Genomic DNA, 922,746 nt, shown 5'->3' with positions numbered 1-922,746 from the left:
TTGTTGTTGTGTTTCCGGCAGTAACCTGTGAAGGGAAAACACTACTAACAACAGGAACTGAATTGTTGGTAAATACCGTCAATGAAGGGAACCAATAATAGTCATTAAGTGTTTTTGTATTGATAAGCGAACCGGTCATATCATACGTATGAATCCAGTTTTTCTGGTAGTGTGCACCATATCCGCTTTCTGTGGTATTCAGAACCAATTCTCCGGTAACAGGGTTTACACGAAGAGCTGCTCCGTACGGAATTTGTTTAAACTGACCTGTTTGTCCAGGAATGGCAGCAAAATTTTCATTAAATGTTTTCGTAGTTACATCGAATCTTACGATCTGTGTTCCTGAGCTCCAGCTGCTTATTGAATTGATCCAGTATAAAGCATTCTCTTTATTACTTGCTGTGAATCTTCCGGCATTCCATGCGCCCCAGTCTCCGATATACTTTGTAGTTGGGATATTGTAAGCTTGTGTTGCAAAAGTGGTAGGATTGATGCTGATCAGCTTCTGATCCTGAATTCCCCATACGCTTCCGTCTTTAGCCTGAGTAACTGAATAGAAACCTCCGGCAACAGTACTCACAATCGTATCAGTATTAGGATTAATCACTAAAATTCCTACTCCTTGCTTCACAGCAAAAACATATTGTGAAGTACGGATCATATTTCCGATCTGCCCGTTTCCACCTGTACCGGTAATTAGAGAACCTATCTGTAAATTATCAATATTAAAAGTAACAATTCCAGTGGAAGTTCCGATATATCCTTTATGTTCATTTACTCCGACAAATGATCTACCATCACCACCTCCGATATTATTGAAACCGGCAAGTTTCTGCATGGTCTGCGCATTGGCTACGACCAATCTACCTCCAGGAGTATATTGAGTATCTCCTCCGTCAGCAGCTTGTTTTGAAACGAAATAGAATTTATCACCATAGATCGTTCCGTATTGTGTAGTTGCACCGAAAGCCTGATTATTGTTTGCATTACTGTAGACACGGTAATTAATCTGGCCGTTATTATCAATGAAGTTTACGGAACCGTTGGTGTGTCCGTACCATTCTTCATTTACCATGAAATATCCATTGGTAAAGTTATTGGAAGCAACATACGGAGAAACAGGAGTAATAGTGGAAGAAACCGGAGTTTGATTAAATCCTACGTTGAAATTCCAGACATCCCAGGAACCGTTTTCCAATACACGTGAAGAAGCTCCAACACTGGAATACCCGAAATCAGCATCTGCAGGATTCTTTACCCAATATGACCAATACCCGTTAATCGTCCATCCGGACTGCCAGTGATCATTAGCCGCATCTACAATCGTGTAGCTGTCAAAATCATAAGCAGTTGTATTCACAAAACCATTTACCGGATATAAAGGATAAGTGGTATTTCCGCTTTTGATCAGTGCATTAGTTCCCTGACCGTTCAGATCAAATCCAATTCCTCCAACTGCTGATCCAAACTGTGTTCCCTGATACAACAAAGTGTATAATCTATGATCTGCTTTAGCAATAGCTTTCAGCATATCTTCTCCAGTAGCATTCCCGTTCCATTTGAATCCCCAAACCATGGCATCAGGATTCTTACTGTCATTCCACTGTACTACAAAAGCAGCCTGATTGGTTCCTGATCCTACCCAATACTGAATATCAGAAAAACTAATGGTAGTGGTATTAAGCTTGCTGATCCCTGAAATATCATTTCTGGGTACACCCTGAACTTTTATCTGTGCATTCGATACGCATGCGAACAGAAAAAGCATCATAAAAAGATAAAACTTTTTCATTTTTTATTAATTTAAATAGATTGTATTATTATTTGAAATGTAAATCGTAAGCTCCTGCCACTTCTGTAGAAACTTCTCCCAGCCATCCTGCTTCCTGATTAACTCCCGTATATATTTTCATAAAGTCTACTCCCGGAAGTTTCACGTATTTCCCACTTCTGTCTACCGCCCAGGAAATATCGATATTGGAGGCTTCATCATTATTCGGAGCATTGTCTGCATATCCGAACTCATATGATTTTCCTACCCAATAGGATCCGTCCCCGTTCTGATCGTAGAAATTATTTGCCAGTCTTGTTCCAGAAAACCCGTAAGAACTTTCGGTAAACCATAAAGGATAATAGCTTTGTGCATGGAACGTATTTTTTGTTTTAAAGCCCTGATTCCCCAGATTGTCACTCCATTTTATATATTCCACGTCGGTCTGCCAGAATTCAGTTCCGGGTACAGGTGTTTTATTTTCGTTAGGTTTATGATAGGTTATGCTGTAGTCTTTCACTGTAGCATTTTTGAAATATTCACTGCCAGCAATTTCATACCATTCATCATTATCCGGTTTTCCATTTTTATTTCTGTCGTAGGCCACCATAATAATTCCCGGTTCACAAGATCCTGAACGTTGATCCGCAGCATCATTTCCAAAGAATGCATTTCCCAGTACTTTAAAATCACGTCCATTCAGATTGGGAATCGTATGATCAAAACCAAACACTACATATCCGCCATAGCCACCAAGACTGATCATGGTGGAATTACCTCCTACCAACGATTCGTTGGCTTTCTGAAGCATATTCGCGGTAGTATTTCCTGGTAGATATTCCGGAATTTCATTCATAAACTGCCCTACGGCAGGACGGAACTCTAATACTTTAGAAATATATTTACTGTAAGGTGTTTTTTCTTTGGTAACGATTATTTTAGAATGAAAAACCTGCTCGTTTCCTTTATTGTTAATCTTCAAAGTCAAAGGATAAGCATCTGCAGTAGGACTGATGAATTCAAGTTCTGAATTCTGAGAGATAATAGAGTCATTAATACTCCATGTAACCGATCCTGAAGCATTGGTAGGAATACTCAAAACCTTTAAACGTTCAATGGTATAGGAATCATCAAGTCCATTAAATGTAAATTCATTTTCATCATCATGTTTACAGGCTATCACTCCTACAAGGAAGCAGGATAGAAATCCGATTTTCAAATAAGTAAAGCTATTTCTGTTCATTTTTTAAAGTTTGGTTATTTGTATAAAAAAGCGAAGTGGGCAGGGATATTTCCCCCTTCTGTTTTCCATTTAAAGTGTCCGTTTTTATCAAAGCAATACAAAAATCCCATGGATACATAATTTCTGGCATCTGTCATGTAGATATCTTCTGTGATGGGATTTACGGCAATGCCGTAAGGGGTTTTAATGGCATCTTCATATTCTTTATCAAAAATTCTGTTGGCAATGATCTGTTCTGTTTTTACATCAATGATTCCAAATGTCTTTTTATAGCTGTGGGTGTTGTAATTGAATTCATTTCCATAGAAATAGAGTTTATCATTTACGATTGTCATTTCACTCACGGAGAGATGAAAATCTTTCTTGACTGTTCCCGTGGCTGCATCTATGAGATAAAGACTGGAAGGAACATTATAATAATCTCCTCTTGAGGTTACATAGAGATCACCGTAATTATCTTTTTTAATGTGATGAAGATTGATGGCAACATTTATTTTTTTGAGTTCCGTAAAAGTATTCAGATCAATTACCGAAACAGTATTGTCATAATCGGGAGCTTTATATCCTCCGGAATTGGCAACAAATAAGGTATTTCCCACAATTTCTATTTCTTCGGGCTGATATCCTACCACTACCTCACGCTGGATGGAAAGAGAAGCCGTATCAATTTCCACTATTTTCCCCTTCGGTGCTTTCGGGTTAATCGCTACAGGTCCGGCGTAGCTGCTGGCATAAGCTTTTCCGTTTTTGAAAGCAAGGTATCGGCAGTTTTGTAATGGAATAGAGGTAATACGTTTGGCCGTTTTGGCATCAAGAACTTCAATTTTATTGGAAACATTGACAACGATATAGAGCTTGCTTCCATAAACTTTGATATCATTTCCTACATCCCCCAACTCTTTTACGACATTGGGATTGATTTCTGCGTAGATATTCCGGTAATAGGTTCCTTTGGTGTAATCAAAAAAATCAAGGGTACATTTATTACTCCCCATGTTCCCTTCATTGAGCATATAGAAGCCTTTTATTGCTGTATTTTCTGAAGGAAGCCCTTCTACCACTTCCTGACGGACAATAATTTCATCTGTACGGCATGAAGTAAGAAAAGCTAATACAAGAAATAAAAAATAAAAGTTTAGTTTTCTCATAGGGTGAAGTTTAGAATAAGTTTAAAGTTTCTTCCGGGCATCGGATAATTGAGGACAACATCATAGTATTGATTGAAAATATTATTCATCTCAAGGCTTATTTTAAACTGATGATTCGCCCAGTTGAATTTTTTCTGAACAGACAAATCGTGCGTATACCAGGGCTGCACATAATTGTATTGAATGTTATCCTGATTCACGTCATATCTTTCTCCTACGTACATTGCACTGTAATTGAAACTCCAGTCTTTATAATCTGCCATAAGACTGAAAGATCCACTATGCCATGGGGTATAAGGAATCTGATTGCGATAAAACGTGTCTTCCGGATCACTTATATCTCTCGCGCTTTGATAGGTGTAGGAAAGCAAAGGTCGGAGGGTTACTTTTCCAAGCTGCATTTCAGTCTGTACATTCACATCTGCACCAATGATTTCAACCAGTCCAAGGTTCATCATCAGCCAGCGGAACATGCTTCCGTTCGGAGCTGCCACAATTTTATCCTGTACTTTATTGTAGTAACCGTCTACTTTAGCATAAAATGTTTTAAAGAAACGGTTGTTATAATTCTTCTGATAAGTAAATCCTAAATCATATTGATTGGTGAATTCCGGTTTCAGATAGGTATTTCCGATATTGGTATAATACAAATCATTGAAGGTCGGAAGTCTGAAAATTCTTTTATAGAAAGCCCTTAGAGTAAGCTCCGGAATTTTTTCCGGCTGATAGCTCATAAACACCGCAGGTGTCCACTCTCTGGCATCTCCCGGTCTTTTATTTTTTCTTACTTCTTCAAATGTAAAGGTTCCTAAAAGGCTTCCCAAAATTTTGAATCTGTTCCACTGATAGGTTGTTGCCAATGCTACCAATGTAGTGTAACGTGTAGGATAAGAAAAATTATCCAGATTGGCATCCAGGTTATTATACTGAAAATCTCCACTCAGGCTGACATCCCAATTGGGAGTGATTGAGTAAATATTGGAAGAGGAAAGATAAAGTTCCCTTTGGATGTATGTATTATCGGTATAAATAATAGACTGCGAACGAACTGTGTCCATGAAATGGGTATAATCGTAAGCAAATTTTGCTTTAAGCTGTGTTTCAAATTTCGGGAACAGTTTTTTTCTCAGATTAGCCTGTACAAAATAATTCTCATCGGAAAGCCTCGCTCCTCTTCCTTCAAAGCGCCCGTTAACAATAGGTGCCGGCATTCCGCGGTTTGAAATATAACCGTAGCCACGGATATTCCAGCTTCCGTTATTTAAAGTTCCGTTGAGAGAAGTTTCAAAACGTTTTGCTTTGATATCTGAGTCCTGTCTTTTTGCAATGGTATCATAGGCCTGTTGTCCATCAGGATATTTCTTGGCATAACGAAATCTGTAAATTCCATCACTCTGCATAAATTCGCCACTGAAGCTGGCAGAAACCCTGTCTGAAATTTTCTGTTCCAATCGGAATGAAGGATTAAAGAGATCAATAGATGCACTTTTTGCTCTTATCACCAAATTGGTTTTTCTATTTCCTTTAAATACGGGTGTTTTAGGCTGTAAATAGATAGACCCAGAAGAGCCAAAGTCCTTTGCTGGCTGAAAAATTTCACTTTTCTGTCCGTTATACAACGATATTTCTTCCAGATCATCCAAAGAGTACCTTCCCAGATCCACCAGTCCGTTTTGAGCATTTCCTAATTGAATTCCATCATAAAAAACCCCTACATGCTGGCTTCCCATGCTTCGGATGTTGATGGTTTTCAAACCACCCAATCCTCCGTAATCTTTAATCTGAACGCCTGAAAAATACCGCAGTGCATCTGCAACGGAATGACTGTTTAGTCTTTCCAGCTGTTCTCCCTGCAGCGTTTGTGCCGGAAGGATTTCTTTAAAATTCTTTTTGTAAAGATTAATTCCTTTAATCGTCTCTTCCTGAAGACTGTCCTTCTTCTTGGTTTGAGAAGATAAAAGTTGAGATGTAATCACCAATATTGTGAAAACAGCTTTATGAATTGCAGAAGTAATTAGTTTTGCTGCCATTAGCTCATTTAGGGTAATGAAGACGCTAATGGGGTATAAGAATACAACGACAAAGCACAGCTGTCACTGCACAGAATCATTGATGTCCTAAGCTTTATTCCACGAAAGCGTCAAACGATTATTGTCTGGCAGGTCTTCTGACTTACTCCATTTTTGAAATCCTTCCCATTAAAAAACAGTGGATATATTCTTCAAAAACTTTAGTGCGGAGCTTACAGCAGCGGGTCTGTCCCGGATTTTCACCGGATTCCCTTTTAAGAGCTTTTTACGGCTCACCAAATTCCGGCAAAGATAAATAATTATTCCTAATCCCCAACTAAAATCATGATTTATAAACAATTAAAGCTCCCGAAGGAGCTTTAACATCATTTATTGGGGGTGTCGCTTTAAATTCCAATATTCAGAAAAATACTGAATCTTGATTGAGCTTCAATATCTCCTCCCGCCAGATGCGTGTACATGGGAAGCATGATTTCACTTCCCAGGCTCAGCTTTTTGTAAGAGGCTTCAAATCCCAGTTTTCCGTACAAAGCACTACCAGCAGTATTCGGCAGTGCCTCATCAAACTGTTTGTTCTGAGCGTAGACTTCACCCTGAACCCCTGTTTTTACAGAAAAAATGGACTTTTCATTTCCTGCAACCTGATAAAAGCCTGTTGCTGCATAGTTCCATTGGTTTCCAAAACGGTAATTTTTCCTGTTCTCTGTTTTAATGGTGTAATCTGTATTGACCAGTACAGCTACTTTATTTTTCTGAAACTTATAATTCAAAGCGGCCTGATAATCCCAGCTTCCGGTTCCCAGCTGAAAGCTTGGGTTGACACCGGATGCCCCTTTTTCATCAAACTTCCCGAGTGGAATTTTCACTCCCAAACCTCCACTCAGATGATGGAAATTATCTTTAGAGCTCATCAGCTGGTAAATCCCCATCAGATTCAGATCTCCTATTCCATTGATTCTGATATCTCCCTGCATCGTTTTCTTTTCATGGAAATGGAAGGGCAGACTTGCATAAACACTTAGTTTTTTAGTCAGTGGAATCTTCCCCCACAGCTGCAACGTATTGAAATACTGATCCTGCGTGAGGTCTTTTACAAATAAGTTTTCCTTGGCTTTGTAATGCTGTGCAAAGTATTTGATTCCGATAAACTGTGGATTCAGCAAAGATTCAAAGCCGGAAGATCCATTTCCTGCAGCACAGCCGCACGCATCACAATCATCATCAAAATCGAATCTGTTAAGCGTTTCGGGAGCAACATAAGCACTGTCTCTGATGGTTTTTGCCTGATACTGATTCAACAGGATCAAACTTACTATCAATATAATCTTCTTCATGTTTTTTATAAATTATTCTGCAAATTTTGGATTGGATATAAAACTTTTATCCGATAATGTTTTCAGGAATGCAATGATCGATTGTTTTTCCTGACTGTTCATGGCAATTCCTACATGACCGTTCTGTTTCAGGCGGGGATCAAGATTGGGATTATCTTCCACCTGATCTGAATAGAAATTGAGTACTGCTTCCAAAGTGTAAAACCTTCCGTCATGCATATAAGGCGCAGTATATTCAACATTTCTCAGACTTGGAACCCGGAATTTCATCCAGTCAACCTGAGTAAGAGTAACCCTGTAACGTCCGGCATCTTTGAACTCTGTATTGTAATAGAGTCCTGTATTTCTGAAACTCTCATCGGTAAATAATTCGCCGCTGTGGCAAGAAGCACATTTCTGATTGAATAATGTCATTCCCTGAGATTCTGCCAAAGTCAACTGTTCTTTTCCCTGTCTGAATCTGTCATATTTTGAATCTGCAGAAATTAAAGAAGCCATAAACTGTGATAATGCTTTTAAAATTCTTTCGCCGGTAATGGTTTCGTCTCCATAAGCTTCTCTGAACAGTTTTTTATACTTCTGATCATCTTTTATTTTCGAAATAGCTTCCGGTATGGAGCTGTCCATTTCATTCACATCAGTAATCGGGCTGATAGGCTGCTCATTCAGATTGTGAATCACTCCGTCCCACATATATCTTTTCAAAAAAGCCATATTCTGGATGGGCGGTGCATTCCTGATTCCTATTCTGTCGTCTACCCCATGGCTTACCGTATGACCGTGATGGGTAAAAGCATTTTCCTGTATATGGCAGAAACCGCATGAAATGGTATTATTTCTTGAAAGTCTGCCTTCATAGAATAATTTTCGTCCCAGCTCCACTCCATTTTTGGTCACCGCATTAATGGATGTATCAAAAGTCATTTCCGGAAAATAAGAAGGAAACTCCAGATTGTAGGCTTCATCTTTTTCCAATGGCTGAATCACCTCATCAGAACATGAAATGCAACTCAATACAAATACAAGCAGAACCAGTATCGTTTTAACAAAAAAATTAATCATTGTGAACGTGGTCTACTTTAAACATTTTTGTAAGATTGTTGGTAACATCTACCAGGTGCTGGTTTGAACCCATCAGCATATCATTGGCTGTGCTAAGTGTAAGTGTCCTATCTCCGCTCAAAAATTGGTTCAGGTCTGCAAGAATATGGACAGAAGGACGAATTTTTGCCGTTACCCTTACTGTTGTCGGAAGATTCAGTGTAATTTCGCGATAAAGATCAGGAGTATTGTTGGCTGCAGTATTTCCCATATTTCCTGTGTGATTCATAAATTCTTTAGAAGGAGAATCTATACCGTATTTCCCTTCCAGTTTTACAAATACATAACCGGCCGCCCATGACCAGGACATTCCCTTCTGCTTGGCTTTTGTCCAGAATTCAGCCTGTCCGTCCTGTCCGAGCAAATACGCTTTTTGACTCACACCTAATCCAAATCTTATTTTTTTGTAATTGTTTTTCGGAACGCCATCCAGATTAAGATAAACAATTCCGGCTACCGCATCTGCCTGATCTACGATAAAAGCTCCTTTGTCAGGATTATTTTCGTTGTATTTAAATTCGTTTCCGTTTTCGTCTATCAATGCAATATTACTGATGACGTATTTCAAAGCAGAAAAATTATGTTTCTGACCATTGGAAGAAGTCTGAACCGTTTGATTCAATACGATATCTCCTACATTGTTAAATCCGTTTTCAAATTTGATCTGAAGTTTTCCAGGCGTAGTATCCTGTGAGTTCTCATCATCCCTGCTGCTTTCGCAGGCTGTAAAAGAGAATACAGTAAAGGCAATAAAGAATAGCGATAAAAATTGAGAAATTTTCATTGTTGATTTTTTAAGTTAAATTAATTTGAATGGCTGTAACAGCATTGTTTTTTTACCACAAAAGGCACGAAAGTTCTTACACTTAAGTTTATTAAGTGATACGTATTATCTTCAGAAGAGCACTTAAACTTTTTAAAAATCTTTGATTTTTAATTGAGTAAGCTTTTGTGACTTTTTTGGTTGAATAGTGATAGTTTAACTTAAAAAACCGGTGGTTTGAAAATATGGGTAAGAAACAGAAAAGAATAAGCTGTTTCGTAAGTGAAATTGAAACTGAAAAACTGACGTCTTTCCGTAGTGTTGATCGTTGTAGTTTCAGGAAGAATATAGGTATCAAGAATTTTCTGTCCTGAGTTTTTTATTTTTTGAAAAGGTGAAGATTCTGAATCATTGGCTTTGGCGAGCTCTTTACTCAGGTAACATTTTCCGTTACAGTGAACCTCCGGTCTGGTTTTATTGATACAGAGAACTTTAACGATATAATCATAATTTACAGCATACTCTACCACGGGCACTAAAGGTCTTAGCACCATATAGAAGGTAAAAAGTATGCTGTACAATATTTTCATCAGATTATTTCTTGCTTATCGCTTCATCATATCTTCTGCTGATTTCTTTCCAGTTGGTAACATTCCAGATCGCGGTAAGATAATCTGCTCTTTTATTCTGATATTTTAAATAATAAGCATGCTCCCATACATCAATGCCGAAGATTGGAGTTCCTTTTTCTTCTACAACATCCATCAAAGGATTGTCCTGATTAGGAGTAGAGGAAACAAACAGTTTCCCATCTTTCCCTACAGAAAGCCAGGCCCATCCTGAACCAAAACGGTCTGCACCTGCCTTAGACATTTTTTCTTTAAAAGCATCCATACTTCCGAAAGTTTCATTGATGGCTTTTGCTAATTTTGCTGAAGGCTGTGTATTTTTCTGAGGTGTAAGAACCGTCCAGAACAATTCGTGGTTGTAGTGTCCTCCTGCGTTATTTCTTACTGCAGCAGGCAATTTTGAAACATTGGAAAGAATCTGAAACAAAGTTTCTTTTTCCTGTGGAGTTCCAGCAATGGCTTTATTCAAGTTAGCAGCATATGCAGCACCGTGTTTTGAATAATGAATTTCCATCGTTTGGGCATCAATATTTCCTTCCAAAGCATTATAAGCATAAGGAAGAGGCGTCTGCTTAAACTGAGCCATTGTAAATTGGGCTGCGAAAACTGCAGTTATAGCAGCTATTTTCAAAATCTTCATAATTTTTTTGTTTATGGTTGAACAATGTTTTCTTTTTAAGTGGGAGGTCGGTGATCGATGCTGGAAGTAATTGATGTTATAGCCTAACTTTTTCAACTTCTATTTCCTTTTACAGCCATCTCAAAAAACTGCTAGAGCTTCATAGTCTGGAATAACTTCCAGTTTCAGACATCCGGCTTCCCCCCTTCCCTATTTCAATAATTTTTTAATATCCTCAATAAGAATTTCTCTGTCTGGGTGATATTTTCCTGTCAGCATAGGTGTTTTACCTTCCGGATCTGCGTAATTCAATCCTGAGTAATACAGAATAGGCATATTTTCCTTGTTGTATCTGCAACGGATATTCCCCTCCTGATCTACCAGAGCAATCATTCCGCTGTGGTTCAGGCTTTCTCCTTCATCTTCTTTATCACCTACGTAGATATTAAACTGATCCGCAAGTTTTCCAATATAGGTACGGTCTCCGGTCAGGAAATGCCAGTTCGGAGATTTTGCACCAATTCTTTGCGCATGTTCTTTCAAAGCTTCAGGCGTGTCATTTTCCGGATCAATACTGATGGAGATAATGCCGAAGTTGGGATCATTAATCTGGTTCTGAATCGCTTTCATATTGGTATTCATCACCGGGCATATCGTAGGACATTTGCTGAAGAAAAATTCTACGAGATATACTTTTCCCAGCATATCTTTATTGGTAACTTTTTTACTGTTCTGATCTGTAAGTTCAAAGTCCGGAACTTTCATCACAGTATAAAGGTTCTTTTTAAAATACCCCATTCCCACACCTATTCCCAGGAAAAGCAATGCAAATACCGCAATGGGTATGATCACTTTACTTTTATTTGCGGTCTTTTTATTTTTGGGCATATCTTTCAGGACTTTTTTTGAATTCACCTTTGCAGGAAACACTGCAAAAACCGTACGTTTTATTTTTATACACAGCAGTATCTTTTATAGATCCGGCAGTTTTCATGTGGCAGACAGGATCTTCTTCGTTCACTACCTGTACATTTTCTATTTTCTTCCCCGAGGAGTCCATGTGGCTTGCATGCTTTACCTGAGGAGTTTCCTTGGCACACGACAGTAATGATACTGACAGCAAGGCAGTCAAAATTATAGGAGATTTCATTTTAATGTTAAATTGAAATTAATAATGTTAAAGAAAGTTATGATACCATATACAAGTCTGAAAAAAGCACAACAATTCTCAAGAAGAACTGATGTATTTCTTATTGCTTACAATGGTTCATTTGAATTATAGAATGCATCTTTAATGGTTTACTAATGAAAGCTTTAGAAACTCCCATCTTATAAACTAAAAATATAGTTTATAATAAAATTTAAACCAACGGAGGATGGAAAATCCTTGAAAAGTATTCTGAAGAATGAGAATTAAAATAACTTGAATCGGGAATTTCAGAAAGTGATTCCGAATTCAAATGAGCGGAGAAGGAAAGGATATCGTGAGAAATAAAAACATCTAATCCAGCAATCTTTATGGTTTGGGAGCTATTGGACTGTTTTTCTGTTTTAGCCAGCTCTTTTTCCACGTAGCATTTTCCTTTACAGGTTGACTGTGGTACATTTCTCTTCTCACAAAGGTTTTTCACAATATAATCATAATTCACGGCATAATTTACCAATGGCAAAACAGGACGTAATGCAACGGTAAAAATGATGAATATGGAAATGAATAACCTCAACGATTTTGTTCTCTGTTACAAATATACTACTTCAAAACTGTTTTATAACAGATTTATGATGAATGTCATTATGCTTATCTACTGTTACCTATAAAAATCACAAAACTGTGCCTGTCACCGGAATAATTTTATCCCGAACTTTGAGTAAGACTTTAGACCTAAATAAAAATTTAGTTCTTTATATACAATTTAATCTTGTTGATAAAAGCTTTGCTGATGTTTTTGGCAGAGCTTTTTTATATTCTTTGTTTTGTTGGAAATCGCAAAGTCTCAAGTTCTTTTTAAAATCCTTACTGTTTTAAGACGCAAGGATTTTATCTACGATAAAATTTAAAAACAAAAGCCCTACTGAGATTCAGCAGAGCTTTTATTGAATATAATTGAGTTGTGTTTATTATTTGCTTGTTAAAATTTCATTCTTTGGATTCTCACCGCATTTAAAATAGCCAGCAATGCTACTCCTACATCGGCAAACACAGCTTCCCACATGGTTGCCAATCCACCGGCTCCCAGGATGAGAACAACAGCTTTTACAGCAAAGGCAAGGACAATATTCTGCCAAACGATCTTTTTAGTTTGTTTTCCGATATTGATGGCCATTGGGATCTTACTTGGTTTATCATCCTGAATTACTACATCTGCAGTTTCAATGGTGGCATCACTTCCCAAGCCTCCCATTGCAATTCCAACATCGCTTAAAGCCACTACAGGCGCATCATTCACTCCGTCTCCTACGAAAGCTACCGTCTGGTTTCTGGCTTTGATTTCTTTAACCTTGTTTACTTTGTCTTCAGGCAACAGATCCCCGAATGCATTGTCGATACCCAGTTGATCTGCTACATATTTCACAACGGTACTTTTATCACCGCTCAGCATTGTTGCCTTCACATTCATTTTATGCAGCTTGTCTACGGTTTCCTTAGCATCTTCTTTGATGCTGTCTGCAATAGTGATATAACCTGCAAACTTTTTATCATAAGCCACCGCAATTACCGTATATACAATATTGGAGTGGTTAAGATCATAACGAATGTTGAACTTATCCATCAGCTTAAAGTTCCCAACCAGAAGTTCTTTTCCGCTAATAATCGCTTTCAATCCGTGACCGGCTATCTCTTCTACATTTTCCAAAGGAATGTTGTGATTGATTTCTCCAACATAATTGTGTATCGCAGTTGCCACCGGATGGGTACTTTTACTTTCGAGAACATTGACCAGCTGAAGAATTTCTTCTTTGTTAAATTCAGGGCTTATGCTTACTTCCTGAACTTTGAATACGCCTTCCGTCATGGTCCCGGTTTTATCCATTACCACATTTTGAATCTCTGCAATACTGTCCAGGAAATTACTTCCTTTGAATAAGATTCCGTTTCGACTAGCAGCACCAATTCCTCCGAAATATCCTAATGGAATGGAAATAACAAGGGCACAAGGACAGGAAATCACAAGGAATATCAATGCTCTGTACAGCCAGTCTCTAAACTGATAATCGCTCACGAAGAAATAGGGCAGTAAACAGATTCCAATGGCAAGAAATACCACGATGGGCGTGTATACTTTCGCAAATTTTCTGATGAACAATTCTGTCGGTGCTTTTTGGGCTGTGGCATTCTGAACTAATTCCAGGATTTTGCTCAGTTTACTGTCTTCATAAGCTGTATTTACTTTTACCAGAGCAATACTGTTCATATTGATCATTCCGGCAAGGACTATTTCTCCTTTATTTTTGGTATCGGGTTTACTTTCTCCCGTTAAAGCTGCCGTGTTGAATGAAGCCGAATCTGAAAGCAATTCCCCATCCAGCGCCAGTTTTTCACCGGGTTTCAGCTGTATGACGTCTCCAATTTTAGCTTCTTTAGCCTTCATAGTCTTGGGCTGATTATTTTCCATAACCGTTACCTCATCAGGACGCTGATCCAATAATGCTTTTATATTTCCTTTGGCTCTGGTAACCGCCATAGACTGAAATACTTCTCCTACCGCATAAAAAAGCATTACTGCTACTCCTTCAGGATATTCTCCGATGGCAAAAGCACCAATGGTTGCAATGCTCATCAGAAAGAATTCTGAAAACACATCTCCCTTAATGATACTTTTATAAGCATCTTTCAATACCGGAAATCCTACAGGAATATAAGCTGCCAGGAACCATACTAACCGTACCCAGCCTGTAAACCATGCAGGTTTTATATAGTTATCAAAGGCAATTCCCAATAATAAGATGATAAAGGATATAATGGCCGGCAGAAACATCTGAAAGACCGTCTGATCTCCGGAGTCATGAGAGTGATCATGTCCGTCATGGTCATGTCCGTCTCCTTCTGCATGGTTATGTTTGTGTCCTTTTGTATCTGGTTTTTCCGGGGTTGTACTACAGCATTTTTCCATAACTGAATATTTTTATACAAATGTAAAGATGAGACTGATGCAATGCTATTGCAAACTTTCAAGACAGTTTTCGCAGATTCCTTTGGCAAAGAGTCTTATTTCGTCAATCCTGAAATTGGTCTGGATATTTTCAGGGAAAGAAATATCTTCTTTGCAGGTAGTCTGCTTGCATATTTTACAGTAAAAATGCAGATGCCAGTCTTTGTGTGTTTTTTCATCACAATCGTCTTCGCAGAGTTTGTATTTTGTGGTTGTATTTTCCTGAATGCTGTGAACAATTCCTTTTTCTTCAAAGGTTTTCAAGGTTCTGTAGATGGTAATTCTATCAGCATTATCAAAATGATTTTCTATTTCAGAAAGGGATAAAGCAGCTTCCTGAGAACTTAAAAAATCATATACCAAAATCCTCATACTGGTGGGTTTGGTATTTTTATCAATGAGTTTGTGTTCTATATCTTTTTTCATTGTAAGCTTTTAAATGGTTACAGATGGGCTTCAGTTTCTTCATAGCCTTCTTCTTCAATCTGAAAAGTGGTATGACTGATTTTAAAGTTACTAACCGTAGTATCTGTCAATGTTTTTAATAATTGATTCTGGGAATATCCATTCTCTTTTACAACATGCGCGCTCATCGCATTGACACTGGATGTTAGCGACCAGACATGCAGATCATGAACATCTTTCACTCCGGGAGTGCTCTCCAATGATTGGCGAAGTTCCCGGATATCCACATCTTTAGGTGTTCCTTCCAGCAAAACATTAATGGCTTCTTTCAACAGCCTCCATGTTCTTGGAAAGATTAATAATCCGATGGCAGCTGAGATTAACGGGTCGGCATAATACCAGCCTGTTGTCAGCATAATTACTCCGGCTATCATTACTCCTACTGAAGTAAGCATGTCTGAAAGTACTTCAAAGTATGCACCTTTCATATTGAGACTACCTTCTGAATCTTTTCTGAGAATCATCATTCCGACAATATTAACGATCAATCCGATTCCGGCTACAATCAGCATTGATTTACTTTGTACTTCCGGCGGATTCTGAAAACGCTGATAGGCTTCAAACAAAACATAGATCGAAATGGCCAATAACACCACTGCATTGATTACGGCTGCTAATATTTCTGTCCGATAATAACCATATGTTCTGGAAGGATCTGCTTTTCTTTCTCCTATTTTAATGGCAATATATGCCAGCAATAATCCTACCACGTCGGTCAGCATATGAGCTGCATCAGCCAACAATGCAAGACTGTTGGTAATGATTCCTCCTATTACCTCAGCAATGAGATAGGTTCCGCTAAGGCAGAGAACAATCAGAAGGTTCTTTTTATGTCTGCTTCCTGCAGAAACGGTTTGTGTTGGTTTACTTTCCATATTGTGTATGGTTTAATTACATTTCATAATAAGATGTATTTTCTTTTTTTGGGGGAACATTCTGCTCACCGATCATCTGTCTGATATTGATCTCTATGGTCTGTGCCAGAGAAGTCATGGGTGTATCTACAGGACTATTTTCAAACGGATCCTGCATAATGATGGATGTTTTTTCAATGGCAATGAATGTCACCGGAACCAGGAAAGTAATGGCAATTTCTACGAACAGCTGCGAATCATCGAGTCCAAACGGAAGGATGGCGGCAAAAACATAGATCAGAATATGAACTAAAACACTGTATGAGCGTGGAAAGACTGTATTCTTCAGTCTTTCACATTTTCCCATACTGTCGCATAGTCTTGTAATGATATCATTGAGTTGCATCTGTTGAAAATCAGTAAGTCCTTTGGAAGCTGCAATTTCTTTCAGCTGTCTGGAGTGTTCGTCCAGAATTGCGTTGGGAATGTTGGCTGCTTTGATCTGATGTTGATCCAGATACTGCTGAACTTTTTCAGAAAATGGAAGTTTTCTCAGTGATTCTCCAAGTGCATAAGTCCAGATGATCTGTCTTTCGGCAAACTTTTTTATTACTTTATTTTCTCCTGCCGGCATAAACTGAATGATCAGTCTCACAAAAGTTCTGGAATCGTTGACAACAGCACCCCAAACTGTTCTTGCCTCCCACCATCTTTCGTAGGATTGGGAAGTACGGAAGGCCAGCAGCAATGATACTGCTGTTCCCAGGAGTGCCGGAATATTTAAAGGCAATGAGATCTTGCGAAACCATGGCAATTCGTCCAAAAGACCAATAGTGACGGCAAATATTCCGATCAACAGAATTTGGGTTTTTATTTCACGGATGAAATACCAGACTGATATTTTTTTGTTTAATAACATAATCGGGTTATTTATTAAAATTCGGTGAGATCATTTTCACTTTTCCAGCCGTTTTCATTCAATAAAAAATTACGTAAACAGCTCTAATGTAAGGATTAAAATCGACAATTTACTGGTTCCGGTAACTTTCATTAATGTTCGTGTTCGCCGGAATTTACCAGTTTTGCATTCACAAAAAATGCTCCTTTCACTACTATTTTTGCATTGTCAGGAATATTTCCTACCGGAGTTATCGCGGTATATCCCATATCGGAAGTTCCTTTTACCACTTCTATTTTCTCAAAGTTTAAGGTTTTCGGATGAGGTTTTCCTTTTTCTTTGTGTTCTTCTTCCGCTTTTTTATCGGTCTGGACAAATACAAAATATTTTCCATCTGCTTCTACAATGGCTTCTGTAGGCACTGCTGGAGTTGTACTTTTATCAAGACTTACAATTCCGGTGATATTCATTCCATCAATCAGACCGGATTTGTTTCCGATCACTTCACAATGCATAGAGATGGTTTTACTTTCGTTTTCAAAAGAAGATCCTATGCTGTAAATTCTTGCATCATATTCGGTTTCCGGATTGTTCGTCAGTTTAAAATGAACAATCTGCCCTACTCTCATTTTAGGAAGATCTTTTTCAAAAACCTGAAGATCGAGATGAATAGAACCGTTATCGATCACTGTAGCAACGGGAGAAGAGATATCCACATAACTTCCGATCTGTGCGGTAATACTGCTGATTGTTCCGCTGATGGGTGCTGTAATCACCAAACCGGATTTCATATTTCCATTGCTGACTTTTCCAGGGCTTATTCCCATCATCTGAAGCTGTTTCAAAAGAGATGCTCTTTTTGTTCTTAAGGTTTTAAGTTCCGCATCGGCACTCTGAAGATTTTTCTTCGCCCCAGCATCATTATCAAAAAGCTCTCTCTGTCTTCTGTATTCCTGTTCTGCATAGGTTATTCTACTGTTGGTAGTCAGATAATCTTCCTGAAGCTGGATATATTCCGGATTGGCAATGGTGGCAATGACCTGTCCTTTCTTTACGATACTTCCCACCTGAATATTGATGGTTTTGATGATTCCTCCATACAGAGAAGTGATGGTTGCTTTATTGCTGTTGGGTACACTCAGCAAACCATTAGCTTTTATGGTAGATGTCAACTCTTTCATTTCTACATTTCCTAAAGCCACTCCTACAGACTTCATCTGCTCTTCTGTAAGGGAAGCTATTGTTTGTGGAGCTTCTTCGTGAGCCTGTTCTTTCTGTTCTGTTTTTTCAGGAGCTTTTTCTTCCGAAGCTTCTTTTTTTCCACAGCTTGTTAGTAAGATTGAGATCAGGGCGAGAGGGATGATATTATATTTGAGTTTCATAAGTAAAAATGTATTTTGTCTGATGCTGTATGCTATTGTTTTTATTGATACGGCATAAAGTTTTATAAGCAGCGACTTCATATTATTTGTTTATAATGGAGTTAATAGTAACTACAGATTGGTTCACCTGCTGGATGGATTCCAGATATTTCAACTGGATATTTGTGGCAGTCTGTAGGGCAAAAAGATATTCCACATAGGAAATTTCTCCTGTTTTATATCCTAGCTGAGCTGCTTTTACAATTTTCTCTGCGTTAGGCAATGCCTGGCTTGTATAGTAATCATACTGCTGTAAATCCTGCTGATACTGGCTGAAGGCATTTTCCAACTGAGCAGAAAGCTGTTTCTGCTGCATTTTAGCATTGGTTTCAGCGACCTGTTTTTCATATTCGAGCGCCTGAATTCTTGCTTTCGTCGCTCCAAATGTTAACGGTATTGCTACTCCTACTGTTGCTGACTGAAAACGTTTTCCTGAATTATAAAAATTCTCCTGTCCGTTAATGGTATGAAGACCTATCAAAGACTGGTTGGTATATCCTAAACTGAAATCCGGCAGTCCGAGTGATTTTTCAACTTTCTTGTTTTTTTCGGCGATTTCCATTTCCTGGTAAAAAGCTTTTACCGTAGGATTGTTGGCAACCACAGCACTGTCGAGGACATTTTCTGCTTTTAAAGGAGCATAATCTTTGTTAAACGGAACCTCAATATCTTCAGAAGTATTCATCAGAGTTTTTAAATTCTTATAGGCATTATTCAGATAGACTTCATTTTGTCTGAGCAGCAGATCAATTTCCCCTTTCTGGGTTTCTGCAGTACTGATCTCAATTTTCTTGATATCCCCTGCTTTAAATCTCACGGTTGCAATTCTGATAAACTCTTCATAATATTGATCAAGACTGGTCAGCTGGGCTTTATTATACTGAAGATATTCAATCTGGTAATAATAGGTACGAACCTGCTTTATCAGTTCATTGGCTGTAATTTCCTTATCAATCTGCTTGCTTTTAATATTCTCATTGATTAAATCTTTTCTTGCTTTAAACAATGTTGGAAAAGGAATACTCTGTGAGATCGCAAACGATTGGTCAAACTTTGGGCTGTTGTATTGTCCAAGCTGTGCTTCAAAGCTCAATTTCGGGAGTTCTTTTGCAGTTTCCCTTAATGCTTCAGCGGATTTAATACTTAAGTCTTTTGACTGCAGGGTTAAATTATTGTTCATTACCTGTTCTACCGCCTGTTCTATGGAAATTGGTCTGGACTGTGCGTTAAAAGTCTGTCCCACCATCATAAATCCTACCACCAAAACGGCAGTAATAATTCCCGTATTATTATTCTTTCTTTTCAAAATCTTTGTGTTAAAAATAATGTACAGCATCGGTAAAACGAATAATGTAAGGAATGTTGCCGTTACCAGACCCCCAATTACTACTGTCGCCAAAGGTTTCTGTACTTCAGCTCCGGCTCCGGTGGAAATAGCCATTGGCAAAAATCCTAGTGAAGCTACGGTAGCCGTCATCAGTACCGGTCTCAATCTGGTTTTCGTTCCTTCAAAGACTCTTTTCAGAATATCCGTTTCGCCTTCTTTTTCTAATTGATTGAATGTTCCTATCAAAACAATTCCGTTCAATACCGCTACTCCAAAAAGAGCAATAAACCCGATTCCGGCACTGATACTGAAAGGCATATCTCTTACCAGAAGGGCAAATACACCACCAATCGCACTCATAGGAATAGCTGTAAAGATCAATGCAGCCTGCTTGAATGAGCGAAAAGTAAAATACAGCAGCATAAAAATCAGAAGCAATGATACCGGAACAGCGATCATCAGACGTTGGCTTGCTTCCTGCAGGTTTTCAAACTGACCTCCGTAAGTAAAGTAGTATCCGGAAGGCAGTTTCACTTTCTCCAGTTTTGCCTGAATATCTTTCACCACACTTTCCACGTCACGGTCTTTCACATTGAAGCCAATAACGATTCTACGTTTTCCCTGTTCACGGCTGATCTGTGCCGGCCCTAATTTGTAGCTTATATTCGCCACCTGCGAAAGTGGAATCTGAGCTCCGGTAGCAGAAGTGATCATCAGATTATTCACATCTGAAATATCTGTTCTGTGAAGACTGTCCAGGCGGACAACCAGATCAAAACGTCTTTCATTTTCAAATACCTGTCCGGCAGCTTTTCCTGCAAAGGCTGTACTTACGGCATTGTTGACATCTTCAATATTCAATCCATAATTTGCGATTCTTGTTCTGTCATATTGAACGTTGATCTGTGGAAGACCACTTACCCTTTCAATCTGAGGTGCTGTAGCTCCATCTACCGTCTGAATGATTTTCCCTACTTTGTCTGCATACACCGCCAAAGAATCCAGATTTTCTCCAAAGATTTTTACCGCCACATCCTGTCTGATCCCGGTCATCAACTCATTGAAACGCATCTGAATAGGCTGGTTTTTCTCAAAAAATACTCCTGGAATGGTTTCCAGTTTTTCACTGATCTCATCCGCGAGTTCGTTGTAGGATTTCTTGGTTTTCCATTCACTTTGCGGTTTTAATACTACGATCATATCGGTTGCTTCAGGAGGCATAGGATCTGTAGGAACCTCAGCAGAACCGGTTTTCCCAACGACCATTTTCACCTCATCAAACTGTTTGATAATTCTTGATGCCTGCATGGAGGTTTCTATACTCTGACTCAGTGAGCTCCCCTGCGGTAAAATACAATGGAATGCAAAGTCTCCTTCCTGCAGCTGCGGGATAAACTCCCCACCCATATTTTTAAAGATAAAAGCAGAGATAAGGAAAACGACAGCCGTTGCTGACACGATAATATATTTTACTTTGATAGCTTTCTGCAGTAGGGGCTGATATACCTTTTGCAAACGGTTCATCATTTTATCAGAGAAGGTTTCTTTGTGGGATATTTTCTTAGATAAAAACAAAGCGCTCATCATAGGAATGTAGGTCAGTGACAGAATCAATGCTCCCAGAATGGCGAATCCTACAGTTTTTGCCATTGGGGTAAACATTTTTCCTTCTACGCCTGCAAGAGTAAGAATCGGGATGTATACGATAAGAATGATGATTTCTCCGAAGGCCGCACTGCTTCTGATCTTTGAGGCAGAAAGGAATACTTCTTCATCCATTTCAGACTGTGTCAAAGCACGGGTCGATTTCCTTACGCCTAAATGATGCAGGGTTGCTTCTACAATAATCACGGCACCATCTACAATCAACCCGAAGTCTATGGCTCCAAGGCTCATCAGATTGGCGCTTACCCCGAAAACATTCATCATTCCTAAAGCAAATAACAAGGAAAGCGGAATGGCCGAAGCCACGATAAGCCCGGCTCTCAGATTTCCCAGGAAAATAACAAGAACGAAAATAACGATTAGTGCTCCTTCGATGAGGTTTTTCTCAACAGTATTGATCGCTCTGTCCACAAGATCTGTTCTGTCGAGGAATGGTTCTATTACCACATCATCCGGAAGGGATTTCTGTATTGTCGGAATTTTTGCTTTGATATTGCTGACTACTTCATTACTATTGGCCCCTTTCAACATCATCACTACTCCTCCTACAGCGTCTACCTTTCCATCATAAGTTAAGGCTCCGTAGCGAACGGCACTTCCTAAACGAACATCAGCAACATCTTTTATAAAAATCGGAACGCTTCCTGTTTCATTTTTAACCGCAATGTTTTTAATGTCTTCCAAAGAGGTAACCAGACCAATTCCACGGATGAAATAGGCGTTGGGTTTTTTATCAATATAAGCTCCTCCTGTATTCTGATTGTTTTTTTCAAGCGCCGTAAATATTTCAGTGATACTTGTTCCCATTGCCTTTAAGCGATTGGGATCAATAGCCACTTCATATTGTTTTAATTCACCACCAAAACTGTTGATCTCCGCCACTCCCGGTGTTCCGTTCAGCTGTCTGCGAACGATCCAGTCCTGCATGGTACGGAGCTCTTTGGCATTGTATTTCTTTTCGCTTCCTTTTTTAGGGTGAAGAATATACTGATAGACTTCTCCAAGTCCTGTACTCACGGGAGCCAGCTCGGGAGTTCCTACTCCTTTTGGAATTTCTTCCACAGCATTTTTCAGCTGTTCATTGATAAGCTGTCTTGCAAAGTAAACATCTACATTTTCTTTGAACACTACTGTAATCACAGAAAGCCCAAATCTTGAAATACTTCTTGTTTCCTGAATATCGGGAACATTGGCAATACTCTGTTCAATAGGAAAGGTCACCAGCTGTTCCACTTCCTGTCCTGCCAATGTAGGACATACGGTAATAATCTGTACCTGGTTATTGGTGATATCCGGTACAGCATCTATCGGTAATCTGGTGGCACTCCATGTTCCCCAGATGATCAGCACCAACGTCATCAATCCAATGATCACCTTGTTTTTGATACTGAATTTTATAATTTTATCTAACACGATTTGTATTTAATTTTTATTGAAAAGTGGATGCACACAGTATAAAATACTGCAGCAAAAATATCCTGAAAACCTCTGCAATGGTATTGCAAAGTTTCAAGCACGAATAACTATTAGAAAGCATAACTTTCTAAAAATCAATAAAAATTAAATTTTAGGAGGCTGCCAGATAGGGTCGTAAACCTGGTAAGCAAAGTCGTTTTTGTGGAATAAAATCTTCTTTGAAAAATAAGCAGGAATCTGCTCGGGAATTTCCAATAAAGTATCCATTTTAAATGCTGAAACTGTTATCTGGCAACAGCTGCATGAACACAGCGGAGAACAGATATCTCCCTTTTCTTTTGAATGGTTTTCCTGAACACTCAGGGAAACTATTTTATTCCCGGAATTCTGTGGATGAGACACATCAGCACATGGCATCAATGATAGCGCCATGAAATAAATTGCCAGTATCCATCTTAAGAGGTTCATGGTACAAAGGTAGAGATTTTTTGTAAAATGAATTATTTATTGAGCATTTACCCAATATTCTTTACGGAAAAACTTATTCACAAATACTATACCAGTCCTTTATGATAAAAATAAAATTCATATCATTGAAAATAAAAAATAACTCAACATCAAAAAGCATATATGAAATATTCTCTTGATCACCTTTTGTTCGCTTCAATAAAAATGAAGTGAAACAACCTGACCTTTCCACTATAGCATACAAATAAAAAATTTTTGATTATGATTAAATATATTTTTTCAATACTCTGCATGATGGTATTTTTAAACAGCTGTGGACAAAAACTATACAAAATAGAAAAAGATAAATATGATGAACCCTTATTAAATGCTAAAGTACAATATTCATTTAAAGAAAAACCTTCTGAAGAAGATTTAAAAAAAATTGATACTACCACATATTATGTTCAGGTCTTTGAGGGGAGATATTACAATGAAGGAGAAATGAAGAATCCAAGGATAATTATTTTTCATAATGATGGTTTTTTCAAGAATGAATCACTTATGTATTTTGGAAAATTTGATGAGCATAGAGGAAAAAATTCTGTTTATTATGGAGGAAAGTATAGAATAAAAAATAATATCATCCAACTAGAACAATTTGGAAAATCTCCAGATTCAAAAAATTGGTATACAAGGAGAGTAACTAATGGTAAAATAGATGGTAATAAGATTATTTTTAATGAAGGTTTAGTTTCCATTTTTGAGAAAAGAAAAACTTTGCCCGTAAAATAACAAGATCTTTAATTGGAGAGTGGATACTTTTCAATGACTTATACAAAAATTCTTAAAGACAAAAAGCCACCGCAAAAGCAGTGGCTTAAAAAAATCAATCTAATTATGGACTAAATCTTATAAATTCGGGTTATTCTCAAATTCTCTTTGTGGAATACTGAATAAATAATAATTACTATTGGGTGTAAAAGCAGATTTATCCGGGAAATCAAGAACAGAATGCCCTTTACCGTCTACTGTTTTCACAGTTCCGTCCGGTGTAGTAATCTGAACTTTTATAGGTTTTCCATCAGCATCTACAAACGGTTTTCTTACTACTGTACCCTGCGTTCTGATAATATCTGAAAGGGAAAATCCTTCTCCGAATAATTCTTTTCTTCTCTCGATCAACACTGCATCTACCACAGCATTTTGTGATAACGACCCATTATAAATATTGGCATTTCTTGCTGATTTCAATTGGTTCAATACGGCTACTGCCTGAGAAACATTTCCGTTTCTAGCTTCGGCTTCAGCTTCGATCAGGTACATTTCTGCAGCTCTCATGTACACAATATCTGCGATAAGGGTGGGTTTAAATCTAAACTTGGCATACCTCAGCAATCCTTCTCTACCTTTCTGTCCGTCCCATGAAAACAATTGAGATCTGATATCATTAGTATCAAAAAGGTCTTTAAAATAAGGATCCGCCATAAAGCTGTAATAATAACTTCCTGAGGAAGATACATCCAGATAATGGAAGGCATAACTTTCATCAGACTGTTCCTGGGTCTGTGCATGTCCCCAGATCCATTCTGCGTTGTTGATATCATTGAATCCATCCTTATATTTTTCCGGAGCCATGAGAGAAAATCCTTCCCTTGCGATTTTTGCTGATGCTGAAGCTTTGCTCCATTCTCCTGTATTCAGGTAAGTTCTGGCAAGAAGTCCGTTGACTACAGCACGATTAATCTTATCTTTATTATTTCTTGTATAAGTTTTCAATAGATTGTCTGCATCAGTAAGATCACTTTTAATCAATGTATAGATTTCTTCAAGGCTTGCTCTCTTCTTCCCTACTGTGCTTGTTGTGGAAGGTTCTGTATAAATCGGGGCTGTCAATGCTGATTTGTCTTTAAGATAGCTGAACTGATAAAAGCTCGCCAGATTCAGGTAACAGAAAGCACGTAAGGCTTTTGCCTGTCCTTTCACTTGATCCTTTTTCTCCTGGCTGCCTTCCGTTCCATCAATTCTTGTAATCACATTATTCATATTATTAATTGTGGAATACAACATCGTCCAGATAAACAGCGGGCGGCTTGCTGTACTGTTCACCATTTCTGTAAAGGCATAGGCAGAAGCGAAACCATATTTATTAGTCAGTACTGCCACATCACTTCCCATGGCATCACTGGCTCTCAACACAGTGGAATACCCGATATTGGCATAGGTTGTTCCATCATTATTAAATTTTGCCCAGGTACCATTCACCACTGTTTCGGCACTTTCGGCTGTTTTGAAAACTTCTACGCTGCTGGCCTGATCAGTAGGAGCTGTATCCAGCTCACTTTCACAACTTGCTAGCGACAAAAATCCGATAAGAGCAAACGATAGATATTTTAATTGTTTCATTGTTTCAATTTTAAAGGTTAAAGTGTTGCCTGAAGACCAAAAGTGATCGTTCTCATTGCAGGATATCTGTAATACGTTGTTCCGTCCAACGCCTGCTCAGGATCCATTCCCTTATGTTTGTAGAAGGTCAGAAGGTTTTCTGCCTGGATATAAATTCTGAATTTTTTCAATCCTATTTTCTCAAAATAATCCTCAGGAAGTGTATATCCTAAGCTTACATTTTTAAGTCTTGCATAAGTACCTGAATACAGGAATCTTGAAGAGGTTGATGTCCAGTTATTTGTTGTTGTGCTCAATGCGGGAACATCTGTATATGGATTATCCGGTGTCCATCTGTTCAGTATTTCAGAACTCCACGCACGTCCACCGGCACTTCCGTTATGCATGATGGAAGTATAATCGGTATCTAAAATTTTACCCCCGATTTTGAATGTCAGTAATCCTGAAAAGTCAAAATTCTTATAGGTAATGCTTGTACTGATTCCTCCTGTCAGTTTCGGCAATGCGGAACCTTGCAGTAGTTTTGTTGCTTTTGAGTATTCCGAAGTAGTTCCTTCCACTGAATTTCCACTAGCATCGGTAGAAACTGTTTTCCACAATGGTTTTCCATTGCTTGGATCTACACCCACCCATTCCGGAATAAAGAAATCATATACAGAACCTCCTACCGTTAATAACTTTGTTCCCACCACAAGAGAACCTCCCGGTAATTTGGTTACTTTGTTGTTTAAAGTGCTTAGGTTAACATCAACATTCCATTGGAAATCATCATTCTTAATAGGTGTTGTGAACAATGAAAATTCAAATCCTGTATTCTGAATGGTTCCGATATTGGCAGGATAATCACTGATACCCAACGATGGTGCCACCGGCATATTAAACAGAAGATCCTGGCTTTTTCTTTTGAAGTATTCGATATTCCCTTTAACTCTGTTATTCAAAATAGCGAATTCCAATCCTACGTTTAAATTAAGGTTGGTTTCCCATTTCACATTATTAGTGGAAGTCTTTTCAAGAGTTGTACCCGGTTCTCCGCCAAGGCTGATAAATCTGTACAGCTCCTGATAAGCATAATAAAGCGGCTGTCCGTTAGGTCTAAGTAATTTATCATTTCCTTGTCCTCCGTAACTGGCACGCAATGTCAATTGATTGAATACATTCAGGCTTTTAATAAATTCTTCATTGGATATTTTCCATGAACCTCCTACTGACCAGAATCTCCCCCATCTGTTATCTTTTTCAAATCTCGAAGAGCTGTCTGCTCTTCCCGATGCAGATAAAAAGTAAGTATTATTGTAGTCATACTCTACTTTTCCAAGGAAACTCAATAAGCTTAATTTATTACTGTTTCCACTGAAACTTCCCAGCAGAGAAGCAGCATCCGGCTCATAGTAATAAGGCAGTGAAAACTGACTTCTTGTTCCTGAAATCGTCTGATAATCGTATTTGTAGAATTCGTGTCCTGCCAGTGCATTAACGTGATGCTTTCCAAACTTTTTATCGTACGTAAGGATATTACTGGTTGTATAAGATAGTGTTCTGGTATTGGTTTTCGTCACTGAACCTCCAATTTCCGCTCCTTGCCCAAGTAATGGATTTGAATAATAATGACCGTTATAATTCACCAAATCAACTGAGAAGCTTGTTTTGAATTTCAGTTCCGGCAGGAAAGTGAATTCCATGAATCCTTTTCCTGAAAAGTTATCTTCTTTATTTTCGTTTTTGTCTAATGGTAAAGTGGCAGCCGCATTCTGATTTTGAAGTGCATTTGTGGGCCTGTACTTTCCAAAATCATAAATCGGATTTCCGTCAGCATCTAAAACGTAAGTTCCGTCAGCATTTCTTTCATAATAAGGATAGAAAGAAGGAATAAACCTTGCGGCATTGATGATATTGCTCGCCTTGGAATCTGAAGAAGTTGGTGCCTGCTGAATACTGTTGGTATAGCTTAAGTTGACTCCAACATTTAACCATTTCTTCACTTCCGAATTGATTTTTAATCTGGTATTATATCTTTTAAAACCGGATTCAATCGCCATCCCTTTATCATCCAGATACCCTAGTGAAAAGAAGTAATTACTTTTATCACTACCTCCGCTGATATCAAGATCCATCTGGTTTCTTGATGCCACTCTCTGTAAAACATCTCTCCAGTCGTCATTCCAGAGTGGTGATGCACCAGGCAATAATTTCCCATCTGTTCCCACCGGTTTTGGATAAGCAGTTCCATATGGATTAATTCCAAGGGTAGAAACAAGATTATCCGTTGCCATCTGAGCAGCCTGCTGAGAAGAAACTTTACCGGACTGATATCCGTTTCTTAATGCTTCCCAATATAATTGAAAGTATTGATCCGTGTTTACCTGTTCATAATCTTTGACAGCTCTTCCTGAGAATCCCTGACTGATATTAAAATTAACTCTGGCTTCTCCTTTTTTCCCTGATTTTGTAGTGATGATAATAATCCCGTTGGCTCCTCTTGAACCATACAAAGCACTTGCTGTAGCATCTTTTAAAACACTTATAGATTCAATATCGCTTGGGCTAATGGAGTTCAGGTTTCCATCAAAAGGAATCCCGTCCACTACATATAAAGGATCACTGGAAGCACTGATGGAACCAATACCTCTGATTCTGATGGTAGAAACCGCACCTGGCTGTCCTGATGCACTGGTGGTCTGAATCCCCGCAACCTGGCCTTCCAATGCTTTGGTGATATTGGTTACAGGTCTGTTATTAATCTTATCACTTGAAATGGTCGCTACAGAGCCGGTATAGCTGTTTCTTTTAGCTTTTCCGTAAGCCACCACTACTACTTCATCAATCTCCTTTTCATGAAGGCTATCTTTTTTCGGTCTGGAATTCTGTGCACTTACACTGGTTACTCCCAGAAAAAAAGCAGCAACCGGAGGCATCCAGGCTTTAGAATTGAATAAATTTTTGCTAATCATAATCAATTTTAGTTATCATATATTAAAATTTAGCCCTTTGCAGAAAAATCAGCAAAGGGCATCGATAAATACGATAAACCAAATGCTTATTTTTCCTTAAAAGGCTGAACGTAACACCTTGCCCCACGGGTAGGTTGTCAAGACTTCACAGGGTCAGTTCCCTCCATCTTTCTTTATAAGCCGATCGAAATATGGTTGCAAAGCTAAAAACTTTTAGTCTACAAAACAAGTAGACTTATTTATTTTTCATGATAAATTTTCAAAAATTAACGTAATTTTTTAATAAAACCCATCACAATAAAGAGTTACAAGCTTTGCTACTTTCTTAAACATGACAAATATCATTATCAATAATTCAATACAACAAATTAAATCTGTCCAGAAATTTTTGATCTTTAATTGAAAAAAGTTTTTAATTTTATGGTATGAAAGTTTTGATCATCAACGGCCCTAACCTCAATCTGTTAGGCACAAGAGAACCGGAAATCTATGGAAATGTTTCTATGGAAAGCTATTTGGAAAATTTAAGATCCGAGTTCCAGACCCATGAATTAAAATATTACCAGTCTAATATTGAAGGAGAACTTATCAACAGACTTCAGGAGGATGATTTTGATGCCTTAGTAATTAACCCCGGAGCTTTTACTCATTATTCTTATGCTATTGCTGATTGCTTGAAAAACATTCGCAAGCCAAAAGTAGAAGTACATATCAGTAACATTTATAAAAGAGAGGAATTCCGACAGAAATCTGTAACGGCAGCCAATACAGATGCCGTTTTATCAGGCTTTGGAATGGATGGATATAGGCTGGCTTTATTAAGCTTGAAGTAATTTTGTTACTTATCCTTTTCCCATGAATTGCACAGATTTCTACAGATAATTATGGATAAGTATCAGAGTAATTTATGAAGATAAAAGATAAGGTTTATTGCAAAGACATTGGAATATATTCCGGGCAATTGACGAAAAGAAAAAACTATATCGTTGAAGAAAAAAATGCGGAAAATATAAGAATCTGGAATGACGAAGGAAAACTGAGGTGGTATTCTGATTTTTATTTTAGTTTAAACAATGAACCGGAAATAACTTCTATTCATATTGATGATGAAATTGAAAATATTGAATCTGATGCTATAGAAGTAAGCATTGAATTTTCCGACAAAACAAAATATGGGATGACCTTCACTACCCCGCAGTATTTAGATAAAATATTGGACAAAGAGTCTTACTTTTCTTCAAAACACTTTATGATTATAAAATACCTCACTGAAGAATCAATCAAATCAACCGTCCTAAAACTGGATGAACAGAACGAACTGATTGAAAACTGTAAAAAATATGAATAAAAAAAAAGCCTCATCACTGATGAGGCTTTTTGTATGTTGATTGGCAACTATTAGATAGTTTGTTCCTGCAATTGAGGTCCTGAAGCTACTAATTTTTTACCTTCTTCAGTATCACAATACTGCTCAAAGTTCTTGATATATCTTGAAGCAAGATCTTTTGCTTTTTCTTCCCATTCTGAAGCGCTCTCATAAGTATCTCTAGGATCTAGAATACCTGTAGAAACGTTTGGCAATTCAGTAGGAATTTCAAGGTTCATAATTGGAACCTGAGTTTTAGGAGCATTATCAATAGAACCGTCAATGATGGCATCAATAATTGCTCTGGTATCTTTAAGAGAAATTCTCTTTCCGGTACCATTCCAACCTGTGTTTACCAAATAAGCCTTAGCGCCGTGCTCTTTCATTTTGCCGATTAATGTTTTAGAATACATTGTCGGGTGTAAGGTAAGGAATGCTTCACCAAATGCAGGTGAGAAAGATGGTTGAGGTTCTGTAATTCCTCTTTCAGTTCCTGCCAATTTTGAGGTATAACCGCAAAGGAAGTGGTACTGCGCCTGATCTTCATTCAGGATAGAAACCGGAGGAAGTACTCCGAATGCATCTGCTGAAAGATAAACAATCTTTTTGGCATGACCTGCTTTAGAAGGCAATACAATTTTGTTGATATGATAGATTGGATAAGAAACTCTTGTGTTCTCAGTGATAGATCCGTCTGTATAATCTGCTACTCCATTGTTAACAACAACGTTTTCAAGAAGAGCATCTCTCTTGATGGCAGCGAAGATATCCGGTTCTTTTTCTGCAGATAAGTCGATAACTTTAGCGTAGCATCCACCTTCATAGTTGAATACTCCGTTGTTATCCCATCCGTGCTCATCGTCACCGATAAGGTATCTTTTAGGATCTGCTGATAAAGTTGTTTTACCAGTTCCTGAAAGACCAAAGAATAAAGCTACATCACCTTTTTCTCCTACGTTAGCAGAACAGTGCATAGAAGCCATACCTTTTAATGGAAGATAGTAGTTCATCATAGCAAACATCCCTTTCTTCATTTCACCTCCGTACCATGTACCTCCGATAATCTGTAGTTTTTCAGTAAGGTTGAACATAATGAAGTTTTCAGAGTTTAATCCCTGAGCTTCCCAGTTCGGGTTGGTAGTCTTTGATCCGTTGATTACTGTGAAATCCGGCTCACCGAAGTTTTCAAGTTCGTAATGAGAAGGACGAATAAACATATTAGTAACAAAATGCGCCTGCCATGCCACTTCAACGATAAATCTAACTTTAAGTCTCGTATCCGCATTCGTTCCGCAGAATGTATCTACTACATAAATCTTTTTAGATTCAGCAAGCTGGTTCAGCACTAGTTCTTTACAAGACCCGAAAATTTCTGCTGTTGTAGGTAAGTTTACTTTACCATCCCAGAAAATTGTATCTCTTGTAACATCATCCTGAACAATATATCTGTCTTTAGGTGAACGACCTGTGAAAATTCCTGTTTTTACTGATACTGCGCCTGATTCTGTAAGCTCAGCTTTCTCAAACCCCTGATTTTCAGGAGAAACTTCAGCCTGATATAATTCTTCATAAGAAGGATTATACACTACTTCATAGTTTCCTTTAATCCCTAATTTCTCTAAATCCTGGATGATTTTAGTGTTTTTCATTTTACTTATATTTTCTATTTCTTTATTGCTTTCAACAAAAATAATATTAATTATTTGTTAAAGGTGGTTTAAATATACTGATATAAGTCAGAATGGCAAATAAAAAAACAGGATTATAACTACCTGATTACAAATCAATTATATTTTCCCATTCAAAAATAGTTGTAAAACCTTTCTCCCAAAAATAGTTCTTATAGTCCCCAAATTTGGCACTCATTACAAAATCTCCCCCCCATGCGCCTAAACTTTTGACAAATGAAGGGCAATCTGAGAATAACCTTTCCTTAACTGTGAGAATTTCAAGAAAATCGGCAATTTTATATTCATGAGTCATCATTAATTCGGAAAAATTTTCCAATTCATGACATAACAATATTTTTTTTGTAAGATCTGAAAATTCGTCAACCAATTCCGGAGACTTCTTTTTGGACTTGTAAAAATTGATTCCCTCTCTGCTATCCTGCTTCTGATTTAAATGAATAAAAATCAGTTCATTTTTAAAGGACGGACTAAAATCTACTTTCTCATATTTTATCTCAGGTTTACTTTGGAAAAGCACTGCGGACTTTTCTTTTGCAACTGCAATGTCATATCCACTGCCTCCCAAACTGATGGTGTTAAGATGAAAAGGATCTATTTCAGCCCATTCCGCCAGGTTATTCATCAGGGTGGAACTGCTCCCAAGCCCATAATCCGCTGGAAACTGAAGATTGGTTTTTAAATGGTAAGTAAGATCAGTTTTGAATTTACTATTAGAAAGCAGCTGAACATTCTGTAATGTTTTGGTAATAAATTCAGCACTTGATGGAATATTGGTTTCTAAGACCTTCCAGGTTTTATAATCAATGACAGCCTTCAACCATAGTTTATTCTGATGATAGGCTTCCCAAAGAACAATGGATTTTCCATCTTGTTTTTCTTCAAAGAAAAACTCTTGTCCCAGCCTGGTAGGTACCGCTAAGACAAGAGCTCCATCTATTGCGAAATATTCTGAAGTAAGCATAAGCTTGCCCGGTGAAAATATCGCGTTCATATTTTTTGTTTAGATTGCAGAAGTAGCTTCTACTGATCCGTCAATTTTTTTGATCAATCCCTGAAGGGTCTTTCCTGGTCCTACTTCCACGAAGTTAGAGGTACCATCTTTAATCATATTCTGAACAGACTGTGTCCATTTTACTGGACCGGTAAGCTGAGCGATCAGGTTTTGTTTGATCTCATCAGGATTGGTTACCGCTGTTGTCGTGATATTCTGGTATACAGGAATAGTTGCTTTTCTGAATTTTGTCTTTTCGATAGCTGCGGCCAGTCTTTCCTGTGCAGGCTGCATCAATGGTGAGTGGAAAGCTCCGTTTACTGGCAATAGCAACGCTCTTTTAGCTCCTGCTTCTTTCAGTTTTGCGCAAGCTTCTTCTACTGCAGGAGTTTCTCCTGAAATAACCAATTGCCCCGGGCAGTTATAATTTGCAGGAACAACAATTCCGCTGATCTGTGCACAGATTTCTTCAACCTTAGCATCGTCTAATCCTAAGATAGCTGCCATAGAACTTGGATTTGCATCACAAGCTTCCTGCATTGCTTTCGCTCTTTCAGAAACTAATTTCAAACCATCATCGAAGGATAAAACTCCGTTGGCAACCAAAGCTGAAAACTCTCCTAAAGAGTGTCCTGCTACCATTTCGGCACCAAGACCATTTACTGCTTTTAATGCTGCTACTGAATGTATAAATATTGAAGGCTGGGTAACCTCTGTTTTCTTAAGATCCGCATCCGTACCGTTAAACATAATGGAAAGAATGTCGAAACCTAAAATTTCATTGGCAGATTCCATCAGATCTTTAATATCTTTTCTAGAATCATACAATTCTTTTCCCATTCCTACGAACTGAGAACCCTGCCCTGGAAATACAAGTGCTTTCATGTATTGAATTAAATATTATGCAAATATAACTATAATGTTAACAATATTCGTTCTAAGTGCTATAAATCATTTATGGTACTAACCTGATTACTCTGTAACCCGTATTTACATATGCACCGTTAGCTTTAGATTTTACAAACTCAAATTTGGTAGCAAGCTGAGTCTGAACTTTATTCATCTGCTTAAAGATTTCTCCTTTTTTATTCTCTCTGGTCAACATGTCATTTACCACATCAAACCCTACAATAGCATATTTTGGTGGGGTTTTGCAGTATTTAGTTTTATAAGCTGCCAGAATTTCTTTCTCAAAGCTACCGTCTGTGTTAATCTTTCTATCCATCAGATATACAAGACTTGCCTGGCTCAGCTCATCCACTTTCTTCTCAAAAACAGGAGAATAGAACATACTGAACGCTTTGATACCCTGTACTTCTTTAGAAATAGCAATCATTCTGCTGGCAAAAGCATCTCCTGCAGCATTATCATCATTCGCTAAAATGGCAATAACCGGTGCAGACTGCCCTGTCATCATATTCTGATCCGGCTGAATATCTGCCGGAGAATTAACAATAATAATATTAGGATTTTTTACTGCTTTTTCAAGTCCTGCTTTGATATAGTTGGCATCTTCTTTTTTAGCATCCGCCACTATATATATCTTCTGATCTGAGTACACACCTTTTACTTCTTCTACAATCTTATCAGCATAGGTCTGATTATTGGTTTCGACAATAATCAAGTTGCTGTAGTTATAGAGTTCCGGAGAGTTAGCAAATGGTGCTACAACCGGGATTTTCTGATTTTTGGTAAAATCAAGAACATCAATTACATTGGACTTAAAGAAAGGTCCGATAATAAGATCTGTATTATCAGGATTAATCTGTGTCAAAGAGTTTTTGAATGAAGCTTCATTTCCTGAATCTACAACTTTGATATCCAGTTTTTGCCCTCCTCTTGCATTTCTTTCAATAGCAAGCTTAGCTCCTGTCAAAAAGTCAAGTGCCATTGCTCTATACTGAGTTTCATTGGTACTGTACCCGAAAGGAAGCATCAGGATAACGCTTAAAGCATCACCATTTTTCTTTATATAAGCTGCATCCTGCTTTTTGATCTTTAGAACCATTCCGGTTTTCAAACCGTGTGAAAGATCCGGGTTGAGAGCGATAAGCTCATCAATAGAAACACCGAATTTATTAACGATAGAGAATACTGTATCTCCCTGCTGCACTGTATAGGTTACATAATCATCACCAACTGCAACATTGGAAGCAGCTGTTGATTTTTCATTCCCTGAATCCATTTTTGCTTTTGGATTTGTAGTTTCTGCAACGGTATCAGTATTGGCAGTCGTATTTGTTCTTTTTATTTTAATGGTATCCCCAGGTTTCAGTCCTTTTTCTTCCAATCCTGGATTTAAAGCATAAAGGTCCTGCTGGCTAATGCCAAACTGTTTTGTAATTCTGTAATAATTATCTTTAGCCTGAATCACATAAGATTCTCCTTCTGCTGCTGGAGTGGTAGCAGATGTAGATGTAGCAGCTGTTGCAGTTGCTTTTTCTACAGGAGTTTCAACGTGTTTTTCCGGTGTTACAGCCTGTTGAGCACCACCATACTTCTTAATACTGGCAAGAGGCAAAGTAATTTCATCTCCGATCTTCATATGAGAATCCAGTTCAGGATTCAGTTTTCTCAGATCAGTTTCAGAAATTCTGTATTGTTTTGTGATGCCATAAATCGTTTGTTTTGGCAGTAAAACAATTTTACCTAGAGAAGAAGTACTTGCTGTTGAAGTTACTTTTTCTGCAGGAGTCGTTTTTGTTACAACCGGAGTGGCTGCTTTATCTGATTTTATAGTTAAAACATCACCGATCGCCAGTTTGCCATCTTTATGTTTTGGGTTTAGCTTCAGCAATTCATCTACAGTCATTCCATACTTTTTGGCAATGTTGTAAGGATTGTCACCTTGCACAACCGTATGTGATTTCTGAGCTGAAACTCCCAAAACCATACATAAACTGGATAGAATAAAAAACCTCTTTATCATATTCGATAATTATAATTTACAAAAATACTTCTTTAAAATTAAATGGCAACAATTATTAATTTTGAATCTTGAACCACCATTTCTTCCAAACAATTTTCAAGCCACGAATAGCCATAATCTGAAAAGAATACGCTAAAGTTATACACTCTTTCCTGCCATGTTTTTGCGGGATGAACATCTAAAAACAGATTTTCAAGTCTTTCCAGCAACTCATTCTGTTTTATTTTTTCAGCATGAAGCAGACGTTTTTTCATTCTTTTGAATGACTTTAATTGTCGTACTTCTTCTGCCTTTACCATATTCCCGAAGGATTTCTCAGTAGTTTCTGCTGAAGCTCTCAATGCAGAAAAATTACTAATCAATAATTCTTCTTTCTCTTCAAGTAATTCTACAATGGGATTATCTTTTAAAATCTTCTGATTGGTAAGTACCGAGAAGTTCTGGAAAAAATCTTCTATTTTAAGATCTAGTTTCTCAATTTTTCCCAATGTTTTTTCTTTCAGGAAAAGCATAGAGTTTCTTGGAATCAGAATTGGGAAAGGAATATTAATTTTTGAGAAATAATCTTTCAATTCCAGCCAGTACATGATTTCGGCATTTCCTCCGATATAGGATAAATTAGGAAGTACATTTTCCTGATATACCGGACGCATTAGCGCATTCGGACTGAATTTTTCAGGATGGTTTTCCAATTCGACAAGAATTTCTTCTTCTGTAAACTGGATAGGCTTATCTACAATATTATACTTGTGTCCGTTAAATTCTATTCTGTCTCTCGTTTCAGAAAGGAAGAAAAGGTTTATTTCACGAGGGTTTACCTGAACCTTCCCATATTTCTCTGTCAGAAACTTGACTTTATCTTCAGAAGTTTTCTGTAAGCTGAAATGAAGAAGTTCATCTTCAAAAATCTCCTTCATCTGTTTTTTAAGTTCCTTAGAATCTCCATCCAGAATCAAAAGTCCGAATTCTGAGAAAAGACGGTTGACAAGAATCTTAATAGCTTCCGTTAAAGTGTTTCCAGCTTTATAAGCTTCCTTCATCATTAAAATCAGCTCTGTACCGAAAATGGAATCTTTGAATTCTTTTTCAAATTCCGAAATAAAATAGGTATCACTGATTTCAATTCTTCCTACCGGACCTCCGGATTTCTCATTGGTTTCGTAATAATTATTTTCGGTTTTAAAATGATTGATCTCTGCAAAATCATGATCCTCCGAAGCCATCCAATACACCGGAACAAAATTAAAATCCGGAAAATTTTCTTTCAGATAAGTACATGTTTTTATGGTCTGAAGAATTTTATACACAAAGAAAACAGGTCCTGAAAACAGATTCAACTGATGCCCTGTTGTTATCGTAAACGTGTTGGGCTGTTTAAGATTCTCAAGATTTTCTTTCTGCTCTGAAGATAGAGAAAGAGTTTCTAACTGTGCTTCAAACACATCAGCTAAAATGCTTCTTTTTTCAGAGGTAAAAGAATCTTTCTTCAGATGAATCTGCTGCCTGAAATGATCTAAGGAAAATGTATTATTTTCAAACCCCTCAATCTTCTGATTTAAAAAATCTTTTACCAGCTGAGGAATACTTTCTATATCGTTAAATGATATTTTATTAATTGTTTTCAACCTGTATCGTTTTTAGTTGAACAAATACCACACAATTCCGATATTCAATCTGAAATCATACACCGGATAATGTGGAAATGCATATGCTTTGTTATTGGAAATAACAGTTCCTATCTGCTGTCCTTCTATGAAAAAGAACATTTTTTTCACTTTCATATTAATATAAATATCGGCGATAGGCTGCCCTCCAATTGAAAATGAATCTGCTCTTGGAAGAATATATTCATTAAGAACAGGGAAATATTCTCTTGAAGCGAATTTAGAGAAGTAATATACTTTAACCCCTGCCTGAATTTCTGCTGCTTTTTTGAAAGCCTGGGTCTGATAGAAGAAATTGGCTCTACCGATGAAGCCCGGCATTGGAAGTAGTTCTTTATTCGTTAAAGTATTCTGGAAATGCACTCTTGTATTCAGGTGGAATTTGTTGAAGCTGAAAGTAGCATCTCCTCCAATCTGAGATATATTTACTGAATTGTCACTTTGTTTCGGACTTCCGTTGCTGTCAAAATAAGTATAGTTATCGATTCTGAAATAATTGGCGAAAATCTCTGTTTTAAACCATTTCAGATTGATGCTTCCTCCTACTTCCATTACAGACTGATTCTTCGCATTTTCAAGATAATAATTGAAGTTATTATAAACAGAAGTATTCAATAGATAATTGAATGAAGGATAGGCACTCTGGAAGTTTACTTTGGCATTAACGAAATAATCTTTGATAGGTTCAAACTTCAGATTATTGGTTGTCTTCAGATAACTTTTAAACTGGCTTCCGTTTGAAAATTCCAGAAACGAATTCAACTGAATTTTGTCCCAAAGTTTTACCTGCAGGTTTCCTACAGCTCCGATTCTGTTTTCTTTCAGCTCACCAGGAAAAGGCACGTTGTTAAGTGCAACAACATCTCTTATCCCGAATTTAATCATCTGATAACGTACCCCGGCATCCAGTTTGAATTTTTCATTATTAAAAATCAGACTTACGGTATTGCTGAAATTCTCAGAATATTTTTTGGTTGTCAATGGAAAGCCATTTACTAAATCTGTAGGAGCGTCATACCAATACGGTTCCAAAGCAGTTTGGTTATAGTAATATTTGTTTCCCTGATGAGAAATAATATGTCTTATGCTGAAAGGAAATTTCTCAGAATTGAATGGAGTAAACTGATGGCTCAGATAATATCTTCTGTAAGAAAACTGTGAACTTGAAGAGGCCAGATTTACCTGTGCGTTTTGTCTGTTACTGTAATTGCTGTCACCGCTCTGAAACAAATTATCTTCAGTAATTCCTCCACTCTCCTGATTATTTACATTCTGATGAAGATAATGGGCAAAAAGCTCATAATTTCCACTTTTTGAAACATAGTGTCCTGAAAACAAAGTATTGTTGTTTGCTGATAATGAGTTTCTGTAAAGACCCTGAGAACGAAGTCCCATATATTCAAGCGCAAAATTGAATCTCTTTCCGATATTTTGAGTATAGGTTGATTTCAGAGCAGCACCGTTTCGCATGGCATTATGATAAATAAATGATGCGGTAGGTGTTTTTACATCATAATATTTCACATCATTGGCTCCAATGATCATATAAGATTTGTTGGAAGGCAATAAAGAAAGATTTTGTTCATCATTAACCTCAAATACAAGAGGGTTAAAACCTGAACCAATATTGGCAGGCTGTACTCTTCCGAAATTATCTTTATTATTTTGCTGTGAAAAGATATAGGTTTTATCAAAAGTCATTACCGTATCAAAAACTTTCTTTTCAGAAAACTGCGTCTGATACTGGTAATCATTTATAGTAGGTTTGAAAATTTTCAGGGAATCTTTTTTCCCGGAATCTATCACAAGGGTGTCTTCTTTTTTGGATTGAGGCTTAGTCTCTGCCTTATTAACGACCTGAGCCTTGGTTACAAAACCTAAAGAGAAGAGTATGAAAAGGATGTACTTCATTATTCATTATTGTACAGCAAAAATAAGAAATAAAAGGACATAAAAAACCCCTGCTTTGAACAGGGGTTCTATATAAAATGATTATTGTATGATTAATAACCAGGGTTTTGCTGTACACTTGCGTTACCCGCAACTTCACTACTTGGAATTGGTAATGTATATCTGTAATCACCATTCGTAAGATTGGATACATCCACAATATCATCTGTTGGATGTCTATTCATTGAAACTCCAGCTTTCACAGCAAGTCTTTTCAAATCTATATATCTGTGACCTTCAAAACAAAGTTCAATTCTTCTTTCATTCAGGATATCTTTAAAAGCAGCTGTTGCATTAGCATATACAGGAGCAGTTGTAGCAGTTCCCTGCGTATTTCTGGCATCTCTGATTGCCTTAATATAGTTTGCAGCCCCGGTAAAGTCTCCAGAATTAGCAGCGACTTCACTTAGTATGAAATACATTTCTGAAAGTCTGAAAGATTTGATATCATTTCTGGTATTACTACCTGTTTTCCCTGGATACTTATCTACAATAAGCCTATCTAATCTGGTATTAACACCAGGGTTTTGATAATTAGGATTTTCAACAGTTGAAGGATCTATGAACGCGTATTTTCTAACATCATCCTGTAAACCTTTTAAAGTATTATATAGATTACGTCCTACAAACCACCATGGTGTACCCGTAATACTTGAGTTATTCAAATTGTATCTAGAACCTATAGCAATACCATTAGCTCCGGTAGCCTGTCTCCCTAAAGAGAAAATTGTTTCACCTCTGAATCCATCTCTATCATCCCATAAATTTCTGTATGGATTAAATGAATTTGATGTACTATAGAATGCACTATTCCAAGTTGAATTTCCAATTGTAGGAGCAGCTGTAGTTGTAATTGGAGTACCAGGAGTTAAACTAAAAGAAGCCCCACTGACACCTGCAGTTGCATCAATTACAGCTTGCGCATCTATTTTTGCCTGTGCATAATTTCCTCTGTATAGATTAAATCTCGCACTTACAGCATTAACAAAGCTTTTACCTACATAATATTTATTTGCATCAGATTTTGCTGCGGCAGTGGTAGCAGAAGCATCAAGCTGCGTAAATGTATTTCTTGCAAACTGAAGATCACTGTTTATAAGTGCATAAATATCCTTATTGCTGACTCTAGGTCTTTGAACAAAGTTTCCTTCATCTACTTTATCACTTAAAATAACTCCTAAAGCATTTTCATCTGCCATATTAGTGGAGAAATAAGTTTCTAATTCAAGATAACAGAAAGCTCTGATAGCTCTTGCCTGTGCAACAATTTTATTATAAGTAGTAGTTTCTGTAGCACCATTAGGTGTAATTTTGGCTGCTCCTTCTACCAATCTATTGATTCTGTTAATTGTTCTGTAATGAGATTGCCAGATTAATTCAGGATATGTCCCAACTCCACCACTTACAATGAAACGGTGCAATTGAAATTCCTGACCACCACTTCCATCACCAGGTTTAACTTCATCCGTAATAACAGATGACAAATATACTTCGTTACCTGTTTCTAAAGTACCATATACACTACCGATAAGGAAAGCCTGCATACCATCAATAGTAGCAATAGCCTCTGAATCATTTAATTGACCTGGCTGTGTTGCATCTATCGCATCGCTACAACTATTAAGCAAAGGTAAAGCCGTTAATGTTCCTGCAATGAATAATAATTTTATTATATTTCTTTTCATTTTTTAAATTTTAAAATTCTACGTTGAAACCGATAGAGAATGTTTTAGGGTTAGGATAAACACTTAATGAGAAATCGGTAACAGGTTCTGGATCAAGCCCCTTCCAATTACTCCAAGTAACTAAGTTCTCACCTTGAACAAATAGTTTTAATCCTTTAATAGGTAATTTTTCTAAACTAGCTTTAGGGAAAGAATACCCAATTGATATAGTTTTTAACCTGATAAAGTCTGTTTTATATAAATATCTGTCAGAACTTCCATCAGCCCCTGTATTATTGGCAGTAATAGATGGAAGACCTGCATTTTTATTATCAGGAGTCCAAGAATCAAATAGATCAGCACTTACATTATTACCTGTACCAATACTGTTTGGATCAACCAGCCATTGGTATAGGTTATCATACTGCCATCCACCAGCTTGCCATGAGAATAAAACATCAGCAAAGACACCTTTGAATGAGCCATTCAAACCGAAACCACCCTGATACCTAGGATAGTATGATTTTCCTGTTAATACTCTATCACTGTCATTAGGGTTTTCAGTAATATTACCATTTTTGTCTAGGAACTGCATTTCTCCAGTTTCTTTATTTACACCAGCATAACGGATAAGATTCCATTGGAATGCTAATGATCCTGCAGCATTTACATTATCTGTCGGTGAATATCCGTATGGTAATTCAAGAATTGTATTCTTATTAAATGACCCATTAGCAAAAACAGATAATCTGAAGTCTCCTTTGTTGAAAATATTATATCGCAGGCTAGCTTCAACACCGTTATTTCTCATACGGCCATTATTACCATCAATAGTAAACACGCCATTAGATGCTGCTGAAATATTCAATTTATTAAATAAATTCTCGGTAGTTTTGATATAGTAATCGAAGTTACCTTCTAACTTTCTATCAAATACAACAAAATCTAAACCTACGTTAAACATTTTTTGAGTTTCCCAACGAACATCAGGGTTTCCAAGAACAGTCAGCGATAAACCTTGTTGGTTCAAATAAGCTGTTGATGTCTGAAAAACATTTCTAAATAAAGTCGTTGTAGCCGGGTTAACAAGAGGATTTAAGTTATTTGCTGTAATTCCTAAGTTCTGGTTACCTTGAGTACCATAAGAAGATCTTAGTTTTAACATATCAAATACGGATCCCTCCATAAATGCTTCTTTATCAATATTCCATCTACCTGAAACGGCCCAGAATGTATTCCATCTGTTCTCTTTTGAGAATCTATATGCACCATCTCTTCTTATCATACCAGTGAAACCATATTTACCAGCATAATCGTAATCTGCAGTAGCAAAATAAGCTAGAGCACCTGCATTAACGTTCTGTGCGGTAACATTCGGTACATATAAAGTAGGAGTGGTAGTACTGTAAGGAACATATCCCGTACCTGCTCCTAACACCCATGTTAACGGATTTAGACCGTTCTGCTGATACTGTTTTGTTCTGTAATGAGCCTTAATATAATCTAAGTATGCTCCAACTTCTAATGTATGATCACCCCAAGACTTATTAAATGTTAAATTCGTAATACTGTTAATATTAAAATCTTTAACATTATTCAATACTTCAATACCTCCATAAGGGTCATTTCCAGCCTTAGCAACCAATGCTAGGTATCCATAAGGAGCACGAGCAAAAGCTCTGTCAGATTCTTTAAAATCAATACCAGATTTATGGCCTACTGTTAAATAGTCAGTAAGTTTATATGCGAAGTTAACGTTTGCTAAAACACTGGTCTCAGTATATACGTTTTGTACCCCTCCATTGATAATATCTTGAGTAACCCATGGAATTCTATCACTATATCCTGCACCAATAGCCTTATACATATCAGATCCTCTTGTATATGGATTAGGCTCTAGATCCGGTCTAGCTAAAATTGAACTAAAAAGCGGGTTTTGAAGTGGGTTTGCCACTAAACCTGCTACGTTAGTTTCCTGATCTAGCTGATGTCTTTTTGAATACCCAACAGCTAACTGGCTTCCATATGTAAATCTTCCGTCGTTTGATTTACCATTAATGTTATTCCTAAAACTAAATCTTTTAAAATCTGTTGACTTCACAATACCTGTCATATCAAAATATCCCAGCGATGAGTAAACTGAAATATTTTTCCCACCAAAAGTCATTCCCAGATTATGTTGTTGAGTCATTCCAGTCTGGAAATACTGTTTTTTCCAGTCTGTATTAGGTGCGTTTTGAACTTCTTCAGGTGTATACTGGTCATCCGGCCCAAAAACAAATTCATTTTGTAAACTTCTATACTGGCTTCCATTTACAAGATTGTAATTATGCTTAGGATAAGCAGAGAAACCAATTGTAGAACCATATGAAAGTTTCATCCCGCTATTATATGTACCATTTTTAGTAGTAATAATAACAACTCCGTTTGCTGCTCTGTTACCATAAATTGATGTTGCAGCAGCATCCCTAAGAACAGAGATAGTAGCAATATCTTCTGGATTTAAGTTTCTAAACTGCGTTCCATTTGTACTCATACCATCGATTACATACAAAGGATCCATAGTTGAGTTAAGCGAACCAATACCTCTCACTCTAACATCAATTCTACCTGATCCAGGTGAACCTGAACTAGAGTTAATGGTAATACCAGGAGCTGCTCCCTGTAATGAGTTTAGGAAAGAGGCATTTGGACGATCTTCTAAAACTTTTTCAGATATAGTAGTTGATGCCGCAGTAGACTTAGCTTTTGTAGCAGTTTTACTATACCCAAGCACAACGACCTCGTCAATTTGCTTTACTTTAGATGTAGTATCTTTTTTAGCAGTCTGCGCAAAAGCCGCCTGTCCTAAAAAAAATAAAGCTCCAGCGCTTAATACACGTAATTTAACATTCATATTAACAAATTTTAATATATTTAATGGGCAAATATGTTAATAAATATTAACACGTGCAAATTTTCATTTTCGCATATACGCCCTTCCCATAGTTGTATATTCTTATTCTTCAATATCCATAATAAAGATTCACAATATTCAATGATTTCAAGAACCTAAAAATTAAAACAAAAGTCACAAATTGGCATTTTTAACACAAAATAAACAATAGATAAAATATTATTTATAATAAATCTAAATTAATCGTTTTGATAAAAATATTTAACTTAAATACATATTTCAATATTTTTTTAAAAAATTTAAAATATTTTTCTAATTTAAGCCACTTAATACCACACACTTATATTTGCAAAAAAAACACAGAATGTGACATAAATAACAATATATTTTTTACATTTGATACAATAAATAAACAAATAAATAATTCATTACACTATGAAAAAAATTACCATATCCACATTCTTACTAGCCCATGTTTTCTGCTTTGCGCAGCAACAAATAGTTTCTCAAAATTATAGTACTGGAACTCAACCTATATATTATACTCTGCAGTCATCATCTGGAAAAACCTTAAACTATGATGAAATTCTAGGAACACCTTATCCTGACAAAAATTTTATGAAAGCCAAAATCTCAGGAACAACCGATGAGCAAGTACCGATAAGATATAATAGCTATAATGATGAGATTGAATTCAAAAAAGAAGATGAGGTTCTTGCACTTCCAAAGAAAACGGAATATGGAAGGATAGAAATCATTTCACCAAAGAAAACACTTGTTCTACTGGATACTTCAGATGAACTAAATGGATACTTTTATGAAATTGTTAACGGGAAGAATAAACTATACAAAAAGATTAAAACAAAATTTATAGACTACACCCCTGCCCCTAATGGTTATGCCAGTGACAAACCTGCTAATTTTAAAACACTTGACCCAGTATATTATATCAAAACTGAAAAAGGCTTTATCAAAAAGCCTAAAAGTCAAAAGGATATTATCAACCAATTTCCTGATAAAAAAGACAGCTTAAATAATTTCTTTAAATCTAATAAAATAAAGTTTGACAAGGATGAAGATTTAATAAAGCTTGTTACCTTTTTGAATGAAAATTAACGAAATATTTATAAACAAATATATAAGAAAAGCAGGCATCTGAGATGCCTGCTTTTCTTATCTTAAATTATTATTTCAGTTTCTTCTTAACTGCTACTTCTTCGTAAACTTCAAGAATATCTCCGATTTCGATGTCATTATACCCTTTAAGGTTCAGACCACATTCGTAACCCTTTGTTACTTCCTTCACATCATCTTTGAAACGTTTCAAACTCTCAAGTTCTCCATCGAATTTAACAATACCGTCTCTTAATAAACGTACTTTAGACTGTCTCGTTACTTTTCCGGTAAGAACCATACAACCTGCAATTGTACCTACTTTAGAAATCTTGAAAACCTCACGGATTTCAACATTACCAATCACCTGCTCTTGAATTTCCGGAGAAAGCATTCCCTCCATCGCTTCTTTTACCTCATCAATTGCTTTATAGATTACAGAATACGTTCTGATTTCAATTTCCTCACGATCTGCAAGTTCTTTAGCATTAGCACCTGCTCTCACGTTAAATCCAATGATAATAGCATCGGATGCTGCGGCTAAGTTGATATCAGATTCTGTAATCTGTCCAACACCTGAGTGAAGAATTTTAACACTGATTTCTTCTGTTGATAATCTTTGTAACTGATCAGAAAGAGCTTCTACAGAACCATCCACGTCTCCTTTAAGGATAATGTTCAATTCTTTGAATTCTCCTAAAGCAATACGTCTACCCAATTCTTCAAGGGTTGTATGCTTCTTGGTTCTGATTGATAATTCTCTCTGTAGCTGCTCTCTCTTATTGGCAATTGCTTTACCTTCACTTTCATCAGCATACACACGGAATTTATCACCTGCAGTAGGCGCTCCATCCAAACCTAAGATTGTTGCAGGAATTGATGGCCCTGCTTCTTTTAGATTTTTTCCTCTTTCATCAAGCAAAGCTTTTACTTTACCGTGATTTTTACCTGCTACTACATAATCACCTACTCTTAAAGTTCCGGTCTGTACCAACATTGTTGCTACATAACCTCTACCTTTATCTAAAGATGCTTCAATAACAACTCCGTTTGCTGCACGGTCAGGATTCGCTTTCAACTCAAGCATTTCAGCCTGTAATAAAACTTTTTCCAACAATACATCTACGTTATTACCGAATTTAGCTGAGATCTCCTGTGCCTGAACATTTCCACCCCATTCTTCTACTAAAACCGGTGGATTTAATCCTGATAACTGCTGACGGATGTTGTCCGGGTTTGCATTCGGCTTATCTACTTTGTTGATAGCAATAATCATTGGTACTCCTGCAGCCTGTGCGTGAGCAATTGCTTCTTTTGTTTGTGGCATTACATCATCATCGGCCGCAATTACGATAATTGCAATATCCGTAATCTGTGCACCTCGAGCTCTCATTGCAGTAAAGGCTTCGTGACCTGGTGTATCTAAGAAAGTAATTCTCTGACCGTTCTCCAGTTTCACGTTATAAGCACCAATGTGCTGAGTAATTCCTCCGGATTCACCGGCAATTACGTTTGTTTTTCTAATGTAGTCCAACAATGAAGTTTTACCATGGTCAACGTGTCCCATTACAGTAACTACAGGAGCTCTTTGTAATAGGCTTTCCTCGGTGTCTACTTCATCTTCTGCATCCGTATCTTCAAGATCAGCATCTGAGAATTCAATTTTATAACCGAATTCATCTGCTACTAATAATAAGGTATCGGCTTCAAGTCTTTGGTTCATGGTAACCATTACACCTAATGAGAAACAAGCAGAAATTACTTCAGTTGGGGAAACATTCATCAAACTTGCCAATTCACCTACTGTGATGAATTCTGTTACTTTAAGAGTTCTGTCTTGTGCTTCAAGCTCCTGCTGACGCTCATCCTGCTCTCTACGGAAAGTTCTCTTGTCTTTTCTATGTTTTGCAGATTTAGATTTCCCTCCTTTATTAGTAAGTTTTTCTAATGTTTCTTTGATCTGGTTTTTAACTTGCTCATCAGTTAGCTCAACTGGCATAACTCTTTGTCCAGGTCTGTTGTTCTGACCTCCTTTTTTGAAGCCACCACCTTGACCTTGGCGATTTCCACCACCCTGGTTATTTCCAAAACGGTTTCCACCTTGGCCACCTTGACCTTGAGGACGATTTCCCTGGCCTCCCTGACCACCCTGGCGGTTTCCACCTTGTCCCTGTCCACCGTTATTATTATGCTGACGGTTTCCTTGGCCTTGTCCACCTTGGTTGTTGTTATTTCCTGAGTTTTGATTATTCCCTTGACCTTGTTGGTTATTCTGGCCACCAGGTTTTTCAATTCTCTTTCTTTTCTTTTTTGCTCCAGCACCTGGTTTTGGTGCAAACTGAGTTAAGTCAATCTTTTCCCCAACGATCTTAGGACCGTCAAGTTTCTGATATACTGTCTCAATTTTTTGTGGTTCCTGAGATTCAGGTTCAGCTTCAACTTTTGGAGTTTCTACTTTTTTCTCCTCTACAACCGCTGGTTTTGGAGTTTCCTTTACTGTTTCCACAGGTTTAACTTCTTCTTTTTTCTCCTCCATTTTTGGTTTGTCTTTTTTCACAGGTCTGTTTCTAGATTCTATTTGAGACAAATCAATTTTATCCAAAACTTTAAATTCCTGTTTTTCAGGCGCTGCTTTAACTTCCGGTTGTTCTTCTTTCACGATTTCTTCTTTCTTTTCTTCAACCGGTGTCGCAACAGGAGCCACAGGAACTGCAGGAGCTGCAGGAATCTCTTCAGCTTCAGGCTTCTTAGGTTCCAAATCTATTTTACCTAAAATTCTAGTTTCTGGTTTATTTGCTTTAGCTCTTATCACTTCAGGGGTTTTCTTTTCTTCAATTTCCAGTTTTTCTTCCGGAACTTTAGTGATCACCACCTCATGGGAAGCCTTTCTTTGTTCGCCATCTTTAGCAAACTCAGCCTCCAATGCAGAATATGCCGCTTCTTCCAATTGAGCGTTAGGATTGCTTTCAACCTCGAAACCCCTTGACTGTAAAAACTCTACTAATCTGGACATCGAAATGTTGAATTCCTTAACCGCTTTATTTAATCTAATTTTTGGCATTTATATTATTTACTGTTTTTAATTTTTAAAATTAAAGTATTTCTTTTTTACTGTTTATTAAAATTTATTTAAAATCTTAATCTTCAAATTCTTCTCTCAGAATACGTTTAACCTCTTCGATGGTTTCTTCTTCAAGGTCTACCATATTTAAAAGACTTTCAGTTTCTTTATCCAATACTGATTTTGCAGTCGTAAGTCCTACTTTCTTAAACTCATCCAAAATCCATTGCTCGATATCATCGTTAAATTCTTTCAATTCAACATCATCATCCTCGCTGGACTCTCTGTATACATCAATCTCATATCCTGTCAACCAAGAAGCCAGTCTGATATTCTGACCTTGTTTTCCGATCACTTTAGAAATTTCCTCAACTGGAGTATATACCAATGCATAATTGGTCTCTTCATTGATTTCAATTTTGTTAATAGTAACGTTTCCTAATGCTCTCTTCACCAAAATCTCAGGGTTTTTAGACCACTGAATAACATCGATGTTTTCATTTCTCAACTCTCTTACAACGCCATGAATTCTGGATCCTTTCACTCCAACACAAGCTCCTACCGGATCAATTCTGTCATCATAAGCATCTACTGCAATCTTCGCCTTTTCACCAGGAATTCTCACTACCTTTTTAAGGATAATTGTTCCGTCCTGGATTTCAGGAATTTCCAGCTCTAATAACTTCTCAAGGAATTTAGGTGCAGTTCTGGAAATAATAATCTGTGGTTTAGAACCTTTAAAATCTACTGTCTCAACAATAGCTCTGATATTCTCACCCTTTTTAAAGAAATCGGATGGGATCTGGTTTTCTTTTGGTAAAATAAATTCGTTTCCTTCATCATCCAGCAAAATCACGTGCTTATGACGGATGTGGTGGATTTCCCCTACAACGATTTCACCAATTTTATCTCTAAACTGTTCGTACAGCATTGCATTATTGTGTTCCTGAAGTTTTGTAGCAAGGATTTGCTTAAGGGTAAGAATATTTCTTCTTCCCAATTGCGCAACAGGAATTTCCATTGTAAAGTCCTCACCTACTTCGAAGGTAGGGTCAATCTTCTTTGCTTCAGAGATTTCTATCTCCAAATCATCATCTTCAGACATTTCGTCCTCTACAATTGTTTTATTCAAAAATATCTGAAAATCTCCTTTATCCGGGTTTACAATCACATCAAAATGATCATCTGAATCAAATCTCTTTCTTAAAAGAGTTTTCAGTGAATCTTCAATAATTGCCATAAGATCAATCTTACTGATCCCTTTTTCGTCTTTAAAATCACCAAAGGATTCAATCAACGCTATATTATCCATCTATTCTTTTTTCTTTTTAAAATTTAATTACTACTAATGCTTTTTTGATCTCAGGATAAGAAATTTCTTTCTCCTCCTCCACATCTACTTTTCCTTTTCCGATATCTTTCGGCTTTCGGTAACGTAGAACAAGTGTGATCTTCTCATCGTCTACTTTTGACAATTCTCCTTCAATTTTAGAAGAATCCTCCAGCATCACCTCAATCTCTCTTCCAATGTTTTTACTGAACTGTCTTGGTGTGGATAATGGCTCGCTCAGTCCTGCCGACATCACCTGAAGGCTGAAGTCATGCTCTTCACGATCCATATTAAATTCAATCGCACGGCTTGCATCAAGGCAGTCCTGCAAAGAAACTCCGTTATCACCATCCAAAATCACTGTAATATCATCCCCTGCAGAAATTTTAAGATCAATAAGAAACAGATCTTTTCTGGTCTCAAGGAATTCATTTAATAATTCTTCAATTCTTTTTCTAAACTCCATATATTTTTATCTTGATTTACAGTACGAAAAAAGGCTTTCTTCCGAAGCCTTCCCATTTTTTCCGTAAATCCATTGCAAATATAAGCTTTTTTTCTAAAAATGCAAAATTATCTTAAGTATCAAGCAAATAGCGTAAGATTCATTTACAATAAATTAAAAGAGTATGTCACAGGATTTTTATTACTTTTGTCTTTAGAATTTTAAAACAGATATTTTGAATATAACGATTGTAGGAACAGGTTATGTAGGTTTGGTTACAGGAACTACTCTGGCAGAACTTGGCAATTCAGTATACTGTGTTGATATTGATGAAAAAAAAGTAGAAGGTATGAAAAACGGCATTGTTCCCATCTATGAGCCGAACCTTGAAGAAATGTTTTTAAGAAACATCCAGTCCGAAAGATTATTTTTCACTACCAATCTTAAAGAAGCTTTAGACAAAAGCGAAGTTATATATCTGGCATTGCCTACTCCTCCGGGAGAAGACGGTTCTGCAGATTTGTCTTATGTACTTCAGGTAGCCGATAATATTGGCGAGATGATGACTGAATACAAAGTCATTGTCAATAAAAGTACTGTTCCCGTAGGAACTGCGGACAGAGTAAGAGAAACAATTTCTTCTAAAACAGGCATTCCTTTTGATGTAGTTTCAAATCCTGAATTCCTGAGAGAAGGATTTGCTGTTGAAGACTCTATGAATCCCTCAAGAGTCGTTGTAGGGGCAAGCTCAGAAAAAGCTAAAGATATTATGTCTAAAATATATCAGCCTTTTACCAATACCGGAATTCCCATCATTTTTATGGATGAGAAGTCTTCGGAACTTACCAAATATGCAGCGAATTCATTTTTAGCAGTAAAAATCACCTTCATGAATGAAATTGCCAACTATTGTGAAAAGGTAGGTGCAGATGTGGATAAGGTAAGACTGGGAATGGGTAGTGATGACAGAATCGGGCACAGATTTTTATTCCCTGGAATCGGATATGGAGGAAGCTGCTTCCCTAAAGACGTAAAAGCACTTATAAAATCCGGGAAACAGGAAGATTTTAATTTCCAGATCCTGGAAGCTACCGAAAATGTAAATACCACCCAGAAAGTTATTTTAGTGTCTGAAATTGAAAAATACTTCGGAGGGAATATTGAAGGGAAGAAAATCGCCATGTGGGGACTTGCCTTTAAAGCAAATACAGATGACATCAGAGAAGCTTCATCTTTAGACAATATTGCCCTTTTATTGGAGAAAGGCGCGGAAATTGTAGCATATGATGCTGTTGCAGAAAGTAATGTTCAAAAACTTCTTGGCAACAAAATACAATACGCCAAAGGAATGTATGATGCACTGGAAGATGTGGACGCACTATTTATTGCTACAGAATGGCCTGAATTCAAAAACCCTAATTTTGAACTGATGGCTAAAAAAATGAAAAACAAAGTCATTTTTGACGGCAGAAATATGTATCCATTGGAAATCCCTGAGCAAAACGGATTTCATTATAAAAGTATAGGAAGAAAGACCATCTCAAAATAAATCAATGAAAAACATTATCATTACAGGAGGTGCCGGGTTTATCGGTTCCCATGTTGTAAGAGAATTTGTAAAAAACAATCCGGATACTACAATCATCAACCTTGATGCTCTTACCTACGCCGGAAATCTGGAAAACTTAAAGGACATTGAAAATGAACCTAATTATGTTTTCGAAAAAGCAGATATTACAAAACCGGAAGAACTTAGAAGAGTTTTCGAAAAATACAATCCGGATGCGGTTGTACATTTAGCAGCAGAAAGTCATGTAGACAGAAGTATTACAGATCCAATGGCATTTATCAACACGAATGTAAACGGGACCGCTAATCTTCTGAATCTTTGTAAAGAGTTCTGGACGTTAAATCCTGATCATACCCACGGCAGATTCCCGGATGAAAAAAGAAATAATCTTTTCTATCATATTTCTACCGACGAAGTATATGGAAGTTTAGGCGAAACAGGATTCTTTTTAGAAACGACATCCTACGACCCTCAATCTCCGTATTCAGCATCCAAAGCAGCTTCTGACCATTTGGTAAGAGCTTACGGAAATACTTATGGAATGCCTTTCATCGTATCGAACTGTTCCAACAACTACGGCCCGAATCATTTCCCTGAAAAGCTCATTCCCCTTTGTATTTCGAATATCATCAACGAGAAACCGCTTCCTATTTACGGTGATGGAAAATATACCAGAGACTGGTTGTTTGTCATTGACCATGCCAAGGCGATTCATCAGATATTTAAAGAAGCAAAAACCGGTGAGACTTACAATATCGGAGGATTCAACGAGTGGCAGAATATTGATCTTGTCAAAGAACTGATCAAACAAATGGATGCCAAGCTGGAAAGACCGGAAGGCTATTCAGAAAAACTGATCACTTTTGTAAAAGACAGACCGGGTCACGACAAACGTTACGCTATTGATGCAACAAAACTGAATAAAGATTTAGGCTGGAAACCTTCAGTTACCTTTGAAGAAGGATTAGCAAAAACCATCGACTGGTATCTTGAAAATAAAGAATGGCTTGAAAATGTGACTTCAGGAAATTATCAGGATTACTACAGCAAGCAATACAGCTAAATCTCCAGCTATTAAAGGAACAAGTATAGAATCTGACATCATTCATTTCAGTCTTTTATAACACACCAGAAGTAGCAAAATAAATCGATTTATAACACAAACGAAATAGCGTAATACGCACCAAAACATGAAAGGAATAATATTAGCCGGAGGCTCCGGAACAAGACTTTACCCTCTAACTATTGCCGTAAGCAAGCAGCTGATGCCTGTTTACGACAAACCCATGATCTACTATCCGCTTTCCACACTTCTTTTAGCAGGAATCAAAGATATTCTGATCATCACAACTCCACACGACCAGGCAGGTTTCATCAAACTTTTAGGCGACGGTTCGCAAATCGGCTGTAATATAGAATATGTTGTACAGCCAAGCCCGGACGGTTTAGCACAAGCTTTTATTCTGGGCGAGCAATTTATTGGTAACGACCCTGCAGCGCTGGTATTGGGAGATAATATCTTCTATGGTTCTGAAATGGGAACCTTACTGAAAAATAAAACCAATCCTGAAGGAGGAGTTGTTTTTGCCTACCACGTAGCAGATCCGGAAAGATATGGTGTAGTGGAATTCGACAAAAATCTGAAAGCTGTTTCTATTGAAGAAAAGCCTTTAAACCCTAAGTCAAACTATGCCGTTCCAGGTCTTTATTTTTACGATAACAATGTAGTGGAAATCGCTAAAAATATTAAACCTTCAGCAAGAGGTGAGCTGGAAATCACAGATATCAACAATGTTTATTTAAGCAATGGAAAGCTTGAGGTAGCTGTTCTGAACAGAGGAACGGCATGGCTGGATACAGGAACTTTTGATTCTCTTCACGACGCTTCAGAATTTGTAAGTGTCATCGAAAAAAGACAAGGGTTTAAAATTGGCTGTATAGAAGAAATTGCCTTCAGAAATAAATTCATTGGTGAAGAAAAACTGCTTGAAACGGCTACCAAATATGGCAAAAGTGGATACGGCGAATACCTGAAACAACTTATCGGAAAATAACAAATATAATTTATAAAATTCATAGACTATTGGCTTTATGGCCAATAGTTTTTGTTCATACCGACAAATATCAATATATTAGTTGTTGATTTTTAGTTTTATTGACTATGAAAATTTATAAACTAATATACACGGTAATAATTAATTATTATAAATTTGCAAAAACTTACACAGATGAATGAACCACAACAAAAGTGGACAGAAACGATTGATGCCGATCATTCGTTATTTGACTTGAAGCTAAAGGAAGTCTGGAGATACAAAGATCTTGTTTATATGTTTGTAAAAAGAGATTTTGTATCCAGCTTTAAGCAGACTATTTTAGGCCCGATCTGGTTTTTTATCAATCCCATTTTAACGACCATTGTTTATCTGGTTATTTTTGGAAGAATTGCCAAATTACCTACAGATGGAGCTCCACCGCTCCTTTTTTATCTGGCTGGTGTCACTCTTTGGAATTACTTTTCTTCCTCATTACTGGCTACCTCCTCTACTTTTACCGGGAATGCCGGCATCTTCGGAAAAGTCTATTTTCCAAGACTGGTTACTCCGTTATCCATTGTTATCTCTAATCTCATGCGGTTTGGAGTACAGCTTATTTTATTCATTCTTGCCTGGGCATATTATTACAGTAAAGGAGAAGTTCATCCTAATATCTGGATTCTTGCAACTCCTTTCCTAATATTCTTAATGGCACTTTTTGCCTTGGGAGTTGGTATGATCTTTTCTTCACTGACTACAAAGTATAAAGATCTTGCAATGCTACTGGGCTTTGGTGTAAGTTTATATATGTATGCAACTCCGGTTATCTATCCTGTTTCCTCATTACCAGGATTTTTTAAAAACCTGGCTTATTATAATCCTTTAACCGGTATTTTTGAATGTTTTAAATATGCTTGGATAGGTGTTGGAGACTTTTCTCCCACCATGCTGGGAATGAGTACTGTTATTATTCTTATCCTTTTAATGATAGGAATTGTTGTCTTCAATAAGGTTGAAAAAACCTTTATGGATACTGTATAACCTTTGTTGGTAAACTTTTTTATTAATTTTAAATCATTTAAGAATATGCTGTCTTTAAAAGCAGAAAATATATCCAAACAATACCGCCTTGGACAAGTCGGAACAGGTACTCTTTCTCATGATCTTAACAGGTTCTGGCATAAAGTAAGAGGAAAAGAAGATCCTTATCTGAAAATTGGTGAAGCCAATGATAGAACAACAAAAGGATTATCCGACTATGTGTGGTCTCTTCGTGATATTAATTTTGAAATCCAACAAGGAGATGCTGTTGGAATTATCGGCAGAAATGGTGCGGGGAAATCAACTCTGCTCAAGGTTTTAAGTAAAGTTACAAAACCTACAACAGGAAGAATATATACAAAAGGGAGAATTGCATCACTGTTAGAAGTAGGAACAGGCTTCCATCCGGAAATGACGGGACGGGAAAACGTTTTTCTTAATGGAGCTATTCTTGGGATGACAAGAAAAGAGATTACAAGGAAATTCGATGAAATTGTTGATTTTTCAGGCGTTGAAAGATATATAGATACTCCCGTGAAACGATATTCTTCAGGGATGTATGTCCGCCTGGCGTTTGCAGTAGCAGCTCATTTAGAGTCTGAAATCCTTATCGTAGATGAAGTTTTAGCGGTAGGGGATTCAGAATTTCAGAAAAAATGTCTTGGTAAAATGAATGACGTAACAAGAGGAGAAGGACGAACTATTCTTTTTGTTAGTCATAACATGACTGCCGTTAAAGAATTATGTTCAAAAGGAATTCTTTTAAACCAGGGTCAGATTAATTACCAAGGTGATATCCTTAGTACTATCATTGAATATCAAAAAAGCAGTGCAACAGAAAGTTCTTACATTTACAATGGCAATCTTGACGAAGCCATTGGGAATGAAAATATAAGAATAAAAGAATTTCTCGTAAGTCCTATTAAAGGAAAGTTACTAGATATTGATTCCGGAGTACATGTGAAACTTGTATTTCATAATTACTGCCCGAATATTACACTCGATACAACATTTGAGTTGAAAAATTATGAAGAGTTGGTAATTTTCCACGTTGGAAACCCTGTTTCTAATAGTGATTCAAAAATTGGAGAATATACTGTAGAATTTGATATACCAGCCGGACTTTTAAATGCCGGAAATTATTATTTCAGACTTTATTTTGGAAAGGATCAAAAAATTCTCCTGTTGGGGGTTGATAACTTTATTGGATTTGAAGTAGAAAATGTAAAAGTTGGAACAATGATGCATATTTATCCCGGAATAACAAGACCCACTTTTGAATACAAAGTACAAACGCCATGATTCCTAAAATAATAGAACTTCCTAAAATATATGATAAAAGAGGAAATTTATCCTTTTTTGAGTACCCTAATCAATTACCTTTTGAAATAGAGAGAACATACTGGGTATATGATGTTCCCGGCGGAGAAGTTAGGGGAAGCCATGCCTTCAAAGAACAGCAAGAATTTATTATTGCGCTTTCAGGAAGTTTTGATGTTGTAATCCATAATGGAAAAGAGGAGCAAAGATTTTCTTTAAACAGATCTTACTATGGACTGTATATTCCTAATATGTTTTGGCGAAGATTGGAAAACTTTTCGACCAACTCACTAGCTCTTATTGTATCCGACAGAGAGTACAATGAAAGTGACTATATAAGAGATTTCAAAGAATTTAAAATACTGACTGATGAAAAATAATATTTCTGTATTTGACTGTAATGTTATTGATTTAGGTAAAATCAGTTTTGATGAAGGCAACCTTACAGTGGTTGAAAACAATTCATCTTTTCCCTTTAATGTAAAAAGAGTTTTCTATTTATATGATATTGCCGGAGGTGAAAGCAGAGGAGCTCATTCCCATAAAGAATGTCATCAATTTCTGATTGCAGCAAGTGGCAGTTTCGAAGTTTCTTTAGATGATGGAAAATTTAAGAGACAGGTTTTTCTTAACCGTCCTTATTTAGGGCTACATATTCCTCCCGGGATCTGGGCTTCAGAAATTAATTTTTCTTCAGGAGCTATTTGCCTTGTACTAGCTTCACATACTTATAATGAAAAAGATTATATCAGAAATTATGAAGACTTCATAAGCTTTCATCAACTTACCCTTGTAGAATATACTCCGGAAATACTTAGTAAATCCTGGGATTGGCTCAATGAGCCAGAAATTAAACATTTAACAAGTACTCCTGATTTTTCAAAAGATGATCAGCAAACATGGTTTGCTTCACTCAATCAAAATCCAACATATTGGGTCAAAGGTATCCGCTACAACAATCATATTATCGGAGTTGTCGGTCTTAAAAATATAAATATTGATGATGGGGCAGCCGAATACTTCGGATATATTGGAGAAAAGGAATATTGGGGAAAAGGATTAAGTGCTGAAATTTTCAAACACATTTTTAAATTTGCTAAAGAAGAATTTAATTTAAAAAGTCTTTATTTAAAGGTTATAACTGAAAATACCAGAGCTATAAAAGCTTATGAGAAAGCAGGTTTTGTAAAACAAGATTCTGCAGATTCTAACATAATCATGTCCATAAATTTATAAGATGGCTATTGAAATAAAAAAATACAGAAAAGATTATTATGATCAATGGAATCATTTCATAATTGAAAGTAAAAACGGACTTTTCTTTTTTGACAGAGATTTTATGGAATATCACTCTGACCGTTTCAAAGACCATTCACTACTCATTTTTAAAAATAATAAAATTGCAGCGTTATTACCTGCAAATGAATCCGGAACACAGATTATTTCTCATGGTGGCTTAACTTTTGGGTCGTTAATCTTATCACATGCTATAAAGGCAATTGACGTTCTAGAGATTTTTGCTGAAGTAAAGAAATATTATTCTGCTCTTTCTTTCAATGAAATAATATACAAAACTGTTCCTCATATTTTTCATAAATGTCCCTCTGAAGAAGATTTATATGCTCTTTTCCGTAATGATGCCAATCTGTACAGAAGAGATATTTCGTCAGTTATCGATCTTTCACATCCTATCCAATTTTCAGAGACAAAAAGGCAATTGGTAAGAAAGTGTAAAGAAAATAATGTAACAATTACAGAAAATACAAACTTTGAAGAATACTGGGGCTTACTTACCTCTGTTCTTCAGAAGTTTGATGCAAAACCAGTACATACAATAGAAGAAATTACATTATTAAAAGAAAAATTTCCAGAAAATATAAGACTGTATCAAGCACAAAAAGATGGCAACATTTTAGCTGGTATTGTTATTTTTGATTTCGGAAATGTCATTCATACTCAATATATGGCAGCATCTTCAGAAGGAAGAAAAGCAGGAGCATTAGATTTTATCAATCATTTTCTTTTGGAAAAATTCAATGATAGAAAATATTACAGTTTTGGAATTTCTACAGAAAACCAGGGCAAATATTTAAACGAAGGGCTCATTCAGCAGAAAGAAAACATGGGAGCAAGAGGAATTGCCCTAGATTTTTACTCAATTAAACTTTAAACTATGATTAAATTTCTTGATTTACAAAAGGTAAACTTACAATATCAAAACGAGATAGAAGCCAAACTTTTAGAAGTTTTCCGCTCTGGATGGTATCTCATGGGTAACCAGCTTTCAAACTTCGAAAAAAATCTTTCAGAGTATATAGGAACTAAACATACTATTGGTGTTGCTAATGGCCTGGATGCCTTAAGGCTCATTTTGAGAGGCTATATAGAATTAGGAGTAATGAATATCGGAGATGAAATTATTGTTCCATCCAATACTTATATTGCTTCTATTTTAGCTATTTCAGATAATGGCTTAGTCCCGGTTTTAGTAGAGCCGGAAATTAACACCTATAATATTGACATTTCTAAAATTGAAGAAAAAATAACTTCAAAAACCAAAGGTATTCTCATCGTCCACCTTCAGGGCAGAGTTGTATTTTCTGATTCACTTAAAGAAATTGCCCAAAAGCATAACCTCAAAATTATAGAAGATAATGCACAGGCAATCGGAGCAGAATGGAATGGAATAAAATCAGGAAATCTAGGTGATGCATCTGGTTTCAGCTTTTATCCGGGCAAAAATCTAGGAGCCTTAGGGGATGCAGGTGCTGTCACTACGAATGATGATGATTTAATGAAAGCAATCAGAGCATTAGCCAATTATGGCTCTAATCAAAAATATGTAAATATATATAAAGGATTAAATTCCAGGCTTGATGAAATTCAGGCTGCAGTTTTGGATATTAAATTAAAGTATATTGACAACGAAAACAAAATAAGAAGAGAGATTTCAAAACGTTTTATTGACGAAATAAGAAATCCCGCAGTCATTCTCCCAGAATATCCGGCCGATGAAAATGAACATGTCTGGCATGTATTTGTTATCCGCTCTGAAAGAAGAGATGAGCTACAGAAATACCTTACAGAAAATGGAGTGCAGACTTTAATTCATTATCCTATTCCACCCCATAAGCAAGAAGCTTATAAAGTCTGGAATGATCTGTCATTTCCAATCAGTGAAAAAATTCATGCTGAAGTATTGAGTCTTCCAATTTCTCCTGTTATGGATGATGATGAAATAAGTAAAATTATTGATATTATAAATAAGTTTTAGTCCATGTCAAGACTATTAGAGAATAAGAAATTTTTCCTAAAAACATTAAAAATCGCTAAACTTCTTTTTGACGAAAAGAAGTTTAATGATTGTTTGATGTATATAGAGAAAGTGTCATATTCGGCTTGGTATAATTTTCCGGGATATTACACCTCTAATTGTTTTGAATCAATCATCAGAAATATTGCTCTTAAAAGTTTAGATTTTGACAATGTAAATATTCAAGATACCGCAGAGGATAAAACATTACATCTTTTTTCCGAAATCAGCAGTATTGGGGGACATTCAAAACTTATTTTCAGCTGGATGGAAAATGATAAAAACAGTAAACATTATCTGCTGAGTACCTGGCAGAATTTTCAGGAAGTCTCTGAAATAGCCAAATCTTATCAATATAATATTGATCATAATCTATTTGTTTATGATCAAAAATTAAGCATCATTGAAAAAGCTCAAAAAATAGTAGATACATTGAAGGAGAATTATTTCAGCAGAATTGTTTTGCACATTCATCCACATGATGTAATCCCTTCTTTGGTTTTTTCTTCTCAAAAATTAAAAAGTCCTGTCTTTTTCCTAAATCATGCTGAACATACCTATTGGCTGGGCGCACCTGTTACAGATTTTCTGCTTCAGATAAGAGAATCAAATATTTTAAAGGATTCTGAAAACCGAAATATTCCAGTACAAGATCAGTTTTTTTTACCCATACCTGTAGATGAGTCATATTCATTAAAAAAGACGGAGAAAAATACATTCAATATTATTTCAATTGGCAGAGCATCGAAATATGAACCCAATCAGGAATATAATTTCTATGAGGAAGCATTAAAAATTGTAAAAAAATTTGAACATGTAGTCTTTACTATCATAGGTATTGAACTAAATAATCCCAACAGGAAAATTTATACCCATGAACGATTAATTTTCATTCATCCTACAAGAGATATTAACCCATACATTGAAACTGCAGACTTGTATTTAGAAGGGTTTCCTATACCATCTTTCACATCACTTCTGGAACCGGCAATGGCTGGAGTTCCTTTTGTGCTGCATTATAATCCCGCAGGCGTCTATAAGGTTTTTGATGATAATAACGAAAAAGGAATATTCTACTCTAAAGATCTGAAAAGCTGGGAGTTAGAAGTTGAGAGAATCATCACAGATGAAAATTATAAGAACCTCATCACCAGACAGCAATTAACATATTTACAGGAAAACTATTCATCAGAAGGTTGGAATAGAAAACTAGCGAAGATTAAAGATTCTTGTAAAAATAAACAACATAATATCCGAGCTATCCCTCAACATGAAAAATATGTGGATGGAAGAGATGAAGAATTGGTATCAGTTATTGAGTCAAAGCCAACCGATCACTATTCTTATACTAACCGTTTAGGATTTTTTTCAAAATTAAAAGTTATAGAACTTTCCTTTAACAATCCTTCATGGGTAAAAGTCTTACCCTTGAAACAAACGATCAAATATTTATTTAATAGATAATTTAAGCACATAAATATGAAAATAAGACCAATCGCCATACATTTACCACAATATCATCCGTTCCCGGAAAATGATGAATGGTGGGGTAAAGGGTTTACAGAATGGACAAATGTAGCTAAAGCAAAACCCTTATTTGAAAACCACTACCAGCCACATCTTCCCGCAGACCTTGGTTTTTATGATCTGAGGCTGGAAGAAGCCCGAATGGCACAGGAAGTGCTTGCCAAAGAATACGGAATTTATGGCTTTTGTTATTATCACTATTGGTTTAATGGTAAACGCTTAATGCATGAGCCAATTGACAAGAAATTAAAAAATCCAAAAGAAGACCTACCTTTCATGTTGTGCTGGGCCAATGAAAACTGGACCAGACGTTGGGATGGTAATGATCATGAAGTATTGATTGAACAAAAATATTCCGATCAGGACAATGAAGATCATATCAATTTTTTAATTCCTATTTTAAAGGATCCAAGATATATTAGAGTCAACAATAAGCCTGTTATTGTAATTTATAAACCTAATATCTTACCTGATATACAGAAAACAATCAAATGCTGGCGTGAGAAAGCAAAAGAGGCAGGAATGGAATTGTATATATGTCATATGGTTTTTTCTTATCAGGAAGGTTGGGATCAGTTAGTTGACGGTTTTGATGCAGCAATTGATTTTGAACCTTTTGGAATCCGCAGAAAAAGTGTTTTCAAAGAGATTAAGGAAAGACAAATCCCGCCAAAAAGAACTATTATAGACAAGATTAAGGGACGTATTATAAAAAAAGAAGTAAAGAAGAAATTCAATTCCGTTCCATATAAGTGGATGGGAGAAAGTTTAATCCGTCAAAAAGATTTTCATTGCAAGCTCTACCCTTCCCTTGTACCCGGATGGGACAATACTTCCAGAAGAGGAGAAAACCCTACTCTGATACTCGAAGATTCATCACCGGAATATTTTGAGAACTGGCTTTCCAATATTAAGTCAGATTTTACTCCCTATTCCGAAGATGAAAACTTTATCTTTATCAATGCATGGAATGAATGGGCAGAAGGAAATCACTTGGAACCCGACTTAAAATTCGGAACACAATATCTGGAATCCGTTAAGAAAATATTTTCCAATCAATTATGAAAAGAATAAAACCAATTGCCTTTTATCTCCCACAATACCACCCTGTTCCGGAAAATAACGAATGGTGGGGTAAAGGATTCACTGAATGGACAAATGTAAGCAAAGCCCAACCTCTTTTTGAAGGTCACGAACAGCCTATATATCCTGCAGATCTTGGCTATTATGATCTACGTGTTCCTGAAGTAAGAGAGCAGCAGGCTCAGATGGCAAAAGACTATGGGGTACATGGATTTATCTATTATCACTACTGGTTTGGCAACGGCAAACAATTGCTGGAACGCGTGGCAAATGATGTATTACAATCAGGAAAACCAGATTTCCCTTTTTGTTTCTGCTGGGCCAATGAAACCTGGTCAGGAATATGGCACGGGTTATCAGAAAAAATACTTGCTGAACAAGTCTATCCTAATGAACAGGACTTAATTGCTCATTTTGAATATCTTCTGCCTTTCTTCAAAGACGAGAGGTATATCAAGGTGAACAACAAGCCTCTCTTCATTATCTATGATCCCAATCATTTGAATGAAGGGGATCCCCACTATATTACAAAATTCAGAGACCTCGCCAGGAAAAACGGATTTGATGATCTATATATTATGGCATCCAACAAGCTCCGCGATGACCTGGATTTTAAATCTATGGGATATGACAGTAAGATTTCCAATGCTTTTCAGAAAGCCTGGATACCTCATATTGCGAAGAAAGAATATATTTCTCACTCCCAATATTATAAAAACAGGATAAAAGGATTAATAGGATTTAAGAAAAAAGAACAGCCTAAAGTTAAAATTCAGGATGCAAAGGCAGTAGTAAACGACTTAAAGTTTGAAGAAAGCAATATTCCTACCTATCCATGTATCCTGCCCAATTGGGATAATACTCCAAGAAGCGGCTACAGAGGAATCATTTTGGCTAACAATTCCCCGGAACTGTTTGAACAGCAAGTAGAAAAGGCTATAGGATATCTTGAAGATAAAAAGGATTATCCGGAACAGTTTTTAATTATAAAATCCTGGAACGAATGGGCAGAAGGGAACATTCTGGAACCAGATAGAAAACACGGTTTTGGGTATTTGAATGCATTAAAAAAAATCTTGAACAAACACAGTCGAAATGAGTAAATTCAGTGTACTTATCGCCAACTATAATAATGGTCATTTTTTTTTAAAATGCTACCAAAGCTTAGTTGCTCAGACAGAAACAGACTGGGAAGCGGTAATTTTGGATGATGGCTCTACTGATGATTCTCTTGAAGTCATAAAAAAAATCATAGGTGATGATTCCCGGTTTAAAATCAATCAGAATGACCAAAACAAGGGAATCGGTTATACAAAAAGAAGATTAATAGAACTTGCTGAATCTGAAATATGTGGTTTTCTAGATCCTGATGATGGGTTAACGACTCATGCTTTGGAAGTTATTTTAAAGGCATATTCTGAATATCCCGAAGTGGGTATGGTATATTCCAATTTTGTATTTTGCGATGAACATCTTAATCCTAAATCGGTCCATAAAGCGAAACAGATTACTGAGCTGAATTACTCTTACTATAATTTTAACGGCGAGATTTCACATTTTGCTACTTTTAAGAAAAAGATATACGAAAAGACTTCCGGCATTGATCCGTTTCTAAAAATTGCTGAAGATAAAGACTGGTACATGAAAATGTGCGAAACAGCTCCTGTAAAATATATTGATGAAGATCTATACTTATACAGAATCCATGATAGTGGTATTTCTACGACTAAAAATGCTGAGAAAGCACTGTTCTGGCATTGGGTAGCGCTGATAAAAATGGCAGAAAGAAGAAACATCAGTGTTGAAGATCTTTTTCTTCAAAGCTATGTTCCGAAAAATAAATATGAACAGGTACTCAACCAATTAAACCATGTAAAAAATTCAAGATGGGCAAAACTGGGAAATAAAATTGGGTTATTTAAAATCTTTAAAAAGCTCTAAAATCTATTGATCAACATGAAAGATTTAAAAGAGATACAACTAACATCTTAAGTATACAAGAAGCATATGATTATTGGTAACGGAATGCTGGCAAATGCCGTAAGATTTTATGACAAAGATGAGGTTATCTTTTTCGCATCGGGAGTTTCCAATTCTCTTGAAAAGGATCCCTCAGCATTCGAAAGAGAAATACGCCTTCTCCATTCCTGTATTGAGGAAAATCCACATAAAAAACTTATTTATTTTTCTACCTGCAGTGTTTATGATCCCTCCAAAACGGAAAGTCCTTATGTAAAGCATAAACTTAATGCAGAAAAGATCATTGCAGAAAACTGTGTCAGCTATATTATCTTCCGGGTAGGAAATGCAGTGGGACATGGTGGTAATCCCAATACACTGATCAATTTCCTAAGTAATGCTGTTATCTCGGAAAAAAGATTTACTCTTCATCGAAATGCAGGAAGAATCCTGATCGGAATAGATGATATTGGCTCTTTTGTAGGAAGTAATATGATGGACCTTAACAATACGATCATCAATCTTGCTTATCCTTATCAGTATTCATTGTCAGAAATACTGTGCCAGCTCGAGAGTCATCTCGGTAAAGAGGCTGTGTATGATGAAAGTGATGAAGGTTCGTTTTATACTATTGAATTCGATGAACTTACTGAAAGCTTTTTTACAGGAATATCTCCAACGGAATACTTGAAAAAGCTATACTCAACCTACTTATAACATGATTATTCCTGAAAAAATAATTTTGTACCTTGTACCAAGTGTCAGAAATCATTATCAAAAAAGATAGTGACCACTATATATCTAAAAAAACACATTGTAAAAAATAATTGATTAAAAATGAAAATGAATCCCAAAATATCTGTCATTGTCCCCTGTTATAATCAAGCACGTTTTCTGGATGAATCCCTGCAGTCTATTCAGGATCAGACCTATGAAAATTGGGAATGTATCATTGTTGATGACGGATCTCCTGATAATACAGCAGAGACAGCCGATAAATGGGTAAAAAAAGATAGCCGTTTTAAATATCTTCACAAAGAAAACGGAGGTTTATCTTCTGCAAGAAATGCTGCTCTGGAAGTCACAACCGGAGATTATATTCAGTTTTTAGATGCAGATGATATCTTAGCTCAAACCAAGTTTTCTGATTCATTCAATCTGATACAAGACAAAGAAGCAATAATAGTGTCAAATTTTTGTTTATTTGACGATTCTAATAAGCAAGAATTATTGCCTCCCTTTTGCAAGCTATCTCAGGATTTACTGAATTTTGAATCTATCCTGTATCAATGGGACTTCACATTTACAATTCCCATTCATTGTGGTTTGTTTCCAAAGTCTATTTTTGAAACTATTCGTTTTAATGAAAATCTAAAAGCGAAAGAAGATTGGCTTTTGTGGATTCAAATTGCACAAAAAAACATCGATTTCATTTTTATAAATGCTCCTCTGGCTTTGTATAGGAAGCATGCAACGAGTATGTCACGGGACAGGAAACATATGATTTTATATCAGATGCTTTTCTATAATGAAGCTGAAAAAGTGATTTCCAACTCTGACTTCAATAAATTACTTTTAAAACACTTAGACATTAACTATAACAAAGTGAATGAATTAACCATTGAAATAAGAAATTTAAAAGAATCAAAAACTTTTAAACTCCTTTTGGCTTTAAAAAAAATGACTGAAGATCTGGGGCTATTAGATTTATCTAAAAAATTATTTCGTTTAATATCGAAGCTTAGGAAATAAATTCATTTCAGAAGTCTTACAAAATAATAAAGATTAAAAATAGAAAAATATCAAACTCCAGAAAGTAAATTATTTTTTACAATATACAAAGACATTTCAACAACTTTTACTTCCAAAATCCTATGAATATAGCTTTCACAATCTGCTCCAATAACTATTTAGCACAAGCTAAAGTTTTAAAAAATTCTATTAATAAATATGGTGAAAACTTCAAATTTGTAATAGGATTATGCGATGAAAAATCTAGCGAAATAGATTATGATTCTTTCCAATGTGAAATTGTAGAAATGAAAGATATTGGAATAAAGAATTTTGATGAATTATGGATGAAATATGACATTATAGAATTTAACACCTCTGTAAAAGCATCATTTTTCAAGTACTTATTAGCAAAAAATCCCAATACGGAATTTATATATTACTTCGATCCGGATATTGAAATATTTGATCAGTTATCAATCCTGAATGCAGAATTTGAAGATAACGCAGATATCTTGCTCACCCCTCATATTCTGAGTTCTATTCCTTTAGATGGCTATAAACCTGTAGAAAACACTTTTCTTAATTTTGGTATATATAATCTGGGATTTATAGGATTAAGGGGCCATTCTGAAAATGCCAAAAAACTTCTTGATTGGTGGGAAGAAAGATTGTTATCTCTTTGCTATAATCAACCGGAAAAAGGGTTATTTGTAGATCAGATCTGGATGAATTTTTCCCCTGTTTTCTTCAAAAATGTAAAAATTCTCAGTAAAATGGGGTATAATGCCGCTCCATGGAATCTGCATGAAAGAATAGGATTGGTAGCTACAGAAGACAATAAATACCGCATGCCGGATAATTCTCCTCTGGTATTTTATCATTTTTCAAATTTTAAATATAAAAATCCCGAAACCTTAGCAAAATACTATGACAGATATTCTTTGGAAAATTCAGATTCCCTGAAAGAGCTATATCAAAATTATCATCAAAAAATCATTGAAAATGATATTGAAACAATCTCAAAAATAGATTGTAAATATGTAATTTTAAAAAATAGTTTACCTAAAAAAAATAAATCTTTTCCTGAAATTTTGAAATCAAGCTTCAATAATTTATTAAAAATAATTTATTATAAAATTCGTTACAACTACAATTATGAACCCAAACTCTAAAATATATATTGCCGGACACCGAGGTATGGTAGGAAGTGCCATTTTAAGAAACTTAACTTCGAACGGTTTTAATAATATTATTACCAAAACTTCCAGTGAATTAGACCTTACAGATCAAAAAAGTGTACAAACATTTTTTGAAACCGAAAAGCCCGAATATGTCTTTCTTGCTGCAGCCAAAGTAGGAGGAATCCACGCCAACAACACGTACCGAGCTGATTTTCTTTACGATAACCTTATGATTGAGTCTAATGTAATTCATCAGAGTTATTTACATGGAGTAACGAAATTACTTTTTTTAGGCTCCAGTTGTATATACCCCAAGCTTGCACCTCAACCTTTAAAAGAGGAATACCTATTAAGTGGATTTTTAGAACAAACCAATGAACCTTATGCCATAGCAAAAATTGCAGGAATAAAAATGTGTGATGCATACAGGGATCAATATAATTGTAACTTCATTTCCGCAATGCCAACTAATCTTTATGGGCCTAATGATAACTATGACCTAAATAATTCTCATGTTTTGCCGGCTATGCTCAGAAAGTTTTTTGAAGCCAAACAAAACAATGTAAAGGAAGTGGTTTTGTGGGGAGATGGAAGCCCTTTTAGAGAATTTTTACATGTAGATGACCTTGCAAAAGCATGTGTATTTTTGATGAATAATTACAATGAAAGCGGTCACCTGAATATAGGTTCATCCAGGGAAATCTCTATATCAGAACTGGCCAAGCAGATTAAAGATATTGCCCAATATGAAGGAAATATAGTTTGGGATACAGAAAAACCCAATGGTACTCCCAGAAAGCTAATGGATTCCTCTAAAATTAATTCTATGGGTTGGTCTCCTGATATATCTCTGGAAGATGGAATAAAACAAGTTTATCAAGAAAAATTTTTAAACAAATGATGAAAAAAGCACTTATTACAGGAATCACAGGACAAGATGGTTCTTATCTGGCAGAACTCCTATTAGAAAAAGGCTATGAAGTTCATGGCGTAAAACGAAGAGCTTCCTCTTTTAACACTCAAAGAATTGATCATCTGTATTTGGATCAGCATGAAAATAACGTGCATTTCAAATTACATTACGGAGATCTTACAGACTCTACCAATATCATCAGAATCATACAAGAGGTACAACCGGACGAAATCTATAATCTTGGTGCCATGAGCCATGTGAAAGTAAGTTTTGATATGCCCGAATATGTTGCAAACGTAGATGGGTTAGGTACACTGCGTTTATTAGAAGCAATCAGGATTTTAGGATTAACCCATAAGACGAAAATTTATCAGGCTTCTACCTCAGAATTATACGGCGGGATGCCATCCAATAAAAATGAAAAGGGTTTTTATGATGAAAACTCTCCTTTCTATCCACGTTCTCCCTATGGTGCAGCAAAAATTTATGGTTTTTGGATAACAAAAAATTACAGGGAGGCCTATGGAATGTATGCCTGCAATGGTATTTTATTTAATCATGAATCTCCGAGAAGAGGGGAAACTTTTGTTACCAGAAAAATAACTATGGCAGTAGCTAACATAGCAAAAAACAAACAGGATTGCTTATATCTGGGGAATTTAAATGCCCAAAGAGATTGGGGACATGCTAAAGATTATGTGGAAGGAATGTGGAGAATGTTGCAGCAGGAGAAACCTGACGATTTCGTTTTAGCAACAGGAGAAACTACCATGGTAAGAGATTTTCTCATTATGGCTTTTGAAGAAGTAGGAATAGAACTGGTTTTTGAAGGAAGTCAGGAAAATGAAATTGCCAAGGTATTACGCTGTAATAACCCAAATTATCAACTCCCATTAGGTAAAACAGTTGTAAAAGTTGATCCTAATTATTATCGTCCAACAGAAGTCGACCTGCTGATTGGTGACCCTACAAAGGCAAAAACTATTCTCGGCTGGCAACCACAATACACCGTAAAATCTCTTTGCAAAGAAATGATTGAATGTGATTTAAAAACAATATAATTTAAAAAAATCATATTCAATATAGAATCCTTTATTTCGCAATAACAAACAGATTTTACAAAAAAACACTCAAAAATATGCTCAATAAATCCATTACAATCATAACGATAAACTTCAACAACCGAAATGGTTTACAAAAAACTCTGGATAGTGTATTTCGGCAAACCGGTAAAGATTTTCAATATATAGTAATTGATGGTGGAAGTTCTGACGGAAGCAAAGAACTTATAGAAAGTAATCAATCCAAAATAAACTATTGGGTAAGTGAACCTGATAAAGGGATTTATCATGCAATGAACAAAGGAATTGCAAAAGCGACTGGAGAATATCTTCTTTTTCTGAACAGTGGAGACGAACTGCTAAATGAATCAGTTATAGAAAAAGTAACTCCATTACTGCACACAGATGATATTATCTCTGGTAATTTAATTGTAGATGATGAAAATCAAGATGTTCTTAGGCCTACTAAAGAAAATATTTCGTTTTTAGATTTAATTGAAGAAACAATTTGGCATCCCAGTACATTTATAAAAAGAAGTGCTTTTGAAAAAGTAGGTCTCTATGATGAAAATTTGAGAATTTGTTCAGATTGGAAATGGTTTTTAATTTCTATTTTCAAATACAATTGTACTTATAGACCTATTGAACAATCTATATCCCGCTTTTATAAGGATGGTATCAGCTCCGATCCCAAATCACAGTCTTTAAGAAAAGAAGAAAGAAGAAAAACACTTGTAGAAAATTTTCATTTTTCTGAATTCCAGACGGAAGAATTAATCGATAAAATTAATTTATATTTCAGTGCAAAGAACTCTTTAGACAAAATAGACAAATTGAAAAAATCAAGGTTATTAAAATTTTTATATCAAATAGGCCTATTTAAAAACTATAAATACCTTTAAAAAAATTCTTAAAAGATAGGATTTTCTCTGTTATGAAGCTTAATAATATCCAGATTTTAAGAGGAATTTCAGCATTATTGGTATGCTGCTTTCATTTCCGTGAAACGATAAACTTACCCGGGCTGAATCTTGGTGATATTCTTTTTAATAAAGGAAGTATCGGTGTTCCCGTGTTTTTTATTATCAGTGGATTTATCATGGCTTTCACAACGCAAAGAATAAATTTCAGTAGAGATTCTTTTCAGCAGATCACTTTATTTTACAAAAGAAGGGTGATCAGAATTGTCCCCTTATATTATCTTTTGACCTTTGCTATAATGATACCTGGAGGCAGTTTTTTCCTCTATTTTCATGGCGCAGGACTTTATGAGCTTATCCATTCATTGTTATTCCTTCCCACAAAGAAGGAATTTCCCGTGCTTTTCCTGGGTTGGTCTTTAAATTTTGAGATGTTTTTTTATCTCATATTCGGGCTATCATTATTTTTTAAAGAAAAAAGGTATTATTTCATCGTAGGATTTTTCATTCTGGCTACTATGTTGGGATATTGTGTACATTTTGACAGTCCATATCTGAAAATGGTAACCCATTCTCTCAATCTTTATTTTGTTGTAGGAATTCTCTTTGCTCTCTTACTGAACCAATATACAGTTCCAAAGAAATGGGCAGCAATAGTTTCTGTAATAGGAATAACCTCATTTATACTCGTTTTACTCAGCATCATTCCTATTGGCAATGATTGGGTAAAACTGGCAATTATCTCCACGTTTGTTTTTTCTTTCCTGACTTTTGATTACATTTTCCATTTTGAAGGAAACAAATTCTTAATATTTCTGGGAGATATTTCCTATTCATTATACCTATCACATCCTTTTGTAGAAATTGTTTTAAAAAGATTCAAAGTTGAAGGTTATCTAAACATTGCTTTTTTTCTTCTTAAAATTGTTTTAGTTATTATTGTAGCCTCTCTTCTGTACTATTTTGTAGAGAAAAGGGTTACCCATTATTTAAAAATTAAATTAAAAGCATAATCCGAAAAAAATGAAAATTTCAGTCATCATTCCCGTTTACAATGCTGAAAAATATGTCGCTCAGGCTGTAGATTCCGCGCTTCAGTTCGAAGAGGTATATGAAGTGGTACTGGTAGAAGACAAGTCTCCGGACAATGCCCTGCAGGTTTGCCGGGAACTCGCTGAAAAATATGACAGGGTAAAACTTTATCAGCATCCTGATAAAGGAAACCATGGAGCAGGTGCCAGCAGAAATTTAGGAATGGAAAAGGCAGAAGGAGATTTCATTGCTTTCCTTGATGCAGATGATTACTATCTTCCTAACCGTTTTGATGCCGAAAAAAAGCTTTTTCTCAATCACGAGGTAGATGGAGTTTATGGGGCTATAGGAGTTCATTATTATTCTGAAAAAGCCAGAGAACAGTATTATAAGGTTTTTGGAGACCGCCTCACTACAGTGTATAAAGAACATCCTCCTAAAGATGTATTCCCGGGCCAACTGAATATGAGAGGAACTTTTGGACTTTTCAGTATTGATGCCCTGACGATCCGTAAAAGTTCTCTACAAAATATGGAGTATTTTTTCAAAACCCATTTAAAGCTTCATCAGGACACCGAATTTTTATTCCGACTCTCCTACTATCTGAATCTGTATCCGGGAATTCTTGACAAAGCTGTAGCGGTGAGAGGAGTTCATGAGAACAACAGAATTACCAAAGTAGATTCCAGAGAAGTAAAACCGGCTTCAACCCGCGTTGTATTATGGAAGGAAGTGAACCAGTGGGCAGAAAATGAAAATACCATTCCTGAAGATATTAAACTTCATATCAAACGTGTTTACAGAAGCTTTCAGATTGCTAATGCTCCCCTTCTGAAAAAATGGGGGATGATCACAAAGTATTTGTTTACGGATTATAAAAGCATCCGTTCAGGGCTGTACAATATCAATTTCAGAAATGACTTGTTCTGACACTACATTTAACTAAATATTTAGTTAAAAAAAAAAAATTATTTGAAAACTAACGCTTTGAAAAATGAATCTTTCTTAACAGGTTTCGCATCGGCTTTTCTATTAACTGGTAAAAGACCGCGGAACTCAACAGCATAACGATAATGTAAATCAAAAATACCATATCAATGCTGAGCGTACACTTCTGCCATTGTAAAAATTCCCTTACAAGGTAAAGCACAGGAATATGAGTGATGTATATTCCATAACTAATTTCCCCCAGATACTCCAGCGGCTTTAATGAAAATATCCTGCTTACTTTCCCGTTATTTGCCGAAATCAAAAGAATGGCAGGTACAAAGAGTAAAGCCATCAAACCATTATGATAGAATAGCGGGACAAACATCAGTGACAGAAGAATCAGAAAAAAGACTGTGATAACGTAGTAATCATAATTTTTCTGCCTGTAATTTTTCACAAAATATATTCCTGCAAGATTTCCAATCAGGAATTCATTCAGATGCCAGAAAGGGAAATAGTAAAGAAACTCATGGCTTTTCGTATGAGGTCCTTCATAAGCTCCATACACCGGATAAAGATTAGAAAACACCTGTGTAATCAGCCAGAGACCAATGGCAAACACCCAGATCATTTTGTTTTTCCTTGCATAAAAATAATTATATAAAAACGGAAAAAGCAGGTAAAAGAAGAACTCTACGGAAATAGACCACCCCGGAAAATTCAGGATCATCGCCTCACCCGGAATCCAGCTCTGGATACCCAAACCATATAAGATCAGTTTATACCAATCGAACATCTCATATCTTGTCATAAAATAGAGCAAAAGTCCGAGCATATAAAGCGGATAGATCCTGGCAAACCTGTTTTTGTAAAATTCCAGGTAATCAATTTTATCTTTCCTGTGATAAGCAATAATCATGATAAACCCCGAAAGAATAAAAAAATAGCTTACTCCTACATTAGCCCTTAAAAAAAGATTGGAAATATAATCTATCTTGTATAAGAACAGATCTTTATTGAAATGAGAAATAACAATTGCCATTGCGGCAACAAATCGGGTAAATGTAATCTGACTTATTTTCACAGAACACCAAATGATTTACTTTATCAAAACTCAGCAACCTCAACCTGAAAAGTTGTTTTATTTGGTATAAAGTATTAATTTTTAAGGCACAAAAATAAGATTTATTATTATAATTATTTAAAACAAATTATATTTGTAAACTACAAATGTGAAAATAAATCCAGGTATGCTTGATGAAATTTTAGCAAAAATTCAACGGAAAAGCCAGATTTCTCGTCTCAAAAAACACCCTAATGTTTCTTTTAAAGGGATAAAGCTTGGGATCAGTAATCATTTTGTTCTGCACGACAATTTAAAAAATGTTACACTTGGGAATTCCATGAGTTTCAGAAATTATGTACATATTCTTGTGCAGCAGAATGCCGTTTTAGAAATCGGAGATCATTTTTTTATGAATAATTTTTGTTCCATCAATTGTCTTGACAGCATTTCAATAGGTGACAACACTTTGTTTGGGGAAAATGTTAAGCTTTACGACCACAATCATGCTTATCAGACTCATCCGGAATTTAAGCTGTTCTCATCTGAGTTCACCACCGCTCCTATCAAGATCGGTAGTAACTGTTGGCTCGGAAGTAATGTAACCGTCTTAAAAGGAGTTACCATCGGAGATAACTGTATTATTGGAGCCGGATGTACTATTTACAAAGACATTCCATCAAATACGACTGTAATTAATCATCAAGATTTAATATTCAAGGAACAATAATGAAGTTTTCTATTCTTATTGCACACTATAACAATGCCATCTTTTTTAAAGACTGTTTTGAAAGTATACTTCAACAAACATATACAGACTGGGAAGCGGTAATTTTAGATGATGCTTCTTCTGAAAACGAGAAGAAAATAATCCGGGAAATGATTTCAGATGACAAAAGATTCAGATTTTTTGAAAATGAAAAAAATTCCGGTGTAGGTGTAACAAAAAGTAAGTTGATTGAAATGGCTGAAGGTGAAATCTGTGGCTTTGTGGATCCTGATGATGCCATTGCTCCAACCGCTATTCAAAAATGTATGGAGATTTTTCAGACTAAAAAAAATACAGTACTTACCTATTCAAGGTTTATGACATGTGACCAGAACCTGAATCCAATAGCTCCATTCAGATCTGCGATGCAGGTACCGAGTGGAGATCCTTATTTTTTCAATTTCCCGATTCAGATTGCTCATTTTGTAACCTTCAGAAAAGCAGTTTATGAACAGACGGAAAAAATGAATCCCAATCTGAAAATAGGGGAAGATCAGGATTTATATCTTAAAATGTATGAAAAAGGAAACGTTCAGTTTATTAATGAAACGAACTATCTTTACAGAACGCATCAGGGCGGAATTTCACAGAATGACAATAAAAAGAAATCCCACGAATATTTTGCCCAGGTGATTTTTAATACCATGAAACGAAGAGGGCTCAGCTCTATCAATGGAAAGAAAGTTCCTGAACATTATACCGGTGCAGATGAAATATTCGATCTGCTTCAGTATCAGCATCAGCTGCCTTTCCGTATTAAGAAAAAAATAAAAATTACGTTACAATCAATCTTCGGATAATGTTAGAAAAAAAAATAAAAATTTTGTTCAGGCACCGTTCCATGGAAATGGGAGGCGTGGAAAAAGTATTACTGGGACTTCTCAACAATCTTAATCCTGACAAATTTGAAATGACGGTATGCCTCACCCTCAACCAGGGAAAACTGCGTGATGAACTTCCGAAGCACATCAGAAAAATATACCTTACTGACGGAAAAGAAGATTTTTCCAACAATTCTATTTTACAGAAACTTCAGCTTGTTAAAAGAAGAATAAAGCTGAGAAAATTGAAAAATACTCCGGCCATTGCAGACCGTCTTATCAATGATACTTTTGATATTGAGATCGGGATGGATTACAGAGACTATGATGCCATTCTGAACTCAACCAATAAGAATTCAAAAAAAATAGGATGGTTTCACTCTGAAATTAATGTTCCGAAATTTCAGCCTTTAGTACCAAACATTTTAAAGAGCTTTCCGCAATTTGACCACATGGTGTACTGTTCCCACAAGATCAAAGATATGATGCACCAGCATTATCCTAATCTAAATTATCCTCCTGAAAGTGTGATCATCAATCCTATTCCTATCGAAGAAATTAAGCGTAAGGCAGAAGGAAAGCTTGAAAATTTTCCTGAAGGACCTGTTTTCGCATCTATAGGAAGACTTCATTCTAGAAAAGGATATCATAAACTTATTGACGCTCATACGAAGCTTATCAATGACGGGTTTCATCACAGCATCATTGTTATTGGTGAGGGTGATGAAATGAATAACCTCAAGGCACAGGTAGCTAAAAATAATGTTGAAAAAACATTTATTCTGGTTGGCAACCAAATGAATCCTTATCCTTATATCAAAAAAGCGGATTATTTTGTTCTGCCTTCGGAATCTGAAGCATGGCCATTGGTCATTGCTGAAGCTTTAATTCTTCAGAAACCTATTATAGCAACAGAAGTAGGAGATGTAGGATTGATGATCAAAGACCGTGAGACAGGATACCTCATCAGTTATGAAGTAGATGAAATGTATTCAGCCATGAAAACATTCCTTACCGATCCCGACCTTGTTCTCCACATCAGAGAGAACCTTAAAACAATTGAAAGTCAGTTTGACAATAAGAAAATATTTGACAGCGTAGAAAATATTATAGAAACTCTACACAAAAAGTAAGTTACTGTGCTGAATATCCTCCGTCTATCACAAGGTTGCTGCCTGTGACCCATCTTGAGGCATCAGACAACAGAAAAATACAGGCATTCGCTACATCTTTAGGTTCACCTATTCCAAGCGGATGCTTTTTTATAATTTCTGATGAAGCTTCTTCTCCGATATTTTCAAACATTTTCTCTAAAATCGGAGTATTGACCATTGCCGGACTTATACTGTTGACCCTAATATTACTTCTTGAAAGCTCCATAGCCAAAGAACGGGCTCCGGAAATTACAGCGCCTTTGCTGGCAGAATAAGCGGCCTTCCCTGCCTCTCCTATCATCCCTGCCACAGAAGAAATAAATACAAAACTGGAGTTTTCGTCTTTGTATTTTTTTAAAGATAAAATTTTTGCAATTTCAAGTCCTGCAATGACATTGACAGCAAATATGTCCTGATATAGCTGAGCATTGTGTTTTTTTAATGGTAACGTTTTTTCGATACCGGCACAGTGTATAAATCCTGATATTTTACCTAAAATTGAAACTTTATCTGCAATAATTGCTTCAAGATTTTCAGATTGAGTAATATCTTCAGTGATAATTTCAACTTTTGTTTCCGGATTGAGCATAGAAACGGTTTTCATCAGTTCTTCCTGGTTTCTTCCTACAAGAATCAGATCAGCACCGCTTTTGCTGCATTCTACAGAACAGCTTCTCCCGATCCCGGAAGAAGCGCCTGTAATGAGAATAATTTTATTTTTTAATGAGAAAGCATCCATTAATCTTCAAAATTTTCTTTTCCAATAACATTCATCAGATCTGAAACAGTTTCAATATCTTTAAAATGCTTGGTATCAATTTTTTTGCTGAAATTTTCGTCTACAAACGCAATAACAGAAAGTAAACTGATAGAATCATAGCTTTCTAAAGATTTCAGGTTCGTTTCAGTAGTCAATGTTTCATCTTCTTCTAATTCCTCCTGTAGTTTTTCTAAAAAAACGGATGTTTTCATATTTTATAATTTTAAATGTTTGTTTTCTTTAAATTTCCATTATGGTGGCTCCCCATGAATATCCAACTCCAAATCCTGCCATTAAAACCTTATCTCCTTGTTTCAGCATTCCTTTATCCATCATATTTTTAAGAGCAATAGGAATTGTTGCAGAAACAGTATTCCCGGTTTTTTCCATGTCAATATAAAACTTTTCTGCGGGTATTTTTGTTTTCTTTCTTAAATAATTCAGCATAAATGAATTGGCCTGGTGAAAAACAAAATGATCGATATCATCCATGGTCATACTGTTAACTTCCAATGTTTCTTTTACCAGTCCCGGAATATTTTCAATCGTAAAATTAAAAATTTCAGGGCCATTCATATAAATATTTTCGGGGCCGAATTCGTGTTCCGGATTCAGTTCGAAGTCTTTTTTAAAAGCTCCTTTTTTCACCATAAGATTTTCTGCACCGCTTCCGTCTGTTCCCAGGCAGAACTGATAATCGTTACCTTCAGATTTTTCAATAATAGCAGAGGCGGAGGCATCACCAAATATACTTCGGTTTCCTTTATCATCAGGATGAATATGCTTGGTATACGTTTCTGAAGTAACCAAAAGAATACTCTTTGCAATTCCACCGGCAATCAGTCCTTTTGCAAAAGCTAACCCATATACGAATCCTGAACAGCCAAGGTTAAAATCTATAGCTCCGATATTTTTCCTAAGCCCCAATCTGTCCTGCAAAATACAGGCCGTTGTAGGAAGGAAATACTCCGGACTCTGGGTACAGAATAAAATAAAATCTACTTTGTTCCTGTCATAGTTCTCGAAAATTTTTTCTGAAGATTGCACAGCCATATCCAGTACGGTTTCGCTGTCAGAAGAAATGTGGCGTTGGGAAATACCTACTTTCTCCTGGATACGTTCGGAGCTCCATTCAGGGAACTGCTTTTCAAGGTCCTCATTAGTTAGTACCTGCTGAGGCAGATAATATTCTATTTTTGAAATTTTCATCATATTAATAAATTCTCTTTCTTTGCAAAAGTAACGAAAACAAATTTACACTTGTGATGATTTTTATATTCAGAATCCTATTAAAAATAGACTCCCTCTATCATACTTTTTTGAACAGAGGCAGTCTTGAAGTGGCTAAATATAGAGGGATGAAAGTAGGAAAAAACTTTAATATGCCCGATAAAGTGTATTTCGGAACTGAACCGTACCTTATCGAAATTGGCGATAATGTGAACATCGCTGGAGATGTACGGTTTGTCAACCACGGTGGAACAACTACTCTGCTCAGAAAACTTCCTGGGTATGAAGATGCAAGAATACTGGGAAGAATAAAAATAGGAAACAACTGCACCATCGGGCTTAATTGTGTGATTATGCAGGATGTCCAGATTGGAAACAACTGTATTTTAGGGGCAAACTCTGTGTTGTCACAATCGATGCCGGATAACACAGTTTTTATTGGAAACCCGGCCCAGTTCTTATGCACGATTGAAGATTATGGTGATATTGTTCTTAAAAATAACCCGGAATATCCCCGTGAACTGGAGAAAGACAGAAAAAAACTGGATGCCTATATCAAAGAAAATCTTCCTCACAAGTATAAAAAAGCAAGAAAAATTAAATAAATTTATCTTGTAAAATCATAAAATAGAAAAAAACAAATTGAAAAAGAAAAAACTCCTCATTCGTATAGGTTCATTGCGTCATGGTGGTGCCGAGAAAGTATTAATCAACTTTTTGAAGAATCTGCCTGCCGATAAGTATGAAGTTGATCTTCTGGTAAATCTCTATTCAGGATTATACATTAAAGAAGTTCCGTCATGGGTAACACTATACTATTTGACGAAAGGAGAAATGATTACCACCAACAGGCTGCAGGACATTCCTGTGAAAGCCTACAGGGTTCTTTATCAGAAAATGTTTCTTTGGTTCCCTTCCCTTCTCTATAAATATATTTTAAAGAATAAAAAATATGATGTAGAGATTGCTGCCATCCATGCGATGCACCAGGAAATTCTCTCCAGCCCTCAAAAAGATTCGAAAAAGATTATCTGGGTACAGAATGATATTTTCAATTTAAAAGAATACACTCCGGAAGTGATCAGACAGTTTTTCAGGTTTGATAGAATTCTGGTCATTTCCAATAAACTTCAGGAAGGAATGCATGATTTGGCTAAAAACGAAGCTGAAAAAGCATCTGTGATTAAAATTTTCAATCCGATTGACAAAGATGATACATTAAGAAAGGCAGACAGTGAAGTAAATGACTATCCTTTCAACAATGATCTTCCCACTTTTGTAACCGTAGGAACCGTATACCCTCAGAAAGGATACGACAGATTGCTTAATGTGCATAAAAAACTTATTGATGAAGGGTTGAAACATCAGCTTTTGATCATTGGTGACGGGTATGATTTTAATAATATTCAGGATCAGCTCAATAAACTTGGTCTTCAGAATACTGCAAAAATGCTTGGTTTCAGCAGTAATCCTTACCCTTATATGAAAAAGGCGGATTTCTATATTATGTCTTCACGACATGAAGGATTTCCCACCATCATTGCTGAAGCACTTATCCTCAATAAACCTATTTCTGCAACAGATATTTCCGGCATCAGGGATCTTCTGCAGGATGGAAAACTGGGCAATATCACTGCCAATTCCGAAGAAGGGATTTATGATGGAATGAAAAAGTTTCTTATTGATAAAGATATCACTGAAGAATACAAAAAACGAATTTCGGAAACCGAGCTTCCGTTTGTTCTGGAAAAATCTGTGGAACATCTTCAGAAAATAATTGACGAAGTATAAAAATATTGACGATGGCTGATTATTCAATCATTCAAAAAGACTTTTACCGGGAAAGCGGAAAATGGCTTTCCACTTTTCAGATATGGAAAAAGTGCATCAATCCCAATCTCCACTTTGTTTACATTCTGAGAAAAGCACAGAAGTATCAGAAAACCCCTCTTCTGAATACTTTCTGGAGGATTATCCTGAGACATTATCAGATCAAATATGGTTTTCAGATTTATCCTGAGACTCAGATTGGTGAAGGTTTTTATTTAGGGCATTTTGGAAGCCTTGTGATCAATCCTAAAACAGTGATCGGAAAAAACTGCAACATCGCCCATGGCGTTACGATAGGACAACAAAACCGTGGAAAAAATGAAGGATATCCGGTTATTGGTGATGAAGTATGGATTGGTACCAATGCCGTTATTGTAGGAGGAATCACTATTGGAAATAATGTACTGATTGTTCCCAATTCTTATGTCAATTTTGATGTTCCTTCCAATTCTGTTGTCATAGGCAACCCTGCTAAAATTATCCCTACCGCCAATGCTACGATGGATTATATCAACCGTAAAGTATAGGAACTCCAATAGTTATCATAAAAATTCTACTTGTATTTATCGGTAATTTCGTGTACATTTGAAAAAATTGTATTGTTTGATTATAAAACGGATACACCATCATCCAATTTCATGTAAAATATCCCATTTTATTATCCGGATGACATCTATCCTTCGATACAACTTGTTTTGAAAAAAATCGCTTAATATTAAAAACACAACTCCAGTTTATTACTAATTAAAAAAATAATTTTTGATGAAAAAAATGCAAATTCAATTCTCTCCATTCCTACCTATACAGTCAACTCTATAATACGGAAAAACGACCGCTACAAACTGTAACAACTTAACTTCAAAAGTTTCTTTTTGAGTTGACAATACCTGCAATATATAAGAATTATTATCTGATATTAATTCTTTTCATGCACTCCATGATTCTGATATTCCGCAGGCTCGTATTCAGAAAAACTTTAAAGAAGATAATATAAAAATTTATTTTAACTGCACAGAAACATATATACACCCATGTTCAAAAAGATAGTTCCCATTCTTCTCATTATAATATACCTGACAGGTTTTTTGATCTCATTCCCTTACATCTTTGATAATCTTTTCGGAGCTGAAAAAATGGACAGTATCCGGAATATTTTTGAGTATGGAATTATGTTTTGTTCGTTTCTGGTATTTAATGCATTGCTTTTTAAGAATAAGTATACGTCTGTAATTGCTGTTATTCTCTGTTTATTATTAAGCATTAACTTTCTGATATCGGTATCCTGTTTTCTTATTTATCATTCCGGATTTAATGTAGGAATGGCTATCAGTATTCTGGAATCTAATCCGGATGAAGCGATGAGCATGTCTTATATGTTTATTCTTCCGGGCATTTTGTTTTTCGTTTTTCTGGGAATGGTAATGTACTCGGTGGATTATCTTAAAAAAAATATAGTTAAGGTTGATGCTAAATTTATCATTATAGCATTACTGTGGCTTGTTTTACCATTCGGATATCACCTTAAACATACCTATATAAGTAATAAAGGAGGAGGCAGGATGATTAAGAATGTATACTATCATTTATCTGATTTCAATACCGCTTTGAATATACAGAGAGATATCAACGCAATAAAAAAGAATGTTCCGGTTTTTAATATCAAAAAAATACAGCCAGGAATAGAAAATGTAATTCTCATCATTGGAGAGTCTGAGAGAAAGCAGAACATGTCATTATATGGCTATAACAAGAAAACAACTCCTTACACGGATGAGCAGGCAGGAAATATGATGATTTTTGACCATGCTATTTCTCCTGCCGGCATCACCAACCTGAGTGTCCCGCTGATGTTGTCCAGTATCCATCCTGATGAATTCAGATATCGTTATGATAAACTATCCTATAATATCATCAATATGGCGAATCAAAGCGGATACAATTCTTTCTGGCTGAGTACACAGGCAAGCGCAAGAGGAATTACAGCCATCGCTTCCATGTCTAAAAATAAAAAGTGGGTAAACGGCTATGATGAAGTAATTGTTCCTGAGCTTCAAAAAGTTATTCAGAAGAAGGAAGATAAATTTGTAGTTCTTCATATTATGGGAAGTCACCCTAATCCATGCAACAGACTTCCTTCTAACTGGAACTCCGGTGATCTGAATTGTTATGACAGCTCTATCAAATACACGGACTACGTTTTCAAAAATATATTCAGTACGCTGAAAAATACCAATTCCGTAGTCATCTATGCTTCAGATCATGGGCTTAAAATACAAGGGGACAAATTATTGCACGTAGACTCTAAGGAATCTACTCAGGTACCGTTTTTTGTTTGGTTTGGAGATAAAGTACCTGCCAACTATAGAATTACAGGACATGAAACCAAGCAGACCCAAACCACTTATATCTACCCTCTGATTATGAAATATATGGGTCTTGAAACGCCCCTACATTATAAGAATGAAGGAAATAAATACCTGAACCTGGAAATGAAAAGTATGGATTATAACACACTGCCAGAGTAAAGCCTATTCTCTTATATTGCAACTGTTTTTTTATTGATAAAATAAGCAACTAACAAATTTGGAATCCAGCACAGCCATGCTACGACAAGATAAGACAGCATGGGATCTCCTGTAATATTTTTTAGTAAGGGAAGCCATAATCTCAATGTTACTGCAGCAAAGGTACAGGCGTAACTATAAGTCATCAGTTGCTGATGTCTGATAATATTTCCTTTCCTTATTTCTGCTAAGGCAGCAAGAGTTGTTAGTAACCAGATCAATCCTAAACAGATAAACCCCATCGCTGAAACCAGCCCTCCATTGGCATAAAATCCCATATAAATAGCTGAAACAGAACTTAGTGTCACGGCAACTACATAAAACATTCCGATATTCCGGTGGATTCTCATGTATTGAGTCCGAAATGAACGACCAAACTGACGCCAGCCTACAAAAAGAGCCAGCCCTCCGAAAGTAATATGGGTGAAAAATGCTGTTTTCCAGATCATACTGTGGAGTAATTCAGGAGATTTCGAACCCAGAAAAGTATATTTAGATTCGAAGAAGGCATAAATAAGAGGATAAGCTCCAATCAGTAATGCCAGTACTCCCATCATCACAAATAATATTTTTTTCATAATACCCGATTATTTTTCTGTAAAAATGAGGATTATAAAAGGTCCAATTGTTCCAAAATGAAAGGTGGAACATGTTTATAAATCATTATAAATAAACCTCTTGCCCAATTCACCAGCAAATCATTCCATATTAATCTCTATGCTTTGGCTTTTTAGAAATTCTCTGGGTGAGCAGTTCATATATTTTTTAAAATTACGGTTAAATGACGTTTTAGAATTAAAGCCACTCTCAAAAGCTAGTGAAAGAATAGTATACTTTCCGTTGTCAGGAAGTACTGCAATCCTTTTAAACTCTTCAATCCTCTGACGATTGATATAATCATAAAAATTTTTATTTTCAATGGAATTAATTGCCTGAGAAAGGATATTAGGATGAACCTCCAGTAAGGCAGCAGTATAATTCAGATTCAGTTCGGGATCTTTATATAATTTTTCTTTCTCCATCTTCTTCACAAGCTTTTCGTAAACAGCCATGATAACATCTTCTCCGGGAGAATTCCTCTGATATTTTACCGTTTCTTCGTTTGTTTCTTTTTCATTTACTATACCTTCTGCTACAGGCAAGTTCAGAATTCCAACACGACTGATGCCAAAATATGCAGCAGCTACGCTAAACAGAACAACTATGAAAAAAATAAGTATATCATTTCTAATGATCACTGCAACCCATATCAAAGCTAATCCAGCAATAAGATAATAGAGCCAGCTGAGATTTATCTTCTCTGTATTTGAATATTGGTCAGAAATCTCTTGCGTATATTTTCTGACAGCAAAAAAACTTAATGCAATATATAATACTCCTGATAATATCATCATGTATTTGATAACATTGCTTATTAATTGATATTGTTTGCCTCCGCTTTGATAAATGGCAAGTCTTTCCCATGGTGACAACATCAATAGTTTAAATAGCATGAAAAAGACAATCAGAACAGGAACAAAATGTAGCAGCCAGGTCTTTTTTCCCGGTGCTTTCCCTGTAACACAGAGAACATAAATATATAACATTGGGCCATGAATAAAGGGAAAAATAACTTCATAGCCCAGAAAATAAGGAAACTTTATATAGCCTCCGGAAAAAAATAGAATAAATAAGATAAGATGTATTCCTATCACCAGAAACCAGGCTGCCAGAACATAATCAGCTGTTATCTTTTTACGTTTTCCAACAATCAGAAATGAAGAGAAACAGGCGATAAAGACTCCTGCCAGATAGAATACCGATGGTAAAGATTGCAGACCAAAATCAGGCATCAGATAGAGGGATTAATAAGAGCTTTAAATTATTCATTTTTTAGCATACACAAAGTCTTTTTATTAAGTATTTCAAAAGAAACAATGGAGACTACCTAAATAATTAAGAATATTTTAATTCACAAACCATAAATTTTAATTTATACTTCGTAATTTTATCCTGGTTTTTTAAACGTTTGGATTTCCTTATAGATCCCAATAGCTGTAAGATAAAGCATATCGGAATATTAGATATGATTTTAAGCATATTTTAATATTAAACTTTGTTAAAAGTGATTTATTATTTAACAAAAAGTATATTTTTGCATAATTATTGATTTAGTCTATTGATTTTGGAAATAATTTAAACGAAATAAATAATTATACATTTTAAAATTATGTCACAATCGTACAAGGTTATTTTCGAAAACAATAAAAAATGGGTAGAGTCCAAAGTAGCTGAAGATCCAAATTTCTTCCATGAACTTGCTAAAACTCAGCATCCGGATTATCTTTATATAGGATGTTCAGATAGCAGAGCTACCGCAGAAGAGTTGATGGGAGCCAAACCTGGAGAGGTATTTGTTTACAGAAACATTGCCAATGTTGTTAATACTTTAGATATGAGTTCCACAGCAGTTATTCAATACGCTGTAGAACATCTGAAAGTGAAACACATTATTGTTTGTGGACATTACAACTGTGGTGGTGTAAAAGCAGCGATGACTCCTCAGGATCTGGGATTATTGAATCCATGGTTGAGAACCATCCGTGATGTTTACAGATTACATCAGGCAGAACTGGATTCTATTCAGGACGAAAACAAGCGTTATGACAGACTTGTAGAACTTAATGTTCAGGAGCAGTGCATCAACGTAATCAAAATGGCCTGTGTACAGGAAAGATACATTTTAGAAGAGTATCCTATTGTTCACGGCTGGGTATTTGACCTTAGAACAGGTAAAATCATTGATCTGGAGATTGATTTTGAGAAAATCTTAAAAGACATCCAAAAGATCTATAATCTTACAGGTTCGGATTGGGTGATGAGCAGAAAGACTAAATAGTTTTTCTAAAAAGAATGTAAAATGAAATTCTGGAGTATTATTGTATTAACGTTTTTTCTGAATTTTACAGCGCTGCCAAGCATTGCTGCTGTTGCGGGCTGGGATATTGCGAGAACGAATATAATAATCAATGAAGAAGAGCCTCATTCTCACCCATCCTCATTCATTGTTTACGAAAAGACCATTCCGAAACCTTTAGATGTATTCGATTATCTGAAGTTTTCAGAAACAGATGTTCAGGGTGTGTCTTTTGTTCTGATTGATGATTCTTTTCATCTTTCTCCCTTACTTACTATATTTTCCCCTCCTCCGGAAGCGTAAACTCCTATAGTTAGATTTTTTTGATACCATTTCCATATCATTTTGTGATATCGGATACACATGTACTTTAAAAATTATTTTTTCTCAACTTTTTATAATTGACTTATTTAAAACAAATAAGCCGGTTATACTTTACAGCTTCACATTATGAAAAAGACATCATTAATAGGAGGAATCAAGGAAAATTTTCCTTCAGGACTCGTGGTATTTTTAGTAGCACTTCCGTTGTGTTTAGGAATTGCTTTAGCATCAGGTGCTCCTCCATTATCCGGTATTATTTCCGGTATCGTTGGCGGCCTGGTAGTAGGAATCATCAGTAATTCAAATATTTCAGTTTCAGGGCCTGCTGCAGGTCTCACAGCTATCGTTTTAACAGCAATAACAGATCTTGGCGCCTTTGAACTTTTTCTTTGTGCAGGGATTATTGCAGGACTTATTCAATTGGTTTTAGGGTTTGTAAGAGCCGGAAGTATTTCCAACTATTTCCCGAATAACGTCATTGAAGGAATGCTGGCTGCCATAGGAATCATTATTATTTTAAAACAGATTCCACATGCGTTAGGATTTGACAAAGATTATGAAGGCCATGAATCTATTTTTGATAATGGTCTGAACTTCGGATATTTTACTGAACTATTTGGAGCGATCCATCCGGGTGCCATTGTTATTACTTTAATTTCTGTAGCGATCCTTATCGCATGGGACAAAATCCATGTACTGAAAAGGATGAAAATGCTTCCGGGTGCATTGGTTGCCGTAATTGTAAGTATTCTTTTAAATCAGCTCTTTAAGATGTCCGGAAGTTCTCTGGCTATCGAAACTCAACATTTGGTTTCTTTACCGGTTCCACAGTCTTTTGATGATTTTAAAAATCTGATCACCACTCCGGATTTTAATGGTTTCACTAATCCAAAAGTATGGATCGTAGGAGCAACAATTGCCATTGTAGCATCTATTGAAACTTTACTTTGTATTGAGGCTTCGGACCGATTAGACAGACAAAGAAGAATTACAGATACCAATCTTGAGCTTAAGGCTCAGGGAATCGGAAACCTTGTAAGTTCTTTTATAGGTGGTCTTCCCATGACTTCCGTGGTAGTAAGAAGTTCTGCCAATGCTAATGCGGGAGCAACCTCAAAAATGTCGACTATTATCCACGGGGTATTCCTATTAATTTGTGTACTTTCTATTCCTGTTATTTTAAATTTAATTCCATTGGCAACATTAGCTGCGGTATTAATCCTAGTAGGGTATAAATTGGCAAAGCCGGCAACCTTCAAACATTTCTGGCACTTAGGAAAATTCCAGTTTATTCCATTTGTGGCAACTGTTGTAGCAGTAGTGGCAACAGACCTGTTAAAAGGTGTAGGAATTGGTCTTATGATCTCCGTTTTCTATATTCTGCAAGGAAATATGAAAAGAGCTTATTATTTAAGCAGAGAAAGACTGGATGATGCAGATGGGATCAATATTAAACTTGCTGAAGAAGTATCATTTTTAAATAAGGCAGCCATCAAAAAAACACTTAAAAATATAAAACCCAACTCTACAGTTATTATTGATGCGAAGAGCACTTCCTACATTGCAACCGATGTACTGGAAATGATTCAGGATTTTGCCAATATCCGTGCAAAGGAACAAGACATCAATGTAGAACTGATAGGCTTTAAAACTTCATACAGAGATTACGAGAGAAGTGAGGATTCCCACATTTTGGTTACTCACAAAAGAGCCATGTAATCCCAATAATTAATTAATTTTTTTAACTTTAAATTCGAAAACAATAAAAATATGAAAGCACATACATACGAAACACAGTCAACTATTACTCCTGAGAAAGCATTAGAATTCTTAAAAGAGGGAAATCAGAGATTTGTAAACAACCTTAAGGCAAACAGAGACCTTCTTGAGCAAGTGAATGCAACACGTGAAGGACAATGGCCTTTTGCAGTAGTTTTAAGCTGTATAGACAGCCGTACTTCTGCAGAACTTATCTTTGATCAGGGATTAGGAGATGTTTTCAGTATCAGAATTGCCGGTAACTTTGTGAACCAGGATATTCTGGGATCTATGGAATTCGGTTGTAATGTTGCGGGTTCTAAGCTTATTGTAGTCTTAGGACACACCAAGTGCGGGGCTTTAAAAGGAGGTCTTGACGCTGCACAAATTGAAGGACTGGGAATGGATAACCTGAACCACCTGATCAATCACTTCAACCCTATCATCAATGAGATCATTGAAGAGAATGAAGAACGTTCATCAAAAAACAGCTCACTTCTTGAAAGGCTTAATCATCAAAACGTAAAAAGTGCGATTGAAGATATCCGCAAGCAAAGTTCAACACTTAAAAACCTTGAAGCTGAGGGTAAAATTAAAATCGTTGGAGCCAACTATGATGTTGAAACAGGTGCAGTAACCTGGTTATAAGAAGTAAAACTCTTTAAAATTCAATTATAATTTACACAAAATGCCATCGGAATCCGGTGGCATTTATGTTTTATTATATATCATCATAAAATAAGATAATTATAAACCTATTTTATCAATAAACTAGGTTAAACCGCAATATATTTCATTTTTAAAAGGGTTTGTTTTAATTATCTAAAAATAATTATATATTCGTGCTCTCGAGAAAACACCTCAATAAACCATGACTACCAACTCAAAAAAGTATGATTTTTCCCAAAGCAAAAAAAATAGCCAGAGACCTTGGATGGCATAAAACAAGCCATAAGGTATTCGGACTTTACAAAGGCTATTTTTTCAATGTTTCAGACGCAAGTATAATACATACTCCTCAATACAAATATGTTTCAGTAACAACTGGGAATTTAACAGAGGAACAAAGACAACAAATCAAAACAGAGTTAACGGGAAACAGAAAAAAATTAAGATTTACCCTCTTTGAAATTAGAGAAAATACTATTTTTTTCAAATTCACAGAAAATATAATGCCTACTAAAATCAGCACTGTTTATGCTTTGTTTGACTTTGTGGTTGGTTTGTTAAAAAAACTCAATGTGCCGGAGCAAAACCATTGTCATAGCTGTGAAACAAATGAAAGTATTCGCTATTACGACCTTAACCATACTGGTATACTCCTTTGTGATCATTGTTTTCAACAGACAGATGATAAATTCTATGAAATAGAAAAGACAAGAATTTCAAAAGAGAAAAATTATCTGACAGGATTTTTAGGAGCCATTGTTTTTTCAATTCCTGCCATTATACTTTGGGTCATACTTGCTGTATATTTAGGAGAAATTTCCTCAGGAATGGCATTTGTTATTGCTCTTCTTGGTTTTTTAGGCTATGATTATTTCAAAGGATTTCGTGGAAAACTGACAAGATATATTATCTTCTTCACAAATATTGTAAGCATATTTATAGCCAATGTTATTACTGTAATTGCTTTATTGGTAAAACAAGGGCTCACCATTAATCAAGCGATATTTGAGTTTCAAAACAACCCTTCAGCAAATGAAATATTTATGCAGAATAGTATTGTATCTTTTTTATTATCATTCATTCCTTGGGTGTGGGTATTTATCAGGAAAGAAGATAAATTAATTATAAAACCAGCAGAAAAATTTTAAAAAACATATAAACAAATGACTACCTTACAAACAAGCCAGTCATTCAATTTTATAAGCTATATTCTAATTTCAGTTCTCTTTTATCACTTTCTGGAATTATTTTCCGTTAAATGCAGACATTGTATTATTCAATCCGGCAAATACGAATGAAAGACTAGCCTTAGAAAAGGTTTCAATTCTCTCATGAAGCTTTTCTGATTCTTCGTCATTCCATGTTCCTAAAACATAATCTACCTGTCTTCCTGCCGTAAAATCTGCAGAGATTCCGAAGCGCAGCCTTGCATAATTTTGAGTCTGCAATACTTCATTAATATTTTTAAGCCCATTATGTCCGGCATCAGATCCTTTTCCTTTCATTCTTAAAGTCCCAAAAGGCAAAGCCAGATCATCGGTAATGATCAGTACATTTTCCAAGGGAATATTTTCTTTCTGCATCCAGTACTTCACTGCATTACCGGAAAGATTCATATAAGTATCCGGTTTCAGAACAAAAACTTTTCTGCCTTTGTGCTTTCCTTCTGCCAGCCAGCCAAAGTTGGAGGTATTGAATGATACTTCAAGGGTTTCCGCTATTTTCTCAGCTACTTTAAATCCTATATTATGTCGTGTATTTTCATATTCAGAGCCTTTGTTACCAAGCCCGACAATTAAATATTTCATCAGAAATTTTTTGCAAAATTAAGGTATAAAAAATAAAAAACTCAATCTTAAGAAAGATTGAGTTTGAATATTGTTAAAAAAATTCTTCTATTGTGGTTTATAGATGTAATTAACGCCATATCCTTTTGTCATGTAAGTCTGAGGATCGTAAACGTAATTGGTACTCTTCACAATCGGTGTTGGAATCGGTGGCGTAAGATCTGTTACAGACCATCTCTTAGGGTTGTTTGGAGATAAGATAAGACTTTCTTTATCATTGATTATCGTAGATAATAATCTTGAAATTTTATATACGTGTGGCAGCAATGTGAATGGGCTTACCTGCTCATCATAGGCATAATATTCGTAGCTATATTTTCCTGTAACAGCACCAAACGATCCACCAGTCATTGTCCCGTAGTATCTTACTACTTTAGATACATTGTCTCCTACATAAGTATAACCTGTTTTAGAATAATCTGTGAAGTTAAGCGGAGCTCCCGGAACATCCGGTCCGTTTCTCATAATAATTGAATCCAGTTTTCCTGTAGCAGTACTGTATTTAACCTGATAAGCAGTTTTCTCTTTTTTCAATAATGTCTGTGGTCCTACAGGTCCTCCAGGTATTACAGGCGGAGTTCTTCTGAAGGTTGAACGGTTTTCAGAAATCAGCTGCAGTTTGTTATTGTTTGCATAAGTGAACAATTGAGTGTATGATACACTGTCTTTATCTAGTTTTCCGTTTCCGTCAAGATCAAGGAAACCGTTAAAATTAATCTGACTGATTTTATCACCACTGTACATAATATCAGTGATGGAAGCACTGTCTGTGATAACTTTAGTCACAAGAAGTCCGCTGTACTGATATTCTGCGATCGTATCTTTATCTGTAATTTCTCTGTATAATGCTCTGGGGCCGCTTAAGCCTCCTGTATTGTTAAGATCCAATAATGGATTTCCATCCTCATCCAGCATATCCTTGCAGGAATGTATTGAGGAAAAACCTGCGATGAGTAAAATAAAATAGAAAATTTGCTTCATTTCCTTGTAATTGATTATTTTTTTGACAAATATAATTTTTTTTTGCCTAAATATTATATTATTATTTATATTCTGGTAAGATTAATAACTATATTTCTTCTATAAGTTTTTATAGGTAAAAGTTACATTCTGATTTTTTTCAACAACTACATACCCTTGATTATCATAAGAATAACTTTGAGAGGTATTAACAGGAGTAGCTGGTGATGGCAATTCTATAAACATAGAAGTAGGATTGTTCGGAGATATTTTATAGAATTGAGCAGGATCGATCAGACTTCGCGTGATGAAATACACGGACGGCAGTGTATAATACGGGCTTTTCTGAGCGTCATAGTTCTGAAAACTAAACTTGCTTATTACTGCTGTACTCATATTCGGGTTTCCATTGATATCCAACAGACCTTTGGAGCGAACAACCTGAATCAGATTTTCTCCATTATATACAAAAGAATAATCAATAAATTTGTTATAGGCACTGATTCCTCCTTCTTTTCTCTTCTCAAGAATTTTAGTAAGTCTGCTGTTAACCGGATCATAGGTAAATGTATAGTCGCTTACAACAGAAGCAGATGGAGTTGCCCCCGTTGCTGTAGAAGTAGCATTATAAATCTTTTTACCTGTAGCGTCAGGAACAATATTAAATTCATAAGTAAGGCTGGATGCTGCTGAACTTACATATTTAATTTTTGTGATATTTTTGTTGGTATATGTTACTGTTCCCGTATAGTAAGCACTTCCTGTAAAAGATTCATCTTTAGATACTGCGGTCTGCAGATCTCCGGTTACCGCTGTTGTAACATATTCTTCCTGAGAAACATTATTCGAGCTAACCTTCGTTAAAATCTTTTTAGGAGGAGTTCCTTCATCAGGATTCGGGATGGATTCTGTGGGATCTGAAGTTGTATTACATGCTGTCAGCAGCCCAAGAAAAGCAATACCGGCAAATATTTTAAAAAAATAGTTTTTTACCATATAGAATTTTTTAGCTTGTCCAAATATAATTCAATTTTCGATAATACACTTTACTTTATCCGAACAAATTCACAAGAAATAGAGTTAATAAACAAAAAAAATCTAAAAACATAACGTTTTTAGATTTCCTATTATTGTATGATGATGAAAATTAATAAGGTTGCAATATAGATGTTGTCAAAACAGACTGTGACATATCGCTGTTGAGAAAGGCAGTATCAACAGCTCTTCCTATCCCAAGAGTTGTTCCGGAAATAGCTCTTTTTATACAGGCTACTTTAACAGAATACTGATTCTTAGGAGTAAGATTAGTAAGAGTAGCATTAAGATTAAAAATCTTATAAGCACCGCTGTCTCCCAATAACACATCTGTTCTCACTGCTCTAAGGGCGTTATCAACAAAAACTCCACAGGCAAAACTCGCAGAATTTGTTCCTGTTTTCTGAATCGTCGTCTGAAATGAGAAGGTAGCCTTATTCGTACCATTGGTTACGGAGAATGTATCCACAGTTCCAGGAATTACAGTCCAGCCTCCAGTCAGGGCTTCCCCGTCAGTATAAGGGTTGGTTGCCCCGCTACTTCCAGAAAAACTCACTCCAACTTTATCAGAAACTGTATTGATGGAAAACACAGACATACTACCCTGTCCATCTGCAATTTTAATGGCTTTCCAGTCTTTGGCACCTAAATCAGTATTATTGTGAAATATATCACCAGCCGCTCCGGCAGACCCTTTTAATACATCAGTTCCTCCTGTTCTTAATTCTTTTCTGATATTAAGATCTCCGTTTACATCCAGCATGTTAGTCGGATTAGGAGTATTAATACTCACTTGGGCATTTGTTGCAACAGCTAATAAAAATGATGTTACAAATAATATTTTTTTCATAATCCGTCTTAGTTTATAATGGTATTAAATACTTCCGGAACTTCATATACGTCAACTTTAAGAGAAGACTGTGATATAAAGCTATTGATATTGCTATACACATTAGTACCTATAGTAAGGGTATTTCCCGCACCCGAAGCACCATAAGAACCCAGTCTTGTACAGGCAACGTAAACCGAATGATTTCCCTGGGAAAGATTATCTACAATTCCGATCTGGGTATGAGTAAGGAAAGGATATGAAGTGGTAATAGCCTTTAGGTTTCTCTGTCTCAGGTTGACCAGTTTACCATCCACAAAGATACCGCATGCATAATCTATGGAATTGTCTGTACTTCCTGCTCCCCCAAAATCTGCCTGTACCACAGTTTCAAATTGAAAATAAGCCTTACTTTGTGTACTGTAAACGGTGATGGTTTGTGAAAGTCCGTTTATTTTCTTAAAATTTGTAAGTGTAATATACTGCTTTCCCTTCGTAAAAGTACCTCCTCTTGAGTCCATGCTTACCGAAGAGTTTTCTGAAGAAGAGAAAGTAATCCCTACTTTATCTGAAAAGGAATTATTGTATATAAGGTAAAATTTATTGGGTTCGTATTCAGGAATACGGAGTGATTTCCAGATAGGAGCAAAGCCTTCTCCCTGCGAAACTAACAGCTGATCATTATTTCCTTGAAATAATGAATTATCAGTAGCATTCTGGACAGCAATTTTATTTCTGAAATTAACGTCTCCGTTTACATCAAGTGTTGCTTTTGGGGCTTCTGTTTTTATTCCTACCTGAGCCGTTGCCAAAAGACTTATGCTAAGAAGCAGCGTTGATAATAGTTTTTTCATCATTAGTTGTTTTTATAACTCACGTATTCGATAACATCCATTTTCATCGTAGATTCCAATGTAAAAGCACTGGAAGCACCATTGGAGGCTTCTACATTTCGTCCAATTGTAAATTGTGAAGTAGAGCTTGATGTATCAATCTTTCTGCATGCAATTTCAATATTATGAACCCCTACAGGAACGTTCTGCTCCGTATAATTAAGAGTAAAGATATAATCCTGAAGACCCGCTTTTCCACTGTTGTTGTTAGAAGCTATTCTATCCGGACGTACCGCTACCAATGCACCGTTTCTGAAAACGCCACAAGCAAATCTTACATTCTGTATTGTTGTAGAAGAAGCTGCTTTCATTTCAATACCTGTCTGGAACTGATAGGTAAGTCTGTTCTTTCCATTTTTGATGGTAAAAGTATTGTCGAGTCCGCCTATTTTTTTCCAGTTGCCTTTTGTGATATCATTAATGTTATCTCCAACATTGTTGGTGTAGACACCATCACCAGCGATACCATCCGTAAGTGAATTAATACCCGTTTGATCCGATGACAGATAAGAATTAATCAGCTTATACTGTCCCTCTTCCATAAAGGAAACATTCAAAGATTTCCACACAGGAGGCAAACCCTCACCCTGAGAAACCAAAACCTGGCCATTCAACCCGGCATCTCCAGCCTGAGTTGAACTACCGCCTACTCTAAGTTCTTTTCTTAAGGTGGTTTTTCCGTTCACATCAAGAACAGATTTGGGTTTTGCAGTACCTATTCCCACCTGTGCGTTAGCGTAGAACGAAAAAAGTCCAGCCACGCAGCAATGTATAATTGTTTTCATAATTAAGGACTGCAAAGTTAAGCAACGAAGTCCAAAAAATTCCAGTTATACATCTATAAACCTATAGAAATAAACACATTAGAACATAGAATTAATAATACTAAAAAGTAGAATTATTACTACATAACTCTACTTTCCATGTATAAAAACAGCTAGACAACATCTCAAACCCTTACTGTACGGGGATTTACAGGATTTTTTTTATCATTGGAGAGTGATTTCACCCCCTCAAAAACAGCCTTAATTCTCTTCAACAGGAATATTACAAAAGAAAAACATGATAACAATCACAAAAAAAACGTGTAAAAATTAATCTTTTTACACGTTTCTAATAATATTATGATGCTATTTCCAGTAAAGGAAAAATAAATTTAGCCATGTTCGATAATTGCTTTCAACAATAGATTGACTTCATCTACATTTTTCACTCTTTCTTTTCTCATCATCAACTGATTACCTTCTTTTCCTGACTTCTCCTTAAGCTGGGCTTCAGTCGGATTTCGGGTCAAATAATTAATAATATGTCGGAATCTGTCTGTCTGGTAAAACTTATCCTGAGGATTCCCTGGGAAGTACCCTAAAAACACTCCGTTTTTCATAACAATCTTTTCAAAACCTATATCAGAAGCAAGCCACTTCAAAGAAACACTCTTCAAAAGATTGACAGCTTCTTTCGGCAATGCTCCGAAACGGTCAATCAGCTCCAGCTCAAACTGATGAAGATCTGCTTCATTAGTGATTTCAGCAATTTTCTGGTAGAGCAACAACCTTTCTTCTGTGTTCGAAATATACGAATCCGGCAACATCAGCTCTAAATCCGTATCAATATTAACGTCCTTTACAGATTTGAAAAGTTTTTGCCTGTCTTCTTCATTTTCAAAAAGGCTTTCAAAATCAGCATCATCTTTTAGTTCTTCTAAAGCTTCCTGCATTAGTTTCTGATACGTTTCAAAACCCATTTCATTGATAAACCCACTTTGTTCAGCACCCAAAAGATCTCCGGCACCACGGATCTCCAGATCTTTCATCGCAATCTGGAAACCGCTTCCCAGATCTGAAAACTGTTCAATAGCTTCCAGACGTTTTCTGGTATCGGAGGTCATCATGTCATAAGGAGGAGTGATCAGATAACAGAATGCTTTTCTGTTGCTTCGCCCTACCCTTCCTCTCATCTGGTGCAGATCCGCCATCCCAAACCGATGTGCATCATTGATAAAAATAGTATTGGCATTCGGAACATCTACCCCACTTTCTACAATGGTAGTAGACACAAGAACGTCGTATTTCCCTTCCATAAAATCCAGTACATTCTTTTCAAGCTGTTTTCCTTCCATCTGCCCATGTCCTGTAATTACTCTCGCATCCGGAACCAGCCTCTGAATAAGCCCTGCAATATCCTTCAGGTTTTCAATTCTGTTATTGATAAAATATACCTGACCGTCTCTCTGAAGCTCATAAGAAACCGCATCACGAAGCGTTTCCTCATTGAATCCGATTAACTGTGTATCTACAGGCTGTCTGTTTGGCGGTGGTGTTTTGATAACGGATAAATCCCTTGCAGCCATTAACGAGAATTGTAACGTCCTCGGAATAGGAGTCGCCGTAAGCGTCAGGGTATCCACATTATTCTTCAAGGTTTTCAATTTATCTTTTACTGAAACTCCGAATTTATGCTCTTCATCAATAATCAATAAACCAAGATCTTTAAACTTCACCGAACTGCTTACCAATTGATGCGTTCCAATGATAATATCTACTTTTCCGTTCTTTAAAGCCTCTAAAGTCTCAGATTTCTGCTTGGCTGTCCTGAATCTGTTGACATAAGCAACATTTACCGGAAAATCTTTTAGCCTTTCTTTAAAACTTCTGTAATGCTGAAAAGCAAGAATGGTTGTAGGCACTAATACTGCAACCTGCTTTCCATCTGTAGCGGCTTTAAATGCAGCCCTGATTGCAACTTCCGTTTTACCGAAACCTACGTCACCACATACAAGCCTGTCCATTACCGTATCCGCTTCCATATCTCTCTTTACATCTACAGTAGCTTTTTCCTGATCTGGAGTATCTTCATAAATAAAGCTGGCCTCCAACTCGTTCTGCAGGTAGGAATCTGGAGTATAAGCAAAACCTTTCGCCGTTTTCCTCTGGGCATATAATTGAATAAGGTCAAAAGCAATCTGTTTAACCTTCGCTTTGGTTTTCTGTTTTAAAGATTTCCATGTTGGAGATCCAAGTTTACTCAAAACGATCTCTCTTCCATCCGGACCGTTGTATTTCGAAATCTTATGCAAAGAATGAATGCTTACATATAATAAGTCTCCGTTTTTATAGGTCAGTTTGAAACATTCCTGAATCTTTCCATCATTATTCACTTTCACCAATCCCATAAATTTCCCGATTCCATGGTCAATGTGAGCGATATAGTCCCCTATTTTCAGAGACATCAGGTCTTTCAGGGTAAGCTGCTCAGATTTTGCAAAAGTATTTTTCGCTTTATATCTCTGATAACGGTCAAAGATCTGATGATCTGTATAGACCAGCAGTTTGTGTCCATTATCTACAAATCCTTCATGAAGTTCAGACTTAAAACTTTTAAATGGAAGCTCATGTTCAAGCTCTTCAAAGATAGACTCCAGCCTTTCTTTCTGTTTTTCTGTTGAAAAAGAAATCCAGGTATCAAATCCTCCATTCTGCTTTTCTTCAATATCTTCAATCAGTAGTTCAAAGTTTTTATGAAAAGAAGGCTGTGGAAGCTGTTCCATTTTAACTTCGGTTACTTCTTTCAATCCTTCAATAATTATTCCTCCAAAATCAACTGTTTTAAATTTTTTATAATCAAACAGAAACTCCTGATCAGAAATAAAAAGTTCCTGCGGAGTCCTGTGGGCAATATCTTTACTTAATGTATCATATTTTTCCAAAGACTTTTCGTAGAATGTTCTGATCTTCTGCATTCCCACCATTCCGTTTTTGGAAACCACAAAACTTTCTTTAGGCAATAATTGCAACAGAGATACCCTTGTTCCCGTTACAGAAAAATTCATATTGGAAACCAGCTGGAAATCTTTTACTTTATCTACCGAAAGCTGTGTTTCGATATCAAAAGTTTTAATACTTTCCACTTCATTACCGAAGAAGGTAATTCTATATGGTTTTTCGTGTGAATAGGAAAACACGTCTACAATTCCTCCTCTCACAGAAAACTCTCCCGGTTCGGAAACGAAATCAGCCTGCTGGAAATGATAATGATTAAGCAGTTCATCCACAAAATCAAAATCCAGCTGATCTCCCACTTTAATATGATGGGAAATTGCTTTAAAATCTTCTTTTTTCAAAACCTTTTCAGATAAAGCACCGGCATAAGCCACAATCACTTTTGGAGATCTTCCGGAATTAATTTTATTAAGAACCTCAGTCCTTAACACCAGGTTGGCATTTTGAGTCTTTTCCACCTGATAAGGTTCAAGATGGGTGGCCGGAAAATACAGCACTTTATCCTTACCCAGAAGATCTTCCATCTCTGTATTGGCGTACAATGCATCTTCCTTATCATCTACCAGATAAAGAATATTCTTCTTCTGAACCAAAAAAAGTTCAGCCACAAAAATAGAAACTGAAGATCCTGCACTTCCTTTTACAGCTATATGCTGGCTGTTTTCTAACTGGGTAAAAATTTCTTTCCCAAACTCTTTCTGCATAAGGTCTGGAAGGAACTTTTCATTGATGGATTTTAACTGCATAAATACTAATGGTATAAACGACAAAAGCGATTTCGGGAGTTTTCCGAAACCGTTGATGATGTACAAAGGTACGGATATTTTTTCTCTTCCTTAGAAAAAGAGAAAGACTGAAGGTTTGAAATGAAGGACTTAGCCTCATAAATCTTAATTTTTTACAATTTTATCTAATAACCTGTTAAAAAAATTCAACTACTCACCCATGGCATAGTGTTTGGGATTTCCAGACTAACCAAACATTAAGAATAATATTATGAAAAAAGCAATTAAAATCTTAGGAGTTATGATGCTGTTGGTATTCACAGCATTATCTTTTTCATCATGTAGCAAAGATGACGACCCTGTAAACAATGAATTTTTTGCAGGAACCTACAAAGGAAAGGTTTCTTATAATGATGGTGGTTCTACCAACATCAGCACAGATGACGGAAGTGTATTTGTAACAAAGATTGCCAGCGGCACCAAATACAATTTCGCGTTCTCCAACAGTATTCCGGATCTCAACGGAATAGAGTTTAATCAGGAAGGAGATCATACTCTGGTGATGATTGGTTCTACAGCAACCTCTTATATCAGAATTGATAATAATGTTTTAAAAATTCTGTATGTCAAGGATGGCAAAACGTGGACAGCAAATTGTACGCGCTAGCCATGTCTATTTATATATTATTCAAGCCTGTCTTTATCTTTGAAGACAGGCTTTTTCATTGTAAATGAAGTGTTTTAATTTTTTTTTAAGCTGTAATAAACTTTAGTTAAGTTTAAAAATCTAAATTTTCTAGCCTGCTTTTTGTATATCTTTATTCAACAAAAAACAAACAATAATTCTTATGAAAAAATTCTTATCTGCAATGTCTTTGATCCTTGGATTAGGACTTGCCACTGCTCAGCAGACTGCTCCCGCTACAGGTGCTACGGCGCACCCGCCTGTAAAAGCAACTACAGCAAAAGCTGTTAAACCAGCTGAAGTAAAAGCTGCAAAACCGGCAATGGATGCAAAAGCAGCGAAGCCTGCACAACCGGCTGCCAAAATGAAAAAAGACGGCACTCCGGATAAGAGATATAAAGAAAACAAACACCTGAAAAAAGACGGTACTCCCGACAAAAGGTATAAGGCAAACAAATAAGCATAACATTAACATATAGTTGTTATTTTCATAATCAAATTTCGAAAAGCCGGTGGAACAAGTTCCATCGGTTTTTTTATATGAAGCTTCGTAAAAATGATTCCAGATTCTTTACTTATTTATAAATTTGACCCATGTTAAACTTCTTCAAGAAAAATGCAGCGCTGATCTGGGCAAAAAAACATGTTCAGAAAGCGGAGGATTTCAAAAAAAATGCTGAGAAAAACCAGGAGGACTTGCTGCTTTCTCTAGTGAAAACAGCTCAAAAAACACTTTTTGGGAGGGAACATGATTTTGAAAACATTCATTCTGTAAAGGAATTTCAGGACAGAGTTCCTGTGGCCGATTATGAAGATCTGAAACCTTATATTGAAAGAGTAAAAAAAGGACAGTCCAATATTCTATGGACGGAAACGCCGGAGTATTTTGCCAAGACTTCTGGAACCACTTCAGGTTCCAAGTACATTCCGATTTCCAAAGAAGGAATGCCTTTTCAGATTGCCGGAGCTCAAAGTGCTTTATTTCATTATATCAGTAAAAAGAATAATGCTGATTTTGTGAATGGAAAAATGATTTTCCTTCAGGGCAGCCCGGAACTGGAAGAAGTATTTGGGATAAAAACAGGAAGGCTTTCCGGTATTGTAGCCCATCATATTCCTAATTATCTTCAGAAAAACCGTCTGCCGAGCTGGGAAACCAATATTATAGAAGACTGGGAAACCAAAGTAGATAAAATTATTGAGGAAACGGAACATGAAAATATGACGCTGATCTCAGGCATTCCACCATGGCTGATCATGTATTTTGAGAAGCTGACAGAAAAACATGGTAAAAAGATCAAACAGCTGTTCCCCAATCTTCAGCTTATTGTAACAGGGGGTGTCAACTATGAACCTTATCGTGATAAAATGGAAGATTTATTGGGAGGCAAAGTAGACATTGTTCAGACTTTCCCTGCTTCTGAAGGTTTTTTTGCTTTTCAGGATGATTACACCAAAGAAGGACTACTGCTATTGACCAATCATGGAATTTTCTACGAATTCATTCCTTTGGAAGAATATGGCAAGCCTGGAGCAAGAAGATTAACTTTAAAAGAAATCGAACTTCATAAAGATTATGCATTGATTCTTACGACCAATTCCGGGTTATGGGCTTATTCTATTGGGGACGTTGTAAGATTCATCAGCAAAGACCCATACAGGGTTTTGGTAAGCGGGAGAACCAAACATTTCACCTCTGCATTTGGAGAACATGTGATAGCATTCGAGGTAGAAGAAGCGATGAAAGCGACTCTTGAAGAGCATCCTGCACAGATTACAGAATTCCATCTGGCTCCACAGGTAAATCCGGCTGAAGGACTCCCTTATCACGAATGGCTGATTGAATTTGAAAAAGAACCTGAGCATTTAGAAGCATTCAGAGATGAATTGGATCAACAGCTTCGGGCAAGAAACACTTACTATGATGATTTGATTTCGGGAAATATTTTACAGAAATTACAAATCACCAGGCTTGCAAAAAATGCCTTTCATGAATATGCGAAATCCCAGGGAAAACTAGGAGGTCAAAACAAGACTCCAAGATTGGCTAATGACAGAAAGATTGCAAATCTCTTAGAAATTTACAAACTTTAATCATATTTTTTCAATTCCAAAAACGTATATTCGAAAAAAATTATAAATTTGAAAAACTAAAAGAAAATAATGAAAGCATCTGTACTGTTGAAATCGTCTTTACTAACATCTTTATTTGTTATTACATCTTGTGCTACTACAAAATACAGCGAAGATATTTCAAAAAACAACTACTCTAATCTTGAAGCCGGAAAAATATATAAAGTAACTATGAGAGACGGCTCTCCGAAGCAGACCATCTTATTCAGAAATGTCGTTGGGGAAAATATTGTAGGAACTGCCGGTAAAAAAGATAGTACAGAAGTGATTATTCCTAAATCCAATATAGCGGCTGTGAAAGACAGAAGAAAAGCAAGAATTGCCGCAGGAGCTACGATTATTGGAGCAGCAGGTGTTGCAGCGATCGTATTGAGTTCTTCCAGAGCGGACTAAAATAGATTTTATCTTTTGAGATATATTTAATATATCTTTTAAAAATTGTCATATGGATAGCCCTAAATAAATTTTTAGGGCTATTTTTGTTCATGATTTCCTTTACCCCGTTACAAACATTACAAAATGTTGAGTTCAGAAATCTTCTCACCGGGAGATTTTTTATTGTTTTAGCTTTCAGAATGCTTGCCACTTTACTTGGATGGTGGGTATATCAATTAACAAAAGATCCATTTTCAATAGGCCTTATCGGACTTTCAGAGGTGATTCCTGCGGTAAGCTGCGCGCTGTATGCGGGACATGTTATTGATATGAATGAAAAAAAGAGACTGCTACTCATTTGTAATTATGCATATATTTTTCTGATTGGCCTTTTGTTGATTCCCGCATTTCTTGATGTGGAAATGCACTTTACGGGTCATCAGATTACCTATTATATTTATGGTGTTATCTTTTTCACAGGGATAGCAAGAGCCTTTATCGGTCCTATTGTTCCTTCCATGATTCCTAAAATTGTAAAGAAGGAAAATCTTCCGAATGCCGTAACGCTGAACCAGGCTACTTTCCTGATATCTTCTGTTTGCGGACATGCTATCGGAGGTGTTCTGATTGGATTTATCGGCGTAAAATGGACTCTCGTTGCTATTTTAACACTCATATTTGTTGCTTCATTATTTTTCTGGCAACTGCACAAACAGCATTCAGAATACAAAAAAGAAACAGTAAATGTAGTAGAAAGCATGCGTGAAGGAATTTCTTATATTTTTAAGACCAAGGAGATTCTGGGAGCTCTATGTCTTGATATGTTTGCAGTACTTTTTGGCGGAGCCGTAGCTATGATCCCTGTATTTGCAACAGACATCCTGAATTCAGGAGCTGAAGGTTTCGGTTTACTGAATGCAGCTTCAGACATTGGTTCAATGTGTATTATTACTATTTTATCTATTGTTCCCCTTCGCAAAAATCAGGGGAAAATACTTCTTGCTGTGGTTACAGGATTCGGGCTATGCATTATTGGATTCGGACTCTCAAAATTATACTGGCTGTCTTTTATGTTCCTGGTGATGAGCGGGATGCTGGATGGAATTTCCGTGGTTATCCGAGGCACCATTGTACAGTTAAAAACACCGGATCATATAAGAGGTCGTGTTCTGAGTGTGAATTCAATTTTCATCATGTCAAGCAATGAAATGGGACAGTTCGAAAGTGGACTTATGGCCAAACTCCTGGGCGTTGTGCGCTCTGTGGTATTCGGAGGCTGTATGACCGTTTTAGTGGCCCTTGTTGTTGGAAGCACCAATCCTAAATTGAGAAAGATGCAATATTAACTTATTGTTTATCAAATCATTTAAAATCTGATACAAAAAAAAATAAGAATTCGAAATACTTAAAATCAGAATAGAACGTTTTCTATTCTGATTTTTGTTTTATAGCTGTTTTTTAAAAATTTATAAAAGAATTAAACCAGAAATATTCATCAAAACTATATATATCTTTACGATCTTCATATAATTTAATCAACAGAATAAAATACCACATTTAAAACCAATATGTTACTTTCATTAAATATATCTCAAAATCTTTAATTTAACGTTAATAATTTTTTATATTTGCTTCATAAAATATCCCCCTATGACTAAACTTTTACTAATTTTGAGCTTTCTCATGACAGGTTCTCTGATGAATGCTCAATTCTTTTCAGACCAAACCTTACAACAATCTGTTTTACAATTCAATAATGCTAAAACAGAAAATGACTATGATATGCTTTTTTCTAAGTTTTCACAAGCTAAAACTTCAGAAAAATGGCAGGCTAATTACTATGCAGCAGCAGCATTGTATCTTAAAACCAATTTCCTTTTAAAGAATAGTCCGAACAGCCCTCTTGGAGAACCTAATGAATCTGCCAGAAAACTTGCAATGCAGGCTCTTGCTTCGGAAAAAAATAATGGAGAGGTCAATCTTCTTCTTGCTCTTATTCATTTTCAGAAAATAAGAATAAAAACAGCTGCAGATCCTCAAAAGGAACTAAAAACGGCTACAGGCTTTATGGCTAAAGCGGAAACAACTTTAAAGAATAATCCAAGACTTTCTTTTTTAAAAGCGGAAATAGCTGAAAAGCAAGGGAACAAGACAGAAGCTATAAAGTTCTATCAAAAAGCAGCCAAAGAATTTGAAATGTCAGACGCCTCATCAAGTTCACCTACTTGGGGAAAACAGCTGATCGGAACAAATTAACAGTAAAAAAATGTATGATCTCCCGAGTAAATTGGGACGATCAGTTTTTTTTAATACGAAAACCTGAAAATTCATTGAATATTTTGATAAACAGTATTTTGTATCAGATAAAACAGCATTTTTTAATAATTAAACACATTTAATATTTGTTTTAAAAATTAATTCTCATGAAAAAAACATTACTTGTTTTATTACTCATATTTTCACATATTTTATTTGCACAATCAGATTGTGGCACTGCAATGGCAGTCTGCGGTAACTCTGACATTTCATATACACCAGGCGGGCATGGAGACATTGCAGAAAACCTGGGTGGATGTTTAACTTCTAACGAGAAGTACTCCGTATGGTATTCTTTTACCATCGCTACAGGAGGAACCCTTACTTTCGAAATCATCCCTAACGACCAGGGAGATGATTATGACTTTGGAGTATATGGACCCAACAAATCTTGCGGAAACCTAGGAACTCCTATACGTTGTTCTTATTCCGGACTAAGTGGAAATACAGGTCTTAATATGACCGCTACTGACCTTAGTGAGGATGCAACAGGAGATAAATGGGTAAAATACATGGATGTACTGCCTGGTCAGACTTACTATATCATTGTAAATAACCACAGAGAAACAGCTAACGGATTCAAATTATCATGGGGTGGAACAGCTACTTTGTCTTCTCCGTTCACTGATCCGAATATACAGCCTCATCCATTTATCCCACCGGGAATTCCAGGAGCTAATCCTGCTGACCCAAGAGAAGTAGTGATCTGTTCAAATCCGGCGACTTTTGATTTCGCATCATTATCCGCAGGAATTCTTAATGGTAACCCTAACTTCAACATTAGCTACCACACAAGTCAGAATGATGCTTTAACAGGTAACAACCCTCTTGTTGGACCTCAAACAGTTACTCCTGTTGGAGTTTATTTCTACAGTATCAACTATACTGACCCGACTAACCCCAACAGCCCCATTAATAAATGTAGACAGACTGGTAAATTTAAATTTAAAGATGGTACAATCACCGCTACCGATGTAACGCTGACAAGCTGTAACAACAACAATGCAGGTACGGCAACGTATGATCTTACCACTGCTGCAGTTTTTGCTGATCCAACGGCAACTAAAAAATACTATTACACATTATATGATCTGAATAACTCAATCAATGAGATCACCAACATCTATCAGTTTGTTTCTGCTGAAGGTAAAATATATGTAAAAGTAACTTCTGCATTTGGATGTAGTGATATTGCAGAAATTACCCTTAAATTCTATCCGCAAATCATTGCAAAAGATGCTGAATTGAGATCATGCTTTATTGAAGCCAATCCTTCTACAGCTTTATTCAACTTGGATAACGCTGCTGTAATTACACCACAGGCAGGGATCACTAAAAAATACTTCCCTTCACTAACAGACGCAATAGATGAAACCAACCAAATTTTAAATGCTAATTATATTGCACCAAGCGGCTTAGTATATGTAAGAGTATCCGACACCAGAGGATGTTATGTAGTGGTAAAAATTGGTTTAACTGTAATTGCTCCAGTAACATCCAGTGTTCTGAAAGACAAAATTATCTGCATGGAAGACACGACCACTTTAGATGCCGGACCTGGATTCAAAAGCTACGAATGGAGCACAGGAGCAACAACACAGTCTATTAAAGATGTAGGAGTAGGCGTTTACTGGGTAAAATTGAAAACAGGTGAATGTGTTGCCACTCAAAAGGTAACCGTTTATCCTTCTGAGCAACCAGTTGTAACAAATATCGACATTAACAATACTACATTGACAATCAATGTTATTGGAGGAACACCGGATTATCAGTATTCTATGGATAAGATTTTATGGCAACCTTCTAATGTATTCTCCAATGTAGCAAGAGGAACTTACAAAGTCTATGTAAAAGATGCTTATGACTGCGAGCCAATTGAAGTTGCAGTAGTGGTTCCTAACCTTATCAATATGATTACTCCAAACGGAGATGGTGTGAATGACGTAGTGGATTATTCTGCTATGGCTGATAAACAGAATCTTATTTTGAGTATCTTTGACAGATACGGAACAAAAATCCACCAGGGAGACAAATCCAATGGTTATAAATGGGATGGTAAAATTGGTGGCAAGAACATACCAACAGGTACCTACTGGTATTCTGTAACATGGAACGAGAATGACAAAAAGAATACTCCTTTCAAGTTTTCAGGTTGGATTGTTGTAAAAAACAGAGAATAAAACACCACAATATAAAAAGCCGCTTTGGCGGCTTTTTCTTTTACAAATAATGATAAAAATTTATTGATTTCAAGTTTGTTTAACAAAAAAGTTTTAACAATGAAAAAAATATTACTTCTTTTTATTTTATTGATAGCGCAAATGGCCTATTCACAGTCAGATTGTGTCACAGCAATTCCCATCTGTGGTAATTCTGACATTTCATACACCCCTTCGGGCCCGGGGAATATAATAGAAATTCTTAACCAAAACGGTGGATGCCTCAGTACCAATGAAAGATATACAGTTTGGTACACTTTTACAGTATCCACACCAGGAACACTGGCATTTACAATAAAACCTAACGATCAGGATGATGATTATGATTTTGCAGTTTACGGACCAACAGCTAACGGCTGTGCTTCGTTACAGAATGCGGATCACGTTTTCATACAACCCATAAGATGTAACTATAGCGGCACTTCAGGAGATACAGGTCTCGATCTGACTCTTGCTCCACCAGCCGTATTCCCTACCAATCCACCAGGTGTTACATCCAGTATGAACAATGGTAAATGGAGTCCCTATATGGATGTATTGGTTGGCCAGACTTATTATCTGGTTATTGACAACTTCAGTAGATCCGTTAATGGTTTTTCTTTAGAATGGACAGGAACGGCAAGCTTAAGTTCTGCATTTAACGATCCTGTTCTTTCGCCTAACCCATTTATCGCGCCTGGAATTCCGGGAGCAGCTCCTAATGATCCTAATCAGGTAATGGTTTGTGCGCTGCCTACCCAGTTTGATTTTACAACATTATCTGCAGCAATTATTAATGGTAACAGCCCCAACTTCAAGGTTACTTATCACAAAACAACCAACGATGCCCTTACAGGACAAAATCCACTTACGGTAGCCACTGTAGACGGAGTTACAACATATTATTACAGAATTGTGTATCAGGATCCTACCAATCCGAGCAACCCTATCAACGGATGTTTCATAACCGGAAAGTTCAAGTTTGTGAATGTGGGTATTTCTGCCAATTCGGCTACCTTATACTCCTGTAACAACAACGGAGCGGGTACTGCAAAATATAACTTAACAACAGCCAATGTATTTGGAGGAGCCGGAGCAACCATTAAGTATTATGCTACGGTTGCGGATATGAATGCTGAAATTAATGAAATTACAGATCCTACCAACTACGTTTCTGCTGAATCAACCGTATATGTAAAAGTAATTTCTTCTTTCGGATGTATCGCAACTACTACTATCAGATTATTATTCTACCCATCAGTTGTACTGAAAGATGCTGTACTTCAAAACTGTTATATTGATAATGACGTTACCCGTTCAACATTTGATCTTTCCAAGGCTGACATCGGAGTAGCTGTTCCAACACCTACCGGAACTACCATTAAATATTATACAACTGTAGCTGATGCTAAAGCACAGACAAACCCTATTATAGCAGCATTAAACTATCTTTCAGAAAGCAAAACAGTATATGCAAGAGTAGATAATGACAAACAGTGTTATTCAATTGCTAAAATAGAACTGATTGTATTGCCTCCGGTAAAATCAGCGGTATTAAAAGATAAGACAATTTGTGCTGAAGCCAAAACCTCTTTGGACGCAGGACCTGGATTTGTAAGCTACGAATGGAGCACAGGTGAAACTACACAATCTATCAACAACGTAGGAGTTGGGGTTTATTGGGTAAAACTTCAGACAGGAAAATGCTTCACACTTCAGGAAGTACGTGTACATCCAAGCCTTCAGCCAGTGGTTTCAGGAATCGAAATTACCAACAACAACATCACAGTAACAGCTTCAGGGGGAGTTCCTCCTTACAAATATTCTATTGATGGTGTTAACTGGCAGGACTCCAATGTATTCACAGGACTTCCTAGAGGAGAAAATACGATATATGTAAAAGATACTTATAACTGTACGCCTATTCAGGTAACCGTGACTGTCCCTAATCTTATCAACGCGATTACTCCGAACGGAGATAATGTAAATGATGTTATTGATTACTCAGCATTAGCTTACAAGAAAAACCTTATCTTCATTGTATATGACAGATATGGAAACAAACTTCATGAAGCTAACAAAATGAATAACTTCACTTGGGACGGAACAGCATTTGGTAAGAAAATCCTAACCGGAACTTACTGGTACACGATCTCGTGGAACGAAAACAATAAAGACAATACCGAAACCAAATATTCAGGATGGGTATTGGTAAAAAATAAAGAATAAGTTTTACTTCATCTTTTTGAAAAATCACCTCAGACTGAGGTGATTTTTTTTATCAACAAGTCCAACCTCCTGTTTACAGCATTTTACGAAAGACTGCTAATAATTTGTTGAATACTATTTTTCTATTATTTTTTAAATAAACTATCTTTGCATCATGGCGCAGAAAGAAACATTATCATCCCTGACACACGGAAACTTTGCAAAAGAATTGTCTATTGCGGATGGAAAAATGCCTCCCAATGCAGTGGACTTTGAAAGACTGGTTATCGGAACTTTTTTGATTGACAAAAAAGGTCTTGACCATTCCATTGACCTTCTTACTCCGGAGGTGTTTTATGATCCCAGACATCAGGTCATCTTTTCTACTATCTTAAAATTGTATGAAGGCAACCACCCGGTAGACTTAATGACGATTATTCAGGATTTAAAAAAAGAAGACAAACTGAGTCAGGCAGGAGGTGATCACTACATCATTGATCTTACAATGGGAGTAAGTTCATCTGCCCATATCGAATATCACGTACGTGTTATTCTTGAAAAGTATATTTTAAGAAGTCTTATTAATGTTTCTGCTAATGTTATTGATTCTTCTTACAAGGAATCGACAGATGTTTTTGAACTTCTGGACAAGGCAGAGCAGTCTTTCTTCGAGATTACCAACGGAACGATTAAGAAAGGATTCGATACTGCCAACTCATTGGTAAAACAAGCCATTGATACCATTAAATCTTTAAAAGATAAACAAGGACTTTCCGGAGTTCCTTCAGGATTCAGAGATGTGGATAAGGAAACCGGTGGTTGGCAGAATTCTGACCTTATCATTATTGCAGCCCGTCCCGCGATGGGTAAAACAGCATTCCTGCTTTCCATGGCAAGAAATATTGCAGTAGGGCACAAAATTCCTATGGCTCTGTTCTCTCTCGAGATGGCCTCGGTACAGCTTATTACCAGAATGATTGCTTCCGAAACAAGAATCTCATCAGAAAAATTAAGAAAAGGAACCCTGGATGATGAAGAATGGCAAAGACTATTCTCCAATGTATCTGAATTGGAGAACGCTCCTTTATATATTGATGAAACACCTTCCCTTTCCATATTCGACTTCCGTGCAAAATGCCGAAGACTGGTAATGCAGCATGGAGTAAGACTTATCATGGTCGACTACCTTCAGCTGATGACCGCAGGTAGTAGCAGCGGAAAAGGAGTTGGAAACCGTGAACAGGAGATTTCCATGATTTCACGTTCATTAAAAGCAATTGCAAAAGAACTTAACGTACCGGTCATTGCCCTGTCACAGCTTTCAAGAAGTGTGGAAGCCCGACCTGGAAAAAGACCTCAGCTTTCAGACCTGAGGGAATCCGGAGCAATTGAGCAGGATGCAGATATCGTATCTTTCATCTTCAGACCGGAGTATTATAAAATTACGGTTTGGGATAATGACGAAGAAGGACAGGAAACTTCTACAGAAAACCAGGCCGAATTGATCATTGCAAAACACAGAAATGGTGCTACAGCAGATGTAAGATTATCATTCCTGAAACATTTTGCAAAATTCGGTGATATTGAAGCAGCGTTTGACAGTGGTGCCGGAGGAGGATATCCTTCCAACTTCGGAGAGCCAAGCGGATTTGACAAGATCAAAACAACGATCCAGCCAGGAGCAGCATTTGATCTTCCGGATAGTTCAAAACTTTCAGGGTCTTCCATGAATGACTTTGATGACGATGATGACTTCCCTTTTTAAGCAAAGATTAAAATTCAGATCAATTCAGTTTAATTTTACAGTCAATACATCAATTATTAAAAAGCAGATTTGAGAATCGAAATTTATACGGACGGAGCTTGCAGCGGAAACCCGGGAAAAGGCGGATATGGAATTCTTATGCGCGTTCCTGAAAAAAATTACCAGAAAACATTTTCCAAAGGTTTTAGAAAAACCACCAACAACAGAATGGAGCTTCTGGCGGTCATCACTGCATTGGAAAAACTGAAATCTACAGAAAATGACATCCATGTGTATACCGACAGTAAATATGTATCTGACGCCATCAACCAAAACTGGATTGCCGGATGGATCAAGAGAGGCTGGAAGAATGTAAAAAACCCTGATCTCTGGAAAAAATTCATTGAACTCTACAACAAACACAACCCGAAAATGCATTGGGTAAAAGGTCATGCCGGACATTTTGAAAACGAACTTTGCGATAAATTAGCCGTAGCAGCAGCCAGTTCCTCAGATCTCGAAATTGATACCTATTTTGAGAGTTTAGATAACAATTCCTTATTTTAATTTAATTAATACAAATACGTATTAGCTACTGCAATATTCAGCATTATATCATAATTTATAGTATTTTTTTAAAATATTATTAAAATTTAAGCAAGATTAACATTAAATACATATTATTTAATTGGGATTTAATATCTTTACATATTAATCTAAGTCCCATTATAAATGAATAAAAATCTATTATTGTATTTATCTGTTTTCTTACTCTGTATAGCTGGAAAGTCCTGCGCTCAAACTTATCAGCTTATCGGAAATCCAGTGAATACTACCGGATGGACGATGGTCTCCCCTACTCAGGTAAACACAGATTTTATTCAGCTGACCCCGGACACCAACAACCAATCCGGTTCTATCAGGCTGAATGACCCCATTAATTTAAAATATTGCGACAAATGGAGAGTGGAATTTGATTTCAGGATGGATTCCAACCAAACCTCCAATGGAGATGGAATTGCCTTCTGGTACCTTGCCAACCCTCCGGTAGCTAGTGTATTAGGCTCAGGACTTGGAGTATCTCAAAATGCTGTAGGACTTGTTGTAGGACTTGACACTTATAACAATACCACCACTGCTACCATGAGTAAGGTACACGTTGGTTATGGACTGGTTCAAAACACCACTGACAGCAATAACGTCGAATTTTTCAATGTTCCCGGAAGTTCTTTCCACTCTCCGGATCTGAATACTACACAGCCTTTTCAGGGAACAACTTTTAAACACGTTGAAGTAACGGCACAGGTAGATCCTGCAGCTCCTACCAGCTGGATTATAAAAATAACAATAGACGGTAATGTAATTTGCAATCAGTCTTTTGCGCCTTCAGGTGCTGCTGCTGCAATGACTGTAGGATATTTTGGTTTTTCAGCTTCTACAGGAGGTGCAAGATCCAGACATTCCATTAAAAATGTAAAAATTTATACGGATAAGGTTCCTATTTTACAGAATTCGGCAACACAGTCATTCTGTCCTAATCCTACAACCGGATACGGATCCGTAAACCTGACTTCTTTCAATTCACAGTTTGTCAGCAATCCTTCCAATTATACATTTACCTATTATCCATTTGGAAGCTCCACACCTATTGCGAATCCCACCAATTATCAATTCAATGCTAACTCAACAGTAACAGTTGTTATTAAAGATAATGCAGGACTACTTTGTGATAACCCGGATGGTAAAATTTTATTGGTTCTTGCTCCTTTCAAAGCGGAAGACAAAACGATTACGGTATGTAATAATAACAAAGCAGGAACAGCAGCTTTCAATCTGAATACAGCAGCGGTGACCAATGTTCCGGGAGTTACAAAAAAATATTATAAAACGTTAGCAGACCTCAACGCCGATACGAATGAGATTCAAAATCCTGACAACTATCTATCTGCTCCCGGAGCTGTTTATGTAAAAGTAACAACTCCTCAGGGATGTACAGGTTCAGCAAAAATTACCCTTGCATTCTATCCGGACACTCCTGTGAAAGAAGCTACTCTAAGATCATGTTTCATTGAAAATAATATTACGAGTGCTATCTTTAACTTGACAACCGCAGATGTTACTACTTTAGGAGCAGGCACTGCAAAAAAATACTACACATCCATCGCCAATGCTTTAGACGGTACCAACGAAATTATGAATCCTCTCCAGTATTTATCTACAAGTACTGCAGTGTACGCTAAAGTGACAGATGCCACCGGATGCTTTAATATTGCTAAAATCAACCTTATTGTATTACCACCTGTAACCTCTTCTGTTCTGAAAGACAAAATCATTTGTATCGGAGAAAAAACAGATCTGGATGCAGGACCTGGATTTGACGGCTATGAATGGAGCACCGGAGCAACAACTTCATCTATCAAAGATGTAGGTGTTGGTAGTTATTGGGTAAAATTGAAAACCGGCAACTGTATCACTACGCAGACTGTCAATGTAAAAGCATCTGCAAATCCGGTGATTTCCAGCATTGATATTGACAACAACACCATAACAGTAAATGTAGCAGGCGGAACTCCTCCGTATCAGTTTTCTCTGGATGGAATGAACTGGCAGCCTGGCAACATATTCACAGGTTTAGCAAGGGGCGAAGTAAGAGTTTATGTAAAAGATTTTTACAATTGCACACCTGTTGAAGTTCAGATTACTGTTCCTAACCTGATTAATGCTATCACTCCAAACGGCGACAACGTGAATGATTTCATTGATTACTCAGCACTGGCTTACAAGAAAAATCTGATATTTATTGTTTACGACAGATATGGCAACAAATTGTATGAAGCCGGAAAAATGAGAAACTTTACATGGGACGGAACTGCTTCCGGTAAAAAAGTTCTTACAGGAACTTACTGGTACACCATTTCATGGAACGAAAACAACAAAGACAATACTGAAACTAAATACTCAGGCTGGGTATTGGTTAAAAACAGAGAATAAAATTACTATCAGAAACTACCTCATTTGGGGTAGTTTCGGTATTAAAAAACAGGATTTGCCCAACCAGATTGAGGCCGGACGCTGCTTATCATCAATAATGTAAACACAAAAACAATTTTATATCAAAAAAACAATAACATCATAATCCATCCACTATGAAAAAAGATATACTCATTTTTTTACTGACTATCTTATTATGCCTGCCGGGAAGATTTCTTTCGCAAACCTATCAACTTACCGGAAACCCTGTCAATACGACAGGCTGGGATCTGGTCTCTGACGCTATAGTAAGCGGAGACTTTGTAAGACTTACCACTGATCAAACCAGCAGATATGGAGCTGTAAAATTATCCACTCCTATTACCTTAAGCTATTGTGATAAATGGAAAGTGGAATTCGATTTCAGAATTGACGGAAACGGAACCACTCAGTTTGGAAAAGGAGACGGCTTTACTTTCTGGTATCTTGCCAATCCGCCAACAGGATTTGTATCAGGAGGAGGTCTGGGAATTCCTGCCAATGCTTCAGGGCTCATGGTTGGTTTTGATATTTTCAACAATACCACTGAAGGCCAGATGAGTAAAGTTCACATTCTTTATGGTACCAATAACACAGCAGGTAATAATATCGAGTTCAACACCACTCCGGGAAGCACATTCCACTCTCCGGACCTTATTGCTACCCAGCCGTTTGTAGGAGACACCTACAGACACGTTGAAGTAAATGGCGAAACAGACCTTACCAACCCTACAAACTGGATTATCAAAGTAAGAATAAACGGAGTTCTTATCGTAGATCAGTCTTTTGCTCCTTCCGGAGGAGCAGTGGGAATGTCACAGGGATATTTTGGTTTCTCTGCAGCAACCGGAGGTGCCAGTGCAAGACATTCTATTAAAGACGTTAAAGTATATGTAGATAAAGTTCCTATTTTAAGCAATACCATAACTCCATTTGTTTGTACAAATCCAGCTACCGGAAATGGTACAGTAGACCTTACTTCTTATAATTCTCAATTTGTAAATAATCCCGGAAATTATATTTTCACTTATTATGTATTGGGAAGTTCTACTCCTATTGCCAATCCTACAAGTTTCCAGTATTCCGGAAATACAACGATTAAGGTGGTGGTAAAAGATCCTACGTCTACTCTTTGTGATAATGGTGATGGTGTTATTCAGCTTAACCCTACGCCATTCGCAGCAACAGATGCTACTCTCAGCGGATGTAATAATAACAATGCAGGAACAGCAACCTTTGACCTCAATACTGCTGCTGTAACAACTGTTGCCGGAGTTACCAAAGAATTCTATCCTACTTTATACGACCTGAATAACGGTACGAACCAGATAACAAATCCTTCTGCCTATGCTTCTGCTCCAGCGACAATATATGTAAAAGTAACCACACCTCAGGGTTGTGTCAGTACTTCTAAAATTACACTGAATATTTACCCAGTAGTAGTTGTTAATGACGTTGAACTCAAATCATGTTTCATTGAAACCAATCCATCTATGGCTTCTTTTAACCTTACAGGAGCTGTTGTTTCCCAGGGCGGACTGACAAAAGAATATTATCCATCGTTGACAGATGCTATCAGTGGAACTAATGCCATCTCAACTCCGGCAGCATACATTGCTCCTAATGGAGTTGTTTATATTAAAGTTTTTAATGGAAATGGATGCTATTCTATTGCTAAAGTTACTTTAACTGTAATACCTCCTGTTTATTCAAGAACTTTACTTGACAAGACAATTTGTATTGAAAACACCACAACATTAGATGCGGGAGCCGGATTCAAAAGCTATGAATGGAGCACAGGAGCAACCACACAATCCATCAAGAATGTAGGAGTAGGTACTTACTGGGTTAAACTGAAAACCGGAGATTGTATTGCCACACAAAAAGTAACAGTATATCCTTCCGACAATCCTGTTATTACCACGGTTGACATTTCTGGAAGTACGGTAACAGTATATGCTAACGGTGGAACTCCTCCTTATCAGTATTCTATGGATAATATCAACTGGCAGGATTCCAATGTGTTTACCAATATTGCAAGAGGAGAAGCTAAAGTATATGTAAGAGATGCCTACAATTGCGTTCCTGTTGAAGTTAATATTACAGTACCGAATCTTATTAATATAATTACACCTAATGATGATGGAATCAATGATTTTGTTGATTACTCCGCATTAGCCAATAAACAAAATCTGGAAATTGCCATCTTCGACAGATATGGTTATAAAATGTTCCAGGCCGATAAAACCAATGGCTACAAATGGGCAGGAACTACCAATGGACATAAAAAAGTCCCTACAGGAAACTATTGGTATTCTGTTTCATGGAATGAAAATAATAAAAACAGTACTCCGATAAAATTCTCAGGCTGGATTGTTGTAAAAAACAGAGAATAATTACACGTTCCACCACATCAAAAGAATCACCCCGCCGGTCGGGGTGATTTTTTTGTATGAACAGGCAGGAGATATTTCATTTTAAAGACTCTTTATTCATATTCAATTCTTAAATTTGTCGTATGAATTATTTGGAAGCTTTAAGCAGAAGATATTCTGTAAAAAAATTCAATCATCAGATTATTCCTCAGGAAACTCTTCACAACATTCTTGAGTCAGGAAAGCTGTCTGCCAGTTCGCTGGGACTTCAGCCTTATAAAATTGTGGTTGTTGAAAGTGAAGAGATGAAACAGAAATTAATTCCTGCTTTTTATAATCCATCTCAGATTTCCACCTGTTCTCATCTTATTGTTATTATTTCAAAAAAAGTGATAGAAGAGAACTATATCCGAGGGTATTTTAATCATATTTCTGAAGTAAGAAATACTCCTATGGAAACACTGGACCCTTTCAGAAACAGCATTAATCAGCATATCAACCAGAAAACACATGATGAAATTTTCAACTGGGCAGAAAAACAGTCTTATATAGTATTGGCCAATCTTATGTATGCCGCCGCTATTGAAAATATAGATTCCTGCCCGATGGAAGGCTTCCGTCAGGATCTTATAGAAGAAATTCTGAATACCGATCCTGAAACAGAAAAAGTAACTGTTACCCTCGCTTTAGGTTACCGTTCTGAAGAAGATCACTTCCAGCACATGAAAAAAGTAAGAAAACCAAACGAAAAATTGTTTAAATTTATTTAATCTTAAACGATTGTACCTAAAGCCAGCATATGATAAAAGCGGATGTATTAGTAATTGGTTCCGGCATTTCCGGACTTTCCTATGCCATTAAAGTTTCTGAACAGCACCCTGATGCCAAAATCATTATTGTAACCAAGTCTGACGAAGACGAAAGCAATACCAAATATGCACAAGGCGGTCTCGCTGTCGTTACAGATTTTCAAAATGACAATTTTCAAAAACATATTGACGACACGATGCGTGCCGGTGACGGAGAAAATAAACGTAATGTCGTAGAGATGGTGGTAAGAGAAGCTCCTGCACGATTCAATGAAATTGTAGAATGGGGAGCACAGTTCGATATGAAGAACGGCAAATTCGCTTTAGGAAGAGAAGGCGGTCATACTGAAAACAGAATCGTCCATCATAAAGATATCACAGGTTTTGAAATCGAAAGAGCTTTGCTGGAAACAGCCAATAACAGCCCTAATATTGAAATTCTTGATCATCATTATGTCATTGACATCATTACTCAGCACCACGTTCCGGGAAAAGAACTTAATGAAGGAGACATCCACTGCTACGGGGCTTATATTCTGGACGAGAAATCCAAAACCATCAAAAAAATTACTTCTAAAATAACACTGGTTGCTACAGGAGGTGCCGGACATGTTTATAAAAATACTACCAATCCTACAATTGCAACCGGAGACGGAATTGCTTTCGTTGCCCGTGCCAAAGGAAAGGTTTCCAATATGCAATATTACCAGTTCCACCCAACCGCTCTTTACAGCAAAATGGATGGAATGTTGTTTTTAATTTCAGAAGCCGTTCGTGGAGATGGAGCAAAATTAAGAACCAAAAGAGGTGAAAAATTCATGCATAAATATGATGAACGTGAAGAATTGGCCTCAAGAGATATTGTTGCAAGAGCCATCGATGCCGAAATGAAAATTACCGGAGACGAATTTGTTGGCTTGGATTGCAAGGAAATGAACCATGAAAAATTCTTAGAACATTTCCCGAATATTTATAAAAAATGCAAAGACGAAGGAATTGATCCTTTCACTCAATTGATTCCTGTCGTTCCAGCCTGCCATTATCTGATGGGTGGAATTGAAGTAGACAGGGACGGACAATCTTCCATCAGAAATCTTTTTGCAGTAGGAGAATGTACCAACTCAGGACTTCATGGCGCCAACAGGCTTGCTTCAAACTCACTTCTTGAAGGCTTGGTTTTCGGTCATAATGCAGCTATGAAAACGGTAGATCTTCTTAATGAAAACAATTTCAACTTTGATGATCTGAAAGCCGTTCCGGAATGGAATGAAGAAGGTATGAAGATCATGGACGAAATGGTTATCGTCAGCTATCTGAGAAAACAACTTCAGGAAATGATGAGTGATCTTGTTGGTATTGTAAGAAGTAACAGACGTCTGAATATGGCACTTCAAAAACACCAGGAAATTGCAGCCGCTGTGGATGAAATCTACCACTATTCCATTCTTTCACCACAACTTTCGGAATTAAGAAACTTAACAACCGTTGCGCACCTCATCATTACCCAGTCTATGGAAATGACAGAGAATAAAGGAGCGTTTTATAATAAAGATTTAGCTTAAAAGCATAATATAATGAAAAGACCAGCATACGTTACAGATAAAGCATTAAAAACATTCATAAAAAACGCACTTGAGGAAGATATTCAGGATGGAGACCACTCTACCCTATCTACTATTCCACAGGACCTTGTACAAAGTGCTAAGCTTTTAGTGAAACAGGACTGTATTCTTGCAGGTGTTGAATTGGCAGAAATCATTTTCAAGACATTTGACAAAAATCTTAAAGTGGAAGTTTTCATTAAAGATGGAACTCCCTGTAAATTCGGAGACGTTGCCCTTACTGTTACAGGAAGTGCAAGATCCATCCTTTCTACTGAAAGATTTGTTCTTAACTGCATGCAGAGAATGAGTGGTATTGCCACCCTTACCCATGAATGGGATTCCAGATTAGTAGGTACAAAAACTAAACTTTTAGATACAAGAAAAACAACTCCCAACTTCAGAATGTGCGAAAAATGGGCGGTAGCTATTGGCGGCGGAACCAATCACAGATATGGTCTTTATGATATGATTATGCTGAAAGATAATCATATTGATTACAACGGAAGCATTACCAATGCCGTGGCAATGGCAAAAGATTACGTTAAAAAGAATAAGAAAAAGTTAAAAATAGAGGTTGAGACCAGAAACCTTGAAGAAGTTCGGGAAGCCATTAACGCAAAGGTCGACAGAATCATGCTCGATAATATGGATGTAAAAACAATGAAAGAGGCTGTAAAAATGATCAATGGCTCTTGTGAATCTGAAGCCTCGGGAGGAATTACCCGCGATATGCTGAAAGAAATTGCATCCACAGGCGTTACCTATATCTCTGTAGGAGCCCTTACACACTCTGCTGAGAATATAGATCTGAGTCTCAAAGCAGTGAAATAGCGTTGAATTTTTAACAAAAACACCCCCACTTTGTTAAAAATTCAATAACATGACTTTTTTCATACAAAAATTCAATTTTTAGCCATAATACTGATTTTTAACACTTTAACATTATTAAGACTTATTAAAAATTAACATTGAGTTAATAATAGTTAAATTTTATTTTGCGAATTTTGCAGAAAATTAAATCTAATTATTACTAACGATTATGAAATTAATCAACAAATCAATACTAACTGCGGTTATTACTTTATCTACAGCTAGTGTTTATTACGCTCAACAAGTTCAGGACACAGTGCAAAAGTCCAAAGATATTGATGAGGTAATCTTAAGAGGTGTTACGGATATCGCTAAAGATAGAAAGACACCGGTAGCAGTTTCTACTATTAAAGCTGCGCAGATTCTTGAAAAACAAGGAAACCAAGAGCTTGTTGAACTCCTGAACGTAACACCATCTGTTTACGCAACAAAAGGTGGTGGTGGATTTGGAGACTCCCAAATCACTATGCGTGGTTTCGAATCCAGAAACATCGCAGTAATGGTAAACGGTATGCCTGTAAATGATATGGAAGGAGGTACTGTTTATTTCTCAAACTGGACTGGACTAGCTGACGTTACAAGTACTATGCAGGTACAAAGAGGACTTGGTTCTTCTAAGTTGGCAATTGCTTCTGTAGGAGGTACAATGAACTTCTTAACAAAATCAGCAGATATGAAAAAAGGCGGTATTGTTAGATTAGGCGTTGGTAACAATGACTTCTTAAAAACATCTTTTGCATACAATACTGGTAAATCTGATAAAGGCTGGTCTTCTTCATTCTTAATGAGCAGACAGGCCGGAAGTACATATATTCAAAATACTGATTATGAATCTTATGCTTACTATTTTGCATTAGGATGGGAGCCTAACAAGAAGCATAATTTTCAGTTTACCATTACAGGATCTCCTCAATGGCACGATCAAAGAACTTATTCACCTTTAATTAAGGATTATATAACATATAACCCGGATCACGATAATACGCCTGACAGAACCTATAATTCTGACTGGGGATACCGTACCAATGCTGACGGAAGTAGAACTTCTATTGCAAACAGAGCCAATTATTACTCAAAGCCAGTAATAATGCTGAACTGGGACTGGACAATGAGTGAAAAGTCCAAATTAAGTACTGTTCTATACATGTCTAATGGTAGAGGTGGTGGAACAGGAGATCTTGGAAGTTTCTGGAATGGAAAATTCAACAGTAACGGAACTCCTTCTACAAACAACATTAACTCTTACAGAAGAGCAGACGGAACTTATGACTATGATAAAATTTTCGCATTAAACAACGGCATAACAGCTGGTACTCCTTATATGGTAACTAACCCGGCTAACGGAAAACAATATCAGGTAAGAGATGGTATTATCAGAAGATCAAGTATCAACTCTCATAACTGGTATGGTATCTTGGCTAACTTCCAACATAAAGTTAATGATAACTGGAATTTCTCAATTGGTACAGATGACAGATATTATTATGGTTACCACTATCAGGTAGTTTCTGATTTGTATGGTGCAAAAGGTTATCAGGAAATTCTTAACAATAATGTAGCGCCTTATAATGTTACAAGAACATATGATTATAAGCAGCTTGCATGGAACCCATTCGGTGGGAAAACAGCTCCTTTAAATGAGCAAATCGGATATAGCAACGATGGTGAAGTTATCTGGTATAGCGCATTTGGTCAGGTTGAATATACTAAAGATAAATTATCTGCATTCCTTCAGGGATCAGTATCTAATCAAGGATACCAAAGAATTGATAACTTCGTTAAAGATGGTGTAACTAAGCAGCAGGGACAGGTTGTCAATACAAAAACCGGATTCAAAAATTTATTTGGATATAACATTAAAGGGGGTGCAAATTATAACATTGACAGTCAAAACAATGTATTTGCTAATGTAGGTTATTATAGTAAACAACCTTTCATGAATTCTGTTTATCCAAGTAACTTCCAGGTTTTAAATCCTAGTTTAACTAATGAGAAAATCTTCTCAGCTGAAGTAGGATATGGATTCAGATCTCAAAAATTCAGTGCTAATGTTAACTTATATAGAACTGAATGGAGAGATAGATGGTTAAGAAGAACCAATCAGACATTTACATTAGCTGATAACACAACGACTACAGGATATGCGGAAATCAGTGGTATTACTGAAATCCACCAAGGTGTTGAATTTGATGCAGTTTACAGACCAACAAATTTCCTAGAGTTCCAAGGTATGTTCTCTTGGGGTGATTATTACTACAAAGGAAATGCAACAGGATCTGCTTTTGATGACAACAACAATCCTCTTACATTATCAGGAACATCAACTTCAACAACTCTTTACTTAGATAAAGTAAAAGTAGGAGGAACAAGCAATAACAGTATTCCTCAAATGACAGCTTCACTTGGAGCGACTGTTAAGCCAGTAAAAGATCTAAGTATTTTTGGAACATGGAGATATGTAGGAAAAGTATATTCATCTATTGATATTGCTACTTTCTCTAACCAGACAGCACAAGATAGAGGAGTATTACAATTACCTGATTTCAATTTATTTGACTTAGGTATTTCATACAAAATCAGACTAAAAGATGCATCTCAGTATTTCACAATCGGGGCAAATGTTTACAACTTATTTGATACCTTCTATATTTCTGACGCATCAACAAACGTATTTGGATCTGACGCTCCTTCAAAATTAGCTGATGGATCTAACAATACTGCTAAGAAAACGTATGAAGAATTGGGTTATATGTACAAGGGTGTAGCAACTGACAACCGTGTACTATTCGGATTCGGAAGAACCTGGGCAGCAACCTTATCATTCAACTTCTAATAAAATCATAATATTAGATTTTCTCAATATCAATCCCGGCTTTGAGCCGGGATTTTTGTTATCTTTGTGTACAAAAAAATAGGATTATGGATTTTTACAACATTTTACTTAATGCCCACAAAGGTTTCGGGTATCTTGAAATTCTTTTGGTAACATTATTTGTCATTGCACTTTTAGCTACCATGTTCGGTTTCAGTGGAAAAGTGAACAAATTTTTGAAGAAAACAACGCTTTTCTCGATGATTTTCTTCCACGTTCAGTTTTTATTAGGGATCATTATGCTGATCACCACTTTCAGCAAAGGTTTAAACATGGGAGAAGTAATGAAAAATGCAGCATTAAGATTCCAATATGTTGAACATCCATTCTCTATGCTTATTGCGGCAGTTTTGATGACTATTGTCAACAAAAAAGTAAAATCCAATGATACTATTTCTTTAGGAGTAGTAATTATGGGATTGATTGCAGTAGGTTTATTTGCATTTGCATTCCCTTGGACAAGAGTCTTCGGGGCTTAAAACAGACAAAAAAATTATATGCGTTATAATTTATAAATAGTTTAATCTTAAATTTTTATTTAAATCAATGAAAGTAGCTGTAGTAGGTTCAACAGGAATGGTTGGACAAGTTATGCTTAAAGTTTTGGAGGAGAGAAACTTCCCTGTAACAGAATTAATCCCGGTAGCATCCGAAAGATCTGTAGGCAAGAAGGTGAAGTATAAACAGAAGGAATTTACCATCGTAAGCATGAAGGACGCTATAGCTGCCAAACCGGATATTGCTATTTTTTCTGCAGGTGGATCTACTTCTCTTGAATTCGCTCCTTTATTTGCAGAAGCAGGAACAACAGTAATTGATAATTCTTCTGCATGGAGAATGGATCCTGACAAAAAATTAGTCGTTCCTGAGATCAATGCTGATGTTTTAACAAAAGAAGATAAAATCATCGCAAATCCGAATTGTTCTACCATTCAATTGGTAATGGTTCTTGGTCCATTGAACAAAAAATATGATTTAAAAAGAGTAATCGTTTCTACTTACCAGTCTGTAACAGGAACAGGTAAAGCTGCTGTAGACCAGTTAAACGGTGAAATCAGCGGAGATGAAACTACTGAAAAAGTATATCCATATCAGATCTTCAAAAATGCATTGCCACACTGTGATGTATTTGCTGATGATGATTACACAAAAGAAGAGATCAAACTGATGAAGGAACCTAAGAAAATTTTAGGAGACGATACCTTTAACTTAACAGCAACTGCTGTAAGAGTTCCGGTTCAGGGAGGACATTCTGAAAGTGTAAACATCGAATTCGAAAATGAATTTGAACTGGACGAAGTAAGAAAAATCTTATCTGAAACTCCTGGAGTAATCGTAATGGATGATGTAAAAAACAACCACTACCCGATGCCTCTTTATTCAGAAGGAAAAGATGAAGTTTTCGTTGGAAGGATCAGAAGGGATCTGTCACAGCCCAAAACGCTCAACCTCTGGATCGTTGCAGACAATCTGAGGAAAGGAGCAGCAACAAACGCTGTACAAATTGCAGAATACCTGGTAGCAAACAACTTAGTATAAACTAACAAAAATAAAAAGAGTCTCAGAATTGAGATTCTTTTTTTTATCAAACACTTATATGAATACCCAGAAAAATACCCACAAAGAGAAAATAGGATTTCAAAAGCTTATTGCCGCATTTGGAATTATCCTTTTTATCGGAAAGATCATTGCCTGGAAACTGACTAATTCTGATGCTGTTTTTTCTGATGCCATGGAAAGCATCGTTAATGTCATCAGTGCATTTATGGGATTGTATTCTCTTCATCTTGCAGCGAAACCTAAAGATGATGATCACCCATATGGCCATGGGAAAGTAGAATTCGTGACTTCCGGAATTGAAGGAGCTTTGATCGCCATAGCCGGTGTTATGATTATCTACGAAGGAATTCACAGCCTTATTGTAGGAAAAACACTCAGTAAAATTGATCTTGGGATATGGATTATTGCAGCCACTGCAGTTGTTAATTACCTGCTGGGATATATCTCTATAAAAAAAGGGGAAAGAGAGAATTCTCTGGTTCTTATTTCGTCCGGTAAACACCTTCAGTCCGATACCATTACCACCCTTGGCGTAGTGGCCAGTTTAATCATTGTTTATTTCACCAAAATCTATTGGCTGGATTCTGTAGTAGCATTAAGTTTTGGACTTTATATCATATTTGTAGGCTATAAAATCGTCCGAAAATCTTTAAGCGGAATTATGGATGAACAGGATCCTGAAATATTAAATCAGGTGATTAAAATCCTTGAAGGCAACAGACATGTAGAATGGATTGATGTACACAATATGAAAATACAGCAGTTTGGTGCTTCCCTTCACATTGATGCGCATATTACCCTTCCCTGGTATTATGACCTTCGCGATGCACACAATGAAATGGAAAAAGTAATTCTCCTTCTTGCTAAAAATATAAAACGCAATATTGAATTCAATTTCCATATGGACGACTGTAAACCAATTTCATGTCCGGTTTGTCAGATCAAGGAATGTCCTGTCCGCGAAAAAAAATTTGTTAAACGTGTAGAATGGACTCCGGAAAATGTAACGAGTGTGGATAAACACACAATTGTTGAGGGAGAATAAAAATTCGGATTCTCTTTTCTAGCCTTGTTCACCGCCCATCTTCTTCCTATAATAGAACATCGGTACTATCAATAGTATGATCAAAGGCTGGATGACAAATCTTCTCATATAAAAAGAAAAAAGATATCCTATTTCAAATTTGTTATGAATACAGTACAGGTAAATCGGGAATGTAATAGCAAAAACGACAATCATCATTACAGCTCCCTGTATGGTCCAGTTCTTATTTTTGAATAAACCGTAAATAATCACGCAGGAAAAAAGAAGATTTAAAATACACCTGAATACATGTCCTGCAATCAGTTTTCCCCATTCAAAGGCAGGGAACTCAATATGTTTATTGGCTTCGTGAAAGTAGTCTAAAAATGGGTCATAAAAAAGAGTACCTTCCAAAGCTCTTACCCCTATCAATCCGCATATACCTGCGATAACCAGAAACCAGCTAAGAATTTTCATGTTTTAAGGCAAAAAATTTAATCCAGATCAGCCAAAGGGCAACCACACTTCCATAAATAATGGAAGGAAAAATAAAATCGTGAAACATCTTTCCGTATTCTTTATGATCTGACATGACAATATTCAATCCTATAATTCTTAAAAGATTGATAACATACAATAATACCAGTCCCGCTCCCACAAAAACAAAAGTTTTCGTTCCTTTATAAAAAGCAAAAACAAAAGACACAAATAAAATGATAACAGAAATCGCATTACAACCCTCCACCATTCTCGTCACATAATTCTGTTTAACATAAAACCAAACCTGTTCGTTCTTTAGATCGTCATAAAGTTCTGTAGGGTAACCTATCGAATTCTGAACAGCTGTCACCTGATTGGCTATCATCTTTGAAAAAGAATCCAATCCGGAGTCTTTTCCACTATTCAGATAGAACTGATAGGCAAAGAGCAGCACCAGATATATAATAATAAAACGCAATAAGATACCCAAAACAGGTTTAAAGTCTTTCAGCATACTACAAAGATAAAAATTAGTGTGTAATATCCTGAATTTGAATAAAGAAAGTTAAAAACAAGAGTTCAAACCATATAATTACCAGACTTACATTGAAAATTTTTCACAAAAACAATTAATAAAACCAAAATTCTACATCTCCATGATAATAACTCTTTGATCTTCATCCATCACTTCTTAAATCTATCATTTCCAACTCATGTTAATTTAGTATATTTGTTTCCATATTATGACTTCTGAAAACGCAAAACGATTTTTTGAAAACCATATAGGTAAAAAATCTTCCGAATTCGTCACATTAGCTCAAAGCGGCTCTGCGAGGGTAAATTTTCTGGCCACTGCCGGTACTGAGAAATACATTATCACGTACAATGAAAATATTCCGGAAAATGAAAGTTTTCTTTACTATTCCGAAGTATTCGCTGACCTGAGTCTTAATACTCCTTCCATCCTCGCTGTTTCAGATGACAGGAAGATGTATATCCAGGAATTTTTAGGGCAACAAACACTTTCCGAGGTGATTACAAAAGAACAATTATCGCCCAATATAAAATCTTTGGTTCAGCAGACTTTACAAAAGCTTTACCAATTGCAGCTACAGACTCAGGGGAAAATTGATTTTTCAAAAACCTTTGAATATGAAAGTTATGATGAGCTTCCTGTGATTCATGATCTTTATTATTTTAAAAACTTTGTCGCCGATTTTCTGGAACTTGAGTACAACAAGTCTACTCTTCTTAAAGAATTTAAAAAAATTGCAGTGCTCATTGAGAACCTTGAACCTAAAGGAATTATGATCCGCGATTTTCAGGCAAGAAATATTATGGTGAATGAAAAGAATGAAATCTCTTTCATCGATTACCAATCGGCTATGAAAGGCCCGTTGATGTATGATGTCATCTCTTTTCTTTTTCAGGCTAAAGCTAATTTCCCGGAAGATTTCAAACAGGAAATGCTCGAATATTATATTCAACAGTTTGAAGATCCTGAAACAAGAATCCAACTGAAAAATGCAGTAATGCCTATTCAGATGATGAGATTTTTACAGGTTTTGGGAGCCTATGGATTCCGAGGATTGATTCAGAGAAAGCAGCATTTCATGGCCAGCCTTGAGAAAGGGATACAAAATATTACCCAATTTGCAGACTCATGGGAACAGATGAATAATTATCCGGAACTGAAAAAAGTAATTCAGCAGTTAACGTCTGATAAGGCAAAGCAAAAAATTGAAGAAATAATAAATAAATAAGTCTTCGGCTCCGCTCAGACTGATAGATTGAAAATATTTGAGCAAGCATAAAGCAACTTCAACATAACTAAATAAGCCTTAATGGTTTAAAAATAAAAAATATGCTACACATCGAGATACACAGTTTTTCATACAAAAAAGGAGGAATTCCCAAAGATAATTCCGGAAATGGCGGAGGTTTCGCTTTTGACTGCCGTGGAATCTTAAATCCCGGAAGAATTGAAGAATATAAAATCCAGACCGGAAATGACATCGGAGTTCAGGAATATCTGGAAACCAAAACAGAAATGCCAAAGTTTTTAGAACTTATAAAATCTCTGGTTTCCATCAATATTGACGATTATCTTGCAAGAGGCTTTGAACATCTTCAAATCAACTTCGGATGTACAGGCGGACAGCACAGATCAGTATATTCCGCTATAAAAATTGCAGAATTTATCAGAGAAAAATATCCTGAAGGAACTCAGGTAACTCTTCACCACGATGAACAACCGCAACTGAATAAATAAATGATAATACTTTGTATCATCATTCATCAATTACCATTTATCAATTATAAAAAATGAAAGCTTTAATTTTCGCAGCTGGAAAAGGTACCAGGCTTAAGCCATTTACAGATCATCACCCAAAAGCACTCGCCAAGGTAAATGAAATTCCGCTTCTGGAAAGAAATATTAATTACCTGAAAAGTTTCGGAATAAAGGATTTTGTTATCAACATTCATCATTTTGGAGAACAGATTGTTGATTTCCTGAATAAAAACAATAATTTCGGGTGCAAGATTGAAATCTCTGATGAAACCAATGAACTTCTGGAAACTGGTGGCGGCTTGATATTTGCAAGAAAATTCCTAGATCATGGAGAAGATTTTTTAATCCTGAACGCTGATATTCTAACAGACCTGAACATCAATGCATTGGTAGAATACCACAAAAAGATAAAAGATTTTGCTACTTTAGCGGTTTCGGACAGAGAAAGTTCGAGAAAACTCCTTTTCAATGATGATATGGTTTTGAGAGGCTGGCTGAATGTACAGACTGGAGAACAAAGGTTGGCAGAATTCAATAAAGGTTTTAGAGCCCTTGCATTCAGCGGAATTCATTGTATCAATCCTGTCATCTTCGAAAAAATAAAAAGAACAGGCAAATTCTCTGTTATGGAAGAATATCTGGATCTGATGCAGACCGAGCATATACATGGTTTTGTACACGACAGTATTCTTATTGATGTCGGAAGACCATCCTCCATAATAGAAGCCGAAAAACATTTTAAATAAATTTTTGCAATGGAAATTGATGGAACCAGGGATGAAAGTTTAGTAAATCCAGAATTTGATAGTAACGAAACAAAACTGCATAACAGTTTCAGACAGAAAACCTGGGACGAAACAATCACCAAAGACAGCTGGATGGTCTTCAAGGTCATGGCTGAATTTGTAGACGGCTATGAAAAACTGGCTAAAATTGGCCCATGCGTTTCTATATTTGGCTCTGCCCGACTGAAGCCGGAGAACAAATATTATGAAATGGCGGTAGATATCGCTGAAAAGATCACCAAACTAGGTTTCGGAATTATTACCGGAGGCGGCCCGGGGATCATGGAAGCAGGAAATAAAGGAGCTTTTAATGCCAAAGGGAAATCTATAGGACTTAATATTGATCTTCCTTTTGAACAGCATTTCAATCCTTACATCAACAAATCTTATTCTATGAACTTTGATTACTTTTTCGTGAGAAAAGTGATGTTTGTAAAATACTCTCAAGGTTTCGTAGTAATGCCTGGAGGATTCGGAACACTGGATGAGCTGACTGAAGCGATGACCTTGATCCAAACCAACAAAATTGGAAAATTCCCCATTGTTTTGGTAGGAAGTGAATTCTGGGGTGGATTACTGGATTGGTTTAAAGCAACTCTGTTAAAAGAGGGAATGATTGCGGAAGATGATCTTGATCTTTATCGTGTGGTAGATACGGCTGATGAGGCTGTAGCGCATATTAAAGCCTTTTATGATAAATATTCTGTAAATGTAAATTTCTAATTGGCATATTATTTGTGACTTATAACTAGCAAGTATGATTGTAAATCTATTAATTAAGATGAAAAAACTTTTATATATATCAGGAATTTTAACATTTTTTGTGTTAATGAGTTTTATGTATGTAGACTTTTTCTCTTCAATGACCAAAGTTGACTATATTGATGGAAGCAAGACATTGAAGTTTACCACAAAAATGAATACAAGCCATATCTCTGATGCTATTAAAATCAACCCTAACACGGCAGGATTTGAAGCAGAGGTAAAAAAATATGTGAACAATAATTTTGATGTTTTTGTCAATGGGTCTCCCAAAACGATTACCTTCACAGGAAGTCAGGTCAGTGGAGAAACTGTATGGGTATATTTTGAAACCGGAGGTGTTTTGGATATCAATACCTTAAAGATTAAAAATACGATCCTTTTAAGCGCTTTTCCTAAGCAGATCAACCTGGTAAACATTGCCTACAAAGGCAGCCAGAAAACAATGAACTTCCAAAGAGGAAAAGAAGTGAATGAGGTTTCTTTTTAAACGAAAATTAGATTTAACCATTATAAAATGGGTGCCCTGTAAAGTTGAACTTTTCAGGGTATTTTTTTGAAGCTTTAAAAAGTCACTAAAAAGAGATTAATTAAGTACAAATACGTAATCCAAAATTTCAGCATTTTCACTCTACTATTTTCATTTTCAGCCATGTACATTTGTATTGTAATTACAACTCAATCAGTGAAGCCGTATCACTTTAATAACGGGGCGGAATCTGAAAAGCCCAATGAGTAAGAAAACACCAAACAAAACTAAATATCATGGAAGATATAGAACTAAAATCATCCAGTCAGGAAATTGATGTCCTGATCGTTATTGACACGGATTATGTAAGAGGAACGTATAAAAATCCAAGTACAGACCCTAATAATCCTACCGGAATTGATCATAACAGCCAACATATGATTGTTTCCAATGCCAACGCTATTTCCGGACAAGGTACAGCTGATCTGAACTTCAGTGCAAGAGCCGGAGATATAGTTTCTTTCAGAGGAACATCAATCTATCAAAATTCTGATGATGCTGTGATCATCTACAATATTAAATACTGGTCCGGTGATCAGGTTTTTAACAGCTTTATGTACAATTCTGTGGAAAGAAAGAAGGCTGCCGTGCCCAATCTGAATTCTCAAAACGGTCTTCCTGCCGCCAGCGCTGATATTACTTTTGCGAGTATCGATTCTAAAGTAAAAGCTACAGGAACAGAGAATTTCTATGTACAGTTTGGACTTTATATTTTAGATCCGAATGACAGTAACAAACAGATTCTGTACGGTTACTTTTACTGGGATCCAACAATTACGGTTAAATAAAAGAAAATAAAAACCACTGCATTTAGATAGACTGCAGTGGTTTTTGCTTTTTAATATCTCAAAATCCCGTAGACCATAAAAGAATATCAAGGTCCAACTCACTTATATTAAAATCATTCTGATGATCTTTAAAACCAGGCTTGTCTTTCAGTTCTTCAATAGCTTTTTCTGCTTTTTTTAAAGATGAAAATACTCCGATATATCTTTCGTCATCCAGAAAAGTATGTATTGTATAATAATGGCTGACACTGAAAACCGTATTTAAGCCTAATTCTTTTATTGAAATACAGTTGGCATCTATGTCGTCACCTTTTTCAATGTAGTCACGTCCAATTTCACCAATGACCTCCAGAAATCCTTCATTCCAATGTATCTTATCCAGAATATAACAATCGGCAACAAATGATTCGGGATAATCTCTAAATCCAGGAAGAACAACTGCTTTGGCTTTCAACTTTTCTAAGTTTTCAACACTATTAGAAAATCCAAGAAATTTAGTATCTGTATGGGATTCATCGGTGTAAGTATGATTTAATGCATAAATGAAATATTCCATCTTAATATAGTTTCTGTTTTTAGAGATAAAAGTATTAAATCCTTAATTGATTTAATATCCACTATTAAAATAAAATCGGGCAGCTTTCAAGCTGCCCGATTTTTATAAAGTGTATTAGAATATATTTTATCCTAATGAATTACTCAATTTTGATGTTATCAATCTGAAGATCATACACACCGTCTTTTCCTGTTTTAAGGGCAAACATTGGTTTTCCAGCGGTAGTATTAAGATCGGTAAGGCCTGTAAGCGTAAGCTCAATCAGTCTCCATTGTCCGTTCGTATTGATAGATCCGTTATATGAATTCGTACTTTCCGGGCTTAAAGTAGCACCTGTAGAGAATGTTGCTAAATTGAATGTATAGAAAGCAGAGGTATTAGGAGCTAATGGTGTTGCTCTGTATACGTTGAAAGAAAGGGATTTTCCTGATGCAGTACCTTTAATATACATTGTAATTCTCTTTGGAGCTGCTGGTATTCCTGACGCAGCATTTGCTGTAAATACATAATCATTATTGGCAGGTGTACCTTTAATCTGAAGGGAGTTTGTATCATTATATCCCAAACCAATACCCTGAGAGGCATAAGACATAAGTCCAAAGCTATTTAAACTTGACAGGAAAGATGGCCAGTTCTCAAAATCAGAGCTCGGGAAAAGATTGACAGCATTAGCAGATGGAAGTTCCGGCTGACCTGGAGTGAATCTGGCATTCGGGAAATTAATATCATTAAGATCTCTTATATAAGCCTGATCTGTAAAAACCGTTGTGTTATTTGAGCTTGTAAAACGGCTCAGAAGAAGAACGATATCACCACTTTTTTCATATTTAGGAGAGATAGGAGATTTCGCAAACGTTGAATAGTTGCTGAAACGAAGATCTAATCTACCTGCTTTTTTATCCGTAATATAACGATCACCTGTTGCAGATTCGTCAGCAAAATTTTTGGTCAGTTCAGGCTCTTCAAACTGAACATTTTTAATTTTCACAAGCTGATTGATATGAGCACCGTTTTTCAAAGCATCAGAGATAGAGTTGAACTCTAATGGCTTCATTGCAGCTACTACAGGCTTTTGTCCGTCGCAAACTCTTGCCATGTAATTGGATAGTTTATTAGGGTTGATTCTTCCAATAGGATAGTTAGGGTCATAAGAACCTACTTTAATGTTTCCATTAACTCCCTGAACGATCAATCCTTTCAGGTTGATTCTTACTAAAGCTCCAATAGGATAATCAAGATACTGATTTCCCCCATCGATATCAATTTCAATCCCTTGTGTCGGGTTTTCAGGTTTATCCTGAAGAAACATCATTTTGTAAAGATTTGAAGACTCATCACTTGAAGAGACATAAGCTTCTACGATGAAATCTTCCTTAATGATGTCGGCTTCTCCTGGTTTTGCCTTTGCAATAGTTACAATTTCTGATAACTGGTGATTAGCTGCAGCAAATTTGTTGGTACATTTGATTTCCGGTACCTCATAATCATCAGTTTTTACACAAGACGAGAATGCCAGCATTGAAATAGCACTAAAGATCGCCGCTTTAAAATATATATTTTTCATTGTTTTCGATTTTTAATTTTAGTTTTTTAGAATCTGAATTGAAGATTAACAAAATAAGATCTACCCTGATTATACCAATACTTTGGAGCGAATACCATATTTCCGCTGTCGTAATCATTTGCATAATCAATATAGTTAACGTTTCTGGTCTGCTCAAATCCTCCTGTAATATAATTTCTGTTATTAAGGATGTTATTAACCGATGCAGACAGCAATACATAATACTTACCTATCATCCAGGACTTCCCTGCATTAACATTGAAGAAGAATGCCGAAGGAAGCTTTGTAGGCGTAAGAACTCTTGCAAGTTCTTCATCAGTTACCTGATCATAAGGAACTCCAGGTGTATTAGGATTGGTATAGAATCTTGCGGTTCTTGTTACCGGAGATGGATCTAAGAATGAATGCCCGAAATAGTTCCATGTTGCTCCTACCCACCAATATTTAGGACTGCTGTAACGAAGACCTAAAGTATATGCCTCCTGAGGAGTTCCGCCTTGTCTGTAATTTTTAAGCGTTGCTTCGCCCATATTGGTATAAGATCTTGATACGATATTTCCGTTCCCGTCAAGCTCTCTGAACGTTCCAACAGCATCAGATGCAAAATAAACGGTAGGATTATTAGTATAAGTGTATTGTCCTAAGCTTAATAAACCACTTGCCGTTAAAGTAGGCGTCACTTTTACCTGTGCACCAAGTTCAATCCCCATATTTCTCTTATTGGCTCCTGCCAGTACCTGCGTAATGAAAGCACCATCCTGAACCGGAGCCTGATCACCACTCTCAGTAAGGTTTGTCAGTTTAACTCCCTGTGCGAAATATCGTTGTACACTTGTTTCGTTTTGGGTGTTAACAAGATAACCGGTCAGTCTAAGTTTAACAATCGGAGTAGAGATTACATAGCTCAGGTCATTGGCATCAACAACAACATTTTTGATACCAGGAGTGGTAACACCACTTACTCTTGTATTAAAGTAAATATCATTCAGGAAAGGAGACTGCGAGAAGTAAGCTCCGTTATAAACCAGGAAGTTTCTTCCATTGATTTTATAAGTAACCTGACCTTTAACGCCTGCATTCCAGAAATTCTGATCTGCACCTTTACCATAAGAAGACTCATACAGGTAGTGTTGGAATAATCCTTCTCTGCTGTTTGATGTATATCCAAATAATCCGGAAATAAAAACATCAAATTTTCCGGTGGAGAATTTGAAAGCAGGATTTATTTTGAATTCCTGTCTTCTGAAGATATAGCTGTACCCGATTTTATCCCCTTCTCTTTTGGCAACATCAGTATCGCTTTCTCTTGTATTGAATTTTCCCCAAACACTTCCTGCCGTGGTATTGGATGCAAATGGATCCATATTTAGGGCAAAATCAGCTCCTAATAGGTCATTCACTTCTCTGTACTGCTCAGATCTGTAGTTTTGGTAAGATAAGTTTAAAATAAAACGGGAAGTATCTGTGAAGTTATAAGTATAGTGCGTAGATACATTCCATACCTTATCATCTTTTACATCATCTACAAGATAGTAAGCGGCTCTTCTTCCGCCCAATAATGTATTGTATTCTACATTTCGGTTGGCATTATAAAGATTATCCCAGTTGATCTGTGTGTGTGACTGGTCATCATTGGTCCACCAGTCTCTTGTGATTCCGATGTTGGCAGCCTGCTCCGGAGACGGATCTTTATAGTTTAACCAATAGCTTGGCAGATTACGGTAATAAGTTGGAGACGGGTTATTAGCTCTGTACCAATCCAATCTTGAACTGTATTCTTTCCCAAACTGGTAAGAAACAGACGTCCATAACTGAGAGTTTTTATTGATTTTCCAGAAATCCTGTAATTGGATCATCGGCTGGAAACCTCTTTTCACTCTTTCATTTCTTTTATCTCCGTTTTGCCATCCCCAGTAAGAGTTGTAATGAACACCTCTGAAGTCATATACTTCCTGAGTACTTGGACTTGAAGAGCTTCTGGCATATTTAGAACCAATGGCATTTAAGGTCATGGTATGGCTGTCGCTGAATTTCTTCTCAATACCGACATATCCACTGTATGCATCATAAGCGGTACCATCCTGAATCCCTTCCTGTGCCCATCTCCTTGCGATCATTCCTGTAAATGCCCATCCGTTCTTATTCATTCCGGATGAAAATCTGTAGGATAATCTGTTGGTATAATTTCTGTTGGTCAGAGAGTATGTCAACTGGCTCCCTTTTCTGTACTCGCTGGCTTTTGTATTTTTATAAAATACTCCCGTAGTTCCTCCGAAGGCATATTCCGAAGGGGCATGGTTAGCTGCAATTTCCGGGTAACGGGTAATTTCGTTCAACCCTCCCCAGGTACTGAAGTCTACATCTCCATTATCAGCTGCAGCCATAGAAACCCCATTGATCATGTTCTCACCTGTTCTGCTATCAATTCCTCTTGGACGGAACCAGTACGGTCCTAAATCAAAACTTGCAATTCTGCTGAAAACATCCTGAGAAGATTGTAATAAACCTACCGTGGCCGTTTGCTGTGCACCACCGCCATCACTTTCTCCAGAATCTTCTATGATAGCTAACCCTTGATCAGCACCATTCAGTGCAGAATAAAGAGTAATTACTCCAAGATCTTTTCTTTTCTCATCACTGGTTACGTCAAATTCAAAAATTTTAGTTTCAAAATTGGGTTTTGTAACCATAATCTGATAATGTCCAGGCATCAAATCTTTAAATTGGAAATATCCGATTTTGTCTGCCTTTGCATCATTTCCTGCTCCTTTTAAATCTACATTTGCTTGCTCAACAGGCTTGCCATCCGCATCCTTAAGATACGCAAACACAGTTGTCTGCGCATAATAATAGGACGCAGGCAGCAAAGTAAATAAAGAGATCAATGATAATTTTTTAATCATGAGTATATTTATTTTTTAATACTTTTATTGTTAATTTTCAACAGTTTAAAAGTTGGGGGCACAAAATTAATCAAATTTTGCAATTCAGAACTTTTTTAACGTTATTTTTCCTTAACATTGCAATCTTTTAAGAATCATTATAAAAGAGAGCTTCAAATTACTGCTTTTAAATTTACAAATATTTAAAACGCAGCAAGTTAAAAAAAAGTAAATTTGTAATTAATAGTATAATAAAACTCCAAAGAGATGAAGAGATTTTCGAGTCTGTTTGCCCTGTTTATTTCGATCGTGGCATTCTCCCAACAACAAGGAAAACTAAGAAAAGTAGCAACCGTAGGTTTCTTAAATGTAGAAAACCTTTGGGATACTATCCGCTCAGCTGATTATATTGATGGAACCAAAGACATTAAAAACCCTGCTTTCCACAGAAGTATCCCTATGGATTCTATTCAGTTTCTGGAAGCAGAAAAATACGACGGACCCTGGAGTGACGGTGCATTAAAAGGGAAAAAAGCAGTAAGAATTCAAAGTGGTTCTGAAGAATTTACTCCTAAAAGTGCTAAGAACTATGGATCGAAAATTTATAAGGCAAAACTGGCTAACGAAGCAAAGGTGATTTCTGAAATGGGAGCACAATATACCAAAACAGCTCCGGCAGTAGTAGGCTTAATCGAGGTTGAAAACAGACAGGTCATTCAGGACCTTGTGAACGAACCTGCTTTAAAGAAATATGACTACGGAATTATTCATTACAACTCTTATGACTATAGAGGAATTGATGTGGCATTGATCTATCAGAAAAGAAGGTTCACCCCTACCAATTCATTAAAAAAAGAACTGGTAATTTACGGTGACAACGGAAAAAGAGAATACACAAGAGATATCCTTGTCGTAACAGGATTTCTGGACAATGAAAAAGTAGCATTTTTTATGAACCACTGGCCTTCAAGAAGAGGTGGTGAAGCAATTTCTTTACCTAAAAGAAATGCTGCGGCTGCCTTATTAAAACAGCAGATGGACAGCGTAAGGACTGCAGACCCTACTACCAAACTTTTTGCTATGGGTGACTTTAACGACGATCCTGTAAGCCCAAGTTTAAAAAACCATTTGAAAGCCCAGGCCAATCCAAAAGATTTAAGCGAGGAAACTCCTTATCTTAACCTGATGTATCCTTTATATAAGAAAGGAGTTGCTTCTTTGGCTTATCAGGATGCTCCCAACCTGTTTGACCAGATTATTGTTTCTAAAAACGTAATTTCAGATCAGGTAACTAAAGAATATTCTGTGTACAAAGCAGAAATTTTCGCTCCAGCTTATCTTGTCAATAAAGAAGGAAATTACAAAGGATATCCTTTCAGATCATGGAATGGAGATCAGTTTACAGGAGGCTACAGTGACCACTTTCCTGCATTTGTAGTTCTTCAGAAAGAACCATAAAAAAGTTAGGCACTCTTATTGGAGTGCTTTTTTTATATAAATACCTATATCATGAAAAGTATTATTTTATTAGTAATGATTGCATTGGTACCTTTCAGCTGTTTTTCTCAGGAAACACCAAAGAAAGATAAAGAGCAACATGAAATGAAGCCTTCTAAAAATGAAGACGGAGAATGGGACCTTACGGTTATCGATACCCAATTCGATTATTTTCTGAGCGCTGTTGCCAGACCTATCAGCCAGTACACAGAATCTTATCTGAAGACAAAAAACACATTTTTGGTCAATGAGTGGAACAGCTATTATCATTCCGGCAGATACAGAAATATTATTGAATCCGGAATCGATTATGATCCTAAGGAAAATTACGGAATCAAGTTTGAATATAAATTATACCAGGTTTTCGCCTATGTAAACTGGAAGTATAAGCTAAGATTGAATGGATTATCCGGAAGCGATGCAATAAGGTAAATTTAAAACATCCTCAATAAAAAGGTTCAAAGTAATTTTGAACCTTTTTTATATAAATGCTGTTTAAATTCCATTGAAATACTCAATAAAAAGTCTTTCTTAATAGTATTTGGAATTTCCGTAGTAAAATACAAACTTTTAATTTAACGATGCGAAAACAACTAAAAAACAGAGATTTAACATAAAAAAAAGTTCACAACAAATTGATTTTATTTTATATTTTAGTAATGAATTAAAAAACTCATTATGAAAAAAATTATTTTATTAGCAGCTTTCGGAGTTGCTGGATTAGTAAACGCTAAAAGCACAGTAGCATCAAATCTTTATTCCAAAGTTACAGAAATCAACGAAGAGGAAAAGGAAAACAAAGTAAAAGCATTTGGATGTATGCAAGTTTTTATTCAAACATCTTGCGGACTTAATTCATACACAACATGGTGTAGCGAATGGGGAACCGAGTGTTTAATGAGCGATGCAGAAGCCGTTGAACAAATTAACTGTCATCAGTAATCAAAAAAATAACTCAGATAGTAAATAAACTATCTGAGTTTTATAATTATGTAAAAAATGAAAAAATTATTACTACTATTTATTATTAGCATAACAACTTTCATTCAAGCACAAGAAGTGAAATCAAGTACAGTATTTTATTATAAGTACACGTTCATGCGTGATTCCTTAGATAAAGACCGGAAATTTGAAGAGACGATGGTACTACTTTCAGATGGTAAAGAATCTATCTATAAAAGCTTCTCAAAAATGCGTAGAGATTCAATCGTACAAAGCAACTTTGACAAAGGAAATTACACTATAAACTTTGCTTCTATGCCTCAAGCAAGGGTAAATCATGAGGTATTTTACAGTATAGACAAAAAAATCAAAGTACTTGATAAAATTGTCAATAAGTTTTACGGATATCCCGCCGAAACAATACACTGGGCAATAGAAAATGAGAAAAAGAAAATAGGTGAATTTAATTGTCAGAAAGCAGTTTGTATGCTCGAAAACAGAAAGTTTACTGCTTGGTTTACTTCTGACATACCATCTCATGATGGACCATTTCGATTTAAAGGACTCCCAGGACTGATTATTGAAGTGTATGATTTAAACCATTATTTTACATTTAGTTTGGTTGGTGTTAAGAAACAAAGTTTGAATATAACCTTACCAAAAAATTTTATTGAAACAACAAAAGCAAATTTCATTAAAGAAAGAAACGATTTTTACGCTGATCCTGCTGGAAAAGCTAAAATGTATATGGGGAATAGTGTTCAATTAGCAGACCCAAAAGTTATTAACGAAAAATTTAAAAAAGATAATCTATTCATAGATTAAAGGAAAAAGGAGACTGTCTAAAAGCACCTTTCTCTCAGACTCTTGTGTGACAAATTTTGTCATTTAAGAAATTCTCAGAGTGTTGGTCTACCTTTTGAGACAGTCTCCTTTTAATTTTTATAATAGCTGAAAATTATTTATTGAATAATTCCTCTACTTTATCCCAGTTTACTACATCAAAGAATGCAGAAACATAGTCAGGTCTTCTGTTTTGGTAGTTTAAATAATAAGCGTGCTCCCAAACGTCTAATCCTAAAACCGGAGTTCCTTTAACGTCTGCTACAGGCATTAATGGGTTGTCCTGGTTGGGTGTAGAAGAAACAGATACAGAACCGTCAGCATTTTTAACTAACCAAGCCCATCCTGAACCGAATCTTGTTTTAGCAGCCTCAGAAAAATCAGTTTTGAATTTATCAAGACCTCCGTAATTTTCGATAGCAGCCTTTACATTTCCTACAGGCTCTTTGCTCCCTCCAGGAGTTAAAATTTCCCAGAATAGAGTGTGGTTGAAGTGACCTCCTCCGTTATTTCTTACTGCTGGCTTGTCAGTTCCTGTCTGGCAGATTTCTTCAATAGTTTTTCCTGCTAATTCAGTTCCTTCAATTGCTTTATTTAAATTGTCAATATATGCCTGGTGGTGTTTTGTATGGTGGATTTCCATAGTTCTTGCATCGATCGTTGGCTCTAATGCATCATATGCATATCCTAGTTTTGGTAATTCAAATGACATAATCTTTATTTTTAATGTTATACTTCAAAATTAGCCAATATTTAAGGTATTATCAAGGATTGTGGATTACTTTAATAAATCTTTAACATTGATATATTGATTTAGAATGAATTAAGTTTTAATTTTTTTATCATATTAATAAAAAGCACGAACCCCAATGATCCGTGCTTTCTATTTAACAATATTAAATTAAATTTATTTATTCATAGACATCAGGAATTCCTCATTATTCAGAGTTCCTTTGATGTTTTTATTAACAAATTCCATAGCTTCTACAGGATTCATTTCAGAAAGATATTTTCTGAAGATCCACATTCTCTGAGAAGTTACTTCATCCAGAAGCAGATCATCTCTACGTGTACTGGAAGAAATAAGGTCAATAGCAGGATAAATTCTTCTGTTCGCAATTTTTCTGTCCAGCTGAAGTTCCATGTTACCCGTACCTTTGAATTCTTCAAAGATAACTTCATCCATTTTAGATCCTGTATCAATTAATGCAGTCGCAATGATTGTCAGAGATCCTCCTCCTTCAATTTTTCTTGCCGCACCGAAGAATCTTTTTGGCTTGTGAAGAGCATTGGCATCTACTCCACCGGAAAGTACTTTACCAGATGCAGGCGTTACGGTGTTGTAAGCTCTTGCTAATCTTGTAATAGAATCCAGTAAGATCACTACATCATGTCCGCATTCTACCATTCTTTGTGCTTTTGCAAGAACAAGGTTGGCTACTTTCACATGTTTTTCTGCTGCTTCATCAAATGTAGAGGCAATTACTTCTGCATTTACGCTTCTTTCCATATCAGTAACCTCTTCCGGACGTTCATCAATCAAAAGAACCATCATATATACTTCCGGGTGATTGGCTGCAATAGAATTAGCAATATCTTTCAGCAACATCGTCTTACCTGTTTTAGGCTGTGCAACGATCATTGCTCTCTGACCTTTTCCAATAGGTGCAAATAAATCTACAATTCTCGTAGAAATGGTAGAATTGCTTCCTGCCAAATTGAATTTTTCTTCCGGGAAAAGCGGAGTAAGATATTCAAAAGCTACACGGTCTTTGATGAATGCAAGATCACGTCCGTTTACTTCTGTAGGTTTTAACAATGAAAAGTATTTCTCTCCTTCTTTTGGAAGTCTTACAATTCCTTTCACTGTATCTCCGGTTTTTAACCCATAATTCCTGATCTGTGCTGTAGATACATACACATCATCCGGAGAAGAGATATAGCTGAAATCTGAGGAACGTAAAAATCCGTAGTTATCCGGTAAGATTTCCAAAACACCTTCAATACTTACCAATCCATCGAAATTGAATTCTTTTTTATGCTCGTTCTGCTCCTCTGCCTTTTCAGAATGTCTGTTTTGATTCTGATTTTGGTTTTGATGCTGCTGATGCTGATGTTGTTGGTTTTGATTTTTATGTTGGTTTCCACTGTTCTGTGGATGGTTGTGTCCTTTTTGGGGTCTGTTAGCCTGTGGTTGTTGAGGATTAGTAGGCTTTTCTTCGGCCTGAACAGGCTCTTGAGGTTCTGTGTTTTTTGGAGTTTCAGTTCTTTCCTGAGATACTTCTGCATTTCCTGAATTGGTAGAAACTCTTTTTCTTTTCTTTTTTGCCTGAGCAGTTGCTGCTGATTCTTCTGTTACCGTTGCTACAGTGGTTTCAGCTTTTGGTTCTTCCGGTTTTATGTCTTCAGAAGCAGCTACCTTTTCTTCTACTATTTCCTCTGTTTTAGTTTCTACCGGAGCTTTTGCTGGTGCTTTTGGCTTGGCTGCTGTTTTTTTCGGGGCAGCTTTTTTTGCCGGGGCTTTGGCAGGTTTTTCTGCTGGAGCCTCTTCAGTATTTACACTGGCGGTTTCTGTGGCGTTGAAATAATCTTTTGCAACTTTAGGGTTAGAAGCCTGAAAGTCAAGAATAGCAAAGATCTTGTCATTTTCATTGCTGGTTCTTGCAACTTTAACGCCCAAATCTTTTAAGATTTTAGTCAGTTCCGTTACGGATTTTGACCTTAACGTTTCTATGTTAAACATATTTAATGTAAAAATGTAATTAATTGTGAGTAAGAAAAGTAAGTCCGGTGACTTTTGTTTTCAAGTACATTGTATAATGCAAATCTACACTTATTTTTGAATTGTGCAAAATTTATATTATTTTTGCCAAGAATTTAATATTCAATGCTACAGAGAATACAAACAATATGGACTTTATTAGCAGTTTTAGCTGCTGTTTTCCTTTTTATAACAGGACAGGATGTTGTCATTTCAGACAGTATTCCTTTACTTAATATAAGCTGTATAGTACTTGTTATTATTGGAGCATTAAGTATTTTCAGTTTCAAAAACAGAAAAAGACAAATTTTGCTGAATACCATCAGCATCATTATAAACGCTTTGTTGATTGGTGTATTGGCGTACTGGTTACTAAACTTATCCGGAGGAATTCAGATTCCTGAGAAGGGTATTGAGCCGATTTTCCCATTGATTGCGGTAATCTGTCTGCTTATGGCAAACATTTACATCCGTAAAGATGAGAGGCTCGTAAAATCTGTAGACAGACTTCGATAGCCTTACAACGATTTTTTGAGTGAGAACAGCTTCTTTTTAGGAGCTGTTTTTTTTGTTATCCATTCTTAAATTAATTTATGTAAATTCATTGCAACTTTTTGATTAAAAACACGACATATCATATAATTTTAACAAAAGACAATGAAAAAGCTAACGTATCTTACTTTATCCCTATTCTCAATATTTTCCTTTGCACAGGAAGTTTCCAAAGAAAGAGTAAAAACAGTTCTTTCCACTCTCGCTTCAGATGAAATGAAAGGCCGTGAAATCGGAACTCAGGAAAATGAAAATGCAGCTAATTATATCGCGAAACTTTTCAAAGAAAATAATCTGGAATACTGTACCGGAAAATCGTATCTGGTGCCTTTTGACTACAATGGAAAGACTGTATACAATGTTTGCGGAATCAAAAAAGGAAAGTCAGATCAGTATCTGGGTTTTTCAGGGCATTTTGATCATATCGGAACCAGTGATAAAAGCGGAGACAATATTTATAACGGAGCAGATGATGACGCCAGTGGAATCACTACTCTGGTAGGTATTGCTGATTATTTTAAAAATAAAAAACCGGAATTCTCTATGGTGTTCATGGCATTCAATGGAGAAGAAAAAGGAATGCTGGGTTCAAGAGCGATTTCAACAGATAAAAATCTGGATCACATTTATAATAAAATGACTGCTCTTTTCAATTTTGAAATGGTTGCTACAGAATCTCAATGGGGAAAAAATGCATTATATATGACAGGTGACGGATTCTCAGATCTTGATGAGCTTTTCAATCAGAATGCAGTAAACGGATTAAAAATCAATGCTGATCCCTATGCAAAACAGCAGCTATTCTACCGTTCAGACAACGTAAGCTTTGTCAAAAAGAAAATCATTGCCCATTCATTTTCTACTGTTGATATGACCAAAGCGTCTCATTATCACCATGAAAATGATGACATCAACGTTGTAGATTTTGATAATATGACTCAGATCATCAATAATTTGGCAAAAACACTTGACAAACTGAGTCCTAAAAATTTTGCTCCGAAGTACAATGATCAAGTGAAATTTTAAGTAAAATCATTATAAAAAACTGCTCTTTCAGCAGTTTTTTTTATTATACAGCAAGACCTTACGATCTCCTGTTCTTAAGCCAAGTTCAGGCTTATTTACGCAAAAAAATAATGCTTAATAGTGCTGAGTTGTAACAAAAAGACACTTTTTGAAACTTATCCAGTAAAGTAAAACAGGATTAAGAACGTCTTATCTTTTAATTTTACGTAATTTTGCTATCCAATTTTTTCATTGAATGAACCAATATATTAAAATACTAAAGTTCGCAAGACCCCACCAAAAATACATCTACGGAAGTTTGTTTTTCAATCTTATGTATTCTGTATTTCAGATTGCTTCCTTAGGGACTATTCTACCTGTTTTGGGAATGCTTTTCGGAACCATTGAGGCTAAAAAATACAGCCATCCACCTGTGTATTCGGGAGAAATTTTAGATTTTTTCTCCTACGCAAAAGAATATGCCAATTACTATGTTCAGAGTTTAGTAACCCAGTATGGAGCACTTAACGTTTTGGCGTGGCTTTGTGTGGTAACAGCGTTTATGTTTTTACTGAGAAACCTTTTCAGATATTTAGGTTCATTTTTATTGATCAATTACCGTGTAGGGGTTACTAAAGACCTTCGTGGAGCAATGTACAGAAAGATTCTTGCTTTACCTGTTTCCTTTTTTACAGAAAGCAGAAAGGGAGATCTGATGTCTCGTATGTCCAATGATGTGGGTGAAGTTGAAGGGAATATTTTAGGAAGTTTAGTTGAATTAATCAATGCACCTTTCATGCTGATCAGTACACTGGTAACGCTTTTCTTTTTAAGTACAGAGATGACGCTTTTTTCTCTTTTAGTATTGCCTGTCATGGGAACCATGATTGCTTTAATAGGAAAAAGTCTGAAAAAAGATTCTCATCAGGCTCAAAATGAGATGGGGAATATTTTCTCAATCGTAGATGAAACACTAAAATCTACAAAGGTAATTAAGATTTTCAGCGCAGAAAAAATAATGGACAACCGTTTTATGCAGTCTATGCAGAAATGGATCAACAGCTCCATAAATTTAGGAAGAAAAAAAGAACTGGCCTCTCCTATGAGCGAATTTTTAGGATCGGTGACGTTCTTGATTATCGCCTGGTACGGTGGAAAGCAAATCATTGTAGAACAAAGTATTTCACCTGCAGATTTTTTGGTTTTCCTGGGTATTTTCTTCCAGATTTTACCTCCTGTGAAAAGTTTATCTCAATCTATTTCGAATGTTCAGAAGGGTGAAGCTTCTCTTGAAAGAGTTTTAGCTATTCTTGATGCTGATGTGAAAATTGACGAAGTACCCAATCCTGTTTCTATCTCAACATTAAAGCATTCTATCGAATTTAATAATATTGGTTTTTATTACGATAAAGATCATACGATTCTTAAAAACTTCTCCCTTTCTATTCCAAAAGGAAAAACTGTTGCTCTTGTTGGGCAAAGTGGAAGTGGTAAAACAACTATTGCTAATCTTTTAGCAAGATTTTATGATGTTTCGGAAGGAGAAATTCTGATTGACGGAACAGATATCAAACATTTAAAGCTACAAGAATACCGTAAGCTATTGGGAATGGTAACCCAGGAATCTGTATTATTCAATGATTCGGTTTACAATAATATTCTTATGGGTAAACCTGATGCCACCAGAGAAGAAGTGATTGCAGCCGCTAAAATTGCCAATGCTGATGCATTTATCAACACACTTCCTGAAGGATATGATTCCAATATCGGGGATGACGGAGGTAAACTTTCCGGTGGTCAGAAACAAAGGGTTTCTATTGCCAGAGCAGTATTGAAAAACCCACCTATCATGATTCTGGATGAAGCTACCTCTGCACTGGATACGGAATCTGAAAGATTCGTACAGGATGCTCTGGAGAAAATGATGGAAAACAGAACTTCTTTAGTCATTGCCCACCGTCTTTCCACCATTCAGAAAGCAGATTGGATTGTAGTGATGGAAAAAGGTGATATCGTGGAACAAGGAACCCACCACGACCTGATTGCAAAAAGAGGAATGTATCACAAACTTGTTGAACTTCAAAACTTCGACTAATCTTTTAATTGAATTAAAATGAACCCTATACAAGAGTATTTCTACAGAATCGAAGAGCCTGAAAGAAGTACTCTTTTATTTTTACGTGACACGATCTTAGCTTCAGATCCGGAAAACATTACAGAAACATTTAGTTTCGGTCTTCCGTTTATCAAATACAAAAAGAAAATGCTGTGCTATTTCTACTACAGCAAAAAATACAAAAAGCACTACCTGAGCTTTTATCATGGTGATAGACTTGATTATCCAGAACTGATCCAGGACGGCAGAAAGAAGTTTAAAATCCTTCTTATTGATACGGAAGACGATATTCCCGTAGAATTCATATTAAAACTTGTACAGGAAGTTAAAAGACATATAAAATAAAAACTCCGGCACGAATAATCGTGCCGGAGTCATCTTTAAAAACCTTTTATCATTGTGTGTTTATTCCGTTAAATTCCGCCTGCTTTATTGCCCAGGCAATCATATTGGCAAAAAGGATTGAATTCTGAACCTGCATTCCTCCAGTTGTATATCCGTTTCCAGCATAGCCATAAGAAGACTTCTGAACTGGGAAATATCCTCCTGTACTTGGTGCTACAAAAGGTTCTATTGTATTACTCGGATATTGATTTCCATTGGCATTTTCATTACTTAGAAAGCCGCCATCCCCAAACCATACAAAGTTTAAACTTGTATTTCTTAATCCTGAAATTCCTGTTCTGGCAGTTGTGCTGTTGATAGGCTGCGCATAACTGTATGGAACAAATCCACTTGTCAGGCCTGAAATATTTACTGTGGTAGAAGCATCTTCACCCCAGTTTTTCCCTCTTACATCTCCAAAAGGCCCGTTAAGGATAGGATCATCATTATTGGTAAGAGCATACACAGATCCAGCACCGCCTCCATAAGATGCTGAAATGGTAGGATCAGAGAATATTCCTCTGAATAGATTCTGTGCTGTGCCCGTATCATCCGTCATCGCAATGACAACTCCTCTTTTATTAAGATAAGAAGCAATATAACCTGCATCTGTAGCATTAGGTGTATAGTTGTAGCCAATGACAACAATATCCGGCTTATTGTTAAGCGCTGTCTGAAGGGCAGTTGATGAAGGGGAATTTCCCAAAGAAGTATGGGTAAAACCTTCATATTTAACAATACTGGAAGCAGCAGTACCAAAATTTGTGGGAGAATCCATCAGACTTCTTGAGGGACCGGTATAGGCGCTATAACCGTACGCTGTTTCTAATCCGATATGGAGAACTGTTTTTTTAGGAATTACAACCACTACATTTACAGAACATGTTGTAGATACTCCCCCTTGACTGTCAGAAGTAATAGTAATTGTCTTCACTGATGTAGAAGTTGGGGTTCCCGTTCCTCCTAACGTAATATTCTGATTTCCTGTAGACGTAAATGTACCTGAACCACTGAAGGAAATTCCGTCAACGGTATTGGTAGTAATCGTGTAACTTCCCAACGCTGAAACATTCACAGGTAAGGTAATTGTATTCGAAGCTGTTAGGGCTGTCCCCACTTTGTATACTCCATTTACTGTTGCAGTACCACAGCTCATGGTATATGTACCTGCAGGACTTAGCACCGTAATAGAAATAGCTGGAGTACAAGTTACTTCAGTTCCGTTGGCTTCAAGAACTACATTATCCGTCTGAATATTCTGGGGAGTTCCCTGTCCCGGAATCTGTATGGTTTGTGTTCCGGCATTTAAAAATACACCTGTTCCATAAAAATTGTATCCGTTTGTGGTAGTTCCTGAAATGGTATAATTACCCGGTTTGGTTACATTCACGGCAATGCTTAGATAATTTGAGTTGGTAAGCTCTTTTCCTTTTACATAGCTACCCATGGCTTTGGACGTGGAGCAATCTATGGTAAAAACAGCTTTTCCCATCTGTCCGCAGACACTTTTCCATTCGTTATCCGCACGGCTCCAGTAATTGAAACAGTCTTCTGTGGTGTTGTAAATCGTCAGACCATCATCATTGGATTGATTGATTACAATTGCATTTCGCTGTGCTTCAGTTAAACGAGGAATAAGGACTCCTTTATTATTATTTCCTGAAACAACATCCAAAACGGAATTAGCGTTCGGGGTTGTAGTATTAATCCCTACTGCACCATTATTGGTTTGAGAAAAAGATTTTCCAAAAACAAAGAGCATTGCGATGAACAAGGCTTTGATTGAAGGCATTGTAAATTTTGTTTCCATCATTGTAATAAGTTATAGTTGTTTGATAATTAAAATTTTAACCTGAACATTTAACTTCCACAAAATTATCAAGCACAGACGATTACAAATTAATTCCCGCTACGCAATACTACTCACGCGTAGTAAAACTCACAAATGCCAATAACTTATCATCACATTCAATACAAATAAAAAAGTTGAGTTATAAAAAACTCAACCATAAATTTAAAAACAAATTCAAAACAGCATAAAATCAATTCTTTCTAATGTAATAGAAAAAAAATAAAACAATTAGATTAAACAGAATACAATACTTTTTATAATTTAAAAATGGTTTTCCATCTGGCAATTGTATTTCGGCTTATCTTAAAATGATGACTCACCTGAAGATTAGTCAGTCCATTTCTTTTTTGGTAAGTGAGAATCCTAAGAATAGATTCCTGATCATAAGACCGAAGCTTCTGATTATTAAGGCTAACCGTATATTCAGCCTCTCCAAAAATCAGCTGGTTAAATTTCAGAATATCAAAAGCTGATTGCAATGTTTCCAGCTTAAGTTTTATAGCCGCATCCAGTAATTTCTCTGGAAATTTTTCTTCAAGAATGTCGGTATAAATCTGCTTATAATCTGGTATCATATTATATCTTTTTCATCCATTTAAATAAAGTGGTTCTGGGTATTTTATACCTTTCAACCACATCATTGGCCGTCATTTTTCCTGTATTTATTCTTTCCAGCACAAAATCCTTCACTTCCTGTGTATAGATACTCTTTCTGAAAACCATGGTTTCTCCTTTATGCCGGAATGTATTATCAACTCTTGAACCTGGCGAGTATAAAATCAGATGTCCTGTATAGAACCTAAAAAAATCGAATTTTAAAAGCTTACACCATTTCAGAAGAACATCGGTATCCATACTTTTGGCATGATACATCCTCTCTACTTCGTCTTCCGGCCTGTTTAAAAACCTGGAAATTCTTTCTATTGAAATCTGACACTCTTCTACTTTAGCCTGGATAAGGTTTCCAATATGAATGTTCTTAATATTCATCACAATGCTTTTAAGTAAAAATATTGATAAGAAAATCAAAAAACACCATCGGAAGCTACTCAACACTACGTACGAGTAATAAAAATCAGAATTCTGTTTAAATTTTTATAAGAAAGCTATTGATATTAATCTCCGAGGAAATATTTAATTTTTTCCGGATTCTGTACTTTTTACTTTCCACAGCCCGAATACTGTTTTTGGTACACTGTGCAATTTTCTTTGTATCAAAATCCAGCTTCATCAATGCACAGAAATAGAGTTCAGAATGGATGAGATTAGGATTTATTCTTAAAATTTCAGGAATAAAATGAGGAAAAAACACCTGAAATTTTTCAAAGAACATTGGTGAATTATTTTCTGCCAGGCTTAAAATCTCCTGGACATTTTCTTCTGAAAGATGATTGATGAGCATCTGATGCTTCATCAGTTCTGTATTCGTTTTTACAAGATCCTTAATGGTAGAGTCTTTTTCTTTTTTATCGGAAATCAGTCCATGAATCAATGCATCTTTCTGAGTGATAAAAACAATATCCATGAAAAAATAGGCGATAGAAAACAAGATATTTAACAATTTTAAGGTTTTAAAATCATCTTTTTCTAAAAATCTACTTCTGGGAAGAAAATTAAAATCATAGTAAAGGCATGCAATAAAGTTAATGCTGATAATGAGAGTAATAAAAATGATACAAAACGGATCCTTCTTATAATTGAGAAAAAATGGAACTGCAAATAAGAGGCAAAAATAGAAATATTCTACACCGCCACTCTTATAGGTATAAATATAAAAAAAACTTACTATAAAAGTCAGTAAAACAAAAACAAGGATAATAAAAGGCTTCAAAATCTTTTTAAATCTTCTTGTTTTACCTTTTATAGCCATCAGAAGCAGCCAAAAAAAAGTAATAGAAGTAAGGAATATTGAAATCAGCATGTCTCCAAAAAAAGCAATGATAAAAACAGAATAAAACAAGAATATGAAAAACAATGAAAACAGATACCTGTTAATAATATTCAGATAATTACGGTCAGCATTAGCTTCCATTTTGTCTGACTCGCCATTAAGCATTTTAAATAAAAAATTATAAATCATCTTATTGTTGTTTTATAAAGAACAAATAGGGATTCGAACAAAGCTAGAAAAAAAATCCTCTATATTCTTAATCAAATAAAATACAAAGTGTCTTTTAATAATTTCATGTTAAAAAAATTAAGTGATTTTCTTTATACAATTTACTAAAATTCCAATATTGAAATATTGAAACTAAGCAAAATCATATGACAAAAACATTAACAGTTATCAACTTACCTAATTAATGTGTCTTATTTTTAAGCCGGCAAAATTATTGTTATCTAAAAAAGAAAACCTATATATCAATACGCAATACTACTCTTGAGTAGCTAAACTCACCTATCAGTAGTACCCATCAAATGAAAAAGAGGACCCAATGGCCCTCTTATATATTTATATTGTAATAATTTTAATTTTCTTTCAGTTTGGCGATAACATCCTCACCTCCTTTTGTAATATCTCCGATCTTACAGATAATCTCTGTGTCTAAAGGCAGGAATACATCCATTCTGGAACCGAATTTAATAAATCCGAATTCATGCCCGGCCTTTGCTTTATCCCCTTCATTACAGTAGAAAACGATTCTTCTCGCAACATATCCGGCAATCTGTCTGAAGACTACTTTATGATTAGTCATCGTCTGAATAGCTACCGTAGTTCTTTCGTTTTCTGTAGAAGACTTTTCATGCCATGCTACCAGATATTTTCCCGGGTGATATTTTTTGTAAATCACTTCTCCTGACACCGGGTATCTGCAGATATGAACATTGAGTGGAGACATAAAAATAGAAACCTGGATGGCTTTTCCTTTTATAAATTCATCCTCTTCAACTTCTTTGATCATTACCACTTTTCCGTCAACCGGAGCAATAACATTTTCTTTGTGATCAAGAATATTACGATCCGGAACTCTGAAGAACCAGAAAACTAAACCGTAAATAACCAACAAAGGCATAATGATCACCAGTGACCATATTTCAAGGAAATAAATTGCTAAAGCACCCAGAATAATAAAAAGCAGGGTTGCAACGGTAATCGTTCCTTTTGATTCTCTATGTAATTTCATGAGACTAAATAAATTTTTCTAAAATAAAGTACAAATATACGACAGGAACGCAGATAATAAAACTATCCAGTCTGTCTAAAACTCCTCCATGCCCGGGAATGATGTTTCCACTGTCCTTTACACCGAAGTTTCTCTTCAATTGACTCTCCACCAGATCTCCTAAAGGAGCAAAGGCAGCAATCAAAAATCCTACAACCATCCAGTTGCCTCTCAGCTCAGGCTGATAGTGTTCAATAAAGTAGGATAAAACCAATGTTAAAACAACACCTCCGGCATATCCTTCCCAAGTTTTTTTAGGGGATATTTTAGGGGCCATTTTATGTTTACCGAAGAATTTTCCTACCAGATACGCAAAGGTATCGCTGCTCCAGATCAGAATAAACAGGAACAGAACCTCCAGAGAGAAACTGTCACTATAACTGGAGAATTTGGGTAACCCCAATGCAAAACTGAAGGGCAGGGCTACGTAGATTACGGTAAAAATAAGTTTTCCGCTGTCGAAGTAGAGTTCGTTGGGATATTTGAATAATGTAACCACAGCAATCCCAATAAGTACCAGTGCCAGTATTTCACTAAGCCTGAAATCAAAAAAGAAATCGTGATTAAAATATCTTTTGGAGAACATATAGAATATAAAAATGACTAATGGATATACCACCCATTTTTCATAACCGTTTCCAAACTTCATGATTTTGACACACTCCCAGGTTCCTACAACCAGCAGCAAACTCATTAATCCATGATAGAGATACTGTTGCTTGATAAGACCAGGTGCAATATTGTTCAGCAGCTGTGCTCCCAGCGGAGTAGAACAAAGAATAATGATAGCTACATAAACGATACCTGACAGGGTTCTTTGAATGAGATTTTTGTCCAAAATTTAAAATTTAGAAGTGGTTGCTTAATCTTCAAGCAGCAATAAAAACAGTTTTGTATTGGAATTGGAAGAACTGTCCATTTTCGATTGGCTTCCGCTTATGGAAGTAAGGTTCTTGATATTTCCGTTTCTTTTTATTTTCCCCATAGCGTCATTCAGGTTGTTTACAATCTGAGAAACATTGGCAATAATGATAATTCTATCGGGAAGCCTTGAAGAATGATAGTGAAGAATATTATTATGTGAAAGCATGATTCTGCCGTCATAAGCAATCAGATATTCACAGGTGATGAATGCGGCGTCATTAGACGGCTGTAATTCTGAAGTATACGAAGACTTCACAACGTTCAAAAAATTCTGAAGTTCTTTATCCCAACAAAAAAGATTATGTATCCCTTCTATTTTGATAATTTGATTTAAAGTTTGTAGAGCCTCCGCTTCATCTGCACAATAATTAAAAAATCCCCCTGAATGCGTAAATAATTGCGCAAACTTATAGTCAAGATCCGCATTTTTCAGCGAATCCCCAAGCTTCTCCAGGCTCTGTTTGTCCTCTTCTTCAGGCTGGTTGGTAAGTTTGCTTACAATCCTCTTGAATAAATTCAACTTAATCTATTTTTAGTCAACTTTATACAAAAATAGAAAATTAATTACAATAGTATCCAAAATATCTCCTTAAATATGAAAAAACCTGACAACTTGAAGTCGTCAGGTTTTTATGAATTCTATTTTTTAAGAGTCTTAAAGCTGTGTTGGGCTTTCTGGAGCCTGTATTTCGCTTTCTTCTTCTTTTTCTTTGATCTGAGGTGTTTCCACTACTACCGGCTGCTCTTTTTCAGGAATAGTATTGGTTACAGGTTTCTCTGTCAATTCAGGATCCCATGCTCTTTTTCCGAATATTTCTTCTAAGTCTTCACGGAAGATCACTTCTTTTTCCAACAGTTTGCTGGCTAAAGCATCAAGCTTGTCTTTATTATCAGCAAGAATTCTTACTGCTCTCTCGTATTGGTTTTCGATGATGGATTTGATCTCTGCATCAATCTTAGTAGCTGTTTCTTCAGAATATGGTTTTCCGAAATTATACTCAGACTGGCCTGAACTGTCATAGTAAGAAATATTACCGATATTCGGGCTTAATCCGTAGATCGTTACCATAGCCTGAGCTCTCTTCGTTACTGTTTCCAGGTCAGAAAGTGCTCCTGTAGAAATATTATTGAAAATAACCTGCTCTGCTGCTCTACCTCCTAATGTTGCACACATTTCATCCAACATCTGTTCAGTCGTGGTAAGCTGTCTTTCTTCAGGAAGGTACCATGCTGCTCCCAGTGAACGTCCTCTAGGAACGATCGTCACCTTTAAAAGTGGAGATGCGTGTTCTACCAACCATGATATCGTAGCGTGACCTGCTTCGTGGTAAGCCACTCTTCTTTTTTCAGAAGGTTTGATTGCTTTATTTTTCTTTTCAAGACCACCGATGATTCTGTCTACAGCATCAAGAAAATCCTGTTTTGTTACGGAAGTATGGTTATTTCTTGCTGCGATAAGCGCCGCTTCGTTACAAACGTTGGCAATATCCGCTCCACTGAATCCTGGAGTCTGTTTTGCAAGAAATTCTCTGTCTACATTATCATCAAGTTTGATCTTTTTCAAGTGAACATCAAAGATCTGTCTTCTTTCATGAAGCTCCGGAAGGTCTACATAGATAGATCGGTCAAAACGCCCGGCTCTCATCAAAGCTTTATCAAGGATATCCGCTCTGTTGGTTGCTGCCATTACGATAACGTTAGTGTCTGTTCCGAAACCATCCATTTCAGTAAGAAGCTGGTTCAAGGTATTTTCTCTTTCGTCGTTTCCGCCGGAGAAATTATTTTTCCCTCTGGCACGTCCGATAGCATCAATCTCATCAATGAAAATAATGGCCGGAGATTTTGCTTTTGCCTGAGCAAAAAGGTCTCTTACTCTGGAAGCTCCTACTCCCACAAACATTTCAACGAAATCGGAACCTGAAAGTGAGAAAAACGGAACTTTAGCTTCCCCTGCAACAGCTTTCGCCAATAGGGTTTTACCAGTTCCCGGAGGCCCTACTAAAAGAACTCCTTTAGGAATTTTACCTCCCAGCTTTGTATATTTCTCGGAGTTTTTCAAGAAGTCTACTACTTCCTGAACTTCTTCTTTAGCACCTTCCAATCCTGCAACATCCTTGAATGTTACCTGAATTCTTTCTTTTTCGTCGAAAAGCTTCGCTTTAGATTTTCCGATAGAGAAAATTTGTCCACCAGGACCTCCGCCACCGCCCATCTTTCTGAAAAGAAGGAAGTAGAATAATCCTAAAATTGAAATCCAAACCAGCGCAGGGATTAAGATATCCATTAATGCGCTCTTCCCTGTACCGTAATCTTTGGTTGTTTTAATAACCGGATTGCTGGCTTTGACCTGTTCAAATTTCTGAAGGAAAAGTTGAAGATCTCCGTATTTCACAGAAAAATCTGCTTTTGGAGCCATTTCGAAGGCAGAAAGAGGGTTGTTTTCTTTTCCGGCTTTGGAAACCATTGCCGATTTTGCTTCTTTTGTTAGGAAAACATCAGCTTTCTCTATGTCTTTGTATATAATTATATTCTGGACTTTGCCTGCCTGCATTTCTCTAAAGAAACCATCTTCATCAATAGATTTTGCTGCATCACCTCCAAGGAAGTTGGAGCCAAAGAATAGCAAAAGAGCTACGATTGCAATAGGAAAGAACCAGTTGAATCCTTTATTATTCATTTAGACTTTTTAAAATTTTTATTATTCATTTTCAATTCTGGTAATGACTGCGTCACCCCAAAGCTCTTCTATATCGTAGTACTCACGTACCTGTTTCTGGAATATATGAACCACCACTGAAACGTAATCTACCAATACCCACATCGCATTCTCAGTACCTTCTACGTGCCAAGGTCTGTCCTGCAGTTCGTTTCTTACTTTCTTCTCTACACTTCCTGCCAATGCAGCTACCTGTGTATTTGAGTTTCCACTACATATCACGAACGTTTCTGCTACGGAGTTTTCGATGTTTGAAAGATCGAAGATCATAATGTCTTCTCCTTTTACATCCTGGATAGCTTCAACGATTTTATCTATTAACGCTTGTTTTTCTGCTGTTTTATTCATTAAAAAAATACTATAATCTGCAAATTTATTGTTTTTTCTTTACTTTAACCTTACTTTTACCCTCTTAATCTCTTAAAGTTTTCTTAAATGAGCCAACTCTTCTACCTGAAAGAATGTTCTTCTACTAATGACGAAATATCAAAGTTTTTACTTTACGGAGATTCAAATTTTATAGGGCTTCATACTTTTAATCAAACTAAAGGCCGTGGTCAGTATGGAAATATCTGGACTCAGACCGCCGGAAAAAATCTGGCTTATACGCTGGCAGTGAATACTCAGAACATCCTGTGCTCCGACTTTATGTTCAATTATTATACCGCAATGGTGATCCGGGATTTCCTTGCCAAATTGTCTGACTCTGAGGTAAAAATCAAATGGCCGAATGATATTATCCTTAAAGGTAAAAAAATCGTTGGAATTTTAATAGAAAAGAAAAAAATTAATCAAAATAATTATTTCATTATCGGAGCCGGGATCAATATTCTTCAGGAAAGTTTTGATGAAATATCCAATGCAGGATCACTTCTGACGCAGACAGGGATCCGATTTGATCTGGAAGAACTTTCATTCAACCTTCATGAATATTTGTCTGAAAGGCTTAAAAGCATACCTTCAGATCAGGAAATTCTTGATGGATTTAATAAAAATCTTTTCAGAAAGGATCAGATCTCAGTTTTTGAAATTGAAAAAGAGCGACAAAATGGCATCATCCGACATGCAGACGAAAAAGGTGAACTCTGGATCGAACTGGAAGACGGAATGCATTCCTTTTATCACAAAGAAGTAAAATTACTTTACTGATTAGCTCTCTTGATATACAAATAAAGGGTAAGCGGCAAAAACACCATATTAGGCAGCCACATGGCTACAGCCGGAGACAAACTTTTATTTTCCGAAACCACTTTTAAGGCTTCGAATGAAAACACGAAAATGAAGGCCAATGAAATCCCGATGGCTAGATTGACTCCTAATCCTCCTCTTTTCTTCTGTGATGACAGGGAAAGCGCCAGAAATGTCAGAATAATGATTGAAACAGGCATGGAAGTTCTCTGGTGAAGTTCATTCAGATAAGAGTTCAGGTTACTGTTTCCTCTTTCTTTTTCTCTTTCAATGAATTTCAAAAGTTCGGGAGTGGTTTTATTTTGTCCCAAAAGCTCATTCGGGAAAAGTTCTTCTGGAGAATGCCCGTAATTTTTCCTTAATTCTATTCCGTTACCGAGTTTTTCGGTATTGTCTTTATTGATTGTTTTTTCCAGATAGTTATTTAAGACAAACTGTTTTTTGGCTTTATCCCAATACACTTCACTTGCCTTCAGCTCGTAGGTCATTTTTCTGTCTTTATCATATTTCTGATAGACAAAACTCGACCCTCTTTTTTCTCTTTTATTCCAAGAATCAACGAAAATATATTCCGTCTTACTCAGCTGTGAAGAAGCAGGAGCGGTTCCTAAAATCTTTTCTTTATTGGCTGCATTATAAGTATAGGCTTCCAGCTCATTTTTCTTGATATTGGCCCATGGCAGCACCATATGGTACACTACAAGGGCGATCAATCCAATAAAAATGGAAGTAACCAGATAGGGCTTGGAAAACCTGTGAAAACTGGCTCCACTACTGATAATAGCAACAATTTCAGTATTATTTGCCATTCTGGAGGTAAAATAGATCACCGAAATAAATACCAGAATGGAAAGGAAAGTCACCACAAGATTGATGATCCAGAAAGGATAAAAATGGATAAGAAAATAGGTCAGATCCAGTTTCGGGTCAATAGCCTTAGCATTTTCTATCCTTGGAATCTTTTGCTGAACATCGATTACCAATACGACTATAGACAATAATACCAACATGAAACTGAAAGTTCCAAGGTATTTTTTAATGATATATCTGTCTACAATTTTAAGCATATTCTCTTACAGTCTTTGTCTAAGAACCGGTACTACAGAGTTTTTCCATTCATAGAAATCACCTGCCATAATATGTTCTCTGGCTACTTTTACTAAATCAAGGTAGAATGCCAGATTATGAATCGAAGCAATCTGTTTTGCCAGATATTCTTTAGATACAAACAAGTGACGAAGATAAGCTTTTGAATATTCACGATCTACAAAACTGGTCCCAAATTCATCCAAAGGCGAAAAATCGCGCTTCCATTTTTCATTTTTAAGGTTCATCACCCCTTGCCATGTAAAAAGCATTGCATTCCTTGCATTTCTTGTTGGCATTACACAATCCATCATATCAATTCCCAGCCCGATCGATTCAAGAATATTCCAAGGAGTTCCTACTCCCATCAGGTATCTAGGTTTTTCTTTTGGAAGGATGTCTGTCACTTCATCAGTGATTCTGTACATTTCTTCTTCAGGCTCTCCTACCGAAAGTCCTCCGATAGCATTTCCTTCTGCTCCTGCTTCAGAAATTACTTCTGCAGAAATTTTTCGAAGGTCAGAATAAGTAGATCCCTGAACAATCGGGAAAAGTCTTTGTTTATGTCCGTATAATTCAGGATTATCGTTAGTCCAGTCAATACATCTTTTCAGCCAACGGTGGGTAAGCTCCATCGATGATTTCGCCTGGTTGTAATCACAAGGGTAAGGTGTACATTCATCAAAAGCCATGAAAATGTCAGCTCCGATCTGTCTTTGAATCTCCATTGATCTTTCCGGAGAGAACATATGATAACTTCCGTCGATGTGAGATTTGAATCTCGCACCTTCTTCCGTCATTTTTCTGTTACTTGCCAGTGAAAATACCTGAAAACCTCCTGAATCGGTAAGAATAGGAAGATCCCAGTTCATGAATTTGTGTAAACCACCTGCATCCTGCATCGTTTCCATGCCCGGACGAAGGTATAGGTGATAAGTATTTCCCAGAATAATCTGAGCTTTAATGTCTTCTTTTAATTCTCTCTGATGAACTGTCTTTACACTTGCTACAGTTCCCACAGGCATAAAAATAGGAGTTTGAATCTTCCCGTGATCTGTGGTAATTTCCCCTGCTCTTGCTTTTCCTTCAGAGGTTTTTTCTATATTAAAAAATTTCATCTCTATACTTTTTTAAATGCACTGTTTTGACCAGTGATTTTGTGTGACAGAAACTTCCAGCCTTATTTACCTTACTACAGGCATTACAGGACCATTCTGTTTCAGTCTTTCCTTTACATATTTATCTGCTTTGGGATCTTTTTTCAGCAATATTTCCTGCGCATCACTGGTAATCCCATCCATTTCTTCTTTAATGACATAGTATTTGAAACTATCTACAAAATCATCAGGCTTTACCTTATGTGATTTCAAAACAGCTCTGGTTCCTGCTTCCATATTTTTGTCAGGATATACAAAAATAGCCTGATCGTTGATGGCAAGATCGGCAATGATTTCAGCCATCAAACCTTTATCGACCAGATTTTTGGGCTTATCAATATAATCGCTGCACGAAAACAAGCCCAACAAAACGAAAATAAAGATTAACTTTTTCATCAGTTTCATAATCTGTTGATGATTGATTTCCATTTTAAATTCAATACCCCGAAAACTGCTTCATGGATAATTCCACCATTCATTTTGCTTTCTCCTAAAATTCTGTTGGTAAATATAATAGGAACTTCTACAATTCTGAAACCTTTTTTAAATGCTCTGAATTTCATTTCAATCTGAAATCCATATCCCTTCAGTTTCACATTATCCAATCCTATTTCTTCCAATACTTTTCTTGAAAAGCAGACAAATCCCGCTGTCGTATCATGAATTGGAAGGCCTAATACAAACCTTACATATTTGGATGCAAAATAAGAAAGCAGCACTCTTCCCATAGGCCAGTTCACTACATTCACTCCTTTTGAGTAACGGGAACCGATCGCCATATCTGCATTTTTACATGCTTCAAAAAGTTTCGGCAAATCGTTAGGATTGTGGGAAAAATCGGCATCCATCTCAAAAATATAATCGTATTTATTTTCGATGGCCCATTTAAACCCGTGGATATATGCCTTTCCCAATCCGTCTTTTACATGCCTTATGGACAGGTGCAGATAATGCGGATGTTTCTTCTGCAGTTCTTTTACAATTTCTGCAGTCCCGTCAGGAGAAGAATCATCTACTACTAAGATATGAAAGTCATCCTCCAATGCAAAAACTGCGGAAATAATATTTTCAATATTTTCCTTTTCGTTATAGGTCGGGATGATGACGAGTTTTTTCATTTCAGTTTGCAAAGATAGTTTATTTAACCTTTTTATTTTATACAAAATAATCTATAATTTTGCAAAAATATTTCTCGGGGATTAAGCGGATGAAACAGAAACTTTTATTCAACAGATCTGAACAATACGTAAAATCGATGAGAGCAAATATTTTAACTGCAGGTTCATGGACCTGGTGACAGGAAAACCTGTGCCGGACTGTGTCATCCTGAAGTTAAATAATAAATAAAAAAACTTAAATTTTGCCATCATCACAACACTTCATCAATCATGTAAGAATACCTGAAAATAATGATTGGGTAATCTTTATCCTTGTGGGCTGTATATTTTTATATGTTTTTATGATGAACGTCATAGAAAGGGATGCCAGTCTCAAAGATTTTCTGCTTCAGAAATATTTTGATGCAAGCAACAACCTTCCCAGCTGGATTATCACGTCCTGTGTAACGACACTTACCCTGTCTGTATTAATTTCACAGTACGTTCCTATAGTACCGAAATATATTGCAGATCTTCAGCTTCTGGGATATCAGCTTAATAAATTTGGATATACATTGCTGGCGGTGCTGCTTTTTTATTTAACAAAATCAACATTAGGATTTCTATTTTACCAAAGTATAGGGGATGGAAAAAAATGGACTATTTTTTATTTTACCTCCACAAAATTTTATTTCATTCTTTCATTTTTGCTAATAATTCTTTGTGTAGCCCATTATTACTTCCCGATAGACAGAAATAAAATGTTTTTATATTATTTCTGCTTCTTCGCTTTTGTATTCATTTTCAAAGTATTTTTCTATTTATTTCACAAGAACAAGATTCTTCCCGAGAAATGGTATTATAAATTTTTGTATATTTGCACCCTCCAAATCGCACCATTATTATTGCTTTGGAAGTTGTTATTTTTTTAATAAAAGTCAATGATGAGAATAAAGTCTATATTGGTTTCTCAACCAGCGCCTAGTGAGTCTTCTCCATATTTGGATATAGCGAAGAAGGAAAAAATAAAGATTGATTTCCGTCCATTTATCCACGTCGAAGGGGTTGACAATAAAGAGCTCAGAACACAGAAAATAGATCTGACGCAGTATACCGGTATTATTTTTACCAGTAAAAATGCGATTGACCATTACTTCAGACTCGCGGAGGAATTGCGTTTTGCTGTTCCGGATACGATGAGATACATCTGCCAGTCGGAAGCAATTGCCAACTACCTTCAAAAGCATATTGTGTACAGAAAAAGAAAAATCAGCTTTGGGGAGAAAAACTTCTCAGATCTGCTTCCTCTTTTCAAAAAATTCCCAACTGAAAAATATCTGTTGCCATCTTCAGATGTTTTGAGTCCGGATATTGTAAAAACCATGGATGCATCTAATGTAGACTGGACAAGAGCAATTATGTACCGTACCGTATGCAGCGACCTTACAGATATCAATGTCAAAGATTATGACATGCTGATTTTCTTCAGTCCGCAGGGAATAAAATCGCTACAACAAAATTTCCCTGACTTCAAGCAGGATGAAACAAAGATCGGAGTTTTTGGAAACACGACTTTGGCAGCTGCAGAAGAAGCAGGATTAAAAGTAGATTTAATGGCACCTACGAAGGAAACTCCTTCTATGACAATGGCCCTTGAAAAGTATATTAAAGCACTTCACAAATAGTCTTTAATTATAAAAATACAATGAACCATCTTTTCAATAAAGGAAAGATGGTTTTTTTTTACCTAAATTTGAACAAAAATTAATATTGAAAGGATTTCTGCTTAAATTACTTACTTTCAGAAGAAAAAAGTATAAGAACATTCTATTCAATAAAAAAATAAAATACCCCGGATGAAAGCTCCACAGGCAAAAAAAATTGAAAAAATACTAGAAACCCACGGCGATATAAGAACCGATAATTACTTTTGGCTGAACGAAAGGGAAAACCCTGAAGTGATCAAATACATTGAGGAAGAAAATGCCTACGAAGAATTCATCATGAAAGATACGGAAGCTCTTCAGGAAGAGCTTTTCGAAGAGATGAAAGCCCGGTACAAAAAGGACGATGAGTCTCTTCCTTATTTCTTTAATGAGTACTGGTATATTGTACGTTATGAAGAAGGCAAAGAATATCCTATCTTCTGCAGAAAGTATAAAAGCCTTGAGAATGATGAGGAAATTGTACTCGACGTTAATATTCTGGCAGAAGGTAAAGAGTTTTTTGAAGTAGGAAGTGTTGCCGTAAGCCCCAGCAACGAACTGACTTCTTTTTCTTCCGATGATGTAGGAAGAAGAATTTATACACTAAATTTTAAAAACTTAAAAACCGGAGAAATCCTGCCGGACACTATTCCTAATACGACAGGGAAAGCTGTTTGGGCAAATGATAACCAACATATATTTTACATCAGGAAAGATAAAAGTCTTCGTGCATTTCAGGTGTACAGACACAAGCTGGGAACAGATTCAGCGGAAGATGTTCTGATTTTTCATGAAGAGGATGAGACTTTTGATGTCAATGTATTTAAGACAAAATCATTAGAGTATATTTTCATTGCAAGCTCAAGCACTATTTCTGATGAACATCGTTTTATTCCTTCTGACAACGTATTCGCAGAATGGACGGTGATCCAGCCAAGGATAGAGGATCTTGAATATTCAGTAGAGCATTATGAAGATGAATTTTATATCATTACCAATGCGGATGATGCGATCAATTTCAAGATTGTAAAGACAAAGATTGATAACTGCAGCATGGAAAATTGGGTCGATGTGATTCCGCACCGTGCAGAAGTTTTACTGGAAGGTTTTGAGATCTTTAAAGATTATCTGGTTCTCGAGGAAAGAGAAAGAGGATTGCTACAGATCAAAATCATTGACGAGAAAACACAGGAATCTTACTACTTACCTTTCTCAGATCCTACTTATACAGCTTATATCGGGATCAATCTGGAATTTGATACGGAAATTTTACGCTATGGATATACTTCCCTTACACAGCCTAGTTCCACGTATGAGTACAACATGAAGGAAAAGACGACAAAACTTCTGAAACAACAGGAAGTTTTGGGTGGAAATTTTGCTGCTGAAAATTATATTTCGGAGAGAATCTGGGCAGATTCAAGAGATGGAAAGACAAAAGTTCCTATTTCACTGGTATATCATAAAGACACTAAGAAATCACCTGATACTCCACTTCTTTTATATGGATATGGAAGCTACGGACATACTGTTGATGCCAGCTTTTCTAATGTAAGATTGTCTTTGCTGGATAGAGGATTTATTTATGCTATTGCTCACATCCGTGGTGGAGAATATCTGGGAAGAGAATGGTATGAAGACGGAAAGATGTTGTTTAAGAAAAATACATTCTTTGATTTTATTGATGCCGGAAAATACCTGATCAGAGAAAATTATACTTCATCAAAACACATGTATGCGATGGGAGGAAGTGCCGGCGGGCTGCTGGTAGGTGCTGTGGTAAATTATGAACCTCAGTTATTCAACGGAATTGTGGCACAGGTACCTTTTGTAGATGTTGTTACAACGATGCTGGATGATACAATCCCTTTGACAACCGGAGAATATGATGAATGGGGAAATCCTAATGATAAGGAATACTATCATTATATGAAAGACTATTCTCCTTATGATAATGTAGAGGCTAAAGATTATCCTCACATGCTGATCACTACAGGATTTCATGATTCTCAGGTACAGTATTGGGAACCTGCAAAATGGACGGCAAAACTGAGAGAATTAAAAACAGATAATAATATTTTAGTCTTCAAAACCGACATGAGCTCCGGACACGGAGGGGCAAGCGGAAGATTTGAATCTCTGAAAGAAGATGCATTAGAATATGCATTCCTGTTGAAAATAAATGATAATTCATAAATGATAAATGATGGATAGTCCAGATTATAACACAATTTTTGCTTTTAAAACAAAGCAGCTAGCCATCATGATTATTAAAGAATTTTCTAAACTTCCACCTAATGAAGCCTTTTCTGTGATCAGAAAACAAATATTCCGGTCTTCTACTTCTATGGCTGCTAATTATAGAGCTATGTGCAGAGCAAGATCAAAAGCTGAGCGGTTTTCTAAAATATCTATCGTGATTGAAGAAACTGATGAAACTTTGTTTTGGCTTGAAATGTTAGAGGAACTGGAATATATTCAAAAAGAAATTATAGCAGATATAAAAACAAAAACTGAAGAAATACTGAAAGTAACTTCTTCCTATAGAAAAATGCTAAAGAACTAACTTTATCATTGATCAACTATCATTTATCATTTAAATATATTATGAACGAAGCTGAATACTGGAAAAAAATAGAACAATTCTTTGAAGACAATTTCCAGACTGAAAAGAACCCACCCATTGAAACCCTTTTATTTCTGATAGGGTTGCAGGAACTGGGAAGCGGCCAGCAAAAATATACAAAAGAAGACAAGGTAAACCTGATTCATATTGCAGTCTGCAGATTGCTCGAGCCTTTTGGATATTATAAATTTACCCACTATGAAGACGGATGGCCCCACTTTGAAACTGTGGAAGAACTTCCGGAACTCAAACCTAATGAGCAGACTTTGCTTATGAAAAAGGCGATTATCCAGTACTTTCAGGAAGAAGAGCTTTTGTAAAGGCTGGAGTCTTGAAAAATAAAGCAGGAAGTTAATTCCTGTTGATAAATAAAAAGAGGGTTTTCCAATGGAAAATCCTCTTTTATAATTTTTATATTCACATTTATCCAATCAATTCTTCCAATTGATTAAGCCCCATTTTAAAACCTTCTTCAAATCCCATATCCATAAGCTTTTTCATCACTTCAGGAGAATGGTAATGGATATTGATGGTTACTTTAGTTCCTTCCTCCACTCCGGTAAAGCCAATCAGCCATTTTGACCTTGGGAAGTCTTCATTGACATTGCCTTTTTCATCACAGAAAGCACTCATCCAGTCAAGACTTCTGTGTTCTGTAATTTCTCCATATTGAGTCTGAGAATACATAGGCCCTTTTTCTCCGTTTGGTCCTACCATCGTATACATCCAGATCCCTCCTTCTTTGAAATCCTGACTTACCGTTTCACATTTCCACGGTTTAGGCCCCCACCATTGATCCAATAATTCGGCTTCTGTAAAATACTTCCACACTGTTGAAACATCAGCCTTATAAATCTTCATAACATAAGTGCTAGACGCATCAAAATCTTTGTTGAAACTGATATTAGATTCCATAAATATTTATTTTTAATAAAGTTAACACTTTATTTATTGAAAGGGACTTTTCATATGACAACTAAAAGATAATTCATAAATAATTGTTAAAAAACACTCTTTTAAGAAAAAAAAAACAATTTTTTGGCTCGTTTTTTGTTTAGGTACTCTTAAAACAATTAATTTTAACATTCATTTTTCCAAAACCTATATAATTAAATAATGAATAACAAATTCATCCCAATAATTTCAGTGTTTATGACAATCTCACTGATTGTCTTTGTGACGCTCCAATTTTATTGGTTGAAAGGCTATTACGGCGTACTGGAACAGGATTTTTCAAATAAAGTGTATGCGGTTTTGGAAAGTACTTCAAAAAGTATTGAAGAGATTGAAGCTGACAAATACCTGAATCAGGATTATAAAGATTTCAGAAAAAATATTCTTGCGAACAGCAAACAGCCATCTTTAACTACCATTCAGCAAGTAGAAGACTCCGGGACTCAAAGACAGATTATTTATTCCAAAAATATCATTGAAAAAACGCAGCTGCCTATTTCTCAAAAAGGAGATTCTATCAAGCTGACTACATTGTATACAGACGAAGCTGCTTATAAAATAAAAAGAGATACCACCAATCGCGAACTTTTAACGCAAGATATCAATCAGGAGATTGAGACGGGAGATTATTCCATGAAAGAGTTTGTGAAAGTATATGGAAACAACCTTCCTATTACTAAAAGAGTAGATCCGAAAACACTTGACTCCGTTATTGCCAAAGAACTGAAAATAAGAGGTATCACTGCCAAGTTCGGATATGGAGTTCTGGATCGTAATAATAAGCTTACAAGCATTGCCAATAAGGCTTATAAAGAAAAGAAGGACAGTAATACCTACAGCTTTCCTCTTTTTGCGGATAAGAAAAATACATTATACAGCCTTGCCCTGGTATTTCCTAAAAAAGAATATTCCCTGGCGATGAATAACTGGCCGATGCTTTTGGGAACATTCCTTTCTCTACTTACCATTCTTGGAATTTATATTATTTCCATCAATTATATGATGAGGCAGAAAAAACTTGCTGAAGTGAAAACAGACTTCATCAACAACATGTCTCACGAGTTTAAGACACCATTGGCAACCATTTCTGTAGCCACGGATTCTTTGGCTAATGACAAAATTGCCACCAATCCGGATAAGGTAAAATACTATTCCGAACTGATCAAGCAGGAGAACTTAAGGATGAAAAAGCAGGTGGAAAATGTACTTAACATGTCCAAGCTTGAGCGAAATGAAGTGGAATTATTTTTAAAAGAGACCAACGTAAGAGAGCTGATCAAAAAAACGACAGAATCTTTCAACCTGATTGTACAACAAAGGAATGGAACCCTTACGCAGAAGTTTACGGCCACTCAGTATAATTTTAAAATAGATGAATTCCACATCTCCAATATGCTGGTCAACTTACTGGATAATGCCAATAAATATTCTCCTGAAGCACCGGAAATACATGTGGAAACAAGAAATGAAGGACACTGGTATGTAATTGAAATTTCCGATAAGGGAATGGGGATGGATACGCAGAATAAAACCAAAATTTTCGAAAAATTCTTTAGAGAAGAAACCGGAAATATTCACAACGTAAAAGGCCAGGGATTAGGTCTTTCTTACGTGAAGAAAATTGTAGAACTGCACAAAGGACAGATTATCGTAGACTCTCATAAAGGAAAAGGAAGTACATTCACGATAAAACTACCGATGAGCTAGAAAAATAAATGATAGATGATAATCGATAAATGATAAAACTTCTCCATCACATCAATTATCAATGATCATTCATCAATTATAAAAAGTGTAACCAAATATCAAAATATAGAAGATAGAGTGAGGAAGTTCATTCTTAATTGTTAATTTTTAATTATTAAAATTATGAGCAACAGAATATTATTAGTAGAGGACGATCAGAGTTTCGGGGCGGTGCTTAAAGATTATTTGACCATCAATAATTTTGAAGTAACTCTTGCCACTGATGGGGAGCAGGGACTTAAAGAATTTACGGAAAATGAATTCGACATCTGCATATTTGACGTAATGATGCCTAAAAAAGACGGATTTTCATTAGCGGAAGACGTAAAAAAGATTGATAAAAATACACCGATCATTTTCCTTACTGCAAGAAACATGAGAGAAGATATCCTGAAGGGATATCAGTTAGGTGCTGATGATTATATTACAAAACCTTTTGATACTGAGCTTCTATTATACAAAATAAAAGCAATTCTTCAGAGAAGTTCTACCCTGGAAAATGAAGAACAGGAGCAGTTCAAGATCAGCATTATTTTCTTCGACTCTATGCTGAGACAACTGAAAGTAGGTGATAAAGAATACAAACTTTCGCCTAAAGAAAATGAATTATTAAAACTTCTTTGCATCCACAGAGATGATTTCATGCCGAGAGATCTTGCTTTAAGAAAGATCTGGAAAAAAGAAAATTACTTTACAGCAAGAAGTATGGACGTTTATATTGCCAAGCTTCGTAAGTTATTAAAAGACGACGAAGGATTGGAAATCATCAACGTTCACGGAGAAGGATTTAGACTTTTGGTAAAAAATTAATCCAAAAATCAAATTATAAGTATAAAATTAGCAAAACAATTGAAAATGTTTTGCTAATTTTGTTTCATACCCATGGATATGAAGAATACATTTATAGGTTTGATCGCCGTATCACTCTTAGCTGCATCCTGTAAAAAGGATGAGAGAGCTACTTACTTAAAAGAAGAGGCCAACGCTGGCCAGCCCAACGTAGCCCTAAATACAACCTCAAAAACCGCTCTGATGGAACAGGCAGGCATCCAGTCTAACGTTGGTCCTGCTCCTATGGCTACCGTTCCGGGAATGAATCCTCCACACGGGCAACCTGGACACCGATGCGATATTCCGGTAGGACAACCTTTAAATGGTCAACCTGCTGCAGCTACTCCCGCTACGCAAAATGTAAACGTGAACGGAGGCAATACCATCCAGATTGATCCGAATGCTGTATCACCAGGGAAAATTTCCCTTGATAACAATGGAAAACAGGTAAAAACCGCTCCAGGAATGAATCCTCCCCACGGGCAGCCTGGACACCGATGTGATATTCCGGTAGGCCAACCACTAAACAGTAAGCCAGCACCTACACCACAGCCAGCACAAAATGGAGTTCAGCCTTCCCAAAGTCCAGCTCCTGCACCTGCTGCACAGAATCTGGCGATGGGAGAAAAACCCAAACTGAATCCGGCACACGGGGAACCTTGGCACAGCTGTTCTCTAAAAGTTGGTGATCCTTTGCCATAAATTTTGTATTTTTGCAGAGATGAAGCTGTTTCACATACTTGCCATAGTGTTTTGCCTGGGAGTCTTTCTGATTCCCAAGGATAATTTCTATGCGCAAGAGGCACAGGAAACATGCTGTAAAGCAGAGTCTTCAAAAAAAATGGATTGCTGTAAAAATCATTCTTCAAAAAAAGACAGCAACCATGATAAAACAAAATCATGTAAAGATGACTGCTGCTCATCATGCATTGCCTGCTATACTTTTATTGAAACCCCTTTTTCAAAAAATCTACGTCTGGAACTGTCTTATTATAAATCGAATAAGAATCCTCAGTTTCAGTATGCTGATCCTTATCTTTCAGACCGTTTAAAGGAAATCTGGCAACCGCCCAAGATAGGTTAATTAAAACATCAAGGGTTCATTATGTCTTATAGTGAACTGTTTTTTAATTAATTTAAACTTTTAAACAAAATGAAATTATATATTTCCAGGTTGATACTTGGTGGATTATTCCTATTTACACAATTTATAGCTGCTCAAACACTTTCAAAAAATCAGTTCAAGGTAAAAGGGAACTGTGAAATGTGCAAAACAAGAATTGAAAGTGCCGCTAAAAAAGCTGGTGCAAAAACAGCAGTATACTCTATTGATCTTCAAACCTTAACCTTTGAAACAGACAAAGCATCCGCCGATGATATTCTGAAAAAAGTAGCAGAAGCAGGTCATGATAACGAAAAATTCAAAGCTCCTGACACAACCTATGAAGGACTTCCGGGATGTTGTCATTACGACAGAGATGCAAAGCCTTCACAGGCAGAAACCAATCATGAGCATCATGCAGAGGCTACTATTTCCACTAAAAAAGAGAATGAATTCTATGTAAGAGGAAACTGTGCTTCTTGTAAAGCCAGAATTGAAAAAGCATCAAAAGATGCGGGGGCTGATACTGCGGAATGGAATGCGGAGAAACAAACGGTTACTTTGAATTTCGACCCTTCAAAAACCTCATCGGATAAGATTTTAAAAGCTATTGCTGATGCCGGTCATGATAATGAAAAATACAAGGCTTCTGATGCTGTTTACAACGGACTTCCGGGATGTTGCTTATATGACAGAGAGTTTACTTTTGGGCATCCTAATCCAAAGGTTCATTACGAAGAAGCAACAAAGCATGAAGATCATAAAGACAATGAGGCTTCATCAGCTAAAGAGGATCATTCTCAACATGAAAAAAGTATTGATGGAGTTGTTGTAACGGGTTCCAAGGCAGCAACAGCTTTAAGTAAAAAAGAAGCCGGACTTGTTTTTAATATTGATAAAAAAGAACTTTTAAAGGCTGCTTGTTGTAATTTATCTGAAAGTTTTGAAACCAATGCAACGGTAGATGTATCTTTCAGCAATGCGGTTACGGGAACAAAACAGCTGAAAATGCTGGGTCTGGATCAGAAATATACCAGCTTAACGAAGGAACAGCTCCCTGAAATCAGAGGATTGGCTTCTGCTTATGGATTAAATTTTATCCCGGGAAGATGGATCGAAAGTATTCAGCTTACCAAAGGAGGAAGTACGGTAACCAACGGCTACGAAAGTATCACGGGTCAAATCAATACTGAACTTTTAAAGAATGCAAAGACGCCTGAAACGTCACTGAACCTTTTTTCTGACTTTAATGGAAGAGCGGAAATCAATATCACCAATGTTTCTCCTATCAATGATAAATGGTCGCAAACTTTCCTTCTTCACGGAAACGGAACGTTTGGAAATACGGATATGAACCATGATGGTTTTCTGGATAGACCGAAAGGAACACAGATTAATGCAGCATATTTGCTGAACTATAACGATCTTGAAAAGTCGGGGTTCGGGTCTCATTTTGGAATTAATTTTATCAGAGATGAAAGAACGGCAGGACAGATTGGTTTTGATAAAAAACTGGGTCAGGACAAACAGCCTTTTTATGGGGTTGGAATCGATATTTCAAGATTCCAGGTCTGGAATAAAACAGGGTATGTTTTTAAAGGAAAACCTTACCAGAGTATCGGATGGATGAACCAGTATGTTTACCATCAGCAGGACAGCTTCTTTGGATTAAGAAATTATGCGGGACAGCAGCATACATACTATTCCAATTTAATTTTTGAAAGCATCATCGGAAATACCAACCACAAGTACAAGGCTGGTGCAAGTTTCTTATATGACGGTTATAAAGAAACGTATTTGCTGGATGATATGAGAAGAAATGAAATTGTACCGGGCATTTTTGCTGAATATACTTTAACTGGTTTAAAATATACTTTAGTAGCAGGTTCAAGAGTTGATTTCCACAACCTGGCAGGAACACAGTTTACGCCAAGATTGAACTTTAAATATGACTTCACACCTCAGACAATTTTAAGACTTTCTGCGGGAAGAGGTTTCAGAACAGCAAATGTATTTGCGGAAAGCCAGCAGTATTTTGCATCAAACAGAGCGATTAATATTCTACCTAATGGAGGAAATATTTATGGATTAAGACCTGAAATCGCATGGAATTATGGAGCCAGTTTACAACAGGAATTTAAGTTATTCGGAAGAAAATCAAGCATCATTGCAGACTTCTTCAGAACAGATTTCCAGGATCAGGTATTGGTAGATCTGGACAGATCTCCTCAACAGCTGACATTTTATAATCTGGATGGAAAATCTTTTGCCAATTCATTCCAGACTCAATGGGATTTCATGCCTGTAAAAAATCTTGAAGTAAGATTGGCATATAAATATTATGATGTGCAGGCTGATTATATCGGTGGAAGAAGAGAAGTTCCTTTTATGGCGAAGCACAGAGGATTCGTGAATCTGGCCTATTCGACCAATAAAAGTGATAAAGGAGGATTCTGGAGTTTTGATACGACTTTAAACTGGGTCGGAAAGCAAAGACTTCCTGATACTTCAACGAATCCGGCAGAATTTCAGCTCCCAACTTATTCGGAATCATATGCAGTTCTTAATGCTCAGATCTCAAGAAATTTCAATAAAAAAATCAGAGCTTATGTAGGAGGAGAAAACCTGACTTCTTATTATCAGAAAAATGCGATTGTAGATTTTAAAAATCCTTTCGGAAGCTATTTTGACGGAGGAATGGTATATGCTCCGATTATGAAGGCCAACTTCTATTTGGGACTGGATGTGACGTTTTAAAAGCAGGAAGTTGGAGGAATGAAGCTGGAGTACTGCTAGTAAAATTCACCGGTAATAACGAAGTAAATCCAACAGCTTTAAAACCTCCAGTAACTCCCCTCTTACAGCCTCAGGCTTCCTTATCAATAAAAAATCCGCTTCAATGAAGCGGATTCTTTTTATTTATCTTCCAAAGTCATCCTGTACTCTTACGATATCATCTTCATCTGAAGGATTGGAAGCATCGGTATGCTGCCAGATTTCGGCAACGATTCCCCAGCCTGCAAGACCAATTAATCTGTGTCTTTCCCCCTGCTGAAGTTTCACCTGATCTTTCGGACCATATTCTTTCAATTCTCCCTCTTCATCGGTATTGCTTCTTTTGATGCCTACAGTTCCTTCTACTACCTGCCAGATTTCGGCTCTTCTGTGGTGATACTGCCAGCTTAATCTTGCTTCCGGAGCCACGATAAGAATTTTAGGGCTTAGCTTCCCTCCTATTCTCAGGCTGTCTACATCAATCCCGTCAAAATACTGGTTGGCAAAATCCTGTGCCTGTGTTTCATCAATCACAAAAAATCCTCCCCATGGTCTTGTATCATCTTTTGCAGCAATAGTAAAACCTTGTGTCTGCAGCATATTCTCTACTCTCTCGAATATTTCTTTTTTTTCTGTACTCATGCAGCTATATTTTTAATTTAAAAATTATTTATTTGATTCTTCTTTTGACATTGAATATGGGAAATCTTTTTCCTGTGTACCTCTTTCTTTATTAGGTTTGCTATCCATTTTAAAGTCTAACACAGCACCTTTCATCAATTCCTTGTGGCTTAGCCAGTTTTTGGAATAAGGCTGTTGGTTTACATTCAAAGATTTTACATATAAATTTTCCGCATTGTTTTCAGGAGCTTTTATTTCAATTTTCTTACCATTTTCAAGGTGAATGGTGGCTTCTTTAAATAATGGTGCTCCCAACACATACTGATCCGTTGCTGGTGTTACCGGATAAAACCCAAGGGCTGAGAAAATATACCACGCAGAAGTCTGTCCATTATCTTCATCACCACAATATCCGTCCGGAGTTGCATGATACAATTTATTCATCACCTGTCTTGCCCAATATTGAGTTTTGTAAGGTGCTCCTGCATAATTATATAGATAGATCATGTGCTGAATAGGCTGGTTTCCGTGAGCGTACTGTCCCATGTTCATGATCTGCATTTCTCTGATCTCGTGGATCACGCCTCCATAATAACTGTCATCAAAAACAGGAGGCAGAGAAAAGACTTCATCCAATTTGGCTTCAAACTTCTTCTTTCCACCCATCAGTTCTGCCAAACCGTCAATGTCCTGGAAAACAGACCATGTGTAATGCCAGCTGTTTCCTTCTGTGAAAGCATCTCCCCATTTGAAAGGATTGAAAGGTTTCTGGAAGTTACCATCTTTATTTTTACCACGCATAAGGCCCGTCTCCTTGTCGAATACATTTTTGTAATTATATGCCCTATTCTTATAGATATCAATTTCTGAAGCAGGCTTTCCTAATGCTTTTCCTAACTGATAGATTGAAAAATCATCATAAGCGTATTCTAATGTTCTTGCTGCATTTTCATTGATCTTTACATCGTAAGGAACATAGCCCAATTCATTATAATACTTTACTCCTGCGCGGCCTACAGCTTCTATAGGACCTTCATTGTTTGCTCCGTGTTTTACAGCCTGCCACAGCGCTTCTGTGTCATATCCGCGAAGTCCTTTGATGTAAGCATCTGCTACTACGGATGCGGAATTGTTTCCAATCATAATATCAGAATATCCCGGACTGCTCCACTCTGGTAAGAAACCACCTTCTTTATAAGCGTTGGCCAGTCCCTCCTGCATTTCCACATTAATGCTTGGATACACCAGATTCAGGAAAGGATATAGAGCACGGAAAGTATCCCAAAAACCGGTTCCTGCAAACATTCTTCCGTCTACAATTTTACCATTGTATGGACTCCAATGTTTTATTTTATTTTGAGCATCAATCTCATATAACTTTTGCGGGAAGAATAAAGTTCTGTATAAAGAGGAATAAAAGGTTCTCATCTGCTGATCTGTTCCTCCTTTTACTTCTATTTTTCCTAATGTCTTATTCCAGATATTTTTAGCGTCGGTCTTGACCTGTTCAAAATTTCTGTTTCCGATTTCTCTTTTAAGATTCAGTTCTGCCTGTTCAAAGCTGATGAATGAAGAAGCTACTTTTGCGTAAACCGTTTCTTTATTTTTAAGCTTAAATCCTACCACAGCTCCGGTGTGATCACTGGTAATTTCTAACTGATCATTCACCAGTTTATCATCTTTCCAGGTTTTTGTGAGTTCAAAATCTTTATCAAACTGAATAACAAAGTAGTTTTTAAAGTTTTCGTATTTCCCGGTAGAATATCTTGTAGTATATCCGAGGATTTTTCTTTCTTTTGGTAAAATTTTGATATAAGATCCTTTGTTCAAAGCATCAACCACTACGTAAGCGCTGTCTGTCTTTGGAAAATCAAATTTAAAATAAGAGGCTCTTTCAGTAGGTGTAAATTCTGTTGTGACATTGATATCAGCAAGATAAACGCTATAGAAATAAGGTGTGGTAACCTCAGCTTTATGGCTGAACCAGCTTGCTCTTTCGTCTTCTTTAAACTTCACTTTTCCAACTCCAGGCATGATGGCAAATGCGCCATAATCGTTCATCCAGGGAGACGGCTGGTGGGTTTGTTTAAATCCTTTTATTTTATCTGCATCGTAGGTATAGGCCCATCCGTCGCCCATTTTACCGGTCTGTGGTGTCCAGATATTCATTCCCCATGGAAGTCCGACAGCCGGATAGGTATTTCCATTGGATAATGAAGGTTTGGATTGGGTTCCCATCAAAGGATTCACATAGTCTACGGGAGATACATTCTGACCTAAAGCCCAGGCCTGTAATAACAGTAAGCAAGTAGAAAATATAAACTTCATTGTATCTTTTCGTTTGTTAATTTATATACGCTTTTTTAATGCATAGCTGGCAGCTCCAAGAATGGCCGCATCTTCAAATATAGCAGAAATTTTAACCTGCAAGTTAATATTATTCTTGGTTAAGTTCTGAATAAATCTTTGCTCAAAATGAGGATAAGCCTTGGCAATATTTCCTCCTATAACTAAAACTTCCGGTTTGTAATGATCTACATATCTGACAATAAACTCAGAAAAGGAGTCTGCATAATCGTTAAACATTTGAGTCTGTATCTCTGTAGGTTTATCCAGAAGATCTTTCGTTCCTGAGATTTCTTCTCCGGTCAGTTCTTTATAATGATTCACAAACCAGCGTGTCGCCAGATAGTCTTCACTGATGGAATCTCTGAAGGGAGCATCCCATAAATCTTCATCGGCAGCAAATTTTCCATTGAAGAAAGTAGTTCCCAATCCTGTTCCAAGAGTCACTCCAAAAGCACTTTTGAAACCTTGGGCACATCCTCCGAATACTTCTCCTTCCATAAACGCAGCCGCATCATTTACAAAATGAATCTGCTTTTGAGAAATGGCCAGCCTTTTTGCCAGTTCTTCTTTAATATTGACCTGATAGATATCAATAAATTTTCCCTGCCGCATAAGAGATATTCCATTTTCATAATCGAAAGGTCCCGGCATTGCGATACCGATTAAAAGATCTTCTTTTACCAGATCATGAGCCACCTTATTAATTGCTGAAATCCAAGCTTTGAAAATAACTTCTTTGTTTTCGAAAGCATCTACATGTTCTCTTACATAGGTTGATGAAATGATTTCACGTTTTCCAGCATCTACCTGAGCCAGCGTAATGTGCGACCCTCCGATATCAATTCCTACTATATTCTGCATTATTTTTTATTTTAAATTCAAGGTCCTTCCCGTGACTGAAAAAACAGACAAACAGAAGTACACTTCTGTCTGTCTGTCTGCTTTGTATTTCAGACGCTATTTTATTAGTTCCGATAACTATTTCATTATCTGAATTTTACTTCACAATAATTTTACCGGTTGATATTACTTTACTGTTCGCAGATGTAATCTTGTAAATATAAGTACCACTGATTAAATCCTGCGTATTGACTGCGTTATTATTTTGATTAATATTCTGTTTTTTGATCAATTTTCCTGAAGCATCATACAATGCCACTTCACTTGCAGAGTTGTCACTGATAGCAAAGTGAAGATCATTTCCTCGTTTCACAGGGTTCGGATAGACTGCGCTGTTGTCTTTCACAGATTCAACATCTTTCACTGCAAGATTAGAAGCACAGGCAACATCTGTTCTCCAGTTGGCATCTGTCATATTGATCAGGGTTGCAAAATGAGTGTTGGCCGTAGCATCCAAAGCTCCCATTCCACTTCCTTCATCCATTTTCCAGTTCGCTTCAAGACCTGTAGAATTGGCAGGAACATTACAGCTGTTACTTAAAATTTCCTGTGGTGTTAATGCCTTTTTCCAAACTCTGAATTCATCAAGAAAGCCATTGAGTGTACGGGAATTGTCATAGTTTCTTCCCAGATAAAGAATTCCGTTTGCCGTAAAGTTACCCGTTACTGCAAAAGTAGCATCAAGATTACCATTGACATAAATTTTCATGGCTGTTCCATCATAAGTAGCTGCTATATGATACCATGTATTGGTGTTGAATGAAGTATTCGTATTCAATTTCACCTGTGACGAACCAAAACTTAATATAAACTGCAGCTTATTATTCGCAAGGTTTCCGTCTCCGAAACGAAGCATCGCCGAGTTATTATCTCCTACTTCAACGCCCATTACCGATGAGATGTAAGGGAAAGCAGATTTAAATGAGTTTACTTTTACCCAACCTTCAAAGGTCACCGCGTTTCCACTCAGGTTAAATTGTCCTGCGTTAAGATAATGCGTGCTTCCGTTGAAAGCAAGAGATCTTGCACCCGGACTTGTAACCGGAGCAAAACCACTGTTGAATGATCCTTCTCCTGAATAAGTACTTGTAGTTCCTCCTGTACATGAAGCCTGTACTTTCCATACATAACTTGTATTAGGTGTCAGGTTTTGTAATGAATAGGAATTGGTTGTAATATTTGGAATTTCAGTCCAGGTTGTGGCACCAGCAGTTTTATACTGTAATGTATATGACGTTGCATTTCCGGCATCCCATGATAGCTGAGCCGTATTACCAAGGAAACTTCCGGAAGTCAATCCTGATGGCGTAGTGCAGCCACTTCCGGAGTTAAACCTTGGTGCAAAAATATAAGTACTTGTTAATGTCGGTGAGCAGTTAGACTGGATTCTCCAATCGTAATTGGTATTCAGGGTAAGGTTGCTGATGACAATATTATTTCCTGAATAATTGTTGGCAACGTTTGTCCATACCGTTGAATTAGCTGGTTTATAATCAATATTGTAAGACTGAGAAGCATTGGAAGTCCAGTTCAGTTGGGCTGAAGTTCCTGTCACGTTGGAGACATCAAGTCCCAATGGCGGATCACAAGCCTGTCCCTGTGACCATGAATACAACTGACCACTTAAGAGTGTATTTTCATTATAAAGAATATTGGATCCTGTACTCAGGTAGCTGGCTACATTGGTTCCCGGCAGGTCGTACCACATAAACACACCGTATTGATCATTCTTTGTACTGGTTGCTAGGCTTGCCAGTGTAGTGGCAGAAGTTGAACTTGGATTCGAGTTTTGTATCCAGGTGGCCGCTGCAGAGATTTTAGATTTATCAAGAGGTGGAACAACAGGCGCATTGTACGTACTGTACATGGCGTTCCAGGTGTAATTGATATAATTTCCTGCTAAATCTCCATTATACGTTTGTCTGGTTGTAGCCGGACCGTAGTAGTAGAATGTAATCAGTTTATCCGGCATTGCAGCTTTAAGCTCCTGTAATAACATAACAAAAGAACTGTTATTAGGCTGTCCTGTTCCGTTATTTCCGTATCCTGCGTATTCATCATCAAGGTCTACTCCATCCAGACCGTAGGTGTAAACGGTATGAGCAACCTGCAAGGCGAAATCTTTAGCCGCTTCACGGTTAGGGAAATTGGAAATTCCAGCTCCCTGGTGGTTTCCTAAAAGATCCAGCAATACTTTTATTCCTTTTTGCTGTAAAGGTTTTACGTAGGTATTGACATCATTCAGAACTTTGGTAACGTTGTTATTATTTGAGATATAAGCACGGTTTTTAGAAACATCATAGTTGATATTCGCTGCAAAAATAATAGCAACATCAAAAAGCTGTCTGTTGGTATTCTGCAGAGTATACGAGCCTGCATTCAGCATATTGTTGTTGTTCACTTCCACATAACAGACTCCCAAAGGATTAAGCTGCTGTGCCTTGAGTGCCGGAGCTAATTGAAGCATCAAGGCCATTAAGGGAATAAAAAAGGATTTTTTTCTCATAGTATATCAATTTTGTAGTAGAAAAAATCATTGGGCCGAAGCCCAATGACGGGAGTTATTATTTTACAATTAGTTTTTCGGATTGTTTCAGGCTTCCATCATGAGATTCAAACTGAACAATGTAGTTTCCTGCCGGAATTCTGCTCAATTCATATTGATTATCTTCTGAGTTCAGTGATTTTGTGTCTACGATTCTTCCGTTAAAATCATAAATTGTCAATTTTCCTTTGCTGTATTCATCAGGAACAGAAACTGTCAGTAATGAAGATTTGCTTGCCGGATTAGGATATAATTTGATTTGATTTTTAATGCTTGTCTCTCCGACATTGACCGCCTTTTGCCCTGCAGTTCTTGCTAATGCTGAACTTCCTGTTGTACATGGCACATCTGTTCCCCAGTTAGAAGAATCAACTCCCGTTAACGTTAAAGTCACACCATTTCCTGAAGTATCCTGAACTGTAGAACCACTTCCTTCGTTAAACTTCCAATACGCAGCCAGTGAAGTTGCCGGAACGGATACATTACACATATTCTGACTGATTTCGGTTTGGCTCAATGCGCGCTTCCAAACTCTTACTTCATCTATTTTACCATTGAAATTTCTGGAAGTATTATATAAATATCCTACGTTGAATGCACCAGTTGAATTCACACTTCCTGTTTGTGCTTTAGTGGCATCCAGAACACCGTTGATATAAATTTTCATATTGGATCCATCGTAAGTAGCTGCTACATGATACCAGGTATTGGCATTCAAAGCAGTAGCAGAAGCCAGTTTTTGCTGTACATTATTAATACTTACCACAAACTGGAGTTTATTATTCGCCAGACTGGCATCTCCTAATCGTAAGAATGCAGAATTGCTGTCGCTTACTTCTGTTCCCATGATAGAAGAAATATATGGTGATGCAGATTTGAATGATGAAGGTTTTATCCATCCTTCAAAAGATAGTGCAGACCCACTTAGATTCATACTTCCGGCAGCTCCTGATTCAGTACTTCCATCAAAAGACAGAGCATAGGATCCTGTAGGAGTTGTTCCTGAAGTGCTTGTAAATCTTGGAGCAAACATATAGGCGCTTTTCACACTGCAGTTGGTTCTGATTCTCCAATCATATTCAGTATTGGCTGTTAATCCGGAAATGGTTACGGAAGTGGAGCTCTTTGCTGTTACTGCATTCGTCCATGTTGTTGAAGAAGCTGGTTTATAATCGACATCATAGGTATTGGTTCCTACGGCAGACCAGTTCAGTTTAGCGCTTGTTCCTGTAAGATTGCTTGTATACAATCCGATAGGGGCATCACAATTGGTCCCTTGTGTCCAGGATTGTAAAGTTCCGCTTAAAACAGTTGGTTCTCCATATAATGTCTGAGTTCCTGCTGAAAGCTGTGCCGTTTCATTCGTTCCATGTAAATCATACCACATGAATACGCCGTACCCTCCATTTTTAGTTTGGGTAGCCAGGCTGGTGGTGGTAGAATTGGAAGTATTTCCCATCCATACGGCAGCAGGAGAGATTTGTGCTTTGGTAAGAGGTGGTACATTTGGAGCAGAAAATGTTCCGTACATGGCATTCCAGCTGTAATTGACATTATCTCCTACTCTGGCTCCGTTCCAGGAAAGTCTTGAAGCAGCAGGGCCGTAGTAATAGAATGAAATAATCTTATTCGGCAATAAAGCTCTAAGCTCCTGAACAAGCATTACAAAAGAGCTGTCATTAGGCTGTCCTGTTCCGTTATTTCCGTATTCAGAATATTCATCATCAAAATCAATTCCATCAAGACCGTAGGTATTCACTGTATTGGCAAGCTGCAGAGCAAAGTCTTTTGCGGCTTCACGGGTAGGAAAATTACAGATCCCGGCCCCTTGGTGATTCCCTAAAATAGTCAGTACTACTTTCATTCCCTTTTGCTGAAGTGGCTTTATGTAAGTATCTGCATTAGTAAGAACCTTGGTCACGTTATTATTGGAATACAGATATGCTCTACCACGGCTGGTATCATAATTAATATTGGCCGCAAAAATATTCACCACATTAAACAGGTAGCTGTTCGATGTCTGCAGTTTGTACGCTCCCGCATTCAGGAGGTTGTTATTATTCACTTCCACATAGCATATTCCGGTAGGATTAAGCTGTTGTGCGTTAATCAGAGAACCAGACTGAAGCATCATGGCAATCAGTGCGGTAAAGATGGATTTTTTTTTCATTGTATAATTTTTTTAAGGTGTTTTGGTGTCTGAATTTTATATAGCAATCCCCTTATTCCTTCTTTTTCGGGAAGGAATCAATGATAAAAAAGCCATATAAAAGGGTGTGCTATGTCAGTAGCTCTGGGTTTTCGTTAAAGGTTTTCCATAACAATTCTCCAAATAAGGTATTGGCCCATGCAAACCATTCTCTGGTGAACTTTTTAGAGTCGTCTTTATGGAAGGATTCATGCATAAAGCCAGTTCCTCCATGCGTTTTCTGTAAGGTATCTATGCACCATCTGATCTCACTTTTGTCTTTGGTAGTGAGTGCCTTCATTATGATACTCATTGGCCAGATCATGTCAAGTCCGATATGCGGACCTCCTATTCCTTCTGCCAGCTTACCTTTGAAGAAGAACGGGTTGTTTTCTGACCACACAAATTTTCTTGTATTCAAATACACAGGGTCATCAGCTTTCACCGCATCCAGATAAGGCAGTCCCAGCAAGCTTGGACAGTTCGCATCATCCATCAGGTTATAGCTTCCAAAGCCATTTACTTCAAAAGCATATATTTTTCCAAATTCAGGATGATTGTAAATTCCATATTTTTTGATGGCTGTTTCTACCTCATCAGCAAGGCTGTTCAATTGTTGAGCCAACGTTTTTTCATTTTTAATCTGAGCAACCATTTCCGCAGCCTGGCGTAAGCTTACCACCGCAAATAAGTTGGAAGGGATCAGGAATCCGTAGATGGTAGCATCATCACTTGGACGGAACATAGAGCTGATCAATCCTACAGGTTTCGTTGGATAACCATATCCCCCCATAGGAACTCCGTCTGTTGCCCAAGCCGTTGTACGCTCGAATTTGTAAGGACCCAGATCATTTTTTCTCTGCTGTTCTGTGAAAGTCTGCAGGGTAAGTTTGATTCCTTTCAGCCAGTTGGCATCAAAAGGTTTTGTATCTCCTGTAGTTTTCCAGAAGTGGTAGGCCAGACGGATAGGATAGCAAAGCGAGTCGATTTCCCATTTTCTTTCATGGGTGCCCGGCTTCATATCGGTGTGGTCATACTCTTTCCATTTACTGATCTTCTGATCATCGTTATAGAAAGCATTCGCATAAGGATCTTTCAGGATGAAAGTAGTCTGTTTATGGATTACTCCTGAGATCAGCTTATGCAGTTTTTCGTCTTTTTTCGAAAACTGCAGATAAGGGAAAACCTGTGCGGAACTGTCACGAAGCCACATGGCATCAATATCCCCGGTGATCACGTAGGTATCCGGTGTTCCTCCGGTTTCCGTATAGTAAACAGTAGTATCCAATGTATTCGGGAAGCAGTTTTCAAAAAGCCAGCTCAGCTCTTTGTTTTTCACTTTCTTTTTAAACGCGGCAATAGCACTTTCTACGGATTCGCTGGTAAAATGTCTTTTATCTTTAGGAACACGGACAACAGGAAAATCGTCCAGCACTAAATTTTTAGCAAAAACATTTTGAGTAAACAGCAATCCGGCTCCTGCCAATGCACTTGTTTTAATAAAATTCCTCCTTTCCATTGATATTTTGTTTCGTTTATTTTTATGAGTCTTATTTTACTGGTTTGCTTCCCATTACGAATCTCAATTCACCACCGTTCATGATATCACTGTGATTCAGCTCCCAGCTTTTGTATTCTTTACCGTTCAGGAACATTTTCTGTACATAGATATTCTTGTCGGATATCTTGTCAGCGATCACGGTAAAAGTTTTTCCATTTTCTAATTTTAATGATGCTTTCGGGAATTGTGGTGCACCGATGGCATAAACAGGTTTCCCCGGTGTCACAGGATAGAATCCTAATGATGAGAAGATATACCATGCTGACATCTGGCCGCAGTCTTCATTATTGACAATTCCGTCTGGTTTCGCCGCGTACATATTGTCGCGGATATATTTTACCATTTTCTGAGTCTTGTAAGGACTTCCTGCATAGTTGTACAGGTATGGAACATGATGACCAGGCTCATCCCCGAATCCTAAAGATCCGATGAATCCTGAGATATCAACATGTTGTTCTCCTTCCATATGAAGTGCTTCTGTGAAGGTTTTATCCAGTTTTTCTTCAAATCCTTTTTTCCCTCCGTACAGATTCATCATTTCATCAATCTGATGAGGAACAAAGAAGTCGTACGCCCAGATGTTTCCGGAAACCCAGTGTGGCTGAAGTTTTTTCCAATCGTTAAGAGTAAAATCTGCTAAGAATTTACCGTCTTTTTGTCTTGGCCAGAAGTGATTATTTTCTTTATTGAAGGTATTCAGGAAGTTCATAGAACGTTTTTTATATACTTCCGATTCTTCTTTTTTACCTAATTTTTCTGCAAGCTGCTGAATACACCAGTCATCATATGAATATTCTAGTGTTGCAGAAACTGAAGCTCCGTTTTCTGATGGAGTATAGCCTAATTTGATATAATCATTAAGACCGCCACCACCATCGCTGCTGCTCATTTTATCTGTTAAAGAAGCATCTTTCATCGCGGCAAATGCTTTTTCTGCATCAATACCCGGAACTCCTTTTGAAATGGCATCCCAGATTACCGAGGCACTGTGATATCCTAACATACAGAAGTTATCATATCCGCAAAGCTCCCAGATTGGCATGTGATCTTTACGATCTGTATATCTGCTGATCAGGGAATTGGCAAATTCTTTTGTATGTTTTTGATCCATAATAGTCAATAATGGATGTGTTGCCCTGAATCCGTCCCAGTAAGAATACGTACTGTAGTTGGTAAACCATTTGGTATTCATGTTTTCCTGAGCGGCAACATAGTCTCCATTCACGTCCATATATAAATTCGGTGCAATGAAGGTATGGTAAACTCCCGTGTAGAAAATTTTTCTCTGGCTCTCTGTACCTCCTGTCACCTGGAATCTTCCTATCAGGTCTCTCCAGGTCTTTTGAGCGGTTTCTTTTGCTTTGGCAAAATCAACATTTGTTGCTTCGGTATCAAAATTTTCCTGTGCATTTTCTGTACTCACCGGAGATAATGATACTTTTACTTCAATACTTTCCTGATCTTCGGTTGAAAATCTTACAAAAGCTTTGGCATCTTTGGCAAGGGCAATTTTTTCATCATTTTTGATTTTTCCGTCAGCATAAACACCGTAAGACTTAAACGGTTTGGAAAACTCCATCACGAAGTAAGCAAATCGTTTACCTCCCCAGCCATTGCTGTAGCAGTATCCTTTGATTTTATTATTGCCTTCCACACTTACTAAAGTATGGTAGATATTTCCGAAGATTTTGTTGGTAGGATCAATAATGATATTAGCTTCACTACTTTTCGGGAAAGTATATTTATGAAATCCGACTCTTGGGGAAGCAGTAAGCTCTGCTTTAATCCCATAGCTGTCCAGCATTACGGAATAATATCCCGGAGACGCTATTTCTTTATCGTGCGTAAATTTTGAACGGTATCCTGTTTCCGGTTTATCTTCTGATCCCGGAACCATTTTAATCTGTCCTACGGTAGGCATTACCAGAATATCTCCAAGGTCTGCCCAACCCGTTCCACTCAAATGGTTATGGCTGAATCCCATGATCGTTTTGCTGCTGTAGTGGTATCCTGAGCACCAGTCCCAGTCGCCGCTTTTCGTATTCTGATCCGGACTCAGCTGTATCATTCCAAATGGCGTGGTTGCCCCAGGAAAAGTATGCCCATGTCCTCCTGTGCCTATGAAAGGATCTACCCAGGATAAAACATCGTTTTTATTTTGCTGGGCACTGGCTACAGAAATCAGGGTGGTAAAAAAGCAGATTAACAGTTCTTTTTTCATGATAAGAGAGGTATCGGAGATTTTTTTGTTTAAAAGTTGGTTTAAAAATAGGAAAACCATTATAAAATTCCCAGTAAAAGGGAAAATTAAGATGATTAACCTATTTTCCTAAACTTTATATTACTGTATTAAATTGAATTCTTTTTCATAAAATCAATGATTTCTGAGATATATCCAAAGGCAATCGCAACTACGGTATCAGCAGCACCGTAATATACTGTTACTTTGTCTCCTTCAGTCAATGCTGCACAAGGGAAAACCACATTGGGTACATCTCCTGTCAGTTCATACAATTCAGCCGGAGCCAATAAATAAGGCTTCGTTCTGTACAACACTTTTGTAGGATCTTCAAGATCAAGCAAAGCAGCTCCCATTGAATATCTGAATCCTCTGCAGGTATTGATCACGCCATGATAGAAAAGCAGCCATCCTTCTTCTGTTTTGATAGGAACCGGCCCTCCTCCGATTTTAGTACACTGCCATGCACTGTCTTCGAAAGGCGTTACTTTCATCACGCAACGGTGTTCACCCCAGTATTTCATATCAGGGCTATAGCTGATATAAATATCTCCGAAAGGTGTATGTCCATTATCACTCGGACGGCTTAGCATGGCATATTTACCATTGATTTTCTCAGGGAATAAAACACCATTTCTGTTGAATGGAAGAAAGGCATTTTCACACTGAAAAAATTCTTTAAAATCAAAAGTATACCCAATTCCGATGGTAGGTCCATTGTATCCGTTGCACCAGGTGATCCAGTAGCGGTCTTCAATAAAAGTTACACGTGGATCGTATTTGTAATCGGATTCAATCATATCCGTATTTCCTGCCTGCATTTCAATAGGGTCATGATTGATATCCCAATTGATTCCGTCTTTACTGAAACCAGCAAAAATATTCATCTGTACTGCCTTGTTGTCGCAACGGAACACTCCGGCAAATCCGTCCTCAAAGGGAATTACGGCACTATTGAATATACTGTTGGATGTTGGTATAGCGTATCTGTTAATGATCGGGTTTTCGGAAAACCTCCACATGATATCATTACAACCTTCCGGGCGATCCTGCCAAGGGATCATTACTGATTGAGCTGTCATAAAGTATTTTTTACTTTTTATTTTTTTATTATTATGAATTGATTTGTTGTTCTTTCTGATTTTCAGGGTAAGGGAAAGGAACGAATACAGTGGCCAAAAATGCAGGAATGGTAGCAATCAGTACCCAGATAAAGAACATTTTGTATCCGATCCAGTCACTGATCATTCCACTGAACATTCCGGGAATCATTACGCCAAGATTCATAATCCCTGTTGCAAATGCGTAATGTGCCGTTTTGTGTTTTCCGGGTGCAATCTGCTGCATCATGTAGAGCATTAGTCCCACAAAACCAAATCCGTAACCGAAATATTCCACTACCACCGCAATTCCTACCGGTAAAAGATCTGCCGGCTGATAATAAGCCAGTAATGCATAGACCACAAATGGAATATTGAATGCACAGCATAGCCATATCAAAGATCTTTTCAATCCGCGGGCTGAGATAAAATACCCTGCCAATACGGACCCCAGGATGAATGCTGCAGAACCATATGTCCCATAAATAAGCCCGATATCGGAAGTAGATAATCCTAATCCTCCTAATGTTCTTGGAGCTTTAAAAAATAAAGGCGCAATTTTGATCGCAAATCCTTCTGCAAAACGGTACAGAATTATAAAGAGGATACACCATAGAATTTTCTTTTTGGTGAAGAAAGAGATTATGACTTCCAATAGTTCCTGACGAACATTTCCGGCAGTCTTTCCATCTTTCCGTTCTTCTTTGTTTTCCTTCGGCAGAATGAAATAGTGGTAAATAGCCAGTACAAAAAAGAGTAATGCATAGATCACCATAATGATCATCCAGGCATGGGTTACGCCTTTTGTCTTTTCTAAAACCCCGGCAAAATAAACGAGTGCTCCACTGCTGATAATCTTCGCCAGGTTGTAAAAAGCACCTTGCCATCCAATATACTTTGCCTGCTCTTTATTGGTCAAAAACCCAATATACGTTCCGTCTGCTACCACATCATGGGTAGCTCCGCAAAATGCAACTATCGCAAAAAGGGCAATGCTGTATTTGAAAAAATCATGCATTGGCAGGCTTAAGGCCACTAATGCAAACAGAATTCCTATCGCAAACTGAGTAAAAACAACGAAGAATTTTTTGGTTTTATAGATCTCCAGAAACGGGCTCCAAAGAGGTTTTAATGTCCAGGAGAACATGATAAGGGCAGTCCAGAAAGTAATCTGCGAGTCCGAAACCCCCATATCTTTATACATGATTCCTGAAACCGCATTAATGGTTACAAAGGGCACTCCCATTGCAAAATATAATGTTGAAATCCAAAGAATCGGCTGAATCCGACGGGTTCCGGAGTTGTTTTTTCCCATATTTAAAATAAGATTCTAAATAAAAGAGAACATCTCAAAAATACATTCAGGCTAAAAAAACGAAACTATAAATTTTTTGGAGATTCTACTCTATTCTCCCGCCTTAATGAATGCATCAAATAAAAATCTGATCTTGAGATGTCTCTTTATTAATGAGTGATTCTGAATATTTTTTATTTCTTATCCCACCAAAGTTTTGTTCCTCCGGTGTCAGGCCCATTAAGCATCTGTGCAGCCTGCTGATAGTTATATAATGATGTTTTTGTATCAATAGTGAAAGGAATTCTTCTGATCATTCCTTCTGTACTGATCGCTCCGCCGCTATCATTTTTTCTTACCTTGAAAAGAACCGGATATCCTGTTCTTCTCTGCTCAGCCCATGCTTCCGGTCCGTTTGGATAAAGGGATAGCCATTTTTGGGTAATAATTCTTTCTAATTTTCTTTCGTTGGTATCACCGTTATTCCATGCAATGGTAATGGTACTTAACTGGGGGTTTCCAACAAGTACTTTATTGTCTGCATTTTTCGGATCAATATAAGGTGCTTCAGTAGAAGTATTATCGGCAAGATAAGCAGCAACATTAGCACTTTTCCCCCATTCTCCGAAAGACTGCTGAACTCCGGTTGTATAGTTGGTTTGAATATCTCCTGCTCCTGCATATCCTCTCAAAGCAGCTTCAGCTCTAAGGAACCATGTTTCTGCAGCGGTGAATAATTTCATTTTACCATCGGTACCGGAAAAATAATCTCCGCTGGCAGATTTTGCCTGTGGCTGCGAGAACCCTCCGTACGTTGATTTACCATTTAATAAATCAATGCCCTGACGTATTCCTATATATTTTCCCTGTAAGCTTGGATCAGATGCAGGAATAGCATATGCCGGAAGTCTTGGGTCATTGTATCCGTTCATATATGCCATCAATGGTGCACCAATTAAACAATCTCCCCATGAATAGATGATAAAACTCAATTCTGACTGTCCTACACTGATCAACGCATTATCTGCATTGTCAGTAATCAATCCTGCAGGTGAAGCTAGTGCTTCTTCTGCATATTGTTTAGATTTTACAGGATCAGCATAGCTCATTCTCATGGCTAACCTCAGCTTTAATGAATTGGCAAATTTTGCCCATTGAGCCATATTTCCGCCATATACTAAATCTGCTTTTTTCAATGCCGATTTATCTTCTACATTCTGTGTTGCTGACATGGCAATTACTTTCTGCAAATCGTTAATAGCTGCAGTAAGATCAGCAATAAAATAGTTGTAGGCTTCCTGTTGAGAATCAAAATCAGTTACTCCATTCGGATTGGGTTTTTCATATTTGCTGTAAACTACAGGGCCATGACTGTCTGAAACTCTTGCGGCTGTAATGACTTTCAAAATCTTTTTTACAGCAAATGTTCCTGTAAAATCTACTCCTTTATAGATTTCCTTAGCCGTATTATCAATAATAAGAGAGTAATTGAAAATATCCTGTTGTCTGGCAATAATTCTGTTATTCCATCCATCCATCATTGAATAGGTTAGATTATTTACCCCTCCGTTAAATGGTGTTGCTGTACTGAACATTCCACTGTACATATCTGCACTAAGGTTAGGGTACAGCTGATAATCTGACTGTAATCCTCTCTGCATGGATTTCATGGGATCAACAACAGCGATGAAATCAGCATAAAAATTTTCAGGACCTCCTGCTTTTTCCTGATTATACTGTTCAAAGTCATTAGTACATCCTGAAGCAGAAAATAACAGTACAGCTCCGAATGCCAATATTTTAATATGATTGATTTTCATTTTCTTAATTGTAAAAGTTAAAAGTTAGCTTTTAATGATAATCCAATAGATCGGGTAACCGGTAATCCGAATGAATCTACCCCTACTCCACCAGGTGTATTTCCTGATACCTGCTCAGGATCAAATGGTGCTTTTTTGTAGAAGAAAAATAAGTTGGTTCCTACTAAGCTTACGGTTGCGTTTCTCATATATTTAGATTGAATATCGAAAGTATATGAAATGGAAGCCTGGCGTAAACGTATTGTTGTAGCACTGTACAGATAGGCTTCATCAATACCTTTTCCAAACCCTTCTGTTGTTCCTACTGCTTTATAGTAATCTTTCGCATTAGTTAAACCCGTGTAAGCCTGTCCCGCATTTGGTGTTCCCGGTGCATATACTGCATTTGGAATAGATACCCCGCCTGCATCTCTTGCATCAGCTGTAGACTGACTAACTCCATAGATATCGTTTGCTTTTTCTGTAAGGGAAAGTACCTTCCCTCCAAATTTACCATCAATAAGGAAAGAGATTCCCAGCTTACCAATGTTAAAGGAGTTATTGAATCCCATAATAAACTTAGGGTTCGGATTACCCAGATAAGAAGGAGTACCTTCTGCTAATGGGATTCCTTTTTCATTCACTAAAATACGTCCCTGATCATCTCTTTTGAACTTAATTCCGTAAAGATCACCAAAAGATCCTCCTAATTTCAGTTTGGTGTATTCCCCTCCACCTGTTAATGAGAAAAGTTGGTTTTCTGATATAGGTAAGCTTGGTGGAAATAATTCAACAATAGTATTTTTGTTAGCCGATGCATTTAATGTAGTTGTCCATCCAAATTTTTCTGAACTGAAGACCTTATATGACAATGAAGATTCAAAACCTGTATTTCGGATTTTTCCTGCGTTGATATAATATGATCCAGGAGCTATTCCTCCGAAATAAGAATCTATTTTTGTTTCTAACAATTGATTACTCGTATTGGAGTTGTAGTAAGTAATATCAAAACTTAATTTATTACTAAACATCCTTAGCTCTGTTCCAACTTCAAAAGTTTTATTAAATTCAGGTTTCGGAAACAGGTCTTTATACTTAGGATCAGTAATGAATGAACTCTTTGGAAACACAAGTGTTCCCGCATCTACGCCAACAGTATATCCTTTATTATATCCAATCATAGCATTGGAAATATTGGTAGGCAACCCTAATCCTACCGTTGCATAAGATCCTCTTACTTTCCAGAAACTAATGACTTCCGGAAGTTTGAAAACAGAAGATAATACAGCATTAGCTCCTACAGATTCATAGTCAAATCCCGTTCTCCCTGTTAAGGCCAGACTGGAATCCCAGTCATTTCTAAAAGTCATATCCACATAAAACATATTTTTATACCCTACTGTAGCACTTGCAAATACAGATTGTACCTGCTTCTTCATATTGGTATAGATATTATGATATCCATCACCAGGGGATCTTTTTTTACCCCATTCAAGATTACTCACAGTGAAAAGGTTAGGGTTTGTCAGATATGCGTTATCAATTTGTCCTATTTTATTTCTTGTTGTATTGATACTTGCTCCTAACGTAAAATCTAAAGAGAAAGACTCACTAATTTTAGGACTACCGATAAGCAAAACGTCCCCATATGTTGAAGAGTTTTCATAGGTATTCTTAAGAATTCTTCCATTAATTCCTTCCTTAACAGCCAGTAAAGTAGGTGCTGAAAAAGCAGCAATATCACGCTGACTGTCTGAAATATTCCAGCTATAATTTCCTCTTACTCTTGCCGTTAACCAGGGATTGATCTGGTAAGATAATGAAAGCGCTCCATAGGTATTTTTATTGCTTACAGTAACCGGATTACGGTTTAAAATCCAATAAGGGTTCTGTGTTGGAGGGTTTCCTTTAAAACTTCCATCGGGATTAACCTCCCACCAGTTTTGAGCAGGTAAAAATCTTTCTTTATTTAAGTAAGTGTAATTATCTGGACCATACTGATCAAAATCTACACCTCTTGGCAACCAGTACAAACTCGTCAAAGGAGAAAAAGATGCTCCGGGAGTCTGTCTGTTCTTACTTTCCTGTAATGAACCGATGAAGTTGGCATCTAATGTTAATTTATCATCCAGAAACTTACTTGAATTTCTGAAAGAAACGTTATACTGATCAAAATAAGACATGGGAACCACTCCTTTGTTGGTGGTATTTCCGATTGAGAAATAACTTGTTGATCTCTCATTTCCTGACTGGAAAGAAAGGCTATTTACCCAAGTTGTTCCTGTCTGAAGGAAGTCTTTAAGATAATCTTTAGAAGATCCTTTTGCGCCCCAGCTTTCTACCGACTGTCCCGGCTGTGATCCCGATACAGAAGGGTCATAAGACAGATAACTGTGCTGTAGTTTTGGAAGACTATAAGCCCTGTCCACTGTAAGGCTGGAGCTGTAAGTAATTGAACTTTTCCCTGCACGTCCTTTTTTAGTCGTAATCAGGATAGCTCCGTTACCTCCGGCAGAACCGTACAATGCAGAAGCAGAAGCTCCTTTCAGGAAGTTGATGCTTTCAATATCATCAGGATTGATGGAGCTCAATACATCCCCCGGATCCGGCATATTGGAATACTGTCCGATATCTGCTGATTTTCCTGTTCCGTTGATAATAGGAATACCATCAATCACATACAGTGGCTGTGCACTGTTGACAGACTTATCTCCTCTCATGACCACCCTTACGGAGCTACCTACACCATTGGTTCTGTTGATCTGCACATTGGAAACTTTCCGTTGATCGAATTTAATAGATTGGGAGTTTTCACTTCTGTAAGCTCATCCCCGCCAATCTGTTGACTGGAATACGTCAAAGAGCGGGCCTGCCTTTTTATCCCCAAAGAGGTGACCACGACCTCCTCAATACTGGTTGTCTTCGTAGTGTCGGCTGCTTTTTTCTCCTGTGCATTCGCAGTAAGTGAAAAAACGAACAGAACGGGTATAACTGCTTTTCTCATAAGGTATAGATTCGTTAGATTTAATTGAGAATCAGTGACATTACTTTATTTTTTAATACAAAAAAAATTATTGTTTTTTCAACAAAATTTTGCCGTTTAAGTATTAAATAATTTAAAGTTTTGTTAAGATTTAATTCACATTCACAAATCTAAATTTTGTTGCCAGTCTGATATAATACTATTTTATCATAAAACGATATTATTTTTTCAGCAATCAAAATTAAAAGCCATTAACACTTTAAATATCAACAAAATACAACACTTCCCGAACAATTAAAAAAAGGGGATTTATTCTGATATTTGGACAAAATAAAAGTAGATTTCTGGACGGAATTACAGGATGTCAGATAAGATATAAAACAGAAAGCTGTACATTTTTAATACATATTATTCAATCTTTTTAACTCCTTTAAATTGTTCTTTAAATTCGGTTGGAGTTGTCTTTTTGATGGATTTAAATACCTTATTGAAGTTCGCAATATTATTAAAACCTGCCTCAAAAGCAATTTCAAAAACAGTAAGATTTTTTTCCATCAACCAGCGCGCAGCATAACTTATTCTAATTTCATTAAGATAATTAACAAAAGTTTTCCCTGTTCTTTTTTTGATAAATCTGTTAAACGTCACATTGCTCATATTCACCAATGATGCTGCATTATCCAGCGTTATTTTGTTCTCAAAATTTTTATGAACAAAATCATGAACAATCTTCATTTTATCATTATCTGCAAAAGACTCAAGCTCAATACTATATGAGGATAAAAGTGTTTTATTATCTGCAACGGCAAGTTCATTCAGAATTTTCATAATTTCTATAAAAGATTCAAAGCTGTTCATCTTTGAAAGATTGAGAAACGAATCTTTTAGTTTCTCAGCCGTTTCGGTAGAAAAAAGAATTCCTCTGATGGAGTCTTTCATCAGATTATTGATAGGTTTCAGGATATTTTTCTCCATCAGTGACTGTTGAAAGAAATCCTGATTAAATTGTATGGTGATTTCGTGGGTTTTTCTGTTCTTACATCTGTAATTTGCCCAACAGTGTGGTAAATTGGGTCCTACCAGCACCAACTCTATATTTCCGATCTCTCCGGTATGGTCTCCGATCATTCTTCGGTAGCCCTTCCCCTTATAAATAAAGTTGATTTCAATTTCCGGATGATAGTGATATGGAAAGTCAAATGAGGCTTTAATCCTGTCAAACACGAGAAAACTATCCTCAGGAGATAGTGGAGTTATTTCTCTCAGAATATTTTCTAATTCGCTCATACAGGCAGTTATGAAAAAAGGTTAATACTTTTAGGTTACAATACAAATCTTTGTAAAAATGATAAAATAATATCAATGTAAAAACATATTTTGAATTTATTTTATTTCAATTTTTTATATCCAACATAAGAAATCATAGGTTAAGTAATTTAATACAGTTCAAATCATGCTTTTTTTTTATCTTTAAACTAAAGTTAAAGTATGCCGCAACAGCTTATTTTTGAAGATCATTATAAAAGACTCGGACTGGAAGTATTTTCAGAAGAAAATCTGGAGAATTTCAACGGAAGTCGATTCTCTTCAGATATTAAAGTATTTTTTATTCCTTCAGGATATGAACTTACAGTAGATTTTAATCATTATAAAACAAAGAAACCTTCACTTTTCTTCCTCACCAACCAACATTTGAGTATCCAAAAAGGCAAAGATGAATCTATTCTTCTTTTCTACAACCGGGATTTTTACTGTATTCAGATCCATGATAAAGAAGTCGCTTGTGACGGCCTTCTCTTTCATAACGTATTTGAAATTCCTTTTGTAGAACTTGATGATTCAGAAACGTCTCTTATAAAAAGTTTGTTTCAAAATATTCAGGATGAACTTGAAGGGAAGGATTCTTCGGCAGAGGAAATGATTAGAACCTATGTAAAACAGATCATCATTAGGGCTACCCGCAAGTGGAAGAAACAAAATCTGGATAATGATACGCTCAAAATACCAGGCAGTGAGCTTCATATTTTCAGAGATTTCAGCAGACATCTGGAAATTCATTTCAGAGAAAAACACAATGTTGCTGATTATGCAGAGCTTCTTCACATCGCTCCGAAAACTTTAACTCATAAATTTAAAAACTTAAAGCTGGAGTCTCCCAACCAGTTTATTATTAACAGAATTTTATTAGAAGCAAAAAGGTTACTTTTTTATACGGATAAACCTGTCAAAGAAATTGCTTATGATCTGGGTTATGAAGATCCCGCCTATTTCAACCGCCTTTTCACGAATAAAACGGGAAGCACACCGGTAAATTTTAAAAAAAATTACATCACGGGAAAAAAGTACAATAGTTAAGTCATTTTATCTATTGAATACTCCCCGCCATAGATATACCTTTGTAACATCAAAATCAAACAACATTACTAAATACAAAAACAAACATTATGAGACGTAACGCAACAGCCGTTTGGAACGGTACCATTAAAGAAGGAAAAGGACATTTAACAACTCAGAGTACAACTTTAAACCAGACTCAATATTCTTTCAACAGCCGTTTTGCGGATGGTGTAGGTACCAACCCTGAAGAATTGCTGGCAGCAGCCCACGCAGGATGTTTCACCATGAAACTGGATGCAGAATTATCTCAGGCAGGCTATAATCCTGAAGAATTAAAGACGACTTCTGTAATTACCCTTGATCCCAATATTGGTAAGATTACAAAATCTGAACTGACTCTTACTGCTAAAGTTCCGGGAATCTCAGAAGAAGAATTCCAGAAATTTGCTAAGATTGCTGAAGAAGGATGCCCTGTAAGTGCAGCATTCAACTTTGAAATCACATTGAATGCTACGTTGGAAAACTAATTTAAGTAATCATTCAATATCAATAGAAACGGGCTTTTAGTCCGTTTTTTAATTTAAAAAGAATCCATTAGCCTCAGCCAAAACTTAAAAGTTAGAATATTACCTGATTAAACTTTTTTAAATAAAATATACCGATTGGTATATTTTTGTATATTTGCATCATATTTAAACATTTATAATGTCGAAGGCAGAAAAAACGAAACAGCATATTATCGAGAAAACAGCAAACCTTTTTAATACCAAGGGTTATATTTCCACATCGCTGTCTGACATTACTCAGGCAACCGGACTGACGAAAGGCAGCATCTATGGAAATTTTGAAAACAAGGATGAAGTAGCCATTGAGGTTTATAAATACAATGCGGGATTACTGGGCAAAACACTTAGCCGCTCTTTTGGTAATGAGTATCCAACTTCATTGGATAAACTGCATGCTTTTGTAGATTTTTACCGGAAAAACTGGAAGTTTGTCTTTGCCAACGGCGGCTGTCCGTTAATGAATGCTGCTACGGAAGCTGACGATTCTTTTCCTGCCTTAAAAGCACAGGTGAAAAGGTCTTTTGAACAATGGATGACAAAAATATCAAATTCCATTGCTGAAGGACAAAGTAAAGGGGAAATTAATAAAAAAGTGAATGCTGAGCAATATGCGTCCTTATTCATCATGCTTATTGAAGGTGGAATTCTACTTTCAAAAACAATGGGTGACCAAAGTTTTCTCAACCACGCTTTAGATAAAGTCAGTCATATGATTGATCATGAACTCAATATTCTTCCATCATAAATAATACCATATGGAAACAAAAAAAGTGGCTATTGTAGGATACAACAGAATTCCCTTTGCCAGAATGAATACCGCTTATTCAGAGCAGGGCAATCAGGATCTTCTGCTTGCTTCTCTGAACGGATTAATAGATCGTTATCATTTAAAAGGAAAACGACTCGGAGAAGTTGCGGGTGGCGCAGTCATCAAACATATTTCTGAGAGCAACCTCATCAGAGAAACAGTGATGAATACCACTCTTGACCCTGCAACACCTGCATGTGATCTACAACAGGCATGTGATACAGGAATTGAAGCTGCTATTTATATCGGAAATAAAATTGCCCTGGGGCAGATAGATTGTGGCATTGCCTGCGGAGTGGAAGCGATGAGTAACATTCCATTCGAATCTTCACCAAGATTAAGAAAAGCTCTTTTACAAGCGAATAAAGAAAAATCAGCATTTAGAAAAATAAAACAACTGCTAAACCCGAAGCTGAAAGACTGGATGCCAATTCCCTATAAAGGGCAGGAACCCAAAACAGGTCTTGTCATGGGTGAACACACAGAAATTACCGCCAAATATTACAAGATTTCCAGAGAAGAACAGGATGAACTAGCCTTAAAAAGCCACCAGAATATGGCAAAAGCTTATGATGAAGGATTTTTTGATGATATGATTACTCCTGCTTTTGGTTTAGAGAAAGATAATAACTTAAGACGCGATAGCAGTATTGAAAAGCTCTCACAACTGAAACCTGCTTTTGATAAGCAAAAAGGAACCTTAACGGCAGGAAATTCAACTCCATTTACAGATGGTGCTTCTGCAGTTTTGCTGGCCAGTGAAGAATGGGCGATAGCCAATAACCTTCCTGTCTTAGCCTATATCAGCTTTTCTGAACTCGCAGGAATAGAATATGTAGAAAATAAACAAGATTTACTTCTTGCCCCTGTTTTTGCAGCAGAGAGAATGCTTAAAAAAGCAGGCATGAATTTATCTGATTTTGATTATTATGAAATTCACGAAGCATTTGCAGCACAGGTTTTAGCCACAATAAAAATCTGGGAAAATGATGAGCTGGCCAAAAAATTCGGATTGGAAAAAGCTCTTGGGAAAATAGACAGAAGTAAACTGAATATAAAAGGAGGAAGTCTCGCAGCCGCCCACCCTTTTGCAGCAACGGGAGGAAGAATTATCGCAACACTGGCAAAACTTCTCCATGAAAAAGGCAGTGGAAAAGGATTTATATCCATTTGCGCAGCACGTGGACAGGGAGTAACGATGATTTTAGAAAAATAAAAACGCACGTATGGATAGATTAGCACAATTAAAACAATTCATCGGAAAAGAATTTGACCAGTCACCTTCTCCTTTTATGAAATGGCTCAATCCTGTTGTTCTTTCTGCAGAAGAAGGTCAGCTGGAATTTCAATATACCATAAGACCGGAATGGCTGAATCCTATAGGAAACCTCCACGGTGGAGTTACCGCTGCCATTATAGACGATATCATTGGCGCTACTATGTTTTCTTTAAATGAAAATTCTTTCATTACCACGATAAATAATGTCATCGATTATTTTTCAACTGCAAAAGAAAATGATAATATTGTAGCCGAAACTAAAATCATTAAAAGAGGTAAACAATTCGTAAATGCACAATGCGAGATATGGAACGCAGACAAAACACGATTGATCGCAAGAGGAACCTCTAATTTATTCAAAATCAATAACTAAGTATGAAGAGAGTTGTCATTACAGGTCTGGGCGCAGTGACGCCTTTGGGAAATAATGTCGAAGAATTTTGGCAAAACAGTATTAAAGGAGTCAGCGGAGCAGGACTCATTACCCATTTCGATACGGAAAAGTTTAAAGTTCATTTTGCCTGTGAGGTAAAAGACTTTGATCCTAAAGTATATCTGAATCATAACGAAATCAAGAGAAGTGATTTGTTTACACAATATGCCATGTATGCCTCATCAGAAGCCATTCAGGATTCCGGCCTGGAACTTGAAAAGATGGATCCTTTTGATACAGGAGTGATCTGGGGAACAGGACAGGGCGGAATGTGGACTTTTGAAAAAGAAGTAATGGATTTCGCTGCTGGAGATGGAACACCACGTTTCAATCCGTTCTTTGTACCGAAGTTTATTGCCAATATGGCTTCAGGAATGATTTCTATGAAATATGGGCTTCAGGGAATCAATTATACTACAGTTTCTGCCTGTGCTACGGGAAATACAGCATTGATGGATGCTTTCAATTATATCCGTCTCGGGAAAGCAAAAGTAATTGTCAGTGGAGGTTCCGAAGCTGCTATCACTCCGGCATCCATCGGAGGATTCTCTATTATGAAAGCCATGTCTACAAGGAATGATGACTTTGCTAGCGCGAGCCGTCCTTATGATGCAGACAGAGATGGTTTTGTAATGGGTGAAGGTGCAGGTGCACTGGTGCTTGAAGAATACGAACATGCTGTTGCCAGAGGAGCAAAAATTTATGCAGAATTAGCCGGAGCCGCCATGACGGCAGATGCTTATCATATGACAGCACCCCATCCGGAAGGAGCAGGAGCCATCAAAGCAATGCAACTGGCCGTGAAAGAAGCAGGAGCTAACATGGAAGACATTGATTATATTAACCCTCATGCTACTTCCACTCCATTAGGAGATATGGTTGAATTAACAGCCATCAATAAAGCATTTAAGGGAAGTAAAAACCTTGATATCAGTGCCACAAAGTCCATGACCGGGCATTTGCTGGGTGCTGCCGGAGCGGTAGAAGCCATTCTTTCAATCAAGGCTATTCAGAATGGAATTATTCCTCCAACAATCAATCTTCACAGTATTGATGAGAATATTCCTCAGGATATCAATATTGTTTTCGGAGAAGCAAAAGAAAAAAACATCAATTTTGCGTTGAGTAATGCCTTTGGATTCGGAGGACATAATGCAACTGTTGTTTTTAAGAAATTCTCTTAATTATCATAAACTTACGACAGATTTTCATATCTGAAATTGAATTATACATTCTTCCTTAGTCAGAAGAATAAAATTCTGAAAATATTTAACAGAAATAATTACAATCCTTGTGTTTTTAAAGCGCAGGGATTTTTTATATATAAAAGTTTTTGTAAGTTCGTTCCGTCACAAAATATTTTATGAAGAAACTTTTCTATGCATTATTAATTCTTATTTCGAATTTTCTTTATTCTCAGAATAATTTTGAAATTGATCTCAGTTCAGATTCATACATTAATGATAGCCTTATGTTAGGAGCTCCAGCCACCAGAAACGGGTTCGGAGAGCTTTATACATTCAAAATACAAACCAACAACAACATTTCTGATTTTGGAAAAAAGATCAGGATGAAACATTCTATTTATTATTTTAAGATTCAAAAGAAAAATATTGCAAGTGGTTTTACAGAATACCCTCAACCAGTAGCGTTTGGTTATATGGGAAAGAACGGTAAAGCGGGTTATAGTACAAAAGTATTTTTCTTAGAAGGAGGAAAATATAAAATTGATTTACCCAAAGACTTTAATAATGTAGAACTTAATATAGACTCCCCTACCAACAGAGAATATAAGATTTTACAAAAATCATTGGAACCGTTTTATATAAAATCAAAAAATCCCTATCAAGGTGATAGCTTGATCAATATAGATAAAAAACAGGAATTTTTAGGAGAATACATCAGGAAAAATCCCAATTCGTATGTTGCATTATGGGAAATTGTGAATGATTATACTCTTAACGATTACCATCCTGCTTATTTGAAAAACTTAAATTTATTTTCCGCAAAATTTAAACAAAACGCATTATACAAAGGTGTTGAAGCCCGTTTAAACGCAGAACAATCTACATCCATTGGACAAAAAATACCTGACATTTATTTTGAAAAGGGGAATAAACTGACTTCGGAAGATTTTAAGAAATATAAATTAACCTTTATTGATTATTGGTCAACGACTTGCGCCCCTTGCATAAAAAGTATGCCTGAAATTGTGAATCTGTATCATGAATATAAAGGTCAAAATGTAAACTTCATTACAATTACAGACGAGCAAAAACCCAATAGAATGGAGATTGCCAGGAATATTTTAAAGAAAAATAATGCGGATTGGATTAATTTCTTTGATGTAAACAAAGACTTCCAAAAAAAAGTGAATGCTACAAGCTATCCTCTTCATTTCATCATCGATGAAAACGGAAAAATAATTGCCCGAATCAGCAATAGCATTGAGGAAGCCAGAGCTGTTATTAAAGAATTTCTACAATAATTCTTCAAAAGAAAAAAGCAGTCAAAACTGACTGCTTCAAACATAACGAATTATATACCCCTTATAAAGAGATTGACTTGTAACTATTGAGCATCCGGGATAAAAAAATCATCGGCATTTTCAGCAATCGGAATATAGAGTCTCTCCCATTCTTTGCTTTTCACCATATCCCAGCTGTGGCCGGTTCCTTTAAGATCTTCAGCAAGAAGAACTACTCCCGGTTTAATCATAAAAGTGGAGCCATCCGTTACTTTAAATTTTATATTTCCTTTGATGGTAATCACATATTGTCTTCTGGGAGCCGGATGAGCATTTTTTTCCCACTCCTCCGTTTTATTGCTCATCCAGAATGTTGTGGTATTCATGTGTTTAAGAGTGGGGATTTTCCCTTTCTCAAAAGTACATGATCCGTCAGGATTGTTGATTAGTCTTATAGCAGGAATAAACTCAGTGGAGGTCTCCGAAGTGACACTTACATTTTTATGGTTTTTGTGTTGTGCATTCATAAATCCTACAGTACTTACTACTAAAACAAGGCTTAAGCCCTTAATGATATTTTTCATTATAAATTTAATTTTTTATTTTTAATTATAAACAGTATCATAAACCAGCATTCTTTCAAAGAATGGTTTATATTTGTGAACCAAAGCAAGATGCTCAGGAAGTTTTCCATATGCTTCAAGTTCTTCCAGGCTATCGAACTCCATAGAAGCATTATAAGTAAATGTGCTGTCTAAAACACTTCTCGGGCTGGAAGCTGCCGGTTTTCCGTAACGGAGATTCTTCTGATAAGGAAGCTTTTTAAGGCCTTCAAAAAAATTTTCAAATTCTTTTACCTCAGGCCCGGAAAGGTCTTTTCTAAGCCAGAACAACAAATAATGGAAGTACACTTTTTTCTTTTTTTTAGGATTAAACATGGGTAAAGCAGACGCAAACATATTTCCTGAGATCAGCAGCAAAGCAGAAGCCTGGACTGAGCGGAATAAAAATTTTCTTCTTTCCATTGTCATTTATTTTAATTAAAATCTATTCTGTATTTAAGGACAAACTGCCATTTCCGGTCTGAAACTACGGCATTGTTTGAAGGGTCATTGGTATAAACAGGTCTGTTCTGAGCGTCAAAGGTTAAACGGGAAGACATTCCGTTCATCAGCAGAGATATTCCTGCATCATAGATCACAGCATTATCATGAAGTCCTTTCAGATCTGACAGCTGCATTCCTACGGCAGGCTGAAGCTGAAGACTTTTCTTTTCTTTGTCCAGATAAGGCAGGGTTCCTCCCAGTTGTACATAATATGTATTTCCGGTTCCGATAACAGGCATTGCATTTCCTGCTCCATTCAGACTCGCTTGTGTAACATCTACAGAAGTTGCAGGATTATTGGTACCAACATACCGGATATAATTGGGTCCGTAGTCGTTATGCATCGCCATCCCATAAGCGCTTATTGACGTTCCTTTTTCTTTATTCAGTGGTGCATCATAAAATAAATCTACTGCAAAGCTTTTCATATCATCATTCACTGTATTTTTACCGGAATCCAGATGCCATAATGCATTGTGAATATAATCAAACCCGGCTCCCAGACTCAGTACATTCTTTTTCCCTACATAAGTTCCTGCATTAAAGGGAGTGGAAATATTTTCCTTGTCCAAAAAAGCATATCTGAAATATCCTGAGAAGTCTTTTCCGGGGGAGTTTTTACTAAAGGAAGCTACATTCAGTTTCGGATCAGAAGTTGCCATGGTATAAGGATCAGCCACTACCAGACGGTAATCAAATCTTCCGAGCTGTCCTTTAATATAGGCACTCAATTCCCTTACGGTATAATCTGTTGTTCCCGCATTGGAGGTTGCGTAAGCTGGAAGGTCGTATAACAGCGTATTCAAAGGTCCTGTAGTAAATCTTGAGAGGCCGCGCCATGTAGAACGTCCTGCTCCAAAAGCAATTTTATCATTAAAAGTATATTCAGCGTAGGCATCCAGAAGGTCAAAATAATTACTTCCTTTTGCATTGACATTCACGTTGGTAGTTCCACCCTGCAATACAAACATCAGCTTTTCTGTTGGCTTATAAGTCATTTTTACACGAACCCTTCTAAGCGAAAGGTCAGACAGGTCTGATTTTGCTTCGTTATTGACAAGGCTTCCAGGGTTAAGCTGGGTATATCTGGCCCACAATTCTGCATATCCGCTAAAGGAAATATATCTTGAGTGATCTTCATTGAAATAATGAGTCAATCCGGGATTATTAAAATCATTTTTTTTCTGGGCTTCTAATTTCCCCATAAGTCCTAATAAGGAAAACAACGCAATTGCTGTTTTGAAAGAGGTAGTCTTCATATTTTTCTATTCTTATCTTTTGTTGATTTCAACGGGACAAAATTAGATTGCTAAAAGGCCGACAGGTATTAGAAATCTATTAGAAACCTTATAGAAAACTATTAAAAGGGGGAATGTTTTCTGATAAAAGAAAAATATAAAATACCTTTGCACAGTGCTTTGGGAATAAATGAAAGTCAGGCTTTTAAAATCAAAAAAACGTTTGAAAACCAACACCCCTATTCATCGTATTTCTTTATGAAAATTTTAATTGTAGAAGATAATTCACGCGTTTCAAGCCTTTTGAAAAGAGGGCTGGAAAGCCAGCAATATCAGGTTTATATTTCGGAAGATGCAGAAGATGCGATTGTCCTGCTGAATAAAATAACATTTGATCTGGCCATTACGGATATTATGCTTCCGAAAATGAGTGGTATTGATCTGTCCAAACTGATCAAACAGCAATATCCTGACCTTCCCATCATCATGCTTACCGCTCTTGGAACCATTGATGAAAAAATTGAAGGATTTGACGCCGGAGCAGATGACTATATGGTGAAACCTTTTGAGATTAGGGAGCTCTATGTGAGAATCAAAGCTATTCTGCAGAGGAGATCAAATAAAAATAAAGAAGCTTATCTGACCGAACTCGAATATCATGACCTGAAGATCGATAAGAAATTCAACAGAGTTTTCAGAAACGGAGCGGAAATAGAACTTACTCCCAAAGAATTTAAACTCCTGGTATTTCTGGTAAGCAATGCCGAAAGAATTCTTACCCGTGAAGAAATTGCCGAAAATGTATGGGGGAATCATTTCGACACCGGAACCAATTATATTGATGTCTATATTGCTTATTTACGGAAAAAGATTGATAAAAATTTTGATCATAAACTGATTCACACCAAACCCGGAGTAGGATTTATTTTTGCTTCACAATTATGAAAATAGCAACCCGAACAGCACTCATTTATTCCATTCTTACGGCAGGCATCTTATTTTTGTTTGCTTACGTTCTTTATTTTGTTTCTGAAAAAAACAGAGAAGATGAATTCAATGACCGGCTGGGATACAAAGTGATCTGGCGTTCAGAATTTATATTTGATGCCAGAATCAGTGATGAAAAAATCCGTGAACTCCACCAGCGTAACCAAAAACTTCTGAATGAAGCAGACATCAGCGTTTATAACAGCAAAAAAGAGCTTACCTTCACAGATCTTCCTCCTCTCAAAAGCAATGAAAAATATCTGGATAAAATGATCAGATCCGATAAAAACAGAATATTCTGGCAGCGGGGTGATCGTCAGTATATTGCCATTCAGCTCTCCTCCAACGGAGAAAAATATTATATTATTGGAAGTGCGGTAGACGTCACGGGAAAGGCCCATATTTCTGAGTTTAAAAAAGATATCATCATCATCTACATCAGTTCGATTGTTATCATTTTTATTATAGGATTTCTTTTTTCCTATTATACGCTTAAGCCTTTAAAGGATATCATTCTCCAGATCCGTGATATTTCAGAACACAACCTTAATAAACGGCTGGATATTCCCAAGGCAAAAGATGAGATTTATGAACTCACGGAAACTTTTAATTCTACCTTCAACAGGCTTGAAAAATCCTTCAACAATCATAAGCAATTCGTGACCACTATTTCTCATGAATTCCGGACTCCTCTTTCTACCTTAATTGCAGAACTTGAGCTTGCCAAGGAACTTAACGTTACCTTGGATGACTATAAGCTTTCTATTGACAATGCTCTGCAGGATGCCAATGACGCTTCGGAGTTGTCATCTGCCTTGTTAGATTTTGCCAGAGCCAGCTATGATGTATCACAGATCAGTTTTACCAATCTACGTCTGGATGAGATTTTAGCAGAAGCTAAGCTTGCATTGCTGCAGAAAAATGCCGGCTTCAAAATCGGGATCAATTATATGAGCAATGCCTCAGATGATGATGAAAACAATTATGATTTTTATGGTAATCCTTACCTGCTGCAGGTTGCTTTTTCGAACTTAATAGAGAATGCCTGTAAATATTCGGCAGACAAAAGCTGTCATATTGAGATAGAAACCCAACAGGAACATATCAAAATCCATTTTATTGATCATGGGATCGGTATTTCAGAAAAGGATCTTTCAAAAATTTTTGATCTTTTTTACCGCGGTTCCAATAAAAGTTTCGAAAAAGGAAACGGAATAGGTCTTTCCATTGTAAAAAGAATTGTAGAAATACACGAAGGAAAATTGACTATCAATTCTGAAGTATCCAAAGGAAGTGTATTTACTGTGGAATTTCCTTCCAAAAATTAAAAAGCAGTCAAAAATGACTGCTTTTTTAATCTTACGCTTTCAACCATTCTGAGGAAGAAAGATAATTCTGATCAGGATAATAGATGAACAGACAGTTTTTTCCTTTAATCGTGTTGATTATAGACTGCGTCAGTTCTCTTGGGACGGCAGGGCATCCCCAGCTTCTTCCGATTCTTTTGTGCATCGCAGCAAATGCATCACTCACATAATCCGCACCATGCATTACAATTGCTCTTCTGTATGCAGCATCATTAAAGCCCTTATCCATTCCCAATAATTTCAGAGAGTATCCGTTATCGCCCTGATAGGTTGCATCCGTGATATAAAATCCAAGACTACTCTGCAGCGAACTTTCCTTATTAGAAAAATTCGTCGCAAATTCTTCGCCGGTATTTTTTCCGTGTGCTACCAATGAGTTGAACAGAACTTTTTTGTCTTCAAGGTCAATAATCCAAAGTCTTTTTGTATTAGAAGACATAGAAAAATCGCAGATAGTTAATAAATGCGAATCCTGGGTAAGCAATCCTGCTTTTTTTAAATTTTCATAGCCCGTCAATGCTTTTGAGAACACTTCATAATTCAGTTCATGCCCCGGCTCAAATGCAATAGATTGGTACAGTGCTTCTGATGAAGACACTGCTGCAGTGTTCTTCTCAGATTTCGTTTCAGCTACTTTTTCAGTTTTCGTTGTTTTCACATTCTCACTTTTCGCCACCACTTTTGGGGAAATGTAGAATGAAGTCGTCACCATGTAAACAAGGCCTAATACGCTATAAAATCCTTTCATTCAATACTATATAAATCCAAATTAGTGGGGCAAAATTATAAAAACATAATTACCAAAGGGTTATAACTCTAAAAAGTTTAACGCTATTTAAGAAACTTTAACGTCCTGATTTTGTGAATTAAAGTGGTTATTTTTGAGAATCCGGAACAAATTCCAGACTTACAGAATTCATACAATATCTTAATCCTGTAGGCTTCGGACCATCATCAAAAACATGTCCCAGATGGGAATCACATCTTTTACAAAGTACCTCTACTCTATCCATACCGTACGACTGATCTCTTACATAATAGACTCCTTCTTTATCAGCTTCAAAGAAACTCGGCCAGCCACAGCTGCTGGAAAATTTTGATGTCGAACGGAACAGATGATTTCCACATACCGCACAATAATATTCTCCTACCTCATCAAATTCGTTATATTTTCCTGTAAAAGCTCTTTCTGTTGCCGCTTCTCTGGCTATTGCGTATAGATCCGGAGCAAGGATTTTTTTCCATTCTTCATTGGAAACATTGAGTTTTGAAGTATCTGTTCTGGAGTAATATGGATTGCTTTTTGCTTGTGTATTTTCCATAGGAGTTTTTTTAATAGGTTCATATTTCTGCGTACATGCCTGCAGAATAATTAATAGGGTTATTGAAATTAAAAATTTCATAGTAAATTTTAATTCTTTAACCACGAATGGTTTCATAACCAAATTTAGTAAATTTGAGAATATGAATGACGAAGCAAAAAGAAAACAACTTAGAAAATATAAAGCATTTGCCACCGGATTATTTGTCCTGATGGCTGTTATTTTCATTGTTACCACTATTTTACAGAAGTCTGATAACTCTCACTGGATTGGCTATGTCCGGGCCTTTTCCGAAGCGGCAATGGTGGGTGCTCTTGCGGACTGGTTTGCGGTCACTGCATTATTCCGGCATCCTCTTGGCCTTCCCATTCCCCACACCAATCTGATTGAAAACAGTAAACAGAGATTGGGAGACAACCTTGGAAGTTTTGTGGTGGGTAACTTTCTTTCTCCTCAAAATATACGTCCTTATATCCAAAAACTTAAAGTTTCCAACTTTGTCGGTGAATGGCTGGGTAAGGAAAAGAGCCAGGAGATTTTGATTAAAAACCTGTCAGATATCGTTCTTGATATCCTCAATAAACTGGATGATTCTACGGTAAGCCAGTTTATCAGCAAAAAGGTTTCTGAAATGACCGATGATATCAAGCTTAACAAAGTGGTGGGAAACGGAATTGGCTACATATTGGAAAAAAATGACCATCAGAGAATCATCACCAATCTTTCAAAACAGATCAAAGAATACATCATTGAAAACGATGAAATGATTCAGGAGCGGGTAAAAAAAGGCAGTTATTCGTTCATTCCATCTTTTGTAGATAATAAAATCGCTGATAAAATTGCCGATGGGCTTTCTGAGTTTTTCAAAGAAATAGAAGAAGATCCCCAACATGAAGTAAGAGCATTGATAACCCAAAAAATTCATGAATTCTCAGTTGACCTGAAAGAAGATCCAAAGTGGGATGAAGAGTTTAAAACCATTAAAAACGGTCTTCTAAAAAATGATAAATTGGATGAATATTCCAATGATATCTGGGTTTCCATAAAAAAAACATTGATGAAAGAACTTCAGGAGGAAAACTCGGCTTTGAAAAACTATCTTACTAAAAATTTGAATGAGTTTGCCCAGAATTTAAAAACAGATGAAAATCTTCAGAACAAAATTGATCATTGGGTTCGGGTGACAGCTTATAAATATATTCTGAAAAACACTCATCAATTCGGGAATCTCATCAGTACTACCGTTGGAAACTGGCAGGGAAAAGAACTCAGTGAAAAGCTGGAACTGGAAGTGGGAAAAGATCTGCAGTTTATCAGAGTGAACGGGACGCTGGTCGGTGGGCTGGTAGGATTGATCATCTATACCATCGCACACTTCTTCATTTAAAAAAACTAAAATCCACGACAACTCAACCATGAAAAAAATTTTCAGTGTCTTCTTTTTCTTTTTCCTCACTTTTTTTATCGGTCAAAAAGTTGAATTAAAGAAAGTAACAGATTCTTCCCAGACTTTTACAGGAGAAATCGGAGGAATACCAATTACTGTTGAACTTAGCTACACAGGCATTGTCGATTGTGATCAATACCAGCATTATGTGGATGGATGGTATTATTATGACAAATACAAAAAGAAAATCCCGCTTACCGGAATATATGACTATTATGGAAATTTGTCGCTGTATAATTTTGGGACAAAACAAAAACAGAAATCAAAGCTTCTGAAAGAGCAAATCACCTCGCTGCAGAAAGTTGAAAAAACGGATGAGATGGCACAAAAGCTTTCGCCGCAGGAATATCTTATATTTGAAAAGATCAATACGGATAAAAATCCGGTGACGGGGTCTTTTTATTTTGGGAAAAAAGTTCTGCCTGCAAAATTATTTACGGGCAATGCTATGATCTACCGCCTCAACAATTATCTGTACTTACCGAATAATAAAAAAATCAACACCTATGATTTTATCAATAAAGCAGGCGGAAACGAGCTAATTTCCTATTCTTCAGGAGAAAACGGGAACCGGGTTTTATTGTACTTTGAGCAGACATCGAATTTTAATGCCTGTGGACAGTGCGGGGCAAGTGAAGGAGAAAAAGGCTATAGAGTACTATACTTCACAAAAGACTGGAATTATAAAAACTATGAAGAATTCCTTACTGAGAGCTGCCGGGAAAATATATATGACGTTACCAAAACGAAATCCAAAGACAAACAAACAATTACCTATAAAATAGGCAAATCCGAAAGCACTCCGCCCCATACGCTTACAGTAAATATTAAAAACGCATCTGTTGTAAAGTCAAAATAAAAAAGAGAGTCATATCAACTCTCTTTTATTTTATCTCGGTAATCTGCTGGCTCTTTTTAGTAATTCCTGATTGATGTCGTTGATCAGTTGAGGACCTTCATAAATAAATCCGGTGTACAACTGAACCAATACAGCTCCTGCATCCAGCTTCTCCATCGCATCTTTAGCAGAATGAATTCCTCCTACTCCAATGATTGGAAATGCCCTGTTGCTTTTATCAGAAAGGTATTTGATCATTTTTGTACTTCTTTCACGGATGGGCTTGCCACTTAATCCACCATTTCCTATCTGTTCTAAAACTTCGGGGGAGGTTTTCAGCCCTTCTCTGTTCACAGAAGTATTGGACACTACAATTCCATCGATTTTTGTTTCTGCAATCAGTTCAATAATTTCATCCAATTGATTATTATTCAAATCCGGTGCAATTTTCAGTAATATAGGTTTCTGTACAGATTTTGACTGGTTTATCTTTTTCACTTCCGTAATCAGCTCTTTCAGATAGTCTACGTCTTCCAGCTTGGCGTGGCTTCCAACATTCGGGCAGCTTACATTTAGGACAAAGTAATCTACATGAGGATGAAGACCTTCAAAACAGTCCAGATAATCCTGGGTATAATTTTCCGGGCTTGTATCTGTATTTTTCCCGATGTTTCCACCGATGATTATTTTTCCTTTGTTAGATTTCAGCTTTTCAATAGCAGCTTCAAGACCATCGTTGTTGAATCCCATTCTGTTGATGATCCCACCATCTTCAATCAAACGGAACAATCTTTTCTTAGGATTTCCGGCCTGAGCTCTTGGAGTTACCGTTCCGATTTCTACAAATCCAAAACCAAGATCTCCCAATTCGTTAAATAACACTGCATTTTTATCGAAGCCGGCAGCCAATCCTACAGGATTTTTAAATTTTAATCCGAAAACTTCTCTTTCCAGACGCTTGTCTTCAATAGGTTTTGGTAAAAACAGTTTGGTAAGAAATCCAAAATTTTTAAGCATTGAAAATGTAAAATGATGAACTTCTTCAGGATCAAATTTGAAAAGGATCGGACGAATGAGCGATTTGTACATTGAAAAAAAGTTTTACAAAATTACTCATTTTAAAATTAATGCTAGATTGATGTATGATATTTTATCGAAATGGCTCATCTATAGTATCTATAAACTGGAAAACAACTGTATATGCAACAACTCAGTGGGATTTTTTTAGTGCGGCGACCGCAAAGAAAGATGATTATCCTGAAAACATTTTGGTTCGCAAGGGGGAACGAAGTGCTCTTGCGATCGGAAATAAAAAGCAGACATAATTAAACTTTGCGAACATTGCTTTAAAACAATGGGCACAGGGAAAAGTACTATTAAATACCTTTTGAGATACTTAGAAACACCATGCTTGTGATAAGTCAAGGTTTTAATGAAGAGTACTCACTCAGATCGAATTTCAGAATATCCCCTACTCTTTTGAACTCTTCATCTATAGTAGCATTTACGGTGATTCTTTCGTTAGAAATGGGATGATTAAAAATCAATTGGTGTGCATGAAGCGTCATTTTGTTGATGTCAAATGTCTGAAGCCACAACTTATTTTGTTTGTTGCAGCCATGTTTTCTACAACCTAAAATAGGATGCAAAATATGCTTAAAATGTTTTCTCAACTGATGAAATCTTCCCGTTTCAGGAATGGCTTCTACCAAAGAATATCTCGAAGTCTGATGCTTTAGAAAAGGTAAATCTATTTCTGAAGTCTGCAAACGGCGATAGTTTGTAACGGCATTTTGCTTAACTTCATTTTCATTAACCAAGTCATAATCAATCGTTTCTTCTTCTTTTGTCCAACCCCGAAGAATGGCCAGATATTTCTTCTCTACATCGCGTGATGCAAACTGCTCGCTCATGATTCTAAGAGTATCTTTATCCAGAGTAAAAAGCAGAACCCCGAAGTTTTCCGGTCTAACCGATGTACGGGATACACTTTTTGCCCGATCTGTTTCTTCAACTCCTGAATAGCATAGGTATCAGCTTCTCCGGCATAAAAAGATTTATGAACCAGTAATCCGCTGGGTTTGTTGATGGCAATAAGATGCTCGTCACGATAAAGAATTTCTAACATCCGGCAAAAGTAAAGATTTTTCGATTGATATTATATGCTGCCATCTTTGTAAACCTAACAGGGTTAGACATTCCTTTATCAATAGCCCCGATCTGAGAGAAAATCCCGCAGCGAGGCGGCGGCGCGAAGCAGAGCCGCCGAGCGAGGAATTGCAACGGAGAGCGGGTTCCCGGCTCCTGAAAAATTAAATTGTCAATATTTGTATGTTTATTAACTGCTTTTTTTATTGAATCTCATGATTTTGGATCCAAATTGCTATTTTTGCATTTCAGACGTAAAAAAATTATGGCAAAGCAAGAAGATGTTTTCAAGAAAGTGATTTCTCACGCTAAAGAATATGGTTTTATTTTCCCATCGAGTGAGATCTATGATGGTTTATCCGCTGTTTATGATTATGGACAGAACGGTGCCGAACTAAAAAATAATATCAAACAATATTGGTGGAAAGCTATGGTACAGCTTAACGAAAATATTGTCGGCATTGATTCGGCGATCCTTATGCACCCAACAACCTGGAAGGCATCGGGCCACGTAGACGCTTTCAACGATCCATTGATTGATAATAAAGATTCTAAGAAACGTTTCAGAGCAGACGTTTTGGTGGAAGATTATTGTGCTAAAATTGAAGATAAAGAGAATAAAGAAATCGAAAAAGCAGCGAAAAGATTCGGGGATGCTTTCGATAAAGATCAGTTTGTTGCTACCAATCCAAAAATTATTGAATACAGAGCAAAAAGAGAGGCTATTCTTTCAAGACTGGCAAAATCTCTGGAAAATGAAGACCTTGCTGATGTAAAAGCTTTGATTGAGGAGCTTGAAATTGCAGATCCTGATACAGGTTCTAAAAACTGGACTGAAGTAAGACAGTTCAACCTGATGTTCGGGACAAAGCTGGGAGCTTCTGCTGACAGTGCTATGGATCTTTATCTGAGACCTGAAACGGCTCAGGGTATTTTCGTTAACTTCTTAAACGTACAGAAAACTTCACGTCACAAGCTTCCTTTCGGTATTGCACAGATCGGTAAAGCATTCAGAAATGAGATTGTTGCGAGACAGTTCATTTTCAGAATGCGTGAGTTCGAACAAATGGAAATGCAGTTTTTCGTAGCTCCGGGAACAGAACTTGAATTCTACGAACAATGGAAGCAGAAACGTCTGAACTGGCACAGAGCTTTAGGTCTGGGGAATGAGAACTACAGATTCCACGATCATGAAAAGCTTGCTCACTATGCGAATGCTGCGGCTGATATTGAGTTTAACTTCCCATTCGGATTTAAAGAGCTGGAAGGTATTCACTCAAGAACAGATTTCGACTTAAAAGCGCATGAAGAATTCTCAGGAAGAAAACTTCAGTTCTTTGATCCTGAGAGAAACGAAAACTATGTTCCTTATGTAGTGGAAACTTCTGTAGGTTTAGACAGATTGTTCCTTTCCATATTCTCTCATTGTTTAAGAGATGAAACGTTAGAAGACGGTTCAGAAAGAACAGTTTTATCGTTACCTCCGGCATTGGCACCCATTAAAGCAGCTATTCTTCCATTGATGAAGAAAGATGGTTTGGCAGAATATGCAGAAAAGATTTTCAATGATCTGAAATATGATTTCAACCTGTTCTACGAAGAGAAAGATGCGATCGGAAAACGTTACAGAAGACAGGATGCCATTGGTACTCCATACTGTATCACTGTGGATCACGATTCTCTTACAGATCACACGGTAACCATCAGAGACAGAGATACGATGCAGCAGGAAAGAGTTCCTGTTTCAGAGCTGAGAAGAATCATTGATGAAAAAACGAACTTCAGAAATTTACTTTCTCAATTATAGTTTAAAAGCCCTGTTTTTTCAGGGCTTTTTTATTTTTCATACATTCCGGAACAACCTACCACAAAAATGATTATTTTTAGCGGACTAAAAACTAAACTAATAATAACCATGAAAAAACTGATGTTTTCATCACTTGCTGTGGCATTGCTCTCAAGTTGTGTTTCTAATGATAATCCGGCCGACCACAGAGACAACAGCAATAATTCTCAGAACAATAATAACGGGCCTTTTCATCTCTTAAAAAAAGCAACAGACGTCAACCCGGGTGGTCAGCCCTATGTGGTGGAATTCAAATATAATGGAGATAAACTTGTAGAAACATATAATGCACTGGATGATGATCGAGTTGTTTATACTTACAGTGGAGATTATATTGCTAAAACAGAAGAGTTCATTGGTGGTGCTCTGGTTCTGATGAGAGAATTCACCTATTCTAATGGAAGGCTTTCAACGGAGAAAATTACTGATAAAGAACAGGGAACGCTTACCTATACCAAAATCTATCAGTATCTCAGTGATACCCATGTTCAGTTTGATGAGTATAAAAGCGGAACTTATAATCCTGCAACAGGAACATATTCCAATCTTGTATTTGCACAGGTGGATGTCAATTTAACCAATGCTGGAAATGTAGCTTCAGCTAAATATACTTATAACGGAGTTACCTACAATATCACCAATACTTATGACACTTTCAATAGCCCTATGAAAGGGATTAAAGGTTTTGTTAAGATCAATTTATTTGACGTGAGTGATGGTCAAATAGGTTATAATAATTTATTGAATCAAACCGAGAGTTATTCCGGTTCATCCAATGGAACGAACAAAATCTCTGCAGTTTACACATTTAACGGAGATAACTACCCTACCAAAGCCGTTACCACTTATGAAAGTTCGGGTTATGGAACAAGCACTCATAACTGGCTTTACGAATACTATTAGTAATTGTTCTGCCTTTTTAGATCATAAGCTTTGGAAATATTTCCAGGGCTTTTTTATTTTTCGCAACATATGGGTTAATTTATTACTTTTATCGCTCAAATTTTAACCATGAAAAAAATAACGCTGATGATGTTTGGACTGATCCAGACATTTGCATTTTCTCAAACTCAGGACCTGACAACTCTCGCTGCAGGTGATCACGTGGGAATGAATGCTCTATTCGATGATAAAGACAATCTTTACGGCTACGTTTCTCTATACTCTTACGGTAAATCCGGTGATAAGACCAAGAAGTTTGAGTATGTTATCCTCGATAAAAACCTCAACCCTGTTGCCAATAAAGAGTTTGAGGGAGATATTACGGCTGCTTCTTATTTGGGATATGTTGATTTTAAAGGTCAGATTATTTTAAAGCCTTCCATGATGGATTATTCTCTTGTGAAGAGCAAAGAAGTCTTTACTCCGGTTTCTATGGTAATCGATCCGAAAACCAACTCTATTACCCGAAAAATATATTATGATTATCTGGAAAACGGCACTTTCAAAGAGATCAACGAACCGAAGAGCTGGAAGGAACAACGTAAGGAAAACCGTGATGAGAAAAAAGAGAAAGGCTATAACTACGTTTCTGCGGTAGGAGAACTGAAAGAAGGTGGCTATTTTGCTGTTGAATACAAAGATTATGGGAAGTATGAAAACAGCAACAGCCTCATGAGGTTTGATGACAACAAAAAGGAAATCTGGAGATACAAATACAACACTGACGGAAGTAAAAAACTGTACACTACTTTATCCGTTCTGGAAAGAGACGAAAATTATATGTACTGTATCCTGAAGAAAGTGAATGACAAACAGAAGACATTCAATCTGATGGTTCTTGACATGAAAACCGGAAAAGAAACATCCAACAAACCGATTACCGGATTATCTGATGATACAATAGACAATATTGAATCCTTCTACTCCAACTACAGAAAGCTTGATAATGATAAAACTTTTGATGATAAAATAGTTCTGCTGGGAAGAAACTATGATGATTCAGAATCAGTAGGATTTGCAAGAATGATCCTCAACAAATCTGATTTTTCGGTAGATATGAAAGCGATCAATTATGAACCCAATATTTCTGCTTTTCTTCCCAAGGTCAACAAATATGGAATGGTAGAAAGCGGTTATATGCTTCAGACCAAAGATATGTACTTTATGAACGATGGAAGTGTGGGTATTTTATCCGAAAAATACAAACCGGCAGGGCAATACAACGCTCCAAAGACTACAGATCTTGTGTATATCTACACGGATAAAGATTTCAAAGTGAAAAATGTTCAGGTTTTTGAAAAGGAAAAATCAAAATGGGTCAACAGTGATTATCTCTTCTCACAATACCTCAACGGCGGAAAAGACGTAGTGTTTTTCTATCGTGACTATCAAAAAGACGAAGTAACCAGGCAGAAAAGATGGAATTTGTTTATCAATACCATTATTGATGGAAAATTCAAACAGGAGATTATTCCAATTTCTGAAAAAGACAATTATGCAGTAACGCCATACGTTGGAAAAGAAGGCTACATCCTGCTTCGGGAGTATAATGAAAAAGAAAAGTTTAACAAGATCCGTCTGGAGAAATTAAATTATTAATACAAAAAGAACCCTGACTAAACATCAGGGTTTTTCTTTAGGTTTTGACTAAAGTCAATAGAATTTTCTATTATTTCAAAAACGGGCTTCCTTCTGCTAAGCTCAGGATTATAGCCCATTCCTATTGATAAAATCAGTTTACTTTCGTTATCGTTTCATTCGTCTGATAAAAATCTGCGATATTCTTTATTTCATCAAGGCTTAAGTTCCACATAAAGTTCAGAAACTGCTGGTAACTTTCACTTTGATTTTTAGGTTCTATTCTATCCAGGTACCGGTTCAGATTATAATTTTTTCTTGCTTCATATATTTTGGTAAAGCATCTTCCCAACCAGCTTTTATAGTATTTTTCCTCCTCTTCATCCTGTAAAAACTGCATGGCAGCATAGATTCCCAGTCCATAATCTTCTGAATGGAAATAATTGGGTAAAATCTCCATTCTCGCCGTTTTTCTTAATGTTAAAAACAGATCTGAGGGTTTTTCCGGATTAACAGGAGTTTTAAGCTCTGTAAATGTCTTTTTAAGCACTTCTAATCTTCTGGAAACTTCAGGATGAGAAGCAAGAGAGTCTTTGTTCAGCTTTTCTTTATAAAAATTATAATTGTACAGAGAGAAATCTTCCTTCTTCATCCATTTTTCATTGAATGCCTGCTTGGGAAGATTAAATAGTTTTTTATATGTTTCTACCTTCAACTCTCTTGGTGAAATGGTATCAAAATCCTGCAATCTCTGAAGAGCATTGATGAATTCTGCTTTCTTGAAATCACTGTTTTTAAAGATAACATATCCCAAAGAATCTGCCTGCATTTCGCTTTGCCTTCTTTCTACTCCTTTCTTGTAGGCTGTATTTTTAAAAATATCGAAAGCCTTTTGGTTCTGGCCCTGGCTTCTGCTTGTTGTAGTAGATTTTATGTTCTGCACCACCACTTTATCCTGTTTATCCTGTTCGATAATTTTCAAAAAAGTCTTCAGGGAATGCTCCTCTATTTTATGTCCCAGCTCATGGGCAATCACCGCGGCAATCTGTTCCTCATTATTCAGCCAGCTGTAAAGCCCCATGTTGATGACAAAGGTTCCATCAGCAAGACAATAAGCATTGGGTGTGTTGTCTTTTGCAATCAGAATTTTCAGGTCCTGAGGAATTGTAGGATTATTCTTTTTAAGACGTAGAATCATAGACTGTATACTGGTTTCAAATTCAGATTTAAAGATAAAATCCTTATTCTTCACCTGCTTTTCAAAATCAGTTCCGAATTCTTTATAAATTTTGGATAATTCAGAACCTGTTTTTCCGGAATATTGGGACTTTAATCTCTTTACAGTGGCTTCATTATTTCCTTCAAAACTCTTTAAAAACGCTTTTCTCTGTATATAGTCTGCGGTATCTATTGGTTTATAAATCTGGGCTATTCCCATAATTGAAAATAGGAAGTACCCCAATACAAAAAGTTTTCTGGTCATAGTTTTATTCAATAAGAACAAAAATAACTTATTTGCTGATTCATTTTAAATTTTATAACCAAATTATTCTAAATTTGTTAAAGACCCATTCGTGAAAAAATGAGAATACTAAAGTATATGATAGGTGGAGCTGTAGCAGGTGCAGCAGCGGCTTATTTTTTGGGATATGATTATTTATTTAGTGGTATTTCCAAAACCTACCTTAAAGGAAAATCAAGTGCATACATCGACGACGGAGATCTTTTCCCCAGCAACCCTATTGCGACGGAAGAGCCCAGGCTATGGGAAGAAGATCCTGACTACAACAAAAAAGATTTACCTAAATACTTAGTTGAAAACTTAAAACACTCCAGGACAGCAGCTTTGGTAGTGATAAGAAACGGAAGAATTCTTCATGAACAATACTGGGAAGGCTATAACCAGCTATCCCAAACCAATTCTTTTTCTATGGCAAAAGCAGTGACTGTGATGCTTTTGGGTAAAGCACTGGAAGAAGGAATTATTCCATCTATTGATGAAAAGTTTTCAGATTTTTATTCTGAATTTAAAAACAAACCCTTTGGAAATAAGGTTACCCTTAAAAATTTAGCTCAAATGGAAGCCGGACTGGACTGGAATGAAGACTACAACAATCCTTTTCTGCCCAATGCTAAAGCCTATTATGGAAAAAGCCTTGTAAAAGCTGTATTCACAAGAAAATTCAAAGAAGAACCAGGAGTCAGATTTGAATATCAAAGCGGTTCTACACAACTTCTTGGTTTTGCTCTTCGAAAAGCACTGGATAAACCATTGGCAAATTATTTATCAGAAAAGTTCTGGGCTCCTTTGGGTATGGAGCAAAATGCTAAATGGACTACAGATAATCATGGTATGGAAAAAGCCTATTGCTGTATTCATTCCAATGCAAGAGATTTTGCCAAGCTGGGACAATTATTTCTGGATGATGGAAAAGCGGGAGACCTGCAAATCCTCAATCAAGATTTCATTGAACAGATGAGAACTCCTACTGAAAAGTCTGAAAACATTTATGGAATGGGACTTTGGATTAATCATGACAACCCCATCAAACATTATTATTTCCTGGGATTACAGGGTCAATATATCATTATGGTTCCGGAGCACAATATGGTTATTGTAAAAACCGGAAGCTATTCCAACAACCCTAAAAATGACAGAGGAAGACCTGATCAGGTAAAATTTCTTGTTAATGAAATTGTACAATTATTCCAATAAAAACGATGGAGAAATACAGTCCCAAAATTGATGCCTATATTGAAAAATCACAGGATTTTGCGAAACCTATCCTGCATTATATCCGTGAAACCGTTCATGAATTCTGCCCTGATGCTGAAGAAACCATGAAGTGGAGCTTTCCCCATTTTATCTATAAAGGGAAAAATCTTTGTGCTATGGCTTCTTTCAAACAGCACTGTACTTTTGGGTTCTGGCTGGAAAAAGAAATGAAAACCATGCAGGAGATCACTCAGAATATTGAGAAAAACTCGATGTTCAGTTTAGGAAAAATTACGCAGGTCGGAGATCTTCCTTCCAAACCACAGCTGAAAAAAGCAATTAAAGAAGCGATGGAGCTTACTGATATGGGCGTTACCATGAAAAAAGCGGCTCCTTCCAAAACAGAAATGGAAATTCCTGATTATTTTCAGAATGCATTAAATGCCAATCAGAAAGCTCTTGACCTATTTTTAAAGGCTTCTCCGTCCTTTAGAAAAGAATATATTACATGGATTGCAGAAGCTAAAACAGAAACTACCCGAAATAAAAGAATGGATCAGGCTCTGGAATGGATTGCTGAAGGTAAAGGAAGAAACTGGAAGTATGAAAGGAAATAAATACACCCAATTAAGAAAAAATTATTTCAAAAAATATAGAAGATCATTAATAAGTTCATGGTATGATCTCTTGTACTCTGATTTCAATATTATTCCTGTTTCAAATTCCTCCATAATCACATCATAGCCATTGGTTTTAGAATAGTCATATGCAGAAATATAGATAAGAACATTCCCCTTCTTCATTCCTACAGCCATAGTATCTGCATCCCAGTAATCTACAAATTCATATCCGGAAAAACCTTCCAGAGATAGTTTTTCTAATAAATTATTGATATCAGTACATTTATTTTCCATTCGGCAAGAAATCGTGAAAAGGGAAAAATAAGCAGAATTTTTGAATTAAAATAACATCAATGAAATCTAAAGTTAATATAAAAAATACTATTTTACTATCCGATGTCTGGGCAGTCCAATCTCATGGGCCTGTGGATAAGGCTTCCTATGAGTCATGCTTACATCTTCCTTAATCTGTTGATGGATATCATATTGTCTTTCTTTATCATAAGAGTACCGCGGATCAGGAATCATCGGCATTTTGGCCATTTTATGGATAGTAATTGTGGGAAAATGATAATCTACTTCTACTGTTCCCAAAAGTAAATAGCATCCTCCTCCCTGAAAACCATATTGTTTCAGACTGTCCGGAAAATGTGAGGTATCAAAATAATCTCCATTTGCATCAATCCACGTCCCGAAATACATTTCTCCTTTCTTCGTTGGGACATGTTTTCTGGCAATCAGATAAGCCAACATTTTCACTTGCTTTTTATGAAATTTCAATAAATCTTTTACAAACACAGAGCCTCTATATTGGGTCTGTAACAAGTCGAAGGGGCTACATGAAACAGGAAAGCCAATGAGTTCAATTTCGTCAAAAGCATCTTCAAACTGTTCTCTTTTTAACTGCGGAAGTTTAAACTCATGAACGGGTTCTTCAATCAGCATAAGCCCTCTTTGTTCCGGTTTAAAATTGACCAATAACAGCCTGGCTTCCACCAGCAATTCATTTTTAGGTTTCCCCGTAAACCTGAATGCTCCAATAAAAATTAATATCTGTATTGTTTCAATACCAATGGGAATTCGTCTGATAAAATCTTCCAGAGATTTGTAATCTCCATTTCTTTCGCGTTCTTCCACAATTCCGTGGGCAATTCTTGTTTCTAATCCTTCCAAAAGCATTAATCCCAAAAAGATATCTTTCCCTTTTAACGTAGTCTGGAATTCACTTGAATTCACAGAAGGAACCTGAACGTTTCCACCTGACATTTTTGCTTCATGGATATAGACTTCGGTGCGGTAAAATCCTCCCTGATTATTAATCACAGAAACCATAAACTCCAATGGATAATATACCTTCAGATAAAGACTTTGGTAGCTTTCCACCGCATATGAAGCTGAATGTGCTTTACAGAAAGAATACCCTGCAAAAGACTCAATCTGACGAAAAGCCTCAGCAGTAAGCGCTTCAGAATGCCCCTGCTCTTGACAGGATTTAAAGAAGTTGGCCTTTACTTCATTCAATTTTTCAATTGATCGCTCTTTTCCACTCATCGCACGACGCAGAATATCACCGTCAGCATGAGTAAGTCCTCCGAAATATTGTGCAATTTTAATTACATCTTCCTGATATACCATAATGCCATACGTTTCTTTTAGATTTTCCTCAAAAACAGAATGAAAATATTCAAACTGATCCGGATGATTATGCCTGAAAATGTATTCCCGCATCATACCACTTTGTGCTACTCCAGGTCTGATAATAGAAGAAGCAGCAACGAGGATTCTGTAATTGTCACATTGTAATCTTCTTAAAAGCCCACGCATTGCAGGAGATTCTATGTAAAAGCAGCCGATCGTTTTTCCTATGGCCAGATATTCATTGGCTTTTTCTTCATCTTTGGAAATGCTTGTATCACGGATATCAACATCAATTCCTCTTGTTTTTTTAATAAGATCTACGGTATCCTTTATTGTTCCCAGACCTCTTTGAGACAGAATATCAAATTTCTCTAATTTAACATCTTCTGCCACATTCATATCAAATTGAACAATTGGAAATCCCTTCGGTGGCATTTCAAGGGCAGAATAGTTTGTAATAGGTTCTTCCGAGATTAAAATTCCGCAGGCATGCATACTCCTTTGATTGGGAAACCTTTCCATCAGCCTGACATATTTATGGATCGTTTGTACGACAGAATTCGTTTCGTGAACTTCCATTGGCTTTTTCGTCAGTTCATCCAACTCATCTTTAGGCAATCCAAAAGCTTTCCCGACCTCTCTGAATCTCGATTTGTATTTGAATTCAACGTTTGTTCCACAAAAAGCAACGTGATCTTTCCCATATCTGTTAAAAATATATTCCAGGATTACATCCCTGTTCTGCCAGCTCCAGTCGATATCAAAATCTGGAGGACTTTTCCTGTTAAGGTTGAGAAATCTTTCAAAATAAAGGTCAAGCTCCAAAGGACATATATCTGTAATACCGATACAATAACTGACAATGGAGTTAGCTCCGCTTCCACGTCCTACATGCATAAACCCCATTCTGTTACTGTATCGTACAATATCCCAGGTAATGAGGAAATAAGAACAGAAGTTGAGTTCATCAATTACTTTCAGTTCTTTTTCCACTCTTATTTTTGCTATTTCATGATCTTTACCATAACGCTTTTCAAGTCCTAAATAGGCTAACCTTTTTAAAAGTTTAACGTCAGATTCTTTGGACTTAGTATAGTATTGTTTGTTCTTAACTTTTTCAAAATCAAATTCAAAACTGCAGGCTTCCAGCAAATTTCTGGTATTCTTTATCATCTCAGGATACCTTTGAAAAGTACTGATGATTAAATTTTCGGATTTAAAATATTCCGATTTCCCACAAACATCCTGTTCATTCAGTTTCGACAACAGGGTATTTTTGTCAATAGCCCTTAATATTTTATGAAGATTATATTCTTTTTTAGTGCTGAATGTAACCGGATGAAGAACCACCATTTTCGGAACCAACCTTTTAAATTCAGGACGGATCAATAAGTTCAGTTCTTCTTCCCGGATTCCAATAAACTCATTTTCTTTTAGCTTTGAAGGAATGTTATCTATCGGATAAACAATAAAAACATTTTTAAATACAGGAGCTGCTTCAGAAAGTTCACCTCCATAACAATTATGATCTGTCAACATTTTATTGACTTCACCAATCCCGGAGAACTCTTTTGCCACAGCAATATAAAGCAGCCTGTCTTCTTTTCTGACCTCAATTCCGGCAATAGGTTTAATGCCTGCCTTTTCACATTCTTTCTTAAAATCATAAATAGCAGTAATCGTATTGATATCTGTTAATGCCAACTCTTTAATACCCAAAGAATGTGCCTGCCGTACCAATTCTTCTACCGATAAGGTACCGTAACGAAGACTGTGGAAAGAATGACAATTCAGAAACATGATCAAAAGTTTTATATATTATTTTCCAAAATCAAAACCGGATGCCCTGCCAACTGCATCAACACCAAACCGGTTCTTCAGATAATCCATTGTCTGGTATAGGCTCATCTGTTCTTCTGTATCTTCAAACAGATTCATCTGATGGTTGCCATGCACGAGTCCGGTAAACCGTAATCCTACCAATCTCAGTCTCATTCTTCTTGTATATACCTGGTTGAATAGTTCCAATGCCACTCTTGAAAGTGTATGGTCAGCTGAAGTATAAGCTACTTTATACTGTTTAGTTTCCGTATCGAAATTGGCATATCGGATTTTTACTACCACAGTTGAAGTAAGCCATTTTTCTTGTCTCAGTTGATAAGCCAATTGCTCTGCCATTCCCGATATCAGCCGTTTTAATTCTATAATATCCATAGTATCGTTGGTAAAGGTTCTCTCGGTTGAGATAGACTTTCTTTCAGAATAAGGAACCACAGGATTTTCATCAATTCCATTGGCTTTTTTCCAAAGTTCTTTTCCGTTGAGTCCGATCATTTGCTGCAGAACAAGTACCGGCATTTCAGATAAGGTATGAATGGTCCGGATTCCGATTCTTGATAACAACTGGAAAGTCTTTTCACCTACCATTGGAATTTTTTTGATGGATAAAGGATTTAAAAATGGCTGTACTTCCAGTTCCTTGATTTCCATTCTCCCTAAAGGTTTAGCTTCTCCCGTACCAATTTTTGAAACGGTCTTATTCGTTGACAGTGCAAAGCTTATAGGAAGGCCTGTCTCTTTAGTAACAGTTTCAGCAATTTCTTTGGTCCATTGATAGCAGCCAAAAAACTTATCCATCCCTGATAAGTCCAAATAAAATTCATCAATACTTGCTTTCTCCATCACCGGAACTTTTCCCTGTATAATTTCGGTTACAGTATGAGATAAATTTGAATACATTTCATGATCACCCCGGATTACTTTTGCATCAGGACAAAGTCTCAGTGCCATACGAATAGGCATTGCAGAGCGAACCCCAAATTTTCTGGCTTCATAAGAACATGAGGCTACCACTCCACGGTCTCCACCTCCTATGATGAGAGGAATACCCTGAAGCTGCGAGTTATTACGTCTCTCGCAGGACACAAAAAATGTATCCAAATCCATATGTACAATTGCACGATTCACGCTACAAATTTAGTTACGTTTTTAAACAAAATTTGTATTTTTGTTGTTACAATTTATAACAATGTCAATTTTTTCAGACAACATACGCTTTTTAAGAGGCAAGAGAGAAAAAACTCAACAGGAGTTAGCGAATACTTTGAAACTCACCCGTTCCAGATACGTTTCTTATGAAGATGGCAGATCAGAGCCGCCTATCGAAATATTAATCAAAATCTCTAAGTTTTTCAATCTTAGTATTGACCTTCTTGTATCTGTTGACATCCGGAAGTATCCGCTGGAGGATATTCTGAAGCTTCCCGACAATCGAATTGTCTTACCTGTTATTGTGGATCAACTAGGAAACAACAGTATAGAAATCGTTCCGCAAAAAGCATCAATGGGTTATTTATCCGGCTACAGTGATCCGGAATATATTGAAAGTCTGCAAAGAATCTCACTTCCTTTTTTAACCAATGGAAAGTACCGTGCCTTTCCGGCCCAGGGAGATTCAATGCCGCCTTTTAAAGATGGCTCTTATATTATCGGGAAATATGTTGAAAATATTGATGATCTGAAACCGAATAAAAGTTATGTTTTTGTGACTTTGAATGATGGCATTTCTTATAAACGATTCATATCTGGAAACAAAAAATCAATAACTGTTGCTGCCGATAATTTATTTTACCAACCTTATGATATTCCATTGGGAGAAGTTGTAGAAATATGGCAATATGCATCAGGAATTTTTCCTGAAGATTTTGATTCAACCAATTTTGAAAATTATAATCTTAAAGATATGTTTTCAGAATTGAGAAATACTATTACGGAATTAGAAAATAAAGTGTTTATTATAAAAAATCAAACAATGTAGTTGATTCTTAATGAATAAAATTTCATAATACGACATATTTTGTCGCATTAGCGCTGTAATTTTGTTTTCAAAAAACAAATTATGATATAGATTAAATCATTCTTAACCGTTCTTCCTCAAGGTCGAGCTGATAGAGCTGATGGCGGATAATTTCTTCATTAACGGAAATATCTTTATTCAATTCCGAAAGAAACTGTCTCTGGCTTTCCAGCATTTCAAAAAAAATATCTTTGGTCTTTTCATTCATCCATTCAGTATTATTGTTCTGGATCTTTTCCTCCCATTGTTTGAGCATTCTTTCTAATCCTGCATGGCTGTTCAGTTCATTTTCATGCTTATTTTTAAGAAAATGATAAACATGCTGTTTCAGTTGATGTTTTATTTCTTCCCTGGCCTTTTTATCTTTCTCTTCATCTGTAAAATCATCAAATACATGTCCATATTTGATGAAGTATGGCAAGGTAAGTCCTTGTACGAGTAATGTAAGAAGAATCACCACGAAAGTAATGAAAAGGATAAGGTTTCTGTTGGGAAAAGGAAGTCCGTTTTCAAGGGTAATCGGAATGGCAAGTGCAGCAGCCAGTGAAACAACTCCTCTCATTCCGGTCCATCCAAGCATCAAAGGCATCAACAAGCGTCTTCTTGCCGAAGAAGCACGGGGAGCGACACTTGGCCGGAAAATCAATGTAGCCAGCATGGCGGCATAAGAACTTATGATTCTGGCGGCAATCAGAATACCGGTCACCAACACTCCATATTGGATAGCAATTCTCAAAGGAATTCCTTCTGACCGCAACCCTCCAACAATTTCAGGAAGCTCGAGCCCGATGATTAAGAAGACGATACCATTCAGAATAAATACAAAACTCTGCCATACACTATAGCCCATAATTCGGCTGGTACTGTTGAGAAATATCAATCGTTTGCCTGACATATACAAACCTCCGCAAACCACAGCTAAAACTCCGGAAGCATGAAACTGTTCTGCTATCCAATACATCAGATAAGGTTCAATAATCGTTAAAGCAATATCCGAAGAAGCTTCTGTAGGGAGTCTTTTGTGAACCTGTACAAAGATCCATGCTAAAAGTAAGCCAATTCCGGCACCTCCGATGATCATCCATACAAAGTCTAATGAGGCTTCCTGCCATATAAATTGTCCGGTTCCTACAGCAATCAAAGCAAAACGGAATATAATTAATGAAGAAGCATCATTCAATAAACTTTCTCCTTCCAGAATAGCAGAAGTAGTGGACGGGATTTTTACAAATTTCATGATCGCTCCTGTACTTACTGCATCAGGTGGAGATACGATACCTCCCAGCAAAAACCCGAGAGCAAGTGTAAATCCGGGAATAAAATAATTGGCAGTCACTGCCACTGCCAGTGCCGTAAAAAAGACCACTAAAAAAGCAAAGCTTCCGATAATACGCCACCATCGTTTCATTTCTTTAAAGGAAATAGACCACGCAGCTTCAAATAAAAGAGGAGGTAAAAATATAAAAAAGATAAGATCCGGATTGATCTTTACAACCGGAAGACCTGGTACAAAACTAACAAGCAGCCCGAATACAACGAGCAAAACAGGATAAGCAATTTTTAATTTTGTAGCCCACATATTGAGCAGCACAATGGCAGCCACCATTGCTAATAAAAAAGGTAGGATCGTATGCATTTACTATTGTGTTTTATCCATCATATTTACTACTTCTATTTGATTTTTAAAAATTTAAAAGCAATTTTTTCTCATTTTTTGGATGTACAGATGAGCTACTTGTTGCTAAATCTCTTTTTATATTATGTTTTTTACCTAAGGTTGAATATTATAAAAATTTAAATAAAACACGTCAAGTTTCGTCGTCTCTGCGCTATACTTTTGTCTTATAACAAAATAAAAAATATGGACAAAGTAACCTTAGAAAGGATTCAGAAACTTCACCCGTTGGTAAGAGATGAAGTGAAGCAGATTATACAGGAATGTGATGAAGCTCTTACCGGAAGGGCTAAGATACGAATCACTCAGGGATTAAGATCTTTTGAAGAGCAGGAAAAGCTTTATGCCATCGGAAGAATTACTTCAGGAAAAAAGGTAACCAATGCGAAGGCAGGGCAAAGCATCCACAATTATGGACTTGCCGTAGATATCTGCCTGATGATCGACGGGAAAACAGCAAGTTGGGATACCGCAAAGGACTGGGATAATGACAAAGTTGCAGATTGGTACGAATGTGTGAAAATTTTTGCCCGTCACGGCTGGGACTGGGGTGGAAACTGGAAAACATTTAAAGACCTTCCCCACTTCGAAAAAAAGAATATTCCCTCTAAAAAAGGTCCTGTAAAAACCAGTTGGAGAACGCTCTTGAAGATGCCAAAAGACCAACAGAATTACGTTATTTTTTAGTATCATTTATTTGAAATTAAATATAATACGACACGTTCTGTCGCCTCCTCAAGCTACCTTTGCTTTATAAGAAAACAACAAAAAAGCAATGAAATCTCAATATGGAATCTCAACATTTTCTGACCAGTCAATAAGATTCTGTAGATTTAAGATTGCATGTGTCCTTTTAACAAACCATTAAAAATATCACATGAAAAAGACAACCATTCTTTCTTTGGACGGAGGTGGAATAAGGGGAATTGTAACCTGCATTATTCTGCGTTACATAGAAGAACAGCTCCAGTATTATGATAAGCCTTCCGCCAAGCTGGGAGATTATTTTGATCTGGTAGCTGGCAGCAGCACCGGAGGTCTGATTGCTTCTATTATTCTCTCTCCTGATGAAACCCGAAAAGCAAAATATTCTATTCAGAAAGGATTGGAATTATATGCTGAAAAGGGGGGCGACATCTTCCAGGTTTCCTTTTGGGAAAAACTGGTTAATCCATTCGGATTATTGAATGAAAAAATTTCCCAGGAAGCTCTGGAAAAAAATTTACATGATTTCTTTGGAAATTTAGAATTAAAAGAATTAATAAAACCATGTTTAATAACAAGTTATGATATAGAGAACAGAAGGGCGAAACTTTTCAACTCGTGGAAAGCCAACCTCAGCACAGATAATTTCTATGTAAGAGATATCTGCAGAGCGACTTCAGCCGCTCCTACGTATTTTAGCCCTGTTCAGATTAAATCCATGTATGGCCAGATTTTCAGTTTGATTGATGGAGGAATGTTTGCTAATAATCCCGCGCTTTGTGCTTATGCCGAAGCAAGGAAGATTCCTTTCGCAGAAGTTTTAAAAAACCATCAGAAAGCTAATCACCCAAGCGTAAACGACATGATCATTGTCTCTATCGGAACAGGAATTGAAGCAAGACCTTATTCTTTTAAAAGATTGGAAAAGGCTGGAAAAATTGGCTGGGTAAGCCCAATCGTCGACATTTTGATGTCTGCCAACGCAGAAACAGTGGATTATCAGCTGGAACAAATGTTTCAGACGCTGGGACTTAGAAATCAAAAAAACTATTACCGATTGAATCCTTCACTGAAAAATGCTTCTCCCGCAATGGATAATGTAAGAAGATCCAATATCGAAAATCTGATACAAGCCGGATTGAGCTATATTGATGATCACAGAGAAACTTTGAACCAGATTGTTCAGAAACTCATCAAAAATAAAATATAAGCTTTTTACCTTATAACAGTATCATATAAGCTATTAAGATTATATTTAAAAATTAAAAAATCTTTTTAAAAACACGTCAAGTTTTGTCGCTTTGCCCCACTACCTTTGGAGTATTAAAAAGACACAACAACAACAATTCTTAAAAACTTTTAAAAGCCTTTGAATTCAACATTTTCTCATGCTGAACAGTCTAAAATATGTTCAAAATATAACCAACACCTTACAACACAAAACATGGAAACACCAGATCACAATACCGATGTACTCTTCAATGAAGATCTCTATACAATAGAATGGAGCGATATCGAAAATGCTGAGATGGACTATGAAAACTATCTCATTGACATTGAAAACTTCTTCAGGGAAGATTTTGAAAAAGGATTACTAGAAGAAGATATTTTTTAAATAAAAATTAATACAAGACAAGTTCTGGCGCTGTTCAACATTACTTTTGAAATCTCTATAATAACCGTACAGCAAACTCATTAAACATTCTCAATTCCTTTGAATTCACCATTCACAAAATGCTGAACAGCCAGAACTATGTCTGAAAATATAGCACAAAAGTGAGCATGCTTTATAAAAGAACAGATCACAGCAATCAACTTATTAATCAATCACACAACGTTTTATGAAAACAAAAGAAGAATTAAAGCTCTATTTTGAAAATGGAGATATCCCAAAACAGGAAGATTTTTGGGAATGGCAGGACGCTTACTGGCATAAGGATGAGAAAATTGACATGCGCAAGATCGCAGGTCTGGAGAATGGTACATTCAACATACTCTACGCTGAAATGGATGCTGATAAAAATGCTTCATTAGCCTTCTTTTCAAAAAGGAAAATTGTGATAAAAGAAGGAACAGTCACTATTCCCAAAAATTTTACTGCAGGTCTGCAGGTAACTGATGTAGAAATCCCTGACTCCGTAACAAATATTCAGGAAAGCGCATTTAGTAACGGTGGCTTAACGACTCTTACAATTCCTCCAAAGGTAACCGAAATTTCCAATTGGGCTTTTTACAATAACAGATTGACGTCTTTATTTATTCCGGACAGTGTTATCAATATTGGAATACAAGCATTTACAGCCAATCAGCTGAAAGAACTTCGTCTTCCCAAAGGAATAACGATTATCTCACAAGGAGCCTTCTCTGCCAATAAGCTGACATCTGTTGAGATTCCCGATGGAGTAACAGAAATTCACTCGGATGCTTTTGTCAGCAATCAACTCACCTCAGTAACCATTCCGGCCAGTGTACTCAAAATTGAAAACAATGCTTTCAGAGTTAACCAGCTTACAAAAGTAACATTAGGCCCTGAAACGACCTATTTACCTTATTCTTTTGACAGCACAGTGGAAATCGTGGGAGGAAAACTCATCAATTAAAATTTTTAAGCAAATGAAAACAAAACAAGAATTAAAAAAATATTTCGAAAACGGAGATATCCCAGTACAGGAAGAATTCTGGGAGTGGCATGATTCCTATTGGCACAAAGATGAAAAGATTCCTGCAGATCAATTAGATTATGATCTCTCTCAAAAAGCAGATGTAAATGCATCCAATCTTAGCCCACAGAATGCTCAGCTTTGGAAAGAAAAAATTGAAACGCAGACAACAATTCAGGCTCCACAGTTGAATGGAAATGTCTTAACTGTTTTCTATACAGGTGAGAATGGTGTTCAGCAAAGTAAATCTGTAGATCTAAGCAGTCTGGTAACCCGTGATATCAGTATTGAAAATGCAGCATATGATGCCTCTCAAAATATGATTACCATTACCCAGAATGACGGTTCTGCCTTTCATATCAATCTTTCTGAATTCAGCATTATTCCTACCACCAATACTGATGGAAGTGTAACATTATCACAGGAAGGACAGGAAAAAATCACTGTAAAAAAAGTAGCTTTAACAGGAAGTTATAATGACCTTTCTGACAAACCCACTTTTAGCGGGAATGATAATTTACAGAATGTCATAGACAGAGGTAACGGAACAACCAAACCTATTATTTTTCAGCCAAGCCAGGGGAGAGCAGGTGAAATCAATTTCAGCCCTACAACGTATTCCTTCTGGTTTGGAAATTTGAATACGGATCACACCGGAGCTTACGGACTGGGAATTGGTTATAACACATTATCAAAGTTAACCACCGGAGCAAATAACGTAGCACTTGGTTCTTATGCTTTAAATGAAACCACTACGGGAAGATGGAATACCGCAACGGGTGTTTCAAGCGGAACTAAACTTACAACAGGTAATTTCAATGCTTTTTTCGGAACACAAGCGGGAACTGAAACAACAACAGGAAATGGAAATACGTATATCGGAGATGAAGCAGGAAACAAAAATATTGCCGGAACCAATAACACCGCGCTTGGTCTGGGAGCCGCTTATTCCTTAACTAATGGTACTCAGAATACTTTTTTAGGTGCTTTTGCCGGAAATATTCATGGAAAAGCGACAACTTCAGGAGCATGGGGATCCAATACTTTTGTCGGATATAATGCCGCCTCCACTACGCATGCTATGGGTGTTTGGGGTGATAACAATGTCGTTATCGGCTGTAATGCCCCATTAGGAGGTTCAACCTTCAACAAACTGGTGATTGAATCCAATCCGGTAGCAAGACGCCATGATTTTGTAACGCCTTTAATTGGTGGAGACTTTGCTGCAAGAACATTGGATTTTGACGCCGTGATTTCTGCAAAAAGAACACCTTTAGCAGATAACACTTATACAAAAGTTGCGGTTCTTAATGCCGGTAATGTATTGGGATATAAAAACCTTTCCGACTTTCAAAACTACATTCCTATCACAGGAACAGAAGTAAACAATCCCGTTTCCGGTCATATCCAGTTTGAAAATGCCGAAGCTCCGGAAATTGAATCTCTTCTCTATAAAATCAATACTCAGGACGGAATTAAAAACCAGGTAGGTTTCTTTCCAAGCGGAGTTTTGATCACATCAGGCAGTGTAGATAATTCTATACAATCAAATTTAGATGTCAGTAAAGATTACGGTGTATTGGCTAGAGCTTATGGTGCAAAACTTAGTTTAAGTAATGCCGGAGCCTCTTTAACGAGTTTTACCGATCATTCTGACGGTAAAGGAATTATGGTAAGCAATTATCCTGATGAGCCTGTTATGGTAGAACATCAGGTATCAAATGCCAGAGGATTAAGTTCTAAAACTTATTTTGGAGACAACGCACAGGAAAATGATTACATCCAGAAACAATATGCAGACAAACAGCATTCCTACAGTACCAAAGAAGAGCTGACGGGTGGAAAATGGATCAACGGTAAGCCTGTCTACAAAAAAACCTTGTATCTGGATCAAATTCCGAGAACAGGTGAAATTGACTTAAGACCTGAATTCCCGGATCTCGAAACCATTATCTCCAACGAAATGTTTACAGAATGGGATGACCTTAAAGCGGCATTTGCAGGTAATCAGTGGCGAACAAAAGTCTACATCACTATTGAAAGAGAAAGAGCAATTATTGAACTGTTGAATACACCTGATTATGATTATTCTCTTATCAACTCGTTTACTCTAACACTTGAATACACCAAAAAATAAGAACGAAATGCCAACAAATAATACATCAACAGTAAAATCCGCATTTACTGTCGGAAAATCCTTAATAGGAGAAGGAATTATTAACTACAAAGAAACAAACCCTATGAATACCAATAACGCATCACAATCACTTTTCAGATTTGTAAGTCTGAGAAACCCTCAATTAACAGAAATTAAAGACAAAAACTTAGGATTTATCCACAGACCTAAAGGAGTAACCGGTGTTTTTGATACAGCAGTCGTTGGAAGACCTGCCAAAACTTTAAAATTTACAGCCATGAAAAGGGCTGCCGGAGAGTTTAACAATTCCGGATTCGAAAGCGAAAAGAAAATCGAAGAAGGAGCATTTAGAGACCTTCTGATGATCGGAAGAAAGCTTTCTAAAAAAGAAACATTAGAAAGCGCTGACTGGACGTTCGTTACGGATTATTACAAAAGCCTTATTAATACCAACAGACAGCTGAACGCAGAAGGAATTTCTATATTTTCCCAACTTTGGAATAATTATATTTATCAGATTGTTACCCAGGGAGATTTCTATATTAAAGAAGCCATCAGCCACATTTTAATGGCTATTCAGCTTGGTTTTGCCAGCAATCAGGACCTTACAGATCAGGAAATCATCAAAATTAATGGAGAAAAACCATTGGAAAAAGCAATGGATGGAAAAATTATACTTCCTACCATTCTATTTTCAGAGGATACGGAAACGGCTTCTTTAGTTTCATCTGCAAACGCTGAAGGTTCCGAACCGGTTTTGGCAGCAAGAACAGTTCAGAGATTAGAATCTGAAGCAAGAGCTTCTTTTGTATCCAGTAAAGCCATCCACAGAAAAGAATCCCTGAACACACTGAATTCCGAACTGGAAAAGCTTCAGAAAAAATTCCATAAATCCAGACATCAGGCCTACCAGGATGAGTATTCCAGATATATGACAGAAAACAAAGAACGTTTGGAACTGTATGACAGAAAGCTGGCCGAAGTAGACAGTAAAATCACTCCGGACATGTCCGAAGAAGAAAAAGAACGTCTTTACAGCACTTTGAAAGAATATGAAGTTGCTCCTTTCGTATTTACGTACAAAAATGAAATCAATTTGGAAGATTTGCAGGCAAAGCTTTCTCCGGAATCTTTTGACCTTTTTGTAGAACTTTTCGGTGAATCTACAACCAGCTTAACTTCTGTGGCAGAAGATAAAGACAGCCTTCAGATCCTTTCGCATGACACCTTAAGAATGGGTGCCCAGACCATTATTCTTGATGATGAGATTGAAAGCTATGCTGATGCTTTACTTGTTGTAAGAAACAATATCTCTGCTTCCATGGAGACGGCACTTCAAAACAGTCCTCTTCCGGAACAGCAGTATGCCAATATCGGCGGAGCTTCAATACCTCTTATTCACAATACCGCCAGAACACCGATGGCATACAGCTTGTATGCTCACAGTGCTTACGTAGTAGCAGGCAGCAGAGGATTTGTTAATTTTTCTTTTGAAGTTGAAGATGTTTCGTGGAGTGTTGCCAATGCTAAAATTACGGCTACAACAGATGCTGCCGGAACTTTCGAAGAAAATTACAGCAATATTTCTGTAGTTGATAATAAAATTACCTTACCTGCGGCTTTGGTAAACAGATTCAGAACCAGCTTTAGTTTCAAAATAGAAATTATTTTTGATAACGGAAGCCAGGCTTATGGAGAGATTGCCACACAATATCTGAAAGAAGACTTAAACCTTACCGGAATGCTGACTCTGAAGCGTGCAGCAGTTGAAAATCCGGGTACACCTGAACCAGGTACAACCCAAAAACGAAAAAATTTCGGGATCAAAAGATTGGGTGTAGCAGATTATATGAAAGTCGTGCAAAGTGTTCATGCTTATGTTCCGGGAGAAGTGTCCAATATTGAGAACGTTATGGCAAGCGAACTGAGACATAAGTCTTCCGTTTCCAGAGAATACTCTGAAATTACAGATACAACTTCCAAATCTCAGGAGACAGAGAAGATGTCAGACACTTCCAAAACTTCCAGAACGGATATGCAGACCGAAGTTGCTAAAGAAATTGAAAAGCAGCAGAGTATTTCTGCCTACACAAGATTCAGCTATGGAAATGACAGTGCCATGAAGTTTGAAATCGGAGCTGACTATGCCAATAATACGGCACAGCACGACAGTACAAGACAAGCTGTAATGAAATCTCAGGAAATTACAGAAAGAGCAATGGAAAGAGTTCTTACTAAAATTTCAGAAGAAAGAGTACAGAAAATCATCAAAGAATATACGGAAACCAATGTTCATGAATATGATAACAGAGGAAAGGTAACCAACACTGATAATGCTGAAGCTGCACAGCCTAAACACATTACCGGAGTTTACAGATGGATCGACAAGAAAATGAAAAACCAGATCTACAACTATGGTAAGCGTACGATGTTTGAGTTTATGGTTCCTGAACCTTCAAGATTACACCGTCTGGCTCTTACTGTTGCCAAGGCTCAGGTGCTTAAAGCTCCTGTAGATCCAAGAAAAGCACCGGAACCATGGTTAATGGCAGATCCAAAATCTGCAACGATTGTACAGATCCAGCACTGGGCTCAGGAATACGGAGTAACTTTAGAGGCATTCCCGGAAGCAACCAAACAAGTAATTCATACTGCTTCCAGCGTTCCTCAGACAAATGATGATTTTGGAATTGATCATACACAATTTACCATCCCAGACAATTATGCTGGTAAAAATGCAAGTTTCGCCTGCAGGTCAACAAGAAACAGAGGTGGTGGATGGTCAGGATCACGTTATTCTGAAGTGATGTTCTCAAACTTAAAAGGAGATATGATTGGCCGTTCTGAACGTGGTGGAGACCTTAATTTTGACGATGGATCATCTGGTTTCAATATCACAGGTAATGTATCTTTCCAGGTGAAGGGCCACAACGTAAGAAGTTATACCATCAAAGTCGTTGTGAACTGTGAGCTGAGCGATGCCTTTATCAGCAAGTGGAAAACAGACAGTTTTAATGATATTATTAAAGCCTATGAAGCTGCTTATGCCAAATTCCAGGAAGATCAGGCAAGATTAGATGCAGAGCAAAAAGAAAAAGAAGCTCAGCTTAAAGAAAGACAGGATACTTTCTACCGTTATATGGAACATGACGTGTTAAAGCACAACTGTATTGCTTATTTATTACAGGATTACCTTTATACATTAGGCCAGGAAACAACTAACGGTGCCGATGAGAAAACAACCATGGATAATTTCCAGGTATACCTGAATGAAAATCTTGACAGATATACAGCCCTTGCCAAGTTTATGGAACAGGCATTCGAATGGGAAATCATGGATTACACCTTCTATCCTTACTATTGGGCCAACCGTAAGAGCTGGCAGGAATTCTATATCAGCGAAAGTATGGACCCATTGTTCAGAAGTTTCTTACAGGCAGGTATGGCAAGGATTATCGTTACCGTAAAACCAGGTTTCGAAGCAGCTGTTCAGTTCTTCCTTGAAACAGGATTGATCTGGAATGGCGGTTCTGTTCCGGTAATCGGCGACCCAATGTACATGAGTATCGTAGACGAAATGAGACAGCCTACCGGAGAACCTCAGGGTAAATACTGGATTACCAGAATCCCTACTACCTTAACGATCCTTCAGGATAAATCCACAGGACTTCCGGTAAATCAGCCATTACCGATTTTCCCGGAAAATGATCCTAAAAATTGTGAAAACCCATCAGAATTGGAATTTGAAACAAGCTTTTCTCTGGATACTGACGCTCAATTATCACATAGTGATGGAGCTACAACATTACCGAGAGAATTAACAACAATATTTAAATAATAACAAGATCAGGCGGAAATTTACGCCGCCTGATTTTATTAAATCCAAAAACCATGTATGATTATAGACCTATAGGCATTTATAGTGCAAAAACAATGGCTGATGAAGAAAGAAAAAAGAAAAATTTCTTTGAAGATTCTACTATAGATGACCAACAACAAAAAAAGAAAAACATTAATCTAATAATAACTTTAGAGTCAGATGGAAAATACCAATTTGATGAAACTTTTAAAATGTGGGAAGTACGACATATTCCAAGTTTCGCAAACTATGAAAGCTTTGTAGACCTCTGTAAAAGATCTAATTTCAAAAATGTGGCTATAGTTCACCATGGAAACACCTTTTCAGATCATACCTACGCAAAGTCAATGAAAGTAGTTTTAGATGCTCTAGCTTTTAAAACTTTAAAAAATGTATTTGAAAAGCTGCCTAAAAAAGATTTAATATCTCTCAATGATGACTATTTTGAAGATTTCAGAAAGGAATCTGAAAAATATCATCAAGGAGGGTTGGAACTAAAAGATATTAAATCATATATTAGTCTAAAATTATTGTTAAGCAATATGTTAAACGGAGCCAATTTCTTTTCTGTTGCATGTGATGAAGCTGATGATAAAGGTTTTTTAAATGAACTAGGAAGTATGACAAACAAAGAAATAAAAATCTTTGCTAATTCAAATCGTTCAGATATTAAACAAAGGGCATATGAAGAAATTACTTCAACAAAAGAAAAAATATATTTTGGCTCATTATTAAACAATTATTTGACTCCTAGTGGCAAATTTTTCAACTCAGATGGCTGGTATATTTTTAATACTAAAAACAATACGTTAACAACGACAAAGAAAGACCTATGGTTATTAAGTAATACAAGTAGTGAAGTATATTTATTAAAAGAAAGAAGCCAAAATTTAACTCAGGATCAATTAGATGAAATTTATAGTGCACAAAAATATTACGCAAAAAATTATAAGAAGTTTTATATAGAAAAAATGCATGGAACAGAGACTTCATATAACCAAATGAGAGAGAAGATCAAGAAAAAATATCCTGATATAATAAAATAATATAACATGAAAAATAATATCCTTTTTCTGGCAGTCTTATTACTATGTAATTTTTTTTATTCTCAGAAAGTAAATGATTTAGATTCACTTAGAGTGAAATTTTGTCAAAAGAACTGCAAAGAATATAAAAGAGATTTATTATTAAAAAATAAAGGAGAAATAAATCCTGGTGATTTTGATAATAAATACTATGAAAGGTTTTCGATTCCATCAATACAAAGAACGAAAATATTTCCTTTTAATGAGTATGATTCAATTTACATAGCAAATCCTAACTTTATTAAAAATGTAGATGAGCCTCGAAATTACTTGGATACTAAATTTCATAATCAAATCAGAATGATTTCTTCATTAGAAAAAGAAAGATTATCAAATATTCTGTTTAATTACTCTAAAAAAAATATTTTTGTCAGAACAGGATTATCTAATAGTGTCGGCTGTGATTGTATCCAAGAAGAATATCCAAAGATTTTATTATTATTTAAAAGAGATGGGAAATTTAAAAAGTTTATTGCATTCCCTGATAATGGAAAAGACAGATATAATTTCACCGATCAAGAATATCAATATTTCGACTGGTCCATGGAAAAAGAACAGATGATTTTAGAATTATTCAGTAAAGATATTCTTCCTGATCAAAACTGTAAATAGGATATGTCAGCATAATAATAAACATTTCAAAACCAAAATTCTATATTGAAGCTTTTACGAGGTTCGAAACTCCGGAAAGCAAAAAAAGGATGGGTAGATCGAATTTTGATCAATAATTATAAGCCACAGCAATGCTGTGGCTTATATTTTTTAAACTGTCACATTCTTGCTATATTCATCATATATAAAAAATGGGAGCCAATTAAACCTATGAAAGTATTAACAATAAAAGAAAGTGAGTTAACATGTAACCGTTTAGATGGCGGAGGAGTTCCTATATATTATCACAATGGCAGCCCTTTTACAGGTATTGTTTTACGATACTATGACACTGGCGAGCTTTTTTGCGAAGAGGAATATAAAGACGGATATCAGGAAGGATGGTTCAGATCTTATCATAAAAACGGTAAAAAATACACAGAATACAAAGCCCATAACAACGTAGAATACAACGGGACTTATAAAAATCACTTTATTATGAAAGAAGAAAAAATAGATAAAATCATAATCTCATTAACAGATGTAAAAAAAAATGGGTTGTATAACCCAGATGGTACCTATGTAGGCTTTGATGTACGCACAGAGGACTATAAAGAAAATCCTGAATGGAATGAATTTGATTTCAAAAAAGAAGTTTTTGAAGAACTTTTAGGAGATGACTTTGGGAAGAAAGACTTTTACTATGAACCCAACACATGGGAGTTTGTTGTTGATGCACTGGAAAATAAAATTAGAGATGTACTGAAAACAATGAAAAAAGTACCGGAAGAGCATACCAAAAATCCTATGGAATATTTGAAAACTTACAAAAATGAACATTTTGATCCTATTACAAATCGTTCTATTTTTTATGAAGATGTTAAAGAATTTCTTGGTGAATTATATCATTATAATATTCGGGAAAATGTCAGAGATAAAAACTTATATTATTTTCAACTTTTTTACAATCATCTAAAAAGTAGTTTCAAAGAAGGTCTCCCTTTGTATATTACGTTAGCTACTATTGAAGACCAAAAATAAATGTATATTAAAAGGATCTACTTAAACAAAAAATAAAACACGACACGTTTTGTCGCATGAACCGCATATATTTGTCTTATAAAACTTTACCATGAATGCAGCGTTGCTGCACCCTAAAAAATAGAGAAATGAAGAAAGATTTTTATCTGACAAGATATGCCTTAATAATTAAAAGATTAGAAAGTTCTCCGGCTACCTATTCACAGCTGGAGGAGTATCTTTTAAACTCTTTTGAATTCCAGGATGCAGGAATCAAGAGCTACTCTATCCGTACCCTGCAGAGGGATATCCGGGAGATTTCCGATCTTTTCAACCTCTCTATTCACAACAAGAAAAAGGGCGACAACCGGTATTATATCGAGAGCCGCCCGATTATGGAAGTAGATGAATACAATCAAAAACTTCTTGAATCCTTCCAGGTGAGCAATGCCCTGAACCTTCACCCTGATTTTTCAGATTTCATTTTTTTTGAAAGTCGTAAACCCACCGGTGTAGAACATTTTTATGATCTGTTCTTTGCAATCAGAAATAAAAGAGTTGTAAGTTTTGAACACTACAATTACAAGAACAAACTGATGACCTCCAGAAAAGTTCACCCTTTGGCTTTAAAAGAATCTAAAGACCGATGGTATCTTATTGCTATTGATACCAAAGACAAAGTTTTAAAATCATTCGGGCTTGACAGGATCAATTATCTGGATGTAGCCAAAAATCAGTTCAGGGAGAAGTACAAATACAACTTCAGGGAGCATTTCAAAAATGCATTCGGAGTGATGAACCTTGCAGAACAGAAACCACAGAACATTGTATTGAAATGCAGCCGCCATCAGGGAGAATACATCAGAAGTTTCCCTCTTCATCAATCTCAGAAAGAAACGAAAGAAACTCCGGAAGAGATTTATTTTGAGTTCTTCCTCCACCCTACTTATGATTTCATGCAGGAGATTCTTTCTTACGGAAAAGAAGTAACCGTTCTGGAACCGAAAGGTTTAGTTGATGACATCCGCAATCATTTACAGGAATCTTTAAACCGTTATCTTGAAAGCTGATCATCAGGAATATATTTCATATTTTTTGTTATATTTACATAAATAAACCTTTATTGAAAACTTTATTCATTGGCATCAGCTGCTTTATTTCTTCCTTTTTTCTCGCACAGCAGAAAGAAGAGTTCAGACTCGTAAAGAGTTATTATAATCAGCACAGAAATATGCTGAATAAAGAGTTCAAAAAGAAATTTGATGCAGAATCCAATACGGTAAAAAAAGCTGCGATAAAGGGAGACTTTCTTTTTTTCATGAAAAAAATGGACAGCATTGAAAACAATGCTCTGATTGGAGCTTTATTAAAAGTCAGGAATCTGGAAGACCTTCAGACCATCAAAAATCCCAGGCTCACCTCATCTGAAAAGTTTGCAGATGCTGAAAAGATTGCAGATTATCCAGGTGGAATTAATTCTTTGAGACAGGAAGTCGCCAATCTGCTGTATGTTGACGGAGTATATTCTAAAGAGAAGATAATAAAAACGGATGTTGATTTTATTGTTGAAAAAGATGGAACAGTAAGTAATGTTCATGCACAGGGTGACAATTTCACCTTTAACAGACAGGCAGAAATTGCTTTATATTCTCTGGCGGAAAAATTTTCCCCGGCAACGATAAAAGGCGATCCTACTACCTATCGTTTCAAACTTCCTTTAACTTTAACAATCAGCGAATAATGAAAAAATATTTCAGTATAAGTCTGCTTTTTATCCTCAATTTTTATTTCTCACAGCAAACAGATGCTCTTAAACTCATTAAAGAAAAATATGATGCTGAAATACAGCATATAGAAGATGGCTATAAAGATGCTCTTGCAAAAGCTTCTTTAAGAAAACGCACACGGATATCTTTAAAAAAAGACAGTGATATAACTTCTCTGAAGCTTAAAAGAGATCTGGAATATCAGAAAGAGTTGGAAAAAATACAGTCTGCTTATCCTATTTCTAATAACAATCTAATCGTCCCAAAAGAAGAAGGCTATATCCTACCTAAATATCCAGACGGCATGGAAGCATTCAAAAAAGAAATTGCCAATAATTTTGATGCACAAGGTGAAATCATTCAAGGTAAAGGAATTGTTCAAAGCGTTGTAATATTCATTATAGAAAAAGACGGCAGCATGATCACCGTAAAAGGTTTTGGTGAAAATCCAGCGTTTAACAGAAAAGCTGAAATGGCAGTTTTACTTACCCAAAAGAAATGGCAGCCAGCTACAAAAGATGGAGTTCCTCAAAGAGCACGTTTAAGAGTACCTTTCACTCTAAATTTTGACTAATAAATGTTTACCGACGAATATTACATGAAAATGGCACTGCAGGAAGCAGAGGCCGCTTTAGAAAAAGATGAGGTTCCTATAGGGTGTGTAGTAGTTTCCAACAACAGAATTATTGCAAGAGCTCACAATCTCACTGAAACATTAAATGACGTGACCGCCCATGCCGAAATGCAGGCCATCACCTCTGCTGCTAACTTCCTGGGAGGAAAATACCTGAAAGACTGTACGCTTTACGTAACGATGGAACCTTGTGTGATGTGCTCAGGCGCACTTTCCTGGTCTCAGATCTCGAAAGTAGTGATTGGAGCGCGGGATGAACAAAGAGGTTTTATCAATAAACATCTTTCTCTCCACCCTAAAACAGAAGTTATTACGGGAATCATGGAAGCGGAATGCTCTTCTATTGTTAAAGAATTTTTTAAAAGTAAAAGATAATTAAAGACAAAAGCCGGAGGATATTGATATTCTCCGGCTTTTAATTTTATAAATAGTAAGACGATCTGTTTAGTCTTTTAAGATACAATATCTCACCAGATCAAAATATTCTCCGTCCTTTTTCACTTCTTTTATCAGAACAGCCTCCTGCTCCATTCCTGCTTTCTCCATAATTCTTCCGGAAGCAGGATTGTGGGGAAAATGAGTAGCAAAAATTTTATTCAGCTTCAATTCATTAAAGCCAAAATCTATTATTGCTTTTGCAGCCTCGGTTACATACCCTTTGTTCCAGTAAGGAATTCCTATCCAGTAGCCAAGTTCAGCTTTATCATCATCTCTGTCATGCAGCCCGATAGCTCCTATGATTTGACCTTCTTTATTCCGGATAGCAAACGTATACCCTGTATTATTTTCAAAAGCTTCTTTCGACATTTTCACCCAGGATCTGGCATCATTTTCCACGTATGGATAAGGAATATTGGAGGTAAGGTCAGAAAAAATCCTATGCTGAAGAAGTTCAACGATAAAAGGGATATCCTTTTCTTCCAGCTGTGAAAGGATCAGTCTTTCGGTTTGTAGTACGGGAAATTTTTCCATTATATTAATTGTAAGATTGAGGAACTAAAGTATCAGCTGGATTCAACCTCAACCTTAATCATTTAAATTTATAAATCTTTTCCGAGGAAATAAAGACCTTTCAAGGTATGGAGCCTGTCCATCACATGAATCTTATCCGTAAGGGGTTTGTAAACATGGGAAACTCCTCCTGTTGCCACTACAAAACAATCATCGTTCACTTCCTCATTGATACGGGTTACAAAACCTTCTACCATACCGAGAAAACCATATACCATACCACTTTGCATACAGGTTACCGTATCCAGTCCCAAAACAGATTTTGGTTTCTTCAGCTCGATATCCGGAAGCTGTGCGGTCTGGTTAATCAGTGAATTCAGAGACGTAACAATTCCCGGAGCAATAATTACCCCTAAAGTTTCTCCTGTTTCAGCTACGCAACTTGCTGTAAGGGCTGTTCCGAAATCTATGACAATTTTCTTTCTGTTCGGGTACAGATTATGTGCAGCCACAAGGTTGGCATAGATATCTGTTCCCATCTGCTTAGATTTAGCCTGTACTCCGGAAGGTGTATTTCTGTCAACAATCACAGGATTTGTTCCATGAATTTTTTTGATCCCGGAGCTCATTACTTTGGTCAGCTGAGGTACTACGGATCCGATAATTACCTTATCAATCTCTTTAGGATCAATTTTATAGGTTTGATAGAGCATCAGCATCTGTACATAAAGTTCATCTGCTGTTCTGTAAGGTTTTGTATTGATGACCCACGAAATATCACAATTATCGCCATTGAAAAGACCGAATCTGATATTGCTGTTTCCTACGTTTATTACGATTGAATTCATTGACATATTTTTCAGAAGAAATTCATGATATATAATTGAAATTTCCGCTTGATTTTGAGGCAATAAATTTAATAATTTTAAGAAAAAGAACCCGTCATTATCAAACTAAATTACAATGACACACTTATTTTTTCTTTCCTGAGAACAAATCACTATATTTAATAACACATTATAATTATTCTGACTAACTCATGAAAAAACTGATCCTCGGTACTTTACTATGCCTCAGCGTCACCATTTTTGCGCAATCCGGCAATTCAATGGCAAGCATTTTACAAAAAATAAAGAGTCAGTCGAAAATTGATACTCAGGATAAAACAGTTTATGATCTGATGGATGAGTTTTATCAAAAAAATCTTCAGGCTGACAATGATGAAATGACTCCCGAGTTTACCCACAAACTTCAAAGAGCAGTTTCTGATTCAAATACCAAGAATATACACCTGCTTTATCTTTTTTTGATGTATCAGCAGCATATCAGCCAGGCCGTGGCAGAAGGGAAAAAACCTAATCCGGTGTTTCAGATAGAAACTATGCATCTTCTGGAAAGCGAAACAAAGGAAGTATATGGAAAGCTCCCGGCAATCATTTACATTTTTAAAGCAGAGGCTTTAGATAGCGGCTCAAAAAAAGAAGAAGCACAAATGACGGTGGCCAGCGGCTTAAAAGAATATCCGGATTCTGTTCCTTTAAAGGTATACAGTTATTTAAATACCAAAGATGAAAATTTGAGGAAGGATCTTACTCAAAATCATCCCAATCACTGGATGGTACAGCAATTTGGAATAAAATAAAAAAAACCACAGATGAATCTGTGGTTTTTTCGTTGTATATGTCTATTGTTATTTCACTTCAACAAAGTTATTTTCCATATTCACATCTGCAATTCTCTGGCTGAAATCAATTCCCAAGACAGATAATTGAGATTTTGTGTAAGGAATGGTAAGCGTATACTCTTTCTGAGTCCAAGGCCAGTAAGGCATTGTTTTAGACTCACCATACGCATCCTTTTCTTTCCATGTATGAGTCATATTCATTGGAATCTGATACGTAACGATCTTCTTATCGGTTGTCATTACGCCAAAATCAATTGGCATTGGAACCTGGCCATTATTGACTAAGGTAATGGTAGTAGATTTTGCATCGTATTTTACATCCTTAATTCCGTAATCGATAGTTTTTGTCGTATTGATCCAGTAGTTATGGAACCATTTCAGATCCATCCCTGAAACTTTCTGTGCAATGTGAAGGAAGTCCCTGTCTGAAGGATGCTTCATACTCCACTGATCATAATATTGCTTTAAGGTTTCGGCAAGATTCTGCTCTCCCATAATATATCCAAGCTGCACCAGGTATAACTCACCTTTTACATAAGATGCAAACGTGTAAGACGTCCCGTTATCATGGTGATCACCTAACCAAACAGCTGGCTCTTCAATTCCTTTCTTAACAAATTTTCTGTAGGCATCCAATCTTTCAACAAAAGGATTCGGAAGATCTTCAGGGAATAACTGATACATGGTATAGCCTTCCGCATAGCTTGTAAAACCTTCATCCATCCACGGACGTACAGATTCGTTAGTAGCAAGCATCTGCTGATACCATGAGTGAGATCCTTCGTGAGCCATTAATCCCATCAAATCTTTAACACTTTTAGCTTCTCCTAAAATCATGGTACACATCCCGTACTCCATTCCGCCGTCTCCCCCTTGAATAAAGGCATAGGTAGGATATACATATTTTCCGAAATGAGCATTCATGATCTGGAAATACTTCGTGATATACGGCTGAGATTCACCCCACGCTTTCGTTTTATCATTTTTCTGATACACCAGATATACTTTCGGACCTTCCGGAACATTGAAGCTTTCTACAGAATAATCTCTGTCTGCACTCCATGCGAAATCAAGGATGTTTTTTGCCGTCCATTTCCAGATTGCCTTTTTATCTTTTTCTGTTTTTATTTTTGCATTGGCATCATAGCCTTTCACTTCTGAAGGGTTCTCCAGAATTCCTCCTGCTCCTACTACATAATCTTTATTAATCTTAATAGTAACATCAAAATCGGAGAACGGAGCATGAAATTCTCTTCCCAGATAATCGAAAGTTGCCCAGCCATCATAATCGTACTCTGCAATTTTCGGATACCACTGGGTCATCGTCATGTCTACTCCTTCCCTGTTATTTCTTCCGCTTCTTCTGATCTGCATAGGAATCACAGCATCCCAATCCATTGTAAAGGTAGTCTTAGAATTAGGTTTGATAGGTTCTGCCAGATACACTTTCATAATGGTTTCCTGAACTTCAAATTTCAGCTCTTTCCCATTTTGTTTAATCCAGTGAATATTCTGAGCTCCTTCCTGATCTTTTGGAATGGAAGCGAGTCTTGAAATACCGTCTTTCTGAAGTCTCCCATCACCATTTTTTCCCTGTGAAGCCACTCTCTGATCCATCATGGAATTTGGTTTGAAAGCATTCCAGTATAAATGGAAATAAACCACATTCAGCTCATCCGGCGAATTGTTGGTGTATTCTAAAGTTTGTTTTCCCTGATAGGTAAATTTTTCAGCATTAACATCAATATCCATCTTGTACTTCGCAGTCTGCTGATAATAAGCTCCTTGCTGAGCCTGAAATTGTGAAATGATAAACGCAAAAATGATTGCAGCCGATTTTCTCATTTAAAATTTTATTTTTTCTAAAGGTAGGTAATTTAACTAAGAACCTCAAATAGGAGTTATTCTGAGGTCTTATCCTGTTTGTTATGGTTTTAGATGGATTTTATTTCGGGTTGTTAAATTCTTTTTTTAACCTTATTTGTGATCCTTGTCAAGGTTTTAGACCTTGACAAGGATATTTTATCGGCTTTTCAACAGTTTTTTAATTAAAGTAATCTGGCCCAGGTGATAGTAGCAATGCTCAATCATTCCGTCGATATTTCTTCGGTAAGTTCCATATTTTTCATCAACGAAAACCTCATCAAGTTGGGAATCCGGCATTTGTTCCAATAATGCGGCAAACCTTTCAGAATCCGTCCAGAGTTTACTCAGCAAGTCTTCCCATTGTTGCTGAGATTCTATAGAAGGAAGATCAAAGCTGAATTGGTCTTTGATTTCAAGATCCCCGCCTTCAAAGACATTGACAATTCCTGCAATATAATAATCAATGTGAAAAGTGAGCATCGCAATAGTGTTTAAAGAATCAATCTTTGTCACAGCATGTTCCCAGCTCACCTCTGAAAGCTGATCTTTAAAATTGGTATTGGCGATCCAGAAACCGTCAAGCAGTACTTCTCTGAATCTTTTGGCAAGTTGTGAAACTGAGCTCATGGATATTTTATTTATGTTTCCTAAAGATAAGTTTTTATTTAAACACAAATGTTACCAATGAAAACCACTATTTTAAACACAATAAAATAGTGCAATTTGTGCAAATACATTTGTGACATTCGTGTTTAACTAATTACAAAAAAACCTCAAATACAAAAGTATCTGAGGTTGATATTATAATATTGAATTACAATTATTTTTTAGCAGCAGCTTCTTTTTTACCACTTCTTAAAATCTTTTCAAGGATTCTTAAAGTAATCAGGTACGTTGGTTTCACCCCTGTAAGACCCAACCCTCCTGAAGATAATGTACTTCCTGTTTCCAACGGATTATCAGATGCATAATAAGCATACATTACAAAAAGATCCGGTGAAATATGATGTCTGATTTTAGATGCTACCTGAATGGCTTTCTGATAGTGAGCGCCTTCCATTTCAAGACCAATAGCCTTCCATGAAGTATTCATAAAATATGATAAAATATCTTTATTCTGAAGGGAAGTTCCCAAAACGGTAATCATTGGCCCTTCAAAAGCTTTTAATTCATCATCTTTAAAGTCTTCCAGTTTTAAGGCATTTTCAAAAGGATAATTATCTGCTGTTCCTTCAAAGATATGGGAAGTAGGAATCATGATATCACCTTTCTCTCCGGTAAGAATACCTGCTTTACCCATAATGGAAACAGATTTTACATGCATCATATACACTTCTCCTTTATGCTCAAAAGGTCTAAGTAATTCATCCATTACTTCAAAAGCCTGCTCTCCGAATGCGTAGTCAAAAACCATTACCACATCATCTCCTCCGAACTTGCAGTCTGCAAATGGCGTATTTTTCAGGTCTGTTTTGCTGAGGTCTATGATCTGTACATCAATATTACTTCCACTCTTATCTGCAATATGAATCATCCCTTCATCCAAAGCATATTTTAAAACTTTATCACGAAGTTCTTTCTTGTTGGAGATCTCTTCATACAGTTTATAATCCACCTCGTGGTGCTGCTTCTTTTTAAGGGCATTATTGGCATACAGCATATTTTTCACCGAGTGCATGTTGGCTGAAATAATATGTAACGGACGCATATGAAGATCATTTTCAAATAAAACCTCTTTCACTTTGTTCGCCCATTTTTCTCCAAAATAGTGGTGACCTACTCTTTCTTTTAATATAGAACTGAAATGAATCTCTCTTTCTCTGCTTCCTTTTGCATCATCAAGACTTACTTTTGCTAAGTTGTAAATGATTTTAAACAGACGGTCAGGATTATGATCGTCACCAAAAGTATTATAAGCTCTTAAAGTCTCATCAAAAGATCTTCCTATTAAAGAAGAAAGATGAATAAGTGCTACTTCTTTTTCTTTTCTGCTGTATTTCTTTTCACCTTTTACCACTTCTTCAATAATTTTGAAGGCACGTGTCGGCTTCCAGTTTTCGTCCTGGATAAATGCCAGATTACGGACTTTGTCAGCTTCTATAAAAAGGAAGGTAAGGTGGGTAAGAATATCATAAATTTCGGAACGGCCCAAAAGAACCTCAATATTCATCTGGTGTTCGTCTATTCTATAACAGTTTCTTCTTCTTTTCTTCGGAACAATGGGTTCGAAACTTCCTTTATCAAACCCTTCATCAGATGTAAGATGAATAAAAGCACATTCTTCAATTCCTTCCGGAAGTCTGTCCAGTACATACATCAAACCGTCAAGTTCCAATTTACTTGGAATATTCATGGTTCCATAAATTTCGGGATTGATGGTCTTCAACAAACTTCTGATACTTTCTCCTGAAACTCCGCCCGGCTTGAAAAATCCTCTATAAAATAGGTGTCTCATAGAGATATATAGTCTTTCAATAGCCTCTGTGGTTTCTCTTGCTCTAGAATTTGTCATAAAATAAATTTCAAACAAATATACAAAATCTTTGCCCACTTTATTTTAACTGTCTTTTAACAAGTCGTTTAATCCCATCGTATTATTTTAATTTGCACAATATACAGTATATTTACATTGACATCTATAAAACAGGCGCGAATTCTCACATCTTAAATATTAAATCACAAACACCCCTGTTAAAAAACACCAAACAATTGTTTAAATTATATAAATTTTCAGATCACCCCTAAAATTTTTAGGGTTAAAATATTTTTGATTCATTTTTTTTGTAAATTTGCGCTGTAAAAAATCAACCCAATTATGTCAACCTTAAGATTCAAAGCATTAGAAACCCTTCCATTTAAGGATTTCAGAAAAGACAACTCTGTTGAGATCCCTGCGAAATTATCAGAGCTATTCTGTAAAAATGTTTTCTCAGAAGAAACCATGAGAGAATATTTAACAAAAGAAGCATTCGGTTCTATCATGGATGCGATTAAAAAAGGAACTAAGATCCAGAGACATATTGCAGATCAGGTAGCTGTAGCGATGAAAGACTGGGCAATGAGCAAAGGGGTAACCCACTACACGCACTGGTTCCAGCCTTTAACAGGTACTACTGCAGAAAAGCACGATTCTTTCTTTACACCCATTGAAGGAGGAAGAGCAATTGAAAGATTCAGCGGAAACATGCTTATCCAACAGGAACCAGACGCATCGTCTTTCCCTAACGGAGGTATCAGAAATACTTTTGAAGCAAGAGGTTATACAGCCTGGGATCCTACGTCTCCGGCATTCATTATGGGAACTACATTATGTATTCCTTCCATCTTTATCTCTTATACAGGAGAAACACTAGATTACAAAGCACCTCTTTTGAGAGCTTTGAATGCTGTAGATGAAGCTGCGACTAACGTAATGCAGTATTTTGACAAAAACGTAACGAAGGTAACTCCTACTTTGGGTTGGGAGCAGGAATATTTCCTTGTTGATTCAGCATTATACCAATCTCGTCCTGACCTTGTATTAACAGGTAAGACCTTATTAGGACATTCTCCTGCAAAGGGGCAGCAATTGGACGACCACTATTTTGGTTCTATTCCTACAAGAGTAATGAACTTCATGAAAGAGCTGGAAATCGAATGTATGAAGTTAGGAATTCCTGCAACAACAAGACACAACGAGGTTGCCCCTAACCAGTTTGAGCTTGCTCCAATGTTTGAAGAAGTAAACGTTGCGGTAGACCACAACTCTCTGTTGATGGACATCATGGCAAGAGTAGCTCACAAACACCACTTCCACATTCTTTTCCACGAAAAACCATTCGCGGGAGTAAACGGAAGCGGAAAACACAACAACTGGTCATTAGCAACAGATACTGGTGAAAACCTTTTAAGCCCTGGAAAGAATCCAAAGAAAAACTTACAGTTCTTAACATTCTTTGTTAACACGATTAAAGCTGTTCACGAATATGCAGACCTTTTAAGAGCAAGTATTGCTTCTGCAAGCAATGACCACAGACTTGGTGCCAACGAAGCTCCTCCTGCAATTATTTCCGTATTTATCGGAACCCAGTTGTTCAGTGTATTGGAAGAACTTGAAAAAGTAACCAACGGAAAACTATCTCCGGAAGAAAAAACAGAATTAAAATTAAATGTAGTCGGAAAGATTCCAGAAATCCTGTTAGATAACACAGACAGAAACAGAACTTCTCCATTTGCATTTACAGGAAATAAATTTGAAATCAGAGCGGTAGGTTCTTCTGCAAACTGCGCAGAGTCCATGACCGTAATGAATACTATTGCTGCAAAACAGCTTAATGATTTCAAGAAAGAAGTGGATGCTTTAATTGAAACAGGTCTTAAGAAAGACGAAGCCATCTTCAACGTATTGAGAGAATACATCAAGCAGTGTAAAAACATTATGTTTGAAGGAGACGGATATTCTGATGACTGGGCGAAAGAAGCTAAGAAAAGAGGATTAAACAACCTTAAAACCACTCCTGAAGCTTTGAAACAGGAAATGGATAAGAAGTTCTTAGATCTGTATGAAGAAATGGGAATTTTCAACCACAGAGAAGTGGAAGCAAGAAACGAAATCAAGCTAGAGAAATATTCTACAGTAATTGATATCGAATCAAGAGTATTAGGAGATATCGCAAGAAACCACATCATTCCTTCCGCATTAAATTATCAGAACAGATTAATTGAAAATGTAAAAGGTCTTAAAGAAATCTTTGGTGATAAAGAGTTCAAATCTTTGGCAAAAGAACAAATGAGTTTAATTACAAGCATTTCTGAAAATGTTTCTAAAATTAAACTTGGGGTTGAAGAACTTCTAAAAGCGAGAGAAACTGCCAAAGGTATTTCAGACAGCCAAAAACAGGCAGAAAGCTATTGTAATAAAGTAAAACCATTATTCGATCCGATCAGAGAAGCTTCTGACGCACTGGAAATGATGGTGGACGATGAGCTTTGGCCGATGACAAAATACAGAGAAATGTTGTTTACAAAATAACGTCCTGTAAAGTTCCATATTAGTTTAAATTCCTCGGTTTTCCGGGAATTTTTTTGTTTTATTAACAACCCTTAAAATTAGAGTTTTATGTCACAAAACCTGATTTCTAGAAGAAAGTCGATTAGGTTTGTTAAAGAATCTTAATAAAAAAAACCGCACACTTACCAAAAACAGGCTGTTGCGGTTTATTTTTCTTTAACATATGTAAATTATATGTTAAAATGTGTTAAAATAAGATCCTGACAATTATCATATCAGGGGTCTTTTGCTCGGAATCTCTACTTTTGTAATGCTTTTGAAAATAAATATTCCTTTTTAACACGGATAATCAAATATATATGAAGAAAAGAGTTTTGTTTTATTTAGTTGCTTTAGTTACTACAGTTTCATTACAATCGTGTGCTACAAATTATGTGGTTTCAAAACCAGCAACTTACACAAAAGAATACAAAACAGATGCCAAACTAGCTTCTATAGATAACAAAAAAATGGAGCAGGATAAGCAAAAACTTATCGACTCTTTCCTTGCAGAAAAGGCGGCATCTATCGCTAGTGCTAAAAAAGCAGTTAAGAATTCTGAAATTGCAAAAGCAATCAAACATAATAAAACCATTGACGGTATCCTTGAAGAAGCTGAAACATACCTTGGAACTCCTTACAGATATGGAGGAACAACCAGAAACGGTATCGATTGTTCAGCTTTTGTTCTTTCTGTATTCGGAGCAGCAGCAGGGCTTAGCTTACCTAGAGTAGCGGCTTCTCAGGCTCAGGAAGGAGAGAGAGTTGAAAAAGGAGAGCTACAGAAAGGAGACTTAATTTTCTTTTCTCACGGAAGAAGAATTTCTCACGTAGGTATTGTAGAAAGTGTTTCTGAAGAGGGTGAGATTAAATTTATCCACGCAGCAACATCAAAAGGGGTAATGATTTCTTCACTGAATGATTCTTATTGGGGACCTAAGTTCAGATTCGCAAAAAGAGTGATCAACGAAGAAGGAGAAGCTTACAATAACTTAGCTGCTACTACTCTTGCTACACCCGCAAATTTTTAATTTTATAAATAATTGATTTAAATAATGAAGCCGTCAGAAATCTGACGGCTTTTTTATGTGCTCATTTTTGGCAAGTTTTCGCTAAAACCAATGGGAATAACAGTTAAAGAGAAAAGCGGTTAAAATCCGCTCCTATTGATTTAATTTTGAAATTTTAATATAGCAGTTATACACGACTGAAGATATCAACTGTTCTTGTCAATTTCAATATCTAATTTATACAGTAGTCCATAGATTTCAGAAAGTGAAAATCTGGCCTTTTTCAGCTTATTTAAAGCCGGATCTATCGAATAGTTTACCGATGTCCGGAAATCAGCCTTTTCGAGGTTTGTAGCATCAAAAACAGCGCCTGACAGATCACAGTTACTAAAGACGGCATTTGATAAATCACATTCACTAAAATCGACCTCAATTAACTTGGTATTTTTGAAAACTGTTTTCTTAATGGCTGTCTGATAAAAAACGGAATTATGTAAAGCACTTCCATCAAATCTGAAAGAGAGTCCGAATGCATTACATTCATTGAACTGAAGCCCGAACATTTTACATTCTTTGAAGATCACGTTATGGAATGCTGTTTTTATTAATTTTGCCATGCTGAGGTTACACTCGATAAACTCACAGTCCGTAAAGCTGAAGCCAGATAGGTTTCCATACTCAAAATTACAGTTTCTGAATGTGCAGTTTTCATACTCACTTTTTTCTAAAGGAAGTTGCGTGAAATCTTTGCTCTCGAAATCTTCGTCTGAGAAATAGGATTGTTTCATAAAAATGTGTTGATGAAGTTGATTTTGAAAACGAATTGGTCAGCAGAACAATGATAAACTTCCATCATTCAGCTTCCAACCTCCCTTTTTTAAACCAAACTATTCTTATCCGAATAATTAAGCTTAAAGAAGATAAAAGTCATCATCGAGAAAGCCAATAAAGAACTTCCTCCGTAACTGAAATACGGAAGCGGAATCCCAACGGTTGGGAAAAGCCCCATAACCATCCCTAAATTGATTGAAAAGTGCATCAGCAGAATCGAGGCAAAGCAATATCCAAATACCCGGTTAAAAGTAGACTTCTGCTGTTCTGCCAGATAGTAGATTCTTCCGATATAAACCATATAACACAGGATAAGAACTGCACTTCCAACAAAGCCCCATTCTTCTCCTACGGTACAAAAGATATAATCTGTTTCCTGTTCGGGAACGAATTTCCCTTGGGTAACGGATCCTTCACGGTATCCTTTTCCCCAGATCCCACCTGATCCGATGGCTGTTTTTGAATATAATAAGTTGTACCCGGAAGTATCTCTGAATGCCTTTTCACCCTTATAAAGAACCTCAATTCTTTCTCTCTGGTGTTTCGGCAGTTTTTCTAAAATATAAGGTGATCCGAAAGCCAGTCCGCACAATATAAGAATAGAACCTGCAATTCCTGAAATAGAAATGACGTCCCATGACATTCTATGATAATTCATGGCGATCAAAACACCGGCAATCACTAAAACTGCTACTGCAACATAAATGGGAGGAATCGCCAGCGAGATCAGAAAAACTCCGGCGAAAATAAATCCTATACCGAATAAAAGACCACTCAATCCTTCTCTATATAATGCGATGAAAAAGGCGATGAACACAAGCATAGAACCTACATCCGGAATAGCCAGAACAACTGCTGCCGGAATTCCTATAATAGCAAGGGCAGTCCAGATAGATTTTTTATTTTTAATATTAAAATCCGGGCTTGAAACAAAATTAGCCAGCATCAAAGCAGTGCCTATCTTTGCAAACTCAACGGGCTGCATGGTAAAACTTCCAAACTTATACCAGTTTTTCTGGCCCAGAATTTCTTTACCAAAAGGGAAAAGACCTATCAACAGTAAAACTCCTCCAATGTAAATAATACCAGCCATATTCTCAAAGAATTTGCTTCTTCCTACGAATATAACCAGCCCTACAAATACAGAAATACAGAAAAAAACCAATTGCTTCTCTCCTAGTTTCTGGTCAACACTGTAAATATTTGCAATGGCAAAAATGCAAAGCAGGAAATACAGCCCAAGGCCAAGTTTATCTATTCCTTCTGTCCATTTCATTGCTTTACAGGTTTTTTAGCAGTGTTATTCTTTTTAGCGTCCTCTTCTATTTTCTTTTGCAGCTTAGCCTTTTGTTGTTTTACCAATTCCAGACTATCCTTTATTCTTTTTTGTTTGATGGAATCAGGTTTAGGGTCAACATATAGTCCTTTACGCTTCAAATCTGCAATCCATTGTCTTTTATATTCAGGCATGAAACTCGAGGTAATCATTTTTTTGTAAAGATTTTCTCTTTTCAAATCACCGGTAATATATTTTTCAGCAATCACTGTACAGGCTGGCCCTGCCCATGTAGCACCAAATCCCGCATGCTCCATTACAGCTACTACAACAATTTTAGGCTTATCAGCAGGAGCAATCAGTACAAAAATGGAATTATCCTTCCCTTGCGGCACCTGTGCTGTTCCTGTTTTTGCTAATTGTGTAAAGTCATTGGATTTCAATCCTCTTGCCGTTCCTCTCAACACTACGGCTTCCATTCCTTTCAATACCGGTTCAAAATGCTTCGGATCAACTAATGTTTTATGTTTAACCTTAAATCTTGGATCCGGATTGGGTTTCCCATCAATTCCTTTTACAATATGAGGAGTATAATACCATCCTCTATTAGCAATAGCCGCCACATAATTGGCCAGCTGAATAGGAGTTACCAAAACATCGCCCTGTCCCATTCCGTTATAAATAGCACCAGTGGACATTTCATCCCAGTTTTTAAAATCAGTTCTCTGAGAACCGCTTGCCTTCATGATAGCTTTAAATCTTTTTTCGTAAAAATCTCCTGAAGGTATTCTACCCCTTGCCCCAACGGCAAAGTCATTATTTAAAAATTCACCGACTCCGAAGCTGCTCATGATTTTTTTCCACTCATCAACACCTTTTGAAGGATTTCCCGGATATTTTTTGATAATGGCAATAAAGGCGTAGGTAAAAAAACAGTTACTGGAAACCTGAATGGAAGGAATAAGCGGATCTGCTCCACCATGGCCTTTAATTCTTTTCCCTTTATAGAAAAATCCTCCTCCACAAGGAAAAATAGTTTTCTCGTCCATCACACCCATCTGCATTGCTGCTAAAGCAGTCAGTAATTTGAATGTTGATCCCGGAGGATATCCAGCCTGTAGTGCACGATCAAAAGTTGGCTTATTTTCATAAAGGGTATCTTTTGAAAGGGCATATAAGTTTTTTGATTTATTAGGTCCGGTAAAAAGGTTTGGGTCAATATCCGGTCCGGTTGCAGCTACTAAAACTTCTCCGTTATTAGGATCTAAAGCTACAATTGCGCCGTGTTTATTAACCAGCATTTCTTCTGCCGTCCTCTGAAGGTCGTAATCAATGGTTAAAGTAATATCTTTACCCGTAATCACGTCTTTATCCAAAGATCCGTTTTTATAGGAGCCAATATTTCTTAATCTGATATCTTTCTGGATATATTTCACTCCTTTAACTCCGCGCAGCTCTTTTTCGTAGGATTTTTCAACCCCTGTTTTTCCAATAAAATCTCCCGGTAAATAGTATAGTGAATCTTTTTTAATATCTCTTTCATTCACCTCACTGGTATAACCGAGAAGGTTTCCGGAGGTGGAAACTTCATACTGACGCTGAGGTCTTGATACAATATTAAATGCGGGATACTTAAAAATAATTTCCTGAACTCTTGCAATATCTTCTCTGCTGAGGTCTTTAATAAAAGTCATCGGGGTCAGCTTAGAATAATATTTTTCCTTTTTGATCACATTGATTTTATTGATAAAATCCTGTTTTGTAATTTTCATTAAACTACAAAACGCCAGTGTATCAAAGTCAGGTTTCATTAAAGCTTGGGTAAACGAAATTTCATAAGCAGGCTGGTTACCCACCATGATTTTCCCATTTCTATCAAAAATGACTCCACGCTGTGGAATAACATATTCTGTTTTGATGGAGGTATTAGCCGCATTTAAGGCATAGCGGTCTGTAAACAACTGCAAATAAGCAAGCCTCGCCACAAAAATAAGGGCGATAATAACGAGGATGGAAAAAATTTTTAAATAACGTGTGTTCAAACTTTTTGTTTGATTTTAAATATTAATGCGTAGATGACTATAAAGATAAATGAAATTACACTTGTCACCAACACATTAAATAATATTTCAAAAAACCTGCTAAACTTAAAGAACTCAATATACTGGACTAAAAGCTGATGCAGGAAAATACTTGAAAATAAAAACAGCAAAAACTGCGCCCATTGAAGGGACTGGAATGAGAAAAAGTCCGTAGACGTATCTGTGGAAGTCCTGAAGATCAACGTTCTGAAATAAGCGATTAACGTTGTTGCAAATGCATTGATCCCCCATGAATAGAGGAAACCGTCAATAGACAGCCCTATTAAAAAGCTCAATGCCAGGAACTGAAATTTGTTTCTGAAAAATGGATAGAACATGACAAACACAGGATATAATACCGGAGTATATTTCCCGAAAAGTGTAATCCTGTTCAATACAAATATTTGTAATGCAACCAGAAAGATCATGATCAATATATCGGTAAATAAAGTCCTGCTAATCATTTTCTTTTTTTATTACAGCCTGCATAGTATCCTGAATCTTCTGCACTTCTGCTTTCTTAAGATTCTTCACTACATACACTTTATTCAACGCTCCCATTTTTTCACTCAGCTCTACGGAAATGTCCCAGAAGCCGGTTTTATTGTCCACAGAGTATCCTGCAATAGTACCAATGGTTACTCCCTTAGGGAAAATAGCAGATTTACCATCTGTAACAACAGTATCACCTACTTTCAATGCAACATATTTTGGAATATCTGCCAGGTGCATCACCCTTGAGTTATCTCCATTCCATGTTAAAGTACCAAAATACCCTGAGTTTTTAAGTGCTGCATTAATTCTAATCTTGTTAACACTTAACACGGATTGAACCAATGCATAACTATCTGTAGAATTGATTACAATTCCCGCTATGCCTCTCGGCGCCATTACTCCCATTTGAGGAAAGACTCCGTCTCTACGGCCACGGTTGATTGTAAAATAGTTGTTTCTTCTGTTGATACTGTTGAAAACAATTTCTCCATCAACAAAAGTATAGATCTGCCCGCCACCAATGGTATCGTGTACTCTTTTGAAAACAGGATTTTTCTCTCCGTCTTTTCCATAGAGTTCAGTCATAAGGGCTTTATTCTGAACCACAAGATCTTCGTTGATCTGTTTTAGCTTCAGATAAGAAACTCCTTCATCAATATATCCGGAAACCCAGGAATTGAACGCAGCCGTTTGGCCTGCAATCCAGGATCTCTGCATGGCATTTCTTGAGAATATCAAAACCAGAGCAATAATTTGCAGGAATATAAAGAAGACGAAAAGAGTATTCTTCGAAAATAATCTCAGCAAAAATCCCATTCAGATATAAAGTCGTAAAAAGTTAAAATTATTTAATTAAGAAATTGAACTTATCCATATTCTTAAGGGCAATACCTGTTCCGCGAACTACAGCTCTCAACGGATCTTCAGCTACAAATACAGGAAGACCTGTTTTCTTGTGAATTCTGTCCGCAAGACCTCTTAATAACGCTCCTCCTCCAGCAAGATAAATACCTGTTTTGTAAATATCAGCAGCCAATTCCGGTGGTGTAAGAGATAATGTTTCCATTACGGCATCTTCAATTCTGATGATTGATTTATCTAATGCACGTGCAATCTCTTTGTATCCAACCATAATTTCTTTTGGCTTACCTGTAATAAGGTCTCTACCCTGTACCGGGATGTCTTCGATATCTACATCAAGATCTTCTACCGCAGAACCTACTTCAATTTTGATTCTTTCAGCAGTTCTTTCTCCGATATAAAGGTTATGGTGAGTTCTTAAGTAATAAGCAATATCATTGGTAAATACGTCTCCTGCAATCTTAACAGATTTATCACAAACGATACCTCCTAACGCTACAACAGCAATTTCCGTAGTACCACCACCTATATCGATGATCATATTTCCTTCAGGCTTTTGAACGTCAATCCCAACCCCAATTGCAGCTGCCATTGGTTCGTAGATCAATCTTACTTCTTTTGCGTTTACTTTCTGAGCAGAGTCTCTTACCGCTCTTTTTTCAACTTCAGTGATACCAGAAGGGATACAGATTACAATTCGTAATGCCGGTTGAATGAATTTACCTTTGATTCCAGGAATTTTCTTGATAAATTCCTTGATCATATGTTCAGAAGCATGGAAATCAGCAATAACCCCGTCTTTCAAAGGACGGATTGTTTTGATATCCTCGTGAGTTTTACCCTGCATATGCTTGGCCTGCTCTCCGACGGCAATCGGCTTACCCGATGAACGTTCAATTGCAACAATTGAAGGTTGATCTATAACAATTTTATTATTATGGATGATTAGGGTATTAGCAGTTCCAAGGTCTATCGCAATTTCTTGCGTAAACATATCAAATAAACTCATATTTTTCTTCTGATTTTAAGTTTACAAAGATATAAATTTAAGACTACTAAAGAAATTTCCCACCAACTTAATTTGGTTAAAATTTTATTAAAATTTATAATTCTTTATTAACTTTCAATTTAGACATTTACAGAGTTTGATTTCAACTAAAATTAATAGGATGTTAAAAGGGCAAAAAAGGTAATTACAAAAGGGTAAAAAACCAAGAAAACACAGTATTGAAGACCAAAACAAAAACTCAGAAACGTCAACAATTCTTTTCCAACACGGAATTTTATCATTTTAAGATTTTGTATTTCTGCCAGAAACACCTTTTCTTCCCTTTTATAGTTTTTTACGATAATTATCATATACACTATCTGAGAGAGGTTAATTAAAAAAATCGTAAATTTGCGACTGCTTATGTTACAGTATTCCAACATTCATCGAACGTCAAATTTTGCCGTGCTTTCAATAAGCTACGAGAAAGCCGACGTAGAAACGAGAGGAAAGTTTGCATTCTTTGATGAGAACATCAAAAACTTTGTTTCCAGAGTCCATCAGGAAGACCTTGGTGATGCATTTGTGGTTTCCACCTGTAACAGGACCGAAATCTACACCACTTCTCCCAATTATCTTTTAGTAGCTGAAGAGTACTGCAAAACCATTGGAGTACAACTTACAGATTTTCTTCAGTTCGCGAATATTCTTACCAAAGAGGAAGCATTGATTCATCTTTTCAGAGTAGCAGCTGGTCTTGAAAGTCAGATTATTGGAGATTTTGAAATTATCGGGCAGATAAAAAAAGCATACAGCCGTTTCAAAAAAGAAAGACAAAATTCTAATCCTTATCTGGAGAGAGCCATCAATGCGGCTATTCAAATTTCGAAAAGAATAAAAAATGAAACCGGCATTTCCAATGGTGCGGCTTCTGTTTCTTATGCGGCGGTTCATTATATTCTAAACAACCAGAAGAGAATCACTGAAAAAAATATTCTTCTTTTGGGAGTAGGTGAAATTGGACAGAATACCGTTGAAAATCTGGTAAAACATGTCTATCAGCCGAAAATTAAAATTGCCAACAGAACTCAGGAGAAAGCGGAAAAGATTTCCCAGAAATATAATATTCCTCACGTTGATTATTCTGATTTTGACCAGGAATTAAAAAATACAGATATTCTTATTGTGGCAACAGGAGCCAAGCATCCTATTGTCAACCAGTCTCACTTCCCGAACGGAAAAGAAACACTGATCATTGATCTTTCTATTCCTCATAACGTTGAAAAGAATGTTACAGAAAATAAAAATGTAACCCTGATTGACGTAGATGAGCTTTCAAAACAGATTCAGGAAACGATTCAACAGCGAGAAAGAGAAATCCCGAAAGCTGAAAAAATCATTAAGGAACTGATGAAAGACTTTATTGAATGGGAGAAAAAGAGAAAGCTGGCACCCAATATTCATCATTTCAAAGCAGTTCTAAAGAACATGGAACGTAATGAAATGCATAATTTTTATAAAAAGAATAAATACATAAACATCACGGACATGGAACTTTCTGACAAAATGATCCAGAAAATCACCAACCGTTTTGCAAAATATATCATCGATAATCCTTTAAAAGCCGAAGAAATTAGTAAATTAATGCACGAAATATTAGTTGAACAACCAAACAACGAATTCAATGAAAAGCATTAGAATCGGAACGAGAAATTCCGCACTTGCACTTTGGCAGGCTAGAGAGGTTGCGAGGCACCTTCAGAACAACAATTATTTAACGGAAATTGTTCCTATCGTTTCTTCTGGCGATAAGAACCTTAATCAGCCGCTTTATTCTTTAGGAATTACCGGGGTTTTCACAAGAGATCTTGATATTGCTCTATTGAATGACGAGATTGATATTGCCGTACATTCTTTAAAAGATGTTCCCACTCAATTGCCTCAAAATATTGAGATGATCGCTTATCTGGAAAGAGATTATCCACAGGATATTCTGATCAGAAAAGAATCTTCAAGGAATAAAGAATTCCATGAACTTAAACTCGCTACAAGCAGTTTGAGAAGAAGAGCTTTCTGGTTGAAAAATTATCCGGCTACTGATTTTTCAGATATCCGAGGAAATATTCAAACCAGACTTCAAAAACTTGAAGACGGAGATTTCGATGCTACGATCTTATCTTTGGCAGGTATCAAAAGAATGAAAATGGAAATTGATTACGAAATGCTTCCATTAATGATCTCTGCGCCTTCACAAGGGGTAATCTCTGTAGCCGGACATACTGACAAACCGGAAATTAACGAAATTGTAAGCCAGATCAATCATCAACAGACTCAGATCTGTGTAGAGATTGAAAGAAACTTCCTGAGCACTTTAGAAGGAGGCTGTACTGCACCTATCGGAGCATTTGCGGAAATCATCGGTGATCAGATCCGTTTCAAAGCGGCACTTTGCTCTCTGGATGGGAAAAACTGCATTTCTGTGGATGAAAACTTTGTGTATACTCCAACCGAGAATTTTGGAGAAAAGTTTGCAAAAGTTGTTCTTGAAAACGGAGGAAAAGAATTAATGGCAGAAATCAAAGGCCAGATCTGATAGCTCAGATTTACATTTTTACCTTCCTTTAGCCACTCTTTTTCATCTTCTTAATTTTACAGACATGAAAATCTTATTTACCAAAAATATAGACCAGACGATTATATCCAAAGAATTAGGAGAGGGTATTTTGGTCGACTGTGTTGAGGTAATTAAGACTAAACCCATTATGATCAGTCCTTTTGAGCTGAAAAACTATTCTCTGATTTTCACCAGTGTCAATGGAGTTGCTTCTTTTTTTAAAAACAGATTCAAACCCAATGAGAATTTTACAGCCAAAAACTATAACAAAATCTATTGTGTAGGTGAAAAGACCAAAAGAGAGCTTAGAAAGCATGGTTTTGGAACATTTAAGGTACTGAAAAATGCTGAAACTCTTTCGCGATTCATTATCGGAAAATGCCAGCACGAGCAGTTCCTGCACTTTTGTGGTAATCTTGCCATCAATGTTCTGGACAAAGACCTTCCTTTACAAAACATTAAGTACAAAAAAGTTACAATTTATAATACTGAGGAAATCAATCCTATAATAACTGAAAAATATCATGCTGTGGTATTTTTTAGTCCGAGCGGAGTTCGTAGTTTTGCAAGGCGAAATTCTCTGGAAGGCATGAAGCTGTTTTCCATTGGTGAAACCACTTCCGGTGAGCTGAGAAATTATACGCGGGAAGAAATTTTTACTTCTGAAGAAAATACACTGACATCCATATTTGCATTGATCAGAAAAGAAATCGGAAGTAGGATTTAGAATATCTGTTACCGGATATTGCGGTAATATTAGTTACAATAGATTATGATAAAAAACGACCTATATTTAAAAGCACTTCGCGGAGAAACCGTTGAAAGACCTCCTGTCTGGATGATGAGGCAGGCTGGAAGATATCTGCCGGAATTCATTGCTTTAAGAGATCAGTATGATTTCTTTACAAGATGTCAGACTCCAGAGCTTGCTGCTGAGATCACTTTACAGCCTATCCGCAGATTTCCTTTGGATGCTGCGATTCTGTTTTCTGATATCCTGGTAGTTCCGCAGGCAATGGGAATTGATTTCAAAATGAAAGAATCTGTTGGACCATGGTTAGATACTCCAATCAGAACAATGGAACAGGTTCAGAATATTGAAACTCCGGATGTGAATAATACTTTAGGGTACGTTTTCGATGCTATTGAACTTACACTTCAGAAGCTGGACAATGACATTCCATTGATCGGTTTTGCCGGTTCTCCATGGACCATTCTTTGTTACTGTGTAGAAGGAAAAGGAAGTAAAGCTTTTGATATTGCAAAATCCTTCTGCTTCCAACAGCCTGAAGCAGCACATTTATTATTACAAAAAATTACAGATACTACAATCGCCTATCTGAAGAGAAAAGTAGAAAAAGGAGTTTCTGCAGTACAGGTTTTCGATTCCTGGGGAGGAATGCTTTCTCCTACAGATTATCAGGAGTTCTCATGGCAGTACATCAACCAGATTGTTGAAGCATTAAGCCCCCTTACTCATGTTGTAGTATTTGGAAAAGGATGCTGGTTTGCTCTGGAAGATATGACAATGTCTAAGGCTTCTGCTCTTGGCGTAGACTGGACTATTAAGCCGGAATTCGCAAGAACTTTAACGAACCATACAATGACGCTACAGGGGAACTTTGATCCTGCAAGACTTCACTCAACACCTGAAACCATTAAGAAGATGGTGAATGAAATGATCAACCGTTTCGGAAAAGACAGATACATTGCCAACTTAGGCCACGGAATTCTACCGAATGTTCCTGTCGAAAATGCTGAAGCTTTCATCAGAGCAGTAGTAGACTGGAAACCGAATTTGTAAGATTATTCTCTTAAAAATACAATAGCCTTGTTATCCGTTAACAGGGCTTTTTTATTGTAATTAATTTTCCGGAGGTTTTTACATTTGATTATTAACCCTTTAAATCACATCATATGAAAAAGCTAAACAAAGTAAAGATGAAAAGTATTATAGTAGAAGGACAAATCTGCCTGGAATGTGCTACCGGCAATTATCCGGTCATTATTGAGGGCCGGTGTTATTGTATACCAATAGACTAATAAAAAAAGCAGCTCAAAGGCTGCTTTAATTCTATATCGTAGAGATTCTTTATTAATTAACTCAACATTCTCTGTGCTTTTCTAACACCTTCCACCAGGGCATCAATTTCTTCGAAAGTATTATAAATAGCGAAACTTGCCCTTACTGTTCCGGCAATATTAAAGAAGTTCATGATAGGCTGTGTACAGTGGTGTCCTGTTCTTACAGCGATTCCCATTTTATCAAGGATCATCCCTACATCAGAGGCAATACCCACTCCTTCCAGATTAAATGATACAACACCTGTTCTTTTTGCTTTCTCACCATATACTTTCAGACCCTCAATTTCTAAAAGATGTCTTTGAGCATATTCCAACAAAGCATTTTCATGGTTTTGAATATTCTCACGACCTACTCTGTTCATGAAATCAACGGCAGCACCTAAAGCGATATTTCCTCCTACATTCGGTGTTCCTGCTTCATATTTGAATGGAAGACCCGCATAGGTAGTTCCTTCGAAGGAACACGTCGCAATCATCTCCCCTCCTCCATGAAACGGCGGTAAAGCTTCCAATATTTCTTGTTTTCCATATAAAATACCTGTTCCCATCGGAGCATACATTTTATGACCTGAGAACACAAAGAAATCACAATCCATCTTCTGTACATCAATATTGAAATGCGGAGCAGACTGAGCTCCGTCTATCACAACATAAGCATCTGTATTTTTTCTTGTTTTAGCAATAATTTCCTCAATTGGATTTACAATCCCCAAAGCATTAGAAACCTGATTTACAGAAACAACCTTCGTTTTTTCACTCAAAAACTGATCAAAATAATCCATCTGAAGGATTCCGTTCTCATCAATCGGAATTACGCGAAGTTTCGCTCCGGTTCTTTCACACAGCATTTGCCATGGAACAATATTGGAATGGTGCTCCAGATAAGAAATAATGATTTCATCATCTTTCTGCAGTTTCTGTGTTAAAATATAAGCGATAAGGTTCAACCCTTCTGTTGTTCCCTTTGTAAAAATTACTTCAAAGTCATGTTCAGCATTGATGAATTTCTGAATCTTTCTTCTTGAAAGCTCCATTTCTTCTGTTGCCAGCTGGCTCAGTGTATGAATTCCTCTGTGAACGTTGGCATTAAGTTCTGTATAATATGCGTGACAGACTTCCAAAACTGAATTTGGTTTTTGGGATGTAGCTGCATTATCCAGATAAACCAAAGGTTTACCGTTCACTTCTCTGTCCAATATAGAAAACTGGCTTCTTATTTCCTGAATGTCAAACATTTATTTATTTTTTAAATTAAAACGTCCTTATTTAGAACTCTTCAAATTTACGGCTTTTTTTCCGAAAGGAAGCATGGGGTTGGCTCCTGATCATTGTCAGTTGATAGAAATATTCGATAGTGTAAGGTGAAGAAAGACAATAAAGCAAAAAGATGAAATTGAAACCAAACCTTTTAAGTTTGCTCAGTTCTTTCAGCTGAGACTGGCTATCAAATAAAAAACCCGCCATAACTGACGGGTTCTTATATTGTTTAAATAAGCAATTCTTATTCTGCTGCAGTTTCTGCTGCTGCTTCAGGGGCTGCACCTTCTTCAGTTGCAACTTCTTCCTCATCATCATCATCCATTGCAGCTGCACCACCTTTCATTGCATTTCTAGACATCTTAACAGCAACTACTACTGCATTGTCAGGGTGCATGAAAGAATATCCTTCTGTTTTGATACCACCGATGTAAAGTTTGTTACCAATTCTTAATGGAGTAACATCAACTACTACTTCGTCAGGTAGGTTAGCAGGGATAGCTTTTACTTTTAGTTTTCTGAAAGACTGACGTAAAACACCACCAGCTACAACACCTTTTGAACGTCCTGTAATTCTTACCGGAACTTCCATGATCACTGGCTTATCATCAGATAACTGATAGAAGTCAACGTGAAGAATTTTGTCAGTAATCGGGTGGAACTGAATATCCTGAAGAACAGCTGGAATTGTTTTTCCGTCAACCTCAATAGATACCGTGTGTGCTTCAGGAGTGTATACTAATCCTTTGAAAGCTCTCTCTTCAGCAGAGAAGTTCAAAGGTGCTTCACCTCCATAAACAACACAAGGAACTAATTCAGCATCACGTAAAGCTTTTGTAGACTTTTTGCCCACGCTTTCTCTTTTTGTACCTTGAATTGTAATAGATTTCATTTATAAAAAATTTAAAAAATTGTTCTTATTTTAATTTGCAACTTATTTAAAATCAATTAAATAACAAACTTGCTGCTAATTGATTTGTGCTCATGAACCATTGTCATAACGTCTGCAAATAACGGGGCGCAAGATAGCACTTTTATTTTAGATGACAAATTATTTTTAACAGGAATTGAGTCAGTTACAATAACTTCCAGCAGTTGCGAGTTCTCAATATTCTCGTAAGCCTTTCCTGAAAGCACTCCGTGAGTAGCCATAGCTCTTACTGTTTTTGCTCCTTTTTCAATTAAGATATCTGCAGCTTTGCAAAGTGTACCTGCAGTATCAATCATATCATCAATAAGGATTACATTTTTACCTGTAACATCCCCGATAAGGAACATTTCTTCTACAACGTTTGCTTTTTTTCTTTCCTTATAAGCAATTACTACTTCAGCACCCAGGTGACCGGCATAGTTTTTCGCTCTTTTTGCACCTCCCATATCAGGAGAAGCAATGGTAAGGTTATCAAGATTCAAAGATCTGATGTGGTCTACGAAAATAGTAGAAGCATACAGATGATCTACCGGAATCTCGAAGAATCCCTGAATCTGATCTGCGTGAAGATCCATTGTCATGATTCTTGTTGCTCCTGCTGCAGTAAGAAGGTTAGCAACTAATTTTGCACCGATCGGCGCTCTTGGTTTGTCTTTTCTGTCCTGTCTGGCAAGTCCGAAGTAAGGAATTACTACGGTGATGCTCTTTGCAGAAGCTCTTTTTGCTGCATCAATCATTAGAAGAAGTTCCAAAAGATTGTCTGCAGGAGGGAATGTAGATCCAATCAGGAAAACTCTTCCTCCTCTTACAGATTCGTCCAAAACAGGCTCAAATTCCCCGTCGCTGAACTCCTGAAAGTTGATTTTTCCTAATTCTTTCCCATAACTCTGGGCAATTTTCTCTGCCAAGTCCCTGCTGGTTCTTGTACAAAATAGATAACTTAACTGATCGGCCATTTTTACTTTTTAAAAGATTTTGCAAATTTAAAAAAAAACCACAAGATTTACTCTTGTGGTTTCTAAGTTTTTATTTTATCAATTATTAAGGGAATTTAACTCCTGAATATTTGTTCGGATCTACCTGCGGAAGTGTAGACTTATATTTAGCATTGATAGACTTGATAAATTCATTAGCAACAATACCGTATCCGCGTCCTGTCAGATGAACTCCGTCTAAAGAGAAAGCTCCGCCGGTTACAAATGTCGCCGTATATTTTACTCCATCCCAAATAATTCCTGATTTAGAATTCAATTCCATCATTTTAGCGTCCATATCCACAAAGGCAAGACCTTTGTCTGTTGCTGCTTTTTTTATCGCTGTGTTATATCCTGCAGTAGCAGCAAGGACTTTTGCAGTCTCAGCTTCAGTAAGGACAAGCTTATCTTCTAATGGTACGGAAGTACCTCCTCCAGCCTGTGGAGTAAGAACTTTACTAGCTGGTAAAAGAATTAAATCCTTCGCTGTTGTTTGTCTGTATTTTGGAAGCCCCGGAACAGTTGACAGATCTTTATCTACAATTACAGCTCCGTTGACTGCCGCTCCAGCAGTAAATTTAATTAACCTTCTCTGATATTCAGCATCGCTGATCGCTCCTAAGGTTTTAGCCTGCAGCAATCCTGCATTATACTGAGCATATCCTGTATTCAGCTGAGTTACCTGAGCATCTGTCAAACCTGTAAGAGGCATAGCAGGAATTCTCGTAAAGTAAGGGACATTGGTAACTGTAGGAATATTAGCAATAACACCTTTTCTTTTTGTACCGGCAGGGAATAGTTTATCTACTAAATAAGCATAGGTATTACTGAACCCTACCCCTACAGCACCATCTACTGGCGTAATCGGAACATTCGGATCAGCTCCTCCTGAAGTTGCATATAATAAAACATCATTATTTCCTATCCATAAAGAAATGAAGGTTGGGTCTTGTTTTAGGGCATCTTCTACTACTGAAGTTGTTGTTGATGACGCAAACCTTACGAAATATGGATTTGCAGTAGCAGGCGTAGAGATTAATCCGGCTGGATTCCCATATCCCGGAGCCAGTAAATGCGCTACTCTTGCTCCCGGAACTCCCATATTCTGGTAAGGACCACCAGCAGAAACATTATCTAATGCTGCTCCTGGAGCTGTTGGACCGGGAGTTAATGCTCCGTTCACCACACTTAACACATATTTACCTGCAAAATCTCCTGTTGCTGGGTTAAATAAATTGGTAAACCCTCCTGTGTCATTAGGCATCATTGGCTGTTTAAAAGCGCCTCCACCTGCTAATTGCATTTGCGCTGCAATCATGCTTGGATAAGATTCACTCTGTCCACTGCTGTAAAGAGCTCCATCTCTATAACCAGCAGTTAATGAGTTTCCTAACGAAATATATTTTGAAAAGTCTGCGTCTCCTTTTGTTACCGGGATATCTTTCACATCCGTATCGAAATCCGTATTACAGCTTACTGTAAAAAGAAGTGCAGAAACTGCAATTGTCGATATTATAATTTTTTTCATAGTCTTCTAAAATTAAAATGGATTATAGGATAAACCTAGACCTAAGTAAAATGCTGTTGCTTTCGACTGTCCGTAGAAACCTAGATTAGCATTATTTACATTTCTGTATTGAGGCATTGCATATCCTCCTGCAATATCAATTCCGAATTGTTTCAGCTTAAAGCCAATCCCTCCTGTAATAACATACGTATCATATGAAGGTGTTTCCGGGATAAAGTTTTCTGTAGTGTAAGGTGCTTCATCATAATAAGCTCCCAAACGTCCGTAAATCATATTGGTAAATGCATACTGAGTTCCCAGTCTGAATGTTTTAGAATTCTTAAAGTTTTTAGGACTTGTAAGAACAGTTGGATCTGATGGGTTGTTTCCAATAGGAGCATTCTCGAAATCTAAAGTAAGCTTACTGTATCTTTCCCATCCGTGATAGTTAAAGTCAGCAGAAACCTGCCATTTCGGTGTCACTTTATAAGTTAAACCAATGGTGTATTCTTCCACTAACGGAAGTGTTGCAGAGAACCCATCCTGTCCGGCAGCATTTAATTTCAGCTGATTATAGATAGATTGAGAAGGGAACTGGAAAGTAGCCGTACCTTTTTTAGCTTTCATATCTATTGCTGAACGGTAAGCAATACTTACATCTAATTTCGGATCAGGTCTGAAGTAGAAACCAAAACCATATCCGTGTCCGCTTGCTTTTTTATCGTTGATATTTACCTGTCCTCCAAATTGTGTTACTGCTTTATCCCAGTCTACAACTCCTTTTGCATAGATATAGCTGGCACCAAAAGATACCCATGGAGCTAGTTTTACAGAAACCATTGGCTGGAAGTAGAAACTTTTCAGTTCTAATTTTTGAACCATTTCTTTACCTTCCCAGTCATTCGGCCACTTAATTGTACTTCCAAAAGGTGTTGTTACACTTAGACCTACGGTAAGCTTTTCTATCGGTCTATAAGTAATTGCGGCATAGAAAGGAGTTCCTACAGGGTTATCTGTCTCTGTACTTTGTAAAGTATTGAAGTTTTGAAAAGTAACCTTGTTACTTGCTGCAAACCCTCCTGCCACTACACTCAGCTTGGAAGGGATAAATGACATACCCGCCGGGTTAAAGAATGTCACACTCGCGTCTTCGGCATGAGCACTAGTATGCGCCATTGCCAATTGTTTTACCCCCTGCAGGGAAACTCTGAAGCCTCCTGCGTAAGATAGAACTCCCGCCAATAAAGCAGTTGATACTAATATTTTTTTCATAGACTATTATTATATATATAAGCCAAATATAAAATTATTTTGAATACGTCTGTTAATATTTCCTAATATTTTAAACAATATTGCAAAAGAAAACTATGTTTAAAATAACACCTCAAAGAAAATAAAATACAAAACAATCATTATTAAACACTTAAAATAGTTTAAAAATCAAGTTATATTCATTGTTTAATTTTAAACGATCGTTTAAAATTAAACAATAATGCACTAAAAAAGCAATCCAGGAAAGGAAAAAGATAATAAATGTTAAAGAAAAAAAATAGAATAAATTAAAAATCAGCATTTTTATTCCCTTATAAAGCCTCTGACTACATCTACAGACATCATTCTTAGTTAAAATAGGGAAATCTTTTATACCGAATTCACCTTATTTAAGTATTTTAGAATCGCATAAAGATAAAAATACATAAATTTGCAGATTATAAATAATAGAAAATATGAGTTGTGGATGTAAAACATCCGGCGATTCTGCACATTCTTGCGGTCCTAAAAAAACCGCAAATGGCTGTGAAAATGTAAATACCTGCGGGAATAGTTATAAATTAAGTGTTTTTGACTGGCTTTCTAACATCAACAATCCGGCACCAAACAGGTGTGATTTTGTAGAAGTTAGGTTTAAAAATGACAGAAAATCTTTTTATAAGAATGTAAATAATATTCCTTTACATATAGGTAGCGTAATTACAGTAGAATCAAGTCCGGGACACGATGTAGGCGTAGTAAGCCTTACGGGAGAATTAGTAAAGATTCAGATGAAAAAGAAAAAATTTTCGGAAGAATCGGCACTCAAAATATACAGACAGGCCAACCAAAAAGATCTTGAGGTATGGCAGGAAGCAAGAAAAAAAGAAGACGGCGTAAAGCTTGAAGCAAGAAAAATTGCACAAAGATTAGGCCTTGAAATGAAAGTTACCGATGTGGAATATCAGGGTGACTCTTCAAAAATAACCTTTTATTATACTGCTGATAACAGAATAGATTTCAGACAGCTGATCAAAGATTACGCTAGTGCATTCCGTACCAAGATCGATATGAAACAAATCGGTTTTAGACAGGAAGCCGCCAAAGTGGGTGGAATCGGGTCTTGCGGACGTGAACTTTGCTGCTCAACATGGCTTACAGATTTCAGGTCTGTAAACACCAATGTTGCAAGATATCAACAGCTGAGTATCAATCCTCAGAAACTGGCAGGACAATGTGGTAAGCTGAAATGCTGCCTTAACTATGAGCTTGACAGCTACCTGGACGCATTAAGCAACTTCCCTTCTTCTTCAACTACTTTGGAAACAGAGAAAGGAAAAGCATTCTGTATTAAAATCGACGTTTTCAAAAAGAAAATGTGGTTTGCTTATGTAGACAGCTCAATTGCATGGTATGATTTTGATATTGACCTTGTTAAAAAATTGATTTCAAAGAATAAAAGAGGAGAAAAAACACTTCCTCTTGAAGACCTGAAACAGCCTGAAACCTCTACTCACACGATCGATTTGATACAGGAAAACAATGTGGACCGTTTCGAAAAGAAAAACAGAGGAAACAACAGGAACAGAAACAACCAGAGCAACCAGAATAAGCAAAACAACAACCAGCAAAGTCAGGGTCAGGGCCAAGGACAAAAAAGAAACAGACCGGAAAGACAAGAGAGACCGGAAAGATCTGAAAAAACCGAAAACCCAAACGCTCAATCTGCCAATCAGCCTAGACCTCAAAAGCAGCACCCACAGCAAAAAACACCTGTGGAAAAAGCAGTGAATAATTCTGACGCTGATAAAAAACCACAGAGTAACAATCCGAACAAGAAAAAATTCAAAAAGAAATATCCTCCAAAAAAAGATAACAATGCATAAAATTTTAGGATTACTTTCATTTATCCTTTTCTTTAGCTGCAACTCTTCCTCAGGAGGAGATGTCATCATGAATTCCGTTGATAACAAATGGAATAAGAAAAGCGAACAAAAATTTAATCTTGAAGTTTCAGATCCGCAGAATCCTAAAAATATTATATTTGTCGTAAGAAATAACAACACTTATCCTTACAGCAATATAAGGTTTATAGTGAATTTCACCAATCTACAGAACAAAAAAAAGGAAACAGACACGTTGAATTATGTTCTGGCTAAACCAAACGGAGAATGGCTTGGTACAGGGTTTGGTGATACGAAAGAAACTTTGTTTCAGTATAAAGTAAATTACCAGTTTCCGGGAAAAGGAAAATATGAAATCGGTCTTACTCAGGCGATGAGAAATGATAACCTTCCGGGAATTGAGGATATTGGGGTAAAAATAGAAACGGCTAAACCGTAACCATAAATGGAAGAAAACAAAAAAAATACAGGAAATAAGGGGAAAACATTTCCTCTGCCTCCCAAGAAAAAGAAAGATACCTCCTGGAGAAAATGGGTTTCATTTATCTGGATCGGACTCATTGCGGTAGTTCTGGGAATTTCAGGGCTTTTCTTTTCGGTTTCTCAAGGATTCCTTGGGGAAATGCCTGATGTAAAAGAACTTGAAAATCCGGATATCTTTGTTGCTTCTGAGATCATTTCTTCAGACGGAGTAACTTTGGGTAAATTCGAAAAAGAAAAGACTCAACCAATTGTTTATAAGGATCTCCCTCCTTATCTTATTTATGCTCTACAGGCTAAAGAAGATGAGCGTTTTAAAGAACACTCAGGAATCGATTTATACTCCGTTGCCAGAGCCGTAGCATATGGTGGTGGACGTGGTGGAGGTTCTACCATTACTCAACAGCTTGCCAAACTTCTTTTCACAGGAAATGCTTCTCAGAATAAAGTTCAGAGAGCATTCCAGAAACTGAAAGAATGGGTAGTAGCAGTAAGTCTTGAGAAAAGATACACCAAAGAAGAAATTATCACTCTTTATTTCAACAAGTTCGACTTCCTTTTCAATGCTAATGGTATTGAAATGGCTTCCCGAGTTTACTTTAACAAGAAAACGTCTGAACTTACATTACCGGAAGCTGCAACATTTGTAGCAATGCTTGAAAATCCAAGAAAAAACAATCCTTACAGATACCCTGAAAAGGCTAAAGAAAGAAGGAATGTTGTATTGGATCAAATGCAGAAAACCGGATACATTGATGCTGCAACTTATGAAAAAGCAGCCAGTACCCCGATTGAAGTAGACTTCCATCCTATCAAGAGTATCACTGATGGATATTCTGCTTATTACAAGTTCTATCTGAGAAAAGAGATTGACAAATATCTTGAAGCTCATGAAAAAGAAACCGGTAAAAAGCTTAACCTTTACAAGGACGGTCTAAAAATATATGTTACTCTTGATTCTAAAATGCAGAAATATGCTGAAGAGTCAATCAAAGAACACTTAACAGATCTTCAGAAGAGATTTGATGCAGAACAGAGAGGAAGAAAGAACAGACCTTTCTACTATCTTAATGATAAACAAATCAAGGACGTAATGGTTCAGGCGATGAAAAGAACCGGCCGTTACAAATTACTGAAAGCTGACGGAATGCCTGAGGATTCTATCATGATGGAGTTCAAAAAACCTATTAAAACTTCGCGATTCACATGGGCAGGAGAAGAAGAGGTGGAAATGTCTCCATGGGATTCTATCAGATACCACAAACAAATTGCACAGGCAGGTTTGATGTCTATGGTTCCGGGAACCGGAGAAATCAAAGCTTGGGTAGGTGGTATAGACTGGCAGCACTTCCAATATGACCATATCAAGCAAGGTAAGAGACAGGTAGGATCTACATTCAAGCCTTTCGTATATGCTACTGCTATTATGAAACTTGGAATGACACCTTGTTCTGCTGTTTCTAACGGAACTTATGATCATAACGGATGGCATGTACCGGGAAGAGGTGGAATGCTTACTTTAAAAGATGCATTGGCACACTCTCAAAACCCTGTTGCTGCAAGACTTATTGAAATGACAGGAGTAGACGCTGTAATCCAGACGGCAAGAGATCTGGGAGTAACAGAAGATATTCCTAGAAACAATACCATTGCTTTAGGTTCATCAGACATCACGATTTACGAAATGCTAGGTGCTTACAGTACTTTTGCCAATTATGGTAATTACAACAAACCAGAGATGATCTGGAGAATTGAAGATGCCAACAGTAGAGTAATCAAAGAAGTAAACGTAGAGCCTAAAGAAGTAATGAACCCAATGTATGCCTACACCATGATTGAACTTATGAAAGGTGTTGCACAATACGGAACTGCTTCCGGAGAATTAGGAAGAAGAGGAATTTCAAAAGCTGTGGAAATTGCAGCTAAAACAGGAACAACTCAGAATAACTCCGATGGATGGTTTATGGGAATCACACCAAAACTGGCAACCGGAGCATGGGTTGGATGGGAAGACAGAGCAACCCACTTCTTTGGAACAGGTGAAGGTCAGGGTGCGAGAATGGCACTACCAATCTGGGCAATTTTCATGAAAAAAGTATGGGCTGATAAGAGCTTAGGAGTAACTCCTGATGACAAGTTTGTTAAGCCTTCAGACTGGAAAGACGGATGTTCAAACCTTAAAGGACTAAGCGGAGGATATGGAGATGAAGGAAGTCTTCAGACGATCGATGAGATCAAAAATCCAAGGCCGGCAGATCCAACTCCTAAAAAACCAACAGAAAAGAAAGAGGACAACATCAATGAAAACCTTCATTCTAATGATGAAGTAGATTTCAATAAATAAATTCTCTTTTAGAAATACACAAGACCTTTCAATAATTTGAAAGGTCTTTTCTTTTTTAATTAATACCTTTGAAGGATGAATATCGAACGTATCAGACAGCCATTTATTGAAACTTTTCCTGGTGATTTTTCCAATAACCCTATGCAGAGAAACACTCCAAAAGTCTTATTTGCTACTATTAAGCCTGCAGGTTTTGATAAACCCGAATTGATTGCTTTTAACGAAGCTTTATCAGAAGAAATTGGCCTGGGAAAATATGAAGATGAAGACCTGAATTTTTTGGTTGGAAATAACCTTCCGGAAAATGTTCGAACATACGCCACAGCTTATGCAGGACATCAGTTCGGAAACTGGGCAGGACAGCTTGGAGATGGAAGAGCCATCCTTGCTGGTGAAATTACCAATGAGGCAGGAAAAAAGACCGAAATACAATGGAAAGGAGCCGGTGCTACTCCATATTCCAGACATGCTGATGGAAGAGCCGTATTAAGGTCTTCTGTACGCGAATATCTTATGAGTGAGGCCATGCATCATTTAGGTATACCTACAACAAGAGCGCTTAGCCTTGCTTTTACGGGTGAAGATGTGATGCGCGATATCATGTACAGTGGAAATCCACAGCTTGAAAAAGGTGCAGTGGTCATCAGAACTGCTGAAAGCTTTTTACGTTTCGGACATTTTGAACTTATGTCTGCCCAAAGAGAATACAACAATCTTCAGGAACTTGCCGATTTTACCATTGAAAATTATTATCCGGAAATTACAGCTACTGACAGTACGAAATACAGAGATTTCTTTGAAAATATCTGCACCCGAACGGCTAACTTAATGGTTGAATGGTTCAGAGTCGGTTTTGTACACGGAGTAATGAATACAGATAACATGTCAATTCTCGGATTAACCATTGATTACGGTCCCTATTCCATGATGGATGAATATGATTTGAATTTCACACCCAACACAACAGACCTTCCGGGAAGAAGATATGCATTCGGAAAACAGGGACAAATTGCTCAATGGAATCTTTGGCAGCTTGCCAATGCTCTTCATCCGTTAATCAAAGATGAAAAGTTTTTAGAAGATACTTTAAATAATTTCGGAACTTATTTTTGGGAAGCTCATGACCAGATGCTTTGTAAAAAGTTCGGTTTTGATCAGCTTCAAAAGGATGATGAAGAGTTTTTCACCAGCTGGCAGGGTCTTATGCAAGAACTTCAGTTAGATTACACCTTGTTTTTCAATCAACTGAAAAAAATAACCCAAGCCACAAATATATCAGAACATTTTAAAGATGTCTCTTATATTATCCTGAATGAAGAAAAGCTGGAAAAGCTAAATAGTTTCATCAAAAGATATGAAGCAAGAAAAGCTTTAAACTCTATTTCAGAAGAAGACTCTTTAGCTATGATGGAAAAGGCAAATCCAACATTTATACTCCGAAATTATCTTCTCTACGAATGCATTGAAGAGATCAGCAATGGCAAAAAAGAGATGCTGGAAAAGCTCATGAAAGCACTCGGAAATCCATATCAGGAAATATACCCCGAGTTCTCCGCCAAAAGACCGTCTGGATATGATGATACTGCCGGATGTTCCACACTTTCATGCAGTTCGTAATTAACAAATATTCATAAAAAAATTAAAAAACATGTAATTATTTTCATTTTTTTATTACATTTACTAACAACTTTAAACGTAAACCAAATGAAAACAAAATTACTATTCATTTCCCTAATCTCTTTTGTATTTGGGAACGCACAGATTCTCACAGAAACTTTTCAGGGTACGACATTTCCTCCAACAGGATGGACAACCGGAACAAATGTGGCTTCAAGACCTTGGGGATTTACCACTACCATATTTAATGCAACCGGACAAGCAACATTCAATATCAATGGTGGAAAATCTGCCGCTATAGGATGGATTGCCCAGGCACAGGACGCTCATTTAACAAGCCCCTCCTTCAGTTTGGTAGGAACAACAAGTCCGGTACTAAAGTTCAATGCTAAAATTGGATACGAATACATGGTTGATCCAAATCCTAACGGAGATTTAAAAGTAGAGGTCTCCACAGATGGAGGGACTACCTGGAATCAGGTATGGGTTGAAGAAAACTACGGAGTATATACGGATTATGAAACATTAGCAATTACCGTGAGCTTAGCTTCCTATGCAGGGCAGGCGAACGTTAAATTCAGATTCCGTTATGTTGCCAATGATGCAGATAGTCTTTCCATAGATGATGTACAGGTCTTAGCAAGCGCTACATTAGCGACTCAGGAATCCAATGCTAAAGTTAAAGAGTTCACAAACATCTATCCAAACCCTACAAAAGGAGAAATCAATATAAAAACAGACAAAAAAATCAAATCTGCTACAGTAATTGATGCAAGTGGAAAATCTCTACTCAACAATACTTCAGAAAAATTGGATATTTCTTCGCTTCCAAAAGGAGTTTATCTATTAAAAGTAGACTTCTCAGACGGAACTTCCAAAACCGAGAAAGTAATCAAACAATAACAACGTTTATACAAACTTTTATAACCACCAATTTTGGTGGTTTTTTTATTTTACTTTTGCAAAAAATTTGACCCGTGTCTTTTATCAAAACAAAATGTATCAATTTTCTTAAACTGGTTTTTCCATCCACTTATACCGAACTGGCAGTATTTCTGTTTTTCATTGTCTGCTATGGAATTCTGGGATCTTATATTGCCCTTCATTACAGGATTATTTTTGACAGCAGAATTCCATGGGATGCCTATTTCAGCTTTGACAACAAATCTATCCTTATGACGGGAGGCAGCTTTGAGAGACACCCTTTATCTTACTATTTTTTTAACTGGATAAGAGAATTTTCGTTATTTATTTCAGGAGGAAAAATGGATGCTAATTTCAGGCTTACTCTGGCATGGCTCAGTAATATCATCATCACATTGAACATTGTTCAGGTATTTAAATATGTAAAGAATATCATTCAGCTTCCTTTATGGTTAAGCCTTTTAATCGTATTATTCTTTGGAGCTTTTGCCACTAATATCATCTTGTCTTTCACACCGGAAAACTTTACCTACACTTTATTTTTACTATCGCTATACAACTACTATGCGGCAATCAAACTAAGGAAAGAAGAGAAAATACCAGCAACAGCCTTATCATTGGCTGGGATTACTATCGGAGGGCTTACTATTACCAACTTTGTAAAAGTTTTCATTCCTCTTATTTTTGAAAAAGGCATTTTTACCAACTGGAAGAAATTCGGAAATGCTGCATTAAGAGTAATAATTGCGGTTATTTGTTTTATCCTGCTTTATCTGAACAGAATCGATTTTAAATATCAGAATATCTTTTCAAAAACCAATCAGCAATATGAAAAGTTTTCCAATGTAGAATCTATGCCGACATGGGATATGATTCTTTCATTTTTCTTTGGCGGGAATATTCTTTTCCCCGGCTTCATCATGTCAGACAAGCACAATATGAAAGGGTTCAATTTCAAAGGACTTTATATGGATCTTTATTCATCTGCCATTCCTTACTTTTTCGTAGCAATATTATTAATCCTGATAAGTTGGAGTTATTTTAAAAATTTCAAGAATAAATGGGTCCAGATCATCACTATTTCATTTGCAGTTGATATCATCATCCATTGCGTGATGAGATTTGGTCTTCATACTTCCTACATCTACGGAGGACATTTTGTTTTTGTCTATCCTTTGCTTGTAGGATGGCTCTTTTTTGCGTACAGATCATCACCGAAAATGATGTCGTTTTTAACATTCATTGTGGCAATATTATTTACTTATCTGCTGATCAACAATATCTTTAGAATGGCAGAATTCTTCTGGTTTATGGAAAATTATTATCAATAAAAAAAGCTGAGAAATTTCTCAGCTTTTTGTTTTTTTATATTGAAATAAATTCTTCTTATTTAGCCTCGGCACAGAAAATTCTATACTGTACTGCAACTGCAGATTTAAAGTATTCTCTGATTTTCGAAAGATCACTGGCGGCACTTTGTTTTGTGAAATAACTTCCAGCCAAAATCTTATAATTTGGTCTTAAAGAAGCATCGGTCTCCACTTTCAGATTCGGGAATCTTTTTCTGAAATAAGACTTCACCTCATTAGCCTCCTCATTACTTTTTACCGTTGTAATCTGGATTTTGAACCCTAAAATTCTAGGATTTTTCTTACAGATTTCAGCATTGGTAAGCTCTCTACTCGGTACAAAGATCTTAGGTGGTTTTGTATTGATTCCTGTAGAAATTCCACTATCATTATTACCGAAATCTTTAGGAGAATTTGTTGGAGTAACTTTCGCACACTTTCCTTCAATTCCTTCCAAAGCAGCATTTATTTTGGAATCCATTGTCATAATAAGCTCTGTTCCTGACAGGGTATCCTTTTTAACAACTTGTTGTGCTTCAATATTATAAAATCCAAATAATGATAATATCGAAAATATTTTGATTAGATTTCTCATTTAAACTTGTTTCCGCAAATTTATACAAATTAAAAAACTATACCAAACTGGTTATTTAGAATCAATACAAATTAAACGTAAATGATATTTTCCCTTTTCGATATACCGTTAAATTCCTGTTAAAAATATTATTTTTGCGGAATTGATTGAATGTTCAATAATTTACTAACATAAGATAATTTAAATGATTAGTTGGAGAAAGCATTATAAAAAAACGTTGATAGCAATAGGCTTATTGCTATCAACCAGTGCTTCATTTTACGGGCAAGACGGCGATCCTAAAAACGGAGAGAAACTTTTCAAAGCGAATTGTACTGCATGTCACGCGCTGGACAAACAAGTTGTAGGACCACCTCTAAAAGGGGTTGTAGAACGTGTAAAGACAGAAGGTGGTGTAGACAAAGATTGGCTTCACAAGTGGATCAAAGACAACAAAGCTCTAAGAGCTTCTGGGGATAAATACGCCAATGAGATTTTTGAAAAGTTTAACAAGACTGAAATGCAGGTCTTTCCAAATCTTACAGATAAGGATATTGACGACATTTTAGCTTTCACAACTAACCCTCCTGCTCCGGAGGAGAAAAAACCGGAAGCAACTCCTGCAACTGACGCTACTGCGGCAGCTCCTGCAGACAAAACTACAACAAACGTTGTCATCATTTCACTTTTAGCGATCGCAGGTTTACTGGTTTGGATCTTGGTTAAGCTAAGACAATTGGTAAAACTAGGTCAGTCTGAAGATTTAGCTGGACTTAATGAAACAAGAGTTCGTTCTTTCAGTGAAATGTATGAGAAGTTCCACTTCATTGGTAAAGGTTTATTGGCAATCCTTGCTATTTTAGCCGCTTACGGAGTATGGAACTGGTTAATGTGGATTGGGGTTTACAAAGGGTACAAACCTGAGCAACCTATCTACTTCTCTCACAAAATTCACGCCGGAGAACAGAAAATTGACTGTCAGTTATGTCACTCTAGTGCTAAATACGGAAAAGTATCTGAGATTCCTTCTATGAACGTTTGTATGAACTGTCACAGAACGATTTCTGAATACAACGCAGATCACTACATGGAACCAGGAAAAGACAAGGCATTCTATGACGGAGAAATTCAGAAGATCTACGCTGCAACAGGTTGGGATCCTGCAAAACAACAGTATACAGGAAAAACACAACCGGTTGAATGGACAAGAATCCACAACATGCCAGACTTCGTTTACTTCAACCACTCACAGCACGTAATTGCTGGAGAACAAGCGATCATCAATTCTTTCAACAAAAAGAATCCTAACAACAAAATTGATGTTGTATGTAAAGCTTGTCACGGTAAAATTGATACAATGAATGTTGTTCAGATGGCAAACGACTTTACTATGGGATGGTGTATCGAGTGCCACAGAACGACTGAAGTTGATATGAACAACGGTTATAATAAAGAGTACTTCAAAAATCTACATGACAAGTTGAAAAAACAATATCCTCAAGATGGAGGTAAGATCACTGTAGATGCAATTGGAGGTCTTGAGTGTGGTAAATGTCATTATTAATAACTAAAAAATTAGAAGTATAAATGGCTTCAAACAAAATACAATTCAGAAGTATTCATGAACTTAAAGATCCAGCTTTGAATAATAAGCTGGCTCAGAAAGAGTTTCAGGAAGAAATTCCGGTAGAAGATTTCCTTGGAGATGCTGAGAAAAACGGATCTAGTACTTCAAGAAGAGATTTCCTTAAATTACTAGGGTTCTCTACAGCAGCAGTTACATTAGCTGCCTGCGAAGCTCCGGTAATCAAAACGATTCCTTATGTGGTAAAGCCGCATGATATTATTCCGGGAATCCCTAATTATTACGCTTCAACTTATTTTGACGGTTTCGACTTTGCTAGTGTTTTAGTAAAAACCCGTGAAGGTAGACCTATCAAAATTGAACCCAACCCGGCTGGTGGCGATTTAGGTAAAACTAACGCAAGAGCTCAGGCAAGTGTACTTTCTCTTTATGATAACGATAAAGTAAAGCAGCCTAAACTAGACGGTAAAGATGAAACTTTCGATAAAGTAGACAGTTTCGTTATCAAAGGGTTGGAAGAAGCTAAAGCGTCAGGCAAAAAGATTGTGGTTTTATCACACTCTTTTCCTTCACCAACTTTCAAAAAGTTATTCGCTGAATTCAAAGCTAAATATCCTACAGCGGAATTAGTAACTTATGATGCATTCCCTTACTCTGCAGGATTAGATGCAGCACAGGAAGTATTCGGACAAAGAGCATTACCTGTTTATGACCTTAACGGTTCTGAATTGGTAGTTTCTTTCCAGGCTGATTTCTTAGGAGATTATAACGCTTCAAGCTTAGAGACTTCTTATGCAGCAGCTAGAAAACCAGGAGCAAGCATGTTGAGACACATTCAGGTGGAGTCTAACATGTCATTAACTGGAGCTAACGCTGACTCGAGATACAGATTAAAACCAAGTGCTGTAAACAAAACTTTAGTGGAAGTTTACAATGCAATCGTAGGTGGTGGTACTACTGATAAGACTGCAACTGAAATTGCTAATGAATTGAAAGCAAAAGGAAGCAAAGCTGTTGTTTTCGCTGACGGTTCTAAAGGAGCACAGGTTTTAGCACACTTAATCAACCAAAAATTAGGTTCAGTAGCTTTCACAGGTAAGGCAAACTTCCTTAAAGAATTCAACGCTGCTAAATACCAGGAATTCTTAGGATGGGTAAACGGTGGACAAGTTGGTGTATTGATTACAAACAACGTGGACCCTATCTACTCTCATCCAAAAGGAGAAGATTTCAAAAAATCGTTATCAAAAGTTCCTTACGTAGTTGCTGTAGCAGATAAGAAAAATGAAATGTACAAAGCAGCGAAAGCTGTCATTCCGGTAGCGAACTGGCTAGAGTCTTGGGGAGATATCGAACCACAGACTGGTGTATATTCATTAATGCAGCCAACAATTCAGAAAATCTACAAATCAAGACAGATTGAAGAATCTTTATTGGTTTGGAAGAATGGTAAAAACAATGCAGCAAACAACTACTACGATTATTTAAAAGCAAGCTCTGCTTCTCTTTTAGGTGGTACTTCTTTCAACAAAGCATTGTACAACGGTATCAACGCTTCTACCAACGCAACTACTTTAGCTTATGCAGGTGGAAACGCTGCTCAGGCTGTTGCTGAACTAGGAAACTTTAAAGCTTCTGAATTAGAATTAGTATTATACACTAAGACTTCAATGGGAGACGGTACTCAGGCAAACAACCCTTGGTTACAAGAGTTACCTGACCCAATCACAAGAATGTCTTGGGATAACTACCTTACAATTTCTCCTAAAGATGCAGAGAAATTTGCAATTGACAACGATCTTAACGCGAGAATGCAGTTAGATGGTTCTATTGTAAACCTTACTGTAAACGGAGTTAAAATAGAAAACGTTCCTGTATTCGTACAACCAGGACAAGCCGAAGGATCTGTAGGTCTTGCACTTGGTTATGGTAAGAAAAACTCAGGAGCAACTGCTGATACTGGAGTAAATGCTTATCCTTTATTTGACGGCTCTAACCTTGTGCTTTCAGGTGTTAAAATTGAGAAAACAGGAGAAGATCACGAGTTCGCAGGTATCCAGCTTCAAAATACATTGATGGGTCGTTATGAAATCGCGAAGGAAGTTCCTTTGGCAGATTTCATCAACGTAGCTTTCGATGATGAACACAAAGGATGGAACAAACCTTTGGAATACCACACGATCAGCGGAGCACTTCCAGCGAGAAAAATCGACCTTTGGGATGCTTTTGATGATACAGATGGTCCTCACTTCAACTTATCTATCGACCTGAACTCTTGTACTGGTTGTGGAGCATGTATTATTGCTTGTCAGGCAGAAAACAACGTTCCTGTAGTAGGGAAAGAAGAAGTAAGAATGTCCAGAGATATGTACTGGTTAAGAATTGACCGTTACTATTCTTCAAGACAAACGGTAGAAGTATACGAAGGATTGAAAGAAGGAATGGCTGTACCAGAATTATATGGTACTGCATTCAACAAAGAAGGAGGTGCATTAAACCACCCAGCAGACAACCCGGATGTAATCTTCCAGCCAGTAATGTGTCAGCACTGTAACCACGCTCCATGTGAAACTGTATGTCCGGTAGCGGCTACTTCACACGGTAAGCAAGGTCAAAACCATATGGCTTACAACAGATGTATCGGTACCAGATATTGTGCAAACAACTGTCCGTACAAAGTAAGACGTTTCAACTGGTTTACTTATAACCTAAATGACAAGTTCGATTTCAACATGAACAACGATTTAGGAAGAATGGTACTTAACCCGGATGTAGTTGTAAGAACTAGAGGGGTAATGGAGAAATGTTCAATGTGTATCCAAATGACTCAGAATACTATTCTTGAGGCTAAGAAAGAAGGAAGAAGAGTGAAGGATGGAGAATTCCAGACTGCTTGTTCTAAAGCTTGTTCTACTGGAGCAATGACATTTGGAGACATGAATGATAAAGATTCTTCAATTAGAAAGCAGTATGCATCTAACAGAAGATATTATTTACTAGAGGAGATCGGAACAAAACCAAACGTGTTCTATCACACTAAAGTAAGAAACAGAGTAGAAAAATAAAGTTTAAATAATAAATAGGTAAAAAATGTCAGGACATTACGAAGCTCCGATAAGGGAACCTCTAATTATTGGTCACAAAACTTATCACGATATTACAGAAGATATCGCACGACCTATCGAAGAAAGAGCAGGTAAATTATGGTGGATCTCATTATATGCTGCACTAGTTCTATTCCTCTATGGATTCGGCTGTATCGCTTACACTATCGGGACAGGTATTGGAGCATGGGGGCTTAACAGAACTATTAACTGGGGTTGGGATATTACCAACTTCGTATGGTGGGTAGGTATCGGTCACGCCGGGACCCTAATCTCCGCAGTATTATTATTATTTAGACAGAGATGGAGAATGTCTGTAAACAGATCAGCAGAGGCGATGACGATCTTTGCGGTTGTACAGGCAGCAATCTTCCCTGTAATCCACATGGGTAGAGTTTGGGTTGGATACTGGGTATTCCCTTTACCAAACCAATTCGGTTCTCTTTGGGGGAACTTCAACTCTCCTCTACTTTGGGACGTATTTGCGATCTCTACGTATTTCTCAGTATCAACTGTATTCTGGTTTATGGGACTTATCCCTGACTTTGCAATGATCAGAGATAGAGCTAAAACTCCTTGGACTAAGAAAATTTATACATTCCTTGCATTCGGTTGGGGTGGTAAAGCAAAACACTGGCAAAGATTCGAAGAACTTTCTTTGGTTCTTGCAGGTTTGGCAACTCCACTTGTATTCTCAGTACACACTACCGTATCATTTGACTTCGCAACTTCAGTAATTAAAGGATGGCACTCAACAATCTATCCTCCTTACTTCGTTGCTGGTGCAATCTTCTCAGGATTTGCAATGGTACAGACCCTATTGTTGGTTGCAAGAAAAGTGTGTCACTTAGAAGAGTATATTACAATGTATCATATCGAAATTATGAACATCGTAATCATCTTAACCGGTGGTATGGTAACTGTAGCTTACGCAACTGAATATTTCATCGGATGGTACTCAGGATCTAGATTCGAAGATTTCACATATCTTTCTCCAGGTGCTGCTGTAGGACCTTACTGGTGGGCATTCTGGTCATTGATCATCTGTAACCTTGTTATTCCTGCTTCTTTCTGGTTCAAGAGACTAAGAACGAACATTATCTGGACATTCATAGTTGCATTGATCATCAACATCGGTATGTGGTTCGAGCGTTTTGATATCATCGTTATCAACCTTTCAAGAGACTACTTACCAGGATCATGGACAATGTTTAAGCCAACGATCATTGATGTGGGTGTATACTTAGGAACGATCGGATTCTTCTCTGTATTATTCTTATTATATGCAAGAACATTCCCTGTAATTGCACAGGCTGAATTAAAATCGATTTTGAAAATCTCAGGTGAAACTTATAAAGCAAAAGAAGGAGATGAGCACCACTAAAATTGTATACGGACTTTATGCTGACGACGACGATTTAATGAACGGCGTTAAAGCATTCAACGATAAAGGAATCGCAATTAACGAAGTTTATACTCCGTTTCCGGTTCACGGACTAGACAAAGCTTTAGGTTTAAAGAAAACTAGAATTTCTGATGCCGCTTTCATCTATGCTTGTTATGGTGTAACTATTGGTGCTACTCTTACCTGGTACGTGATGAATCACGACTGGCCTCAGAATATCGGTGGTAAACCAGCTTTTGACTGGGGACACAACATGCCGGCATTCGTAGTTCCAATGTTCGAATTAATGGTATTCTGTGCTGCTCACATGATGTCTTTAACTTTCCTAGTTAGAAACAAAATGTATCCAGGAGCTCCGGCTCAGAACCCGGATCCAAGAACGACTGATGATAAATTCATGATGGAATTCGTAACTGAAGATGTGGAATCTGTAAAACAGTTGCTTATTGAAACTGGAGTTGAAGAAATAACTGTTAAAGACGCTTAAAATGAAAAAGAATGTATTAAAAATTACAGCGGTTTTAGGTTTAACAACAGTTTTACTTAACTCTTGCGGACCAAAGGAGAATACTCCGTTGGTATATTTCCCGGACATGTATTTTCCGGTAGCTTATGATCCATTGATGAAAGCTCAGGATGCTTATTCAGATCATGAAAATGAAATTCCTGCTTTTGTTAAAAATAATGGTGCAACAGGTCTTTCTCCGGTTGAAGGATCAGTTCCTCAGAATAAAGACGGAGTTTTTGAAGAAAGCTTATTACCTAAGAATGTTGACGAGTACAACGCAGGGTATGAAGCATCTAAAAAACTTACAGCATCTCCTTTGAACCCAGCTAATGCAGCTAAGGATCTTGAAAGAGGTAAAATATTGTTTGATCACACTTGTGCTGCATGTCACGGTACAGGAGGTGATGGACAAGGACCTATCGTTCAAAGTGGAGCATTCTCTGGAGTACCCAACTATGCTGACAGAGAAATTACTGTAGGATCTGTTCATTATGTATTAACAAACGGTAGAAATGCCATGGGTTCTTATGCGGGACAATTGAACGCAGGAGACAGATGGAGAGTAGCAATGTATGTGATGAGTGCTTTCAAAAAAGGAGCAGCAGCACCGGCAGCAGCTACAGCGGCGGCACCAGCAACAACTGAAACGACTACCGAAACTAAAAAATAAGAAAAGAAATGTATAGTTTTTCACCAAAATTAAAATCAACTTCTATAATACTTCTTGTTGTAGGTTTAGTTCTTTTCGGTATTGGTTTCTTTTTGAACAAAGGAATATCTACTGAGAAAATAGAACAAATGATGGAAGCTGTTCATGCTTCAGGTCATACTGCTCCTACACACTCAAGTGAAATGGTTGGACCTCAGGATCACGCGGCTCACCTTGAGCACGCTACATTGCAGGTACACAACCAGCCTTTAGCAGCAATACATTTTGTAGCTGTATTTTTCTTTGGAGTAAGCTGCTGCGTATTATTCTTCTATTCTATTCAGCACGCTGCCCATGCAGGATGGCCAATCATCATTACAAGAGTAATGGAAGCTATTGCTTCTTATATTCCTTACGGTGGTGCAATTCTGGTAATCCTGATGATCTTAAACATCACTCATAATGGTCACTTATTCCACTGGATGGACCCTGAATTGACAAACCCGGATTCTCCGCATTTTGATGTGATCTTATTTGAAAAGAAAAAATTCTTAAATATTCCTTTCTATGCAGTAAGAACTTTAATCTATGTGATTGGTGCTTCTTTCTTCGCTTGGAAATTGAAAGCTCAATCTAAGAAAGTAGATGAAACGAAATCTAAAGTAGAGTATCAAATGCTTTACAGATGGGCAGTAGGATATATTGCATTCTTCGGATTTGCTTCTGCAGCTTGGGCTTGGGACTGGTTAATGTCTATTGACCCTCACTGGTATTCTACAATGTATATCTGGTATTCAATGGTTAGTTGCCTTTCAAGTGGTATTGCTGTAATCATTCTATTAAGTGTTTACCTTAAGAAAAATGGTTTCTTACCACAGTTCAATGATAACCACTTACACGATTTAGGAGTATTCCTTTTCGCTACAAGTATGCTTTGGACATATACATGGTTCGCTCAGTTCATGTTATACTGGTATGCCAACGTTCCGGAAGAGGTTAACTACTTCTTCGGTAGATTCCAGCACTACTCTCCTACTTTCTTACCGATGTTGATCATCAACTTCTTATTACCACTATTGGTATTAGTAAGCAGCAGCATCAAGAGAAACTACAAAGTAGTTACTACAATGGCAGTAGTAGTAATCTTAGGACACATCTTAGATTACTTCAACATGGTAATGCCAGGAACAGTAGGACCATACTGGAACACTCCTGAAGTATTCCTGTTAATCCTAGGAGCAATCCTGTTCGTAGCTGGATTATTTATGTTTACTGTACTTTCAGCTTTATCTAAACTGAAGTTGATTCCTACAGGAAACCCATTCTTACACGAATCTGAAATTTATGAGTATCCTTTCTAAGGACTTGTAACAAAATAAAATTATAAGAGACTGATTGTTAAAACAATCAGTCTTTTTTTATGTATATCAGGTAACTCGTCGCCATTGATGGGATCAACAATTAAAAAAAACTTACTATGAAAACCAAACTTTTCCTTTACACATTCTTTCTTTTTTTATATAGTTTTATTTCTGCACAGACCATCACTTTCGTTTCTGAAAAAAGTAATGCTCCCCTTCCCAGAGTTTCAGTGTTTGGGAAAGATGGAACTATTCTGGCATACTCAGATATTGAAGGCAAGATTGACAAACAATCATTATCTCCCTCGCAGGAAAAGTTTCAGCTTGTCTATAATAATTTTCCTGTTGCCACCTTATCATATTCCGATTTTGACCAGCCCATTATTAAAATCAATGATCAGGTAAAAGAGATTGAAACCGTAGTTATCAAAAATAACAAACCTGCCAAATACATTTTTATCAAAGGAAATTTTAATGCTTACGTGACCGTAAATAATAAACTGAATAGTTATACCGATGGAATTGTAACCTATATTTTTGACAACAAAACAAAAAAGCTAAAAAGTACAAACGTGGAACAATACAGGGTTTTCAGATTGACAGAACCTAAAAACGAGAAGAAAGAAACTTCATCATGGGATTATGGAAATTCTCTACAGATTCCAAAACTTAAAAATGTAGGAAATCCGGACGAATACAAAACAAAAAGAAATATCATCAGAGAATTGAAAGGCGATCGTAAAGATCAGATTGAGGTAACAGGAGGAGCACTTCAGGAAAAAGAATTTTCATTTTTCGGATATCGATTTTATGATATCAGAACCATTTTGAATATGTCCTTTGAAAAAGGATCAGAAAAGACATTGAAAGATTTTCTTGAATACAATGAACTTGTTTTTGTTAAGCTTAAACACAAAAGCGAACCCGAATACAATCAGATTGCCGTTTACACAAATTTCTATCCTACAGAACTTAGCTTTAGCAACGACAATGATATTGAAAAAGTAAAATTTGATAAAGAAAACAGTAATTACAAAACTTCTTACTGGCAGGATTCTTCATTCCCGAATATGCAGACCATCTTCAGCAATTTTTTCAAAGGAGACTTAAAAGAACAACCCCAAAAAAAGTAAAAATATAGGATTATGGCTATTATGAAAAAGAAATAAAACAAGCCATAAAACATAAAGTGAAAATAAAATCCAGTATTAATAAAGGTTTTATTAAATTTGCAACAAACCAAATAAAAATGAAAAAGTTTTCTTTTCTACTTGTTTTCAGTCTGTTGCTTTTTACAGCATGTAAGAAAGATCATGTAGATGCTACGAATACTAAAACACTGCAGTCAAGTATCAATGATATGACTTCCAGTTTACCTACCATTAAGCAGATTAAGTTTAATGAAGCTCTTTATATCCTTAAAACATTTGGAGTAGAGGCAGACGGTGATATCAATGAGCTAAAAGCCCTTGGAAAACTGATTAACGGAAAGAAAGTTCCTGAAATCATGTCTTTGGCTGACGAAGTGGCTCAGAAAAACGGAATAGAATGGGCAAGTACTGCCCCACCATCACTTGGAGAGATGAATATCTTCAGGGATGATAAAGCTAAAGAAAGCGATCCTAACGATGTGAAAGCCGGATCACTAAGCCTTGTGACAAGACCTACGGGAGATGACGGAACCGGAGCGCCTACAGCAATCCAGATTGTTCCAAGACTTGTAGATGCAGCCGGAAACCCTGTATCTTTCACAGGAGCTGGCCTTGAAGCCACTCTTGAAGTCTTCAGTAACGGTGTAAGATTGGCTACTGCTAAAAACCTTATGCAGGATAATAACTTTAAAGGATTCAATTTAAAATTCTCTTCTATCCCTGCTTCAAAAGTGGTAGATAATAAAATTGATATCACGGTTTCTGTAAAAACAACTGCCAAGACTTTCAAAATGTCTAAAATCGGGCTTGATGTCAATGCAGCAGCTCTAAAAGTTCCTGCCATCCCAAAAACGGATTCGACAGCGGTGACAGAGCAACCAAGCGCAGTGATAGATCCAAACAATCCAACAGCAACTCCTGGAGCAACTACGGACCCTGCAACACCAGCTGCACCAAAGCAGCCTACTGCAGACCCTAAAAATACAGTAAGTAAGTTCCTGAACAGTGTGAGTTCTCAAAACTTAAAAGCAGCATACGAAACAGCCAGTAATCCAAGCTGGGGAAGTTATGAATCTTTCTCAAATCCTACTTCAGGCTTTGGATCTGTAAAAAATGTAAATGTAAAAAACATTACGACAAGTGGAGCTAATGCTAATAGTGCGAGCGTAAACGCTACTTATGATGTAACGGATAAAAGTGGGAAGACAACTTCTTTAAAAGTAACTTTCGGGCTTAAAAATGTAAATGGAGACTGGAAAATTTCCAGCTATAAAATCAATTAATAAATGGCTTCAGCAGAACTGATCAAAAGATTAGAAGAAACAATTGAAAATATCCCTGATTTTCCGATTCCGGGAATCCAGTTTAAGGATATTTCACCTATCTTTTTAGACCCAAAACTTTACGAAGATGTCATTGCAGACCTTGTTGCATTCAGTAAAGGAAAAATAGATGCAGTCTGCGGAATTGAAAGCCGCGGTTACCTTTTTGGAATCGCTATCGCTGTGGCATTGGAAGTACCATTTATTCTAATCAGAAAAGCAGGAAAACTTCCCCCGCCAATTATTTCAGAAAAGTATGATCTGGAATATGGAAGTGCCATTATTGAAACCCGTGAAGGCCAGATAAAACCTGGACAAAGAGTTTTAATCCATGATGATCTTTTAGCCACGGGAGGAACTACTGAAGCTGCAGCAAAATTGGTAGAAAAGCAAGGAGCAATTGTTTCACAGTTTAGTTTCCTTATCGGTTTACAAGGTCTGAACGGTGATGAAAAACTGAAGAAATTCGGTGCAGAGATCTACCATATTTTAGGATACTAAGACTTAATATATATGCTTCGAAAGGTTCAGCATGACAACGCTAATCATTTACTGTGAGATTAGAACAAGCACTATCAGAAGTGTCATGCTGAACATCTCGAAGCATCTTTTTTTTAATAAATTCATCATTCACCATTAACAATTCACAAGATTTCGTCAATAATACTCACAAAGTATTTTGTAAATCTCTCAGAAACAATTAAATTTGCATTTCAATTTTTAAAAACTTATGGCAAAATTGGGAAAGAGTGCTCAGAACGAGCAAGAAGGTAAAGAAACAGTTGAGTTCTTTAAAGACCTTGACAGAGAGGCTTTAAACACTGAAAGATTTGTTGAAAAATATTCAAAGCCGCTTGGTTTTGTATTTGGAGCTTTGATTTTAGGAGTTTTAGGATTCTTTGCTTATAAGCAATTTGTAATTGCTCCAAAGAACACTGAGGCTGTAAAAAGTTTCCTTGCTGCTCAAAAAAATCTTACGGAAGGTAAAGATAAAGATGCCTTAGGTGGAAAATCTGCAGCTAATCCAGGTTTTATAGGTACAGCTAATGAATATTCTTCTACTGAAATTGGTAAACTTTCTGCTTACAATGCTGGTTTATTAAAATTCAAAGAAGGAAAATTCCAGGAAGCATATGATCTTTTGGATAAATTCTCTTCCAAAAACAAAACCTTGATGGCAATGAAGTATGGAGCAATGGCTGATGCAAAATCAGGTCTTAACAAAAATGATGAAGCTCTGTCTTTATTAGATCAGGCTGCTACAGCATCTGATGATCCTTATACAACGTATTATTTTACAAGAAAAGCAGGTATTGTTGCTTTAGGATTAAAGAAAAATGCAGAAGCTAAAAAATACTTCTCTGCAATTGACGAGAAATATCAGGACTACGACAACGGAATGTCTGATTCTTATATCGAAATGACTAAATATTATTAAAAAATGGCAACAGTTAATCTATCCGATTACAAGCCACTTCATATAACTAATGCCGAAGATTTTTCTATCGGCATTGTTTTTTCTGAGTGGAATGATTTTGTAACTTACAATCTTCGTGATGCAGCTTTGGAAATCCTTGAAAAAGAAGGGGTAAAACCTGAAAACATCAAACTTTTCCCTGTACCAGGAGCTTTCGAATTAAGCTATGCTAGTATGCAGCTTTGCAAAGAGAGAAAATATGATGCAGTAATTTCTATCGGATGTGTGATCCGTGGGGAAACTCCACATTTTGACTATGTATGCTCTGCAGTAGCGCAGGGAATCAAAGACTGTAACATCATGACGGACACCCCTACTATTTTCTGTGTATTAACAGATGATAACAAAGAACAATCTATTGCAAGAAGCGGTGGAGATCTTGGAAACAAAGGGGTGGAAGCAGCCGTTACAGCGCTAAGAATGATTGATTTCAAAAAGAAATTATCTGATAAAAAGGGGAATATCGGTTTCGGACATTCTTAACTTTTTATTCACTTTAACAATATAAAGGGGCTATTTTTAATAGTCCCTTTTTTATTAGTATATAAATAATTCATAAATCTTATTAATAAAAAGGATGTTTTTCTTTTTTTCCGTCAAAAGTTCCCTACAAAAACTATCTTTGTGAAAATTAATAAAGACAGACAATACATGTTTTTAAAAAAAATAAAACCCTTCTTGTATTTAGGAATTTTCTATCTTATTATTTCGTTGATAATAAGAACAGTATTCTTTTTTCATCCTATTACTACTGCTAGTTTTGGATTTTTCGAAGTCGTAAAAGTTTTGCTGATAGGTCTGGTGAATGACATTTTTGTTTTCATACTGGCCAGTTCCATTCTCGCTCTTTACTTCCTCTTTCTTTCCAATTCAAAATATAAAAAACCTTACGGACACATTATTCTGAGTGCTCTGGTTCTATTCTTCCTTTATATATGGCTTGTGCCGAACAATATTTTCAAGCAGTATGGAGGTTCCATCATGGAAATAGCCCTTGTTTTCGTAGGGATAAAAACTCTTTTCTTTGGATTGATGCTTTTCCTTCCTACTCAAAGGATAAAAATACGTAACACATTATATTTCATCACATTATTATTATACGTTCTTCTGATCATTTTCAACGGAGTCAGTGAATACTTCTTCTATAATGAATTTGGAGTTCGTTATAATTTTATTGCTGTAGACTATCTTATTTATACCAATGAGGTGATTGGGAATATCATGGAAAGTTACCCTGTAATTCCATTGTTTTCTGCCATCATGCTTGTTACCCTTACCATCACGTGGTTCATTTATAAGAAAACAAAAGATGAATTGCTGGAACTTCCGGACTTTAAACAAAAAATGTTTCTTCTGGGCAGTTTTATGGTACTTTGCGCGTTGAGTGCGCTGGCAATACCGTCTTTGATGCAAATCAAATCTGACAATGTTTTCGCCGACGAAATTGAAGCCAACGGACTTCCTAAGTTCTACTGGGCATTTACTCATAATGAGCTTGATTACTTCCAGTTCTACTCCCAGATTAACCAGCAGCAGGCCGAGAAGAATTTTTTAAGCCAGTACCCACAGCATACGTTATCAAGAGCTGTCGTTGCGGAGCAGCCTGAAGTGAAGAAAAATGTAGTATTGATCTCCATTGAAAGTCTTTCTGCAGATTTCATGGAACATTATGGCAATACCCAAAAAATCACTCCTTTCCTGGACAGTCTTGCTGATAAATCACTCATGTTTACCAATCTGTATGCAACCGGAAACAGAACGGTACGCGGACTGGAAGCTTTGACATTATGTATTCCTCCTACAGCAGGAGAAAGTATCATCAAGAGAGATGACAATAAGAATAAATTCACAACCGGAAGTGTTTTCAAGTCTAAAGGATATGATGTCAAGTTTTTATACGGCGGATACAGCTATTTTGATAATATGCAGGACTTCTTCGGAGGGAACGGCTATGGAATTGTAGACAGAAACAACTTTAAACCTGAAGAAATCACTTTTGCCAATGTTTGGGGTGTTGCTGATGAAGATATGGCAAGAAAAGCTATTCAGGTGATGAATGCCGAAGCCAAATCAGGAAAACCATTTTTCAATCACTGGATGACGGTTTCCAACCACAGACCGTTTACTTATCCTGACGGAAGAATTGATATTCCGGGAACAGTAAAATCCCGTGAAGGGGGTGTAAAGTATACAGACTACTCTCTTAAGCTGTTCTTCGATATGGCTAAGAAACAAGACTGGTACAAGAATACGGTTTTTGTTATTATTGCAGACCATTGTGCATCCAGCGCCGGGAAAACAGAACTTCCAATGGATAAATACAGAATTCCTGCCATGATTTTCTCTGAAGGATTTATTCAGCCTCAGAAATTTGATGCACTGATGTCTCAGATAGATGTAATGCCTACTCTTATGGGATTATTAAATTTCAACTATCAATCTAAATTTTTAGGTCAGGATGTATTCAAACCTGAATTCCAGCCTAAAGCTTATGTGGCCACCTATCAGGATCTTGGATTTATCAAAGGTGAACGTTTGACTATTATTTCACCGGTTAAAAAGGTAAAACAGTATTCTTTGGAACTGGAAAAAAGTGATCTGAAACCGGAATTTAAACTGTATTACGACGAAAAATTATTAAAAGATCCAGATCAGAAACTGGTTGATGACGCTGTATCAGCCTATCAATCTACTTCTTACTGGCTCAAAACAAAACAACTCAACAGATAAATATCTAAATATTTTCGCTCATAATCTGGCGTAAAATATTTAAATTAACCCATAAATTTATTAGTATGAAATGGACAGACGACAGAGGCGGAAACGTTGATGACCGCCGTGGTTCAGGAGGCGGAAGTGGCGGTATGATTGTAGGAGGCGGACTCGGAACTTTAATTATAGCAGCCATCGTATTCTTTTTGGGAGGTGACCCATCCGGCATTTTGAATTCTGGCGGCATGCAGTCTTCAGGAAATTCCGGGGAACAGAGAGAGCTTACAGCCGATGAAAAACAAGTTGGAGAAATGGTTGATATGATGGCCAAATGGAATATTCTTACCTGGGATCAGATTTTTAAGGAAAATGGAATGACTTACAGTGCTCCTCAGGTAGTTCTTTTCGAAAATACAACATCTTCAGCATGTGGTACTGCTCAATCTGCTATGGGACCATTCTATTGTCCGGCAGATCAGAAAGTCTATATGGATATGAGTTTTTTTGGTGAACTTCAGCAAAAATTCGGCGCTAAAGTAACAGAATTTACAGTAGCTTATGTTCTTGCACATGAAGTAGGACACCATGTTCAGACCCTTTTGGGAACTACACAGAAAGTAGATGCGTTAAGAAGAAGCGGAAGATATTCCGAAGAGCAGATGAACAGAGTATCCGTTGCTACAGAATTACAGGCTGATTTCTATGCCGGAGTATGGGCAAAAAGAACCAATGACAGCAAACATATTCTGGAACCAGGAGATATTGAGTCTGCCATAGATGCTGCCGAAGCGGTTGGCGATGATAATATTCAGAAAAGAGCACAGGGATATGTGAATCAGGAAAGTTTTACTCACGGCTCTTCTGCACAGCGTAAAGAATGGTTTATGAAAGGGTACAACACCGGAGACATCAGACAGGGTGATACTTTCAACCAGCTATTAAAATAGTTTTTATCAAAAATTATAATGACATAAAAAAGCGGTCTTGACTTAAGACCGCTTTTTTATTTATTGCAATTCGATCGGATTTGAATTTTTCTTAGCCTCTTCTTTCACCCTTTCTTCCATTCTTTTTCTCATATCGGCAGGATTTTGATTTCCGCCGCCGGGACCTCTTCCGCCTCCGCCTATTCTTATTGTATTAGAAAATCCACCTTGTCCACCTCCACTTTGGCTCATAAACGACATTGGATCAGCTTTAAATTTTTGCTGCTGCTTGATATAATCTGTTCTTTTTACTTTCAAAGTATTTCCAAACTGGTTCAAAGCCGGAAACTCAGCAATTTTATAGTTTTTCATGAGATCAAAAGAATAATCTCCTTTATCATCTTCCACTTTTACAATCAGTCCCGGAAGTCCACCGAACTTATAAGGTCCGTCCTGATAAGGCAGGTCAGTTGTAAACCACGCCGTCCATTTTCTTCCACCAAAATCAGTTTCAGCTTTCTGAACTTTATACTCGCCTATTTTTCTCGTTTCTGACTCTATTTTCCAGTTCAGTGGTCTGTCTTCTTCATATGAATAAATATCACGCCCAATTCTGTCTTTGAAATAAGTCTTTTGATTTGTTTTATCTTTTTCAATGGAATAGCTGATATTTGTTCTCAATCCTTCCATCTGATCTCTGTTGATGCTTGCTCTTCCGCCTCCGCTCTGAAATGCTTTTTGCATAATAGAATCTCTTTTGATTCTGTTTTCAGAATAAAACACTGATTTTTCCGGAGAAATATCCAGATAAGCATTTTCAGTCTTGATATCTGTTTTATTTTCCGCATCAGGCTTCATCGTCACCTGATATACGAATCTGTTGGTTTGTGCAGAAACATTCTGTATAAAGAACGCCAATGCGATAATACCTATTTTTTTCATTTATATTTTTATTTATTGAGCATTATCAAAAGAAAGACTTATTGTATCTATTTTTTGACAAGTTTTCTCCTTTATTGCTTCATTATATATATTCTTTATAGATTCAAAATATGATTCAAGGTTAAAATTATAAATAAAACCTTAACAGTAAACGGCTTAGTTTATCTTTTTTTAACATAATTTATCCTCGCAGAAATAGCTATTAATATCAGAATCATTAAAATAGATATCTTCGATTTGAGATTGCGGAAATTAGTTCGTATTTTTGCATCATTAAATCATTCTAAATAAATACAATGATAAAAGTATCAGACCATGCAAAGGAGAAAGCCATCCAGTTAATGACGGAAGATGGTTTTAACCCTGCTGAAGATTATATAAGAGTAGGGGTAAAAAGCGGCGGATGCTCTGGTTTAGAGTATGTTTTAAAGTTTGACAACGAAAAAACAGACACAGATCAGATTTTTGAAGATAATAACATTAAAATTATTATAGATAAAAAATCCATCCTTTATTTAGCAGGAACAACTCTTGAGTATTCAGGAGGATTGAACGGAAAAGGGTTTGTTTTTAACAACCCGAATGCATCCAGAACATGTGGATGCGGGGAATCATTTAGTCTTTAGAGAAAAGACATTAGATCCTAGATTTCAGACCTCAGAGCTACTCTGGATTTTGAAATCTAAAATCTGAAATCTAAAAAAAAGTAATGAGTAAATATACAGAAGACGATCTAAGAGTCGATCTAGAAAATAAAAAATATGAATTCGGTTGGGAGACGAAGATTGATTATGAAGACTTCCCGACTGGTTTAAACGAGGACATCATCCGTGCGATCTCTGCTAAAAAAGAAGAGCCGGAATGGATGACTGAATGGCGATTGGAATCTTTCAAAATCTGGCAGAAAATGGTAGAGCCTGAGTGGGCTAATATCAAATATGAAAAACCAGATTTTCAGGCAATCCGTTACTATGCTGCTCCAAAAGTAAAGCCTGAACTGGCAAGCCTTGACGAAGTAGATCCTGAACTATTGAAAACATTCGAAAAGCTAGGGATTAATATCGAAGAGCAAAAAAGACTTTCAGGAGTTGCTGTAGATATCGTAATGGACTCAGTTTCTGTGAAAACCACTTTCCAGGATACACTGGCAGAAAAAGGAATTATTTTCTGCTCGATCTCTGAGGCTATTAAAAACCACCCTGATTTGGTAAGAAAATATCTTGGAAAAGTAGTTCCGAGAGGAGATAACTTTTATGCAGCATTGAATTCCGCAGTATTTTCTGACGGAAGTTTCTGTTATATTCCTAAAGGAGTAAAATGCCCGATGGAACTTTCTACTTATTTCCGTATCAACCAGGCAGGAACAGGACAGTTTGAAAGAACGCTTCTTGTAGCTGATGAAGGAAGTTATGTCTCTTATCTTGAAGGATGTACAGCACCGTCAAGAGATGAAAACCAGCTTCACGCAGCGGTTGTAGAGCTTATCGCTTTAGACAATGCTGAAATTAAATATTCAACGGTACAGAACTGGTATCCTGGTAATGAAGAAGGTAAAGGAGGTGTATTCAACTTTGTAACGAAGAGAGGACTTTGCGAAAGAAATGCAAAAATCTCCTGGACACAGGTTGAAACAGGTTCAGCAGTAACGTGGAAATATCCATCTTGTATCCTTAAAGGAGACAATTCTATCGGAGAGTTCTACTCTATTGCGGTTACCAACAACCACCAGTATGCAGATACAGGTACAAAGATGATCCACATCGGAAAGAATACCAAATCAACGATTATTTCAAAAGGTATTTCTGCTGGAAAATCACAAAACTCATACAGAGGACAGGTAAAAGTAATGCCTTCTGCAAAAGGAGCAAGAAACTTTTCACAATGTGACTCTTTATTGATGGGTAATGAATGTGGAGCTCATACTTTCCCTTATATTGAAATCAAAGACCCTACGGCACAGTTGGAGCACGAGGCTACAACTTCAAAAATCGGGGAAGATCAGATTTTCTACTGTAACCAGAGAGGTATTGATACAGAAAGAGCCATTGCTCTGATTGTGAATGGTTTCAGTAAAGAAGTTTTGAACAAGCTTCCGATGGAATTTGCCATTGAAGCACAAAAATTACTGGAAATTTCATTAGAAGGTTCAGTAGGATAGAAAAAATATGATAGCTACAGAAAGATTAATTTTAAGAAAACCTACAAAAGAAGACTTTGGAAGATTCTTTGAAATTAATCATGATCCTCAAACCAATATTCACAATCCAGGCGGACCAATGAATTTTGAAAAAGCAGAAAGCACATTTGCCAGAATGCTTGATCATTGGGAAAAATATAGTTTTGGAGGCTGGGTGATTGTTGAAAAAGATGATCCAGAAAATATAGTAGGTTTTGGAGGGCTGAGCTATAAACTCTACGGAGAAGAAGAAAAATTGAATTTAGGTTATCGTTTTGCTTCCCAGGCATGGGGGAAGGGATACGCCACAGAATTCACAAAGAAGGTTATAGATGTTGGATTAAATCAAGACAATAAAGAAGAAATATTCGCAATTGTCCGTCCCAGCAATATAGCTTCTATTAAAGTTTTGGAAAAGGCAGGTATGATCCAAATCGGGACGCTGAATGATGTCCCTGGTCAGCCTGAAAGTTTAGTATATAGAATTCAAAAATAATTTGTTTAAGCAAATAAAATGTTAGAAATTAAAAACCTTCACGCCAAAATTGAAGATGGCGCAGAAATATTAAAAGGTATTAATCTTGAAATAAAGCCGGGCGAAGTTCACGCGATCATGGGACCAAACGGAGCTGGTAAATCTACCCTATCTTCTGTAATTGCTGGAAAAGAAGATTATGAAGTGACTGGTGGAGAGATCCTTTTCCAGGGAGAAGATATCAGTGAAGATGCTCCTGAAGATAGAGCTCACAAAGGAATTTTCCTTTCTTTCCAGTATCCAGTGGAAATTCCGGGAGTTTCTGTAACGAACTTTATCAAAGCTGCTTTGAACGAGACGAGAAAAGCAAACGGACTGGAAGAAATGCCGGCAAAAGAAATGCTTGCATTAATTCGTGAGAAGTCTGAAAAACTGGGAATTAAAAAAGATTTCCTTTCAAGATCATTGAACGAAGGATTCTCCGGAGGTGAAAAGAAAAGAAATGAAATTTTCCAGATGATGATGCTTAATCCTAAGCTGGCAATTCTTGATGAAACTGATTCAGGATTGGATATCGATGCTTTAAGAATCGTAGCAGATGGAGTAAATCATTTTAAAAATGAAGGAAATGCAGTTCTTCTGATTACGCATTATCAAAGATTACTAAACTATATTCAGCCTGATTTTGTTCACGTTTTAGCAGATGGAAAAATCATCAAAACAGGTGATAAGTCTTTAGCATTAGAACTTGAAGAAAAAGGTTACGACTGGCTTCTTAACTAAGAAGAATATATATTATTTCAGAGATTAACCTTTCCTGTAATCATTCATACAATATGGCAGAAAAGAATCTCTACTATTAAAAATTGGTTTTCCTATTCCTCGGAATAACAATATTTTAGTTAATAAAAAAAGAAAAAATGGTGCAAACCACAGATATACCAGTAATGGCATTAAAAGAACAAATTATAGAGAACCATAATGAATTTTTGGAGAGTCTTCGTCACAGATTTCTGGATGAGGAAAGAAAAACAGCGCTTCAGAAATTTGCAAACCTTGGTTTTCCTACTAAAAAAGACGAAGAATATAAATATACCAATCTAAAGGAGATCACGGAAAAAAGCTACAACTTCTTCCCGAAAGAGCACCACAATATCACTAAAGAGCAGTTTGATGAACTACACCTTGGAGAAGAAAATTTTGATTGGATTGTTTTTGTAAACGGTAAGCTTCACAAAGAGTTATCTAAAGTTTCTATTGAAAATGTAGAATTCCTTTCATTCAATTATGCATTGAATGATGAGAAGCATAAAGAGGTTTTTGAAAAGTATTTCAATACGATTGCTTCCAAAGAACAGGCTTTTACGAACCTGAACCTTGCTTACTGCAAATATGGCTTCTTCCTTAAAGTTCCTAAAAATGTAGTGATTGAAAAGCCAATCCACGTTTTTTACATTTCTCAGAATCAGGAGGAAAACACATTCTACAATACCAGAAACCTTTTGATCGTAGAAGAAGGAGCAAAAGTAGAAGTGATTGAAAGCCACCATAATTTTGACAGCACTTACGTACTGACAAACTCTGTGACGGAAATCTTTACCTATCCGAACGCAAAAGCTGACTGGCACAAGCTTCAGAACGATAACAACACAACCTATCTTATCGATAATACTTTTGCAAAACAGGAGAAGGACAGCTTAACTACGGTAAACACATTCTCTTTCGGAGGTAAACTGGTAAGAAACAACCTTGATTTTATTCATAATGGATCTAATATAAATTCATTCATGAACGGAATCACCATTATTGGGAAAGATCAGTTGGTAGATCACCATACTGCAGTTCACCACAACTTCCCGAACTGTGAAAGTTACCAGAACTACAAAGGAATCTTTGATGGGAATGCCCACGGAGTTTTCAACGGAAAGGTTTTTGTTGACAAAATTGCACAGAAAACAAACGCTTACCAGCAAAACAACAACGTATTGCTAAGTGAAGGAGCAAGTATTGATACAAAACCTCAGTTAGAAATCTTTGCTGATGATGTAAAATGTTCTCACGGATGTACAGTAGGACAATTGAATGAAGATGCTTTATTCTACCTTAGAGCAAGAGGAATTTCTAAAAAAGAAGCTCAGGCATTACTTTTATATGCTTTCGCGAATGATGCAATGCAAAACATTGATATAGAGCCTCTAAAAGAGAAAATTTCAAAGCTTTTAGCTGAGAAATTAGGAGTTGATATAGAATTCTAAGACCTATATATTGATAAACAAAAGCACTTCAAAATGAAGTGCTTTTTTATTGTATCATATAGTATGTTTCTACTTATTTTTTCAACCAGCTTTGGTTATCTTTATTTTCTGAACGTTTCTTACCATTATCAAAATTATAAGCCAATCCTACGCCTAAAGTCTGCTTCAACTGAGTCTTCCATATCTGATTATGATCATACAAAAGATCCAAAGTAACGTTGGTAGAAATATATTTATTGATTTTCATGCTTAAAACTCCGCTATATCCAAGGACAAGCCTGTCCGGATGATCAAGGTAGTTTGAGAATACAGAAGCCGTATTCAGTAAGGTTATTTTCTCCATAATTTTCAGCTTGTACATTGCCGTTCCCAGAAAACCGAATTGGAAAAGAGAAGAATCTCCATCGTTTTTAAGACCGTAAGTTCCTGCCTTCTGAAGATCTTCGTCTAAAACGAAAGTCCATCTGGCATTTGCAGGCCGTAAAGTAACTGTAAGATTATCATTGGGACGGTATGTAACCCCTGCTCCTACACTCAGATATCCGGGAGCCATAAAATTGGAAATCTTTTTTGCATCAGGATTATTTCCATCTTCATAACCCGGAGCAAACTGAGTCTGAAGCCCTGCTCCTGCAGACAAATACCAATGTTTGGCAAATTCTCTACCATAGTTTGTAGATAGATTAATGACATCCTGTGTTTTTCTAACTCCGGTTCCCTGTGTGTTATTTTGCCCGTATCCCAGAATAATAATATTTTCCCAAAGATCTTTCCCTTTTTCATACGTCAGGTTGTAATTAACACCAGCAAGCCAGCCAACGTTGTTAGCTCCACCTCCTACCCAGTTTGAAAAGGCAGCCTGGTTAAGCATTAATGTATTTTGCCCCTGAATAGACCATGCTTTAATGGTGTCTGATGCCGGAGCTTCTGTCTTAGCCTCCTGAGCGAATGCTACAGCTCCAAAAGAGATAGAACTGATCAATAAAAGTTTTTTCATAATGTTGATTTATTACAAATGTATAAATAATAATTTATGCCATCATAAAATTCACTTTAAAATGAATTTAACATAACTAAAAATACGCGCATAAACAACTGAAATTAAACGACTTGTAAACAAAACAATTCCTAATCAAACTTAAGTCAACTTAAAATTACAGAATTTTATAAAGAAAAAACACCTCATTTCTGAAGTGTTTTTTAACTATAATATAAATTTTCCAAACTATTTTTTGATCCACCACTGGCTGTCTTTGCGATCAGAACGTTTTACACCATTTGCGAGCGTATAGGCAAATCCGATTCCAAGAGTTTGTTTCAGCTGTGTTTTCTCTATCTGATTATGATCGTATAGCAAGTCTACGGTCACATTGGAGGATATGTATTTATTCACTTTCAGGTTCAGCAAAGCTCCATAGGCAAGAACTAATCTGTCCGGGTTATCAAGGTAATTCGAGAAGACAGAAGCCGTATTGGTTAAATAAATATCTTCCATTATTTTCAATTTATATATTGCTGTTCCCAGAAAACCGAATTGTAATAACGAAGTATCTCCATCATTTTTTAAACCATAGCTGCCTGCTGTCTGAAGGTCTTTATCCAGTACAAATGTCCATCTGGCGTTGGTAGGACGTAACGTTACAGTGAGATCATCATTGGGTCTGTATGTGATACCCATCCCGACGTTCAGGTAGCCCGGTGCCATAAAATTGGATATCTTTTTCGCATCAGGGTTATTTCCGTCTTCATATCCTGCAGCAAACTGTGATTGAAACCCTGCTCCCATAGAGAAATACCAGCTTTTTGAGAATTTTCGTCCATAATTGGTAGAAACATTGATAACGTCCTGTGTTTTTCTGATACCCTGGCCTTTTGTATCATTCTGCCCATATCCAAGAATAATGATATTTTCCCAAAGGTCTTTATCTTTTTCATACGTCAGATTATAATTCAATCCGGCAAGCCATCCAACGTTATTGGCACCACCGCCTACCCAGTTTGAAAAGGCAGCCTGATTAATCATTAATGTGTTTTTTCCTAAAACCGACCAGTATTTTATGGTATCTACCACTGCGGAATCTTTTTTCAATTCTTCTTGTGCACTTGCATATATTCCTATAAAACAGGAAAGAATCAATAAAAACTTCTTCATTACTCTAAATAATTTTCAATGCAAAAATATTAATATAATTTTTTTAAAAGCTAAAATCAGCTTTAAAAGAACCAATTTCTATAAAGTTGAATTACCTCATAACAAGATATTTCTATAAAATCAATGCCAAATAATGAGTTCAAAAGTTAAATTTAACACCTTTTGTCTTAAAATCAGGACGGTAGAAACTTATTCATCGACAAATTTTCCGAAATTTATCATTGGCTTTTGATTTGACGTAAAACCCATATGTTCAAAAATGTAATTTCCAAAAGAGCGGTTATATACCCATTGCTAATGCTTTCAGCGATGTGGTTCGGGTATTTTTTACAAATGCAGGGCTTTTTTCAAAGCTGTTTTGGAGCCATTATTCCTCTCTTACCCGAGGGATTGCTTGGTGTAGTTACCTCTCCCCTTTTACATGGAAATATCGATCATATTATAGGAAATTCCATTCCCATAGCAGCACTTATGTTTTTGCTGTATCAGTTTTATCCATTGGTGGCCAACAAAGTTTTTATCATCGGCTGGCTGGCAACGGGACTTTTAGTATGGCTTCTTCCTCCTATTGATATTCTTACCGGTGAATATATGTACACCTGTACCATCGGAGCAAGTGGCGTGGTTTATGTACTCGCTTTTTTCCTATTCTTCAGCGGGGTATTTAAATGGAATACGAAGCTTCTCACAATTTCAATGCTTGTTGTGCTTTATTATGGCAGTTTGATATGGGGGATGCTTCCTGAAGAACTGTTTTACAACATGCAGGAGCCGAGCAAAATTTCTTGGCAGGCCCATCTTTCAGGAGCTGTAGTAGGCAGTATTATTGCATTTGCTTTTAAAAATGTTGGCGAAAAGAAGAAAAAATTTATCTGGGAGTTTCCAAATTATTACAGCGAAAAAGATGATAAATTGTGGCAGGAATACAAGGAAAATCATCCTGAAGACTTTATGGAACTTCCATACAAGAAAAAAGATGATATCTGGGACCATTTGGATGAATTGAGAAAAAGATAAAACTTATTTCATTACATTTGAAAAAAAACACACATGACCTCAGAAGAATACTTTTATGCCATCGCCCTCCGCGAATGCAGCCAGATTGGTGATATCCATTTTCATAAACTTGTCTGTACTTTCGGAAGCGCTCAGGAAGCCTGGAATAGAGCCAGAAAAGAATATAAAAAGCTGGAAGGAATAGGGCAAAGAACAGTTTCAGATATTGGAAATAAGTCTCATTTGGAATTCGCAGAAGAAGAATTAAATTTTTGCGAAAAAAATAATATTCAAATCAGGTTAAAACACCTCAAAGAAATCCCGTCTCTACTTAATGAATGTAATGATACTCCCGCTATTCTTTATCAAAAAGGGAATATTGAGGATGCACAGCCAAAAATAAGTATTGTAGGAACCCGAAATATGACCGCTTATGGAAAACAGTTTATTGAAAACTTTTTTGAAGCAACACGATCCTCAAAATATACATCCATAAGCGGTCTCGCTTTAGGCGTCGATAAAGAAGTTCATGAACAGTCTATTTGTCATCAAAAGCCCACTGTAGCTGTTCTTGCACATGGTTTTCAATATCTATATCCGGCAAAAAACAGAAAACTTTCTGAAAAAATTTTACAGGAAGGAGGAGCATTAATAACGGAGTTCAGCTCTTCCAGAAAACCTGACCGGGAAAATTTTATCCAGAGAAACAGAATTGTGGCAGGAATATCCCCTGCAACGATTGTAGTGGAAACCGGTTTCGGAGGAGGCTCTGTGAGCACAGCAGCCTTTGCCAATGATTATAACCGTGATGTTTTTGCACTGCCTGGAAAAATTACAGACAGTTCTAGCCAGGGATGTAATCAGCTGATTTTCCATAATAAAGCAACGGCAATTTCTACCATAAAAGATCTTATAGAACTCCTTGGATTAAATGATCCTAAAGAAAAAATGGAAGAGTTATTTCCTTATAGCGAGACCAAACCACAATTATCTGACAATCAGAACTTAATATATCAATCTATTCAATCTTATCCTCAAATCTGTTTAGACGATCTCTCCATGAGAATTGATCTTCCTACTCATAAAATCTTACCAATAATTTTAGAATTGGAACTTTTAGGGAAAGTAAAATCATTTTCCGGGAGGCAATTCATCGCAATTTAAGATTTAATGATTTCTTAATATTGCATTATTTCATATATAACATTTCATTTTTAATAAAATTTAAACACAAATTATCAATTTAATAATATTACGGAACATTATTATTTAATTTTTAACAATGTTAAAATATAGTGTTGTGAATCTTGAAAAAAAAATTAAATTTGTTGACAATAATATTCAACCTTAATATATGGAACAATATAATATTGACCAGAAAATCCAAGAGTTTATTGCAAAAATTGAAGCAAAAAATCCTAACGAACCGGAATTTTTACAGGCTGTAAAAGAAGTTGCCGTAACCGTAATTCCATTCATTGCTACTAAAAAAGAATATACCGGAATGAAGCTGCTTGAAAGAATGGCTGAAGCTGAAAGAATTATTATTTTCAGAGTTCCATGGGTTGATGACAAAGGAGAAATTCAGGTTAACAGAGGTTTCAGAATTCAAATGAACTCTGCTATTGGACCATACAAAGGAGGAATCCGTTTCCACCCTACTGTAAACTTATCAGTTCTTAAATTCCTGGCGTTCGAACAAGTATTCAAAAACTCTTTGACAACTCTTCCAATGGGAGGTGGTAAAGGAGGTTCAGATTTCGATCCACAAGGAAAATCTGATATGGAAGTAATGCGTTTCTGCCAGGCTTTCATGACAGAATTATGCAAACACATCGGTCCTGAAACAGACGTACCTGCAGGAGATATCGGTGTTGGAGCAAGAGAAATCGGATATTTATTCGGACAGTACAAGAAAATCAGAAACGAGTTTACCGGAGTTCTTACAGGAAAAGGTCTTGCTTACGGAGGTTCATTAATCCGTCCTGAAGCTACAGGATATGGTGTAGTATACTTCGCAGAGCAGATGCTTAAAACGATCGGACAGGATTTCAAAGATAAAATTGTAACAGTATCAGGTTTCGGAAACGTAGCGTGGGGAGTTATTAAAAAAGCAACTGAACTAGGTGCTAAAGTTGTAACAATCTCTGGTCCTGACGGATATATCTACGATAAAGATGGTATCAGCGGAGAAAAGATCGATTATTTATTAGAACTTAGATCTTCTGGTAATAACAGAGCGGAAGACTATGCTAAAAAATATCCATCAGCTGAGTTCCACGCTGGAAAACGTCCTTGGGATGTGAAGTGTGACGTAGCTTTCCCTTCCGCAACTCAAAACGAACTGGATTTAGATGATGCAAGAAAATTAGTTGAAAACGGATGTATCTGTGTAACTGAAGCGGCTAATATGCCTTCTACACTAGATGCTATCAACTATTTCTTAGATAATAAAGTATTATTCTCTCCTGGTAAGGCTTCCAACGCTGGAGGTGTTGCTACATCAGGATTAGAAATGACTCAGAACTCTATCCGTCTTAACTGGACTTCTGAAGAAGTTGATGCAAGATTAAAGGAAATCATGATCGGTATCCATAAAGCTTGTAGAGATTACGGAAAAGACGAAGATGGTTATGTAAACTACGTAAAAGGTGCAAATATTGCCGGCTTCGTAAAAGTAGCAGAAGCAATGTTGGCTCAAGGAGTTGTGTAACAAAAAACAAAGGTTGGGAAAAACTCCCGACCTTTTTTGATATAGCCTGTTCCCGGGATAATGGGAAAAAAGTAAAAAGTGAAAGGAGAAAGCGCTGCTATATGCAGCGCTTTTTTTATTTTTATATGATGCAAAACACCTTTAAAAATATTGATGAATATATACTTCTGTTTCCGATAGATGTACAGAAAAAATTACTCGAACTTAGAAAAGTAATTCATTTACAGGTTCCGGATTTGGAAGAATATATCGGGTATCAGATGCCGGCCTTCCGGTACAAAGGAAAACCGTTGATTTATTTTGCGGGATATAAAAAGCATATCGGATTCTATCCCGGAGCTGAGGGTATTCATAATTTTAAAAAAGATTTTGAGGAAAGAAAGTATAAATTTTCAAAAGGAGCTGTTCAATTTCCCATCACTGAAAATCTGCCGCTGGATCTGGTCACCAAGATTTTATTGTTCAAAGTGGAAGAAATTGAACAAAAAAAATCCTGAAATACAAGATTTCAGGATTCCGACTAGTGTTTGCTAAGTGCTTTACTTTTTCTTCTTTTTGTCTTTCTTCTCTTCTTTAGGAGCATCTGCAGGCTTAGTAGCATCAGTAGGCGTTGTACTTACTGATGGATCCGTTGCAGGTGCAGTTTCCATTGTAGTTGCAGGTGATTTTTCCTGTTGATTCTTTGGATCCGAAGGACTTGTAGTCTGTGTATTCGGTTGTTGAGTCTGAGTTGTCGTAGTGTTATTAGTAGAAGTATCGGCCGGCTTTTGTGGTGTTGATTGTGCTGATACTGCGATTACTCCGACTAATGTAAACGCTGCCGTTAAAAATAACTTTTTCATAATGTAATATTTAAATGATTGTTTAACTTAAACGAGACATTATTTATAAAATTATGTGTAAAAGACTTATTTAACGTACTTTATAATTATTTAAGAGGAATTTGCAAAAATGAGTTAGAGTGCTTTGGCTGGAAGAGGGATGTTGGAAGCAGGAAGTTTATTAGATTAGAAGTCGCAGTTTTTCTGATCAAAGATGAGAGCTCCCAATCCCCATCTCCCCTCTTCCTGCTTACAAAACTATTTTCCTATATTCTTCATCATTTTTTCTACAAATTCAAATGCTGCAGGGCAGATAACTGTATTTTTCAGCATCAAATTATTGATCTGATAAATCTTTTTACGGTCTGTATGAGGATATTCACGGCAGGCTTTTGGTCTTACGTCGTAGATAGAGCATGTATTATCGTCGTTCAGAAAAAAACAGGGAAGATTCTGCAATACTTTATCATTATCTTCATCTACTCTCAAAAATTTTGCTTCAAAGTCTGCAGACTTCATTCGGAGATGCTTGGAAATTCTCTCAATATCTTTTTCGGTATAGAGAGGTCCCGTTGTTTTGCAACAATTGGCACACTGCAGACAATCTATTTCTTCAAAAACTTCATCATGTGTCTCCTGCACTATATAATCGAGATTCTTGGGCGGTTTTTTCTTTAATCCGTCCAGAAATTTCTTGTGTTCTTTCTGCTTTTGTATCGCTTGTTTTTTATAAAAATCTAAATCCATTTATTCTTTGTTTCTCACGGACTCCGGAAGTTCTTCTTTTTTATACTCGTTAATTTTATCCAGATCCAGTACCGTTGAGAGATTTTCTTTATTTGGATAATACATCGGAACAAATTTGGCTCCATATACAATTTCTCCAGTAGTGTACGAAGATCTTTGAACCACCGTATTTGAAAATACTTCATCAAATGCGCGTACCTGTACGATGAGCTCAAGATCTGTATTTTTAAAATCCTCTTCAGAAAAACCGTAAAACGGAGAGTTTTCATCAATTTTATGCACTACAGTCCAGTTGAGAGCCAACGTATTGATCTTACTCATCTGCGTGGTAAGTCGGTAAAAATTACTTTTGGCAACCCCATTTTCCACAACTTCAATAGCTACCGATACAATTACGTCGGCATCCGTCAAAGCATTATTTTTATAGGGAGCAAGCCTGAACATCAATGCTGAAGATTCCTGAAAAGGAGCAATAACTGCTATATCAGAAAATCTAAGATATGCCCGTGGTCTTGAAAATCTTCCGTAAAAAAGCCCTGTTGCAATGGCAAAGGTAAGCAATCCCAGAAAAGCTTCAAAAGTTGCTACAAGACTTGCCAAAAATCCTACCGGAGCTATCCTCCCATATCCAACTGTGGTGAATGTCTGGGAACTAAAGAAAAAGACATCAATAAATTCATTGAGTGGATCACTTTTATCTATTCCTGTGAGATGCTCTACCCCAATCAGATAATAGATCATTGCAAACAGTAGATTAATGAGAATATAAGCGATAACCAGATAAGAAATAAAACGAAATGAGGACAAATTCAGCATGGTGTGATACCAGCTTAACCTGTTAAAAACATTAACGCCTCTTCGCTGAACATTCGGGAGACCATCTTTATTGATGAATCTTCCTGAGGCATTGGTTCCGAAACCACTGTTCTCCGCATTTTTCTGACGGATCTTTTTTCTGAATCCTCCTGTCATTTTTTAATCATTTTGACTTTGTTATATTATGATTTTCCTCTACAATAAGCCAGTTGATGATTAGCTCTTTCTTTCAGCATACAGATATTTTAAAAGGCAAAGTTAAGCATAGAACGCATTATGATGCTTAATTTTTTAAGTAATCATTTTTTTAAATTACTCCCTTCAGATGATAGATGATTTTACCATGGATTTTCTATAAAGCTGTTTACTTAAAATGAATAAAAAAACAGCAGAAATTCAAATTTTTCTGCTGTTTATATCATTTATTAAATCCCAATTACACAATAGCGTTTCATGCGGGGCAATTGGGTAATCTCAAATTCCGGCGAATTAATTACTAATATTATTCTTTAATAATTTTAGACTGATATTTATTGGTCCCATTATTTATTGAAATAATATAAATTCCCGTTTTCAGATCTTTTATTTTATCGTTAATTTCCTTATTGATGTCACTTAGAGAGCCTTTTACTGAAATCAATAACGTCCCTGTCATATCAGATAATTCAGCGTTCAGATTTTCTCTTGAATTTTTAATATGGATAACCAGTTTTTGTCCATTCTTTAAGGGATTCGGATAAATAATAAAGTCATTATTATTTGTCTTACTATCCTTAACATCTAAAGTATTTGCCGGATAAACGAGAATTTTTTGCCCGTTATATCCTACTGCATATACTTTCAAAGCATTGGAAGGGAAATCAACATATGTATTGGCCAATGTAGTATCTCCAGTTCCTACGATAGAAACACTGATGAGCTGGTCACCTGCATCATAAGTTTCAAATGCAACAGCATTATTCCACTTAGAATTATTTACCAATAAAAACTGACCTTGCGCATTGTTCACAATCTGGGCCCCAATTCCTGTAATTCCTGAGACAGGAAGAAGATTTTTATAGGCATTCACGCTATTTGCCGAAAGATAATTAATCACAGGAGATACTGGTTTTGCATACCCCTTCATTAAAACATAGGCTTTCACATCATCAATCATACTTTGTGTAATCGTAAGCTGACCGTTTGAGTAATCTGAAATTGTAGCATTAATAGGTTTTAAAAAACCTGTATTGGTAAAGAAATCTGTAAGGTCTTCCTACACAGCGTCACAGGTATTTTTCACAAAATTCATGACCATTTGTCCATTGGTAAGCTGGGTTTCGTTTGTGTTTCTTACTTTTTCAGCTACTGTAGCAAACCAATGTGCATAATCTATTCCCGGAACAGCAGGTATAACCGGAGGCGTATCTTCATCTGACATATCCGAATCAAATGCAAGCGTAGATGCACTTTTTGAAGCACCCGCCAATTGATAATACAATTCTAATTGCCAAAACGGAATAAGGCTTCTGAAATTTGCATCTGCAGGATTCACATAATCTGTTCTGAACTGATCCATAATACTCTTCCCGTTAATTTGGGTTTGAATAATAATTTCTCCAAATCTGTTTCCTGCCACTTTAGGGAAAGCCGTTTTATCAGCAATTTCACCTTCCAGTCTTGTAAATCTGTTAGCTCCTGTTGGTGAATACAAATTGTAATATGCCCAAAGCGAGTACATATTATTTGTAATTTCTGTCGTTCCGATCCATCTTAGCCCAGGTCTAATCTGATTGACATGCCCTAATTCATGAGCGACTCCCCAAAAGTCCAGACCAGTTGCTGAAGCAGAATTTGAAAGCCCCCAAGTGAGATCTAAATGAGCACCCAGGCCTCCTGCATACCAGCCTCCAGAAGATTCTGTATAAACAAGCTGTCTGTTTTTAAGATTTTTATTAAACTTAAAAAAGCCCATCATTTCTCTTTCAGATTTAACAATTGCATCGTATTTATCAATTAAAGGCTGAGCGGTGGTGAAATGGAAATTGCTTATCACAGACTTATCCATCATCAGTTTCGTGTAATAACCTTCTATATCAATTTTTGGATAGACATCATTAGTCAGCATTTCAATCCATTCTGCAGACGTTGTACCCTTTTTATATATACCATTTACAATCCCTGCTGTAATATTTGCCGATACAGGTAATGCATTTACATCATCAGTGTAATATGAAATGTATCCCAGTCCGGCATTTGTAATATTAAGAATATTCAGTCCATTTTTCAATTCATAAGATTTTTCAGGAGAAGCTCCTTCAGTAGCGAAATCTCTTATTTTTAAATACACTTTGTTTGCCTCCGTAATATCTTTGGCAAAAACAATAGCAGTAGTATTAGCCTGAAATGCTAACCCTGTCGGATTTTCATAGCCATTATAATTCCCTACCTTATACTGGTTGTTTATGGATTCAATTGTTTTATATGCCGTAAAAGTCTGAACTCTGTATTTTCTATTATAGGTATTATTAAATAAACACTGAGCTAACCCTTTAATGAAAGGTGAGGAAATTGCATCAATATCCTGCTGGGTTATTGTTGGTTTTAAAGTACTGAAAAGAGTATCATTAAAAATATTTGAATAAGCTGAAAGATTAAAACTATTAGGGCTGTTCTGAAAAAATTCCATTTCAGCACAACTGGCAAAATTGTTTTTACCATCAAGAACCTCAATCTTTATATTTAAAGGAGTAATGGCAGAAGGAAAAACTACCGTTTTAATAGTACTCGTTTGTCCAAAATTTTGAGTAGCAATATCAACATAAGCAGGGTTAGAAATGGTATTATAACTTATTTTTACATTTCCGAAAAGACCATTAGGCCCGCCATCTTGTCTTGGGGTGTACCTTAAATAATTCATAGATGTCTGCCCATCAAACTTATAAATCAGAGAAATAGGAAAAGTGGCTGCTGTAGCATTCCAGCTGCAATGATAAAGCGTACTTACATTACCATCAAAGGATTTCTCTATATTTTCTCCCGATTGGAAACTTGAAGCCGAAGATCCTGCCACCTGAGGCAACACAGGAATATCCGCATACCCTGAAAACTCATTGGTGGGAAGTGTACATTCTGTTTGTATAGGGTCCATCTGTTCTTCAGAATAGAACTCCATCTCTGCACAACTTGAAAAATTATTTTGAGCACTTAGAACATCAATCCTAATAACATCAGGATGAACAATTGCTGTTGGCAAATCTATTGTTTTTGCCGTATTATCAGATGCCCAGGAAATAACTCCGGTTGCTGCTATAAAAACAGAAGGATCGGATTGCGTAGAATAGGAAACCTTCACACTTGTCCATATTCCATTAGGACCTGTTGTTCTAGGCTTGTACACCAACTTTTTTACACTTTTTACCCGACTGGAAAATTTGAAATTTAACTGATCCGGAAGTGCAGTACTCAAATTATACCGCGAATGATAAAGTGTATTCACATTATTATCATTACACATTCCTGCCTCCTGCCCGGGCTGTGGTGGTTGTAACGAACTTACATAAGCTATAGGCATTTTATATTGCTGAGCAAAAACTATCTGTAAGAAGAACAGAAATAAAAGGATAAAATAATTTTTTTTCATCTTGTTGTAATTTTTGATTAATAAAATTTATTCAGAGCTACTGCTATAAAGGCGATATAATTGAAAGATTTCCAATTTGATACTGTTGTGTCAAAATGGTTGAGTAAAGAACGAAAGCTGTTCAGCCATGCATTAGATCTTTCTATAGCCATCTATTCCTGTAAAAAATTCATCAAAATAACTCTCAGTGAAAACCATCTTGAGAACAAAAATTAGGAGCCAGATTATTTTTCTATCATAGCTTTGCCAAATACTTGTACATCAACCTAAAAGTTTTATTTCTAAAATTAAGAATTAAAATAATTGCAAAAACTTATACCTACCTGTTTTTAATAATACACCACCAGTTGAATTATATTATTGCAATCCCGCTTTACATTAAACTGCTGAAAAAATGAAAAAACAATACTCCACTTTTACCCTTTTTTAATAAGAGAAATTCTATATCTTTTGTGCCGGTGATTCCAGTACGGTAACACTTACATTGCTGACAGATTTTACGATCCCTGACTCTCCGTGTATATTGGTAAGAAAATCAGGGAAGCTTTCGATAGGAAAAGCCCAATAGTAATGTCCATCTACGGGAGAGGGAAAGTTCGCCTGTAATCTTCCTTTTAATTTCATCGGTACAAAGTATTCAACGGATGATCCCTTCAATTTTGTAAGGACAGAAATTGTTTTTTTAGAATGAGCGGGCACAATGGTTTTGTAGCTGCTGGTTTCAGTAACTTCTTCAGAATTTTCTGTACCTTCAGTAGTATCTCCTCCTACAACAACTTTTGTACTTGCTGAAGCTTTTGCAACTAACGGAATATCAACGGATACTGAAGCTGCCACTTCAAATGAACCTGAAACGGTCCGTTTCCAGGAAGTAGAATATCCTTTTTTATAAGAATAGGTTACCGTAATTTCACTTTCTCTGTCGCCATTGTTAATTGCCTCCGTAGTGTAAGCATTGTCCGGTAGATCTGCACCGTCCGTTTTTATTGTCACCTGAGGAGTTCCCAAAACAATGGAAACATTAGGGTTTGGAGCTGTATTCCGGGCATCTCCATCTACAGAAAGGTCTGGATTAAATATAATTCCATCCGGAACCTGGCCGGAATAAGCAAAAACGTTTTTCAATCGTGTTCTTTCTCCTGAATAACTGACATCATATCCCATATCTTTTAGGTGATTTGCCTTGAAAGGGATTTCACGCTCTTCATTTGGCGAACTATAGCTGGCACCCAAACTATTATTGCCTGGTAATTTAAACTCATCTACAATTTTCCAGCCCTGCTGAAGCATCTCTTCCTCAGTCAACTGTGATTTCTTTACTTCAGAATAATGTACTTTTTCTGAATCATCATTCATAGCACTCACTTCATCCCTTGAACATGATACTGAAAACATCAATAAGAGAATACAAACAGAATTGATTTTTTTGATCATTTTAATAATTTTTTAGTGTTTAATAATTAAATTTACAAAAAACGAATTCTTTTAAGGCGCTTTTTTGCGAATTAATCAAATTTTAATCTTTCCCAATTTTCCATTGTTTTATAATATGTTGTTCTCTAAAATACTGTTTACATGAAATTTATCAATTTCGCGACTGAAATTTTTAATACGAATTATACTAACTTTGAAGTATGAAAAAGCTTGAATCAAGAGAAGATATTGAACACCTTGTCAATTCATTTTACAACAAAGTTGTTAAAGATGAAACCATTGGATTCTTTTTTAATGATATTGCTAAAGTAGATTGGGATAAACATCTTCCTAAAATGTATTCTTTCTGGGAATCTATTCTTTTTGGGCAGATGAGCTATAAAGGAAATCCAATGGGTGTCCACTTCCCGGTTAATGAGATACAAGCTATGGAACAGAAGCACTTTGACAGATGGCTGCTGCTTTGGCGTACGACTATTGAGGAAAATTTCGTAGGCGAAAATGCCGACATGGCGATTTACAAGTCAGAGAATATAGCAAAACTGATGGCTTTCAAAATGGAGCTGGCGAGAAGGTTGTAGTGATACGGGATTCGGGGTACGGGATATAGATGTCGAGGTTAACTTCCGGGATTTTACAGATAAAAAAGATTTATAATTTTTTACTTTTTCCTTCTAAGGAACAATTACTGTAAAGATATAGGCTGCCAGATTCACCAGCAGAACAGTCCCGTACAGGACGTTTGTTTTTCCACGACTTAAAGATAGCATCACAATAAATACGGATAAAGAAAGCAGAATAATGTCTTTTTTATCCAATCCCAATACAAGTGGAATATCATACATAATACATACCGCTGAAACCGCAGGAATAGTCAGTCCGATACTTGCCAGTGCAGAACCCAATGCCAGATTTAAGCTGGACTGGATTTGATTGGCTCTTGCTGCACGGATTGCAGCAACGCCTTCAGGAAGAAGAACCACGGCAGCAATAATTACCCCAACCAGGGATTTTGGAGCTCCAAGGCTCTGTACCATTCCTTCTATTGTATCGGACAATCCTTTGGCCATCAGTACAACAATAACAAGACAGATTACCAGAAAGACAAAGCTGATAAGTGTTTTTGGTAATGAAGGAATATAATGTTCTTCAGGATGCTCATCAGGAACAATAAAATAACTTCTGTGGCGCACAGTCTGTACCATCAGGAAAACCCCATAAATGGCAAGACATGCGATAGATATAAAAATAAGCTGAGCTTCGTTATAGAATGGTCCGTTGACACTTGAAGTAAAATTGGGAAGAACAAGGGTAAGTACCAGAATGGAAACAATACTCACCAGATAAGTAGTTGCTGAAGTTCTTGCAAAGAACTGTTCATGATATTTAACGCCGCCTACCAAAATACATATTCCAAGAATTCCGTTGAGAATAAGCATTACGGCAGCAAAAACGGTATCTCTGGCCAGCGTGATCGCCTGATCTCCGCCGGCAACCATCAGCGAGATGATAAGTGCTACTTCAATAATGGTGATACAAAGCGCCAGGATGATTGTTCCGAAAGGCTCCCCTACTTTATGAGCTACAACTTCAGCATGATGTACTGCTGATAAAACACTTCCGATCAATAAAACACCGGCCAGAATATCATAAAGGACACCATTTCCCATCAAACCGGAAAAGTAGTATCCTACCGCCAGAATAGGAAAAATATAGGTATAATGTAAAAGTTCTTTTAGTCTCATATCGTGACTACAAAATACAAAAAATCTATAATAATTTCAATATTAAAAGAAAATATTAATAATATTTTAATGAGGCCAGAAGTTAAAATCCTGATAATCTGTGAACATATGAAACAGAAGCCCGATTCCGATAAGCCTGATATTTCCTTTAAAGAACAACAGCAAAAAATACACCGCAATGGCATAATAAGAATGTAAAAAATGAAAACCTATACTTTCTCTTGACGGATCAAAAACAGGATTGGCAAAAAGATGGTCCAGATCTACCAGCATGGTAGCGAGAAGAATAAAATATGCTTTTTTCCAATTTTTACGATAAAAAACTAATGCGATAAATATTGGAAAAACGAAATGCAAAAAGTAATGAGTAAAAGTTTTGAGCAATGTGATGTCTGATGGAGCCATTAATGAAAATTTTATCGGTTTCTATGCTTACCAACGTAAAATTAAGGGTAATTCTCCTTTATTCGCTTTTATTTTTACCCAATAATTCTGAGCCTTGTTCCCATACAACACGTAATCAATGTCAGAAATGATCTTCTTTTCAGTGTTATTCAATGTTTTCAAAGAAGAATACAGCAAAGCATTATTTCTGATCAGCATATAATTTTCTTTGAGCTGGGGAGATAATGATACTGGTTTTCGGGTAGATTTTATGACAACTCCCTTATTATTCCTTTTGATTTCATTGGGTTGAAAAGGAATAGCCGTGAATTGATTTTCAGCATTGATCCACATTTTAGACTGAAAGTACTTCCAGGTTTTTTCAGGATTATTACTCTGAATATTGATCATATAGCTGGGCTGGGTAATCTTTTGAACTGTCTTTTTTTCAACTTCATTGAAATTATCATCATATTCATAAGTGACAATGGTATCATTGATCTGCTGGAGATTGGCCGTAGCTTTTAAAGACACAGCCTGTGATGAATCTGCAATACTCTTATTAAAAAAACGGGTAAAATTTTTGATGTTTTCCTTATCAAGCTCCAATTCCAGAAATTGATTTCCTTTCTGAAGTTTTGAAGCAATTGTATTAAAAGTCTGAATGTCTGAGTTATTTTTAATCTCAATTTCATCCTCATTTAACTCAATGGAAAAGTTCCGGATCTTTTGCCCTGAAATGAACGAAATGCTTCCCAATGTATTTTGAATAAAGCGGTCTGCCTCCCAAACATGATGTACAGAATTCTGAAGAAGTTTTTTTTGAAGGTTTTCAAAAGCAAGATCTGAACTTCCTGCAATACAATAATTTCCTTCTATCATAAAGAAAAACTGCTCCTTCTGAAAACGGTTATTACCTTTAGCAACAAAGTTTTGCTTCTTTAAATAGGTGATGAGTTTTTGCGAATCTTTAAGCTCTAAAACACTGTACCATTCTGAAAATTTAGTGTCTTTAATATGAAATATCTGCAGAAAATCCGGAATTCTGATTCCTGAATCTTTCAGTGAACCGGAGGTTTTACTCTTTGCTTTGCTTCCGGACCATTTTAAAGGATGGGTTGCTAAACTGAAGAGGTATTGTCCCGTTAATTTCTTCGTGTCGATTAAAACGACTGCATCTGCGTTATCAGGAATATACTGAAGGCTTTTATCTTTGTGAAAAGCTATAAAATATACTGAAACAGCAAGCAATAAAAATAACGGGACAATAATTTTCTTTTTGTTCATCTATAAAATTTGAGGCTTCTTTTCTGTTTCTTTAGCTTTAAAAACCTGATCGAATATATCAAAGAAATACATTAAGCTGTTTTCTGAAGAATCTTTGATGTTATAATTCATCTCAGTCTGGATGCTTTCTCCCTTTACTTCCGTTTTATAATACAGTTCTCCTACATTTTTTTTGATCGCCTCTAACGTTTTTCTCTCTTTCGGGCTTTTGAATTCTTTGTCTAGTCCTGTTAATAGCTTCTGAATATCCAGTCTGCCGGACAATGGATATTTAGCGGAGTCTTTTGCCCATTTTCTGGAAACATCAGATTGGTTTACAGGTAAATTATTATCTGCAGCACTCATAAGGTATACTACTCCATCTTTCACAGTAAAAAACAACTGATCTACATATCCTCCGTTTTTCTCTTCTTTAAAGGTATAAAGGTTTCCTTTTTTAGAGAATCTCTTAGACATTTTTTTGTTGGTTGTAAGCAAATCAAAAATACGGTTCCAGTACCCTTCATTCTCTGTTGCAAATGCGAAAGTGAAGTTAGGAACAGCAATTTCTTTTGTTTTCTTTACTTCTTTTTCATTGAAATCTGCATCGTATTCATAATCGGTGTATTCTACGGTTTTGGATTTTAATTCATTCAAAACAAAGATTCCGTTTCCAGGGGCAATTTTGGTAATTGCTTCTTCATCCAGTACAATTTTCATGGTTTCCATAATCAGCTCCATTTCTTTTTTGTACTCGTTTTCTCCTGAGTTCTGAAGAAGACTGTACATCATGTCAAAGCATTTTGCGCCATTCACATTCATTGCATAGTAGCCGACACTTTTTTCATTGATCAGCTCCAGCAGTTTTTTGTTTTTCTTCCCTTTATAAATGGCAGAAATATTCTTTTGAATGTCACCATTTTTGTGCTGATAATTATTAACCAGCCTTACTTTGTCTTTATCAAAATACAGATTGTATGCATAGTTGGAATTGTACATGTTTTTGAAAAACTGTCCATAGCCGTAATACTTTGTCATTTTTCCGTAGATGCCTTCATTTACAATTCTTCCGTAGTCTGTATACACAAAAACATCGGAATTGGCATCTCTGAACGAAAGCATTTCTTTAGGCACTTCAATTTCTAAATTTGAACTGAAATATTGGTCAAAACGATCTTCTGCGTTCTTTTTAACAACCCTGAAGTTTTCTCTACGGATAGAATCCTGCTCTTTCTGGAAAGCCTTTTCTTCTTCCTCATCATAAGCATCTTCCGGCATTTCTTCTCCGTTTTCAGAATTTTCAGCAGTTTCTTTATCTGCAGGATATTTATGATGTTTCTCCAGGTATTTGATATCTTTCTGTATTCTTGCAATCTCGTTGTTATTATCTTTTATACTTTCTTTCAGATACTTAATATCATCCTTCAGACTTTTGATCTCTTCTTTATAATCAAACGGCTTTTCCGGTTCTTCGGTATACACTGTATCTCCCGGCTCTGCGTAAGCGGAGTCCACCACTGCAACTGCTGTACTGTCTGCAACTGCTTCCTCTACCCAAAGATCCTTATAAGGTTTTGTATAGCTGATCATACTGAGAACAGCACGGCTCCCGTTCCATGCTACAAAAACATCATCATTGATATCTACGTAAGAATAGTTCTTTCTGCTGGAAACTTCCTGTCCTTTTTTCTTTACAGAATTAATGAACTCCTGAAACTTTTCCTTATTATCAATGATAAAATGGGTATTATATGCTTTAATGGAGTCATTAAAGCTCGCATAATGGTATTGAACAGCGTCGTATTTGATTCCTGTTTTGGAATAATCTGTCCATGAAAGATTTTCTTTACTCTTTTTGCTGAGCTCATGCAGCAAAGGATTCAGTTTATTCCAGTTGATTTTATTATTAAGCTGTTTTCCGTTAACTTCCATATAAAATACGGCATCGGAAGGAATTTTCATGCTGTTTTGGGCTAAAATCAATGTAAAGCCAAAGAGGACGAAAATAATGGTTTGTGTTTTTAAAAAGATAGATTTCATGACTATAGTTTAGAAATTTATTGAAAAAGGATGGTATTTTGTATTTGTTTTTTCTGAAGGATAACATCCAGAATATCTGCTTCCAGTTTAAGAGCCTTTTTGTTGGGAGAAAGCACGTAAGTAGTATTCGATTGTGATTTCACTGGAGTTTCAAACTGCATGATAGAAGTATATTTCGCATCAGTAAAAACCTCTTTGTCTGCCTTACTCATCTTGTCATAATCAGCCTTGAAAGTATTGACTTTATTCCTTATCAATGTCTTTTTTTCAAGATTCTGACTGTAAACCTGAGTCGGAACCATTTTACCCAATATTTTCTGGGCTTTCAGTTTTTCCAGACCTGCATTAATGTTTTCAATCTTTTTGAAACTACAGCTCAGCTTGATGATGTAATTATCAAAATCCATGGAGGTTTTCACATTGCTGATTCCGGGAGTTCCTTTAAAAATTCTGGCAGCCTCATTGATTTTAGTTTCAATTTCTGACTTTTTAGGAACTTTTTTTCCGTTGATGGTTTCCATTTTAGAAATTGAAGCAAGTCTTGTTTTGCTCTTGCTTGCGTTAAGAATAATGGTATATTCTCCTGTTCCGTCAGCTTTTATATTCACTTTATCCAGAATATCAAAACAGCTTGTCAGGAACAGCAAAGGAATACATAGAAGAAATAATCTGAGAAAATTTTTCATGATCAGGTTTAAAAGCACAAAATTACTTAATTCTGGCCTTACATCCTTATAATCTTTGATTTTTTGGGCATAAATAGCTGTTTCCCGGTACTTTTTCAGGGGAAAATACGGTACTTTTTCCGTATATTATTTTTTAAACTCGTCCTTTAAGATAATCCTGGCGAAGATCTTCATCCAGTTTTTCAATAGCATACCGAAGACATGTTCTGGGCATTTCTTTATAATATTGGTTCAGATAACTGATCAGCTCGCCTTCACTTCTATTTCCCATTTCCCTTAGCAGCCATCCGTTTGCTTTGTGCATCAGGTCATGAGGATGTTTCAGATTTCTGGTGACAAATTCTTTGGTCAGATCAAATGATCCTTTTTTTATATAATGCATTGTTCCGACAACAGCAATCCTTTTATGCCACATCTCATCAGATTCCGAAAGCTCTACAAGAAGGTTTTCTTTCTGATTTTCAAAAGCATATCTGCCTAAAATTTTATAGCAGGTAGAATCTACCAGATCCCAGTTGTTCACATAAGGAAGATGATCCAGATAAAAAGCGACCACTTCTTCTTTTACTGCCTTATCTTTTGTTTTCTCAAACTTTGAAATCAGCATAAAAAGAGCTGTCAGCCTGTGCTCGTGATATGTTGAAGAAAGTAATGTACTGAGTTCCTTTAAATTTATTTTCGAATAATATTCTTTGGCCACAGAGCGTTGATCCGGAACTTTTACGCCCAGAAACAAGTCGCCTTCACCATATTCTCCTTTTCCAGTTTTGAAAAATCTTGGAAAAAATTCCGCCTTTTCAGGAATGGATAAAACAGCAAGTGCTTCCTGTATTTCTTTAACAATGCTCATATGATTTTAAGCGTTTTCTTCTACAGCAATATTTTCCTGCTCCTCTTCTTCTTTGGCAATCTTATTCGGATTGCCCACTTTAGCAATGGTAAGCCCCTGAACAATGATTGAGAATACGACGACACAATAGGTAATACTTAAAATAATTTCACTGTATTCACTTTTAGGAACAGACATCGCCAATGCAATGGAAACTCCGCCACGAATTCCTCCCCAAACAAGCACTTTCACCGTTTGTGGACTGAAACTTCTTCTCAGGGAAGTAAATTTTGTAGGTCCCCAGATCGAAATAAATCTTGCCAGCAAAACCACCACAATGGCCACTAAGCCCGGAATCATGAAATGTCTGAGATCTTTAATCATCAAAAGTTCAAATCCGATGAACAGAAATAGTACCGCGTTCAGGATTTCATCAATCAATTCCCAGAATTTGATCAGATAATCCTGGGTAACAGACTTCATTTTGAAACTTCTGTTGAAATTTCCCATAAATAATCCTGCCGCCACCATAGTCAATGGACCTGATATATGCATCTGACGGGCAATCAGATACCCTCCCATTACCACTGAAAGCGTTACTAATACGGAAATAATATAATCGTCCACTTCACGCATCAATCTTGAAGTAACCCATCCTAACAGAACCCCGAGTAAAAGACCTCCGCCTGCTTCCTTAAGGAGAAGCAATCCTATCGTTTCAACACTCAGATCCACTTCTTTTCCGATCGCCAGCTGCAAAATCACTGTAAAGACCACAACTGCCATACCGTCATTAAAAAGAGACTCTCCGGCCACTTTTGTTTCCAGAGATTTGGATACATTCGCCTGTTTCAGTACACTCAGAACCGCTACCGGATCGGTAGGAGAAATCAAAGCACCGAAAACAAGACAGTAGATAAAAGGAAGTTTAACCCCCACATAAGGAAGCAGATAAAACATTCCGAATCCTACGACAAAGGTAGAAATCACAACACCTACTGTGGAAAATATCACTACAGGTCTGAACTGTTCTTTCAGGTCATTAATATTAATATGGATTCCCCCTGCAAAGAGTAGAAAATTAAGCATAGCACCCATCAACACCTCCGTGAAGTCGATACCATTCATAAGGTTGTGTAGGTGTCCGAAAGTTCTCGGAAGAACCGTTTCTCCAAACAGTACCAGAAAAATTGATACTACAATGGCGATTACCATAATTCCGATGGTACTTGGAAGTTTTAAAAACCTATAGTTAAGATAGGCAAATATTGATGCTAATACGATTAATGCTGAAAATGAATAATATAATTCCACTAAGTATCTTTATTTTAAGATTAATTGGTGAGTTCCAAATAGAGTATTTTGATATAAATTTGATTCCCATCTTTTTCCCAGATGTCAAACATGGCATCTTTAGAAGCTTTCGAACGTCTTGTGTAATCCTGCCCTATATTCAGAATATTCAGCAGAATGTATTCATCTCCTACAGAATTAACGATAAAGGCTGTTTTTTCTGACTTTCCGTCCCCCGAACTTCTTATCCCTTCAGTAAGTGCACGGAATTGGTTCAGATGATGGATAAAGTTATTTCCATCCTTTACAGAATCGTAAGCCCTGAGAAGAATCAGCAGCACATCCAGGTTGGTAGGATCTTTATCATACAAAGCTTTTCCCTGTTTGATACAATCTGCAAAATTGTTTTGTTTAAAGGCTTCTACCAGACTTTTAAAGCTATCATCTGATGTGTTTATTTTATCGTTTCTAAAATTTCTTCCGTAGTACAGATATTGAGATTCTATACTGTCCAGAGATTTAGGGTATCCTTTAAATTTGAAAATAAGCTTATCGTAATTATACGGAGAGTCGGAAGTCCTGAGACTTTTCTCAATAGCTTTTATATCAATTTTTGATTTCTGGCTGAACCCAAAAACCGAAAACAGGATGAACAAAAGGAAAAAATGGTATTTCATTAATTGTTGCTTTCTTCTTCGTCGTTGTCGAAATATTCGAAAAGAAAATCGTTGTATGGAAATCTGGAAATATGAATCTTCATGACCTCATCATAAATCATTTTCTTCATTTCCGGGAAGTTTTCTTTCGTTAACGCGGAGATGAAAACCGTTGGATATTTAGATTTTGCCATCCAGGTCTTTTTCCATTCTTCCAGAGAAATATTTTTACGGGTTGAAGGGGTAAGATCATCTTCATCCTTTTTCTCATAGCTGAAATCGTCAATTTTATTGAAAACCATGATCATCGGCTTCTGATGAGCGTTGATTTCCATCAGGATATGGTTAACAGATTCTATATGATCTTCAAAGCTTTCGTGAGAAATATCTACCACATGGATCAAAAGATCGGCTTCACGAACCTCATCCAATGTAGATTTAAAAGATTCTACCAGCTGAGTAGGAAGTTTTCTGATAAATCCTACGGTGTCTGTCAACAGAAACGGTAAATTTCCAATTACCACTTTTCTTACCGTGGTATCCAGTGTAGCGAATAATTTATTTTCCGCAAAAACTTCAGATTTTGAAATGGAATTCATCAGGGTAGATTTCCCTACGTTGGTATATCCTACCAAAGCAGCACGAACCACTTTCCCACGATTGTTACGCTGGGTAGCCATCTGCTTGTCTATCGTCTTCAGTTTCTCTTTCAGCAAGGTAATTCTGTCACGGATAATACGACGGTCAGTTTCAATTTCCGTTTCTCCGGGACCTCTCATCCCTATTCCCCCTTTCTGACGCTCAAGGTGGGTCCACATTCTTGTCAGTCGTGGTAAAAGATACTGGTATTGTGCCAGTTCCACCTGAGTTCTCGCATATGAAGTCTGTGCTCTCTGGGCAAAAATATCAAGAATAAGATTGGTACGGTCCAGGATTTTAACCTCCATTTCCCTTTCCAGGTTTTTAAGCTGTGAAGGAGAGAGTTCATCATCGAAAATTACGGTTCCGATCTCATTTTCTTTTACATATTCTTTTATCTCGATGGCTTTTCCGCTACCGATAAAGGTTTTGGAATCAGGCTGAGTTAATTTTTGGGTAAAGCGCTTTTGTACGGTTGCTCCTGCTGTGAAAGCTAAAAACTCAAGTTCATCCAAATACTCCGTCAGTTTTTCTTCATCCTGATTCTGGGTAATAACACCCACCAGGACAGCTTTCTCATAGTTATGTTCTTTCTTTTCTAACATTAAGTTCTGTCTATGTTTATGATTTTTACAAGTTAATATTTTTCAGAAAAAAAACAAAATCAATTTTTATTTAATAACATATTTTAATATAAATTTAAGTTTACTGATGAATGATTTATAAAAAATCAATAACTTTATATAATAAATTTCTGATTTTTAATTATTTAAATCAAAAACTAATCTCCGGAAATCATGATTACCCATATCAGATGTATGATTATTGATGATGATGAACTGGACAGGCTGGTTCTTCAGCATTATATCAGGCAATATGAAAACATTGAAATTGTTGCCACTTTCGACTCTGCTGAAAAGGCAGTTCCCTATCTTGACATTCCTGTTGATCTCCTGATTACCGAAACCAATTTAAGGGGGATGAACGGTCTTGAGTTCAGAAAGCTGGCCCATAAGATCCCTGCCTGTATTTTCGTAAGCTCTCATCCCGAACTGGCTGCCGGAGCTTTTGAGATTAATACTTTAGATTTTATTACCAAACCGCTTACCGCAGAACGCTTTCATTATTCGATGGAAAAGCTTTTTGATTTTTTTGAAGTAAAAGAAAAATGTGAATGCTATGATGCCATGGTGGGAGAAAACTGCATTAAAATAAAAGAAGGTGGTCATGTTTTTCAGATTAAAATGAAAGATATTCTCTACCTGGAAGCTCTGAAAGATTACACCAGAATCATCACACTTGAAAAAAATCATTGTATTTTAAATTCACTGGGAAATCTTCTGCAAAAAAGTTTTTTCAATTCTTTTGTCAGAATACACAGAAGCTATGCTGTCCCACGTCATCTTATCCGCGGAAAAAACTGTCACGAAATAGAACTTCCGCATCGTATAAAACTTCCTATTGGCCGAACTTACAAGGACAATCTTTCTTTTTTTAATCCTTAAAAATACATCATAATAATTCACCAATGCCATTGGTCGATTATTTCTGCCGTTGGTCTATTTTCCTGCTAATCAATGGAGATAGGTGGTAATTTAGTCTTCCCAAATTCCCCAAGAAAACACATCTATTAATCACCAAAACTGTTATCCATGGAAAGAATATCTATTTATTGTATTATTCTGTCTGTCTTTTCCATCTCCATACTACACGCTCAGGCTGTAGTTTTAGCAGCGGGATTGGATGCATCAGCAGCTATTACTCAAAATGGAGAAAATATCAAAACTTTCAAAATCATAAAAAAATAAAACGCCATGAAAAAAATATTATCACTGTTTTGGATCCTGACAGGTTTCTTTATTGGACTGTCCCAGGCTCCGGAAAAAATGAGCTACCAAGCTGTCATGAGAAATGGTTCCGGACAACTCTTAGCCAACCAAGGAATTGCTATAAGAGTAAGCATATTGCAGGGATCTCCTGCCGGAGCAGCAGTCTATTCTGAAAGACTCACCGGAAATACCAATGCCAACGGACTTGTTAGTCTCGAAATAGGAACAGGAACAATCCTTACCGGAACATTCGCCACTATTGATTGGTCCTCAGCAAGCTACTATTTAAAAACAGAAACAGATCCAGCTGGTGGAACCAACTATACCATAGTAGGAACAAGCCAGTTACTAAGTGTACCCTATGCTTTATATGCTAAATCTGCCGGAGTGAGCGGAGGAAGCTTTACGATCCCCTACTCCAATACGGTAAATAATGCCTCCACTTTATTTTCATTAATCAATAATGGTGATGGAACTTCTGTGGAAGGAGCCAACAGCACAACCACATCCAGTATTGCTGCTGTAAGAGGAATTGTAAGCAATACAGCCCCCGGAGGATTTTCTTCTGCAGTACGCGGTATCAATAACGGAACCGGCGGACTGGGAATTGGAGTCTGGGGAAGCCAGGCTGGAAGCGGCTGGGGCGTATATGGCGTTACTCCCAATGGTTTAGGAGTTTACGGAAATGCCAGTGGAAACGGATATGGTGTTTACGCAAACAGTAATACAGGAACAGGATTAAATGCCACAAGTAACAATGGTATTGCTGCCAATATTTCTATCGTCAATAATGCTAACGCCAATAGTGTTCTTACGGCATCTACTGTAGGGAACGGAACAGTTATCAATGTTTCCACCACAGGTACTGGAGCCGGAATACTAAGTTCTACTGCAGGAGGATTTGGTGCCCACGGGATCACCTCTTCCCAGTCATCTGCAGGGATTATAGGAGACAATACCGGAGCAGGTGAAGCAGTTGTGGGTAGAACGACCAGTGATATTGCCGGAGCGGTTGTGGGCCGTAATGATGGAGGAGGATATGGAGTGAGAGGATTTGTTGCGACCAATACATCCGGAACGGGTATCGGTGTTTACGGTCAGGTAGGTTTAAATAACAGTACCGGACGTGCGGGAAGGTTTGAAAATTTCAACAATACAAATACTGATGCTAATACTTTTGAAGTGGCATCTAACGGAAATGGAAACATCCCTGATAATACCAAAGGCAATGCTGCTTCTTTTGTACTCAATAATACCAATAGTGTAGGAGCTGCGGTAAGAGGGGAGGTCAATACTATTTTTGGAAATTTTGGTGCTGCTGCTATTTTTGGTGTCTCATCCGGAACCGGAGGACGAGCCGGACTATTCTACGCTTCCAATCCTGCCGGAAACGGAGCATCATTGATCGCTTTGACAGACGGTAACGGTAACGCCATTACAGCCAATGCAGGTAAAGATGGCAATGGGGTTGAGACCAATATTGATGGTGCCGGAAATGCGCTTTATGCATGGGTTCCTTCTTTTGCTACCGGACGTGCCGGACGATTTAATATTTTCAATGAATCAAACACCAGCGATGTTATCACTGTAACCACTGTTGGAAACGGTATTGCAGGTAATTTCAAGGTAGATAAAGTGACCGGAACCTCTCCTGCAGTAAGAGGAGAAGTCAATTCACAGTTTGCCAACTTTGGCACAGCAGGAATTTATGGAGTATCTTCCGGAACCGGAGGATACGCAGGCCTTTTCCACGCATCCAATCCTGCAGGAAACGGCCCTGCCTTGATTGCTATTGCAGATGGTAATGGTATCACCGCTAATGCATCCAACACCGGAGATGGTGTAGAAACCACTGTAGACGGAACAGGAAGTGCAATCTATGCATGGGTTCCTAATTTCAGTAACGGACGAGCTGCCAGGTTTGTTAATTTTAATACATCTAATACCAATGCAGCACTTACTGTAGAAACTCATAGTGCAGGATCTCTGGCTTTGTTTAAATCAGGAAACCCGGGAACCGTAAACGTTGCCCGTATTGATAATACCGGAAAAGGATTTTTCAATGGCGGCACACAAAACAGTGGTGCTGACGTTGCGGAAGCTTTTGATGTCAACGGAAACATCTCTGAATATGAACCTGGTGATATTCTGGTTATCTCAACAAAAGCAGATAGAACGGTTGAAAAATCATCAACTCCCTACTCTACTCTTGTTGCCGGAGTGTATGCTACTAAACCTGGTGTACTGCTTACAGAAGAACATATCGATATTGATATATCCAATAAAGCGCCAATGGGTGTCATTGGTGTTATTCCTACCAAAGTATGCCTTGAGAACGGAAAAATAAAAAGAGGAGATCTTCTGGTGACTTCATCTAAAGCGGGAGTTGCCATGAAAGCCAATCTCAAAAAGGTAAAAATTGGCCAGGTCATCGGAAAAGCACTTCAGGATTATGACCAAAAAGAAGTTGGAAAAATTCAAGTATTAGTCAATATAAAATAAACCGTCATGAAAATAGCATATATCATCCCATTATTATTTCTAAGCACTCTTATTTATGCTCAGGAAAGTAAAAAAACGACTGCTGTAGAAGAAGATCAGGCACTGGTTGTAAAACAGGCAAAAGAACAACAGGCAGTCCAAATTCAGGCTGATAAGGAAAGAGCTGAAAAAAATCCGGTAAGTACCGGGTTGGCATCTGATCGAGGCCTGGAAGTTAAAAAACAGGAATCCAAGCCCAAAGCAGCTGCAGACAATTCAGGAAAGCTTCTTCCTAATACAGCAAGTCTTGAAGATATTAAAAAAACGATCCCAAACAGACAAGCATATCACAATAGTATAAATTCCAGGAACACAAAAACGACAGTTACCGGGCTGCCTAACACAGCAACTCTGGAAGAAATAAAAAAAACAATCCCCAAAAACTAATGACTCTCAAAAACTGATAACCTCAAAAAGCTGATAACCAAACTAGATTTTTCAAACAAAGAAGTCCGCTATTATGCGGACTTTTGTTTCGTATAGGGAGAAATGGTATGATTAATCCCAATCAGCAGCTACAAATTTCATAGTATTTCCATGATCATCTGTTAGAGTAAGAAAATGCCCTTCAATAGAATAATGAGTCATCGTTTCTATTTTCTTCTGAAAAGAGTTTTCAAGATTCATATCCTGACAGGCTTTCATTGTACTTATTCCTTTTGAAAATTTCACTTTTCCTTCTTTTTTAAATTCAGAAGCAAAAGACATCCGGTTACATCCCATATAAACACTTGCCTGAATTTTACCCTTTACCCTATTGGCTGTCAGATTCATTTCGGCTTTATTGGCTATTAATTGATCTTTTGAAAAGCCATCAAAAGAAATGAGCATCCATTGCCTTTGAAGAAAAGGATCTTTGGTGGGCACTGAGGAACAATTTAAAACGAGTCCTAACAGTAAAACTGCAAAAAGTGGTAATAGTATCTTTTTCATGCAGATTATCATCCCATTTTCATACCATTCCGGGACAGAATCTCGTAAAAATTAGTAAATTAGCGACACAAAAATTATTTTATAAAATGAAAAGACTATTTCTACTATTCACTTTCTTACTGGGCTTTGCTCAGATGAGGGCGGATGAGGGGATGTGGCTGCTAATGCTCATCAAAAGACTTAACGGTGTTGATATGCAAAAAGAGGGTCTGCATCTTACGCCTGAAGAAATTTATTCTGTGAACAATTCAAGCTTAAAAGATGCTATCGTAAGTTTCGGTGGTTTCTGTACTGGTGAGATCGTTTCGGATAAAGGACTTATATTTACCAACCACCACTGTGGTTACGGTGCTGTTGCTGCGGCTTCTACACCAGAAAAAGATTATTTGAAGAACGGTTTCTGGGCAATGAAACAGAAAGACGAATTCAATGCAAAGGATCTTTATGTAAGATTTTTAGTGAGAATGGATGATGCTACGCAAAGAATCAATTCTAAACTAAACAACAATATGACCGGAGCAGAGAGAAAAGCTGTGATTGATGCTGAAACTAAAGCAATCCAGACTGAAAACTCTGAAAACGGAAAATATACGGTAGTAGTAAGAGATTTCTTCAACGGAAATGAATTCTACTATTTCGTATACCAGGATTATAAAGATATCAGATTGGTAGGTGCTCCCCCTTCATCATTAGGAAAATTCGGAGGAGATACAGACAACTGGGAATGGCCAAGACACACTGCAGATTTTACAGTTTTCAGAGTATATGCTGATGCTGCAGGAAACCCTGCTGAATATTCTCCAAGCAACACGCCTTTAAAGCCTAAGCACTTCCTTCCGGTTTCTCTTAAAGGAATTAAGCCTGGTGACTTCTCAATGATCTTAGGATATCCTGGAAGAACAAACCGTTACCTAACTTCTTACGGAATTCAGCAGATGGTAACTAAAGATTACCCGGCATGGGTTGAAGCTTCTAAACTGGCCATGGATGTTATGAAAAAGTATATGGACAAGGATAAGGCAACTCAGCTTAACTATGCTTCTCAATATGCTTCTGTAGCTAACTACTGGAAAAACAGACAGGGGACTATTGATGCAGTAGAGAAAAACGGAACCATAGCCGATAAGCAAAAAACAGAAGACATCTTCAGACAATGGTCTATGAAGTCTGGAAATGAGGCTTACGATGGTATCCTGGAAGATATTGCGATTTATTACAAGCAGGTTTCTGAGAGAAATGTTGAGAGAAACTATGCTACTCAATTCTCAAGAAATGCAAAATATATATCTCTTGCTCTACAAGTAGGATCTGTTCTTAAGGCGTATGCCGCTCAGGACATGCAAGGAAGATTAGCGATGAAAGCTAAAACTGAAGCTGCCATTAAAGCTGCTTATGAAAACTTCAATCCATCTTTAGAAGGAGAAATGCTTTCTTCTATGGTAAACCTATATCAGATGAGAGTTACTAACAAAGAAATTGCTTCTGCTACTATTTTAGGATTAGATGCTAAAACAATTTCTAACTTGGCTTATTCTTCTATCTTCGCTAACAAAACTTCTGCAACGAACTTCTTATTACACCCGGATGCATTGAAACTTGATGCTGATCCACTTTGGAAAGCTGCTAACGGAATTGTTGCTGATCAAAAAATGAGCACTGAAAGATATGCCAACGTAGATGATAATTTTGCTAAAAAGAACCGTATGTTCTTAGCTGGTTTAATGAAAGCTATGCCAGAGAAGAAATTCTATCCGGATGCTAATTCTACAATGAGATTAACTTACGGTACGGTAGATAAATTACCTATAAGAAACGACAGAAATTATTTCGGTATTACGGATAACTATTATACAGATATGACTGGTCTTGTTGGAAAATACAAGAAAGGTGATGAAGAATTCGATCTTCCTCAAAGAGTAATTGATCTTTACAACCTTAAAGATTTCGGTCAGTATGCTGATGCTGCAGGTTATATGCCTGTAAATTTCCTTTCTAACAACGATATTACAGGGGGTAACTCCGGTTCTCCGGTAATTGACGGAGACGGTAACCTTATCGGTATTGCTTTTGACGGAAACAGCGAAGCATTAAGTGGTGATATCGTATTCGAACCTGAATGGCAGAAAACCATCAACGTAGACGTTCGTTTTGTTCTTTGGACAATCGATAAGTTTGCGGGGGCAAGAAGATTAGTTGACGAGCTGAAGCTTGTAAGAGATGCAAACACTCCGGCTGATACAAAAACTAAAAACTCAGGGACTACAACAATGCCTAAGAAAGTTAAAAAATAATCATCTTATCTGATATATTTTTGAAACCGTGAAAGTAAATTTCACGGTTTTTTTATTTTTGATTATTAAAATATTTATCATGAATCCTGAACGTATCGAATTTACAGCCATTATTCAGCAGAACGGAGCAATGAATGCTGCGTTTATAGAATTTCCATTTTCTACAGAGGAATTGTTTCACAAAAAAGGGCAGGTAAAGATAAAAGCCCTTTTTGATGATAAAGTTGAATACCGCGGAAGTCTTGCCAAAATGAAATCAGACTGTCATATTTTAGGTTTGACTCAGGAGATCAGAAAGAAACTTGGTAAAACCTTCGGAGATGAGGTTTCCGTCTCCCTTATTGAAGATAAGGAGGAAAGAGTGGTTGAAATTGCAGATGATATTGCCCTTGTTTTTAAAGAAAATCCGGGAGCAAAAGCTTTATTTGATGCAATGAGCTACACCCACAGAAAGGAATACATCCGCTGGATTGAAGAAGCCAGGAAACCTGAAACCAGAGAAAACAGAAAAATAAAAATGATCCAGATGATTCTGGATGGGAAAAAGGGAATATAGACCGCTTTAATTTTCCCTCTCAAAAACGATACATTTAAAAAAAATTGAATTACGAAAATATTTTTTGTCAGGATCTCAAAAAGTAGCCGACTATAGTTGCAGATATCATTTATAACTATAAAAATTTACTTTTATGAACAAGTTTATTTTCAGAACATCAGTTTTAGCAGCAGCTACTCTAGCTGCATTTTCTCTAACTTCATGCAGTGATTCTAATAACGACATGATGATGGACATGGGTTTTCAAAGATCCATTACTTTTGAAAACATTGTAACTCCCAAAGATTTTGTAGAAAGCGGAAGTTTTCAGGGAGTAGGAACGCCTCCTATTATTTTGCCCGGTCAATCTGTTTCTGTTAAATTCAGTGCAGGAAAAGCACAGGCTTTAATGTTTGCTACGATGTACGGAGCTTCAAAAGACTGGTTTTTTGCGTCCCAACAGCCGGGTATCAAATTGTTTGACGCTAATGGAAATGCTATTACCGGAGATGTTTCTTCAAGTGTACGACTATGGGATAACGGAAGCAAAGATGACACCACAGGGCAGGTTGAAAGCAAACCCATTATGCAGGTTCCTAATGTCAATGCTTCACAACTTATGAAGCTTAATCTTGCTTACAATGATGTAACTTCAGAATTTACCCTGACCATTACCAATACCTCCGGCGGAACAGCCAACGAAACTCCTTTTTCTCCCGGTGTATGGGCTGTTTCCAACTACAATGGATCTCAGCTGCTGAACAGTGCTCCATTTTTTACACCTAATGCTTTATCCAATCCTGAAATCACAGATATTGCTCAAATGGGAAATATCAGTAAAATGATGACAAAACTGAATGCCAACACAGGAATTATGACGGGGCTTTCTCCTGCCTTGGTGGTTGTTTATCGTGGTGATAAAAATCCAATTTATAAATTAGGCAAATTAGACAGCGGAATGGGACTGAAAGATATTGCACAGTTTGGAAATGTAGCCAAGCTTCAAAACAGTTTAAAATCTTTACCTAATGTAAAAGGAGTATATGTTGCAGGAAATGCTCCTGTAACTCCGGGAAGTAAGGTAACCACAAACTTTAATGCTGAGCCTGGCGATAAAATTGCTTACGCAACCATGTTTGGTTTTTCCAATGACTGGTTCTATGCCAACGAACAAAGCATTGATGCCAATAGTAAGGGTGACCTCAGCCTAAAAACTTCATTATTTGATTCGGGGACAGGTATTGACCAATATCCGGGTGCGGGAAATCATCAGGCATTGTTTGGCGGAACCCCACAAAGTGAAAATAAGGTTATTTCCAAAGTAGGAACAGCATATCCTGTTCCTGCTGTACAGAATGTGATTAAAGTAACCATCAACTAATCTTCAGATAAGAAAAGGTCAGACAATACTGTTTGACCTTTTTTATTATGCTGTTCGGATAATAAAAATACATCCGTTTTTATTATTGTTTCAGTGCTCCTTCCAGATACTGTTTCCCTCCTCCATTGGTAACGGTTATAGAGCCTTCATAATGGCTTACCTTCACTCCCAGGTCATTATTTATTTCTTTAAAATACCCCGCATTTTCTCTGCTATAAAGCGCATCTCCCTGCCAGAGAAATTGTGCAGACTGCCCTGTTTTGTTTTGAAATGTAAGAACTCCCAATGGATTTACCAATCCCCTGGATTTAATATCCACCACTGCACTTTCATTAGCAGCGAAATCTTTTGACAATACAATAACGTTATTCATCTATCCTGTTTGGTTTTCAGTTAATTAAAAAATGGGATAAGATTTTTTCATTACCCTGATCCAAATATCCTGGTCCACTGCGACAAAATCTGACGTATTTGCTGAATAAAAATTAAAAGCCCAAGCAGGATCTGTCTGGGCTTTTTCAATTATCAAATTCTATTCAACCGGAATTCCAAGATATTGTAAATAGGAATCCAATATTTTTTTATCAAATACCGGTTCGTGAATGCCTGACCCTTCCAGATACTGAATAACATTGGAGCAATCCCATACATAAGTATTCTGGTAAAGTTCTACTGTGGATAATCCTTCATGCATATTATCACTGAAAAGACTCGTTAATGGATACAAACGGTTTTTGCTGTCATCTTCCCATTGTTTTCTCCATTCTTTATAAGGAAGGTCTTTAAGTGTGAAAGGATAATATTTTTTCATGAGTCCGAAGAAATCTTCCAAAGTAAGATTGGTTTCCGGACGGGCAATCAGGTTGAATTTCTTCCCTATTGCCTCTTTATTTTTGGTGATATGAGCCATCGCTTTGGTCATATAATCTACCGTAATAAGTCCTTCTCTAAGCTCAGTGAGCGCGGGATACGATTTGAGCTCTATACAATTTTTCACCAATCCGGACCACCATTGATAAGAGGCACTTGCCCCTGTTTCGCTGTGGCACATGGCATATCCAAGACGGTACGTAATTAATGGTAGCCCTTCTTTTGCCGCTAAATCAGCAATGGCTTCCATCACCCATTTACTTCTTACATAACCAATATCTTTACTTACGGACATCAGATTCTGTTCAATATCATCAGATTCAAACATTACTGTTTTTCCTGTGAACAGATGTCCCCAGCTATATACGGAAATGGTTGACAGCAAGGCGAGGCATTTTGTTCTTTCCGCTCCTGCCAGTTTTATAATTTCCCTTAGCCCTTCTACATTCGGTGCTTTCATATAAGAGTAGGGTTCGATGAAGTTGACTGAGCTTCCGGAGTGATAAATCAAATCGGTTTGTTTTGCCAGTTTTGTAAATGTTTCTTCTGAAAGTCCTAAAGACGGTAAAGCCAGATCTCCGATAACAGGAATAATTCTAGATTTCTGTTCTACATGTTGAGGAATATGATATTGTTTAAAACATCTGTCAATTTTTTCCATTGCATAAAACTCATCCTGAGCTCTTACAAGACAGTAAATATCAGCATTTGTAGTATCAAGAAGCTCCTGTAACAGGTGAATTCCTACAAAACCTGTGACACCAGTTAAAAATATTGTTGTTGGATTTTCCACCTGTTGAGGATCAAATCCACCTGCAAAAACAGTTCCCGCAGCAAGATAAACATCTTTCTGAAGCTCAACATATGGTTCTACATCTTCAATGGGGATTGCTTCCCTTGTCTCTCCTGATCTTTTAATAAGAACTTCTGAAAGTTGCTGTAATATAGGATACTGATATATATCCCGCAGATACACTTTTACATCCAGCTTTCTCTGCAAAGCAACCGCTACCGTTGCAACCAACAGAGAGTTTCCTCCAATATCAAAGAAATTATCTGTGATATTGATGACAGGACGTTCCAATGCAGACGACCAGACATCTGCAATAATCCTTTCGGTTTCGTTGGTTGGAGGCTCAAATGAAATCAATTCTTTTGCTTCTTTATCGGCAAGATCTTTTAAGACCTGCGTATCTGTTTTTCCATTTGCTGTTAACGGAATTTTATCTATAAAAATAATTTGTGCAGGAATCATATAGCCCGGAAGTTCTTTTTTCAATGCATTTCGGACTGACGAAATATCTGCTACTGCTCCAGGAGCTAATACAATAAAAGCAATAAGATATTTGGTACTTCCTTCCGTTTCTTTACCAAGAACCATAGCTTCTTTAATATTTTCCTGCTGGATCAGTGAACGTTCTATCTCTCCCAGTTCCACTCTGAAGCCACGAATTTTCACCTGATTATCAATTCTTCCTAAGAATTCAATATCACCATCCGCGTTCCATTTGGCAAGGTCTCCAGTTCGATACAGCTTTTCTTTTTCATTGAATGGACTGATAATAAATTTAGCTTCCGTAAGTTCTTTATTATTAAGATATCCTTTTGCTAAAAGATTTCCTCCAATACAGAGTTCTCCTACAGCTCCTACGGGCAGCAATTCCTTATTTTCTCCCAAGATATATGCTTTTGCATTGGCAATGGGTCTGCCTATAGATGAAACATATTTTCCATTAATATCTTTCACTTTTTTATAAGTAGCGTATACGGTACATTCTGTGGGACCATAATAATCCACCAGCTCATAGCTTAATTCTGAAGTAAGTACCGGCTTTAGCTTCTCACCTGCTGTAAAGAGATATTTGAGCTTCAGATCATTATAATTGCGGGTAATATCCACTACAGAAGGAGCCAGAACAGTAGGCACAAAGCCATGGGTAATACTATTTTTTCTGTAGTAATCTACCAATGCCTGAGCTTCTGTTCTATCCTCATTATCTGCAATAAAAACCGTTGCGCCTGAAGTAAGAGCCGACCACGTTTCCCACACAGAAATGTCAAATGCCAATCCCGCCACAAGAGTTAATTTTGAGCTATGATCCACATGAAAATGATGATTATGCCATGTTACCAGATGCTGTATAGCCTGATGGCTTACCATTACACCTTTGGGTTTCCCCGTCGAGCCAGAAGTATAAATTGTGTATGCAAGGGCATTTTGGTGGATATTAATTCCTGGATATTCTGATGATAAATGATTAAGATTCTCCATATTGCTCATATCAAATACTTTTACCTTTTCGGTTTCTGATAAAAGTTCTCCAAGAATTTGATTGGTAATGATAAGATCAGCAGTGGTGTCAGAAAGAATATATTCTACTCTTTTGACAGGATAAGCAGGGTCTATCGGAACATAGGCCGCACCTGTTTTGATAACTCCAAGTACAGCAATGATCCATTCTAAAGAGCGGTCCAGCCAGATGGGAACATATTTTCCTTCTTTGATACCATGGCTCAGTAATAAATTGGCTACCTGATTGCTTCTCTGATCCAACTCTCCATACGTAATCTTCCGATTCTGATAAACCGCAGCAGTCTTATCAGGATGAAGGATTGCCTGTTTCCGGAAAAGAGATTCCAGGGTTTCTTCATGATGATAATCCCAACCGGTTTTATTAAATCCGTTGAGCAATTTTTCTCTGTCTTCAGAAGACAGTAATACCGCTGAACCTATCGATAAGGTTCCTGATGAGGGAATTGTGTTTGACATAATAATTTGATTTGGATTAAAAATTTGTAATTGGCAGCTTAATGCTTCGATAAGTTCATTTTAAACTCCTTGAAATGAGAAAAAAAGGACGTAAAGCATAACCACAGCTTATTTTACTCAATGTGTTTTCATAATAGTTTTAAAAACCGAATGATACAGAGTTTCACTCGACCCTGTCAGTGAGCAGACCGGTAAACAGTGTTCAAACGATGTTTATTGCAGTCGAAAAGAAGAAAGAATACATTGCAGATATTCTTCAGGAATTAGAGACAAGACTCTATTCAGAATTTAAAGATTTAATTTTCATAATGTAATATTTTTAAAAATTTGGTAATCAAACTTATCATAATATTTCAAACTACGCGTTACATAATTACGATCATCTACCACATCCCGAAATAGATATTGTGGAAGAGATGAAAATAAAAAAACTGGATTACAATACATTACGCAACCTAGAGTAAAACTTTTCTATATCTATATTTAACAGGATCAATGTATGGGAATATTCTCTACATTTGTAAAACAAAATAAAATACACTTCATTCTAGTATGGATCAAAAACTGAAGAGACCATGGATTTATACACATTCCATGCAATGAACTGGATATTTTTATACTTTCTGACGGATATTTTGGTATTGGATATCACCAGCCTATCTTAGCACCAGGCATCCCTCAAAATCTTGTAAAAGATTAACTTCGTAATCTTTATCTATCTGAATCTTATTATGAAGCACCTATTAATGTTATGCTTATTAAAAAAGGTGACCGCAACATTTTAGTGGACACAGGAGAAGGGTTTTATGATGAAGAAAACGCGGGGAAATTGGTATACAGCCTTACTGCAGCAGGATTTACGCCTGAGTCTGTTACTGATATTCTGATTACACACGCTCACCGGGATCATATCGGAGGAATTCTTTCTAAAAACGGTGATTTCGTATTTCCGAATGCCCATTATTATATTTCCAGTCAGGAATTTGAGTTCTGGACAAGTGATGAACCGGATTTTCAGAAAAGTAAAAACCCGGAAGGAGGAAAGCCAAGCATACCTTTGGTTAGAAAAGTTCTTTCTGCCATAAACAGCCGGCTTACAAAGTTTGAAATGGGTGATCAATTATTCTCATGCATTCAAACAGAAGCTGCTCCCGGACATACTCCGGGTCATATTATTTATACAGTGAATGATGGGGATTTATCAATAACCAATGTGGTAGATCTTTTTCACTCTCCCCTGCTTATTGCAAAACCGCATTGGGGAACACAATGGGATATTGACTTTGCAACAGGTATTGATACCCGCAAGAAAGTTCTTGAAAACTGCTATCAAAACAGAACACTTATCTGCTCTGCCCATCTTCCATGGCCGGGAATAGGATATATTAATAAAGTGAATGATCAGTTTCAATGGATTCCTAAAGTATATAACAATCCTTTTTCGATCAATCTTAAAATTGACCAGAAGGCAGGTACAGTATAAATTTTTCTAAGAAAAAGAGGTCGGATCGTTTATCCATTCCAGAATTCACGATCCAGACTTCTGTATTGTATGGCTTCGGAAATATGATGAGACAGAATCTTTTCAGATTCTTCAAGGTCGGCTATTGTTCTGGCAACTTTAAGAATTCTGTCATAAGCTCTTGCCGAAAGATTAAGTTTTTCCATAGCTAATTTGATGAGACCGAAAGACGTTTCATCCAGTTCACAATAGGCCTCAATTTCCTTAGGTCCTATTTGAGCATTACTGCTGATATTGAGGTTTTGATATCTTTTATTCTGAATATCTCTTGCTTTCAAAACCCGCTCTCTGATATCTTTGCTCTTCTCTCCTTTTCTTTTCTCAGAAAGCTGCTCAAATTCTACCTTTTGAACTTCAATATGAATGTCTATCCTATCTAAAAGCGGCCCGGAAAGTTTACTCATGTACCGCTGCATTTCGTAAACAGATGAAGTATTATTAGGATCATCGGGAAAGAATCCGCTTGGACTGGGGTTCATAGAAGCTACCAGCATAAAACTTGCCGGATAGTTTACAGTAAATCTGGCTCTTGAAATCGTTACTTCACGATCTTCCAAAGGCTGTCTCATGACTTCCAGCACAGTTCTTTTAAATTCGGGCATTTCGTCCAGAAACAAAACTCCGTTATGAGCAAGAGAGATTTCTCCTGGTTGTGGATAACTTCCTCCTCCTACCAGAGCAACATCTGAAATAGTATGATGTGGAGATCTGAAGGGACGAACAGTCATCAATGATGTTTCTGTTCCTATTTTCCCGGCTACAGAGTGAATTTTTGTTGTTTCCAAAGCTTCTTTCAATGTCAATGGAGGCAAAATACTGGGAACCCTTTTGGCCAGCATTGTCTTTCCGCTTCCGGGCGGTCCGATCAGAATAATATTGTGTCCGCCTGCCGCTGCCACTTCCATCGCCCTTTTGGCGGTTTCCTGACCTTTAACTTCGGAGAAATCGAAAGGGAAATCATTGATTTTTTCATGAAATTCTTTTCTGGTATCCAATGTAACTTTTTCGAGCGCTTTTCCTTCATTAAAAAAATCAATAACCTCTCTGATATTTTCAGCTCCGTATACTTCAAGATCGTTGACAATGGCTGCTTCTCTGGCATTTTGTTTGGAAAGGATGATTCCTTTAAAGCCTTCTTCTCTGGCTTGAATTGCAATGGGTAAAACGCCTTTGATAGGTTGTAAACTTCCGTCCAGTGACAGCTCTCCCATAATAATATAATCTTTAACGTTCTCTGCCAGTATTTGATCGGAAGCAGTTAAAATACCAATAGCAATGCTGAGATCGTAAGCAGAGCCCTCTTTTCTAAGATCTGCAGGAGCCATATTAATGGTAATTTTCTTTCCAGGAATTTTAAATCCGACATTTTTCAGGGCTGCACAAATTCTATAGCTGCTTTCCTTAATAGCGTTATCAGGAAGCCCAACGAGATGGTATCCTATTCCTCCGGTATCTACATTCACTTCAATAGTAATGGTCTGTGCAGCCACTCCATGAATGGCACTTCCATAAATTTTGATCAGCATGATGTGTTTTTGAAGTAAAAATAAACAATATAGTATTTTGAAAATCTGAATGTTACATTAATGATTTTCTATAAGAATAAGGATATCTAAAAAGATTTCAACAAAAGGGCATTGAGAGAGGTTCTTCAAAAACTATTGAGATTTTCATGTGGCTCAGATAGCTTCCCCTTACATACAACAGAAATTAATCATTCCTTTTTTCAAGAGTTATAAAAGTTCTCTATATGAAAAGCTTAATATTTTTGGTTTTACGAAAGGAAAATTCCACTTAAAAATTATCATAGAAAGAGAAAAGGGAATAAAATCCGCTAAAGTATTCCAGCACAGTGGATTTTTTGTTTAACAAGTATGTTAATGTAATATATCCGGATCAATTATCAAGGTTATAGATAAAGAAATACATAAAGAATTCCTTCATTCTGAACAAATTTTACTCAAAAATGAATATTTACAATCAAGAAACAATACTAAAATTTGGTATTGAAAAAGACTATGAAACTATATACTAAATTTTATCTGCATGAAGAAGCCATGTGGAGAGCAAAACATGTCACTAAGGCCTATTCTTCCTATAGATCCAAAAGAAAGAAGACCTGTCTCCTACATTTGACTTTGCAAACATAAGAGACAGCCAGCCTCCTCTTGTATCAGAATAATGTGAGTATATTCTTCTTAATTATCATTTAGTAAGCTAAAGAAATTCCTGCTCCCCATCCCATATCACTGTCATAGTGGGCACGAATACTTACATTTTTATTAAGAATATACTTCAATTCGGTCATGTATTCTTTGTCGGTATTGACCATGAAGCCTCCTCTCAAACGTTTTGATATTGGAATATCTTCTCTCATCAGCTGTAAACGAATGATACCGTCATGATATACTTCAGCCTGAAAGTTGATCAGCATCGGAAGGGTATACACGAAACCTAAACTGATTGCTCTTCGGGTATCTTTTTCGTTCTTTTGCCCGAAGATATTTTTCTCCTGTTCATCTATTCCCATTTTTCTATAGCGGAAGTCAAATCCTACAAACGGCATAAACCACTGCATCTTCCCGATGTATCTTCCCAAATGCGTTTCCACCTCATATCCGTGCATATCATTATATCCTAAACGCCATTCTGCAGAGAGGTTCCATCTTGCGGTCTGAAGCATTGCATCCCCGTCATTTCCATTGGTTGCAAAGTCATTCTGAATCATAAAATGAGGCATATTGCTTTCTCTCTGAAGCATGTTATAGGCTTCTTTTTTGTCCGGTAAATAAGGGTTTTTATAATCATCTACTGCAAAAACCCTGTTCATTCCTGCCATCATATGATAAAGGATATGGCAGTGGAAGAACCAGTCGCCTTCTTCATTAGCCTGAAATTCAATTGTATCGGTTTCCATTGGCATCACATCCAGTACATTTTTCAGGGGAGACTTTTCTCCTTTGCCATTAATTACCCTGAAATCAAAACCATGTAAATGCATCGGATGCCTCATCATGGAATTATTATAAATGGTAATTCTTAATATTTCTCCTTTTTTTACAGGGATTTTATCGGTTTCAGATAAGATTTTATTATCCATGCTCCACACATAGCGGTTCATATTTCCGGTGAGGGTAAATTTTAATTCCTTTACCGGAGCATCTTTAGGAAGTTCTGTGTTATAAGGAGATTGCAACATGGCATAATTCAGGGTTTTAATATGTCCTAGAGCATTGGCATTATATCTGTTACTATCCATATTCATTTCCTGATCTGCATTCATATTGTGTTCGCTGTGATCCTGTTTCTGCTTTCCATCACCTGTAATCTCAGGGTACATCACCACATTCATATCCATTTGGTTAAGGCTCATTTTCATTCCCATATCATTAAGATCTCCGTTCATTTTCATCATGTCATTCATCATTTTCATTCCTTCAAAGTATTTAAGTTTGGGAAGAGGAGAAATAAGCTGTTTGATGCCATTACCTACAAAGTAACTTGCAGATTGGGTTCTGTCTTCTGTGGTAGCTAAAAATTCATAGGAAACGCCATCCTGAGGAATGGTTACTACGATATCATAGGTTTCAGAAACAGCAATAATCAGTCTGTCTACTTCTATCGGTTCCACATCATTACCATCATTGGCCACAACGGTAATTTTACCTCCTGCATAACGTAACCAGAAATAGGAAGAGGCTCCTCCGTTTGAGATCCTTAAACGTACTTTATCTCCTGCTTTTAGCTTTTGCCCATCAACGGTTGTTAAATCAGTACTGTTATTTCCATTGATTAATACTTTATCATAATATACATCACTTACATCCATGGCCAGCATGCGTTTCCACTCATTGGTCAGTTTTGTTTTAAAGTGACCTTCTTTAATGGCTTCCACGTAAGACTGTGTGGCATTTTTTTTAATGGCAGCCCAGTCGTTGGCATTGTGAAGCATTCTGTTGATATTATCAGGATTCAGGTTCGTCCATTCACTTAGGATAATAGGAACTGTCGGCAGGTCATCAATTCCTTTTCTGAAAGTTTTGTCATCCTCTCTTTTTTTCATGACGAAGCTTCCATACATTCCAATCTGTTCCTGAAGTCCGGAATGGGAATGATACCAGTGTGTTCCGTGTTGAATAATCGGGAAACGATAGGTATAGGTAGCTCCAGGCTTTATAGGTTTTTGCGTCAGCCATGGTACACCGTCTTCTTTATTGGGTAAAAATACGCCATGCCAATGCAGTGATGTACTCTCTTTCAGCTGATTGTGGACTACAATTTCTGCGGTATCTCCTTCTGTAAAGGTAAGAGTAGGCATTGGTATCTGTCCGTTAACAGCGATGGCTCTTTTTTCTTTCCCGGCGTAGCTGACCAGGGTATCTTTTACATATAGCTCATATCGTACTACTTTCTGTGCCAAAACACCTTGCCAGCAGAAGAAAATCAAAACTGCCTGAAGTAATCTTATGGCGATATTCTGAGGTATATTCATTGTATTATTTTTATTCATAAACTTTGCTCTGCTCTTTTAACCATTCGGTCATTGTTTTAATTTCGTCATCACTCAGTTTTGCTTTTCTGTGCATCAGAGTGTAAGACGACAATGGCATTTGCCTGTTTACAATCTGTTCTTTTATTGAATTCAGCAATCTTTCCTGTTTTCGGTTGGAATAGGTTTCCCATTCATTGAAATTCAGGTCATTTTTCGCCTCTTTAATGTGGCTTTCTACAACTGATCTTACAGGCTGTATGTAATCGTACCACACATAATCGGTATTGTTACTGTGACAGTCATAACAGGAATTCCGAAACAGAGTTTGTACTTCAGCCGGCATTTTATATACTCTTATAAAATCTTTTGTAGCAGCATTGCCTTTATCTATATTAAAGGCGGGCTGATACAGTTGTATTGCAATAAAAAGAAACAGAACAAATACCAAAATTCTTTTCAGTATTTGTTTCATTCTCAGAACTCTTTTTTCACAGAACCACAGTTTAACATCTGATTTCCATAGTAAGGATTTTTGATGTCTCTGGTTTCACTTATCCATACTGCTCCTTTACCGTCATTATACATTGGACAATGATCCTGATACAGTTTTTGTGAACTGCCAAATAAGGCGATAAGATCCGAAACATCTTTACTTAAAGAAGCCAGATGCTCACGCTGATGATCAATTTTCCCTGCATTATCACCAATATGTTCTGCATTTTCCTTTACGTTGTCTGCTATTTCTTGATACTCTTTTTGTTTACTGGAAGGAATACTTTTCACATCCACATTCTTGAGGGTCGACAGTAATTTTTTTCCTGCATTGGCTGCTCCCTTGTCATTGTCTGCAACAAGTGCATTTTTAAGGGCTAAATAATCTTTAACAATAGGTTCAATGCTAAAGTTTTGGGGGTTAGTCTCTGTTTTAACCGTTTCAGTTTTCTGATCAGGAGCAATTACTGGTTCAGCAGAAACAGCTGAATCACGTGATGGTAATGTCTTTGTCTCAGATATAGATGTACTGTTTTGTATTTTTACCTCACTGTTTTTATTTGGAGACTGTTTGCAGGAGATTGCGGCTGTTAATATGATGATTGTTACTATTATATGTTTCATTGTATTAATATTTACTTATTAAAGTTTTTTATTATTGATGGTTGATGGTTTCCTGAACACTCCCGCAGGTAAGCATTTTAGAACCGTAAAATGGATTTTTGATGGATTCTTCTTTGCTAAGCCAATTCGCTCCTTTTCCATTATTAAACATTGGGCAATGCTGGTAATACACTGTTTCGCCATGTTTTGAAACTTTGGTAAGGGCATAGATATTTTCAGACAGAAGCGCAAAAGTACCTCTCTGCTTTTCGATGTCTTTAGTAGTTGCTATCTTTTCTGCCTGTGCTGTCAGTTCTTTTAAAGCTTTCATCCAAACAGTATGTTCTTCATTGGAAAGCTTACCCATTTCAACATTCCGAATCGCTTTTACCAAAGAGGCTGCCCTTGCCGATGAAGTCCCTGCATCAGTATTTACCAGTGCATCTTTTAAAGAAAAATAATTGTCAAAAACTGCTTTAAGCTGAAATTCGTTTTTATTTTCAGAGTTGTTAGCCTGGGTCATTTTGCTGTGATCATGATTAGCGTGTTCGTTATTCATATTCATTCCCTGATCTTTATTCATGTTGGCAGGTTTTAATTCTCTTTTGTACTGGCAGCAGCCCGGCAGCTTACTGTAAACATCGTCCGGAGCTAAGAACTTTTCACTGTCATAACCCGCTAAAGCAATACGCTTAAGTATTTCTTCCTGATTTGTTTTTTGGGCATCATAATTCAGGGTAGCCATTTTTGTATCTTCATTCCACTCTACGGATGAGATATTCTTTAGATTCCCGGCTTTTTCGATATTGGCTTTACACATTTCACAGTTGCCATATATTTTTACTGTCTCTGTCTTTGCATTTTTGATCTGTGCAAAGCTTATAGTATATGATAGTAATACAATGATTACCATCAATATTTTTGATAATGATTTCATTTTTTGATTTTTAAAATTGATAATTGGAATACGACCGTGTGTCCGAAAACAAAAGTTTGCCTTCGACAAGACCTATTTCTGGCTGTACAGCCAGATAATTATCCTATTTTGGGAGGTTGCCAGATAGAAGAAAACCCTGAAGAATAATAGGTTTGACTGAAACTAAATTTAAGTTTCGTTTCCTCAATGAAATGATTTTTGATTTTCAGACCGTCCATAACAGGAAGTCCTGTTAATGAGATGACAGTTCCGCATCGGCAGGAATTGTGTTTACATTTGCCATTGCAATCATTATGGTCTTTATCTTTTTTACAAAAACCAGTTTTACAGCAGAATTTATCTGATAAACTACTAGTTTGACACTTATAACCTAAAGTTTGATCCTTTTTTATATCTTTTTTTGTGCACGCAAAGCTTAAGTTCGGTACTAAGAAAAGCACCAGACACAGGATAAGGATGCGGCCGATATGTTTGTTATAAGTTTTCAACCAAACAAAGTTACAATATTTATCATTTATATCTTTTTTTATGAAATTATTTTTGTGAATTTTTCTGCAGGTTGATGTTATTTACAAAAAAATCAATGTATTTCTGAATAGAAAATTTTTCAGACAAAGCTCGTAGCAAAGGAATTTATCTCTTCATAGAATAAAAAAACCGGTACAAAAAAATTTGTACCGACTCAACCATTATTAAAAACTAACGAAAAAGATTATTGGTCTGAATACCGGAAAAAATTAGTGTGAGTCAGGAAGCCGGATGCCGGAAAGAGAAAGCTCCTTTGGGGGTAATTATGACCGTCATTAGATTAACAAGGATGAAAATGTATCTATGAGCGTAAAGTATTAAAATAAATCACTTTAGTTCTTCTTCAATACAAGGAACATCCCCCTCTGACATCCATTCTTCCTTCCCACAATCAATTTTTAACCTCTTCAGATTGTATACTCCTATTATTTTTTTATCAATCTATTTTTATATTCTGTTCCATCTGTGCTTTTAGACACAATGATATAATTTCCTGGTACCAGACTGCTTACATCAATCGCCTGGTTATATCTGTGATCTACTTTCTTCAGGACAAGTTTTCCGGACATATCAATGATGATAACTTCCTTATAGACTTTATCCGATTCTTTCCCGATATAAAGATGCTGCGCGGTAGGATTAGGATAAATTCTCAGATTATTATCTTTAATTTTTGTCTTTCCAGTTCCCAGATTGCTGCAGAATTCCCAATCTCCGAAAGTCACCTCAACAAATGCAAACGGGTCTAACATCTCACATTGATCCTGACAATATTCCGTACAGGCATAAAATCCGTATTTCCCTGAGTTGGTTGCAATGTAGGTGTCTCCTACTACACCTGCAATAATACAAGGATCTCCTGCTACCGGCGGATTGCTCCCTGGCACACATTTGAACCAGGTATGTTTGCCATATACTAAAGGAAATATATTGTCAAACTGTACAGAAGCTCCATTGCAGACCTTCACGGTTCCCATATTTTCTTCGTAGGTGCCCGGTGTATAAGTAGTCATCATTGCCGGCAGACCATATACAAAACCATCTGCAAATGCCGTAGGACTCTCTGCTGTACAGTCGCCCTCAGAAACCACTACTTTAAAATAATTCAACTGATCGTTACCACTAATGGTTAGCTGCTGAGATGTTGCTCCCGGAATAGCTACCCATGGATTGTTATTAGGTGTCTGCCAGGTCCATTCCTGTTTGTACCACTGATACGTTGTGTACGTCTGTGTAGTGGAAAGAATTTCATCTTCCGTACTACAGAATAAAATCGTTCCCGGATACTTTTGCCCAAGTCTCGCGCTGGTAATTGTGGGTGTACATTGTGCTTTAATATTCAGAATACTAAATAGTACAACCGCTAAAAAAATTAGTTTTGTTTTCATATATATAGATTATTAAGTTTGGTGTTGTAAAAATGGTCTGCCTTAATCCAGCAGTACTCGTATTCCGAATTTCATATTAAATTGAAAAGGCTTTTCCTTATAAATGGTATTAGGAGCACTTTCTTCTTTAAAATGGTACCCTATTCCCGGCTCTGCATAAATTCCGACTTTATCAATAAGTTTCAACTGAAGCCCTACTGCTGTATTGACAGAAAACTGCAAAGGTTTAGGCTCCACACGTTCTTTTGAGGACTCCTTAATTTGATCATCGACAACATAAGTTGTTGTAATACTGCCCGCTATTGGTTTTTCTACCAATGCTCCAGCTGTAATATATCCTGTAAATTTTCCTTTTTGAATGACATTATAATTAACCTGAACAGGAATTCCTATATAATGAACTGTCTGATCTCCTTTAATATAATTATTGTCACTTCCGGAATGCAGCTCAGAAGAAAGCTTGGTGTAATTCAGTCCTGTTCCTATTCCCCATCTTTTCCCCAAATTATAGTAAACAGAAAGTCCGAATGTCACCGGTACTTTATGTCTGATCCTCGCTTCTACCGGCTGACTTTGATTGGCCAGTAATATGGCCGTCAGAGGATCATCATGATATTCGGCTGTAGACCATACCTGATCTATATTCATCGCTTTTCCAGTGATTGAAGCATAGCCCGGAAACTGCTGTTCTGCAGAATTGGAACCCATATTTCCTGTAAGCATACCTAACATCCATGATTTTTTATCTCTGGATCTCGCGGCTTTAAGCTGTGTATTTTCAGCATAGACTTCTTTTACTTTTTCCTGATTAAAAAGAACCTCATCAGAAGCCTGTTCTTTTACAGTTTCTTTCACTGTATCATCAATAACTGATGTTTTCTGAGCGATCTTACTTTCCTGCTGAAAAGACTCAGATGCTGTCGGAAGCTTGAAGACATCCTGGATCTTCTGATGGCTTCCAGCCTGATTTTCTGCTCCATTATCAGCATATCTTGGTGTCAATGTTTTCTCCGAAGCACCGGTGTTCAATATATTTTCAGATAAAAAAACATCTGTTCTTGATTTTACTTTACCGCCTGAAAGATTCTCAGTTTCTATAGTTTTTATATAATTTTTCTCCTTTTCTCCTTTCATATCTGCCGGTTTCTGAGACAGCGTTTTTCCGGTATCATTCTGGGGCAGTATTCTGGTCAGCAAAAACAATAATGCAATGGCCGCTGCAATCCCTCCTACGCGATAAAATATGGATCTGTTTCCTGTATTTGTTCTCTTTTCTTTGATTGCTTCACCTTCATGAACCTCAGGAATAAATCCGGGAATACTGTTATTTTCTTCTCCGGAAAATAATTCATCTTTAATGTCATTCCACAATCCTTCCGGAACGTCCTCTTCATGGTCATCCATTCTGCTTCGCAGATTATTTAGCCATTCGTTATTCATATTGTGCTTTTTTTGACATTTTAAATTCTTTTATTTTCTGAGCAAGCAGTCCTTTTGCCCTGTGAAACTGTGATGCAGAAGAATTCTCTGCAATCCCCAGCAGCCCGGCAATCTCTTTATGGCTTTTTTTCTCAAATACAAACAAGTTAAAAACAGTTCTGTACCCTTCAGGAAGAGCTCTGATCATCATCATAATATCATCACGGGGAATTTCTTCAAAATCCGGTTCTTCTTCATTAGGAATATCTGGAAGATCATCTACTTCTATGGCAGATTTAAAGTCTCCTTTCTGCTTAATATGCTTCAAGGATTCATTGACTGTGATACGGGTCATCCAGGCTTTTAAAGAACCATTTCCTCTGTACTCAAAAGATTCTATCGAACGGAACATTTTAATAAAACTGTTTTGGAGGACATCATGAACATCTTCTTTTTCTGCCAGATAACGAGAACATACATAGGACAGATTTCTGGAATAAGCTCCAAAAAGCTCTTTCCAGGCAGCTTCCTCCTTTTTCAGAAGGTGCTTTACCAAAATCTGTTCTTTACTTTCTTCCATATAATGCTGCTGCCTCCGTATCCGCCGGGATATTATAAAACTGTCAAGCAAAAATAGATTGCATCTTTTTAATAAAGTGCAATCCATTGATGATACTATTTATTAATTTTTTATACAGAACGGGAAATTATAATCGATCACGTCATAAGGAGTAACCACTGTTCCGTCTACTGTAATTTTTTCTGCTGTGAGCGCATATCTAAGCGTTCTATCCATCCCTACATAATATCCTTTTTGCTTAGAAACGAATTCCACAACCGTTTTTTTGTTGACTCCGTCTACCGGAATCTGAAGCTCCATTGTTTTTGGAGTAAGAGTAAGCTCTATCACATTATTTGCGGTATTGATCACTGCTGCATATTTAATATCATAGTTCACTTTTCCAAGTGATTTTATGGCAGTTTCAGCTTTTGCAGGATCCTTTACTACAGTTTTTACGATTTCACTTATTGGAAATTCGGCAAAAGAGATCGTATCTTTCTTTACTTTGAATTCTTTTATTCCTTCTCTTTTGGTAGTTCCTTGTACAATAATCATTTTTCCTTTATAGTTTCCTGGTAATTCTTCCATTTTTACAGGCGGAATGTCCGGTCCTTCATTATCATTACATGAGAATAGGGTCAATCCTGCCAAAACCATTAAAACTGTCATAAAAAATCGGGGTACTGTCAATTTTTTCATTGCATTACATTTTCGTTAAACATTAATTATTTTCGAGTACTCATCTATATAAATCATGTTTTCTGAAAATCTTGCATCCTTTTCCAAAAAAAGAATAAAAAAAATTATAACCAATTGATTTTGTGAATATAAAATTTCATCATCTCATTGCAAATTCCGTACCTGTTATAAAAACAAAGCTCTATTTATCTTTTATAAACAGCAAAAAGGAAACTACATGACATAGCTTCCTTTTTATTATTTACCAGTTGTATTTTATTGTACTCCGCCTCCAAGTGCTCTGTAAAGATCTACCTCAGCATTTAATTTTTCAAGGGTCACATTGATGGCTTCCAGATCATTCTGAAGTTTATTGTTCTGAGCAGTGATCACTTCCAGATAGGTAGCCATCCCACTTTTATATAACTTCAATGCATCATTGATTCCTTTGTCCAGAATAGCTGTTCTCTGTTCTAAAAGCTGTAATCTTTCTGAAGAACCTTTAGACTTTGCCATAGCATCGGAAACTTCTCCCACCGCAGTCATTACAGATTGTTTAAAATTGATGGCTGCTTTTTCCTGTTCAATCAAAGCTGTTTCATACGCTGTTTTCAATTCTTTTTTCTGAAAAATAGGGGCAGCAAGATTGGCCGCAATTGCTTTGGTAATAGATCCGGGAATATCAAACCATGAGCTGAATTTATTGGAATTTACACCTATCTGTGGGCTCAGACTGATACTTGGATACATAGCAGCTTTTGCCAATCCGGTTTTGGAATTTAAACTGATAACGTTAAACTCTGCCATCTTCAGATCAGGTCTTCGGCTCAGCAGTTGTGCGAGTAATCCTTCTGACAGCTTATTTTCAGGAATCATTGTTTTCAGATTTCCTTCTCTTTCTACTTTGTCCGGATATTCTCCACAAAGAATACTCAGTGCATTTTCCTGAATAGAAATATTCTGTTTTGCCAAAGGAATCAGCAGCTCAGCGGTTTTCTTCTGTGCTTCCGATTGCTGAACCGCCAATGAATTAATTTGTCCTGCCACAAACTGAAGATTCATCATTTTAAGGGTATTGTCACTCAACTCAATATTCTGTTCGGCTATTTTCAGCTGTTCATCTAGACTGATCAGATTATAATAAGCCTGAGCTACCTGAACGACGATTCTGCTTTTGATGGCATTTAAATTTTCTTTTTGTCCAAAATATTCTGCCGCCGCGGATTCTTTCTGCATTTTAGCTTTTCCCCAAATGTCTACTTCCCAGGAAAGCCTCAGTGCGGCACTGAAATCATCCATGTATTTTGTACCGACAAATTGTTCATTCAGAGAGCCGTTAAGCGTATTGGTAGAAGCCCAGCTTCTGTTGGCACCTGCTGTAAGATCTAATGTTGGCATCAGACCCAGTTTAGCTTGTTTATAAATCAGATCCAGCTGTTCTATATTTTTCAAAGCGACATTCACTTCATTATTTCTTGAAAGGGCTTTATCTATTAGGCCTATCAATTTTGGATCTTTGAAGAATGTCTTCCAGGGAAGAATTACTGTATCTCCTGTCACCTGCATGGATTCTTTGTAGGTCTCGGGAATCTGAAGGTCTGTTCTTGTATATTTTTTCCCTACGGCACAAGACATCAGTAGTGATGCCATTGCGCCTGAAATAAGGAAATTCTTTATATTAAATATGCTCATTTGTCAATTGATTTTCTGTTGTAGTATACTTCTTTTTGGTAGAGAATTTCTCATCCAGATACTGAAAGAACATGTAGAGTACAGGAATGACGAAAACTCCTAAAACCACTCCACTTAGCATTCCCATGGCCGCACTTGTACTGATGGATTTGTTTCCTGATGCCATTCCTCCTGAAGAAATCATCAGTGGAACCATTCCCACAATAAAGGCTAATGAAGTCATGATAATAGGACGTAACCTCGCCTTTGCTCCTTCCAGTGCGGAGTCCAGAATCGAAAGACCTGCTTTTCGCCTTTGTATGGCAAATTCTACAATCAGGATCGCATTTTTGGCCAGAAGCCCGATAAGCATGATGAGTCCCACCTGTACATAAATATTATTATCCAGCCCGATGGCTTTTATTCCTAAGAATGCTCCTACAATTCCTGTTGGAATGGAAAGCATTACAGCTAAAGGAAGGATATAACTTTCATATTGAGCTGCCAGTAGCAGGTACACAAAAAGCAAGCACAGTCCAAAAATGGCAATCGTTTGATTTCCTGCTGATTTCTCTTCCAAACTTAATCCTGTCCATTCGTAGCTGTAGTCGGATGGTAGCTTGCTTAAAGTCTGTTCCAGTTTATCCATCAATTCTCCATTACTTACGCCTGGTTTTGGAGACACGTTGATATTTAATGAATTGTAAAGGTTATATCGCTGAACGGATTCCGGACCGTAGACTTTTTTCAAAGTAATCAATGTATTCACCGGAACCATATCTCCTTTTTCATTCTTTACGAAAATATCGTTGAAGGCCTGTTCATCCATTCTGAAAACACCATCTGCTTTAATATTCACTCTATAGAACTTCCCGAATCTTGAGAAATTCTGAGACTGATCTCCTGAGAAATAGGTCTGAACAGTTCCCAACAGATTGGAAATGCTTACTCCCAGCTGCTTTGCTTTATCTTCATTTACTTCAAGTTCCATCTGAGGATAATCTGCCCTGAACATGGTGTAGGCAAATGCTACTTCCGGAACCTGCATCAACTGACCGATCAGTTCATCTGCTTTGGCCTTAAGAACCTGAGGATCTCTTCCCATACGGTCCTGAAGTACAATTTCGGCATCATTCGTCATTCCGTAACCTTCTACAGGAGGCATTCTGAAGGTCATTACACTTCCTTCTTTGATCACTCCCAGTTTTGCATTCGCCATATCTACCACTTCCTGAATATCCTGAACCTCTCCTCTTTCTTTCTTAGGTTTCAGTTTAACAAATCCCATTGCATAAGCCGGCCCTGCACTGTTACTAAGAAGGTTGTATCCGGTAATGGAAGTATTTTCCTGCACCGCTTCCACTCCTTTTAAGATATCATTGATCTTGTTGGAAACCTCTGTCGTTTTGGTCAATGCTGTCCCGGGAGGCATGCTTAAAGTGTACATGAAGAATCCGTCATCTTCCATTGGTACAAAACTTTTTGGCGTACTTGACATCAGCCAGCCTGCAACCCCGATAACAACTACGATTAATCCTCCTGCAATCCATTTTCTCCCTATTAAAAAGCGTACTCCTTTTGCATAACGGTTGGTCATATTATTGAATCCAGCATTGAATGCCACAGCAAACCTCTGCCCGAATCCTTTTGGTTTTTTACCTTCTCCCGAGTGATTGTTTTTCAAAAACACGGCACATAAAGCAGGAGTTAAAGTCAATGCGTTAACTGCTGAAATAATGATCGCTATGGCCAATGTATAGGCAAACTGCTTATAGAATAATCCTGCAGAACCGGACATAAATCCGATGGGAATAAATACGGCCGACATCACCAATGTAATAGAGATAACCGCTCCTGTGATCTCGCTCATCGCCTTATGAGTTGCTTCTCTTCCTGAAAGGTCTGTTCCTTCCATATTACTGTGGACGGCTTCCACCACTACAATGGCATCATCCACCACAATACCGATGGCCAGTACAAGGGCAAAAAGGGTCAGTACGTTGATCGTAAATCCTAAAACCAGAAGGAAGAAGAAGGTACCGATAATCGCCACCGGAACTGCCACTGCCGGAATAATGGTAGATCTGAAATCCTGTAAGAAGATAAATACCACAATAAATACAAGAATAAATGCTTCTATAAGTGTTGATTTCACCTGTCCTGTAGCTTCATCCAATCTTTCTTTGGTACTCATTACCTTCGTGTATTTGATACCAGGAGGGAATGATTTTGATAATTGGTCAAGAGCTTTATTCACTCCTATTTCAATCTGATTCGCGTTGGATCCTGTAGTCTGCATAATCGCTACAGTCACTGCATTTTTCCCATTGGAAAGGTTATCTCCGGTATTTGAAATGGCTCCGAATTCTACACGGGCAATATCTTTTAACCTAATAACCTGGCTTCCTGCATTTTTAACAATAATATTTTCATATTGTTCCGGCTTGTTCTTTTTTCCTTTATAGCGGATTACATATTCTAAGGCTGCATCAGATTCCTCCCCAAGTTTTCCCGGAGCAGATTCCAAACTGTGGTCTGCGATCGCTCTGGAAACATCTGCCGGTTCAAGTCCGTAAGATGACATTTTCTGAGGGTTCAGCCATATTCTCATGGAATAATCTTTCAACCCGAAAACCATGGCCTGCCCAACCCCTTTTACTCTTTTAACCTGGGGAATAAGGTTGATATTCGCATAATTTTGAAGGAAAGTTTCATCATATTGTTTATTATCTTCCGTATAAATATTGAAAATCAATACCATACTGTTCTGCTGCTTGGAGGTGGTCAATCCCATTCTCACTACTTCCTGCGGTAGTATCGGGGTGGCCTGCTGTACTCTGTTTTGCACGTTTACGGCTGCCTGATCAGCATTCACTCCCTGCTTGAATATAATGGATATCGAGAATGTACCATCATTACTTGCCGTAGACTTCATGTATTCCATATCTTCCACTCCGTTGATCTGCTCTTCCAGCGGTGTTACCACAGAACGGATCACTGTTTCACTGTTTCCTCCGGGATATGATCCTGAAACGGTAATCGTGGGCGGAGAGATGTCCGGAAATCTGGTCACTGCCAGCTGGTTTAATCCTATGATCCCTAAAATAACAATGATAAGGGATATTACCGTCGCCAGTACAGGACGGTCTATTATCTTTTTTAACATTTTTGAATTTTCTAAGAAAGGTTATACAACTATTTCAAAGGAACAGTGTGTGCCACCACCTGTGCTCCGTCTGTAAGGGCATCAATTCTGTTAATGGCAATCTTATCTCCTGCATTCACGCCTTCTTTGATAAAGTAATCCTGGGAGGTACTTCCTGAAACGGTAATCTGTGTCATTTTCACTTTATCCTTACCATTCAGTTTATAAACAAAGAATTTGTCCTGAATATCTTTTACAGAGGTTTTCGGAAGTTTAATCACACCATTCAGGGCATTATGAATCATCACTCTGGCTGTTCCTCCGGCTCTTAATAATTTATCCGGATTCTGGAAAACAGCTTTCATCTGAATACTTCCGGTATTTCTGTCGAAATTTCCGCTGGCATTTTCCAGTTTTCCTTTAAGAGAATAAGTGGAGCCGTCTGCCAGGATAAGCTCTACATCTTCTGCTGTATTTCCTGATGCTGCCGCTCTGCTGTGTGCAATAAAATCAGCTTCATTCATGGAGAAGTACACATTCACGGTGTTGATGCTTGAAAGCGTTGTCAATGGTGAGGCATCAGACGGACTGATAAGGTTTCCTACCCTGTTTGGAATTCTTCCGATGTAACCACTAACAGGAGCTTTAATGTAGGTAAAATTGGCATTGATCTTTGAGGATCCCAATGATGACTGTGCCTGTGCTACCTGTGCTGAAGCAGCTTTATAGCTTGCCTGTGCTGTTTTCAGCTGCATATCGGAAACTACTTTTCCTTCTACAAGAGGTTTCAGTTTCTCCACTTCAAGTCTTGCTGTTTCCTGTGCCGCCAGCGCTGATTTCAAGGCCGCTTCATTGGTATTGACCTGCTCATTGTACACAGATGGATTTATTCTGAAAAGGGTCTGTCCTTTGCTTACATACTGTCCTTCTTTGATATATACTGCCTCCAGATATCCTGTTACCTGTGCTTTGATATCCACATTATCCTGTCCTTCTATGCTTCCCGGATATCCTGTAGACACATCTGCATCTCCGGATTTTACCTGAATAAAATCTGTAGGCAACGCCTGCTGCATCTGCTGGGCATTCTCCTGGCCGCTCCCGGAACCGCATGAGTACAATATGGCTGCAGCTGTAAGTGAAAGTACCAGATATCCTTTTCTGTAATTCATAACATTGGTTTTTAAATTTTACAGGAGCAAAATAACTTCATCTTACAGTGATATTCATTCAGAAGTTGGGTGAAGTGTCATTAATCGCAGATGAAACGTATGATAGGAAAAATGAAGGGAAAGCAGCTATTTTCGTTTATAAATGTGGTAAAAAAGAATATTTCGGATGAAAATATAAGTAAAATTGTCAAACACAAATTTGTGGACGATATAAGTGAAGCAAAAAAAAGACTGCTTTTATAGAAGCAGTCTTGTCTGTATTTTTCCAGGATTAATAATCCATCCAGGATTTGAAAACGGAAGCCTTTTCCCGGCTTACAATCACTTCCATATCAGGCTGTTTCCTTAGTTCCAGCTTCAGTTTCCCATTAAAATGATTTAAAATCTGCTTAACGGAATTGATATGAATGATAAATTGTCTGTTGGCACGGAAAAAGAATTTAGGATCCAATTGTTTTTCAAGTTCTTCCAGGGTTTGGGGAACATTTTCTACCACTCCCGTATTCAGCATGGCTTTGCTGATTCCCAATTCGGTATAAAAGTAAAGGATATCTTCTGCCAGCACGGTTTTATATCCGTCTCTGTGGGCGATCAGAAAACGTTTTCTATAGTCTTTTGGCTGGATATAATTCAACAGTCCTTCAATGGCTGTTCCTACTACCGGGACGGCTTCCATAAAGGTTTCATAGCGTTTTAAAGCAGCATCCAGCTCTTCTTCTTCAACAGGTTTCAGAAGATAATCTACACTGTTGTATTTGAATGCCTGTACTGCATATTCATCATATGCTGTGGTAAATATGACGGCACTCTTAACTTCATGTTTGTTAAATATTTCAAAGCTGAGACCATCTGCAAGGCGTACATCCATCATAATGACATCCGGGACAACATTATTTTCCAGCCAGTGTACTGTTGAGGTGATCGAGTCTTCCACGGACAATATTTCAATATGGGGTCTTAACTTCAACAACAGTCTTTTTAACCTGTCAGCATTCGGTCTTTCGTCTTCAACAATTAAAACTTTATTAATCTTCATATCAATGGGAGTTTTACAATAAATTTATCTTCAGTTTTTTCAATTACAGGTTTAGGATATCCTAAGATTTCATATCGTGCAACGATATTGGTAAGCCCTACTCCTGAGGAATCCGGTTTGTTGATCAAAGGCAGAAATGTATTAGAGACTACCAGCTCTCCTTCAGGGTTTGTATAAACGTGAATTTCCAGAGGGTTTACTTTGGATGTCTGATTATGCTTAATAGCATTTTCAACCAGCAACTGTAAAGACAGCGGAAGGGTAAATCTGGATCTGCACTCTTCCTGAATATCTATTTTGAATATAACGCCTTCCCCTATTCTTTTTTCAATCAGAAAGATATAGGACTCTAAAAATTTGAGTTCCTCTTCTACGGCGATAATGTCTTTTTTGGAATTGACCAATAAGTATCTGTATACTCTCGCAAATTTCTCGGAATACTCATACCCCAACTGCTGATCTTCGAGGATGAGTTCTGACAACACACTTAAGTTATTGAAAATAAAATGCGGGTCAATCTGAAGCTTAAGTGCCTGAAGTTCTGCCGCCATTGCAGCCTGCTTGTGTTTTGATGCCCTCAGTTTGTGTTGGGCAGCTTCTACTGCTGTTTTTTTCCAGTTTTCCAATAAATAATCAACAGTATTAAAAGCACTGATAATCAACGATATGACAATATTAGTAGCAATCCATTGTCCCAGCAGCGTATATTCTTTGCGGGAATCCATTTCAGGTAATGTTACTGAAGTACCATCCACGATTGCATTAATAATAATCACAATCAAAACACTTCCCACGATCTGAAGCAAACACTGAATGAATAATCGCTTTACGGTTCTGTTTCTCCAGGGAAGCCACTTATTAAGTGTTCTGTCTATAAATATACTTACCTCAGAAATAATGATTGAAAAAAAGATAATCCATGTGGCATCTTCGAGAATCATTTTTAAAGGAGCATCAAGGTAGCCTTTCCAAACGGGATCAAAAGGATCAATAAGGTAGGAAAAAACGCAGAAAGTGACCACTGCTAAGGCCCAGATCACCAGCCTTCTTTTCATGGTGGAAAGAATCTTCTTATTCCGTACTATTTTTTTCCTGATGGCAGAAATCCTGTTCATATCCGGGACTTTATGAATGTAAATATAGAAATAGATTTTATATGAGTATCTTCTATTTTGGACGAGACCGCCAAAACAATACCTGAAACGTAAAATAGCAGAGTTAAAATGAATGTGACGGTTCATCACCTGAAAAAGACATTTCATCATCATTTTATGCAACATCACATTATTTTTACAATCAGGGAATAACTGTCTATCATAGTTTTGTAATATTAAATCCGGTACAATGAAAACAATAATTGTCTGCACAGATTTTTCCCACGAAGCTGAAAATGCCACTCATTATGCAGCATCTATGGCTAAAGAAAACAAATACAGGATGGTACTTTTCAATCTTCAGTCCGTTTCCATCCATGCCCTGAATGCACAGGCTTCAGCTGATTTTTTCTACACTCAAACGCTTAAAAATCAGAAAAAAATGGAGGATAAGGCAGCGGAACTTAAAAGATTATATACTGTTGAAAACCAGCATCATCTGGCTTCCGGCAATTTTATTGAAGAGCTTGAAAACTGTATGCAGATTCACGATTGTGATTTTATTGTGATGGGAATGGCTGAAAAAACTCTGGAACAGAAGCTTTTGGGAAACAGTGTAACAAGAGCTATACACAGAATTAAAAAACCGATACTCATTGTTCCCGCTCATGTAGAATATACAGGAATCAGGAAAATTCTTTTTGCTTATGATACGCATAAAAGCATGACCTGGTCTGCCATGAATGATATTTACCACTTTATTAATGAATTCAATGCTGAGATTGAGGTATTCAATGTAAGTGAAAGATTAGAAGATTTTGCTGAGGTTATTCATGATATTGACCTTAATTCTGGGTACGATCTGGATGATATTAAGTACAGCTTTAAAATGATTCAGTCCATTGAAGTCATCAAAGCGATTGAGGAGGAAATAAAACTGACCAGCCCGGACCTTTTAACCATGATTCCTTATAAATACAATCTTGTAGAATCTCTTTTCCATCGAAGCAAAACAGCCATAATGGCCTACAAGAATAAATTACCATTACTATCAATTCCCTTAAACATAGATTAAGAATCAATAAAAATCTGTTCACATTTGAATTATCCTTTTTGCCTGTAAAGGCTAAATTTTACACTTAATCTTGTTTAACAGGACCGGGAATAGATTTCCGGTCCTGTTTTTATTTCAGAGGTTTACTATTACTTTTCCTGCAACGCGGCTGGTCTCAACCTCCAGGTGTGCCAGTGCTATGTCTTCAAACGGGAAAGTTTTATAAACAAATGGTTTCAATGCTTCCTGCTTCAATAAGCCCGCAATTGCTTCTGCAGTTTCTTTTTTAGACTGTACCATCATAAACTCAATATTCACCTTTTTCTGCCTGGCTCTCAATGCAATATCCTCAGGAATCTCAGGCGTCGGAAGTGTTATAATAATACCATTCTCTTTTACAATATCTACCGAATCCGACAAAGCTTTTCCCTGAAGGGTATCAATGACGATATCTACATCCTGCACCTTTTCATAAAAGTTTTCTGTTGTATAATCAATATGTTCATCAGCCCCCAGCGACAAAACAAATTCTTTATTTTTACCGGATGATATGCCGATAACATATGCCCCAAAATACTTCGCCATCTGAACAGCAAAATGACCGACACCACCTGAAGCGGCATGGACCAGAACCTTGCTTCCTTTTTTAATTCCGGCAACATCCACTAAGGCCTGATATGCCGTTGAAGCAGCCATTGAGGCCGCGGCAGCCTGCTGATGGGTAATATTCTGAGGCTTTAATGCCAGATGAGCCGCCGGAGCAGCCACATATTCTGCATAGGCATTTCCTTTTCCAAAAAAATTGACCATTCCGAAGACTTCATCTCCAGATTTAAAATCAATTACACTTTTCCCGGTTTCTACGACTTCTCCCGAGATATCCCATCCTAAAATAACGGGCCTCTTTTCTTCAAAAATCCAGTTCAGAACTCCTTCATATGCTCTGGACTTTACATCTACAGGATTAATGCTTACCGATACTACTTTTACCAATACTTCATCATTTCCTATGACAGGCTTATCTATTTCCGTAAATTGAAGATTTTCAACGCCTCCTGCTTCGTTTACAATAACAGCTTTCATTTTTTTTGATTTTAATTATCGGACAAATGTAGTCTCATCATATCTTTGCAGCAAGTATGTACTTTTTAGTAATCTACATACTAAAAACATACTAATACTGATTATCAAACCATTGAAAAAATGTTAAAAATAAAAAAAGTTACCAATGAGCCATCCTGTCCTGTTGACTATGCCTTTAAACGGATTGGAGGAAAGTACAAAGGCCGTATTTTATGGTATCTTCATCTGAAGACAGTTATGCGGTATGGCGAACTTCGTAAAACCCTTTCTGATATTACCCCTAAAATGCTTACCCAGACTGTCCGGGAACTGGAAGATGATGGGCTTATCCATAGGGAAGTGTATCACGAAGTTCCTCCTAAGGTAGAATATTCTCTAACGGAAACCGGCGCCGAACTCATTCCTTTTATTGATTATCTGAGAATTTGGGGTGAAAACCAGATTGAAAAAGAGAGGATAAAAAGGTAAACCTTTCCTGCAAAGCCATGAATGTTCATCATGGTTTTAATTTTATTATTGAAGGAATACCATTGGATATTTTTAATTAAAAAAACAAACCTCGTAATTCCTATTCAACTGAATATCAAAAAGTCGTAAATTTAATAAAGGATAAAAACAGTGTTTTCACCCTTTTTTATAGTTGTGCCGTTCGCTAATTTTGTTCCATAAAATTAAAACCATAAAAATGAAAACTTCCTTTTTTACTAAGATTTCACCTCTGCTTTGTGCAGCTCTTATTCTGGCTCTTTGTCTGCTTAGCTGCACCGAACCTCCTAAAGAACCTGTAAGCAACAGTTATAAAAAGAAACTGATCAGCTACCGTGAAGGGCGCGTTCTTTTTGATGAATACACCAGAACCAATCATGAAATTCTCATGAAGTACAGAAACGGCGAACCCGATTCGCGATGGTACTGGTTTTCGCTTGAAGATATGGAAGGCTATATTAAATATGTAAAAGAAAATGCCAGAAAACAAAAATTAAAAAATCCGGGAATCAGGATCTACATGGGAAAATACCCAATGAACCACCCTAAAAACAGAATGGCAAAACCTGAATATGCAGGTTACCAAACTATATTTTTAGTACCTACCGCCCAAAAAAGAGAAAGAGAGAAGGCCATGGCCAGATCAGCCACCACCGAAGAAAACACAGACGTTACTTCAATAGAATCTATGAACATGACCAATCTGGCGCCTCCACCAAAAGCATTATCAGAAACAATGCCTTAAAAAACACAGCATTATGAACTGGAATATTGAAACAGGGAAACAGATATCGATGGCCATTTCCATTGTAGTGATGATTCTAATGGTCATAAAATACAGAAAAACCGGAAAGGAGAATTTATTTTTTATTATAGGATATCTGTTGTTTTCCCTGATTGATATTTCCTGTTATTTCTATTTCAAGCTGACCAATCTGCCTACGGACATCTTCTATGTAATTGGTTTTTTAATGATTGTATTTTTTTTGTATTTATTGTATTATTACCAATTACTGTATGTTCCGATGCTCAAAAAGATACAGACCATCATCCTGATTCTTTTTGTCCTCAATATTGTTGTGATGTTTTATACAGAAGATGATCTGCTTCATCATTTTTCTTTTAATATGCTCTATGCAGATATTCTCCTGTTGCTGTTTTCAATCATTTTGTTCCTGTACCAAACCTTTAATTCTGATAAAGTATTGGAAATCAAAAACTATTTACCTTTCTGGATATCAGTATCTTTAATGATATTTTTTATTGGAAGCATTCCGATACTTTTTTTCAGGACTACTGTTTCGGAGACGATTTATTTCTTCATTTTATTTATGCTGAATCTGATCAGTAACGGGATACTGATATTAGGTTTAATCTGGAACAAACAGGAAAGATAAGATAAAAGCTTTGCAGATATGGAAGAGAATAATCTGGTCATCATCTTTACGATTACTTTATTCATCGTTGTTTTGACAATGGTCTTCATTTATGCGGTTTTTATCAGGAAAAAAACAACCCTGCTGATTGAGCAGAAGGAAAAAGATGTACGGTTTGAAAAGGAACTGGCGACTTCCCAGGTAGAAATGAAAGAACAGACTCTGAATTATATCGGGCAGGAATTACATGATGATCTGGGTCAAAAACTATCCGTAGTCCGCTTACGCCAGAACCAATTGATTACCAAACTCCAAAATACAGAAAAAGAAGATCTCATCGAACTCAATGAATTATTGGGAGAATGTATACAAGATATCAGAAACCTGTCTAAAACATTGATTACTGAACAGATCATTCATTTCGGACTGGCAGAATCCATTGAAAGAGAAGTGAAAAGGATCAAAAAACTAAAATTATTGAAAATAGAATTTATTACTCAAAAACAGGATATTGATATTTCGCCTAAACACGGACTGATCCTTTTCAGAATTATCCAGGAAAGTATCAATAATATTCTGAAACATTCCAAAGCCAAAAATGTTTCCATACACATGGAAGATGACTGTGATAAACTACACATCAGTATCTCCGACAACGGAAGAGGCTTTGATACAAGCAGTATTCAGGATGGCTCAGGATTGAAAAATATGGAACTGAGAGCCAAGCTGATTCATGCTGAACTGTCTATACAATCAGAACTGAATAAAGGAACACAAACTTTGATAACCTATCATAAAAATTTATTATGAAAACAATTCCCATAGCAATCGTTGATGATCATACCTTAATCTCCAAAGCACTGGAGAATATGATCACAGAAAACACTCAATATCGGGTCATTATGAATCATCCCAACGGAGAAGAATTTATTGCTGGTGTGGAAAAGGCTTCAGAATTACCTGCTGTAGTTCTGATGGATGTTAATATGCCTTATAAAAATGGTATAGAAACTACAGAATGGCTTACAGAGCATTATCCTGATATTAAAGTCATTGCCCTTACCATGGATGATGATGAAAGAATATTAATTAAAATGTTAAAGGCCGGCGCTAAAGGCTATCTGCTGAAAGATATGCAGCCTTCCATTCTTTTCCAGGCCATTGAAACGGTATTTGAAAAAGGCAGCTTTTATACTGATTTTGTGGCTCAAAAACTATTGAAAGTAAAAACAGAAGAAGCCAAAAATGCGTCTTTGCTTTCAGAGCTGAAAGACCGGGAAAAAGAGTTTATCAAATGGGCCTGCAGTGAACTCACATACAAAGAAATAGCGGATAAAATGTGCCTGAGTCCCAAAACCATTGATGGCTACAGAGATTCGGTTTTTGTGAAACTGGATATAAAAAACAGAGCGGGTCTGGTACTTTTTGCTTTGAACCATGATTTGTGCTGACTTAATTTTTAATCCTATTTATTCCCTGAAAAAATAAACATCTTTACATTCTATAGACGTATCCGGCAGCTTTTCAAGCTGCCGGATTTTTATTTCATAACCCACTCATACACAAACAAAAAAGGTGTTTTTCCTTTTTCAAAACGCGGTTTTCTCCTCTGTTTTTGCTCTTCTGAAAGATGGAATTTTGTCATAGAAAAAAACACAAAAAGGCAGCCCCCGAAAAGCCGGAACAGAGTAGGGAATATTTTTTAAAACTAATACAATGAAAAAAGCACTTATCGTAGGTATTAATGATTATGCACCCATCGGATACGGAGGTCCGGATCTTAACGGCTGTGTAAACGATGCGAGAGATATGGCAAACACATTGGTGATCTGTGGTTTTAGTCCCGCAAAGATTAAAATCCTGACCAATCAGAATGCTACAAGAGCGAATATATTGAACTATCTGAAATCCATGATCAGCACAAGCGTAAAAGGAGACTCTCTCGTTTTTTATTATTCAGGACACGGAACCAGAGTGGCCAATATCGGATCGGATCTTGAACTGGATGGTTTGGACGAAGCTATTTGTCCGCATGATTACGCCAATAACGGTGTCATTCGGGATGATGATTTTAAAACTGTTCTCAGCAAGCTAAAAGCCGGAGTAAATATGGAAGTTATCTTCGACTGCTGTTATTCGGGAACAGGAACCAGAAAAATGGATCTGGGACTGGAAGCTGATCTTCTCAACGAAACAGCCCGCTATATCCCTCCAATGCTTGAGGATGAATTTTATCTCACTTACGCCAGTGAAATGGAGACTTCTAAAAGTTCAAAAAAATCAACCGTTCTCACTAAAGCGCTTGTGCCTGTTGCCGGAATGAATCATACGTTTACGCCTGTATTTCCGCCTGTATTCATGTTATACATTCCGAAGGCAACCGGGCCTGTATACCCTGTTTTGGTATAGGTAACCGTTTTGTTATTGAAGTTGACAATGACTGTCCAGCTTCCTCCACGTCTTATAAATGTTGCACTAAGAGCATAGGTAGGCTCTGCAGTAGTTACTGTCTCTGCAGAATTGTCAGGGAATATTTTACACATAGGATACCAGTAGGACTGAACCAGCCTGATATTCGCAACCGTTTGATTTAAGAGATCTACTCCATTGGCGGCATTTACTAATCCTATAAAATGGGTCATCGTTCCAAAGCCGTTTGGTCCACTTATCGTTGCTGTTTTACCTGTAATTTCAACATTCATGTAAAAATCTTCATCTGCACCAATCAATTGATTGGTCTTTCTGGCTGCGATGAAACTTGAATCATCGGCAGGAGTCTTTACATTACTGTCAGAACTGTAACTTACGGCTGCTCCTGCCTGTGTAATGGCGGATGATACAGCATTATTGTATATTTTCTGTTCCCAAACAATATTATTGAGAGGAACACGCTGGATCTGGCTTGCCACACGGATGGTAAAACTTGTTAAGTACCATGCTACCCCATTCCACAGTCTTATTTTATATTCTCCTGCCGGAATATTTTTGAAATTGTAGTAGAAGGTCAGATCAATTCCATTAGTATACAACTGAACCTGTGAACCAGGGATGATGGCAACAACAGTAGCAGTATCCGCAGAAATACTATCCTGGGTACATAGCTCCACTTTAAAACTTGTGGAAGGAAGATTTAAGTTGGCTCCTTTCAGATTAATCCAAAATGGTTTATCTGTTTTGTCCACAATGGGGGGAGATATGACTGCAACACTCATTGTTCCTGTGCTCCATCCTCCGTTCATTTTAGTTTTCCATGCGGCTCTCTCAGCTTCTGTCATTTGATTGGGCATTTCCAACAGTAGATTTTTACTGTCAACAATAGCGTTTAAGCCATCGGTATTTTGAACTACAACTTTTTGAAAATTAACGGTGTCAGAATTCTTATTGGGCAGCCCGGATAACACATAAGGGTTTCCTAAGGTATTGATCGAAAATGAGGCGTTAAGAGTATGGCTTCTTGCTGCACTGTTGGAAAGGTTTGCATTCATCATATTCTTCCCCAGATCACCTGCAGGAAGTTTGGCAACATTTCCGTTATCATTCATTCCTATGATTTTAGGATAATCCTGCGCATTTCCATCTGTCACAGGAATTTCCAGTTTCTTAGCTAATTTCTCTTTTGTCTTGATATTATACTGAGCCTGACTTGCGATTCCTTCTGCTAAAAGATCCGCATTTGAAATACTGACATGATTATCAGCTAATTCCAGGGGAATAGTTCCATCAACAACGGCATGCGTTTTTAAATCTCCGTTTTCATCAACAGCATAATCTGTGTAAGTGGGAGAACCTATTGCAGCTACCTGATAGATGGCGTTCACTTCTCTTTCTCCAATGGGAGGCAATTCATTGACACGTATAATTTTTCCTATAATTGGCATTTTTTTATTTTTTAAGGTTAATAATTATGTTATTTCCAGTCTCCCAAAATCACTTTCTGTCCTTCCAGCGATTCCACTCCAAGAAGATTGTCATTGGGTTCAAAATTGAATCTATCCTTAGTAATTACTTCGGAAGGAACTTCAAAGTCATCTGGATTTTCTTCCGTAAATGGCAGGGCGTGAGCCACTTTTAATCCTATACTTTCAGCTTGAAGAATATTTAAAGTAGTAGGAAGTCTGGTAATCCATGCTTTTCCATGTTTTTTGCCTTTTGGCTGCTTCATTTCATCTACAATTGATAGATAAAGGTCATCTCCGATGACAGGAACTTCACCGCCATTCCAGATTTTTCCTGTTGCCAGATAAAATTGTACAGCACCTTCAAAACCAGGACGCACCGTGACCACCACTCTGGCCATTCCACTTTGTAAAAATGCCGTGAAAACGGGATCCGTATTCTCTGCTTTATACAAATCTGACCAGTTGTGTTTATTTCCCCAATAATATGGGTACAGATAATAGGATAGATTTTCCCATTCAAATGCCTGCTCCATGAATTTTACAAAAGCGGAGTATTTGTCAAGATCCTTAGAAAGCTTCGTTTCATAATCAGTAAATGAACTTCCCTGAGTTAACCCTGATAAACCGTAACCATGAATAGCATTCGGGGCTCTGTCTGCCATATAGGAAATACAATTTTTTCTAAGAACCGTATTTTCAATCTGTCTGTAAAAGTTAGGATTTGAGCCTTTAATCGCAGAAGCTTTGTTTTCTTCTTGAGAAACCGCATTATTATATTCAATCAGAGCCACTTCATATGCATCAATAATAGCCTTAAAAGTTTCCTGTTGCCATTCCCTTTTGGCTTCCTGTGTCAATTGACAGGTTGCAACCAGTGAACCAGTAACTCCTTTCATATCCCATGAAATAAAAGAAATTGTAATTTTATCTTTTATCGAATCCAGAGGCATATCTACTGCTGTTCCGACTTCTTTACCACAAACATATACAGTATGTCTAGAATTCATTCCCAATCCATCATTCATAGCACCTGCACCAGCTCTTAAAGAGCCTTTTACATAAATGGCTTCATAATTTTCAGGAATTTTAAAGTCATTATTATGATATACACCGGTCCATCTTCCTACTCCATATTCATTATCAACTCCAAGGTTTTTCTCAGAAAATGCATTTGAAATATAAATAACAGGCTTTAATCTTTTGTCTGCAGTAATATTATATTTTCCTGCCCAATACTTAAAAATCACATCATTTTCCAATGCTGTATGATCCTTCATCGGCATTACATCAGAAGTTCTTGGATCCTCAGGTTTTACAAACTTGCTCTTCGCAATCCCCAACAAATGCAGTTTTGCTGGTTCAGGAATCATAAACTCAAACATCATACGTTTTCCATAATCATAGATCTGATTCTTCATCAATTTATCTACCCATCTGTAAACGCCTACTACGTGTTTATCTCCTTTTTTATTATCAAAGCCATGAGTGTTATTTTCTTCAAATTCTTCAATAATTTTCTCGATTCTTTCTTCGTGAACTTTTGTGACAATCCTGTCCATAGCTCTTGCGGTAATATCCTGGGCCTGAGTAACGGCTTGTCTGGTACTTTCATCTCTGGAACTATGGCTGGCATTACCTAATCCTAAACTCGTATTGATATTTGCATTTACTGTTTTGTAACTTGCATTTATCCCAAACTGAGTATTGCTGTCTGATGCTTCCTGCATCATTTTAGCGATCTCATTCTGCATTTCAAAACGGGTAGCTGTTGTCGTATCGGTAAGCTGCTCTCTTTCAGTATCAGAAGAAGTAGTAGTAGTATTTTCACTTCTTCTTAATTTTCTGGTTGATTTCTCACGATACTCTCTGGCCATAATATTTTCAATATGGGCGACTTCGCCTTCAACATAGGCATGTGTGGTCTGCTCCACTTTCAAATAGTCTGCAATACCAATTTGTTTAAATCCGAATCCTGACGGAATAAAATTATTTTCATCTTCAGTATCTACAGGTTCTCCTTCATCCACCTCTAGCAAAAATTTATCAGAAAGGCATGCTCTTGCCTGCAGTTTACTGGCATAGATATTGGCAAGCTTTCCATTCGTGAACATAATTTTAGCACTTAAAGAAGCATCCTGTATGGTATTAAAGTCTAATCCAGGCATACAAAGATCATTGAGGAAAATAATATTTCCTGATCTGGACTTTACATAATAATCACTATTGATGTTTGCTGAACCGTTGCCTGGAGTAAGATTGTAAGAGATATTACTTACCTCCCAAGATGAATCCGGAACGGTAAGTGCGATATCAAAAGTAAATCCCTTATGAACATATTTTGGACAAATCTGATAGGTAAAAGGAACCGCCACTGTTCTTGCTACCGGAATAAGAACTCCTCCTATACTAGTATATCTTTCATGCTCCGTATTAGTATTTTCCACAATAATATTGTTGGATTTTTCAACAGCTTCTTTTACTAATATATCAATCTCGGAAAAGGTATTTCTACCCTCTAACAAAATATTAAGATCTGTAGAGTTTAATGATGCTGAGCGTTCTTCTCCTGCATCTTTCTGAAAATCATACCCAAGTACATCCAAAAAAGTATCTAAATTTTCCGGCTTTATGGCTCTTAATAGAGAATCTGCCTCTATTTCCTGTCTAAATTGAAAATTAAGTTTAGGTAATTGCGGCTTGGGAATTTCCGGAATTTGCTGGCAAGGATCTGCCGGATCATATTTAATATCCTGATTTCGTACCTGGCAGTATCTATCCTTATTTGCGATTACATCTTTATTATATTGTTCAATAAGCGGGGCTATTTCTTTCTGGTGAATTTCTTCTGCTGCCGCATATTCTTTTTGATATTCTGCTTTATATAATCTTTCAATACTGGAAAGGTTTTTCTTTAAAGCCTCATATCTTTCCAATTTGATCTTTGCAGCAGAGATAAGCTGTTGCTGTTGCATTTCCTGTGTTGGAAAAGTTTCTTTAGGGCCTTCAGAAACCATTCTTGAAGAAGGTTGCAAGTTAGAAAGAGCCTTGTCATCCATCATCAGTTCTTTAGGCAAAACAACTCTTGCCCCAAGTGCTGTCTTCATTTCCTCTTTGTCTGAAACAGAAAGAATGTGATGAGCCAGAAGCACCTGCATGATAACTTCCTTAACGTAAAAATCTTTCTGAGTTACCACCTGATAAATCAGATTATTCCATAAACTGATCAGAGGAGGGGTTGCGGGAGTAGCCTGTGGATCTGTCAAAACGGCTCTTTTAGCAATTACCTCTTCATAAGTACATATAGTCTTATTTTTTGCTAACCAGGTTCCAAATACATAGTAAGCCTTATAGGTTCTTTTGAAACCCTCTAAACTATTCGCACTGTTTGGGTCTGTTGAAATACGTTCCGGATTATTTGCATAATTAGCGGCACATGTTTTCAGTAATTTTTGTTTAGCTCCGGTTCCGTTAACAACAGGGACATAAAAGGCGTTATCATTTTTCAGATCCTGAGGAATAACAATGAATCTTTTATCTTTCTTGGTATCATCAGATAGTTCAGGGCTTCTCAGGCTTACAAATCTGAAAAGTGTTTGTGATGGTGTATTTTCTACAGGAACATCTGTAGTACTATTTTCCATATCGTTCATTTTGTGTAATTTTGTATTGATTTATAAAGGTTAAGATTTTGAAGCTCTTTTTAGTAGAATGTCTTCAGGTTTTAGCCTTATTTTTTTAGGTGGTTTCCGGCAAAAGATGTCCACCTGGAATTTTTAAGTCTAGTTTCATTTTCTGTGTTTTTTCTTGAAGCAAAGATCACCCCCAGAAGCGACAGAACTTGACGTATAAAAAAAATTTATTTTTCTACTCTAAACCTTTGGAGCAAAAACTATTGGTATTCTCAATATTTTAATACATTTGTTTAAAACATACTTCAGATGAATTTCGAGCAGATCAACTTACACCTTGAGGCTTATAAAGAACACAACCAGATTCTGGATGCTGCCAAGTATCTGATCCATTCTTTTGAGCTGGAACATGAGAACTTTGCGGGATTTGGTTTCAGGGAAGAGCTATCTCCTACTTCAATGCTTCTTACGGCAGAAGGAGACCTGGGAGGACCCCAAACCGTAATGATCCCACGAAATTTATTTGATTTTGACCTGAACCTTGTTCTGAATATGGTTGCCCACGAAATGCTTCATGTAAGACAAAAAGCACCCGGACAAGTTATTGAAGACAAAAATGAAAGGGAATTTCAGGCGTATTATGAAATGCTTTTTCACAAAGTTTTCCCGCAGATCCCGGAAGTTTCGGATTTTCATAAAAAATTCTTTGGAGGAAAAGCATTGGAATACTACAAAAGAATGGGTGAAGGCTCAGTATTGCAGCAAAAGTATGCAGAACAGAAAACAGAAGTAGAACATTTAATAAACGAATTACCATGACAGTAAAACCAGAGATCACCTGGGCAGATTTTGAAAAAATAGACATCAGATGCGGAACGATAATTTCTGTGAATGATTTTGAAAAAGCAAGAAATCCATCGTATCAGCTGGAAATAGATTTTGGAGACCTGGGAATCAGAAAATCATCTGCTCAAATTACCTCTCTTTATAAAAAAGAAGAACTTGTAGGAAAACAAATTTTAGCGGTTGTCAATTTCCCTAAAAAGCAGATTGCCAATTTCTTCAGCGAATGTCTTGTGTTAGGCTTATATGGAGAGGACAAAAAAGATGTTACACTTTTGGCTCCTTCATTGCCAACAAAAAATGGAATGCAGGTAGGATAGATACCCAACAAAACACATATGATACAGAACATACCCTTAGAAAGAGTTTTATTCCTTGACATTGAGACTGTTCCACAGGCAGGATCATGGGACGAATTATCTGAAACCGAGCAATATCTTTGGGATAAAAAAACCAAATTTCAGAGAAAAGACGATATCTCCGCAGAAGAATTTTATGACAGAGCCGGTATTATGGCCGAATTTGGAAAAATCATCTGCATCACCATCGGAATGGTCGAAAAGAATGAAACGTTAAAAATAAAAAGCTTTTCCGGACATGATGAAAAGAAAATGCTTCAGGAATTTGGAGAAATCTTCAACAGTCCAAGGCTTTACAATGTGATTCTCTGTGCACATAACGGAAAAGAATTTGATTTTCCTTGGATTGCCAGAAGATATCTAATCAATGGAATGCAGCCTCCTGCCCCGTTTCAGATGTTTGGGAAAAAACCATGGGAAGTTCCTCACATCGATACAATGGAGCTTTGGAAATTCGGAGACTATAAGAGTTTTGTATCGCTGGAACTACTGGCGCATGTCTTTGGTATTCCTACTCCGAAAGATGATATTGACGGCTCAATGGTTTCATCAATTTACTACATAGAAAAAGACTTGCAGAGAATTGTTGACTATTGTGAAAAAGATGTCTTAACTTTGGCAAATATTTTCCGGCGCATGCGTCAGGAAGATTTGTTGAAAAGGAATATCAATCTAGATTAAAAAATGAAATTTACAGACGATCAAATTGCTGACATTGGTGAGGAAATCATTGGTGTATTAAAAACCGTATATGACCCTGAAATTCCGGTAGATATCTACGAATTAGGGCTGATTTACGATGTCCAGATCTCCGATGATGCTGACGTAAAAATTATAATGACCCTTACTACTCCCAACTGTCCTGTTGCAGAAACACTTCCTCAGGAAGTAAAAGATAAAGTGGCTGAAGTAGAGCATGTAAAAAGTGTAGATTTAGAGCTTACTTTCGAACCGAGCTGGAATAAGGATATGATGAGCGAAGAGGCGAAGTTTGAGCTTGGAATGCTTTAATTACTCTTAACAATATAAAACCCCGAAGAAGTATTTTCGGGGTTTTTATTTTTAAATATCTTTTGCGATTTCCTTGCCTTCTCTCCTGCTCCATTCACTCCATGAACCTACATACAGATCCGGAATGGGAAATCCTGCATAATCCAGGGCTAAAATTGTATGACACGCAGTAACTCCTGACCCACAATGAATGATCAGACGATCAGGCTTATCTTGTAATAACTTGCTGTATTTTTCTTTTAAGATTTCCGGACTCAGAAAATTTCCGCTTTCATCAAGGTTTTCAGAAAAAGGAATATTAATCGCTCCCGGAATATGACCGGCGACCAAATCAATAGGCTCAGATTCTCCTTTATAACGATAAGCATCTCTTACATCAATAACTGTAGAAGAATCGTTTGTTAATTCATTTTCAACCACTTCCAGACTCGAAACCGGAAGACTCCAGTGATTTTTTTTAATTAAAGCTGCTTTATCAAATTTCTCTTCCCCGGAAGAAAATTCTAATCCTGCTTTTTCCGCTGCCTGCATTCCGCCATCAAGAACCTGAACTTTTTCCAACCCGAAAGATCTCAGCATCCACCATGCTCTTGCTGCTGCATTGGAAGCACTTTTGTCGTCATAGACAACAATATGGGCCTCTTCTGATATCCCAAGATCAGAAAGCGTTTCAGCAAACTTTTCTACGGAAGGAAGCGGATGCCCGCCTCCAAAAGCAGCATTTTCTCCAATCTCTGCCAGATCTCTGTCCAGATCTATGAACCGGGCTCCCTTAATGTGTTTATCAAGGTAGTTTTGCTTTGCATCTTTTCCGGTTCTAGCATCAATAATAATAAGATTTTCAGCAGGGATATTTTTGAGTTCAGATGACGAAATTATTGGAGTCATTTTGTTGATTTTTGGGTTAATTTAATTATGTTTTGGCTAAAGCCATATGTATTTTAATATAGTAAAGCGGGCTAAAGCCCGCTCCTATTGATAGTTTTCTCGCAGATTCTGCTGATTAAGCAGATCTTCTTTTCTATCTGTGGGATCTGCAGAATCTGCGAGAAATTTATTCTTCTTAAAAATGAAAAATATCCTTCGCCTTGTTATAAGAACTTTCAAAGTTCAGAAGGTTCAGCTTATGTTCAGCTTTTTCCACACTCATAAAATTGATCACCTGTTCTGTAGGCATATTTCCCACAAGATCATCTTTAGCCATTGGACATCCTCCGATTCCTTTGATGGCACTATCAAATCTTCGGCAGCCTTGATCGTAAGCCGCTTTTAATTTTGAATAAGAATCTTCATAACGGTTATGAAAGTGTCCCCCGAAATTAATTTCAGGATATTTTGAAGGTATTTTTTCAAACAAAAGAGCAATCGTTTCAGGAGTTGCCACTCCGGTAGTATCTGATAATAAAATATCTTTTACTCCGATGTCCGAAAACTTTTGTGCCCATTGGTCAACATCCTCCCACTTCCACATTTCGCCATATGGATTTCCAAAAGCCATCGAGAAATAGATATTAAGCTGTTTCCCTTCACTTTTTACCAGCTCAAGCATTTTAATGATTTCATCGAAAGCTTCTTCCTGACTTTTATTCGTATTTCTGTGCTGAAAAGTTTCAGAAATAGAGAACGGAAAGCCCAGAATATCTACTGACTCGTGTTTTAGTGCTTTTTCGGCTCCTCTGTAATTACCAATAATAGCAGAAACTTTGGTCTTGGAACGTGATTTGTCGATATTTTTTGCCACCTCATCAGAGTCAGCCATCTGCGGAATCGCTTTAGGAGAAACAAAACTCAGGCAGTCCAATACATCAAAGCCAACATCCATCAAGGAGTTGATATAATCTATTTTTTTATCGGTAGGGATAAATTCTCCCCATCCCTGCATTGCATCTCTAGGACATTCGGTAAGAAACATTTTTACTTTTTGATTTTCTCAAATATAATAAAACTAAACTACTTGGTACACTATATATACAAAGCTAACACTATTTTGATTTTCAAATATTTATATCTGATTCATAATTTCAATAATTGATATTAAATCGCAAATAACGTATTCTCAGTATCAAATTTGCTAACTTTGTTAAAATTTATGATATCTGATGAGTACAATAGAATTCAACCCTTTGTGGAAAGAAAAATTACTGAACCGTTTTCTTAGCTATGTAAAAATATATTCAACCAGTGATGCAGAAAGTGAAACTACACCTTCTACTGAACGTCAGTGGGATATTGCCAACTATATTACTGAAGAACTTAAGACCATCGGTCTGGAAGATGTTTCTATAGACAGCAATGGTTATATTATGGGCTATGTTCCTTCTAACCTTGAAAATGATGACAGACCTACCATCGGATTTATTTCACATTATGATACTTCACCTGATTTCAGCGGAGAAAATGCAAAACCTCAGGTTTGGGAAAACTATGATGGAAACGATCTTATTTTGAACCAGGCAACAGGATTCACACTATCTCCTTCAAGATTTGAAAGCTTAAAAAAATATGTTGGTCAGACATTAATTACTACTGACGGAAATACGCTTCTTGGTGCTGATGATAAAGCAGGCTGTGCAGAGATTGTAACAGCTGCTGAATATCTTATCGCGCATCCGGAAATCAAACATGGAAGAATTGCTATTGGCTTTACTCCTGACGAAGAAATCGGAAGAGGAGCTCATAAGTTTGATGTTGCTAAATTTGGTGCAGAATGGGCTTATACAATGGATGGCGGAGAAGTTGGAGAACTTGAATATGAGAACTTTAACGCGGCCGGAGCCGTGGTGAAAATCCACGGATTAAGTGTTCACCCCGGTTATGCTTACGGAAAAATGATCAATGCAGCTCTATTAGCGGCTGAATTTGCTCAAATGCTTCCTGCTAACGAAACGCCTGCAACAACAAAAGGTTTTGACGGGTTCTATCACTTAATGGATATTACGGCTGATATTTCAGAGGCTAAACTTCAATATATTATCCGTGATCATGATGCAGATAAATTTGAAGCCAGAAAGAAATTCATGGAAGAAAAAGTAGCTGAATTCAATCAAAAACATGGGGAAGAAACTGCTGAAGTAGAGATCAAAGAACAATACAGAAACATGAAGCAGCAGTTTGAAGGTAAAATGCACATTGTAGATCTTGCTGCAAAAGCAATGACTGAAGCAGGTATAGAACCTAAGATCAAAGCGATCAGAGGAGGTACAGACGGTGCTCAGCTTTCTTATATGGGACTTCCGTGCCCGAATATCTTTGCAGGAGGAATCAACTTCCACGGACCATACGAATATGTAGCTTTAGAAAGCATGGAAAAAGCAACTGAAGTCATTATTAATATTGTAAAAGCTTAATAAATCATGAAAAAGGTCTTAGCATCAGCATTCATTTTCACTTTTATTTTCAGCAGTGCCCAGGTTTCTGAATTTCAGAGGGCAGACTCACGCTATGAAAGAAAGAAAACGGCTCTGTATAATAAATATCCTAAGCCTAATGATTTAAGAACCAAGAAAGAATGGCTTTTGACAGAGGATAAAATAACAGCTTACAAGACCGCTTTGGATAAAGCTTCTCTTGAGGATCAGAAAATGATCAACGCAGATCCTCCTGTAAAAACAAAAGTGAGTAAGGAAGCAGAATACGATAAAGGAAAAACCGCTTTTCAAAAACTTTTATATGAAGCTGTAAATCTTGATTTTCTTAACTTTTCTTCGGAAACCTACAAGGCAACGATAAGTTTTGTTGTAGATTCCAAAGGGAACGCTCTTGATCCCAAGGTAAAAGGAAACAATGAAGATGTAAACGCATTCATTGAAGCCGCTTTTTACCGGATTAAAGATAAGGGCAAGTGGAAACCTGCAGAAGACAAAGGGAAACCGGTCTCTTCAAATGTTTCCGTTCCTTTAACAATGTCCTTTAAAAAATAATATACAGAACCCGCTATCATCATAGCGGGTTTTTATTTTTCATATAATAAAAACATAATCAAAGATCATTATGTTGTTGATATTAATTTAACACAATTCTTTTGTAAGTTTTAAATAATTCACTTAATTTTGATTAAACCTTAAAATCACTTTATATGAAAATGAAATCCAACCACTTTAAAATCAACAGAAATTTTTACTTTTCCTTTCTATTTTCTTTTTTCTGTTTGTTTCTTTTAACGTCTTGTTCTCAGGATGATCCGGCGGATGCTCCTGTTGAAAAACCTACAGAGTCTACCCCTATGAAGACTTTGGGAAATCTGACTTTACAGAAGAATGTTATTATTCTGAATGATGAATCAGTAAATGCCATTTCAACTCACAATGAAGGAGAAATTACATTTAGCCGTATGACACCGCAAACGGATAGCATCTCCGTGGGAACAGTTATTGTAGGGACTAAAATAGAAGGAGATCAAGTGAACACCATTCTTTCAAAAGTAAGTTCTGTCTCAAAATTGAACAACCAATTTACAGTACAGACTTCCAGTGCGAAGCTTGAAGAATTTATCTACAGCGGAACCCTGAGCGGTGTGTATGATCCATCCGGTAAAGCTCCCGTCAATATTGATGGAAGAATGGTGAATTATATTCCTGTAGAAGGGATGGTTTCTGAGCAGATCAATCAAAGAATACATTCTATTGAAGCTAAAAACCTTCAAAATCAGAAATTAATTACTTTCAACCGTTATAATTTTAATAAAACGTATTCCTTTCCTCTAACTTCAGCTGGAACATCCAGTGTAAATGTACAAGGAGGATTTACACCAAAGATTGATTATAATATCACATTCTCATGGGGACATTTGTCTAACTTCTATGTTAACCTCATCATGGATGATATCAAACTTCAGAGTACGGCAACTATTGTAGGAAGCCTGGGCTACACCGCAAGTACTACAGACTATCTAAATATTCCTATCGTTCCTATTGTTTTGGGACCTACAGGACTGATCTTAAGCCCGACCCTATCTGCCGGACCTTTTCTGGGAGTACAGGCTACAGGAAAAGTACAGGCAAAGCTTTTGGATCTTGAAGGAAATGCTAACTTTTTAGTAAGCAAAACTCCGGAGATTAACATTAATCTTCAAAAGAAATCAGAACCTGCTATTACTCTTGCAGAGGGAAATTTATCTGCTGAAGGTGGTTTAGAAGCAAAAGGAGCTGTAGGATTAATGTTCCTTACCATTCCTATTGCTAACTCAGGGTTGAAAGGAAGAGCCTCTGCCCTTTCATCTTTAGGATTAACTCTTGTTCCTGCAAGAAAAGGAGTGATTACAGTAAAAGGTAAAATCCAGGCGGATATGTTCTACGGCTTTGGAATTGCTCCTTTACGATATGAAGGAACCATTCCTCTTTTCCAAAAAGAACGTGTACTGTACCAGAAGGAATTTAATTTCTAAATACTCTTTTTCTTATTCATCATAAAAAGCCACTTTCAGAGTGGCTTTTCTTTACATAAAAGCTCCACATAAAATTCATTTACAACAAATTAAGACAATTTTATTATATTTACAAGGATGTACAATTGTCAACAATAACTTTTAATACCAATTATCATGAAAACAATGAAAAAACTTTTGAGAAAAGACTTATCTGCAATTCTGGGCAGCGGCATAGATGGCTGTCATATGGGAGGCAACTCTTACAATTGTCAGGACGACTGTCAATGCGCATGGGGATACGCTTGTGAAATGTATGAAGACGGAAATCCGGGACAATGCATTGCAGTAGGTGGAGGTGGAAATCCTGGCGGAGGTGGATGTACACCTCCTTCTATTTGTGAGGAACAACCTTATTAAAATCAACTAATAAAAACCGGGAGTATTTCTGCTTCCGGTTTTATTTTTCACCTTAAAAAAGATCCTTATCAAAGCATCTCTGCCATTCATCAAATAAAATTTAATTTCATCCGCCATAGTTGTTGTTTTGCATCAGATTTTTAACAATAATTAAATTATGAAGCAGCAATTTTTCGCTTTAAGTGCATTGCTATTATGCATTTTTTGCAGCATGGAAACTAAAGCACAACAGACTCCGGCTTTTCACATTGGGGTAAAGGGAGGGGTAAACTTTACAAAAACCTCCACGGAATCTTCTTTAGAAGGGAAATACGGATTCGGTTATCAGGCAGGTGTAATGACAAGAATGGATATCGGAAAACTGTATGTGCAGGGAGAAGCTCTGTTCAACAAAAGAAAAACATCATACCAATCCCAAGACGGAAGCTCTTCAAAACTTTCATGGAACGCTATTGATATTCCTGTGGTAGTAGGATATAAACTGATTAAAGCAGATGACTTTAATGTGAGAGTATTTGCCGGAGGTGTTTACAGCTATGCTTTCAACAATAAAGTATCTGCCTCTCAGGCCATTCAGGAAGGGTTTAAAAAGTTTGACAAATCCAATATTGGCGTTACAGGAGGTGTAGGATTAGATTATAAGAACTTCACGGTAGATCTGAGATATGAGACGGGTCTTACGAGCATCAGTAAAGAATTTAAGTCCAAACCCCACAGTTTTTCCCTTGGAATAGGTTATTTCCTGTTCTAAGAAACTTAAATTATCTTTACCATTAGAAACTGTTTTCCCTGCAGTTTCTAATTTTTTTATCAACCTATTTCCAATTCCATGACAAAATCTTTTATTGCAAAAGAATACATATTTACTTTTATTTTCTGGCTTGTATTAGCGATTGTATTGTGGTTTAATTTCCAGAGTACAACAGAAAGTTATCTTGCGATGACCCAGGCTGCGATCATTGCGGCATTTTCGTTTACATTTACTCACTTTTTAACCAATAAGCTTCTTCCGAAAGCACTTCGGGAAAAGAAAATGAAACTGTTCCTGGTACAGCTGGTAATGGTTATTTTCATGCTTAGTTTGGTTTTCTCCGTTATATTCACGTATCTTGAAGTGGAGCCCAAAGATCAGCTTCCTGAAAACTTCACAGATCAGCTACCTTTTTTGTGGAAGGGGTTTTATATGTCTCTGCCTGCCTCATTTCTTATCAACGGAGCAGCGTGTGGTGTAAAATTTTATAATGAACACGGAAGAATAGAGCGGGATCATATTCTCCTTCAGCAGGCGCATCTGGAAAACCAGCTCAAGCTTTTACAGGACCAGATCAATCCTCATGTGGTATTTAATATCCTGAATCATATTCATATTCTGATGAAAACGGACACCCAGCTTGCTGATTTTTTGCTTATGAAATTTTCGGATATTCTCCGGTATCAGCTGTACCATTGCAATCAGCCACTGGTACCTTTGGATAAAGAGATTGAGTATCTCCAAAACCTTGTTGAGGTAGAAAAACTGAGGTGGGGAAATGAGCTGGACGTAAAAGCCCAATGGCAGATCAATAACAGAAAAGCTTCTATTGCTCCTTTACTTTTGGTTCCTTTCATAGAAAATGCATTTAAATACGTTTGCAGGCTACCGGGACATAAAGGTTATGTGAAAATCTCCTGCAAAGAAAAGAATAACAGTCTTTATTTTTATGTCGAAAATTCCTATTTGGATATGGCAACCTATAAAAAGAAAGACGGAACGGGTGGAATTGGTCTTCAAAATGTAAAAAAACGGTTGAAATTACAATATCCGGACGCCCATGATCTGAATATCGAATCCGATAATCACATCTTTAGAATAACATTAACACTAACACTATCTGACAGTTATGAGCTCTAATATTCCTAAAATGAAATGCCTTATTATTGATGATGAGCCTCTCGCTAGATTCCATCTTAAAGAACTGGCCGGTCAGATTGATTTTGTATCGGTTGAAGGAACGTGTGCAACAGCATTGGAAGCCGACGCAAAGGTAAAGGAGAGTGAAATAGACCTTCTCTTCCTGGATATCAACATGCCTTATCTTACGGGCCTTGAATTTCTGGAACAGCTTGAGAATCCTCCTTTATGTATTCTCACTACTGCTTATTCTGAATATGCGCTGGAAGGATTTCGTCTTCAGGTGGTAGATTATCTGTTAAAACCCATTGCCTTCAACCGGTTTTATCAGGCGGTAAATAAGGCTCAGCAGCAATTTATCATCAGTGAAAAGCTGAAAAAAAATACTTCGCTGGATGATCCTTTTCTGTATGTAAGGCAATCTGATACTTTCATTAAAATTTCTTGGGTAGACATTCTCTACATTGAAAGTATGCAAAACTACACCAAGCTTCATTTTAAAGATAAATCACTGATTATTCATCAGACCATGAAAGCTATTGAAGAATCCCTTCCTTCAGATCATTTTTTCAGGATTCATAAATCCTACCTCATCAATATTACCCATATTGATATGATTTCGGGAGGGCGACTTTTCATTAATAAAATTGAGCTTCCGATATCCCGTACCCGAAAGGAAGAACTGCTTAATCAGGTTGTTTATAAGAAATTAATCAGTAAATAGAAGAAAAAGCCGGAAGCAGGGAATTTAATAACTCCAGGCTTCCGGTATTTTTTATGGGAGATTCCAGCGTAGTGATAATGCTGCATAAAATGTGCTTGAAAATCTGGGATCTGCTATCTTTTTGTCTCTGAAAATACTGCTGATTTTGCGGTCATTTTCGCTGAAGCTCCTCAATATGGCAGTTCCACCTGTGAGGCGCAAAGTAAGCCGGTCGTTGATTTTTAATTCCGGTCTGAGTCCTGCAGTGATCTGCTGATATCCTAGCAACATCGATTTTCCATTTATATTTCTTTCGGCAGTCATTCCATTCAGTTCTACAACAGCCTTTAAAGTAAATTTATCTGAAAAAAGATATCCGGCTTCCATCCCTTCCGGGAAATTGATCTTAAACTTAACTTTTCCGTTTGTTTTCCAATCGAAATAAATCCAGGGCAAAATCATAGGAACACCAAAAGCAGTAGTAAGCACCGGACCGGCTCCCAATGAAAGGTTAGGATTAAAATGTCTGATAAATAAAATTCCACCCTGTCCAAGTACATCATCGAAATCTATTTTCTCAAGGTCGGTATATACTCCTACCGATGCCGTCATCATCATACTCCACTTTTTACCTAAAGGTCTCATATGCTGTATTCCGGCCTGTGCATTCAGCATCTGATCAGGAAACAACTGAGTTTCGTAATTTTTATGCGTCATCTTTGCATAAGAGCCACTTAATAGCATAGACCACGACCTTACCTTCCCGTCAGTATCTTTTTTTACAGATAACGGAATACTTAGATTCAGATCGACTCTTTTAAAATCACTTTTAGAACTGGTCTTTGTACTATCTTCCGGACGGATGTAATTGGATGCAGGAATATATTCGGTTTTAAGCTCTGCGGAAAGCCCGGACTGTGCACTTACCCCATATCCTAATGGCAATATACAGCATAAAGCTGTCGAAAGGGTTCTTTTCATATTTAAATTTTATGCAAAGAGAACCCTTTGACTATTTTTTACAAAAATTACTTGATTAAGTGCCCGGATTGTATGACAACCGGATTAAATAACAGGATCAATTTCCGGATTAGAACTGGTGTTTAAGCTTTCTCTTTTTTGAGTTTTAAAAATCCGGTATCCGAACCACACTGCAATCAATGCCATTGCTGAGCGTGTTACCACCATAGGAATGATAGAATCTGCTTCTAAGAATCCTATCAAGCCTGATAGTAAGAAAGTTACCATCAACTGCATAAAACCAAGCAGTGCCGCAGCTGTTCCTCTGCCTTCTTTGAATGGAGACAAAGCATGAGCTGATGTAATAGGAAACAAAATACCAATAGCCAGTAATGACAGATACAACATAGCAATTTCTAAGGCTACAGAAAGATTTTCAGCTGCAATCAGAATATGAAGGGTACATACCACCAATAAAACAATTGTAGCAGCAAATAAAAGTGTTGAATTGCTTATTCTTTTGATCAGTTTAGGCGTAATATAAGCGGCTGTTATCAATGCCAGTGAGTTAAAAGCAAATATAAAGCTAAATGTACCGCTCGAAAATCCATGGATCTCCATGAATAAAAACGGTGCATTGGAGATATAAATAATCAAAGAAGCAAAGGCAATACTTCCTACCAGGGTGCTGTTGATAAAGTCTCTGTTGGAAATGATCATTGTCAGCTGATCTTTTAGTCCTTTTTCATTCAACATCTCATCATCGGAAAGATGAATTCTGGTATTGGTTTCCGGCACATACTTGTAGACCATGAAAAAGGTAATCAGCCCCATGATGCATAAAAAGGCAAAAGAACTGTTCCATCCCCAGAATTTAAGGAATACACTTCCCAGTAACGGAGCTACAATCGGGGCAATACCACTGATCTGCGACTGCTGTGAAAAGATAGTGACAGCCTTATGCTTATCATAGAGATCAATAATAATTGCCCTTCCGATAACAATTCCGGCACTTCCTCCGAATGCCTGTAGGAAACGCATGCCCCATAATACATAAATATCAGAGGTAAAGTAGATAGCTGTAGCTCCTATGATAAAAAGCAAAAGTCCGCAATACAACATGGGTTTTCTTCCTTTTTTGTCTGATAAAGGTCCCCATAACAGCTGCCCGAAAGCAAATCCGGCAAAAAACACAGAAATGGATACCTGAATGTGTCCGATATCGGTATTAAAAATCTTCGCCATACTTGGGAAAGCGGGAAGATAAAGGTCTATACTTAACGACTCTAACGTGTTGAGTAGTGCGAGAATAAATACTACGATGTTCAAATTCTTCTTCATAAATAACAATAAGCCTTCTCAGGCGATTTTTTCAGCTGCAAAATTGCTGTAAAAAGTATCGTTTTTCAATAAAAGAACTGAAGGAAGGATGGCACAAACTGAGGATTACCCTATCTGATTACCCCCGGATTATTTATTTAAAATAAAAACCAAAGGAACATTCTGAGGATTAACCTTTTCCAGGCCTGAATCCTTCCGGATTCTGCCGGGTATGCTTTTTAAAAAACCGGGAAAAGTAAGAAGCATCGCTAAAACCTAGTTTAAAAGCAATCTCCTTTACCGTTAAAGCGCCAAAACTAAGCTCTCTTTTGGCTTCCAGAATAAGTCTCTGCGCAATCATTTTTTTCACTGTCGTTCCTCTTGAAAGCCGGACAATGTCATTGAGGTGATGGGCACTTATTTTGAGCTGTTCAGCATAAAAGCCTGTATTTTTCTCTGTGATATAATACTCTTCTATCAAGGCTGCAAGTTGCTGAATCCTCGGTTTTTCATCTTCAGCAGTATTCTGCATCGTAATCTGATCTGTAATGATCAGGCAGAAGGCTCTCAGATAAGCTTTTAAAATTTCAACACGCCCGGATCCCAGATATTCTCTTTTAATCATTGAAATAAGCATATTTCCGGTTTCACTGCTTTCTGCATCCAAAAAGAAAGGTCTCGCTCCGTTGGCCAAGACCACTTCCGTATCACAGGCTTCTTTGAAAATTTCTTTGCTTATGGCCAGCACATAACCTTTTTCATCACGGAGTTTCATATTAAAAACCTGACCGGGAACGATAATACAGAGCTGATTATTTTTTACGGTATAGCTTTCAAAATCCAGTTCAAGACGGCTATCTGTATGTACTTCTTTGAACCAGATAATCTCAAAAAAATTATGCCGATGAATATCCTCGAAGTTCTCCGGATGTCCATTTTCTAAAGTGTTGACCTGAAATTCTTCAGACATCAGATTATGAACAGGAATATTTTTTTCAGATGAATTCATTGCTAATGTATTTGATCAGAGAAAGCGAAAACCGCAGCAAAAAATACTACGGTTTTCTTACAATATTTAAAATTAAATATAATTTTTCGATTTTATTGGCTTAAAAAAGCATCCCATCCCTGAGCGGTCAGAGCAACCAATTGGTTTGATCCTCTGGCTACCATAAAGTTTCCTTCTTCTTTTTCTACGGCATGCCCAATAATGGTAAAGTCAGGGTGATTTTTAATTTTATCAAAGTCTCCAGATGAAATTGTGAATAGCAATTCATAATCTTCACCACCACTTAAAGCTGTCATTACAGGATTTAAGTTCATTTCATCTGCTGTAGAGATCGTAAGATTGTCTAACGGAATTTTTTCCTCGTACAATCTGAATCCAACATTGGATTGATCTGAAAGGTGAAGGATTTCGGAAGCCAGACCATCTGAAATATCAATCATAGAAGTTGGTTTAATATCCAGTCCTTCCAGAATCTTTTTAACGTCTGTTCTTGCTTCAGGCTTCAGCTGTCTTTCAAGGATATAATCATAGCCCTCCATTTCCGGCTGCATATTCGGATTAGCAAGGTACACAGCATGTTCTCTTTCCAGAATCTGTAAGCCCATATAGGCTCCACCTAAATCTCCTGTTACAACAAGAAGATCATTTGGTTTTGCACCACTTCTTTTTACGATGTTTTCTTCATTTTCAATTCCTACAGCGGTAATACTCATTACAAGACCCGAATTAGAACTTGTTGTATCTCCTCCGATAAGGTCAACCTTATATCTTCCACATGCTGCCTGAATTCCTGAATAGATTTCTTCTAATGCTTCCACTGGAAAACGATTGGACACCGCAAGGGAAACCAATATCTGTGTAGGTGTTGCATTCATTGCTGCAATATCGCTCAGGTTTACCACTACCGCTTTATAGCCTAAATGCTTTAAGGGAACATATCCTAAATTAAAGTGTACACCCTCCGCCAATACATCTGTTGTAAGAACTACTTTTTTGTTATCAGGATTAATAACTGCTGCATCATCTCCTACTCCAAGCTCTGAAGATTCATTGGATAACGGAAAATACTCTGTCAAATGTTTAATAAGACCAAATTCTCCTAATTTTGAAATGGGCGTCAGCTCCTGTGATTTATCTTCAAACATAAATTTCTTTTTATAAGTGATGGTTGATAAATGATAATTGATATTCCTGAATACAGATTTTCATTCTGTATCAACCATCATTCATCATTTATATATTAATTTCAGCCGGGTCAATATTGTGCGGGTGGAAAGGAAACTTTTTGAAGTCTTCTTTCGATAATACAACAGTGTCCGGGGTTTTATACTTATTCATTGCTTCCACTACATCATCCGGTGGTGTGGTCATTTTTCTAAGCATCATATCAATCCATACGCCTGTAGCTTCTGCCGTGGCACAGTGCATTCCGTCAGGTGTATAGAATTTGTGTACGAAACGGTAGATGGAAGAATCTTCTGCACATCCGTCAATTTCTACACTTACGATTACCGTCTGATCTGCATAGATCTCTTTGAAGAAAGAATATCTTTCATGCAGGATCACCGGGCCGATTCCCCATCTGCTCAGCTGGGTAACCCCCATTTTCTCTTTAGTCATAAAAGCCATTCTGGCCTGTGCACAATATTGCACATATGATGAATTGGCCAGGTGCTTATTGGCATCAAGGTCGCTCCATCTTACTTCAAATTTATGGTAGAAAATCATATGAAAATCGTTTTTGATATAATTAAAATTATAATCTTCAAAAATACTCAAATAAGATGGTTTATAAAAATTGTACTTTTGAAAAAATAATCTTCCGCATAGGATTACCCATACATGAAACAGATCATTATTATCGGAGGCGGTGCTGCAGGCTTTTTCTGCGCATCTAATCTTGACGAAAAGAAATATACAATTACAATTTTAGAACAGAACTCAGATGTCCTTCAGAAAGTTAAAATTTCCGGAGGCGGACGCTGTAATGTGACGCACGCATGCTTTGATCCAAGAGAACTGGTTCAGTTTTATCCCCGTGGAAACAAGGAATTACTAAGTGTCTTTACTAAATTTCAGCCTGGTGATACAATGGAATGGTTTGACCAGCGTAATGTTCCTTTAAAAATTGAAAATGATAACAGAACTTTTCCTGAAAGCAACTCTTCCCAGACCATCATCAATACTTTTCTGAATGAAACTCAAAAGAAAAATGTCACGGTGCAGACAAAATGTACGGTAAAAGAGATTGAAAAACAGGACGAAAAGTATATTGTAAAGACCAATTCTGGAGATTTTGAAGCAGATTATATCATTTATACGACCGGAAGTTCTCCAAAATCATTGAAAATTGTCGAAAATCTGGGGCATAAGATTGTAGACCTTGTGCCTTCCCTTTTCACCTTCAATATTAAAGATGAATTGCTGAAAGACCTTCCTGGAACAAGCTTTGAAAATGCCGGAATTTCTATTCCTAAACTTAAAACGGAAGAAAGCGGGCCTTTGCTTATTACGCACTGGGGACTTTCCGGACCTGCTGTTCTGAAAATTTCTGCGTGGGAAGCCATCAGTCTGGCAAAACTTAAATACAACTTTGAAATTGAAGTGAATTTCATTTCCATAGAAATGGATGAAGCAGAAGAAGTATTCCACAATTTCAAGCAAAGCAACCCTAAAAAAACCATCGGACAATCAAAGATCTTTGATATTACCAACAGATTCTGGCAGAAAATCTTAGAAATTTCAAAGGTCGATCTCAACAAACAGGTGGCTAATATTTCCGGAAAAGAAATACAGAAAATACTGGAAAACCTCTGCCAAAAGAAATTTCAGGTGACCGGAAAATCTACTTTCAAAGATGAGTTTGTAACAGCTGGAGGTGTTGATTTAAAGGAAATTAACTTTAAAAACATGTCTTCCAAATTACTTCCTAATTTCTATATTGCCGGAGAAGTTCTGAATATTGACGCCGTGACCGGAGGATTCAATTTCCAGGCATGCTGGAGTGAAGGATGGCTGATTTCACAGGATCTTAACAGCTTGTAAAAAATGATTACTTTTAATAAAAACTAAATACATGAAAAAAAATTTCGGTTTCTTTCTTTTACTATGGTTCTTTTTAGGACACAGCCAGGAAAAAACAATCGTCTCTGACTGGACATCATTCACACAAGCTGTCAATATAGAGCATAAACAGAATTGGAACTTCCGTATAACGGCAAAAATCAGAAAAGAGAATGAGGATAATGGCTCCAATTGTGGGTTATGGTGCAGAATAAATAATAAAGATGAGTCTACCAGTTTCTTTGAAAATCAATATTATGGAATCCAGGTAACCCGTGAATGGAAAACCTACGAAATAAAAGGAACCATCAATCCATCTGCGAAGACCATGACTATCGGAGCATTTGCTCAAAACAACGGGGATTTTTATTTTGACGATTTTAAGCTGGAAGTCAATGATGGAAAGTCAAAAAAGTGGATTGAAATCCCTTTGGAAAATTCAGGTTTTGAGAAAGATATTACATCAGGTGGCTGGTTTGAAGGAATCCATTCTCAGAAAATAAAGCACGTAAAGCATTTTACCATTGAAACTTCGGATTATCAACCATTCAGTGGTAACAAATCTTTGTTGATTAAAGGTCGTGGTATTATCGGAACAATGCCGGAAGGAAAATTTATGGATGTTAACGGCATCAAATTATATTATGAAACCTATGGAGAAGGTGAGCCGGTTCTTATGCTTCATGGTAATGGCCAATCTATAAGTGCTTTTATGAATCAAAAAGACACATTTGCTAAAAAATATAAAGTGATTATTGTCGATTGCCGTGAAAGAGGAAGATCTACTTATGACAAAACGAAGGAACTTACCTTCGATATTCAGACAGAGGATATTAAGCAGTTTTTAGAAAAGCTGAACATCAAAAAAACAAAAATTCTGGGCTGGAGTGACGGAGGAATTCTCGCACTGTCTATGGCCATGAAATATCCAGAAATGGTAGACAAAATTGCCTGTTCAGGAGCCAATATTTTTCCGGAAGGAGTGAAAGATCATGATTTAAAATCCATGAAAGAAATGCTTGTAAGCCTTACTAAAGAGAACAAAGACCATAAAAATGACATCTTTATTGATCTTCTGAATCTGGATTTGAAGTATCCTCAATGGAAGTATGAAGACCTGAATAAAATTCAGTGTCCATCATTAATCATTGCTGGTGATAATGATCTTATAAAAACAGAACATACGGTAAAAATCGCAGAATCTATCCCCAAAGGACAATTAGCCATTATCCCCAATGCCAATCATTATGTTCCCGAAGAAAAGCCGGAATTATTCAATGAATTAGTCATTGATTTCTTTGAAAATAAATAACTAAAAACCAAATCATGAAAAAAATAATAACATTCATTTTATATCTTGGATTTGGGTTCGCATTTTCTCAGGTAAAGGAAACTGAAATTCTACCGGCTAAAGATCAGTCTGAAGAGCATGTTTTGTCGAAAGACTCAAAATCTGCAGAATATCCCGGAGGATGGATGGCACTTCGAAAAGATATTGCTGACAGAATAAGGACGAAAAAAATAAATGTGGGAGGAATAGAAGGAACAATCACAGCGAGGGCAAAGTTTATAGTTAATATCAAAGGTAAAATAGAAGATATCACAGTAACTGGTGATAATGCCGATTTCAATAAAGAAATAGAAAGAGCTATAAAATCTCTGAAAGCCCAATGGAAACCAGCAGAATCCAAGGGTCGTATTGCCCGTAGCTATTATACTTTTCCTCTTACCATAAAACTTGATTAACAGCCGATGCTCTCTGCCAAAAGAAATACTGCCGTTTTCTTTAAAACCCTTTTAGTTTTAGGGTTCGGGTATTTCTTTTGGCTGATGCTTAAGATTACCTTAGAATATATTCCTTATAATCCTGAAGTCAGCTTTCTGATGATTAAACAGACAGAAGTATCGGAAAGACCGGAATATCTTTATTTTTTCTATACCCATGTTTATACGAGCATCTTTGTGCTTTTTTCAGGTTTTCTGGCTCTACTCAGAAGGAATTTTGGCGTCAATAATTTCCACAGGAATATGGGAAAACTATATACTTTTCTCATCCTGATTTTTGCAGCGCCTTCAGGAATTTATATGGGAATTTTTGCCAACGGAGGCCTTTTTTCAAAGATTTCCTTTATTATTTTAGGCTTTTTATGGTGGTTTTCAACATTGAAAGCCTATCAGCTGGCAAGACAGAAAAGGTTTAAAGAACACAAACAATGGATGTGGCGTAGCTTTGCTTTTACTTTATCTGCTATTACCCTGAGAATGTGGAAGGTAATTATTGTATATTTATTTCATCCCAATCCTATGGATGTCTATCAGATCATTGCATGGCTGGGCTGGATTCCCAACATCCTTATTATTGAATATTTAATCACAAAAAAACATCTATGAAAATTGTAAATTACACACTGATTTCCCTGCTTACAGTTGCTATGTTAAGCTGCAAAAAAGAAGGAAAGATTACTGAATCAGGAAAAGATTCTCTGGCTGCAAAGAAGGATTCTGCGGTAGTCCCTGAAGTTCACCAGGAATATTACGGAATTTATACCGGCGAATTTGCCGGAATGGAAAAGGTAGTTGATCAGACAGATGGCTCAGAATATGATGTCAGTAACTACAAAAGAATTTCTTTAAAGATCAACAGGATCACCAAAGACAGTGTTTACGGACAAAGTATCGTGAATGGGAATCAGCGCCCGTTCAGAGGTGTTTTCAATGAGGCTACAACGTCTTTTGTGCTTGATGAACCGGGCAATGACAAAACAGACGGAAGATTTGAAGTAAAATTAAAGGGAGACAGCTTAACCGGAAAGTGGAATGCTTTTGATAAAACAATGGTTAAAGCACCTTCAAAAACGCTTAAACTTATTAAAAAAGAGTTTGTCTATAACCCGAATTTTATGCTGGATAAGGATTCTGACCTTGTAGACTGGTCAAATCCAAAAGAATTTACTGAAAAATACACCGATGAAGAAACCGGAAAAACAGAAAGCTATAAAACCTCTAAAAACCGTATCGCATCTGAAGCCATTTTCAAGCTGAATGCTTCCAAGCAGAAACTGACAGAAAAGGATCTTAAAAACTTAAGAAAACTGGATCTTGAGATCATCAAAAATTCAGTATTTGCAAGACATGGTTATTCCTTCAAAAAAGAAACTTACAGAAATTTCTTTGAGCAAACAGACTGGTATATTCCTGTTTCGAGCAATGTAGATAATGATCTTTCGCCTATGGAAAAGGAAAATGTGGCTTTACTGAACCGTTTTACCAAATATGCGGAAGATAAATATGACAGTTTTGGAAGATAGAGAAAAGGTTTTTAGGTGGCAGGGATTAGGGAGTAGAGGTTAAACCATCACTGTTTGTCATTTTTACTAAAATATAGAGCAACAGACAGCCTACAGCATAACAAAGATTATCTATCCATGAGAAAGAATTTCCAATGACAATATACATCAGGCTTCCAGGACGGAAGCCTAGTTTTTCTGCAATATGGAAATACTGGGCAAATTCTACCGCAAAGGAAAAAATAAGAATTCCCTGAATCAGCTTCTGATCATTTACTTTTACAAAACTCTTGACGAAAGTATAAAGAAGCATGACTACAATAACATCACCAAGATATGCTCTCACAAAGAAAATATCACTGAGTTTGGTGGCAATCAATACTTCTGCAAGAAAAATAAAAATTGTAAGAAGGAGATATTTCAGGCTGAATCGGAATTTCATTTCAAATTGGGATTAGGCATAAAAAATCGGTATTCAGGGAACACCGATTTATTTTTATGGGAACAAATATATTATTTCTTTACTTTGATTGTACATCCGATGGCTACAGTTTTAGATGTTTTCACCGTTCCTCCCTTTATCAGAGCATTTACTGCATCCTGTGCATAATATTCCGATACATCATCCGGGTTATCATAATTATTGTCGATAGCACCAATGTATTTTACGATGTTCTTTCCGTTTTCTTTTTTCAGCACAAAAACATGCGGAGTCTTTGTAGCACCGTATTGAGGATAAATTTTCTGCCCTTCATCTACAAGATAAGGAAAAGTAAATCCTTTCTGCTTTGCTCTTTCGATCATCTGCTGATAGCCATCTTCGGGCTGTACGTTGGGATCATTAGGATTAATGGCAATGACCGGATAGCCCTGAGCTTTATATTTTTTATCCAGTTCAATGATTCTGTCCTCATATTTTTTAGCATAAGGACAGTGATTACAAGTAAATACTACTATGAATCCCTTTGCGCTTTTAAAATCACTTAGGGAAACCATTTTCCCGTCGATATTTTTAAGCTTAAAATCGGTAGCTTCGTCCCCTACTTCATGGCCTTTTACAAATAAAATATTCTCTTTCTGTCTTATATTTTTATCATCATCTTTCGCTGTAAAACTTAGTAATCCTAGCCCAACGATGAATGCAGTCATTACAATTTTCAGATTTTTCATAATTTAATTATTTATTGTAGATTTTCTTTAATTGTTTTTTCCAGATCTTCTTTGCTCATCTCACCGTCATTGAAATGGATTTTTGATCCGTTTTTGTAGAACAATGTTACCGGAATATTTCCATCCCAGTCTTTTTCAAATCTTGCAATCCAGGTATTCATCCTTTTAATATCATCTAACAAAAGTACTTCAGCAGTCAGATTTTTATTTTTAATAAATTTCAAGACTCTTTCTTGATCCGCCAGTCTGTCCAACGAGACCAGAATCATCTTATACTTCTCATTATCTGCATATTTAGTATTTACCTCCATAAAATGGGGAAGTTCTTTTACGCATGGACCACAGGTTGTAGACCAGAAGTTGACCACAAGCAATTTATCTTTTTCCTGCTGAATACGCCTTTCCAGGTCTTCATATTTTACGACAGAAACTTCCGTCTGCTGGGCTTTGAAAACAGAGCAGCATACAAACAGGATTAATATTTTTATTATATTTTTCATTATCAAAATATAAACAACTACAATACAACAATATACAAAAATAAAATTCATCAATTCCGTAAATCTTTTACAAATAAACATTTTTTTGGTCACTGATTCATTTTTTTGATATTTTTACAGCCTTAAATGATAATCATGAAAAAAACTTATTTACTTCTGCCAATTTTCTTTTTGGCATCATGCACAAGCAGCAATGACGATGATACTTCATCTAACAACAACGGAAATAATACTAATAATGACAGCCCGGTTCTAGTAACAAAGATGGTTTCTGACGGAGAGACCTCAACCTATACTTACAGTGGTTCTAAAATTTCCCAGATTAAAAATATTACCAATGGTGAAATTACTCTCTTCAGTTATTCTGGAGATCTCATTACTCAACAGGTAACTACTGGTTTAAGCACAAGTTATAAAACAACGTATAGTTACGACGGAAGCAGCAGGTTAAGCAAAAAAATATATAGTGAGACTTCCCTTTCTTCCGGAACGACTTCTACAGTAGAAACCAATTATAGCTATCTTTCCAGTAATAGTGTGAAAATTACTTATACCGCAAGCTTTACCGGATCTTCAGCCATAAGAACAGGCAGCAAAACAGCAACATTAAATGCTGACGGTTCGCTTAGCAGCTGGACAGAAACAGCATCCGTACCTAATAATACAGGAGGTTTTCATAGTGCCACAGGTACTTTACAGCCGATTGTGTACGATACCAAGAATATTCCTTTTAAAAATGTAACAGGTTTTTTAAAAATTATTGATAGTGAAGATGAAAACGGATCTGTACACAATATCATAAGCTATAACCATGTCCTTAATTATAACAACGGAGCTGGAAGTGGAGAATGGGGAATCTTTAAATCCACTTACGAATATAATAACAGCGGATACCCAACAAAAAATGTCAAAACATACTATAATAAGACAGGAACGGGGGTAACGAATAGTGAATTGATTACCTATGAATACAATCATTTATAATAAAGAGAGCCGACAAGGCTCTTTTTTTTTGCAGATATGTTAATTTTTTCACAAGCATTAGAATTATATAGATGATTTTTATATATTTGATTTGAATCAAACTAAAAATACCATGAAAAAATCAAACAATCAGAAAAAACTGACTAAAAAGGCATTGAAAAACATTACAGGAGGAAATGGACCAGGGATATGCTGGGAAGGCCTTTGCAGGGTAAGAGGAACAGATGATGAATATACCATAGGACCTTTAGACAGCACCGGATTTTGCTGCTAATCCAATACACTAAAAACAATAACCAAAATCAAATCATCATGAAAAAATCAAACATTCAAAAAAGAAAACTGACAAAAAGTGAGTTAAAAGAAATTACAGGAAGTGGCAGAGTATGCTGGGATGGATTCTGCCGCAGAGGCGAATTCGAAGAATGGCAGCTAGGTGCTGGTGACAAAAATGGCTATTGCTGTTAGGATCACATACACTTTGTTAGATCAAAGGATTGAGGCAGCCCTCAATCTTTTTTTATAAAATAGATTTTCGATTTGAAAAGTTAACAATTTGACTCACAATATTTTGAACATAATAAAATAACTTGTAAATTAGCTTTTACCAAATTAAAATTATTATGAAAAATTTAAAAAATCAGAAAAGAAAATTGAGTAAAATTGAGCTGAAAGAAATCAGCGGCGGAGCAAACAGGCCAGTATGCCCAAGAGTAATCAGCTGTACAGATCCTCATACCGGAGAAGAACGATATGGTGTTCCCGGGATGCAGGATGGATTCTGCTGCTAACACAAAACAACTGTAAAAAAATGATTGGATTACCCTCCAATCATTTTTTTTATCGCATTCAGCTTCATCAAAGCTTCAATAGGTGTTAAAGTATTGATATCTATTTTCGTCAATTCTTCCCGGATATTCTCAAGAACAGGATCATCCAATTGGAAGAAAGAAAGCTGCATATTTTCTTCTGTCACTCTTTTGATACTTTCAGAAGTACTTCCACTTCCCTGCGTTCTGCTTGCTTCAAGGGTTTTAAGAATCTCATTCGCTCTGTTGACCACTTTGACAGGCATTCCGGCCAGTTTTGCCACGTGAATACCGAAACTGTGCTCACTACCGCCCGGAACAAGCTTTCTCAGGAAAATAATATTCCCTTTGTTTTCCTGGATAGAAACATGGAAATTTTTCACTCTTTCAAAATTCACGGTCATTTCGTTCAATTCATGATAATGCGTTGCAAATAAAGTTTTTGCCTGCGTTGGGTGCTGATGAAGATATTCTGCAATAGCCCATGCAATGGAAACTCCGTCATATGTTGAAGTTCCACGACCGATTTCGTCCAGTAAAATCAGGCTTCGTTCTGAAATATTATTCAGGATATTGGCTGCCTCGTTCATCTCTACCATGAAAGTAGATTCTCCGGCAGAAATATTATCGGTAGCTCCTACCCTAGTAAAGATTTTATCCAACAATCCGATCTCCGCATGTTTTGCAGGCACAAAACTTCCAATCTGTGCCAGAAGGCATACAATCGCTGTCTGACGCAGAATTGCCGATTTACCGGCCATGTTAGGCCCTGTTACCATAATAATCTGCTGCGAATCCTTATCCAGGAAGATATCATTCGGGATGTATTTTTCTCCTAACGGAAGTGCATTTTCAATGATCGGGTGTCTTGCTTCTTTTAAATCGACAGCATAGCCGTCATTCAAAACGGGCTTTGTATAACTCTCAGATACAGCAAGTTCAGACAATCCTGCAGCCACATCAAGTTGGGCAATGATATTGGAATTCCCCTGGATCTGATCAATATAAACCATTGTTTCCCCACATACATTTCTGTACAGGGATGTTTCCAGAACGCCTATTTTTTCTTCGGCGCCAAGGATTTGGTTTTCGTATTCTTTCAGCTCTTCGGTAATGTATCTTTCAGCATTCACTAAGGTTTGCTTTCTTACCCAGTCATCCGGAACTTTATCTTTATGGGTATTTCGGACTTCAATATAATATCCGAAAACGTTGTTAAAATCAATTTTAAGGCTGGTAATCCCAGTTCTTTCAATTTCCCTCTGGCACATTTCGTCCAGGAAACCGCGTCCTTTACTCTGAAGATTTCTCAGTCTGTCAAGCTCTTCTGAAACGCCTTCTTTAACAATATTTCCTTTCGCAATATTTACCGGAAGTTCTTCATTAAGATGATTTTGCAAAAATTTAATCAGTTCTTCCAGATCAAATAAAGGCTCTAACCACTCCAAAACAGCCGCATGAGGGTGTAATAAAGCTTTGATTTTATGAATATTAATTAAACTCTGACGTAAATATCCCAGTTCTTTAGGTGAAATTTTTTCTGCAGCCAGTTTTCCCATCAACCGGTCAAGATCAGAAATGGATTTCAGAAGCTGGCAGATTTCATATTTCAGTGCATCGTTTTCATTTAAGAAATCAATCAGAGATAGTCTTCTCATGATCTCATCCACAGATTTTAAAGGAAGAATAATTCTTCTTCTCAACAATCTTCCTCCCATCGGAGTAGATGTTTTATCAATGATATCAAGCAGAGATTTTCCCTGTGGATTGCTTGGATAAACAATTTCAAGGTTTCTCAGGGTAAAATTATCCATCATCAGATAATCTTCCTGAGGAATGATCTGCAGTTTCGTAATATGAGCCAGCAGATTATGATGGGTATCTTCTACAAGATAAGCAAAAATAGCTCCTGCTGCTGTAATGGCCAGCGGAAGACCTTCCACTCCAAAACCTTTTAAAGAATTGGTTTTAAAGTGATTTGTTAATTTTTCGTAGGCAAAATTATATTGAAAAGCCCAGTCTTCAAGCTTAAAGGCATTTTTATTTTTGATCTGTTCCGGAATCTGTGTACTTCTCTGGAAAATAATCTCACTCGGATCAAAGGTATTTACAATGTGTAAAAGCTTTTCCAGGTTTCCTTCGCTTACCAGAAACTCTCCTGTGGAAATATCCACTAAAGCAATTCCGTACTTCTCTTTTTCCTTGTGTAATGAAAGCAGGAAGTTATTCTTTTTGGAATTCAAAACCTGGTCATTGAAAGTAACACCAGGCGTAACCAGTTCAGTAACACCACGTTTTACAATTCCTTTCACCATTTTCGGATCTTCCAGCTGATCACAGATCGCAACTCTCATTCCCGCTCTTACCAGTTTTGGAAGATAAGAGTCTATTGAATGGTGTGGAAATCCTGCAAGTTCTACACTGCCTTCTCCATTATTTCTTTTGGTAAGGACAATTCCTAAGATCTGGGATGTTTTCACAGCATCCTGCCCAAAAGTTTCATAAAAGTCCCCTACCCTGAAAAGCAATAGCGCATCCGGGTATTTACCCTTGATCGTATTGTACTGAGTCATTAATGGAGTTTCCTTCTTCGTTTTTGCCATAGTAAAAAATGAGCCCCAAATTTAAAAAAATAAATTCAGGGTAAGAGAATTGTTTAGGGGTTAATCTTCTATACTTTTCTTTATCAGTAATTAATCGTATTTTTCAGCCATCAAATCACATTATTCATGGAATTTCCTGTTTTAGAGACTGAAAGGCTTATTTTGCGTCAGCTTACTTTTAATGATACCCAAGATCTTTTTGAATACTTTTCTCTGGATGAAGTTATGGAATATTATGATCTGGATACCTTCAAGACGGAAGACGACTCCCGTCGCATCATCCAGCATTTTAACAGTGAATTCGAAAAGGGAAAAGGCTTCAGATGGGCTCTGGAACTGAAATCCACCGCAAAAGTTATTGGAACCTGCGGCTATCACAACTGGTACAGGGAACATTTCAGAGCAGAAATCGGCTATGAACTCAATCCCAAATTCTGGCAGCAATCCTATATGAAAGAAGCCATTCTTCCTATTTTAACCTACGGATTTGAAACAATGAGGCTTCACCGTGTAGATGCTTTCATAGATCCTTCCAATATTTCTTCTGAAAGACTGTTGACTTCTTTAAATTTCAGCAAAGAAGGGACGTTGAAAGATTATTTCTTTGAAAAAGGGAAATTCGTAGATGCAACCATCTTCGGGCTTATCAATAAATAAGTTCAAAAATTTAACGCTAGGAAGCAAAGAAAATTGATATTGATGCTTCTTATTTTCGTTCGCAAAGGCTTTCATTTAGCAATTGAATTGCTTTTCTCGCTGAATGAAACGCCTTTGCGAACCTTTATAAACAGATAAGCATTAAACTAGCGTTCAATGCGTTAAAATTATCTAAACTCTAATTCTTATCATTTAGAAAGATGCTTTTCCAAAGCTTCGGAACTTTTCTTGTAAGCCCATTTCTGCTTATAATTCACCCATTTGGCTTTGAAAAGCTTACGCATTAGTTTATCCGTGTACCTCATAATGAAAACATGATAGAGCATACTGGCAAAGACATTGGGTTTATTGGGAAGAGCTCTCAGTGAAAGAGAAAAACCTGGTTCCAGATATCTGTTGAAGTGCCAGAATGCCCCGGGAATAAAAAGGGCATCACCATGCTCCATGAAGATTTCGTATCCTTTGGCATATTTCAGCGCCGGAAACTTCTCATAATCCGGATTTTCATAATCAACCTCGTAAATGGTATGAACGGATAAAGGAACTTTATATAAAAAGGGCGACTGCTTCTGATCAAATAATAAAATCCTTTTCTTTCCTTCGAAATGGATATGCATAAAATCACCCAGATCCACATCATAATGCATTAAAACATGGGCCTCACTTCCACCGAAGAATAATGTGGGCAGTCTTTTAAAAAATTTTATTCCAAGATCAGGGTAAGTAAAGTTTTTCAGCAGCTCAGGAAGCCTGTCTGTAATGATATAGAAAAAAATTCGCAGATCAGAAGGCTTGCTTTTGATGGTGTCAATATAGTCCTTCATTTTCATACGGGTAACCGGAGCATCAGAACTTTTGGCGGCATCAGCCGGTTTGTTATCATATAAAGGAACTTCCTGATCTCCTGCCTTTTCTTTGATGTAGGCAAGATTCCATTTGTCAAAAGCCTCCCACCGGCTGGCAAAATTCTTAATCAAAAGAGGTTTTTGCTTTTTAAAATAATTTTTCTGAAAATCTTCTTTACTGATATCATTTACAACATCTACGTTTTCGAGGATCATGTATTTTGTATTTAATGCGAACTAAAAATAGTGTTTTTTTGAAACGTGAGAAAATTAAGATTAAAAAGGCTGGAAGCTGGAAGATCGATGCCGGAAGTTAATATTTGTCTGCAAACCTTTATACATCATTGCTTAAAAGATTTTTTATGGAAAACTCAAACTTCTTCTTTGGCTTCCATAACTTCTCACTTCCGTCTTCAGACTTCCTTACTTAATTAGCAGAGCTCAGATGAAAAAATTATATTTGTAGTAATAAGCGAGTTTATGAGAGTCTATAATACCAAACATTTCATTAAAATCCTTTTCAGTTTACACAAAAGTGATACTTTAAAAATTCTTTTCCCGAGTATGATTCTTGTAGGATTATATTCTTGGGGAATTCAGTATCTGGAAGTTGAATATCTGCACCTTACCACAAAATCAGGAGTGAGTAATGTAGGCATGATTCATTCTCTGCTGGGTTTTGTGCTTTCACTTTTGCTGGTTTTCAGAACGAATACTGCCTATGACAGATGGTGGGAAGGTCGAAAACTTTGGGGAAAACTGGTGAATGATACCAGAAACTTTGCCATAAAAATCAATACGATTCTTGGCGACAACCGCCAGGATGCTGAGCAGATTGCCAGATATTTAAAATATTTCCCGCACTTTTTAGCCAAACACCTTTCCAAGGAATCTACAAGGCTGGCTTTGGATGAAGATTATTCTGAAATTGAAAATTCGTTGAAAAACCATGGACCAAGTGAAATTGTTATTCTATTAAGCCATAAACTGAATCAATTAAAAAAAGAAGGAAAAGTTTCTGAAGTTGAAATGCTGTATTTAGATACCCAGCTTTCCGGCTTTCTGGATGTATGTGGAGGTTGTGAAAGAATCAAAAACACACCCATTCCTTATTCCTATTCTTCTTTCATCAAGAAATTTATTATTCTGTATGTTTTTGCGCTTCCTATTGCTTACGTTATTACAATAGGGCTTTTTATGATTCCACTTACTGTTTTTGTGTATTATGTATTGATGAGCCTTGAACTTATTGCAGAAGAAATTGAAGATCCGTTCAATAACGATGAAAATGATATTCCTATGGAAACCTTAGCCCAGAACATTGAGAAAAATGTACAGCAGATTATGATCAGAAAATAAAAAATCAAGCTTTTAAAGCTTGATTTCTTTAAGTTCGCCATCCTGTTTTATCTCTACAAATTTGCTTTCCCTGTTGGCAGCAGAATATCCGTAGAAAAAGGTACTGTATATAGGAGTGGAATACAGATAAGCTCCATAGCCGTTATAAGCATCTGAGGTTCCTGTCTGCTGCTGATAACTTGCCGTTGCAGTAAAGTTGACAATGGTTTCAAGATAATATTTCCCGGGTTTGAGTTTTTCAAATTTAAATCTCCCATGGTCATCGGTTAAAGCTTCCACTCTGTATTTAAAAGCCTCTTCTGACATATATACGGTGGTCTTTTTATTTTCATATTTTCTTCTCATGTCATAAAATTCCTGGAAATAAGGAGTAACAGGAAAAAGCATAACAACCGTACCTTTGGGAGCATAATGCTTTTCTCCAAGTAACGGTTTGATTCCCCAGTTGTTTTTTTGTTTGGTAGAAGCCACTCCTTCAATGGTAGAGTTTCCAAATCCAAGCATGTCTCTTGCGAGCTTTTTATCAAAAAAAGCTTGAGGATAATAAGTATTTTGTGCACTCAGGTAAATAAATCCCCATATTAATATGAATAATGTGAATAATTTTTTCATAGTATATTTTTGAGTCAAATATAAGTATTTTACTATTTTTGAATTAAAAATAGCTATGAAGTACATGTTTCTATTGTTTTTTTCCACTGCTGTCCTGATCACGGCACAGAAACCTTGTGGATATAAAGACGGATTACAGGAAGGAGCCTGTAAAGAATTTTATGACAATGGCCAGGTAAAAAATACTGTGGAATGGAAAAAAGGGAAACTGGATGGTGATGCTGTTTTTTATTATGATAACGGGAAAGTGCAGTCAAAAGGAGAATATAAAAAAGGATACAAAGTAAAGGAATGGTCGTATTTTGATAAAAATGGAGTCCTCACTTCCAAAGAAGTTTTCAGAAATGGAGAGAAGAATATTTATGATAACAGCCTTACCGCTACTTTTTATTCTCCTGCAGGTAAAATAACTGAAATTTCCAATTATAAATTCAATAAATTACAGGGAGAAAGCAAGACCTTTCATGAAGATGGAAAATCAATAAAAGATATTGGCCAGTATGACAACGGGCTGGCTACCGGAAAATGGAAAGTCTTTTATCCATCTGGAAAATTACAGCGTGAAACTGAACTTGCCAACGATAAAAGAAACGGCAACAGAGTTCATTACCGTGAAGACGGAAGCATAGAAAAAACAGAGGTCTATAAAGACGGAAAATTAATCTCAACAAAATAATACAATTGGTACAGAAACTAAAACTGGAAGAACTTAACAGAATAGATGTAGAAACATTTAAGAAGGTTGAAAAAATTCCGTTGGTCATCATTTTAGATAATATCAGAAGTATGCACAATGTAGGTGCAGCCTTCAGAACGGCAGATGCCTTCTTAATTGAAAAAATAATCCTTTGTGGAATCACCCCGCAGCCACCTCACCGAGAGATTCATAAAGCGGCATTGGGAGCAACGGAAAGTGTAGACTGGTCTCATGACGCAGATACCAATAACGCGATTGCTGATCTGAAAAGCAAAGGATACGAAATCATCGGGATCGAGCAGACTACCGACAGTCAGCTTATTACAGATTTCACCATCGACAGATCAAAAAAATATGCCTTAATTTTAGGAAACGAAGTAGAAGGAATCAGTGATGAAGTACTTCCGAATATTGACGTATTTTTAGAAATTCCTCAGCTTGGAACGAAGCATTCTCTTAATGTAAGTGTGTGCGCCGGAATTGTGATGTGGGAATTTGCAAAAGCATTAAAATAAAAAAACTGCATATGTCCTTAGTAGACAGTGCAGTTTGAAATAAATCTAATAAAAAGTAAAAATGAAAGGCGACAAAGGTACTTTATTTTTTTTTACAAACAAATTTTGACGGCATTTTTTTTGTTTCATCTTAAAAAAAGTAAGGTTTTCAGAAAAAGTTTCGTTTAATTTTTTATAAATTAGCACAATGTTTATCAAGGACTATATCTCAAAAGACTTTCCATGTTTTAGCCTGTCTGACTCCATAGAGTCGGCCAGAAACCTGTTGGAAGACTTCGGATATTCTCATGTTTTCATCAAAAAATCTCATCACTTCTTCGGAGCCATTGCCATGGACTTCCTGTATGAAGAAGATGGAGGAATACTGAAGGATCTGGAACACCAGATTGAACGGTTTGCAATTCTGGAGGACAACAATGTCATGGACAGCATCCGCCTGTTTTATACTTTCAGCTCCAATGTGATTCCGGTGATTAATAAAAATGAAAAATATCTGGGGTATATTACCTGTGAAGATGTTTTTCAGGACCTTTCCCGTTATCCTTTATTTTCAGAAACAGGAGCTATTCTTACCGTAGAAACTCCGGCCAGAAAATATTCAATGACGGAAATTACCAACATCGTCGAAAGCAACAATTCGAAGTTTTACGGAGGATTTATAAGCTTTATGTCTGAAGAGGTAGTTCAGGTCACCATAAAGATCAGCAATGAAAATCTGGCCTCGATAGACGCTACTTTTGACCGGTATGACTACAGAATCGTTGAAAAATATTATTCTGATGAGAAAACCGATCTGTTTAAAGACCGTTATGGTTTTTTACAAAAATTCATAGAAATATAACATGAAGGCAGCCATATATTCTCAGAAAAAAGATCTTGATACTTTTTTATATTTAAGCAAGTTTATCTCTGAACTTGAAGCAAGAGGTGTAAAATCTGTTCTGTATGATGAAATGGCTGAAGCACTTCAGTTTTCAAAAATATTCGAAACTTTCAACTCTAAGCAGGACCTTCTGGATAAAGAAGTGGATCTTTTCTTCACTTTCGGTGGAGACGGAACGATTGTAAATTCTTTAACCTTTATTGAGGATCTTGAAATTCCGGTGGTAGGAGTGAATACAGGAAGGCTTGGATTTTTAGCTTTTTTCACGAAAGAAGAAGCCTTTAAGGAACTGGATTCCATCTTAAAAGGAAATGTAAAAACAAGCCGCCGTTCTGTAATTGAAGTGGTTTCTCCAAAACTGGAGGGAGTTTTTCCTTACGCATTAAACGACGTTACCGTTTCCCGAAAAGAAACCACTTCCATGATTACCGTTGACTCTTATATCAATGACGAATTTTTGAATGTATTCTGGGGTGACGGCGTGATCATTTCAACACCTACAGGTTCTACCGCCTACTCTCTGAGCTGCGGAGGCCCTATCATTTCTCCCAATAACGAAAATTTTGTCATTACTCCTATTGCTCCTCACAATCTGAATGTGAGGCCGCTGGTTGTGAATGATAAAGTAGAAATAAAATTCAGGGTGGAAAGCCGCGTACCGCAATACTCTCTTTCCTTAGATTCCCGACTGATACATATTGAAACCGACAAGGAAATCATCATTAAAAAGGCAAAATTCCAGCTTCTTCTGGTGCAGCCCAACAGTTTGAGTTTCTATGAAACCATCCGTCAGAAGCTCCTTTGGGGCAGAGATAAAAGAAACTAGTAATTTCTTAAAAATGATTACCTTTACACGAAATTAAAACACCTAATAAATTTATAATAAAAAGTAAAACATGAGCAGAATTTTTCCGGCAGGAGTTGCCACAGGTCAGTTAGTTACTGATATCTTTCAGTATGCTAAAGAAAACAAATTTGCATTACCTGCAGTAAACGTAATTGGATCAAGCAACGTAAACGCTACGATGGAAACTGCAGCGAAATTAAACGCTCCTGTAATTATTCAGTTTTCAAATGGAGGAGCTGCTTTCAATGCAGGGAAAGGATTAAGCAATGACGGACAAAAGTCTGCAATCTTAGGAGCAATTACTGGAGCAAAACATATTCACACTCTTGCAGAAGCTTACGGAGCAACGGTAATTCTACACACAGACCACTGTGCAAAGAAATTACTTCCTTGGATCGACGGATTGATGGATGCTAACGAAGAATTCTTCAAGCAGACAGGAAAATCTCTTTACTCTTCTCACATGTTAGACCTTTCTGAAGAGTCTTTAGAAGAAAACCTTGAAATTTCTGCTAAATATTTCGAAAGAATGGCTAAGCTTCAGATGACTCTTGAAGTAGAAATCGGGGTAACAGGAGGTGAAGAAGATGGTGTTGACAACTCAGACGTTGATAACTCAAAATTATATACTCAGCCTGAAGACGTAGCTTATACTTATGAAAAATTAAAAGCTATTTCTGATAACTTCACAATCGCGGCTGCTTTCGGTAACGTTCACGGAGTTTACAAGCCAGGTAACGTAGTTCTTACGCCGAAAATCCTTGACAATTCTCAGAAATATGTTCAGGAAAAATTCGGAACAGCTGCAAAACCTATCAACTTTGTATTCCACGGAGGTTCAGGATCTACATTAGAAGAGATCAGAGAGGCTATCGACTACGGAGTTATCAAAATGAACATCGATACTGACCTTCAGTTTGCATACACAGAAGGCATCAGAGATTATATGATCAACAATATTGATTATTTAAGAGCTCAGATCGGAAATCCTGAAGGAGAAGAAAAACCTAACAAAAAATTCTATGACCCAAGAGTTTGGGTAAGAAAAGGTGAAGACACATTCTCTGCAAGATTGGTAAAAGCATTTGAAGATTTAAATAACGTAGATACTTTAAAATAAGAACTGTACATTTGTACCAATGTAAAAAGTATTCATAGGAATGCATTTACATTGGTACATTTTACATTTATACATTAATACAAGCAAAAATGGCATTCGACTGGTTTAAAAGAAAAGCAAAAAACATTACCACTTCTACTGATGAGAAAAAAGACGTTCCCAAAGGCCTTTGGCATCAGACTCCATCCGGAAAAGTAGTGGAACATGATGAACTAAAGAGAAATAACTATGTTTCTCCTGAAGACGGATTTCATGTAAGAATAGGAAGTGCAGAATTTTTTGACATCCTTTTTGACGGTGGTAAATTTACCGAACTGGATGCCAATGTTGAAAGTATTGATATCTTAAACTTCAAAGATACAAAGCCTTACAAAGACCGTTTGAAAGAAGTAAAAGCTAAAACAAAGCTTACAGATTCTATCAGAAACGCTGTAGGAACTGTAAAAGGAACTGAAATGGTAGTTTCTTGTATGGATTTTGCTTTCATCGGAGGATCTTTGGGTTCTGTAATGGGAGAAAAGATCAGAAGAGCAGTAGATTACTGTATTGCACACAAACTTCCGTATATGATTATCTGTCAGTCCGGAGGAGCAAGAATGCAGGAGGCTACTTACTCTTTGATGCAGCTGGCAAAAGTTCAGGCTAAATTAGCTCAGCTTTCTGAAGCTGGACTTTTATACATCGCTTATCTTTGTGATCCTACATTCGGAGGAATCACTGCTTCTTTCGCAATGACTGCTGATATCATTATGGCAGAACCGGGAGCACTGATTGGTTTCGCAGGACCAAGAGTAATCCGTGAAACAATCGGTAGAGACTTACCGGAAGGATTCCAGACATCAGAATTCTTACAGGAAAAAGGATTTGTAGATTTCATCGTAAAAAGAACTGAAATTCAGGATACTGTTGCCAAAACAGTTAATTTATTAGCTGTAAAAGCATAGTATCTGTAACAAAAACAATACAATCTCTCTCTAATTAGGGAGAGATTTTTATTTATGAGGACTTTTAAGATATTTTTCAATACCATCCGAAGCATGAGTTTTAAAAAGATTATCCGTCTTTTATCACTTGTCCTTCCTCATCCTCTTTTCGCTTTACTGAGTTTTTATGCAACAGTAAAAGCGTTTACCATTGCACAGAAAAAATTCCCTGCAACGGCCTCCAACAATGGAATTGGAAATGCTTTCAGACACGCGCTGTGGTGCTGCTTCATTATGATGTACTGCTGCAAGATCTCTTCCCCTAAAAAAGCGCTGGATTTTTGTAAAAGAATCACAGATATGCATGAAGAACTCTTCCCTAATGAGCCTTTGGAAACCAAAATGGATCTCCATAACAACAAAATCGGAATGGATTATTTTATGGAAATTTTACCCGGAATTCATCGCCAGTTCTTTGAAAAAAGCTTCTTTGTAAATGCTTTGATCAAAAAAATGGATGAAGCCAAAGTTCTGAAGAATCTTGATGATGATTTTAAAGGATATCTTGTTTATCTGGAAGAGTAAATCATTTTAGTTTTAAACGCTAGAGAGCGTAAGGAAAATCTAAAAACTTAATGCATATTTTTTGTTCGCAAGGGCATTTCATTCAGCAATGCTCTTTAACTTAAATTCTCTTTGCTTAGTGCTAACGCCTTTGCGAACGAGAAAAATCATTTTCCCATTATTTAGGAACTTTGTGAACAATGCGTTAACAATAAGCTTTAAGATTAGAGACCATCATTAGTTTTCTTTCACACCGGAATTACAAAAGACTTTAGTTATTTTTGTGGTTTGAAGTATTTTCGATAAGTTTAAACAATTAAATCAATCAGATGGTTCTCAGCAGAATTTGGTCGGCTTTCATTATCATTGCCATTGCCATTGCCAGTATAAAATATGTTTCGTCAGGTAACTACAAAACCATTTTCAATGATATGGTGGTGGGAAAAGGAGGTGATACAGTAAAGATTGCATCTCAACCTATGAACAGCCTATCTCCTATTGTCAGAGACAGCCTGATGAAAAAAAATGATTTTGCAGACAGCAGAATTCACTATAAAACAGATTCTTTAAAACAAAATGTAAATGTTTATCGCGTTCAGGAAGCCGATGGAGTTATCGGAACCTCTGAAACTGCCGTAAAAATCTGTCTTGGTCTTATCGGAATCATGACCTTGTTTATGGGATTCATGAGTATTGCTGAAAAAGCAGGAGGAATTAACCTTCTAAGCCGTTTGATTCAGCCATTTTTTTCAAAATTATTTCCGGAAATTCCTAAAAACCATCCTGCATTCGGACATATGCTAATGAATTTCAGTGCCAATCTTCTGGGATTGGATAATGCTGCCACTCCTTTTGGATTAAAAGCGATGGAAAGTCTCCAGACTTTAAATCCCAATAAAGATACTGCCAGCAATTCGCAGATTATGTTTCTGTGTCTTCATGCCGGAGGAATGACGTTGATCCCGGTCTCGATTATTGCCATCAGAGCCTCTATGGGATCAAAGACCCCTACAGATATTTTCCTTCCTTGCATGATCGCCACTTTTGCGGCAACTTTAGCTGCGATGATTATTGTTTCTTTATACCAGAAAATCAATCTTCTTCGTCCGGTGGTAATAGCTTATGTAGGAGGAATTTCAGCAATTATTGCTTTATTGGTAGTATACCTTGTACAATTGAGTAAGGATGAACTGGATGACTTCAGTAAAGTATTAAGCAATGGTTTAATTCTGTTTATCTTCCTTGCGATTGTATTAGGAGCTGTTTATAAAAAAATTAACGTTTTTGATACCTTCATTGAAGGCGCAAAAGAAGGCTTCACCACCTGTGTTAAAATTATTCCTTATCTGGTTGGAATGCTGATTGCGATTTCATTACTAAGAACTTCCGGTGTATTTGATGTGATTATTGACGGAATGAAGTGGGTAGCCAACGTTGCCAATATGGATCCGAGATTTGTGGATGGACTTCCAACTGCATTGATCAAACCTTTATCCGGTTCAGGAGCCAGAGGAATGATGGTGGATACGATGGTCACATTTGGAGCAGATAGCTTCCAGGGAAAATTAGCCGCAGTGCTTCAGGGAAGCTCAGATACGACGTTCTACGTGATTGCAGTATATTTTGGTGCTGTAGCCGTTAAGAATACAAGATACACGGTAATTGCCATGCTTCTGGCCGATTTAGTAGGCGTTATCACTGCCATTGCATTGGCCTATTTATTTTTCGCATAATGAAAAAATTCTGGTTGAACAATGCAATTAACTTTAAACATTAAACTTAAAACTTTAAATCCATTATGATCACAGATAAAGAATTCACCTTAAGACTCATCCGCCAATTAACTCAGGCATTAGAAAAATTGATTCTCGACAAACCTGAAGAAAGCTTAATGCAGAAAGAACTGGATTTTGATACGTTGATGAGAGACATTTTTAAGATGAGCTTCACAGAGGTTGCTTCTAAAACCAAGGAAGAAATGATCGCGATTGTGAATGAAAGACAGGAAAGAGATCACAAAGATTATTATGAAATGCTGGGAAATCTATTTTATTTCAACAGCAGACATGATCAGAACAAAGATTTTCAGGATAAAGCCAAGACATTCTACGAGCTTTATCTTCAGACCAGTGGTATTTTTGCACTACCCATTATCAACAGAATAAATGAATTGAAAAAAGCACTTGAATAAAGTGCTTTTGTATTTTTAGAATGTAATTTTATAAGTTCCGGTGGAAGAAGTATTGGCTTTTTCTGCTTTTACATATTTCTTAACCCAGGCCACAGACGTGGATGAGACACAAGGATCTGAAATCCCGCCGGCTCTTCTTGCGGATACTACATTCCCTGCTTTATCTACCGTATAAGCAATAGTAATTGATCCACTTGCTGTACAGCTGTGAGAAGGCTGTGCCCCTCCTCTTCCCATTGTTCCCGGAATATAACCGACTAATTTTCTGTCGATTCCTACTTTACTGTCTCCGTTTCCATCACCGCCTAAAGGATCTCCCGCGTTTCCGATACCATCACCAGTTCCCTGGCTTCCGGCTTTAGTTCCTCTTCCTTTAATCAGGTTGCCTATGGCTGCGGTTCCTTTTCCTTCACCATTTCCTGTTTTTGAATTGGCAGTGGCCGCTCCAGATTTTTTAGTATTTTTTGAAGCACTTGTACTCGTAGCTTCTTTTTTCTCAGCTTTTTTGGATTCCTCTTTTTTAGGAACAGTAGCTTTTGAATTATTTCCTGTAATAACTTTTTCCTTAACCTCTGTTTTCTTTGGTTCGGGAGTAGGAACTGGTTCTGGCTTTATAACTGTTTTTGTTTCCGGAACCGGAGTTTCTGCGGGCTCTGGTGTAACTTCTTCCGTTGCAGCGGCAAGACTTCCAGGCTGTTCAGCTGGTTCTTCAATCCCCTTTCCATTTCTGTTATCTCCAAAGTTCACCAGCATAGTAGTAACCACTTCAGGATCTTTATCCAGTTCAGGTTTTAATTTATATAGAAAAACAAAAAGCAGAATAGCAGCCCAGATCAGAATAGAAAGCAGTGCGCTCTTTACTCTGTCTTTATTTTCTTCGTTTCTGTTTGCTGTATAGCTTTTCATCTTAAAACGTAATTCTTTCCGGAAATCCGGATATGTTATTTGTCTTTAACGGTTGCAATAGCAATATTAAATTTATGTTTCTCAGCAATTTCCATCACAAAAACAACATCTTTATGCAATGTGTTTTCATCAGCTCTGATCGTAAATGATTTATTGGTCTGGCTGGCTAATTTATCTACAATAATTTGCTCCAGTTCTCCTTTATTGGCAGGATTATCATCTACAAAAAATGAACCGTCCGGCTTGATACTTACCGTTAAAGGATTGGGAATATTATCATCAACTGCTCCGGCTTTCGGAAGATTCACATCAATAGCGCTTTGATTGGCAGCTGAAGAAGTGATCATAAAGAAAATCAGCATCAACAGGATAACGTCTGTCATCGCTGCTAAACTGAATTCCGGATTTGCTTTATTTCTTCTTTGAATTTTCATCGTAAGAAAGATTTATAAAGGTTTGTTGATAAGGTCTAAAAATTCTCCTGACATATTCTGAGCTTTCAGGACAAATTTATCAATCCTTGTCAATAGAATATTATAACAGAAGTTAGCAGGAATTGCTACAGCCAAACCTACAGCGGTCTGCCCTAAAGCGGTATAGATCCCCTCTGAAAGTGTTTTCGGAGAGAATGATCCTGTTGCGTGGGAAAGATTAAAGAAAGCAATAATCATCCCGATTACCGTACCTAAAAGTCCCAACATGGGTGCAATACTTGGTACTACAGCCAAAAGGTTCAGGTTTTTTTCCATATTGGCAACCTCTACCTGTGCCTGAGATTCCATAGCACTTACAATATCAGAAACAGGACGTCCTAATCTTGAAATTCCTTTTTCTAAAATTCTTCCTTCCGGAGAGTTCTGGGTTTTGCAGTAATCTGCTGCCGCCTCTATTTTTCCTGCCTTGATGAAGTCTTCGATATTGTTCATGAAGTGGGAATCTGTTTTTGATGTAAGCCTTTTGATAAAGAAAAATCTTTCGAAAAACAGGTATAGAGAAAACACTCCCAATAGTAATACAGTGACCATCACTATTTTAGCGAAAGCTCCTCCATGGAACATAATTTTCCAGAATGAGAACTCTAAGTTGTCTGCAGCAACTGCAGGGGTAGCGATTTGTGCAAATAAAATCTGAGAAAGTTCCGTTAACAGCATTAAATGTAAATTTTATTAAATTTCAACGACAAATGTAGGAGAATATTATGAATTGAACTCTTAAAAATTGCTTAAAAACAACTTAAATTTTGTTACAATTTTACAAACAGCAAATTTCTTTCCAAAAAAAAATTTTGAAAAGAAATCTGGTACTAAAAAGATAGAAGCCTATGTTAGTCTTCTCCTACCTCAATTTCATCTTGCTTAAATTCGCATTTTAATCTAAAGGGGATCGGTGTATCTGATCCGGTATAGAAATCATCAATGGTCCCTTTCCAGATGACCTGAAGCTCCCCTTCTTCATTTTTTTCAAAAAGAAGCTCATTATCATAGATGTAGGCATCTTCGTCATCGAAAAGGTCTACTTCTGTATAGGTTTCTTCATCAGAGTCATTGATGATGATGGTTTTTCCTTCTATTTCCGCCGATTCAATAGGAAAATCAAAAACTTCAAGTGAAAGCTGCGGAAAGTTGTACTGTAATGAATCATCATCCACGTGATCCAAACTGTCATCCGTAATCACTTCAACCTCTAAAAAATGTTGCTGGTTGCTGTAAACTGCCTTACAATAAGTATTTCTGATATTGTATTTTAGCGTTTCGTCCGGATGGTAAATTTTTAAAATCCCTTTCATTTTTTCTTAAAAAAGAGCTGTAATAATATGATTGTTAAACGTTTTAGACAAAGATAAAAAATTGATTCAAAGTTGAAAGGATTTTGAAAATAATTTTTTAAAATCAATGCAAACAATAAGTCTGAATCTCCCAATAATACTTATTTTTGTTTTCATAAAGATTCTGAAAATGAAAAACATTTTATCAAAAAGTATTCTAGGATTAGGGTTGGTGATTGGGCTTACTTCCTGCAAAAAATCGGATTCTCCCCTTACAAAAGTGACTCCCAGCAATCTGGATTCTATCGCTTCCAACTATTATGAGCAGTATCTTAAACTATATCCTTTAGATGCTACCGCACAAGGAGATACAAGATATAACGATCAGCTTCCTATCAATATTGATAAAGATTTTATCTCAGGAGAAATTGCTTTCTACAATTCTGTGCAAAAACAACTGGAACATGTAGATTATAAAACCCTTTCTGACGAAGACAAAGTGGTCTATGATGTTTTGGATTATACTTTAAAAGATAAAACTGAGGCCTACGCCTATCATCCGGAATATATTCCTTTTACTCAATTTGGAGGACTTCCGTTAACGTTCCCATTGTATGGAAGCAGACAGGGTAATCAACCTTTTAAAACAGAAAAAGACTATAGCGACTGGCTGAAAAGAATGGAAAAATTCCCGGAGTGGATGAATGCAGCGGCAGACAACTTCCGTGAGGGAATCAACAATAAGATAGTATTACCTAAAAAACTGGTTATCAAAATGATTCCTCAGATGAAAGCAGAGGAAATTACCACTTCTGACATGGAAAAGAATATTTTCTATGGTCCGATAAGAAATTTTCCGAAAAGCTTCTCTCAGGCTCAGAAAGAAAAATTTTCAGCACTTTATAAAGATGCTATTACCAAAAAGATCATTCCGGCTTATATTAAAATGGGAACATTTTTAGAAAAAGAGTACCTTCCGAAAGCAAGGGATACAGACGGATACAACAGTCTTCCTAACGGAAATGAGATCTACAACTATTATGTAAAAAGCTGGACAACCACTAAGAAATCTCCTGAAGAAATTAATAAGATCGGACTTCAGCAGGTAGCTATGCTTCGTGCAGAAATGGAAAAAGTAAAACAACAGGTAGGTTTTACGGGCACTCTTGAAGAATTTATCACTTTTGTAAAAACGGATCCAAAGGCAATGCCTTATAAAACATCTAAAGAGGTTTTAAATGCATTCAACGGGATCTTAACTAAAATCACTCCGAAGCTGAAAACAATGTTTAATGTAACGCCAAAAACGAAGTTTGAGATCAGACAGACGGAGAAATTCAGAGAGGCAAGTGCCAGCGCAGAATATATGCCGGGAACTCCGGATGGAAAAAGAGCAGGTATATTCTATGTTCCGCTTCCTGACCCTACTAAATTCAATGTTACTTCAGGAATGGAATCTCTTTTCCTTCATGAAGCCATCCCAGGGCATCATTATCAGGTTTCTTTGCAACAGGAGAACACAAAGCTTCCTAAATTTATGAGATTCGGATGGTTAGGAGCTTATGGTGAAGGGTGGGCCCATTATTGTGAGACATTAGGACCTGAATTTGGGTTATACACAGATCCTTATCAAAAAATGGGTTACCTGAGTGATCAGATGCTGAGAGCTGTAAGACTGGTAGTAGATACAGGGCTTCATACAGGAAAAATGTCACGTGAAGAGGCTATCAAGTACTTCTTAAGCAATATTTCTTACGACGAGGGATCTGCCACTGCAGAAGTAGAAAGATATATGGCAATGCCGGGACAGGCTTTAGGCTACAAAATAGGATCCTTAAGAATCCGTGAGCTGAGAGAAAAGTATCAGAAAGAACTTGGAAACAAATTCAAGCTGGCAAGCTTCCATGATGAAGTATTAAGCCAGGGATGTCTTCCTTTGGATGTTCTGAACAGAAAAATGGAGCTTTGGGCTAAAAAACAAAAATAGTTTCTTTATGAGACTATTTTTATTTTTTACCGGTATTTTATTGGTGTTATTGAGCTGTCGAAAGAAGCACAATTTTGAAAATTTTACGGTTGACAAGAGCTTACCTGGCAATGATACTATTCTCCTTCTTTCCAAATATCCGGAACTGAAGCTTTATAACAGTGAAATTGTTGAAAGTAAAATAAGGACAGCACATATTGTTCAGGCTGCAAGTTACTCAGATGGCTTTCGTAAAGGAACATTTTTATTCGATGATTATAAATGCAAAGCTCAGTATCAGAATGATACTCTTACCATCAAACTGAATAACAATAACGGATATTTTGGAAACGGAATTTTGATTAAGGTGTTTAAAAACCACTTTTACATCAAAGATATTGATCCAAAAACCTTAAAAGGCGAGGAAAAATTCATAAAATCTAAGGTTTTTAGTCAGAAATTGATTCTAAATAGTAAACAATTCACCAAAAATGACAGCATTTATGGCTTTATAGATTATAAATGCAGTATTGACAGTTTGGTTGATAAACACTTTAAAGGATATTTTAAAACCATAATACAATAAAAATTGATATGATCACAGAAAGCCTCAAATCTCTTTACAACAGAGATTTAAATAAATTAAAAACAGAGCTAGAAGCCTATCAAAACGAAGAAAATCTTTGGAAAGTTGATAAAAACATAGCCAATTCTGCGGGCAACCTGGTTCTTCATCTGGTTGGAAACCTCAACCATTTTATAGGAACGCACCTTGGAAACACAGGATATGTAAGACAGCGTGACCTGGAGTTTTCATTAAAAGATGTTCCAAGAGCTGAACTTATTGAAAAAATAGAGGCAACTACAACAATGATAGATTCTACTCTTTCTCAATTATCAGAAGACGACCTGAAAAAAGAATACCCACTGGTTGTTTTTGAAAATAAAATGACTACAGATTACTTCCTGATTCATCTGATTGCTCATCTGGATTATCATTTGGGACAGATTAATTACCACAGAAGGTTGTTGGAATATTAAATCATTTCCTTTATCTCACATGATGTTTTTAAACCATGTCAAGGTTCAGAACCTTGACATGGTTTATTTAGCGACCACAAAGTAATTGTTGCGTTTTCTATCAGTTCGCATAGATCTTTCACTCAGTCAGGGCAATATTGCTTTGCTAAACGAAGTGTCTTCACGAGCTATCCCAGCGTGGTTTTTATAAAGTCTTAGCGGACATAGTGGCAAAATAATTGAATTATTTCTCAAACATCATTTTCGTAATAAAATCCTTCTCTCCTTTTCCTCTTGCCGGAGAATATTCTCTTCCATAGAAAATAATCTGAAGGTGAAGTTTATTCCATACTTCTTCAGGGAATAATTTTTTGGCGTCACGTTCTGTTTCCACCACATTTTTTCCGGAAGTAAGTTTCCACTGCGTCATCAGACGGTGAATATGGGTATCCACAGGAAAAGCAGGAAATCCGAAACCCTGACTCATTACTACTGATGCCGTTTTATGCCCTACGCCCGGAAGAGCTTCCAATTCTTCATAAGTCTGGGGAACAATACCATTATGTCTTTCTAACAGAAGTTCGGCCATTTTCTTCAGGTTTTTAGCTTTCGTATTGGATAATCCTATTTCTTTGATTAGTTCTTTGATTTCAAATTCTTCCAGCTTAGCCATTCTTTGCGGTGTTCCTGCTACCGCAAAAAGTTCGGGAGTAACCTGATTTACTTTTTTATCTGTAGTTTGTGCAGAAAGCGCTACGGCAACCATCAATGTATAGGGATCAGTGTGATCTAACGGAATAGGTGTAGTGGGATATAATTTTTCCAGTTCTATCTGAACGAGCTCAGCTCTTTGTTTTTTTGTCATGTATGCCTTAAATTTGAACAAAATTAAATCATTATGCTGAAAGTTGGAGATAAATTACCTGAATTTGAAGGATTCAATCAAGACGGAGAAACAGTAACCTCATCAAAATTAATTGGAAAAAAACTGGTCGTTTTCTTCTATCCGCAAGCGAATACACCAACCTGTACAGTGGAAGCCTGCAACCTGAGTGATAATTATACTAAGCTTAAAAAAGCAGGATTTCAATTATTGGGAATAAGTGGTGATTCTGTAAAAAAGCAAAAGAATTTCCATAGCAAGTTTGCTTTTCCTTATGATCTTATTGCAGATGAAAACCGTAATATCATTGAAAAATTCGGGGTATGGCAGGAGAAAAAAACGTTTGGAAAAACCTATATGGGAATTGTAAGAACCACTTTTATTTTCGATGAAAATGGTATTTGTACAAGAGTGATTGAAAAAGTAACTTCAAAGACTGCTGCTGAACAGATTCTGGAGGGATAACTTTCTTAAAACACAGATATCACAAATATTTTCACAAATAACCCAGATACATTATTGTGCTATTTGTGAAAATATTTTTTTATAGATTTATTATTCTGTTTCGTAATAGTTGAGTTCTTCGGTTTCGCCTGGAAGTATGACGTGTTTTTTAAACCTCAAACCTAATTTTTCAATCAGCTTTTGGGAAGAAATATTATCCTTTGAAATAATGGCTGATATTTTTGTTAATCCGAAATCATCCATTCCGATCGATTTAACCTTCTGAGCTGCCTCAAAAGCATAGCCCTTACCTTCGAACTCTTCCAACAGAGAATATCCGATATCCACAATATCAAGTCCTTCCCTTTCGAAGATTCCTACCGCACCTACTTTTTCATTTCCATCTTTGGTTATTAAAATATAATTTCCAAATCCCAGCCTTTCAATCTGTGGGGCAAATCTGTTTAAGATGTAATTTTCAGCATCTTCAATGGAATTTACATTGCGGTTGCCAATATGTTGAATGAATTTTGGCCTGTTATAAAGTTCAAAGACAAAATCTTTGTCTTCACGGGACATAGGGCGAAGGATCAATCGTTCAGTCTCATAGGTATTATTTGCGCTTGGGTGTTTTTTTGGGCTCATCTTTCTTTGGTTCTTCTTTTTTTTCGATTTTTAAAAGTCTCGGGTTATTAGCACATTTTTTATTGTAAAGCTCAATATAAGTTCCATTGTCTTTAACATTGTTTACAGCACCTGTAGATTTATTGAGTGTTACTGTATAATGTGTTTTCTGGTATGGACATTCCTTTGAGGTGAGCTTTCCAAGGTCCAGATAGTAATTCGACTTATCTTCATGATAATTACCCGCAAGGTCCTTAAACTCTTCATCTATCATATATCCGTCAGCGGCTAATACAACAGCTGCTTCCTGAGCATTATCAATTCTATCTACAAACTTCTTCAATCCTTCGACATCCGTAACGTAATTTACTTTACCTCCTTCCGAATAAGCGATATAATAAAAGCTGTCTTCACTAGGGAAAAGATTGAATCCTGAGAATTGAGGAGTATAATTTACCTTACCCGAAATCTTTATTTCCTGACCTTTCCCATAGCTGTTGTACACCAACACCCATGAATCCACCCTATTACCAGGGTTGATCTGCTGTAAAATAGCAGGAATGCTTGAAAACTTTTTCTTCTCCTGAGCAAATCCTAAGACTCCCAAAAGTGAAAATGTAAGAATTGTAAATCGGGTTGCAGTTTTAATCATAATTTAAAAATCAGCAGAAAATATACCAAATATTACATAAACTTCTCGCCCTTTTTAAAGTTTTTTAAATCAAGAACATAATCTTTAATGAGCTGATCATTATCCCTTGGGCAGATAAGAAGCGCTTTATCTGTATCTACAACAATGTAATTTTCAAGACCGTCAATAATCACTGCCTTGTTATTATTCTTTAAGCGGATGATATTCCCTTTTGAATTATAAGAAAGTAAATGTTTCAGTTTTACAGCGTTTCCGTTTTTATCTTTTTCTGTATTTTCATAGACGGAAGTCCATGTACCTAGATCACTCCACCCTAAATCTGAAGGAATCACGTAAACATTCTTTGCCTTTTCTAAAATCCCGTTATCAATGGAGATTTTCTGAACCTTTGGATAAATGGTTTCAATACAGCTGTTTTCTTTTTCGGAGTTATACTCACAAGCCATAAAATGCTGCATCATCTCAGGAAGATAGAGATCAAAAGCATGGTGAATACTTTTCACATTCCATACAAAAATTCCTGCATTCCAAAGGAAATCACCACTTTCCAAAAAGCTTTGGGCGATTTCAAGAATAGGTTTTTCTGTGAATGTTTTTACTTTAAAATATTCTGATCCTTTTTTCTCTACAAACTGAATATAGCCATAACCGGTGTCGGGTCTTGTTGGAGTTATTCCTAATGTTACCAGATAATCATGCTGTGAAGCCACCTCAAATGCCAGCTCTACTTTTTCCAGAAATACGTCCTCTTTAAGGATCAGATGATCTGCCGGCAATACAATCATTGTTGCATCCGGATTGATCTCAGCAATTTTGTTAGCCATATACAGATTACAAGCTGCTGTATTCTTCATCAACGGCTCACCCACAATATTCTCTTCAGGAATTTCCGGAAGCTGCTGATGGGAAACAGGAACATATTCTTTATTCGTAATCACGAATATCTGCTCTTTAGGAATTACCTTGCTGATTCGGTCATAGGTCTGCTGAATCATTGTGCGTCCGGTTCCTAAAATATCCTGAAACTGTTTTGGAAATTTCTGCGTGCTCATAGGCCAGAACCGACTCCCGATTCCCCCGGCCATTATAACGCAGTATCTATCTGATTTTAACATTCTTAGCTACATTTTTCTACCCTCGCTAAAGGCTTGAAAGAATACTTCCTTCCAGTAGCCAGGTTCTTACAAAGATAGTTTTTTTTAACCAGACCTTCTAATAAATACTTTTCGTTGCGATAGATAAAAAATTCTCCCTTTTTAAGTTCCTCGATAAATAGAAGAGTATCATCCTGTTTTTCAGTATGGAAGTATCTTACCAGATCAGGGCTTGCCATGAAATTGGCTTTTGGCGATTTTGAAAATTTTATAATGATAGGTTTGAGTTCTTCATCATAAATTTCAAGGCTTTCCAGAAGCATATTTCTGAAAGTTTCTTTCCATTCATTACCGTGGGGAGAGATTCTTCGCCCATATTTTTCGAAAGCAATCAGATGAGCAAGCTCATGAGTGAGTACAAAGAAAAAAAGCTGTGGGGTAAGGGTAGAATTTACCGTAATTTCATGAGAATTATCCGGAAGTTTTCTGTAATCTCCCAGCTTTGAATTTCTGTTTCTTGTTACTTTTATATGTATATAGTAATCTGCAAACCAGACTCTTAAATATCTAAGTGTATTTTGAGGTAAGTATTTTTCTAATGATTGAATTGGCATTTTACAAACTTAATGGAATTCCTGCATAGAAATTCAATAGTTTAAGACTAAAAAGATAATTATATTTTGCTTGCGCTACTGATCCTTGTGCATTTGCATAATTATTTCTCGCCACATTAACGTCGTAGATAGTGGTTCTTCCGGCAGCATAACTTTTATCGGCAAAATCAAGAGCCAGTTTTGAGCTTTTTTCAGCTTCCACTGCAGCCAGATAGGTTTCATAATTGGCATCAGCATCAAACTGAGCTTTCTGTACGTTTTGTCTTACCGTCTGTTTCTGTTGTTCCAAGGAATTCTTGGCTAAACTTTCATTTATTTTAGATTGTTCTACCTGAAGTTTTGTTTTCCCTTTATTGAAAATAGGAATATTCAGTGATAGCCCCACGTTTTGTCCGAACTGATCTTTATATTGTTCAAAAAAAGTTCCCTGTACAGTACCTGGCATAGGATCAAATTGTCTGTTATAGAAAGTATTAAGACCAGCGCTCGCTGTTAATGTAGGCCAGTATGCAGTTTTGCTTACTTCCGTTTGTGCCTCGGCAGATCTTATACGGCTTTCCGCTGCTTTTATCTGAGGCTGTATCTCATACGCAGTGGTAAGCACTTCATCCGCGGTAGTAAGCTGTAAATCAAGCTTTTCAGGAATATTTACATCTTCCACATCAAAACCTTTATAATCTGAAAGCTGTAAAAGCTGAACGATGGCAAACAAAGCACGTCCAACGTTTACTTCTGCAGTTTTAAGGTTTTGTTTTTCTCTTGCCAATGCAGCTTCAGCCTCTGCCAGAACCGTCTGGGCTGTTGTTCCAACCTGAGTTGTGATTTTAGCTCTGTCAAACTGTTTCTGCGCATTATCCACGGCACTCTGAGAGATTTTAACAATCTCTTTATTCAACAAAGTAGTCAGATATTGCTGAGCGATCTGAAGGGAAATATCATTTTTAATGGTTTCAATGTCGTATTGGCTTGCTTCTACATCAAACTGGGCTTTTCTTACATTTTTCTCTAACCTTCCATTATTATAGAGCAAAATATCAGCACCCAGACCAATACTGTTATTGAATCTATCGTTTCTAAAGCTTCCTGCTCCTAATGAGCCTTGCCCGAAACTTACCCCATTCGTCATACTCCCCGATACTGATGGTAGATATTCTTTTTGGGCTGCTTTAAGATTATATTCCTGGTTTTGTTTGTTATACTGATTTTGGATAACCTGAAGATTATGCTCCACTGCATAGTTTACACATTCTTTTAAGGACCATTTCTTCTGAGCGCTTAAACCCAGATAACCTAATCCAAAAACGATGATCCAAACTTTTTTCATATTGTATATGTTTATTTGTTTTTAATGGTCATATGGAATCGTGTTGTCTTCATAATTACTATACCATGTAAATCACAGCGATTTCATATTAAGATTTTTCAATATTAGACGAATTAAATATAAAAAAGTTACAGATTGAAAAATTATATTTTATTTTAAAAAAACTTTTGGGAATTTTGCACCATGACAAATGAACAATATCAGGAAGCTATCGACTGGCTTTTCGTACAGATGCCCAACTATCAGATAGATGGACAGAAGGCTTATAAACCTGGGCTTGATAACATTACAAAGCTTTGTGCTTTCTTTGGAAATCCTCAGGATAAAATAAAATGTATTCACATTGGCGGTACCAATGGAAAAGGTTCTTCAAGCAATATGCTGGCATCGGTTCTTCAGGAAGCCGGTTATAAAACAGGATTATACAATTCTCCACACCTTATAGACTTCACAGAGCGCATAAAGGTGAATGGAAAAAACTGTAATAAAGAATTTGTCTTTGATTTTATTCAAAAACTGAAAACGATTCCGGAAGACATCCGTCCCTCTTTCTTCGAGTTTACGACCATCATGGCTTTTGAATATTTTTATCAGCAGCAGGTAGATTTTGCCATTATTGAAGTAGGATTGGGAGGAAGACTGGATTCAACAAATATTATTAAACCGTTGATTTCGGCCATTACTAATGTTCAGCTGGATCATCAGAATATTCTTGGAGATACCATCGAAGAAATTGCATCAGAGAAGGCTGGAATTATTAAACAACATATCCCGATTATTTCCGGTGACGAAAATGAAGCCGTTAGAAATATCATTCAGGATAAAGCAACGAAAGAAAATGCTCCGTTTATAGATGCTACTCTTATAAATACCAACCTTGAATCTGATCTCAAAGGGAATTACCAGAAGAAAAATATCAGAATTGTATTGGCCGCTGTAGAAGAATTAAGAAAGCTTAAAGTAAATATTTCTGATGAAGCATTGGAAAAAGGACTTCTCCATGTTCACCAAAATACAGGATTTATTGGCCGTTGGTTCGAGTTTTCGCAATATCCACTTACGATTTGTGACACGGGTCACAATCAGGCAGGTCTGGAGTATGTTTTTTCACAATTAAATTCAATTAACAGACACAAGCATGTTATTTTGGGGTTTGTGAATGACAAAAAAATAGATGATGTAATGAATTTACTTCCTGAAAATTCTGAGTTCTATTTTGCAAAACCATCCATCAACAGGGGAAGACATCCCGAAGATTACGAAAATCTGCTCCAGGAGGCGAAAATTTTTTATAAAATTTTTGATTCCGTGCAGGAAGCGTATCTCTCTGCAAAAGAACGATGTACAAAAGAAGAAATGATTTTTATCGGCGGAAGCAACTTTGTAGTGGGAGATTTTTTAGAAAAAAATTTGGAGATTAAAGAATAAGTCGTATATTTGCACCACTCTAAACAAGAGAACAAGTCTAGAGGGTTCTTAGCTCAGTTGGTTCAGAGCATCTGGTTTACACCCAGAGGGTCGGGGGTTCGAATCCCTCAGGACCCACAGAAAAGGAAACGAAACCTTTCAAAAAAATTCGGGTTCTTAGCTCAGTTGGTTCAGAGCATCTGGTTTACACCCAGAGGGTCGGGGGTTCGAATCCCTCAGGACCCACAAAAAATCTCTCAGATTTCTGGGAGATTTTTTTATTTTTATCCCTAAGCAATTTATAAAGCTTCTCCTCCACTTTTCCTTATATTTATCTACCTTTGCCTTCACTTGAATTTCGCTTGCTGTGAATAAACTTCATCTTATATCATTTAATTATCCCTACCCTCCTTCCTATGGTGGAATTATTGATGTGTATTATAAAGTTAAGGCATTATCTGATCTGGGAATAAAGATTCACCTACATTGTTTTGTAGATCAAATCCCTCATAAGATTGATCCGGAAGTCAAAGAGATGACAGAAAATGTGTTTTTTTATCAAAAGAAAAAGAATCCACTTCTCTATTTCTCCAGAACACCTTTCGCTGCTGCCATCAGAGATTCTGAAACCCTACTTAAAAATTTGGAGAAGCACAAAGCTCCTATCTTGTTCGAAGGCTTGCAAACAACCCATATTATACGGTTTTTGAAGGATAACAGACACCAACTCTACCTCCGTCATCACAATAACGAATCAGAGTATTATAAAGGCCTCTCTGTGTCTGAGAAGAACCCATTTAAAAAGATTATTTACAAAATTGAATCTGTGAAGTATTCCGGATATCAGAAAAAACTTTTAAAGAAATTTGAAGCTGTATTCTGCTTATCTGAAAAGGAATATAATGAAGTACAAACTTATTCGGAAAATGCACACCTGATTCATATCTTTCACGGTAATGAATCAGTAAAGGAATTGGATACAAAAGGAAAGTATTTTCTCTTTCATGGAGACCTTACTACCGCTGATAACAAAAGAGCATTGAATGAAACAATTGACTTATTTAAAACCCTTCCACAATATCAGCTTGTTGTAGCCTCAGATCGTGCCAGTGAGGATATTAAAAGAAAGATTTCCACAGTTGAAAACATCAGCCTCACTCCTATTCAAACCACGGAGAACCTTTACCGCCTTCTGGAAGATGCTCATGCCAATATTTTGATTTCTTACCAGAATTCCGGAACAAAGGTGAAACTTTTTAATACGCTTTACAACAGCCGTTTCGTGATTATTAACGGGAATATTACAGATGATCCGGTTTTAACAAATTTATGCCTGTATGGCGATGATATGAGCCAAATCCGTCAACAGATTATCTCCTCAGCTGGAAAGGACTATCATGATACTGAAAAGAGAAAGAAAGTCTTAGAAAAAAACCATTCTGATAAAGCCAAAGCTAATGAGATAGGTAGGATTATTTTTAAAAATTAATCCTGTCCACCACTTTCTGAATATTAAACTCTTCAAGGCAAGCCCAGTCGCCTCTGTAGCATTCTTTATCTCCAAAGACAGAACATGGTCTGCAGCTCAGGTCTTCCACCTGAACAACATCTTCTTCGCTTTGTCCGAATCCTAAAAAGCCGGCATAAGGATGAGTAGCTCCCCAAATAGAAACACATCTCGTTCCTACAAGACTTGCGAGGTGCATATTGGCAGAATCCATGGATATCATCAGTTCAAGCCCGGCAATATAATTGAGTTCTTCCGTAAGATTTAATGTTCCGGCAAGGTTTTTTGTATTAGGAATCTCTTCTGCCCATTTTTCGAGAGTTTCCGTTTCTTTTTTACCTCCTCCAAAGAAATATACAGTATGTTTCTGAGCCAAAATTCTTACCAACTCATAGGATTTTTCCAAAGGGAGCATTTTTCCTTTATGCTGGGCAAAAGGAGCAAATCCAATTCCAGATTTTTGTTCTGAAACTGGTCTTAATTGATGAGAAAGTTCAACTTTGAATCCCATTTCACGAAAAACGTCAGCATAACGTTCCACTGTTTTTTTCAGCTGCATCTTTTCCAGATTCCAGACATCCGTAAGATGTTCTTTTTCCTCTTTACCTTTATTAATTTTAAAGACCTTAAGTCCCTTTCTTCTATATATTCTGTCTAAAACTTTGGTTCGGATTACATCATGGAGGTTGGCAATACAATCAGGATTAAACTCACGAATCAGTTCATTACTTAGTTTTCTCAATCCAAAAAGACCTTTGTAGTCATCCAGATCAATCCCCTTAAAAGTTACATTGGAAACTCCAGCAAACAACGCCTCAAAATTTTTCCTGGAGACCATAATAATTTCCACACCGGGGTTCTGCTCCAGAAATTCTCTGAAAACAGGTACGGTCATCGCAACATCTCCGAATGCGGAAAAACGATATGCTAAAATTCTGGTCACGGTTATGATTTCAGTTGGTAAGCAACTGCATAAAACTTGATCTGCTTTGTCATCGCCATAAGCCCGTTAGCTCTGGAAGGTGAAAGAAATTCCTGTAGTCCTATTTCTCCGATAAAATCAAAATCAGAATCCAGGATTTCCTGAGTGGAATGTCCACTGTAAATACTTACTAAAAGAGAAACGATCCCTTTTGGTAGAATACCATCAGAATCTGCATTAAAGAAAAGTTTCCCGTCTTTAAATTCAGCATCAATCCAAACTTTGCTCTGGCAGCCTTTAATCAGATTTTCTTCTGTTTTCTTATCTTCAGCCAAGCCTTTCAGTTCTTTTCCAAGATCAATGATGTACTCATACTTTTGCTCCCAATCTTCAAGAAAAGCGAATTCATCTATTATTTCCTGCTGTTTTTCTTTAATGGTCATTTTAAATCAAATTTCTTTTGCAAAGATAACCAATTTTGTAAAAATTATTTACAGGATGCTTTTTCAAAAAGTTGGAGGATTTTTGTCTCTTCATTCTCCCAGCAAAATACATCTGCTGCCTTATTTAATTCGCTCTGATAATACTGTCTTCCTCTCTGAAGAACAAGATTGATTGCTTTTTCAATGGTTTCAGGCTGATGATCCAGAATAACTTCTCCTACATTAAATTGATTTTTTATCCTTTGCATTTCCGGAAAATTAATCATCACAAGCGGTACTCTCGATTGGATATAGTCACAAACCTTATTAGGAAGTGAATAATAGTAGCTTACTCCATTATTTTCTTCGAGACTGAATCCTGCATCAGCGGTTTTTGTTATTTCCCTGAGATTTTCCGGTTTCAGCTTACCCAGAAAAAAGACTTTATCCTGAAGTTTCTCCTGAATAACAAGTTCTTCGTATTCTTTTTTCTTCGGGCCGTCACCTGCAATTTTCAGAACAGCATCTTTAATATGATGCATGGCCACAATCATTTTTTCAATTCCCCTCGACTGATTAATTGCTCCCTGATACAGAATGATCTTTGGATGATTTTCAGGAATTTCCGGTGCTGAAAGAATTTTTCTCGGAATATTTCTAACCACTACCGGATTGACATTATACTGTTCATGAAACCATTCGGCATAGCTTTCACTTTCTGTCATCATCAGTTCCATATGAGGCACCAGCTTTCTTTCAAGTACTCTCCAGAACTTCTGAGAAAACCTGTTTTGAACCGATGGCATTTCTGTGAAAATTTCATGGCTGTCAAAGACTAACGGAATATTCAGTTTTCTGGCAATGAGATAATTTGGCAGAAGTGCATCAATGTCATTGGCATGGAGAATCGTATATTTGTCCGCTTTTTTCTTCAGTTCTTTGTATAATTTCCAGTTGAATTCAAAATAAGCGGTCTTAAGGCTTTTAGACTTCAATCCTATTCTGGAAAAGGGATAAGGACGTTCCATTTTTTCATTTCCTTCCCAGTCGTTACCAATCAGATCTATGGAATACCCGTTATCAAAAAGGGTTTTGCACACCTTCTCTATCCGTTGGTCAGTATACAGATTACTAAAAGCAGAAGTAATAATTTTTTTCCTCATCAATCTTTCTTGTCTAGTATTAAATAATAGATTTGAATGAAACAAATAAGCCCGTTTGGTATGATAACAGGCCAAAGCATTCCATTAAAGATACCATAAATGACAAAACAAATACAGCCAATCATGTTAACCACTCTGATTTTTTTTACATCTTTCAGTATGAAACTCAATACGATAAAAAGAGAAGCAGAATAGCCAATGTAAGTGGTAAGTTCAGAATTCATGGGGAAAATTTAAGGTTACAAACTTAATCATTTTCAATAAGATAATAAATTTTTTTCTGCCATAAAGTCATTAATTGATTTTTGGTAAAATATTTGTAATTTAGATAATGAATAAAAGGTAATGTTGCCTTTGTTCTAATGAGATATATTATGGATTATAAGTTTTCACAAGGTTTGAGCCAGGTGTTCAAACAAAGCAAAAGCGAAGCTAAAAGGCTCAAAAGTGAATTTCTTAATACAGAACATCTACTTTTAGGTATTATAAAAACGGAAAACTCTGCAAAAGAAATCCTTCAAAACCTTAATGCGGATTTAACACAAATCAGAAGAAAAATTGAAACTTTAAATACAGCAAGTCTTAATCCTATTTCTGAAGAGGTTACCAATATTTCTTTCACTAAGATGGCAGACCATGCTATTAAACGTGCAGAGTTAGAATGCCGACAGTATAAAAGCAATGAAATTAATACCGTTCACCTGCTTTTAGGTATTCTTTATAAATATGAAGATCCTACTTCAAATATTCTGGGAGCTTATGACATCGACTATGAAGGAGTTTCAAGAGAATACCAGACTATGCTTAAAAATTCAGGACAGTCTCCTCAGATGAGTGCTTACGATGATGATGATGAGAGAGAAGAATTTGAGCAAATGAGAAAGCCTACAGGAAATCTAGGTTCTGCAAAAAGTAAAACGCCTACATTGGACAACTTTGGTAGAGACCTTACTTCTTTGGCAAGGGATGGAAAACTGGACCCGGTGATTGGCCGTGAAAAAGAAATTGAGAGAGTTTCTCAGATTTTATCACGTAGAAAGAAAAACAACCCTCTTCTTATCGGGGAGCCTGGAGTTGGTAAATCTGCCATTGCTGAAGGGTTAGCACTAAGAATTCAACAGAAAAAAGTGTCGAGAGTTCTTTACGGAAAACGTGTGATCACTTTAGATCTGGCAAGTTTAGTTGCCGGAACTAAATACCGTGGTCAGTTCGAGGAAAGAATGAAGGCCATCATGACGGAGCTGGAGAAAAACAGAGATGTCATCCTATTTATTGATGAGCTTCATACGATTGTAGGAGCTGGAAGTTCTACAGGAAGTTTAGATGCTTCCAATATGTTCAAACCGGCTTTGGCAAGAGGTGAAATTCAATGCATCGGGGCAACTACCCTGGATGAATACCGTCAGTATATTGAAAAAGACGGAGCTTTAGAAAGAAGATTCCAGAAAGTAATGGTGGAACCTACTTCTATTGATGAAACGGTACAGATCTTGAATCAGATCAAAGATAAATATGAGGAACATCATAATGTAATTTATACTCCGGAAGCGATTCTGGCTTGTGTCAATCTGACATCGAGATATATTACAGACCGTTTCTTACCGGACAAAGCGATTGATGCAATGGACGAAGCCGGATCCCGTGTTTATATCAAAAACATGAAAGTTCCTACAGAAATCATTGATTTTGAAAAGAAGATCGAAGACATCAAAGAACTGAAACAGAAGGCTGTAAAAGCTCAGGATTACCTTGAAGCAAGAAAGCTGAAAGATGAAGAGGAACGTCTTCAGATGGAACTTAACTCGGCTCAGGAAAAATGGGATAAAGATGTAAAAGAGAAAAAAGAAACCGTAACAGAAGAAAATGTAGCGGAAGTGGTTTCTATGATGAGCGGAGTTCCTGTGACGAAAGTTGGTAAGAATGAGCTTGACAAACTTGCCCAAATGGATGAGAAACTGAACGGAAAAGTAATCGGTCAGGAAGATGCTGTGAAGAAAGTTGTTAAAGCTATTCAAAGAAACAGAGCAGGTCTTAAAGATCCGAACCGCCCTATCGGTACCTTTATTTTCCTTGGAACAACCGGGGTTGGTAAAACCGAATTGGCAAAAGTAATGGCAAGAGAGCTATTCGAATCCGATGAATCTTTGATCAGAATTGACATGAGTGAATACATGGAGAAATTCGCTGTTTCAAGACTAGTAGGTGCGCCTCCGGGATATGTAGGATACGAAGAAGGTGGTCAGTTAACGGAAGCTGTAAGAAGAAAACCTTATGCAGTAGTTCTTTTGGATGAGATTGAAAAAGCTCATCCGGATGTATTCAATATTCTGTTGCAGATTTTGGATGAAGGACACGTTACAGACAGTTTAGGAAGAAAAATTGATTTTAGAAATACCATCATTATTCTGACTTCAAACATCGGAACAAGAGATCTTAAAGACTTTGGAGACGGTGTAGGATTTGGAACTTCTGCAAAGAAAACAACTTCGGATTCAAGAGCAAGAAGCACGATTGAAAATGCCCTTAAAAAAGCATTTGCACCGGAATTCTTAAACAGAATTGATGATATTGTGATCTTCAACTCTCTTGTGCAGGATGATATCAAGAAAATCATTGATATTGAACTGAACAAACTTTATGGCAGACTTGAAAAATTAGGATATAAAGTAGATCTTACTGAAGAAGCAAAAGACTTTATTTCTGAAAAAGGATGGGATAAAGATTTCGGAGCAAGACCATTGAAACGTGCCATCCAGAAGTATATTGAAGACTTATTGGCAGAAATGCTGGTAAACAAGCAATTGAACGAGGGAGAAACCGTAGTTCTTGACCTTAACGAGGCAAAAGACGGACTGATCGGGAAAACACAGAAGGCTAAGAAATCAGCTGAAAAGTCTTCTCAATCTTAATTAAATAAATAATTTTCAAATAGAAAAACCCCGGGAACTTTCCCAGGGTTTTTTGTTTTTATAGATTTTGACTATTTTGGTTTCTGATTAAACAGGTTAGGCCCTTTCTTATTGATAAATCAAATATTAAAGTCCTACTACAAAACCAATGTTCGGGATCAGACCGCTGGAAAACACACTGGAATTCTGTTTCCAAAGCACGTTATACATTAAACCCAGCTGCATGAAGGAATTGTTTCCGATCCGCTGCATATATCCTCCTCCAAGGTATAATGCATTTTCTTCCGTATTGTATTTATAATCGTAATATTTATCCTTGTAATCAACAAAATAATGCTGATAGTTAGCTCCCACGTAAAATGATCTGGCAAAATAATAGTTGACAAAAGGACCTACTCCAAACATGGTAGATTTATAATAATCAGAAGTCTGCCACGAAACACTTCCTACCACACCGCCTTCAAAATCATTAGTAAATCTGTAACCTACTCTTGGCGATGCAGATAGATTAAAAGCGCTGTTACTTCCAAATCCTAATCCAATGCCTCCTCCAAAAGTCCACTTGCTGTTTTCCTGTACGGGTGCTCCTACTGAAATTTGGGAAAAAACTGATCCTGAAGATATCAGCATCATAGAAATAATAAACTTTTTCATATGTTATATTTTTGGTCTTACAATTATATTCTCATCTGTTTCCATTTGCAGAGGTTGATAAAAAGATGACATATAGCTCTATCGTTTTTATCAATGTTTAAAATTATGGTTTTTTTACGAATTTTTTAATTGTATTTTTGCCACATCAAACTAAGAACTCCCGTTAAGAGTTTCGTAAAATTGAATACAATGAAAGTAGTAGTAGGCCTCTCCGGAGGTGTAGATTCTAGTGTTACAGCTTATTTGCTGCAGCAACAAGGCCATGAAGTAGTGGCTTTATTTATGAGAAACTGGAACGATGCTTCCGTAACATTAGAAGATGAGTGTCCCTGGATTGAGGACAGTAATGATGCCCTTATGGTGGCACAAAAGCTTGGAATTCCTTTCCAGGTGATAGACATGAGTGAACTTTACAAGGAACGTATCGTTGACTATATGTTTGCCGAATATGAAAAAGGCAGAACTCCCAACCCTGATGTATTATGTAACAGAGAAGTAAAATTTGATGTTTTTATGAAGACCGCAATGTCTTTGGGTGCCGATAAGGTAGCAACAGGACATTATGCAAGGGTAAATTCTACTTTTGATGAAAACGGTAAAGAAATTTTCCACCTTCTTGCAGGAAAAGACAATAATAAGGATCAGTCTTACTTCCTTTGCCAGCTAAGCCAGGATCAGCTTTCAAAAGCATTATTCCCTATCGGAGAACTTACAAAGCCTCAGGTAAGAGAAATTGCAAAAGAAATCGGACTGGTAACGGCAGATAAAAAAGATTCTCAGGGATTATGTTTTATCGGAAAAGTAAGCCTTCCCCAGTTTTTACAACAGCAATTAAAACCTAACGAAGGGGAAATTGTAGAAATTTTCAAAGATTCTCCTTTATTTTCAGAAGAAAAACCTGAATTCTCCTCCAAAGAAGAGGAACTTGAGTTTTTATCACGAAAAATCAATTATAAAAAATCTGACGGAAAAGTAATCGGGAAACATCAGGGTGCCCAGTTTTTCACGATCGGACAAAGTAAAGGCCTTGGTATAGGCGGACACAAAGAAAGCTGTTTTATCATCTCCAGAGATATGGAAAACAACATTCTTTTCGTAGGAGAAGGAAGTCATTTCCCGGGACTTCATAAAAAAGCTCTGAAAATTGATAATTCTGAACTGCACTGGGTACGTGAAGATTTGAGGCTTCAGAACGGAGGATCTATGGAAGTAATGGCCAGATTCAGATACAGACAGCCTTTGCAGAAAGCAACCCTGTATCAGTTTGAAAATGCTTTTTATATTGAATTTGATGAACATCAGTCTGCTATTGCTGAAGGACAGTTTGCTTCATGGTATATTGATGAGGAGCTGATCGGCAGTGGTGTGATTTCGTAAGAGTTTCGGGTACGGGATTCGGGTGATTGAGATTGTTTTTTTTAAGAAAATATTTTTTTGAAATTTTTCTGTAAAGTTTTTTAAGTTATCATACTTACGGAGTAAATAACAATAAAAAATACTACTATGAAAACATCTACAAAAAACCGGTATGCTTATGTAAACAATATTCTGATTGCAGTTGTATCCTCTATTTTCGGTTATAATCTTTATCAGGCCATTGTACATCCGGAAAACTCCAATATCGCGATCAGTCTTATTTTGGTAGTCCTGACTTCCGTTATGGTTCGAAAATATGGCTATCAGCCCGCAAAAGAAGAAAAGAAAGATATTTAATATCAACAACACATAATAAAGCCCGGAACATTTTTGTTTCGGGTTTGTTTTTAATAATAAATTTTATTTTATCTTTTCATTTACATAACCTGAGATAAAAACCAATGTAACAATACCTTCTGCTATTAATATCACAACAAGAAATCCAACAGGTTTTCCCAATATGACACCTCTGATAAGCTTGATAATTCCCAACAAGAAAATAAATCCTGCGAAATAAATTGTCGTTCCCGAAATGGTTTCTTTCAAAGAATTTAGCATAAAAAACGAAGCGTAAAATCCTAGAACCAGAATGACATAGAACTTCAAAAAGTCAGGTCCTTTAAGAATAACCGGATTAAATGTCAAATGGACTGTCATAAGCCATATAAAGCCTATCACAACCGGAACTGAATGAATGATGAGTTTTTTCATAATGATGAATTTTATTATCCTCCACAGCCTCCGCATCCACCGCAACCACCGCAGCCTCCTCCACAACCACCTCCTCCGCTGCAGCTTGAGCAACCACAACTTCCTCCATCATTATTTTGCTTATCTTTTCTGTTAGGGTCAGAAACCTCCTGATCTCCTATGATTGAAACGATCGTTCCCAGAATGAAAATAATCCCGAATACAACTCCAGTAACCATTAACCCTGAAAAGCTATCTCCTTCTGTACACGAAAATAAAAGCAGTAACACAAATATGGGAGCAAAGAAGGCCATTTTTTTAAGCCAAAATTGTACTTTTGACTTTTTCTTACGCTCTCTCCAGATTTCTTCTGGTGCTTCCTGCCGGAATATCTGCCGATAACTTGTTAAAGTATCTTCAAACCAGTTCTGATGTCTTTCTTTTTCCGCAGAGCCTCCTTCGGAAGGATGATGATGAAGCGGTCTTTTTAAGATATGGGGACAGAATTCCTCCCAATAATTCTGCGTATAAATCAGATGCATATGCCAAACCTTGTCAACGATGTTACTGGGAGAAGCTCCGTGGGGAAGAATACAGCAGAGATACACGAACTTTTTGTATTCTTCAATTGCTTTTCTTGCGAAATCAAGACTCCAGCGTTCTTCTATGGCCAGCTTTTTTGAAAAAGGGAAATCAACTCCCGGAGCATCCAGAGAAAATTCCTGTATCCTGTTCCAAAGAGACTCATCTTGTAATAGCATTTTTGTTTCCATTGTTTTGATTTTTGTTTTTCTACTCAAATATCAATGGATTATACAATATAAAAGTCTTTCAAAAATCTTTTTTAGTTTGATAAAAATCTTAAATTAGTCTTACAAATAAACACCATGAAAAAGGAAGATATCCTGCATCTTGAGAAACTGATGAATTTCTTAAGCCGGCAATTTTTAAAGAAAAACCATTGGGAAGATGTGACCAAAACCGAATGGTCTTATATAAGCGCTGAACTAAATGAACTGATTATCAATGATCATTCAGAAAAAGAGATAAAAAAAGAACCTGATATTCTGGGAACAAATTATCTGTATGAGCATCTGATCATCAATAAACTGAAAAAATTCAAACAGAACGAGAATGCGGTTTTAAGCAGACCCAACCTTGCTAAACTGAGTTTAATTGTCAAAGTTTTGGGATATTCCAATTACATAGATTTCATAAATTCAAATACGGAAGCATTCAATTTTAATGATCTAAGGATTGATATTAATAATACCAATATGAATACCGCTCTTTTAGACCGTTTAGTAGGGTGCTGGTATTCTTATAACAGAAATCTGCCCGATAATCCTTTGATGGCAAAAGAAGACCGCATATGGCGTTCTGCCATGGAAATTTATAAGTCGGAAACCACAGGAGAATATTTTATTGAAAGAAGCGGTGGTGATCATCACAAATACTTTGGAAAAGTAACCGCCTATTCTGATTATGTTTTCATCATCATGAACAGCAATACTTTTATTCGTCAGAGACATTTCATTTCAAGGATAAAGGATATTAAAGAAAAACTTAAGAACCCGGACTATAAACTCCACGAAATCCACTTTATAAGCACCTGCATTAGTTTCAATCAGGAGCCGATTGCTTTATTTGAAATCTTCAGAAAAGCGGACAGAAAAAACTTCATTTCTGATTCCATCAGTTTTCCCATTGACAGTGACGAAATACCTGAATCAATTGTTAAACAACTTGAAGATACCGAATCTAACAGAATAGATTACAGATAGTTAAAAAAAAATAAAGATTATCGGACAAAAAAATAATTTAACAATAAACATCATCATCAATCTCTATATCATGGCCCCGGAATAAGACTATTTCGGGGTTTATTGTATTTCTCTTATGCCTGGAATATATTTAAACCTTAAAAATCAATTCATTACCGCAATAATTCTCTAACTTGATGGTTCTAAATATAAACCCTTCAATCGTCTTGCTATGGAATATTATGAATTGTATGAAGTTTTGAAAAATCATTTTGATTCCGGAAAAGACAGGGCTGAACTTCAGGAACTGAATGTAAGCATTGAATCAATTCCTTTTGAATCCAAGGTATGTGATCTGCTTTATGGCTCAAAGAAACAACAGTGCAACAAACATCAGCAAACCCTAGAAATCAACAAAAATGGTTATCTCTTGTACAACCTACCTGCTGTAGACATCAAAGATTTTGATATTGAATGCAATAAAAGATTTGAATATCATATCCTGAAGCGGGCAGATATAGAAACAGCCGAAGGAGCTTTGTTTTTTTTCCATGGACTGAATGAAAAGAAATGGGATAAATACCTGCCATGGGCGTATGAATTGGCCCAAAAAACACAAAAGGCCATCATACTGTTCCCTATTGCGTTTCATATGGATCGAGCAGAACCTATCTGGAGTGACCGCCGTCACATGATGGAAGTGGTTAATTTCAGGAAAAAAAAGTATCCGGAAAACATGAATTATTCCTATGTAAATGCTGCGATAAGTTCCAGACTGGAAGCGCATCCGCAAAGAATATTCTGGTCCGGGCTACAGACTTATTCTGATATTACAGAAGTGGTAAAAGATATTAAAAAGGGCAAAATCAAGGGTATTTCTCCAGAAGCAGATCTGGATTTATTTGGGTATTCTATAGGATCATTTCTTGCTTTAATTATCAAAATGGCAGATCCTCAACATTATTTTACCCGATCAAAAGTGTTTTGCTTTTGTGGTGGAATGACGATTGACAGGATGTTTCCGATATCCAAATACATCATGGATACTCAGGCAACAGTTAAAATGCAGTCTGTTTTTACGGAATTGCTGAGCTCTGATTTTAAGTCAGATTCACGTCTGAAACATTATCAGAATGAAGCATTGCATCCACAGGAAAGCTGGTTCAAAAAAATGCTCCGCTACAATTATTTCCAGAAGGAAAGAGAAGAAAGAATTCAGGAAATCCAATCTCAGATCAAGGCTTATGTATTAGAGAAAGACAGTGTTGCTCCTCCGATAGAAGCACTCAATACGCTGCAGGGTGGCTACAGGAACATCAATGTAGATATTGAAATCAAAGATTTCCCGTTTGAATATTCCCATATGGTTCCATTTCCGCTTACCCACAAGCATTCAAAAGAAGTTACCGACGCATTCCACCAGTTTGTACAATCTGCCAGTGATTTCTATAATGCCTGATGATTAATTTTTCAGGGATAAAATAGAGAGAGAAATAGTTTAAAAATAAATAGAATAAGATCCATGGTGTTTGTTTTTAAGTTAATCTTTATCAACTGACCAGCCAGTCTTTAAAATCTTTCACACGGTCTCTGCTGACCGTTATTTCTTCTTCAGGCTGAAACTCAAGGTCCACTTTATAGTAAGGCGAAGTATGGATATTTTTGATATAATCCGAACTGATAATAAATTGCCTGTTCACCCGGAAAAACTTTTTCTCATCGAGTACATCTTCCAGCTCATCAAGTGTAAAATCTGATGGATAGGTACGATCTTCCGTCTGAAGATAAACGATTTTATTTTCACTGAAAAAACAGCTTATTTCATGAGTCTGTATAATCTTAAGGTTGTAGCCTATTTTCACCAGAACTCTGGAAAGCGTAGACTTTTCTTTTCGGATTAACTGTTTAATATCCTGAGAACCATTAGTGTCATTGGCTGGAATAAATGATTTAAATTTCTCCACTGCTACTTCCAGGTCTTCATCAAGAATGGGTTTTAAAAGATAATCAATGCTGTTCAGTTTAAAAGCTTTCAGCGTATATTGGTCAAAGGCTGTTGTATAGATAATGAAACCTTTTGTAGGTACTTTTTCAAAGATATCAAAAGACAGTCCGTCACCCAAAACGATATCTGAAAAGATCAGCTGCGGATGCTCATTTTCAGAAAACCAGGCAACTCCTTCTTCTACTGATTCTATTTTGGCAACTATCTCTATTTCAGGAAAGTTATTCAACATTCTTTCTAATTTCCTTGAAGCAGGTTTTTCGTCTTCTATGATGACAGTTTTGATCATTGATCTTTAATTTTGGTTTTCAGATTTTCGGGAAATAAAGTTAGATAAAAGCTGACAAATTTTAATAATCTATTCGCTTTTTCTCTTTTTTGAGTTCTTTTTCAATCATATCTCTTTCCCATTCGGAATCAAAAAGAAAAAGTTTTGCAGCTTTTACCAGAATGATAAATGCCCAAATTCCAAGGATGATATATCGGTCAAACCAATGAAAGCTAATCATCTTTTCTCCAAAAATATCATCCGGAATGATCAGAACGGCAAATAAGGCAAATATAAAAAGGCTTTTATAGAATTTTCTGATATTGTTGGTTCTTGTGTGGGCAGTATCGTAATCCATGATATTATAAGTTTTTAAGTTATTGTTTAAAGTGTTTTTATTTTCTGTTTTTCATCCTTCTCCATCAGTTCTCTGATTTTTCTTTCTTCCCAGCTTTTACCAATTCCGAATACGCTTATGGCATGAAATGCAATTCCTACTCCCCATCCCAGTGCAGGCCATAAAAACCATAAATATCCGGGAGCAGTTACAATGTTCAGTATTGCTAAAAAAGGAATAACGATACAGTACGAGGTAAGGTTTCCATAAAATTCTTTCAGGTCTTTCACTCTTCTTGAAGCTTTTCTGTAAGCAATTGTTTCTTTGTCTGGTAAAATTTCCATAATGATTTGTTTAAAGGTTGATTTGTTTTTTCTTGAATCAAAGGTAGCTCACGAAAGTGCCATGAATCAATTTTATGTGACCGAATGGTAGATTATGCTGTCTGAATTGTAAAAACCTGCCATTAATAGATAAAAGGGATCAATTTTTTGGTTCTTTTTCTGTATTCAATATATTCATCCCCGAACTGTTCTATCAGCGTCTGTTCTTCAATTTTTATTCTGTAGGCAAAGGCTAAAGCAAAGACTAATGAAAGCCAGTTATTGAGATACAAACCGAGGCCAAAAGAAGTTAACAGGGAAAAAGCATAGGAAGGATGTCTCAGATATTTATAAAATCCTTCTTTTTTGATTTTATGATCCTGTCTTATGGTTACATCTACTGTAAAATATTTTCCCAATGACCTGATGATCATGTATCTTACAATAATCCCTATAACGATAAAAAGTTCACCCAGATATAAAATCCAGATACCGTCAATTATTGGAAAATGAGTCTGATAAGACACAAATACTGCACTTGCAATGGAAAAAGGAATGGCCAGCCATAGGATATTCAGAGTTGATTTATCCTTGTTTTTTTGATCTTCTTTGCCAGATTTCAACATGTTTTTGTAAAGGAATTCTGTAAGAAACCAGGCTGCCATTGAAATATAAAACAAAGTTGATAAAGCATTCATTTTCAATAAAATTAAGATTAAAAGTATTTTTAAAAAGATAGTTTCTCTAATGCTCTTTCTGCTTATCCATCAGTTCTTTGATCTTCTTATCTTCCCATTTCTTGATAAAATTAACACGGGGCAGAAAAACGGTAACTGCATGTGCCGCAAGTCCTATTCCCCAAAAAGTTGCTGTGAAAAAGTTTTTAAACTGAAAATAACTTTCACCAGGTTTCAGGTGCATACAATTATAGACAACAATCAGAGCATTTACTGCTATATAAGCGAATACATGTCCGTAAAACCCACGCAGTCTTTCTACCTGTCTTCTTGCTTGTTGATATTCAATATTGTTTTCGTCAAATGTTCTCATGGTTCTATTTTTTTTGTTTGTTCATAATTTCACGAATCTTCTTTTCCTGCCAGGATTCACCTACTCCAAACACCTGAAATGCATGAGAAGCAACGCCTATTCCCCATCCCAGTACAGGAAACCAGAACCAATGATTTCTGCTGCTCGTAAAAAGATTAATAAAGATTAAAAAGGCACTTACCGTACAGTAAGAAATAAGGTTCATATAAAAACTCTTAATCTCTTTTACTCTTTTTTGTGCCCGTTGGTAAGCTGCAGAATCATCTTCAGGTTTTGATATGGAAACTTGTGGTTTAGCCACGAGCATTGGAAGTTTTACTTTAAAATGATCTTCAGATTTTTCGATGAAGACATTTCGCTCTGTAATAAGGGAATAACGCTGTACAATATTGGCCAGACCAATTCCTGAGCTTTCTTTGATCTGCTCTCTTACCTGAAGATTATTTTCAATGCAGAGCGTATTTCCGTCTGAAAAAATTCTGATGATCAGAGGTTTTGATGATGTGGCAAAATTGTGTTTGATACAATTTTCCAGCAAGAGCTGCAAAGCCAGTGGAACTACATATTTCTGATAATCCTCTTTAGCAACATCAAAGGTAAAATCCACACTGTCTTCAAATCTTGTTTTCAAAAGTTCACAATAGGTTTTTGCAAATTCTATCTCGTCTTCTACTGTTACCAGTTCTTTATCTTTTTGTTCAAGTACATATCGGTAAATCTTTGACATTGAAGCAGTAAACTTTTGTGCTTGACGAGGATTTTCATCAATCAACGAGCTTAAAACATTCAATGAGTTGAAAAGGAAATGTGGATCCAGCTGGTTCTTTAAACTTTCAAACTGGGCATTTGCAGATTTGGCGATAAGCTTCTGTTCCACCACTTCTTTTCGGGAAGTTTTCTTCAGCTCTTCCATGAAACTTCTGGCATGAAGGAAAGCGGATATCAACAATGCTATATTGATGGTAAACCAATTGAGGAAATTATATTTTCCAAGGAAAAACTCTTCTGTAGTAGCTGCTTTTTGAATAAGTACAAAATTGACATAATTGCAGAAATAGACCAGTACAAAATTGGCGACAATAATTGAAATAATACTGATAACCGCTCTTTTGGTTGTAGCCTCAGACCATGGGACCTTTTTATTCAGAAAACTGTTCAATAGCCCGTTTCCTCCTCCCAATACAAAAGAATAAATAAAAGAGATAAGCAGGGTATATAAAAAGTTTTCAAGATTCTTCTCTTCTGTAAAGACAAAAAAGAAAAACATGGAGACAGCAAGCGATACCCAGAATAGTACAATAAAGTTTTTCCGTTTCATGATCTGTTTTCTTGACTCAAAATTAGTTTTTATTAAAGGTATCAAAAATTAATTGTTACCGAAGGGCTGATTTTTCTTTCCGAATGGTATAAAAAAACCTTCACGAATGAAGGTTGATTAATTTGAAATATAGAAAAAGCTATTTTATTTTTTCTGCCGGTAAGCTTAAGAAATAGTCTGCTTCTCCTTTTCCCCAGTTAGGGTCCAAAACTGTTTTGGGTTTGTAGGCTTTAAACTTTGCCTGAGCATCTTTAAACATTTCCAATCCTTTGGTTTTGCTTCCTCCATACTGTTCGGGAGTAAAATAGACATCTTCTGCTTTGATAAGCGCAATTCTTGGGTTTGCCGGGTCTAATTTTTCTGCAATATTAAGTTCCTCAGCAGCTCTTGCTCCATCTGTCATATAACGCTGGGCAGGATTTACCATCATTCTGAGAGAATAAGACATTTTTCTCAACAGGTGAATTTCTGCATTATCAATTCCTGCAAGATTCTGAGCCAATGAAAGACTTTTCTCTGCCTGATCTGCAATACCATCCAATTCCTGCATTTTTCCGTCTCTCATCAGGGTTCTTCCTTTTTGGATATAAGAAAATGCGGCATAGTAAGCCGGAAGCCATTTTGTACTTTCTTTACTTCCTATTCTCTGGAAATCATTTGCAAGAGCCTGGAAATCTTCTGAGGTTTTGCAGGTTTCAATTCTGGCTATTTTTTCAGACATTATTTTGTCATAATCTGCCTGTGCAAAAGCTGTTAAGCTCACAAAAGCTAAAGCAAAACTTAAAAGGTATTTTTTCATGATATCAAATTTTAAAAGTGAGTTATGTTTGTTTGTTCTAAGATATGTTTTTTATAAATTATTATTGATGGCATCATCTGTTTTGTCTACTCCAAAGCTTATAAACGCTCCTATGAAAACAAAAGTATTGACAGGCGGAACAATTGCAGAGCTTCTGGAGCCATTGGCTGAAAAATTATAGCCATAAATATTCTTTGATCCTAAAATATTGCTAATACTCAATACAAATACCGGAAAAGCTTTTGCATCTTTTTTACCGATATTCGGAAGATAATTGACGCTGAAATTCAATGCGTTGTAATCCTTAAGTCTTCCTTCATTCCTGATAAAATTTACAGCTTTTCCATCTTTAAATGTGGAGGCAATGTCATAATAAGGCCGTCCTTTTGCGTAAGTATATGATAAATTGACCCCAAGCTTCCATTCAGGAATAAATCTTTTTGCGACTGCTGAAAGGGTATGTTCTGCTGCAAAACTCGGCTGCAGGCTTACTGGATAATTCAGGAAATCTCTTTTTGAATCCAGATAAGAGTAGCTGATCCAGTAATCGATATTTTCAAATGTCTTTTTATTATCTCTCCAGAAGAATTCCAGTCCTTTTGCATATCCGTAGCCATCATTGTTTAAAGCAGTTTGAATCTGCTGATTTTGCTCTTTGTCCTGGGTAATATTGAACGTCTTAATCAACTGGTCATATTTCTTGTAAAATGCCTCAAAACGTAAAGTTCTGCCCTCTGAAGCTCTCTGAACCTGGAAAATATAATGCTGGGATTTCTGGAAGCCAAGATTGGCAGGTCCATTGATGTATTTACTTTCCGGATTCTGATAAAAAAGTCCGTATGCTAACGAAGTGGTCCAGTCTTTTGCAAGGCGGTAAGCAATTGCAAAACGAGGTGCAATATTATCCTTCCCCAAAAATGAAGAATGTTCTGCTCTCACCCCTATTTTCGCTGACAAAGCATTGCTGAAGCCAAGATCAGTTTCTACAAAAGCAGAGGAGATCAAATCTTTATAATGTTTCCGTACCGTTTCAAAATTCAGATTTTCATCGGTATTATTCAGTTCAACTCCTCCTCTTAAGGCACTGATTCTGTTGATCTTTCTTTCAAGAACTGCTTTGAAGTTCACATAGTTTCCATCAGTCAGAAGCTGGCTTCTGTTGGATTCAACATCATTGGTTTCTGTAGAAAAATGAAGATCCGATCTGTTATAGGAATAAGAACCTCCAATATTCAAAAGATATTTTCCGAATTTCTGTTTAAAAGAAAGGTTGTGAAATGTATTTTTACCATTAAGCTTTACCAGACTGAAATCGGATCCGGGTTTAAGACTTTCTGATCTCACGCCCATTTTATTGGAATTGAACATTCCGTAATATTTGAAAAAGCCTCCTGATTTTGTTTTAAATCTGAAATTCAGATCTCCGTTAAGACCTTGGGGAGCTTCTACAAAGTCTGTATTAAAATTTAAGACCTTCTGCATCAGACTTAAAAGAGAATATCCTGCTGTAGCACCATAGGAATAGTTTTTATTATCTCCTAACTTTTGAAATCCTGCACTCAGAAAAATAGGTGAAATCCCAAAGTTATAGGAGGTTTCTTCCGGAAGATCTACACTTTCCAGCATCAATGCTCCCGAAAGAGCCTGCCCGTACAATGCAGAATAGCCACCACTTGAGAAAACATTTCCTTTAAAAAGTGAAGTATTGAACTGATCTCTCCCCGCTATTCCCGGAACAGAATTAGAAAAATAATTATTGATAAGACTTCCGTCCATAAAGATTTTAGATTCCGTTCCGGTACCTCCACGGATGAATAAACCTTCTGTTCCTCCTACTTTCTGTACTCCCGGAAGATAAGTCAATGCTGAAGAAATCTGTCCGTCTGCTCCTGCCGTTGTATAAATATCAATGGGAGTGAGTAATGCTGTTGCTCTTTTTTTATCACTGGCTTCAATAGATCCTGCAGAAACTACTACTGCATCAATCTCACTGATCTGTTCTTTAAGATCAATATTCAAAGATATATCTTGATTTTCAATAGAAACTGATCTTTCTACATTTTCATATTTCGGGTGGGTAAAAGTAATTGTATGAGCTCCTTTTTCTGAAGTTTCAAAGGTAAAATTACCCTGAGCATCTGTTGTAGCCCCATCATAGGTGTCTTTGAGCGTTACATTTACTTCGGCGACTCCTTTGTTTTTAAAGGATACTTTCCCCGATATTTTCACCTGGGAATATCCCATAATGGAAGTGAGAAGAAGAATCAGAAACAGTATGTTTTGTCCTGGTGTTTTCATTTTTATTGTTTTCTGGAATCAAAAATAGCATGAGAAATACCTTTCTGTAAAAAAATTATTACTGAAAGGCATTCTTTTGCTCCCGAATGGTAATTAATGAACCGGAATGCAAAAATCCACGATCATCTTCCCTTCCGGATGTTCTTTAAAATTGGAGTGATAGATTTCATAAGGAAAAGTTCTTCTCATGGCGTAGTTGTTTTCGTTCATCCATAAGAACAGAGAAACCCAGCATTGTTCAAAATCATCCAATGTCACCTCTCCGCTTCCTACAATGTACTTTCCGCCTTCTAACGTTTCTGAAAATACTTCTCCCTCCTGTTGCTGCAGTTTTTCATCCAAAAGCATACAGGCGTGAATTCTGACTTTATCGAGAGGTGTGATTTTACAGCTGTCATGATATACAGAAATCATTTTAAGATTTTGCCGCGGAAACAGGTTTTTCTTTTTTGCCCAGTCTATCAGGATATTAAAAGAAGGTTCTACGTTGGCCATTCCAAGGCTCATAATGGATGCCAGATTCATTTCCGGCATTTCTTTTATTTCGATTTTCAAATTCATTCTAGTCCAGTTTAACAGGTTTTCAATATTGCAAATGTATTGGCTGAAAACAGTCTCAACTTGTCCGTTCTTGCTTTGTGTTTGTAAAATCCTGTGAAATTCTTCCGGTGCTGATCTGCGAAATTCTGTGGGCGCGAGACCGTAATATTTTTTGAATGTTTTGCAGAAAACAGAATGATTGGAGAAACCAAGATCCCAATAGATCTCCTTGATCTCCATATTTTTATGAACTGCTAAATGAAGAGCACTTTTCTCTATTTTCTTTCTGATAATATAATTCTGAAGGGTTTCTCCTGTAACCAGCTTAAATATTCTGTGAAAATGAAAAGGTGAATAGGCACATATCTCTGAAACTTTTTCCAGAGACAGCTCCGCATCAATATGGTTATCAATATATTGAATTGTTTTTACAATCCGTTTTTTATATTCTTCCACTTCAAAATTATTAGTTTACAAAGATATTTGTCCGGAATGAAAGTCTGTTGTCTTTTATTGCTATTGTCTGGAAGTCATTTTGCTTTTTTTGTCACGAGATCTCCTCTTCAAAACGTTTAAATAAAAGAACATCTTGTTTAACTTTCTGATCTGAAGATGCAATATACCCCTGATAATCTTCATGAATAAAAATTTCTCTGGTAAAGAACTTTTCTTCTTCAATCCTGCATTCGTTATTGACCACTTCAAAAGAATCCAGCGGAAGCATCAGCCCTGCTCCATGAGCCTTTATTACAGCTTCCTTTCTTGCCCAATAAGTGAAGAATTCTTTCGTTTTATCCTCAGCATCATGAATTTTCTGAAGCTCTTTGGCCGTCATCTGAAATATAAAATCCTGATAATTGATCTTCGGATCTCTGAATTCAACATCTATTCCCAAAGGATATTCTGCAATAGCACAGACCGCAAGCTCTTTGGAATGCGATATATTAAAATGAAGATGATGGTCTTTTAAGTAAGGCTTTTTATTGGGAAGAACTCCTGTTTCTACATCAGAAATATTATAATACGTTTTCAGACCATATTGTAAAAGCACCTTTCCCAGTAAAGAAAGCTGCACATCCTGCCATCTTCTGTATCGCAGGATATTCTGATTAACCTCCTGAGAAAAAGCAGGCAGAAATCTATCTAAACGTGACTGATGTTTTTCTTCGCTGATGAATGTATAAAGAATGATCATTTTCTATTGGTTTCCAACTATGAAGGCTTGATAAAATGACTTTTTAACGACTAAAATAAAGCTTTTTTTCATCTCTTTTTAAACAACATATTATTCATCTCAAGATTTTGGAATTTAAAGTTAAAAGATGCTTTATGCCAGTAATTATTTAAACCAGTTTTTTAAAAAAGAGTGAGATCATAAAGCGCTTTGGAAAATCTTTTTTAAATTTATCGTAAAATCACTATAAATCATTTAACAAATGAAAGTACAAACATTAGCATTATTGGCGGGATTTGCAGTTTTTGCCGTTTCATGCGGAACCACAAAAACCTATTCTGTAAATGCCAAAAGCGGAACACAGACAGGGGGAACAGCGAAGTTTACTCAAAATGGAAATGAAGTAACAATGAAGCTTGACATCACCAACCTTACTCCTGGAATCCATGCCGTACACATTCATGAAAAAGGTGACTGCTCAGCTGCAGACGGAACTTCTACTGGCGGCCACTGGAATCCTTCGAAGAATGATCATGGTAAATGGGGTGCCGAACATTTCCATATGGGAGATATAGGAAACCTGGTTGCTGATCAGAACGGAACGGCGACATTGACTTTCAAGACAGACAAATGGTGTCTGGGCTGTACAGACGAGTCTAAGAACATCATCGGAAAAGGTCTTATTGTACACGCTGCTGCAGATGATTTCCATACTCAGCCTACCGGAAATGCAGGAGGAAGAGTGGGATGTGTAGAAATTAAGTAATCTACTTTATTCAATAAAAAAACCGCTAATCTTTATAATTAGCGGTTTTTTTATGTTTAGGATTTAGCTCCCATGTCTGATACAATATTCATTGCTTCCTGCAGGTAAAGATCTTTTTTCAGATTCTTGATCCACATTTCAGATTTTTTCTTGAAAGCTTCGTCTTTTTTCTCTCTTTCAATTTCACTTGGATACATGATAAACTGAAGACCGTTTTCAAATTTTGTCAAAGCCTTGAACTTTTCAATCTGAGATTTTCTGTTCTTCATCAGCTCATTAAATTTTGTAATATTCAATGTGATATTTTCTTCTTTATCCAGTTTTTCTCTCCACTGAGCAGATTCTAATAGCAACTGATAATTGCTGTTTTTAGCCATTCTGTCTGCACTTGCCTTCTCCAGAGCCTGGATATTGAAATAGTTCAGTTTCTGGAATTTTGTAGGTGGAATTTTATCCCAGGCCAATGCATAATCATCATATCGCTCTCCTACTTCAGCATACGTAAAGAAGTCTTTCATCTGGATATCAGAAACAATTCCTTTTCTCTGGGTAGATTCTCCGGTAATTCTGTAGAATTTCTGGATCGTCAGTTTTAAAGATCCGAAATCATCTTCTGTATTCAGGAATCTGTTCAGATCCACAAAAGTCTGCACGGTTCCTTTTCCGAAAGATTGTGGAGATCCGATAATCATCGCTCTACCATAATCCTGCATTACTCCTGCAAGGATTTCTGAAGCTGAAGCCGAAAGTTCGTTTTGCATAATAACCAACGGACCTGTCCAGATTGGAGTTTCATTTTTGTTCTTAAGCGTCTGTATTTTTCCGTTTCCGTCTTTTACCTGAACATAAGGACCAGCTTCCATGAAAAGTCCCATAATATCTCCTACTTCAGTTAAAGAACCTCCACCATTATTTCTAAGGTCAAGAATGATTCCCTGAATGTTCTGTTCTTTAAGCTTAATGATTTCATTTTTGATATCATCAGAAGCATTTCTTCCTTTGGCGTTTTCAAAATCAGCATTAAAGCTTGGCAGGTTGATGAAACCGTATTTCTTACCATTTGGAGCATTCACTACAATACTTCTTGCAAATGTATCTTCGATAGCAACTTCTTCACGGATCATGGTTACATCTTTAATGGAACCATCTTTTTTCTGAACAGTTAAGGTTACCGGAGTTCCTTTTTCACCTCTGATCAGTCTTACCGCTTCATCAGAAAGCATTCCTACCACATTTACAGCATCTTCTTTCGGCTTTGATCTTACTTTCAGGATTTTATCTCCTTCTGAAAGCTGCTTGGATTTCCATGCCGGTGCACCAATGGTAAGTGCTCCTAAGTAAAGGTTTCCTTTTTTCTCCTGGATCAGGGCTCCGATACCAATTACTTTTCCGGTGAACTGGGTATCAAAATCTTCTTTATCTTTTGGAGAATAATAGTTGGTGTGCGGATCAAATACTTCAGTATACGCATTCATATACACGGTAAACCAATCCATTTTCTTTCTCTTTTTGAATCTCGTGAAAGTATCTTTTACAAGGTCTTTTACCTCATCAGTCGCTTTTTTGATCTTCTCGTCCTGAGTAAGTGGCTTAAACTTGATCGTATCTTTCAGTTTATATTTCTGAACAGAGTCTTTCTTTTCTTTCTGAGCTTCTTCTTTGCTGTTCATCGACTCAACTTCCTGGAGGATGTTGTATTTGATGAATTTTTTCCACTCATTATACTGTTCCTGTTTGTTGGCAGGTACTTTTTTTAGTTTGGGCTCAAGAGTAAGCGTTTCATCTTCCTGAAGATTGATGGGCTTGCTGAAGATATCCTGTGTGATTTTATCAATCTCATCCACTCTCTGGTAAAGTCTGTCAATGGTAAGCTTATAGAATGTAAGATCACCTTGTCCGATATAGTCATCAAGCTTTGTTTCATGCTTGCTGAATTCATCCATATCAGATTGCAGAAAATATCTTTTCGCTGGATCTACCAATTCGAAATAATGCTTATAAACGTCCTTCGAATAGGCATCATTGATAGATTTCGGGCTATAATGCAGATAAGAAAGTGTGTTTTTTACGCTCACCATTATTGTCTGCATCTTTTCATCGTCATTCTGTGGCGAGTTGAAACAAAACATTAGACTGGTTAATGGAATCAGGAGTAAAAATTTATTCAGTTTGAAATTTTTCCACATAAACTGTCTTTATTTATTAATTTTTTTAAAATAAGTATAGTAATTAGTAGCAGTAAGTTTGGTACTGTTACAAATGATCAAATTTAATACCTTATTTACAAATATCGACAGTTTTGATCATTTTTATTTAAAGAGATTTACAAATAATCAGGACAGTATGAGCCATTTCCTATTATCAGACAGTTTCGTTATAAAGTGATACAGATCAATCCTTTTTTTCAAACAAACCTAAATTTTTAATTTTTAATCTAAAAACAGAAAACACATACCACAAAAATCAATTTTTAGCCATAAAGGCATAAAATATGCAGAGAATTAACCATACAAATTCAAAATATTAAGTCATGAAAAGTTTATTATGGTTAGTAGCAGTCATCTGCATCGTTGTTTGGCTATTGGGAATGCTAGGAGTCGTTCCCGGAATGAGCACAGGTTATTTAATTCACGTTTTACTGGTTATTGCTATTATTGTTATTCTTTATAATATCATCTCCGGTAGAAAACCTCTCGACTAGTTTATTATTTTGTACGACCACTTAACATTAAAATTATCAGGCTTTACAGGTGTTCTTCACAGGATAACAAGAGATTTTCATGGGAGGCACCTGTAAAATTCTGAGTTTGATGAACTAAAATTCATATTAAAATTCCTTCATTTTAGTCAGATATTCTGCTTCTGGCATTTTTCTTTATCGGTGCATTGATCTTCACTCTCTGAAGCAAAAGCAGAAGGATTTTATTTCTATTTCACAACAGCCAATCCCAATCTGGTATTTTATGGCGTCTGATTTTTACCTACATTTGATGTGTTGAAAATCTATTTGTTCAATTCTGAAAATGAACAAACTCACTCTGTTTAAATAAAAAATTAAAGATAATTTATGGAAAGACCACTTATTCTGGTGACTAATGACGACGGAATTACAGCTCCTGGTATCAGAAATCTTGTAAATTTTATGAATGAAATCGGAGAAGTAGTGGTTGTTGCCCCCAATTCTCCTCAAAGTGGAAAAGGCCACGCTATTACCATTAATTCTACCCTAAGCTACGAAGAAGTTACTCTGGATGGCCCGCAGACAGATTTTTCCTGTAGCGGAACTCCTGTTGACTGTGTAAAAATGGCTCTTGATAAAATCCTGACCAGAAGACCCGATATTGTGGTTTCAGGAATCAATCACGGGGCAAATTCTTCTATCAATGTAATCTATTCAGGGACCATGTCGGCTGCAGTAGAAGCAGGTGTAGAAGGAATTCCTGCCATTGGATTCTCATTACTGGATTTCAGCTGGGAAGCAGATTTCACTCAGGCTAAAGAATTTATTCAGAATATTGTAAGAAGAACATTGGAAAACCCAATGCCAAAAGGAGTTGTACTGAACGTAAATATTCCTAAACTTCCGGCGGAAGAGATTAAAGGAGTAAAAGTCTGTAAACAGGCCAATGCCAAATGGGAAGAAAGCTTTGATGAGAGAGTAAATCCTCATGGTAAAAAATATTACTGGCTGACAGGTTATTTCAACAATATGGATGATTCTGAAGATGCTGATGAAACAGCATTGGCCAATGGATATATTTCTATTGTTCCGGTAAAGTTTGACCTTACAGCTTATGAATACATGAAAACATTGGAAGAAGTGATGACTTTTGAAGATGTAAAAGAAGTAAAATAACAAGAAAATAATAAAAGCGTGAAATTTCATTTCACGCTTTGCTTTTTATATGGCTAAAATAAAACTTTATCTTCTTTCCTGAGTTCTTCCAGATAAGCCTTTTTTTCATCTCTGTAAAAGAGGTTCATGGTTTCAAAAGGTATTAGCTTCAGGTCTTTATTGACAATATGTACGCACGACTTCTTCACCGCTCTTACATCAAAATCATGAGCATCCATAAAGTTCATGATAATTATTCTGAAAAGGTTATCATAATCGAGATCCGGAGCACAAACATCCGGCAGGCAGCACAGTAACTGATTGACTTTAGGCTGAACTTTATCTACGGAAATTCCGGTGCTGAAAATATCCAGCAGCTGCATATGCAATCCTTTATCCTGTTCATAAACAATGGTATTCCTTGATTCATTATTCAGAAGATCTGCAGGATTGATATACCGGGTTAAAGGAATTGTTTCGCCCTGCAGTTTCAAGATATATCCCATAGCAAGAGCATCCGGATTACATGGAACGGGAATAATATCATCAGAATTTAATAACGGAAACTGATTGATAATTTCCTGTCTTACTTCAGTTAAGGTAATTTTTTCATGAGCAGAATCTTCCCGGTTTCTTCCGGCAATTTCAACCGGCTGAAAGGTAATTCCTCTTACGCACTTCTGTTTTAGGGCAAATTCTATAATTTTTCCAATTTCATCAATATTTTTATCTTTTTGAAGAACAATAACCAGTGTCGTAGAAAGGTTAAGCTCATTGAGTTTTTCCAATGCTTTCATTCTGACCGCGGTAAGATCCTTCCCTCTGAAATCTTCCAGGACATCAGGTTTAAATGAATCAAACTGAAGGTAAATTTCAAACTCGGGAGCATAGGTCGCCAATCGTTCAGCAAATCCCGTATCATTGGCTATTCTGATTCCGTTGGTGTTCAGCATCAGATGTTTGATCGGTTTTGATTTGGCAATATCCATAATTTTGAAAAATTCCGGATGGATTGTAGGTTCTCCTCCACTGATCTGCACCACGTCTGGTTCCCCTTCATTTTTTACAATAACATCAAACATAGCCTCAATTTCTTCCAGGCTTCTGTGACTTCCATAATGGGGTGAGGACATTGCATAGCAGGTTGGACAGGTCAGATTACAACGATCTGTAACTTCTACGATAGAAAGACAGCTATGCTGTTCATGATCTACACATAGTCCACAATCATAGGGACATCCATATTCCACATCGGTTCCGAAATGAAAGGGCATTTCAGAGGCTTTATTATAGTTTCTTATATTTTTATAATACTGTACGTCAGAAGCTATTTTTGTTTTAAAAAATCCATGATCCGGACATCTTTTGGTCATAAAAACAGCTTCATCCTCAATAATGATTTTGGCACCTACCCTTTTAAGACATTCCGGGCAAAGACTGATGGTATAATCATAATAAGTATAATTTCTTACTGGCATAGCAAATTTTTTAAAGTCCTCCGCAAATATAACCGCTGATCAATCCACAGATCAGAAGAGATATCAGCATGGTCTGGATAAATTGTTTTCTGGTGAATTTCCTGTCTCCCTTTCTTTCGTAAATAAGTTTTGTAATAAAAGCGACGATGAGGGAAAAAACCAGTGCAGCCAAAATAATTGCACCAATAATCATTATCACTACCCCAGCCAGATTGAGATTCCCTTCTAAAATAGTTAATGTTTTCATCTTGAATATTTTAAATATAAAGATCCGGTATTTTTGATTTTATAAATGTAGTAAATAATTACACAGATACACACCATTTGAATTGTACCTATATTTCCAATGATTTCTATTCTTGGTTTTATAAAATCCAAAAGGAATCTGAATGTAAAATAGCTGAGCATAAACAGCTGAAAAATTAAACCGGAGACGTACTTCTTACTCTGAATATACTTTAATCCCATCCACAGAAGAAGTAAAAAGGCTATTTCATACAAGGCAACAGGATGTCTGAGATATTGGTCCCCCAAATACATTCCAAAAACAGAATCAGTAGGAATACCATACGTTTCTTCATAAACCCCTGTAAGAAAACATCCTATTCTGCCTATAATCATGGCCAATATCAGGGGAAAAACAATAAGATCTCCCGTACTTTCTTTATGATGTACAATCTTTTTTGCCAGCTCTACTCCCAATAAACCAAAAGCCAGTCCTCCTACAATAGTATTGTTTGACCAGACCTTTCTGAAGGAAAAATTTTCAAATAATGCATAAGGATTTTCAAGATTACCGATCAGCTTGGAACCTATCAAAGCTCCGGCAGTAGCACCAATTAAAACTGCCGCAGAAGTATTGAAGGAAAGTTTTTCCTTAGACTTACGTTTCAGATAAAAATAATATCTCATACCCAAAAACATTCCGGCAGCCTCAAAAAGCGGATGCGCAAGGATTGTTTTGCCGAAAATATGAAATGTTACAGGAAAATCCATTGTTTCAAAAATACACTATTTCATATTATTCACTACCTTTATTCTGACAAATAATTACAAAATGCGTATAGAATATGACATAAAACTGGGGTTCAAGGATGTAATGTTCCGCCCTAAGCGTTCTACTTTGAAATCCCGTTCGGAAGTTGATTTACTGAGAGAATTTACCTTTAAACATACCAGGAAAAGATGGACAGGAGTCCCTGTAATTGCAGCCAATATGGATACGGTAGGAACTTTTGAAATGGCAGTGGAACTGGCCAAGGAGAAAATTATTACCGCGGTTCATAAGCATTATACTCCTGAGGAATGGAGCAAGTTTCTCAACAGCCAGCCTGAAAGTATTCATCAGTATATTGCACTGAGTACCGGAACCGGAAAAGCTGATGAAGAGAAAATAAAACAGATCCTCGATAAGCACCCAAAAATTGAGTTTCTCTGTATAGATGTAGCCAATGGTTATTCTGAGCATTTCGTTGAATTTGTGAAGAAAGCAAGAGCCAATTTCCCGGATAAAATTATTATAGCAGGAAATGTGGTTACCGGAGAAATGGTAGAAGAACTTCTTCTGGTAGGTGCAGATATCATAAAAGTAGGTATTGGACCTGGATCTGTGTGTACGACCAGAGTAAAAACAGGAGTGGGATATCCTCAACTTTCTGCGATTATTGAGTGTGCAGATGCTGCTCACGGTTTGGGAGGGCATATCATTGCTGACGGCGGATGCAAAGTTCCCGGTGATGTAGCAAAAGCTTTCGGCGGCGGTGCAGATTTCGTAATGCTGGGCGGAATGTTTGCCGGGCATGATGAAAGTGGTGGCGAAATGATTGAAGAAAACGGTAAAAAATACCGCCTTTTTTATGGAATGAGTTCTAAAACAGCCATGGATAAACATTCCGGAGGTGTGGCAGAATATCGTGCTTCTGAAGGAAAAACAGTAAAAGTGGCTTATAAGGGGCCTGTTTCAGAAACGGTAAAGGATATTTTGGGAGGTGTACGATCTACTTGTACTTACGTAGGTGCCTCAAAGCTTAAAGAACTTTCCAAAAGAACTACTTTTATCAGGGTTCAGGAACAGGAAAATCAGGTTTTTAACTAAAAAATCAAAGAAATATAAAAAGGCTGCATAAATAATATGCAGCCTTTTTATATTGTTATGTTAACATTCCGCCGTCAACGTTTAATGTCTGTCCGGTAATGTATGCCGACATTTCGCTGCCTAAGAATACACATGCATTGGCGATATCTGCAGGCTGTCCTCCTCTCTTCATTGGAATTTCTTCTCTCCATCCCTGAACTGTTTTTTCATCCAGAACAGCAGTCATTTCTGTTTCGATAAATCCAGGTGCAATTGCATTACATCTGATATTTCTTGATCCTAACTCCAGTGCTACAGATTTTGTAAATCCGATCACCCCGGCTTTAGAAGCTGCATAGTTGGCTTGTCCGGCATTACCCTTCACACCTACTACAGAAGTCATATTGATGATAGATCCTGATCTTGCCTTCATCATCGGCTTGATTACCGCTTTTGTAAGGTTGAAAACTGAATCTAAATTTACTTTGATTACTTTATCCCAATCTTCTTTGGACATTCTCAATAACAGGTTATCTTTTGTAATCCCTGCATTGTTTACCAAAATATCAATCTGCCCGAACTCTGCCATTACTTCCTCCACCAATTTCTGAGCTGCATCATAATCTGATGCGTCAGACTGATATCCCTTGATTTGGGTTACAGAACTTAAAGCTGCTTCTAATTCTTTTGCTTTGTCTACAGAGCCGGCGTAGGTAAATGCTACTTTTGCCCCTTGCTGAGCAAACATTTCAGCGATACCTTTACCGATTCCTCTTGTAGCTCCGGTAATTAGTGCTACCTTTCCTTCTAATATTTTCATATCTATTGACAATTATTTTCTTTTTATAACTCGTTCAGCTTGTGACAGCTGCCTCTTCATGTTTCTACAATTCCTTTCCGGAATTAAACGGTTTGCAAAGATATTATAAAATGTTATTCAACCCATTTAAATTTTCAAAATACTACTATTTTTTTTATGATTATCAGGATTTTCATTAAAGTTGACCAAAATTATTTCTGAATCTGGTGAAATAAATAAAGTCTGTTTTTTTACTCTTATCCAGTCTTAATACCTCTTTCTGCCAAAAGTATTTATCATAAATAATGTCTTTCAAAGGCTCATTCTGAAAATTGGAAACTCCAAATTTTCCTTCTTTTTTAACGACAATTTCGTTTTCAGCATTTCCGAATGTTATAATATCTTCGTATACAAACGGTACAATTTCTGTTCCCTTCCCATCCAGGACTCCATAAAAGTTATCTGTGTTTCTGCAGACCAAAGGTTTTGAATATTGATTGAGAGGATTAAAATAGTCAACATCTTCATTTTTTATCTGGCTGATATTTTTCAACTCAGATAATGACTGATCTTTCACTGAAAACCTGTAGTAACGATTATCTTTTCCAACAATAAGATTATCAGGATAAAAACCTAAAATCCGGACACCGTCACCCACAATATTTTTAAGATCTTTATCGAGAAACTTCTCTTCATTTCCTTTTTTAAGGTAAATAAAGTCTTTCCCAGAAATGGTAAAACTTCTGATGAAATCATATTCCAGTGGAAGAATAACATTTCCCTCCAGATCTATAATTCCTGATTTCTTTACCTTATCATTGTAGACACCAAAATAATTATTCAATAAAGGATTTAGATATTTAAAAGTCTGCACATACAGCTTCTTGTCTTTTTTGCTGAAAACTGTTGTCTTTCCATTTTTTGTAAGGTAGATATACTCTTTTTTACCAAAGTATTCCGGGGTGATATCATTATAGACTTCTTCAGCAATTGTTTTTCCATCAGCATCAATCAAACCATATTTTCCTGTAGCCTTATTTTGGGTAACCAGATAAGGATAGGCATTGATATTTACCACTTGTTTTGAAAATTTATGCAGAGTCTCTCCGTTATTTCCAATGATTTCTTTTTCATTGTCTTCATTGATGATCAATGCTCTACCCTCATACAAGCTATAGTCTTCTTTAAATTCGCGATTGCTGAGTTGCTTTCCTTTAAGGTCGTAGAGAAACCATTTTTTATCTTTTAAAACCAAGAGTCTGTTCTTCCCTGAAAAACGAATCTTTTCAGCATAAGGAATGATTTCCTTTCCGTTAAAATCATAAACAGCTTCTGAATTCTGTTTTGATGAGATGATACAATCTTCACTCCACCATGGGGTATTAAATTCCTGATCGTTGAGAGGAATAAGTTCTGTTCCTTTTTCGTCAATAACAGCTGATTTTCTGCTATTTCCTTCCTCAGAATATAGAATAAACCGGTTTTTAAAGACATGCAGAATACCTCCATTGTAAGGGGATTCAAATGTAACCGTTCCTAAAGAATCTACAATTCCCTGTTTCTTGTAACCAGTATCATAGAATGTTCCATATCCTTCCGAATAAGAACTGATCTCCTTCCCTGTTTTTTTCGACAGGATCACCTTCATATATTGGTTAGTCTGTGCTGTACAGACTACAGAAAACAATACAAAAACTAATTTTTTCAAAGAAAATTAAATAGAATTATTGACAATAAGAACGATCTCTCCTTTTAAAGTTTTACTCTTGGAGAACTCAATTAATTCATTGATTGTCCCTCTTTTAGTTTCTTCAAATTTCTTAGAAATCTCACGGCTTAAGCTTACCTTGGTTTCTTCTCCGAAGAATTCTTTGATCTGTTCCAGAGTGGTATTAATCTTATGAGGGCTCTCGTACAAAACGATGGTCTTTTTTTCTTCTGCAAGCTGCTTCAGTTTGGTTTGTCTTCCTTTTTTCTGCGGCAGAAATCCTGCGAATAGAAATTCATTATTAGGAAGCCCCGAAACCACAAGTGCCGGAATGAGCGCCGTAGCTCCGGGAAGGCAAATCATGTCAATATTATTATCTGCTCCTGCTTTGGCCAGCAAATATCCGGGATCTGAAATACCAGGTGTTCCCGCATCGGTAATAATAGCGATATTCTCACCATTTTTAAGATCTGTAATCACTTTCTCCGTTGCCTGATGCTCATTGTGTAAATGATAGGACTTTAAAGGCTTGGAGATCTCAAAATGTTTTAAAAGTATTCCTGAAGTTCTGGTGTCTTCACATAAAATATAATCTACTTCTTTCAGAACATTTACCGCCCTGAATGTCATATCTTCCAGATTCCCAACGGGTGTGGGAACAAAATATAGGATTCCGCTCAAAATTATAAGAATTTATTTTCCACCAATATCCAAAGTCTCTGTGCATATTCATCCACCTTATTCCATTTTCTGTCATAGTACAGATCACTAAGGTATTCTTTGGCTTCTTCCAGTGTTCTGAATTGATTCAGCTGATAAACAGTATCGTTCAGATCTGCCTGGCTTCCCTCAAAAAGCATCTTTGTAAAGGCAAGTCTGTCATTCAGATCCAGCTTAAATTCAGGTTTCAGCTTGTCTGCTTCCATGAATTGGGTTGGAATATTGGATTTCAGAATACTTCCTGTATCTTCTTTAACAACAGGAGCTGTTTTTTCTTCCTTGGAAAGTTCCAGGTGGTCGTCATCAAAAAGTGACTGAACAGCCTTCATTCCTTTGATATTGGCTAATTTTATTTTTTTCTCCCGATGGTATTCTTCTAAATTTTCGAAGCTTTCATCGGAACGATGTTTATCTGTTTTTTCAGTAACAGGCTTGTCGATTTCGACAATCTTTCTGCGATCATATACTTCAGCCAGAATACTTTCTTCTTTTGCAGGTTCTTCAGAGTGGTCATTTTTGATCTCACTCAGAATATTTTCCACATTGGAAGTTTCTGTAGCCATTTCCCCCTGCTCTATGGAAATGTTTGAAGCCACAAATTGTTCTTCGTTTTCTTCAATCAGTATTTCATCATCCAGCGTTTCTGTATCAAAAATGCTCGGAATTGTTTCCGTTACAGAAGATTTTACATCATTTACTACAACAGAATCCGTTTCTTTTTCAGATTTCGTCACAATAATTTCATCTTCCTGTTCTTCTATTTCATTGAGCTGATTAGTGAAAACAGCTTCTTCCTCTGTGACTTCATTATAAAACAGATCTTCGTTAAGATCTTCATCCGAATCCGGTGTAGAATCTGCAAGAATTTTATCTTCATCTACAAAGCTCAAAACTGCTCTCTGTTCCTCTGAAATTTCATTTTCATCAATTTCATTCAGCTGATTATTAAAAACAGCCTCTTCTTCAAGGGGTTCATATTCTGGAGTCTCTTCCTGAATATTTTCCGGTAATTTTTCTTCCTTGTTTTCTTCTACAAAGCTTACAATATTTTCATGGAATTCATTTTCAACAATTTCATTCAGCTGATTGTTGAAAACAGCTTCTTCATCAGGTTCGTCTGAAAAAACTTCATTTTCATCAATTTCGTTCAGTTCATTATTGAAAATTGCTTCCTCCTCCGTCACTTCGTTTCCGGTATCATGATGATCTGTTTCTCCTGAAACAAAAGAGACATAATGATGGTCCGGATTCTGCTCCGGATTGTCTGCTACGAAGTATTCAATATTTTTTTCCAGCAGTTTCAAAAAAGAAATCCTGTTAGCAAGCTCATCTACAAGATCTTGCTTGGAAAGTAATTCGTCTATATTGCTTATTTTGTCCAGATTATCAATGATATTCATGGATTCAAAAAAAATCTTTTCCTTTAAATCTTGGATATTCTGCATAATAAGATTCTTATTAAAATTGCTTACTTTTGATGTTAAAAATATACGGCTAATTTAACAAATGTTTTTAGAAAATACAATTAATCATTCCAAACAAAGTGGTTGGATGGAAGTGATTTGTGGCTCTATGTTTTCCGGTAAAACCGAGGAACTTATCCGCAGATTGCGAAGAGCGGAAATGGCAGGACAGAATGTGGAAATTTTTAAACCAAAAATGGATGTACGGTATTCTGAAGAAGATGTAGTTTCCCATAATCAGAATAAAATCCGCAGTACAGCAGTAGAAAACCCTAATGAAATTCTTCTGTTGGCTTCGAATTGTGATGTAGTAGCCATTGATGAAGCTCAGTTTTTTGATGAAAGCATTGTTGATGTTGCCAACCAGCTTGCCAATAGTGGTATCAGAGTAGTTATTGCAGGATTGGATATGGATTTTTTGGGTCGTCCATTTGGACCAATGCCCAATTTGATGGCGACTGCAGAGTATGTTACAAAAGTGCATGCTATTTGTAAGAGAACCGGTAATCTTGCCAACTACTCGATGAGAACTTCACAGGGAGATAATCTGGTGGAACTGGGAGAAACAGAAAGTTATGAAGCAGTAAGCCGCCGTGTTTTTATTGACGAAGTACTTTCAAAAAGAAAATAATCGGATAAAGCAGACGACGAAATCACTAAATTGTAAAACTGTTTGCTATAAACCGTAAAATATATTCACTAATATAAAATGAAAAGCGAAAAAGCTACACTGTAAAATATTTAAAAAGGAAAAACCGGATGATGTCATAAATCTCAGCCCTTTTACTATTTTACCTTTTTGCCGGTTCGCTAAAAAAAAAGCAGAAAGGGTACCAATGAATTATACAGTACAACACATTGCAGAGATCACCAGTTCACAGGTCATTGGTGACGGAAGTTTATTGATCAAAAATATAGCATACGATAGCAGGATTATTTATTCTATCAAGAATTCAGCTTTCATTGCGATCAATACTCACAAAAATTCCGGTGAAAAATTTATTGAATCTGCAATGGACAGGGGTATCAATGTCATTATTTCTGAACATTACTATCCTGAGTTTGACAATATAACCTGGATCATTGTTGAAAATTCCGTAGAGTTTCTTCAAAAATTAGCAAAGTATCATTTCGAAAATTCTCATTTACAATCGATAGGAATTACAGGAAGTAATGGTAAGACTATTTTAAAAGAATGGTTATATCAGTGCTTATGGAACGAGTTTCCTACGGTAAAAAGCCCTAAAAGTTTTAATTCCCAGATTGGTCTTCCTTTGTCTCTTCTTCAGATCAACAGTTCCCATCAGCTTGGGATTTTTGAGGTAGGAATTTCAAAACCGCATGAAATGGAAAAACTTGAAAATATTTTCCACCCTCAGATCGGACTGCTCACGCATATCGGAACTGCTCACGCGGCCAACTTTTCTTCCGAGGAAGAATTGATTAATGAAAAAATTATTCTTTTCAAAAATTCTGAAGTGATCATTTATAATGGAGATAATTTTTTGGTTGATCAAAAAATTAAAAAATCCTATTCTGATAAAAAATTAATTTCTTACGGTTTTAAAAAAGAGAATCAGGTTTTCATCAAAAACAATATTTCCAAAGATGAAAACATCATTGTTGAATATTTGGGTGAAGAAATCAGTTTTCCGGTTCATCAGAGAGACGAAGCGACATTAACCAATGCTATGGCGCTTATCTCGGTACTCAAGGAACTGAATATCGAAAATAAAAAGATCGTTGAAAAAATCAACCTTTTAAAAGCCGTTGAAATGAGGCTTGAAGCGATTGAAGGAGTTAAGGGCAATATTGTCATCAACGATTCTTTTAATCTTGACCTCGACTCTTTGAAGACTGCCCTGCAGTTTTTGAATGAATACAACAAATCTAAAAAATCACTGGTCTTAACAGATATTGTAGGAGTAAACTCCAACGCCAAAGAATTATATGAAGAAGTTTCTGAACTGGTGAATGAGCAAAATTTTGACTCAGTCTTCTTAATTGGCGATGAAATATCAAACTTTAGTGAATTATTTAAAACTAAAACATATACTTTTATTGATACTAAAGAGCTCATTGAAAGTAAACATCTTACTGAAATAGAAAATCAGATTATTCTGCTCAAAGGAGCCAGAAAATTTGAGATCGAAAAACTGAAAGATATTCTTGAACTCAGAAAGCATGATACGGTATTGGAAGTAAACCTTAATGCAATTCTTCACAATATCAACTATCATAAATCATTGCTGAAACCGGGAACTAAAATGATGGCAATGGTGAAAGCCAACGCTTACGGGCTGGGAAGCTTTGAAGTATCAGAATTTCTTCAGCATCATCATATAGATTATCTTGGGGTAGCCTATGCAGATGAAGGGGTAGAACTTCGTAAAAAAGGGATCACAACTCCTATTATTGTGATGAATCCCGAGCAGCACAGTTATCAGACGATTATAGAATATAACCTGGAGCCGGAAATCTACAGTTTCAGAGTTTTGGAATTATTCTATGAAGCGGTTCAGAAATCCGGATATGATAAGAAATATCCGATCCATATCAAGCTGGAAACGGGAATGCACCGTCTTGGTTTTAAAGACTTCGAGCTGGATCAATTAAGCGAAACTTTAAGTCAGAAAAACGTAAGGGTTCAAAGTATGTTCAGCCATCTATCCTCTTCTGATATGCCTGAAGAAAAAGAATTCACTTTAAAACAACTGGAGATATTCGAAAAAAATTCCGGTTACCTTATTGAAAAACTAGGCTACGCTCCTATCCGCCATATTCTGAATTCGGCAGGAATTACCAGCTATAAAGATCATCAGCATGACATGGTGAGAATCGGTATTGGTATGCTGGGAGAATCTGCAGATCCTGAAATTCAGAAACAATTACGATCTGTGGTAAGCTTTAAAACCGTAATTTCACAGATATCAACCGTTGAAAATGGTGAATCTGTAGGCTACAGCAGAAGATATAAAGCAGATCATCCTACAAGAATTGCAACGATTCCTGTGGGATATGCAGACGGAATTCCAAGATTGATCGGAAATCAGGTAGGAAATGTAGGTGTAAATAAAACTCTTGCACCTATCGTCGGAAATATCTGCATGGATATGATGATGATTAATGTAGACCATATTCCCAACGTAAAAGAAGGTGATACAGTAACTGTTTTCAACGCCAAACCAAGCTTAAAAGAATTCGCAGGATACTGCAAAACGATAACCTATGAAGTATTAACCTCCATTTCCCCGCGGGTGAAACGGATTTATATAAAAGATTAACTATGAGAAAACTCCTGATTCTGCTTTTCATATTCCCACTGTTATTGATCCATTCTCAGGTAAAAAAAAATCTGGTAATTCCGAAGAATCCAAAAATAGGGCTTTCTCTGGCCGGTGGTGGTGCCAAGGGTTTTTCACATGTCGGAGTTCTTAAAGTACTGGATTCTTTGGGAGTGAAAGTAGACTATATTTCCGGAACAAGCATGGGAGCTATCGTAGGCGGATTGTATGCCGCCGGATACTCCGGAAAAGAAATAGAAAAAATAGTCATGGATACAGATTTCTATTCTCTTATTATGGATCCAAAGTCCCGGCAGGAAGCCAGCTTTTTCAATAAATCTGTAGACAAATATCTTTTATCCATTCCGCTCAAAAACGGTAAAATCACACTTCCTTCCTCTATCAGTACCGGACAAAGAAATGTTTATCTTCTGAAAGAACTTTTTAAAAACGTTTCCAATATTGAGGACTTTTCCAAAATGCCTATTCCTTTCCTTTGTGTCGCTACCAATCTTGAAAGCGGCAATATGCAGATTTTTGAAAAGGGAGATCTCGTACAGTCTATTATGGCGAGTTCTGCGTTCCCTTCTTTAATGGATCCGGTAAAAATTGGGGACAGCATTTATATTGACGGAGCGATGACGGTAAACTACCCCTCAAAGCCTTTAAAGGACAAAGGAATTGACATCGTCATAGGTGTGGATCTTAATCAGGATCTTTCTAAAAGAGAAGATTTAAACAATATTATAGCCATTCTGAACCAGGTCATAGATTTCGGTATCAAAAGAGATACCCGAAGACAATACAGATATACAGATATCAATATTAAACCCAATCTGAAAGGGATGTCCGCTACAAGCTACGATGATAAAAAGAAAATTCTGGACAGCGGATATGTGGAAGGTATGAAATATTCCCAGGTATTAGACCAACTGCCAAAGAGATCATTTGACCGTCTCAGACAACAGGTGAACCCTATATATTCGAATGTTTATAAAATAGACAGTATTTCTATTGAAGGAAGCAAAATTTATGGTAAAAACTACACGCTGGGAAAAATGGGACTACGCCTCCCCTCTTTGCAGACCTATGGAAGCATTAATAAAATGATAGATAAACTGGTTGCTACCAACAACTACAAATTTATCAATTATGATATCGTTCAGGAGAATGACGCCAATTACCTGAAGCTTTACGTCACTGAAGATGATGCCCGTCATTTTCTAAAATTCGGATTGCATTATGACGAAGTTTTTAAAACGGGACTTCTTTTGAATTATTCTGCAAAAAGGCTTTTATTTAAAAATTCAAACCTTTCGGTGGATCTCGTTGTAGGAGATCGTCTCAGATATTACCTTAATTATTTTGTAGATAACGGATATATTCCGGGAGTTGGCCTCTATTCATCAGGAATGAGCTTTGATATAAAGAATGTAGATAACTATGTAGTAGACCGCTGGGAATGGATCAGAAATGAAGCTTATATACAGTCTACCTGGAAGGATAAATTTGCCATTGGCGGCGGTATTAGCCACGATTATTTTAAAGCAGAAAACAGCAATGGAGATAACAGGCGATACAGCCGTTTTCTGAACCCTTATGTTTTTATTAAGACCGACACTCAGGATGATAAGGAATTCCCTACAAAAGGGGTTTATTTTGCAGCAGAAGGAAAGGTTGTAGATCTTTTAAAGTCTGAAGTTGATAAAAGAATCATTCAGATCAAAGCTGACCTTAAGCTTAATATTCCGCTAAGCAAACAATTCAGCTATCGTCTCAATCTGTTTGGAGGAGTTACTATCGGTGAAAACCTTCCAGGCTATTACCAATACAGATTAGGCGGAATTTTTGAGCAGAATCTCATCAATTTTAAAAGTTTTGGTGGATTCTATTTCGCCCAGTTGTATACAAACAATGTCATACTGGCATCAAATGATGTTCAGTTTAAGTTTAATAAAAACTATTTTATCAGCGGAAACTTTACCTTTGCCAACTTATCAAACGATATCAAGTTTGAGGATGCAGTTAAAGTAAATTATAGCTCACTGGGAATTACAGCTGGTTACAAATCTCCTTGCGGGCAGATAAAAGTAAACTTCAGCCACTCCCTAAAAAATAACCAAAAAGGTATATTCAGTGTTATTTTAGGACACTGGTTTTAAAAAAATGATACAGTTCTTTTACGAAAACTTACCAGAGTCGGTAAGTACGGATTACAAAAAATGGCTGGAAGATCTTATTCTTTCAGAAGGAAAAAAATTAGGAGAAATCAATTACATTTTCTGTGATGACGAATATCTTCTTAAGATTAATCAGGATTATTTGCAGCATGATTATTATACAGATATCATCACTTTTGATTATGTAAAAGGTAAGACAATAAGCGCTGAGATTTTCGTATCTTTGCAGCGCATTTCTGATAACGCCTCTACCCTTTCCCGAGATTATGAAGAAGAATTAAGAAGGGTTTTAGCCCACGGTATTTTACACCTTGCAGGCTATAAAGATAAAACGGAAGAGGAAGAAAAAGAGATGCGGAGAATGGAAGATCTGTACCTGGATAAATACAGGGATTTAAAGTTTTAAAATTGAAGAATCACTTAAAGTCCCATATTTAAAGTACTCTATTCTAGCAACAATATAAGTTTACCTAGAGTGCATTCTCCAAAAATGTTTCACGTGAAACATTGGTTATAAAGATAAGGTTTAAAGCTTAAAACAAGCGAGATAAAAATGATTTCAGAAATATATGATGTAATAGTAGTAGGTGCAGGACACGCAGGTTGTGAGGCAGCAGCAGCAGCAGCTAACCTGGGTTCAAAAACACTGCTTATTACAATGAATATGCAGACCATCGGACAGATGAGTTGCAACCCGGCAATGGGCGGAATCGCAAAAGGACAGATCGTAAGAGAAATTGATGCAATGGGAGGATATTCCGGAATTGTGGCAGACAAATCTGCGATCCAATTCAAAATGCTGAATCTTTCAAAAGGTCCTGCGATGTGGTCTCCGAGAACCCAAAATGATAGAATGCTTTTTGCCGAAGAATGGCGTTTAGCATTGGAGAATACTCCCAATCTTGATTTCTTTCAGGATATGGTGAAACAACTGATTGTTGAAAATAATAAAGTAGCCGGAGTAGTTACTTCTTTAGGAATTGAGATTAAAGCAAAATCTGTAGTTCTTACAAACGGAACTTTTCTTAACGGATTAATCCACGTTGGAGATAAACAATTAGGAGGAGGAAGAATGGGTGAACCGAGAGCTTTTGGAATTACAGAACAACTGGTCACTTTAGGTTTTGAGGCAGGAAGAATGAAAACCGGTACTCCACCGAGAGTAGACGGAAGAAGTTTGGATTATTCAAAAATGGAAGAACAGAAAGGAGATGAAAATCCTCAAAAGTTCAGCTATCTTGATACACCAAAACTCACCAAACAACTAAGCTGTCATATCGTATATACTAATGAAACGGTACACGATATTTTAAGAGAAGGCTTTGACAGAAGTCCAATGTTTAATGGAACGATTCAAAGTTTAGGCCCAAGATACTGTCCAAGCATTGAAGATAAAATTAACCGTTTCGCAGAAAGAAACAGACACCAGCTTTTCGTAGAACCGGAAGGATGGAAAACTGTGGAAATCTATGTCAACGGATTCAGTTCTTCTCTCCCGGAAGATGTACAGATCAAAGCGATGAAACATATACCAGGATTCGAAAATGTAAAAGTTTTCCGTCCGGGTTATGCAATTGAATATGACTACTTCCCTCCTACCCAATTAAAGCATACCCTCGAAACTAAATTAATTGATAATTTATATTTCGCCGGACAGATCAATGGAACAACCGGATATGAAGAAGCAGCTGGTCAAGGATTAATTGCCGGAATCAATGCACACAATAAAGTTCATGAAAAGGGAGATTTTATCTTAAACAGAGATGAAGCTTATATTGGAGTATTGATTGATGACCTAATTACAAAAGGAACTGAAGAACCTTACAGAATGTTTACTTCACGTGCAGAATACAGACTTCTTTTAAGACAGGATAATGCTGACATCAGATTAACAGAGAAAGCATATCAGCTAGGACTGGCAAAAGAAGACAGATTAAGACGCGTCGAAACTAAAGTATCTGAAAGTCAATCACTTGAAGAATTCCTTCGAGAAACTTCTTTAAAACCAGGTATTATTAACCCTGTCCTGGAATCTATCGAAAGCAGCCCTGTTGATCAGGCGTACAGAGCAGCACAAATCCTTACCAGACCTAATATGACGTTAGAAAAACTGGATGAAATTGATTTTATCAAAGAAGTTTCTAGTCAATATAATGATGAAGTAAGAGAACAGGCAGAGATCAATATTAAGTATAAAGGATATATTGAGAAAGAAAAAGAAAATGTAGCTAAGCTGAATCGTCTGGAAAATATTAAAATCCCTGAAGATTTTGATTACACAAAGCTTTCCAGCCTATCTGCAGAAGCAAAACAAAAGATGTCTAACGTACGTCCGAAGACTATTGCTCAGGCAGGAAGAATAAGTGGTGTTTCTCCGGCTGATATCAATGTTTTATTAGTTTATTTAGGTCGTTAATAAAAATGTTTCACGTGAAACATTAGAAAATAAAAACAAAAATTAAGGTATTTATAAGCGTAAAACACTTCTGAATATCTTAATTTTTTTATCATATAAAAGATATTTACTTCAATGAAAATAAAAGATCATTTTCTTTCACAGGAAATATTTGAGATCAAAGAGACTGAAACAAAAGGAGTTTTTAAAACCACTCCTATTCCATCCAATATTTCCAGATATTATGAAAGTGAAGATTATATTTCTCATCACCAGGATTCCGGAAGTTTGAAAGAAAAGCTTTATAAGTTTCTTCAATCATTCAATCTTCAGTACAAAAAAAATATCCTGATAGACAGAATAAAAAAAGGATCAAAAGTTCTGGACTACGGATGCGGCGCAGGAGAATTTGTAAAGTATATTGAAAATGATTTTAAAACCTATGGATTTGAACCGGATTCTGATGCCAGAAAAGCAGCACAGGGAAAAATAACCAAGGCTTCTATTTTAGATGATATTAACAAAATTGAGGAAAATACCTTAGATGCTATTACACTATGGCATGTATTTGAGCACATCGAGAATCAGGATGAAATGCTTGCTGTTTTTCATGAAAAATTAAAAGAAAAAGGAATTCTTGTGATTGCAGTTCCCAACCCTACTTCCTATGATGCGAAACATTATAAAGAATATTGGGCCGCTTATGATGTTCCAAGACATATCTATCATTTTTCAAAAAATGGTATGGAAAATTTGATTTCCAAAAATCCTGACTGGAAAATGAGAAAGATCAAACCTTTAGTTCTTGATTCGTATTACATCTCTATGTTGAGCGAAAAATACAAAAAATCACCTCTATTTTGGTTAAAAGCAGTGATCTTTGGAACAATTTCCAACGTAAAAGCGTTATTTTCGAACGAATTTTCAAGTTTGATATATATTATCGAAAAAAGATAGAAAATCGATTTTTACCCTATTTATGAAGGTCAATTTTCAGCGTTTTAGCTTAAAAAATAAAAACTCAGGATTTTTCTCCTGAGTTTTCTTTTTAAATATCATATCCGAATAATAATTTCTTCGTCAATTTTATCAAATAAAAAAAAATAAAAATATCTACCCTACTCTATTTTTAAAAGTTGAGAAAAATGTCCATCACCTACACAGCATTTTATGCACTTAAGATTTTACTAAACCTTCTCATTCAGTTTTCAACAAAAGCATAAAAAACAGCAAAAAAAGAAGAAATTTAGTTTCAACAAGATAAATTAATACAGAAATAGCTTCAATTCAGCTTCAAAATAAAATAAGATACAGACACTCTAAAAAAGAGAAAAAATTGATTTTTAAGCTATTTATGAAGTTCATTTTTCGACATTTTTATTAAAAGAAAAAATTAAAGCTGATTTGGTAAATATAATTCTGACGACAAAAAAAGAAAATCTAATTTCTTCCTAAGGTAATTATTCCACGATAAAGAAGAAGCTCCCCTACTCCACTCTACCACTTTTAATAAAAATAATTTTTCCCTACTTCAAAAAATAAAATTGATAAAAATTGAAAGGTTGTATTTTTTTTACAAAAAAGGAAAAAATAAAAATACAGAGAGTTTCAAAAATCAATACTTGATCAAAAATTTAAAACTTGGAAGCACCTAAACAATGTTAAACTTCATGGCAAATTTTTAAGTCTAAAGAATAAAAAATTAAAACTTACTTAAAATTAGCATGTAAAAGGATCTTAAAAATTCAAAAAAATAATTAACTTATTCATTTTATTATAGTTACCTATGGATTTCTATTGTCTTAGTAAAATTATCACATGAAAATAATAAGGATAAAATAGTTAAAAAATAAGTTTAATAATTAATAATCAACAATATACATAACCATCACTACTGTATGAAATAAATAAAACATTGAATTTAGAGATTTAAAGTTTTCAAAAGATTAATATTTACCATTTTCCAGTAGAACTTTAAATACTAAAATAATCTAAACTACTATTTCCTAAAACAGATAAAGTAAAACATATGTCTCCAGAATAATTTTAAAAAAATAAATAGAATCACTTTTCAATGGGAAGAAAAAATCATAAACCTTCCTTCAAATCCTCTACTAATCTTCATAAGATCATATCAACTACTCCTTCTATATTTTTCGAAATACAAAGTATAATTCACAGAAAAAATACCGCTTTTTATATCAATTGTTTTGCAAAAATAATGGTCATTTATCAAAGTAAAATGAGAATAAAACCATAAATAAAATCACATAAACTCGTAAATTTTCTAAGAATATTCTGATCATAAATTTCATTAAAAACATAAGTCTCTGAAAGATAATTCAACCCATCTCTATATAACTAGAAGTTATATCTAAAATAGCATTAAAACTACGATCAATAAAGGATTTTCTTTAAGTTTAAGAAATAAAAAAAGCCTGCTAATATAATTAGCAGGCTTTGAAATATCTTTTATTTTCTATTAATTATTGATTGCAGCTACCCCTGGCAATTCAAGTCCTTCAAGACTTTCAAGCATTGCTCCACCTCCGGTAGAAACATAGCTTACCTGATCAGCATATCCGAATTGCTTAACAAAAGCAACACTGTCACCTCCTCCAACTAAAGAGAAAGCACCAAGTCTTGTTGCTTCAGCAATACTCTCTCCTAAAGCAACTGTGCCACCAGCAAAGTTTGACATTTCAAAAACTCCGATAGGACCGTTCCAAAGGATAGTTCTTGAATTCAACAATACATCATTAAACTGATCTCTCGATTTGTGACCCGCATCAAGTCCCATCCATCCTTCAGGGATTGCATAGATATCAGCTTCTTTTCTCTCCACATCATTACTAAAGCTTTCAGCGATGATGGCATCAGACGGAAGATATACTTTTACTTTGTGCTCTTTAGCTTTTACTAAAATCTCAAGGGCCAAAGGAAGTTTATCTTCTTCTACAAGAGAATTACCGATTTTCCCTCCAAGAGCCTTAATAAAAGTAAATGCCATACCTCCACCAATGATCAGATTATCTACTGCAGGAAGGATATTCTCTATAATGGTAATTTTAGTTGAAACTTTAGATCCACCCAAAATAGCTGTAACTGGTTTCTCACCACTTTTTAATACTTTGTCGATTGCCTGCAGCTCTTTAGCCATTAGTAAACCGAAATATTTAGTTGACGGAAAGTATTGAGCGATTACTGCTGTGGAAGCATGAGCCCTGTGAGCCGTACCAAATGCATCATTTACATAAGCGTCTCCTAACTTTGAAAGCTTCTCTGCGAATCCAGCATCTCCTTTTTCCTCCTCGTTATGAAAACGTACATTTTCCAATAGTAAGATCTCTCCTGGTTTTAAATCTGCAGCTGCTTGCTCTGCCTTCTCTCCAATACACTCATCAACAAATTTAACTTCTTGCCCTAAAACAGCAGAAACTTCGCCAACAATATGTTTAAGAGAAAATTCATCTTTAACCTCTCCCTTAGGTCTTCCAAGGTGTGTAATTAAGATGACAGAACCACCATCATTAAGGATCTTTTCCACTGTTGGTTTCACAGCAACAATTCTTGTGTTGTCAGTCACTTTCAGTTGATCGTCCTGTGGAACATTAAAGTCCACTCTTACCAGAGCCTTCTTATCTTTAAAATTAAGATCATTGATTGTTTTCATAAGTAGATTTATTTTTTGCTAAGCCCTATGAAACCGTTGTGCTCAAAATCCGTTTTAGCTTTCGGAAAAATCTCGCAAGAACAATTTCATAAATCTCATTGAATTTTTGTTTCACAAATGTAAGGTTTTAAACTTTTTCAACAGTTTGATTAAAATAAAAGTTTTCAAAAAGTTTCCCCGAACCCAATCACCCATTAATCAACAATTTTATCTCTTTTAAAAAAAAGAATAATGTAGTTGTTGTTGAGTGTTGTGAATTTCGGGGATAAGTTTTATGCTAAAAATTGATAACATTCAACTTTTACTCAACTCATATTTAACTCACAATATAAATCTCTGTAAACCCGTTATTTCACATACTTATTAACAAATGTTGATAACTTTGAGATGAAACCATTATTAGTTATTTTATTATGGAAAAATCTGGGGATAGCTGAAGAAAACATCTGGAAAGTTGTGGTAAAAGTTTGAGAAAAGATTTTCTATTACGAAATAAATTGATCTTTAAAAATAGAAAGTTGAGAAAAGTTTTCCACAGTTATTCACATACCTTTTCACAATTAACTCAGGGTTTACTAACACGAATTGTTATTATTCTTACCTTTGTAAGGAAATAGAATCTAATAAAGCTTAATAAGAGTATTATGAAAAGAAAAATTGCTATCGCAGCGGACCATGCAGGCTATGAATATAAGGAGATTGTTAAGAACTACCTTTCAGAACGTTTTGATGTTCAGGATTTTGGAACGTTTTCCACAAACAGTGTGGATTATCCAGACTTTGTACACCCTGCGGCAACCTCTGTGGAAAACGGAGAAAATGAGCTGGGAATTCTGATCTGTGGAAGCGGAAACGGAGTTCAGATCACTGCTAACAAACATCAGAAGATAAGATGCGCTTTATGCTGGATGCCGGAGATTGCAACACTGGCAAGACAGCATAATGATGCCAACATGATTTCAATGCCGGCAAGATTTATATCTAAAGAACTGGCACTTGAAATTGTAGATAAATTTCTTTCAACAGACTTTGAAGGTGGAAGACACCAGAACAGAGTTGACAAAATTGCAGTTTGCTAATTATAATAAGGCTTGTAAATCACTTTACAAGCCTTATTTATTTTTTATTCGTACATTTGCAGTGTCCAATAGAAATTACACTCTATTATTCTCCAAAGCCTTTCTTATATTTGAAATATATTTAATAAAAGGTTTTTCTCTTTTCTTCTCCAGAATTGTATTAAATTTATACAAAACTAAAGCTCCCGTTGTAAGCAAACTGAAAGATAATTTCTGATGATTTACGGAAAGATTCTAATGATGAAATTGAATAACCTTATACTAAGGAACTAATAAGGAAGATTTAGAAAAAGGTCTTAATTGAGATAAGACCAAAACAATTAAAAGAAAAATTAAAATGCCAAAAAAAAGAAAATATATAAGTCATAAAAATGATTTAAAGATGATGGAGATCGGAAGAATGATCCTCCGTTTTATGAATGCAAATTCATCCAAAATTTATAATTATAAGCAGATCGCTGATGGGATAGATTACAAAAATCCAAGACAAAGAGAACTTGTGATCCAGGCGCTGCATAAACTTCAGGGATCTGAAAAGATTAAAGAAGTTGAAAAAGGAAAATACATTGTGAACCTGAAAATCGCAGGAACGCTTACCGGAACTATTGACTTTAACCAAAGTGGAAATGCTTATGTAAGTGTGGAAGGTTTGGAAGATGATGTCTTCGTTCATTCCAAAAATGTAAAGGATGCATTGCAGGGAGATAAGGTTCTTATTATAACTTATCATTATAAAGGAAAGAAATTAGAGGGCTCTGTTTTGGAAGTTTTGGAACGTACCAGAACTGAGTTTGTAGGAACATTTCAGAAGGTTGCCCATAAGGAATTTGGGTTTGTGGTTTGTGATAAAAAGACAATCAACACAGATATCTTTATTCCGAAAGGAAAATTCAACAATGCTGAAGATGGAGATAAGGTGATCGTAAAAATGACGGAATGGAGACCGGGTGACAAAAACCCGGAAGGTGAAATCATTCAGGTACTGGGTGCTCCGGGAGAACATGAAACGGAAATCCACTCTATTCTTGCAGAATATGGTCTTCCTTACGAATTTCCATCGGAAGTAGAAGCTGATGCAGATAAAATCGACAGAAGCATCACAGATGACGAGGTGGCAAAACGTTGGGATATGCGTAATATCTGTACGTTTACCATTGACCCTAAGGATGCGAAGGATTTTGACGATGCTTTATCCATTAGAAAACTGGAAAATGGAAACTGGGAAATCGGAGTTCATATTGCAGACGTATCTCATTACGTAGTTCCGGGAACTATTCTGGATGATGAAGCCTATCAGAGAGCTACTTCAGTATATCTTGTTGACAGGGTTGTGCCGATGCTGCCGGAAGTTTTGAGTAATGATGTATGCTCCCTTCGTCCACACGAGGATAAATATACCTTTTCAGCTGTTTTTGAACTGAATGATAATGCTGAAATTCAAAAGCAGTGGTTCGGAAGAACAGTAATCCACTCAGATAGGAGATTCACATATGAAGAAGCTCAGGAGCGTATCGAAACCGGACAGGGAGATCTGGCGGAAGAAATCAATACACTTGATAAGCTGGCGAAAATAATGCGTCATGAACGTATCAGAAAAGGAGCCATTACTTTTGACAGAAGTGAAGTAAGATTCAATCTTGATGAAAATAATGAACCGGTTGGTGTGTACTTTAAAATCAGTAAAGACTCTAATCACCTGATCGAGGAATTCATGCTTTTAGCCAATAAAAAAGTATCAGAATTTGTATCACTTTCAAGAAAAGGTGAGATCACCAACAATACATTTATTTACAGGGTACACGATGATCCGGATCCTGCAAAACTGGAATCTTTGAGAGACTTCGTTGCTACTTTCGGATATAAAATGGATTTGGCCAATACCAAAAAAGTGGCTGCGTCTTTGAATAAACTTCTTCATGATGTAAAAGGAAAAGGGGAAGAAAATATGATTGAAACTCTTGCGATGAGAAGTATGAGCAAAGCTGTGTATTCTACAGAACCAATCGGCCACTATGGTTTAGGTTTTGAGTATTACAGCCACTTCACCTCTCCTATCCGTCGTTATCCCGATTTGCTGGCACACCGTCTTCTTCAGCATTATCTGGATGGAGGAAAATCTCCAAACAGAGGTGAGCTTGAAGAAAAGGCAAAACACTGCAGTGCGATGGAAAGACTGGCAGCAGATGCGGAAAGAGATTCCATCAAGTACATGCAGGTAAAATTCATGGAAAAACATCTGGGAGAAACATTCAGAGGAGTGATTTCCGGAGTAGCTGAGTTTGGTTTCTGGGTTGAAATTCCTGAGAATGGTGCTGAAGGTTTGATCAAGTTAAGAGACCTTGTGGATGATTCCTATATGTATGATGCGAAAACCCATGCTGTATACGGAATAAGACATGGAAATAAATATCAGCTTGGAGATGAAGTTCAGATTAAGGTGGTGAAAGCCAATCTGATTCAGAAGCAGCTTGACTTCCAGATTGTGAAGTAAAGAATTAAGTCTTTAAGAAGACTGTTGATAAAATTATAAAGGCTGATGTGTTACCGAACCGTCAGCCTTTTATTTTCTAAATGTAAAAAGTATGAAATGTACTCTCCACTCCTCTCCTATTCCTTAATAAAAAATTACATTAAAGTGTTATTAAAATCCACTTGATATATCATAACTTTATTGAATAATTAAATCATAAAGTCTAACTTTGTATTAAACGAAATGAATTTTTATTCATTTTAAAACACTACTTAATGCTAGAACTTGTACTATCTGCCGTCATATTAGGATTTATGCTAAGCCTGGTTTTCATAGGACCTATTTTTTTCCTGCTTATTGAAACCAGCTTTTCCAGAGGCCCCAGACATGCCCTGTCACTGGATCTTGGTGTGATTACGGCAGATTTATTATGCATTGTAGCGGCGTACTATGCCAGTACGGATATTGTTTCTTTAATTGATAAACATCCAGGTTTTTACAGGATCACTTCTATTCTTATTTTCATCTACGGAATTGTAATGCTGGTGACCAAAACCAAAATGCACCTGCCCGGAGAAGAAAAGATCATTGGTCAAAATTATATTAAGACCTTTTTCAACGGTTTTTTCTTTAATCTTCTGAATGTTGGAGTCATCCTTTTCTGGCTGGTAACGGTAATTTCCGTAAGGAATCAATATCCGGACACCAGCAGTTTTATTTTATACATCAGTATAGTACTGGCCACTTACCTGTCTATAGATCTTGCCAAGATATTTCTTGCCAAACAGTTTCATGATAAATTAACACAAAAACTGGCCAACCAGATCAGAAGAGTTGTTGGCTGTATTCTTATTATATTCAGTTTCTTTATTTTCCTGCAGAGTTTTAAAAAGTTCAACCAATTTGAAAAACAACTGGAGGAAGCAGAAAAGAAAGAAGTAAAATATCAAAAAGCAAAATGAAAAAAATGATCTTTCCAAAGTCTCTTAAAAAAGGAGACAAAATAGCTGTTATTTCCCCTGCAGGTGCAGTAGATACTACTCAACTGGAAAAGGGAATAGAAATGATTAAAAGCAGAGGTTTTGAACCCGTTCTCGGAGAACATCTCTACACTAAATTTTCAAACGGATATAATTACGCCGGAACAGAAAAGGAAAGAACAAAAGATATCAACTGGGCCTTAAATGATACGGAAATAAGAGCTGTATGGGCTTCAAGAGGCGGTTACGGATGCCAGCATCTTATTCAGCACCTGAAGTTGAAAAACTTTACAGAAAACCCGAAATGGTATATCGGATATTCAGACAATACAGTCATACAAAGTTATCTGTTAAAAAAAGGTTTTGTTTCCATTCATGGACAGACCATTAAGACATCAAGTTTTGGAGTGACAAATGAAAGCTATGATCTGATCTTTGATATCCTAAAAGGCAAAAAGCCTAAATACGTCCTAAAATCTCACCCATTCAATAAAAAGGGGAATATTCAGGGAGAATTGGTTGGAGGAAATTTAGCCCTTATCTACGCTCTTCTGGGAACGAAATATTCATTCGATTTTAAAGACAAGATTCTGTTTATTGAAGATATAGGAGAAAACTTTTATGCACTGGACCGTATGATTATGAGTCTGGAGCTGGCAGGTGTCTTCAACAAAATCAAAGGATTGATTGTTGGTGGAATGACCAATATGGGAGATGAAAAGGAAAATAAAAACTATGAAGATAGCTTTGATGAGTTCGTTTACAAACTGATCTCAGACAGAATTTCAAAGTATAATTTCCCGGTAGTATTTACATTCCCGAATGGGCATATTAAAGACAACAGACCACTCTTAATTGGTGCCAATGTGAAAATGAAAGTGGATGCTAAAGTAAAAATAGATTTTTAAAGTAGCACTACTCTCCTATCTCCAAACTCTTAACTATACACTATGGCATATCATAATGATTTTGGAAAAATAGCAGAGAATCTCGCTGCTGATTATCTTCAGAAAAACGGCTATACCATTAAGGCCAGAAACTTTCGTTTTAAGCAAAACGAAATTGATATCATTGCTGAAAAAGATAATCTGATTATTATCGTGGAAGTGAAAGCAAGATCCACCGATGCGTTCATCCTTCCTCAGGAAGCTGTAACCAAAACAAAGATAAAATCCATTGTTTCTGCAGCTAATCATTATCTGGAGGAATGTAATAACGATCAGGAAGCCAGATTTGATATTATTTCCGTTCTTCCCGATGATAACAAAAACTTAGTTATTGACCATATCAAAGATGCTTTTCAGGCCTTTGATGCAAATTAATAAATCAATACAACAATGTTTGAATGTAACAGAATCATGACATTGATAGAGGAGTGCATTCGGACATTTAACAACCAATTTTATGAAGACAATATTAATCACCGGTGCAACTTCCGGTATAGGTAAAGCCACTGCAGAGCTTCTTGCAAAGCAAGGAAACAGAATTATTATTTGTGGAAGGAGAAGTGAGGTGCTGGAGTCTGTAAAAACAGAACTTTCCCAATACACCGAAATATTTAGTTTAATATTTGATGTAAGGAATCTTGAAGAAGTGGAAGCAGCTATTAATTCTCTTCCTGAGAACTGGAAAGATATTGATGTTCTGATTAATAATGCTGGCAATGCTCATGGGTTAGATCCTCTCTCTGCTGGTAAGACGGACGACTGGGATTCTATGATTGACGGAAATGTGAAGGGATTACTGTATGTTTCCAAAATGATCATTCCAACTATGAAAACTAAAAATTTAGGTCATATTGTAAATATCAGTTCTGTAGCAGCAAGACAAACCTATGCGAATGGAGTAGTGTACTGTGCAACAAAGAAAGCAGTAGACGTTATTTCGGAAGGTATGAGACTGGAACTTACAGAATTTGGAATCAAAGTAACCAATATCCAGCCGGGAGCTGTAGAAACCGATTTCTCTCTGGTAAGGTTCAAAGGCGATAGTGAAAAGGCTTCAACGGTGTATGCAGGCTATGATGCCCTGAAAGCAGAAGATATTGCTGATGCCATTGCTTACTGTGTAAATGCTCCGAAACACGTTACTATTTCAGATATGACTATCTATCCAAGTGCTCAGGCTGAGCCAAGAACGATTTATAGAAAATAGTCCAAAATAATGGAGTAAATTTGCAGAATATTATAAAGCGATTTTGCTTTTCGCGATTTTGCTGTTTAGCTTTAAAACAAAAAAATGAAAATTCTATATCTGGAAACATCATCGAAAAACTGTTCAGTAGCCATATCAGATAATGAGAAGTTATTGTGCCTTTGTGAAGAAGTTTCTGAAAACTATAAACAGTCTGAAAGTCTTCACACTTATGTAGAGTGGGCATTGGAAGGAGCGGGGATTACGCTTAAAGATATCGAAGCCGTTTCTTTAGGAAAAGGTCCCGGATCTTATACCGGCCTAAGAATCGGAGCAGCCTCAGCTAAAGGGTTTTGTTATGGACTCAGAGTTCCTTTGATAGCAGTGAATTCTCTTGAAAGCATGATAGAGCCTTTTTTAGGCGATAACTACGATTTTATAATACCTTTGATCGATGCAAGGAGAATGGAGGTTTATACGGCCGTTTATGACGGTAAAACAGGGGAGGAGTTATCCAAGACCGAAGCCAAGATTCTGGATGAAACATCTTTTGAAGAATTTAAAGATAAAAAAATTCTGTTTATAGGGGATGGCGCTAAAAAAGCAAAAGAAATTCTGAATCTCCCTGATGCTGTTTTTAAAGAAGATGTTTATCCTTCTGCACAATATCTCATCAGAAAGACTCTGGAGAAAATACAAAACAAAGAATTTGAAGATATGGCTTATTTTGAGCCTTTTTATCTCAAAGATTTCCATGGAGTAAAGAAAAAGAAAAGCGAAGAATAAATCTTCGCTTTTTATTTTATTGAGGTCTTGGCGGGATCTTCGATCCTGATTTTGTCTCAGTAGGTTTTTTAGGATTTTGTGGTTGCCCCGGGCTTGCTTGTGGAGCTGTACTTATATTATCCAGCTTCTGTACTTTTCCACTATTCATTTGTGGAACTCCCGTATTTTGGGTGTTAGGTTGTACAGGTGCTCCTGATGGTTGTTGAGGAATATTATTTCCTTTGTTGTCCGTTGCCTGGAAGCTGAGGTCACTTTTCAGATAATTCAGCATTTCTTTTGCTCTTATCCCTTCAGGTGTTTTGGAATAATTCAGGGCAATCTGTTCCAGCTGCAGAATCATAACTTCTTTTCCACTTGATTTTCCTGCATTGAAAGCATTTAATAAATACAGCTTAGGAACCAGAGCATCTTTCGGAAACTTCTGAATCGTCTGATCTATAATATCTTTACTTTCCACAAATTTTTCTGATTCAAATAGTGCGTATGCCTTTTTGTATTCGTTTTCAACTTCTTCAGTTGATTTTACAAATGATTTATTTTTAGGATTTCTGGCAAATTCAGCGTAAGAAGTATAAGGATAATCAGCTAAGAGAATTTGTTTTGCTCTTTCAGAAGCCTGTGGATTTTTCTCATAATTCATGGCAAAAATCTCATACAATGCCTGTAACATCACTTTTTCTTCCGGCTTTACATCAACAAGATCATAAAGTGTTTTCGTGGCCAGTGGAGTATTGGTAAAATAATTCTGATACATAATTCCCAGACCTAATGAGGCGGTATCTCTGTCCTTTTTTAACTGAGATAATTTTCCCTGATCTGTAGGAATCTGTTCAATATAGTACGCAGGCTCAAAACGTCTTGGATTAGGCGCTGAGTTTACTCCCAACGCTTCATTTTTCATATCTTCAATGGAGGCCATCTTCTTGGAAGAACGCCAGTTATCGGCCAGGGCACGGTCTCCCCAGATCTGCTTAAATGAAGAGGTTCCTTTGCTTACCGTTCCTGAATTGCTGAAATAAAAACCTTTTGTAGTGACTCCAAAGTCTTCAAAAGAATTGCCGCTATTGGCAAAAATAGAATTGGCACTGTAATCTCCGGTATCAAAACCTTTACTTCTTTCCGCACGTCTCCTTTCCTGTTCCTCTTTCTCTTCTTTAATCTTTAATTTGGCAATATATTTTGTGAAATAGTCTGTTTTCTGAGCATCATTCATTTTTGCCAGAGAAAGAATACTGTCATTCTTTTTGATCAGATAGTAGTTTTTGGAAATCTTTTTAATATACTCGGATTGATCTTTTAACAGGATTTTTGATGGTTCATAAGTCATTACGGCAAGCGCAGAATCATAATAACTTCCGGCCCCTATATAATCATTTTTGTCAAGATAGCTTTTTCCTATTTCATAATAAGCCAATCCACGGATCTGAGGATCAGAAACCTTTTCAAACAGTGATTTTCTGAAGAATTGCTGTGCTTCATCCTTTTTGCCTGCTTTATTAGCCATTAAACCTAAGGCATAATAAAATTCGTTCTTTCTGGAGCCATACATCCCTTTTTTACTGATTCCTTCCAGGTAATTTTTGGCTCCTGCATAGTCTCCTTTACCGTTAAAAGTTTTGGCGATGGCAACCTGAGATTTTACTTCAAATTCGAAATCACTGGCATATTTATACGCTGCAGCATAGCTTTCTCTTGCTTTATCATTCTGATTCAGATTTTCCAGCACCTGACCTCTCAGATAAGCGATTCTGCTTTTCAGTTTTCTGTTGCTGTTCAGTTCAAAAGCATTATCAAGTTCTTTGGCGGCCTCTTCTTTTTTCCCGGCATCAAGCAAAGATTCGGAATAGTAAATACTCAGCAGTTTTGCATAGCTTTTACTGATATCTTCACTTTTCAGTTTGGCAAATGTTTCATGCGCTCTGTGATAATCTTTGATCTGATCATAAGCAAGCCCCTGATAGATTCTCGCGAGTGGAATCCTTTTGTCATCTTTCATACGGGTGAAAACATAATTCAGAGCATCAAGTGCTTCCAGAGATTTACCCCGATAAATTCTTGCCTGGGCAAGGATCATGTAGGCATCAAAAATCTGTTTATTTTTCTCCTCACCATTTCTGGTTACGGAGTATTTATTGATTGCTTTTAAAGCCTTTGCTTCTGCAATTTCGAGAGTAGTGGCTCCTTTGGTCTGTTCCCCGTCAGGTCTTGAAGGGCCATTTCCCTGAGGTCCGCCGGGAATATTGGGAATTCCTGAATTACCTCTTCCAGAAGGTCTGTTGGCTACTTCAGCCATCTTCATCGAATTTTCGGCAAAAGCCTCAGTCTGTCCAAGATCACTTCCTAAAGGCTGTTCTTCATAAGTCAGAATAGGAATGTAGGGAGCATAAAAGTTGTCCTTATGCCCTTTGTCTCTGGTGGTAAACTCACTGTTTAATGCATCTTTTGCATTAAATAATGTGTTATAATATGTGGAAAATCCTTTCAATACTCTTGATCGCTGCTCCGGCTTTTTCGTTTTGGTAGCACATGAAGCAACAAGACATATGACTAAAAGGAATAATATATTCTTTTTCATTATTCAATATAACTCGCTAATCTGCTTTTTATTATCAGCAGTTTGATGATTTTGTAAAAATAATAAAATTTTATAATGAATAATATTTATATTTCTTCAGGAAGTATTTTATTTCTTCTTTAATGGAAGTTTTAAACCTGATAATCTTTTAAATCAGAGAAGATTCTTTCAGGATTTTATAAACAAGATGGGTAGGAAGTCCCATAATGGTATAATAGCTTCCTGTAAGGCTTGTGATCTTTGCCATTCCCAGCCATTCCTGAATACCATAACTGCCTGCTTTATCAAAAGGCTTATAATTCTCAATATAATAGTTTATTTCTTCATCAGAAAGAGTGTCCAGAGTAACATCGGCTACATCTGTTTCGGTAATGGATGTATTGACGGTTTTGATGGTAATGCCCGTATAGACCTGATGCGTTCTTCCCGAAAGACTTTGAAGCATAGTAAAGGCGTCATCTTCATCTTTTGGTTTTCCCAGGATCTGATTATCGATAGCGACTACCGTATCAGCAGTCAGAAGTACTTCACCTGCTTCCAGGTTTCTAAAGACTGAAGCTTTTAAATCAGAAAGATAAGCCGCAGCTTCCTCTATTTTGATATTTTCCGGAATAATTTCTTCGCAGTCTATTTTCACGACCTCAAATTCAAAACCAAGGCTGGAAAGAAGTTCTTTTCTTCTTGGGGATTGTGATGCTAAAAGTAATTTCATACAGATACTTATACAGATTGAGTATTATCATCGTGCCAGTTTCCCTGAACTTTCATTACCTGTTCAATCACATCACGTACTGCACCCGTTCCTCCTTTTTTAGGGGAAATATAATCGGAAATTCCTTTTACTTCAGGAACTGCATTTTCAGGACATGCCGCAATGGCTGAACTTTCCATAATGTGAATATCCGGAAGATCATCACCCATGGTCAGAATTTCTTCGTTTTTAAGATTATATTTCTTCTTAAAGTCTTCGAAATCATCTATTTTATTGTGAGACTTCGGATAGTAATCCTGAATACCCAGATAATTGATTCTGTGCTTTACCATTTCATCATTTCCTCCGGTAATAACCCCAATTAAATAATTGTTTTTTAAAGCTTTTACTACTGCATAACCGTCAAGGACATTCATTACCCTGCACATGTTTCCTCCGGGAAGCAGATACACGCTTCCGTCAGTGAAAACTCCGTCAACATCAAATACAAATGCCTTAATATCTTTTAATTTCTCTTTATAGCTCATACATTTTCTGAATAGAATGATTCATTGTTTTATAAATTTCAAGACTCTCGTCTTTTAATAACTGTTCATGCAGCTGTAAAATCCTTACATCATTTCTTACTGCCGGACCGGTTTGTGCCAGTTTGGGTTCAATTTCATGAATTTTCTGAACCGTTTCATCAATGAGGGGTAAGAAATAATCAAACGGAATATCCTGGGAATCTGAAATTTCTTTAGCTCTTGAAAAAAGATGATTCACAAAATTGCAGGCAAATACAGCAGTCAGGTGAATATATTTTCTTTTTTCGTGATTGCTTTCCATCACTCTTTCTGAAATCTTTGAAGCAAGATCAAACAATATTTTTTGATCTTTTTCATTTTCCGCCTCTATAAAAAATGGAATTTTTTCATATTCAAGTTCTTTGGATTTTGAAAAAGTCTGTAAAGGGTAGAAGCTGGATTTTCTATACTCACCAGCCAGCACTTCTTTTGGAAGAGATCCGGAGGTATGGGCAACCAGACAATCTTTTCTTGTAATAATTTTTGAGACTTCTTCTACAGAATGATCACTTACACAAAGAATATAAAGATCTGCTTCTTCCAGATGATCTGTGGAATAAGGAAGATTTAATTCTTCAGAAATTTTACCTAATTCTTTTTCGTTCCTCCCAAAAATCTGGGCCACAGGAATACTTTTCAAAGTGAAAGCTTTTGCCATATGATAGGCTACATTTCCGGAACCGATGATTACAATTTGCATATAACAAATATAAGATTTTAAGCTGAGCCGGGAAAAGAAGAACACTTCAGAAATTCTGTACTTCAATATAGGCACGTTTATTGCGTAAGTGTCTCATATTATTTTTAATATTTACATTGAAAATTGAATTTTTAATTTAACTTTCAGCTATTTTTGTAATCCAAAACAATGAAGGCATCTTATGAAGATTAAGGACGCGGAAATTATTTCGTTGATGCAGAATCCACGGACCCAGGATAAAGGGGTTCGTGCCTTGATGGACGCCTATCAAAGCAGATTGTACTGGCACATAAGAAGAATTATTGTGGACGGAGATCTTGCACAGGATACTTTGCAGGAAACTTTTATTAAAGCATATCAGAATTTTCATCAGTTCAAAAATGATAGCCAGTTGTATACCTGGTTGTACCGAATCGCTACCAACGAAGCGTTACAGCAGGTTAACAAAATGAAGAAAATGCAGAAAACTGATGAGGATCCGGAGTATCATATGCAGAATCTTGTGGCAGATAATACAGAAGGTGATGCTGAAGAAATTCAGATTTTACTGCAGAACGCTATACAGAGCCTGCCCGAAAAGCAGAAACTGGTATTTATGATGCGGTATTATGATGATCTACCTTACGAAGAAATATCAAAAATTGTAGATATGTCGGTAGGGACGCTAAAAACGAATTATCATTATGCCAAACAGAAAATAGAAGATTTTATTAAAGAAAATTACGAAAAATAATTTTTGACCAACAAAGATGAAAGAGTTCGACATAGAAAAATTAGAGCGTAAAAACATTTACACAGTTCCTGATAATTTGTTTCAAAATATTCAGGAGAACGTTATGAATGATATAAAGGCAAGTAAAAAAGCACCTGTCTTTAAGCTGAACTGGATGTATGCTGCAGCAGCATCGCTGGCTTTGATTTTTGGAGCAACTTATGTTTTTAATTCAGATAACAATTCCACGGAACAAATTTTGAACTCTAAAACAACCTATGTTGCCAATAACGGAGAGCCCAAAACAGAAAGCGAGCTGGCTTATGAAACTTTAAAATCTGATTTAACTTCTGTTGAAAATAATAATCAAACAGTTGAAAATCAAAAAAATAACAATGTTTACGCTTCTAAAAGTGTAAGCGAAACAAAAAAAACAACAGAGAGCCCTACACCGGTGAAAACTGTAAAGAAAAAAGAAGAAACACGAATGAATGAATATCTGGACTCGTTTTCTAATTCTGAAATTGCAGAGTTAGCAAGTAATTCGACTCAGGACGTTTATTTGGATATTTATAATTAAAAGAAAATGAAAAAGATATTATTGACGTTTTTGATTATTTATGGCTTTGGATTAAATGCCCAAAGGACAGACTATGATTGGAAAAAGATGGATCCTAAACAAAGGAAAGAAGTCATCAATAATCTTTCTCCGGAAGAGAGAAAAGACCTCCTAAAGAAATTCAGGAACAATATGATCATGGATAATCTGAATGTTGATCCGGATGATAAAGCCGAATTTACACAATTGTATAACGAATATTTGGATAGCCAGAAGCAGATAAAAAGTCAGTTTAATTCCAATTTTGATCCCGAAACTTTATCAGATGAAGAAGCTAAAGCTAAGCTGCAGCAAAGTTTTGAAGTGGGACAGAAGTTATTGGATAACAGAAAAAAATATGCAGATAAAATGCAGCAGGTAATTCCCTGCCAAAAAGTTCTGAAGCTGTTTCAATCCGAAAAGATGATGAAAGATAAAATGGATGAAAGAAAACCTCACGGAAATCATGACGCTTCTGGATCCAGACAGAACCCATAATAGTTTATTTTTTTAATGTTGGACGGCTCTTACAGATCTTTCTGTGAGAGCCGTTTAATTTTTACAATAAAAAAATTATTTTTACCACAAATTCTATCTATGAAAAAAGCACTTTTCTTTTTATTATTTTCGTTAGTATTATTGGGTCAAAAAACAGAAACCATTGATCTTTCAAAATCTATTAAAGATAACAAAAACTCTATCAAAAGTCTTACAGTGATAGATCAAAGAGGTAATCAGGAAATCGGAATGGTGATGTACCATAAGGATGAGGTAAAAGTTATTTTCGAAAATAATGCCAGCAAAGACATACAGGATTGGTTTTATAAATACAATCCGGTAAGGGGAAATGATGAGATGATTTTTTTGCTTGAAAATTTGAATGTTTCAGAAGATAAAAAGGAAAAGTATTCTATCGGAAAGCTTGAATTAAAGGCAAGTACATTTATTAAGAAAGAAGACGGATATCATTTTATTGATAGAATAGATACTGTAGCAACAGTCTCATCACGAACAACTCCTTATCTGGCACAAAGTCTGGCAAGAAAAGTAACTTTAATTCTTACTGACCTTTTTAAAGAATCTTATAAAGCAACACCTTGGGAACTTAATATTTCAGAAAATGATTTTCCTGATTATACTTCTGTATTGAAAGAAAAACTTAGTATTCTAAAAGAAGATGAATTAAAAGAAGGAGTTTATAAAGACTATTACAGCTTTTTTACTCACAATCCTGAACCCGGATTTACTTTGCAGACTAATGATAAAGGAGTCGTTACTAAGGCCATAAAAGGAGAGGAAAAAACGGCAATAAGACATTTTTATGCTTTTGTGTATAAGGGCATTGCCTACAAAAATATCCCTGTGGGTTACACTGAGATTTTTAAAGATGATAAGGGTGTTTTTATTGAGGTAACAAAGGCAGAATTATTTCCTGAAACTGCTACAACCGGGGTTACAATTGGTGCAGCAGCAGGAGGTCTGATTGGTGGCGTTATTGGTGCAGTGATAGATGTCAGTTTATCAGGCAAAAGAAAGAATACTGTAGGACCTAAAGTTTATCTTGATCCTTTTACCGGAAATTATGTGTTACCGGAAGACTTTGGCAAAACAAAATAATATTTAAAAAGAGGGAAAATTTTACCTCTCTTCTTATTGTTATCTGTGTTTCAGTTAAAAGAAAGAATTAAGAATGAAAAATTCTCCTGCATTTTCTTATCTTTGCAAACTACAAGATTCTTAAATGAAAAACATACGAAATTTTTGCATAATTGCTCATATCGACCATGGTAAAAGTACCCTGGCAGACCGTCTATTGGAGTACACGAATACCGTTACCCAAAGAGAATTACAGTCTCAGACGCTGGATGATATGGATCTGGAGAAAGAACGTGGGATTACAATCAAATCACATGCTATCCAGATGGATTATGAGTATAAAGGAGAAAAATATATTTTAAACCTTATTGATACCCCGGGACACGTTGACTTCTCTTATGAAGTTTCCCGTTCTATTGCCGCCTGTGAAGGTGCACTTCTTATTGTAGATGCTGCGCAAAGTATTCAGGCACAGACTATTAGTAATCTGTATCTTGCATTGGAAAATGATTTAACGATCATTCCGATTTTGAATAAAATTGACCTTCCGTCTGCAAATCCTGAAGAAGTAACCGATGAGATCATGAACCTTATCGGATGCGAATATGAAGATGTATTGAGAGTTTCCGGTAAAACAGGAGAAGGTGTTCATAACCTTTTAGAGCAGATTGTTGAAAGAATTCCTGCACCGGTAGGAGATCCTGACGGCCCACTGCAGGCTTTGATCTTTGACTCTGTATACAACCCGTTCAGAGGTATTGAAGCTTATTTTAAAGTAGTGAATGGAAGCATCACTAAAAATGAAAAGATCAAATTCTTCGCTACAGGAAAGGAATATGGAGCTGATGAGGTAGGTACATTAAAACTGAAGCAGGTTCCCAAGAAAACGATCCATTGCGGAGACGTGGGATATCTTGTATCCGGTATTAAAGATGCCCGTGAGGTAAAAGTAGGAGACACCATCACTTCATTTGAAAAACCTGCGGATGCTCCGATTGATGGATTTGAGGAAGTAAAGCCAATGGTATTTGCCGGGATTTATCCAATTGATTCTGAAGATTTCGAAGAATTAAGATTCTCTCTTGAAAAATTAAGACTGAATGATGCTTCTCTGGTTTTCGAACCGGAAAGTTCCGCCGCTCTTGGTTTTGGTTTCCGTTGCGGATTCTTGGGAATGCTACACATGGAAATTGTTCAGGAACGTCTTGACAGAGAGTTCAATATGAATGTGATCACTACGGTACCGAACGTATCTTATTTTGGATATACTAAAAAAGAACCTGAAGTTCCCATTCTGATCAATAACCCGTCTGAAATGATGGATCCTTCAACGATGGACAGAGTAGAAGAACCATTCATCAAGGCGTCTATCATTACAAAATCCGATTTCGTAGGAGCAGTAATGACTTTATGTATTGAAAAGAGAGGAGAAATTGTTAACCAGAGTTATCTGACATCAGAAAGAGTAGAGTTAATTTTCAATATGCCTCTTGCTGAGGTGGTATTCGACTTCTATGACAGATTAAAATCTATCTCTAAAGGATATGCTTCATTCGATTATCATCCAATCGGATTCAGAGCTTCCAAGCTTGTAAAAATGGATATCCTGATCAATGGTGACATGGTAGATGCCTTATCTTCATTGATTCACGATTCTAATGCTTATTATATCGGTAAAAGAATGTGTGAAAAGCTTCGTGAGCTGATCCCGAGACAACAGTTTGATATTGCTGTTCAGGCTGCATTAGGGACGAAAGTAATCGCAAGAGAAACCATTAAAGCCTTAAGAAAAGACGTTACCGCAAAATGTTACGGAGGGGATATTTCCAGAAAACGTAAGTTATTGGAAAAGCAGAAAGAAGGTAAGAAGAAAATGAAGCAGATTGGTAGAGTAGAAGTACCACAATCGGCGTTCATGGCTGTACTAAAATTAAATGATTAATTATTAATCTATTATAAAGTAAAACCGCTTCATCAGAAGCGGTTTTTTAATGCATTTATTTTTTACGCGTATATTTTATTTCCATTGTTTTGTATTCCTTTCCGCTCTTGGAATCAGGGCCATACATTTCAAGCTTTTGAGTATTATCATCCACAAAGGTGAATACTTCTCTGAAATCACAGTCTTTTCCAGGTCTTGAAGGATCTGTCATTTTCCCTTTGAATTCAACTGATTTTGTGGAAGGGTTCCAGTTGCCTTCGCTATGCATGATTCCGGTTCCCATATTATCGATCCACGTACTGACAAACTTTTTCTTTGCGTTATCATATCCCACAATGCTCATTCCTTCAAAAGGCATTCCCATAAAGTCTCCTTTGTGATTTGTGATCTGATAACGTCCGCCAAGCATCATTTTATTGATCGCTTCAGATTTACTCATCATAGGTTTGGCTCCGTTTTCCATCCACATTGTCGTTTCTCCTGTCCAGGTTCCATCAGATTTTGCAAGCATTTTCTGCATTTCTCCCGGAGTTGAATATGCCATCCAGTCTTTCATGGCGGTTGCGGAATCTACAGGTTTCCATTCAGATGTAGAAGCTGAATCTGTTTTATCAGAACCAGTGGAAGCTGTCGTTTTTCCTTTCTCACAAGCTATTAACAGAATAGCAACGGAAAGAATTGTTAATAAATTTTTCATAATGATTTAGTTTTAAGATGGTTATAAAGATAAATTAAAGATAAGAACTTTTATTATAACGGAAATTATTTTTTAATACAACCATAAATTGTAACTTTGTGTATTCGTAACGCAAATCAATTTATGGAGTCTCCAAAAAAATTACAGGATATAAAAGTGGCTGTAGATGCCGTTATTTTCGGATATTTTGATAAAAAAGATCTTCAGATCCTTCTGATTAAAAGAAATATTGAACCTTTTAAAGGAGGCTGGGCACTTCCGGGAGGGCTTGTTCTTGATGATGAAAGTGTAGATGATGCGGTAAAAAGAGAATTGTATGAAGAAGCCGGTATAAAGCCCGATTTTTTGGAACAACTGTATACTTTTGGTAATCTGGGACGGGATCCAAGAAACCGAGTGGTTTCTGTGGCTTATCTGGGGCTAGTGAACCCGTCTTACCATGAATTGTTTGCCGATTCAGATGCTGAAGATGCGCAGTGGTTCAGTATTAATAAACTTCCTTCAGTTGCTTTTGATCATAAAACAATTATTGAAACTGCTCTAAAAAGACTTCGTACAAAAATTCAATACCAGCCAATCGGCTTCAATCTTCTCAATGAAGAATTCCCTTTTTCAGATCTTGAAAATCTTTATAAAACCATTGTCGGACAAGAAATTGACAGAAGAAATTTCCGCAAAAAAATCATGAGTTACGGATTGCTTAACGAAACCAACAACGTTAAAAAAGAAGGCAGTGGGAGACCCGGAAAACTTTTTACTTTCAATAAAGAAAAATATAAGGAGCTTGAAGAGCAGGGCTTTTACTTTGAGATTAAATAGATTGTTTTAAACACAGATTTCACAAATGTCTTGCACAAATATTCATTAATATTTACAGGCATTTTCGGAATGCACATTATACAGTATTAAGACATTCAATAGGAAATATCTAACTCCGGATTGTATTATCGGTCTTCAGTCATTCTGACGGAGGAAGAATCTCGTAATTGGTTAGATTCTTCACTACACTGTTGAACTACGTTCGCAGACCTTCAGTCTGTGTTTAGAATGACATTGATGTAATAACAATTTTTAAGATCAAATTCCACCAGTTTTAGCTGAAACCTATCAAATTTGTGTCATTTGTGATTAAAATTTGTGTTATTCGTGTTTGTTAAGATTAAATTATTGTTGCTGAAAATCAATCAATTATATTTATTAGCGTAAAATTAACACAAATAAATTTGGTGCAAAGACTGATATTCTTTTAAATTTGTGTCAAAATAACGCAATCATGAAATATACCTTACAAAATATTATAGAACGCTTTCAAAAAAAGGAAAAGATAAAATATCTCTTTTTCTGGGGACACACGGCAAAAGATATTGTTACCAAATCATGTTTAAGCCAATGGTTTTCAGGAAGTTTTGAAGAAAACGGAAATACCTATAGAACAGCAGAACATTATATGATGGCTGCAAAAGCAAGATTATTTAATGATGCTGAAATGGAAAAGGAAATTTTAAAAGCCGCTACTCCGAATCAGGCAAAAGCTCTGGGTAGAAAAGTAAAAAACTTTGACCCGAAGCTTTGGGATGAACATAAATGTCAGATTGTAACTCAGGGAAATCTTTTAAAATTCTCGCAAAATCAGAAATTTAAAGATTTTCTTTTGTCAACCGGAGATAAAGTTTTGGTGGAGGCAAGCCCTTATGATAGAATCTGGGGAATCGGGATGCTGGAAACGGATAGCAGAGTAGAAAACCCTTTATTATGGAACGGAGAAAACCTTTTAGGATTTGCCTTGATGGAAGTAAGAGATGAATTAAGAAGATAAAACACAAACCAGACACAAAATATTAATTATGGAAAAAATAGAATTACACCCACAAATATTTCTGATTGAAAATTTTCTTACTGAGACTGAATGTGATCATTATATCAGTCTTTCGCAGGAAAAAGTCTTTGAAGAAGCAAAAATCAATGTATTCGGACGCCAGCAGATGAATAAAGGAATCAGAAATAATGACCGACTGATGGTTTTTGATACTGCAATTGCTGAAGAGCTTTTTAATAAGGCTGTAGAGTTTCTGCCTCAGGAATGTGATGGATATCAGCTTTTTAACTTTAATGAAATGCTCAGGGTTTATAAATATGCTCCCGGACAGCAGTTCAAAATGCACAGAGATGTAAGTTATATCCGAAATGAAAAGGAGAAAAGTTTCTACACTTTTATGATCTATCTGAATGATGATTTTGAAGGAGGAGAAACAGAATTTGAAAACCTGTTTACAGTAGCTCCGAAGAAAGGAACCGCTCTTGTTTTTCACCACCCTTTAAGACACGAAGGAAAAACACTGATCAGTGGCTTGAAATATGTTGTGAGAACAGATATAATGTATTCAATAGTATAAGTCAACAGGATCGGAGAAAGGCATTGCTATGTCTTGTTTAATTAGCGTAATTTTAACACAAATAAAAATATTTGATCATGGAAGATGAATTAAAACCCAGATTTATCGAATCATTACAAAGAAATAATGATCAGATCAGAGAAGACCGTGCAAAAATCATCGGAGCAGATTCCGAACTGATTTACAGGCGCAGAGTGGAAGATATCGAATTAAAAATTAAAAGACTCGAGCGCGAACAGGAAGGGCTTATTGATATCAGTCCTTTAGACAGAAACAGTCTGACTTTTGTGGATTTCAATCCCGAAGCATTCGTTCAGAAAGACATGGAATTATCATTAACAATCAGAAATCTGAATATTCAGCTCGAAGTTACCCAAAAGAGATTTGAATATTTATTTGGAAAAAAATTATAGTCATGGGAAGTACAAGATATGATTTAGAAGCTCGTTATGACAGAGCAAGAAAAGCAGGTTACGGAACAAAATCCGCAGGGGAAATTTTCACTCAGAATGCCAAAAGAATAGCTCATGAATCGATGAATCCACATGGAATTTCTTTCAGGGAATCCCGGGATTCGGAAGTCCACCCCAATTCAGTTCCCATTATTTTAGGATTAGATGTTACCGGAAGTATGGGGCATATTCCTCATGAGTTGATCAGAGATGGATTACCGAAACTCATGGGCGGAATTATCCAGGGAGGCGTTCCTGATCCGGCCTTATTATTCCTTGGAATCGGAGATCATGAATGTGATGGTTATCCGCTTCAGGTGGGACAGTTCGAATCAGGAGATGAAGAACTGGATATGTGGCTCACAAGAACTTATATTGAGTCCGGAGGTGGTGGAAATGCTGGAGAAAGCTATCTTTTAGCATGGTATTTTGCAGCATTTCACACCAGAACAGATGCGTTTGAAAAAAGAGGACAAAAAGGATTATTGTTTACCGTAGGTGATGAACCTTGTTTAAAAACCCTTTCTGCATCTGCAATCAGGGAAATCATGGGAAAAGGGCAGCAAACCTATACTCATTTTGAACTGCTGGAAGAAGCACAAAAAAAATATGAAGTATACCACATCAGTGTTTTACATTCCGATCAGGCACTGAGAGCAGACAGAGGCTGGAAAGAATTATTAGGACAAAACTGTATTTCCATAGCAGATCACAGGGACATTCCGAATGTTATTAAAAACATTATCTGTGATAAGTTTAAAAGCAAAAGCATCGGAACAACAGGAACAGTAGGATTGGATCAGTTTCAGATGCTTTAGAAATCTGTCAATGTCGTCCTAAAATAGGAATGACAATACTAGAAACCTCAAAAATTAAAAGAAATGAAAAAGGCGCAAATAGTAATAGGACTTGGTTTTGGTGATGAAGGAAAAGGAATTACCACAGATTTTCTGGCTTCTCAGAATCCGGAAGCTGTTGTGATCAGATTTTCAGGAGGACAGCAGGCTGCCCATACCGTAATGATGAATGAAAGAAAGCATGTGCATTCCAGTTTTTCCAGTGGTGCACTTCGTGGTCTGCCTTCTTACTTTACCGAGCATTGTACGATTCATCCGGTTTTTCTTCTGAATGAAAGAGAAGAGTTAAAAGCAAAGAACGGAAACATTGAGCTGCATATCCATCCATTGGCAAAGCTGACAACTCCTTTCGATGTATGGCAGAACAGAACAAATGCCCGTAATCTGGAACACGGAACCTGCGGAAAAGGAGTGGGAGCCACGATGAAAAGAAACGAAAGTCCTTATAAACTATTTGCTATAGACCTCATAGCACCCAGAGAAATGCTGATAGAAAAACTGAAAGGAATTGCCTATTACTATGGTTTTGTAGAAGAAGGCGAGATCAGTGAACTTTTAGAACCTTTCTTAAATGCTATTGAAGCTATTGATTGGAAGATAAATGATTATAAATACCTGGCTTCGTTTGATCACCTCATTTTCGAAGGAAGTCAGGGTATTTTACTCGATATGGACCATGGCGTTTTTCCCAATGTGACTTATGCACATACGACTTCAAAAAATGCCTGTGAGATTTGTAAGCTTTTAAAGATTGAAGATATTGAAATGTATTATGTGACCAGAAGTTATGCAACCCGTCATGGAAACGGCTGGATGAGCAATGAAAAAGAAATGAATCTGAAAAACAATGAAGAAGAAACCTGTATATTCAATGAATATCAAAAGGAGCTAAGAACCGGAGAAATAGATTACAAACTGCTGAATTATGCCTTAAAACTGGATGGAGCTTATGCGTTTCCGGTTAAAAAAAATCTTGTCATTACTTGTCTGGATCAGATTGATGAGGAATTTAAAGTAGAAAATCTTGATGAGGAATTTGATGTTGTCTATGGATCCTATTCTCCTTATTCTAAAGATTTTAAACGGATTTTTTAAATTCAGCAGTTAAAAATGTTAATTTTATTTGGAGAGGAGGAAATGATAGAGAATAAAAGAAAATAACCATGAAAACTATACAATATTTAAAAGGGGATGCTACGGTCCCACAGGCCAAAGGAATAAAGATCATCGCCCACATCTGCAATGATATCGGAGGTTGGGGAAAAGGTTTTGTACTGGCAGTTTCCAAAAGATGGGAAGAGCCGGAAAAAGAATATAGAAACTGGCACCGTTTCAGAAGTAAAAATAATTTTGCTTTAGGAGAAATTCAATTGGTTCAGGTTGAAAAATACATTTTTGTAGCCAATATAATCGGGCAAAAAGGAATAAAAACCGGAAGTAATGGTGTCCCTGTTCGGTATGATGCCATTGAAAAAGCTCTGGAAAAACTTTCCAACGAAGCTTTGCTGCTGAACGCAAGCGTTCACATGCCAAGAATCGGATGCGGACTGGCAGGAGGAAAATGGGAAGAAATTGAACCTATTATCGAAAGAACATTGCTTGTAAGGAATGTGGAGGTATATGTGTATGATTTTTAATAAATTAACCAACAATGAGAGAATTTGAAATAAGAGCAGATTATAAAAATGACACGCTGATTGTCTATCAGGCCTATAATAAAGCAATTGCAAAATCAGCCGTAGAGGATCAGAAATTTACAGCTCCTTTTTCATTCAACAGAATGACCTGGATAAAGCCTTCTTTTCTCTGGATGATGGAGCGCAGCAATTATGGACAGAAATCCAATCAGGAATGTACCCTGGCCTTACATATTAAAAGAGAAGCCTGGGAGAAAGCTTTAGGCAAAGCAATTCTTACTTCACCTGAAAAAAGGGTCTATCCCGATCCCCGGAAATGGGAAAAAGATTTTGAAAATGCCGGAATATATGTGCAGTGGGATCCTGAAAGGAATATTAAAGGAGCAAAACTGAATTACAGTTCCATTCAGGTAGGAATCAGCCGCGCATTGATTGAGGAGTTCAATGAAGAATGGATTGTAAAAATAGAGGATTATTCTCCTTTGGTTAAGAAGATTCTGAATCTTACCAGGTCGGGAGAATTTGATAAGGCAAAAAAACTGCTGCCGGTAAAAAAAAACTATCCTCTGTCAAAAGAACTGGCTTACAGAATTGGAGCCACAGTATAACCAAATAAACGAACGTCATGAAAACAATAACATTATATAGACCAGTAGGAGAAAAAGAAATGATCTTGATTATGGAAAGCGGATTTAAAAAATTTCCTCCAAGACTGGAATGGCAACCTATTTTTTACCCCGTTCTTAATGAAGAATATGCTTCAGAGATTGCAGAAAAATGGAACACCAGAGACGAAGCTGGAAACTATCTTGGTTTTGTAACCCGGTTTGAGGTGTTGGAAAAAGTGACGGATCAATATCCTGCACAGAATGTCGGGGCTAGAAATCACAATGAATTATGGGTTCCTTCTGAGGATCTTAACAGCTTTAATAAGGCAATTGTAGGAGATATCAAAGTAATCAAAGTCTTTATAGGAGATGACTTTAAGAAGGCTGCAAGTGCTGAGTTGGAAGATTTGATGATCAAAATAAAAAAACTAACTATGACTAATAAAGGAATGGCAAAAGATACTTTGGATATCTTAGCTAAAAAATATTATATTAACGAACATAACGAAAAAATAAATATAGAAAACGAGCTGGAAATCAGTAAAAAAGAAACCTCTCTTTTCACTCCGGAACAGCTTTCTGAAATTAAAGAATCTCCGTTGCCGGAAATCAGTTTTGAAACAAAAATTGAAACCTGGAAGTGCAGTTCTTTAAAAGCAATTTTACAATTAGCCGAAGAAGAAAATCAGGAGAAGATTATGTGTCTCAATTTTGCATCAGCAAAAAATCCGGGTGGAGGATTTATCAATGGAGCAGAAGCACAGGAAGAAAGTCTGGCAAGAACTTCCGGACTGTATGAAAGCTTACTTCAGGCATTTGATTATTACACAATTCATCGTGCAATGGAATCCTGTTTTTATACGGATACAATGATTTACAGTCCTAAAGTTCCTGTTTTCAGGAAAGATAAGGGAGAGTTGCTTCCTAAGCCTGTTCTGTGTAATTTCATCACGTCTCCGGCAGTCAATGCAGGGGTGGTAAAACGTCAGGAACCGGAAAGAGCACATGAAATTCTTGATGCAATGGATCTTAGAATGGATAAAATGCTTTCACTGGCTTTACAACAAGGAAATGAAGTTCTGATTTTAGGAGCCTGGGGATGCGGTGTCTTCAAAAATGATCCAAAAGAAATTGCAGGATTATTCGGGAAATATCTTCAGGGAAAATATAAAAATAAATTTAAAAGAGTGGTTTTCGCAGTGCTTACCAAGAAAGAAGAAATGCTGAAACCATTTGAAGAAATACAATGAAAATAGAACTAATAAAAGGAGACATCACAAAAATCCAAGCTGATGCAATAGTTAACGCTGCCAATTCATCCTTACTTGGTGGAGGTGGAGTTGATGGAGCCATTCATCGGGCAGGTGGTCCTCAGATATTAGAAGAATGCAGAGCAATTAGAAACAGACAAGGAAAGTGCAGTCCTGGTGAAGCTGTCGTAACTACTGCCGGAAATCTTCCTGCAAGGTATGTTATTCATACGGTAGGCCCGGTTTGGAATGGTCATGAAGAAGAATCAAGACTTTTGGCAGATTGTTATCATAATTCATTGAAATTAGCGGAAAGCCTTGGTGTGAAAACCATTGCTTTTCCTAATATCAGTACGGGAGTTTATAGGTTTCCAAAAGAACTGGCTGGAAAAATTGCTGTAGATGCGGTCAGAAATTTTAAATCGGATATCATTGAGAAAGTTATATTTGTTTGTTTTGATGATGAAAATGAGATAATTTACCAAAAACTTTTAGATTAAACCCATGAAAAAACTAACCATATTAAGCGGTGCAGGAATCAGTGCCGAAAGCGGAATAAAAACCTTCAGAGACGGAGACGGTCTCTGGGAAAATCATAATGTAACGGATGTGGCAAGTCCGGAAGGCTGGAAAAAGGACAGAGCTTTGGTTCTGGAATTTTACAACCAGAGAAGACGCCAGCTGCATGAAGTACAGCCCAACGAAGCTCATCGCTTACTGGCAGAGCTGGAAAAATATTTTGATGTTCAGATCATTACCCAGAATATTGATGACCTTCACGAAAGAGCAGGATCTGCTAAGATTCTTCATATTCATGGAGAATTGTTCAAGTCATGTTCGAGTAATAATAAAAGCCTGATTTATGAACAAAAAGAGGATATTAAAATTGGTGATAAAGCTGAAGATGGGGCACAATTAAGACCATTTATCGTTTGGTTCGGAGAAGATGTTCCTTTGTATCAAACGGCAAGAGAAATCGTAAAAGAATCGGATATTCTGCTGGTTATCGGAACTTCTCTGCAGGTATATCCCGCAGCAGGACTGATTCATGATATCAAAGACGATTGTCTTTTAATTGTCATCAATCCTAATGAAACGGGATTCGGATACGGACAGAGAGCTGTAGTAATGAAGGAAACAGCCACTCAGGGAATGAAAATATTATTTGATAAATTAGTCAATTTAGCCTAATGGAAAATAAGGTAAAAGCTGGAATTATGGGTGTTTGTATTGGAGATGCACTTGGAGTTCCGGTGGAATTCAGAAGTAGGGAAGAGCTTAAACGTTCTCCTGTTACCAAAATGCGTGCTTTGGGAACCCATCGTCAACCTGCAGGGACATGGAGTGATGATGGTTCTTTAACGTTGTGTCTTGCAGATAGTTTGTGCAATGGATATGATCTTGAAGATATAGCTTTGAAATTTTTACAATGGTATAATGCAGAAATATGGACTCCTCATGGAAAAGTTTTTGATATAGGTATTGCGACTTCACAAGCTATTTATAGAATAGGAAAAGGTATTTCTCCTACTTTATGCGGAGGGAATTCTGAGTTTGATAATGGAAACGGCTCTTTAATGAGGATTATGCCATTATTATTTTACATTAAAGATTTCACTATTGAAAAACGGTTTGATATTGTAAAAGAAGTTTCCTCTATTACACACAGACATATCCGTTCTGTTTTGGCCTGTTTTATTTATTTGGAATTTACTTTGGAAATTCTAAAAGGAAAAGATAAATGGGAGGCATATCAAACAATGCAGAAGACCGTTCGGGAGTTTTTAGATTATAATCTTATTTGTTCACAAAATGAAATGGATAAATTTCACCGGATTTTAGAATTAAAAGTAGGTGAATATGACTTAGCTCCTTTGCATACATTACAGGAGAAGGAAATAAGCTCTGGAGGATACGTTCTTCACAGCCTGGAAGCTTCACTATGGTGTTTTCTCAACTCAGAAAGTTATTCTGAAGCAGTTTTAAAAGCTGTTAATCTGGGGGAAGATACCGATACTACAGGAGCAATCACCGGAGGAATTGCCGGAATTTATTATGGATATGAAAATATTCCACAAGAATGGATTTCTGAGCTGGTGAGAAAGGATGATATTGAAGCATTATGTGAGAAATTACACCAAAAATTAATGAACTAAAACACAACCCATGAACGAAATAGAAAAGAAAAAGATAAGTAAATTTTTAAGCCTGATCTTACGTCATCAGCCGGATAGTATAGGTCTTACCCTGGATGAAAATGGTTGGGCAGATGTGGAAGAGCTGAGAGCAAAATCAGCCCAAAAGAGAATATATTTTACTCCCGAAGAATTAGATGAGGTGGTAGAAACAAACAACAAAAAGCGTTTTGCTTTTAATGAAGATAAAACAATGATCAGAGCAAGTCAGGGACACTCTATTGATATTGACCTGGCTTTGGAAGCCAGACAGCCTCCGGAATTTCTGTACCATGGAACAGCAGAAGCCAATATTTCTTCTATTTTAGAAAAAGGAATTGAAAAAAGAAGCCGTCAGCATGTACACTTAAGTGCTGATAAAGAGACTGCTGCAAAGGTCGGAATGAGACACGGCAAACCTGTGATTTTGACCATCAGAACCGGAACAATGCATCAGGAAGGATTATCTTTCTTTCAGTCTGCAAACGGGGTTTGGTTAACAGATTTCGTAGATGCAAAATATATTTCGAAGTAAAATGAGCAGAACATTAGTCATAGGAGATATCCACGGAGGGTTTAAAGCCTTACAACAAGTTCTTGAAAGAGCAAGAGTGATGAAAAATGATCAACTGATTTTCCTCGGAGATTATGTAGATGGTTGGAGCGAATCTTCACAAGTCGTACAGTTCTTACTGGAGCTTTCTGAAATACAGGAATGTATTTTTATCAAAGGGAATCATGATGCATGGTGTGAAGATTGGTTGAATTTAGGACAAAAACCTGATGTATGGCTTTTCAATGGGGGAAAAAGTACAGTAGAAAGTTATGCTGAGTATTCTCTTGAAGATCTGGATATTCATCTCGAATTCTTTCAAAGGATGAAAAATTATCATATTGATGATCAGAACCGGTTGTTTATTCATGCCGGATACGCTTCCATGCACGGTCCTGAAAAAGAAGTGTACTCAAGCAATTACCGTTGGGACAGAACGCTTTGGGAAACTGCCGTGGCAATGGATAAAAAACTGTCGAAAAATTCTGAATTATATCCTAAAAGACTGCTATTGTATAAAGAAATATTCATCGGACATACGCCTACTCTTGATATTGGGATCAAAATACCAGCCAATAAAGCTAATATCTGGAATATGGATACCGGAGCAGCCTATACCGGATCTTTATCCATCATGGATATTGACTCCAAGCAATTCTGGCAAAGTGATCCGCTTCCTTCCTTATATCCAAAAGAAAAAGGGCGAAATTAATACTGTTGAGAACAAACCTAACAGGTTTTCAAAACCTGTTAGGTTTTTATCTGCAAAACAACTTTACCTTTTCAATCTTTTGCAATTTTGACTGCCAGCACATCCCCGTTTCTCACAAAAGATGATTAATTTTAAAGTCTGAAAATATGACTTCAATGAAACTGAAATATCTTTTATTCACCTTAAGTTCTACCTTGTTTTTGGCTCAAAAATCGTTTCAGACCCCTTTTGAAAAAGGGAACGGAAATCAGACAGTTACCTACGACGAAATGAACAGCTATTATCAGGATCTGGCGAAAAATTTCAATACTATTCAGTACCTTAAAAAAGGAGAAGATGACAACGGAAAGCCAATTTATGTAGTGGTTTATAATCCCTTTCCTGAAAAAGACCTTGAAAAATTAAGAAAAGACAAAGCCATTCTTTTTGTCAACAATGGAATTCACCCGGGAGAGCCGGATGGAATAGATGCTACCATGATGTTGATGAGAGATCTTGCGGCTAAAAAAATTAAAACTCCGCAGAATTTTATTATTGCTGCGATTTCCGCTTACAATGTCAGTGGAATGTTGAACAGAGGATCTTACTCGAGAGCCAATCAGAATGGACCGGAGCAGTACGGTTTCAGAGGAAATGCAAGGAATTATGACCTGAACAGAGATTTTATCAAAGCAGATTCTAAAAATGCCAGAAGCTTTCAGGAAATCTATCAATGGTTGAAACCGGATATTTTTATCGATAACCATGTCAGCAACGGAGCAGATTATCAATATACGTTCACCTATATTTCTACATTTAAAGAACGTTTGGGAAATACCCTTGGAAATTATTTCTACAATGATTATCAGGCTAAAAATATTGAGGATATGAAAAAACTGGGGTATGATAGTACTCCCTATGTCAATATCCACGGAGATGTTCCGGAAGTAGGATTTGCCTCATTTGAAGATTCTCCGAGATATTCTACAGGATATACTTCCCTTTTCAACTCTCTGGGAACAGTTCCTGAAACCCATATGCTGAAGCCTTATGATAAAAGGGTAGATGCCACTTACAAATATATGCTGGTGAATCTACGGAATTTAGATAAAGATTATCATAAAATAAAGCAGCTTCGAATAGAAAATCTAAAACAATATCAGGCTGGAAAACAATACGGAATCCGTTGGAAAATAGATTCTACGAAGTTCTCTACTATGGATTTTAAAGGTTATGAAGGAAAATATAAGCCCAGTGAAGTTTCAGGCAAACCAAGACTGTATTATGACAGAAATAAGCCTTTTACGAAGAATATAAAACTCTTTACGACGGCTGTTCCAACGGGATATATTACCATTCCAAAATATTATGTAATTCCGCAGTCGCAGTACCGGGTGATTGAAGAATTTAAAAGAAATAATATTCAGATGAAACCGATACAGAAAGACAGTACTTTAACGGTTGAGTCCTATAAAATTAAAGATTTTAAAACCGTTAAAAATCCTTATGAAGGGCACTACCTGCATTTTGAAACTACGGTTGATGCTACGCAGAAAAATAGGGTATTTACAGCCGGAGATTATCTGGTTTCAACCAATCAGCCTGGTGTAAAATATATTATAGAAACCCTTGAACCTGAAGCATTAGACTCATTTTTCAATTGGAATTTCTTTGACGGAATTCTGGCACAGAAAGAATACTATTCCGCTTATATTTTCGAAGATACAGCTGCTGAACTTTTGAAAAAGGATAAAAAATTGAAAGAAGCGTTTGAAGCTGCCAAAGCATCGGATAAAAAGCTGTCAGAAGATGGAGATGCACAATTAGATTGGGTGTACAGACATTCTCCTTATTTTGAAGAAAAAACATTCAGACAGTATCCCGTTTACAGAGTGTTGTAAATATTTTTTCACAAAAATTCTGATGATTTTTTTGTTTTTTTATAGTAATTTGTTAATCAATGTTTTATATTTTTATTAAATTAGTATCAAAAACAAACACTATGAAACAAATTTATCAATTCGTAACATTGCTGTGCTTTATACCAATAGGTGTACTGGCGCAATATTCTCAAAGTTTTGATTCGGCAACAATGCCTGCTGACTGGACAATAATTAATGGTGGAGATCCTGGAACCTGGGAAACCTTTAGTTCTTATGACTCTTCATTCAACGCTCCTCATTCTGGGACCCACTTCCTTGGATTGGAATACGGCAGTACTTCCCATGATGATTATGCCATAAGCCCTGCTATAGTGGTCACTGCAGGAGTATCTGATAAGCTTACTTTCTGGGCAAGAAACAGAGGGGCAGGACTTGCTGAGACGGTGGATATAAAAGTATCAACCACAACTCCTACTATTGCAGGACTTACCAACACGCTCGCAGCAGCAGTAAAACCTCCTACTTCGTGGAATCAGTATACGTACGACCTGACTCCTTTTGTAGGACAAACAATTTATATTGCTTTTCATTCCACTACAGAAGATGTTTGGTTTATAGGGATAGACGATTTCCAGATTTCAACAAACAGTTTATCGGTTTCTGATGCAAAAGCGGATAAGAGCCGTGCATCCATCTACCCAAACCCGGCACAAGATGTTTTACACATCAAAAATAAAACTAAGATCTCTGAAATTAGCATCTATGATCTTAACGGAAAGCTAGTGAAAAAAGAAACGATGGATACAGAAAACGGAACTGTAAATGTAAGTGAACTTGCAGCAGGGAATTATATAGTGAAGGTCAAAGATAAAGAGACTGAAAAAGGCTATAAAATGATTAAGAAATAACATTTATAACAAAATAAAAAAAGACGTTTCAATTGAAACGTCTTTTTTTATTTTGGTAAGCCTCTCTTCAAGGCCATTTCTGCTCTTTTAATTGCCATTTTCTCTTTCCAGTCCATATAGCTCTTTTTAAAGTTCGACTTCATAATGTCGTCAAATTTACGCTGTACGGTAAGATTCCATAGAGAATGTGCTTTTACTGCCCATGATTTGTCCCATGCTCTTAAGGAAATTGAGAAACTTCCGTCCAGATATTTCATCCAGTGCCACCATCCTGTAGGCATAAATAAAGTATCACCATGTTCAAGATAGCATTCAATACCTTCTACACCATCCAGTGCCGGGAATTTTGTGAAATCCGGATTTTCGATATCATAATCCTCAAGTGCATACGTAGCATAGGGTATCTGATAAAGGCGTTCTTTCCATTTATAGTCGAAAAGAAGGATATGCTTTCTTCCATTGAAATGGGTATGGAAAATATGGGCCATATCGATATCGAAGTGAAGGAAGGTTACAGAACCTTTTCCTCCAAAGAACATATTCGGATATTTATCAAGAAAGCCTCCCATTAATTCTTTAGGAGAAATATAATCTTCCAAAAGTTTAGGAGCATATTTTATGGGGTCGAATAGGAAAATTCTAAGATCAGTAGGTTCTCGCTGAATAAGATCTATGTAATCTCCAAACTTCATTTTTGCTGCTGACGCATTGATGGGAGCAGAAGGGTCTGCCTTTGAGCTGTCATATAGCGGGACCTCCACATCTCCTACAACCTCCTTCATATATTCCATCGTCCATTTTTGGTAAGCAGGCCATTTTTTTGCCATATTTTTGATGACAACGGGCCTTCTTGGCTTCAGATATTTTTCGTAGAATTCTTCTTTCGAAATGTCATCTACAACATCTATAGGCTTTAAAATAATTCCCATTTTATAAATTTTATGTTACAAAATTATTAAATATATATTGATGTACCAGTGTTTAATTTTTTTTTAATCTATGATTCAAATCAGATTTTCCTATTTAGAATAAGTAAGATTATTAATTTCTTAGCTCCTGCTTAAAATTGTTCTTTTATCTAATCAATAAGACAAAATCTATTCAGATTATGTTACATAAATCAAAAAATAAATCATCCACTTCTTTTGCAAATTTTTTATGCCAAACATCATTTTATGATAAATTAAATATTCACAAAAGCGGATAAACAGATTGTGAATCTGCTTAAAAAGATTTCTTTTTTTCAAAGAAAATCAAAAGCTTAAAAATTATCACTATGTTTGTAGTGATAATGGTTTAACTTTTATCTATAAAATTCATCTTTATAAAAAGTGTAACAAAAAACAATATCCATTAACTAATTGAGCAAATAATAAGTATGAAAAAAAATATTTCCTTATTTCTGATGCTTTTCTTCACGGTGCTTACTTTCGCACAGAAAACGATCTCAGGAAAGATCACGGATGATGACGGGGTAGCAATACCAAGCGCCAGTGTAACGATAGAAGAGCCCGGTAAAGATGCTATTCTTGCTTATGCCATTACGAATTCCAAAGGAGAATATAAAGTAACTTTTACATCCGCTGAATCCAATGTGGATTTAAAAGTGAAAGCATTCAATCAGAAACCTCTTACGAAGCAAATTAATAACAGCGATCAGACTCTGAACTTTAAAATGCAGTCTGAAGCTACAGAAATTAAAGAAGTACAGCTGAAAACCAAAATGATCACTGCAAGAGGCGACACCATCTCTTATGATCTTAAGGCTTTCAATAGTAAAAACGACAGAACCCTTGCAGATGTAATGAAAAAGATTCCGGGAATTGAGGTCAATACAGACGGAACAATTCTCTACCAGGGAAATGCCATCAATAAATTCTACGTCAACGGAAAAGACCTTATGGAAGGAGGTTATGGAACCATCAACAATTCCCTTCCTAAAGATGCTGTACAGAAAGTAGAAGTTCTGGAGAATCACCAGCCGGTAAAAATCCTTCAGGATAAAGTCCCTTCAGATCAGGCAGCCATCAATATCAAACTGAAAAACTCTGTCACCATGACTGGAAGAGGAGAAGTAGGAACCGGATTTGGAGATCCGTGGCTTTGGAATGTAAAACTGACGCCTATGTTTTTCGGGCAGAAAAGCCAATGGGTTGTCAATTATAAAACCAATAACATGGGTGAGCAGGTGGAAAATGAAGGAAATATTCTGGCTTTCGGTAATAGATTTGAAGGAAAAAGGATCAATGCTTCTCAAAATGACTGGTTAAATGTAGAAAATGCAAGTACACCTAATCTTCCGGTGAAAAGATATCTGATGAACAGTGTTCATTATTTGTCAGCCAACTATCTTACCAATATTGATAAGAAAAAGGAATGGGAGCTTAAAGCCAATGCAAACTATACTAATAATTCCGTAAATAGAGAATCTTATAGCCAAACTGATTATTTTGCAACATCTAATCAGCCGGCTTCAAGAGTTACTCAGAATATTTTCAATAACTTTTATACTGATAAAGCAAAAGGAGAATTGATTTTCACTAAAAATGCAAAAAAAGGATTCTTTAAAAATACCACAAGCTTCTCTCAATATTGGAATGCAGATCGTGGTATTGTAGATCGAACAGATGGAAACAGCAGCCGACATGGGGAGGAAGCAATAGAATCTCCTACTTCTTCATTTCAGAACTCATTAAGTACTATTATCCCATGGAACGAGAAAATGATTAATGTTCAGTCGTATATTAATTATCAGACAGATAAGCAGACATTGGAAGTTTCGCCTGCATCTTATTTACAGATCCCTGGTTTCATGACGGCAACACCCTCGGATATTGCAAGACAAAATATGAGGCTGAAAACTTTCGAAGCCAATCATTCTGCCAATTTAGGATTTTCAGCTAAAGGATGGACTTTTACACCAGAGGTTGGATTTAACTTTAAAACTACAGATCTTGTTACCGACTTGTCAAATATTAGAGCAATTCCATCTACCAACCCTAATATCCCCAATCCTAAACCTGAGTCATATAGCAATGATTTAAAATACACTACAGCTACACCATATGGAAGCTTAGGAGTAAATTATAAAAGTGAATCATGGATGATTTATGCTAATCTTCCTGTAAATTCAAATAATATTAAGGCAGAAGATCCTTTGAGGCTTGTTTCAAAATCGGTAAATAAAGTCACTTTTGAACCCAATATTTTTGCACAGTATTCTTTTGCTTCATTCTGGAAAGCTTCATTAACAGGAAATATCAGTAATAATTTTGGAGAGGTAAACACAGCATATTCAGGATTTTTAATGACTTCACCCAATGGTATCAATGCAATGGATGCTACCAACCCGATTCCTCAGAACAATACAAAATCTGGAGGAACACGAATAGAATATAGAAATCCTCTGAATAATTTGTTCTTTAATCTTAATTACCGGCTATCCGATGTTAAAAGAAACCTTATTTCTTCCCCAGTAAGAAATGAAGCAGGATATACAACCGTGAAATATCTGGAACAGGATAATCACACAAAAAATAATGGATTTAGTGGAGAAGTAGGAAAGTATTTCCCAAAATTTAAAACAAATGCTTCAGTAAGCTATAGTAACAATACTTCAACATCAGACGCTTATCAGAATGATAAATCTTATGAAAGTAAAAACAACTCTCAATCAGTAGGATTTAAATTTAATAATACCTATTTCAGTTGGATGAGTGTAGATTATAATTTTACGATTTCCAGAACAAAACAAACCAATACAAGTGAAACACCTGAATTGAATAATATAAACTCAAGAAATGGATTTAATCATAATTTAGGAGTGTTCTTCTATCCAATAGAAAATCATACCATTGGATTTAATTGGGATCAGGTAAACAGCAGCGCCGGAACTCAGAAATATAACAATGGATTCTATGATTTATCCTATCAGTTCAGCTGGGCAAAGAAGAAAATTGATTTTGAATTGAAATGGATGAATATCGCGAACAAAAAAGTTTTTGAAACGTATGATATTAATGCACAAAGTATTTCTTACACAAGAATTCAGCTCCGTCCTAGCCAGGTTATGTTTACCGTAAAATTCAACTTTAAATAAAAAAAAACCAATCCATACGGATTGGTTTTTTATTGAGATATACTGAAATTAAAAGCTTTGCTGGTCTGCTGAAGGCCCATAGCTTCCCGGCAAAGGAATATTGTTTAGTCTGTAATACACTCCCAGTTGAGCCCTGTGATGCGTAATCTGGTTTAAAGCATGCCGGATGGCTCCGTACTTGCTCCAGCTTGCCAGTTCGTGCCCATCATTTTTAATCGTCCAGCTGGGATTCAGATCGTTTTCTGTACTGTTTTCCAATGCTGTTTTTGCAGACTGGTAATCATCTTCCAGTTTTTTCATGAGTTCATCTCTTGTAGACAGAATGGTAGGTTTATAATCTCCCTTGGCAAAATCCAGTTCCGAAGTTTTTAAAATAGTGTTCGGCCATTCAAAAACTTCTACCAGATGGGTAGCAAGAGGCATCATTTTCATGCTTTTTTCATGCGGAGCATAATCGTTTTTTCCTTCAGGGAATAGTTCAATAAATTTTTTTGTGGTTTGGAACTCTCCCTCCAGTTCGGATTTTAATTGAGATAAGGTATCCATAATATTTTGTTTTTTAGAAACTTAAAGGTAAGCGTTTTAAATATGAAACTGTTTTAAGAGAATCATAATTTTTTAATTAGTAAAGATTTGAAACAGGTGAATATTTTTTACCGAAAAATAAAATTTCAGAAAAACTGTAACAAAAGAAGACAAGTGATTACTAATTATATAAAACTTGTTACAATGAAAAAGTTATTCTCAGTATTTCTTATTGCTCTTTTTGCATTTGCAGGAGCTCAGGAGTCAAAAGAAACAGCCAACCGTTTCTTTTATGAACTGACTTTTAAGCCGAAAAAAGATTCGGCGAGAATGGATAAGATTATTACTATTCTTGATATAACCCCAAAGAAATCAATCTACCAGGATTATACAATGCCGGCTCAGGATTCTATCATTAAAGTTCAGATAGAAGAAATGGAGAAAACCAAATCTTTTAAGGATATGACCAAGTTGATTAGGTGGCCGAAATTTTCATATAAAATTATTAAGACTTATCCTGACATGAAAGTACAGTATGTAGACAGAATCAGCAGAAATCTGTTCTCATATGAAGACGATCCGAAGCTGCAATGGAGTATTCTACCAGATAAACAAAAAATAGGCGCGTACAATGCTCAGAAAGCAACTACTGAATTTGGAGGAAGAACATGGACTGCATGGTTCAGTTCGGATATCCCTTTTCAGGATGGACCTTACAAATTTAAAGGACTTCCTGGTCTGATTGTAAAAATCGAAGACGCTGATAAAAACTATTCATGGCAATTGAGCGGAAATAAAAAGATCGAAAATTATGATGAATTATCATATGCCGATAAGATCAATGCTAAGATGGGAATGATGAGCAATACAGTAACACCTACATCAAAAGAAAAGTTTCTTAAATCTTATGAAGGATACAAAGCAGATCCTTTTGCAGAATCCCGTCCATATATGACTGCAGAGAATATGAGCAGACCCATGCCGGGAACAGACGGAACTGTAGGAGATTTCATGAAAAGGCTGGAAAAGCAGGTGAAAGATTTCTTCGGGTCCAATGATAATCCCATAGAAAAAGAACAGCCTTCTGACAAGAAGAAAAAGTAAGACTTCATATCAACTAAATTATATTTTGAATCAACCCAGATACAGCAATGTGTTTGGGTTGATTTCTTTTTATCAGGTAAATTCTACGTTTGACCAGCAGAAATTTTAAAAAATTCTCAGAAAAAATTTGATTTTATTTTTTATTCTCATATGTTTGCTAAAACTAATTTAAAAATTATACCATGAAAAAATCTATTGTCGCAGTTCTGCTGACAACATCTGCATTGCTATTTGCTAAAAATGAATCTCCAAATAAAAATACGGAGCCCCAAAAGGCAACAGAAACTGTTTTAGTCACTAAGAAGACTATTGAAAAAACAGATCAACTACAAAAACCTATTACATTATCCACAACTGCAAAAGAGAGGGAAAAGGAATTGACTACAGAAGAAAAATGCGCTATTGAACTTGCTGTTGGTCCTGTAATTGCGGGGCCTCCTGTTCATTGTTTTCAGCTTGGAGCAGAAGGATAATCTTAATAAGATATAAATAAGCCCAGATACAACGATGTGTCTGGGCTTATTTCTTTTATCTCAAAACGTTATTTAGATTAAATTTAAATAGCGTATATTTGCAGGACTAAAAATTAGGCTTTGAAAGAGAAAGGATTACATAAATTAAGTGGATTCCCTAAAAATAAAATGGGGAAGATATTGGGATATGATAACGACCATCTTAAAATGCCCAATAAAATTATTGAAATGGGGCTTCTTCCGGAGACCATTTTCAGAATTTTGTATCAGGCTCCGTTCAGCGGGCCAATGTATGTAGAATTTGGAGCAGAAAAAAGCCGGATTGCTCTTCGTGAGGAAGAAGGAGATTACATCATTGTTGAAGAATTGAATTAATGCAGGAAAACAAGAAAAAACAGATACTTTTAGTCGGGAATCCTAATGTAGGAAAGTCAACGGTTTTTAATACGCTTTGCAACAAAAAGCAGAAGACCGGAAACTACGCTGGCGTTACCGTTGCAAGTCATTCGGGAAACTACATATACAAAAATGAAGAAGTTGAGGTGATAGATCTTCCAGGTTCTTACAGTGTATACCCGAGCTCAGAAGATGAGGCCATTTTCTCCAAATATCTTATTGACGAGCAGAAAAACTACGCAGGAGTTGTTTATATTCTTGAAGCATTAAGTTTAAAAAGAGGGCTGCTGTTGTTTCAGCAGATTCAGGACCTTGGCATTCCAATGATTCTGATTGTCAATCAGATTGACCAGGCAGAAAGAAGAGGAATTACTATCGATATTCAAAAATTTTCCGAAGCATTAGGCATTAAAATTATTCAGACCAATGCCAAGGAACAGATCGGGATTGATGAAGTAAGGGAAGCTGTTTATAACAATGAATTCGTAAAAACAGATCAACTTTCTTTTGAAACACCAAACGAACACAGAGACTTTATTCAGAAACTGGCAGCACATAAAGGTTTCGATAACGAATATAAAGCATGGATGAGCCTTTCTCTGGGAACAGATCTTGGAAGAATCGGCGGAGTAATGGAACAACTCAATGAACCTGATTCTAAAAGTTTGGTTCCTAAAAGATTACAGGTTCAGGAAACTGTAAGAAGGTACCAGAATGTTGACAAAATACTGGCTGATGTTATTTTTAAAAAGGCTCAGTTCAAAGAATTATTAACCGAGAAACTGGATAAAGTTTTGGTTCATAAATTCTGGGGTTATGTGGTCTTTTTAGCTATTCTGCTGATTATTTTTCAAAGTGTTTTCTTCCTTGCAGAATACCCGATGAGCTGGATTGAAGATACATTCTCCTGGCTGGCCGCATTTACAAGCGAACATCTTCCTGAAGGACCAATTAATTCATTGATTTCAAATGGAATCGTTCCCGGAATCGGAGGAATTGTGGTTTTTGCACCACAGATCGGAATTCTCTTGTATTTCCTTTATTTATTGGAAGATTCAGGATATATGGCAAGAGTAGTATTCCTGATGGACAGATTACTTCGTCCTTTCGGGCTTAACGGAAAAAGTATCGTTCCCCTTGTGTCAGGGACTGCCTGTGCGATCCCGGCGGTGATCTCTACAAGAAATATTGAAAATGTAAAAGAAAGATTGCTTACGATATTGGTAACCCCATTTATGACATGTTCTGCTAGACTTCCTGTTTACAGCATCATTATCGGACTGATTATATCAGAAGGAACATTTTTAGGAATCAAATACAAAGCACTGGTCCTGATGGGAATGTATCTCCTTGGGTTTTTAGTCGCTTTATTCTCTGCAGCAATCCTTAAAAGATTTATTAAAAGTAAAGGAAAAACGTATCTCGTAATGGATCTTCCAGCCTATAAAAAACCACTTTTCGGATATGACTTTAAAATGGTTTTAGGAAAAGTATGGGACTTCATTACCGGAGCCGGAAAAATAATTTTCATCGTAAGTATCATTATCTGGTTTTTAAGCTATTTCGGGCCAAGCCAGAAAACAAATGAATTTGTAGCTGCAGATGTTCACTTAGACCATTCTTACCTTGCTAAGATGGGTAAAGGAATAGAACCTGTAATTGCTCCTCTTGGTTACGACTGGAAAATGGGAGTAGGAATCCTTACAAGCTTCGTGGCAAGGGAAGTCTTTGTGGGAACAATGTCTACGCTCTATAGCCTGGAAGATGATGCTCCGGAAGTGAAAGTTATTGATAAAATGAGAAGAGATGTAAAACCAAACGGTGAAAAAGTCTTCAGTTTTGCAACCGGAATTTCGGTGCTTCTTTTTTATGCATTTGCAATGCAGTGTGTTTCTACACTTGCAGTAGTCTACAGAGAAACCAAAAGCTGGAAATGGACTGGCTTTCAGGTAGTCATGATGACAGGTTTGGCATATTTTGTGTCGATGATAGTATATCAGATTTTAAAGTAATGGACTCATCATTAATCATTCAGTACGTACTTATTGTATTAATTGTAGCATTTGCTTGTTACTCTTTATTTAAAGTACTTAAAAAAAATTTCGCTCCTAAGAAATTCAGCTCCAAAAGAACCAACTGCGATAAAGATTGCGGCTGTTCTTAAACAAGGTTTAATAGAAATCAAAAAATAATAGTATTTTCATCCTTTGAAAATATTAATTATTTTGACTCTAAAAAACACAATTTCAGTTCTCTTGTTGTTCTCATGCATTTTTTACGCTAGGTGTCAGACAGATACAACACTAGTAAAATCGTATAGAGATCAGGTGATGATCCGCCTTAATCTGGATACCAATCTTGAAAAGTATATTCTTTCCCAGCGAGGAAATGATAAAATGGAACTGTCCATCAATAACAAAACAAGAACGTCCGTATCTATTGACTACCGTGCCATTAGTGCAACCCTCTCTTTTTCCCCAAAATTTATCCCGGGAAATAATGAGGATGATCTGAAAGGGAAAAGTTCTTATACAGATCTGAGCTTCAGGTTTTTTCCAAAAAGATTTATCCAGACTTTTTATTATAAAAAAGTAAAAGGGTTTTACGTGGAAAATATGAAAGATTTTGTTCCGGACTGGCAGGAAGCAGATGCTTATTTACAGTTTCCAGACTTAAAAGTGGTGAGTTTTGGAGGAACAACATCGTATGTGTTCAATAAAAACTTCTCGGCCAAAAGTGTATATACTCACAGTGAATGGCAGAAAAAAAGCAGCGGAAGCTGGATTCCTTATCTGGATTATGATGTCAGCTTTTTCACCAATACAATAAATGAAGTGAAAAACAAGGAAGTTCAGTATAAAATAGGGGCCAATATGGGATACTTTTATAATTGGATTATAAGAGATAAAGTGAATGTTGCTCCCTACCTTTCTGTAGGACTTGGAGGACAGTTTTCAGGCTCCCAGGAGAACAATGAGCAGAAAGAAAACGAACAGTTTGTAACCCTGAGAATGGAAGGAGGTCTTCACGTGGGATATAATTCAGACCGCTTTCTTTTTGGAGGAAGGATGAACTTTAGGGCTTATACGTATCAGAAAAACGGAGAAGCAGTTGAAAATAATAACCTTTATGGACTGTTATATATTGGGTATCGTTTTGCACCACCGAAAGTTGTGAAAAATACCTACGATAAAGTCCAAAAAAAGATTCCGGTTCTATAAGTTGAAGGGTCTTTTAAGTATCTTTGCGTTGGAAAAATTCAGAAAGAACAAAATAAAAGCAAAAACATCATGTCATTAATAAAATCTATTTCCGGAATTCGCGGAACCATTGGTGGAAGAGTAAATGATAACTTAACACCGCTGGATGTTGTAAAATTCGCATCCGCTTTCGGAACCTGGCTTCAAAATAATAAAAACAAAAAAGATCTTACCCTTATCATCGGAAGAGATGCCAGAATTTCTGGCCAGATGGTTTCCTCTTTAGTTACAGCTACATTGCAGGGATTAGGAATTAATGTGGTAGATCTGGGTCTTTCTACAACCCCGACTGTTGAAGTAATGGTGCCTGAGCTGAGTGCAGACGGTGGAATCATCCTTACTGCTTCTCATAATCCAAAACAATGGAATGCCCTTAAATTATTAAACGAAAAAGGAGAATTCATCAGTGGTGAAAACGGAGCTGAAGTACTGGCTTTGGCAGAAAGCGAAGATTTCAACTATGCAGAAGTAGACGATCTTGGAAAATATGAAACAAGAGACGATGCTTTTGATATCCATATTCAGCAGATCCTGGATTTACCGATGGTAGACGTGGAAGCAATCAAAGCAAAGAATTTTAAAGTAGTTCTTGATGCTGTAAACTCTACAGGAGGAATTGCTATTCCAATGCTTTTAGATAAATTAGGTTGTGAAACCATCAAATTATATTGTGAACCTACGGGACACTTCCCACACAATCCTGAACCGTTGAAAGAACATTTGGGAGATATCTGTGATCTTGTGAAAAAAGAAAATGCAGACTTAGGAGTGGTGGTAGATCCGGATGTAGACAGACTGGCTTTGATTGATGAAAAAGGAGAAATGTTCGGGGAAGAATACACCCTGGTAGCCGTTGCAGATTACCTGTTGAAAAATAAAAATGGAGTAGCAATCTCCAACCTTTCTTCAAGCCGTGCATTGAGAGATGTAGCACAAACCCACAATTCAGAATACTTTGCAAGTGCTGTAGGAGAAGTAAACGTTGTTACTTTGATGAAGGAGAAAAATGCGGTGATCGGAGGAGAAGGAAACGGAGGAATTATTTATCCTGAATTGCATTACGGAAGAGATTCTTTAGTAGGAGTCGCTTTATTCCTAACACATTTAGCTAAAGAAAACAAGACCGTTTCTGAATTAAGAGCGGGATATCCAAGCTATTTCATGGGTAAAAAGAAAATAGAACTTACGCCGGAGATTGATGTAGATGCGATCTTAAGCAAAATGGAACAGGAATATCAGAATGAAGAAGTCTCTATAGTAGATGGTGTTAAAATAGACTTTGAAAACAACTGGGTTCACCTTAGAAAATCCAATACAGAACCAATCATCAGAATTTATACTGAAGCTAAATCTCAGGAAGAGGCAGATCAGTTGGGAGATGATATCATTGCTAAAATCAAGAGTTTAATCTAAAAATATATGAAGAGCGGACAAACAGTCCGTTCTTTTTTTATACCAGAAATGTTTGAACATATTAAAAACAGATTTCCTTTCCCTAAAGAAAAGTGGAGAAAATTTCTGGGCAGCTTCCAGCGTATGGATGTTCCTGCCAAGACTTTGCTTTTAAAAGAAGGTGAAGTTTCCTGCAATGCCTATTATCTTGAAAAAGGGATGGTAAGAGCCTGGTATAATAATGACGGAAAAGATGTTACCTTTCAGTTTTTCCCTGAGAACACAATGTTTTCCTCTCTTGAAAGCTTTAAAAAAGGTTTACCAAGCATGGTTTCATTTGAGACCATAGAACCCTGTATTTTATACAAAATTAATAAACCTGATGTGGAAGCTTTTCTGGAAGAAGTTTACGAAAATCCGGAGCTTAGAAACCTTTTTATGGATGCTCTTTTCGAAAGGGTATTCGATTATATGAAACATTTCTTTTCATTCATTAAGGATACTCCGCAGCAGCGATATCTGAATTTAGTTAAACAAAAACCTGAGATCATCAAAAGAGTTCCCCAGCATTATATTGCTTCCTATCTTGGCATTACTACTGTACATCTCAGCAGAATCAAAAGCAAAATATTGAAAGAAGGACTTTAAGAGGATGGAAGATGGAAGCCAGAAGCTGGAGATTTAAAAAGACACCGCATTACTTTGTATTTGTCCTGTTTAAATTTTAAACGCGATGTTCGCGAAGAATAATAAAAATGCTCGCAAAGGTGTTCCACTCATCAAGGGTCGCTATTCTTTGCTGAACGAAATGTCCTTGTGAACAAATAATAATAACAATATCATGTTTCCTAGCGATTGCTGCGTTTGTTAACTCTGTTACCGGCTTTATAAACTCCCAACCTCCCGCTTCCAGCTCCCTTTTCCAAACTGATAACAAATGTTATCGCTTCACAGCCTTCTACACTCCTAATTTTGTATAAAAATTAAAAGAATGAAAGCAGCCGTAGTATTTGCAAAAGGAAGCATTCCTCAATATGCAGATTTCCAGGAGCCTGAAGTACAGGAAAATGAAATTTTGATTTCAGTAAAAGCCGCATCAATTAAAAATCTCGACAGAGCCAGAGCAGGTGGAAATCATTATTCAACAGAAAATCAGAAACACCAGCCAGCGGTTATCGGAACAGACGGCGCAGGATATCTGGAAAACGGAAGTAAAGTCTATTTTTTCAGCAAAAAAGGGACTGTATCCGAAAAAGCTGTAGCAGATAAAAAGATGATCATTCCAATTCCTGAAGGACTTGATTTTTCTCTGGCTGCAGCATTGCCCAACGCCGTTATGGGCTCAGCAATGGCATTAAAGTTCAAAGCAGGAATACAGCCTGGAAATACTGTACTGATTAATGGAGCAACAGGAATTACAGGCAGAATTGCCGTCCAGATCGCCAGATTATATAGAGCACAGAAAATTATTGTTACCGGAAGAAATGAAGAATCTTTGCAGTCTTTACTTGAACTGGGTGCTGATGAGATCGTTTCTCTAAAATTGGAGGACATTGATTTTAAACAAAAAATAAAAGAAATTCATCAGGAAACACCGATAGATATTATCATAGATTATGTCTGGGGTCATTCTGTAGAAATGATTTTGTCTGCTTTCAAAGGAGACGGAACCTTTTCCCATAAAACAAAGCTTGTAACGATAGGAGGAATGAGCGGGGATACCATTCAGCTGTCTTCTCAGATCCTCAGAGGAACCGATATTCAGATTTCAGGATCAGGATTGGGAAGCTGGACAAAAGAAGAATCAGCGCTACTTTTTTCGGAAATTATCCCGGAAATGTTTCAGGCAGCAGTTGAAGGGGAAATTAAAATGGAAACTCACGAAGTTGATATTAAAGATATCGAAACCATATGGAACGCTGAAATAGAAAGCGGAAAACGTCTGGTCATAAGAATTTAACCCCAATTTCCGTTTTTTTATCCACAATCCTTTTATCGGTTTTCTTTTTTTACTATTTTTATAATAGAAATTTATGAAATGGAATATTCAAAAAAAAGTTGCAACTTTGCATAAATATTTGAATATCAGTTTCAGATGTATTATTAACTAAACGTTTGCCGAGGTTTGTAAGCAAATTCAAGCGTTGGGCCGACAAAGAGGACACTATTGGAAGAGTATTTTGGAAATGAACTTGTAAAAAAGTTCGAGGAAATGATGGAAAACAATGACGAATTCTACTTCGATACCGAAGAGTTAGAAGACATTATTGTTTATTATTTGGAGCTTGGTGACTTTAATTACGCTGACATGGCTGTTAATTATGGGCTAAAGCTTCATCCCAATTCGTTGGATATCAAGATCAAAAGACTTGAGATCCTTCTGGAGTGGGAAGAGTATAATACGGCGAAAGAACTTATTGACGAACTGAAAGGTGCTTCTATGGAGCATACAGACTTTTTGGTTTGCTACGCCAAGTATTATTCGAACCTAGGAAATCCCAGAAAATCCATTGAAATCTGTAAAAAAGCTTTGACATTAGAGGAAGAAGAAAACTTTCTCCACAACTTTATTGCGGATGAATATGTGAATCTCGGAGATCCTTTTAACGCTCTTAAACATTACAGAAAAGCACTGAAAGAAGATCCTACGGATGAATATTCGCTGGAAAACTGTATGGTGTGCTTCAGTGACCTGAATAAGAGTGAGGAGGCTATTGCCTTTCTTAATGAATATTTAGATGAATTCCCTTATTCTGAAACCGCCTGGTTTGAATACGGACAATTCTATTTCAACAGAAAAAATTATGATGAAGCGATAAGAGGCTATGACTATTTACTGGCAATCAACTCAAACTCTGTAGGAGTATATGCCAATAAAGCAGCCTGTTATGAAGCTTTGGGACAATACCAGAAGGCCATTGAAACTTATGAAGAAATGCTGGAGCTGGAATATACAAAAGCATTTACTTTTTATAAGATCGGATTATGCAACAAGGCTTTAAAACAGCCTATTTTAGCTTTAAATTCATTCCAGAAATCATTGAGAGAAGACCCTCAGTTTTATCTTGCGATGATGGAACAGTCTTATCTTTATGAAGAAATGGGAGGAATGTCTGAAGCATTACATTTTGCCAAAGAAGCTACCCAGCTGAATGAAAACAATCTTGACTATCAGAAGAGACTGGCGTTTTTATTCATCGATTCGGGGAAGTTTGAAGAAAGCCTTTCTTGTCTTAAAAAACTGGTGGATGCTGAACCTTCAAGGTTCTACAACTGGTATGCCTATTCAGAAGTTTTAATGTTAGTAGGAGAGTATGAAGATGCGGTAACAGTCTTGAACAGAGCCATTAAAAAACATCACAGAGCCGAGCTGTTTTATCAATTGAGCAATTGTTTTTACAATCTGAAAGAACAGGATAAAGGAATGGAATCTCTTCAAAAAGCATTGGAACTTGATCCTTCTTTAGCTAAGGATATGCAGAAAAAATATCCTTTCATTAAAGACGAAGTGAAAAAGGTCAAGGCCAATAAAGTGAAGAAAAAGAATTAGATGTCTCTAACAAATAACAGAAAACCTGCAGAAATGCAGGTTTTTTTATTGATAGTTGTATTCGTAGAAAAATTTATCCGGAACACTGGTATTTGCATTTCCATTCACATCAAGAGATTGTCTGCTTTCTTCAGATGGATAACCGGCAGTATTAAAAGTAGTTGTATACTTGTGAGACGTTGTTCCGGTTGCTGTTCCTCCTCCGGCAGTCGTATTGGTAAACTCTCCTTTATAAGTGCTTAAGCTGTTCTTAATATTCGAAAATAGCATGCTTATCCCATCACTGCTTTCATTTCCATTGAATATGATTTTGTCAAAACCTTTGACATTTTTGAAAGGATAGTTCTTATCAGTATAGGTATAAGTCTCTTTTTCTGTATAATTAACCGTATTTCCATTGACGATTCCGGTTCCTGATCCTACGTTACTTACCATATTTCCATTGCTGTACGTAAATACACTGTTGATCGTATAAGAACCGGCAGTTCCTGAATTCGTCTGTCTTTTTACATTGATTTCCGTATTGCTGGTATAGTTATAAGTAAATGCAATCGTATTCTGTACAGTTCCGGTAGTGGAATATTCCTTTATAACAGCCGAAGCCATGCGCCCATTAGAATATCCATATTCTACAGAGCTTTCAAGAACATTATTTTCGTAATGTTTAATCCCGGAAACATAATCATCGGTATAAGAGAACTCCACTCTTTGTCCATGATTAATGTTGTTAATCATACTGATGATTTTGGTTCCGTTGTAATTGATTTTCATTACAATACCATCCATTGTCATCTTCGTGGGAAGAATTACGCTTTGATTAGACGGATCACTGTTGTCGAAAGGAGTGTCATCAGAGTTGGAACAAGAAAGTGTAGATAAGGCTATAGCCCCAAAAAGTAGAAGTTTTTTCATAGTTATAAGTTAAATCATCCAAATATAATTTAATTTATAATATGATTTTATTTTTTTGGATTTGTTCTTAAAAATATGAGTCCGGCAATAATAACTCCGGCTCCTATAAATTGTAAATAAGTGAGTTTTTCACCATCAATGATTCCCCAGATAATTGCAACGATTGGCATTACCAAAGTAACCGTTGAAGCAAAAAGAGGAGAGGAAACTTTCAGCAAACGATAATTCATCATCATTGCCAATCCGGTTCCGAAAACAGATAAAAGGCTGACAAACATAAGTCCCATCAGATTATCTTTTGAAAAGCTGAACTCTGAAAAGAATCCTGTACCTGTTAAGGCGATAATGGACGGAAGTAATAAAACAAATGAGAAAACAAAAGCAGATAAAACCGTGGAAGATACCTCCATTAGTCTGGATTTCACGGTCGTTGTGCTCATTGCGTAGCATAAAGTAGCCAATAAAAGCAACAGAATCGGGATCATTTTCAATTCTCCGCTGTCTCCGCCTCCAAATGCGAGGATACAGACTCCGGTGAAGCTTATTAATGTGCCCACAATTTGTTTTTTAGTTGTTTCGAACTTCCATACCAAAGCTCCAACAATAATGACGAAAATAGGCATCATGGAGTTGATAATCCCTGCAATACTACTGCTTATTTCGGTTTCAGCAATCGGAAACAGAAACATGGGGATGAAGTTTCCGGTGAAAGCAGCCAGAATCAACCATTTCAAATGTTTTTTAGGGAAAAGTTTGTAATTGGAAATAGCAACCGGAAGCAGAATAATGCCGGCAATAAGAACTCTTAAAGATCCAACCTGAAACGGATTGAAGTGTTCCAGTGATTTTTTGATTAAAATAAAGGATGATCCCCAGATAATGCTGAGGACAACCAGAAGAACCCACTTTTCTTTATCTGCGTTCATTATTTTCGTGTAAGATTTTTAGAAATTCTTTTTTGGGAATCATTTTTGCCCCCAAACTCTCCAAATGTTCGGTATGTGACTGACAGTCAATTATTTCAATATTTTTCTTGTTGCTTTCCACAAAATTGATAAATCCTGCCTTTGAAGCATTACTTACCTTAGCAAACATACTTTCTCCGCAGAATACATTTCCAATCTGCAATCCGTAAAAACCCCCTACAAGTTCTTCATCCTGCCACACTTCAATGCTTTTGGCTAGGCCGTATTCATGGAGTTGAACAAAAGACTCCATCAGTTCATCAGAAAGCCATGTGCCTGACTGCCCTTTTCTGGTGGCTTGCTGGCAGTTCCTGATGACTTCCCTGAAATTCTTATTCTCAGAAAAAGTAAAAACATTCCTGTTTAAGATTTTTCTCATTGATTTTGAGATTTTTAATTCTTCAGGAATAAGAACAAATCTTGGATCTGGACACCACCAAAGGATCTCCTCTCCGGGATTGTACCATGGAAAAATGCCCAGCTGATAAGCAAACCAAATACGTTCTACAGACAGGTCGCCACCAAAAGCAACCACTCCCTCATGACCCTCATAAAGCTCAGGGTCAGGAAATGAAATCTCGTTTTTGTCTAATCGGACCATTTTTAGAAAAAAAATCCCACTTCAAAAAGCAGGATTTATATTTGATCTTTATTCTTTAATTAGAAAGGTAAATCATCATCGTCGTCTCCGGCAAACGGATTCTCATTAGAAACTGGAGATGCAGATTGCTGTGGCATCGCCTGAGTAGGTTCTGAAGCATTGTCAGAAACTTTTTCTACTCTCCACCCTGTAATAGAGTTGAAGTATTTAGTTTCACCCTGAGGAGAAACCCATTCTCTCCCTCTGATGTTGATTCCTACTTTTACGTTTTCTCCTTCTTTAAGATTATCTAATAAACTGATTTTATCAGATAAAAATTCTATGTTTATCGGCTGTGGATACTGTTCTTGGGTCAAAATAACCATTTCTCTTTTTTGAAACCCGCTCGCAAATGTTTGAGCATCAAAAAGTTTCTTTACCGTTCCTTGTAATTCCATATCGTAAATATTAACGATGTAAAAGTAAGAAAATGAAATGTAATAAAAGAAGGCGTGAAAAAAAAATATGGAATTTTTATTTTTTTTTCTTGAAAAGTTTGGTAGTAAAGGAAATTGTCCTATATTTGCACTCACAAAAACGAAGCAAGCTCTTTAAAACTTACAATATAAAAAACCAGCGGATGTGGTGTAATTGGTAGCCACGCCAGACTTAGGATCTGGTGCCGTGAGGCGTGGGGGTTCGAGTCCCTTCATCCGCACTATGCGAAAATAGCTCAGCTGGTAGAGCACAACCTTGCCAAGGTTGGGGTCGCGGGTTCGAATCCCGTTTTTCGCTCCACACCATGCCCTGGTGGTGGAACTGGTAGACACGCAGGACTTAAAATCCTGTGTCCGCAAGGACGTACGGGTTCAAGTCCCGTCTGGGGTACAAGACCCTCTGTAATATCTTACGGAGGGTTTTTTGTTTTAATAGAGAGTGTTCTTTAAATAAAAATCTTATATTTGTAAGAAATCAGGTTGAATCTGAGTATTCAGATCAGCAAAACCAGCGGATGTGGTGTAATTGGTAGCCACGCCAGACTTAGGATCTGGTGCCGTGAGGCGTGGGGGTTCGAGTCCCTTCATCCGCACAATTCGAAAGACTCTGGAGAGTTTTTAAGAAGGTTGGAACCCTTGGTTCGAATCTTTTTTTTTGCCCACACCATGCCCTGGTGGTGGAACTGGTAGACACGCAGGACTTAAAATCCTGTGTCCGCAAGGACGTACGGGTTCAAGTCCCGTCTGGGGTACAAAGCCCTCTGTAATGTATTACGGAGGGCTTTTTTGTTTTATAATCTTCAACCTTTTTGCAAAGTCAATAAACTGATGCTTTCTCAGTTGTTGAGCAGATCCGTTTTCTTTTCAAGATTCTCCAGCCTTTCAAAAATACTGGTGAAAATATTTTTCTCAGTAGTAGAAACGTATCCTACAATTTTATAATATTCCGTACGAGATTTGGTTATTGTTTGTTTATCAGTAACATATGAGAGGTTCCCATCCTGATAAATAAGAAGATGGTTGATAGATTCTGTTTTCTGATCTGCTTTGTTCAGAAATAGAATATCACCGTATTGATATTGTGGTAGCAAAGGTTTTTCAGAAGTAAATTCATACAAAAGATCAACTGATGCTAATATTTTTTGCATTACTGCCGTGTTTGGATTATTTTCTTCTGTGTCTGTCTTTGCTTCTTTGCTGTTTTGAATAGCCAGCTCCGGGAAAAGCATCAGCTGATCTATATCAGAAACGCTTACTAATTGGTTTACCTGGAGGATTTCTGTCAGTAATTTGTCAAGATTAAGGTTAAAATGATTAGCTACCTTTAATATAGTTTCTATCTTAGGTTCTGCACGCCCTTCCTCATAAGAGCTTATTACCCCTCTGTTTAAATCAAATAAATCAGCAAAAGCCTTTTGGCTTAGTCCTTTAACCTGTCTTATTTTTTTAATATTAGTTCCAAAGAAGCTCATTTTGTCTAATCTTTTTTGCAAAGATAGAGAATCTGAAACAATTATTTGCTAATAATATTTGCATTTTGAAAATTTTATTTTATATTTGTCTAGACTAAAAATAAAACACTAAACCAGCCATCATGAGAAATCAAATATTCAGAACGGTCAAAGAGTGGTTGTTAGATTATGAGTTTAACATCACGTTGGAAGATGAGGCTCAGAGAATCTTAATCATCGAAAAAGAATCCAACGGGATAAAAAACATGATTCTTATAATATCAGACTCTATTCTGATCATGGAACAGTTTCTTTTTGAAATCAAAAATCCATCCGAAAAAATATTTCTGAGACTCCTTCAGAAAAACAGAGACATCGTTCACGGAGCATTTGTACTGGACGGAAGCGGAAGAAGGGTGATTTTCAGAGATACACTCCCAACCGATAATATGGCGCAAAACGAAGTGATGGCTTCCATCAATTCTTTAGGAATCCTTGTGGGGGAATTTACAACGGAAATGCTTGAAATGAGTAAGTAATTCACAAAAGATATTTAAAATGAACATTTTTAAAAGATTGTTAACGATAGGAAAAGCAGAAATCCATTCTGTGATCGACAGCTTTGAAGACCCAATCAATTTAACGGAACAGGGAATCCGCGAAATGAAAGAACAGCTGGGAAAAAGTATAGAAGCTCTCGCTCAGCTGAAAGCTCTTGCCATACGCAAAAAAAATGAGGCAGAAACTGAAGAGCAAACTGCCAAAGATTACTATAATAAAGCTATAGTCATTGTTCAGAAAGCCGAAAAAGGAGAAGTGGAAACCGCTGAGGCAGACCGCCTTGCTAAAGAAGCACTGAAAAAACAGACCTCTTCATTGGAAAAGGCAACAGCTCTTCAGAAAGAACATGAGAAACTGTTTGCTGACTGCGAAAAGTTACAGGGTAATATCAACCATCTGAAATCAAGCATTACCAAGTGGGAAAATGAATTGAAAACCCTGAAAGCAAGAGTTCAGGTGAGTGAAGCCACAAAAGATATCAATCAGAAGATGACCCAGATGGATACCGGAAGCGCGGTAAGCATGCTGGAAAAACTGAAGGATCGTGTTGTACAGCAGGAAGCCCTTGCAGAAGCTTATTCTGACCTTTCAAAATCAGGAAAAAGCATTGATGAAGAGATCGATGCCATGGTAAACAGTAATGATACAAAAGCTGAAGAAGCTTTAAACAGATTAAAGGAAACCCTTAAAAAAGGCTAATATATGACCTTTCAGGAATTTTTAAATATAGCATTTTCTCCGGTGAATACGGTTCTGACAGTCCTTCTCGGGCTTTCAGTGGTCTATTGGCTCTTTACCATCCTTACAGGGTTGGATATCGATGTAGGAATTCATTCCGACCTGGATACAGATGCCGATATAGACGTTCCCGACGGTCATCTTCACGCACCCGATCATGATCCTTCAGCCTGGATGCATTTTCTGAAATTTCTGAATCTGGATATCGTTCCGGTCACGTATTTTCTTACACTTTCATTGCTGATCACATGGCTGGGCTCGTTTTATCTGAATTATTTCGTACCTCTTCCTACTTGGGCAGGAATACTGATCCTTTTTCCAATGATGATTGGAGGAATGCTATTAACCAAAATCATTCTAAAACCGCTGAATCCCTTTTTTAAAGAGATTAATCATAAAGGAGAATTATCCTATGCCTTTTTAGGAAGAGAAGGACGCTTAAAATCCAGTATTCAGGATGATAAAATAGGGATGATGGAAGTCTTTATCGGAAGCGATCCTATGACGCTGATGGTGAGGAGCAATGACGGAAGCAGGCTGGAGCATGGAACCCGGGTTATGATTGTAGATGAGGAACCCGAAAAAAGGATTTACTATGTACAGAAATCAATAAGATATTAAAATAAAAAACTAATAACCATGCTAACTATTTTTTTGATCTTGCTGAATTATATCCAGGATATCATCTTCCAATTCTTATAAAAACAAAAAAAAACACATCTATATAAACTATAAACTTATAAAACTATGAACTTACCTTTAATTGCTGGAATTGTTGTTGCTGTGGTAGCATCAATCGGATTGATTTTCTGGATTTTATCGATGTATAAAAAAACTGTTCAGGGAATTGTTATTTTAAGAACTGGTTATGGAGGTACAAAAGTCTTCTTTAATGCCGGTATTGTTATTCCTATTATCCATCGTATGGAATCTATGGATATCTCCGTAAAAAAACTGGAGATTTCAAGAGAGGGAAGAGCAGGCTTGATCTGCAAAGACAATATGAGAGCAGATATTCAGGTGGCATTTTTTATCCGTGTCAATAAATCAGTAGATGATATTGTGAATGTAGGGCAAACTATTGGTTGCCAGCGTGCTTCTGATGCCCAGACATTAAGAGAATTGTTTGAAGCTAAATTTTCAGAAGCTCTTAAAACAGTAGGAAAGAAATTTGATTTTACAGAATTATACGAAGCAAGAAGCGAGTTCCGTCAGGAAATCCTTGATATCATCGGAACAGATCTTAACGGATATGTCTTGGATGACTGTGCGATAGACTACCTTGAGCAGACTTCAATTGATAAATTAGATAAAGATAATATCCTTGATTCAGAAGGAATTAAGAAAATTACTGAACTTACAGCGACCCAAAATATTAAAGCCAATCAGGTTCGTCGTGATGAAGAAAAAACCATTACAAAACAGAACGTAGAAGCCCGTGAAGCCATTCTGGAACTTGAAAAACAGCTGGCAGAAAAAGAAGAATCTCAAAAAAGAGAAGTGGCCAATATCAAAGCCCGAGAAAATGCGGAAATTCTGAAAGTAGAAGAAGAAGAACGTCTGAGATATGAAACCGTTCGTATTGCTACAGAAGAAAAATTGCAGATTGCAGAAGAAAATAAACTTCGTCAGATCGTTATTGCTGCTAAAAATAAAGAACGTGCAGATCTGGTAGAAACAGAAAGAGTATTAAAAGATAAAGCCCTTGAAGCTACAGAAAGAGAAAGAATTGTCTCTCTTGCTCAGATTGAAAAAGAGAAAGCAATAGAGCTGGAGAAGAAAAGTATTCAGGATGCGATCCGCGAGCGATTAACCATGGAGAAAACCGTAGTGGAAGAGCAGCAGGGAATCAAAGATCTGGAAGCCTTCAAAACAGCAGAAAGAAACAAGCAGGTAGAAATTACCGTTGCCACTCAGGAAGCAGAGAAAAAGCTGATCGAGGAAACAAGAGCTGCAGAATCCCGCAGATTGGCAGCAGAAAAAGATGCGCAGAAATATGTAATTGAAGCACAGGCGAAGAGAGATGCAGCAGAAAAAGAAGCTGAAGCCCGTAAGATCATTGCAGATGCGAAAGCAAAAGAAGAAGCAACCGTAGGATTATCAGAAGCTCAGGTAATGCATGCGAAAGCAGATGCTGCAGAAAGACAAGGTGTTGCAGAAGCAACTGTTATTGAGAAAAAAGCTGATGCCAACAAAAAAGAAGGAATTGCCCAGGCAGAAGTCATCAAAGAAAAAGCATTGGCAGAAGCAGCAGGAATCACAGAGAAAGCAGAAGCCATGAAGAAACTGAATGATGCCGGAAAAGACCACGAAGAATTCCGTCTTCAGCTTGCCAAAGAAAAAGATGTGGAACTGGCTCAGATCGCTATTCAGAAAGATATCGCAGAAGCGCAGTCTATGGTACTGGCGGAAGCTTTCAAATCTGCAAAAATTGATATCGTCGGAGGGGACAATACTTTCTTCGACAATGTTATAAGACAGGTTTCTGCAGGAAAAGGACTGGATAAGTTCATCAGCCACAGTGAAAATGCACAGATTGTAAAAGAAAACCTTCTGGGTGATGGAGAAAATATCATCGGAAAAGTGATGGGAATGGTGGATAAATATAAAATCTCTTCTGATGACATCAAAAATATGAGCATTGCTTCTTTGATCTTTAAACTGAATGGCGTAGCCAATCAACAGGAAAAAGGTATTCTGGAAAGAGCTCTGGACATGGCTAAACACCTGGGTGTGGAGCACAAGCCGGTGAATAACAACCATGTTTAATACAAGAGTGCTTTAAATGCTTAAAAGATTCTAACACTCAAACCTTATAGGTTTCCAAAATCTATAAGGTTTACATCAAAAAAATTTTCAAAGTACCACAAGTTATACAAAGACCTGCTGTAATTCAGCAGTCATGACAACCTAAATAAAAACGATGTCAGAACAACTTAATTCCGGAACTTACGAAATTATTCAGAACCGTTTAAATGAGCAGAAGAATGATCTGATTCAGAGACTTCAACAGCTTAATGAAAACCGTAAAAATATATTTGGCGGAGTCGATTTTTCGCTTGTAGCCAATGAAAGAATTTCTACGGATCACAGCTGTATTGCCAAAGATATCTATTCACTGGGTGACCACCTGATTTTCGGGTCTAATGCACATCTGGGACTTCAGACGGAAATCAATATTTCGGACGTTTTTTCAATATATACAATCAATAATGACCGGTTTGAACCTCAGGATCACACCCTGATCAATGATGAGGTTTTCATTGACGAGTTTAAAAACCTTTACAAATATTACAGAAATACTTTCTTTGCCCGATTTACCTTCACGGAAAACTATCTTTATATGGTTTTTCAGCTGTCGGAAAGTACTACAGATATCAAAGCCTTTAAATGGCTGATTAAAGGGAATCACTTGACGTATATCGATTCGAGAAGTGCCTCCGAAACCTCATATCCTCAGCAGCATGGCTTTGTATGGACAAAGGCAACAAGAGATATGCAGAGATCCGGAAAACATCCTCATATTTCTTTAGCAGATAAAGTTTTTGTAGAAAGCATCGGTGGAGATATTACCATCAAAGTAGAAGACAATACAGATACCGGGAAGGGAATTTATTCTGAAGATGTCATTCACAAAGATCAGAATCTGGATGATGCAGAGATTCATTTCTGTGATCTGGATAATCTTGTTTTGTTTAAAATAAAGCCTTACCAGGAAACAGAACGCTATTTTATTTATAACCACAAAGAAAAGACCGTTTCGAGAGCAGATGCTCTTAAATATTCAGGGCTTTTGCTTCCCGAAAATCAAGGGGTATTGTTTTCAAACGGATATGCGCTTCAGACCGGAGGATTAAAAGTGATTTCTCAGGATCAGAACAGGCTTTACTATCTGAAAACCATTACGGAACCAAACGGAGAGAACTTTTTGTATGTTTTTTATGATGATAAAACGAATAACTATCAGCTTATTTCTTACAATATCATTACCCAGACCATAGAAACTCCGATCCGTTGTAGTGGATTTACGTTTTTACATGATGGAAAACTGATCTATCTGAGAGAAAGCATCGAAACCACAAAGCATCATCTGTCTCAGATCTGGCAGACTCCTTTTTCTAAAGAACTGTTACCCAATATTGAAAAAGCAGACAGTTTACTTTACAAAATAGGAAATAAGGATATTGTAAGAGTAATGGCAGAGAGTCAGGAGCTGATCACCCTTCTGAACAAAAAAGACTCTTACAGTGGTTTATATGATGATATCGTAAAGCTCTCAACCTTTATTCTGGATACTTACTATTTCCTTGGGGAAGATGAGGTCCAGAAGCTTGATGCACCATTGAAGGAGATCAGAGCGATTGCCCATTCTGCCATCAATGAATACGAAAAAGTAGTAGAACAACGGAAGAACACAGAAGAAGCTTTAGAAAAGATAAAACAGTCCTGTGAGAAAATTCTTGATGATACCAAAAGGCTTCATTACTCTCAGCTTACAGAGTATATTGATGCCCTTTCTCAGATCAGAGCTTTAAGGGGTGAAGTGACAGGAGCAAGAGAGCTTAAATATGCAGACACTGCTTTACTGGATAAATTGGAAAAATCCCTTGCAGACCGTTATACAGAACTTTCAAATGCCTGTGTAGAATTTCTGCTTCAGGAAGGAGCATTATTGCCATACGAAGAAAGGGCACGGCAGATTTCCGAAGATATCATTGGATTACAGAAAGCCATTGATGCCAAAACAATTGAAGAAAATATCAATACCCTTTCCGGGCAGCTTGAATTATTGGTGGATATCGTTAATAACCTTAAAATTGAAGACACCTCCCAGTCTACCCAGATTATTGAAAACATCTCTCTGATTTTTGCAAGGCTGAATCAGGAAAGACTTGAGCTCAGCAAAAGAAAAAGGGAAATTTCAGGGAAAGAACTGGCTTCAGATTTTCACGCGCAGATTACCTTATTTGACCAGTCTGTGATCAATTTTCTGGAGCTTTCGCAAACTCCTGAGAAATGTGATGAATATCTGACCAAACTTTCTATTCAGTTGGAAGAAATGGAAACGAAATTTATTGATTTCGAAAAATTCATTCAGCAGATAGGAATCAAAAGAGAAGAGGTTTACGGACATTTCCAGAATAAAAGGGTACAGCTTACCGAAGCAAGAAATAAAAGGACTCAGAATCTTTTTGATGCTGCACAGAGAATCCTGAAATCCGTACAGACCAAAGCAGAATCTTTTGACTCAGAAAATGAGATCAATGGCTATTTTGCCGCCGATCTGATGGTGGAGAAAGTGAGAGATCTCTCCAGACAGCTCGCAGAACTGGAAGATTCAGCAAAGTCGGAGGAGGTTCAGACCTTGTTAAAAACCCAGCAGCAGGAAGCAGTTAGAAAGCTGAAAGATAAAAAAGAGATCTACGCAGACGGGGAAAGCGTTATTGCATTGGGAGACTATAAATTTGCAGTCAATCAGCAGAAGCTGGACCTTACTTTGGTGCTTAGAAATGCTCAATATTACTACCACCTTACCGGAACCAGCTTTTATGAACCTTTAAACTTCACAGCTGATGAATTCAAAGAAGTATGGAATCAGGAATTTGTTTCAGAAAATAACAAAGTAAAAAGATTTGAATACCTCGCCTGGAATGTGTTTTCCGCTCACAAAGAAATAACCTCAGAGGCTGAAAACGAAAAGGCTGTACAGCAGTTTACAGCAGAGCATTTCGGAGAAGGACTGGTAAAAGGAATTCATGATAAAGATGCTGAGATAATTGTATTGAAACTTCAGCAGATGCACAATGAACTGGGACTGATGAGGTTCACAACAGAGGAAAGATCATTAGCACAGCTTTTCTGGTTTTTCCTGGAAAATGATAAAAAAGAATATTATACCAAACAGTTTGAAGCAGCCGCTATTATTGCTGAATCATTCACTATAAAGCAAGGATTTGAGTATTTAAGCAGAGAACTTTCAGAAGAAATGAAATCTTTTGCATCAGCCCATGGTATTTTTAAAGAAACGGATTGTATCAATGCTGCCACCTACCTGAAACAGGAAGATAAAGAAAACTTCCTGATTTCAGAAAAAGCAGCAGCATTGTATGAATTGTTCCTGAAAGAACTGAAGGAAAAAGGCAAAGACCTTGAGTTTATTAACCAGCTAAAGGTGATGTATGAATATCCTAAGGCATGTTATTATATTGCGGAAAGCGCGGTAAATGCCTTTGGTTCAGAGGTTAACCGGGATATTATGCCGGAGGTGGCAGCATTTATCATTACCCAAAAATTTGATCCGAAAAATATCAGACACATTGCGTATGAAGTAGCCATAAAAGAGCTGAAGTCGCTTGAAAAAGAGACAGAATATCATCTTAACTACTTTGAGTTTGTATCCCGCCTTAGCCATTTTAATACAGTTACCGTTCCCAAATACAAACAGCTTCAGGAATTGAAATACAACTGGGTAGATGAAAAGAAAAAAGCATTGAAGCTGGATACTTTCAAGCCTCAGGTATTAAGCTCATTTGTGAGAAATAAACTGATTAATGATGTTTATTTTCCTCTTATCGGAGCGAATCTTGCCAAGCAATTGGGAACAGCAGGTTCAGACAAAAGAACAGACAGAATGGGAATGCTTCTTCTGGTATCTCCACCCGGATACGGAAAGACAACCCTGATGGAATATATGGCAGAGCGTATGGGACTGGTATTTATGAAGATCAACGGACCATCTTTAGGGTATGATATTGTATCAACAGACCCTTCTGAAGCCAAGAATGCAGGGGCAAGACAAGAACTTGAAAAACTGAATCTTGCGCTGGAAATGGGAGATAATGTTATGCTTTATCTTGATGATATCCAACACTGTAATCCTGAGTTTTTACAGAAATTCATCTCTCTTGCAGACGGACAGAGAAAGATTGAAGGAATATACAATGGAGAAAGTAAAACTTATGACCTTCGATCCAAAAGATTCTGCCTTGTCATGGCTGGAAATCCATACACAGAGAGTGGAGAAAAGTTTAAAATTCCGGACATGCTGGCCAACCGTTCAGATACATACAATCTGGGAGAAATATCCGGATCGAAAACAGACCTTTTTGACCTGAGTCTTATTGAAAATGCTTTAATGTCTAATGAATATCTGACCAGGCTGACCAATCCGGGAATGGAAAACCTGTATGAACTTTATGATTGTGTACTTACAGATAATCCTGCCGATAACCTGAAAGGAAATTTCAGCTCCAGTGAAATATCAGATTTCAGATCAGTACTGAAAAGCACAATCACAGTGAGAAATATGGTGTTGAAGGTGAACAAAGAATATATCGCGTCCGCAGCTATGTCAGACGATTACAGAAATGAACCGCCATTCAAACTGCAGGGATCTTACCGTAATATGAATAAGCTGATTGCACAAATACAGCCTATTCTTAAAGATAATGAAGTTACCCAGATTGTCCTGAATCACTATCAGAATGAATCTCAGACACTGACAACCGGAGCAGAAGCCAATATGCTGAAACTGAAAGAACTGATAGGAATTCTTTCAGAAGAAGAAACAGAACGATGGAATGAAATAAAGAAAACCTTTGTTAAAAATAAAACTCTGAAAGGACTGGGTGAAAATGATAGAATGTCGCAGATTGTAGCACTGCTTGCGCAATTCGGAGACGGACTGGAAGGAATCAAAGAAGCTCTTAAAAAAGCAGAACAATAACCATGAGACTTTAAATAGTTGTCAACAGGCTGTTTCTATGTGAAACAGTCTGTTTTTTATTTCTATGCTATTATCAATTGTGCGAATAACGATTTCTTCCGGAAAAAATCTGCTTTATATGCGACAGGAAAAAGATCAGATAAAAAATCTGTACCCATAATATTCTATAGTTCTGTATCTGTGTCCAAAATTAAATACTCCATAATTTTGTTTAGCTAAAGAAGAAAATATGGAAACAATCACTCAACATCAGAAACAGTTTCAATATGCTGAGGCTTATGTATCAGACATGTTGGTGCTGAAAAACATTTTTCTGGAAACACAGAATTTGAAGCAGGCAGATCAGAATTTCGGACTTCCTTTTCTTTTGGCTAAAAACGGAAAAGAAACTGTTGCTTTTGCCAGTCTTATCATCAACGAAAAGGATGAAATATCTTTTAAAATCTATGATAAAAACAGAATGACGGAATCAGAAAAAAGGAATTTTTATTCCCGGGCTGAAAGATATTGCAAAAATAATAATACATCCAATTTCAAGGATCCGGAGCAATTAAAAAGCAGTATCAACAGTATGATCAGTTGGCTGAATCCTGAATAAAAACAGGATAAAATTGTACATTTACTTAAAACCCGGATTCTATGTCTAAAGATGTTCTGTACCTTAAAATAGCCAATTCTGTCACAGAGCAGATTAAAAGTGAAACTCTGCAGTTTGGAGACAGGCTTCCTTCATTGCGAAGTGCCCAGAAATTATATAATGTAAGTCTGAATACCATAAAACAAGCGTATATGGAACTCGAAAGCCGTTCGCTGGTAGAATCACGTCCGAAATATGGATATTATGTAAGCCAGACTTCCCAGCGAAAACTGGCGCTGCCTTCTGTGACACAGATGAAGGTTTCTGAAGGTAAAAATACCCCTCAGGATTTGATTGACAAGGTGTTCGGAAGTATCGGAGGAACAGATGTTACACAATTTGCTCTTGGAATTCCGGGTAAAAGTCTTCTTCCGGTAGCTAAGATGAAAAAATGCATGATTGATGTGATGAAAAGGAAAAGTGACAGCGGAACCAACTACGAACCCGTGCAGGGAAGCGAAGTGCTGCGCCGGGAAATTGCCAAATGGTCAATGGTTATGGAAGGGAAAATCACAGAAGATGATCTGGTCATCACTTCCGGAGCGATGAATGCCGTTTATAATTGCTTAATGGCCGTGACGCAACCGGGAGATTCGGTGGCAGTGGAAAGCCCTGTGTATTTTGGAATTCTTCAGGCCATTCAATTATTGGGATTGAAAGCAGTAGAAATTCCTACGCATCCTATTACAGGAGTGGATCTGGATGCTCTAAAGAAAGTGCTTCCAAAGCTGTCTGCATGTTGTTTTGTGGTAAATTATAATAATCCACTAGGATTTCAGATGCCGGATGAAAACAAAAGAGAATTGGTTAAAATGCTTACCGAACACAATGTTCCTTTGGTAGAAGATGATGTCTACGGAAACATCTATTTCGGAGCAGGAAGACCAAAGCCTTGTAAGTTTTATGATGAAGCAGGAATTGTGATGTGGGTAGGCTCGGTTTCCAAAACATTGGCTCCGGGATTTAGAGTAGGATGGGTAGCACCTGGAAAATTTAAAGAGAAAATTATTCGCCAAAAACTGGTTCAGACGGTGAGCGGACCTTCTTTGTTTTCAGATGTGATTGCAGATTTTCTTGCCCATGGACGCTATGATCATCATCTTAGAATGTTTAGAAAAAAATTATACGCCAACTACCTTCAGATCCAGAAATCGGTGATTGAATATTTTCCGGATAATACCAAAATCTCAGAACCCAAAGGCGGTTTTATGCTCTGGCTGGAACTGGATAAGAGAATATGCACAGAAGATCTTTATGATTTGGCGGTCAGCCAGAAAGTAAACTTTGCCCCGGGAAGGATGTTTTCACAATATAATCAGTATCAGAACTGTATGCGCCTGAATTATGCATTAGAATGGACAGACAGAGTGGAAAGTGATCTGGAAAAGCTGGGAAAAATGATAAAAAACAGAATTTAATAAACCTTATAGTGATGAATGATATCAAGAATGAAGTAAAAATTATAGTGTATGAACCTCAGTATAAAGAAGCCTTCAAAGCTTTAAATGAAGAATGGATCAAAACATTTTTTGTAATGGAAGCGGGAGATTATAAACTGCTGGATCATCCGGAAGAAGAGATTTTAAATAAAGGAGGACATATAGCCTTTGCTTTGCTGGATGGAGAAGTTGTAGGAACCTGCGCATTGGTAAAAACGGAAGATCATCCTCTTACTTTTGAGCTGTCAAAGATGGCAGTAAGTCCTAAAGCTCAGGGAAAAAAAATAGGCTATCTGCTGGGAAATGCTCTAGTGGAAAAAGCAAAAGAATTAAAGGCAGAAAAAGTTTTTCTAGTTACCAACTCTATCCTTGTTCCGGCTATTAAGTTGTACGAAAAGCTGGGCTTTATCCATATCCCTATCGGTCATGCCGAGTACGACCGTGCAGATGTCAGAATGGAGTTGATCTTTGCATAAACAAAAAAATATTAGAACTCGGATAGGAATATCCTTGTTCTAATATCAAATTTAAATCTAATTGCTTTACTGTTTTATTTCTTGATGAATGTCTTGGTCAGTGCTTTTTTGCTTCCGTTGATTTTAATGAAATACACCCCAGCCGGAAGATTTCCGATATTGATTTTTTCATCGTAAAAACCTCTTGAAGACTTTAAATGGGTTGTTAAAACATTTGATCCTTTACTGTCGATGATTTCTGCTTTAATTTCCTTATCCTCAGATTGATACTGGATTCCAAGGAATGTTGAAACAGGATTCGGATAAATTTTAAAATCCTCAGCGATTACCCTGCTCTCTTTTGCTGCCAATATTTCTTTGGAACATGCCGGAATTCTATTCACTCCATCTATTCCCCATGAAGACTGTACCGGAATACAAAGCCAGTTCAATACCGTAGGGAAATGATCCGTTTCTCTTGTCGTTGAGGTGTAATCATACACTTTAAAATTGTTAACAGTATTGGCATTATAAGTAGGAGAACCTGTCACGGTCATATGATTGGCGTTTGGACCAGAGTCAGTCAATGTAGTTCCTGAAGTTCCATTACACTTCCAGTTGGCTAATAATTGAGAATAATAAGGATGTGAAGTTGTAATATCCTGGTTCGCCCAATTCACGATAACATCATTGGGAAGAGCCGATTTCCAGATTCTTACATCTTTATAAGAAGCCGCCAGATTAATTCCGTAAGCATTGGTTCCATCCTGATTTAAACTCAAAGGAAGCCCGGAATCAATATTTCCGATGGTATTCATTTTAGCAAAAGTTACCGGAACACCATCTTCGTACAATGTTACAAGGCCATCTCTGTCAAAGCTTGCCGCAATATGTTTCCACTTATTTGTTTCCACTTTTCCGCCTACCAGGTCAATTCTGTTCGTTCCATCTCCAATATTCATTTTGAAAGTCTGTCCTGAATATCCTGAGAACACAAATCCTTTATTTTTCCCATTAGCCCAGTTTTTATTACTGATCATCACCGGATCACTGGAGTAAGCTGCATTAGGCTTTACCCAAAACTCGATGGTGAAATCCTGGTTAGCTCCAAAATTAAAAGGAGTCTGGCTTGCTGGCTTTGCATAAGTTCCTGCCGGGAAATTTAATTGATTGAATGTTTTATTGGATTCTAGAACAGTTTTGCTGATCTGCTGAGGAATAAATCCAGGATTGGAATACACCGTGAAAATATTTCTTTCGGTAAGATTTCCTCCTCCATGAGAACTTTCGATCGCTCCATGATCTGTGGTTAATACAACCAACCAGTCTTCATTATTATAAGAAGGTCTGTTTTTCATTGCAGTCACAATTTCTCCAATATAAGAGTCTGTAGTCTTAATAGAATTGACATATTGAGAAACAGTGGATGAGAATCCATAAGAATGTCCGGCATGGTCTACATCATCAAAATCTACAAAGAGAATATCCGGATTATCATTCTGTAAAGCTGTAACAGCTGCATTTTTCACTGCAAGATCCGTTGCGAGATTACTTTTTACATCAGCGGTTTGAATGATTTTGTCGTTAATAGGTGACCAATGAGCCAGAGAAATGGTTCTTAGAGCGGGATTATAAGTCTCTGCTCTGGTTAGAAAATCAGGATAGTTGACATAGTTCGGGGTGGTAAAGTTATTGTCCTGAACATTGTGTTTGGTGTGCCATACGCCTGTAAGCATGGTGCTCCATCCGTTTCCGCTCCAGGTAGTAGCAGCGCAAAGTCCGTCAATAGAATAAATAGACTGACTAATGAGGTTTTGGATGTTGGGAGTTGGGGTAGACATCATAACATCTGCACGGCATCCGTCAATACCGATAAAAAGAACTTTTTTGGTCTGAGCTCCAAGGAAATAGCTTATAACAACAGCCATTGAGAATAGTTTTGTTTTCATGGGGAAAAGGGTTTTTAGAATTGTGAAAGTTTACAAATAGTAATTTATTTTTAACTATTGTAAAATTAGTTTACTATTTGTAAAAATTTATGAACGGAAAGTTAATTAATTGATAATTAAAAAGATCACCGAAAAAAGCTTAGATATTAACCACAAAAGCCACAAAAGAAAAATGACTCTGTTTATTTTAAGTTACATACTTTGTGAATAGAAGATCAAAAAAGGTTTCTGAATATGTCGGTTATAACAAATACCTAATGATCCGTACTACATTCCCCTCCTCCGGAGGGCTGTCGAAAATTCAAAGAATTTTTGACGGGGCGGTAAAAACACAAACATTTCCAATAGAAAAACCATGGAAACATTTGTGTCAAGAAGTATTTAAAAATAATCTGAAAAAATGGATTAAAGGATTCCCTCAGCTTCAGAAATCGTATTCAGAATATAATCAGGAGCTGCCTTTTCAAGCTCTGATTTACTCTGAGCTCCGGAAAGTACCGCTACTGTTAATCCGCAGCCTGCATTTTTGCCCTCTTCAATATCAATCACAGAATCACCTGCCTTTAAAACTTTATGAGCTTCAGTAATATTGAATTTCTTCATTGCAAGATGAATCATTTCAGGACTTGGACGGCTTTCTGAAACATCATCAGCAGTAATCAAAGCATCAAAATGAATACTTTCTTTCCAGTTGAGTTTATCTAAAAGCTGGTGGGCGATTTCTGAGGTATACCCTGTATTTAAAACAATTTTTTTGTTTTGAGACCTCATATTCAATAAGAAATCTTGCGTTCCGTTGATGGGTTTTACATCCAGATTTTGATAAGATTCTTTCAGCTGGTCAGAAAAATTCTCAAAAATAGCAGGAGCATCTTCTTCGTTCCCATTGATTTCTTTTAAAAGACTTGTGATCGCTTCCAGTTTTTCCATTCCGGCACAGCTGGATAATACTTTTTCCAGGCTTACTGCGTAGCCGTAATCATTTACAGCATTGGTAAGTGTTTTGTAGACTACGTTATCTTCATCAATTGTTGTTCCGGCCATATCCAGAACGAGTAATTCTATATTTTTCATTTGAATTTTATGCGTAAATTTTTTCAATATTAAATTTGGAAAAGCCACCGCTTCCCGTCATTCCCTTTCCTCCGATACCCGTTACAATATGAATGTTAGCGGATGGGCTGTGCTCAAAAATATCTTTTGTTTTGCACTGGGAATAGATTCCGAACCATCTCCTCTGAATTTCATACGTAGGAAGATCAATAATTTTCTTAGCCTCATGAATCATGAATTCATCAATCTCCATATTAAGGTCGTACCCAAGGTCATCTGCATTTTTAGCATCTGCATATTCATGAGAATCTCCTATAATGACAGAACCATCCAGAGCCTGTTTGAATAAAATATGAACACCATACTTCTTTTCGAATGAATTGGGATCTTCTAAAGCCTTGATCTTCTGAAAAGAAGGACACTCACTGAATGATTCATATCTTCTCACAGAAAGCCCTGTAAGAATATTTCCCTGAAGAGAGTAGATTCCTTGAGGTTTGGTCTGAAGCATTTGAAGTTTACTCACTTCCAGATCACTGTCATTGAATACTTTAGTATATAAAGTTTTAAACTCGTGTCCACCGCAGATTATGATTTTGGAAGCGTTAAATTCCGTTCCATCAGCCGTTACCGCTGTACATTTCTGATCATCTTCATGGGTTTCCAGTACAGTTGTATTGTAGAAGATCTGTAATCCCATTTTTTCCTGAAGCAGCTTGTGAAGCTTTACAATCATATCTGCAGAATCTACGGAAAGTTCCTGAGGAAAAAACAAACCTCCCTTGCAATAGTCTGAACGGAGACCGTCAAATTTCTTGATGCAGTCGTTCTTAGATAATAAAACAGATTCATACTCATTATTTCTGTTGATTTCATATAACTCTTCAATCAGTTGAAGCTCTTCATCATTGGAAGCAATATAGATGGAACCATTTTGTCTGATGGTAAGATCTGCCTGATCATGAAGTTCATTGTAGATGGTAAGGCTTTCTCTACCGAAGTTTTGCCATTTAAGATCCATTCCGGAAGGTACTACCTGTCCGAAATTTCTTACTGTGGCACCCTGGGGAATAGAATTTCTTTCCAGTAAAGCTACCTTAAGATTTTTCTTCAGCGCATGATAAGCATGGAATGTTCCTAAAATTCCGCCTCCTACAACGAGTAAATCAAATTTTGTTGTCATTGTACTATAGTTTATAAAATTTTCGACGTATCGAAATTGATGAATTGATTAGATTTAGATTTGGGTTTTGACTTTTTTCTGAAGGCCAGAAAAGCAATCACGGAAAGAACGAAAACCGCTATGGTAATGATATAATTTAAGTGGATATAAAAATGTAACCACGAAGTTTGGGCCGAGCCAAAGTTTTTATACAAAAGAATAAGAACACTTCCCAGATAACCGAAAGAATCCACAATATAGATCAGAAAACCAACATTTCCCTTAATTTCAAAAGCGGCGATCATCCGGTCAAAATAAATTCCATTGAAAGGAATATAGCAGATATACATTCCGAAGCCTGAAACCGTCATCCATAAAAAAGGAGACAGAGAACCCTGCTGAAACAGATATGTAGAAAGTCCTACCGTAAGAATTCCCGCAAAAAGAATGTAATGATAATAGGCAAATGCCTTTTTATTGTTTTTTACTTTTACCATAAAGCTTAAAATTACCAGAACCATTGTGGCGATAGGAATTTCCGTTAAAGTGAAAATAGAACTGTCAAAAGTAAAGTTCAGTCCGTCCCAGATTTCACGATTAAAATTATCTCTGAAATCCCTTAAAACGGTTAAACTGATATATAAAAATATGATGCACACAATTGGAACAAAAAACTGTTGGATCAGGGCTTTTCTTTCTTTACCATTCAACGGTTGTCTCTTATTTTTAAGCAAAATGTCTTCTTCTGAAGGTTTGGGAATTCTTTCAAGCAATAATCCGAAAAGAATCAGAGGAATAATGAAAATAAGTCCGGCTGAAAAAGGCATCCAGAATTCTGAAATGGAAAAAGTATCCATCAGAAATTTTCCTACAGATTTTGTAAAACCTGAAGAAACCACAAAGCTTGAACATAAAAATAATCCTATGATTTCGGTGGTTTTTCGTCCTTCAATATAAGAGAAAACAATTCCCCAGATCATTCCCAGCGGAATACCATTAATAAACATGAAGAGAATATTGTAAGGAGCAGGAACGGCTGCAAATCCTAATAAGGAAAGCTCAGCAATAGCAATGAAAGTAAACAGATAAGCGATTCGTTTCTCAGGTTTCAATTCCGAAATAAATTTGATCCCGATGAATTTTGAGATAAAATATCCAATAGCTTGGACAATGATAATCAGAATCTTATAATCTACTCCGAAATAGGAAAGCCCTTCGAAGGAAGCTACGGTAAAAGGTTTCCTGAAACCGTACATGCAGAAGTAAACACCGAAAGCAGCAAATGCGGCCTTCAGTGTTACCAGTGTTTTTTTATTGATGGTTCTGGCCATGGTAATGGTTTAGAAGTTCAGTTTTATTCCAAGATTGAAACGTACTCCATAATATTCCACCTGTTCAGGACGGTCTTCGCTTTTTCCGAAGTGGTAAATCAGTGGTTTGTTCAGAATATTATTCACATCCGCATACAAAGTCAGGTATTTGGTAAATTGATAAGAACCTCCGAAATCCAGATTGCTGTATTTACCATAATAAGAATCATTGATATCCTCCTCAGCGTATTCTACAGCATACTTTCCTTTGTAGTTATAAGCCAGTCTTGCATTGAATCCTTTTTTCTCAAAGAAAAGCTGCGCATTGTACAATTCTTTTGCCTGGTAGGGAAGTGCTACCGTTCTTCCGCCTGGCTTTTCCATTTCGGAAGTCATGAAGGTAGCATTCAATTGTACTCCAAAGTATTGTAAAAGCCCTGGAAGGAAGTCAAATCTTTTATTAATTCCCAACTCAACTCCTCCTAACCATGCTGCTTTCCCATTATTAGGAGCTGTGAATTGTACGCCATTGATTCCGTTGTAATTTCCGATAAAAGAGTCCTGGAAAATAGGATCAGTAATCGATTTATAGAAAACACCGCCACTCAGAATCCCTACGTTGGAAAAATAATATTCTCCCATCAGGTCAAAATTCAAAGAATAGGTAGGATTAAGATTTGGGTTTCCCCCTTTGAACTCGTTATCTGCTTCAATATAAGTTCCGCCCGGAGTAAGATCTCCGAAATTAGGTCTTGAGAAAGTTCTTGTCGCAGCAAAACGAAGATTGGTTTTATCGTTTAACGTATATTTTAAATGAATCATTGGGAGAACAGCCAGATAGTTTTTAGTATTTTCTACCGGTGTCAGTACGTCATCATTCACGCTGTATCCTCTTACTTTAGTATTGGTATTGGATAACCTGATTCCTCCTAAAATGATGATTTTATCATTCAGTTTATAGGTTGCCATTCCGTAAGCATCTGCATGTTTTTCAAACACATCAAAGTTTCTTCCTAATGCTTTATTATATTGCAATGCTTCGGAATCAGCAGTATTGATTTTTAAATTTCCCTGGTTGTCATACCAAAACTGGTTCATTCCTGTGGTTGAAAGTACCGGACCAAAAGTATTGCCGATATGGGCATTCATTTCACTTAAATATTTCGGTCCGTTGGGCTGTGTTGTGAGATATTGTGAATAATCTGATAGAAGAGGGGCTGTTCCACTGCTCCAGTTGTAGAAAATATCGGAGAATTTTGCATTACGTTCTTTATCTCTGTATTTAAAACCATATTTTAAAGTCAGTTTATCAGAAGCATTGATCTCATGGTTGAAAGCCGCTACGATTTTATCCTTTTCCTCCACAAAGACTTTATAAAATTCAAGATCTGTAAATCTCATCTGAGAAGCATCCATTTTAAAGTTCGGGTCACTGTAGAAACCAAATAAAGCATCCGGATTTTTATAATCTAATTTTCCACCGTCAGCTTTCCAATATGCTCTCGGACCATTTCCATGATTTGAAATATAATCAGGATTGATGCCTACTCCTGATTGAGTGTACTTGATGACGTAGTAAGAATTGTTCTGTTTATCAGGAATATTGCCGTACTTAAATTTGTTGTCATAATAAGAGAGATCCCAGTCGATTTTTCCTTTATTTAAGTTATGAAGTGCTCCCAAAGAAACAGAAGTAAGTTCTGTTATCAGTAAATTGTGGATATTCTGGAGCTCTACTCTTGCTGTATTATTAGCACTGCTGAATTTATCAAAACGGATTCTGTGTTTATAGTGGGTTTCATCATCCGATAAAGTACCATACATTCCTTTTAAATAGAAGGTTGTTTTTGGAGATAATACATATTCAAAAGCAGTATTGATCCCTGTTGTTTTTCTGACTCCGTTATAATCACGAAGTTCCAGTCTGAAAACTCCTTCATCGCCACTTCTTCTAGCCTCAAAATTATCTGTAGACCAGTTTCTTATGAAATGCGCAAAGTTGAATAAATACCCGAACTTTTTATCCTTCGTTCTTCCCCCATACAAAAATCCAAGATTGTAAACTCCTTTATCAGACTTTGCATTATAACCGCTTCCCACAGTAGCTTTGAACTCTGTTTTCATCGGTGGAGTTTTGGTGATAAAATTGACACCGCCGCCTATTCCGTCAGCTTCCATATCTGGGGTAAAAGACTTGTTTATATGTACATAGGAGATCAGTTCTGTAGGAAAGAAATCAAATGCTGTTGCTCTGGAAGTCGTTTCTTCCTCTGCGGTGGGAAGTCTGTTTCCATTAATGGTTGTGGATGCCCAGAATGGCGGAAGTCCTCTCAGGGAAACAAATCTTCCTTCTCCCTGGTCTCTTTCAATAGAAACTCCCTGCACACGCTGTACGGTTTCTGCTGCATTTCTGTCCGGTAGCTTTCCGATTCCGTCAGAAGCGATGACATTGGTGATATTAATGGCATTTTTCTGAAGGTTTAAAGCTCTCGCTTCCGTATTTTTTAACGTTCCGGTAACGACAATTTCGTCAATATTTTTTCTCGGTTGGGATAGTTTGATAATTCCTAAGTCAACCGTTTGTTCCGGTTTAAGATCTACATTGATATCTGAAGATTCATAACCGATGTAGCTGATTTGTAAAGTATATTGGCCTTCTTTAATATCGTTGATGGTAAATTTCCCTTCAATATCAGTCGTCATATTTTTAGATAAGCCTTTTATTTTGACTGTGGCCCCGGGGAGAGGCTGACTGTCGTCAAGCACAGTTCCTATAATTAACTGTTTCTGCGCTGAAACAAAAATCATGAAACAGACAAAAACAAGGGTAAATAATTTCTCTAAATTTGTTTTCATTTTTACATATATTAAATTTTTTATGCAAATCACGCTAATAATTTTAATATATATAAATATTTTGTGTTAAGTATTGTTTAACAAATAAGCCCGGTTTGTTACGCATTTTTTACTTTAAAACCAATAGGAGTTAACCTTTGAAAATTCAGGAAAACAAGCTTTGAAGTGAATGTTTCAAAGTTTTTAGTAAATATTTACCATAAATAATAAGAATTGAAATCAGTTGAAAATGGGCCTTTTTTAATTCATATTTCGTTCATCTTGGAAGAAAACAGGAAAATGAAAGTTGCATATTTGTAAACTTTTGTATTGCCTGAAAATCAGAAATTAAAGGATAATGATTAAAGTAGATGATATTTTAGACACTAAGTTTTATGATTGAAACAGTATGTTTTTAAGGAATCAAAGGCTGCTACTTGTCGCTGATGAAGCGTTGCATACACTTGGACTGAATCTATTCTTGACGTGTCATTCAGAATAACAAAAGCAAAAAAAAGAAATAGTTAAGCCGTATAAAAATAAAGAACAAGCATCACACAGCTTTCATCATTGATGCTTACCGGAACATGAGGAAATTTTCCGTTGAAATACAAAGAATCACCCTCTTTTAAGATGACTTCTTCATTATCAATTACGTATTTTACTTCTCCTTTCAGGATATATTTGAATTCCCACGCATCCGTAATTACTTTTTCCCTTTTAGAATTGGGCTCAAGAGTTAGTAAAACAGCTTCAAAACCTAAAGAATGAAGACTCTTGCTGAAGATATGCATATACTTAAATCCTTCAGCTTCTACTTCTTTTTCAATGACTTGCTGGCTTTCTTTCGGAACATAAATGAATTTGGCGTTGGATTTTTTCTCAACCCCTTCAAAAAAATAACTGGCATCAATCTCCAGCGACTGAATCAGATCCAATAACACAGGTAGTGAAGGAATCGTTCTTCCGTTTTCAATTCTAGAAACAAGTCCGTTGCTTACATTCGCTTTGAAGGCCAGCTCATTAATGGTTAAATTATTCTTTTTTCTAATATCCTTTAATCTCTTGCCGATACCTATTAAAAAGTCATTCATACTGTGTGTAATTTAACCTGAATTATATTCAAACAAAGGTAATATTATTCCATAGAGTTTGGATACAGGAGGGAATCAATTTATTGAAAATTATTATTTGTTGCTTGCTTCCCCGGATTCTTTCACTTTTTCTCCCCAAGAAAATTTCCCTATTTTTGTAAAACTCCTTATTTCATCTATGAAAAAAATTATTCTTATCGAAGACGAAACCAGTGTGGTGTCCTTTATTAAAAAGGGACTTCAGGAAAACGGATATGAAATTTCTGTAGCTTTTGATGGGCGTACAGGAGTGCAGCTGGTGCAGGCTAATGATTTCGATCTGGTAATTTTAGACATTATGCTTCCGGAAATGAATGGTCTGGACGTGTGTAAAGAAATAAGAAAAACCAATCAGAGTGTTCCGATTTTATTTCTGACTGCTTTGGGAACTTCTGAAAACATCGTTCTCGGATTGGAAAGTGGTGGAGATGATTATCTGGTGAAGCCTTTTAAATTCATTGAACTGGTAGCCCGTGTAAAGTCTTTACTAAGGAGAAGCAACAACAACGGTCCACAGGAAATTGCCGAACCGGAGCCGGATAATGAACATGTATTCCAGTTTTCGGATCTGATGGTAAATGATTATACCAAGAAAGTAACCCGCGCCGGAGAAGAGATTTCTCTTACTTCCACAGAATATAAACTGCTGCTGTACTTCCTGAACAATCCTGAAAAAGTAATTTCAAGAGCGGAAATTCTGGATGCCGTCTGGGGCGTAAATTACGAGCTGGGAACCAATGTGGTAGATGTTTATGTAAATTATTTAAGAAAGAAACTGGATAGCCAGGACGATAATAAGTTGATTCATACCGTGATAGGAATGGGGTATGTGTTAAAAAAGACATAATGAATGTTTAACAGAGTCATTACAAATCAAACCAAAACGATGGTACTCTTGATGTTGGTTTTTACCGCCATCATTTTACTGTTCAGTGGTTTGGTGTACTTTTCAATTGTTAATTTTTCACACCAGAGATTTTATGAACTGCTCAAGATCAGGACAGCAACGATTGTTCAGATCGAAAAAAGCAAAGATCATCTCGACCTTCCGGAAAATTATGTTCTCAACAGCCTGAATGATGAGGAACTTCCAATGGAAAAAGACTATGTTTTTGCCGTTCCTACAGATTCCAATTTCAAAAAAATATCTCAGGAAATTCATATTCCTTCATACTTCTTTAAAAATATTATCAAGGAAGGAGAGTCCAATTATAATGATGAAGAATTCTATTATATAGGACAGAGCTTCAAATATGATGATAAAGATTATATTGCTATTGCTTCTGCTAAAAACCATTATGTTGTTTATTATCTGGGTTTTTTAAAGCGAACACTGCTTACCTGCATTGTACTGTCTCTGTTCTTTAGTATGATTTTCTCTTTTTATTTATCTAAAACTTTATTCAGACCGATCTTAAAAATCACTGGAAAAGTAAAGGAGATCAGTTCTGAAAACCTTCACTTAAGACTGGAGTCTCAGCCTGATAATAAAGAACTTAACGAACTGGTGGATACTTTCAACGATATGCTCAACCGCATTGAAACTTCTTTCGAAACCCAGAATCACCTGATTGGAAATGTTTCCCACGAATTGAGAACTCCGCTTACCTCTATTATGGGAGAAGCCGATGTTGCCCTTTCTATCAGCAGAACAGCGGATGAATATAAAGAAACCCTGGGAATTATTCTGGATGAAGCCGAAAAGCTGGATAAAAAGATCAAAGCCTTATTAATGATTGCCCAAACCGGATTCGATGGGAAAATCCAGAAAATGGATAAGGTGAGAATTGATCAGCTGCTTTGGGACGTTATAGAAACGCTCAGAAGAATTGATTCCCGGAATAATATCTATCTGGATATCAGTATGCTTCCCGATAACCCGAAGAAACTGAAAGTACAAGGGAATGAGCAGTTATTGCATCTTGCAGTAGCCAATATCATCAGTAATGGCTGTAAATATTCTAATTTCCAACAGGTTAAAGTCTCTCTGGGAGCAACCAATTCGGATGTGTACATCATTGTAAAAGACAACGGTATTGGAATTCCTGAAGTGGAAATGAACAAAATCTACGACCCGTTCTTCAGGGCTTCTAATACCAATAATTATGAAGGCTACGGAATCGGACTTCCATTAGCGAGAAACATCGTAAGAATGCATCATGGTGAACTGATTGTAAGCTCGCACGAGAATCAGGGAACAACCGTACAGATGAAGTTCCCGAATTTCTATAGCATGCAGAAAGGCGAAGAGATAAACAAATAAGAATCTCTATTCTAGCATTTTTTACTTATTTTTCATTTGTTTTGTTTTGAAAAACAAATGTTTATATCTTTTTTTGATCCTGATTCTTTCCTATATTAAGGGCTCTTAACAATTTTCTAATCTCATTTTAATCTCTTTAATCACATTTTAATTCCATTCCAAAGATCTTCTAATATGGTCGTTCTAGTTTTGTATCATCAAAAAAGATAAACACAATACAAAATAATAAGAACATGACTAAAACAATTTTAATTGCAACAGATTACTCTCTTGAGTCATTGAATATATTGAAAAAAGTACTTAAAGAGAAAGATGCCGCTGAAGATCAAAACCAATATAACATTCTTCTGACTTCCGGGTATGATTCCGGAGATTCTATCAGAGATCTTTTGTTCAGTACCAAAACATCTGTTTTCAATAAAATAAGACCTACAGAATTCTGCGATGCCTTTGGAATTATCAGTAATAAATATCCTCACCTGGTTAATAAAATCATCTGTGATGTGTTTACAGGAAGTTTCCAAAGAACATTCAATCAATATGTAAAGGCGGAAAATATTGAGGAAGCTTACTATGCTCCATCTATTAAAAGCAAAGGAAAAGGCAAATTTGATCTGATTCCTTATATCAGAAAATGCAAAGAGCTGAAGTCTCATGAAATTACCATCGAAGTAAGAGAAAAGCTTCCGGAAAGAGGAAGACTGGCAGAGATCTTTGTTGAGGTCTAAAGATTAAACACAATTTAAAAACGATTAAAAATGTTAAGAAATTATAGTAACAGCAGGACACTGGGAGACAATATCAGATTGGGGACGCTGACTGCCTTCACAGCAGGTACTATAAACATTGCTTCCCTATTGATATTTCTCTCTTTTACATCGAACGTAACGGGACACTACGCTATTTTAGCAGCGGAAATCAGTAAAGGAAACTGGACGCAGGTAGGAGTTGTAGGAGGATGGATCTTTTTGTTCTTCTTCGGAAGCTTTCTGTCCAACTTCATTGTCATTAATTTTAATAAGAAAAGTAAATATTTTGCCCATTCCATGCCCATTGTGCTGGAAATCATATGTCTCCTTTTTGTAGGAGTATACGGGCAGTTTTATTATCAGAAAACATTAGAAGAGACAGAATATTTAGTAGCATTGATGCTTTTCGCGACAGGATTGCAAAACGGTTTAACGGCAAGTATCTCCAATTTCTCTGTAAAAACAACCCACCTTACAGGAACAACTACCGACCTGGGAATTCTGGTATCCATGTTTACCCAAAAAAAATACAGGAGAAACGGAGAACTGATTGGCAGAGCAAAACTTCTGATGAGTATTATGCTTGCCTATGTAATGGGAGCTGTATTTTCAGGGTTGACATACTATTATCTGGAATTCAGAGTCTTCTATGTCATCAGTATATGTCTTCTGATTGTCATCGGGTACGATGCTTATAAAATTCATATCCGTCACTTCAACACGAAGTACAGATACAACAGGATTTACAGAAAGCCCAATATTTTTGCTTATCTGTATGAGAAAATCCACGGTATTCCTAAAAGAGAGAAGAAAAGAAAGCTTGTCTTTGAGGATTAAAATAGAAAAACACACTATTAATTTTTTGTATAAACTAGCTGTAAATGCCCTTATTTTGTTATGAAATAGGGGTGTTTTTCTGAAAAATCAACTTCTGGATCGGTAGTTCTATTGTTTTTAATCATATTTTCATGACTGTTAAAATAAAAGTTTCCGGATGAGACGCATCAACTTGCTAACGCCCTTCATTACAAACATTAAAAAAATCGGTTGGGGATAAATAGGTAAAAATGTTGATAATTAAATATTAAATCACGATTTTAGTATTTTAATTCCCGTTTCCATTGACTATTTTTGTAAGTTGATTTACGTTTTTATGTCAGATATTATTCAGCTTTTACCGGATCATGTAGCCAACCAAATTGCAGCAGGAGAGGTGGTGCAGAGGCCTGCATCCATCGTGAAAGAACTTTTGGAAAATGCTATTGATGCCGATGCAACGAAGATTGAATTGATCATCAGAGATGCCGGGAAAAACCTTATTCAGGTGGTAGATGACGGAAAAGGAATGTCTGAAACAGATGCCCGCATGGCGTTTGAAAGACATGCTACCTCCAAAATCAAAGGAACAGAAGATATCTTTAAAATCGCCACAAAAGGCTTCCGTGGTGAAGCACTGGCTTCAATAGCAGCGGTTTCTCAGGTGGAGCTCAGAACGAAACAGAAAGATACTTCCATTGGAACCAATATCTATATCGAAGGAGGTGTTTTCCAGTTTCAGGATCCGGTTCAGACAGCAGACGGATCAAATTTTTTAGTGAAAAATCTTTTCTATAACGTTCCTGCAAGAAGGAAGTTTTTGAAAAATAATAATATTGAATTCAGACACGTAATTGATGAATTTCAACGTGTTGCACTCGCTCATGAGAACCTTGAGTTTTCACTGTTCCATGATGACGAAGCTGTGTTCAGGTTGAGAAAAGGAAGCCAGATGCAGCGTATTGTGGATGTTTTCGGAAGAAAGCTTCAGCCGCTTTTAATTCCTATTAAAGAGGATATTATCTGGTGTAAACTGCATGGCTTTGTTGCCAAGCCTGAAGGTGCCAAGAAAGCAAGAGGCGAACAGTTTCTTTTTGTGAATGGGAGGTATTTCAGAAGTCCGTACTTCAATAAAGCCGTACAGGAAGCATTTGAAGGGCTTCTTCAACCTGGATATGTACCTTCGTTTTTCCTTTTCCTGGAGCTTGATCCGGAGAAAATTGACGTGAATATTCATCCTCAGAAAACCGAAGTGAAATTTGAGGACGAGCATCTTATCTTTGCTTTGCTTCGTTCAACTATAAAAAGATCTTTAGGAATTTATAATGTTTCTCCAAGCCTAGATTTTGATAGAGATCCGGAACTGGATGAAATGATGAATAAGCCGATTCCCAGCAAAGGAAATGGAGGCGGGTCCAGCGGCGGGGTTTTTAAAATGCCTGAAATCATTGTAGATAAAGACTATAATCCGTTTCTGGAAGAAAAAAACGTAGTACATCCGGAGGAAATCCAGAATCTTACGGAAATGTATCATCAGAATATTACAGCAGAACCTTCAAAAATTAACCTGTTTGAAGATGAGGATTTTGATGAAGATCTGATGAGACTTCCTAATGGATACTGGCTTTTCAACAAAGGAGATGTCACCTTAATGCTGGATTTGGGAAGAATGCACAGACTATTGGTTTCTGAAGGAAATAAATCTACCAGAAAATCCAATACAAACAGTCATGCTCTTCTTTTCTCTCTGGAGTATCATATGAATGAAATTGAAAAGACAAAGTATAATTCGATAAAAAAATATCTTCCGGAATTAGGGTTTGACATGAAAATTGCTCATGAAAGTGTACTTCGAATAGATTCACTTCCTGAAGGATTGAAAGAAACCCAGGCCATGAAGTTCCTGGAAAACCTTTTTGAGATCCTCGACTACAAGACAGAAGAAGAATTTTTGCAGTATTACCATAATCAATGGAATAAAATGCAGTCGAAGTCAAGATTTGACTTTATTTATAAAAAAGATGCGGAACAACTGATTAAAGACTTTACAGCATTAGGCTTCCCGGAATTTTTACCGGACGGTAAAAGATGCTTTTATGAAGTTCCGTTTAATGATTTTAAGAACAAATTTTAAAGAATATGTTTAACAATATACCGCCAATAACAAGGAACATAATCATTATAAATGTTATAGTGTACCTCATATCTAATTTTATTTTTAAAGGATTATATGATTCTTTGGTAGGTTATTATCCTTTTTCTCCACTCTTCAAATCATGGCAGGTAATTACACATATGTTTATGCATGCTCCTCTTGATGAACCTGGAGGGATCATGCATATTTTATTTAATATGTTTACTTTGTTTAGTTTTGGACCTATTTTGGAACAGACACTGGGAGATAAAAAGTATCTGATATTGTACTTCGCAAGTGGTCTTGGTTCATTTTTCTTGTTCAATCTGTGGAATTTTGTTGAGATTCAACAGATTGTTTCTGCGTTGGAAAGCTTAGGAGTAAATGCTTCAGAAATTTATTCGAGGGTGTCCCTTAACACGGCTGAGTATTTAACATTCCATGCATCTAGCCAGGAAGCGCAGAATTTATCAGATCAGCTTTATAGAGATTTAAGATCTCCAATGTTAGGAGCTTCCGGAGCAATTTTCGGAGTAGTAGCTGCTTTTGCTACATTGTATCCGGATGCAAAAATCGGAATTATGTTTATCCCTGTTCCTATGAAAGTAAAATACCTCTTACCCATCATTGTTGTGGTTTCCATATACCTTGGGGTTTCTGGAAATGGAGGAGGTATTGCCCACCTTGCCCACGTTGGTGGTGCTTTGGTTGGATGGCTGCTGGCAAGAATTTGGAAAAAACATTTGTACCGTTTCAATTAAAATAATTTTGTGAAGATTTTCCGACTTATCGTATTCATTGTCCATCTGGGAATTTTATTTCTGCTGTTGGGTACTTTATTGAACGCTTATGTACCTCCAAAGATTTTTCCATGGTTTAATCTGCTTTCCTTAGGTTTTCCTGTGCTTATTATAGTATATGTGATTCTTACAATTTTCTGGGTATTCAGCTGGAAAAAAAGAGCTTTTGTATTTATGTTTGCTGGGTTAGCGTTTATAAATCCTGTAAAACGTTGGGTTAACTATTCTGATAGGAAAGGAGGTTCCGAAATAAAAGTGGTTTCTTTCAATACCAGAGCTGGAAGAGTAGGAAACAAAGAGCTCGAACCCTATCTGAAGTCTCAAAATGCAGATGTTCTTCTTTTACAGGAGGATGCGGGTATCAAATATCAATTTGAAGGCTATCAAAAAGTAAATCCCGGAGGAGGCTTAACAATTCTGACCAGGCACAAAATCTTGAAACAGCAGATTATAGAGCCACAAGATGGAGAATTAAGAATTCCTGGTTTGCTGGCTGATATAGAAATTAAAGGCAAAACCTACAGGTTCATTGATGTCTATCTCAATCCTTTTCGCTTTCAGAAAGAAATGGTGAAACTTAACGGAGATACCGATAACGACGAACAAAAAATAAAAGATGTTGTTAAAAGGTTGATTCCCACCTTTAAAAAACATCAGGATCAGGTCACACTTATTCGTGAAGCTATTGACAATTCTCCTTATCCTGTAATTCTAGCGGGTGATTTTAATTCTGTACCCAATTCTTACGAATATTATCATTTATCAGAAGGGCTTGAAGATGCATTTGTGGAAGCAGGAAGAGGAAGTGCAACCAGTTTTCACGATTATAAATTCCCCATTAGAATAGATTATATTTTCTCTTCCAAAACTGTAAGGGCAATATCTTATAAAGTTGACCGTTCTGTAAGTATTTCAGATCATTATCCTGTCACAGTTAAGTTTTCTACGGAAGGCAAATAATCATAAAAATAGTTAAAGTTATCTGCTTGGTAGGATTTTTGTTGAAAGAAAACCGTACCAAGACCGTTTTTTCATGAAGTCGAACCAGATATTACTATTTATACATATCGTTATTGCTGTATTGCTGTTATGCACATTGGGGAATGCATGGATTCCACCTAATATTTTAGGCAACCTGAATCTTCTGTCTCTTGGTTTTCCTTATCTGATCCTGTCACACCTGCTTCTTACACTGATCTGGATCGTAAAAAAAGAAAAAATTGCGATTGCTTTTGCACTGGGTACACTTATTTTCTACAATCCGATCAGACGATGGGTGAACTTTTCTCCCAAAACAGAAAATTTAAAAACAATACGGGATATTAAAGTATTGACTTTTAATGTGAAATACGGAGAATATGGCTGGGATAAAGTAAAAGATTATATCAAAGCACAGGATGCAGACATTATTCTGGTACAGGAAAAAGATACAAACCGTGTTATAAAACGTGATCTTATAAAATATCCGTCAGTTATTCTTAAAACTAAGCATAAAATTGTAAGACAAGCGGAACTTATTGATGAAAAGGCTCGCGGAAATTCATTCTATGCTGATATAGACATTAATGGGAAAGTAATCAGAATTATTAATGTGTATCTTGAACCCTTCAGGCTTCATAAATCGATGTTTACGAAACTTGATAAATTAGGTTTGGGAAATGTTTCAACATTGCTTTCTCATATGACACCGACCTTTCAGGCACATGAAGATCAGGTAAAAAGAATTAGAAAAATGATAGATTTATCTCCTTATCCTGTTATCCTGGCAGGAGATTTTAATTCTGTTCCTAATTCATACGAGTATTATAATCTCGGAAAAGATCTCCAGGACGCGTTCTTAGTAGCAGGAAAGGGTAGTGCAAGCAGTTTTCATGATTATAAAGTCCCGTTAAGGATTGATTATATCTTCACTTCAAAATCAATCATTCCTTTAAGCTATAAAGTAGATCAATCTGTGAAATTATCGGATCACTATCCTGTAATTGCAGAATTTCTGTTAAATTAGTTCCATGAAAAATTTACTGGCTGCGATTTTTGTTTTTACCATTCTTTTTACTGCGTGTTCCAAGAAAGAATCTCCGGGTTTTGGGGCTGAACAGGAGGTGAGAGTACGTTATGATACAACTGCTGTTGACTCCTTTTCTACAGGAGCTGTTTCAGTGGATATTGCACGAAAAATAAGAATGTCCTCTCCTCAATATCTTGATTCTGTAAAACAGGCTAGAAAGCTGCAGGAGGAAGAAAATAAGCTTAAAGCAGAGCTTGAAAAGGAAACCAAAGCAAAACAGGAAGAGGAAAAGAAAAAAGCAGAAGCTGAAAAGAAACTGAAGGCAACAGAAAAACCGGTAACACCGGAAATCAAATCAGAATAAATCTAAATTCCATTAAAAAATAAACAATATGAAAAAACAAATTTTAGCTGCAGTGGTGATCTCAATATTCACTGTAGCATGTACAAAATCAACAACAAAAACAGAACAGGTAGAAAATCCTGACGGGTCTACTACCACAACCACAACTACTACTACCGAAACACCGAACGTTGTGGATACTGCAAAAATCAACAACGCGAAAGAAGACGTTAAGGCTAAAGTAGATGAAGCAGGCAATAAGATTGATGCCGCTGCTCAGAAGGCGAAAGATAAGATTGATGCTACTGCAGATAAGACAAAACAAGATCTTAACAAAGCAGGACAGGATATCAAAACTGAAGCTAACAAAGTAGGGCAGGATGCAAAAGAAGCTGCTAAAAAAGGAGCTTCAAAAGTAGAAGAAGCCGCGAAAAAAGTAAAAGAAGATTTAAGCAAATAAATAATAAAAGCCGTAGTTCAATAGAATTATGGCTTTTTATATGCAATTGAGAGTTAGGAATCTTTCTCTCTTATTTATTCATTTCCAATAATGGATCAATATATTCTCTGTCATTGCTTAACCTTGGTACTTTATTTTGTCCACCTAGCTTTCCTTTAGCTTCCAGCCAGTGATAGAACAGATTTTCTTTTGCAATATGGACAATCGGTCTTTTAAGAGTCATATTGTTGTATCTTTTCGCTTCATAGTCTGAATTGATGGTCTTTAAATGTTTATCAAAAGCATCAATAAAATGATCCAGATTATCAGGATGCTGACTGAATTCAAAGATCCATTCGTGGGCACCACCTTCATTTCCTTTCATAAAAACCGGAGCTCCTGTAAAGTCTGTGATTTGTGCTCCTGTTAATTCGCAGGCCTTTGAAAGGGCAGATTCCACATTGGTGATCATCAGTTCTTCCCCAAAAGCATTGATATAATGTTTTGTTCTTCCTGTTATTTTTATTCTGAAAGGATTGATCGAGGTAAAGACAACGGTATCGCCAATCAGATATCTCCACAATCCTCCATTGGTGGTGATTACCATTGCGTAGTTTTTCCCTACTTCCACATCTTCCAGACTTACGACTTTCGGATTTGAAAAATGAAACTGATCCATAGGGATAAACTCATAAAATATTCCATAATCCAGCATCAGCAGCATCTCATCACTATCTGATCTGTCCTGGATACCAAAGAAGCCTTCGGAAGCATTGTAAATTTCGTAGTAATTGATGTTTTTTCCGATGATCTGTCTGAATTGTTCCCTGTAGGGCTTAAAGCTGATTCCACCGTGAAAAAACACCTCTAAATTAGGCCACAGCTCAGAAATACTTTCTACATGAGTTTCCTTTAATACCCTTTGAAGAAGAACCATCATCCAACTTGGTACTCCAAGAATACTTCCTACATCTTCATTTTTTACTTCGGAGGTGATTGCTTTAAGCTTACTTTCCCATTCTCCCATCAAAGAAACTTTCTTACTCGGAGTGGTGGTGATTTCTACCCAAAAAGGAAGGTTGTCAATGAGAATAGCAGACAGATCTCCGAATTTTGTATTGAAATCAGCATACAGCTCAGAACTTCCGCCTAAACGTAAGTTTTTATAATTAAAAAGCTGGTTTTCAGGATGGTTGTTGGCGTAGATAGAAACCATATCTTTTCCGGCTTTCATATGACAGTATTCAAGGCTTTCTGCAGAGATCGGAATGAATTTGCTTTTAGCATTGGTGGTACCCGATGATTTGGCAAAATGTTTTATGAGACCTGGCCAGCTTACATCTTTATGGCCTTGTCTTGCTTTCTCAATAAAAGGTTCCATTTCTTCATAGCTAACAATAGGAACTTTGCTTTTAAAATCCTGATAACTTGATATTGAATTGAATCCGTATAGTTTGCCATATTCCGTATCCTCCGCATGAAACAACTGAGAAAAGAGTATACCTTTCTGGGTTTCAATAGGATGGTCCATGAAATTCTGTATCTGGTCAATCCTTTGACGGATGAACCAGTTGACTACGGTATTGAAAAGTGCTTTGGTTGCCATTTCAACAAATATAATGATATTTGAATTTTCAGAAAATTTTTTACGTGATTAAATAAAAAAACCGTTACAAAATTTGTAACGGTTTGATATTTAGTTTATTGATTCTTAGCAATATTCATCGTAAGCTGCCTGAAGGTTAGCTGCGATAGCTCCTGCAGGGTTTCCTTCAATGTGGTGTCTTTCCAGCATGTGAACTAACTCACCATCTTTGAAAAGTGCTACACATGGAGAACTTGGAGGGAATGGAGCAAGGTGTTTTCTTGCTTCTACTACAGCCTCAGTATCAAATCCTGCAAATACAGTTGTTAGATGATCTGGTTTTTTGTCTCCCGTTAAAGAGTATACTACTCCCGGTCTTGCAGCACCTGCAGCACAACCACATACGGAGTTGATGACCAATAATGTGGTTCCGGATTGTTTTAACGCATCTTCTACCTGAGCAGGAGTTGTTAAATCCTGAAAACCTTTATCTGTAAGCTCTGCCTTCATAGGCATTACTAAATCTGTTGGATACATATATTTTGTTTTTTATCTGTACAAAGTTAAGCAATTCTTTGCGTTTGTTCAATATATAAAAACTATCAATTGATTAGTCATATAAAATTAACCAAGTATTAATATTGTAATAATATTCTAAAAAAAGTGAATTAACACTAGGAATAATAAAATATTATTATTAAATTTGAAATGATTCTGAAAAACAAACGACCGTGAAAAAAACATTTGAAGCTTTCCCTCAAGCAATCAATCACTTAAATACTCTCTGAAATATGGTAGTAGCTTAATTCTCTTTCAGTTTAGAATCAAACTGATTAACAAACTTTAATATCCAAAGAAAGTGAAGCCCGGAACTGAACAGTTCCGGGCTTCTAATCAAATCGATATGCAAAGGTTGTATATCCTATAGTTATGGAGTGAGAAGCATTTTTAAACTTTGAAATGAATTTAAGTTTAAAAACATATCACCATTAAGAAAGGAGCTTTTTAGCCATCTCAGAAATACTTTTTCCGTCTGATTTTCCGGCTAATGCTTTTGATGCCACTCCCATTACCTTCCCTAAATCTTTAACAGATTCAGCTCCGGTTTCAGAAATAATATTTTTAATTTCTGTTTCTAATTCTTCAGCAGAAAGCTGTTTAGGTAAGAATTGCTCAATAACTTTCATTTGAGCATCTTCTACTTCTGCAAGATCATTTCTTCCCTGTGCAGTAAATTGATCGTAAGAATCCTTACGTTGTTTTACCATTCTCTGAAGAATAGCAATTTCCTGTTCTGCTGTTACTTCAGCTCCGATAGCTTCCGTTTTAAGCAGTAATATCTGAGATTTCACAGCACGCAGAGAATCCAAAGCCACTTTGTCTTTGGCTCTCATTGCTGTTTTTATAGCTTCGTTTATTGTATTTTCTAAACTCATGGTTTCAAATTTAACAATGTATCAATGTAACAGTTTACCAATAAATGTCTGGTAATTGTTACATTGGTACATTTCTACATTGTTATATTATTTAGTCTACATCTTTATTTAAAAATCTGTTTTCTCTGATCTGCATGGATCCATTGTTATCAGACAGATAAGTGTTGATGTTCTGGTCTGATGCATTGTTTCCGTCGATCGAAATATTTTTTCTTTTAAAAGCGGGAATAGATTCGAATTCACTTGTGCTGTCAAAATTCTGGTAGCGGGAGTTGAATTCTTTTAATTTATTTCTTCTTTCAATTACTCTGTCCTGATCAATCGTTTTATTCACGAAAGTGAATTCTGATTCTTCAGTTTTTGGAGTCTCAATTTCTGTTTTGTGTTCAAAAGTTGATCTTGTTTCAACCTTTGGCTCTTCCTGTTTTTGGTAGAACGTTTCAATCTTTTGAGCTGGTTCAGCTACCGCAGCATTGGTAGGAGTATTAAACTCTGCTTTTGGCTGCCCGAAATCCTTACTAGGCTCGTTTCTGATAGGCTCGTTTACAAAGAAGCTGAACTCAACAGGTTTTTCATTTGAAAATGAATTGTTGAAGGAAGTTCCGGATTGTGGTTCCTCTTTTTTGTTTTCAAAATCAAATGAAAAAGACTGGATCTCAAGATCGTTAGGATCATCATGTTCCTCATCAATAGCTAATAAGCTATATTCTTCTTCTCCTTCTTCTTCATTTCTCCAGTTTTGTTCCGGTGTATTTACTGTATCTTCTTCTTTATCAAAGAATTTGATTTCAGTTCTTGGCTGCTCTTCTTCAATAATCATTTTTTTTTCAGCAGAGGTCACATTGAACGGAGTGTCGTGATCTTCGTCATCCAGCCTGAAAAGGTTTTTTCCTCCAAAATCATGCGTTGTTTCAGGAGCTGATTCTCTTTCTTCTCTTGTTTTGAAAGGAGAATTTTTAGGTGCTTCAAAACTGTCGTTAAGACTGATTCTGATTTTCTCAGTAGGTCCTGCGAATTTCTTATTATCATTAGAGAATCCTGTTGCAATTACAAGAACACTTACTGCATCTCCTAATTCTTCATCTGCACCCACCCCGAAAATGATATCTGCAGTGTTTCCTGCTTCTTTCTGGATGTGGTCCATAATGATACCGATCTCATCCATGGTAACTTCTTCAGCCCCACTTCTGATCAATAACAATACGTTTTTAGCACCTGTGATCTTGTTATCATTTAATAACGGAGAATCAAGGGCTTTTCTTACAGCTTCTTCAGCTTTATTTTCACCTGAAGCAGTTCCTGTAGACATCAAGGCTGTACCGGAATTCTGAAGTACAGATTTAGCATCTCTAAAGTCAATGTTTACATCAAAGTAACCTGTAATAACTTCTGCCATCCCTTTTGCAGCATTGGTTAACACTTCATCGGCTTTTGAGAATCCCTGCTTGAATCCAAGGTTTCCGAATTGCTGTCTTAGTTTATCATTGTTGATGACAATAAGCGAGTCAACATTGTTTCTTAATTTATCCAGACCGTTTTCTGCCTGCTCCAACCTTCTTTTCCCTTCAAAGCTGAAAGGAACGGTAACAATACCTACGGTAAGAATTCCCATGTCTTTCGCTACTTTAGCAATGACAGGAGCGGCTCCGGTTCCTGTACCACCACCCATTCCGGCAGTGATGAATACCATCTTGGTGTTTTGGCCCATAGCAGCCTTGATATCTTCAATACTTTCGATGGCTGATTTCTCACCAACTTCAGGATCGGCACCAGCTCCAAGACCTTCTGTGATAGAAGTCCCCAACTGAACTTTATTGGCTACCGGGTTATTATCTAAAGTTTGAGCATCTGTATTACAAATCACGAAATCAACTCCGTGGATTCCTTTCTCGTACATGTGCTTCAGAGCGTTGTTTCCACCGCCCCCTACACCGATTACTTTTATAATGGATGAATTTCCTTTTGGCAAATCAAATGAAAATCCTTGTGTACCTATATTTTCCATAACTATACTTTTAATAATTGATAAGTGATAGATGATAATTGATGAATGATATTCGTCTTTAATTTAATAAATATTAATCTATTTCAGGTATCATTGATCATTAATCTTTTATCATTTATATTTATTTACTCTACTTCTTCAAAGAATTTTTTTACTTTTTCCATAAGCGACTGCCCGAAGGTCAGTTTCGCTTTTCTGTTCTCTTGCTTTTCATTTTCAAAAGACTGCTGCTCCTGAACCGGGGCTGCCTGCTGAACGGGTTGAGCCGTTTCTGCCTGTGCTGCAGTGACTTCCGGTTTGGGTTGCTCTGTAACAACTTCTACAACTTCGTCAATATTCTGTTTTTTGTCTCTGATCTTTAAACTTTCCATCAGTAATCCGATAGAAGTAGCAAATTCAGGGCCTTTCAGATACTGATTTTTATCATTGGCGATATATTCATTCGCAAAACCGATTCTGCTGTCAAAACCTGTTGTATAATTGGCCAGCTGACGAAGGTGTTTCAGGTTTGAACCACCACCCGTAAGAACAATTCCGGCAATCAGTTTTTTCTTTTGTTCAAAAGCACCATAAGCCTTCAGTTCTGTATTTACCATTTCCAAAACTTCTTCTACTCTTGCATTGATGATCTGCGCTAAAGTTTTTAAAGAAATCTCTTTGTCCGGTCTTCCGTGAAGTCCGGGAATGGTTACAAAAGTACTGTCTTTTTCTAATTCGGGAACAGCCGAACCAAATTTTACTTTCAGTTGTTCTGCATGTTTTTCTATGATGGAACAGCCTTCTTTGATATCTTCGGTAATAATTCCGCCTCCGTATGGAATCACACAGGTATGACGAATGATATTATCTTTAAAGATTGCAATATCTGTTGTACCACCACCAATGTCAACAATGGCTACACCGGCTTCTTTTTCTTCTTTTGTAAGGACAGCTTCAGAAGATGCCAATGGTTCTAAAGTAAGGGCTTCCATTTCTAATCCGGCTTCACGAACGCATCTTGCAATATTTCTGATGCTGCCCATTTGCCCTACTACGACGTGGAAGTTGGCTTCTAAACGTTTTCCATGCATTCCGACAGGTTCCTGAATTTCCCCCTCGGAGTCCACTTTATATTCTTGAGGAAGTACGTGGATAATTTCTTCTCCAGGAAGCATAACCAGCTTTTTTACCTGATCTTTTAATGCTTCGATGTCATCGTCTGTAATAAATTTATCAGGATGTTCACGCATAATATAATCGGAGTGCTGCAGAGAACGGATGTGTTTTCCTGCAATACCTACCGTAACTTTGCGGATAGGAACTCCGGCGCTGGATTGTGCTTCGGATACTGCAGCCTTGATTGAATTAATAGTTTGTGAAATATTATTCACAATACCTTTATGAACACCAAGACTTTTAGCTTTTCCTACACCGAGAACTTCTATTTTCCCGTGTGCATTCCTTCTTCCGACAATCGCGACTATCTTCGTTGTCCCGATGTCCAGACCTACTGAATACTCTTGATTTTCCATTTTATATCGATTTGATTTTTTTCTACTTTTTTATCTATAAGGATAGGCTCCTATTTGTGTATTAAATGCCCTGAGGGACTTATTCTATTTTTACTTTTGCCTTAGGCTTGGACTGCGCCTTGACGGGTGGCTTTTTCTCCGCTTTTTTGGTTTCTTTTGTTTGTCCTTTCGGTTGGGTAATCTCTTTCGGTTTTACCGAGGTGGAGTTGGTTTTTTTTACCTCTGCTATTCTGGGTTTAGCTTCCGTCTTTTTAGTGGCTGTTGGGGAAGGAACTTTTGCCAATTCCATCTTTCCTGCCTTTAAAATACTGTCATTTTCTTTAAAATAAGGGTTTAAAGTAGTGACAATCTGATTCTGATATTTCACCGAAACCATGCTGTATTTCTGAGGATCCTGATACACAAGATATTTTTCCACAAACGTTTTAAATCCTTTTACTTTAAAGTCAATATTATCAAGGTCTCCAATTTCCACTCTATAATTTCCTTCACTTGTTAGAAGGCTATAGCTGTCTTTACTTTTTGAGATTCCGATAAAGTATTTCTTACTGAAATCATCTTTATCAATTTTTTCTACCAGTTCTGCCAGCTTCTCATATTCATCAGGATTTACGTTTCCTGTTACCAGCATACATGGGTGAGAATAGGTTCTTGAAATAGGGAATTCAACTCCTTTCTCATCCACATAAAAGTCTTTTCCGTCTTTATTTAATCTGAAAACAGGCACTCTCTGTTTGATATCCAGATTCAGCTTTCCGTTCAGGTTCAGATAAACATTGGCGCTGTCTACCGCTGGCAGGGAATTGATCTTTTTTTCCAAAGAAGGAATATTGAGATCTCCCACTTTTCCTGAAGGATTTTCTTTTTTTACAATTTCCCTGATATCTTTTTCATCAACAAAATATACCGGAGTTTTCTCGTTCATTTTTACAGAAATCTTGTTATCCGTAATCTGCTCACGGCTGAATCTCCTCAATGAGAAGCTTAGTAACAATCCCAGGATAATTACAGTGACAACAATTTTTAATATTCTGTATTTATTTTTCATATTTTTATTTTAACGCAACGCTCGCAAAGAGTTTACTTTGTTTTTATTATTTAGTTCGCAAGGGCGTTTTACTTAGCAAGTGTTTAAATTTTATAATTTATTTACAACTCGTTTTACTCCATTTTTGAATAACACTGAATGAAAATTCAAGATCATTCCTAGTTTTATATTTGTTATTCTTAAATAATTTAAAAGCTGGAAAAAATGATAATCATTAATTTCCTGAACTGCCTTTATTTCAATTATTACTTTGTTTTCAATTAATAAATCTATCCTGAACGCCTTAAAAATTTTTAATTCCTCATAGTTTATGTCAATATTTTTTTGACGTTCTACATTCAATCCTCTATTTTTCAGTTCATAAACTAAGCATTCTTCATATACATTCTCATAAAGTCCAATTCCAAGGGTACGATGTATTTTCATTCCAGCATCGAAAACAATCTCTGAAATTTCATTTTCTATCATACAATTTGTGTTTTTATTTTTAACGCTATGATCGCAAAGCAATCTTTTTATTTTTCCGTTCGCGAGGGCGTTTCACTCAGCTACGGCTATCATTTGAATAATTTATTTTTATAATTAAATAATTTTTTTAACATAAATCTGTTATTTTTCTCATTTGCTGAGTGAAACGCCTTTGCGAACGATTTTATATTTTTCTTCGCGAGCATTGCGTTTATACTCAAATTTTTTCAATCCATTCACAAATGGGGTCATACAGGGTGTCTATATTTCCTGCACCTACAGTAAGGAGGATGTCAAAATCTTTTTCTTTTATTTTTTCAAAAGCATCGGATAAAGCCGATACCTCTTTTTTATCTAATGTTACTTTCTCCAGCAGCCAGTTTGAAGTAATTCCCTCAAAATTTTCCTGCAGCTCTCTTGCAGGATAAATATCAAGAAGAATGAGTTCATCTGCCTTACTTAAGCTTTCCGCAAATCCATCTGCGAAATCTCTTGTTCTGCTGAAAAGGTGAGGCTGGAAAGCTACCAATAGCTTTTTATCAGGATAAAATGTTCTGATTGAGCCCATTACAGCATTGATTTCTGTAGGGTGGTGAGCATAATCATCAATGTAAATTTTACCGTTTTGATAAATATGTTTGGTATATCTTCTTTTAATTCCCTTAAAATTGGCAATGGCCTTTTTCAGCGTATCAAAATCTGCGCCTAAATTATGCAGGATAGCCAGTGCTGCAGTGGCATTTTCCACATTATGAATTCCCGGAATTTCCCAGACAAAATCTTTTATTGTTTCCGTTGGAGTATGGAAGTCAAAATAAATTTTATCATGCTCCATACGCAGGTTGTCTGAATAATAATCTGCAGGCTCATTTACCGCATAAGTTTGATGTCCTCTGCCAATTTCCAATCCTTTTCTTACAAAAAGTTGTTTGTCTTGAGGAACTAGAGCTGCAAACTGTCTGAATCCTTCTTCAATATGGTTAATGTCTCCATAAATGTCCAGGTGATCCGCATCTGTAGAAGTTACTACTGCCCAGTCCGGAGAAAGGTTCAGGAAGCTTCTGTCATATTCATCTGCTTCTACGACAGAATACTTGGAACCATTATATAAGAAATTGGATTTAAAGTTTTCAGAAATTCCTCCCAAAAAACATGAGAAAGGAAGATCTGCCTCTTTACACAAATGGGCCACAAGGGTAGATGTAGTGGTTTTTCCATGAGTTCCTGCAATAGCGATACAATCTGTATTTTCAGTAATTAATCCTAAAACTTTAGCTCTTTTTAGAACTTCAAACTGATTTTGATTGAAATAATCCAATATTCCAAGCGTTTTGATAGCCGGAGTATAAATGACTAAAGTATCTTCTTTCTGAAGGGAAGTAATCCTTTCATCAATAAGATCTTCAAAAACAATATCAATGCCTTCATTCATTAGGTTCTGAGTAAGCTTTGTATTGGTTTTGTCGTAACCCAATACTTTTTTTCCGGATGCATTGAAATAGCGTGCCAATGCACTCATTCCTATGCCTCCGATTCCAACGAAGTAAAAAGTCTGATATGTTTGTAAAATGTTCATTTATATTTTAATCTTTAATAACTCTTTAATCAGTTCAGAGTTTTATTACTATATTTTGTATTATAAGGCTTTCATCAACTTACGCTAGTGACTCGTTAATGAATTAAATTTTAACGGTGTCAGGCTGAGCTTGTCGAAGCCTTCTAATCTTTCATCCTATTTTTTGATAACATTGGCAATAAATCCCAGTTATCATTTATTATTGCTTCCTTCTTTTTTCTACTCCAGCCTTTAATTTGTTTTTCAAAGCTTATCGCTTGAGTAACATCATTAAATTCATGGTAGAAAACAAGTTCTACAGGTTTTCTTGTATACGTGTAACTTTCAGGATTTAATCCGCCATTATGTTCATTAATTCTTCTTTCCAAATCGTTGGTAAAGCCTGTATAATAAGAATTATCAGAACATTTTACAATGTATACATAATATATTTTCATTCATTTGTGTTTGCTTACCGGCCCTTCGACAAGCTCAGGGTGACAGCTCTAATACTAACTGTTTATTTTATTTATGTCAGGCTGAGCTTGTCTAAGCCTTTCCTAACTATTTTATTACGTTAAAAATCTCGTCTACAATCTCTTTTGCGGCATTAGGTTTGGCAAAATATTTCAGATTGTCGGACATTTCTTTTCTTATCCTTTCATTCTCGCAGATTTCTGACAATGTATTCCAGAATTTCCCCTGCATTTCAGAGTCTTTTACCATTCTGGCAGCATTTTTTTCAACCAGGTTCATCGCATTTTTGGTTTGATGGTCTTCCGCTGCAAAAGGGAAAGGTACCAAAAGCACCGGCTTTTGTGCTATAGCCAACTCTGAAATGGCAATAGCTCCGGCTCTGGAAACAATGATATCAGCAGCAGAGTAGGCCAGTTCCATGTCTTTGATGAATTCTTTCAAATGAACAGAAGATGGAAGCTGGAGGCCGGAAGACAATTCTTTGTAATCCAACTTTCCTGTTTGCCAAATTAATTGATATCCTTTTTCTTTCAGATTCTCAATATTTTCTTTCCAGGCATTATTCAATGTTCTGGATCCCAAAGAACCTCCTACAGAAAGAATCGTAAGTTTATCTTTATCCAATCCCATTTTCTCTTTTGCCTGAGCGGTTTCCTGCATTCCTGAAACAATATTCTCACGGATCGGATTTCCCAGAAACTTTATTTTCTCTGTAGGAAAGCCTTCTACTTTTGGGTAGGCTGTGAAAACAGCTTTGGCTTTCTTGCTTAAAATTTTATTGGTTACCCCGGCATGAGCATTCTGTTCCTGGATGAAAATCGGAATTCCCATTTTGCTTGCTTCATAAAGAGCAGGTCCGCTGGCAAATCCTCCGGTTCCTACTGCAAAATCGGGAGCGAAGTTTTTGATAATCTTTTTAGACTTTGATAAACTTTTCAGAATCTTGAAAGGTAGTCCCAGATTGGATAACAGATTACCTCTGTCGATTCCTGCGATATCAATTCCTTCAATTTTATAGCCTGCCTGAGGAACTTTTTCCATTTCCATTTTTCCGTTGGCGCCAATGAACAAAAATTCTGCATCAGGAAATCTTTTTCTGATCTCATCTGCAATGGCAATGGCCGGGAAGATATGTCCTCCGGTTCCTCCGCCTGATAATAGTATTTTTAATTTTTTGTTCATTTTAAGCGATATCGTTTATTTCTGCTATACTTTGTTTTTTGCCCATTCCTTCTTCATCATAAATCTGAATTCTTGAGCTTATATTTAAAATAATACCTAACTGTAAATAGGTCACCAGCATGGATGTTCCTCCATAACTAATTAAAGGCAGCGGCTGTCCTGTTACCGGGATCAGATTCACCGCGACGGCTATGTTGACCGAGAGCTGGATAAAGATCATTACCCCGAGACTGAGCACGAGTAACGATCCAAAGAAAGCCGGCATTTTACTGGCGATCATCACAATCCTGATCATCATAATCAGGTACAAACTGATCAGAAAAGCGGCTCCTATCACTCCATATTCTTCTACAATCACTGCGAAAATAAAGTCGGAGGCAGATTGCGGAAGCATTTGTTTCAATGCACTTTTCCCTGGCCCCATTCCGGTAATTCCGCCGTGTACAATGGCTGCTTTGGCCTGCATTACCTGATAATTTTTTGCTTTTACGCTTTCATCATCTACATCTGCTGTTTTGGCTTTGCTTGATGTAAAGGTTTCAATACGGCTCATCCATGTGTGAACACGGTTTCCACCGATCATATTGGTATTTAAAGCAATCAATAAAAAGAACACAATGGCTACAAATGATGCGGAGATAAATCCTGCAATGTATTTCCAGTGAAGCTGTCCTATTATGAGAACCACTACGGAAACCATTAAAATCATTAATGCCGTTGAACCGTTATCTTTGGCTACCAATACAAAAACAAGCAGGATAGGCCCAAAAATATACATGATATTCTCTATCGGAAGCCTTTCCCTGGTGATCTTTTTGGTCAGATACCTGCACAGATAGATGATCAGCATTAAAAAGGCAAATGATGAAGGCTGGAAAGAGATTGGTGTTCCCGGAATTTTCAGCCATCTGGAAGCACTTGCTCCATCAATGGTTTGTCCGGTAAACATGGTAACAATCAACAGAATAATCATCAGGCCGAGCAGGATACTGCTGAGCTTTCCGATGTATTCATATTTTATAGTTCCTACCAGTCTCATAATGGCTAGTCCCAGAACTACAAAGAACATATGTTTGATAACGTGGCCTGTTGTGGTCCCGTTATTGACAATGTATTCGAGATTTGAACTTGCAGAGTATACCGGGAAAATAGAGAAAATGGAGATCACAAGGATGACCATCCAAAGTACTTTATCGCCCTTTAGAAATTCAAATCTGTTTTCTGTGTTCTGTTCGTCCATATTTAATGCTATTGGCTAATGGCTAATGGCCATTGGCATTTAATACCTGTTCTTTAAACTGGCGTCCTCTGTCTTCATAGCTTTTGAACAAGTCAAAGCTTGCGCAGCATGGAGATAATAAGACCGTGTCGCCTTTTTTAGCCAGTGATTTTGAAATTTTCACGGCTTCTTCCATACTTGAAGTATCATAAATAAGCTCTTTTTTATCTTTAAAGAAATCGATGATCTTCTTGTTATCTACTCCAAGACAAACAATTGCCTTTACTTTTCTTTTGACTAAATCTTCAATTTCGGTATAGTCATTTCCTTTATCTAAACCGCCAACAATCCATACGGTTGGTGTTTTCATGCTTTCTAAGGCATAGTAAGTAGCATTTACATTGGTTGCTTTACTGTCGTTGATGTATTTTACGTTATCAATTTCAGTAACGAACTCTAATCTGTGCTCTACGGCCTGGAAGGTCATCAATGAATGTCTGATGCTTTCATTGTTGATTTTTAATATTTTACCGGCAATAGATGCTGCCAGGCTGTTGGCTACATTGTGATTTCCCAGCAGAGACAATTCATCAACTTTCATTGCGAATTCGTCTTTCATTTTTACCACAATTTCATCATCATTCACAAAACCTCCTTCCGTTAATTTCTCTTTGGTTGAGAAAGGAATCATTTTCGCCTTTATTTCAAGCTTTTCAAGAAGATTTTTACTCATTTCATCATCCTTGTTGTAGATGAAGAAGTTATCATTCTCCTGATTTTCTGTGATTCGGAATTTGGCCAATGCATATTCTTCATAATTGTAGTTGTACTGATCCAGGTGATCCTGAGACAGATTCAACAATAAAGAAATATAAGGTCTGAAATTCTGAATATCATCCAATTGGAAAGAGCTTACTTCCAATACATAGTATTCATGGTTTTCATCCGCCACCTGCTTCGCAAAGCTGTATCCGATATTTCCTCCTAAACCTACATTCAATCCGTCATTTTTCAGGATGTAGTAGATCAGTGAAGTTGTGGTTGTTTTTCCGTTGCTTCCGGTAATGGCAATGATCTTTGCATCTGTAAATTCTGAAGCAAATTCAATTTCAGAGGAAAGTCTGATTCCTTTTTCATGAATTTTATTGATGATATCAGCCTTTTTCGGAATTCCCGGGCTTTTTACGATCCAGTCAGCATTTAAAATCCTTTCTTCATCGTGGTTTCCTTCTTCAAATTCAATTTCATTTTCGGTAAGAAACTGCTTATAGTTATCCTTAATGGCTCCTTTATCTGAAAGAAATACTTCCAGACCTTTCTTTTTAGCCAGATAAGCAGCTCCGCATCCGCTTTCTCCACCTCCTAAAACAACTATTTTCATATTATAAAAGCTTTATGCTATAGGCTTTAAGCTTTATGCTTATTGCTTACAGCTTTTATTTTTATCTCATTTTTAATGTGATCAGACATACAATGGCCAGTATTACTCCGATGATAATCATTCGGTTCACGATTTTACTCTCGTGGAAACCTTCTTTCTGATAATGATGGTGTAATGGTGACATTTTGAATAGTCTGTTGTTTTGAGCATATTCCAGCCCATATTTTCTTTTTCTGTATTTGAAAACAACTACCTGAAGCATTACAGACAGGTTTTCAATTAAGAAGATTCCGCATAATACAGGAATCAGCAATTCTTTTCTTAAAATAATGGCTAAAACAGCAATTACGCCTCCCAGCATTAAGCTTCCGGTATCTCCCATGAAAACCTGTGCAGGATAAGTGTTGTACCAGAAGAATCCAATTACAGCACCTACCATTGCGACTGCAAAAATGGTGGTTTCCCCCATGTTGGGAAGGAACATGATATTGAGATAGTCTGCAAAGATGATGTTCCCGGAAAGGTAAGCGAAAAGAGCCAGTGTGAGCAGTATAATAGCACTTGTTCCTGCTGCAAGACCATCAATTCCGTCGGTGATGTTGGCTCCATTGGAAACGGCTGTTACAATGAAGATTACAATGGGAATAAAGACAATCCATGCCCACTCATGGGCATCTTTATCATTCATCCAAAACAAAATTCCACTATAATCGAATTCATTATTTTTGGCAAAAGGAACAGTGGAAACGGTAATTTTTTCTGTAGGCATAAAGTTCTGCTCTACATTGTTCCTGTTCACCACTTTAGCATCCGCATATTTTCTTTTAACGGTAATATCCGGGTGGAAATACATTGTAATTCCGACAATCAGCCCTAATCCAACCTGACCAACAATTTTGAATTTACCACTTAAACCGTCTTTATTTTTTTTAATTTTCTTTAAATAATCATCCAGGAAACCAATAGCACCCATCCAGAACATTGAAACCAGCAGCAACACAATGTACACATTGGTGATTCTTGTAAATAGCAATACCGGAATGATGGTTGCCAAAATAATGATAAGTCCTCCCATGGTAGGAGTTCCTTCTTTTTGTTTCTGTCCATCCAATCCCAGATCACGTACCAATTCTCCCATCTGTTTTGTTCTCAGGTAATTGATTACTCTTTTCCCGTAGACAAGAGCAATAATAAGCGAGAATAGTACAGCCATTCCGGCACGGAAGGAAATGTATTTCAACAATCCTAATCCCGGAACGTGAATTCCATGGTTGGTTAGATATTCGTATAGATAGTATAGCATAGTTTCAATTGTTAATAAATAATCATTGATAATTGATGAATGATAAAATCAGCTATTATTTATCAATTATCGTTTATAATTTACTTGCTCATTAATTTCCAAAGCTCATTAATTACTTCTTTGTCGTCAAAATGATGTTTTACACCATTAATCTCCTGATAGGTTTCGTGGCCTTTTCCGGCAACTAAAACAATATCTTTAGGTTCTGCAAACTTTATGGCCATTTTTATGGCTTCTTTTCTGTCTGGAATTGAAGTGTATTTGCTGAAGTTCTGAGGTTCAACGCCTGCTTCAATTTCTTTGATGATCTGTGCGGGATCTTCTGTTCTCGGATTGTCTGAAGTGATGATTGCCAGCGTTGATTTTTTAGTGGCAATATTTCCCATTTCAGGTCTTTTGGAGTGATCTCTGTCTCCTCCACAGCCGAATACGGTGATTAATCTTTCATTTTTGGTTCTGATATCGTTGATGCTGTCCAGAATGTTTTCCAAAGCATCCGGAGTGTGTGCATAGTCTACGATAAAGAAAATTCCACCATCGGATTTGAAGGTTTCAAATCTTCCGGAAACTCTTTTTAATTTGCTGATAGCCTGAAGAATTTCATCCTGCTCAAAACCTAGTTCAGCAGCAATTCCAAAGACAAGCAGTAAATTATATACATTGAATTTCCCGGTCAGTGTCGTCCAGAATTCTTTTCCGTTGAAGTTCAACAGCATTCCGTTGAAATCCACTTCCAATAATTTCCCGTGATAGTCTGCCATGGTTTTCAAAGCGTAAGACTTCTTTTTAGCCTTGGTGTTCTGAAGCATTACATTCCCGTTTTTGTCATCCACATTGGTGATGGCAATAGCGGTATCTTCTAATTGATCAAAGAATCTTTTCTTTGTTTTTAAATATTCTTCGAACGTTTTATGATAATCTAAATGATCATGAGTAAGGTTGGTGAAGCCTGCTATTTTGAAGTGTAGTCCTTCAATTCTATTTTGGGCAATTCCGTGTGAGCTTACTTCCATGAAAGCAAATTCGCATCCTTTTTCTACCGCTTCCGCCAAGATCCTGTTGATGGTAATTACATCAGGAGTGGTGTGGGTTGCCGGAATAACTTCTTCACCAATTCTGATTTCCACAGTAGAAAGTAAAGCGGCCGGATATCCAAGGTTTTTAAAGACATCAAAAAGAAGGGTCGAAACGGATGTTTTTCCGTTAGTTCCTGTAACTCCTATCAGTTTTAATTTCTGAGAAGGATTTCCATAGAAGTTTGAAGCAAGATGACCAAGGGCTTTAGAAGAATCTTTTACCTGAACATAGGTTACATGTTCCACCAATGTTTCAGGGAATTCTTCGCAAACAATTGCGGCAGCTCCTTTTTCAATAGCAGAGGCAATGAATGAATGACCATCCACTACTGTTCCTCTCATGGCAATATAAAGAGAGTTTTCTGTAACCTTTCTGCTGTCGATCACCAATTCAGTTACCTCACGGTTATTATCACCGTGGATTTCCAGTACTGGGATTCTGTTTACTAATTCTGTTATAATCATCTTTATCAATAAGGCTTTGCCCTATTCCGGTTTAAATGGTTCTTCCGAACCTCGTTTTTAATTTTGCAGAGATAAATAAATTCTCTGGTTTTTACTTATCGTGGTGCCTTCCAGAGGGAATTGTTCTTTGATTCTTCCGACTCCTTTATAATCGACACGGTAGCCTAAGTTTTCCAACTGCGGGATTACATTTTTCCCGATTAATCCTACCACATTAGGCATTTGTTTATCATTGACCGCTACTTTGACATTAGGCTCCACCATTTTGCTAAGATTTACCTTTTTGTCTACAAGCATTTCTTTTTCAATATTCTGAGGCGTTTTCAGGAATGTTTTTCCTGCAATTTCCTTAAACACCGGCGCTGAAACGGAACCTCCATAAAATCCTTTTGCGGTATTAGGTTCACTGATCATGACATAGCAAGTATATTTTGGAGCATCAGCTGGATAGAATCCTGCAAACGATGCACGATATTTCATTGGGCCAGGCAGCCAGTATTCGAATCTTGCGGTACCTGTTTTTCCTGCCATTTTCAGGTTGGGAGTAAAGATGCTTCGTCCGGTTCCCTTTTCTACTGCTTTGGTTAAAGCACTGGTCATCATTTTAATAGCTTTTTCAGAAGCCATTTTGTTTACCATTACTTCAGGTTTTGCGCTGTACATCACTTTTCCGTCTTTCATGATTTTATCAATGAATAAAGGCTTAAGCATTTTTCCTCCATTGGCAACTCCGTTGTAGAAGGTTGTCAGCTGCAGCAGGTTGATGTTGGAAGAGTATCCGTAAGAAATGGAAGCCAGTGTTGCGGCATTCCATCTTTTATTTTGTGGTGTCACGATCTTCGGTTTTGTGATTCCCGGAAGCTCGATGTCCATTTTATCAAATAATTTCCAACGCTTAAGGTGATCAAGGAAAATCTGTGGCTTTTCAGCATAATACTTTGTGATCAGTTTGGCTGTTCCTACGTTACTGGACTTCGCCAACACATCACTGATATCGTATGTTCCTCCTCCGTGGCCGTCAGAGATTCTCTGTTTTGCATAGACCCAAACTCCGTTTCCTACGTTTACCGTTGTGTTTTCATCGATAAATCCATCGTCCATTGCTGCCAGAAGCGAAATGGTTTTAAAAGTAGATCCGGGCTCGATATTATCTTTCAGCGCGTAGTTGTAAGAGTCTTCGTATTCTCCTTCTTCTGTTCTTCTTAAATTAACAAGAGCACGTACTTTTCCGGTTTCCACTTCCATCACAATCACGGTTCCGTGCTTAGCTTCGAAATTAATCAGTTGCTTCTCAAGTGCGGAGTGCGCAATGTCCTGAATTCTAAGGTCTAAAGTCGTATAAACATCTTCTCCGTCTACCGGTTCCTGAACTTTCCAGAAGTCGATCGGTTTCCATTGGGAAGAATTGATTCTTTGCTCCAGCCTTTTACCGTCTGTTCCGGTTAAATATTTTGAGAAGGCACCTTCCAGTCCGGATTTAAGCTCACCGTTGTCCATACCGATGGTTCCGGCTCCGATTTCTGAAGTGGCCAATTCTCTTTTATAGTTTCTGTCAACAATAAATCCTCCTTTATTTTTTCCTCTTTTGAAGATTGGAAACTTTCGGATTCTATCGTATTGATCGAAATCCAGCCCTTTTACCAAAGTGTAGTACTGGTTTTTCTTTTTCTTCTGCTCGTCAAACTTCTGTCTGAATTCACTTCTTGGTTTTCCGAACATTTTGCTCAAGGAATCAGTTAGCGCTCCGATATTGTTGGAGTACACCGTATCTTTCATTGTTTTGAAATCAAGATAGATGTCATATCTCATCACCGTTGTAGCGAGAATAGAACCATCGGAAGCAAACAAATTACCTCGGGCAGCTTTTAAAGTGGCCTCACGATAGTTTTTATTAATGTAATCATCTTTTATTTCCTGGACATTGGTATTCTGAAGGATGACAATCCTTGCCAAGAACATGACAAACACGCACAAAGCTACCACTGCAAAGAGGTAGCCCCATCGTAACGTTTTCTTACGTTTATTGTCGTATTCATTTTGCTTTTGCATCTGTACTATCCAGTTTTATTAGCAATTTGTGAGGGTGGTTTTCCAGGGTCATCAATGAATCCCGGGCAACCTCTTTCCCCAGCTCTGATTCCATTTTTACTTTGATCAGCTTACTCTGGGCGTAAGCGTTTCGTGATTTGTATTCTTCTGTTTCTTCCTTTAAGGCGTTTACAATTTTTATTTTTTTATTGACGAGATGGTTAGTATAAATCATGGCCATCATCAGAACGAACAAGAGAAGAAAATACTTGTAATGTATTTTGATCTCATCACGATTCAGAAAGTTTCCTTTTATAATGTCTATAAAAGTGAGTCTTTTCTGGGGACGATTTGTTGTTCTTTTTGCCAATTTATGATGTCAATTTGCTTCGCAGTGAATTTACTTCGTGTCAATAGTCAATTTTATTTTGCTAAATAATTCACGATTCACTCATTCACATTTATACTTTAATTCCCGTTCTCATCTTGGCACTTCTTGCTCTTGAGTTTTCTTCGATTTCCTGATCGTCAGGAATGATCGCTTTACTCTTTATCAATTCGAATGCCTTTTTATAATTTCCGTAGATATCTCTTTCCGGCTCTCCTTCGAACATTCCGTTTTTTAGGAATCTTTTTACCAAGCGGTCTTCTAAAGAGTGATAGGAAATAACGACTAATCTTCCTTCCGGTTTTAAAACATTATAAGCCTGAACCAGCATTTCTTTCAACACTTCAAGTTCCTGGTTGACTTCAATTCTTATCGCCTGAAAAAGCTGAGCATAGAATTTATTCACCTTGTGAGGCGGAATATAGCTGAACAATTTTTTCAGATCTTCCGTCGTATCTATACTTTTAGTTTTTCTGTGATGAACAATTTCTCTCGCCAGCTTTCTTGCTTCTCTTAATTCTCCATAGTGATAGAAAAGATTTGCAAGTTCACTTTCTTCATATTCATTAATCACTCTTTTGGCATCCAGATTCTGCATTACATTCATTCTCATATCCAAAGGAGCATTGCTTCTTGTAGAGAAACCTCTGTCTGCTTCATCAAACTGGTGAGAAGACACGCCTAAGTCTGCCAAAACACCATCCACCTGTGAAACTCCATACATCAGCAATGAGTTTTCCAGAAATCTGAAATTCTGATTCACTAATGTAAACCTGGCATCATCAATTGTATTTTTAAGTGCATCCAGGTCCTGATCAAAACTGAACAATCTCCCTTTGTCGGAAAGTCTGCTCAAGATTTCTCTTGAATGGCCTCCGCCTCCAAAGGTGCAGTCCACATATATTCCGTCAGGATTCGTTACCAAATCATCAACACTCTGCTTCAACAAAACGGGGTTATGATACATGCTTAATTGTGTTTTTTATTTACTATATAATCAATTAATAACCTACAACAGTTATTCTTCATCGAAAGAGCCCATCACATCTTCGGCAAGGCTTGCAAAATCAGCTTCGTTAGTGGAGATTACCTTTTCATAGGCATCTTTATCCCAGATTTCGAAGAGTTCTCCTGCACTGGTAATCACAATATCCTTTTGAAGATTTGCGAAAACCGTCAGGTCTTTGGAGATCTGTAATCTTCCTGCATTATCCAATTCTACTGTTTTTACTCCTGCCGTAAACATTCGTATGAAATCAGCATTCTTTTTTATGAACCTGTTCAGTTTATTAATTTTACCCATCAGTTTGTCCCATGCATTCATAGGATAAACTTCCAGACAAGGTTGGAACACAGATCTTTTGACTACAAACGCCTTATCGTCGAAGTTTTCCATCTGTTTGATTAAAGATGAAGGAACTTTTAAGCGGCCTTTGTCGTCAATTTTACACTCATATGTCCCAATGAAATTTTTCATTTGGGACAAATTTATATAATAATTTCCAAAATTTCCCACTTTTTCCCACTTTTTGACTCAATGTTAATAAGTTTTATTAAAGATTGAATTTCAATAATGTAAAATGCTGATATGAAGAGACTTGTTAAAAGTGCTATTTAGGCCATAATAAAGCGCGTTTGAAAAAAAAAGTTAAAAAGGAGAATATTATATTATTTTTATCTTAAATTAGGATAATCAAAATTTTTTTGAGGTTTAATTTGTATTTTTGCAGGGCTTTATTAAGGCGTTTTATGATATTTAGTACAAAAAAAGAAAAGAAATATTCCTATGTAGAAGCGGGAGAAGGACATCCATTAGTGCTGTTGCACGGGTTAATGGGTGGTTTGAGTAATTTCGATAAAATGGTAGATTTTTTTTCGGATAGAGGCTTTAAAGTATATGTTCCTCAGCTGCCGATCTATGATCTGCCGGTACTCAATACGAATCTTACCACGATTGCAAAATATATTATCAAGTTTATAGAAAGTCATATTGTGGGGCCGGTCTCTATTGTAGGAAACTCAATGGGAGGTCATGTAGGACTTATATTGACTTTAGCAAGACCTGATCTAGTAAAGAATCTTGTTCTTACCGGAAGTTCCGGGCTTTATGAAAGAACTTTCGGAGACAGTTTTCCGAGAAAAAATGACCGATCTTATATCAGGAAGAAAACGGAGGAAGTTTTCTATGATCCAAAGGTAGCAACAGAAGATCTTGTGGATGAAGTTTTTGCAGTTGTCAATGACAGAATGAAAGGAATAAAAACAGTAATGCTGGCAAGAAGTGCCATCAAACACAATATGCTGAATGATCTTCCCAAGATTGTGACGCCTACCTGTCTGATCTGGGGTAAACAGGATAATGTTACTCCACCCGAAGTGGCAGAAGATATGCACAAGTTTATTCCTAATTCGGACTTATTCTGGATTGATAAATGCGGCCATGCAGCCATGATGGAAAAACCAGATGAATTCAATGAAATCCTTTATAACTGGATAAAAGATAAAGTTTAAAACATATAAATGACCATTAAGAGCTTTTCTTAATGGTTTATTTTTCTAAAATACATTCAAAAATGATTATCAAGACAGCAGAGTTTGTAAAGAGTAGTGGAAAATGGCAGGAATGCCCTGAACCAAATATTCCCGAATATGCTTTTATTGGAAGGTCGAACGTAGGAAAATCATCACTGATCAATGCCATGATGAATCATAAAGACCTGGCTAAAACATCGCAGACCCCGGGGAAAACCCAGCTGATCAATCATTTTTTGGTGAATGAGAACTGGTACCTTACCGATTTACCAGGATATGGCTATGCCAAGGTTTCAAAAGTCCAGCGAAAGGATTTTGAAAAGCTGATCACCAATTATATTCTGAACAGAAGAAATCTGGTCAATCTTTTTGTATTGGTAGATGTAAGGCATACTCCGCAGAAAATCGATCTGGAATTTATCCAGTGGTGTGGTGAAAGTGGAATACCGTTTTCCATTGTCTTCACAAAGGCAGATAAACTGAAACCGAATGCCGTTGTCAAAAATGTTGAAGACTATAAAGCCGAGCTTCATAAAACATGGGAAGATCTTCCCGAATTGTATATCACCTCAGCAGAAAAGAAAGAAGGAGGAGATAAAATTCTTGACTTTATCCAAAAGACCAATGAGTTTTTAACTAATAATAATATAAGTTTCGATGAGTAATATGATCTGGAAAATCAAAACATTTGAAGAGTTTACTGTTCCGGAACTATATGCAGTACTGAAAGCCCGTATTGATGTTTTCGTTATCGAGCAAAATTGTCCTTATCCTGATCTGGATAATTATGACCAGAAAGCCGTTCACATCTGGGCTGAAGAAGAGGGACAGGTACTGGCCTACTGCCGGATTTTTGATAAAGGAATAAAGTATGAGGAAACTTCTATAGGAAGAGTTCTGACCACAGAGCTGGCGAGAGGAAAAAGCCTGGGTAAACAGTTGATACAATATGCCGTAGAAACTATAGAAAACCGTTTTCACACTTCTGAAATCAAAATATCGGCACAGGATTATCTTTTAAGATTTTACAGCGGATTCGGATTTGTAGATACAGGGAAAAAATATCTGGAAGATGATATTCCGCATACGGAAATGATAAGAAAGTAAATAAAAGCGAGGAAATTTAATTCTTCGCTTTTTTGATAGTTAAATATATTGAAGTGTGTTTTATTTTCCTGAAATAGCTTTTAAGATAATGGGCTCCAGATTGGAAGGGAGATCGGCAGATTTGATCTGATACTTTTTGATTTTCATTTCTTTAAACCAATTTTCCCAATATTCTTTAATAACAGCTTCTTCAAAAGGATTTCCTTTTTCGGGATTGATTCCTAAAACAATAACTTCGAGATTACTCAGGTTTTCATTTGCTTTTACAAAGCCATAGCCATTTTTTTCAATGGTATCTTTAAAACCGGAAGTTGTCAGGTTGTTAGTTTTTATTAGCTTGGTTGTTAAATAGGAAGTTTTGTATGAATTTTCCTTCTTTTCATCAAACTTAGTATTTTCATGATACATATAGCCGTCGGTCAAAATGAAAAGAATGTTTCTGCGATCATCTTTAATGCAGTAATCTTTCACTTTGTTTTTGAAAAATTCCCAGATATCTGACCCTACATATTTGCCATCTTTTATTGCTGATTGATAGATGTTTAGAGGTAATTCCGAATATTTTTTGTCAACAGAATCAAAATAACTTTTTGGAATATCTTTATTAAAAGAAACCTTCAATTCTTTTGTAAGCTCGTTCATTTTCGGATCTGAAGGCTCCGGATTGAAGAAAACCTGCATCTGATCATCGTATGTGATGATTCTTTTTGATTTAATATGATTTAAAAATCCTTTTTCAATAGCTTTGATATATTCTGCATCCCGCTGAAAATACTGCATGGTGGGATTTGGATTGGTTATAGGATCAATTCTGTCTGATAAATCAATTAAAATACTAAGATTAATATTATTAGAATCAACAGCTGGTGGACAATTTGTACACGGTGTTGGAGGTTGTTCTTTGCAACAAGAAACCAAAGAAATAATGAATAATAAATAGAATATCTTTTTCATAATTTTCAGTTATAAAGATGATAAATACACTAAATTTTGATTGTCAGAATTAGCACCCACGGTTTCCAGATTGGCATTGTAGGTTGCAATGCAGTCATCAATCATCGTTTGCTTTTCCGTTCTTGATACTGCTATTTTTTCACCGATAAAAGTGATCCAGCCTTGAACATACTCTGAAGCATACAATTTGTAATCTTTAGTAGGTATGATCACACCGTCAATAATATTCTGAAGTTCTTCTATTCTTCCTCGTGTTTTGATAATTAATTCTTTTGTACTTCCGATATTGGTCAGGATTTCTTCAATTTCCTTTTTCAGGACATTGATTTTTTCCTGAAAGAACTCAATCCTCTTCTGTCTGATTTCCTGTTCATTTTTGATCTTATCTTTTTCACGGTGCTCTTTCATTACAAAGTCGAAAACCAGTCCCCAAATAATGTAAACAATAAATCCGGCAAAAATAATTCCCCAAAACTGAATTTTGGTAAAAGCAATCTTAAGATCAAAAGGTGGAGAATTAAAGGTTCTGTTTAATTCATATAATTTTGATTCAATTTCGTAGGCTAAAATGCAATCAAAAATAAATGTTACGATAAATAATAATCCAAGCTTGATATAGTTGGCTCTCGTTTTATTCTCCCAGAACATATGAATCAAATAACCTAATCCAAGAAACACAAACGGAATAAGGGTAACAAAAGCACCTTCAATAACTCCTTCGTTCCATGCCTTACTGAAAGCTTGGGCATCTAAAACACTTTGAATTATAGTACTTTTAGCATCGAAACTTTTAAAGAAAGCTGAATATGATGTTGATATATAAAATGTTGTTAAATATAGAGTAATGGGAATCAAAAGAATCAGGCCGATCCAGAATTTTGCAGATGCACCTCTTTTAGCTTTTACATTATATTTTTCCGGGTTTCTGGGAAGATCAATGATCTCAGCTTTTAATGTTTCAATGGTATGCTGATGATTCTCAATTTCTGTGCTCTTGTTTTTTAATTGTTCCTCTTTGGTCTCCTGTGAAACGAATAAAGCTTTGATTTCAGTTTCCCGGTTTTTCTGCTCGTTTACATAGGATTCTTTCAGTTTTTTCTGCTTTTCAACCATTTCTTTTTCTTCATTCTGAAATTTTGAATAAACGGCATCCAGACAAATGAATAGGGTAGAGTGGTTTCCATTGGTTCGCGAACTGTCTCTGTATCCTGCTTCATGATAGGTTCTTTTCCTGGTTTCTTCCAGAGATTCATTGTCCGGATTGTTATTGTTTTGAGGAAACGGTTCCGGTGTTTGTTCTATCGGAACGGATTTGAGTTTGAATAAATTTTTTATGCTGGTGGTATCCATGATGTGTTAGTTTTTTAATTCATATAAAATTTCGCTTTTATTCTTGCCAATTTTTATGGCTTCAATGAGGTAATCTACAATAGCTGTTGTATTTTCTTCCAGAAATCCAAACATCAGAACATATTTTTGCATGGCAGAATATTCATTCGGAGAAACAACTCCGTCGGCCCAGATCATGACGGTGAGGTCATACAGATAATCAACTTTTTCTTCGATCGTTTTGGGTATCAATGACTTTAAATTGATAGGATTTAAGAGTATGTCGTCTAAATTTTTTGATGAAATACCTCTTTCTTCTGCACATTTATAAAGCATTTTCAGCTCTAATGCACTGAAATCGTCATCACAGATTGCCATTTGATAGAGTCTTAGAAAGTGAGCTTTGAGGCTTTCTGTTATTTGATTGTTTTCCATGATGGTTATTCTTGTCTTATTTTTTAGGATTAATAATTCTGTCTCTGGAAACAGTTCTTTGGTGTATGGGAGGTAAGTGCTCTGAGGTTTCTTCGGTAATTTCTTCTTTTTCTTTTTTTTGTTCTTTTCTTTCTATGAAATTGATTAGCAGAAATAAAATTCCCGTTATAATATCAATTGGGATCCAAATGTTTTTCCGATACAGATAAATCGGGAAAACGGGATTGAAAAGAATGAGAATGATTAGAAATAGTATACTGAAATAATGTTGTTTAGAGCTCAGCGTATTGTATAAAACCAATAAAACTCCAATGGAAATAATAATTCTAAGGAAAGTATAATATTCTATAGGAAGTTTGAAAATACCAGCGAAACAGCATAACGCACAGAAGGTGAGAAATGGTTTCATGATGCTGTTTAAAATCCTGTGCTAAAATTATATTTACAATTAAAACGGTTTTCAGACATAAAAATAAGTACGAAGAAATCAAAAAATGCAACTAATGCGGGAATGAATGTCCAGCAAAATACAAGATAAAGTATTCCCATACCATTCTGACCTAAGTAGAATCTGTGAATGCCTAATCCTCCCAGGAAAAAAGCAAGTAATGCGGCGGTAGATTTTGATTTCATAATTTAAACTCTTGATAAAATTTCGTTCTTTTTTATTTCAAATTCTTCGGGAGATATTATTCCGTTCTCTTTTAAGTCTTTCAACTTTTGCAATAAGGCAAAAGCGTACTGAATTAATTCCCAAGTAACAGCTTTACCATCATAAGGAGGCATTCTATTTCCTTTTGAAATTGGAGCTGTTGTAGAAGGATTTCCAACGACTTTCCAAACTCCAGATTCAGGACAAGTTTCTCCTGTCTTCGCTTTTGTTCCTAATGGTTTTCTTTCCATTGTAAAAATTTTTATTGGTTTAACAGTCCAAAAATATGAGCATTAAATTTTGGTTCGTTACGGGTTTCCGTAAAACGGGCAAAAAATAAAAAAACCTTTCAAAAAATTTGAAAGGCTATATGTAAAATGAATTGTGTATTATATAATCCCGATGTCCTTGCAGAAGGCTACCAGCTGCTCATTGCTGTTTATTTCAAGGTCTTCTTTCAGACTGTTTAATCTTTTCTCAACACTGCTCAGGCTGGAGGGTTTAATATTTCTTTCTTCGAGGTGGGCAGGAATATTTTTTTGTAAGATTCCTTTAGAAAGAAGGGAGACGAGAGTAATGTCAAATGTAGAAAACTCATAGCTGTTGAACTTTTTCATATCCTGCTTCAGATCAAAAGATAAATAATTTTCGCCGATATATACAGATGCAATGGCCTTTTTCAGTTCTTTTGAATCGTTTCTGGCTTTACGGATATATCCGTTGATTTCATAATCTGAAAAAAGATTTTCTATTACACCCGTTTTATGTTCTGCCGAAAATACAATGACTTTCAAATCAGGCTGTATCTCTTTTGCTTTTCTGATGAGTTCTTTTCCGTCTTTAAGGTTTTGCTCATGATGATCATCTTCATAATACAGATCTGTAATCAACAGGTCATAAGGATATTTTTCCCGTAATGCTTTCTGAATTTTTCCTATAGCATCATCACAGTAATATACATAATCTACTGTAGGAATATTCAGCTCCTCAAGAGTTTTCTGAACAGAAATATTGATGCTTTCATGATCTTCGGCAATTAAAATTTTTTTGAACATGGTTATACGGTTTAATTAAAAAATGGGTTAAGACCCCAAAAGTATATTCATTTAATTTTTAGTCATTACGGTTTCACGTAAAAGGGACAAAAAAATGATATTTCAGCAGACCTGATCAGATGAGACCGATATCTTTGCAGATGACGATCATTTCAATGTTATTTTTTGCGCCAAGACTGTCCCTGAGTTCGTTCAGTCTCCTTTCAATAGACCGGATGCCATATGGAATCATTCCGTACTGTTTCAGAGAAGTGCTTATTTCATTCTGTTTGTAGCCTTTGGCTAACAGTTCAAGCAATTTGATATCATACGCATCAAACTCGGAAGAAATATGGCGCATTTTATTCAGAACATCCTGGGGAATTACGGTTTCTCCGTTAAAGATTTTGCGTATTGTGCTTTTCAGATCTTGTCCGTCACGCCTTGCCTTACTTACAAATCCATCAATCTGATATATTTTATAAAGATCGTCAATTGTTTTTGCTTTCTTTTCCACAGAAAACACCACTACTTTTAAAGCTGGCTGAACTTTTTTTGCTTCATGAATAAGTTCCTGTCCGGAATGAAGCTTCTGAGGAATATGGTCTTGTGCAAAAGACAAATCAGCAATAAGCAGATCATATGGGTTTTTTCTTTCAAAAGCTGTTTTTATTTTGCCTAATGCCTCATCACAATAGGTTACATAATCAAAATCCAGGATGTTTAACTCTTTTATTGTATTCAGGATTCCTTGGTTCATTATTTCCTGATCCTCAACGATTAAAACTTTTTTGAACATGGCTGCATAATTAGGAAACAGGGAATGAAAGATTGACCTTCAGCCCCTTTTCAATTTTTGTTTCAAAAGTAAGGGTTCCGTTGATTGTTTTAATACGGGATGCCGCATTACGTAAGCCGTTTTTATAAACAAGATCCCCCGGAATTCCTATTCCATTGTCTTTGTACTGAATTTCAACGACATTGTTTATTTTTTCAAATTTAACCGCAACATGACTGGCCCGGCTGTGTTTTTTCATATTCACCATCAGCTCACGGACCATTTGGTAAACCTCCTCTTTTACTGTGAGAGAAACGGACTCCCAGATCGCAGGACTGTTTCCTGCGGTAAAGGTTTTTACGGTATCATTATTAAAAGAAGCAATAAGCTCTGAGATGACTTTGCTGAACTCTTTTTCTTCTCCAATTTTATCGTAGGAAATATCTCTTGATTTTTCATATACAAATTCCAGTTCATCAAGCGCTTTATCCCGGTCAAAATCTTCCTGGTTTTCAATTTTTGTCATCACCTGGTAAATACCATTGGCAACCACATCGTGCACTTTTTTAGACATCTTAAGCTGGGTGTTTTTTACCTCGATTTCTTTTTCTTGTTCAAGCTTTTTCTGTCTTTTTTTATATAAAATAATAATAATAATTAGTAGGGCAATAAGTAATCCCGAAAGAATGTATTGCCATAATAATTGAATTTCTTTTTCAGCCTTTTCAGCTTTTACTTTTGTATTTTCATACTTTATAAAAGCAAATTTATTAGTGTAATCATTACGACTGGCCTGTATGCTGTCGGATAGATTTTTATATATTCGGAAGTGATTATTTATATCTGCTGGCTTATCTACATAAATTATTTTTTCAAGAGCTTCAAGTCTATCTTCAGGGCTTTTGTTTATTTGAGCGATATCAAGCATTTTTTTAGCATAATAAAGTGATTTCTCTGGATTTGCTTTCTTATTAATTTCTGCTAAATGAGCATAGCTTGAATTAGCTCCCCAAAGGTCATTATTTTCTAACTTAAGTTTTAGAATATTTTCTATGTTAGTTTGAGCATCTGTATTATTGTTGTCTAGCCATTTTATATATTCAATATTATCTTTAATTCTATTTTTTAAATTTAAATCTGAAAGGCTTGATAAGTTAAGCTTTTGTAAAATGTTCAATGCTTGTTTATATTTCCCTGATTTATATACTGCTACAGATTTATTATTTAATATACTTAGCCGGTTTTGTTCAGATTCAATTTTAACAGAGAGCGCTTTATCATACCATTCAATTGCCTGAGGATATTGATTTTGATTTAACTTTAAATTAGCCATAGTATCATATAATGCATAAAGGCTTTCATCATTTTCCTTCATCATTTTTAGTGCTTCTACCAATGTTGATTCCGCACCTAAAAAATCACCTCTGTTTTTTTGAGCATTTGCTTGTACAATTAAACTTTTAGAAATATTAGAAAAATCATTTTTTTTACTATAATAACTTATAGCTTCTTGGAGCTTTAAATAGGCCTTAACATCATCTTTTTCAAGAAACCTAACACCTTCTTCGTATAATTTATCAGCTTTTAATATGTCATTATTCGTTTCCAGTGTATCCTTGCATGAAGCAACGAGACAAAATGAAAAAAGGAAAAATAATAAATTTCGTATCATTTTACTAAAATAAAAAAAACCACTCTAAAGAGTGGTTAAAATTTCTATTTTTTAGGAGGAAGGGTTGTTCCTGTTTCTCCTCCTGTATCGCTTTCCCCTGTTCCTCCTACAGGATCTGTAGCTCCACTTTGAGGCTGAACTGTTTCAGTAGTTGGGTTATTATCGTCTGCAGTTGTTGCATTAGTATTATTGTTTGAGAATGCTAAGCCGAATAGCATTAATATGATCTCTATCATTTCCTTAAAATTTTAGAAGTTTTTTGACTGTTTTTCTTCCTCCTGAGAAGTATTTATCTCAGGCTGTACACAATTAAAATTTCGAAGCGCTTCTTAATTTTTTAGGGAAGTGAACCTTCAAAAACGGAGGAGAAACATCTGCTTCCCAACCCGGAGTTTTCCTCCGTTTTATCTGATGATTTTTGAAATCAGTTTTTTTTAGATTTTATTTTAATGTTTGTAATTGTCCCTGATTTCTTTTACAAATATCTTGTATATAAGCTCAAATATTCAGACAGACGATGGACAGTAACGTTCGATGTAAGTGTTTGATTTTTACGGAAAACCGCAATTTTAAAGTCTTGTTTTTGTCTAATTTGGACAGCAAATAATTAATACCTGAAAAATTATGTATGAGAAGAAAAGATTTTTAATGAAAACCGTGTTTGAAACTGCAAGAAATGAGCTACCTAATGCAAGCGACAATTCTATTTCAATTTACTTAAGTTCTCTATTTGAAGAGCGATATGGTTTTTTAAGAGATGAAAGATCTTATGTTAGATATTATAAGAGCATGGTAAAAAAAAATAAAGATTATAATATTGATGGTCTTGCTTTAGATTATTTAAGTAAGTACGTAGGATATGATGATTTTGATGATTTTTGTAATAGAGTAAACTTAGAAGGAGATGGAAAAACTACATTTACGATGAGTTTCAAAGATCTATCAGATAAAATTCAACAAATAATTATCACTGTAACGCCAACTCTTTTATTACCAGATTTTATGAGAAAAAATGGATTAGGTATTCTAGAAATGACTTTTGTACTATTTCTTGTTACGGGTGGCGTTGTTTTCTCTAATAGTAAAAATTCTAAATCTTTTGGTATTATTTCTGGCTGGGGATCTCCTGCAATTAATAAAGCCTACATGTATTGGGATAAAGATAGATATATGGCAACAGATAGTAGTTCTTTAGGTTATCAAGTCGAGGTGGTCCCGATGAATGAATATATGTTTAAGTATTTCAAAAGAATTACAAGACCGGACACCTTGACTGCTAAAAATTCCTTAGGAAAAGTGTGGTATAATAAAAGTAAAAATCATGTAGAGTTCTTTACGAGTTTTGGAAAACATCCTGAAAATGAGAAAACATTAAAAGAAGTTTCTGAAAGAATATTGGAAAATTACGCAGGGCCAAATGCAACATTAGAAGAATAATTTTAAACCAAATTAAAGAAAGTCCTTACCCATTTTTTGGTAAACAAAAAAGCGAAGAGATTTTCTCTTCGCTTCTATATTTTATTGAGCTGTAAGTATTCAGGATGCATATTAAACATCAGTAAGAACGGACTTTTAGTCCGTTTGATAAAATATCACGTTTTACTCTACGTTCAGCATTCCCAGTTCTCCGAAGTGTTTTTTAAACTTCTGGATTTTTGGTCCCACTACAGCGCTGCAATAAGGCTGAGTAGGGTTCTCATTATAATACCCCTGATGATATTGTTCTGCCGGCCAGAATTTGTTGAATTTCGTTAATTCTGTTACATAAGTTCCTGTCCATCTTCCTGATTCCTGAGATACTTTGATCGCTTCTTCAGCTTTTGCTTTTTCAGCATCATCTTTATAATAAATAACGGAACGGTATTGAGTCCCGATATCATTCCCTTGTCTGTTAAGTTGGGTAGGATCATGTAAAAAGAAAAATACATCCATCAATTGCTCGTAGGAAATAACAGCAGGATCATAAGTGATCTGAACCACTTCTGCATGTCCGGTTTCTCCCGTACATACTTCCTGATAAGTCGGATTGTCTTTATGTCCGCCTGAATATCCTGAAATAGCAGATTGTACCCCTTTAAGCATATTGAAACAGCTTTCCACACACCAGAAACATCCGCCTCCGAAAGTAATCTCTTCTAAATTATTGTTGTCCATTTTTGGTAATTATATTGTTTTATTATCATTCCCTGATCCGGAAAATGCAATCAAAAATATGAAAAACTTTTTCATTTGAACAGGCTTTTACTTCTTAAACTTAAATTGCAATGATAGATGTAGCAAATGATTTTAAACACGAATAACACGAATGTTTTTCACAAATAACAAAGGAAAATAAGAATACAATTTCTTGCATTTAATCACCACAAAGTATTTTAAAGCATTTAGTATCAGGTATGTCATGCTGAGCTTAGTCGAAGCATCTTATATTCTTTAAACACAAATAACACGATGCTTTTTACAAATAAACATAAGGAAAATAAAACGCAATCATCTGTGAAAATCTGTGCAATCTGTCAAAAAACAAAAGCACCCTAAAAAAGGTGCTCTATATTATTTAAAATACTTTCAGTTATTTTTCCCAAACCAAAGCACTCGCTCCAAGGATAGCAGCATCGGCTTCGTCAAGTTCACTGAATACCAGTTTCACTTTATTTCTGAAAATTGGAAGAAGGTTTCTTTCCATATGAAGTTTTGCAGGCTTTAAAATAAAATCTCCTGCCTTGATAACTCCTCCAAAAAGAAGAATCGCTTCAGGTGAAGAGAACATTACAAAATTGGCTAAGGCTTCACCCAGCTTCTGTCCGGTATATCTGAAAACTTCAATTGCAATAGGATCTTCTTTCATTGCACATTCAAATACTGTTTTAGAATTGATCTCGTCTTCAGGATATTGGTTCAGCATAGATTCCGGGAACTCAGCTCTCATTTTCTTTGCTGTAATGGTAATTCCTGTGGCAGAAGCATAGGCTTCCAGACTTCCTTCAGAACCTGTGCTCCAGTGTTTTCTCCCGCCTGGCTTTACAATTGTATGTCCCAATTCTCCGGCAAACCCATCGTGTCCATAGATTAAGCTTCCGTTGGCAATAATTCCACTTCCTACTCCTGTTCCCAGCGTAATCATGATGAAATCTTTCATTCCTCTTGCAGCTCCGAAAAGCATTTCTCCCAGTGCCGCAGCATTCGCATCATTGGTTACTGTACAAGGAAGGCCAAATTTTGCCGTCATCAGCTCAGCGAAAGGAATAACACCTTTCCATGGAAGGTTAGGGGCGAGTTCTATGGTTCCTTTGTAATAGTTAGCGTTTGGTGCGCCTACTCCGATTCCGTCAAAGTGAGCTTCAGTACCATACTTTTCCATCATTGGACGAACATGTTCATATAAAGCATCGATGAAATCTTCCACTTTGTCATAGGCATCAGTTCTCAGATTTCCTTTATCCAGAACTTCACCACGGTGGTTTACGATTCCGAATTTAGTATTGGTTCCGCCGATGTCAACTCCAAGGGCAACTTGTTTTGATAAATCTATTAATGACATTTCTATTATTAAATTCTAGGGGCTAAAATTATAAAAAAGATTGTATTAATGGATTATTAAGTAGGTTTTATTTAATACTTTAAGCTGTTTTTATTGGTTTTTTCTTTTTTCTCCCCCACCAGATCATAAATCCGGTAACCGGAAGAGAAGCGCAGATAATACTTACAATAAAAGCGATGATCTTGGTGGGAAGTCCCAGAATAGCACCAACGTGAATATCATAATTGGCGCTCACAACCTTTTCTCCAAAGTTTTTGTCCTTAGGATCATGAGTGTGCAGCAATTCCCCTGAGTTCTCATCAAAGATTAAGCTGCTGCTTTTATGGTAAGAATAAGAAAGATGTTTTACGTACACCTCAAAGTTGGGATGTTCGTGGTCATCCATATGCGGATGTCCTAAATCGATAGCGAAACCATAAGATTCAGGATATTTTGTCTGTACTGTATTGATGATTTTATCCAGTGTTCCTTCCGTTCTCAACTCAATGGGAGCTTTGGTTTTAATATGTGAGAAGTCAGGATACTTTGTTTGTCCACCGGAAAATATCACGTAAATCATCGCTTGTACTACAAAAAAAGCATAGAAAAGACCTGTAATTGAGAAGATTAAAGCAAAAATCGACGCGTAAAATCCTAAGACATTATGGAGGTCGTAGTTCTTTCGTTTCCAGCCTTTGATATTTTTCCATTTGAGGGCAAATCGCTGTTTTCTTGCTGCTTTGTTCTTTGGCCACCAGAGAATAATCCCGGAAATCAGCATAATGATAAAGATAATAACAGGAATTCCCACGACGTAAGTTCCCCAGTCCTGCTTCAAAAGATAGCTCCAGTGGATCATTTTTACAATATTGAAGAATCCGTTTTTTTCATCATAGACTCTCAGTACTTTCCCTGTGTATGGGTTTACATAGGCCTGTTTATAGATAGGAAATTCGTCAAAATAGTTCCAGGCATCCGTATTATGTTCATACCAGAAGAACATATAGGACATTTTTTTATCAATAGGAACATTTACCCAGTGGATAGGATATTTCTCTTTTACCTGTTCTGCCACAGCCTTTTCCATCACTCTGATGGGAAGGACCTGTTTCTGCTCTATATTTTGCTCGTGATGGTAGATGACGTCTTTTCGGGTGATATTTTCCACTTCATCTTTAAATACGTATAATGCTCCGGTAATAGAGATAATAAAGATCAGAAATCCTATTCCCAACCCGAACCAAAGATGCAGCTTGGCAGACCATTTTTTGATAAAGCCCGGTTTCTTTTTATGATGATGCTTTTTCTTCATATAACAGTAAAAAGTAAAGCAAAGATATGCTTTACTTTTTATTTAGATTAATTAAAATTTGTATTCAATCATGAATGTCCCTCTCAATCCAAGAGCATTGGTAAAATCACTGTCTCTTGCAGTCCACCATGAAATAGCAGGCTGATACAGTTTGTTGAAAATGTTTTCAATACCTAATGATACTCTCCAGTTGTTGTCAACCTCATAACTGGATTTGAAATTGAAAACAGTATACTCAGGTACATATCCTTCACCATAAGCATACAATCCCGTCTTGGCATTTGGTTCAAATCTGTTTTGCTGGAAAGAGTGAAGCATATCAAGACCAACGGATAGAGCTGGAACAGGTCTTGCCTGAACATAAGCCAATACTTTAGGCGCAGAAATTCTGCTGTTGTTGATCTTGGTAGAATAATCACCGTCGTCCTTTATAGAGGTAATTCCTTCCATCCAGCTGTAGCTTCCACCAAACTGAATCCATTTTGTAGGGCTAAAGTGTAAAAATCCTTCTACCCCGTATACAATCTCGGGAGATCTCTGAATCATCAATGCTCTGTCTGGACTTTGTACGAATGATGCTCCCAGTTTCGATGTGCTTACATAAGAAGTTAATTCATAATTCAGCCAGCTGGAAAGCTGTCCTGTTGCTCCCAATTCGTAGTTGTTTACAATGATTGGTTTTGTTTCCAGGCTTTTGATGGTTTCAGAAGTTGAGGTTCTTAAAATTCTTCCTAACTCATTGATAGAGTAGGCCTGAGAGAAGCTTCCGAAAAGGTTGATATAAGGCTCAATATTGTAACGAATTCCAATATTTCCTACCAATGCATTGTAGTTCAGTTTTCCACCCGCGACAGGAATACTTTTGGTGAAAGTTCCGTCACTTTTCAGGGTAGAAAGGGTATTGAAGTCATCTACATTTACTTTGATGTTTTCGTAACGAAGTCCTCCTTTGATGGTGAACTTTTTAAACAGATCTATTTTTGCAAGTACGAAAGGTGCAATATTGGTCATGTTCATATTCGGAGTCCAGAAACGTCCGTCTTCCAGCTTTTGAACGGTTTCATCATTCAGAATATCGGCTCCGTAGATGATTTCTGCCTGAGAGTTCGCTGAATTCCAAAGCTGGGTATCAAAATTGAATCTTGCTCCTGCTTTTTTTGAAATTACATTCGACTGCCCGCCGTTGAAAAAGGTGTCGCTGTAGCCGTAAACGGTTTTAAAATCCTGATAATAAAGGTTGATATTCAAAGAAGTTCCTGCAAACAGGTTCTTATTGTCGTAGCTTACTCTTATGTTGTGGTTTTTAGGAGTTCCCTGGGGAGTTGTTTCCAAACCTTTCCCAATTCCTTCACCAATCGTTGGCTTGATGCCGTATTTTCCTGTTTTTAATCCTACATTCAGATCTGATCTTGATGAATAGCCAATGTAAGAAGCCTCAATTCTCTGATTTTCGTTGATGTCATAACCTATTTTCAACAGTCCGTTGTAGTTGTCCATCTTCGCAATGCTATAGGTAGGACTTATCAAAACACCATCACCGTCTTTTGTATATCCTGTTCTTTCGTAGGCTAATGAAAGGGTATAATCAAACTTGTTGATCTTTCCTGATAAAAGCTGACTGGCTCTTACTCCTAAAGTACCTCCATAAGGCTGCCCTGTAAGCCCGATCTGTGAAATCCCGGAGATTTTTTTATCTGTTTTGCTTCTTTTTGTAATATAATTGATGATCCCTCCGTCTGCTCCGTTACCATAAATGGAAGAAGCTCCTTTGATTACCTCTATTCTTTCGATCGCTGAAGGGTCAATGGTTCTTAAATCTCTTGCTCCGTTACGAAGTGGGGTAGACTGTGGAATTCCATCAATCAAAACCAGAACCTGACGTCCTCTTAAGGTCTGTCCTGTATTGGATGTCTGTCCCGAATTGGTTCCTAAACTGGGAACGGTATACTGCAGGATGCTTGTGATATCTGAGTTAACGGTCAGCTGAGACTGAATCTGTTTCTCTCCTACCACCGTTACGGAGCTTGGAACTTCTTTTATGCTTTCCTTTTTTCTGGAAGCAGTCATGACAACCTCGTCTACATTTTTAGTTTGTAAACTATCTTTTACCTGAGCAAAAACAGTAGCAGTTCCTAAGCAGGCAGCTGATAAAAGCACTTTTTTCATTATATTTTCTTTCCTTTTTTCTTTCTTTTTCCCCACCAGACCAGAAATCCGGTTACAGGGAGCGATGTACATGTGAGGCCGGCTATAAACCAGATGACCTTTCCAATGATTCCGAAGTAGGAACCGGTATGGATGTCGTAATTGGCGTTGGAATATTTCTCGGCAGTATTGAGATTGTGATGAGGTTTATTGGCGAGTAGTTTTCCGGAGTATTTGTCGAATGTTAGGATGTTTCTTTCACTGTATCTTCCATCCATTCCGTAAACCGTTACAGGAAGATTCTTCAGTTCTTTTCCTTTTTTATTCTTTCCGTTCAAAGTAATTCTGAAGCTGGATGATTTTGCGTACAGCTTTTGAGTTTGTGCCGCAGCGAGATCAAAAACAGCTTCATTCTTTGCTATCAGAGAGTCCGGAGATTTTCTTTCTTTTTCCTTTGGAAGTTCCCATGAACCTGATAATGCAAAAGTAAAAGTGTTTTTTACATAGGGATAAGCAAAATAAAGCCCTGTAATACTTAATAGCAATGCAATAAATGATGCATAGAATCCAAGAAGATTATGAAGATCATAATTTTTACGCTTCCAGTTTTTTACATTTTCCCAGTTGAACCAAAAACGTCCTTTTCTTGCATTTTTGTTTTTTGGCCACCATAAAATGATTCCTGTAATCAGCATAATGACGAAAATAACAGTTGGGATTCCTACAGTATACGGTCCCCATTCTGAATTAAGCAGAAGTCCCCAGTGGATATATTTCAGAATATTGAACACATCATACTTTTCATCATAAACCGCCAGAATTTGCCCGGTATACTGATTTACATAGACCAGTTTGTTAATGTGTACCTGCTGAAAATAATTCCATCCTTTTTTGCTTTTGTCATAGTACTCAAACTGGTAGGATTTATTTTTATCCAAAGGAATTTCTACAGCGCTTACAGGATATTTTTCATTAAGTTCCAGCGTAACTTTTTCACGAAGCAGATTAATAGACAATGGCTTTTTTCCGATATCCTCCTTTTTCAGGTAAATGGCTTCTTTGCGTAAGCTATTCTGTATTTCATCCTTAAAAACATATAAAGTCCCTGAAAGAGAGACTATAAATACAATGATTCCAACAGATAAACCCAGCCACAAATGCAGCTTTGCAGACCATTTTTTTGTGGAAGAAACCTTCTTTTTATGATGATGCTTTTTTCTCATAGCAAAAAGTTAACCCCATGAGGGGCTAACCTTTGATTTTTTAAAATTTATATCCTATTGATACTCTCCAGTTACGCGGAGCATTGTAGATCCAGGCATATTCTCCTCCATCACCTCTATATCCGCTGTAAAGCTTTCTGTTAAGAACATTGTTCAACATAAAGTTAATATCGAATTTTTTAGCAACATAAGAAACGCCGAAGTTGGTATCAAAATAATCAGGAAGACTCTGATCTTTTGTGGCACTTACCCCATACCAGGATTGTCTTCCTCCCTGATATTGATATCCTGCAGAAATACCGAAACCATTTAAAACACCATTCTGGAATCTATAGTTGATCCAGGTATTCTGAACATTTTTTGCATTTCCTGGAGACTGAACTCCAATTCTTGCAGGATCTGTGTCTTTGATGGTTTTTGCATCAGTGTAGGCATAGTTTACAATGATGTTCAATCCTTTGATGATTTCTCCTTTGATATCGGTTTCAAAACCTCTTGCTCTTTGTTCTCCGGTTGGAATCTGAAAAGCAACTCCACCGTTTTCATTAGCGTTTCCTGCTACAAGAATATTTTGTCTTCTGATTTCGTATACTGCGAAGGTAGAGTTCCATTTTCCACCGAACCAGTCTTTCTTCAATCCAAATTCAATATTCTGACCTCTGAAAGGATCTGTAATCAGGGTCTGATGAATTCCTGTTCCGGATTGTGGTACAAAAGTCTTATCATAGATTCCGTAAGCAGAAAAGTTTTCATTAATAGAATAACTCACTCCAACTCTTGGGGTAAATTCACCCGCTGTATCTGGTACAACAGGAGTTCCAGGGCTCAGATTAGGATATGCAGAATAGGTTTTACCGCTGGTATACCTTCCTGCTAATGTTAATCTCAATTTATTATTAAACATTTCAATCTGATCCTGAGCATAATATGAAGTATATTTTACGCCCTGATCGTTATAAAACGGAGCAGAAGTGTTTAATGTATAAAAGTCAGAAGAAGGAAGTTTTGAAGAATCTACTCCATAATTTACATTATAAATATTTATAGGGAAAGGACCTCCGGCAAAAGATGAAAAGTCTGCATTATACTTTCTGTCTCCATAATCGAATCCTGCAATTATTTTATGTACAATGTTTCCTGTGTTAAGCTTACCTCTTACATAGGTTTGGAAAATGTGATTTTTTCCTTTTGCCTGCCAGTTGCTTAAGGTTCTGTTGAAAACATTCTTATTGTTCGCATCAAAAGTTCCCCACCAAGAACCTCCGTCGTAATTCAGATCCATATAAGCATACTGTGTGCTCCAAACCCAGTCTTTGAAAAGCTTTTGGTCTAAACTTAAGAATAAACTCTGGTCTTTTACTTCAGTTTTCTTGAAGTTCGGGTCATTAAAATTGGTATGTACATTCAGTGAAGCGTATCCGTCGTTAGACATCAGATAAGCTCCAGGCTGATTGAATTTTAAGTATTGATAGTTGTATTGAGCTGTAAATGTAGTGGTTTTTGTAGGTCTGAAAGTAATGGAAGGGGCAACAATGAATTTGTTTGTTTTGTCATTTTCCACCCAGGATTTATTAGAGCTTCCCATCAAATTGATACGGTAGTCTAAAACCCCGTCTTTTACAAGAACTCCATCCAGATCAGCTTCTCCTCTGAAAAGATTATAGCTTCCCGTTGTGAAACGCACACTGTTGGCAAACTTTCCTGTAGGTTTTTTAGTTACTACATTATAAAATCCGGCAGGATCTCCCATAGATCCCATAAATCCGGCAGGACCTTTTACAAACTCTATTCTGTCTATGATAGATGCGTCAGGATTGATGGGTCCCCAAGTAGAAGAAACATTCATCCCGTTCATGAAAGTAGCAATACCTGCTCCTCTCATGAAAACATTGGAATATACATTATCCCAGTGTTCTACTTTTCTTGCCCCACTTACGTTACGGACTATTCCTTCAGACATATTTAGAGTCATCTGATCAGCAAGAACCTGTGAACTTACAGACTGTACATTTTGTGGCAGCTCAAGAATAGGCGTCTGAATTCTCAGTGAACCTGAAACCTCATTCAGCTTGTACTTCTGATAATATCTTCCGTTAACAACTACTTCTTCAATATCATTGGATTTGATGGTGTCTTTTTTTTGCGCAGAAACCAACATTGTTCCCAGTGCGGAAGCACAGATCAGTACATTTTTCATGAAACTCAAATTTTCTGCAAATATATTATTTTTAACTGTTCTAAATAAATAATAAGATTGATATTTATCATAAAATTATTATATAATGAATAACAAAAAACCGCTACGGTCAATGCCACAGCGGTTTTTGTATGATTTTATTAAATTTTTCTTAAGCCGGAATTTCGCCTTTATATAAGAAAGAAATAATTTCTTTGTTTAATTTATCGATCATTTCACTGAATAAGTGGAAAGATTCCTGCTTGTAAATTACCAATGGATCTTTCTGCTCGTAAACAGCTCCTTGTGAAGATCTTCTTAAGTCGTCCATCTCACGAAGGTGAAGCTTCCAGTTTTCATCGATAATTGATAAAGTGATATTCTTTTCAAAATCGTTCACTAAACTTTCACACTGAGTATCGTAAGCTTCTTTAAGATCAGCTACAATTGTCATTGTTTTGTGCCCGTCTGTGAAAGGAACCTGGATCATTTTGAACATTGAACCTTGATTTTGGTATACATTCTCAATGATTGGGAATGATTTTTCTTTCAATAGGTTCAGCTTCATTTTGTAGTCTTCCTGAGCTGCTTTGAATAAGATATTCGTCAGATCCTGAACGTTTTTATTATTAAAATCACTTTGAGAAACCGGAGATTCCATTGTGAATGTTTTAATGATTTCGTATTCAAAATCTTTATAATTTCCTGAAGCTTTTCCTTTCGCAACGATAGAATTGGCAACATCGAAAATCATATTTGTGATATCATATTTCAAATGGTCTCCGAATAAAGCATTCTTTCTTCTCTTGTAGATTACATCACGCTGTTTGTTCATAACGTCATCGTACTCAAGAAGCCTTTTTCTTGTTCCGAAGTTATTTTCTTCCACTTTTTTCTGAGCTCTTTCAATAGACTTACTGATCATAGAGTGCTGAATTACTTCTCCCTCTTTGTGACCCATTCTGTCCATCATTTTAGCAATTCTTTCAGAACCGAACAAACGCATTAAGTTATCTTCAAGAGATACATAGAACTGAGAACTTCCCGGATCTCCCTGACGTCCCGCTCTACCTCTTAGCTGTCTGTCAACACGTCTTGAATCGTGTCTTTCTGTACCGATGATGGCTAAACCTCCTGCATCTTTTACTTCTTTAGAAAGCTTAATATCGGTACCACGACCTGCCATGTTGGTTGCAATGGTTACAACTCCCGGCTGTCCTGCTCCAGCTACAATCTCAGCTTCTTTTTTGTGAAGCTTCGCGTTCAATACCTGGTGTGGAATCTTTCTTAACTGAAGTGCTTTTGATAGTAACTGAGAAATCTCAACAGAAGTAGTACCTACCAATACAGGTCTTTTCTGTGCTGTTAATTTTTCAATTTCCTCTATTACAGCATTATATTTTTCTCTGTTAGTTTTGAAAACTAAGTCTTGCTTGTCATGTCTTAAAATAGGACGGTTGGTAGGAATTACCACAACGTCTAATTTATAGATTTCCCAAAGCTCTCCAGCTTCAGTTTCAGCAGTACCCGTCATTCCCGCAAGCTTGTTATACATACGGAAGTAGTTCTGAAGCGTGATGGTTGCAAAAGTTTGAGTAGCTGCCTCAATTTTTACATTCTCTTTCGCTTCGATCGCCTGGTGAAGACCGTCTGAATAACGACGTCCCTCCATGATACGACCTGTCTGCTCATCAACGATTTTTACTTCACCATCAATGACTACATACTCATCATCTTTTTCAAATAATGTGTACGCTTTCAATAGCTGGCTCATCGTGTGAACACGCTCGGATTTTTCAGCAAAATCAGAGAAAAGTCTTTCTTTTGCTTCAAACTCTTCTTCTTTAGAAAGGTTCTTAGCTTCTACTTCAGCAATCTCAGTTCCGATATCAGGAAGTACGAAGAAGTTAGGATCAGAGTTACCCTGAGACATGTATTCAACACCTTTGTCTGTAAGGTCTACCTGATTGTTTTTCTCCTCGATTACGAAGTAAAGATCTTTATCTACAATCGGCATATCACGGTTGTTGTCCTGCATGTATTGCGCCTCAACTTTCTGAAGCAATGCTCTGTTTCCGCTTTCCGATAAGAATTTGATTAATTGTCTGTTTTTTGGAAGACCTCTGTATGCCTGAAGTAATTTGAATCCGCCTTCTTTTGTATTTCCTGCAGCGATTAATTTCTTCGCTTCATTGAAAATAGCAGAAACGGTTTTCTTTTGTACTTCAACAATTCTGTCGATAGAAGGCTTAAGAACATCAAACTCCTGTCTGTCTCCTTGAGGAACCGGACCTGAAATGATCAATGGTGTTCTGGCGTCATCTACCAATACAGAGTCCACCTCATCCACGATAGCAAAGTTAAGTTCTCTTTGTACCAATTCTGAAGGTGATGTCACCATGTTATCTCTCAGATAATCGAAACCAAACTCGTTGTTCGTTCCGTAAGTAATATCTGAGTTGTATGCTTTTCTTCTTCCGTCTGAATTCGGCTGGTGATTATCGATACAATCGATAGACATTCCGTGGAACTGATAAAGAGGACCCATCCAAGCGGAGTCTCTTTTTGCTAAGTAGTCGTTTACGGTTACAACGTGCACTCCTCTTTCCGGAAGTGAATTTAAGTAAATAGGTAATGTTCCTACCAAAGTTTTACCTTCACCGGTTGCCATCTCGGCAATTTTACCACTGTGAAGAATAACCCCTCCGATAAACTGAACATCATAGTGGACCATATCCCAAACTACAGGAGTTCCGGCAGCGTCCCATGAGTTTTTCCAAATAGCTGTGTCTCCCTGAATGCTAACGAAATCTTTTCCTGAAGCGACAAGTTCTCTATCCCAGTCACTAGCAGTTACACGGATTTCTCCATTCTGAGCCCATCTTCTTGCCGTTTCTTTGATCAATGCAAAAGCTTCGGGAAGAACCTGAACCAGAACTTTCTCTTCAATTTCGTAAGATTCTTTCTTTAAAGACTCAATTTTTGAGAAAAGAGCTTCTTTTTCATCAACGTTGGTTGAATTTTTTATCTGCTCTTTTATCTGTTCTATTTGAGCTGTGATCTTACTGGTTGCAGATTTTATATTCTCTTTAAACTCAGCAGTTTTTTGTCTCAACCCATCATCCGACAATTGTTGAATGTTAGGTTCTACAGCTCTGATTTTTGTTACAACTTTTTTTACTTCTTTTAGGTCCTGCGCTTTTTTGTCTCCCAAAAACCCTTTAAGAACTTTGTTTAAAAAACTCATAAATTTTTTGCTTTATGCTTAATGCAAAATGCTTTAAGCGTTTTAAATAACACTTATCGTGTAAATTATATATAAAAAGGGCAAAAAAGCTCTAAGCATGCAGCCTAAAGCTTATCGCTTTATTAATATTCGTCCTCGTTCCAAAGGAAATCCTCGTCAGTAGGATAGTCACTCCATACCTCTTCGATAGATTCATAAATTTCTCCTTCGTCTTCAATAGCCTGAAGGTTTTCTACTACTTCCATAGGTGCACCAGTTCTGATGGCGTAGTCGATAAGCTCTGCTTTTGTCATTGGCCAAGGTGCGTCACTTAAATATGAAGCTAATTCTAATGTCCAGTACATAATTTTCTAATTTTTTGCAAAAGTATAAAAATAGGTTGTATAATAAACTTTTTTATACTTGATTTTCAATTCTTTTTATAATTTTTTCTTATAAATGGCTGTCACAAACTAACTGGCAGCTATGTCAGCAATTTACTTATTGTCGTTTTCTCAAAAACCATTCCACAAATTTTTTTATGCCATTTTGGAAGTCTGTGGCCGGTTTATACCCTATCAAATCCATTGCTTTTGCAATGTCGGCATTGGTTTTTGTGACATCTCCCGGTTGCAATGGCAGAATTTTTTTGATGGCAGATTTTCCCAGCGTCTTTTCGATTGTAGCCACCATTTCAGACAAAGTGATTACTTGATTTTCGCCCAGATTCACAATTTCATAAATTCCTGAATTGTTTTCAAGATAAAGAATAGACTTAGTAATTCCATCAATGATATCATCTATATAAGTATAGTCTCTGGCCGTATTTCCGTCACCATAGAAAGGAATTTCCTGATTTTCCGAAATGAGCTTTGTAAACTTGTGTATAGCAAGGTCAGGTCTCTGTCTTGGCCCATATACCGTAAAGAATCTGAGCTGGATCATATCTATATGGTATAGATTATGGTAAACATGTCCTATAATTTCTCCGCTTTTCTTGGTAGCAGCATAAGGAGAGATAGGATTGTCTACATTATCTGTTTCCGTAAAGGGAATTTTCTCATTGTTTCCATAAACACTTGATGAAGATGCACAAATGAATTTTTTAATATGGAAATCCTTACACAGTTCCCAAAGATTCATAGTACCTCGTACATTCACTTCTTCGTACTCCAGAGGACGTTCAATAGAAGGGCGAACACCGGCAAGTGCAGCAAGATGGATCACCATGTCAATATGATGATTCTTAAAGATGTTTTCAAGACCTTTTAGGTCCCTGATATCCTGCCAATAGAGGGAATATTGGTCTGAATGGGTGAGGGAAACCAAACGCGGAATATCCGTCTCTTTATCTGAGAACTCAAAATCCGAATTTTTACTGATTGACTCCAAAGTATTTTTAATTTTTACCTGATAGTCATAGAAATCATCAAAATTGTCAATGTTTATGACAGAATGTCCATTTCTTAATAATCGTTCAATTAAATGGGAACCGATGAACCCACTACCGCCTGTTACAAGATAAACCATTTGTATTTTTTATGAGCACAAAAATATAAATTTTACTTTTTGAAAAATATAATCATTAAATTTACTTAAAAAAGTAATATAAATATAATATGCAGTTTCAAGGGCAAATTTTAAAGATGACAAGCGTCGATGCTAAGCCAATCCAATACTACCTCAATCTTTCTGGAGATCTGATCCATATGAATGAGCTGTTTGGAAAGCAGTTAAGCATCAAACATACCGGATTTCAATGTGTAAATTGTGGTGAAAATAAACCAATTTACAGAATGGGATTCTGCAAAAACTGTTTTTTTGAAAGCCCTTATGCAAGCGATACCATTATCCGCCCGGAACTATCTACAGCTCATTTGGGAGTTGCAGAGCGAGATCTTGAAGTTGAAAAACAAATTCAGCTGCAGCCACACACTGTTTATCTGGCCTATACAGGAGATGTAAAAGTAGGCGTAACCAGAAATACACAGATTCCTACAAGATGGATTGATCAGGGTGCAACTTTTGCATTACCCATCGCAAGAACGGAAAACCGTTATGAAGCAGGAATGATAGAAGTAGCTTTAAAAGAACATCTGGCAGATAAAACGAATTGGAGAAAGATGCTGCAGGATGATTTTGAAGGAGAAGTAGACCTTGCTGATTTCCGACAAAAGATAAAAGAATATTTTCCTTACGATTTCCAGAAATTTTATAGGGAAGGAGAAGAGCTGTGGATGTTTGATTATCCTTTTGAAAAACCGGAGAAAGTTTCATCGTTTACATTAGATAAAAAACCTGAGTTTACAGGAAAGCTTACAGGAATTAAAGGTCAGTATCTTGGATTTGACGGAGGCAATTTTATCAATGTAAGAGGGCATGAAGGGTATGTAATAGAACTGGAAATAAAGAATTGATCTATATAATAGGAAAGAACCAAATCACAAAATATGAAAAAATGGGTTAAAAGGCTATTAATAACTTTCGGAGTCCTGGCAGGAATTCTTCTTGCTGCGAATTTCGGACTGAATCTATGGCTCAAAACCCAACTTCCGGAATACATCAAAAAAAATACAAACTATAAAGTTTCTTACAAAACGCTGGATGTTGATCTGGGAACAGGAAATATCTTTGCAACAGGAATTTCAGTTAACAGTAAAGATCCGCAAAATACAGACGTTATTGGTTTGCAGGGAACTATTGATACCTTGAAAATAAGCCGTTTCGGAATTTATGATGCTGTTTTTAATAAAAGAATCAGCTCGTCAGACCTTTTGTTGGCTAAACCCAATTTAAATGTCATTCTTGCCAAACCTGTCGACCGCAAAACCGGAAAGAAAAGAAATCCGGTTTCATTTGAAAATATAAGAATTAACGAAGGTAAAATTGCTGTTTTCAGGCATACAAAGCAGAAATTTCTGTCTGTCCAACAACTGGATCTGTTTGTAGAAAATTTACAGATGACGGAAGAATCCGTAGAAAATAAACTACCCGTTGTTTTTGACAAATACAGCATCAAAGGACAAAAATTCTTTCTTCGTCCAGATGAAACATATGCGGTTACCATCAGCAGTATAAATACAAGTAACGGACAGATGGCTGTTGAGAATTTCAGGCTGACCCCGCTGCTCTCTTTTGCTCAGTTTAAAAAGTTTTATCCTAAGAAGGCTCAATTATTTGAATTTGCAGTTCCCAAAATGGATTTTACGGATGTTATTTTAAACAAAAATAAAGTTTCACTTACGAATGCAGACTTTGAGAATCCTGTTCTGACAGTCTATAATACAGGAGTAAAGACCAAGAAAGCCGAAAAAAAAACAAATTTTGAAGTTGATTTAAAAAATATAAAGCTGAATAATGCCATAGTAAAGATCACAAAAACGGATGGAAATAATCTTCTGTCAGTAGGGAATCTTAGTGTAAATATCAATCAGCTGATGTTTAATAAAGAAACTTCTGAGCAGGTTATTCCAATAGGATATAAAGATTTTACTATAGCCGCAAGGAATATTGAATATTCCAATGCTCAGAATATTATAATACGAAGTCTTGCGCTGAAGCCTGCAAACGGTGAAATCAGGGACGTCATACTGACACCAGGGCATCCTGCAGAGAGAAAAGCAACAGCAGTGTTAAAAACAGATCATATTGCTTTTAATATCAATAAATTGGAATTCATTGATAAAAAACTTAATGTGGATCTTAAAGATCTTCTCGTAGAAAATGTTAACGGAACTTTTAAAGCAGGTGAAAAAACAACCAATAAATCTGCCGGACCAGGGATTATTAATTCCTTTATCATCAGAAAAACATCCTTAAAAAACTCAAACATTACTTATGATAAAGGAAAACAACCACTGACTTTCCATGATCTTAACGCAACGGTAAATGATATTGAATTATCACCTAGACCTAATCAGAAAGGGCTGTCCTTCAAAGTAAAAGACTATTATATTACCACTAGAAATCTGGCTTATAAAACGCAGTTTTACAATATGAGCCTTGGGCTTATTAAACTGAATAAAAATAAGGTACAGATTAACAATTTTGCCATGAAGCCTCTCGTTTCAAGAGCACAGTTTATCAAAATGATACCCGTTGAAAGAGATCTGTATAATTTAGAAGCCGGACAAATTACTGCAAAAGGAGAGTGGGATCTTTTTTCTCACAACAAAATGGTTAATGCTTCCCAGGTAGACATTGAGTCTGCAAATGCGAATATTTTCAGAAGCAAAATTCCTAAAGATGATCCGAAGATAAAAGCATTATATTCTAAAATGCTTCGTTCTATTAAAATTCCGATGACAATTCATAATCTTGATCTCAAAAATTCTGTTCTGGTATATGAAGAAGATACTCCGGAAAGTATGGGACCCGGAAAGCTGACCTTCAGTAATTTTAATATGAACGTTAAAAATCTGAACTCTGCCAAAATAAAAGGAAGCCCCACAAAAGTGGATATTAAAATCAATTGTTCTTTCATGAACCTCTCACCACTTTCCGTCAACTGGAACTTTGATGTGGCTGATCAGAATGATAGATTTGCAATTTCAGGGAAAACTTCCAATCTCCCTGCAAGTGGAATCAATCCCTTTATCAGACCTTATCTTCATGTGACCGCTACTGCAGGAACTATTCAGGAAATGCTTTTTAACTTTAAAGGAAACCCTGCCGGATTACACGGAACTTTTAATCTTAAACATAAAGACTTAAAAATTGCCGTATTAAATAAGAATAACCATGAGAAAAAAGGGTTTCTGACTGCAGTAGCCAATATTTTTCTGAAATCAGATTCAGGAAGCTTTCCGGAAGCTGTTACGGTAGAAAATGTAGAACGTGACCCTACAAAGTCTTTCTTTAATCTTTTCTGGAGAGGAATAGAGCAGGGATTGAAGAAAACCCTGATTGGTAAAAATGTTGAAAAAACAGAAAAGAAAGTCAAAGAAGCAGTTTCTTCTGTAAAGGATATGAAACAATCGGTAAAAGAAATAAAACAGGAAATAAAAAATAAAAAAGAAACTCCCCAACCGGAAGCAGAGAAAAAAGAAAAGAAAGGTTTCCTGAATAATGTGTTCAGAAAAAAGGAAAAAACTGAAGAATAATTCTTTAAACCATTAAGACAGATCCTTTTGCGGTCAGTCATAACCACTGTACAGTTTTTAATTGAAAACAACCTTAATGGTTTAAAAAATTAATATGTGATTGAGTTGTTAAAAATTGAATTCATCACTTTCCTGAATAGGGATATCTCTTAAAAACTTATCAAATTCTTCGCCTGGATAATTGCTGTCTGCACCATAGGAATCTATAATCATCCCACGATTTCCTGCATTGTCCTTCACAACATAAAGTACAGCATTATCATCAGGATTGCTGTCTCCCTCGAAGCGATAAGTTTTTAAAATGACCAGTTCAGAGGGTTGATACACCTTGTCAGAGTTTTCAAACTTCATTTCACATTTATCATTCATTCTGAACTCCCTGTGTATTCCTCTTTCAGAGAGTGTTTTCATCACCTGGCTCAAGGTCGTCATTCTGTCTATGTTTTCTGGATTTTCCATAATAATATTTTTATTTTTAAGTACAATAATTAAACCATTGCAAACTTTAAATATAAGAAAAATAGCAGATTGTAATTTTCCTAAAAATAAAGTTGAATGTTAACAAAATTTATAATTAAAAAAAATAAAATAGGTATGCTTTTTGCAATGGTATCAATAATAAATCAGAGAAAATATGAAAAAAGAAGTTGGAGTTTTACTGGCAGGAGGAGTTGGTCTTTTGGCAGTATTGAGTTTAATAAGCATTAAAAAAATTTTGACTAAAAAAGATAAAAAATATAGTGATTCCTATTCGGACTATCACAGACACTTTGATGAAAAAAATAATGATGATGAAACTCATGGAGTAGAATTATTCGCGCTGAAGTAGTAAAAAAATATATTTAATTATGTTTAAATCCAACGCTTTTGAAAGTGTTGGATTTTTTTGTGGAAAACTTTAATGTTAAAACTCATTATTTTATAAAAATTCCATTCTAATTTTACACCGGAATGCAAAACGAAAATTTCATAAAAGGTCAGGGAGCTCAGCGAAACGTTGTCAATCGTTTCGACAGGTATACCTATGAACCAGAAGATGAGGATTTCGAAACCGTAAAGACTTCTTTTACGGAAGTATTTCCCAAAACCATTGTCAATCAGGTCAAAAGTGAAGACCTTCCAATGGAATATTCGATGAACCCTTATCAGGGATGCGAACATGGCTGTTCTTACTGCTTTGCAAGACCTACTCATGAATACTGGGGTTATAGTGCCGGGGTTGATTTTGAAAGAAAAATCATGGTAAAGAAAAATGCCCCTGAGTTGCTGGAGAAATTTTTTCAGAAAAGAGGATACAAAGCTGCCCCGATTCTATTGTCAGGAAATACCGACTGCTATCAGCCGGCCGAAAGACAATTTGAAATTACCAGAAAATTACTGCAACTCTGTCTTGATTACAGACATCCTGTCAATATTTTGACAAAAAATGCACTGGTGCTAAGAGATCTAGATATTTTAAAACCTATGGCAGAACAGAATCTGGTATCTGTTTCTCTAAGCATTCCAACCATCAACGAAGAACTGAGACGAAAGATGGAGCCGAGAACAAGCTCTGCAAAAAATAAATTAAAAGCAGTTGAAATTCTTTCTGAAAACAATATCCCCGTACATGTAATGGTAGCACCCATTATCCCAGGACTCAATAGTGATGAGTCTTTAAACATATTAAAAGCTATTTCGGATGCAGGTGCTTTAGGATTCGGTTATACCCTTGTAAGACTAAACGATACCGTGGAACCAGTTTTTATAAACTGGATTGAAACCCATTTTCCGGACAGGGCGCAAAAAGTTTTAAATCTTATCCGCTCCATGAGAGGAGGAAAACTGGGTGATAAAAGATATTTTGAACGACAGAAAGGAGAAGGGAATATTGCAGAAATGATTCATACCACCTTTAAGATCGGCAAAAAGAAGTTTTTTGAAGGCAAAGAGTTTCCAAAGCTTTCAACGTCTAACTTTACTGGATCCCGTGATCAGCAGCTACGGTTATTTGATTAAGCTTGCCTTATATATATAATATAAAAGAGAGCCTACCTCTTTATTCTTCTTCCCGCACTCTCAAACCCTTTTACTCTCAAACTCTCAAACTTTTTTCAGGAGCTAATTCCTGCTATCCATTTCTACTCCTCGCGCCAGCGCTCTCCTACGCTCCAACCCACCACTCTCCAACCCAAGCTGCGGGGTAACCATTTCTATCAGGGCTAGGGTAGGGGTCGTTAATGATAAGTGGTGAATGATGAATGATGAATGATGAGGTTTTGGTTATTGAGTTTCGAGATTTGGGTCTCCATGTATAAAAGGAATATTGGTTTGAATTTTCATATTGCAGAATTCTATGGAAACATATTATTGAGTACAAATCTCTATTCCCATTGTATCATTCCGCAGGAATCCAAATTCTTTACAAGAGCGCTTGTAAGTTGGCAGGATAATATCTGAGGTCTTTTAGCAGTTAGTATTAGCCATGTGATGCTGAGCTGAGTGGAAGCATTGTAATTAATTACGCGTGTAGGAGTTAAATCTTATTGTTCTATATAATATATAATATACTCTTCAGTCTACGTCGAAGAAAGTCAGCTCTCTAGTCTAGTCTCTCTATTATATAATATATACTTTATTTGATCATAGCCACCCCAAACCCCGCATCCCGCACCCCGAATCATACCTCTCTCCCCCTCAAACACTCAAACACTCAAACACTCAAACTCTCCCACACTCTCACCCCGATCTTCCAAACAAATGTTTACAATTTTTCCCCCTGCTACCCAGTCCTTTAGCGGCAAATATTACGAAACAGTAAAATTTATGTTAAATAAACTTGTTTTGCGTTGTATGAAGTTACTATCTTTGCCCCACTGAAAAACGAAAGACATTCAGTAGCGCAGAAGAGCCTTTAGCTGGGCAGAAACGATATTACTTCAAAAAAGAAACAAGCAAAAAAAACTTTAAAACTTTTTGAAAAAAAAGTTGCCAGTTTAAAAAGAGTTTGTATCTTTGCAGTCCCAATTAGAGGGAGCGCAGGAGTATAGAGATTGAGGTTTTGAGAAGGATTAAGGTTACTTAAAAAACTTTAAAATTTTCTTCAAAACATTTGGTCATTAAAAAATAAAGTTTTACTTTTGCACTCGCAAATACGGAGCGACACTGACAGAGAGATTGCTTCGTTATAAAGCGAAAGATATAAAGATCATTGACATACAATATAACAACCAAGTAAGGAAAAACTAAAGCGTTAAAAACTTTGAGTGAGTCAGACAAACATACAATGGAGAGTTTGATCCTGGCTCAGGATGAACGCTAGCGGGAGGCCTAACACATGCAAGCCGAGCGGTAGAGATCCTTCGGGATCTTGAGAGCGGCGTACGGGTGCGGAACACGTGTGCAACCTGCCTTTATCTGGGGGATAGCCTTTCGAAAGGAAGATTAATACCCCATAATATACTGGATGGCATCATTCGGTATTGAAAACTCCGGTGGATAGAGATGGGCACGCGCAAGATTAGATAGTTGGTGAGGTAACGGCTCACCAAGTCTACGATCTTTAGGGGGCCTGAGAGGGTGATCCCCCACACTGGTACTGAGACACGGACCAGACTCCTACGGGAGGCAGCAGTGAGGAATATTGGACAATGGGTGAGAGCCTGATCCAGCCATCCCGCGTGAAGGACGACGGCCCTATGGGTTGTAAACTTCTTTTGTATAGGGATAAACCTACCCTCGTGAGGGTAGCTGAAGGTACTATACGAATAAGCACCGGCTAACTCCGTGCCAGCAGCCGCGGTAATACGGAGGGTGCAAGCGTTATCCGGATTTATTGGGTTTAAAGGGTCCGTAGGCGGATCTGTAAGTCAGTGGTGAAATCTCACAGCTTAACTGTGAAACTGCCATTGATACTGCAGGTCTTGAGTGTTGTTGAAGTAGCTGGAATAAGTAGTGTAGCGGTGAAATGCATAGATATTACTTAGAACACCAATTGCGAAGGCAGGTTACTAAGCAACAACTGACGCTGATGGACGAAAGCGTGGGGAGCGAACAGGATTAGATACCCTGGTAGTCCACGCCGTAAACGATGCTAACTCGTTTTTGGAATGTAAGTTTCAGAGACTAAGCGAAAGTGATAAGTTAGCCACCTGGGGAGTACGAACGCAAGTTTGAAACTCAAAGGAATTGACGGGGGCCCGCACAAGCGGTGGATTATGTGGTTTAATTCGATGATACGCGAGGAACCTTACCAAGGCTTAAATGGGAAATGACAGGTTTAGAAATAGACTTTTCTTCGGACATTTTTCAAGGTGCTGCATGGTTGTCGTCAGCTCGTGCCGTGAGGTGTTAGGTTAAGTCCTGCAACGAGCGCAACCCCTGTCACTAGTTGCCATCATTAAGTTGGGGACTCTAGTGAGACTGCCTACGCAAGTAGAGAGGAAGGTGGGGATGACGTCAAATCATCACGGCCCTTACGCCTTGGGCCACACACGTAATACAATGGCCGGTACAGAGGGCAGCTACACTGCGAAGTGATGCAAATCTCGAAAGCCGGTCTCAGTTCGGATTGGAGTCTGCAACTCGACTCTATGAAGCTGGAATCGCTAGTAATCGCGCATCAGCCATGGCGCGGTGAATACGTTCCCGGGCCTTGTACACACCGCCCGTCAAGCCATGGAAGTCTGGGGTACCTGAAGTCGGTGACCGTAACAGGAGCTGCCTAGGGTAAAACAGGTAACTAGGGCTAAGTCGTAACAAGGTAGCCGTACCGGAAGGTGCGGCTGGAACATCTCATTTTAGAGCGTCTTAGGACGTTAAACAAAATCAGTATCGTAAGATACAAAATACTTACTTAAAGCATAGCTTTAGTTTTTTGTTTGGTTGATATATAAAAATACAAAACCCACTAGAAATTAGTAAAGGGATTGAGAGAGGCAAAGAAGATAAAAGCAGAGAGAGAAAGACGAAGAAATTAGTCTATTATCTATCAGTCTATCATCTTTTACGTCTAAAAGACAGTCTCGTAGCTCAGCTGGTTAGAGCGCTACACTGATAATGTAGAGGTCGGCAGTTCGAGCCTGCCCGAGACTACTAATTGAAAGACAGGAAGAGATCAGCTATTAGACATCAGACATTTAGGTTTGAGATCTGGAATCTGATATCTAAAGTCTACTAGAGGGGAATTAGCTCAGCTGGCTAGAGCGCCTGCCTTGCACGCAGGAGGTCAAGGGTTCGACTCCCTTATTCTCCACAGTTTTGGAAGACTGATTTAAAAGTTACGAATGGAGCCAAAAACAACATTTGTTCATCAGTTTGAAAGAAAGAAATTAAGATCATTGACATTAACGGTAAAGACATCACAAAGAGAAAACCGAGCGCATAAAGCGCTTGAGTAACCAATAGGAAAGAAATCGTTAAGGGCGTATGGCGGATGCCTAGGCTTTCAGAGGCGACGAAGGACGTGGTAAGCTGCGAAAAGCTGCGGGGATTGGCACACACGAATTGATCCGCAGATATCCGAATGGGGCAACCCGGCATATTGAAGATATGTCACCTCGCAAGAGGAGCAAACCCGGAGAACTGAAACATCTAAGTACCCGGAGGAAAAGAAATCGAAGAGATTCCGTAAGTAGTGGCGAGCGAAAGCGGATTAGCCCAAAAGTCTTTTTATGTTTAGAGGAATGTTCTGGAAAGAACAATCATAGAAGGTGATAATCCTGTACTCGAAAGGCATATAGAGATGATAAATGAGTAGGGCGGGACACGTGAAATCCTGTCTGAATATGGGGGGACCATCCTCCAAGGCTAAATACTCCTGAAAGACCGATAGTGAACAAGTACTGTGAAGGAAAGGTGAAAAGCACTTCGAATAGAAGGGTGAAATAGAACCTGAAACCGTACGCCTACAAGCGGTCGGAGCAGCGTAATGCTGTGACGGCGTGCCTTTTGCATAATGAGCCTACGAGTTAATTTTACTAGCGAGGTTAAGGTATTAAGTACCGGAGCCGGAGCGAAAGCGAGTCTGAATAGGGCGCATAGTTAGTAGGATTAGACGCGAAACCTTGTGATCTACCCATGGGCAGGTTGAAGCTCTGGTAACACAGAGTGGAGGACCGAACCGGTTGACGTTGAAAAGTCTTCGGATGACCTGTGGGTAGGGGTGAAAGGCCAATCAAACTGGGAGATAGCTCGTACTCTCCGAAATGCATTTAGGTGCAGCGTCGTATATAAGTTTATTAGAGGTAGAGCTACTGATTGGATGCGGGGGTTTCATCGCCTACCAATTCCTGACAAACTCCGAATGCTAATAAATGTTCTACGGCAGTGAGGGCATGGGTGCTAAGGTCCATGTCCGAGAGGGAAAGAACCCAGACCAACAGCTAAGGTCCCCAAATATATGTTAAGTTGAAGCAACGCGGTTGGACTGCATTGACAGCTAGGATGTTGGCTTGGAAGCAGCCATTCATTTAAAGAGTGCGTAACAGCTCACTAGTCGAGCGGTCCGGCATGGATAATAATCGGGCATAAACATATTACCGAAGCTATGGATTTATATTTTAGATATATCTGGTAGGAGAGCATTCTATTTGCGCCGAAGCAGTACTGTGAGGTATTGTGGAGCGGATAGAAAAGAAAATGTAGGCATAAGTAACGATAAAGCAGGCGAGAAACCTGCTCACCGAAAGACCAAGGCTTCCTCAGCCATGCTAATCAGCTGAGGGTTAGTCGGGACCTAACGCGAACCCGAAAGGGGTAGTGGATGGACAATGGGTTAATATTCCCATACTTGCTCACAATAAAAGGGGACGGTTGGATGTAGCTGCTGGAGACTGACGGAATAGTCAAGGCCTAGCCTTCGGGCGAAGCTGCTGTAGTGTAATCTGATCCAAGAAAAGCCGAAGTGAAGCAACCCGTACCAAAACCGACACAGGTGGTCGAGGAGAGAATCCTAAGGTGCTCGAGTGAGTCGTGGCTAAGGAACTAGGCAAAATAGTCTCGTAACTTCGGAAGAAGAGACGCCAACAGCAATGTTGGCCGCAGTGAAGAGGCCCAGGCGACTGTTTATCAAAAACACAGGACTCTGCTAAATCGAAAGATGCTGTATAGGGTCTGACACCTGCCCGGTGCTGGAAGGTTAAGGAAGGTGCTTAGCGTAAGCGAAGGCATTAACTGAAGCCCCAGTAAACGGCGGCCGTAACTATAACGGTCCTAAGGTAGCGAAATTCCTTGTCGGGTAAGTTCCGACCTGCACGAATGGTGTAACGATCTGGGCACTGTCTCAGCCACGAGCTCGGTGAAATTGTAGTATCGGTGAAGATGCCGATTACCCGCAATGGGACGAAAAGACCCTGTGAACCTTTACTATAACTTCGTATTGACTTTGAGTAAGTAATGTGTAGGATAGGTGGGAGGCTTTGAAGCAGGCACGCTAGTGTTTGTGGAGCCGACGTTGAAATACCACCCTTTACTTACTTGGAGCCTAACTTCTTTCAGAAGGACATTGCGTGGTGGGTAGTTTGACTGGGGTGGTCGCCTCCAAAAGAGTAACGGAGGCTTTCAAAGGTACCCTCAGCACGCTTGGTAACCGTGCGTAGAGTGTAATGGCATAAGGGTGCTTGACTGTGAGACCTACAAGTCGATCAGGTGCGAAAGCAGGACATAGTGATCCGGTGGTTCCGTATGGAAGGGCCATCGCTCATAGGATAAAAGGTACTCCGGGGATAACAGGCTAGTCTCCCCCAAGAGCTCACATCGACGGGGAGGTTCGGCACCTCGATGTCGGCTCGTCACATCCTGGGGCTGGAGAAGGTCCCAAGGGTTGGGCTGTTCGCCCATTAAAGTGGCACGCGAGCTGGGTTCAGAACGTCGTGAGACAGTTCGGTCTCTATCTATTGCGGGCGTTAGATGTTTGAGAGGGCTTGATTCTAGTACGAGAGGACCGAATTGAACAAACCTCTGGTGTATCAGTTGTACCGCCAGGTGCACCGCTGAGTAGCTACGTTTGGAAGAGATAAGCACTGAAAGCATATAAGTGCGAAACTCGCCTCAAGATGAGACATCTTTTAAGGGTCGTTGTAGATGACGACGTTGATAGGCTATAGGTGTAAAGACAGTAATGTCATAGCCAAGTAGTACTAATTACCCGTAGATTTATAGTCTATGGTTACTAATATAAACCAGGTGCTTTATGCGCAGTGAAGGTTTTGTCTTTGTGAAAGTTTTTATCGCTTAAAACAGATGTCAGATATAAGACATCAGATACCAGACCTTGAAGTCTGAAATCTGAAATCTATCCTCTGATATCTTATATACCTTCTTTAGGGTGGTTTTAGCGGTGGGGCTCACCTGTTCCCATTCCGAACACAGAAGTTAAGCCCACCAGCGCCGATGGTACTGCTAACGCGGGAGAGTAGGCCGCCGCCAGTTTTTATTTTATTTTTAAAAAACCTTTATCTTTACGATAAAGGTTTTTTTGTTATATACCTACACCAACACTAAACCCACTCAACATACTCCCCAAACTAACTAACACAAAATCCAAACAGAAAGAGAAGTAATGAGTAATAGGTAATGAGCAGTGGATAATAGATAATAGATAATAGATAATAGATGTTCGTAGTAAGTAGCCCAGCTCATCTATCCGCTATTCTTCTTCCTCCAGCTTCAGGCTTCCTGCTTCCAGCCCTCTGTTTTTTATTCTTTATCCAACGATGGATCTTTACCTTCAATACTATTTATTCTTCCCAGGCTGTCACTCCAAAGAAATCTAAATAAGGTTTTCTTTATTAAAATGCTTCGACTCCGCTCAGCATGACAATGCTAATACTAACTGCTAAAGAATCGTGGACATTATCCTGCCATCTTGCATCCTTTAAACCTCTAATAAATAAGTCTGGATTCCTGAGGAATGAAATAATTGGAATAAACGTGCATCCTTACACTTGCAGTTTTGAGATCTAATCGCTGTACTTCGTAACCCGGAAATTAGGATCTCTATCTTTTAAGGCCGTAAATCGCTTATTGTGGTTGAAAGCTAGTTCATATTATATAAATGAGATTTAATCCCTCATAATTCACCTTATTTTAAGTCAAAAGAAATAAAAAAACCGCTTCTCTAAAGAAACGGTTCTTATGGGTTACATTTTGATTGTAATCTTACATATCATTGTTGGTATCCGGGCATTTGAAATCATCGCTGCAGGTTGCACAAACAATGGTTCCATTACAATAGTACATGCAGAAATCTGCTTCAGGAAGGGTGGTACCTCCTGAAATGTTTTTTAATTGGTCTTTTTTTAGTTTTTTTAGTTTTTTCATATGGTTTTAATTGAAAATTTGTAAGTAAAGTAAAAATAGTTAAAATATTTTTAATCAATAATGTTTATTACATTAAAAATAAAAAATTAATATAACAAACAGCTTTGAGAGCTATAGGATCAATGATTTGTATATAAACATTTGATTGCTAATAAAATAAATGCTATTTTTAAGGTAGCGTTATCCGAAAAGCTTACAGAGTAGGAAAAACTAAAACTATAACTATGAAAAAACTAAAAAAACTTTCAAGAGACGACAAAAGAAGTATTGTTGCGGGTGCCAATTTCCCAGCCTATTGCTTAGAAGGCGGCGGACCGGGAGAAGGCGGCTGTTCTGCAGGACAAATCTGTTCGGGGGGAAAATGTGTTCCTTACGAAAATCCTGGAGGTGGAGAAAATCCTGGAGGCAGTGGAGATACATATACCTGCATCTGTCCGTGGGGTACTTTTACACAATCGACTCCTTGCCCAGAATTTTATTGTATAACAGGATAGGACAAAATTGTATTATTAATTAACTCTCATTATAGTTGGAAAATTATTGATTTTATTCAGTAAATATTGCTAATTTACGCAAGCGTTATCCGAAAAGCTTTCAGAGTAGGAAAAACTAAAACAATAACCATGAAAAATTTAAAGAAAATTGAGAGAAAAGAATTGAAAAGTATTTCAGGAGGACTTGATAAGTGTTACGATCTAAGGGATTCTCCTGATGATCCTTGTCAGGAACTTAATGATCAAAATAACGGTTGTTACAGAATGAATAGCTGCACAATGTTATGTACACGCGTTTCCTGTTTAACTGGGATGTAATATAGTGAAAACGGCTGCCTCAAATAGAGGCAGCCGTTTCTTTTTTATTTTTTAATTAACCCCAGTTCGATCAATCTTTCATGCAGGAATTCTCCGGCAGTAGTATCTTCGTATAGCTTTGGATTGTTTTCATCTACACAATTTTCAAGGGCATTTAAAGACATTGCACTGATAGGATGCATAAAGAAAGGAATTGAATATCTTGAAGTACTCCACATTTCTCTTGGTGGGTTTACCACTCTGTGAATGGTAGATTTCAATTTGTTGTTGGTATGTCTTGAAAGCATATCTCCAACATTGATCATCAATTCATCTGGTTCAGCAATGGCATCAATCCATTCTCCGTTGTGGTTTTGAACCTGAAGCCCTTTACCCTGTGCTCCCATTAGAAGAGTGATAAGATTGATGTCTCCATGAGCTGCTGCTCTTACCGCATCATCTGGCTCTTCAGTGATTGGCGGATAGTGAATAGGTCTTAAAATAGAATTTCCTTCTGCGATTTTGTCATCAAAATAAAATTCATCTAAACCAAGGTGTAATGCTAAGGCTCTTAACACATACTGTCCTGTTTTCTCAAGCATTTGGAATGCTTCTTTACCAACTTCGTTGAATTTTGGAAGTTCATCAACGATTACATTGTCTGGATACTCACTTCTGTATTTTGAATCATCAGACAGATACTGTCCAAAATGCCAAAATTCTTTTAAGTCTCCTTTTTTGAAACCTTTAGCAGTTTCTTTACCGAATCCTACATAACCTCTCTGGCCACCAATTCCTGGAATCTCATACTTTTGTTTCGTTTCCACTGGTTGTTCAAAAAAGTTTTTCACCTCTCCATACAAATCTTCTACTAGGTTGTCATCAAGAAAGTGGCCTTTTAAGGCTACAAAACCAATTTCTTCATAAGCTTTTCCGATTTCATTTACAAATTTCTGTTTGCGTTCCGGGTTGCCCGAAAGGAAATCACGCAGGTCTACACTAGGTATTTTATCCATTTTTAGAAATTTACGAACAGCAAAATTACATTTTTTTTAATTTAAATGATTTTAAAATCATTATTTATAAGTTAAATTTGCTGTATGAAAAAATATTCTTCTAAGAGAAGTATCCAAATAATTGCACATCTTCTTCAGCAGTACGGAATTGCAGATATCGTAATTTCACCGGGGTCAAGAAATGCTCCTTTGGCCATCCATTTTTCAGAGGTAGATCGTTTCAACTGCTACAGCATTGTAGACGAAAGAAGTGCGGCTTTCGTGGCAATGGGAATGGCAAAAAGTGAAAAGAAGCCTGTAGCGGTTACCTGTACCAGCGGATCAGCAGTAGTTAACTACTATCCCGCGGTTACTGAAGCTTTTTATCAGAATGTACCCCTTTTGGTACTTACTGCAGACAGGCCGACAGATTTTGTTGATATATTCGATGGGCAGACAATAAGACAGAAGGATGTTTTTCATCAGCATTCCTATGGCGACTTCCAGCTTTTGGAAGACAGCAAGGAGAATGCAGAAGATATTAATTTCGATATCATTAAAAAAGCTATTGAACTTTGCTTTGAGAAGCAAGGTCCGGTACACATTAATATTCCTCTGGAAGAACCTTTATATGAGCTGGTATCTGAGCTTCCCACTTTCCCAACTGTGGAAAAGACCATCAAACGTAAAGAGTATGAAATACCGTCCAATCTGATTGCAGAATGGCATACTTCGCAAAGAATTATGCTGTTAGTGGGAACAAGAGACTACAGCCCGGAACTGGAAAACCAGCTAACTCAGTTGGTGAAAAATCATTCTGTAGTGGTATTGAGTGAAGCTAATTCAAATCTGCACCATGAGAAGTTCTTCAAACATATAGACCGTTATATTTTCAATTTTACCGAAGAGGATTATAAAACATATGCTCCTGACCTGTTGATTACAGTAGGACAGAATGTGGTTTCCAAAAAAGTAAAGCAATTTCTGAGAAGTGCCCGCCCAAAACAGCACTGGCATCTTGATGAAGTATGGCAGCCTGATACTTATTTCTCACTGACAGAAAAGATAGAGGTGAAGCCGGAAGTTTTCTTTTCAAAACTGCTGAAATTTATCAATCTGGAACCTAGACCTTATTTTAATCTTTGGGACGTTTTAAGAGATAAAAAAGATGCTAAACACGAGCAATTTTTAAATACAATTGATTTCTCTGATTTTTATTTCTTCAATAAAGCATCACAGACAATTCCTGAAAACTATAACATTCACTTCAGTAATTCATCTGGGATCAGATATGCCCAGCTGTTTGATTTCGGAAAGAGAAAGATGTATTGTAACCGAGGAACAAGCGGTATTGATGGATCTACTTCTACAGCAATGGGATTTGCCATCAAAAATGAAAACCCAACTTTATTGATCACAGGAGATCTTAGTTTCTTCTATGATATTAATGGTCTTTGGAACCAATATATTCCACCGTTTGTAAGAATTATGATCTTCAATAATGGTGAAGGTAATATCTTTAAAATCATTCCGGGACCTGGAAATGCCAACCCGAATACATTAGACGAATTTATTGCTACAAAACACCGCAAGAACGCTGAATCCCTGGCGAAGCATTTCGGATTCTCCTATATCAGAGTAGAGGATGAGCTTACGTTGGACAGAGTGCTTGAGAATTTCTTCAAACCTGATGCACAGCCAAAAATCCTGGAAGTAAATACTCACGGGAAGAATAGTGCAGATGTACTGAAGTCGTATTTTGAGTTTATGAAATAGATTTAAAGATCAAGATATTCTTCACTCCCTGGCAGATTGATAATTCTGTCAATAGGATAGATAAACATATCATCAAAATCATTCAACGCATTAATGATCTGGAAATGGGTGAATTGCTTTATGTTCTGTAAAGTAATCTCCGTTTCTTTGATCTTTTTTTGCTTTAAAAGATGCTGTCTTTGTACTCCGTTCAACAGATAAGTAGAAGGCGTAAACCAATCTTTCCCTTTCAAAAACAAGAGGTTAGAGAAAGATGTATCGGTGATATGATTGTTTTTAACAATGATAATTTCTTCAGCTTTCGCCTTAGCTTTCATTTTATCCAGTTCTTTACGATCCTCAAATTTGAAAGAATAGTCGAAGCTGTTATTTTCTACCAGTTTGAAATCCTGTATTTCCGGGATTGCGTATGGAATCATCTGTGTCCTGATTCTTTTATCGAGATCATAGGCAATTCTCAGTTTGAAAAGACCATCCTCGTCATGCTGCAGGTTTTTATAGATTTTGGCCAGATCAATAGAGTCTTCCTTCCCGAAATGGGAAAATGTCTGATTGACACGTTTCTGATGTAGATCCAATAGAAAAACCTCCTGATCTTCTACTTTAATGCTTTCAATGAATTGGGACATAGATTTTATTTTTCATTTCCTGATACTCGTCTTCTAATTTACTCATGTGCGTTATACCGCCTCCGCTTTTGAAATAAAGTTGGTCTTCTTCTTTTTCTATAAAGCGTATCATTACACAACTGTCTACATTTTGGCCGTCAAACCAGCCGCAAACTCCCGTATAATATCCTCTGTCATATCCTTCCGCATCCAGAATTATTTCCAGTGTTTTAGGTTTGGGAGCTCCTAAAATAGAGCCGGCAGGAAGAAGTTTCTGCATAATACTTCCTACTTTTCCTTCATATTCAGGTTTTATCATTCCTGAAATTTCAGAACTCATTGCATATAGATCCTTTTGCTGGGTTTTGATAAAGTCAATATGCTGGAACTGGTCCACCTTTACTTCATCAGCGACCATACTCAGATCATTGCGGAGAAGATCTACTACGGTGTAATGTTCTGCCTTCTCCTTTCTGTCATTCTTCAGAATTTCTGCTGCATTTTCAATAGCTGCGTCAATTGTTCCTTTCATAGGATAGGTGAAAATTTTTCCATCAATGATCTTCACAAAAGTTTCAGGAGAAAAAAATACAAAAAAATCTTTATAAAAAACTTTGTACTTTGCATTTGAGTGGTAAAAAATTTCTTCTAAGGTTAAATTGGTCTCAATTCGTGTTTTTCTAGTATAATTTACTAGGTAAGAGTTTCCCAAACGAATATTTTCCTGAACTTTATTAAAGCCGGCCTGAAAGCTATCCAATGTTTCAGGAAAAGACTTCCATATTACTTTTTTGTCCAATTTATGTGTCTCCTTTGTGTTTGAAAAGTCTTGAAAATCAATAATTAAACCTTCTTTTTCAATTTCATGCTCCTGATAGATTTCAATATTCTCCGAGAGAAAGTCTATGACGAAAAAATAGGGAACCTTCTGAAGAGAAAGTTCGTCCATTTCCATAAATTTTTGATGATTCACTGAAAACATTCTGCAAAAGTACTTATTGATGTTTACTTTTGCATAAATTTTTTTATGATGCAGAATAAATATCCTCAGAAACCGGGAATAGATTTTATATTGAAGCAGGCTTTTTTTTATTGGAATAAAACACTCGTTTTTCAGTTGATGTTTTCCATTGTCTTTTTTGGAATCTTGCTTACAGGAGTGATGCTTTTCGGAGAGAAGTATGATATTTTTTCTTATAATAAAGAATTGCAGGAAGCCTTTATGCAGGGCACTCAGGTTTATCTGAAGAAAATGGAGCAAATAACAGCTACTGAAAATTATCAGATGTTTACATTGGCAATCTGGGCAACCACGGCATTTCTGTATCCTTTAAATCTTGGAATGTTCCAGATCTTCCGTAAGATGGATCTTAAAGAGAATATTGTAATAGGAGATCTTTTTGCAGGGTACAACGGGCTTAATTTTTTTAAGTATGTGGGATATTTTCTTTTCTGGTTCTTTATTTACAAATTTACCATTCCTACTGTTGTATTGGCTATAATTTGGGTTGCTGTAACCATTTTTGTTGCTCCATTGATGTTCTTTACCAATAAAAGAATTTTTGAAGCCATTTCCTTGAATTTTAAAGCGCTTAAAATGTATTTCGTTGAAATCATGGTGTGTGTGATCGTTGCTTTTCTATTTAAGTACTTAGGTTTTGCTTTGTTTCTGATAGGTGGACTTTTCACTTTTCCTTTTTGGAATGCGATGATTTATTCACTTTATAAAACAGTCTTTTCGGAGAAAAGTTAAAATTCATTCGTGTTTAATGGGATTTTTTACTAAAAAAAAGTAAATTTGGTAAAATCATTAAATATTTAAACTATGTCTGAATTTAACGAATTTGATCAGCAAGGCTCTGTACCCAACAGAGAAACGGGATCAATTATTTCTCATGCTTTTGAAATGTACAAAGGCGTTTTCGGTTACGGAATTGTAGCTATGATCATCTATCTGATCGGAGGTTCTGTTATTCAAATGCTTACAGGATTTGATTCTGCTTCTATGGTAGAAGAGATGAAATCTTCAGGAGGCGATTTTAATTATTGGAGTGCACCGGGACTTCCTTTATATATGGGAGCTTCCAGTCTTTTTGGCCTTTTATTATCTCCTTTGTATGTAGGATTGATCTACATGGTGAATAAATACAATACCAAAAACCCTATTGAGTTTTCCGACCTTTTTATCGGATACCGCCAGAATTTTGTAAACATTTTGATTTATAGTCTTCTTGCCTGGATTATTTCCTCGATAGCTCTGGCATTGTGTGTTTTGCCTATCATTTTTGTATATCCTTTCCTTTTAATAGGATATCCGATTCTGTTATTTGAAAATGCTTCAGCTACAGAAGCTTTATCAAAGTCGTTCAACATTGCTAAAGAGAACTATGGAACTTTCTTATTGACAGGGTTTTTAGGGTTTTTGATTTCTATTGCAGGGGTTATTCTTTGCGGAATAGGGGTTATCCTGACAGCTCCGTTTATTATGATTGTAATGTACTCAACCTATTGTGCTTTCTTAGGAAAACCAAGACAAATTATGTTCAGCAAATAAAAATATAAAAATACATGATGAATAAGGACAAACAAATAAGCAGTGTTGCGATAAAGCAGATGTCATTGCTGGCCATCATTCTGGTATTGGCTGGATTGATCTGTTTTAATCTGGCATTGTTTATTCCGTCGGTGTTGGGAGCAATTACCATTTATGTAGTCTGCAGAAAATACAATTTTTATCTGCAGGAAGAAAAAAAATGGAAACCGTCACTGGCAGCCTTTGCATTGATGTTTGCGAGTCTTATTGTCCTTATTCTTCCGATTTATTTTATTGCCGATCTCATTATTGATAAACTGGGGAATGCACAGGCTTATATGGCCAAATTCAATGTTTTTCTGGACAAAATACATTCTTATATCTTCTCAAAAACGGGGTTTGATATTCTGAGCAAAGAAAATATGGCCAAGCTGAAAGATAATGTAGGGAAATTTTCTACTTCTGCAGTCAGTGGGACATTCAATACCCTTACCGTAGTAATGTCTATGTATTTTATTCTCTATTTTATGCTGGAAAGACCGAGACTCTTTGAAAAGATCCTTACTTCTTCCGCCCCGCTGAAGCGAGCAAACATCTCCCTGATCGGCGATAAAATGAGAAAATTAATTATGGCCAATGCAATAGGAATTCCTGTTGTTGCAGTAGGACAAGGAATTGTTGCTCTTATTGGTTATCTGATTTTCGGTGCGCCGGGAGCCATTCTGCTTTTTGCTTTAACAGCTGCTGCATCAGTAATACCGGTTGTTGGAACTGCTATTGTATATGTGCCGGTGTGTATTTTTATGATTGCTGAAGGAAATACAGGACAAGGTATAGGTTTAGCCATCTACTGTCTTGTAGTAGTAGGTCTTACCGATAATCTTCTTCGTTTTACCCTTTTAAAGAAACTGGAAAATATTCACCCATTGAATACTGTATTCGGAATCATCATGGGAATGAATCTTTTTGGCTTCATGGGACTGATTTTCGGGCCTATTCTGATCTCACTAACCCTTCTGCTGGTTCAGGTATACAGAAATGAATTTTCGGATGAAGAAACCCCTCCTGATCTTGAATTACCCGGTCAGGATGATATTAAAGAAAAATTAATCTAATTAGATAAAAACGTGGAAGGACTTAATCCCGAAATATTAAAGGAAATCTGTGTAATGAAAATGCCTTTCGGTAAATATGAAGGAACGGTTCTGGTGGATCTTCCTATCAGCTATCTGGAATGGTTTAATAAAAACGGAATGCCAAAAGGAAAACTGGGAATGCAGCTGTCAACAGTTTATGAGATCAAATTAAACGGACTCATGGATCTTTTGGTTCCCATCAGAGCAGCGGTAAGAAATGGATTGTAAAAATTAAAATATACCCATTTTAGTATATAATTTCGGCGGCATCGAAGATGCCGCCGAAACTATTTTATCATTAATCTTTTTAAGCTTTCAAAGCTGCAATTTCATCTCTCAGCTTGGCAGCTTTTATAAAGTCAAGATTTTTTGCTGCAGATTCCATTTCTTTCTGTTTCTGAGCAATCATTTTCTCAATATCTTCACTGGCATAAGTCGCTTTTGTTTCCGCAACTTTCTGAAGGATTTCTTTTTGCGTATATTTTTCATCCGGGAAGTCTTTGCTTCTTCCTACGAGATTTTCGGATATCTTTTTATTTAGGGCTTTGGGCTTCAGACCGTGATCTTCATTGTACTGCATTTGCTTGGCACGGCGGTATTCGGTTTCATCCAGGGTAGCCTGCATGGATTTTGTGATTTTGTCTGCATACATGATTGCCTTTCCGTTCACGTTTCTTGCGGCACGGCCCACAGTTTGGATCATTGATCTTCTGCTTCTAAGCATTCCTTCTTTATCAGCATCCAGAATGGCAACCAGAGAAACTTCAGGTAAATCCAGACCTTCTCTCAATAAATTAACCCCAATCAGTACATCAAAAAGTCCTAAACGAAGATCCTGCATGATCTGAATACGTTCCAGGGTCTCTACATCTGAGTGAATATATCTCGTTCTGATTCCGAACTTGGTAAAGTATTTCGTAAGTTCCTCTGCCATTTTCTTGGTTAAAGTAGTTACCAGTACTCTTTCATCAGCATCAGCTCTTTTCTGGATTTCTTCCATCAGATCATCAATCTGGTTCAGTGAAGGTCTTACTTCAATAATCGGATCAAGAAGCCCGGTAGGGCGGATGATTTGTTCAATATAAGCACCTCCCGTTTTTTCAAGTTCATAATCTGCAGGCGTTGCAGAAACATAAATAACCTGATTCTGAATAGCTTCAAATTCTTCAAACTTTAAAGGTCTGTTGTCCATCGCTGCAGGAAGTCTGAAACCGTACTCCACTAACGCCTCTTTTCTGCTTCGGTCTCCCCCATACATGGCATGAACTTGCGGAACAGTTACGTGGCTTTCATCAATGACCATTAAAAAGTCTTTAGGGAAATAGTCAATCAGACAGAAAGGTCTTGTTCCCGGAAGACGACCATCCAGATACCTGGAGTAGTTTTCAATCCCTGAACAATAGCCCAGTTCTTTAATCATTTCAAGATCCAGTTCAGTTCTTTCCTGAAGTCGTTTTGCTTCTAATGGCTTCCCAACGGAGCTAAAGAAATCCACCTGTTTTACCATGTCGTCCTGAATATCTTTAATGGCGCCATTTAAGGTTTCCTTCGATGTTACAAAAAGATTGGCAGGATAAATCTGTATCTGATCAAAATTATCCTCTACATTTCCAGTAACAGGGTCGAAACTTTGAATCTTTTCAATTTCATCTCCAAAAAACTGAATTCTGATCGCATTATCAGTGTAGGCAGGGAAGACATCGATTACGTCCCCTTTTACACGAAATGTTCCTCTCTGGAATTCATTCAGCGTTCTGGAATACAGTGCATTAACTAGTGAATGGAGAAGTGCTGTTCTTGTCACTTTCTCACCAATAGCGATAGAAATCAAAGATTTATGAAATTCGGTAGGATTCCCGATACCATAAATACATGAAACAGAAGCCACAATCAAAACGTCTCTCCTTCCCGAAAGAAGGCTGGCAGTTGCAGAAAGACGTAGTTTTTCTACCTCTTCATTGATACTCAGGTCTTTTTCAATATAAGTTCCTGTTGTGGCAATATAAGCCTCAGGCTGGTAATAATCATAGTAGCTTACAAAGTATTCCACTGCGTTTTCGGGAAAAAACTCTTTAAACTCCATGAAGAGCTGTGCAGCAAGCGTTTTATTGTGTGCCAGTACCAGAGTTGGACGTTGTACTTTTTGTATCACATTCGCAACAGTAAAGGTTTTTCCGGAACCTGTTACCCCTAAAAGCGTTTGATATTTCTCACCGATCTCTATTCCTTCAGTAAGTTTTTCAATAGCTTGAGGCTGGTCTCCGGTAGGTTTATATTCTGATTGAAGCTTAAAATCCATAGAAAAGAATGTATACAACAAAAATACGAAAGAAATTATTAGGCTGTATAATGTTTTGAAGGTGAATATTTTGATAATATAATTTTAACTTATCATCCTTGATTTTTGATTTTTTGAAGTTGTCTGATTACGAAAAATTGAAAAAATAAAAAAGCGCTGAAAAAAGCGCTTTATTGTTATTGCCGTGTAAAAGTCATTGTTGCCGGAACTTTCAATACTGAAGCAATGTTTTTTCCATCTTTCATTGCAGGTATCCATACTGTTTCATTACTGATTTCAGTGACTGTTTTTAAAAGTTCCCGGTTCAGAATTTCATTTTCTCCCGAAGTAGTTACCAGAGTTGTCTTTCCTGCTTCATTGATATGAATATACGCGGTAGAGGTTATAGGGCTGCTATAGTCTCCTAACTTACTCACATCTACGCTTCTGCTTATTTTGATTTTTAAGTCTTTAGGCCCTCCGGGATATTGTGCTGGAAATTCGTTCGTATTCTGTTGGGTATTGACCGATGAATTTGTGTTTTTACTTTCGCGTGTTTTATCTACTTTCGGAATTATTGTATCCGGAACTTTTTTCAATTCCTCTTTTTGGAAATCTATTATACCAGATGACTTTCCTTCTTCCTTGGTTTTTTCAAAATAGTCCTGACTTTTTAAATCTGTTTGTTTTGATTCCTTGTGTACAATTTGATCCGGGATCTCTGCTATTCTTTCAGAAAGAAAAACATGAGTGGAATTTACTGCATATGTTCTTTCAGAGAATAAGACAGCTGCAGTAATTAAAACGGTGATTCCTGCTGTTTTCTTTAGCAGACTAAATTTTGATTTTTTTGTTTTCATCATAATAAATCTTTTTTTGGTGTTATTAAAATTAAATGAATGAGTCAAAGGAGGATTTTGATGGTTCAGAATTTCTTCAAGAATAAGATTCTGGTAATCTTTGATGTTGCAATTGCTTTTCACGACAGCTTCGTCTGCCAGGAATTCATGATTTGTGATCATCGCTTTCTTATAAAGGAAAAGAACAGGATTGAACCATGTAAAGACTTTTAAAGTGTTCAAAATTAATAGGTCAAGGCTGTGATTTTGTTCAATATGAGTTCTTTCGTGAATGAAAATTCTTTGATCTATTGTATCGTTTTTCATATAGTTTTCGCCCATATACATTGTATTCCAAAAACTGAAAGGGGAAAGATTTTCTTTTGTCAATAATATAGTATGGCTTTGGTAAATATGTCTCTTTCCGGATATTTTTTTGAGCTTCACAAGGGAAATAAAGCTTTTTATCAACAGAAATAGGGTGATGAAAATATAAATTTCCCATACCACATTCATCCAGTTAAAACTTTCCTGCTTTTGAGGGATAAAAACCAGTTGTTGTGCCGTTTCTTCTATGATCATTTGCGGCATTTTCTCAGTGCTGTGATTGGGAAGAGTAATAGTAACAAAAGGAATTATATAAGAAAGTACTAACGAACTTAATAAATAAAGCCTGTTGAATCTGAGCATTTTTTCTTTTTCCAGAAACAGATAATAAACAGCAATGAAAATAGAAGAACACAGAATTATTTTCAGAATAATAGCAGTCATATTTATTCTTTAATTTGTTCATCAATAATATCACGAAGTTCTTTCAGTTCCTTTTGGCTAAGTTTGGCATTGGAAGTAAAAAATGATGCAAACTGCGTTACAGAGCTGTTAAAAAAGCGGTCAATCATGGAAGTCATTTCTTCCTTAAAATATTCCCCTTTTTCTACTTTTGGAAAGTATTCGCGGGAATTTCCATAAAGTTTATAGCCTATCAGTTCTTTGTTTTGCATTCTTTTAAGTAAGGTTGCAATAGTTGTTGGTGCTGGCTTTGGATCCGGATAGGCTTCCAGTATGTCCTTCATGAAAACAGTTTTCTTTTCCCAAAGAATTTCCATAAGGCTTTTTTCAGAATCAGTTAGTTTAATCTCTTTCATTCTACAAGTTTGTAATTTATTCTACAAATGTAGAATAAAAATTGATATGTGCAAATTTTATTGGCATTATTTTTCCATTCGTTGTATAACATCTAATTATAATGATATGAAAATCAATCAATTTTATATTCCTGTAGTAAGCCTTTTTCTTTTTTTATCTTCATGCAAAGAGAATCATGCCAATGCTCAGCGGACTGGAAATGACGGAAGTGTGGAAACGGAAAATCCTAATTCTGATTATAAGCCTGCATTTAAAGGGCAGACAAGAATCAAGGCTGTAAAAACAACAACGCCCTATGCCATAGAAATATTGAATAAAGACCTTGGAAGACCATGGGGAATTATCAATCTACCTGACGGAAAATTTCTCATCACAGATAAGAAAGGGTATATGAATGTGGTTTCAACAGATGGAAAACAGGTGTCAAAGATTGAAGGTTTTCCAAAAGTAGATTCAAAAGGACAGGGCGGAATGCTGGATGTAGCACTTGATCCTGATTTTAAAACCAACAATATTATTTATTTCAGTTTTTCGGAACCTTTTGGAAAAGGAAACTTAACATCTGTAGCAAAAGGAAAGCTGTCTGCAGATCTTAAAAATATTTCAGAAGTAAAAGTTATTTTCCGTGCTGAACCTTCTTATGACGGAGATAAGCACTACGGAAGCCGTCTGGCTTTTGATAAAGATGGACATTTATTTGTCAGTACAGGAGAAAGATCAGATAAAGTAACCCGTGTATATGCGCAGAAAACAGATAATTATCTAGGCAAGATTTTAAAGATTACAAAAGATGGTAAACCTGCGCCGGGAAATCCTTTTATTGGGAAACCCGGTTATAAACCTGAAATATATGCTTACGGAATCCGAAATCCGCAAGGAATGGCTATCGATCCCAATGGCAAGCTCTGGGATGTTGAAATGGGGCCAAGAGGGGGTGATGAAATCAATCTGATTCAACCGGGAAAAAATTACGGCTGGGGAGATGTAACCTATGGTATCGAATATTCAGGGGATAAAGTAGGACAGGGTATCACTCAAAAAGAAGGAACCGAACAACCTGTCTATTATTGGGATCCTGTGATTTCACCAAGCGGAATTACTTTCTATACAGGAAATATTGATGAATGGAAAGGTAATCTCATTATCGGATGCCTGAGTGGAGAGCACATTAACAGAATTGTTATGAAAGATAATAAAGTAGTGGGTGAAGAACGTCTTCTTACAGATCAGAAAGAACGTTTCCGTGATGTATTAAACGGTATGGATGGGAATCTGTATGCAGTAACAGACAGCGGTAAGCTTTATAAAATTTCAAAAAAGTAGAAAAAAACTGTATCAAAATTTCACTCTGACCGAAATAAAATGTAGTGAAGAATCTTATGTTATTGGTTTATAAATGAGACTCTTCCTTCGTCAGAATGACAAAGGTGAAATTATTAACCTTTGATACAGTTTCTTTTTATTCTCTTAAAACTTAAAATTAAGTCTGGCAAAAACCTGTCTTCCGGCAAATCCCATCTGTACAGGATCAAAAATACCTCCGGCTTCTGTATTTCCGTCGGATACATGTGTAGTCTGTAAAGTAGGATATCTGTTGAACAGGTTTTTACTTCCTAAAGTCAGATTCAGATTCTTGCAGAATTCATAGCCGAAAGAAAGATCGGTGGTTACTTTTGGATTATAGACCTGTTCTGAGTCGTCATAACCAATCAGGGTTACTTTATCAAATCGTACCATCTGCAGATTTACATTGAATTTGTTGAGTCTGTAATTAAGGTTTAAATTTACTTTTGTCTTCGGAGCAGAAGCAAGAATAAATGCTTTTTCTCTTGCACTCAGGTAAGTATCTTCTTTCCCTGCCAGCTGTTCTGAGGTATTGACTTTTGTGATTTCCATATCATTATAGTTTCCTGCTAATGTAGCAGTCAGTTTTCCGGAACCGATATTTTCAGTATAGCTTAAGATCACATCAACTCCTTTTGTTTTGGTATCGATGGCATTGGAAAAAAACTGTACCTGGTCGATAAATGGATTCTCTTCTTGAACTTTTTCTGGTAAGTCTGCTTGTGCAAAATATCCGGTAAGAACAATTCTGTCTTTAACACGGATGTAATAACCATCTACGGTGGCTGTGAATTTTCCAGTATTGAAGGTAAACCCGGCGCTACCGTTCACTGAGGTTTCCTGCTTCAGTTGAGGAATTCCCAGGCTGCTTGCGATGTTACTGTCATTAGAAGCGAGCTGAATAGTGACCAGTTTACCGCCCTGGAAGTTGGTAAATTGCTGGCTGTAGTATTTCTGAGCCAGAGAAGGCGCTCTGAACCCAGTAGAAACGGATCCCCGGAAAGCAAACTGTGGCGTGATCGCATATCTTGTAGCAAATTTACCATTCAGAGTGCTTCCGAAATCATTATAATTTTCAAACCTTCCGGCAATGCTTATCATCCAGTTTTTAGTAACATCCAATTCTGTATCTACATAAGCAGCAAAGTTGTTTCTGCTATTTCCTGTATCTGTAGAATAGCCAGGAAAACCTTGTGAACCACCTGGCCTTACATTGCCACTTGACGGATTCGTAACCAACAAGTTTTGAGGTGTGTTTGAAGTCACCAGATTTCCATTGATATCATACATGGCGTAAGAAGCCTCTTCTCCTTTGATGATATCAAATTTTTCATATCTGAATTCAGATCCGAAAGCAACGTTAAGCCCTTCCAGTACTTTGAACTGTTTCACAGCATTAAACCCAGTTGTATTCTGCAGCAGAGAATGTCCTCCTGCATTAAAGCTTGTAGGAGATTTGACTCCTAAAGTGGCATTAATTGTATTGTCTATCTGGTAAGTAAACCTGTTGTTACCAAAAGCATTATAAAAATCTACATCCCAGTCTGCAACTTTGAACTTTAATCCGTTGTCAAACGTAAAATCCGTAATGCTGGTATTTTCAACCGGGTTAAATCCTGTAGGGTAAACTTCAGGAATATTACCGTCTGCATCTGGGGTTCTGGTCCATGCATAAGCCTTAGTATTTCTATGTGAAAAACCTTGGCGGGAATAAAACTTCAGACCATCAGATAACGGGACTTCAATATTTCCGAAAAAGTAGATGTTCTGAGCTTTTGCATCTCCGAAACGCTGTCTGGGAGAGGTGTAAACATCTGGATTGGCATTTCGTATGGCGTAATCTTTATTGATGAATTCTACGGTAAAGTTTCCGAAACCACCTTTTGATCCTATTTTAGTTCCCAAATTTCCATTGAAATCAAAGGTGGTTCCGTCTACTTTGTGATCTGATACTACGTCATTATTACCTGGACTTTTGAAAAGATTCATACCTGTGAATAGATTTCCTTCAAAACCATTATTTCTGTCATTCAAAATAACATTAATTACTCATGCAATAGCATCCGAACCGTATTGGGCTGATGCTCCGTCACGAAGAACTTCCACTCTTTTTATGGCGCCAATAGGGATCGTATTCATGTCATATCCCGTATTTCCTCTTCCTTTGGTTCCGAAAAGGTTAATCAGTGAAGATTGATGGTATCTTTTTCCATTTAACAAAAGTAAAGTCTGGTCAGGACCAAGACCTCTTAACGTAGCGGGATCTACAGCATCAGCACCGTCGGATCCTGATTGTTTATTGGAGTTAAAAGAGGGTGCTGAAAATTGTAAAAGCTGGTTGATTTCCACTTGACCCGTTGACTGGCTTACCTGTTTAATGTCTATAATATCAATAGGAACGGGCGTGTTTACCACTGTTCTTTTCTTGTTTCGGCTTCCGGTAATGGCAACTTCGTCAATTTTTGATTCTTTCAAAGTATCTTTTACCTGCTGGGCATAGGAGAAGGCAGAAACTCCAAGGAAAATAATGCTGATATATTTTATTTTCATATTAATAATTTTTAGTGATGATTCAATCAAAATTATCAATATTTATTTTTAAATCAACATGAAAATAAAATATTTAGTATGGATATCTTAATTTCGTGTTGATTTGTGATAAATTCGGAAAAATAATAATCTATTATTTATATTTAATTAAAATTTTTAATGTTAAAAGCTGGTAATGATTCTGTTAATTCCTTCTTCTAAAATTTCCTGGGATGTAGAAAAGCAAATTCTGATATGTCCTTCAGCTCCTTTTCCGAACCATCTTTCTGATCCCGGAACAATAGCGACTTTCCCGTGAGTTAAGACATGTTGGGCAAACTCATCGCTTGTCATTCCGTTTTTAATCTTTGGAAACAATACAAAAGTTGCCTCCGGGAGATTAGGTATTACAATTTCTGAATGGCTTAATAATCTGAAAGCAAGATCTCTATTGCTCTGTAAGTGAGCCAAAAATTCTTTGTACCATGGTTTTGCCTTCTCCAGTGCTACACTTCCGGCAATTTGAGACAAAGTAGAAACCCCTTCTATTGTAGAGTTGAAATTGGATTTTTCTGTGAAATCTTCAAGAATATCCTCATCATTGCAGAGTACGGCTCCAATCCTCAATCCTGCTATTCCAAATGATTTTGAAAACCCATACACGGTAAAGCTCTTTCTCTTTGCCTTATCTGAAACGGAAGAATAGGTATGAAAGTCTTTATGATCATAAATAATATCACTCCAGATTTCATCACTCATCACCCAAAGATCATGAGCAGATGCAATTTCTGCTACTTTTATCAATACTTCTTTAGAGTAAACTTTTCCGAGCGGATTGTGAGGATTGCATATGCTGATAAGTTTAGTTCTGGGATTGATTAAAGAAACCATTTTTTCAAAATCAATTTCTCCTGTTGTTGTATCCGCAGGGCAGAGCATTACTTTCCCACCCGCAGTTTCCACCGATTTTTTGAAAAGAAAATCTACAGGATCCAGAATAATGGCTTCATCTCCGGGGTTGAGTACATAGGATGCAATAAGGAACATTCCCTGGGCAGCACTGTTGACAGCCAGAACATTCTCCGGTGAGAAGCTTCCGTGTTTTTCCAGGTTAAAGTGATCTGCCACGCTTTTCTTAAATTCCGGAAGTCCGGAAAACGGGCCATAGCTGAGGTAACCGTCTTTCAGGTATTCAATAATTCCCTGTTCTATTTCAGGTGCTGTTCTGAAGTCGGGATCAGCTGCTGTAAGAGGAATGATTCCATCTTCGAGCGTAGCCCATCTTCCGTTATATGCCTTTCTTTTCAAGGCTTCAAGGTTGATATCGTTATTGGTGAACATTATTATTTATAAGATATGGGTAAAATATTTTCGGTTTGTTGGTTGAGTGGAAGCAAAAACTGATTGAGTAATATCCTTCCGTTGTTAATATGAACTTCGATTTCAGGTTTTCTCTTAGCTTCGTATTTACTGAAGGCGGTCTGTATATTTTCTTCTTCAACTAAATACTTCGTTAATAAAAGTGAGTCTTTCAAAGCAGAGGTAACTCCCTGACTGGTAAATGGAATCAGTGGATGTGCTGCGTCACCTATGAATACTGTGTTTTCTTGATAAAATGGATTAAGTTTTTCAAGTTCATAGACATTCCATAAATGTACATTTTTATAGTCCGATTTTTGGATGATTTCCGGGATTAGAGGATGCCAGTTTTCAAAAATTTCAATCATGTATTTTCTTAAGTTCTCCACAGAACATTCATTGATCATGTATTTTTGGTTGTCAAACTGTGAATACCAAAGAACAGTATCATCAGAAAGTTTAAGAATCCCGAAAGTAAGGCCTCCGTCTTCATGGTGGAACTTCATAAAGTCATTTTCAATAGAATTGGCAATTTCTTTGTTTTGAATGATATTCACGACTTCACTTTCTCTTACCACTCTCATCATTTCATCTTTAAAAAGATGTTTTCTGATGCGGCTTCTGGAACCGTCAGAGATGACAGCAATGTCAGCATCAATATCAGTCCCATCGGAAAGCTTCAGTTTACCGTTCTGTAGATCATCAAAAATGATAGTTTCTTCGTAGGTTATCTTTTGCGGAGTAATATTTTGTGTTAATAAACTGATCAGTGAATGTCTTGAAATGGCGAAAACATGATCCAGATTCTTTTCAGCCAGTACTTTTCCAGTGTGAGAATATTTTGTGTATTTTTTTAAAAAGTTTCCATGCTTAAGAAGCAGTTCGGAGTCAATAATCTGGTAAAGATAATCCATTCCTTCCTGCGGAATAAGAAAACCGTGGCCTGCCAGATCTTCCTTTTTTCTCCTTTCGTAAATGTGGTAATCAATCTTGTGCTTTTCTAAGTAATTCGCCATGCTTAAGCCAGAAATACCGGCGCCCACGACAGCAATTTTCTTCATTTTCGGAATAAAGTGTTTTTCAGGTTGGTTTTGTAAGTATTTTTTTTAATCACCCTTAGGTAAATGCAAAATTAAAATTAAAAACCTTCACTATTTCAAAAAAATAAGTCAATTTAATTTTGATTTCATGAAAAATAAAACGAAAAACATAAGATATACTATGCAATAAAAAAATATGATTGATTTATATGTGTTTATAAGATATGTTCTATTGCAATATCTTAATGATTTTTAGTGGATTAAGAGATGGCTGGTCTTTGAGAACGTAAAGAATCAGATTGTTGTTTGTTTAAAACAATTTTGAATTTTAAGACATAAAAAAACCGGAAAGAATTCCGGTTTTATGATTAAGCTTTTTCAAGCTGAACGGTAAAGTGTCTTAAAATTTCCGGTTCCCACGTGATCTTGTAGCCTTTTGCTATTTCTTCGCGTCTTTCGTATACATTTTTGATGGCAGCAGCAATATAATCCATGTGGTTGTTGGTGTAAGTCCTTCTAGGAATTGCCAGACGTACCAGTTCTAACTTCGGATAACGGTTCTCTCTTGTGTCAGGATCTCTGTCTGCCAGTAAAGTCCCGATTTCTACAGTTCTGATCCCTGCTTCCTTATAAATTTCCAGTCCTAATGTCTGAGCCGGATATTCTTCACGGGAAACATTCGGAAGGAAGTTCAAAGAATCGATGAATACGGCGTGTCCTCCGATTGGTTTCTGAACTGGGATTCCATATTCAATCAGTTTATTTCCAAGATATTCAACCTGAGAAATTCTGCTTTCAAGGTAAGCAAACTCAGTAGCTTCATCAAGTCCTACGGCCAATGCTGCCATATCTCTTCCTGCCATTCCTCCATAGGTAATGAAACCTTCATAGATGATGGTGAAGTTAGAGGCTTTTCTGAAAACCTCTTCGTTGTTTAATGCAATGAATCCTCCGATGTTTACTAAACCATCTTTTTTGGAACTCATTGTCATTCCGTCTCCGTAAGAGAAAATCTCTTTACAGATCTCTTTAATGCTTCTGTTTTCCTGTCCTGCTTCTCTTTTTTTGATGAAGTAAGCATTCTCTGCAAATCTTGCTGAATCAAAGAATACAGGGATTCCGTATTGGTCAGAGAGCGCTTTTACAGCTTTCATATTTTCCAAAGAAACAGGCTGTCCTCCAGAAGAGTTACAAGTAATCGTAATTAAGCAGAAAGGTATATTTTCTTTAGGATGGCTTTTATAAACTTCTTCCAGTTTTTCAAGGTTGATATTTCCTTTGAATGGGTGAAGATCATTAATATCAAAAGCTTCGTCTATCGTACAGTCAATTGCATGTGCCTTTCTGAATTCGATATGACCTTTTGTCGTATCAAAATGCGAGTTCCCAGGAACTACATCACCTTCTTTTACCAATACTGAGAAAAGGACGTTTTCAGCAGCCCTTCCCTGGTGTGTTGGTAATAAATATTTGAATCCTGTAATTTTTTCAACGGTTTTCTGTAACTGCTCAAAAGAACGTGATCCAGCATAGCTTTCATCTCCGGTCATCAAAGCAGACCATTGTCTATCAGACATTGCTCCCGTTCCTGAATCGGTAAGCAGGTCAATATAAACGTGCGAAGATCTTAGGTTGAAAAGGTTATAATTAGCTTCTTTAAGCCATTGTTCTCTTTCTTCTCTGGTGGACTGATAGATTTCTTCCACCATTTTAATGCGGAAAGGTTCCGCGTACGGTAAATTCATGAGTTAAATTATGTTTTAAATTGTTTGTAAAGAAAATGTGCTTGAAAATAATTTTTCAAAATTCATCAATGTATAGATAAGTCGGAAAAAGAGATTATTCCGGAGCCTTAAATATATTTTCATCAGAATGGAATCCGGCTACACCGCCGCTCACTGCAAACTTCATGGCAGAAGCTGCTGTCATTCCCACTACAGGTTTGATGTTTTTTTCTTCAGTAACAATTACCCAGCCCGAAATAGCGTACGAGTGGGGAAGGTATACCGCAACGTAATTATGCTTGTCAACGTCCGACATTTCTTTTTGAGTTAAAAAACCGATTCTCCAGATTTCCGGATTCTCGTTGGTTTTTACCCATACAGGATCGTTGAATTTTTTCTTGTCGCCTACGAATGAGGACATGACGTCTTTCGTAGGAGTGTAAATGTGTTTTACTCCCGGAGTTTTCTCCAGTAAGCTGTCCATGGTATCGAAAAAGAATCTTCCGACCACGAATTTATTTCCTAAATATCCTAAAATAGCTGTAAACAAAATAATAGATACGAATACAAGCCCGGGAACCTGCTTGGCTAAAGAAGGAACAAGGTTGTCAATCGCGCTTACAATATACCAGATTACAAAAATAGTAAGCCCTATAGGACCAATGATAACCAATCCCTGGAAAAAATTTTTCAGGAACATATTGGCGATATTTTCAAAGCTTGGCTTCTTCAAGGTGTATTCTTTACTATTATTATTTTAACCGTGGATGGTTTCTTTATTTCCGTAGGATTTAATAATATTGGCTTCATACTCCAACCATTCTTCCCAACGTTTGTTTACTTTTTCCGGGTCTCCGAGCTGTCTTGCAAATCCGATGAAAGTAGTGTAATGATTGGCTTCAGAAATCATCAGTTCTTTGTAGAAAACCTTAAGTTCTTCATCTTTGATATTTTCCGTAAGAACTTTGAATCTTTCACAGCTTCTGGCTTCAATCATAGCGGCAAAAAGCATTTTGTCTACGATGAGGTCTTCTCTGCTTCCCTGTACAATAAATTTTGCCAGTTCATTCACGTAATCATCTTTTCTTGCTCTTCCAAAAGTAAAGCCTCTTTTTTTGATGATCTCATGTACCTGATTAAAGTGATCCAGTTCCTCTTGTGCAATGGCAAGAAGTTCAGTCACAATCTCAGGATATTCCGGAAGCATGGTGATCAGGCCTATAGCATTGGTAGCTGCTTTTTGCTCGCACCAGGCATGATCCGTTAAAATTTCTCCAATGTTTCCTTCTGCAATATTTGCCCACCTTGGGTCGGTAGGTAGTTTCAACTTAAACATGTTGTAAAATTTTTGTAAATTTAAACAAATTGAGGTAAGAAATGTGACTTTATTTCAATTTGATCCTTAAAGTCTTAAGATGCGGTCTTTTTTCTTAAGAATTCCAGAATATTCCAGCCTGAGGTATCTACTTTTTTCAATCCTGCAGAAATAATGAAGGCTAAAATGATATTAATTCCATAAATAATGACCATCAAAAGCCACCATGGCATGTTTTCTTTTAACGGAACGACCAGAAAATAAACGAGTGAAGAGCTGATTCCCTGTGCAAAATAGAAGAAAATAGCATTTTTTCCGATGTAGGTGATGAAATTTTCTTTTGTGATTTTCAGTCGGTTGTAAAGAACAAATAATGTGGTAAGAGAGAATAATGCCCAGATGATGTAAGGAACTTTTGGTGGAAATTTATTTTTATTGATTTTATAGAAGATGTCTCCTCCGTAGTACCAGAACATCCATATGAGAGCTGCTCCTACAAGTCCATATAATACAGGAATAGCTTTGGTAGGGATCTTTTTTCCACGCATTTTGTGGCCGGTTAAAAATACAGCAAGGTAAAATGCAACGTATCCAACTTGCCCCGTCGGATAATACTCCGGGAAGATGTTGAATAATAAAGTTAAGGCAATACAAAGTCCAATAAACCAATTGATATGTTTTGGGAAAAACCTTAGGATAAGGACACCGAAAACGGTGAGTATATAATACACTTTAAGATACCAGAAACTTCCCATCACTACAGGAAAAGTATCGGCATTGGTGTACTGATGAAGATACCAGTTTCCCAGATTTTCCCATTGAGGGTATGTTGAGATGCTGGTTGTAGAATATTTAGATCCAAATGCAGAATAAAAGCTCTGAAGCCATTCCATAGAAAAAAAGCTGAGTCCAAAGACTTTAAAGAAGTAATCTAAAAAGAACAGGAAGGTCACAAAAATCATATAGGTAATCTGGAGTTTCAGAAGACGGTATAATGTTTTTTCAATATTGGCTCCTGAAGTAATTCCGCTGAGTGCGTAAAATAGTGCCACATCAAAGACCAGAGAAAAAACTCTTACTTCTGCGGGAATATAAAACTGTCCAGACCAGAATGCAGTATGGATAAATATGATGGAAAGTGTTGCCAGTCCTTTGGCGAAATCAATGTAGAGATCTCTGTTCATTATAGATTGCTTGGAAGTTCTTTAGTGATTCGTTTTAGCTGTCCGTGTTCAAAAAAGTATAGATTGCCTTCCCATTCAGGCTTTTGGCTGTGCTCCAGTCCACGAAGATCGTTTTCGAAATATCTCATGTACTTCATTCTTATATTCGAGTTATAAAAATCATTGTCAATAGCAAAAAGAGGTTCCGTGAAAACGGCTGAGCGTTGAGCGGTTGTCTCGCTGATATTATGATAGCCATTCATGACCAGGAATAGTTTATATCCTTTTTCTTTAGCATACGTTTCGTATGAAGACATTGGCAGACACAATTTTGATGAGCAGCCATTGGTAAATACATATACTAATGCTTTTGGATGGTTTGTTAATTCTTTCTTTAGCTGAGAGCCGTTTATCTTATAAATATGCTCAGTGTCTGTTTTTGAAAAGTCCTCTATAGGGATAATGCTCTGCTGTTCAGTGGATGAGAGCTTGCCGTAATCATTTGTTATTCCCGCAACAGTACAGGAGTTTAATATGAAAAAGGAAATTATAAGTAACCAATACTTCATGGAATTATTTTTTTTCAAAAATACAAACAAATTGATTGGGTAAAATATAAAAGCTTTTAAAAACAAAAAAGGGGCGGAACATACTGCCCGCCTCCTTTCTTAAATATGCTAAAAATGAATGTTCTCGTTTATTGAAGATGTTTAAATTCTTCTGCAGAAATTTCTCCCGACTGAATTTTTCTAAGTTCATCTATATATTGACTCATGTATGCGTCAATTTCAGGATTTACAGTGTTCTTAGCCATCTTGTAAGTTCCATTTAGTACTCCCTGATAGTAATAGAAGAAGTTGTAATCGAAATTGGAGGCATTAAGATCGTATTGTCCTAAAAGGAATCCTAAACGAACTGCTGATCTTCTCTGTGCAGGAGTTCCATGATGGTTTACATTGGTTGTCTGATAATCGCCGATACTTTGGGCAAATTCATAAGCTGCTGCAATTTCTGCAAAGCTGGTTTTATTGTATCCGTTAGGTCTTCTCAAATAGTATCCTGCAAAACCATCTGCTTCAAGCTCATTCGGTCTGTACGTTGATTCTGATACGGAAGGAAGATTGAAGATATACTGTAACTGATGTCCATACTCATGGGCAAGGATCATTGCATTTACAATATCACCACCTTTTGATTTTGCATCATAATAGATGGCATAACCATAATAGATTTTTCCTGTAGAGTAAGAAATGGCATTGTACGTTGAATTGAAATTGGATGGATCGTTCACAAAACGCAGCGTAGGATTGCTTCTTCCCCACATGCTTGCAATTTTAGTCATTTGCCCATTCATAAAATTGGTGTCTGTGGAGTTTTGAAGCCCGGTCAGTAAAACTGAATTGGTGCTCCAGTTGTTGTCTACATAAGAACAGATTTTTTCAAGATCCCCAGGCTGATCAATTTTTGCACTTAGTGCTTCTTGCTGAGGTTGAACATTGTTGTCCATTTGGTCATCACTACATGCTGTTAAAGAAGTAACAGCAATGGCACCTGCTAGTAAGCAGAGATTAAAGTTTCTTTTCATATATAAATTCAATTTGGTAAAACGAAGGTATGAAATTATCTCTTAAGTGTGAGTACATTATTGAAAAAAATTATTCAAAACATAGTGAATAGGATTTTAATAAAAAAAACATTGATTTGATTGTAAGCTATTTAGAAATTTATATGTATATTTGCACCTCGAAATAACTAAAAATTTATAAACAATGTTTGCAATTGTAGAAATAGCAGGGCTTCAATACAAAGTTGAGCAAGACCAGAAGTTGTTTGTAAACCGTTTAAAAGGAGATAAAGGAGGAAAAGTTTCTTTCGATAAAGTTCTTCTTACTGTAAACGGTGCAATCACTGTAGGCGCCCCAGCTGTAAACGGAATCACTGTAGAAGCAGAGATCCTTGACCACGTTAAAGCTGATAAAGTAATCGTTTTCAAAAAGAAAAGAAGAAAAGGTTACAAAGTGAAAAACGGTCACAGACAATCTTTAACTCAAATCGTAATCACTGGTATTACAGGTTTTGAGGGTGGAGCTAAAAAAGCTGCTGCTAAAAAAGAAACTGTGAAAGGTGAAGTTCTTTCTGACAACGCAACTGTTAACTTTGGTGAAGATCACGAATTGAACTATCACTTAAAGAAAAACAACTTGTCTCAGTCTAAAGAGAACAGAGAAACTTTAATTACTTTAGGTAAAGCAGTTAAAGTTGAATTAGAAAAGAATATTCTTACTCATGAAGAAGTAGATGCTGCTATCATTAAGAATATCGATCAATTTAAAGCACTTAATAAATAATCCAGTAATAAAATGGCACACAAGAAAGGAGTCGGTAGTTCCAAGAACGGTAGAGAGTCTCACTCTAAAAGATTAGGTGTGAAGATTTTCGGAGGACAAGAAGCTATTGCCGGAAATATTATTGTTAGACAAAGAGGTACTCAGCACCACCCAGGTGATAACGTGGGAATCGGTAAAGATCACACTTTGTTTGCATTAGTAGATGGTAAAGTAGTTTTCAGAAAGAAAGCAAACAACAGATCTTTTGTATCTGTAGAGCCAAACGCATAATTTAAGCGTTTTATAAAAATTAAAACCTCAGTTTTTACTGAGGTTTTTTTATTGGCCTTTTTGATGTATTCATTTATTCGTGAAATATTTTATATTTGTTAACTGTTCAGATTTGAATCAGTTGCGATAGCCGAAAAGCAAAGAGAGTAGGCAGCAAATAAAACTAAACAATCATGAAAAATTTAAGAAAATTAACCAAGAAGAATCTGAAAGAAATCAACGGAGGAGCTGGTACAGTATGGTGTCCACCAAAGCCAATTACTTCATGTAGTACATGGTGCGGACTGACAAAGGAACAGAAAATGCGTTGCCTTCTTGATGTAGAAGAACCTTGCGAATGTTTTTAATTAAAGCTTTACAAAAAAGTTCGGCGGCTTCAAAGAAGCCGCCGAACGTGTTTTATATTATAATCTGTTTAAAATCCTACCTGGAACCCTGCTTTAACCCCGAATTTAGAAATATCAGGTCTGTCTAGATAATTTCCTCTCCAGTTGAAGTCTACTCTGAAGATTCTAAGATTTCCGATTCCTATATTTTCAATCCCGAATCCATATTCATAATAGATATGTTCGCTTGGTGCAGAATATTTAAAACCTTCTACATTGATCGCTTTGGAGGCATCACTTAATGTACCATAGGCTCCTCTGATAAATGCAACTTCTCTCAGTTTCAGTTTTTTAATCAAAGGAATGTAAGAAAGGATCTTACCGTTAAAATGATGCTCTAATTGAAGAGTTGTATACGCATCCGTCACAAACTCATAATAGTTAAGCTGAGAGAAAGTATTCGGAACCAGACCATAGGAAAGGTTTGCCGGAATAATATTCTGTAATGCCAAAGGAACTGTATTGAAGTTCTTTCCGGCTTCGAAATTAACCACCAGTTTTCCCATACTTCCAATTAAAAAAGCCTTGTAGAGCATGAACTGGAGTTTGTCATAATTGAAATCAGCATTAAATAATCCTTCAATACCTCGTGTATATCTTAAAACGATAGTTGGAGCTAAGTTTCTGGCCTGGTAACGGTCAATACCGGTTTGTGAGAATTTTGCACCAGGTTTGGCAATTAAACTGATGGTAACGTGAGAATCATTCACTGTTTTTCTCAGCTGCCCATCCTTGTAATACATCAGGTTGAATTTTTCAGGAATTGCAGAATGAATACTCTGCATCACTCCATCTACTCTAATCTGGAAGTTCTTCCATGGTTCAATAGCTGCAAAAACGCTTGTTTTGTTTACAGAACTTAAAGAAATGTTTTCTCCTCTTGCAAAAAAGGTACTGGTAGATGAAGATTGCGGCGTAACACCATCCCCTGATGTAAGCTGTCCCCCAAGCTGAACAATATCTCTGCTGGTTCCTGCCCCAATCATAAAGCGGTTAAGCTTATTGAACATATATCTTGCTTCTACGCCATATTTAAACTGTTGATCTTTGAAACCATAAGCTGTATAAAACTGCGCTCTCCAGGTATCATTCAATCCGAAATAGGTTCTTGCTCCTAATCTTATTCTGTCCCCTTCTACTTCATTTCTTCCGTAAATTGAGAAAATAGGACCAATATCTATTCCTTTAAAGGCATTATAATAACGTGAACCGAGGGTTTCAAACAGTTTTACCATTCGGTTGAATTTCGGCGTCTGCTGAAGCTGGTCAAGCATGTTATAAACGCCCTGTTCTGCTTTAGATAAAGTGTCAGGTCTTGCTTTAGTCCAATATGCATCGTCTTTATTGGTGAACTTGTCTTCGTATTCTTCTTCGGTACGTTTGAATACTTTAGGATCAAGAGGCTTGTTGAACTGATAATCAGAATAATCTACCGATCTTTTGGCGATGATACTTTTTGCACCTTTCTTTTTTGAGAAAGGACTCATTTCAAATTCAGTGATCAGTTTTTTAGGAAGAAATGTAGCGTCATCAGGATTGTCGTATTCTACCTGAGTATACACACTGTTGACAAAGTTGACGTTGATCTTCTGTGTTGACTTTAATGTTGCTCCTAAAACAGCATAAGTATCGGTGTCAATATAAAGGTTTCCCTGGAATGCAAGAATGTCTTTTCTCTTAGGCTGATACCTTATCTGAAATGCTTTCTCACCACGAATCGTAATGGTATCCATAAGGCTATAATCGTAAGTACTGAAACCATCACTTCCGACAGGGCTCTGGAATCCGATATCGAAATAATTAAGAGTATTGTCGTAGATATTAATATCACGGTATAAGTTTTTAGCAGAAACCGTAATCACCTGGTTATCCTGAAAACCTGAAGTTTTCTGGGCTACTAATGTTCTTTTGCTGTTTTTTTCCGGTTTATTTTTACCATAATTTTCGTAAACGGCTTCGTTCAGGAAAATAGGAAGTCCAAGTCTCCCGCTTGCTGTGGAATCTGCATAATCGAAAATGAAATCCAGTTTATTGAAAATCTTTTTCTTCATGAAGGCACTATCAAGATTGTTTAGGTCAAACTGCGTTTTTTCATACTCTTTATAAGAATAGGTGTCGAATTTTTCCAGTCCGTTATTTCTTTTTTGTGCCCATACTTTCTGCATAATTGCATAAGCCGGATTTTCTTTCTTGCTTTTGTATTTTGTTTTTCCGCTTTGAAGAACAATTTCCTGAATGTCGCTTACTTTAGCCTGCGAAAGCTGTACGAAAATATTGTCAGCATTTTCGGGAGTGATATCAAGGGTTTCTGTAGTATAATTTTTTCTGGAAAATCTTAGTTGATGGATGATGCTATCAGACTGAATAATAAAACTGCCTGAAGTTGTCGTCAGGGCAGGTTTTTTACTGTCGTTGATAAAGATATCAACTTTATTGAGTTCTTTACTGCTCTTTTCGTCAACCACCTTGCCGCTCGCTTTGTTTTGAGCGCATACGGAACCGGCGAGAATCAGAAAGAAAAATAAAAGATAGTGTTTTTGGGAGTTATTGTTTAACATCATTCGTTTCTTCAGGCAATTATCATAAACAAAAAGCATGCAGTTTATTTAAAAAATAGGTAAAAAAATAAAATATTTTTATTCTATCCTATAAAACGACAAAAATAGCGAAAATAATATATGTATGGATTAAAAAATAATCGGGAAATTTTAATGCTTAAAATATAATAATCAGGAGATTAAAAGAAAGGTAACGTTCCTGCTTTTTAGAAATATTTTGCAGCCGTTATGAAGAATTTATATCATAAAAAAAGACTTACAGAAATGTAAGTCTTTTTTGCTCCTCCTGCTGGGCTCGAACCAGCGACCCTCTGATTAACAGTCAGATGCTCTAACCAACTGAGCTAAGGAGGAATGTCCTTTGTTTTAAGTGGTGCAAATATAATAGGAATATCCGTACCAAGCAAGTTTTTGTTCCTGAATATTGAATGAAAAGAGCTATTGGTTTATTTTTCAATAAATTAAATTTTAAATATTTTTCTGGGATGAGCAGGAGGTTATTCATGATTTTATAAATTCCAGCCGATAAGCTTTGGGACTTTTGCCCCGCTGCGTTTTAAAAAATTTATTAAGATGGCTCTCATCAGTGAATCCCAATTCGTCGGCAATCTCTGAAATTCTGTTGTTGCTGTGTTTTAAACGGTGCTCTATTAAGGTGGTTTTATAATTATTCAGATAAGACTGAAGGGTTTCACCGCTATGTTTTTTAAAGTATTTACCGAGATAATTTTCAGAAAACCCGAACTCTTTGCAGATGGTTTCAGTTCGTATTTTTTCAGGTTCATAGATATTTGCCTGTATATAATTCAGAATACTAATAATTCTTGATTCTGAGGTTTCATCGATCTTCTGAGGAAGATATTTGGCAATATTGCGGGCAACAATAACAATGAGTGTATTAATGAGTTGTGCGGTTATATCGCTGTGATACAGGTCTTTATTGACGGCTTCTCTTATCAAAGCTTCTACGATTGGTCTTACAAGTGTTTTATCTGTCTGATTTTTTAGGATACATCCGGGCTTGTGGTTGGCATTTTCAAGAATAAATTCCAAACGCTTGATATTCTCTTTCGAAATTTTATCACTTTTTAAATAAATATTACTGAACCTCAGAAAGAAAAAACGGGTTTTAGTATCAATCCAAAACTGGCTGCAATCCTGTGGGGTCAGGAGAAACATGTGATTATCCGAATAGGAAAAGCTGTGCTTATTAATGCAATGCTGCCCTGTGCCTGATAAAATAAAGACAAGTTCAAAGAAGTTTTTTCTGCTCTCTTTATCCGGGAATGTTTCTAATGTTTCAAAATGAATACTGTATGGCTCATATAATACGTCTCTGTTCATGAGGGTTGCTTTATATTGGCAAAATTATACAAAAATAGAGAAGTTTTGTACCGGTAATTTGCTAATTATCAGTATAATTTTGCCTTGTTCATATATTGGAATTGTCTACCAGCATAAAAAAGTTACCCGCTAAAAGATCAAATTTCATTATTAGAAATTATAACATACTAATCATATATACAGATGAAAACCAATAGATTTTTTTTGATTTCTTCAATTTCAGCACTATTTTTCTTCAACTCAGCTAAGGCTCAGCAGAAGGTCATTCAAACAGATTTTAATAAAGGAATTTGGGAACAGGTGGGAAAAGGATTACAGCGTAAATGGATATCCGGCTCAGAAAGTACTTTTGCCTTTTGGAAAATGGATAAAGATGCTCATGTAGCTCCCCATAGTCATCCGAACGAGCAGGTGACTTATATCAATAAGGGAAGTGTAAAAGTACTCATGAATGGGAAAGAACATATTATAAAGGCTGGTGGCGTCCTGGTGATTCCTGCAGGTATTACGCATGAGTTCTTCTGCCTTGAAGATGGAACCGAAGATCTGGACTTTTTTACTCCTGTGCGTAAAGACTGGATAGATGGATCTGCATCTTATCTTTCAGCACATGGGAAAAACCTTGAAGTCGTAGCGCAGTTTACTGATTCCAGACCAGGAAATGTAGCCGTGAGTCATAACGGAAGGGTATTTGCGACGATGCACCCTTTATCCGATCCCAAACAGCAATTGGTGGAAATCCGCAATGGGAAAGCAGTGGCTTTTCCGTCTACGGATTTACAGAAAAACGGACAGCCGGCTGATAGTCATAAATTTGATACCCCGCTGGGAGTCACTATAGATAAAGGAAATCGGCTTTGGATGATTGATATGGGGCTTGAGCTTGGGAAAACCCGTCTTTGGTGCTTCGACCTGAAAAAAAATAAAGTCGCTGAAAAGATAGAATTACCAGCTGATATTGCTCCGAAAGGCAGTTTTATTCAGGATGTTGCCATCGATGAAAAAAATGGCTGGGCTTACCTTGCTGATATTGCCAATCCGGGAATTATTGCATTGAATCTTAAAACAAAAAAAGCAAGGAGGTTTGGTGGTCATCAGGCTTTACAGTCGGAAGATGTTGATATGATTATTGATGGAAAGGTCATTGATTTTGGAGGCAAACCGTCCCGTGTAGGCATTAATCCTATTACGCTGTCAGATGACAGGGAAACGTTATTCTTTGGTTCTATGAATGGAACATCATGGTATGAAGTTCCTGCCCAACTTTTTAGAGAAAATAAAGATGACCATGCAATAGGAAAATCCATTAAGAAACTGGGAGAAAAACCTGTGAGTGATGGTGTGGCTACAGATCAACAAGGGAATCATTACATTACTGATCTTGGAGGTCATGGTATCAGTAAGCTGGATAAAAATGGAAATCTTACGGAATTCATTAAAGATTCAAAATTACAGTGGCCTGATAATATTGCAGTTTCTGATGATCGCTACCTGTATATTTCAGTCAACCAACTTCATACAACAACAGCGTTTTCTGGTCAACCGGATGCCGGAAAACCTCCGTATTTTATATACAGGGTCAAATTATAAGCCAAAATTTTTAAATATAAATCACATAAAATATTAAACAATGAACAAAACGTTTAAATCTGTGGCGGTACTGAAGTCTAAACCGGAGAAAATAGATCATTTGAGAAATGCTTTACTACAACTGATAGAACCAAGCCGTAAGGAAATCGGCTGTATGTATTATATTCTTTTTGAGGATAAAAAATCTGCCGGAACTTTCTATATGTGGGAAGCGTTTGAAGACGAAAAGGCTTTTGAATTTCATACCCAAACTGAACATTTCAAGAACTTTGCAGGCCAGATGGATGAATTGATGAGTGAGCCTATACAGCTTGTTGAGCTGGAAAGAATTTCAGAGGAATAAAACTCTTGTTATCATAAAAGTTAAGATCATACCAACTAAAAAGACCTGCAAAAGTGCAGGTCTTTTTTATTTTATAGTTCCGGAGTTTTATTTTTTTAAATCTTTAAGGATTTCCTGAACAGCTCTTTCAAGTTGTGGGTCATTGTTCTGAAGACGGTCCATAAAGGTGTTTTTTACATAAATGTCAGGTTTTACACCTGTTTTTTCCAGGTTCTGTCCGTCTAATGTGTAAGTTCCCCATGAAGGAAGTCTGTAAGAAGATCCGTCTACCAACCCTTTTGCTGAAGTGAAAATAATCCATCGATAAGTATCCTGACCGATAATTTTACCCAGCTTTAGAGCTTTGAACCCGGCTGCAGTCATTTCGGCATCACTTAATGAGGCTTCATTAATCAAAAGAACAATAGGCTTTCCGGAAGGAGCGAAGTTCGGTTGTGTTGTTATTTTTCCTTCACGATATTTCCATTGCAGATAAGGTCTCTGAGAAAGGAAATTCAATACTTTGTCATGAACATTTCCGCCGGTGTTGTAGCGTAAATCGAGAATAACAGCGTCTTTTCTGTTCTCCTGTTCTACCATATCAAGAAGAAAACGATCCAGCTCATCAGTAGACATGTTTTTCATGCAAGAGTAGGCAATACGGTTATTACTAAGCTTGTCTACACGCTGATGATTGTTGTAGATCCAATCATCGTAAAGTAATCCTTTTAATTCTCCATTAGAAATCGGATGTACTTTGGTTGTTACCGTTTTACCATCACGGTTGAAGGTAAGAACAAGCTCATCCTGTTTTTTAGGGCTTGTGAAATACGTTTCGATATTTTCGTTTACATCAATCTTTTTTCCATTTACAGAAGTCAGTTGATCTCCAGGTTTGATATCAACCCCTGAACGGTAAGCGGGAGATTTTCTCACAATGCTTTCTACCGTGTAAGGCTGGTCTTTTTTGAAGATAATTCCGGTTTCGTTGGTGAAATAATTCAGGAATACGGTTTCCTCTTTTCCGGTAGAAGAAAATCCGGTGTGTGAAGAATTAAGCTCTCCCAGAAGATCATTCAGTAAAATTCGCAGATCATTTCTGTTATTTATATACGGCAGGTATTTTGCATATTGCTCCTTTTTGGCTTTCCAGTCGATACCATGGAATTTTTCGTCGTAGAAGTTTTCTTCCACACCTGTCCAAGCTTCAGCATACATCTGCGTAAATTCTGAGGCCAGATCTTTATCGAAACTATACTGGATATTGATTTTTTCAGGTTTTAATGCGGCAACAGTTGTTTTGTAAATATTACCTTCAATCAGAGCAAATAGGTTTTTCTCATTTTTGGTTAAATAATAAGCTGCTTTATCAAACACTTTTTCAGATTTGGCAGGCTCAAAATCGGTAAACACCTTTTTGTACAGTTGTCTTTTTCCGTTATCCTGATTAGAATTAAATAATAGAATTTCTTTTTTATCATCAGCGAAAACGGCCGGATCATCCTGATATCCATATCGGTCGGTTACCAGCTCAATTCTGTCCAGGGTATCTTCGGGATTTATTTTCAGCTCTTTGATGACCGGTTCTTTTTCTTCCTTTTTCTCTTTATCTTCTTTGTTCTTGTCTTCTCCTTTTTTGTCCTTCTTATCTTTATCATTTTCTTTATCCGAAGATTTTGTTTCCTTCTTTTCTTCAGTGAAGAGATTGTCGAATTTTTCAGACTTAAAAGGCTCGTCAAACCAATCTAAAGCCATACGGTAAATGTTGGATTTCTGCATGCCTAAAGGATAAGACGGATTGGTCCTGTCGCTGGCGAAATAAATATATTTTCCGTTCGGAGACCACACGGGATCTTCCTCTGAAACTCCAGTGTTGGTAAGGTTTAAAGTCTGTGCTTTTTTGATATTATAGATGAAAATATCCAGCTCAAAGTTTCTTTTGGCAGAGAACAAAACATATTCATTGTTTGGCGAAAATGAAGGTCTTGAGTTTTGGAATGCCCAGATTTCATCTTTTACAATGGTGGTGGATTTGAAACTTTTTAAATCCAATAATCTTACTTCATCTCTCCCGCTTAAGTAAACGGCTTTTGAAAGGTCGTTATTAAGGGTGATACTTCTGTTATTGCGTAAATCTTCCGTTAATTGCTTTGGCTGTCCTTTTCCGTCTGCCTGAATCGTAAACCAGTTTTGATATCCATTATAAGTCTGATTGTAAAGTAAAGTACGGTTGTCTTTCAGCCATTTTACTTCCATAGCACGTTCTTTACCATCAGAAATCTGCTGGGCAAATTTCCCTTCAATATCAGAAACGAATATAATACCACGGCTTATGAACGCCATTTTTTTACCGTCCGGAGATACATCATAATAGGAAATATTATTTTCCACATTGAAATTCTGAGCTTTTTCCAAGGTTTTATTAGTATTCAGGCTAATGTTGAGGGGAGCTGTTTTTTTTGAAGCTACCTCATAAGTATAAAGCTGATAATCCTTTTCAAAAATAACTTTAGATCCGTCTGCTGAGACAAACGGTTTTTTTATAGAAGTATCAAATTGCGTTAAAGCAGTTTTTTTACCATTTTCGATTTTATAAAGATTATATTCTCCATTATTCTCATCAGAAATAAAATAGATAATACCTTTTTTATCTACACTTGGGTTGAAATCTTTTCCTTCATAGTTCGTGTACTGTTTGAAAGAATTGCTTTTTGGATTGTATCCAAGAATATCAGGATTATTTTCTCCCTTATAACGTTTTCTCTGTACCTGATGGGCACTTTCAGATGAGCTTGTGAAAAGATATTCTCCTGCAGGGGTTTCCACTAGTCCATTGGTGTAGTTAAAGTAATTATTGAAAAGTTTTTCCGGAGTTTTTCCTTCAATTGTAGTTTTAAAACTTCCGAAATTATTATTTCTGTTGGAAGTAAAATAAATCGTTTTGCTGTCCCACGCCCAGCTTTCCATTTCATCCCTTCCGGTATGGAAGGTTAACTGCTTGATGGTTCCTCCTCCTGCGGGCATTACATACAAATCATAATTTCCATATTGATTAGAACTGAATGCAAGCCATTTTCCATCCGGAGAAAGGCGGGGATTGATCTCTTCTCCATCCAGGGCGGTAATTCTTGAAGCATTTCCTCCATTGGAATCTGCTTTCCAGATGTCACCGTCATAAGCGAAGTAAGCTGTTTCTCCATCAGGACTCAATGAAGGACTTGATAAAAAATAAGACTTTTGCTGCGCCGAAATCCCTATAATAGAAAATGCTGTTAATAACGAAATAATAGTTTTCTTCATGGTACAATTGGGTATTTATGCAATACTATCTGTTGGTTGTTAATTTTTTTGCCTTTTTATAGAAATGTTTATTTGTAAAAAATTTTCTCAATCCGGATTACTCTAAAAAAGAATAGTCGAATTATTGACGAAATAGTTACAGGTAAAATGCTTTAAAGGCTTATAAAATCCAATAAAACAGATGTTTCTGGGAAAGTGAAGGAAAATTGTAAATATTTGTTTTTTTATGTCGGACTCATTGGTTCTACAAAACGCAAAGAGGATATTCTCTTATTGTTGAGGGACATAAAAAGGCGACGGAGTCGCTGATGAAGCTGAGTGGATATTCGAATGCTTAGAAAGAATCAACAAAGTTGGCTCCCGCCTTTGCTTCCTGAAAAATGAAGTACCAGCTATTAATCCTTTGCGTTATATTTAAACTACAAGTGTGTTATTTCTCAGATTTGGTGTCCTTGCCATGAAATAGTTCATAGTAAGACACAAAAAAAGACTCACATTTCTGTAAGTCTTTTTGCTCCTCCTGCTGGGCTCGAACCAGCGACCCTCTGATTAACAGTCAGATGCTCTAACCAACTGAGCTAAGGAGGAATGTCCTTTGTTTTAAGTGGTGCAAATATAGGACGAATATTTATACCCTACAAATATTTTTAAGAAAAATTTTAAAAAAAATTATAATTTACCCATAAATACTTTGAAGATGTCACTTCCAAAGATCAGTAACATCAATCCTAACAGGAAGATAACTCCAATCATCTGTGCGTTTTCCAAAACTTTCTGCGGAACAGGTTTTCCTACAATAATTTCATATAAAGTAAATAAAACGTGTCCACCATCAAGTCCCGGAATCGGAATAAGGTTCAGGAATGCCAGCCATACGGAGAACATTGCTGTAAAGCTCCAGAAAGCAACCCAGTTGATCTTAACGCTTCCATCCGCATCTTTATCCACAGGCATGTTTTTTACGATCGCAATAGGACCTCCAACATTTTTATACCCCTGAACTTTAGAGTTGAACATAATTTTGAACTGCTTTACCTGTGTGGTTAATGCTTCAATAGTTCTTGTAAATCCTCTTGGAATAGCTTCTCCGAAAGAATATTTTTTATTCGTTACAATATCTTTTGCAATGCTTTTGGTATCAATTGCGATCCCCAGTTTTCCGTTTTTATCTACGGAAACTGCAGGTAATGTCTGGAAAGCACCGTTTCTTTCAACATCTACAGAAATTGTTTTACCTTTATTTTCACTTAAAAGAGCACTTACTTCATCAAAGAATGCTGCTTTCTTACCATTGATTCCTACAATTTTGTCGCCTTTTGCAAGACCTGATGCCTGGGAAGAAGGAGTAGCCAATGAGTCAACAACCATAGAAACTCTTGGGGTGATGTATAGTTTTGCTTCTCTCTGCTTAAGAACGTCTGCTACACCGTCTGCATTGACAGGGAAAGTAACTTCCTGTCCGTTTCTGTTTACTGTAACATGATCTCCCAAAAGGATATTGATGGAAGTATTTTCAAGTCTTTCTGCCGGTTTTCCGTCTACACTAATGATTTTGTCACCATTCTGGAAACCCATTTTCTTTCCTGCAGAAGTGGCTTCAATACCATTTTTAAATTTTGTAATATCTGTATAAGTTTCTCCGTTGAAGAATGATAAACAGCTGTAGATTAACCACGCAAGAAAAAAGTTAACGGTAACTCCCCCCAGCATAATGATAAGTCTCTGCCAGGCTGGTTTTGATCTGAATTCCCAAGGTTCTGCCGGTTTTTTCATCTGGGCAGTATCCATACTTTCGTCCACCATTCCTGCAATCTTCACGTATCCTCCAAAAGGAAGCCAGCCGATTCCGTATTTTGTTTGTTCAGGGTGTTTTCTCCAGTCGTTGTCCGGAAGTTTTGATATATCGATAGGAACTTCTTCCTTCTTTCCGTTCACTTCTATTACTTCAGAATCCGGTAAGTTTTTTGATAAAAATTTATACTGCCATTTTCCGTTGATTTTCTTCATGGAGAATATGGAGAAGTAAGGATCAAAAAACAGGAAAAACTTCTCTGCTCTGGTCTTGAACCATATTGCCGGTAAGAAATGCCCAAGCTCATGAAGAAGCACAAGTATAGAGATGCTCAGAATGAACTGAAAAAGTTTAATTGCTATTTCCATTAATAAATTTTAGATTTTAATTTGCAAAGGTAACAATTATCAAAACTATGCCAAATAAAAAAGCTCCCCGAAACAAGAAGCTTTGTCATATTTAAAGATTGATTTAATAATAGGATTATAAATTGAAAGAAACACCAAGGCTGCCATTATTACCAACCTCTGCAAAGACTCCAATTTTTTCTGTGAAGAAATAACGGGCTCCAATGTGAGCTCCCACTCCAAAGTCTCTTCCAAGAACTCCAAGGTCTACTCCTGGATAGATGTCCCATTTGGAAGGCAAATTTAGAGCTTCCTGTAAATGAAAGTTCAGTCTTCCAAACACAAAAACACGATTATCTTTATCGTTGTTTTTATAATTATCAAAATAGCCATTGATCCCGGCTCCTACTGAAATCAGTTTGTTGAGGCCATAGTCATACGTTCCTGTAATTCCGGTTCCATATCCCCAGGCACTCAGCCCCAGTTGTATTTTCTGATCCCCCTTTCCTGTCCACGCCTGAGCATTAGCCATAGCGCCAAAAAAGAAGATCGCCACCATAAAAAACAATTTCTTCATAAATTTTTAATTTTAAGGATAATAATAAAAAATATTTCTATCAAAAATGAAACCGAAAGAATGGCAATATTGTAAAAATGCTTGACTTTAATAAATTATTAAGAAATAAATTCTATTTTAAATACTAAAGCATTCTTCAACCATTTAATTCTACTTTCGTAAAGTTAAAAGATGTATTTTTATATTTCATATATGAAATAATTTAAAAGAATAAAAGATGAAAGTTGTAGGACTTAATTTAGATATCATATGGAAAAAAAAAACTGAGAATTTTGCGCGTATAGAAAGCGAATTGCTCAATGTGGAGGCAGATCTGTTTCTGCTTCCTGAAATGTTTTCAACAGGTTTCTGTATGGATGCTTCTGAAGTTTCGGACAGAAATAATGAATCACTGGAGTTTTTGAAAAAAATCTCAAAAGAGAAAAATGCTGCATTTTGCGGAAGTGCTCCGGTAGAACAGGACGGCAATTTTTACAACAGAATGTTCTTTGTAAAGCCGGATGGCGAAATCACTTTTTATGATAAGAGACATTTGTTTTCTTTTTCCGGAGAAGATAAAGTATACACGCCAGGAAAGGAAAGAGTAATTGTTGAATATAAAGGAATACGTTTCCTGCTTCAGGTGTGTTACGATCTACGTTTTCCTGTCTTTGCAAGGAATAACGATGATTATGATGCCATATTATATGTTGCCAACTGGCCCGAGAAAAGGGTAGGAGCATGGGAACATCTGTTGAAAGCCAGAGCTATTGAAAACTTATCTTTTGTATTTGGTTTAAACAGAATCGGGACCGATGGAAATGATCTATTGTATCAGGAAAGCTCTCACTGCTTCTTTGGAGATGGAAAAGAAATTTCTCAGAAACAGGGAAATCTTGTATCTGCAGAATTATATATGGAAGAATTGAACGATTTTAGAAAGCATTTCCAGTTTTTAAATGACCGGGATAGTTTCTCCATTCAACTATAAAAAATAATAAAGGCTGAAATTCATGTGAACTTCAGCCTTTATTATTTTTTTGTTTTTTATTTAAACATATTGTTGCAGAAGGTTCGTTAATGTGTTCACATCATGAACACCACTTTCCTTCCATAGCATTTCTCCTTTTTTGAAAATGGCTAGTGTAGGGACTCCACGTACGCCATACTGAGCTGCCAGTGCAGGATATTGATCTACATCTACTTTTATAATTCTTGCTCCTTCGCCAATATTTTCTTTTACTGTATTTAATACCGAAGACTGTACTTTACAAGGCTGACACCATGTTGCGAAAAAATCGATAAGTACGGGTCTTTCGGAATCTATGATTTCCTGAAATTTTTGTGACATAGTTTTGGTTTTATTAGTTTGCATTTTTGTTTGTTTCATCCTGGATCGCTTTTACATTTTTCCAGGTTGTACCATCATAAGCTTCCACACCATTTTTCTTCAGAATTTCCATCGCCTGATCAGCTTGGATTCCTTTATTGCAAAACACAACAACTTTTTTACCTTTTAGAGTTTCTATATTGTTTTGAATCTCTGCCAAAGGAATGTTGATGGCATTCTTTGCTGTTCCTGCGGCATATTGCTCCGGAATTCTGACATCCACCAATGTTACATCAGAGCTGTTAACCATTTCTTTGATGTTAGCCGTAGAAACAGTTGCTGTAGAGTTTGTCTTGCAGGCATTTAGAGTAAATGTTAATGCTAAAAATAATCCGAAAAACTGAATTTTCATGTCTTACAGGGTCTTAGATTGGCATACAAAATCTGTGGTTGGAAGTTTTTCCGTTTTTTTGATTCCGTTAAAACCACCTTCGATTTCGGTAAAGTTTCTGATTCCGTGTGAGTTAAGGATGCTTGCGGCAATCATGCTTCTGTACCCACCTGCGCAGTGCAGGAAGAAATGTTCAGAATCATCAATGGTACGAGCCCAGTCACTGATAGTGTCTAGTGGCTTGTTATAAGCATTGTCAATGTGTTCTGCGGAATACTCCGTAAGTTTTCTTACATCAATTACTGTAGCGTCTGCTGTAAATTGTTCTGCAAATTCAGCCGGAGTAATTCTTTTGATCTCATCCGTTTCCTTACCTGCATTTTTCCATGCTTCAAAACTGCCTTTCAGGTAACCAATTACATTGTCAAAACCTACTCGGCTCAGTCTTGTGATTACTTCCTCTTCAGTTCCTTCATCAGTAATTAATAGTAAAGGGTGTTTTACATCTACAATAAGCGTTCCTACCCATGGGGCAAAATCACCTTTCAGTCCTATATTGATAGAGTTGGGAACAAATCCTTTATGGAAATCCGCAGCTCCTCTTGTATCTAAAATTAATGCTCCTGTTTCTTCTGCCAGAGCTTCGAAATCTTCAGGTGTTACAGGCTGCAATCCTTTGTTCATCACAACGTCCAGACTTTCATAGCCACCTTTATTTAAAGCGACATTCATCCCGAAATATTTTGGAGGAGCTGTTAAGCCATCCAGAACTTCTCTGATGAAAGACTCTTTATCCGGTTGATTAAGAGCGTAATTGGTTTTCTTTTGGTTTCCTAAGATATCAACTGTCTCTTTCTGCATATTCTTTCCACAAGCAGATCCGGCTCCGTGAGCTGGATATACAGTGATGCTGTCATCCAATGGCATGATTTTGCTCTGAAGGCTGTCATACAAAATTCCAGCAAGATCCTCCTGAGTAAGATTAGTTGCCTTCTGGGCAAGATCCGGTCTTCCAACATCTCCTAAAAACAGCGTATCACCAGTAAAGATTGCAGTTTCAACACCATTTTCATCGATTAAAAGGTAAGTACTGCTTTCCATCGTATGCCCAGGAGTGTGCATGACCTTTATTTTCACTTTTCCGATCTCAAAAATCTGATTGTCTTCAGCAATAATAGCGTCAAATTCCGGAGCAGCAGTAGGTCCATATACAATAGGAGCACCTGTTTTGTTGCTTAAATCCAAATGTCCTGATACAAAATCTGCATGGAAGTGAGTTTCAAAAATATATTTTAAAGTGACATTGTCTTTTTCCAGACGATCCAGATAAGGTTTTACTTCTCTTAGCGGATCAATAATGGCAGCTTCATTCTCTGATACAATATAATAGGCACCCTGAGCCAGACAGCCCGTATATATTTGTTCAATTTTCATTGGGGTCTTTTTTTAATGAGTTAAAGATACGAAGTATTAGATCAATTCTAAATGAAATGTTAAATCCCATTGATAGTTTCTTTCAATACTTTGTTAAACGTACGTTTAGTATATGTTGTTTTTTTCAGCAAAAAGAATGCCTTACATAAAGATAATGGTAAATGCTGTTTTATATCATGTTTAGTCCCTATATCCTTCCTGGCAGAAAAAAAATAATGATCGTGGTTTAAAATTTGATTATTGAAGGACAAATTTATTTTCGAAAGAAGCGGAGAGAAGTTCTTCAGAAAATATCTTCACATATTTTACAAAAAATTTTATATTTATAAGTTAAAAAAGCGATCAAATGGCAGACAAAACACAATTTATTGAAGAACTTAACGCTAGATATACTCCAAAAGGAGAGCATATAATATTAGGAAAAGGAATGTTGGATGGCGAAGTGGTGACAGAAGTCAATGTAACCATTCCTCTGAAAACCATAAATCGTCACGGTCTTATTGCCGGAGCTACCGGAACCGGTAAGACAAAAACGTTACAGGTGTTTGCAGAACAGCTTTCTCACGCAGGAATTCCGTCTTTGGTTCTGGATATTAAAGGAGACTTTTCCGGGATTGCAGAAGCAGGTCAGATAAATCCAATCATTGAAGAAAGGTATGGCAAAACACAGCTTCCTTATAATCCACAAGGTTTTCCGGTAGAACTCATGAGTATTTCCGGAGGAAAAGGTGTAAAATTGAGAGCTACGGTTACAGAATTTGGGCCTGTTTTATTAAGCAAAATTCTTGAATTGAATGATACCCAGCAAAGTATCATGTCTATAGTTTTCAAATACTGTGATGATAAAGGACTTCCATTGATTGATCTTAACGATTTGAAGAAAGTACTGCAGTACGTGACGGATAATGCACAGGGAAAAGCTGAACTTGCAGCTAATTATGGATCTATTGCATCAGCATCTTTGGGAGCTATTTTAAGATCTATTGTAGCTCTGGAACAACAAGGAGCGGCAGGATTCTTTGGTGAGCTAAGCTTTGATGTTCATGACTTGCTGGAAACAAGAGACGGAAAAGGAGTGGTTAATATCTTAAGAGTAGCAGATATCCAGAACAAACCACAGCTTTTCTCCACTTTTATGCTTTCTCTTTTTGCAGAAATTTATATGACATTTCCGGAAGAAGGAGATAGCGGGAAACCAAAATTGGTATTATTCATTGATGAAGCCCACCTGATTTTTGATGAAGCTTCCAAGGCCCTTCTTTCACAAATTGAAACGATGGTAAAACTGATCCGTTCCAAAGGAGTGGGGATCTATTTTATTACCCAGATTCCTGGTGATGTCCCTGAAAATGTACTTTCCCAACTTGGATTAAAAATACAACATGCCCTAAGAGGTTTTACGGCAAAGGATAAAAAAGAAATTACCAAAGCCGTTGAAAACTATCCTACCACAGAATATTACAATGCTTCCAGCCTGATCCAGAATTTGGGAATCGGAGAAGCATTTGTTACAGCACTTGATGAAAAAGGAATTCCTACCCCATTAGTACATACTTATCTGATCTCTCCGGAATCAAGGATGGATGTTTTGAATGACGCGGAAATCTCTGATCTGACTTCAAGATCAGCACTTGTAGCAAAATATGAGCAGGCAATTGACAGAGAATCTGCTTATGAAATGCTTACCAATAGGATGGAACAGGCTGCACAAAACCCGTCACCTAACCAAAAGGCAAAGCCGGTAAAAGAAGAACCTGGAATGTTTGAACAGGTATTGCAAAGTAAAGCTGGCCGTACTTTTACCTCTACATTAATGAGAGAAGGAGCAAAAGCTATTCTCGGAATGTTCGGTCTGGGAGGCAGAAGAAGATAATTTTGAAAGACAATCTGCTGTATTTTGATATATTTTTTGTTATTTTAGCAGGTTATCTTTACCTAATAAAGAAAAATAAGACCGTATTTTATTGGGGAATAAAGCGCGGTTTTAAATATTAAACCAGAAAAACAGCAGTTAAAACATTCATGTATTCAATTATAGATATAGAAAGTAATGGTGCAGGTTATAGAAATGAATGCATTATAGATATCGCCATTTACAGATATGACGGTCAGAAAATTATAGACCAGTTTATATCTCTGGTAAACCCTGAAGGTGATATCACTCCTTTTGTACAAAAACTGACCAGTATTACCCCGAAAATGGTCAAAACTGCTCCAAAATTTCATGAAATTGCCAAAAGAGTGATAGAAATTACTCAAAATACAACTTTGGTGGGGCATAATATTGATTTTGATTATAGGATGCTTCGCCAGTCATTCAAAAGGCTTGGTTATGATTTTAAAATCAATACTTTAGATACAATTCCTTTAGCAAAAAAACTGATTCCTGATGAGGTAAGTTATTCCTTGGGAAAACTGGTGAAATCATTAGGTATTCCATTGACTAACCATCACAGGGCGGAAGGTGATGCAAGAGCTACCTTAGAACTTTTCAAGCTTCTGATTTCAAAGGATACCGAAAATGAGATCATTCAGAAGCAGCATGATGAGTCTAACGCCAAAACGTATATCAATAAAATCAAAGAGCTGACTCAAGATCTTCCTAATGATAAAGGTTTTGTCTATTTTCAGGATGAAGGTGGACGTATTATGTTTTCTGATTATGTTCAGGATATCAACAAATTTTCCAAAAAGGTTTTCAATTCCAAATCAAAAAAATGGGAACAGATTCAGAAAGATGTTGAGCAGATTAATTTTGAACTTACCGGAACAGATATTATTGCCAAACTGATACTGAATTCCAAGAATATTAAAAAGAAAGAAGTTTTACCTTTCGGACTATATTTCAGGAATAATAAATATGTGGTTGAGAAAAATAAGCTCAATAAAACCGAGAAGCCAGTCTTGAAATTCAGGTCATTTACCCAGGGAACAAAAGCTGTTCAGTTTATTGGTTCTCAGGAAGAATTTAAAGATTTTTCTGTCTTGAAACAAAAAATTGAATTCAGAAAAAGAAATGAACTTTGGCTTGGACCAGGAAGAAAATTAGGAGAAAAGTTATTTTTAATCATAGAAAACGGGAAATTGGTTTCCTTTGGATTCTATGAGCTGTTTACGCAGATTCAGACACTGAGTAAGCTGGCTAAGTTGAAAATTGATCTTCCGTTATCTTCCACAGATCTGAATAATGAACTGCAGTTGGCTCTTCTTCGTGGGGATTTTGAGACATTACCGTTACCGAAGTAAAAGAGTGTCTATACGTTACAAGTTGTCTTCTGAAGACAATGGTTGTACAATCAATTTTCAAAAAGTAAAAAATAAATAGTATTTTTGCAAAAAATAAATAAAAGCAATGCAAAATTTTAAACAAAATAAAACTGGAAAAAAGGGAGCTGTAAAGTTTTCTAAGGTTTGGAATATTTAAAAGAGTTGTCTTGCATAAAAAATAATCAATGTGGCAGGCTCTTTTCTGAAGAATCTGCCTTTTTTTATGTTAAAATGAAATTATGAATTCAAAAGAATTATTAAAGATTGCCAATGAGTTTGGCACACCAGTGTACGTTTATGATGCGGAGTCCATCAAAATTCAATATGAAAAACTTACCTCTTCATTTTTAAAACATACGAAGTTCTTCTACGCAGCGAAGGCTTTAACGAATATCAATATTCTTAAATATGTCAAGAACCTGGGTGCATCTTTGGATTGTGTATCTATTAACGAGGTTAAACTAGGGTTGAAGGCAGGATTTTCGAAAGAAAAGATATTGTTTACTCCCAATTGTGTTGACCTGGCCGAAATAGAAGAAGCAATGACTTTTGGAGTTCATATTAACATTGATAACATTTCTATTCTTGAGCAATTCGGGAATAAATACGGGAACACTTATCCTATTTTAGTAAGAATCAACCCACATATTTTTGCTGGGGGTAATTATAAAATCTCAACGGGGCATATCGATAGTAAATTCGGGATTTCCATTCACCAGGTTCGTCACATTGAAAGAGTGATGAAAAGTACCAACCTGAATGTTGAAGGACTTCACATGCATACGGGAAGCGAAATTAAAGATCCGGACGTATTTCTTCAGGCATTGGAGATTATGCTGGAGCTTTCTGAGCATTTCCCGAATCTGAAATATCTGGATATGGGAAGTGGTTTCAAGATCCCTTATCAGGACAGTGAAGAAGAAACTGATGTGAGAACATTAGGTAAAAAAGTAGAGAAAGTAATTTCTGAATTTTCAAAATCTACAGGAAAAAAATTCGAATTATGGTTTGAGCCTGGGAAATTCTTAGTTGGGAAAAGCGGATATTTATTGGTGAAAGCTAATGTAATTAAACAGACAACGGCAACTGTTTTTGTTGGAGTGAACTCCGGATTTAATCATTTGATCCGTCCGATGTTCTACGATTCTTATCACATGATTGAGAACCTTTCTAACCCAAAAGGAGCAGAGAGAATTTATACTGTTGTAGGAAATATTTGCGAAACCGATACTTTTGCATGGGACAGAAAACTGAATGAAGTAAGAGAAGGAGATATCCTTGCTTTCCACAATGCAGGAGCGTATGGTTTTGAAATGAGTTCAAACTTCAACTCAAGATTAAAACCGGCTGAAGTATTGTTCTTAGACGGAAAAGCTCATTTGATCCGTAAAAGAGATGAGTTTGAAGATCTGTTGAGAAATCAGATTGAAATAGTGATGTAAAATCCACATATAATATAAACAGCCGCCTTTTAGGTGGCTGTTTTGTTTTACAGCGGAATATTAAACCTCACGGGTTTTCAAAACCCGTGAGGTTTGAATAGAAAAAAATCAAAATTAAATTACAAGTTTTTAACATTGCGTTAGGGATAGAGTCTCAACTTTATTCGTTAAATTTGATAGAGATAGGAAGATTTTCTCCTTCTCAAATACTATTTTCATCTAAAAACAATCACCAAAACAGAGTAATTATGGCAAAAAACATCGCAGAGCAGATTGTTGAAATGCTCGAAAATGCCAATGTGAAAAGAATTTATGCTGTAACAGGCGACAGTCTTAATCATCTGAATATTGCAGTCAAAAAAAGCAGTATCCAATGGATTCATGTAAGACATGAAGAAGTAGGAGCTTATGCTGCCGCTGCAGAGGCGGAGCTTGATGGGTTAGCTGTATGTGCCGGAAGCTGTGGTCCCGGACACGTTCATCTGATCAATGGAGTTTATGAAGCTCATCGCTCTCATGTTCCAATGCTGGTCATTGCTTCCACCATTCCCAGTGATGAAATGGGCATGGATTACTTTCAGGAAACCAATACGATAAAACTGTTTGACGACTGTAGTTACTATAATCAAATGATTACCCGGCCAGAGCAGGTACAGAGAACTGTACAGACTGCTATCCAACATGCAATTTCCAAAAAAGGAGTTGCGGTGATAGGTCTTCCGGGAGATGTTTCTGAATTAGATGCCGAAGAAGGCTCTACTTCCACTCAAATCTTTAAAACAAATCCTGTCATAAGACCTTCGGATGAGGAGTTGAAAAGCTTGTCAACACTGATAAATAATAGTAAAAAAGTAACAATCTATTGCGGAATAGGCGCTGCTGAAGCCCGTGATGAAGTGATTGCTTTGTCCAATCTGTTAAAAGCGCCCGTAGGATATTCATTTAGGGGGAAAATGGCTATTCAGCCCAATAATCCAAATGAAGTGGGACTTACAGGTCTGTTAGGATTTCCTTCAGCCTATCACGCCATGCATGAAGCTGATCTTGTCATTCTTCTGGGGACGGATTTTCCTTATCAGAAATTCATGCCTGTAAAAAATAAAATCGTCCAGATTGATGAAAGTCCTGAAAGATTAGGAAGAAGAGCAAAACTCGAGCTAGGACTTGCCGGAGATGTCAAAGAAACCATCAAAGCATTATTGCCGTTACTTGACGAAAAAACTGATGTTCATTTCCTGAACGAGCAGCTGGCATTTTATGATAAAGTGAAAGAAAGCCAGTTGGAGTATGTGAAAGATTCTGGAAAAGAGAATGCTATTCAGCCGGAATATGTGGCCCATACTTTAGACAAACTTGCTAAGGATGATGCTATTTTTACGGTAGACACCGGAATGTGCTGTGTATGGGGAGCAAGATTTATTACAGGAACAGGCGAAAGGAAAATGCTGGGTTCATTCAATCATGGATCAATGGCTAACGCAATGCCAATGGCTATCGGAGCAGCTTTAGCTCATCCTGAGAAACAGGTAATTGCTCTATGTGGAGACGGAGGATTGTCTATGCTTTTAGGGGATATGGCTACTATTTTTCAGTATAAACTCCCTGTGAAACTAATTGTTTTCAACAACAGAACGTTGGGAATGGTAAAACTGGAAATGGAAGTTGGCGGGATGCCAGATAATGAAACCGATATGATTAACCCGGATTTTGCCATGGTAGCACATGCGATGGGCTATCCGGGAAAAAATGTTCATCTTCCCGAAGAAGTAGAAAGTGCCATCAAAGAATGTCTGGATCACAACGGACCTTATCTTCTGAATATTTTCACCAATCCTAATGCACTGGCCCTTCCTCCTAAGATTGAATTTGATCAGATTATGGGAATGACAAAGTCTATGGCCCAGCTGATGCTTGGAGGTAAAATGGATGAGGTTTTTGAAACCGTAAAAAGTAATTATAAACACATTAAAGGGTTACTGTAAGATTAAAAAATAATGAATTCAAAACTTGTATTGAATTCGCAATATTTAAATTCTGAAACTTCATGCTTTGCGTGAAGTTTTTATTGTTTATAAATAAGCTAAATATTTACCTTTGTTTATTATTTAGTATACAAAATTATGAGAACGATATTTTTATTTTTAGCCTTATGTGTAATGAATTTTTCATTGGCGCAGGATCAGGAAGACCGTGATGATTCTTTTATCAGGGAAAGCAATAAAAATGTTCTGAAAATAGATATCAAAGAACCTTTTATGCAGGTAGCTGTAAAATGTAATGATTTTAAACCTGCTGCTTTCGAAGGGGGTGTCGCGGCCTATAAAGAAATTCTCAACAAATATATGTATGCATATCTGAATTCAGATTTCTATGCTTTGACTGGAGATTTTACATTTACCTTAGTGCTTGATGCTAAAGGAAAAGTAGTAGATGTGAAAGGAATGCCTAAAGTACAGAACAGTGAAGTTTTTTTTGACGATATGCAATATGTAGTAAGAAGAATCAAGAAAAACTGGACTCCGGCCTCTTGTGGCGGGCAGCCTGTAGCTTCACAGATCAAGGTTAAAATGAACTTCTCTTCAATGTCTGTGGATATTGATTAGATGCAAAGGTTTTCTTTTCAAAATTTAAACACAGGGAGATATTTAGTGAAGAGATCAATTAAGATCTGAAAAAAGAAATAAAATGAAACATGACCATGATTAAAAAAATTTTGTTGTTTATTACTTTCTTTGCAACAAAATTAATTTTTGCTCAAAATGAAGTTTTGGATAAATATCCTTATGGCCAAGATTTTTACGTTGGAGGTGTAAATCAATTAACTAAGGAGATGGTAATGGTTGTTAAAGAGAAAAAGTTGTTGCCTTGCGAAAAAAGCGAAGAACGGTATAATGTACAGATTCTTGTGCATGAAAACTCATCCATCAATTATGTTAAAGATTTTGATACTGTAGAAATTCAAAAAAATAAATGCGCATTTGATTTCAACCGTAAAATTATTCCCCATCTCAAAAAATGGATGCCGGCAAAAGTAAACGGAAAGTTTATTGGAGCCATTGCCAAAATTGAAATAAATCCTTTTTATTTAGTTAATTCCAAAGATGATCCAAGTAAAAACGAAAAGAAAGGCCCAACTTTTAAAAAAGGAATAAAAGCTTTTGGATTTGAGGTTAAGTCTATTTTTGAAAAATTCGTAAAGAAAAACGAGGACAAAAGAGCTTTGTTGACATTTGTTGTGAATGAGAATGGCGAAATGGAGGATTTCAAGATTGAAGGTGATTTTTTTTGACTATGAAAAGAAAGATATCATCAATAGTCTGTCTAGAATAAAAGGAAAATGGAATCCTGCTACATTTAATAATATTTCAATTAGAGCTAAAATTACTCAACCAATTTTTCAACAATTTGATCTACAGAGAGAGTTGGAAGATCAGGATAAAATAATGGATCAAAATTTCCATGATAACAGATACAGATAATCTCCTGACATTCTGTCACAATATTTTGTATCTTTGCAAACTTATTCGTTCGTAATTTTAAATTACGGACCTTAAATTGATTATCGTGCAGGAAAAATATATAGACGAAACAAAACAGGGCGAAGCTTTTGCTATTGCAGAAAAACCGGAGAACTCTAAAAAACTGTTTTTAGAAAGCTATGGTTGTCAGATGAACTTCTCTGACTCTGAGATTGTTGCATCCATTCTTAATGAACAGGGCTATAATACAACGATGAAAGTTGAAGAAGCAGACCTGATTCTTTTAAATACATGTTCCATCCGTGAAAAAGCAGAACAGACTGTAAGAATGCGTCTTTCTCAGTTTAAAAATCTGAAAAAAGAAAGACCGAATATGACGGTTGGTGTACTGGGATGTATGGCAGAAAGATTGAAAACCAAGTTCTTGGAAGAGGAGCAGTTGGTTGACCTTGTTGTAGGTCCGGATGCGTACAGAGACTTACCGAACCTTTTAAAAGAAACTGATGATGGAAGAGATGCCATCAACGTTATTCTTTCCAAAGAAGAGACGTATGCCGATATCAATCCTGTTCGTTTAGGTGGAAACGGTGTTACCGCATTTGTTACCATTACCAGAGGTTGTGATAATATGTGTACATTCTGTGTGGTTCCTTTTACCAGAGGAAGAGAAAGAAGCCGTGATCCGCACTCTATTATTGAAGAATGTAAAGATCTTGCCAATAACGGATATAAAGAAATTACCCTTTTAGGCCAAAACGTAGACTCTTACCTTTGGTATGGAGGCGGTCCTAAAAAAGACTTTGCCAAAGCTTCTGAAATGCAGAAAGCAACAGCCGTTAATTTTGCTCAGCTTCTTGATTTAGTGGCTAAAGCTGTTCCGGAGCTGAGAATCAGATTCTCTACTTCCAACCCTCAGGATATGAGTCTGGACGTATTCAGAATGATGGCAAAACATGACAACATCTGTAAATATGTACATCTTCCTGTACAAAGCGGAAGCAATAATATGCTGGAAGCGATGAACAGACAACATACCCGTGAAGAATATCTTGATCTGATCAGAAAAGCAAAAGAAATTGTTCCGGAAGTCGCATTCTCTCAGGATATGATCGTTGGATTCTGTAATGAAACAGAAGAGGATCACCAGGATACTTTAAGTCTTATGAGAGAAGTAGAATATGACTACGGTTATATGTTTGCCTACTCAGAAAGACCGGGAACACCGGCGCACAAGAAAATGGAAGATAATATTCCGGCTGATGTAAAACAAAGACGTCTTGCTGAGGTTATTGCCCTTCAGGGTGAGCTTTCAAAACAAAGAATGAAATCTTATGTAGGAAGAGAGCACCAGATCCTGATCGAAGGAATTTCCAAGAAGAACAAAAATCAGTGGAAAGGAAGAAACTCTCAGAATGCCGTATGTGTCTTCGATAAACTGGAAGGACAGAAAATAGGTGACATTGTGAACGTTTTTGTGTATGATAATACGCAAGGCACGCTTTTAGGGAGGACAGTAGAATAAAATTAAGTTACCATCACTGAAAAACTTAAAAAAAGAAAATATATATTCTTAAAAAAAGATCAACGGGTATATTACCGTAAGATTTTTAGTAAATTGTGAAGGAAAGACAGTACTGTTCAGATTATGGTATATGAGCCCAGGTCTGAAAGAGATAGAAGGTTTAAAAGTAGTTTACTATCAGTATTCAACCTATAAAATTAAAAATGGAAAAGTTTCAGAGGTATTACCTTAGCTTTTTGTTACTTATCGTTTACACCAATACTATTGCACAGGTCAACTGTAATGCAGTAGAGGGTGAGAACTGTAAAAAGGCGTGTGAGTTATACAACTGGGCTTCAGATTTACAAGGTCTAGCAGAATCTCAGGAAGCTTTCGATAAAGACATTGAATTGTGTCCCGATTTTTCCTATGCTTATATGGAAAAAGCAGTTCCATATCTTAAAAACGGGGACTTCATAACCTGGAAGATTCTAATTGATAAAGCCGTTGCTTTAGACCCTAAAATGCACCTTGGTTACAGAGGCAGGACAAAGTTTCAGTTTCTGAGAGACTACACAGGAAGCATTCAGAATTTAGAAGAGTTAAAAAAATATCCGGGAGGCTTTGGAAGGTCTCAAAACGGAGATTATAATCTGGGCATCGTAAGAGTGATGTCCTACAGTGCTTTAGGACAGAAAGAAAAAGCAGCGGGGATTATAGAAAGGCTTCTGGTAACCAGAAGTTATGTGAAGGGAATGTTGGATCATTATCAGCTGGGAGTTACCTATTTCGAGTTGGGAAGATACGACAGAGCCCTGGAAAATTTTGAAAAACAAAGCAAAGAGTACGACTTTGCTGAGAATATATACTTTAAAAGTAAAGTTTCTAAGATCAGAAACAAAGATTATTTGGATTTAAAAATGTTAGCCTTACAAACGTATGATGAAGGGAAGACCATGAAAGATGTCTACACTCATCACTTTAACAAAGTCTACAGACAACAGATTGAAGAGCTGTAGAAGATTAACATTCAGTCAATAATCAAAAATTTACTTATGAGCAACGAGCTACAAAACATAAAAAACCGTTTCGGAATTATCGGAAACTTTCCTGCACTTAACCGTGCCCTCGAAAAATCTATCCAGGTTGCACCTACAGATATCTCTGTACTTGTGATTGGAGAAAGTGGGGTAGGGAAAGAATTTATTCCGAAAATCATTCATTCAGAATCCAGAAGAAAACATCAGCCTTATATCGTTGTAAACTGTGGAGCCATTCCGGAAGGAACCATAGATTCAGAATTATTCGGACACGAAAAAGGAGCTTTTACAGGAGCTACAGCTACAAGAAAAGGATATTTTGAAGTAGCAGACGGCGGAACCATCTTTTTGGATGAGGTAGGAGAACTTCCTCTACAAACTCAGGTTCGTCTTTTAAGAGTGCTGGAAAGTGGTGAATTTATGAAAGTAGGTTCTTCACAAGTGCAGAAAACCAATGTGAGAATTGTCGCAGCTACCAACGTTAATATGATGAAAGCTATCCACGATGGAAGATTCCGTGAGGATTTGTATTATCGTTTGAATACTGTTCAGATTGATATGCCACCTTTGAGAGAAAGAAAAGGAGACATTCATTTGCTGTTCAGGAAATTTGCAATTGACTTTGCAGAAAAATACAGAATGCCGGAACTGGAGCTGGAGCAGAGTGCTGTTCATTATATAGAAAGTTATTCTTTCCCGGGAAATGTCCGCCAGCTAAGAAATTTAGTAGAGCAGATGACCGTTGTGGAAAGAAACAGAAATATCACTGCTGAGAAGCTTGCCGAGTATATTCCTATGGAAACCCATCTTCCAATGGTGGTCAATACGCAAAGCACTCCAAAACAAAATGATTTCGGAAGTGAAAGAGAGATCATGTATAAAATTCTGTTCGATATGAGGAATGATATTAATGATTTAAAATCCTTAACTTCGGAACTGATCAAGAACAGAGGAACAGCAGATCTGAGCAACCATGAGAAAAACCTGATCAACAGGATTTATACCCCTGAAAGTCAGCCGCAGGTGAATTCCGGATCTTTGTTATATTTTGATAATAATAACGATACTCCGGCAGTTCAGACTCCAACAATTATTTCTAGTCCTGATGATAGTTATGAAGATATTGAAGATATCGAAATTGAGGAAAACAGACCAGAATCTCTTTCTCTTCAGAACAATGAAAAAGATTTGATTATCAAGGCCTTGGAGAAGCATAAAGGACGTAGGAACAGAGCTGCAGATGAGTTGGGAATCTCCCAAAGAACTTTATACAGAAAAATAAAACAATATAACCTGGAAGATTAGCAAAACATAAATAATGAAAGTCAATTTAACACCCAAGCCGATCAATTTTAAACTCGGAGAATATATAAACAAAGGTTTCGAACTTTTAAAGAAAGATTTCGGGAATATTTTTATAGCATTTTTAGTATGCTTTATCATGTCTATTATTCCATTCTGTGGATTATTAGCAATGGGTAATTTATACAAATACCTTCAGAGGCTGAACAGAAACCAGCCGGCAAGTCCCGGAGATATTTTTGATTTCAAAGATTTCATGCCTTATTTTATGTTGCAGTTAATTGTTTTTGGTGGTGTTTTATTGCTTTATATCCCGTTATTTGCTGTGCTGGGTATATCAGGAGCAATTTCCGGAAGGGATGAGCCCAATCCGATGGTAGGACTTTTTATGTTTCCTTATATATTTTTAATAATAGCAGCTATATATTACTTTGTTCTAAAAGGCTTTTATATTATTCCGTTAATCAGTCTTAAAGGAATCAAAGAAGTAAAAGAAGCCTGGAATATTTCCAAAATTATGAGCAAGGGAAATCTATTGTCAATTTTTCTTTTCTCATTGGTAGTGAGTATTTTGTCCCAGATTGGTATTGTTGCTTGCGGGATAGGAATTTTTCTTACCTTACCATTCTTATACACAGCAAATTATTTTGCTTATGAAGATGCTATTCAACAAATTGAGTATGATGAAATTATTGAAATCGGATCTAAAAATGAACTTTAAAATTAACAATATCAGCTTGAAACAATCACTGTTAACGGGAGTGCTTTTTGCATTGCTTGGAGTTTTAAATTCATGCTACAGCTTTACGGGATCGTCTCTTACAGATGAGAAAACAGTTCAGATTAATGAATTTCCCAATAATGCTCCTCTTGTAAACCCTGCATTATCACAACAGTTTTCTACAGCGATTCAAAACAGATTCCTTCAGAGAACCACTTTGAAAGGAACAAAAGAAAATCCGGATATCCTGATTGAAGGAGAAATTACAGACTATTCCATTACCCCTACCACCATCAGCTCCAATACCCAGACCAACCCTTCTGGAGGAGTGATTCAGCAGGCACAGAATAAACTTACGATTACAGTAAAGGTACATTATGAAAATAAAATTCATCCGGATGCAAGTTTTGACAGAACATATTCTGATGAAGCCGCTTTCAACAGTGATGTATCCCTAAGTCAGATCGAAGACCAGCAGGTAAAGCTGGTAACAGATAGAATTATTAATAAAATATTTAACGACATTGTAGCGAATTGGTAAGATGAATCCGAGAGTTTTAGAATTAATAAAAAATCCGAAAAATATTCAGTTAGAAGACCTTGGTCTTTTGAAAGAAGAGATTCACACTTTTCCTTATATTCAGAATATCAGGGCGCTTCATCTGTATGGAGTGCATCTGTATGAAAAAGAAAACTATCAGAAGGAGCTTTCTGTAACGGCTGCATATACTACTGATAAAAAGATTTTATATCAGCTGATCAACGGAAAGATCAGACAGGAGGTGAAACCCGAAATTGTGGAAGAAAAGAAACCTTCTAAAACAATTGAAAAACCTGCCCAATTTACTCCAAAGATCCAATCCTTCCCCATCAGAAGAGAAGAAGAAGTTTCTTTGGAAAAACCTTTGGAAGAGGAGAAAAGTACTTGTGTCTTACCAACCGCACAGGAAGTTAAACACATTTATGTAAACGGTGAACGAAACAGAATTTTATTTGAAGGAGAAGAAAACTTCCTGAATGACCAAAATTCTGAAACCATAGATATTGAATCTACCCTTGAATCTGGAACTCTGGTAACCCAGAAGACTGAGTCTACAGTTGAAGAACCGGTTGGGGAGAAAGTAGAATCCGGACAAGTTGAAACTAAGGAGAATGATGGAGAGGCGTTTACGGCAGAAACTATCATTCGCGAAGATCAGATTTCTTCAGAAAAAGAGGAAGACAATATTGAAGAAGAAGGAAATACCAGTTTTCATGAAGTAGCGCCTTTAGTATCAGAAGTAAATAGTGAGGCAGCAGCAGAAGAAGAGCCTGTAAAAGAGGAATCCGGCCATAAAACTGAATTGGTTTCTGAGGAAGAATCTGCTCACCAGGAAAAAATACAAGCTGAAGCAGAAGCCGGAGAAGACTTTACACCGGAAACCATCATCGATGAAGATCCGATTTCTGGTGTAAAAGAAGAAAATGGTAATGAAGGATTGCCTTCAGTGGAAATATCTGATGCGGAAGTAAGTTTCCATGGAACAGATTCATTTATGCCAGACGTTAAAATCCAGGCTAACAGCGAAGAAATAATGGAGACTGTTGAAATTTCCCAACCGAACATCAATAAACATGAGGAGGAAATGAGACGCCTGATTGAAGAGGTTGAGAAAAAAATGAAGGAAACTAAACTTGCTCAGCAAGAGGAAGAAATAGAGCCTGAAACAGTTGAGGATCATGAAATTAGCTTCGCTGATACTCAAAACTTTCATTTCTGGTCAACCAGTGACAATAAGCCTGAAGAAATAAAAGAAGAACCTGTACAGGAAGGAGTTATTGAAAATCAATTACCTGTAGAAGAGACTAATTCTGAGTTGGCTGAAGAAAAGATAGAAGAAACCTCTGAAGTACAGTCTGCATGGAAACCGATGAGTGTGGAATCCAATATGCCAGATTCTTTAATCAGTAAACCTGAACAAGCATCAGCTCCCGAAATACAATCTCTGGTAGTGGAAGCAGCTCCTGTTACTGAGTCTGAAGGTATTACTGAAGAGACACAATCTACAGAAGCTGTTAAGGAAGAAGTTTTGCCAGTAGTGGAGACTTCAGAAACTGAAGATGATAATGCTGCCCCAAGTGAATCAACTGAAGAAGAAAAAACGGTAACAGAAACTTTAAAAGAAGATGTTCCCGTAATGAATGTTTCATTCTTCGGAACCGATATTTCTACCCTTAAGGTTGAAGAAAAGAAAGAAGAACCTGTAGTAGAAAAAGTACAGGAGGTTACTATGAAAAATACTACTCCTTCATCAATAGACAGCAATGTTCCAGGTTTTATCAATACGTGGCAGAGCTGGCTTAAGATTGGCAGAACAGAAGAAATTGTAAAGGAAAAGTCAGAAATTAAAGAAAAGGCTATTGAAACCTTTATTGAAAACAACCCTAGAATCAGTCAGTTAAAAGAAGAAAGTACCTATGTTGTAAAAGAAAAGAATGACGATATCTCACATTTGATGACAGAGACATTGGCGAATCTTTATTTTGAACAGAAACTCTATACAAAGGCCATAAAAGCATTTGAAATATTGATCAAAAAGAGTCCTGAGAAGAAAGACTATTTTGAATCCAAGATTAAAGATATTAAAGACTTCAGAAGTAAAAATTAAAATGAAAAAGGTACTGTTCTCATCAGTACCTTTTTCATTTTATAACTTCTGAGAATTGCTTTTAGTGCTTTTTAATTTTTTCCAGGCCTTCCGCCCAAATACAATAACAACAATTAATGTGATTAGAGCAAATATGGCCGCTATTACCGGAGCTGCCATTGCGAGAACAGACATGATACCTGCACCAGCTGTCTCTGTTGTTCCTACCATAGAGTTTCCTAAACCTCCGGTAGTCGCAGTAGAAGCAGCCCTTATTCCTGCAAATCCAGAGCTGATGGTAGCTGCTGTACCTCCACCGGCAATTAATGCCAAAGCCCATTGTGGGAAAGTTCCAAGATCAGCAAACTGACTCGCAAATAATATGGAACCAGCTACTGTTGCCATGGGAATAGAAACAGTATCCAGTAAATGGTCAACAAAAGGGATGTAATAAGCAAGTATTTCAATGATAGTGGCTATTCCTGTTGTAATAAGTGTAGGGAGACCAGCAAGCCATTCAAAATGCTCATTCATGGGAATCCAGTTGAAATAGGAGGCAAGGCTTACAATAAACATAGGAAGAAATACCCGGAAGCCTGTAGCAGCTGCTAATCCAATCCCAATAAATGCACTGATGATATAAGAAAAATAGGGAACGTTATCTAACATATTAATTTTCAGATTTATTGTTTTCTCTAAAAATACAAAAACTATATGATATTTGGAGTATTGCTAATGTCTGAGTTTGGGGTCGAGTGATACGTGATACGAGTCTCGAGCTTTGCAATTCGTGGTTTATTGTAGCGTAAAAATATTTTATACATACTTATCTGAAAATTTGTGTGATCTGTGGGAAATAAAAAAATCTGCAAGAAAATGTCTCACAGATCTTTTTATTTTAAAGAAAAGATTATTTTTTCTGCGCTTCACAGAGTTTGATAAACTGTGCTTCCACATCCTGAAATTTAGGAGGCATCTCAGAAGAAACCCAAAACAGCATTGCCATAGTTTTTTCTCCAAAGGCTTGCCTGAAAAGATCTTTATTCAGACGATAGCATTCTCTCAGTAACCTTTTGATACGATTCCTGTGTACTGCTCTTTTAAAATATCTCTTAGAAACAGAAACTCCAAATCTTGCAGTTTCTACAGAAAGGTTGGGCTTATCCTTTAGAATAATAATTCTAAGGTTTCCGCTTGTTCTCCATTTACCTTTCTCAAAAAGCAAACTGATCTCTGTGTTTTTTTTGAGCTTTTCCGCTCTGGGATATTTGGAATTTGTCATTTACGAAATGTAATATATTTTTTTATTTTTCTCCCGCATATTTCACACATTAAGACATGAAAATCGTTTTAAAAATCTGTGAAATACATGAGAAAATATTTTAATCCTGATTTAATAAATGATTAATCACTTCTGAAGCGGTATACAACCCGAAAATGGCAGGCATATAACTTATTGTTCCGTAAAAAGATCTTTTATAATTGGTCCCGTCAGTCATTTTCAGACTTTCCTCATCCTGTATGTCATTGGCAAAAACACAACGGACTCCTTTGTCAATTTTTACTTTTTTCAGCCTTTTTCTTACCTGTCTTGCGAGGTGGCAGTGTTCAGTTTTGCTGATATCCCTTACCATTACCTTGCTTGGATCGGTTTTTCCACCGGCACCCATTGAACTTACAATTTTTATCCTTCTTCTTTTGGCAGCGATAATCAGACAAAGTTTTGGCGTTACACTGTCAATACAATCTAAAACATAATCAAATTTTGCAGAATCCAGAACTTCATCCATTCTTTCAGGATTTAGAAACTCATTGATTTTGGTTAAATTAAGATCGGGATTAATATCTAAAAGTCTTTCAGCTACCACTTCTACTTTATGCTTTCCAATGGTGGAATGTAAAGCCGGTAGCTGTCTGTTGATATTGGTAATGTCTACGGTATCACCATCTACAATCGTCATATTGCCAACTCCGGCTCTTGCAAGAAATTCAGCTGCAAAAGAACCTACGCCGCCTAAGCCAACAACCAAAACAGTAGCTTTGTTCAATTTTTCCAAGCCTTCTTCTTTTACCAGAAGCTCCGTTCTTTCCAACCAGTACTTATCCATTTTTTATTGAGTGTAAATTTTCTAAAATTTGTTCATTGAGCTGTTCCAAAGAAATACCTTTTATTTCCGAAACTTTATCATACAATTCTTCGATGCTAAAATCTTCATTGTCAGTTTCTAAAAAGAGTTTGTCTAATGGAGTGTTTTTCAAAATATCCTGCAAAGATAAATTATACAAAACAGCTTTTCCAAAACTCAGGTAAAAATTATTGGCAAGAAGGTCTTCGGCAATTTGATGTTTTTTATTAAAACCATGAATGATCATGGGCTGCTCGGCTTTCTTTTTAAAAGAAATGACCTCATAAAATTTTCTTACACAATGAATAATCATGGGCTTTTTGACTTCATTAGCGATCCTGATCTGTCTTAAAAAAACGTCTTCCTGAATTTTCTGATCTATAGAAACTAAAGAATCTAAACCACATTCACCAATGGCAAAACAATTTTGAAACATCATACTTTTCATCCATGAAAACTGCTGTTCGAGATTGTTAACATCAATATCTTGGGGATGAATTCCAATAGAATAAGGGAAATCAGGCGGAATTTGCTCAATGTTCATATTGTAAATTCCGTTTTTGATATATTTCTTATGATGATGAAAATCAAAAAAATCCATATTCAAAAGTAAGTATTTTCAGAATTAATTTAAAATTATTAAACGATCGTTTATAAATGTGTTAAAAATTTCTTAACTTTACTCAAAGTACACTTCATGAAAAAAAAATTTACAGAAAAACAGATTCACATATTGGATATTGCAGAAGAGCTCATCGCCAAGAAAGGATATGAGGGAACTTCTGTAAGAGATATTTGTTCCAAAGCAAATATCAACGTCGCCATGATCTCTTATTACTTCGGTTCTAAAGAGAAAATGATGTCCTATCTCTATCAGTACAGAGTACTGAAAACAAGAGAGAATTTTTCAGAATTTGCAGATACGATCAAGGATGGTAAGCCTGAAATGCAATTACGGGAAATGATTAAATATATTGTTTCTCAGCTTTTCAAGTATAATTATTTTCATGGTTTCGTGACCCAGGAGCTTCGTCATACAGAGAATCTGAAAGATGAACTGCTGGATTTCTATCAGCTATTTGTGAAAAAACTGGATGAAGTCATTAAAAAAGGTGTCGCATCAGGAGTTTTTACTTTTACGCCCAAACCTGAAGACATTCTTACCATGATCATCGGATCCACTTTATTTGTCATCAGGAATAAAAATTTCTATGAGCTCTATGTTCCGAGCAAAAATGAGGAAACCTATGCAAAAGAAGCAGAGAAAAAGGTGAGAATGAATCTTTTATTAAGTGTTTTTGCGATTTTGGGATACGCTGCAGACTAAAATTACGTTAAATATTCATAAAAAAAAATCTATTGGCAAAAAAGTTATATTTTTGCAAATTAGTAAATCGGCTGTATAATCCGAAAACTGTTGAATTTTATATATGAAAAAATATATTTTAGGTCTTTTTGCTGTAGCGGTGATTACATCTTGTGTAAGTCAGCAGGAGAGAGCAATGAGAAGTGCTGATAAAGAATTTATCTTAAAGGCAGCTAATGAAAATTTTGCCAAGAAAAAATGGAAAAATGCATTGGCTCTTTACGACAGACTTGCCAATCTTGTGGCGGGAACAGATGATTTTCCTAACGTAGGTTTCAATACAGCTTATGCCAATTATTACGACAAAAGTTATAAGCTGGCAGGACACCAGTTTAAGAATTTTGCAGTAAGTTTTCCAAAAGACCCGAGAGCAGAAGAAGCAGCCTATATGTCTGCATTATGCTACTATGAAGGTTCTATGGATTACAACCTGGATCAGTCGAGTACAGAATTGGCCATTAATGAGCTTCAGGAATTCCTGAACAATTATCCCAACTCTGAAAGATCTAAGAATATCAGCCAGTTAATTGATGAATTGTCTTATAAGCTGGAATTTAAAGCTTATGAAAATGCAAGACAATACTACAAAATGGGTGAGTATAAAGCAGCCAATGTAGCATTTGAAAATGTTTTGGAAGATTTTCCAAGTACAAAACTTCGTTCAAAGATTTATGACTATATCATGAAGTCACGTTATGAATTGGCGATGAAGTCTGTATATGGTCTCAAAGATGAACGTATTGAAAGTGCTCTTACTTATACAAAGCTGGTAGAGAAAGAACTTCCCAACACAGAATATTCTAAAACAGCAGTAGATCTTAGAGAAAAACTGGAAAAAGAAAAACAGAACTTCGTAGTTGTTAAAAAACAAACTGAGGCCAGAATTGCGGCTTTAACAGCAAAACAGAAAAAAGAAGCTGAAAAACTGGCAGATAAAGATAAAACAGAACAGCAAATCAAGGATCAAATCAGCAATGAAAAGAAAGCAATGCAGTTACAGAGGGACAGTGCAGCACTTAAGACACCTCCTCCTGCAGCGACTTTCAAAATTCAAAGATAATTCGTAAATTTGCCATCTTAAAATAAAAATAATTTTCTCAAAATGAGTGTAAAAGATACAAAAGCAGAAGTAAATACTATTACTTACGACAAAGATAAGATTGAAGATAAAGTAGGTTCAATCTATGAAGCTATTGTTATCATGGGAAAGAGAGCAGAGCAGATCAATGCGGAGATCCGTACGGAACTTCACAACAAATTGGATGAATTTGCCGTTCACAATTCTACATTAGAAGAGGTTTTCGAAAACAGAGAGCAAATTGAGATCTCTAAACATTACGAAAAGCTTCCAAAGCCAACTTCAATTGCTATTGAAGAATGGTTAAACGATGATGTTTATTTCAGAAAAACAGAAGAAAGAAAATAATCTTCTGTATTTTAATAAATCAAGGTCATAAAGGAATTTACTTCTTTTATGACCTTTGTTGTTTTAAAGCCTCATTGTGTGGGAAAAAATAAGTACTTTAGTATTTCAAAAAATTAGAACTAAATGAGTGTTTCCGGTAAAAAGATACTTATCGCTGTCTCTGGAGGAATTGCGGCTTACAAAATTCACTTTCTGATCAGAGATTTTGTGAAGAAAGGTGCCGAAGTACAGGTTATTATGACTCCTGATGCAGAAAACTTTGTAACGAAACTAAGCCTGTCTACATTATCCAAAAAATCCGTGTATTCGGATTTTTATAGTGATAACGGAACATGGAACAGTCATGTGGAAATGGCCCTGTGGGCGGATGTTATGATCGTTGCTCCATGTACGGCAAATACACTGTCAAAAATGGTTCACGGAATGTGTGATAATCTTGTTATTGCCACCTATATGTCTGCAAAATGTCCTGTATTCATAGCTCCTGCAATGGACCTTGATATGTATGCACACCCTTCTACAAAAAAGAATCTGGAGCTGGCAGAAAGCTTTGGACATATTATCATTCCTGCGGAAAATGGAGAGCTGGCCAGTGGACTGATCGGGCAGGGAAGAATGGCAGAACCGGCAACTATCTTTAATACGGTAGAACAATATTTAAGTTCGGATATCCAATCCCGAAGCCTTGAAGGAAAAACGGTTTTAATTACCGCAGGACCTACCTATGAAGCAATAGATCCGGTAAGATTTATCGGGAATCATTCATCAGGAAAAATGGGATTCTCTCTCGCAGAAGAAGCTTCAAAAAGAGGAGCTAAAGTAATTCTGATTTCAGGACCGAGTTTTCAAACCATCAATGATCCGAACGTTGAACTTCATAAAGTGACTTCAGCCAAAGAAATGCTTACAAAAGTATTTGAATTTTACGACAGCATAGACATAGGAATTGCCAGTGCTGCAGTAGCAGACTATGCTCCCAAAGAAGTGGCGAAGGAAAAAATCAAAAAGAATGTTGAAAATCTTACGATAGAATTGGTTAAGAATCCCGATATCCTTAAAACAATGGGAGAAAAGAAAACCCATCAGTTTTTGGTAGGATTTGCACTGGAAACGCAAAATGAAGAAGAAAATGCCAAAGGAAAACTGGAAAAGAAAAATCTGGATATGATCGTTCTCAATTCCTTGCGCGATGAAGGAGCCGGTTTTAAAAATGATACCAACAAAATCAAGATATTTACTAAAACAGAAAAGAAGGAATTCAATCTGAAATCCAAGGATGAAGTAGCAAAAGATATTCTCAATTTTGTTGAGGCTCAACTTTTAAAATAATTTTAATAAATTTCCGTTCTCAATTTTTAATAGGCAATGAAAAAAATTATAAGTTTATTTTTTCTGTTATTTCTATATACCCAAAGTTTTTCTCAGGAGCTGTTGGCAACAGTGCAAGTAAACTCCCAACAGCTGGGTGGAAGTAACCAGCAGGCGTACAAAGCGTTGGAGAAAAGTCTCCGGGACTTTATCAATAATACCAGCTGGACAGGTAAAAGACTTCAGAATTTTGAAAAAATAAAATGTGCTTTTTCTATTGTTATTGCAGAAAGAGATGTTAACAAATTCAAAGGATCTATTGTGATTCAGGCAGTAAGACCTGTGTACAATACGACTTATGAATCTCCTTTAATTAATCTTCAGGATCAGAGATTTGCTTTTGAATATATTGAAAATGAGAGTCTTATTTTTAATGAAAGACAATTCTCCGGGAAAAATCTTACCGATGTAATCAGTTTCTATATTTATGTTATTTTAGGTCTTGATGCGGATAGTTTCCAGTCTATGGGAGGATCACAATGGTACGCAAAAGCACAGCAGATTGCACAGAATTCCCAAAACAGAAACTATGAGGGCTGGAATACCATCAACGAGCCAAGAAGCCGTTCTATTTTGATTAACGAAATTATGAACCCCAACTGGAATCAGTTACGTTCTACCATTTATACTTACCATAGAGCTGGATTAGATAATCTTTTCAACCAGGATCAGACTGCCGGGAAAAAAGTCATTTTTGATGCCCTGATGCAACTAAAAATGTACGAAAATAATTTCCAGCAGGCGTTTTTCTTTAACCAGTTCATGGATACCAAAAGCGATGAAATTTTCAATATTTTCAATTCCGGAAATAATGGAGGGTTGATTCTTAATGATCTTAAACAGACAATGATCATCCTTTCACCAAAGAATATAGAGAATAAGTGGAATAAATGGAAAGTCTAGGATTTGTGAGCAGGTTTAAAAACAGTTAGCATTATGGATGAGTGAACAGTCAAAAAACGATTTCTTAACTCATTAAAAAAACTTATTTTTACAGTTCAAACTCAAATTGGATTATAACCCGGATTATCAATGCTTTCGAGAATTTACATTAAAAACTTTGCCCTGATTGATACCCTTGAAGTATCATTGAAAAATGGTTTACAGGTTATTACCGGTGAAACGGGGGCGGGGAAATCTATTATTCTAGGTGCTCTTCGACTTATTTTAGGTGAAAGAGCAGATGTAAAATCAATCGCCAAAGCTGAAGAGAAAAGTGTGGTGGAAACCGAGTTTTCTCTCAATAATCAGTTTAAGAAATTCTTTATAGAGAATGATCTGGACTACGAACTTCAGACTATTATCCGAAGAGAAATACTTCCCTCAGGGAAATCCCGTGCATTTATCAACGATGTGCCGGTAACGTTAGATATTCTTAGAGAGCTTTCCTCACAACTGATTGATATCCATTCTCAATTTGAAACATCCAATCTTTTTACCTCAGAATATCAGTTTAAAATTATCGACGGGCTTTCTGAGAATAAAAAAATCATTGAAGAGTATCAACAGGAGTTTTCTGAATTTCAAACGCTGAAGTTGTTATTGAAAAAACTGAAAACCCAACTTTCGGAATTCAATAAAGAAAGCGATTATAAAGAATTTTTACTCAACGAATTGGAAGAGCTCAAGCTTGACGATGTTGATTATGAGGATATTCAAAACCAGCTTTCTATCCAGGAAAATGCAGGAATGATCTCTGAAAATGTAGGCCAGATTCTGTCAAGGTTTCATCAGGAGGAAATAGGGATTCTGTCATTCTTTAATGAAGCGACCAGTAAACTTTCAAAAATTTCCGAAATTTCTACCAGTTTTGCTGAACTTGATTCAAGATTGGAAACCTCTTTTGTAGAGCTTAAAGACATTATCTCTGAGTTGGAGCATGAAGCGGAAAGAGTTGAAATCAATCCTGAAAACCTGATATATCTTACCGATCTTAACAATAAAATCAATGCGTTATTTCTTAAACATAATGTTTCAGAGCTTAATGAACTGATTGAGATCAGAAATCAGCTGGCTGGAGATCAGAAAGGAGCCTCAGATTTAGAATTACAGATTGAAGAAACTGAAGAAACGATCTCTCAAAAAGAAAAAACACTTCTGAGCCTTGCTTCAAAACTTTCAAAGAACAGACATAAGAATGTTCCTGTTTTCATCAAAAAAGCAGAAAGTCTTCTCAAGAAATTAGGACTGGAAAAAGCAAAGGTGGATATAGAATTGCAGGATGCTGACGAATTTAATCAGTTTGGAAAGGAAAGTATTCAATTATTGTTTCAGGCCAACTCCGGCTTCCCTTTAAAACCAATTCAAACGGCTATTTCCGGAGGAGAAAGATCAAGAGTAATGCTTGCTGTAAAGAAAATTATTGCAGAAAGTGATGAGTTGCCAACCCTTATTCTGGACGAAATTGACACTGGTGTTTCAGGAAAAGTAGCTGAAGAAATCGGTAACCTGATGAGAGAAATGTCTGAAGACATGCAATTGATTGTTATTTCCCACCTTGCACAGGTTGCTGCTAAAGGAAACGATAATTATAAAGTAGTAAAACAAGATATTTCCGGCAGAACACAATCTACTATTATTCCATTAAGCAGTGAAGAAAAACTGAACGAAATTGCCCAGTTACTTTCTGGAAGTAAAATTACGGAAGCAGCCTTGGCACAGGCAAAAGAGCTTATAGGATAATTAAATAAATCCACTTTTTTCTTAAAAATTTGTAACATATTTTACATTATATTTACTAATGTATAAAAACTAAAATATGTTTCTAAAGTTCCTTAGGCTTGAAATCAAAAGCTTTTTTCGTGGTACATCTTTAGGGATCAATCTGACCATGAAAATTCTCCGTTTTATAGGAATTCTTTACTTTATCGGATGTCTTGTGGGTGGAGCATTTATTGCCTTTTTCTACATTCAGGAGGAAATGCACCAGGATCCTTTAAAGGTAGTTTCAAAATTCATGATCATTGCCTGGATTATTGATCTTGTTCTTAAATATCTCTGGCAGGAAATCCCTACACAGAATATTAAGCCGTTTCTTACCATGAATATCAGGAAGAATACATTGGTCAATTATATGCTGGCTAAGACGTTTCTTTCAGCATTCAGTTGGCTGAGTTCCTTATTCTTTATTACATTTTCACTGATTGCATTATTCAATGGATACAGCATTCCAGGAGTCTTATTATGGCTTATAGGGGCGGTTTCATTACTTTACATGAATAATTTTATCAATATCTTTTTCAATGGGAAAGAAACGCTGGCAGTTATCACAGGAGTATGCTTTCTGGGTATAGGAGCGTTGGGGTATTATAATATTGTTCCAGTTTTATATTATTCTGAATCGGTTTTCTTCAGCTTGTATGAAAAACCTTACTTTGCACTGATTCCTGTTCTATTGTTTGTAATACTCTGGTGGGTATGTTTCCGCTACCTTCGCAATGAATTTTATCTTGATCAGGGGCTTGAAGCCAAGAAAACAGTCGGGAAAACAGAAAATATTGCCTTCCTGAATAAATATGGTGTTATCGGAGCATTTATCAATAACGATATCAGAATGCTGAGACGCAATAAAGTAACCAAAGGAATTTTGTTTGGAAGCTTTATGTTCTTGTTCTATGGATTGCTGATGTTTAGTTCTTCACTCTACAAAACTCCGGCAATGATGATGGTTATGGGACTTTTTGTAACAGGTGGTTTTCAGTTTCTGTTCGGGCAGCGCGTACCTGCTTTTGACAGTTCCTATTTTCCATTGATGATGACTCTGAATGTTCCTTACAAAGAATATCTGAAAGCGAAATGGTGGCTGATGAATATTATAACAGCTGCTTCTGTAGTCATTGCTCTCTGTTATGCGTACTTTGGCTGGGAGATCTATGTTACATTCTTTGCGGCAGGATTATATAATATAGGTGTTAACTCTCAATTTACCTTGTGGTCCGGAGCTTTCAATAAAAATCAGATCGACCTGAATTCAAAAGAGAAAAGAATGGGGCAAAAAGGAAGTTTCAGTTTAGTGACAATGCTTCTGCTGATTCCTAAAATGCTTCTCCCAATGGGAGTATTTGCTTTGACAAAATATCTATGGGGAATTACTGGCGGAGTGATAAGTATTGCAATTATAGGAATTATCGGCTTTTTTCTGAGAGAGAAAATCTTCGATATCATTGTAAAACAATATAAAAGAGAGAAATACAGCACTTTGGATGCATTTAAAAATATAAATTAAGCCATGATCAATATACATAATCTATCAAAAACATACGGAAAAGCAACGGTTCTTAATATCGAAAATCTTGAAATTCCTAAAGGGGAAACATTTGGCCTTGTAGGAAATAACGGAGCAGGAAAAACAACTCTTTTCAGCCTGATGCTGGATCTGATTCAGGCTACGACAGGATTTGTAAGCATTGATGGTATTAAAGTCAATGAATCCGAAGCCTGGAAAAATAAAGTATCAGCATTTGTAGATGATACCTTTCTCATTGGATATCTTACTCCGGAGGAATATTTTTATTTTCTTGGGGAGCTGAGAGGTCAGAATAAAGCATCTGTAGATGAATTCCTGAAACCCTTTCATGATTTTTTCAATGGTGAAATCCTGAAATCCGGGAAATATGTCCGTGATCTTTCAAAGGGAAATCAGAAAAAAGTGGGAATCGTAGGAGCAATTATCGGGAATCCTGAAATAATTATTCTTGATGAGCCTTTTGCTAACCTTGATCCGTCTACCCAGATTAAGCTTAAAAACCTGATCAAGGAATTATCAAAACAGGATGGCGTTACTTTCCTTATTTCCAGCCATGATCTTTCCCATACCACAGAAGTCTGCAACAGAATTGTAGTGGTGAACAAAGGTCTTTTGGTAAAAGATATTCAGACTAATCCGGAAACATTGAAAGATCTGGAACAATATTTTGCAGATCAGGTTTCAGTTTCGGATATTTAATACCACAAAAATAGAGGTATGAATACAATAGAATCACAGAATGTAACAGATTATCCCAACAGCAATACTATTTTCATGGTCTGGAAACTTAATGACAGCCCTGAGCTGAAAGAAGTTTTTCAGGAACTATGTGCTTTGGTTTTAAATCTTAATAATTCAGTGTTTAACCGTTTCCCGGACAGCAGAGCAAGCTGTGTCATGGGAATTGGCGCTGATGCATGGAGAAAACTGGAACTTCAGACACCAATGCCCAAAGAATTAGTCAATTTTGAAGAAATAAAAGGAACGAAACATACCGCAGTTTCTACTCCCGGAGATCTTCATTTTCATCTGAGAGCAGACAATAAAAGCCTTATTTTTGATATGGCTGTCGAAATTTCCAGGTTATTGAGCTCAGTGGCCGAAAGTATTCTGGAGGTTCATGGATTCAAATATTGGGATGCGCGTTCCATTCTTGGTTTTGTAGACGGAACGGAAAATCCGCATGGAGACGACCGTGATTATTTTGGAAAAATAGGAGATGAAGACCTTCAGTATAAAGGAGGAAGCTATCTTTTTGTTCAAAAATATCTTCATAACATGGATGCCTGGAAAGGCTTATCCACGGAAGAACAGGAAAAAGTGATCGGAAGATCAAAAGAGAATGATATTGAAATGTCTGATGATGTAAAACCATCAAATTCACACATTGCCTTAGCTAATATCGAGGGCGAAAACGGTGAAGAATTGAAAATCGTAAGAGATAATATGCCTTTTGGGAATCCTTCTACCAATGAGTTTGGAACTTACTTTATTGCCTATTCAAGTACATTCTCCACCACAAAGAAAATGTTGACGAATATGTTTATAGGTGATCCTCCGGGAAATTATGACAGAATTTTAGATTTCAGCACGGCAGTTACAGGAACGCTTTTCTTTGTTCCTACCAGAAATTTGCTTGATGAATTCACAGGATAAAATGAAAGGCTGTCCCATTCAAGGCAGCCTTTTTAACTTTTTTTAGTTGTTTCATGGTACTGTTTTAATTGAGCTTAGAATTAAGCTGGACCACCAGTATCACACATACCAACAGGAGTCAGACAAAATGCAGAAGAGTTGCAAGGATCTACATCGGGTTTTGTACAGCATGCATAATAGCCGTTTGCTTCTATTAAGTAAAGGTTACCAAGGCATGTAAAGCCCGCACCTAATACTACTTTTAAATTTTCTCTATCTAATTTTTTTAGATTTTTCATGGATTTAGTTTTAAATTAATTATATCTCTAATATAGGAAAAAAATAAATACAGAGTACTTTTAATTAAAATATTGTCATTCAGTTTTTTATTTAAAGGTTTTTCTTTTGTTTCTCGAAATAAAAAAAGGAGGGAATTTGTAACTCTGGACAAAAAAAATCAACTTATTGTAGTAAATAATAAAATATTTTTTTCAAGTTGTAACCTTTTTTTGTTTTGATTGTCTTTAGTATAGAAACAGCATAAGCATGAAACTTTTGTTCGGAAATAAAAAGAATGATTTGTTGAGCCTCCTGAAGAAACAGGATCCGGCTGCACAGAAGATTTTCTATGAACAGAATGTAAAGAGATTCCTGAGTGTAAGCAAAAGCTATGTGAGCGATTTGTATCAGGCCGAAGATTGTCTCATTAAAGCATTCTGTAAAATTTTTAAGCACATTGAAAGCTTCAGAGGAGAGTCGAACCTGGAAAGCTGGGCAAGAAGAATTGTTGTAAATGAATGCCTGAATTTTATCAAAAGTCATAAAACTATTTTCTATCTGGACGAGATTAATCAATCTTTTCATGAAGATATCCATGAAGCAGAGATTGATTGTGATTTTAATGCACAAGAGCTTTTGGATCAGCTTCCCGATGCCTACAGAATGGTTTTTAACCTGTATGTGCTGGAAGAATATTCTCACCAGGAAATTGCTGATACTTTGCAGATTTCAGTGGCTGTCAGCAAAACACAGCTGTTCAGAGCAAAAGAAAAATTAAGAAAGATCTACTTTCAACAACAAAAAAAAGTGAAAAATGAAAACGTCTAAAGATACTATTGAATTTCAGATCAAAAAACAGATTGAGGAGAGAGAAATCACTCCATCACGCAATCTGTGGTCCGAAATTGAGCTTCAGAATAACAATAGTCACCGTTTCAAATCAAAAATGAACTGGTTTTTAGTAGCGGCATGTTTGATTTTGACATTCAGCTTGGGAAGCGTTCTTTTTTTTCTTAATCAACCTTCCGAAACTCAGCAGGAAATTGTGAAACAAACCGGAAAAAATACTACAGAAGAAATTGTAAAAGATCCGGTTCAGAACCATGTTCCGCTGGCAGTTGAAAATAATGATAAAAAGGAGGTGAAAAAAACTCTTTCTCAGGATAAGGAAGAAGCTATTTCTCCTATGGCAATGGACCAGAATAAGCTTATTCCTAAAGAAACTCTTCCTTTGAAGAAACTGGATATCACTCAGATTTCTAATCCTAAGATGATGGCAAAAGCCGATTCTATAAAAACTCCGGTTAAAAAGAAAAAATATGTAGACCCATCCACACTTCTTTTCTCAGTAGAGCATAAAGATGTTATCGAAAAAACAAAGGATGGAAGTAATGTGGCTACTATTGATTTGAATGCCAGATAACATATCCGTAAAAATTTAAAAATTAATAATATGATCAAGAAATTAATCGTAATGGGATTGCTGTGCTCTTTTTCAGCATCATTCTATGCACAAAAGACATTCAATATTAACCTGTCTTCTAAAAAAGATACAGAGGTAAGCCCTATTGTAAAAGAAAAAGTAGAAGAATATGCTGCAAAGATCAATACCATCATTCAGGAAGAAAAAAAGCTGATGGAAGAAGAACTGTTGGTTCTGCAGGCAAAAAACCTGGATAAGGCAGATTTTGACAGAGAAAAAGCTCAGATTGCAGACCGTTATTCTGAGAAAATGGATAAAAGAATTGAGGAACTTGGCTTTGATCTGGATGACGTTATTCAAAAGCAGGTAAGATATTCCCTTCTGAATACCGATGTTACCTCTAAAGAAGAGCTTAAAGAAAAATTATTGAAAAAATTCCGTCCCAGCAGAAGCTTTACAGGATATTTCTCTTATGGAATCATGACACTTACAAACAGTGCTCAGGATAATGTCCTGGATAAAAACATAGGATATGCCAATAACCTGGAGTTTGGTCTGAAACTGAACTATCAGCTTAGCAGAACAAGCCCGTGGGCGGTAATTTCCGGGTTAGGATTTTCCTGGAGAACAGTAAGAGCAGATAATAATATGCTGTTTACAAGAAGTGCAGATCAGGGAGTCGCTTTGGCGCAATACAACGGAAACCTTGATAAAAGCAAATTGAGAACCGGATATATCATGGTTCCTCTTGGAATGCAGTATAATTTCTCAAAACTTAAAAATGCCGGAATGGATATCCAGTACAGAAGTTATTACACAGGATTTAAAATTGGAGCCAATGTATATGGTGGCGTAAAAATGTCTACCAACAATATTGTAAAAGGAAATGACGGTGAAACCAGAGACCGCGGAAACTATCAGGTGAATCCTTTTGTATATGGAGCACAGATTACATTTTCGTATAACAGTTTCAGCGTGTTTGTTAAAAAAGATTTCAGTAACTTCTTTAAAGACAGTTATTTCAAAAATGATAAAGCACTGATATTTGGCTTGGCCATTGGGTTAGATTAAATATATTTTTGACAGTAAAATGAAAAACTCCAGGAATTATTCCCGGAGTTTTTACACTGTATCAGTTATAGAATCATTATTTTAAACTTCCTACCATATCTTCAGGTTTTACCCACTCGTCAAACTGTTCAGCAGTTAACAAACCAAGATTAATGGCTTCTTCTTTCAACGTTGTCCCGTTTTTATGGGCCGTCTTAGCAATTTTAGCAGCATTTTCATATCCGATATGAGTATTTAAAGCCGTAACAAGCATTAAAGATTTGTCTACCAGTTCTTTAATTCTCTCATGATTGGGCTCAATACCTACCGCACAATGATCATTGAAGGAAATACATGCATCGGCAATCAATTGGGCAGACTGTAAAAAATTGTAAGCCATTACCGGTTTGAAAACATTCAGCTCATAATTCCCCTGAGTTCCTGCAAATGAAATTGTAGTGTCATTTCCTAAGACCTGTGCGCAAACCATCGTCATTGCTTCATTCTGGGTAGGATTTACTTTCCCGGGCATAATAGATGATCCCGGTTCATTTTCAGGAATATGAATTTCCCCGATTCCGGAACGTGGTCCTGATGCCAGTAATCTTATATCCTGAGCAATTTTATATAAAGAAACTGTCAGTTGCTTTAAAGCTCCGTGAGATTCTACAATCGCATCATGAGCAGCAAGGGCTTCAAATTTATTTTCAGCAGTAACAAAAGCGTGTTTTGTAAACTGAGCAATATATTCTGCTACTTTTACATCATAGCCTTTAGGCGTATTCAATCCTGTTCCTACAGCAGTTCCTCCCAATGCCAGTTCAGAAAGATGAGGTAGGGTATTTTTTAAAGCTCTCAATCCGAATTCCAATTGAGCCACATATCCTGAAAATTCCTGTCCAAGAGTAAGCGGAGTGGCATCCATCAGGTGGGTTCTACCAATTTTTACCACATCTTTAAAGGCTTTTGATTTCTCAGACAACGTATTTTTTAGTTTCTCAACAGCCGGAATGGTTACTTCCACAACTTTGGTATACGCAGCAATGTGCATGGCAGTGGGATAGGTATCATTCGAAGACTGGGATTTATTCACATCATCATTCGGGTGGATTTCAGATTTTTCACCCAATGTTCCGCCGTTATTGACGTGTGCTCTGTTTGAAATTACTTCATTGACATTCATGTTCGACTGGGTTCCGGAACCCGTCTGCCAGATCACCAGAGGAAACTGGTCATTCAATTTTCCCTCCAGAATTTCATCACATACTTTCGCGATCATATCTCTTTTTTCCACAGGAAGTACTCCCAGATCAGTATTGGCATAAGCGGCAGCCTTCTTCAGATAAGCAAAAGCTTCAATGATTTCATGCGGCATTGAACCCTCAGGTCCTATTTTGAAATTATTTCTGGAACGTTCCGTCTGTGCACCCCAAAGTTTATCTGCAGGTACCTGCACTTCTCCCATGGTGTCTTTTTCTATTCTGTAATTCATAGTGTTGAAATTTGTATGATCTTTTATTTTTTACGCCAAAAAAATTGTTGGTAGTATCATGTTTAATGAAATAAATAATATTTTGGCTTTGTTTATTTAGCTTCTATAAAGGTACTTATAAACTCAGAAACCTCCAATTTATAATCATTATAAATATCAATTTAAATGACTGATTTTACTCATATTTTTTTAAAGGAGGCGTATTTTTGTAGAAACAAAAATTGAATGGATTTTAGATATCAGGATCCGTATCCTATTCAGAAAGATGATACGGTGTACAAAAAACTTACATCAGACTATGTAAAGGTTGAAAAACTGGGTGACAGAGAAATTTTAACAGTAGATCCTAAAGGATTGGAACTGTTAGCTGAAGAAGCGATGGCAGATGTTTCTTTCATGCTTCGTTCTTCACACTTAGAAAGCCTTAGAAGAATCATTGATGATCCTGAAGCTACAGATAATGACAGATTCGTTGCTTATAACCTTTTACAAAACGCTGCAGTAGCTGTGGAGGGAGCTCTTCCTTCGTGCCAGGATACAGGAACGGCTATTGTAATGGGGAAAAAAGGAGAAAATGTGTACACGGGAGTAGATGATGGTGAATATCTAAGTAAGGGAATCTTCAATACCTATCAGAAAAGAAACTTAAGATATTCTCAGGTCGTTCCTTTAACGATGTTTGATGAGAAGAATTCCGGGTCTAACCTTCCTGCACAGATTGATATCTATGCTAAAAAAGGAGATTATTACGAATTCCTGTTCTTAACAAAAGGAGGGGGTTCTGCCAACAAAACATTCTTATATCAAAAGACGAAATCCTTATTGAACGAAAAATCTCTTGAAGAATTCATTAAAGAAAAGATTTCGGATCTTGGAACGGCTGCCTGCCCGCCTTACCACTTAGCATTGGTAATCGGAGGAACTTCAGCAGAAGCCAACCTTGCAGCAGTGAAAAAAGCATCTGCAAAATATTACGACAATCTTCCGACAGAAGGAAATGAGGCCGGACAGGCATTCAGAGACCTTGAATGGGAAGCTAAAGTTCAGAAAATCTGCCAGGAAAGTGCCATCGGAGCTCAGTTTGGAGGAAAATACCTTACTCACGATGTAAGAGTGATCAGACTTCCGAGACACGCGGCATCTTGTCCGGTAGGAATGGGAGTTTCCTGTTCTGCAGACAGAAATATCAAAGGGAAAATTACAAAAGAAGGGATCTTCCTGGAGCAATTAGAGCAGAATCCGAAAAGATTCTTACCTGATACTCCACCACATTTGGAAGAAGCTGTTGAGATTAACCTTAACAAACCAATGCCGGAAATTCTTGCAGAGCTTTCCAAATACCCGATCAAAACCCGATTAAAACTGAACGGTACTCTTATTGTAGCAAGAGATATCGCTCACGCAAAAATCAAAGAAATTATTGACAGTGGAAAACCAATGCCTGAATATTTCAAAAACCACCCAATCTATTACGCGGGACCAGCGAAAACTCCGGAAGGAATGGCTTCAGGAAGTTTCGGACCTACCACTGCCGGAAGAATGGACGTTTATGTAGACGAGTTCCAGAGCCACGGTGGAAGCATGATCATGCTGGCAAAAGGAAACAGAAGTAAAGATGTTACCAATGCATGTCATAAATACGGAGGTTTCTATCTTGGATCTATCGGAGGACCGGCTGCTATCCTTGCAAAAGATAATATTGTGTCTGTAGATGTAGTAGACTTCCCGGAATTAGGAATGGAAGCAGTAAGAAAAATTGAGGTAAAAGACTTCCCGGCATTCATCATTTCCGATGATAAAGGCAATGATTTCTTCGCAAATCTTGCTCACTAATTAGTTTAAAATTAAAATAAATAACAAAATAGAACGCTGATCTTTTGTGTAAAAGGGAAAAAAGTTCTATTTTTGCCTAAAATCTTTAAGAGAATGATAACGATATTATCAGCATTTTGGCCGTTCTACCAGTTCCTTTGGACTATATTCTTCATTACTATGTTCTTAGTAGGATTCTGGTGTATTTTTATGTTCTTCGGATTAGTAATCCCAATGTGGCTAACTGAAGGTTTGAAAGAGTATTTCGGAAAAGTAAAGCCTTTCGACCCTGAAGATATCAGAAGAAAGCTTATTACTGAGCAGGAAGGTGTAGAAGTTATCTATAACGAGCCGAAAGGAAACGGACCTTTCCTTCACGATCACGGACATCATCATTAATTGATTGTCATTGCTTTTTCACCTGAATTCTGAAAAAGTAATATCAAAGCAAAACAACATATATAGACCGCTTAAGCAATTAAGCGGTTTTTCTATTTATTAGTCCTCAGACTTTCAGGAGATACCCCAAATTTCTTTTTGAAAGCACGGGTAAAGTTCTGGAGGTACTCATAGCCGCATTCAATAGCAATCTCTTTAATCATAATCTCTTTATTTGTGATCAGTTTCCTGGCTTTCAACATTCTGAGCTCCGAAATATAATGAGCAATCGTTGTATGATATCGGGCTTTGAATTCTTTCCTGATGACATTTTGATTCATTCCTATATATTTTCCAATCTCTTCTGCTTTTATATTTCTATGATAATTTTCATCAATGAATTTCCTAATCATTTCAGGAGTTTTTGGAGTATCCTCGAGAATATTTTTCTCATTAAATTGCTCAAAGATCAGGATAAGAAGTTTAATAATCTTTGCTTCTATGAATAACTTCTGCATAATTCCTCGTTTGCTATAACCAAGAATTTCTTTAACAATCATATGCATCTCAACCGTCATATCCGGCGGCGTTTCTTTATGAAGGAATATAAAATTATTATGAATCATGTTTTCCAGAATCTCAGCATTCTCACGATTTAGTTTTGGATTGATGAGGTTAAAGATATATTGGTAATTAATCTGAATGTGGAGATACCTCAGAATTTCCTGATTTTCTGTCCATAGTTCAGCAACACCTTCTTTGGAAGAATAATGAAGTATATATTGATTTTTCCTGAATAAAAACTGAGTGTCGCAATCATGACCTTCTAAATTAATGCCTTCACTTAACATGAAAATCAAATTAAAACTTGACTTTCCCTCCAGCATATAAGATTTGAAGGATTGATCAGAACAAAGGTCTTCCTGCATGATGATTTTGATGTCCTCGGATATGAACAAATGTTCGCTTTTTGATTGACCCCTCATACAACACATTTTTACAGCCATGGTACAACTTCTTAAGATAAAAGTCCTTCGCAGGATAACCAAAAGTTCGAAAATGATAACTCGGGGTTGATAATGTGAGGTACTTTTGCGCAAAATTAAATTAAATTTAGAATAATTAAAAATAATATTCATATGTTTAAAGATTTATATTTTGCAATACGGAAAATCAGAACAGGATTAGCATTGCTAGCCGTTGCTGGAAGCTATATGTATGCCCAGCAATGGGAAAGTGTAGGAGGCATTCAGGATGTATCTGCAGGAGGAAGTGGTTTCAATAATCTTGTTATTGACAATTCAGGAAATTATTATCTGTCCTATTATGATGTTTCTGTAGCTAAAGGTTCTGTTCAGAAATTTAGTGGAAGCTCATGGTCTTACTTAGGCGGTGTTCCAGGCGTAACTACAGGGACAGCTACTTATAACTCATTGTCTATAAGTCCAAACGGAAACAGTATTTATTATACCAATCAGCTTGGTTATCCAGGCTCCGGGATGGAAGTACGTTTATTTACAGGCTCTTTATGGTCTCAGCTTCCTAATGCTACAGACAGCTCGGTAAATTATCAGGCTTCTGCGGTATCTTCTGATAATATTATATTCACTTATGGATCTTACGGTTCCGGAACAGTAAAAAAATATTCCGGAGGTGCATGGGAACAGGTCGGAAATGCAGGTTTTTCAGGAGGTGCTGAATTTGCAGAAATGGTAATAGGAACCAATAATATGGTGTACACCTGCAATGTTTCCGGAGGGATAAAAGTATATCAGAACAGTACAGATGCCAGCTCAGCACAAAACTGGACACTGGTAGGCGGAACAGCAGCAGATGATTCTTCATCAGGAGAGCAGTATAATGCTGATATTGCTTTAGATGGAGCGAACAGAATCTATGTTGCTTATGTTTCCAACTCCGGAGGAGGAAGGAAGTTGAATGTCAGAAAGTTTGACGGAAGCTCCTGGGTACAGGTTGGAAATGCCAACTTCTCAGAGGGAAGAGTACAGCATGTTGCTTTAGCCGTAACAGACTCAGGAAAGCCATATGTGGTAGCCAGCCGTTTTGAAAATGATAATTTCCTGAGAAATACCGTTTATCAATTAGACGATTCGCAAAACTGGGTTCCTTTTGGAGGTGATTTTATTTCAGCTGGATAGGCAAAATACAATGATTTAGCAATAGATAAGGCACAAAATTATCTTGTTTTGGCTTATTCCGACAATACAACAAAGGTGAAAAGAATTTCCCTGAACCTTAATCCGCAAACATGCAGCAATACAGATCCTGGAGCCAGTGTTGGTGATATTGGTTGTGTAAGTTTTATGTATCGCGGACAGCAAGTTGCTTATACTACGGTAAGAGGAGCAGACGGAAAAATCTGGCTTCAGCAGAACCTTGGAAGCTTACAGGTGGCTACATCATCAGCGGATGCGAATTCTTATGGAGACCTTTTCCAATGGGGAAGATGGGATGATGGACACCAGCTTAGAAATTCCCAGATGGTACCAGCACCATCTCCTAATACTCCGGAAGGAACAAGTACCATTGCTGGAGCTTATGTTGCAGGATCTCCGGCATGGTGGGCAAATTTTGCAAGTGGGGATACATGGAATGGGGCATCACTTGCAGATGTCAATGCTTCTGTAGGTATAGATCCTTGTAAAGCAATAGGACCAGACTGGAAAATGCCTTCTCAGGCAGACTGGACAACTTTAATAGGAGCAGAAAGTATTGGTAATCCGGCAACGGCTTACAGCAGCAATCTCAAATTATCGGCAGGAGGATACAGAAGCTCCAGTGACGGGAACTTTACTTTTGTAGGGCAAAGAGGGTATTTCTGGAGCTCTGATACATCAAGTTTAGGAGGAAAATATCTCTATATCGGATCTACGATTGCCAATCCATCTGCTGGTGCTATGAGAGGGCAGGGTGCTTCAGTAAGATGCATCAAGCCTACTTCTTCTTTGAGTACTTCAGAAACCAAACTGAATCAATCTGTAATTGGAATGTATCCTAATCCTACAAAAGGAATTCTTATGGTTAAAGCTGATTCAGGGATTGAAAAAGTAAATGTTGTGAACGCTGTAGGACAAAGAATGAATGTGCAGTTCTCGGATCATCAGATCAACATGACTGAACTTCCTTCAGGGTTGTATATTGTAGAATTAAAATTAAAGAATGGACAATCCATTTCTAAAAAGATTATAAAGGAGTAAGCGGATCTCAATACCAAAGATTTCGCCAAAAGAAATTAGTTCATTACAATTACTTTTATTGGAAGGCTCATGAAAATTTCATGAGTCTTTTTTTATTATTTTTCCTCCGAAAAAATAGAAATATTTGATGAATACCGAAGAGGAATAGTGGTCATGAAGAAAAATTTATACTATATTCGATAAAAAATAATAAATGAAAAAGTTTTATTCTGTTGTTTTTCTGTTGATTACCATGGCTGTATTCGGACAGATCAATTATACAATTTCTCCTGATCCGTTCAACGAAACAGATGCGATCACGCTTACTGTTCCCGGGGATCAGATTGATGAGTCTGCGTGGGGCGTTTCCAACAATGCCATTTATATCTGGACCTGGTCGTTTGATACCAATTATCAGAACAGTCAGGATTGCCCTACCAATGGCAGCTGGAACAATTCCAATGATCTTAATAAGCTGAATTATAATGCAGCAACAGATAGTTATTCACTCACTTTTACACCAACTTCTTTTTATGGAAGAACAGGAATCGGAAGGTTTGGGTTTTTATTAAAAGATAAGACGGGATCACATCAGACTTCACCCGATATTTTTGTAAACGTAGGGACTTTAAACTTAACGCTTACAAATCCATTAGCGAACAGCCTCACTTCAGTTCCTACGGGAAATTCCATTACTATTACGGCGACGGCAAGTACCAATGTTACATTTCAATTAAAAGCTAACGGAACTGTTGTCAATTCAACAACAACGCCTTCACAATCTTATTCTTACAGTTATACGGTTACTCAGGATGCAAATATGGAACTTGTGGCGACACAGGGAACCAATTCCAAAACGGCAGCATTCATTGTACAGGTTCCGAGAAATGTTGTTTCCCAGGCAATACCCAACTGGATCAGACAGGGGATCAATTATCATCCGACAGATCCAACCAAGGTGGGATTGGCTTTATATGCTCCGGGGAAAAATTTTGTACACGTCATAGGAAGCTTCAATAACTGGACGGTGAATGATACCTATTTAATGAAAAAAGACACCACAAATCCCGATCTGTACTGGATTGAACTCAATGGAATCACTCCTCAGCAACTTTATACCTTCCAATACAGAACAAATGATTTGAGAAAAGTAGCAGACCCTTATTCCCCACAAATTTTATCTTCTTACGATGACCCGTGGATTTCGGCTTCTACCTACCCGAACTTACCAGCATTTCCTGCCGGGCAGGGTTTTGAAGTGTCAACATTTAAAACAGGCCAGACCGCTTATAATTGGCAGGTTACCAATTTTCAAAGACCTGCGAAACAGGATCTTATAGTCTATGAATTATTATTGAGAGACTTTACTCAAGAAAAAAACTGGCAGTCATTGATTGATAAAATCTCGTATTTAAAGAATTTAAAGATCAATGCTATAGAACTGCTTCCCATCATGGAATTTGACGGAAATCTTTCCTGGGGATACAATACTTCTTTCCATTATGCATTAGACAAAGCCTATGGAACTCCGGAAAAATTCAAAGAATTTGTAGATTTATGTCATCAGAACGGAATTGCAGTCATTCTGGATGTAGCGTTTAATCATGCTACAGGACGCTCTCCTTTAGTTAGACTTTGGAATATTGATCCTGATGGTGACGGCTATGGTGATGTTGCACCGAACAATCCTTACTTTAACCAGGTACCGAAACATTCATACAATGTCTTCAATGATTTTAACCATACAAGTCTTTCAACGCAATATTACGTTGAAAGATGTCTTCAGCAATGGCTTACGGAATATCACATAGACGGATTCCGTTGGGATTTAACCAAAGGATTTACGCAAAGCTGTTCTGAAAATGATGAGGCCTGTACCAATGCCTACCAGCAGGACAGAGTGGATATCATGAAAAATTATGCTGATAAACAATGGGCCATTGATCCCAATTCTTATATGATCTTCGAACACCTTGGAACTGATGCAGAAGAACAGCAATGGGCGAATTACAGAATAGCAGAAGGAAAAGGCGTTATGCTTTGGAATAAACAGACCGATCCTTACAATCAGAATACGATGGGCTATCAGGAAAACAGCAACTACGACCGTATGAATCACAGTCTTCACGGATTCACCAATATGAGTGCCGTAGGCTACGGAGAAAGCCACGATGAAGAAAGACTGATGTTTAAAAACCTTGCATACGGTGCAGCGAACGGAAGCTATGATGTAAAAAACCTGAATACCGCTCTTGAAAGAATGAAAACTTTCGGGGCCACGTTCTTTACTATCCCTGGTCCGAAAATGATCTGGCAGTTTGGAGAATTAGGTTATGAATTCAGCATCAACAGATGTGCGAATGGTACCATCGACAGCGGATGCAGAACCGATGAAAAACCTGTAGCATTCACTTTAGGATATGATACCAATGCGAACCGAAAAGCAGTCTATGATACATGGGCTAAAATCATCAACATCAGAAACAGTCATCAGGTTTTTAAATCTAGAACTTACAGTATAGAATCCAATAACCTTACGAATGATCCTACTGGTCTTATCACAAGAATTTATGTGTATGATGCAGCTATTACAACAGGAATAAAGAATGTTGTCGTATTGGCCAATTACACGACTTCCGCACAGAATGTAGTGCCTTATTTCCCTTACACTGGTCAATGGCAGAATTTAATGGATAACAGTATTTCGAATATAGTTTCCACAACGGCTCCGATCACTTTACAGCCCGGAGAATTCAGAATCTTTGGAAATTATGCAGGTGCGTTGTCTACTGTAGATACCAATGCGGTCAACAAATTATCTCTTCAGATTGCGGATAATCCGGTTCGCAACGGAATCGCTCACCTCGTTTTCAATAAAGCAAAAAAAGGTGAAATTTCAATTTTTGATATGACCGGTAAAAAACTGGATAATTTCAAACTGGATAAAGAGAGCGGAACTTACGATGCGAAGGTTGATTATCCAGCAGGCACGTATCTTGTGCAGTTGAAATCAGATACAGGAATAGCCATTCAAAAGATGATTATTGAATAAAATAAATTATAAAATAATAAAGGCAAATTTGCGGATCAGCAGATTTGCTTTTTTTTGTAAGTTCAAAAAAATAGTCTACTTTTGCAGTAGATTTATCAAGAAAGGTGGAGGGATTTGGCCCGGTGAAACCTTAGCAACCTACACGGTTCCAGAAGTGTAAAGGTGCTAATTCCAACCCTTTGGGGGAGATAAGTGAAGTCAATATTCTATATAAATTCCATTTCTTGAAGTCTTGTGTATCTGCGGAAAGATCCGTCAGATTCGTATTATTAATTGGCAAGAATAAAAATGAAAAAATTAAGCACAGCTGTATTATTGCTTGGAGCAATTCTGGTCGCGGCTCAGGAAAGTGAGGAAAAAGGAAATCAGATCGAAGATATCATCATCGTCGGAAACCGTAATGTCAAAAGAACAAAGCTGGAGACACCGGTTCCTGTAGATGTAATTAATATCGACAAAATCCAGAGAAGTTCTCCCCAAATGACTGCTCAGGATCTCCTGAATTATGTGATTCCATCGTTTAATGCAGTGAGACAGTCTGCTTCTGATGGTACCGAACATATTGACCCTGTTACTTTAAGAGGTATGGGACCCGATCAGGTTTTGGTGTTGCTTAACGGAAAGAGAAGACATTCTACTTCTTTGGTAAATTATCAGAATACCGTGGGAAATGGTTCTGTAGGAACAGATTTGAGTACCATTCCCGTAATTGCAATTGATAGAATAGAAGTGTTAAGAGACGGAGCAGCTGCGCAATATGGTTCTGATGCCATTGCAGGAGTGATCAACATAATTCTTAAGAAAAATACAGGAGCTTCAGCAAGCCTTACCTATGGATTAACCGGAAGAAATGATGGTGATACTTACCAGGCAGGAGTTAACTATGGAACCTCATTAGGAAAGAAAGAAGGCTATATTAATCTTTCATTACAGCTAAGTCACAGAGGAAAAACCACTAGAACGCAAAATCACGACCTGGATATTTTCGGGGATAATTTTGCCTATGAATTTGCTGGTGATGCTGAAGCCGTAAAAGCTGCCAGAGCTGCAGATGATGCAGAAATTGCAAAAAGAGGATTAACACGTGATGATTTTAATTTTCAGATCGGAGATGCCCAGATCAGACAGGGACAGCTGTTTTTCAACTCAGAATATCCTTTTAATGATCATTTTAAACTCTATTCTTTCGGAGGTTTCAGTATTAAAGAAGGAGAAGGGTTTGGTTTCAGAAGACTGCCGAGCGAAAAATCTAATGTAGTTTCATCCATTTATCCGAACGGATTTCAGGCTACTCTGGCCTCTCAGGTATATGACGTTTCTTATGCTGTAGGTGCGAAATATAATGTTAACGACTGGCTATTTGACCTTAGTAACACCTTTGGAAGCAATACTTTCAATTATAATGTAAACAATACGAATAATGCTTCTTTGGGAGCAAAATCTCCCACCCGTTTTTATGCCGGAGCGCATAGTTTTCTGCAGAATACCATTAATCTTGATGTTTCTAAAAATATAAACCGTTTCAATATTGCTTTCGGTGGTGAGTTCAGGTTTGAACAATACCAGATTAAAGCGGGTGACGAAGCATCCTATACCCAATATGACATCAATGGAAATGTTGCCACTGAAGGATCAACAGTGCTTGGTGCAGGCGGATCTCAATCCTTCATCGGATTCTCTCCCAACAATGCCTTGAAGAAAGACAGACATTCCACGGCAGTATATGCAGATGTTTCCTATGATTTGGATAAAAAACTCAACATTGACGCTGCTGCCAGATTTGAAAATTATTCAGATTTCGGAAATACCTTGAATGGAAAACTCGCTGTACGATATGAGTTTGTAAAAAACTATGCGGTAAGAGCCGCTGTTGGGACAGGATTCAGAGCACCATCATTGCAACAGCAGTATTTTAATAATTCCTATGCGGATATTTCTACCTCGGGTTCAAAGATTGTTACCAAAGGAATATTCAGCAACGATAGCGAAGCCGCTAAAATTCTTGGATTTGATAAACTCAAACAGGAAACTTCTGTCAATGCAAGTGCTGGATTTACGCTTAAACCTTTAAACAACTTGACAATTACTATAGATGGATACTGGATCAAAGTAAAGGATAGAGTTGTGATCACCAGCAATATAACAGATAAAAGACTGGATCAGTTTAAGGTAGAAAGCGGAAGATTCTTCGCCAATGCCATTGATACAGAAACGAAAGGAGTAGATGTAGTGGTTTCCTATGACTGGATTCTTGGGAATGGAAAATTAAATTTGAATCTTGCCGGAAACTATACGGAAACAAAAATCACAGATTTTCATTTTCCTGAAAACTTAGGAACGCCTCAGGATCAGTTTTTTGGTCCCGATCAGATCAATATCATTGAAACCCTGTCTCCAAAAACAAAAGCTTCATTAGGATTAAATTATGGAATAGGAAAATTCAGTTTTCTCGTAAGAAATACCTATTTTGGTAAGGTAATAAGAGATGGTTATCCGTTTGGAGACGTGCAGGAATTCTCCCCAAAAGTTATGACTGATGTAAGCGTTGGCTATGATATCACCAAAAGTATCAATTTTACAGTAGGAGCCAACAATATATTTGATGTCTTTCCGGACCGCCAGATTTATAAAAATTCATATTATGGAGTATTCAAATATGCGCCTGTACAGATGGGAACGCTGGGGAATTATTTCTTCGGAAGGCTTAATTTTAATTTTTAATCATTAAATGAGTACTTCCTCACATCAGATTGGCTGGAAAACAGCCGCAGCCATCGTCGTTTCCAATATGATCGGAACAGGGATTTTTACCACCTTGGGATTTCAGCTTTCCGATATTACCAACACCTACAGTATTTTCCTGCTATGGAGCATCGGAGGAGTTCTCGCATTGTTCGGAGCTTTTTGCTACGCAGAATTGGGCTCCCATTTTAAAGGAAACGGAGGCGATTTTATTTATCTTAAAGAAACCTATCATCCGATTTTCGGATACCTCATAAGCTGGATTTCGCTCATCATAGGATTTTCCTCTCCCGTAGCGCTGGCAGCTTTGGCTATGTCAAAATATCTTTCTGTATTTGAATATTCTTTTGGAAACGGATTTGCCATAGCCGCGATATTCCTGGTGGCAATTGCATTATCATTCAGCCTGAAAACATCCAGCAGGTTTCACAACTTTTTTACATTCATTAAAATCGCTTTTATTATTGTACTGGTTATTCTTGGAGTAGGAATTTCAAATTCACCGCAGATCGGCAACAGCCTTAATTTCAGTGACAGCTGGCAAAATGAGATCATGCTTCCTGCCTTTGCTACCTCTCTGGTATTTGTGACCTATTCATACACAGGCTGGAATTCAGCTTCCTATATTGCGGGAGAAATAAAGGATGTACAGAAAAACCTTCCTAAATCATTGATTATAGGAACTGTTTTTGTGACGGTAAGCTATATTCTGGTGAATTATATTATGCTGAAACACGCTCCTGTAAATCAGCTGGCAGGAAAAGAAGATGTGATGGGCGAAGCAGCAGTCAATATGTTGGGTCCGGCTTTTGGAAAAATTGTTAATATTTTTATAGCCCTGCAGCTGATTGCAACCATAAGCGGATACTTGTGGGTTGGCTCAAGACTGACACAGGCTTTTGCAAAACATACCCACATCTGGAAACCATTGTCATCTGGAAATGCAAAAGGAATTCCGGTAAGAGCTATCTTTGCCCATGCTGTGATTGCTGCTATTATTATTTTAACGGGAAGCTTTAAAGAAATTTTTGTTTATACAGCTTTTATACTACAGCTTTTTGCCAGTCTTGCGATTTCGACGGTTTTCTTTCTGAAGAAAAAAGACAGAAAAATCTTTAAGTCGAATGCTTTCCATATTTTTCCGGCAGTTTTTCTTTTGTTCAGTATCTATATCCTCTATTTTACATTCATTCATAACCCTAAGGAAAGCTTGATAGGATTGGGAATTATCGCTGTAGGAATTATTTTATATCTGATAGACAGAAGACTTTCTAAAGGATATCAAACTTAGTTTTGATGATTCAGAAAGGGAATAAACAGATTGGCAAATCTACCTTTTTGTGGTTTTGTATCCTTTATCCCTAATGCTCAAAAATTTATGATGATTTGGAATTTTAATTTTGAATTAATAATCCTTATCTTTGCACCCACAAAATTTCTACAATGTCTAAATCATTAATTCCAAAATTAGAAGCTATAAAACAAAGATATAATGAGGTTGCAGACCTTATTATACAGCCTGATGTCATTTCAGACCAAAAAAGATATTCTTCTTTGAACAAAGAATATAGTGATTTGGGAAAAATTGTAAGAGTTTACGATCAGTACAAAGGGGCGCTGGATAGTATCGCAGAATCTGAAGAAATCATTGCAGATGGTTCAGACAGAGATCTGGTAGATCTGGCTAAAGAAGAAAAACTGGAAGCTCAGGCTAAACTTCCCGGATTGGAAGAAGAGCTGAAAGTATTGCTGATTCCTAAAGATCCTGCAGATGACAAAAACGTTATCGTGGAACTACGTGCCGGAACCGGAGGTGATGAAGCCGCTATTTTTGTGGAAGATATCTACAGAATGTATACCATGTATTTCAAAACAAAAGGATGGAGACATGAAGTTACAGATTCTAACGAAGCAGCGAAAGGATACAAGGAATTGATCATGAAAGTGGAAGGAGAAGGTGTTTACGGAATCATGAAGTTTGAATCCGGAGTTCACCGTGTACAGCGTGTACCTGAGACAGAATCTCAGGGAAGAGTACATACTTCTGCCATTACGGTTGCAGTTCTTCCGGAAGCTGAAGAAGTAGATTTTGAACTGAATCCTGCAGATATTGAAATGCAGACTTCCCGTTCAGGAGGTGCCGGAGGTCAGAATGTAAACAAGGTTGAAACGAAAGTTCAGCTTACCCACAAGCCTTCAGGACTTGTTGTGGTTTGTCAGCAGGCTCGTTCTCAGCTGGCTAACCGTGAGCTGGCGATGGAAATGCTGAGAACAAAATTATACGATATCGAATTACAGAAAGTACAGGGAGATATTGCAGCACAGCGTAAATCCATGGTTTCTACCGGTGACCGCTCTGCAAAAATTAAAACGTACAATTATCCGCAAGGTAGAGTTACAGACCATAGAATCAACAAGTCTATGTACAACCTTGATGCTTACATGAATGGCGATATTTCTGAAATGATTGATGCCGTAATCATGGCAGAAAATGCAGAAAAGATGAAAGGGGAAGAAGAAAATTACTAAAAATCGAAATAAAATAAAACACAGCCTCTGATTTTTCAGAGGCTTTTTTACATACTAAATACAATTTAAACTATGAAAAACTACAAAATTATTTTCCTGCTATTGCTTTCCGTGATGGGACAGCAGCTGATGGCTCAGACAGAAGTGAAGAAACCCAAAGAAGCCTTTGAACTCTTTTTCGGAACTTTTGTGAATAATGATGAAACAGCTTTGAACAAACTTAACGATTATCTAAGACCTACTGTAGAAGGTCAGAATGCGTATCAGGTAGATTTTAAGGAAACTTCAAAAGAAATGATAAATGGCAGCGTTGAGAATTTTCTGGCTGCTTTCCCAAAAGCCACGGCTTCAGCATGCAAAAAAGAGGCGGAAGAGTATTTTATCGCGATGTTTGGAAACTTTAAAACGGGAAAACTTATCGTTAAAGACGTAAAAGTAGTTCCGAATGAACATGTTGAAGGGCAAAAAGTTGCTGAGATAAACTATTCTGTAAGTTTTCTTGTTCCATCAAAACTGACTTCCGGACCAAAAGGAGATCTGAATAAAATAAAAACGGAAGACCTTAAAAAGTATTTAATTCAGGCAGTTCAGGATTTTAAAAATGCCAATAAGACTGTAACAACAGATCAAAACTTTACTTTATACGAACTTAAAGAAGGAGATAAAATATACTATTGGAATGGAAGTCCGGATGAAATTGTTTCCAATCTTACCGATTTCTATTTTGAAAGTTTCGGAGCTAATGAATAGTCTAAAAGTACCATCATAAAGAATAGAAAAGTCCCAATACAACGGGACTTTTTTTATTTCACATACTTTGCGTATTTTTGAGAAAAACCGATCAGTATGAATTTTAAGCCTATATTGTTAACCGCTGGAGTATTGTTTTCAGCATCTTTTTATTCTCAGAAAATGAATTATCCTAAAGCATTAAAAGGAAACCAGACAGATACCTATTTTGGAACTGCCGTTTCTGATCCTTTCAGAGATCTGGAGAATGACTCTGAACCTACAAAAAAATGGGTGGATGAAGAAGTTGCTTACAGCCAGAATTACCTTTCTAAGATTCCGTTCAGGGATAAAATTAAAAATCAGTTGAAGGAAATCTGGAACTATGAAAAAATTTCTGCACCTTTCAAAGAAGGAGATTATACCTATTATTATAAAAACGATGGTCTGCAGGCGCAATCTGTTTTGTACAGAACCAACAACAAGACCAATGCTACAGAAGTATTTTTAGATCCTAATAAATTTTCAGAAAAAGGAACGACATCTCTTTCCAATCTTTCATTCAATAAGAAAGGAAACCTTGCAGCTTATTCTATTTCCGAAGGAGGAAGCGATTGGAATAAGATCATCATCATCGATGCTGTGACTAAAAAACAGATTGATGAAACTTTACTGGATGTAAAATTCAGTGGAATTTCATGGCAGGGAGACGAAGGCTTCTATTATTCAAGCTATGACAAACCTAAAGAAGGAACAGTACTTTCCGGGATGACGGATAAGCACAAAGTATACTTTCATAAACTGGGAACAAAACAGTCTGAAGATAAATTGATTTTCGGAGGAGATAAGACTCCAAGAAGATATCTTAGTGCAGGAGTTTCTGAAGATCAGAGATATCTTATCATTTCTGCTGCTAATGCCACGAATGGTAATGAACTGTATATAAAAGACCTTAAAAAAGGAGGAGACTTTGTACAAATTATGAGCGGGTTTGACATTAATGCCAGCATCGTAGATACACAAGGTGATGATCTTTTCATTTTTACAGATAAAGATGCTCCGAATATGCGTCTTGTAAAAACTACCATTGCTAATCCGGCTCCTGCAACATGGAAAGACGTAATTCCACAAACTGAAAACGTATTGGGAATCTCTTCAGGGGGAGGATATTTCTTTGCAACCTACATGATTGATGCGATAGACCAGGTAAAACAGTTTGATAAAACCGGAAAATTGGTGAGAGAAATTACTCTTCCGGGTAAAGGAAATATCTCAGGATTCGGAGGAAAAGAAAAAGAGAAAGATGTTTACTTCTCTTTCAGCAATTATATTACACCGGGAACGACTTATAAATTCAATGTAGATTCCGGAAAGTCTGAAGTCTATCAAAAACCTAAAGTGAAGTTTAATCCGGATGATTATGTTTCGGAACAGGTATTCTATACTTCAAAAGATGGTACAAAGGTTCCTATGATGATTAATTATAAGAAAGGAACTAAACTGGACGGTAAAAATCCTACTATTCTTTACTCTTATGGAGGTTTCAACATCAGCCTTCAGCCGTCATTCTCTGTAGTCAACGCTATCTGGATGGAAAATGGCGGTATTTATGCTGTTCCAAACATCCGTGGAGGAGGAGAATATGGTAAGAAATGGCATGATGCAGGAACAAAACAGCAGAAGAAAAATGTTTTTGAAGACTTTATCGCTGCCGGAGAATACCTTCAAAGTAAAGGTTATACTTCAAAAGAATACATGGCCCTTTCCGGAAGATCAAACGGAGGATTATTAGTAGGAGCAACAATGACAATGAGGCCGGACCTTGCGAGAGTAGCCTTCCCGGGAGTAGGAGTGTTGGATATGTTGAGGTATAATAAATTTACAGCAGGAGCAGGGTGGTCTTACGATTATGGTACTGCAGAAGACAGTAAGGAAATGTTCGAATATCTGAAATCCTATTCTCCTGTACATAATATAAAAGCAGGAACTTGCTATCCATCTACAATGATCATTACCAGTGATCATGATGACAGAGTAGTTCCGGCACATTCATTCAAATTTGGAGCAGAACTTCAGGAAAAACAAGCATGTAAAAACCCTATTCTTTTAAGAATTGAAAAGAATGCAGGTCACGGAGCTGGAAGATCAACAGATCAGGTGATCAGTGAAAATGCAGATCTTATATCATTTGCTTTATTTGAGATGGGGATAAAGAAATAACTTAAATTTATACCTATAAGAAAGGCCGGACATTTGTTTGGCCTTTTTCTTTTGCTAAATGAAAGAAAAACAGAATATTAACAGAAGTTTCATGTTTCGTTCAAAAAAATTAACTTTACGGGGACAAAAATAATTGGAATGCGAAAGACAATTTCTGTGAAAAAACCGGATTTTAGTGTATTACCTCAGGAAAAAGAGATTTACAATTTTGAAAAAGACGGCCTTGAACTCAAATCATCCTATGAAAAAAAAGATGTAAAAGATGAATCATTAACGCAGACTTCACCAGGAATTGCTCCCTATCTGAGAGGGCCGTATTCCACCATGTATGTTCAGAAGCCATGGACGATTCGCCAGTATGCCGGATTTTCCACCGCTGAAGAATCCAATGCTTTCTACAGAAGAAACCTTGCGGCAGGTCAGAAAGGACTTTCCGTAGCATTTGACCTTGCAACGCACAGGGGATATGATTCTGACCATTCAAGAGTGGTGGGAGATGTAGGAAAAGCAGGAGTTGCCATCGACTCTGTGGAGGATATGAAAATCCTTTTCAATGAAATTCCATTAGATCAGATTTCAGTTTCAATGACCATGAACGGAGCTGTACTTCCTATTTTGTCATTCTACATCGTAGCGGCAGAAGAGCAGGGAGTAAAACAGGAGTTGCTTTCCGGAACTATTCAGAATGATATTTTGAAAGAATTCATGGTAAGAAATACTTATATCTATCCGCCAGCACCTTCCATGAAGATTATCGCAGATATTTTTGAATACACTTCGCAAAATATTCCCAAATTCAATTCCATTTCCATTTCCGGATACCATATGCAGGAAGCTGGTGCAACGCCTGTACTTGAAATGGCTTACACATTGGCAGATGGTCTTGAATATGTAAGAACAGGAATAAAAGCAGGAATGAACGTAGACGATTTCGCCCCAAGGTTATCCTTCTTCTGGGCAATCGGAATGAATCATTTCATGGAAATTGCGAAAATGCGTGCCGCAAGATATATCTGGGCAACCCTTTTGAAACAGTTTAATCCACAGAATCCAAAATCTCTGGCATTAAGAACCCATTCACAAACTTCAGGATGGTCTTTAACGGAGCAGGAGCCTTTCAATAATATTACAAGGACAGCGATTGAAGCGTTGTCTTCAGCATTAGGAGGAACGCAGTCTCTCCATACCAATGCACTGGATGAAGCTATCGCCCTTCCTACAGATTATTCGGCAAAAATTGCAAGAAATACACAGATCATTCTTCAGCAGGAAAGCGGAATATGTGATGTCGTAGATCCGATGGGAGGAAGTAACCTTGTAGAAAGCCTTACTCAGCAAATGATTGAGGAAGCAATGAGGTATATTGATGAGGTAGAGCAGGAAGGAGGAATGACCAAAGCCATTGAAGCCGGAATTCCAAAAATGAGAATTGAAGAAGCCGCAGCAAAAAAACAGGCTAAGATCGATAGTGGTGAGGAATTTATTATCGGAGTCAATTCATTCAAATCCTCATTGAAGCAGGATCAGATAGAAATTTTAGATATTGACAATACTGAAGTTCGCAGAAAACAAATTGAAAGGTTAAATACGATCAAAGCAGAAAGAAATACAGAAGCTGTTGGGCAAATCCTGAATGACATCCGCGAAAGTGCGAAAACAGGAAAAGGAAACCTTCTGGCTCTATGTATCGAAGCCGCAAGAAGAAGAGTAACCCTTGGCGAAATGAGTGATGCCATGGAAGAAACCTTTGGAAGATATAAAGCAAATATTAAAACAATCTCTGGTGTATACGCAATGAATGCCGGTAAAAACGAATACTTTGAAAAAGCCCTTAATCTGACTCAGAAATTTGAAGAAGAAGAAGGACGCCGCCCAAGGCTAATGGTCGCTAAAATGGGGCAGGATGGACACGACAGAGGCGCGAAAGTAGTAGCTACAGCATTTGCCGATATGGGATTTGACGTAGACGTTGCTCCATTGTTTCAGACGCCGGAAGAAGTGGCTAAGCAAGCGGTAGAAAATGATATTCACATTTTGGGAGTTTCTTCATTGGCTGCAGGACACAAAACATTAGTTCCGCAGGTAGTGGAAGAATTATCTAAACTGGGAGCAGACGATATTACCATCGTTGTAGGAGGAGTGATTCCGCAACAGGATTATGAATTCCTTTATGCCAATGGTGCTGACTTTATTTTCGGGCCCGGCACCAATCTTCCGAAATGTGCAGTGGAAATTTTAGAAAGATTTTTAGAAAAATAAATAGAAAAACTTAATTTCTGTACTGAAATTAAAACATAACCTATGAATCTGAAAAATATAATAAAGCCTACGAGGAAAAAGTTGTTTCTTCTCGTAGGCTTATTTATTATCGCCGGTGCTTTCCTTTTAGCTTCAGGAAAAAATGAATCCATACAAAGCTCAAAAACCTTTGCAGATACTGCTTTGGTTAAGGAACATTTGACAGCACTTACCCAAACAGCGCAATTTAGAAATCATAAAAATATTGACCAGCTGAGTCATATCGCAGATTATATTCATCAGACGTTTGCTCCTTATGGAGACAGTACCGCTTTTCAGGAATATAAAGTAGACGGGAAAATTTATAAAAACGTTATTACTTCTTTTGGAACAGAAAATACCAAACGGATCATTATTGGAGCACATTACGACGTTTGTGGAGATCAGCAGGGAGCAGACGATAATGCCACCGGAGTTACTGCCCTATTGGAGCTCGCTAGAATGTTGAAAGGACAGAAGCTGAAGTACAGAGTAGATCTGGTTGCTTACACGCTGGAAGAGCCGCCTTATTTCAGAACCGAAAATATGGGAAGCTATATTCATGCAAAATACTTAAAAGACAACAAAATTGATGTCTATGGAATGGCCAGTGTAGAAATGATAGGTTATTTCCGAGACGAAAAAGGTTCTCAGGGTTTTCCTATAGGTATTCTTTCCTGGATATATGGTGATCAAGGAAATTTTATTATGTTGGCTAAAAAGATGACTGGAGCAGGCCCATTTGTAAAAAGCTTTATTAAAAATTTTAAAGGCTCAAAGCAGATCAAAACAGAGACGTTCTCTGCTCCCAAATTCGTTGCAGGAATAGACTATTCCGACCATTTGAACTATTGGAATTTTGATATCCCTGCCCTCATGATCACCGATACTTCTTTCTTCAGAAATAAAAATTATCACCAAACTACGGATACTTTGAAAACACTGGATACAAAACGGATGACAAAGGTAATTGATGCCATTTTTCTCAGTATTATTCACCTTAAGTGAAAAAAATATTTTGATTTTCAGAAAAATGTATATATTTGCACCTGAAAATCAAGTTTAACCAATAAAAACAACGAAGCAATGTTCAGAACTAATCAGAATTCTACAGTTGGATTGCCACTTATGGTGGTAAGGCTTCGCGGTTTGGTACATTCTTAGAATAACAGTACAATGAAATATCAGAACCCGAAGTCGTAGAGATTTCGGGTTTTTTATTGCGCAATATTTCAAACTTCAAGTTTCCCCGAAATCTTTTTTTAGTGTCATTAAGGACAAAATAGAAGTAGGACATTCCTCAGAACTATTAAGTCTATTATTAATCCATTCAACTAGTATTTTAGTTGATTAAAAGTTGTGTGAGATAAAAAAACAATTAAGTTTCTATAATCTCACATCATACTTCTGTGAACAATGGAAAATGATAACCTTCTGCATTTCCGCCTGAGAAGCGTAAGAAGCAGAAAAAGAACAATTAGAAAAGATGTAGAAAAGCAGATAAGAACAAAATACAAACGTAGTAGAGAGCTCTGGAAAATAAGAAGAAATCTTCCGTTGATACCATTAGATAAACCTTATCAAAAAGGATTTGTAAGATTCTTTGTCGTAAGGGATGATGTAAAACAATCCAAGGACGGAGATTTTTTCGAAGGAATTTTAAAGAAGATAAATACCTATATGTATTCTGATAACCGAAAATTTCTAAAAAAGAAAAGAAAATTAGGAAGAAAGATATATCTAGAAAGAGAACAGAAGCTCAGGTATATTACTTCATTTTCCTGGAATTATCCAAAATGGGAACTTACCGACAGAGAAAGACAATACTTTGAAAAGAAGGATGACTATTGTCCTGTCCGTAAAATATTCGGAACCTACTACAAATTTACTGAACCATGGAGATTTGTTCTAAGAGTAAAGCCCAATATGATTACCCATTACAAACCCCTGGATTTGGTGCTGGAAAAAGAATATGCAGCGCTGGATTCCTGTTTGGGACAGCATAAGGTAATAGGGATTATTCACAAGACTATTTTATGTAAGTCGAATCCATGGAAAGAAAGGTATCAAAGAGAACTTATCAAAAGCAGGAAATATGTTTCCTGCACAATGTCTGCAACAGAGATTGCAGAAAGCTTACAGGACTTATAAGTCCAACTGTTATTTAAAACAAAAACAATGGGAAATTTAAAACTAAAAGGAAAAGATATATTAAAACTGGGCTATCCAAATAATCAAAGCGTCAACGTAGCATTGGAAGTCATGAAAAGAAATTTTGCAACGAAGAATATTCATCATGTAAAAGCTATTTTAAAGGAGATACTGCTGAATCCGGAAGAATTTGAAAAAGATCTGACTTTCGGACAAATTGCAGAAACTTTGCTTTCATCCAAAAAAACTGAAAAAAGAATGCTGAATTCACAACGTGCTTCCTTTCAGATTTTTGGTAACAATATCTCAGAAGAGGCTAAAAATCAGTTGTACACAGCTTTGAAACTGCCTGTTTCTACTCAGGGAGCATTAATGCCGGATGCCCACAGCGGGTACGGACTTCCCATAGGAGGAGTTCTGGCAGTGGAAAATGCAGTCATTCCTTACGGAGTAGGGATGGATATTGGTTGCAGAATGAGCCTTAGTATTTTGGATACACCGGTTTCATATCTTGAAGGAGCAAGAGATAAATATGAAAAAGCGCTTGCTGAGCATACAAAATTCGGAATGTATGAAACGCATAAATCTCACATAGATCATGAGATTTTCGACAGAGATACATTCGATATGATCCCGATCTTAAGAAGATTAAAGGGAAAAGCCATCAAACAGATGGGATCCTCAGGCGGAGGAAATCACTTCGTAGAATTCGGGGAAGTGGAAATCACTGAAGAGGACGAACAAATTGGTCTCCCAAAAGGAAAATATCTGGGAATACTTTCTCACAGTGGCTCAAGAGGCCTGGGGGCAGAAATAGCACAGTATTATTCAAGAATGGCGACAGAACAATGTCCGTTACCAAAAGAAGCACAAAACTTCGCATGGCTGGATTTGAGTACCCATCTTGGATTGGAATACTGGACGGCAATGAACCTTGCTGGAGATTATGCTTCAGCCTGTCATGATGATATTCACAGAAGGCTTGTAAAAGCAGTTGGTGGAAGAATGAAAGCCAGAATTGAAAATCATCACAACTTTGCCTGGAAAGAAATCCATAACGGTAAAGAAGTAATCGTTCATCGAAAAGGTGCAACACCTGCCAATGAGAATGAATTGGGAATAATTCCGGGATCTATGACCGCAAAAGGGTTCATCGTTCGCGGTAAGGGAAATCCTGAATCCCTGAATTCAGCATCACATGGTGCAGGAAGAGCTCACTCACGAGGAGAATGCAGAAGCCTTTTCACTCAGCATGATATCAAAAAAGAGCTGAAACTTAAAAATGTCACATTGATGGGCGGAAATGCAGAAGAAGCACCAATGGCCTACAAAGACATCAATGAAGTGATGAATGCACAGTGTGAGCTGGTAGATATTCTGGGAACATTCCAGCCGAGAATTGTGAGAATGGACAAATAATGCGCCTCATACTTTATAACCTTACAGGTTTCAAAAACCTGTAAGGTTTAATCAGAAAATATTGAAAAACAAAAAATGGGAGCACCACATAACATAAAACGATACGGTGAAGTCTGGCCTGAATTCAGAATTCAGTCAGGACTCGGAATTTTAGATAAATTAAAAGATAAAGTCATTATATCAGGGGGTTGGGCATGGCATTTTATGTCAGAAACAGGACATACAGAATACAAGCATGCCCATGACCACAAGGATATTGATGTTTTTGTAAAAAAAGAAAATGTAGCAGAAGTAGTTATCATTCTTCAGCAGGAAGGATTCCAGAAAGTCTGGACACGATATGACCATCTGCCGAGTGACGAAAACTTTCGCAGGTATGAAAAAACAGTTGAACTGAAAAATGAAAAACTTTACAGAATTACCATAGACTTCTTTGAAAGAGATGATCTAGAGACAGTAGAAACCAATGGTTTTACCGTTGTGAGGCCTGATATTTTACTTTCTTTTTACAGAAATATTCACTCCAGTGACAAATGCTGGGCAGTGATGGCCGCAAAAGAACTATTACAAAAGGGAATAAATCCGGTTGGAAACCCTTTATTAAGCAAAATGCCAACATAAAAAATGGAAAAATTAATACAGATCACTTCGGGAAGAGGCCCTTTAGAATGCCAGTGGGTAGTAGCCAGGGTTCTGAAGGCCTTTCTTGAAGAGGCAAAACACAATACAATAGAATACGAAATCATTCATCGTGAAAATGGAGATGAAAACCTGACATTAAAATCAGTAACCCTGCTTTTGAAAGGAAAAGACCTAAGCTTGTTTTTAAAAAGCTGGCTGGGAAGTGTTTGCTGGATAGGGAAAAGTACATTCAGGAAGCTCCATAAAAGAAGCAATTGGTTTATCGGAATTTTTGAACTGGAAAATGTAAAAATGACTGATTTCCATGAAAAAGATATCCGGTTTCAGACTGTAAGAAGCCAGGGAAGTGCAGGACAAAACTTAAACAAGGTGAATACCGCTGTACGTGCCACTCATATTCCTACCAACGAAACTGTTTTTGTACAGGATTCCCGTTCACAGCTGGAGAATAAAAAACGGTCTGTGATCAGACTCAAAGAAAAGGTGATGGCAGTTTATATACAACAACTGGAAAGAAAACTAAAAGAAACCTGGTCGATGCAGATGCAGGTAGAGCGCGGAAATCCGGTTCGAACATTCTCAGGGACAGATTTTAAAAAGAATTACGAAGACAAGACATTTAAGAAAAGAAGAAATGCCTTGAAAAATGAATTAAAAAACTACAGAAATGACGTTAACTAAAAGTAAATATTATTTTGAAGCATTAGACTACTTTCCTTTCAACCTTGCTGAATGTATGGATGCGCTGAATTATGCTTTATCCTATGAACCGGAAGATGCGGACAGTCTTTGTCTCATGGGAAGAATATATTCAGAAGAATTAAAGGATTATGAAACTGCCAAAAAATACTTTGATGAAGCCATGCAGAGTAATATTGGGAATATTAATACTCCCAAATATTATATTGAATGTCTTTTGAGTAATGAAGATTATAGAGAAGCAGAAAAACTGATTGAATTTGCTTTGAAACTAAAAGGAATTGATAAATCAGAAATCCTGACCTGTCTTTCTCTTCTTCAGGAGAGAAGCTTTGATTACAAACAGGCTTTGGCAACACTTAAAGAAGCTAAAAAATTTGCTTACAACCGTGCAGCACTCGAAATTATTGAAGACAGAGAAAAACTGGTTAAAGGAAAAGTAACCAGGACAAGAACCGTAAAAAAGGCCGAATAATCTTTTTTTTGATTTATAATAAAAACAGTATGACTACCTCAAAAGTCAAATCATTTGACTTCTGTCATTCTGACGAATGAAGAATCTTATTGATAACCATAAGCGTGAGATTCTCCATTACATTTCGTTCAGAATGACAATTTTGAGGTAGTCTTATTTTTTATTCACGGAGATCAGATAATCATACACCATTTGATGTTGGTCATCAGTAAGCTTGGCCTTCGGAGCCATTCTGCTTAAAGTATTGATCCATCCCTGGTTGTCATGCTTGGTTGGCTCCGGAAGCTTATGGCATTTTGCACAGGAATTTTCAAAAATGGTTTTTCCTTGCGCCAACTGCTCAGATGAGGTGTACTTTGGCCCGGTAACAGCCACACTTTTCGGTCCGCAGGATACCAGAAATGCCGATGCTGCAATACCTGTTAAAATGAATTTTTTCATATCCTAATATTTTTTTGATGATTACTTCTTTACAGAAACAATATAATCATAAACCCATTGATGCTGTTCATCCGTCAATTTTGCCTTTGGAGCCATAGAATTCATGATTCCTACCCATTGCACAGGGTTGTGTGAAGCAGGATCTGGTAATTTATGACATCTTCCGCAAGAGTTTTCAAAAATAGTTTTCCCCTGAGCAATCTGTTCTGCAGTAGAGGTAGAGGTTCCTGCAGTAGTAGCGGACGTAGAAGCTTTCGGCGTACAGGATACAAGCAAAATAGCCGTAAACGAAGCCGCAGCAATGAGTTTTTTCATGTTTCTTCTTTTGATATAAAACAAATGTAATAAATTCCTGAAGCCGTTGATACAGGATATTCTAGTTTTAATTTAGAAGAAATAAAAACTAAATTCATAAAAAATTGATAATTCCAAATAAAGCCAATTTGTGTCTTTTGTGTGATCATTATGATCCAGGTATTGACCATTCACATTTTAATTATTAATTTTGAATTAATGAAATTTTCTACAGAAGAGCTAATAGAGGGAATACAGTCAGGAAACAAACGCCTGATTGCAAAAGCTATTACATTGGTTGAAAGTAAGAAAGCAGAGCACAGAGCCCAGGCAGAAGAGCTTTTGAAGAAAATTATGCCTCTTACCGGAAACTCTGTGAGGGTAGGAGTAACGGGTGTTCCCGGAGCAGGAAAGTCCACTTTTATAGAAAACTTTGGTCGCCTGGTTATTGCTCAGGGAAAAAAGGTTGCTGTTTTGGCTATTGACCCAAGCTCGGCTATCAACAAAGGAAGTATTCTGGGGGATAAAACCAGAATGGAGGAACTTGCCAAAGAAGAAAATGCATTCATTCGTCCTTCTCCTAGTTCAGGATTTTTGGGAGGAGTAGCCAATACTACTTTTGAAACCATGATGATCTGCGAAGCTGCAGGCTATGACTATGTTTTAATAGAAACTGTAGGAGTAGGGCAATCAGAAGTTTTGGTGGCTGATATTACCGATGTCTTCTTATTCCTTAAAATCATTGGAGGAGGAGATGAACTTCAGGGAATAAAACGAGGGATCATGGAAATGGTAGACCTTATCTTCATCAATAAAGTAGATCAGGACAATCTTCAGAAAGCAAAAAATACAAGACTTGAATTAAAAAGAGCTTTAGACTTTATTCCGCCTAAAGAAAAGGGATGGAAGATTCCAGTTTTACTAGGTTCTGCACTTCATAATCAAGGATTACAGGAAGTCTATGATACAATATTCGAATTTATTGATCTGAAAAAGAAAAGCGGCCGTTTTGAAGAAATCCGTGTTCAGCAGGCTGAAAAACGATTTGAATATTGGGTTCAGGAATATATTTTATCCCTGATGAAAAAAAGTAATGCTGTGGAGGAAGCTTATCATATGCACAAAAAAAATGCTTCAGCGATGGTTTCCAATCCAAGTACTGAAGCAAAATTATTTGTTGAAAAATTTTTATCGAACGAAAACAGGGATTAAAGTTTCTCTTTGTCCTGTTTTACCTCAGTTTTAGAAATGTATCCATCATAAGTAATGGGCTGTCTGTCACTACTTCTCATAGAAACGAAAGCTTTTCCGTTTTTAAATACTTCAATATTAACTTCGTCTACGTTTCTTACATCTTTAGGTTTGAACTTAAAAGTCCAGGTTCCTTTTTTATTCTGAGTTTTAGTTACCGTAAAATCTTTTGAAGTAAATCGGTAACTGTTATCACTGGCACTTCCAAAAGTTGGATTAAACATTCTTCCAAAATAAGGCAGTACTACATCAAGCGTATTTTTACTGACATCAATGGTATAATCTCCATTCAGATTAAGCAGCCTTGTTGCAGTGGCATTAGGCATTGAATTCATGACATTAATAACATCATAATTCGTAGGATTGGCTCTTTGTGCATAGAACGTAAATTCCTGGGAATTCACCAAAGTGTCCACTGTTTTCGGATCTAATGAACCTTGTGAAGCACAGCTCTGAAATAAGAACAGGAATCCAAAAATCATCAGTAAAGAAATATACTTTTTCATAATGATATAATTATTAAATTTAAACAGCAAAATGTATGCAAATATATTCTTTCTGAAATATTTTGGAATAAAAATTGTTAAGGTTGAATTATTAACACTCAAACTATGAAAGTTACACATCTATTAGGAATGGGAGCTATTGCTCTGTCGGCTGTTGCCTGTACTACAAACCCGATTACGGGGAGGTCTTCTTTACAGCTGGCCAACAATTCGGAAATTTTAACAATGTCTTCACAGGAATATAGAACGACATTGTCTAAAGGTAAAGTGATTACCGGTACGGCAGATGCAAAGAGAGTGGTAAATGTAGGAAACAGAATTAAAAATGCGGCAGAAAGATATTATCAGAGTATTGGAAGATCAGCAGATCTTGCAAGCTACAGCTGGGAATTTAATCTTTTGCAGAGCAATGAGCTGAACGCCTGGTGTATGCCTGGTGGAAAAGTTGCAGTCTATACGGGAATATTACCGGTAACAAAAGACGATAACGGACTTGCAGTTGTAATGGGACATGAAGTTTCTCACGCGCTGGCAGGCCATGGAAACGAAAGAATTTCTCAGGCAATGGTTGCTCAGTATGGAGGGGCAATCCTGGGAGGAACAATCTCAAATTCACAATGGGCAAGTGTTTTCCAGAAGGTTTACCCTATCGGTTCACAGGTTGCTTTATTGAAATACGGAAGAGGTCAGGAATCTGAGGCAGATGAAATGGGGCTTTACCTGATGTCTATGGCAGGATATGATCCAAGAGCAGCCATTCCTTTCTGGAACAGAATGGAAGCCGCATCTACAGGAGCAAGACAGCCTGAGTTCTTGTCTACCCACCCGAATCCGGAAACAAGAATTTCAGATATCAACAAAGATCTTCCGAAAGCTTTAGAATATTATAAGGCTGCGGGAGGAAAATTATAATTAGAATTTTAATCTTGAGTAAGGCCTTATTAAATTTTTAGTAAATTTGGTAAGGCTTTTTTATGTAACCACCTAAACACAATATTATGAAGAGTTTATCAATTACCGGACTTATCCTTTTAGCTGTTTCTGCATTACTTTTCTATTTAACAACCGATTTTGCCGTAGAACAAATAAAAATTTCTCACATTATGGGAATCATGGCGGGAATCGGGATCGGGCTTATCATTGGAGGAATGGTAGGCTATGTAAGTAAAGGAAGCGCTATAAAAGCGGAACAGAAGAAAAAAGAATTCAAACAGCTGCAGAAAGACAAAGAAGAGCTTGAAAAGCAAGCTGCAGAAATTGCAAAACGCCAGGCTGAACTTGAAGCACAAAATAAAAACCCTCAAATTTAAATTTGAGGGTTTAAAGTTGTTATTTTCAATAATTCATTAGAATTTATATCCTAAACCTACCATAAACAAATTAGGTCTGTTATCATATCTGATTTCCGAACCGGAAACTTTGTTGATGAAATTTCTTTCGTCTTTGCTGAAAGCGCCCTCATATCTGGCATTTACAATAAGCTTTTTGATTTCAAGCTGCGCACCGAACTGGTATCCTACTGTAAAGTCATTTTTAGCATTTTCTTTGAAATCGTTGTAAGTATTGTCTTTATTTAAGTTAAAACTTCCTACAGGTCCTACAAAAACGCCCAGCATATTCCCTAAAAGATTATATCCTAAAAGAACCGGAACATCGATACGGTTGCTTTTTACATCAAAAGTAGTGTTCTCTGTAGTAAACTCATTTTTGAAGTGAGTGTAATAGATTTCCGGCATCACAAACAAGGAAGTAGGAAGACCTACTTTTAATGAAAGCCCAACATTGAAACCTACATTATTTTTACCAGTTCCCTCAATCGCATCATTCACTGTTCCTTTAATATTGGACCATGAAGGAGAGCCTGTCGGAAAAATTAAGTTGGCTTTACCTGCCAGTGAAATCTGTGCAGATGCCCACATTGAAAACCCTAATAACGCTATACTAAGTACCTTTTTCATTATCGTCTATTTTTGTATTTGTCGTTTCAATCGTTTTATTATTCTCTAGTAAATATTCTCTCAGCTCTTTAAACAGTTCTGAAGAATAAACGAAGTCAATCAGATTTTTATTGCCTGCAGTAATCAGAATGTCTTTGTTGCCTTCCCATTCTTTGATTCCCAGTCTTAGGTATACAATTTTCTCGCCAATCGTCATTACAGAGTTCATATCGTGGGTATTGACAATGGTTGTGGTGTTGTATTCCTTTGTGATCTCGTAAAGAAGATCATCTATTACTTTTGATGTATAGGGATCAAGTCCCGAATTGGGTTCATCACAGAACAAATATTTGGGATTGTTTACAATTGCTCTCGCAATAGCAACCCTTTTCTGCATTCCCCCTGAAATTTCAGAAGGATATTTCTTTTCAGCTTTATCAAGGTGTACTCTTCCTATTACTTCAAAAACCCTTTTCTTTTTTTCTCTGTAGGTAAGATTGGTAAACATGTCAAGAGGAAACATAATGTTTTCTTCAACAGTTAAAGAATCAAATAATGCGCTTCCCTGGAATACGGTTCCGATTTCTGAACGGAGATGTTGTTTTTCATCTCTGGTCATAGTATTAATATCTTTCCCATCAAACAGGATTTCTCCTGATGAAGGCATATAAACATTCAATAAACTTTTTAGAAAAACGGTTTTCCCGGAACCACTCTGCCCAATGATTAAGTTTACTTTTCCTTTATCAAATGAAGTTGAAATTCCCTTAAGCACTTCAACATCATCAAAACTTTTCTTAAGATCTTTTACCTCAATCATCAGCTTAATATTAATTGGGTTAAAATTAATTCAGAGATAATAATGAACACCATTGTCCATACTACGGCCTGTGTACTGGCTCTACCTACTTCCAAAGATCCTCCTTTTACATTATATCCGAAGTAGGAAGGTACTGTTGCAATGATAAAAGCGAAAACAGTGGTTTTGGTAAATGCATAATAAATGAATAAATTAGGCATATACATTTGAATACCAACAATATAGTCGTTTTCTGTCCAGTTGCCTGTTAAAATTCCTGCAATATATCCTCCGAGAATACCAAATACAATACTGATGGCAATAAGCAGAGGATTAAAAATCATACAAGCGATAATTTTGGGAAATATGAGGAAGTTGGGTGAATTTACTCCCATAATATCCAATGCATCAATTTGCTCTGAAACCCTCATCGTTCCAATACTGGAAGCAATATATGATCCTACTTTACCGGCCAGAATAAGGCTGATGATGGTAGGGGCAAATTCCAATACCAATACTGCTTTTGTAGCGTATCCTACAAATGATGGAGGAATAGGAAAGGAAGAGGCGTCAAAGTTGTTGAACATCTGAATAGCAACTACAGCCCCCACAAAGATTGATGTGAAGACGACAAGCCCGAAAGAATTTACTCCCAAATCATTAATTTCTCTCATGAACAGCTTCCAGAATACTCTCATTTTCTGAGGTTTCTGCAGGGATTTTCCCAAGAGGATAATGTATTCCCCTATCGCTGTGAAAAACTTTTTTAACATACTGCTAAATTAGACTTTTTTATTTAATTGGGCTAGGGTCAAGAATAAGACCAAAGCTTGGTTTTGTGTTAAAATTATTTCAATATTTTTGTTATTCCGTTCTTCATTTTGCATTTTTATCTCCTCCAATCACCAATAAAACGGTTTTTAAAATAATAACCAGATCAAGTACGAAACTCCAGTTTCTTACATAGAAAGCATCTGCCAGAACTCTTTTTTTCATTTCTACTTCCACATCTCCGAAGTCACCACGCAGTCCATTTACTTGTGCTAGTCCGGTAATACCAGGACTTACCATACTTCTCAGACTGTATCTGCCGATTTTAGGTTTGTAATAATTGTCGACAGCCAGCATGTGAGGACGCGGGCCTACCACAGACATTTCTCCTCTCAGCACATTGATGAATTGAGGAAGTTCATCAAGACTGGTTTTTCTTAAAAACTTACCCACTCTGGTAATTCTGGAATCATTGACAGAGGTGGTTTTGGTTGTAGATTCATCATTGACAACCATTGTTCTGAATTTAATACAATTGAAAACCTCTTCATGAAAGCCATATCTCTTCTGAATGAAAAATACTGGACCTTTGGAAGTTGTTTTGATTAAAATTGCAATGATTGGGAATACCCACGAGCAGATTAAAACCAATATAATAACAGAAAAGAGAATATCAAATGTTCTTTTCATCAGGAAATTAGAAAAATAATCTAATGGATATCTGGCCTGATTAAGGACGGGCTGGGTCTGTATATAGCCAAGGTCATAAAGGAAAAAATCGCTTTGGGTGATACTTGGAATCAGTGAAATGTGAATCTTATGATCTTCGGCCAGTCTGAAAATTTCATTTTCCATTGCTTCGTCATAGGAGTTTTCCATCGATAAAAATAAGGTGTGGATTCCGTTCTTTTTCCAGAAATCTACCAGTTCACTGATCTTCACCGCGGTATGTTCGTATTCAAATATTCTGTATCCATAATCTTTACGGTCTGTAAAGATATTCTTCAAAATTTCTGTGGAATGGTTGTCTCCTAAAAACATGACATTCCTGTAATTGGCACCAAGAGACCGTAAATATTTGATTGCAAAATATACTAATGATTTTGCAAGAAAGATGGCAATAAAAAGGTAAAGGGAAAGCCAGTAAATATCCGAATTGAAAAATACATTCTTACTTACCTTTCCTATAAGCAGCACTCCCAGTATAAAAAACAGGAAATGAATTAAAAGCCGTTCAAGAAACAGGGTATAAGTGAGGTTTCTCGGGATATTGTATATTTTTGTCCTACCACTTAATAGTACCCAGAACAAAAACAACAGAACCAGAGAAAAACTATTCTGATACCAGGTTTCTTTATTGTATTTTAAACTTTCATTTCTGCTTATAAAAAAGAATATGAAGATAGATGCAATAACCATGAGGTCAAGCAACATAATGATTGATTTCAGGTATCTAGAGTATCGAATTCTCTGCATCTATCGGTATTATAGCGAATAAGCCCGGCTAATTTACACTTTTTTACGGGATATTCAGATATTTGTGCGTCTGAACAGAAGCCTGCCATTCAGGGTTTTCCAGAATGAAATCTGTGATCTTGGGATACATATCGTTTCTTTTGCTCCATTCACTCTGAAGATAAAGCTTACAGTTTTCAGAAACTTTTGCAGCCTGTTCCTGAGCAAAAGTAAAATCATGCTGATTGAAAATAATGACTTTAAGCTCATTGGCCTTTTGATAGATCTCTTCTTTAGGAAGTCCTGTTTTCTTAGGGGAGAGAGTAATCCAGTCCAGTTGCCCGCTCATAGGATACGCTCCTGACGTTTCGATGTGCACTGTACATCCCAATTCTTTCAGTTTGGAGGTCAGGATATCTAAATTCCACATTAAAGGTTCACCGCCGGTCAATACAATTGTTTTACAGTGTCTGGCAGCTGTTTCTGCAATTTCTTCTGCATTCATCAAAGGGTGGAGTTCCGGATCCCAGCTTTCTTTTACATCACACCAGTGACATCCTACATCACAACCTCCCAGCCTGATAAAGTATGCGGCTTTTCCGGTATGTGCTCCTTCTCCCTGTAAAGTGTAAAAATGCTCCATCACAGGGAGCATTTTACCTTCTTTTAATAAAATATCTTCTTCTTTATTCATTTTAAAATTAGTCGTTATAGACCGAAGTTTTGTAAGCAATGATGGTGTTTTTCATCAGCATCGCTCTTGTCATTGGGCCTACTCCTCCAGGTACGGGAGTGATCCAGCTTGCTTTGGCAGCACAGCTGTCAAAATCCACATCACCTGCAAGGTAATATCCTTTTGGAGAGTCATTATCTACTCTTGTAATACCCACGTCAACAATTACTGCTCCTTCCTTGATCATATCTCCTTTTAAGAAATGTGGATCTCCCAAAGCGGTAATGACGATGTCTGCTTTTCTTGTATATTCTTCGATGTCTTTCGTGTATGAGTGTGTAAGGGTAACAGTAGAGTTTCCAGGGAAATCTTTTCTTCCCATCAAAATACTCATTGGTCTTCCTACAATTTTACTTCTTCCGATAATGACACAGTCTTTTCCTTTCGTTTCAATATTATATCTTTCCAATAAAGTTAAGATCCCGAAAGGAGTTGCCGGTAAGAAAGTATCCATTTCAAGAGCCATTTTACCGAAGTTTTCCGGGTGGAAACCATCCACATCTTTTCTAGGGTCAATAGCATTGATGATCTTTTCCTGATCAATCTGATCTGGTAAAGGCAGCTGAACGATAAATCCGTCTACCGCTTTAGACTTATTAAGCTCGTCAATTTTTTCCAATAGTTCAGATTCAGAAACAGTGCTTGGAAACTTGATTAAGCTGGATTGAAATCCTACTTCCTCACAGTCTTTCACTTTAGAGTTTACATAGGCCTTGCTAGCTCCGTTATTTCCTACAAGAATAGCTACCAAATGCGGAGCTCTTCTTTTGCTTGCGAGAATCTTTTCTACTTCTACCTTGATCTCCGCTTTAATTTCCTTGGATACTTTAAGTCCGTCAAGAATTTCTGCCATTTTTACTTTTTTACTTTATAGATTTACTTTTACTTTCTTTTTACTTACTATTTATTTTCTTTATAGTAATTGATCAATCCGTTGGTAGAGCTGTCATGAGAGCTTATTGCTTCATTATTTTCAAGCTCAGGAAGGATTTTATTGGCTAATACTTTTCCTAATTCTACCCCAAACTGGTCAAAGCTGAAAATATTCCAGATGACACCCTGAACGAAAATTTTGTGTTCGTAAAGGGCGATCAATTGACCTAATGAGAAAGGAGTTAATTCTTTGAATAATATAGAGTTAGTTGGAGTGTTTCCATGGAAGACTTTGAAATTGATCAGTCTGTCTATTTCTTCATCAGATTTACCCGAATTTCTAAGCTCTTCTTCCACTTCTTCTTCCAGTTTTCCGAAGGCAAGAGCCTCAGTCTGAGCGAAAAAGTTAGCTAATAGCTTGTCCTGGTGATCAGAAACATGGTTCGGGCTTTTTGCATAGGCAATAAAATCTGCCGGAATCAATTCTGTTCCCTGATGGATTAACTGATAGAATGCATGTTGTCCATTGGTTCCGGGTTCTCCCCAGATGATCGGTCCCGTTTCATATTCTACGAATTCACCGTTTCTGTCTACACACTTTCCATTACTTTCCATATCTCCCTGCTGAAGATACGCTGCAAATCTGTCCAGATATTGAGAATAAGGTAAGATGGCATAAGTGGTTGCTGCATAAAAATTACGGTACCAGATTCCTAAAAGTCCCATTAATACGGGAACATTTTCAGAGAATTCTGCTGTCTGGAAGTGTTGGTCTGTATCAAAAGCACCTCTTAAAAGCTGCTCAAAGTTTTCATATCCTACAGAAAGTACAATACTTAATCCGATAGCACTCCAAAGAGAATATCTTCCGCCTACCCAGTCCCAGAATTCAAAAATATTTTCTTCTGCGATTCCAAACTTCTTAACTTCTTCAATATTAGTAGATAAAGCAACGAAATGTTTTGCTACATCTTCCTGTTTTCCTGCTTTCAGAAACCAGTCTTTAGCTGAATTGGCATTCGTCATTGTTTCCTGAGTCGTAAATGTCTTGGAAGCAATGATGAATAAAGTAGTTTCAGGATTTAAATCTTTTACTACTTCTGCGATATGATTTCCGTCCACGTTGGAAACAAAGTGAGCGTTTAATCTTGTTTTAAAATGCTTTAAAGCTGAACAAACCATAACAGGACCTAAATCTGATCCTCCGATTCCGATGTTGACTACATCTGTAATCTCTTTTCCGCTGAAACCTTTATGTTCTCCTGAAATAATCTTCTCAGAAAAAGATTTCATATGCTCAAGAACTCTCTTGATCTGTGGTTTGATATTTTCTCCATCTACGATAATTTCACGGTCGGAGAAATCTCTTAAGGCGGTATGAAGAACAGCTCTCCCTTCTGTTTCATTGATTTTATCTCCTGAGAACATTTTGGAAATAGCATCTTTTAACTGGCTTTCTTCAGCAAGTTGTAGTAAAAGATTCTTTGTTCTTGAATCGATTAAATTTTTAGAATAATCAAAAAGATAATTGTCCTTTTGTAGAGAAAACTCATTAAAACGATTCGGGTTATACTGGAAAAGAGTTCTAAGATCAAAGTCATTTCCACCGAAGTGTTCGTCAAGTGCTTTCCAGCTGCTAGTTTGTGTTGGATTTATTTTTGATAGCATATTACAGAATTTTTATCAATCAGAAGATCATATATCGGAAGAGAATAGGTCATAATCCATAATGATTTATTTCTGATTTGCAAATTTACGGAAAAATAAAACCTCTGATAAATTTGAAGACGATAAATAACATTTTTTTAAAAAACAAAACCCCAGAACAGGTCTGAGGTTTTCTAAAATGTGTTTTGTGGTAGGAGTTTTCAATACTATTCATCCATTTCGTTCAGAATGTTTTCCAATTGTTTTGCGCTTCCTCCATAGATGTATTTTGTCCATAGAACAATGCTGGTTATAAACCCTAACGTTCCTATCAGTACTGCAATGATTAATCCCTGTTGATGTGAAGCAGAAAGTTCTGGTAAAGACTTTCCCTGCTCTTTCATCGTATTGTAGATAACCAGTCCAATAGTAATAAGTAAATGTGGAAGTAATAAAAATCCGAAAGACTGATATCTTTCCATATTCAGACGAAGTTCATGATATATTTTCCAAAGACTGTTTTTGGTGTTTCCGGTATAAAGTTCCGTCTGTTTGTAGAATTTATAAAATCCTAGCAGATAGTATGAAGAGATAACCACCATCATCGTATAGGATACATAATAAATAATGTACTGTGAATGAGGGAATTTAAACTGTAAAGGGAAAAAAGCGATCAGAATGATGGCCAGAATCTGCATAGGAAATTCTTTCTTCATGTTTTTCTGGATTTTTTCTATAGGGTGTTTGCTTTCCTTTAATTGCTTTATGGTATCAGGAATATGGACATCGCTGTCTTCTTTATTCCACTGTTCTTTTAATTGATCAAAATTCATAACCTGATTTTTTTATGATTTGCTGTATTTTTTCTTTTGTTCTATTGAGTTTTACTCGCGCGTTGCCTTCACTAAGTCCTAAATTATTCCCTATTTTTTTGTGAGACATCCCTTCCATGAAATAAAATATGACGGCTTTTTCCAGAGAGTTCAGTTCCTGAACGGCCCTGTAGAAAATTTCCAGCTGCCTGTCTTTGGTGGGATTATAATCTTCCTGCTGAACTTCAAAGTGCGAAGGAGCATCTGTGTGATTATTAGATCTTTGCTTTTCCTTTTTTAAATAGGTAATTGCAGTATTGATGGCAACCCGGTACATCCATGTAGAAAACTCACTATTGCCTTTGAAATTCTGGTAGGACTTCCAAAGCTGGATTAGGATTTCCTGCTGCAGGTCTTCCCGGTCTTCTACGGAATCTGCATAGATCCTTGAAGCTTTATATAAAATGCCCTTGTGCTGGTTGACGAGCTTTAAAAAAGCGGTTTCAGTTGGATTGCTCACAATCGTTTCATGGTTTGGTTATAATTATAAGCTTGATACAGGTTTTACCTTGTAGCCTTTTGCCTGTAGAAGAGGAATAATTCCGTTTTCACCCATAAGATGAGAGCCTCCAACGGCAAAGAAAGAACTTTCTTTTTTCATCATGTCCGGCATTACTTTTACCCAATTTTGATTTCTGTTGGTCAGCATGGCTTTTTCCTGTCGGGCATTCATGAATCTTTCATCCTTAAAAAGACTGTAAAGAGATTGTACATTTTCATTTTTAAAAGCTTCAATCATCTTTCTGAACAATATTTGATATTCCTTATCCATTTTCAGTTGAGCAATAGTGCTTTTCAGATCATACGCTTCATTGATTGATTTCATCTGATCTTCCACTTTTTCAAGTCCTTTGATGCTTTTTTTATCTTTTATTGCTTTCTGAAGAAGTTCCATTTCGTAAAGCTTTACTTCCGTCTGAGGGCAGGGGATTGCTTTGGTAGAAAGAAGAGCATACAATGCCTGAGGGCTTGAAGAATCTATACTTTTCAGATCCGTTCCGTAATTGGCAAGAACAGTATTCAGCTCTTTAGCTTCTTCGGGAGAAAGCTGATCCGATATTTTTTTATCTGCTTTAAACATTTTCTGTAATGACATCATTTCAGCGGGATCTGTATAATTGATTTCCATAACAAAGTTGTCAGATTTCTCAAGCGCTTTCAATACCTTAGATTTGATCTCAAAATCTTTACTGCATAAGATATGAAAAGTTCCGGTAATATAAGAAGGCTTCGAAAGTCCGTTGCCGGATATTTCCCAAAGCAGGCTGTTGTCTTTGTTTTTACTTTGTGCGTTGGCTGTTATGAAATTCAATGACAGTAATGCTGCGAATCCAAGTTTTATTAAATTTCTCATTGTATTAATTTTTTTGATTTTCTGTTCTTTTAAACAGTAGGTAAAGCAGGCATTACAATCGTTACAGTTTTTTTTCAAAAAAAATAAAAACCTCCTGAAAACAGGAGGTTGTAAAATCTAAAATTATGATGATAACCAATTGGTTAGGATAGTTTTTTATTCCGGGTTTTTTGGATATTCAGGTTTTGAAATTTTTCTTTTTCTTAAAAAATAGAAGATTGCAGCAGCAATTAATAGGAGTGGCCATACATTGATAAGCCCCACAATAATTCTCTGAATCAGATAAAAACCGTATACAAAGCCATCTTTAGCATCATAGATGAAATTGTATTTATACTTATTATCAATACTTGTAGTGTTGGTAACAGCAATTTCTGCAATACGCAACTGAGGCTCTTTGATGTAAATGTCAATCGTGCTGTATTTCAGATCATCCGTCATGTCCATGCTGGAAAGCTTTTGAAGATTTGCTTCATACATATTCTCATCATCCAGCGTTACTTTATCTTTATTTGTTTTCAGCTTGCTGATGTTCTCAGAAGTTTTTTGATTTCTTTTCCCTTCTAGTTCAGAATACTTGATGTTGGCCGTAACATCCTCAGCATTGATGGATCTTGAATTAAGAAATAATTTATTGGTATTGATCGCTGTCAATAATTCTCCCAGTTTTTCCGTTGGAATACGTACCTGCATTCTGTTCTCTGTCTGGTATTTTTTAACCAGCATCGCCTTTTCATTGGATGTGTTGTAGGTGTTTTCAGAAACAACGTTACTTTGAAGATTACTATTGGTAACAAATCCTCCAAGCTCCTGAACCGATTTTTCAATAGCAATCGTTGCATTATACACATCTTTTACTTCCATGTTCACATCAGCTGTTTTGATGAACTGTTTGTCTTTTACTTTCATTTCTGCAACGGATGAAATACTGTCGGAAACAATAGCAGAAGCAGAATCTGTTGTAGCATATGCTTCAAGGTCTGTTGAAGCTACTTCTCCTTTTTTACATGAATAAATTCCTAATAAAAGTATAGCTGACAGAGATAATTTAATGTAAGTGGTTTTCATAGCGCTGATTTTTGTTGTTTTGCTTGAGTCAAAGTTCAGTCAGGATCTTTTGTAACACTTGAAAATCAAAAGTAAAAACCTTGTAAATAAAATTTTCGGTTTTAATGAATTGAAATATAGCATTTTGTAAAATAAACTTGAGCTTCAGCCATTGCTTTCGGAGCAGTTTTTGCTTATCTTTTACAAACCAAAACTACAATCTATCACTATGTCAAATACTTTTTCCAAAATCAGAAACGCAATAGGATTATTCACATCTATAGATTTTGATCAGCTGAGCGCCATTTCTCAAAAAGTGGATTTGCCAAAACTGATGCATAATTTCTCAAAACTGGATGATAAAAAGCTTTCCGGGCTTATGAAAATGCTCGATCCCGAAAAGAAAAAGAAAGAACTTCCTCCCATTGATGGAGACTTTTATGATATCTACCATACTCTTACTCCTGAACAGCGTGAAATTCAGCTTAAAGTAAGAGCGTTCATGGAAAAAGAAGTTAAACCTCTGGTCAATCACTACTGGCTCAGAGATGAATTTCCTTTTGAGCTGATCCCAAAATTTCAAAAACTGGATATCTGCGGGGTTACTTATGAAGGGTATGGTTGTCCGGGAATGCCTTTCCTGATGGAAGGTGTTATTGCCATGGAGATGGCAAGAGTAGATGCTTCTATTGCCACTTTTTTCGGAGTACAATCCGGACTGGCAATGGGTTCTATTTATATCTGCGGATCGGAAGAGCAGAAGCAAAAATGGCTTCCGCAGATGCAGAAATTTGAAAAAATTGGTGCCTTTGGACTTACGGAGCCCGAAGTTGGATCAGGAGCAGCAGGCGGACTTACGGTAACCTGTAAAAAAACACCTGAAGGCTGGATTCTTAATGGTCAGAAAAAATGGATCGGAAATGCTACTTTCGCTGATCTGATCATTATCTGGGCTAGAGATCTGGATAGCGGAGAAGTGAAAGGATTTATTGTAGAAAAAGATAATCCGGGATATTCCGTAGAAAAGATCAAAGGAAAAATGGCGTTAAGAATTGTTCAGAACGGATTGATTACCTTAAAAGACTGTCTCGTTACCGAAGAAAACCGTCTGCAGAATGCCAATTCCTTTAAAGATACAGGTAAAGTACTGAGAATGACAAGAGCTGGAGTAGCATGGATGGCCACAGGTTGTGCACGCGGAGCTTACGAAAGTGCTTTGGATTATACCCGAAAAAGAGAACAGTTTGGAAGACCTATTGCCTCATTCCAAATGATTCAGGGACATCTGGTGGAAATGTTGTCCAATCTTACCGCTATGCAGACAATGGTTTTCAGACTGTCTGAAATGCAGGATGAAGGAATTTTAAAAGATGAACATGCTTCTTTAGCCAAAGTTTTCTGTACTCTCAGAACAAGAGACATTGTTTCCAGAGCAAGAGAAGTAATGGGAGGAAACGGAATTCTGCTTGAGTACGATGTGGCCCGGTTTGTTGCCGATGCAGAAGCCATTTATTCTTACGAAGGAACAAAAGAAATCAACTCGCTCATCGTAGGACGATCGATAACAGGTTTCAGTGCTTTCGTATAGGTGACAGGTAGCAGGTAATAGGTTGTAGGTGCTGCAACCTGCAACCTATCATCTGCCGCCTTATGAAACTAAAAGTTTATATTTTTCCTTGTTGTCAATAATCATCCAAAGATTGATCAGAAACATTACTCCGGCAATACCCATTCCCATAGGAGACTTATCCATTGTGAAAACATGCGTGACAATTCCTACCATGACAGGTAAAATAACAATGGCACCTAATGCTCTTGTTTTTGGGAAAATAAATAATAACCCGCCAATAACTTCTACAATGCCCACTAATGGCATCAGCCAGCTGATTTCTCCAAAAGCAGCGAAAAGTTTCATTTGTTCTGGAGTAGGTTTCTCCATGGGCATATAATTAAAAAACTTGTTTAATCCGGCATTAATAAACATAAGCCCGAAAAGTAAACATAAAATGAATTTTACTGTTTTCATGTTTGGTGATTTTATACCAAATGTAAAATAAAAATAGGATTCTTTGATTGTATTTTTATAAAAAATGTATAATTAATGTTAATGATAGGTTAATGTTGTGTTTTGGATAATTTCATTGTTTATATTTGATATTCAAACTAAACTAATACTATTATGTTGAAAAATCTTAAAAAATTAAACCGTACGGATTTGAGAGAAATCCAAGGAGGCGGAGGTGTTGGAAAATGTGATATAGGACCAATTGGATGTCCGTGTAAAATTCCACCAGGTGATCCTTGTTTAGGCGGCCCGGGTGGAGATCCTAGTGGACCTTCTTATGGATATTGTCCTGACAGCCAATCTTATATTCTTTGTACGGAAACGTGTCCAAATGGAATGAGCCCTTTGTGTGCTCTTCCATAAATAATATAAAAAAGACTGTCTCGAAAAAGGCAGTCTTTTTATTTAAAGTTACGAGTATACCAATGAGTACCCATTGCTTATTACTCATTACTCATATTCTAGTCCATTTCCTTCAAAGTGATATTCTTGGAAATTTTGTAGCTTTTTTTCTTCTTATGAGGTTTGGGCTCTTCTCCCAGCAATCTTCCCCAAGGTTTTAGATCGTCTACTCTTTCACAGATAATTTTTATAATCGCAATCGCTGGAATGCACAGGAACATTCCTGCAATTCCCCAAAGATGTTCTCCTAAAAGGATTCCAATAAAAGAAAATAGAGCGTTGATCTTTACTTTAGAGCCCACCACAAATGGTAGGACAATATTTCCATCTACAGCATGAATGGCAATATACCCTAAGGCAACATAAATACAGGTTGAAGGCGTAGAAGTAGCAAACGCTATAAAACAGGAAATGAGAAGAGAAATAAAAATTCCCAGATACGGAATAACGTTTAATAATCCTGTGAGAACTCCTAATAGGATAGCATATTTCACTCCCAGAATGGTAAGTAGCGTGGAAGTAAGAACAGATACAATAATCACCTGAAGGAAAAGCCCGAAGATATACTTCTTGGTCATGATTCTAATTTCGTTTACAGCTTCCTGTACACTTGCTTTATGTCTTTCATTGAAAACTGTAACGATAAAATTGTTTAAAAGTCTTCTGTAATTTAAAATAAAGATAAAAAAAAGGGTGAAAAATATAATAAATCCGAATCCGGTTGAAAATATTCCAAAAGTAAATCCTAAAATGACTCCCGAAGAAGACAGCAGTTTAGTTAATCCCTGGTTAATATAATCCACCTGTTCATCCACTTTCACATTAAATGTTTTGGAAACCCAATGCTGAAGGCTGTTAAAAACAGTCGTAAACTGTTCCTTGAGGTGTGGAAGATCCTTACTGAAGTCAGACAGCTGATTGGTAAAGAAATAAATGATACCACCTAAAATCATCAGCATAATAAATACTGAAGTCATGGTAGACATAGATCTTGGAAATCTTAACTTTCTTTCCATAAAAGTGGCTGCAGGTAAAAACAGCATTGCCATCAGGAATGCCAGGAAAAACGGAGCTAAAATACTCTGTCCCAATGCCAGAAGATAGCCAAGTCCAATGATGGAAACCACCACGAGGGTAAGCTTGACAAGGAAAGGAAGTCTAAGAAAATTCATAATCTAAAAATATGCGGTGTGGAATAAAAATAAGAAAACCCTTCCGAATTGAAAAATTTTTTATTCAATCCTTCAGGATTTTCTTGGATTGTATCAAATTTTATTCCACCCAGCCAGATTGATTGTGATTTTTTACCTAAAACAGAAACACGCCCTGAATATCAGAACGTGTTTCTTTATTGAGAAGTTAATATGTTATAAGTTGTTTTATTCTTCAATGGCGATGTCAATGACTTCTTCCATTCTGTTGACGTAGTGTACTCTCAGATTTTTAAGATAATCTTTTTTGATTTCTTCCACATCTTTTCTGTTAGCCTCACAAAGAATAACATCTTTGATTCCTGCTCTTGTTGCTGCAAGAAGCTTTTCTTTGATTCCCCCTACAGGTAGTACTTTCCCTCTTAATGTAATCTCCCCGGTCATTGCCAGGTGGGGTTTTACTTTCTTGTTTTTAAATGAAGAAACCATGGATGTCAGCATAGCAATACCGGCAGACGGTCCGTCTTTAGGCGTTGCCCCTTCAGGAACGTGTACGTGGATGTTTTTCTTTTCAATGTCTTCCTGAGGAATACCCAGTTCATCATGCTTAGCTTTAATATATTCCAAAGCAATAGTCGCAGATTCTTTCATTACCGTTCCCAGGTTTCCAGTCATCGTTAATGCCCCTTTACCATTGCTTAAAATACTTTCAATATAAAGGATATCTCCACCTACACTTGTCCATGCAAGACCAGTTACCACACCCGGAACTCCAGTGATTTCAGATAAGCTTTTAGGTCTTGGAACCCCAAGAATTTCATCTACTTTTTCCACTGAGATTTTTGGATCATAATCTTTTATCAAAGCAGTCTGTAGCGCTACCCATCTTCCAATGGCTGCTATTCTTTTCTCCAGAGTTCTCACTCCGCTTTCTGAAGTATGAGCTTCTATAATATGTTTGAGTTCTGCATTTCCAAGTTTGAATGATTTTGCATCCAGACCATTTTCCTCCTGTTGTTTCCTGATCAAATGTCTTTTGGCAATCTCAATCTTTTCCTCCAAAGTATAGCCGGCAATCTGAATAATTTCGGTTCTGTCTAAAAGAGGAGTCTGTATGGTTGAAAGTGAGTTGGCAGTTGCAATGAACATTACTTTTGAAAGGTCATAACCCATCTCCAGGAAATTATCATAGAAAGACTTATTTTGCTCTGGGTCAAGAACTTCTAGGAGTGCTGAGCTCGGGTCCCCATGAAGTCCCTGTCCGATTTTATCAATCTCATCAAGAACAATTACCGGATTTGAAGTACCGGATTTTTTGATGGACTGTAAAATTCTTCCAGCCATAGCACCGATATACGTTTTTCTATGTCCACGGATTTCACTCTCGTCATGAAGTCCTCCCAATGACAATCTTACATATTTTCTTCCTAAAGCATCTGCAATAGATTTTCCTAAGGAAGTTTTACCCACCCCCGGAGGCCCTACCAATAATAGGATAGGAGACTTCATGTTGTTTTTTAATTTTAAAACAGCCATGTGCTCCAGGATTCTTTTCTTAATATCTTCCAGTCCGAAGTGCGCTTTGTCAAGTACTTTTTCAGCTTTTGCAATATCAAAAATATCTTTTGTATAAGTTTCCCAAGGTAGATCTGTAAAGAAGTCCAGATAGTTTCTCTGAACATTATAATCCGGAGAGTTGGGATTCTGACGCTGCAGTCTGCCGATTTCTTTCTGGAAATGGTCTTCTACCTCTTGACTCCATTTTTTTGATTTAGCTTTAGCAATAAGGTCTTCCACATCACTTTCAGGTCCACCGCCCAGTTCTTCCTGGATTGTTCTGATTTGCTGATTCAGGAAATATTCTCTCTGTTGCTTATCTAAATCTTTTGAAGTTTTCTGATGAATCTGATTTCTCAGTTCCAGTTTTCTGAAATCCTCATGCATCAGCTCGTAGCACTGGTTGGCTCTTGTCATAAGACTTTTCTCTTCAAGCAGTTTTTGTTTTGCAATCGAAGAGAAATTAGCATTGGTGCAGATGAAATTCAGAAGATCATCATTATTGTTAATATTTTTAATCGCAAAGTTGGCGGCATTAGGAATATTAGGATCCAGTTCAATGATCTTTAAGGCAAGATCCTTGATGTTTTCCAGCAATGCTTCATACTCTTCCCGGTCTTTAGGCTGGGTATCTTTTAATTTTGATATTTCAGCTTTAAAATATGGTTGATTATCAACGATTTTTTTAATCTTAAATCTGTGAAATCCTTTGGTAATAGCTGTAATATTGCCTTCGGGAAGCTTAATGATCTTAATAATCTTTGCCAGTGTTCCGGTAGTATATATATCTTTTTCGGAAGGTTGTTCCAGATCCGAATTTTTCTGGCTTACAATTCCAATAAAATCCCCGTTTTTCTGTGCCTCTTCAAGAAGCTGTATAGAGGTTTTTCTCCCCGCAGTAATAGGAATTACCACATTAGGGAACATGACCATATTTCTTACGGGAAGTATAGGGAATATTTTCTGTTCGGAATTTTTATCAGTCTCTGCGAAATCGGAAAGATTGATTTCTTCAGTTACGATATCAAATCCGTCACTGATCATTTCTTCTAAACTAATATCTTCAAATTCTGTCATAGTCAATCGAATGACAAATTGTCATTTTCGTTTTTTATCGTTAAAGGGATTTTTATATAATATACTCTGAAAACGTGCGGCATATTATAATGTTTTAAAAATGCACAATACTTATGCCATTTGTTTTTTACTTAAAAATACGGTCAAAATTTCCTTTTTTAGATAAACTTTGCATTAAAAATCAAAATAAAGCAGTTCTGTTTCTGTAATTTCTTAAAAATGTGTATTTTCGCAAACTGATAAAAAACTATAATTTATAAAATGGCAATTTTAGGACAGATTAGGAGTAAGCCTTGGCTTTTAATGGGAGTAATAGCCTTAGCGCTTTTGGCGTTCCTGGTAAACCCCGATAGTATCGACAAGGTTTTTGGTAAGAATCCTGACGTTTTAGGAAAAGTAAACGGTGAGAAAATCACCCGCGAAGAGTTCAATGATCAGCTTTTCGTGTTGCAGCAGCAGGCTGAACAGCAAGGTCGTCCGAAAAACGGTCTTGAAGAGCAGGCGTGGCAGTTACTTGTACAATCTAAACTTATCAAACAACAGTTTGAGAAACTGGGCTTTGAAATGACTGATGATTATTTCTGGAATCAAATCCAGTACGATCAGATGTTTGCTCAGAATCAACAGTTCTTTGATGAGAAAGGTAACTTTAAAACTCAAGAGCTTAAAAAAGAAATTGAAACATTACAAAACACCAATCCTCAGGGATATGCACAATGGTTGAAAACGAGAAAGACAATCGAGTACAGACTAATGGCAAGACAGGTGTTTACTAATCTTTCAGCAGGGATTACTACAGGTAAGAAAGAAGCTGAAGAATTGATGAAGCAGAGAGATCAGCTTGCAGATATCGACTTTGTAAAAGTAGATTACGCAGCTTATCTTCAAAAAACAAAGATCAATGTTACCACACAGGATCTTGCTGATTACATCAAGAAGCACCCTGTAATGTTCAAAGCTGAGCCAAGCAGAAATATCGGTATTGTATTTTTCCCATCTAAACCTAGTGCAGCAGATGATGCAGCAGCCCTGAAAGAAATTACAAAATTATATTCAGGAGGTACAGATGCAAGTGGAGGAACTGAAAACTTCCAGAATACTAAAAACGATTCTATGTTTGTTGCAGCAAATTCTGATGCACCATTCAATCCTCAGTATCTGAATCCTGCACAATTGCCTCCAACAATCAAAGATCAGATCACAGCAGCAGCGGTAGGTCAGACTTTTGGTCCTTATAAAGAACAAGATGTATATGTAGTCTCTAAATTGGTAGGAAAAAGACCTTCAGATTCTACTTTATCCAGACATATCCTAATTGCATTCAAAGGAAGCCCTGCAGGTGAAGGGGTAACAAGAACCAAAGAGCAGGCTAAGAAATTGGCAGACTCTATCGGAGCTATTGTAAAAGCTACTCCTGCTAAATTTACAGAATTCCTTAAGCTTTCAAGTGATCCGAATTCTGCAGCTCAGGGAGGTAGCCTTGGATGGACAACACCGGAAACACCTTTCGTTCCTGAATTCCTTGCTTATCTTGCAAACAATCCTAAAGGAGCTACAGGGGTAGTAGAAACACAATTCGGTTACCATATCATCAATATTGAAGATAAAAAATCAGGATCAATGGGGTATAAAGTTGCTAACCTTGTGAAAGCAATCAAACCTTCAGATGCTACTGAAGCTGAAACAGATAAAAACTCAAGAAAATTCATTCAGCAGGTTCAAGGAAAATCTTTCAACGATTTTGTGAACATTGCTAAAAAAGGAAACTACCAATTCTCCAATCCAAAAGCAGCAAAAAGATTTGAAGGTCAGCTTCAGGGCTTAGGTACTGAAAAAGATGCTGATATCCTTGCCTGGGCTTTTGATAAGAAAAGAGAAAAAGGAGATACTGAATTATTTACAGTAGACGGAACAGGTGATAAAATTGTAGTATATCTGAACGGAAAACAGGAGGCAGGTCTTGCTGATCCTGAATCTGTAAGAGATCAGATTGAAGTTATCGTTAAAAATAAACTGGCAGCAAAACAAATCTCTGATAAAATTGCAGCAGCAAAAGCTTCAAGCTTAGATCAGATTGCCAAATTATTTGCAGCTCCAAAACAATCAGCTCAGGTGAATCTGTTGAATCCTTCTGTAGCAGGGGCTATGGAACCTAAAGTTGCCGGTGCAGCGTTCGGTGTTGCAAAAGGTAAACTTTCTAACCCGGTTGAAGGTGGAACAGGAGTTTATGTTCTGATCAAAAAATCAGAAACTGTAAACAAGCAGCCTGGAGATCTTAAGCAGTTTACAGAATCTCTTACTCAGAGAAGTGCTGGAATGTTCGGACAGGCTTGGATGAAGAGTCTTCAGGATAATGCAGATATCGAAGATTACAGAATCGAGATCTGGAACAAGCTGGGGAATCAGCAACAATAAGAAATTCATTTCAATGATATAAATAGCGGCAAAATTTTTTGTCGCTTTTTTTGTATTTATGGCAGAATAATAAAGGAAAAGATTTATTTAAAATGTATTATATTTGCTTATTAGAAAAAAATTAGCAAGTGAAGTTCAGTAAAGAATTAAAAGCTGGTGTGATTGCACTTCTAGCTATCGTAGGCTTTGTGGTGTTGTTTCAGTTTATGAAAGGGAAAAGCCTTTTTACTACCGACAATATATTTTACGCAAAATATGACAATGTAGAAGGTCTGGCGCAGTCTGCGGCAGTTTCTATTAATGGTCTGAAAGTAGGGCAGGTAGATAAGATTATTCCTATCACCTCAAAAGATGGAAAAATTAATTTTGTCGTAAAAGTTACCGTCGACAATAAATTCGAATTTTCAAAAAACTCATCATTGGAGATCTTTGAGCCGGGATTAATGTCTGGTAAAGAAATGAGAGTAAACCTTATGTATGGTGGGCCGACTGCAAAAGACGGTGACACTTTAAAAGGTGCTTTCAAGCTGGGAACGCTGGGAAGTCTTTCTTCGCAGGTAGGTCCGGTAAAAGATCAGCTACAGGTGGTTTTACATAGAGTAGACTCTTTAATGGCGAATGCCAATCAGGTTTTTGATGCTCAGAACAGAGCCGAAATAAAAGCTTTACTAGCTAACCTTAATAAAACAGTAGGAGCATTACAATCCACAGCAGGAAGTGTAAATACGCTTGTAGGACACAATGATCCAAAACTGCAAAAAGTGTTGGATGATGCAAGTCTTACTATGCAAAGCGGAAAAGTAACACTAGATAAATACGGACATCTTGCAGAAAGTATCGACACTAAACAGTTGAATGCTACCATTGCAAGTTTAGATGCTACAGTAGGAAAATTGAATCAGGTGATTGGAGGTATTGATAAAGGAGAAGGAAGTTTAGGTAAACTGATGAAGGACGATCAACTGTACAACAACCTGAATTCAGCTTCTTCCAATCTGAATACATTAATCGAAGATATGAAAGCGAATCCGAAGAGATATATCAACTTCTCGGTTTTCGGTAAAAATAACAAAGACTAATACGCCTTATGCAGTACATCGATAACATTATTTTCCTGATTTTATTAGTAGCCGGGTTCGGGCTGTTTGCTAAAAGCCTGCAGAAGATCTACAGAAATATCAGGCTGGGTCGTGAAATCAATAGAAGTGACAGAAAATCTGAACGCTGGAGTATCATGGCCAATGTGGCTATGGGACAGAGTAAGATGGTAAAACGTCCTATCGCAGGAATTTTACACATTTTTGTCTATGTTGGTTTTATTATCATTAATATAGAACTCATTGAAATAATTGTTGATGGACTGTTTGGTACTCACCGTTTTCTTGCCTCGGTTCTGGGACACGGATTCTATAGCTTCTTTACAGCTACATTAGAAGTGCTTGCACTTCTGGTTGTAATAGGTGTGGTTATATTTTTCATCAGAAGAAACTTTTATGGGGTTAAAAGATTAACAATGAAGGAGCTTTTCGGATGGCCGAAAGAAGATGCCAACTGGATTCTTATCATCGAATTTGCCCTGATGATGGCTTTCTTTAAAATGAATGCCTCAGATTTTATTTTGCAGTCAAGAGGAGTTTTACCAGTACATGGAAGCTTCCCGATCAGTGAGATGACATTTGTGCCGTTCTTGGAAATCTTCAACTTTGACAGCGGGTTTTTGATGTTCACAGAGAAAGGAGCATGGTGGTTCCACTTTGTAGGTATTCTTTTCTTTATGAACTATCTTTATTACTCAAAACATTTGCATATTATCCTGGCGTTTCCAAGTACATGGTATGCAAACCTTGATAAAAAAGGAAAGTTCAATAACCTTGAGTCTGTAACAAAGGAGATCAAATTAATGATGGATCCTAATGCAGATCCATATGCTGCTCCGGCTGAAGGCGCAGAAGCTGATGTACCTTCCAAATTTGGGGCAGAAGATATTTTTGATCTGAACCAGGTACAATTGCTGAATGCCTATTCGTGTACAGAATGTGGACGTTGTACTTCCGTTTGCCCGGCTAATATTACTGGTAAAAAACTTTCTCCGAGATTGATCCTGATGAAGACCAGAGACCGATTGGAAGAAGTGGGAAGAAACATTGATAAAAACGGAAAATTCGTAGATGACGGTAAAAAACTGTTGAACGATTATATCACTAAAGAAGAACTTTGGGCTTGTACCACATGTAATGCATGTACAGAAGCTTGTCCGGTATTGCTTGACCCGCTTTCCATTATCTTTGAAATGAGAAGATTCCTGGTGATGGAACAGTCTGCTGCTCCACAGGAACTGAATCTGATGATGACCAATGTGGAAAATAATGCAGCCCCTTGGCAGTATAATCAGGCTGACCGTCTGAACTGGGCAAACGAAAATTAATGTAACAATGTAAATAATGTAACGATGTAACAATCATTGGTAAACTGTTACATTTGTATATTGATAAATTTGATTTAGAATGGATTTCACTATAAAAACAATGGCAGAATATGCTGCCGAAGGAAAAGCACCAGAAGTTTTATTCTGGGTTGGATGTGCGGGAAGTTTTGATGACCGTGCTAAAAAAATTACAAAAGCATTTTGCAAGATATTAAATAAAATGGGAGTTGAATTTGCTGTTCTGGGACAGGAAGAAAGTTGTACAGGAGATCCTGCGAAAAGAGCAGGAAACGAATTCGTTTTCCAGATGATGGCGCTTACCAATATCGAAGTGTTAAATGCTTACGAAGTAAAGAAAATCGTAACAGCTTGTCCACACTGTTTCAATACTCTGAAAAATGAATATCCAAGCCTTGGCGGGCACTTTGAAGTAGTACACCATACCCAGTTTCTTAAAACCTTAATGGAAGAAGGAAGACTGAAGATTGAAGGAGGTGCATTCAGAGGGAAAAAAATTACCTTCCATGATCCATGTTATCTGGGACGTGCCAACGACGAATATGAAGCGCCAAGAATGCTTCTTGAAAAGCTGGATGCTGAACTCGTAGAAATGAAGCGTTGCAAAACCAATGGTCTTTGTTGTGGAGCAGGAGGCGCACAGATGTTTAAAGAACCTGAAAAAGGAAAGAGAGACATCAATATTGAAAGAACGGAAGAAGCTTTATCTTTTGAGCCTAAGGTAATTGCTACAGGATGCCCTTTCTGCAATACCATGATGACGGATGGTGTAAAACACTTTAACAAAAATACAGAGGTTGCCGTAAAAGATATCGTTGAACTTCTTGCTGAAGCAGAAGACTTATAATTGACATCTTATACAGGTTTATGAAGCTGAAATGGAGACTCTCCTTTTTGTTTATCATTTCGATACTTGCTCTTCTTACATTCTGGAATTATCAGAACAGAGTATATGACTGGGATATGCCGGGCTATATGGGATGTATGTATACTTCCGAATTTCCGGACTCACCGGATAAAGTCCGAATCCTGACCTATGAGGAAATCAAGAAAGAGGCTCCTGCAGAACATTATACAGACATTATCGGAATAAAGCAATGGGACATTCCCAGGCAGTATTTCGTAAAAAATACCCAATCTTTTACAGAACAATTACCCTATTTTCAGATCAAAGTAGGGTATATTCTTATGATCACCCTTTTTTATAAGCTTGGATTATCGTCGCCAATGGCCGTATTGTTTACCAGTCTTATTTCTTACTTTTTTTCAGGAATATTATTATTTTATATTCTGAAACTCCTGTTTCCAAAGAAATACTGGCTTGCGATACTATTAACGATTGCCGCCATGCTTTTGCCACCAATGACTTACATGTCGAGGGTTTCTACACCGGATATGTTTATTTTTCAGTTTATGCTGATTTTTATGATCGGGTTACTCAAAAAATGGAACAAATGGGCAATGTTTGTACTTTTATTCGGTATTACTTTTATTCGGCCAGATTATATTACATTCACCCTGACTTATATTATGGCTGTTTTCTTTTTCCATTATTTCCGGGAAAAGAAAATTGATATTTCTTTTATTGCACAGGGAATCGTACTTCTTGCCATGTATCTCGCCATCATTAAGTTTTATCATTATCCCGGATGGAAAGATCTGTTTTATGATACTTTTATTGACAGAAGACCTATTATTTCAACACACCCCATCGATGTTAGTTTAAAAGACTACCTGAGTATTATCTATATTAAAATCATTTATTTTAAAAAAGTCACTTTATCGTTGGCTATTATGATAGGAGTGATCTTCTGGCGATCTAAAAACGCATGGGTGAGGATGATTTCAGTTCTTTTTGTGGTGAATGTCTATATCAAATTCTTTTTCTTTCCGCAGTCGGCTGCTTTAAGGTTCTTCTTCCCTTTTATTTTTCCGGTTTTTATGATGATGCTTTATGTATTGAGTAAAAAATACAATGATCTTAAACTCGAGAAAATTGCGTAATTTTGTATTTAAGATGATAAGGATATTCAATCAGCGTTAAATTAATATTCTGGTTAGTGATCAGAATTTATTTTTTTGATATGTTCTTGAAAAATAAATATTTACATTATGAAAATCGAAGAATCTAATATTGTAGAAACCAACGACTACAGAGTCATTATATACCCGGCTTCAAGACCTTTTGAAACAAAAGAAGCTAAAGCTATTACTGAAAAACTATTTGATTTCCTTGCAACGTGGGCTGCTCATGGAAAACCACTTTCTTCTTCTTTTAAAATTGAAAAGAATCAGTTTATCATCGTATGTGTGGATGAAGAAAAAGAAATGGCTTCAGGATGCAGCATTGATGCATTAGGAAAGGTAATGAGAGAAATTGACGAAGAATATCAGCTAGGCCTTTTCGATAGGATGAAAGCAAGTTTTGTGGAGAATGGTGAAGTGAAAACGTTAAAATTAATGGACTTTAAAACGAAGCTGAGAAACGGAGAACTTGTAGAAGATATTCAGGTTTTTGACTTCTCTAAAAATACGTATCTGGACTTTTTAAGCCACTTCCTTCTTCCTTTGGAGAAGAGCTGGGCGGCTTCTATAAAATAATTGCTGTTAAGTTGATACAAAAGAGTAATCATAAAGTGGAAAATATATTTCCACTTTTTTGTTTTAATGTATATTTGTATAGATTCGAGCAGTGACTAATGCCTAAAGTACTTTTTTTAACGACTTCCCACAGCTATAATGATGACCGCATTTTTTATCATCAGGCAAAAGCTCTTAGAGATAATGGGTATGAAGTGAAAATATGCAGTTTATATGCAGAGTATAAAGGTTATATTGATGGGATTGAAATAGAATCTTTTGCCATTCTGGAAGAAAGTATAGAAACGAAAATGGAAACTTTCAGGAAAGTTTGCGATTCTTTTCATCCTGAGTGTATCATCTGTTCTGAACCATTGGCTGTTGTGGCAGTAAAGAAGTTTGTAAAAGAACACAGGATAAGCTGCATCTATGATATTACAGAATGGTATCCTTCCATGTCAATGCTTCAAAAGTACAGGTTTCCGGCTACCATTTTTCAGGCCATAAAGTTTTCACTCATTCAGCTGTATGCCGGATTTTTAAGTACTCATTTCATTTTTGGTGAAACCACTAAAAAATTTCCTTTAGTTTATTTTTTTGGATTTAAAAAACAGATCATTGTTCCTTATTATCCGGATTCTCTTTATATCAAGGAAAGCATAAAGCAACTCGATCCGAACGTCGTCAAGCTATGCTATACCGGACAGATTTCTAAAGATAAAGGAATTGAAAATTTCTTCAACGTAATAGATAGACTTCGTCAGAAAATGCCTGCACTTCATATCAGGATTCTTATTATTGGTTCAACTGTACAGGAAAGCGATGAGCTCTACTTTTCATCATTATTAAAGATATATTCTTTTGATGATATTGAGATCAGAAAACCAACAAGATTTGAAACATTTACAGAAGCATTTGAAGATGCGGATCTATGTTTTGATCTTCGGGAAATTAACTTTGAAAATAATCATTCTCTGCCAATAAAACTGTTTTATTTTATGGGAGCAGGAAAGCCTGTGATTTATTCAGATTTGAAAGGGATCAGGGAGCATATGGGAGAGCTTTGGTTTGGAAGTCTTGTTGATCCTCATGATGCAGAAGCAATCTCGGATATTATCATCAATTATATCAGGAATCCGGAGCTGTATCGATCACATACTCTCAATGCACGAAAAGAATTTAAAGAAAAATATAACTGGGAACTTATAAAAGATAATTTCGTTGATTTTGTAAAAAAATCTATTGATCAATAATCATCATGCAGCTTACTATCATTAAAACCTTTGTCTCACGTTTTCTGATTCTGATCCTCAGTTTCGGTCTGGTGATCTATTCTACGAATATGTGGGGAAGTGAGGGTAAGGGGACCATTTCTATTGTGGTGGCCAATGCAGCGGCAGTAAACTTTTTCAGCAGCATTTTTTCCGGAAGCAGTGCTTCTTATTTCGCATCAAGATTCAGAATAGAAAAGGTTTTATTATATGCCTATCTGTGGTCTCTCCTGACTGGACTTTTAATCCCTTTTTTATTCAGTGTAGCTTCTATTCAGGGCGAATATCTATTGTATCTGATCGGAATATCTGTTTTTTCTTCACTCTTATCTACCAATATCAGCTTGTTTATTGGAACACAAAATATTAGAAAGTTTAATGTGTATACTGTTTTGCAACAGTTGGTCCATATTATCTTTATAGGAATATTGGTATATGGGTTTGGAAAGAAAGATGTTACTGTGTATTTTCTTGCACAGATTGGCTGCCTGGCGCTTCTTTTCCTCACTAGTTTTTTTCAGATTATCAAAAAATGCAATATTTCTGAAATATCATTCTGTAAAGACGTGGGTAGAAATATGTTTGAATATGGCTGGAAAACTCAATTGAGTGCGTTTGTTCAGTTTTTGAATTACAGGCTTTCGTTTTATTTCTTAGAATATTTTGAAGGTTTAGCGAGTGTAGGGATATTTTCCATCGGGGTTACTTTTTCAGAAGCGATCTGGACCATTACCCGCAGTATTGCTGTTATTTTATATTCAGATGTAGTGAACAGTAAAAGTAGGGAAGAATCTATAAAGAAAACCAAAGAATCTTTAAAGCTGACTTTTTTTCTGATGATTGGTTTTGTGCTGGGAATCATGATCATACCCTCTCAGGTTTACGAGTTGATTTTCGGGAAAGAATTTAAAGATACCAAGGAAATAATGCTTCTTTTATCGCCGGGAATTTTTGCCATTGCAGTAAGTGATATGGTGGGACATTACTTTTCAGGAATGAGAGAACTGAAAATTCTTAATGTCAAATCAATTGTAGGTCTTGTGGTTACCGTTGTATTTTCTTTCATTGCGATACCAAAATGGGGAATTATAGGCGCTTGTGTTGCCACTACATCGTCCTATTTTGTTTCGGCCTTCCTGCTGTTCAGAAAGTTTTATAGTTCTACTCCGTTTATTTTTAGAGACTATATGGTTTCAAAAGAAGAAGTACAGCTTTTAAAGCAAAAATTTTTAAAGAAATAATTACTTGATAGCTCCCCTTAAATAAAGTCATTTTTCCTATTTTTACATATCTATTAATCCTTTTCTATGTGCGGAATCACCGGTTATTATTCATTTCATAAAAGTATTTCCTCTACAAATATTCTGGAAATGAATCAGGCGATCAGACATCGCGGTCCGGATGATGAAGGGTTCTGGATGTATAGTAACGGAGAGGGAGCCTCTTTTTCGGGAAACGATTCCACGCAAAAAATTAAAGAACAGTTTCCGGTTCTAAAAGAGAAAAATTCTAATATTGCGTTAGGTTTCCGTAGATTATCCATTATTGATCTGTCTGAAAAAGGGCATCAGCCTATGCTTTCAAAGAATGAGCAGATTATTATTACATTTAACGGAGAGATTTATAATTTTAAAAAATTAAGGAAAGAACTTGAGTCTTTAGGTCATTCTTTCTGCAGTACTTCAGACACTGAAGTTATTCTCAAAGCTTATCAGGAGTGGGGAAGTTCCACCTTTGCAAAGCTGGATGGGATGTTTGCGGTTTGTATTGTGGACCTTATCTCTCAAAAACTTATTCTGGCAAGAGACCGAGTAGGAATGAAGCCTCTTTTTTATCATCACAGTAAGGAAGGAATGATTTGGGGATCAGAAATAAAAGCATTGTTGAAAAACCAGCTGGTAAAGGCTGAAATCAACTGGAACGGAGTCTACACCAATTTTCTTTTTCAAACAACATTGGCTCCGCAAACCTGTTTTCAGAATATTTTCTCTCTGGAACCTGCATCTTTTATGACTATTGATTTAAAAAATCAGAAAATCACTACAGAAAAATTCTGGAGACTGCCTTCTCAGTCTGAAAAAAATATTTCCGATGAAGAAGCGGTAAAAAGGATTGACGAACTTCTTTCTGAAAGTATTTCAGAACAATTATATGCGGATGTTCCTGTAGCAGTGATGATGAGTGGTGGAATTGATTCAACGTTAATTGCTTCAAAATCAAAATCTTTCAGTGCTCATGTTAATACATACACAATAAGTTATCCGTTTTCGGAAGAAGAAGTACATAATGCATCTCTGGCCGCCAGACATTTTGGAATTCCGCATGAGATAAAAAAAGTAAATGATGACGAGGCACTGGAAGACCTTAAAGAAAATATTCAGCATTTTGAAGAACCTTACAGCAGTTTTGAAGTCTTGATTAATGCTGCAAAATATGCACATAATCAGAATTTTAAAGTTGTATTAAGTGGAAATGGAGCGGATGAGCTTTTTGCGGGCTATTCTCATACGCTGAAACTGAACAGATGGCTTCTGATGAGGAATTTTAATTTTATAGGCCCTTTGATCTTTACAAAGGATAAATTTTCACAACGGGTGAAAAACTACTTTTCCCAGGATCATATGTTTGATTTTTTCAGACAAAGCCAGATCAGTATGAGACCGATGGAAGTTAAAAGTCTTATAACCCCAGCTATTTATAGTAAAATAGATTTACACCTTTCAGAATATCATCTTTCAGAAGGAAAAAATTATGCCGGGTATTTTGAATACGACATGAAATATTCACTCTCTTCCCACCATGTTTTCCGGGATGATCTGAGTGCGATGAAGTATAGCGTAGAATTCCGTTATCCTTATCTGAGCAATAACCTGATAGATTATGTATCATCACTTCCGGAAAATATCAGATTTAATGGAATTCAGAATAAACCTTTATTACGTAAAGCAGCTAAAAAATATCTTCCTCAGGAAATTCTGAATATGCCCAAGAAAGGGTTTTCATTTCCGGTGAATTATTTCATTAAAAATGAGCAAAAAGTAAGAGACTTTATTACCGAAAATCTGGAAAGCTTAAAAAAGCGAAATTTCTTCAATGCTGCAGTGATTGATGAATGGTGGAATTATCAGGAACATGAATATGATTGGGTAAAAATATGGCAGCTGGTTACCTTTGAACTGTGGTATCAGAAATATTTTGAAAAATAAAGAAGGAGTCTAAAGATTAATATTTTACCTTTGTATTTATGATGAAATATTTTTGGGGCATTTTTGTAGCGGTTTTTGCACTCATCAGTTGTAAAAATGATGATGATTCTTTGCAGAGAATAGATCAGGCGCTGAATATTTATATGAAAAACAGTGCAGGTCAGGACCTTCTGAACAGTAAAAAAGCCGGATCTTATACTGGATTTTCGGTAAATGATATTTTTGGAACCAAAGATATTGCCCCGGTAAGTATTCCATTGAAAATGACAACGGATTCCTTATTTTACATGGATTATCTGGCGGGTGCTAAAAGAAGAAGATTAGATTCTATCAGTCCTGATAATCCGGGAACAGGAACTTCTTACCATTCCAAAATGTTAATTACCTTTACAAAAAGTACCAATGTCAATGATAATGTTACGGGGACATTGGAAATTCAATATCGTAATACACCTACTGTATTTCAGGTTTCAAAGGTATTGTATGACGGAAATGAAGTGTTTTCAAAAGAGGCTGATGCACCTACTTCAATAAATACCGTTACGATCACAAAATAATTTTTAAATTTGTACAATTGTTAGCTTATTATGAGCTAAACATCTAATATTTAACATCTAAATAAAATGTTACAAGTCAATTTTTTGCGCGACAACAAAGAACGCGTTTTAGAAGGTCTTAAGAAAAGACAATTCAAAAATCTTGAGTTGGTAGACGAGGCTATCGCTGCCGACGAAGAAAGAAAAAGAATCCAGTTTGAGCTAGATTCCCAGCTTTCCGAAATCAATAAAATTTCGAAAGAAATCGGACTTTTGATGAAAGAAGGGAAAAAAGAAGAAGCGGAATCTGCAAAGTCTAAAACAGCACAATACAAAGAGTCGAGCTCAGAATTGAAATCCCAGCTAGAAGTTAAAGAAAACGACTTACTGAATATTCTTTATCAACTACCCAACATTCCCAATGAACTGGTAAAGAGTGGTGCTTCTGCGGATGATAACGAAATCATTTTCCAGTCTCATCCTGTAGAAGGTCTTGGTGAAGGAGCAATCCCTCATTGGGAGCTGGCAAAAAAATACAACCTGATTGATTTTGAATTAGGGGTAAAAATTGCCGGTGCAGGTTTTCCTGTTTATTTAGGAAAAGGAGCGAGATTGCAGAGAGCTCTGGTTCAGTATTTCTTAGATAAAAACGTGGAAAAGGGATATACGGAAGTGAACCCTCCTCATGTTGTCAATGAAGCCTCAGGTTTCGGTACCGGACAGCTGCCGGATAAAGAAGGACAGATGTATTATATCAACGAAGATAGATTATATCTTATTCCTACTGCAGAAGTTCCTGTAACAAACCTTTACCGTGATGTATTACTGGATGAAAAAGATCTTCCGATCAAAAATACGGCATTCTCTCAGTGCTACAGAAGAGAAGCAGGAAGCTACGGAGCTCACGTAAGAGGATTGAACCGTCTCCACCAGTTTGAAAAAGTAGAAATCGTAAGAATTGAAAAACCGGAAAATTCTTATGCTGTTTTGGAAGAAATGGTAGAGCATATCAAAGAAATTCTTACCGATCTTGAGCTTCCGTTCAGAGTATTAAAACTTTGCGGTGGTGATACAGGTTTTGCATCTGCCATGACCTATGACTTTGAAGTGTGGAGTGCCGCTCAGGAAATGTGGCTGGAAGTAAGCTCTGTTTCGAATTTTGAAACATTCCAGGCAAACAGACTGAAATGCCGTTACAAAGGAGATGGTAAATCTCAGCTGGTTCACACCCTGAATGGATCTGCAATGGCTTTACCTAGAATTATGGCTGCATTGCTGGAGAATAACCAGACACCGGAAGGAATCAAGCTTCCTAAGAAGGTTGCGGAATATGCAAGATTTGATATGATCAACTAAATTAATCTATTTTTAGTAACAATAAAAAGACCACCATAATCCGGTGGTCTTTGTTTTATTCAGTAACGATGATAATCTTCTTATCAGCGTTTTTGAGTTTTGTATCATTATCGTAAATAGCTTTCAGATCATAATCTATTCTTATGGAATGATCATCAATCTGTTTTACCCAATCATGTTTACCTGAGATTGATTGTATTTTATTTTCAAATTTTAAGGTTGTACCGATCTTTTTGAAAAACATTACCATCATCCCGGCTACTTTCTCAGCTTCTTCCTTTGAGCTTTTGGTTTTGACAGCCTCTTCAATACTTCTAAGATTAAAATTTTCTGTATCGATGGTGAGTGTTTTTCCATCCCAGCTATTGTATATATTTTGATCTAAAGGGATTTTTTCGGTCTTTGTAAAACTTTTTAAAACCAAATAATCTTCTGCAGTAAAATGTTCCATTTTAAAAGAAAATCCTGCCAGCTTGTTGTCCTCCTTTGTGGATTTCATGAAAACTTTTTTCATGATTCTGATAGAGTCCGGATTTTCAGTTTTTAATTTTCCTTCCTTTTTGGCAAGATCATACATACTTGTCCAGGTAGTCGGAAGTCTGTCCATTTCCCCAAATTCCTTCTGCTTTAATGAATCCGGTGTCATCGCCATCATTTCAGCCATAAACTCCCTTGTATCAATATCGGTGACAGAAGACGACGCAGCATCTTTATGATAGACAATTTCAGAATTGATACTGCAGGATTGCAATATAAAAAGACTGATCAGAAATAAGAGGATGTTTTTCTTCATGGTAGATTTAAATACAAATTAATGGCAGTTAACGGCTCCGTTCGGATCTTTAATAATTGTCATGGCTTCTGCTTTCGGAGAAACATAGGGAATTCCGAGTTCAAGACCTCTCAGAATGAATAATCCTCCCAAAATAATCATAATCACAGGAACTGCTTTTAAAACTTTTACTCTGAAGGCCTGATTCATGAGATTTCCAGCCAGAACTATAGCGAACATGAACGGAAGGGTTCCCAAACCAAATAAAGCCATATATAAAGCTCCCTGCCATATCCCTCCTCCTGCGAGGCTGGCGGTAAGTGCCATATACACCATTCCACACGGTAAGAAGCCATTTAATACACCAGTCGTAAATCTTGAACGGTAATCTGCTTTCTGAAGTAATTTTCCCAAATTCATTTTTACGCTGTACAGAAACTTGGATAGGAAAGGAATTTTTGAAGCAAAATCTTTTCCACCAAATGAAAATACAGCCATAATGATCAGAAGAACTCCTGCCGTAATAGTGAGGTATTTCTGAAAGCCAGCCATTTCAAATCCTTGACCGATAATTCCGAGAAGTGCACCCAATAAGGAGTAGGTGAAAATTCTTCCGAATTGATAAGTAAGGTTCTGAAGATAGAAATTAGCTGACTGTTTTTTGGTTAATCCCATCGATAAAGCAATAGGTCCGCACATTCCGATACAATGAAAACCGGAAGCAAAGCCTAAAGCAATAGCCGATACAATAAGTCCTATTTCCATATCACATCATAATCCATTCGGTAGTCTGTTTTATCTTTTGTCCAACTTAATCTTAATGTGTAGTTTCCTACTTTCAATACCTGTGCAGGAATTGTGAAAGACTGGCTGGCATCAAGCTGTACAGATTTTTTAATGTCTAAATTCTGGTCGTCGGTTCTGTTTAAAACAAATTTTACCGTAGTATTTGAGTTATTATATTCTTTAGGAAAAGTAATTTTAATTCCTTGAGTATCCTGGCTGTATACAGGTTTTTCCTGAAGATCATCTGCCTTTTTCTTAGCATCAATCACATCCTGGTACTTCAACTCTTCTTCGTAATAATTATCGGTTACCATTTCAGAATTCTTCTGCCCGTTCGGGAAAAGAAACATCATGGATAATATAAAAACTATGAATGCTAATAGTGCAATTACAACACCATGTCCCCAACTAAAGTTCTTCATCTTTTTCTAATTAAAATTGCAGTTTAAATGGTCCTTCAAAATAAGTCTGATAAGAGTCTATCAATTTACCTTTCATATCGTAAACACCGATAGTAATATTTTGTTTAGAGAGTTTCATATCATTTTCCGGGAAGCTGATGTTGATCGTTCCTTTGGAAATTTTATCTCTGTCTACCTGAATCTTACTTGATGCACTATACGTAATTTCACCATGTGCAGGATCTATTACTTTGATGGTAACGATTTTTTTCTCATTCGTTTTATTAAGGAAGGTATAATTATAAGTGTTGGTAATTTTACCGTCTCTCACAAAGAATGTACTTCCCGCAGGTTTGATGAATTTAGCCTCCATCTCGCCACGGCTGTACAAAAGATATCCCAGGAATCCTACAAGAAATAACAGGAATATAGAAAACCCTTTCATTCTTCCTGTAAACTTGAACTGAGTTTCTTTTTCAATTTCGTTTTCAGAAGCATATCGGATCAATCCTTTTGGAAGTCCTACTTTTTCCATTACTTCATCACAGGCATCAATACATGCGGTACAGTTGATACATTCCAGCTGTTGTCCGTCTCTGATGTCAATTCCGGTAGGGCATACCACTACACACTGGTGGCAGTCGATACAATCTCCTTTTCCTGCAGCTTTACGATCTTCGCCCTTTCTCCATTTTGCTCTGTTTTCTCCTCTTTTGAAGTCATAGAAAACATTGATAGTGTCTTTATCTATCAATACGCCCTGAAGTCTTCCGTAAGGACAAACCAATGTACAAACCTGCTCTCTGAACCACGCAAATACAAAGTAAAATGCTGCGGTAAGAAGAATCATTACAATAAAATTGGTAGGATGTGCAAATGGCCCTTCTCCAACAATTTTAAATACTTCCTCATATCCTACGATATACATGAACATAAAGTGGGTGATAATGAGTGAAATGATGACATAAATACTCCATTTCAAACTTCTTTTCCAGATCTTCTCACTGTTCCACTCCTGTCTGTCCAGCTTCATCTGCTTATTTCGGTCACCTTCAATCAGATATTCGATTTTACGGAATATCGATTCCATAAAAATTGTCTGAGGGCAGATCCACCCGCAGAAAATTCTTCCGAACGCAATCGTAAAAACAATAATAAAGATTAAAGAGGCAATAGCACCTAAAGTAAGGATAAAAAAGTCCTGTGGATAGAAAGGCTGTCCAAAAATGAAAAACTCCCTGTCTATTACATTAAACATCAGCAATGGGTTTCCATTGATTTTGATGAATGGTAATGTAAAATAAATAATTAATAGTAAATAGCTTACAATGTTTCTATAGTTGGTGTACTTTCCTTTAGGTTTTCTTGGAAAGACCCATTTTCTTTTTCCGGATTGCTCCATTGTCCCTATAGAATCTCTGTAAGTCTCAGGGTCCAGAACCTGTCCCTGTCCGCCGCGTACTTCTATATCTTCTATGTCTGACATATGTAATAGGTTTTAAAAAAGAAAAAACATAATTCGTTACTATTTTAATCTAATAACAAATTATGTTTTTTCATATGTTTTCTAATTTTTTTAATTATTCTTTTTCCCAATGTGCTTCGGTTCCCTGAGGAGCTGCTCCTCCCTGAGCCGGAGTCACTGGTGGTTGTTCCTGGTTGATGTGATATACATACGCTGCAATCTTCTCAATTTCTGCTCCTGAAACTTCTCCGTTTTTACCGAAGGCTCTCATGGCAGGGTTAGTAGGAGAACCATTCCAGTCCATGTGGAATACGTTTTTGAATAACGTTTTCTCAGGCTGGTTGATCCAGTAGTTATCAGTAAGGTTTGGCCCGATACCTCCACTACCGTCTTCTTTGTGACAAGATGCACAGTTTGTTTTGAATAATTCTTTACCTTCTGCAATGTTATCAGCTGAATACTTAGCTGTTTCAATCGTTACAGGAGGCTGAGATTTCTGATATTCTTCAATACTTGCCAACTGCTCTTTATATTCTTTTTCATATTCGCTTAACGGGTGAGCGAAGTCTGTGAAAGAGTAAGCTGCAATATATACAATACAAAAAGCGGTCCCAAAATAGAATAAACCTACCCACCATTTCGGTAATTGGTTATCCAGCTCCATGATTCCGTCGAAACCGTGGTCGATAAGGATATCCTTTTCTTCAGAAGCCGATTGCTTTTTGAAAGCACTTTGGTACAATCTTTTGAAATAAGGAACTTTCTTTTCAGCTAAATATGCTGCCTTTTCCTCAGGAGATAATTTCTTGAATTTGTTGTTCTCAATTAGGTCTCCGATAGCTCCATGAATGTAAGCCAGGATACCAGCGATCACAACAGTTCCCCAGAAGTAAGGTGAAGAAAGGAACGCGTAGCTCTGTACAAATAAATAATAAAAAACTATTAAAAGTCCGATTATTATTAAGATGTTTATAACAACAGGTGTTCTTTGTTTCATAAAAAATAGTTTAATTTTTTAAATTAAAATCGTCATCTTCATCATCCCCAAGAGGTGCCTCTTCTTCTTCTTTGTAATATTTTTTAGGTCTGCTAAAAACATAGATTACTAAAGCTATGAAGAACAGCATAAAGAAAATCAGAGCCAGTGTCTGGTAGAAGCCAGCATTTTCAGTATTGGATAATATATCTTTAAAGTTCTGAGGAATCATAGTATGAACTTTTTAATGTTTTTTAGTTATTACTTGCTGTTTTGATTTCAGTTGTTTTGATATCTGTACCTAATCTCTGAAGATAAGAAATAAGAGCTACAATTTCTTTTTTCTCTAGTTCTCCCTGAGGTCTCTTAGCATAAGCCTGCTTAAGGTCATTAGCTTCAGAGAAGATATCTTTCACAATTTTTGCTGATTGGTTGTTTGCCCATGTGTCTGCAGAATCAATTTCAGCCTTAGTATAAGGTACATCGAATACATTCTTCATCAGCTTCATCTTGTCTACCATCTTAGTTCTGTCTAAGTCAGTAGCAATTAACCAAGGGTAACGAGGCATGATAGAACCAGCAGAAGTAGATCTTGGGTTATACATGTGTTTGTAGTGCCAAGAACTTGGGTTTTTACCACCTTCTCTATGTAAATCCGGTCCTGTTCTCTTAGAACCCCATAGGAATGGTCTGTCGTATACGAATTCTCCAGCTTTGGAGTACTGTCCGTTTTTACCGTTGAATCTTGTAATCTCATCTCTGAACGGTCTGATCATCTGAGAGTGACAAGCGTTACATCCTTCACGGATATAAATATCTCTACCTTCAAGTTCCAGCGGTGAATAAGGTTTTACCGCAGAAATCGTAGGTACACTTTTCTTAAGAGATAGTGTTGGAATAATTTCAATTGAACTACCGATTGATATCGTGATGAAAGATAAGATACCTAATAATACCGGAGTTCTTTCCAGCCAAAGGTGAGTACCTTCTCCTTCTTTTCTGTTTTTGCTGATGTTTGCCAACGCTGGAGCTTCAGCAGGAACTTCTTTTTGGAATGATCCTTTTCTTACTGTAGCAATTACGTTTACAATCATCAGGATAGATCCTGAGATATAGAATAAACCTCCTACGAATCTCATTTTGAAGTAAGGAATAATTGCAGTTACCGTATCCAGCCAGTTTTTCCATAATAAGGTTCCATCCGGGTTGAACTGCTTCCACATTAATCCTTGTGTAAATCCTGAAATATACATTGGAACTGCATAGAAAATGATTCCTAAAGTACCTAACCAGAAATGCCAGTTAGCTAATTTTACAGACCAAAGTTTTGTTCTCCACATGATTGGTACCAGGTAATAGATAACCCCGAATGCCATGAAACCATTCCATCCAAGAGCTCCTAAGTGAACGTGACCGATAACCCAGTCTGTAAAGTGACCAATTTTGTTGATGTTTTTAGTTGCCAAAAGCGGTCCTTCAAACGTTGCCATACCATAACAGGTAACAGCTACTACGAAGAACTTAAGGATAGGATTTTCTCTTACTTTATCCCAAGCTCCTCTCAGCGTAAGAAGACCATTTAACATACCTCCCCAGGATGGTGCAATAAGCATGATAGAGAAACCTGTTCCTACCGCCTGAGCCCAAGCCGGAAGAGCTGTATACTGAAGGTGGTGAGGACCAGCCCAGATATATACAAAAATTAATGACCAGAAGTGAATAATAGACAGTTTATAAGAGAATACCGGTCTGTCTGCAGCCTTCGGAAGGAAGTAATACATTAAACCAAGAACCGGAGTCGTCAATACGAATGCAACCGCATTGTGTCCATACCACCACTGTACAATAGCATCTTTTACCCCCGCATATGCTGAATAAGATTTCCAGCCTGTGAAAGATAAAGGTACTTCAAGGTTGTTGAAGATGTGAAGCATTGCTACTGCAATCCAGGTACCGATGTAGAACCAGATGGCTACATAAAGGTGTCTCACTCTTCTCTTAGAAATAGTCAGGAACATATTGATACCAAAAATGATCCATGAGAATGCGATCAATATGTCGATCGGCCACTCGTGTTCAGCATATTCTTTAGAGGTATTAATCCCCATAAAGAATGTAACGAACGTAGCAACGATCATAAACTGCCAGGTCCAGAAATGTAACCAAGACAATGTGTCACTGTACATTCTTGTTTTTAATAATCTCTGTAATGAGTAATAAATACCCGTGTAAACAATGTTACAAACGAATGCAAAGATTACGGTATTGGTGTGCAGCATTCTGATTCTACCAAAACCAAATGCACCATGAGTGTTTATTAACCCTTCAATATTACCAGATGCCAAACTTTTAATGGTTGTGTCATCCGTCCCGAAAAAGAATTCAGGTAATTCAGGGTAGAAAAGCATTAATGCCGCCGTAAGCCCGAACGTAAATCCAATGAGACCGAAAACTAAGGTCGCATAAAGGAACGCACGGACAATACTATTGTCATAACTAAACTTCTGTGTTTCCATATCAACTATTCACTATTTTTCTCAATTTTTATTATTTTCTCCTATTTCTTTATCGTCTTTATTTTTGTTGCCGGTTTCATCTTTTTCTTCGACTTTTTCGTCATCAAAAAGGATTCTGACAGCCGGAGATTCATCATCTTCAAACTGTCCTTTTCGGGCATACACTATAAATACGACCAAGAAAATCGCAGCCAAAGAAACACTGCAGAGGATCATTAAATATAGAATATCCATTGGACAACAAAATTAACCTATTTTCGGGGTTCAAATTTAGTGAAAAATAATGACATTCATCACGAAATGCCGATTTCAGCTAATTTAAAATCAGTCTAAATAAGGGCTTTTACGCCTGTTTTTTGAAATATTTACGACCTAAAATCCAGGTTGAAAGTGTAGTAAAGGTAACCACTGTAATCGAACTGATTGGCATGATGATTGCAGCGAAAAGCGGATGCATATGCCCTGTAACAGCGTAACTTAAACCAACAATATTGTACAGAAAACTGATTATAAATGTCATTTTCACAATCGTGATGGAACCCTTACAAACGTTCAGGTAATTGTCCAGAGTAACTACTTTATCTCCGTTCATGATGACATCGGAAGATGGGGTAAAACTATTCGTGTCGTCAGCAATAGCAATTCCCACATTACTTTGTTTTAAAGCTCCTGCATCATTAAGTCCGTCTCCTAGCATTGCGACTTTTAAGTGCTGATCCTGAAGGGATTTGATGTAGTTTAACTTGTCTTCCGGGCTTTGATTAAAGGCCATTCCTTTGTAATTAGGAATAAGCTCTTTAAGTTGATTTTCTTCTGAGGAATTGTCTCCGCTCAGGATAAATATTTTGTAGTGGGTAAGTTTTGTGAAAAGTTCTTTCAGCTTCGGGCGGTATTCATTTTTAAAGATGAATTTTCCTAAATATTCTCCGTTTTTACTGATGTAAACCGCCGTTTCAAGGTTTTTAGGCTCCCGGTTGTTATACCTTGCGGAACCAATTTTATATAGGTTTCCTCTTACGCTTGCTTCGTATCCTTTTCCGGAGATTTCAACGAAATTTTCTACCGGGAAATAATCATCATTGACTTCAAAGAACTCATACAATGATTTTGAAAGCGGGTGATTGGAATTTTTTAATAAAGTTTTGATATTCAAAGAGTCAAATTCGCTGATCTCAGATCCTTCGTATTTGATGTTTGATTTCTTTCTGTGTGTAATGGTTCCTGTTTTGTCAAAAACAATCGTATCAAGTTTCGCGATTTTTTCAATCGTTAAAGTATCTTTTACGTAAAACTTATTTCGGCCTAAAATCCTCATAATGTGACCGAAAGTGAACGGAGCAGACAAGGCAAGTGCACAAGGACATGCAATAATCAGAATCGCAGAAATAACCTGAAACATAATTTTTAAATCAATAAAATACCAATAAGTTCCTGCGACTAAAGCAATACCTAAAATAATGAATGTGAAATATTTGCTGACGTTATTCGTAAGAGTATCGAGACCTGTTTCGTGTTTTTTAAATGCCTCTTTATTCCAAAGCTGAGTTAAATAACTTTGATCTACGTTTTTAATCACTTCGAGCTCTAAAGACGATCCTATCTGCTTACCTCCGGCAAAAATCTTATCTCCAGGCTGTTTGCTGATACTTTCACTTTCTCCGGTAATGAAACTGTTGTCGATATTACCTTCTCCGTTGATCAGAATAGCATCTACCGGAATGATTTCCTGATTCCTAACCAGAATTCTATCACCCACTTTTATTTCAGATAGTAAAATATTATCCTGTTTACCTTCGAAATCTACCTTGGTTACAGCAATCGGGTAGAAGGATTTGTAATCTCTGTCATAGGATAGTGCACTGTACGTTCTTTTTTGGAAAATTTTTCCGAGAAGCATAAAGAATAAAAGTCCACAAAGAGTGTCAAAATATCCTGGACCATAATCTGTTACCACTTCATAGATACTTCTTCCGTACAGAACAAAAATTCCTAAGACAATCGGAACGTCAATATTGACAATCTTATTTTTTAAACCGTACCATGCGGATTTATAATAGTCTGAAGCTGAATAAAATACAACAGGTGTTGCCAGCAGGAATATCAAAGTTCTGAATAAACCTCTGTAATGTTCCATCCAATAATCTTCCCCTCCAATATATTCCGGAAAGGCAAGGAACATTCCGTTACCAAAAGCAAAGGCAGCAATGGCAAATTTTACTAATAAAGATTTGTCAAGATGATCTTCATTTTTATCAGCGGTTTCAAGGCTGATTACCGGTTTGTATCCTAGATTGGTTAAGAATTTAGCGAGTTCGCTTAATTTCAGATCGTTATGGTTGAATGAAATCTGCAAAGTCTTCCTTGTGAAGTTTACCTGCGAATATTTAATGTGCTTATTTAATGTATGAAGGCTTTCCAATAGCCAGATACAGGAAGAACAGTGAATAACGGGGATTTTGAAAGTAACAAGACTGGTGCTTCCTTCAGAGAAATCAGTAACTTTCTCAAAAATTTCCGGCGTGTCTAAGTAATCAAATTGAGAAGAATTTTCATCATTCGGACGAATTCCTGCTCCTTTATTAAGCTCATAGAAATTGCCTAAATGATTTAAATTTAGAATCTCATAAACAGATTTACATCCGTTACAACAGAAAGTCTTTTCATCAAATAAAATTCTCTCTTTTTCTATCCCTTGACCACAATGAAAACAGTTCTCGCTCACCCCATAAAATATTGAACTACAAAATTATAACAAATTTTTTTGTTTATCGTGTTAAAAAGTTCTATTTTTGTGATAAATATCATATAAAATGCCGCAGGAACAACAGATAGCAATTGAAGAGAGGTTCGCCAGAGTTTTTAATGATAAATCATTTAAAGAAAGACTTTCTAGCGCAGATTTTGAAAAATACATTAATGGCAAAAAGAAACTGAGTTTTCAGAAACATGATACTATTTTCGAGGATGGCGAAACTCCAAAAGGAGTGTTTGTCCTGGAAAAAGGTGCTGCCAAACTTTCGAAATCAGGAGCGTTCGGTAAAGATCAGATTTTAAGATTTATCAAAGAAGGAGATATCATCGGCTATCGTTCTTTGCTTTGCGGGGAAAATTTCCAGGCCAAAGCAGAAGCAATGACAGATATTGAATGTGTGTTTTTACCTGCAGATATTTTCATGTATCTTTTGGAGGTAGACCCACAATTGTCTTTTGTAATGCTTCAGAAAATCTCATACGAACTAGGAGAATCTTCCAATACCATTACTTTCCTTGCACAAAAAACGGTAAGAGAAAGACTGGCAGAAATTCTTTTGCTGCTGGAACAGAAACTGGGAGTAGATCCTGAAGGCTTTATCAAGATCTCATTAACGAGAGAAGAGATAGCTAATATCATCGGTACTGCTACTGAAAGTGCCATCCGCCTGATCTCGGAATTCAAACAGGATAGCCTGATTGAAGTGGACGGAAGAAATATCAAGATCTTAAATCACGACAAACTCATGAAACTCGGTCACGTAGTTTTATAATCATACAAAAACTTAAGTCGGCTCAAGGCCGACTTTTTAACTTTTAAAAATAGATAAATTATGTCTGTTCACTCTGAAATTAAAAAAGTTACAACTGAAACCTTGCGTAAAATGAAATTCGACAAGGAGAAAATAACAATGCTTACAGCCTATGATTTTACCACGGCGAAGATGGTAGACGCAGGTGGAGTAGATGCTATTTTGATTGGAGACTCTGCAGCGAATGTAATGGCTGGTTTCGAAACTACATTACCCATTACGCTGGATCAAATGATTTATCATGCTCAAAGTGTGGTAAGAGGAACCGACAGAGCTTTGGTGGTAGCGGATTTACCTTTTGGAACTTATCAGAGTAATCCTGAAAAAGCACTGGAGTCTGCGGTAAGAATGATGAAGGAAGGAGGGGCGCATGCTGTAAAAATTGAAGGTGGAAAAGAAATTTCCAAGTCTATCAAAAAAATCATCAATGCCGGAATTCCGGTAATGGGACATTTGGGTTTAACACCACAGTCTATCTATAAATTCGGAACGTATAAAGTAAGAGCTAAGGAAGAAGCTGAAGCTGAAAAATTAATTGCTGATGCACAGCTTTTGGAAGAACTAGGATGTTTCTCTATCGTATTGGAAAAAATTCCTGCTGATTTAGCCAAGAAAGTAACTGAAAGTATTTCTATTCCTACCATCGGAATCGGTGCTGGCGCAGATTGTGACGGACAGGTTTTGGTGTATCATGATATGGTGGGAATGAACAAAGGTTTCAGCCCGAAATTCTTAAGAAGATACCTTGACCTTTACACAGAAATTACAGGAGCCGTTTCTCAATATGTGAAAGATGTGAAAAATGTAGAATTTCCAAACGAAAACGAAAGTTATTAATCCATGCAGAACCAACAATCTATTCAGGGAATATTATCTATTGCAGCTTTGATTTGTCTGGCCGTGGGATGGTTTAATTTATTTTCCCCGGAAATTAATCATTTGCTTTCAAGAAAAGTATTTTATGTTCTGATTGGAGCAAGCTTTTTTATTCAGGCTCCATTGCTTACCAATAAGAATTTTGTCTATGCCATGTATGCTGCTGCTGCCATCTGTGTATTCGGAGCGTTTATTCCGGAAGGCTCAAAACTTTCAGCTGTTAAAACGGTAGGCCTTCTGGCAGGGATTATCCTGTCTTTATCCAACAGAAGAAGATAGACGGAACAAGTATGAAGGAGCAGATTATATATGAAGACAACCATCTTCTGGTGATTAATAAAAAGGTGGGGCAGCTTGTACAAGGCGATAAGACCGGCGATGAATCACTATTAGAATCCACCAAGAACTTTATAAAAATAAGAGATGCTAAGCCGGGAAATGTTTTTCTCGGCTTGGTTCATCGTATAGACCGCCCAACTTCAGGACTGGTGATCTATGCAAAAACTTCCAAAGCACTTTCCCGTTTGACACAGATGGTGAAAAACCGTGAAGTGAAAAAAACATATTGGGCAGTTGTAGGAAAAGAAATGATCCCGCAAAGCCAGAGACTGGTGCATTATTTAAAGAAAAATGAAAAAAATAATAAGGCTATTGTCTTTCCGAAAGCTACTGAAGGGGCGAAAGAAGCTATTCTTACCTATCATGTGATCAAAACACTGGATAATTATCTCCTTCTTGAAATTGATCTTGAAACCGGAAGGCATCATCAGATCAGAGCACAGCTGTCCAAGACCGGAGTTCCGATTAAGGGTGATCTGAAATACGGAGCACCACGTTCCAATCCTGATGGAGGAATCAATCTTCACGCCAGAAAGCTGGAGTTTATTCATCCTGTTACCAAAGAAAATATTGAAATAACAGCTCCCGTGCCGCAGAATGATGCGATCTGGAGAGCTTGTGAGGAATAACTAAAGATTTTTAGTTAATTAAAGGCAAACATAAAAGTCCGTCTCAATTTTGAGATGGACTTTTTCTTTATTATCATTTCAGATTTTGCGCATTCTAAAAAAATGTCTAACTTCGTTCCCAACTTTAGGGGTGTCTGTTACCAACAGACTGAGACTTACCCTTTGAACCTGATCTGGATCATACCAGCGTAGGGAAAAGTAGATGACTTTTGCTGTACATTCTATTGTACAATAATGGCCATTCCTAAAGTATATTTAATTTATTAGGAATGGAACTTATAATCAACCACACCCGAAAAACATTTGATGTACTTCCTGCAAACCTGGAAGCATTACTGGCTATTGAGTTACCCGGAAAGAAAAAAGGTATTGCTGTAGCGCTCAACAACCGAATTATTCCGCTGTCAGTCTGGGCGGAAACCATTCTCAAAAACAACGATTCAGTTTTAATCATTACTGCCACTCAGGGCGGTTAATTCTCATATTTAATACCAAAAACTTATGGCTCACTCCATTACATGTTCGCCATTTCCGAACTCAAAGAAAATCTATATTGAAGGTACATTACATCCTATCAATGTAGCAATGCGTGAAATACAGCTTAGCCCAACCAAATTGACCAATGGCGGCTTTGAACATAATGCTCCGGTAACGATTTATGACACTTCAGGTCCTTATACCGATGAAAATGCGGTTATTGATATTCAGAAAGGGCTTCCAAGAATCAGAGAACAATGGATTCTGGATAGAAATGATGTCAATATCCTGGACGGAATTACATCTGAATATGGAAAAGCCCGTTTGGCGGATCCACGTCTTGACGAACTGAGGTTTTCTTATGATCATAAACCCAAAGTGGCAAAGGATGGCAAAGAACTGACCCAGCTTTACTATGCCAAACAGGGAATCATTACTCCGGAAATGGAATATGTGGCGATCCGGGAAAATCAAAGAATAGAACAGCTGGAATCAGTGTCTAAAGAAATGGCTTTTCAACATCCGGGACACAGTTTTGGAGCCAATACTCCAAAAAGCAAGATCACTCCGGAATTTGTAAGGGACGAAATTGCTGCGGGAAGAGCGATCATTCCCAATAATATCAACCACCCGGAAAGTGAACCGATGATTATCGGAAGAAATTTCCTGGTAAAGATCAATGCCAATATCGGAAACAGTGCTGTTTCATCCAGTATTGAAGAAGAAGTAGAAAAAGCAGTATGGGCCTGCCGATGGGGAGCTGATACCATTATGGATCTTTCTACCGGGAAAAATATTCACGAAACAAGAGAGTGGATTATCAGAAACAGTCCGGTTCCTATTGGTACTGTTCCGATCTATCAGGCATTGGAAAAAGTAAAAGGTGTTCCTGAAGATCTGACATGGGAAATTTTCAGAGATACCCTTATTGAACAGGCAGAACAGGGAGTTTCGTACTTCACTATTCATGCAGGTGTTTTGTTGAGATATATCCATTTAACAGCAAAAAGAGTCACCGGAATTGTATCCAGAGGAGGATCTATTATGGCAAAATGGTGTTTATTCCATCATAAAGAAAGTTTCCTATACACTCATTTTGAGGAGATTTGTGAGATCATGAAGAAGTATGACGTAGCTTTCTCTTTAGGAGATGGTCTTCGTCCCGGATCTATTGCAGATGCTAATGATGCCGCTCAGTTTGCAGAACTGGAAACTTTAGGTGAACTGACAAAAATTGCATGGAAACACAATGTACAGGTAATGATTGAAGGCCCTGGCCACGTTCCGATGCACATGATCAAAGAAAATATGGAAAAGCAATTGGAAGAATGCCATGAAGCTCCGTTTTATACCTTAGGCCCATTGACCACTGATATTGCACCGGGCTATGATCACATCACTTCAGGAATCGGTGCAGCCATGATCGGATGGTTTGGATGTGCGATGCTTTGCTATGTAACTCCGAAGGAACATTTAGGGCTTCCGAATAAAGACGATGTAAAAGTTGGAGTAATAACCTATAAGCTGGCGGCTCATGCTGCAGATTTGGCTAAAGGTCATCCGGGAGCACAGTACAGGGACAATGCATTGAGTAAAGCCAGATTTGAATTCAGATGGGAAGATCAGTTCAATCTTTCATTAGATCCAGAGACAGCAAGAGCTTATCATGATGAAACACTGCCCGCAGAAGGAGCAAAAATTGCCCATTTCTGTTCCATGTGCGGACCGAAATTCTGTTCCATGAAAATTACACAGGAAATTCGTGAATCAGCAGAACAAGGAATGCTTGATAAATCACAGGAGTTCATCGAAAAAGGGAAAGAAATTTATATATGATCCTGGTCATTACTCCTGAATTGATTGTCCCAAACGAGACAGATTTCATTAATCAGATGTTTCAGGAAGGTCTTGATCTGCTTCACATTCGTAAACCATGGATCAGCCGGAATGAAATGATTGAATTTATCACTCAGATTGATGAATCTTTTTATACACAGCTGGTTTTGCATACGTATTATGACCTTGGGAAAGAATTTACTATTTCAAGGTTTCATTTCAGAGAGATTGATCGGCAGGAAGAAATGTATAAGTCTTTTGCGAAAGAAAATACCATTTCAACTTCTGTACATGATATTAAAACCTACAATACTTTGGAAAAAGAATGGGAATATGCTTTCATAAGCCCGTTCTTTCCAAGTATCTCCAAAAAAGGATATGGATTGAATTCTACCATTAAAGAAGAAATAAAACATCGGAACAATCCGGATGTAAAATTGATTGCTCTTGGAGGAATTCATCAGAATAATATTTATGAAGTTTTCGATTCAGATGCTGATGGAGCAGCTTTATTAGGTGCAATCTGGGAAAGTGAAGAACCTTTAAAAGTATTCAAAAAATGCAGGAACGTCCTTATGTCATAAGTATTGCAGGCTTCGATCCCAGTGGCGGAGCAGGCTTATTATCAGATAGTAAAACTTTTGAGCAATCAAAGGTGATGGGACTTGGAGTATGTACCGCATTAACCTTGCAAACTGCTTCGAAATGCCTGAATTTAGAATGGCGGCCTATAGATGAAGTAACTGAAGCGATTCAGGTGCTGATGGAAAGTTATCCGGTTTCAGCAGTTAAAATCGGGATCGTGAAGGATGCCGAATTTCTGGGTAAGATTGTAAAAACAGTTCAAAAAGGAAATCCTGAAGTGAAAATAGTTTGGGATCCCGTTTTGAAAAGTACTTCTGAATTTACATTTTTTAACCTTGAAACACTTCCTCAATTAAAAAGTACGGTTAATAAGCTTAGTTTAATAACTCCTAATTATAACGAATACCACATTTTAAGAGGAGATAATCTTTTGCCGGATACAAATCAATGCTCATTACTGATCAAAGGAGGACACCGGAAAGATCATTTGGGAACGGATATTTTAGTTGAAAACGAAAAAGAAACTTTTTTACTCCCGTCCGAAGACAATACAATCTATTTTCCTAAACATGGTTCCGGCTGTGTTTTATCTTCAGCCATTACAGCAGAACTGGCGAAAGGCGAAAATATGGAGAAGGCATGCCGAAACGGAAAACGATACATCGAAAAATTTTTAAAAAGCAATCCCTCTTTATTGGGAGCGCATTCATAGAAAACATGGAAAAATTACAATACATATCACAAGGAAATACCCTGCAGGAACAGGAACTTTGTATTCGGAAAGCCTTAGACAACGGGATCAAATGGGTACAGGTTCGATGGAAAAATGCTCCTGAAAACGAATTAATCAATCTTTGTGAAATTTCAAAACAACTTTGTTCAGAATATCAGGCGGTTTGTATTATCAATGACCATGTACAAATAGCCAAAGAAATAGATGCAGATGGTGTTCATTTAGGATTGAACGACAGTGCCATTGAAGAAGCAAGACTGATCTTAGACGAAAATAAAATAATTGGAGGAACGGCTAATACCCTTTCAGATGTCATTCAGAGAATCAAAGAATCTTGTGATTATATAGGTTTAGGACCATTGAGATTTACTACAACCAAAGAAAAACTAAGCCCTGTTCTGGGGTTTGAAGGCTACCAGGCTATCATTGATGGATTAAGAGAAAAATCAATAGACGTTCCCAAAATATTTGCCATCGGAAGTGTTACTCTCGAAGATATTTTACCGTTACAGGAAATCGGGATTTATGGTGTTGCTGTATCCGGACTTATTACCAGGCAGCCGACTATTATTAACGAACTAAAAAAAGTAATGATATGAACAATCAGAAATTAGAAATAGCAGGAAGAACTTTTGAATCAAGACTGTTTTTAGGAACAGGAAAATTCGGAAGTATGAGAGATATGGTGCAGTCTGTTATCGCATCAGAAACCAATATGGTGACAATGGCGCTTAAAAGAATTGATGCTCAATCCAGTGAAGACGATTTGCTTGATTCATTAAAAGAAACCAACGTTCACCTTCTGCCTAATACTTCCGGAGCAAGAACCGCCAAAGAAGCTGTATTGGCAGCTCAATTAGCCAGAGAAGCACTGGAAACCAACTGGGTAAAACTGGAAATTCATCCGGATCCAAAATATTTACTTCCCGATCCAATAGAAACTCTATATGCCACGGAAGAATTGGCTAAATTAGGATTTATTGTCATGCCTTATATCCATGCCGATCCTGTTTTATGCAAACGTCTTGAAGATGCCGGAACAGCTGTAGTAATGCCGTTGGGGGCACCCATTGGAACCAATAAAGGATTGAGAACTCAGGACTTTCTGGAAATAATCATCAGTCAGAGTAATGTTCCTGTAGTGGTAGATGCCGGAATCGGGGCACCATCAGATGCTGCAAAAGCAATGGAAATGGGAGCAGATGCCGTTTTGGTGAATACTGCCATTGCTGTAGCCAGAAATCCGTTGAATATGGCTGTTGCTTTTAAAGAAGGTGTGATTGCAGGAAGAAGAGCCTTTGAATCTGGATTGGGAGCTATTGCCAACCATGCTGAAGCTTCAAGTCCGCTTACTTCATTTTTATTTGAATAAATCAAACTTATGAAAAGCTTTAAAGATGTTTTTGAAAACTATCAGTGGGATGAGGTGAAGAATAAGCTTGAAAAAGTAAGTCTGGCAGATGTAAGATACAGTCTTCAGAAAAAAAATAAAACTCTGGACGATTTCCTGAATCTCCTTTCACCAGCTGCCTCTCAGGAACTGGAACTTATGGCAGGAATGACGCAGATGCTTACCCAAAAACGATTTGGAAAAACCATTCAGCTGTATGCACCGCTGTATCTCAGTAATGAATGTCAGAATATCTGCACCTATTGCGGATTCAGTCTTGATAATCATCTGAAAAGAAAAACCCTCTCCGATACGGAACTGATGATTGAAGCATCTGTTCTGAAATCAATGGGAGTGAATCATGTGCTGCTGGTGAGTGGTGAAGCCAATAAAATAGTAGGAGTTCCTTACTTTCAGAATGCTGTCCGTAAGTTAAAGCCTCATTTTTCCAACATTTCCATTGAAGTTCAGCCCTTATTGGAAGAAGAATATAAGTTGCTTCATGAGGAAGGAGTACATTCCGTTTTGGTGTATCAGGAAACCTATCATCAGGATGTTTACAGAGAATATCACCCAAAGGGTAAAAAATCTAACTTCCATTTCCGTCTGGAAACTCCCGACAGGGTAGGAAGAGCAGGAATTCATAAAATTGGACTAGGAGTTCTTCTTGGACTTGAAGATTGGAGAGTTGACAGTTTTTTTAACGCATTACACATTGATTATCTTCAGAAACAATACTGGAAAAGTAAATTTTCTGTTTCCTTTCCAAGACTCAGACCGGCAGAAGGGATTATTGAACCTAATTTCATAATGGAGGACAAAGATCTTCTTCAATTGATCTGTGCGTATAGAATCTGGAATGAAGACCTTGAAATCTCCATTTCTACCAGGGAAAGTGAAGTGTTTAGGAATAATATTGTTTCTCTGGGAGCAACCGCTATGAGTGCAGGTTCAAAAACAAACCCCGGAGGATATGCGGTGGATAAAGAATCTCTGGAACAGTTTGAAACCAGTGACGAGCGAAGTATGGATGAAATTAAAATCATGCTTAAAAAAGCAGGTTATGATCCTGTGATGAAAGATTGGGATTCCGTATATAACGGATTTTGAAATTTTAAAGCCATTAAGGATTTTGAAGGAGTGAAGTTGAATTAATAAAAATCGGAGATTTTTTAGATAGTATCTTTTTAAAGCGAAGCTTAACTTTCCTAAAATAACTAAAGAAACTTAATGGCTCAATTATCATAAAGTATGAAAAAAGAAGATCATTTTTCACGGTACAGCCGGCAGATATTTATTGAAGAAATAGGATTGGAAGGACAAAAGAAAATAAGTTCATCCAAAGTTCTTGTCATTGGGGCAGGAGGTTTGGGAAGTCCTGTTATTCAATATCTGGCTGCTGCAGGAGTAGGAACTTTAGGTGTTGCAGATTTTGATGAGGTTGAACTTCATAATCTGAACCGGCAGATTATCCATACCGAAAACAGAGTAGGATTATCCAAAGTGAAAAGTGCTGAAACCTTTGTTGGAGAACTCAATCACCAGATTACATTCATCGGTATTGAAGAAAAAATCAATGAAAATAATGCAGAGGTAATTCTGTCTCAATATGATGTTATTGTTGACGGCTCAGATAACTTTTCAACAAGATATCTGGTAAATGATACCTGCGTGAAACTGAAAAAGGTTTTGGTTTATGGAAGTATTTTAGGGTTTTCAGGGCAGGTTGCTGTATTTAATCATAATGGAAGTAAAAATTTACGGGATATTTTCCCTGAACCGCCTTTCGATGAGGATGTGCCCGATTGTGACAGTCTTGGTGTATTAGGAGCTCTTCCCGGAATGATAGGCAGCATGATGGCTCTTCAGGCATTAAAAATTATCATAGATCTTCCGGTGAGTGTGAATCAAATGACATTGGTAGATACGATGAAGTGGAGATTTCAGACGATAGATTTCTGAAGTAAATGTAAACACTAATATCACTGATATTTTACCAAATAACACCATTTTAATATCAATAGAAAGAGGCAGTAAAATGATTACTGCCTCTTTTATTTATCTTAGAAAGGATTATTGTGCCTGCTGCATTACGCCACCGTTATCCTCTTTTTTAGTCTGGTTAAGGATATTCGGATCCTCTTTTGCCAGTTTATTTCTTGTCGGAATTTTGTAGTTGATAGAAAATCCGAAATTTCTTGTATCATATTTACTGCTGATCATTACAGGAGTTCCTGATGGAGGATTAGAACGTACCTGCATCATCTGTCCGTTGAAAATATCATTTGCAAAAACAGAAAGTGTCAGACGGTTGTTCATAAACTTTTTCGTCAGCGTAATATCAAGCGAGTTGTTGAACGGTTTTTCTGCCGTAAAGTAGAAATATCCTGCTTTGGGTGTCAGATAGCTGTAATTAGCTGTCATTTTGATGTCCTTAGGCAAAAGAATCTGCGTCATGATATTGAAAATCCAGAACCCTTTATTATTCAGATTGTCAATTTCATGTTTCTGATAACCGGCATATAAGTACATGAAGTTAATTTTATCAGGGTTGAAATCAAACTTCATAATCTCACTCATAGGCTTACTGAAAATCATGAAAGGAATCGGCAATCCCACGTTGAAGTTGTGAATTTTCATATTTGAAATATTCACCTGCTCGTTGTAGAGTTTTCTTCCGTCTTTTCGGATGATCTGTGCCACCTGATTGCTTGCCGAACTTACACTATATCCGATAAATGCATAATCAAAAGCTGAAATTTTCAATTCATAATTATCAAAAATAGTAGGTTGTAGATTCGGGTTACCGTTTACTTCTGTACTGGGTCCTGAGAACGTCACGTTGTTCGGGTTAAGGGCAGAAATACTCGGCAGACTGATTTTTCTGTTGTAATTCGCGGCAATATAAACCTGATTCATCATGTTATACTGCACGCTTGCATTAGGGAAAAATTTAAACTTATTGAAAGGAATTAAATTAGCCTCTACCAGTTTTGCATCTTTATCAAAATATCTTGTTACTCCGGAAATATCATAGTTCTCAGCACGGAAACCTAATGTGAAATCAAATTTTTTCAATTTAGCCTGAAACTCTAAGTAGGTAGAAGCTGTCTGTCTTTGATATTCCAGATTGGTCAGACCAAAACTTTTCGTATCATAATCCTGTCTTTCATATAACCCACCAAAACTTACCTTTCCGCCATCAAGAAGTTTGATTGGCTGTGCATAATCTACTTTCAGGTTCGCGATATTCATCACAGATTTATTGTTCAGAATATCTTTTAATCCGTTGGTAGGGCTATCAAGAGGTTCATTGGGATAATTTACAAATGTTCCATCCTGAAAATAATTATCCTGAGAAAACTTGCTGTCTGATTTTGTATACCCAAACTGGAAATCAAGTTTTTGAGATTTGTCAGCAAAACGTTTCTGATACGTTACCACGGCTTCCTGTCTCAAGGTATTGGTATGGGCAACATCCGAAGAAGTGTAAAAAGCTTCTCTTAAATCCTTCGGGTTTCTCTTGAACGGTAGATCTCCATGTCCGTCACTTAAAGTATAGTTATCATTATTGTTGTGATAAATATCGTAGTTCAATAATAATCTGTCCTGTCCTAAATCAAAAGTCAATCCGGATTTTGCAAAATATCCGCGTGCATATCGATCGGTATGGCTGTTCAAAAGTTCATCCTGCTTACCATTCAGCATACTTTCACGGTAATTCTGCCCAACATTCAGCTGCCACCCGAAATATTTATTTCTGGCGTTTAAGTTAACAGAGTTTGTGGTTCTGCTTCTGAATTTATCATAATTCGTGAAAGAATAATTTCCAGAATAGGTAGCAGTTAAATATTTATTAGCGTTTTTGTTGGTGATGATATTCATAATTGCACCTCCGGAAGTGGCTGGAAACTCAGCACCAGGCTGAGTGATCACTTCAATCCTTTCTACAGAATTGGCAGGCATTCCTTCCAGGAAGGAGTTCAGTTCATTGGACGTAATGTTCAACGGTCTTCCGTTAAGATATACTTCCAGCATTTTTCCCTGATACATCATCCCTGCGATGTCTGTAGATACAAGCCCGGGAAGTTTTTTAATTCCTTCCAGAACGTTTCCGTTATTGAGCTGAGGTTGTTCAGAAAAATCAAAAATAGTACGGTCCGCCTTTTGTTCAACGGCTTTTTTAGTTTTGGTGATCACTACACCTTCAATTTGTTTCTCTTTAGGAGTGCTATTGGTCTTTTCCTGAGAGAAAACCAGCATAGAACTTACCAGAGATAAAGCGAATATAGTTTTTTTCATAATGTTTTTACTACTATTCGGTTAGACGATGAAAAATAAATTTTGTTACAGCCAGCACAGTAATTTATTTATTTTAATGAAGAAAATTCAATAAAATCATATTCTGCAGAAGAAGTAAAAAGTTGTCTTAATACAGCCGCATGACCATTTCCTGCAATAACAAGAATTCTGTCTTCATTATTATGAGGAATGTTTTGAATATTGCGGAACATTCTCAGATTCCTGCTGTACCAATAGAGAGCAAGCATATCTGCACCATCATATTCTCTCAGTTTAAAATCTCCGCTCAGATAAGCCCCATATCCATATTGATGGCTTTCTTTGGAATTCATATAAATAAAAGTGTCTAAGAGCGATTTGAAATTTTTAGGTTCAGAACTCTTGAAAAACCTGTTAAATTGTTGAGAAATTGCATCATTACTTCTAAAATCATACTCTTTGCTGAGGGTATTAAAAAATGAAGAATCGCTTTTTCCAAACTTCTTCTGAAGATCATCCCAAATAGATTCCGCATCAATGCTGAACAGTTCTTTTATTTTAAGGTCCCTGGCGATTCTCATAGCAAGCTGATAACGTTCGTCTCTTTTGTCCCGGTGTTTGCCGTCATTGTATTCCTTAAGCTTTTGGTTAGCATTCCAGCTTGGCCAGGCCTCAATTGCAATTTTTGTTGGCTTAAATCTTTTGATATATTCTACAAGCTCGGTGACTTCATTTGAAGTTTTAGGAGAAAGTACATCTATCTGATCTTCTGTATTGATTTTATTGGCATCAAGATTTGGGTAATCAAAATGAAATGATCCGACAACCAAAACTTTTGTCTTTGGATTTTTAAAATAATCGGAAGGTTTTTTTTGAGCAAACACTGATGTAGACATGAATACAAGAAAAATATAAATAAAAGTTTTCATGATTTTATTTTTTAATTACTATTACATTATTATTGTGCACGGTTTTTCTCTTCGAAATTCACCGTTCTGTTATTTGATTTTACTTTCTGATTTCCAAAATTATAAGTGATGCTGAGTGTCATTCTTCTGGCATCCCAATAGTTGTTGAAGGACTGTGTGTTATCGGTAAAGTACATATCAGCCCTTAATCCGGATTGTCTGAAAATATCACTCACTGAAAGATTGACCTGAAGTGCCTTTTCTGCAAAGCTCATCTTTAATCCTGCATCCAGGCTTGCACTGTTTTTCGCAGAAAAATATCCGTCTCTGGAAGGAAGATTGTTCCAGTAGTTGACAAATAGCATGAATGTTTTTGCTTTATTCAGCTGGAAGGTATTGTTCAAAGAAAAATAAAATGACTGTCCATTTTTAGCAACCAGATTGAATCTTGTAATCTGAGTTTCATTATAGCTGAAGGAAGTAGAGATATTACTTTCCCAGATTTTGAAATAGGTGTTCGTATAATTGAGATTGATTCCGTAAACATTCTGATTATAATAGTTTTCATAGGTGCTGACAAGGTTAATCCCATTCAGAAATGAAATCTGGTCAAAATTATTCGTTGTTCTCTGATAATAAAGATTGGTAGAAAATTTACTTTTAAAAATATAATTGAATTCGATGTTATGATTGAAAGATGGCTGCAGACTTGGATTTCCTGTATAATACGTATTGGGATTAGAATACCATCGGAACGGATCTAAAGCCCGGAAGTAAGGCCGGTTGATTCTTCGTGAATAATTAATACTGAACTGATTGTTTTCATTGGCTTTATAAGAGACATAAGCTGTTGGGAAAAACTTTCCGTAATTATTCTCCGATTTTGATTGCGTAGTAGGAGAGAAGCCGCTGGTTTGTGAATATTCATAACGAAGTCCGGCCTTTACAGACCATTTTTCACCTAGGTCCTTACTGGCACTGATATAAGCTGCATAATTCTTTTCATCATAATCAAAAAGATTACTCTTTGCCGGATCTATGATATAATTCCCATTGGTGAAATTAAAATATTCTATATCTGAATTATTAGAAAACTGGCTGTATTTCGTACCTGTTTCCAATTGAATTTTTTTGAAATTTAAAGTCAAGTCTGCTTGTCCGGAGTATATTTTATAATCTACCGTAGAGCGATTTCTAACGATCTGAGTGGCATTAGTGGCAAGATTTTTTGTTGTAAAATTAACTTCAGTATCGGGCAAATTTCCATAATAATTAGATCCGAAACTAAGTTTATGTTCACCCAGTTTTTGATCAAAATAGAGATTAAGCATTTGGGTAGTAAAAGGAGACCGATGCTTTGAATCTGTCTCTGTTTGCAAAGTAGACGTACCATCTGTAAAGTAACTTTGTGTCGAATTGATATCCATATTGGTATGTCCTTTTGTAATGTCGTATACCAATCCTATATTGGAATTTTTAGAAAGAGAATAGTCGAAATTGGCATTCAGCCCAAGTCCGTCATTCATATCTCTTCTGTCATCCTTGCTGACAGAAGAATTTTGGCCGATAATATTATATTTTTCTACCGATCTTTTATCTCCGTCATATCCCGTCACCTTTACAGAAGCTTTTATCTTCTCGTTTTGATAATTTACTCCTGCCACACTGCTGAAACCGGCATATGTTTTTTGAGTATAATTGGAATTCAGATAGCCGCTCCATCCAAGATTCTGATTCTTTTTGAGGATGATATTAATAATTCCGCTGTTTCCCTGAGCTTCATATTTAGCAGGTGGAGTCGTAATCACTTCTATTTTCAAAATATTTTCAGAACGAATATTTCTCAGATAATTGATGAGTTCTGATCCGGAAAGATTCAGCATCCGGTCATTCACCATTACAGAAACCCCATTCTTTCCGGCAATAGAAAGAAGTCCTTTGTTTTCATCCACCTGCAATAAAGGAGTTCCCGCCAGAACCTCAGTCCCTGAGCTTCCCTGTGAAAGCATTGAGTTCTGAACGTTGTAAACAAGACGATCCACTTTACGTTCTACCAGAACTTTTTTACCATTCACCGTCACTGCTTCAATTTTGTTGACGTTAATAGTGTCTTTTGTTTGTGCTGCTGTTAAAGAACAAATCAAGGTAGCTATAAATAAAAAATCTTTTTTCATGGAATATTAATGACAGATTAAAATAATGGTTGTGTTAAATTTCTCTCACAAAAGTATTGGAAGGGCTTCTGAATGGAAAGAGCATTTAGATGAAGGGCAACATTATGCGTGTCAAAAAAGTTTCATCGGAAAAAAACAGGTTTTTATCGAAAAGAGTAGATGGAGTATCGCTACAGTGATTTATATTTGAATATGAATAAAAAGCAAATTATCTGGCTTCAGATTTTTTATTGGTGTTTCAATTTTATAGGGAACAACATTACGCCTTATTTCTTTTTCCCTGAGCGAAGGGGATTTGAAACGTATGTGCTGAACTTTACCTATTTTATTACTGAAATCTCTACTTTTTATCTTTTGTATCTTGTTATTATTCCGAAAGTATTAAATCTTGAGAAACTTTATTCTGCAGTTTTAGTTTTTTTAATCTCTATATTAAGCTTTGGTGTCATTCGGTATGGAATAGAAGAAGTACTGCTTCCAATTACTCTTGGATTCAGAAATTATAATAAAGATACCGGACTTTTATATTATTTGACAGATAATATTTACAATGCTTCACTGACGGTTTTCATTGCCGGAATTTTGTGGATCGTGGAGAAATACGGAGTTGCTGAAAATGATAAAAAACAACTTCTCATTGAAAAAAAACAGGCAGAGTTACAGGCACTGAAGACTCAGATCAATCCTCATTTTATTTTTAATTCATTAAATAATATTTACTCTTTGGTGTATCAAAAGTCAGATAAAGCACTTCCGGCCATTGAAGAACTTGGGCAATTGCTAAGATACAGTACCAAAGATCTTGAAAAAGACTCAATTTCTTTGGATAAGGAAATTGGATATATAGACAGTCTGATTGCGCTGGAGAAGCTTAGAATCAGAAATCCTGAACTGTTGAGTATACAAAAGGATATTCAACACCCTCATCTGAAGATCTCACCCATGCTGTTGGTTCCTTTTGTTGAGAATGCCTTTAAACATGGTGATTTTCGTGATAAGGGTTTTGATATGAAAATTTCAGATCATGATAAGGTGCTGCATTTTTATCTTTTAAATTTTAAAACACAGAAAATGAAAGACACCGTTTCTGGAATAGGAATTCAGAATGTAAAAAAAAGACTGGAAATATTGTATCCTAAACACCAGCTTGAGATCAAAGATTCCGAGACGGAATTTATTGTAGACTTAAAAATTGATTTAAGGGATGAATAAGATAAAATGCATCATTGTGGATGATGAGCCGCTGGCCATCTCTCTTCTGGAACATTATGTAGAGAAGATTCCCTTTCTTGAATTGGTATTTTCAACAGAGAATCCTATTCTGGCCTTGGAGTATCTGCAAAAAAATGATTCCGACCTCATCTTTCTTGATATTCAGATGCCTGAGCTTACAGGAATCAATTTTATGAAGATTGTAGGACCTGATCAAAAGTATATTCTGACAACGGCTTATTCAGAGTATGCCTTGGAAGGATATGAGCATAATGTAGTGGATTACCTGCTGAAGCCTATTTCATTTGAAAGATTTCAAAAGAGTGTATTAAAGGCTCAGGAGCGATTTTCTTTTCCACAGGAAGAAAATACCCATTTCTTTGTAAAATCTTCCGGGCAGAGGCATCGTATCGGCTTTCAGACGATTCTTTATATTGAAAGTATAAAAGACTATGTCAATATCCGGACTGAAAATGATGAGTTTATCGTTCTGGATACTCTTAAATCAATGGAAAACCAGCTTCCTGCAACATTTGTTCGGATTCATAAATCTTTCATCGTCAACCTGGATAAAGTCAAAAGTATTGGAGCGAAAAAAGTGATTCTTCCTGAATACGAGATTCCTATTGGAGAAAGTTATAGGGCAGGTCTTTTGGATAGATTAAAGTGATAAAATATCGGGATATTCATTTGAGACAGGTTTCTAAAACCAGTAAGGTTTAGAATATTTAACAAGTTCAGATCTAGTAAGTTGAAATAAAAAAAGACGACTTCAGTTGAAGCCGCCTTTCTATTAATTAATCTAACAATTAATCTTATTTTTCCTGTTGTTTGATCAGATTTAGCGCTGAACCGGCCTTAAACCAATCAATTTGCTGATCATTGTAAGTATGGTTGGCCATAATGATATCTTTAGTTCCATCGGTATGAATGAATTCTAAAGTCAGTTGTTTTCCTGGAGCGAATTGATCAAGATCTAAGAAATTAACAACATCATCTTCCAGGATCTTGTCATAGTCTGCCTCATTAGCGAAAGTAATTCCAAGCATTCCCTGTTTTTTAAGGTTCGTTTCGTGGATTCTCGCGAATGATTTTACCAATACAGCTTTCACACCAAGATGTCTTGGTTCCATGGCTGCGTGTTCTCTGGAAGAACCTTCACCATAGTTCTGGTCTCCTACAACGATTGTCGGGATACCTGCTGCTTTATAAGCTCTTTGTACAGCCGGAACTTCACCGTATTCACCGGTTAATTCATTTTTAACTTTATTGGTTTCCATGTTGTAAGCATTCACTGCTCCAATCAACATGTTGTTTGAAATATTATCCAGGTGACCTCTGTATTTCAGCCATGGTCCAGCCATAGAAATGTGGTCGGTAGTACATTTTCCGAAAGCTTTGATCAATACTCTTGCTCCGGTAATGTTTTTACCATCCCATGCAGGGAATTCTTCCAATAACTGAAGTCTGTCTGAAGTTGGGCTTACATTAACAACAACGCTTGAGCCATCTTCTGATGGTGCCTGATATCCGTTATCATCTACAGCAAATCCTTTTGAAGGAAGTTCGAAACCTCTAGGCTCGTTAAGTTTTACCTGTTCGCCAGCTTCGTTCGTTAAAGTATCAGTAATCGGGTTAAAGTCCAGTCTTCCTGAGATCGCTACAGCAGCTACCATTTCAGGAGAAGCTACAAATGCGTGGGTGTTTGGGTTACCGTCAGCTCTTTTTGCAAAGTTTCTGTTGAAAGAATGGATAATAGAGTTTTTCTCTCCTTTTTCCGCACCTTCTCTGTCCCATTGTCCGATACATGGTCCACAAGCGTTGGTAAAGATTCTTGCGTTTTCAAATTTTCTGAAAGAATCTAAGAATCCGTCTCTTTCCGCTGTAAATTTCACCTGCTCAGAACCAGGGTTGATTCCTAAGATTGCTTTAGGTTTTACCCCTTTTGACACTGCATCCTCTACAATGGATGCAGCTCTTGATAAATCTTCATAAGAAGAGTTGGTACAAGAACCGATAAGCGCCCATTCCACTTCTAACGGCCATCCGTTAGCTTCAGCTTTAGCTCTGAATTCAGCAACAGGAGTCGCTAAGTCCGGAGTGAAAGGTCCGTTTAAGTGAGGAGTCAGTTCAGAAAGGTTGATTTCTATTAATTGATCGAAATATTGTTCAGGGTTAGCATATACTTCAGCATCACCTGTTAAGTGCTCTGCAATTTTATCAGCGGCATCTACTACGTCCTGTCTTCCTGTAGCGGAAAGATATCTTCTCATAGAATCATCATATCCGAAAGTAGACGTGGTAGCCCCGATTTCAGCACCCATGTTACAGATCGTACCTTTACCCGTTGCGGAAAGAGATTCTGCACCTTCACCGAAATATTCCACGATACAGCCTGTACCTCCCTTTACGGTAAGAATTCCGGCAACTTTTAAGATCACGTCTTTTGCAGAAGTCCATCCATTCATTTTACCGGTTAATTTTACCCCGATAAGTTTAGGCATTTTAAGCTCCCAGGCCATTCCTGCCATTACGTCTACTGCATCAGCACCTCCTACACCAATAGCTACCATTCCCAATCCGCCGGCGTTTACCGTATGCGAGTCGGTACCAATCATCATTCCTCCAGGGAAGGCATAATTTTCCAGTACAACCTGGTGAATGATACCTGCTCCCGGTTTCCAGAATCCGATTCCGTATTTATCACATACAGAGCTTAAGAAGTTGAATACTTCGGAGTTTTTGTTGATCCCTTCCTGTAAGTCTTTATCAGCACCTACTTTAGCCTGGATAAGGTGATCCGCGTGAGCAGTAGAAGGAACAGCCACTTTAGCTTTTCCTGCCTGCATAAACTGTAAAAGTGCCATCTGTGCGGTAGCATCCTGCATCGCTACTCTGTCCGGTGCAAAGTCCACATAAGAGTTTCCTCGTTCATACGCTTGTGTAGCATTTCCTTCCCAAAGGTGGGTGTAAAGGATTTTTTCTGAAAGGGTAAGAGGTTTTCCCACGATTTGTCTTGCTGCTGCAATTCTTTCAGGGTAACGTTCGTACACCTTTTTGATCATATCAATATCAAAAGTCATATCGTATTTTAGTTTTGTTCTTGTTCCGTTAATGCTTCTTTTCCCTGTGTTGAAAAAGAAAATCACTTATCTATGCATCAAAAAACGTTCCTATAATCCATAAACAGGGTGTTTTTGATTCTGAAATCAATAGATTTTATAACTTTCAATTTAAGAAAAATTAGAATTTATTTTCCAGCTTTTATCGAAAAAAAAACGTAATTATCTTAAAATAGAAACGTTCTAAACAAAAAATTGGAAGATTTTAAATCCTTAAGGACTAAAATCTTGCAATAATATAGTTATTCAGTAGTCTTGCGACTTATTATCAATCTCTTAGTGAGCGCTTGTACTTGTTAATTCTTTAATAGAAGGAACGAAAGTAGTAAGGTCGATTCCTTCCACTGCAGCTTTGTACTCATCAATGCTAGGAATTCTTCCGATAATCGCAGAAAGAACAACAACCGGAGTTGAAGCAAGCAGAGATTCTCCTTTTTTACGTTCAGAATCTTCCACTACTCTTCCCTGGAAAAGACGGGTAGATGTTGCTAAAACAGTATCTCCTTTAGCTGCTTTTTCCTGGTTACCCATACAAAGGTTACATCCAGGACGCTCAAGGTACATTACGTTTTTATATTCAACACGGGCCTCTCCTTTTGGAGCGTTATCATCAAATTCAAAAGCTGAATATTTTTCTAATAATTCCCAGTCTCCTTCTGCCTTTAATTCATCAATGATGTTGTAAGTAGGGGCTGCTACTACAAGAGGAGCACTGAATTCTACCTTACCTTGTTGCTTTTCAATGTTTCTAAGCATTTGAGAAACAATCTTAAGGTCTCCTTTGTGAACCATACAAGATCCTACGAAACCAAGGTCTACTTTTTTCTCACCACCATAGTAAGAAAGATCTCTGATGGTATCGTGAGTATATCTCTTGGATACATCATCATTGTTTACATCCGGGTCAGCAATCATTGGCTCGACAATTACGTCAAGATCTACAACTACTTCAGCGTAATATTTAGCATTTGAATCCGGAGTTAAAGCAGGTTTTTCTCCTGATCTGATCTCTTCAATTCTCTTATTTGCTTTGTCAATTAATCCCTGAAGAACTTTGTTGTGGTTATCCATACCCTTATCGATCATGATCTGGATTCTGCCTTTTGCAATTTCCAGTGATTCGATCAAAGTATTATCTTCAGAAATGTTGATAGAAGCTTTTGCTTTCATTTCAGCAGTCCAGTCTGTAAAGGTAAATGCCTGGTCAGCAGGAAGTGTTCCGATGTGAACTTCAATGATTCTACCCTGGAATACGTTTTCTCCTCCAAACTGCTTCAACATCTGAGCCTGTGTAGCATGAACCACATCACGGAAATCCATGTGTTCTTTCATGTTTCCTTTGAAGGTTACTTTTACAGATTCCGGAATTGGCATTGATGCTTCACCTGTAGCCAAAGCAAGAGCCACAGTTCCTGAGTCTGCTCCGAAAGCTACTCCTTTGGACATTCTTGTGTGAGAGTCACCACCAATGATGATGGCCCACTCGTCAACAGTGATGTCATTAAGAACTTTGTGGATAACGTCAGTCATGGCGTGGTATTCACCTTTCGGGTCACGGGCTGTAATCAGTCCAAACTCGTTCATGAATTTCATCAGCTTAGGAATGTTAGCCTGAGCTTTTTTATCCCAAACCGAAGCGGTGTGACATCCCGACTGGTAAGCTCCGTCTACAGTAGGAGAGATTACAGTTGCGGCCATAGATTCAAGCTCCTGAGCAGTCATAAGCCCTGTGGTATCCTGTGAACCTACAATATTCACTTTGACACGAACGTCTGATCCGGCGTGCAGAACTTTTCCTGGGGTAGTTCCCACAGCATTTCTGTTGAAAATCTTTTCTACAGCAGTAAGTCCCTGTCCTTCATGAGAAATTTCTTTTGAAGGAGCAAAAACCGTCGGCGCTTCAATACCTAAAACCTGAGCAGCAAATGTCTGTAGTTTTTTACCAAATACGACCGCGTAAGATCCTCCTGCTCTGATGAATTCCATCTTTTGCGGAGTGAAAGATTTGGTAAGGTCGATCAGTTCCTGGTCGCCGTTATATAATTTCTTTTCTTTTGTATTGATTGTTAAAACAGTTCCTGTTGCTACTGAATATGCTTCTTCAAGAACAATGTCACCGTTTTCATTACGAACCGGGTTTCCGTTTTCGTCAACTTTCTTTACCCAGTTTTTAAGGTCAATACCGATACCTCCGGTAACGTCTACTGTGGTAAGGAAGATCGGAGAAATACCGTTTGTTCCTCCTACAATAGGAGCAATGTTAACGAATGGTACATATGGGCTGGCCTGTTTTCCTGTCCAAAGAGCCACGTTGTTTACTCCGGACATTCTGGATGATCCAACACCCATTGTTCCTTTTTCAGCGATCAGCATAACGCTTGCATCAGGATGCTTTGCCTGTAAAGCTTTGATTTCTTCCTGAGCTTCAGGAGTGATCATACATTTTCCATGAAGTTCACGGTCTGATCTTGAGTGAGCCTGATTACCCGGAGAAAGTAAATCTGTAGAAATATCTCCTTCACCAGCAATATAAGTAACTACTTTAATTTCTTCAGCAACTTCAGGAAGTTTAGTGAAGAATTCAGCTTTTGCGTAGCTTTCAAGGATTTCTTTTGCAATTTCGTTTCCGCTGTTGAATGCTTCTTTCAGACGGTTCGTATCTGCTTCATAAAGGAAAACCTGAGTTTTAAGAACGTTGGCAGCTTCTTTGGCAATAGCTGCATCATTACCTAAAGCAAGGTCCAGCAGCACCTCAATAGAAGGTCCGCCTTTCATATGAGATAATAATTCAAAGGCAAATGCCGGGGAAATTTCTTCTACTACGGATTCACCCAGAATAATTTCTTTTAAAAATTTTGCTTTTACTCCCGCTGCACTTGTTGTTCCGGGTAGTGTGTTATAAATGAAAAATTTAAGAGAGTCCGGTCGGTCAGCATTACCTGAATCTTTAATTTGTGCAATGATTTCGCTTAGTAATTCAGCACCATCAATTGGCTTTGGATGAAGCCCCTGGGTTTTTCTTTCTTCAATCTCTTTGATGTAATCCTTATAAATACTCATAATAGAAGGTCTTTCAAAATTAAAGGTAGGCCTGCTTTTTCTTTACCGGGGTGTATAAATACAATTAATGACATTTTGAGTTCTCGCATTTTGATGCAACATTAACCGAATAAAGTCAGCATAATCTACACTTTTTCAAAAGTTTTTTAAAATTATCAAACATTTCAAAATGTTCCCAAAATTACGAAATTTTACAATTTTATAAGAATGAAATTATTTAGATTCTTTATAAATATGAATTTTATAATATCTATTTTTGGTCGTATTTTTGTAATCAAATGGAGAATATGAAAAATATCCTGAATGTTTTATGTGTTTTTATTTCGATTTTCGTTTTCTCACAGACCCGATCTGTGAAGAAAATCCCTGCGAAGAAAGGACCGAAAACCACGGCTAAAAAAGCAGCTTCAGCCAGCAAACCTAATGCTGACCTGGTGGTGATCAACAAAGATCTTCCTGTTTTGATTCCTAAGAAAAAAGGAGATCAGTTCGGGTATGTCAATCAGAACGGGAAATTTATTATCCAGCCGGAATATCATATTGCCGTATTTTTTTATGAAGACTGCAACCTTCTGAATTCTCCTAATGAAAAAGTGAGAAAATTTGGAACAAAAGACTATGCTACGGTGGAGAAAAATATGATTTCTTACCGTATAGATAAGTCCGGGAAGAGAGTCTATCAGTTTAAAGATACCGATTTTGGAAAATGTAAATTTGAAGAATATAAACAACAGTTATTCCAGGCTTATATCCTTAATGGTTTTTACGGAATCATTGAAAAATCAAAATTTGTAAATGCCGCAGATTACAGACAATATCAGATCTATCCTCAATATCAGTATCTGTTCATTCTTGAAGGGGATGATGTAGCTAATCCAATGATTGTTGCTTCCAATAATGATAAATTTGGAATCATTGATGTTAACAATAAAGTTATTATTCCGTTTGAATATTCCAATATTAAAAGAAACTTCAGCTGGAAACTCGGTAAGATGTTTGAAGTGACAAAAGATGGTTCCAATTACTATTACATAGACACCAACAACAAAACTTACTAAATAATTATAGATGATGAATGATGAATGATGAATGATGAATGATGAATGATAAATGATGAATGATTCATTTGATAACTCCTATTTTTCATAGTGTTTTTTCCATTCTGTAACTATTTATTTACCACGTAATCTGATATTCAGAAGCCCACATCTCGTAACCCGATCGCAGTTCATATATTTTTTGTAATTTTGCGGCTGAAATAAAGGGGTGCTTTAACAGGCTGAGATTATACCCAATGAACCTGGAACAGGTAATGCTGTTTAGGGAATTGAAAATGTACCAATGAAACAGTATAACAATATACCAATTGCTAGACTGTTAAATTAATAAAATTGTTACATTATTGCTCAACCCCTTTTATTCATTAAATATTAAAGATTTATAGAATGAAAGGATTATTTTTTTTAGGGCTTAGTGTAGGCTCAGTAGCTTTTATACAGGCTCAGAATAAAGATTCCCTAAAGGTGAGGGAAATTGAAGCAGTCAACTTTACCAAAAGGCTTCCGGTAGCAAAGGAAATCATCAATGTACAGAAAGATCTGGACAGTAAGAATCTGGGACAGGATCTTCCTATTCTTTTGAAAAATCAAACTTCCATTATTTCGACGTCAGATGCCGGAAACGGAGTAGGATATACCGGTTTCAGAATCCGTGGTGTTTCAGGAAGTGCCATCAATGTTATGATGAACGGTGTTCCATACAACGACTCTGAAAGTCAGGGAACCTTTTTTGTCAACGTTCCGGATTTGACAAGTTCTGCCTCACAGATTGTCATTCAGAGAGGAGTAGGAACTTCCAATAACGGGGTTTCTGCCTTCGGAGCAAGTATTAACGTACTTTCTAAGGATCCTGAAGAGAAATTTTATTTTAAAACGGATGACAGCTACGGATCATTTAATACTTATAAATATTCAGCAGAAATTGGCTCAGGGAAATTCTGGAAAAACCGACTTTCTGTGATGGGAAGATATACTCATATTCATTCTGACGGATACATCGACAGAGCTTCATCCAACTTACATTCTTATAATTTCACTGCCTTATTTGAAGAAGGAAACACGAAATTACGTTTAATGGCTTTTGGTGGAAAAGAGAAAACGTATCAGGCATGGAACGGGATTGATCGTAAAACCTGGGAGACTGATCCCAAATTCAATATTTCAGGGGCCATTTATGATGCCAACTGGGAGAATATTGTAAGTTTCTATGATAATGAAACGGATAACTACAGACAGAACCATTATCAGTTGCTTTGGGAACAGAAATTCAACGACCGCTGGAATCTGGAAACCACGTTCCACTATACAAAAGGAAAGGGATATTATGAAAACTACAAGCAGGGAGATCCTTTTTCAAGATATAACCTTCCCAATATAACAGAAGGAGGAGAAACGATAAAAGCTTCAGACTTTATCAGAAAAAAATGGCTGAATAACGATTTCTACGGAATGGTTTCTACATTGTACGGAAAGTTTGAAAATTTAGATTTGAACTTTGGTGCTGTGGTCAATCAGTATTACGGAAGACACTATGGAAATGTAACAGGAGTATTTTTTCCTCAGATTGATGAAAGTGAATATTACAGAAATCGCTCTGTAAAGAATGAGGTGTCTGGTTTTGCAAAAGCTTTATTAAGATTGAATAATTTTGAATTCTTTGGTGATTTGCAGCTCAGAAAAATCAATTACAACACAAAGATTCTGACGGCTGGTGATGGTGAAGGAGCAGATTTAAGTAAAAACTGGCTGTTTTTTAATCCAAAAGCTGGAGTAAATTACAGAATTGACGGAGGTAAAATATTCCTTTCTTACGCCCACGCCCATCGTGAACCCAACAGAGACGATCTGATGGCTAATAATGATGTAAAAGCAGAAAAGCTTCACGATATTGAAGCCGGTTTTGAAAAACAGTTCGGAATCGTTTCTTTTACTGCGAATGTGTATTATATGTATTATGTGAACCAATTGGTTCTGAACGGAGAACTGAATAACGTAGGGGCATTTATCAGAACAAATTCAGGGAAGAGCTACAGAAGAGGTATTGAGGTTGGTGCTTTGGCAAAACTATCCAAACAATGGGAGGTTTCCGGTAACGTAACATTAAGCCAGAACAGAAATCAGGATTTTAATATTCAGAATGGTGATGTTCCTAAAAGCCTTGGAAATACTCAGATTTCATTTTCTCCAAATGTTATAGCCAATTTAGGCTTGAAATTCAATCCTACAAAAAATTTCCAGTTTGCTTTAATGAATCAGTATGTAGGAAAACAATATCTGGATAATACCGAAGATGCCAATCTGCAGCTTAAAGATTATTTCCTTACAGATTTCAATGCTCAGTACCAGTTTAAAATTGCCAATAATGAAATTGCATTGAAGTTATTGGTGAATAACCTGTTCAATAAGAAATATGTGAATAACGGATCTGTTTATGATGGGCAGCCTTATTATTTTTCTCAGGCAGGAACGAATTTTATGTTTGGAGTGAGCTGGAAAATTCAGTAATTGACAAATCGGCCTTTTTGCTTTTTAACAGTTTTGACCTTTTTAAGCTTAAAAAAAGCAGTTTGAATAACAGTATATCTGTTTTACTACAGAATAAGTAAAAGACTGTTTCGGCAGTCTTTTTTATATCCATTAAATATTACAAAAAGTCACGAAAAAGTTATAAATTTGCTGCCAAATGAATATTTCAGCATATATTTTAGAATACTTAAAACAATTTGGAACTGCCACAGTTCCAGGCTTTGGGGTGTTTTCACTGAAAAATTCTAAGGCAATTATTAATTCTGAAAACGGAAGCATTCTGCCTCCGGCCAGTCAGATTGAGTTTACAATAGATTACGAAGTACAGACTGAAGATCTTGCTGCTTTTATTGCAGAACAAAAACAAATGTCTCTGGAAGCTTCAAAAAGTGATCTTAAAATTCAGACTGATTTTTGGAAGAAAAAACTTCAGGCCGAACAGGTTCTTGAAATTCAAAACCTTGGAACAGTCTTCATTGAAGAAGGACACACTCATTTCAAGGGAAAAAGAATAGAATCCGGACGTCCGGACTTTTACGGATTGGAAGAAATCAGATTCTCAGATATCAATAACGGGGAAAAAGTGAATACCACAGTGAATCGCGAAAAGGATTTTAAATTCAAAAAAACAATTCTTTGGATTTTCCTTCTGGTTATTCCGGTTCTTGGGATTTTATACCTGGCGTTTAGCCAACAGGAACTTCTTTTTGGAAAAAAATCTTTCAATAATGTTTCTGTACAGACTTCCACCCATAGAATTGTAAAAGATACGGTGAAAGTAATGGTACATACCCCGGAAACATCCGTTTCAGATTCTTTGAAAAAAGATTCATTAGTAAAACCCGCCGGAAAAGTAAAACAATCTGCCCCGGCTGTCTCAAACAACACTAAGACTAGATGGCAAAAATAAAAAAAGCGTCAGAATCTCTGACTATTATGACCAATATCGTTCTTCCGAACGAAACCAATTCTCTAAGAAACCTTTTCGGTGGTGAACTTTTAGCAAAAATGGACCGTTGTGCGTCTATTTCTGCAGCAAGACACTGCGAAAGAAGAGTAGTTACAGCTTCTGTAAACCACGTATCTTTCAACCATCCGATTCCGGAAGGAGGAGTTGTGGTGCTTGAATCTAAAGTTTCCAGAGCATTTTCCACTTCCATGGAAGTGTATGTAGATGTATGGTTGGATGATCCTATCAATCAGAAAAAAGTTCATACGAATGCCGGGATTTATACTTTCGTTGCAGTAGATGAATTCAACCGTCCAATTCCTATTCCGGAAATGATTCCTGAAACAGAGGAAGAAAAAGAAAGATTTGCCGCAGCATTCCGTAGAAAAGAACTTTCATTGATCCTTTCCGGAAGAATGAAGCCTTTGGAGTCTGTAGAGCTTAAAAAACTATTCCAGGAACCGCAGGAGTCTAAGAAAGACAAGAAATAAAACACAAAAAACACAAATGACTGGCACAAATTTTCACAAATGGTTTGTGCTCAGTCAGATGAAAAAAAATAAGCAAAATGGATATTTCAGAAAATGATATATCAAAAAATAGTCTACGAAGCAGGGTTATGATGAGGTTAAAATGGAGGTTGGTTATAGACTTGACTTTTTGATTGAAAAAAAATTTGTGCTGGAAATAAAATCCATTGAATCATTACAAGATATTCATCTAGCGCAAATACTTACCTACCCTCGCCTCAGTAATTGCAAACTTGGGATGTTGATCAACTTCAATACACTTCAGTTTAAAAATGTAGTTAAGAGAGTAATTAGCGGTACTTTATAATTTGTGCTATTTGTGAAATAAATTAGTGTCATTTGTGTTTAAACTATGAAAATACTTCTTTTAGATAAAAACCATCCTCTCATCACTGAACAGCTTTTGGCTCAGAATTTTATTTTAGAAGAGGATTTTACATCGTCTTATGATGAGGTTTGTGATAAAATTGAGAACTATGACGGAATTATTATCAGAAGCCGTATTCCACTAGACAAAAACTTTCTGGAAAAAGGAAAGAATCTGAAGTTCATTGCCAGAGTAGGAGCCGGAATGGAAAATATTGATATACCTGTTGCTGAAAAACTGGGAATTCAATTGATCAATTCTCCTGAAGGAAACAGAGATTCTGTGGCTGAGCATGTAGTGGGAATGCTTCTGGTGATCATGAACAGACTTTTTATTGCTTCTCAGGAAGTGAAAAACGGGATCTGGAAACGTGAAGAAAACAGAGGAGATGAGCTGTTGGGGAAAACAGTAGGATTAATTGGATATGGTAATATGGGAAAAGCTACTGCAAAAAGACTTTCAGGGTTTGGATGTAAAGTGATTTTCCATGATATTCTTCCTGATCTTTCTGATGAATATGCAGTACAGGTTTCATTGGATGAATTGAAGCAGTCTGCAGAGATTGTGAGCTTACACATTCCTTTAACTGCGGAAACCCATTATCTTATAGATGAAACATTCATTGCAGAAATGAAAAAGCAATTTTATTTTGTGAATACTGCAAGAGGAAAGAATGTTGAAACTAAAAGTTTAGTACAAGCATTGAAATCAGGAAAAGTGAAAGGTGCTTGTCTGGATGTTTTGGAATATGAAAAGTCTTCTTTTGAGAACATTGAATCAGAAAATGAAGATCTGAAATATCTTCTTGAATCAGAGAAAGCTATTGTCACACCCCATATTGCCGGATGGACCCATCAAAGTAAAGAAAAACTGGCTCAGTTTATTGTAGATAAAATTGTGGCTTCACATTGTTAAGATATTTAAAAAAATAAAATATAAAAGGCGGATATACAAAAAGTAAATCCGCCTTTTTACCCTTTAACATTTTACTTTTCTATTTCACTTATGTTAAATAATTCATAATATCCACCTCATATTTATTATTTATTTTGAGTTTTATTAAATTGCCACTCATTTTTGAATCACATGACGACGCGTAATTTTGTACTTATTTTAACTGTTCTATTATCAATATTTTCCTGTAAAAAAAAGTCTGAAGCCAAAGAAGTTTCGGCTGAAAATACAACCAATCTGCCCAACTATGGAAATGTAGATCTGAGTGATATTTTTACAAAGGGTGACGGACAGCTTTTGAACAGACAAACTACCGTAAGTTATATAGATCAGTATTACAAAAAAATATGGGAAGGAGGAGACCTTAGTGGTGGAATTCTTGTTGCCAAAGGTGATGAAATCCTGTATGAAAATTACAGAGGTTTCGGAAGAGAAGGAAACCAAATGCCAATCGATAAAAATACACCTTTGCACGTTGCTTCAGTTTCAAAGACTTTAACGGCAATGGCTATGATGAAGCTTATAGAGGCCGGAAAAATAAAATTAACGGATCACCTTACGCAGTTTTTTCCAGGATTTCCCTATCCGAATGTTACCGTTCAGACTTTATTGGATCAAAGAAGCGGTCTTCCAAAATATGAATATTTTATTACCAAGATACAACCTGCTCCGGCAGAACTTTCCAAGCCTTTTATTACCAACGAAGATGTATTGAATATGATCATCAAATATAAACCTGATCTGGCAAGAGATACGGATACAGGATTTATGTATTGCAACACGAATTTTGCTTTATTGGCTTTATTAATTGAGAAAGTGACTAAAACTCCTTTCCCTCAGGCGATGAAAGAAATGGTTTTCACACCATTGAAAATGAATAACACGTACATCTTCCAGGAAAAAGATATTCCTACAGCTTCGCAGTCTTTCTATTATGGAGGAAATAAGTTGTATCCTTTAGACAGACTTGATCTGATTTACGGAGATAAAAATGTGTACACTACACCAAGAGATTTGTACAACTTCTCAAAAGCAATGTTTTCGAAAAATTTCCTGAAACCGGAACTGATGCAGATGGTATTTACTCCTTACAGCAATGAGAAAGCAGGAATGAATAATTATGGGTTAGGATTCAGAATGAAAATATTCGATAATGGCGAGAAGCTGACCTATCACAACGGATGGTGGCATGGCACCAACTCGGTATTTGCCCATCTTTTAAAATCTAAGGTTACCATTGTAGCTATTGGAAATAAATATTCAAACAAAGTATATACAGCTCTTGCATTATCAGGATTATTTGAAGATTTCCCTTTACAGAAAGAGAAACTTCATACGGTGATGCATGACAATAAAGATACTTTAAATTCCGGACAGGAAGTTTTTGGAGAATAATGTTTACTTTTGCCTAAACATTTTCATGAAAAGGTTTCTTTTATTATTCGTTATCTGTTTTCTTGTACATTCATGTGCAAGAGTAGGATCTCCTGTTGGAGGGCCTAAAGATACTCTGGCACCGAAATTTTTAAGTTCAAACATTGATACAACAAGAATTAATGTCAAAAGAGATATTCACCAGCTCCGTCTGGATTTTGATGAATATGTGACGTTGAAGGATATCAATAAAAACCTGATTATTTCACCTCCCATAAAAGGGATAACGAGGATTCTTCCGTCCAATATTGCCAACAAATTTGTTCTGATTCAGTGGTCAGATACCCTTCAGGCTAATACAACGTATAATTTCAATTTTGGAAACTCAATTGTTGATAATAACGAATCCAATATACTAAGATATTTCAATTTTGCTTTTTCTACAGGAGATAAATTGGACGATCTTTATATCAGCGGTGAAGTGAAGGATGCTCTCAATACTAAAAAGAAAGAAGGAACTATAGCAGAAAATAAACTTGTGGTAGGATTGTATCAGCTAAAAGATACAATGGATTACAAGAAAAAACCTTACTATATCACAAAGGTAGATGAAGACGGATATTACGAATTAAACTATCTGACTCCTGGGAAATATAAAATTATTGCTTTTGAAGACGAGAATGGAAATTCTATGTATGATCCGGGTAAAGAAAAAGTAGGTTTCCAGAAAGATCCCATCAATTTTGAGAAATCCATTTCAGGATTAAACTTAAAGGTATACCCTTCCAAAAAACCGGTGAAGTATGTAGAAATGAAAGAGATAGCCGGAGGAGTTCTGATGACCTTTGAAGGAAATCCTGATGAAGTAAAAGTACAGTCGCTGAACGAGAAATTAAAGGATGTCAAGATAACACACAATCCGAAATCAGACTCGGTGAGAATCTGGTTTGATGCTGTAAAGGATAATGTGGGGCAGGAAGCAAATGAAAAGCTGATCTTCACCCATAATAAAGGTCCGAAAAAAGACAGTGCCTACAGTGTTTCTTTATTTTACAGATATAATAAGAAGAATGCTATGGATGTCTTTAGTGATAACGACGGAACCTCTATCGCTCCAAAGGCAGATTTAAAAATTGCATCAAACTATATTGTTGATAAAATTGATCCTTCAAAATGGACTTTAAGAGCCAAAGGAGACAGTTTAACAACTTTACCATTTACTGCGAGAATTTCAGAAACAAATCCTTATCAGATTCAGGTTCAGTCAGATTTTGTAATGGGGAAAAGTTATGAGCTTACCGTACCTAAAGAAACCGTATCCTCTTTCTATGCAAAAAATACTCAGTCTAAGCGTTTCGATTTTGATGTTGACAAGATAGACCAGTTTGGAAGTGTTGAATTCTCCATTTCTAATGCACCTACGACAAATTATTGGATTCAGCTGCTGGATTCTTCAGATAAAATTGCTTATCAGAGATATATAAAAGGAGACAAAGTAAAATTTGATATCCTGAAACCTGGAGAATATATTGTGAGAATTCTGGTAGATAATAACGGGAATAAATATTGGGATGAAGCAGATTTTGCAAATGATGTTTTTGCTGAAGATGCCTATGTTTTCTATAAAAAAGTGATCATTAGAGGTCTATGGGAAACAAGAGAAGAGTGGGATTTGAAGGATACCAGAACACTTGATAATCCTAAAGGAGCTACGCCCGCTGTAGCAATTCCTGTAGTGGAAACACCACCAGCTGCGACTGAAGTGAAACAGGAAGCTAAAAAAGAATTAAAATCTCAAAATGCTGTTTTAACGCCAGTAAAGTAAGTTGATGAAGATCGCTAAGAAAATAATATTCTGGACATTGGTGGCGTTTGCCCTGATTCAGTTCTTTCCTATCGATAGAACCAATCAGCCTGTGGATACGAAGGTAAACTTTGTTGATGCAAGGAAATCACCGGAAAAGATCAGAACGCTGCTTAAAAATGCATGCTATGACTGTCATTCCAATGAAACGGTTTATCCGAAATATGCTTTTATTGCTCCCGTTTCATGGTCTGTGAAGAGTCACGTGAATGAAGGTCGCGAACATCTTAATTTTTCTGTCTGGGGAACATATAATAAGGATCTGAAGGAAAATATGCTGACTAAATCCGTTCAGACCATTCAGAACAAAACAATGCCGATGCCGGGTTATATTGTTTATCATAAAGAAGCCAATCTTTCAGAAGCGGAAAGAGCATTGCTGATTCAGTATTTTGAAGAAATGCTGAAGACTAAAACCTACTAGTTTCTATCATAGAAAACTCCCGCAGATTTTACAAACTAAGCAGATTATTTAAAACAAATATCTGTCCGGTCTGTAAAATCTGCGGGAGAATATTTTACAAAAATTATTTCTTTATATAGCTCTCAAAAAATCTCTTCTGAGAATCGAAAGCGATATCTTCAAAATCCAGATCCTGTAAAGGAATCCAGACTGCTTCTGAGATTTCAGAGAGTTCAAGACTTACCTCAAATTTTTCCGGAACATTGTATTCATAAAAGAGATCGATCGTATTATAATCAATTTCCTTGTATTGATAGATGTTAGGAAGGCTGGTAAGGTATTTCAGGTTCGAAATATTGATGTCAAGCTGAAGTTCTTCAAAAAGTTCTCTTTTACAGGTTTCCTCTGCACTTTCTTTAGGGTCGACAAATCCTCCTGCAAGATCGAGCTTCCCTTTTTTAGGATCTCTGTTTCTTCTGGTAAGATAAATTTCGTCTCCACATCTGATGACAACTGCTACCGCACCTGCCACATTATTATACAGAGTAAAACCACATTCCGGACAGCTCCATTTCTTTTCACCATCCCAGTGTAAGGACTCCTTGCCACAGCTTGGGCAATATTTCAATAGTTTCATTGAGCAATATTAATATTTCTCGGGTGATAACTCAAAATAACATCCCTTAATTCTTCCGTTTTCAGATGCGTATAGATCTCCGTTGTGGTAATACTTGAGTGTCCCAGCATTTCCTGGATATAACGTAAATCTGCCCCATTCTGTAACAAATGGGTTGCAAATGAATGTCTGAATGTATGTGGTGATATTTTTTTGTTAACCCCTGCTTTATCTGTAAGTTCTTTAATAATAAGAAATACGATTACTCTGGACATAGAAGTCCCACGGCTGTTTAAGAACAGAGTATCTTCATATTTCTTATTGACTTTTCCTTTAGAACGCACCTCTTTGATATAACTTTCAAGCAAATCAGCCGTATAATCAGCTAAAGGAACAAAGCGGGTTTTATTTCCTTTTCCGTGTACCTTGATATATTGCTCTTTGAAATTGATATTGGAGATCTTCAGATCGATCAGTTCAGAAACACGAAGTCCGCATCCATATAGTACCTCTATGATGCAGTGGTTTCTTTTTCCAAGATCTGTATTGACCTCAATAGCAGCAATAATTTTGTTGATATCAGGCAGGCTTAAAGTATCAGGTAGATATAGTCCCAGTTTAGGGCCTTCAAGTAACGCCGCAGGATTGTCTTCACGATATTCATCCTCCAGCAGAAATTTGAAGAAAGCTTTGATGGAAGATATCCATCTTGCCTGTGATCTCTCACTGAATTTCTGTTTGGAAAGATTGAAAATGTATTCCTGCAGGTTTTCGTAACCGATGGAGTCTGGACCGACGTTTTCCAGATCCTCTTCTGCGTAATCTTTTAATTTCTTAATGTCCCGAACGTAAGCGTCGAGCGTGTTTTCTGAAAAATTTCTTTCGAAACGAAGAAATATTTCAAAATCTTTGATCTTTTCATCCCAAGTCATTTGTGCTTATTTTTTTAGTTCACAGTCCGATATTTGTTCTATTTCAATATTATGGTTTCTCAGGAACGATATTCCATCGTCATCCGAATACTCATTAATGTACACCAGTCTCGTAATCCCTGCCTGCAGAATCAGCTTGCTGCATTCTTTACAGGGAGACAGCGTTAAATATAACGTTGCTCCTTTTGCAGATTGGGTAGAGGCAGCCAGCTTTAATATAGCATTGGCTTCCGCATGCAATACGTACCAGTGTGTTTTTCCATCTTCATCTTCACAGCAGTTTTCGAATCCCGAAGGAGTCCCGTTGTAACCATCTGAAATAATCATCCTATCTTTTACGATAAGAGCTCCCACCTGTTTTCTCTTACAGTAGGAGAGTTTTGCCCATTCCTGAGCCATTTTTAGATAAGCTTTATCAAACTTATTCATACCGCAGCATTGTTTTTTTTCGAAATAATTTGGATTAAAATCTTTTAGAAAGATTTAGAAGTTAGGCTTTCTCTTCTCTAGAAACGCAGTAACTCCTTCTTTCTTATCTTCCATTTCAAAAAGTTCTCCGAAATATTTGATTTCAGTTTCAAAACCTTTTTCCCTATCCGATAAATTCACGGCATTGATAGCCTTCGATATTGCCATTGGTGAATTGTAGGCAATCGTGTTTGCTAATTCTTTCGTTTTGGTTAATAATTCTTCAATAGGGTATACTTCATTCACCAGTCCGATCTCTTTTGCTTTTTGAGCAGGGATCATTTTGGCAGAGAAGATCATTTCATTGGCAATACCTTTTCCTACAAGCTTTGGAAGCCTCTGAGTTCCTCCGTATCCTGGAATCAATCCAAGTGTTACTTCAGGAAGTCCTAATCTGGCGTTTTCCGATGCATATCTGATGTGGCAGGCCATGGCAAGCTCCAAACCTCCGCCTAATGCAAAACCGTTTACGGCTGCAATGACAGGTTTAGACATATTTTCAATCTTGTTGAACAATGTATTTTGTCCGTTTCTTGCAAGTTCTTCAGCTTTTTCCTGTCCGAATTCACTGAATTCCTTGATATCAGCTCCTGCTACAAAAGATTTTTCTCCACTTCCGGTAAGGATAATGACTCTACATGAAGTGTCAGCGTTAAGCTCATCCAGTGCGGTACTGATTTCCTGAATTGTTTTGGCATTTAAAGCATTTAAACTCTCAGGTCTGTTTATGGTAATAATAGATAATTTATCTTCTTTTTTTAATAATATGTTCTCGTAACTCATTTTTCCACTTTAAAATATCATCCTTTGCAAATTATGAATTTTTTACAAAAAAAAGGAAAAAATATTATTTTTTTTTCCTTTTTTTTAATTTATCATTCAATATGATTATTTGGAATGATTCATCATATTTGCATCAATATTGACGTTTAGTTGAGAAGCCACTTTCATGCCAAGCTCTATGTTAGCACGGAAAAAGTGACATAGCTGTCGGTTGATAATCTCATCCTTTTTAGGTCCTGTAATGCCATTCATACTGCCTACAATATTTTTGATCAGATGATCTCTGTCCTCAGCATTCATTGCTTTTGAATACAAAAGCCCTGGTTGGGTATAGTGATCACTGTCATTGTCATTTCTGTTGTAGCTGGCAACATGAGCACTGTCTAACTCATATTCATAGTTTTTATAAGATGAGTCTGCTTTAATATCATCAAAACTGTTCGGATGATAATTAGGTTTGTCCTTGTACTGGCTTGAATCTGCCATATAACCATCTCTTTGGTAGTTGTTGACTTCAAATGGACATCTGTTCACTTCCAGCTGATGAGCATTGACACCTACTCTGTAACGATGAGCATCAGGATATGAAAATAATCTTCCCTGAAGCATTTTGTCCGGTGAGAAACTGATTCCGTTAATTAAGTTACTTGGTGAAAAAGTAGACTGTTCCACATGGGCAAAATAATTAACAGGTATTTCGTTAAGCTCCATTTCGCCTACTTCAATCAGAGGGAAATCATCGTGGAACCATACTTTGGTTACATCAAAAGGATTCCATCTGAAATCTTTTGCCTGCTCCTCAGTCATTACCTGTATAAATAAAGTCCATTTAGGGAAATCCCCATTTTCAATAGCGTTGCAAAGGTCTTCCTGTGCAAAGTCCGGGTTTTCTCCGGCCATTTTTACGGCTTCTTCCTCCGTAAAGTTTTTTACACCTTGTTTTGTTTTAAAATGGAATTTCACCCATACTCTTTCATTTTTATCGTTGATCATGGAGAAAGTATGAGATCCGAAACCGTGCATATGTCTGTAGCCGTGAGGTGTTCCTCTGTCTGACATTAGTATAAGAACCTGATGAAGTGATTCTGGGTTTAAGCTCCAGAAATCCCACATCATAGTGGCGCTTTTTAAGTTGGTTTTTGGCACTCTTTTCTGAGTGTGAATAAAATCCGGGAATTTTTTTGCATCCTTAATAAAGAATACGGGAGTATTGTTTCCTACAAGATCCCAGTTTCCGTCTTCGGTATAAAATTTTAAGGCAAAACCTCTCGGGTCTCTTGCCGTATCTGCGCTTCCTTTTTCGCCTCCCACAGTGGAAAATCTTGCGAACATTCTGCATGAGTTTCCTACTTTTGAAAACAGCTTTGCTTTTGTGTACTGGCTGATGTCGTGTGTTACAGTGAACGTTCCGTAAGCTCCGCTTCCTTTGGCATGCACAATCCTTTCAGGAATTCTTTCCCTAACGAAATGTGCAAGATTCTCCTGAAGAATAAAGTCCTGCAGCAATACCGGGCCTCTTGGTCCTACCGTCTGTGAATCCTGATGTTCAAAATAAGGTGCGCCGTTACTTAACGTTAATTTTTTAGAATCCATATAATTGATGATTTGAATAATTGTTTCTTTTTCCTAAATCCAGTGTAAAGGTAATGAATATCAAATTTACTTGAATTTTTAATTGCTAATAGCAAAAACGTTATATCTTTGTAATAGATAATATTAATCAAATGAACATTCAGCAACTGGAGTATCTTATCGCCGTTGATAAGTATAAACATTTTGGTAAGGCCGCTCAGGCGTGTTTTATTACCCAACCTACGTTAAGTGCCATGATACAGAAATTTGAGGATGAACTGGATGTAAAGGTTTTCGACAGAACTACTCACCCGATTCGTACCACGGATGTAGGTCTTCAGATTATTGATCAGGCAAAAGTAATTATCGAGTCTGTCAATGAGCTGAAAAACAAAGCCAACCTTTTGAATAATATTCTAGGAGGAACTATCAATCTGGGAATCATTCCTACGGTGTCTTCTTTCATTCTGCCAACAGAGATTTTCAAATTCCTGGAGGAAAATCCGAAGATTCAGATGAATGTAAAAGAAATGACAACTGATAATATTATTAAAGCGCTGAAAGCAGGAGAGTTAGATGCCGGAATTATTTCCACTCCTTACGATACCGCTGACGAGTTTTATCAGGATTTTCTGTTCAATGAGGAGTTGATGATTTACAGTTCCAATACAGAAGCTAACAAAAAGAATTCTTATATCATTCCGGAAGATCTGAATGTAGAGAAAGTATGGCTTCTTGAAGAAGGGAACTGTCTGAGAAATCAGTTTGAAAATATTTGTCACCTTAAAGAAAATACCCTGAAACCTAAAAATTTAGATTTCTTAGCTTCCAATATCCAGACTCTGGTACACATGGTAGATAAAGTAGGAGGAATCAGTATTCTGCCGGAACTGGCACTGAGCCAGCTTTCAGAAGAGCAGAAGAAAAATGTTTTCAGATTTAAAAAACCTTTCCCGTATCGGGAAATCAGTATTATTTACTATAAACCGACTTTTAAGCAAAAAATTATTGATGAATTATCACATTCTATCAAAACTTCTTTAGAACTTAAGTTGAATTACCACGAAAGTCCGAAAGAATTTGTAAGCATTAAGCCTCAGTAATGGAAATGCTTTAAAGTGATAGAAATCATCAATTTAAATAAAAGTATAATTAATAAACAAAATTTTTGAGTATTACGAAAATAGTACTTAAATTTGCTGACGTTTATTACGAGGAAAAATTTGACCTGATTGCAACCTCTATAAAAAAATGCTAAAACAGTATTCTTTTTTCTGGGCAATTTCATTCATATTTTTCGCAATACAATTTTTTAAATCTTTAAAAACAAAAGAATTATATGTCTTATTTATTTACATCTGAATCAGTTTCAGAAGGACATCCGGATAAAATTGCCGATCAGATTTCCGATGCATTAATCGACCATTTCTTAGCCTATGATAAAGATTCAAAAGTAGCATGTGAAACTCTTGTAACTACCGGACAGGTGGTATTGGCAGGAGAAGTAAAATCAGATGCTTACCTTGATGTACAGACCATTGCAAGAGAAGTAATCAACGGAATCGGGTATACGAAAGGAGAATATATGTTCAACGGAGATTCTTGCGGAGTTATTTCTGCTATCCATGAGCAGTCACCTGATATCAACCAGGGAGTTGACAGAGCTGTAAATGATGAGTCTTTCGAAGCTAAAGCAAATGCACAGGGAGCAGGAGATCAGGGTATGATGTTCGGGTATGCTACCAATGAAACGGCAAACTATATGCCTCTTGCATTGGATCTTGCCCATACGATCTTGAAAGAACTTTCTGCTATCAGAAGAGAAAATAAGGAAATCACTTATCTTCGTCCGGATGCAAAAAGCCAGGTAACCATTGAGTATTCTGACGATCATAAACCAATCAGAATAGATTCTATCGTAGTTTCTACCCAACATGATGACTTTGGAAGTGAAGAAGAAATGCTGAACAAAATCCGTGAGGATATCAAAAATATTCTGGTTCCAAGAGTTGTTGCACAGCAAACTGAAGAAATCAAGGCTTTATTCAACGATCAGATCAAATATCACATCAATCCTACTGGGAAATTCGTAATCGGAGGACCTCACGGAGATACAGGTCTTACAGGTAGAAAAATCATTGTTGATACCTACGGAGGTAAAGGAGCTCACGGTGGTGGTGCTTTCTCTGGAAAAGATCCTTCTAAAGTAGACAGAAGTGCGGCTTACGCAACAAGACATATTGCTAAGAACTTAGTGGCTGCCGGAGTAGCGGATGAAGTTTTGGTACAGGTTTCTTACGCCATTGGAGTAGCTGAACCTTGTGGTTTATACATCAACACTTATGGAACTGCGAAAGTAGATCTTCATGACGGAGATATCGCTAAAAAAGTTTCTGCTATTTTTGATTTAAGGCCTTATGCTATTGAGCAGAACTTGAAATTAAGAAATCCTATTTATCAGGAAACAGCGTCTTACGGGCATATGGGTAAAGAGCACTATATAGCTGATAAAACTTTCAATAAAGGACATAAAAATGAGCTTACATTAGAAGGGCTTGAGTTCTTTACATGGGAAAAACTAGACAAAGTAGAGGAAATTAAAGCTGCTTTTGGAATTTAATTTCTCTTTAAAGAATAATAAATGAACTGCTTTATCTTTGGATAAGGCAGTTTTTTTTAATTTTACACCTTAATAATATAGAAAGATGATGAATTTTCGAACTGTAGTTGCTGCCATGTCTCTGTTTTTGCTAAGTACATTAGTAAAAGCTCAATATACCATGCATAAAATGATCAGTGTAGGGTATACTTACCAAAATCAAAGTTTTGGTGAAATAGGAGGTAAATTACTTTTCCTTAAAAATGATGATGTGATTTACAGAGTAGGAGGATCTGCAATGATGGGATCTGTGGATTCTAAATTTGCTATTATGCCCAAACTACAGGCTGATGTCCTTCTTAATTTTGAAAAGAATGTAGACTTCTATCATTCATATTACTTTTTAGCAGGTGTGGAAGGAACCAATAAATACATTGCCCCTAAGATAGGAGTTACCTTATTTGGGATGCTTGATCTTACAGGAGGTTATGCTTTTCCTATCGGAGATACCCGACTGAACGGCAAAGAGATGAAAGGACTGAATATTAATTTTACATTAAATGTTCCTACAGTCTTTATTCATGACATGTTTAAATGATTTTTTTTAGATTTTTCTCTATAAAATTTAATAATAGGTTAACAGTTATTAAAAAATTATTATATTTACATCATAATAATTGTACTACTGCCTATAGAAGAGACTCTACTCTAGAACTGTTTTGTTTATACAGCAAAGGCCAGAAGAAATATCTGGTAGAATGCCTGTCTGCAAATATTTATATTGAGAAGAGTTATGAAATCAAAATCGGATAGTTTACTAATTTCCCTTTACCAGAAAGGTGATGAGAATGCATTATCAACCCTCATTCACCGTCATCAGAGAGAACTTTTTACATTCATTTTTTACAAAATTAATGATGAAGATTTAGCTAACGATATCTTCCAGGATACATTCATGAAGATTATTGTCATGCTGAAAGAAGGACGCTATAACGAAGAAGGCAAATTTATTCTTTGGGCGAAAAGAATTTCCCACAATTTAATCATTGATCATTTCAGGTCAAAATCCAAGAATATCAAAGTTTCAGAAACTACTTTTGAAACAGATGAATATTCTATCTTTGATTTGATCAGAGAACCTTCAGAAAATATTGAGGACCAGCTTGTGACCAACCAGATTCAGGAGGATCTTATGAGGATGTTACTGTTTTTGCCACAAAACCAGCAGGAGGTAATCAAACTGAGGTTTTTTGATGGTCTGAGTTTCAAAGAAATTGCAGACCATACAGAGATGAGCATTAATACTACGTTAGGAAGAGTAAGGTATGCACTGATAAACCTGAGAAAAATCATGGACGAAAACAATATAATATTAACCAGATAAATAATATTTTGTAAAATTTCACGTTTTTAAGGAAAACATACTTCGCTTATGAAAAAAAATGACTCCTTAAAAGTGAAAACTTTGAAACCTAAGAAACAAACAATTGATTTTTTGCTGAATTTTTCCAAAAGCCTTGAGATTGTGAAAAGCAAGAGCAAAAATTATCCTATTACAAAAAATTAAAATTATTAACTTTGTGCTGTATGAAAATGCAGCACGTTTTTTTTGACCTGGATAATACACTCTGGGATCACCGCAGAAATGCCTATCTTACCATTAAAGATCTTTTTGAAAAACAGGAAATTACTTCAAAATATCATATTGATTTTGAAGAGTTTCATTCTGTCTATCACAATATTAACGAAGAGTTGTGGGAAAAGATCAGAGACGGAATTATTAGCAAAGAGTACTTGAGAGAACACCGTTTTTATGATTCATTCAAACATTTTGGAGTAGATAATAAAGAGCTTGCCCTTTATTTTGAAGAAAACTTCCTTGATAATATTGTGAGTCATAACGAATTGGTAGAAGGAGCAGAAGATGTTTTGGAATATCTGAAAGCTAAAAATTATACACTGCATATTATTTCCAATGGTTTTCAGGAAGTAACGGAAAGGAAATGTACCCTGTCCGGAATTGCACCTTATTTTAAGACAATTACCAGTGCAGATGCAGTAGGAGTAAGAAAACCCAATCCAAGGATTTTTGAATATTCATTAGGCCTTTCTGAAGCCAGCAAAGAAGAAAGTATCCTGATTGGGGATGATTGGATTGCAGATGCCATGGGAGCTACAGATTTCGGAATGGATGCGATCTTCTTCGATGTTTATAAAGAAGATAAGCAGAAAGAAGGTTTAAAAGCCATTACCCATCTTCAGCAGATCAAAGAATATTTATAGAAATATATAAGATCATAAGATTTGATAAAAAGCCACTAAGACCGCCTTAGTGGCTTTTCTGTTTTCAATTTTCATAAATCAATACAAACATTGGTGATCATCTGTTTCAATGTGTGGTTAACTTAAATTTCTCCACCAAAATCATTTTTCCCAATTCTTTCCCAAATTGATTAGCAACTTTGCTTCATAATAATAACAGAAAATGTAATAGTATGAAAAATGTAAAGAAAATCACAGGAGTATTAATGATTATTTTTTTATTAGTGGGAGGCTTAGTAGCCGCACAGGACAGAGCAATCAATGCGAATCAGTTACCGAAAACAGCTAAAAACTTTCTTGCTGCTCATTTTAAAGGAATACCTGTGACCTCGGCAATAGAAGACAGAGAAATCTATGGAGTAGATGAGTACAAAGTATATCTGACGAACGGAATGAAAATGGAGTTTGACAGCAATGGAAACTGGAAAGAAGTAGATGGAAAACACCAGAAAATTCCATATGGTTTCATTCCTGTTTCAATCAGAAATTACATCACGAAAAACTTTCCTAACACTTACATTATTAAGATTGAAAAGAAAAGATGGTCTTATAAAGCAGAACTTTCCAATGGATTGGAGCTTGAATTCGATAGAAACGGGAATTTTAAAAGAATCGATGATTAACACTTAACCGAATACAAACACTAAATAGTAATACTATGATCAATTGGAATGTAATAAAGAGTAACGGAGGAAAGATGTCTTCTGCTCAGATTAGAAAGAATATGGTATCATTTATGACAAGAAATCATCCTTGCAGCATCATTGATTCTATTGAAAAAGAACACAGTGCTTACAAAATTCATTTGATGAATGGTCTGTGTCTTGTTTTTGATGCAGATGGCCTGAATGTGAAATCAAATTAGATTCTTTATGAAAAAGAACCTGAGGGAATCCGGCAGAGAGCATTTCCATTTTGTAGATTTATTATCAGTAATTTATCACATAACCCTTATACTGATGATATTATCGTAGACTTTCGGATGTATATTCCTTTCTCCAGCTTCCCTCCTTATAATTTCCTATATTTGACATAAGTTAATCGTGCACCAGAGCATATAGATCCGGAATATGAAGATTTTAATAGTAGAAGATGAACCCGAACTGAAAGATACCGTACAGAAATTTCTGGAGGCAGAACACTTCATTGTAGAGTATGCAGAAAATTACAGTGGCGGACTGGAGAAAATTATTTCTTACGAATACGACTGTATTTTGCTGGATATCATGCTGCCTGACGGAAACGGAATCGATCTGCTGAAAGAGATCAAAAAAATGCACAAGAAAGACCCTGTGATCATCCTTTCTGCCAAAGACTCAGTAGATGATAAGGTGGCCGGACTGGAAATAGGAGCAGATGATTATCTTGCTAAACCTTTCCATCTTGCAGAACTGATGGCGAGAATCAAATCTGTGATCAGAAGAAAAAATCAGGATGGCGAAAATATCATCCGCTACAAAAATATCAGCATTGACCCGGAGAACAGAACGGTGAAAGTAGGTGATGAAGAGCTTGTTCTTAACCGTAAAGAATATGACCTTCTCTATTATTTTGTGATTCATCCGGAAAAGACCTTACAAAAAACAACACTGGCAGAAGCCATCTGGGGAGATTATATCGATCAGGCGGACAGCCTGGATTTTATATATTCCCAGATTAAAAATCTTCGTAAAAAACTGAAAACCCTCAATGCAGAAGCTGATTTCCAGGCTGTATACGGAATAGGATATAAATTCATCTGATGAAGACTTCATTAAAATATTACACGATAAAATACCTGATCATGATCCTGCTGCTGATTATAGCAGTATGGGCAGGTCTTTTTTATGCCTACATTCTGGATGAAGTACACGATAATGTAGATGATGGTTTAAGAGATAGAAAAATACAGATTATTAAAGCTGTTTATCTTAATCCTCAGCTTTTGAAGAATAATGAATTTGGATTCAATGAATTTAAAATCAATCCGATCAAAGCCGCAGATTATCAGAATAAAAGCAGGCTGTACAATAAGATGTATTATATGGAATATGATGATAAAGACCAGCCTTACAGGGTTTTGGAAGCCGACTTTATTGATCAGTTCAAAGGGCATCAGCGGCTTGTCATCAGAACATCTACGGTAGAAGAAGACGAATTGATATATGATCTTACAACAGCCTTAATTGTGCTTTATATCCTTTTGGTGATAAGTATCGTAGCAGTTAACGGATATCTCCTTAATAAAGCTATGAGACCATTCTATCAGATATTGGATAAACTTAAAAAATATCAGTTTGGAATTCCTTTTTCTCAGGAAAAGCAGAACTATAAGATCACCGAATTTGAAGAATTAAATGTGGAAATTAATGAAATGATTGAACGTAATGAATTGGTTTTCTATCAGCAGAAACAGTTTATTGAAAACGCTTCCCATGAGCTTCAGACTCCTTTGGCTATCGTGATCAATAAAATTGATCTGATGATCCAGAATGATGATCTTGATAAAAAGAACCTTACTTTTCTTACTGAAGTAAAGAATGATCTGAGAAGAATGGTTGGGTTAAACAAATCGTTATTAATGCTTTCCAAAATTGAAAACAGTCAGTTTAATAAAACTTCAGATGTTGATTTTAATGTGATGATCGCTCAATTAGTTCAGAATTATGAAGATTTCATTGCATTCAAAAAAGTAGAGGTCAGTATTATTGAGAAAGGAAAATTTGTTGCGGATTTTAATCAGGATCTTGCAGATATTCTTTTATCCAACCTTCTTAAAAATGCAGTTAAATATAACCATCAGGAAGGGATTTTAAATATTATCGTGGAAAATAATCGGATAACATTTCAAAACAGCGGAAGTGCTGAACCTTTAGATAAATCCAGAATCTTTAACCGTTTCTATAAACGGGGATCAGATCATACTTCTACAGGATTAGGGCTGTCTATCATCAAAACCATTATCAAGCAATATCCGGGCTGGGATATTAATTACGAATATGGAGATCAGATGCATTACTTTATTCTGACAAAGAATAATGCCCAATAATAATACTTTATATCAATAGAAAAAGCCTTTCAGACGAAAGGCTTTCTTATGTTTAAAACTCAGGATTAAAATCCTAAACTTGTTCTTACTCTTTTAAGTGTTTCCAGCGCGATAGGTCTTGTTTTTTCCGCTCCTTGCTGAAGTTTTGCTTCAAGTTCATCAAGATTATTCATGTAATAAGTGAACGTTTCTCTTTCTTTCTCAAAACGTACCAGGATAAGATCCAGCAATTCTTTCTTAGCATGTCCGTATCCGAAGTTTCCGGCAAGATATTTTGCTCTTAATGCTTCAGTCTGTTCAGGCGTAGCAATCAGCTGATAAATCTGGAATGTTTTATCCGTTTCAGGATCCTTAGGTTCCTCTAAAGACTTGGAATCTGATTCAATGCTCATCACCTGTTTCTTCAACTCCTTTTCAGGTAAGAAAATGTTGATGATATTTCCTCTTGATTTTGACATTTTCTGTCCGTCTGTCCCGGGAACATATTTAGTGTCCTCCTGAAGTTCAGATTGTGGAAGAACAAGAATTTCACCCATCTGGTTGTTGAATCTTGAAGCTACATCTCTTGCAAATTCCAGGTGCTGAAGCTGATCTTTTCCTACAGGTACAATTTCAGCATCATACAGTAAAATATCTGCAGCCATCAGAATAGGGTAGGTAAACAGACCGGCATTTACATCCTGAAGTCTGTCAGCTTTATCCTTAAATGAATGGGCTAATGTTAATCTTTGGTATGGGAAAAAACATGATAAATGCCAAGAAAGTTCACAGGTTTCAGCGATATCACTTTGTCTGTAGAAATATGTTTTTTCAGTATCCAATCCACAAGCAAGCCAAGCCGCAGCAATCTCGTAGGTATTTTGTCTTAAAGTCTGCGCATCCTTAATCTGTGTAAGTGTATGAAGATTCGCAATAAATAAAAATGATTCATTTCCTTCCTGCTTGGATAGTTCGATAGCAGGAATAATAGCCCCTAATAAATTTCCAAGATGGGGTGTTCCGGTGGCTTGTATGCCGGTAAGAATTCTTGACATTTGTTTACAATTTATATTTAAAAATTAATGAATAGCAAATTTACGAGGTTTGACGGGAATAACGAAAGATAAAAGATAAAAGATAAAAGATAAAAGATAAAAGATGTTGTTATTAAAATTCAATAGGGGTGGGCTTCAGCCCAGCCAGCTTAAAATTCAACATCTATCCATTGGCTTTAGCCAAAACGTATCAACCTTCAATAATCTATATCTCTTTACGCATCATCCGTGAAAATCTGTGCAATCCGTGGGAAAAATATTAAGGAATCACAATTTTTTCTCCTCCAAATTTCGGTTCCACACCAAAAAGAAGATCCCAATAGGCTTTAGCTTTTGCAAAATACTCTCTTAAATTGGTCTTTAAACCTGCATACTTATTCACATCCGCTGCATTGTATCCAAAGGCTTCCATGCCATTTTTTCTGGCCAGGAAAACGGCCCTTTCATTGTGAAACTTCTGAGAGATAATGATCAGTTTTGTCTGGCTGAAAATATCCTTTGCTCTTACCACGGAATCCAGCGTCCTGAATCCTGCATGGTCTAAAATAATTTTATTCTGTGGAATTCCTTCCTGCATCAATGCCAGCTGCATATCTTCAGGTTCGTTATAATCCTTGGTACTGTTATCACCACTAACGATGATGTATTGTATTTTCCCGCTTTTGTATAAATCACTTGCAGCCTTAATTCTGTTATAGAAATAAGCATTTGGAGTTCCATTGCTCAGAAGTTTTCCGGTTCCCAGTAATAATGCGGTTTTTACTTGTGGTACATCAGCAGTATTGTAGGAAAGAAATGGTGCGCTGTCACTTTTGATGCTGTAATTCGCCCAGGCAATAAAAATAATTCCTGCAACGAAAAGAAGCAGGAAAAATTTAATAATATTTTTGATTATTTTTTTCATCCGAAAATATATCTTTTAAAACTCCAGACCGTTTGGGAAAGCTTTTTTTCTGAATATTAATAAGAATGCGGCACCTACTGTGATCGCAGAATCAGCAACATTGAAAATATATTTAAAGAACTCAATATGTTTTCCTCCTATCAAAGGCCAGCTTTCAGGAACGTACCAGTCTACCACCGGGAAATGAAGCATATCCACTACACATCCTTTCATAAATGTGGAATATCCGTGTCCGAAAGGAACAAGTTTGGAAATTCCGCCATAGCCAATCCATCGGTCAGTGCTGGCGTCATAAACTGTTCCGCTGTCGAAGATCATTCCATAGAACATTCCGTCAATAAGATTTCCGATAGCGCCTGCAAAAATGATCGCCATGGGAACTAAAAGATAATTAGAAGCTCCTTCTTTCAACCATTTTTTGAACATATAGATCATCCCTCCGATCAGGAAAACTCTGAGGATAACCAGAAAATATTTCCCGATAATTCCTCCGAAATGAAATCCATAGGCCATTCCGGGATTTTCCACAAAAGTTTTGTTAAAGAAACCATTGATAACAGGAATGCTCTCATTCAGTTCAAAATGGGTTTTGATATAAATTTTTGAAGCCTGGTCAATGAATAACACTAAAAGTGTTATTGCTAAGATCTTTTTCATTATTGTCCTTTAGGTTTTGAAGGCTTTGAAGCCGGCTTTACATTTTTATTATCGCTTGCTTTCTTGACCACTTTCTGTCCATTGAAAGAGCTCTTAACATGTGCTTTTTCAAATTTAATGCCCATTTCTTTGAGTACGCTTTTCAGTGCACTCAGCTCCATAGAATTCTTAGGATGTACTATGATAGATTCCATTTCTTATATTTATTATTTACATTTTGGACAGCTCATCAAGTCTTTTCCTGTCTTTCTCAGACAGATCATTGACTCCGTTTTTGCCCATCTTACTCAAAAGTCTGTCGATTTCTTTCTCCCGCTCGCGTTTATCAGAATTGAATTGATCATCAATGGTATAATTATAATTTTTTTTCCGATCAGGGAAGAATCTGTTTTTGATCCATTCTCTGTTGAAAAATAATATAACTACGGCAATGATCACTCCCAAAATTAATAATTCGTTCATGGGTATACATTAAAAATTAGGTTTATAAAGTATCCGTAAATACGATATAAACCCAATGTTATTTTACAAACCTTACGGTTATTTTTGCATGTTTTTCGCTTCGATGCTCAACGTAGCGTGAGGAACGGCTAAAAGCCTTTCCTTAGGAATCAGCTTTCCTGTTACTCTGCAAACACCATACGTTTTATTTTCGATTCTGATCAAAGCATTTTTAAGATCACGCACGAATTTTTCCTGTCTTCCTGCCAAAATAGAATTCTGCTCTTTGCTTAGCGTTTCTGCTCCTTCTTCAAAAGCTTTGAAAGTAGGAGACGTATCATCAGTACCATTATTCTGGTCATTGATAAAACTTTCTCTGATAAGCTGAAGATCCTTTTCTGCTTTTTCTATTTTTTCTTTAATGATCGCTTTAAATTCCTGTAAATCAGCATCGCTGTATCTAACTCTTTCGTCTGACATATTCTTTCTCTTTTTTAATAAAATTATGAAATGGAATTTGAAATATAATAACTACAGGTTAATTTTTTTCAACATTTATCTTAAAATTAACCTCATCTATTTCGATTTCGTTAAAATTTAAAAGTGAAGATACAATTTCTATTTTATTTGACAAGACTTCGGAAGAAATATATTCTTCATTTTTCTTAATCTCATTCAGGAAAGGAGAGCTTTCTTCCAATGTGATTGAAATTCTGTCTGTCAGATCAAAGTCTTTGTCTTTTCGCAGGTTCTGAATTCTGTTGATGAATTCTCTTGCGATCCCTTCAGATTTTAACTCATCGGTTAACGTCAAATCTAATGCCACAGTTGTTTTTCCATCAGAAGTTACTGTCCATCCCGGGATATCTTTTGTAGAAATTTCCACATCATCAAGAGTGATCTCATATCCCTGAACGTCTGTTTTCCCTTCTTTTTCAAGTGTGGAAATCTGTTCTGCTGTAAGGTTGCTAATCTCTGCACCTACCACCTTCATATCTTTTCCTAATTTAGGACCAAGTGCTTTGAAGTTCGGTTTTATCTGTTTTACAATTAAATGGGATGCTTCTTCAGCATTAATTAACTGTAATTCTTTCACGTTCACTTCCTGCTTGATCAGATCTGCAACTGCAAGAATCTGTTCTTCTGTTTTAGCATCCAGTACAGGAACCAATACTTTTTGTAAAGGCTGACGAACTTTTACATTTTCTTTCTTTCTCAATGAGAAAACCATACTTGTAATGTTCTGTGCCAGATGAGTCTTTTCAACCAGATCCTGATCGATTAAACTTTCATCTGCTACCGGGAAGTCTGTTAAGTGTACAGATTCACAGTTTTCTTTACCTGTTACCTTATTCAGGTCCTGATATAACTGATCCATAAAGAACGGAGCAATAGGAGCGGATAATTTTGCTACTACTTCAAGACACGTGTATAGAGTTTGGTAAGCGGAGATTTTGTCATCAGAATAGTCTCCTTTCCAGAAACGTCTTCTGCATAATCTTACATACCAGTTACTCAGGTTATCGTTCACAAAAGTACTGATCGCTCTTGCTACTCTTGTCGGCTCATAATCTTCATAGAATGCTTTCACCTCTTTGATCAGAAGATTAAGCTCAGAAAGGATCCATCTGTCGATTTCCGGACGGTTTTCCACTTCTTTTTCTGAATAGTTAAAGCCATCTACATTCGCATACAAAGCGAAGAATGAATAGGTATTGTAAAGGGTTCCGAAGAACTTTCTTCTTACTTCGTCGATTCCTTCAATGTCAAACTTCAGGTTTTCCCATGGGTTGGCATTGGAGATCATATACCAGCGCGTAGCATCCGGTCCGTATACAGCAAGTGTTTCGAACGGATCTACGGCATTTCCTAAACGTTTTGACATCTTCTGCCCGTTCTTGTCCAGAACAAGACCGTTACTCATTACATTTTTATAAGCAACTGAATCAAACACAGCAGTCCCGATAGCGTGAAGCGTATAGAACCATCCACGCGTCTGGTCAACACCTTCTGCGATAAAATCAGCCGGGAATGCTTTATTATTGTCGATTAATTCTTTATTCTCAAAAGGATAATGCAACTGGGCATAAGGCATAGACCCTGAATCGAACCAAACGTCGATCAGGTCGCTTTCACGCTTCATTGCTTTTCCTGAATCAGAAACCAATACCACTTTGTCAACCACGTTTTTGTGAAGATCCACAAGTTCATAGTTAGACTCTGACATATTTCCGATGATGAAACCTTTGAAAGGGTTTTCAGTCATCAGTCCTGCTGCAATTGATTTTTCGATCTCGTTATAAAGTTCCTCTACAGAACCAATGATCTTTTCTTCCTTCAGGTCATCTGTTCTCCAGATCGGCAACGGAATACCCCAATATCTTGAACGGGATAAGTTCCAGTCGTTTACATTTTCCAGCCAGTTGGCAAAACGTCCTTCACCCGTAGCTTTTGGCTTCCAGTTGATGTCTTTGTTTAAATTAACCAGTCTGTCTTTTACAGCAGTCATTTTCACAAACCATGAATCCAACGGGTAATACAATACCGGTTTATCTGTTCTCCAGCAGTGTGGATAGGAGTGGACATATTTCTCTACTTTGAAGGCTTTGTTTTCTGTTTTCAACAGGATGGCAAGTTCCACATCCCATGATTTCTCAGGAGCAGTTCCTTCGTCGTAATATTCGTTTTTGATATAAGTTCCGGAGAATACCGCAGGAACATTATCTCCTTTGATGAATTTACCCTGTAAATCTACCAATGGTACAAGATTGTCATTTTCATCTTTTACCAACATCGGTGGAACCTCAGGCTGAGCCATTTTAGCAACTCTCGCATCATCCGCACCAAAAGTAGGTGCTGTGTGAACGATACCTGTACCATCTTCTGTGGTTACGAAGTCACCAAGAATCACTCTGAATGCATTCTCAGGGTTGTCATTAGGTGTAAACCACGGAACTAATTGCTCATATCTTGTATCAACAAGCTTTTCTCCTGTAAATTCTTTTAGTATTCTAAAAGGGATTACTTTCGTTTCCGGAGTATAGTTGGCAAAATCTTCATCTGTACCTTCTGCGTATTTTTTACCGAAAACTTTAGGTAAAAGAACGCTGGATAACACTACTGTTACAGGTTCAAATGTATATTGATTGAAAGTTTTAACTAAAACATATTCAATATCTCTCCCTACGGTAAGAGCCGTATTGGATGGAAGTGTCCACGGGGTGGTCGTCCATGCAAGGATATGAACATCTCCGTCAACATCATTGAACAATGCTGAAGAGTCTTTCTTTACTTTAAACTGAGCCACAACCGTTGTGTCCGAAACATCACGATAGGTTCCGGGCTGATTCAGCTCGTGAGAAGAAAGTCCTGTTCCTGCTTTTGGAGAGTAAGGCTGGATAGTGTAGCCTTTGTACAACAAATCTTTGCTATACAACTGCTTCAACAACCACCAAACGGTTTCCATATATTTTGACTTGTACGTGATGTACGGATCATCAAGGTCTACCCAATATCCGATTTTCTCCGTAAGGTTATTCCATACGTCGGTATAACGCATTACCGCTTCACGGCAAGCTTTGTTATAGTCTTCAATAGAGATTTTTTTGCCAATATCTTCTTTCGTGATTCCTAACTCTTTTTCTACACCCAGTTCCACAGGAAGACCATGCGTATCCCAGCCTGCTTTACGGAAAACCTGCTTTCCGTTCTGAGTCTGGTAACGGCAGAAAATATCTTTCAATGCTCTTGCCATTACGTGGTGAATTCCAGGCATACCGTTTGCTGAAGGCGGACCTTCGTAAAAAACAAACTCAGGATTTCCCTGACGAATCTCAACACTCTTATTGAAGGTTTTATTTTGTTTCCAAAATTCCGCTACATTCTCTGCTACGTCAATAAGGTTGAGGTTTTTGTATTCTTTAAATTGGCTCATTGTAAATATCTCAATATCGTTGATTAATTAAGTCTGCAAATTTACTAAAATTTGTCGGTTTATAATATATGTTTTATTTAGGTAATTTCTATTAAAAAGTTCAATTTCAGAAATATAATAAAGAAAGTGGGGGAAAGTGAATGGTGAATAGTGAATAAATGAATTTTTTCTGACAACTTTTATGTGAGATTTTATGCAGTATATTCAATAGAAGTGGGCTTTAGCCCACTTGAATAATAAAGTTTATTTATGGCTTTAGCCAAAACTTAATGGTAACGCAAAGTTCACAAAGATGTATGGATAATGTAAGATCGATCGCAAAGACGTTTCACTCAGCAGGGGAAATATGGGGTGAGAAAAACAAAATTGATTCGAAGATTGGCTAGAGTACGAAGCACTGATTGGCAGAAATTTTGTACATTTAAGTAGACCTACTAAACCCAAATGCTGTATGAAAATCTTTTATTACCTGATGCTTTTTGTTTGTTTTATCAACACAGGCATTGTACAAGCTCAAAATAATTACCCTCAAAATTATTTCAGAAATCCATTAAACATTCCCATGCAGCTCGCTGCCAATTTTGGTGCTGTGCGGACCAACCACTTTCACATGGGACTGGATCTGAGAACTAACAGCCAGGAAAATCTGCCGGTTCTTGCCGCTGCAGAAGGTTATGTAAGCAGGATAAAAGTAGAACGGTACGGATTTGGAAATGCAGTGTACATCACTCATCCCAATGGTTATACCACGGTATATGCTCACCTGAATAAATATTTCAATCAACTTGATGAATACGTAAAGGAGAGGCAATATAAAGACGAAAAGTGGGAACAGGATATTACTTTTCAGCCCGGACAGTTTCCTGTGGAGAAAGGACAGCAGATTGCTTTAAGTGGAAATACCGGAGGTTCGGCGGGTCCGCATCTGCACTTTGAAATAAGAGATACCAAAACAGAGGAATGCTTAAATCCGTTACTTTTTGGCTTTGCCATTCCTGATAATATTGCCCCGATTATTAGCGGATTGTATTGGTATGACCGACGTTTCAGTACGTATGAACCAGGAGCAAATAATATTGCCGTAAAAAATGAGGGAAATGCTTATACGGCTAATCTTATTCAGGTGAGTTCTCCGGAGATAAGTTTTGCCATTAAAGCTGTAGATAAAGCCAACAAAGGATTTAATCTTGGTATTTATCAGACAGAACTGTTTATGGATGGCAATCTGATGTACAGTTTTAAAATTGATAAGATCCACTATGATGATACCCGATACATCAACGGTTGTATAGATTATACCAAATTCATAAGAGATAAAATGGGAATCCAGCACCTGTCTGATTTACCTGGAATGAAACTGCAGCATTATAGTCTTCCAAATTTAAGTGGGATTATCAAACTTAAGGATGAAAATATTCATGCCATTGAAATTGTCCTTAAAGATGTCAAAGGAAATACAAGCCGCTTAACAACAAAAGTTCAGTTAAGTAAAACTTCAGAGAAAATATCTTATACTGCAAAAACAATAATGGCTAATCAAGGGAAAATCATTACCACAGAAAATACAGAGATTGCTTTTAGTAAAAATGCCATGTATGATGCTGTAAATTTCAGTGCCTATGAAAAACCTGATACAGATCCGAATGCAGTTTCAAATACCATTGTTTTGCATAATCCATATATTCCCGTTCAGGATGAATATACCTTGAAAATAAAACCGAATAGAAAATTAACCAATACAGAAAAAGATAAAGCCATTATTCTTCTTGACTATGGCAGTGATAAAACCGTTGTCAAGGTAAAATGGAATGGTGATTGGGCAGAAGGGAAATTTAACAGATTGGGTACCGCAAAATTGTTGATTGACAATAATCTTCCATCCGTTTCATTAGGCTGGGCAGAAGGAGCATTAGTTAATAGCAGTTCATTACTCTTAAAAGGAACAACGAAAGTGGGTGATATTATTTCATTCCGTGCCGAACTGGATGGCAAATGGTTGAGGTTTACCCGTGTAAAAGATAATTTTGTCTACATTTTTGATGAAAAATGTCCTAAAGGAAGCGGTTCTCATACTTTAAAAGTGACAACCATCAATACTGCCGGGAATACCAATACACAAACTTTTACGTTTAGGAGATAATTCATCTTTTAATACTTGAATCTTTAAATCTTTTAATTTTAATTAGATAAATTTGCCTTTTAAAAAATTAAAATCATTGGAATTTCATCCGTCAATCGAGAAAGCAGGGATTCAGGAAATCAAAATATTTCAGGAAGAAAAACTTCATGAGCTTTTGACTTATCTTGAAACGCATTCCCCTTTTTACCAGAAACTGTTCAAAGAAAATAATATTACTATTGAGGATATTCGTACTTTGGAAGACCTTCAGAAGATTCCTACCACCACAAAGAATGATCTTCAGCAGTACAATCATGATTTTTTCTGCATAACACCGGATAAAATTGTGGATTACAGTACCACTTCCGGAACATTGGGAGATCCGGTGACTTTCGGATTGTCCGACAGTGATCTGGAAAGGCTTGCGTACAATGAAGCGATATCTTTTGCCTGTGCAGGAATTCAGAAAGGAGATGTTGTGCAGATGATTACCACCATAGATAAAAGGTTTATGGCTGGGCTTGCTTATTTTCTTGGTTTAAGAAAAATGGGGGCAAGCGTAGTAAGAATGGGACCGGGAATTCCTGAACTGCAATGGGATTCTATTTTCAGATACAAGCCCAGATATCTGATCACCGTTCCTTCTTTTCTGTTGAAAATGATTGATTACGCTGAAAAACACGGGTTGGATTATAAAAACTCCAGTGTTTATGGGGCTGTATGTATTGGAGAAAGCATCAAGAATCAGAATTTTACAGATAATATTCTTTCACAGAAAATCAAGGAAAAATGGGACATCAAACTCTTTTCTACCTATGCTTCTACGGAAATGAGCACTGCTTTTACAGAGTGTGAATTCCAGATCGGAGGACATCACCATCCGGAATTGATTATTACAGAAATCCTGGATGATGAAGGAAACCCTGTAAAAGAAGGAGAAAGCGGAGAACTTACGATTACGACTTTGGGAGTGGAAGCCATTCCTTTGTTGAGGTTTAAAACCGGAGATCTTGTAAAAGCCCACTATGAGCCATGCCAGTGCGGAAGAAATACGATGAGGTTAGGACCTGTTGTAGGAAGAAAGCAGCAGATGATCAAATACAAAGGGACAACGCTGTATCCTCCTGCTATGAATGATATTTTGAATGATTTTAATACTATCTTATGCTACCAGATTGTGATTCAGTCCAACGAAATCGGACTTGATGAGATTATCATTAAACTTAGTACAGAAGCAGATCACGAAGGGTTTGTCAATGAAGTGAGAGATCACTTCCGTGCAAAATTGAGAGTAAGTCCCAAAATTGAAATCATAGATTTTGATGTTCTTTCTAAAACAGTTTTTAATCCAAACAGCAGAAAGCCAATCACTTTTATTGACTTAAGATAAAATTAAACCTAAAGAATAATTAACAGAGGTCTTTTTATATATCTTTGGGGCTTGAATAGTAAAACTAATACACTATGAAAAAATTATTTCTGCTGCTTTTTGCAGCCATTACCACGGCAACTTTTGCCCAGGACAAAATTAATATTGAATCTGGAAATTTTGACTTTCTGAAAGATCAGACTGAGGTAAATGTTCAGTTTAAATTTGAAAATCCTCTTTTTCAGGCAGATAATTATACTGAAGCCCAGTATCTTGAAAGAAGAAAAACAGAGACATTGGCTAAGAAAGGCGAGCAATCCTGGAAAGAATGGGATGAAGAATGGCAAAAGCATAAGGAATCAGTTTTTTTTGATAAGTTTATTGAAGGAGTAAATGGTAAAGCGAAAAAAATAAAATTCACTAAAGGAGCTTCGGCAAAGTACACCTTAATACTGCATACAAAATGGATCTACGCCGGATGGACTGGGTTTGTAACACAGCCTGCTAAATTATCATCAGAAATGATATTTGTTGAAACTGAAAATCCATCTAAAGTTTTAACTAAAGTTCAGGGTGATAAGATTGAAGGGATAGGAAGTAAAGGTAGCTATCGTATGGAATACGGAAGAATATCCGCTGCATATGAAAAAACAGGAAAAGAATTGGGTAAAGCTATTAAAAATGCTTTAAAATAACAAAAACGGTCTGAATTTTCAGACCGTTTTTTTATGCTTGATTTTGCTGTTCCTGTTTTTCCTGTTTGATCAGGTTTGCAAGGTTTTTAATAACTGTATCATGCTTTCTCACAAAAGGATTGTCTTTATTCCAGACATAGCCTGCTAAAACAGCACAGATCTTTTTCTTTACGTCCGGATTTTCCGGTTGATGGAAGAATAATTCCTGAAGGTTTCCGGTATACCATTCTTTTACATAGGTGGTGAAAACATCCACTCCATATAAAATGTAGTCTGTGTATTCCCTCTGCCAGTCAATTTTTTCTCCGTTTAATTGTCTTAATGCCAGTTTGGCGGCCAGCATTCCGGATTCTGTGGCAAAAGCCATTCCTGAAGAAAAAACCGGATCAAGGAATTCAGAGGCATTTCCTGTTAAAGCAAATCCGTCTCCGAATAAACTTTTTACTGAACAGGAATAATCTTTCAGATGTTTAGGTTCAAAAAGGAAATCTACATTTCCAAAACGTTTTACATAATATTCAGAAAGAGAAATAGCTTTTCTTAAAGCTTCCGTTGTATCTCCGTTTTCAGATAATTTGTCAATATATTCAGTAGGACCTACAATTCCTAAGCTGGTATTTCCGTTGGAAAAAGGGATTACCCAAAGCCATACTTCTGTTTCAATAATGTCAAAAGAAATCAAAGTTCCTTCCTCTCCCGGTTCTCTGTTGATATCATTCACATGAGAAAAAATCGCAGAGTGAGGGGATAGTTTTGAAGGTTTTTCAAGATCAAGCAGGCGAGGTAAAACTCTTCCGTAGCCACTGGAATCGATAACAAACTTAGCATGGATCTCTTTTGTTTCTCCATCCTTGTTTCTTACCGTAGTTATAGAATCTGTTCCGTCAAATTTGATGTCTATAACCTCAGTTTCAAACTCAAGATCGATTCCTTTGTTAATGACTTCCTGAGCAAGCGTATTATCAAAATCAGCTCTCGGAACCTGCCAGGTCCAGTCCCAGCCTTCCCCGAATTTGTTGCTGAAATCAAAAATGCAGACTTCGTCACCACGAAGAAAACGAGCTCCAAGCTTTTTTTCAAAGCCCATTTTATCTAATGCAGGGAAAAGTCCGGCCTCCTCAAAGTGGTCCATTACCCTTGGAATTAAGCTTTCTCCAACTACCAGTCTTGGAAATTTCGTTTTTTCGACTACTTTTACGCTGACGTTATTGTTCTTCAGGTACGAAGAAGACACGCATCCGGAGGGTCCGGCTCCGATTACAAGAACGTCAACAGATTCTTTGCTCATCTTTGATTTTTTATTTTAATAATAACTTTTATCTTTGCCGCAAAATTAGTGACAAATAATTAATATTTTACAAAATTATCAACTATTACTTTTAATTGATGAAAATAAATAACTTTTTAGAACTGAAAGACTTTCAAAAAATTATCATTGAGAATGAAAAAATAGAACTGGATGAATCACTTTTATCAAGAGTGGATAAAAGTTTTCAGTTTTTAAAAGAGTTTTCAAAAAATAAAGTAATATATGGTGTGAACACCGGTTTTGGGCCAATGGCTCAGTTTAAAATCAGTGATGAAGATACACACCAGCTTCAGTATAACCTGATCAGAAGCCACTCTTCAGGAATTGGAAACCCTTTGCCTGTAGAAGAAGTAAAAGCATGTATGCTTGCAAGATTGAATACCTTATCATTAGGGAATTCAGGAGTGCACCAGTCTGTTATTTATCTGCTTCAGGAGCTGATCAACAGAGATATTACTCCACTAATCTTTGAACATGGAGGAGTAGGAGCAAGCGGTGACCTTGTTCAGCTGGCTCACCTGGCTTTGGTATTGATTGGAGAAGGAGAAGTTTTTTACAATGGAGAAAGAAAATCTACCAAAGAAGTTTTTGAAGTTGAAGGCTTAGAACCGATCAAAGTAGAGATCCGCGAAGGTCTTGCATTGATGAACGGAACTTCCGTAATGTCAGGAATCGGTATCGTAAATGCTTATAAAGCCAATCAGCTTACTGATATTTCTCTTAGACTTTCTTGTGCCATCAATGAGATTGTACAGGCTTATGATGATCATTTGTCAGAAGCCTTGAACGGAACTAAGAAACATTACGGTCAACAGAAAGTGGCAGAAAGAATGCGTGCTCACTTGGCAGACAGTAAACTGATCAGAAAAAGAGAAGAACATCTGTATACCCATTTTGAAGAACAGGAAAAAGTATTCAAGGAAAAAGTTCAGGAATATTATTCTTTACGATGTGTTCCTCAGATTCTAGGTCCGGTATTGGATACATTGGAATATACGGAGAAAGTTCTTGAGAATGAGATCAATTCAGCGAATGATAATCCAATTATCAACGTTGAAGACCAGCATGTGTATCATGGAGGAAACTTCCATGGGGATTATATCTCTTTGGAAATGGACAAGCTTAAAATTGTGGTAACCAAACTTACCATGCTTGCAGAAAGACAGCTAAACTACCTTCTGAATGCTAAAATCAACGAAATTCTACCTCCTTTTGTCAATTTAGGTAAATTAGGTTTCAATTTCGGGATGCAGGGTGTACAGTTTACAGCAACTTCTACTACGGCAGAAAGCCAGATGTTGTCAAATTCTATGTATGTTCACAGTATTCCAAACAATAACGATAACCAGGACATCGTTAGTATGGGAACAAACGCTGCTGTAATTTGTAGAAAAGTCATTGAAAATGCCTTTGAAGTTTTGGCTATTGAAGCTATTACCATCATTCAGGCGGTTGAATATCTTGGATTCCAGGATAAGGTTTCATCCTCTACAAAAGAACTGTATGATGATATCAGAAAAATTATTCCTGCTTTCTCAGACGATATGGTTATGTATCCGTATTTGGAGGAAGTAAAGAAATATCTGAAAGGAATGTAACTATTGGTTGCCATCAATTGTCTTTTAAAAAAGGCTTCCAGCATCAACTTAAAAAACTAAAAACGATATAAACACTAACGCATGAAATGTGCAATTGTAACAGGAGGCTCCAGAGGAATCGGGAGAGCAATCTGTATAAAACTGGCTGAAGAGAAAAACTATCACATCCTTATCAACTTCGCTTCAAATGAAACGGCAGCCAAAGAAACGTTGGCTAAAGTGGAAGAATTGGGTGCTACCGGAGAAATTCTTAAATTTGATGTAGGAAACACCGAAGAAACACAAGCTGTTTTAACGGAGTGGCAGGAGAAAAATCCTGATGCCGTGGTAGAAGTGATCGTCAATAATGCCGGAATCACAAGAGACGGTCTTTTTATGTGGATGCAGAAGGAAGACTGGAATAGTGTGATCAATACAAGTCTGGACGGATTCTTCAATGTGACCAATTTCTTTATTCAAAAGCTGCTTCGTAACAAATACGGAAGAATCATCAATATGGTTTCTGTATCCGGAGTAAAAGGAACAGCCGGGCAGACAAATTATTCTGCTGCGAAAGGAGCTTTGGTAGGTGCTACAAAAGCCCTTGCACAGGAAGTTGCCAAAAGAAATGTTACGGTAAATGCCGTTGCACCGGGTTTCATCAAAACGGATATGACCCAGGAGTTTAATGAAGAAGAACTGAAAGCAATGATTCCTGCCAACAGATTTGGAGAAGTAGAAGAAGTGGCAGATCTTGTCGCATTTTTAGCATCTAAAAAATCTTCTTACATTACAGGTGAAGTGATTAATATTAACGGAGGAATTTATTCATAACATGGAAAATAGGGTTGTAATTACCGGAATGGGAATTTATTCCTGCATCGGGACGTCTTTAGAAGAGGTCAGGGAATCCCTATATCAAGGAAAATCCGGTATTGTTTTAGATCAGGACAGAAAAGAATTTGGTTTTAGGTCTGGCCTCACAGGAGTTGTTCCAAAGCCTGATCTGAAAAATCTTTTAAACAGACGCCAGCGTGTCAGTATGGGAGAAGAAAGCGAATATGCTTATCTTGCTACGCTTGATGCTTTAAAACAGGCAAATCTAGATGAAGAATTCTTGGATGCTCATGAAGTGGGGATCTTATACGGAAATGACAGTGTTTCTCAGGCAGTCGTAGAATCTATCGATATTGCAAGGGAAAAGAAAGATACAACATTGATGGGATCGGGAGCGATTTTCAAATCAATGAACTCAACGGTAACGATGAACCTTTCTACGATTTTTAAACTGAAAGGAATCAATCTTACCATCAGCGCAGCATGCGCAAGCGGTTCGCATTCTTTAGGACTGGCTTATATGATGATTAAAAATGGTTTCCAGGATATGATTATCTGTGGCGGAGCTCAGGAAACCAACAAATATTCCATGGCGAGCTTTGACGGATTGGGAGTGTTCTCAGCCAGAGAAGATGAGCCTGCAAAAGCATCCAGACCTTTCGATGCAGAAAGAGACGGATTGATTCCAAGTGGCGGAGCTGCCAGTCTGATTGTTGAAAGCTTGGAATCTGCCCAAAGAAGAGGCGCTCCGATTATTGCAGAAATTATCGGGTACGGTTTCTCTTCCAACGGAGGGCATATTTCAACACCAAACGTGGATGGACCGGCTTTGGCAATGGACAGAGCCTTAAAACAGTCAGGATTAAAAGCTTCAGACATCGATTATATCAATGCTCACGCAACTTCTACTCCAATTGGTGATGCCAACGAGGCAAAAGCCATCTATGAGATCTTCGGGAGCGAAGTTCCGGTAAGTTCTACCAAATCCATGACCGGACATGAGTGCTGGATGGCAGGTGCAAGTGAAGTTATCTACTCCATTCTGATGATGCAGAACGATTTTGTTGCTCCCAATATTAATCTGGAAAACCCTGATAATGAAGCACAAAAGATAAATTTAGTTGCAAAAACAAAAAATCAAAAAATTGATGTATTTTTGTCGAATTCTTTTGGGTTTGGGGGAACCAATTCTGCACTAATAGTTAAAAAATTTGATTAAAAACATGGAAAGGGAAAAAATTGTTGCTATTGTTAATGATTTTCTTGTCAACGAATTCGAGGTAGACGGAGACGAAATCAGTAACGATGCCAACCTTAAAAATACACTGGGCTTAGACAGCTTAGATTATATCGACATGGTAGTCGTGATTGAATCCAATTTCGGGGTGAAATTAGGAGAAGCAGATTTCAAAAAAATGGTAACATTTGATGATTTCTATACAACGATTGAACATAAGATTGCTGAAAAAAACGCGTAGTTATTGAGTAATTCTTTATTCTATAAAATGTGCCAATGTAACAATATCGCAGTGATCCGGTAACGGACACTTCAAAAAGGTATTATTACATTGGCTCTCTGTTATATTAAATTATAGATATGAACAAGTGGAAAGGTAAATCTAAAGGAACAGTACTCGGATACAGAATATTCGTCTGGTGTATTAGAAATATCGGGATCAGAAGTTCATATGGTGTGCTGTATTTTGTGGCGGCCTACTACTCCCTGTTTCAGAAGAAAAGCAATCAATATATTCTTTATTATTTTCAGAAAAGACTGAACTATGGATACTGGAAATCCAAAGCTTCCATCTTTAAAAGCTATTTTACCTTCGGAAAAGTTCTGATTGATAAAACTGCGATTTCTGCCGGACTCAGAGAAAAATATACCTATGAATTTGACGGTATTGAAAACCTCAGAAGTCTTTTAGCTGCTAAAAAAGGAGGTGTACTCATCAGTGCCCATATTGGTAATTTTGAAATTGCGGAACACTTTTTTGCAGATATCGACTTCGACTGCCAGATCAATCTGGTTACAACAGATCAGGAAGTGACCGTGATCAAGGAATATCTGGAAAGTGTTGCGGTAAAAAAGAGTAATATCAAGTTTATTTACGTGAAGGAGGACATGTCTCATATTTTTGAGATCAATCAGGCTTTGTCCAATAATGAACTCATCTGCTTTACCGGAGACCGTTATTTCGAAGGGTCCAAATATCTGGAGGCAGAACTGCTGGGAAAAAGTGCAAAATTTCCTGCTGGCCCGTTTTTGATCGCCTCAAGGTTAGGCGTTCCCGTAGTATATGTTTATGTGATGAAAGAGAATAATCTTCATTACCATCTGTATGCAAGAGTTGCCCAGAATATCAAAAATCGTGATTCACAGGGACTTTTACAGTCTTATGTGCAAAATCTTGAAACTATGGTGAAAAAATACCCGCTTCAATGGTTTAATTATTTTGATTTTTGGGATGATGTTGATTAATTTTTCTATTTTTATCCCGTAAAAACGAATAAAAACTAAAAAACCATTAAGATTTACCGAGATTTAAGAGAACTCATAACATTTCTATGCTTACTTTACTGAAGTAAACTTTAAATATCTTAAATTCCCTGTTTCTTAATTATTAAAAGCACATTTTCTTTTGAAGAAAGAATACGACATACTTGTAATCGGCAGCGGATTGGGAGGCCTTGTTTCAGCTCTTATTTTGGCGAAAGAAGGTCTGAAAGTATGCGTTCTGGAGAAAAATAACCAGTATGGGGGAAATCTGCAGACCTTTTCAAGAGATAAGCTTATTTTTGATACCGGAGTCCATTATCTTGGAGGTTTATCCAAAGGACAGAATCTTAACCAGTTCTTTTCCTATCTGGAAATTATGGATGATCTTGAACTTCAGTTGATGGATGAAGACGGCTATGACAGAATCAGTTTCGGAGAAGATGAAATAGAATATCCTCATGCACAGGGTTATCAGAATTTTGTTGAACAGCTTTCAAAGTATTTTCCCGAAGAAAAAGAAAACCTTGAAAACTATTGCGAAGAAATTCAGTATGTATGCAGCCAGTTTCCCAGATATCATGTGGTGGGAAAAGACAATTACAACGAGGAAATCCTGCATCTAAATACCAAAAGATTCATTGAATCTGTTACTCAGAATAAAAAATTGCAGTCAGTTTTACTGGGTTCCAACTTTTTATATGCCGGAGACTCGGAGAATGTTCCCTTTTATGTACATGCTCTGACGGTAAATTCTTATATCCAAAGTGCTTACAAATGTGTGAAAGGAGGAAGCCAGATCTCTAAACTTTTAATCAGAAAACTCCGGGAATATGGAGCCGAAGTACACAAGCATTCGGAAGTTTCAGAATTTGTTTTTAATGAAAATAATACACTGACCTCTGTTAAAACAAAAAAAGGAAAAGAATACGCCGCCAAACAATTTATTTCAAATATAGAAATCCGTTCCACCATTAAACTTATTGGTGAAGAAAGACTTAAGAAATCTTTTCTGAACAGGGTTTTAAGCTGGAAGCCGGTTTCATCGTGCTTTAGTATTTATCTTGTTTTAAAGCCTCATTATCTTCCGAATTTTAATTATAACAGATATCACTACTCCTCTGAAGAACAGGTTTGGAATGCATTCCAATACCGGAAAGAATCGTGGCCGGAAACGTTTATGCTTTCTTCTACACCTTCGAAACGTCATCCTGAATTCGCAGAAAGTATGACGGCGATATCGTATATGGATTTTGATGAGGTTAAAGAATGGGAGAATACCTTCAATACCGTTGCCGATGAACATGAAAGAGGAGATGCTTATGAAAGATTTAAGCTTGAAAAAACAGAAAAAATGCTTGATGCTCTGGAAAAGAAAATTCCGAATCTAAGGCATGCCATTAAAACACTCTATACTTCCTCTCCTTTATCTTATCGGGACTATATCGGAAATTGTGAAGGAAATATGTATGGATATATGAAAAGCTCGGAGAATCCTCTTAAAACGATGGTTTCTCCCCGTACCAAAATTGACAATCTTTTTCTGACCGGACAATCCGTGAATATGCATGGCATCTTAGGCGTTACTATCGGAGCTTTTAACACCTGTGCTGAAATTATCGGAAAAGAAACGATAGACATGCGGCTGACCCAAATGATTAATAAAAACTAAAGTGAAAAAAACTAAAACCATTTATTCATCCTGTAAAAGAACTTTACTTTATCTCACTTTTTGTGTTTTCCTCACATCCTGCGGAATCTCAAAGTCTATCAAACATATTCCCGATGTAAAACAATATGCTCTGGAGATCCCGAAAGTAAACCAGATCAATGACAGTACCTTCAGCTACAATCAGAATTATCTTACCAAAAATAAACAGCAGCTCTGGGAACTCTATATTAAAGGAAATCCTTTGCAGCTTGGATATAATAGCGGAGCATTGACCCAAAACTTAATGCAGAAGCAGGAGAACATTTTCTTTTCAAAAGTGGAGGGTTTTGTGCCATCAAAATTCAGACAAGGGCTGTTAAGAGGTTTTTTAAAATGGTACAACAGAAAAATGTACCTCAATGTAAGAGAAGATTATCAGGCAGAATTATTTGGCTTGTCACGATATTCATCCGATCAGTATGACTTTATTGCTCCTAAATATTTAAGAAACCTTTACCTGCACGGTGCTCATGATATCGGGCATGCCATGCAGGATCTTGCCATGGTAGGCTGTACATCTCTTGCTGTATGGAATGAAAATACTGAAGACGGAGACTTGTTGATTGGAAGAAATTTCGACTTTTATGTGGGAGACGATTTTGCTAAAAATAAATTGGTAGAGTTTGTGCAACCCGAAGAAGGAATTCCCTATATGTCGGTAAGCTGGCCCGGAATGATAGGTGTAGTTTCAGGAATGAATAAAGAAGGAATTACCGTGACCATTAATGCCGGAAAATCAAAAATTCCTTTAACGGCAAAGACTCCTATTTCCCTGGTTACAAGAGAGATTTTACAGTATGCAAAAAATATAGAAGAAGCCATTGCCATTGCTAAAAAACGAAAGGTATTTGTTTCGGAATCTATCCTTGTGGGAAGTGCAGCTGATAAAAATGCAGTCATTATTGAAGTTTCACCTAAAAATTTCGGGGTATATAGAGTACAAAATACAAGCAGAGTGCTTTGTACCAATCATTTTCAGTCTGAAGCTTATAAAGATGACAAAAGAAATCAGAAGCAGATTGAAGAAAGCCATTCAGAATACCGTTATGAAAAACTTCAGGAGCTTTTGCAGAAAGAAAAGAAGATCACTCCCGAAAAGATGGCTTCCATTTTAAGAAATAAGTCAGGCTTAAAAGATGAAAGTATCGGTTATGGAAATGAAAAAGCACTCAATCAGCTATTGGCTCACCATGCCGTTATATTTTCGCCTCAGAAAAAACTGGTTTGGGTTTCTTCCAATCCTTATCAGCTTGGAGAATTTGTTTGCTATGACCTGAATGAGATTTTTTCCGGTAAGCCATTATCGCAAAGTCTGCTGGCGAAAACAGAACTGAATATTGCAAGAGATCCGTTCGCAGATTCTGAAGAATTTCAAAACTATGAACTGTCCAAAATGTACGGTAAAGAAATCAATGAGGCCGCTGATGATAAAAACGTGCTGTTGACAGATGATATTATCCCATCGTATCAGGCTATGAATCCCGATTTTTGGCTGGTCTATTATCAATCAGGAAAGTATTATTTTAGCAAAAAAGAATATTCAAAGGCAAAAATGGCGTTTGAGAAAGCATTGACGAAAGAAATTACAACAGTTCCGGACAGAAAAAATGTTGAAAAATACCTGAAGAAAACTTTAAAGAAACTGAAATGATCCCCAAATATATAAAACTGCTGTTCTGTATTCCTTTTGTTATTATTATCTGTTATTCTTTGTATTTGTGCACCGTTTACAGCTCAATACCTGACACCATCACTATTCACGGGTACGGAAGTATGAAAGACAATTATGGAAGCAAAATCTTTCTTGTGTTTCCTGTACTGATGAATCTCGCTGTTCTTTTATTTATCTGGTTGATCATTAGAAGGCCTGATAAAATAAAATTTACTTTTGAAATCAATGAGGAGGAAAGAGAAAAAATATACCATATCACCCAGCTCGCCCTGGTTATTATTTCGATATTTGTTACCATAATGATGACACCACTATCATTCGCTGATGTGGTCTTTAAATAATTGATTATGAAAAAACTTTTAACCTTATTCTTTACCGCATTCGCTCTGTTATCATTTTCTCAGGACAGAAAAGAGATCGGAAATACTTTCATTAAAGCCTTGCTGGTTGATAAAAATATAGAAAAAGCACATGCTTATTTTGATCCTACCGTAGCGAGACAAATTCCGGTGGAACAGCTCAAAGCGATTCCGCAACAACTTCAGGGGCAGATTGGAGGACTTAAAAATATCCTTGAAGTAAATAACGAAGGAAACACCTATTATTACTATTCTGAATTTGAAAAGGAAAAACTGGATATTCAGCTTACTTTTAATGAGAATAATAAATTGCAGGGTTTCTTCTTAGTTCCTCACAAAACATTTGAAAAAAGAGATGAGAAAACCGCACTGAAAATAAAAAGTGATGCTATTGAGCTGAAAGGAACATTATTAATTCCACCTTCCAACAATAAAAAGAGATTGGTTATTTTCGTTCACGGCTCCGGACCTCATGACAGAGATGAAACCATTGGAGAAAACAAGCCGTTTAAAGACATTGCAGAATATCTTTTAAACAACGGAATTGCTTCCTATCGATATGATAAAAGAACCTATTCCCACCCTGAAGCATTCACGGAAAAGTCTACTGTAGAAGAAGAAACCATCAATGATGCTGTAAACGCAGCTCTTTATTTTAAAAATAATGCTGATTACAAAGGATACCAGATTATCATTCTTGGGCATAGCCAGGGAGCATATATGATGCCTAAAATTGCAGAAAAGGCACAGGTTTCAAAATATGTTTTTATGGCCGGAAATGCAAGACCGCTGCAAGACCTGCTTGTTGAGCAATATGAATACCTTCATACGATTGACCCGGCTAAAGTTCCAGCTGAAGCTGTTCAGGAAATTAAAAAGCAGGCTGCTTTTTTAAACTCATCCCAATTTAACTTACATTCTCCTTCATCAGAGCTTCCTTTGGGCCAGTCTGCCGCATATTGGAAGTATTTGAAGGATTACAATCAGCTTAACGAAGTTAAAAAAGTCAAAGCTCCGATGTTTTTTGCGCAAGGGGGAAGAGATTATCAGGTAACCGAGAAAGATTTCAGCCTTTGGAAAGAAACATTGAAAAATGATAAGACTGCTGTATTTAAGTTTTATCCTGCATTAAGTCACTTATTTATTGCAGGTTCCGGAAAACCATCTCCAAAAGATTATGAAACAAAAGGAAAAGTGGATGAACAGTTTTTAAAAGATTTGGTTCAGTTTATTCTGCAATAATGTATTCCGTGTACAATAGAAAATAATAATTCATTGTGATAGGCCTGGAACTTTGTTCCGGGCTTTTTTAATTGTTTTCCGGATTTACTTTATTCAGAAATAAAAAAGACACTACTCCTGCAAGAGAAGAAAGGGTGGTACTTAAAATAAAACTACCGATAATATATTGCAACAGATTATTTTTAATCAGTTCAAAGTTTAACTCCTGACTTAGAATATCGCTGTTTCCACTTACAAAGGGAGCTCCTAGAAACAAGGAAGCGGCAATAATGAAAGGGATAAAAGGAGGAAGACTCACATTGGAAGCTACAAATGCAAGGACTTTATTAAGTTTAAAAAGTACAGATAAGCTGATCACCAGAAGCGTTTGGAATCCCCAAAAAGGAGAAAGTCCTATAAAAACGCCCAGTGCTATGGAAAATGCTTTCGTGCGGTTACTTCCGTCACTTTCTAAGACATCTTCCTGTATGAATCTTTTAAAGCTTTTTTTTTTGAAATTATTCACAAAATTTCTCGGAATAATATAAAGTAGAGTAATCGTTACCAGAATTGTATTCAGAATACTGATTCTTGTGAAATCTTTGAAAGGTCTGAAATGGGAAACCCGCTCCACCGGATCATATAAAACCTTGATTGGAACATTTTTTACCGGAACATGCCTCCATGCAGTTCTTACAATAATTTCTATTTCAAATTCAAACTTTGGGGTAAAATATTTCTTTGGAATTTTATGCAAAGGATAAAGTCTGTAGCCGGACTGTGTATCTTCAAGCCTGATACCGGTTTCAAACCAAAACCAGAAATTGGAAAAACGGTTTCCGAAACTGCTTTTCTTAGGAATCCCATCCTGAGACATATTTCTGTTTCCGATCAGAAGAACTTCCTCTTTTTCCTGAAGAAGAGCTTCTACAAATACCGGAATATCATCCGGATAATGCTGACCATCCGAATCAATGGTGATGGCGTAATGATATCCTGATTTCTTTGCTGCTCTGAAACCCGTTTTTAGGCCGTTTCCTTTTCCTTTATTCTCCGGTAAGGAAATTACAGTGATCTGAGGATATTGAGAAAGAATCTGAGGCGTGGAATCCGTAGAACCATCATTAATTACAATAATACTTCCGGTGTAGTTGAGAACGCCGTCAATAACCCTCTTCAGGGTTTTTTCATTATTGTAGGTAGGGATTAAAACGCATATCTTCTTTTCAGAAATAGCATTTTGTACTTCAGCAAGAAACATTTTTTTATTTTAAAGTGGCTTTTTCCGCCTCTGTCATGGTTTTAGATTGCATTGCAAACCTTTTGATATAGCCCTTCAGAGCTGTATTCTGTTTGCTGTAATTATTCAGCAGGAAAGCTTTATCATCTTTCAAACTTCCACGATATCCTACAATTTTCGGAATATTTTCCTGAACACTCATTCTGATAAGACGAAGTTCTGCATTGTTAGGATTACTTTTAATAATGCCTTCAAGACTTGTAGCACCTGTCTTTACCAGAGCTTTTCTGTTGCTTTTGGCAATTTTGGCTTCCATAATCTTTGCTGCGGCCTTGTATCCTACAGTTACAGCATCAGAGCCGGATTGTTTTTCCGCAGTTTCAATAAAGCTCGCAGTATTGGTAGTGGATTCATTCGCCTTAGCATAGCTGTTTCTCAGCGTTTCAAGATCAGATTGAAAGAAAAAAACAAATGCTGCTATGAATGATAAGATTAGTTTCATGACGATATTTTTTTATAGCTTACAGACAATTTCAATGCAATAGTCTCGCCAAAAGAAGTCGTGTTTTTTACTTTAACATCTTCTTCATTTTCAGTAATATCCAGTTGAAGTACCAGATCAGGGGTTTCAAAAGGATTGATAATCGCCATGAACTTTACATTGGAAGCTGTTTTCAGAAATAACTTTGAACCTGTAAATTCCTCAGTCAGTTCCTTAATAATTTGCATCATACAAACACCGGGAGTTACCGGATTTCCAGGGAAATGACCTTTAAAAATCTCGTGGTCTTTATTCAGGTGAATATGAGCGGTAAATTTTCCGTCTTCTGTCTTATCGTATGATGTTAAAGTATAAAAGTCTGTAAGAATGGTCTGCATGATCTTATTTTTTAAGATTAAATGTACACTACACTTTGGTTTGAAAATAATACTTGTAGGCTGTACAGTTCTTATTCTGTTTCGGTTATTTGAAATAGTTTTATATTGATCTTAAAATCTTTGTGCTGTAGATTTAAGCTATCCGCGAAGATAGGTTTTTTTGCATCAAAAGTGAAATCGATTTTCTCTTTGTTATTTTTCGTGTAAACAATCTCTTTCAGTAAGCCATTTTCTTTGCTGAAGAACAGATAGTAGCTCTTCTTATCGATTTTTGAAAGATAGATTTTAGCATTTTTATTTTCAAAACTTTCACTGACCGGATATTTTCTTTTCAGAAGTTGTTGAAAGTCGTTTTTCAGGAAATTGATGACTATTTTTTTATCCAGGTCAGGAAGTACATAATTCAGTTTGAAATCATTATCAGAGACTTCAAAATCTATCAGTTTATTCCCGAAATCAGAAGTTAAGGCGACACGGTGCGTTGTTTCATTCAGTTTTTTGATGACCAGAATTCCACTCACATGGTTTTTATAAATGTCCATCTGGCATTTGTATACATAATCTTCGGTGGAAGAAAAGAATAAATTTTCAACCATCTTTTCAGAAGAAGAGACAGGTTTTGCTTCTGTTAACCGATACGTTTTACAGGAAGCAGCCAGGATCAGAATCAGGCTATAAAGTAAACTCTGACGCAGGAATGGAAGCATTGATCTTGGTATTTTTGAAAACAATATTCGTAGTATCTCCGGAAGCCTCCGTCATATTGACCTGTGAAACTGTCGACTGGTTTTTAGGGAAAAACAGTTCAATCTGTTTAATATATTTCAGCAACTGAGAAGTCTTTGGGATAAACTTTGCCACATTGTAATTTCCGTTCTTAAAATAGGTAACGGTAAACTCAGGATCATTAAACATGGTTCCATTCGAACTTCCTACAATAAGTTTATTGATTTTTTCAAATGTTTTGCTTTTCGCATCTACAGAAGATTTTTTTCCCTGATCATTGATGAAGATTTTATTACTTTTAAAAACAATACTGTACTGATATGGTTTAGTGTACTTCCAGCTCAGCATATTGGGCGTCTGCAAAGACATTTTCCCATAGGTGACAATGCTTTTATCAAGGAAATCCATTTTTTTGGTCTGGGTAAAATCGCTCTGTAACGTTTTAATTTCTTTCGTGTCTGAAGAAACCTTCGATACAAATGCTTTGGCTTCAGCTCCTGACATTGCTGTGTTTTGCGCAAAAAAGAATCCTGAAACCAGTAAGAATACTCCGAAAGCAATATTTTTAATCATTTCTATTTGAATTTATCACTGTATCAACAGTAAAGGTTGAATATTTTTTATCCTTCAAAAATACTAATAAATTGGTCAGCACCCGAAAGGTCTTTTCCGAAGTGTCATGAAGAAGGATAATACTCCCATTTTTCAGACCTTTGGTCACTCTGTTGTAGATCTTTTTTTCATCATCAATGATGGTGTCCAAAGAGCGTACATTCCACCCGATGCTTACTTTATTGGTTTTTTTGATTGCTTTTGCAATATTAGGGTTCGTCACTCCGAACGGCGGTCTGTAGAGATTGGTCTTAATATTTCCCACGTTTTTCATGATCTTATCACACTTTTCAATCTCTGTAATCATTTTTGAAGTCGATAAAAACCCTGTAGAACTGGAATGTGATAAGGTATGATTTCCAATCGTATGACCTTCTGCAATAATTCTCTGAAACGTCTCAGGATATTTTTCAATCTGTTTTCCAATACAGAAAAAAGTTGCTTTTATCTGATGTTCTTTAAGCAGGTCTAAAAACTTTGGGGTAAATTCAGTAGGTCCGTCATCAAATGTAAGAGCCACTTCTTTTATTCTGGTACGCTTATGAGTAATACTGTTCACAAAATATCCCAGCTCAATGTCAAAAGAACCCCAGACAACTACTGCAGAAAAAGCAAAAAAACAAAACAGATATACCCAAATACTTCCGTGGAACGCATAAATAAAAACGTTACAGAAAAGGTAGAACAGGATGAAGGGATAATGTTTCATTGCTGATTGTTTTATTACAAGTTTTATAGTCGTAATATTTATTGTATACCATTGTCACACTCCGTAGGAGTCCAGACTAATTTCTAATTTAGATTCCACGCTTCACTGCGTTTCGCTCTGAATGACAAATAGACCGTATAATTTTCAATTTCAACAATTATGCCTTTTCCAATAACACCAGGCTGTGATCATCACCCGCCAGATGGTTGTAAAGAAGTATATTCTTTATACTTTCCTTTTTTTCTGCATTGATCATCATAATTTCCGGGATCTGCTGTTCCTTCAGGATATGACAGGCCATAAAGGTTGAAAAACCACTTGCTGTATTGAATTCTCCACTCAAATGTTTATAATACAGCTGTGCTGAATCCGGAAACAGATTCATTGCTTTTGTATAATACATATCTGATTGTGCATCTCCACTGAATCCTAAAATAACCGCATCAATATCATGAGTGGAAAGATTGTTTTGAACCAGGAAATTCTGGATAAAATCCTTTACTTCATTCAATTCAACCTTATTGCTGATATGGATATTCTTAAGCCTGGCATAAGAGTTTTCGGTCTTATCTTTTCCAATTACAAAAAAGCTGGCTCCTTCGCCCCAGATTACGCCATTGGTATTAGAATTCAAATAATCTGCAGGAAGATCTGCTTCTTTTTTGATCGTATTATTTAAGCAGTAAAGTTCCATGGTTCTGTCCGTCTGTTCGTCTGTAGAACCTACCAGAACATTTTCTGCTTCTCCGTCATTGATCTGAAGCTGAGCGTCCAGTAACGAAAACTCCAGTGAAGAAGAAGTATTTACATACGTGAAGTTGTAAGCATGACACTGTAATCCCAGAGCAATCTGTCCTGCTACCGTATTGTGAGTAGACTGGATGAAAAAGGTAGGCGTAAGGAACTCTTCATGATTATCAATCACGTTTTTTAGGAACTTTTCAGAATCCTGAGAGCAGCCCATTCCGGTTCCTACAATGATAGCATCCGGTTTTTCAATTTCAGCTTCCTTCAATGCGTAGTGAGATGCTACGGAGCTCATTTTTACGGTTTTAGACATTCTTCTGATCATCGCAGGCGGAATGAACTCTTTGTAATTAGGTTCTATCGCTTTAATGATGTTTGAAGAATTTTTAACAGTAAGGTTCTGAAGAATATTGTCGTTTAAAGTGTCCTGAACCGAGATACAGGATGCACTGTTGATGTATACTGCACTCATGATTTTGAGAAAATTAAGGTGGAACAGTTTCCTCCAAATCCAAATGAATTGGAAAGCACATGATTGATGTTTTTCTCTTTCAATTCGGTAACAGGAGTAAGGTCAAACTCTTCCATTTTTGTTTTAAAATTCAGGTTCGGGAAAATCACACTGTTTTGCATGGCTAGAATTGAAAATACGGCTTCAATTCCTGCTGCTGCAGCCAAAGTATGTCCTGTAAATGCTTTTGTGGAGCTGAATTCAGGCACCTGGTTTTCTCCGAAGATTCTTATCATGGCAATTCCCTCAGATAAATCATTGTTGGGAGTAGCTGTTCCGTGAACGTTGATATAATCTATATGCTCTTTTTCCACGCCGGAAATTTTCAGGGCTTGCTGCATTGCTAAAAATGCGCCCTGTCCGTTTTCCGAAGATGCGGTCTGATGGTGGGCATCATTAGCATTTCCATATCCGGAAAGATAAGCGAGAACCTTTTTGTTTTCTTTTTTGACCATTTCTTCAGATTCAAGGACTAAGAAAGCCGCAGCTTCCCCAAGATTCAGTCCTTTTCTGTCGTTGTCAAAAGGAGTATTGTAAGAATCCGTAAGAATCATCAGGGTATTGAACCCATTCAAAGTAAATTTTGAAAGAGAATCTGTTCCTCCGACAATCACGCGATCCAAAACTCCGTTTTTAATCAGTTTAGCGCCCATCATAATCGCATTGGCTGCTGATGAACAGGCTGTACTGATGGTAGAAACCATCCCTTTTAATCCCAGATAACCGGCAATCGCCAATGAGGAATTTCCGGCATCGTGTGCGTCAATATACTTTTGCTTTTCAGGGAAGTCTTCGTAAGAGTAGAAGTATTTTTCAGTGATATCCATTCCGCCTACACTGGTAGAAGAAATCAAGCCGGTTCTGTAACCATTGATATCTGAAATTCCTGCACTTTCTACAGCTTCCTTTGCAGCGATCATTCCCAATAAAGAAGTTCTTGTTACGTTATTGTCTTCATCAAGCTGAAGCTGTTGTACAAGTTCTTCATTGGATAATTTTATTTCACCCGTTTTAATGGCTCCGGCATGACGGGTTTCAAACATTTCGATATCTGAAATTCCATGTTTTCCGGATTGCAATGAAATAAAATTTTCCTCCACATTGTTTCCGATGGAGGAAATGATGCCCATTCCGGTTATGGCAATTTTTTGACTCATGGTATTCAATAATGTAACAATGTATCAATCGGATAATTTACCAATAATTGTTACATTGTTACACTGTTAGATTGTTATATTAATTTATTTTGTTCTGTTATCCTCGATGAATTTTGCCATCGTATCGATAGATTGGAAAATTTCCTTTCCTTTTTTAGGATCAGCTAATTTTATTCCGTAGTCTTTATCAAGAAGAACGATCAGTTCCAAAGCGTCGATAGAATCTAATCCTAATCCACCTCCGAACAGTGGGTCAGTATCTTTGATCTCTTCTACAGATACATCTTCAAGGTTAAGAACTTCGATAATTTTGTGTTTCAATTCTGTTTTTAAGTTTTCCATAAATAGTATTTTAATGTACAATATATCAATGTGCCAGTTGACCAATGGTTGTTATTGCCTTTAGCATTGGTACATTATCAGATTGGTACATTGTTAAATTATAATGTGAGCAAATATACAAAAGCTTTGTAATTTTCCTGATACAATTCCACCCAGCCACACAATACTTTGTCAGCTTTTCCGGATAGAAGAATCTGTTCAGAATAGTCATTCAAAAATTCTTCATCAAAATCATCCAGTACGAAAAAAGCATTTTCTGTCTGCATTTTGTGTTTAATGCTGATTTCACCTACACAAATATTGGGTAAAGTATACACAAAAACGGCAGGACTCGGATAGAAGTTATCCTGATCGTTGATGCTTTCCTGATATTTGAAATCGGTATCCAGACTGGACGATCTGTTAGCAAAAACAATGGCTGTTCTGCTGTGGTCTTCATCTTTCAAAATGGTTTCAGCGGAAAGAAAGGCTAATTTACTCAGGTTATCCATTTTGTGAAATTTCGGATAGCTGAGGTCTAAACTTTTATAGGCTTCTTTGGCAAATTCCTGAAAGGTTTCGCTTGGGCTTTCAAAAATAAGATTTCCGTCAACGGTTATTTTTGAATGTTCTATGGTACAGGTATTTATTTTCTTCATCACTTTCAGTTTAACATTTTTCCAGTACAACAGCTGCATTACATCCACCAAATCCAGAAGCGGTCTTTAGAATATATTTAATATCTGCAGTTTTGTTTTCTTTAATGATATTCAAAGGCTGGGTTACTCCTGTTTCCTCAAAATTTTTTGAAGGAAGCAGAGTGCCGTGAAGAGCACTTTCCATGGAAATGATACTTTCCAAAAGACCGGAAGCACCCAGGCAATGTCCGTAATAGCCTTTCATACTGTTGAGAGGAATATTCTGGAGATCCATTCTGTTGAAGGCAATGGCTTCCATTTCGTCGTTATATAGAGTGGCTGTTCCGTGGGCAGAAATAAAATCAATCTGTTCCGGAGAAACCTTCGCTTCAGTCATAGCATTTGTGATACTGGCATATAAACCGTCACCGGTTCTTGAAGGTCCGGAAATATGATTGGCATCATTCACTGCTGAATCTCCCAGTACTTTAAATCTGAATTTTTCGTTTCCAGTTGACATTGAAGTGATATAAGCAGCAGCTGCTGCTTCACCAATATTAATTCCGTTTCTGTTTTTATCATAAGGTTTACAAGGTCCTGATCCTATTGCCTGAAATGAATTGAATCCTGAGATAACAAATTCAGAAAGCTCATCACCTGCAATCACAAAGGCATCTTTATATTTTCCTGCCTGAATCATATTTTTAGCAACAGACATTGCCATTACTCCTGAAACACAGGCGTTAGAAACGATGATCGGTTTGGTTTTAAATCCAAAGAAATAAGCAATTTTTTCTGCTAATTTTGATAAATAAACACCTTCCGGTAATTCCGGCTGGTTTTTTAACAGACTGATATTTCCTTTTGTTGTAGAAAAGATGAAAGCCGTACTTTCCGAAACGGTATGTTTTTCAACAAGAGGCTGTAAGCTTAAAAGAAGCATCTTCTCCAGTCTTGTGAAATCAGTTGTATGCTGAGCGAAGAATCTGTTGAACTCTTCATTCAGTTCGTCAGAATCAATCATAGAAGTATAAAAAGCCTCCTGATTGTCTATAATTTTATGTAAAGCAACTCCTGACTGTCCTTCTAACAGAGCGTTCCAGTTGGAATCAACATTGAAACCTAAAGGAGTTACACAATTGTAGTCTGTGATATAAATTTCCTTTTTCATGATAATCCCATTTTATCTTTCCAGTTTTGAAAAAATTCCGGATTGTACAGGCATAAGCTTCCATTGCTATCAAGAAATACCTGAATGGTTTCTCCGCTGCATACCAGTTGATCTTCCTGATTGAAAAGCTCATATCTGTAAATAAGTTTGGCAGATACAGAATTGATAAAAGTCGTTACGATCTTAAATGTCTCTCCATACTTTAAAGGAAGAAAATGCTCACAGGTACTTTTTACAATAGGCGTTACATATCCTGCATTCTGGATATCAAGATAGGTAAGACCATGCAGACGACCGAAAGCTTCTCTTCCGTCTTCAAAATACACGATATAATGCCCATGCCAGACAATGCTCAGCGGATCTGTTTCATTGAAGCGTACTCTCACTTCTTCGGTACAGGTTAATATATTTTCTTTAGACTGCATTTTGTTTTTTTTCGTAAAAAATGGAAATAGCTACGGTGGCAATATAGAATAAGAAGAGGAAAACCAGTTCTTTGGCAATTCCACCAATTCCGCTGTTTCTTAAAATAATATCATAATAGGCATTCAGCCCCCAGTTCATAGGAGAAAATTTAGCTACGGTCTGCATAAATTCCGGCATTAAAAATACAGGAACCCAAATCCCGCCAATAGCAGCTAAAACCACTACAGAGGTTGCTCCAAATGGGGCAGACTGTTCCTGCGTATCGGCTATAGTTCCCAATAGAACTCCAAATCCAATTGCGGCCAGTCCTGCAAACAGTGTTACTACCACAAGCTGGAACATTTTTCCGGATACATCAAAAGCCGGAAGATCCATATAAGGGAAAAGGTAAATTCCAACGGCAACCATCAGTAAAAACTGAATAAGGCAGATGATAAGATAGGTAAATGTTTTTCCTAAAATATGGACAAAGTAAGGAGTAGGGCTTATTCTTGCTCTTACACTTGTGCCCTGACTTTTTTCTTTTACCAGATTGATGGATAAAGGGACTACAATAAAGAAGATGGCAAAAAGTGTCCATGCAGGAACGTTGTGCTGAACAGAGTTCGGCATCACATCCATTTCTCCTTTTTGGGGAGTTATTTCTTTAAAACTGATCAGGTTTTTATTTTCGTCAAGATTTTCTGTTGTTCCCAGCTGCTCCTGAAATGCCTTGTAAATCTTTTTATTTTCAATCTCAAAAACCATTTTATTCACAGAATTCATCACGGAGTTTTTGAATCCGGCATTGGTAGCGGGATCAAAATACAAATGAATTTCTTTTGCCTTTGGAGCTGCTGTTTTTACTTTTGCCGAATCTCCTTCCAGTCCGAATGAGCTTACAATGGTCTGAACTTTAGAGTCAATATTGGAATTTAAATCTTTCGTTAAATTTTCAGGAATGACAATCGCCATCTGATAATCTCCGGAAAAAACAGCATTTTGGGCCGACTTTTCATTGAAGTTGGTCAGCAGTTGGAATGTTTTGCTGTTTTCAAGCTCTGCTTTTATGTTTTTTGATACCTCAGATTTGTCCTGATCAATAAAGATAATAGGAATCTTTGATCCTTCAAGGTTTTTAAAGGTAGAATCCTGAATAAGGGTAATGGTGACAATCAAAAGCAAAGGCATCACAAAGATGATGACGATTCCTCCAATATCTCTTTTTAGCAGAAGAATTTCCTTAATAAAACTTCTCCACAGTTTATACAACAACATCTCTTAATTCTTTTCCGGTTAATGAAATGAAAACGTCTTCCAGGTTTTCGGCATTGGCAATCTGCGAAACAAGTTCTTCAGGGGTTCCTACAGCATGAATTTTTCCATGATCGATGATGGCAATTTTTGTGCAGAATTCTTCAGCCTCAGAAAGGTGATGGGAAGTATAAATAATGCACGTTCCCTGTTTATTTAAATCCAGAAGATAATCAATAATTGCTTTTTTAGATTGAACATCCACACCTACAGTCGGTTCATCCAGAAAGAGAACTTTAGGATTGTGAAGGGTGCCGGCGATGAGGTTGCAGCGGCGTTTCATTCCTCCTGAAAATTGCCCTACCTGCTTGTTGGCAAATTTTGAAAGCCCCATGATTTCAAGAGATTCATCAATGGCTTTTTTAAGCTGATTATGCTTTAAACCATACAGGCTTCCAAAAAACATGAGGTTTTCTTTGGCTGTAAGTGTTGGGTATAAGGCATATTCCTGTGGAACAATTCCGATAATCTGTCTGATTTTAAAGCCGTCCTTCTGGGGAGATAAACCATTGATGGTAAAATGTCCTGATGTAGGTTTGATTAATCCTGAAAGCATGGAAATCAAGGTTGTTTTTCCAGCTCCGTTGGGGCCAAGAATTCCATAGATTTCATTTTTACTGATGCTCAAAGAAATATCATTTACAGAAAACTCATCAGAATTTTTGTATTTTTTGTATAAGTTTTTAATCTCAATCATATTTTCTGCCATATCAGATCGCTTTTCTCAGTTTTTTATAGAAAGCTTCTTCCAGGTCTGCAATATGCAGCATTGTTTTTGAAAGTTCGTTATAGATATTGCTTTTGGAGTTTCTGTTTTTATAAACACGGGCAATATCCACGGCAAAGTCTCTCCAAAGGTCACCAATAGAAGTAATTTCTTTTGATAATTCCTTCAGCTCATCATTTTTAAGAATAACAGCCGCTTCCTGAAGAAATGCACCATAGATAAACCTGAAGCCTCCGCCTCCGGTTCCGATTTCTTCCTGCATCCTGATCAATTGTCCCAAATAATGGTTAGTCACTTTTGTACCTTTCTTTTCAGCCCATTTCGGGATGCTTTTGGCTACCCATCTCATAGCTTTTACTCCGATAAGCGGTACTGGCGCCAGCATATTTTTACAGGTATCCTTGATTCCTTTTTTGATGGCATCTTCAAGATTCACATTTTCCGGAACATACACAGGGTAGTACATATGTCCTTTTGGAGGAAGTGCTCCTTTGGCGTATCTTACTTTTTCCAGTTCTGCTTCAGAAAGGGAAGTGGTATAATCCATTACCGGATCACTGATCAGAAATTTTCCGTCTTCTTTTCCGTATACCACAAGGTTGTGGGCATTGAAGTGAAATTTATATTCTTCAGGAAAATAAGTAAGGTTGAAAACGCCCACCTGAAGTCCTGTAGGAATATTTTGTTCCAGATTTCTTTCAAGCGCTTTTTGGGCATCCTGAGGATTGGAGAATTTTTCTCTTTTGATTTTAATTCCTAATCTTTTGGCTGCTTTACTGAAAATAGCACCCGGCATCGGACGATAGCTGAAGCCCGGAGCAAAATTCACCTTCAGAAAAGGAAGATAGACAAAAAACAGTCCTGAACCGATCCCGAAGATCATAGGTTCGCTTAGTTTCAAGCCTTTGTTAAGCAGTAGATTAGAAGCAACACCGTTTTCGCAATGCGCAGTCTGATGGTGTTCAAAGTTTAATTTCATTTGCAGATTGTATCTTTTCTCTGGTCAAATGGAACGGGCATTATTTCTGGCCCTGTTTCATTTATTTTCCGTTGAAGTTTTTTAATTCATCCACTGAAATACCGAATGCATCGGCATATTTTTTCAGTGCATTTTCGCTTAGTGTTTTGAATATTTTTGGTTTAAAATGTCTTTTTACCCTCCATTGCCACATTCCTACATATGAAGCCAGAACGCCAATATCCATTTTGTTCAGTTCCATAAAATAGGCAATAGGGCTTGCTATATTATGGGCCACATTTTGTTTTGCTTCCTCAATTCTCTCATAAATAAGTTCCATAGATTCATCCAGAGCAGCTTTCTTGGCATCCCAGCCTGTACTGTTTGCTGTCGTGTAGTTGTCGTTCTCATCCGTTACATACAGAACTTCAGTCATGTTGGCGGATTTCAGGTTACTTTCGTCTTGAGGCAGGTCTTGTTTTTTCATCTAAATAATGTTTATATTTTTAGATTCCAGATGACATAAGGCTCACCTGTTTTTTGATTCTTTTAATCAGGTGGCTAAAATAGTGAAAATACATTATATGTAAATCATATTAAATTTGAGGGAGTTATTACCATGAAATAGAGACTGTATCATCAATAAATCTCCAGAATTGTTATAGAACCGTTTTTATTTTTCCCTGTTTCGAAAGAAGCTTTTAACTAATTCTATATAAAAGAATCTTAAAAGAATCCTATAAAGCTTATTGTTTCTGTTGGTAACGGTTCCTTTGTAACAAGTGTTTATATAAATAAGACTAATGGATGGAAATTTGGATTGGAAAATAATATTAAATAACTACTATGAAAAAGATTTTTATTTCGGTTTCGCTTTTCTGTATGATCAGTGCAATGGCACAGAAATTTGAGACTCAAAAACAGACGGATGCTCAAGGGTATACCTATGAAACGGTAAAGAATGACCAGACCGGAGTGCGTGTGTATACACTGAAAAACGGATTGAAGGTTTATCTGGCAAAAAATGATGATGCCCCGAGGATCCAGACGTACATCCCCGTAAGAACGGGATCTAATAATGACCCAAGTGATAATACGGGTTTAGCGCACTATCTGGAACATATGGTTTTCAAAGGAACTTCGCATCTGGGAACTCAGGACTGGGCAAAAGAAAAAGTCTTATTACAACAGATCTCTGATCTTTATGAGCAGCATAAAGCAGAAAAAGATCCTGAAAAAAAGAAAGAACTTTATAAAAAGATTGACGAAGTTTCCCAGGAAGCCTCCAAATATGCTATCGCTAATGAATATGATAAAGCAATTTCTTCATTAGGAGCTACAGGAACGAATGCTCACACTTCACTGGATGAAACGGTTTATAAAAACAACATCCCTTCCAACGAATTGGAAAAATGGTTAAGAGTAGAGAAAGAGCGTTTTTCAGAATTGGTATTGCGTCTTTTCCACACAGAGCTTGAAGCGGTATATGAGGAATATAACAGAGCTCAGGATAATGACAGTCGTCTTGTATTCTATTCATTGATGCAGGCTCTTTTTCCAAAACACCCGAACGGACAACAAACGACAATCGGAACTTCAGAACATTTGAAGAACCCTTCTATGGAGGCGATCCACAAGTATTTTGATACTTATTATGTGCCTAATAACATGGCTGTAGTATTGGTTGGAGACCTGGATTATGATAAAACTATAAAATTAGTTGATCAGTATTTCGGTGCATTCAAATACAAAGAACTTCCGATGAAAAAGATGGTTACGGAAGAACCCATGACCAGCATTGTTACCAGAACGGTAAAAAGTCCTACTACGCCAAGAATGACTATTGCATGGAGAACAGATTCTTATGGAACTCAGGAAGCAAGACTGGCAGACGTAGTATCTGAAATTTTAAGTAACAGAGGAGATGCAGGATTAATTGACCTTAACATCAACCAGAAGCAAAAAACGCTTGGAGCAGGAGCGTATGAGTCGCCTTACAAAATGTATGGTACATTTGGATTAGTGGTAACGCCTAAAGAAGGTCAAAGCTTTGATGAAGCTAAAAAACTTCTGATGGATCAGCTTGATCTTGTGAAAAAAGGACAGTTCCCGGACTGGATACTGAAAGCTATCGTAAATGATAAAAAAGTTCAGCGTATGAAGAGCTGGGAAACAGCTGATGGACTAGCTACTGAGTTATATGATTCCTATATCAATGTAAGAACATGGGAGCAGGAGCTGGATGAGATCAATCAGTATGATAAAATTACGAAAGCTGACGTAGTGAAGTTTGCCAACGATTTCTTTAAAGATAATTATGTTGTTATTTATAAAGAAAAAGGGGTGAATGATAAACTTGTACGTGTACAGAACCCTGGAATTACCCCGATTAAACTGAACAGAGAAGCTCAGTCTCCTTTCCTTAAAGATATTCTGAATACAAAAGTACCGGAAAGTAAGCCTGAATTTATTGATTTTAAAACAGCCATTCAGACTTCAAAGATCAAAGATAAGACGATAAGTTTTGTGAAGAATAAATATAATGAGGTTGCTCAAATCAGTTATATTTTCCCTTTCGGAACAGATAATGATAAAGAACTTTCTATTGCAGGAACTCTTTTCGAATATCTTGGAACCGATAAATACACTCCGGAACAGCTGAAAGAAGAATTCTTTAAACTGGGCGTAAGTTATAGTCTGAGAACTTCCAATGACCAGATGATCATTACATTAAGTGGTCTTGAAAGTAATATGAAGAAAGCTGCAGAACTAATGAACCACTGGATGACGAATGTAAAAGCTGATAAAGCAATTTATGCTCAAACGGTAAAAACAATTCTGGAATCAAGAGCTTCTGCAAAGAAAGATAAAGTGAGAATTATGGCTGCTCTTTCAAACTATGCTAAATACGGTAAAAATTCAAGAATGACAGACATTGTTTCGAAAGAACGTCTTGAGAGCATTGACGCCGTAGAATTGATGAAGAAAGTGAAAACGTTGAACCAGTATCCTTATCAGGTACTTCTTTACGGACAGGATCAGTCAGGATTAGAAAAAGCGGTGAAACCTTTTATCATTAATACAAGCCTTCAGCCTGCACAGGCAAAAGAATATGCTGAACCAGCTACTGAAGGAAAGGTATATTTCACAAATTATGACATGGTACAAATGGAAATGTCAAAAGTAGCAAAAGCCAGCACGGTAAACCTGAGTAACTTCGGGAAAGCAAATGTTTTCAATGAATATTTCGGAAGAGGATTATCTTCTATCGTTTTCCAGGAGATCAGAGAAAGTAAGTCATTGGCTTATACTGCCTATGTTTCTTATGGAAATGCTTCAGAAAAAGGGAAAGCAAACTATGTTACAAATTATATCGGAACACAGTCAAACAAGCTTCCTTTAGCTGTAAATGCAATGAATGACTTAATGGTATCTTTACCACAAATCCCGGCACAGTTTGAGAATGCAAGAGGTTCTGCCTTAAAACAGATTGCTTCTAACAGAATCAACAGAACAAATATTTTCTTCAATCAGTTAGCATTGAAAAAACTAGGGGTTGACTATGATATCAGAAAAGATATTTATGCTGAAATTCAGGGATTGACATTACCACAGCTTACAGGATTCTACAACACTGAAGTAAAACCTGTAAAATACAATACCGCCATCATCGGCAAGAAAGAAAATCTGAATATGGAGTCTATCAACAAAATGGGAGAATTCCAGGAAGTATCTCTTGAAGAGATCTTCGGATACTAATCCTTTGTTTAAAATAATGTTAAAAGCGGGACAGAAATGTTCCGCTTTTTTGTTGTTTAAAACTCTTTCTCCCTGACCATCAGAGTTTCACGGATTTATAAAATGTTTCACGTGAAATAATTCATCTGGTAATGAGGTTTTTATGATTGTAATTGTTTGAATGTCAGTTTGTTTTTGAAGAAGTGATGAATGTGTAAATAAACAAAAAACGGACGTTTTTCCGTAAAATCATTGTAATCAATTCAATAGGAGTGGGCCATGACTCTGAGCGGAGACGAAGAAAGCCCGCTTAAAAAAAGAGAAAAATCAATTGGCCGCAGCCTAAACCTATATTTTAAACACGAATAACACAAATGAATAACACAAATGTTCACAAATCTATTAGAGAATATAAAATTGATTTAAAAGAAAAAGCTGTACAAAATGTACAGCTTTTCTATTCTATTTTTAATTGATCATTACGATTTTACTTTCTGAATAAAAAGGTTGATCTCCGCTCTGATCAATAATTCATCATGATGAAATGTTTCACAGAAAATATGGCAAATGTTCTCAAACTGTGAAATAAGTGAAGCTTTGGAAATGATTTTGTCATGTACTTTTGGAAGAGCGAAAATCTCGATCTTCTTGATATTGGTAATGAACCCGATCACTTTAGTATCAGCTTCAGGATTTTCAAAGAAGCTTTGTCCAAGGATAGAAGAGCAGGTTTGGGCCATATTTTCGATTAAGCCGGCTTCTGCAAACTGATTGTTGTGAACAAATATATTATCTTCTTTGATTTCAAAGGAAGTCACTACTTTTTCTTTGGTCAGCTCCAGAATATAGTCTGCCATCAGCATCGGTTCACGATGCGGTAAAAAGTTGTGTATATTGATGATATTTTCTTCCTTTATCTCCATTTCAGTTTATTTTACAGCGGTTTTCATTTGAGATTTTGCAATCACTTCACCGTTCAGTTTGGTAACAATATCTACAAGGGTTACTCCCATTACTTCATTAAGGATGGTCACCTCAGATTTCAGGTGGTCTCCTACTTTAGGTAGTATTTCGGCTTCAAAAGATTTGATAGCTCCGATATATCCCGTAGGTGCATCTTTTCCCAGCAGATAATATTTATATCCTGTATGCAGGGCAACGCTCTGCGCCTGATGCTCAATCAGTCCTGAAGCCTGGAATAATCCGTCCTGGATAAAAAGGTTATCTTCTTTTATTTCAAAACCAGACAGAAGATGATTCTCAGAATATTCTGATAATTCATGTACCATCACAAAAGGAAACCTTTGCGGAATAAGGCTTTCTACAAAATCTTTATCGGATGTTGGCAGTCTGTGTTCCATTAGCAAACCGTTAATAAAGCACAAGAATAAGCAAATCTTCCACTTTCAGGAACACAAAGAAGTACTTTTTCTCCTTTTTTTAGTTTTCCTGAATTCATCAATTCTTCAAGGGCAATAAATATAGATCCTGCACCGATGTTTCCAACCTCAGAAAGGTTATAGAACCATTTTTCTGCAGGGAAATCCATTCCTTTTTTAGCAAACTCTTCTTTCAGTCCATCTTTGAAATATCCTGAAGAAATGTGAGCCAGTACGTGGTCAATTTTTTCCGGATCCAGATTATGCTTGTCAAAAGATGATCTTAAACTTTCTGCTCCTTTTACAAGAATATATTTATCAAGGATTTTAGTGTCTTGTTTGATGGCAAAAATAGATTGCTTCAGCCATTCATCAGAAGGGTAGTCAGCCCATGATTTCAGACTTCCGTCTTCCAGCTTATCACATCCTGCATACATACATGCTTCAATTTCGTGAGCATAAGAATAGAAATCAATGAATTCTATTTTTAGGGAAGTACTGTTTTCTCTCGGTTTATTTTCTAAAAGGAAAGCGCCTGCTCCATCAGAAAGCATCCATCTCAGGAATTCTCTTTTGAAAGCAATGATAGGTCTTTCCTCCAGTAATTTTAAATTTTCTGCTTCATGGTTGAATTTGTCAGCAGTCATCCATGCAGACATTCTTTCAGAACCTGCACATACTGCGTTGTCCTGTACACCGGCTTTTACAGAAAGGAATCCATAGTTGAGCGCATTCATTCCTGAATTACAAAGACCTGTTGAAGTATTAATTTCAATAGATTTTCCGATGTTAAGCTCACCATGCACCATAGAAGCGTGAGAAGGCTGGATCTGATCTGGTGAAGTAGTTCCTACCGATAGTAATTTCATATCTTCCTTTTTGAAATTTTCATCAAAAAGTCCTTCGATTGCTTTGGCAGTAAGCTGTGCATTAGAGTGGGTAGGATTCCCTTCTTTGTCTAAGGCGTAGTATCTTGTTGTGATTTTATTATTTCTTAGGATAAGTGATTTTGCTTTAGATGGCGCATCATTGATAAGCCCAAGATAAGTCTCCATTTCATCATTCGCTACCGGCTCATTGGGTAAGTATTTTGATGCTTTTGTTATAAATACGTCGTACATTCTATTTTAAATTAATTCCTTGTAAATATCTTTTTTGTTTTTGTCTTTTAAACCAAAATATAGGGGTTGTAAGCAGGTGTAAAACCAAAACGACAGGTGAGATAATCCATATCGCTGCCATCAAATATACCTTAAAGAATTTTATCAGCAATGGACGTTTCTCTTTTTTCTTGATAATCAGGTTAGACCATACTGTAAAAATTTTGTTTCCTACCTTTTCTACACGCACTAAAAACGCACGGATTTCAATCGCTCCGTTTTTCACAAGATCTGGTTGCAAACTATTAAGGTCGTCATTATTAAAATGTCTTTCAATAATCTCGCCATACTTTACAGAACCTGCGATTTCTTCATTGGAAACTCCTGCGGCAGTAAGCATTCCTGATTTTTCTTTCTGACCTGTGGTAAGCCATCGGAGAATCGTTAATACGCTGGTGTAATTGTCATGTCTGTCTACCAAAGCAATATTTCCTACGAGTTTAGCCTGTAAATCCCTTAAGTAAACCTTTAATTTTTCCTGGGAAAGCATCCACATATTTCTGGTTCCTGAGATCGTAACCACAGGAGTGTCTTTAAGGATTGGTTTTGCATAATCACTCTTTAAAAAAGAAATAATAGGAATGGATGGTGTGAGATACCATACCTGATACCCGAATAGGATAAGGTCGTACTTTTTGTTCAGAATTTCTTCTGAAGGAGGAAGGATTTCTTTTGGAATCTGTAGATAAGATTCAGGAAAAGTGTTGAAAAAAACATCACTTGGCCAAGGAAACGGGAAGTCTTCTTTCAGTTTAATATTATAATAGGTAACATCATATTTCTCCTTTTGAGCTTCAAAAGGCCTGGCGATGTTTTTCACAATATCTTCGAGTTGCCCGGTTTGTGAATAATATATGACAAGTATATTTTTCTTCATTAGTTTTCTTTAGCGTTTACAAAAATATGTTTTTCATATTTATTATTTGGTTTTAAATACTTTTAATGATTCTGAACTAAATTTTAGTGTATAATGATCACTTTTAAAAGAATCATTTTTTGTATTTACAAAAATGATCGTTTCCGGCAGCTCCTGAATATCATTCCATGTAAAACGATCATGGGAGATGAGGAGTACATCAATCTTTTTGTTTGCCTCAGAAAGGTCTTTTATATACTGGATCTTTCTTCTTTTTACCAGATAGCTGTGTGCTGCTGTTGCTCTTTTTTCATCATTCTGAACCAGAGAAAAAACTCTTCGGCTGGCCTGGTATAAAGTTAATAATGCATCCTTCTGCCCAAAATCATCAGCTAAATGAAGAATATTGGCGTCATTCGGAATATGCTTGTTCAGTTCGAAATAAACAGATTTGTTGGCATTAAAATCTTCTTTTACTTCTTTTACCACTTCACTGTCTTTGTAAAGATAGCTCAGGAATAATTTCTTTTTAAAATAATTCTCATCCTCAATCTCTTCACGCAGTCTGGCAAATTCTTCCCTGAAATGAGCGTTGATCTTCTTTGTTCTCTCAGAATAGTTTTTACCAAAACTCATGTTGTCTTTGCTGATTCTGTTCCCCACTTTTACCGTAATGCTTCCGTCGTAGATAATGAAGTCTCCTTTCGGCAATACCTCAGAGTTTCCGTGGATGTAAATAGGAAGAATATCCAGTCCGAACTGTTCTGCGAGATAAAAAGCTCCTTTATGGAATCTTTTCACATCATTGGTGTAAGAACGTTCTGCTTCCGGGAAAACAACCAGAGAATATCCCTGTTCAACTTTTTCTTTCAGTTTGTCCATTCCGTTCTCAATTCCCTGTGAAACGGGATAAAAGCCCAGTGCTCTTACCAGTTTTCCAAAAACAGGAGACTGATATACCCAGTCATTCACCAGATAAATAATTTTGTGGGTCGCCATTGCAATAGCCAGCGTATCGAGGAAAGAAGTATGATTGGCAATGATAACTGCAGGTTTGCTGAAATCTTCAGATGTATTTTTAATGACCTTCTTCTTTACAAAAGGATTAGAATAAAGAACGGAAGTTAAAAATCTGGCTAAAATAAGTTTGATAATATTCAGCATCTGCCCTTTGGAATTTTTAACAAAAAAACTTCCGAAAGCAGAAAACAGCAATCCACCCAATCCGTAATAAAGGAATGAGAATACTGACCATACAAACAATCTGAATGTGATGGGAGAAAGTCCTTTTTTCGCCCTGTTGGTAATGAATAATCTGAACCAGAAAGGATATAGGGTAGAGGTAATGATAATCACAGAGAACATTCCTATCAAAGCAACCAAAGCCAGGGAATGCAGGGCAGGATGCTTGGCAAAAATCAGAGAGCCAATTGAAAGGATCGTCGTGAAAACTGCAAGGATAATCGAAATTCTATACGTGGGTAATTCATTCTTTCCGGTAGTATGTTCTTTCTGCATAGCCTGAGTCAGGAAAATACTGAAGTCATCTCCGACTCCAAATACCAGCGTACACACTACGGTACTGAAAATATTTAATTCCAATCCCAGAAAATAAAGGATTCCGGCTGTAACAACTCCCGTTAAAACAATCGGGAACATGGTGAGAACCGTTAATTCAAAATTCCTGAAGAAAACGATGATCGTTAAAATAATGGCAAGAAGAGAATAATTGATCAGTGTATTGAAGTCTCTTTTCAGTAAACCAAGGAAATTTTCGTTCATCTGCTGGCGGTCAATGGCAATGGCATCATGCTTCTTCTCAATATCCTTGATGAAAGCGTCCCGTTTTTTTTCATCTACTTTTACCACATTGGAAACCGTGTAAAAACCATTTTCGCTGCTCATGAATTCTGAAATCTGAAGCGCTTTTACTTTTTGATAATCTTTCAGACTCAATGCGGAATAATTTTTATGCAAAACTTCATTAAAACCATCAAAAGCGGAACTGTTGAAACCGAATTTATTTCCGTTACTGATCAGTTCGGAAATGGCTAGACTTTTCTTCTGGTCATTCCAGAATCGATTCCATTGCTCAATTTTTTTCTGTTGGTCTTTTTCTGAAAGCACCACACTTCCGATAGAGTTATAGCTTAAAATTTTGCCTTCTTTTTTCTCTTTTTCAAGGAAGCTGCTCAGTTCAGAATTTCTGCTTAAAGCCTGTTCTTCAGAATCACCATAAGAGATAGTGTAGATTGATTTTGAAGTAATATCTGAAAGTTTCTGAAGTTTTGCTTCACTGATTTTTAATTCTTTGGGAATATAATTCAGATCGCCGATATCTTCATTGAAACCTACATGTCTGAATCCAAAAAGGCAGGCAAGAATAATAATAGAGCATCCTATAATCAGAGGCTTGTTTTTCTCGTACGGATAAGATCCGATCTTGTCAATAAAGTTAGTATTAGGCTGTTCACTCTTCTCTTTTGGTTTATAAAGCTGAGGAACAATAATCAATGCGGTGATTGAAGAAAGAATCACGGTGATCGCTGCAAAAAGTCCTAAGTCCTTCAATGCTTCAGAACGAACAAAAACCAGACATAAGAATGAAACGGCCGTCGTTGCACTACTCAATATAATAGGCTGCGTAATTTCTTTGTAGAGCTCTTCAATATTATTGTTGTGCTTATAATGGGTAAGAATATGCAGGGCATAATCAATGGTAATTCCAATCAGAATAGCTCCCACACTGAGTGAAATTGCCGAAATCTTATCTTTAATAAAATAAAGAACCAATAAAGCAAGCAATACAGAAAATACTGTTGGTAAAAAAACAATGATGGGAGTAAAGACATTTCTGAAATAATAGATCAGTAGAACCAGAAGAACCGTCATGGAAATGACTACTGTGTTCTGAATATCTTTTTTGATCTGCTTTGCATTGGCTACAGCAATTACAGGAGAACCGAAATAGCTGATCTCTGTTTTTCCTTTGAACTGTTTGTTGATTCCGTCTTTGATGGAATTAAGCTGATCTACAAAGGCCTCATTCGCTTTCGTGTCATTACTTTTGTTTTTAGGATCAATGAAAAGCAAGAGGTTCTTACCGTCTTTCGTTACAATATAGCTGTCTTCGAGTTTGAAATCTTTACTGATGTTTAAAGCATTTAATTTTTTGATTCCCAAAAAAGTAAGCCCCAGAGGATCTTTTTTAATAAACTCTTTGGTAACAAGACTTGTTGGAGAAACCAATGATATATAATTATTTTCTACCTGTCTGGCAATGCTGTCTTTCTGAAGTTTCCGGTCAATTTCCTTATAATCACTCTCATTAAGGAATAGAGGTAAATTCTGATTGACAAAATCAAAGGTTTCGGAGATTTCATTATCATTCACCTTACCCTGAACAGAACCGATGTATTTCTGTAAAGGCTCAATTTTTTTCAGAAACGTATCTGCTGTTTCGGAAAGCTGGAAGCTGTCTTCGCCGGATTTGTTCTCAATAATAACAATAATCTTATCCGAAAAATTAAGCTGTTTAAGAACCTTTGCCGTAAGATCTGACTTTTCATTTTTAGGAATAATCTGATTGATATCTTCCTCAAAATTGATCTTTGACGCAAAGAAAATGCATAAAACGGCAATTCCCATAGCTGCAAATACAGACAGGATTTTATTTTTGGAAATCAGATAATATAAAAATATAAAAAAGCGATGCATTGCATTTAAATCAAGTCTGCAAATTTAATTTTTTAAGCATTAGTTCAAAATAGTTAACGAGAAGTTTTCACTGAAAATCAATAAAATATTCTAGGAAGAATGAAAAAATATTCTACTTTTGCAAAAGTTCCCTTTTGAAAAAATGTATTTTAAATCACCATTATTATTAAAAAAATAAGAATCTGTTTTAGATATGTTGAAAAGAAATGATGAAAAAATAAACGGATTTCTATTTGTAATAGTACTTCCGCTTCTGTTGTTTGCTATGTCTTATTATGGATTTGAATCTTCCTATACAAGACTGAAAACATCAGAGACAACCCCTGACTTTTTATTTTCCTCGGTATATGCTTACAGAGTGATTCCCAATTATCTGAGTGTACAGATGACAGATTTGATGTACAATCTGATTAACGGACCTCTTTCTTTCTTCAAAGATTTTTTGTCAAAAAACGGAACCCCTTTTTATCATGGGCTTTTCCTGATGAACAGTGTGTTTTTTATTTTGTGTTCTTTGATTTTGAATGCAATTTTCCGCATGAAATCAACGGGACTTCTTCTGAATCTTAATGCAAGAAGGATTATTCATCTCTTATCCGTATTTTTTATTGTGATCACACAGTATGCACCTACAAACTGTGACACCATTGCTCTTTTCTGTTATCTGGCAGGTGTATTTTTAACCTTGAAATATTTAGATACCCAAAAAAATATTTTCTTTTTTATTCTCATTGGCCTTATTGGGATCTCTACTTTGGTAAGAGAAACGGCTTGTCTGAATATAGCCTTTTTTGCAGCAGTATTTTTCAATATAGAGGAGTTGAAAAAAGGAAATTATCAGGTAATCTGGAAAATTATACCGTTAGTTATTGCTTTTCTGATTCCCTATCTTGGATTGAGGGCTCTGCTTGTTCAGGATGAAACTACTTTTGTGGAAGGGTTTTATATTAACAGGAACTTTTCCAGCCCTTTCAACCTTGCAGGACTGCTGTTTGCATTAATTGTGATTTATTTTATATATGGTCTTTGTACAGAAGAAGAAAACAGAAGTGTTTTTGGAAAATATTTTTTCTTTTCCATTCCTTATCTCCTTATGATTACTTTAGTAGGACTTTTCTGGGAAGTGAGGCTTTTCCTGCCTTTAATTCTGACAGGAATAATCACAGCATATCATCAGTTTAAAAAAACATCAGAGATTTAGCATGAGTTTACTACATCCATATTATATAATTGCAATCGTCTATATGCTGTTCTTCAGTGTTCAGGAAGTATATGGAAAAAAGGTTGATAAAAAGTGGTTCTGGTTCCTTGCTGTTTATTTTATTATTATTGTCGGTTTTAGAGACAGTGTAGGCCCGGATTACGGAAGTTACAAAGGAATCTATATTTACTCTGATACCAAAAGCTACTACAGTATATTCATGAAGATGCTCCATATGGAAGGAACGGAAACTCTGGATGTGGAATGGCTGTATACCTTGATTAATAAAGTTCTTCTCAACTTTTTTGATGCACCTTTTTATATGGTAACATTCGTCATTGCTGTTTTTGCGATGATCTTTAAAGTAGAATATACAGAAGACAATACTTTTTACCCGTTTACTTTTACTCTCTTCATGTTTATTCCCAACTTCTTTATCGGGGAAAGTGGGCAGATCAGACAAAACCTGGGAACTTTTATCGTTTATTTTGCAATACGGTATATTAAAGAACGAAAACTCTGGCATTACCTGTTTTTTATATTCATAGGATCAGGTATACACAGTGTTTGCTATTTATTCCTGCCGATGTACTGGCTGGCTCGCATTCCGCTGAATAAAACGATGATGTTGATTATGATTGTAGGTTCTGTCTTTTTATCTCCTTTTGAAATCTATAGGAGTTTTGGAGGTTTCTTAGATGGTATGGCCTCTAACAGTACACTTGTAGAGGGTTTTAATGGATATATGGATGAAACGGTACAGCGACTTAACGGGGGAATTGGTATCCCGGAGGTCATGATGGCTATCCTTACCTTCTTCCTTTTTGTTTTTGATAACAAGATGAAAGAACTCTATCCCTACTATGAATACCATAGGAACTATGCTGTAGTCGGGATATGTCTTTACTTTATTTTTAGAAATAACCCTATCTTCTCATCAAGACTTGCAGGAGCATTTATTGGATTCTCGTATATCATTATTCCGAATGCAATGTATGTTGTTTCCGGAAGGGTTAAAAATATGATTTATGCATTTATCATTGCACTTGTGGTCTTCAATTTTGTTATTTTCTCTATGTTTAATAATATCAAAGCCGGACGATTCTCGATTGATCGTTATCAAAACCATATTCTTCCGTAAAATTTTGAAGGTTAAAATATAAAGGCAGCTTGAGGCTGTCTTTTTTTTGTGTAAAAGGTTTGTTAAGACTTGTTTTGTTTATTAGATTTATGTTGAATAATTAATAATGTAATTTAAATATGATGATGTTATTTATAGAACAAATCACTTTTTATTGAATAAAGCTTAAAAATTGCATTCGCTAATGACACTAAAACCTAAGGTATGAAAAGATTAGCTGGAAAATTAGCGGCAGTCATCTGCCTGATGTTATTTGGAATCATTTCCAAAGGTAATATCAAAGGAAATCTATGGCTCAATGAGAGTAAGGACTCATTGAAAAGACCACTGAATGAACAGACACCATTATTTCTTCCCGACTGGAAAAAAGCTCCCAACAGTTACATCTTTGATCCAAATCAGAACAGCGAAGGATTGTTGGTTCCTGTAAAAAAAGCTTATGCGATGTGGGAAGGAGGCGGATATCTTAACGGAAGCGGTATTCCGGCAGGAACGGTAACTGCAGATGTTTTGTGGGAAGATGTTCATGGACTTATAAAATCAGGAGTAAATTATGCTCTTGAAATAATAGGAACCGGGCAGGATGCTAAGATAAAAGTCCCTGTCAATAAGACAAAAAAAGGGAATGCTGTGGTAGCTCTCAAAGTAAACGGAGAGATTTATTGGAGCTGGCATATCTGGGTAACAGATGATCCTACCAATGGAGTTGCCTATAAAAGTTTCAACAACGTCAAAAGGATGAAATCGGACGGAACCACAGAAGTTATCCCGGATTCCGATTGGAAATGGATGGATAGAAATCTTGGAGCTATCACAAGTTCTATCACAGCATCAGACTGGAATAAGAGTATGGGGCTTCTTTATCAGTGGGGAAGAAAAGATCCTATACCCCCTTTAGTAACCAGAGGAAATGATTTTTATGAAGCTTCAGGATCTATAGGTAGAGTAAGACATAGAGGAGCTAAAAATATGACCAACGCTGTAAGTATTGATGATCTCAGGAAATTTGTTCTGCTTTCCGCTGCAGAGGTTACCAATAATATCAGACTCTCTGTAAAAAATCCTTTGAGTCTTATTTATGTTAATAAAGATGATAATTCAGGTCAGGCTTACTACAACAATAATCTCAATCTTCCGGTCAATTGGTTTGGTAAATCTACGACTTTGTCGAGTAACAGGCTTTCAGAACTCAATCTGTGGTCTGATAATGCACAAGGGAAAATTGAGACCGTCTATAATACCGATGATAAGACGAAGCCTTATAGAGATAAGTCCCCTTATGATCCTTGTCCCAATGGATGGCGTATCCCTTCTATATTGGTTGCAAATTTGGCTTCTCCCTCTTATGTAGATGATATCAGAATAGATTTTTCACCTTTTGGAGTCAAAACCAATATGGCAAAAAATGTTTTTGAAACCAATAAGTATCATATTATAATGCCTACTGATGCTGGAGTTCCTGCCTTCATGACGGGATTTAGAATTTATCCTAATCTTGGGTTTGATCTATCGGCTGTAGGTGGGTATAATATGGGGGTTTTTCCTGGAAATGGGCAGCTTATCAGGGGAGCGCATTTAGGACAATATAGTGATCAGCATCACATTGCATTGTGGACAGCAACTTTAACCCGGTTGTTCGATGCTTCTCCTGCTGTTACTGTAAGAGGGCTTTCCATGATTCCGGATAAAGGACAGCCAGATATTCCGGATGCTAATTATCCTAATATCAAAGGACGTTATTATTACTTTCCTATGGCCGGAATGTATACTTCGGATGCCAATGGCTGCAGATGTATAAAAGATCCGCTATATACAATTAATGATTATGATTTTCCAACAGAATATCTGCCTGCAGTTACAGAGTACAAAGAAGGTTTCAATAATCCGAATACTTACCAGGTCGTTAAAAAACCAACGGTTACAACCATTGAAATTCCAGTCAGTAAAGCATTCTCTGTACAAAGTCAGTTACTGGGTAACGCTGATATATTAAATACTTCCAGTTTTAGTAATTTAAAAACTAATGTTCTCTGGTCAACCAATACAGCTCTTATCAGTAGAATTTCAATGGTAAATCCTTCACCTTCGTCATTGCAGGATATCGGTAATTCTAAAATATCTGTAGAAATTGCCCCCAATGAAAGTGGAAATGCTGTTGTTACATTACATAATGGGAGTATATCTTCGCCGGTATATTGGAGCTGGCATATATGGGTTACGGATTCTCCCGTGGAATCTTATACTTATCTTACAGAAACTCCAATAGCTGTCACAAATTACGTGAACTATGTTAATAAAGCTGATGCTGTATTGCAGACCACTTTCATGGATCGTAATCTTGGAGCAACAGATGCTTTTCCTAATGTAGCCAATCCTCAGGCACCTACAACTGATGAGCTGCTGAAAATACGTGCTTCTACAGGATTGCATTATCAATGGGGAAGGAAAGATCCTATTCCTGCATTCCAGTATGCGGATAACAGAAGCTTTTACAATGTGTTTTTGGGAACCGTAGCTGCTAATGGAACAGTGGCTTACAGTACACTTAATCAGTCGGATTATAATAATCTTTCAGGAAACTATATTGTACCTTATGACACATATGCGGGAACATCAAACGTACAGATAACGGATAAACCGGCAGACAGAATCTCCAAAATAATATCCTATTCTGTGAAGAACCCTCTGGTATATATGATCCCAAGTACTTTTGCTCCTTACAACAGTACAACTCCTAATTATACCAATGGTACAGACTGGTTGGCGCAAGAACCTAATCTGGCTTCTGACAGATGGGGTAGAGGAGGTAAGAAATCCCCTTTTGATCCTTGTCCTGAAGGATGGAGAGTGCCGGATCTTACAAGTGTAGCTCTGGTTTCAGGAGCGGATTTTGGACAAACTCCCTGGTATAAAAAAGATAAAAATATAGCAACTTCATACAGTATTGCTACAGATTATTCAGGAATAAGAGTGAGAAATTCTGCCAATGCTACAGTGGGATATGTCTTTAATAATCCGGCATATCTTGTAGGGAATTATCCTGATTCCGGTTCAAGAGGATTCAGAAGTGTAACAGCCAATCAGACTGCGCAGGGAACATTTAATGTGCTCAACTTTCAGTATCCGGCAGTATGGACCGCTGCTTTAAATTCAAACTACATTGGACGATCTATTAATGTATTGTTTGATGCGGCCTCTACCACCAATAGAATAATCGTCTTTCATGATAATAATGATCCGTACTTCGGAACAGGATGCCGATGTGTGAAAATAAAGTATGATGCCAATGGTAATGAAGAAGGTCCTGCATCAGGAATTTCGGTTATATCTAATAGGCCTGCATTGATGAAAGAAAATGTGAAATCTAAGGCGGTCAGTAACAAAATTTCTATCTACCCGAGTCCTTTTTCCAATATTCTTTACATCAGCGCCACAGAAAATAAAGAATATAATTTTCAGATTTTTAATGTTCTGGGTCAACTAGTAAGGTCCGGACATTTTATCAACAACCAGACAGATCTTTCATCTTTAAGCGCAGGAGTATATGTAATAAGAATAAACAACTCCGAAGCAGTTGCGAAAATTATAAAACAATAAATCTTAAAATAAGGGACTAAAAGCAGAATGAGGCTTCTTGTTCTGCTTTTTTATAAGATAGCATATTTCTTACATCTATTATGGCTGATGAAAAATTCTATATCAATGAATGTTGATAATTGTATATCAGTCTAAAACCCATACTGCAAACGGTTTGTTTCTCCAAAAAATGAATATTGAAAGATGCTGTAAAGCGACCTGATTATTAAATTAAACCTGTTTAACAAAAAGTATATAATAAAAAAGCTTTACTTTTGCAAAAATTTTTAGTTAGAATGTCGAAAAATTTAGTAATCGTAGAGTCCCCGGCAAAAGCAAAAACTATTCAGAAATATCTAGGAAAGGATTTTGAAGTGAAATCCAGCTTCGGACACATCCGTGATCTTCCTAAAAAAGGAATGGGTATAGACCTTGCCACATTCAGTCCTGATTACGAAGTTTCAGCAGACAAAAAGAAATTGGTAACCGAATTAAAGGCTGCCGTCAAGAAAGCTGATATGGTATGGCTCGCTTCCGATGAGGATCGCGAAGGAGAAGCTATTGCGTGGCATCTTGCGGATGAATTGAAACTAAAGCCTGAAAACAGAAAAAGAATTGTTTTCCACGAGATTACCAAAAACGCCATTCTAAAAGCAATCGACAATCCAAGAGATATTGATCAGAACTTAGTGAATGCACAGCAGGCGAGAAGAGTGCTGGACAGAATTGTAGGTTTTGAAATGTCTCCCGTTTTATGGAAAAAAGTAAAACCGGGACTATCTGCAGGTAGAGTACAGTCTGTAGCAGTAAGATTAATTGTTGAAAGAGAAAAAGAGATCCGTGAGTTTAAACCAAAAGCAAGCTTTAAACTGGATGGGATCTTCTTAAATAAAACAGAGCAGGAAATTGCTGCCAAGCTGAAAAAAGACTTTGAAAAGGAAGAAGAGGCAGAGAAATTCCTGGAGCAGGCAAAGACTACAGAATTTAAAGTTCTCAATGTTGAAACCAAACCAGGTACACGTTCAGCTTCAGCACCATTTACAACCTCTACATTGCAGCAGGAAGCATCCTCAAGATTGGGTTATAATGTAACCAATACTATGCGTCTCGCACAAAGGCTATACGAAGAAGGGTTTATTACTTATATGAGAACGGACTCTGTAAACCTTTCCCAGGAAGCTATTGAAGGAGCTAAAAAACAAATTATATCAGAATATGGAGCAGAATATTCTTCTCCAAGAAATTATACTACAAAATCAGCTTCAGCACAGGAAGCTCACGAAGCGATCCGACCTACAGATTTTGGAGTGAAAACTGTAGCTGATGCCCAATTAAACAGGCTATATCAATTAATTTACAGAAGAACACTTGCTTCTCAGATGGCTAATGCCAAAATTGAAAAGACAGTGATTGAAATAGGGAATGCATCATTGCCACATCATTTTGAAGCACAGGGAGAGGTTATTATATTTGATGGTTTCCTGAAAGCTTATGGAATTGTAAAGGCAGAAGATGATGATGAGGAAAACAACGATAAATTGCTGCCGAAAGTAAGTGTGGGAGAAGTCTTGAACTATAAAACCATTACTGCTACTGAAAAGTTCACAAGACCAAGTGCAAGATACACGGAAGCTGGTTTGGTAAGAAAGCTTGAAGAATTAGGGATTGGTAGACCGTCTACTTATGCCCCTACCATTCAGACGATTCAGAACAGAGAGTATGTAGATAAAAGAGAAATCGAACCACACACCCGTGAAGTGATCAAAATGTCTTTGACAAAAGATAAGATCAAAAAAGTAGTTCTTGAAGAGAAATTTGGTGGTGATAAAAATAAATTCGTTCCTACGGATATTGGTGAAGTAGTCAATGATTTCTTAACAGATAATTTCAGAGAAATCCTTGATTATGGTTTCACAGCAAGAGTAGAAGAAAGTTTTGACGAAATTGCAAGCGGTGATCAGAAGTGGAAAGAAATGATGACGAATTTCTACTCTAAATTCCACCCGAGAATTGAAGATGTAGAAGAAAATGCAGATCGTGCAACCGGAGACAGACTATTAGGAGTAGATCCAAAGACTGGTAAAAATGTTCATGCAAGAATCGGAAGATTTGGAGCGATGATCCAGATTGGAGAAACGGATGATGAGGAGAAACCAATCTTTGCTTCGTTAATGACGGGACAGAATATTGCAACCATTACTTTTGAAGAAGCATTGGAGTTATTCAAGTTGCCTTTCGACTTAAGCGAAGTTGACGGACAACCGGTTTCTGTAGGAGTAGGAAGGTTCGGGCCTTATGTGAAATGGGGAGAAACCTATATCAGTATTCCGAAAGGTGAAGATCCGCTTTCTGTAGATCAGAAACGTGCTGAGGAGATTATCAATGAAAAGAAGATTGCTGATGCTCCAATTGCTACGTATAAAGGAGAACCTGTAACCAAAGGATCAGGAAGATTCGGACCATTTATCAAGTACAAAGATATCTTTGTGAATGTTCCCAAAAGATATGATTTCGAAAACCTTTCACAAAGTGATATCAATGAACTGATTGACGCTAAATTGGAGAAAGAAGCCAACCGATATATCCAGCAGTGGGAAAAAGAAAAAATCTCCATTGAAAACGGAAGATGGGGACCTTTCATCAAGTTCGGAAAAGCCATGTTTAAAATTCCGAAAAAAGCAGATGATACAAAATATGAAGCTGACGAACTGAAAGAACTTTCTTTAGATGAGGTTAAAAAATGGATTACAGATCAGGATCCGAAAGCTTTTGCAGAAAAGAAAAAACCTGCAGCAAAAAAGGCAGCGACTACTAAGAAGACTACAGCTGTTAAAAAACCAGCTGCTAAGAAACCTGCAGCTAAAAAATAAATAATCTTAAGATTGAAATACCAAGAAGCCGTTAACACCTGTTGACGGCTTTTTTTTATGAACAAATAGAAACAGTCTTACTCAGTTCCTGTGTTTTTTGTATGTTTGTTACATCAAGCGATTAATCAATTATTACATTTTAAATTAAAATATGGACTTCGAAGACTTTATCATTTCACCAAGAAATTTTAAAACAGAGAGCTGGCAGATAGGAAATCGGATTACAAAAGATATCAGAGAAGACAGTATTGTTCTTTTGTTTGTATCAGACTACAGAGGTGCGGGCGGCGATGCGGAAGTGCAGGATTTTACGGCGGTAAGAAAAGAATTTTACAAGCTTTCGCAGATGGACTTCGAAATTCCTGTTGTTGATCTCGGAGATCTGGTGTCCGGAAAATCTGTTCAGGATACTCATTATATCTTACAGGAAGTGCTGTCGGCATGTCATTATAAAAGAGCTATTCCGGTAATTATTGGTGGTTCCAATGATTTTGCTTTCTCATTATTTTCAGCATTGAATTTCCATAAGAAAAGCCTCAATTATACCCAGATTAGTAATATTATCTCTCTTCAGCAAGGAGAAAGCATCAATGAACATACTTTTTTAAGCAAGATTTTCGGAGCCAAAAATTTCTCCATTAAAAACTACCATCATCTGGGTTACCAAAAACATTTGAATGAAATGGATTCCGTAAGGCTCATCAAAGAAGTAGAGTTTGATATTATCCGACTGGCTGAAATGATGAATTCTACAGAAAAAACAGAACCGTTCTTCAGAAAAGCAGATCTGGTGACCGTAAACTGTGATGCTATTGAAAGCTTTAGTGAACCCTTTTCAATGAATCCGCAGGTAAATGGGTTGAACAGAAGAGAAATCTGTGCCTATATGAAGGAAATCGGATTGAGTGAAAACCTGAAATCTGTCGGGATTTTTAATTATAATATTTATTCTGAAAACCAGCTGAATCATCAGCTTTTAGCACAAATGCTGTGGTATCTGATTGAAGGAATCAATATCCAGCATTCCCATCCTAAAGAAAGGCATTATGAACTGTTCTATGTTTTGATAGATGACAGGCAATATGCATTCAGGCGTGATACTTTCAGTAATTTGTGGTATTTTGGTGATGATGAAAATATAGAAAACTGCATTCCCTGCTCCAGAAAGGATTTTGATGAAGCTAAAAAAGGCTGGTTGAATGCAAGACTGACGAAAATTTAATGTATGACAAATGTTCCCTCAAGAGTATCCATTATTGTTCCCGTTTATAATGTAGAAAATTATTTGACAAAATGCCTTGACTCCCTGGTGAAGCAGAGTCTTCCTGATATTGAGATTCTTGTAGTGAATGACGGAAGTAAAGATAATTCTGAACAAATAATTAAAGAATTTGCACAAAAATATCCGGATAAAATAAAAGCTTTTACCAAAGAAAACGGAGGGCTAAGTGATGCCCGTAATTTTGGAATTGATAAGGCTACCGGTGATTACATTGGTTTTGTAGACAGTGATGATTATGTCACCGAAACTATGTTTGAAGAAATGCTTCTTTTAGCAGAAAAACACCAGGCGAAGATGGTGATCTGTAATATTCAGAAAGTAGACGAAAATGGAAAAATTATCCAAAAACTGACCCAGCTTCCCAATATGCCTGAGAAAATACTACTTGGAGATTATTTTTCTGTTTTTTCAGATATCAGCTATTTTGCATGCAATAAGCTGTTTAAAAAGGAGCTTTTTAATCAGAAAAGATTTAAAAAAGGAATTCATTTTGAAGATATTCAGCTTATTCCACAGCTTTTGCTGGAATGTGAAACCATAGCGCAGACTCAGAATTTTCATTACCAGTACCTTGAACGTACTGATTCTATTACAAAAACCCATACGGAAAAAGGGATTGATATGTTAAAAGCCGTATCTGATGTGGAAAAAATATTCAGTAAATCCCCATATTCCCACAAAAAAGAAGAGTTGAAAAATTTTCAGATTTTTGAAGGCGTATACTCATTTTTAGCCTATCTGGCCTTTGTTAAAAAAGAAGAAATATTTTATAGTATGTCGGATCAATTAGCTCTTTTTATGAAGGAAAGACAAATAAAAATTCAAGATATATTGAAGTATAGTCGTTTTGGTAAGAATTATCTTTTATCTTTGCCTTTGAAGAAAAAGATTTTTTATCTGTTGTTTTTTGCAGGACAAAAAAGATTGATAAGAAAGTTGATTTAGTAAACACAAATGTAAGTACTATTGTTTCGGTCAATAGAAAATGATAATAAAGTTCCTATTATGATTTTTTATTTTGGAGATACAAGTGCTGAATTAGAAAAGAATGAAAAACTTTGAATTGTTCTTAAGCGGATCGGGGATACCTATTTTCTATATAAAAATAGGATTAGGTTTCGTATTCTCCTTTTTAATTACATTTTTCTCTATTCCTACCATTGTCAAGATTTCAAGAAGAAAGAATCTGATGGATGAGCCTGGAATAAGAAGCTCGCACCTTAGAGAAATTCCCAATCTTGGTGGAATTGCCATCTTTTATTCAATTGGAATCTGTGCCTCTATTTTTGCCTATGAATTGTTTGATCTCTACAAATTTTTATTTGCTTCATTAATTATCCTGCTCTATGTGGGGGTAATGGACGATATTGTTGTAATGAGGGCTTACAAAAAACTTGTTGCACAAATTGTTGTGTCTTCCCTCATTGTTATTGGTTCGGATATCAGAATAAGAAGTTTATTCGGAATCTTCGGCGTATATGAACTGGAGTATTTCGTAAGTGTGATATTCAGTATCGTAACATTTATTATTCTGATTAATGCGTTCAACCTGATTGACGGGATAGATGGGCTTGCAGGAGGTTATTCCGTTATCTGTAGTGCTTTATTTGGAATAAGCTATTACCGTTTGGGAGAATATAACTATCCGCTCGTAATACTATCTGTTGTTATCATTGGGACTGTATTGGCATTTTTGTATTATAATTTGTCAAACTACCGTACCCGAAAAATATTTATGGGAGATACCGGCTCTATGCTCCTTGGCTTTTTATTGGCTTTTACATCCATTTGTTTTATAGATATTTTTATAGATAAGAAACTCATCGATGTTCCAAGATATCACCTTCAGTCTGCTCCTGTAGTTGCGGTGGCCATCTTGATTCTTCCAATCGTAGATACTTTAAATGTAATTATGATCAGACTTTACAATAAAAAATCCCCATTTGATGCCGATAAAAACCATATTCATCATAAGCTGTTAAAATTGAACCTTACCCATAGGAGATCAACTTTCTATATTATCCTTTACTATTTGATGATTGTTGGAGTAGCTTATTATTTAAGACATATTAATGTCAATCTTTTATTATTGGTGATCCTTTCAATAGGTTTTTTGGGTGCTTATCTGCCAGATTTGCTATATCGATTAAGAAATAACAAAAATTAACAATTAAATATTACTTTTGTAAACAATATTATATATATGATGAAAAACTTTAAATATTTATTTTTAATATTCCCTCTTTTAGTTACCTCATGTATTACAACAAAGGATGTAAGATACTTACAGCCAAGTGAGAGTCTCGTAATTAATGAAGAAGGTCTCGTTCCCTACAATATTCCCGTATACAGGATTACCAAAAATGATATCCTCAATCTTAACATTGTAACAACTCCCAAAGGAGATGCTGCACAGTTTTATTCTTCTTACAATTCCTCAGGAGGAATTGGAACCGGAGTTGCAATGAGTCCTGCTATGTCAGGCGGTGGTGGTGTTGGAGGAGGAGTTGGTGCTATCTCTGGAGCAAGCAGAGGAGGAAACATGAATTTTTATTTTAATGGACTCAAGGTAGACTCCAATGGTGATATCAATGTTTTTGGAATTGGCTATGTAAAAGCCGAGGGGAGAACATTAGAGGATATCAGAAAAGAAATTCAGGAAAAAGTAAATGAAAATTTCCAGGAAGGAAAGTCTGAAGTAAGACTGAATACAGACGGTATCACCTATTATATTCTTGGTGATGTAGAAACAACAGGACTTTCAGGAGAGAAAGTAGCCCATAAAAATACCCTTACCATTACTGAAGCTTTAGCTATCAATGGTGGGCTGAACAGAACGATCGACAAAAAAGAGATCGTTATCCACAGAAAACTTCCGGAAGGAATCAAAATTGCCAAAATAGATCTTACCCGCGAAGATCTTATGAACTCTCCTTTCTATTATGTGCAGAATGGTGATGAAATTTATCTGAACACAAGAGCAAAAAGCTTGAATGGATTCGGAAAGGACCCTATTCAGACTTTGACAACAGGAGTTTCGGTGATTACTACAGCATTGTCTATTTATTTACTTCTTAAAAATCTTTAGTCATGATTCCAGAAAGAGTAAACGCTGCAGAGAAGAATAATTCTCAGAAAGAAAAGTATGGATCATTTGCATTATTTGATTTAGAACACTTTTTAAGAAGGGTTCTTAAGAACTGGTATTGGTTTGTATTCATGTTTTTTATTGGCTATACGCTTGCATGGGGATACACTCACTACTATGCACAAAATATTTATGCATCAGATTTATCATTAAGTACTTCCAGTAAAGGGTCTGAGTTTTTACCAACACAGGCTAATCAATCTATCAACTTCATTTGGGGAGATACCGGAAATCAGGATGGACTTTATCTGAAGAAAATGCTTTTATCCAGATCGCATAACGAATTTTTGGTAAAAGAACTTGACCTTTTTGTCAATTATTCTACTAAAGGACTGATAAAATCTACCTATCTGGATAAAGATGACTCACCTGTCTTTCTTCAGATCGATAAAAACCATCTTCAGCAGATTAATTATCCTATTACCCTGATACCCAAAGGAGATGGAGCCTATCAAGTAGTTTTACCCGAAGAAGGAGAATCTACCAACTTGTATAATTATGAGATTGAAGGCTTCCAGAGTATCAACGCATATAGCAGACCCGCTGATAAAATCATTAAAATCAATGAGTGGTACAATTCCCCAAACCTGAGATTCAGACTGGTTAGAAATCCTGTTCCCACTAAAATCAAGTTGGATAATATCATTGTAAAACTGAACTCAGTAAATGAGAGTGTAAATGAGATTGTTTCTACTACAGGTGTTGACTTTGATAAAGAGATCAGATCCATTATGATTATTACCAAAACAGGATATAATCTTAATAGTACAGTTAATTTCCTTAATAAATCTGTTGCAGAATTACAAAAAAAGAGATTGGCTGATAAAAATATAGTTAATAAAAACACAGACATCTTTTTAAAAGAAAATCTGGATAATATCCGTAAAAAGCTTGATTCAAGTGCTAATGTGCTGAATTATTTAAAAACCTCAGAAAAACTTTATAATATTAAAGACAGAGATGAAAAATCTCTTGAGAAAATAAAAGAGTTGGAAGCTAAAAAAGCTGATATTATAAGCAAAATCAATTCACTTAACAATATAAAGAACACGCTGCAGTCTCAAAATTTTGATAAAATGATCGGAACCAATGCTGCTGGTTTTGAAGATGGCGTATTCTCAGCAACCGTTTCTGAACTGAAAGCTCTGTATACCAAAAAAGCAGAAATGGCTTCTATTTATAAGCCTTCATCAGAGCCGATGAGAGAAATCAACAGGCTTATTGATGAAGCAAGAATGGGATCATCGAATAGCTTAAGAGGATATTATAGCAGATATTATGATGAGATCAACAAAATTGACCGTGATATTTCAGGAGCCAATTCAGATTTAGCATCTTATCCTGAAAAAGAAAGAAGATATCTGGATGCAGAAAGAGGTTATAATATGATCGAGGCTACTTATAATAGTCTTCTGGGAAGACAGAGTGATACTAAGATGAGAATGGCGACCAATCAATCCGATATTACAGTGATTGACCCTGCAAAAAATCTGGGACAAAGACCTATCGGGCCTAATGTCAAGTTAGCAAAAACTGCCATTATCTCTGGATTGTTGCTGCTTCCATTACTCTTTATCTTTGTAGGTGAAGTATTAGACAGTAAAATCAGAAATATTAAAGAGCTTTTAAGTGCTACAAAAATTCCACTTCTCGGAGTAATAGGAAATAACAGCAATGAAAATATGCTTACCGTTCTGGAGCAGCCAAAATCATCTGTATCAGAAGCCTTCAGGGGAATAAGAGCCAATATGAGATTCCTGATGGACAATGAAAGTGAAAAAGGAAAAGTTATTTTGATTACTTCATCCATTGGGGGAGAAGGAAAAACTTATATCTCTATCAATCTGGCATCCGTAATAGGATTAAGTGATAAAAAAACAATCTTATTAGGAATGGACCTTAGAAAACCGAAAATCTTTGGAGACTTTAAGATTGATAATAAATATGGGATATCAAATTATCTTACAGGTGAAGTAGATATTGACCAGATTATTAACAAAACCAAGATCCCTAATCTTGATGTTGCTACTTCAGGTCCTATCCCTCCCAATCCATCTGAGCTATTAATGAGCCAGAAAAATATCAGATTTATAGAAGAACTTAAAGAAAAATACGATTTCATTATTATAGATTCACCACCTGTAGGGCTTGTGGCGGACTCCTATGAGCTGATGAAGTATTCGGATGCTAATATTTATGTTGTACGCCATGAATACACAGAAAAATATATGCTTAAAATGATTACTGAAAAGTATCATAATGACGAAGTTAATAATTTAGGACTTGTCTATAATGACTATAATACCAAGCAAGGCTACGGATATGGCTATGGTTACGGTTATGGATATGGCTATGGTTACGGTTATTTTGATGAAGATAAAAATTATAAAGAGCCATTACTGATAAGGATCAGAAATAAAGTACAGGTATTATTCAACAAAAAATAAAGCATTAAACCCTCATTTAATGGGGGTTTTTTCATATTTAAAGTATTTTCATTCTATGAAAAAAAGAATATTTTTGCCACTTTGCCGTTTACTTTATAACAAATTATGTTTTTTTGTTTATTTTTAACTAAACATTAAGATTATCATTAATATAAAAATGTTTTATATTTGCAAAAATTAAATTTTAAAATAACCATAAATCCATATTCTTTTATGAATAAAAAATTATTGTTTAGCTTCCTTGCCTTCCTTGGAGTGGTAAGTGTTAAAGCACAAAGAAACGAATTGGGAGTTCGTCTAGGTATGAGTAACCTAGTGGGAGATGTAGGAAGGACAAATTATATTTTACAGAAGCCGTTGGATTTAAGCAGAGCGTCAGATTGGGGCATCCCATTTTATGGTGGTTTATTATATAGATTTAATTTTAATCCGCATCAGACCGTTAGATTGGATTTGGGATACAATCAGATTCAGTTTAGTGATAAAGCGGCGAAAGAAGATTATAGAAGAAATAGAAACTCATACGGAAAAAACAATGTGTATGAGGCGAGTTTAATGTTTGAATATAACTTTTTCCCTGTAAATAATGAGCAGATCAGCATGCTGAGCCCTTACATCTTCGGAGGTATCGGTGCTTTGATGTTTGATGCTCCTAAAGCTACTCTTGTAAATGATTTCAGGAGAGATGCTGATGGTGTAGCACAAGCTCCGATCAATGAATTGGATTTTACAACCACCACAGATTATTCACTAGGGAAAAAAGTAACAATGCATATTCCTTTTGGGGTGGGTTTGAAGTATAAATTCAACCATTCCTGGGCTATATTTGCAGAAGCTACATTCAGATATACATTGACGGATCAGTTGGATCATAGTAAGATCCTTTCCAAAGATGTAAAAACTTCTTTTAATGCTGATATTTTGGATCCCGCTACAGGTGGTTCATTATTACAGTCAGGAAATTATTATGCGGTTTCTAAAGAAAGAGAAGCAGAGTTTATTAAAAAGAGAAATATTGGAGATGGAAGATCCAACGACTGGATAAATACTTTCAGTTTAGGACTTACATATTCGTTCGGAAGACCTCCATGTTATTGTGAATAATATGTCGTTGATTAAAGAAAAAATAAATTCTGAGAATTTACCAAAACACGTAGCCATCATTATGGATGGTAATGGAAGATGGGCAAAATCTCGTGGCGAAGAAAGAACTTTCGGTCACAAAAATGCTATTAATGCAGTAAGAAATGCCATTAATGCATGTAATGAGATTAATATCCCTTATTTAACACTGTATACATTCTCTTCAGAAAATTGGAATCGTCCAAGTGAAGAAGTGAATACCCTTATGAATCTGTTGGTAGAGACCTTACTGCTGGAAGCAGAAGAGATCTTCAGCAAAGGATTGAGAATGCATGTTATAGGGAATCTTGAGAAACTGCCTACAATAGTAAAAGAGCAGTTGGAACGTGTGGTAGAGCTTACAAAAGAAAACACAAAAGGAAACCTTGTATTGGCTATTAGCTATGGCTCGCAAAATGAAATACTGGAAGCCGTAAAAAATATAAGTTCTGATGTAAAAGAAGGAAAAGTAGAGATACAAAATATAAACGAAAGTTTATTCGAAAACTATCTTTATACAAAAGATTTTCCTCCTGTAGATTTACTGATCAGAACCAGCGGCGAAATAAGGATAAGCAACTTCCTGCTTTGGCAGATTGCTTATGCAGAATTACAGTTTTTAAATGTTCTGTGGCCGGATTTCACCAAAGATATTTTCTTCCAATGTATTGTTGATTATCAAAACAAGGAAAGAAGATATGGTTTAACCGGTGAACAGGTAAATGGCCAATAAAATTTTAAGAAAAGAAAGACTCGATAAAATGAAGTTTAGACTATTACCCATCATTATGTTTGCTGCTTCTGCACATTTTTATGGACAAGTAACTCCACAAGACAGCACAAAAGTAAATAATGCTGTACATGCAGAAAATGAGGCAGGAACTTATACACTTAAAGACATCGTTGTAGATGGGGTAAAAAAATATACACCAGCTCAGATCTTAAGATTTACGGGCCTTACAAAAGGAGAAAGTGTAGACATTCCGGGACAGAAAATCAGCAACGCTGTAAAAAAGCTTTGGGATACCCAATCTTTTTCTGAAGTGGAAGTTTATGTTCAAAGTATTGAAGGACAAACGATTGTTCTGAAATTTCATCTGCAGGATCTGAAAGAACTTGGAGAAGTTAAATTTGCAGGAAAAGGAATCGGTAAATCTAAAAGTGAAAAACTGGCAAAGGATAATAACCTTAAACCAGGAACTAAGATTACTCAGAACTTAGTTTCAAGCCTTAAAACCCATGTTCCTAAAGATTATATCAAAAAAGGTTTTGCAGATGCTAAAATCACTATTGAGGATAAAGTCAATGCAGGTGATCCTTCTTTGGTAGACTGGACAATCAATGTAGATAAGGGTAAAAGAATCAAAATTGATCATATTGAATTTGAAGGAAACGATAATGTAACCGATAGAAAACTTAGAAATAAAGCTTTCAAAGAAACTAAGCAAAAGCGTTTTGGTATCGGTGGAATATTAAAGTCCTCAAAATTCATTGAAGATAAATATCAGGAAGACAAGCAAAGTCTTATCAGTTATTACAACTCCCTCGGATACAGAGACGCTAAAATTGTTTCAGATTCAGTATGGAGAAACAAAAGAAATAACTACGAAATCAATGTAAAACTTAGCGAGGGTAAAAAATATTATATCGGGGATGTTACATTCACGGGTAATACTGTATACGCGACAGAATATTTACAAAGATTATTAGGATATAAGAAAGGTGATATCTACGATGCTGTAGGTTTCAACAAAAAAGTTGGTGAAGACGGAGGTAAAGAGGATGATTCAGATATTAAATCTGTTTACATGAACAATGGTTACCTTTTCTCAAACGTAACACCTGTTGAAAAATCAGTAACAGGAGATGCTGTAAACCTTGAAGTGAGAATTAATGAAGGTGAGCAGGCTACCTGGAATAAGGTAACATGGCAAGGGAATACAACAACCCATGATCACGTAATTCTTAGAGCACTAAGAACAAAACCAGGAGAGCTATTCAAGAAAACAGAAATTAAGAGAACCTATTTCGATTTAGCAGGGATGTCATTCTTTGACCCTCAGCAAATCGGACAGGATATCCAGCCAAATCAGGTGGATAATACTGTAGATATCAACTGGAAACTAGTAGAAAAAGGATCTTCTCAGGTTCAGCTACAGGCAGGTTACGGTGGTAACAGCTTCATCGGTACTTTAGGATTAACATTTAATAACTTCTCATTAAAGAATTTCCTTAAGTTTAAAGATTTCAAACCGGTACCTCAGGGAGACGGACAAACGTTCTCGGTTCAGGTGCAGGCAGGACAGTACTTCCAGAACTATGGAGTATCATTCACTGAACCTTGGCTATTTGGTACAAGACCAACAGCTCTTTCTGTAAGTTTGAATAACTCAAGAGTAAGATATACAGATCAATATGGAGACGCTCAGAAATTGAACATTTTCTCTGCTTCAGTAGGTCTGAACAGGCTATTGAACTGGCCGGATGACTATTTCTCTCTTTATACTGGTTTACAGTTCCAGAAGTATGACTTCAAAAACTATCCATTCCAGTTTGGAGATTCCACTGAAAATAATGGTACTGCCAATAACTTCAGTGTCAACTTAGGATTGAGCAGAAACTCTGCAGGTATTGACCCGATTTTCCCAACAACTGGATCCAATATCGAGCTTTCAGCAAAACTGACTCCTCCATACTCATTGTTTAAGAAGAAAGATTACTCCACAATGTCTGCCATTGACAAATATAAGTGGATGGAATTCTATAAAATCAAGTTTAAAGCAGATGTTTACAATGAAATCATTGGAAAACTGGTCTTGAGATCTTCTGCAGAAATGGGATTCATGGATGGATATAACAGCCAATTGGGTGCTCCGCCATTCGAAAGATTCTATATGGGAGGAACAGGTCTTTTCGGAGGTCGATATGATGGTAGAGAATTGATTCCTTTAAGAGGTTATGAAAATGCCACTACAGAAGGAGGCCAGGCAGAAGATATTACACAGAAAGGAGGAGGTACAATCTATAACAGATTTACTTTAGAATTAAGATATCCGATCTCAATGAGCCAGACTGCAAAAATCTACGCATTGACATTCGCTGAAGGTGGTAACGTATGGAATTCATGGAGCTCTTACAGCCCATTCCAGTTGAAAAGATCTGTGGGAATTGGTGTAAGAGTTTATATGGGAGCATTTGGATTGATCGGATTCGACTTTGCGCTAGGTCTTGATAAGACTATTTCTGGTGATAAGTCTGGATGGAGAAACCACTTCTTGATGAACCAAACATTATAATTATAAATATGAAGCACTTTAAAATAATTTTCACGTTCGCATTCCTCTTGCTTTTCGGGTTGAACAATGCCCAAAAAATAGGAGTAGTGGATACTAATGAAATTTTGAATAAATTACCTCAGTATAAAGAAGCTGAAGCTAGGTTGAATTCTCAGATTGATACCTGGGAATCTGAACTTCAAAGCCTTCAGTCTGAATATGAAAGAAAAAAGGCTGCTTTTGAAAGTGAAAAAGTTTTATTGATAGGTGACCAGCTTAAACTTAGAGAAAAAGAAGTTACCGATCTTGATAAAAATATTAAAACAACAACAAGCTTACGTTTTGGAGCTAACGGTGAAATTACAAAACTGAGAACAAATCTTGTTCAGCCATTTCAGGATCAGATTTGGGGAGCTATCAAAACAATGTCCGAAAAAAATGGCTTGGGCATAGTTCTTGATAAAAGCAATAACATTAGTGTTATTTTCCTTCAGTCAAAATATGATTACACCGAAAAAGTATTGTCTATTCTATTAAAAGGGACAGACAAGAAGGAAAAGACAAATAGCAAAGGCAAAAAATAATCAGAGAATTAACTTTTGCTATATTTTAAAATCTAAAAACAAATTAAATTATTTATTTACCAGTTATGAAAAAATTAAGTGTATTATTTGCAGCAGTAATGATGGTTGTATCTGTAGGTATGGCAAAAGCTCAAAAAATTGCTACTTTAGATGTAATGGGAGTTCTTAACGCAATGCCGGAGAAAAAGAAAGCAGATGCTGATCTTAAAACATTCTTGGATACTAAACAAGCTGAGATTAAGAAAAAAGCTGACGCAGCTCAAACTAAATATCAGCAATACCAAACTGAAGCTCCTAAGAAAACAGCTGAGGAAAACAATGCTAGAGAAGCAGAAATGAAAAAATTAGCTGAAGAAATCCAGCAAATGCAGGAAAAAGCTCAAAAAGATCTTCAGTCTAAACAAGATGTAGCTTTCGCTCCTATTGAGAAAAAATTAAACGATGCCGTAGAAAAAGTAGCTAAAGCTAGTGGATATGATTATATTATGGATGCAAACTCAACAGCATTCCTTTATAAAGCAGGACCAGACGCAACTCCAGCTGTGAAGAAAGAACTAGGAATTCAATAATTTCAGCAAATTAACAAAGATTTATAAAACTAACCACCTCTTTTAGAGGTGGTTTTTTTATTTTTGCCGAATGGAAAAAGAAGTATCAACTACGGTCAAAGTTAGGTTTAGTGACTGTGATCCAATCGGACATTTGAATAATGTAAAATATCTTGAGTATATGTTCAATGCCCGGGAAGATCATGTAGAAACATTTTATGGATTTACCTATGAAGAATATACCAAGCAAACCGGCTGTACCTGGATTGCTATTCAAAATGAAATAGCCTATCTGAAAGAAGTAAGATATAATACGCAGGTAGTGATCAGCAGCAAGACCATCGATGTACAGGATAGAACAGCAAAAGTCGAAATTCTGATGAAAAGCCTTGATGAAAAAACAATTCATGCTGTACTTTGGGTAACCGTTATTTATTTTAATGTCAAAACAAGAAAATCTGAAGTTCATCCCGAAGATATCAAAGAAATTTTTGATAAATTTTATGTAGATCTTATCCAAAAAGACTTCCAGTCAAGAGTAAAGTTCTTAAGATCTCAGAATGCCAAGAACTCTTAAACCTACTTCTTGTTGAAGTTCCCAATTTAAAAATTAATAATAAACAAATGAAAAAAATAGCAGTAATAGGGAGTAACGGACAATTAGGAAACTGCATAAAAAAGATTGCTCCGGATTTTGAACATCTATATGAATTCTTATTTACAGACTCATCCATTTTAGATGTTACCAATGAAGAGCAGGTGAATGATTTCTTTTATGATAACAAACCTGATTATTGCATCAATGCCTCTGCATATACCGCAGTTGATCTGGCGGAAAAAGAAAAAGAAAAAGCCTTTGCCGTAAATGCTGGTGGAGTAGCTCATCTTGCTCAGGCATGCGCAGATTATAAATCTGTTCTGATTCATGTTTCTACAGATTATGTTTTTGATGGTACCACAAATCTTCCATACTCTGAAGATGATTTTACAAACCCGATAGGAGTATATGGTGCATCAAAAAGAGAAGGAGAAGAGCTTGCTCTGGAAATTAATCCAAAAACAATCATCCTAAGAACTTCATGGCTGTATTCTGAATTTAATAAGAATTTTGTGAAAACAATGCTAAATCTTTTCTCTCAAAAAGAAGAGCTGGGAATCGTTGCTGATCAGTTTGGGCAGCCTACTAACGCAAACGATTTGGCAGAAGCTATTATGAGGATTATTGAAACGCCACAGAAAACCTATGGGATTTTCCACTTCTCAAACTATCCGGAGACAACCTGGTTTGAATTTGCCAGAAAAATTGCTGAATTTTCAAAATCATCAATAAAATTAAATCCATTAACAACCGAACAGTACCCAACACCTGCCCAAAGACCTGTAAGAAGTACAATGTCTTTGGATAAAATAGAGGAAGTTTACAAAATAGAACCTAAGCATTGGGAAAACAGTCTTGAAGAATGTGTCGATATCCTTTTACACTAATACTATATATATGAAAAATATTGCAATCCTCTTTTCCGTGTTATGTATCCAGTTGTGGAGCGCACAAAATGTTTATATGACCAGAGTTGAAAAAACAAATGACAACTCAGATAAATTCTTACTAAGAAAAGAAGCCGTAGCAGATGCTATTTATTTAGGAGAAGTAGAAGTACAGGGTTTTTCAAAAGATGATGCACTCGTATTTTCTCTGGTATATAAAAAAGCAAAAGAGATTGGTGCCAATACATTCGAATTAAAACCTTTCGAAAATGTTGATGGTACACCTCAGGCATTCAATGCTGCCAATTATAAAATCGCTTTATATTATACACCCAAAGAAAAACTAGCAGCTAAACATGGTGAGATGTATATATTTGCCTCTTCTGAAAAAGATCAAAAGATCAACATCAACCGTAAAGATTATACAATCTCTCCAAGATCTTTTTTAAAATTAAAAATTGTCCCGGGAGAAATTTATACCATCTCAACCAAAAAACTTTTAGGCTCTACGGTGAAAGTTCAGCCAAAAGCTAATGATGACAACCTCTATTTTCAGGTTTCTTCTCTAAAAGTAAAACCAGATAATTCAGGAGTAGGAGGTTTGAATCTGAAATCCGGGGATATTATTGGCCTGGAGAAGTCCTACGCTGAGTTTTTGAGCGTAATATATAAGGAAATCAAACCTTAGAAACATTCTATACTAAACAATTGTAGGTTTTGGCCTATATAAATCAACAATAGGAACGGGCTTCAGCCCGTTCTTTTATATAATCTTTGTACTGAGCTTTAGCTCAAATGTATTTCCAGTCACATTTTTTACAGGCTTTATTGAAAATCTTCCCTTATCTTATTATATATATCAATAGGGAACGGGCTACAATCCTGAGCTTAGTCTAATGAATCTCATTTAATAAAGATACTCCCTCCATCTGAATTCAATTCAAACCTGCACCTTATTATTATAGATACCTTATTTGATGTTCCACCCCCAAAATCCCACATCTCATCGGCCGAATAATCCCCTCTCGTCCACTCCTCCAAACAAATGTTTAAAATTTTTCTCTCTGCCTTCCAGCTGATTAAGATAAAAACCTATCCGAATATGAAATTTATGTTAAATAAACTTGTTTTGCGTTGTATGAAGTTACTATCTTTGCCCCACTGAAAAACGAAAGACATTCAGTAGCGCAGAAGAGCCTTTAGATGGGCAAAAACGATATTACTTCCAAAAAGAGACGGACGAAAAAAAACTTTAAAACTTTTTGAAAAAAAAAGTTGTCAGTTTAAAAAGAGTTTGTATCTTTGCAGTCCCAATTAGAGGGAGCGCAGGAGTAGAGGGATTGAGGTTTTGAGAAGGATTAAGGTTACTTAAAAAACTTTAAAATTTTCTTCAAAAACATTTGGTCATTAAAAAATAAAGTTTTACTTTTGCACTCGCAAATACGGAGCGACACTGACAGAGAGATTGCTTCGTTGAAAAGCGAAAGATATAAAGATCATTGACATACAATATAACAACCAAGTAAGGAAAAACTAAAGCGTTAAAAACTTTGAGTGAGTCAGACAAACATACAATGGAGAGTTTGATCCTGGCTCAGGATGAACGCTAGCGGGAGGCCTAACACATGCAAGCCGAGCGGTCGAGATCTTTCGGGATCTTGAGAGCGGCGTACGGGTGCGGAACACGTGTGCAACCTGCCTTTATCTGGGGGATAGCCTTTCGAAAGGAAGATTAATACCCCATAATATACTGGATGGCATCATTCGGTATTGAAAACTCCGGTGGATAGAGATGGGCACGCGCAAGATTAGATAGTTGGTGAGGTAACGGCTCACCAAGTCTACGATCTTTAGGGGGCCTGAGAGGGTGATCCCCCACACTGGTACTGAGACACGGACCAGACTCCTACGGGAGGCAGCAGTGAGGAATATTGGACAATGGGTGAGAGCCTGATCCAGCCATCCCGCGTGAAGGACGACGGCCCTATGGGTTGTAAACTTCTTTTGTATAGGGATAAACCTACCCTCGTGAGGGTAGCTGAAGGTACTATACGAATAAGCACCGGCTAACTCCGTGCCAGCAGCCGCGGTAATACGGAGGGTGCAAGCGTTATCCGGATTTATTGGGTTTAAAGGGTCCGTAGGCGGATCTGTAAGTCAGTGGTGAAATCTCACAGCTTAACTGTGAAACTGCCATTGATACTGCAGGTCTTGAGTGTTGTTGAAGTAGCTGGAATAAGTAGTGTAGCGGTGAAATGCATAGATATTACTTAGAACACCAATTGCGAAGGCAGGTTACTAAGCAACAACTGACGCTGATGGACGAAAGCGTGGGGAGCGAACAGGATTAGATACCCTGGTAGTCCACGCCGTAAACGATGCTAACTCGTTTTTGGAATGTAAGTTTCAGAGACTAAGCGAAAGTGATAAGTTAGCCACCTGGGGAGTACGAACGCAAGTTTGAAACTCAAAGGAATTGACGGGGGCCCGCACAAGCGGTGGATTATGTGGTTTAATTCGATGATACGCGAGGAACCTTACCAAGGCTTAAATGGGAAATGACAGGTTTAGAAATAGACTTTTCTTCGGACATTTTTCAAGGTGCTGCATGGTTGTCGTCAGCTCGTGCCGTGAGGTGTTAGGTTAAGTCCTGCAACGAGCGCAACCCCTGTCACTAGTTGCCATCATTAAGTTGGGGACTCTAGTGAGACTGCCTACGCAAGTAGAGAGGAAGGTGGGGATGACGTCAAATCATCACGGCCCTTACGCCTTGGGCCACACACGTAATACAATGGCCGGTACAGAGGGCAGCTACACTGCGAAGTGATGCAAATCTCGAAAGCCGGTCTCAGTTCGGATTGGAGTCTGCAACTCGACTCTATGAAGCTGGAATCGCTAGTAATCGCGCATCAGCCATGGCGCGGTGAATACGTTCCCGGGCCTTGTACACACCGCCCGTCAAGCCATGGAAGTCTGGGGTACCTGAAGTCGGTGACCGTAACAGGAGCTGCCTAGGGTAAAACAGGTAACTAGGGCTAAGTCGTAACAAGGTAGCCGTACCGGAAGGTGCGGCTGGAACATCTCATTTTAGAGCGTCTTAGGACGTTAAACAAAATCAGTATCGTAAGATACAAAATACTTACTTAAAGCATAGCTTTAGTTTTTTGTTTGGTTGATATATAAAAATACAAAACCCACTAGAAATTAGTAAAGGGATTGAGAGAGGCAAAGAAGATAAAAGCAGAGAGAGAAAGACGAAGAAATTAGTCTATTATCTATCAGCCTATCATCTTTTACGTCTAAAAGACAGTCTCGTAGCTCAGCTGGTTAGAGCGCTACACTGATAATGTAGAGGTCGGCAGTTCGAGCCTGCCCGAGACTACTAATTGAAAGACAGGAAGAGATCAGCTATTAGACATCAGACATTTAGGTTTGAGATCTGGAATCTGATATCTAAAGTCTACTAGAGGGGAATTAGCTCAGCTGGCTAGAGCGCCTGCCTTGCACGCAGGAGGTCAAGGGTTCGACTCCCTTATTCTCCACAGTTTTGGAGGACTGATTTAAAAGTTACGAATGGAGCCAAAAACAACATTTGTTCATCAGTTTGAAAGAAAGAAATTAAGATCATTGACATTAACGGTAAAGACATCACAAAGAGAAAACCGAGCGCATAAAGCGCTTGAGTAACCAATAGGAAAGAAATCGTTAAGGGCGTATGGCGGATGCCTAGGCTTTCAGAGGCGACGAAGGACGTGGTAAGCTGCGAAAAGCTGCGGGGATTGGCACACACGAATTGATCCGCAGATATCCGAATGGGGCAACCCGGCATGTTGAAGACATGTCACCTCGCAAGAGGAGCAAACCCGGAGAACTGAAACATCTAAGTACCCGGAGGAAAAGAAATCGAAGAGATTCCGTAAGTAGTGGCGAGCGAAAGCGGATTAGCCCAAAAGTCTTTTTATGTTTAGAGGAATGTTCTGGAAAGAACAATCATAGAAGGTGATAATCCTGTACTCGAAAGGCATATAGAGATGATAAATGAGTAGGGCGGGACACGTGAAATCCTGTCTGAATATGGGGGGACCATCCTCCAAGGCTAAATACTCCTGAAAGACCGATAGTGAACAAGTACTGTGAAGGAAAGGTGAAAAGCACTTCGAATAGAAGGGTGAAATAGAACCTGAAACCGTACGCCTACAAGCGGTCGGAGCAGCGTAATGCTGTGACGGCGTGCCTTTTGCATAATGAGCCTACGAGTTAATTTTACTAGCGAGGTTAAGGTATTAAGTACCGGAGCCGGAGCGAAAGCGAGTCTGAATAGGGCGCATAGTTAGTAGGATTAGACGCGAAACCTTGTGATCTACCCATGGGCAGGTTGAAGCTCTGGTAACACAGAGTGGAGGACCGAACCGGTTGACGTTGAAAAGTCTTCGGATGACCTGTGGGTAGGGGTGAAAGGCCAATCAAACTGGGAGATAGCTCGTACTCTCCGAAATGCATTTAGGTGCAGCGTCGTATATAAGTTTATTAGAGGTAGAGCTACTGATTGGATGCGGGGGTTTCATCGCCTACCAATTCCTGACAAACTCCGAATGCTAATAAATGTTCTACGGCAGTGAGGGCATGGGTGCTAAGGTCCATGTCCGAGAGGGAAAGAACCCAGACCAACAGCTAAGGTCCCCAAATATATGTTAAGTTGAAGCAACGCGGTTGGACTGCATTGACAGCTAGGATGTTGGCTTGGAAGCAGCCATTCATTTAAAGAGTGCGTAACAGCTCACTAGTCGAGCGGTCCGGCATGGATAATAATCGGGCATAAACATATTACCGAAGCTATGGATTTATATTTTAGATATATCTGGTAGGAGAGCATTCTATTTGCGCCGAAGCAGTACTGTGAGGTATTGTGGAGCGGATAGAAAAGAAAATGTAGGCATAAGTAACGATAAAGCAGGCGAGAAACCTGCTCACCGAAAGACCAAGGCTTCCTCAGCCATGCTAATCAGCTGAGGGTTAGTCGGGACCTAACGCGAACCCGAAAGGGGTAGTGGATGGACAATGGGTTAATATTCCCATACTTGCTCACAATAAAAGGGGACGGTTGGATGTAGCTGCTGGAGACTGACGGAATAGTCAAGGCCTAGCCTTCGGGCGAAGCTGCTGTAGTGTAATCTGATCCAAGAAAAGCCGAAGTGAAGCAACCCGTACCAAAACCGACACAGGTGGTCGAGGAGAGAATCCTAAGGTGCTCGAGTGAGTCGTGGCTAAGGAACTAGGCAAAATAGTCTCGTAACTTCGGAAGAAGAGACGCCAACAGCAATGTTGGCCGCAGTGAAGAGGCCCAGGCGACTGTTTATCAAAAACACAGGACTCTGCTAAATCGAAAGATGCTGTATAGGGTCTGACACCTGCCCGGTGCTGGAAGGTTAAGGAAGGTGCTTAGCGTAAGCGAAGGCATTAACTGAAGCCCCAGTAAACGGCGGCCGTAACTATAACGGTCCTAAGGTAGCGAAATTCCTTGTCGGGTAAGTTCCGACCTGCACGAATGGTGTAACGATCTGGGCACTGTCTCAGCCACGAGCTCGGTGAAATTGTAGTATCGGTGAAGATGCCGATTACCCGCAATGGGACGAAAAGACCCTGTGAACCTTTACTATAACTTCGTATTGACTTTGAGTAAGTAATGTGTAGGATAGGTGGGAGGCTTTGAAGCAGGCACGCTAGTGTTTGTGGAGCCGACGTTGAAATACCACCCTTTACTTACTTGGAGCCTAACTTCTTTCAGAAGGACATTGCGTGGTGGGTAGTTTGACTGGGGTGGTCGCCTCCAAAAGAGTAACGGAGGCTTTCAAAGGTACCCTCAGCACGCTTGGTAACCGTGCGTAGAGTGTAATGGCATAAGGGTGCTTGACTGTGAGACCTACAAGTCGATCAGGTGCGAAAGCAGGACATAGTGATCCGGTGGTTCCGTATGGAAGGGCCATCGCTCATAGGATAAAAGGTACTCCGGGGATAACAGGCTAGTCTCCCCCAAGAGCTCACATCGACGGGGAGGTTCGGCACCTCGATGTCGGCTCGTCACATCCTGGGGCTGGAGAAGGTCCCAAGGGTTGGGCTGTTCGCCCATTAAAGTGGCACGCGAGCTGGGTTCAGAACGTCGTGAGACAGTTCGGTCTCTATCTATTGCGGGCGTTAGATGTTTGAGAGGGCTTGATTCTAGTACGAGAGGACCGAATTGAACAAACCTCTGGTGTATCAGTTGTACCGCCAGGTGCACCGCTGAGTAGCTACGTTTGGAAGAGATAAGCACTGAAAGCATATAAGTGCGAAACTCGCCTCAAGATGAGACATCTTTTAAGGGTCGTTGTAGATGACGACGTTGATAGGCTATAGGTGTAAAGACAGTAATGTCATAGCCAAGTAGTACTAATTACCCGTAGATTTATAGTCTATGGTTACTAATATAAACCAAGTGCTTTATGCGCAGTGAAGGTTTTGTCTTTGTGAAAGTTTTTATCGCTTAAAACAGATGTCAGATATAAGACATCAGATACCAGACCTTGAAGTCTGAAATCTGAAATCTATCCTCTGATATCTTATATACCTTCTTTAGGGTGGTTTTAGCGGTGGGGCTCACCTGTTCCCATTCCGAACACAGAAGTTAAGCCCACCAGCGCCGATGGTACTGCTAACGCGGGAGAGTAGGCCGCCGCCAGTTTTTATTTTATTTTTAAAAAACCTTTATCTTTACGATAAAGGTTTTTTTGTTATATACCTACACCAACACTAAACCCACTCAACATACTCCCCAAACTAACTAACACAAAATCCAAACAGAAAGAGAAGTAATGAGTAATAGGTAATGAGCAGTGGATAATAGATAATAGATAATAGATAATAGATGTTCGTAGTAAGTAGCCCAGCTCATCTATCCGCTATTCTTCTTCCTCCAGCTTCAGGCTTCCTGCTTCCAGCCCTCTGTTTTTTATTCTTTATCCAACGATGGATCTTTACCTTCAATACTATTTATTCTTCCCAGGCTGTCACTCCAAAGAAATCTAAATAAGGTTTTCTTTATTAAAATGCTTCGACTCCGCTCAGCATGACAATGCTAATACTAACTGCTAAAGAATCGTGGACATTATCCTGCCATCTTGCATCCTTACACTTGCAATTCTGAGATCTAATCGCTGTAATTCGTACCTCGTAACCCGGAAATTAGGATCTCTATCTTTTAAGGCCGTAAATCGCTTATTGTGGTTGAAAGCTAATTCACGTATATAAACGAGATTTAATCCCTCAGAATTCACCTTATTTTAAGTCAAAAGAAATAAAAAAACCGCTTCTCTAAAGAAACGGTTCTTATGGATTACATTTTTATTGTAATCTAGCTTACCAATGATGACTTAGTTTGCTGCTATCGTAAAGACGATTTGTGTGCTATAAGATGCTGCAGGAATTGTCACAGAAACACCTCCTATTTGGAGTTGAACACTAATGGCTGAGTAATCTACACTATTATTGACACCCAATAATCCACTAAAGGTTATTGTTGATAATGTGACGGCGCCAGCCTGTGGAATTTCTATAAAATTTGCACTACCTCCATTGATAGAAGCGGTACAAAGGACACAAAGACCATTGATTATTGCTGTTCCTCCACTTCTTTTTGCGGACAGTTTCAGGGAACTGTTCCAGGAAGTCGGGTTAAGTTGCATGGTTATTTTGGCTCCGGAGGCTGAAAGAAGATTAAGAAAAGATCCTGGTAAATGACCAGATATTGTTAATTGTGCAGGGTTCTCATAAGTTCCGATATAATTACTTCCTGCCTCAGTAATGGTAGGTACACTCACAGTCCAGTTAGTTCCGGCAATACTTATGGTTTGCCCTTCAAGATAGCTTCCCATTATTAAAGCAATAATGTAAAGAGATCTTTTTAAGAACTGTTCTTTGAGAAAGAGACTTTTCATTTTCATTTTATTCTGTGATGGTATAAGTGATGACGATTGCTGTATTGGCCTGAGCCTGTAAATTGGCATAAGTATTAGTAGCAAGTGAAATGGTAATAGCATGGCCGTTATTCGCTCCGTTTCCTGTATATGCTCCGCCAATACCACTAATGATGGTAGTAGGAGTTGTGGTGAGAATTATTTGCCCTGAAGATGTTCCCAATGTTCCGCCGCCAGCTCCTGAAGCCGCCGCCGCCTGAATTCTTATATTGACGCCTGCGATAACTTTATTTACTGAGGCCGTAATCCTTCTGGTAAGACCTCCGGAAGCAATAGCTGAAGTATAGTTGATCCATTTGGATGTATTGGGAGTAGGTGCTCCAAGAGCATTTCCAGCTTCTGTAGGAGCTGTAAAATTTAACACAATACTGCCTGTAGGCTCAATGTCCATTAAAGTTACTACAGGCAATGTAAGACTAACAGTAGTATTTGCGGTCTGGGAATAGATTGGCCCGGATACAACACAAAATGCAATTAATAATAGGGTACGGATCAGAATCATCTCTTCTTTTTTATTTCATTATATCCTACTTTCAAGGATTCCTTTTGATATTTGATCTCTATCTGTTGCTTAACAACATTGATGCTTATTTTTTTTGTTTCCGAAGGCTTTAAAGTAAACAGAAACTTGTCTGATGAAATTTTATATCGTTTATCAAGCCCGTTACGATAGACCTTAATAGTCCAGTCTCCAGGCCTAAGATAAGTAAAGTCGAAGTTTTCTCCAATGAGACAGATCTTACGGTAAGTCTGATCATTATTGGTAGCTTCCACAATAATACTTTCTTTTTTCTTTTTTCCTTTTTCAGATTGTATCTGGTCAAAATCAAGTTGATCTTTTTCTCCTGTCTCTAAGAATTTAACGTGGCCCTGAACATTTGCAGCTGTGGTTAATCCAAAGTTAAAAGTGTTTTCCTTATTGATCAATGAAAGAGCAGCAGGAAACGTTTGAGTCGGAATATCATTGATTTCCGTAGTGGAACGGTCAATTTCAAGAAAATAATTCCCTGGGATAACGTTTTTAAATATATAATTTCCTTCCTTATCCGTAATGGACAGATAACTTCCAAGCATTAATCTTATGCCTTCAGTCTTTTTTATACCCAGGTTACCAACATTTCCAGACAATGAAATATATTCGGCAGTTTTCTGTACAGGAATATTGGGACGCCATGTATAACGCATGGAGAATATAAAATCTTTATCTCCGATTTCTCCTCTTTGCAATGAATATCTTCCGGAAAGATCAAGTTCATTTCCGGGAAATAACTGCTGGTGAAATAGAAGTTCAAACAGATTTCTGTCTTTAAAATACTCCTCAGGCATATAATTATTCTGATAAAATATACTTAAGCTGGTCTTATCAGAAAACCGACTAAAGATTCTGGCTCCATAATAGATATTTCTCTGATTTTTAAGCTGATATCTTGAGCTGATGGCATAACTTCCGAAGATGTTAAAAGATGTTCTGAACTTTTGAAATGACAGATTTGCGGAATAAAAGCTTGAATTGCCACTGAATCCCGTTAGATAATTATCTGTTTTTCCAAATTGTCCATCCACATTTACCTGAAATACCCCAATCTGCTGATTAATACTTACTTTAAAGTAACGTTCATAATAATCAAACTGTTTAGGTTCTAAACGGTCTTTATAGGTTTGATATCCATTATTAAGGATAATGAAACCACTCGGTATATATTTGTACTGTATACCATATTGAAAATACTTTCTATAGGGTGCTGCCAGGAGCAGTGTATGTCTTTGGAAATTTTTGGCATCCTGCATATAATTGGCAAAGAAACTTATTTTCTTTGTGAGATTGTAGGAAATATTACCATTAAAAGTATTTGTATTGGTAAAATATCCTCCGAAATCAGGACTTGCTTTCATGTACATTAAATTTCCATTCAACTTTTTAAAAACGGCCTCAGCCTGTAGTAAATAAGCTGTTCCATCTGTTTTTTGTGTAGTACTGTATGCCAATTCTCCAGAAAAAGTTATATTGTTTGAAACCTTAAATTTTCCCTTGGCGTAAGGTAAATGAGCATTAGAATCAAGTCTTACTTCACTATATCTGATTTCTTCTTTTCTTGGAGTTTTGTAAAGGTATCCTACAGAAATTTCGGACTCTTTTCGGATTTTAAAGGCTGAATAGAAATTGAATTCATCTTTAATATCTCTGAAAAATCTCGGATGGTTATAGAACCCACCGAAGCTCACTTTATCAAAGTTATACCGGATTTCTGCCCCGCGGCCATATCTTGCAAATTCTGTAAGATAGGATGAAGAGTAGGTTTTATCACCTAAATGAATAGAAAGATTGTTCCGTTTATAATTTACAAAATATTCTTCATATTGAGTAAATGTATTGAGTTCTACAGGATTGTGAGTAACCGCCCTAAACTCAATCTGATTCTTATTGTCTTTGTCAAGTGCTCCTTTACCATAGATTTCTCCCTGAAAACCATCATTATACACTCCCATATTCTGCATGCCAATAAAAGATAATGAGAAAGCAACAGGAAGCCTGTGATAAATATCTTTCTCAGAAGGTTTTGCTGATATCACCTGAGTACTCACATAGACATCCTGATTTTCTTTGGGATTAGCCTTTGAGTGCACCGAAAGGTTTAGGTTTTGAAATTCATTTTGAGCGAGTTCAGGATTTGTTACTTTATGAATAGTAATTGTTTTAGACTCATTAGGCTCCAGTACCAGTGATGTTTCATTATCGACAATAGCATTTTTACTTTCGAGAACAATACTTTCTGTTACATTACCATTATTTTTTAAAAGAAAAGAGGCACGGATTGTTTCTCCTGCTCTTACAAATTCAGGTGTATTTAAAGCGGTAACTAAAAGATTCCTGTGTCCGGAAACAATGATTTTTGAATTTTTTGTAAAAGATATTCCGTTATGGCGATCAGTTACATTCATTATCACGGAATAAATACCCTGTCCTGTTTCTGTTCCCACCCGTAAAGGAACAAGATATACAGAGGTTTCATGAGGAAGAATCTGAAATTCTCCTTTTGCTAAAATAGGATTAATAGAGGAACTTGATGTGGTAATTGAAATATCATAGGTCTTGGCTTCATCCGAATTGTTTTCTAAAGTGAAGGGAATAGAAGTAGACATTCCCGGCATTAAACTATCTTTTTTACTGATCAATCTATTGGATTGCTCTTGAGAAAAAATAAATACCGGGAATAATGATATGATAATAAATAAAGTCCAAGTTCTACTCATTTTTTACTTCTAATTCCACATTGAGTGCAAAAGCATTCTCTTCTTCATCGGCAGCTATGATAGCAGCTTTATATTTGTCTGGTGGTACTTTACTAATGTCAATGTAAAATGTTTTGGAGGTGTTGGGTAACAGCCCCATCGTTAAACTTGAATAAGTTCCCACCTTCTCACCCGTTTTTCGGTTATAGATTTCTATGGAAGCAGTTGGTTTACAGTAAAGATTACCATTATTGGCTATTGCTATCTTTGCCGTTTGTTTTCCTTCCTGTTTTTCCACCTTGATACTTTCAAACTTAAGATCCGGTTTTGCTTTTTCTGTTTCAAAATCTGTAATGACCTGAATGGCATATCGTATAATAGAAGTGATGCTGACTCCTGGTTTACTGTCACTGGGTTTTATATCTTCTACCGGTTCTACAATGATCACACTCCAATAGCTTCCCGGATCCATTGCCTGATTGGGAATGGTTATTTCATAGAAGCTCTCAGTCTTTTCTTTACCTTTAAGGGTAACAAGATTAGTGTTGAGTTTCAGCCACTCTCCGTTACTTCGTTTATTGGTACGTAATGCTGTATAATTGATCGTTCCGTCCGCATGGTAGGTATAATCCTGTAAAAATATTTTTACGCTTTGAGGATTGCTGCCCGTGTTTTCAATGGCAACTTTTCCCTTATAAACCTTTCCGTTTTCTATTTTGTAAGAATGCGTAAGTCCGTTGAGAATCACAATACCGGCACGTAAAAAGCTGAACTGCAAAATCAGGGTGATCAAAAGAAGGATACGCTTTATCATTGTGTAAAGTTTGAAGTTAAATCATGAATAATACAAAGCCAGGAAGAAACTGGATACTAATTTCTTCTTGTTTTTGAAACGTAAAATAGAATTTTAATTAAATTCTAATTGTCTGATATTGTATAAGTAACGGTAGCAGCAACAGTAGCTGTAGCCTGTAAATCTGCATACGCGGCTACCCCTCCAGGACCACTTCCTGCAGCGAGTGCATAGGTAAGATTATGACCGTTATTAGCTCCATTTCCTGTATAAGCACTTCCAATACCAGAAATAATTGTCTGGTCAGTACCAGTTAATGTAAGCAGTCCTGCGGAAGTTCCCAATGTGCCTGCTCCTGCTCCGGTGGCCGCCGCCGCCGTTACATTAAGATCTACTCCAGGAATGATAGCGTTCATTTTTACGCTTACGTTACGGGTAGGATCTGCCACAGATTTAATAGAAGAATAATTAAGCCACAACGTAGTGTTGGCCGCAGATGGAAGAATAGGATTTCCGGCTTCAGTAGGAGCTGTAAATCCAAGAGTAATGTTTTTGGTTGCTGCTGGTTCAATATCGACCAATGCAACTTCGGGAATAGAAATGGTAACCGTATGGTTATCTGTAGCGAGATCTTGGGCACTAAGATTCCCGGATAGAGCAAACGCAAATAAAGACGCTGCAATAGTTAAATTTAGTTTTTTCATGACACTGTTAATTAGTAAAGTGAAGATAACAAAATTCAATATGTTTTAAAAAAAATATACCACATATTTTTTATAATTGCTTATTTCTCATATGTAATGCATTATAAGATGAAATAACTCAAAAAAAATACTGCACAATTTTGTGCAGTATTTTATCAATATATAGGCGTTTTTAAGCCCAATGCGGGTCAGAAACGGAAACTTTTCCGGTTTCTATTCTTCCGGCAAAGTGCCACAGATGATCGTTTAATTTTAGCTGCAAATCATACCAGCCTTTGTATTTATCAAGGTCAATAATGATTTTTTCTTCCATTTTTTGTACAGAAATTGTTCTTTCGCTTCTTGTATAAAGATCTTCCAGACTTATGGAAAAATTTTTCTTTTTGTGATTTTTGATAATTAATTCAATCTGATTTTTTGAGGTCATATTCGTCAAGATCACCTCTGTTTCTACAGTTTTATTTCCCTTAAATTTCCTGAAAAAGCCATTGGGACCGAAAACTTCATAATCATAAGCTCCCGGCTGCACAGTATGGGATAGCGTTTGCTTTTCATATAAAGCATATGAAAAATGATAATTATTATTGTCGAATTGAGTTCTGTCATATACCAAAAGCGGAACCCCATTATCTTTCAGGTTAGTCATTTTTATATGGTCTCCTTCCAGATTTACATGGAAATGATAAGGCAATGGGTTGGAAGGTTTCAGTCCTCTTTCCTGAATGTCAAGCAGGCTATCTTTAAGTTCATCTTCAGAATACCATTTCAAATTAGGGACAGGTTTATTTTTAGCTGCGTTGATGGTTTTAGCGTAATCCTTCTGATTCAGATAATCTATTTTCGGAACTTTCACGCTGGAAGAATTGAAAGCGGAAGTAAGATCGCCACATATCGCTCTTCTCCAGTCACTGATATTTTCTACACGGACATCCTTTTTGAATTTCTTCATAATGAATTTTTCCAAAAACTGCAGGACAGACGTGTGATCCGATACTTCAGAATTGACAAAACCTCCTTTCGTCCAGGGAGAAGCGATGATCATAGGGACTCTGTAACCCAATCCGACAGTTCCTTCTACTTTTTCATAGCTTTTCAAAGAAGGAGAGCTCATATATTCCTGAGTTTTATCCACATATTCCACCCCTTCTTTTCCGTTCATATCTACGGGCTGGCTTGGATTCACTGGTGGGGCAAAAGGCAATACGTGATCAAAATACCCGTCATTCTCATCATAATTGATGATAAATATGGTTTTCTTCCAGGTTTCAGGATCTTTGGTCAGAATATTTAGAACTTCAGAAATATACCAGGCTCCGTACCATGGTGATCCCGGATGATCAGAAAAATGTTCCGGAGCTACCAGCCATGAAACCAACGGAAGCTTTTTCTCTTCCACATCTTTACGGAACTGAAATAATACATCACCTTCCGGAACAACAAGCCTTTCTCCGTTTTCATCCTTTCCAATTTCCAGTTTCCAGTAATCAGGATCGTTGGAATTAGTGGTAAAGGCTTTTTCATGAAGATTTTTTTCTTCTTTTGAAAGTTTGGAATAATTGTCAGGGTGGTATTTCACCTGATCTTCCTGAACTTCAGCCAGCATAGCTTCCAGTCTTTTTTTCTGATCAGGATTTTTTTCAATCTCCTTCTTCAGATAGGTGATGATATTGGGAATATTCTGATAATATCCTTTTGAAAATTTAACGTTGAATTTTGAAAACCACTCAATCGGGTTATCTGTAAAATTACTCAGCCAGGCTTCCTGTTCTCCGGACATTCCTTTTGGAAGACTGATTTCATTCTGATAAATTCTCCACGAAACATTTTGCTGCTCTAATATTTCCGGGAAACTTTTCCATTTTGCCTGCCTCGCTTTATCATAATCAATATTTTCATTGACAACATTGGCTTTTACCTTTCCATTTTGCTGTTCTCTTAATGTTCCGGACCAAAGAAACAGCCTGTTGGGAGTAGTTCCGGTAAGCGATGAGCAGAAATACTGATCGAATATGGTGAAGGCATCTGCCAGCTGATAATAAAACGGAAGGTCTTCGCGGTTGTAATATCCTAACGTAAGCGGAATATTTTTATAATCTTTATTTCCTGAAGCTTTCGCCTGAAGCCATTGGTCAAATTTACCTTTGTTCAAAGCTTTCTGCTGATCTGCCCATGAGTGTGGCAGTGAGCTCATCCAGGTAGATTTTGTATTTCTTAAATCCAGACGGGCAGGAGATGCATATTTTCCTTCGTCACTTTTTTGAAAGAAAACAGAATGGCCGTCCTGTTTTATAAAAGCTCTTTTATCCAAAAAACCTCTTACTCCTTTGAGAGCACCAAAAGCATGGTCAAATGAACGGTTTTCCTGCATCAGGATGACAACATGCTCTGCATCATAAAATGTAGACTGGGCAGCCGGATCAATGGCTAAAGCTTTTAAAATGGAAGGATGTAAAACATTTGAGGTTCCTAATCCTGCTAATAAAAGACTTGATTTCTCTAAAAATTCTCTTCTGTTCATGTTCAATCGTAATAAGAAAGAAACCGCAAGTTAATAGGATTTTCCTGCGGTTTCTTTGTTTTATATAAAATTAATCAGATTTTTATTGTAACCACCAAGGTTTGGAGCTGATATTATCATTTCCTCCATACTGAGCCGTTAAAGCAGCTTTTAAATTATTGCTGTTGTAATTATATTCAGATTGCGGATATCTGAACCTGAAAGGAGCTGCGACTCCTGCTTTTAAAGGATAATTTGGAAAGCCTGTTCTTAAATAATCAAAGTAAGAAGTCCACTGTGCCTGATGGAACATCGTCATGTATTTTTGAGTCATGATCTTTTCCAGTTGTGTTTGTAGTGGATCAGCATCATTATATACTACCAAAGGAGTTGCAAGATATTGGTTGACATCAAAGCCTGAGAAATATTGTCCCGGATTTTTTACATAGGTCTGATAAAAATTGAAACTTGCTTTGATCGCATTATCATAATGTGTTTTTGCCGACCCGGAAATCCAGCCTCTTGCTGTAGCTTCAGCCAGAATAAACTCAAGTTCTGAATAACTTAATACAGAAGCAGGTTCATTGGTAGGGTCTTTATAAAAACGATCGTTTACTTTGGAAATGTTTTTTGCCGTGATCAGTGCTGCATTATCAGAATACGGAGAAGTAGGATTTCCGCCGTTATATCCTGTATAGTCTGTGATGGCTTTTCCTGCTTCTTTTGCTCCTGTAGTCTGTGCTGCAAACGTGAACAAACGTGGATCATGCCTGTCTTTGAACATATTAATAAAATAATCAGCCATGTACAAACTTGAACCATATCCACTGTTGTTAAACATCGTGTATCTGCTGTCTGCTGCATCAGCAAACTTAAGTTCACCGTTATCTGCAATAGAGGTCATGAGAGACTGGCTTCCTGCAATAGAAGCAAATTCTGCAGCGATATTATAACTTCCTACTGTCGTTTTTTTAGATAAAGTGATCAGAATTTTCAGACGGAATGAATTAATCAGTTTTTTCCACTTTAAAGCATCTCCGTTGTAGACAATATCACCTTCAATTTTATCGGTGGTATTAATAAGATCATTGGCTTCTTTTAATTCTGATAAAATTCCGGACATGATAGCTTCCTGTGTATCATATTTAGGCTGGGTAATGCCGGATTCACCCTTTGCTGCCTCAGAATAAGGAGCACTTCCAACTTTTAAACTGATATTGAAGAAATGATACGCTCTCAAAAATTTTCCGATGGCCAGATAATTTTTGTTTCCTCTTTTTTCAGCTTCCTGCATCATTTTTCCAGTGTTCAGAAGTCCTTTGGTATAGACTTCAAAAGAAGTATCATTCCATTTCATATACTGGTATGAATTCTCACCATCAGTACCAATCATCATTCTGGAGGCATACATATTGTCCCCGTTTACCTGAAAAGTATATTTTTCAACGTAAGTCAATAGATTTTTGGGATCAATACTGGCCTGGTCATTAGGATTTTCATTGATGGTATCAAGGTTAGATTCACATGATGCTAATGTCAGAAGTCCGGCTGCAAATAAAGATTTCATCAGCCATTTTGCTGTTTTACCTTTTTGCTCTGTCACTTTGTTTATATTATTTTTCATTGTCTTGACGTACTTTTTAGTTAAAACTTAAGATTAAATCCGATTCCAAACCATCTGCTGGATGGATCCTGAATATCATTGTCTGTTTTTGTCTGGAAGTCTGGATCAGAATAAAGGTTTTTTGATTTTTTCCACATCGCCAGATTGTAAGCAGAAATATTGGCGGTGAAACCTTTCACCATTCCTCTTGGGTTGAGTAATGAAGAGAAGTCATATTCTAATACTACAGATCTAAGCTTGACGAAAGTTCTGTCAAAAACGTTAGCAAACTCTTCGCTTTCGTCCTGTGTTACTCTTGCACGGTAGGGATAATTTTGCGCCCAGTCCTGGTAGCTGATAGCTTTTGTGTGTGGAGTATAGGTTCCGGTTGCCGGATTGTAGTTAACCCCATCAGGTACAAAATAATACGTTCCCGGATTTGCATATTCAAGATCTCTGTACGCTACAGAATTAGGGTGTTTTCCTCCCCACCACATTTTTTCCACAACCTGGGATCTCATCACACCTCCGATGCTTCCGTCAATTCCGATGTTTAAAGTGAATTTTTTATATTTGAATGTGTTGTTGAAACCGAAAGTCCAGTCAGGATTGAAATGTCCCAGATTACTTGGGTTATTAGCTCTTGTCGGCATTCCTGTATTCGCATCAAGAATTACTTTTCCATCCGGAGACTTTTGCCATGTATAGTCGTAATAGCTATCCATTCTTTCGCCTAGCTTAATATTTTTGTAGTTCGGCATATTATCATAAATGGAAGTCAGCTTTTGTTCATAAGTACTCCAGTTGATTAATGTTTTCCAGCTGAAATCAGAAGTTTTTACCGGAACTAAACCAAGGGAAACTTCAAATCCTTTGGTTGTATATTCATTTCCGTTTACATATTGAGAAGTGAAACCGGATGATTCTGCAGCAGGAAACTGGAGAATATTATTATAATCTAATGTTCTGAAATAAGTAGCGTCTAAAGTGATTCTGTTATTCAGGAACCCTGCGCTTAAACCTAATTCATAAGATTTTGTCTGCTCCGGTTTCAAAGAATTTTCTACATTTAGAGTGGTTGGATAATAATAAGTAGGATTTCCATTGAATGTGATTCCCCCATTGTTCAGATAATAATTTCTGATGGAATAAGGCTGGAAGTCATACGCTACTTTCGCCCATGAAGCAGAAAGTTTCAACATATTGATAGATTCCGGCATTTTTACCAGGTTGGAAATAACCGCACTGATGGAAGCAGAAGGATAGAAGTAAGATCTGTTGGCCTTAGGTAGTGTAGAAGACCAGTCATTACGCCCGGAAACATTGATGAAGAAAGCATTGTACAACCCGATATCAATCGTTGAATACGCACTGTAAATCAACTTTTCCTTCAGATAAGTGTAATTTTTCAGTGCTCCGATAGAGTTCTCAAAAGTGTATACTTCGGGAATTTTTAATCCATCCGTAGACCTTTCATTGTTGTTGTTTTTATAATAGAAAGCAGAACCTCCCGCATTGATTGTAAAATCAAAATTTTCAGATATCTTTTTCTTGTAAGTCGCCAACACATCATAATTGAGGTTCCATGTTTTATTATCCTTCAAAATATAACCGCCACTTCGTGGTGCATCATAATTGAAATAGGAATAAGGGCTCAGAATTTCCGTTTTGCTATGGTTTTCGACAAGAGATATTTTCCCTTTTACCGATAGATCCTTTGTCGCTTTATACTCTAGACCTGTCTGAGCATTAATAATATTGGTTCTGTTCTGATTCTTGTAATACTCGGCTCCGAACCATGGGTTGTTATACCAGGCATAGTTCCAGTTGGCTTGTGCTCTTCCTTCCTTTCCTGGGATCCACATATGATTTTTCAATGCTTTTCCATCTACATCTCCTCCCATCCAGATCAGGATGGTGTACATGTGTCCGCTTGGATTATAATCATAATTGGGGATATTAGGAGTAAAAGCCTGGTTGAAGTTGAATTTTGTATCGAAGGTTAATTTATCTCCTAGATGGTTTTCAGAAGAGAAGTTGATTCCATATTTCTGAAGATAAGAATTGGGAACTCTGTCATCATAATTCATGAAATTCCCGGAGAATCTGTATACGTCTTTATTGCTTCTATAGCTGATCGCGAAGTTATTATTGTTGATTACTGCTGGTTTTAAGAACGTACTTAAGTTATCATGGTATTTCCAGTCAATCGGAACTCTTTCATATCTTGATTTATCATCATACTGAGTTCCTGTTACTGCTCCATACCACGGAACGACCTGTCCTGTTACTTTATCTCTGATAGGGCTGTTCCATTGAGCGATCTGTAATCCCGGAACAAATTTTGGTCCCCAGATCATATCTCCGTCATTTACCCCGCCATCGGCTCCGTCCCAGAATTCGTATTTTCCATGGGAACCGTTACCATATTCAGTCTGGGTTTTCGGAAGATTGGTAAATCCTGCTGTAATCATGGTGTTTTGGGAGAATTCTACAGAAAAGCCTTTCTTTTTAGCATTTTTTGTGGTGATTAAAACAGCTCCGTAACGACCTCTTGAACCATAGAGAGCAGAAGCGGTAGCTCCTTTCAGGACATTGATGTTTTCAATATTATTAGGATCTAAATTCTGGAAAACCTCTTTTTCTACAATCACACCATCAATGACGAAAACCAGATTAGAGTTTCCTCTCAGCGTAAACTGTGGAGCCTGCTGCATTCCAGTAGGATTGGAAACGTTCAATCCTGCTACCTGTCCGGAGAATAAATTTCCAATACTTGGAGTAGTGATGGTTTCAAACTGTTTTGTTCCTACTTCCTGAGTAGAATATCCGATTTTTTCTTTCTTTTTGGCAATACCTAAAGCGGTAATAACAACGCCTTCAATCTGCTTTTCGTTTTGCTTTTTTAAGACAACGGAATACTGTTTTTTGGAAGAAACCTCAACGGTATAAACAGAAAAATCAGGAGCAAAAAATTCAAGAATATCTTTGGGGTTTGCAGAAATAGTGAAATTACCATTTTCATCTGTAGTAGCAGTCTTTCCTGTGTTTTTGTCGGTGATGTTCACACCGGAAACACTAGAACCGTTTTCTGATTTTACATTTCCTGAAATATTGATTTCCTGTGCAGAAAAATAAAGAGGAAGTAAAAAAACGGCAAAAGTGGCTAGAGTTTTCTTCATTTTTTTGAAGGCAAATTTAGCAGTGCACTGTTACCAGTACTTTAATGATGTATTAAAATAAAAATACGATTTAATATTTTTTAACAATAAGAATTAATAAATAAGTAAAATGAAAAATGTCCTTTGTATAGGGACTTTTGCTTTATTATATAAATATTAATATAAAGAAGGAGGCTGGAGAGGAGTGCTGGAGGTTGTTATCGTGTTATAAGATTAACATAAAACCTTTTAAAAATACTGGGATAGTGAAACCGTGACCTCAATAACTTGTGGCATCACGCTTCCCACTTCCTTCTTTTTTTCTAAAACCTACTCAGAATTCCCCAATGGATTTTAATATCATTAAATTTAAAAGGATTTCCGAACTCATTACCATTAGACAGCTGGAAACTCATCAGACCAATAGGAATGAAGAAATTGAAACCGAGCCCGACACTGTAGAGCTTGGGTTTTACATTTAAAGATTTATTATTAAGCTGCCCATATTGTCCAAAGACGTCAAAGAAGGCCTGGTTTCCGATCAGATACCGGTATTCCAGACTTCCATAATAATAAAAGTCAGCAGCGAGGGAGTTTTCATTGAATCCCCGCATGGAGTTCCATCCTCCGAAACGGTATAATTCATTGGCAGAGAATTCTATTTTAGAATCCATCATCGCACCTTCCGCTTTGATGTTCAGGAAGTGATTCCCGGAAATGTGGTAATTGTGTTCTCCAAAGAAATAAAACTGGTTTTGATTAGCTTTAATATTATCTTTAGAATAAGTAGTTGTTAAGAAATCATATCCGGCATTGATCCTTGTTTTGTACAGGAAAAGGTCAATATCAGTAGGTTCTGTCATTTCATACCATATCCCGATCCCTTTTTTATTGTAGTCTTTTCCCTGAACGTATAAGGTATCAATAATAGTAGAGGTTTCCAAAGTTGCCCTTAGACCGATTTTATTCCTGTTATTGATATGGTAATAGAAAGCAGGAAGGAACTTTACATTGGCAAACGTAGAATCCTGTCGGTAGATATTTACCTTCGTATCCATCCCTACATTTGATTTGAAAAGGTATGGAATATCTACTCTAAGATCAAAAGTCTGTCCTTTGTCCGGGTTTCTCTGCCAGTATAAATTGACGGTTTCAAAACCATTGAACATATTCCTGAAATTCACATTCATCGTCCCGTTTAAGGTTAACTTGGAGGTTTTGTCATTTCCAAAACCGATGACCCCATCAAAAGTATTGGTCTTTTTCTTTTCCAGAAACAGGTAAATACTGGTAGAGTCTTTCGTAAATAAAGTTTGTGGCTGCCGTTCAAGGGTTAGGAAAGGATGACTCTGGAAGGTTTTATTGATGGCTAGAAGGTTTTTGTCATCATAGTTTTTACCCTTAAACTCCTTTTCCAGGTTTTTGATGAATCTTTTGGGAACCTTTTCGTATCCTTTCACTACGAATCCGTTGATTGTTCTTTTATCATTCTTGTTGATGTCAAGTTCCACTATTGGATAGCCGTTTTTCTGCCCTTTGTATTTAGATTTTATTCTGCTGAAAGAATATCCTTCATCAATATAAGTTTTGTTGATACTTTTTTTGGTGGAGTCTAAATTTTTAGTGAAAAAATCTTTCTGGATTTTTAATTTCTGAACCAGAGAATCCGTAAGGTTGACATAAGTTTCATTGAAATTCTTTCCTTTATCGTAGAAAATTTCCGTGCTGTCACCTTTTACTTTTACGTCTTTCAGTTGAGTGAAGAAATAATTGCTCTGGGCTAATGAATCCAGAAACTTTACTGCGGAAGTGGAATCTTTTACTTTTTTCCTGGCTTTGGTTTCCGTATCAATCAGCCAATACTGCTTCTTCTGCGCTTGTGTGAAAACGCAGAACAGTACAAAAAATATTTTTAAAAGTAATTTCAATTTATTCTTCTGAATATGAACAGGAATCTCTATAAAATACAAAAGATTCTTCACTGCATTTCTGAACTACGTTCGCAGACTTTCAGTCAGTGTTCAGAATGACAATGCGCCTTATCAATCAACTAATTTTTATCCAGTTTATTATACTTCTTCATCAAATTCTCATAAGTTCCCTGCGGAAGAATCCATTTCAACGGAACTCCGATTTTCTGTCCGAATTTACCAAAATAATAATGAGCTTTCCATTTATTTTTTGCTAAAAGTTTTTCAATGTATTCTGCGACTTCCAAAGGATCTGTTCCGTCATTTACGTGAGAGTTCATCAGCGCATATACTTTGTCAAAAACATTTTTGTAAGGTTGAGAAACCAGTGCAATGACTCTATTGTCTGCAATATTGGTTTTAATATCTCCCAGATGCAGAGAGCATACATCAATATTCCATGGGTAGACTTCATACCTCATCGCTTCCGTTACTTTATCCAAAGCCGATTTAGAAGCCGAATAAAATCCACGGAAAGGCAGCCCCATTTCACTTCCGATACTGGAAACATTGATGATTTTTCCAAATTTGTGCTCACGCATATTCGGGAGTACGGCACTCATCATCTGCACAGGTCCGGCAAGATTCAGGCTGAAAAGCTTCAGAATATCTTCTTTCGTAGAATCTTCCACGGCGCCTACCATTCCCATTCCGGCATTGTTGATCAAAACATCAATTTTGCTTTCTGTTTTTAAAACCTCAGTTACAGCATTTTGAACTGCTGTATTGTCTGTCACATCAGTGGGGATAGATTTGAAGTACTGGCTTTCTGTATGCTTTCTGCTTAATCCGTATACTTTATGTCCTTTTTTACCAAAATATTCGGCTAATGCAAACCCGATTCCTGATGAGGTTCCTGTTATAATGATGGTCATTGAATTCGTATGATTTTTAATGTTTTATTTTTCTTCTGATACCAGTAGGCCGTTTTTTAAAGTCTTTGTTCAAAAGTAAAATCTATTTTCAGCAAATGTAAAAAAAGAAAAATGAACTCAGTTATTTATTATTCCTGAAATAATTTTTTAATTATTTCCTGATCAATTGCCAGGATTGATGGTAAAATTAAAATAAAGTTAATCTCAATTATGCATAGATTATTTGAGGAATGATTACTTTTAATTGCTTATGTTGTTGAAATACAGTTTTTTAATTCTGTTTTGTGGTGGTTGTCATCTGAAAAAAGCTAAAATTTCTTAATAAAAACATAAGAAAACCTTAATGAGTGGTGGGAGCAGGCTGATCTAATTTTGCACCTAATCAAAAAGGAGATCATGAATGTATTTAAAATCCCTGTATCCGTAACGTATTTAACGGGAAGGGTATTACTTATTGGTGCAATATCAGCTTCACCGATGTTCCTCGCTCAGAAAAAAGACAGCTTAAAAGAAAAATCCATCGACGAGATTGTTGTGGTTGGATACGGAACACAGAAAAAAAGTAAAGTTTCCGGAGCTGTTTCGGAGGCTTCACTGGATAAGCTTACTTCCAGATCTTTGTCCGGAGTAGGAGAAGTACTTCAGGGTAAAGCGCCCGGAGTTACTGTAGTGAACGAAGGCGGTGATCCTAACGGAGCACCGAAGGTCAATATTCGTGGTCTGGGAGGAATCAATGGTGAAACTCCCCTTTATGTTGTGGATGGAGTGGTTTTCAACGGAACACCGTCTATCAATCCCAACGATATTCAGGATATTTCTGTACTGAAAGATGCTTCTGCAGCTATTTATGGAGCAAGATCTTCAGGAGGGGTTATTCTTATTACCACTAAAAAGGGGAAAAAAGGAAATCTTACTGTTGATTTTGATGTTAAGTACGGAGTAAACCAGGCGTGGAGACTGAAAGAATCTCTGAATGCAGCAGAATTTCAGGACGTGATGTACAAAGCCTATGAAAATGCCGGGAAACTGGGAAGTTTACCGATGGCTTTTAATCCTAATCAATATCCGGACGGAAGAATTACCAGAACAGACTGGATGAAAGAAATTTTCAGAACAGGAACGATTCAGGAATACAACGTAAATCTGAGCGGTGGAAGTGATAAATCAAGATATTTTGTGGGCATGAATCACAGAAATCTTGAGGGGATTTTACTGAATACTCAGGCAAAACGATACAATTTCAGAGTTAATTCTGAACATAAAGTAAAAGACTGGCTGACGATCGGAGAAAATATGTACTATAATTACTCTGACGGCAATACAGCCGATACCAAAAGTGGATATACGGGAGCTTTGGTAGCGGCTATGTACTATCCGCCCAATGTTCCGGTATATACGCCAAGTGGTGCGTTTTCCGGACTGCCGATTGATGTGGCAGGTGGTTACGGAGATATGATCAACCCTGTTGCGTATCTTAAAAGAATCAGTATCAGAAATCCTACCCACGAAATTTTAATCAACCCTTATGCTGAAATTACACTGGCGAAAGATTTAAAATTCCGTTCCAATTTCTCACAGACTTTTAAACTGGGAGATGTAAAGAACTTTACATACAGAGTCCTTGAAATTGGGAAAATTTTTGATACCAATAATCTGGAATACCAATCCAATAATTCTTCAACAGCGCTTGCAGAACAATTGTTAACGTATAAAATCTCAGCAGGACAGCATAATTTCGATTTCCTTGGAGGTTTTACTTTCCAGAAAACAATTGATGAGGGTTTTGTGGCAAAATCATATGATTTCAGAAGTGAAGCTGAGGTTTTCCAGCACCTTCAGAACGCTGCGGATACCAATAAAGATGTTTCCAGTTACAGATTCAAACAGTCTTTGGTTTCTTATCTGGCGAGAGTAAATTACGACTATGCCGGAAAGTATATTGTAAGTTTATTGGGAAGGCGTGATGGCTCTTCACTGGTAGCGAAACAAAACAGATTTGCTAACTACTATGCCGTTTCCGGTGCCTGGGTGGTTTCGAAAGAAAACTTTATGAAAGATATCTCATGGCTTTCAAGTCTGAAATTAAGAGGAAGCTACGGTATTTTGGGTAATCTTGGAGGAATTTCACCTCAGGCAGTGAATCCTTTGATGACGAGAGATAATAATGTGATTTTCGGACAGGATCCTTCCCAGAATATTGCTTATTATGCCACCACACGTCCGAATCCGGACCTGAAATGGGGGAAGTCTGAGCAGACCAACTTTGGGGTAGATGCTTCATTCCTTCACAACAGCCTTTCTTTACAGTTCGATTACTTTGTGAAGAATTCCAAAGATCAGATCTTCAACGTAAGCTTGCCAAGTACGGCAACGTACAATAATCAGTATGTGAATGCGGGATTATTCCAGGATAAAGGATACGAATTGGGAATCAATTATAACAAAGTAGTTTCCGGCGATTTCACGTTCTCAATAGGAGCTACGATGAGTCAACTAAAAAATACGGTGAAGCAGCTTGCCAATGTGGATGAGATCTTCATCAATGATAACGGAGTAAGAGGTGTATTGAAGCCAACCCGTGTGAAAGTAGGCGATCCTCTGTATTCCTTCTATGGTTATAAGACCGGAGGGATTTTCCAGACTCAGGAAGAAATCAACAATTATAAAGATGCCAACGGAAATCTTATCCAGCCCAATGCCAAGCCGGGAGATATCAAATTCCTGAAAAAGGAAGGAAATACCGGAGTGCTTAATAATAATGATTTTGTTAATCTTGGAAGTCCATATCCTAAGTTCTCCTATGGCTTTTCATACAATATGACCTGGAAAAACTTTGATCTGAATTTATTCTTCCAGGGCGTTTACGGAAATAAAATTTTCAACGGAATGAAGTTTATTTCGTTGAATCCGGGTGGAACGGGACAAAACTATAATATGGACAGAGATATCCTGAATGCATGGACACCTCAGAATACCAATACTGATATCCCAAGACTGGTACACGGTGACCCAAGCGGTAATTATTCCAAAGTATCAGATTTCTATGTGGAGGATGGATCTTATTTAAGACTGAAGAACCTTACTATCGGATATTCACTACCAAAAGAATTGTACAGAAAACTGGATGTAAACAAAGTCAGAATTTATATGACCTCCAACAACCTGTTTACCATAACGAAATATACAGGATTCGATCCTGAAGTAGGGATGAACTCTTACGGAGTTGATACCGGAAGATATCCTCAGGCACGCTCATTCATCTTTGGAATAGAGGTCGGATTATAATTTTTAACCAGCAAAAAGTAAAAAAATGAAATTTTTCAATAAAATATTGTTAGTATCAGGAATATCAGTGATGCTTCTGTCATGCACGGGAGAACTGGATATTCAACCTGAAGGAACACCTACTGAAGCAAGCTTCTGGAAGACAGAAAACGATCTTATTACCGGGGCAAACGCTATGTACAAACCTTTATTCGATGGTGAATTTTACGGAAGAGGTTTGTTCTGGTTTATCAATGCCAGTGATGATATGGTAACCGGAAGAGCAAAAAGTGAGGCAGATAATGCTAAAAACTTCAGCAGCAATTATATCGCAGCAGGTGATCTTGAAACCCAATGGAACAAAAGATATAACGTAATTGGAGTGGCCAACCGTGTGATCCGTAATGTTGATAATATTCAGACTTCGCAGGCCACCAAGAATAAATATCTTGGAGAAGCACTCTTCATGAGCAGCAGAATGTATTTTGAGCTTGCCTATTCTTATGGAAATGAAAAAGCAGGTGTTCCTATCATCGACCGTTCGAAAGATCCGGATCCCAACCCGATTCCAAGAGCAGCCAACGTAATGGAAAATTACACGTACATTGTCAACGACCTGAAAAGAGCTGCTGAATTATTACCTACACAGGCAGAACTTCCAGCAAAGGATTACGGAAGACCTCATAAAGCCGCAGCTTGGGCATTGTTAGCAAAAGTATATCTGTTTATGAAAGACTGGAAGAATGCAGAATTCTGGGCTAATGAAGTAATGACCAAAGGAAACAGAGCTTTATTGGGAAATTTTGCTGATGTTTTCAAAGCTGAAAATAACTACAGTTCAGAATACATCTGGTCGGTTCCGGGAACTACAAAGTTTACTGCCTGGGGAAGTATTCTTCCGGGAGTAATGCTTGAAAACAAAGGATGGGGAGAATATAACGGATGGGGATATTTTCAGCCAACAAAAGAGTTGTTTGATGAATACGAAACGGGAGACCTTAGAAGAAGTGCGACCATTCTGAAAATTGGAGATAAATTTACCTTCAACGGAAAAGAAAGAATATACGCTTCTACGAATTCCCTTACCGGATACCAGTTTAATAAATATATGGATGCCTTCAAGTATGAGCTGAAAAATGGTCACGTGAGTGCCAACGGAGATTATCCTTGTACAGACCTTGCCGTTCCGATCATGCGTTACGCTGAGGTGATCCTGATCAAAGCAGAAGCTTTACTGATGCAGGGAAAATCTGCAGATCAGGAGATCAATATGATCCGAGTACGTGCAGGATTACCTGTGAAAAACGGATGTACATTGGCTGATCTTAAACATGAAAGACGTTGCGAACTGGCGGGTGAATGGGCAGACAGACACAGGGATCTTGTACGTTGGGGAGATGCGCAGGCAGCGTATGCGAAGCCTCTGCACGGTATCAATGGACAGGTAGTGTGGGCCGCAAGAAACTTTAATCCGGCTGTACATAATGTTTGGGCAGTTCCACAGGCTGAAATCGTAAACAGTCACGGGATCATTAAACAAAATGAGGGCTGGTAAAATTTTAATCTTTTTATATATAAGTCACTATATCATTACAGAACCTTCTGTGGTGATATAGTTTTTTCAAAGGTATGGAGATAGGTTGTTTCATTTGACCTATAAAATAATAACGATATACGAATGAAATTATCAAAAATATGGGCTGTATTAGCCCTTGCTGTTTTTTCTGAAAATCAGGCACAAAATTATTTGAATTATAATGTAGGGAATGCACATTCACATAATGATTACATGCAGGAGATCCCTTTCTGGCAGGCTTATTATGCTAACTTCGGTTCCATTGAGGCAGATGTTTTTCTGGTAAAAGGAAAACTTTGGGTAGCGCATACCGAAAAGGAACTTTCTGCAGACAGAACATTGGAAAACCTTTATCTCGATAATATTTCTAAACAGATTAAACTGAACAAAGGGAATATTTATCCTGATGCAGGTAAGAAACTTCAATTGCTGATTGATATAAAGCAGGATTATAAAACATCATTGGCTGCTTTAGTCAGTACATTAAAGAAATATCCGGAGATTACAGGAAATTCCGGAATTAAAATTGTCATTACCGGAGGAAGACCTCAGCCGGGAGATTTTAAAAATTATCCGAATTATCTTTATTTTGATGGAGATCTTGATAAAACCTATTCTGCAGATCAACTGAAAAGAGTAGGGATGTTCAGTGCAGATCTTCCGGGATTGGTAAAATGGAACGGGAAAGGAATTCCAAGGGATGAAGAAACGCAAAAAATCAAAACTGCAGTAGACAAAGCCCATGACCAGCAGAAGCCTATTCGTTTTTATGGAGCTCCGGATTTTCCTAATGCCTGGGTAAATCTGATGGATTTAGGCGTAGATTATATCAATACCGATCATATTCCGGATCTCAAAAAATTCATGAACACGATTCCGAAAAACTTTTATAAGAATACAAAGGAATATGCCACTTATACTCCAACGTATCAGTCAGATGGTGTGGAGAAAAAAGTAAAGAATGTCATCCTTCTTATTCCGGACGGAACTTCTTTACCGCAATATTATGCTGCCTTTACAGCGAACAAAGGAAAACTGAATGTTTTCAACATGAAATCCACAGGGCTTTCCAAGACCAATTCATCCAATGCCTACATTACAGATTCAGCACCGGGTTCTACAGCGTTCGCAACAGGAGTTAAAACCAAAAACACTTTTGTCGGAGTTGACAACATGGGAAAAGCACTGGCACAGATCCCTGATATCATTGCTGAAAAAGGAATGGTTTCAGGCCTGATTTCCACCGGAGATGTTACAGATGCAACGCCTGCTGATTTTTACGCCCATTCGGATAACAGGAACAGTTCGGAATCTATTTTAAAAGATTTTGCGGCTTCAAAAACAAAAATATTAATTGGAGGTCCTACAAGCGGATTGTCTCAGGATAATCTCCAGAAATTTAAGGAAGCAAAAATAGATTTGTATCAGGATTTGAAATCAGTAATGAAAATTAATAATCGTACATTGGTTATTGATCCTCTGGCTTCACAAAGAATCACCAATGGAAGAGGAAACTGGCTTTCTGATGCTTTTGATCTTACTTTAAATGATTTAAAAAATAATAAACAGGGATTCTTTATGATGATTGAAGCTTCCCAAACGGATGGCGGAGGTCATAGCAATAATATAGAACAGCTGGTTACAGAATTACTGGATTTCGACCATGTTGTAGGGAAAGCTATGAAATTTGCTGACGAAAATAAAGAAACCTTAGTGATTGTAGTGGGAGACCATGAAACCGGAGGTTTAACACTTTTGGATGGCAGTCTGAAAGAGGGTTGGGTATTCGGGAACTTCAGTACGAATGATCATACTTCCATTCCGTCAAGTGTTTTTGCGTACGGACCGAATTCAAAAGAATTCACAGGATTGTTCGAAAACACTGAGATCTTCAACAAAATACTGGCTGCTTACGGAATTAAGAAATAGCTTTTTTACACTTTTACTTTTACAAAGAGAGATTGTTTCATTGTTGGAACAGTCTTTTTTTATGAATTAATTTAGAATTCTCGCAGATTCTACAGATTAAGCAGATGGTTGAGTTAATCTGCGTTATCTGCAAAATCTGCGAGAGATAAAAGCAGAACAAAACGCAAAAAGGCTGCCTCAAAAAGAAAGACAGCCTTTGAATAAATCTAACAAATAATAATTTAGAAATTGGTGTTAACGATCAATTGGGAAAGTTCAGCATTCACAAAATCAATCGGCATTATTCCGAAAGATCCGTGAGTATTGGATTGGAAGAATGTTTTAAGCCTTGGATTGATATTGTTGGATACGGTAGGAATACTTGGGATACCAAAAATTCCTGGTTTATAACCGCTGGTAAAATTCACGAAAAGTTTACCATTCGTATCATTTTTAGCTTCATTAAGCAGGCTGGAAATTCCATTCCACTTATCGTCGTTATTAGTTACTTTGTAATAATCCTGCACTTTTAACTGTACCCCGGAATTGTTAATGTCAAAAGTTGTATTATCAGCCCATGGTGAAGCGTTGATTCCCTTAGTTGTTCCTGAAGAGAATCTTCTTAGTAATTTGATCTTTCCTCTTACAGCGCCCAATGTAGGAATGTTTGCTCCAAGATCCCATTTAGAAGGATTTTTCTGTACATAAGAATCAAAAGTCTGTTCAAAACTTCTGGTGGTATTGGAAGCATCATATTCTTCTTTTACAGACATGATGATTGTTTCTGAAGGATGGCTGTTAAGGAACGCATAGCACGCATTAAGTACATCATCAAAATTCAGATTTTGGTAAATCGCTCCGTGATGAATGGTGAAAGCATTGTCAATATGTCTGCAACGTATATCCAGAAAACGGACTCCGGCGTTCAGTTGTTCTGCGATGCTGAGGTCCTGAGTTTTAGCCGTACCTGATACAACAGGGGCATCTACACGTGCTCCGGAATCATGGGTTCCGGGAATCGAGATTTTTGAAATGGAAATATTATCCTGAAGACCAGACATCCAGCTGTTCATCTCGATAGGTGCTAAAGAAGCTCTACTGCTAACTTTTGCTAAAGAAGCTAAGCTGTTTTCATTAGAGTCTCTTTCCATAAGGCTGTCATTGGAACAGGAAAAAAAGACAGATGCAGTAACCACTCCAAGAGTGATAGCTGTCATACGTTTCATGCTTTGTTTGAACATAGTTTTTTTATTTTTAAAGTAGCTTAAAAATAAGAATATATCAAAGCACTAGGAGTTAATTTAACTTTAAGAGATAATTAAGTTGGTATAAAGTAAGGGAGCTGGAAGAAAGAAGAAAAACGACGATTTTTATTAACGCAAAGCTTATTTTGATTCCGGATATAGAGAGGAAGCAAAGATGAAATCAATAAATTGACTCTTTCTAAGCGGATGCATAACAATTAAGCTTCATCAGCGACATTGTCGCCTTCTTTGCTTTCTTTAAATAGAACTATAGAATTGTTTTCTTTGCGTTTTCAAAAGATATAGCTTTTCCAGATAGAAGTCTCTCTTAAAACGCAAAATCCTCCTTCAACCCGGGAATTTTGAACTTGTGGTCTCCGATAAAGAAATCATTCATTTTAATAAGAGCCGGGAATTTATGAGTAAATTCTTTATGTAAGTTTTCGGGTAGTTTGGTATGATCATCACAGGAGGAATATTCTCTGTCAACAATTACTTGGCCTGTAGAAAAATTAATTTCATTGGTGAAACTGAAATCACAGGTATCTTCAAAATGATCGTATAAACCTATCAGATAAAAATCTCCGTTCTGAAATCTGAAGGTATGTTTATATTGCTGTGTATGCCTTGAATTGGTAAAAAAGAGTTGTTCAATAACAAGACAGTTATTTTTTATATTGATTGTAAGAGTATTATCGGAAGGATAAAATCCGAATCCGCTTGAAAAAATGATATCAGAATTTTCTTTCCATACTTTCAGAATACTGTTTTCCTTTTTCAGAATATAGAAAACCCTTTTATAGTCACTTATACCTTCCGGGTTCTGCTTGTATGATGCTTTTATATTCGTATTAAATACCAGGATAGTTTCATCTTTTCCATCTTTGTCAAGATCGCCTTTGGCTTCTGCAATCTGAGTATAGCCTTTCGGAACCGAAAAATTTTTCAGCTTCTGAGCAGATAAGCTCGTCACAGATAAGAATATCAAAAAGTGAATGACAGATTTCATGATTATCAGTATTATTAAAAATGTGGTAATCCGAAATAAAAATCATTTTTCAAATTACCACATTTTTATATTGTTAAATTAATGAGTCAGTATACTTTCAAGATCTTTCCAGAACATTGGATAAGACTTTTCTACTACATCTTCATCTTCAATATTGAGCTCGCCGATCAGACAAAATGGTGCAAAACTCATGGCCATTCTGTGATCCTGATAGGTCTTAATAGAAATATGGCTTTGTGGCTCCCCAAAACTGATTGATTTAATCGTCAAATCTGTGATCTCTGTTTCGGTACCCAGCTTTTTAAGCTCATTATATAAAGCCAGAAGCCTGTCGGTTTCCTTTACTCTTAAGGTCCCCAGTCCGGAAATCTCAAAAGGAATTTTTAAAGCGGCGGCTGTTACACAGAGAGTTTGTGCAATGTCCGGACAGTCGTTCATATCCAGCATAATTTTTTCCGGGAAAGAAAAATCAGGCTGAGGTTCAAGCGTTAGTTGATGTTCATCTTCAGAGAATATAGTTTTGATTCCGAAGAACTTTTCGTAGATGTTGGCAATTGCAGAATCTCCCTGTGTGGATTCTTTGTAAAAACTTTTTAGATGAATCTTTTCTCTTCCTAATGCACAGATAGAGTAGAAGTAGGAAGCCGAGCTCCAGTCGCTTTCCACTTCATAATGTACAACTGCGGAATTGTCAGGAGTGAAAGGTTCTACTTTGATGGTATTTCCTTCAAAACTGCTTTGAATACCAAATCTGGTCAGGATATCAAGCGTCATTTCAATATAAGATCTTGAAGTAACGTCACCCACAAGATTAATCACTAATCCATTCTCAAGTTTTCCTGCTATAAGTAGCAGTGAAGTGATAAACTGGCTTGAGATATTCGCAGGAACATTTACCGAAGTCTGTGTGATTTTTCTTCCTGTAATTTTTAAAGGGGGAAAACCTTCATTCTCCATATATTCAATTTCCACTCCAAGATCTCTCAAAGCACTTACCAGATTTTTGATAGGTCTTTCCTTCATTCTTCCGGAACCTGTAAGAACAGTTGTCTTTCCTTCCTGAATAGAATAATAAGAAGTGAGAAAACGCATTGCTGTTCCCGCATGATGAATATCTACCACTTCGGTATTCCCAGATAAAGCTTTTTTCAGCAGCTGAGTATCCTGAGAATTGGATAAATTCCCGATTTTTATATTGTTAAACAGACTTTCCAGAATCAATAAACGATTCGAAATACTTTTCGAACCGCTGATCTGTACTGTTTTATCACCTGATAATTTTGATTTTTCTAGCTTCATTATGATCTACATTTCTAAAAAAATAATGAGTTACAAATTGATGTATTATTTATAACTCATCATTTATCATTATTTCAATTTTTCGTTGTTCTGATGCCGGTCTTTATCACGGTCAGTTTTTATTTTCATTTTTCTGTCGAAAGCATCCTGCAGGTTGACTCCGGTTTGGTTGGCCAGACATAGCGTAACAAAAAGCACATCTGCCAGTTCTTCACCAAGATCTTTATTCTTATCACTTTCCTTTTCGCTTTGTTCACCATATCTTCTGGCAATAATTCTTGCTACTTCGCCTACTTCTTCTGTCAGCATTGCCATATTGGTAAGCTCATTAAAGTATCTTACCCCAATGGTTTTGATCCATTCATCTACCTGCTGTTGTAACTGCGTAATTTCCATTATTGATAAGCTCCTAAAGTTGGGTTAGTGGTTCTGGAAACATTCACAATATCAAAAGGTACCGTTGCTGCAACAGCCGCATTTCCTTTTCCAAGAGCCGGAGAACCAGGTTTTACCCTTAAATTCATTTTAGCCATAAAATAATTGACAAACTGAGGTTCTGCATTCTTCACCGTTTGTATCACATTCGGATTGTTGTCAAAAGTGAAACCTGCTCCGGTGGCACTTGTATATTTGATTAATGAATTTTGAAGCAAGAATTCAAACTGCTGTCCCGGAGTTTGCTCAAAATGAACAGCATCATCCCTGTCAGAATAGACAATACTGTTTTTGATGTCAAGCTGCTGTAAGGCTCCTTGTTGCGACTGCCCGGCGTCATTTTTCCATTCATTGGCTGCAAAAATTCCTGCTCTGTCAAAAGAACTCATTGTTTTAGAATAATTCGCAATGGTAGCATGAGTATAGCTGTGTTTTCCACCCAGGAAAATCCCTACACAGGATAAACCGCAGTTGTTCATCACAAGATTGTTCGCATTCACGGTAGAACCTACGGCATAAATTCCGTACTCAAAGAAAGTATGGATGAAGGAATTGGTGATGGTAGCATTGGTTTGCTTCATGTCCAGTCCTCTCGTACCTCCGAAAAGTCTTGCATGGTTCATCTTAAGGGTAGAATTGGCCTCCATTTTAATAGAATTCCAGTTTTTAGGAATCGTATCATAATAAGGATCATTCCTGTCTCCGCGAAGAATAACCTGATCTGCCTGAGTACCGTTAATATTTAAGACCGCTCCGGAAGAAACTTTCATTCCGCTGTTTTTGTGGAAGTATACTTTCGTTCCGGGATTGATATCCAATGTTATATTAGGATTAATGGTAAGATTTCCGTAGATGATCTTTGCTTTATTGTTATTCCATGAAGTGGAACTGGTAATTACATTCGGGTTTCCGGGAGTCTGAATGAAAAATTCAGCATCCTGAACGACAGAAAATAAAGTTACATGCTGTTGTCCGCCAGGACTTGTAAAAAGAACTTTGTCTTCTGCAATGGCTTCCGGTCCTGTAGCTTCCGGAGCAATTTCAACAAAAATATAAAGGCTGTCTTTCTTTCTTAAAGGAACATTTTTAAAATCATATCCCGGTTTTCCATCTACATTGATTCTATATAATGAAGCCGCTCCTTTTTCAAGGTTTACTCTTGGGATCATGATATCCTTATCTTCATTATTATATACTTTTACAACATAAGTTTCTGAACGTACCTGATGATATACCGTATCACAAAATACCGTATCTCTGGAGAAGCGGAGTTCCTGTGAAGGACTGTCAAACGTTATGTCATCTTTATTACATGATACTGCTACAAGTAACATCCAGAAGGAAAAAGCCAGTAATAATTTGAATTTCATTGAAATTAAAGTTTAAGTAAGTTCCAAATTTAACGAAAATACTTTGAATTTCTTATCTATAAAAAAATATTGAATTCAGTATTTGGAATTTTAAAAAAATGTTGTATTTTTGCAACCTAAAATTTAGCAGAGAAATATCCATTACTATTTCGAAAGCAAACTTAATTTTTTTAAAAATAGTATTATGAAAAACGGAATCCACCCAGAAAATTATAGACTTGTTGTTTTCAAAGATATGAGTAACGACGAGGTGTTTCTTTGCAAGTCTACTGCAGAAACAAAAGACACTATTGAGTACGAAGGACAAGAGTATCCTCTAATCAAAATGGAAATCTCTTCAACTTCTCACCCTTTCTACACTGGTAAAGTGAAACTAGTTGACACTGCAGGTAGAGTTGATAAGTTCATGAACAAGTATAAAAAATTCGCTAAGTAATTTTTATACATTAAAAATATTAAAGTCTTCCAATTTTTGGGAGACTTTTTTTATTGTAAATTTGTTGACCTTTAACATAAACCTTAAACTTAAAAACTGAATGATGCAGTTGGTATTTTCAGACGCACAATATTGGGAAGACTTTCTTCCGCTTACTTTTACCCGCCCGGTTGCTGCTATGCGATGCGGAATCCTTACATTTTCTGAAAGATGGCAGAAAATACTTGAAAACACTGAGGTAACTTATTTCACAGAAATATACCTTCAGGATAAATTTAAAAGCCCGGAGGAAAAAGAAAGTCTATTTTTAGTTCCCAATTTCCTTCCTACAGAAACCGTAATTCAACAGATTAAAGATCTTAAGCAAGGGGAGGCACTGGTGTATGAAGACGAATTAATCGCCGCTAAAATCAATATGAAAGGGTTTTCTCTGAACCAGATTGAAAAAATGACGGATATTAAGGAAGAACTTGTTTTTTTCAAAAGACCGAAAGATCTTTTTACCTATAACCATCACGCGATTGATTTTGATTTTGAACTGCTTACTAAAGGAAGAACTTCACAGGAATTGTCTTCAACCAATGGTTTTTTAGGCGATAAAAAAGATCTGTTTATTGAAGAAGGAGCTTATGTTGAATTCTCTACCATCAATACAAAAACAGGGAAGATTTACATCGGGAAAAATACTGAGATCATGGAAGGCTGCCATCTTCGCGGGCCAATTGCGCTTTGTGATGATTCCAAATTCAACCTTGGCGCTAAAATTTACGGAGCTACCACCATCGGCCCTCACTGTAAAGTAGGTGGTGAAGTGAATAACATTATTATCTTCGGATACTCAAGTAAAGGGCATGAGGGTTTTGTAGGAAACTCTGTGATTGGGGAGTGGTGTAATTTCGGAGCGGATACGAATTCTTCCAACATGAAAAATAATTATGGTAGCGTAAAATTCTGGAATTACAGAACAAAATCATTCGAAGATACAGGATTACAGTTTGCAGGTCTGATTATGGGAGATCATTCCAAAACAGCCATCAATACCCAATTGAATACAGGAACGGTAATCGGCGTTGCTTCCAATATCTTCAAACCAGGTTTTCCCCCTAACCTTGTGGAAAACTTTTCATGGGGCGGCTCGAAAGATGATGAAAGATTCAAACTTGATAAAGTATATGAAGTCGCAGAAAGAGCCATGGCGAGAAGAAAAGTGGCTTTAACAGAAGAAGATAAAGCGATTCTGAAACATATTTTTGATACGTATTAATTCAATAAAAATAAAAAACTTCAAATTATTTGAAGTTTTTTTATTTTTGATGTAATAGATAAGTAACTGCAATTGTCTTACCTATAAGAAACAAAACTCATGACCCAAGAAACTTTCAAGAATACGGTGTTTATTCTCAAAGACGAGATGTATCGTTTTGCGAAGCGGTTTGTCATGAGCAGTGATGAAGCAGAAGATGTAGTACAGGATCTCATGATGAAGTTTTGGCAGAAGAGGGATGAGCTTGAGCAATTCGGGAACTTTAAATCCTATGCGCTGAAGTCTGTCCGGAACGAATGCCTGAACAGATTGAAGCATCACGACGTAAAGATCGGCTTTGCGGATATGCAGCTTCACCGCTCGGAGCTTTACAGTATGGAAGTTGATAACCTTAAGGAACATATTGTAGGATTTATCAATCAGCTCCCTGAGAAACAGAAGATGGTCATCCACTTGAAAGATGTAGAAGAGTATGATGTTTCCGAAATTTCTGAAATGCTGGAAATGGAGGAAAATGCAGTAAGGGTAAACCTGATGCGTGCGAGACAAAAAGTAAAAGAACAAATCTCACAACTGATGAGCTATGAAAGAAGATCAATTACAAGATAAATACAACGAAGTCTTCCGGGAAATTAAGGAAGAAAAAATGGACTGGAGTTTTGAAGATTTTCTTCAGACTGCAGAAGTTGCGGAGCCTGAACAGTATATGGCACCTATCATCCCATTAGGCGAAAAAAAGAAACCTTCATTTCCTAAATGGTTCTGGATGGCCGCCAGTGTAATGCTGGTTTTGGGTATCGGCTTATTTATCAATTATAATAATTCCGGTACGGCAGATGCCCTGGACAGAGAAAAACTGGTAAAAGACGAGATCTTAAAACAGAAATCAGGGTTCATTGAAGAAAACAGTGATCATCAGGAACAGGTTGCAGTGAATCATACAGACTCTATTTCCGGTGTGAAAAAAGATTCTGTTTTTCAGGACAACCAGGTGGCAGAAAAAGATGTAATGGATGAAATTCTGCCAGAAAGAGGAAGGCTTAAAAAAGAAAGAAAACCTAGATATGTTGATAATTCTTCCTTCCCAGGTAAAAATTTAAATGATTCTGCAACAGCTTACAATGACTCTTATGTTATTGTAAACGGAAAAAGAATTAGTAGTGAAAAAGAAGCCCTGGATGTTACAAGATACTCCTTTATGAAATTAGGAAACGAGTTTAAAAAAACAGTAGCATCTTCCCAAAAAAATGAAAATCTTGACAGCGAATACTAAAAATCAGATCAATCTCATGAAAAAAATATTTTTTATAATAGCCATAATGCTAAGCAGTTTTGCAACATCTTCTGCACAGACTGACAAACTGAACAAGCTTTTTCAGGATTTTGAAAAAAATGGAGGAGTAACATCTATCAATATCAAGAAGCCAATGTTCAAACTACTGAATACCATTGATGTTAATGATGCTTATGTAGGAAAGATAAAACCAATTTTGAACGAAGTAGAGGGATTGAAAATTCTGATCATTCCCAAAATAACATTCCCGGATCGTTTAAAAGATGAAAATCTCGCGAATATAAGAATGAACGAAGAAAAGACGGATCGGGTAAATAAAGCTCTACGATCTCTTAATTTCAATGAACTGATGTCCATGAGCAGTGATGGCACTTCCATGAAGTTCCTGGCCGAAGAAGAAAAAGATAATTATCTGGAAAATCTTGTGTTCAATGTAGATTCCAAAGAAGAGAATATTATTTTTATTCTTAATGGAAAAATGAAACTGTCAGATGTGAACAAAATCATTAATTCCGGCGAAACCATTACTTCTTCTGTGACAAGTACCATGAAAAGCAGCCTTACTTCAGAGAATACATCTTCTTACCTGAATGGAGATAGCAGAAATGTAGGTGAGTTTTCAAAAATAGATGCCAGCGTGGGAGTAAATGTTACCTTCAAGCAGGAAAATAACAGAAGTGTAAAAGTGATTGCCGATGCAGATAAACTTCAATATGTCATCACTAAAGTGGAAAACGGAGTGCTGAAAATATACGTGGATAATAAAGGCGTTCGAAATCTTAGATTTAAAAATCTTAATGTGAACGTTTCGGCTCCTAATCTTCACGGTATAAAAACTTCATCGGGAAGTATTTTTACAGCTGTAGATACTGTTAATGAGAATAGCATGGAGATCGATGCAGAATCAGGTTCTATTATTAAAGGAGCTTTCAATGTAAAACAAGCTGCCGCTGTTACAGTGAGCTCTGGTGCCGTTGTGAATGCTGAACTTATCACAGAGAAGCTGGCTTTGGATACCTCAAGCGGAGCAAGTGTAAACTTATCCGGAGAAGCTGTTTCTGCAGTAATAGAAACGAGTAGCGGTGCTTCGTGTAAAGCCGATGACCTTAAGATTACCACAGCAGTTGCAGAATCTACTTCAGGAGCAAGTCTTTCCTTACTTGTTACAGATAAGTTAAAAGTAAGTGTTTCTTCAGGAGCTGATGTAAAACTGAAAGGAAATCCTGAGCTAGATGCCAAAGTGGACAAAATTTCGGGAGGAAGCCTCAGACAAATCAAATAAAAAAACTAACCTATGAAGACTCTTAAAAACATTTTTCTCGTGATTCTGACAATCGGGCTGATGCAGTCATGTATTGTCTCAGAAAAGCCGAATATAGATTTTTTTCAGAATTCAAAATATGATTTCAAGGGCGCACAGTTTGCAAGTATTAATGTGCCCATGGTTTTAGCTAAATCTTATATTAAGAAAGCCCTGAGCGAAGAAGGAGAAAGTGAAGAGACCATAGATATGGTTAAGAAAGCCTCTAAAATAAAAGTCCTTACTGTAACCAATGGGAGTAAGGAAATGCTAAATGACTATGCTCAGTTTTTGAATAACAATCATTATGAAGAGTGGGCTAGCATAAAACATGATGGAGAAGATATCAACATTAGAGTAAAACAGGAAGGAGAGATCATTAAAAATATGCTGATCATTGTAGGTTCCAGCAAGAATGAAATGGTTTTTGTAGATGTAAAAGGAAGTTTTACGGCTAATGATATTTCAAAAATGATTAATTCTGTTTCTGATAAATAATCATATCACCTCAAGAATTCAACCTGGATGAAAATGAAAACCTCATGAAACAGACCTTCAATGTTCATATTTAACATATAAATAAAGTAGTTTCAAACTTATTCAATTATTTTGTACCGTAACCGTTCTGATAAAAGGACGGTTTTTTTGATTTAAGTTATTGATTATTAATTTTTATTTAAACTATCAAAAAGGATTTTCATATCTCACTAAAATAACCTAATTTTGCAAAGAAAGTAAAGATGTCTATTCATAACAAAATTGTAGAGACAGCCATCACTTTCGATGACGTTCTTCTAGTCCCTTCTTATTCAGAAGTTTTACCTAACCAGGTTTCATTAAAATCAAGACTTACCGACAAAATCACGCTGAATGTTCCGATAGTTTCCGCTGCGATGGACACTGTTACTGAAGCTGATCTGGCCATTGCTTTAGCAAGAGTCGGAGGGTTAGGATTTATCCACAAAAACATGACAATCGCTGAGCAGGCAGCTCAGGTAAACCGTGTAAAACGTTCCGAAAACGGAATGATCTCTGATCCGGTTACTTTATCTAAAGATCATACTTTAGGTGAAGCTAAAGATCTTATGTCAAGATATAAGATTTCCGGTCTTCCGGTTGTAGATCCCGATAATGTCCTGATCGGAATTATTACCAACAGAGATGTAAAATATCAGGAAAATCTTGATATGAAAGTAGAAGAGATCATGACCAAAGAAAATCTGATCACTTCAGACAAAAATACCAATCTTGAAAAGGCAAAAGAAATCCTTCTTAAGAACAGAGTTGAAAAACTTCCTATCGTAGATAAAGATAACAAACTTGTAGGTTTAATTACTATCAAGGATATCGATAATCAGTTGGAGTACCCTAATGCCAATAAAGATGAAAATGGTCGTCTTATCGTAGGAGCAGGAGTAGGAGTAGGAGAAGATACATTAACGAGAATTGAGGCTTTAGTACAGGCAGGAGTTGATATTGTAGCAATTGATTCTGCACATGGTCATTCAAAAGGAGTTTTAGATAAAATTTCAGAGATCAGAAAAGCATATCCTAACCTTGATATTGTAGGAGGGAATATTGTGACAGCAGATGCCGCAAAAGATCTTATTGCAGCAGGAGCAAACGTATTGAAAGTAGGAGTAGGCCCAGGATCTATCTGTACAACCAGAGTAGTGGCCGGAGTTGGGGTTCCTCAGTTATCTGCTATCTATAACGTTTATGAATATGCTAAATCTCAAAATGTAGCAGTAATTGGCGACGGAGGTATCAAGCTTTCCGGAGATATTGTAAAAGCTATCGCTAGCGGTGCAGGTGCTGTGATGTTAGGTTCACTTTTAGCAGGTACAGATGAGGCTCCGGGAGAAGAAATTATCTTCCAGGGAAGAAAATTCAAATCTTACCAGGGAATGGGAAGTCTTTCAGCAATGAAGAGAGGAGGTAAAGAAAGATATTTCCAAAGTGAAGCTAAAAAATTCGTTCCGGAAGGAATTGAAGGAAGAGTTCCGCATAAAGGAAAATTGGAGGATGTTATTTTCCAGTTGACAGGAGGTTTAAGAGCCGGAATGGGATACTGTGGTGCAAAAGATATTGAGACCCTTCAAAGGGACTCAAAACTGGTTATGATTACCGGAAGCGGACTGAAAGAATCTCACCCGCATGATGTCATTATCACACAGGAAGCTCCGAATTATTCTTTATAAAATTATAATTGAATTTAAATATGAAAAACCGCACAATTTGTGCGGTTTTTTTATTTTATGATTCTGTTTTAATGATTTGGTTGATAGGGTGTTGATTTTAAAATTTCTATTTTTTAAATTATCAATTTGTTTTTATTTTTCTGTGTTTTTTAATTATAATATAGATAAAATTAGCTCTGTTGGGTTTTGTGTTAATTTTATTTTTTAATTTAAATGTAACAATAGTTAAGTTTTTTCTACTAACTATAATAAAATTTTAAATTTATTGCTTGTTTTGGTTGTGAATATCACGATTCAGGATGTGTAGGCAGTAAATTTGCAAATTGTTTAATTTTTTAAATTAGTGAAATGAAGAAAACTATCCTTTGTGGGGCTTTGTTACTATCCCTTTCAGTATCTGCACAACAAAAAAAAGATTGGTGTGACTTTGATAATGAACAGAGAGTACATCAAAAACAGAATGCGGAAATTGATGAGATGATTCGTAATATCCGTAACAAAATTATTAGCGGTAATCAGAATACTACAGCTAAAAACGGAAGTGCATACAAAATTGTAAATGGAGTTTACGAAATTCCTGTAGTAGTACACGTAATAGCACCTACTGGTGCTGCTATTGGTTCAGCTTATAATAAAAGTGATGCACAAATTCAGGCTTGGTTAGATCATTGTAATCAAATGTATGCAGGTACTTATCAATGGGCGCAGGGAGTTCCTGCAGATTTTGGTAATGCTGCTACGATGCCGATTAAATTGGTGTTGGCTAAAAGAGACCCTAGCTGTAATGCTACTACGGGGATTATTCGATATAATGGAGGAGTCCTTACTGGATATGATACTTATGGAGTAAAGCGTAACGGAGCCAATGGAGTTACAACAGCACAGGTAAAAACAATTGCTCCTCATTGGCCGGAAGCATCTTACTTCAATATTTATATTATGAATAAAGTAGATGGCGGTGGTACTTATGGTATTATGGGATGGGCAGGATTACCTCAAAATCCTGATTCTTCTTATGAATCCTTTATGAAATCTTTTGTAGTTACACTACAGGATGATATTACTCTGGCACACGAATTTGGACATAGTATGGGATTACTTCATACTTTTGGAAATGTAAACCCGGATGCACCACAAGGAGATACAACTACTAATTTCTGTCCACCAACTACTGGTAACTGTGAGAATGATGATGATCAGGTTTGTGATACAGAAAGATCAAGAAGCTTGCTGAATGATTTTCCGGCACCTACCAATAATGATATGAATTATTGTTCAGGGGTGAACTATCAGGGAGTACAGTATAATATGATGAACTATACAAACCCAACAGCATTTAAGTTTACCAATGGGCAACATGACAGAGCAGCTCTTTATTTCTTCCTGATGAAAGGAGGGCTAAGTACTTCATTAGGAGCAACAGCTCCTTCTGCAGGATCGGCTATTGGAACTCCTATTGCAGCTTCGTGTAATCCAACAGGTATTACAACACCAAGTAATTATTTTGTAGGACCAACTTTAGTAAAACTGGGAAATATCAATAATGCATCAACAGGATATTGGCAGAGTGCTGCTAATTTCTATGAAGATTATACAGGAGCAAGCTGTTTAAGAGCAACATCCACCGAGCTTTCTGCAACGGGAACTCATAATCTTCAGGTGAATGTGTCAGATTCAAATAATGATATAAGAGTATGGATTGATTATAATAATAATGGAACGTTTGAAGCTTCTGAACTTGTAGGTTCGGCTGATAATATTATTGCAGATCCTGTTACTTTAATTGGTACTTACAGTACTACGATTACAGCTCCGGCTTCAGTAGTATTGAATACTCCTCTAAGAATGAGAGTCCTTGTAGATGATGAGAATGCTAACATGACTCCTTGTGGACAATTAAAATACGGACAGGTTGAAGATTATACAGTAAAATTTGTTACCAACCTAGGAACAAGTGAAGTAAAAGCTGATAATGGTGATTTAACAGTTTATCCTAACCCGGTAGCAACCGGAGATAAGATCTTCATTAAAGCTAAAAATGGTAAAAATCTGAAAGTTTCTATTTCTGATATGTCAGGAAGACTGGTATCAAGCCCATCTGTATCTGAAGAAGGAAATGGTATTTTCAAAGTAGACCAGCAATTAGAAAAAGGAGTTTACATGATTCAGGTTTCTAATGGAAAAGACAGTAAGTCTTCAAAGTTGATTATCAAATAAAACGATTATCATTTAATATATATAAATGTCTCCATTGTAATGGGGACATTTTTTATTCAATTTTTATATACTTAAATTTGGGCTTAATAACTTTGTTAAGAAATTGTCCCTTAGATTTTGCCTTTGCAAACTTTTCTATAATAGTAGAAGGTACTTTAAAATAGTCATAAACAGCCCCCGACTGATATATAATTCTCAATATTTCAGTTTCTTGGAAATAAATGAAATGATTTACAACACTTGAAGGCATACTGTATTTTATGCAAAAAACATTCCTTATCTTAAAATAAAAGCTTACGGAGATCCCGAAAGCTTTAATAATTGATTATTTAAAAAAACAGTACCTTATTTTTTTACAAATTTAAATTGATGCGTCTGAAAATTTCGGGTATTTATTTTCAGTACATATCCTCCGGGAGCGAGTTGTGAAACATCAATCTTAGAATCAAACATTTCAGACTTTACTAGACGTCCGTCAATAGTGTAAATCTGGATTGACGTTCCGTCGTCGATACCTCTAATACTGATGAGATCAGTCACAGGATTAGGGAAGATCTGAATTTTATTTTTAGTAAGCTCCGAAGTTCCTAATGTTGTGGTTTGCACATCACCGGTCATGGTAGAATTTCCTGCAGTAAGATTTCCATTGCAAAGCCCGGTTGTAAATGCCGTATTTTCAACCCAGGTTCCAATGTTGTTACCAGGAGGAAAAGAGACTGAATTATTTCCCGTTGAATTGTAATAAACAAGTTTAGGATTTGTAAATGTACCATATCCCTCATCAGCAAGAAATTCCCATCTTGTAAGAGTGTTGTTCCATTGTATTTTAAATTCGCAGGTTCCCAGGCCGCTGCATGGCTCTCCGTCAACAGGAGTCGTTACATAGATGCTTTTGTTATTGGTGTCAACCCCGGTTTTATTAAAAATAAAAGTTTGATCATCAAACAGATTAATGCATCCTTTAAAAGTTATAGTCTGCGCAAAAGCTGTGCTTCCTGCTATCAGGCATAATAAGTAAAGAATTTTCATAGTTATTAATTTTGTGATGGGAAAACTCCGGCTAATGCAATAATACATTTCAAGGTAATAAATGGAGGTCTGTTTTCATGAGGTTGGCTTCCTCCTGTATTTCCTACCATTGTGTTTTTCATTACAGTGTTAGCAGCTGTATCGGAATATTCTTTATCGAGCCCTTTTGTGTCAGCAGGTAAATTATTTGTTGGAGTACTTTGGTTTCCTTCTGCCGTTACGGCATTTACAGTATGATTGTGAGCTGGCATTTGTGTTATCAATAGTGTTACACTTTCAGCTCCTCCGGTTTCTCCCATAGTGTATGTGGTAGGACTTCCCGGAGCTTGTCCGTTATGAACAAGTACCCTTCCTCTCATATCTGGTAAGGCAAATGTGGTTGTCCCATTTCCTCCATAAGTGGTTCCTAACAATGAAAAAAGTGCTTGATTTTGAGCGATGGGCAGAAGCTGCCCATTACATTCTGCCCAGTATTTTGGAGCAAAATTATAAGGTACAAAGGCTATTTGCCCTAAAAATGGTTCTGATGCCTGTGCTTTTAGAGCAGGAGCAAATGCACTGCCTATCAGCAGTGTACATGCAAAAATTAAGTTTTTCATGATAGCAAGAATTTTAAGTAATATAAAATTAAAAAATATTTTACATAAAACACTTAATTAAAAGAAAAACCTTTCGTTGTATAACAAAAGGTTAGATTTTATTTATTGAAAAATATTTTATTATAGATTTTTTCTCTAATGTTTAAGATTGGATGATGTGAATAAGTTATCATTTTAATTTTTCAGATTATCCTTAAAATCATCAATTCTGAAATCAGTCAGAGCATTTCCTTTTTCAATTTTCTCTTTAGAATACAACCTGAAATCATTTTCTGTTTTTTCTAAAAGATAATCATAGGGCCCTACGTGAGAGATTAATTTTACCAGAACCGGAGAAATCTCAAGACAGATAAACAATCCCATGATAAAAGCGGCTGCAAGTCCAATGATCGCAGAATTTTTACCAAGCTCATCCAATGCCTGAAGTCTTGCTGCAAAACCATTGAATTTATCTTCAAAAGTTTCTGTAGATTTTCTTTCTGTTTCCAGATTAGTGTATACCTTGGAAATTTCTTTATCCAGATATTCCAGTCTGGGAGCAGCCTGTTTCTGATAGTTTTCAAGGTCCAATCGGCGTTGCTCCTTTAATTGTTGCTTACGTTTGGCATTGGGGCCATAACCTTCTTTTCCACTGGTTAATCCCGATTGTTTACCCAGGATTTCCTTCTCAAGCTCTACAGAAGCAGAGTCATACGACTGCTGATACTGAGCAATTTTTCCTGAAATTTGTTGCTTTTCTGTTTCAAAAGGACCGCTTTGTTGAAGAATCCTACCATTCATTTCACCCTGTAACTGCTTTTTATTTCTTTGAATAATGGTATTCAACTGTTTGTTCACCTCCTTTTCAAAAATTTTAAGTTCTAAAGGTTTAGAAATGATAATTCCCAGAAAGGTTGCAAGAATTAGGCGTGGGATAGACATCAGAATCTGATTCCACCATGTTCCTGTTTTTTTGATGGAAGAAACAATATAACGGTCAAGATTGAAAATCATTAGTCCCCACAGAATTCCAAATCCTATAGAAGCCCAAAGATTATCAAAAACCGTATACATAGCATAGCCTGCAGATAAAGTGGCGAATACTGCAGTGAAAAGGACAATACCTCCGATGCCGGAAAACTTATTCCATTCACTCGGAGTCTTTCTTAAAATATGGATGTTCCCGCCTGAACATACCATCAGAAACTTTTGGAACCAGTTTATTTTATGAGTCCCTTGATTTATAGTTTGTTGGTTTGTTTTCATAACTGAAAATTTATACAAAGGTAGTACTAAAAATCATACCAATGTAAAAGATAGTATTATGTTTTACCAAGTAATTATGTATGTTTGTATAAAATTCTGTTTTTGAGGATGTTAATTTTTTTAATTTTGAAAATTTGCAAAATGAAGATGAAAAACTATTTCAATCTATCAGGATTCTGCTTTAAGAAACTCTCCCATCCGGAATATGATTTGGTATCTGCTATCGTTCCGGAATTAAAATGATGACATACTGCTACAGCAAGACCATCAGAAGCATCTAAATATTTTGTAGGAAATTCTTTTAATTTAAGAAGGTTTTGAAGCATACCTGCTACCTGTTCCTTACTGGCGTTACCATTTCCGGTGATAGCCATTTTGATTTTTTTTGGAGAATATTCCGTAATAGGGATGTTTCTGTAAAGACTGGCAGCCATGGCAACACCCTGAGCACGTCCAAGCTTCAGCATACTCTGTACATTTTTTCCATAGAAGGGAGCTTCAAGAGCGACTTCATCAGGATGAAACTCGTCAATAAGAGACAGGGTTCTTTCAAAAATGTACTTAAGCTTGGTTTCGTGATTGGGATATTTTTTTAAGATCAGTTCATGAATAGAGACCATCTCCATTTTTCCTTTTTTTACGGAGATAATACCAAATCCCATTACCGTTGTTCCCGGGTCAATTCCTAAAATTATTTTCTCTGAAATCATTGCGTCAAAGATATGACTTTCTATGTTTTAAGTGTAAAAAAGTATTGATAATGATTTCCATTTTTATTTGAAACTTTAGTAACTTTAAACAAAAATGATTATGAAAAATGTATTTAATGTACTTATTGTTCCTGCTTTTTTGTTATGCAGCTTTCAGAAGGAAAGTAGTTTAATTCAAAGTAAGGATTCAGAAATCGTTACAACAAAGAGCGACCGGATTATTTATCTGTTTTTCAAGGCGGATAAAGATTACTCAGGAAATGCAAAAATTACACTTCAAAGTACTAAAATTGCAGACGGCAGACTAAAACATGTACCCTCTTTTGATAGAGATGATGTTCGTAAGGGTGATCTTGTAATCACATTAATAGGGTCTGATGGAAAAGAAGTAGTTAAACAGCTTGTGAAAGATCCTTTTAATCCTGAACTGGAGGTATATGAAAAAGAAGGAATTTCCAGACATAAAGCTTCCCTTCAAAATACGGAATTCAGTGCCCGGTTTTCTTATTCTGAAAACGTAAAGTCAGTAAAGATTGAAAAAGCAACTGATGACGGAATACAAGTATTATTCACACAAAAACTATAATTATGAAAAAAACTTTATTATCCCTTTTAATCGGAAGCAGTTTTTTTGCACAGTCATTCGAGACTGTTCCTCTTTTACAGAATGGAGACAACAGTAAACGAGTTGTGATTGCCGTGTTAGGAGACGGATTTACCTCTGCACAGCAAGCTGCCTTTACAACATCTGCTCAGAATACAGTCAATTATCTTTTTACAAAAAGTCCGTATACGGAATATAAAAATTACTTTAATGCCTATGCCGTAAAAGTAATCTCTACCGAATCCGGAGTAAAGCATCCCGGAACGGCGACAGACGTTACCGAGCCCGTAATTCCTGTAACCAATCCCAATAACTATCTTGGGTCTACTTTCGATGTAGGAGTTCACCGTTGCATCTACAGTAATACAACCAATAAAGTAGGACAGGTTCTGGCAGCCAACATTCCTGATTATGATATTACTTATGTTTTGGGTAACTCTACAGAATATGGAGGTTGTGGAGGAACTTATGCTTTTGCTTCACTCAATGGTTCTTCCAATGAAATTGTGGTACATGAGCTGGGGCATTCTTTTGGTAAATTAGCCGATGAATATTGGTTTTCAGGTTCACTGGAATCTCCCAATAAAACTCAGAATTCTAACCCGGCAACGATAAAATGGAAAAACTGGGTAGGATTGAATGGAGTAGGAGTTTATGCCCATGCTGAGAGTCCCACCTGGTTCAGACCGCATCAGAGTTGCGAAATGAGATATCTTAATCAACAGTTCTGCTCCGTATGTAAAGAGGCAATTATTGAAAAAATTCATAGTCTGGTTTCTCCTGTAGATTCCTATACCCCGGCAAATAATACCACTGTGGATGCTACATCCAATGTTACTTTCACTGTCAATGAAATCCTACCCATCCCGAATACGCTGGTTAATTCCTGGAGTTTAAACGGAACGGCTCTTGGGGAAACAGGAAGTAGCATTACGATAACTCCGGGACAACTTAACAATGGAAGTAATACCCTGACTCTTTCGGTAGTAGATAACAATCCGCTTTTGAAAGTTGACAATCACAGTACACTTCATGTAACCAATGTTTCCTGGACTTTGAGCAAGACTACGCTTAAAATTTCAGAGATAAAAGCAGAAGAAAGGCGTTTTAGTATTTATCCTAACCCAACAGATGGAGAATTTTTCATTAAAGGCAAGCAGGTCTTTTCAAAAGAATTGAAAGTAGAAGTTTATGATGCTTCAGGAAAGCTCATTCCATCAAGATTTGAACTGAATGATTCTGCTATAAAGGTTGATATTAAAAACTATCCCGCAGGTACTTATCTGTTGAATGTAAAAGAAAATAAAAACCTGATTATTTCTCAGAAGATCATCAAAGAATAAATGAAACGAAACCGGCTCCAGTAGCCGGTTTTATTTTTCCAGTTTTTTCTCTGCTACAGGTACCCATTGTCCATCGTGGCGAAGTAGGAGAATTTTATCAACTATAAATTTAGTTTTATACTCCTTGGTTTCATATTTTCCCCATGCTCTAAGATAATTTTCCCAAGTCAGATCTCTGAATCCCACAGTCATATGCGGGTGAAAAGAATATTGAGCAAAATTAAAATGCTCCTTTACCCTGTGGTAAAGCTCTGTTAATTGAATATTTTCTTTTGGCTGAATATAGAGTACAGGATTTTTAGGGTTGGGAAAGCTTCCAAAGCCATCCAGTTCTACTTCAAAAGGTGTAATTTCTGTATTGATTTTCTGAAAAGCAATGTGAATATCTTCTTCCAGTTCAATTTCTCTCGAAAAGGGAGGAAAGAGTGTAATATGTGCTTCGTTTTTCAAAGCCTTGGAATTGGCATAATTTGTTGCCAGATCCTGTTTAAAAACTTTTATTTCTTCAATAATTTCCTGAGGAGGGTAAATGGCTATGAAGTACATTTTTTTCATAGGACAAATTAAAAGTTTTTAAATTAAATTTTAATACATAAGAAAATTATGCATAAGTTTGCAAGGTATTTAAACCATTCTATGAAAAAAAATAGTCTCTATAAGGGTACTTTACAGAATATTATTTTAAAGCTCCTTTCGAAAGAAGTGAAGATGTATGGTTATCAGATTACTCAAAGAGCTAAAGAACTTACTTTGGGTGAACTTGAAATGACAGAAGGTGCGCTCTATCCATTGCTGCATAAATTAGAAAGCGATGGAATGATTACTTCCGAAATTCAAAAGATTAATGGGAGAGACCGGAAATATTACCTGTTGACTGAAAAAGGAAAAAAACAACAGGCAGAACAGGAAACTGAGATGAAAAGTTATTTACTCAACCTACAGACAATATTTAACATATGATGACTGAAGCACAGGAAAATAAAATTACAGATTATCTGGTGGCTCAAGAGTTGTCTCTGGATATTCTGGTAGAAATCAGAGATCATATGATCAGTCAGATTTTGGATATTCAAAGCAATGAGAATATCAATTTTGAGGAAGCTTTCTTGAAGGTAAAAGAATCATGGAGCAATGAGTTTAAAATGGTTAATTATTTTTTATTTTATCCTACAAAAATTCCTTTGATTGCCAAAAGAATTATCCGGGAGAAATACAAAGGGATTTTCAAAAAATCTTTGATGGTAGCTGCTCTGGCATTTGCTGTTAATCTGTTACTAATTTTTATGGCAGGAAATCAGGAAGAATATAAACTGTTTTTCCGACTTCTTAATGGTTCATTTGTAGTGACAACAATATTGATATGGATTTTTAATCACAAAATCTGGAAGTATATAAAAGCAGACTTTAAGTACAAAGGAAAATGTCTCTATACCATGTACCAGCAGAATCTTGGATTAATGGTTGTGTGTGCCAGCTCCATGACGCAGGTGGCCATAAGGAACGGACAACATGCCTACCAGTTTTTCAGAGAACAGAATTATTCAGATGTTGCCGGGGTTCTGGTAACCTTAATTCTTCCTTTTGTATTACAGGCAGCTCTTACTTTTGCGGTATTCAATTTTCTTGAGCATAAAAAGAATTTAGTCAAGATGCAGGAATTCCTGAAGCTCGTGTAAACAAATGGGTGCTAAAACTAATGTTTTGATCGAAGTTGGTTCAGTGTATTCTCAAGATGATCAGTGATCTTTTTCACTTCAATATGAGGTCTGAAGATCACTCCTTTTCCTCTTTCTTCATAGGCAATATTAGAGAGAATAATCACAGACGTTTTGGTATCCGGATAATAGATGTTTAAGGAAGGAGAACCTTTTATATAGCCGCTGTGGAAATAAGAATTGGGTTGACCGATATTAAGCATAATTCCATAGGCGTAACCCATTTTTCCAAAAATAGCATGATGTCTTTCTGAACTTTTTGCCATAAAGAGTTTAAGGGTTTCCGGTTTTAAAATTTTTCCACCATAGAGAGCTTTATTCCATGAATGAAGATCCTGAATCGTAGATAGTATTCCTCCAGCGGGTATCCCGATTTCTGATCCGCCCAATCTTTTCGGCATATTGGGAACTTCTGAGAATTTGGCAGGTGTCCCTACATACGCACTGGCAAAATTACTTCCTTTGAAAGTATTTCCTGTTGAAGAATGGGACATTCCTGCTTTTTTGAATAGTTCCGATACATTCTCATCATATGATTTTCCAGAAACTTTTTCCACAATCTTTCCAAGAGTATTGAATCCATCATTGGAATAAAAGAAATCTGATCCACTTTTGAACATCAGTTTTCCACCCATCAGATTCAAACCGGAAGTATGATTTAATAGCTGATGAATTGTGATGTTTTCATATTCTTTGATTTGAAATTCTTTCAGGTATTTTGACGCTTTATCTGTCACATTCAGTTTTCCCTGTTCCATCTGGAGCAGAATCAGAACAGCAGTGAACTGTTTGCTCACAGATCCGATTGCAAAAATAGTATTGCTGTCAATTTTACTTTTACTTTTAAAATCTGAATAACCGTTTTCCCTTCTGTAAAGAGGTATAGAATCTTTAAAAACAGCTATGCTTCCATTGAAATGATATTTCTTGAAAGTGGAATCAATCTGTTGCTCTAAAAGGGTTTTCTGAAAAGCAGCAATGGTTGAATCAATGATTGCTTTTTTATCAACCGGGGCAATTTTTGGAACCTCAGTTGTGGTACAGGAAGATAAAAAACAGAAAAAAGACAGGAATAATAAATTTTTGATCACAGGTGTTGTATTTTTTAAATGATGATTGATATTCTTAAAGATACTAAAATATCCTGAAGAGCATTAAGGGAAGCAAATTGCGTGCTAGGATGAGGTTCCGGAGCAATTTAGTGCTAATTGAATTAATATTTGTGGACAATTTTAGTCTTAATAAAATTCTCCTGCGATAAAAATGGTACATTTAAAAGCATGGGGAAGAAAATTCACAGGTCTATTTTAATACAAGGTCGCTAAACCAGAAAACATACTCTCCATCTTCTTCGTCAGGAGATGTTTTGGGTCTGGGATACGTTTTCTTTACTGTTTCTCCAATTTTAAACTGAATCGGATTTTTGAAAATGGGACCATCAAAAGTAAAAGTATGAAACTCTCCGTTTTCTCCGCATGGATCAACATTTTCAGGAAGGTCATCAATGAATTGCTGATCAATAATTCGTCCGGCAAAACTTTGATCAAGGTAAGATCCGTTAACGCAGGTTACGATAGTTCTAAAACCAAGATCTAAGAACTCATGGATGAGGTTGGAGGTATTTTGTTTCCAAAGAGGAAATACTGCATTCATGCCAATAGTGTTTAATTGGTCTTCTCTGTATTTTCTCAGATCTTCCAGAAAGATATCGCCAAAAATTGAATAAGTAATGCCCTGTGCCTTAATTTCAGTCATTGTTGTATTCATGATCTGTTGATATTCTTCCATGGATGGTTCTTTAGGGAGTTCCATTTTGGTTAATGGGATTCCGAGGCTTTCCGCTTGCTTTTCTAAAAGCGATACATGAACTCCATGCATAGAGATCCTTTGAAATTCCTGATTGATGCTGGTAAGCAGTGTAGTGATCTCGTACTGATCTTCCTGTAGTATTTTATAAAGAGCAAGGGTAGAATCTTTTCCACTGCTCCAGTTGAATAAAGCTTTTGGTTTCATTGTAAAATAAAAATCTCCCAAAAATAGGGAGATTTCATGTATTATAAATTAAAATGATAGTATCTGTATATTACATATTTCTTCTGTACTTACCGCCTACTTCAAATAAAGCATTGGTAATCTGTCCTAAAGAACAGTATTTCACAGCATCCATCATCACTTCAAACAAGTTTTGCTGGTTGATGGCTGCATGTTGAAGTTTTCTTAAAGCTTCGTCGGACTTACTTTCATTTGCTTGCTGGAAGTTGTGAAGAGATTCAATCTGTGCCTGTTTCTCTTCTTCTGTAGAACGGATAACTTCTCCTGGTAAAACAGTTGGCGAACCATCTTTTCCTAAGAAAGTATTTACTCCGATAATAGGATATTCACCGGTGTGCTTCAGCCATTCGTAATGCATTGATTCTTCCTGGATTTTTGAACGCTGATACATAGTTTCCATAGCTCCAAGAACGCCACCTCTTTCTGTGATTCTGTCAAATTCAGTATATACAGCTTCTTCTACAAGATCCGTTAATTCTTCAATGATGAATGATCCCTGAAGCGGATTTTCGTTTTTAGCCAATCCTAATTCTTTGTTGATGATTAACTGAATCGCCATTGCTCTTCTTACCGATTGCTCAGTAGGCGTTGTAATTGCTTCGTCATAAGCATTGGTGTGAAGAGAGTTACAGTTATCATAGATTGCATAAAGTGCCTGAAGAGTCGTTCTGATATCGTTGAAATCAATTTCCTGAGCATGCAGAGAACGTCCTGAAGTCTGAATGTGGTACTTCAACATCTGACTTCTTTCGTCTGCTCCGTATTTTAATTTCATGGCTTTTGCCCAGATTCTTCTTGCCACACGTCCGATTACTGAATACTCAGGGTCTATACCATTGGAGAAGAAGAAAGATAAGTTCGGTGCAAAATCATTGATATCCATTCCACGGCTTAAGTAATATTCCACATAAGTAAATCCGTTAGCCAGTGTGAATGCCAATTGGGAAACCGGATTCGCTCCTGCTTCAGCAATATGGTATCCTGAAATGGAAACAGAGTAGAAGTTTCGTACTTTTTCTCTGATGAAATATTCCTGAACGTCACCCATTAATCTCAATGCAAATTCTGTAGAGAAGATACACGTATTCTGGGCCTGGTCTTCTTTTAAGATGTCAGCCTGAACAGTACCACGAACTGTAGCAATTGTTTTAGCTTTAATTTCTGCATACACATCAGCAGGGATTACTTCATCACCTGTTAATCCTAAAAGTTGTAGTCCTAAACCGTTGTTGGATGGAGGAAGTTCACCGTTGTATTTTGGTCTTTCTAATCCTTTATCATCAAATTTTTCTTTAAGCTTAGCTTCTACTTTAGACTCTAAACCATTTTCTTTGATGTATTTTTCAACATTCTGATCGATGGCAGCATTCATAAAGAAAGCCAGTAGCATCGGTGCAGGACCGTTGATTGTCATTGAAACCGAAGTTAATGCATTTACCAGATCAAATCCGGAGTATAATTTCTTCGCATCATCCAGTGTCGCAATAGAAACTCCCGCGTTCCCGATTTTACCATAAATATCTGGTGGTAAAGCAGGATCCTGGCCATATAAGGTTACAGAGTCAAATGCTGTAGATAAACGTTTTGCAGGCATCTCTGCAGAAACATAATGGAACCTTCTGTTGGTTCTTTCAGGACCTCCTTCTCCTGCAAACATCCTTGTAGGATCTTCACCGGTTCTTTTGAACGGATAAATACCTGCGGTATAAGGGAAGCTTCCCGGAAGATTTTCCTGGCCTTTCCATTTGATTAGATCACCCCAGTCATTGTATTTTGGTAATGCAATTTTTGGAATTCTCAAATGAGATAAAGACTCTGTAGAAGTTTCAACTTTAATTTCTTTTCCTCTTACGAAATAAGAATAAAACTCTGCATGGAATGCTTTTTTCGTATCGTCCCATGTCTTTAGGAAGTCGATATTATCCTGTTGAAGCTCTTTCTCTGCTTTTTGGTATTCAGCGTCCAAAACTTCATTGGAGATGATATTTTTTACACCTTCAATATGATACATTGTTCTGGCCAGCTCAGCCTGCTTTTCAATATTGACATCATATTGTTTGTTGTTTTCAACGATTTCAGAAAGGTAGCGAACTCTTTTCGGAGGAATAATCGTTACTTCTTCAGTAACTTCCTGTTCTACAAAAGTTTTTAGATTTAAATCAGCGAATTTATCGTTTACTTTTGAAACTAATCTATTGTATAATTCTGTAGTTCCATGATCATTAAACTGAGAGGCTTTCGTAGCATACACTGGCATATCATCTAATGGGCTTTCCCATAGAAGATGGTTTCTCTGGAACTGTTTTCTTACCGCCTGAAGTGCATCTAATGCACCACGCTTGTCAGATTTATTCAATGCTACCAGATCCGCATAGTCTAACATGTCGATTTTTTCCAACTGTGTAGAAGCTCCATATTCAGGAGTCATTACATACATGGAAATATCTGCAAAATCAGAAACTTCTGAACCAGACTGCCCGATCCCTGAAGTTTCGAGAATGATGACGTCCGGATGAGCCAGTTTCAATACGTTCAGTGCAGAGTGAATAAATGGAGAAACGGAAACGTTATTTTCTCTGGTTGCCATCGAACGCATATAAACTCTTGGATCATTGATCGCGTTCATACGGATTCTGTCTCCCAATAAAGCACCTCCGGTTTTCTTTTTCGAAGGGTCGATGGAAATAATAGCGATTTTTTTATCTGTATTGGAACGTAAGAAGCGTCTTACCAATTCGTCTGTTAAAGAAGATTTACCAGCTCCTCCGGTACCGGTGATACCAATAATTGGAATAGTAAGATCTTGAGATTTCTCGTCGATTGCTTTTACAAGCTCAGGCTTTTCTTCTGAGAAGTTTTCAACAGCTGAGATAATTTGTGCAATACTTGACGGATTTTCAAAACTGATATCGTCAAGATCTTTTGCAGTGACATCTTTTCCAGTTGCAAAATCTGATCTGTATACCAGGTCATCAATCATTCCCTGAAGACCAAGTTCACGGCCGTCATCCGGAGAATAAATTCTGTCGATTCCGTAAGACATCAGATCTTTGATTTCTTCAGGCAGAATTACACCGCCGCCGCCGCCAAAGATCTTGATCTGAGGTGAATTTTTTTCTCTCAACAGGTCATAGATATATTTGAAATATTCATTGTGACCTCCCTGATATGAAGTTAATGCAATAGCATTGGCATCTTCCTGAATCGCTGTATTTACAACTTCTTCTGCCGATTTATCGTGTCCTAAATGGATCACTTCGCATCCTGTTCCCTGAATGACACGACGCATAATATTGATCGCAGCATCATGCCCATCAAATAATGAGGCAGCAGTTACGATTCTTACCTTGTTGGTTGGAGTATATTTTTGGGTTTCCATAAAAATTCTAGAAAGTTTCTAAGTTTCCAAATATAATAATAAAAAAAGAACATAGTGTTTGAATTTATGTTTTTGATTTTCAGATTATTATTTTGTGTTATTTAATTATATCTCCCCAATTTTGTATTTAAATGTTTGAAAGTTGAATGGTTCGGTAACTACAGAATTAAAATGAGTTATGACGATTTCATTGTCAAAGGGGCTTCTTCAGATTCTCAAATTAATTTCTCTATTTTTGCACTATATTTTACAGATATGCAAAAAGCGTTGATATATTTCGCATTGGGAACTGCAGTAAGCTTCCTGATTAATTATTTCTTTTTAAGTTCAGAGAATATCGGTTTAGAGTTCTACTACGCTATTGCTTTTGGTGCAGCGTGGGGGATTGCTTATTATTTAGATACTCCGGATATTACATTGGTAAAGAAACTGGGACTGTCTTTTGTAGTAATGGCTATTCTGGTTTTTGCAGGAACTCTGATTTTTAAACTTGAGCTTGCTATTCCTTCTATTCTGAAGTTTTCCATGGTATTTGTTGCCTATTATGTTATAGCGAGCTTTAGGGCGACTAAGTCGTTAAGAAAATAAATAAAAGGAGGCTTTCACATTGAAAAGCCTCTTTTTTATTAGTGTATCATCATGAAACTTATCAGGGCAAGGCCTAGGAGTAAAAACATGAATGCGATAAAATTAATGGAGAACAGTATTATTCCGACAATAATGCTTACCAAACCATGGGCACGATAAACGCGTCTGTGGGCAATAAAGAAATAGGCCATAGTATATAATAACAGGAATGATATTGTTAAATATAAAATAGTATTAATAGGCCAGAAGTCTGTGAGGCCTGTCAATTTAGAGAGTAAGAATATAAGTAAGACGGTTAGTAATAAAAACGAGAAATAATGCAGCGTAAAGATTCCGTGATCAAAATACCACCACTTTTTCTTACTATGGAAAACCCATAAAAAGAATGCGAAAAGAGGAAGGTAAATGAAAAGGGCTTTAGGAAGATTATGGAAAGACTTTTCTATCATACCGGCAATAATCTCCTTTTTCTTAACGCCTTTTTCTTTAAGTTCAAAGAATTTGTGAACGATGGGAGCTTCAATAAAACTGAGAGATGACGGGTTTTTGGCTTTAGCAGAATCGTAAGCTTTTCTGGTTTTATATTCTCCAAAGCTAACGTCCGGATCTATTTTTTTGTCCATGTTCATCATATCTTCTAATTCAGAAGAATCAGGAACAGCTTTTAGCTCTTCAATGGTAAGAGAGTCCTTTGCAGTCAGATGTTTTTTTGCTTTGATACTGTCTATCAGCTTTTGTTTCCCGACAGGGCTCATGATTTTTAAAAGGTTTGTCTTACTCTGCTCTTGTGTGTTTCCTTCTTTAGGGGAACCTATATTAACCATAGGAAAAAGGGCAAATACGAAGAATGTAATAAAACTGACAAAAATATAAAGCTTTACAGGAGGTACGAACTTCTGTCTCTTTCCTTCGAGATATGTGTTTGTCAGTTTGCCTGGTTTAAATAACAAATTTTTTACTGTTCCCCAGAACTGTCCGTCATAATGAGTAAAATCTTCAATGAAATGGGTGAAAAGAAAATAGAAAGGCTGTCGTCTTTCAATATTTTCCTGTCCGCAGTGGGGGCAAAACCTTTCTTCAACCTGATGTCCGCAGTTTAGACAGGTTTTATCTTCTCGTACTTTTCCGTGGCTCATGATTATGGAATATGATTGCCACAAATATAATTATTTCAATGAAATTATGATTATATTAATATGTTTTACGGGAATAGTTAGAGTAAGATTAATGAAAGAAAGAGTTGAGGGAATAAACTCTTTGCTGTTTCATTGGTGTTTTTAGAATCTACGAAGTGTTTTTTTTCATCGGCTCATGAGTTCGCAAGATCTGTGCCAAAATTATAAATAGTGTTAAAATCTATTGATAGAGGGGTGTAGAGTAAAGATTATATAGATTAAATAAAATATGTTTTTGGGTTACGAAAATAATTTGTACCTTTGCACACCCTTTTAGGGGTAAATTATGTTTAATCTTTAACTAAAACGTGTGAATACATTAAGTTACAAAACTGTTTCAGCGAACAAAGCTACTGCTAATAAAGAATGGGTTGTGGTAGACGCTGAAGGACAGCCGTTAGGTAGATTAGCTTCTACGGTTGCAAAGATTTTGAGAGGTAAGCACAAAACGAACTACACACCTCACGTAGATTGTGGTGATAACGTAATCGTTTTGAATGCTGGGAAAATTACACTTTCCGGAAACAAGTGGGCTGATAAGACTTATATCTGGCATACAGGATACCCTGGTGGACAGAAGTCTATGACTGCGGCTGAACTTCAAAAGAAAGATTCTTTAAAGGTATTAGAGAAGTCTGTAAAAGGTATGTTGCCTAAAAACAGATTAGGAGCTGCTATCCTTAAGAACCTTTATTTATATGAAGGAACTGAGCACAAACATGAAGCTCAACAGCCAAAAACAATTAATGTTAACGAATTTAAATAATTAATTATGTCTATAGTTCACAAAATCGGAAGAAGAAAAACTTCTGTAGCTAGAGTTTATGTAAAACCAGGTTCTGGTGTTATTACAGTAAACGGTAAAGATGCTAAAGAATATTTCTCTACAGACGTGATGGTTTACAAATTAAACCAACCGTTTATCCTTTCTGAGACTGTTGGTCAGTATGACGTTACCGTAAACGTATTCGGTGGTGGTAATACAGGTCAGGCAGAAGCTATCAGATTAGGTATTTCTAGAGCTTTATGCGAAATCAACGCTGAGTTCAGATTAGCATTGAAGCCAGCTGGTTTACTTACAAGAGACGCAAGAATGGTGGAAAGAAAGAAGCCAGGTCAGAAAAAAGCAAGAAAGAGATTCCAATTCTCAAAACGTTAAGATTTCTCGTTGGCAGATGGCTTATGGCTATTGGCTACAGGAATGTATTAAATTTTTTTTAAACTTAATCTCGGCGAAAAGCCCATTGCCAAAAGCAAAAAGCAGACCGCCAATTGCCCGTTACGTTTAGCATCCAAACGCTTCTCCCATCTAAAGAAGTTGTTGATTGTTTAAAAGACGGAAAGTAAACTAACAAAAACAGAAAACATGGCAAAAGCAAATGTAAAAGACCTTTTAGAGGCTGGCGTACACTTCGGTCACATGACTAGAAAGTGGAATCCAAATATGGCTCCATACATTTTTATGGAGAAAAACGGTATTCACATTGTAGACTTACATAAAACAGCAGTTAAATTGGATGAAGCGTGCAGCGCTTTAGAAAAATTAACTTCTGCAGGTAAAAAAGTTCTTTTCGTAGCTACTAAGAAGCAAGCGAAAGAAGTGGTTGCAAAACACGCTTCTGAACTTAATATGCCTTATATTACAGAAAGATGGCCAGGTGGTATGTTAACGAACTTCGTTACTATCAGAAAGGCTGTAAAGAAGATGAATGCTATCGACAAAATGAAAAAAGACGGTACATTCGAAACTTTATCTAAAAAAGAAAGATTACAAGTTGACAGACAAAGAGCTAACCTTGAGAAGAACTTAGGTTCTATCGCTGACATGGTGAGACTTCCGTCTGCTGTATTTGTAGTTGATATCTTAAGAGAACACATCGCGGTAACTGAAGCTAAGAAACTAGGTATTCCAGTTTTCGGTATCGTTGATACAAACTCTGACCCTAGAAAAGTTGACTTCGTTATCCCAGGAAACGATGATGCTTCTAAGTCTATTGATATGATCCTTAGCGTAGTTTCTGAATCTATCAAAGAAGGTCAGTCTCAAAGAAAAGCTGATAAAGAAAAATCTAAAGAAGAAGGAGAAAAGGTATCTGCTGATACAGATGCTGATTTCGATGCAGAATAATTAAAGATTTTCTTTAATATAGGAAAAACGCTGGATTTCGGTCCAGCGTTTTTTATTGTTTATACCACAGAATTTATTTCTTAGGACATACCATCAACTCTGGTAGGTCAGGGTCGGTACTAGGGATAATTACTCCAATTCTGCATACTCCATTGCAACACATTTCGCCCAGTTCCATACTACAGCCATCCATACAGCTTCTGTATCCTCCTTTGATTGTTCTTAGCTCAGTTCTTGAGACTTTTTTTAAATTTTTCATGGTTTTAGTTTTAATTTTTTTCCTACTCTATATGCTTTTCGGATACCGCAATTATATTTCTAAATATAAGGAAATATTTTTTATATGTTTGATCTTCAAAATACTATTTTGATTTGATGCCAATTTTTACTTCTAATAAAGGGATTTAGCTCAGCACTATTTAAAGAACAATGAAATATGAGGACTGGTTTATGGATATTTGTTGATGCTGAGCGCTCTATTAAGCGTTTTCAGACGGTATAAAGTCTTTTATGTACTTTTTCCTATAGCGAGTTACTTTGAGAACTTTAAAAGCAATCTGATCTTACGGTAAAAAGCTATTAACTATAATAAAAGATGAGAGTCTTCATTAAAAACAAAAACCTGCAGAATTCTGCAGGCTATATTTTAGTTTGAAAGTTTTATAGAATAAGATGTTGTAACAAATTTTGTGGATTGGTATGTTGAGTTACAAACAATCCCGGATAATCTGTAGTTCTGATTTTTCGGAACCATGGTATATCCTATTTTACCTGCACCAATGGGAATCTTCTTGAAGAAATTGCCACCACTCACTGTAAGGACCATATTACAAGGAGATTTATTTTCCACGGAAATAGAGGTCTTTGGATTTTTAGGATCATCACTGTTGAGAAGGTCATTAAGTACATCAGCAGTTTCCGGCTTATAAGTCTTCATAAGATCGTTATACTCTCTTTCTATATTGGCTCTGTTCCCGGAATTGTTAGAAGGATAAGGGTAGGAGGTTCTTCCCGGATAGCCTCCATAATTAACATTACAGCTGGCAAGAATCAATAAAATTCCGGTAGGAACTAATAGTTTTTTCATCCTATTCTATTTTTTTGACTTTTGTTTTTTCTCTGACTTTTCCGTTATGGGCTCCTTTTGGGCAGACTTCAGTCCAGTGTTGGCAGGTTTTGGATTGTCTACCGTTACAAATATACTTTTTTTTATCTCTTTCTGAGAGGAATATTTCATATCACAGATATTGCTGCTCAATGTATATGAATCTTTTTTAAGTACAATGAAATTTTCTGCATGAGCAGGAACAGCAAGATTGTAAAATTCTTTTCCTTCTATCCGCAATACAATATTACAGTCAGAATTATTTTTGAATAAGAGAATCGCTTCATTACGGTTAATGTCCTCATTAAACATTGCATTCAGTACTTTTACAGTTTTTGCCTTGTGTTCAGCAGATGTCTCAGTAATAAGTTTTTTAAACTCTTCGGCATCGTCCGAATTAGGATTTCTCATTGCACTTTTAGGTATGTCTGCAATAACAGGTCTTGCTTCCATAGGTTTGGCCGTTAGCGCTCCCTTTGTCCATTCTGTGTTTTTTAAAGCAATAAGTTTTGGCTTCAGCACAGTCTTTTTAGGATCGTCAGGGTGTGCGTTCCTCAGGTATTCTTCGATTTCTTTGATATTTGTGCTTTTTAAGATGTCTTTACTGCTTTTCTGAGCTTGTGTAAAGTGGGGAATAAGAAATGTGAAGAATAAAATCGTTAAAAATTTTTTTTTCATCAAGTTTGTTTATTTCATCAGCTTATCCGGAATTTGATGTAAGTAATAGTTTTTCCTTTCGCTGAGAATAGCTCTTCGTAATACGTTTTGATATCTCTCAGGTGTTCCGTATTAGGATCATATTCTGGTGCGCCATAGATATCATGGTGGGCAGAAATGATTTCATAGCCTGCTCCTTGTAAATATCCTAGCGTATAGCCGTGCAGGAATTCTGAATCGGTTTTCAGGTGAATGATGCCTCCTGGCTTCAGGAATTTTTTATATCGGTTTAAAAAATCCGGATGGGTTAATCTGTGTTTTGTTCTTTTGTATTTAATCTGTGGATCAGGAAATGTAATCCAGATTTCGTCTACTTCATTTTCAGCAAAGAAATAATCTACAAGTTCGATCTGAGTTCGCAAAAACGCTACATTAGTCATGTTGTTGTCCACAGCTTCTTTAGCGCCAAACCAAAATCTGGCTCCTTTAATATCAACTCCGATGAAGTTTTTTTCAGGAAATGTTTTTGCAAGCCCTACAGAATATTCTCCTTTTCCACAGCCCAGTTCCAATACGATAGGATTATCATTTTTAAAAAAATTGTCTCTCCATTTTCCTTTAAGATCGAAACCATTTAAAGCATCTTCTCTTGTTGGCTGGATTACATTCGGTAATATTTTGTTTTCTGCAAATCTTGCTAATTTATTCTTGCCCATTGAGTTATAAAATGAGTGCAAAAATAGTGAAAATTTATGGAGTCTCTATGTCTTTTGGTAGTAAAAGACATAGATATCATTCGTATTTAGTTTGTATTATTGGCCTCCCAAGGCCACCATAATTGGTCTTTCAATCGTTTTTTGTGAAGCATATTGAGCCCCGCAAACCAGGCTGGTAAAAAGATATTGTCCTTTATCTATCACAATGGAACCTTCACCCTGGGCAGGAACTGCTAGTCTATATTTGGTCGTTCCTACGCCTTCCATTCTTACAATGATGTTGCAATCTGATTTATTTCGAATCAAAACAATACATTCTTTAGCATTAGGATTATTATCAAATAGGGAATTTAAGATTTTTACTGTTCTGTTTTTGTGTTCTACAGGAGATACAGCCATCAACATATTAAATTCTTCTGCTTCAGTATTTGGAATGGTGGCATTAGCATTAGCGTTTACAACGTATGTATTTTGAGCAGTACTAGGTGTATAGACTGTCGTAGATTGTTTTGCAGCCAGCTCAGCTTTGTATTTTGCAATTTGTTTTTGTTTGATGATGGCATTCATTTCATCAAAAGTAATTTTGGTAGAAGGTCTTCTCTTCAACATAGCAAGCATTTCCTGCATGTCTTTTACTTTTTGATCAGCAGGGTGTGCATTTTTGATGTACTCTTTCATCATTTCCATTACCCTGGGTTTCAAAACAGATCTTCGGGGATCATCAGGATGAGCATCCCTTAAAAAGGCATTGATCTCATAGATATTCTTACTTTTTAAAATATTACTATAATCTTTCCCTTTCTTTTGGGCAGAAGCCATAAAAAAGAACATACAGCCAAGAAGTAAAAGTACTTTTTTCATTAATTAATATTAAGTTAGAAATTAGGTGCTTCACTCTTAATTTGCGTTTTGGTTGCTTAGTTTTTTATTTGATAACGAAATATCTGGTGTTTTTATTTTAAACACTTGTTTGTGAGATAAAATTAAACATATTTTTGAATATTGAGGAATAATATGTTGCAAAATTTGAATAATTCATATTGTGAATACTTTTGTAGTAAAGCATAGCTGGTGTTCTCAGCCATTCCGCAAAAAAATAACCCATGTAATGTACATGAGTTATAAAATATTTTGAATTGTTTTTTTGCCGAAATTTCTAGTTGCCGCCTACAACTTCCTGAAGATGTGAGCTTCTGAGCCTTTTCTGATAAATAGGAAGATATTTTTCAATAGGAATTTTTACTGCTTCAAAGTTGCCTGCTAATACGTAGGCCTGGATATTTTCGGAGGAATAAACAAACTGAAGGAAGTTATCAATTAAGTTTTCCGGTATTTTAAACTTTATAAAATAATCTTTCCCCAGATAATTTTTGATCTGTGCTACGGAGCTGTTCATCCTTTCATAGGCCTGGTAACGCTGTTTTTTCTTTCTTTCTCCGGAAAGGATATCATAAATACTTTCCAGGCTGAAGGTAAGTCCTCCATCTCTAAGTCCTGCAACAGGAAGTTCCGGAGGTGTTCCGTCTCCTTTGGGTTCAGGAAGACCAATTACTTTTTTAAGGGCATATGCTTTGTCTTCTTTTCTTAAAGAGTTCACGTCATATCGGAGGTTACCGGTAGGCTTGAACCTGCTGAGAACAATCTCCTGAATTTCGTAATAGGCGATTTTAAGCTCAACCAGATTTTTTTGTTCCATAGACTGAGGAGTCAGTTTGATGTCTTTTCTTTCGGTAACAATAGAGGTAAACCGGATGACATCCCCGATATTGGCAGGGATATTAAAGTTTCCATTGTAGTCCGTAAGAACGGTTTTCTGTGTATTCAGATTGGTGACATACACCTGATTGAGATATAAAATAGAGTTGTCTCTCAGAAATACCTCCCCGGAATATATTTGTGCATTAATTTTTGCCAGAAAAACCAATAGCAGTAGAGTAAACAGTTTCTTCATATAATGCGCAAAATTACATAGAAATAAAGCAATTCTGTGTAGTTAGATGAAGATTAGTGGTTAAAGTTATATTAAACTTTGGGATTAAATTGTTAAGGAGTGTTAGAAACTTGCCATTCATGTAAAAAATGAAACATTTACATAAAAAACCGGAAGAAATAAGTGCTGAATTTTCAGATGTTTTTTCTTCCGGTTTTCTGTTGTTACCTATGTTTTACAAGCAGCCAGCTCGTGTATTTTACCATAAGGTTGGAGCCATATTCCGTCCAGGTGATAAAATACCAGTAATTTGCTGTAGGAACATATCTGCCTCCGATTCTTCCATCCCAGGTGTATCTGTTTTCAGGAGTGCCCCTGAAGACTTCTGCACCATACCTGTCAAAGATCCGGAATACAAGATTATCATTCTTCATTAAGGCAGAATAGTCGATGACTTCATTATGCCCATCTCCATTCGGAGTAATGGTATTGATCAGATTAATAATGGCAAATGGTTTTTTAACATCCTCACACATTTTAGAGTCTCTTACAAATATGTTGTGAGCTCCTCTGGGTACATTGTAGAAAACATTGGAACTCTGCCATACCACACCATCTAAGGAATATTCATATGGAGGTGTACCACCGCTCGCCCCAACTTTTACAGTTGTTCCATCAATTTCAATAGAGGTTATGATAGGAAGCGGCAATTCTGTAACATTTACATATTGCTTGTAAACACAGCCATTGAAGGTAAGTTCTACCCAATAACTTCCGGGAGCAACATTCGTAATGGAAGGAGTAGTCGCTCCGGTGCTCCATAAGTATTTTTCAAAGCCAGGTCCTGCATTAAGTGTAGTAGTAGTTTTTGGGCAAATTGCCTTGTCTTTTAAAATATCTGATTTCTTAGGAACTTTAATGTTAATCTTCAGAGTACCTACTTCAGGACAAACTCCATTTTTTTCAAAACGGATATAGTAGGTCTGTGAATTAGTGATATTAACAGGAGATAAAACTGCATTCACATTGTTCTGAGCATCTGTTAGAGTTGTATGAAAAGTAAAAGTAACATTCGGATCTAATGTAAACTGAGGAATAAACTGAGCTAAGTTGACACTTTTTATTCCGTCCAGATCATCATCACAGGTACTTTCGGTAACGGTTTTTGTAATCAATATTATTTTTGCTCCGATACTAAATTGTAAAGGTTTGATCACAGAAGCACATCCATCAGGAGAATCTACCCTGATGTAAATGGTTGTAGTTGCTGTATAACTCCAGGTATTAGGGAGCGTATTGTTATTCCCTGCATTGGCATCTGCCAGATTTGCATAATATCTTACATTCGTAAAATAATTTGGATTATTAAGAACAATAGGGGTGATATTGGAAAGCACAACATTAACTGTTCCATCCAGATTATCATCACAGAAGACTCCATTGTAGTTATCCTGTACAATAGCTTTATTAAAAAGTGATAATGTTATTTGTGCAATGTTTTTACATCCAATATGGTCATTAACAAGTGCATATACTATTGTTCCGTTAGTTGCAGTATAGGCCGTTGTGTTAGTTATTAGTGCTGCGGCATTTTCATTCTGAGCATCCGCAAGGGTAGGGTAATAAGTAATAGTAACAGGTGAGTTACTGGTAACATTTGCTGTCGTCAGGTTGAAGGTTCCCTGACCATTGATATCACAGGCAAATAATGTCGCATTCATTACTGTTAGAGGCTGAATATTCAGGGTAACGGTTACTGTTTCACAATCTGGAAAGTCTGGGTCATCTCCACAGAATGTATAGGAGAACGTATCAGTTCCTGATGTTCCGGGAGTATTTACAGTATAAGTAATAGCGCCTGTAGTAGGGTTTATAACAGCTGTACCCAATGAAGGTGTTGATGTAATAGCTACTGTGCTTGGAACGGGAGTTTGTGATGAGCCACTGAATGCAGGGATTATCGTTTTAGCATTACATACGTTGTATGATGTATTAGTCAGCTTTGTACAATTGAGAACTTTAAATTGTTCAGTAACTAAAGGTGCACAGCTTCCCATTGTTACAGAACATGTATAATATCCAGGTAATGTAGGTGAGATTGATGAAGTGATAGCTCCCGGAACAATAACCCCGTTTCTGTACCATTGGTAAGTATCATAGATTAAAGGATCCACAGTAAGAACCATACCTGGAATACAACCACCTCCGGATTGTAAAATAACCGGCTGTGTAGGAAAACCGGCAAAAAAACCTCCGTATCCTACTGCATCACTGCCGGCAGTGATGCCAGCCATAATTGCTTTATCTGAAATTACAGTAATCGTACCTGTTACATTGGGAATGCCATAGGTTACCCAATTAGTTGTACCTGTCATATTGTAAGGACCGGTTATTGCAGAAGGATTCGTGCCGTTCACGGTAACGCTGGCTCCTCTTTCTGTAATAATATTCAGCTTTGTGGTGATGTTCAGAATACCTCCAGGGTGACCGTTTGAATGAACAAAGTTTTCATTAATAAGACCCAGCTCGTTAATCTGCTTGGGAAGATAACAGTTTAATGCAGGAATAAAATTGAATCCTCCGGTAAATACTTCACTTCCTGCATTTGAATCTCCAGCTAAAATCTGGTATACATAAGCATTTTTAGATGTTTTGAGATATAAATTATAATGACCGTTTCCCTGAAGAATATATTTGGAATCTGGAATAATGAAATATTTTCCTGCATTGATAGTTGCTACAGGAGGGATTTCATTATTGACAAAAACCTGAGTATTGTCTTCCGTAGCAATTACAATGGCTCCTTCTGTACGAGTACCAATCGGTCCGCTACCCTTTACAATAGCAAATTCATTTCCAAGTCTGTTAACAGGTACTGACTGGTCCATTAAAATATCTGAACTAGCGGGATAATTTCCGGCGTATTGACCGTTAAAATTTCCGTTAGTTACATTAACAGGTTTGTTTGAAGTAATCTTTGCGCCAATGAAGCCATTAAAGTTTCCCGTTATATTTCCGATTCCATCAATAATGTAGGACTGGCCTTTATTTAAAGTAAAGGTTAATGTTGGGTTGGTTGTGCCAGTCAATCCATTTGAAAACTGAACAGTAGGGCTGTAGCCGGAAACGGTAACAGTTGTGTTATCTTCGGTTGCCAACACGCTCGTCATGAAATTCAGAATGGAGTTACTCACAGTAATAGGAGCTGTAGCTGCATAAAACTTTAGCCCTGTGGAGGAAGTCCCTTTGGAAGTAATGATTTCTGCATGGTTGAATACTGAGAACCTTAAATTAGCATAAAAAGGAAATTCAGCTTTAAGATATAATCCCTTAGTGGTTGGTGTAAATAAATCTGCCTGTAGTTTGGTAATGATATAATCTCTTAATACATCGAATTTTTGCGGATTATTTTTACTGATATTTACCGTTCCAATCAGAACGTTATTATTGTAAATGCTTACAGGAAAAGGAGTTGTTCTGTTGGTTGATAAATACAGTTTTTGATAGGGATTGGGAGCGCCTGTTCTATCTATCATCGGAGCAAACCAATGCTCCCGGTCCAACTGGGCAAAAGCAGAGGTGAAAATGCAAAACATAAATAGAAAAGATAAAATTTTTTTCATTCAGCGGTGGTCTTTATCACAAATTTAGTGATAAAAAGTATTAAATTATTGAAAATAGAATAAAAAAATATGATTTTGAAATCGTGGTTAAACAAAATTTAAATTTATATTATTTTTTTTGCTTTTAACATAATATAATAGGCGGATTTAATTGAAAATCTAAAAAAAATGAGCCGCGATTATTTGATCGCGGCTCATTAAATATAGTTTTAAACTAATTATTACTCTCTGTTTTTAACAAGAATCCAACCTGTATATTTTATTGGGGTCTTTTCTTTGTTGGACTCATTCCAGCTGATGTGATACCAGTATGTTCCTGTTCCCAATTTTTTATCAAAGTGTTTTCCATCCCATCTGTAGTTGTTGAACCTATTTCCGGTGAACACCATGTTTCCATATCTGTCATACACTACAAAGCTCAGATTTTCTTTATAAGCCAGTTCACTGTAATCTATATAATCATTTACATTATCTCCATTAGGTGTAATCGCATTTAATAGATTAGGAATGGTAACTTCCACGGCAATAGGAGTACAGTTATAAACATCTTTTACATAGAAAGTGTGCTGTCCTCTCGTTAAACCTGTGAAGGTACTTGAATCCTGCCAGTTTGCAGTTCCATCAACTGCATATTTGTAAGGAGCTTTACCTCCGCTTACAATTACAGTTGCTGTATTATTATTGATTTCAATAGTTTGAATTACTGGATCTTCAACTTTTTTAACTTTTACAGTCTGTGTAAGGAAGCATCCGTTCTTACCAAGAATTACAGTGTATTCTCCCACCCCTATATCTCTGATACCTGAGGAGGTAGCTCCAGTGCTCCATTGGTATGAATCATATCCAGGACCAGCGTCCAGGTTCGTTTTCGCATCCATACAGATATACTGATCTACAAGGATTGGAGATTTTTTAATTGGAAGTACAATTAATTCAATTTTTGCATTGGCTGTACATCCCTCAGCAGTTGTTACTTTCACGTATACAAATCCTCCTGTTGAAGGGAAGTTGTTTGGGGTTGTGATTTCATTGATTCCTGCAGTAAGATCATTCAAAGTACGGTAGTATTTTTTTGTAACAGCATTATAGTCTGTTACTTTTGCTTTTGTAAGGTCAAAATAAGCGTAAGGATCTACATCGTACCAACAGGCCTTAATAGAAGCATCGGTTACGATGAACGGTACTACAGTAAGGTTGAGTGTTACCTGTTCACAATCTGTAAACTCAACAGAGTTTCCACAGAATTTATAAACGATTTTATCTGGTCCTAAATATCCCGGATTAGGTGTATAAGTGATTGTTCCGTTTGGATTCACTACAGCTGTTCCTTTGGTAGGCGGTGTTAAAATTACTACTGTACTCGGAACCACAGTTTGAGTGGAGGAAGTAAACGTAGGGGTAATAATTTTAGTAGAACAAGCGTTAAGTGCTTGTGTCGTTTCTTTTAAACAAGTTTGTACTTTATAGATAGGTGTTGTTACAGGAGGACATGTTCCCATGGTTACTTTTACGGTATAATTTCCTGATTGAGTAGGAGTATAAGTATAACTTGTAGCACCAGGAATGGCAACTCCGTCACGGAACCACTGATAGGTTTCATATCCGTCGTCTACCTCAAGAATGATTCCCGGAACACACTCACCTGTCTTTTTCGCAATGACAGGGATTGATGAGAATCCGGCAAAGTACCCTCCGTATCCTGCAGAACTATATCCTCCGTTGATACCTGCTGTTACAGCTTTTGTAGATGTAATCTTAATGTTTCCGGATACACTGTTGATTCCGTAGGTAACCCAATTGGCATTTCCAGCCAGTGGATAAGGTCCGGCTTCAGGTAAAAGAGGAGCATCGTTTAACATGACAGTAGCACCAGCCTCTGTTAAAATATTTAATTTTACGACCAGATCACTTGGTGTTGAGCTGGCACCTCCTACTCCAAGAGGCATTTCATTAATCTTACCGATCTCATCAATTTTTCTTGGAAGGAAACAGTTTAATGGCGGGATATAGTTGAATCCATTGGTAGCATCACTTGCTAACACTCCAATAAATTGATATAAATATACATTTTTGGTTGTTGAAATAAACATGTTGGAATGTCCTAATGTTCCCTGAGCCACATAGCTGGTTTCATTAATTCTGTACCATTCTCCGGCAGCAAGTGTAGCAACAGAAGTACCTCCGCCATTTAAATATACTTCAGTATTATCTTCGGTAGCAATAATAAGACCTCCTTCCATATTTAAACCAGGAGATGTAGATCTTGTTTTTACCATAGCAAAAGTATTCCCAAGTCTGTCAACCGGAACCGATTGATCAAGTACCGGATCACTTCCTGTTGTTGAAGCAGAGAAGTTGGCATTACAGCTACCATTGGTCAGTGTTACCGGCTTATCAGCAACAATTTTAGCTCCAATAAAACCTGTTTTGTTTCCAGACTGAGATCCGGACCCTGCCAGAATGAATGATTGTCCTTTTTGTAAAGTAAAAGTCTGAGTATTTCCAGTGGGGCTGCCGTTAATAAAAACGACTCCTGCCGTTGGGTTCCATGATACGGTTACATTGGTATTGTCTTCTGTAGCAAGCACACCTGCCGTAAAATTCTGAATACTGCTGGTATTGGTGTTAGGGGCGGCTGCAACAAAAAACTTTTTTCCAATTCCGGCCTTTCCTTTACTGGTTATTACTTCCCCGTGAACACTCTGAGCCAGTCTTAAACTACAGTAAAAAGGTTTGGCTGCTTTTAAATAAAGCCCTTTGTTTCCCACAATGAATGCTTCAGTAGATGTTCCTGTGGAAATAAGGCTGTTGGTAACCTTATAGGTCTGTGGGCTACCTTTACTGATAGTAACAGTGGTAAGCACAATATTGTTGTTGTAAATGGTTACGTCAAAAGGAGTGTCTGAATCAGTAGAAAGGTATATCATATTGGTATACCCTCCAACACTGTCATAATAAGGAGCAATCCAATGCTCGGTATCCCTTTGTGCAAAGAGTGTATTAATTGTTAAAAAAATTAATACCAAACTGAGTAGAAATCTTTTCATGAGTATGGAATTAGGATTTCTACAAAAATAAAATAAAAAATGAAATACTTTTAATAAAATTTAAATAAATGTTAAATATACGCCTTCGGTTTTTAATCAAAAACCCTGTTAGGTATGAAACTGGTAATAGACTCTTGAGCGTAACCATGGTGATTATCTGGTAATAATTCTTTTTTCGGTGAATTTTTTAGTCTGTTAATTTTTTCGGATGTATGACCGCATTATTGAGTGAAAATAATGGTAATAAAAAATCCCGATGAAATTTTCACCGGGACTCTATATTCTTTTGAAACAGTCAGCTTATAGGCTTACTCTTACAAATCCTGTTACTTTTAAGTCTGCGTTTACAGATTTTACGTAATCAGCAACTGAGATACTTCCGTCTTTAATGAAATCCTGGTGTACCAAAGTGTTGTCTTTGTAGAATCTCTGCATTTTACCTTTCAGGATGTTGTCGATAATGTTGGCAGGCTTACCTTCTTCAGTAAGTTTGTGTCTTTCAATCTCTAACTCTCTGTCGATAGTTTCCTGAGAAACTGCAGTTTCGTCAAGAGCAATTGGGTTCATTGCAGCAACCTGCATAGAAACAGCTTTAGCAGCTTCTTCAGCTCCGTCTACTTTTGCAGAAAGAGAAGTGATAGCAGCAATTTTGTTTCCAGCATGGATGTAAGCTCCTAAGAAATCTCCCTGGATTCTTTCGAAAGATCC

The 922,746-nt window shown here is 36.7% G+C and carries 811 protein-coding genes, 13 tRNA genes, 6 rRNA genes, 2 pseudogenes and 5 riboswitches (2 of these 837 only partly in view); of the genes and pseudogenes, 447 read left to right on the top strand and 385 right to left on the bottom strand.

Annotated elements, in window-relative coordinates:
* From RHP76_RS17120 to RHP76_RS17030, 19 genes are all read right to left on the bottom strand, one after another.
* Positions 1–1,792, bottom strand: partial view of a T9SS type A sorting domain-containing protein gene (locus tag RHP76_RS17120; RefSeq protein WP_311228657.1) — the 5' portion only. The gene continues 467 nt to the left of window position 1, outside the view; only the first 1,792 of its 2,259 coding nucleotides appear in the window; the start codon lies at positions 1,790–1,792; its stop codon lies off the left edge, out of view.
* Positions 1,793–1,820: 28 nt separating this feature from the next.
* On the bottom strand, positions 1,821–3,014 hold the full coding sequence (locus RHP76_RS17115; RefSeq protein WP_120232564.1) for a cell surface protein: 1,194 nt from the start codon (positions 3,012–3,014) through the stop codon (positions 1,821–1,823).
* A gap of 14 nt (positions 3,015–3,028) precedes the next feature.
* Entirely contained in the window at positions 3,029–4,162 is a 1,134-nt protein-coding gene (locus RHP76_RS17110; RefSeq protein WP_311228656.1) for a YncE family protein, read from the bottom strand.
* Entirely contained in the window at positions 4,159–6,192 is a 2,034-nt protein-coding gene (locus tag RHP76_RS17105; protein ID WP_311228655.1) for a TonB-dependent receptor plug domain-containing protein, read from the bottom strand. The genes RHP76_RS17110 and RHP76_RS17105 overlap by 4 nt, the downstream gene beginning before the upstream one ends.
* Before the next feature lie 109 nt (positions 6,193–6,301).
* Positions 6,302–6,487, bottom strand: a riboswitch (cobalamin riboswitch).
* A 91-nt stretch (positions 6,488–6,578) separates the two neighbouring features.
* Positions 6,579–7,526, bottom strand: coding sequence for a transporter (locus tag RHP76_RS17100; RefSeq protein ID WP_311228654.1), 948 nt, complete (start codon positions 7,524–7,526; stop codon positions 6,579–6,581).
* A 12-nt stretch (positions 7,527–7,538) separates the two neighbouring features.
* Positions 7,539–8,588: a cytochrome-c peroxidase gene (locus tag RHP76_RS17095; RefSeq protein WP_311228653.1), complete on the bottom strand. Its 1,050-nt coding sequence runs from the start codon at positions 8,586–8,588 to the stop codon at positions 7,539–7,541.
* Positions 8,581–9,411, bottom strand: coding sequence for an MbnP family protein (locus tag RHP76_RS17090; protein ID WP_311228652.1), 831 nt, complete (start codon positions 9,409–9,411; stop codon positions 8,581–8,583). Before RHP76_RS17090 ends, RHP76_RS17095 begins: the two co-directional genes overlap by 8 nt.
* 200 nt (positions 9,412–9,611) lie before the next feature.
* Positions 9,612–9,980 carry a hypothetical protein gene (locus RHP76_RS17085; protein WP_311228651.1) on the bottom strand — a complete coding sequence of 123 codons (369 nt, stop codon included), beginning with the start codon at positions 9,978–9,980 and terminating at the stop codon, positions 9,612–9,614.
* A 4-nt stretch (positions 9,981–9,984) separates the two neighbouring features.
* Positions 9,985–10,659: a superoxide dismutase gene (locus tag RHP76_RS17080; RefSeq protein ID WP_409193494.1), complete on the bottom strand. Its 675-nt coding sequence runs from the start codon at positions 10,657–10,659 to the stop codon at positions 9,985–9,987.
* Between the two features lie 189 nt (positions 10,660–10,848).
* Positions 10,849–11,526: an SCO family protein gene (locus RHP76_RS17075; RefSeq protein WP_117753100.1), complete on the bottom strand. Its 678-nt coding sequence runs from the start codon at positions 11,524–11,526 to the stop codon at positions 10,849–10,851.
* Positions 11,513–11,788 (bottom strand): YHS domain-containing protein, encoded by a 276-nt coding sequence (locus tag RHP76_RS17070; RefSeq protein ID WP_062673491.1) that lies wholly within the window; start codon positions 11,786–11,788, stop codon positions 11,513–11,515. Before RHP76_RS17070 ends, RHP76_RS17075 begins: the two co-directional genes overlap by 14 nt.
* Positions 11,789–11,999: 211 nt before the next feature.
* Positions 12,000–12,362 carry a hypothetical protein gene (locus RHP76_RS17065; RefSeq protein ID WP_062673489.1) on the bottom strand — a complete coding sequence of 121 codons (363 nt, stop codon included), beginning with the start codon at positions 12,360–12,362 and terminating at the stop codon, positions 12,000–12,002.
* Positions 12,363–12,767: 405 nt separating this feature from the next.
* Positions 12,768–14,750, bottom strand: a complete 1,983-nt coding sequence (locus tag RHP76_RS17060) for a heavy metal translocating P-type ATPase (RefSeq protein ID WP_311228650.1) — start codon at positions 14,748–14,750, stop codon at positions 12,768–12,770.
* A gap of 45 nt (positions 14,751–14,795) precedes the next feature.
* A complete protein-coding gene (locus RHP76_RS17055; RefSeq protein WP_002983024.1) occupies positions 14,796–15,215 on the bottom strand; it encodes a Fur family transcriptional regulator in 420 nt (139 codons plus the stop codon).
* 17 nt (positions 15,216–15,232) lie between these two features.
* Positions 15,233–16,129: a cation diffusion facilitator family transporter gene (locus RHP76_RS17050; RefSeq protein ID WP_311228649.1), complete on the bottom strand. Its 897-nt coding sequence runs from the start codon at positions 16,127–16,129 to the stop codon at positions 15,233–15,235.
* A gap of 16 nt (positions 16,130–16,145) precedes the next feature.
* Positions 16,146–17,027 (bottom strand): bestrophin family protein, encoded by an 882-nt coding sequence (locus tag RHP76_RS17045; RefSeq protein WP_311228648.1) that lies wholly within the window; start codon positions 17,025–17,027, stop codon positions 16,146–16,148.
* A gap of 131 nt (positions 17,028–17,158) precedes the next feature.
* Positions 17,159–18,388, bottom strand: a complete 1,230-nt coding sequence (locus tag RHP76_RS17040) for an efflux RND transporter periplasmic adaptor subunit (RefSeq protein WP_062673799.1) — start codon at positions 18,386–18,388, stop codon at positions 17,159–17,161.
* 82 nt (positions 18,389–18,470) lie between these two features.
* Positions 18,471–22,832: a CusA/CzcA family heavy metal efflux RND transporter gene (locus RHP76_RS17035; RefSeq protein ID WP_311228647.1), complete on the bottom strand. Its 4,362-nt coding sequence runs from the start codon at positions 22,830–22,832 to the stop codon at positions 18,471–18,473.
* A 147-nt stretch (positions 22,833–22,979) separates the two neighbouring features.
* Positions 22,980–23,303, bottom strand: a complete 324-nt coding sequence (locus RHP76_RS17030) for a DUF6660 family protein (protein ID WP_288444015.1) — start codon at positions 23,301–23,303, stop codon at positions 22,980–22,982.
* Positions 23,304–23,564: 261 nt separating this feature from the next.
* Here RHP76_RS17030 and RHP76_RS17025 point away from each other — a divergent pair, with 261 nt between their 5' ends.
* On the top strand, positions 23,565–24,077 hold the full coding sequence (locus RHP76_RS17025; protein ID WP_311228646.1) for a hypothetical protein: 513 nt from the start codon (positions 23,565–23,567) through the stop codon (positions 24,075–24,077).
* Between the two features lie 117 nt (positions 24,078–24,194).
* Here the strand turns inward: RHP76_RS17025 and RHP76_RS17020 are convergent, their stop codons facing one another.
* Complete coding sequence (locus RHP76_RS17020; protein ID WP_120232551.1) at positions 24,195–25,688, bottom strand: RagB/SusD family nutrient uptake outer membrane protein; 1,494 nt, start codon at positions 25,686–25,688, stop codon at positions 24,195–24,197.
* A gap of 17 nt (positions 25,689–25,705) precedes the next feature.
* Complete coding sequence (locus RHP76_RS17015) at positions 25,706–28,639, bottom strand: SusC/RagA family TonB-linked outer membrane protein (protein ID WP_311228645.1); 2,934 nt, start codon at positions 28,637–28,639, stop codon at positions 25,706–25,708.
* An 83-nt stretch (positions 28,640–28,722) separates the two neighbouring features.
* Positions 28,723–28,821, bottom strand: a riboswitch (SAM riboswitch).
* A gap of 243 nt (positions 28,822–29,064) precedes the next feature.
* Between RHP76_RS17015 and RHP76_RS17010 the strand changes: the two genes are divergently transcribed.
* A complete protein-coding gene (locus RHP76_RS17010; protein WP_120232549.1) occupies positions 29,065–29,472 on the top strand; it encodes a type II 3-dehydroquinate dehydratase in 408 nt (135 codons plus the stop codon).
* Between the two features lie 74 nt (positions 29,473–29,546).
* Positions 29,547–29,987: a hypothetical protein gene (locus RHP76_RS17005; protein WP_120232548.1), complete on the top strand. Its 441-nt coding sequence runs from the start codon at positions 29,547–29,549 to the stop codon at positions 29,985–29,987.
* A 50-nt stretch (positions 29,988–30,037) separates the two neighbouring features.
* Here the strand turns inward: RHP76_RS17005 and pckA are convergent, their stop codons facing one another.
* The 8 genes from pckA to RHP76_RS16965 all read right to left on the bottom strand — a co-directional run bounded on the left by pckA (position 30,038) and on the right by RHP76_RS16965 (position 43,790).
* Entirely contained in the window at positions 30,038–31,654 is a 1,617-nt protein-coding gene (gene pckA, locus RHP76_RS17000; protein WP_062673465.1) for a phosphoenolpyruvate carboxykinase (ATP), read from the bottom strand.
* Positions 31,655–31,781: 127 nt separating this feature from the next.
* A complete protein-coding gene (locus RHP76_RS16995) occupies positions 31,782–32,687 on the bottom strand; it encodes a GYDIA family GHMP kinase (protein ID WP_311228644.1) in 906 nt (301 codons plus the stop codon).
* A gap of 9 nt (positions 32,688–32,696) precedes the next feature.
* Complete coding sequence (fabD, locus tag RHP76_RS16990; RefSeq protein ID WP_311228643.1) at positions 32,697–33,572, bottom strand: ACP S-malonyltransferase; 876 nt, start codon at positions 33,570–33,572, stop codon at positions 32,697–32,699.
* Positions 33,573–33,642: 70 nt separating this feature from the next.
* Positions 33,643–35,616 (bottom strand): LysM peptidoglycan-binding domain-containing protein, encoded by a 1,974-nt coding sequence (locus tag RHP76_RS16985; RefSeq protein ID WP_311228642.1) that lies wholly within the window; start codon positions 35,614–35,616, stop codon positions 33,643–33,645.
* Positions 35,617–35,654: 38 nt separating this feature from the next.
* Positions 35,655–37,241: a bacillithiol biosynthesis cysteine-adding enzyme BshC gene (gene bshC / locus RHP76_RS16980; protein ID WP_311228641.1), complete on the bottom strand. Its 1,587-nt coding sequence runs from the start codon at positions 37,239–37,241 to the stop codon at positions 35,655–35,657.
* Positions 37,242–37,253: 12 nt separating this feature from the next.
* Positions 37,254–39,191 (bottom strand): putative porin, encoded by a 1,938-nt coding sequence (locus tag RHP76_RS16975; RefSeq protein WP_311228640.1) that lies wholly within the window; start codon positions 39,189–39,191, stop codon positions 37,254–37,256.
* A gap of 92 nt (positions 39,192–39,283) precedes the next feature.
* Positions 39,284–40,915: a RagB/SusD family nutrient uptake outer membrane protein gene (locus RHP76_RS16970; RefSeq protein WP_311228639.1), complete on the bottom strand. Its 1,632-nt coding sequence runs from the start codon at positions 40,913–40,915 to the stop codon at positions 39,284–39,286.
* 10 nt (positions 40,916–40,925) lie between these two features.
* Positions 40,926–43,790, bottom strand: coding sequence for a SusC/RagA family TonB-linked outer membrane protein (locus RHP76_RS16965; protein ID WP_311228638.1), 2,865 nt, complete (start codon positions 43,788–43,790; stop codon positions 40,926–40,928).
* A gap of 435 nt (positions 43,791–44,225) precedes the next feature.
* On the opposite strand from RHP76_RS16965, the gene RHP76_RS16960 reads away from it, so the two are divergent.
* On the top strand, positions 44,226–44,906 hold the full coding sequence (locus RHP76_RS16960) for a hypothetical protein (RefSeq protein ID WP_311228637.1): 681 nt from the start codon (positions 44,226–44,228) through the stop codon (positions 44,904–44,906).
* Positions 44,907–44,976: 70 nt separating this feature from the next.
* Here the strand turns inward: RHP76_RS16960 and infB are convergent, their stop codons facing one another.
* The 3 genes from infB to rimP all read right to left on the bottom strand — a co-directional run bounded on the left by infB (position 44,977) and on the right by rimP (position 49,760).
* Positions 44,977–47,964 carry a translation initiation factor IF-2 gene (gene infB / locus RHP76_RS16955; protein ID WP_062673450.1) on the bottom strand — a complete coding sequence of 996 codons (2,988 nt, stop codon included), beginning with the start codon at positions 47,962–47,964 and terminating at the stop codon, positions 44,977–44,979.
* A gap of 76 nt (positions 47,965–48,040) precedes the next feature.
* A complete protein-coding gene (gene nusA, locus RHP76_RS16950; protein ID WP_002982960.1) occupies positions 48,041–49,276 on the bottom strand; it encodes a transcription termination factor NusA in 1,236 nt (411 codons plus the stop codon).
* Positions 49,277–49,292: 16 nt separating this feature from the next.
* A complete protein-coding gene (gene rimP, locus RHP76_RS16945; RefSeq protein WP_034691441.1) occupies positions 49,293–49,760 on the bottom strand; it encodes a ribosome assembly cofactor RimP in 468 nt (155 codons plus the stop codon).
* A 214-nt stretch (positions 49,761–49,974) separates the two neighbouring features.
* Here rimP and RHP76_RS16940 point away from each other — a divergent pair, with 214 nt between their 5' ends.
* From RHP76_RS16940 to RHP76_RS16840, 21 genes are all read left to right on the top strand, one after another.
* The gene (locus tag RHP76_RS16940; protein ID WP_288444040.1) at positions 49,975–51,288 is read left to right on the top strand and encodes a UDP-glucose dehydrogenase family protein; all 1,314 of its coding nucleotides are present in this window, start codon (positions 49,975–49,977) and stop codon (positions 51,286–51,288) included.
* Between the two features lie 4 nt (positions 51,289–51,292).
* On the top strand, positions 51,293–52,372 hold the full coding sequence (gene rfbB, locus RHP76_RS16935) for a dTDP-glucose 4,6-dehydratase (protein WP_123278556.1): 1,080 nt from the start codon (positions 51,293–51,295) through the stop codon (positions 52,370–52,372).
* A 127-nt stretch (positions 52,373–52,499) separates the two neighbouring features.
* Entirely contained in the window at positions 52,500–53,363 is an 864-nt protein-coding gene (rfbA, locus tag RHP76_RS16930; protein ID WP_062673445.1) for a glucose-1-phosphate thymidylyltransferase RfbA, read from the top strand.
* A 174-nt stretch (positions 53,364–53,537) separates the two neighbouring features.
* Positions 53,538–54,386 carry an ABC transporter permease gene (locus RHP76_RS16925; protein ID WP_311228636.1) on the top strand — a complete coding sequence of 283 codons (849 nt, stop codon included), beginning with the start codon at positions 53,538–53,540 and terminating at the stop codon, positions 54,384–54,386.
* Positions 54,387–54,431: 45 nt separating this feature from the next.
* The gene (locus RHP76_RS16920) at positions 54,432–55,688 is read left to right on the top strand and encodes an ABC transporter ATP-binding protein (protein WP_311228635.1); all 1,257 of its coding nucleotides are present in this window, start codon (positions 54,432–54,434) and stop codon (positions 55,686–55,688) included.
* The gene (locus tag RHP76_RS16915) at positions 55,685–56,086 is read left to right on the top strand and encodes a sugar 3,4-ketoisomerase (protein ID WP_311228634.1); all 402 of its coding nucleotides are present in this window, start codon (positions 55,685–55,687) and stop codon (positions 56,084–56,086) included. Before RHP76_RS16920 ends, RHP76_RS16915 begins: the two co-directional genes overlap by 4 nt.
* A complete protein-coding gene (locus RHP76_RS16910; RefSeq protein ID WP_120232535.1) occupies positions 56,076–56,942 on the top strand; it encodes a GNAT family N-acetyltransferase in 867 nt (288 codons plus the stop codon). The genes RHP76_RS16915 and RHP76_RS16910 overlap by 11 nt, the downstream gene beginning before the upstream one ends.
* 1 nt (position 56,943) lies before the next feature.
* Positions 56,944–57,876 (top strand): GNAT family N-acetyltransferase, encoded by a 933-nt coding sequence (locus RHP76_RS16905; RefSeq protein WP_311228633.1) that lies wholly within the window; start codon positions 56,944–56,946, stop codon positions 57,874–57,876.
* A 3-nt stretch (positions 57,877–57,879) separates the two neighbouring features.
* On the top strand, positions 57,880–58,980 hold the full coding sequence (locus RHP76_RS16900; protein ID WP_311228632.1) for a DegT/DnrJ/EryC1/StrS family aminotransferase: 1,101 nt from the start codon (positions 57,880–57,882) through the stop codon (positions 58,978–58,980).
* A 3-nt stretch (positions 58,981–58,983) separates the two neighbouring features.
* Positions 58,984–60,483, top strand: coding sequence for a glycosyltransferase family protein (locus RHP76_RS16895; RefSeq protein WP_288444050.1), 1,500 nt, complete (start codon positions 58,984–58,986; stop codon positions 60,481–60,483).
* A 15-nt stretch (positions 60,484–60,498) separates the two neighbouring features.
* Positions 60,499–61,611, top strand: coding sequence for a glycosyltransferase WbsX family protein (locus RHP76_RS16890; protein ID WP_311228631.1), 1,113 nt, complete (start codon positions 60,499–60,501; stop codon positions 61,609–61,611).
* Positions 61,608–62,732 carry a glycosyltransferase WbsX family protein gene (locus tag RHP76_RS16885; protein WP_288444053.1) on the top strand — a complete coding sequence of 375 codons (1,125 nt, stop codon included), beginning with the start codon at positions 61,608–61,610 and terminating at the stop codon, positions 62,730–62,732. Before RHP76_RS16890 ends, RHP76_RS16885 begins: the two co-directional genes overlap by 4 nt.
* The gene (locus RHP76_RS16880) at positions 62,725–63,570 is read left to right on the top strand and encodes a glycosyltransferase family 2 protein (protein ID WP_120232530.1); all 846 of its coding nucleotides are present in this window, start codon (positions 62,725–62,727) and stop codon (positions 63,568–63,570) included. Before RHP76_RS16885 ends, RHP76_RS16880 begins: the two co-directional genes overlap by 8 nt.
* A 66-nt stretch (positions 63,571–63,636) precedes the next feature.
* On the top strand, positions 63,637–64,305 hold the full coding sequence (locus RHP76_RS16875; RefSeq protein WP_311228630.1) for an NAD-dependent epimerase/dehydratase family protein: 669 nt from the start codon (positions 63,637–63,639) through the stop codon (positions 64,303–64,305).
* Between the two features lie 126 nt (positions 64,306–64,431).
* The gene (locus RHP76_RS16870) at positions 64,432–65,340 is read left to right on the top strand and encodes a glycosyltransferase family 2 protein (protein WP_288444059.1); all 909 of its coding nucleotides are present in this window, start codon (positions 64,432–64,434) and stop codon (positions 65,338–65,340) included.
* A gap of 122 nt (positions 65,341–65,462) precedes the next feature.
* Positions 65,463–66,494, top strand: a complete 1,032-nt coding sequence (locus RHP76_RS16865; protein ID WP_311228629.1) for a hypothetical protein — start codon at positions 65,463–65,465, stop codon at positions 66,492–66,494.
* Positions 66,478–67,404 (top strand): GDP-L-fucose synthase family protein, encoded by a 927-nt coding sequence (locus RHP76_RS16860; RefSeq protein ID WP_062673417.1) that lies wholly within the window; start codon positions 66,478–66,480, stop codon positions 67,402–67,404. The genes RHP76_RS16865 and RHP76_RS16860 overlap by 17 nt, the downstream gene beginning before the upstream one ends.
* Complete coding sequence (gmd, locus tag RHP76_RS16855) at positions 67,404–68,477, top strand: GDP-mannose 4,6-dehydratase (RefSeq protein ID WP_062673796.1); 1,074 nt, start codon at positions 67,404–67,406, stop codon at positions 68,475–68,477. The genes RHP76_RS16860 and gmd overlap by 1 nt, the downstream gene beginning before the upstream one ends.
* A gap of 77 nt (positions 68,478–68,554) precedes the next feature.
* Positions 68,555–69,379, top strand: a complete 825-nt coding sequence (locus tag RHP76_RS16850; protein WP_062673415.1) for a glycosyltransferase family 2 protein — start codon at positions 68,555–68,557, stop codon at positions 69,377–69,379.
* 32 nt (positions 69,380–69,411) lie between these two features.
* Positions 69,412–70,410, top strand: coding sequence for an acyltransferase family protein (locus tag RHP76_RS16845; protein WP_311228628.1), 999 nt, complete (start codon positions 69,412–69,414; stop codon positions 70,408–70,410).
* Positions 70,411–70,420: 10 nt separating this feature from the next.
* Positions 70,421–71,359 carry a glycosyltransferase family 2 protein gene (locus tag RHP76_RS16840; protein WP_062673411.1) on the top strand — a complete coding sequence of 313 codons (939 nt, stop codon included), beginning with the start codon at positions 70,421–70,423 and terminating at the stop codon, positions 71,357–71,359.
* A 49-nt stretch (positions 71,360–71,408) separates the two neighbouring features.
* Here the strand turns inward: RHP76_RS16840 and RHP76_RS16835 are convergent, their stop codons facing one another.
* On the bottom strand, positions 71,409–72,443 hold the full coding sequence (locus RHP76_RS16835) for an acyltransferase family protein (protein ID WP_311228627.1): 1,035 nt from the start codon (positions 72,441–72,443) through the stop codon (positions 71,409–71,411).
* Between the two features lie 148 nt (positions 72,444–72,591).
* Between RHP76_RS16835 and RHP76_RS16830 the strand changes: the two genes are divergently transcribed.
* Genes RHP76_RS16830 through RHP76_RS16820 form a run of 3 tightly spaced genes read left to right on the top strand, consistent with a single transcriptional unit; the run spans position 72,592 to position 75,145 of the window.
* A complete protein-coding gene (locus RHP76_RS16830; protein ID WP_228432335.1) occupies positions 72,592–73,152 on the top strand; it encodes an acyltransferase in 561 nt (186 codons plus the stop codon).
* Entirely contained in the window at positions 73,152–73,991 is an 840-nt protein-coding gene (locus tag RHP76_RS16825; protein WP_216443451.1) for a glycosyltransferase family 2 protein, read from the top strand. The genes RHP76_RS16830 and RHP76_RS16825 overlap by 1 nt, the downstream gene beginning before the upstream one ends.
* Positions 73,991–75,145, top strand: a complete 1,155-nt coding sequence (locus RHP76_RS16820) for a glycosyltransferase (protein WP_062673403.1) — start codon at positions 73,991–73,993, stop codon at positions 75,143–75,145. The genes RHP76_RS16825 and RHP76_RS16820 overlap by 1 nt, the downstream gene beginning before the upstream one ends.
* 1 nt (position 75,146) lies before the next feature.
* On the opposite strand, the gene RHP76_RS16815 is transcribed toward RHP76_RS16820, so the two are convergent.
* Genes RHP76_RS16815 through RHP76_RS16805 form a run of 3 tightly spaced genes read right to left on the bottom strand, consistent with a single transcriptional unit; the run spans position 75,147 to position 77,138 of the window.
* Positions 75,147–75,905: an SDR family NAD(P)-dependent oxidoreductase gene (locus RHP76_RS16815; protein ID WP_123278569.1), complete on the bottom strand. Its 759-nt coding sequence runs from the start codon at positions 75,903–75,905 to the stop codon at positions 75,147–75,149.
* Positions 75,905–76,138 carry a phosphopantetheine-binding protein gene (locus RHP76_RS16810; RefSeq protein ID WP_047380387.1) on the bottom strand — a complete coding sequence of 78 codons (234 nt, stop codon included), beginning with the start codon at positions 76,136–76,138 and terminating at the stop codon, positions 75,905–75,907. The genes RHP76_RS16815 and RHP76_RS16810 overlap by 1 nt, the downstream gene beginning before the upstream one ends.
* Before the next feature lie 28 nt (positions 76,139–76,166).
* Entirely contained in the window at positions 76,167–77,138 is a 972-nt protein-coding gene (locus tag RHP76_RS16805; protein ID WP_277693802.1) for a 3-oxoacyl-ACP synthase III family protein, read from the bottom strand.
* Positions 77,139–77,191: 53 nt separating this feature from the next.
* Here RHP76_RS16805 and RHP76_RS16800 point away from each other — a divergent pair, with 53 nt between their 5' ends.
* The 4 genes from RHP76_RS16800 (at position 77,192) to RHP76_RS16785 (ending at position 81,511) form a co-directional block, all read left to right on the top strand.
* Positions 77,192–77,761, top strand: coding sequence for an acyltransferase (locus RHP76_RS16800; RefSeq protein WP_062673399.1), 570 nt, complete (start codon positions 77,192–77,194; stop codon positions 77,759–77,761).
* Between the two features lie 37 nt (positions 77,762–77,798).
* Positions 77,799–78,947 carry a glycosyltransferase gene (locus RHP76_RS16795; RefSeq protein ID WP_120232520.1) on the top strand — a complete coding sequence of 383 codons (1,149 nt, stop codon included), beginning with the start codon at positions 77,799–77,801 and terminating at the stop codon, positions 78,945–78,947.
* Positions 78,948–78,958: 11 nt separating this feature from the next.
* On the top strand, positions 78,959–79,513 hold the full coding sequence (locus tag RHP76_RS16790) for a serine O-acetyltransferase (RefSeq protein WP_120232519.1): 555 nt from the start codon (positions 78,959–78,961) through the stop codon (positions 79,511–79,513).
* A gap of 504 nt (positions 79,514–80,017) precedes the next feature.
* Entirely contained in the window at positions 80,018–81,511 is a 1,494-nt protein-coding gene (locus RHP76_RS16785; RefSeq protein ID WP_288444075.1) for a phosphoethanolamine transferase, read from the top strand.
* Between the two features lie 11 nt (positions 81,512–81,522).
* Here RHP76_RS16785 and RHP76_RS16780 read toward each other — a convergent pair whose 3' ends face one another.
* Both RHP76_RS16780 and RHP76_RS16775 read right to left on the bottom strand, forming a co-directional pair.
* Positions 81,523–82,128 (bottom strand): DUF2306 domain-containing protein, encoded by a 606-nt coding sequence (locus RHP76_RS16780; protein ID WP_183037426.1) that lies wholly within the window; start codon positions 82,126–82,128, stop codon positions 81,523–81,525.
* Positions 82,129–82,248: 120 nt separating this feature from the next.
* Positions 82,249–83,382: a helix-turn-helix domain-containing protein gene (locus tag RHP76_RS16775; protein ID WP_311228626.1), complete on the bottom strand. Its 1,134-nt coding sequence runs from the start codon at positions 83,380–83,382 to the stop codon at positions 82,249–82,251.
* A 377-nt stretch (positions 83,383–83,759) separates the two neighbouring features.
* Here RHP76_RS16775 and RHP76_RS16770 point away from each other — a divergent pair, with 377 nt between their 5' ends.
* From RHP76_RS16770 to RHP76_RS16750, 5 genes are all read left to right on the top strand, one after another.
* The gene (locus RHP76_RS16770; protein WP_114819851.1) at positions 83,760–84,428 is read left to right on the top strand and encodes a carbonic anhydrase; all 669 of its coding nucleotides are present in this window, start codon (positions 83,760–83,762) and stop codon (positions 84,426–84,428) included.
* Positions 84,429–84,449: 21 nt separating this feature from the next.
* Entirely contained in the window at positions 84,450–84,749 is a 300-nt protein-coding gene (locus tag RHP76_RS16765; protein ID WP_062673384.1) for a hypothetical protein, read from the top strand.
* Between the two features lie 147 nt (positions 84,750–84,896).
* Positions 84,897–86,489 carry a SulP family inorganic anion transporter gene (locus RHP76_RS16760; protein ID WP_062673382.1) on the top strand — a complete coding sequence of 531 codons (1,593 nt, stop codon included), beginning with the start codon at positions 84,897–84,899 and terminating at the stop codon, positions 86,487–86,489.
* A 51-nt stretch (positions 86,490–86,540) separates the two neighbouring features.
* Entirely contained in the window at positions 86,541–87,176 is a 636-nt protein-coding gene (locus tag RHP76_RS16755; protein ID WP_034691487.1) for a carbonic anhydrase, read from the top strand.
* A gap of 245 nt (positions 87,177–87,421) precedes the next feature.
* The gene (locus tag RHP76_RS16750; RefSeq protein ID WP_311228625.1) at positions 87,422–88,345 is read left to right on the top strand and encodes a hypothetical protein; all 924 of its coding nucleotides are present in this window, start codon (positions 87,422–87,424) and stop codon (positions 88,343–88,345) included.
* 96 nt (positions 88,346–88,441) lie between these two features.
* Here the strand turns inward: RHP76_RS16750 and pth are convergent, their stop codons facing one another.
* The 7 genes from pth to mfd all read right to left on the bottom strand — a co-directional run bounded on the left by pth (position 88,442) and on the right by mfd (position 97,286).
* Positions 88,442–89,005 (bottom strand): aminoacyl-tRNA hydrolase, encoded by a 564-nt coding sequence (pth, locus tag RHP76_RS16745; RefSeq protein WP_311228624.1) that lies wholly within the window; start codon positions 89,003–89,005, stop codon positions 88,442–88,444.
* 87 nt (positions 89,006–89,092) lie between these two features.
* Positions 89,093–90,025 carry a hypothetical protein gene (locus tag RHP76_RS16740; protein ID WP_062673376.1) on the bottom strand — a complete coding sequence of 311 codons (933 nt, stop codon included), beginning with the start codon at positions 90,023–90,025 and terminating at the stop codon, positions 89,093–89,095.
* 99 nt (positions 90,026–90,124) lie between these two features.
* Positions 90,125–91,000 (bottom strand): hypothetical protein, encoded by an 876-nt coding sequence (locus RHP76_RS16735; protein ID WP_120232514.1) that lies wholly within the window; start codon positions 90,998–91,000, stop codon positions 90,125–90,127.
* A 151-nt stretch (positions 91,001–91,151) separates the two neighbouring features.
* Entirely contained in the window at positions 91,152–91,889 is a 738-nt protein-coding gene (locus RHP76_RS16730; protein WP_311228623.1) for a hypothetical protein, read from the bottom strand.
* An 8-nt stretch (positions 91,890–91,897) separates the two neighbouring features.
* Positions 91,898–92,725, bottom strand: coding sequence for a hypothetical protein (locus RHP76_RS16725; RefSeq protein ID WP_311228622.1), 828 nt, complete (start codon positions 92,723–92,725; stop codon positions 91,898–91,900).
* Positions 92,725–93,546, bottom strand: a complete 822-nt coding sequence (locus RHP76_RS16720) for a hypothetical protein (RefSeq protein WP_062673368.1) — start codon at positions 93,544–93,546, stop codon at positions 92,725–92,727. The genes RHP76_RS16725 and RHP76_RS16720 overlap by 1 nt, the downstream gene beginning before the upstream one ends.
* Positions 93,547–93,917: 371 nt before the next feature.
* Positions 93,918–97,286 carry a transcription-repair coupling factor gene (gene mfd / locus RHP76_RS16715; RefSeq protein WP_311228621.1) on the bottom strand — a complete coding sequence of 1,123 codons (3,369 nt, stop codon included), beginning with the start codon at positions 97,284–97,286 and terminating at the stop codon, positions 93,918–93,920.
* A gap of 250 nt (positions 97,287–97,536) precedes the next feature.
* Here mfd and RHP76_RS16710 point away from each other — a divergent pair, with 250 nt between their 5' ends.
* The 19 genes from RHP76_RS16710 to RHP76_RS16620 all read left to right on the top strand — a co-directional run bounded on the left by RHP76_RS16710 (position 97,537) and on the right by RHP76_RS16620 (position 123,068).
* Entirely contained in the window at positions 97,537–97,932 is a 396-nt protein-coding gene (locus RHP76_RS16710) for a hypothetical protein (RefSeq protein WP_062673364.1), read from the top strand.
* A gap of 181 nt (positions 97,933–98,113) precedes the next feature.
* Positions 98,114–98,410, top strand: coding sequence for a hypothetical protein (locus RHP76_RS16705; RefSeq protein WP_034691510.1), 297 nt, complete (start codon positions 98,114–98,116; stop codon positions 98,408–98,410).
* A gap of 134 nt (positions 98,411–98,544) precedes the next feature.
* Positions 98,545–100,044: a GH3 auxin-responsive promoter family protein gene (locus RHP76_RS16700; RefSeq protein ID WP_311228620.1), complete on the top strand. Its 1,500-nt coding sequence runs from the start codon at positions 98,545–98,547 to the stop codon at positions 100,042–100,044.
* Positions 100,045–100,113: 69 nt separating this feature from the next.
* Positions 100,114–100,476 (top strand): hypothetical protein, encoded by a 363-nt coding sequence (locus tag RHP76_RS16695; RefSeq protein WP_062673360.1) that lies wholly within the window; start codon positions 100,114–100,116, stop codon positions 100,474–100,476.
* A gap of 92 nt (positions 100,477–100,568) precedes the next feature.
* Entirely contained in the window at positions 100,569–101,804 is a 1,236-nt protein-coding gene (locus RHP76_RS16690) for an MFS transporter (protein ID WP_062673358.1), read from the top strand.
* Between the two features lie 304 nt (positions 101,805–102,108).
* Positions 102,109–102,714: a tetratricopeptide repeat protein gene (locus tag RHP76_RS16685; protein WP_147367596.1), complete on the top strand. Its 606-nt coding sequence runs from the start codon at positions 102,109–102,111 to the stop codon at positions 102,712–102,714.
* 167 nt (positions 102,715–102,881) lie between these two features.
* On the top strand, positions 102,882–104,954 hold the full coding sequence (locus RHP76_RS16680; RefSeq protein WP_062673354.1) for an FIDD domain-containing protein: 2,073 nt from the start codon (positions 102,882–102,884) through the stop codon (positions 104,952–104,954).
* Between the two features lie 99 nt (positions 104,955–105,053).
* A complete protein-coding gene (locus RHP76_RS16675; protein WP_228432337.1) occupies positions 105,054–107,201 on the top strand; it encodes an FIDD domain-containing protein in 2,148 nt (715 codons plus the stop codon).
* 154 nt (positions 107,202–107,355) lie between these two features.
* A complete protein-coding gene (gene dnaB / locus RHP76_RS16670) occupies positions 107,356–108,945 on the top strand; it encodes a replicative DNA helicase (protein ID WP_062673350.1) in 1,590 nt (529 codons plus the stop codon).
* A 69-nt stretch (positions 108,946–109,014) separates the two neighbouring features.
* Positions 109,015–109,491 (top strand): ribonuclease HI, encoded by a 477-nt coding sequence (rnhA, locus tag RHP76_RS16665; protein WP_062673348.1) that lies wholly within the window; start codon positions 109,015–109,017, stop codon positions 109,489–109,491.
* A 165-nt stretch (positions 109,492–109,656) separates the two neighbouring features.
* The gene (locus RHP76_RS16660; RefSeq protein WP_311228619.1) at positions 109,657–111,915 is read left to right on the top strand and encodes an FIDD domain-containing protein; all 2,259 of its coding nucleotides are present in this window, start codon (positions 109,657–109,659) and stop codon (positions 111,913–111,915) included.
* 155 nt (positions 111,916–112,070) lie between these two features.
* The gene (locus RHP76_RS16655; protein ID WP_311228618.1) at positions 112,071–114,329 is read left to right on the top strand and encodes an FIDD domain-containing protein; all 2,259 of its coding nucleotides are present in this window, start codon (positions 112,071–112,073) and stop codon (positions 114,327–114,329) included.
* Positions 114,330–114,451: 122 nt separating this feature from the next.
* The gene (locus RHP76_RS16650; protein WP_034691525.1) at positions 114,452–115,078 is read left to right on the top strand and encodes an NAD(P)H-dependent oxidoreductase; all 627 of its coding nucleotides are present in this window, start codon (positions 114,452–114,454) and stop codon (positions 115,076–115,078) included.
* A 29-nt stretch (positions 115,079–115,107) separates the two neighbouring features.
* Entirely contained in the window at positions 115,108–116,679 is a 1,572-nt protein-coding gene (gene nadB / locus RHP76_RS16645) for an L-aspartate oxidase (protein WP_311228617.1), read from the top strand.
* Between the two features lie 12 nt (positions 116,680–116,691).
* Complete coding sequence (gene nadC, locus RHP76_RS16640; RefSeq protein WP_120232506.1) at positions 116,692–117,552, top strand: carboxylating nicotinate-nucleotide diphosphorylase; 861 nt, start codon at positions 116,692–116,694, stop codon at positions 117,550–117,552.
* Between the two features lie 208 nt (positions 117,553–117,760).
* Positions 117,761–120,424, top strand: coding sequence for a TonB-dependent receptor (locus RHP76_RS16635; protein WP_311228616.1), 2,664 nt, complete (start codon positions 117,761–117,763; stop codon positions 120,422–120,424).
* An 86-nt stretch (positions 120,425–120,510) separates the two neighbouring features.
* Positions 120,511–120,942: a hypothetical protein gene (locus RHP76_RS16630; protein ID WP_311228615.1), complete on the top strand. Its 432-nt coding sequence runs from the start codon at positions 120,511–120,513 to the stop codon at positions 120,940–120,942.
* A gap of 67 nt (positions 120,943–121,009) precedes the next feature.
* Entirely contained in the window at positions 121,010–122,002 is a 993-nt protein-coding gene (locus RHP76_RS16625; protein WP_062673335.1) for an aspartate-semialdehyde dehydrogenase, read from the top strand.
* A 58-nt stretch (positions 122,003–122,060) separates the two neighbouring features.
* Entirely contained in the window at positions 122,061–123,068 is a 1,008-nt protein-coding gene (locus RHP76_RS16620; RefSeq protein ID WP_277693790.1) for a cation diffusion facilitator family transporter, read from the top strand.
* Positions 123,069–123,086: 18 nt separating this feature from the next.
* Here RHP76_RS16620 and RHP76_RS16615 read toward each other — a convergent pair whose 3' ends face one another.
* Positions 123,087–123,524, bottom strand: a complete 438-nt coding sequence (locus RHP76_RS16615) for an exosortase F system-associated membrane protein (protein WP_311228614.1) — start codon at positions 123,522–123,524, stop codon at positions 123,087–123,089.
* Complete coding sequence (gene xrtF, locus RHP76_RS16610; RefSeq protein ID WP_062673329.1) at positions 123,511–124,041, bottom strand: exosortase family protein XrtF; 531 nt, start codon at positions 124,039–124,041, stop codon at positions 123,511–123,513. Before xrtF ends, RHP76_RS16615 begins: the two co-directional genes overlap by 14 nt.
* 229 nt (positions 124,042–124,270) lie before the next feature.
* Between xrtF and RHP76_RS16605 the strand changes: the two genes are divergently transcribed.
* From RHP76_RS16605 to RHP76_RS16580, 6 genes are all read left to right on the top strand, one after another.
* Positions 124,271–125,290 (top strand): aminoglycoside phosphotransferase family protein, encoded by a 1,020-nt coding sequence (locus RHP76_RS16605; protein WP_120232503.1) that lies wholly within the window; start codon positions 124,271–124,273, stop codon positions 125,288–125,290.
* 101 nt (positions 125,291–125,391) lie between these two features.
* Positions 125,392–125,799, top strand: coding sequence for a RapZ C-terminal domain-containing protein (locus RHP76_RS16600; protein ID WP_062673324.1), 408 nt, complete (start codon positions 125,392–125,394; stop codon positions 125,797–125,799).
* Between the two features lie 53 nt (positions 125,800–125,852).
* Positions 125,853–126,566 (top strand): nucleotidyltransferase family protein, encoded by a 714-nt coding sequence (locus RHP76_RS16595; protein WP_062673322.1) that lies wholly within the window; start codon positions 125,853–125,855, stop codon positions 126,564–126,566.
* Between the two features lie 9 nt (positions 126,567–126,575).
* Positions 126,576–127,328: an LOG family protein gene (locus tag RHP76_RS16590; protein WP_062673320.1), complete on the top strand. Its 753-nt coding sequence runs from the start codon at positions 126,576–126,578 to the stop codon at positions 127,326–127,328.
* 58 nt (positions 127,329–127,386) lie between these two features.
* Positions 127,387–127,857: a DUF6702 family protein gene (locus RHP76_RS16585; RefSeq protein WP_311228613.1), complete on the top strand. Its 471-nt coding sequence runs from the start codon at positions 127,387–127,389 to the stop codon at positions 127,855–127,857.
* Between the two features lie 275 nt (positions 127,858–128,132).
* Positions 128,133–128,684: an inclusion body family protein gene (locus tag RHP76_RS16580; RefSeq protein ID WP_311228612.1), complete on the top strand. Its 552-nt coding sequence runs from the start codon at positions 128,133–128,135 to the stop codon at positions 128,682–128,684.
* 58 nt (positions 128,685–128,742) lie between these two features.
* Here the strand turns inward: RHP76_RS16580 and RHP76_RS16575 are convergent, their stop codons facing one another.
* From RHP76_RS16575 to RHP76_RS16565, 3 genes are all read right to left on the bottom strand, one after another.
* Entirely contained in the window at positions 128,743–129,240 is a 498-nt protein-coding gene (locus RHP76_RS16575; RefSeq protein ID WP_062673318.1) for a DUF7336 domain-containing protein, read from the bottom strand.
* 139 nt (positions 129,241–129,379) lie between these two features.
* On the bottom strand, positions 129,380–130,804 hold the full coding sequence (locus RHP76_RS16570) for a DUF5689 domain-containing protein (RefSeq protein WP_120232500.1): 1,425 nt from the start codon (positions 130,802–130,804) through the stop codon (positions 129,380–129,382).
* 26 nt (positions 130,805–130,830) lie between these two features.
* Entirely contained in the window at positions 130,831–133,707 is a 2,877-nt protein-coding gene (locus tag RHP76_RS16565) for a carboxypeptidase regulatory-like domain-containing protein (RefSeq protein ID WP_311228611.1), read from the bottom strand.
* A 246-nt stretch (positions 133,708–133,953) separates the two neighbouring features.
* On the opposite strand from RHP76_RS16565, the gene RHP76_RS16560 reads away from it, so the two are divergent.
* From RHP76_RS16560 to RHP76_RS16545, 4 genes are all read left to right on the top strand, one after another.
* Positions 133,954–135,144 carry an endonuclease/exonuclease/phosphatase family protein gene (locus RHP76_RS16560; RefSeq protein WP_216443471.1) on the top strand — a complete coding sequence of 397 codons (1,191 nt, stop codon included), beginning with the start codon at positions 133,954–133,956 and terminating at the stop codon, positions 135,142–135,144.
* Positions 135,145–135,195: 51 nt separating this feature from the next.
* Entirely contained in the window at positions 135,196–135,615 is a 420-nt protein-coding gene (locus tag RHP76_RS16555) for a DUF6146 family protein (protein ID WP_062673311.1), read from the top strand.
* Between the two features lie 246 nt (positions 135,616–135,861).
* Entirely contained in the window at positions 135,862–136,125 is a 264-nt protein-coding gene (locus RHP76_RS16550) for a hypothetical protein (protein ID WP_311228610.1), read from the top strand.
* Between the two features lie 57 nt (positions 136,126–136,182).
* Positions 136,183–136,950, top strand: coding sequence for a GLPGLI family protein (locus RHP76_RS16545; RefSeq protein WP_311228609.1), 768 nt, complete (start codon positions 136,183–136,185; stop codon positions 136,948–136,950).
* 133 nt (positions 136,951–137,083) lie between these two features.
* Here RHP76_RS16545 and RHP76_RS16540 read toward each other — a convergent pair whose 3' ends face one another.
* Together RHP76_RS16540 and rho are read right to left on the bottom strand one after the other, a co-directional pair.
* Positions 137,084–137,680 carry a superoxide dismutase gene (locus RHP76_RS16540; RefSeq protein ID WP_062673307.1) on the bottom strand — a complete coding sequence of 199 codons (597 nt, stop codon included), beginning with the start codon at positions 137,678–137,680 and terminating at the stop codon, positions 137,084–137,086.
* Between the two features lie 195 nt (positions 137,681–137,875).
* Positions 137,876–139,711, bottom strand: a complete 1,836-nt coding sequence (rho, locus tag RHP76_RS16535) for a transcription termination factor Rho (protein ID WP_062673305.1) — start codon at positions 139,709–139,711, stop codon at positions 137,876–137,878.
* 144 nt (positions 139,712–139,855) lie between these two features.
* On the opposite strand from rho, the gene RHP76_RS16530 reads away from it, so the two are divergent.
* The 4 genes from RHP76_RS16530 (at position 139,856) to RHP76_RS16515 (ending at position 143,747) form a co-directional block, all read left to right on the top strand.
* Positions 139,856–140,245 carry a DUF4293 family protein gene (locus RHP76_RS16530; RefSeq protein ID WP_062673303.1) on the top strand — a complete coding sequence of 130 codons (390 nt, stop codon included), beginning with the start codon at positions 139,856–139,858 and terminating at the stop codon, positions 140,243–140,245.
* A 141-nt stretch (positions 140,246–140,386) separates the two neighbouring features.
* On the top strand, positions 140,387–141,307 hold the full coding sequence (locus tag RHP76_RS16525) for a M28 family peptidase (protein ID WP_276833004.1): 921 nt from the start codon (positions 140,387–140,389) through the stop codon (positions 141,305–141,307).
* 235 nt (positions 141,308–141,542) lie between these two features.
* Positions 141,543–143,381 (top strand): ABC transporter ATP-binding protein, encoded by a 1,839-nt coding sequence (locus tag RHP76_RS16520; RefSeq protein WP_120232495.1) that lies wholly within the window; start codon positions 141,543–141,545, stop codon positions 143,379–143,381.
* An 18-nt stretch (positions 143,382–143,399) separates the two neighbouring features.
* Entirely contained in the window at positions 143,400–143,747 is a 348-nt protein-coding gene (locus RHP76_RS16515; protein ID WP_120232494.1) for a DUF1801 domain-containing protein, read from the top strand.
* A gap of 49 nt (positions 143,748–143,796) precedes the next feature.
* On the opposite strand, the gene RHP76_RS16510 is transcribed toward RHP76_RS16515, so the two are convergent.
* From RHP76_RS16510 to rsfS, 9 genes are all read right to left on the bottom strand, one after another.
* Positions 143,797–145,599: a phage tail-like protein gene (locus RHP76_RS16510; RefSeq protein WP_120232493.1), complete on the bottom strand. Its 1,803-nt coding sequence runs from the start codon at positions 145,597–145,599 to the stop codon at positions 143,797–143,799.
* A 293-nt stretch (positions 145,600–145,892) separates the two neighbouring features.
* The gene (locus RHP76_RS16505) at positions 145,893–146,213 is read right to left on the bottom strand and encodes a helix-turn-helix domain-containing protein (protein WP_120232492.1); all 321 of its coding nucleotides are present in this window, start codon (positions 146,211–146,213) and stop codon (positions 145,893–145,895) included.
* 1 nt (position 146,214) lies between these two features.
* The gene (locus RHP76_RS16500; protein WP_311228608.1) at positions 146,215–146,628 is read right to left on the bottom strand and encodes a transposase; all 414 of its coding nucleotides are present in this window, start codon (positions 146,626–146,628) and stop codon (positions 146,215–146,217) included.
* Positions 146,629–146,725: 97 nt separating this feature from the next.
* Positions 146,726–147,718 (bottom strand): helix-turn-helix transcriptional regulator, encoded by a 993-nt coding sequence (locus tag RHP76_RS16495; protein ID WP_062673288.1) that lies wholly within the window; start codon positions 147,716–147,718, stop codon positions 146,726–146,728.
* Positions 147,719–148,106: 388 nt separating this feature from the next.
* Positions 148,107–148,763, bottom strand: coding sequence for a phosphatidylserine decarboxylase family protein (locus tag RHP76_RS16490; RefSeq protein WP_062673286.1), 657 nt, complete (start codon positions 148,761–148,763; stop codon positions 148,107–148,109).
* 4 nt (positions 148,764–148,767) lie between these two features.
* Positions 148,768–149,640: a phosphatidate cytidylyltransferase gene (locus RHP76_RS16485; protein WP_062673285.1), complete on the bottom strand. Its 873-nt coding sequence runs from the start codon at positions 149,638–149,640 to the stop codon at positions 148,768–148,770.
* Positions 149,641–149,664: 24 nt separating this feature from the next.
* On the bottom strand, positions 149,665–150,246 hold the full coding sequence (locus RHP76_RS16480) for an LUD domain-containing protein (protein WP_034691583.1): 582 nt from the start codon (positions 150,244–150,246) through the stop codon (positions 149,665–149,667).
* 135 nt (positions 150,247–150,381) lie between these two features.
* Positions 150,382–152,403 carry an ATP-dependent zinc metalloprotease FtsH gene (ftsH, locus tag RHP76_RS16475; protein ID WP_280213287.1) on the bottom strand — a complete coding sequence of 674 codons (2,022 nt, stop codon included), beginning with the start codon at positions 152,401–152,403 and terminating at the stop codon, positions 150,382–150,384.
* Positions 152,404–152,424: 21 nt separating this feature from the next.
* Entirely contained in the window at positions 152,425–152,790 is a 366-nt protein-coding gene (gene rsfS, locus RHP76_RS16470; RefSeq protein ID WP_047097448.1) for a ribosome silencing factor, read from the bottom strand.
* Positions 152,791–152,877: 87 nt separating this feature from the next.
* On the opposite strand from rsfS, the gene RHP76_RS16465 reads away from it, so the two are divergent.
* Positions 152,878–153,591, top strand: a complete 714-nt coding sequence (locus tag RHP76_RS16465) for a biotin--[acetyl-CoA-carboxylase] ligase (protein WP_288444140.1) — start codon at positions 152,878–152,880, stop codon at positions 153,589–153,591.
* On the opposite strand, the gene RHP76_RS16460 is transcribed toward RHP76_RS16465, so the two are convergent.
* The 4 genes from RHP76_RS16460 to RHP76_RS16445 all read right to left on the bottom strand — a co-directional run bounded on the left by RHP76_RS16460 (position 153,585) and on the right by RHP76_RS16445 (position 156,991).
* Positions 153,585–154,697 (bottom strand): LptF/LptG family permease, encoded by a 1,113-nt coding sequence (locus RHP76_RS16460; RefSeq protein ID WP_034691587.1) that lies wholly within the window; start codon positions 154,695–154,697, stop codon positions 153,585–153,587. The two genes, RHP76_RS16465 and RHP76_RS16460, sit on opposite strands and share 7 nt — an antisense overlap.
* A gap of 6 nt (positions 154,698–154,703) precedes the next feature.
* Complete coding sequence (tgt, locus tag RHP76_RS16455) at positions 154,704–155,834, bottom strand: tRNA guanosine(34) transglycosylase Tgt (RefSeq protein WP_047427159.1); 1,131 nt, start codon at positions 155,832–155,834, stop codon at positions 154,704–154,706.
* A 66-nt stretch (positions 155,835–155,900) separates the two neighbouring features.
* On the bottom strand, positions 155,901–156,269 hold the full coding sequence (locus tag RHP76_RS16450) for a DUF4296 domain-containing protein (RefSeq protein ID WP_228432339.1): 369 nt from the start codon (positions 156,267–156,269) through the stop codon (positions 155,901–155,903).
* A gap of 5 nt (positions 156,270–156,274) precedes the next feature.
* Positions 156,275–156,991: a polyprenol monophosphomannose synthase gene (locus RHP76_RS16445; RefSeq protein WP_034691591.1), complete on the bottom strand. Its 717-nt coding sequence runs from the start codon at positions 156,989–156,991 to the stop codon at positions 156,275–156,277.
* 242 nt (positions 156,992–157,233) lie between these two features.
* On the opposite strand from RHP76_RS16445, the gene RHP76_RS16440 reads away from it, so the two are divergent.
* From RHP76_RS16440 to RHP76_RS16420, 5 genes are all read left to right on the top strand, one after another.
* Positions 157,234–157,902, top strand: coding sequence for a DUF4271 domain-containing protein (locus RHP76_RS16440; RefSeq protein WP_051934165.1), 669 nt, complete (start codon positions 157,234–157,236; stop codon positions 157,900–157,902).
* Between the two features lie 12 nt (positions 157,903–157,914).
* Entirely contained in the window at positions 157,915–158,655 is a 741-nt protein-coding gene (locus RHP76_RS16435) for a uroporphyrinogen-III synthase (protein WP_034691594.1), read from the top strand.
* A 171-nt stretch (positions 158,656–158,826) separates the two neighbouring features.
* Positions 158,827–160,872 carry a S9 family peptidase gene (locus RHP76_RS16430; RefSeq protein WP_311228607.1) on the top strand — a complete coding sequence of 682 codons (2,046 nt, stop codon included), beginning with the start codon at positions 158,827–158,829 and terminating at the stop codon, positions 160,870–160,872.
* 7 nt (positions 160,873–160,879) lie between these two features.
* Positions 160,880–161,242, top strand: a complete 363-nt coding sequence (locus tag RHP76_RS16425) for a four helix bundle protein (RefSeq protein ID WP_311228606.1) — start codon at positions 160,880–160,882, stop codon at positions 161,240–161,242.
* Between the two features lie 41 nt (positions 161,243–161,283).
* Positions 161,284–161,622 (top strand): hypothetical protein, encoded by a 339-nt coding sequence (locus RHP76_RS16420; protein WP_120232485.1) that lies wholly within the window; start codon positions 161,284–161,286, stop codon positions 161,620–161,622.
* Positions 161,623–161,725: 103 nt separating this feature from the next.
* Here the strand turns inward: RHP76_RS16420 and RHP76_RS16415 are convergent, their stop codons facing one another.
* Positions 161,726–162,217 (bottom strand): SRPBCC family protein, encoded by a 492-nt coding sequence (locus RHP76_RS16415; protein WP_311228605.1) that lies wholly within the window; start codon positions 162,215–162,217, stop codon positions 161,726–161,728.
* 201 nt (positions 162,218–162,418) lie between these two features.
* On the opposite strand from RHP76_RS16415, the gene RHP76_RS16410 reads away from it, so the two are divergent.
* The 5 genes from RHP76_RS16410 (at position 162,419) to RHP76_RS16390 (ending at position 168,692) form a co-directional block, all read left to right on the top strand.
* Entirely contained in the window at positions 162,419–163,963 is a 1,545-nt protein-coding gene (locus tag RHP76_RS16410) for a sensor histidine kinase (protein WP_062673264.1), read from the top strand.
* A gap of 162 nt (positions 163,964–164,125) precedes the next feature.
* On the top strand, positions 164,126–164,812 hold the full coding sequence (locus tag RHP76_RS16405) for a response regulator transcription factor (RefSeq protein ID WP_311228604.1): 687 nt from the start codon (positions 164,126–164,128) through the stop codon (positions 164,810–164,812).
* 78 nt (positions 164,813–164,890) lie between these two features.
* The gene (locus RHP76_RS16400) at positions 164,891–165,535 is read left to right on the top strand and encodes a hypothetical protein (RefSeq protein WP_311228603.1); all 645 of its coding nucleotides are present in this window, start codon (positions 164,891–164,893) and stop codon (positions 165,533–165,535) included.
* 19 nt (positions 165,536–165,554) lie between these two features.
* Complete coding sequence (locus RHP76_RS16395) at positions 165,555–165,917, top strand: hypothetical protein (RefSeq protein ID WP_062673261.1); 363 nt, start codon at positions 165,555–165,557, stop codon at positions 165,915–165,917.
* A 69-nt stretch (positions 165,918–165,986) separates the two neighbouring features.
* Positions 165,987–168,692, top strand: coding sequence for a TonB-dependent receptor domain-containing protein (locus RHP76_RS16390; protein WP_288444150.1), 2,706 nt, complete (start codon positions 165,987–165,989; stop codon positions 168,690–168,692).
* Positions 168,693–168,854: 162 nt separating this feature from the next.
* Here RHP76_RS16390 and RHP76_RS16385 read toward each other — a convergent pair whose 3' ends face one another.
* The 13 genes from RHP76_RS16385 to RHP76_RS16325 form a co-directional block, all read right to left on the bottom strand.
* Complete coding sequence (locus tag RHP76_RS16385; protein WP_062673259.1) at positions 168,855–169,352, bottom strand: cupin domain-containing protein; 498 nt, start codon at positions 169,350–169,352, stop codon at positions 168,855–168,857.
* Between the two features lie 24 nt (positions 169,353–169,376).
* Positions 169,377–171,659 (bottom strand): GH92 family glycosyl hydrolase, encoded by a 2,283-nt coding sequence (locus RHP76_RS16380; RefSeq protein WP_311228602.1) that lies wholly within the window; start codon positions 171,657–171,659, stop codon positions 169,377–169,379.
* 21 nt (positions 171,660–171,680) lie between these two features.
* Positions 171,681–172,541: an ROK family protein gene (locus RHP76_RS16375; protein WP_311228601.1), complete on the bottom strand. Its 861-nt coding sequence runs from the start codon at positions 172,539–172,541 to the stop codon at positions 171,681–171,683.
* Between the two features lie 136 nt (positions 172,542–172,677).
* Positions 172,678–175,086 (bottom strand): endo-beta-N-acetylglucosaminidase H, encoded by a 2,409-nt coding sequence (locus RHP76_RS16370; protein WP_311228600.1) that lies wholly within the window; start codon positions 175,084–175,086, stop codon positions 172,678–172,680.
* A gap of 58 nt (positions 175,087–175,144) precedes the next feature.
* Positions 175,145–177,295, bottom strand: coding sequence for an endo-beta-N-acetylglucosaminidase H (locus RHP76_RS16365; protein WP_311228599.1), 2,151 nt, complete (start codon positions 177,293–177,295; stop codon positions 175,145–175,147).
* 109 nt (positions 177,296–177,404) lie between these two features.
* Positions 177,405–178,832 (bottom strand): glycoside hydrolase family 125 protein, encoded by a 1,428-nt coding sequence (locus tag RHP76_RS16360; RefSeq protein WP_311228598.1) that lies wholly within the window; start codon positions 178,830–178,832, stop codon positions 177,405–177,407.
* A 31-nt stretch (positions 178,833–178,863) separates the two neighbouring features.
* Positions 178,864–181,095, bottom strand: a complete 2,232-nt coding sequence (locus tag RHP76_RS16355; protein WP_120232650.1) for a GH92 family glycosyl hydrolase — start codon at positions 181,093–181,095, stop codon at positions 178,864–178,866.
* 128 nt (positions 181,096–181,223) lie between these two features.
* On the bottom strand, positions 181,224–182,195 hold the full coding sequence (locus tag RHP76_RS16350) for a glycoside hydrolase family 130 protein (RefSeq protein WP_047376309.1): 972 nt from the start codon (positions 182,193–182,195) through the stop codon (positions 181,224–181,226).
* Between the two features lie 31 nt (positions 182,196–182,226).
* Complete coding sequence (locus tag RHP76_RS16345; RefSeq protein ID WP_120232474.1) at positions 182,227–183,528, bottom strand: MFS transporter; 1,302 nt, start codon at positions 183,526–183,528, stop codon at positions 182,227–182,229.
* 173 nt (positions 183,529–183,701) lie between these two features.
* Positions 183,702–185,327, bottom strand: coding sequence for a SusD/RagB family nutrient-binding outer membrane lipoprotein (locus RHP76_RS16340; RefSeq protein WP_311228597.1), 1,626 nt, complete (start codon positions 185,325–185,327; stop codon positions 183,702–183,704).
* A 17-nt stretch (positions 185,328–185,344) separates the two neighbouring features.
* Positions 185,345–188,074, bottom strand: a complete 2,730-nt coding sequence (locus tag RHP76_RS16335; protein WP_311228596.1) for a SusC/RagA family TonB-linked outer membrane protein — start codon at positions 188,072–188,074, stop codon at positions 185,345–185,347.
* Positions 188,047–188,310 (bottom strand): hypothetical protein, encoded by a 264-nt coding sequence (locus tag RHP76_RS16330; protein ID WP_311228595.1) that lies wholly within the window; start codon positions 188,308–188,310, stop codon positions 188,047–188,049. The genes RHP76_RS16335 and RHP76_RS16330 overlap by 28 nt, the downstream gene beginning before the upstream one ends.
* Positions 188,311–188,697: 387 nt before the next feature.
* Positions 188,698–189,576 (bottom strand): AraC family transcriptional regulator, encoded by an 879-nt coding sequence (locus RHP76_RS16325; RefSeq protein ID WP_311228594.1) that lies wholly within the window; start codon positions 189,574–189,576, stop codon positions 188,698–188,700.
* Between the two features lie 201 nt (positions 189,577–189,777).
* On the opposite strand from RHP76_RS16325, the gene RHP76_RS16320 reads away from it, so the two are divergent.
* The 7 genes from RHP76_RS16320 to RHP76_RS16290 all read left to right on the top strand — a co-directional run bounded on the left by RHP76_RS16320 (position 189,778) and on the right by RHP76_RS16290 (position 196,200).
* Positions 189,778–190,644 carry a helix-turn-helix domain-containing protein gene (locus RHP76_RS16320; protein WP_311228593.1) on the top strand — a complete coding sequence of 289 codons (867 nt, stop codon included), beginning with the start codon at positions 189,778–189,780 and terminating at the stop codon, positions 190,642–190,644.
* An 89-nt stretch (positions 190,645–190,733) separates the two neighbouring features.
* The gene (locus tag RHP76_RS16315) at positions 190,734–191,153 is read left to right on the top strand and encodes an OsmC family protein (RefSeq protein WP_002982623.1); all 420 of its coding nucleotides are present in this window, start codon (positions 190,734–190,736) and stop codon (positions 191,151–191,153) included.
* A 178-nt stretch (positions 191,154–191,331) separates the two neighbouring features.
* Positions 191,332–191,937 (top strand): TetR/AcrR family transcriptional regulator, encoded by a 606-nt coding sequence (locus RHP76_RS16310; RefSeq protein ID WP_311228592.1) that lies wholly within the window; start codon positions 191,332–191,334, stop codon positions 191,935–191,937.
* A gap of 10 nt (positions 191,938–191,947) precedes the next feature.
* Entirely contained in the window at positions 191,948–193,216 is a 1,269-nt protein-coding gene (locus RHP76_RS16305) for an acetyl-CoA C-acetyltransferase (RefSeq protein ID WP_311228591.1), read from the top strand.
* Between the two features lie 10 nt (positions 193,217–193,226).
* Positions 193,227–193,652 (top strand): PaaI family thioesterase, encoded by a 426-nt coding sequence (locus RHP76_RS16300; RefSeq protein WP_062673236.1) that lies wholly within the window; start codon positions 193,227–193,229, stop codon positions 193,650–193,652.
* Positions 193,653–193,654: 2 nt separating this feature from the next.
* A complete protein-coding gene (gene fabF / locus RHP76_RS16295) occupies positions 193,655–194,896 on the top strand; it encodes a beta-ketoacyl-ACP synthase II (RefSeq protein WP_062673235.1) in 1,242 nt (413 codons plus the stop codon).
* Positions 194,897–195,075: 179 nt separating this feature from the next.
* Entirely contained in the window at positions 195,076–196,200 is a 1,125-nt protein-coding gene (locus RHP76_RS16290; protein ID WP_120232468.1) for a TlpA family protein disulfide reductase, read from the top strand.
* Between the two features lie 83 nt (positions 196,201–196,283).
* On the opposite strand, the gene RHP76_RS16285 is transcribed toward RHP76_RS16290, so the two are convergent.
* From RHP76_RS16285 to RHP76_RS16275, 3 genes are read right to left on the bottom strand one after another with little or no spacing between them, the layout of a single operon-like run.
* Complete coding sequence (locus RHP76_RS16285) at positions 196,284–196,763, bottom strand: cupin domain-containing protein (RefSeq protein ID WP_228432347.1); 480 nt, start codon at positions 196,761–196,763, stop codon at positions 196,284–196,286.
* Between the two features lie 21 nt (positions 196,764–196,784).
* Positions 196,785–197,204 (bottom strand): Dabb family protein, encoded by a 420-nt coding sequence (locus tag RHP76_RS16280; protein ID WP_183037424.1) that lies wholly within the window; start codon positions 197,202–197,204, stop codon positions 196,785–196,787.
* An 11-nt stretch (positions 197,205–197,215) separates the two neighbouring features.
* Positions 197,216–198,544 carry a porin gene (locus RHP76_RS16275; RefSeq protein WP_277693766.1) on the bottom strand — a complete coding sequence of 443 codons (1,329 nt, stop codon included), beginning with the start codon at positions 198,542–198,544 and terminating at the stop codon, positions 197,216–197,218.
* A gap of 237 nt (positions 198,545–198,781) precedes the next feature.
* Here RHP76_RS16275 and RHP76_RS16270 point away from each other — a divergent pair, with 237 nt between their 5' ends.
* Complete coding sequence (locus tag RHP76_RS16270; protein WP_062673226.1) at positions 198,782–199,468, top strand: response regulator transcription factor; 687 nt, start codon at positions 198,782–198,784, stop codon at positions 199,466–199,468.
* A complete protein-coding gene (locus RHP76_RS16265) occupies positions 199,465–200,838 on the top strand; it encodes a HAMP domain-containing sensor histidine kinase (RefSeq protein WP_123278612.1) in 1,374 nt (457 codons plus the stop codon). The genes RHP76_RS16270 and RHP76_RS16265 overlap by 4 nt, the downstream gene beginning before the upstream one ends.
* A 31-nt stretch (positions 200,839–200,869) precedes the next feature.
* Here the strand turns inward: RHP76_RS16265 and RHP76_RS16260 are convergent, their stop codons facing one another.
* Both RHP76_RS16260 and msrB read right to left on the bottom strand, forming a co-directional pair.
* Positions 200,870–201,625: a murein L,D-transpeptidase catalytic domain family protein gene (locus tag RHP76_RS16260; RefSeq protein ID WP_137904433.1), complete on the bottom strand. Its 756-nt coding sequence runs from the start codon at positions 201,623–201,625 to the stop codon at positions 200,870–200,872.
* Between the two features lie 127 nt (positions 201,626–201,752).
* Positions 201,753–202,199 (bottom strand): peptide-methionine (R)-S-oxide reductase MsrB, encoded by a 447-nt coding sequence (msrB, locus tag RHP76_RS16255; RefSeq protein WP_227941159.1) that lies wholly within the window; start codon positions 202,197–202,199, stop codon positions 201,753–201,755.
* A 142-nt stretch (positions 202,200–202,341) separates the two neighbouring features.
* Here msrB and RHP76_RS16250 point away from each other — a divergent pair, with 142 nt between their 5' ends.
* Together RHP76_RS16250 and RHP76_RS16245 are read left to right on the top strand one after the other, a co-directional pair.
* Entirely contained in the window at positions 202,342–203,586 is a 1,245-nt protein-coding gene (locus RHP76_RS16250; RefSeq protein WP_123278613.1) for a DUF445 domain-containing protein, read from the top strand.
* Positions 203,587–203,614: 28 nt separating this feature from the next.
* A complete protein-coding gene (locus RHP76_RS16245; protein WP_062673219.1) occupies positions 203,615–204,505 on the top strand; it encodes a hypothetical protein in 891 nt (296 codons plus the stop codon).
* Between the two features lie 30 nt (positions 204,506–204,535).
* On the opposite strand, the gene RHP76_RS16240 is transcribed toward RHP76_RS16245, so the two are convergent.
* Both RHP76_RS16240 and RHP76_RS16235 read right to left on the bottom strand, forming a co-directional pair.
* Complete coding sequence (locus tag RHP76_RS16240; RefSeq protein WP_123278614.1) at positions 204,536–205,573, bottom strand: quinone-dependent dihydroorotate dehydrogenase; 1,038 nt, start codon at positions 205,571–205,573, stop codon at positions 204,536–204,538.
* Between the two features lie 332 nt (positions 205,574–205,905).
* Positions 205,906–206,612 (bottom strand): annotated as a pseudogene (locus RHP76_RS16235) (pseudouridine synthase).
* 285 nt (positions 206,613–206,897) lie between these two features.
* Here RHP76_RS16235 and RHP76_RS16230 point away from each other — a divergent pair.
* From RHP76_RS16230 to RHP76_RS16220, 3 genes are all read left to right on the top strand, one after another.
* Complete coding sequence (locus RHP76_RS16230) at positions 206,898–208,439, top strand: glycine--tRNA ligase (RefSeq protein WP_062673212.1); 1,542 nt, start codon at positions 206,898–206,900, stop codon at positions 208,437–208,439.
* Between the two features lie 108 nt (positions 208,440–208,547).
* Positions 208,548–209,381, top strand: a complete 834-nt coding sequence (locus RHP76_RS16225) for a hypothetical protein (RefSeq protein WP_311228590.1) — start codon at positions 208,548–208,550, stop codon at positions 209,379–209,381.
* A gap of 108 nt (positions 209,382–209,489) precedes the next feature.
* A complete protein-coding gene (locus RHP76_RS16220) occupies positions 209,490–211,019 on the top strand; it encodes a hypothetical protein (protein WP_120232460.1) in 1,530 nt (509 codons plus the stop codon).
* Between the two features lie 133 nt (positions 211,020–211,152).
* Here the strand turns inward: RHP76_RS16220 and RHP76_RS16215 are convergent, their stop codons facing one another.
* Positions 211,153–212,481, bottom strand: coding sequence for a M48 family metalloprotease (locus tag RHP76_RS16215; protein WP_311228589.1), 1,329 nt, complete (start codon positions 212,479–212,481; stop codon positions 211,153–211,155).
* Between the two features lie 99 nt (positions 212,482–212,580).
* On the opposite strand from RHP76_RS16215, the gene RHP76_RS16210 reads away from it, so the two are divergent.
* On the top strand, positions 212,581–213,714 hold the full coding sequence (locus tag RHP76_RS16210; protein WP_311228588.1) for a serine hydrolase domain-containing protein: 1,134 nt from the start codon (positions 212,581–212,583) through the stop codon (positions 213,712–213,714).
* A 5-nt stretch (positions 213,715–213,719) separates the two neighbouring features.
* On the top strand, positions 213,720–214,331 hold the full coding sequence (locus RHP76_RS16205; RefSeq protein WP_216443506.1) for a YdeI/OmpD-associated family protein: 612 nt from the start codon (positions 213,720–213,722) through the stop codon (positions 214,329–214,331).
* A gap of 21 nt (positions 214,332–214,352) precedes the next feature.
* On the opposite strand, the gene RHP76_RS16200 is transcribed toward RHP76_RS16205, so the two are convergent.
* The 3 genes from RHP76_RS16200 to dinB form a co-directional block, all read right to left on the bottom strand.
* Complete coding sequence (locus RHP76_RS16200) at positions 214,353–214,628, bottom strand: hypothetical protein (protein WP_062673200.1); 276 nt, start codon at positions 214,626–214,628, stop codon at positions 214,353–214,355.
* Between the two features lie 87 nt (positions 214,629–214,715).
* On the bottom strand, positions 214,716–217,772 hold the full coding sequence (locus RHP76_RS16195) for a DNA polymerase III subunit alpha (protein ID WP_311228587.1): 3,057 nt from the start codon (positions 217,770–217,772) through the stop codon (positions 214,716–214,718).
* An 18-nt stretch (positions 217,773–217,790) separates the two neighbouring features.
* Entirely contained in the window at positions 217,791–218,939 is a 1,149-nt protein-coding gene (gene dinB / locus RHP76_RS16190; RefSeq protein ID WP_062673196.1) for a DNA polymerase IV, read from the bottom strand.
* Between the two features lie 61 nt (positions 218,940–219,000).
* On the opposite strand from dinB, the gene RHP76_RS16185 reads away from it, so the two are divergent.
* A complete protein-coding gene (locus RHP76_RS16185; RefSeq protein WP_062673194.1) occupies positions 219,001–219,789 on the top strand; it encodes a LexA family transcriptional regulator in 789 nt (262 codons plus the stop codon).
* A gap of 91 nt (positions 219,790–219,880) precedes the next feature.
* On the opposite strand, the gene RHP76_RS16180 is transcribed toward RHP76_RS16185, so the two are convergent.
* Positions 219,881–221,464, bottom strand: a complete 1,584-nt coding sequence (locus tag RHP76_RS16180; protein WP_311228586.1) for a Na+/H+ antiporter — start codon at positions 221,462–221,464, stop codon at positions 219,881–219,883.
* 225 nt (positions 221,465–221,689) lie between these two features.
* On the opposite strand from RHP76_RS16180, the gene RHP76_RS16175 reads away from it, so the two are divergent.
* The 13 genes from RHP76_RS16175 (at position 221,690) to RHP76_RS16115 (ending at position 236,335) form a co-directional block, all read left to right on the top strand.
* A complete protein-coding gene (locus RHP76_RS16175; RefSeq protein ID WP_062673190.1) occupies positions 221,690–222,190 on the top strand; it encodes a M15 family metallopeptidase in 501 nt (166 codons plus the stop codon).
* Positions 222,191–222,380: 190 nt separating this feature from the next.
* Positions 222,381–223,418: a patatin-like phospholipase family protein gene (locus RHP76_RS16170; RefSeq protein WP_062673188.1), complete on the top strand. Its 1,038-nt coding sequence runs from the start codon at positions 222,381–222,383 to the stop codon at positions 223,416–223,418.
* A gap of 234 nt (positions 223,419–223,652) precedes the next feature.
* On the top strand, positions 223,653–223,823 hold the full coding sequence (locus RHP76_RS16165; RefSeq protein WP_157885767.1) for a hypothetical protein: 171 nt from the start codon (positions 223,653–223,655) through the stop codon (positions 223,821–223,823).
* Positions 223,824–224,049: 226 nt separating this feature from the next.
* Positions 224,050–224,808, top strand: coding sequence for a leucine-rich repeat domain-containing protein (locus RHP76_RS16160; RefSeq protein WP_311228585.1), 759 nt, complete (start codon positions 224,050–224,052; stop codon positions 224,806–224,808).
* A gap of 13 nt (positions 224,809–224,821) precedes the next feature.
* On the top strand, positions 224,822–227,005 hold the full coding sequence (locus RHP76_RS16155) for a hypothetical protein (RefSeq protein ID WP_311228584.1): 2,184 nt from the start codon (positions 224,822–224,824) through the stop codon (positions 227,003–227,005).
* Between the two features lie 7 nt (positions 227,006–227,012).
* A complete protein-coding gene (locus RHP76_RS16150) occupies positions 227,013–230,843 on the top strand; it encodes a hypothetical protein (RefSeq protein WP_311228583.1) in 3,831 nt (1,276 codons plus the stop codon).
* A gap of 95 nt (positions 230,844–230,938) precedes the next feature.
* Positions 230,939–231,910, top strand: coding sequence for a hypothetical protein (locus RHP76_RS16145; RefSeq protein ID WP_311228582.1), 972 nt, complete (start codon positions 230,939–230,941; stop codon positions 231,908–231,910).
* Between the two features lie 6 nt (positions 231,911–231,916).
* On the top strand, positions 231,917–232,561 hold the full coding sequence (locus RHP76_RS16140) for a hypothetical protein (protein WP_120232449.1): 645 nt from the start codon (positions 231,917–231,919) through the stop codon (positions 232,559–232,561).
* 45 nt (positions 232,562–232,606) lie between these two features.
* On the top strand, positions 232,607–233,581 hold the full coding sequence (locus RHP76_RS16135) for a toxin-antitoxin system YwqK family antitoxin (RefSeq protein WP_311228581.1): 975 nt from the start codon (positions 232,607–232,609) through the stop codon (positions 233,579–233,581).
* A gap of 128 nt (positions 233,582–233,709) precedes the next feature.
* Positions 233,710–234,630, top strand: a complete 921-nt coding sequence (locus RHP76_RS16130) for a helix-turn-helix transcriptional regulator (RefSeq protein ID WP_288444208.1) — start codon at positions 233,710–233,712, stop codon at positions 234,628–234,630.
* Positions 234,631–234,683: 53 nt separating this feature from the next.
* Positions 234,684–235,301 (top strand): hypothetical protein, encoded by a 618-nt coding sequence (locus RHP76_RS16125; protein ID WP_311228580.1) that lies wholly within the window; start codon positions 234,684–234,686, stop codon positions 235,299–235,301.
* Complete coding sequence (locus RHP76_RS16120; RefSeq protein ID WP_311228579.1) at positions 235,301–235,900, top strand: energy transducer TonB; 600 nt, start codon at positions 235,301–235,303, stop codon at positions 235,898–235,900. Before RHP76_RS16125 ends, RHP76_RS16120 begins: the two co-directional genes overlap by 1 nt.
* Before the next feature lie 3 nt (positions 235,901–235,903).
* Positions 235,904–236,335, top strand: a complete 432-nt coding sequence (locus tag RHP76_RS16115; protein WP_120232447.1) for a nucleoside deaminase — start codon at positions 235,904–235,906, stop codon at positions 236,333–236,335.
* A 69-nt stretch (positions 236,336–236,404) separates the two neighbouring features.
* Here RHP76_RS16115 and RHP76_RS16110 read toward each other — a convergent pair whose 3' ends face one another.
* Complete coding sequence (locus tag RHP76_RS16110) at positions 236,405–236,932, bottom strand: GNAT family N-acetyltransferase (RefSeq protein ID WP_120232446.1); 528 nt, start codon at positions 236,930–236,932, stop codon at positions 236,405–236,407.
* A 68-nt stretch (positions 236,933–237,000) separates the two neighbouring features.
* Complete coding sequence (locus tag RHP76_RS16105) at positions 237,001–237,759, bottom strand: type III pantothenate kinase (RefSeq protein ID WP_120232445.1); 759 nt, start codon at positions 237,757–237,759, stop codon at positions 237,001–237,003.
* A gap of 191 nt (positions 237,760–237,950) precedes the next feature.
* On the opposite strand from RHP76_RS16105, the gene RHP76_RS16100 reads away from it, so the two are divergent.
* Positions 237,951–238,553: a hypothetical protein gene (locus RHP76_RS16100; protein WP_311228578.1), complete on the top strand. Its 603-nt coding sequence runs from the start codon at positions 237,951–237,953 to the stop codon at positions 238,551–238,553.
* A 48-nt stretch (positions 238,554–238,601) separates the two neighbouring features.
* On the opposite strand, the gene RHP76_RS16095 is transcribed toward RHP76_RS16100, so the two are convergent.
* The 3 genes from RHP76_RS16095 to RHP76_RS16085 all read right to left on the bottom strand — a co-directional run bounded on the left by RHP76_RS16095 (position 238,602) and on the right by RHP76_RS16085 (position 242,973).
* Positions 238,602–240,440, bottom strand: coding sequence for a M1 family metallopeptidase (locus RHP76_RS16095; RefSeq protein ID WP_311228577.1), 1,839 nt, complete (start codon positions 240,438–240,440; stop codon positions 238,602–238,604).
* Positions 240,441–240,617: 177 nt separating this feature from the next.
* Entirely contained in the window at positions 240,618–241,088 is a 471-nt protein-coding gene (locus RHP76_RS16090; protein WP_311228576.1) for a DinB family protein, read from the bottom strand.
* A gap of 193 nt (positions 241,089–241,281) precedes the next feature.
* A complete protein-coding gene (locus RHP76_RS16085) occupies positions 241,282–242,973 on the bottom strand; it encodes a DUF6909 family protein (RefSeq protein ID WP_311228575.1) in 1,692 nt (563 codons plus the stop codon).
* A 303-nt stretch (positions 242,974–243,276) separates the two neighbouring features.
* On the opposite strand from RHP76_RS16085, the gene RHP76_RS16080 reads away from it, so the two are divergent.
* Positions 243,277–245,472, top strand: a complete 2,196-nt coding sequence (locus tag RHP76_RS16080) for a glutamine synthetase III family protein (protein WP_062673160.1) — start codon at positions 243,277–243,279, stop codon at positions 245,470–245,472.
* Positions 245,473–245,810: 338 nt separating this feature from the next.
* Positions 245,811–246,521, top strand: coding sequence for a C40 family peptidase (locus RHP76_RS16075; RefSeq protein ID WP_062673158.1), 711 nt, complete (start codon positions 245,811–245,813; stop codon positions 246,519–246,521).
* Between the two features lie 185 nt (positions 246,522–246,706).
* On the opposite strand, the gene RHP76_RS16070 is transcribed toward RHP76_RS16075, so the two are convergent.
* The 6 genes from RHP76_RS16070 to RHP76_RS16045 form a co-directional block, all read right to left on the bottom strand.
* Positions 246,707–247,288, bottom strand: coding sequence for a pentapeptide repeat-containing protein (locus tag RHP76_RS16070; RefSeq protein WP_280213208.1), 582 nt, complete (start codon positions 247,286–247,288; stop codon positions 246,707–246,709).
* An 89-nt stretch (positions 247,289–247,377) separates the two neighbouring features.
* On the bottom strand, positions 247,378–248,607 hold the full coding sequence (gene rodA / locus RHP76_RS16065; protein ID WP_062673155.1) for a rod shape-determining protein RodA: 1,230 nt from the start codon (positions 248,605–248,607) through the stop codon (positions 247,378–247,380).
* Positions 248,604–250,649 (bottom strand): peptidoglycan D,D-transpeptidase FtsI family protein, encoded by a 2,046-nt coding sequence (locus tag RHP76_RS16060; protein WP_062673153.1) that lies wholly within the window; start codon positions 250,647–250,649, stop codon positions 248,604–248,606. Before RHP76_RS16060 ends, rodA begins: the two co-directional genes overlap by 4 nt.
* Positions 250,646–251,152: a hypothetical protein gene (locus tag RHP76_RS16055; RefSeq protein WP_002982456.1), complete on the bottom strand. Its 507-nt coding sequence runs from the start codon at positions 251,150–251,152 to the stop codon at positions 250,646–250,648. Before RHP76_RS16055 ends, RHP76_RS16060 begins: the two co-directional genes overlap by 4 nt.
* On the bottom strand, positions 251,145–251,999 hold the full coding sequence (gene mreC / locus RHP76_RS16050; protein WP_062673151.1) for a rod shape-determining protein MreC: 855 nt from the start codon (positions 251,997–251,999) through the stop codon (positions 251,145–251,147). Before mreC ends, RHP76_RS16055 begins: the two co-directional genes overlap by 8 nt.
* Before the next feature lie 28 nt (positions 252,000–252,027).
* Entirely contained in the window at positions 252,028–253,053 is a 1,026-nt protein-coding gene (locus RHP76_RS16045) for a rod shape-determining protein (protein WP_002982450.1), read from the bottom strand.
* Positions 253,054–253,455: 402 nt separating this feature from the next.
* Between RHP76_RS16045 and hemA the strand changes: the two genes are divergently transcribed.
* From hemA to hemE, 4 genes are all read left to right on the top strand, one after another.
* Positions 253,456–254,730 carry a glutamyl-tRNA reductase gene (gene hemA, locus RHP76_RS16040; RefSeq protein ID WP_062673147.1) on the top strand — a complete coding sequence of 425 codons (1,275 nt, stop codon included), beginning with the start codon at positions 253,456–253,458 and terminating at the stop codon, positions 254,728–254,730.
* A complete protein-coding gene (gene hemC / locus RHP76_RS16035; RefSeq protein ID WP_311228574.1) occupies positions 254,717–255,625 on the top strand; it encodes a hydroxymethylbilane synthase in 909 nt (302 codons plus the stop codon). Before hemA ends, hemC begins: the two co-directional genes overlap by 14 nt.
* A gap of 64 nt (positions 255,626–255,689) precedes the next feature.
* Positions 255,690–256,373, top strand: coding sequence for a uroporphyrinogen-III synthase (locus RHP76_RS16030; RefSeq protein ID WP_120232436.1), 684 nt, complete (start codon positions 255,690–255,692; stop codon positions 256,371–256,373).
* 45 nt (positions 256,374–256,418) lie between these two features.
* Positions 256,419–257,450: a uroporphyrinogen decarboxylase gene (gene hemE / locus RHP76_RS16025; RefSeq protein ID WP_280213193.1), complete on the top strand. Its 1,032-nt coding sequence runs from the start codon at positions 256,419–256,421 to the stop codon at positions 257,448–257,450.
* Positions 257,451–257,745: 295 nt separating this feature from the next.
* Here the strand turns inward: hemE and RHP76_RS16020 are convergent, their stop codons facing one another.
* From RHP76_RS16020 to RHP76_RS16000, 5 genes are all read right to left on the bottom strand, one after another.
* Positions 257,746–258,966, bottom strand: coding sequence for a cysteine desulfurase (locus tag RHP76_RS16020; protein WP_311228573.1), 1,221 nt, complete (start codon positions 258,964–258,966; stop codon positions 257,746–257,748).
* Between the two features lie 266 nt (positions 258,967–259,232).
* Positions 259,233–259,880, bottom strand: a complete 648-nt coding sequence (locus tag RHP76_RS16015) for a 50S ribosomal protein L25/general stress protein Ctc (RefSeq protein ID WP_062673138.1) — start codon at positions 259,878–259,880, stop codon at positions 259,233–259,235.
* A 56-nt stretch (positions 259,881–259,936) separates the two neighbouring features.
* The gene (locus tag RHP76_RS16010; RefSeq protein WP_062673136.1) at positions 259,937–260,875 is read right to left on the bottom strand and encodes a ribose-phosphate pyrophosphokinase; all 939 of its coding nucleotides are present in this window, start codon (positions 260,873–260,875) and stop codon (positions 259,937–259,939) included.
* 85 nt (positions 260,876–260,960) lie between these two features.
* On the bottom strand, positions 260,961–262,421 hold the full coding sequence (locus RHP76_RS16005; RefSeq protein ID WP_120232431.1) for an SGNH/GDSL hydrolase family protein: 1,461 nt from the start codon (positions 262,419–262,421) through the stop codon (positions 260,961–260,963).
* A gap of 12 nt (positions 262,422–262,433) precedes the next feature.
* Complete coding sequence (locus RHP76_RS16000; protein WP_062673132.1) at positions 262,434–263,672, bottom strand: OmpP1/FadL family transporter; 1,239 nt, start codon at positions 263,670–263,672, stop codon at positions 262,434–262,436.
* A gap of 455 nt (positions 263,673–264,127) precedes the next feature.
* Between RHP76_RS16000 and RHP76_RS15995 the strand changes: the two genes are divergently transcribed.
* The 6 genes from RHP76_RS15995 to RHP76_RS15970 all read left to right on the top strand — a co-directional run bounded on the left by RHP76_RS15995 (position 264,128) and on the right by RHP76_RS15970 (position 272,251).
* Positions 264,128–265,537, top strand: coding sequence for a PSP1 domain-containing protein (locus RHP76_RS15995; RefSeq protein WP_120232430.1), 1,410 nt, complete (start codon positions 264,128–264,130; stop codon positions 265,535–265,537).
* Positions 265,530–265,994, top strand: a complete 465-nt coding sequence (locus RHP76_RS15990) for a gliding motility lipoprotein GldH (protein ID WP_062673130.1) — start codon at positions 265,530–265,532, stop codon at positions 265,992–265,994. The genes RHP76_RS15995 and RHP76_RS15990 overlap by 8 nt, the downstream gene beginning before the upstream one ends.
* Before the next feature lie 6 nt (positions 265,995–266,000).
* Complete coding sequence (locus RHP76_RS15985; protein WP_062673128.1) at positions 266,001–268,379, top strand: transglycosylase domain-containing protein; 2,379 nt, start codon at positions 266,001–266,003, stop codon at positions 268,377–268,379.
* 75 nt (positions 268,380–268,454) lie between these two features.
* Positions 268,455–269,996 carry a protein adenylyltransferase SelO gene (locus RHP76_RS15980; protein ID WP_311228572.1) on the top strand — a complete coding sequence of 514 codons (1,542 nt, stop codon included), beginning with the start codon at positions 268,455–268,457 and terminating at the stop codon, positions 269,994–269,996.
* A gap of 87 nt (positions 269,997–270,083) precedes the next feature.
* Positions 270,084–270,899 (top strand): T9SS type A sorting domain-containing protein, encoded by an 816-nt coding sequence (locus tag RHP76_RS15975; RefSeq protein ID WP_311228571.1) that lies wholly within the window; start codon positions 270,084–270,086, stop codon positions 270,897–270,899.
* A gap of 74 nt (positions 270,900–270,973) precedes the next feature.
* Positions 270,974–272,251, top strand: coding sequence for a DUF6080 domain-containing protein (locus RHP76_RS15970; RefSeq protein WP_311228570.1), 1,278 nt, complete (start codon positions 270,974–270,976; stop codon positions 272,249–272,251).
* Positions 272,252–272,306: 55 nt separating this feature from the next.
* Here the strand turns inward: RHP76_RS15970 and RHP76_RS15965 are convergent, their stop codons facing one another.
* On the bottom strand, positions 272,307–272,864 hold the full coding sequence (locus RHP76_RS15965; RefSeq protein WP_062673122.1) for a hypothetical protein: 558 nt from the start codon (positions 272,862–272,864) through the stop codon (positions 272,307–272,309).
* Positions 272,865–273,048: 184 nt separating this feature from the next.
* Between RHP76_RS15965 and RHP76_RS15960 the strand changes: the two genes are divergently transcribed.
* The 13 genes from RHP76_RS15960 (at position 273,049) to RHP76_RS15900 (ending at position 289,064) form a co-directional block, all read left to right on the top strand.
* The gene (locus RHP76_RS15960; protein ID WP_047426932.1) at positions 273,049–274,407 is read left to right on the top strand and encodes a c-type cytochrome; all 1,359 of its coding nucleotides are present in this window, start codon (positions 273,049–273,051) and stop codon (positions 274,405–274,407) included.
* 23 nt (positions 274,408–274,430) lie between these two features.
* Positions 274,431–277,493: a TAT-variant-translocated molybdopterin oxidoreductase gene (locus tag RHP76_RS15955; protein WP_123278637.1), complete on the top strand. Its 3,063-nt coding sequence runs from the start codon at positions 274,431–274,433 to the stop codon at positions 277,491–277,493.
* Positions 277,494–277,518: 25 nt separating this feature from the next.
* Positions 277,519–278,916, top strand: a complete 1,398-nt coding sequence (gene nrfD / locus RHP76_RS15950; protein WP_034691792.1) for an NrfD/PsrC family molybdoenzyme membrane anchor subunit — start codon at positions 277,519–277,521, stop codon at positions 278,914–278,916.
* On the top strand, positions 278,903–279,424 hold the full coding sequence (locus RHP76_RS15945; protein WP_027371993.1) for a DUF3341 domain-containing protein: 522 nt from the start codon (positions 278,903–278,905) through the stop codon (positions 279,422–279,424). The genes nrfD and RHP76_RS15945 overlap by 14 nt, the downstream gene beginning before the upstream one ends.
* Position 279,425: 1 nt before the next feature.
* Entirely contained in the window at positions 279,426–280,115 is a 690-nt protein-coding gene (locus RHP76_RS15940) for a c-type cytochrome (protein WP_034691797.1), read from the top strand.
* 8 nt (positions 280,116–280,123) lie between these two features.
* Positions 280,124–281,455 carry a hypothetical protein gene (locus tag RHP76_RS15935; protein WP_034691800.1) on the top strand — a complete coding sequence of 444 codons (1,332 nt, stop codon included), beginning with the start codon at positions 280,124–280,126 and terminating at the stop codon, positions 281,453–281,455.
* A gap of 116 nt (positions 281,456–281,571) precedes the next feature.
* Positions 281,572–282,588 carry a hypothetical protein gene (locus tag RHP76_RS15930; protein ID WP_311228569.1) on the top strand — a complete coding sequence of 339 codons (1,017 nt, stop codon included), beginning with the start codon at positions 281,572–281,574 and terminating at the stop codon, positions 282,586–282,588.
* Between the two features lie 116 nt (positions 282,589–282,704).
* Positions 282,705–283,889, top strand: a complete 1,185-nt coding sequence (locus tag RHP76_RS15925) for a hypothetical protein (RefSeq protein ID WP_311228568.1) — start codon at positions 282,705–282,707, stop codon at positions 283,887–283,889.
* A 3-nt stretch (positions 283,890–283,892) separates the two neighbouring features.
* On the top strand, positions 283,893–284,429 hold the full coding sequence (locus tag RHP76_RS15920) for an adenine phosphoribosyltransferase (protein WP_062673112.1): 537 nt from the start codon (positions 283,893–283,895) through the stop codon (positions 284,427–284,429).
* A 229-nt stretch (positions 284,430–284,658) separates the two neighbouring features.
* Positions 284,659–285,366, top strand: a complete 708-nt coding sequence (locus RHP76_RS15915; protein ID WP_062673110.1) for a YfgM family protein — start codon at positions 284,659–284,661, stop codon at positions 285,364–285,366.
* Positions 285,367–285,369: 3 nt separating this feature from the next.
* Entirely contained in the window at positions 285,370–285,888 is a 519-nt protein-coding gene (ribH, locus tag RHP76_RS15910) for a 6,7-dimethyl-8-ribityllumazine synthase (protein WP_034691815.1), read from the top strand.
* 168 nt (positions 285,889–286,056) lie between these two features.
* The gene (locus RHP76_RS15905; protein ID WP_311230266.1) at positions 286,057–288,135 is read left to right on the top strand and encodes a sulfatase-like hydrolase/transferase; all 2,079 of its coding nucleotides are present in this window, start codon (positions 286,057–286,059) and stop codon (positions 288,133–288,135) included.
* A 65-nt stretch (positions 288,136–288,200) separates the two neighbouring features.
* Positions 288,201–289,064 carry a KPN_02809 family neutral zinc metallopeptidase gene (locus RHP76_RS15900; protein ID WP_062673104.1) on the top strand — a complete coding sequence of 288 codons (864 nt, stop codon included), beginning with the start codon at positions 288,201–288,203 and terminating at the stop codon, positions 289,062–289,064.
* A 60-nt stretch (positions 289,065–289,124) separates the two neighbouring features.
* On the opposite strand, the gene RHP76_RS15895 is transcribed toward RHP76_RS15900, so the two are convergent.
* The gene (locus RHP76_RS15895) at positions 289,125–289,985 is read right to left on the bottom strand and encodes a GLPGLI family protein (protein WP_120232422.1); all 861 of its coding nucleotides are present in this window, start codon (positions 289,983–289,985) and stop codon (positions 289,125–289,127) included.
* A 296-nt stretch (positions 289,986–290,281) separates the two neighbouring features.
* Here RHP76_RS15895 and RHP76_RS15890 point away from each other — a divergent pair, with 296 nt between their 5' ends.
* The 5 genes from RHP76_RS15890 (at position 290,282) to sufD (ending at position 294,891) form a co-directional block, all read left to right on the top strand.
* Positions 290,282–290,611, top strand: coding sequence for a HesB/IscA family protein (locus RHP76_RS15890; protein ID WP_062673099.1), 330 nt, complete (start codon positions 290,282–290,284; stop codon positions 290,609–290,611).
* An 83-nt stretch (positions 290,612–290,694) separates the two neighbouring features.
* Positions 290,695–292,143, top strand: coding sequence for a Fe-S cluster assembly protein SufB (sufB, locus tag RHP76_RS15885; RefSeq protein ID WP_062673097.1), 1,449 nt, complete (start codon positions 290,695–290,697; stop codon positions 292,141–292,143).
* Positions 292,144–292,150: 7 nt separating this feature from the next.
* A complete protein-coding gene (locus tag RHP76_RS15880; protein ID WP_311228567.1) occupies positions 292,151–292,657 on the top strand; it encodes a GNAT family N-acetyltransferase in 507 nt (168 codons plus the stop codon).
* 18 nt (positions 292,658–292,675) lie between these two features.
* Positions 292,676–293,419: a Fe-S cluster assembly ATPase SufC gene (gene sufC / locus RHP76_RS15875; RefSeq protein ID WP_047376159.1), complete on the top strand. Its 744-nt coding sequence runs from the start codon at positions 292,676–292,678 to the stop codon at positions 293,417–293,419.
* Between the two features lie 164 nt (positions 293,420–293,583).
* Positions 293,584–294,891, top strand: coding sequence for a Fe-S cluster assembly protein SufD (sufD, locus tag RHP76_RS15870; RefSeq protein WP_311230265.1), 1,308 nt, complete (start codon positions 293,584–293,586; stop codon positions 294,889–294,891).
* Positions 294,892–294,964: 73 nt separating this feature from the next.
* Here sufD and RHP76_RS15865 read toward each other — a convergent pair whose 3' ends face one another.
* Entirely contained in the window at positions 294,965–295,888 is a 924-nt protein-coding gene (locus tag RHP76_RS15865) for a DUF3078 domain-containing protein (protein WP_311228566.1), read from the bottom strand.
* Between the two features lie 228 nt (positions 295,889–296,116).
* Complete coding sequence (locus RHP76_RS15860) at positions 296,117–297,043, bottom strand: DUF3078 domain-containing protein (protein WP_311228565.1); 927 nt, start codon at positions 297,041–297,043, stop codon at positions 296,117–296,119.
* A gap of 249 nt (positions 297,044–297,292) precedes the next feature.
* On the opposite strand from RHP76_RS15860, the gene RHP76_RS15855 reads away from it, so the two are divergent.
* The 4 genes from RHP76_RS15855 (at position 297,293) to RHP76_RS15840 (ending at position 301,249) form a co-directional block, all read left to right on the top strand.
* Positions 297,293–298,060 carry a rhomboid family intramembrane serine protease gene (locus RHP76_RS15855; protein WP_079240009.1) on the top strand — a complete coding sequence of 256 codons (768 nt, stop codon included), beginning with the start codon at positions 297,293–297,295 and terminating at the stop codon, positions 298,058–298,060.
* Between the two features lie 33 nt (positions 298,061–298,093).
* The gene (gene dprA, locus RHP76_RS15850) at positions 298,094–299,203 is read left to right on the top strand and encodes a DNA-processing protein DprA (RefSeq protein WP_120232417.1); all 1,110 of its coding nucleotides are present in this window, start codon (positions 298,094–298,096) and stop codon (positions 299,201–299,203) included.
* A gap of 190 nt (positions 299,204–299,393) precedes the next feature.
* On the top strand, positions 299,394–300,752 hold the full coding sequence (gene gdhA / locus RHP76_RS15845; RefSeq protein WP_062673086.1) for an NADP-specific glutamate dehydrogenase: 1,359 nt from the start codon (positions 299,394–299,396) through the stop codon (positions 300,750–300,752).
* Positions 300,753–300,853: 101 nt separating this feature from the next.
* Positions 300,854–301,249 carry an iron chaperone gene (locus RHP76_RS15840; RefSeq protein ID WP_228432354.1) on the top strand — a complete coding sequence of 132 codons (396 nt, stop codon included), beginning with the start codon at positions 300,854–300,856 and terminating at the stop codon, positions 301,247–301,249.
* Positions 301,250–301,291: 42 nt separating this feature from the next.
* Here RHP76_RS15840 and RHP76_RS15835 read toward each other — a convergent pair whose 3' ends face one another.
* The 7 genes and pseudogenes from RHP76_RS15835 to RHP76_RS15805 all read right to left on the bottom strand — a co-directional run bounded on the left by RHP76_RS15835 (position 301,292) and on the right by RHP76_RS15805 (position 308,192).
* Positions 301,292–301,594, bottom strand: coding sequence for a hypothetical protein (locus RHP76_RS15835; protein WP_062673083.1), 303 nt, complete (start codon positions 301,592–301,594; stop codon positions 301,292–301,294).
* A gap of 237 nt (positions 301,595–301,831) precedes the next feature.
* The gene (locus tag RHP76_RS15830) at positions 301,832–302,320 is read right to left on the bottom strand and encodes a YkgJ family cysteine cluster protein (RefSeq protein WP_062673081.1); all 489 of its coding nucleotides are present in this window, start codon (positions 302,318–302,320) and stop codon (positions 301,832–301,834) included.
* Positions 302,321–303,292: an ion channel gene (locus RHP76_RS15825; RefSeq protein WP_062673079.1), complete on the bottom strand. Its 972-nt coding sequence runs from the start codon at positions 303,290–303,292 to the stop codon at positions 302,321–302,323.
* Positions 303,293–303,638: 346 nt separating this feature from the next.
* Positions 303,639–304,292 carry a T9SS type A sorting domain-containing protein gene (locus RHP76_RS15820; RefSeq protein ID WP_311228564.1) on the bottom strand — a complete coding sequence of 218 codons (654 nt, stop codon included), beginning with the start codon at positions 304,290–304,292 and terminating at the stop codon, positions 303,639–303,641.
* A gap of 99 nt (positions 304,293–304,391) precedes the next feature.
* On the bottom strand, positions 304,392–306,758 hold the full coding sequence (locus RHP76_RS15815; RefSeq protein ID WP_311228563.1) for a M60 family metallopeptidase: 2,367 nt from the start codon (positions 306,756–306,758) through the stop codon (positions 304,392–304,394).
* 17 nt (positions 306,759–306,775) lie between these two features.
* Positions 306,776–306,907: pseudogene (locus RHP76_RS15810) on the bottom strand (IS5 family transposase); the annotation flags it as partial.
* Between the two features lie 292 nt (positions 306,908–307,199).
* Positions 307,200–308,192, bottom strand: coding sequence for a hypothetical protein (locus tag RHP76_RS15805; protein ID WP_288444259.1), 993 nt, complete (start codon positions 308,190–308,192; stop codon positions 307,200–307,202).
* Between the two features lie 200 nt (positions 308,193–308,392).
* On the opposite strand from RHP76_RS15805, the gene RHP76_RS15800 reads away from it, so the two are divergent.
* A complete protein-coding gene (locus RHP76_RS15800) occupies positions 308,393–308,773 on the top strand; it encodes a group III truncated hemoglobin (RefSeq protein WP_120232413.1) in 381 nt (126 codons plus the stop codon).
* Positions 308,774–308,866: 93 nt separating this feature from the next.
* On the opposite strand, the gene RHP76_RS15795 is transcribed toward RHP76_RS15800, so the two are convergent.
* From RHP76_RS15795 to hflX, 9 genes are all read right to left on the bottom strand, one after another.
* On the bottom strand, positions 308,867–309,937 hold the full coding sequence (locus tag RHP76_RS15795; protein WP_062673070.1) for a calcium:cation antiporter: 1,071 nt from the start codon (positions 309,935–309,937) through the stop codon (positions 308,867–308,869).
* Positions 309,938–310,003: 66 nt separating this feature from the next.
* Positions 310,004–310,342 carry a DUF6122 family protein gene (locus RHP76_RS15790; RefSeq protein ID WP_062673068.1) on the bottom strand — a complete coding sequence of 113 codons (339 nt, stop codon included), beginning with the start codon at positions 310,340–310,342 and terminating at the stop codon, positions 310,004–310,006.
* 27 nt (positions 310,343–310,369) lie between these two features.
* Positions 310,370–311,608, bottom strand: coding sequence for a hypothetical protein (locus tag RHP76_RS15785; RefSeq protein ID WP_311228562.1), 1,239 nt, complete (start codon positions 311,606–311,608; stop codon positions 310,370–310,372).
* Positions 311,609–313,627: a hypothetical protein gene (locus RHP76_RS15780; protein ID WP_311228561.1), complete on the bottom strand. Its 2,019-nt coding sequence runs from the start codon at positions 313,625–313,627 to the stop codon at positions 311,609–311,611. It abuts the gene before it with no gap.
* A 17-nt stretch (positions 313,628–313,644) separates the two neighbouring features.
* Positions 313,645–314,313, bottom strand: coding sequence for a hypothetical protein (locus RHP76_RS15775; RefSeq protein ID WP_123278647.1), 669 nt, complete (start codon positions 314,311–314,313; stop codon positions 313,645–313,647).
* A gap of 133 nt (positions 314,314–314,446) precedes the next feature.
* A complete protein-coding gene (locus tag RHP76_RS15770; RefSeq protein WP_311228560.1) occupies positions 314,447–315,163 on the bottom strand; it encodes a DNA alkylation repair protein in 717 nt (238 codons plus the stop codon).
* 6 nt (positions 315,164–315,169) lie between these two features.
* Entirely contained in the window at positions 315,170–316,456 is a 1,287-nt protein-coding gene (locus RHP76_RS15765; protein ID WP_311228559.1) for a cation:proton antiporter, read from the bottom strand.
* A gap of 20 nt (positions 316,457–316,476) precedes the next feature.
* Entirely contained in the window at positions 316,477–317,112 is a 636-nt protein-coding gene (locus tag RHP76_RS15760) for a DUF4919 domain-containing protein (protein WP_311228558.1), read from the bottom strand.
* Positions 317,112–318,335: a GTPase HflX gene (gene hflX / locus RHP76_RS15755; protein ID WP_062673053.1), complete on the bottom strand. Its 1,224-nt coding sequence runs from the start codon at positions 318,333–318,335 to the stop codon at positions 317,112–317,114. Before hflX ends, RHP76_RS15760 begins: the two co-directional genes overlap by 1 nt.
* Before the next feature lie 192 nt (positions 318,336–318,527).
* Between hflX and RHP76_RS15750 the strand changes: the two genes are divergently transcribed.
* From RHP76_RS15750 to RHP76_RS15735, 4 genes are all read left to right on the top strand, one after another.
* Entirely contained in the window at positions 318,528–319,235 is a 708-nt protein-coding gene (locus RHP76_RS15750; RefSeq protein ID WP_065119593.1) for a LytR/AlgR family response regulator transcription factor, read from the top strand.
* Between the two features lie 147 nt (positions 319,236–319,382).
* On the top strand, positions 319,383–319,538 hold the full coding sequence (locus RHP76_RS15745; RefSeq protein WP_311228557.1) for a hypothetical protein: 156 nt from the start codon (positions 319,383–319,385) through the stop codon (positions 319,536–319,538).
* Between the two features lie 6 nt (positions 319,539–319,544).
* Positions 319,545–322,061: a beta strand repeat-containing protein gene (locus tag RHP76_RS15740; RefSeq protein ID WP_311228556.1), complete on the top strand. Its 2,517-nt coding sequence runs from the start codon at positions 319,545–319,547 to the stop codon at positions 322,059–322,061.
* A gap of 6 nt (positions 322,062–322,067) precedes the next feature.
* Positions 322,068–322,487, top strand: a complete 420-nt coding sequence (locus RHP76_RS15735) for a hypothetical protein (RefSeq protein ID WP_062673047.1) — start codon at positions 322,068–322,070, stop codon at positions 322,485–322,487.
* 111 nt (positions 322,488–322,598) lie between these two features.
* Here the strand turns inward: RHP76_RS15735 and RHP76_RS15730 are convergent, their stop codons facing one another.
* Positions 322,599–323,033: an META domain-containing protein gene (locus RHP76_RS15730; protein ID WP_065119611.1), complete on the bottom strand. Its 435-nt coding sequence runs from the start codon at positions 323,031–323,033 to the stop codon at positions 322,599–322,601.
* A gap of 86 nt (positions 323,034–323,119) precedes the next feature.
* Here RHP76_RS15730 and RHP76_RS15725 point away from each other — a divergent pair, with 86 nt between their 5' ends.
* The 3 genes from RHP76_RS15725 (at position 323,120) to RHP76_RS15715 (ending at position 327,240) form a co-directional block, all read left to right on the top strand.
* The gene (locus RHP76_RS15725) at positions 323,120–325,324 is read left to right on the top strand and encodes a S46 family peptidase (protein WP_123278651.1); all 2,205 of its coding nucleotides are present in this window, start codon (positions 323,120–323,122) and stop codon (positions 325,322–325,324) included.
* A 79-nt stretch (positions 325,325–325,403) separates the two neighbouring features.
* Positions 325,404–325,880: a YdeI/OmpD-associated family protein gene (locus RHP76_RS15720; protein WP_288444280.1), complete on the top strand. Its 477-nt coding sequence runs from the start codon at positions 325,404–325,406 to the stop codon at positions 325,878–325,880.
* A 133-nt stretch (positions 325,881–326,013) separates the two neighbouring features.
* Positions 326,014–327,240, top strand: a complete 1,227-nt coding sequence (locus RHP76_RS15715; protein WP_311228555.1) for a spondin domain-containing protein — start codon at positions 326,014–326,016, stop codon at positions 327,238–327,240.
* 82 nt (positions 327,241–327,322) lie between these two features.
* Here RHP76_RS15715 and RHP76_RS15710 read toward each other — a convergent pair whose 3' ends face one another.
* Both RHP76_RS15710 and RHP76_RS15705 read right to left on the bottom strand, forming a co-directional pair.
* Positions 327,323–327,613: a hypothetical protein gene (locus tag RHP76_RS15710; RefSeq protein WP_120232405.1), complete on the bottom strand. Its 291-nt coding sequence runs from the start codon at positions 327,611–327,613 to the stop codon at positions 327,323–327,325.
* Positions 327,614–327,772: 159 nt separating this feature from the next.
* On the bottom strand, positions 327,773–330,880 hold the full coding sequence (locus RHP76_RS15705) for a non-ribosomal peptide synthetase family protein (protein ID WP_311228554.1): 3,108 nt from the start codon (positions 330,878–330,880) through the stop codon (positions 327,773–327,775).
* A 751-nt stretch (positions 330,881–331,631) separates the two neighbouring features.
* Here RHP76_RS15705 and RHP76_RS15700 point away from each other — a divergent pair.
* Positions 331,632–332,363 (top strand): MBL fold metallo-hydrolase, encoded by a 732-nt coding sequence (locus tag RHP76_RS15700; protein ID WP_311228553.1) that lies wholly within the window; start codon positions 331,632–331,634, stop codon positions 332,361–332,363.
* A 29-nt stretch (positions 332,364–332,392) separates the two neighbouring features.
* Here the strand turns inward: RHP76_RS15700 and RHP76_RS15695 are convergent, their stop codons facing one another.
* The 14 genes from RHP76_RS15695 to RHP76_RS15630 form a co-directional block, all read right to left on the bottom strand.
* Positions 332,393–333,928, bottom strand: a complete 1,536-nt coding sequence (locus tag RHP76_RS15695) for a YifB family Mg chelatase-like AAA ATPase (protein WP_311228552.1) — start codon at positions 333,926–333,928, stop codon at positions 332,393–332,395.
* Positions 333,929–334,611: 683 nt separating this feature from the next.
* Positions 334,612–336,894, bottom strand: coding sequence for a multicopper oxidase family protein (locus RHP76_RS15690; RefSeq protein ID WP_120232642.1), 2,283 nt, complete (start codon positions 336,892–336,894; stop codon positions 334,612–334,614).
* A 10-nt stretch (positions 336,895–336,904) separates the two neighbouring features.
* Positions 336,905–337,366 carry a heme-binding domain-containing protein gene (locus tag RHP76_RS15685; RefSeq protein ID WP_120232400.1) on the bottom strand — a complete coding sequence of 154 codons (462 nt, stop codon included), beginning with the start codon at positions 337,364–337,366 and terminating at the stop codon, positions 336,905–336,907.
* Positions 337,367–337,368: 2 nt separating this feature from the next.
* Positions 337,369–338,010 carry a DUF3347 domain-containing protein gene (locus RHP76_RS15680; protein WP_120232399.1) on the bottom strand — a complete coding sequence of 214 codons (642 nt, stop codon included), beginning with the start codon at positions 338,008–338,010 and terminating at the stop codon, positions 337,369–337,371.
* A 31-nt stretch (positions 338,011–338,041) separates the two neighbouring features.
* A complete protein-coding gene (locus tag RHP76_RS15675; protein ID WP_311228551.1) occupies positions 338,042–338,926 on the bottom strand; it encodes a DUF3347 domain-containing protein in 885 nt (294 codons plus the stop codon).
* A gap of 953 nt (positions 338,927–339,879) precedes the next feature.
* Positions 339,880–340,842, bottom strand: coding sequence for a T9SS type A sorting domain-containing protein (locus tag RHP76_RS15670; protein WP_311228550.1), 963 nt, complete (start codon positions 340,840–340,842; stop codon positions 339,880–339,882).
* A gap of 42 nt (positions 340,843–340,884) precedes the next feature.
* Positions 340,885–342,282, bottom strand: coding sequence for a Dma1 family dual membrane-spanning anti-sigma factor (locus tag RHP76_RS15665; RefSeq protein WP_120232396.1), 1,398 nt, complete (start codon positions 342,280–342,282; stop codon positions 340,885–340,887).
* Positions 342,275–342,841 carry an RNA polymerase sigma factor gene (locus RHP76_RS15660; RefSeq protein WP_120232395.1) on the bottom strand — a complete coding sequence of 189 codons (567 nt, stop codon included), beginning with the start codon at positions 342,839–342,841 and terminating at the stop codon, positions 342,275–342,277. Before RHP76_RS15660 ends, RHP76_RS15665 begins: the two co-directional genes overlap by 8 nt.
* A gap of 102 nt (positions 342,842–342,943) precedes the next feature.
* Complete coding sequence (locus RHP76_RS15655) at positions 342,944–343,522, bottom strand: DUF4840 domain-containing protein (protein WP_311228549.1); 579 nt, start codon at positions 343,520–343,522, stop codon at positions 342,944–342,946.
* A 255-nt stretch (positions 343,523–343,777) separates the two neighbouring features.
* Positions 343,778–345,193: an efflux transporter outer membrane subunit gene (locus RHP76_RS15650; protein WP_311228548.1), complete on the bottom strand. Its 1,416-nt coding sequence runs from the start codon at positions 345,191–345,193 to the stop codon at positions 343,778–343,780.
* On the bottom strand, positions 345,180–348,338 hold the full coding sequence (locus RHP76_RS15645; protein ID WP_311228547.1) for an efflux RND transporter permease subunit: 3,159 nt from the start codon (positions 348,336–348,338) through the stop codon (positions 345,180–345,182). The genes RHP76_RS15650 and RHP76_RS15645 overlap by 14 nt, the downstream gene beginning before the upstream one ends.
* A gap of 29 nt (positions 348,339–348,367) precedes the next feature.
* Positions 348,368–349,489, bottom strand: a complete 1,122-nt coding sequence (locus RHP76_RS15640) for an efflux RND transporter periplasmic adaptor subunit (RefSeq protein WP_311228546.1) — start codon at positions 349,487–349,489, stop codon at positions 348,368–348,370.
* A 271-nt stretch (positions 349,490–349,760) separates the two neighbouring features.
* Entirely contained in the window at positions 349,761–350,525 is a 765-nt protein-coding gene (locus RHP76_RS15635; RefSeq protein WP_216443543.1) for a LytR/AlgR family response regulator transcription factor, read from the bottom strand.
* Positions 350,522–351,640: a sensor histidine kinase gene (locus RHP76_RS15630; RefSeq protein ID WP_311228545.1), complete on the bottom strand. Its 1,119-nt coding sequence runs from the start codon at positions 351,638–351,640 to the stop codon at positions 350,522–350,524. The genes RHP76_RS15635 and RHP76_RS15630 overlap by 4 nt, the downstream gene beginning before the upstream one ends.
* Before the next feature lie 229 nt (positions 351,641–351,869).
* Between RHP76_RS15630 and RHP76_RS15625 the strand changes: the two genes are divergently transcribed.
* Positions 351,870–352,694: a universal stress protein gene (locus tag RHP76_RS15625; protein WP_311228544.1), complete on the top strand. Its 825-nt coding sequence runs from the start codon at positions 351,870–351,872 to the stop codon at positions 352,692–352,694.
* A 114-nt stretch (positions 352,695–352,808) separates the two neighbouring features.
* Here the strand turns inward: RHP76_RS15625 and RHP76_RS15620 are convergent, their stop codons facing one another.
* On the bottom strand, positions 352,809–353,756 hold the full coding sequence (locus tag RHP76_RS15620; RefSeq protein ID WP_311228543.1) for an NADP-dependent oxidoreductase: 948 nt from the start codon (positions 353,754–353,756) through the stop codon (positions 352,809–352,811).
* Between the two features lie 120 nt (positions 353,757–353,876).
* Between RHP76_RS15620 and RHP76_RS15615 the strand changes: the two genes are divergently transcribed.
* From RHP76_RS15615 to RHP76_RS15590, 6 genes are all read left to right on the top strand, one after another.
* The gene (locus tag RHP76_RS15615) at positions 353,877–354,224 is read left to right on the top strand and encodes a winged helix-turn-helix transcriptional regulator (protein WP_062673001.1); all 348 of its coding nucleotides are present in this window, start codon (positions 353,877–353,879) and stop codon (positions 354,222–354,224) included.
* 217 nt (positions 354,225–354,441) lie between these two features.
* The gene (locus RHP76_RS15610; protein ID WP_216443547.1) at positions 354,442–354,987 is read left to right on the top strand and encodes a hypothetical protein; all 546 of its coding nucleotides are present in this window, start codon (positions 354,442–354,444) and stop codon (positions 354,985–354,987) included.
* A gap of 13 nt (positions 354,988–355,000) precedes the next feature.
* The gene (locus RHP76_RS15605; protein WP_123278671.1) at positions 355,001–355,639 is read left to right on the top strand and encodes a hypothetical protein; all 639 of its coding nucleotides are present in this window, start codon (positions 355,001–355,003) and stop codon (positions 355,637–355,639) included.
* An 18-nt stretch (positions 355,640–355,657) separates the two neighbouring features.
* Positions 355,658–356,428: a sensor histidine kinase gene (locus tag RHP76_RS15600; protein ID WP_311228542.1), complete on the top strand. Its 771-nt coding sequence runs from the start codon at positions 355,658–355,660 to the stop codon at positions 356,426–356,428.
* Positions 356,425–357,069: a response regulator transcription factor gene (locus tag RHP76_RS15595; protein ID WP_311228541.1), complete on the top strand. Its 645-nt coding sequence runs from the start codon at positions 356,425–356,427 to the stop codon at positions 357,067–357,069. The genes RHP76_RS15600 and RHP76_RS15595 overlap by 4 nt, the downstream gene beginning before the upstream one ends.
* Positions 357,070–357,334: 265 nt before the next feature.
* The gene (locus RHP76_RS15590; RefSeq protein ID WP_311228540.1) at positions 357,335–358,027 is read left to right on the top strand and encodes a caspase family protein; all 693 of its coding nucleotides are present in this window, start codon (positions 357,335–357,337) and stop codon (positions 358,025–358,027) included.
* Here the strand turns inward: RHP76_RS15590 and RHP76_RS15585 are convergent.
* Both RHP76_RS15585 and RHP76_RS15580 read right to left on the bottom strand, forming a co-directional pair.
* Entirely contained in the window at positions 357,943–359,496 is a 1,554-nt protein-coding gene (locus RHP76_RS15585; protein WP_311228539.1) for a hypothetical protein, read from the bottom strand. The genes RHP76_RS15590 and RHP76_RS15585 overlap by 85 nt on opposite strands.
* 29 nt (positions 359,497–359,525) lie before the next feature.
* Positions 359,526–363,167, bottom strand: a complete 3,642-nt coding sequence (locus RHP76_RS15580; RefSeq protein WP_311228538.1) for a hypothetical protein — start codon at positions 363,165–363,167, stop codon at positions 359,526–359,528.
* A 288-nt stretch (positions 363,168–363,455) separates the two neighbouring features.
* Between RHP76_RS15580 and RHP76_RS15575 the strand changes: the two genes are divergently transcribed.
* Genes RHP76_RS15575 through RHP76_RS15560 form a run of 4 tightly spaced genes read left to right on the top strand, consistent with a single transcriptional unit; the run spans position 363,456 to position 365,359 of the window.
* Positions 363,456–363,965 (top strand): hypothetical protein, encoded by a 510-nt coding sequence (locus tag RHP76_RS15575; RefSeq protein ID WP_277693701.1) that lies wholly within the window; start codon positions 363,456–363,458, stop codon positions 363,963–363,965.
* The gene (locus tag RHP76_RS15570; protein WP_123278684.1) at positions 363,962–364,309 is read left to right on the top strand and encodes a tRNA-binding protein; all 348 of its coding nucleotides are present in this window, start codon (positions 363,962–363,964) and stop codon (positions 364,307–364,309) included. Before RHP76_RS15575 ends, RHP76_RS15570 begins: the two co-directional genes overlap by 4 nt.
* Before the next feature lie 18 nt (positions 364,310–364,327).
* A complete protein-coding gene (locus RHP76_RS15565) occupies positions 364,328–365,029 on the top strand; it encodes a 3'-5' exonuclease (protein WP_123278685.1) in 702 nt (233 codons plus the stop codon).
* A gap of 3 nt (positions 365,030–365,032) precedes the next feature.
* On the top strand, positions 365,033–365,359 hold the full coding sequence (locus tag RHP76_RS15560; RefSeq protein WP_047376050.1) for an SUF system Fe-S cluster assembly protein: 327 nt from the start codon (positions 365,033–365,035) through the stop codon (positions 365,357–365,359).
* Between the two features lie 51 nt (positions 365,360–365,410).
* On the opposite strand, the gene RHP76_RS15555 is transcribed toward RHP76_RS15560, so the two are convergent.
* Both RHP76_RS15555 and RHP76_RS15550 read right to left on the bottom strand, forming a co-directional pair.
* Positions 365,411–366,247: a sulfurtransferase gene (locus tag RHP76_RS15555; RefSeq protein ID WP_311228537.1), complete on the bottom strand. Its 837-nt coding sequence runs from the start codon at positions 366,245–366,247 to the stop codon at positions 365,411–365,413.
* Between the two features lie 175 nt (positions 366,248–366,422).
* The gene (locus tag RHP76_RS15550) at positions 366,423–367,271 is read right to left on the bottom strand and encodes a hydroxymethylglutaryl-CoA lyase (protein ID WP_062672973.1); all 849 of its coding nucleotides are present in this window, start codon (positions 367,269–367,271) and stop codon (positions 366,423–366,425) included.
* 187 nt (positions 367,272–367,458) lie between these two features.
* Between RHP76_RS15550 and pepT the strand changes: the two genes are divergently transcribed.
* The 7 genes from pepT to RHP76_RS15515 all read left to right on the top strand — a co-directional run bounded on the left by pepT (position 367,459) and on the right by RHP76_RS15515 (position 373,756).
* Complete coding sequence (gene pepT, locus RHP76_RS15545) at positions 367,459–368,706, top strand: peptidase T (protein WP_311228536.1); 1,248 nt, start codon at positions 367,459–367,461, stop codon at positions 368,704–368,706.
* Between the two features lie 6 nt (positions 368,707–368,712).
* Positions 368,713–369,279: an energy transducer TonB gene (locus RHP76_RS15540; RefSeq protein WP_062672969.1), complete on the top strand. Its 567-nt coding sequence runs from the start codon at positions 368,713–368,715 to the stop codon at positions 369,277–369,279.
* Positions 369,280–369,434: 155 nt separating this feature from the next.
* Positions 369,435–370,742, top strand: a complete 1,308-nt coding sequence (locus tag RHP76_RS15535) for a hypothetical protein (protein ID WP_311228535.1) — start codon at positions 369,435–369,437, stop codon at positions 370,740–370,742.
* Positions 370,743–370,898: 156 nt separating this feature from the next.
* Complete coding sequence (locus tag RHP76_RS15530; RefSeq protein ID WP_047426682.1) at positions 370,899–371,141, top strand: hypothetical protein; 243 nt, start codon at positions 370,899–370,901, stop codon at positions 371,139–371,141.
* Positions 371,142–371,298: 157 nt separating this feature from the next.
* Positions 371,299–371,892, top strand: coding sequence for a porin family protein (locus tag RHP76_RS15525; RefSeq protein WP_280213137.1), 594 nt, complete (start codon positions 371,299–371,301; stop codon positions 371,890–371,892).
* A gap of 78 nt (positions 371,893–371,970) precedes the next feature.
* Positions 371,971–373,032 (top strand): sensor histidine kinase, encoded by a 1,062-nt coding sequence (locus tag RHP76_RS15520; RefSeq protein WP_311228534.1) that lies wholly within the window; start codon positions 371,971–371,973, stop codon positions 373,030–373,032.
* The gene (locus tag RHP76_RS15515) at positions 373,022–373,756 is read left to right on the top strand and encodes a LytR/AlgR family response regulator transcription factor (RefSeq protein WP_120232368.1); all 735 of its coding nucleotides are present in this window, start codon (positions 373,022–373,024) and stop codon (positions 373,754–373,756) included. The genes RHP76_RS15520 and RHP76_RS15515 overlap by 11 nt, the downstream gene beginning before the upstream one ends.
* Positions 373,757–373,807: 51 nt before the next feature.
* On the opposite strand, the gene RHP76_RS15510 is transcribed toward RHP76_RS15515, so the two are convergent.
* The 5 genes from RHP76_RS15510 to RHP76_RS15490 all read right to left on the bottom strand — a co-directional run bounded on the left by RHP76_RS15510 (position 373,808) and on the right by RHP76_RS15490 (position 378,752).
* On the bottom strand, positions 373,808–374,716 hold the full coding sequence (locus tag RHP76_RS15510) for a DUF6268 family outer membrane beta-barrel protein (RefSeq protein WP_062672958.1): 909 nt from the start codon (positions 374,714–374,716) through the stop codon (positions 373,808–373,810).
* A gap of 84 nt (positions 374,717–374,800) precedes the next feature.
* Complete coding sequence (locus tag RHP76_RS15505; protein ID WP_120232367.1) at positions 374,801–376,036, bottom strand: multidrug effflux MFS transporter; 1,236 nt, start codon at positions 376,034–376,036, stop codon at positions 374,801–374,803.
* 169 nt (positions 376,037–376,205) lie between these two features.
* Positions 376,206–377,024, bottom strand: coding sequence for a helix-turn-helix domain-containing protein (locus RHP76_RS15500; RefSeq protein ID WP_288444335.1), 819 nt, complete (start codon positions 377,022–377,024; stop codon positions 376,206–376,208).
* A gap of 92 nt (positions 377,025–377,116) precedes the next feature.
* A complete protein-coding gene (thiL, locus tag RHP76_RS15495) occupies positions 377,117–378,169 on the bottom strand; it encodes a thiamine-phosphate kinase (RefSeq protein ID WP_288444338.1) in 1,053 nt (350 codons plus the stop codon).
* 88 nt (positions 378,170–378,257) lie between these two features.
* Positions 378,258–378,752: an acyl-CoA thioesterase gene (locus RHP76_RS15490; RefSeq protein WP_288444340.1), complete on the bottom strand. Its 495-nt coding sequence runs from the start codon at positions 378,750–378,752 to the stop codon at positions 378,258–378,260.
* 114 nt (positions 378,753–378,866) lie between these two features.
* Here RHP76_RS15490 and RHP76_RS15485 point away from each other — a divergent pair, with 114 nt between their 5' ends.
* From RHP76_RS15485 to RHP76_RS15465, 5 genes are read left to right on the top strand one after another with little or no spacing between them, the layout of a single operon-like run.
* Positions 378,867–380,069: a BaiN/RdsA family NAD(P)/FAD-dependent oxidoreductase gene (locus RHP76_RS15485; protein ID WP_288444341.1), complete on the top strand. Its 1,203-nt coding sequence runs from the start codon at positions 378,867–378,869 to the stop codon at positions 380,067–380,069.
* Between the two features lie 31 nt (positions 380,070–380,100).
* Positions 380,101–381,399: an alpha/beta fold hydrolase gene (locus RHP76_RS15480; protein ID WP_311228533.1), complete on the top strand. Its 1,299-nt coding sequence runs from the start codon at positions 380,101–380,103 to the stop codon at positions 381,397–381,399.
* Between the two features lie 14 nt (positions 381,400–381,413).
* Positions 381,414–381,833, top strand: a complete 420-nt coding sequence (locus tag RHP76_RS15475) for an energy transducer TonB (protein ID WP_120232363.1) — start codon at positions 381,414–381,416, stop codon at positions 381,831–381,833.
* A 6-nt stretch (positions 381,834–381,839) separates the two neighbouring features.
* Positions 381,840–382,478 (top strand): DUF2306 domain-containing protein, encoded by a 639-nt coding sequence (locus RHP76_RS15470; protein WP_288444345.1) that lies wholly within the window; start codon positions 381,840–381,842, stop codon positions 382,476–382,478.
* On the top strand, positions 382,475–383,395 hold the full coding sequence (locus RHP76_RS15465) for a YARHG domain-containing protein (RefSeq protein WP_062672941.1): 921 nt from the start codon (positions 382,475–382,477) through the stop codon (positions 383,393–383,395). Before RHP76_RS15470 ends, RHP76_RS15465 begins: the two co-directional genes overlap by 4 nt.
* 25 nt (positions 383,396–383,420) lie before the next feature.
* On the opposite strand, the gene RHP76_RS15460 is transcribed toward RHP76_RS15465, so the two are convergent.
* The 3 genes from RHP76_RS15460 to RHP76_RS15450 all read right to left on the bottom strand — a co-directional run bounded on the left by RHP76_RS15460 (position 383,421) and on the right by RHP76_RS15450 (position 385,044).
* Positions 383,421–383,816 carry a ribosomal maturation YjgA family protein gene (locus RHP76_RS15460; protein WP_311228532.1) on the bottom strand — a complete coding sequence of 132 codons (396 nt, stop codon included), beginning with the start codon at positions 383,814–383,816 and terminating at the stop codon, positions 383,421–383,423.
* Positions 383,817–383,887: 71 nt separating this feature from the next.
* The gene (locus tag RHP76_RS15455) at positions 383,888–384,544 is read right to left on the bottom strand and encodes a thioredoxin family protein (protein WP_311228531.1); all 657 of its coding nucleotides are present in this window, start codon (positions 384,542–384,544) and stop codon (positions 383,888–383,890) included.
* An 11-nt stretch (positions 384,545–384,555) separates the two neighbouring features.
* Complete coding sequence (locus RHP76_RS15450) at positions 384,556–385,044, bottom strand: TlpA family protein disulfide reductase (protein ID WP_311228530.1); 489 nt, start codon at positions 385,042–385,044, stop codon at positions 384,556–384,558.
* Between the two features lie 135 nt (positions 385,045–385,179).
* On the opposite strand from RHP76_RS15450, the gene RHP76_RS15445 reads away from it, so the two are divergent.
* The 4 genes from RHP76_RS15445 (at position 385,180) to RHP76_RS15430 (ending at position 386,819) form a co-directional block, all read left to right on the top strand.
* On the top strand, positions 385,180–386,028 hold the full coding sequence (locus tag RHP76_RS15445) for a hypothetical protein (protein WP_120232358.1): 849 nt from the start codon (positions 385,180–385,182) through the stop codon (positions 386,026–386,028).
* 112 nt (positions 386,029–386,140) lie between these two features.
* Positions 386,141–386,302 carry a bacteriocin gene (locus RHP76_RS15440; protein ID WP_117753098.1) on the top strand — a complete coding sequence of 54 codons (162 nt, stop codon included), beginning with the start codon at positions 386,141–386,143 and terminating at the stop codon, positions 386,300–386,302.
* A 38-nt stretch (positions 386,303–386,340) separates the two neighbouring features.
* Complete coding sequence (locus RHP76_RS15435) at positions 386,341–386,496, top strand: hypothetical protein (protein WP_156106405.1); 156 nt, start codon at positions 386,341–386,343, stop codon at positions 386,494–386,496.
* A gap of 155 nt (positions 386,497–386,651) precedes the next feature.
* On the top strand, positions 386,652–386,819 hold the full coding sequence (locus tag RHP76_RS15430; protein ID WP_157885766.1) for a hypothetical protein: 168 nt from the start codon (positions 386,652–386,654) through the stop codon (positions 386,817–386,819).
* A 29-nt stretch (positions 386,820–386,848) separates the two neighbouring features.
* Here RHP76_RS15430 and mutS read toward each other — a convergent pair whose 3' ends face one another.
* The gene (mutS, locus tag RHP76_RS15425) at positions 386,849–389,440 is read right to left on the bottom strand and encodes a DNA mismatch repair protein MutS (RefSeq protein WP_311228529.1); all 2,592 of its coding nucleotides are present in this window, start codon (positions 389,438–389,440) and stop codon (positions 386,849–386,851) included.
* Between the two features lie 126 nt (positions 389,441–389,566).
* Between mutS and RHP76_RS15420 the strand changes: the two genes are divergently transcribed.
* Positions 389,567–390,097, top strand: coding sequence for a GNAT family N-acetyltransferase (locus tag RHP76_RS15420; protein WP_062672929.1), 531 nt, complete (start codon positions 389,567–389,569; stop codon positions 390,095–390,097).
* 188 nt (positions 390,098–390,285) lie between these two features.
* Here RHP76_RS15420 and RHP76_RS15415 read toward each other — a convergent pair whose 3' ends face one another.
* Positions 390,286–391,158, bottom strand: a complete 873-nt coding sequence (locus RHP76_RS15415) for a cupin-like domain-containing protein (protein ID WP_120232356.1) — start codon at positions 391,156–391,158, stop codon at positions 390,286–390,288.
* Between the two features lie 264 nt (positions 391,159–391,422).
* On the opposite strand from RHP76_RS15415, the gene RHP76_RS15410 reads away from it, so the two are divergent.
* A complete protein-coding gene (locus RHP76_RS15410; protein ID WP_062672924.1) occupies positions 391,423–392,301 on the top strand; it encodes a bestrophin family protein in 879 nt (292 codons plus the stop codon).
* A 12-nt stretch (positions 392,302–392,313) separates the two neighbouring features.
* Here the strand turns inward: RHP76_RS15410 and RHP76_RS15405 are convergent, their stop codons facing one another.
* Positions 392,314–392,913: a hypothetical protein gene (locus tag RHP76_RS15405; protein WP_228432358.1), complete on the bottom strand. Its 600-nt coding sequence runs from the start codon at positions 392,911–392,913 to the stop codon at positions 392,314–392,316.
* A 55-nt stretch (positions 392,914–392,968) separates the two neighbouring features.
* On the opposite strand from RHP76_RS15405, the gene RHP76_RS15400 reads away from it, so the two are divergent.
* The 9 genes from RHP76_RS15400 to RHP76_RS15360 all read left to right on the top strand — a co-directional run bounded on the left by RHP76_RS15400 (position 392,969) and on the right by RHP76_RS15360 (position 400,653).
* Positions 392,969–393,589, top strand: coding sequence for a toxin-antitoxin system YwqK family antitoxin (locus RHP76_RS15400; protein WP_062672921.1), 621 nt, complete (start codon positions 392,969–392,971; stop codon positions 393,587–393,589).
* A gap of 5 nt (positions 393,590–393,594) precedes the next feature.
* Positions 393,595–394,125, top strand: coding sequence for an RNA methyltransferase (locus RHP76_RS15395; protein ID WP_062672919.1), 531 nt, complete (start codon positions 393,595–393,597; stop codon positions 394,123–394,125).
* Between the two features lie 187 nt (positions 394,126–394,312).
* A complete protein-coding gene (locus tag RHP76_RS15390) occupies positions 394,313–394,966 on the top strand; it encodes a CBS domain-containing protein (protein ID WP_062672917.1) in 654 nt (217 codons plus the stop codon).
* Between the two features lies 1 nt (position 394,967).
* Complete coding sequence (locus tag RHP76_RS15385; RefSeq protein WP_062672914.1) at positions 394,968–395,834, top strand: NAD kinase; 867 nt, start codon at positions 394,968–394,970, stop codon at positions 395,832–395,834.
* A gap of 70 nt (positions 395,835–395,904) precedes the next feature.
* Positions 395,905–396,975: a class II fructose-bisphosphate aldolase gene (gene fbaA, locus RHP76_RS15380; RefSeq protein ID WP_311228528.1), complete on the top strand. Its 1,071-nt coding sequence runs from the start codon at positions 395,905–395,907 to the stop codon at positions 396,973–396,975.
* An 89-nt stretch (positions 396,976–397,064) separates the two neighbouring features.
* A complete protein-coding gene (accD, locus tag RHP76_RS15375) occupies positions 397,065–397,919 on the top strand; it encodes an acetyl-CoA carboxylase, carboxyltransferase subunit beta (protein WP_002982142.1) in 855 nt (284 codons plus the stop codon).
* A 54-nt stretch (positions 397,920–397,973) separates the two neighbouring features.
* On the top strand, positions 397,974–398,483 hold the full coding sequence (locus RHP76_RS15370) for a DUF6973 domain-containing protein (protein ID WP_311228527.1): 510 nt from the start codon (positions 397,974–397,976) through the stop codon (positions 398,481–398,483).
* A 308-nt stretch (positions 398,484–398,791) separates the two neighbouring features.
* Entirely contained in the window at positions 398,792–400,195 is a 1,404-nt protein-coding gene (locus tag RHP76_RS15365) for a spore maturation protein (protein ID WP_311228526.1), read from the top strand.
* 65 nt (positions 400,196–400,260) lie between these two features.
* A complete protein-coding gene (locus tag RHP76_RS15360) occupies positions 400,261–400,653 on the top strand; it encodes a hypothetical protein (protein ID WP_062672909.1) in 393 nt (130 codons plus the stop codon).
* Positions 400,654–400,668: 15 nt separating this feature from the next.
* On the opposite strand, the gene RHP76_RS15355 is transcribed toward RHP76_RS15360, so the two are convergent.
* From RHP76_RS15355 to RHP76_RS15340, 4 genes are all read right to left on the bottom strand, one after another.
* On the bottom strand, positions 400,669–401,559 hold the full coding sequence (locus tag RHP76_RS15355) for a ferric siderophore ABC transporter substrate-binding protein (RefSeq protein WP_311228525.1): 891 nt from the start codon (positions 401,557–401,559) through the stop codon (positions 400,669–400,671).
* Positions 401,560–401,594: 35 nt separating this feature from the next.
* The gene (locus tag RHP76_RS15350; RefSeq protein ID WP_062672905.1) at positions 401,595–401,993 is read right to left on the bottom strand and encodes an ExbD/TolR family protein; all 399 of its coding nucleotides are present in this window, start codon (positions 401,991–401,993) and stop codon (positions 401,595–401,597) included.
* 12 nt (positions 401,994–402,005) lie between these two features.
* Positions 402,006–402,710, bottom strand: coding sequence for a MotA/TolQ/ExbB proton channel family protein (locus tag RHP76_RS15345; RefSeq protein ID WP_123278702.1), 705 nt, complete (start codon positions 402,708–402,710; stop codon positions 402,006–402,008).
* Between the two features lie 173 nt (positions 402,711–402,883).
* A complete protein-coding gene (locus RHP76_RS15340) occupies positions 402,884–403,345 on the bottom strand; it encodes a hypothetical protein (RefSeq protein ID WP_062672903.1) in 462 nt (153 codons plus the stop codon).
* 169 nt (positions 403,346–403,514) lie between these two features.
* Here RHP76_RS15340 and RHP76_RS15335 point away from each other — a divergent pair, with 169 nt between their 5' ends.
* Genes RHP76_RS15335 through RHP76_RS15325 form a run of 3 tightly spaced genes read left to right on the top strand, consistent with a single transcriptional unit; the run spans position 403,515 to position 406,331 of the window.
* Positions 403,515–405,311: a DUF885 domain-containing protein gene (locus tag RHP76_RS15335; protein ID WP_311228524.1), complete on the top strand. Its 1,797-nt coding sequence runs from the start codon at positions 403,515–403,517 to the stop codon at positions 405,309–405,311.
* A 7-nt stretch (positions 405,312–405,318) separates the two neighbouring features.
* A complete protein-coding gene (locus RHP76_RS15330; protein WP_311228523.1) occupies positions 405,319–405,876 on the top strand; it encodes a hypothetical protein in 558 nt (185 codons plus the stop codon).
* 8 nt (positions 405,877–405,884) lie between these two features.
* A complete protein-coding gene (locus RHP76_RS15325) occupies positions 405,885–406,331 on the top strand; it encodes a DinB family protein (RefSeq protein WP_174525194.1) in 447 nt (148 codons plus the stop codon).
* A gap of 223 nt (positions 406,332–406,554) precedes the next feature.
* Here the strand turns inward: RHP76_RS15325 and nth are convergent, their stop codons facing one another.
* Positions 406,555–407,175: an endonuclease III gene (gene nth, locus RHP76_RS15320; RefSeq protein ID WP_062672899.1), complete on the bottom strand. Its 621-nt coding sequence runs from the start codon at positions 407,173–407,175 to the stop codon at positions 406,555–406,557.
* 33 nt (positions 407,176–407,208) lie between these two features.
* On the opposite strand from nth, the gene bcp reads away from it, so the two are divergent.
* On the top strand, positions 407,209–407,658 hold the full coding sequence (bcp, locus tag RHP76_RS15315; RefSeq protein WP_120232349.1) for a thioredoxin-dependent thiol peroxidase: 450 nt from the start codon (positions 407,209–407,211) through the stop codon (positions 407,656–407,658).
* A gap of 90 nt (positions 407,659–407,748) precedes the next feature.
* Here bcp and RHP76_RS15310 read toward each other — a convergent pair whose 3' ends face one another.
* Genes RHP76_RS15310 through RHP76_RS15290 form a run of 5 tightly spaced genes read right to left on the bottom strand, consistent with a single transcriptional unit; the run spans position 407,749 to position 411,945 of the window.
* Positions 407,749–408,282: a GNAT family N-acetyltransferase gene (locus tag RHP76_RS15310; RefSeq protein ID WP_120232348.1), complete on the bottom strand. Its 534-nt coding sequence runs from the start codon at positions 408,280–408,282 to the stop codon at positions 407,749–407,751.
* Positions 408,251–408,913, bottom strand: a complete 663-nt coding sequence (locus RHP76_RS15305) for a hypothetical protein (RefSeq protein WP_277693679.1) — start codon at positions 408,911–408,913, stop codon at positions 408,251–408,253. Before RHP76_RS15305 ends, RHP76_RS15310 begins: the two co-directional genes overlap by 32 nt.
* A gap of 32 nt (positions 408,914–408,945) precedes the next feature.
* Positions 408,946–410,028: a mannose-1-phosphate guanylyltransferase gene (locus RHP76_RS15300; protein ID WP_228432360.1), complete on the bottom strand. Its 1,083-nt coding sequence runs from the start codon at positions 410,026–410,028 to the stop codon at positions 408,946–408,948.
* Positions 410,029–410,030: 2 nt separating this feature from the next.
* The gene (locus RHP76_RS15295; protein ID WP_062672894.1) at positions 410,031–410,621 is read right to left on the bottom strand and encodes a SprT-like domain-containing protein; all 591 of its coding nucleotides are present in this window, start codon (positions 410,619–410,621) and stop codon (positions 410,031–410,033) included.
* Between the two features lies 1 nt (position 410,622).
* On the bottom strand, positions 410,623–411,945 hold the full coding sequence (locus RHP76_RS15290) for a TolC family protein (RefSeq protein WP_311228522.1): 1,323 nt from the start codon (positions 411,943–411,945) through the stop codon (positions 410,623–410,625).
* A 183-nt stretch (positions 411,946–412,128) separates the two neighbouring features.
* On the opposite strand from RHP76_RS15290, the gene RHP76_RS15285 reads away from it, so the two are divergent.
* The 4 genes from RHP76_RS15285 (at position 412,129) to RHP76_RS15270 (ending at position 414,841) form a co-directional block, all read left to right on the top strand.
* Entirely contained in the window at positions 412,129–413,373 is a 1,245-nt protein-coding gene (locus tag RHP76_RS15285) for a bifunctional folylpolyglutamate synthase/dihydrofolate synthase (protein WP_311228521.1), read from the top strand.
* A gap of 42 nt (positions 413,374–413,415) precedes the next feature.
* Positions 413,416–413,490, top strand: a tRNA-Val gene (locus tag RHP76_RS15280).
* A gap of 33 nt (positions 413,491–413,523) precedes the next feature.
* Positions 413,524–413,598 (top strand) — tRNA-Val (locus RHP76_RS15275).
* 121 nt (positions 413,599–413,719) lie between these two features.
* Complete coding sequence (locus RHP76_RS15270; protein ID WP_311228520.1) at positions 413,720–414,841, top strand: hypothetical protein; 1,122 nt, start codon at positions 413,720–413,722, stop codon at positions 414,839–414,841.
* Here the strand turns inward: RHP76_RS15270 and RHP76_RS15265 are convergent.
* The 4 genes from RHP76_RS15265 to RHP76_RS15250 are packed head-to-tail and all read right to left on the bottom strand — an operon-like array spanning position 414,831 to position 417,590.
* Positions 414,831–415,754: a glycosyltransferase family 9 protein gene (locus RHP76_RS15265; RefSeq protein WP_409193534.1), complete on the bottom strand. Its 924-nt coding sequence runs from the start codon at positions 415,752–415,754 to the stop codon at positions 414,831–414,833. The two genes, RHP76_RS15270 and RHP76_RS15265, sit on opposite strands and share 11 nt — an antisense overlap.
* A gap of 50 nt (positions 415,755–415,804) precedes the next feature.
* Complete coding sequence (locus tag RHP76_RS15260; protein WP_062672886.1) at positions 415,805–416,224, bottom strand: SufE family protein; 420 nt, start codon at positions 416,222–416,224, stop codon at positions 415,805–415,807.
* 44 nt (positions 416,225–416,268) lie between these two features.
* Positions 416,269–417,366 (bottom strand): glycosyltransferase, encoded by a 1,098-nt coding sequence (locus RHP76_RS15255; RefSeq protein ID WP_311228518.1) that lies wholly within the window; start codon positions 417,364–417,366, stop codon positions 416,269–416,271.
* The gene (locus RHP76_RS15250; protein WP_062672881.1) at positions 417,366–417,590 is read right to left on the bottom strand and encodes a hypothetical protein; all 225 of its coding nucleotides are present in this window, start codon (positions 417,588–417,590) and stop codon (positions 417,366–417,368) included. The genes RHP76_RS15255 and RHP76_RS15250 overlap by 1 nt, the downstream gene beginning before the upstream one ends.
* A 150-nt stretch (positions 417,591–417,740) precedes the next feature.
* Between RHP76_RS15250 and RHP76_RS15245 the strand changes: the two genes are divergently transcribed.
* On the top strand, positions 417,741–420,275 hold the full coding sequence (locus RHP76_RS15245; protein ID WP_062673756.1) for an ATP-dependent Clp protease ATP-binding subunit: 2,535 nt from the start codon (positions 417,741–417,743) through the stop codon (positions 420,273–420,275).
* Positions 420,276–420,401: 126 nt separating this feature from the next.
* Here RHP76_RS15245 and RHP76_RS15240 read toward each other — a convergent pair whose 3' ends face one another.
* Positions 420,402–420,929 (bottom strand): hypothetical protein, encoded by a 528-nt coding sequence (locus RHP76_RS15240; RefSeq protein WP_120232344.1) that lies wholly within the window; start codon positions 420,927–420,929, stop codon positions 420,402–420,404.
* Between the two features lie 189 nt (positions 420,930–421,118).
* On the opposite strand from RHP76_RS15240, the gene mnmA reads away from it, so the two are divergent.
* Both mnmA and RHP76_RS15230 read left to right on the top strand, forming a co-directional pair.
* Positions 421,119–422,306, top strand: coding sequence for a tRNA 2-thiouridine(34) synthase MnmA (gene mnmA, locus RHP76_RS15235; RefSeq protein ID WP_311228517.1), 1,188 nt, complete (start codon positions 421,119–421,121; stop codon positions 422,304–422,306).
* Positions 422,307–422,432: 126 nt separating this feature from the next.
* Positions 422,433–422,642, top strand: coding sequence for a hypothetical protein (locus RHP76_RS15230; protein ID WP_311228516.1), 210 nt, complete (start codon positions 422,433–422,435; stop codon positions 422,640–422,642).
* A gap of 63 nt (positions 422,643–422,705) precedes the next feature.
* On the opposite strand, the gene RHP76_RS15225 is transcribed toward RHP76_RS15230, so the two are convergent.
* The gene (locus tag RHP76_RS15225; protein ID WP_311228515.1) at positions 422,706–423,056 is read right to left on the bottom strand and encodes a hypothetical protein; all 351 of its coding nucleotides are present in this window, start codon (positions 423,054–423,056) and stop codon (positions 422,706–422,708) included.
* Positions 423,057–423,070: 14 nt separating this feature from the next.
* Positions 423,071–423,808 (bottom strand): glycine-rich domain-containing protein, encoded by a 738-nt coding sequence (locus RHP76_RS15220; protein ID WP_311228514.1) that lies wholly within the window; start codon positions 423,806–423,808, stop codon positions 423,071–423,073.
* A 114-nt stretch (positions 423,809–423,922) separates the two neighbouring features.
* Between RHP76_RS15220 and RHP76_RS15215 the strand changes: the two genes are divergently transcribed.
* Positions 423,923–424,819: a hypothetical protein gene (locus RHP76_RS15215; protein WP_062672870.1), complete on the top strand. Its 897-nt coding sequence runs from the start codon at positions 423,923–423,925 to the stop codon at positions 424,817–424,819.
* A 211-nt stretch (positions 424,820–425,030) separates the two neighbouring features.
* Positions 425,031–426,257, top strand: a complete 1,227-nt coding sequence (locus RHP76_RS15210; protein WP_311228513.1) for a DUF6051 family protein — start codon at positions 425,031–425,033, stop codon at positions 426,255–426,257.
* Positions 426,258–426,348: 91 nt separating this feature from the next.
* Here the strand turns inward: RHP76_RS15210 and RHP76_RS15205 are convergent, their stop codons facing one another.
* The 10 genes from RHP76_RS15205 to RHP76_RS15160 form a co-directional block, all read right to left on the bottom strand.
* On the bottom strand, positions 426,349–427,092 hold the full coding sequence (locus RHP76_RS15205) for a LytR/AlgR family response regulator transcription factor (RefSeq protein WP_311228512.1): 744 nt from the start codon (positions 427,090–427,092) through the stop codon (positions 426,349–426,351).
* A gap of 61 nt (positions 427,093–427,153) precedes the next feature.
* A complete protein-coding gene (locus tag RHP76_RS15200) occupies positions 427,154–427,429 on the bottom strand; it encodes a 2TM domain-containing protein (protein ID WP_311228511.1) in 276 nt (91 codons plus the stop codon).
* A gap of 26 nt (positions 427,430–427,455) precedes the next feature.
* Complete coding sequence (locus RHP76_RS15195; protein ID WP_120232336.1) at positions 427,456–427,752, bottom strand: 2TM domain-containing protein; 297 nt, start codon at positions 427,750–427,752, stop codon at positions 427,456–427,458.
* A gap of 122 nt (positions 427,753–427,874) precedes the next feature.
* On the bottom strand, positions 427,875–428,429 hold the full coding sequence (locus RHP76_RS15190; protein WP_311228510.1) for a methyltransferase family protein: 555 nt from the start codon (positions 428,427–428,429) through the stop codon (positions 427,875–427,877).
* 46 nt (positions 428,430–428,475) lie between these two features.
* Positions 428,476–428,781, bottom strand: coding sequence for a 2TM domain-containing protein (locus RHP76_RS15185; RefSeq protein ID WP_123278714.1), 306 nt, complete (start codon positions 428,779–428,781; stop codon positions 428,476–428,478).
* A 4-nt stretch (positions 428,782–428,785) separates the two neighbouring features.
* Positions 428,786–430,099, bottom strand: coding sequence for a 2TM domain-containing protein (locus RHP76_RS15180; protein WP_062672857.1), 1,314 nt, complete (start codon positions 430,097–430,099; stop codon positions 428,786–428,788).
* A gap of 139 nt (positions 430,100–430,238) precedes the next feature.
* Complete coding sequence (locus tag RHP76_RS15175) at positions 430,239–430,898, bottom strand: hypothetical protein (RefSeq protein WP_311228509.1); 660 nt, start codon at positions 430,896–430,898, stop codon at positions 430,239–430,241.
* A 51-nt stretch (positions 430,899–430,949) separates the two neighbouring features.
* On the bottom strand, positions 430,950–433,196 hold the full coding sequence (locus RHP76_RS15170) for a TonB-dependent receptor (RefSeq protein ID WP_311228508.1): 2,247 nt from the start codon (positions 433,194–433,196) through the stop codon (positions 430,950–430,952).
* Between the two features lie 93 nt (positions 433,197–433,289).
* Positions 433,290–434,192 carry an AraC family transcriptional regulator gene (locus RHP76_RS15165; RefSeq protein WP_311228507.1) on the bottom strand — a complete coding sequence of 301 codons (903 nt, stop codon included), beginning with the start codon at positions 434,190–434,192 and terminating at the stop codon, positions 433,290–433,292.
* 91 nt (positions 434,193–434,283) lie between these two features.
* Positions 434,284–434,931: a 4'-phosphopantetheinyl transferase family protein gene (locus tag RHP76_RS15160; RefSeq protein WP_311228506.1), complete on the bottom strand. Its 648-nt coding sequence runs from the start codon at positions 434,929–434,931 to the stop codon at positions 434,284–434,286.
* A 241-nt stretch (positions 434,932–435,172) separates the two neighbouring features.
* Between RHP76_RS15160 and RHP76_RS15155 the strand changes: the two genes are divergently transcribed.
* Positions 435,173–435,676, top strand: a complete 504-nt coding sequence (locus RHP76_RS15155) for a superoxide dismutase family protein (protein ID WP_062672846.1) — start codon at positions 435,173–435,175, stop codon at positions 435,674–435,676.
* Positions 435,677–435,732: 56 nt separating this feature from the next.
* Here RHP76_RS15155 and RHP76_RS15150 read toward each other — a convergent pair whose 3' ends face one another.
* Complete coding sequence (locus tag RHP76_RS15150; protein ID WP_120232329.1) at positions 435,733–437,862, bottom strand: carboxy terminal-processing peptidase; 2,130 nt, start codon at positions 437,860–437,862, stop codon at positions 435,733–435,735.
* Between the two features lie 344 nt (positions 437,863–438,206).
* Between RHP76_RS15150 and RHP76_RS15145 the strand changes: the two genes are divergently transcribed.
* The gene (locus RHP76_RS15145) at positions 438,207–438,377 is read left to right on the top strand and encodes a lmo0937 family membrane protein (RefSeq protein WP_110008970.1); all 171 of its coding nucleotides are present in this window, start codon (positions 438,207–438,209) and stop codon (positions 438,375–438,377) included.
* A gap of 366 nt (positions 438,378–438,743) precedes the next feature.
* On the top strand, positions 438,744–439,532 hold the full coding sequence (gene surE, locus RHP76_RS15140; RefSeq protein ID WP_062672842.1) for a 5'/3'-nucleotidase SurE: 789 nt from the start codon (positions 438,744–438,746) through the stop codon (positions 439,530–439,532).
* A 53-nt stretch (positions 439,533–439,585) separates the two neighbouring features.
* Here surE and RHP76_RS15135 read toward each other — a convergent pair whose 3' ends face one another.
* The 3 genes from RHP76_RS15135 to RHP76_RS15125 are packed head-to-tail and all read right to left on the bottom strand — an operon-like array spanning position 439,586 to position 441,985.
* Positions 439,586–440,989: a radical SAM protein gene (locus RHP76_RS15135; protein WP_311228505.1), complete on the bottom strand. Its 1,404-nt coding sequence runs from the start codon at positions 440,987–440,989 to the stop codon at positions 439,586–439,588.
* Between the two features lie 10 nt (positions 440,990–440,999).
* Positions 441,000–441,236 carry a hypothetical protein gene (locus RHP76_RS15130; RefSeq protein WP_311228504.1) on the bottom strand — a complete coding sequence of 79 codons (237 nt, stop codon included), beginning with the start codon at positions 441,234–441,236 and terminating at the stop codon, positions 441,000–441,002.
* Complete coding sequence (locus RHP76_RS15125; RefSeq protein ID WP_311228503.1) at positions 441,233–441,985, bottom strand: prolipoprotein diacylglyceryl transferase; 753 nt, start codon at positions 441,983–441,985, stop codon at positions 441,233–441,235. The genes RHP76_RS15130 and RHP76_RS15125 overlap by 4 nt, the downstream gene beginning before the upstream one ends.
* A gap of 61 nt (positions 441,986–442,046) precedes the next feature.
* Between RHP76_RS15125 and RHP76_RS15120 the strand changes: the two genes are divergently transcribed.
* Entirely contained in the window at positions 442,047–443,084 is a 1,038-nt protein-coding gene (locus tag RHP76_RS15120) for a GMP reductase (protein ID WP_120232325.1), read from the top strand.
* A 55-nt stretch (positions 443,085–443,139) separates the two neighbouring features.
* On the opposite strand, the gene fabG (RHP76_RS15115) is transcribed toward RHP76_RS15120, so the two are convergent.
* The 4 genes from fabG (RHP76_RS15115) to RHP76_RS15100 all read right to left on the bottom strand — a co-directional run bounded on the left by fabG (RHP76_RS15115) (position 443,140) and on the right by RHP76_RS15100 (position 447,735).
* Entirely contained in the window at positions 443,140–443,883 is a 744-nt protein-coding gene (gene fabG / locus RHP76_RS15115) for a 3-oxoacyl-[acyl-carrier-protein] reductase (protein ID WP_041461954.1), read from the bottom strand.
* A gap of 175 nt (positions 443,884–444,058) precedes the next feature.
* Complete coding sequence (locus tag RHP76_RS15110) at positions 444,059–445,570, bottom strand: WG repeat-containing protein (protein WP_311228502.1); 1,512 nt, start codon at positions 445,568–445,570, stop codon at positions 444,059–444,061.
* Between the two features lie 6 nt (positions 445,571–445,576).
* Entirely contained in the window at positions 445,577–446,251 is a 675-nt protein-coding gene (rsmI, locus tag RHP76_RS15105) for a 16S rRNA (cytidine(1402)-2'-O)-methyltransferase (protein ID WP_277693660.1), read from the bottom strand.
* A 2-nt stretch (positions 446,252–446,253) separates the two neighbouring features.
* Entirely contained in the window at positions 446,254–447,735 is a 1,482-nt protein-coding gene (locus RHP76_RS15100) for a DUF8457 domain-containing protein (protein WP_277693659.1), read from the bottom strand.
* A 61-nt stretch (positions 447,736–447,796) separates the two neighbouring features.
* Here RHP76_RS15100 and RHP76_RS15095 point away from each other — a divergent pair, with 61 nt between their 5' ends.
* The 6 genes from RHP76_RS15095 (at position 447,797) to RHP76_RS15070 (ending at position 456,569) form a co-directional block, all read left to right on the top strand.
* Entirely contained in the window at positions 447,797–448,384 is a 588-nt protein-coding gene (locus tag RHP76_RS15095; protein WP_062672824.1) for a thymidine kinase, read from the top strand.
* Between the two features lie 205 nt (positions 448,385–448,589).
* A complete protein-coding gene (locus tag RHP76_RS15090; RefSeq protein ID WP_311228501.1) occupies positions 448,590–451,037 on the top strand; it encodes a bifunctional UDP-N-acetylmuramoyl-tripeptide:D-alanyl-D-alanine ligase/alanine racemase in 2,448 nt (815 codons plus the stop codon).
* A 2-nt stretch (positions 451,038–451,039) separates the two neighbouring features.
* The gene (locus RHP76_RS15085; protein ID WP_311228500.1) at positions 451,040–453,199 is read left to right on the top strand and encodes a patatin-like phospholipase family protein; all 2,160 of its coding nucleotides are present in this window, start codon (positions 451,040–451,042) and stop codon (positions 453,197–453,199) included.
* 4 nt (positions 453,200–453,203) lie between these two features.
* The gene (gene ybeY, locus RHP76_RS15080; protein ID WP_034694045.1) at positions 453,204–453,623 is read left to right on the top strand and encodes an rRNA maturation RNase YbeY; all 420 of its coding nucleotides are present in this window, start codon (positions 453,204–453,206) and stop codon (positions 453,621–453,623) included.
* Between the two features lie 147 nt (positions 453,624–453,770).
* Positions 453,771–455,633, top strand: coding sequence for a tRNA uridine-5-carboxymethylaminomethyl(34) synthesis enzyme MnmG (mnmG, locus tag RHP76_RS15075; RefSeq protein ID WP_216443597.1), 1,863 nt, complete (start codon positions 453,771–453,773; stop codon positions 455,631–455,633).
* Positions 455,634–455,747: 114 nt separating this feature from the next.
* The gene (locus RHP76_RS15070) at positions 455,748–456,569 is read left to right on the top strand and encodes a class I SAM-dependent methyltransferase (RefSeq protein WP_311228499.1); all 822 of its coding nucleotides are present in this window, start codon (positions 455,748–455,750) and stop codon (positions 456,567–456,569) included.
* 1,525 nt (positions 456,570–458,094) lie between these two features.
* Here the strand turns inward: RHP76_RS15070 and RHP76_RS15065 are convergent.
* On the bottom strand, positions 458,095–459,285 hold the full coding sequence (locus tag RHP76_RS15065) for a phosphoglycerate kinase (RefSeq protein ID WP_311228498.1): 1,191 nt from the start codon (positions 459,283–459,285) through the stop codon (positions 458,095–458,097).
* Positions 459,286–459,929: 644 nt separating this feature from the next.
* On the opposite strand from RHP76_RS15065, the gene rpiB reads away from it, so the two are divergent.
* The 7 genes from rpiB to tsaB all read left to right on the top strand — a co-directional run bounded on the left by rpiB (position 459,930) and on the right by tsaB (position 466,733).
* Positions 459,930–460,364: a ribose 5-phosphate isomerase B gene (rpiB, locus tag RHP76_RS15060; RefSeq protein ID WP_120232314.1), complete on the top strand. Its 435-nt coding sequence runs from the start codon at positions 459,930–459,932 to the stop codon at positions 460,362–460,364.
* 337 nt (positions 460,365–460,701) lie between these two features.
* A complete protein-coding gene (rnr, locus tag RHP76_RS15055) occupies positions 460,702–462,855 on the top strand; it encodes a ribonuclease R (protein ID WP_062672812.1) in 2,154 nt (717 codons plus the stop codon).
* Between the two features lie 254 nt (positions 462,856–463,109).
* On the top strand, positions 463,110–463,796 hold the full coding sequence (locus tag RHP76_RS15050; RefSeq protein WP_062672810.1) for a LysE family translocator: 687 nt from the start codon (positions 463,110–463,112) through the stop codon (positions 463,794–463,796).
* On the top strand, positions 463,793–464,722 hold the full coding sequence (locus RHP76_RS15045; RefSeq protein ID WP_311228497.1) for a S66 peptidase family protein: 930 nt from the start codon (positions 463,793–463,795) through the stop codon (positions 464,720–464,722). Before RHP76_RS15050 ends, RHP76_RS15045 begins: the two co-directional genes overlap by 4 nt.
* 42 nt (positions 464,723–464,764) lie before the next feature.
* Complete coding sequence (locus tag RHP76_RS15040; RefSeq protein WP_311228496.1) at positions 464,765–465,136, top strand: YraN family protein; 372 nt, start codon at positions 464,765–464,767, stop codon at positions 465,134–465,136.
* Between the two features lie 82 nt (positions 465,137–465,218).
* Complete coding sequence (locus RHP76_RS15035) at positions 465,219–465,968, top strand: SDR family NAD(P)-dependent oxidoreductase (protein WP_123278731.1); 750 nt, start codon at positions 465,219–465,221, stop codon at positions 465,966–465,968.
* An 84-nt stretch (positions 465,969–466,052) separates the two neighbouring features.
* Positions 466,053–466,733 carry a tRNA (adenosine(37)-N6)-threonylcarbamoyltransferase complex dimerization subunit type 1 TsaB gene (gene tsaB / locus RHP76_RS15030; protein WP_120232309.1) on the top strand — a complete coding sequence of 227 codons (681 nt, stop codon included), beginning with the start codon at positions 466,053–466,055 and terminating at the stop codon, positions 466,731–466,733.
* 16 nt (positions 466,734–466,749) lie between these two features.
* Here the strand turns inward: tsaB and RHP76_RS15025 are convergent, their stop codons facing one another.
* The 4 genes from RHP76_RS15025 to RHP76_RS15010 form a co-directional block, all read right to left on the bottom strand.
* Entirely contained in the window at positions 466,750–469,308 is a 2,559-nt protein-coding gene (locus tag RHP76_RS15025) for a type IX secretion system periplasmic lipoprotein PorW/SprE (protein ID WP_062672800.1), read from the bottom strand.
* Between the two features lie 148 nt (positions 469,309–469,456).
* Positions 469,457–470,020: a Maf family protein gene (locus RHP76_RS15020; protein ID WP_311228495.1), complete on the bottom strand. Its 564-nt coding sequence runs from the start codon at positions 470,018–470,020 to the stop codon at positions 469,457–469,459.
* 8 nt (positions 470,021–470,028) lie between these two features.
* A complete protein-coding gene (locus RHP76_RS15015; RefSeq protein WP_034694018.1) occupies positions 470,029–470,547 on the bottom strand; it encodes a KdsC family phosphatase in 519 nt (172 codons plus the stop codon).
* On the bottom strand, positions 470,537–471,286 hold the full coding sequence (locus RHP76_RS15010; RefSeq protein WP_120232307.1) for a Rossmann-like and DUF2520 domain-containing protein: 750 nt from the start codon (positions 471,284–471,286) through the stop codon (positions 470,537–470,539). The genes RHP76_RS15015 and RHP76_RS15010 overlap by 11 nt, the downstream gene beginning before the upstream one ends.
* A gap of 181 nt (positions 471,287–471,467) precedes the next feature.
* Here RHP76_RS15010 and RHP76_RS15005 point away from each other — a divergent pair, with 181 nt between their 5' ends.
* The 5 genes from RHP76_RS15005 to lepA all read left to right on the top strand — a co-directional run bounded on the left by RHP76_RS15005 (position 471,468) and on the right by lepA (position 476,134).
* Positions 471,468–472,019: an RNA polymerase sigma factor gene (locus tag RHP76_RS15005; RefSeq protein ID WP_062672791.1), complete on the top strand. Its 552-nt coding sequence runs from the start codon at positions 471,468–471,470 to the stop codon at positions 472,017–472,019.
* A 16-nt stretch (positions 472,020–472,035) separates the two neighbouring features.
* Positions 472,036–472,578, top strand: coding sequence for a hypothetical protein (locus tag RHP76_RS15000; RefSeq protein WP_062672789.1), 543 nt, complete (start codon positions 472,036–472,038; stop codon positions 472,576–472,578).
* Positions 472,579–472,584: 6 nt separating this feature from the next.
* On the top strand, positions 472,585–473,094 hold the full coding sequence (locus RHP76_RS14995) for a hypothetical protein (RefSeq protein ID WP_062672787.1): 510 nt from the start codon (positions 472,585–472,587) through the stop codon (positions 473,092–473,094).
* 99 nt (positions 473,095–473,193) lie between these two features.
* A complete protein-coding gene (locus RHP76_RS14990) occupies positions 473,194–474,213 on the top strand; it encodes a hypothetical protein (protein ID WP_311228494.1) in 1,020 nt (339 codons plus the stop codon).
* Positions 474,214–474,337: 124 nt separating this feature from the next.
* Positions 474,338–476,134: a translation elongation factor 4 gene (gene lepA, locus RHP76_RS14985; RefSeq protein WP_062672783.1), complete on the top strand. Its 1,797-nt coding sequence runs from the start codon at positions 474,338–474,340 to the stop codon at positions 476,132–476,134.
* A 55-nt stretch (positions 476,135–476,189) separates the two neighbouring features.
* On the opposite strand, the gene RHP76_RS14980 is transcribed toward lepA, so the two are convergent.
* Positions 476,190–476,831: a DUF1579 domain-containing protein gene (locus tag RHP76_RS14980; RefSeq protein ID WP_311228493.1), complete on the bottom strand. Its 642-nt coding sequence runs from the start codon at positions 476,829–476,831 to the stop codon at positions 476,190–476,192.
* 123 nt (positions 476,832–476,954) lie between these two features.
* On the opposite strand from RHP76_RS14980, the gene RHP76_RS14975 reads away from it, so the two are divergent.
* The 16 genes from RHP76_RS14975 (at position 476,955) to RHP76_RS14900 (ending at position 490,237) form a co-directional block, all read left to right on the top strand.
* Entirely contained in the window at positions 476,955–477,650 is a 696-nt protein-coding gene (locus RHP76_RS14975) for an NUDIX hydrolase (protein WP_034694004.1), read from the top strand.
* 454 nt (positions 477,651–478,104) lie between these two features.
* Positions 478,105–478,647, top strand: coding sequence for a riboflavin biosynthesis intermediates N-glycosidase (locus tag RHP76_RS14970; protein ID WP_311228492.1), 543 nt, complete (start codon positions 478,105–478,107; stop codon positions 478,645–478,647).
* Between the two features lie 28 nt (positions 478,648–478,675).
* Positions 478,676–479,224: a 2OG-Fe(II) oxygenase gene (locus RHP76_RS14965; protein ID WP_311228491.1), complete on the top strand. Its 549-nt coding sequence runs from the start codon at positions 478,676–478,678 to the stop codon at positions 479,222–479,224.
* Between the two features lie 77 nt (positions 479,225–479,301).
* Positions 479,302–479,637, top strand: coding sequence for a hypothetical protein (locus RHP76_RS14960; protein WP_288444457.1), 336 nt, complete (start codon positions 479,302–479,304; stop codon positions 479,635–479,637).
* A gap of 2 nt (positions 479,638–479,639) precedes the next feature.
* Complete coding sequence (locus RHP76_RS14955) at positions 479,640–480,494, top strand: hypothetical protein (RefSeq protein ID WP_311228490.1); 855 nt, start codon at positions 479,640–479,642, stop codon at positions 480,492–480,494.
* Positions 480,495–480,557: 63 nt separating this feature from the next.
* Positions 480,558–481,628 (top strand): adenylosuccinate synthetase, encoded by a 1,071-nt coding sequence (locus tag RHP76_RS14950; protein WP_277693643.1) that lies wholly within the window; start codon positions 480,558–480,560, stop codon positions 481,626–481,628.
* Between the two features lie 68 nt (positions 481,629–481,696).
* Positions 481,697–482,170, top strand: coding sequence for a macro domain-containing protein (locus RHP76_RS14945; protein WP_123278742.1), 474 nt, complete (start codon positions 481,697–481,699; stop codon positions 482,168–482,170).
* A gap of 14 nt (positions 482,171–482,184) precedes the next feature.
* Positions 482,185–482,778, top strand: coding sequence for a DUF4291 domain-containing protein (locus tag RHP76_RS14940; RefSeq protein WP_120232299.1), 594 nt, complete (start codon positions 482,185–482,187; stop codon positions 482,776–482,778).
* Positions 482,779–482,795: 17 nt separating this feature from the next.
* Positions 482,796–484,028, top strand: coding sequence for a TIGR02452 family protein (locus RHP76_RS14935; RefSeq protein WP_311228489.1), 1,233 nt, complete (start codon positions 482,796–482,798; stop codon positions 484,026–484,028).
* The gene (locus RHP76_RS14930) at positions 484,025–484,528 is read left to right on the top strand and encodes an O-acetyl-ADP-ribose deacetylase (RefSeq protein ID WP_280213032.1); all 504 of its coding nucleotides are present in this window, start codon (positions 484,025–484,027) and stop codon (positions 484,526–484,528) included. The genes RHP76_RS14935 and RHP76_RS14930 overlap by 4 nt, the downstream gene beginning before the upstream one ends.
* A 4-nt stretch (positions 484,529–484,532) precedes the next feature.
* Positions 484,533–485,219: an SIR2 family NAD-dependent protein deacylase gene (locus tag RHP76_RS14925; RefSeq protein ID WP_311228488.1), complete on the top strand. Its 687-nt coding sequence runs from the start codon at positions 484,533–484,535 to the stop codon at positions 485,217–485,219.
* Positions 485,219–486,184, top strand: coding sequence for an ADP-ribosylglycohydrolase family protein (locus RHP76_RS14920; protein WP_311228487.1), 966 nt, complete (start codon positions 485,219–485,221; stop codon positions 486,182–486,184). The genes RHP76_RS14925 and RHP76_RS14920 overlap by 1 nt, the downstream gene beginning before the upstream one ends.
* A gap of 10 nt (positions 486,185–486,194) precedes the next feature.
* A complete protein-coding gene (locus RHP76_RS14915) occupies positions 486,195–486,737 on the top strand; it encodes an RNA 2'-phosphotransferase (protein WP_062672758.1) in 543 nt (180 codons plus the stop codon).
* Position 486,738: 1 nt separating this feature from the next.
* Entirely contained in the window at positions 486,739–487,467 is a 729-nt protein-coding gene (locus RHP76_RS14910) for a metallophosphoesterase family protein (RefSeq protein ID WP_311228486.1), read from the top strand.
* Between the two features lie 155 nt (positions 487,468–487,622).
* Complete coding sequence (locus tag RHP76_RS14905; RefSeq protein WP_062672756.1) at positions 487,623–489,347, top strand: M14 family metallopeptidase; 1,725 nt, start codon at positions 487,623–487,625, stop codon at positions 489,345–489,347.
* A gap of 101 nt (positions 489,348–489,448) precedes the next feature.
* The gene (locus RHP76_RS14900) at positions 489,449–490,237 is read left to right on the top strand and encodes a T9SS-dependent choice-of-anchor J family protein (protein ID WP_183037421.1); all 789 of its coding nucleotides are present in this window, start codon (positions 489,449–489,451) and stop codon (positions 490,235–490,237) included.
* A 47-nt stretch (positions 490,238–490,284) separates the two neighbouring features.
* Here the strand turns inward: RHP76_RS14900 and RHP76_RS14895 are convergent, their stop codons facing one another.
* Positions 490,285–491,166 carry a cupin-like domain-containing protein gene (locus tag RHP76_RS14895; protein WP_062672752.1) on the bottom strand — a complete coding sequence of 294 codons (882 nt, stop codon included), beginning with the start codon at positions 491,164–491,166 and terminating at the stop codon, positions 490,285–490,287.
* A 449-nt stretch (positions 491,167–491,615) separates the two neighbouring features.
* On the opposite strand from RHP76_RS14895, the gene RHP76_RS14890 reads away from it, so the two are divergent.
* The gene (locus RHP76_RS14890; protein WP_120232290.1) at positions 491,616–494,336 is read left to right on the top strand and encodes a carboxypeptidase-like regulatory domain-containing protein; all 2,721 of its coding nucleotides are present in this window, start codon (positions 491,616–491,618) and stop codon (positions 494,334–494,336) included.
* Positions 494,337–494,384: 48 nt separating this feature from the next.
* Here the strand turns inward: RHP76_RS14890 and RHP76_RS14885 are convergent, their stop codons facing one another.
* Positions 494,385–494,882 (bottom strand): DinB family protein, encoded by a 498-nt coding sequence (locus RHP76_RS14885; RefSeq protein ID WP_062672748.1) that lies wholly within the window; start codon positions 494,880–494,882, stop codon positions 494,385–494,387.
* A gap of 183 nt (positions 494,883–495,065) precedes the next feature.
* Between RHP76_RS14885 and RHP76_RS14880 the strand changes: the two genes are divergently transcribed.
* The 9 genes from RHP76_RS14880 (at position 495,066) to RHP76_RS14840 (ending at position 505,036) form a co-directional block, all read left to right on the top strand.
* Positions 495,066–495,965 carry a GLPGLI family protein gene (locus RHP76_RS14880; RefSeq protein ID WP_062673748.1) on the top strand — a complete coding sequence of 300 codons (900 nt, stop codon included), beginning with the start codon at positions 495,066–495,068 and terminating at the stop codon, positions 495,963–495,965.
* A 182-nt stretch (positions 495,966–496,147) separates the two neighbouring features.
* Entirely contained in the window at positions 496,148–496,438 is a 291-nt protein-coding gene (locus RHP76_RS14875; protein ID WP_062672746.1) for a hypothetical protein, read from the top strand.
* 168 nt (positions 496,439–496,606) lie between these two features.
* A complete protein-coding gene (locus RHP76_RS14870) occupies positions 496,607–496,813 on the top strand; it encodes a FeoA family protein (RefSeq protein ID WP_062673746.1) in 207 nt (68 codons plus the stop codon).
* Positions 496,813–498,846 carry a ferrous iron transport protein B gene (gene feoB, locus RHP76_RS14865; protein WP_062672744.1) on the top strand — a complete coding sequence of 678 codons (2,034 nt, stop codon included), beginning with the start codon at positions 496,813–496,815 and terminating at the stop codon, positions 498,844–498,846. The genes RHP76_RS14870 and feoB overlap by 1 nt, the downstream gene beginning before the upstream one ends.
* A 318-nt stretch (positions 498,847–499,164) precedes the next feature.
* Positions 499,165–500,055, top strand: a complete 891-nt coding sequence (locus RHP76_RS14860; protein ID WP_062672743.1) for a DUF4421 family protein — start codon at positions 499,165–499,167, stop codon at positions 500,053–500,055.
* A gap of 69 nt (positions 500,056–500,124) precedes the next feature.
* Positions 500,125–501,507, top strand: a complete 1,383-nt coding sequence (glmM, locus tag RHP76_RS14855) for a phosphoglucosamine mutase (RefSeq protein ID WP_311228485.1) — start codon at positions 500,125–500,127, stop codon at positions 501,505–501,507.
* 6 nt (positions 501,508–501,513) lie between these two features.
* Positions 501,514–502,134 carry a Crp/Fnr family transcriptional regulator gene (locus RHP76_RS14850; protein ID WP_288444474.1) on the top strand — a complete coding sequence of 207 codons (621 nt, stop codon included), beginning with the start codon at positions 501,514–501,516 and terminating at the stop codon, positions 502,132–502,134.
* Between the two features lie 343 nt (positions 502,135–502,477).
* Entirely contained in the window at positions 502,478–503,446 is a 969-nt protein-coding gene (locus RHP76_RS14845; RefSeq protein WP_311228484.1) for a quinone oxidoreductase family protein, read from the top strand.
* Positions 503,447–503,653: 207 nt separating this feature from the next.
* On the top strand, positions 503,654–505,036 hold the full coding sequence (locus RHP76_RS14840; RefSeq protein WP_062672737.1) for a tetratricopeptide repeat protein: 1,383 nt from the start codon (positions 503,654–503,656) through the stop codon (positions 505,034–505,036).
* Between the two features lie 45 nt (positions 505,037–505,081).
* Here the strand turns inward: RHP76_RS14840 and RHP76_RS14835 are convergent, their stop codons facing one another.
* From RHP76_RS14835 to RHP76_RS14820, 4 genes are read right to left on the bottom strand one after another with little or no spacing between them, the layout of a single operon-like run.
* Positions 505,082–505,948, bottom strand: coding sequence for a hypothetical protein (locus tag RHP76_RS14835; protein WP_184935570.1), 867 nt, complete (start codon positions 505,946–505,948; stop codon positions 505,082–505,084).
* 47 nt (positions 505,949–505,995) lie between these two features.
* Positions 505,996–506,874: a DMT family transporter gene (locus tag RHP76_RS14830; protein WP_120232284.1), complete on the bottom strand. Its 879-nt coding sequence runs from the start codon at positions 506,872–506,874 to the stop codon at positions 505,996–505,998.
* Positions 506,861–507,514, bottom strand: coding sequence for a leucyl/phenylalanyl-tRNA--protein transferase (aat, locus tag RHP76_RS14825; RefSeq protein ID WP_123278759.1), 654 nt, complete (start codon positions 507,512–507,514; stop codon positions 506,861–506,863). The genes RHP76_RS14830 and aat overlap by 14 nt, the downstream gene beginning before the upstream one ends.
* Before the next feature lie 59 nt (positions 507,515–507,573).
* Positions 507,574–507,951 carry a DUF3127 domain-containing protein gene (locus tag RHP76_RS14820; RefSeq protein WP_103288684.1) on the bottom strand — a complete coding sequence of 126 codons (378 nt, stop codon included), beginning with the start codon at positions 507,949–507,951 and terminating at the stop codon, positions 507,574–507,576.
* Positions 507,952–508,129: 178 nt separating this feature from the next.
* Between RHP76_RS14820 and RHP76_RS14815 the strand changes: the two genes are divergently transcribed.
* The 5 genes from RHP76_RS14815 (at position 508,130) to RHP76_RS14795 (ending at position 508,742) form a co-directional block, all read left to right on the top strand.
* Positions 508,130–508,211 (top strand) — tRNA-Leu (locus tag RHP76_RS14815).
* A 4-nt stretch (positions 508,212–508,215) separates the two neighbouring features.
* A tRNA-Gly gene (locus tag RHP76_RS14810) sits at positions 508,216–508,291 on the top strand.
* A 6-nt stretch (positions 508,292–508,297) separates the two neighbouring features.
* Positions 508,298–508,381: transfer RNA gene (locus tag RHP76_RS14805), tRNA-Leu, on the top strand.
* A gap of 120 nt (positions 508,382–508,501) precedes the next feature.
* A tRNA-Leu gene (locus RHP76_RS14800) sits at positions 508,502–508,583 on the top strand.
* 75 nt (positions 508,584–508,658) lie between these two features.
* Positions 508,659–508,742: transfer RNA gene (locus RHP76_RS14795), tRNA-Leu, on the top strand.
* Positions 508,743–508,826: 84 nt separating this feature from the next.
* Here the strand turns inward: RHP76_RS14795 and RHP76_RS14790 are convergent.
* The gene (locus RHP76_RS14790) at positions 508,827–509,462 is read right to left on the bottom strand and encodes a helix-turn-helix domain-containing protein (RefSeq protein WP_311228483.1); all 636 of its coding nucleotides are present in this window, start codon (positions 509,460–509,462) and stop codon (positions 508,827–508,829) included.
* A gap of 122 nt (positions 509,463–509,584) precedes the next feature.
* Between RHP76_RS14790 and RHP76_RS14785 the strand changes: the two genes are divergently transcribed.
* The 8 genes from RHP76_RS14785 to RHP76_RS14750 all read left to right on the top strand — a co-directional run bounded on the left by RHP76_RS14785 (position 509,585) and on the right by RHP76_RS14750 (position 521,018).
* Complete coding sequence (locus RHP76_RS14785; RefSeq protein ID WP_034693957.1) at positions 509,585–509,980, top strand: type III secretion system chaperone family protein; 396 nt, start codon at positions 509,585–509,587, stop codon at positions 509,978–509,980.
* 19 nt (positions 509,981–509,999) lie between these two features.
* Entirely contained in the window at positions 510,000–510,701 is a 702-nt protein-coding gene (locus RHP76_RS14780; protein ID WP_277693625.1) for a PspA/IM30 family protein, read from the top strand.
* Between the two features lie 3 nt (positions 510,702–510,704).
* The gene (locus tag RHP76_RS14775; RefSeq protein WP_311228482.1) at positions 510,705–511,361 is read left to right on the top strand and encodes a hypothetical protein; all 657 of its coding nucleotides are present in this window, start codon (positions 510,705–510,707) and stop codon (positions 511,359–511,361) included.
* A gap of 126 nt (positions 511,362–511,487) precedes the next feature.
* On the top strand, positions 511,488–513,509 hold the full coding sequence (locus RHP76_RS14770) for a flotillin family protein (protein WP_311228481.1): 2,022 nt from the start codon (positions 511,488–511,490) through the stop codon (positions 513,507–513,509).
* Between the two features lie 154 nt (positions 513,510–513,663).
* Entirely contained in the window at positions 513,664–518,466 is a 4,803-nt protein-coding gene (locus RHP76_RS14765; RefSeq protein WP_311228480.1) for a DNA repair ATPase, read from the top strand.
* Between the two features lie 229 nt (positions 518,467–518,695).
* Positions 518,696–519,064 carry a hypothetical protein gene (locus RHP76_RS14760; RefSeq protein ID WP_311228479.1) on the top strand — a complete coding sequence of 123 codons (369 nt, stop codon included), beginning with the start codon at positions 518,696–518,698 and terminating at the stop codon, positions 519,062–519,064.
* A 41-nt stretch (positions 519,065–519,105) separates the two neighbouring features.
* Positions 519,106–520,521 (top strand): aminotransferase-like domain-containing protein, encoded by a 1,416-nt coding sequence (locus RHP76_RS14755; protein ID WP_120232278.1) that lies wholly within the window; start codon positions 519,106–519,108, stop codon positions 520,519–520,521.
* A gap of 14 nt (positions 520,522–520,535) precedes the next feature.
* Positions 520,536–521,018, top strand: a complete 483-nt coding sequence (locus tag RHP76_RS14750; protein WP_311228478.1) for a GNAT family N-acetyltransferase — start codon at positions 520,536–520,538, stop codon at positions 521,016–521,018.
* Positions 521,019–521,092: 74 nt separating this feature from the next.
* On the opposite strand, the gene RHP76_RS14745 is transcribed toward RHP76_RS14750, so the two are convergent.
* From RHP76_RS14745 to RHP76_RS14720, 6 genes are all read right to left on the bottom strand, one after another.
* Positions 521,093–522,946 (bottom strand): LamG-like jellyroll fold domain-containing protein, encoded by a 1,854-nt coding sequence (locus tag RHP76_RS14745; protein WP_311228477.1) that lies wholly within the window; start codon positions 522,944–522,946, stop codon positions 521,093–521,095.
* A 405-nt stretch (positions 522,947–523,351) separates the two neighbouring features.
* A complete protein-coding gene (locus tag RHP76_RS14740; protein WP_062673735.1) occupies positions 523,352–524,020 on the bottom strand; it encodes an HAD-IA family hydrolase in 669 nt (222 codons plus the stop codon).
* A 7-nt stretch (positions 524,021–524,027) separates the two neighbouring features.
* Positions 524,028–525,182: a TIGR03364 family FAD-dependent oxidoreductase gene (locus RHP76_RS14735; protein WP_288444497.1), complete on the bottom strand. Its 1,155-nt coding sequence runs from the start codon at positions 525,180–525,182 to the stop codon at positions 524,028–524,030.
* 11 nt (positions 525,183–525,193) lie between these two features.
* Positions 525,194–526,492 (bottom strand): DUF5690 family protein, encoded by a 1,299-nt coding sequence (locus tag RHP76_RS14730; RefSeq protein WP_311228476.1) that lies wholly within the window; start codon positions 526,490–526,492, stop codon positions 525,194–525,196.
* 9 nt (positions 526,493–526,501) lie between these two features.
* Positions 526,502–529,327, bottom strand: coding sequence for a TonB-dependent receptor (locus RHP76_RS14725; RefSeq protein ID WP_311228475.1), 2,826 nt, complete (start codon positions 529,325–529,327; stop codon positions 526,502–526,504).
* Between the two features lie 503 nt (positions 529,328–529,830).
* Positions 529,831–530,400: a helix-turn-helix domain-containing protein gene (locus tag RHP76_RS14720; protein ID WP_311228474.1), complete on the bottom strand. Its 570-nt coding sequence runs from the start codon at positions 530,398–530,400 to the stop codon at positions 529,831–529,833.
* A gap of 178 nt (positions 530,401–530,578) precedes the next feature.
* On the opposite strand from RHP76_RS14720, the gene RHP76_RS14715 reads away from it, so the two are divergent.
* From RHP76_RS14715 to RHP76_RS14670, 10 genes are all read left to right on the top strand, one after another.
* Positions 530,579–531,286: a response regulator transcription factor gene (locus RHP76_RS14715; RefSeq protein WP_062673733.1), complete on the top strand. Its 708-nt coding sequence runs from the start codon at positions 530,579–530,581 to the stop codon at positions 531,284–531,286.
* 3 nt (positions 531,287–531,289) lie between these two features.
* Entirely contained in the window at positions 531,290–532,702 is a 1,413-nt protein-coding gene (locus RHP76_RS14710) for a sensor histidine kinase (RefSeq protein ID WP_062672666.1), read from the top strand.
* A 233-nt stretch (positions 532,703–532,935) separates the two neighbouring features.
* On the top strand, positions 532,936–533,430 hold the full coding sequence (locus RHP76_RS14705) for a hypothetical protein (protein WP_311228473.1): 495 nt from the start codon (positions 532,936–532,938) through the stop codon (positions 533,428–533,430).
* Between the two features lie 30 nt (positions 533,431–533,460).
* On the top strand, positions 533,461–534,288 hold the full coding sequence (locus RHP76_RS14700) for a YoaK family protein (RefSeq protein WP_062672662.1): 828 nt from the start codon (positions 533,461–533,463) through the stop codon (positions 534,286–534,288).
* 316 nt (positions 534,289–534,604) lie between these two features.
* Positions 534,605–536,401 carry a DNA mismatch repair endonuclease MutL gene (gene mutL, locus RHP76_RS14695; protein WP_288444506.1) on the top strand — a complete coding sequence of 599 codons (1,797 nt, stop codon included), beginning with the start codon at positions 534,605–534,607 and terminating at the stop codon, positions 536,399–536,401.
* A 5-nt stretch (positions 536,402–536,406) separates the two neighbouring features.
* Complete coding sequence (locus RHP76_RS14690) at positions 536,407–537,162, top strand: rhomboid family intramembrane serine protease (RefSeq protein ID WP_311228472.1); 756 nt, start codon at positions 536,407–536,409, stop codon at positions 537,160–537,162.
* 9 nt (positions 537,163–537,171) lie between these two features.
* Positions 537,172–538,161, top strand: a complete 990-nt coding sequence (locus tag RHP76_RS14685; RefSeq protein WP_311228471.1) for an endonuclease/exonuclease/phosphatase family protein — start codon at positions 537,172–537,174, stop codon at positions 538,159–538,161.
* A gap of 73 nt (positions 538,162–538,234) precedes the next feature.
* Positions 538,235–539,206: an endonuclease/exonuclease/phosphatase family protein gene (locus tag RHP76_RS14680; RefSeq protein ID WP_062672656.1), complete on the top strand. Its 972-nt coding sequence runs from the start codon at positions 538,235–538,237 to the stop codon at positions 539,204–539,206.
* A 4-nt stretch (positions 539,207–539,210) separates the two neighbouring features.
* Complete coding sequence (locus RHP76_RS14675; protein ID WP_062672654.1) at positions 539,211–539,573, top strand: hypothetical protein; 363 nt, start codon at positions 539,211–539,213, stop codon at positions 539,571–539,573.
* Positions 539,574–539,601: 28 nt separating this feature from the next.
* Positions 539,602–540,012, top strand: a complete 411-nt coding sequence (locus RHP76_RS14670; protein WP_120232267.1) for a hypothetical protein — start codon at positions 539,602–539,604, stop codon at positions 540,010–540,012.
* 70 nt (positions 540,013–540,082) lie between these two features.
* Here the strand turns inward: RHP76_RS14670 and RHP76_RS14665 are convergent, their stop codons facing one another.
* From RHP76_RS14665 to mraZ, 18 genes are all read right to left on the bottom strand, one after another.
* Positions 540,083–541,597 (bottom strand): GH3 auxin-responsive promoter family protein, encoded by a 1,515-nt coding sequence (locus RHP76_RS14665; RefSeq protein ID WP_062672651.1) that lies wholly within the window; start codon positions 541,595–541,597, stop codon positions 540,083–540,085.
* Between the two features lie 105 nt (positions 541,598–541,702).
* On the bottom strand, positions 541,703–542,113 hold the full coding sequence (locus RHP76_RS14660) for a BrxA/BrxB family bacilliredoxin (RefSeq protein ID WP_027372869.1): 411 nt from the start codon (positions 542,111–542,113) through the stop codon (positions 541,703–541,705).
* A gap of 452 nt (positions 542,114–542,565) precedes the next feature.
* A complete protein-coding gene (locus tag RHP76_RS14655; protein WP_062672649.1) occupies positions 542,566–543,012 on the bottom strand; it encodes a GatB/YqeY domain-containing protein in 447 nt (148 codons plus the stop codon).
* A gap of 91 nt (positions 543,013–543,103) precedes the next feature.
* Complete coding sequence (gene ftsZ, locus RHP76_RS14650) at positions 543,104–545,017, bottom strand: cell division protein FtsZ (protein ID WP_062672647.1); 1,914 nt, start codon at positions 545,015–545,017, stop codon at positions 543,104–543,106.
* Between the two features lie 125 nt (positions 545,018–545,142).
* Entirely contained in the window at positions 545,143–546,528 is a 1,386-nt protein-coding gene (gene ftsA / locus RHP76_RS14645) for a cell division protein FtsA (RefSeq protein ID WP_120232264.1), read from the bottom strand.
* Between the two features lie 79 nt (positions 546,529–546,607).
* On the bottom strand, positions 546,608–547,576 hold the full coding sequence (locus RHP76_RS14640; protein ID WP_311228470.1) for a cell division protein FtsQ/DivIB: 969 nt from the start codon (positions 547,574–547,576) through the stop codon (positions 546,608–546,610).
* Between the two features lie 90 nt (positions 547,577–547,666).
* A complete protein-coding gene (locus RHP76_RS14635; RefSeq protein WP_288444512.1) occupies positions 547,667–548,044 on the bottom strand; it encodes a GxxExxY protein in 378 nt (125 codons plus the stop codon).
* A gap of 217 nt (positions 548,045–548,261) precedes the next feature.
* A complete protein-coding gene (murC, locus tag RHP76_RS14630; RefSeq protein ID WP_288444514.1) occupies positions 548,262–549,620 on the bottom strand; it encodes a UDP-N-acetylmuramate--L-alanine ligase in 1,359 nt (452 codons plus the stop codon).
* Between the two features lie 143 nt (positions 549,621–549,763).
* Positions 549,764–550,057 carry a GIY-YIG nuclease family protein gene (locus RHP76_RS14625; RefSeq protein ID WP_278351847.1) on the bottom strand — a complete coding sequence of 98 codons (294 nt, stop codon included), beginning with the start codon at positions 550,055–550,057 and terminating at the stop codon, positions 549,764–549,766.
* Positions 550,058–550,163: 106 nt separating this feature from the next.
* Complete coding sequence (murG, locus tag RHP76_RS14620) at positions 550,164–551,258, bottom strand: undecaprenyldiphospho-muramoylpentapeptide beta-N-acetylglucosaminyltransferase (protein WP_288444516.1); 1,095 nt, start codon at positions 551,256–551,258, stop codon at positions 550,164–550,166.
* A gap of 1 nt (position 551,259) precedes the next feature.
* Positions 551,260–552,498 (bottom strand): FtsW/RodA/SpoVE family cell cycle protein, encoded by a 1,239-nt coding sequence (locus tag RHP76_RS14615; protein WP_202842300.1) that lies wholly within the window; start codon positions 552,496–552,498, stop codon positions 551,260–551,262.
* Between the two features lie 22 nt (positions 552,499–552,520).
* Positions 552,521–553,858 carry a UDP-N-acetylmuramoyl-L-alanine--D-glutamate ligase gene (gene murD / locus RHP76_RS14610; protein ID WP_120232259.1) on the bottom strand — a complete coding sequence of 446 codons (1,338 nt, stop codon included), beginning with the start codon at positions 553,856–553,858 and terminating at the stop codon, positions 552,521–552,523.
* Positions 553,859–553,919: 61 nt separating this feature from the next.
* A complete protein-coding gene (gene mraY / locus RHP76_RS14605) occupies positions 553,920–555,161 on the bottom strand; it encodes a phospho-N-acetylmuramoyl-pentapeptide-transferase (protein ID WP_034693896.1) in 1,242 nt (413 codons plus the stop codon).
* A gap of 80 nt (positions 555,162–555,241) precedes the next feature.
* Positions 555,242–556,702: a UDP-N-acetylmuramoyl-L-alanyl-D-glutamate--2,6-diaminopimelate ligase gene (locus tag RHP76_RS14600; protein ID WP_311228469.1), complete on the bottom strand. Its 1,461-nt coding sequence runs from the start codon at positions 556,700–556,702 to the stop codon at positions 555,242–555,244.
* Between the two features lie 57 nt (positions 556,703–556,759).
* On the bottom strand, positions 556,760–558,751 hold the full coding sequence (locus RHP76_RS14595) for a penicillin-binding transpeptidase domain-containing protein (protein WP_062672635.1): 1,992 nt from the start codon (positions 558,749–558,751) through the stop codon (positions 556,760–556,762).
* Positions 558,735–559,100 carry an FtsL-like putative cell division protein gene (locus RHP76_RS14590; protein WP_002981890.1) on the bottom strand — a complete coding sequence of 122 codons (366 nt, stop codon included), beginning with the start codon at positions 559,098–559,100 and terminating at the stop codon, positions 558,735–558,737. The genes RHP76_RS14595 and RHP76_RS14590 overlap by 17 nt, the downstream gene beginning before the upstream one ends.
* A 91-nt stretch (positions 559,101–559,191) precedes the next feature.
* Positions 559,192–560,085, bottom strand: coding sequence for a 16S rRNA (cytosine(1402)-N(4))-methyltransferase RsmH (gene rsmH / locus RHP76_RS14585; protein ID WP_311228468.1), 894 nt, complete (start codon positions 560,083–560,085; stop codon positions 559,192–559,194).
* A 51-nt stretch (positions 560,086–560,136) separates the two neighbouring features.
* Positions 560,137–560,595 (bottom strand): division/cell wall cluster transcriptional repressor MraZ, encoded by a 459-nt coding sequence (gene mraZ, locus RHP76_RS14580; protein ID WP_062672632.1) that lies wholly within the window; start codon positions 560,593–560,595, stop codon positions 560,137–560,139.
* A gap of 272 nt (positions 560,596–560,867) precedes the next feature.
* Between mraZ and RHP76_RS14575 the strand changes: the two genes are divergently transcribed.
* From RHP76_RS14575 to RHP76_RS14565, 3 genes are all read left to right on the top strand, one after another.
* On the top strand, positions 560,868–561,629 hold the full coding sequence (locus RHP76_RS14575; protein WP_311228467.1) for an alpha/beta fold hydrolase: 762 nt from the start codon (positions 560,868–560,870) through the stop codon (positions 561,627–561,629).
* A 62-nt stretch (positions 561,630–561,691) separates the two neighbouring features.
* Positions 561,692–562,315, top strand: a complete 624-nt coding sequence (yihA, locus tag RHP76_RS14570; protein WP_062673728.1) for a ribosome biogenesis GTP-binding protein YihA/YsxC — start codon at positions 561,692–561,694, stop codon at positions 562,313–562,315.
* Positions 562,308–562,757, top strand: coding sequence for a GNAT family N-acetyltransferase (locus RHP76_RS14565; RefSeq protein ID WP_311228466.1), 450 nt, complete (start codon positions 562,308–562,310; stop codon positions 562,755–562,757). The genes yihA and RHP76_RS14565 overlap by 8 nt, the downstream gene beginning before the upstream one ends.
* A 60-nt stretch (positions 562,758–562,817) precedes the next feature.
* Here the strand turns inward: RHP76_RS14565 and RHP76_RS14560 are convergent, their stop codons facing one another.
* The 10 genes from RHP76_RS14560 to RHP76_RS14515 form a co-directional block, all read right to left on the bottom strand.
* On the bottom strand, positions 562,818–563,711 hold the full coding sequence (locus tag RHP76_RS14560) for a hypothetical protein (protein WP_311228465.1): 894 nt from the start codon (positions 563,709–563,711) through the stop codon (positions 562,818–562,820).
* Between the two features lie 9 nt (positions 563,712–563,720).
* Positions 563,721–565,061: a beta-carotene 15,15'-monooxygenase gene (locus RHP76_RS14555; RefSeq protein WP_311228464.1), complete on the bottom strand. Its 1,341-nt coding sequence runs from the start codon at positions 565,059–565,061 to the stop codon at positions 563,721–563,723.
* A gap of 6 nt (positions 565,062–565,067) precedes the next feature.
* Positions 565,068–565,475 (bottom strand): hypothetical protein, encoded by a 408-nt coding sequence (locus tag RHP76_RS14550; protein WP_311228463.1) that lies wholly within the window; start codon positions 565,473–565,475, stop codon positions 565,068–565,070.
* A 16-nt stretch (positions 565,476–565,491) separates the two neighbouring features.
* Positions 565,492–565,884: a DUF6804 family protein gene (locus tag RHP76_RS14545; RefSeq protein ID WP_311228462.1), complete on the bottom strand. Its 393-nt coding sequence runs from the start codon at positions 565,882–565,884 to the stop codon at positions 565,492–565,494.
* 8 nt (positions 565,885–565,892) lie between these two features.
* On the bottom strand, positions 565,893–566,108 hold the full coding sequence (locus tag RHP76_RS14540) for a TM2 domain-containing protein (protein WP_311228461.1): 216 nt from the start codon (positions 566,106–566,108) through the stop codon (positions 565,893–565,895).
* A 3-nt stretch (positions 566,109–566,111) separates the two neighbouring features.
* Complete coding sequence (locus RHP76_RS14535; RefSeq protein WP_311228460.1) at positions 566,112–566,378, bottom strand: SHOCT domain-containing protein; 267 nt, start codon at positions 566,376–566,378, stop codon at positions 566,112–566,114.
* 138 nt (positions 566,379–566,516) lie between these two features.
* Complete coding sequence (locus tag RHP76_RS14530) at positions 566,517–567,182, bottom strand: response regulator (RefSeq protein WP_311228459.1); 666 nt, start codon at positions 567,180–567,182, stop codon at positions 566,517–566,519.
* Positions 567,183–567,297: 115 nt separating this feature from the next.
* Positions 567,298–567,960, bottom strand: coding sequence for a DUF5932 domain-containing protein (locus RHP76_RS14525; RefSeq protein ID WP_311228458.1), 663 nt, complete (start codon positions 567,958–567,960; stop codon positions 567,298–567,300).
* A gap of 10 nt (positions 567,961–567,970) precedes the next feature.
* Complete coding sequence (locus RHP76_RS14520; RefSeq protein ID WP_311228457.1) at positions 567,971–569,611, bottom strand: tetratricopeptide repeat-containing sensor histidine kinase; 1,641 nt, start codon at positions 569,609–569,611, stop codon at positions 567,971–567,973.
* Between the two features lie 44 nt (positions 569,612–569,655).
* Positions 569,656–569,847, bottom strand: a complete 192-nt coding sequence (locus tag RHP76_RS14515) for a hypothetical protein (RefSeq protein WP_311228456.1) — start codon at positions 569,845–569,847, stop codon at positions 569,656–569,658.
* A 388-nt stretch (positions 569,848–570,235) separates the two neighbouring features.
* Here RHP76_RS14515 and RHP76_RS14510 point away from each other — a divergent pair, with 388 nt between their 5' ends.
* A complete protein-coding gene (locus tag RHP76_RS14510) occupies positions 570,236–571,048 on the top strand; it encodes a hypothetical protein (RefSeq protein WP_311228455.1) in 813 nt (270 codons plus the stop codon).
* Between the two features lie 162 nt (positions 571,049–571,210).
* On the opposite strand, the gene msrA is transcribed toward RHP76_RS14510, so the two are convergent.
* The 9 genes from msrA to RHP76_RS14465 form a co-directional block, all read right to left on the bottom strand.
* Positions 571,211–571,765 (bottom strand): peptide-methionine (S)-S-oxide reductase MsrA, encoded by a 555-nt coding sequence (gene msrA, locus RHP76_RS14505; protein WP_288444524.1) that lies wholly within the window; start codon positions 571,763–571,765, stop codon positions 571,211–571,213.
* A 415-nt stretch (positions 571,766–572,180) separates the two neighbouring features.
* Positions 572,181–573,149, bottom strand: a complete 969-nt coding sequence (locus RHP76_RS14500) for an ROK family protein (RefSeq protein WP_062672618.1) — start codon at positions 573,147–573,149, stop codon at positions 572,181–572,183.
* 79 nt (positions 573,150–573,228) lie between these two features.
* Positions 573,229–574,440, bottom strand: coding sequence for a PepSY-associated TM helix domain-containing protein (locus tag RHP76_RS14495; protein ID WP_311228454.1), 1,212 nt, complete (start codon positions 574,438–574,440; stop codon positions 573,229–573,231).
* Between the two features lie 51 nt (positions 574,441–574,491).
* Positions 574,492–576,606 carry a TonB-dependent receptor gene (locus tag RHP76_RS14490; RefSeq protein WP_311228453.1) on the bottom strand — a complete coding sequence of 705 codons (2,115 nt, stop codon included), beginning with the start codon at positions 576,604–576,606 and terminating at the stop codon, positions 574,492–574,494.
* Positions 576,606–577,808, bottom strand: a complete 1,203-nt coding sequence (locus RHP76_RS14485) for a PepSY-associated TM helix domain-containing protein (RefSeq protein ID WP_311228452.1) — start codon at positions 577,806–577,808, stop codon at positions 576,606–576,608. The genes RHP76_RS14490 and RHP76_RS14485 overlap by 1 nt, the downstream gene beginning before the upstream one ends.
* 40 nt (positions 577,809–577,848) lie before the next feature.
* The gene (locus RHP76_RS14480; RefSeq protein ID WP_311228451.1) at positions 577,849–580,005 is read right to left on the bottom strand and encodes a TonB-dependent siderophore receptor; all 2,157 of its coding nucleotides are present in this window, start codon (positions 580,003–580,005) and stop codon (positions 577,849–577,851) included.
* A 151-nt stretch (positions 580,006–580,156) separates the two neighbouring features.
* Positions 580,157–583,231 (bottom strand): preprotein translocase subunit SecA, encoded by a 3,075-nt coding sequence (gene secA, locus RHP76_RS14475; protein WP_062672610.1) that lies wholly within the window; start codon positions 583,229–583,231, stop codon positions 580,157–580,159.
* Positions 583,232–583,353: 122 nt separating this feature from the next.
* The gene (locus tag RHP76_RS14470; RefSeq protein ID WP_002662059.1) at positions 583,354–583,575 is read right to left on the bottom strand and encodes a DUF2795 domain-containing protein; all 222 of its coding nucleotides are present in this window, start codon (positions 583,573–583,575) and stop codon (positions 583,354–583,356) included.
* 136 nt (positions 583,576–583,711) lie between these two features.
* Entirely contained in the window at positions 583,712–584,740 is a 1,029-nt protein-coding gene (locus RHP76_RS14465) for a GDP-mannose 4,6-dehydratase (protein ID WP_311228450.1), read from the bottom strand.
* 89 nt (positions 584,741–584,829) lie between these two features.
* Here RHP76_RS14465 and RHP76_RS14460 point away from each other — a divergent pair, with 89 nt between their 5' ends.
* Positions 584,830–585,627 (top strand): DUF2797 domain-containing protein, encoded by a 798-nt coding sequence (locus RHP76_RS14460; RefSeq protein WP_311228449.1) that lies wholly within the window; start codon positions 584,830–584,832, stop codon positions 585,625–585,627.
* 33 nt (positions 585,628–585,660) lie between these two features.
* Positions 585,661–588,312, top strand: a complete 2,652-nt coding sequence (locus tag RHP76_RS14455) for a DUF748 domain-containing protein (protein ID WP_311228448.1) — start codon at positions 585,661–585,663, stop codon at positions 588,310–588,312.
* Positions 588,313–588,420: 108 nt separating this feature from the next.
* Here RHP76_RS14455 and RHP76_RS14450 read toward each other — a convergent pair whose 3' ends face one another.
* Positions 588,421–588,771 (bottom strand): hypothetical protein, encoded by a 351-nt coding sequence (locus tag RHP76_RS14450; RefSeq protein WP_120232247.1) that lies wholly within the window; start codon positions 588,769–588,771, stop codon positions 588,421–588,423.
* A 175-nt stretch (positions 588,772–588,946) separates the two neighbouring features.
* Here RHP76_RS14450 and RHP76_RS14445 point away from each other — a divergent pair, with 175 nt between their 5' ends.
* The 7 genes from RHP76_RS14445 (at position 588,947) to rrf (RHP76_RS14415) (ending at position 596,721) form a co-directional block, all read left to right on the top strand.
* The gene (locus RHP76_RS14445) at positions 588,947–589,141 is read left to right on the top strand and encodes a hypothetical protein (RefSeq protein ID WP_047426218.1); all 195 of its coding nucleotides are present in this window, start codon (positions 588,947–588,949) and stop codon (positions 589,139–589,141) included.
* Between the two features lie 122 nt (positions 589,142–589,263).
* Positions 589,264–590,310 (top strand): PA0069 family radical SAM protein, encoded by a 1,047-nt coding sequence (locus tag RHP76_RS14440; protein ID WP_120232246.1) that lies wholly within the window; start codon positions 589,264–589,266, stop codon positions 590,308–590,310.
* Positions 590,311–591,574: 1,264 nt separating this feature from the next.
* A 16S ribosomal RNA gene (locus RHP76_RS14435) occupies positions 591,575–593,091 on the top strand.
* A gap of 220 nt (positions 593,092–593,311) precedes the next feature.
* Positions 593,312–593,385: transfer RNA gene (locus RHP76_RS14430), tRNA-Ile, on the top strand.
* A gap of 86 nt (positions 593,386–593,471) precedes the next feature.
* Positions 593,472–593,545, top strand: a tRNA-Ala gene (locus RHP76_RS14425).
* A gap of 153 nt (positions 593,546–593,698) precedes the next feature.
* Positions 593,699–596,453: ribosomal RNA gene (locus tag RHP76_RS14420) — 23S ribosomal RNA — on the top strand.
* A gap of 160 nt (positions 596,454–596,613) precedes the next feature.
* A 5S ribosomal RNA gene (gene rrf / locus RHP76_RS14415) occupies positions 596,614–596,721 on the top strand.
* Together the 16S, 23S and 5S rRNA genes with 2 tRNA genes alongside form the textbook arrangement of a ribosomal RNA operon.
* A 729-nt stretch (positions 596,722–597,450) precedes the next feature.
* Here the strand turns inward: rrf (RHP76_RS14415) and RHP76_RS14410 are convergent.
* A complete protein-coding gene (locus tag RHP76_RS14410; RefSeq protein WP_311228447.1) occupies positions 597,451–597,612 on the bottom strand; it encodes a bacteriocin-like protein in 162 nt (53 codons plus the stop codon).
* A gap of 224 nt (positions 597,613–597,836) precedes the next feature.
* Here RHP76_RS14410 and RHP76_RS14405 point away from each other — a divergent pair, with 224 nt between their 5' ends.
* Entirely contained in the window at positions 597,837–598,106 is a 270-nt protein-coding gene (locus RHP76_RS14405; protein WP_120233322.1) for a hypothetical protein, read from the top strand.
* 129 nt (positions 598,107–598,235) lie between these two features.
* Positions 598,236–598,424, top strand: a complete 189-nt coding sequence (locus RHP76_RS23455; RefSeq protein ID WP_409193485.1) for a bacteriocin-like protein — start codon at positions 598,236–598,238, stop codon at positions 598,422–598,424.
* A 44-nt stretch (positions 598,425–598,468) separates the two neighbouring features.
* On the opposite strand, the gene RHP76_RS14400 is transcribed toward RHP76_RS23455, so the two are convergent.
* Positions 598,469–599,419, bottom strand: a complete 951-nt coding sequence (locus RHP76_RS14400) for an isopenicillin N synthase family dioxygenase (protein ID WP_062676114.1) — start codon at positions 599,417–599,419, stop codon at positions 598,469–598,471.
* Between the two features lie 84 nt (positions 599,420–599,503).
* Here RHP76_RS14400 and menD point away from each other — a divergent pair, with 84 nt between their 5' ends.
* Positions 599,504–601,174 carry a 2-succinyl-5-enolpyruvyl-6-hydroxy-3-cyclohexene-1-carboxylic-acid synthase gene (gene menD, locus RHP76_RS14395; protein WP_311228446.1) on the top strand — a complete coding sequence of 557 codons (1,671 nt, stop codon included), beginning with the start codon at positions 599,504–599,506 and terminating at the stop codon, positions 601,172–601,174.
* Positions 601,175–601,176: 2 nt separating this feature from the next.
* Here menD and RHP76_RS14390 read toward each other — a convergent pair whose 3' ends face one another.
* Positions 601,177–601,803, bottom strand: a complete 627-nt coding sequence (locus tag RHP76_RS14390) for an aminotransferase class IV (protein WP_062676112.1) — start codon at positions 601,801–601,803, stop codon at positions 601,177–601,179.
* The gene (locus RHP76_RS14385) at positions 601,787–602,764 is read right to left on the bottom strand and encodes an aminodeoxychorismate synthase component I (protein WP_311228445.1); all 978 of its coding nucleotides are present in this window, start codon (positions 602,762–602,764) and stop codon (positions 601,787–601,789) included. The genes RHP76_RS14390 and RHP76_RS14385 overlap by 17 nt, the downstream gene beginning before the upstream one ends.
* A gap of 45 nt (positions 602,765–602,809) precedes the next feature.
* Here RHP76_RS14385 and RHP76_RS14380 point away from each other — a divergent pair, with 45 nt between their 5' ends.
* From RHP76_RS14380 to RHP76_RS14365, 4 genes are all read left to right on the top strand, one after another.
* Positions 602,810–603,535 carry a hypothetical protein gene (locus tag RHP76_RS14380; protein ID WP_062676110.1) on the top strand — a complete coding sequence of 242 codons (726 nt, stop codon included), beginning with the start codon at positions 602,810–602,812 and terminating at the stop codon, positions 603,533–603,535.
* 72 nt (positions 603,536–603,607) lie between these two features.
* Positions 603,608–604,336, top strand: a complete 729-nt coding sequence (locus RHP76_RS14375) for a hypothetical protein (protein WP_062676109.1) — start codon at positions 603,608–603,610, stop codon at positions 604,334–604,336.
* Between the two features lie 14 nt (positions 604,337–604,350).
* Positions 604,351–605,430, top strand: coding sequence for an AI-2E family transporter (locus tag RHP76_RS14370; RefSeq protein WP_062676108.1), 1,080 nt, complete (start codon positions 604,351–604,353; stop codon positions 605,428–605,430).
* Between the two features lie 54 nt (positions 605,431–605,484).
* Positions 605,485–605,679 carry a DUF3820 family protein gene (locus RHP76_RS14365; protein WP_311230264.1) on the top strand — a complete coding sequence of 65 codons (195 nt, stop codon included), beginning with the start codon at positions 605,485–605,487 and terminating at the stop codon, positions 605,677–605,679.
* A 79-nt stretch (positions 605,680–605,758) separates the two neighbouring features.
* Here RHP76_RS14365 and uvrB read toward each other — a convergent pair whose 3' ends face one another.
* The 3 genes from uvrB to RHP76_RS14350 all read right to left on the bottom strand — a co-directional run bounded on the left by uvrB (position 605,759) and on the right by RHP76_RS14350 (position 609,713).
* Positions 605,759–607,750, bottom strand: a complete 1,992-nt coding sequence (gene uvrB / locus RHP76_RS14360) for an excinuclease ABC subunit UvrB (RefSeq protein WP_311228444.1) — start codon at positions 607,748–607,750, stop codon at positions 605,759–605,761.
* Positions 607,751–607,926: 176 nt separating this feature from the next.
* Complete coding sequence (locus RHP76_RS14355) at positions 607,927–609,339, bottom strand: M56 family metallopeptidase (RefSeq protein WP_311228443.1); 1,413 nt, start codon at positions 609,337–609,339, stop codon at positions 607,927–607,929.
* Between the two features lie 2 nt (positions 609,340–609,341).
* A complete protein-coding gene (locus RHP76_RS14350) occupies positions 609,342–609,713 on the bottom strand; it encodes a BlaI/MecI/CopY family transcriptional regulator (protein ID WP_062676105.1) in 372 nt (123 codons plus the stop codon).
* Positions 609,714–609,819: 106 nt separating this feature from the next.
* On the opposite strand from RHP76_RS14350, the gene RHP76_RS14345 reads away from it, so the two are divergent.
* Positions 609,820–611,037: a PQQ-dependent sugar dehydrogenase gene (locus RHP76_RS14345; RefSeq protein WP_311228442.1), complete on the top strand. Its 1,218-nt coding sequence runs from the start codon at positions 609,820–609,822 to the stop codon at positions 611,035–611,037.
* Positions 611,038–611,181: 144 nt separating this feature from the next.
* Here the strand turns inward: RHP76_RS14345 and RHP76_RS14340 are convergent, their stop codons facing one another.
* The 10 genes from RHP76_RS14340 to RHP76_RS14295 form a co-directional block, all read right to left on the bottom strand.
* Entirely contained in the window at positions 611,182–613,092 is a 1,911-nt protein-coding gene (locus RHP76_RS14340; protein WP_311228441.1) for a TonB-dependent receptor plug domain-containing protein, read from the bottom strand.
* Positions 613,093–613,107: 15 nt separating this feature from the next.
* Positions 613,108–613,608, bottom strand: coding sequence for a TonB-dependent receptor plug domain-containing protein (locus tag RHP76_RS14335; RefSeq protein WP_311228440.1), 501 nt, complete (start codon positions 613,606–613,608; stop codon positions 613,108–613,110).
* Between the two features lie 162 nt (positions 613,609–613,770).
* Positions 613,771–614,928 (bottom strand): pyridoxal phosphate-dependent aminotransferase, encoded by a 1,158-nt coding sequence (locus RHP76_RS14330; RefSeq protein WP_288442689.1) that lies wholly within the window; start codon positions 614,926–614,928, stop codon positions 613,771–613,773.
* 2 nt (positions 614,929–614,930) lie between these two features.
* Positions 614,931–616,007: an FAD-dependent monooxygenase gene (locus RHP76_RS14325; RefSeq protein ID WP_311228439.1), complete on the bottom strand. Its 1,077-nt coding sequence runs from the start codon at positions 616,005–616,007 to the stop codon at positions 614,931–614,933.
* A gap of 347 nt (positions 616,008–616,354) precedes the next feature.
* Positions 616,355–617,731, bottom strand: a complete 1,377-nt coding sequence (locus tag RHP76_RS14320) for a tryptophanase TnaA (protein ID WP_277693594.1) — start codon at positions 617,729–617,731, stop codon at positions 616,355–616,357.
* 94 nt (positions 617,732–617,825) lie between these two features.
* Positions 617,826–618,443 carry a DUF502 domain-containing protein gene (locus RHP76_RS14315; RefSeq protein WP_062676099.1) on the bottom strand — a complete coding sequence of 206 codons (618 nt, stop codon included), beginning with the start codon at positions 618,441–618,443 and terminating at the stop codon, positions 617,826–617,828.
* Between the two features lie 24 nt (positions 618,444–618,467).
* Positions 618,468–619,046 carry a MiaE family protein gene (locus tag RHP76_RS14310; RefSeq protein ID WP_062676098.1) on the bottom strand — a complete coding sequence of 193 codons (579 nt, stop codon included), beginning with the start codon at positions 619,044–619,046 and terminating at the stop codon, positions 618,468–618,470.
* Positions 619,047–619,120: 74 nt separating this feature from the next.
* A complete protein-coding gene (locus RHP76_RS14305; protein WP_311228438.1) occupies positions 619,121–620,209 on the bottom strand; it encodes an acyltransferase family protein in 1,089 nt (362 codons plus the stop codon).
* Positions 620,209–620,757 (bottom strand): hypothetical protein, encoded by a 549-nt coding sequence (locus RHP76_RS14300; RefSeq protein ID WP_062676096.1) that lies wholly within the window; start codon positions 620,755–620,757, stop codon positions 620,209–620,211. Before RHP76_RS14300 ends, RHP76_RS14305 begins: the two co-directional genes overlap by 1 nt.
* 128 nt (positions 620,758–620,885) lie before the next feature.
* The gene (locus tag RHP76_RS14295; protein ID WP_062676095.1) at positions 620,886–621,773 is read right to left on the bottom strand and encodes a neutral zinc metallopeptidase; all 888 of its coding nucleotides are present in this window, start codon (positions 621,771–621,773) and stop codon (positions 620,886–620,888) included.
* A gap of 184 nt (positions 621,774–621,957) precedes the next feature.
* On the opposite strand from RHP76_RS14295, the gene rplU reads away from it, so the two are divergent.
* The 3 genes from rplU to RHP76_RS14280 all read left to right on the top strand — a co-directional run bounded on the left by rplU (position 621,958) and on the right by RHP76_RS14280 (position 623,153).
* Positions 621,958–622,536: a 50S ribosomal protein L21 gene (rplU, locus tag RHP76_RS14290; protein ID WP_076597840.1), complete on the top strand. Its 579-nt coding sequence runs from the start codon at positions 621,958–621,960 to the stop codon at positions 622,534–622,536.
* 12 nt (positions 622,537–622,548) lie between these two features.
* Positions 622,549–622,806, top strand: coding sequence for a 50S ribosomal protein L27 (gene rpmA / locus RHP76_RS14285; RefSeq protein ID WP_002984034.1), 258 nt, complete (start codon positions 622,549–622,551; stop codon positions 622,804–622,806).
* Between the two features lie 173 nt (positions 622,807–622,979).
* On the top strand, positions 622,980–623,153 hold the full coding sequence (locus tag RHP76_RS14280) for a bacteriocin-like protein (RefSeq protein ID WP_157885793.1): 174 nt from the start codon (positions 622,980–622,982) through the stop codon (positions 623,151–623,153).
* 68 nt (positions 623,154–623,221) lie between these two features.
* Here the strand turns inward: RHP76_RS14280 and RHP76_RS14275 are convergent, their stop codons facing one another.
* The 3 genes from RHP76_RS14275 to RHP76_RS14265 all read right to left on the bottom strand — a co-directional run bounded on the left by RHP76_RS14275 (position 623,222) and on the right by RHP76_RS14265 (position 627,094).
* Complete coding sequence (locus tag RHP76_RS14275; protein WP_311228437.1) at positions 623,222–625,753, bottom strand: DUF5686 family protein; 2,532 nt, start codon at positions 625,751–625,753, stop codon at positions 623,222–623,224.
* Positions 625,754–626,030: 277 nt separating this feature from the next.
* A tRNA-Asn gene (locus tag RHP76_RS14270) sits at positions 626,031–626,104 on the bottom strand.
* 147 nt (positions 626,105–626,251) lie between these two features.
* Entirely contained in the window at positions 626,252–627,094 is an 843-nt protein-coding gene (locus tag RHP76_RS14265; protein ID WP_062676093.1) for an AraC family transcriptional regulator, read from the bottom strand.
* A 183-nt stretch (positions 627,095–627,277) separates the two neighbouring features.
* Here RHP76_RS14265 and RHP76_RS14260 point away from each other — a divergent pair, with 183 nt between their 5' ends.
* Positions 627,278–628,684, top strand: a complete 1,407-nt coding sequence (locus RHP76_RS14260; protein WP_311228436.1) for an L-dopachrome tautomerase-related protein — start codon at positions 627,278–627,280, stop codon at positions 628,682–628,684.
* A gap of 40 nt (positions 628,685–628,724) precedes the next feature.
* Positions 628,725–629,027: a putative quinol monooxygenase gene (locus RHP76_RS14255; protein ID WP_120233332.1), complete on the top strand. Its 303-nt coding sequence runs from the start codon at positions 628,725–628,727 to the stop codon at positions 629,025–629,027.
* Between the two features lie 87 nt (positions 629,028–629,114).
* On the opposite strand, the gene RHP76_RS14250 is transcribed toward RHP76_RS14255, so the two are convergent.
* The 4 genes from RHP76_RS14250 to RHP76_RS14235 all read right to left on the bottom strand — a co-directional run bounded on the left by RHP76_RS14250 (position 629,115) and on the right by RHP76_RS14235 (position 635,022).
* Complete coding sequence (locus RHP76_RS14250; protein ID WP_311228435.1) at positions 629,115–632,306, bottom strand: S41 family peptidase; 3,192 nt, start codon at positions 632,304–632,306, stop codon at positions 629,115–629,117.
* Positions 632,307–632,820: 514 nt separating this feature from the next.
* A tRNA-Asn gene (locus RHP76_RS14245) sits at positions 632,821–632,894 on the bottom strand.
* Positions 632,895–632,975: 81 nt separating this feature from the next.
* Positions 632,976–634,466: an RIP metalloprotease RseP gene (gene rseP / locus RHP76_RS14240; protein WP_311228434.1), complete on the bottom strand. Its 1,491-nt coding sequence runs from the start codon at positions 634,464–634,466 to the stop codon at positions 632,976–632,978.
* Positions 634,467–634,581: 115 nt separating this feature from the next.
* A complete protein-coding gene (locus RHP76_RS14235) occupies positions 634,582–635,022 on the bottom strand; it encodes a DUF6646 family protein (protein ID WP_047428734.1) in 441 nt (146 codons plus the stop codon).
* Between the two features lie 217 nt (positions 635,023–635,239).
* Here RHP76_RS14235 and RHP76_RS14230 point away from each other — a divergent pair, with 217 nt between their 5' ends.
* Positions 635,240–635,992: a nitrilase-related carbon-nitrogen hydrolase gene (locus RHP76_RS14230; RefSeq protein ID WP_276834482.1), complete on the top strand. Its 753-nt coding sequence runs from the start codon at positions 635,240–635,242 to the stop codon at positions 635,990–635,992.
* 60 nt (positions 635,993–636,052) lie between these two features.
* Here RHP76_RS14230 and RHP76_RS14225 read toward each other — a convergent pair whose 3' ends face one another.
* The 3 genes from RHP76_RS14225 to RHP76_RS14215 are packed head-to-tail and all read right to left on the bottom strand — an operon-like array spanning position 636,053 to position 638,156.
* Positions 636,053–636,352: a thioredoxin family protein gene (locus RHP76_RS14225; RefSeq protein ID WP_047424552.1), complete on the bottom strand. Its 300-nt coding sequence runs from the start codon at positions 636,350–636,352 to the stop codon at positions 636,053–636,055.
* Positions 636,353–636,365: 13 nt separating this feature from the next.
* Positions 636,366–636,743 carry a rhodanese-like domain-containing protein gene (locus RHP76_RS14220; protein WP_062676088.1) on the bottom strand — a complete coding sequence of 126 codons (378 nt, stop codon included), beginning with the start codon at positions 636,741–636,743 and terminating at the stop codon, positions 636,366–636,368.
* A gap of 3 nt (positions 636,744–636,746) precedes the next feature.
* Positions 636,747–638,156 (bottom strand): MBL fold metallo-hydrolase, encoded by a 1,410-nt coding sequence (locus RHP76_RS14215; protein ID WP_120233300.1) that lies wholly within the window; start codon positions 638,154–638,156, stop codon positions 636,747–636,749.
* Positions 638,157–638,502: 346 nt separating this feature from the next.
* On the opposite strand from RHP76_RS14215, the gene RHP76_RS14210 reads away from it, so the two are divergent.
* The 12 genes from RHP76_RS14210 to RHP76_RS14155 all read left to right on the top strand — a co-directional run bounded on the left by RHP76_RS14210 (position 638,503) and on the right by RHP76_RS14155 (position 653,556).
* Positions 638,503–640,029 (top strand): helicase HerA-like domain-containing protein, encoded by a 1,527-nt coding sequence (locus tag RHP76_RS14210; RefSeq protein ID WP_288442697.1) that lies wholly within the window; start codon positions 638,503–638,505, stop codon positions 640,027–640,029.
* A 149-nt stretch (positions 640,030–640,178) separates the two neighbouring features.
* Positions 640,179–641,402, top strand: coding sequence for a 3'-5' exonuclease (locus RHP76_RS14205; protein WP_120233299.1), 1,224 nt, complete (start codon positions 640,179–640,181; stop codon positions 641,400–641,402).
* 260 nt (positions 641,403–641,662) lie between these two features.
* On the top strand, positions 641,663–642,865 hold the full coding sequence (gene lysA / locus RHP76_RS14200) for a diaminopimelate decarboxylase (protein WP_174525211.1): 1,203 nt from the start codon (positions 641,663–641,665) through the stop codon (positions 642,863–642,865).
* A gap of 248 nt (positions 642,866–643,113) precedes the next feature.
* The gene (locus RHP76_RS14195; protein WP_311228433.1) at positions 643,114–644,847 is read left to right on the top strand and encodes a thiamine pyrophosphate-dependent enzyme; all 1,734 of its coding nucleotides are present in this window, start codon (positions 643,114–643,116) and stop codon (positions 644,845–644,847) included.
* 138 nt (positions 644,848–644,985) lie between these two features.
* Positions 644,986–645,468, top strand: a complete 483-nt coding sequence (locus RHP76_RS14190; protein ID WP_238590669.1) for a hypothetical protein — start codon at positions 644,986–644,988, stop codon at positions 645,466–645,468.
* Positions 645,469–645,563: 95 nt separating this feature from the next.
* Entirely contained in the window at positions 645,564–646,154 is a 591-nt protein-coding gene (locus RHP76_RS14185; RefSeq protein WP_311228432.1) for a hypothetical protein, read from the top strand.
* Positions 646,155–646,429: 275 nt separating this feature from the next.
* On the top strand, positions 646,430–647,866 hold the full coding sequence (miaB, locus tag RHP76_RS14180; RefSeq protein WP_120233296.1) for a tRNA (N6-isopentenyl adenosine(37)-C2)-methylthiotransferase MiaB: 1,437 nt from the start codon (positions 646,430–646,432) through the stop codon (positions 647,864–647,866).
* A gap of 203 nt (positions 647,867–648,069) precedes the next feature.
* On the top strand, positions 648,070–648,864 hold the full coding sequence (locus tag RHP76_RS14175) for a tetratricopeptide repeat protein (RefSeq protein WP_311228431.1): 795 nt from the start codon (positions 648,070–648,072) through the stop codon (positions 648,862–648,864).
* A gap of 36 nt (positions 648,865–648,900) precedes the next feature.
* On the top strand, positions 648,901–650,190 hold the full coding sequence (locus RHP76_RS14170; RefSeq protein ID WP_062676078.1) for a sigma-54 interaction domain-containing protein: 1,290 nt from the start codon (positions 648,901–648,903) through the stop codon (positions 650,188–650,190).
* A 13-nt stretch (positions 650,191–650,203) separates the two neighbouring features.
* Entirely contained in the window at positions 650,204–650,908 is a 705-nt protein-coding gene (locus tag RHP76_RS14165) for a hypothetical protein (protein ID WP_062676077.1), read from the top strand.
* On the top strand, positions 650,898–651,449 hold the full coding sequence (locus RHP76_RS14160) for an LptE family protein (protein WP_062676125.1): 552 nt from the start codon (positions 650,898–650,900) through the stop codon (positions 651,447–651,449). Before RHP76_RS14165 ends, RHP76_RS14160 begins: the two co-directional genes overlap by 11 nt.
* A gap of 1 nt (position 651,450) precedes the next feature.
* The gene (locus RHP76_RS14155; protein WP_311228430.1) at positions 651,451–653,556 is read left to right on the top strand and encodes a DUF8458 domain-containing protein; all 2,106 of its coding nucleotides are present in this window, start codon (positions 651,451–651,453) and stop codon (positions 653,554–653,556) included.
* Positions 653,557–653,595: 39 nt separating this feature from the next.
* Here RHP76_RS14155 and RHP76_RS14150 read toward each other — a convergent pair whose 3' ends face one another.
* The 4 genes from RHP76_RS14150 to RHP76_RS14135 all read right to left on the bottom strand — a co-directional run bounded on the left by RHP76_RS14150 (position 653,596) and on the right by RHP76_RS14135 (position 656,262).
* Positions 653,596–654,204: a DUF4126 domain-containing protein gene (locus tag RHP76_RS14150; RefSeq protein WP_120233291.1), complete on the bottom strand. Its 609-nt coding sequence runs from the start codon at positions 654,202–654,204 to the stop codon at positions 653,596–653,598.
* A 241-nt stretch (positions 654,205–654,445) separates the two neighbouring features.
* Positions 654,446–654,817 (bottom strand): ribonuclease P protein component, encoded by a 372-nt coding sequence (gene rnpA, locus RHP76_RS14145; protein WP_062676074.1) that lies wholly within the window; start codon positions 654,815–654,817, stop codon positions 654,446–654,448.
* Positions 654,818–654,917: 100 nt separating this feature from the next.
* The gene (locus RHP76_RS14140) at positions 654,918–655,643 is read right to left on the bottom strand and encodes a tRNA threonylcarbamoyladenosine dehydratase (RefSeq protein ID WP_062676073.1); all 726 of its coding nucleotides are present in this window, start codon (positions 655,641–655,643) and stop codon (positions 654,918–654,920) included.
* The gene (locus tag RHP76_RS14135; RefSeq protein ID WP_311228429.1) at positions 655,636–656,262 is read right to left on the bottom strand and encodes a TatD family hydrolase; all 627 of its coding nucleotides are present in this window, start codon (positions 656,260–656,262) and stop codon (positions 655,636–655,638) included. The genes RHP76_RS14140 and RHP76_RS14135 overlap by 8 nt, the downstream gene beginning before the upstream one ends.
* Positions 656,263–656,358: 96 nt before the next feature.
* Here RHP76_RS14135 and RHP76_RS14130 point away from each other — a divergent pair, with 96 nt between their 5' ends.
* The 9 genes from RHP76_RS14130 (at position 656,359) to RHP76_RS14090 (ending at position 665,723) form a co-directional block, all read left to right on the top strand.
* Entirely contained in the window at positions 656,359–656,988 is a 630-nt protein-coding gene (locus RHP76_RS14130) for a TetR/AcrR family transcriptional regulator (protein ID WP_047428771.1), read from the top strand.
* A 103-nt stretch (positions 656,989–657,091) separates the two neighbouring features.
* Positions 657,092–658,087, top strand: a complete 996-nt coding sequence (locus RHP76_RS14125) for an outer membrane protein assembly factor BamD (protein WP_062676071.1) — start codon at positions 657,092–657,094, stop codon at positions 658,085–658,087.
* 42 nt (positions 658,088–658,129) lie between these two features.
* Positions 658,130–658,453: a DNA-directed RNA polymerase subunit omega gene (locus RHP76_RS14120; RefSeq protein WP_002983982.1), complete on the top strand. Its 324-nt coding sequence runs from the start codon at positions 658,130–658,132 to the stop codon at positions 658,451–658,453.
* 123 nt (positions 658,454–658,576) lie between these two features.
* Entirely contained in the window at positions 658,577–659,782 is a 1,206-nt protein-coding gene (gene coaBC / locus RHP76_RS14115) for a bifunctional phosphopantothenoylcysteine decarboxylase/phosphopantothenate--cysteine ligase CoaBC (protein WP_120233289.1), read from the top strand.
* A 36-nt stretch (positions 659,783–659,818) separates the two neighbouring features.
* Entirely contained in the window at positions 659,819–660,724 is a 906-nt protein-coding gene (locus tag RHP76_RS14110) for a type IX secretion system protein PorD (protein ID WP_120233288.1), read from the top strand.
* Between the two features lie 129 nt (positions 660,725–660,853).
* Entirely contained in the window at positions 660,854–662,503 is a 1,650-nt protein-coding gene (locus tag RHP76_RS14105; protein ID WP_120233287.1) for a DNA repair protein RecN, read from the top strand.
* Positions 662,504–662,579: 76 nt separating this feature from the next.
* Positions 662,580–664,046 (top strand): DUF5687 family protein, encoded by a 1,467-nt coding sequence (locus tag RHP76_RS14100; RefSeq protein WP_120233286.1) that lies wholly within the window; start codon positions 662,580–662,582, stop codon positions 664,044–664,046.
* Positions 664,047–664,049: 3 nt separating this feature from the next.
* Positions 664,050–664,766 (top strand): ABC transporter ATP-binding protein, encoded by a 717-nt coding sequence (locus RHP76_RS14095; protein ID WP_062676066.1) that lies wholly within the window; start codon positions 664,050–664,052, stop codon positions 664,764–664,766.
* A gap of 18 nt (positions 664,767–664,784) precedes the next feature.
* A complete protein-coding gene (locus RHP76_RS14090; protein ID WP_123277610.1) occupies positions 664,785–665,723 on the top strand; it encodes a Dyp-type peroxidase in 939 nt (312 codons plus the stop codon).
* Between the two features lie 80 nt (positions 665,724–665,803).
* On the opposite strand, the gene RHP76_RS14085 is transcribed toward RHP76_RS14090, so the two are convergent.
* The gene (locus tag RHP76_RS14085) at positions 665,804–666,001 is read right to left on the bottom strand and encodes a bacteriocin-like protein (protein WP_062676064.1); all 198 of its coding nucleotides are present in this window, start codon (positions 665,999–666,001) and stop codon (positions 665,804–665,806) included.
* A gap of 247 nt (positions 666,002–666,248) precedes the next feature.
* Here RHP76_RS14085 and RHP76_RS14080 point away from each other — a divergent pair, with 247 nt between their 5' ends.
* Genes RHP76_RS14080 through RHP76_RS14070 form a run of 3 tightly spaced genes read left to right on the top strand, consistent with a single transcriptional unit; the run spans position 666,249 to position 668,475 of the window.
* Positions 666,249–666,809, top strand: coding sequence for an RNA polymerase sigma factor (locus RHP76_RS14080; RefSeq protein ID WP_123277611.1), 561 nt, complete (start codon positions 666,249–666,251; stop codon positions 666,807–666,809).
* Positions 666,796–667,404, top strand: coding sequence for a hypothetical protein (locus RHP76_RS14075; protein WP_120233283.1), 609 nt, complete (start codon positions 666,796–666,798; stop codon positions 667,402–667,404). Before RHP76_RS14080 ends, RHP76_RS14075 begins: the two co-directional genes overlap by 14 nt.
* Positions 667,405–667,434: 30 nt before the next feature.
* Entirely contained in the window at positions 667,435–668,475 is a 1,041-nt protein-coding gene (locus RHP76_RS14070; RefSeq protein ID WP_120233282.1) for an outer membrane beta-barrel protein, read from the top strand.
* 76 nt (positions 668,476–668,551) lie between these two features.
* Here the strand turns inward: RHP76_RS14070 and fumC are convergent, their stop codons facing one another.
* Positions 668,552–669,946: a class II fumarate hydratase gene (fumC, locus tag RHP76_RS14065; protein WP_311228428.1), complete on the bottom strand. Its 1,395-nt coding sequence runs from the start codon at positions 669,944–669,946 to the stop codon at positions 668,552–668,554.
* 225 nt (positions 669,947–670,171) lie between these two features.
* Here fumC and RHP76_RS14060 point away from each other — a divergent pair, with 225 nt between their 5' ends.
* Together RHP76_RS14060 and RHP76_RS14055 are read left to right on the top strand one after the other, a co-directional pair.
* A complete protein-coding gene (locus RHP76_RS14060) occupies positions 670,172–671,779 on the top strand; it encodes a fumarate hydratase (RefSeq protein WP_062676059.1) in 1,608 nt (535 codons plus the stop codon).
* Between the two features lie 93 nt (positions 671,780–671,872).
* Positions 671,873–672,157: a hypothetical protein gene (locus tag RHP76_RS14055; protein ID WP_171006268.1), complete on the top strand. Its 285-nt coding sequence runs from the start codon at positions 671,873–671,875 to the stop codon at positions 672,155–672,157.
* Positions 672,158–672,249: 92 nt separating this feature from the next.
* Here RHP76_RS14055 and RHP76_RS14050 read toward each other — a convergent pair whose 3' ends face one another.
* The gene (locus RHP76_RS14050; protein WP_311228427.1) at positions 672,250–673,122 is read right to left on the bottom strand and encodes a helix-turn-helix transcriptional regulator; all 873 of its coding nucleotides are present in this window, start codon (positions 673,120–673,122) and stop codon (positions 672,250–672,252) included.
* Between the two features lie 153 nt (positions 673,123–673,275).
* Between RHP76_RS14050 and RHP76_RS14045 the strand changes: the two genes are divergently transcribed.
* From RHP76_RS14045 to RHP76_RS13975, 15 genes are all read left to right on the top strand, one after another.
* Positions 673,276–674,295: a hypothetical protein gene (locus tag RHP76_RS14045; protein ID WP_311228426.1), complete on the top strand. Its 1,020-nt coding sequence runs from the start codon at positions 673,276–673,278 to the stop codon at positions 674,293–674,295.
* A 48-nt stretch (positions 674,296–674,343) separates the two neighbouring features.
* Positions 674,344–675,354, top strand: coding sequence for a T9SS type A sorting domain-containing protein (locus RHP76_RS14040; RefSeq protein WP_311228425.1), 1,011 nt, complete (start codon positions 674,344–674,346; stop codon positions 675,352–675,354).
* Positions 675,355–675,547: 193 nt separating this feature from the next.
* Positions 675,548–678,385 carry an alpha-amylase family glycosyl hydrolase gene (locus tag RHP76_RS14035; protein WP_311228424.1) on the top strand — a complete coding sequence of 946 codons (2,838 nt, stop codon included), beginning with the start codon at positions 675,548–675,550 and terminating at the stop codon, positions 678,383–678,385.
* Positions 678,386–678,474: 89 nt separating this feature from the next.
* Positions 678,475–678,580, top strand: a riboswitch (SAM riboswitch).
* A gap of 93 nt (positions 678,581–678,673) precedes the next feature.
* Positions 678,674–681,106, top strand: a complete 2,433-nt coding sequence (locus RHP76_RS14030) for a TonB-dependent receptor plug domain-containing protein (protein WP_311228423.1) — start codon at positions 678,674–678,676, stop codon at positions 681,104–681,106.
* Between the two features lie 7 nt (positions 681,107–681,113).
* Positions 681,114–682,418, top strand: a complete 1,305-nt coding sequence (locus tag RHP76_RS14025; RefSeq protein WP_120233276.1) for an APC family permease — start codon at positions 681,114–681,116, stop codon at positions 682,416–682,418.
* Positions 682,419–682,570: 152 nt separating this feature from the next.
* The gene (prfA, locus tag RHP76_RS14020; RefSeq protein ID WP_062676053.1) at positions 682,571–683,656 is read left to right on the top strand and encodes a peptide chain release factor 1; all 1,086 of its coding nucleotides are present in this window, start codon (positions 682,571–682,573) and stop codon (positions 683,654–683,656) included.
* Between the two features lie 72 nt (positions 683,657–683,728).
* Entirely contained in the window at positions 683,729–684,406 is a 678-nt protein-coding gene (locus RHP76_RS14015; RefSeq protein ID WP_120233274.1) for a hypothetical protein, read from the top strand.
* Positions 684,407–684,502: 96 nt separating this feature from the next.
* Positions 684,503–686,605, top strand: a complete 2,103-nt coding sequence (locus RHP76_RS14010) for a prolyl oligopeptidase family serine peptidase (protein ID WP_409193484.1) — start codon at positions 684,503–684,505, stop codon at positions 686,603–686,605.
* 138 nt (positions 686,606–686,743) lie between these two features.
* A complete protein-coding gene (gene scpA, locus RHP76_RS14005; RefSeq protein ID WP_062676050.1) occupies positions 686,744–688,864 on the top strand; it encodes a methylmalonyl-CoA mutase in 2,121 nt (706 codons plus the stop codon).
* 42 nt (positions 688,865–688,906) lie between these two features.
* Positions 688,907–689,890 (top strand): M28 family peptidase, encoded by a 984-nt coding sequence (locus tag RHP76_RS14000; RefSeq protein WP_311228422.1) that lies wholly within the window; start codon positions 688,907–688,909, stop codon positions 689,888–689,890.
* Positions 689,891–690,298: 408 nt separating this feature from the next.
* Positions 690,299–691,033, top strand: coding sequence for a hypothetical protein (locus RHP76_RS13995; RefSeq protein WP_120233271.1), 735 nt, complete (start codon positions 690,299–690,301; stop codon positions 691,031–691,033).
* 27 nt (positions 691,034–691,060) lie between these two features.
* Entirely contained in the window at positions 691,061–692,452 is a 1,392-nt protein-coding gene (locus RHP76_RS13990) for an RtcB family protein (RefSeq protein WP_120233270.1), read from the top strand.
* Between the two features lie 75 nt (positions 692,453–692,527).
* Positions 692,528–693,073, top strand: a complete 546-nt coding sequence (locus RHP76_RS13985; protein ID WP_062676047.1) for a hypothetical protein — start codon at positions 692,528–692,530, stop codon at positions 693,071–693,073.
* 3 nt (positions 693,074–693,076) lie between these two features.
* Positions 693,077–693,775 carry a peptide chain release factor H gene (prfH, locus tag RHP76_RS13980; RefSeq protein WP_311228421.1) on the top strand — a complete coding sequence of 233 codons (699 nt, stop codon included), beginning with the start codon at positions 693,077–693,079 and terminating at the stop codon, positions 693,773–693,775.
* Complete coding sequence (locus tag RHP76_RS13975) at positions 693,762–694,268, top strand: tetratricopeptide repeat protein (RefSeq protein ID WP_120233267.1); 507 nt, start codon at positions 693,762–693,764, stop codon at positions 694,266–694,268. The genes prfH and RHP76_RS13975 overlap by 14 nt, the downstream gene beginning before the upstream one ends.
* Before the next feature lie 153 nt (positions 694,269–694,421).
* Here the strand turns inward: RHP76_RS13975 and RHP76_RS13970 are convergent, their stop codons facing one another.
* Complete coding sequence (locus RHP76_RS13970; RefSeq protein WP_034692685.1) at positions 694,422–694,709, bottom strand: c-type cytochrome; 288 nt, start codon at positions 694,707–694,709, stop codon at positions 694,422–694,424.
* 21 nt (positions 694,710–694,730) lie between these two features.
* Positions 694,731–695,024 (bottom strand): c-type cytochrome, encoded by a 294-nt coding sequence (locus RHP76_RS13965; protein ID WP_062676044.1) that lies wholly within the window; start codon positions 695,022–695,024, stop codon positions 694,731–694,733.
* 198 nt (positions 695,025–695,222) lie between these two features.
* Between RHP76_RS13965 and meaB the strand changes: the two genes are divergently transcribed.
* Positions 695,223–696,215 carry a methylmalonyl Co-A mutase-associated GTPase MeaB gene (meaB, locus tag RHP76_RS13960; RefSeq protein WP_120233329.1) on the top strand — a complete coding sequence of 331 codons (993 nt, stop codon included), beginning with the start codon at positions 695,223–695,225 and terminating at the stop codon, positions 696,213–696,215.
* Here meaB and RHP76_RS13955 read toward each other — a convergent pair.
* Positions 696,212–696,760, bottom strand: a complete 549-nt coding sequence (locus tag RHP76_RS13955) for a DUF4251 domain-containing protein (protein WP_277693569.1) — start codon at positions 696,758–696,760, stop codon at positions 696,212–696,214. The two genes, meaB and RHP76_RS13955, sit on opposite strands and share 4 nt — an antisense overlap.
* 105 nt (positions 696,761–696,865) lie before the next feature.
* On the opposite strand from RHP76_RS13955, the gene RHP76_RS13950 reads away from it, so the two are divergent.
* Both RHP76_RS13950 and RHP76_RS13945 read left to right on the top strand, forming a co-directional pair.
* Positions 696,866–697,672, top strand: coding sequence for a M48 family metallopeptidase (locus tag RHP76_RS13950; protein WP_062676042.1), 807 nt, complete (start codon positions 696,866–696,868; stop codon positions 697,670–697,672).
* 86 nt (positions 697,673–697,758) lie between these two features.
* Positions 697,759–698,070 carry a hypothetical protein gene (locus RHP76_RS13945; RefSeq protein ID WP_062676041.1) on the top strand — a complete coding sequence of 104 codons (312 nt, stop codon included), beginning with the start codon at positions 697,759–697,761 and terminating at the stop codon, positions 698,068–698,070.
* Positions 698,071–698,106: 36 nt separating this feature from the next.
* Here the strand turns inward: RHP76_RS13945 and RHP76_RS13940 are convergent, their stop codons facing one another.
* The 11 genes from RHP76_RS13940 to RHP76_RS13890 all read right to left on the bottom strand — a co-directional run bounded on the left by RHP76_RS13940 (position 698,107) and on the right by RHP76_RS13890 (position 708,269).
* Positions 698,107–698,718, bottom strand: a complete 612-nt coding sequence (locus RHP76_RS13940) for an outer membrane beta-barrel protein (protein ID WP_062676040.1) — start codon at positions 698,716–698,718, stop codon at positions 698,107–698,109.
* Positions 698,702–699,517 (bottom strand): ABC transporter ATP-binding protein, encoded by an 816-nt coding sequence (locus tag RHP76_RS13935; RefSeq protein WP_062676039.1) that lies wholly within the window; start codon positions 699,515–699,517, stop codon positions 698,702–698,704. The genes RHP76_RS13940 and RHP76_RS13935 overlap by 17 nt, the downstream gene beginning before the upstream one ends.
* Positions 699,517–700,269: an MlaE family ABC transporter permease gene (locus RHP76_RS13930; RefSeq protein ID WP_062676038.1), complete on the bottom strand. Its 753-nt coding sequence runs from the start codon at positions 700,267–700,269 to the stop codon at positions 699,517–699,519. The genes RHP76_RS13935 and RHP76_RS13930 overlap by 1 nt, the downstream gene beginning before the upstream one ends.
* Before the next feature lie 103 nt (positions 700,270–700,372).
* Positions 700,373–701,743 carry an exopolysaccharide biosynthesis polyprenyl glycosylphosphotransferase gene (locus RHP76_RS13925; protein WP_409193483.1) on the bottom strand — a complete coding sequence of 457 codons (1,371 nt, stop codon included), beginning with the start codon at positions 701,741–701,743 and terminating at the stop codon, positions 700,373–700,375.
* 43 nt (positions 701,744–701,786) lie between these two features.
* Complete coding sequence (locus RHP76_RS13920) at positions 701,787–702,416, bottom strand: 7-carboxy-7-deazaguanine synthase QueE (RefSeq protein WP_110009928.1); 630 nt, start codon at positions 702,414–702,416, stop codon at positions 701,787–701,789.
* A 7-nt stretch (positions 702,417–702,423) separates the two neighbouring features.
* Positions 702,424–703,308 (bottom strand): bifunctional 5,10-methylenetetrahydrofolate dehydrogenase/5,10-methenyltetrahydrofolate cyclohydrolase, encoded by an 885-nt coding sequence (locus tag RHP76_RS13915; protein WP_034692667.1) that lies wholly within the window; start codon positions 703,306–703,308, stop codon positions 702,424–702,426.
* A gap of 47 nt (positions 703,309–703,355) precedes the next feature.
* Positions 703,356–704,996: a glucose-6-phosphate isomerase gene (gene pgi, locus RHP76_RS13910; protein WP_120233262.1), complete on the bottom strand. Its 1,641-nt coding sequence runs from the start codon at positions 704,994–704,996 to the stop codon at positions 703,356–703,358.
* Between the two features lie 206 nt (positions 704,997–705,202).
* A complete protein-coding gene (locus RHP76_RS13905) occupies positions 705,203–705,808 on the bottom strand; it encodes a hypothetical protein (protein ID WP_062676034.1) in 606 nt (201 codons plus the stop codon).
* The gene (locus tag RHP76_RS13900; RefSeq protein WP_409193533.1) at positions 705,798–706,232 is read right to left on the bottom strand and encodes an RNA polymerase sigma factor; all 435 of its coding nucleotides are present in this window, start codon (positions 706,230–706,232) and stop codon (positions 705,798–705,800) included. The genes RHP76_RS13905 and RHP76_RS13900 overlap by 11 nt, the downstream gene beginning before the upstream one ends.
* Positions 706,233–706,331: 99 nt before the next feature.
* Positions 706,332–707,201: a TraB/GumN family protein gene (locus RHP76_RS13895; protein ID WP_065119713.1), complete on the bottom strand. Its 870-nt coding sequence runs from the start codon at positions 707,199–707,201 to the stop codon at positions 706,332–706,334.
* Positions 707,202–707,357: 156 nt separating this feature from the next.
* Complete coding sequence (locus RHP76_RS13890) at positions 707,358–708,269, bottom strand: DUF4349 domain-containing protein (RefSeq protein ID WP_288442726.1); 912 nt, start codon at positions 708,267–708,269, stop codon at positions 707,358–707,360.
* 208 nt (positions 708,270–708,477) lie between these two features.
* Here RHP76_RS13890 and RHP76_RS13885 point away from each other — a divergent pair, with 208 nt between their 5' ends.
* A complete protein-coding gene (locus RHP76_RS13885; RefSeq protein WP_311228418.1) occupies positions 708,478–709,836 on the top strand; it encodes an acyl-CoA dehydrogenase family protein in 1,359 nt (452 codons plus the stop codon).
* 60 nt (positions 709,837–709,896) lie between these two features.
* On the opposite strand, the gene RHP76_RS13880 is transcribed toward RHP76_RS13885, so the two are convergent.
* Positions 709,897–710,274, bottom strand: coding sequence for a DoxX family protein (locus RHP76_RS13880; protein ID WP_311228417.1), 378 nt, complete (start codon positions 710,272–710,274; stop codon positions 709,897–709,899).
* A gap of 153 nt (positions 710,275–710,427) precedes the next feature.
* On the opposite strand from RHP76_RS13880, the gene RHP76_RS13875 reads away from it, so the two are divergent.
* Entirely contained in the window at positions 710,428–710,676 is a 249-nt protein-coding gene (locus RHP76_RS13875; RefSeq protein WP_062676028.1) for a bacteriocin-like protein, read from the top strand.
* 98 nt (positions 710,677–710,774) lie between these two features.
* Here the strand turns inward: RHP76_RS13875 and RHP76_RS13870 are convergent, their stop codons facing one another.
* Together RHP76_RS13870 and lon are read right to left on the bottom strand one after the other, a co-directional pair.
* Positions 710,775–711,887, bottom strand: a complete 1,113-nt coding sequence (locus RHP76_RS13870) for an AI-2E family transporter (protein WP_062676027.1) — start codon at positions 711,885–711,887, stop codon at positions 710,775–710,777.
* 207 nt (positions 711,888–712,094) lie between these two features.
* Complete coding sequence (lon, locus tag RHP76_RS13865; protein ID WP_216443712.1) at positions 712,095–714,500, bottom strand: endopeptidase La; 2,406 nt, start codon at positions 714,498–714,500, stop codon at positions 712,095–712,097.
* 261 nt (positions 714,501–714,761) lie between these two features.
* Here lon and RHP76_RS13860 point away from each other — a divergent pair, with 261 nt between their 5' ends.
* The 11 genes from RHP76_RS13860 to serS all read left to right on the top strand — a co-directional run bounded on the left by RHP76_RS13860 (position 714,762) and on the right by serS (position 728,307).
* Positions 714,762–716,915 (top strand): SurA N-terminal domain-containing protein, encoded by a 2,154-nt coding sequence (locus RHP76_RS13860; protein WP_311228416.1) that lies wholly within the window; start codon positions 714,762–714,764, stop codon positions 716,913–716,915.
* 128 nt (positions 716,916–717,043) lie between these two features.
* Entirely contained in the window at positions 717,044–717,994 is a 951-nt protein-coding gene (locus RHP76_RS13855; protein ID WP_062676024.1) for an MlaD family protein, read from the top strand.
* Between the two features lie 8 nt (positions 717,995–718,002).
* A complete protein-coding gene (locus RHP76_RS13850; protein ID WP_062676023.1) occupies positions 718,003–719,340 on the top strand; it encodes a 4Fe-4S dicluster domain-containing protein in 1,338 nt (445 codons plus the stop codon).
* 79 nt (positions 719,341–719,419) lie between these two features.
* On the top strand, positions 719,420–720,205 hold the full coding sequence (locus RHP76_RS13845; RefSeq protein WP_311228415.1) for a (Fe-S)-binding protein: 786 nt from the start codon (positions 719,420–719,422) through the stop codon (positions 720,203–720,205).
* Positions 720,206–720,225: 20 nt separating this feature from the next.
* Positions 720,226–721,362, top strand: coding sequence for a glycosyltransferase family protein (locus RHP76_RS13840; RefSeq protein WP_120233256.1), 1,137 nt, complete (start codon positions 720,226–720,228; stop codon positions 721,360–721,362).
* A 108-nt stretch (positions 721,363–721,470) separates the two neighbouring features.
* Positions 721,471–721,959 carry a hypothetical protein gene (locus RHP76_RS13835; protein ID WP_311228414.1) on the top strand — a complete coding sequence of 163 codons (489 nt, stop codon included), beginning with the start codon at positions 721,471–721,473 and terminating at the stop codon, positions 721,957–721,959.
* 98 nt (positions 721,960–722,057) lie between these two features.
* Complete coding sequence (locus RHP76_RS13830) at positions 722,058–723,191, top strand: glycosyltransferase (RefSeq protein WP_311228413.1); 1,134 nt, start codon at positions 722,058–722,060, stop codon at positions 723,189–723,191.
* 5 nt (positions 723,192–723,196) lie between these two features.
* Complete coding sequence (locus RHP76_RS13825) at positions 723,197–724,450, top strand: lipopolysaccharide biosynthesis protein (RefSeq protein ID WP_311228412.1); 1,254 nt, start codon at positions 723,197–723,199, stop codon at positions 724,448–724,450.
* 66 nt (positions 724,451–724,516) lie between these two features.
* Positions 724,517–726,415: an asparagine synthase (glutamine-hydrolyzing) gene (asnB, locus tag RHP76_RS13820; protein ID WP_311228411.1), complete on the top strand. Its 1,899-nt coding sequence runs from the start codon at positions 724,517–724,519 to the stop codon at positions 726,413–726,415.
* A 38-nt stretch (positions 726,416–726,453) separates the two neighbouring features.
* Entirely contained in the window at positions 726,454–726,972 is a 519-nt protein-coding gene (locus RHP76_RS13815; protein ID WP_120233251.1) for a hypothetical protein, read from the top strand.
* Between the two features lie 66 nt (positions 726,973–727,038).
* A complete protein-coding gene (serS, locus tag RHP76_RS13810; RefSeq protein WP_311228410.1) occupies positions 727,039–728,307 on the top strand; it encodes a serine--tRNA ligase in 1,269 nt (422 codons plus the stop codon).
* A gap of 55 nt (positions 728,308–728,362) precedes the next feature.
* Here serS and RHP76_RS13805 read toward each other — a convergent pair whose 3' ends face one another.
* The 9 genes from RHP76_RS13805 to RHP76_RS13765 form a co-directional block, all read right to left on the bottom strand.
* Positions 728,363–729,100, bottom strand: coding sequence for a hypothetical protein (locus tag RHP76_RS13805; RefSeq protein ID WP_120233249.1), 738 nt, complete (start codon positions 729,098–729,100; stop codon positions 728,363–728,365).
* Positions 729,101–729,118: 18 nt separating this feature from the next.
* On the bottom strand, positions 729,119–729,844 hold the full coding sequence (locus RHP76_RS13800; protein WP_120233248.1) for a sulfite exporter TauE/SafE family protein: 726 nt from the start codon (positions 729,842–729,844) through the stop codon (positions 729,119–729,121).
* Positions 729,835–730,287: a FixH family protein gene (locus RHP76_RS13795; RefSeq protein ID WP_034692611.1), complete on the bottom strand. Its 453-nt coding sequence runs from the start codon at positions 730,285–730,287 to the stop codon at positions 729,835–729,837. Before RHP76_RS13795 ends, RHP76_RS13800 begins: the two co-directional genes overlap by 10 nt.
* A 10-nt stretch (positions 730,288–730,297) precedes the next feature.
* The gene (gene ccoG / locus RHP76_RS13790; RefSeq protein ID WP_062676012.1) at positions 730,298–731,752 is read right to left on the bottom strand and encodes a cytochrome c oxidase accessory protein CcoG; all 1,455 of its coding nucleotides are present in this window, start codon (positions 731,750–731,752) and stop codon (positions 730,298–730,300) included.
* A gap of 94 nt (positions 731,753–731,846) precedes the next feature.
* Positions 731,847–732,728: a cbb3-type cytochrome c oxidase N-terminal domain-containing protein gene (locus RHP76_RS13785; protein ID WP_062676011.1), complete on the bottom strand. Its 882-nt coding sequence runs from the start codon at positions 732,726–732,728 to the stop codon at positions 731,847–731,849.
* 10 nt (positions 732,729–732,738) lie between these two features.
* Positions 732,739–732,939 carry a cbb3-type cytochrome oxidase subunit 3 gene (locus tag RHP76_RS13780; protein WP_002983870.1) on the bottom strand — a complete coding sequence of 67 codons (201 nt, stop codon included), beginning with the start codon at positions 732,937–732,939 and terminating at the stop codon, positions 732,739–732,741.
* Positions 732,940–732,961: 22 nt separating this feature from the next.
* The gene (gene ccoN, locus RHP76_RS13775; RefSeq protein WP_062676010.1) at positions 732,962–735,223 is read right to left on the bottom strand and encodes a cytochrome-c oxidase, cbb3-type subunit I; all 2,262 of its coding nucleotides are present in this window, start codon (positions 735,221–735,223) and stop codon (positions 732,962–732,964) included.
* A gap of 21 nt (positions 735,224–735,244) precedes the next feature.
* Entirely contained in the window at positions 735,245–735,457 is a 213-nt protein-coding gene (ccoS, locus tag RHP76_RS13770; protein ID WP_062676009.1) for a cbb3-type cytochrome oxidase assembly protein CcoS, read from the bottom strand.
* A 109-nt stretch (positions 735,458–735,566) separates the two neighbouring features.
* On the bottom strand, positions 735,567–737,945 hold the full coding sequence (locus RHP76_RS13765) for a heavy metal translocating P-type ATPase (protein WP_120233247.1): 2,379 nt from the start codon (positions 737,943–737,945) through the stop codon (positions 735,567–735,569).
* Positions 737,946–738,033: 88 nt separating this feature from the next.
* Here RHP76_RS13765 and RHP76_RS13760 point away from each other — a divergent pair, with 88 nt between their 5' ends.
* The 12 genes from RHP76_RS13760 (at position 738,034) to RHP76_RS13705 (ending at position 747,613) form a co-directional block, all read left to right on the top strand.
* Positions 738,034–738,747, top strand: a complete 714-nt coding sequence (locus RHP76_RS13760; RefSeq protein WP_034692595.1) for a Crp/Fnr family transcriptional regulator — start codon at positions 738,034–738,036, stop codon at positions 738,745–738,747.
* Between the two features lie 60 nt (positions 738,748–738,807).
* Positions 738,808–739,623 (top strand): 3-methyl-2-oxobutanoate hydroxymethyltransferase, encoded by an 816-nt coding sequence (gene panB / locus RHP76_RS13755; protein ID WP_110009902.1) that lies wholly within the window; start codon positions 738,808–738,810, stop codon positions 739,621–739,623.
* Between the two features lie 3 nt (positions 739,624–739,626).
* Entirely contained in the window at positions 739,627–739,941 is a 315-nt protein-coding gene (locus RHP76_RS13750; protein WP_047377337.1) for a hypothetical protein, read from the top strand.
* A gap of 11 nt (positions 739,942–739,952) precedes the next feature.
* Positions 739,953–740,630, top strand: coding sequence for an RluA family pseudouridine synthase (locus RHP76_RS13745; protein WP_311228409.1), 678 nt, complete (start codon positions 739,953–739,955; stop codon positions 740,628–740,630).
* 116 nt (positions 740,631–740,746) lie between these two features.
* Positions 740,747–740,842, top strand: a riboswitch (TPP riboswitch).
* 57 nt (positions 740,843–740,899) lie between these two features.
* Positions 740,900–741,106 (top strand): sulfur carrier protein ThiS, encoded by a 207-nt coding sequence (thiS, locus tag RHP76_RS13740; RefSeq protein ID WP_120233245.1) that lies wholly within the window; start codon positions 740,900–740,902, stop codon positions 741,104–741,106.
* Positions 741,107–741,131: 25 nt separating this feature from the next.
* Positions 741,132–742,943 carry a phosphomethylpyrimidine synthase ThiC gene (gene thiC / locus RHP76_RS13735; RefSeq protein ID WP_311228408.1) on the top strand — a complete coding sequence of 604 codons (1,812 nt, stop codon included), beginning with the start codon at positions 741,132–741,134 and terminating at the stop codon, positions 742,941–742,943.
* Complete coding sequence (locus RHP76_RS13730; protein WP_311228407.1) at positions 742,940–743,527, top strand: thiamine phosphate synthase; 588 nt, start codon at positions 742,940–742,942, stop codon at positions 743,525–743,527. The genes thiC and RHP76_RS13730 overlap by 4 nt, the downstream gene beginning before the upstream one ends.
* Positions 743,503–744,240 carry a hydroxymethylpyrimidine/phosphomethylpyrimidine kinase gene (locus RHP76_RS13725; protein WP_311228406.1) on the top strand — a complete coding sequence of 246 codons (738 nt, stop codon included), beginning with the start codon at positions 743,503–743,505 and terminating at the stop codon, positions 744,238–744,240. The genes RHP76_RS13730 and RHP76_RS13725 overlap by 25 nt, the downstream gene beginning before the upstream one ends.
* Positions 744,241–744,245: 5 nt before the next feature.
* A complete protein-coding gene (locus tag RHP76_RS13720; RefSeq protein WP_062676002.1) occupies positions 744,246–744,860 on the top strand; it encodes a thiamine phosphate synthase in 615 nt (204 codons plus the stop codon).
* Positions 744,857–745,633 (top strand): thiazole synthase, encoded by a 777-nt coding sequence (locus tag RHP76_RS13715; protein ID WP_120233241.1) that lies wholly within the window; start codon positions 744,857–744,859, stop codon positions 745,631–745,633. Before RHP76_RS13720 ends, RHP76_RS13715 begins: the two co-directional genes overlap by 4 nt.
* Before the next feature lie 9 nt (positions 745,634–745,642).
* Positions 745,643–746,761, top strand: coding sequence for a 2-iminoacetate synthase ThiH (gene thiH, locus RHP76_RS13710; protein WP_311228405.1), 1,119 nt, complete (start codon positions 745,643–745,645; stop codon positions 746,759–746,761).
* Positions 746,762–746,902: 141 nt separating this feature from the next.
* Complete coding sequence (locus tag RHP76_RS13705) at positions 746,903–747,613, top strand: HesA/MoeB/ThiF family protein (protein WP_311228404.1); 711 nt, start codon at positions 746,903–746,905, stop codon at positions 747,611–747,613.
* 111 nt (positions 747,614–747,724) lie between these two features.
* On the opposite strand, the gene RHP76_RS13700 is transcribed toward RHP76_RS13705, so the two are convergent.
* The 3 genes from RHP76_RS13700 to RHP76_RS13690 form a co-directional block, all read right to left on the bottom strand.
* Positions 747,725–749,953 carry a TonB-dependent receptor domain-containing protein gene (locus RHP76_RS13700; protein WP_311228403.1) on the bottom strand — a complete coding sequence of 743 codons (2,229 nt, stop codon included), beginning with the start codon at positions 749,951–749,953 and terminating at the stop codon, positions 747,725–747,727.
* A gap of 68 nt (positions 749,954–750,021) precedes the next feature.
* Entirely contained in the window at positions 750,022–750,861 is an 840-nt protein-coding gene (locus RHP76_RS13695) for a DUF5694 domain-containing protein (RefSeq protein WP_277693551.1), read from the bottom strand.
* A gap of 29 nt (positions 750,862–750,890) precedes the next feature.
* A complete protein-coding gene (locus tag RHP76_RS13690; protein WP_311228402.1) occupies positions 750,891–753,014 on the bottom strand; it encodes a TonB-dependent receptor domain-containing protein in 2,124 nt (707 codons plus the stop codon).
* 192 nt (positions 753,015–753,206) lie between these two features.
* Here RHP76_RS13690 and RHP76_RS13685 point away from each other — a divergent pair, with 192 nt between their 5' ends.
* Both RHP76_RS13685 and RHP76_RS13680 read left to right on the top strand, forming a co-directional pair.
* Positions 753,207–754,226: a sensor histidine kinase gene (locus tag RHP76_RS13685; protein ID WP_062675995.1), complete on the top strand. Its 1,020-nt coding sequence runs from the start codon at positions 753,207–753,209 to the stop codon at positions 754,224–754,226.
* On the top strand, positions 754,219–754,896 hold the full coding sequence (locus RHP76_RS13680) for a LytR/AlgR family response regulator transcription factor (protein WP_062675994.1): 678 nt from the start codon (positions 754,219–754,221) through the stop codon (positions 754,894–754,896). Before RHP76_RS13685 ends, RHP76_RS13680 begins: the two co-directional genes overlap by 8 nt.
* Before the next feature lie 145 nt (positions 754,897–755,041).
* On the opposite strand, the gene RHP76_RS13675 is transcribed toward RHP76_RS13680, so the two are convergent.
* Positions 755,042–757,309, bottom strand: a complete 2,268-nt coding sequence (locus RHP76_RS13675; RefSeq protein WP_120233328.1) for an aconitate hydratase — start codon at positions 757,307–757,309, stop codon at positions 755,042–755,044.
* Positions 757,310–757,624: 315 nt separating this feature from the next.
* A complete protein-coding gene (locus RHP76_RS13670) occupies positions 757,625–760,408 on the bottom strand; it encodes a bifunctional aconitate hydratase 2/2-methylisocitrate dehydratase (RefSeq protein ID WP_062675993.1) in 2,784 nt (927 codons plus the stop codon).
* A 287-nt stretch (positions 760,409–760,695) separates the two neighbouring features.
* On the opposite strand from RHP76_RS13670, the gene RHP76_RS13665 reads away from it, so the two are divergent.
* The 9 genes from RHP76_RS13665 (at position 760,696) to RHP76_RS13625 (ending at position 770,454) form a co-directional block, all read left to right on the top strand.
* On the top strand, positions 760,696–761,466 hold the full coding sequence (locus RHP76_RS13665; protein ID WP_288442742.1) for a WG repeat-containing protein: 771 nt from the start codon (positions 760,696–760,698) through the stop codon (positions 761,464–761,466).
* A 194-nt stretch (positions 761,467–761,660) separates the two neighbouring features.
* A riboswitch (TPP riboswitch) is annotated at positions 761,661–761,752 on the top strand.
* A gap of 101 nt (positions 761,753–761,853) precedes the next feature.
* On the top strand, positions 761,854–763,971 hold the full coding sequence (locus RHP76_RS13660) for a TonB-dependent receptor (RefSeq protein ID WP_277693547.1): 2,118 nt from the start codon (positions 761,854–761,856) through the stop codon (positions 763,969–763,971).
* Between the two features lie 178 nt (positions 763,972–764,149).
* A complete protein-coding gene (locus tag RHP76_RS13655; RefSeq protein WP_120233234.1) occupies positions 764,150–764,902 on the top strand; it encodes a hypothetical protein in 753 nt (250 codons plus the stop codon).
* Positions 764,890–765,432, top strand: coding sequence for an acyl-CoA thioesterase (locus RHP76_RS13650; RefSeq protein WP_062675990.1), 543 nt, complete (start codon positions 764,890–764,892; stop codon positions 765,430–765,432). Before RHP76_RS13655 ends, RHP76_RS13650 begins: the two co-directional genes overlap by 13 nt.
* Positions 765,433–765,574: 142 nt before the next feature.
* Positions 765,575–765,778, top strand: a complete 204-nt coding sequence (locus RHP76_RS13645) for a GxxExxY protein (protein ID WP_311228401.1) — start codon at positions 765,575–765,577, stop codon at positions 765,776–765,778.
* Between the two features lie 45 nt (positions 765,779–765,823).
* Complete coding sequence (locus RHP76_RS13640) at positions 765,824–766,753, top strand: 2-hydroxyacid dehydrogenase (protein ID WP_311228400.1); 930 nt, start codon at positions 765,824–765,826, stop codon at positions 766,751–766,753.
* A 171-nt stretch (positions 766,754–766,924) separates the two neighbouring features.
* Positions 766,925–768,187: a serine hydrolase domain-containing protein gene (locus RHP76_RS13635; protein ID WP_123277655.1), complete on the top strand. Its 1,263-nt coding sequence runs from the start codon at positions 766,925–766,927 to the stop codon at positions 768,185–768,187.
* A 25-nt stretch (positions 768,188–768,212) separates the two neighbouring features.
* Positions 768,213–769,991, top strand: a complete 1,779-nt coding sequence (locus RHP76_RS13630) for an Ig-like domain-containing domain (protein WP_311228399.1) — start codon at positions 768,213–768,215, stop codon at positions 769,989–769,991.
* 4 nt (positions 769,992–769,995) lie between these two features.
* On the top strand, positions 769,996–770,454 hold the full coding sequence (locus RHP76_RS13625; protein WP_062675986.1) for a heme-binding domain-containing protein: 459 nt from the start codon (positions 769,996–769,998) through the stop codon (positions 770,452–770,454).
* 103 nt (positions 770,455–770,557) lie between these two features.
* Here the strand turns inward: RHP76_RS13625 and RHP76_RS13620 are convergent, their stop codons facing one another.
* The 5 genes from RHP76_RS13620 to RHP76_RS13600 form a co-directional block, all read right to left on the bottom strand.
* Positions 770,558–771,070 carry an NUDIX hydrolase gene (locus RHP76_RS13620; RefSeq protein WP_311228398.1) on the bottom strand — a complete coding sequence of 171 codons (513 nt, stop codon included), beginning with the start codon at positions 771,068–771,070 and terminating at the stop codon, positions 770,558–770,560.
* Entirely contained in the window at positions 771,067–771,981 is a 915-nt protein-coding gene (gene xerD / locus RHP76_RS13615; RefSeq protein WP_034692523.1) for a site-specific tyrosine recombinase XerD, read from the bottom strand. Before xerD ends, RHP76_RS13620 begins: the two co-directional genes overlap by 4 nt.
* A 6-nt stretch (positions 771,982–771,987) precedes the next feature.
* Entirely contained in the window at positions 771,988–772,410 is a 423-nt protein-coding gene (locus tag RHP76_RS13610) for a deoxycytidylate deaminase (protein WP_007844123.1), read from the bottom strand.
* Between the two features lie 54 nt (positions 772,411–772,464).
* On the bottom strand, positions 772,465–773,232 hold the full coding sequence (locus tag RHP76_RS13605) for an enoyl-CoA hydratase/isomerase family protein (RefSeq protein ID WP_120233228.1): 768 nt from the start codon (positions 773,230–773,232) through the stop codon (positions 772,465–772,467).
* 105 nt (positions 773,233–773,337) lie between these two features.
* Positions 773,338–774,825 carry a catalase gene (locus RHP76_RS13600; RefSeq protein WP_311228397.1) on the bottom strand — a complete coding sequence of 496 codons (1,488 nt, stop codon included), beginning with the start codon at positions 774,823–774,825 and terminating at the stop codon, positions 773,338–773,340.
* Between the two features lie 131 nt (positions 774,826–774,956).
* Here RHP76_RS13600 and RHP76_RS13595 point away from each other — a divergent pair, with 131 nt between their 5' ends.
* The 9 genes from RHP76_RS13595 (at position 774,957) to RHP76_RS13555 (ending at position 782,753) form a co-directional block, all read left to right on the top strand.
* Positions 774,957–775,907 carry a LysR substrate-binding domain-containing protein gene (locus tag RHP76_RS13595; RefSeq protein WP_034692517.1) on the top strand — a complete coding sequence of 317 codons (951 nt, stop codon included), beginning with the start codon at positions 774,957–774,959 and terminating at the stop codon, positions 775,905–775,907.
* A gap of 236 nt (positions 775,908–776,143) precedes the next feature.
* Positions 776,144–777,424, top strand: coding sequence for a methionine adenosyltransferase (metK, locus tag RHP76_RS13590; RefSeq protein WP_062675982.1), 1,281 nt, complete (start codon positions 776,144–776,146; stop codon positions 777,422–777,424).
* A gap of 85 nt (positions 777,425–777,509) precedes the next feature.
* Positions 777,510–778,001, top strand: a complete 492-nt coding sequence (locus RHP76_RS13585; protein ID WP_062675981.1) for a hypothetical protein — start codon at positions 777,510–777,512, stop codon at positions 777,999–778,001.
* Between the two features lie 195 nt (positions 778,002–778,196).
* Positions 778,197–778,787 (top strand): RNA polymerase sigma factor, encoded by a 591-nt coding sequence (locus tag RHP76_RS13580; protein ID WP_062675980.1) that lies wholly within the window; start codon positions 778,197–778,199, stop codon positions 778,785–778,787.
* A gap of 203 nt (positions 778,788–778,990) precedes the next feature.
* A complete protein-coding gene (locus tag RHP76_RS13575) occupies positions 778,991–779,686 on the top strand; it encodes a YjjG family noncanonical pyrimidine nucleotidase (protein WP_311228396.1) in 696 nt (231 codons plus the stop codon).
* A gap of 212 nt (positions 779,687–779,898) precedes the next feature.
* A complete protein-coding gene (locus RHP76_RS13570; RefSeq protein ID WP_062675978.1) occupies positions 779,899–780,348 on the top strand; it encodes a PepSY-like domain-containing protein in 450 nt (149 codons plus the stop codon).
* A gap of 35 nt (positions 780,349–780,383) precedes the next feature.
* Positions 780,384–780,590, top strand: coding sequence for a hypothetical protein (locus tag RHP76_RS13565; protein WP_311228395.1), 207 nt, complete (start codon positions 780,384–780,386; stop codon positions 780,588–780,590).
* Positions 780,591–780,795: 205 nt separating this feature from the next.
* Entirely contained in the window at positions 780,796–781,467 is a 672-nt protein-coding gene (locus RHP76_RS13560; protein WP_062675977.1) for a response regulator transcription factor, read from the top strand.
* Positions 781,467–782,753 (top strand): sensor histidine kinase, encoded by a 1,287-nt coding sequence (locus RHP76_RS13555; RefSeq protein ID WP_120233224.1) that lies wholly within the window; start codon positions 781,467–781,469, stop codon positions 782,751–782,753. The genes RHP76_RS13560 and RHP76_RS13555 overlap by 1 nt, the downstream gene beginning before the upstream one ends.
* Before the next feature lie 65 nt (positions 782,754–782,818).
* On the opposite strand, the gene trpS is transcribed toward RHP76_RS13555, so the two are convergent.
* The 7 genes from trpS to ileS all read right to left on the bottom strand — a co-directional run bounded on the left by trpS (position 782,819) and on the right by ileS (position 789,723).
* Entirely contained in the window at positions 782,819–783,787 is a 969-nt protein-coding gene (gene trpS, locus RHP76_RS13550; protein WP_062675975.1) for a tryptophan--tRNA ligase, read from the bottom strand.
* 259 nt (positions 783,788–784,046) lie between these two features.
* Complete coding sequence (locus RHP76_RS13545; RefSeq protein WP_288442750.1) at positions 784,047–784,691, bottom strand: SanA/YdcF family protein; 645 nt, start codon at positions 784,689–784,691, stop codon at positions 784,047–784,049.
* 15 nt (positions 784,692–784,706) lie between these two features.
* On the bottom strand, positions 784,707–785,348 hold the full coding sequence (locus RHP76_RS13540) for a lipoprotein signal peptidase (RefSeq protein WP_034692496.1): 642 nt from the start codon (positions 785,346–785,348) through the stop codon (positions 784,707–784,709).
* The gene (locus RHP76_RS13535) at positions 785,348–785,542 is read right to left on the bottom strand and encodes a DUF2683 family protein (protein ID WP_062675973.1); all 195 of its coding nucleotides are present in this window, start codon (positions 785,540–785,542) and stop codon (positions 785,348–785,350) included. Before RHP76_RS13535 ends, RHP76_RS13540 begins: the two co-directional genes overlap by 1 nt.
* A 16-nt stretch (positions 785,543–785,558) precedes the next feature.
* Complete coding sequence (locus RHP76_RS13530; RefSeq protein WP_062675972.1) at positions 785,559–785,810, bottom strand: DUF6576 domain-containing protein; 252 nt, start codon at positions 785,808–785,810, stop codon at positions 785,559–785,561.
* Positions 785,811–785,888: 78 nt separating this feature from the next.
* Positions 785,889–786,269: a TraR/DksA family transcriptional regulator gene (locus tag RHP76_RS13525; RefSeq protein WP_002983772.1), complete on the bottom strand. Its 381-nt coding sequence runs from the start codon at positions 786,267–786,269 to the stop codon at positions 785,889–785,891.
* A gap of 58 nt (positions 786,270–786,327) precedes the next feature.
* Positions 786,328–789,723: an isoleucine--tRNA ligase gene (ileS, locus tag RHP76_RS13520; protein ID WP_288442751.1), complete on the bottom strand. Its 3,396-nt coding sequence runs from the start codon at positions 789,721–789,723 to the stop codon at positions 786,328–786,330.
* A gap of 451 nt (positions 789,724–790,174) precedes the next feature.
* Here ileS and RHP76_RS13515 point away from each other — a divergent pair, with 451 nt between their 5' ends.
* The 3 genes from RHP76_RS13515 (at position 790,175) to RHP76_RS13505 (ending at position 793,906) form a co-directional block, all read left to right on the top strand.
* Entirely contained in the window at positions 790,175–791,863 is a 1,689-nt protein-coding gene (locus RHP76_RS13515; RefSeq protein WP_311228394.1) for a M23 family metallopeptidase, read from the top strand.
* Between the two features lie 76 nt (positions 791,864–791,939).
* Positions 791,940–793,232: a flexirubin biosynthesis putative acyl-CoA ligase FlxY gene (locus RHP76_RS13510; RefSeq protein ID WP_311228393.1), complete on the top strand. Its 1,293-nt coding sequence runs from the start codon at positions 791,940–791,942 to the stop codon at positions 793,230–793,232.
* Positions 793,233–793,306: 74 nt separating this feature from the next.
* Positions 793,307–793,906 (top strand): hypothetical protein, encoded by a 600-nt coding sequence (locus RHP76_RS13505; RefSeq protein WP_062675969.1) that lies wholly within the window; start codon positions 793,307–793,309, stop codon positions 793,904–793,906.
* Between the two features lie 31 nt (positions 793,907–793,937).
* Here RHP76_RS13505 and RHP76_RS13500 read toward each other — a convergent pair whose 3' ends face one another.
* Complete coding sequence (locus tag RHP76_RS13500; protein WP_288442754.1) at positions 793,938–795,194, bottom strand: NAD(P)/FAD-dependent oxidoreductase; 1,257 nt, start codon at positions 795,192–795,194, stop codon at positions 793,938–793,940.
* 98 nt (positions 795,195–795,292) lie between these two features.
* On the opposite strand from RHP76_RS13500, the gene hutH reads away from it, so the two are divergent.
* The 9 genes from hutH (at position 795,293) to RHP76_RS13455 (ending at position 805,110) form a co-directional block, all read left to right on the top strand.
* The gene (hutH, locus tag RHP76_RS13495; protein WP_062675967.1) at positions 795,293–796,813 is read left to right on the top strand and encodes a flexirubin biosynthesis tyrosine ammonia-lyase FlxA; all 1,521 of its coding nucleotides are present in this window, start codon (positions 795,293–795,295) and stop codon (positions 796,811–796,813) included.
* An 81-nt stretch (positions 796,814–796,894) separates the two neighbouring features.
* Entirely contained in the window at positions 796,895–797,626 is a 732-nt protein-coding gene (gene fabG, locus RHP76_RS13490) for a flexirubin biosynthesis SDR family reductase FlxB (RefSeq protein ID WP_311228392.1), read from the top strand.
* 1 nt (position 797,627) lies between these two features.
* Positions 797,628–798,848, top strand: coding sequence for a beta-ketoacyl-[acyl-carrier-protein] synthase family protein (locus tag RHP76_RS13485; protein WP_062675965.1), 1,221 nt, complete (start codon positions 797,628–797,630; stop codon positions 798,846–798,848).
* A 4-nt stretch (positions 798,849–798,852) separates the two neighbouring features.
* Entirely contained in the window at positions 798,853–799,107 is a 255-nt protein-coding gene (locus RHP76_RS13480; protein WP_034692469.1) for an acyl carrier protein, read from the top strand.
* Between the two features lie 119 nt (positions 799,108–799,226).
* Entirely contained in the window at positions 799,227–800,111 is an 885-nt protein-coding gene (locus RHP76_RS13475) for a lysophospholipid acyltransferase family protein (RefSeq protein WP_288442755.1), read from the top strand.
* 160 nt (positions 800,112–800,271) lie between these two features.
* Complete coding sequence (locus RHP76_RS13470; protein ID WP_311228391.1) at positions 800,272–801,798, top strand: phytoene desaturase family protein; 1,527 nt, start codon at positions 800,272–800,274, stop codon at positions 801,796–801,798.
* A 1-nt stretch (position 801,799) separates the two neighbouring features.
* On the top strand, positions 801,800–803,488 hold the full coding sequence (locus RHP76_RS13465) for a C45 family autoproteolytic acyltransferase/hydrolase (RefSeq protein WP_311228390.1): 1,689 nt from the start codon (positions 801,800–801,802) through the stop codon (positions 803,486–803,488).
* Positions 803,485–803,850, top strand: coding sequence for a hypothetical protein (locus tag RHP76_RS13460; protein WP_123277673.1), 366 nt, complete (start codon positions 803,485–803,487; stop codon positions 803,848–803,850). The genes RHP76_RS13465 and RHP76_RS13460 overlap by 4 nt, the downstream gene beginning before the upstream one ends.
* Before the next feature lie 6 nt (positions 803,851–803,856).
* Positions 803,857–805,110 carry an alpha/beta hydrolase gene (locus RHP76_RS13455; RefSeq protein ID WP_311228389.1) on the top strand — a complete coding sequence of 418 codons (1,254 nt, stop codon included), beginning with the start codon at positions 803,857–803,859 and terminating at the stop codon, positions 805,108–805,110.
* A gap of 67 nt (positions 805,111–805,177) precedes the next feature.
* On the opposite strand, the gene RHP76_RS13450 is transcribed toward RHP76_RS13455, so the two are convergent.
* From RHP76_RS13450 to RHP76_RS13375, 16 genes are all read right to left on the bottom strand, one after another.
* Positions 805,178–806,350 carry a DUF2062 domain-containing protein gene (locus RHP76_RS13450; protein ID WP_311228388.1) on the bottom strand — a complete coding sequence of 391 codons (1,173 nt, stop codon included), beginning with the start codon at positions 806,348–806,350 and terminating at the stop codon, positions 805,178–805,180.
* A gap of 4 nt (positions 806,351–806,354) precedes the next feature.
* Positions 806,355–806,831, bottom strand: coding sequence for a hypothetical protein (locus tag RHP76_RS13445; RefSeq protein WP_062675959.1), 477 nt, complete (start codon positions 806,829–806,831; stop codon positions 806,355–806,357).
* Positions 806,828–807,208: an ApeI family dehydratase gene (locus RHP76_RS13440; RefSeq protein ID WP_288442761.1), complete on the bottom strand. Its 381-nt coding sequence runs from the start codon at positions 807,206–807,208 to the stop codon at positions 806,828–806,830. The genes RHP76_RS13445 and RHP76_RS13440 overlap by 4 nt, the downstream gene beginning before the upstream one ends.
* A gap of 71 nt (positions 807,209–807,279) precedes the next feature.
* The gene (locus tag RHP76_RS13435) at positions 807,280–807,915 is read right to left on the bottom strand and encodes a flexirubin biosynthesis protein LolB2 (protein WP_120233209.1); all 636 of its coding nucleotides are present in this window, start codon (positions 807,913–807,915) and stop codon (positions 807,280–807,282) included.
* Positions 807,881–808,507 carry a flexirubin biosynthesis/transport protein LolA2 gene (locus tag RHP76_RS13430; protein ID WP_120233208.1) on the bottom strand — a complete coding sequence of 209 codons (627 nt, stop codon included), beginning with the start codon at positions 808,505–808,507 and terminating at the stop codon, positions 807,881–807,883. Before RHP76_RS13430 ends, RHP76_RS13435 begins: the two co-directional genes overlap by 35 nt.
* Positions 808,500–809,255 carry a polysaccharide deacetylase family protein gene (locus tag RHP76_RS13425; protein WP_120233207.1) on the bottom strand — a complete coding sequence of 252 codons (756 nt, stop codon included), beginning with the start codon at positions 809,253–809,255 and terminating at the stop codon, positions 808,500–808,502. The genes RHP76_RS13430 and RHP76_RS13425 overlap by 8 nt, the downstream gene beginning before the upstream one ends.
* Before the next feature lie 157 nt (positions 809,256–809,412).
* A complete protein-coding gene (locus tag RHP76_RS13420; RefSeq protein WP_311228387.1) occupies positions 809,413–810,474 on the bottom strand; it encodes a beta-ketoacyl synthase N-terminal-like domain-containing protein in 1,062 nt (353 codons plus the stop codon).
* Positions 810,471–811,670 carry a beta-ketoacyl-[acyl-carrier-protein] synthase family protein gene (locus RHP76_RS13415; protein WP_120233205.1) on the bottom strand — a complete coding sequence of 400 codons (1,200 nt, stop codon included), beginning with the start codon at positions 811,668–811,670 and terminating at the stop codon, positions 810,471–810,473. Before RHP76_RS13415 ends, RHP76_RS13420 begins: the two co-directional genes overlap by 4 nt.
* Positions 811,671–811,754: 84 nt before the next feature.
* Positions 811,755–812,012, bottom strand: coding sequence for an ApeE family acyl carrier protein (locus tag RHP76_RS13410; protein ID WP_034692439.1), 258 nt, complete (start codon positions 812,010–812,012; stop codon positions 811,755–811,757).
* A 98-nt stretch (positions 812,013–812,110) separates the two neighbouring features.
* Positions 812,111–812,650, bottom strand: coding sequence for a 3-oxoacyl-ACP synthase (locus RHP76_RS13405; protein WP_123277695.1), 540 nt, complete (start codon positions 812,648–812,650; stop codon positions 812,111–812,113).
* Positions 812,651–812,660: 10 nt separating this feature from the next.
* On the bottom strand, positions 812,661–813,800 hold the full coding sequence (locus RHP76_RS13400; RefSeq protein ID WP_311228386.1) for a beta-ketoacyl synthase N-terminal-like domain-containing protein: 1,140 nt from the start codon (positions 813,798–813,800) through the stop codon (positions 812,661–812,663).
* The gene (locus RHP76_RS13395) at positions 813,797–814,225 is read right to left on the bottom strand and encodes an acyl-CoA thioesterase (protein ID WP_311228385.1); all 429 of its coding nucleotides are present in this window, start codon (positions 814,223–814,225) and stop codon (positions 813,797–813,799) included. Before RHP76_RS13395 ends, RHP76_RS13400 begins: the two co-directional genes overlap by 4 nt.
* On the bottom strand, positions 814,215–815,483 hold the full coding sequence (locus RHP76_RS13390) for an ABC transporter permease (protein ID WP_288442765.1): 1,269 nt from the start codon (positions 815,481–815,483) through the stop codon (positions 814,215–814,217). The genes RHP76_RS13395 and RHP76_RS13390 overlap by 11 nt, the downstream gene beginning before the upstream one ends.
* The gene (locus tag RHP76_RS13385) at positions 815,470–816,228 is read right to left on the bottom strand and encodes an ABC transporter ATP-binding protein (RefSeq protein ID WP_062675949.1); all 759 of its coding nucleotides are present in this window, start codon (positions 816,226–816,228) and stop codon (positions 815,470–815,472) included. Before RHP76_RS13385 ends, RHP76_RS13390 begins: the two co-directional genes overlap by 14 nt.
* Before the next feature lies 1 nt (position 816,229).
* Positions 816,230–817,225: a BtrH-related acyltransferase DarH gene (locus tag RHP76_RS13380; protein ID WP_062675948.1), complete on the bottom strand. Its 996-nt coding sequence runs from the start codon at positions 817,223–817,225 to the stop codon at positions 816,230–816,232.
* Positions 817,226–817,286: 61 nt separating this feature from the next.
* Positions 817,287–817,691, bottom strand: coding sequence for a flexirubin biosynthesis protein DarG (locus RHP76_RS13375; protein WP_062675947.1), 405 nt, complete (start codon positions 817,689–817,691; stop codon positions 817,287–817,289).
* Between the two features lie 359 nt (positions 817,692–818,050).
* Here RHP76_RS13375 and RHP76_RS13370 point away from each other — a divergent pair, with 359 nt between their 5' ends.
* On the top strand, positions 818,051–820,963 hold the full coding sequence (locus RHP76_RS13370; RefSeq protein WP_288442766.1) for a M16 family metallopeptidase: 2,913 nt from the start codon (positions 818,051–818,053) through the stop codon (positions 820,961–820,963).
* Between the two features lie 458 nt (positions 820,964–821,421).
* On the opposite strand, the gene RHP76_RS13365 is transcribed toward RHP76_RS13370, so the two are convergent.
* The 5 genes from RHP76_RS13365 to RHP76_RS13345 are packed head-to-tail and all read right to left on the bottom strand — an operon-like array spanning position 821,422 to position 828,054.
* Positions 821,422–821,865: a hotdog family protein gene (locus RHP76_RS13365; protein ID WP_311228384.1), complete on the bottom strand. Its 444-nt coding sequence runs from the start codon at positions 821,863–821,865 to the stop codon at positions 821,422–821,424.
* A 6-nt stretch (positions 821,866–821,871) separates the two neighbouring features.
* Complete coding sequence (locus tag RHP76_RS13360; protein ID WP_120233200.1) at positions 821,872–822,303, bottom strand: hotdog family protein; 432 nt, start codon at positions 822,301–822,303, stop codon at positions 821,872–821,874.
* Positions 822,303–823,442: a dialkylresorcinol biosynthesis protein DarB gene (locus RHP76_RS13355; RefSeq protein ID WP_062675943.1), complete on the bottom strand. Its 1,140-nt coding sequence runs from the start codon at positions 823,440–823,442 to the stop codon at positions 822,303–822,305. The genes RHP76_RS13360 and RHP76_RS13355 overlap by 1 nt, the downstream gene beginning before the upstream one ends.
* A 1-nt stretch (position 823,443) precedes the next feature.
* A complete protein-coding gene (locus RHP76_RS13350; RefSeq protein ID WP_311228383.1) occupies positions 823,444–824,358 on the bottom strand; it encodes a dialkylrecorsinol condensing enzyme DarA in 915 nt (304 codons plus the stop codon).
* A 42-nt stretch (positions 824,359–824,400) separates the two neighbouring features.
* Entirely contained in the window at positions 824,401–828,054 is a 3,654-nt protein-coding gene (locus tag RHP76_RS13345) for an MMPL family transporter (RefSeq protein ID WP_311228382.1), read from the bottom strand.
* A gap of 193 nt (positions 828,055–828,247) precedes the next feature.
* Here RHP76_RS13345 and RHP76_RS13340 point away from each other — a divergent pair, with 193 nt between their 5' ends.
* The 22 genes from RHP76_RS13340 to rrf (RHP76_RS13235) all read left to right on the top strand — a co-directional run bounded on the left by RHP76_RS13340 (position 828,248) and on the right by rrf (RHP76_RS13235) (position 857,451).
* On the top strand, positions 828,248–829,255 hold the full coding sequence (locus RHP76_RS13340) for a hypothetical protein (RefSeq protein ID WP_120233197.1): 1,008 nt from the start codon (positions 828,248–828,250) through the stop codon (positions 829,253–829,255).
* Between the two features lies 1 nt (position 829,256).
* Positions 829,257–830,396: an EpsG family protein gene (locus RHP76_RS13335; RefSeq protein WP_228436860.1), complete on the top strand. Its 1,140-nt coding sequence runs from the start codon at positions 829,257–829,259 to the stop codon at positions 830,394–830,396.
* 204 nt (positions 830,397–830,600) lie between these two features.
* Positions 830,601–833,993 (top strand): T9SS type A sorting domain-containing protein, encoded by a 3,393-nt coding sequence (locus tag RHP76_RS13330; RefSeq protein WP_311228381.1) that lies wholly within the window; start codon positions 830,601–830,603, stop codon positions 833,991–833,993.
* A gap of 275 nt (positions 833,994–834,268) precedes the next feature.
* Positions 834,269–836,842 carry a type I DNA topoisomerase gene (topA, locus tag RHP76_RS13325; RefSeq protein WP_062675937.1) on the top strand — a complete coding sequence of 858 codons (2,574 nt, stop codon included), beginning with the start codon at positions 834,269–834,271 and terminating at the stop codon, positions 836,840–836,842.
* Between the two features lie 151 nt (positions 836,843–836,993).
* Positions 836,994–838,064: a formimidoylglutamase gene (locus RHP76_RS13320; protein ID WP_062675936.1), complete on the top strand. Its 1,071-nt coding sequence runs from the start codon at positions 836,994–836,996 to the stop codon at positions 838,062–838,064.
* A 3-nt stretch (positions 838,065–838,067) separates the two neighbouring features.
* Positions 838,068–839,069: a glycosyltransferase family 2 protein gene (locus RHP76_RS13315; RefSeq protein WP_062675935.1), complete on the top strand. Its 1,002-nt coding sequence runs from the start codon at positions 838,068–838,070 to the stop codon at positions 839,067–839,069.
* 103 nt (positions 839,070–839,172) lie between these two features.
* Entirely contained in the window at positions 839,173–840,291 is a 1,119-nt protein-coding gene (locus RHP76_RS13310; protein ID WP_062675934.1) for a glycosyltransferase family 4 protein, read from the top strand.
* Positions 840,292–840,327: 36 nt separating this feature from the next.
* Positions 840,328–841,212, top strand: a complete 885-nt coding sequence (locus RHP76_RS13305) for a polysaccharide biosynthesis/export family protein (RefSeq protein WP_120233192.1) — start codon at positions 840,328–840,330, stop codon at positions 841,210–841,212.
* 2 nt (positions 841,213–841,214) lie between these two features.
* Positions 841,215–843,719 (top strand): polysaccharide biosynthesis tyrosine autokinase, encoded by a 2,505-nt coding sequence (locus tag RHP76_RS13300; RefSeq protein ID WP_062675932.1) that lies wholly within the window; start codon positions 841,215–841,217, stop codon positions 843,717–843,719.
* 213 nt (positions 843,720–843,932) lie between these two features.
* The gene (locus tag RHP76_RS13295; protein WP_062675931.1) at positions 843,933–844,823 is read left to right on the top strand and encodes a type IX secretion system protein PorG; all 891 of its coding nucleotides are present in this window, start codon (positions 843,933–843,935) and stop codon (positions 844,821–844,823) included.
* 1 nt (position 844,824) lies between these two features.
* Complete coding sequence (locus RHP76_RS13290; RefSeq protein ID WP_311228380.1) at positions 844,825–845,574, top strand: undecaprenyl pyrophosphate synthase; 750 nt, start codon at positions 844,825–844,827, stop codon at positions 845,572–845,574.
* A 28-nt stretch (positions 845,575–845,602) separates the two neighbouring features.
* Positions 845,603–848,137: an outer membrane protein assembly factor BamA gene (gene bamA / locus RHP76_RS13285; RefSeq protein WP_123277696.1), complete on the top strand. Its 2,535-nt coding sequence runs from the start codon at positions 845,603–845,605 to the stop codon at positions 848,135–848,137.
* 8 nt (positions 848,138–848,145) lie between these two features.
* A complete protein-coding gene (locus RHP76_RS13280; RefSeq protein ID WP_120233324.1) occupies positions 848,146–848,700 on the top strand; it encodes an OmpH/Skp family outer membrane protein in 555 nt (184 codons plus the stop codon).
* A gap of 65 nt (positions 848,701–848,765) precedes the next feature.
* Positions 848,766–849,269 carry an OmpH/Skp family outer membrane protein gene (locus RHP76_RS13275; RefSeq protein ID WP_062675929.1) on the top strand — a complete coding sequence of 168 codons (504 nt, stop codon included), beginning with the start codon at positions 848,766–848,768 and terminating at the stop codon, positions 849,267–849,269.
* A gap of 70 nt (positions 849,270–849,339) precedes the next feature.
* The gene (locus RHP76_RS13270) at positions 849,340–849,825 is read left to right on the top strand and encodes an acyl-CoA thioesterase (protein WP_062675928.1); all 486 of its coding nucleotides are present in this window, start codon (positions 849,340–849,342) and stop codon (positions 849,823–849,825) included.
* A gap of 47 nt (positions 849,826–849,872) precedes the next feature.
* Complete coding sequence (gene rfbD / locus RHP76_RS13265) at positions 849,873–850,733, top strand: dTDP-4-dehydrorhamnose reductase (RefSeq protein WP_311228379.1); 861 nt, start codon at positions 849,873–849,875, stop codon at positions 850,731–850,733.
* A 10-nt stretch (positions 850,734–850,743) separates the two neighbouring features.
* Positions 850,744–851,421: a hypothetical protein gene (locus RHP76_RS13260; RefSeq protein ID WP_120233191.1), complete on the top strand. Its 678-nt coding sequence runs from the start codon at positions 850,744–850,746 to the stop codon at positions 851,419–851,421.
* Between the two features lie 883 nt (positions 851,422–852,304).
* Positions 852,305–853,821, top strand: a 16S ribosomal RNA gene (locus tag RHP76_RS13255).
* A gap of 220 nt (positions 853,822–854,041) precedes the next feature.
* Positions 854,042–854,115: transfer RNA gene (locus tag RHP76_RS13250), tRNA-Ile, on the top strand.
* A gap of 86 nt (positions 854,116–854,201) precedes the next feature.
* Positions 854,202–854,275 (top strand) — tRNA-Ala (locus RHP76_RS13245).
* A 153-nt stretch (positions 854,276–854,428) separates the two neighbouring features.
* A 23S ribosomal RNA gene (locus RHP76_RS13240) occupies positions 854,429–857,183 on the top strand.
* 160 nt (positions 857,184–857,343) lie between these two features.
* Positions 857,344–857,451: ribosomal RNA gene (gene rrf, locus RHP76_RS13235) — 5S ribosomal RNA — on the top strand.
* Positions 857,452–858,139: 688 nt separating this feature from the next.
* Here the strand turns inward: rrf (RHP76_RS13235) and RHP76_RS13230 are convergent.
* The 10 genes from RHP76_RS13230 to RHP76_RS13185 all read right to left on the bottom strand — a co-directional run bounded on the left by RHP76_RS13230 (position 858,140) and on the right by RHP76_RS13185 (position 873,576).
* Positions 858,140–858,703 (bottom strand): hypothetical protein, encoded by a 564-nt coding sequence (locus tag RHP76_RS13230; protein ID WP_131797545.1) that lies wholly within the window; start codon positions 858,701–858,703, stop codon positions 858,140–858,142.
* A 7-nt stretch (positions 858,704–858,710) separates the two neighbouring features.
* On the bottom strand, positions 858,711–859,244 hold the full coding sequence (locus tag RHP76_RS13225; RefSeq protein ID WP_123279002.1) for a hypothetical protein: 534 nt from the start codon (positions 859,242–859,244) through the stop codon (positions 858,711–858,713).
* Positions 859,241–861,994, bottom strand: a complete 2,754-nt coding sequence (locus tag RHP76_RS13220; RefSeq protein WP_311228378.1) for a COG1470 family protein — start codon at positions 861,992–861,994, stop codon at positions 859,241–859,243. Before RHP76_RS13220 ends, RHP76_RS13225 begins: the two co-directional genes overlap by 4 nt.
* Positions 861,987–862,787, bottom strand: a complete 801-nt coding sequence (locus tag RHP76_RS13215; RefSeq protein WP_311228377.1) for a WxL protein host-binding domain-containing protein — start codon at positions 862,785–862,787, stop codon at positions 861,987–861,989. The genes RHP76_RS13220 and RHP76_RS13215 overlap by 8 nt, the downstream gene beginning before the upstream one ends.
* A gap of 104 nt (positions 862,788–862,891) precedes the next feature.
* Positions 862,892–863,470: a hypothetical protein gene (locus tag RHP76_RS13210; protein ID WP_062675679.1), complete on the bottom strand. Its 579-nt coding sequence runs from the start codon at positions 863,468–863,470 to the stop codon at positions 862,892–862,894.
* Positions 863,471–863,642: 172 nt separating this feature from the next.
* Entirely contained in the window at positions 863,643–865,988 is a 2,346-nt protein-coding gene (locus RHP76_RS13205) for a phosphocholine-specific phospholipase C (protein ID WP_288440860.1), read from the bottom strand.
* Between the two features lie 82 nt (positions 865,989–866,070).
* Complete coding sequence (locus tag RHP76_RS13200) at positions 866,071–867,591, bottom strand: SusD/RagB family nutrient-binding outer membrane lipoprotein (RefSeq protein ID WP_288440862.1); 1,521 nt, start codon at positions 867,589–867,591, stop codon at positions 866,071–866,073.
* Positions 867,592–867,611: 20 nt separating this feature from the next.
* Positions 867,612–870,752 carry a SusC/RagA family TonB-linked outer membrane protein gene (locus RHP76_RS13195; protein WP_120232664.1) on the bottom strand — a complete coding sequence of 1,047 codons (3,141 nt, stop codon included), beginning with the start codon at positions 870,750–870,752 and terminating at the stop codon, positions 867,612–867,614.
* 302 nt (positions 870,753–871,054) lie between these two features.
* The gene (locus RHP76_RS13190) at positions 871,055–872,713 is read right to left on the bottom strand and encodes an autotransporter assembly complex protein TamA (RefSeq protein ID WP_409193481.1); all 1,659 of its coding nucleotides are present in this window, start codon (positions 872,711–872,713) and stop codon (positions 871,055–871,057) included.
* Positions 872,714–872,781: 68 nt separating this feature from the next.
* A complete protein-coding gene (locus tag RHP76_RS13185) occupies positions 872,782–873,576 on the bottom strand; it encodes an SDR family oxidoreductase (protein ID WP_288440867.1) in 795 nt (264 codons plus the stop codon).
* Between the two features lie 396 nt (positions 873,577–873,972).
* Here RHP76_RS13185 and RHP76_RS13180 point away from each other — a divergent pair, with 396 nt between their 5' ends.
* The 3 genes from RHP76_RS13180 to RHP76_RS13170 all read left to right on the top strand — a co-directional run bounded on the left by RHP76_RS13180 (position 873,973) and on the right by RHP76_RS13170 (position 880,345).
* Positions 873,973–876,861, top strand: a complete 2,889-nt coding sequence (locus RHP76_RS13180; RefSeq protein WP_311228376.1) for a SusC/RagA family TonB-linked outer membrane protein — start codon at positions 873,973–873,975, stop codon at positions 876,859–876,861.
* 25 nt (positions 876,862–876,886) lie between these two features.
* A complete protein-coding gene (locus tag RHP76_RS13175; RefSeq protein WP_062675684.1) occupies positions 876,887–878,395 on the top strand; it encodes a RagB/SusD family nutrient uptake outer membrane protein in 1,509 nt (502 codons plus the stop codon).
* A gap of 123 nt (positions 878,396–878,518) precedes the next feature.
* A complete protein-coding gene (locus tag RHP76_RS13170; protein WP_311228375.1) occupies positions 878,519–880,345 on the top strand; it encodes an alkaline phosphatase in 1,827 nt (608 codons plus the stop codon).
* Positions 880,346–880,566: 221 nt separating this feature from the next.
* Here the strand turns inward: RHP76_RS13170 and RHP76_RS13165 are convergent, their stop codons facing one another.
* From RHP76_RS13165 to RHP76_RS13145, 5 genes are all read right to left on the bottom strand, one after another.
* Positions 880,567–881,565, bottom strand: coding sequence for a phosphatidylinositol-specific phospholipase C (locus RHP76_RS13165; protein ID WP_120232668.1), 999 nt, complete (start codon positions 881,563–881,565; stop codon positions 880,567–880,569).
* Positions 881,566–881,896: 331 nt separating this feature from the next.
* Entirely contained in the window at positions 881,897–882,577 is a 681-nt protein-coding gene (locus tag RHP76_RS13160; protein WP_311228374.1) for a PH domain-containing protein, read from the bottom strand.
* A 78-nt stretch (positions 882,578–882,655) separates the two neighbouring features.
* Complete coding sequence (locus RHP76_RS13155; protein ID WP_311228373.1) at positions 882,656–883,876, bottom strand: 3-phosphoshikimate 1-carboxyvinyltransferase; 1,221 nt, start codon at positions 883,874–883,876, stop codon at positions 882,656–882,658.
* A gap of 69 nt (positions 883,877–883,945) precedes the next feature.
* Positions 883,946–884,272, bottom strand: a complete 327-nt coding sequence (locus RHP76_RS13150; protein WP_034692883.1) for a nucleotide pyrophosphohydrolase — start codon at positions 884,270–884,272, stop codon at positions 883,946–883,948.
* Entirely contained in the window at positions 884,272–885,681 is a 1,410-nt protein-coding gene (locus RHP76_RS13145) for a hypothetical protein (protein ID WP_311228372.1), read from the bottom strand. The genes RHP76_RS13150 and RHP76_RS13145 overlap by 1 nt, the downstream gene beginning before the upstream one ends.
* A 184-nt stretch (positions 885,682–885,865) precedes the next feature.
* Here RHP76_RS13145 and RHP76_RS13140 point away from each other — a divergent pair, with 184 nt between their 5' ends.
* The 8 genes from RHP76_RS13140 to RHP76_RS13105 all read left to right on the top strand — a co-directional run bounded on the left by RHP76_RS13140 (position 885,866) and on the right by RHP76_RS13105 (position 894,393).
* The gene (locus tag RHP76_RS13140) at positions 885,866–886,117 is read left to right on the top strand and encodes a type B 50S ribosomal protein L31 (RefSeq protein WP_002976190.1); all 252 of its coding nucleotides are present in this window, start codon (positions 885,866–885,868) and stop codon (positions 886,115–886,117) included.
* 103 nt (positions 886,118–886,220) lie between these two features.
* Positions 886,221–887,381 (top strand): GlmU family protein, encoded by a 1,161-nt coding sequence (locus RHP76_RS13135; protein ID WP_120232672.1) that lies wholly within the window; start codon positions 886,221–886,223, stop codon positions 887,379–887,381.
* A 99-nt stretch (positions 887,382–887,480) separates the two neighbouring features.
* A complete protein-coding gene (locus RHP76_RS13130; RefSeq protein ID WP_288440879.1) occupies positions 887,481–887,990 on the top strand; it encodes a GFO_1088 family ECF-type sigma factor in 510 nt (169 codons plus the stop codon).
* On the top strand, positions 887,965–888,654 hold the full coding sequence (locus RHP76_RS13125) for a hypothetical protein (RefSeq protein ID WP_311228371.1): 690 nt from the start codon (positions 887,965–887,967) through the stop codon (positions 888,652–888,654). Before RHP76_RS13130 ends, RHP76_RS13125 begins: the two co-directional genes overlap by 26 nt.
* A gap of 16 nt (positions 888,655–888,670) precedes the next feature.
* On the top strand, positions 888,671–889,957 hold the full coding sequence (locus RHP76_RS13120) for a DUF4252 domain-containing protein (RefSeq protein WP_228432409.1): 1,287 nt from the start codon (positions 888,671–888,673) through the stop codon (positions 889,955–889,957).
* Between the two features lie 12 nt (positions 889,958–889,969).
* Positions 889,970–890,473, top strand: a complete 504-nt coding sequence (locus tag RHP76_RS13115) for a DUF4252 domain-containing protein (RefSeq protein WP_120232675.1) — start codon at positions 889,970–889,972, stop codon at positions 890,471–890,473.
* 242 nt (positions 890,474–890,715) lie between these two features.
* Positions 890,716–892,176, top strand: coding sequence for an IMP dehydrogenase (gene guaB / locus RHP76_RS13110; RefSeq protein WP_120232676.1), 1,461 nt, complete (start codon positions 890,716–890,718; stop codon positions 892,174–892,176).
* Positions 892,177–892,524: 348 nt separating this feature from the next.
* A complete protein-coding gene (locus RHP76_RS13105) occupies positions 892,525–894,393 on the top strand; it encodes a GEVED domain-containing protein (protein WP_288440883.1) in 1,869 nt (622 codons plus the stop codon).
* Positions 894,394–894,445: 52 nt separating this feature from the next.
* Here RHP76_RS13105 and RHP76_RS13100 read toward each other — a convergent pair whose 3' ends face one another.
* The 5 genes from RHP76_RS13100 to ruvC form a co-directional block, all read right to left on the bottom strand.
* Entirely contained in the window at positions 894,446–894,643 is a 198-nt protein-coding gene (locus RHP76_RS13100) for a KTSC domain-containing protein (protein ID WP_062675694.1), read from the bottom strand.
* A 95-nt stretch (positions 894,644–894,738) separates the two neighbouring features.
* A complete protein-coding gene (locus tag RHP76_RS13095; protein ID WP_120232678.1) occupies positions 894,739–895,422 on the bottom strand; it encodes a T9SS type A sorting domain-containing protein in 684 nt (227 codons plus the stop codon).
* A 5-nt stretch (positions 895,423–895,427) separates the two neighbouring features.
* Positions 895,428–896,021, bottom strand: coding sequence for a phage tail protein (locus tag RHP76_RS13090; RefSeq protein WP_062675696.1), 594 nt, complete (start codon positions 896,019–896,021; stop codon positions 895,428–895,430).
* Between the two features lie 174 nt (positions 896,022–896,195).
* Entirely contained in the window at positions 896,196–897,266 is a 1,071-nt protein-coding gene (locus RHP76_RS13085; protein WP_062675697.1) for a DUF4407 domain-containing protein, read from the bottom strand.
* 155 nt (positions 897,267–897,421) lie between these two features.
* The gene (gene ruvC, locus RHP76_RS13080) at positions 897,422–897,976 is read right to left on the bottom strand and encodes a crossover junction endodeoxyribonuclease RuvC (RefSeq protein ID WP_034692903.1); all 555 of its coding nucleotides are present in this window, start codon (positions 897,974–897,976) and stop codon (positions 897,422–897,424) included.
* Between the two features lie 100 nt (positions 897,977–898,076).
* Between ruvC and RHP76_RS13075 the strand changes: the two genes are divergently transcribed.
* On the top strand, positions 898,077–898,562 hold the full coding sequence (locus tag RHP76_RS13075; protein WP_147367601.1) for a hypothetical protein: 486 nt from the start codon (positions 898,077–898,079) through the stop codon (positions 898,560–898,562).
* 2 nt (positions 898,563–898,564) lie between these two features.
* Positions 898,565–899,923: a T9SS type A sorting domain-containing protein gene (locus RHP76_RS13070; RefSeq protein ID WP_311228370.1), complete on the top strand. Its 1,359-nt coding sequence runs from the start codon at positions 898,565–898,567 to the stop codon at positions 899,921–899,923.
* Positions 899,924–899,953: 30 nt separating this feature from the next.
* Here the strand turns inward: RHP76_RS13070 and RHP76_RS13065 are convergent, their stop codons facing one another.
* Positions 899,954–900,478: a 2'-5' RNA ligase family protein gene (locus RHP76_RS13065; RefSeq protein WP_123279027.1), complete on the bottom strand. Its 525-nt coding sequence runs from the start codon at positions 900,476–900,478 to the stop codon at positions 899,954–899,956.
* A gap of 81 nt (positions 900,479–900,559) precedes the next feature.
* Here RHP76_RS13065 and RHP76_RS13060 point away from each other — a divergent pair, with 81 nt between their 5' ends.
* On the top strand, positions 900,560–900,883 hold the full coding sequence (locus RHP76_RS13060) for a PadR family transcriptional regulator (protein ID WP_123279028.1): 324 nt from the start codon (positions 900,560–900,562) through the stop codon (positions 900,881–900,883).
* Complete coding sequence (locus RHP76_RS13055) at positions 900,880–901,599, top strand: hypothetical protein (protein ID WP_311228369.1); 720 nt, start codon at positions 900,880–900,882, stop codon at positions 901,597–901,599. The genes RHP76_RS13060 and RHP76_RS13055 overlap by 4 nt, the downstream gene beginning before the upstream one ends.
* 17 nt (positions 901,600–901,616) lie before the next feature.
* Here RHP76_RS13055 and RHP76_RS13050 read toward each other — a convergent pair whose 3' ends face one another.
* The 3 genes from RHP76_RS13050 to RHP76_RS13040 form a co-directional block, all read right to left on the bottom strand.
* A complete protein-coding gene (locus RHP76_RS13050; RefSeq protein ID WP_311228368.1) occupies positions 901,617–902,729 on the bottom strand; it encodes a serine hydrolase domain-containing protein in 1,113 nt (370 codons plus the stop codon).
* Between the two features lie 211 nt (positions 902,730–902,940).
* A complete protein-coding gene (locus tag RHP76_RS13045) occupies positions 902,941–903,651 on the bottom strand; it encodes a Dph6-related ATP pyrophosphatase (RefSeq protein ID WP_311228367.1) in 711 nt (236 codons plus the stop codon).
* A 70-nt stretch (positions 903,652–903,721) separates the two neighbouring features.
* A complete protein-coding gene (locus RHP76_RS13040; RefSeq protein WP_311228366.1) occupies positions 903,722–907,069 on the bottom strand; it encodes a methylmalonyl-CoA mutase family protein in 3,348 nt (1,115 codons plus the stop codon).
* 135 nt (positions 907,070–907,204) lie between these two features.
* Between RHP76_RS13040 and RHP76_RS13035 the strand changes: the two genes are divergently transcribed.
* Entirely contained in the window at positions 907,205–907,657 is a 453-nt protein-coding gene (locus tag RHP76_RS13035) for a hypothetical protein (protein ID WP_311228365.1), read from the top strand.
* Between the two features lie 38 nt (positions 907,658–907,695).
* Here RHP76_RS13035 and RHP76_RS13030 read toward each other — a convergent pair whose 3' ends face one another.
* Positions 907,696–908,793, bottom strand: a complete 1,098-nt coding sequence (locus tag RHP76_RS13030) for a DUF3667 domain-containing protein (RefSeq protein ID WP_277693493.1) — start codon at positions 908,791–908,793, stop codon at positions 907,696–907,698.
* 349 nt (positions 908,794–909,142) lie between these two features.
* On the opposite strand from RHP76_RS13030, the gene rplM reads away from it, so the two are divergent.
* From rplM to rpsB, 3 genes are all read left to right on the top strand, one after another.
* Positions 909,143–909,598, top strand: a complete 456-nt coding sequence (rplM, locus tag RHP76_RS13025; protein WP_002976217.1) for a 50S ribosomal protein L13 — start codon at positions 909,143–909,145, stop codon at positions 909,596–909,598.
* Between the two features lie 6 nt (positions 909,599–909,604).
* Complete coding sequence (gene rpsI, locus RHP76_RS13020; RefSeq protein ID WP_002976218.1) at positions 909,605–909,991, top strand: 30S ribosomal protein S9; 387 nt, start codon at positions 909,605–909,607, stop codon at positions 909,989–909,991.
* Between the two features lie 207 nt (positions 909,992–910,198).
* On the top strand, positions 910,199–910,960 hold the full coding sequence (gene rpsB, locus RHP76_RS13015; protein WP_062675707.1) for a 30S ribosomal protein S2: 762 nt from the start codon (positions 910,199–910,201) through the stop codon (positions 910,958–910,960).
* Positions 910,961–911,033: 73 nt separating this feature from the next.
* Here rpsB and RHP76_RS23450 read toward each other — a convergent pair whose 3' ends face one another.
* The 9 genes from RHP76_RS23450 to tsf form a co-directional block, all read right to left on the bottom strand.
* Positions 911,034–911,219 (bottom strand): bacteriocin-like protein, encoded by a 186-nt coding sequence (locus RHP76_RS23450; RefSeq protein WP_131797547.1) that lies wholly within the window; start codon positions 911,217–911,219, stop codon positions 911,034–911,036.
* 387 nt (positions 911,220–911,606) lie between these two features.
* Complete coding sequence (locus tag RHP76_RS13010; protein ID WP_288440901.1) at positions 911,607–912,047, bottom strand: DUF6759 domain-containing protein; 441 nt, start codon at positions 912,045–912,047, stop codon at positions 911,607–911,609.
* A 6-nt stretch (positions 912,048–912,053) separates the two neighbouring features.
* Positions 912,054–912,743, bottom strand: coding sequence for a DUF6759 domain-containing protein (locus tag RHP76_RS13005; protein ID WP_288440902.1), 690 nt, complete (start codon positions 912,741–912,743; stop codon positions 912,054–912,056).
* 17 nt (positions 912,744–912,760) lie between these two features.
* Complete coding sequence (gene trmB / locus RHP76_RS13000) at positions 912,761–913,438, bottom strand: tRNA (guanosine(46)-N7)-methyltransferase TrmB (RefSeq protein WP_034692928.1); 678 nt, start codon at positions 913,436–913,438, stop codon at positions 912,761–912,763.
* A 96-nt stretch (positions 913,439–913,534) separates the two neighbouring features.
* A complete protein-coding gene (locus tag RHP76_RS12995; RefSeq protein ID WP_311228364.1) occupies positions 913,535–914,299 on the bottom strand; it encodes a DUF6759 domain-containing protein in 765 nt (254 codons plus the stop codon).
* Positions 914,300–914,594: 295 nt separating this feature from the next.
* On the bottom strand, positions 914,595–915,389 hold the full coding sequence (locus RHP76_RS12990; RefSeq protein WP_288440904.1) for a hypothetical protein: 795 nt from the start codon (positions 915,387–915,389) through the stop codon (positions 914,595–914,597).
* A gap of 203 nt (positions 915,390–915,592) precedes the next feature.
* Complete coding sequence (locus RHP76_RS12985) at positions 915,593–918,991, bottom strand: FIDD domain-containing protein (RefSeq protein WP_311228363.1); 3,399 nt, start codon at positions 918,989–918,991, stop codon at positions 915,593–915,595.
* Between the two features lie 221 nt (positions 918,992–919,212).
* Positions 919,213–922,038 carry a T9SS type B sorting domain-containing protein gene (locus tag RHP76_RS12980; RefSeq protein WP_120232692.1) on the bottom strand — a complete coding sequence of 942 codons (2,826 nt, stop codon included), beginning with the start codon at positions 922,036–922,038 and terminating at the stop codon, positions 919,213–919,215.
* 300 nt (positions 922,039–922,338) lie between these two features.
* Positions 922,339–922,746: the 3' end of a translation elongation factor Ts gene (gene tsf, locus RHP76_RS12975; protein ID WP_034692936.1), read on the bottom strand. Its footprint extends 417 nt past the window's final position; 408 of the gene's 825 nt are visible here — the last part of the coding sequence; its start codon lies off the right edge, out of view; the stop codon is at positions 922,339–922,341.

It is taken from the genome of Chryseobacterium sp. SG20098 (assembly GCF_031844745.1).
Classification (GTDB): Bacteria; Bacteroidota; Bacteroidia; order Flavobacteriales; family Weeksellaceae; genus Chryseobacterium; species Chryseobacterium cucumeris.
Note: the sequence above shows the minus strand (reverse complement) of the source record. Positions and strands in the feature narration are given on the sequence as shown.

Coding starts and splice junctions, on each gene's coding strand:
- RHP76_RS13200 (WP_288440862.1), bottom strand. CDS start 867,591: ATGAAAAATAATATAAACAAAGTGACAGAGCAAAAAGGTAAAACAGCA.
- RHP76_RS13125 (WP_311228371.1), top strand. CDS start 887,965: ATGAAAGAAGATCAATTACAAGATAAATACAACGAAGTCTTCCGGGAA.
- RHP76_RS16265 (WP_123278612.1), top strand. CDS start 199,465: ATGAAAATAGCAACCCGAACAGCACTCATTTATTCCATTCTTACGGCA.
- RHP76_RS13390 (WP_288442765.1), bottom strand. CDS start 815,483: ATGTTGTTGTATAAACTGTGGAGAAGTTTTATTAAGGAAATTCTTCTG.
- RHP76_RS13065 (WP_123279027.1), bottom strand. CDS start 900,478: ATGAAAAAAATGTACTTCATAGCCATTTACCCTCCTCAGGAAATTATT.
- RHP76_RS16910 (WP_120232535.1), top strand. CDS start 56,076: ATGAAAAATAATATTTCTGTATTTGACTGTAATGTTATTGATTTAGGT.
- RHP76_RS13105 (WP_288440883.1), top strand. CDS start 892,525: ATGAAGAAAACTATCCTTTGTGGGGCTTTGTTACTATCCCTTTCAGTA.
- scpA (WP_062676050.1), top strand. CDS start 686,744: ATGCGAAAGACAATTTCTGTGAAAAAACCGGATTTTAGTGTATTACCT.
- guaB (WP_120232676.1), top strand. CDS start 890,716: ATGTCTATTCATAACAAAATTGTAGAGACAGCCATCACTTTCGATGAC.
- RHP76_RS13955 (WP_277693569.1), bottom strand. CDS start 696,760: ATGAAAAAGTATATTTCTTTACTGATGATTTTTGGATTCCTGTTCTTA.
- RHP76_RS14970 (WP_311228492.1), top strand. CDS start 478,105: ATGAAATATACCTTACAAAATATTATAGAACGCTTTCAAAAAAAGGAA.
- fabD (WP_311228643.1), bottom strand. CDS start 33,572: ATGAAAGCACTTGTATTTCCAGGGCAGGGTTCTCAGTTCGTAGGAATG.
- lon (WP_216443712.1), bottom strand. CDS start 714,500: ATGACAGAATTTGAAGATATTAGTTTAGAAGAAATGATCAGTGACGGA.
- RHP76_RS13155 (WP_311228373.1), bottom strand. CDS start 883,876: ATGAAGCTAGAAAAATCAAAATTATCAGGTGATAAAACAGTACAGATC.
- RHP76_RS16850 (WP_062673415.1), top strand. CDS start 68,555: ATGCTCAATAAATCCATTACAATCATAACGATAAACTTCAACAACCGA.
- rsfS (WP_047097448.1), bottom strand. CDS start 152,790: ATGAATAAAACAGCAGAAAAACAAGCGTTAATAGATAAAATCGTTGAA.
- dnaB (WP_062673350.1), top strand. CDS start 107,356: ATGGCGCAGAAAGAAACATTATCATCCCTGACACACGGAAACTTTGCA.
- secA (WP_062672610.1), bottom strand. CDS start 583,231: ATGAGTTTTTTAAACAAAGTTCTTAAAGGGTTTTTGGGAGACAAAAAA.
- RHP76_RS13220 (WP_311228378.1), bottom strand. CDS start 861,994: ATGAGTAGAACTTGGACTTTATTTATTATCATATCATTATTCCCGGTA.
- RHP76_RS14955 (WP_311228490.1), top strand. CDS start 479,640: ATGGGAAGTACAAGATATGATTTAGAAGCTCGTTATGACAGAGCAAGA.
- RHP76_RS15480 (WP_311228533.1), top strand. CDS start 380,101: ATGAAAAAAAATTTCGGTTTCTTTCTTTTACTATGGTTCTTTTTAGGA.
- RHP76_RS15190 (WP_311228510.1), bottom strand. CDS start 428,429: ATGAATGCTTTATCAACTTTGTTTTATATTTCAATGGCAGCCTGGTTT.
- RHP76_RS15090 (WP_311228501.1), top strand. CDS start 448,590: ATGAATTATACAGTACAACACATTGCAGAGATCACCAGTTCACAGGTC.
- RHP76_RS15555 (WP_311228537.1), bottom strand. CDS start 366,247: ATGACTCCAATAATTTCGTCATCTGAACTCAAAAATATCCCTGCTGAA.
- RHP76_RS16510 (WP_120232493.1), bottom strand. CDS start 145,599: ATGATGGAAACAAAATTTACAATGCCTTCAATCAAAGCCTTGTTCATC.
- RHP76_RS13055 (WP_311228369.1), top strand. CDS start 900,880: ATGATGACTGAAGCACAGGAAAATAAAATTACAGATTATCTGGTGGCT.
- RHP76_RS13010 (WP_288440901.1), bottom strand. CDS start 912,047: ATGAAAAAACTATTAGTTCCTACCGGAATTTTATTGATTCTTGCCAGC.
- RHP76_RS15505 (WP_120232367.1), bottom strand. CDS start 376,036: ATGAAGAAGAATTTGAACATCGTAGTATTTATTCTCGCACTACTCAAC.
- RHP76_RS13505 (WP_062675969.1), top strand. CDS start 793,307: ATGAAAAAATTATTTCTGCTGCTTTTTGCAGCCATTACCACGGCAACT.
- RHP76_RS16310 (WP_311228592.1), top strand. CDS start 191,332: ATGTCGAAGGCAGAAAAAACGAAACAGCATATTATCGAGAAAACAGCA.
- fabG (WP_311228392.1), top strand. CDS start 796,895: ATGAAATGTGCAATTGTAACAGGAGGCTCCAGAGGAATCGGGAGAGCA.
- hutH (WP_062675967.1), top strand. CDS start 795,293: ATGAAAATAAATAACTTTTTAGAACTGAAAGACTTTCAAAAAATTATC.
- RHP76_RS13085 (WP_062675697.1), bottom strand. CDS start 897,266: ATGAAAACAAACCAACAAACTATAAATCAAGGGACTCATAAAATAAAC.
- RHP76_RS16170 (WP_062673188.1), top strand. CDS start 222,381: ATGAAAAAGACAACCATTCTTTCTTTGGACGGAGGTGGAATAAGGGGA.
- RHP76_RS16020 (WP_311228573.1), bottom strand. CDS start 258,966: ATGTTTGACATTCAGGAAATAAGAAGCCAGTTTTCTATATTGGACAGA.
- RHP76_RS15675 (WP_311228551.1), bottom strand. CDS start 338,926: ATGAAATCATTATCAAAAATATTGATGGTAATCATTGTATTACTATCA.
- feoB (WP_062672744.1), top strand. CDS start 496,813: ATGCAGGAAAACAAGAAAAAACAGATACTTTTAGTCGGGAATCCTAAT.
- RHP76_RS17105 (WP_311228655.1), bottom strand. CDS start 6,192: ATGGCAGCAAAACTAATTACTTCTGCAATTCATAAAGCTGTTTTCACA.
- RHP76_RS14405 (WP_120233322.1), top strand. CDS start 597,837: ATGAAAAAACTAAAAAAACTTTCAAGAGACGACAAAAGAAGTATTGTT.
- RHP76_RS16995 (WP_311228644.1), bottom strand. CDS start 32,687: ATGAACGCGATATTTTCACCGGGCAAGCTTATGCTTACTTCAGAATAT.
- RHP76_RS14030 (WP_311228423.1), top strand. CDS start 678,674: ATGAAAAAATTAAGCACAGCTGTATTATTGCTTGGAGCAATTCTGGTC.
- RHP76_RS15670 (WP_311228550.1), bottom strand. CDS start 340,842: ATGAAAACAAAACTAATTTTTTTAGCGGTTGTACTATTTAGTATTCTG.
- RHP76_RS16985 (WP_311228642.1), bottom strand. CDS start 35,616: ATGATAAAGAGGTTTTTTATTCTATCCAGTTTATGTATGGTTTTGGGA.
- RHP76_RS16260 (WP_137904433.1), bottom strand. CDS start 201,625: ATGAAAGGATTTTATAGCGTATTAGGCCTTGTTTACATGGTGACGACT.
- hemA (WP_062673147.1), top strand. CDS start 253,456: ATGTTACAGTATTCCAACATTCATCGAACGTCAAATTTTGCCGTGCTT.
- nrfD (WP_034691792.1), top strand. CDS start 277,519: ATGTCAGGACATTACGAAGCTCCGATAAGGGAACCTCTAATTATTGGT.
- RHP76_RS14050 (WP_311228427.1), bottom strand. CDS start 673,122: ATGAGGGGTCAATCAAAAAGCGAACATTTGTTCATATCCGAGGACATC.
- RHP76_RS16680 (WP_062673354.1), top strand. CDS start 102,882: ATGAAAAAAACATTACTTGTTTTATTACTCATATTTTCACATATTTTA.
- RHP76_RS13165 (WP_120232668.1), bottom strand. CDS start 881,565: ATGTTCAAACAAAGCATGAAACGTATGACAGCTATCACTCTTGGAGTG.
- RHP76_RS16405 (WP_311228604.1), top strand. CDS start 164,126: ATGAGCAACAGAATATTATTAGTAGAGGACGATCAGAGTTTCGGGGCG.
- RHP76_RS16205 (WP_216443506.1), top strand. CDS start 213,720: ATGGAGAAATACAGTCCCAAAATTGATGCCTATATTGAAAAATCACAG.
- RHP76_RS13685 (WP_062675995.1), top strand. CDS start 753,207: ATGAATAAAAAGCAAATTATCTGGCTTCAGATTTTTTATTGGTGTTTC.
- asnB (WP_311228411.1), top strand. CDS start 724,517: ATGTGCGGAATCACCGGTTATTATTCATTTCATAAAAGTATTTCCTCT.
- RHP76_RS14615 (WP_202842300.1), bottom strand. CDS start 552,498: ATGGACGAACAGAACACAGAAAACAGATTTGAATTTCTAAAGGGCGAT.
- RHP76_RS16960 (WP_311228637.1), top strand. CDS start 44,226: ATGAAAAAAATTACCATATCCACATTCTTACTAGCCCATGTTTTCTGC.
- RHP76_RS13345 (WP_311228382.1), bottom strand. CDS start 828,054: ATGCATCGCTTTTTTATATTTTTATATTATCTGATTTCCAAAAATAAA.
- RHP76_RS15750 (WP_065119593.1), top strand. CDS start 318,528: ATGATTACCCATATCAGATGTATGATTATTGATGATGATGAACTGGAC.
- RHP76_RS13310 (WP_062675934.1), top strand. CDS start 839,173: ATGAAAAACTTTGAATTGTTCTTAAGCGGATCGGGGATACCTATTTTC.
- RHP76_RS13215 (WP_311228377.1), bottom strand. CDS start 862,787: ATGATAAAGCGTATCCTTCTTTTGATCACCCTGATTTTGCAGTTCAGC.
- RHP76_RS13280 (WP_120233324.1), top strand. CDS start 848,146: ATGAAGCACTTTAAAATAATTTTCACGTTCGCATTCCTCTTGCTTTTC.
- RHP76_RS13170 (WP_311228375.1), top strand. CDS start 878,519: ATGAAATTATCAAAAATATGGGCTGTATTAGCCCTTGCTGTTTTTTCT.
- RHP76_RS14155 (WP_311228430.1), top strand. CDS start 651,451: ATGAATCCGAGAGTTTTAGAATTAATAAAAAATCCGAAAAATATTCAG.
- RHP76_RS14060 (WP_062676059.1), top strand. CDS start 670,172: ATGGATTTTAGATATCAGGATCCGTATCCTATTCAGAAAGATGATACG.
- RHP76_RS13545 (WP_288442750.1), bottom strand. CDS start 784,691: ATGAAAAAAATAATCAAAAATATTATTAAATTTTTCCTGCTTCTTTTC.
- RHP76_RS13090 (WP_062675696.1), bottom strand. CDS start 896,021: ATGAAAAACTTAATTTTTGCATGTACACTGCTGATAGGCAGTGCATTT.
- RHP76_RS13350 (WP_311228383.1), bottom strand. CDS start 824,358: ATGAAGAAAAATATACTTGTCATATATTATTCACAAACCGGGCAACTC.
- RHP76_RS13185 (WP_288440867.1), bottom strand. CDS start 873,576: ATGACCATCATTATAACAGGAACCTCATCAGGAATCGGGTTTGCATTA.
- thiL (WP_288444338.1), bottom strand. CDS start 378,169: ATGTTTGAAGATAAATCACAGGAGCTGACGCCCATTTCAAAATTAGGA.
- RHP76_RS15490 (WP_288444340.1), bottom strand. CDS start 378,752: ATGATTTTCTACCATAAATTTGAAGTAAGATGGAGCGACCTTGATGCC.
- RHP76_RS16740 (WP_062673376.1), bottom strand. CDS start 90,025: ATGAAGCAAATTTTCTATTTTATTTTACTCATCGCAGGTTTTTCCTCA.
- RHP76_RS15940 (WP_034691797.1), top strand. CDS start 279,426: ATGAAAAAGAATGTATTAAAAATTACAGCGGTTTTAGGTTTAACAACA.
- RHP76_RS13455 (WP_311228389.1), top strand. CDS start 803,857: ATGAAAAAACTTTTAACCTTATTCTTTACCGCATTCGCTCTGTTATCA.
- RHP76_RS15155 (WP_062672846.1), top strand. CDS start 435,173: ATGAAAGTACAAACATTAGCATTATTGGCGGGATTTGCAGTTTTTGCC.
- RHP76_RS16305 (WP_311228591.1), top strand. CDS start 191,948: ATGGAAACAAAAAAAGTGGCTATTGTAGGATACAACAGAATTCCCTTT.
- RHP76_RS13030 (WP_277693493.1), bottom strand. CDS start 908,793: ATGAGCCACGGAAAAGTACGAGAAGATAAAACCTGTCTAAACTGCGGA.
- RHP76_RS15945 (WP_027371993.1), top strand. CDS start 278,903: ATGAGCACCACTAAAATTGTATACGGACTTTATGCTGACGACGACGAT.
- RHP76_RS14660 (WP_027372869.1), bottom strand. CDS start 542,113: ATGTATCCAACAGATTTAGTAATGCCTATGAAGGCAGAGCTTACAGAT.
- RHP76_RS16095 (WP_311228577.1), bottom strand. CDS start 240,440: ATGAGAAAATCGGCTGCAATCATTTTTGCGTTTATCATTTCACAATTT.
- rpsB (WP_062675707.1), top strand. CDS start 910,199: ATGGCAAAAGCAAATGTAAAAGACCTTTTAGAGGCTGGCGTACACTTC.
- RHP76_RS16210 (WP_311228588.1), top strand. CDS start 212,581: ATGAGAATACTAAAGTATATGATAGGTGGAGCTGTAGCAGGTGCAGCA.
- RHP76_RS15515 (WP_120232368.1), top strand. CDS start 373,022: ATGAGCTCTAATATTCCTAAAATGAAATGCCTTATTATTGATGATGAG.
- RHP76_RS13365 (WP_311228384.1), bottom strand. CDS start 821,865: ATGGAGATAAAGGAAGAAAATATCATCAATATACACAACTTTTTACCG.
- RHP76_RS15025 (WP_062672800.1), bottom strand. CDS start 469,308: ATGAAAAAGAATATATTATTCCTTTTAGTCATATGTCTTGTTGCTTCA.
- aat (WP_123278759.1), bottom strand. CDS start 507,514: ATGGTCCGATTAGACAAAAACGAGATTTCATTTCCTGACCCTGAGCTT.
- RHP76_RS16465 (WP_288444140.1), top strand. CDS start 152,878: ATGAGCCAACTCTTCTACCTGAAAGAATGTTCTTCTACTAATGACGAA.
- RHP76_RS14220 (WP_062676088.1), bottom strand. CDS start 636,743: ATGAAAATTCAGTTTTTCGGATTATTTTTAGCATTAACATTTACTCTA.
- RHP76_RS13905 (WP_062676034.1), bottom strand. CDS start 705,808: ATGAATTTTGATCAATTAAAAGAACAGTGGAATAAAGAAGACAGCGAT.
- RHP76_RS15920 (WP_062673112.1), top strand. CDS start 283,893: ATGGCTTCAGCAGAACTGATCAAAAGATTAGAAGAAACAATTGAAAAT.
- RHP76_RS15740 (WP_311228556.1), top strand. CDS start 319,545: ATGAAAAAAATATTATCACTGTTTTGGATCCTGACAGGTTTCTTTATT.
- RHP76_RS16790 (WP_120232519.1), top strand. CDS start 78,959: ATGGCTGATTATTCAATCATTCAAAAAGACTTTTACCGGGAAAGCGGA.
- RHP76_RS13610 (WP_007844123.1), bottom strand. CDS start 772,410: ATGAATAAGTTTGATAAAGCTTATCTAAAAATGGCTCAGGAATGGGCA.
- RHP76_RS16845 (WP_311228628.1), top strand. CDS start 69,412: ATGAAGCTTAATAATATCCAGATTTTAAGAGGAATTTCAGCATTATTG.
- RHP76_RS16000 (WP_062673132.1), bottom strand. CDS start 263,672: ATGAAAAAAATATTAGTATCAACTGCTTTATTGGCGGGAGTTCTATCT.
- RHP76_RS16445 (WP_034691591.1), bottom strand. CDS start 156,991: ATGAAAAAACTCGTCATCATCCCGACCTATAACGAAAAGGAAAATATT.
- RHP76_RS14990 (WP_311228494.1), top strand. CDS start 473,194: ATGAAAAAAGCACTTTTCTTTTTATTATTTTCGTTAGTATTATTGGGT.
- RHP76_RS15095 (WP_062672824.1), top strand. CDS start 447,797: ATGTTTTTAGAAAATACAATTAATCATTCCAAACAAAGTGGTTGGATG.
- RHP76_RS14495 (WP_311228454.1), bottom strand. CDS start 574,440: ATGAAGAAAAAGCATCATCATAAAAAGAAACCGGGCTTTATCAAAAAA.
- RHP76_RS16330 (WP_311228595.1), bottom strand. CDS start 188,310: ATGAGAAAAGCAGTTATACCCGTTCTGTTCGTTTTTTCACTTACTGCG.
- RHP76_RS13500 (WP_288442754.1), bottom strand. CDS start 795,194: ATGAGCAAAGAATCTGTTGACGTTCTTGTAATCGGAGCCGGACCCTCC.
- RHP76_RS14665 (WP_062672651.1), bottom strand. CDS start 541,597: ATGGCAACCAAAGCACTTTTCAATACCGTAGTCAACTGGTTCATCCGT.
- RHP76_RS15530 (WP_047426682.1), top strand. CDS start 370,899: ATGAAAACAATGAAAAAACTTTTGAGAAAAGACTTATCTGCAATTCTG.
- RHP76_RS13005 (WP_288440902.1), bottom strand. CDS start 912,743: ATGAAAAAAAAATTTTTAACGATTTTATTCTTCACATTTCTTATTCCC.
- RHP76_RS12990 (WP_288440904.1), bottom strand. CDS start 915,389: ATGAAGAAACTGTTTACTCTACTGCTATTGGTTTTTCTGGCAAAAATT.
- RHP76_RS15365 (WP_311228526.1), top strand. CDS start 398,792: ATGGTTCTCAGCAGAATTTGGTCGGCTTTCATTATCATTGCCATTGCC.
- RHP76_RS17030 (WP_288444015.1), bottom strand. CDS start 23,303: ATGAACCTCTTAAGATGGATACTGGCAATTTATTTCATGGCGCTATCA.
- RHP76_RS16500 (WP_311228608.1), bottom strand. CDS start 146,628: ATGAATATTAAGAACATTCATATTGGAAACCTTATCCAGGCTAAAGTA.
- RHP76_RS16770 (WP_114819851.1), top strand. CDS start 83,760: ATGTCACAATCGTACAAGGTTATTTTCGAAAACAATAAAAAATGGGTA.
- RHP76_RS14730 (WP_311228476.1), bottom strand. CDS start 526,492: ATGGCCAGAACCATCAATAAAAAAACACTGGTAACACTGAAGGCCGCA.
- RHP76_RS15440 (WP_117753098.1), top strand. CDS start 386,141: ATGAAAAAATCAAACAATCAGAAAAAACTGACTAAAAAGGCATTGAAA.
- murD (WP_120232259.1), bottom strand. CDS start 553,858: ATGAAAATAGTTGTTTTAGGAGGTGGAGAAAGCGGATGCGGAGCTGCT.
- RHP76_RS13145 (WP_311228372.1), bottom strand. CDS start 885,681: ATGAAATTCAAATTATTACTGGCTTTTTCCTTCTGGATGTTACTTGTA.
- RHP76_RS13800 (WP_120233248.1), bottom strand. CDS start 729,844: ATGGAAATAGGACTTATTGTATCGGCTATTGCTTTAGGCTTTGCTTCC.
- mraY (WP_034693896.1), bottom strand. CDS start 555,161: ATGCTATACTATCTATACGAATATCTAACCAACCATGGAATTCACGTT.
- RHP76_RS14765 (WP_311228480.1), top strand. CDS start 513,664: ATGTCAGAACAACTTAATTCCGGAACTTACGAAATTATTCAGAACCGT.
- msrB (WP_227941159.1), bottom strand. CDS start 202,199: ATGGAAAATACACAAGCAAAAAGCAATCCATATTACTCCAGAACAGAT.
- RHP76_RS15475 (WP_120232363.1), top strand. CDS start 381,414: ATGAAAAAAATAATAACATTCATTTTATATCTTGGATTTGGGTTCGCA.
- RHP76_RS16655 (WP_311228618.1), top strand. CDS start 112,071: ATGAAAAAAGATATACTCATTTTTTTACTGACTATCTTATTATGCCTG.
- RHP76_RS16340 (WP_311228597.1), bottom strand. CDS start 185,327: ATGAAAATCAATCATATTAAAATATTGGCATTCGGAGCTGTACTGTTA.
- RHP76_RS14965 (WP_311228491.1), top strand. CDS start 478,676: ATGGAAAAAATAGAATTACACCCACAAATATTTCTGATTGAAAATTTT.
- RHP76_RS14550 (WP_311228463.1), bottom strand. CDS start 565,475: ATGGAAAACAATCAAATAACAGAAAGCCTCAAAGCTCACTTTCTAAGA.
- RHP76_RS17110 (WP_311228656.1), bottom strand. CDS start 4,162: ATGAGAAAACTAAACTTTTATTTTTTATTTCTTGTATTAGCTTTTCTT.
- RHP76_RS15445 (WP_120232358.1), top strand. CDS start 385,180: ATGAAAAAAACTTATTTACTTCTGCCAATTTTCTTTTTGGCATCATGC.
- thiC (WP_311228408.1), top strand. CDS start 741,132: ATGGCTCACTCCATTACATGTTCGCCATTTCCGAACTCAAAGAAAATC.
- RHP76_RS16175 (WP_062673190.1), top strand. CDS start 221,690: ATGGACAAAGTAACCTTAGAAAGGATTCAGAAACTTCACCCGTTGGTA.
- fabG (WP_041461954.1), bottom strand. CDS start 443,883: ATGAAAATATTAGAAGGAAAGGTAGCACTAATTACCGGAGCTACAAGA.
- RHP76_RS15035 (WP_123278731.1), top strand. CDS start 465,219: ATGAAGACAATATTAATCACCGGTGCAACTTCCGGTATAGGTAAAGCC.
- RHP76_RS15605 (WP_123278671.1), top strand. CDS start 355,001: ATGAACTGGAATATTGAAACAGGGAAACAGATATCGATGGCCATTTCC.
- RHP76_RS14670 (WP_120232267.1), top strand. CDS start 539,602: ATGAAAAAACAAATTTTAGCTGCAGTGGTGATCTCAATATTCACTGTA.
- RHP76_RS16700 (WP_311228620.1), top strand. CDS start 98,545: ATGTTAAACTTCTTCAAGAAAAATGCAGCGCTGATCTGGGCAAAAAAA.
- RHP76_RS16250 (WP_123278613.1), top strand. CDS start 202,342: ATGAATGACGAAGCAAAAAGAAAACAACTTAGAAAATATAAAGCATTT.
- RHP76_RS15725 (WP_123278651.1), top strand. CDS start 323,120: ATGAAAAGACTATTTCTACTATTCACTTTCTTACTGGGCTTTGCTCAG.
- RHP76_RS16120 (WP_311228579.1), top strand. CDS start 235,301: ATGAAAAAATATTTCAGTATAAGTCTGCTTTTTATCCTCAATTTTTAT.
- RHP76_RS14705 (WP_311228473.1), top strand. CDS start 532,936: ATGACTAAAACAATTTTAATTGCAACAGATTACTCTCTTGAGTCATTG.
- RHP76_RS16080 (WP_062673160.1), top strand. CDS start 243,277: ATGTCAACCTTAAGATTCAAAGCATTAGAAACCCTTCCATTTAAGGAT.
- RHP76_RS15285 (WP_311228521.1), top strand. CDS start 412,129: ATGACAAATGAACAATATCAGGAAGCTATCGACTGGCTTTTCGTACAG.
- RHP76_RS15220 (WP_311228514.1), bottom strand. CDS start 423,808: ATGGAAACAAAAATGCTATTACAAGATGAGTCTCTTTGGAACAGGATA.
- RHP76_RS13290 (WP_311228380.1), top strand. CDS start 844,825: ATGTCGTTGATTAAAGAAAAAATAAATTCTGAGAATTTACCAAAACAC.
- RHP76_RS13640 (WP_311228400.1), top strand. CDS start 765,824: ATGAAAATACTTCTTTTAGATAAAAACCATCCTCTCATCACTGAACAG.
- RHP76_RS13380 (WP_062675948.1), bottom strand. CDS start 817,225: ATGAAATTAAACTTTGAACACCATCAGACTGCGCATTGCGAAAACGGT.
- RHP76_RS13335 (WP_228436860.1), top strand. CDS start 829,257: ATGAGTTTACTACATCCATATTATATAATTGCAATCGTCTATATGCTG.
- RHP76_RS13850 (WP_062676023.1), top strand. CDS start 718,003: ATGCAGTACATCGATAACATTATTTTCCTGATTTTATTAGTAGCCGGG.
- tsaB (WP_120232309.1), top strand. CDS start 466,053: ATGAAAATTCTATATCTGGAAACATCATCGAAAAACTGTTCAGTAGCC.
- RHP76_RS15580 (WP_311228538.1), bottom strand. CDS start 363,167: ATGAACGATATGGAAAATAGTACTACAGATGTTCCTGTAGAAAATACA.
- RHP76_RS15980 (WP_311228572.1), top strand. CDS start 268,455: ATGAATATCGAACGTATCAGACAGCCATTTATTGAAACTTTTCCTGGT.
- RHP76_RS13915 (WP_034692667.1), bottom strand. CDS start 703,308: ATGGCAGAAATTCTTGACGGACTTAAAGTATCCAAGGAAATTAAAGCG.
- RHP76_RS13340 (WP_120233197.1), top strand. CDS start 828,248: ATGTTGAAAAGAAATGATGAAAAAATAAACGGATTTCTATTTGTAATA.
- hemC (WP_311228574.1), top strand. CDS start 254,717: ATGAAAAGCATTAGAATCGGAACGAGAAATTCCGCACTTGCACTTTGG.
- RHP76_RS13655 (WP_120233234.1), top strand. CDS start 764,150: ATGAATATTTCAGCATATATTTTAGAATACTTAAAACAATTTGGAACT.
- RHP76_RS16865 (WP_311228629.1), top strand. CDS start 65,463: ATGAATATAGCTTTCACAATCTGCTCCAATAACTATTTAGCACAAGCT.
- RHP76_RS16130 (WP_288444208.1), top strand. CDS start 233,710: ATGAAGAAAGATTTTTATCTGACAAGATATGCCTTAATAATTAAAAGA.
- RHP76_RS14445 (WP_047426218.1), top strand. CDS start 588,947: ATGAAAAAAGAAGTTGGAGTTTTACTGGCAGGAGGAGTTGGTCTTTTG.
- RHP76_RS13700 (WP_311228403.1), bottom strand. CDS start 749,953: ATGAAAAAAACTATATTCGCTTTATCTCTGGTAAGTTCTATGCTGGTT.
- RHP76_RS14490 (WP_311228453.1), bottom strand. CDS start 576,606: ATGAAAAAAGTGCTTTTATCAGCTGCCTGCTTAGGAACTGCTACTGTT.
- RHP76_RS15020 (WP_311228495.1), bottom strand. CDS start 470,020: ATGAAATTACTTTTAGCATCACAATCCCCAAGAAGAAAAGAACTTCTT.
- RHP76_RS15465 (WP_062672941.1), top strand. CDS start 382,475: ATGAAAATTGTAAATTACACACTGATTTCCCTGCTTACAGTTGCTATG.
- RHP76_RS14600 (WP_311228469.1), bottom strand. CDS start 556,702: ATGATTATAACAGAATTAGTAAACAGAATCCCAGTACTGGAAATCCAC.
- RHP76_RS17040 (WP_062673799.1), bottom strand. CDS start 18,388: ATGAAACTCAAATATAATATCATCCCTCTCGCCCTGATCTCAATCTTA.
- RHP76_RS16725 (WP_311228622.1), bottom strand. CDS start 92,725: ATGATGAAAAAACTATTATCAACGCTGCTTCTTAGCATAAGTCTTTTG.
- RHP76_RS14875 (WP_062672746.1), top strand. CDS start 496,148: ATGAAAAAATCTATTGTCGCAGTTCTGCTGACAACATCTGCATTGCTA.
- RHP76_RS14640 (WP_311228470.1), bottom strand. CDS start 547,576: ATGAAAAATAAATACAGAATATTAAAAATTGTTGTCACTGTAATTATC.
- murG (WP_288444516.1), bottom strand. CDS start 551,258: ATGAACAAAAAATTAAAAATACTATTATCAGGCGGAGGAACCGGAGGA.
- xrtF (WP_062673329.1), bottom strand. CDS start 124,041: ATGCTGAAAGACTTTAAACCTGTTTTGGGTATCTTATTGCGTTTTATT.
- RHP76_RS14010 (WP_409193484.1), top strand. CDS start 684,503: ATGAATTTTAAGCCTATATTGTTAACCGCTGGAGTATTGTTTTCAGCA.
- RHP76_RS13525 (WP_002983772.1), bottom strand. CDS start 786,269: ATGTCAGACGAAAGAGTTAGATACAGCGATGCTGATTTACAGGAATTT.
- RHP76_RS13225 (WP_123279002.1), bottom strand. CDS start 859,244: ATGATTCTGATCCGTACCCTATTATTAATTGCATTTTGTGTTGTATCC.
- RHP76_RS13860 (WP_311228416.1), top strand. CDS start 714,762: ATGGCAATTTTAGGACAGATTAGGAGTAAGCCTTGGCTTTTAATGGGA.
- rfbB (WP_123278556.1), top strand. CDS start 51,293: ATGAAAAACATTATCATTACAGGAGGTGCCGGGTTTATCGGTTCCCAT.
- RHP76_RS14105 (WP_120233287.1), top strand. CDS start 660,854: ATGCTTTCGAGAATTTACATTAAAAACTTTGCCCTGATTGATACCCTT.
- ftsH (WP_280213287.1), bottom strand. CDS start 152,403: ATGAATAATAAAGGATTCAACTGGTTCTTTCCTATTGCAATCGTAGCT.
- RHP76_RS15215 (WP_062672870.1), top strand. CDS start 423,923: ATGAAAAAGGAAGATATCCTGCATCTTGAGAAACTGATGAATTTCTTA.
- RHP76_RS16825 (WP_216443451.1), top strand. CDS start 73,152: ATGAAGTTTTCTATTCTTATTGCACACTATAACAATGCCATCTTTTTT.
- RHP76_RS15125 (WP_311228503.1), bottom strand. CDS start 441,985: ATGGATTTTCCTGTAACATTTCATATTTTCGGCAAAACAATCCTTGCG.
- RHP76_RS16925 (WP_311228636.1), top strand. CDS start 53,538: ATGAATGAACCACAACAAAAGTGGACAGAAACGATTGATGCCGATCAT.
- RHP76_RS16920 (WP_311228635.1), top strand. CDS start 54,432: ATGCTGTCTTTAAAAGCAGAAAATATATCCAAACAATACCGCCTTGGA.
- RHP76_RS13890 (WP_288442726.1), bottom strand. CDS start 708,269: ATGAAAACCACTTACATTAAATTATCTCTGTCAGCTATACTTTTATTA.
- RHP76_RS16105 (WP_120232445.1), bottom strand. CDS start 237,759: ATGAATTCAATCGTAATAAACGTAGGAAACAGCAATATCAGATTCGGT.
- RHP76_RS14295 (WP_062676095.1), bottom strand. CDS start 621,773: ATGAAAAGAAACTTTAATCTCTGCTTACTAGCAGGTGCCATTGCTGTT.
- RHP76_RS15290 (WP_311228522.1), bottom strand. CDS start 411,945: ATGAAAAAAGTTTGGATCATCGTTTTTGGATTAGGTTATCTGGGTTTA.
- RHP76_RS13760 (WP_034692595.1), top strand. CDS start 738,034: ATGCCGCAGGAACAACAGATAGCAATTGAAGAGAGGTTCGCCAGAGTT.
- RHP76_RS16115 (WP_120232447.1), top strand. CDS start 235,904: ATGTTTACCGACGAATATTACATGAAAATGGCACTGCAGGAAGCAGAG.
- RHP76_RS14785 (WP_034693957.1), top strand. CDS start 509,585: ATGAGAAATCAAATATTCAGAACGGTCAAAGAGTGGTTGTTAGATTAT.
- RHP76_RS14700 (WP_062672662.1), top strand. CDS start 533,461: ATGTTAAGAAATTATAGTAACAGCAGGACACTGGGAGACAATATCAGA.
- sufB (WP_062673097.1), top strand. CDS start 290,695: ATGAGTAAATATACAGAAGACGATCTAAGAGTCGATCTAGAAAATAAA.
- RHP76_RS15345 (WP_123278702.1), bottom strand. CDS start 402,710: ATGCTGTTAACGGAACTTTCTCAGATTTTATTTGCACAAATCGCTACC.
- RHP76_RS13745 (WP_311228409.1), top strand. CDS start 739,953: ATGAAGGAGCAGATTATATATGAAGACAACCATCTTCTGGTGATTAAT.
- RHP76_RS15930 (WP_311228569.1), top strand. CDS start 281,572: ATGAAAACCAAACTTTTCCTTTACACATTCTTTCTTTTTTTATATAGT.
- RHP76_RS14935 (WP_311228489.1), top strand. CDS start 482,796: ATGAAAACAATAACATTATATAGACCAGTAGGAGAAAAAGAAATGATC.
- RHP76_RS13410 (WP_034692439.1), bottom strand. CDS start 812,012: ATGGAAAACTTAAAAACAGAATTGAAACACAAAATTATCGAAGTTCTT.
- RHP76_RS14870 (WP_062673746.1), top strand. CDS start 496,607: ATGGGGAAGATATTGGGATATGATAACGACCATCTTAAAATGCCCAAT.
- dprA (WP_120232417.1), top strand. CDS start 298,094: ATGACCTCAGAAGAATACTTTTATGCCATCGCCCTCCGCGAATGCAGC.
- RHP76_RS16520 (WP_120232495.1), top strand. CDS start 141,543: ATGAACCAATATATTAAAATACTAAAGTTCGCAAGACCCCACCAAAAA.
- RHP76_RS15065 (WP_311228498.1), bottom strand. CDS start 459,285: ATGAAAACAATCAATGATCTTAATTTTAAAGATAAGAAGGCTCTGGTA.
- RHP76_RS14380 (WP_062676110.1), top strand. CDS start 602,810: ATGATGCAGAATAAATATCCTCAGAAACCGGGAATAGATTTTATATTG.
- RHP76_RS14485 (WP_311228452.1), bottom strand. CDS start 577,808: ATGAGAAAAAAGCATCATCATAAAAAGAAGGTTTCTTCCACAAAAAAA.
- RHP76_RS14690 (WP_311228472.1), top strand. CDS start 536,407: ATGTTTAACAATATACCGCCAATAACAAGGAACATAATCATTATAAAT.
- RHP76_RS17100 (WP_311228654.1), bottom strand. CDS start 7,526: ATGAAGAAGATTATATTGATAGTAAGTTTGATCCTGTTGAATCAGTAT.
- RHP76_RS13060 (WP_123279028.1), top strand. CDS start 900,560: ATGAAAAAAAATAGTCTCTATAAGGGTACTTTACAGAATATTATTTTA.
- RHP76_RS13160 (WP_311228374.1), bottom strand. CDS start 882,577: ATGAAATCTGTCATTCACTTTTTGATATTCTTATCTGTGACGAGCTTA.
- ribH (WP_034691815.1), top strand. CDS start 285,370: ATGGCAACAGTTAATCTATCCGATTACAAGCCACTTCATATAACTAAT.
- RHP76_RS16460 (WP_034691587.1), bottom strand. CDS start 154,697: ATGCTTAAAATTGTAGACAGATATATCATTAAAAAATACCTTGGAACT.
- RHP76_RS15015 (WP_034694018.1), bottom strand. CDS start 470,547: ATGAGCTATAAAGAGAAATTAAAAGATATTAAGGCATTTGTATTTGAT.
- RHP76_RS15620 (WP_311228543.1), bottom strand. CDS start 353,756: ATGAAAGCTGTTATTGTAAACGAAGCAGGAGGCGTTGAAAATCTTCAA.
- RHP76_RS16400 (WP_311228603.1), top strand. CDS start 164,891: ATGAAGAATACATTTATAGGTTTGATCGCCGTATCACTCTTAGCTGCA.
- RHP76_RS14090 (WP_123277610.1), top strand. CDS start 664,785: ATGAATACAATAGAATCACAGAATGTAACAGATTATCCCAACAGCAAT.
- RHP76_RS14950 (WP_277693643.1), top strand. CDS start 480,558: ATGAAAAAGGCGCAAATAGTAATAGGACTTGGTTTTGGTGATGAAGGA.
- RHP76_RS14215 (WP_120233300.1), bottom strand. CDS start 638,156: ATGAAAATTGAACAAATATATACGGGCTGTCTGGCTCAGGGTGCCTAT.
- RHP76_RS13275 (WP_062675929.1), top strand. CDS start 848,766: ATGAAAAAATTAAGTGTATTATTTGCAGCAGTAATGATGGTTGTATCT.
- RHP76_RS14185 (WP_311228432.1), top strand. CDS start 645,564: ATGATTAAAAAAATTTTGTTGTTTATTACTTTCTTTGCAACAAAATTA.
- RHP76_RS15575 (WP_277693701.1), top strand. CDS start 363,456: ATGAATTTCGAGCAGATCAACTTACACCTTGAGGCTTATAAAGAACAC.
- RHP76_RS13600 (WP_311228397.1), bottom strand. CDS start 774,825: ATGGATTCTAAAAAATTAACGTTAAGTAACGGCGCACCTTATTTTGAA.
- hemE (WP_280213193.1), top strand. CDS start 256,419: ATGATAAAAAACGACCTATATTTAAAAGCACTTCGCGGAGAAACCGTT.
- RHP76_RS15585 (WP_311228539.1), bottom strand. CDS start 359,496: ATGCCAATTATAGGAAAAATTATACGTGTCAATGAATTGCCTCCCATT.
- RHP76_RS15685 (WP_120232400.1), bottom strand. CDS start 337,366: ATGAAACAAATACTGAAAAGAATTTTGGTATTTGTTCTGTTTCTTTTT.
- RHP76_RS16585 (WP_311228613.1), top strand. CDS start 127,387: ATGAAAAAACTTTTATATATATCAGGAATTTTAACATTTTTTGTGTTA.
- RHP76_RS14450 (WP_120232247.1), bottom strand. CDS start 588,771: ATGGAAAATCCAGAAAACATAGACAGAATGACGACCTTGAGCCAGGTG.
- RHP76_RS16390 (WP_288444150.1), top strand. CDS start 165,987: ATGAAATTATATATTTCCAGGTTGATACTTGGTGGATTATTCCTATTT.
- RHP76_RS15700 (WP_311228553.1), top strand. CDS start 331,632: ATGCTTATTAAAAAAGGTGACCGCAACATTTTAGTGGACACAGGAGAA.
- RHP76_RS14170 (WP_062676078.1), top strand. CDS start 648,901: ATGAGCAACGAGCTACAAAACATAAAAAACCGTTTCGGAATTATCGGA.
- RHP76_RS14165 (WP_062676077.1), top strand. CDS start 650,204: ATGAAAGTCAATTTAACACCCAAGCCGATCAATTTTAAACTCGGAGAA.
- RHP76_RS13695 (WP_277693551.1), bottom strand. CDS start 750,861: ATGAAAACTTTTATTTATATTTTTCTTGTATTCATGTCTACATCAGTG.
- RHP76_RS16045 (WP_002982450.1), bottom strand. CDS start 253,053: ATGAGTTTATTTGATATGTTTACGCAAGAAATTGCGATAGACCTTGGA.
- surE (WP_062672842.1), top strand. CDS start 438,744: ATGGAAAGACCACTTATTCTGGTGACTAATGACGACGGAATTACAGCT.
- RHP76_RS16860 (WP_062673417.1), top strand. CDS start 66,478: ATGAACCCAAACTCTAAAATATATATTGCCGGACACCGAGGTATGGTA.
- RHP76_RS16600 (WP_062673324.1), top strand. CDS start 125,392: ATGCTACACATCGAGATACACAGTTTTTCATACAAAAAAGGAGGAATT.
- RHP76_RS15625 (WP_311228544.1), top strand. CDS start 351,870: ATGAAAACAATAATTGTCTGCACAGATTTTTCCCACGAAGCTGAAAAT.
- RHP76_RS14835 (WP_184935570.1), bottom strand. CDS start 505,948: ATGAAAAAACTTCTACTTTTTGGGGCTATAGCCTTATCTACACTTTCT.
- RHP76_RS15250 (WP_062672881.1), bottom strand. CDS start 417,590: ATGAATTCTGAACTTACCACTTACATTGGCTATTCTGCTTCTCTTTTT.
- RHP76_RS15935 (WP_034691800.1), top strand. CDS start 280,124: ATGTATAGTTTTTCACCAAAATTAAAATCAACTTCTATAATACTTCTT.
- RHP76_RS13815 (WP_120233251.1), top strand. CDS start 726,454: ATGATGAAATATTTTTGGGGCATTTTTGTAGCGGTTTTTGCACTCATC.
- rplU (WP_076597840.1), top strand. CDS start 621,958: ATGTTTGCAATTGTAGAAATAGCAGGGCTTCAATACAAAGTTGAGCAA.
- RHP76_RS15590 (WP_311228540.1), top strand. CDS start 357,335: ATGAAAAAAGCACTTATCGTAGGTATTAATGATTATGCACCCATCGGA.
- RHP76_RS15855 (WP_079240009.1), top strand. CDS start 297,293: ATGTTCAAAAATGTAATTTCCAAAAGAGCGGTTATATACCCATTGCTA.
- RHP76_RS16160 (WP_311228585.1), top strand. CDS start 224,050: ATGAAAACAAAAGAAGAATTAAAGCTCTATTTTGAAAATGGAGATATC.
- RHP76_RS16165 (WP_157885767.1), top strand. CDS start 223,653: ATGGAAACACCAGATCACAATACCGATGTACTCTTCAATGAAGATCTC.
- lepA (WP_062672783.1), top strand. CDS start 474,338: ATGAAAAACATACGAAATTTTTGCATAATTGCTCATATCGACCATGGT.
- fumC (WP_311228428.1), bottom strand. CDS start 669,946: ATGAATTACAGAATAGAAAAAGACACCATGGGAGAAGTGCAGGTACCT.
- RHP76_RS14820 (WP_103288684.1), bottom strand. CDS start 507,951: ATGGAATTACAAGGAACGGTAAAGAAACTTTTTGATGCTCAAACATTT.
- RHP76_RS13370 (WP_288442766.1), top strand. CDS start 818,051: ATGAAAAAGATTTTTATTTCGGTTTCGCTTTTCTGTATGATCAGTGCA.
- RHP76_RS15760 (WP_311228558.1), bottom strand. CDS start 317,112: ATGAAATACCATTTTTTCCTTTTGTTCATCCTGTTTTCGGTTTTTGGG.
- RHP76_RS14635 (WP_288444512.1), bottom strand. CDS start 548,044: ATGATAGAAAATGAAATTTCAGAGATTGTTTTCGATGCTGGAATGAAA.
- pckA (WP_062673465.1), bottom strand. CDS start 31,654: ATGAAAAACACTAAAATCATCCAGGATTTAGAGAAATTAGGGATTAAA.
- RHP76_RS14440 (WP_120232246.1), top strand. CDS start 589,264: ATGCAAAACGAAAATTTCATAAAAGGTCAGGGAGCTCAGCGAAACGTT.
- RHP76_RS14160 (WP_062676125.1), top strand. CDS start 650,898: ATGAACTTTAAAATTAACAATATCAGCTTGAAACAATCACTGTTAACG.
- RHP76_RS15170 (WP_311228508.1), bottom strand. CDS start 433,196: ATGAAAACACCAGGACAAAACATACTGTTTCTGATTCTTCTTCTCACT.
- RHP76_RS13100 (WP_062675694.1), bottom strand. CDS start 894,643: ATGCCTTCAAGTGTTGTAAATCATTTCATTTATTTCCAAGAAACTGAA.
- RHP76_RS14885 (WP_062672748.1), bottom strand. CDS start 494,882: ATGGATACCTTATCTCAATTAAAATCCGAACTGGAGGGAGAGTTCCAA.
- RHP76_RS15890 (WP_062673099.1), top strand. CDS start 290,282: ATGATAAAAGTATCAGACCATGCAAAGGAGAAAGCCATCCAGTTAATG.
- RHP76_RS16505 (WP_120232492.1), bottom strand. CDS start 146,213: ATGATACCAGATTATAAGCAGATTTATACCGACATTCTTGAAGAAAAA.
- RHP76_RS15150 (WP_120232329.1), bottom strand. CDS start 437,862: ATGTGGAAAAATTTCAAACTGAATAAATTTTTACTCCTGATTCCATTA.
- sufD (WP_311230265.1), top strand. CDS start 293,584: ATGGCATTAAAAGAACAAATTATAGAGAACCATAATGAATTTTTGGAG.
- RHP76_RS15130 (WP_311228504.1), bottom strand. CDS start 441,236: ATGAAAACATTAACTATTTTAGAAGGGAATCTCAATCTGGCTGGGGTA.
- RHP76_RS13450 (WP_311228388.1), bottom strand. CDS start 806,350: ATGTTTCTTGCTGAAGTACAAAATGCTATTTCTGAAAAGAAGATATGC.
- RHP76_RS13675 (WP_120233328.1), bottom strand. CDS start 757,309: ATGACTTTTGATATTGATATGATCAAAAAGGTGTACGAACGTTACCCT.
- topA (WP_062675937.1), top strand. CDS start 834,269: ATGTCGAAAAATTTAGTAATCGTAGAGTCCCCGGCAAAAGCAAAAACT.
- RHP76_RS15225 (WP_311228515.1), bottom strand. CDS start 423,056: ATGAAAAAACTCATCATTCATTCAGTTCCGGTTGTGATAGGCTTTATA.
- RHP76_RS14775 (WP_311228482.1), top strand. CDS start 510,705: ATGACCTTTCAGGAATTTTTAAATATAGCATTTTCTCCGGTGAATACG.
- RHP76_RS16215 (WP_311228589.1), bottom strand. CDS start 212,481: ATGACCAGAAAACTTTTTGTATTGGGGTACTTCCTATTTTCAATTATG.
- RHP76_RS14720 (WP_311228474.1), bottom strand. CDS start 530,400: ATGAATGACTTTTTAATAGGTATCGGCAAGAGATTAAAGGATATTAGA.
- RHP76_RS14910 (WP_311228486.1), top strand. CDS start 486,739: ATGAGCAGAACATTAGTCATAGGAGATATCCACGGAGGGTTTAAAGCC.
- ftsZ (WP_062672647.1), bottom strand. CDS start 545,017: ATGGAAAATATAGGTACACAAGGATTTTCATTTGATTTGCCAAAAGGA.
- RHP76_RS13570 (WP_062675978.1), top strand. CDS start 779,899: ATGAAAAATGTAAAGAAAATCACAGGAGTATTAATGATTATTTTTTTA.
- RHP76_RS14900 (WP_183037421.1), top strand. CDS start 489,449: ATGAAACAAATTTATCAATTCGTAACATTGCTGTGCTTTATACCAATA.
- prfH (WP_311228421.1), top strand. CDS start 693,077: ATGGAAAAATTAATACAGATCACTTCGGGAAGAGGCCCTTTAGAATGC.
- msrA (WP_288444524.1), bottom strand. CDS start 571,765: ATGGACAACAATAATTTAGAAGAGATTACTTTCGGAGGCGGATGTTTC.
- RHP76_RS16805 (WP_277693802.1), bottom strand. CDS start 77,138: ATGATGAAAATTTCAAAAATAGAATATTATCTGCCTCAGCAGGTACTA.
- yihA (WP_062673728.1), top strand. CDS start 561,692: ATGATTATCAAGACAGCAGAGTTTGTAAAGAGTAGTGGAAAATGGCAG.
- RHP76_RS14465 (WP_311228450.1), bottom strand. CDS start 584,740: ATGGTTTATCTTGTAACAGGCGGTAGTGGGTTCATCGGTTCCCATTTA.
- RHP76_RS15180 (WP_062672857.1), bottom strand. CDS start 430,099: ATGAAACGGAAAAACTTTATTGTACTATTCTGGGTATCGCTTGCTGTC.
- RHP76_RS14100 (WP_120233286.1), top strand. CDS start 662,580: ATGTTTCTAAAGTTCCTTAGGCTTGAAATCAAAAGCTTTTTTCGTGGT.
- RHP76_RS15730 (WP_065119611.1), bottom strand. CDS start 323,033: ATGAAAAAGATACTATTACCACTTTTTGCAGTTTTACTGTTAGGACTC.
- RHP76_RS15435 (WP_156106405.1), top strand. CDS start 386,341: ATGAAAAAATCAAACATTCAAAAAAGAAAACTGACAAAAAGTGAGTTA.
- RHP76_RS16345 (WP_120232474.1), bottom strand. CDS start 183,528: ATGGGAAAAAACAACTCCGGAACCCGTCGGATTCAGCCGATTCTTTGG.
- RHP76_RS15300 (WP_228432360.1), bottom strand. CDS start 410,028: ATGTTAAAATCAGATAGATACTGCGTTATAATGGCCGGGGGAATCGGG.
- RHP76_RS14460 (WP_311228449.1), top strand. CDS start 584,830: ATGCAGTTTCAAGGGCAAATTTTAAAGATGACAAGCGTCGATGCTAAG.
- RHP76_RS15735 (WP_062673047.1), top strand. CDS start 322,068: ATGAAAATAGCATATATCATCCCATTATTATTTCTAAGCACTCTTATT.
- RHP76_RS14275 (WP_311228437.1), bottom strand. CDS start 625,753: ATGATGTTAAACAATAACTCCCAAAAACACTATCTTTTATTTTTCTTT.
- RHP76_RS16620 (WP_277693790.1), top strand. CDS start 122,061: ATGAATACCCAGAAAAATACCCACAAAGAGAAAATAGGATTTCAAAAG.
- RHP76_RS16180 (WP_311228586.1), bottom strand. CDS start 221,464: ATGCATACGATCCTACCTTTTTTATTAGCAATGGTGGCTGCCATTGTG.
- RHP76_RS13935 (WP_062676039.1), bottom strand. CDS start 699,517: ATGATTGAGGTAAAAGATCTTAAGAAAAGTTTTGATGATGTTGAAGTG.
- RHP76_RS17090 (WP_311228652.1), bottom strand. CDS start 9,411: ATGAAAATTTCTCAATTTTTATCGCTATTCTTTATTGCCTTTACTGTA.
- RHP76_RS16785 (WP_288444075.1), top strand. CDS start 80,018: ATGTTCAAAAAGATAGTTCCCATTCTTCTCATTATAATATACCTGACA.
- RHP76_RS16550 (WP_311228610.1), top strand. CDS start 135,862: ATGAAAAAAATTATTTTATTAGCAGCTTTCGGAGTTGCTGGATTAGTA.
- RHP76_RS14385 (WP_311228445.1), bottom strand. CDS start 602,764: ATGTTTTCAGTGAATCATCAAAAATTTATGGAAATGGACGAACTTTCT.
- RHP76_RS16885 (WP_288444053.1), top strand. CDS start 61,608: ATGAAAAGAATAAAACCAATTGCCTTTTATCTCCCACAATACCACCCT.
- RHP76_RS15205 (WP_311228512.1), bottom strand. CDS start 427,092: ATGATCAAAACTGTCATCATAGAAGACGAAAAACCTGCTTCAAGGAAA.
- RHP76_RS16450 (WP_228432339.1), bottom strand. CDS start 156,269: ATGAAAAAGTTAATCTTTATTTTCGTTTTGTTGGGCTTGTTTTCGTGC.
- RHP76_RS13720 (WP_062676002.1), top strand. CDS start 744,246: ATGGAAAAATTACAATACATATCACAAGGAAATACCCTGCAGGAACAG.
- meaB (WP_120233329.1), top strand. CDS start 695,223: ATGAAATTTTCTACAGAAGAGCTAATAGAGGGAATACAGTCAGGAAAC.
- RHP76_RS14930 (WP_280213032.1), top strand. CDS start 484,025: ATGAAAATAGAACTAATAAAAGGAGACATCACAAAAATCCAAGCTGAT.
- RHP76_RS14655 (WP_062672649.1), bottom strand. CDS start 543,012: ATGAGTTTAGAAAATACAATAAACGAAGCTATAAAAACAGCAATGAGA.
- RHP76_RS14975 (WP_034694004.1), top strand. CDS start 476,955: ATGGAGTCTCCAAAAAAATTACAGGATATAAAAGTGGCTGTAGATGCC.
- RHP76_RS13095 (WP_120232678.1), bottom strand. CDS start 895,422: ATGAAAATTCTTTACTTATTATGCCTGATAGCAGGAAGCACAGCTTTT.
- RHP76_RS13680 (WP_062675994.1), top strand. CDS start 754,219: ATGAATAAGATAAAATGCATCATTGTGGATGATGAGCCGCTGGCCATC.
- RHP76_RS16415 (WP_311228605.1), bottom strand. CDS start 162,217: ATGGAATCTAATATCAGTTTCAACAAAGATTTTGATGCGTCTAGCACT.
- RHP76_RS14195 (WP_311228433.1), top strand. CDS start 643,114: ATGGCAAAAAACATCGCAGAGCAGATTGTTGAAATGCTCGAAAATGCC.
- RHP76_RS16685 (WP_147367596.1), top strand. CDS start 102,109: ATGACTAAACTTTTACTAATTTTGAGCTTTCTCATGACAGGTTCTCTG.
- RHP76_RS13580 (WP_062675980.1), top strand. CDS start 778,197: ATGAAATCAAAATCGGATAGTTTACTAATTTCCCTTTACCAGAAAGGT.
- RHP76_RS14370 (WP_062676108.1), top strand. CDS start 604,351: ATGATGAATAAGGACAAACAAATAAGCAGTGTTGCGATAAAGCAGATG.
- ccoN (WP_062676010.1), bottom strand. CDS start 735,223: ATGGAAACACAGAAGTTTAGTTATGACAATAGTATTGTCCGTGCGTTC.
- RHP76_RS13420 (WP_311228387.1), bottom strand. CDS start 810,474: ATGAGTGCAGTATACATCAACAGTGCATCCTGTATCTCGGTTCAGGAC.
- RHP76_RS15795 (WP_062673070.1), bottom strand. CDS start 309,937: ATGAGACTAAAAGAACTTTTACATTATACCTATATTTTTCCTATTCTG.
- gmd (WP_062673796.1), top strand. CDS start 67,404: ATGAAAAAAGCACTTATTACAGGAATCACAGGACAAGATGGTTCTTAT.
- RHP76_RS16965 (WP_311228638.1), bottom strand. CDS start 43,790: ATGAATGTTAAATTACGTGTATTAAGCGCTGGAGCTTTATTTTTTTTA.
- RHP76_RS16880 (WP_120232530.1), top strand. CDS start 62,725: ATGAGTAAATTCAGTGTACTTATCGCCAACTATAATAATGGTCATTTT.
- RHP76_RS13690 (WP_311228402.1), bottom strand. CDS start 753,014: ATGAAAAAAGATTTTTTATTTATAGCTACCTTGATTTGTTCTTTAACA.
- RHP76_RS16975 (WP_311228640.1), bottom strand. CDS start 39,191: ATGAAGTACATCCTTTTCATACTCTTCTCTTTAGGTTTTGTAACCAAG.
- RHP76_RS15360 (WP_062672909.1), top strand. CDS start 400,261: ATGATCACAGATAAAGAATTCACCTTAAGACTCATCCGCCAATTAACT.
- RHP76_RS17015 (WP_311228645.1), bottom strand. CDS start 28,639: ATGATTAGCAAAAATTTATTCAATTCTAAAGCCTGGATGCCTCCGGTT.
- RHP76_RS13040 (WP_311228366.1), bottom strand. CDS start 907,069: ATGGAAACCCAAAAATATACTCCAACCAACAAGGTAAGAATCGTAACT.
- RHP76_RS15350 (WP_062672905.1), bottom strand. CDS start 401,993: ATGAAAATTCAAAGAAGAAATAAAGCAAATCCGGAATTCAGTTTAGCA.
- RHP76_RS16280 (WP_183037424.1), bottom strand. CDS start 197,204: ATGGAAAGAAGAAAATTTTTATTCCGCTCAGTCCAGGCTTCTGCTTTG.
- RHP76_RS15510 (WP_062672958.1), bottom strand. CDS start 374,716: ATGAAAAGAACCCTTTCGACAGCTTTATGCTGTATATTGCCATTAGGA.
- ccoG (WP_062676012.1), bottom strand. CDS start 731,752: ATGTCAGACATAGAAGATATAGAAGTACGCGGCGGACAGGGACAGGTT.
- RHP76_RS15355 (WP_311228525.1), bottom strand. CDS start 401,559: ATGAAAAGCTATACAGCAAACAGAAACGAAGAAAATAAAGACAGAGTA.
- RHP76_RS15200 (WP_311228511.1), bottom strand. CDS start 427,429: ATGGATTACGATACTGCCCACACAAGAACCAACAATATCAGAAAATTC.
- RHP76_RS16905 (WP_311228633.1), top strand. CDS start 56,944: ATGGCTATTGAAATAAAAAAATACAGAAAAGATTATTATGATCAATGG.
- RHP76_RS13750 (WP_047377337.1), top strand. CDS start 739,627: ATGCAGAACCAACAATCTATTCAGGGAATATTATCTATTGCAGCTTTG.
- RHP76_RS16375 (WP_311228601.1), bottom strand. CDS start 172,541: ATGCAGAATATAGTAGGAATTGATATCGGAGGGTCGCACATTACGCTG.
- RHP76_RS15995 (WP_120232430.1), top strand. CDS start 264,128: ATGAGTTGTGGATGTAAAACATCCGGCGATTCTGCACATTCTTGCGGT.
- RHP76_RS13210 (WP_062675679.1), bottom strand. CDS start 863,470: ATGAAAAAACTAAATTTAACTATTGCAGCGTCTTTATTTGCGTTTGCT.
- RHP76_RS15000 (WP_062672789.1), top strand. CDS start 472,036: ATGAAAGAGTTCGACATAGAAAAATTAGAGCGTAAAAACATTTACACA.
- RHP76_RS16815 (WP_123278569.1), bottom strand. CDS start 75,905: ATGGATGCTTTCTCATTAAAAAATAAAATTATTCTCATTACAGGCGCT.
- RHP76_RS14015 (WP_120233274.1), top strand. CDS start 683,729: ATGAAAAACTACAAAATTATTTTCCTGCTATTGCTTTCCGTGATGGGA.
- RHP76_RS16030 (WP_120232436.1), top strand. CDS start 255,690: ATGAAAATCTTATTTACCAAAAATATAGACCAGACGATTATATCCAAA.
- RHP76_RS14710 (WP_062672666.1), top strand. CDS start 531,290: ATGTTTAACAGAGTCATTACAAATCAAACCAAAACGATGGTACTCTTG.
- RHP76_RS17085 (WP_311228651.1), bottom strand. CDS start 9,980: ATGAAAATATTGTACAGCATACTTTTTACCTTCTATATGGTGCTAAGA.
- RHP76_RS16355 (WP_120232650.1), bottom strand. CDS start 181,095: ATGAAAAAAGAACTGTTAATCTGCTTTTTTACCACCCTGATTTCTGTA.
- RHP76_RS14760 (WP_311228479.1), top strand. CDS start 518,696: ATGGAAACAATCACTCAACATCAGAAACAGTTTCAATATGCTGAGGCT.
- RHP76_RS15925 (WP_311228568.1), top strand. CDS start 282,705: ATGAAAAAGTTTTCTTTTCTACTTGTTTTCAGTCTGTTGCTTTTTACA.
- RHP76_RS16010 (WP_062673136.1), bottom strand. CDS start 260,875: ATGGCCGATCAGTTAAGTTATCTATTTTGTACAAGAACCAGCAGGGAC.
- RHP76_RS14850 (WP_288444474.1), top strand. CDS start 501,514: ATGAAGAGCGGACAAACAGTCCGTTCTTTTTTTATACCAGAAATGTTT.
- RHP76_RS17070 (WP_062673491.1), bottom strand. CDS start 11,788: ATGAAATCTCCTATAATTTTGACTGCCTTGCTGTCAGTATCATTACTG.
- RHP76_RS14080 (WP_123277611.1), top strand. CDS start 666,249: ATGAAACTTTTGTTCGGAAATAAAAAGAATGATTTGTTGAGCCTCCTG.
- RHP76_RS16070 (WP_280213208.1), bottom strand. CDS start 247,288: ATGAAACAATCCTATTTCTCAGACGAAGATTTCGAGAGCAAAGATTTC.
- RHP76_RS13985 (WP_062676047.1), top strand. CDS start 692,528: ATGGGAGCACCACATAACATAAAACGATACGGTGAAGTCTGGCCTGAA.
- RHP76_RS16270 (WP_062673226.1), top strand. CDS start 198,782: ATGAAAATTTTAATTGTAGAAGATAATTCACGCGTTTCAAGCCTTTTG.
- RHP76_RS15665 (WP_120232396.1), bottom strand. CDS start 342,282: ATGAATAACGAATGGCTAAATAATCTGCGAAGCAGAATGGATGACCAT.
- RHP76_RS15455 (WP_311228531.1), bottom strand. CDS start 384,544: ATGAAAAATCTGAAAATTGTAATGACTGCATTCATCGTTGGGCTAGGA.
- RHP76_RS15405 (WP_228432358.1), bottom strand. CDS start 392,913: ATGAAAAAATTATTCACATTATTCATATTAATATGGGGATTTATTTAC.
- RHP76_RS16140 (WP_120232449.1), top strand. CDS start 231,917: ATGAAAAATAATATCCTTTTTCTGGCAGTCTTATTACTATGTAATTTT.
- ccoS (WP_062676009.1), bottom strand. CDS start 735,457: ATGGATATTCTATATTTAATGATCCTCTGCAGTGTTTCTTTGGCTGCG.
- RHP76_RS15040 (WP_311228496.1), top strand. CDS start 464,765: ATGGCATATCATAATGATTTTGGAAAAATAGCAGAGAATCTCGCTGCT.
- RHP76_RS14750 (WP_311228478.1), top strand. CDS start 520,536: ATGAATGATATCAAGAATGAAGTAAAAATTATAGTGTATGAACCTCAG.
- RHP76_RS14045 (WP_311228426.1), top strand. CDS start 673,276: ATGTTTAAAGATTTATATTTTGCAATACGGAAAATCAGAACAGGATTA.
- RHP76_RS16900 (WP_311228632.1), top strand. CDS start 57,880: ATGATTAAATTTCTTGATTTACAAAAGGTAAACTTACAATATCAAAAC.
- RHP76_RS16660 (WP_311228619.1), top strand. CDS start 109,657: ATGAATAAAAATCTATTATTGTATTTATCTGTTTTCTTACTCTGTATA.
- RHP76_RS13925 (WP_409193483.1), bottom strand. CDS start 701,743: ATGCAGAGAATTCGATACTCTAGATACCTGAAATCAATCATTATGTTG.
- murC (WP_288444514.1), bottom strand. CDS start 549,620: ATGAACATTTTACAAACATATCAGACTTTTTACTTCGTTGGAATCGGA.
- rpmA (WP_002984034.1), top strand. CDS start 622,549: ATGGCACACAAGAAAGGAGTCGGTAGTTCCAAGAACGGTAGAGAGTCT.
- RHP76_RS15650 (WP_311228548.1), bottom strand. CDS start 345,193: ATGAGCATATTTAATATAAAGAATTTCCTTATTTCAGGCGCAATGGCA.
- RHP76_RS16690 (WP_062673358.1), top strand. CDS start 100,569: ATGATTTCCTTTACCCCGTTACAAACATTACAAAATGTTGAGTTCAGA.
- RHP76_RS14335 (WP_311228440.1), bottom strand. CDS start 613,608: ATGAAAATAAAATATATCAGCATTATTTTCCTTGGAGTTTCTGCCTTC.
- RHP76_RS13660 (WP_277693547.1), top strand. CDS start 761,854: ATGAAAGGATTATTTTTTTTAGGGCTTAGTGTAGGCTCAGTAGCTTTT.
- RHP76_RS14110 (WP_120233288.1), top strand. CDS start 659,819: ATGAAAAAAATTATAAGTTTATTTTTTCTGTTATTTCTATATACCCAA.
- RHP76_RS16325 (WP_311228594.1), bottom strand. CDS start 189,576: ATGAGCGAATTAGAAAATATTCTGAGAGAAATAACTCCACTATCTCCT.
- RHP76_RS16240 (WP_123278614.1), bottom strand. CDS start 205,573: ATGTACAAATCGCTCATTCGTCCGATCCTTTTCAAATTTGATCCTGAA.
- RHP76_RS13840 (WP_120233256.1), top strand. CDS start 720,226: ATGAAGCTGAAATGGAGACTCTCCTTTTTGTTTATCATTTCGATACTT.
- rodA (WP_062673155.1), bottom strand. CDS start 248,607: ATGAAATGGACAGAAGGAATAGATAAACTTGGCCTTGGGCTGTATTTC.
- RHP76_RS13305 (WP_120233192.1), top strand. CDS start 840,328: ATGATGAAAAACTTTAAATATTTATTTTTAATATTCCCTCTTTTAGTT.
- RHP76_RS16800 (WP_062673399.1), top strand. CDS start 77,192: ATGATTTTTATATTCAGAATCCTATTAAAAATAGACTCCCTCTATCAT.
- RHP76_RS14525 (WP_311228458.1), bottom strand. CDS start 567,960: ATGTTCAAAAAAGTTTTAATCGTTGAGGATCAGGAAATAATGAACCAA.
- RHP76_RS14325 (WP_311228439.1), bottom strand. CDS start 616,007: ATGAAGAAAATTGCTGTCGTGGGCGCCGGTATTTCTGGCTTAAGCATG.
- trpS (WP_062675975.1), bottom strand. CDS start 783,787: ATGTCAAGAATTCTTACCGGCATACAAGCCACCGGAACACCCCATCTT.
- RHP76_RS13605 (WP_120233228.1), bottom strand. CDS start 773,232: ATGAGTTACGAGAACATATTATTAAAAAAAGAAGATAAATTATCTATT.
- RHP76_RS15385 (WP_062672914.1), top strand. CDS start 394,968: ATGAAGGCAGCCATATATTCTCAGAAAAAAGATCTTGATACTTTTTTA.
- RHP76_RS15640 (WP_311228546.1), bottom strand. CDS start 349,489: ATGAATTACAGAAAAGGATATCTGGTACTTTCACTTACAGCTGCAGCC.
- RHP76_RS13430 (WP_120233208.1), bottom strand. CDS start 808,507: ATGATTAAAAATATTGCTTTCGGAGTATTCTTACTGGTTTCAGGATTC.
- ileS (WP_288442751.1), bottom strand. CDS start 789,723: ATGAGCCAATTTAAAGAATACAAAAACCTCAACCTTATTGACGTAGCA.
- RHP76_RS16110 (WP_120232446.1), bottom strand. CDS start 236,932: ATGGAAAAATTTCCCGTACTACAAACCGAAAGACTGATCCTTTCACAG.
- RHP76_RS13440 (WP_288442761.1), bottom strand. CDS start 807,208: ATGCAGACCATTCTTACAGACTTTTATACTTTAACATCATACGATAAG.
- RHP76_RS13730 (WP_311228407.1), top strand. CDS start 742,940: ATGATCCTGGTCATTACTCCTGAATTGATTGTCCCAAACGAGACAGAT.
- RHP76_RS15520 (WP_311228534.1), top strand. CDS start 371,971: ATGACAAAATCTTTTATTGCAAAAGAATACATATTTACTTTTATTTTC.
- RHP76_RS15710 (WP_120232405.1), bottom strand. CDS start 327,613: ATGAATAACGTTATTGTATTGTCAAAAGATTTCGCTGCTAATGAAAGT.
- RHP76_RS15965 (WP_062673122.1), bottom strand. CDS start 272,864: ATGAGAAATCTAATCAAAATATTTTCGATATTATCATTATTTGGATTT.
- RHP76_RS13705 (WP_311228404.1), top strand. CDS start 746,903: ATGAAAAAAGAAGATCATTTTTCACGGTACAGCCGGCAGATATTTATT.
- RHP76_RS13555 (WP_120233224.1), top strand. CDS start 781,467: ATGAAGACTTCATTAAAATATTACACGATAAAATACCTGATCATGATC.
- RHP76_RS16220 (WP_120232460.1), top strand. CDS start 209,490: ATGAAAAAAATAACGCTGATGATGTTTGGACTGATCCAGACATTTGCA.
- RHP76_RS15330 (WP_311228523.1), top strand. CDS start 405,319: ATGAGACTATTTTTATTTTTTACCGGTATTTTATTGGTGTTATTGAGC.
- RHP76_RS15255 (WP_311228518.1), bottom strand. CDS start 417,366: ATGAGGAAAAAAATTATTACTTCTGCTTTTAGTAATCTGTATACTGAC.
- rfbD (WP_311228379.1), top strand. CDS start 849,873: ATGAAAAAAATAGCAGTAATAGGGAGTAACGGACAATTAGGAAACTGC.
- RHP76_RS13805 (WP_120233249.1), bottom strand. CDS start 729,100: ATGAAGAAAAACATCCTCTTATTTCTGATCAGTCTTTTTATATTGCAA.
- mutS (WP_311228529.1), bottom strand. CDS start 389,440: ATGGCAAAAACGAAGAAGGAAACTCCATTAATGACTCAGTACAATACG.
- RHP76_RS16385 (WP_062673259.1), bottom strand. CDS start 169,352: ATGAGTACAGAAAAAAAAGAAATATTCGAGAGAGTAGAGAATATGCTG.
- RHP76_RS15400 (WP_062672921.1), top strand. CDS start 392,969: ATGAAGTACATGTTTCTATTGTTTTTTTCCACTGCTGTCCTGATCACG.
- RHP76_RS15485 (WP_288444341.1), top strand. CDS start 378,867: ATGAAACAGATCATTATTATCGGAGGCGGTGCTGCAGGCTTTTTCTGC.
- RHP76_RS15340 (WP_062672903.1), bottom strand. CDS start 403,345: ATGAAAGGGATTTTAAAAATTTACCATCCGGACGAAACGCTAAAATAC.
- RHP76_RS16320 (WP_311228593.1), top strand. CDS start 189,778: ATGCCGCAACAGCTTATTTTTGAAGATCATTATAAAAGACTCGGACTG.
- RHP76_RS14280 (WP_157885793.1), top strand. CDS start 622,980: ATGAAAAATTTAAGAAAATTAACCAAGAAGAATCTGAAAGAAATCAAC.
- RHP76_RS16635 (WP_311228616.1), top strand. CDS start 117,761: ATGAAATTAATCAACAAATCAATACTAACTGCGGTTATTACTTTATCT.
- RHP76_RS14895 (WP_062672752.1), bottom strand. CDS start 491,166: ATGGGAATTATTTTAAAGCCTATAGATGTTGTAGATGACATTTCGAAA.
- RHP76_RS15905 (WP_311230266.1), top strand. CDS start 286,057: ATGTTTTTAAAAAAAATAAAACCCTTCTTGTATTTAGGAATTTTCTAT.
- RHP76_RS14120 (WP_002983982.1), top strand. CDS start 658,130: ATGAGTGTAAAAGATACAAAAGCAGAAGTAAATACTATTACTTACGAC.
- RHP76_RS15705 (WP_311228554.1), bottom strand. CDS start 330,880: ATGTCAAACACAATTCCCTCATCAGGAACCTTATCGATAGGTTCAGCG.
- RHP76_RS16195 (WP_311228587.1), bottom strand. CDS start 217,772: ATGTTTCTGAATTGTCATTCTTTCCACAGTCTTCGTTACGGTACCTTA.
- RHP76_RS16300 (WP_062673236.1), top strand. CDS start 193,227: ATGGATAGATTAGCACAATTAAAACAATTCATCGGAAAAGAATTTGAC.
- RHP76_RS14675 (WP_062672654.1), top strand. CDS start 539,211: ATGAAAAATTTACTGGCTGCGATTTTTGTTTTTACCATTCTTTTTACT.
- RHP76_RS16430 (WP_311228607.1), top strand. CDS start 158,827: ATGAAAGCTCCACAGGCAAAAAAAATTGAAAAAATACTAGAAACCCAC.
- RHP76_RS14995 (WP_062672787.1), top strand. CDS start 472,585: ATGAAAAAGATATTATTGACGTTTTTGATTATTTATGGCTTTGGATTA.
- RHP76_RS15770 (WP_311228560.1), bottom strand. CDS start 315,163: ATGAGCATTGTTAAAGAAATACAGGAAGCACTTGCTGTTTTATCCATT.
- RHP76_RS16590 (WP_062673320.1), top strand. CDS start 126,576: ATGGAAATTGATGGAACCAGGGATGAAAGTTTAGTAAATCCAGAATTT.
- RHP76_RS14960 (WP_288444457.1), top strand. CDS start 479,302: ATGGAAGATGAATTAAAACCCAGATTTATCGAATCATTACAAAGAAAT.
- RHP76_RS16765 (WP_062673384.1), top strand. CDS start 84,450: ATGAAATTCTGGAGTATTATTGTATTAACGTTTTTTCTGAATTTTACA.
- RHP76_RS13845 (WP_311228415.1), top strand. CDS start 719,420: ATGGATTTCACTATAAAAACAATGGCAGAATATGCTGCCGAAGGAAAA.
- RHP76_RS15985 (WP_062673128.1), top strand. CDS start 266,001: ATGGAAGAAAACAAAAAAAATACAGGAAATAAGGGGAAAACATTTCCT.
- RHP76_RS13990 (WP_120233270.1), top strand. CDS start 691,061: ATGGGAAATTTAAAACTAAAAGGAAAAGATATATTAAAACTGGGCTAT.
- RHP76_RS14230 (WP_276834482.1), top strand. CDS start 635,240: ATGAAAGTTGTAGGACTTAATTTAGATATCATATGGAAAAAAAAAACT.
- RHP76_RS13965 (WP_062676044.1), bottom strand. CDS start 695,024: ATGAAAAAACTCATTGCTGCGGCTTCGTTTACGGCTATTTTGCTTGTA.
- tgt (WP_047427159.1), bottom strand. CDS start 155,834: ATGAAATTTTTTAATATAGAAAAAACCTCTGAAGGAAAAGCAAGAGCA.
- RHP76_RS13485 (WP_062675965.1), top strand. CDS start 797,628: ATGGAAAATAGGGTTGTAATTACCGGAATGGGAATTTATTCCTGCATC.
- RHP76_RS16515 (WP_120232494.1), top strand. CDS start 143,400: ATGAACCCTATACAAGAGTATTTCTACAGAATCGAAGAGCCTGAAAGA.
- RHP76_RS13585 (WP_062675981.1), top strand. CDS start 777,510: ATGATGAATTTTCGAACTGTAGTTGCTGCCATGTCTCTGTTTTTGCTA.
- RHP76_RS14375 (WP_062676109.1), top strand. CDS start 603,608: ATGTCTGAATTTAACGAATTTGATCAGCAAGGCTCTGTACCCAACAGA.
- RHP76_RS16420 (WP_120232485.1), top strand. CDS start 161,284: ATGAACGAAGCTGAATACTGGAAAAAAATAGAACAATTCTTTGAAGAC.
- trmB (WP_034692928.1), bottom strand. CDS start 913,438: ATGGGCAAGAATAAATTAGCAAGATTTGCAGAAAACAAAATATTACCG.
- RHP76_RS14735 (WP_288444497.1), bottom strand. CDS start 525,182: ATGACAACAAAATTTGATTTACTCGTTGTAGGAGGCGGAATTTTAGGA.
- RHP76_RS17095 (WP_311228653.1), bottom strand. CDS start 8,588: ATGATTAATTTTTTTGTTAAAACGATACTGGTTCTGCTTGTATTTGTA.
- RHP76_RS17075 (WP_117753100.1), bottom strand. CDS start 11,526: ATGCCCAAAAATAAAAAGACCGCAAATAAAAGTAAAGTGATCATACCC.
- RHP76_RS13780 (WP_002983870.1), bottom strand. CDS start 732,939: ATGATTCCTCAGAACTTTAAAGATATATTATCCAATACTGAAAATGCT.
- RHP76_RS14125 (WP_062676071.1), top strand. CDS start 657,092: ATGAAAAAATATATTTTAGGTCTTTTTGCTGTAGCGGTGATTACATCT.
- RHP76_RS16285 (WP_228432347.1), bottom strand. CDS start 196,763: ATGAAAAATATCATTAAGGGCTTAAGCCTTGTTTTAGTAGTAAGTACT.
- RHP76_RS14320 (WP_277693594.1), bottom strand. CDS start 617,731: ATGAATTTACCGTACGCGGAACCTTTCCGCATTAAAATGGTGGAAGAA.
- RHP76_RS16360 (WP_311228598.1), bottom strand. CDS start 178,832: ATGGAAAGGAGGAATTTTATTAAAACAAGTGCATTGGCAGGAGCCGGA.
- mfd (WP_311228621.1), bottom strand. CDS start 97,286: ATGCAGTTAAAATCCATCAATGAAAAGTTCCTTCCAGACCTTATGCAG.
- RHP76_RS13530 (WP_062675972.1), bottom strand. CDS start 785,810: ATGAACGAATTATTAATTTTGGGAGTGATCATTGCCGTAGTTATATTA.
- RHP76_RS15210 (WP_311228513.1), top strand. CDS start 425,031: ATGGAATATTATGAATTGTATGAAGTTTTGAAAAATCATTTTGATTCC.
- RHP76_RS15305 (WP_277693679.1), bottom strand. CDS start 408,913: ATGATTAAAACTGCAACCCGATTTACAATTCTTACATTTTCACTTTTG.
- RHP76_RS15175 (WP_311228509.1), bottom strand. CDS start 430,898: ATGAAAAAATACCTTTTAAGTTTTGCTTTAGCTTTTGTGAGCTTAACA.
- RHP76_RS15230 (WP_311228516.1), top strand. CDS start 422,433: ATGAAAACATCTACAAAAAACCGGTATGCTTATGTAAACAATATTCTG.
- RHP76_RS13575 (WP_311228396.1), top strand. CDS start 778,991: ATGAAAATGCAGCACGTTTTTTTTGACCTGGATAATACACTCTGGGAT.
- RHP76_RS13075 (WP_147367601.1), top strand. CDS start 898,077: ATGAAAAATGTATTTAATGTACTTATTGTTCCTGCTTTTTTGTTATGC.
- RHP76_RS17080 (WP_409193494.1), bottom strand. CDS start 10,659: ATGAAGATTTTGAAAATAGCTGCTATAACTGCAGTTTTCGCAGCCCAA.
- mutL (WP_288444506.1), top strand. CDS start 534,605: ATGTCAGATATTATTCAGCTTTTACCGGATCATGTAGCCAACCAAATT.
- RHP76_RS13140 (WP_002976190.1), top strand. CDS start 885,866: ATGAAAAACGGAATCCACCCAGAAAATTATAGACTTGTTGTTTTCAAA.
- RHP76_RS14905 (WP_062672756.1), top strand. CDS start 487,623: ATGAAACTGAAATATCTTTTATTCACCTTAAGTTCTACCTTGTTTTTG.
- RHP76_RS14175 (WP_311228431.1), top strand. CDS start 648,070: ATGGAAAAGTTTCAGAGGTATTACCTTAGCTTTTTGTTACTTATCGTT.
- RHP76_RS16565 (WP_311228611.1), bottom strand. CDS start 133,707: ATGATTAAAAAATTATCATTGATCTCTTTATTTACTTTGCTGCCTGCG.
- RHP76_RS13300 (WP_062675932.1), top strand. CDS start 841,215: ATGATTCCAGAAAGAGTAAACGCTGCAGAGAAGAATAATTCTCAGAAA.
- RHP76_RS14715 (WP_062673733.1), top strand. CDS start 530,579: ATGAAAAAAATTATTCTTATCGAAGACGAAACCAGTGTGGTGTCCTTT.
- RHP76_RS14255 (WP_120233332.1), top strand. CDS start 628,725: ATGAACAAAACGTTTAAATCTGTGGCGGTACTGAAGTCTAAACCGGAG.
- RHP76_RS14595 (WP_062672635.1), bottom strand. CDS start 558,751: ATGCAAAAGCAAAATGAATACGACAATAAACGTAAGAAAACGTTACGA.
- RHP76_RS14520 (WP_311228457.1), bottom strand. CDS start 569,611: ATGATACGAAATTTATTATTTTTCCTTTTTTCATTTTGTCTCGTTGCT.
- RHP76_RS14540 (WP_311228461.1), bottom strand. CDS start 566,108: ATGAAATCAAAATCTACCGCCGCATTACTTGCTTTTTTCCTGGGAGGA.
- gdhA (WP_062673086.1), top strand. CDS start 299,394: ATGGAACAATATAATATTGACCAGAAAATCCAAGAGTTTATTGCAAAA.
- menD (WP_311228446.1), top strand. CDS start 599,504: ATGAAAAAATATTCTTCTAAGAGAAGTATCCAAATAATTGCACATCTT.
- RHP76_RS16225 (WP_311228590.1), top strand. CDS start 208,548: ATGAAAAAACTGATGTTTTCATCACTTGCTGTGGCATTGCTCTCAAGT.
- RHP76_RS12980 (WP_120232692.1), bottom strand. CDS start 922,038: ATGAAAAGATTTCTACTCAGTTTGGTATTAATTTTTTTAACAATTAAT.
- RHP76_RS13565 (WP_311228395.1), top strand. CDS start 780,384: ATGATCAATTGGAATGTAATAAAGAGTAACGGAGGAAAGATGTCTTCT.
- pth (WP_311228624.1), bottom strand. CDS start 89,005: ATGAAATATTTAATTGTCGGGCTTGGTAACAAAGGCTCTGAATATGAA.
- RHP76_RS14455 (WP_311228448.1), top strand. CDS start 585,661: ATGAAAAAATGGGTTAAAAGGCTATTAATAACTTTCGGAGTCCTGGCA.
- coaBC (WP_120233289.1), top strand. CDS start 658,577: ATGAGTGTTTCCGGTAAAAAGATACTTATCGCTGTCTCTGGAGGAATT.
- RHP76_RS15045 (WP_311228497.1), top strand. CDS start 463,793: ATGAAAAAAATGATCTTTCCAAAGTCTCTTAAAAAAGGAGACAAAATA.
- mraZ (WP_062672632.1), bottom strand. CDS start 560,595: ATGAAAAATTTCATTGGGACATATGAGTGTAAAATTGACGACAAAGGC.
- RHP76_RS16275 (WP_277693766.1), bottom strand. CDS start 198,544: ATGAAGACTACCTCTTTCAAAACAGCAATTGCGTTGTTTTCCTTATTA.
- RHP76_RS14925 (WP_311228488.1), top strand. CDS start 484,533: ATGAAAAAACTAACCATATTAAGCGGTGCAGGAATCAGTGCCGAAAGC.
- RHP76_RS16145 (WP_311228582.1), top strand. CDS start 230,939: ATGGCTGATGAAGAAAGAAAAAAGAAAAATTTCTTTGAAGATTCTACT.
- RHP76_RS15295 (WP_062672894.1), bottom strand. CDS start 410,621: ATGCCAATTCAATCATTAGAAAAATACTTACCTCAAAATACACTTAGA.
- RHP76_RS14205 (WP_120233299.1), top strand. CDS start 640,179: ATGTATTCAATTATAGATATAGAAAGTAATGGTGCAGGTTATAGAAAT.
- RHP76_RS13945 (WP_062676041.1), top strand. CDS start 697,759: ATGAAGAGTTTATCAATTACCGGACTTATCCTTTTAGCTGTTTCTGCA.
- RHP76_RS15780 (WP_311228561.1), bottom strand. CDS start 313,627: ATGAAATCTATCTTTTTAAAAACACAAACCATTATTTTCGTCCTCTTT.
- RHP76_RS14780 (WP_277693625.1), top strand. CDS start 510,000: ATGAACATTTTTAAAAGATTGTTAACGATAGGAAAAGCAGAAATCCAT.
- RHP76_RS17060 (WP_311228650.1), bottom strand. CDS start 14,750: ATGGAAAAATGCTGTAGTACAACCCCGGAAAAACCAGATACAAAAGGA.
- RHP76_RS12995 (WP_311228364.1), bottom strand. CDS start 914,299: ATGAAAAAAGTACTTTTACTTCTTGGCTGTATGTTCTTTTTTATGGCT.
- bcp (WP_120232349.1), top strand. CDS start 407,209: ATGCTGAAAGTTGGAGATAAATTACCTGAATTTGAAGGATTCAATCAA.
- RHP76_RS16525 (WP_276833004.1), top strand. CDS start 140,387: ATGAAAAAGCTAACGTATCTTACTTTATCCCTATTCTCAATATTTTCC.
- RHP76_RS17055 (WP_002983024.1), bottom strand. CDS start 15,215: ATGAAAAAAGATATAGAACACAAACTCATTGATAAAAATACCAAACCC.
- RHP76_RS15805 (WP_288444259.1), bottom strand. CDS start 308,192: ATGATCAAAAAAATCAATTCTGTTTGTATTCTCTTATTGATGTTTTCA.
- RHP76_RS13315 (WP_062675935.1), top strand. CDS start 838,068: ATGACAAATGTTCCCTCAAGAGTATCCATTATTGTTCCCGTTTATAAT.
- RHP76_RS13415 (WP_120233205.1), bottom strand. CDS start 811,670: ATGAGTCAAAAAATTGCCATAACCGGAATGGGCATCATTTCCTCCATC.
- RHP76_RS15540 (WP_062672969.1), top strand. CDS start 368,713: ATGAAAAAGGTCTTAGCATCAGCATTCATTTTCACTTTTATTTTCAGC.
- RHP76_RS14740 (WP_062673735.1), bottom strand. CDS start 524,020: ATGAAAAATATAGAATTACTCGTTCTGGATATGGCCGGAACAACAATT.
- RHP76_RS15990 (WP_062673130.1), top strand. CDS start 265,530: ATGCATAAAATTTTAGGATTACTTTCATTTATCCTTTTCTTTAGCTGC.
- RHP76_RS14980 (WP_311228493.1), bottom strand. CDS start 476,831: ATGAAAAATTTATTAACAATTCTTTCCGTTGCTATTCTGTTAATAGCT.
- RHP76_RS13435 (WP_120233209.1), bottom strand. CDS start 807,915: ATGCTTCCATTCCTGCGTCAGAGTTTACTTTATAGCCTGATTCTGATC.
- panB (WP_110009902.1), top strand. CDS start 738,808: ATGTCTGTTCACTCTGAAATTAAAAAAGTTACAACTGAAACCTTGCGT.
- RHP76_RS16055 (WP_002982456.1), bottom strand. CDS start 251,152: ATGATTAGCAGGACTTTATTTACCGATATATTGATCATGATCTTTCTG.
- RHP76_RS15655 (WP_311228549.1), bottom strand. CDS start 343,522: ATGAAAAAATTGACAGTACCCCGATTTTTTATGACAGTTTTAATGGTT.
- RHP76_RS15100 (WP_277693659.1), bottom strand. CDS start 447,735: ATGCAGAATATCCAAGATTTAAAGGAAAAGATTTTTTTTGAATCCATG.
- RHP76_RS15745 (WP_311228557.1), top strand. CDS start 319,383: ATGGAAAGAATATCTATTTATTGTATTATTCTGTCTGTCTTTTCCATC.
- RHP76_RS13940 (WP_062676040.1), bottom strand. CDS start 698,718: ATGAAAAAGGTACTTAGTATAGCGTTATTAGGGTTTTCAATGTGGGCA.
- RHP76_RS13395 (WP_311228385.1), bottom strand. CDS start 814,225: ATGCAGTCTAAAGAAAATATATTAACCTGTACCGAAGAAGTGAGAGTA.
- RHP76_RS16755 (WP_034691487.1), top strand. CDS start 86,541: ATGAAAGCACATACATACGAAACACAGTCAACTATTACTCCTGAGAAA.
- RHP76_RS16230 (WP_062673212.1), top strand. CDS start 206,898: ATGGCAAAGCAAGAAGATGTTTTCAAGAAAGTGATTTCTCACGCTAAA.
- RHP76_RS15310 (WP_120232348.1), bottom strand. CDS start 408,282: ATGAGCCCAAAAAAACACCCAAGCGCAAATAATACCTATGAGACTGAA.
- RHP76_RS14880 (WP_062673748.1), top strand. CDS start 495,066: ATGAAAAAGTTATTCTCAGTATTTCTTATTGCTCTTTTTGCATTTGCA.
- RHP76_RS15695 (WP_311228552.1), bottom strand. CDS start 333,928: ATGCTGATCAAAATTTATGGAAGTGCCATTCATGGAGTGGCTGCACAG.
- metK (WP_062675982.1), top strand. CDS start 776,144: ATGTCTTATTTATTTACATCTGAATCAGTTTCAGAAGGACATCCGGAT.
- RHP76_RS15535 (WP_311228535.1), top strand. CDS start 369,435: ATGAAAATGAAATCCAACCACTTTAAAATCAACAGAAATTTTTACTTT.
- bamA (WP_123277696.1), top strand. CDS start 845,603: ATGAAGTTTAGACTATTACCCATCATTATGTTTGCTGCTTCTGCACAT.
- RHP76_RS14085 (WP_062676064.1), bottom strand. CDS start 666,001: ATGAAAAATCTAAAAAAATTAGATAGAGAAAATTTAAAAGTAGTATTA.
- RHP76_RS16150 (WP_311228583.1), top strand. CDS start 227,013: ATGCCAACAAATAATACATCAACAGTAAAATCCGCATTTACTGTCGGA.
- nadB (WP_311228617.1), top strand. CDS start 115,108: ATGATAAAAGCGGATGTATTAGTAATTGGTTCCGGCATTTCCGGACTT.
- RHP76_RS16735 (WP_120232514.1), bottom strand. CDS start 91,000: ATGGTAAAAAACTATTTTTTTAAAATATTTGCCGGTATTGCTTTTCTT.
- RHP76_RS13045 (WP_311228367.1), bottom strand. CDS start 903,651: ATGAAACCAAAAGCTTTATTCAACTGGAGCAGTGGAAAAGATTCTACC.
- RHP76_RS13135 (WP_120232672.1), top strand. CDS start 886,221: ATGCAGTTGGTATTTTCAGACGCACAATATTGGGAAGACTTTCTTCCG.
- RHP76_RS13795 (WP_034692611.1), bottom strand. CDS start 730,287: ATGAAGAACTTTAGTTGGGGACATGGTGTTGTAATTGCACTATTAGCA.
- RHP76_RS16630 (WP_311228615.1), top strand. CDS start 120,511: ATGGATTTTTACAACATTTTACTTAATGCCCACAAAGGTTTCGGGTAT.
- RHP76_RS16915 (WP_311228634.1), top strand. CDS start 55,685: ATGATTCCTAAAATAATAGAACTTCCTAAAATATATGATAAAAGAGGA.
- RHP76_RS14945 (WP_123278742.1), top strand. CDS start 481,697: ATGAAAACTATACAATATTTAAAAGGGGATGCTACGGTCCCACAGGCC.
- RHP76_RS16315 (WP_002982623.1), top strand. CDS start 190,734: ATGAGACGTAACGCAACAGCCGTTTGGAACGGTACCATTAAAGAAGGA.
- RHP76_RS16750 (WP_311228625.1), top strand. CDS start 87,422: ATGATTTTTCCCAAAGCAAAAAAAATAGCCAGAGACCTTGGATGGCAT.
- RHP76_RS14130 (WP_047428771.1), top strand. CDS start 656,359: ATGAAAAAAAAATTTACAGAAAAACAGATTCACATATTGGATATTGCA.
- RHP76_RS16705 (WP_034691510.1), top strand. CDS start 98,114: ATGAAAAAATTCTTATCTGCAATGTCTTTGATCCTTGGATTAGGACTT.
- RHP76_RS16890 (WP_311228631.1), top strand. CDS start 60,499: ATGAAAATAAGACCAATCGCCATACATTTACCACAATATCATCCGTTC.
- RHP76_RS13130 (WP_288440879.1), top strand. CDS start 887,481: ATGACCCAAGAAACTTTCAAGAATACGGTGTTTATTCTCAAAGACGAG.
- RHP76_RS16615 (WP_311228614.1), bottom strand. CDS start 123,524: ATGAAAATTCTTAGCTGGTTTCTGGTTATCGCAGGTATATGCGGATTG.
- RHP76_RS13725 (WP_311228406.1), top strand. CDS start 743,503: ATGCAGGAACGTCCTTATGTCATAAGTATTGCAGGCTTCGATCCCAGT.
- RHP76_RS16545 (WP_311228609.1), top strand. CDS start 136,183: ATGAAAAAATTATTACTACTATTTATTATTAGCATAACAACTTTCATT.
- RHP76_RS16820 (WP_062673403.1), top strand. CDS start 73,991: ATGTTAGAAAAAAAAATAAAAATTTTGTTCAGGCACCGTTCCATGGAA.
- RHP76_RS14330 (WP_288442689.1), bottom strand. CDS start 614,928: ATGTTCACCAATAACGATATCAACCTTGAAGCCTTGAAAAGAAAGGCA.
- RHP76_RS13635 (WP_123277655.1), top strand. CDS start 766,925: ATGACGACGCGTAATTTTGTACTTATTTTAACTGTTCTATTATCAATA.
- RHP76_RS15680 (WP_120232399.1), bottom strand. CDS start 338,010: ATGAAACATATAATAGTAACAATCATCATATTAACAGCCGCAATCTCC.
- RHP76_RS15265 (WP_409193534.1), bottom strand. CDS start 415,754: ATGACCGTACCTGTTTTCAGAGAATTTCTGGAGCAGAACCCCGGTGTG.
- RHP76_RS17045 (WP_311228648.1), bottom strand. CDS start 17,027: ATGTTATTAAACAAAAAAATATCAGTCTGGTATTTCATCCGTGAAATA.
- RHP76_RS15460 (WP_311228532.1), bottom strand. CDS start 383,816: ATGAAATTCCGATTCAGCCTGAAATATCTCCTTCTTACAATTTTTATT.
- RHP76_RS15410 (WP_062672924.1), top strand. CDS start 391,423: ATGAGAGTCTATAATACCAAACATTTCATTAAAATCCTTTTCAGTTTA.
- RHP76_RS16840 (WP_062673411.1), top strand. CDS start 70,421: ATGAAAATTTCAGTCATCATTCCCGTTTACAATGCTGAAAAATATGTC.
- RHP76_RS15420 (WP_062672929.1), top strand. CDS start 389,567: ATGGAATTTCCTGTTTTAGAGACTGAAAGGCTTATTTTGCGTCAGCTT.
- RHP76_RS13400 (WP_311228386.1), bottom strand. CDS start 813,800: ATGAAAAAGGAAATTTATATCACAGACTACAATTGTGTAACTCCTTTA.
- RHP76_RS15070 (WP_311228499.1), top strand. CDS start 455,748: ATGAAAATAAAAGATCATTTTCTTTCACAGGAAATATTTGAGATCAAA.
- RHP76_RS17005 (WP_120232548.1), top strand. CDS start 29,547: ATGAAGATAAAAGATAAGGTTTATTGCAAAGACATTGGAATATATTCC.
- RHP76_RS13785 (WP_062676011.1), bottom strand. CDS start 732,728: ATGAAACAAAGAACACCTGTTGTTATAAACATCTTAATAATAATCGGA.
- RHP76_RS16015 (WP_062673138.1), bottom strand. CDS start 259,880: ATGAAATCTATTACAATTCAAGGTACAAAAAGAGAAAGCGTGGGCAAA.
- RHP76_RS14560 (WP_311228465.1), bottom strand. CDS start 563,711: ATGAAAAAGATATTCTATTTATTATTCATTATTTCTTTGGTTTCTTGT.
- RHP76_RS16560 (WP_216443471.1), top strand. CDS start 133,954: ATGAAGAGATTTTCGAGTCTGTTTGCCCTGTTTATTTCGATCGTGGCA.
- RHP76_RS15565 (WP_123278685.1), top strand. CDS start 364,328: ATGATACAGAACATACCCTTAGAAAGAGTTTTATTCCTTGACATTGAG.
- RHP76_RS13870 (WP_062676027.1), bottom strand. CDS start 711,887: ATGAATTTTCTTAGACTTCCTTTCCTTGTCAAGCTTACCCTCGTGGTG.
- fbaA (WP_311228528.1), top strand. CDS start 395,905: ATGAGCAGAATTTTTCCGGCAGGAGTTGCCACAGGTCAGTTAGTTACT.
- RHP76_RS15085 (WP_311228500.1), top strand. CDS start 451,040: ATGAGAAAACTCCTGATTCTGCTTTTCATATTCCCACTGTTATTGATC.
- RHP76_RS14035 (WP_311228424.1), top strand. CDS start 675,548: ATGAAAAAGTTTTATTCTGTTGTTTTTCTGTTGATTACCATGGCTGTA.
- RHP76_RS15915 (WP_062673110.1), top strand. CDS start 284,659: ATGGCAAAATTGGGAAAGAGTGCTCAGAACGAGCAAGAAGGTAAAGAA.
- RHP76_RS14055 (WP_171006268.1), top strand. CDS start 671,873: ATGATAACGATATTATCAGCATTTTGGCCGTTCTACCAGTTCCTTTGG.
- RHP76_RS15390 (WP_062672917.1), top strand. CDS start 394,313: ATGTTTATCAAGGACTATATCTCAAAAGACTTTCCATGTTTTAGCCTG.
- RHP76_RS14410 (WP_311228447.1), bottom strand. CDS start 597,612: ATGAAAAAACTAAAAAAACTAAAAAAAGACCAATTAAAAAACATTTCA.
- RHP76_RS14480 (WP_311228451.1), bottom strand. CDS start 580,005: ATGAAAAATGTACTGATCTGTGCTTCCGCACTGGGAACAATGTTGGTT.
- RHP76_RS15830 (WP_062673081.1), bottom strand. CDS start 302,320: ATGGATTTAGATTTTTATAAAAAACAAGCGATACAAAAGCAGAAAGAA.
- RHP76_RS14305 (WP_311228438.1), bottom strand. CDS start 620,209: ATGAACAGAGATCTCTACATTGATTTCGCCAAAGGACTGGCAACACTT.
- RHP76_RS14745 (WP_311228477.1), bottom strand. CDS start 522,946: ATGAAAACAAAACTATTCTCAATGGCTGTTGTTATAAGCTATTTCCTT.
- RHP76_RS15135 (WP_311228505.1), bottom strand. CDS start 440,989: ATGCCAGTAAGAAATTATACTTATTATGATTATACCATCAGTCTTTGC.
- RHP76_RS16580 (WP_311228612.1), top strand. CDS start 128,133: ATGGAAGATATAGAACTAAAATCATCCAGTCAGGAAATTGATGTCCTG.
- RHP76_RS14025 (WP_120233276.1), top strand. CDS start 681,114: ATGAGTACTTCCTCACATCAGATTGGCTGGAAAACAGCCGCAGCCATC.
- mreC (WP_062673151.1), bottom strand. CDS start 251,999: ATGGGATTTTTGCTGAGATTATTTTCGAAGAATACTCTTTTCGTCTTC.
- RHP76_RS23450 (WP_131797547.1), bottom strand. CDS start 911,219: ATGAAAAATTTAAAAAAAGTCTCAAGAACTGAGCTAAGAACAATCAAA.
- RHP76_RS17025 (WP_311228646.1), top strand. CDS start 23,565: ATGATTAAATATATTTTTTCAATACTCTGCATGATGGTATTTTTAAAC.
- RHP76_RS16875 (WP_311228630.1), top strand. CDS start 63,637: ATGATTATTGGTAACGGAATGCTGGCAAATGCCGTAAGATTTTATGAC.
- RHP76_RS13930 (WP_062676038.1), bottom strand. CDS start 700,269: ATGTTAAAAAAGTTTTTCACAGCGATAGGGGAATACATTATCCTCTTG.
- pepT (WP_311228536.1), top strand. CDS start 367,459: ATGAGTACAATAGAATTCAACCCTTTGTGGAAAGAAAAATTACTGAAC.
- RHP76_RS14260 (WP_311228436.1), top strand. CDS start 627,278: ATGAAAACCAATAGATTTTTTTTGATTTCTTCAATTTCAGCACTATTT.
- RHP76_RS14510 (WP_311228455.1), top strand. CDS start 570,236: ATGTATGAGAAGAAAAGATTTTTAATGAAAACCGTGTTTGAAACTGCA.
- RHP76_RS13475 (WP_288442755.1), top strand. CDS start 799,227: ATGAACAAGTGGAAAGGTAAATCTAAAGGAACAGTACTCGGATACAGA.
- RHP76_RS16005 (WP_120232431.1), bottom strand. CDS start 262,421: ATGAAAAAAATTATAATATCGACAATTGCAGTTTCTGCACTTCTTTTT.
- RHP76_RS15635 (WP_216443543.1), bottom strand. CDS start 350,525: ATGAAGATTAATAAAGTTTTAATTGTTGAAGACGAAAGACCGAATGCT.
- ybeY (WP_034694045.1), top strand. CDS start 453,204: ATGATACAGTTCTTTTACGAAAACTTACCAGAGTCGGTAAGTACGGAT.
- RHP76_RS14000 (WP_311228422.1), top strand. CDS start 688,907: ATGAATCTGAAAAATATAATAAAGCCTACGAGGAAAAAGTTGTTTCTT.
- RHP76_RS14210 (WP_288442697.1), top strand. CDS start 638,503: ATGGCAGACAAAACACAATTTATTGAAGAACTTAACGCTAGATATACT.
- RHP76_RS15335 (WP_311228524.1), top strand. CDS start 403,515: ATGAAAAACATTTTATCAAAAAGTATTCTAGGATTAGGGTTGGTGATT.
- RHP76_RS13560 (WP_062675977.1), top strand. CDS start 780,796: ATGAAGATTTTAATAGTAGAAGATGAACCCGAACTGAAAGATACCGTA.
- RHP76_RS15120 (WP_120232325.1), top strand. CDS start 442,047: ATGCGTATAGAATATGACATAAAACTGGGGTTCAAGGATGTAATGTTC.
- RHP76_RS15880 (WP_311228567.1), top strand. CDS start 292,151: ATGATAGCTACAGAAAGATTAATTTTAAGAAAACCTACAAAAGAAGAC.
- RHP76_RS14940 (WP_120232299.1), top strand. CDS start 482,185: ATGAGAGAATTTGAAATAAGAGCAGATTATAAAAATGACACGCTGATT.
- RHP76_RS14400 (WP_062676114.1), bottom strand. CDS start 599,419: ATGGATAAAATACCTAGTGTAGACCTGCGTGATTTCCTTTCGGGCAAC.
- RHP76_RS13885 (WP_311228418.1), top strand. CDS start 708,478: ATGTCAAATACTTTTTCCAAAATCAGAAACGCAATAGGATTATTCACA.
- RHP76_RS15790 (WP_062673068.1), bottom strand. CDS start 310,342: ATGGCTCCATCAGACATCACATTGCTCAAAACTTTTACTCATTACTTT.
- RHP76_RS14545 (WP_311228462.1), bottom strand. CDS start 565,884: ATGAAACCATTTCTCACCTTCTGTGCGTTATGCTGTTTCGCTGGTATT.
- RHP76_RS16605 (WP_120232503.1), top strand. CDS start 124,271: ATGACTTCTGAAAACGCAAAACGATTTTTTGAAAACCATATAGGTAAA.
- RHP76_RS13150 (WP_034692883.1), bottom strand. CDS start 884,272: ATGGAAATTACGCAGTTACAACAGCAGGTAGATGAATGGATCAAAACC.
- RHP76_RS15560 (WP_047376050.1), top strand. CDS start 365,033: ATGAAATTTACAGACGATCAAATTGCTGACATTGGTGAGGAAATCATT.
- RHP76_RS16365 (WP_311228599.1), bottom strand. CDS start 177,295: ATGAAAAAAAAATCCATCTTTACCGCACTGATTGCCATGATGCTTCAG.
- RHP76_RS13270 (WP_062675928.1), top strand. CDS start 849,340: ATGGAAAAAGAAGTATCAACTACGGTCAAAGTTAGGTTTAGTGACTGT.
- RHP76_RS16675 (WP_228432337.1), top strand. CDS start 105,054: ATGAAAAAAATATTACTTCTTTTTATTTTATTGATAGCGCAAATGGCC.
- RHP76_RS16970 (WP_311228639.1), bottom strand. CDS start 40,915: ATGAAAAGAAATATAATAAAATTATTATTCATTGCAGGAACATTAACG.
- RHP76_RS14235 (WP_047428734.1), bottom strand. CDS start 635,022: ATGAAGAAATTGTTTTTTATGGTGGCGATCTTCTTTTTTGGCGCTATG.
- RHP76_RS13535 (WP_062675973.1), bottom strand. CDS start 785,542: ATGGAATCTATCATAGTACATCCTAAGAATTCTATGGAGCTGAGTGCA.
- RHP76_RS14390 (WP_062676112.1), bottom strand. CDS start 601,803: ATGTCCCAATTCATTGAAAGCATTAAAGTAGAAGATCAGGAGGTTTTT.
- RHP76_RS14365 (WP_311230264.1), top strand. CDS start 605,485: ATGAAAATGCCTTTCGGTAAATATGAAGGAACGGTTCTGGTGGATCTT.
- RHP76_RS16695 (WP_062673360.1), top strand. CDS start 100,114: ATGAAAGCATCTGTACTGTTGAAATCGTCTTTACTAACATCTTTATTT.
- RHP76_RS13405 (WP_123277695.1), bottom strand. CDS start 812,650: ATGAAGAAAATAAATACCTGTACCATAGAACATTCAAAAATAACCGTT.
- RHP76_RS16090 (WP_311228576.1), bottom strand. CDS start 241,088: ATGAGCTCAGTTTCACAACTTGCCAAAAGATTCAGAGAAGTACTGCTT.
- RHP76_RS13875 (WP_062676028.1), top strand. CDS start 710,428: ATGTTGAAAAATCTTAAAAAATTAAACCGTACGGATTTGAGAGAAATC.
- RHP76_RS15600 (WP_311228542.1), top strand. CDS start 355,658: ATGGAAGAGAATAATCTGGTCATCATCTTTACGATTACTTTATTCATC.
- RHP76_RS14575 (WP_311228467.1), top strand. CDS start 560,868: ATGATATTTAGTACAAAAAAAGAAAAGAAATATTCCTATGTAGAAGCG.
- RHP76_RS13360 (WP_120233200.1), bottom strand. CDS start 822,303: ATGGAACACAGACTGCCAACATCCGATAAAGATTTTGTAGAAAGCCTT.
- rimP (WP_034691441.1), bottom strand. CDS start 49,760: ATGGAGTTTAGAAAAAGAATTGAAGAATTATTAAATGAATTCCTTGAG.
- RHP76_RS13625 (WP_062675986.1), top strand. CDS start 769,996: ATGAAGATCGCTAAGAAAATAATATTCTGGACATTGGTGGCGTTTGCC.
- RHP76_RS14250 (WP_311228435.1), bottom strand. CDS start 632,306: ATGAAGAAAACTATTATTTCGTTATTAACAGCATTTTCTATTATAGGG.
- RHP76_RS16245 (WP_062673219.1), top strand. CDS start 203,615: ATGAAAAAAATTTTCAGTGTCTTCTTTTTCTTTTTCCTCACTTTTTTT.
- rpiB (WP_120232314.1), top strand. CDS start 459,930: ATGAAAAGAAAAATTGCTATCGCAGCGGACCATGCAGGCTATGAATAT.
- RHP76_RS15825 (WP_062673079.1), bottom strand. CDS start 303,292: ATGACAGGAGGATTCAGAAAAAAGATCCGTCAGAAAAATGCGGAGAAC.
- RHP76_RS16290 (WP_120232468.1), top strand. CDS start 195,076: ATGAAGAAACTTTTCTATGCATTATTAATTCTTATTTCGAATTTTCTT.
- RHP76_RS13115 (WP_120232675.1), top strand. CDS start 889,970: ATGAAGACTCTTAAAAACATTTTTCTCGTGATTCTGACAATCGGGCTG.
- RHP76_RS14150 (WP_120233291.1), bottom strand. CDS start 654,204: ATGTTAGATAACGTTCCCTATTTTTCTTATATCATCAGTGCATTTATT.
- RHP76_RS13975 (WP_120233267.1), top strand. CDS start 693,762: ATGACGTTAACTAAAAGTAAATATTATTTTGAAGCATTAGACTACTTT.
- RHP76_RS13425 (WP_120233207.1), bottom strand. CDS start 809,255: ATGAAACATTATCCCTTCATCCTGTTCTACCTTTTCTGTAACGTTTTT.
- RHP76_RS15010 (WP_120232307.1), bottom strand. CDS start 471,286: ATGCAAATTGTAATCATCGGTTCCGGAAATGTAGCCTATCATATGGCA.
- RHP76_RS14095 (WP_062676066.1), top strand. CDS start 664,050: ATGATCAATATACATAATCTATCAAAAACATACGGAAAAGCAACGGTT.
- RHP76_RS15005 (WP_062672791.1), top strand. CDS start 471,468: ATGAAGATTAAGGACGCGGAAATTATTTCGTTGATGCAGAATCCACGG.
- nusA (WP_002982960.1), bottom strand. CDS start 49,276: ATGGATAATATAGCGTTGATTGAATCCTTTGGTGATTTTAAAGACGAA.
- RHP76_RS14075 (WP_120233283.1), top strand. CDS start 666,796: ATGAAAACGTCTAAAGATACTATTGAATTTCAGATCAAAAAACAGATT.
- RHP76_RS13950 (WP_062676042.1), top strand. CDS start 696,866: ATGAAAGTTACACATCTATTAGGAATGGGAGCTATTGCTCTGTCGGCT.
- thiH (WP_311228405.1), top strand. CDS start 745,643: ATGAAAAGCTTTAAAGATGTTTTTGAAAACTATCAGTGGGATGAGGTG.
- RHP76_RS14565 (WP_311228466.1), top strand. CDS start 562,308: ATGAGTAATATGATCTGGAAAATCAAAACATTTGAAGAGTTTACTGTT.
- RHP76_RS16870 (WP_288444059.1), top strand. CDS start 64,432: ATGAATCCCAAAATATCTGTCATTGTCCCCTGTTATAATCAAGCACGT.
- RHP76_RS15775 (WP_123278647.1), bottom strand. CDS start 314,313: ATGAAAAATTTTCTCAGATTATTTCTTCTATGTATTCCTTTGCTGTTC.
- ruvC (WP_034692903.1), bottom strand. CDS start 897,976: ATGATTTCAGAGAAAATAATTTTAGGAATTGACCCGGGAACAACGGTA.
- RHP76_RS13375 (WP_062675947.1), bottom strand. CDS start 817,691: ATGAAAAAACAAGACCTGCCTCAAGACGAAAGTAACCTGAAATCCGCC.
- fabF (WP_062673235.1), top strand. CDS start 193,655: ATGAAGAGAGTTGTCATTACAGGTCTGGGCGCAGTGACGCCTTTGGGA.
- RHP76_RS14355 (WP_311228443.1), bottom strand. CDS start 609,339: ATGACTGCTATTATTCTGAAAATAATTCTGTGTTCTTCTATTTTCATT.
- RHP76_RS15715 (WP_311228555.1), top strand. CDS start 326,014: ATGAACAAGTTTATTTTCAGAACATCAGTTTTAGCAGCAGCTACTCTA.
- RHP76_RS13880 (WP_311228417.1), bottom strand. CDS start 710,274: ATGAAAACAGTAAAATTCATTTTATGTTTACTTTTCGGGCTTATGTTT.
- RHP76_RS14920 (WP_311228487.1), top strand. CDS start 485,219: ATGGAAAATAAGGTAAAAGCTGGAATTATGGGTGTTTGTATTGGAGAT.
- RHP76_RS13480 (WP_034692469.1), top strand. CDS start 798,853: ATGGAAAGGGAAAAAATTGTTGCTATTGTTAATGATTTTCTTGTCAAC.
- RHP76_RS16200 (WP_062673200.1), bottom strand. CDS start 214,628: ATGGAAAATAAATGTACTGATATCAATAATTTATTAGAAAAACTATCT.
- RHP76_RS16100 (WP_311228578.1), top strand. CDS start 237,951: ATGAAAAAACTGATCCTCGGTACTTTACTATGCCTCAGCGTCACCATT.
- RHP76_RS14790 (WP_311228483.1), bottom strand. CDS start 509,462: ATGAGCTTCTTTGGAACTAATATTAAAAAAATAAGACAGGTTAAAGGA.
- RHP76_RS15260 (WP_062672886.1), bottom strand. CDS start 416,224: ATGACCATTAAAGAAAAACAGCAGGAAATAATAGATGAATTCGCTTTT.
- RHP76_RS13620 (WP_311228398.1), bottom strand. CDS start 771,070: ATGAAACTATTGAAATATTGCCCAAGCTGTGGCAAGGAGTCCTTACAC.
- RHP76_RS16895 (WP_288444050.1), top strand. CDS start 58,984: ATGTCAAGACTATTAGAGAATAAGAAATTTTTCCTAAAAACATTAAAA.
- RHP76_RS15525 (WP_280213137.1), top strand. CDS start 371,299: ATGAAGCAGCAATTTTTCGCTTTAAGTGCATTGCTATTATGCATTTTT.
- mnmG (WP_216443597.1), top strand. CDS start 453,771: ATGATTTCAGAAATATATGATGTAATAGTAGTAGGTGCAGGACACGCA.
- RHP76_RS17115 (WP_120232564.1), bottom strand. CDS start 3,014: ATGAACAGAAATAGCTTTACTTATTTGAAAATCGGATTTCTATCCTGC.
- rsmH (WP_311228468.1), bottom strand. CDS start 560,085: ATGTATCATAACCCCGTTTTGTTGAAGCAGAGTGTTGATGATTTGGTA.
- RHP76_RS16490 (WP_062673286.1), bottom strand. CDS start 148,763: ATGAAATTACATAGAGAATCAAAAGGAACGATTACCGTTGCAACCCTG.
- RHP76_RS16185 (WP_062673194.1), top strand. CDS start 219,001: ATGTCAATTTTTTCAGACAACATACGCTTTTTAAGAGGCAAGAGAGAA.
- RHP76_RS13295 (WP_062675931.1), top strand. CDS start 843,933: ATGAATAAAAAATTATTGTTTAGCTTCCTTGCCTTCCTTGGAGTGGTA.
- RHP76_RS16810 (WP_047380387.1), bottom strand. CDS start 76,138: ATGAAAACATCCGTTTTTTTAGAAAAACTACAGGAGGAATTAGAAGAA.
- RHP76_RS15840 (WP_228432354.1), top strand. CDS start 300,854: ATGCAGCGCTTTTTTTATTTTTATATGATGCAAAACACCTTTAAAAAT.
- RHP76_RS15145 (WP_110008970.1), top strand. CDS start 438,207: ATGAAAAGTTTATTATGGTTAGTAGCAGTCATCTGCATCGTTGTTTGG.
- RHP76_RS15800 (WP_120232413.1), top strand. CDS start 308,393: ATGAAAAAGCTTGAATCAAGAGAAGATATTGAACACCTTGTCAATTCA.
- RHP76_RS15185 (WP_123278714.1), bottom strand. CDS start 428,781: ATGAGAACATTTGACGAAAACAATATTGAATATCAACAAGCAAGAAGA.
- RHP76_RS16780 (WP_183037426.1), bottom strand. CDS start 82,128: ATGAAAAAAATATTATTTGTGATGATGGGAGTACTGGCATTACTGATT.
- RHP76_RS15325 (WP_174525194.1), top strand. CDS start 405,885: ATGATCACAGAAAGCCTCAAATCTCTTTACAACAGAGATTTAAATAAA.
- rnpA (WP_062676074.1), bottom strand. CDS start 654,817: ATGACAAATTCCAAATATCCCAGAGCGGAAAAGCTCAAAAAAAACACA.
- RHP76_RS14755 (WP_120232278.1), top strand. CDS start 519,106: ATGTCTAAAGATGTTCTGTACCTTAAAATAGCCAATTCTGTCACAGAG.
- RHP76_RS13355 (WP_062675943.1), bottom strand. CDS start 823,442: ATGTACGACGTATTTATAACAAAAGCATCAAAATACTTACCCAATGAG.
- RHP76_RS13120 (WP_228432409.1), top strand. CDS start 888,671: ATGAAAAAAATATTTTTTATAATAGCCATAATGCTAAGCAGTTTTGCA.
- mnmA (WP_311228517.1), top strand. CDS start 421,119: ATGAAAGTAGTAGTAGGCCTCTCCGGAGGTGTAGATTCTAGTGTTACA.
- RHP76_RS16555 (WP_062673311.1), top strand. CDS start 135,196: ATGAAAAGTATTATTTTATTAGTAATGATTGCATTGGTACCTTTCAGC.
- RHP76_RS13230 (WP_131797545.1), bottom strand. CDS start 858,703: ATGAAAAGTCTCTTTCTCAAAGAACAGTTCTTAAAAAGATCTCTTTAC.
- RHP76_RS13205 (WP_288440860.1), bottom strand. CDS start 865,988: ATGAACAGAAGAGAATTTTTAGAGAAATCAAGTCTTTTATTAGCAGGA.
- RHP76_RS15595 (WP_311228541.1), top strand. CDS start 356,425: ATGAAAACAATTCCCATAGCAATCGTTGATGATCATACCTTAATCTCC.
- RHP76_RS13460 (WP_123277673.1), top strand. CDS start 803,485: ATGATCCCCAAATATATAAAACTGCTGTTCTGTATTCCTTTTGTTATT.
- RHP76_RS14625 (WP_278351847.1), bottom strand. CDS start 550,057: ATGAAAATATATTATGTATACATTGTAAAATGTTCTGATAATTCTTAT.
- lysA (WP_174525211.1), top strand. CDS start 641,663: ATGAATTCAAAAGAATTATTAAAGATTGCCAATGAGTTTGGCACACCA.
- RHP76_RS13260 (WP_120233191.1), top strand. CDS start 850,744: ATGAAAAATATTGCAATCCTCTTTTCCGTGTTATGTATCCAGTTGTGG.
- RHP76_RS16570 (WP_120232500.1), bottom strand. CDS start 130,804: ATGAAAAATATATATTTTAAAGCGGCGATCTTTAGTGCTATTTCAATG.
- RHP76_RS14830 (WP_120232284.1), bottom strand. CDS start 506,874: ATGAACGCAGATAAAGAAAAGTGGGTTCTTCTGGTTGTCCTCAGCATT.
- pgi (WP_120233262.1), bottom strand. CDS start 704,996: ATGCTATCAAAAATAAATCCAACACAAACTAGCAGCTGGAAAGCACTT.
- RHP76_RS13180 (WP_311228376.1), top strand. CDS start 873,973: ATGAATGTATTTAAAATCCCTGTATCCGTAACGTATTTAACGGGAAGG.
- RHP76_RS17010 (WP_120232549.1), top strand. CDS start 29,065: ATGAAAGTTTTGATCATCAACGGCCCTAACCTCAATCTGTTAGGCACA.
- RHP76_RS14915 (WP_062672758.1), top strand. CDS start 486,195: ATGAACGAAATAGAAAAGAAAAAGATAAGTAAATTTTTAAGCCTGATC.
- xerD (WP_034692523.1), bottom strand. CDS start 771,981: ATGACTTGGGATGAAAAGATCAAAGATTTTGAAATATTTCTTCGTTTC.
- RHP76_RS14135 (WP_311228429.1), bottom strand. CDS start 656,262: ATGGATTTTTTTGATTTTCATCATCATAAGAAATATATCAAAAACGGA.
- RHP76_RS15820 (WP_311228564.1), bottom strand. CDS start 304,292: ATGATTGATGATGTGAAAGCCTATGTTTTAATGAAGGGGTATGCAAAA.
- RHP76_RS13630 (WP_311228399.1), top strand. CDS start 768,213: ATGAAAAGGTTTCTTTTATTATTCGTTATCTGTTTTCTTGTACATTCA.
- RHP76_RS16380 (WP_311228602.1), bottom strand. CDS start 171,659: ATGAAGTTTATATTTTCTACTTGCTTACTGTTATTACAGGCCTGGGCT.
- RHP76_RS17050 (WP_311228649.1), bottom strand. CDS start 16,129: ATGGAAAGTAAACCAACACAAACCGTTTCTGCAGGAAGCAGACATAAA.
- RHP76_RS14070 (WP_120233282.1), top strand. CDS start 667,435: ATGATCAAGAAATTAATCGTAATGGGATTGCTGTGCTCTTTTTCAGCA.
- RHP76_RS16775 (WP_311228626.1), bottom strand. CDS start 83,382: ATGCCTGATTTTGGTCTGCAATCTTTACCATCGGTATTCTATCTGGCA.
- uvrB (WP_311228444.1), bottom strand. CDS start 607,750: ATGGATTTTAAGCTTCAATCAGAATATAAACCTACCGGAGACCAGCCT.
- RHP76_RS13595 (WP_034692517.1), top strand. CDS start 774,957: ATGAACATTCAGCAACTGGAGTATCTTATCGCCGTTGATAAGTATAAA.
- RHP76_RS13515 (WP_311228394.1), top strand. CDS start 790,175: ATGAAAATCTTTTATTACCTGATGCTTTTTGTTTGTTTTATCAACACA.
- RHP76_RS14350 (WP_062676105.1), bottom strand. CDS start 609,713: ATGAAAGAGATTAAACTAACTGATTCTGAAAAAAGCCTTATGGAAATT.
- rnr (WP_062672812.1), top strand. CDS start 460,702: ATGCCAAAAAAAAGAAAATATATAAGTCATAAAAATGATTTAAAGATG.
- RHP76_RS13540 (WP_034692496.1), bottom strand. CDS start 785,348: ATGAAAAAGATCTTAGCAATAACACTTTTAGTGTTATTCATTGACCAG.
- nadC (WP_120232506.1), top strand. CDS start 116,692: ATGAAAAGACCAGCATACGTTACAGATAAAGCATTAAAAACATTCATA.
- RHP76_RS13650 (WP_062675990.1), top strand. CDS start 764,890: ATGGCAAAAATAAAAAAAGCGTCAGAATCTCTGACTATTATGACCAAT.
- RHP76_RS15955 (WP_123278637.1), top strand. CDS start 274,431: ATGGCTTCAAACAAAATACAATTCAGAAGTATTCATGAACTTAAAGAT.
- rpsI (WP_002976218.1), top strand. CDS start 909,605: ATGTCTATAGTTCACAAAATCGGAAGAAGAAAAACTTCTGTAGCTAGA.
- RHP76_RS16730 (WP_311228623.1), bottom strand. CDS start 91,889: ATGAAAAAAATATTATTTGTAACATCATTTTTATTAGCTGTTGCAACA.
- RHP76_RS14265 (WP_062676093.1), bottom strand. CDS start 627,094: ATGAACAGAGACGTATTATATGAGCCATACAGTATTCATTTTGAAACA.
- glmM (WP_311228485.1), top strand. CDS start 500,125: ATGTCATTAATAAAATCTATTTCCGGAATTCGCGGAACCATTGGTGGA.
- RHP76_RS15050 (WP_062672810.1), top strand. CDS start 463,110: ATGCTAGAACTTGTACTATCTGCCGTCATATTAGGATTTATGCTAAGC.
- RHP76_RS13995 (WP_120233271.1), top strand. CDS start 690,299: ATGGAAAATGATAACCTTCTGCATTTCCGCCTGAGAAGCGTAAGAAGC.
- RHP76_RS16425 (WP_311228606.1), top strand. CDS start 160,880: ATGATGGATAGTCCAGATTATAACACAATTTTTGCTTTTAAAACAAAG.
- RHP76_RS16650 (WP_034691525.1), top strand. CDS start 114,452: ATGAATTATTTGGAAGCTTTAAGCAGAAGATATTCTGTAAAAAAATTC.
- rseP (WP_311228434.1), bottom strand. CDS start 634,466: ATGGAAATAGCAATTAAACTTTTTCAGTTCATTCTGAGCATCTCTATA.
- RHP76_RS14515 (WP_311228456.1), bottom strand. CDS start 569,847: ATGATAGAGATCATATTAATGCTATTCGGCTTAGCATTCTCAAACAAT.
- RHP76_RS15430 (WP_157885766.1), top strand. CDS start 386,652: ATGAAAAATTTAAAAAATCAGAAAAGAAAATTGAGTAAAATTGAGCTG.
- RHP76_RS16540 (WP_062673307.1), bottom strand. CDS start 137,680: ATGTCATTTGAATTACCAAAACTAGGATATGCATATGATGCATTAGAG.
- RHP76_RS14225 (WP_047424552.1), bottom strand. CDS start 636,352: ATGTCACAAAAATTTCAGGAAATCATAGATTCCGAAAGACCCGTACTT.
- RHP76_RS13670 (WP_062675993.1), bottom strand. CDS start 760,408: ATGAGTATTTATAAGGATTACATCAAAGAGATTGAAGAAAGAAAAACC.
- RHP76_RS15240 (WP_120232344.1), bottom strand. CDS start 420,929: ATGAAAAAGTTTATTATTTCTATGATGCTGATATCTTCAGGATCAGTT.
- RHP76_RS13175 (WP_062675684.1), top strand. CDS start 876,887: ATGAAATTTTTCAATAAAATATTGTTAGTATCAGGAATATCAGTGATG.
- RHP76_RS15645 (WP_311228547.1), bottom strand. CDS start 348,338: ATGTTAAAAAAGATAATAGACCGTCCTGTACTGGCGACGGTAATATCC.
- RHP76_RS13825 (WP_311228412.1), top strand. CDS start 723,197: ATGCAGCTTACTATCATTAAAACCTTTGTCTCACGTTTTCTGATTCTG.
- RHP76_RS15195 (WP_120232336.1), bottom strand. CDS start 427,752: ATGGAAATTTTACCAGACAAAGAAACAATTGCTTACAGAAAAGCTTCA.
- RHP76_RS14555 (WP_311228464.1), bottom strand. CDS start 565,061: ATGGATACCACCAGCATAAAAAATTTATTCAAACTCAAATCCGTTCCG.
- RHP76_RS15160 (WP_311228506.1), bottom strand. CDS start 434,931: ATGATCATTCTTTATACATTCATCAGCGAAGAAAAACATCAGTCACGT.
- RHP76_RS13830 (WP_311228413.1), top strand. CDS start 722,058: ATGCCTAAAGTACTTTTTTTAACGACTTCCCACAGCTATAATGATGAC.
- RHP76_RS15450 (WP_311228530.1), bottom strand. CDS start 385,044: ATGAAAAATATAATAAAAATATTAATCCTGTTTGTATGCTGCTCTGTT.
- RHP76_RS16495 (WP_062673288.1), bottom strand. CDS start 147,718: ATGATTTATAATTTTTTATTTAAAATGCTTAATGGCGAGTCAGACAAA.
- RHP76_RS15500 (WP_288444335.1), bottom strand. CDS start 377,024: ATGAATTCATCTGAAAAAAATATTCCTGTTCATAATCTGATGTCTGAA.
- RHP76_RS15785 (WP_311228562.1), bottom strand. CDS start 311,608: ATGAACAAAAAGAAAATTATTGTCCCGTTATTTTTATTGCTTGCTGTT.
- RHP76_RS15610 (WP_216443547.1), top strand. CDS start 354,442: ATGAAAACTTCCTTTTTTACTAAGATTTCACCTCTGCTTTGTGCAGCT.
- nth (WP_062672899.1), bottom strand. CDS start 407,175: ATGACAAAAAAACAAAGAGCTGAGCTCGTTCAGATAGAACTGGAAAAA.
- RHP76_RS15720 (WP_288444280.1), top strand. CDS start 325,404: ATGAATCCTGAACGTATCGAATTTACAGCCATTATTCAGCAGAACGGA.
- RHP76_RS14860 (WP_062672743.1), top strand. CDS start 499,165: ATGATCCGCCTTAATCTGGATACCAATCTTGAAAAGTATATTCTTTCC.
- RHP76_RS15570 (WP_123278684.1), top strand. CDS start 363,962: ATGACAGTAAAACCAGAGATCACCTGGGCAGATTTTGAAAAAATAGAC.
- RHP76_RS15690 (WP_120232642.1), bottom strand. CDS start 336,894: ATGAATATACCTCAGAATATCGCCATAAGATTACTTCAGGCAGTTTTG.
- RHP76_RS14530 (WP_311228459.1), bottom strand. CDS start 567,182: ATGTTCAAAAAAATTTTAATTGCCGAAGATCATGAAAGCATCAATATT.
- hflX (WP_062673053.1), bottom strand. CDS start 318,335: ATGTTAGAAAAGAAAGAACATAACTATGAGAAAGCTGTCCTGGTGGGT.
- serS (WP_311228410.1), top strand. CDS start 727,039: ATGTTACAAGTCAATTTTTTGCGCGACAACAAAGAACGCGTTTTAGAA.
- RHP76_RS16720 (WP_062673368.1), bottom strand. CDS start 93,546: ATGAAAACAATTATACATTGCTGCGTGGCTGGACTTTTTTCGTTCTAC.
- RHP76_RS15895 (WP_120232422.1), bottom strand. CDS start 289,985: ATGAAAAAAATAGGTATTATCGCATTGGCGTTCTTTATACAGAATGTT.
- RHP76_RS15900 (WP_062673104.1), top strand. CDS start 288,201: ATGAAATGGACAGACGACAGAGGCGGAAACGTTGATGACCGCCGTGGT.
- ftsA (WP_120232264.1), bottom strand. CDS start 546,528: ATGGAAAATCAAGAGTATTCAGTAGGTCTGGACATCGGGACAACGAAG.
- RHP76_RS15245 (WP_062673756.1), top strand. CDS start 417,741: ATGGATTATAAGTTTTCACAAGGTTTGAGCCAGGTGTTCAAACAAAGC.
- RHP76_RS14500 (WP_062672618.1), bottom strand. CDS start 573,149: ATGTCATTAATAGATTTATCAAAACAAGTTGCCCTTGGAGTTGACATC.
- rho (WP_062673305.1), bottom strand. CDS start 139,711: ATGTTTAACATAGAAACGTTAAGGTCAAAATCCGTAACGGAACTGACT.
- RHP76_RS16760 (WP_062673382.1), top strand. CDS start 84,897: ATGAAAAAGACATCATTAATAGGAGGAATCAAGGAAAATTTTCCTTCA.
- RHP76_RS15615 (WP_062673001.1), top strand. CDS start 353,877: ATGTTAAAAATAAAAAAAGTTACCAATGAGCCATCCTGTCCTGTTGAC.
- RHP76_RS13070 (WP_311228370.1), top strand. CDS start 898,565: ATGAAAAAAACTTTATTATCCCTTTTAATCGGAAGCAGTTTTTTTGCA.
- prfA (WP_062676053.1), top strand. CDS start 682,571: ATGTCTAAATCATTAATTCCAAAATTAGAAGCTATAAAACAAAGATAT.
- RHP76_RS13895 (WP_065119713.1), bottom strand. CDS start 707,201: ATGAGAAATTTAATAAAACTTGGATTCGCAGCATTACTGTCATTGAAT.
- RHP76_RS16155 (WP_311228584.1), top strand. CDS start 224,822: ATGAAAACAAAACAAGAATTAAAAAAATATTTCGAAAACGGAGATATC.
- RHP76_RS16075 (WP_062673158.1), top strand. CDS start 245,811: ATGAAGAAAAGAGTTTTGTTTTATTTAGTTGCTTTAGTTACTACAGTT.
- RHP76_RS15835 (WP_062673083.1), bottom strand. CDS start 301,594: ATGAAAAAGTTATTTTTAACGGCAGCGTTTACATTAGTCGGAGTAATC.
- RHP76_RS13970 (WP_034692685.1), bottom strand. CDS start 694,709: ATGAAAAAATTCATTTTAACAGGTATTGCAGCATCGGCATTTCTGGTA.
- RHP76_RS16595 (WP_062673322.1), top strand. CDS start 125,853: ATGAAAGCTTTAATTTTCGCAGCTGGAAAAGGTACCAGGCTTAAGCCA.
- RHP76_RS15370 (WP_311228527.1), top strand. CDS start 397,974: ATGAGGACTTTTAAGATATTTTTCAATACCATCCGAAGCATGAGTTTT.
- RHP76_RS14535 (WP_311228460.1), bottom strand. CDS start 566,378: ATGGAAAGAAAACCATTAGGAACAAAAGCGAAGACAGGAGAAACTTGT.
- RHP76_RS13320 (WP_062675936.1), top strand. CDS start 836,994: ATGGACTTCGAAGACTTTATCATTTCACCAAGAAATTTTAAAACAGAG.
- RHP76_RS15415 (WP_120232356.1), bottom strand. CDS start 391,158: ATGATCCTCGAAAACGTAGATGTTGTAAATGATATCAGTAAAGAAGAT.
- RHP76_RS16350 (WP_047376309.1), bottom strand. CDS start 182,195: ATGACAGCTCAATCAGTAATGATCCCTTGGCAGGATCGCCCGGAAGGT.
- RHP76_RS15630 (WP_311228545.1), bottom strand. CDS start 351,640: ATGAACAGGATTTCTGCCATCAGGAAAAAAATAGTACGGAATAAGAAG.
- RHP76_RS16370 (WP_311228600.1), bottom strand. CDS start 175,086: ATGAGAAAAAAATCCTTTTTTATTCCCTTAATGGCCTTGATGCTTCAA.
- RHP76_RS13645 (WP_311228401.1), top strand. CDS start 765,575: ATGGAGGTTGGTTATAGACTTGACTTTTTGATTGAAAAAAAATTTGTG.
- RHP76_RS13195 (WP_120232664.1), bottom strand. CDS start 870,752: ATGAAGAAAACTCTAGCCACTTTTGCCGTTTTTTTACTTCCTCTTTAT.
- RHP76_RS16435 (WP_034691594.1), top strand. CDS start 157,915: ATGAGAATAAAGTCTATATTGGTTTCTCAACCAGCGCCTAGTGAGTCT.
- RHP76_RS16530 (WP_062673303.1), top strand. CDS start 139,856: ATGCTACAGAGAATACAAACAATATGGACTTTATTAGCAGTTTTAGCT.
- RHP76_RS16575 (WP_062673318.1), bottom strand. CDS start 129,240: ATGGAATATTTCATTTATGCATTAAATCATACTTACACCGATGAATCC.
- RHP76_RS13835 (WP_311228414.1), top strand. CDS start 721,471: ATGAAAATCGAAGAATCTAATATTGTAGAAACCAACGACTACAGAGTC.
- RHP76_RS13665 (WP_288442742.1), top strand. CDS start 760,696: ATGAAAAATATCCTGAATGTTTTATGTGTTTTTATTTCGATTTTCGTT.
- RHP76_RS14345 (WP_311228442.1), top strand. CDS start 609,820: ATGAAAATCAATCAATTTTATATTCCTGTAGTAAGCCTTTTTCTTTTT.
- RHP76_RS14890 (WP_120232290.1), top strand. CDS start 491,616: ATGAAAAAAAATATTTCCTTATTTCTGATGCTTTTCTTCACGGTGCTT.
- RHP76_RS15550 (WP_062672973.1), bottom strand. CDS start 367,271: ATGTTTCTTACCGAATGTCCTAGAGATGCAATGCAGGGATGGGGAGAA.
- RHP76_RS14845 (WP_311228484.1), top strand. CDS start 502,478: ATGAAAGCAGCCGTAGTATTTGCAAAAGGAAGCATTCCTCAATATGCA.
- RHP76_RS15470 (WP_288444345.1), top strand. CDS start 381,840: ATGCTCTCTGCCAAAAGAAATACTGCCGTTTTCTTTAAAACCCTTTTA.
- RHP76_RS14300 (WP_062676096.1), bottom strand. CDS start 620,757: ATGAAGTATTGGTTACTTATAATTTCCTTTTTCATATTAAACTCCTGT.
- RHP76_RS15860 (WP_311228565.1), bottom strand. CDS start 297,043: ATGAAGAAGTTTTTATTGATTCTTTCCTGTTTTATAGGAATATATGCA.
- rfbA (WP_062673445.1), top strand. CDS start 52,500: ATGAAAGGAATAATATTAGCCGGAGGCTCCGGAACAAGACTTTACCCT.
- RHP76_RS14310 (WP_062676098.1), bottom strand. CDS start 619,046: ATGTTTAAGTTGAAACTACCTACCGACCCAAGGTGGGCAAATATTGCA.
- RHP76_RS16710 (WP_062673364.1), top strand. CDS start 97,537: ATGAAAAAAGCAATTAAAATCTTAGGAGTTATGATGCTGTTGGTATTC.
- RHP76_RS15660 (WP_120232395.1), bottom strand. CDS start 342,841: ATGGAAGAAAGTAAAGAACAGATTTTGGTAAAGCACCTTCTGAAAAAG.
- RHP76_RS13330 (WP_311228381.1), top strand. CDS start 830,601: ATGAAAAGATTAGCTGGAAAATTAGCGGCAGTCATCTGCCTGATGTTA.
- thiS (WP_120233245.1), top strand. CDS start 740,900: ATGGAACTTATAATCAACCACACCCGAAAAACATTTGATGTACTTCCT.
- RHP76_RS16410 (WP_062673264.1), top strand. CDS start 162,419: ATGAATAACAAATTCATCCCAATAATTTCAGTGTTTATGACAATCTCA.
- RHP76_RS16085 (WP_311228575.1), bottom strand. CDS start 242,973: ATGACAAATTCTAGAGCAAGAGAAACCACAGAGGCTATTGAAAGACTA.
- RHP76_RS13385 (WP_062675949.1), bottom strand. CDS start 816,228: ATGGCAGAAAATATGATTGAGATTAAAAACTTATACAAAAAATACAAA.
- RHP76_RS12985 (WP_311228363.1), bottom strand. CDS start 918,991: ATGAAAAAAATTTTATCTTTTCTATTTATGTTTTGCATTTTCACCTCT.
- RHP76_RS13715 (WP_120233241.1), top strand. CDS start 744,857: ATGAACAATCAGAAATTAGAAATAGCAGGAAGAACTTTTGAATCAAGA.
- sufC (WP_047376159.1), top strand. CDS start 292,676: ATGTTAGAAATTAAAAACCTTCACGCCAAAATTGAAGATGGCGCAGAA.
- RHP76_RS16625 (WP_062673335.1), top strand. CDS start 121,010: ATGAAAGTAGCTGTAGTAGGTTCAACAGGAATGGTTGGACAAGTTATG.
- RHP76_RS13920 (WP_110009928.1), bottom strand. CDS start 702,416: ATGAATAAAGAAGAAGATATTTTATTAAAAGAAGGTAAAATGCTCCCT.
- RHP76_RS15815 (WP_311228563.1), bottom strand. CDS start 306,758: ATGAAAAAAAATTATTTTATCCTTTTATTTCTGTTCTTCTTACAGATA.
- RHP76_RS14470 (WP_002662059.1), bottom strand. CDS start 583,575: ATGTACTGGACATTAGAATTAGCTTCATATTTAAGTGACGCACCTTGG.
- accD (WP_002982142.1), top strand. CDS start 397,065: ATGGCATTCGACTGGTTTAAAAGAAAAGCAAAAAACATTACCACTTCT.
- RHP76_RS17020 (WP_120232551.1), bottom strand. CDS start 25,688: ATGAAACAATTAAAATATCTATCGTTTGCTCTTATCGGATTTTTGTCG.
- RHP76_RS14680 (WP_062672656.1), top strand. CDS start 538,235: ATGAAGTCGAACCAGATATTACTATTTATACATATCGTTATTGCTGTA.
- RHP76_RS14140 (WP_062676073.1), bottom strand. CDS start 655,643: ATGGATAAGTACTGGTTGGAAAGAACGGAGCTTCTGGTAAAAGAAGAA.
- RHP76_RS15975 (WP_311228571.1), top strand. CDS start 270,084: ATGAAAACAAAATTACTATTCATTTCCCTAATCTCTTTTGTATTTGGG.
- RHP76_RS14725 (WP_311228475.1), bottom strand. CDS start 529,327: ATGAAAACAAATTTAGAGAAATTATTTACCCTTGTTTTTGTCTGTTTC.
- RHP76_RS14770 (WP_311228481.1), top strand. CDS start 511,488: ATGAACTTACCTTTAATTGCTGGAATTGTTGTTGCTGTGGTAGCATCA.
- RHP76_RS15960 (WP_047426932.1), top strand. CDS start 273,049: ATGATTAGTTGGAGAAAGCATTATAAAAAAACGTTGATAGCAATAGGC.
- infB (WP_062673450.1), bottom strand. CDS start 47,964: ATGCCAAAAATTAGATTAAATAAAGCGGTTAAGGAATTCAACATTTCG.
- RHP76_RS14190 (WP_238590669.1), top strand. CDS start 644,986: ATGAGAACGATATTTTTATTTTTAGCCTTATGTGTAATGAATTTTTCA.
- RHP76_RS13445 (WP_062675959.1), bottom strand. CDS start 806,831: ATGAAACTAATCTTATCATTCATAGCAGCATTTGTTTTTTTCTTTCAA.
- RHP76_RS16395 (WP_062673261.1), top strand. CDS start 165,555: ATGAAGCTGTTTCACATACTTGCCATAGTGTTTTGCCTGGGAGTCTTT.
- RHP76_RS23455 (WP_409193485.1), top strand. CDS start 598,236: ATGAAAAATTTAAAGAAAATTGAGAGAAAAGAATTGAAAAGTATTTCA.
- RHP76_RS15865 (WP_311228566.1), bottom strand. CDS start 295,888: ATGAAAAAACTTTTATTGATCAGTTCTATCTCTTTTGGAGCTGTAGCA.